This window comes from Epilithonimonas caeni DSM 17710 (assembly GCF_000426465.1).
Taxonomy (GTDB): Bacteria; Bacteroidota; Bacteroidia; order Flavobacteriales; family Weeksellaceae; genus Epilithonimonas; species Epilithonimonas caeni.
This window is the reverse complement of record NZ_AUFK01000009.1, coordinates 1-922,746: the sequence shown is the minus strand read 5'-3', so window position 1 is coordinate 922,746 and position 922,746 is coordinate 1. Positions and strand designations below refer to the sequence as shown.

General features: G+C 36.5%; 807 protein-coding genes, 8 tRNA genes, 1 other RNA gene, 2 pseudogenes and 1 riboswitch (1 of these 819 only partly in view). Of the genes and pseudogenes, 389 read left to right on the top strand and 429 right to left on the bottom strand.

Annotation, left to right across the window (positions count from 1 at the left end):
- The 4 genes from K319_RS0105460 to K319_RS0105445 all read left to right on the top strand — a co-directional run.
- Positions 1-866: the 3' portion of a cellulase family glycosylhydrolase gene (locus K319_RS0105460; protein WP_027382730.1), read on the top strand. The gene continues 868 nt to the left of window position 1, outside the view; 866 of the gene's 1,734 nt are visible here — the last part of the coding sequence; its start codon lies off the left edge, out of view; the stop codon is at positions 864-866.
- A 184-nt stretch (positions 867-1,050) separates the two neighbouring features.
- Positions 1,051-3,516, top strand: coding sequence for a hypothetical protein (locus K319_RS0105455; protein WP_027382729.1), 2,466 nt, complete (start codon positions 1,051-1,053; stop codon positions 3,514-3,516).
- A gap of 64 nt (positions 3,517-3,580) precedes the next feature.
- Entirely contained in the window at positions 3,581-3,880 is a 300-nt protein-coding gene (locus K319_RS0105450) for an MGMT family protein (protein WP_027382728.1), read from the top strand.
- A 353-nt stretch (positions 3,881-4,233) separates the two neighbouring features.
- Positions 4,234-4,617, top strand: a complete 384-nt coding sequence (locus tag K319_RS0105445; protein WP_027382727.1) for an HU family DNA-binding protein — start codon at positions 4,234-4,236, stop codon at positions 4,615-4,617.
- 118 nt (positions 4,618-4,735) lie between these two features.
- On the opposite strand, the gene K319_RS0105440 is transcribed toward K319_RS0105445, so the two are convergent.
- From K319_RS0105440 to K319_RS0105420, 5 genes are all read right to left on the bottom strand, one after another.
- On the bottom strand, positions 4,736-5,890 hold the full coding sequence (locus tag K319_RS0105440) for a serine hydrolase domain-containing protein (protein ID WP_027382726.1): 1,155 nt from the start codon (positions 5,888-5,890) through the stop codon (positions 4,736-4,738).
- 186 nt (positions 5,891-6,076) lie between these two features.
- Positions 6,077-6,634, bottom strand: a complete 558-nt coding sequence (locus tag K319_RS0105435; RefSeq protein WP_027382725.1) for a helix-turn-helix domain-containing protein — start codon at positions 6,632-6,634, stop codon at positions 6,077-6,079.
- A 70-nt stretch (positions 6,635-6,704) separates the two neighbouring features.
- A complete protein-coding gene (locus tag K319_RS0105430) occupies positions 6,705-9,215 on the bottom strand; it encodes a M1 family metallopeptidase (protein WP_027382724.1) in 2,511 nt (836 codons plus the stop codon).
- Between the two features lie 93 nt (positions 9,216-9,308).
- Positions 9,309-10,103, bottom strand: coding sequence for a thymidylate synthase (locus K319_RS0105425; protein WP_027382723.1), 795 nt, complete (start codon positions 10,101-10,103; stop codon positions 9,309-9,311).
- Between the two features lie 154 nt (positions 10,104-10,257).
- Complete coding sequence (locus K319_RS0105420; protein ID WP_027382722.1) at positions 10,258-11,007, bottom strand: SDR family NAD(P)-dependent oxidoreductase; 750 nt, start codon at positions 11,005-11,007, stop codon at positions 10,258-10,260.
- 898 nt (positions 11,008-11,905) lie between these two features.
- Between K319_RS0105420 and K319_RS0105415 the strand changes: the two genes are divergently transcribed.
- Positions 11,906-12,931: a sensor histidine kinase gene (locus tag K319_RS0105415; RefSeq protein ID WP_034671378.1), complete on the top strand. Its 1,026-nt coding sequence runs from the start codon at positions 11,906-11,908 to the stop codon at positions 12,929-12,931.
- Between the two features lies 1 nt (position 12,932).
- Complete coding sequence (locus K319_RS0105410; RefSeq protein WP_027382720.1) at positions 12,933-13,658, top strand: LytR/AlgR family response regulator transcription factor; 726 nt, start codon at positions 12,933-12,935, stop codon at positions 13,656-13,658.
- A 33-nt stretch (positions 13,659-13,691) separates the two neighbouring features.
- On the opposite strand, the gene K319_RS0105405 is transcribed toward K319_RS0105410, so the two are convergent.
- From K319_RS0105405 to K319_RS0105395, 3 genes are all read right to left on the bottom strand, one after another.
- Positions 13,692-14,147 (bottom strand): hypothetical protein, encoded by a 456-nt coding sequence (locus tag K319_RS0105405; RefSeq protein ID WP_027382719.1) that lies wholly within the window; start codon positions 14,145-14,147, stop codon positions 13,692-13,694.
- Entirely contained in the window at positions 14,140-15,573 is a 1,434-nt protein-coding gene (locus K319_RS0105400; RefSeq protein ID WP_027382718.1) for a CCA tRNA nucleotidyltransferase, read from the bottom strand. The genes K319_RS0105405 and K319_RS0105400 overlap by 8 nt, the downstream gene beginning before the upstream one ends.
- Positions 15,574-15,837: 264 nt before the next feature.
- Positions 15,838-16,392: an L-threonylcarbamoyladenylate synthase gene (locus K319_RS0105395; protein ID WP_027382717.1), complete on the bottom strand. Its 555-nt coding sequence runs from the start codon at positions 16,390-16,392 to the stop codon at positions 15,838-15,840.
- Positions 16,393-16,678: 286 nt separating this feature from the next.
- Between K319_RS0105395 and K319_RS19835 the strand changes: the two genes are divergently transcribed.
- From K319_RS19835 to K319_RS0105365, 5 genes are all read left to right on the top strand, one after another.
- Entirely contained in the window at positions 16,679-19,222 is a 2,544-nt protein-coding gene (locus tag K319_RS19835; protein ID WP_051230444.1) for a TonB-dependent receptor domain-containing protein, read from the top strand.
- Between the two features lie 30 nt (positions 19,223-19,252).
- Positions 19,253-20,437, top strand: coding sequence for a hypothetical protein (locus tag K319_RS0105385; protein ID WP_027382716.1), 1,185 nt, complete (start codon positions 19,253-19,255; stop codon positions 20,435-20,437).
- A 364-nt stretch (positions 20,438-20,801) separates the two neighbouring features.
- A complete protein-coding gene (pepE, locus tag K319_RS0105375) occupies positions 20,802-21,494 on the top strand; it encodes a dipeptidase PepE (protein ID WP_027382714.1) in 693 nt (230 codons plus the stop codon).
- Positions 21,495-21,586: 92 nt separating this feature from the next.
- On the top strand, positions 21,587-22,270 hold the full coding sequence (locus K319_RS0105370; protein WP_027382713.1) for an XAC2610-related protein: 684 nt from the start codon (positions 21,587-21,589) through the stop codon (positions 22,268-22,270).
- A gap of 2 nt (positions 22,271-22,272) precedes the next feature.
- Entirely contained in the window at positions 22,273-22,860 is a 588-nt protein-coding gene (locus K319_RS0105365) for an HD domain-containing protein (protein WP_027382712.1), read from the top strand.
- A 66-nt stretch (positions 22,861-22,926) separates the two neighbouring features.
- Here K319_RS0105365 and K319_RS0105360 read toward each other — a convergent pair whose 3' ends face one another.
- The 3 genes from K319_RS0105360 to K319_RS0105350 form a co-directional block, all read right to left on the bottom strand.
- Complete coding sequence (locus K319_RS0105360; RefSeq protein WP_156907048.1) at positions 22,927-23,892, bottom strand: hypothetical protein; 966 nt, start codon at positions 23,890-23,892, stop codon at positions 22,927-22,929.
- A gap of 109 nt (positions 23,893-24,001) precedes the next feature.
- A complete protein-coding gene (gene secG, locus K319_RS0105355; RefSeq protein WP_027382710.1) occupies positions 24,002-24,325 on the bottom strand; it encodes a preprotein translocase subunit SecG in 324 nt (107 codons plus the stop codon).
- 64 nt (positions 24,326-24,389) lie between these two features.
- Complete coding sequence (locus K319_RS0105350) at positions 24,390-25,013, bottom strand: T9SS type A sorting domain-containing protein (protein WP_169712651.1); 624 nt, start codon at positions 25,011-25,013, stop codon at positions 24,390-24,392.
- A gap of 202 nt (positions 25,014-25,215) precedes the next feature.
- Here K319_RS0105350 and K319_RS0105345 point away from each other — a divergent pair, with 202 nt between their 5' ends.
- Positions 25,216-27,210 carry a S9 family peptidase gene (locus K319_RS0105345; RefSeq protein WP_027382708.1) on the top strand — a complete coding sequence of 665 codons (1,995 nt, stop codon included), beginning with the start codon at positions 25,216-25,218 and terminating at the stop codon, positions 27,208-27,210.
- A 48-nt stretch (positions 27,211-27,258) separates the two neighbouring features.
- On the opposite strand, the gene K319_RS0105340 is transcribed toward K319_RS0105345, so the two are convergent.
- Complete coding sequence (locus K319_RS0105340) at positions 27,259-28,125, bottom strand: aldose 1-epimerase family protein (RefSeq protein WP_027382707.1); 867 nt, start codon at positions 28,123-28,125, stop codon at positions 27,259-27,261.
- Between the two features lie 126 nt (positions 28,126-28,251).
- Here K319_RS0105340 and K319_RS0105335 point away from each other — a divergent pair, with 126 nt between their 5' ends.
- Both K319_RS0105335 and K319_RS0105330 read left to right on the top strand, forming a co-directional pair.
- The gene (locus K319_RS0105335; RefSeq protein WP_027382706.1) at positions 28,252-29,412 is read left to right on the top strand and encodes a sensor histidine kinase; all 1,161 of its coding nucleotides are present in this window, start codon (positions 28,252-28,254) and stop codon (positions 29,410-29,412) included.
- Positions 29,413-29,603: 191 nt separating this feature from the next.
- The gene (locus K319_RS0105330) at positions 29,604-30,953 is read left to right on the top strand and encodes a DEAD/DEAH box helicase (RefSeq protein WP_027382705.1); all 1,350 of its coding nucleotides are present in this window, start codon (positions 29,604-29,606) and stop codon (positions 30,951-30,953) included.
- A gap of 56 nt (positions 30,954-31,009) precedes the next feature.
- On the opposite strand, the gene K319_RS0105325 is transcribed toward K319_RS0105330, so the two are convergent.
- The 4 genes from K319_RS0105325 to K319_RS0105310 form a co-directional block, all read right to left on the bottom strand.
- Positions 31,010-31,747: a hypothetical protein gene (locus K319_RS0105325; protein WP_156907047.1), complete on the bottom strand. Its 738-nt coding sequence runs from the start codon at positions 31,745-31,747 to the stop codon at positions 31,010-31,012.
- Between the two features lie 143 nt (positions 31,748-31,890).
- Entirely contained in the window at positions 31,891-32,349 is a 459-nt protein-coding gene (locus K319_RS0105320; protein ID WP_027382703.1) for a lipocalin family protein, read from the bottom strand.
- 47 nt (positions 32,350-32,396) lie between these two features.
- Entirely contained in the window at positions 32,397-33,707 is a 1,311-nt protein-coding gene (locus K319_RS0105315; RefSeq protein ID WP_027382702.1) for an ABC transporter permease, read from the bottom strand.
- 65 nt (positions 33,708-33,772) lie between these two features.
- On the bottom strand, positions 33,773-34,678 hold the full coding sequence (locus tag K319_RS0105310; protein WP_027382701.1) for an ABC transporter ATP-binding protein: 906 nt from the start codon (positions 34,676-34,678) through the stop codon (positions 33,773-33,775).
- 401 nt (positions 34,679-35,079) lie between these two features.
- Between K319_RS0105310 and K319_RS0105305 the strand changes: the two genes are divergently transcribed.
- The 3 genes from K319_RS0105305 (at position 35,080) to gloA2 (ending at position 37,614) form a co-directional block, all read left to right on the top strand.
- The gene (locus K319_RS0105305) at positions 35,080-36,198 is read left to right on the top strand and encodes a diphosphomevalonate/mevalonate 3,5-bisphosphate decarboxylase family protein (RefSeq protein ID WP_027382700.1); all 1,119 of its coding nucleotides are present in this window, start codon (positions 35,080-35,082) and stop codon (positions 36,196-36,198) included.
- A gap of 166 nt (positions 36,199-36,364) precedes the next feature.
- On the top strand, positions 36,365-37,231 hold the full coding sequence (gene blaESP / locus K319_RS0105300; RefSeq protein ID WP_027382699.1) for an ESP-1 family subclass B3 metallo-beta-lactamase: 867 nt from the start codon (positions 36,365-36,367) through the stop codon (positions 37,229-37,231).
- A 5-nt stretch (positions 37,232-37,236) separates the two neighbouring features.
- The gene (gene gloA2 / locus K319_RS0105295) at positions 37,237-37,614 is read left to right on the top strand and encodes an SMU1112c/YaeR family gloxylase I-like metalloprotein (RefSeq protein ID WP_027382698.1); all 378 of its coding nucleotides are present in this window, start codon (positions 37,237-37,239) and stop codon (positions 37,612-37,614) included.
- Here the strand turns inward: gloA2 and K319_RS0105290 are convergent.
- Both K319_RS0105290 and K319_RS0105285 read right to left on the bottom strand, forming a co-directional pair.
- On the bottom strand, positions 37,611-37,997 hold the full coding sequence (locus K319_RS0105290) for a DUF1634 domain-containing protein (RefSeq protein WP_027382697.1): 387 nt from the start codon (positions 37,995-37,997) through the stop codon (positions 37,611-37,613). The two genes, gloA2 and K319_RS0105290, sit on opposite strands and share 4 nt — an antisense overlap.
- Positions 37,998-38,828, bottom strand: coding sequence for a sulfite exporter TauE/SafE family protein (locus K319_RS0105285; RefSeq protein WP_027382696.1), 831 nt, complete (start codon positions 38,826-38,828; stop codon positions 37,998-38,000). It abuts the gene before it with no gap.
- A 979-nt stretch (positions 38,829-39,807) separates the two neighbouring features.
- Here K319_RS0105285 and K319_RS0105280 point away from each other — a divergent pair.
- The 6 genes from K319_RS0105280 (at position 39,808) to K319_RS0105255 (ending at position 44,287) form a co-directional block, all read left to right on the top strand.
- Positions 39,808-40,239, top strand: coding sequence for a helix-turn-helix transcriptional regulator (locus K319_RS0105280; RefSeq protein WP_027382695.1), 432 nt, complete (start codon positions 39,808-39,810; stop codon positions 40,237-40,239).
- Between the two features lie 222 nt (positions 40,240-40,461).
- Positions 40,462-41,067 (top strand): hypothetical protein, encoded by a 606-nt coding sequence (locus K319_RS0105275; protein WP_027382694.1) that lies wholly within the window; start codon positions 40,462-40,464, stop codon positions 41,065-41,067.
- A gap of 10 nt (positions 41,068-41,077) precedes the next feature.
- Positions 41,078-41,722 carry a hypothetical protein gene (locus K319_RS0105270; RefSeq protein ID WP_027382693.1) on the top strand — a complete coding sequence of 215 codons (645 nt, stop codon included), beginning with the start codon at positions 41,078-41,080 and terminating at the stop codon, positions 41,720-41,722.
- Between the two features lie 10 nt (positions 41,723-41,732).
- The gene (locus tag K319_RS20940; RefSeq protein ID WP_027382692.1) at positions 41,733-42,380 is read left to right on the top strand and encodes a hypothetical protein; all 648 of its coding nucleotides are present in this window, start codon (positions 41,733-41,735) and stop codon (positions 42,378-42,380) included.
- A gap of 312 nt (positions 42,381-42,692) precedes the next feature.
- Positions 42,693-43,139: a nuclear transport factor 2 family protein gene (locus tag K319_RS0105260; protein WP_027382691.1), complete on the top strand. Its 447-nt coding sequence runs from the start codon at positions 42,693-42,695 to the stop codon at positions 43,137-43,139.
- A gap of 38 nt (positions 43,140-43,177) precedes the next feature.
- Complete coding sequence (locus tag K319_RS0105255) at positions 43,178-44,287, top strand: 5-(carboxyamino)imidazole ribonucleotide synthase (RefSeq protein ID WP_027382690.1); 1,110 nt, start codon at positions 43,178-43,180, stop codon at positions 44,285-44,287.
- A 41-nt stretch (positions 44,288-44,328) separates the two neighbouring features.
- Here K319_RS0105255 and K319_RS20935 read toward each other — a convergent pair whose 3' ends face one another.
- Together K319_RS20935 and K319_RS0105245 are read right to left on the bottom strand one after the other, a co-directional pair.
- Positions 44,329-44,829: a hypothetical protein gene (locus tag K319_RS20935; protein WP_051230438.1), complete on the bottom strand. Its 501-nt coding sequence runs from the start codon at positions 44,827-44,829 to the stop codon at positions 44,329-44,331.
- Between the two features lie 51 nt (positions 44,830-44,880).
- Positions 44,881-45,798, bottom strand: coding sequence for a DMT family transporter (locus K319_RS0105245; protein WP_027382689.1), 918 nt, complete (start codon positions 45,796-45,798; stop codon positions 44,881-44,883).
- Between the two features lie 95 nt (positions 45,799-45,893).
- On the opposite strand from K319_RS0105245, the gene purE reads away from it, so the two are divergent.
- Positions 45,894-46,397, top strand: a complete 504-nt coding sequence (purE, locus tag K319_RS0105240; protein WP_027382688.1) for a 5-(carboxyamino)imidazole ribonucleotide mutase — start codon at positions 45,894-45,896, stop codon at positions 46,395-46,397.
- Between the two features lie 212 nt (positions 46,398-46,609).
- Here purE and K319_RS0105235 read toward each other — a convergent pair whose 3' ends face one another.
- The 8 genes from K319_RS0105235 to tsaE form a co-directional block, all read right to left on the bottom strand.
- On the bottom strand, positions 46,610-46,918 hold the full coding sequence (locus K319_RS0105235) for a DUF4177 domain-containing protein (protein WP_027382687.1): 309 nt from the start codon (positions 46,916-46,918) through the stop codon (positions 46,610-46,612).
- 75 nt (positions 46,919-46,993) lie between these two features.
- A complete protein-coding gene (locus K319_RS0105230; protein WP_027382686.1) occupies positions 46,994-47,839 on the bottom strand; it encodes a prephenate dehydrogenase in 846 nt (281 codons plus the stop codon).
- Positions 47,840-48,168: 329 nt separating this feature from the next.
- A complete protein-coding gene (locus K319_RS0105225) occupies positions 48,169-50,445 on the bottom strand; it encodes a cation:proton antiporter (protein WP_027382685.1) in 2,277 nt (758 codons plus the stop codon).
- A gap of 115 nt (positions 50,446-50,560) precedes the next feature.
- Positions 50,561-51,268, bottom strand: coding sequence for a LytR/AlgR family response regulator transcription factor (locus tag K319_RS0105220; protein WP_027382684.1), 708 nt, complete (start codon positions 51,266-51,268; stop codon positions 50,561-50,563).
- Positions 51,240-52,016 (bottom strand): histidine kinase, encoded by a 777-nt coding sequence (locus K319_RS0105215; protein WP_027382683.1) that lies wholly within the window; start codon positions 52,014-52,016, stop codon positions 51,240-51,242. Before K319_RS0105215 ends, K319_RS0105220 begins: the two co-directional genes overlap by 29 nt.
- A gap of 1 nt (position 52,017) precedes the next feature.
- Positions 52,018-52,389 (bottom strand): DUF4258 domain-containing protein, encoded by a 372-nt coding sequence (locus K319_RS0105210; RefSeq protein ID WP_027382682.1) that lies wholly within the window; start codon positions 52,387-52,389, stop codon positions 52,018-52,020.
- A gap of 9 nt (positions 52,390-52,398) precedes the next feature.
- A complete protein-coding gene (locus K319_RS0105205) occupies positions 52,399-53,598 on the bottom strand; it encodes an alanine dehydrogenase (protein WP_034671375.1) in 1,200 nt (399 codons plus the stop codon).
- A gap of 57 nt (positions 53,599-53,655) precedes the next feature.
- Complete coding sequence (gene tsaE / locus K319_RS0105200; RefSeq protein WP_027382680.1) at positions 53,656-54,063, bottom strand: tRNA (adenosine(37)-N6)-threonylcarbamoyltransferase complex ATPase subunit type 1 TsaE; 408 nt, start codon at positions 54,061-54,063, stop codon at positions 53,656-53,658.
- A 167-nt stretch (positions 54,064-54,230) separates the two neighbouring features.
- Here tsaE and dnaG point away from each other — a divergent pair, with 167 nt between their 5' ends.
- The 10 genes from dnaG (at position 54,231) to K319_RS0105150 (ending at position 64,780) form a co-directional block, all read left to right on the top strand.
- Complete coding sequence (gene dnaG / locus K319_RS0105195) at positions 54,231-56,156, top strand: DNA primase (protein ID WP_027382679.1); 1,926 nt, start codon at positions 54,231-54,233, stop codon at positions 56,154-56,156.
- A 72-nt stretch (positions 56,157-56,228) separates the two neighbouring features.
- Complete coding sequence (gene clpP / locus K319_RS0105190) at positions 56,229-56,906, top strand: ATP-dependent Clp endopeptidase proteolytic subunit ClpP (protein ID WP_027382678.1); 678 nt, start codon at positions 56,229-56,231, stop codon at positions 56,904-56,906.
- A 311-nt stretch (positions 56,907-57,217) separates the two neighbouring features.
- Positions 57,218-57,475, top strand: a complete 258-nt coding sequence (locus K319_RS0105185) for a hypothetical protein (RefSeq protein WP_027382677.1) — start codon at positions 57,218-57,220, stop codon at positions 57,473-57,475.
- A gap of 133 nt (positions 57,476-57,608) precedes the next feature.
- A complete protein-coding gene (locus tag K319_RS0105180; protein WP_027382676.1) occupies positions 57,609-58,991 on the top strand; it encodes a dipeptidase in 1,383 nt (460 codons plus the stop codon).
- A gap of 54 nt (positions 58,992-59,045) precedes the next feature.
- Complete coding sequence (locus K319_RS0105175; protein ID WP_027382675.1) at positions 59,046-59,747, top strand: SDR family oxidoreductase; 702 nt, start codon at positions 59,046-59,048, stop codon at positions 59,745-59,747.
- A gap of 221 nt (positions 59,748-59,968) precedes the next feature.
- The gene (locus tag K319_RS0105170; RefSeq protein ID WP_027382674.1) at positions 59,969-60,715 is read left to right on the top strand and encodes an electron transfer flavoprotein subunit beta/FixA family protein; all 747 of its coding nucleotides are present in this window, start codon (positions 59,969-59,971) and stop codon (positions 60,713-60,715) included.
- A 132-nt stretch (positions 60,716-60,847) separates the two neighbouring features.
- Entirely contained in the window at positions 60,848-61,795 is a 948-nt protein-coding gene (locus K319_RS0105165) for an electron transfer flavoprotein subunit alpha/FixB family protein (RefSeq protein WP_027382673.1), read from the top strand.
- 353 nt (positions 61,796-62,148) lie between these two features.
- Positions 62,149-62,754 (top strand): bifunctional nuclease family protein, encoded by a 606-nt coding sequence (locus K319_RS0105160; protein WP_027382672.1) that lies wholly within the window; start codon positions 62,149-62,151, stop codon positions 62,752-62,754.
- A 23-nt stretch (positions 62,755-62,777) separates the two neighbouring features.
- Entirely contained in the window at positions 62,778-64,157 is a 1,380-nt protein-coding gene (locus K319_RS0105155) for a nucleoside permease (RefSeq protein WP_027382671.1), read from the top strand.
- Positions 64,158-64,207: 50 nt separating this feature from the next.
- Positions 64,208-64,780, top strand: a complete 573-nt coding sequence (locus K319_RS0105150; protein ID WP_027382670.1) for a hypothetical protein — start codon at positions 64,208-64,210, stop codon at positions 64,778-64,780.
- A 17-nt stretch (positions 64,781-64,797) separates the two neighbouring features.
- Here the strand turns inward: K319_RS0105150 and K319_RS0105145 are convergent, their stop codons facing one another.
- The 8 genes from K319_RS0105145 to K319_RS0105110 all read right to left on the bottom strand — a co-directional run bounded on the left by K319_RS0105145 (position 64,798) and on the right by K319_RS0105110 (position 71,471).
- Complete coding sequence (locus K319_RS0105145) at positions 64,798-65,124, bottom strand: DUF6804 family protein (protein WP_034671373.1); 327 nt, start codon at positions 65,122-65,124, stop codon at positions 64,798-64,800.
- A 107-nt stretch (positions 65,125-65,231) separates the two neighbouring features.
- Positions 65,232-66,209, bottom strand: a complete 978-nt coding sequence (locus K319_RS0105140) for a chorismate-binding protein (RefSeq protein WP_027382668.1) — start codon at positions 66,207-66,209, stop codon at positions 65,232-65,234.
- A gap of 11 nt (positions 66,210-66,220) precedes the next feature.
- Entirely contained in the window at positions 66,221-66,652 is a 432-nt protein-coding gene (locus tag K319_RS0105135) for a PaaI family thioesterase (RefSeq protein WP_027382667.1), read from the bottom strand.
- 68 nt (positions 66,653-66,720) lie between these two features.
- Positions 66,721-67,296 (bottom strand): 1-acyl-sn-glycerol-3-phosphate acyltransferase, encoded by a 576-nt coding sequence (locus K319_RS0105130; RefSeq protein WP_027382666.1) that lies wholly within the window; start codon positions 67,294-67,296, stop codon positions 66,721-66,723.
- A 246-nt stretch (positions 67,297-67,542) separates the two neighbouring features.
- Positions 67,543-68,376, bottom strand: a complete 834-nt coding sequence (locus tag K319_RS0105125; RefSeq protein ID WP_027382665.1) for a GLPGLI family protein — start codon at positions 68,374-68,376, stop codon at positions 67,543-67,545.
- Between the two features lie 13 nt (positions 68,377-68,389).
- Complete coding sequence (locus K319_RS20930; RefSeq protein ID WP_051230436.1) at positions 68,390-69,307, bottom strand: alpha/beta hydrolase; 918 nt, start codon at positions 69,305-69,307, stop codon at positions 68,390-68,392.
- A 93-nt stretch (positions 69,308-69,400) separates the two neighbouring features.
- On the bottom strand, positions 69,401-71,125 hold the full coding sequence (locus K319_RS0105115) for a PspC domain-containing protein (RefSeq protein WP_027382664.1): 1,725 nt from the start codon (positions 71,123-71,125) through the stop codon (positions 69,401-69,403).
- A gap of 4 nt (positions 71,126-71,129) precedes the next feature.
- Positions 71,130-71,471, bottom strand: a complete 342-nt coding sequence (locus tag K319_RS0105110) for a PadR family transcriptional regulator (RefSeq protein WP_027382663.1) — start codon at positions 71,469-71,471, stop codon at positions 71,130-71,132.
- Between the two features lie 313 nt (positions 71,472-71,784).
- On the opposite strand from K319_RS0105110, the gene K319_RS0105105 reads away from it, so the two are divergent.
- The 6 genes from K319_RS0105105 (at position 71,785) to rpsO (ending at position 79,477) form a co-directional block, all read left to right on the top strand.
- Positions 71,785-72,774: an SDR family NAD(P)-dependent oxidoreductase gene (locus tag K319_RS0105105; protein WP_027382662.1), complete on the top strand. Its 990-nt coding sequence runs from the start codon at positions 71,785-71,787 to the stop codon at positions 72,772-72,774.
- Between the two features lie 21 nt (positions 72,775-72,795).
- Positions 72,796-73,605: a helix-turn-helix domain-containing protein gene (locus tag K319_RS0105100; RefSeq protein WP_027382661.1), complete on the top strand. Its 810-nt coding sequence runs from the start codon at positions 72,796-72,798 to the stop codon at positions 73,603-73,605.
- Positions 73,606-73,923: 318 nt separating this feature from the next.
- Positions 73,924-76,368 carry a bifunctional aspartate kinase/homoserine dehydrogenase I gene (gene thrA, locus K319_RS0105095; RefSeq protein WP_027382660.1) on the top strand — a complete coding sequence of 815 codons (2,445 nt, stop codon included), beginning with the start codon at positions 73,924-73,926 and terminating at the stop codon, positions 76,366-76,368.
- Between the two features lie 100 nt (positions 76,369-76,468).
- A complete protein-coding gene (locus K319_RS0105090; RefSeq protein WP_027382659.1) occupies positions 76,469-77,398 on the top strand; it encodes a homoserine kinase in 930 nt (309 codons plus the stop codon).
- Positions 77,399-77,704: 306 nt separating this feature from the next.
- Entirely contained in the window at positions 77,705-79,000 is a 1,296-nt protein-coding gene (gene thrC / locus K319_RS0105085; RefSeq protein WP_027382658.1) for a threonine synthase, read from the top strand.
- 207 nt (positions 79,001-79,207) lie between these two features.
- The gene (gene rpsO / locus K319_RS0105080) at positions 79,208-79,477 is read left to right on the top strand and encodes a 30S ribosomal protein S15 (protein ID WP_027382657.1); all 270 of its coding nucleotides are present in this window, start codon (positions 79,208-79,210) and stop codon (positions 79,475-79,477) included.
- Between the two features lie 55 nt (positions 79,478-79,532).
- Here the strand turns inward: rpsO and nrdG are convergent, their stop codons facing one another.
- The 10 genes from nrdG to K319_RS0105030 form a co-directional block, all read right to left on the bottom strand.
- A complete protein-coding gene (gene nrdG, locus K319_RS0105075) occupies positions 79,533-80,003 on the bottom strand; it encodes an anaerobic ribonucleoside-triphosphate reductase activating protein (protein WP_027382656.1) in 471 nt (156 codons plus the stop codon).
- Complete coding sequence (gene nrdD, locus K319_RS0105070; protein WP_213083430.1) at positions 79,987-82,128, bottom strand: anaerobic ribonucleoside-triphosphate reductase; 2,142 nt, start codon at positions 82,126-82,128, stop codon at positions 79,987-79,989. The genes nrdG and nrdD overlap by 17 nt, the downstream gene beginning before the upstream one ends.
- 179 nt (positions 82,129-82,307) lie before the next feature.
- Positions 82,308-82,811: a GNAT family N-acetyltransferase gene (locus K319_RS0105065; RefSeq protein WP_027382654.1), complete on the bottom strand. Its 504-nt coding sequence runs from the start codon at positions 82,809-82,811 to the stop codon at positions 82,308-82,310.
- A 256-nt stretch (positions 82,812-83,067) separates the two neighbouring features.
- Positions 83,068-85,605: a YfhO family protein gene (locus K319_RS0105060; protein ID WP_027382653.1), complete on the bottom strand. Its 2,538-nt coding sequence runs from the start codon at positions 85,603-85,605 to the stop codon at positions 83,068-83,070.
- A gap of 55 nt (positions 85,606-85,660) precedes the next feature.
- Positions 85,661-86,254, bottom strand: a complete 594-nt coding sequence (locus K319_RS0105055) for a hypothetical protein (RefSeq protein WP_027382652.1) — start codon at positions 86,252-86,254, stop codon at positions 85,661-85,663.
- A gap of 60 nt (positions 86,255-86,314) precedes the next feature.
- The gene (locus tag K319_RS0105050) at positions 86,315-86,539 is read right to left on the bottom strand and encodes a hypothetical protein (protein ID WP_027382651.1); all 225 of its coding nucleotides are present in this window, start codon (positions 86,537-86,539) and stop codon (positions 86,315-86,317) included.
- Positions 86,540-86,551: 12 nt separating this feature from the next.
- On the bottom strand, positions 86,552-87,595 hold the full coding sequence (locus tag K319_RS0105045; RefSeq protein WP_027382650.1) for a DUF6263 family protein: 1,044 nt from the start codon (positions 87,593-87,595) through the stop codon (positions 86,552-86,554).
- 56 nt (positions 87,596-87,651) lie between these two features.
- On the bottom strand, positions 87,652-88,404 hold the full coding sequence (gene rlmB, locus K319_RS0105040; RefSeq protein WP_027382649.1) for a 23S rRNA (guanosine(2251)-2'-O)-methyltransferase RlmB: 753 nt from the start codon (positions 88,402-88,404) through the stop codon (positions 87,652-87,654).
- A gap of 257 nt (positions 88,405-88,661) precedes the next feature.
- Positions 88,662-89,099: a hypothetical protein gene (locus K319_RS0105035; protein ID WP_027382648.1), complete on the bottom strand. Its 438-nt coding sequence runs from the start codon at positions 89,097-89,099 to the stop codon at positions 88,662-88,664.
- Positions 89,100-89,121: 22 nt separating this feature from the next.
- On the bottom strand, positions 89,122-89,601 hold the full coding sequence (locus K319_RS0105030) for a DinB family protein (protein WP_027382647.1): 480 nt from the start codon (positions 89,599-89,601) through the stop codon (positions 89,122-89,124).
- Between the two features lie 215 nt (positions 89,602-89,816).
- Here K319_RS0105030 and K319_RS0105025 point away from each other — a divergent pair, with 215 nt between their 5' ends.
- The 5 genes from K319_RS0105025 (at position 89,817) to K319_RS0105005 (ending at position 95,159) form a co-directional block, all read left to right on the top strand.
- On the top strand, positions 89,817-90,821 hold the full coding sequence (locus K319_RS0105025; RefSeq protein WP_027382646.1) for an AAA family ATPase: 1,005 nt from the start codon (positions 89,817-89,819) through the stop codon (positions 90,819-90,821).
- A 351-nt stretch (positions 90,822-91,172) separates the two neighbouring features.
- Positions 91,173-92,033, top strand: a complete 861-nt coding sequence (locus tag K319_RS0105020) for a DUF58 domain-containing protein (protein WP_027382645.1) — start codon at positions 91,173-91,175, stop codon at positions 92,031-92,033.
- Positions 92,034-92,091: 58 nt separating this feature from the next.
- Entirely contained in the window at positions 92,092-93,045 is a 954-nt protein-coding gene (locus K319_RS19810; RefSeq protein WP_051230434.1) for a BatD family protein, read from the top strand.
- A gap of 157 nt (positions 93,046-93,202) precedes the next feature.
- Entirely contained in the window at positions 93,203-94,147 is a 945-nt protein-coding gene (locus K319_RS0105010; RefSeq protein WP_235696080.1) for a VWA domain-containing protein, read from the top strand.
- A 4-nt stretch (positions 94,148-94,151) separates the two neighbouring features.
- Entirely contained in the window at positions 94,152-95,159 is a 1,008-nt protein-coding gene (locus K319_RS0105005; RefSeq protein WP_027382643.1) for a VWA domain-containing protein, read from the top strand.
- Between the two features lie 238 nt (positions 95,160-95,397).
- Here K319_RS0105005 and K319_RS0105000 read toward each other — a convergent pair whose 3' ends face one another.
- Complete coding sequence (locus K319_RS0105000; protein ID WP_027382642.1) at positions 95,398-95,832, bottom strand: type I restriction enzyme HsdR N-terminal domain-containing protein; 435 nt, start codon at positions 95,830-95,832, stop codon at positions 95,398-95,400.
- Between the two features lie 8 nt (positions 95,833-95,840).
- On the opposite strand from K319_RS0105000, the gene holA reads away from it, so the two are divergent.
- From holA to trxB, 3 genes are all read left to right on the top strand, one after another.
- Positions 95,841-96,878, top strand: coding sequence for a DNA polymerase III subunit delta (gene holA, locus K319_RS0104995; protein ID WP_027382641.1), 1,038 nt, complete (start codon positions 95,841-95,843; stop codon positions 96,876-96,878).
- A gap of 32 nt (positions 96,879-96,910) precedes the next feature.
- Complete coding sequence (locus K319_RS0104990; RefSeq protein WP_027382640.1) at positions 96,911-97,606, top strand: hypothetical protein; 696 nt, start codon at positions 96,911-96,913, stop codon at positions 97,604-97,606.
- 164 nt (positions 97,607-97,770) lie between these two features.
- Positions 97,771-98,739, top strand: coding sequence for a thioredoxin-disulfide reductase (gene trxB / locus K319_RS0104985; protein WP_027382639.1), 969 nt, complete (start codon positions 97,771-97,773; stop codon positions 98,737-98,739).
- A gap of 109 nt (positions 98,740-98,848) precedes the next feature.
- Here trxB and K319_RS19805 read toward each other — a convergent pair whose 3' ends face one another.
- The 7 genes from K319_RS19805 to K319_RS0104950 form a co-directional block, all read right to left on the bottom strand.
- The gene (locus K319_RS19805) at positions 98,849-99,703 is read right to left on the bottom strand and encodes a YoaK family protein (RefSeq protein ID WP_051230433.1); all 855 of its coding nucleotides are present in this window, start codon (positions 99,701-99,703) and stop codon (positions 98,849-98,851) included.
- Between the two features lie 47 nt (positions 99,704-99,750).
- A complete protein-coding gene (locus K319_RS0104975) occupies positions 99,751-100,242 on the bottom strand; it encodes a hypothetical protein (protein WP_027382638.1) in 492 nt (163 codons plus the stop codon).
- Positions 100,243-100,454: 212 nt separating this feature from the next.
- Entirely contained in the window at positions 100,455-101,906 is a 1,452-nt protein-coding gene (locus K319_RS0104970; protein ID WP_034671370.1) for an LptF/LptG family permease, read from the bottom strand.
- A 173-nt stretch (positions 101,907-102,079) separates the two neighbouring features.
- Positions 102,080-103,699 (bottom strand): NADP-dependent glyceraldehyde-3-phosphate dehydrogenase, encoded by a 1,620-nt coding sequence (locus K319_RS0104965; protein ID WP_027382636.1) that lies wholly within the window; start codon positions 103,697-103,699, stop codon positions 102,080-102,082.
- 214 nt (positions 103,700-103,913) lie between these two features.
- The gene (locus tag K319_RS0104960; protein WP_027382635.1) at positions 103,914-104,303 is read right to left on the bottom strand and encodes a DoxX family protein; all 390 of its coding nucleotides are present in this window, start codon (positions 104,301-104,303) and stop codon (positions 103,914-103,916) included.
- Between the two features lie 118 nt (positions 104,304-104,421).
- On the bottom strand, positions 104,422-105,036 hold the full coding sequence (locus K319_RS0104955; protein ID WP_027382634.1) for a TonB-dependent receptor: 615 nt from the start codon (positions 105,034-105,036) through the stop codon (positions 104,422-104,424).
- A 61-nt stretch (positions 105,037-105,097) separates the two neighbouring features.
- A complete protein-coding gene (locus K319_RS0104950) occupies positions 105,098-105,856 on the bottom strand; it encodes a Rossmann-fold NAD(P)-binding domain-containing protein (protein ID WP_027382633.1) in 759 nt (252 codons plus the stop codon).
- Positions 105,857-106,208: 352 nt separating this feature from the next.
- Here K319_RS0104950 and K319_RS0104940 point away from each other — a divergent pair, with 352 nt between their 5' ends.
- Together K319_RS0104940 and K319_RS0104935 are read left to right on the top strand one after the other, a co-directional pair.
- Complete coding sequence (locus K319_RS0104940; protein ID WP_027382631.1) at positions 106,209-106,664, top strand: hypothetical protein; 456 nt, start codon at positions 106,209-106,211, stop codon at positions 106,662-106,664.
- 9 nt (positions 106,665-106,673) lie between these two features.
- Positions 106,674-107,687, top strand: coding sequence for a serine/threonine-protein kinase (locus tag K319_RS0104935; RefSeq protein WP_027382630.1), 1,014 nt, complete (start codon positions 106,674-106,676; stop codon positions 107,685-107,687).
- A 43-nt stretch (positions 107,688-107,730) separates the two neighbouring features.
- On the opposite strand, the gene K319_RS0104930 is transcribed toward K319_RS0104935, so the two are convergent.
- Entirely contained in the window at positions 107,731-109,716 is a 1,986-nt protein-coding gene (locus K319_RS0104930) for a urocanate hydratase (RefSeq protein WP_027382629.1), read from the bottom strand.
- 135 nt (positions 109,717-109,851) lie between these two features.
- Here K319_RS0104930 and K319_RS0104925 point away from each other — a divergent pair, with 135 nt between their 5' ends.
- Positions 109,852-110,241: an acyl-CoA thioesterase gene (locus tag K319_RS0104925; RefSeq protein WP_027382628.1), complete on the top strand. Its 390-nt coding sequence runs from the start codon at positions 109,852-109,854 to the stop codon at positions 110,239-110,241.
- A 39-nt stretch (positions 110,242-110,280) separates the two neighbouring features.
- On the opposite strand, the gene K319_RS0104920 is transcribed toward K319_RS0104925, so the two are convergent.
- The 4 genes from K319_RS0104920 to K319_RS0104905 form a co-directional block, all read right to left on the bottom strand.
- Positions 110,281-110,574 carry a hypothetical protein gene (locus tag K319_RS0104920; protein ID WP_034671368.1) on the bottom strand — a complete coding sequence of 98 codons (294 nt, stop codon included), beginning with the start codon at positions 110,572-110,574 and terminating at the stop codon, positions 110,281-110,283.
- Positions 110,575-110,634: 60 nt separating this feature from the next.
- On the bottom strand, positions 110,635-111,606 hold the full coding sequence (locus tag K319_RS0104915; RefSeq protein ID WP_027382626.1) for a 2-hydroxyacid dehydrogenase: 972 nt from the start codon (positions 111,604-111,606) through the stop codon (positions 110,635-110,637).
- Positions 111,607-111,685: 79 nt separating this feature from the next.
- Positions 111,686-112,366, bottom strand: coding sequence for a DedA family protein (locus K319_RS0104910; RefSeq protein ID WP_027382625.1), 681 nt, complete (start codon positions 112,364-112,366; stop codon positions 111,686-111,688).
- An 85-nt stretch (positions 112,367-112,451) separates the two neighbouring features.
- Entirely contained in the window at positions 112,452-113,732 is a 1,281-nt protein-coding gene (locus K319_RS0104905) for a replication-associated recombination protein A (protein WP_027382624.1), read from the bottom strand.
- Between the two features lie 138 nt (positions 113,733-113,870).
- Here K319_RS0104905 and K319_RS0104900 point away from each other — a divergent pair, with 138 nt between their 5' ends.
- Both K319_RS0104900 and K319_RS0104895 read left to right on the top strand, forming a co-directional pair.
- Positions 113,871-114,407: a DUF2975 domain-containing protein gene (locus K319_RS0104900; RefSeq protein WP_027382623.1), complete on the top strand. Its 537-nt coding sequence runs from the start codon at positions 113,871-113,873 to the stop codon at positions 114,405-114,407.
- 3 nt (positions 114,408-114,410) lie between these two features.
- Positions 114,411-114,629, top strand: coding sequence for a helix-turn-helix domain-containing protein (locus K319_RS0104895; protein WP_027382622.1), 219 nt, complete (start codon positions 114,411-114,413; stop codon positions 114,627-114,629).
- Here the strand turns inward: K319_RS0104895 and K319_RS0104890 are convergent.
- From K319_RS0104890 to rlmN, 5 genes are all read right to left on the bottom strand, one after another.
- The gene (locus tag K319_RS0104890; protein ID WP_027382621.1) at positions 114,626-115,603 is read right to left on the bottom strand and encodes a polyprenyl synthetase family protein; all 978 of its coding nucleotides are present in this window, start codon (positions 115,601-115,603) and stop codon (positions 114,626-114,628) included. The genes K319_RS0104895 and K319_RS0104890 overlap by 4 nt on opposite strands.
- A 65-nt stretch (positions 115,604-115,668) precedes the next feature.
- On the bottom strand, positions 115,669-116,550 hold the full coding sequence (locus tag K319_RS0104885) for a hypothetical protein (RefSeq protein ID WP_034671367.1): 882 nt from the start codon (positions 116,548-116,550) through the stop codon (positions 115,669-115,671).
- A 9-nt stretch (positions 116,551-116,559) separates the two neighbouring features.
- Positions 116,560-117,072, bottom strand: a complete 513-nt coding sequence (locus K319_RS0104880; RefSeq protein ID WP_027382619.1) for a 5' nucleotidase, NT5C type — start codon at positions 117,070-117,072, stop codon at positions 116,560-116,562.
- Between the two features lie 98 nt (positions 117,073-117,170).
- Complete coding sequence (locus tag K319_RS0104875; protein ID WP_027382618.1) at positions 117,171-117,890, bottom strand: YoaK family protein; 720 nt, start codon at positions 117,888-117,890, stop codon at positions 117,171-117,173.
- Position 117,891: 1 nt separating this feature from the next.
- On the bottom strand, positions 117,892-118,932 hold the full coding sequence (rlmN, locus tag K319_RS0104870) for a 23S rRNA (adenine(2503)-C(2))-methyltransferase RlmN (RefSeq protein ID WP_027382617.1): 1,041 nt from the start codon (positions 118,930-118,932) through the stop codon (positions 117,892-117,894).
- Positions 118,933-119,181: 249 nt separating this feature from the next.
- On the opposite strand from rlmN, the gene K319_RS0104860 reads away from it, so the two are divergent.
- A complete protein-coding gene (locus K319_RS0104860) occupies positions 119,182-121,509 on the top strand; it encodes a hypothetical protein (RefSeq protein WP_027382615.1) in 2,328 nt (775 codons plus the stop codon).
- A 157-nt stretch (positions 121,510-121,666) separates the two neighbouring features.
- On the opposite strand, the gene K319_RS0104855 is transcribed toward K319_RS0104860, so the two are convergent.
- Entirely contained in the window at positions 121,667-123,349 is a 1,683-nt protein-coding gene (locus K319_RS0104855; protein ID WP_027382614.1) for a T9SS type A sorting domain-containing protein, read from the bottom strand.
- Between the two features lie 193 nt (positions 123,350-123,542).
- Between K319_RS0104855 and K319_RS0104850 the strand changes: the two genes are divergently transcribed.
- A complete protein-coding gene (locus tag K319_RS0104850) occupies positions 123,543-125,495 on the top strand; it encodes a tetratricopeptide repeat protein (RefSeq protein ID WP_027382613.1) in 1,953 nt (650 codons plus the stop codon).
- A gap of 6 nt (positions 125,496-125,501) precedes the next feature.
- Positions 125,502-126,173, top strand: coding sequence for a response regulator transcription factor (locus K319_RS0104845; protein ID WP_027382612.1), 672 nt, complete (start codon positions 125,502-125,504; stop codon positions 126,171-126,173).
- A gap of 2 nt (positions 126,174-126,175) precedes the next feature.
- Here the strand turns inward: K319_RS0104845 and K319_RS0104840 are convergent, their stop codons facing one another.
- The gene (locus K319_RS0104840) at positions 126,176-127,378 is read right to left on the bottom strand and encodes a Pycsar system effector family protein (RefSeq protein ID WP_027382611.1); all 1,203 of its coding nucleotides are present in this window, start codon (positions 127,376-127,378) and stop codon (positions 126,176-126,178) included.
- A 226-nt stretch (positions 127,379-127,604) separates the two neighbouring features.
- Here K319_RS0104840 and K319_RS0104835 point away from each other — a divergent pair, with 226 nt between their 5' ends.
- Both K319_RS0104835 and K319_RS0104830 read left to right on the top strand, forming a co-directional pair.
- Positions 127,605-131,273, top strand: coding sequence for a metallophosphoesterase (locus K319_RS0104835; RefSeq protein WP_027382610.1), 3,669 nt, complete (start codon positions 127,605-127,607; stop codon positions 131,271-131,273).
- A 9-nt stretch (positions 131,274-131,282) separates the two neighbouring features.
- Entirely contained in the window at positions 131,283-131,819 is a 537-nt protein-coding gene (locus tag K319_RS0104830) for a GNAT family N-acetyltransferase (protein ID WP_027382609.1), read from the top strand.
- On the opposite strand, the gene K319_RS0104825 is transcribed toward K319_RS0104830, so the two are convergent.
- Complete coding sequence (locus K319_RS0104825; RefSeq protein ID WP_027382608.1) at positions 131,803-132,921, bottom strand: acyltransferase family protein; 1,119 nt, start codon at positions 132,919-132,921, stop codon at positions 131,803-131,805. The genes K319_RS0104830 and K319_RS0104825 overlap by 17 nt on opposite strands.
- 617 nt (positions 132,922-133,538) lie before the next feature.
- Here K319_RS0104825 and K319_RS21740 point away from each other — a divergent pair.
- Together K319_RS21740 and K319_RS0104815 are read left to right on the top strand one after the other, a co-directional pair.
- Positions 133,539-134,165, top strand: coding sequence for a sensor histidine kinase (locus K319_RS21740; RefSeq protein WP_235696079.1), 627 nt, complete (start codon positions 133,539-133,541; stop codon positions 134,163-134,165).
- A complete protein-coding gene (locus K319_RS0104815; protein ID WP_027382606.1) occupies positions 134,162-134,863 on the top strand; it encodes a LytR/AlgR family response regulator transcription factor in 702 nt (233 codons plus the stop codon). The genes K319_RS21740 and K319_RS0104815 overlap by 4 nt, the downstream gene beginning before the upstream one ends.
- 5 nt (positions 134,864-134,868) lie before the next feature.
- On the opposite strand, the gene K319_RS0104810 is transcribed toward K319_RS0104815, so the two are convergent.
- Positions 134,869-135,729 (bottom strand): hypothetical protein, encoded by an 861-nt coding sequence (locus K319_RS0104810; RefSeq protein ID WP_027382605.1) that lies wholly within the window; start codon positions 135,727-135,729, stop codon positions 134,869-134,871.
- A gap of 84 nt (positions 135,730-135,813) precedes the next feature.
- On the bottom strand, positions 135,814-136,863 hold the full coding sequence (gene queA, locus K319_RS0104805) for a tRNA preQ1(34) S-adenosylmethionine ribosyltransferase-isomerase QueA (protein WP_027382604.1): 1,050 nt from the start codon (positions 136,861-136,863) through the stop codon (positions 135,814-135,816).
- Positions 136,864-137,105: 242 nt separating this feature from the next.
- Between queA and K319_RS0104800 the strand changes: the two genes are divergently transcribed.
- From K319_RS0104800 to K319_RS0104770, 5 genes are all read left to right on the top strand, one after another.
- Positions 137,106-138,986 carry a DUF349 domain-containing protein gene (locus tag K319_RS0104800; protein WP_027382603.1) on the top strand — a complete coding sequence of 627 codons (1,881 nt, stop codon included), beginning with the start codon at positions 137,106-137,108 and terminating at the stop codon, positions 138,984-138,986.
- Between the two features lie 156 nt (positions 138,987-139,142).
- Positions 139,143-141,002, top strand: coding sequence for an endonuclease (locus K319_RS0104795; RefSeq protein ID WP_156907046.1), 1,860 nt, complete (start codon positions 139,143-139,145; stop codon positions 141,000-141,002).
- Positions 141,003-141,300: 298 nt separating this feature from the next.
- Positions 141,301-142,023 (top strand): phosphoribosylaminoimidazolesuccinocarboxamide synthase, encoded by a 723-nt coding sequence (purC, locus tag K319_RS0104785; RefSeq protein ID WP_027382600.1) that lies wholly within the window; start codon positions 141,301-141,303, stop codon positions 142,021-142,023.
- A gap of 18 nt (positions 142,024-142,041) precedes the next feature.
- On the top strand, positions 142,042-143,562 hold the full coding sequence (gene purF, locus K319_RS0104780) for an amidophosphoribosyltransferase (RefSeq protein WP_034671361.1): 1,521 nt from the start codon (positions 142,042-142,044) through the stop codon (positions 143,560-143,562).
- Between the two features lie 317 nt (positions 143,563-143,879).
- Positions 143,880-144,299 (top strand): nucleoside-diphosphate kinase, encoded by a 420-nt coding sequence (locus K319_RS0104770; protein ID WP_027382598.1) that lies wholly within the window; start codon positions 143,880-143,882, stop codon positions 144,297-144,299.
- Positions 144,300-144,483: 184 nt separating this feature from the next.
- On the opposite strand, the gene rpe is transcribed toward K319_RS0104770, so the two are convergent.
- Both rpe and chrP read right to left on the bottom strand, forming a co-directional pair.
- Complete coding sequence (gene rpe, locus K319_RS0104765) at positions 144,484-145,134, bottom strand: ribulose-phosphate 3-epimerase (RefSeq protein ID WP_027382597.1); 651 nt, start codon at positions 145,132-145,134, stop codon at positions 144,484-144,486.
- A gap of 65 nt (positions 145,135-145,199) precedes the next feature.
- Positions 145,200-146,276, bottom strand: a complete 1,077-nt coding sequence (gene chrP / locus K319_RS0104760; RefSeq protein ID WP_027382596.1) for a chryseobasin maturation metalloprotease ChrP — start codon at positions 146,274-146,276, stop codon at positions 145,200-145,202.
- Between the two features lie 58 nt (positions 146,277-146,334).
- Between chrP and K319_RS0104755 the strand changes: the two genes are divergently transcribed.
- The gene (locus K319_RS0104755; protein WP_027382595.1) at positions 146,335-147,039 is read left to right on the top strand and encodes a DUF4294 domain-containing protein; all 705 of its coding nucleotides are present in this window, start codon (positions 146,335-146,337) and stop codon (positions 147,037-147,039) included.
- A gap of 39 nt (positions 147,040-147,078) precedes the next feature.
- On the opposite strand, the gene K319_RS0104750 is transcribed toward K319_RS0104755, so the two are convergent.
- The 3 genes from K319_RS0104750 to K319_RS0104740 form a co-directional block, all read right to left on the bottom strand.
- Positions 147,079-147,723 carry a LolA family protein gene (locus K319_RS0104750; RefSeq protein ID WP_027382594.1) on the bottom strand — a complete coding sequence of 215 codons (645 nt, stop codon included), beginning with the start codon at positions 147,721-147,723 and terminating at the stop codon, positions 147,079-147,081.
- A 149-nt stretch (positions 147,724-147,872) separates the two neighbouring features.
- Positions 147,873-150,461: a T9SS-dependent M36 family metallopeptidase gene (locus K319_RS19795; protein ID WP_051230429.1), complete on the bottom strand. Its 2,589-nt coding sequence runs from the start codon at positions 150,459-150,461 to the stop codon at positions 147,873-147,875.
- 139 nt (positions 150,462-150,600) lie between these two features.
- On the bottom strand, positions 150,601-150,891 hold the full coding sequence (locus K319_RS0104740) for a putative quinol monooxygenase (RefSeq protein WP_027382593.1): 291 nt from the start codon (positions 150,889-150,891) through the stop codon (positions 150,601-150,603).
- A 124-nt stretch (positions 150,892-151,015) separates the two neighbouring features.
- On the opposite strand from K319_RS0104740, the gene K319_RS0104730 reads away from it, so the two are divergent.
- Entirely contained in the window at positions 151,016-152,344 is a 1,329-nt protein-coding gene (locus K319_RS0104730) for a dihydrolipoamide acetyltransferase family protein (protein WP_027382592.1), read from the top strand.
- A 53-nt stretch (positions 152,345-152,397) separates the two neighbouring features.
- On the opposite strand, the gene prfB is transcribed toward K319_RS0104730, so the two are convergent.
- Positions 152,398-153,510, bottom strand: a complete 1,113-nt coding sequence (prfB, locus tag K319_RS0104725; protein WP_027382591.1) for a peptide chain release factor 2 — start codon at positions 153,508-153,510, stop codon at positions 152,398-152,400.
- A 129-nt stretch (positions 153,511-153,639) separates the two neighbouring features.
- Here prfB and K319_RS0104720 point away from each other — a divergent pair, with 129 nt between their 5' ends.
- From K319_RS0104720 to K319_RS0104670, 11 genes are all read left to right on the top strand, one after another.
- Positions 153,640-154,620 (top strand): hypothetical protein, encoded by a 981-nt coding sequence (locus tag K319_RS0104720; protein WP_027382590.1) that lies wholly within the window; start codon positions 153,640-153,642, stop codon positions 154,618-154,620.
- Between the two features lie 104 nt (positions 154,621-154,724).
- Complete coding sequence (locus K319_RS0104715; RefSeq protein ID WP_027382589.1) at positions 154,725-155,285, top strand: RNA polymerase sigma factor; 561 nt, start codon at positions 154,725-154,727, stop codon at positions 155,283-155,285.
- The gene (locus K319_RS0104710; protein WP_027382588.1) at positions 155,266-155,973 is read left to right on the top strand and encodes a hypothetical protein; all 708 of its coding nucleotides are present in this window, start codon (positions 155,266-155,268) and stop codon (positions 155,971-155,973) included. The genes K319_RS0104715 and K319_RS0104710 overlap by 20 nt, the downstream gene beginning before the upstream one ends.
- 7 nt (positions 155,974-155,980) lie before the next feature.
- Positions 155,981-157,063, top strand: coding sequence for a porin family protein (locus K319_RS0104705; RefSeq protein WP_027382587.1), 1,083 nt, complete (start codon positions 155,981-155,983; stop codon positions 157,061-157,063).
- Between the two features lie 225 nt (positions 157,064-157,288).
- Entirely contained in the window at positions 157,289-157,714 is a 426-nt protein-coding gene (locus tag K319_RS0104700) for a hypothetical protein (protein WP_027382586.1), read from the top strand.
- A gap of 108 nt (positions 157,715-157,822) precedes the next feature.
- A complete protein-coding gene (locus K319_RS0104695; protein ID WP_027382585.1) occupies positions 157,823-159,004 on the top strand; it encodes an acetyl-CoA C-acyltransferase in 1,182 nt (393 codons plus the stop codon).
- A gap of 229 nt (positions 159,005-159,233) precedes the next feature.
- Positions 159,234-160,658, top strand: a complete 1,425-nt coding sequence (locus tag K319_RS0104690; RefSeq protein WP_051230426.1) for an MFS transporter — start codon at positions 159,234-159,236, stop codon at positions 160,656-160,658.
- A gap of 8 nt (positions 160,659-160,666) precedes the next feature.
- Entirely contained in the window at positions 160,667-161,479 is an 813-nt protein-coding gene (locus K319_RS0104685; RefSeq protein WP_235696078.1) for an alpha/beta hydrolase, read from the top strand.
- Positions 161,480-161,574: 95 nt separating this feature from the next.
- Complete coding sequence (locus K319_RS0104680) at positions 161,575-162,501, top strand: mevalonate kinase family protein (RefSeq protein WP_027382582.1); 927 nt, start codon at positions 161,575-161,577, stop codon at positions 162,499-162,501.
- Between the two features lie 114 nt (positions 162,502-162,615).
- Entirely contained in the window at positions 162,616-163,539 is a 924-nt protein-coding gene (locus tag K319_RS0104675) for a UbiA family prenyltransferase (protein WP_084403397.1), read from the top strand.
- 15 nt (positions 163,540-163,554) lie between these two features.
- Positions 163,555-164,043, top strand: coding sequence for a GNAT family N-acetyltransferase (locus K319_RS0104670; protein WP_027382580.1), 489 nt, complete (start codon positions 163,555-163,557; stop codon positions 164,041-164,043).
- Between the two features lie 193 nt (positions 164,044-164,236).
- Here K319_RS0104670 and K319_RS0104665 read toward each other — a convergent pair whose 3' ends face one another.
- Positions 164,237-165,031, bottom strand: a complete 795-nt coding sequence (locus tag K319_RS0104665) for a S1/P1 nuclease (RefSeq protein WP_027382579.1) — start codon at positions 165,029-165,031, stop codon at positions 164,237-164,239.
- Positions 165,032-165,183: 152 nt separating this feature from the next.
- Here K319_RS0104665 and uvrA point away from each other — a divergent pair, with 152 nt between their 5' ends.
- Positions 165,184-168,012 (top strand): excinuclease ABC subunit UvrA, encoded by a 2,829-nt coding sequence (uvrA, locus tag K319_RS0104660; protein WP_027382578.1) that lies wholly within the window; start codon positions 165,184-165,186, stop codon positions 168,010-168,012.
- A gap of 65 nt (positions 168,013-168,077) precedes the next feature.
- Here the strand turns inward: uvrA and map are convergent, their stop codons facing one another.
- The gene (map, locus tag K319_RS0104655; protein WP_027382577.1) at positions 168,078-168,842 is read right to left on the bottom strand and encodes a type I methionyl aminopeptidase; all 765 of its coding nucleotides are present in this window, start codon (positions 168,840-168,842) and stop codon (positions 168,078-168,080) included.
- A 115-nt stretch (positions 168,843-168,957) separates the two neighbouring features.
- Between map and K319_RS20925 the strand changes: the two genes are divergently transcribed.
- The 3 genes from K319_RS20925 (at position 168,958) to K319_RS0104640 (ending at position 170,731) form a co-directional block, all read left to right on the top strand.
- Positions 168,958-169,149 carry a hypothetical protein gene (locus K319_RS20925; protein WP_027382576.1) on the top strand — a complete coding sequence of 64 codons (192 nt, stop codon included), beginning with the start codon at positions 168,958-168,960 and terminating at the stop codon, positions 169,147-169,149.
- A 153-nt stretch (positions 169,150-169,302) separates the two neighbouring features.
- Positions 169,303-169,698, top strand: coding sequence for a hypothetical protein (locus K319_RS0104645; RefSeq protein WP_235696077.1), 396 nt, complete (start codon positions 169,303-169,305; stop codon positions 169,696-169,698).
- A gap of 331 nt (positions 169,699-170,029) precedes the next feature.
- Positions 170,030-170,731, top strand: coding sequence for a CoA transferase subunit A (locus K319_RS0104640; protein ID WP_027382574.1), 702 nt, complete (start codon positions 170,030-170,032; stop codon positions 170,729-170,731).
- Positions 170,732-170,762: 31 nt separating this feature from the next.
- On the opposite strand, the gene K319_RS0104635 is transcribed toward K319_RS0104640, so the two are convergent.
- Together K319_RS0104635 and K319_RS0104630 are read right to left on the bottom strand one after the other, a co-directional pair.
- Entirely contained in the window at positions 170,763-171,560 is a 798-nt protein-coding gene (locus K319_RS0104635) for a hypothetical protein (RefSeq protein ID WP_027382573.1), read from the bottom strand.
- 55 nt (positions 171,561-171,615) lie between these two features.
- Positions 171,616-173,403, bottom strand: coding sequence for an ABC transporter ATP-binding protein (locus K319_RS0104630; protein WP_027382572.1), 1,788 nt, complete (start codon positions 173,401-173,403; stop codon positions 171,616-171,618).
- Between the two features lie 118 nt (positions 173,404-173,521).
- On the opposite strand from K319_RS0104630, the gene K319_RS0104625 reads away from it, so the two are divergent.
- Positions 173,522-174,175 (top strand): CoA transferase subunit B, encoded by a 654-nt coding sequence (locus K319_RS0104625; protein WP_027382571.1) that lies wholly within the window; start codon positions 173,522-173,524, stop codon positions 174,173-174,175.
- A gap of 82 nt (positions 174,176-174,257) precedes the next feature.
- Here K319_RS0104625 and K319_RS0104620 read toward each other — a convergent pair whose 3' ends face one another.
- The 4 genes from K319_RS0104620 to K319_RS0104605 all read right to left on the bottom strand — a co-directional run bounded on the left by K319_RS0104620 (position 174,258) and on the right by K319_RS0104605 (position 178,058).
- Positions 174,258-175,052 (bottom strand): DUF4197 domain-containing protein, encoded by a 795-nt coding sequence (locus K319_RS0104620; RefSeq protein ID WP_027382570.1) that lies wholly within the window; start codon positions 175,050-175,052, stop codon positions 174,258-174,260.
- Positions 175,053-175,118: 66 nt separating this feature from the next.
- Positions 175,119-176,630 carry a carbon-nitrogen hydrolase family protein gene (locus tag K319_RS0104615; protein WP_027382569.1) on the bottom strand — a complete coding sequence of 504 codons (1,512 nt, stop codon included), beginning with the start codon at positions 176,628-176,630 and terminating at the stop codon, positions 175,119-175,121.
- Positions 176,630-177,322, bottom strand: coding sequence for an SIR2 family NAD-dependent protein deacylase (locus K319_RS0104610; protein WP_027382568.1), 693 nt, complete (start codon positions 177,320-177,322; stop codon positions 176,630-176,632). Before K319_RS0104610 ends, K319_RS0104615 begins: the two co-directional genes overlap by 1 nt.
- Position 177,323: 1 nt before the next feature.
- Positions 177,324-178,058 carry a DUF72 domain-containing protein gene (locus K319_RS0104605; protein ID WP_027382567.1) on the bottom strand — a complete coding sequence of 245 codons (735 nt, stop codon included), beginning with the start codon at positions 178,056-178,058 and terminating at the stop codon, positions 177,324-177,326.
- Positions 178,059-178,207: 149 nt separating this feature from the next.
- A riboswitch (SAM riboswitch) is annotated at positions 178,208-178,310 on the top strand.
- A 101-nt stretch (positions 178,311-178,411) separates the two neighbouring features.
- On the opposite strand from K319_RS0104605, the gene K319_RS0104600 reads away from it, so the two are divergent.
- The gene (locus tag K319_RS0104600; protein WP_156907045.1) at positions 178,412-181,192 is read left to right on the top strand and encodes a TonB-dependent receptor plug domain-containing protein; all 2,781 of its coding nucleotides are present in this window, start codon (positions 178,412-178,414) and stop codon (positions 181,190-181,192) included.
- Positions 181,193-181,363: 171 nt separating this feature from the next.
- On the opposite strand, the gene K319_RS19785 is transcribed toward K319_RS0104600, so the two are convergent.
- The 10 genes from K319_RS19785 to K319_RS0104550 form a co-directional block, all read right to left on the bottom strand.
- Positions 181,364-184,015: a copper-transporting P-type ATPase gene (locus K319_RS19785; RefSeq protein ID WP_034671360.1), complete on the bottom strand. Its 2,652-nt coding sequence runs from the start codon at positions 184,013-184,015 to the stop codon at positions 181,364-181,366.
- 168 nt (positions 184,016-184,183) lie between these two features.
- The gene (locus K319_RS0104590) at positions 184,184-184,942 is read right to left on the bottom strand and encodes a hypothetical protein (protein WP_027382565.1); all 759 of its coding nucleotides are present in this window, start codon (positions 184,940-184,942) and stop codon (positions 184,184-184,186) included.
- 84 nt (positions 184,943-185,026) lie between these two features.
- On the bottom strand, positions 185,027-185,980 hold the full coding sequence (locus K319_RS0104585; protein WP_027382564.1) for a ketopantoate reductase family protein: 954 nt from the start codon (positions 185,978-185,980) through the stop codon (positions 185,027-185,029).
- Positions 185,981-186,114: 134 nt separating this feature from the next.
- The gene (locus tag K319_RS0104580) at positions 186,115-186,600 is read right to left on the bottom strand and encodes a PALP domain-containing protein (protein ID WP_027382563.1); all 486 of its coding nucleotides are present in this window, start codon (positions 186,598-186,600) and stop codon (positions 186,115-186,117) included.
- 97 nt (positions 186,601-186,697) lie between these two features.
- Entirely contained in the window at positions 186,698-187,594 is an 897-nt protein-coding gene (locus tag K319_RS0104575; protein WP_027382562.1) for an EamA family transporter, read from the bottom strand.
- Between the two features lie 86 nt (positions 187,595-187,680).
- Positions 187,681-188,595, bottom strand: a complete 915-nt coding sequence (locus K319_RS0104570) for a hypothetical protein (RefSeq protein WP_027382561.1) — start codon at positions 188,593-188,595, stop codon at positions 187,681-187,683.
- An 88-nt stretch (positions 188,596-188,683) separates the two neighbouring features.
- Entirely contained in the window at positions 188,684-189,223 is a 540-nt protein-coding gene (locus K319_RS0104565; protein WP_027382560.1) for a helix-turn-helix domain-containing protein, read from the bottom strand.
- Positions 189,223-190,008 (bottom strand): hypothetical protein, encoded by a 786-nt coding sequence (locus tag K319_RS0104560; RefSeq protein ID WP_027382559.1) that lies wholly within the window; start codon positions 190,006-190,008, stop codon positions 189,223-189,225. Before K319_RS0104560 ends, K319_RS0104565 begins: the two co-directional genes overlap by 1 nt.
- 32 nt (positions 190,009-190,040) lie before the next feature.
- A complete protein-coding gene (locus K319_RS0104555; RefSeq protein WP_027382558.1) occupies positions 190,041-190,601 on the bottom strand; it encodes a helix-turn-helix domain-containing protein in 561 nt (186 codons plus the stop codon).
- A 76-nt stretch (positions 190,602-190,677) separates the two neighbouring features.
- The gene (locus tag K319_RS0104550; protein ID WP_169712650.1) at positions 190,678-192,126 is read right to left on the bottom strand and encodes a right-handed parallel beta-helix repeat-containing protein; all 1,449 of its coding nucleotides are present in this window, start codon (positions 192,124-192,126) and stop codon (positions 190,678-190,680) included.
- Positions 192,127-192,213: 87 nt separating this feature from the next.
- On the opposite strand from K319_RS0104550, the gene K319_RS0104545 reads away from it, so the two are divergent.
- Positions 192,214-193,074, top strand: coding sequence for an aldo/keto reductase (locus K319_RS0104545; RefSeq protein WP_034671359.1), 861 nt, complete (start codon positions 192,214-192,216; stop codon positions 193,072-193,074).
- Positions 193,075-193,227: 153 nt separating this feature from the next.
- Entirely contained in the window at positions 193,228-193,584 is a 357-nt protein-coding gene (locus K319_RS0104540; RefSeq protein WP_027382555.1) for an RNA recognition motif domain-containing protein, read from the top strand.
- A 51-nt stretch (positions 193,585-193,635) separates the two neighbouring features.
- Here K319_RS0104540 and K319_RS0104535 read toward each other — a convergent pair whose 3' ends face one another.
- Both K319_RS0104535 and K319_RS0104530 read right to left on the bottom strand, forming a co-directional pair.
- Positions 193,636-194,118 (bottom strand): BlaI/MecI/CopY family transcriptional regulator, encoded by a 483-nt coding sequence (locus K319_RS0104535; protein WP_027382554.1) that lies wholly within the window; start codon positions 194,116-194,118, stop codon positions 193,636-193,638.
- A 9-nt stretch (positions 194,119-194,127) separates the two neighbouring features.
- Positions 194,128-194,727 (bottom strand): phosphatase PAP2 family protein, encoded by a 600-nt coding sequence (locus tag K319_RS0104530; protein ID WP_027382553.1) that lies wholly within the window; start codon positions 194,725-194,727, stop codon positions 194,128-194,130.
- Between the two features lie 197 nt (positions 194,728-194,924).
- Between K319_RS0104530 and pdhA the strand changes: the two genes are divergently transcribed.
- From pdhA to K319_RS0104510, 3 genes are all read left to right on the top strand, one after another.
- Positions 194,925-195,929, top strand: coding sequence for a pyruvate dehydrogenase (acetyl-transferring) E1 component subunit alpha (gene pdhA / locus K319_RS0104525; protein WP_027382552.1), 1,005 nt, complete (start codon positions 194,925-194,927; stop codon positions 195,927-195,929).
- A 90-nt stretch (positions 195,930-196,019) separates the two neighbouring features.
- Positions 196,020-197,639 (top strand): pyruvate dehydrogenase complex dihydrolipoamide acetyltransferase, encoded by a 1,620-nt coding sequence (locus K319_RS0104520; RefSeq protein ID WP_027382551.1) that lies wholly within the window; start codon positions 196,020-196,022, stop codon positions 197,637-197,639.
- 477 nt (positions 197,640-198,116) lie between these two features.
- Entirely contained in the window at positions 198,117-198,848 is a 732-nt protein-coding gene (locus K319_RS0104510; RefSeq protein ID WP_027382550.1) for a DUF2490 domain-containing protein, read from the top strand.
- 114 nt (positions 198,849-198,962) lie between these two features.
- Here K319_RS0104510 and K319_RS0104505 read toward each other — a convergent pair whose 3' ends face one another.
- Positions 198,963-199,409 (bottom strand): phosphohydrolase, encoded by a 447-nt coding sequence (locus K319_RS0104505; RefSeq protein ID WP_027382549.1) that lies wholly within the window; start codon positions 199,407-199,409, stop codon positions 198,963-198,965.
- A 152-nt stretch (positions 199,410-199,561) separates the two neighbouring features.
- Positions 199,562-202,042 (bottom strand): FtsK/SpoIIIE family DNA translocase, encoded by a 2,481-nt coding sequence (locus tag K319_RS0104500; protein ID WP_027382548.1) that lies wholly within the window; start codon positions 202,040-202,042, stop codon positions 199,562-199,564.
- A gap of 320 nt (positions 202,043-202,362) precedes the next feature.
- Between K319_RS0104500 and ccsB the strand changes: the two genes are divergently transcribed.
- Complete coding sequence (gene ccsB / locus K319_RS0104495; RefSeq protein WP_027382547.1) at positions 202,363-205,599, top strand: c-type cytochrome biogenesis protein CcsB; 3,237 nt, start codon at positions 202,363-202,365, stop codon at positions 205,597-205,599.
- Positions 205,600-205,751: 152 nt separating this feature from the next.
- Positions 205,752-205,928, top strand: coding sequence for an Arc family DNA-binding protein (locus K319_RS0104490; RefSeq protein WP_235696076.1), 177 nt, complete (start codon positions 205,752-205,754; stop codon positions 205,926-205,928).
- Positions 205,929-205,952: 24 nt separating this feature from the next.
- On the opposite strand, the gene K319_RS0104485 is transcribed toward K319_RS0104490, so the two are convergent.
- Positions 205,953-206,810 carry a tyrosine-protein phosphatase gene (locus tag K319_RS0104485; protein WP_027382545.1) on the bottom strand — a complete coding sequence of 286 codons (858 nt, stop codon included), beginning with the start codon at positions 206,808-206,810 and terminating at the stop codon, positions 205,953-205,955.
- A gap of 86 nt (positions 206,811-206,896) precedes the next feature.
- Complete coding sequence (locus K319_RS19780; protein ID WP_051230422.1) at positions 206,897-208,546, bottom strand: peptide-N-glycosidase F-related protein; 1,650 nt, start codon at positions 208,544-208,546, stop codon at positions 206,897-206,899.
- Between the two features lie 192 nt (positions 208,547-208,738).
- Between K319_RS19780 and K319_RS0104475 the strand changes: the two genes are divergently transcribed.
- Complete coding sequence (locus K319_RS0104475) at positions 208,739-209,668, top strand: SPFH domain-containing protein (RefSeq protein ID WP_034671353.1); 930 nt, start codon at positions 208,739-208,741, stop codon at positions 209,666-209,668.
- Positions 209,669-209,695: 27 nt separating this feature from the next.
- On the opposite strand, the gene K319_RS0104470 is transcribed toward K319_RS0104475, so the two are convergent.
- Positions 209,696-211,042, bottom strand: coding sequence for an ATP-binding protein (locus tag K319_RS0104470; protein ID WP_034671351.1), 1,347 nt, complete (start codon positions 211,040-211,042; stop codon positions 209,696-209,698).
- A 90-nt stretch (positions 211,043-211,132) separates the two neighbouring features.
- Here K319_RS0104470 and K319_RS0104465 point away from each other — a divergent pair, with 90 nt between their 5' ends.
- From K319_RS0104465 to K319_RS0104440, 6 genes are all read left to right on the top strand, one after another.
- Positions 211,133-212,032, top strand: a complete 900-nt coding sequence (locus K319_RS0104465; RefSeq protein ID WP_027382542.1) for an ABC transporter ATP-binding protein — start codon at positions 211,133-211,135, stop codon at positions 212,030-212,032.
- Positions 212,029-212,874 (top strand): ABC transporter permease subunit, encoded by an 846-nt coding sequence (locus K319_RS0104460; RefSeq protein ID WP_027382541.1) that lies wholly within the window; start codon positions 212,029-212,031, stop codon positions 212,872-212,874. Before K319_RS0104465 ends, K319_RS0104460 begins: the two co-directional genes overlap by 4 nt.
- Positions 212,875-213,123: 249 nt before the next feature.
- The gene (locus K319_RS0104455; RefSeq protein WP_027382540.1) at positions 213,124-213,864 is read left to right on the top strand and encodes a tetratricopeptide repeat protein; all 741 of its coding nucleotides are present in this window, start codon (positions 213,124-213,126) and stop codon (positions 213,862-213,864) included.
- A complete protein-coding gene (locus K319_RS0104450) occupies positions 213,865-215,604 on the top strand; it encodes a BatD family protein (protein ID WP_027382539.1) in 1,740 nt (579 codons plus the stop codon).
- Positions 215,605-215,655: 51 nt separating this feature from the next.
- Positions 215,656-216,258, top strand: a complete 603-nt coding sequence (locus K319_RS0104445; protein WP_027382538.1) for a MarC family protein — start codon at positions 215,656-215,658, stop codon at positions 216,256-216,258.
- A 12-nt stretch (positions 216,259-216,270) separates the two neighbouring features.
- Positions 216,271-216,465 carry a hypothetical protein gene (locus tag K319_RS0104440; protein WP_027382537.1) on the top strand — a complete coding sequence of 65 codons (195 nt, stop codon included), beginning with the start codon at positions 216,271-216,273 and terminating at the stop codon, positions 216,463-216,465.
- Positions 216,466-216,503: 38 nt separating this feature from the next.
- Here the strand turns inward: K319_RS0104440 and K319_RS0104435 are convergent, their stop codons facing one another.
- From K319_RS0104435 to K319_RS0104425, 3 genes are all read right to left on the bottom strand, one after another.
- Positions 216,504-216,743 (bottom strand): hypothetical protein, encoded by a 240-nt coding sequence (locus K319_RS0104435; RefSeq protein WP_027382536.1) that lies wholly within the window; start codon positions 216,741-216,743, stop codon positions 216,504-216,506.
- Positions 216,744-216,925: 182 nt separating this feature from the next.
- On the bottom strand, positions 216,926-218,686 hold the full coding sequence (locus K319_RS0104430; protein WP_027382535.1) for an AMP-dependent synthetase/ligase: 1,761 nt from the start codon (positions 218,684-218,686) through the stop codon (positions 216,926-216,928).
- 91 nt (positions 218,687-218,777) lie between these two features.
- The gene (locus K319_RS0104425) at positions 218,778-220,547 is read right to left on the bottom strand and encodes an AMP-dependent synthetase/ligase (RefSeq protein ID WP_027382534.1); all 1,770 of its coding nucleotides are present in this window, start codon (positions 220,545-220,547) and stop codon (positions 218,778-218,780) included.
- A gap of 147 nt (positions 220,548-220,694) precedes the next feature.
- Between K319_RS0104425 and K319_RS0104420 the strand changes: the two genes are divergently transcribed.
- The 6 genes from K319_RS0104420 to K319_RS0104395 all read left to right on the top strand — a co-directional run bounded on the left by K319_RS0104420 (position 220,695) and on the right by K319_RS0104395 (position 225,691).
- A complete protein-coding gene (locus K319_RS0104420) occupies positions 220,695-221,837 on the top strand; it encodes an acyl-CoA dehydrogenase family protein (RefSeq protein ID WP_027382533.1) in 1,143 nt (380 codons plus the stop codon).
- A 31-nt stretch (positions 221,838-221,868) separates the two neighbouring features.
- A complete protein-coding gene (locus tag K319_RS0104415; RefSeq protein ID WP_027382532.1) occupies positions 221,869-222,234 on the top strand; it encodes a hypothetical protein in 366 nt (121 codons plus the stop codon).
- A gap of 91 nt (positions 222,235-222,325) precedes the next feature.
- Complete coding sequence (locus K319_RS0104410; protein ID WP_027382531.1) at positions 222,326-222,913, top strand: helix-turn-helix domain-containing protein; 588 nt, start codon at positions 222,326-222,328, stop codon at positions 222,911-222,913.
- An 87-nt stretch (positions 222,914-223,000) separates the two neighbouring features.
- On the top strand, positions 223,001-224,467 hold the full coding sequence (locus K319_RS0104405; protein ID WP_027382530.1) for a serine hydrolase: 1,467 nt from the start codon (positions 223,001-223,003) through the stop codon (positions 224,465-224,467).
- A gap of 101 nt (positions 224,468-224,568) precedes the next feature.
- A complete protein-coding gene (locus K319_RS0104400; RefSeq protein WP_027382529.1) occupies positions 224,569-224,979 on the top strand; it encodes an Rrf2 family transcriptional regulator in 411 nt (136 codons plus the stop codon).
- A gap of 58 nt (positions 224,980-225,037) precedes the next feature.
- Positions 225,038-225,691 (top strand): NAD(P)-dependent oxidoreductase, encoded by a 654-nt coding sequence (locus K319_RS0104395; RefSeq protein WP_034671348.1) that lies wholly within the window; start codon positions 225,038-225,040, stop codon positions 225,689-225,691.
- Positions 225,692-225,785: 94 nt separating this feature from the next.
- Here K319_RS0104395 and K319_RS0104390 read toward each other — a convergent pair whose 3' ends face one another.
- The 4 genes from K319_RS0104390 to K319_RS0104375 form a co-directional block, all read right to left on the bottom strand.
- Complete coding sequence (locus tag K319_RS0104390) at positions 225,786-227,129, bottom strand: alpha-amylase family glycosyl hydrolase (protein ID WP_027382527.1); 1,344 nt, start codon at positions 227,127-227,129, stop codon at positions 225,786-225,788.
- 88 nt (positions 227,130-227,217) lie between these two features.
- The gene (locus K319_RS0104385) at positions 227,218-227,802 is read right to left on the bottom strand and encodes an IS1096 element passenger TnpR family protein (RefSeq protein ID WP_027382526.1); all 585 of its coding nucleotides are present in this window, start codon (positions 227,800-227,802) and stop codon (positions 227,218-227,220) included.
- Positions 227,803-227,914: 112 nt separating this feature from the next.
- Positions 227,915-229,024, bottom strand: a complete 1,110-nt coding sequence (locus tag K319_RS19775) for a sensor histidine kinase (RefSeq protein WP_051230420.1) — start codon at positions 229,022-229,024, stop codon at positions 227,915-227,917.
- Between the two features lie 31 nt (positions 229,025-229,055).
- Positions 229,056-229,733, bottom strand: coding sequence for a response regulator transcription factor (locus tag K319_RS0104375; protein ID WP_027382525.1), 678 nt, complete (start codon positions 229,731-229,733; stop codon positions 229,056-229,058).
- Between the two features lie 204 nt (positions 229,734-229,937).
- Between K319_RS0104375 and K319_RS0104370 the strand changes: the two genes are divergently transcribed.
- Together K319_RS0104370 and K319_RS0104365 are read left to right on the top strand one after the other, a co-directional pair.
- A complete protein-coding gene (locus tag K319_RS0104370; RefSeq protein ID WP_034671345.1) occupies positions 229,938-231,611 on the top strand; it encodes a glutamine--tRNA ligase/YqeY domain fusion protein in 1,674 nt (557 codons plus the stop codon).
- Positions 231,612-231,723: 112 nt separating this feature from the next.
- Positions 231,724-234,138, top strand: coding sequence for a DUF5916 domain-containing protein (locus K319_RS0104365; protein WP_027382523.1), 2,415 nt, complete (start codon positions 231,724-231,726; stop codon positions 234,136-234,138).
- 82 nt (positions 234,139-234,220) lie between these two features.
- On the opposite strand, the gene K319_RS0104360 is transcribed toward K319_RS0104365, so the two are convergent.
- From K319_RS0104360 to K319_RS0104310, 10 genes are all read right to left on the bottom strand, one after another.
- A complete protein-coding gene (locus K319_RS0104360) occupies positions 234,221-234,502 on the bottom strand; it encodes a GNAT family N-acetyltransferase (RefSeq protein WP_213083429.1) in 282 nt (93 codons plus the stop codon).
- 3 nt (positions 234,503-234,505) lie between these two features.
- Positions 234,506-234,904: an OsmC family protein gene (locus tag K319_RS0104355; RefSeq protein ID WP_027382521.1), complete on the bottom strand. Its 399-nt coding sequence runs from the start codon at positions 234,902-234,904 to the stop codon at positions 234,506-234,508.
- 2 nt (positions 234,905-234,906) lie between these two features.
- The gene (locus K319_RS0104350) at positions 234,907-235,119 is read right to left on the bottom strand and encodes a (4Fe-4S)-binding protein (protein ID WP_027382520.1); all 213 of its coding nucleotides are present in this window, start codon (positions 235,117-235,119) and stop codon (positions 234,907-234,909) included.
- On the bottom strand, positions 235,119-235,646 hold the full coding sequence (locus K319_RS0104345) for an NADPH-dependent FMN reductase (protein ID WP_027382519.1): 528 nt from the start codon (positions 235,644-235,646) through the stop codon (positions 235,119-235,121). Before K319_RS0104345 ends, K319_RS0104350 begins: the two co-directional genes overlap by 1 nt.
- An 18-nt stretch (positions 235,647-235,664) precedes the next feature.
- Positions 235,665-235,982, bottom strand: a complete 318-nt coding sequence (locus tag K319_RS0104340; RefSeq protein ID WP_027382518.1) for a GNAT family N-acetyltransferase — start codon at positions 235,980-235,982, stop codon at positions 235,665-235,667.
- Between the two features lie 181 nt (positions 235,983-236,163).
- Positions 236,164-236,619 carry a hypothetical protein gene (locus K319_RS0104335; protein WP_027382517.1) on the bottom strand — a complete coding sequence of 152 codons (456 nt, stop codon included), beginning with the start codon at positions 236,617-236,619 and terminating at the stop codon, positions 236,164-236,166.
- Between the two features lie 582 nt (positions 236,620-237,201).
- On the bottom strand, positions 237,202-237,843 hold the full coding sequence (locus tag K319_RS0104325; protein WP_027382516.1) for a response regulator: 642 nt from the start codon (positions 237,841-237,843) through the stop codon (positions 237,202-237,204).
- Complete coding sequence (locus K319_RS0104320; protein ID WP_027382515.1) at positions 237,840-239,573, bottom strand: sensor histidine kinase; 1,734 nt, start codon at positions 239,571-239,573, stop codon at positions 237,840-237,842. The genes K319_RS0104325 and K319_RS0104320 overlap by 4 nt, the downstream gene beginning before the upstream one ends.
- A 209-nt stretch (positions 239,574-239,782) precedes the next feature.
- Positions 239,783-240,793 carry a phenylalanine--tRNA ligase subunit alpha gene (gene pheS / locus K319_RS0104315; RefSeq protein WP_027382514.1) on the bottom strand — a complete coding sequence of 337 codons (1,011 nt, stop codon included), beginning with the start codon at positions 240,791-240,793 and terminating at the stop codon, positions 239,783-239,785.
- A gap of 152 nt (positions 240,794-240,945) precedes the next feature.
- Positions 240,946-241,605 (bottom strand): YceI family protein, encoded by a 660-nt coding sequence (locus K319_RS0104310; protein ID WP_027382513.1) that lies wholly within the window; start codon positions 241,603-241,605, stop codon positions 240,946-240,948.
- Between the two features lie 83 nt (positions 241,606-241,688).
- On the opposite strand from K319_RS0104310, the gene K319_RS0104305 reads away from it, so the two are divergent.
- Positions 241,689-242,621: a sulfate/molybdate ABC transporter ATP-binding protein gene (locus K319_RS0104305; protein WP_027382512.1), complete on the top strand. Its 933-nt coding sequence runs from the start codon at positions 241,689-241,691 to the stop codon at positions 242,619-242,621.
- Positions 242,622-243,021: 400 nt separating this feature from the next.
- Here the strand turns inward: K319_RS0104305 and K319_RS0104300 are convergent, their stop codons facing one another.
- Positions 243,022-243,354: a zinc ribbon domain-containing protein YjdM gene (locus tag K319_RS0104300; protein ID WP_027382511.1), complete on the bottom strand. Its 333-nt coding sequence runs from the start codon at positions 243,352-243,354 to the stop codon at positions 243,022-243,024.
- A gap of 186 nt (positions 243,355-243,540) precedes the next feature.
- On the opposite strand from K319_RS0104300, the gene gcvT reads away from it, so the two are divergent.
- Both gcvT and K319_RS19770 read left to right on the top strand, forming a co-directional pair.
- Entirely contained in the window at positions 243,541-244,620 is a 1,080-nt protein-coding gene (gene gcvT / locus K319_RS0104295; protein WP_027382510.1) for a glycine cleavage system aminomethyltransferase GcvT, read from the top strand.
- Between the two features lie 91 nt (positions 244,621-244,711).
- Complete coding sequence (locus K319_RS19770; protein ID WP_084403396.1) at positions 244,712-245,182, top strand: PepSY-like domain-containing protein; 471 nt, start codon at positions 244,712-244,714, stop codon at positions 245,180-245,182.
- Positions 245,183-245,247: 65 nt separating this feature from the next.
- Here the strand turns inward: K319_RS19770 and K319_RS0104285 are convergent, their stop codons facing one another.
- Both K319_RS0104285 and K319_RS0104280 read right to left on the bottom strand, forming a co-directional pair.
- Positions 245,248-245,760, bottom strand: a complete 513-nt coding sequence (locus K319_RS0104285) for a glutathione peroxidase (RefSeq protein WP_394330685.1) — start codon at positions 245,758-245,760, stop codon at positions 245,248-245,250.
- 207 nt (positions 245,761-245,967) lie between these two features.
- Positions 245,968-246,762 carry a response regulator transcription factor gene (locus K319_RS0104280; protein ID WP_027382508.1) on the bottom strand — a complete coding sequence of 265 codons (795 nt, stop codon included), beginning with the start codon at positions 246,760-246,762 and terminating at the stop codon, positions 245,968-245,970.
- Between the two features lie 241 nt (positions 246,763-247,003).
- Here K319_RS0104280 and K319_RS0104275 point away from each other — a divergent pair, with 241 nt between their 5' ends.
- The 4 genes from K319_RS0104275 to K319_RS0104255 all read left to right on the top strand — a co-directional run bounded on the left by K319_RS0104275 (position 247,004) and on the right by K319_RS0104255 (position 252,470).
- Complete coding sequence (locus tag K319_RS0104275) at positions 247,004-248,794, top strand: coiled-coil domain-containing protein (protein WP_027382507.1); 1,791 nt, start codon at positions 247,004-247,006, stop codon at positions 248,792-248,794.
- Positions 248,795-249,090: 296 nt separating this feature from the next.
- On the top strand, positions 249,091-249,957 hold the full coding sequence (locus tag K319_RS0104265; RefSeq protein ID WP_027382505.1) for a sugar phosphate isomerase/epimerase family protein: 867 nt from the start codon (positions 249,091-249,093) through the stop codon (positions 249,955-249,957).
- A 161-nt stretch (positions 249,958-250,118) separates the two neighbouring features.
- Positions 250,119-250,907, top strand: a complete 789-nt coding sequence (locus tag K319_RS0104260) for an FkbM family methyltransferase (RefSeq protein WP_027382504.1) — start codon at positions 250,119-250,121, stop codon at positions 250,905-250,907.
- Positions 250,908-250,991: 84 nt separating this feature from the next.
- Complete coding sequence (locus tag K319_RS0104255; protein ID WP_027382503.1) at positions 250,992-252,470, top strand: lipopolysaccharide biosynthesis protein; 1,479 nt, start codon at positions 250,992-250,994, stop codon at positions 252,468-252,470.
- On the opposite strand, the gene K319_RS0104250 is transcribed toward K319_RS0104255, so the two are convergent.
- Together K319_RS0104250 and K319_RS0104245 are read right to left on the bottom strand one after the other, a co-directional pair.
- On the bottom strand, positions 252,467-253,087 hold the full coding sequence (locus K319_RS0104250) for a hypothetical protein (RefSeq protein WP_027382502.1): 621 nt from the start codon (positions 253,085-253,087) through the stop codon (positions 252,467-252,469). The genes K319_RS0104255 and K319_RS0104250 overlap by 4 nt on opposite strands.
- A gap of 171 nt (positions 253,088-253,258) precedes the next feature.
- Positions 253,259-253,648, bottom strand: a complete 390-nt coding sequence (locus tag K319_RS0104245; protein WP_027382501.1) for a DoxX family protein — start codon at positions 253,646-253,648, stop codon at positions 253,259-253,261.
- 112 nt (positions 253,649-253,760) lie between these two features.
- Between K319_RS0104245 and K319_RS0104240 the strand changes: the two genes are divergently transcribed.
- Positions 253,761-254,099, top strand: a complete 339-nt coding sequence (locus K319_RS0104240) for a winged helix-turn-helix transcriptional regulator (protein WP_027382500.1) — start codon at positions 253,761-253,763, stop codon at positions 254,097-254,099.
- A gap of 169 nt (positions 254,100-254,268) precedes the next feature.
- Here the strand turns inward: K319_RS0104240 and K319_RS21860 are convergent, their stop codons facing one another.
- The 7 genes from K319_RS21860 to K319_RS0104205 all read right to left on the bottom strand — a co-directional run bounded on the left by K319_RS21860 (position 254,269) and on the right by K319_RS0104205 (position 259,799).
- The gene (locus tag K319_RS21860; protein ID WP_316930897.1) at positions 254,269-254,874 is read right to left on the bottom strand and encodes a DUF1398 domain-containing protein; all 606 of its coding nucleotides are present in this window, start codon (positions 254,872-254,874) and stop codon (positions 254,269-254,271) included.
- A gap of 37 nt (positions 254,875-254,911) precedes the next feature.
- Positions 254,912-255,676, bottom strand: a complete 765-nt coding sequence (locus tag K319_RS0104230; RefSeq protein ID WP_027382498.1) for a helix-turn-helix domain-containing protein — start codon at positions 255,674-255,676, stop codon at positions 254,912-254,914.
- 192 nt (positions 255,677-255,868) lie between these two features.
- Positions 255,869-256,300: a hypothetical protein gene (locus K319_RS0104225; protein ID WP_027382497.1), complete on the bottom strand. Its 432-nt coding sequence runs from the start codon at positions 256,298-256,300 to the stop codon at positions 255,869-255,871.
- Positions 256,301-256,475: 175 nt separating this feature from the next.
- Entirely contained in the window at positions 256,476-256,961 is a 486-nt protein-coding gene (locus K319_RS19765; RefSeq protein WP_034671339.1) for a hypothetical protein, read from the bottom strand.
- A gap of 178 nt (positions 256,962-257,139) precedes the next feature.
- Positions 257,140-258,312 (bottom strand): leucine-rich repeat domain-containing protein, encoded by a 1,173-nt coding sequence (locus tag K319_RS0104215; RefSeq protein ID WP_027382495.1) that lies wholly within the window; start codon positions 258,310-258,312, stop codon positions 257,140-257,142.
- A 183-nt stretch (positions 258,313-258,495) separates the two neighbouring features.
- Complete coding sequence (locus K319_RS0104210) at positions 258,496-259,272, bottom strand: hypothetical protein (protein ID WP_027382494.1); 777 nt, start codon at positions 259,270-259,272, stop codon at positions 258,496-258,498.
- Entirely contained in the window at positions 259,254-259,799 is a 546-nt protein-coding gene (locus K319_RS0104205) for a hypothetical protein (RefSeq protein WP_156907044.1), read from the bottom strand. Before K319_RS0104205 ends, K319_RS0104210 begins: the two co-directional genes overlap by 19 nt.
- A gap of 176 nt (positions 259,800-259,975) precedes the next feature.
- Here K319_RS0104205 and xerA point away from each other — a divergent pair, with 176 nt between their 5' ends.
- The 12 genes from xerA to K319_RS0104140 all read left to right on the top strand — a co-directional run bounded on the left by xerA (position 259,976) and on the right by K319_RS0104140 (position 270,752).
- Positions 259,976-260,815: a site-specific tyrosine recombinase/integron integrase gene (gene xerA / locus K319_RS0104200; protein ID WP_235696075.1), complete on the top strand. Its 840-nt coding sequence runs from the start codon at positions 259,976-259,978 to the stop codon at positions 260,813-260,815.
- 185 nt (positions 260,816-261,000) lie between these two features.
- Positions 261,001-262,992, top strand: coding sequence for a 1,4-alpha-glucan branching protein GlgB (gene glgB, locus K319_RS0104195; RefSeq protein WP_185092682.1), 1,992 nt, complete (start codon positions 261,001-261,003; stop codon positions 262,990-262,992).
- Positions 262,993-263,022: 30 nt separating this feature from the next.
- Positions 263,023-264,429, top strand: a complete 1,407-nt coding sequence (locus tag K319_RS0104190; protein ID WP_027382490.1) for a glycogen synthase — start codon at positions 263,023-263,025, stop codon at positions 264,427-264,429.
- 107 nt (positions 264,430-264,536) lie between these two features.
- Positions 264,537-265,805, top strand: coding sequence for a glucose-1-phosphate adenylyltransferase (locus tag K319_RS0104185; protein WP_027382489.1), 1,269 nt, complete (start codon positions 264,537-264,539; stop codon positions 265,803-265,805).
- A 95-nt stretch (positions 265,806-265,900) separates the two neighbouring features.
- Positions 265,901-266,668 (top strand): DUF3108 domain-containing protein, encoded by a 768-nt coding sequence (locus K319_RS0104180; protein WP_027382488.1) that lies wholly within the window; start codon positions 265,901-265,903, stop codon positions 266,666-266,668.
- 119 nt (positions 266,669-266,787) lie between these two features.
- Complete coding sequence (locus K319_RS0104175; protein ID WP_027382487.1) at positions 266,788-267,201, top strand: SRPBCC domain-containing protein; 414 nt, start codon at positions 266,788-266,790, stop codon at positions 267,199-267,201.
- A gap of 150 nt (positions 267,202-267,351) precedes the next feature.
- Positions 267,352-268,206: a VOC family protein gene (locus tag K319_RS0104170; RefSeq protein WP_027382486.1), complete on the top strand. Its 855-nt coding sequence runs from the start codon at positions 267,352-267,354 to the stop codon at positions 268,204-268,206.
- An 11-nt stretch (positions 268,207-268,217) separates the two neighbouring features.
- Complete coding sequence (locus K319_RS0104165; RefSeq protein ID WP_027382485.1) at positions 268,218-268,658, top strand: SRPBCC family protein; 441 nt, start codon at positions 268,218-268,220, stop codon at positions 268,656-268,658.
- A gap of 23 nt (positions 268,659-268,681) precedes the next feature.
- Positions 268,682-269,128, top strand: coding sequence for a VOC family protein (locus tag K319_RS0104160; protein ID WP_027382484.1), 447 nt, complete (start codon positions 268,682-268,684; stop codon positions 269,126-269,128).
- 165 nt (positions 269,129-269,293) lie between these two features.
- The gene (locus tag K319_RS0104150) at positions 269,294-269,731 is read left to right on the top strand and encodes a VOC family protein (RefSeq protein WP_027382483.1); all 438 of its coding nucleotides are present in this window, start codon (positions 269,294-269,296) and stop codon (positions 269,729-269,731) included.
- A gap of 6 nt (positions 269,732-269,737) precedes the next feature.
- A complete protein-coding gene (locus tag K319_RS0104145; RefSeq protein WP_027382482.1) occupies positions 269,738-270,301 on the top strand; it encodes a dihydrofolate reductase family protein in 564 nt (187 codons plus the stop codon).
- 7 nt (positions 270,302-270,308) lie between these two features.
- A complete protein-coding gene (locus K319_RS0104140) occupies positions 270,309-270,752 on the top strand; it encodes an SRPBCC domain-containing protein (RefSeq protein WP_027382481.1) in 444 nt (147 codons plus the stop codon).
- 36 nt (positions 270,753-270,788) lie between these two features.
- Here the strand turns inward: K319_RS0104140 and K319_RS0104135 are convergent, their stop codons facing one another.
- Positions 270,789-271,334 (bottom strand): dihydrofolate reductase family protein, encoded by a 546-nt coding sequence (locus tag K319_RS0104135; protein ID WP_027382480.1) that lies wholly within the window; start codon positions 271,332-271,334, stop codon positions 270,789-270,791.
- Between the two features lie 243 nt (positions 271,335-271,577).
- Here K319_RS0104135 and K319_RS0104130 point away from each other — a divergent pair, with 243 nt between their 5' ends.
- Positions 271,578-271,817, top strand: a complete 240-nt coding sequence (locus tag K319_RS0104130; protein WP_027382479.1) for a hypothetical protein — start codon at positions 271,578-271,580, stop codon at positions 271,815-271,817.
- Positions 271,818-271,915: 98 nt separating this feature from the next.
- The gene (locus K319_RS0104125; RefSeq protein WP_027382478.1) at positions 271,916-272,560 is read left to right on the top strand and encodes a J domain-containing protein; all 645 of its coding nucleotides are present in this window, start codon (positions 271,916-271,918) and stop codon (positions 272,558-272,560) included.
- Here K319_RS0104125 and K319_RS21630 read toward each other — a convergent pair.
- The 8 genes from K319_RS21630 to K319_RS0104085 all read right to left on the bottom strand — a co-directional run bounded on the left by K319_RS21630 (position 272,553) and on the right by K319_RS0104085 (position 279,945).
- Positions 272,553-272,705 (bottom strand): hypothetical protein, encoded by a 153-nt coding sequence (locus K319_RS21630; RefSeq protein ID WP_169712649.1) that lies wholly within the window; start codon positions 272,703-272,705, stop codon positions 272,553-272,555. The genes K319_RS0104125 and K319_RS21630 overlap by 8 nt on opposite strands.
- 98 nt (positions 272,706-272,803) lie before the next feature.
- Positions 272,804-273,472 (bottom strand): GDSL-type esterase/lipase family protein, encoded by a 669-nt coding sequence (locus K319_RS0104115; protein ID WP_027382477.1) that lies wholly within the window; start codon positions 273,470-273,472, stop codon positions 272,804-272,806.
- 84 nt (positions 273,473-273,556) lie between these two features.
- A complete protein-coding gene (locus tag K319_RS0104110; protein ID WP_027382476.1) occupies positions 273,557-274,633 on the bottom strand; it encodes an endonuclease in 1,077 nt (358 codons plus the stop codon).
- Between the two features lie 194 nt (positions 274,634-274,827).
- Positions 274,828-275,964 carry an endonuclease gene (locus tag K319_RS0104105; protein WP_027382475.1) on the bottom strand — a complete coding sequence of 379 codons (1,137 nt, stop codon included), beginning with the start codon at positions 275,962-275,964 and terminating at the stop codon, positions 274,828-274,830.
- A gap of 210 nt (positions 275,965-276,174) precedes the next feature.
- Positions 276,175-277,377: an ABC transporter permease gene (locus K319_RS0104100; protein WP_027382474.1), complete on the bottom strand. Its 1,203-nt coding sequence runs from the start codon at positions 277,375-277,377 to the stop codon at positions 276,175-276,177.
- A gap of 12 nt (positions 277,378-277,389) precedes the next feature.
- Positions 277,390-277,749 (bottom strand): 30S ribosome-binding factor RbfA, encoded by a 360-nt coding sequence (gene rbfA, locus K319_RS0104095; RefSeq protein WP_027382473.1) that lies wholly within the window; start codon positions 277,747-277,749, stop codon positions 277,390-277,392.
- 80 nt (positions 277,750-277,829) lie between these two features.
- Positions 277,830-278,900, bottom strand: a complete 1,071-nt coding sequence (locus tag K319_RS0104090) for an alpha/beta hydrolase (RefSeq protein ID WP_235696074.1) — start codon at positions 278,898-278,900, stop codon at positions 277,830-277,832.
- Positions 278,901-278,955: 55 nt separating this feature from the next.
- The gene (locus K319_RS0104085; RefSeq protein ID WP_027382471.1) at positions 278,956-279,945 is read right to left on the bottom strand and encodes an alpha/beta hydrolase; all 990 of its coding nucleotides are present in this window, start codon (positions 279,943-279,945) and stop codon (positions 278,956-278,958) included.
- A 179-nt stretch (positions 279,946-280,124) separates the two neighbouring features.
- On the opposite strand from K319_RS0104085, the gene K319_RS0104080 reads away from it, so the two are divergent.
- Positions 280,125-281,423 (top strand): aminopeptidase P family protein, encoded by a 1,299-nt coding sequence (locus tag K319_RS0104080; RefSeq protein WP_027382470.1) that lies wholly within the window; start codon positions 280,125-280,127, stop codon positions 281,421-281,423.
- 100 nt (positions 281,424-281,523) lie between these two features.
- Here the strand turns inward: K319_RS0104080 and K319_RS0104075 are convergent, their stop codons facing one another.
- The 3 genes from K319_RS0104075 to tyrS all read right to left on the bottom strand — a co-directional run bounded on the left by K319_RS0104075 (position 281,524) and on the right by tyrS (position 284,553).
- Complete coding sequence (locus K319_RS0104075) at positions 281,524-282,162, bottom strand: alpha/beta hydrolase (RefSeq protein WP_027382469.1); 639 nt, start codon at positions 282,160-282,162, stop codon at positions 281,524-281,526.
- Positions 282,163-282,233: 71 nt separating this feature from the next.
- Positions 282,234-283,073 (bottom strand): hypothetical protein, encoded by an 840-nt coding sequence (locus tag K319_RS0104070; RefSeq protein WP_235696073.1) that lies wholly within the window; start codon positions 283,071-283,073, stop codon positions 282,234-282,236.
- Between the two features lie 196 nt (positions 283,074-283,269).
- The gene (tyrS, locus tag K319_RS0104065; RefSeq protein ID WP_027382467.1) at positions 283,270-284,553 is read right to left on the bottom strand and encodes a tyrosine--tRNA ligase; all 1,284 of its coding nucleotides are present in this window, start codon (positions 284,551-284,553) and stop codon (positions 283,270-283,272) included.
- A 240-nt stretch (positions 284,554-284,793) separates the two neighbouring features.
- Between tyrS and K319_RS0104060 the strand changes: the two genes are divergently transcribed.
- Both K319_RS0104060 and K319_RS0104055 read left to right on the top strand, forming a co-directional pair.
- Positions 284,794-285,963: a hypothetical protein gene (locus K319_RS0104060; protein ID WP_027382466.1), complete on the top strand. Its 1,170-nt coding sequence runs from the start codon at positions 284,794-284,796 to the stop codon at positions 285,961-285,963.
- Position 285,964: 1 nt separating this feature from the next.
- Complete coding sequence (locus K319_RS0104055) at positions 285,965-286,501, top strand: hypothetical protein (protein ID WP_027382465.1); 537 nt, start codon at positions 285,965-285,967, stop codon at positions 286,499-286,501.
- Between the two features lie 178 nt (positions 286,502-286,679).
- On the opposite strand, the gene K319_RS0104050 is transcribed toward K319_RS0104055, so the two are convergent.
- The 13 genes from K319_RS0104050 to K319_RS0103985 all read right to left on the bottom strand — a co-directional run bounded on the left by K319_RS0104050 (position 286,680) and on the right by K319_RS0103985 (position 307,790).
- Entirely contained in the window at positions 286,680-289,361 is a 2,682-nt protein-coding gene (locus tag K319_RS0104050; protein ID WP_169712648.1) for a DUF4365 domain-containing protein, read from the bottom strand.
- Between the two features lies 1 nt (position 289,362).
- Complete coding sequence (locus K319_RS0104045; RefSeq protein WP_027382463.1) at positions 289,363-291,882, bottom strand: hypothetical protein; 2,520 nt, start codon at positions 291,880-291,882, stop codon at positions 289,363-289,365.
- A gap of 180 nt (positions 291,883-292,062) precedes the next feature.
- On the bottom strand, positions 292,063-293,463 hold the full coding sequence (locus K319_RS0104040) for a hypothetical protein (RefSeq protein ID WP_027382462.1): 1,401 nt from the start codon (positions 293,461-293,463) through the stop codon (positions 292,063-292,065).
- 332 nt (positions 293,464-293,795) lie between these two features.
- A complete protein-coding gene (locus K319_RS0104035; RefSeq protein ID WP_027382461.1) occupies positions 293,796-294,887 on the bottom strand; it encodes a BT4734/BF3469 family protein in 1,092 nt (363 codons plus the stop codon).
- Entirely contained in the window at positions 294,875-295,165 is a 291-nt protein-coding gene (locus K319_RS0104030) for a helix-turn-helix domain-containing protein (protein ID WP_027382460.1), read from the bottom strand. Before K319_RS0104030 ends, K319_RS0104035 begins: the two co-directional genes overlap by 13 nt.
- Before the next feature lie 104 nt (positions 295,166-295,269).
- Positions 295,270-296,469 carry a hypothetical protein gene (locus K319_RS0104025; protein ID WP_027382459.1) on the bottom strand — a complete coding sequence of 400 codons (1,200 nt, stop codon included), beginning with the start codon at positions 296,467-296,469 and terminating at the stop codon, positions 295,270-295,272.
- Between the two features lie 14 nt (positions 296,470-296,483).
- Positions 296,484-297,623, bottom strand: a complete 1,140-nt coding sequence (locus K319_RS0104020; protein ID WP_027382458.1) for a tyrosine-type recombinase/integrase — start codon at positions 297,621-297,623, stop codon at positions 296,484-296,486.
- 958 nt (positions 297,624-298,581) lie between these two features.
- Positions 298,582-298,947, bottom strand: a complete 366-nt coding sequence (locus tag K319_RS0104015) for a helix-turn-helix domain-containing protein (protein WP_027382457.1) — start codon at positions 298,945-298,947, stop codon at positions 298,582-298,584.
- Positions 298,948-299,207: 260 nt separating this feature from the next.
- Positions 299,208-300,593, bottom strand: coding sequence for a tRNA uridine-5-carboxymethylaminomethyl(34) synthesis GTPase MnmE (gene mnmE / locus K319_RS0104010; RefSeq protein ID WP_027382456.1), 1,386 nt, complete (start codon positions 300,591-300,593; stop codon positions 299,208-299,210).
- Between the two features lie 129 nt (positions 300,594-300,722).
- Positions 300,723-302,144, bottom strand: coding sequence for an efflux transporter outer membrane subunit (locus K319_RS0104005; RefSeq protein ID WP_027382455.1), 1,422 nt, complete (start codon positions 302,142-302,144; stop codon positions 300,723-300,725).
- Positions 302,145-302,463: 319 nt separating this feature from the next.
- Positions 302,464-305,634: an efflux RND transporter permease subunit gene (locus K319_RS0103995; protein ID WP_027382454.1), complete on the bottom strand. Its 3,171-nt coding sequence runs from the start codon at positions 305,632-305,634 to the stop codon at positions 302,464-302,466.
- 104 nt (positions 305,635-305,738) lie between these two features.
- Positions 305,739-306,899 (bottom strand): efflux RND transporter periplasmic adaptor subunit, encoded by a 1,161-nt coding sequence (locus tag K319_RS0103990; protein ID WP_027382453.1) that lies wholly within the window; start codon positions 306,897-306,899, stop codon positions 305,739-305,741.
- A 294-nt stretch (positions 306,900-307,193) separates the two neighbouring features.
- Complete coding sequence (locus tag K319_RS0103985) at positions 307,194-307,790, bottom strand: TetR/AcrR family transcriptional regulator (protein WP_027382452.1); 597 nt, start codon at positions 307,788-307,790, stop codon at positions 307,194-307,196.
- Positions 307,791-308,119: 329 nt separating this feature from the next.
- Between K319_RS0103985 and K319_RS0103975 the strand changes: the two genes are divergently transcribed.
- The 6 genes from K319_RS0103975 to K319_RS0103950 all read left to right on the top strand — a co-directional run bounded on the left by K319_RS0103975 (position 308,120) and on the right by K319_RS0103950 (position 318,944).
- Positions 308,120-313,150: a translocation/assembly module TamB domain-containing protein gene (locus tag K319_RS0103975; RefSeq protein ID WP_051230411.1), complete on the top strand. Its 5,031-nt coding sequence runs from the start codon at positions 308,120-308,122 to the stop codon at positions 313,148-313,150.
- Complete coding sequence (gene tamL / locus K319_RS0103970; protein WP_027382450.1) at positions 313,150-315,519, top strand: translocation and assembly module lipoprotein TamL; 2,370 nt, start codon at positions 313,150-313,152, stop codon at positions 315,517-315,519. The genes K319_RS0103975 and tamL overlap by 1 nt, the downstream gene beginning before the upstream one ends.
- A 41-nt stretch (positions 315,520-315,560) precedes the next feature.
- Positions 315,561-316,790, top strand: coding sequence for a UbiA family prenyltransferase (locus K319_RS0103965; RefSeq protein WP_027382449.1), 1,230 nt, complete (start codon positions 315,561-315,563; stop codon positions 316,788-316,790).
- A gap of 24 nt (positions 316,791-316,814) precedes the next feature.
- Positions 316,815-317,375, top strand: coding sequence for a LemA family protein (locus tag K319_RS0103960; RefSeq protein WP_027382448.1), 561 nt, complete (start codon positions 316,815-316,817; stop codon positions 317,373-317,375).
- The gene (locus tag K319_RS0103955; RefSeq protein WP_027382447.1) at positions 317,359-317,742 is read left to right on the top strand and encodes a hypothetical protein; all 384 of its coding nucleotides are present in this window, start codon (positions 317,359-317,361) and stop codon (positions 317,740-317,742) included. Before K319_RS0103960 ends, K319_RS0103955 begins: the two co-directional genes overlap by 17 nt.
- 71 nt (positions 317,743-317,813) lie before the next feature.
- Positions 317,814-318,944, top strand: coding sequence for a 1-acyl-sn-glycerol-3-phosphate acyltransferase (locus tag K319_RS0103950; protein WP_027382446.1), 1,131 nt, complete (start codon positions 317,814-317,816; stop codon positions 318,942-318,944).
- Between the two features lie 35 nt (positions 318,945-318,979).
- Here the strand turns inward: K319_RS0103950 and K319_RS0103945 are convergent, their stop codons facing one another.
- The 6 genes from K319_RS0103945 to K319_RS0103920 form a co-directional block, all read right to left on the bottom strand.
- Entirely contained in the window at positions 318,980-320,494 is a 1,515-nt protein-coding gene (locus tag K319_RS0103945; RefSeq protein ID WP_027382445.1) for a tetratricopeptide repeat protein, read from the bottom strand.
- A gap of 282 nt (positions 320,495-320,776) precedes the next feature.
- Positions 320,777-321,409: a hypothetical protein gene (locus K319_RS0103940; RefSeq protein WP_027382444.1), complete on the bottom strand. Its 633-nt coding sequence runs from the start codon at positions 321,407-321,409 to the stop codon at positions 320,777-320,779.
- Between the two features lie 73 nt (positions 321,410-321,482).
- On the bottom strand, positions 321,483-324,116 hold the full coding sequence (locus K319_RS0103935) for a hypothetical protein (protein WP_027382443.1): 2,634 nt from the start codon (positions 324,114-324,116) through the stop codon (positions 321,483-321,485).
- 11 nt (positions 324,117-324,127) lie between these two features.
- Positions 324,128-324,457, bottom strand: coding sequence for a hypothetical protein (locus K319_RS0103930; RefSeq protein ID WP_156907043.1), 330 nt, complete (start codon positions 324,455-324,457; stop codon positions 324,128-324,130).
- Positions 324,458-324,767: 310 nt separating this feature from the next.
- A complete protein-coding gene (locus K319_RS0103925) occupies positions 324,768-325,364 on the bottom strand; it encodes a hypothetical protein (RefSeq protein ID WP_156907042.1) in 597 nt (198 codons plus the stop codon).
- Positions 325,365-325,572: 208 nt separating this feature from the next.
- Complete coding sequence (locus tag K319_RS0103920) at positions 325,573-327,924, bottom strand: outer membrane beta-barrel family protein (protein ID WP_027382440.1); 2,352 nt, start codon at positions 327,922-327,924, stop codon at positions 325,573-325,575.
- 271 nt (positions 327,925-328,195) lie between these two features.
- On the opposite strand from K319_RS0103920, the gene K319_RS0103915 reads away from it, so the two are divergent.
- From K319_RS0103915 to K319_RS0103845, 14 genes are all read left to right on the top strand, one after another.
- Entirely contained in the window at positions 328,196-329,500 is a 1,305-nt protein-coding gene (locus tag K319_RS0103915) for a sensor histidine kinase (protein WP_027382439.1), read from the top strand.
- Positions 329,490-330,167 carry a response regulator transcription factor gene (locus K319_RS0103910; protein WP_027382438.1) on the top strand — a complete coding sequence of 226 codons (678 nt, stop codon included), beginning with the start codon at positions 329,490-329,492 and terminating at the stop codon, positions 330,165-330,167. The genes K319_RS0103915 and K319_RS0103910 overlap by 11 nt, the downstream gene beginning before the upstream one ends.
- Before the next feature lie 362 nt (positions 330,168-330,529).
- Positions 330,530-331,063: a tRNA methyl transferase PRC-barrel domain-containing protein gene (locus tag K319_RS19760; RefSeq protein ID WP_027382437.1), complete on the top strand. Its 534-nt coding sequence runs from the start codon at positions 330,530-330,532 to the stop codon at positions 331,061-331,063.
- A gap of 21 nt (positions 331,064-331,084) precedes the next feature.
- On the top strand, positions 331,085-332,836 hold the full coding sequence (locus K319_RS0103900) for an endonuclease (protein WP_027382436.1): 1,752 nt from the start codon (positions 331,085-331,087) through the stop codon (positions 332,834-332,836).
- Positions 332,837-333,040: 204 nt separating this feature from the next.
- Positions 333,041-333,406 carry a hypothetical protein gene (locus K319_RS0103895; RefSeq protein WP_027382435.1) on the top strand — a complete coding sequence of 122 codons (366 nt, stop codon included), beginning with the start codon at positions 333,041-333,043 and terminating at the stop codon, positions 333,404-333,406.
- 204 nt (positions 333,407-333,610) lie between these two features.
- The gene (locus K319_RS0103890; RefSeq protein ID WP_027382434.1) at positions 333,611-333,880 is read left to right on the top strand and encodes a YHS domain-containing protein; all 270 of its coding nucleotides are present in this window, start codon (positions 333,611-333,613) and stop codon (positions 333,878-333,880) included.
- Complete coding sequence (locus K319_RS0103885; RefSeq protein ID WP_034671333.1) at positions 333,877-334,563, top strand: SCO family protein; 687 nt, start codon at positions 333,877-333,879, stop codon at positions 334,561-334,563. Before K319_RS0103890 ends, K319_RS0103885 begins: the two co-directional genes overlap by 4 nt.
- 26 nt (positions 334,564-334,589) lie before the next feature.
- Positions 334,590-335,258 (top strand): superoxide dismutase, encoded by a 669-nt coding sequence (locus K319_RS0103880; RefSeq protein WP_027382432.1) that lies wholly within the window; start codon positions 334,590-334,592, stop codon positions 335,256-335,258.
- 63 nt (positions 335,259-335,321) lie between these two features.
- Positions 335,322-335,678: a hypothetical protein gene (locus K319_RS0103875; RefSeq protein WP_027382431.1), complete on the top strand. Its 357-nt coding sequence runs from the start codon at positions 335,322-335,324 to the stop codon at positions 335,676-335,678.
- 470 nt (positions 335,679-336,148) lie between these two features.
- The gene (locus K319_RS0103865; protein ID WP_027382430.1) at positions 336,149-336,970 is read left to right on the top strand and encodes an MbnP family protein; all 822 of its coding nucleotides are present in this window, start codon (positions 336,149-336,151) and stop codon (positions 336,968-336,970) included.
- Positions 336,954-338,039 (top strand): cytochrome-c peroxidase, encoded by a 1,086-nt coding sequence (locus tag K319_RS0103860; protein ID WP_051230405.1) that lies wholly within the window; start codon positions 336,954-336,956, stop codon positions 338,037-338,039. Before K319_RS0103865 ends, K319_RS0103860 begins: the two co-directional genes overlap by 17 nt.
- Before the next feature lie 202 nt (positions 338,040-338,241).
- Complete coding sequence (locus tag K319_RS0103855) at positions 338,242-339,198, top strand: transporter (protein ID WP_027382428.1); 957 nt, start codon at positions 338,242-338,244, stop codon at positions 339,196-339,198.
- A gap of 141 nt (positions 339,199-339,339) precedes the next feature.
- Positions 339,340-340,104, top strand: coding sequence for a 4-hydroxy-tetrahydrodipicolinate reductase (locus K319_RS0103850; RefSeq protein ID WP_027382427.1), 765 nt, complete (start codon positions 339,340-339,342; stop codon positions 340,102-340,104).
- A 352-nt stretch (positions 340,105-340,456) separates the two neighbouring features.
- Entirely contained in the window at positions 340,457-340,717 is a 261-nt protein-coding gene (locus K319_RS0103845) for a helix-turn-helix domain-containing protein (RefSeq protein WP_027382426.1), read from the top strand.
- A gap of 139 nt (positions 340,718-340,856) precedes the next feature.
- On the opposite strand, the gene K319_RS21490 is transcribed toward K319_RS0103845, so the two are convergent.
- Complete coding sequence (locus K319_RS21490; protein ID WP_156907041.1) at positions 340,857-341,009, bottom strand: hypothetical protein; 153 nt, start codon at positions 341,007-341,009, stop codon at positions 340,857-340,859.
- A 271-nt stretch (positions 341,010-341,280) separates the two neighbouring features.
- On the opposite strand from K319_RS21490, the gene K319_RS0103830 reads away from it, so the two are divergent.
- The 8 genes from K319_RS0103830 (at position 341,281) to K319_RS0103790 (ending at position 352,895) form a co-directional block, all read left to right on the top strand.
- A complete protein-coding gene (locus tag K319_RS0103830; RefSeq protein WP_027382425.1) occupies positions 341,281-341,922 on the top strand; it encodes a DUF6266 family protein in 642 nt (213 codons plus the stop codon).
- 581 nt (positions 341,923-342,503) lie between these two features.
- Entirely contained in the window at positions 342,504-344,156 is a 1,653-nt protein-coding gene (locus K319_RS0103825) for a T9SS type A sorting domain-containing protein (RefSeq protein WP_027382424.1), read from the top strand.
- Between the two features lie 6 nt (positions 344,157-344,162).
- Positions 344,163-346,976 (top strand): RHS repeat domain-containing protein, encoded by a 2,814-nt coding sequence (locus K319_RS0103820; protein ID WP_156907040.1) that lies wholly within the window; start codon positions 344,163-344,165, stop codon positions 346,974-346,976.
- A gap of 12 nt (positions 346,977-346,988) precedes the next feature.
- A complete protein-coding gene (locus tag K319_RS19755; RefSeq protein WP_051230404.1) occupies positions 346,989-350,594 on the top strand; it encodes a DUF6443 domain-containing protein in 3,606 nt (1,201 codons plus the stop codon).
- Positions 350,595-350,597: 3 nt separating this feature from the next.
- Positions 350,598-351,038, top strand: coding sequence for a hypothetical protein (locus K319_RS0103810; RefSeq protein WP_027382422.1), 441 nt, complete (start codon positions 350,598-350,600; stop codon positions 351,036-351,038).
- Between the two features lie 436 nt (positions 351,039-351,474).
- Entirely contained in the window at positions 351,475-351,975 is a 501-nt protein-coding gene (locus K319_RS0103800) for a hypothetical protein (protein WP_156907039.1), read from the top strand.
- Positions 351,976-352,042: 67 nt separating this feature from the next.
- A complete protein-coding gene (locus K319_RS21485; RefSeq protein ID WP_156907038.1) occupies positions 352,043-352,522 on the top strand; it encodes a hypothetical protein in 480 nt (159 codons plus the stop codon).
- Positions 352,523-352,619: 97 nt separating this feature from the next.
- Positions 352,620-352,895 carry a hypothetical protein gene (locus K319_RS0103790; RefSeq protein ID WP_027382418.1) on the top strand — a complete coding sequence of 92 codons (276 nt, stop codon included), beginning with the start codon at positions 352,620-352,622 and terminating at the stop codon, positions 352,893-352,895.
- A gap of 283 nt (positions 352,896-353,178) precedes the next feature.
- Here the strand turns inward: K319_RS0103790 and K319_RS0103785 are convergent, their stop codons facing one another.
- On the bottom strand, positions 353,179-353,532 hold the full coding sequence (locus K319_RS0103785; RefSeq protein ID WP_027382417.1) for a hypothetical protein: 354 nt from the start codon (positions 353,530-353,532) through the stop codon (positions 353,179-353,181).
- 476 nt (positions 353,533-354,008) lie between these two features.
- On the opposite strand from K319_RS0103785, the gene K319_RS0103780 reads away from it, so the two are divergent.
- Positions 354,009-354,557, top strand: coding sequence for a type 1 glutamine amidotransferase domain-containing protein (locus tag K319_RS0103780; protein WP_027382416.1), 549 nt, complete (start codon positions 354,009-354,011; stop codon positions 354,555-354,557).
- 106 nt (positions 354,558-354,663) lie between these two features.
- Here K319_RS0103780 and K319_RS0103775 read toward each other — a convergent pair whose 3' ends face one another.
- A complete protein-coding gene (locus K319_RS0103775; protein WP_027382415.1) occupies positions 354,664-355,035 on the bottom strand; it encodes a hypothetical protein in 372 nt (123 codons plus the stop codon).
- 213 nt (positions 355,036-355,248) lie between these two features.
- On the opposite strand from K319_RS0103775, the gene K319_RS0103770 reads away from it, so the two are divergent.
- The 4 genes from K319_RS0103770 to purH all read left to right on the top strand — a co-directional run bounded on the left by K319_RS0103770 (position 355,249) and on the right by purH (position 359,567).
- On the top strand, positions 355,249-355,785 hold the full coding sequence (locus K319_RS0103770; protein ID WP_027382414.1) for an NADPH-dependent FMN reductase: 537 nt from the start codon (positions 355,249-355,251) through the stop codon (positions 355,783-355,785).
- 432 nt (positions 355,786-356,217) lie between these two features.
- A complete protein-coding gene (gene purM / locus K319_RS0103760; RefSeq protein ID WP_027382413.1) occupies positions 356,218-357,207 on the top strand; it encodes a phosphoribosylformylglycinamidine cyclo-ligase in 990 nt (329 codons plus the stop codon).
- 69 nt (positions 357,208-357,276) lie between these two features.
- Complete coding sequence (gene purN, locus K319_RS0103755) at positions 357,277-357,840, top strand: phosphoribosylglycinamide formyltransferase (protein WP_027382412.1); 564 nt, start codon at positions 357,277-357,279, stop codon at positions 357,838-357,840.
- A gap of 209 nt (positions 357,841-358,049) precedes the next feature.
- Positions 358,050-359,567, top strand: coding sequence for a bifunctional phosphoribosylaminoimidazolecarboxamide formyltransferase/IMP cyclohydrolase (gene purH, locus K319_RS0103745; protein ID WP_027382411.1), 1,518 nt, complete (start codon positions 358,050-358,052; stop codon positions 359,565-359,567).
- Between the two features lie 87 nt (positions 359,568-359,654).
- Here purH and K319_RS0103740 read toward each other — a convergent pair whose 3' ends face one another.
- The 3 genes from K319_RS0103740 to K319_RS20920 form a co-directional block, all read right to left on the bottom strand.
- The gene (locus K319_RS0103740) at positions 359,655-362,540 is read right to left on the bottom strand and encodes a T9SS-dependent choice-of-anchor J family protein (protein ID WP_034671329.1); all 2,886 of its coding nucleotides are present in this window, start codon (positions 362,538-362,540) and stop codon (positions 359,655-359,657) included.
- Positions 362,541-362,649: 109 nt separating this feature from the next.
- The gene (locus K319_RS0103735; RefSeq protein WP_027382409.1) at positions 362,650-363,789 is read right to left on the bottom strand and encodes a tetratricopeptide repeat protein; all 1,140 of its coding nucleotides are present in this window, start codon (positions 363,787-363,789) and stop codon (positions 362,650-362,652) included.
- Between the two features lie 3 nt (positions 363,790-363,792).
- The gene (locus tag K319_RS20920; RefSeq protein ID WP_027382408.1) at positions 363,793-365,301 is read right to left on the bottom strand and encodes a helix-turn-helix domain-containing protein; all 1,509 of its coding nucleotides are present in this window, start codon (positions 365,299-365,301) and stop codon (positions 363,793-363,795) included.
- Between the two features lie 343 nt (positions 365,302-365,644).
- Between K319_RS20920 and K319_RS0103720 the strand changes: the two genes are divergently transcribed.
- A complete protein-coding gene (locus tag K319_RS0103720) occupies positions 365,645-366,808 on the top strand; it encodes a proline dehydrogenase family protein (RefSeq protein WP_027382407.1) in 1,164 nt (387 codons plus the stop codon).
- Positions 366,809-366,892: 84 nt separating this feature from the next.
- Here the strand turns inward: K319_RS0103720 and K319_RS21480 are convergent, their stop codons facing one another.
- The 5 genes from K319_RS21480 to K319_RS0103695 all read right to left on the bottom strand — a co-directional run bounded on the left by K319_RS21480 (position 366,893) and on the right by K319_RS0103695 (position 369,493).
- Positions 366,893-367,108, bottom strand: coding sequence for a hypothetical protein (locus K319_RS21480; RefSeq protein ID WP_027382406.1), 216 nt, complete (start codon positions 367,106-367,108; stop codon positions 366,893-366,895).
- Positions 367,109-367,111: 3 nt separating this feature from the next.
- Positions 367,112-367,555 (bottom strand): nuclear transport factor 2 family protein, encoded by a 444-nt coding sequence (locus K319_RS0103710; RefSeq protein WP_027382405.1) that lies wholly within the window; start codon positions 367,553-367,555, stop codon positions 367,112-367,114.
- 40 nt (positions 367,556-367,595) lie between these two features.
- Positions 367,596-367,718 (bottom strand): hypothetical protein, encoded by a 123-nt coding sequence (locus K319_RS21835; protein WP_262487808.1) that lies wholly within the window; start codon positions 367,716-367,718, stop codon positions 367,596-367,598.
- 119 nt (positions 367,719-367,837) lie between these two features.
- Positions 367,838-368,386 (bottom strand): hypothetical protein, encoded by a 549-nt coding sequence (locus tag K319_RS0103700; protein WP_156907037.1) that lies wholly within the window; start codon positions 368,384-368,386, stop codon positions 367,838-367,840.
- 120 nt (positions 368,387-368,506) lie between these two features.
- Positions 368,507-369,493, bottom strand: coding sequence for a hypothetical protein (locus tag K319_RS0103695; protein ID WP_034671324.1), 987 nt, complete (start codon positions 369,491-369,493; stop codon positions 368,507-368,509).
- Positions 369,494-369,629: 136 nt separating this feature from the next.
- On the opposite strand from K319_RS0103695, the gene K319_RS0103690 reads away from it, so the two are divergent.
- The gene (locus tag K319_RS0103690; protein ID WP_027382402.1) at positions 369,630-370,148 is read left to right on the top strand and encodes a DUF421 domain-containing protein; all 519 of its coding nucleotides are present in this window, start codon (positions 369,630-369,632) and stop codon (positions 370,146-370,148) included.
- Positions 370,149-370,300: 152 nt separating this feature from the next.
- On the opposite strand, the gene K319_RS0103685 is transcribed toward K319_RS0103690, so the two are convergent.
- Positions 370,301-371,134: an aldo/keto reductase gene (locus tag K319_RS0103685; RefSeq protein ID WP_027382401.1), complete on the bottom strand. Its 834-nt coding sequence runs from the start codon at positions 371,132-371,134 to the stop codon at positions 370,301-370,303.
- 127 nt (positions 371,135-371,261) lie between these two features.
- Here K319_RS0103685 and K319_RS0103675 point away from each other — a divergent pair, with 127 nt between their 5' ends.
- Positions 371,262-371,987, top strand: coding sequence for a shikimate dehydrogenase family protein (locus K319_RS0103675; RefSeq protein ID WP_027382400.1), 726 nt, complete (start codon positions 371,262-371,264; stop codon positions 371,985-371,987).
- 3 nt (positions 371,988-371,990) lie between these two features.
- On the opposite strand, the gene K319_RS0103670 is transcribed toward K319_RS0103675, so the two are convergent.
- Positions 371,991-372,476: a DNA-deoxyinosine glycosylase gene (locus K319_RS0103670; protein ID WP_027382399.1), complete on the bottom strand. Its 486-nt coding sequence runs from the start codon at positions 372,474-372,476 to the stop codon at positions 371,991-371,993.
- A gap of 250 nt (positions 372,477-372,726) precedes the next feature.
- On the bottom strand, positions 372,727-374,100 hold the full coding sequence (gene dacB, locus K319_RS0103665; RefSeq protein ID WP_027382398.1) for a D-alanyl-D-alanine carboxypeptidase/D-alanyl-D-alanine endopeptidase: 1,374 nt from the start codon (positions 374,098-374,100) through the stop codon (positions 372,727-372,729).
- 175 nt (positions 374,101-374,275) lie between these two features.
- On the opposite strand from dacB, the gene trhA reads away from it, so the two are divergent.
- Entirely contained in the window at positions 374,276-374,911 is a 636-nt protein-coding gene (gene trhA / locus K319_RS0103655; protein WP_027382397.1) for a PAQR family membrane homeostasis protein TrhA, read from the top strand.
- Positions 374,912-375,082: 171 nt separating this feature from the next.
- On the opposite strand, the gene K319_RS0103650 is transcribed toward trhA, so the two are convergent.
- Both K319_RS0103650 and K319_RS19745 read right to left on the bottom strand, forming a co-directional pair.
- Positions 375,083-375,991, bottom strand: a complete 909-nt coding sequence (locus K319_RS0103650) for an AEC family transporter (protein WP_027382396.1) — start codon at positions 375,989-375,991, stop codon at positions 375,083-375,085.
- A 92-nt stretch (positions 375,992-376,083) separates the two neighbouring features.
- Positions 376,084-376,974 (bottom strand): T9SS-dependent choice-of-anchor J family protein, encoded by an 891-nt coding sequence (locus K319_RS19745; RefSeq protein WP_051230402.1) that lies wholly within the window; start codon positions 376,972-376,974, stop codon positions 376,084-376,086.
- A 125-nt stretch (positions 376,975-377,099) separates the two neighbouring features.
- Between K319_RS19745 and pruA the strand changes: the two genes are divergently transcribed.
- The gene (gene pruA, locus K319_RS0103640; protein WP_027382395.1) at positions 377,100-378,725 is read left to right on the top strand and encodes an L-glutamate gamma-semialdehyde dehydrogenase; all 1,626 of its coding nucleotides are present in this window, start codon (positions 377,100-377,102) and stop codon (positions 378,723-378,725) included.
- Between the two features lie 103 nt (positions 378,726-378,828).
- On the top strand, positions 378,829-379,434 hold the full coding sequence (gene pncA, locus K319_RS0103635; protein WP_027382394.1) for a bifunctional nicotinamidase/pyrazinamidase: 606 nt from the start codon (positions 378,829-378,831) through the stop codon (positions 379,432-379,434).
- Between the two features lie 118 nt (positions 379,435-379,552).
- Here pncA and K319_RS0103630 read toward each other — a convergent pair whose 3' ends face one another.
- From K319_RS0103630 to K319_RS0103615, 4 genes are read right to left on the bottom strand one after another with little or no spacing between them, the layout of a single operon-like run.
- Complete coding sequence (locus K319_RS0103630) at positions 379,553-379,936, bottom strand: response regulator transcription factor (protein WP_027382393.1); 384 nt, start codon at positions 379,934-379,936, stop codon at positions 379,553-379,555.
- A gap of 10 nt (positions 379,937-379,946) precedes the next feature.
- A complete protein-coding gene (locus tag K319_RS0103625; protein ID WP_034671321.1) occupies positions 379,947-381,803 on the bottom strand; it encodes a PAS domain-containing sensor histidine kinase in 1,857 nt (618 codons plus the stop codon).
- Between the two features lie 32 nt (positions 381,804-381,835).
- Positions 381,836-382,153, bottom strand: coding sequence for a DUF962 domain-containing protein (locus K319_RS0103620; protein ID WP_027382391.1), 318 nt, complete (start codon positions 382,151-382,153; stop codon positions 381,836-381,838).
- Positions 382,140-383,825 (bottom strand): APC family permease, encoded by a 1,686-nt coding sequence (locus K319_RS0103615; RefSeq protein WP_027382390.1) that lies wholly within the window; start codon positions 383,823-383,825, stop codon positions 382,140-382,142. The genes K319_RS0103620 and K319_RS0103615 overlap by 14 nt, the downstream gene beginning before the upstream one ends.
- A gap of 198 nt (positions 383,826-384,023) precedes the next feature.
- Here K319_RS0103615 and K319_RS0103610 point away from each other — a divergent pair, with 198 nt between their 5' ends.
- The 40 genes from K319_RS0103610 (at position 384,024) to K319_RS0103410 (ending at position 454,698) form a co-directional block, all read left to right on the top strand.
- Positions 384,024-386,993: a tetratricopeptide repeat protein gene (locus K319_RS0103610; RefSeq protein ID WP_027382389.1), complete on the top strand. Its 2,970-nt coding sequence runs from the start codon at positions 384,024-384,026 to the stop codon at positions 386,991-386,993.
- 194 nt (positions 386,994-387,187) lie between these two features.
- Positions 387,188-388,960: a TonB-dependent receptor gene (locus tag K319_RS0103605; RefSeq protein ID WP_027382388.1), complete on the top strand. Its 1,773-nt coding sequence runs from the start codon at positions 387,188-387,190 to the stop codon at positions 388,958-388,960.
- Positions 388,961-389,019: 59 nt separating this feature from the next.
- A tRNA-Arg gene (locus K319_RS0103600) sits at positions 389,020-389,093 on the top strand.
- 726 nt (positions 389,094-389,819) lie between these two features.
- Complete coding sequence (locus tag K319_RS0103595; RefSeq protein ID WP_027382387.1) at positions 389,820-390,545, top strand: NUDIX hydrolase; 726 nt, start codon at positions 389,820-389,822, stop codon at positions 390,543-390,545.
- Positions 390,546-390,563: 18 nt separating this feature from the next.
- Positions 390,564-392,048: a xylulokinase gene (locus tag K319_RS0103590; RefSeq protein ID WP_027382386.1), complete on the top strand. Its 1,485-nt coding sequence runs from the start codon at positions 390,564-390,566 to the stop codon at positions 392,046-392,048.
- 111 nt (positions 392,049-392,159) lie between these two features.
- The gene (gene xylA, locus K319_RS0103585) at positions 392,160-393,488 is read left to right on the top strand and encodes a xylose isomerase (protein ID WP_027382385.1); all 1,329 of its coding nucleotides are present in this window, start codon (positions 392,160-392,162) and stop codon (positions 393,486-393,488) included.
- An 81-nt stretch (positions 393,489-393,569) separates the two neighbouring features.
- On the top strand, positions 393,570-396,479 hold the full coding sequence (locus K319_RS0103580; RefSeq protein WP_027382384.1) for a SusC/RagA family TonB-linked outer membrane protein: 2,910 nt from the start codon (positions 393,570-393,572) through the stop codon (positions 396,477-396,479).
- An 11-nt stretch (positions 396,480-396,490) separates the two neighbouring features.
- Positions 396,491-398,446, top strand: a complete 1,956-nt coding sequence (locus tag K319_RS0103575; RefSeq protein WP_027382383.1) for a RagB/SusD family nutrient uptake outer membrane protein — start codon at positions 396,491-396,493, stop codon at positions 398,444-398,446.
- Positions 398,447-398,536: 90 nt separating this feature from the next.
- Complete coding sequence (gene uxuA, locus K319_RS0103570; RefSeq protein WP_027382382.1) at positions 398,537-399,706, top strand: mannonate dehydratase; 1,170 nt, start codon at positions 398,537-398,539, stop codon at positions 399,704-399,706.
- 184 nt (positions 399,707-399,890) lie between these two features.
- The gene (locus K319_RS0103565) at positions 399,891-400,706 is read left to right on the top strand and encodes an SDR family oxidoreductase (RefSeq protein ID WP_027382381.1); all 816 of its coding nucleotides are present in this window, start codon (positions 399,891-399,893) and stop codon (positions 400,704-400,706) included.
- Between the two features lie 146 nt (positions 400,707-400,852).
- Positions 400,853-402,271, top strand: coding sequence for a glucuronate isomerase (gene uxaC, locus K319_RS0103560; RefSeq protein ID WP_027382380.1), 1,419 nt, complete (start codon positions 400,853-400,855; stop codon positions 402,269-402,271).
- Between the two features lie 156 nt (positions 402,272-402,427).
- A complete protein-coding gene (locus tag K319_RS0103555; protein WP_027382379.1) occupies positions 402,428-403,426 on the top strand; it encodes a PfkB family carbohydrate kinase in 999 nt (332 codons plus the stop codon).
- The gene (locus K319_RS0103550; protein ID WP_027382378.1) at positions 403,423-404,061 is read left to right on the top strand and encodes a bifunctional 4-hydroxy-2-oxoglutarate aldolase/2-dehydro-3-deoxy-phosphogluconate aldolase; all 639 of its coding nucleotides are present in this window, start codon (positions 403,423-403,425) and stop codon (positions 404,059-404,061) included. Before K319_RS0103555 ends, K319_RS0103550 begins: the two co-directional genes overlap by 4 nt.
- Before the next feature lies 1 nt (position 404,062).
- A complete protein-coding gene (locus K319_RS0103545) occupies positions 404,063-405,346 on the top strand; it encodes an MFS transporter (RefSeq protein ID WP_027382377.1) in 1,284 nt (427 codons plus the stop codon).
- Between the two features lie 7 nt (positions 405,347-405,353).
- On the top strand, positions 405,354-407,816 hold the full coding sequence (locus tag K319_RS0103540) for a glycoside hydrolase family 95 protein (protein WP_027382376.1): 2,463 nt from the start codon (positions 405,354-405,356) through the stop codon (positions 407,814-407,816).
- Between the two features lie 377 nt (positions 407,817-408,193).
- Positions 408,194-409,912, top strand: coding sequence for a glycoside hydrolase family 43 protein (locus K319_RS0103535; RefSeq protein WP_027382375.1), 1,719 nt, complete (start codon positions 408,194-408,196; stop codon positions 409,910-409,912).
- Between the two features lie 237 nt (positions 409,913-410,149).
- The gene (locus K319_RS0103530; RefSeq protein ID WP_027382374.1) at positions 410,150-411,763 is read left to right on the top strand and encodes a glycoside hydrolase family 43 protein; all 1,614 of its coding nucleotides are present in this window, start codon (positions 410,150-410,152) and stop codon (positions 411,761-411,763) included.
- Positions 411,764-411,937: 174 nt separating this feature from the next.
- Positions 411,938-413,863: an alpha/beta hydrolase-fold protein gene (locus K319_RS0103525; RefSeq protein ID WP_027382373.1), complete on the top strand. Its 1,926-nt coding sequence runs from the start codon at positions 411,938-411,940 to the stop codon at positions 413,861-413,863.
- 43 nt (positions 413,864-413,906) lie between these two features.
- A complete protein-coding gene (locus tag K319_RS0103520) occupies positions 413,907-416,357 on the top strand; it encodes a glycoside hydrolase family 31 protein (protein WP_034671319.1) in 2,451 nt (816 codons plus the stop codon).
- 16 nt (positions 416,358-416,373) lie between these two features.
- Positions 416,374-417,741 carry a glycoside hydrolase family 43 protein gene (locus K319_RS0103515; RefSeq protein ID WP_027382371.1) on the top strand — a complete coding sequence of 456 codons (1,368 nt, stop codon included), beginning with the start codon at positions 416,374-416,376 and terminating at the stop codon, positions 417,739-417,741.
- A gap of 17 nt (positions 417,742-417,758) precedes the next feature.
- Positions 417,759-419,783: an NPCBM/NEW2 domain-containing protein gene (locus K319_RS0103510; protein ID WP_027382370.1), complete on the top strand. Its 2,025-nt coding sequence runs from the start codon at positions 417,759-417,761 to the stop codon at positions 419,781-419,783.
- A gap of 34 nt (positions 419,784-419,817) precedes the next feature.
- Complete coding sequence (locus K319_RS0103505) at positions 419,818-421,776, top strand: glycoside hydrolase family 97 protein (protein WP_051230400.1); 1,959 nt, start codon at positions 419,818-419,820, stop codon at positions 421,774-421,776.
- Between the two features lie 9 nt (positions 421,777-421,785).
- Positions 421,786-424,368, top strand: coding sequence for a glycoside hydrolase family 31 protein (locus K319_RS0103500; protein ID WP_027382368.1), 2,583 nt, complete (start codon positions 421,786-421,788; stop codon positions 424,366-424,368).
- 12 nt (positions 424,369-424,380) lie between these two features.
- The gene (locus tag K319_RS0103495; protein WP_027382367.1) at positions 424,381-425,781 is read left to right on the top strand and encodes a glycoside hydrolase family 43 protein; all 1,401 of its coding nucleotides are present in this window, start codon (positions 424,381-424,383) and stop codon (positions 425,779-425,781) included.
- A 263-nt stretch (positions 425,782-426,044) separates the two neighbouring features.
- Entirely contained in the window at positions 426,045-427,421 is a 1,377-nt protein-coding gene (locus tag K319_RS0103485; protein WP_027382366.1) for a glycoside hydrolase family 43 protein, read from the top strand.
- A gap of 50 nt (positions 427,422-427,471) precedes the next feature.
- Positions 427,472-429,364, top strand: a complete 1,893-nt coding sequence (locus K319_RS0103480) for a glycoside hydrolase family 97 protein (RefSeq protein WP_156907053.1) — start codon at positions 427,472-427,474, stop codon at positions 429,362-429,364.
- Positions 429,365-429,396: 32 nt separating this feature from the next.
- On the top strand, positions 429,397-431,286 hold the full coding sequence (locus K319_RS0103475; RefSeq protein WP_034671316.1) for a sialate O-acetylesterase: 1,890 nt from the start codon (positions 429,397-429,399) through the stop codon (positions 431,284-431,286).
- Between the two features lie 37 nt (positions 431,287-431,323).
- Entirely contained in the window at positions 431,324-433,849 is a 2,526-nt protein-coding gene (locus K319_RS0103470; RefSeq protein WP_084403394.1) for a glycosyl hydrolase 115 family protein, read from the top strand.
- 159 nt (positions 433,850-434,008) lie between these two features.
- Entirely contained in the window at positions 434,009-434,578 is a 570-nt protein-coding gene (locus K319_RS0103465; RefSeq protein ID WP_027382362.1) for a Crp/Fnr family transcriptional regulator, read from the top strand.
- 82 nt (positions 434,579-434,660) lie between these two features.
- Positions 434,661-435,635 carry an aldo/keto reductase gene (locus K319_RS0103460; RefSeq protein ID WP_027382361.1) on the top strand — a complete coding sequence of 325 codons (975 nt, stop codon included), beginning with the start codon at positions 434,661-434,663 and terminating at the stop codon, positions 435,633-435,635.
- 566 nt (positions 435,636-436,201) lie between these two features.
- Positions 436,202-438,829 (top strand): beta-glucosidase, encoded by a 2,628-nt coding sequence (locus tag K319_RS0103455; RefSeq protein WP_027382360.1) that lies wholly within the window; start codon positions 436,202-436,204, stop codon positions 438,827-438,829.
- Positions 438,830-439,616: 787 nt separating this feature from the next.
- Positions 439,617-442,340, top strand: coding sequence for a T9SS type A sorting domain-containing protein (locus tag K319_RS0103450; RefSeq protein ID WP_027382359.1), 2,724 nt, complete (start codon positions 439,617-439,619; stop codon positions 442,338-442,340).
- 216 nt (positions 442,341-442,556) lie between these two features.
- On the top strand, positions 442,557-444,539 hold the full coding sequence (locus tag K319_RS0103445; protein WP_027382358.1) for an alpha-L-arabinofuranosidase C-terminal domain-containing protein: 1,983 nt from the start codon (positions 442,557-442,559) through the stop codon (positions 444,537-444,539).
- 239 nt (positions 444,540-444,778) lie between these two features.
- Positions 444,779-446,476, top strand: a complete 1,698-nt coding sequence (locus K319_RS0103440; RefSeq protein WP_027382357.1) for a ribulokinase — start codon at positions 444,779-444,781, stop codon at positions 446,474-446,476.
- A 261-nt stretch (positions 446,477-446,737) separates the two neighbouring features.
- Positions 446,738-447,436: an L-ribulose-5-phosphate 4-epimerase gene (locus K319_RS0103435; RefSeq protein ID WP_027382356.1), complete on the top strand. Its 699-nt coding sequence runs from the start codon at positions 446,738-446,740 to the stop codon at positions 447,434-447,436.
- Between the two features lie 221 nt (positions 447,437-447,657).
- A complete protein-coding gene (gene araA, locus K319_RS0103430; protein WP_027382355.1) occupies positions 447,658-449,154 on the top strand; it encodes an L-arabinose isomerase in 1,497 nt (498 codons plus the stop codon).
- A 20-nt stretch (positions 449,155-449,174) separates the two neighbouring features.
- The gene (locus K319_RS0103425) at positions 449,175-450,335 is read left to right on the top strand and encodes an aldose epimerase family protein (protein ID WP_027382354.1); all 1,161 of its coding nucleotides are present in this window, start codon (positions 449,175-449,177) and stop codon (positions 450,333-450,335) included.
- 3 nt (positions 450,336-450,338) lie between these two features.
- Positions 450,339-452,066 carry a sodium:solute symporter family transporter gene (locus K319_RS0103420; protein WP_027382353.1) on the top strand — a complete coding sequence of 576 codons (1,728 nt, stop codon included), beginning with the start codon at positions 450,339-450,341 and terminating at the stop codon, positions 452,064-452,066.
- Positions 452,067-452,140: 74 nt separating this feature from the next.
- Positions 452,141-452,785 carry a 3'-5' exonuclease gene (locus tag K319_RS0103415; protein WP_027382352.1) on the top strand — a complete coding sequence of 215 codons (645 nt, stop codon included), beginning with the start codon at positions 452,141-452,143 and terminating at the stop codon, positions 452,783-452,785.
- A 5-nt stretch (positions 452,786-452,790) separates the two neighbouring features.
- Positions 452,791-454,698 (top strand): DUF294 nucleotidyltransferase-like domain-containing protein, encoded by a 1,908-nt coding sequence (locus tag K319_RS0103410; protein WP_027382351.1) that lies wholly within the window; start codon positions 452,791-452,793, stop codon positions 454,696-454,698.
- Between the two features lie 2 nt (positions 454,699-454,700).
- On the opposite strand, the gene K319_RS0103405 is transcribed toward K319_RS0103410, so the two are convergent.
- Positions 454,701-455,387: an NUDIX hydrolase gene (locus K319_RS0103405; protein ID WP_027382350.1), complete on the bottom strand. Its 687-nt coding sequence runs from the start codon at positions 455,385-455,387 to the stop codon at positions 454,701-454,703.
- Positions 455,388-455,916: 529 nt separating this feature from the next.
- Between K319_RS0103405 and K319_RS0103400 the strand changes: the two genes are divergently transcribed.
- The 13 genes from K319_RS0103400 (at position 455,917) to K319_RS0103335 (ending at position 474,130) form a co-directional block, all read left to right on the top strand.
- Positions 455,917-458,292: a glycoside hydrolase family 127 protein gene (locus tag K319_RS0103400; protein ID WP_027382349.1), complete on the top strand. Its 2,376-nt coding sequence runs from the start codon at positions 455,917-455,919 to the stop codon at positions 458,290-458,292.
- A 27-nt stretch (positions 458,293-458,319) separates the two neighbouring features.
- On the top strand, positions 458,320-460,233 hold the full coding sequence (locus tag K319_RS0103395) for a sialate O-acetylesterase (RefSeq protein WP_027382348.1): 1,914 nt from the start codon (positions 458,320-458,322) through the stop codon (positions 460,231-460,233).
- Positions 460,234-460,453: 220 nt separating this feature from the next.
- A complete protein-coding gene (locus tag K319_RS0103390; RefSeq protein WP_027382347.1) occupies positions 460,454-461,908 on the top strand; it encodes an MFS transporter in 1,455 nt (484 codons plus the stop codon).
- A 293-nt stretch (positions 461,909-462,201) separates the two neighbouring features.
- Positions 462,202-463,323: an endo-1,4-beta-xylanase gene (locus tag K319_RS0103385; protein ID WP_027382346.1), complete on the top strand. Its 1,122-nt coding sequence runs from the start codon at positions 462,202-462,204 to the stop codon at positions 463,321-463,323.
- Between the two features lie 164 nt (positions 463,324-463,487).
- Positions 463,488-464,462: a glycoside hydrolase family 43 protein gene (locus K319_RS0103380; protein ID WP_027382345.1), complete on the top strand. Its 975-nt coding sequence runs from the start codon at positions 463,488-463,490 to the stop codon at positions 464,460-464,462.
- A gap of 176 nt (positions 464,463-464,638) precedes the next feature.
- Entirely contained in the window at positions 464,639-466,669 is a 2,031-nt protein-coding gene (locus K319_RS0103375) for an alpha-glucuronidase (protein ID WP_027382344.1), read from the top strand.
- A gap of 297 nt (positions 466,670-466,966) precedes the next feature.
- Complete coding sequence (fsa, locus tag K319_RS0103370; protein ID WP_027382343.1) at positions 466,967-467,620, top strand: fructose-6-phosphate aldolase; 654 nt, start codon at positions 466,967-466,969, stop codon at positions 467,618-467,620.
- 4 nt (positions 467,621-467,624) lie between these two features.
- Positions 467,625-468,470 (top strand): transketolase, encoded by an 846-nt coding sequence (locus K319_RS0103365; RefSeq protein ID WP_027382342.1) that lies wholly within the window; start codon positions 467,625-467,627, stop codon positions 468,468-468,470.
- A 299-nt stretch (positions 468,471-468,769) separates the two neighbouring features.
- Entirely contained in the window at positions 468,770-469,723 is a 954-nt protein-coding gene (locus tag K319_RS0103355; RefSeq protein ID WP_027382340.1) for a transketolase family protein, read from the top strand.
- 158 nt (positions 469,724-469,881) lie between these two features.
- Entirely contained in the window at positions 469,882-471,069 is a 1,188-nt protein-coding gene (gene galK / locus K319_RS0103350; protein ID WP_027382339.1) for a galactokinase, read from the top strand.
- Positions 471,053-472,102: a UDP-glucose--hexose-1-phosphate uridylyltransferase gene (locus K319_RS0103345; protein WP_027382338.1), complete on the top strand. Its 1,050-nt coding sequence runs from the start codon at positions 471,053-471,055 to the stop codon at positions 472,100-472,102. Before galK ends, K319_RS0103345 begins: the two co-directional genes overlap by 17 nt.
- Positions 472,103-472,176: 74 nt before the next feature.
- Positions 472,177-472,974 carry a Cof-type HAD-IIB family hydrolase gene (locus tag K319_RS0103340; RefSeq protein ID WP_027382337.1) on the top strand — a complete coding sequence of 266 codons (798 nt, stop codon included), beginning with the start codon at positions 472,177-472,179 and terminating at the stop codon, positions 472,972-472,974.
- 559 nt (positions 472,975-473,533) lie between these two features.
- Positions 473,534-474,130, top strand: a complete 597-nt coding sequence (locus tag K319_RS0103335; protein ID WP_034671311.1) for a Crp/Fnr family transcriptional regulator — start codon at positions 473,534-473,536, stop codon at positions 474,128-474,130.
- 4 nt (positions 474,131-474,134) lie between these two features.
- Here K319_RS0103335 and K319_RS0103330 read toward each other — a convergent pair whose 3' ends face one another.
- Positions 474,135-474,731, bottom strand: coding sequence for a Crp/Fnr family transcriptional regulator (locus tag K319_RS0103330; RefSeq protein WP_027382335.1), 597 nt, complete (start codon positions 474,729-474,731; stop codon positions 474,135-474,137).
- A gap of 174 nt (positions 474,732-474,905) precedes the next feature.
- On the opposite strand from K319_RS0103330, the gene K319_RS0103325 reads away from it, so the two are divergent.
- Entirely contained in the window at positions 474,906-475,268 is a 363-nt protein-coding gene (locus K319_RS0103325) for a response regulator (protein ID WP_027382334.1), read from the top strand.
- A 99-nt stretch (positions 475,269-475,367) separates the two neighbouring features.
- Entirely contained in the window at positions 475,368-475,628 is a 261-nt protein-coding gene (locus K319_RS0103320) for a SemiSWEET transporter (protein ID WP_027382333.1), read from the top strand.
- On the opposite strand, the gene pdeM is transcribed toward K319_RS0103320, so the two are convergent.
- The 6 genes from pdeM to K319_RS0103285 form a co-directional block, all read right to left on the bottom strand.
- On the bottom strand, positions 475,625-476,269 hold the full coding sequence (gene pdeM / locus K319_RS0103315) for a ligase-associated DNA damage response endonuclease PdeM (RefSeq protein WP_027382332.1): 645 nt from the start codon (positions 476,267-476,269) through the stop codon (positions 475,625-475,627). The two genes, K319_RS0103320 and pdeM, sit on opposite strands and share 4 nt — an antisense overlap.
- A gap of 125 nt (positions 476,270-476,394) precedes the next feature.
- Positions 476,395-478,794 carry a ligase-associated DNA damage response DEXH box helicase gene (locus tag K319_RS0103310; RefSeq protein WP_051230449.1) on the bottom strand — a complete coding sequence of 800 codons (2,400 nt, stop codon included), beginning with the start codon at positions 478,792-478,794 and terminating at the stop codon, positions 476,395-476,397.
- A gap of 200 nt (positions 478,795-478,994) precedes the next feature.
- On the bottom strand, positions 478,995-480,575 hold the full coding sequence (locus tag K319_RS0103305) for an ATP-dependent DNA ligase (RefSeq protein ID WP_027382330.1): 1,581 nt from the start codon (positions 480,573-480,575) through the stop codon (positions 478,995-478,997).
- A 207-nt stretch (positions 480,576-480,782) separates the two neighbouring features.
- Positions 480,783-481,799, bottom strand: coding sequence for a ligase-associated DNA damage response exonuclease (locus K319_RS0103300; protein WP_027382329.1), 1,017 nt, complete (start codon positions 481,797-481,799; stop codon positions 480,783-480,785).
- A 148-nt stretch (positions 481,800-481,947) separates the two neighbouring features.
- On the bottom strand, positions 481,948-482,454 hold the full coding sequence (locus K319_RS0103290; protein ID WP_034671306.1) for a pyridoxamine 5'-phosphate oxidase family protein: 507 nt from the start codon (positions 482,452-482,454) through the stop codon (positions 481,948-481,950).
- A gap of 34 nt (positions 482,455-482,488) precedes the next feature.
- On the bottom strand, positions 482,489-483,352 hold the full coding sequence (locus tag K319_RS0103285; protein WP_027382327.1) for an SDR family oxidoreductase: 864 nt from the start codon (positions 483,350-483,352) through the stop codon (positions 482,489-482,491).
- A 496-nt stretch (positions 483,353-483,848) separates the two neighbouring features.
- On the opposite strand from K319_RS0103285, the gene K319_RS0103280 reads away from it, so the two are divergent.
- The 7 genes from K319_RS0103280 (at position 483,849) to K319_RS0103250 (ending at position 491,498) form a co-directional block, all read left to right on the top strand.
- The gene (locus K319_RS0103280) at positions 483,849-484,079 is read left to right on the top strand and encodes a hypothetical protein (protein WP_027382326.1); all 231 of its coding nucleotides are present in this window, start codon (positions 483,849-483,851) and stop codon (positions 484,077-484,079) included.
- Between the two features lie 153 nt (positions 484,080-484,232).
- Complete coding sequence (locus K319_RS0103275; protein ID WP_027382325.1) at positions 484,233-485,702, top strand: hybrid sensor histidine kinase/response regulator; 1,470 nt, start codon at positions 484,233-484,235, stop codon at positions 485,700-485,702.
- Between the two features lie 4 nt (positions 485,703-485,706).
- Positions 485,707-489,315: a response regulator gene (locus K319_RS0103270; protein ID WP_027382324.1), complete on the top strand. Its 3,609-nt coding sequence runs from the start codon at positions 485,707-485,709 to the stop codon at positions 489,313-489,315.
- A gap of 10 nt (positions 489,316-489,325) precedes the next feature.
- Positions 489,326-489,691, top strand: a complete 366-nt coding sequence (locus K319_RS0103265) for a response regulator (RefSeq protein ID WP_027382323.1) — start codon at positions 489,326-489,328, stop codon at positions 489,689-489,691.
- Positions 489,691-490,521 (top strand): CheR family methyltransferase, encoded by an 831-nt coding sequence (locus tag K319_RS0103260; RefSeq protein ID WP_027382322.1) that lies wholly within the window; start codon positions 489,691-489,693, stop codon positions 490,519-490,521. The genes K319_RS0103265 and K319_RS0103260 overlap by 1 nt, the downstream gene beginning before the upstream one ends.
- Before the next feature lies 1 nt (position 490,522).
- Positions 490,523-491,095, top strand: a complete 573-nt coding sequence (locus K319_RS0103255; RefSeq protein WP_027382321.1) for a chemotaxis protein CheB — start codon at positions 490,523-490,525, stop codon at positions 491,093-491,095.
- A 25-nt stretch (positions 491,096-491,120) separates the two neighbouring features.
- Positions 491,121-491,498, top strand: a complete 378-nt coding sequence (locus K319_RS0103250; RefSeq protein ID WP_027382320.1) for a response regulator — start codon at positions 491,121-491,123, stop codon at positions 491,496-491,498.
- A gap of 160 nt (positions 491,499-491,658) precedes the next feature.
- Here the strand turns inward: K319_RS0103250 and K319_RS0103245 are convergent, their stop codons facing one another.
- The 10 genes from K319_RS0103245 to K319_RS0103200 all read right to left on the bottom strand — a co-directional run bounded on the left by K319_RS0103245 (position 491,659) and on the right by K319_RS0103200 (position 500,797).
- A complete protein-coding gene (locus K319_RS0103245; RefSeq protein WP_027382319.1) occupies positions 491,659-492,480 on the bottom strand; it encodes an alpha/beta fold hydrolase in 822 nt (273 codons plus the stop codon).
- A 246-nt stretch (positions 492,481-492,726) separates the two neighbouring features.
- Positions 492,727-493,242, bottom strand: a complete 516-nt coding sequence (locus K319_RS0103240) for a DsbA family protein (protein ID WP_034671301.1) — start codon at positions 493,240-493,242, stop codon at positions 492,727-492,729.
- A 2-nt stretch (positions 493,243-493,244) separates the two neighbouring features.
- On the bottom strand, positions 493,245-493,706 hold the full coding sequence (locus K319_RS0103235; RefSeq protein WP_027382317.1) for a redoxin domain-containing protein: 462 nt from the start codon (positions 493,704-493,706) through the stop codon (positions 493,245-493,247).
- Between the two features lie 5 nt (positions 493,707-493,711).
- Positions 493,712-494,404, bottom strand: a complete 693-nt coding sequence (locus K319_RS0103230) for a YoaK family protein (RefSeq protein WP_027382316.1) — start codon at positions 494,402-494,404, stop codon at positions 493,712-493,714.
- A 5-nt stretch (positions 494,405-494,409) separates the two neighbouring features.
- On the bottom strand, positions 494,410-495,456 hold the full coding sequence (locus tag K319_RS0103225) for a cupin domain-containing protein (RefSeq protein ID WP_027382315.1): 1,047 nt from the start codon (positions 495,454-495,456) through the stop codon (positions 494,410-494,412).
- 303 nt (positions 495,457-495,759) lie between these two features.
- The gene (locus K319_RS0103220; protein WP_027382314.1) at positions 495,760-496,317 is read right to left on the bottom strand and encodes a hypothetical protein; all 558 of its coding nucleotides are present in this window, start codon (positions 496,315-496,317) and stop codon (positions 495,760-495,762) included.
- A gap of 205 nt (positions 496,318-496,522) precedes the next feature.
- Positions 496,523-497,074 (bottom strand): antibiotic biosynthesis monooxygenase, encoded by a 552-nt coding sequence (locus tag K319_RS0103215; RefSeq protein WP_027382313.1) that lies wholly within the window; start codon positions 497,072-497,074, stop codon positions 496,523-496,525.
- Between the two features lie 23 nt (positions 497,075-497,097).
- A complete protein-coding gene (locus tag K319_RS0103210; protein WP_027382312.1) occupies positions 497,098-499,311 on the bottom strand; it encodes a hybrid sensor histidine kinase/response regulator in 2,214 nt (737 codons plus the stop codon).
- 260 nt (positions 499,312-499,571) lie between these two features.
- Positions 499,572-500,267 (bottom strand): LytR/AlgR family response regulator transcription factor, encoded by a 696-nt coding sequence (locus tag K319_RS0103205; RefSeq protein ID WP_027382311.1) that lies wholly within the window; start codon positions 500,265-500,267, stop codon positions 499,572-499,574.
- 56 nt (positions 500,268-500,323) lie between these two features.
- Positions 500,324-500,797 carry a Dps family protein gene (locus K319_RS0103200; RefSeq protein WP_027382310.1) on the bottom strand — a complete coding sequence of 158 codons (474 nt, stop codon included), beginning with the start codon at positions 500,795-500,797 and terminating at the stop codon, positions 500,324-500,326.
- A gap of 254 nt (positions 500,798-501,051) precedes the next feature.
- Here K319_RS0103200 and gndA point away from each other — a divergent pair, with 254 nt between their 5' ends.
- Genes gndA through pgl form a run of 3 tightly spaced genes read left to right on the top strand, consistent with a single transcriptional unit; the run spans position 501,052 to position 504,691 of the window.
- Positions 501,052-502,470, top strand: a complete 1,419-nt coding sequence (gndA, locus tag K319_RS0103195; RefSeq protein ID WP_027382309.1) for an NADP-dependent phosphogluconate dehydrogenase — start codon at positions 501,052-501,054, stop codon at positions 502,468-502,470.
- 16 nt (positions 502,471-502,486) lie between these two features.
- Positions 502,487-503,968: a glucose-6-phosphate dehydrogenase gene (gene zwf, locus K319_RS0103190; RefSeq protein WP_027382308.1), complete on the top strand. Its 1,482-nt coding sequence runs from the start codon at positions 502,487-502,489 to the stop codon at positions 503,966-503,968.
- Between the two features lie 15 nt (positions 503,969-503,983).
- Positions 503,984-504,691 carry a 6-phosphogluconolactonase gene (gene pgl / locus K319_RS0103185; RefSeq protein ID WP_027382307.1) on the top strand — a complete coding sequence of 236 codons (708 nt, stop codon included), beginning with the start codon at positions 503,984-503,986 and terminating at the stop codon, positions 504,689-504,691.
- A 78-nt stretch (positions 504,692-504,769) separates the two neighbouring features.
- On the opposite strand, the gene K319_RS0103180 is transcribed toward pgl, so the two are convergent.
- A complete protein-coding gene (locus K319_RS0103180) occupies positions 504,770-507,760 on the bottom strand; it encodes a LamG-like jellyroll fold domain-containing protein (RefSeq protein WP_027382306.1) in 2,991 nt (996 codons plus the stop codon).
- 337 nt (positions 507,761-508,097) lie between these two features.
- Here K319_RS0103180 and K319_RS0103175 point away from each other — a divergent pair, with 337 nt between their 5' ends.
- From K319_RS0103175 to K319_RS0103110, 14 genes are all read left to right on the top strand, one after another.
- Complete coding sequence (locus K319_RS0103175) at positions 508,098-509,474, top strand: rhamnogalacturonidase (RefSeq protein WP_027382305.1); 1,377 nt, start codon at positions 508,098-508,100, stop codon at positions 509,472-509,474.
- Positions 509,474-512,329, top strand: coding sequence for a glycoside hydrolase family 2 protein (locus K319_RS0103170; RefSeq protein WP_034671295.1), 2,856 nt, complete (start codon positions 509,474-509,476; stop codon positions 512,327-512,329). The genes K319_RS0103175 and K319_RS0103170 overlap by 1 nt, the downstream gene beginning before the upstream one ends.
- 183 nt (positions 512,330-512,512) lie before the next feature.
- Positions 512,513-515,284, top strand: a complete 2,772-nt coding sequence (locus K319_RS0103165) for a glycosyl hydrolase (RefSeq protein ID WP_027382303.1) — start codon at positions 512,513-512,515, stop codon at positions 515,282-515,284.
- A gap of 142 nt (positions 515,285-515,426) precedes the next feature.
- Positions 515,427-516,230: a DUF4350 domain-containing protein gene (locus tag K319_RS19735; RefSeq protein WP_034671292.1), complete on the top strand. Its 804-nt coding sequence runs from the start codon at positions 515,427-515,429 to the stop codon at positions 516,228-516,230.
- A 326-nt stretch (positions 516,231-516,556) separates the two neighbouring features.
- On the top strand, positions 516,557-518,434 hold the full coding sequence (locus K319_RS0103155; RefSeq protein ID WP_027382302.1) for a rhamnogalacturonan lyase: 1,878 nt from the start codon (positions 516,557-516,559) through the stop codon (positions 518,432-518,434).
- 44 nt (positions 518,435-518,478) lie between these two features.
- On the top strand, positions 518,479-519,639 hold the full coding sequence (locus tag K319_RS0103150; RefSeq protein WP_027382301.1) for a glycoside hydrolase family 88/105 protein: 1,161 nt from the start codon (positions 518,479-518,481) through the stop codon (positions 519,637-519,639).
- Between the two features lie 155 nt (positions 519,640-519,794).
- Complete coding sequence (locus K319_RS0103145) at positions 519,795-521,501, top strand: FG-GAP-like repeat-containing protein (RefSeq protein ID WP_169712647.1); 1,707 nt, start codon at positions 519,795-519,797, stop codon at positions 521,499-521,501.
- A 122-nt stretch (positions 521,502-521,623) separates the two neighbouring features.
- Positions 521,624-522,712 carry an L-rhamnose/proton symporter RhaT gene (rhaT, locus tag K319_RS0103140; RefSeq protein ID WP_027382299.1) on the top strand — a complete coding sequence of 363 codons (1,089 nt, stop codon included), beginning with the start codon at positions 521,624-521,626 and terminating at the stop codon, positions 522,710-522,712.
- 373 nt (positions 522,713-523,085) lie between these two features.
- Positions 523,086-526,127: a SusC/RagA family TonB-linked outer membrane protein gene (locus tag K319_RS0103135; protein WP_027382298.1), complete on the top strand. Its 3,042-nt coding sequence runs from the start codon at positions 523,086-523,088 to the stop codon at positions 526,125-526,127.
- A gap of 20 nt (positions 526,128-526,147) precedes the next feature.
- On the top strand, positions 526,148-528,217 hold the full coding sequence (locus K319_RS0103130) for a RagB/SusD family nutrient uptake outer membrane protein (RefSeq protein WP_027382297.1): 2,070 nt from the start codon (positions 526,148-526,150) through the stop codon (positions 528,215-528,217).
- 161 nt (positions 528,218-528,378) lie between these two features.
- Complete coding sequence (locus tag K319_RS0103125; RefSeq protein WP_027382296.1) at positions 528,379-530,481, top strand: bifunctional rhamnulose-1-phosphate aldolase/short-chain dehydrogenase; 2,103 nt, start codon at positions 528,379-528,381, stop codon at positions 530,479-530,481.
- Between the two features lie 72 nt (positions 530,482-530,553).
- Positions 530,554-531,834 (top strand): sugar isomerase, encoded by a 1,281-nt coding sequence (locus K319_RS0103120; RefSeq protein WP_027382295.1) that lies wholly within the window; start codon positions 530,554-530,556, stop codon positions 531,832-531,834.
- 209 nt (positions 531,835-532,043) lie between these two features.
- Positions 532,044-533,432, top strand: coding sequence for an FGGY-family carbohydrate kinase (locus K319_RS0103115; protein WP_027382294.1), 1,389 nt, complete (start codon positions 532,044-532,046; stop codon positions 533,430-533,432).
- Between the two features lie 3 nt (positions 533,433-533,435).
- Positions 533,436-534,587, top strand: coding sequence for an alpha-hydroxy acid oxidase (locus K319_RS0103110; protein ID WP_027382293.1), 1,152 nt, complete (start codon positions 533,436-533,438; stop codon positions 534,585-534,587).
- 34 nt (positions 534,588-534,621) lie between these two features.
- On the opposite strand, the gene K319_RS0103105 is transcribed toward K319_RS0103110, so the two are convergent.
- The 6 genes from K319_RS0103105 to K319_RS0103080 all read right to left on the bottom strand — a co-directional run bounded on the left by K319_RS0103105 (position 534,622) and on the right by K319_RS0103080 (position 541,855).
- Positions 534,622-535,281 carry an NAD(P)H-binding protein gene (locus K319_RS0103105; RefSeq protein WP_027382292.1) on the bottom strand — a complete coding sequence of 220 codons (660 nt, stop codon included), beginning with the start codon at positions 535,279-535,281 and terminating at the stop codon, positions 534,622-534,624.
- A gap of 171 nt (positions 535,282-535,452) precedes the next feature.
- Complete coding sequence (gene idi / locus K319_RS0103100) at positions 535,453-535,962, bottom strand: isopentenyl-diphosphate Delta-isomerase (RefSeq protein ID WP_027382291.1); 510 nt, start codon at positions 535,960-535,962, stop codon at positions 535,453-535,455.
- A 291-nt stretch (positions 535,963-536,253) separates the two neighbouring features.
- The gene (rsmA, locus tag K319_RS0103095) at positions 536,254-537,024 is read right to left on the bottom strand and encodes a 16S rRNA (adenine(1518)-N(6)/adenine(1519)-N(6))-dimethyltransferase RsmA (protein ID WP_027382290.1); all 771 of its coding nucleotides are present in this window, start codon (positions 537,022-537,024) and stop codon (positions 536,254-536,256) included.
- Positions 537,025-537,188: 164 nt separating this feature from the next.
- On the bottom strand, positions 537,189-538,316 hold the full coding sequence (locus K319_RS0103090; protein ID WP_027382289.1) for a lactonase family protein: 1,128 nt from the start codon (positions 538,314-538,316) through the stop codon (positions 537,189-537,191).
- Between the two features lie 62 nt (positions 538,317-538,378).
- The gene (locus tag K319_RS0103085) at positions 538,379-540,679 is read right to left on the bottom strand and encodes a DUF5686 family protein (protein ID WP_027382288.1); all 2,301 of its coding nucleotides are present in this window, start codon (positions 540,677-540,679) and stop codon (positions 538,379-538,381) included.
- Between the two features lie 63 nt (positions 540,680-540,742).
- Positions 540,743-541,855, bottom strand: a complete 1,113-nt coding sequence (locus K319_RS0103080) for a lactonase family protein (RefSeq protein WP_034671287.1) — start codon at positions 541,853-541,855, stop codon at positions 540,743-540,745.
- Between the two features lie 391 nt (positions 541,856-542,246).
- On the opposite strand from K319_RS0103080, the gene K319_RS0103075 reads away from it, so the two are divergent.
- On the top strand, positions 542,247-542,891 hold the full coding sequence (locus tag K319_RS0103075) for a uracil-DNA glycosylase (RefSeq protein WP_027382286.1): 645 nt from the start codon (positions 542,247-542,249) through the stop codon (positions 542,889-542,891).
- Positions 542,892-542,962: 71 nt separating this feature from the next.
- Here K319_RS0103075 and K319_RS0103070 read toward each other — a convergent pair whose 3' ends face one another.
- Together K319_RS0103070 and K319_RS0103065 are read right to left on the bottom strand one after the other, a co-directional pair.
- A complete protein-coding gene (locus tag K319_RS0103070; RefSeq protein ID WP_027382285.1) occupies positions 542,963-543,382 on the bottom strand; it encodes a hypothetical protein in 420 nt (139 codons plus the stop codon).
- Between the two features lie 8 nt (positions 543,383-543,390).
- Positions 543,391-543,879, bottom strand: coding sequence for a DUF456 domain-containing protein (locus tag K319_RS0103065; protein ID WP_027382284.1), 489 nt, complete (start codon positions 543,877-543,879; stop codon positions 543,391-543,393).
- An 87-nt stretch (positions 543,880-543,966) separates the two neighbouring features.
- Here K319_RS0103065 and K319_RS0103060 point away from each other — a divergent pair, with 87 nt between their 5' ends.
- The 9 genes from K319_RS0103060 to gcvP all read left to right on the top strand — a co-directional run bounded on the left by K319_RS0103060 (position 543,967) and on the right by gcvP (position 553,741).
- On the top strand, positions 543,967-545,226 hold the full coding sequence (locus K319_RS0103060) for a mechanosensitive ion channel family protein (protein WP_027382283.1): 1,260 nt from the start codon (positions 543,967-543,969) through the stop codon (positions 545,224-545,226).
- A gap of 23 nt (positions 545,227-545,249) precedes the next feature.
- Positions 545,250-545,969 carry a pyridoxine 5'-phosphate synthase gene (locus K319_RS0103055; protein WP_027382282.1) on the top strand — a complete coding sequence of 240 codons (720 nt, stop codon included), beginning with the start codon at positions 545,250-545,252 and terminating at the stop codon, positions 545,967-545,969.
- A gap of 20 nt (positions 545,970-545,989) precedes the next feature.
- Entirely contained in the window at positions 545,990-546,295 is a 306-nt protein-coding gene (locus tag K319_RS0103050) for a DUF6922 domain-containing protein (protein ID WP_027382281.1), read from the top strand.
- An 8-nt stretch (positions 546,296-546,303) separates the two neighbouring features.
- Positions 546,304-546,864: a nucleotidyl transferase AbiEii/AbiGii toxin family protein gene (locus tag K319_RS0103045; RefSeq protein ID WP_213083427.1), complete on the top strand. Its 561-nt coding sequence runs from the start codon at positions 546,304-546,306 to the stop codon at positions 546,862-546,864.
- 20 nt (positions 546,865-546,884) lie between these two features.
- Complete coding sequence (locus K319_RS0103040) at positions 546,885-547,661, top strand: alpha/beta fold hydrolase (RefSeq protein ID WP_027382279.1); 777 nt, start codon at positions 546,885-546,887, stop codon at positions 547,659-547,661.
- A gap of 20 nt (positions 547,662-547,681) precedes the next feature.
- Positions 547,682-547,915 (top strand): hypothetical protein, encoded by a 234-nt coding sequence (locus tag K319_RS0103035; protein ID WP_027382278.1) that lies wholly within the window; start codon positions 547,682-547,684, stop codon positions 547,913-547,915.
- A complete protein-coding gene (locus tag K319_RS0103030) occupies positions 547,912-548,916 on the top strand; it encodes an NAD-dependent epimerase/dehydratase family protein (RefSeq protein WP_027382277.1) in 1,005 nt (334 codons plus the stop codon). The genes K319_RS0103035 and K319_RS0103030 overlap by 4 nt, the downstream gene beginning before the upstream one ends.
- A gap of 96 nt (positions 548,917-549,012) precedes the next feature.
- The gene (locus K319_RS0103025) at positions 549,013-550,779 is read left to right on the top strand and encodes an AMP-dependent synthetase/ligase (protein WP_027382276.1); all 1,767 of its coding nucleotides are present in this window, start codon (positions 549,013-549,015) and stop codon (positions 550,777-550,779) included.
- Positions 550,780-550,882: 103 nt separating this feature from the next.
- Positions 550,883-553,741 (top strand): aminomethyl-transferring glycine dehydrogenase, encoded by a 2,859-nt coding sequence (gene gcvP, locus K319_RS0103020; protein WP_027382275.1) that lies wholly within the window; start codon positions 550,883-550,885, stop codon positions 553,739-553,741.
- Positions 553,742-553,826: 85 nt separating this feature from the next.
- On the opposite strand, the gene K319_RS20915 is transcribed toward gcvP, so the two are convergent.
- The 5 genes from K319_RS20915 to K319_RS0102995 all read right to left on the bottom strand — a co-directional run bounded on the left by K319_RS20915 (position 553,827) and on the right by K319_RS0102995 (position 561,101).
- A complete protein-coding gene (locus tag K319_RS20915; protein WP_051230394.1) occupies positions 553,827-554,594 on the bottom strand; it encodes an acetylxylan esterase in 768 nt (255 codons plus the stop codon).
- Between the two features lie 202 nt (positions 554,595-554,796).
- Positions 554,797-555,243 (bottom strand): hypothetical protein, encoded by a 447-nt coding sequence (locus tag K319_RS0103010; protein WP_027382274.1) that lies wholly within the window; start codon positions 555,241-555,243, stop codon positions 554,797-554,799.
- Between the two features lie 109 nt (positions 555,244-555,352).
- A complete protein-coding gene (locus K319_RS0103005) occupies positions 555,353-555,931 on the bottom strand; it encodes a hypothetical protein (RefSeq protein WP_027382273.1) in 579 nt (192 codons plus the stop codon).
- A gap of 115 nt (positions 555,932-556,046) precedes the next feature.
- Positions 556,047-559,001: a DUF11 domain-containing protein gene (locus tag K319_RS19725; RefSeq protein ID WP_169712646.1), complete on the bottom strand. Its 2,955-nt coding sequence runs from the start codon at positions 558,999-559,001 to the stop codon at positions 556,047-556,049.
- A gap of 486 nt (positions 559,002-559,487) precedes the next feature.
- Positions 559,488-561,101 carry a helix-turn-helix domain-containing protein gene (locus tag K319_RS0102995; protein WP_027382272.1) on the bottom strand — a complete coding sequence of 538 codons (1,614 nt, stop codon included), beginning with the start codon at positions 561,099-561,101 and terminating at the stop codon, positions 559,488-559,490.
- A gap of 656 nt (positions 561,102-561,757) precedes the next feature.
- On the opposite strand from K319_RS0102995, the gene K319_RS0102990 reads away from it, so the two are divergent.
- The 7 genes from K319_RS0102990 (at position 561,758) to K319_RS0102960 (ending at position 567,597) form a co-directional block, all read left to right on the top strand.
- The gene (locus K319_RS0102990) at positions 561,758-562,423 is read left to right on the top strand and encodes an HAD family hydrolase (protein ID WP_027382271.1); all 666 of its coding nucleotides are present in this window, start codon (positions 561,758-561,760) and stop codon (positions 562,421-562,423) included.
- A 4-nt stretch (positions 562,424-562,427) separates the two neighbouring features.
- Positions 562,428-563,303, top strand: coding sequence for a phosphoribosyltransferase family protein (locus K319_RS0102985; protein WP_027382270.1), 876 nt, complete (start codon positions 562,428-562,430; stop codon positions 563,301-563,303).
- Entirely contained in the window at positions 563,237-563,791 is a 555-nt protein-coding gene (locus tag K319_RS0102980; protein WP_027382269.1) for a TerD family protein, read from the top strand. The genes K319_RS0102985 and K319_RS0102980 overlap by 67 nt, the downstream gene beginning before the upstream one ends.
- Positions 563,792-563,796: 5 nt before the next feature.
- Positions 563,797-564,876 (top strand): toxic anion resistance protein, encoded by a 1,080-nt coding sequence (locus K319_RS0102975; protein WP_394330684.1) that lies wholly within the window; start codon positions 563,797-563,799, stop codon positions 564,874-564,876.
- 8 nt (positions 564,877-564,884) lie between these two features.
- Positions 564,885-565,853, top strand: coding sequence for a hypothetical protein (locus tag K319_RS0102970; RefSeq protein ID WP_027382267.1), 969 nt, complete (start codon positions 564,885-564,887; stop codon positions 565,851-565,853).
- Position 565,854: 1 nt separating this feature from the next.
- On the top strand, positions 565,855-566,466 hold the full coding sequence (locus K319_RS0102965; RefSeq protein ID WP_027382266.1) for a TerD family protein: 612 nt from the start codon (positions 565,855-565,857) through the stop codon (positions 566,464-566,466).
- 105 nt (positions 566,467-566,571) lie between these two features.
- A complete protein-coding gene (locus K319_RS0102960) occupies positions 566,572-567,597 on the top strand; it encodes a TerC/Alx family metal homeostasis membrane protein (protein ID WP_027382265.1) in 1,026 nt (341 codons plus the stop codon).
- Positions 567,598-567,725: 128 nt separating this feature from the next.
- Here the strand turns inward: K319_RS0102960 and K319_RS0102955 are convergent, their stop codons facing one another.
- Together K319_RS0102955 and K319_RS21475 are read right to left on the bottom strand one after the other, a co-directional pair.
- The gene (locus K319_RS0102955; RefSeq protein WP_034671285.1) at positions 567,726-568,811 is read right to left on the bottom strand and encodes an MBL fold metallo-hydrolase; all 1,086 of its coding nucleotides are present in this window, start codon (positions 568,809-568,811) and stop codon (positions 567,726-567,728) included.
- Positions 568,812-568,814: 3 nt separating this feature from the next.
- Positions 568,815-569,171 (bottom strand): DUF2116 family Zn-ribbon domain-containing protein, encoded by a 357-nt coding sequence (locus K319_RS21475; RefSeq protein ID WP_027382263.1) that lies wholly within the window; start codon positions 569,169-569,171, stop codon positions 568,815-568,817.
- A 181-nt stretch (positions 569,172-569,352) separates the two neighbouring features.
- Between K319_RS21475 and K319_RS0102940 the strand changes: the two genes are divergently transcribed.
- The 3 genes from K319_RS0102940 (at position 569,353) to K319_RS0102930 (ending at position 572,802) form a co-directional block, all read left to right on the top strand.
- On the top strand, positions 569,353-569,685 hold the full coding sequence (locus tag K319_RS0102940) for a single-stranded DNA-binding protein (RefSeq protein ID WP_027382262.1): 333 nt from the start codon (positions 569,353-569,355) through the stop codon (positions 569,683-569,685).
- Positions 569,686-569,744: 59 nt separating this feature from the next.
- Entirely contained in the window at positions 569,745-570,185 is a 441-nt protein-coding gene (locus K319_RS0102935) for an HRDC domain-containing protein (RefSeq protein WP_027382261.1), read from the top strand.
- Between the two features lie 70 nt (positions 570,186-570,255).
- Entirely contained in the window at positions 570,256-572,802 is a 2,547-nt protein-coding gene (locus K319_RS0102930) for a phosphoenolpyruvate carboxylase (RefSeq protein WP_027382260.1), read from the top strand.
- Positions 572,803-572,880: 78 nt separating this feature from the next.
- Here K319_RS0102930 and K319_RS0102925 read toward each other — a convergent pair whose 3' ends face one another.
- Entirely contained in the window at positions 572,881-573,480 is a 600-nt protein-coding gene (locus K319_RS0102925; RefSeq protein WP_027382259.1) for a hypothetical protein, read from the bottom strand.
- A 115-nt stretch (positions 573,481-573,595) separates the two neighbouring features.
- Here K319_RS0102925 and K319_RS0102920 point away from each other — a divergent pair, with 115 nt between their 5' ends.
- The 7 genes from K319_RS0102920 (at position 573,596) to K319_RS0102885 (ending at position 583,410) form a co-directional block, all read left to right on the top strand.
- Entirely contained in the window at positions 573,596-574,273 is a 678-nt protein-coding gene (locus K319_RS0102920) for a response regulator transcription factor (protein WP_027382258.1), read from the top strand.
- A gap of 62 nt (positions 574,274-574,335) precedes the next feature.
- Entirely contained in the window at positions 574,336-575,700 is a 1,365-nt protein-coding gene (locus K319_RS0102915) for an ATP-binding protein (RefSeq protein ID WP_027382257.1), read from the top strand.
- Positions 575,701-576,062: 362 nt separating this feature from the next.
- A complete protein-coding gene (locus tag K319_RS0102910) occupies positions 576,063-577,310 on the top strand; it encodes a TolC family protein (RefSeq protein ID WP_027382256.1) in 1,248 nt (415 codons plus the stop codon).
- Positions 577,310-578,392 carry an efflux RND transporter periplasmic adaptor subunit gene (locus tag K319_RS0102905; RefSeq protein ID WP_027382255.1) on the top strand — a complete coding sequence of 361 codons (1,083 nt, stop codon included), beginning with the start codon at positions 577,310-577,312 and terminating at the stop codon, positions 578,390-578,392. The genes K319_RS0102910 and K319_RS0102905 overlap by 1 nt, the downstream gene beginning before the upstream one ends.
- Positions 578,393-578,682: 290 nt before the next feature.
- Positions 578,683-581,781, top strand: coding sequence for an efflux RND transporter permease subunit (locus K319_RS0102900; protein ID WP_027382254.1), 3,099 nt, complete (start codon positions 578,683-578,685; stop codon positions 581,779-581,781).
- 584 nt (positions 581,782-582,365) lie between these two features.
- Positions 582,366-582,986 (top strand): peptide deformylase, encoded by a 621-nt coding sequence (locus tag K319_RS0102890; RefSeq protein ID WP_051230385.1) that lies wholly within the window; start codon positions 582,366-582,368, stop codon positions 582,984-582,986.
- A 79-nt stretch (positions 582,987-583,065) separates the two neighbouring features.
- On the top strand, positions 583,066-583,410 hold the full coding sequence (locus tag K319_RS0102885; RefSeq protein WP_027382252.1) for a phage holin family protein: 345 nt from the start codon (positions 583,066-583,068) through the stop codon (positions 583,408-583,410).
- Positions 583,411-583,608: 198 nt separating this feature from the next.
- Here K319_RS0102885 and K319_RS0102880 read toward each other — a convergent pair whose 3' ends face one another.
- Positions 583,609-584,196 (bottom strand): Crp/Fnr family transcriptional regulator, encoded by a 588-nt coding sequence (locus K319_RS0102880; RefSeq protein ID WP_027382251.1) that lies wholly within the window; start codon positions 584,194-584,196, stop codon positions 583,609-583,611.
- Between the two features lie 138 nt (positions 584,197-584,334).
- Between K319_RS0102880 and K319_RS0102875 the strand changes: the two genes are divergently transcribed.
- On the top strand, positions 584,335-585,228 hold the full coding sequence (locus K319_RS0102875; RefSeq protein WP_027382250.1) for an SDR family oxidoreductase: 894 nt from the start codon (positions 584,335-584,337) through the stop codon (positions 585,226-585,228).
- Positions 585,229-585,270: 42 nt separating this feature from the next.
- Here K319_RS0102875 and trpA read toward each other — a convergent pair whose 3' ends face one another.
- From trpA to K319_RS0102810, 12 genes are all read right to left on the bottom strand, one after another.
- A complete protein-coding gene (gene trpA, locus K319_RS0102870; protein WP_027382249.1) occupies positions 585,271-586,005 on the bottom strand; it encodes a tryptophan synthase subunit alpha in 735 nt (244 codons plus the stop codon).
- A 303-nt stretch (positions 586,006-586,308) separates the two neighbouring features.
- Positions 586,309-587,487: a tryptophan synthase subunit beta gene (gene trpB, locus K319_RS0102860; protein ID WP_027382247.1), complete on the bottom strand. Its 1,179-nt coding sequence runs from the start codon at positions 587,485-587,487 to the stop codon at positions 586,309-586,311.
- Between the two features lie 223 nt (positions 587,488-587,710).
- A complete protein-coding gene (tnpA, locus tag K319_RS0102855) occupies positions 587,711-588,163 on the bottom strand; it encodes an IS200/IS605 family transposase (RefSeq protein WP_027382246.1) in 453 nt (150 codons plus the stop codon).
- A 44-nt stretch (positions 588,164-588,207) separates the two neighbouring features.
- On the bottom strand, positions 588,208-588,894 hold the full coding sequence (locus tag K319_RS0102850) for a phosphoribosylanthranilate isomerase (RefSeq protein WP_027382245.1): 687 nt from the start codon (positions 588,892-588,894) through the stop codon (positions 588,208-588,210).
- Positions 588,895-588,907: 13 nt separating this feature from the next.
- Positions 588,908-589,684, bottom strand: coding sequence for an indole-3-glycerol phosphate synthase TrpC (trpC, locus tag K319_RS0102845; protein WP_027382244.1), 777 nt, complete (start codon positions 589,682-589,684; stop codon positions 588,908-588,910).
- 19 nt (positions 589,685-589,703) lie between these two features.
- Positions 589,704-590,414, bottom strand: coding sequence for a class I SAM-dependent methyltransferase (locus K319_RS19720; protein ID WP_051230383.1), 711 nt, complete (start codon positions 590,412-590,414; stop codon positions 589,704-589,706).
- Between the two features lie 10 nt (positions 590,415-590,424).
- Positions 590,425-591,414 carry an anthranilate phosphoribosyltransferase gene (gene trpD, locus K319_RS0102835; protein WP_027382243.1) on the bottom strand — a complete coding sequence of 330 codons (990 nt, stop codon included), beginning with the start codon at positions 591,412-591,414 and terminating at the stop codon, positions 590,425-590,427.
- A 66-nt stretch (positions 591,415-591,480) separates the two neighbouring features.
- Positions 591,481-592,047: an anthranilate synthase component II gene (locus tag K319_RS0102830; protein ID WP_027382242.1), complete on the bottom strand. Its 567-nt coding sequence runs from the start codon at positions 592,045-592,047 to the stop codon at positions 591,481-591,483.
- Positions 592,044-592,583, bottom strand: coding sequence for an RBBP9/YdeN family alpha/beta hydrolase (locus K319_RS0102825; protein WP_027382241.1), 540 nt, complete (start codon positions 592,581-592,583; stop codon positions 592,044-592,046). The genes K319_RS0102830 and K319_RS0102825 overlap by 4 nt, the downstream gene beginning before the upstream one ends.
- Positions 592,584-592,586: 3 nt before the next feature.
- Positions 592,587-594,005: an anthranilate synthase component I family protein gene (locus K319_RS0102820; RefSeq protein WP_084403391.1), complete on the bottom strand. Its 1,419-nt coding sequence runs from the start codon at positions 594,003-594,005 to the stop codon at positions 592,587-592,589.
- Positions 594,006-594,275: 270 nt separating this feature from the next.
- Positions 594,276-595,826: a T9SS-dependent choice-of-anchor J family protein gene (locus tag K319_RS0102815; RefSeq protein ID WP_027382239.1), complete on the bottom strand. Its 1,551-nt coding sequence runs from the start codon at positions 595,824-595,826 to the stop codon at positions 594,276-594,278.
- A 141-nt stretch (positions 595,827-595,967) separates the two neighbouring features.
- Positions 595,968-596,435, bottom strand: a complete 468-nt coding sequence (locus tag K319_RS0102810) for an acyl-CoA thioesterase (protein WP_027382238.1) — start codon at positions 596,433-596,435, stop codon at positions 595,968-595,970.
- A 223-nt stretch (positions 596,436-596,658) separates the two neighbouring features.
- On the opposite strand from K319_RS0102810, the gene K319_RS0102805 reads away from it, so the two are divergent.
- From K319_RS0102805 to K319_RS0102790, 4 genes are all read left to right on the top strand, one after another.
- A complete protein-coding gene (locus K319_RS0102805; RefSeq protein ID WP_027382237.1) occupies positions 596,659-597,021 on the top strand; it encodes an arsenate reductase family protein in 363 nt (120 codons plus the stop codon).
- Between the two features lie 97 nt (positions 597,022-597,118).
- Positions 597,119-598,330, top strand: coding sequence for a DUF763 domain-containing protein (locus tag K319_RS0102800; protein ID WP_027382236.1), 1,212 nt, complete (start codon positions 597,119-597,121; stop codon positions 598,328-598,330).
- A gap of 12 nt (positions 598,331-598,342) precedes the next feature.
- A complete protein-coding gene (locus tag K319_RS20910) occupies positions 598,343-598,903 on the top strand; it encodes a hypothetical protein (RefSeq protein WP_051230381.1) in 561 nt (186 codons plus the stop codon).
- A 42-nt stretch (positions 598,904-598,945) separates the two neighbouring features.
- Positions 598,946-599,716: a hypothetical protein gene (locus K319_RS0102790; RefSeq protein ID WP_027382235.1), complete on the top strand. Its 771-nt coding sequence runs from the start codon at positions 598,946-598,948 to the stop codon at positions 599,714-599,716.
- 158 nt (positions 599,717-599,874) lie between these two features.
- Here K319_RS0102790 and K319_RS0102785 read toward each other — a convergent pair whose 3' ends face one another.
- Positions 599,875-600,519 carry a response regulator transcription factor gene (locus K319_RS0102785; protein ID WP_027382234.1) on the bottom strand — a complete coding sequence of 215 codons (645 nt, stop codon included), beginning with the start codon at positions 600,517-600,519 and terminating at the stop codon, positions 599,875-599,877.
- Positions 600,497-602,422 carry a sensor histidine kinase gene (locus tag K319_RS0102780; RefSeq protein WP_084403390.1) on the bottom strand — a complete coding sequence of 642 codons (1,926 nt, stop codon included), beginning with the start codon at positions 602,420-602,422 and terminating at the stop codon, positions 600,497-600,499. Before K319_RS0102780 ends, K319_RS0102785 begins: the two co-directional genes overlap by 23 nt.
- A gap of 129 nt (positions 602,423-602,551) precedes the next feature.
- Here K319_RS0102780 and K319_RS20905 point away from each other — a divergent pair, with 129 nt between their 5' ends.
- The 3 genes from K319_RS20905 to K319_RS0102765 are packed head-to-tail and all read left to right on the top strand — an operon-like array spanning position 602,552 to position 605,774.
- Positions 602,552-603,352 (top strand): peptidoglycan-binding domain-containing protein, encoded by an 801-nt coding sequence (locus tag K319_RS20905; RefSeq protein WP_051230379.1) that lies wholly within the window; start codon positions 602,552-602,554, stop codon positions 603,350-603,352.
- Positions 603,353-603,355: 3 nt separating this feature from the next.
- The gene (locus K319_RS0102770) at positions 603,356-605,173 is read left to right on the top strand and encodes a hypothetical protein (protein ID WP_027382232.1); all 1,818 of its coding nucleotides are present in this window, start codon (positions 603,356-603,358) and stop codon (positions 605,171-605,173) included.
- A gap of 25 nt (positions 605,174-605,198) precedes the next feature.
- On the top strand, positions 605,199-605,774 hold the full coding sequence (locus K319_RS0102765; protein ID WP_027382231.1) for a hypothetical protein: 576 nt from the start codon (positions 605,199-605,201) through the stop codon (positions 605,772-605,774).
- Positions 605,775-606,149: 375 nt separating this feature from the next.
- Here the strand turns inward: K319_RS0102765 and K319_RS0102760 are convergent, their stop codons facing one another.
- From K319_RS0102760 to K319_RS19705, 10 genes are all read right to left on the bottom strand, one after another.
- Positions 606,150-607,937, bottom strand: a complete 1,788-nt coding sequence (locus tag K319_RS0102760; RefSeq protein ID WP_027382230.1) for an acyl-CoA dehydrogenase family protein — start codon at positions 607,935-607,937, stop codon at positions 606,150-606,152.
- Between the two features lie 48 nt (positions 607,938-607,985).
- Entirely contained in the window at positions 607,986-608,342 is a 357-nt protein-coding gene (locus tag K319_RS0102755) for a four helix bundle protein (protein ID WP_027382229.1), read from the bottom strand.
- Between the two features lie 39 nt (positions 608,343-608,381).
- Entirely contained in the window at positions 608,382-609,557 is a 1,176-nt protein-coding gene (locus K319_RS0102750; protein ID WP_034671279.1) for an acetyl-CoA C-acyltransferase, read from the bottom strand.
- 102 nt (positions 609,558-609,659) lie between these two features.
- A complete protein-coding gene (tnpA, locus tag K319_RS0102745) occupies positions 609,660-610,121 on the bottom strand; it encodes an IS200/IS605 family transposase (RefSeq protein ID WP_027382227.1) in 462 nt (153 codons plus the stop codon).
- Positions 610,122-610,208: 87 nt separating this feature from the next.
- Positions 610,209-612,581, bottom strand: a complete 2,373-nt coding sequence (locus tag K319_RS0102740) for a 3-hydroxyacyl-CoA dehydrogenase/enoyl-CoA hydratase family protein (RefSeq protein WP_027382226.1) — start codon at positions 612,579-612,581, stop codon at positions 610,209-610,211.
- Positions 612,582-612,693: 112 nt separating this feature from the next.
- On the bottom strand, positions 612,694-613,146 hold the full coding sequence (locus K319_RS0102735) for a MarR family winged helix-turn-helix transcriptional regulator (protein WP_027382225.1): 453 nt from the start codon (positions 613,144-613,146) through the stop codon (positions 612,694-612,696).
- A gap of 144 nt (positions 613,147-613,290) precedes the next feature.
- On the bottom strand, positions 613,291-614,232 hold the full coding sequence (locus tag K319_RS0102730) for an ABC transporter ATP-binding protein (RefSeq protein ID WP_027382224.1): 942 nt from the start codon (positions 614,230-614,232) through the stop codon (positions 613,291-613,293).
- A gap of 112 nt (positions 614,233-614,344) precedes the next feature.
- Positions 614,345-614,725, bottom strand: coding sequence for a GxxExxY protein (locus K319_RS0102725; RefSeq protein ID WP_027382223.1), 381 nt, complete (start codon positions 614,723-614,725; stop codon positions 614,345-614,347).
- Between the two features lie 156 nt (positions 614,726-614,881).
- The gene (locus K319_RS0102720) at positions 614,882-615,850 is read right to left on the bottom strand and encodes a FecCD family ABC transporter permease (RefSeq protein WP_034671277.1); all 969 of its coding nucleotides are present in this window, start codon (positions 615,848-615,850) and stop codon (positions 614,882-614,884) included.
- A 13-nt stretch (positions 615,851-615,863) separates the two neighbouring features.
- Entirely contained in the window at positions 615,864-616,499 is a 636-nt protein-coding gene (locus K319_RS19705) for a TlpA family protein disulfide reductase (RefSeq protein ID WP_084403389.1), read from the bottom strand.
- A gap of 84 nt (positions 616,500-616,583) precedes the next feature.
- Here K319_RS19705 and K319_RS0102710 point away from each other — a divergent pair, with 84 nt between their 5' ends.
- The 10 genes from K319_RS0102710 to K319_RS0102665 all read left to right on the top strand — a co-directional run bounded on the left by K319_RS0102710 (position 616,584) and on the right by K319_RS0102665 (position 624,266).
- Positions 616,584-617,711, top strand: a complete 1,128-nt coding sequence (locus K319_RS0102710; protein WP_027382221.1) for a 2Fe-2S iron-sulfur cluster-binding protein — start codon at positions 616,584-616,586, stop codon at positions 617,709-617,711.
- Between the two features lie 69 nt (positions 617,712-617,780).
- Positions 617,781-618,338 (top strand): SanA/YdcF family protein, encoded by a 558-nt coding sequence (locus K319_RS0102705; RefSeq protein WP_156907051.1) that lies wholly within the window; start codon positions 617,781-617,783, stop codon positions 618,336-618,338.
- 10 nt (positions 618,339-618,348) lie between these two features.
- Positions 618,349-618,948: a hypothetical protein gene (locus tag K319_RS0102700; RefSeq protein WP_027382219.1), complete on the top strand. Its 600-nt coding sequence runs from the start codon at positions 618,349-618,351 to the stop codon at positions 618,946-618,948.
- 125 nt (positions 618,949-619,073) lie between these two features.
- The gene (locus K319_RS20900; RefSeq protein WP_156907035.1) at positions 619,074-619,640 is read left to right on the top strand and encodes a hypothetical protein; all 567 of its coding nucleotides are present in this window, start codon (positions 619,074-619,076) and stop codon (positions 619,638-619,640) included.
- Between the two features lie 93 nt (positions 619,641-619,733).
- Entirely contained in the window at positions 619,734-620,351 is a 618-nt protein-coding gene (gene udk / locus K319_RS0102690; protein WP_027382217.1) for a uridine kinase, read from the top strand.
- Between the two features lie 16 nt (positions 620,352-620,367).
- Complete coding sequence (locus K319_RS0102685; RefSeq protein ID WP_027382216.1) at positions 620,368-620,718, top strand: FtsB family cell division protein; 351 nt, start codon at positions 620,368-620,370, stop codon at positions 620,716-620,718.
- A 6-nt stretch (positions 620,719-620,724) separates the two neighbouring features.
- Positions 620,725-621,891 carry a methylmalonyl-CoA mutase family protein gene (locus K319_RS0102680; protein WP_027382215.1) on the top strand — a complete coding sequence of 389 codons (1,167 nt, stop codon included), beginning with the start codon at positions 620,725-620,727 and terminating at the stop codon, positions 621,889-621,891.
- On the top strand, positions 621,891-622,337 hold the full coding sequence (locus tag K319_RS0102675; protein WP_027382214.1) for a DinB family protein: 447 nt from the start codon (positions 621,891-621,893) through the stop codon (positions 622,335-622,337). The genes K319_RS0102680 and K319_RS0102675 overlap by 1 nt, the downstream gene beginning before the upstream one ends.
- A 220-nt stretch (positions 622,338-622,557) precedes the next feature.
- Positions 622,558-623,577 (top strand): pseudouridine synthase, encoded by a 1,020-nt coding sequence (locus K319_RS0102670; protein WP_027382213.1) that lies wholly within the window; start codon positions 622,558-622,560, stop codon positions 623,575-623,577.
- A 44-nt stretch (positions 623,578-623,621) separates the two neighbouring features.
- The gene (locus K319_RS0102665; protein WP_027382212.1) at positions 623,622-624,266 is read left to right on the top strand and encodes an alpha/beta fold hydrolase; all 645 of its coding nucleotides are present in this window, start codon (positions 623,622-623,624) and stop codon (positions 624,264-624,266) included.
- Between the two features lie 13 nt (positions 624,267-624,279).
- On the opposite strand, the gene K319_RS0102660 is transcribed toward K319_RS0102665, so the two are convergent.
- From K319_RS0102660 to K319_RS0102645, 4 genes are all read right to left on the bottom strand, one after another.
- Positions 624,280-626,685 (bottom strand): hypothetical protein, encoded by a 2,406-nt coding sequence (locus K319_RS0102660; protein ID WP_027382211.1) that lies wholly within the window; start codon positions 626,683-626,685, stop codon positions 624,280-624,282.
- Between the two features lie 111 nt (positions 626,686-626,796).
- A complete protein-coding gene (locus K319_RS0102655) occupies positions 626,797-629,016 on the bottom strand; it encodes an NADP-dependent isocitrate dehydrogenase (protein WP_027382210.1) in 2,220 nt (739 codons plus the stop codon).
- 143 nt (positions 629,017-629,159) lie between these two features.
- Positions 629,160-630,512: a cadherin repeat domain-containing protein gene (locus tag K319_RS20895; protein WP_051230378.1), complete on the bottom strand. Its 1,353-nt coding sequence runs from the start codon at positions 630,510-630,512 to the stop codon at positions 629,160-629,162.
- A 7-nt stretch (positions 630,513-630,519) separates the two neighbouring features.
- Complete coding sequence (locus tag K319_RS0102645) at positions 630,520-630,969, bottom strand: T9SS type A sorting domain-containing protein (RefSeq protein ID WP_027382209.1); 450 nt, start codon at positions 630,967-630,969, stop codon at positions 630,520-630,522.
- A 93-nt stretch (positions 630,970-631,062) separates the two neighbouring features.
- On the opposite strand from K319_RS0102645, the gene tpx reads away from it, so the two are divergent.
- Together tpx and K319_RS0102635 are read left to right on the top strand one after the other, a co-directional pair.
- A complete protein-coding gene (gene tpx / locus K319_RS0102640; protein WP_027382208.1) occupies positions 631,063-631,560 on the top strand; it encodes a thiol peroxidase in 498 nt (165 codons plus the stop codon).
- A gap of 67 nt (positions 631,561-631,627) precedes the next feature.
- On the top strand, positions 631,628-632,200 hold the full coding sequence (locus K319_RS0102635) for a Crp/Fnr family transcriptional regulator (RefSeq protein ID WP_027382207.1): 573 nt from the start codon (positions 631,628-631,630) through the stop codon (positions 632,198-632,200).
- Between the two features lie 47 nt (positions 632,201-632,247).
- On the opposite strand, the gene tatC is transcribed toward K319_RS0102635, so the two are convergent.
- A complete protein-coding gene (tatC, locus tag K319_RS0102630; protein ID WP_027382206.1) occupies positions 632,248-633,066 on the bottom strand; it encodes a twin-arginine translocase subunit TatC in 819 nt (272 codons plus the stop codon).
- A 37-nt stretch (positions 633,067-633,103) separates the two neighbouring features.
- A complete protein-coding gene (locus tag K319_RS0102625; RefSeq protein WP_027382205.1) occupies positions 633,104-634,063 on the bottom strand; it encodes a KpsF/GutQ family sugar-phosphate isomerase in 960 nt (319 codons plus the stop codon).
- A gap of 186 nt (positions 634,064-634,249) precedes the next feature.
- Here K319_RS0102625 and recQ point away from each other — a divergent pair, with 186 nt between their 5' ends.
- The 4 genes from recQ to K319_RS0102605 are packed head-to-tail and all read left to right on the top strand — an operon-like array spanning position 634,250 to position 638,567.
- Positions 634,250-636,460 (top strand): DNA helicase RecQ, encoded by a 2,211-nt coding sequence (recQ, locus tag K319_RS0102620; protein WP_027382204.1) that lies wholly within the window; start codon positions 634,250-634,252, stop codon positions 636,458-636,460.
- A gap of 8 nt (positions 636,461-636,468) precedes the next feature.
- Positions 636,469-637,011 (top strand): hypothetical protein, encoded by a 543-nt coding sequence (locus tag K319_RS0102615; RefSeq protein ID WP_027382203.1) that lies wholly within the window; start codon positions 636,469-636,471, stop codon positions 637,009-637,011.
- 9 nt (positions 637,012-637,020) lie between these two features.
- Complete coding sequence (locus tag K319_RS0102610) at positions 637,021-638,091, top strand: glycosyltransferase (RefSeq protein ID WP_027382202.1); 1,071 nt, start codon at positions 637,021-637,023, stop codon at positions 638,089-638,091.
- Positions 638,092-638,111: 20 nt separating this feature from the next.
- The gene (locus K319_RS0102605) at positions 638,112-638,567 is read left to right on the top strand and encodes an outer membrane protein assembly factor BamD (RefSeq protein WP_027382201.1); all 456 of its coding nucleotides are present in this window, start codon (positions 638,112-638,114) and stop codon (positions 638,565-638,567) included.
- A gap of 30 nt (positions 638,568-638,597) precedes the next feature.
- On the opposite strand, the gene K319_RS0102600 is transcribed toward K319_RS0102605, so the two are convergent.
- Entirely contained in the window at positions 638,598-639,014 is a 417-nt protein-coding gene (locus tag K319_RS0102600; RefSeq protein WP_027382200.1) for an NUDIX domain-containing protein, read from the bottom strand.
- 131 nt (positions 639,015-639,145) lie between these two features.
- Between K319_RS0102600 and K319_RS0102595 the strand changes: the two genes are divergently transcribed.
- The 3 genes from K319_RS0102595 to K319_RS19690 all read left to right on the top strand — a co-directional run bounded on the left by K319_RS0102595 (position 639,146) and on the right by K319_RS19690 (position 642,398).
- Entirely contained in the window at positions 639,146-639,775 is a 630-nt protein-coding gene (locus K319_RS0102595; RefSeq protein WP_027382199.1) for a response regulator, read from the top strand.
- Between the two features lie 3 nt (positions 639,776-639,778).
- Entirely contained in the window at positions 639,779-641,509 is a 1,731-nt protein-coding gene (locus K319_RS0102590) for a tetratricopeptide repeat-containing sensor histidine kinase (protein WP_084403387.1), read from the top strand.
- An 82-nt stretch (positions 641,510-641,591) separates the two neighbouring features.
- On the top strand, positions 641,592-642,398 hold the full coding sequence (locus K319_RS19690) for a laminin B domain-containing protein (protein WP_051230376.1): 807 nt from the start codon (positions 641,592-641,594) through the stop codon (positions 642,396-642,398).
- Between the two features lie 50 nt (positions 642,399-642,448).
- On the opposite strand, the gene mnmD is transcribed toward K319_RS19690, so the two are convergent.
- The gene (mnmD, locus tag K319_RS0102580) at positions 642,449-643,123 is read right to left on the bottom strand and encodes a tRNA (5-methylaminomethyl-2-thiouridine)(34)-methyltransferase MnmD (protein WP_027382197.1); all 675 of its coding nucleotides are present in this window, start codon (positions 643,121-643,123) and stop codon (positions 642,449-642,451) included.
- A gap of 83 nt (positions 643,124-643,206) precedes the next feature.
- On the opposite strand from mnmD, the gene K319_RS0102575 reads away from it, so the two are divergent.
- The 3 genes from K319_RS0102575 (at position 643,207) to K319_RS0102565 (ending at position 646,067) form a co-directional block, all read left to right on the top strand.
- On the top strand, positions 643,207-644,277 hold the full coding sequence (locus K319_RS0102575) for a branched-chain amino acid aminotransferase (protein WP_027382196.1): 1,071 nt from the start codon (positions 643,207-643,209) through the stop codon (positions 644,275-644,277).
- A 148-nt stretch (positions 644,278-644,425) separates the two neighbouring features.
- Positions 644,426-644,938 carry an FKBP-type peptidyl-prolyl cis-trans isomerase gene (locus tag K319_RS0102570; protein ID WP_027382195.1) on the top strand — a complete coding sequence of 171 codons (513 nt, stop codon included), beginning with the start codon at positions 644,426-644,428 and terminating at the stop codon, positions 644,936-644,938.
- 22 nt (positions 644,939-644,960) lie between these two features.
- Entirely contained in the window at positions 644,961-646,067 is a 1,107-nt protein-coding gene (locus tag K319_RS0102565) for a peptidylprolyl isomerase (protein WP_034671276.1), read from the top strand.
- 79 nt (positions 646,068-646,146) lie between these two features.
- On the opposite strand, the gene K319_RS0102560 is transcribed toward K319_RS0102565, so the two are convergent.
- From K319_RS0102560 to K319_RS0102535, 6 genes are all read right to left on the bottom strand, one after another.
- On the bottom strand, positions 646,147-646,683 hold the full coding sequence (locus K319_RS0102560; protein WP_027382193.1) for a biliverdin-producing heme oxygenase: 537 nt from the start codon (positions 646,681-646,683) through the stop codon (positions 646,147-646,149).
- A complete protein-coding gene (locus K319_RS0102555) occupies positions 646,664-648,868 on the bottom strand; it encodes an ATP-binding protein (RefSeq protein ID WP_034671275.1) in 2,205 nt (734 codons plus the stop codon). Before K319_RS0102555 ends, K319_RS0102560 begins: the two co-directional genes overlap by 20 nt.
- 212 nt (positions 648,869-649,080) lie before the next feature.
- Positions 649,081-650,322 carry a DUF1015 domain-containing protein gene (locus tag K319_RS0102550; protein WP_027382191.1) on the bottom strand — a complete coding sequence of 414 codons (1,242 nt, stop codon included), beginning with the start codon at positions 650,320-650,322 and terminating at the stop codon, positions 649,081-649,083.
- Between the two features lie 3 nt (positions 650,323-650,325).
- Positions 650,326-651,282 (bottom strand): D-2-hydroxyacid dehydrogenase, encoded by a 957-nt coding sequence (locus K319_RS0102545; RefSeq protein ID WP_027382190.1) that lies wholly within the window; start codon positions 651,280-651,282, stop codon positions 650,326-650,328.
- A 161-nt stretch (positions 651,283-651,443) separates the two neighbouring features.
- Positions 651,444-652,499, bottom strand: coding sequence for a 3-phosphoserine/phosphohydroxythreonine transaminase (gene serC / locus K319_RS0102540; RefSeq protein ID WP_027382189.1), 1,056 nt, complete (start codon positions 652,497-652,499; stop codon positions 651,444-651,446).
- Positions 652,500-652,526: 27 nt separating this feature from the next.
- A complete protein-coding gene (locus K319_RS0102535) occupies positions 652,527-652,877 on the bottom strand; it encodes a 4Fe-4S dicluster domain-containing protein (RefSeq protein WP_027382188.1) in 351 nt (116 codons plus the stop codon).
- A gap of 49 nt (positions 652,878-652,926) precedes the next feature.
- On the opposite strand from K319_RS0102535, the gene K319_RS0102530 reads away from it, so the two are divergent.
- Positions 652,927-653,961, top strand: a complete 1,035-nt coding sequence (locus K319_RS0102530; RefSeq protein WP_027382187.1) for an acyl-CoA reductase — start codon at positions 652,927-652,929, stop codon at positions 653,959-653,961.
- Between the two features lie 3 nt (positions 653,962-653,964).
- Here K319_RS0102530 and K319_RS0102525 read toward each other — a convergent pair whose 3' ends face one another.
- Positions 653,965-654,258 (bottom strand): zinc ribbon domain-containing protein, encoded by a 294-nt coding sequence (locus K319_RS0102525; RefSeq protein WP_027382186.1) that lies wholly within the window; start codon positions 654,256-654,258, stop codon positions 653,965-653,967.
- A 152-nt stretch (positions 654,259-654,410) separates the two neighbouring features.
- Here K319_RS0102525 and K319_RS0102520 point away from each other — a divergent pair, with 152 nt between their 5' ends.
- Complete coding sequence (locus K319_RS0102520) at positions 654,411-656,843, top strand: alpha-ketoacid dehydrogenase subunit alpha/beta (protein ID WP_027382185.1); 2,433 nt, start codon at positions 654,411-654,413, stop codon at positions 656,841-656,843.
- 3 nt (positions 656,844-656,846) lie between these two features.
- On the opposite strand, the gene K319_RS0102515 is transcribed toward K319_RS0102520, so the two are convergent.
- The gene (locus K319_RS0102515; protein ID WP_027382184.1) at positions 656,847-657,107 is read right to left on the bottom strand and encodes a hypothetical protein; all 261 of its coding nucleotides are present in this window, start codon (positions 657,105-657,107) and stop codon (positions 656,847-656,849) included.
- A gap of 176 nt (positions 657,108-657,283) precedes the next feature.
- Here K319_RS0102515 and K319_RS0102510 point away from each other — a divergent pair, with 176 nt between their 5' ends.
- From K319_RS0102510 to K319_RS0102495, 4 genes are all read left to right on the top strand, one after another.
- Positions 657,284-657,784 carry a GbsR/MarR family transcriptional regulator gene (locus K319_RS0102510; RefSeq protein WP_027382183.1) on the top strand — a complete coding sequence of 167 codons (501 nt, stop codon included), beginning with the start codon at positions 657,284-657,286 and terminating at the stop codon, positions 657,782-657,784.
- Positions 657,785-657,981: 197 nt separating this feature from the next.
- Positions 657,982-658,800, top strand: coding sequence for a DCC1-like thiol-disulfide oxidoreductase family protein (locus K319_RS0102505; RefSeq protein ID WP_027382182.1), 819 nt, complete (start codon positions 657,982-657,984; stop codon positions 658,798-658,800).
- Between the two features lie 63 nt (positions 658,801-658,863).
- Positions 658,864-659,580, top strand: coding sequence for a YqjF family protein (locus tag K319_RS0102500; protein WP_027382181.1), 717 nt, complete (start codon positions 658,864-658,866; stop codon positions 659,578-659,580).
- 133 nt (positions 659,581-659,713) lie between these two features.
- Positions 659,714-660,607 carry a TIGR01777 family oxidoreductase gene (locus K319_RS0102495; RefSeq protein ID WP_034671272.1) on the top strand — a complete coding sequence of 298 codons (894 nt, stop codon included), beginning with the start codon at positions 659,714-659,716 and terminating at the stop codon, positions 660,605-660,607.
- Between the two features lie 42 nt (positions 660,608-660,649).
- Here the strand turns inward: K319_RS0102495 and mgtE are convergent, their stop codons facing one another.
- Both mgtE and K319_RS0102485 read right to left on the bottom strand, forming a co-directional pair.
- The gene (gene mgtE / locus K319_RS0102490) at positions 660,650-661,969 is read right to left on the bottom strand and encodes a magnesium transporter (RefSeq protein WP_027382179.1); all 1,320 of its coding nucleotides are present in this window, start codon (positions 661,967-661,969) and stop codon (positions 660,650-660,652) included.
- 66 nt (positions 661,970-662,035) lie between these two features.
- A complete protein-coding gene (locus K319_RS0102485) occupies positions 662,036-662,611 on the bottom strand; it encodes a hypothetical protein (protein ID WP_027382178.1) in 576 nt (191 codons plus the stop codon).
- 135 nt (positions 662,612-662,746) lie between these two features.
- On the opposite strand from K319_RS0102485, the gene polA reads away from it, so the two are divergent.
- Genes polA through K319_RS0102460 form a run of 5 tightly spaced genes read left to right on the top strand, consistent with a single transcriptional unit; the run spans position 662,747 to position 668,325 of the window.
- Positions 662,747-665,590 (top strand): DNA polymerase I, encoded by a 2,844-nt coding sequence (gene polA / locus K319_RS0102480; protein WP_027382177.1) that lies wholly within the window; start codon positions 662,747-662,749, stop codon positions 665,588-665,590.
- A 43-nt stretch (positions 665,591-665,633) separates the two neighbouring features.
- Complete coding sequence (locus K319_RS0102475; protein WP_027382176.1) at positions 665,634-666,587, top strand: hypothetical protein; 954 nt, start codon at positions 665,634-665,636, stop codon at positions 666,585-666,587.
- A gap of 28 nt (positions 666,588-666,615) precedes the next feature.
- Positions 666,616-666,885 (top strand): YciI family protein, encoded by a 270-nt coding sequence (locus K319_RS0102470; protein ID WP_027382175.1) that lies wholly within the window; start codon positions 666,616-666,618, stop codon positions 666,883-666,885.
- A 12-nt stretch (positions 666,886-666,897) separates the two neighbouring features.
- Positions 666,898-667,248, top strand: coding sequence for a bleomycin resistance protein (locus K319_RS0102465; protein ID WP_027382174.1), 351 nt, complete (start codon positions 666,898-666,900; stop codon positions 667,246-667,248).
- 51 nt (positions 667,249-667,299) lie between these two features.
- Complete coding sequence (locus K319_RS0102460) at positions 667,300-668,325, top strand: M28 family metallopeptidase (protein WP_027382173.1); 1,026 nt, start codon at positions 667,300-667,302, stop codon at positions 668,323-668,325.
- A gap of 71 nt (positions 668,326-668,396) precedes the next feature.
- Here K319_RS0102460 and K319_RS19685 read toward each other — a convergent pair whose 3' ends face one another.
- Positions 668,397-669,164: an NUDIX hydrolase gene (locus K319_RS19685; protein ID WP_051230370.1), complete on the bottom strand. Its 768-nt coding sequence runs from the start codon at positions 669,162-669,164 to the stop codon at positions 668,397-668,399.
- A complete protein-coding gene (locus K319_RS0102450; RefSeq protein ID WP_235696071.1) occupies positions 669,148-670,305 on the bottom strand; it encodes an MFS transporter in 1,158 nt (385 codons plus the stop codon). The genes K319_RS19685 and K319_RS0102450 overlap by 17 nt, the downstream gene beginning before the upstream one ends.
- 245 nt (positions 670,306-670,550) lie before the next feature.
- On the opposite strand from K319_RS0102450, the gene K319_RS0102445 reads away from it, so the two are divergent.
- The 6 genes from K319_RS0102445 to K319_RS0102420 all read left to right on the top strand — a co-directional run bounded on the left by K319_RS0102445 (position 670,551) and on the right by K319_RS0102420 (position 679,845).
- Complete coding sequence (locus K319_RS0102445) at positions 670,551-673,466, top strand: SusC/RagA family TonB-linked outer membrane protein (RefSeq protein WP_027382171.1); 2,916 nt, start codon at positions 670,551-670,553, stop codon at positions 673,464-673,466.
- 54 nt (positions 673,467-673,520) lie between these two features.
- Positions 673,521-675,023 carry a RagB/SusD family nutrient uptake outer membrane protein gene (locus tag K319_RS0102440; RefSeq protein ID WP_235696070.1) on the top strand — a complete coding sequence of 501 codons (1,503 nt, stop codon included), beginning with the start codon at positions 673,521-673,523 and terminating at the stop codon, positions 675,021-675,023.
- Between the two features lie 14 nt (positions 675,024-675,037).
- Positions 675,038-675,928: a hypothetical protein gene (locus K319_RS0102435; RefSeq protein ID WP_027382169.1), complete on the top strand. Its 891-nt coding sequence runs from the start codon at positions 675,038-675,040 to the stop codon at positions 675,926-675,928.
- A gap of 172 nt (positions 675,929-676,100) precedes the next feature.
- Entirely contained in the window at positions 676,101-677,561 is a 1,461-nt protein-coding gene (locus K319_RS0102430) for a glycoside hydrolase family 30 protein (protein ID WP_051230366.1), read from the top strand.
- A gap of 19 nt (positions 677,562-677,580) precedes the next feature.
- On the top strand, positions 677,581-678,369 hold the full coding sequence (locus K319_RS0102425; protein WP_034671269.1) for a glycoside hydrolase family 16 protein: 789 nt from the start codon (positions 677,581-677,583) through the stop codon (positions 678,367-678,369).
- A gap of 36 nt (positions 678,370-678,405) precedes the next feature.
- Positions 678,406-679,845 carry a glycoside hydrolase family 30 protein gene (locus K319_RS0102420; RefSeq protein ID WP_027382166.1) on the top strand — a complete coding sequence of 480 codons (1,440 nt, stop codon included), beginning with the start codon at positions 678,406-678,408 and terminating at the stop codon, positions 679,843-679,845.
- A gap of 47 nt (positions 679,846-679,892) precedes the next feature.
- Here the strand turns inward: K319_RS0102420 and K319_RS0102415 are convergent, their stop codons facing one another.
- Together K319_RS0102415 and K319_RS0102410 are read right to left on the bottom strand one after the other, a co-directional pair.
- A complete protein-coding gene (locus K319_RS0102415) occupies positions 679,893-680,399 on the bottom strand; it encodes a hypothetical protein (protein ID WP_027382165.1) in 507 nt (168 codons plus the stop codon).
- Positions 680,400-680,578: 179 nt separating this feature from the next.
- Positions 680,579-681,682: a M14 family zinc carboxypeptidase gene (locus K319_RS0102410; protein WP_027382164.1), complete on the bottom strand. Its 1,104-nt coding sequence runs from the start codon at positions 681,680-681,682 to the stop codon at positions 680,579-680,581.
- A gap of 909 nt (positions 681,683-682,591) precedes the next feature.
- On the opposite strand from K319_RS0102410, the gene K319_RS0102405 reads away from it, so the two are divergent.
- Together K319_RS0102405 and K319_RS0102400 are read left to right on the top strand one after the other, a co-directional pair.
- A complete protein-coding gene (locus tag K319_RS0102405) occupies positions 682,592-683,110 on the top strand; it encodes a helix-turn-helix domain-containing protein (protein ID WP_027382163.1) in 519 nt (172 codons plus the stop codon).
- Between the two features lie 22 nt (positions 683,111-683,132).
- Positions 683,133-683,204 (top strand) — tRNA-Arg (locus tag K319_RS0102400).
- Between the two features lie 494 nt (positions 683,205-683,698).
- Here the strand turns inward: K319_RS0102400 and K319_RS0102395 are convergent.
- The 15 genes from K319_RS0102395 to K319_RS0102325 form a co-directional block, all read right to left on the bottom strand.
- Positions 683,699-684,151, bottom strand: a complete 453-nt coding sequence (locus K319_RS0102395) for a hypothetical protein (protein WP_027382162.1) — start codon at positions 684,149-684,151, stop codon at positions 683,699-683,701.
- 126 nt (positions 684,152-684,277) lie between these two features.
- Positions 684,278-685,795, bottom strand: coding sequence for a TROVE domain-containing protein (locus tag K319_RS0102390; RefSeq protein WP_027382161.1), 1,518 nt, complete (start codon positions 685,793-685,795; stop codon positions 684,278-684,280).
- 135 nt (positions 685,796-685,930) lie between these two features.
- On the bottom strand, positions 685,931-686,479 hold the full coding sequence (locus tag K319_RS0102385; RefSeq protein ID WP_027382160.1) for a 3'-5' exonuclease: 549 nt from the start codon (positions 686,477-686,479) through the stop codon (positions 685,931-685,933).
- Positions 686,480-686,496: 17 nt separating this feature from the next.
- Complete coding sequence (locus tag K319_RS0102380) at positions 686,497-686,982, bottom strand: ribonuclease H-like YkuK family protein (RefSeq protein WP_027382159.1); 486 nt, start codon at positions 686,980-686,982, stop codon at positions 686,497-686,499.
- Positions 686,983-687,028: 46 nt separating this feature from the next.
- A tRNA-Leu gene (locus tag K319_RS0102375) sits at positions 687,029-687,102 on the bottom strand.
- A 144-nt stretch (positions 687,103-687,246) separates the two neighbouring features.
- Positions 687,247-687,328: transfer RNA gene (locus tag K319_RS21470), tRNA-Cys, on the bottom strand.
- A gap of 165 nt (positions 687,329-687,493) precedes the next feature.
- Positions 687,494-687,565: transfer RNA gene (locus K319_RS0102370), tRNA-Glu, on the bottom strand.
- Between the two features lie 5 nt (positions 687,566-687,570).
- Positions 687,571-687,642: transfer RNA gene (locus tag K319_RS21465), tRNA-Pro, on the bottom strand.
- A 128-nt stretch (positions 687,643-687,770) separates the two neighbouring features.
- A tRNA-His gene (locus K319_RS0102360) sits at positions 687,771-687,843 on the bottom strand.
- A gap of 740 nt (positions 687,844-688,583) precedes the next feature.
- Positions 688,584-689,603, bottom strand: coding sequence for a hypothetical protein (locus tag K319_RS0102350; RefSeq protein ID WP_027382156.1), 1,020 nt, complete (start codon positions 689,601-689,603; stop codon positions 688,584-688,586).
- Complete coding sequence (locus K319_RS0102345; protein WP_027382155.1) at positions 689,596-691,311, bottom strand: hypothetical protein; 1,716 nt, start codon at positions 691,309-691,311, stop codon at positions 689,596-689,598. The genes K319_RS0102350 and K319_RS0102345 overlap by 8 nt, the downstream gene beginning before the upstream one ends.
- On the bottom strand, positions 691,295-693,697 hold the full coding sequence (locus K319_RS0102340; RefSeq protein ID WP_027382154.1) for a hypothetical protein: 2,403 nt from the start codon (positions 693,695-693,697) through the stop codon (positions 691,295-691,297). The genes K319_RS0102345 and K319_RS0102340 overlap by 17 nt, the downstream gene beginning before the upstream one ends.
- Entirely contained in the window at positions 693,688-694,431 is a 744-nt protein-coding gene (locus K319_RS0102335) for a hypothetical protein (protein ID WP_027382153.1), read from the bottom strand. The genes K319_RS0102340 and K319_RS0102335 overlap by 10 nt, the downstream gene beginning before the upstream one ends.
- Positions 694,404-695,537, bottom strand: a complete 1,134-nt coding sequence (locus K319_RS0102330; RefSeq protein WP_027382152.1) for an AAA family ATPase — start codon at positions 695,535-695,537, stop codon at positions 694,404-694,406. The genes K319_RS0102335 and K319_RS0102330 overlap by 28 nt, the downstream gene beginning before the upstream one ends.
- Before the next feature lie 24 nt (positions 695,538-695,561).
- Positions 695,562-696,203 carry a hypothetical protein gene (locus K319_RS0102325; protein ID WP_235696069.1) on the bottom strand — a complete coding sequence of 214 codons (642 nt, stop codon included), beginning with the start codon at positions 696,201-696,203 and terminating at the stop codon, positions 695,562-695,564.
- Positions 696,204-696,328: 125 nt separating this feature from the next.
- Between K319_RS0102325 and K319_RS0102320 the strand changes: the two genes are divergently transcribed.
- Together K319_RS0102320 and K319_RS0102315 are read left to right on the top strand one after the other, a co-directional pair.
- Positions 696,329-698,539, top strand: a complete 2,211-nt coding sequence (locus K319_RS0102320; RefSeq protein WP_027382150.1) for a B12-binding domain-containing radical SAM protein — start codon at positions 696,329-696,331, stop codon at positions 698,537-698,539.
- Positions 698,540-698,571: 32 nt separating this feature from the next.
- Entirely contained in the window at positions 698,572-699,258 is a 687-nt protein-coding gene (locus K319_RS0102315) for a hypothetical protein (protein ID WP_027382149.1), read from the top strand.
- Positions 699,259-699,373: 115 nt separating this feature from the next.
- On the opposite strand, the gene K319_RS0102310 is transcribed toward K319_RS0102315, so the two are convergent.
- Positions 699,374-699,655, bottom strand: a complete 282-nt coding sequence (locus K319_RS0102310) for a FoF1 ATP synthase subunit delta/epsilon (RefSeq protein WP_027382148.1) — start codon at positions 699,653-699,655, stop codon at positions 699,374-699,376.
- 84 nt (positions 699,656-699,739) lie between these two features.
- Positions 699,740-701,248 (bottom strand): F0F1 ATP synthase subunit beta, encoded by a 1,509-nt coding sequence (gene atpD / locus K319_RS0102305; protein WP_027382147.1) that lies wholly within the window; start codon positions 701,246-701,248, stop codon positions 699,740-699,742.
- 160 nt (positions 701,249-701,408) lie between these two features.
- On the opposite strand from atpD, the gene K319_RS0102300 reads away from it, so the two are divergent.
- Positions 701,409-702,335 (top strand): bifunctional riboflavin kinase/FAD synthetase, encoded by a 927-nt coding sequence (locus tag K319_RS0102300; protein WP_027382146.1) that lies wholly within the window; start codon positions 701,409-701,411, stop codon positions 702,333-702,335.
- A gap of 54 nt (positions 702,336-702,389) precedes the next feature.
- On the opposite strand, the gene K319_RS0102295 is transcribed toward K319_RS0102300, so the two are convergent.
- From K319_RS0102295 to K319_RS0102245, 10 genes are all read right to left on the bottom strand, one after another.
- Positions 702,390-704,648 carry a glycoside hydrolase family 3 C-terminal domain-containing protein gene (locus K319_RS0102295; RefSeq protein WP_027382145.1) on the bottom strand — a complete coding sequence of 753 codons (2,259 nt, stop codon included), beginning with the start codon at positions 704,646-704,648 and terminating at the stop codon, positions 702,390-702,392.
- Between the two features lie 173 nt (positions 704,649-704,821).
- Positions 704,822-705,175 (bottom strand): MmcQ/YjbR family DNA-binding protein, encoded by a 354-nt coding sequence (locus K319_RS0102290; RefSeq protein ID WP_027382144.1) that lies wholly within the window; start codon positions 705,173-705,175, stop codon positions 704,822-704,824.
- An 89-nt stretch (positions 705,176-705,264) separates the two neighbouring features.
- Entirely contained in the window at positions 705,265-705,927 is a 663-nt protein-coding gene (locus K319_RS0102285) for a hypothetical protein (protein WP_027382143.1), read from the bottom strand.
- A gap of 89 nt (positions 705,928-706,016) precedes the next feature.
- Positions 706,017-706,739, bottom strand: a complete 723-nt coding sequence (gene kdsB, locus K319_RS0102280; RefSeq protein WP_027382142.1) for a 3-deoxy-manno-octulosonate cytidylyltransferase — start codon at positions 706,737-706,739, stop codon at positions 706,017-706,019.
- Between the two features lies 1 nt (position 706,740).
- A complete protein-coding gene (locus K319_RS0102275; protein ID WP_156907033.1) occupies positions 706,741-707,325 on the bottom strand; it encodes a hypothetical protein in 585 nt (194 codons plus the stop codon).
- 1 nt (position 707,326) lies between these two features.
- Entirely contained in the window at positions 707,327-708,580 is a 1,254-nt protein-coding gene (locus tag K319_RS0102270) for a pyridoxal phosphate-dependent aminotransferase (RefSeq protein ID WP_027382140.1), read from the bottom strand.
- Between the two features lie 190 nt (positions 708,581-708,770).
- Positions 708,771-710,489: a phospho-sugar mutase gene (locus K319_RS0102265; protein ID WP_034671267.1), complete on the bottom strand. Its 1,719-nt coding sequence runs from the start codon at positions 710,487-710,489 to the stop codon at positions 708,771-708,773.
- Positions 710,490-710,507: 18 nt separating this feature from the next.
- Positions 710,508-711,209, bottom strand: a complete 702-nt coding sequence (locus K319_RS0102260; protein WP_027382138.1) for a GIN domain-containing protein — start codon at positions 711,207-711,209, stop codon at positions 710,508-710,510.
- Positions 711,210-711,521: 312 nt separating this feature from the next.
- Positions 711,522-712,475 (bottom strand): glycosyltransferase family 2 protein, encoded by a 954-nt coding sequence (locus K319_RS0102250; RefSeq protein ID WP_027382136.1) that lies wholly within the window; start codon positions 712,473-712,475, stop codon positions 711,522-711,524.
- A 107-nt stretch (positions 712,476-712,582) separates the two neighbouring features.
- Positions 712,583-713,170 (bottom strand): DUF4199 domain-containing protein, encoded by a 588-nt coding sequence (locus K319_RS0102245; RefSeq protein ID WP_027382135.1) that lies wholly within the window; start codon positions 713,168-713,170, stop codon positions 712,583-712,585.
- Between the two features lie 153 nt (positions 713,171-713,323).
- Here K319_RS0102245 and ffs point away from each other — a divergent pair.
- Positions 713,324-713,421: signal recognition particle sRNA small type (gene ffs / locus K319_RS21270), an RNA gene on the top strand.
- A 72-nt stretch (positions 713,422-713,493) separates the two neighbouring features.
- Here ffs and K319_RS0102240 read toward each other — a convergent pair.
- The 5 genes from K319_RS0102240 to K319_RS0102215 all read right to left on the bottom strand — a co-directional run bounded on the left by K319_RS0102240 (position 713,494) and on the right by K319_RS0102215 (position 718,551).
- Complete coding sequence (locus tag K319_RS0102240) at positions 713,494-714,177, bottom strand: metal-dependent hydrolase (RefSeq protein ID WP_027382134.1); 684 nt, start codon at positions 714,175-714,177, stop codon at positions 713,494-713,496.
- A 16-nt stretch (positions 714,178-714,193) separates the two neighbouring features.
- Positions 714,194-715,123: a 1,4-dihydroxy-2-naphthoate octaprenyltransferase gene (gene menA / locus K319_RS0102235; RefSeq protein ID WP_027382133.1), complete on the bottom strand. Its 930-nt coding sequence runs from the start codon at positions 715,121-715,123 to the stop codon at positions 714,194-714,196.
- Positions 715,124-716,665, bottom strand: coding sequence for a serine hydrolase domain-containing protein (locus K319_RS20890; RefSeq protein WP_084403386.1), 1,542 nt, complete (start codon positions 716,663-716,665; stop codon positions 715,124-715,126).
- A 27-nt stretch (positions 716,666-716,692) separates the two neighbouring features.
- Positions 716,693-717,529, bottom strand: coding sequence for a 1,4-dihydroxy-2-naphthoyl-CoA synthase (locus K319_RS0102225; RefSeq protein WP_027382132.1), 837 nt, complete (start codon positions 717,527-717,529; stop codon positions 716,693-716,695).
- A 530-nt stretch (positions 717,530-718,059) separates the two neighbouring features.
- Entirely contained in the window at positions 718,060-718,551 is a 492-nt protein-coding gene (locus K319_RS0102215) for a DUF4920 domain-containing protein (RefSeq protein WP_027382131.1), read from the bottom strand.
- A 134-nt stretch (positions 718,552-718,685) separates the two neighbouring features.
- Between K319_RS0102215 and K319_RS0102210 the strand changes: the two genes are divergently transcribed.
- Complete coding sequence (locus K319_RS0102210) at positions 718,686-719,501, top strand: head GIN domain-containing protein (protein WP_051230362.1); 816 nt, start codon at positions 718,686-718,688, stop codon at positions 719,499-719,501.
- 80 nt (positions 719,502-719,581) lie between these two features.
- Here K319_RS0102210 and K319_RS0102205 read toward each other — a convergent pair whose 3' ends face one another.
- Genes K319_RS0102205 through parS form a run of 4 tightly spaced genes read right to left on the bottom strand, consistent with a single transcriptional unit; the run spans position 719,582 to position 722,386 of the window.
- Entirely contained in the window at positions 719,582-720,358 is a 777-nt protein-coding gene (locus tag K319_RS0102205) for a zinc ribbon domain-containing protein (RefSeq protein WP_027382129.1), read from the bottom strand.
- A gap of 2 nt (positions 720,359-720,360) precedes the next feature.
- On the bottom strand, positions 720,361-721,458 hold the full coding sequence (locus K319_RS0102200; RefSeq protein WP_027382128.1) for a Nif3-like dinuclear metal center hexameric protein: 1,098 nt from the start codon (positions 721,456-721,458) through the stop codon (positions 720,361-720,363).
- 11 nt (positions 721,459-721,469) lie between these two features.
- A complete protein-coding gene (locus tag K319_RS0102195; RefSeq protein WP_027382127.1) occupies positions 721,470-721,922 on the bottom strand; it encodes an RES family NAD+ phosphorylase in 453 nt (150 codons plus the stop codon).
- 5 nt (positions 721,923-721,927) lie between these two features.
- Positions 721,928-722,386 carry a type II RES/Xre toxin-antitoxin system antitoxin gene (parS, locus tag K319_RS0102190; RefSeq protein ID WP_213083426.1) on the bottom strand — a complete coding sequence of 153 codons (459 nt, stop codon included), beginning with the start codon at positions 722,384-722,386 and terminating at the stop codon, positions 721,928-721,930.
- Positions 722,387-722,508: 122 nt separating this feature from the next.
- Here parS and K319_RS0102185 point away from each other — a divergent pair, with 122 nt between their 5' ends.
- Together K319_RS0102185 and K319_RS0102180 are read left to right on the top strand one after the other, a co-directional pair.
- The gene (locus tag K319_RS0102185) at positions 722,509-723,336 is read left to right on the top strand and encodes an ion transporter (protein ID WP_034671265.1); all 828 of its coding nucleotides are present in this window, start codon (positions 722,509-722,511) and stop codon (positions 723,334-723,336) included.
- Positions 723,337-723,441: 105 nt separating this feature from the next.
- Positions 723,442-724,239 carry an alpha/beta hydrolase family protein gene (locus tag K319_RS0102180; RefSeq protein WP_027382124.1) on the top strand — a complete coding sequence of 266 codons (798 nt, stop codon included), beginning with the start codon at positions 723,442-723,444 and terminating at the stop codon, positions 724,237-724,239.
- Here the strand turns inward: K319_RS0102180 and K319_RS0102175 are convergent.
- The 3 genes from K319_RS0102175 to K319_RS0102165 all read right to left on the bottom strand — a co-directional run bounded on the left by K319_RS0102175 (position 724,211) and on the right by K319_RS0102165 (position 726,667).
- Entirely contained in the window at positions 724,211-725,014 is an 804-nt protein-coding gene (locus tag K319_RS0102175) for a patatin-like phospholipase family protein (protein ID WP_027382123.1), read from the bottom strand. The two genes, K319_RS0102180 and K319_RS0102175, sit on opposite strands and share 29 nt — an antisense overlap.
- Positions 725,015-725,080: 66 nt before the next feature.
- Entirely contained in the window at positions 725,081-726,061 is a 981-nt protein-coding gene (locus K319_RS0102170) for an SIMPL domain-containing protein (protein ID WP_084403385.1), read from the bottom strand.
- A 48-nt stretch (positions 726,062-726,109) separates the two neighbouring features.
- Positions 726,110-726,667, bottom strand: a complete 558-nt coding sequence (locus K319_RS0102165; RefSeq protein WP_027382121.1) for a hypothetical protein — start codon at positions 726,665-726,667, stop codon at positions 726,110-726,112.
- A 156-nt stretch (positions 726,668-726,823) separates the two neighbouring features.
- On the opposite strand from K319_RS0102165, the gene K319_RS0102160 reads away from it, so the two are divergent.
- Together K319_RS0102160 and K319_RS0102155 are read left to right on the top strand one after the other, a co-directional pair.
- Positions 726,824-727,726: a hypothetical protein gene (locus tag K319_RS0102160; RefSeq protein ID WP_027382120.1), complete on the top strand. Its 903-nt coding sequence runs from the start codon at positions 726,824-726,826 to the stop codon at positions 727,724-727,726.
- Positions 727,723-728,253: a hypothetical protein gene (locus K319_RS0102155; RefSeq protein WP_027382119.1), complete on the top strand. Its 531-nt coding sequence runs from the start codon at positions 727,723-727,725 to the stop codon at positions 728,251-728,253. The genes K319_RS0102160 and K319_RS0102155 overlap by 4 nt, the downstream gene beginning before the upstream one ends.
- A 44-nt stretch (positions 728,254-728,297) precedes the next feature.
- On the opposite strand, the gene K319_RS0102150 is transcribed toward K319_RS0102155, so the two are convergent.
- From K319_RS0102150 to K319_RS0102095, 11 genes are all read right to left on the bottom strand, one after another.
- The gene (locus K319_RS0102150; RefSeq protein WP_156907032.1) at positions 728,298-728,855 is read right to left on the bottom strand and encodes a hypothetical protein; all 558 of its coding nucleotides are present in this window, start codon (positions 728,853-728,855) and stop codon (positions 728,298-728,300) included.
- Between the two features lie 36 nt (positions 728,856-728,891).
- Positions 728,892-730,283: a dihydrolipoyl dehydrogenase gene (lpdA, locus tag K319_RS0102145; RefSeq protein ID WP_034671262.1), complete on the bottom strand. Its 1,392-nt coding sequence runs from the start codon at positions 730,281-730,283 to the stop codon at positions 728,892-728,894.
- A gap of 102 nt (positions 730,284-730,385) precedes the next feature.
- Positions 730,386-732,752 carry a vWA domain-containing protein gene (locus K319_RS0102140; RefSeq protein WP_027382116.1) on the bottom strand — a complete coding sequence of 789 codons (2,367 nt, stop codon included), beginning with the start codon at positions 732,750-732,752 and terminating at the stop codon, positions 730,386-730,388.
- 11 nt (positions 732,753-732,763) lie between these two features.
- Positions 732,764-733,288: an RNA polymerase sigma factor gene (locus tag K319_RS0102135; protein ID WP_027382115.1), complete on the bottom strand. Its 525-nt coding sequence runs from the start codon at positions 733,286-733,288 to the stop codon at positions 732,764-732,766.
- A 165-nt stretch (positions 733,289-733,453) separates the two neighbouring features.
- The gene (locus K319_RS0102130; RefSeq protein ID WP_027382114.1) at positions 733,454-734,065 is read right to left on the bottom strand and encodes an inorganic pyrophosphatase; all 612 of its coding nucleotides are present in this window, start codon (positions 734,063-734,065) and stop codon (positions 733,454-733,456) included.
- A 7-nt stretch (positions 734,066-734,072) separates the two neighbouring features.
- Positions 734,073-734,582 (bottom strand): DUF7935 family protein, encoded by a 510-nt coding sequence (locus tag K319_RS0102125; protein ID WP_027382113.1) that lies wholly within the window; start codon positions 734,580-734,582, stop codon positions 734,073-734,075.
- A gap of 50 nt (positions 734,583-734,632) precedes the next feature.
- Positions 734,633-735,538: a hypothetical protein gene (locus K319_RS0102120; RefSeq protein ID WP_027382112.1), complete on the bottom strand. Its 906-nt coding sequence runs from the start codon at positions 735,536-735,538 to the stop codon at positions 734,633-734,635.
- Entirely contained in the window at positions 735,535-736,212 is a 678-nt protein-coding gene (gene radC / locus K319_RS0102115) for a RadC family protein (protein WP_027382111.1), read from the bottom strand. Before radC ends, K319_RS0102120 begins: the two co-directional genes overlap by 4 nt.
- A complete protein-coding gene (locus K319_RS20885; RefSeq protein WP_156907031.1) occupies positions 736,209-736,697 on the bottom strand; it encodes a hypothetical protein in 489 nt (162 codons plus the stop codon). Before K319_RS20885 ends, radC begins: the two co-directional genes overlap by 4 nt.
- Before the next feature lie 165 nt (positions 736,698-736,862).
- Complete coding sequence (locus K319_RS0102100) at positions 736,863-737,531, bottom strand: ABC transporter ATP-binding protein (RefSeq protein ID WP_027382109.1); 669 nt, start codon at positions 737,529-737,531, stop codon at positions 736,863-736,865.
- Between the two features lie 159 nt (positions 737,532-737,690).
- Entirely contained in the window at positions 737,691-740,021 is a 2,331-nt protein-coding gene (locus K319_RS0102095; protein WP_027382108.1) for an ATP-dependent helicase, read from the bottom strand.
- Between the two features lie 157 nt (positions 740,022-740,178).
- On the opposite strand from K319_RS0102095, the gene K319_RS0102090 reads away from it, so the two are divergent.
- Positions 740,179-741,258, top strand: coding sequence for an FUSC family protein (locus tag K319_RS0102090; protein ID WP_084403384.1), 1,080 nt, complete (start codon positions 740,179-740,181; stop codon positions 741,256-741,258).
- A gap of 17 nt (positions 741,259-741,275) precedes the next feature.
- Here K319_RS0102090 and K319_RS0102085 read toward each other — a convergent pair whose 3' ends face one another.
- Positions 741,276-741,620: a hypothetical protein gene (locus tag K319_RS0102085; RefSeq protein WP_027382106.1), complete on the bottom strand. Its 345-nt coding sequence runs from the start codon at positions 741,618-741,620 to the stop codon at positions 741,276-741,278.
- Position 741,621: 1 nt separating this feature from the next.
- Positions 741,622-741,804: a hypothetical protein gene (locus K319_RS0102080; protein WP_027382105.1), complete on the bottom strand. Its 183-nt coding sequence runs from the start codon at positions 741,802-741,804 to the stop codon at positions 741,622-741,624.
- 141 nt (positions 741,805-741,945) lie between these two features.
- Between K319_RS0102080 and K319_RS0102075 the strand changes: the two genes are divergently transcribed.
- Positions 741,946-743,049, top strand: coding sequence for a T9SS type A sorting domain-containing protein (locus K319_RS0102075; protein WP_027382104.1), 1,104 nt, complete (start codon positions 741,946-741,948; stop codon positions 743,047-743,049).
- Positions 743,050-743,089: 40 nt separating this feature from the next.
- Here K319_RS0102075 and K319_RS19670 read toward each other — a convergent pair whose 3' ends face one another.
- Positions 743,090-743,962, bottom strand: a complete 873-nt coding sequence (locus K319_RS19670; RefSeq protein WP_051230359.1) for a glycosyltransferase family 2 protein — start codon at positions 743,960-743,962, stop codon at positions 743,090-743,092.
- Between the two features lie 119 nt (positions 743,963-744,081).
- Between K319_RS19670 and K319_RS0102065 the strand changes: the two genes are divergently transcribed.
- The gene (locus K319_RS0102065; RefSeq protein WP_027382103.1) at positions 744,082-744,939 is read left to right on the top strand and encodes a class I SAM-dependent methyltransferase; all 858 of its coding nucleotides are present in this window, start codon (positions 744,082-744,084) and stop codon (positions 744,937-744,939) included.
- 4 nt (positions 744,940-744,943) lie between these two features.
- On the opposite strand, the gene K319_RS0102060 is transcribed toward K319_RS0102065, so the two are convergent.
- Positions 744,944-745,852, bottom strand: coding sequence for a glycosyltransferase family 2 protein (locus K319_RS0102060; protein WP_027382102.1), 909 nt, complete (start codon positions 745,850-745,852; stop codon positions 744,944-744,946).
- Positions 745,853-745,946: 94 nt separating this feature from the next.
- Between K319_RS0102060 and K319_RS0102055 the strand changes: the two genes are divergently transcribed.
- The 6 genes from K319_RS0102055 (at position 745,947) to K319_RS0102030 (ending at position 753,832) form a co-directional block, all read left to right on the top strand.
- Positions 745,947-747,044, top strand: coding sequence for a TlpA family protein disulfide reductase (locus K319_RS0102055; RefSeq protein ID WP_169712645.1), 1,098 nt, complete (start codon positions 745,947-745,949; stop codon positions 747,042-747,044).
- Positions 747,045-747,148: 104 nt separating this feature from the next.
- Positions 747,149-748,339, top strand: a complete 1,191-nt coding sequence (locus K319_RS0102050) for an MFS transporter (protein ID WP_027382100.1) — start codon at positions 747,149-747,151, stop codon at positions 748,337-748,339.
- 44 nt (positions 748,340-748,383) lie between these two features.
- On the top strand, positions 748,384-749,910 hold the full coding sequence (locus tag K319_RS0102045; RefSeq protein ID WP_027382099.1) for a SulP family inorganic anion transporter: 1,527 nt from the start codon (positions 748,384-748,386) through the stop codon (positions 749,908-749,910).
- 453 nt (positions 749,911-750,363) lie between these two features.
- The gene (locus K319_RS0102040) at positions 750,364-751,956 is read left to right on the top strand and encodes a peptide chain release factor 3 (protein ID WP_027382098.1); all 1,593 of its coding nucleotides are present in this window, start codon (positions 750,364-750,366) and stop codon (positions 751,954-751,956) included.
- A gap of 103 nt (positions 751,957-752,059) precedes the next feature.
- Positions 752,060-752,638, top strand: a complete 579-nt coding sequence (locus K319_RS0102035) for a hypothetical protein (protein ID WP_027382097.1) — start codon at positions 752,060-752,062, stop codon at positions 752,636-752,638.
- A 225-nt stretch (positions 752,639-752,863) separates the two neighbouring features.
- On the top strand, positions 752,864-753,832 hold the full coding sequence (locus K319_RS0102030; RefSeq protein WP_084403381.1) for a DUF4349 domain-containing protein: 969 nt from the start codon (positions 752,864-752,866) through the stop codon (positions 753,830-753,832).
- A 34-nt stretch (positions 753,833-753,866) separates the two neighbouring features.
- On the opposite strand, the gene K319_RS0102025 is transcribed toward K319_RS0102030, so the two are convergent.
- Positions 753,867-754,409, bottom strand: a complete 543-nt coding sequence (locus tag K319_RS0102025) for a hypothetical protein (protein ID WP_027382095.1) — start codon at positions 754,407-754,409, stop codon at positions 753,867-753,869.
- 183 nt (positions 754,410-754,592) lie between these two features.
- On the bottom strand, positions 754,593-755,696 hold the full coding sequence (locus tag K319_RS0102020; protein ID WP_027382094.1) for a pyridoxal phosphate-dependent aminotransferase: 1,104 nt from the start codon (positions 755,694-755,696) through the stop codon (positions 754,593-754,595).
- Positions 755,697-755,894: 198 nt separating this feature from the next.
- On the opposite strand from K319_RS0102020, the gene K319_RS0102015 reads away from it, so the two are divergent.
- Entirely contained in the window at positions 755,895-756,236 is a 342-nt protein-coding gene (locus tag K319_RS0102015; RefSeq protein WP_027382093.1) for a hypothetical protein, read from the top strand.
- 2 nt (positions 756,237-756,238) lie between these two features.
- On the opposite strand, the gene K319_RS19665 is transcribed toward K319_RS0102015, so the two are convergent.
- The 10 genes from K319_RS19665 to K319_RS0101965 all read right to left on the bottom strand — a co-directional run bounded on the left by K319_RS19665 (position 756,239) and on the right by K319_RS0101965 (position 767,288).
- The gene (locus K319_RS19665) at positions 756,239-757,804 is read right to left on the bottom strand and encodes a glycoside hydrolase family 10 protein (RefSeq protein ID WP_034671256.1); all 1,566 of its coding nucleotides are present in this window, start codon (positions 757,802-757,804) and stop codon (positions 756,239-756,241) included.
- A gap of 268 nt (positions 757,805-758,072) precedes the next feature.
- Entirely contained in the window at positions 758,073-758,906 is an 834-nt protein-coding gene (purU, locus tag K319_RS0102005; protein WP_027382092.1) for a formyltetrahydrofolate deformylase, read from the bottom strand.
- A gap of 112 nt (positions 758,907-759,018) precedes the next feature.
- Complete coding sequence (locus K319_RS0102000) at positions 759,019-759,312, bottom strand: type II toxin-antitoxin system RelE/ParE family toxin (protein ID WP_027382091.1); 294 nt, start codon at positions 759,310-759,312, stop codon at positions 759,019-759,021.
- Positions 759,291-759,485 (bottom strand): hypothetical protein, encoded by a 195-nt coding sequence (locus tag K319_RS0101995; protein ID WP_034671254.1) that lies wholly within the window; start codon positions 759,483-759,485, stop codon positions 759,291-759,293. Before K319_RS0101995 ends, K319_RS0102000 begins: the two co-directional genes overlap by 22 nt.
- An 83-nt stretch (positions 759,486-759,568) precedes the next feature.
- Positions 759,569-761,377 (bottom strand): translational GTPase TypA, encoded by a 1,809-nt coding sequence (gene typA / locus K319_RS0101990; protein WP_027382089.1) that lies wholly within the window; start codon positions 761,375-761,377, stop codon positions 759,569-759,571.
- A 203-nt stretch (positions 761,378-761,580) separates the two neighbouring features.
- Positions 761,581-762,795 (bottom strand): class I SAM-dependent methyltransferase, encoded by a 1,215-nt coding sequence (locus tag K319_RS0101985; protein ID WP_027382088.1) that lies wholly within the window; start codon positions 762,793-762,795, stop codon positions 761,581-761,583.
- Between the two features lie 87 nt (positions 762,796-762,882).
- A complete protein-coding gene (locus K319_RS0101980) occupies positions 762,883-764,280 on the bottom strand; it encodes an MFS transporter (RefSeq protein WP_027382087.1) in 1,398 nt (465 codons plus the stop codon).
- A 40-nt stretch (positions 764,281-764,320) separates the two neighbouring features.
- Positions 764,321-765,382 (bottom strand): agmatine deiminase family protein, encoded by a 1,062-nt coding sequence (locus tag K319_RS0101975; RefSeq protein ID WP_034671253.1) that lies wholly within the window; start codon positions 765,380-765,382, stop codon positions 764,321-764,323.
- 1 nt (position 765,383) lies between these two features.
- Positions 765,384-766,400, bottom strand: coding sequence for a PDDEXK nuclease domain-containing protein (locus K319_RS0101970; protein ID WP_027382085.1), 1,017 nt, complete (start codon positions 766,398-766,400; stop codon positions 765,384-765,386).
- Between the two features lie 12 nt (positions 766,401-766,412).
- Positions 766,413-767,288 carry a carbon-nitrogen hydrolase gene (locus K319_RS0101965; protein WP_027382084.1) on the bottom strand — a complete coding sequence of 292 codons (876 nt, stop codon included), beginning with the start codon at positions 767,286-767,288 and terminating at the stop codon, positions 766,413-766,415.
- Positions 767,289-767,465: 177 nt separating this feature from the next.
- Here K319_RS0101965 and K319_RS0101960 point away from each other — a divergent pair, with 177 nt between their 5' ends.
- The 4 genes from K319_RS0101960 to K319_RS0101945 all read left to right on the top strand — a co-directional run bounded on the left by K319_RS0101960 (position 767,466) and on the right by K319_RS0101945 (position 772,362).
- Complete coding sequence (locus K319_RS0101960) at positions 767,466-767,879, top strand: acyl-CoA thioesterase (protein WP_027382083.1); 414 nt, start codon at positions 767,466-767,468, stop codon at positions 767,877-767,879.
- A 163-nt stretch (positions 767,880-768,042) separates the two neighbouring features.
- A complete protein-coding gene (locus K319_RS0101955; RefSeq protein WP_027382082.1) occupies positions 768,043-770,181 on the top strand; it encodes a S46 family peptidase in 2,139 nt (712 codons plus the stop codon).
- A gap of 42 nt (positions 770,182-770,223) precedes the next feature.
- A complete protein-coding gene (locus K319_RS0101950; protein ID WP_156907030.1) occupies positions 770,224-771,243 on the top strand; it encodes a polysaccharide deacetylase family protein in 1,020 nt (339 codons plus the stop codon).
- A gap of 54 nt (positions 771,244-771,297) precedes the next feature.
- On the top strand, positions 771,298-772,362 hold the full coding sequence (locus K319_RS0101945; protein ID WP_169712644.1) for a GNAT family N-acetyltransferase: 1,065 nt from the start codon (positions 771,298-771,300) through the stop codon (positions 772,360-772,362).
- A 4-nt stretch (positions 772,363-772,366) separates the two neighbouring features.
- Here the strand turns inward: K319_RS0101945 and K319_RS0101940 are convergent, their stop codons facing one another.
- The 5 genes from K319_RS0101940 to K319_RS0101920 all read right to left on the bottom strand — a co-directional run bounded on the left by K319_RS0101940 (position 772,367) and on the right by K319_RS0101920 (position 776,751).
- A complete protein-coding gene (locus K319_RS0101940) occupies positions 772,367-773,818 on the bottom strand; it encodes a hypothetical protein (RefSeq protein ID WP_027382079.1) in 1,452 nt (483 codons plus the stop codon).
- A gap of 160 nt (positions 773,819-773,978) precedes the next feature.
- The gene (tpiA, locus tag K319_RS0101935; RefSeq protein WP_027382078.1) at positions 773,979-774,740 is read right to left on the bottom strand and encodes a triose-phosphate isomerase; all 762 of its coding nucleotides are present in this window, start codon (positions 774,738-774,740) and stop codon (positions 773,979-773,981) included.
- Between the two features lie 6 nt (positions 774,741-774,746).
- Positions 774,747-775,097 carry a tellurite resistance TerB family protein gene (locus tag K319_RS0101930; protein WP_027382077.1) on the bottom strand — a complete coding sequence of 117 codons (351 nt, stop codon included), beginning with the start codon at positions 775,095-775,097 and terminating at the stop codon, positions 774,747-774,749.
- Between the two features lie 8 nt (positions 775,098-775,105).
- Positions 775,106-776,182 carry a BT_3928 family protein gene (locus tag K319_RS0101925; RefSeq protein WP_027382076.1) on the bottom strand — a complete coding sequence of 359 codons (1,077 nt, stop codon included), beginning with the start codon at positions 776,180-776,182 and terminating at the stop codon, positions 775,106-775,108.
- A gap of 26 nt (positions 776,183-776,208) precedes the next feature.
- Positions 776,209-776,751 (bottom strand): DUF1599 domain-containing protein, encoded by a 543-nt coding sequence (locus K319_RS0101920; RefSeq protein WP_027382075.1) that lies wholly within the window; start codon positions 776,749-776,751, stop codon positions 776,209-776,211.
- Between the two features lie 131 nt (positions 776,752-776,882).
- On the opposite strand from K319_RS0101920, the gene folP reads away from it, so the two are divergent.
- The 5 genes from folP to rplI all read left to right on the top strand — a co-directional run bounded on the left by folP (position 776,883) and on the right by rplI (position 781,075).
- The gene (gene folP, locus K319_RS0101915; RefSeq protein ID WP_034671251.1) at positions 776,883-777,710 is read left to right on the top strand and encodes a dihydropteroate synthase; all 828 of its coding nucleotides are present in this window, start codon (positions 776,883-776,885) and stop codon (positions 777,708-777,710) included.
- 268 nt (positions 777,711-777,978) lie between these two features.
- Positions 777,979-779,607, top strand: coding sequence for a GEVED domain-containing protein (locus tag K319_RS20880; protein WP_051230355.1), 1,629 nt, complete (start codon positions 777,979-777,981; stop codon positions 779,605-779,607).
- Between the two features lie 122 nt (positions 779,608-779,729).
- Positions 779,730-780,071 carry a 30S ribosomal protein S6 gene (gene rpsF / locus K319_RS0101905; RefSeq protein ID WP_027382073.1) on the top strand — a complete coding sequence of 114 codons (342 nt, stop codon included), beginning with the start codon at positions 779,730-779,732 and terminating at the stop codon, positions 780,069-780,071.
- 26 nt (positions 780,072-780,097) lie between these two features.
- On the top strand, positions 780,098-780,400 hold the full coding sequence (gene rpsR, locus K319_RS0101900) for a 30S ribosomal protein S18 (RefSeq protein WP_027382072.1): 303 nt from the start codon (positions 780,098-780,100) through the stop codon (positions 780,398-780,400).
- Between the two features lie 153 nt (positions 780,401-780,553).
- Positions 780,554-781,075 carry a 50S ribosomal protein L9 gene (gene rplI, locus K319_RS0101895; protein ID WP_027382071.1) on the top strand — a complete coding sequence of 174 codons (522 nt, stop codon included), beginning with the start codon at positions 780,554-780,556 and terminating at the stop codon, positions 781,073-781,075.
- A gap of 70 nt (positions 781,076-781,145) precedes the next feature.
- Here rplI and K319_RS0101890 read toward each other — a convergent pair whose 3' ends face one another.
- Positions 781,146-781,694, bottom strand: coding sequence for a thioredoxin family protein (locus K319_RS0101890; RefSeq protein WP_034671249.1), 549 nt, complete (start codon positions 781,692-781,694; stop codon positions 781,146-781,148).
- Positions 781,695-781,780: 86 nt separating this feature from the next.
- Between K319_RS0101890 and K319_RS0101885 the strand changes: the two genes are divergently transcribed.
- Genes K319_RS0101885 through K319_RS0101875 form a run of 3 tightly spaced genes read left to right on the top strand, consistent with a single transcriptional unit; the run spans position 781,781 to position 784,193 of the window.
- Positions 781,781-782,659, top strand: a complete 879-nt coding sequence (locus K319_RS0101885; protein ID WP_027382069.1) for a lysophospholipid acyltransferase family protein — start codon at positions 781,781-781,783, stop codon at positions 782,657-782,659.
- A complete protein-coding gene (locus K319_RS0101880; RefSeq protein ID WP_027382068.1) occupies positions 782,659-783,639 on the top strand; it encodes a glycosyltransferase family 2 protein in 981 nt (326 codons plus the stop codon). The genes K319_RS0101885 and K319_RS0101880 overlap by 1 nt, the downstream gene beginning before the upstream one ends.
- A complete protein-coding gene (locus tag K319_RS0101875) occupies positions 783,639-784,193 on the top strand; it encodes a 3'-5' exonuclease (protein WP_027382067.1) in 555 nt (184 codons plus the stop codon). Before K319_RS0101880 ends, K319_RS0101875 begins: the two co-directional genes overlap by 1 nt.
- Before the next feature lie 71 nt (positions 784,194-784,264).
- Here the strand turns inward: K319_RS0101875 and galE are convergent, their stop codons facing one another.
- Together galE and K319_RS0101865 are read right to left on the bottom strand one after the other, a co-directional pair.
- Positions 784,265-785,284, bottom strand: coding sequence for a UDP-glucose 4-epimerase GalE (gene galE, locus K319_RS0101870; protein WP_027382066.1), 1,020 nt, complete (start codon positions 785,282-785,284; stop codon positions 784,265-784,267).
- Positions 785,285-785,299: 15 nt separating this feature from the next.
- The gene (locus K319_RS0101865; protein ID WP_027382065.1) at positions 785,300-786,439 is read right to left on the bottom strand and encodes a DegT/DnrJ/EryC1/StrS family aminotransferase; all 1,140 of its coding nucleotides are present in this window, start codon (positions 786,437-786,439) and stop codon (positions 785,300-785,302) included.
- Positions 786,440-786,580: 141 nt separating this feature from the next.
- Here K319_RS0101865 and K319_RS0101860 point away from each other — a divergent pair, with 141 nt between their 5' ends.
- Positions 786,581-788,179 carry a S8/S53 family peptidase gene (locus tag K319_RS0101860; RefSeq protein ID WP_027382064.1) on the top strand — a complete coding sequence of 533 codons (1,599 nt, stop codon included), beginning with the start codon at positions 786,581-786,583 and terminating at the stop codon, positions 788,177-788,179.
- Positions 788,180-788,233: 54 nt separating this feature from the next.
- On the opposite strand, the gene K319_RS0101855 is transcribed toward K319_RS0101860, so the two are convergent.
- The 8 genes from K319_RS0101855 to K319_RS0101820 form a co-directional block, all read right to left on the bottom strand.
- Complete coding sequence (locus K319_RS0101855; protein ID WP_027382063.1) at positions 788,234-789,106, bottom strand: ChaN family lipoprotein; 873 nt, start codon at positions 789,104-789,106, stop codon at positions 788,234-788,236.
- Between the two features lie 209 nt (positions 789,107-789,315).
- On the bottom strand, positions 789,316-790,338 hold the full coding sequence (locus K319_RS0101850; RefSeq protein ID WP_027382062.1) for a hemin-degrading factor: 1,023 nt from the start codon (positions 790,336-790,338) through the stop codon (positions 789,316-789,318).
- A gap of 140 nt (positions 790,339-790,478) precedes the next feature.
- Positions 790,479-791,123, bottom strand: coding sequence for a class I SAM-dependent methyltransferase (locus K319_RS0101845; RefSeq protein WP_027382061.1), 645 nt, complete (start codon positions 791,121-791,123; stop codon positions 790,479-790,481).
- Between the two features lie 126 nt (positions 791,124-791,249).
- On the bottom strand, positions 791,250-792,026 hold the full coding sequence (locus K319_RS0101840; protein ID WP_027382060.1) for a heme ABC transporter ATP-binding protein: 777 nt from the start codon (positions 792,024-792,026) through the stop codon (positions 791,250-791,252).
- Positions 792,023-793,063: a FecCD family ABC transporter permease gene (locus K319_RS0101835; RefSeq protein WP_027382059.1), complete on the bottom strand. Its 1,041-nt coding sequence runs from the start codon at positions 793,061-793,063 to the stop codon at positions 792,023-792,025. The genes K319_RS0101840 and K319_RS0101835 overlap by 4 nt, the downstream gene beginning before the upstream one ends.
- A gap of 93 nt (positions 793,064-793,156) precedes the next feature.
- On the bottom strand, positions 793,157-794,038 hold the full coding sequence (locus K319_RS0101830; RefSeq protein ID WP_027382058.1) for a heme/hemin ABC transporter substrate-binding protein: 882 nt from the start codon (positions 794,036-794,038) through the stop codon (positions 793,157-793,159).
- Between the two features lie 19 nt (positions 794,039-794,057).
- Positions 794,058-795,143 carry an HmuY family protein gene (locus K319_RS0101825; protein ID WP_034671247.1) on the bottom strand — a complete coding sequence of 362 codons (1,086 nt, stop codon included), beginning with the start codon at positions 795,141-795,143 and terminating at the stop codon, positions 794,058-794,060.
- Positions 795,144-795,152: 9 nt separating this feature from the next.
- On the bottom strand, positions 795,153-797,276 hold the full coding sequence (locus K319_RS0101820; RefSeq protein WP_027382056.1) for a TonB-dependent receptor plug domain-containing protein: 2,124 nt from the start codon (positions 797,274-797,276) through the stop codon (positions 795,153-795,155).
- Between the two features lie 104 nt (positions 797,277-797,380).
- Between K319_RS0101820 and K319_RS0101810 the strand changes: the two genes are divergently transcribed.
- From K319_RS0101810 to lipB, 3 genes are all read left to right on the top strand, one after another.
- Positions 797,381-798,172 carry a T9SS type A sorting domain-containing protein gene (locus K319_RS0101810; protein ID WP_084403379.1) on the top strand — a complete coding sequence of 264 codons (792 nt, stop codon included), beginning with the start codon at positions 797,381-797,383 and terminating at the stop codon, positions 798,170-798,172.
- 193 nt (positions 798,173-798,365) lie between these two features.
- Positions 798,366-799,640: a T9SS type A sorting domain-containing protein gene (locus K319_RS0101805; protein ID WP_027382053.1), complete on the top strand. Its 1,275-nt coding sequence runs from the start codon at positions 798,366-798,368 to the stop codon at positions 799,638-799,640.
- Between the two features lie 109 nt (positions 799,641-799,749).
- Positions 799,750-800,460 carry a lipoyl(octanoyl) transferase LipB gene (lipB, locus tag K319_RS0101800; RefSeq protein WP_027382052.1) on the top strand — a complete coding sequence of 237 codons (711 nt, stop codon included), beginning with the start codon at positions 799,750-799,752 and terminating at the stop codon, positions 800,458-800,460.
- Between the two features lie 74 nt (positions 800,461-800,534).
- Here the strand turns inward: lipB and K319_RS0101795 are convergent, their stop codons facing one another.
- Positions 800,535-801,890, bottom strand: a complete 1,356-nt coding sequence (locus K319_RS0101795) for a deoxyguanosinetriphosphate triphosphohydrolase (protein ID WP_027382051.1) — start codon at positions 801,888-801,890, stop codon at positions 800,535-800,537.
- Between the two features lie 71 nt (positions 801,891-801,961).
- Here K319_RS0101795 and K319_RS0101790 point away from each other — a divergent pair, with 71 nt between their 5' ends.
- The 3 genes from K319_RS0101790 to K319_RS0101780 all read left to right on the top strand — a co-directional run bounded on the left by K319_RS0101790 (position 801,962) and on the right by K319_RS0101780 (position 803,787).
- Positions 801,962-802,696 (top strand): DNA-formamidopyrimidine glycosylase family protein, encoded by a 735-nt coding sequence (locus K319_RS0101790; RefSeq protein WP_027382050.1) that lies wholly within the window; start codon positions 801,962-801,964, stop codon positions 802,694-802,696.
- Between the two features lie 105 nt (positions 802,697-802,801).
- Positions 802,802-803,476: a DUF2461 domain-containing protein gene (locus K319_RS0101785; RefSeq protein ID WP_027382049.1), complete on the top strand. Its 675-nt coding sequence runs from the start codon at positions 802,802-802,804 to the stop codon at positions 803,474-803,476.
- A 110-nt stretch (positions 803,477-803,586) separates the two neighbouring features.
- Complete coding sequence (locus K319_RS0101780) at positions 803,587-803,787, top strand: YqaE/Pmp3 family membrane protein (protein ID WP_027382048.1); 201 nt, start codon at positions 803,587-803,589, stop codon at positions 803,785-803,787.
- Positions 803,788-803,869: 82 nt separating this feature from the next.
- Here K319_RS0101780 and K319_RS0101775 read toward each other — a convergent pair whose 3' ends face one another.
- From K319_RS0101775 to K319_RS0101750, 6 genes are all read right to left on the bottom strand, one after another.
- Positions 803,870-806,782: a M16 family metallopeptidase gene (locus K319_RS0101775; protein ID WP_051230353.1), complete on the bottom strand. Its 2,913-nt coding sequence runs from the start codon at positions 806,780-806,782 to the stop codon at positions 803,870-803,872.
- 359 nt (positions 806,783-807,141) lie between these two features.
- Positions 807,142-807,579: a lipocalin family protein gene (locus K319_RS0101770; RefSeq protein ID WP_169712643.1), complete on the bottom strand. Its 438-nt coding sequence runs from the start codon at positions 807,577-807,579 to the stop codon at positions 807,142-807,144.
- Between the two features lie 39 nt (positions 807,580-807,618).
- Positions 807,619-808,536, bottom strand: coding sequence for a ribonuclease Z (locus K319_RS0101765; protein ID WP_027382045.1), 918 nt, complete (start codon positions 808,534-808,536; stop codon positions 807,619-807,621).
- Positions 808,537-808,591: 55 nt separating this feature from the next.
- Positions 808,592-809,176: an RdgB/HAM1 family non-canonical purine NTP pyrophosphatase gene (rdgB, locus tag K319_RS0101760; RefSeq protein ID WP_027382044.1), complete on the bottom strand. Its 585-nt coding sequence runs from the start codon at positions 809,174-809,176 to the stop codon at positions 808,592-808,594.
- A 120-nt stretch (positions 809,177-809,296) separates the two neighbouring features.
- Positions 809,297-810,112: a CPBP family intramembrane glutamic endopeptidase gene (locus K319_RS0101755; RefSeq protein ID WP_034671244.1), complete on the bottom strand. Its 816-nt coding sequence runs from the start codon at positions 810,110-810,112 to the stop codon at positions 809,297-809,299.
- A complete protein-coding gene (locus K319_RS0101750) occupies positions 810,112-811,164 on the bottom strand; it encodes an ABC transporter substrate-binding protein (RefSeq protein ID WP_027382042.1) in 1,053 nt (350 codons plus the stop codon). Before K319_RS0101750 ends, K319_RS0101755 begins: the two co-directional genes overlap by 1 nt.
- 45 nt (positions 811,165-811,209) lie before the next feature.
- Between K319_RS0101750 and K319_RS0101745 the strand changes: the two genes are divergently transcribed.
- A tRNA-Arg gene (locus K319_RS0101745) sits at positions 811,210-811,283 on the top strand.
- An 83-nt stretch (positions 811,284-811,366) separates the two neighbouring features.
- On the opposite strand, the gene K319_RS0101740 is transcribed toward K319_RS0101745, so the two are convergent.
- From K319_RS0101740 to K319_RS0101725, 4 genes are all read right to left on the bottom strand, one after another.
- On the bottom strand, positions 811,367-812,791 hold the full coding sequence (locus K319_RS0101740; RefSeq protein WP_034671242.1) for an MFS transporter: 1,425 nt from the start codon (positions 812,789-812,791) through the stop codon (positions 811,367-811,369).
- A gap of 54 nt (positions 812,792-812,845) precedes the next feature.
- Positions 812,846-813,490 carry a uridine kinase family protein gene (locus K319_RS0101735; protein ID WP_027382040.1) on the bottom strand — a complete coding sequence of 215 codons (645 nt, stop codon included), beginning with the start codon at positions 813,488-813,490 and terminating at the stop codon, positions 812,846-812,848.
- 25 nt (positions 813,491-813,515) lie between these two features.
- Positions 813,516-814,643, bottom strand: a complete 1,128-nt coding sequence (locus tag K319_RS19655) for a glycoside hydrolase 100 family protein (protein ID WP_051230351.1) — start codon at positions 814,641-814,643, stop codon at positions 813,516-813,518.
- A 564-nt stretch (positions 814,644-815,207) separates the two neighbouring features.
- Entirely contained in the window at positions 815,208-817,619 is a 2,412-nt protein-coding gene (locus K319_RS0101725) for a TonB-dependent receptor (RefSeq protein WP_027382039.1), read from the bottom strand.
- Between the two features lie 253 nt (positions 817,620-817,872).
- Here K319_RS0101725 and K319_RS20875 point away from each other — a divergent pair, with 253 nt between their 5' ends.
- The gene (locus tag K319_RS20875; protein WP_051230347.1) at positions 817,873-818,808 is read left to right on the top strand and encodes a LacI family DNA-binding transcriptional regulator; all 936 of its coding nucleotides are present in this window, start codon (positions 817,873-817,875) and stop codon (positions 818,806-818,808) included.
- A gap of 342 nt (positions 818,809-819,150) precedes the next feature.
- Positions 819,151-820,962, top strand: coding sequence for a metallophosphoesterase family protein (locus tag K319_RS0101715; RefSeq protein WP_027382038.1), 1,812 nt, complete (start codon positions 819,151-819,153; stop codon positions 820,960-820,962).
- Positions 820,963-821,027: 65 nt separating this feature from the next.
- Here K319_RS0101715 and K319_RS0101710 read toward each other — a convergent pair whose 3' ends face one another.
- Positions 821,028-822,104: a phosphatidylinositol-specific phospholipase C1-like protein gene (locus tag K319_RS0101710; RefSeq protein ID WP_027382037.1), complete on the bottom strand. Its 1,077-nt coding sequence runs from the start codon at positions 822,102-822,104 to the stop codon at positions 821,028-821,030.
- 400 nt (positions 822,105-822,504) lie between these two features.
- Here K319_RS0101710 and K319_RS0101705 point away from each other — a divergent pair, with 400 nt between their 5' ends.
- The 4 genes from K319_RS0101705 (at position 822,505) to K319_RS21855 (ending at position 828,243) form a co-directional block, all read left to right on the top strand.
- Entirely contained in the window at positions 822,505-825,477 is a 2,973-nt protein-coding gene (locus K319_RS0101705) for a SusC/RagA family TonB-linked outer membrane protein (protein WP_235696068.1), read from the top strand.
- Positions 825,478-825,489: 12 nt separating this feature from the next.
- Entirely contained in the window at positions 825,490-827,250 is a 1,761-nt protein-coding gene (locus K319_RS0101700) for a RagB/SusD family nutrient uptake outer membrane protein (RefSeq protein WP_027382035.1), read from the top strand.
- Positions 827,251-827,576: 326 nt separating this feature from the next.
- Complete coding sequence (locus tag K319_RS0101695) at positions 827,577-828,014, top strand: RidA family protein (protein ID WP_027382034.1); 438 nt, start codon at positions 827,577-827,579, stop codon at positions 828,012-828,014.
- Between the two features lie 70 nt (positions 828,015-828,084).
- Positions 828,085-828,243, top strand: coding sequence for a cupin domain-containing protein (locus tag K319_RS21855; RefSeq protein WP_316930906.1), 159 nt, complete (start codon positions 828,085-828,087; stop codon positions 828,241-828,243).
- Positions 828,244-828,349: 106 nt separating this feature from the next.
- Here the strand turns inward: K319_RS21855 and K319_RS0101690 are convergent, their stop codons facing one another.
- From K319_RS0101690 to K319_RS0101670, 5 genes are read right to left on the bottom strand one after another with little or no spacing between them, the layout of a single operon-like run.
- Entirely contained in the window at positions 828,350-829,201 is an 852-nt protein-coding gene (locus K319_RS0101690; RefSeq protein WP_027382033.1) for a sugar phosphate isomerase/epimerase family protein, read from the bottom strand.
- A gap of 26 nt (positions 829,202-829,227) precedes the next feature.
- The gene (locus K319_RS0101685) at positions 829,228-830,637 is read right to left on the bottom strand and encodes a carbohydrate porin (RefSeq protein WP_027382032.1); all 1,410 of its coding nucleotides are present in this window, start codon (positions 830,635-830,637) and stop codon (positions 829,228-829,230) included.
- 4 nt (positions 830,638-830,641) lie between these two features.
- Positions 830,642-831,886 (bottom strand): sugar MFS transporter, encoded by a 1,245-nt coding sequence (locus K319_RS0101680; protein WP_027382031.1) that lies wholly within the window; start codon positions 831,884-831,886, stop codon positions 830,642-830,644.
- A gap of 10 nt (positions 831,887-831,896) precedes the next feature.
- Positions 831,897-832,811 (bottom strand): carbohydrate kinase family protein, encoded by a 915-nt coding sequence (locus tag K319_RS0101675; protein WP_027382030.1) that lies wholly within the window; start codon positions 832,809-832,811, stop codon positions 831,897-831,899.
- Positions 832,812-832,845: 34 nt separating this feature from the next.
- Complete coding sequence (locus K319_RS0101670) at positions 832,846-833,853, bottom strand: LacI family DNA-binding transcriptional regulator (protein ID WP_027382029.1); 1,008 nt, start codon at positions 833,851-833,853, stop codon at positions 832,846-832,848.
- 343 nt (positions 833,854-834,196) lie between these two features.
- Here K319_RS0101670 and K319_RS0101665 point away from each other — a divergent pair, with 343 nt between their 5' ends.
- On the top strand, positions 834,197-834,760 hold the full coding sequence (locus K319_RS0101665; protein ID WP_034671239.1) for a hypothetical protein: 564 nt from the start codon (positions 834,197-834,199) through the stop codon (positions 834,758-834,760).
- A 6-nt stretch (positions 834,761-834,766) separates the two neighbouring features.
- Positions 834,767-836,890, top strand: coding sequence for a cation:proton antiporter (locus tag K319_RS0101660; protein WP_027382027.1), 2,124 nt, complete (start codon positions 834,767-834,769; stop codon positions 836,888-836,890).
- 161 nt (positions 836,891-837,051) lie between these two features.
- On the opposite strand, the gene K319_RS0101655 is transcribed toward K319_RS0101660, so the two are convergent.
- From K319_RS0101655 to K319_RS0101500, 30 genes and pseudogenes are all read right to left on the bottom strand, one after another.
- Positions 837,052-837,582: a hypothetical protein gene (locus K319_RS0101655; protein ID WP_027382026.1), complete on the bottom strand. Its 531-nt coding sequence runs from the start codon at positions 837,580-837,582 to the stop codon at positions 837,052-837,054.
- A gap of 247 nt (positions 837,583-837,829) precedes the next feature.
- A complete protein-coding gene (locus K319_RS0101645; protein ID WP_027382024.1) occupies positions 837,830-838,441 on the bottom strand; it encodes a hypothetical protein in 612 nt (203 codons plus the stop codon).
- Positions 838,442-838,471: 30 nt separating this feature from the next.
- Positions 838,472-839,131, bottom strand: coding sequence for a DUF6766 family protein (locus K319_RS0101640; protein ID WP_235696067.1), 660 nt, complete (start codon positions 839,129-839,131; stop codon positions 838,472-838,474).
- Positions 839,132-839,142: 11 nt separating this feature from the next.
- Positions 839,143-839,241 (bottom strand): annotated as a pseudogene (locus K319_RS21895) (hypothetical protein); the annotation flags it as partial.
- A 363-nt stretch (positions 839,242-839,604) separates the two neighbouring features.
- The gene (locus tag K319_RS0101635) at positions 839,605-839,898 is read right to left on the bottom strand and encodes a LytTR family transcriptional regulator DNA-binding domain-containing protein (protein WP_262487812.1); all 294 of its coding nucleotides are present in this window, start codon (positions 839,896-839,898) and stop codon (positions 839,605-839,607) included.
- Positions 839,899-839,953: 55 nt separating this feature from the next.
- On the bottom strand, positions 839,954-840,670 hold the full coding sequence (locus K319_RS0101630) for a M17 family peptidase N-terminal domain-containing protein (RefSeq protein WP_027382021.1): 717 nt from the start codon (positions 840,668-840,670) through the stop codon (positions 839,954-839,956).
- Positions 840,671-840,698: 28 nt separating this feature from the next.
- Positions 840,699-841,573: pseudogene (locus tag K319_RS19640) on the bottom strand (pirin family protein).
- Positions 841,574-841,761: 188 nt separating this feature from the next.
- Positions 841,762-842,346, bottom strand: coding sequence for a Crp/Fnr family transcriptional regulator (locus K319_RS0101620; protein ID WP_027382020.1), 585 nt, complete (start codon positions 842,344-842,346; stop codon positions 841,762-841,764).
- A gap of 8 nt (positions 842,347-842,354) precedes the next feature.
- A complete protein-coding gene (locus K319_RS0101615) occupies positions 842,355-842,666 on the bottom strand; it encodes a hypothetical protein (RefSeq protein WP_027382019.1) in 312 nt (103 codons plus the stop codon).
- 9 nt (positions 842,667-842,675) lie between these two features.
- Positions 842,676-843,023, bottom strand: coding sequence for a cupin domain-containing protein (locus tag K319_RS0101610; RefSeq protein WP_027382018.1), 348 nt, complete (start codon positions 843,021-843,023; stop codon positions 842,676-842,678).
- A gap of 106 nt (positions 843,024-843,129) precedes the next feature.
- Entirely contained in the window at positions 843,130-843,750 is a 621-nt protein-coding gene (locus tag K319_RS0101605; protein ID WP_027382017.1) for an alpha/beta hydrolase, read from the bottom strand.
- A gap of 2 nt (positions 843,751-843,752) precedes the next feature.
- Entirely contained in the window at positions 843,753-844,706 is a 954-nt protein-coding gene (locus K319_RS0101600) for a ring-cleaving dioxygenase (RefSeq protein ID WP_084403377.1), read from the bottom strand.
- A 23-nt stretch (positions 844,707-844,729) separates the two neighbouring features.
- Positions 844,730-845,662, bottom strand: a complete 933-nt coding sequence (locus tag K319_RS0101595) for a ring-cleaving dioxygenase (RefSeq protein WP_027382015.1) — start codon at positions 845,660-845,662, stop codon at positions 844,730-844,732.
- Between the two features lie 108 nt (positions 845,663-845,770).
- The gene (locus tag K319_RS0101590) at positions 845,771-847,501 is read right to left on the bottom strand and encodes a HAMP domain-containing sensor histidine kinase (protein WP_027382014.1); all 1,731 of its coding nucleotides are present in this window, start codon (positions 847,499-847,501) and stop codon (positions 845,771-845,773) included.
- Complete coding sequence (locus tag K319_RS0101585; RefSeq protein ID WP_027382013.1) at positions 847,501-848,622, bottom strand: histidine kinase; 1,122 nt, start codon at positions 848,620-848,622, stop codon at positions 847,501-847,503. Before K319_RS0101585 ends, K319_RS0101590 begins: the two co-directional genes overlap by 1 nt.
- Positions 848,623-848,698: 76 nt before the next feature.
- Positions 848,699-849,784: a porin gene (locus K319_RS0101580; RefSeq protein ID WP_027382012.1), complete on the bottom strand. Its 1,086-nt coding sequence runs from the start codon at positions 849,782-849,784 to the stop codon at positions 848,699-848,701.
- A gap of 53 nt (positions 849,785-849,837) precedes the next feature.
- Positions 849,838-850,440, bottom strand: a complete 603-nt coding sequence (locus K319_RS19635; protein WP_051230345.1) for a K(+)-transporting ATPase subunit C — start codon at positions 850,438-850,440, stop codon at positions 849,838-849,840.
- Positions 850,441-850,453: 13 nt separating this feature from the next.
- Positions 850,454-852,511 (bottom strand): potassium-transporting ATPase subunit KdpB, encoded by a 2,058-nt coding sequence (kdpB, locus tag K319_RS0101570; protein WP_027382011.1) that lies wholly within the window; start codon positions 852,509-852,511, stop codon positions 850,454-850,456.
- Positions 852,512-852,528: 17 nt separating this feature from the next.
- Positions 852,529-854,226 (bottom strand): potassium-transporting ATPase subunit KdpA, encoded by a 1,698-nt coding sequence (kdpA, locus tag K319_RS0101565; protein WP_027382010.1) that lies wholly within the window; start codon positions 854,224-854,226, stop codon positions 852,529-852,531.
- 534 nt (positions 854,227-854,760) lie between these two features.
- Positions 854,761-856,107 (bottom strand): sigma-54-dependent transcriptional regulator, encoded by a 1,347-nt coding sequence (locus K319_RS0101560; protein ID WP_027382009.1) that lies wholly within the window; start codon positions 856,105-856,107, stop codon positions 854,761-854,763.
- A gap of 344 nt (positions 856,108-856,451) precedes the next feature.
- Complete coding sequence (gene nhaA / locus K319_RS0101550) at positions 856,452-857,804, bottom strand: Na+/H+ antiporter NhaA (protein ID WP_027382008.1); 1,353 nt, start codon at positions 857,802-857,804, stop codon at positions 856,452-856,454.
- A 315-nt stretch (positions 857,805-858,119) separates the two neighbouring features.
- The gene (locus K319_RS0101545; RefSeq protein ID WP_027382007.1) at positions 858,120-858,338 is read right to left on the bottom strand and encodes an SHOCT domain-containing protein; all 219 of its coding nucleotides are present in this window, start codon (positions 858,336-858,338) and stop codon (positions 858,120-858,122) included.
- 4 nt (positions 858,339-858,342) lie between these two features.
- Positions 858,343-858,819, bottom strand: coding sequence for a Dps family protein (locus K319_RS0101540; protein WP_027382006.1), 477 nt, complete (start codon positions 858,817-858,819; stop codon positions 858,343-858,345).
- Positions 858,820-859,011: 192 nt separating this feature from the next.
- On the bottom strand, positions 859,012-859,209 hold the full coding sequence (locus tag K319_RS0101535; protein WP_027382005.1) for a hypothetical protein: 198 nt from the start codon (positions 859,207-859,209) through the stop codon (positions 859,012-859,014).
- A 28-nt stretch (positions 859,210-859,237) separates the two neighbouring features.
- Complete coding sequence (locus K319_RS0101530) at positions 859,238-859,900, bottom strand: BON domain-containing protein (protein ID WP_027382004.1); 663 nt, start codon at positions 859,898-859,900, stop codon at positions 859,238-859,240.
- Between the two features lie 550 nt (positions 859,901-860,450).
- Entirely contained in the window at positions 860,451-861,515 is a 1,065-nt protein-coding gene (locus K319_RS20870; protein WP_051230343.1) for an MlaD family protein, read from the bottom strand.
- A 6-nt stretch (positions 861,516-861,521) separates the two neighbouring features.
- Positions 861,522-862,301, bottom strand: a complete 780-nt coding sequence (locus tag K319_RS0101515; protein WP_027382003.1) for an ABC transporter ATP-binding protein — start codon at positions 862,299-862,301, stop codon at positions 861,522-861,524.
- Between the two features lie 6 nt (positions 862,302-862,307).
- Complete coding sequence (locus K319_RS0101510; protein ID WP_027382002.1) at positions 862,308-863,066, bottom strand: MlaE family ABC transporter permease; 759 nt, start codon at positions 863,064-863,066, stop codon at positions 862,308-862,310.
- A 94-nt stretch (positions 863,067-863,160) separates the two neighbouring features.
- Entirely contained in the window at positions 863,161-863,826 is a 666-nt protein-coding gene (locus K319_RS0101505; RefSeq protein ID WP_027382001.1) for a BON domain-containing protein, read from the bottom strand.
- A gap of 241 nt (positions 863,827-864,067) precedes the next feature.
- A complete protein-coding gene (locus K319_RS0101500; RefSeq protein WP_027382000.1) occupies positions 864,068-864,682 on the bottom strand; it encodes a hypothetical protein in 615 nt (204 codons plus the stop codon).
- 144 nt (positions 864,683-864,826) lie between these two features.
- On the opposite strand from K319_RS0101500, the gene K319_RS19625 reads away from it, so the two are divergent.
- The 6 genes from K319_RS19625 (at position 864,827) to K319_RS0101470 (ending at position 870,517) form a co-directional block, all read left to right on the top strand.
- Positions 864,827-866,257, top strand: a complete 1,431-nt coding sequence (locus tag K319_RS19625) for a L,D-transpeptidase family protein (RefSeq protein WP_235696066.1) — start codon at positions 864,827-864,829, stop codon at positions 866,255-866,257.
- Positions 866,258-866,269: 12 nt separating this feature from the next.
- On the top strand, positions 866,270-867,151 hold the full coding sequence (locus tag K319_RS0101490; RefSeq protein ID WP_027381999.1) for a universal stress protein: 882 nt from the start codon (positions 866,270-866,272) through the stop codon (positions 867,149-867,151).
- Between the two features lie 132 nt (positions 867,152-867,283).
- On the top strand, positions 867,284-868,483 hold the full coding sequence (locus tag K319_RS0101485; RefSeq protein WP_027381998.1) for a PAS domain-containing sensor histidine kinase: 1,200 nt from the start codon (positions 867,284-867,286) through the stop codon (positions 868,481-868,483).
- A gap of 18 nt (positions 868,484-868,501) precedes the next feature.
- Complete coding sequence (locus tag K319_RS0101480; RefSeq protein WP_027381997.1) at positions 868,502-869,554, top strand: response regulator; 1,053 nt, start codon at positions 868,502-868,504, stop codon at positions 869,552-869,554.
- Between the two features lie 79 nt (positions 869,555-869,633).
- A complete protein-coding gene (locus K319_RS0101475; RefSeq protein WP_027381996.1) occupies positions 869,634-869,996 on the top strand; it encodes a Rossmann-fold NAD(P)-binding domain-containing protein in 363 nt (120 codons plus the stop codon).
- Positions 869,997-870,085: 89 nt separating this feature from the next.
- Positions 870,086-870,517 (top strand): Hsp20/alpha crystallin family protein, encoded by a 432-nt coding sequence (locus tag K319_RS0101470; protein WP_027381995.1) that lies wholly within the window; start codon positions 870,086-870,088, stop codon positions 870,515-870,517.
- Between the two features lie 287 nt (positions 870,518-870,804).
- Here the strand turns inward: K319_RS0101470 and K319_RS0101465 are convergent, their stop codons facing one another.
- From K319_RS0101465 to K319_RS0101410, 13 genes are all read right to left on the bottom strand, one after another.
- Entirely contained in the window at positions 870,805-871,497 is a 693-nt protein-coding gene (locus K319_RS0101465) for a DUF4397 domain-containing protein (RefSeq protein ID WP_027381994.1), read from the bottom strand.
- A gap of 212 nt (positions 871,498-871,709) precedes the next feature.
- Positions 871,710-872,456, bottom strand: coding sequence for a LytR/AlgR family response regulator transcription factor (locus K319_RS0101460; protein ID WP_027381993.1), 747 nt, complete (start codon positions 872,454-872,456; stop codon positions 871,710-871,712).
- 35 nt (positions 872,457-872,491) lie between these two features.
- Positions 872,492-873,463, bottom strand: a complete 972-nt coding sequence (locus K319_RS20865; protein ID WP_051230341.1) for a sensor histidine kinase — start codon at positions 873,461-873,463, stop codon at positions 872,492-872,494.
- 32 nt (positions 873,464-873,495) lie between these two features.
- Complete coding sequence (locus K319_RS0101450) at positions 873,496-874,377, bottom strand: DUF6268 family outer membrane beta-barrel protein (RefSeq protein ID WP_027381992.1); 882 nt, start codon at positions 874,375-874,377, stop codon at positions 873,496-873,498.
- Positions 874,370-875,500, bottom strand: a complete 1,131-nt coding sequence (locus tag K319_RS0101445; protein WP_156907029.1) for a hypothetical protein — start codon at positions 875,498-875,500, stop codon at positions 874,370-874,372. Before K319_RS0101445 ends, K319_RS0101450 begins: the two co-directional genes overlap by 8 nt.
- A gap of 203 nt (positions 875,501-875,703) precedes the next feature.
- Positions 875,704-876,195 (bottom strand): DUF6515 family protein, encoded by a 492-nt coding sequence (locus K319_RS20860; RefSeq protein WP_051230339.1) that lies wholly within the window; start codon positions 876,193-876,195, stop codon positions 875,704-875,706.
- Positions 876,196-876,254: 59 nt separating this feature from the next.
- The gene (locus tag K319_RS0101435) at positions 876,255-876,926 is read right to left on the bottom strand and encodes an ABC transporter ATP-binding protein (RefSeq protein WP_027381990.1); all 672 of its coding nucleotides are present in this window, start codon (positions 876,924-876,926) and stop codon (positions 876,255-876,257) included.
- Positions 876,927-876,935: 9 nt separating this feature from the next.
- Entirely contained in the window at positions 876,936-877,154 is a 219-nt protein-coding gene (locus K319_RS21450; RefSeq protein WP_156907028.1) for a hypothetical protein, read from the bottom strand.
- The gene (locus tag K319_RS0101430) at positions 877,154-878,395 is read right to left on the bottom strand and encodes an ABC transporter permease (RefSeq protein WP_027381989.1); all 1,242 of its coding nucleotides are present in this window, start codon (positions 878,393-878,395) and stop codon (positions 877,154-877,156) included. Before K319_RS0101430 ends, K319_RS21450 begins: the two co-directional genes overlap by 1 nt.
- Positions 878,379-879,098: an acyloxyacyl hydrolase gene (locus tag K319_RS0101425; RefSeq protein ID WP_084403376.1), complete on the bottom strand. Its 720-nt coding sequence runs from the start codon at positions 879,096-879,098 to the stop codon at positions 878,379-878,381. The genes K319_RS0101430 and K319_RS0101425 overlap by 17 nt, the downstream gene beginning before the upstream one ends.
- A gap of 16 nt (positions 879,099-879,114) precedes the next feature.
- Positions 879,115-880,248, bottom strand: a complete 1,134-nt coding sequence (locus K319_RS0101420; protein WP_027381987.1) for an efflux RND transporter periplasmic adaptor subunit — start codon at positions 880,246-880,248, stop codon at positions 879,115-879,117.
- A 32-nt stretch (positions 880,249-880,280) separates the two neighbouring features.
- Positions 880,281-881,588 (bottom strand): TolC family protein, encoded by a 1,308-nt coding sequence (locus K319_RS0101415; protein WP_027381986.1) that lies wholly within the window; start codon positions 881,586-881,588, stop codon positions 880,281-880,283.
- 13 nt (positions 881,589-881,601) lie between these two features.
- Positions 881,602-881,967 (bottom strand): DUF2147 domain-containing protein, encoded by a 366-nt coding sequence (locus tag K319_RS0101410; protein WP_027381985.1) that lies wholly within the window; start codon positions 881,965-881,967, stop codon positions 881,602-881,604.
- A gap of 203 nt (positions 881,968-882,170) precedes the next feature.
- Here K319_RS0101410 and K319_RS0101405 point away from each other — a divergent pair, with 203 nt between their 5' ends.
- The 5 genes from K319_RS0101405 to K319_RS0101385 all read left to right on the top strand — a co-directional run bounded on the left by K319_RS0101405 (position 882,171) and on the right by K319_RS0101385 (position 886,049).
- Positions 882,171-882,767, top strand: a complete 597-nt coding sequence (locus K319_RS0101405; protein WP_034671235.1) for a TetR/AcrR family transcriptional regulator — start codon at positions 882,171-882,173, stop codon at positions 882,765-882,767.
- Between the two features lie 68 nt (positions 882,768-882,835).
- A complete protein-coding gene (gene lpdA / locus K319_RS0101400; RefSeq protein WP_027381983.1) occupies positions 882,836-884,239 on the top strand; it encodes a dihydrolipoyl dehydrogenase in 1,404 nt (467 codons plus the stop codon).
- A gap of 26 nt (positions 884,240-884,265) precedes the next feature.
- A complete protein-coding gene (locus K319_RS19610; protein ID WP_051230337.1) occupies positions 884,266-884,757 on the top strand; it encodes a GNAT family N-acetyltransferase in 492 nt (163 codons plus the stop codon).
- 20 nt (positions 884,758-884,777) lie between these two features.
- A complete protein-coding gene (locus K319_RS0101390; protein WP_027381982.1) occupies positions 884,778-885,224 on the top strand; it encodes a VOC family protein in 447 nt (148 codons plus the stop codon).
- Positions 885,225-885,245: 21 nt separating this feature from the next.
- On the top strand, positions 885,246-886,049 hold the full coding sequence (locus K319_RS0101385; protein WP_027381981.1) for a class I SAM-dependent methyltransferase: 804 nt from the start codon (positions 885,246-885,248) through the stop codon (positions 886,047-886,049).
- A 354-nt stretch (positions 886,050-886,403) separates the two neighbouring features.
- On the opposite strand, the gene K319_RS0101375 is transcribed toward K319_RS0101385, so the two are convergent.
- The 16 genes from K319_RS0101375 to K319_RS0101290 form a co-directional block, all read right to left on the bottom strand.
- Positions 886,404-887,009: a DNA alkylation repair protein gene (locus tag K319_RS0101375; RefSeq protein WP_027381980.1), complete on the bottom strand. Its 606-nt coding sequence runs from the start codon at positions 887,007-887,009 to the stop codon at positions 886,404-886,406.
- Positions 887,010-887,194: 185 nt separating this feature from the next.
- Positions 887,195-888,820: a M1 family metallopeptidase gene (locus tag K319_RS0101370; protein WP_034671233.1), complete on the bottom strand. Its 1,626-nt coding sequence runs from the start codon at positions 888,818-888,820 to the stop codon at positions 887,195-887,197.
- A 187-nt stretch (positions 888,821-889,007) separates the two neighbouring features.
- Positions 889,008-890,753: a CocE/NonD family hydrolase gene (locus tag K319_RS0101365; RefSeq protein ID WP_027381978.1), complete on the bottom strand. Its 1,746-nt coding sequence runs from the start codon at positions 890,751-890,753 to the stop codon at positions 889,008-889,010.
- A gap of 154 nt (positions 890,754-890,907) precedes the next feature.
- Positions 890,908-892,374 (bottom strand): S41 family peptidase, encoded by a 1,467-nt coding sequence (locus K319_RS0101360; RefSeq protein WP_084403375.1) that lies wholly within the window; start codon positions 892,372-892,374, stop codon positions 890,908-890,910.
- A gap of 58 nt (positions 892,375-892,432) precedes the next feature.
- A complete protein-coding gene (locus K319_RS0101350) occupies positions 892,433-893,962 on the bottom strand; it encodes a serine hydrolase domain-containing protein (RefSeq protein ID WP_027381976.1) in 1,530 nt (509 codons plus the stop codon).
- Between the two features lie 14 nt (positions 893,963-893,976).
- On the bottom strand, positions 893,977-894,666 hold the full coding sequence (locus K319_RS0101345) for a CPBP family intramembrane glutamic endopeptidase (RefSeq protein WP_027381975.1): 690 nt from the start codon (positions 894,664-894,666) through the stop codon (positions 893,977-893,979).
- Between the two features lie 170 nt (positions 894,667-894,836).
- Entirely contained in the window at positions 894,837-895,934 is a 1,098-nt protein-coding gene (locus tag K319_RS21260; RefSeq protein WP_169712642.1) for a nuclear transport factor 2 family protein, read from the bottom strand.
- 140 nt (positions 895,935-896,074) lie between these two features.
- Positions 896,075-897,097, bottom strand: coding sequence for a helix-turn-helix domain-containing protein (locus tag K319_RS0101330; protein WP_027381974.1), 1,023 nt, complete (start codon positions 897,095-897,097; stop codon positions 896,075-896,077).
- 122 nt (positions 897,098-897,219) lie between these two features.
- Positions 897,220-897,807 (bottom strand): Crp/Fnr family transcriptional regulator, encoded by a 588-nt coding sequence (locus K319_RS0101325; RefSeq protein ID WP_027381973.1) that lies wholly within the window; start codon positions 897,805-897,807, stop codon positions 897,220-897,222.
- Between the two features lie 372 nt (positions 897,808-898,179).
- Entirely contained in the window at positions 898,180-900,774 is a 2,595-nt protein-coding gene (locus tag K319_RS0101320) for a T9SS-dependent M36 family metallopeptidase (RefSeq protein ID WP_034671231.1), read from the bottom strand.
- Positions 900,775-900,785: 11 nt separating this feature from the next.
- Complete coding sequence (locus K319_RS0101315) at positions 900,786-902,099, bottom strand: leucine-rich repeat domain-containing protein (protein ID WP_027381971.1); 1,314 nt, start codon at positions 902,097-902,099, stop codon at positions 900,786-900,788.
- Positions 902,099-903,490, bottom strand: coding sequence for an ELWxxDGT repeat protein (locus K319_RS0101310; protein ID WP_084403373.1), 1,392 nt, complete (start codon positions 903,488-903,490; stop codon positions 902,099-902,101). The genes K319_RS0101315 and K319_RS0101310 overlap by 1 nt, the downstream gene beginning before the upstream one ends.
- A gap of 18 nt (positions 903,491-903,508) precedes the next feature.
- Positions 903,509-904,966: an ELWxxDGT repeat protein gene (locus tag K319_RS0101305; protein ID WP_027381969.1), complete on the bottom strand. Its 1,458-nt coding sequence runs from the start codon at positions 904,964-904,966 to the stop codon at positions 903,509-903,511.
- 242 nt (positions 904,967-905,208) lie between these two features.
- Positions 905,209-906,282: a tetratricopeptide repeat protein gene (locus K319_RS0101300; RefSeq protein ID WP_027381968.1), complete on the bottom strand. Its 1,074-nt coding sequence runs from the start codon at positions 906,280-906,282 to the stop codon at positions 905,209-905,211.
- Positions 906,279-907,739 carry a helix-turn-helix domain-containing protein gene (locus K319_RS20855; RefSeq protein ID WP_084403372.1) on the bottom strand — a complete coding sequence of 487 codons (1,461 nt, stop codon included), beginning with the start codon at positions 907,737-907,739 and terminating at the stop codon, positions 906,279-906,281. Before K319_RS20855 ends, K319_RS0101300 begins: the two co-directional genes overlap by 4 nt.
- A 139-nt stretch (positions 907,740-907,878) precedes the next feature.
- Complete coding sequence (locus tag K319_RS0101290; protein WP_027381967.1) at positions 907,879-909,336, bottom strand: ELWxxDGT repeat protein; 1,458 nt, start codon at positions 909,334-909,336, stop codon at positions 907,879-907,881.
- Between the two features lie 309 nt (positions 909,337-909,645).
- On the opposite strand from K319_RS0101290, the gene K319_RS20850 reads away from it, so the two are divergent.
- From K319_RS20850 to K319_RS0101270, 4 genes are all read left to right on the top strand, one after another.
- The gene (locus K319_RS20850; RefSeq protein ID WP_027381966.1) at positions 909,646-911,076 is read left to right on the top strand and encodes a helix-turn-helix domain-containing protein; all 1,431 of its coding nucleotides are present in this window, start codon (positions 909,646-909,648) and stop codon (positions 911,074-911,076) included.
- Complete coding sequence (locus tag K319_RS0101280; RefSeq protein WP_027381965.1) at positions 911,073-912,209, top strand: hypothetical protein; 1,137 nt, start codon at positions 911,073-911,075, stop codon at positions 912,207-912,209. The genes K319_RS20850 and K319_RS0101280 overlap by 4 nt, the downstream gene beginning before the upstream one ends.
- A 131-nt stretch (positions 912,210-912,340) precedes the next feature.
- A complete protein-coding gene (locus K319_RS0101275) occupies positions 912,341-914,164 on the top strand; it encodes a T9SS type A sorting domain-containing protein (RefSeq protein ID WP_169712641.1) in 1,824 nt (607 codons plus the stop codon).
- 73 nt (positions 914,165-914,237) lie between these two features.
- The gene (locus K319_RS0101270; protein ID WP_084403371.1) at positions 914,238-915,098 is read left to right on the top strand and encodes a T9SS type A sorting domain-containing protein; all 861 of its coding nucleotides are present in this window, start codon (positions 914,238-914,240) and stop codon (positions 915,096-915,098) included.
- Between the two features lie 207 nt (positions 915,099-915,305).
- On the opposite strand, the gene K319_RS0101265 is transcribed toward K319_RS0101270, so the two are convergent.
- The 8 genes from K319_RS0101265 to K319_RS0101225 all read right to left on the bottom strand — a co-directional run bounded on the left by K319_RS0101265 (position 915,306) and on the right by K319_RS0101225 (position 921,683).
- Positions 915,306-916,295, bottom strand: a complete 990-nt coding sequence (locus tag K319_RS0101265; protein ID WP_027381962.1) for an aldo/keto reductase — start codon at positions 916,293-916,295, stop codon at positions 915,306-915,308.
- Positions 916,296-916,323: 28 nt separating this feature from the next.
- Positions 916,324-917,322, bottom strand: a complete 999-nt coding sequence (locus K319_RS0101260) for an SDR family NAD(P)-dependent oxidoreductase (RefSeq protein ID WP_027381961.1) — start codon at positions 917,320-917,322, stop codon at positions 916,324-916,326.
- Between the two features lie 162 nt (positions 917,323-917,484).
- On the bottom strand, positions 917,485-917,982 hold the full coding sequence (locus K319_RS0101255) for an SRPBCC family protein (RefSeq protein WP_156907027.1): 498 nt from the start codon (positions 917,980-917,982) through the stop codon (positions 917,485-917,487).
- A 205-nt stretch (positions 917,983-918,187) separates the two neighbouring features.
- Positions 918,188-918,739 carry a YciE/YciF ferroxidase family protein gene (locus K319_RS0101245; protein ID WP_027381959.1) on the bottom strand — a complete coding sequence of 184 codons (552 nt, stop codon included), beginning with the start codon at positions 918,737-918,739 and terminating at the stop codon, positions 918,188-918,190.
- A 42-nt stretch (positions 918,740-918,781) separates the two neighbouring features.
- A complete protein-coding gene (locus K319_RS0101240) occupies positions 918,782-919,540 on the bottom strand; it encodes an SDR family oxidoreductase (protein WP_027381958.1) in 759 nt (252 codons plus the stop codon).
- A 3-nt stretch (positions 919,541-919,543) separates the two neighbouring features.
- Complete coding sequence (locus tag K319_RS0101235; protein ID WP_027381957.1) at positions 919,544-920,050, bottom strand: CinA family protein; 507 nt, start codon at positions 920,048-920,050, stop codon at positions 919,544-919,546.
- Positions 920,051-920,220: 170 nt separating this feature from the next.
- A complete protein-coding gene (locus K319_RS21445) occupies positions 920,221-920,397 on the bottom strand; it encodes a hypothetical protein (RefSeq protein ID WP_156907026.1) in 177 nt (58 codons plus the stop codon).
- A gap of 8 nt (positions 920,398-920,405) precedes the next feature.
- Positions 920,406-921,683: an NAD(P)/FAD-dependent oxidoreductase gene (locus K319_RS0101225; protein WP_027381956.1), complete on the bottom strand. Its 1,278-nt coding sequence runs from the start codon at positions 921,681-921,683 to the stop codon at positions 920,406-920,408.
- Between the two features lie 131 nt (positions 921,684-921,814).
- Here K319_RS0101225 and K319_RS19590 point away from each other — a divergent pair, with 131 nt between their 5' ends.
- Together K319_RS19590 and K319_RS0101215 are read left to right on the top strand one after the other, a co-directional pair.
- Entirely contained in the window at positions 921,815-922,123 is a 309-nt protein-coding gene (locus tag K319_RS19590; RefSeq protein ID WP_156907025.1) for a DUF2383 domain-containing protein, read from the top strand.
- 61 nt (positions 922,124-922,184) lie between these two features.
- Positions 922,185-922,385, top strand: a complete 201-nt coding sequence (locus tag K319_RS0101215; protein ID WP_027381955.1) for a hypervirulence associated TUDOR domain-containing protein — start codon at positions 922,185-922,187, stop codon at positions 922,383-922,385.
- 57 nt (positions 922,386-922,442) lie between these two features.
- Here K319_RS0101215 and K319_RS19585 read toward each other — a convergent pair.
- On the bottom strand, positions 922,443-922,746 hold a 304-nt coding region (locus tag K319_RS19585), incomplete at its 5' end, for an IS4 family transposase (RefSeq protein ID WP_034671224.1).

Genomic DNA, 922,746 nt, shown 5'->3' with positions numbered 1-922,746 from the left:
ATTCCCAGGATGCAATCCAGAATATCGTAGATACAAGACAAAAACTAAATGTTCCTGTTTGGTTGGGCGAAACTGGGGAAAATTCCAACGTTTGGTTTACGGAACTCAATCAATTATTGTTGAAAAATAACATCGGTTATGCTTATTGGCCAATGAAAAAGATTGATAATATCGCTGGTGTAACGAATGTCAAGATCACACCGGAATATAAGAAACTTCTTAATTATTGGAAAAACGGAGGACAGAAGCCTACAAAAGATTTCGCTAAAAATGCTCTGATGAAAATCGCTGACAATTACAAAATAGAAAATGTGCAGGTTAAAAAAGATGTCATTGATGCAATGTTCCGTCAAGTAACTGATGAAACGACTAAGCCTTATAAAAACCACCTTGCGCCAGGAAGAATATTCGCGACAGAATATGACCTAGGACGATTTGGAAGTGCTTATTCTGATAATGATTTTGAAAATCTTTGGGTGAGCACAGGAAGCCATACGGAATGGAACTCCGGAAATAAAATGAGAAACGATGGGGTTGATATCTATGCTTGTAATGATAAAATCAACAATGGATTCTATGTCGGGAAAACGGAGAAGGGAGAATGGTTACAATATACTGTGAAAAGTAATCAGGCAAGAAAATACACAGCTACTTTCAGGTATAATAATGATTCTGCACAAACTTCCGAATTGATTGTCAAAACAGAAAATGGTGATGATTTGGCAACGATTAAATTACCCCCAACTGGAAAGAATATTTGGAAAACAGTTTCTGTAGGTAGTGTTAATCTTAATTCCGGAGAAAATAAATTAAGATTGTACTTCGAAGTTGGAAATGCGAACCTAAATTACTTCGAATTGAAGTAACTTCATATCAATACATTTAATTATAAAGCATCTCGATTACGATTGAGATGCTTTTTTGTTGGTAAAAATCACTTTGGCTCGATATTATCTAAATTAACTTATTGTAACAAATTAATTTTTAAATTAGAGTAAGGAATTGGGTAACATTTCTGGGAACTATATTACTACTTAATAAAACCAAACTATGAATAAGATCTTTCCATTCATTTTTCTTTTCTATACCTCTCTGTTTTTTTCTCAAAGTACGCTCACGGTCTACAGGTCTGATAATCAAAAGCCGATCAAAGGTGCAAAAGTCTATTGTAATGATAAATTATTGGGACAAACCAATGATAAAGGGATTGTGACTTTTACAACCAAATGTGCAAAAGTGGATGTGGAAATCGATAATTATATTGGTGATGAAGTAGTGGTGGACAAAGTAATGGAAATTGGACTGGACCGGGAGAACATCAAAGCCAGTGAGATCAAAGGCGTGGTTTTGAGCAATCAAAGTGATCCGAGAGCTTTGGCGATCATTGATAAAGTTTTTAAAAGTTTCAAGAACAATTCGCCTAATTCTCTGGATTCTTATTCTTATAAATCTTACGAAAAAATGTCTTTTGATGTGGACGAGGACAGTATAAACGACTACACCAGATTTTACAATGCCAGGCAAGACTCTCTTTCACGGGTTGCGAATCGCAAGCTGCCTAAAAAAGAAAAAGAAATAAAAGACTCGATAGAAGGAGAGCAGATGATGGGAATTGCCAGAGATAGTAAGCTTTTCCTTTGGGAACGTGCGATGCAGTTTTTATATTCTAAAAAGTATGGCGAAAAAACCAATATTCTTGATAACAGGATCTCCGGTTTAAAAAATCCTGTCTACGAAATGTTGGCTCTGCGTTCCAACAGAGACAAGATCCCGAGAGAGATTCTTCCCGAAAACAGAAGTCTTTACCGATACTTTTTAACAGATTCTATCGAGATAGATGGCAGAGAAAATTTTGTCATCCGTTTCCGACAGGTAGATTACAAAGTTCCTGTTAACCGAAGAAAATACAACGGTTATCTGTACATTGATAAAGAAACTTACGCCATCAAAAAAATTGAAAGTAATAGTAAAGTCAAAACCGATGGAACGATAACTTCTGTTTGGATTCCGATTAATAACAAATGGTTTCTGAAAACCGAAAATCTTAAAATAAAAATGGGCGTTTCAGAATTCTCTACCGTCGGGAAAAAGGAAAATGAAACTGCCGAAGAAAAGAAAGAACGATTAGATAAGGTCAAAAGATTTGGAAACTATGCTTATATGAAGTCCGACTATTTTGACTTTCAGACACCTGTCGACTTCAAGGCTTCACAGTTCAGTGGTTATACAATGAGCGTGAAGAATGCAGATGGTTCTCTACTAGATCAATATAGAACAGATAGTTTGACCGCAAGAGAAAAACTGACCTATGTAAAAGTGGACAGTTTGGGAAAAAAATATACACTGGACAGGAAGGTCAGAGTTCTCACTTCTTTGCTAAGGGCCAAATTTACCGTTGGGATGGTTGACATCAGCCCGCTGCAAACCAGATATAACAAATATGAAGGCTTCCGGCCAGGTGCAAGTTTCAAACTGAATGAGAAGTTTAATAAATACATTTCTCCAGATATATATTTAGCTTATGGTTTCAAAGACCGGGGCTTCAAATATGGAGCAGGTGTAGATGTGAGAACCACTTTGGAAAGAAATTCTTTTTTCCGTTTCGAGTATTTCAATGATGTGATGGCTTCGGGGAGATTCAGTCAAAATCTTTGGAATGCGAAGATGCAGATCAATAACAACGGGATGTCTATCCAGAATGATAAATACTATAAGTTTGATGGATTCAGGCTCGGCTATGAAGTGGATTTGAGCAATTCGTTGACATTAAATGTCTCTGCAAAAAAGCAAAATGAGGAATCTGGCTATCCTTATGAGTTTATGGGAATGTCCAGAAAGTTTGAAAACTTCAGTTCGTTGGCGACCATCAAGTTTTCGCCGAACAACAGAAACATTATGACCCCGGCAGGTAAATATACCTTTGAGCAGAATTTCCCCGAGGTTTTCTTCAATTATGAGCAAGGTTATCAGAGTCTGGGTGGCGAGTTCAATTACAGTCGTTTTGATGTTCTGTACACGCATCAGTTCAGAACATCTTTGGGGATGACGCAGACCAGAGCATTTGGTGGATATTACTTAGGAAAGGCACCGATTTGGCATCTATTCGAGATGGGCGGTTTGGATGGTAATAGCAGTACCGGGATTTTGTCCAATTTCTCTTTGACCAGTTATTTAGGTTTTGCGACAATGACGGCAGGAAAGTATTTTAATGATAAGTTTGCAGGTTATTATATTACACATCGTATTCCTTGGTACTTCAAGAGTTTTGGGAAGAATACTTCCAGTTTCGATTTCATTTACAGAGGTGTTGTTGGTGATATGAAACATCCGGAATATCATCAGATAGAAAACTTTTCTCCATTGGACCATTTGTATCAGGAAGTCGGCTTTGAATACAATAATTTCCTGAGCTCGAGATTCAATTTAGGATTGTTTTACAGGGTGGGTTATTATGCGACAAGTAACTTCAAAGATAACTTTGGAGTACAATTAAAACTAAAGTTGCTTGAGTTTTAAAAATTATTTTCTTCTCTCAATGAGAGAATTATAATGTTTCTTTATTTTAATTTTAACTAAAAAAATGAACGAACTATTCAAACAACAGGTTTACGAGGTAACAAAACTAATTCCTAAAGGAAGAGTTTCTACTTACGGAGCTATCGCAAAGGCAGTTGGTTATCCCAATCATTCCCGTCACGTTGGCAATGCGATGGGTGGCTGTCCCAAAGATGTTCCGGCTCATAGGGTTATCAGTAGTTCTGGAAAATTATCTGTTCCATCTTTCCGGGAAAGATTGGAAAAGGAAAATGTTGTGGTACAGGAAAGTGGAAAGATCAAAGATTTTAATAAACTCTTTTGGAATCCTTTGGAAGAGTTATAATTAAAAAGTGTCCCTTAGTCGCGAGCTAATGGACTTTCTTTTTTTAGAATTAATGACAAAAATTTACTGCGATTTTTAACGAAATTAATCTCAAAAAATGCCCTTCTGCAAGTCCGATGAACAGGGCGTTTGCGAAAGTGGTCAAAAACGTACGTGCGTTTTAGGGAAAAGGCACGTACGTTTTGCTTAAAAGGTACGTACGTTTTAAATGAAACCTCCGTATGTTTTAGTAGATATTTGTAGATTTTTATCTACAGGTTGAAATATTTAATAAAAAATGCTTTTTTGTTTGGTTAAAATTTATACTTTTATCTCATTCGATAAGATTAATTTTAATTTAAAAACACAAAAAGATGCCTATTAAATTCAATGTGATCCCAAAAAAGAATCCTCAAAAAAGAGACGAACCTGCAAAGTATTATGCCAATATCGTAGGGGATGGCAAGACTACACTTAATGATCTGGCCAAGCACGCCGGTGCAATGTCCACGGTTTCCAAAGCAGATATCCTTGCAGTATTGGAAAGTACTTTCTCCAAGATCGCCGAAGATATTGCAGATGGCAAGATCGTGTATGTAGGGGAATACTTCACCTTGCAGGCCAGCGGTTCCAGCACAGGAGAAGAGAAGGAAAATAGTGTTACCGCAGCCAACATCAAGAGTGTGAAAGCGGTCTTCCGCCCAGGCAAGATGATCAAAGATGCTTTGAAGCTGGCAACCTTCCAGAAGAAAGCGTAACGCATACTGGATAACAACAAAAAGCCATCTCATTTGAGATGGTTTTGTTTTTAATTCCAATATTAAATATTGCTATTATCAAGATGAAGTTAATAATAAGTCATTTTGAAAACACCCGTTAATTATCTAAATGACCAAGCCATCCGAGAGGTGTATCGCTATCACCGATACAGGCTTTTAGGATCTGGTTGCTGGCTTTCTCAAAATTTTCACTATTGCTCATCAAGATTACTGCAATACCTTTTTCAGGGAAAGCTACTGCCAGATTTTGATTGGCCTCACCATGACCGGTATGAAAAAATCCCAGACCATAAGGCGAACGAAATAATCCAACGCCCAATCCCCAGGCCAGTTTGATGGCGTCATTTTCGGATGTCAGGCTGTCTTTCAGGGGGCCAAAACCACGTTTGCTTTTAATAAAGACCTGCGGGGATAACATTTGTTCGGAAGAGTGCTGTGACAAGCCTTTTCTCATCATAAGCTGCGTGATGAACAACGCATAATCATCTGCCGTTGTTGACATAGAGCCTGCAGCACGGCTGCTCTCCCGCCTTTCAGATCCGTATTTGCTCCCATCCTTGAAGTAAGCGTAAGAGAAATTATTTTCAAATGCTTTTTCCCATACCATGCTGGTGTGCGTCATTTTGAGTGGCCCGAAGACTTCTTCCCTGGCAATGTTTTCAAGCTTTTTTCCGGTATATTCCTCTATCATGTATCCCAGAAGATTGATGCCTTCGTTAGAGTAATAGAAACGTTCCCCCGGCTTGGCGATCAGGCTTACTTTGTCATTGTACAGATGACGGAGTACAGGCATTCCGGAACTATGGTCCAGCAACATCCTCGGAGTTATCCGCTTAAATGCAACCGTATCCTCTGCCAGATCTTTCCATTTTGGGTATTCTCCGATCGGCCTTTTAAGATAAGTATATACAGGTCTGTCCAGATCTAATATACCTTTATCTGCCAATCGCAGAAAAATATATGCGGACACTGGCTTTGTGAGAGAAGCGCCATACATGACGGTATTGTTGTTCAATGGTTTTTTGTACTCTGTATCTTTATATCCCAAACTTGATACCCATACGAGCTTGTTTTCATTGATGACCGCTACCTGAAGGCCTGTAATATGGCTGCTGTCCACGATGTGGGCCAGTCTTTCCCGGAGCGTCTTTGTAAGGACACGTGTACCGTTGAGATGTTTGACCTGATTGGCCTGTTGTGAATAAAATACAGACACAAAGAAGATGAATGTGAAGATAAATAGTCTTTTCATGTTTAAAAATATTGAATTTTGAGACGCTTCAAGGGGCTTCTATTCATATTAGAAGTCACGAAAATCATTCGTACTTGTGTTATAGATCAGAGCACCTAGGAAACAAGTACAAAGCTAGTAAACAGGGGCTTGTATTCTAACGACAGATACGTGACACCTTTACGTCACCTAATATTTTAGAAGCATTTATCTCAGAAATGAAAAGCTCAGGGGGTATCGGATGGATTGTTTATTCATCGCTCTAATCAGATTGATGCAAGTAAGTGCAAGAGCATAGATGTATATCAATAAGACCAAGGAAAAACCTATAGGAAATTCATAGACCATCAATGAAATAGCGGGGATAAAAAGCAAAGTAATGCTTATCTGGAAATTGATCGTCTCTTTGCCTGTGGAATCATATTCCGGAAGCTCATCTTTCTTCATCCACCACAGAACGGCCGGCAGGATAATATTGAGGATAGGAAAAAACAGACCTGCAAGAGCCAGCATCTGATACAAAGGGACGATTTTGCCAGGCCTCTTTATCTCTTCCAAAGTTAATGATGCTCCTTCAGGCTTCAAAAGATCTTCTGTCTTTACGTCCAGACATTCGGCCAAAAGTTTTAGCGTGGTCAGGTGAGCTTCCACCGTACCTTTTTCGATACGCTGGATGGTTCTGACACTCACTCCGGAAAGTTCGGATAACTGTTCTTGGCTCAGCCCTTTGTTTCGGCGGTAAGTTGCTAATTTGGAAATTGTCATGAAACAAATATATAAAAAACAGACACTATTGATATAGTGTCTGCATATATATTAAAAATACGAATGGGATTTATTTAAACGCCTCTATCGCCTTGTTTATCGCCTCGATCTGCTGGTGTATTGTCGGGCTGTTAGGATTAGCTTTCAGAACTTCCATTTTTTTGTTCAGACCATCTTTCAACATTTGTACAATCATCATTTTCACTTGCGGATTATCTGGCATTTGAGATTTGGCCTGTACAAGAACTTTAGTGATTTTCTCCGTAGCTTTCAAGTTATCAGAAGACATGATCCAGTTGTAACCTTCTTCCGCAGATTTGCCAAGAGTCGGGTCCTGGAATTTGATAAAAGGGTAGAAGGCAACAGTGGTTCCGATAGCTGGCATCTGCTTTTCTATCTTTTTTGATACGATAAGCGGAAGTAATTTGGATATTAGATCATCCGATGCGCCATTCAAATCGATATTTTCGATTGCTGCGACTGCTTTGGATGGGTCAAGATCTGCGATTCCAGCTAAAGAAGAACCTTTTACTGCATTAGAAACAGCATTCAGACCTTTTTCATAAATAGAACCATACTTAGCATTTTTAGTTTTTGCTAAAGCTGAGATTGCTGCGGCTTGAACAAATGTTTTCGGGTCGTTGGAAGCTAGTTTTTCTACTTCAGCGGTCAAAGCTTTTGCCTGGTCTGGATTACTCAGATCAAGCAGTTCCAGAGCTTGTTCTCTGATCCTGAAGAACGGGTCTTTAAGCGCCGCAGCCAAAAGCTTGATAATCGAAGGGTTTTTAGCATCTGCCTCTTTAATTCCGTTTAAAGCATTGTATTTACTCTTGAATTCTTTTGAACCGGTAAATTGTAATAAATTTTGTTCCGGAGTTTTAGAATCGGTAATGTCAGCAACCAAAATGCCGTCTGCGTTGATATTGATAAGGTCTGGATTCTTCGAGGAATCAAAAGAAAAAGTATTCTTTGCTTTTGCATCCACCCAAACATTGAAACGTTTTGGTTTGCCATTGTCATAAACATCGATTGCCAAAGGGAACTCAAAAGGTAGATCTTGAGATTGATTGATAACAACGGTCACTTGCTTTTTAACAGGCTCAAAAGTATAAGTGTAATTCAATTTCGGATGTCCGCTTCCAAAATACCATTGGTTGAAGAACCAGTTCAAATCTTTCCCAGACACTTTTTCGAATGATAATCTTAACTGATGAGCCTCTGCGTTTTGATATTCGTAAGTTTTGAGATAATCATTCATTCCCGCAAAAAAGGCATCATCACCAAGATAATTTCTCAGCATATGAAGAATGCCGCCACCTTTTTGATAGGTCACCAGATCGAAAACATCTTCGCGCGATGCATAATCAAATCTTACGAGGTCCTTTTTGAAGTCTCCGGGATTGTGAAGATAATTTCCTACATCCTCCATCTGATGGTAATCGGCCTGGTCTTTTCCGTATTTATATTCGTTCCAAAGATATTCTGAATAGTTGGCAAAAGATTCGTTAACGGTCAAATTGCTCCAGCTTTCTGCTGTGACAAGATCTCCGAACCAATGATGGAACAATTCGTGGGCGATGGTGTCTTCCCATTTGTTCTCGTCAATTAACTGCCCGGTTTTTTGAAGGATATCACTTCCGTGTAGTGTTGCGGTTGTATTCTCCATAGCTCCGGAAACATAATCTCTTCCGGAGATCTGTGCATATTTTGCCCAGGGATAATCGTAGCCTAATTTCTTGGAGAAAAACTCGATCATTTCCGGTGTGTTACCATAGATCTGTTTTGCGTAAGGTTCATATTCCTTCTCGATATAATAATCTACGGGGATGTTTCTCCATTTATCTTTCACAACCGCATATTCTCCAACGCCCATGAAGAAAAGATAAGTAGAATGTCTCTTATCCATTACCCAATGGTCAGTTCTCATATTTCCGGATTCTTTTTGGGAATCTTTCAGAATTCCGTTGGAAAGGGTGACATATTTATCAGGAACGGTCATATAGATTTCCTGAGTTGTCTTCTGGTTTGATTTGTCAATTGTTGGGAACCATGCAGATGAAGATTCTGTTTCTCCCTGAGTCCATATCTGTGTTGGCTTGTCCGGGTCTTTGCCTTGAGCGTTGATGAAATAAAGCCCTTTTGCATCATTGATCGCAGCACTTCCTGCCTGTTTTACTTCATTGGGACGAGCTGTATATTTAATGTAAACCGTATAGTCTTGATTCTTCTGATAAGTTTTATCAAGCGTGATCTTCAGTTCATCATTTTTATAATCGTATTTCAAAGGCGATTTTGAACCGTTCTTATCCAAAGCAACTTCGTGGATCAGCATTCCTTTTGCGTCAAGAATCAATTCGTTGGTTGCATAGAAGAAAGGACTTGCGGTCAGCCACTCTTCGCCATTCATTTGTTCTTTCTGATAATCGAAGCTGACTTTCAGTTTGGTATGTTTTAGTTCTGTCGTTTTGGTGTGGGTTGCTCTGTAAGGAATGGTTCTTCCCGAAGTCTCTGTTTGTGCAAAGATGGTATTTGAATTAAATATAGCACCCAGAAAAAGTGCTGCAATGAATATTTTCTTCATTTTATTGAATTATATCGTTGATTTATTTTAAAAGAGATAAGTGTTTGTTTTTAAAGGAATGTTACAAAAAAAAGCGGGAAATTCCCGCCTAATTTATATCGCCACAGGTGCCTTGATCCCCGGATGTGGGTCATAATTTTCCAAAGTAAAATCCTCAAAATCAAAATCAAAAATATCTTTGATCTCAGGATTCAGTTTCATTGTCGGCAGAGGTCTCGTTTCTCTGGAAAGCTGTTTCTGAACCTGCTCAAAATGATTGTTGTAAATATGGACATCACCAAAAGTGTGGACATAATCGCCAACTTCCAGCCCGGTAACCTGAGCAACCATCATCAGTAAAAGTGCATAGCTCGCTATGTTGAAAGGAACTCCCAGGAAGACATCCGCACTTCTCTGATATAACTGAAGTGACAATTTCCCATCAGCCACATAAAACTGAAACAAAGCGTGGCAAGGTGCCAAAGCCATATTCGGGATTTCCGCAGCGTTCCAGGCAGAAACGATTAATCTTCTGGAATCAGGATTTTTTTTGATCTGCTCAATGACTTCAGAGAACTGGTCAACTACTTTTCCGTCTGCACCGCTCCAGCTTCTCCATTGTGCGCCGTAAACCGGGCCCAGGTCTCCATTTTCATCTGCCCATTCGTCCCAAATTGAAACGCCGTTGTCTTTAAGATATTTGATATTCGTATCTCCTTTGATGAACCAAAGCAGTTCATAAATAATAGATTTCAAATGAACCTTTTTAGTCGTGACTAAAGGGAAACCTTTGGACAGATCGTAACGTAACTGGTAACCAAAAACGCTGCGTGTTCCTGTTCCTGTTCTGTCGGTTTTATCGGTTCCGTTATCTAAGATATGCTGAAGTAGATCAAGGTAGTTTTGCATTGTGAAAAATTATCAGCTTCAAATTTAGAAAAAACAAATTTTAAAATCTTCATTTCAAACCTAAAGTTATCCATATCAATACGATTTCGATTTTCTATTAAAAAAAGCATCCACAAAAAAAGTGAATGCTTCCTAAAATATTTGTTTCCAGATCTTAAACCGCCGTATAACCGCCATCAACAAGATAATAACCACCTGTCATGAAAGACGATTTTTCTGAACTTAGAAAAAGAACCAGTTCTGCAACTTCTTCCGCTCTTCCCAATCTTCCCATTGGATGTTTTGCGATCAAAGCTTTTTTATGTTCTTCATCAAGCTGATCCAAAAGTGGCGTATCAATATAACCGGGGCCTACTGCGTTACAACGGATGTTTTTTTGCGCGTATTCTGCTCCTATATTTTTCGTAAGACCTACAACTGCGTGTTTTGTTGAAGTATATGCTGAAGAAAGCGGCGCTGCAACCGTTCCATGAATAGAAGCTATATTGACGATAACACCACCTCCGTTTTTTTCCATCTGGGTCAATTCATATTTACAGCCATAGAAAACACCATCAAGATTGATGTCAATTACTTTCTTCCAGCCGTCCAAAGTATAATCTCCCGTTTGATTGGCTTCTCCACCGATTCCCGCATTGTTGCATGCAACATCCAATTTTCCGTAAGCGTGGACTGTTGCGTTGACAAGCACTTCAACTTGTGCAGGATCTGAAGTATCTGCTTTTACGAACGTCGCTTCTCCACCTTCTGATTTAATTTGTTCAACGGCTGATTTTCCGTGTTGCTCATTGATGTCGGAAACCACAACTTTTGCACCTTCTTTGGCATACAATTTTGCGATTGCGAGTCCAATCCCCGAACCAGCACCTGTAACCAAAGCCACTTTATTGTCTAGAATTTTCATAACAAATGAAATTTTAATTTGTTTTATTAATGCTTTATTAAAGCAAAAATGATGCAATGCAACCTTTTCGACAGTTAATAATTTCTTAAATGTTTCAAATAGAATCAATGAATATATTTCACATCGAAACAATTTTGCTTTTCTTCTATAAAATCCTTGGTTTCGTCTAATAGATTTGATATTGTTTTCTATATGGGACAATTTTGTCCCCATGAAACAATCGTACAATACAAAATAAACTTCAATACGGAGTACATCAATGAACCCGAAGGGTTCAATATCAATAGCCAAAGGTTTCCAACCTATAAAAAAATGAATAGAAATTAATATTGTGAACTTTTTGCAAACCAAAAATATGCAGACGGAAATGTAGAAGTAATGAAACAGAAAAAATGAAAACGGGCAATGAAAAAGATAATGAAGAAGTCGGGTTTGCAAAAAGTTTTTTAAAAGAAGCCTGAAGGGTTCAATATCAGTGGCCGTATGTGAAACCTATGAAATCCAATATAAAATCACGAATAAAAACGTGAAAAAATAATCAAAATGGATTTCACCAATTTATTAAAAATAGTCTGGACAGCCTTTTTCCCCACAAAAACAGAGGTATCCTGCAAGAAAAGCGACTCAGAGCGACCCAATTGATGTCTTGAGATAAGAGTTATAATTGTTGGAGAAAAATAATCGCAAAGCAAAACGAAGTTTATTTAAAACACATACAGAAAATTTGACCTTGCTTAATTAAATAGTTTTAAGCTAATAAATAAGATAATGGTAGAGAAATTTTTAAATTTACTTCTTGAAAATTTTCACAAATCCAATATTTTTAAGGGTTTGAACAAATTCAAGTTTTAAAAGGATGAGAAGTTGCAATTTTGTGCTTTAATCTCTTAATTTAAAAATGATAAACCTAAAAAATAAAAACCTTGAAATCAGCCTTCATCTCTTGATTTGGCTGGTTTTATTCTTCCTTCCTGCTGCATTTACGATTGGTTCCCAAACCGATTGGAGTGCGATTTTCAGGCATTTTTGGCTTCAGCTGTTTTTCCTTGCTATTATTTTTTATCTCAATTATTTTATTATTGTAAAATGGCTGTTTGAAGATAAAAGACCACGGTTCTTTACATCCAATTTTTTACTGCTTGTCATTCTGATAGTTGTTAAAAGCCAGATTTTCGGACTGCTTGAGCCAGAACGACCGAAAATGCTGGGAAAACGCCCGCCAGAGGGAATGCGTTACTTTTTTGATTTTTTGATTTATCTGATTCCTGTCGCATTTTCGATTGCCATTAATGTAAGTAAAAAAATGCAGAAAGCGGAAGAAATGAAAATAGAAGCCGATAATATCAAACTGCAGTCTGAACTTCAACATCTTAAATATCAGTTGCAACCGCACTTTTTCTTCAATTCTCTCAATAATATTTATTCTCTGATTGATTTTGATTCGGAAAAAGCCAAACAAAGTGTTCATAGTCTGAGCAAACTGATGCGGCATCTTTTGTACAAAACCGATGTTGATAAGATCAGTCTTTCCGAAGAAATTGATTTTCTGAATAAATACATCGACTTGATGTCATTAAGATTGAATGACAAGACTAAAGTCTACACCAATTTTCCAACGAAAGTTCCAAGTTTGGAAGTTGCTCCGTTATTATTTATTTCGATTGTTGAAAATGCTTTTAAACATGGTGTTTCTGCAACGCAACATTCGGATATTAGTTTTAAAATGGAAGTTTTTGAAGATGAAATTCAGTTTACTGCTTCTAATTCTAATTTCCCGAAAACCGATACAGACAAAAGCGGTTCGGGTATTGGGGTCGAAAATCTGAAAAAAAGACTTACCTTGCTTTATCCTGGAAAACACGAGTTTCATTCCTGCCTAAATGACGGAATGTACATCGCGGAAGTGAAATTGAAAACGAAGTAAGATGAAAAAAATAACCTGCCTTATCGCCGACGATGAACCAATGGCACTGAATCTTATCGAAAGTTATGTCCTGAAAACACCTTTTCTGGAACTGAAAGCCAAATGTAACAACGCCATCGAAGCAATGCAGGTTTTGGAAGAGCAAAAAGACATCGATCTATTTTTTCTGGATATTCAAATGCCAGATTTGACAGGTCTGGAGTTTTCAAAACTGCTTCCTCAAAACAGTCGGGTGATTTTTACGACCGCTTTTGACCAGTACGCGATCGACGGTTATAAAGTGAATGCTTTGGATTATTTACTGAAACCTTTTGATTATAATGAATTCCTGAATGCCTCTACAAAAGCTAGAAATTATTTTGAATCTCAACAAACCATTTCAGTTGCAAAACCTGAGAGGAAACAAGAGTTTTTCTTCGTAAAATCTGAGTACAAACAAATCAAGATCAATTTTTCCGAAATCCTTTATATAGAAGGTTTGAAAGATTATGTGAAAATTTATTTGAAAGACAATCCAAAACCAATTCTAACTCTGATGAGCCTGAAAAAGCTGGAAGAAGAATTGCCTTCGGATAATTTTATGAGGATTCATCGTTCCTTTATCATTGGTCTTGACAAAATAGAAGCGATTGAAAGAAATCACATCATCATTGAAAAAGAACAGATCGCCATTGCTCCGAATTACAAAGATGCACTGATGGAATATATCGGTCGCAAAAGTTTGTAAATTCCCCTCACTTGGAAGGTCAATAAGAATAAATCAAAAAATTTCCACAATCTTCTGACCCATATTATTCAGAGAAAAAACTTCGTCTTTCTGTTTTCCGTTCATCACTTTTGCCAAAGGAGATTCTGGTGAAATACAAATGATTTTTTGATTTTCAAAAGTGATCTCGCCCAGAGAAACTGAAATAAAGAACAAACCTCTTTCTGTCTTTACAATGGCCCCTTTTTCGGCTTTATCAAACTTTTTTATCATCCTGAGGCTCTCGAAGGATGTTTTCAGAAAATCCTGTTGTTTCAGAACTTCATTCAACTGAACTTGTAGGTTGTTGATCTCCTGCTGAAGCATTTCTCTGCCTGTTTCATATTTGTCGCCCATTGAGCCTTTGGTGTCATTGTTTGACGCTCTGGTTTCTGAAATCAGTTTTTCAAAATTCTGGATTTTTTCGTAAAGTTTTTGGCGGACGATTTTTATTAATTCTTCTTTATTCATTTTTTACTACTAAAGTCAATCCCAATTTTTCAGCTTCATTGATCACAAATTCTCTGGCTTGATCTTTGTCATTTTTGATTTCACCTTCCAGAATGGCCTCCTTCACTTTTTCTTTCAGAATTCCTATTTCTCTGCCAGGTTTCAACCCAAATAATTCCATGATCTCTTCTCCTGAAATTGGTGGTTGGAAATTCCTCACCTGGTCTTTTTCTTCGACTTGCTTTATTTTCCTCGCCACATATTCGAAGTTTTTTTTGAATTTGGTTTGTTTCGAATAATTTTTGGTCGTGATATCGGATTTGCAAAGGATGAAAAGGTCTTCCAGATCTTCTCCGGAATCAAAAAGCAAACGGCGCAACGCGGAATCAGACGCATCATCGGTGATCAACGCAATTGGTCTGGCGTGCATTCTCACAAGTTTTTCCACATATTTCTGTTCCTGTCCAAGTGGAAGTTTTAACCTTTTAAAGATCGATTTTATCATTTTTGAACCGAGAAATTCGTGACCGTGAAAAGTCCATCCAATTCCTTCTACAAACTTTTTCGTTGGTGCTTTTCCGATGTCGTGGAGTAGCGCTGACCAACGGAGCCAAAGTTTATCAGTGCTTTCAGAAATATTATCGACAACAGCCAGAGTATGGTAGAAATTATCTTTATGCGTTTGTCCGTCGATATCTTCTATGCCTTTTAGTGCTGTTAATTCAGGAAGAATATATTTTAAAAGTGAGGTTTCTTCTAATAATTTTAATCCTTTGGAAGGCCTATCGGAAAGCATTATTTTATTAAATTCCACCATGATCCTTTCCATCGAAACAATTTTTATTCTTTCCGCTTCGTCTTTGATGGCTTTCAAAGAATTTTTTTCAATTTCGAAATCCAAAGTTGTGGCGAAACGAATCGCTCTCATCATTCGTAAAGGATCGTCGGAATACGTCTGATGAGGTTCCAAAGGCGTTCTCAGTATTTTATTGGATAAATCCCGCATTCCGCCAAATGGATCTATCAATTCTCCGAAATTATCTTTGTTAAGGGAGATCGCCATTGCATTGATCGTGAAATCTCTACGCTTTTGGTCATCTTCCAGGGTCCCTATTTCGACAGATGGCTTTCTGGAATCCTCACTGTAGCTCTCTTTTCTGGCACCAACAAATTCCAGTTCCAGGTCTTTGTAACGAAACATCGCCGTCCCGTAAGTTTTGAAAACGGCCACTTTTGTTTTTGGGTCGATTTCTTTTGCGATACTTTCAGCGAGTTCTATTCCGCTGGATTCAGTCACAAAATCAATGTCCGTAGGTGCTTTTCTTTGCATCAGCAGATCTCTTACGAAGCCACCAACTGCATAAACAGATTGTTCTTTTCTGTCGGCAACGTCAGAAATGATCTTGAAAAGTTTGAGGTTTTTATTTTGGTTTAGGTTTATGAACATTACTAAAATTAAGAAATGAAATCCTTATATATAAGGACTCCTTTATAAGATACAAAGATAATTGTTTTTAAAGTTATTATCTTGTTTATTGGAAATCAGGACTTTTTGTCTTTTTTAGTTTGTTTAATTATTGAAAATCAGACATTTTGCTATAAAAATAAGGGCGGTATTCTTTTTGTGATCTTGGTAAACACAAAAAGTAGTTTTTTTTCATAGTTTATTTTTCCGGCGGATGGTCTTGCGAAAGGTCATCCGCCGGTTTATTTATTCGCGGAGGATTTTGATCTGGTTGTTGTTCCACACTTTGATGACAGAGGAACCCGAAAACTCAGAAACTTTGTCCTGATCGTCTTCTACGATATAGTCGACCGCATTTTTGATTTCGTCCGAGATATCACTGAATTTCATTGGGGATTTTTGTCCGCTAAGATTAGCAGATGTTGAAACGAGAGGTTTGTTGAGTTTTGAGATCAGTTTTTTACAGTAATCATTCTTTACGATTCGTATACCGACGCTTCCGTCTTCTGCTAATAATTCTTTGGGAAGATTTTTAGGATTTTCGTAAACTATCGTTACGGGTTTTTCGCTCAAATCAATGATTTGCCAAGCCATCTCGGGAACGTCCACCAGATCCTGCAGTCGTTTTTCAGACTCTACTAATATAATAAGAGACTTGTTCTGTTCTCTTTTTTTGATGTCAAATATCTTTTTGATCGCTTCGGGATTGGTCGCATCACACCCGATTCCCCAAATGGTATCGGTAGGATAAAGTATGGTTCCTCCGGATCGTAAAATTTCTATTGCTTGTGTAAAATCCATTTTGAGTGTCGATTTTGGGAATTTTCTAATGTTAATTGCTAATTAAAATTGCAAACCATTGATATCAGAAGGTTTGACTATTTTCGACAATTTTTTCAGTAAAAATTATCTATTGCAAATTTAACAATAAATGAACAGATTTTTAAAAAGTATTAACCTGTTAAACTTGATTTAACATAATCTCTATTTTCGTAATGCTTAATTAAAGATTATTTAAAAATTCTTATACATTCGGATTGCTTTCCATATCATTTCTTTGGCAACGAAGAAAAAAGGAAAGTAAAAAATGAAAGCAAAAACGATAAGCATCAGTGCTTTGTTTCTTTGTATGTCAACCACAACATTGTTGGCACAGTCTACCCAGGATACACTAAAGGGTGAAAAGAAAATCGACGAGGTGAAGATCATTGGTAATACTAAAAAAAGTAGTGAGTCCAATATCATTCAGGTCCAGAAAAAATCTGTAGAGGTAATTGAAAGAGTGGGAGCCGCACAGTTGTCCAAACAAGGTGTGGGCGATGTTGCCACTGCAGTCACAAAAGCTACCGGAACCGTTAAGCAGGAGGGCGGAAACACAATCTCTGTAAGAGGACTTCTTGACCGTTACAATGCAACAACTATGAACGGTTTGCCAATCCCATCGGATGATCCTGAAAATAAAAACATAGATTTATCATTACTTAAAACTGATATCATTGATTATATTTCTCTTGAGAAAGTTTTTAACCCAAGATTGATGGGAGATTTTGGTGGGGCTAATATTAACATCGTTTCCAAAGAATATTCAGGTAAAGGTTTCATCACTCTAGGAATGGACAGCGGTTACAATCTTCAGAATTCTAAAACAGATAAATTCCTTTTGCAGGATGGCCCCAATTTTTTTGGGACCAAAGTCCAAAAGATACCTGCTAATGCACTTTCTGCATATAATTATAAAACCAGCTGGAATTTCAAAGATGCCTTCGGACCATCGATGACAATGCCAATTAATACAGGCATGAACCTACAGGCCGGAAAATCTTTCAGAATTGGAGAACAAGGTAGGCTAAATACCTTTGCATATGTTGGCTTCAATAATGATTTTACATACAGAGAAGGTTCAGAAGGTCAGTTCGGAGGACAGGAAACTATTTATAAATCTTTCGATAAGGTTCAGAAATATGCTTACAAAACAAACACCACAGGATTACTTAACTTATTCTATAAAATTAATACCAATCATCAGTTGAAATGGATTACAAATTATATCCATTCCACAGATCAGGAAGCAAAAATTTATGAAGGTTACATCCGTGATTATGCTGAAAATAAAGGTGGATATGTAAGAAGGGCAGATTATAAAGTGACCAATACTTTGATCAACCAATTAGGTGGTGATCATAAATTTGGTGAAAAATTCTCTATCAACTGGATTGCAGGTTACAATTACCTGAACAGCCAAAGACCAGACAGGATAACAAATACCCTCGTGAGAAATGACGATGTAGAAGGTACTTATTCTGCTACCAGAGAAAGTGGTCTTAATAACCGTTACTATGATAATCTAGATGATAAAGAATATACTGGCAATATCACATTCAATTATAATTTGAATGAGAAATTCAAAATAGCAGCAGGATATCAGGGACGTTTTAAAAAGAGAACATTCTTCTCTAAACAGACAGATTTCAAATGGGATAATGATGTTGCATCACCAATCAAAATTACTGACCCGAATAATGTTGATGCCATTTTCAATTCTTATAATTATGCCAAAGGTTTTTTTAGAATCACAAGTAACTTTGGTGATGCAGGTGTTTTACAGCCCATATTATACAACGGAGATCAGGATATAAATTCAGGATTTGCCAATGTTGATTACAAATTATCAGACAAATTCTTAATACAATTAGGAGCTAGATATGATCGCGTAAGACAGTATATAGAGTGGCAGATACAGTTCCCTACTTATTTCAAAGGTGTCGAGATTTATAACATAGAGAAAAATTATAATAAATTCTTACCTGCGGTCAACATCAAATACTCTATAAATGACAGACAGAATTTAAGATTGGCAGCATCCAGAACTTACACGCTTCCGCAGCTGAAGGAGATGGCACCATATATCTATATCGATGTAACGGAAACTACTCAGGGTAACCCATTCCTAAGACCTTCTGATAACAATAACTTAGATCTGAAGTGGGAATATTTCCCAAGATCTGGTGAGGTTATATCATTCACGGGATTTGGAAAATATATTCAGAACCCAATTTCAAAAACTTACATCAATTCCTCAGATCCTTATTTCTCATATCTTAATGCAGGAGATTGGGCTTATGTTTACGGGATAGAGGCTGAAGTCAGAAAAGACCTTTTCAGTTTTGGTAGCGGTTCAAAACTTTACACTTTCATCAATGCAACTTATATGGATTCCAAAGCAGAATTGGATACAGAAAAAGTAAATAGAGAAAATGAGTACTCAGTTAACTTCGATGTGAAAGAAGACAAATTGCAAGGCGCTACAGATTTCGTAGCCAATGCAAACCTGGGACTCAACCACAAATGGAACAGCGGAAACGAGTTAGACCTTGTAGCTTCTTATTCTTATGTGGGCAGCTATATCTACTCCATCAGTACAAACAGCATCGGAAACATTGTACAGAAACCTATCAATATGTTGGATTTTACAGCAAAGTTCAGATTCCAAAACAACATAGATTTCGGTATTTCTCTTAAAAATCTTCTTAATCCGGAAATCAGAAGGGTACAGGAGAATGATATCAATTCAGAAACGTACAACTTCAAAAGAGGACAGGTTATTGGCGTAAACGTAGGCTATAAATTTTAAATAAATAAAAAATAAATAAAGTAAATTACAATGAAAAGATTAATCTCAAGTGCATTAGTTCTTTGCACACTATCACTTACAACAGTTTCAGTTTTTAATTCTTGTTCTTCTGATGAGGATACAACAATTACACCCAATCCAAGCAATGTAACAATCGATCCCAACAACTTCAAAGGCACTTTAAACGCTGGTGATAAATTGGTATTGGATGCAAATGTGACTTACCGTATGACTGGTGCGATCGTAGTAAGCAACGGGGCAGAATTGACAATCCCCGCAGGGACAAAAATATTTTGTACAGGTGGTACCACTACTTATTTGGCAGTAACTCAAGGGGGCAAACTTTTCTCAAATGGAACAGCTGCTAACCCGGTGATCTTCACTTCTGGTGCTGCAACTCCTGCAAAAGCGGATTGGGGAGGTATTGTGATTTGTGGAAAAGCACCTATCAATGCTGGGGCAACTGCAACCTCTGAAGTTGCTAGTTTAACTTACGGTGGTACAGATGTAACTGACAATAGTGGCTCTATTACTTACACGCAAATCAGATGGGCTGGAGCTAGATTTAGCGACACTAAAGAATACAACGGACTTTCTCTTTTCGGAGTTGGTAGCGGAACAAAGATCGACGGGGTTTCTGTGATCGATGGAGCAGATGACGGAATCGAATTCTTCGGAGGTACTGTAAACGTTAGCAACATCGTTTCTGTAAACAATGATGATGATGCTTTTGACTGGACAGAAGGTTGGAACGGTACTGCTACTAATATTTATGGGAAAAGAAATTCTGCAACGGTTGGTAACAGAGGTATCGAAGCAGATAATAATGCAAACAACAACAATGCAACTCCAATGTCTAACCCAACTATCAAAAATGCAACTTTCATCGGTTTCGCAACTACAGATAACGAGGGAGCGGGGACTAACTTGTTCAGAGTTGGTACTGGGGCTACTTTGGACAATGTGGTATTCTCGGGGTGGGCTACAGCGATCACTATACAGCACGATGCTACAATTGCAAACCTTAATGGTAAAAACAAATTTACAAATATAAGATTCGATAATGTGACCACTAAAGCTGTTACAATTGCTTCAGCTTCTGGTTCTACAGCTCAGCCAGCTGCGGCAGGTACTTATACAGAAAGCACATCAGCATTAGGTGCTGGTAACTTTACATCTACACCATCTTGGGCAACTGGATGGTCAGGATTATAAATTTCTTTTTTCTTCATATCAAATCAAATTTTTTGAACCTGCAGGTCCTCTGCAGGTTTTTTTATGACCTCGGTGCAGGTAACTCCCATAGTGATCACCGTCAGCTATAATATTAGTATCGTCCGTAAGAATATTACTAATTGCGGTTATAATATTAGTGGTGTCTTCCATAAAATTACCGATGGCGATTTTAAAGTTACTGATGGCGAACATGATTTTACTACCGGCAAGATGCTGTTTTACCCGGAATAATTCAATGATTTCGAATTCAGAAAATAAAAAACTATAATTTTTAAATTAAATCTGCCAGAGATTATCCCATATTAAAAAAACATTTCCCGAAATTTGCCATCAACCATCAACTATGAACATCATCCTCGCATCCACATCCACACTCTACGGCGGACAATATCTCGAATATCTCAGACCCGAACTGGAAAAACTTTATAACGGGATCGAAGAGATTATTTTTATCCCCTTCGCCAGACCCGGCGGCGTCTCCCACGAAGAGTACACCCAAAAAGCAAAAGACTTTTTCTCAACAATGAATATCAATGTCAAAGGTCTTCACGAATTTCAGGACAAAGTGGCTGCAATTCATTCTGCCAAAGCATTCTTCACAGGCGGAGGAAACACATTTCTCCTTGTTAAAACACTCCACGAGTTAGGATTGATGAATATCCTGAAACAAAACATAGAATCAGGAAAACCTTACCTCGGTTGCAGCGCAGGAAGCAACATTGGTGGTATCAACATGAAAACGACCAATGATATGCCCATCGTTTATCCGCCAAGTTTCGATTGCATGAGGCTCGTTCCTTTCAACATCAATCCTCATTATCTTGATCCCAATCCGGAGATCAAACACAACGGGGAGACCAGAGAAACCAGGATCAGAGAATTCCTTACTCAAAACGATATCAAAGTTATCGGGCTAAGGGAAGGAAACTGGATCAGAAGAATTGATGATAAAATTACCGTTGAAGGTACGGAAACAACCAGAATTTTCGAAGTAGGAAAAGAACCTTATGAAGTAGAAGCAGGAACAGAATTATAAAGGCTATGCAATGAAATCGCCAAGATTTGCAACGCAAACATTAATGAAGATGCAGCGATTGCATATGGCCTTTGAAAAAATAAAATCTACATATGAAAAAAAATATTGGATTCATATTGTTAATGGTCGGTCAATTATTTTTGGCACAACGTCAGTTCGAGATCAGGAACGGCTCAAAACAATTCGATGCAAAGATCACCGTTCAGACCTGTGAGGGAGACACCTGCAGCGGAGCAGGCTCCATAGAGCTAATTGATAAAAAAACGGGAAAAGTGTTCCAGACCTTAACATCGGAAGACCTCTATTTTTATTTGAACAGAGATCAAAAACCAAGCGTCAATGTCATTCAATTGTACAATGAACAGAGCCCGCTGATCTTTGACGATTTCAATTTTGATGGCACAGAAGATATTGCCGTAAGAAATGGAAATCAAAGTGGTTATGGCGGTCCTTCTTATGATATTTACGTTTACAATTCTACCAGGAAACAATTTGTTCCCAGTGAAGAATTAACAGCTTTGGCCTACGAGAATCTTGGGATGTTCCAGACAGACCAAAAGCGCAAACGTATCATCACTTTTGCAAAATCCGGTTGTTGCTGGCATATCACGACAGAATATGCGGTAATTCCCAAGAAGGGACTCAGGAAAGTCTATGAGCTTGAAGAGGATGCTATGGGCGGCGAGTATGTGACCGTTACTACAAGAAACCTCATCAATAATAAATGGACAAGTAGATCGAAAAAATATAAGATCAAAGATTATTACAAAGACTAAAAATGAAGATACAGAAAGAAATAGATTTCATCCTGGCAGTCGATGCCTTGAAAAATGTACAGAGAAGAAATTACAACGCAGACGATTCCCGAAGAGAGAATACAGCGGAACATAGCTGGCAGATCATCATTCTAGCTCAGATCCTCTTTCCTTACGCCAAAAATAATACAGATATCAATTTATTAAGGGTGATCAGAATGTTGTCGATTCATGATCTGGTAGAGATCGATGCCGGCGACACTTTTCTATTTGATGAAGAAGGGATGAAAGGGAAATTCGAAAGAGAAAAACTAGCTGCGAGAAATATATTCGGTATTCTAGATGAGCCCCTTTCTTCAGAATTCTATGATCTCTGGATCGAGTTCGAAGAAGAGAAAACCCCGGACGCCATTTTTGCCTGTGCTATCGATAGGATAATGCCATTCATCCTCAATTCTCATACTTCCGGAAAAAGCTGGACAGAAGCAGGCGTCACCGAAAAGCAGATCAGGAATATGTTGGAAAATGCTATTTGTAGAGCCTCAGACGAGATGGGAGAATGTTTCCAACTGTTGATGAAAAAATGTTTCGATGAGAATAAATTTTCTTAAAATAATAATTGAATTTAAATAAAGAACGCTTCGAAATCTCGAAGCGCTTTTTACTATTGTTTTGCTTTACCATTTCACAATATATGGCCCATAATAATTTGAGTATGTATTGGAGGTACATTTTTTTCGAGCGTAAAAATAATATGTGGTTCCTTTAACTAAATTGGTGTAGGTAGCTGCGTTTGGTGCAGATATCTCATATAAGGTAGCTGAGGTTGGTAACCCTGAATTCACAGATAAGGAAATCTGGTACTGGGAGACACCATCATTTTCCCAATTAATTGTTGCATGATAATAACTGCTATTAACACTTGTTGTTGTGTAATTTGCATAAGTTGGGGCAACACAAGCAGTAGTTATTGACGCAAGAAAAGTAACTGGCTTGGTCCACTCTCCCCATCCAGCAGTGCCTGCGCAATATGAACGCACATATATGTCATATTTTTTTCCGGCAACAAAAGGTGCATTGTAATAATCTTGTGATGTATCTATAACGGTTCCAGTCCCTAATGAAAAACCTTGTTCTCCATATTGTATTTGATAATAAGAAGGAGATTGTCCATTTTCATAGTTGTTGATTTTCCATTGTATTCTGTTGTAAAAATCCTCTACTTTTACTTCATAAGGTTTTTTACAAAAATTGTTAGAAATAGTAATCGATTTTTCGAAACCCCAATCACTTTTAGATTCTGAGCTGCAAATTTTTCTTACAAAGAAAGAGTAACTTGTTCCAGGTGTCAAAATCTGGCCATTTGAGATGTTATTAATGCTTTGAGAATACGTTTTTTCATTCACTACAAAACCAGAATATGGAACTCCATTTCCTGTTTGATTAACCCCAATTTCATAAGGACCGGATTCATTTGAATCAATAGTGAAATTGAGATATTCTCCTGATTGAATTACTTTTAAACCGTTGACATTTTTACAGCTACTGGTTGTTGACTCGTCTTTCTCATCATCAGAACGTGAACAGCTTGCTGTTAATAACAAACATGACATAATGAATGTCAAGAAATTAAAATGTTTCATATGTGTTTTTGTATATAAAAATGGTTGCGAATATATCTATATTTTTGATTTGAGCAAAATAAACGCCTCGAAAATTCGAAGCGTTCATTATATTTTAAGCTGATAAATATTATTTCGCTGGCGTTTGCTTTACCGGAGCATTTTTAACAGGTGCTTCAGATTTTACCGGAGTAGGGATAGATGGAGCTACTTGCGATGGTTTTCCTGTAAGGATGATACTCAGGAAAATCAAAACCACAATTGTAGAACCCAATGTCCAAGTTGCTTTTTCCATAAAATCATTGGTTCTCTGAACCCCGAAATTAGCAGCAGATGTGCCTCCGAAAGTTCCGGAAAGACCGCCTCCTTTTGGATTTTGCGCCATGATGATGATAACTAATAAAATGCTAGCAATGATAATTAGAATCATAAACAGCGTAAATATTGTGCTCATAGTATTGTCTTGATAATAAATTTTGAAGCGCAAATATATGCATTATAAATCAATAAATAAAAACTTATTTCTTAATAAACTTCACAATATTAGTTTCGTTGCTTAGTGATTTCAGTTTAATGAAATAAACTCCGGTTTTCAAATTGCTAATATTAATTTTACTCCCTTTGAAATCCTTACTAAGAATCAATTTTCCGGATTCATCAATGATTTCATAAGCAACAAAGTTTTTATCCGATTCGATGTTGACATAATCCTGAACCGGATTTGGAAAGATCTTTACAACAGTAATTTTCTTAGTGGGGTCATTCACGGCCAAAAGGCAAGACGGCGGATTGGAGATTGGTCCTGTCGAATAATCGTAGAAAACATTATTTTCTGTTTCTAAAGAATAATATAAATAGTTAGTATTAGGAGAACCTCCAATATAATTACAATTATTAAATTCAATATAAGCTTTATTAAAAACATAGGTCGTTTTATACCAGCCTTCACAGCCATATGTCATTTGGTTACCTGGCGGAAAGAAATCGATATCCACAACTGGATCAATAAAATTCATATAAGAACAAACATTGGTCCAGTTTTCAGGTGGTTTGAAATAAACAGTTTTTTGCGGTAGATTTTCAAATTGACCAAAAGCCAATTGACCAAAAGTAATTAAGGAAAAGAGTATAAGTTTTTTCATAGGCATAAATTTTAAATATTTGTTATTTGCGAAGTTATAGACAAAGAATAACCAGGGCTATCACATATTACAGTGATTTGTAGCATCAGTTATTATATTTTGAATTTTTCATGAGAAATTAGTTTTTAAATAGGCTACAATCAAATTTACACAATATTTTAATAACTTCGTCCGAGTTTTTTCAAAATCAATTACTTATATAATGAAACTAAAAAAGATTCTTGCTGTAGCAGTTGCAGCGCCTTTTATGATGAATGCACAACAGGTAATGACACCGGAAATAATGTGGACGCTCAATCGCCTTGGTGTTCAGTCCGTTTCGCCGGATAATTCTTCTCTGATCTACAAAATCAGCAAAACAGACCTTAAAACAGAAAAATCTAACTCTGAAACTTTCTGGCTGGATATTGCCGGGAAATCTGCCAAAATTGATATAGGAAAGAAAAGCCTGATTCAGTGGGACAAAAACGGAATTTATGCTCTGGAAAATAATAAAATTTTCTTGTCAAAAGATTCTGGGAAAACGTGGACTGAATTTTATGATATTGGTGAAGTTGATAATATCGTGGTTTCTCCGGATGGAAAAAAAATAGCTTTCAGCAGAGCTGTTCAAGTAGAAAATATTCTAGGAAAAGATAAGTACAATGATTTGCCTAAAACAACCGCTCAGATCTACACAGACCTCAATCATCGTCATTGGGATGCTTGGAACGAAGGTTCTTATAATCACGTATTTGTATTTGATTTAACTAAACCTGCAGAACTTCCGAAAGATCTGTTGGAAGGTAAGGCATTTGATTCGCCTCAGAAACCGTTTGGAGGGGCAGAAGATTTTGTCTGGAGTCCGGATTCCTCAGGATTACTTTATGTGACCAAGGCCAAATCAGGTGCTGAATATGCGCAAAGTACCAACACGGATATTTTTGCCTACAATCTGGCTTCCGGACAAACTACAAATATTACAGAAGGGATGATGGGCTACGATGTGAATCCGAAATTCAGTGATGATGGGAAATTCCTGCTTTGGAACTCGATGGAGAGAGACGGTTATGAGGCAGATAAAAACGACATCGTCATTATGGATTGGAAATCCAAATCGAAAACTAATTTAACCAAAGCTTGGGATGAAAGTGTAACCGGCGATGTAAAATGGGCTTCGGATTCCAAGTCGATCTATTTTACTTCCGCTTTCAGAGGAACGAAGCAATTGTTCTCAGTTGATGTTAAAAACAAAACCGTAAAACAATTGACGAAAGGCGACTTCGATATCAATGATATTGTTTTGGAGAACAAAGGAAAACTTTGGGTTACAAAAACCGATATCAACCACAATGCAGATCTGTTCGAAGTAGATTCTAAAGGTACATTGAAACAGATCACAGATATTAATAAAGATAATTATTCCAAATTGGTTCAAGGAAAATCTGAACTGAAAATGGTGAAAACCACGGATGGAAAAGAAATGGGTGTTTGGTTCCATTATCCGCCGAATTTTGACCCAAATAAAAAATACCCAACTTTGGTTTATTGCCAGGGCGGACCACAATCGGCATTGACCCAGTTTTTCTCCACAAGATGGAATTTCGCTTTGATGGCGGCCAACGGATATATTGTTGTAGCACCAAACAGAAGAGGAATGCCGGGTTGGGGCGTGAAATGGAACGAGGCGATCAGCGGCGACTGGGGCGGACAACCGATCAAAGATTATTTGTCAGCAACCGATTTTGCTAAAACTTTACCTTACGTGGATGGTAATAGAGTAGCGGCTGTTGGTGCGAGTTACGGTGGATATTCTGTATTTATGCTGGCTGGTGTTCATGAGAACAGGTTCAAAACTTTTATTGCGCACGACGGATTGTTTGATATGAAATCCTGGTACGGAACCACTGAGGAACTTTGGTTTGCCAACTGGGATTTGGGCGGAAGCTATTGGACAAAACCAACTCCGAAAGCTTATTCAGACTTTAACCCAAGCAATTTTGTGGATAAATGGAACAAACCAATCATGGTAATCCAAGGAGGAATAGATTTCCGAGTTCCTTACGAACAAGGTCAGGAAGCTTTCCAGGCAGCAAAACTGAAAGGTCTTAAAACTAAATTTTTGTATTTCCCCAATGAAAACCACTGGGTTCTTCATCCGCAAAATGGTTTGGTTTGGCAGAGAGAATTCTTTGACTGGCTGAAGGAAACTTTGTAGAATATATTTAAAATAAAAAGTGTCAGAAAATCTCTGACACTTTTCATTTTACTCAAGCTCAACCGCCCAATGGGCTTTCCAATCTTCGTTCTTCTCTAATTTTAAAATCCCAAATTTCTCCGTAAATTCTTGATTATGATTTTCCAGATCAGCAATACCTTGCCAAGGCTCCAGACAAATAAAATCTGCATTTTTCGCTGCCCAAATCCCGAAGTATGGAAAATTTGAAAAAGAAAAAATCACTTTATGGGCATTCTTTCTATTTCTTAGAATCAATTCCCTGCTTATCAACTTTGTCATTACCAGCGCATCTTTTGAGAACAATTCATAAGTCAGCGGAAGCACTTTATTATTAAGTTCAATTGTTTTAGTTTTGTTACTGATGAGGTTGTCAACCAAAGGATGGACTTCCAGTTTTTCATCATCAGAAAAAGCAATTTCATAATCATTGTAACTCGATCCGTTTTTTGTATCGATAGCAAACCCGGGATGGGCGCCTAAAGAAAAATACATTTCTTTTTCTGACAGGTTTTTTACTTGATAAGAAACCGTCAGTTTATTCTCAACCAAAGCGTATTTGATTTCCAGACTAAATTCGAACGGATAGATCTTCAAAGATTCTTCATCAGAATTTAATTCAAAAACAACTTCATTTTCAGAAAATCCTTTCACTTCAAAAACTCTTCTTCTTGCAAAACCGTGACGAGGAAGCTTGTAAGTTTGACCTTCAAAAATATATTGGTCGTCTTTCAAAGCACCGACTGTCGGGAAAAGTACAGGACTTATTCCTCCCCAAAAATCAGGATTTCCACTCCACATGATCTCTTTTCCGGTTTCGAGATTGATGAGAGAGGTCAATTCTGCACCCAATTCATTAAGTGTGGCTTTAAGTCTATTATTTTGAATCGTTATCATTTTGTTAATTTATTCTAATACAAATATCAGTATTAATCTTGGAATTTTTGATCTGATATCTAATGTCTAAAATCTAACGTCTGATTTTATATAATAAATTCCTAAATTGCCGTTTTATAAGCATTAATGAAAGGACTTAATTTTCTGAAACGTATCAATAGCTGGGTTGTGTATTTTATACTGACCTCGATTGTCGCGGGGATCATTATTTCGTCCAATTTCCTGATCCAGCATCTTAGAAGTAAAGAAACCGAAAGGATCAAATCTCTGGCGACTGCGATGCGTTATCTTCAGGATAGCGATGTGGACCCGAGATTCAATGAACTGGCGCTTTATGTCATTAGTGAGAACGAGGATCTGCCGATCATTCTTACCAATAAAAACAAAGAAGTTTTAGAAAGTAGAGGCATTTCCGATGATATTCTGAAAGATGATGCAAAATTAAAGTCAAAACTGACCGAAATGGAAAGCAAATACCCGCCTTTCGAGATTCAGTTGCCGGATTTTAACAACCAATATTTGTATTACGATAATTCGGATCTGATGAATTATCTGCGTTATTATCCTTTTTTGCTGGCGCTTTTCATTTCACTTTATCTCGTTTTTTCGTTTTGGTTTTTAAGATTGTTAAAGAAGACCGACGAAGGTTTTGTGTGGGCAGGTTTGGCTAAAGAAACGGCACATCAGATCGGAACACCGCTTTCATCGATGATTGGTTGGGTCGAGATCATGAAGCTTGAAGACGAGAATGGTTTGGGGGTAAAGGAGTTGGAAATGGATGTCGACCGGCTGAAAACCATTTCGGAACGTTTCTCGAAAATCGGTTCAATCCCTACACTCAATGATTTTGATATCAGTGAAACGGTTCAGCAGAATTATGATTATTTAAAATCCAGAATTTCTACTAAGGTCGAATTTACTCTAAGAAAAACTTACGAACCGGTTCTTGTTCCCCATAGCCGAATTTTGATGAGCTGGGTTATCGAAAACCTTGTGAAAAATGCAGTTGATGCTATGAAAGGCGAAGGGAAACTGGAAATGTCACTTTACAAAAAAAATAAAAGTATTTACATAGATGTCGCGGATACTGGAAGCGGAATGACAAAAAAACAAATCCGAAATGCTTTCAAACCGGGTTTTTCCACAAAAAAAAGAGGTTGGGGATTAGGTCTTTCCCTGACAAAAAGAGTGGTCAGTGAATATCATCGGGGTGATGCCAGAATTGTACATTCTGAGATTGGAAAAGGAACTGTTTTCAGGATTATTTTGAGAGAAGAGCAGAAGTGATTATTTGATCAAATTAATATTATCTGAATGTATTTCGCCCTGTGCGAAGTCGAAGGACTCCAAACCTAATGAAGTGATTCATCGATTCAAATAAAATAAATAATAAATTGAGATAACTCTGGCCGTGTGATATCCGACTCTAACCAAAAAGATATTGAAAAGCTTGATTTCAAAATCCATATCTTTGCAAAATGAAAACCACTTTTGCAGACTTCGATTTACCGGAAAAGATTCTTGACGTTCTAGCCGATTTAGACTTATTTGAACCGACACCTATTCAGGAAAAAAGTTTGAAGCCTATTCTTTCCGGCCGTGACGTGATGGGAATTGCACAGACCGGAACAGGAAAAACCCTCGCTTACCTGCTTCCCGTTCTTAAAACCTGGAAATATAACAAATCCGGGAATCCTACGGTTTTGGTTCTGGTTCCTACAAGAGAACTGGTAGTTCAGGTTACTGAAGTTCTTGAAAAGCTGACAGAAAACATTACTGCAAGAGTTATAGGTGTTTACGGTGGAAAAAATATCAATACGCAGAAGTTGTTGTTCAATGATGGTTGCGATATTTTGGTGGGAACTCCTGGTAGAGTGATGGATCTCTCGATTGACAATGCGATTTCTCTAAGGGAGGTCAATAAATTGATCATCGATGAATTTGATGAGATGCTGAATCTGGGTTTCCGCCCACAACTGACACATATCTTCGAAATGATGAAGGAGAAAAGACAAAATATTCTTTTTTCTGCAACAATGACCGAAGCTTTGGACGAAATATTGAACGAGTATTTTGCTTCCCCGATCGAGATTTCCCTGGCAAAGTCGGGAACGCCTTTGGAGAAGATCGCACAATCTGCAGTTCCTGTAGAAAACTTCAATACAAAACTGAATTTGCTGATTCATCTTCTGAAGACTGAAACAGATCTGGAGAAGATCCTGATTTTCGCTAATAATAAAAAACACGCCGATCTGATCTTTGAAAAATTAAATGTTGAGTTTCCGGACGAGTTTGGCGTAATTCACTCTAATAAATCTCAGAATTTCAGATTAAGAGTGATGCAGGAGTTTACTAATGAAGAATTGCGTGGCGTGATCACAACAGATATTATGGCGAGAGGTCTGGATATTCCGGATATTTCACACGTTTTCAACTTCGAAGTTCCAGAAGTTCCGGAGCAATATATCCACAGAATTGGTAGAACCGGACGTGCGGACAAAGACGGAATAGCTGTGACTTTCTTCACCAAAAAAGAAGAAGCTCAACTTCTTGATATCGAATTATTGATGGACAAAGAAATCAATAAAGTTAAGTTTCCGGAAGGGGTAACCATTTCGAAAGTCAAAATCGCTTCTGAACAAGATGAAGTGAAAATGAAATTCCTGACCACGGCAAAACTCAACGAAGGAGAATCGGCTTTCCATGAGAAAAAAGACAAGAACAAGAAAATCAATCTTGGTGGACCAAGCAAACGGAAAGCTCCAAAGAAATTCGGAGCAAACAGAGCACAACAAAAACAAAAATCGAAAGCTAAGAGAAAGAAATAAAAAAGAGATTCCAATTATTTGGAATCTCTTTTTAGTTTATCATTAAGTTACTTTAACTATAATTTAGTAGATTTTTTAATGATTTTTGGAAGGTTGCTATCGAGGTCTTTCATCAATTCATCCAAAGCACTTTCGCACATAGGAAGGATTTTATCCGGTGACATTACCGGGATTCCGCCAACCATAACACCTGTTTTTTTAGAATCCGCACTTTCGTTGATAACCCAGACCTTGTTTCCGTTTTTATCATATAAAGAGATTCTTGCAAAAGCTTTCATTTTTATGGTAGCCATTCCTCCAATTCCAAATCCTTTTTTAAGAGAGAAATAGATCTCTGTAAATAAAACTCCGTCTGCCTGGTCTTTAAAAATATTGGCAACACCTACTTCGTTCGCTTTACCATTGAATCCTTCATAGATGTATTTGTAGTCTTTGTAAACACTATAATTCTTTAGATCTTCTTCTGTTTTAGCATATTTAGGGACAAAATCTTTGTACTGCTGATTAGAAGTTACTTCGTTTTCGGGTATTAATTTGAAAGGGAATTTGGATGAATAATCATTGAAAAAAGCGTTGTGATATTTTTCCAGAATTGGATTGAGATTGAAATTAGGATTATCTCTTAGGTTTAGAATATTATTTATTAATTCTTCACTGCCAAGGCCTAGCTCTTTATAATCGATCATTCTATTGGAATAAAAAGAAACTACGGCTACTTTTTTTTCTTGAGAAGATAATCTCATCGAAATGCTAAAAAGTAAAATAATTGCTAAAAAGGATTTGAAATGTTTCATAATTTAATTTGTTTATTGTTTTATGTTATTATTTTGTTTTTTTGTGCCGCTAAACTATTAAAAAAATATGAAACTGAGTAATGAATTATTTATAATTTTCAAATTATAGCAAACGCCTCAGGATTTTTTGAGGCGTTTTTTATTTATTTGTTGAAGATGGTTACTCGTATGTCGATTACCCCATCATTATTTGCATCGTAATTGAAATAAGAATCAACTAATTTTAACTCATTATTTGTAATAGAATGAATATTAAATGTAAAAGGGGTTTGAGTAACAGAAGATGTTAAAGTTAACTTTTTTTGACTTTCATCAAATATGAATTCTCCTTTTATTGTTTCACTAGTAACACACGAGCCTATAAAATCATTTCTAAAGTAAGTTAAAGTATATATATTATCAGAGAATACATAATTTTGCTTATCTGGACAATCTGTTACAAGTGTTGAAATTAATATTGAATTATCTTTTCCAGATATTATTTGTGTTCTGGCAAGATTCCAAGTTCCAACAATCAAAGATTCTGATTTCTCATCATTGTCATCTTTCCTACAAGAAATAATTACAGACGAAACTAAAGCAAATAAAATAAGTTTTTTCACGGTATTAATTTTCTACAAATAAAAAGAAAATTTATCAATGAAGAAAATCAACTCCTGATCCACTTCCATATCTCCTTCAAAGTTGCCTTATTCCCGTACATCAAAATCCCAACCCGGTAGATTTTCGCTGCAATATAAACCATCAGTAGAGTAGAAGCGATCAATAGGAAAATTGATAAGGCAATTTCCCAAAGCGGCACACCAAACGGAATTCTCGCAATCATCGCAACAGGCGAAGTAAACGGGATAATAGACAACCAAAAAGCCATCGGTCCGTCCGGGTTATTCATAATTGTGAAGCTTCCGTAAAGTCCGAGCATTAAAGGAACAATTGCAAACATTGTGAATTGCTGGGTTTCCGTTTCATTATCAACCGCACTTCCAATCGCTGCATACATAGAGCTGTAGAAAATGTATCCGAACAAAAAGAAAAATACAAAAACACCGATAATTCCTATATAATTCATATCCAGAAGAATATGGGAAACCTCGGTTGCGATCTGTTGGAAATCCATATTTTTCATTACTTCGCTTTGTTCTGCAGGTATATTTTTCTGCATCGCCGCAAATCCCGTGTTAAGGAAAAAAGCAGCAGTCACAGACATCGCGATCCAGATGATAAATTGCGTCAAAGCCACCAAGGTTACACCCAAGATTTTTCCCATCATCAGTTCAAATGGTTTTACAGATGAGATGATGATTTCCACAACGCGGTTGTTTTTTTCTTCGAGAACGCTTCGCATTACTCTGACACCATAGATAATAATGAACATAAAAACCACGTACATCAATCCGAAACTTAGTGCCGTCTTGATTCCGAAAGCCAGGTCACTTTCCGGTCGGTCGCTTTCCGTTACGTTTTGAGAAATGATTTTGAAGCTTTTATCAAGATTCACGATTCTGTCCTCGGAAATTCCAAGCATCTTGATTTTTTCTTTTTTCAAAATTTCGCTCAAATCTCTGGAAACCACACTTTTCGTATCCACACCGATTTTCTTATTGGTCAATAATTTTGTTCCATTTTCCAACGCATCAAAATTTTTGTCGTTCAATTCCGGGATGATGAGAATTCCGTCCGAACCTTTCAGTTCTTTCAGATTTTTAACCAATGCATTTTCCGTATTGGTTGGGACAAAAGTGTAAGTAATATCTTTTGTAGACTTCAGTTGGCCGGCAAAGATTCCGCTTTTGTCAACCACTTCAAATTTGTATTCCGCTTCGTTGGCCTTGAACATAAAACCAATCAAAGCACCAAATCCAATAATCAGAAGCGGTGCTAAAAGTGTCAGGATAATAAAAGATTTTTTCTTGACCTGCGTCAGAAATTCTCTTTTCGTTATGAGGAATATATTTTTCATTCTTTTTGTAAAAAGTAAAATGTATTAAGTATAAAATAAATCATTTATCGATTATCAATTATCAATTATGATTTCACGGCATTGATGAAAACCTCATTCATACTTGGGATTTTCTCGTTAAAAGTTCTTATCGTTCCGGTTTTCAGGAGGTCTTGCAAAAGGATATTCTGATTCTCCGTATTTTTCAATTCAAAATTGAAAAGACCATTCGCTGTTCCAAGATTTTCGATTTGATATTTTCTCGTCAGTTCTTCCAGGTTTTCAGAATTCACATCCGATAAAACCACAGAAAAAACATTCTGCTTGAATTGTTCCCGAACATCAAAAACTTTCCCGTCCAGAACTTTCTTAGAATTGTTGATAAGCGCCACAAAATCACACATTTCCTCTACACTTTCCATTCGGTGCGTTGATAGGATGATGGTTGTTCCTTCGTTTTTCAGACGGATGATCTGTTCTTTGATGAGGTTTGCATTCACAGGGTCAAAACCAGAAAAAGGCTCATCCAGAATCAGCAATTTCGGACGATGCAGAACCGTTACCACAAACTGGATTTTCTGCGCCATTCCTTTGGACAGTTCGCTCAGCTTTTTCTTCCACCATTGGTCGATGTTCAGTTGCTCAAACCAGAATTTCGCTTGCGAAAGCGCTTCCTGTCGGGACATTCCTTTCAGTTCCCCAAAATACAAAAGCTGGTCGCCTACAGTCATATTTTTGTAAAGGCCGCGTTCTTCCGGCATATAACCAATATTGCGGATATGTTCCGGATTCAGTTTTTCGCCATCGATCCAAACATTCCCCTCATCAGCTTGAGTGATTTGATTAATGATTCGGATAAACGACGTTTTTCCGGCGCCATTTGGTCCCAAAAGCCCATAAATACTGGCAGTCGGAACTTCAATCGAAAAATCCTGAAGCGCAATTTTCTTACTGGCGTTGTATGTTTTTTTGATATGTTCTGCTCTCAGCATACAGATATTTTATTTTTTTAGGAGCAATAAGATTGGTCCTTCGGTTCACTTTTTCAACCCGCTGTCCGCTATATCTTTTTTGTTTTCGGAAAAAACAAAAAAGGATGCCGCTACCATCGGGGCTATGTTGAGGTTTCGTCTTTCTTTTGACGATTTTTAAAGCCTCACAAAATTAGTTTAAAAAAGATAAAAATGTTACAGGACAAGATGTTCAAAATATGATATTAATTTCTTTGCTGAATTTGTAGTTTATGTTGAGCTTGGCGAAGTGCCTTTGCGAACCTTAAAAATTTTTTTAATAATTTCAAAAAATCTTTGCGGACTTTGCGTTTCAAAACCCCAAAGTCGAATTTAAAATAATTAAATTTGCGCAACAAAAGCAATTCGCTAAAATCCAAACTATGACTCAAGAATTTTTGGGAAATTCCCAATTCCAGATATCCAATCAACTCGTTTCCGCAAGCTGTCCTTCTAATATCGCACTGATTAAATATTGGGGAAAATACGAAAATCAGATTCCTGCCAATCCAAGTATCAGCTATACTTTGAACCATTGCAGAACCAATACGACGATGGAGTTTTTTGCCGGAGAAGATTTTTCTGTTCAGACTTTTTTAGCAGGAAATGAAGAAAAAAAATTCGCTGAGAAAATTGAGAAATATTTCAAAAATATTGAGCCATATTTGCCTTGGATTCTGAAGGGAAAATACATCATCAAAACAGAGAACACGTTTCCTCACAGTTCAGGAATTGCAAGTTCCGCTTCAGGTTTTGGAGCAATCGCAAAATGTCTGATGAATCTGGATGAGATTTTTTCAATTAAAGAAGGCTTCCAGAGCCTCAGCCTGACAGAAACTAAAAGCCTTCGAGAGCCTCAGGCTGACAACCATCAACCATCAACCATCAACCAAAAAGCCAGCTTTTTGGCAAGATTAGGAAGCGGTAGTGCTTGCAGAAGTCTTTATGAAGGGCTAGTTGTTTGGGGGAAAACCGAAGAAGTGGAAGGAAGCTCGGATTTATTTGCTGTCCAATATCCGAATGACGAAATCCATCCGATTTTCAAAAACTTCAACGATTGGGTGTTGTTGATTCACGAAGGTCAGAAATCTGTTTCTTCAACTGTTGGTCACGGATTAATGAACACTAATCCTTACGCCGATAGACGTTTCCAGGAAGCTCACGAGAATTTTACCAAACTTAAAACGATTCTTTCATCCGGCGATATGGAAGGTTTTATCAAGTTAGTAGAACACGAAGCTTTAACACTTCACGCCATGATGATGATGAGCGAGCCGGCTTTCATTTTGATGAAAACAGGAACTTTGGAAGTTATCAATAAGATTTGGGAATTTAGAAAAATCACAGGTTTAGCTTTGTTCTTCACATTAGACGCTGGAGCGAATGTTCATCTTCTTTTCCCGAATGATATCGACAACGACAGAATCACAGATTTCATCAAAACAGAACTGATTCCGTTGACTCAAAAAGGTGGAGTAGTGAAAGATGTGATGAGGTTTTAGAAAAATCAGAAAATAGAGGCTGGAAGTTAAGAAGTGAAAATTGATTGAGCATTTAACCATAATGTTTGTCATTCCGTAGGAATCTCAACACAGAAAAGCACAACAGTTTAGATTCCTACGGAATGACAAAATGCTGGATAATTATTAATCTTTAAAAAAAAAGAAATTGAAAAAAATCACAATACTATTTTTCGTAATCATTTCCTTTTTCGGAATTGCACAAACCGTCACAGAACCAAAAAATAACCCTGAAAAATGGTCGCAGCCTTATGAACCATTCAGAATTGTCGGGAATCTGTATTATGTCGGAACTTATGATCTGGCATCCTATCTTATTGTTACAAACAAAGGAAATATCCTCATCAATACGGGTTTAGCCGATTCTTATCCGCAAATCAAAGCGAATATTGAGAAGTTGGGATTCAAATATAAGGACATCAAAATCCTTACTCTGACCCAGGCCCATTTTGACCATATGGGCGCAATGGCTGACATCAGAAAAGAAACGGGCGCAAAACTATATGTTGACGAAGCTGAATTAGCAGAACTGAGATCCGGTGGAAAATCGGATTACGAATTAGGGAAGTATGGCGTGACTTTTAAACCTTTAAATCCAGATTTTCTTCTGAAAAATAATGACAAAATCAAATTAGGAAATACGACTCTGACCTTACTCCATCATCCGGGACACACAAAGGGTTCTTGTAGTTTTATCTTCGAAACCAAAGATAAAGACAGAACTTATAAAGTTTTGATTGCGAATATGCCATCCATTATTATCGACCACAAATTTTCTGATGTCCACACTTATCCCAATATTCAAAAGGATTATGCATACACTTTGGATGCGATGAAAAAATTGGATTTTGATGTTTGGGTCGCTTCGCACGCAAGCCAATTCGATTTGCACGAGAAACGTAAATCTGGAGATGCTTACAATCCGAAATTGTTTATGGATAAAGAAAATTACTTCAAACAACTGAAGGACTTGGAAGGTGATTATTTGGAGAAAGTAAAAGAGGGATCGAAATAAAAAATATGCAGATCCACCACATCGCCATCATCTGCTCCGATTACGCAGTTTCCAAAAAATTCTATACAGAGGTTTTAGGACTCAATATCATTCGTGAAGTTTATCGTGAAGAGAGACAATCCTACAAGCTGGATCTGGCAATCGGAGAACATTATGTCATCGAACTATTTTCTTTCCCAAATCCACCAGCCCGGCCTTCAAGACCGGAAAGTTGTGGACTTCGTCATCTTGCTTTTTCAGTGCGTAATGTCGAAGAAAAACGAAATGAATTAATATCCAAAGGTTTGGATTGCGAAGAAATCAGAATCGATGAATTTACGGATAAGAAATTCTTTTTCACTTCTGACCCGGATGATCTACCTTTGGAATTTTATGAGAATTAGTGTGCGTATCCTGTTAAGAAGCTTATGATCATAATTGTTAAAACGATTGTAGAAATTATAACATAAACATAGTCTTTCTCCTTCAAATACCCGATCAAGGCAAAGATAATTCTTACTAATGGTGTCAAAATCAGAAGTAAGATACCCAGCTGGATAATTGCCATTCCTTCGCCTTTACAAAGCGAATCCCAAAAATGACCCCAAACTTTTTCTGACGAACTTCCCATATCCAACATTTTATACTTTTTCGGCATGACAAAACCTTCAGTGAAAAGTTTGATGAAGCCAATCAAAGATGTAACTACGGAAAGAATAACGCCCAATCTCAGAAGGTTTCCAACTGAACGGTTAAGGTCAACATCTGTAAACGGTCTTGTTCTCATTTAGCTGAAATTTTTGGCAATACCATTATACATCATATAAATCGAAAGAATCGTGATCACGATTGCGAAGAAAACTTTCAGTTTTTTCGTTTTGGAAATCATCAAAGTTTTGGAACCGATAAAACTCCCGACAACCACGCCAATCAAAACCGGGGCAGCGATCACAGGGATGATCTGCCCTCTTTGGAAATAGATCAAAGCGCCTGCAACAGCAGTTACCCCAATCATAAAATTACTCGTGGTTGTAGAAACCTTGAAAGGTAATTTCATCATATTGTCCATCGCAAGAACCTTCAAAGCACCTGACCCTATTCCTAAAAGTCCTGACATTGCACCAGCAAAAACCATCATCAAAAATCCCGGAATTGTATTTCGGGACGCATAATGTTTAATACCATCTTTATCCGGGAAAGTCCCATAAAGTTTAAGTTTTTCAGCAAAACTTCCTTTTACTAATTCTTCTTGATGATCAGGTTTTCCTTTTAGATTCAATAAAACTGTCAAAATCAAGATACTTGCGAAGATAATTCCGATTGTATTTGGATTCAGGAACCCAGAGACCAATGCACCGGTTACAGCACCAGCAGTAGTTGCAATTTCCAGAAACATCCCGATTCGCATATTCGTAAAACCTTCTTTTACAAAAGCTACTGCAGCACCGGAAGAGGTTCCGATAACCGAGACCAGGGAAGCGCCGATCGCATAATGCATCGGAACGCCAAAACCAAGTGTGAGAAGTGGGATAATGATGACACCGCCACCCAGGCCGGTAAGAGACCCCATCAATCCGGCAGCAATCGCTCCAATAAAAAGAATTATGATTTCTGACATCTCGCAAATATAAAAAGGATTATTTGTGTACACAAAAAAACTAGTAATTATTGTTTGTGTAGTATTTTCAGATAAATTTATCTATTTTATGGCGTTATAAAATGACTAATATTGTGCTAAATAATAATAATGATTTATTTTTATTTTTAAAAAAAAATTAATCAGGGTTGCAGAAAAAGGAATGTCCGGCTTTATAAATATGACAATTTTATTTGATAATAGAGTTAAGGCAATTTCTGAACTAATAAAAATTTTTTAATCAAAAAACCATGATAATCTTAAGTATGTGAATTTATTAATAATCACTCAATGTCTGTTGTTTAATGTTTTCATTATTACTGTTTTATATATAAACAAAAAGTTTTCTATTGGTAGAAGAATTTAATATTGAGTACCTGTATGGTATTTATGTGGTATGTGCTTTTTTTTATGGTGATTTATGATTCTATTTCTTTGTGTTGCTTTCAAAAATTGAAATAGTGAGAAGCTTGATGGTATTTATGTGGTATGTACTTTTTTGTAGTGGTTTATTTAAATATTGCGTTTTATCTGTTTCTATTCTCGATGTAGAAAATGAGGATACTTCAGCGTTTTCTCAGAAGTCTTTTCAGAAGTGCAACTTTCATCCCAGTTTTTTCCCAAAAGGGTCAAATGTATTCACACATCATTTGTCTATAGAGGTGTTATTGATAATTTCCAATTTGTTTTTAAGTGGTATATGGCCCCCTTAGTCGGGAGGATGTGTTCCTAATGGACGCCTATGGTTCAATAATATATCATAAGATATGCCTGCGATTGGGATAGCAGCCGGCCAAAAAACAAACAGATAATTGTAAAAAATTCGAATGGTTGCCACCTCGATCTGATTCCCAATATTATAAGATGAAAAATAGATTCCTTGTTTTTTAACTTGTGATGCTCAAGCTTGTGGAATAACACTTTCGTTCGAATAATATAATACGTGAAAAAATAAAAAAAAATGATAGTATCTATCGCCATACTTTTGATAGCCATAATAATCATTTTGATATTTGTTTTAAAAAAAATCAGATATACTGAATTCAAAATAAATGAAGTAATGCAAGATGTTGTTTTGTCCCAAGATGTGCTTAGTGTAGATTCTTATGAAGAAATAATCTCTCTTGCAAGGGATAATTCCTCGGATTTTTTATTCAGATTCAAGGAGTATTATCCAAGTTTTATCGAAAAACTTCTGGAAATAGAACCAAAGCTAAAAACATCTGAACTGACTTTTTGTGCTTACCTGAAGCTAAATTTTTCTACAAAAGATATTGCTACCTATACATTTGTAACGCCAAAGGCTGTTCAAAATCGCAAAAACAGAATACGGAAAAAACTTAGCATAGATTCTAATATAGACATTTATGTCTGGTTCAATAATATTAAGTGACTGACTGCTATTGGGTTAGTATTGCTGAGGTATTGATGTGGTATCTGTTTGGTACCTGTTTTTTCCTAATTAAAGAGTTTAATTTATTCCTTTGCTCTCAAATTATATATAAGGGCAAGTCAGTAAGACTTGATTATATATTATGAGTCCCGTGGTAAATTTTTTTGTTAAATCTCAGAATCACAATGTAATAATATAGTATAATTCTAAAAACACACAAAATTGAAAAAAAAATTTTTTTTACTGCTTTTTGCATTATCATTTCTTGATTCAAATGCACAAGTAGGTATTAATACACCTTCTCCAAGAACTGACCTTGATGTCAATGGTAGTTTCAAGTCTGATAATATCATTGCAGGGACTATAGATGGGCTAACTCTGGAAGAGAAAGACAGATATTTGTTGCTGACCCAAGATGTTTCCGATAATGGGATTAAAAGAATAGATCCCAGAGTGCCCGGAGCACCAGGTATAGCCACTATTGCAACTTACAAGTTGCAGAATGTCAGTGGGGATTGGGTTGAAAGGTTTAATACAAAAATTAACACCACGGATTACTCTCTTGTCATTCTATCCGCCTATTTTGATAGAGACATCTATCTGGGTAGTTCAGGTATTCTGTCATTGCCGTCCTTTGGCGTGATAGATTTCAACGGTTTCTGGAACTTATATGCCGATTATTCACAAATGTCTTCACAGACCAATGGTACATGGACGTTTGTTTGCGCAATATATCCAAAGACCTATGTGAAAATTTTTGGAGAAAGAGTCCGTCCTCTAGGTAATACTTCTTCAGGAACTGAATCTACTCCAATCCTGAATCCTTAAATAAAAACACATGAAAAAAAAATTATCAATAATTTCTCTGGTCCTCTCCGGAGCATTATTTTCACAAAATGTAGGAATCAATACAGATGCTCCTACAGAAGCCTTGGATGTTAACGGAAGTGTGGCAATCGGTACATCTGTATTTGTAGATCCGAATAATTACACAGCCAACCCTCAAGGGTTTGACATCCTTGGTACCGATCCTCAATCCTCAATTGTAAATGGTAAAATTTTTAAAGTAGAAACACTTTATACACCAATAATCATACAGCCATATTCGGTGTCGAATATTTACAGAGATGACCTTAACGACCTTAATCTGCAGATTCCTTCTGATAAGTATACGGTATTGATCACCAATTTTGAAGCTGTTCCAAGCACGTCCAATATTAATGAGCCAAACAACGGAGTTTATTCCAATACAAATATGAAGGGACGTTTTGTTATCAGAACTTTTGAATCCGGGGGCAATTGGCATGTCAATATAGGATATCCCAGTTTGAGTACACAATATACAAGTGCAAGATACACCTATAATTTTGATGTGATTCTTTTATCCAAAAGATTTTATAAAGTTTTGGACGAGTCGGTTACAACATATAATCTAAATGGGGCAACATCCGGCGAAGCAGCTGCCCCACCAAGTGGAATTTAAAGACACAATGATGAAAAAAAATATAACAACAATTGCAATTTTGCTTTTTTTTGCAATCAAAGCACAGGTAGGTATCAATAAACCTAATCCTACGGAAATGTTAGATGTTAATGGGAATATGAAATTTTCAAATACATTGTACTTGGAAAATCCAGGAGTCTATCTTGGTTCGTCTTCTAATTCTTACCTTATTGTAAAGGATAATGAAAGCCAGGTCATAAAAAGATATGTTCCGGAAACATCTGATTACAGTGCTATCAACACCGTGAATTATACATTCACCGGAGTCAACTTTACAGGATTGACAAATTATGACACAGGTATATCATCCACCAATTATTACTTGACAATTGGTGGATATATCATACGGGGAGGTGGTGATAGTTCTAATGTATCCATTAGTGGAAGCAACGTCAATATACCTTTATATTCTGCCAGGGCCTTTATACAGGATGGTACATGGAGATTGAGGTTTCTCCCCAACCATAGCCGTACTTTTACGGTGCCGGACAGTCAAAATCCAAAAAATGTTGATATAAAACTCAACATAATTGTATATAGGCGGGATATGCTTACAACAGTGAATCCTGTTATAAATTACAATATGAACGCAAATGTAGCAGGTACAGGAACATCACCTCAGCCTGATAAACTATAGTTCCTGTGATAACTAGACCTGCTTTAGCAATAGATATTATCAAAACAACTAGCAATGTTCTTTAAGTTCATTGCTAGGTTTTTTTAGAAAGGAATTACACTGACTATATACCTTCAAAAAACAACATCCAAGTTTTAATGTCCCTTTGAAAGATTAAGTCCGGATCCAACCAATAAAATAGAAACTTCAATCTATTAAACGATGATAGATATTACATCAATATTTAAATAGAGCTTTTAATCATAAAAAAAATAGAAGAATCTTTATTATTAAAACATTTTGAATATTTTTGTTCAACATATTATAAAGATTTTGAAAAGTATCTATATCCTAATTTTATCATTGGCATTTTTCCCAAATTTTTCAGCTCAAAAATCTGACGAAGAATCTATTAAATCAACAGTTGATCAGTTGTTTAACGGAATGAGAACTTCGGATTCTGTATTGATCAAAAAATCATTTCATAAGAATGCTGTATTGCAGACCATCACAAAAACAGCTGAAGTTAAAAATGAAAGCATCAATGATTTTGCATTAAGTATTTCCAAGGCCGAAAAAGGAAGTCTGGATGAGAGAATCACTTTCTCGAATATCCTGATCGACGGAAATCTGGCTTCCGTTTGGACATCTTATGAGTTTTATTACAAAGGACAGCTTTCACATTGTGGTGTCAATTCTTTCCAATTGGTAAAATCGAATGACGAATGGAAAATCCAATACATTATTGATACGAGAAGAAAGGATAATTGTAAAAAGTAAATAAATCTAAAAAATAAAAGAAAGTAAAAAAGTAAATTATGAAAATCGGAATTTTAGGAGGGGGACAATTGGGAAGAATGTTCATTCAGGAAGCATTAAAATATGATGATGAATTCTATGTTCTCGACCCAAATCCAGAGTGTTCCTGTGCCAATATTTCACATTTCACAAGAGGGGATTTCAATGACTATGATACCGTTTTGGAATTCGGAAGAGACAAAGATGTGGTGACGATTGAAATAGAACATGTTAGTGCAGATGCGCTTGAAGAACTGGAAAATCAAGGCGTAAAAGTAGTTCCGAATTCTAAAATCATCAAAATCATTCAACAGAAGATCCTTCAGAAAAAATTCTATGAAGAAAACAGAATTCCGTCCCCAGAATTTGAAATTATGGATGGAAGTGAGGATGAAATCAAAATCCAGAATCCTTTCGTCCAAAAACTGAATACAGGCGGTTACGACGGAAAAGGTGTTCAGTTGATTCGTTCAGATCAGGATTGGAAAAACCTTTGGACTCAGGAATCTGTTTTGGAAAATCTGATTGACATCGATAAAGAATTGTCTGTGATTGTCGCTAAAAATGAAAATGGCGAAATCAAAACGTTTCCCGTGACCGAAATGGTTGCCGACCCAAAACTGAATCTTCTCGATTTCAATATTTGTCCGGCCGATATTTCTGAGGAAACTCAGAAACAGATTGATTTGATTACCAGTCAATTCATAAGAAGTGCAGATTCTGCAGGACTTTTCGCGATTGAACTGTTCCTTGACAAAAACGGGAAAGTTTGGGTGAATGAAACGGCGCCGAGACTCCACAACTCAGGACATCAATCGCAGGAAGGAAATGCGAATTCCCAATTTGAGCAATTTTACAGAGTTGTTAAAAATTTACCTTTGGCGGATACAGGTAACTTCGGATTCTCAGGAATGCTGAATCTTGTCGGTGAGGAAAATTATTCAGGAAAAGTGAGGTATGAAGGCCTTGAAGATGTCTTGAAACTCCCAAAAACCTATGTTCACCTTTACGGTAAAACTGAAACAAAGCCTGGAAGAAAAATGGGTCATATCAATGTTCTGGCAGATTCCAGGGAAGAATTGATGGAGAAATTGATTCACATCAAATCCTTGGTGAAAGTTATAGCATAAGAAACGGTCAGATAAATCTGACCGTTTCTTATTTAAAAAAATTACTTTGCCTTGGCTTTTTCCAAAGCATTGTTATAAGCATCTTTTGCATCATCAGTAGCCTTTTTTGTAGCTTCTTTGGCATCTTGAGTTGTTTTGTTAATGGCCTGCTTTGTGTCTTTCGCTGCGTCTTTGATATCTTGTTTTGCATCTTGTGCAGCCACTTTTGTTTTGTCAACGACATTATCAACGCCTTTTTTTACGTCCTGTGCTGCATTGCCGACAGCGGTTTTGGTATTTTCCCAAGCCATATTTGCATCGGCCAAGGCTTTTCTTGCAGCCACTTCAGCATCTTTATCGCCTTTTTTGATGGCCGCATCCAAGTCAGCTTGTGCTTTGTCCACTGCAGATTTGGCATCAGTCTCAGTCAGAGTTTTGGTTTCGGTTGTTACCACAGCAACTGTGTCTTTGTTTTCGTCTATAACGACCGTTTGCTCTTTTTTTGTACAAGAGGTTGTGAATAATAATACAGCTGCGGAAGCTGTTACAAAAATTTTTTTCATAAAAGATTATTTATAATGTGTTTGATTGAATTGTAATAAATATAAGAATTTTTATCGTTTCAAATATTTCTGCATTAATTTAAATTTCAACATCCCCGGTTTGTAATTAATGATGAAGACCCCACCGATGATGCAGGCCGTAGCAATAATGAATTTAGCAGAAATAACCTCATCCAGAATCAGCCAGCTTAGGAAAATACTGATGATTGTATTAACATAGGACAAAATAGAGACCTGTGTCGGAAGCAATGTTCTCAGCAGATAATGATAGGAGAAAAAAGCAATCACCGAGCCAAAAATAGCCAAATATATAATTGCAGAAATACTTTTTACAGACCAAGTTGAAACATCGATCGTTTCTGAAAATGAGAATGCAAATATCAGTTGTACAATTCCTGCAAATGAAAACTGGTAAAAGAGATTCAGGAAGAGATTATTGTTCCCGACATTTATTTTCTTCGTATAAATGGTCCCCAGTCCCCAACACATCAATGCGATGATCAGAATCAGCAATCCCAATCTGTAGTTAGGATTCATCAGGTCATTGATGCCATCCCAGAAAATGAAAAGGATACCAAAAAAGCCCATCAGAAGTCCAACCATTGTCCGGTAAGTGAATTTTTCCATTCCGATTGCCATACTCGCAACAAAAATAAAAATCGGAGAAAGTGCACTGATCAAAGATGTCAGGCTGCTCGTCAGATTTTCCTCTGCAACGGTCGTTAAACCATTGGCTCCAACCAGCATTAATGCTGAAAGTGTAATCTGGATTCTGAAATTTCTCCAACCGATCCATTTCAGGTTTTTGGTGTAAATCAAAATAGGAATTAGGATTATGGCTGCTAAAAACTGACGAAATCCCGCAACAAACCAAGGCGGAACAGTTTCTACTCCGATTTTGATGCCGAGGAAAGTCGTGCCCCATACGATAGCGACAATGCAGATTGCAATAATGGTTTTTGAACTCAAAGTTTTATCTGAAAAAAGAATTAAAGCCAAAGGTATTCCAAAAACTCCGATTTTATCTATAAATTTTTATCTTTGAACATCTAATAAAAAATGAAATGGTCGGAATAATAATGGGCAGTCAAAGCGATTTGCCAATAATGCAACAAGCTGCGGATTTTCTGAAGTCTCTTGAAATCCCTTACGAGTTGACAGTCGTTTCTGCGCACAGAACGCCGGAACGCATGTTCGATTACGCAAAAACAGCTAAAGAACGGGGACTGAAAGTTATCATCGCAGGAGCTGGTGGTGCGGCTCATCTTCCGGGGATGGTTGCCAGTTGTACGACGTTGCCTGTGATTGGCGTTCCGATTTTATCCAGCAATTCTATCGATGGTTGGGATTCTGTTTTGTCGATTCTTCAGATGCCTTCCGGGATTCCTGTTGCAACGGTTGCTTTGAATGGTGCTGCAAATGCCGGAATTCTCGCTGCAAAAATCATAGGAGCTTCCGATTCCGAAGTGTCTGAAAAACTTCAAAAATACCAGGATTCTCTTAAAGATAAAGTTCTCGGAACAGTTGATGAAATCAAGAAACAACACCCGAATCAGTTTGATAAATAGAATTATTTTGGCAGCTTGATCCGTCTTCCGCTCCCAAACCTAACGAAGTGGTTCGACGAAGTCAATCTTTTCACTCCACTACGTTGCGTAAAAAGGATTTCCGCTCAAGCAGGGCTGCAGGTTCAGTATAAAAATAAAATTTTAAAATAAACTAGAATCTTTGTCATTCCGTAGGAATCTAAACTACTATTGAATGACAAAGATTATGAGTCTTATTTTTTTCGCTTAAATACAAAACTAATTTCTGAAGTCCTTACATTGGGTTGTAAGCCGGTTACATATTCATTATTCCCAAAATTAGGATGAACGGTTTCTATTTTTGAAAAAACATCAATTAGTTCCCATCCTTCATCACCCAATGAATTAAGAGAGCTATTTGCGATATCAATTTTTTTTGATGTAAACGTCGCCAATGCATCTTGCTCAGTTCCTTTGAATGTAATTGTTTTATATTCCCATTTTGAAGTGCAAGAAGTAAAGAATAGAGTTAAAATTAATCCAACTAAAAATAATTTTTTCATTTTGTTAGTAGTTTGTTTCTAACAAAACTAATTTATTCTGATATTCTTTTCTTACGGAAATCCGTAATCTGAAAACTACTTATCCAAGATCCCCCTAATCTTATTCGCATTTCTGATCAACTCTTCCAGGTAATCAAAATTCTCTTTCTCCAAAGCAGATTTGAATTTTCTAAGCTGTGTAATATGTTCATTCAAAACATCCAAGACATTTTCTTTGTTCTGACGGAAAATCGGAACCCACATTTCCGGATGGGATTTTGCCAGACGGACCGTACTCGAGAAACCTGAACTTGCAAGCTGAAAAATCGTGTCTTCCTCACGTTCTTTTTCCAAAACGGTATTGGCTAATGCATAAGACGTGATATGCGAAATGTGCGAAATGTAAGCTGTGTGAATATCGTGCGCATCGGCATTCATATAAACTGGGTGCATTTCCAGTGTTTGAATGATTTTTTCCACAGTTTCCAAAGCATTTTCATCAGATTCTTCTTTGTTGCAGATCACGGCTGCTTTTCCTGTAAAGCTGTCTTTGGTTGCAGCTTTTGGACCAGAATTTTCCGTTCCCCACATCGGGTGAAAAGCCACAAATCGTTTTCTATTTGGATGATTTTTGATAGAATCTACAATTCCCGATTTTGTAGAGCCTACATCCATCACAATTTGTTTTTCATTGATCAGATCCAAAACATCAGGTAAGATTTTCTTGGCAGAATCTACCGGAATCGAGATGATAATCAAGTCCGAATTTTTGATTCCTGTTTCGAGATCTGCTTTTTCATCAATGATTTTGAGTTCAAGTGCTTTGTTAAGGTTGTCTTCATTCTGGTCAATTCCATAAACAAAATTGGTGAAATTTTTCTCTTTTAATTTCAATGCAATAGAACCTCCGATTAATCCGGTTCCGATAATTCCTATTTTCATCAGTAAATTTCTATTTTTTTATATGTCAGATGGGAACGCAAAGCGTTTCATCTTTAAATTTTTCTAATAGTTTTTAAAACAAAAAACCCCGTCATCAGGACGAGGTTTTAATATTTTTCCATACGAATCCTAATCCTGTTTCAGGGTTAAAATTGCGTAATAATATGTTCTGTTTGTTGTTTTCACAAAACGAAGATAGAAATTAATTTCTTAAAATTCAAATTAAAAATTTTATAATTTACCACAAAGACACATAGTTTATAAAGTCTTTAATTAACTATTTAAACTTTTTAATATCAATAATTCTATGTGTCTTTGTTGTTTTTAACTTACGGATTTGAAACAATTAAAGTGGATGGAATATCAGACAGCCAAAGACTTTTCGTGTCAATCAGACTTTTCCAGCTTTTACTGCTAATCAACATTAAATCCTGAGATTCTAAGAAATCTTTTTCAATAGTTTTCGCGTTGTAAAGTGTGATGTGATTTGGTGCGATATGTTCGATGTTTCTTATCAATTCACGGATTTCCGTGTTCTTGCGGATTTGTCCTGCTGCATCCAGAATGATAACTTGAGAATCGTTGTTATTGATCAATCGTTTGGCATATTCAACCAGATAAAAATCGCTCAAATCAAAGATCGGAATAAAAATTTTATCTGCACTTTCAAAGTTTTTATCTACCATTATCCCAACAGGAATATTGGTTTTATCCAGAATGCTCAAGGTAAAATCGTCAAAAGGTGAGGCGTTGAAAATGTAAGATCTTCCTTTTACGGTATTCAATAATTTTTCCGGATTGATGATTTTAGTTGTGAAACCAAGCAATTTTCCAAGCAGCGTTCCTTCATAAATCGATTTTCCCAACATTATCAAAAGCAGATCATAATTGCCTTTGTTGGTGATGTTTACCAAATCATTTTCGATGTCTGTTGAAGCTTTGAAAAGTGTTGTGATTTCCAGTTTCAGTTCTTGGGAAGTATCGATGATGTTTTCGAATAAATCTTTTTCATGATCTTCGATATCAAAAGCGTGTAGCTCATCAACGGATGCAATGTTCATCGCGGTCACACTTTTGTTACCATTCATTTTATGAGTGAAATTATCTGCCAATTTCAATAATGTACTTCCGGATTCCGGGGTATCAAATGAAAGAAGAACCTTATACTTTCCGGTATTTTCGTCAGCTTCTTCATCAATCATCGATTTTCTCCCTTTAAACAAAAAATTGATTAAGTCTAATGAAGGTCCGGTCATAAATGTTGTGAACAAAGCCATTATCACCATCATTGCGAAAATTTCAGGACTCAAAACGCCTAGGTCATAACCAATATTAAGGACAATCAATTCCATCAGACCTCTCGTGTTCATCAATGCTCCGATGGTTAGGCTATCTTTCCAATTGATTCTTAGAAACTTTGCAGTTAAAGCACTTCCAATGAATTTTCCGGTAACTGCGGTTGCGATTATCAATCCGGCAATCATCCAAAGATGTCCGTCATTTAACAATCCGATTTGAGTTCTCAAACCTGTAAATACGAAGAATAATGGAAGTAGCAAAACCAATGCAACATCTTCAACTTTCTCAATGAAAAGATTTCTGAATTTCACATTTTCCGGCATAATTGCGCCTGCCATAAAAGCTCCGAACAATGCGTGAATCCCAATAACCTCTGTCGCATAAGAAGAGATGATCAATGTCAGAAAGAAGATGGCCACAATAGATTTATTGATAATTCCTTTTCCAGCCTGTAATTCTCCGATTCTTTTCAGGAAAGGTCTTACGATCTTTATCATCAGGAAAACGTAAGCAATCGCCATCAGAATTACGTAGATTGAACTGGCAAAAGAACCAGCTTTTACAATAGCAATTACAGCGGCCAAAATACACCAGGCTGTGATGTCATCGGCTGCTGCACAAGTGATAACGATAGTTCCTAGTTTTGTTTTTTGGAGATTACGCTCCTGGACGATTCTTGCCAGAACCGGAAAAGCCGTAATACTCATCGCAATCGCAATAAATAACGCAAATGAACTGAACTGAACTCCGTCCGGCGCAAATTCTTTATAAATGAAATAAGATAATCCAATTCCCAATGCAAACGGAATAATGATACTTGCGTGACTGATGACAACCGCGTCGTGTGCTTTTTTTCTAAGAACGCTCAAATCCAATTCCATCCCGACGATATACATGAAAAGAATCAACCCGATTTGGCTCAAAAACTGCAAGTTAGGAAGCGATTCTTTTGGAAAAAGGAAAGCGGAAAATTCCGGAAAATACAATCCTAAAAGTGAAGGTCCGAGAACAATGCCCGCAATCATTTCTCCGATTACAGAAGGCTGTTTCAGTTTCATACAGATCCAACCAAACAACCTCGCCACCAGAATAATTGTTACGATTTGAACCAAAAGCAAAGCTAACGGATGATGGAGATTGGTCAAAAAGGATTCGACGAAGTTCTCCCACATCGTTCCTTTTGATTCTTTGATGACAATATTTTCGCCAGCTTCCAACGTTTTTCCTTCTATCAGAAACCAATATACCAGACAGGAGAAAAACGCAATTGTAACCGTGTAAAATATAATATTCCTGTACTTTTTCATATTCAATTCCATTTAGATCTTACGTGTTTTCAAGATGTAAAATTGAGAAGTTTTTGAATACGAAATTCATCTTCAATTGAAAAATGTAATGAAACGGCTGAATTATGTGTTGAAATTATTTCGAAAGCTTCTCAGAAAGCTGATTCTTAAAAACATCACTGATATTAAGTTTCAATGGATTTCCTTCAGAGGAATTGATGTCCAAAATGATTTCCGATGAAGAAAAAACCTGAATGTGCTGAATATTGACCATCTCTTTTTTATTGATCTGAACAAAGTTTTTTTGTATTAATAATTCGGATAAATTTTTGAAACTTAAGTTTTTAAGAATAATTTCTGAATTGTTTTTCAGTCTCAAATCTTTGTCTCGGCTATCGATTTCAGATGTTTTGATATAGATAATGTCGTTGACGAAAATTCGGGTTTTTCCAAGATTGGTATTCCATTCAAAAAACTGATTTTTCTGACCTTCGTTAAGCAATTTTTCTGTCTTTTCAAAAGCTTGTTGCAGTCGTTCTTTTTTTATTGGTTTTCTGACGTAATCAACCACATCCAGGTCAAAAGCTTCCGCCGCGTATTCCTTGTAAGCGGTTGTGAAAATTATTTTTTTGTCCTTGATCAATTCGGCCACTTGAAGCCCGTTCATTCCGGGCATTTCGATATCAAGAATGCAAACGTCGCAATCGCAATCGTTGATTTCTTGTAGAAAAACTTTAGGATTATTAAATGCTTTCACAACTTCGACTCCTTCAATCTGGTCGCAAAGGAGTTTCAAGTAACTGATTGCCAATAATTCATCGTCCAGAATAACGCATTTTATCATAAAATTCTGAAAGATTAATGGTTAATTGTGCTGTAAAAACGTCATTGCTGATATTCTTGCTGAGTTTGTAATGATTTTTGTAAATCAATTTCAGTCTCTGGTCAAAAGATTTGCTTCCGAATCCGCTGTTTTCTTTTTCGAGAGGTTGTTTGTCCGAAATTTTGTTGGAAACTTTTATTTCAAATTTTCCATCTTCGAGAATCAAATTAATTGAAATAAATGAATCCTGCACTAAAAAATCAGTGTGTTTAAAGGCATTCTCAATCAAATCGACAGAAATCAACGGCGCAAAAATTTTTTCCAGATAAATCGAATCTTCTTTATTGATTTTCGTCTTAATTCTAAAATCGAATAAAGGATTGACCTTAATTTTATTGATTTCTATAAGGTTCATTGCAAAATCCAGCTCCTCTTTTGGACTGACAAATTTATTGCCGCTTTCGTAAAGAATATAATCCAGAATGCTCGCTAATTTGTCCAGCGAAATGTAAGTCTGATAAGCGTGCGACTGAACCGAATTCAGAATGTTCTTGAAAAGATGCGGATTGAGTTTGGTTTCGATATGTTCCAGTCGAACATTGTCCAGTTTGGTTTCAATTGCTTTGTAGTTGTCTTCGAGCAATTTATTTTTCGTCTTAACAGATTTATATTTTCCGAAAAGAAAAAAACTTAAAACCAACAGGAAAAATATGACAAAAATCCCACCAAATAAGAGATAATCGGGTAGAAGAAGATTTTTGCCGTTCATTTTATTTTAATTTTTTGAAGCTTGTAAACTCTGCTTTTTCCTTACATTTAGAATAATATATTTCGTATTGGGGATTGTTTTTTGGATAAACGAGAAGATAATCCGGACAAGGCTGTTTTTGAGCTTGGCTTCTGTCAAAATCAATTGTTCCGTTGGTAATTATTTCGTCTTTCAATTGTTTCTCAGTGATTTTATTCGATTCCATTTCCTTTTTGAAGTTTTCGGAATAAAAAAAATCTTTGGTCAAAGTCTCTGCGATCACTCTGTCATTCGGGAAATAGGAACAGCTTGTACCTTTTTGATTAAGTATGAAAAATACGATCAGCAAACCCGGAATCAGACCGATAGCGTAGAATTTTAATTTTTTAAGCATTAATGAGTTTTAGAAAATCAAAAGATTGATATCGTGATAAGGAAGGTCGAACCTGTTACAGATCAGCTGTTTCGTATGTCTCCCTTTGTACATGTAAAGCGATTGCTTGATCTCGTTTTTATGGATCAGCATATTTTCGAAACCGCCTTCTTCATCGTAACCCAGAAGATAACTTAAGAAGAAGTTGCTAACGGCTTTCGTCGTCGTTCTTGGCATTCTGGAAGTCAGGTTCGGTAACCCACAATGGATAACGTCGTGTTTTACAATGAATGGTTTTTCTGTCGTAGTAAGCTCTGAGGTTTCGATAACTTTCCCATTATCAATCGTGATGTCGATAATGACACTACCTTTTTTCATTTTCATTACCATATCTTCTGTAACAATTGGAGATAGGTTAAGTCTTGGCAAAGCTCCGATCACAACGTCGGCCCTTCTGAGAGATTTCGTCAATTCTTTCGGGTCGATGACAGATGTCGGAACGCGGCTATCTACCAAAGTATGAAGTCTCCTAAGTTTTGAAAGCGAATTATCAAAGACCTTAACACTTGCTCCCAATCCAATTGCCGCTTTTGTCGCAAATTCACCCACGATCCCAGCTCCTATAATCACAACTTCCGTTGGACGAACGCCGGTTATCCCGCCAAGCATCAAGCCATTGGACATTGCCAGTAATTCTGATGCGTATAGGATTGAAACGCTTCCTGCGATCTCGCCGATCAATCTTACCAATGACAATTGTTTGTACTCGTCCATTATGAACTCAAAGGCGATCGCATTGACTTTTTTGCCGGCCAATTTCAGGAAATATTCTTTATCTCGAAGGTTGATCTGCAAAGCTGAAATCAGATAGGTCATCGGTCTTAGATAATCGATTTCCTCTTCTGTTGGCGGATTGATTTTCAGGACCAGATCCTGAGAAAAAGCCACTTTCGGGTCGTTCGTGATCTCTGCACCAGCTTCAGAATATAAGATATCAGTGAAGTGAGAACCTTCTCCCGCACCGCTTTCTATAATGACTTTGTGGCCGTTGTTTACAAGTATCTGAACGGCATCAGGAATAAGACAGGTTCTTTTCTCATTAAGACAAGTCTCTTTAGGAACACCTATACTAAAGGTCTTTCCAGGTTTTTTTACAACTTCTAGTTTCTCTTCTTTCGGAATCAATTCTTCTTCAGAAAAAGGTGTAAATATGGTAGATGTACTGCTCATAAAAAATGAATCATTGTTCAAAATCTAAAACAAAGATAAAACAATTTACTATTATTATTAATTAAACTCGATCACTCTTCCTGATTCTGTATTGGTGATGGTCATCTCGTGGAAATCATAAGCTTCCAGTTCATCCATATAGATTTCCGGCCATTCGATAATCGATAGAAAAGCATTGTCCAGATATTCTTCAATCCCGAAATCGTAAGCTTCTTCCACAGATTTTAATCTATATAAATCGAAGTGATACACTTTTCCTTTTGGTGTATCATATTCATTTACAATAGAATATGTTGGGGAAGATATTTCGTCAGGACTTCCTAGTTCTTTAAGCAGATATTGTGTGAAGGTTGTCTTTCCGGCGCCGAGATTTCCTTTTAGAAGTAGGATATTGTGCTGAAGGTCAGGAATGATCTGATTGACAATATCTTTCCATTCTTCAAGCTGATGAATCGTAAATTGCATCTGTAATTTTTTTTACAAAAATAAGCTTTTGCGATATTAATTGATGAATGTTTTATCGCAGAATTATTGAACATATTATTACCTTTACCCATTGAAAATTTTATTGAACTTAATTTAGAATTAGTTTCGAAAGTCTAATATCTAGCTTCTAAAATCTATATTAAAGATTGATCACTAAAGAAACCATAGACAAAATATTTTCTACCATCCGTGTAGAAGAGATCATTGGCGAATATGTCCAGCTGAAAAGAGCAGGCTCCAACTTCAAAGGCTTGAGTCCTTTTCATGAGGAAAAATCGCCAAGTTTTGTCGTTTCTCCCAGTAAACAGATCTGGAAGGATTTCTCTACTGGGAAAGGAGGAACTGCTATTTCCTTCCTGATGGAAATCGAGAATTTCACCTATCCGGAAGCTCTTCGCCATGCAGCAAAAAAGTATGGAATTGAAATTAAGGAAGATGTAAAAGAATACTCTGAAGAACAAAAACAAGCGCAGACAGAACGTGATGTTCTTTACAAGATCCACGAAGTTGCTAACGATTTTTTTCAAGATCAGCTCTGGAACTCGGAAGAGGGGAAAATGATCGGTTTTTCCTATTTCAAAGAAAGAGAGCTGCGGGACGATATTATCAAGAAATTCCAATTGGGATATTCTCCCGAAAAGAAAAACGCCTTTACAGAATTTGCTTTGGAAAAAGCTTACTCCAAAGAGATCCTGGAAAAATCCGGACTTTCTATTTTTCCGGAAAATACACCTTCAGGAATTGACCGATTCCGTGACAGGGTTGTTTTCCCGATTCACAGTTTTTCGGGCCGTGTTCTTGGTTTTGGCGCAAGGATTCTCAAGAATAATGTCAAAACGGCAAAATATCTCAATTCTCCGGAAACCGAGATCTATCACAAGTCTAATGTCCTTTATGGTCTGAATCAGAGCAAACAATCCATTTCCAGAAAGAATCTCTGCCTTTTGGTAGAAGGCTATATGGATGTGGTCTCACTTCATCAGTCGGGAATCGAAAATGTCGTGGCTAGTTCAGGAACATCTCTGACGACGGAACAAATTAAACTGATAAAGAGATTAACGGAAAACGTAACAATTCTTTTTGATGGTGATAATGCAGGCATCAAGGCGAGTTTCCGAAGCATTGATATGCTGTTGTCCGAAGGGATGAACATTCGGGTCCTTCTTTTTCCGGACGGCGATGATCCGGATTCTTTTGCGAGAAAACATCCGCAGGAGTTTGTTGAAAATTTCATTGATAAAGAAGCGAAGGACTTTATCGATTTCAAAGCGGAGATCCTTCTTAAGGACGCTGGGAATGATCCGATCAGAAAAGCAGAATCTATCCGGGATATTGTGAAGTCTGTTGCATTTGTCCAGAATGCGTTGAAGCGTGAGGTCTATCTGAAAGAAGTTTCGAATAAGTTTGGACTCAGCGAGCAAAGCTTGTTCAATGAGCTTCAGATTCAGACCAATGTTACACATCAGCAGGAATCAAAACCTGCAGTTGCCGAGAGAAAAGCGCCACAGAAATTAGAGATTGTCCAGGAAGCTTTCACATCAATAAACCCACTTTTGGTACTGGAAGAGAAATTGGTAGATCTGATGTTGAAATATGGTGATGTCGTTTTAGAAAGAAAAGATCCTGACGGGAATGATTATAAGATCACTGTGATAGAAGAGGTTCTTGGCCATTTGGAGGAAGATGAATGTGAGATACAATTGGATATTCATAAAAAGATCGTTTCCGAGATCAAAGAAGGTATTCTTCAAAATGAGATAAGGTCGGGTGGCTTTTTCTTCAATTTTATGGATGAAGAAGTTTCTGGAAAACTGGCCAATGCATTGATCGAAAATTATCAGACCAGCAATTGGAACAAGTTCAATATCTATTTCAGTTCAGAGGAAGAGGTACTCCCAAAGATGGTTGCGGATATTGTTCTGAGACACAAAAGAGAGTATATTGTAAAATTGATCAATGACCTTAAAAATTCTCTCAGTGACGAGAATGATAATACTCAAATTTATCAACAAATAATCCTTCTGACTCAACTAAAAAATAAATTGGACAGCGAATTATTTCGCATTTTGTGACAGAAAGTCCTACTTTAGCAAAGGAATAGAAATTGCAAACTCAATACAGATTTAAAAATAACCACATTTAATATGGACATTAAAAAAGAATTCAGAGATTTCTCAGTAAAACATATGGGGAATAACGGTCTTGTTACAGACCAATATATGGGAATGTTCAACCCGACCAATCTTACACCTTATATCATGGAGGAGAGAAGGATGAACGTTGCACAGATGGACGTTTTTTCAAGATTGATGATGGACAGGATCATTTTTCTGGGAACAGGAATAGACGATCAGGTAGCAAATATCATTACGGCACAGTTACTTTTCTTGGAAAGTTCAGACTCTGCAAAAGATATCCAGATCTACATCAACTCTCCTGGCGGAAGTGTTTATGCAGGATTGGGGATCTATGACACGATGCAGATCATCAAGCCGGATGTTGCAACGATCTGTACCGGAATTGCCGCTTCTATGGGAGCCGTACTTTTGGTAGCAGGAGAGAAAGGTAAACGTTCTGCTTTGAAGCACTCTCGAGTGATGATCCACCAGCCTTCTGGTGGGGCACAAGGTGTGGCTTCTGATATGGAGATCAATTTGAGAGAGATGTTGAAGCTGAAAAAAGAACTTTATGACATCATTTCAAACCACTCCGGACAAACTTACGAATGGGTCGAGAAAGCCTCAGACAGAGATTACTGGATGACATCTACCGAAGCTAAGGAATTCGGAATGGTGGACGAAGTTCTCGAAAGAAAAAAATAAAGTAACAAACCTGATTCAACTGAGTCAGGTTTTTTTTATAATAATTGACTTCGTGGAACCAATTCGTCAGGTTTGGCCTCTTTTATCCGCCCTCCGTTCCGCTTTGTCACTCTGAGGCTCTCGAAGAGTCCACTCAGGCTGGATTGCGCTTCGCACACAAGAGAATCTGTCATAGAAAGGAGGATTTGTCGTCCATTTAAAACTTCAATATTGAATCAATTCTATGAATAATTTATAAACTCTCTAAAATTTAAATTTTATTTTGCCAAAAATTCCTTTTTCACTACTTTTGACCCATCAAATTTATAGAAATGAAAAAATCAGTGATATTGTTGGCTTCTGCTATTTTAGTTGTGTCTTGTGATCTTCCTGCTGGAGGGAACAAAGGTCGTTTGAAAAAAACGGATGAAGTAGTAAGATACGATGACCCCAATGCACCTCACGGAACTTATAAGCCAGTTGCGGATTCTTCAAAGGTCGTTTCTCACGTTGTAACAGATTCTGCAAAAGTTGTGAAGCCTGAAGCTAAACCTGCGGTTTCTGAAGAAGCTGAAACTGTTCATCATTAAGAATTTTATTAAAATATTATAACAAAAAATGTCTTGCGTTTGCAGGACATTTTTTATTTTTACGAACCTTACTTTTTCATCTTTGACAAAGTTTAAATCATTTATCAATCATCATTTATCATTAATAATAGAAATGAGTAATACACAACAATATATCCAAGAGAACAAGCAACGTTTTCTGGACGAATTATTCGATATCCTTAGAATTGCCTCCATCAGTGCAGATCCGGCTTACAAATCAGAAGTTCTGAAATGTGCCGATGAGGTTGCAAAACATCTAAAAGTTGCCGGAGCAGACAACGTGAAAATCCTTGAGACAAAGGGCTATCCGATCGTTTTCGGAGAAAAGATCATTGATGCTGATTTGCCTACGGTTTTAGTTTACGGACATTATGATGTTCAACCTGCTGACCCGTTGAAATTGTGGACGAGCGATCCTTTCGAGCCGGTTGTTAAAACGACGGAGCTCCATCCCGAAGGTGCGATCTTTGCAAGAGGCTCTGCGGATGACAAAGGACAATTCTTCATGCACGTCAAGGCTTTCGAAGCAATGATGAAAACCGATTCCCTTCCTTGTAATGTCAAATTTTTGATTGAAGGTGAAGAAGAGGTAGGTTCTGCAAGTTTGGCAGATTTCCTGGAAGAAAATAAAGAAAAACTGAGTTGCGATGTGATCTTGATTTCCGATACTCATATTTATTCTAATGAACAGCCTACTGTTACAACAGGTTTGAGAGGTCTAAGTTATGTAGAAGTGGAAGTAGAAGGCCCGAATCGTGACCTGCATTCCGGACTTTATGGCGGCGCAGTTCCCAACCCGATCAACGTTTTGTCAAAGATGGTCGGTGATCTGATCGATGACAAAGGACATATCACAATTGACGGTTTTTATGACAATGTCTTGATTGTTTCCGATGAAGACAGAAAGGAAATGAACAAACTGAAAGATGATCCGGAAGCCTACAAAAAATCCATTGATCTTAATGATATTCAGGGAGAAGAAGGCTATACGACCTTGGAAAGAGCGTCCATTAGGCCAACTTTGGACGTGAACGGAATTTGGGGAGGTTACACTGGCGAAGGTGCAAAAACGGTAATTGCTTCCAAAGCTTTTGCAAAAATATCAATGAGACTCGTTCCCAATCAAACGCCGGAAGAAATCACGGAGAAGTTCACGAAGTATTTTAAGAAAATCGCTCCTAAAAGTGTGAAAGTTAAAGTGACACCGCATCACGGTGGAATGCCTTACGTTCTGGAAAGCGATACCAAAGAATTTTTAGCAGCTAAAAAAGCAATGGAAAAAGCTTTCGGGAAAGAAGTTTTGCCTTACAGAAGTGGCGGAAGTATTCCGATCACATCCTTGTTTGAGAAGGTTCTTGGAGCTAAATCTGTTTTGATGGGATTCGGTTTGGATTCGGATGCGATACATTCACCAAACGAGCATTACGGACTTTACAATTACTACAAAGGAATAGAAAGTATCCCTTATTTCTTTGAGTTTTACGCTCAAGGTTAAGAAATGAAGACAGTTTAGGCTGTCTTTTTTATTAATATTTAATCAAATACAATTATGTCAAAAGTAGTTTATATCACAGGCGGAACCAAAGGAATCGGTTTCGGAATTGCAGAAGTATTACTGAAAAACGGTCACAAAGTGGCTATCAGCGGAAGAAAACAGGAAGATGTCGATAAGGCTGTTTCTGAACTTAAAGTAATTTCAGAAAGTATTTTCGGAATCAGCTCAGATGTTAGAAATTTCGAAGATGAACAAAATGCAGTTGCTAAAATTGTTGAAAGATTCGGAAGAGTTGATGTTGTGATTGCCAATGCTGGTCTGGGAATCTTCAAACCCGTCGATGAATTGAGTATCGAAGATTGGAATGCAATGCAGGAAACCAATTTGACAGGCTGTTTCTACACATTAAAAGCATCGGTTGAAGAACTTAAAAAATCTCAAGGCTATTATATCACGATCGCAAGTCTTGCCGGAACCAACTTCTTCGAAAATGGAGCCGGTTACAATGCTTCCAAGTTCGGTGTTGTCGGTTTTACACAAGCTGCAATGATCGACCTGAGAAAATACAATATCAAGGTTTCTACAATAATGCCGGGTTCTGTCGCGACGTATTTCAATGGAAATATACCATCCGAAAAGGATGAATGGAAAATTCAGCCGGAAGACATGGGGAATCTTGTTCTTGATATGCTGAATATGAATCCACGTGTTTTGCCAAGTAAAATTGAGTTCAGAGCGAGCCAGGTAAAGAAATAAAAGAATCATTTTTTTGAAAATTCGATAATTTGACCTTTATTTTTGTAATACTTGAAATCTGATCAAGCTGCTTAAATCGGACAAAATTATTTATAAAGAGTCTAAATACCCTTTTGTTAAAGCAGTTTCCGATGTTATTTAATAAATAGCAATAAATTATGCATGCATAGTATTTTTTATATATATTAGCACAGTTAGTAAAATAAAAACATCATCTTAAAATGAAAATATTAGTTTGTATCAGTAGTGTTCCGGACACTACAAGTAAAATTAATTTTACAGCAGATAAATCTGCTTTTGACAAAAACGGAATCCAGTGGGTGATCAATCCATTAGATGAGTTTGCTTTAACAAAAGCTATAAAATTACAGGAATCCCAAGGGGCAACTGTAACAGTTGTAAATGTAGGCGATGCAGGTACAGAAGCGGTTATCAGAAAGGCTTTGGCAATAGGTGCGAATGATGCAGTAAGAGTAAACGCAGATGCAAAAGACAGTTTCTCTGTAGCAAAAGAAATTGCAAAAGTAGCTCAGGATGGCAGTTACGACCTTATCCTTACAGGAAAAGAATCTATTGATTATAATGGTGGGGCAGTTCCGGGAATGGTAGCTCAATTGCTTAACATTCCTTTTGTGAATGCAAGCGTTGGATTGGATGTGAATGGTTCAGAGGCAACTGCTGTAAGAGAGATCGAAGGTGGAAAAGAAACTATTTCCGTGAAATTACCGGCTGTTGTTGCGGGACAAAAAGGTTTGGTTGACGAAAAGGATCTGATCATCCCAAACATGAGAGGGATTATGTCCGCCAGAACCAAGGCTCTTAATGTTGTAGAACCTTCAAATTCTGAAGTGAAAGTTGAAGCCGTTTCTTTTGACAGTGTTGCGCCAAGAGCAGCTGTGAAATTGGTTTCTGCAGATAACCTAGATGAGTTGGTAAGATTACTTCACGAAGAAGCGAAAGTGATATAAATTATAGTCAATGAGACAATAGACAAATAGATAATAAAAAGAGATTCAAGAAAAAAACTTCTCAATCTCAATCGAGTTTATCAATGTCTATCATCTATTCGTCTTTTATCTTTTAATCTAAAAAATAAAATTATGGCAGTATTCGTATACGCAGAAAACATAAACGGAGTTTACAAAAAAGCAGCATTTGAAGCCGTTTCTTATGCAAAAGCTATTGCAGCAAAAACTGGAGATCCAGTGACTGCGATCTCTATCAATCCTACAGATTCTTCAGATTTGCTTTACAAATATGGAGCAGATAAAGTAATTAATGTAAAAGATGCGGGTCTTAAGAATTTCAGTTCCAAGGCTTATGCAGAAGCAGTTGGACAGATTGCTGATGGGAATATTATTGTTTTCCCACATACAACAGACGCTTCTTCTATTGCGCCAATGCTGGCAATTCAGAAAAATTATTCTTTGATTACCAATGCGATTGATGTTCCTGAAAGCACTTCGCCTTTCCAGGTAAAAAGAAGAGCATTCTCAGGAAAAGGATTTATGCACGCAAAAGCAGATGCGGCTGGCGTTATCGTAACCGTTTCTCAAAATGCCTTTGGTGTTAAAGAAAATCCAGCTTCTGGTTCAGAGGAAGTGAAGGAATTGAGCATTGCTAATGAAGACACCAAAGTTATCAATCATGAGCAGTCTTCTGGAAAATTAGACCTTAAAGAAGCGGAGGTCGTTGTTTCTGCTGGTAGAGGCTTGAAAGGTCCTGAAAACTGGGGAATGATAGAAGACCTGGCGAATGTTCTCGGGGCTGCAACCGCTTGTTCGAAACCAGTTTCCGATATCGGTTGGAGACCTCACACAGAGCACGTTGGACAAACCGGAAAAGCAATTTCACCAAATCTGTACGTTGCAGTTGGTATTTCCGGTGCGATTCAGCATCTGGCGGGAGTTAACAGCTCTAAAACGATTGTTGTTATCAATAATGACCCGGAAGCGCCTTTCTTCAAATCTGCAGATTATGGAGTAGTGGGCGACGCTTTCCAAATTATTCCTGCATTGACAGAGAAAATCAAAGCTTTGAAAGCTTAATAAATTTCAAAATAAAATCAAAACCTAAGTCAATGGCTTAGGTTTTTTTATTTTAAGGAATATAATTGGGCAGTTTTACCCGCCTGGAGTTTATCCTGAGCTTGTCGAAGGGCTCCGGTCTTTTTGTTACGCCATGCTTCGCAAAAAGGATTCCGCTCAAACCTAATGAAGTGTTCATCGATTCAAAATAAATAGAAAAATAAATGTAATTTAATAAGCCAGGCTTCTGCAATTCGACGCTTAAAGGATTCGGAATCAGAAAAGCTGAATTTATTTAATGATTTTACTACGCAAACTATGTAAAAATCTACAATTCCTTAATGGAAATTAACAAAAAATTTTATATTTGCTAAATGGATTATAAAAGATTAATCATTAGAGGGATCTCATACAGCCAAACCCAATCGGGAGCTTATGCGCTGTTGTTGGAACATGAAGAAACATCAGTCAAACTGCCTGTTGTTATAGGTAATTTCGAAGCACAATCCATTTCACTGGGATTGGAAAAGGATATCAATCCGCCACGTCCGCTGACTCATGATCTATTCACGCAATTCGTCAAAAATACAGGCTTCAACATCGATTCTGTGATCATCTATCAAATAAAGGACGGTGTTTTCTTTTCAAATATCAATTTCAAAAACCCATTGTCGGAAGAAGAACTTATTCTGGATGCAAGAACTTCGGACGCTGTTGCAATGGCTGTAAGATTCGATGCACCTATTTTCACTACTTCTGATGTCCTGAATGAGGCAGGAATTTTATTGGAGCTGGATGAAACGCCAAAAGTTGGGGATGAAGAAGTCATTTCTGATGAAGTTTCAGATTTCAATGATCTGTCAGGGATTTCTTCTGAAGAGCTGGATCAGTTACTGGCCGACGCTGTTAGGGAAGAGGATTATGATACGGCTCTCAGATTACAGGAGGAGATCAAGAGAAGAAATAAAAAAATAGAATAACAATATTAATATCAATTGACGATATGAGTCTAAAATTACGACTGACTATACTTAGCTTTCTGCAATTCTTTGTTTGGGGAGCTTGGCTGATAACGATGGCAAACTTCTGGTTCGGGACCAAACATTGGGATGGGACACAATTTGGAGCCGTGTTCGGAACTATGGGTATTGCCTCTATCTTTATGCCAACTATCACAGGAATTATTGCCGATAGGTGGGTGAATGCTGAGAGGATCTATTCTGTTTTGCAGATCTTGTATGGCGTAGTGCTTTTCATTTTGCCGCATTCTGAAACGCCTAATTCTTTCTTTTCTATAATGTTGGTTGCAATGTGCTTCTATATGCCAACCATCGCTCTGACCAATTCTATTTCTTATACGATATTGAAAAACAGCCATTTGGATGTCGTGAAGGATTTCCCACCAATTAGGGTTTGGGGAACTATCGGGTTTATCGTTGCGATGTGGATCACGAATCTTACGGGTAACAAATCTACGGAAGGGCAATTCTATATTGCTGGTGGTGTTGCTGTTTTGTTAGGCTTGTATGCTTTGACTCTGCCTAAATGTCCTCCTCAGAAATTAATCGATAAAAGTGCACCGCTTTCAGAACAATTAGGGTTGAATGCCTTTAAACTTTTTGGAGATTATAAAATGGCATTGTTCTTTTTGTTTTCCATGTTATTAGGAGCAGCTTTGCAATTGACCAATGCTTACGGTGATGTTTTCCTGAGTGAGTTTGCCCATTTTCCCAAATATGCCAATTCTATAGTTGTAGAAAAATCTACAATCATCATGTCTATTTCACAGATTTCGGAAACCTTATTCATTTTGGCGATTCCTTTCTTTTTGAAAAAATTTGGAATCAAAAAAGTGATGCTGATCAGTATGCTGGCATGGGTTCTTAGATTTGGGCTTTTTGCGTATGGAGACCCGGTGACAGGACTTTGGATGATCATACTTTCTTGTATTGTTTATGGGATGGCCTTTGATTTTTTCAACATCTCAGGTTCTCTTTTTGTGGAAACCACTACCGATAAGAAGATTCGTTCTTCGGCTCAAGGTCTGTTCATGATGATGACCAATGGTTTTGGGGCTGTGATTGGTAGCTATGTTGCAGGCTGGGCTATAGACAGATTCTTTACACTCAAATTCACTACGGCATCAGAGTTGGCAAAATATTTGGAAACAACTTCCAATGATTCTACTTTTGTGGAGATTCTGAAAAATTCGTTCAATTCTGCCGTTGGTACAGATGGAACTTTATCAAATATTGTATTAGTTAAAGACTGGCAACATATTTGGCTGTATTTTGCGTTATATTCTTTAGTGATCGCTATTTTGTTCGCAATATTTTTCAGACATGAGCATTCACCTTCTGATGTAAAGAACATTGGTCATTAATCAAATTTTGAGACTTTTATGTCATTAAAAATAAGCATGAAAAAGCAATTATGAAAAAGACAATTTTGAATTTAACAACGGTTTTCTTTATCGTTATAGCAGTCATTGGTGTGAGTAGCTGTAGTAAAACAGAAGATGCGGTTGAGGATATAACTGTTCCTGTTCCATTATCTATCAATACAAATACTGAGATTGAAATTCCTTTTGCAGTTTCAATGGAAGAAGTAGTATTTCCGGATATGCCTCTCAATTTGGATGTTGAGGCCAAGATCAAGGAGGAATTCCCTGCATTATCTATAAATAATTTGAAATCTGCAAAATTGTCAAGTTTTAGTATAGATTTTCTTTCTTCTTCGAATGCTGATTCCATTAAGCTAAACAAAGTTTTAAGTGCAAAGTTATTGATCAAAGCTCCTGATCTTTCGGATAAAGAAATTGCAACTGTTGAAAATAATACGAGCGAGACTTCGCTTAACTTCACTCCGATTGCTGATGTAGAATTAATGGATTATTTGAAATCTTCAAATCATTCTTTATATTTAAAAGTAACAGGAACCGAGATCGCCGAGACACAAATGAAAGTAAGGGTCAATTCTGCCTTCACGATACAGGTCGGTTTGTAGAAAAATTAAAGATGGTCCTATAGGTCATCTTTTTTTGTGAAATTATTGTCGTAAGGATTTTCTTCCGCAAACAGAATATTCAGGATCATTCCTATGATTACAATGGTATTGATAATTAGCCATAAAAAATTTGGGAATGGAATTGAGAAGAAGGGATTGTAAATGATAGCTAATGTTGCAAATATTTTGACATCTGTCTGATTTCTTTTATTGAAGGCATCATAAGCCAGCCAGCCAAATCCAACGAATAGCAAATACCCGGAAAGCCTATAGAAGAGATAGGGCATGCTTAAAAAGCATAGAATCAAAATGCCTGTTAAAATCAATTTTAGAAGCTGATTCATATTTCTCAGTTTCATGTAAAATTAATAAATTAATATTAATTCCTAACTTTTTGTATGAATTAGGTTTAAATAATATTATTTAATTATAAAATTTGATTTAATATTGATTATTCGAAAACAAGGTTGTTTTGAATCGCAAGGGATTTCAGTTCTGTTTCATCCCATTCTTTGTGGGGGTCGCTTTTCAAAGTAATTCCTCCACCAACAAACAGAAATGCATAATTTTTAAAGAAACTCGCACAACGAAGATTTACGAAATAATAGATGAGATCCTCGGTTTCAACTTTGATATATCCAGCATAAAATTCGCGGTTAAAATGTTCGATACTTTTTATCCCTTGTGCGCAGAGTTCCTTTGGAAAGCCGCAAACAGCCGGAGTTGGGTGTAATTCGGAAATGATTTTATCCAAACTTTCCGGGCTTATCTCTGCGGAAAAATCTGTTTTAAGATGCTTGATATTTCCAGATATCATATCTTTTGTAGATGATACTTTCAGATCAGACGAGAATTTTTTCAGAATAGACTGTATATAATCTGTGACTGCTTTCTGTTCCTCAATTTCTTTATCAGTCCAGTTTTCTTCTACAGGAACAGTTCCTGCAACACTCATGGTCTCGAAGGAATTATTTCTTTTATCGAATTTTCCCAATACTTCTGAAAAACCTCCCATCCAGATTTCTCCGTTCTTCTCAAATAAATAGCAAAACGCGGAAGGATAGCTTTCACAAAATTTCAGAAAACTCTTTGTCATCGATAACTTTTTCTGAGCATCGATGTCAAGGTACATCAGAAGTTTTCGTCTGGAGAGCACCAGTTTTTTGAGCTCATTTTTCTCAATGAAGTCCTTGGCCTGTGAGATTTTCAAAGCATAAGATTCAAGTGTTTCTTTTGCTGTTTCGATGAAAGGACTTTTACTTTTTGGCGAAACATTCAGAATTTCAATGTCATTTCTAGATATTTCCTTGATATTTCCTTTGAAATCCAGAATGGTCTTTGTGTCAAAACTTACAAAAGAAACGTTGATGCCGGAAGCATTATCAACAGAGAAAAATTTGTCGTTATCGGGTAATTTGAAAATGAGCATTAACAAAAATATTAAACTTTCCCGACAGGAACAATGTTATTCGTCATAGTTGTGTGATTGATTAGATGACCTTTCTCATCTCTGATCTCGATTTGAGAAACGTGCATCGTATTGCCTTTTCTGATAAAAGTCGCAGTTCCGGTAACTATACCATCTCGTTTTGCTCTCAGATGATTACTGTTAATATTCGTCCCGACAGGAACAGATTTTGAAGTGTCCAGATTAATGAGAGAAAGGCAAGAACCCAAAGTCTCTGCCAAAACACAACTTGCTCCTCCATGCAAAATCCCGTAAGGTTGATGTACCCTGGAGTTCACGGGCATTGTAGCTGTAAGATGATCATCGGAAACATCAGTATAAACGATTTCCAGGGTTTCTCCCAAAGTGTTCTTGCTGGCTTTGTTTAGGCGGTCAAGTATTTCTATTTTTTTTGCTTCGTCCATTTCTTAGTTTTGGGTTTAAGTTAACTGTTCCTAATTTTGAACTTAAACTCAGGATTTCAAATCTTGGATTAATAAATCTGAGGATTCCAATTTTCAGGATGTTTTGGAGTGATATCATGTTCGATATAAAAGTTCTGGATTTCTTCCATGATCTCCTCAAAAGTATGGGTCTCCAATTTTTCATAAGGAATTTTATAGCCAAGATTGATGGTCTTCCTTTTGTAATCTCCTCCTGCTAAAACGATAGGGACTTTTGCAGCCAGAGCCATATTATAAAAGCCTTTTCTCCACTTCGGAACCCAACTCCTTGTTCCTTCTGGTGTTATTACCAGGCTGAAATCATCTTTCTTGAATTCATTGGCCACAAAATTCACAAGGTTATTTTTTTGAGAACGATCAATCCCGATGCCGCCGATGCTTTTTACAATCCAGCCATAGAAAGGATTTTTCGTATGTGCATCTTTAATAATGATTTTAAGTTTTTTTCCCAATGCCCAATATGCAAGGTTACCGAGGATATATTCGCTGTTGTCCGTGTGTGGTGCAACAACAAGAATACATCTGTCCAGATTGTTGACATCGCCCTGAAGAACAACTTTCCATCCAATGATTTTAAGAATGATTTTAGCTAATATTTTTTTCATAAAAAAAAGTATAACCATAACGGTCATACTTTACAAATTTACAAAATATGTTCATTCTTAAGAAATATCTAAGTATTCTTTATGTATCAAAACAGGTTGCTGATGAAATCTACGATTTTGATCGCGATTTCTAGTACTAATTGAATCATTTTTTGGTTGCTTTTTGATTAGAAGTTTATTTCTCAAACAAATTTAATAATAATTTTGTTTCTTTTTTAATTAAATCGTTAAAATTTTATTAAATTATCAATTTATTACAGGATATACCACAGCATTTTTCAAATCCATAGGATTGTTATTCTTGGCAATGAAATTCTGTATAACTTTCGCGGCATCTTTGAACTGTTCTTTGCTTGTAATTTTCGTTCCTCCGACTTGGAAAGTTCCAGGAGGCACATCATCAAATTTTTGTCTCATCTCTTTTGTTGGGTCATTGTAGAACTGAAGCATCATTTTGTGCATATTGGCAATGGACACCGAAACTGGTTTTTTTCCTGCAAAGCTTTCAAGAAAGTCCGATGTGTCATAAGTCTTTTCCAGTTTTTGACTTTTTGCCAATTTGAAGAAAAAGTTTTCTTTACTATCATTCAATTCGAATATCAAACCAGGTAATCCTCGGAATTTGTAAGGACCTTCGGAAATGTTGATGTCTTTGCAAAACCAAGCCGTCCAATGTCTTCCTCCAAAATCTGTTGTCGCTTTTTGAAGTGTGTATTGTCCGGAAGTTTTGGTTTCTTTCTCCAGTTTCCAATCCATTTTGTCTTCGGTGTTGTAAGAGAAATAATCCATCATCATCTCGTAATTGGTATTCTGGTAGGAATTTTTAAGTCTTCTTAAGGTTGGAATGTCTGGAGATGCGCTATGATTGTTGCCTCCTTTTTTGTTCAGAGAATCATTGATGATGTTTTCATAGTTATAGAATTTTACATCTTTCGGATTGATATCAAGAGCCATATTCACATTTCTATAATTAGTAGAAGAAGAATCCGGCTTGAATTTGTATTCGTAAATAAAACGATGCGTTTGTGCTTTTGATAGAGTGGTGAGGAATATCAAAAATAAAAAAGTATAGAGTTTCATAGTGATATAGATTTTATTTAACATAACTTTTATAATTCTCCACGATAAGTTTTGCTACTAATTCTGGGTTTTGATAATGTATACCATGAGAATATTTTGGTAGCAGAATGATTTTGCTGTTGTCATTGTCTTTGATCAGGTCAGAAAAATGCTGTATTCTGAGATTGTCATATTCTTTCCACCAAGCTTTAAAATTGATTCCCAGATTTAGATTTTTGTTCAACTCTTCATCCGGAGTTTCAATATATTTGTTGTACGAAATTATAACTGTTGTGGCAATATCCTTGTTCAGCGCTGGCAGATCTGTATATTCGATAAAAAAACCCTTGGAATTTGAGTTTAATGCTCTTATAGCATCATTTCTGGTTCCCTGGCTGACATTTTTATTCTGTGACAGCGATTTTATTATGATGGTAAAAATTTCCTGATATCCGGTTTTGCTTTCAGATTTTATCCTTGCCCTTTCATCTTCCTCTTTTGTTAACATAAAATCTGTCGGGTCCGAGAAAACCAGTCCGGAGACCTCGTCTGGGAACTTTGCGGCAAATAGCCTGATATAAGGTCCGCCAATAGAATGTCCAACAAGTAGATATGGAGGTTTTATGTTGAGCGTTTGCAACATACTATGTAATCTTTCTACAAGTTGGGAATCTGAGAGAATCTTTGGGTCAGCATCAGAATTTCCAACTCCAGTTCTTTCATATTCTATTCCTCCAATGTTAGCCGGCAGATACCGGAGGATCGGGTCGAAGGTACCACCTCCTAATCCGGCTTCGAACACTAAAATAGGTTCTCCATCTTTTCTGTTTTCAAGATTGAAAGTTTTGTAGGACATTTTTTTGCCTTCAACAGATACGAGTTTACTATCGTTATGTTGAGCAGAAGTTGGTAAATAACCAATTATCAAAAGTAAAAAAGTAAAGAGTCTCATATTAAATTTTGTGATTCGATGGTTTTAATGAACTAGGAGAAAAGCGGAGATTCGAAAATCTTTGACCCGCTTTTCAACTAATCCACTCTCAATTTATTTAGTTTTGATAGAAATTTCTTTCTTTCCATCTTTGATATTGATGTTTAGGTCTTCAATACTTTTCTTAACCTGCTCATCCAATTTCATTCTTTCCAGAACAACATCCGCGGAATCTTTAGAATAATTTTTTCCATTGATCTTCACGCTGTCGCTTTCTTCTGAGTTGTACTCGATAGTTGTACCGTTGATATTGATCTTGTTTTTCTCAACCGTGATCCCATTATTGTTATAGTTGTCATTTTCGTGGTCATCTTCATCTTGTCCATCATCTCCACGGGTGCTAACTTCATATTCCTTTTCGTTGATTACTTTCATTCTGGACGGAATTACCAGTTCATAATCCAATCTGTAATCTCTGAATCTGTATTCATAAGGATATTCGAAATAGTTGGGAAGGAAAATTCTGTTACCTCGTATTTCCACAGGAACTTTCATCTTAAGGGGCTGGTTGTAGCCGTCTGCTTCTTTTTTAATGATGATATAAGGTGTTTTGATATCATCTTTTCTTGTGATTTCTACACTTGGCCAGTCTTTCTTATAGATAGTCGCCTTATCAGAGTATATTCTGCCAAAGTAAGCTTTGAAATTTTCAGGAATTGCTACTTTCTTGCTGTCAAGATAGATGGTGTCATTTGGAGCCGAGATTGAGATATTTTCATAGTCTTCATTTTCTCCGCTGTATCGGAAATTGAAACTTGATGCACTTGCAGCCAGGATTCCGATCAAAATGATCCAGATGATTCCCAATGTTCCAAGAACAGGCCCAACATAGTTGAATTTCGTCTTTGGAGAGAATAGCTTGATTGCTAATAACAAGAATGCTACTCCGAAAATAATGGTTGGTAGGGCTGCAATTGCAAGCAATAGATAACCAAGATTATTTTCTTCCAGATAAAAGCCAAGATTATTATCCATTCCAAATTTGTCTGAACCGTAAGCAAACATCATTGCAAACAATCCGATGAAACAACCTGCTGCCATCAACGAAAGCAAAACAGCTAGACAATATTTCAGAACTTTCAGAAAAGAATCTCCAACAGAACCAACTTTTGGACGATTCTCGTTATATATCTCTCCTGCTCTTGTAGTTGTCTCATTGGCAAACTGTACTATTTTGCTGGATTCTTCCTTTAGGTTGTCGAAGTTTAGAGGCTTTCCTTTCATCTTCAAAAAATCAGAAGCTGATTCGGCTTTTGGTAAAACTGCCCAAAGGATGAAATATAAAATCACTACTAAGAATGATGAACCTGGAGCTACCCAAAGGAACAGAAATGCACCAACCCAGATCAATCTCATCCAAGTGATATCCATTCCGAAATAAGCAGCCAAACCTGCACAAACTCCGGCAATTTTCTGTCTTTCCGGGTCACGGAACATCTGTTTCTGGGAGTTGCTGCTATAGCTATGGCCTGTGGAGGATTTTGATTTATTTTGTTTCCCTTCAGAGAAATAAGCTTCTTCCTGTTCATCGATTTGCTCAGGTGTTCCAATTTGAGCAATTACCTTTTCTACATCAGAATCGTTTATAACTTCTCTTTTGGCAAGGGTTTCTTTGAAAATCTCGACCATTCGGATTTCAATGTCGTGCATTACTTCGTCTGCTTCTGAAGCGTCTAGAGAATTTCTCAAGGCATTCAGATAATCGCTAAGCTTTATATAAGCGTGTTCGTCTATCATAAAAGAGAACCCTGCGAGTGCTATAGATAATGTCTTGTTCATAATATTAGTTTTGAGAGTGAGAGTTTGATGTGATTTGGTTTACAGAATCTGTCAGTTCCTGCCAGGTTGTTTGTAATTCTGCTAAGAAGAGACTTCCTTTTTCAGTGATCTGATAATACTTTCTTGGCGGTCCGCTTGTAGATTCTTCCCATCTGTAAGCGAGGAATTCGCCGTTTTTCAATCTAGTAAGGAGAGGATAAAGAGTTCCTTCCACTACATCCAGTTTTCCTTTTTTGAGAGATTCTATCAGGTCGGAAACATACATTTCGCGTTGTTGGATAAGACTCAAAATACAGAATTCCAGAATTCCTTTACGCATTTGCGCCTTTGTGTTCTCGGTATTCATATTAATTTGATTTAATGTTTAAAAGCTTAAAGTCTTTTGGATCTGCGTCCAGCATCCAGCTACTACTTCAACTTTACATTGCAAAGATATATAAATGAAATGGTATTATGCAATACAAAGTAGTAAATATTTTTTGTAATTATATTTAACTAATTGATTTTCAGTAATAAAATTTTAAATATAAAAATCAATGAATTATAGAAATTTAGAAATTAATTTTAGAAAGGACTTTTGAACAAAGTATATTCGGACGTTTAAACAAAATTAATGAATGTTTTGCTTCCTAATTTTGCTTCAATAAAATATTTAAACAATGAACAATTATCAAGGAGCATTACAAAAGCCTATTAATTCTGGCTTTAATGCAAAATCAACCACAGAAGAAGTCATCAAAGGGATTGATCTTGTAGGAAAAATCGCAATTGTGACCGGAGGAAACACAGGGATTGGATTAGAAACCGTTAAAACCTTATCAAAAGCCGGAGCAACAGTGGTCGTTCCCGCAAGAGATACAGAGAAAGCAAAAAGAAATCTTGCCGGGATTCCTAATATAGAACTGGAAGAATTGGACTTAGCAAATACTGATTCGATTGATAAGTTTGCTGAAAAATTCCTGGAATCAGGAAGACCGCTTCATTTATTGATCAATAATGCGGGGATTATGTGGGTCCCACTTCGCAGAGACAGTCGTGGTTTCGAATCGCAATTGGCTGTTAATTACCTGGCTCATTTTCAGTTGACAGCAAGATTGTGGCCTGCATTGAAGCAAGCAAACGGCGCAAGAGTAGTGAATGTATCTTCCGGCGGACATCAATTCTCTGATTTCAATTTTGAAGACCCGAATTTCCTCAATCGGGAATATGAAACACTGCTTGGTTATGGACAATCTAAAACTGCAGTCAATCTTTTTTCATTGGAATTGGATAATCGGGCAAAAGAATTTAATGTAAGAAGTTATGCCCTATGTCCGGGAGCAGTCGGCGAAACAGAATTATCGAGAGAAGCACCTTTGGACTTATTTCAAAAGTTAGGTTATGTAGACTCGGAAGGAAATTTATTACCGGAAGTTAAAGCTTCTCTGAAAACCATTCCTCAAGGCGCTGCAACCACAGTCTGGTGCGCCACAAGTCCTTTGCTTAATGATTTGGGAGGAGTCTATTGTGAAAATGTTGATGTTGCGGAGTTGAGTTCCGATGTGAAAATTATCGGTGGAATCAAAGCATATTCTTTGGACGAAACCCATGCAAAAAGATTGTGGAAACTAAGTGAAGAAATGACAGGAATAGCATTTGCGTTCAGTTGAGATTTGTAACTTTGTGACAATATGGATTATCAGGTCAATTATATCAACCCCGAAATCAAACTTTCCTGTTACGAAGGTAAGTTGTTCAAGACCGAAGCGGCATTTGATGACCATTTGCTGGTTTGGCTGATTTCTGGCGAAACGAAGATTATTCAGGCAGACGAGAGTTTTTTGTTTGGCGCAGGAAGTACTTTTCTGATTCCCAGAAATCAATTGGCGACTATCATCAATCATCCGAAAAATGGATTGCCTCACAAAGCGGTCGCAATGCATCTGTCATCAAAAAGACTCCGTGAATTCTATAATGACGATCAATTAAAATCAAAAGTTACAACAGAAAAAATCATCAGTTTCGAGAAACATCCTTTATTGGAAAGCTGTTTAGCTTCGTTGATTCCTTATTTTGAAATGCAGAATAACTTCCCGGAAAATATTGCTTCGCTGAAAATCAATGAGGCGATTAATATTCTCAGAACGATTGACGAAAATATTGATGCTGTACTCAATAATTTTGAGGAACCAGGAAAGATTGATTTGGTAAGTTTTATGGAAAAGAATTTTATGTTCAATATGTCTTTGGAGAAATTCGGATATTTGACTGGTCGCAGCTTGACAACTTTCAAACGCGATTTTTATAAAGCTTTCAATTCTACACCGCAAAGATGGCTGACCAAGAAACGTCTGGAATTGGCACATTATGAACTTGCCGAGAAACATAAGAAACCTGTTGATGTCTATTATGAAATCGGTTTTGAAAACCTGTCGCATTTTTCTTTTGCATTCAAAAAACATTTTGGTTATGCACCCACAAGATTAATGTCAAATCTTTAATAAATTTTAAAAATTGTTGAAGAAAAATTTGCAGATGAAAAATGTTTTCATACTTTCGTAACAGATTTATAAAACGATAATGAATTTTACAACCACAACAACGATTTCTATAACAACTACAATTAGTAGCTGCAGAAAGGTGTGTTTGTGATATTGTGAAAAATTAGATAATTAACAAAAGCCTTTCTGAATTCAGAAAGGCTTTTTATTTGTGAATGATGATAAAGAATTAACAGGAGCTCCGTAGGAGCGAAATGTGTGTAGTAAGATAATTGACAGTTTAACAGAGCTCCGTAGGAGCGATACAAAAAAACTAAAATGAAAATTTTAAAATTCGGGGGAACTTCGGTTGGAAGTGTAGAAGCATTGAGAAATGTAAAATCAATCATTGAAAAAGAGTTTAATAAAGACAAGCCATTAATTGTTGTTTGTTCCGCTTTGTCAGGAATCACGAATGCGCTTTTATCAGCCTCAGAAGAAGCTTTGAAACAAAACGATTTTTCTGAAATCCTGAAATCTGCAGAAGAAAAACATTATCAGATTATTTCAGAGTTATTGCCAAGAACAGCTCAGAATCCCTTATTGATGATGGTAAAAGTTAGTTTTAATGAGATTGAGGATGTTTTATTCAGTGTTAAAAATCTGGGAGAATTATCAGACAGAATCAAAGATAGGCTGCTTTCTTACGGAGAACAGATGTCGGGCAAAATTGTTTCGGCTTTTCTACGATCTGAAGATTTTCCAGTGGTTTTCCAGGATTCTAGAGAATTGATTGTGACGGATTCGCATTTTTGCAATGCCAACGTTGATTACAAAACGACCAATATAAATCTCAAAAACTGGAAACCAGAAAATCAAATTTATGTCGTTACAGGTTTTATCGCCAAAGATAAAAATGATGATACAACAACTTTGGGCAGAGGAGGTTCGGATTACACTGCTGCAATTCTCGGCTCAGGTTTAAAAGCTGATGAAATCCAGATTTGGACAGATGTTGATGGTTTTTTAACAGCTGATCCAAGATTGGTGAAAAATGCGTTTTCTCAGTCAGAACTCAGCTATCAGGAAGCTATGGAAATGTCGTATTTCGGAGCGAAAGTCATTTATCCGCCAACAATGATTCCTGCCATTGAAAGTCAAATCCCGATCTATATCAAAAATACTTTCAAACCGGAAAATTCAGGAACTCTGATTCATCAAAGATCTGAAGTTTCCAAAGGTCTTATCAAAGGAATAGTTTCCATCGAGAAAACTTGCCTCATCAATATTACCGGAAACGGGATGATTGGGATGAAAGGTTTCAGCGGAAGATTGTTCAATGCTTTGGCGAGATATGAAGTCAATGTTATACTGATTACGCAGGCAAGCTCGGAACACAGTATTTCATTTGTGGTTTCTTTCGATGATGAGAAAAAAGCGAAAAAAGCAATCTATGAAGAATTTGATTTCGAAATTAATTCCAACAAAATTGATGAACCGCAGTTCGATAATGAGCTAAGTATTATTTCTGTCGTTGGCGAGAATATGAAAAAAACGAGAGGGATCAGCGGTAAGTTTTTCAGTGCTTTGGGTAAGAATGGAATCAATATCATTGCGATTGCTCAAGGTTCCTCCGAACTCAATATTTCTGCAGTGATTGAAAGAGCCGAACTCTCAAAAGCGCTTAATGTCGTTCACGATTCGCTGCTGCTTTCTCCCGTAAAAACGTTCAATGTGATGTTTGCTGGAACAGGAAATATCGGGAAAGAATTGTTCCGACAATTGGAAAGAGAACAGCAAAATCTGGAAGAAAACCATCAGATTAAAATCAATATCGTGGGAATTACCAACAGTCGGGAAATGAAAATTTTCGATAATCCTGAATCCGATTTTGATTTAAATAATAACTTTAATAATAATTTACAAAAATCAGATTTGAAAGAATTTATAAAATCTATTTCAAGTAAAAATTTACCTAATTTGGTTTTTGTAGACAATACTTCCAGTGAAGATGTTGTTGCAGAATACCCGTTGTTATTTAACAATAATATTTCTATTGTGACTTGTAACAAAAAAGGAAATTCATCGTCTTACGAGCAGTACAGTAAGTTCAAAAGACTGGCAAAAAAGAATAATGTGAGTTTCTTATACGAGACCAATGTTGGAGCAGGACTTCCAATTATAAAAACCTTAAATGACCTTTGGATTTCCGGTGACGAAATCCTGAAAATCGAAGCTATTTTGTCAGGAACAATTTCCTATATTTTCAATAATTATGTGGGTGATAAGACTTTTGCGGAGGTTGTAAGAACTGCGCAGGAGTTAGGTTATACAGAACCAGACCCAAGAGACGATTTGAACGGAATGGATTTCTCCAGAAAAATGCTGATTCTCGGAAGGGAAATCGGACTCCCATTGGAAATGTCAGATGTCGATATCAAAGATTTTCTTCCGGAAGCTTGCCTTAAAGCCGAAACAATTCCTGCATTCTACAAAGAATTGGAAAAGCACGAACCTTACTTTTCATCTTTCAAAAACGAAGCTGAAAATTCGGGTAGAAAACTGAGATTGATCGGAGTTCTGGAAGAGGGAAAAATCAACATCGAAGTTCAGATTGTTGATGCCAATCATCCGTTTTTCGGATTGTCGGGCAGCGATAATATCATTTCGTTCACGACTTCCAGATATAGGAATACACCGTTGGTCGTAAAAGGTCCCGGCGCAGGTGCAGAAGTGACAGCTGCAGGCGTTTTTGCAGATTTGGTAAGAGTTACAGCACAATAAAAATTATAAATGATAAAAGATAATTGATGAATGATAGCCCAAACAGTTCATTATCATCAATATTTAATCAATTATCATTAATCAATCATCAATTATAAAAATGGATTCTATAAAAGTTTTTGCTCCCGCAACAGTCGCCAACGTGGTTTGTGGTTACGATATTCTCGGTTTTGCGATAGAAGAACCGGGCGATGAAATCATCCTGAGAAAAAATGATTACAACCAAATCATTATCACAAAAATAGAAGGTGATAACGGAAAACTTCCTAAAGACCCGAATAAAAATGTTGTTTCGCACGTTATCCGATTGTTTCTGGAAAAAATCAATTCCAACCAGGGAATTGATATCGAACTCTATAAAAAAATGCCTCTCAACAGCGGAATGGGTTCCAGTGCGGCAAGCAGTGTTGCGGCTTTGGTAGCGATCAATGAATTGATGGGAAAACCGTTTTCCAAGGAAGAATTGTTACCTCTCGCAATGGAAGGTGAAAGAATTGCCTGTGGTAATGCACATGCAGATAATGTGGCGCCGGCACTTTTGGGCGGTTTGGTTTTAGTGAGAAGTTACGAACCTTTGGATGCGCTCAAACTGCCTTATCCAAAAGATTTGTCAGTAGTTTCCGTTCATCCGCACGTCGATGTTCCGACTGGCGAGGCGAGGAAAATCATCAAGGAAAGAATCAGTCTCAGATCTGCGGTTCAGCAATGGGGAAATGTTGCCGGATTGGTCGCCGGATTTTGTACCGGCAATTTGGATTTGGTTAGTCGAAGTATGGAAGATGTTATTATAGAGCCGGTTCGCGCGATGCTGATTCCGTATTTTTACGAGATGAAACAGATGGCTTTGGACAACGGTGCAATTGGTTTTGGGATTTCGGGTTCCGGTCCGTCGGTTTTTGTATTGTGTGAAAAGAAAAAAACTGCGGAAGAAATTTCATTCAAAATCAAAGAATTACTTAATCAAAAAAACATAGAAAGCGAAGCATTCGTAACGAAATTTAATGATGAAGGAGCGAGAGTTATCGATTAAAATTTGGGCAGCTTAATCCGCCTTCCGCTCCCAATCTTTTTATTTTTTAGCAAAAAAACAAAAAGGATTTCCGCTCAAGTCGGGCTGCAGCTTCGCAAAGTTGAAGATTTATCTTCAATCCCATTGTGTTATTCCGCAGAATCTTTACGGCGAATTTTAGATTTCTACCATAATAACAAAATAACTTTAAAATTTAGTCTTCGCTGAGCGTAAGCGCCTTTGCGAACCTTAAAATGTTTTCAATAAAATTAAAAAAATCTTTGCGCACTTTGCGTTCAAAACAGTTCTAAGTAAAAGAAAGAAAAAATGAAATACATATCAACAAGACAACAAGAAGAAACCAATATAAAAACAGCAATCCTTAAAGGTTTGGCAGACGACGGCGGATTATTTATGCCGGAGTATATTCCGCAATTGGATTCTGAGTTTTTTGAAAATCTACCAAACCTAAGTTTGCAAGAAATCGGTTTTCGAGTAGCGAAAGAATTTCTTGGCGAATCCATTTCGGATGATAATCTCAAAGAAATCATCGATGAGGTTCTGAACTTCGAAATTCCTGCGGTTAAAATCTCAGACAATATCTATTCACTGGAATTATTTCACGGTCCGACGATGGCTTTCAAAGATGTCGGAGCAAGATTTATGGCAAGAATGATGTCTTATTTTTCCGAAGGAAAACCGATGAAAGTGATTGCTGCAACTTCGGGAGATACGGGAAGTGCGGTTGCATCGGGATTTTTCGGAGTGCAGGGAATCGAGGTTTATATTCTTTATCCGAAAGGAAAAGTAAGTCCATTACAGGAAAAACAATTGACAACCTGGGGTGGAAATATCAAAGCTTTGGAAATCGATGGCACTTTTGATGATTGCCAGGCCTTGGCAAAACAGATTCTGTCTGATGAAGAACTGAATCAGAAATTTACATTGACATCAGCAAACAGCATTAATATTGCCAGATTGATTCCACAATCGTACTATTATTTCTGGGCTTTTGCGCAATTGCAAAAATTAGAAAAACCGATTGTTTTCTCGGTTCCAAGTGGAAATTTTGGAAACTTAACGGCAGGACTTTTTGCTAAGAAAATGGGATTGCCAGTTCATCATTTTGTAGCTTCGACCAATGAAAATGATGTTGTTCCGAAGTTTCTGGAAACTGGTAATTACGAAGCGAAACCATCAAAACAAACGATTAGCAATGCAATGGATGTGGGGAATCCGAGTAATTTCGAAAGGATGGGAAACTTATTTAATAATGATGTTTCAGAATTCAAAAAAGACATTGAGTCTTATTCTTTCTCCGATGAAGAAACGAAAAGTGCAATGCGAGAAGTTAGAAAAGAATTTGGTTATACGCTTGACCCGCACGGAGCGGTTGCTTATTTGGGATTGGAAAAATATTCTGAAAAATCGAATGATGATTTTGTTGGTGTTTTGTTGGAAACAGCTCATCCGGCAAAGTTTGTAGAAGTGGTAGAAAATGTTTTGAAAGAGGAGGTTACCATTCCTGAAAAATTGGAAGCATTTAATAAAAAAGAAAAGAAATCTGTGGAGTTCCCGGTTGATTTTGAAGCTGTGAAAAACTATCTGATAGAGGAGAAGTGATGTTTTTTATCGCAAAGGCGCAATTTTTTTATAAAATTACGGTTAAAAGTCGCAAAATTGAAATATTGTATTTCTTTGCGACTTTCAACATTTGCAAAATAAAACTTCTGCCTTTGCGATAAAATATATTGATTTACAGTTTCTAATCCGGAAATAAATCTTATCTTTGCATCCGAATTTACATAATAATCATTAAATAATATTGGAATGTATTTAACATCAGAAAAGAAAGCGGAAATCTTCGCAAAACACGGAAAATCTGCACAAGACACAGGAACAGCTGAAGGACAAGTTGCTCTATTCACTTTTAGAATCAACCACTTGACTCAGCACTTGAAAGCTAATCACAAAGACTTCAACACAGAAAGATCTCTTGTAAAGTTAGTAGGTAAAAGAAAAGCTCTTTTAGATTATTTGAAGAAAAAAGATATCAACAGATATAGAGCAATCATCGCTGAACTAGGAATCAGAAAGTAATCCTAAGCTCACGCAAAAAATTAAAGCAACTCAATTTGAGTTGCTTTTTTTATGGTTAAATTCTCTCTTTCTGAAACAAAAATGTCATATCAATCAGTTCATTATCGATAATTTTATAAAATCTTTGATTGGTGTCAAGTGAATCCAATCCTCCATATTTTCCTTTGTAGGGGCCAAGTTTTATAAAGTCAAAATATTTAATCTGAAAAGCTTTTGGCAATTTCTGTTTTCCGGAATACCAGGCGATTTTCAATTTTGGAGTAATTGATTTTACAAAAATTGCCAGTTTTTCAATTTCTAAAGGTTCTGAATCTCCACCCATAAAACAAATACAAGTAATAGCTCTGTTGTATTTTTTAATGATATACAAAATAGCATCTTGTGTAAGGCAAAATCCAATATCTTCCTGTAGTTGTGGACTATGACAGTTTTTGCAACGCAAAGGGCAATTAGAAATATTGATGGCTAAAGATACTTCATTCGGAACTTCTTGAAAAACAATATTATGATCAATGAACTTTAGCATAATGTCTTACAGAGGCTTCTTCTTGTCTTGGCACAGAAAAATTGCTGACCCTTTTCAGATAACCGATGACTCTTGTGAGATAGTCCAGATTTTCACTTTCGCAGGTTGGACATTTTTTCAGGTTTTGTTTGCTGATATGTCCGCAGTCATTACAAGCCGTATTCGGAATATTGAATGTGAAATAATTGCAGCCTTCCAAGATCGCCACTCTAAGAAGCTGTTGATATTGCTCTTTGGAAAGGTGTTCTTCAAGATTAAGATGCAGGGCAGAACCGCCTGTCAAATGTTCGATATATTTTTTACCGTGTAATTTGAATTTGTCCAGAATGTTTGTGGATTCATCTTCAACGATATAAAAATAACTGTTGTAGCAGTTTCTGGGAACTTGATAACCATCTTGTTTATCCCATTTTGAAAATTTGACACCCACATTTTCGGCCGGAATCATCTCGCAATTGAACATCACTTCAGCAGATTTATATTTCTTGTTATAATGTTCTATTAGCCCTAATATTTCCTGAACAAAGTTTTCATATTCATGATTATCATTGATCTCAATTCCTAAAAATTCTGCAGCTTCCACAAGCCCGTTCACACCAATTGTAAGATACTGGCGTTTCATATTGATATAGCCGGAATCGAAAAGTGGCAGCATTCTTTTACTTTCCAGGTATTTCAGATTTTCATTATAGGCCAATTGAACTTTATGAACCAGATCCATAACTTGTTCCAAAAATTCCAGATAAGGAATTCCTTTGTTCATAGCACTTTGAATACATCGATTCAAATTAATTGTAAGAACACTTTTAGAACCTGTTGAGATTCCGCCTGCGCCTAAAGTATAGCTGAAAGTATTGTCCGTAATTTCGTTTCTTAATCTGCAGCAACTGCTCAAAGAATCTGCATTGTCACTGATATAAGTGAAAAACGAATGTCCTTTGGAATACATCTCTGCCGTGAAACTGCCGTAGTCTTTATCTTTTACATCACCGTTTTCCGTTAAAAGAGCCATTGTTTCTACCGGAAAGGTCAGAACAGCTTTGGTTCTTTCTTCATTGAACCAATTCATAAATCGTTTTTGAAGCCAGCTCAAGGATTTCCAATCCGGTCTTCTTCCATCGGGAAAAACAAAATCCTCGAAAAGACTTTCAAAATAATATTGGTCATAGTAGGAGATATTCCAAAATACCGCTTGGAAGTTTCTAGCACCGGTTGGTTGGTTAATAGAATAGACAATCTGCTCAAAACAATCCGTGATCACTTTGTCCAGACTTCTTTGTTTTAAGGAAAGGTCAACGATTTTATCAGAATCCAAATAATAATCATCGCCGTATTCCTTTTGTATAAAATGATTCATATACATCAGGAATTCTGGTGTTGCACAAGCACCGCTCAACATACTGGAAACCATAAAAACCAGATTGATGAAACCACCACAAAAAGATTTGAGATTGGTTGGCGCTTTGGAATTTCCTCCAATCGATTTTGTTCCGTCGATCAGCCACGGATACATTGTGATACTTGCACAGTAATTGGCAAGGCTGGTTTCGTCGTTCTTATAAATGAAATGATTGTTGAGCAGTTTTATATACTTGTCAGAGACCTCTTTTCCATACATATCCTTTAATTTGTCGGTCAACATTTTTCTGTTGAGACGGATGAAGTTTGACTTTGGTAATTCTCCAATCAATGTTGCCAAATTCTTGTTGTCAACGTTGGCATTGGCGTCATATCGGCTTCCTGTTGCAGCATTGGAAGCATCACAATAATCTATCAAAAACTCCAGCTTGTCTTTTACTTCTCGGTCTTCTGTGTGCTTTTGGCGATACAGCATATAAGACTTGGCAACGTGATAATATTGCTCTTTCATCAAGGCAATTTCCACCTGATTCTGAATCTCTTCCACAGAAATCTGATTCCTGATACTGATTCTGCTAAGGATGTTTCCCAAAGCTTCCTGTGTTGCAAAACTGCCAACAGAGAGAAAAGCTTTTGAAATGGCATTTTTGATTTTTTTGATGGAGAAAACTTCCTTTTTTCCGTCTCTTTTGATAATAATCGTTTCCATAAGTATATAGTTGTAGCTGTCCGTAAATGAAGGGTTTACAGATGGGTTGATGAACATTTAAAAAAGCTGTACATCAAATTTAGAGACATTAATGGATTAATTTGTCCTTTAGGAAGTCTAATTTTCTATGAGATTATTCAGTTGAGCGGTGTTCGATTTTTGTGTAAATTGAATGTTTTTTGTGGTGGGATTCTTTGAGATGTTTCAAATAAAAAAGCAACTCGGGTTGAGTTGCTTTATTTTTCGATTTTATAAATAACGCCTTTGTTCTTTTCATCAAAATCAAATTCTCTTTCAAACTTAAGTCCAATTTTTTCAAGAACTTTAATTGAAGCCAGATTTTCTGACATTGCCCTGCCAATTATTGATTTTAAATTCAGATTTTTAAAGCCATAATCCAGACAAGCTTTTGCACTTTCTGTTGCGAAACCTTTGTTCCAGTGTTCCTCAAAAAATCTAAATCCAATATCTGTTTCATTCAGATGTTTATCATATTTTAAACCACACCAACCTAGAAATTCGTTATTTGATTTTTCAATCACAGCCCATCTTCCAAAACCATTGAGTTTATAGTCCTGATAGTTTTCAAGGAAATCTTTAGCTTCATTAATATCTTTGAAAGCGGAATTTCCTGTGTATTTTATCACATTTGGATTGAGATTTAATCTGTAGAAATTTTCTGCGTCATTAGTATTTAATTCTCGTAAAATAAGTCTTTCTGTTATTAAGATTTCTTTCATTTGGTTTTAAAGTTTTAATGAATATCCGTAATTCGTAATGATTTAGTTTTTAAACGTTTTTTGTCATTCCGGAGGAATCTAAACTGTTTTATTTTCAGTATGTTGAGATTCCTGCCGGAATGACAAAGCGACTGCTGATTTTAACGTTACGTTTAAAAAAGGGCATTCATAAAAATTTTTTCAGAATTTCAAATTTTAGAAAACAAAAGCAACTAAATCGAGTTGCTTTTATCATATCATACTTTGCCTTGGATTTTTAGACTTCCGCAACCTCAGATTTCCTAGAATCCTTGAACAAAAAATAAATCCCAACCAAACTCAACAAAATAAACAATCCAAAACTTATCAAAGAAAATAATTTCCCTTTTTCGATAACCGCCGGTTCAAATTTCATTTCAATTTTATGTTTTCCTGCCGGAACATAAAGCGCTCTCAAAAGATAATCTGCTTTGATATAATCTACTTTGCTTCCATCCAGATAAACATTCCAGCCGTGTGGATAATAGATTTCTGAAAATACAGCTAACTGAGGTGTCTTAGAAGATGAATCAAATGATAATTCGTTCGGCTGGTAAGTTTTCAAAGCCAAATATGCTGTTGAATCTTTTGCCAGATTCTTCCCGTTGAAATAAGCTTTGTCATCTTTAGAAATTACGGCAATTTTCTTTGTGTCAACATTCCCTGTTTCATTCAGTTCCTCGTTCGGATTGTTCACAAATTTGATATCAGAAACAAACCATGCATTTCCATTAGCTTCAGGATTGGGCGTGATTTCCGGTTTTTGCTGGTCGCCAACTAAGAAATATTTGGTGTTCAGCAGATTCAGGATCCTAACCGTTCTCACCTGGTCAGTTGTTGAGAAATATTTGTTGATGAGGTCATCATATCGTCTCAATTTAACTGCATGATAACCACCAATTGACGATTTGAAATAGGATGTATTGGTCTCGCTGAAAGTCGGCAGGATATTATTGAAAATCCTGTAATGGTCTTTGTCTTTTTCTGCAATCGTTTGAAGTGCTTTGTTAACTTCGGTCTGCTGCAAAAGGCTTTGAACAAAAGCATCGTTCCCTGCTTTGCTCATCAGGTATTCCGAATTTTCTGTCTGGAAAGGATAATCAGCAAAAGTCCTGTCTACAAAATTATCATCGTTCAGATAACGTCTGTTAACCGTCCATAGGTCAAATAAACTTACAACTCCGATAATCAATAAAACCAAATTGGTATTCAGTTTTTTCTTTAATCCTAAAAATAAAACGCCCGCCGTAATCAAAACATAAATAATGGCTTTTAAAGCATCGGTTTGGAACATTGATGCTCTTTCATCAACCAGATAATCCAATAGAAATGGCGGAAGGTAGGTTTTCTCATTGGCTGTATAGAAGCCTAAAATCCCTTTTCCGAAAATCATCAGAATCAATGTAATTCCGAGAACTGTTCCCGAAACGTAAAGCAAGATTTTCTTTTTGTATTCTTCGGTCAGATCTTTGTCGGTAAAGAATTTATATAATCCAAGAATCGCGATAAGAGGAAATAAAAACTCGACAACCACCAAAATGGAAGACGGTGCACGGAATTTATTATACATCGGAACATAATCGATAAAGAAATCTGTAAGAACAGCGAAATTGCTTCCCCAAGCTAAGAAGATGGTCAAAATCGAAGCGCCTAAAATCCAATATCTGTATTTTTTTCCGGCAAAGAAAAATCCTAAAATCGCTAAGAAACAAACCACTGCGCCCTGATAGGCCGGTCCGGAAGTGCTTGGCTGGTCACCCCAATAGGTCAGGCTACCAAAGCCTTTCATCATCATTTCATATTCCTGCTGGGATTTGATATTTTCCTGAGCCAGTTCCTGTACTTTTTCCATCATTTTTTCTGAGCCCGGTTCCTGACTTCCACCGCCCATTAGTCTAGGAATAAATAAGTTAAGTGTTTCCAGTTTTCCATAACTCCACATGGTGATGCTTTCTTTGTCCATTCCGGATTTCCCGGCGGTATGAGAACCTGTATTCAGAATTTGCTTTCCGCGGACAGTTTCTTTCACATATTCTGCGTTGGCCATAATTCTTTGGGAATTCATTCCAACTCCGATCATGACTGCAAATCCAACCAATCCGAAAGAAATCAGGAAATGTTTCCATTCGATTTTTCCTTTAATTGCCCGAATTAATTCAGAAAGAAATAAAAATCCTAATCCAAGAAACAAGTAGTAAGTCATCTGTGGGTGATTTGCACAGATCTGCAAACCTGCAAAAAGTGCCGTGACGATAAATCCGAGAATATATTTTTTCCTAAAATAAACGAGTATGATTCCAGCTACAAGTGGAGCGAAATAAGCAATCGTATGAACTTTTCCGTTGTGTCCGGCGGCAATAATGATGTAGAAATAAGTTGATAATCCGAAGAAAGTTGCACCTAGTAAAGCGTATCTCCAATTTCTAACGGCGACCATTCCCAAAAAGAAAAATCCGGCAAATAGTAAGAAAAGGTAATTGGCAGGTTTTGGCAGGAACAAAAACAAGTCATCAATTTTTTTGATAATATCACCTCGGAACTGAGCTCCGGTCTGATAAGTCGGCATTCCTCCGAACATCGCGTCGCTCCAGTAAGTTTCTTTGTCGTTATTCGCACGATATTGCAAAAGTTCTTCTGCGCCTCCTTTATAGAAAACGATGTCGTGTTGCATCAGTCGTTTTCCGGAGATTACAGGATTTGCATATAGAACTGCCAACAAAACGAAAATCACCAGACTGGCGATAACGAATAGGATATTTTTCTTGTTTTTGAACATATTTATTTCTTTAAAAACCCTTTCAGAGTTTCAAACTCTGAAAGGGTTGGTCTTGTTAATATGGTAAGTTTAGTAATTCATAATTATTATGCGAAAATATGAAATTACTCTCGTCTTCAAAATAGCCTAAAACTTCTTTTCTCTTTAATTTAGAATTTTTACTAGATAAGATAGAATTGTATGATGACCATTTATAATATTTTGCATTATTTGTAATTCCGTGCTTGACCGGGTTATTATGAATATAAAGTATGATTTGCTTTAAATAAATTTCATCAGTGATTTTAATTCTTTCAAATGGTTTTTCAAAAATACTTCCAGTTCTATTATAACGTTTGTTGACCGCTTGTGTGTAAGAATTGAATAAATGTGAAAATTGTTTGGATGGGGAAATTATTTTTGGTTTTTCTGTTGTAGAAAATTTGAAATCTTCAGAATCAATATTATTTACAGATTTGACTCTAATTAATAAATGAAAATGATTTTTTAGTAAGCAATAAGAATAAATATCTGCAATGGGAATGATGTATTTATCTAATAGTTTAAGAAAATAAATATAATTTTCATTCTCAAAGAAAATATTTTCGTTGTTATTACCTCTGTTGTAGATATGATAAAAATAGTCGTTTTCTAAAGTTTCTATTTCCATTTTAAATAAAAACCCTTTCAGAGTTTTAAACTCTGAAAGGGTTGAATTAGGTTTTCGATATTATTTTTTCTCTTCTTTCACTTCCTCATAATCTACAGTTTCTGCATCCCATTTTACCTTTTTTCCAGGCATCTTTTTAGAATTTGTCTGCTCGCTCTGTTGTTGGTTCTTAGGATTAAGAGCTGGGAAGTTTTTATAAAACGCATTGAAAAACAATCGTTTCAAAATATTCCAAACAAAGAATATGATGATGGTTGCTAATATGAATTCGAAAATGTACTTCATTTCCTAATTTTTTTATTTATAAGAAGGATTAATAATAATAGATGTTGTGGAGTTTTTGGTCATACTTTGCGTCTGTTTCCCGTCTGACAAAGTTTCTTTCTGATTCGTTTTAACAGATAGATTCTGATTCAGAAGCCAGCCAGTATTTTCATCGATGATGATTTTTCCGCTTTCAGAACCGCCCATTGTCATGCTGTGTGTCATTCCGTTTTGGCTTTGTTTGTCAGATTTGGAAGGGATCACGCCGGTTACACTGATCTCCGCTTTGCCATCTTCAACTTTTACCAAAGTGAAAGTCAAAGTCTGCTTAAGTTTTCCGCTTGGGTCTATATCCTCAGATGTGGTCCATTTTTCTCCTATTTTAGCACCCTTTGTCGGGATTAACTTAAGATTTTTACTTAATTGTTCCTTCATCATTTCCTCATTGAAGCCAGCTTTAAAGCTTTCTACAAAAGCATCCTGTTGTTTGGTGTCTTTTACAGTTCCGGCAATCGATTTTCTTAAATTGTTCTGAACCGCTTCAAAGCCTGTGATCGATTTGATATTTCCGTAAACGTCCATTTTTACATTCAGTTTGTTGCCGGCCAGACCTTTGCTCACAATGTAATCCATTTTTAGATTATCTTCTTTTGGAGCAGGTTTTTTAGTGTCGATGGAGACCGTTTTTCCATTAGCCGTTGTTGACATTCTTTTTCCAACCATATTTAAGGTCAGGTCGTAGATGTTATCTTTGAAATCATTAACGGTTACAGACATTTCGTCTGTTGTTTCGCTGGTTCCGGACACTGTTTTCCCGTCTGGTGAGGTCAATTGCTGTATCTCTCTCTGATAAGAAACCAAAGGATAAGTTGTTCCTTTTTCCAGAATGAATTTCTGCTTATAGATTCCACTGCTGTCAGCAATAGCTTTTGGTTTTGATGCTTCTTCTGGGGAAACTTCTACGGTTACTGTTTCCGTTTTCCCTGTTTTCGGGTCAACTCGTGTAATGGTTTTGGTTTCCTTTTTACAAGCTGTTAATGTTATTGCGATTAGCGCAAGCGCTGTTATTTTTTTCATAAATGATATTTGATAAATGAATAAAGCTAAATTGATTGATCTCTAATTATTCATTTTTAATTATTAATTATCTTCTGTCTCACGGCTTCATAAAGAATTGCGCCACAAGCTACAGAGACGTTTAGGGATTGGGTTTTACCTTCGATCGGAAGTTTTATTTTTTCATCTGAATGATGAAGCACTTCTTTGGAGATTCCCGTTTCCTCATTTCCCATCACGATAGCGCACGGTTCTGTGAAGTCTGCATCGTATATCAATTTCTGCGCCTTTTCTGTCGCCGAGAAAACTTTGATACCACTTTGTTGCAAGAAATCGACCGAGTGTGCTAAGTTTTTTTCTTTACAGATCTTGATGTTATAAATGGCGCCAGCCGAAGTTTTAATCGCATCCGAGTTGATTGGTGCGCCTCCTTTTTCAGGAATCAAGATGGCATCGATTCCCACACACTCTGCAGTTCTGCAAATCGCCCCGAAGTTTCGGACATCGGTCAATCTGTCAAGAATCAGAATGAAAGGTGTTTTCCCTTCCTCGAAAAGTTGTGGTAAAACGTCCTCGATCTTATAAAATGGAACATCAGAAATAAAGGCAACTACACCCTGGTGGTTTTTTCTGGTAAAACGGTTGAGTTTTTCTACGGGAACGTAGTTGGGGCGCAGATTATGTTTTGCAAGAAGCTGTTTTAGTTCGATATAGATTTCGCCCTGCAAAGCATTTTGAATAAAGATTTTATCAATTGTTTTGCCAGCTTCCAGAGCTTCCATCACAGGTCTTAGTCCGAAGATGAAATCATCTTTTTTCTGTTCGTTCATTTATAAGAATTTGTTTTGCAAAAGTAAGGTTTTTGAGATTAGTTTTGTCTTAAGAAAATTGTAAAGTTCTTGTTTCAACCACAAAAGTCACAAAAGAATAATTCAAACACTTAAGTTGATGAAAAAGGATGCTGAAAAAAGTTCACATCAGCGCACTTAAGTTTAGAAAATCAAAGATTTTCATTTCTAAATTGAACTTATTTTATTGATTTGTAACTTAGCTCTAAAGTGACTTAAGTGTTAAGAATAATTTCATTTTAATCCAAAACAAAAACCAAGAACTCATCATTTTCAGTCTTGAATTTCAAATCGCCGGTTTTTCTTAGATCTTCGAATAATGGAGTAGGGAAAGTCTCGTCAAACTGTTTCGTTTTATAGAATCTTCCTTTTAATGTCAACGGGATTTTTTTGATCAATTTATCTGTCGTAACCGGAATTTTGAATTTCCTTTTTTCCGGGTCTTTGGAATCGACATAAAAACAATAATCGATCAATTCCGTTTTGTCAATATACTTTTTGTAATCCGATGTTTTTATGAAATTTGGCAAGTTGGTGTCCGACCAGGTCAGATAAAAAACCTCAATTTCCTGAGTTTTACTGATAGGCTGATAATATTTGAATCGGTCGTCATTCTCAGATTTTGAAAATGATAACAATCCTAAAATTAAAATTGGAAAAAGAAATCGAAAATTCATTTTATCAATTATGATCCATTGTTTATAAACTACTCAATCCTTCTCCAATCAAAGCTCTTTTCTGAGCCAAAATATAACCGTAATGGATACTTTCATGCATATTGTTGAAAATAATAGCATCCTGGATATTCTTCAAATCTATTCCAAAACTTGTGGAATAAGGTGTGTAATCCGGGAAAAAATCATTGTCAAAATCTTTCATCAGGATTTTTGACGTTTCAATCAGAAGATAAGCTAGATCCTCCATTTCGGATTGCTTCACATCCACATTGGCAAAAGTCCCTTTTTTATAAGTTTCTACCCAATATTTATCGATCCTGAACTGGTTTCCACTTAGATAATAGCATAACAATTGTTGCTGAGCAATACAATGTGCAATATTCCAATAGATGTTATTATTGAATCCATCGGGAATTGTAAGCAAATCCTTTTCGGATGTATTTTGTAAAATATTCAGCAGGTTTTTTCTGACCTGTCTGTGATTGGCAAAATGATAATTCATTTTAAAAATTAAATTTGAAGTTATAAATGTATGAAAAAGAGCCAAAATAAAAGAATAGTCATTGAAGAGATTATTGAATTGGGCTTCGGGAGTCTCAGCCTGACAACTATCAGCCAAAAACTACTTTAACAAATATTTAACGCAAGATTAGCAATTATTGTGTTTGCTGTTGCGGGTTTTTATATGAAATTTACCAATTATTTTTAATATTTACTATGTCAGAATTGAATCAAGCAGAAGATATCAGACAACTTACAGAGAAAGTAAAAGAACAGAATTACTTTTTTTCCATATTAAAACAAGAAATCAATCGCGCCATCATTGGTCAGGAATATATGATTGACCGCCTTTTGATAGGACTTCTGGGTAATGGTCACGTCCTTTTGGAAGGTGTTCCGGGTTTGGCAAAAACTTTAGCGATCAAAACTTTGGCAGAAGCTGTTCACGGACAGTTTTCAAGAATCCAGTTTACGCCGGATCTGTTGCCTGCAGATGTTGTGGGAACAATGATCTATAATGTAAAAGATAATGATTTCTCTATAAAAAAAGGACCTGTATTTGCGAACTTCGTTCTGGCGGATGAGATCAACAGAGCACCTGCGAAAGTTCAGTCTGCTTTGCTTGAAGTGATGCAGGAAAAACAAGTGACCATTGGTGACGAAACAATGCCTTTGCCAAAACCTTTCCTTGTATTGGCCACTCAAAACCCGATTGACCAGGAAGGAACTTACCTTTTACCGGAAGCGCAAACCGACCGCTTTATGTTGAAGTGTAAAATCGATTATCCCGAGTTTGAGGATGAAAGAAAGGTAATGAGAATGGTTTCTACACAGGATATTCCACAGATCAGACAAGTCGTCGATCTTGAACAGATTGTTGAAGCTAAAAAACTCATCAATCAGATCTATCTGGACGAGAAAATAGAAAAATATATTCTGGATATGGTTTTCGCAACACGTTACCCTGAAAAATACGGACTTTCTGACCTTAAAAATTATATCAGTTTCGGAGCATCGCCAAGAGCGAGTATCAATTTAGCGATTGCTTCCAGAGCTTATGCTTTCATCAAAGGAAGAGCTTTTGTGGTTCCGGAAGATGTGAAAGAAATTGCAAAAGATGTCTTGAGACACAGAATAGGATTGAGCTTTGAGGCAGAAGCTGAGGAAGTGACTCAGGACGAAATCGTAAATAGAATTCTTAGTAAGGTCCAAGCGCCTTAAACGAGTTGGAGGGCTTGAGAGCTGAGAGTTTTTGAATTTGAAAGTTCCGTAGGAACGAAATGTTTGTAAAAGTTTAAATCCAAAAGAGAGCGGCTCCGTAGGAGTCGAACTCAGAAATATTAAAAAAATAATTAGGACAAAAATTTTGTTCTTAAATTTGGTTATCGGTTGATAGTAGTCAGTTGTCGAATTATATATCAAGAAAAGAGATGATTTGAAAACTATCAACAGATGACCGCCAAAATTAGAGGCACTTCGGCAAGTTCAGTGTGACATCTCTAATACTAATCGCTTCAATAGAAACTTTTCAGTCTGAGATTCTCAAAGACTTTTAGAGTTTATAAAATTAATATGCAGATAAAAGATATCGTCAAAAAAGTAAAACAGATAGAGATCCGGACCCGAAAGAAAACGGAAGCATCGCTTATGGGACAATATCACAGTGCTTTCAAAGGTCAGGGAATGACGTTTTCGGAAGTGCGGCAATACCAATTTGGAGACGATACCAGACGAATCGACTGGAACAAAACAGCACGCTTCCGTGAACCGTTCGTAAAAGTAATGGAAGAAGAGCGGGAGCTGACGATGATGCTGGTTGTAGATGTTTCCGCATCTATGGATTATGGAACCAAAACCCAGCTGAAAAGAGAATTTGTTGCCGAGATTTGCGCTTCTCTTGGATTTTCTGCTGCCGGAAATAATGATAAAGTCGGATTGATTTTATACGCCGATAAAGTTCTGAAAGTCGTTCCGCCACAAAAAGGAAGAAAGCACGTTTTGTCGATCATCAGTAATATCCTGACTGCGGATTATGTTCCTTCAAGATCTAATATCGATACGGCTTTCAATTATATGATGAGCGTTTTCAAAAGAAAATCCCTGATTTTTGTCTTTTCCGATTTCGAAGACGAATTTGACCAGAAAATCCTGAATGTCACGGCAAGAAAACATCAGGTTTTGGGACTTCGTGTTTTTGATGAAAAAGATATGGAAATCCCTGATATCGGGTATGCACTCTTTCGTGATGCAGAAACCGGAAAACAAGTCTGGGCAAATACTTCCAGTGCAAGATGGCGTTATGAATTTGCAGAACAGCAAAAGCAGAAAATGAGACACACCAAGGAAGAGTTTGAGAATTCTTCTGCCCATTTTTTAGATATCAAAACTTCTGATGATTATAGCAAATTTTTGTATCAATATTTCAGAAAATAAATAAAAGAGACAAGAACAAAGAAAAAAGAGTCAAGACTTTCAACTGACAATTAAATCAATGCCTTACAGATTATTCAAAATATTTTTTTCGTTTTTTATATTCTTTTTTTCGTTAGGATTTTCACAAACCTTATCATCGAATCTGGACAAAACGACTTTGGCTTTGGGCGAAGTAGCGGTTTTTAAAATTCAGATTTTGGATTTGGATGGAAAAGATGTCCAGATTGCGCCACGAAATGAATTATTGCCTTTTCACTTCGAAATGGTCAATGATAGTATTGCGGTTCAGAAAGATATCTATTTGCGTTCGGTAAAATTTGCAGTTTTCCAGGAAGGGAAATTTACGATTCCGGAAATCGAAATTAAAGTCGGTGATGAGATCCTAAAAACAATTCCATACGAGGTAGAGGTCATTAACACAGCCAAAAAAGGCGACCAGATCAATGACATTATGAAGAACAAAGAAGTAGAACTGAATGTCCAGGATTATTGGGATTTGTATAAGTTTTACGTTCTTGTGGCATTGATGATCATTGCAATCATTGTTTTAATTATCGGAATTGTAAAATATGGAAAAAAACGCAAATCAAGTCCGATTGTTACTACGAATCAGACTTTGAAAGATTTGGAAAAACTCAGAAAGAAAAATTATATCGAGAACGAAAATTTTCGTGCTTTCTATGTGGAATTGATTGATATTACAAGAACTTTCATTACAAAACAATATCAGATTCCGGCAGATGTTTTGCTGACGGACGATTTGATAGATTATATGAAAAATACGAACGCCATTTCTCAAGAGAATGAAAAAGTTGTGGAAGATATATTCCTGCGTGGTGACCTTGTGAAATTTGCGAAAACGATTCCAACAAAAGAATTAATGGCTAAAGATTTTACAGAGATCAGAGATTTTGTAAAACGTTCTACGAAAGATGTAGAAGCTGAGAATCTTCGGAATGTTTCTGTTGCAGAACTCTCAGAGGCAGACAGATCTAAAATTAGAAAACTTTAAGAACCCGAAGGGTTCAATCTGAATAGCCGTAGGTGAAACCTATGGAAATATGAAATCAAGAAATTTTATTAAAATCATTTATCAATCATCATTAATCATTTATAATTAATCCGTGAATTTCGAGTTTTATAGTCCGTGGTTTTTACTGCTTTTTATTTTGTTCATTCCATTATTGATATTGGATTCTGGCAAGAAAAAGAGTAGAGGAATTGCTGTGCCTTCGGTGAAGAATATGCGACCAAGCGGAAACATTTCGCTGGTGATGACGTTTCTGAAGATTTCGAAATATTTTATCCTTTCAGCTTTGATCATAGCTTTGGCAAGACCTAGAACTTATACGATTTCTCAAGACAGAGACGAGTCCAAAGGAATTGATATTATGCTTTCTGTGGACGTTTCCTTGAGTATGATGGCGAAAGACCTTGACCCGGACAGATTGGAAGCGTTGAAGAAAATCGCGATTGATTTCGTTAATAAAAGAGAAAATGACAGGATTGGTTTGGTTGCGTATTCGGGGGAAGCTTACACCAAAGTTCCTTTAACGACCGACCACCAGGTGGTTATTGATGAATTGAACCAACTTAATCCATTAGAATTACAGCCTGGAACAGCAATTGGAGAAGGTCTTTCTGTTGCCGTTAATCACCTTAAAAAAAGCAAGGCCAAAAGTAAAATCATCATCTTGATGACAGATGGCGTGAACACCGTTCTGAATGCAATGCCTCCACAGATCGCTGCAGAATTAGCAAAAAATAACAGCATCAAAGTTTATACGGTTGGGATTGGAAGCAATGGTTTTGCCGCTTTTCCAACGGGAACTAATATTTTCGGAGACATTGTTTTCACAGAACAGAAAACTGAAATCGATGAGAATACTTTGATGGATATTGCTCAATTGACCGGCGGAAAATATTTCCGGGCAACTTCCAACAGCAGTCTTCAGAATGTTTATGATGAGATTAATCAATTGGAAAAATCTGAAGTGAAAACTTCAAAATTGTATAATTATGAAGAATATTTCAGGATTTTTCTTTGGGTAGCTTTAGGGTTTTTATTGTTGGATGCGTTGTTGAGATGGGTAATTTTTAAAATTTTGAATTAAGCTGATGAATTGGTATTTAGGAAATTACTGGTATCTGTTGTTGCTTTTGTTGTTGCCTGTCATTGGTTACTTCATCATCCATTATATCCGTTGGAAAAACCGAAAAAGAGACCTTTTTGCAGAAGGTAGATTTCAGGAGGTGTTGTTTGAGAAAACATCTTGGTTTGCCAAATTGTTCCCGGTTTTATACTTGCTAGGATTTTTATTCTTGATATTTTCGATTATAGACCTTTTGGGGGGGAAAGAAGAGATCAGTGTGCAACAAAATGTCAGCAGTACGATTTTCGTTCTGGATGTCTCCAACTCGATGAATGCACAGGATATCCAGCCAAGCCGATTGGAAGAAGCTAAGAATATTATCGTTAATTCCTTACAAAAACTGACCAACGATAGAGTAGGGATCATTGTTTTTGCCGGAGATGCTTATTCTGTGATGCCTTTATCGAGCGATTATTCTGCCGCTGAAACTTATCTTTCTGGAATCGAAACGAGCGTTATCCAAAACCAGGGAACCGATTTTCTGAAACCGATTCAAATCGCTGCTCAGAAATTCAAAAACATTACAAAAGGTTCCCGTAATATCGTTTTGATAAGTGATGGAGAGGATAACGAAGGTCATGAAGACGAAGCAATTAATTTGGCGAAAAAAGAGGGGATCAGGGTGACAACAATTGGTGTGGGAACAGAAGAAGGAGCTCCAATTCCAGAATATTATTTTGGACAATTGATGGGCTACAAATCCGATATGTATGGCGAAACAGTTGTTTCTAAATTGCAGACCAAAGCACTTAAAAATATCGCTAATTCAACTGGAGGCAATTATCTGGACGGAAATAATCTGGATAACGCCATTAATAATCTTATCAGCGAACTTCATAAATCCTCAAGTTCCACCAAGACCACGATAAGCTCCCAATCAGCGGTTCATTATTACCAATACTTTTTGGCGGTTTCGGTTCTGTTTTTCTTTTTGATCTATCTTTTCAATCCGAAGAAGGATTTTAATTTGTAGAAATATTTTTAGTGAATTTCTTTTGACAGCTTACTATGTTCGTTTGACTGTTTACTCAACACCTTTGATTGTTTACTAAAGACCTTTGACAATCTACTTTGTTCCTTTGATTTGTTACTTAATATTTTTGATGATCTACTTTAGACCTTTGATTGCCAACTTAGCACCTGTTTTCAAACTAAGCGAAGTCGAAGTATCAAATCTGCAAAATTTCCAAAATCAGTGAGAGATATTATCCTCACACCTTAGAATTTAAAAACAGATATTTTCCGTCTTTGTAATCGGCGAAGATATGATGTAATCCATTACTGATGATGATTTGTTCAGCACCAATTAAACTGTTATATCTTGCAATTTGCTCAAAGTGGATTTCTTTTAAGGCAATATTCGGAGCTTTGAGTTCCAGTAATATTTTTGGTTTTGTTTTTTCGGTTATGAGAAGGTCGATTCGCTTTGTTGTTCCGTTCAGTTCCAATTTTTTTTCAAGGATCAATGACGATAGATTTTTTTTCTTTACAAACCTATAATAATGAAGCCAATGCTGTCTTACCCATTCTTCCGGAGTGAGTACAAGCCAGCTTTTCCGAACCAAATCATAGATAAAAAATGTATCTTTGTCTTGTTTGATCTGGAAATCGAACTCATTTTCAAAATTTAGCTTCGGAACTTGCATACTTTAAGATGAAAGAAATAGATATTATCCTCAAAAATATTAAAAATAAAGAACTCTTACCGGTTTATTTTTTTCAGGGTGACGAGGCTTTTTATATCGATTTGGCTGTCAAGCATTTTGAGCAGGATGTTTTGGAAGAAGACGAAAAAGCTTTTAACCAAACAATTGCGTACGGTCGAGATACCAATTATCTGGAAGTTCTTTCATTGGCGAGACAATATCCAATGATGGGAGACAAACAGCTCATCATTGTGAAAGAAGCACAGGATATGAAACTGAATGAAGAAGAATCCAAAGCTTTGGAAACTTATCTGGAAAATCCTGTTCCTTCAACTATTTTGGTGATCGCACATAAGCACAAAAAGCTGGATGCCAGAAAAAAAGTAGCGAAAACTTTAGCGAAATCCGGAATGCTTTTCACAAGCGAGAAGATGAAAGATTATCAGCTCCCGACCTGGATCCAAGGGGAAATGTCTGTGATGGGAATAAAATCTGCGCCCAACATCAGTCATCTTTTGGCAGAATATCTTGGAAACGACCTTTCCAGAATTGCGAATGAACTTAATAAACTGAAAATTGTTCTAAAAGACGGTGCTGTTCTGGACGGGAAAATTATTGAGGAACACATTGGGATCAGTAAAGATTTCAACATCTTCGAACTTCAGAAAGCTTTGGCGACGAAAGACCAGGCAAAAGCCTTCAGTATTGCTTATTATATGGGAAAGAACAAAAAATCCAATCCTGTACAAATGGCTTTTGGAGCGCTTTACAATTTCTTTTCCAACATCATTATCTATCATACTTTGTCAGGGCAATCTCCACAAACGATAGCGTCTACAATGGGCGTGAATCCTTATGCGATAAAAGATTATTCTGAAGCGGCAAGATTTTATCCTTTGAAACATGCAACCAGAGTGATTTCAATTCTTCGAGAAATGGATCTGAAGTCCAAAGGTCTTGGTGTAAGACAAATGGAAGATGAGGAGATCTATAAAGAAATGGTTTATAAAATCATAAAAGTCGATGAGCTGAAAGTTTCGGTTTAAATTGAGATCATAAAACTAAAAACACAAAACAAATGAAAAACGAAGCATCAAGTAACATCAAATTGTTCGGGAAAATTACAGCAAAATCATTATTCGCCTGGATAAAAGTCGCTTTTATTGGGGCTGTGATTATGATTACCAATATTACAATTGCTATCATTTTATTTAGTGATAATCCGGGGGGTGGATTTCCGGCTTCAGGTCACGCCGGGATTCTCGGTGCCGTTATGGGATTTATCTTCCTTTTTATGGTTGAGTTTTGGTCGGCTTTGTTACTAACTGTCGGAATTCTAGTGCCAGTGCTGTTTATTATTTTAGCTAATAAAAATGCAATTGCTTCCGCTATTTATAATGTCTGGAAATTCAAAATTGCTGATTTTGTAGAACCTAAAATTGAGTTTTATGTTGATAAAATCCTTCAGAAACAACCCGATTTTCTAAAGAATATTACAAATTGGAGCGTTGTAAAAGTGAAACTGCTGGATACAATCAATAATGATTCGCAAACACCTAAACTACAGAAGAGAATCATCAAATTCATTCTGAAAAAAATCAAAATGGATGATGTGGATTTTAAAAACCCAAATACCAATTTGAGTAGTATTTTATCTTTTAAGATAAGACAATTTATCGAAGGTTTTGCAGAACCAGACCTTAAACTGGTTTGGATTCTTGTGGGAATTGATATTGTGTTGATTATTCTGGCTTTTGTTTTTAATGATCATTGATTATTTACCATTCATATATTTCACATTGACAGTTTAGATAGGTTCTGAATAATTAATTCCCGAAATTTATACCCGATTTTTCAAACAAAGAATTATATTTGAAAATTCCAATTTCGAAAGAAATTTTAACATATCCTTAAAAATAAAATAATTCAATAATAAAAATGGAAAACAATATTTTAGATTGTGTCATTGTAGGCTCTGGACCTGCTGGTTTTACAGCAGCAATTTACGCAGCAAGAGCAAACCTGAGACCGGAACTTTTCACGGGATTAGAACCAGGGGGGCAATTGACGACAACTACAGAAGTAGAAAATTTCCCAGGTTATCCGGATGGAATTACAGGACCGGAAATGATGCTTCAACTTCAAAAACAAGCAGAACGTTTCGATACCAAAGTTCATTATGAGATGATCTCCAAAGTTGAGTTTTCCAAAGTAAGGGGTGGGATCCATAAATTAAGCACAGGTTCTCGTGAGATTCTTGCAAAAAGTGTGATCATCTCTACAGGTGCGGCAGCAAAATATTTGGGACTGCCGGATGAGAAAAAATATGCAGGTGGAGGTGTTTCGGCTTGTGCAACATGTGACGGATTTTTCTATAGAGGAAAAGATGTGATCGTTGTTGGCGCTGGTGATACAGCTGCAGAAGAAGCTACTTATCTTTCTAAGATCTGTAACAAAGTGACCGTGTTAGTTAGAAAAGACCATTTCCGTGCTTCCAAAGTGATGGTTGACCGAGTCCTGAGTACTTCCAATATCGAAGTGAAATACAATCACGAGCTAATCGGAATAGAAGGTGAAAACGCCTTGGTAGAGAGAGCTAAAGTTGTTAATAATCTTACAGACGAGGTTTCAACAATAGATGTCCACGGGATTTTCATCGCGATTGGCCACAAACCCAATACAGATCTTTTCAAAGGGCAAATTAACTTGGATGAAAATGGGTACATCATTACGGAAGGAAAATCGGCAAGAACCAATCTTCCTGGTGTTTTTGCTGCGGGAGATGTTCAGGACCATCATTACAGACAAGCGATTACAGCGGCCGGAAGCGGTTGTATGGCTGCAATGGATGCTGAAAAATATCTTGGCGAATTGGCCGGAGAAAACCATACTTGGGTAGAACAGTAATTGTTAACTTGATAATATAAAATTAAATACACCGAGAAAAGTCTCGGTGTATTTTTTTAAGAACTATTACAAAAAACTAATATATGAAGTGTTTCTATTATTTGATCTTCTAATCCTCATTGAATGCTAATTTTGTATTGGTTCTAGGAGTGGAATGACTTGTGGTTCTTTTTTCGTCCTTGTTATGGATCTTGTAATATAAGAATGCGATGAAAGTTGGCTTGTGATAGATCTTGTAATATCGGTATTCCGTTTGGAAATGTCTGATATTGATCTTGTAAAAGTCATAACCGATCACAACCAAAAGACAGACACTGATCACGTAGAACACCCGGAACTCCAGATTATAATAGGTCAATCCGGAAAATACGGCACCTAGAACATAAGCAAACATGATACTCATCAATAGTTTTGCTCTGGCAATCAATTCTGGGTTTTTCCTGAATTTTTTCTGGGTAAACATAGAGAATAGAATTCCCAGATCTGTTGTTGTTCCGGTAAGATGGGTTGTTTTTACGGAGAAGTTCGAGATACTTGCTGTCAATCCGTTTTGCAAACCTGTTGCAAACAGCATCAGCGCTACCAAGGTCTCAGTTTCCCCTAAAGTTTTTTGATAATAAAACTGCCCATAGATTCCCACTGCTAAAAGACAAAGTATTTCCAGTATAATGGGAAATGCGTGTGCAAAGTATTTACTTTTCTTATTGAAATTGATGACACTTAGATTGGCCACAAAACCTCCGAAGAAGAATAAGAAGATCCATGAAGCCACTACTGCCACCTGGGTCCAGTTTCCCTGGCTGATCTCTGCTGCGAATATCGCGTAATGTCCTGTTACGTTGGATGTAAAAGAGAGGAATATCAATAGAGATGCTATGTTTATAGTCCCTGCTGTGAAAGCAGTCAGCGTCCCCAGTCTGATGTTGTCTCCCAACGTTCTGCTGTTACTATAATTTCTTAACATTTTGCTTTACTTTTTAATAATTAAATCCAGATTTTTCTCAATTATTCCTACAAGAAAACTTCAGCCAGTCTTCCCTTTTCAGGAACGAATTCCGTTGTTTCTGTCGTTACTTCTACAGCATCGACATGCTTGCATTTTTTAAGGTAGGAAGTGATCTCAAATTGATTCTTGCCCAGATCCTTACTTTTTGAAGTTGAATAGTAGGCCTCATCTATGTTTGCTGCTTCTATATAATTGTTGAATGTTCTTTGGAAGCTTCCCGTGAAGATGTCGCAAGTTATCTTGTTGATCAGATTCGGATATTTGTTATTGATAATACTGTAAGCATCACAAAACTCCTGTGGTCTGATTTTGGCGAAAACAGAACTCTTGGTTGTAAATAGCAAGTCTCTGATAGAGTCTCCCATGTCATACCCGGAAACCAAAAGAATATTATATTGGTTTTCGTCATTCTTGTCAGTTTTATTTTTTAAAACTTTTTTAAGGATATCCAAAGATTCCAGTGAGAAATCTGTTGCTATTAAAATGGTCTTTGTCATAACTATATAATTTTGTGAGTTGTTATTCTTTTTGATAATACAAAACTATACTCACCAAATTAGAAAGTTTTTGGAACGAAATTAAAATGTAATTAAAGAGATTAGAATAGGATTAGAATTTCTTGCAACCTAAAAGATCTTATCAAGATCAATTCCCTAAGGCAAGGAAAATAATTCTGATAAGACCTTTATTTATTTAGCTTTTTCAATTGTTATTGATAGCGCTCATGTTCTTTTGGTTTCGAGAATCGCTCTATCAATGGTTTGAAAAGTGCTTTGTATTTTTCTATATCGAATAACTGGGAATCTGTCAGTGCCTTGTAAGTCAGCCAGATGCTGAATGGGAATAATACGATGTTCGGGATCCATGCTGCAAGATAAGGATTCAAAGTACCTTTCCATGAGAGATTTTCTACAGATAAATTCAAAACATAAAATATGATGAAAATGATGATCGATATGACAACAGGCAATCCCATTCCTCCTTTTCTGATGATGGAACCCAGACTTGCCCCGATCATGAAGAAAATGATACAGGTAAAAGAGTAGGAGATTATTCTCTGTTGATACATCACGATCTTGTTATGTGTTTTTATGGTATCGTTGATGGCACTCTGATTAGAATCTATGCTTGTTTTCAGAGCCTCTATCTTGTTATATGCTGCATAGAGTACCTCCAGTTTTTTTTGGGATTTTAAAGTGTCTATTTTATAAGGTTCCTTTATTTTGTCTTTAGATTTGGTCTTATCGATATATTCTACATAATTGTTGGTTTGTGAAATGACGGGAGAAGCAATAGAATTAAGTGTGGTAATGTTTCCTTTTCTGTTCTTAACAAGAGTTTCATTCACTTCACTATACGTTTGGAAACGGTAATCGTCTGTGATCTTTTCTTTTTCTATTGCATTATTGATCAGTTCACTGATATCGAAATGATAGACAAGTGTATCGAACTTTATGGACTGATTCGGTTGCTTTTTTCTTTCCTCATAAGGTTTGTTGGTGATGTTATCTGTAAAGACAAAACCATTATAAAGAATCAGTTTCAAATAATTTCTGTCTGCTGCAGGAGCAAATTTTCCTGTCTTAGCAATGATGGTCTGCTGGTCATCATATGGACTCGCATTTTTATGAAGAAAAACACCTTCCAGCTTCTCTGATTTTTCACCTGATATTTTATCGAATTTAACAGAAAATCCAGTGATCTGATCAATGAAGACTCCCGGAGTAAAGTTGATGGCAGGCTTAGAAGAAATGATATTGTACATCATATTCTTTGCTTTTCGCTGAAAATCAGGGATCACATTATTTGAAAACAGGAACAATATTCCTGAAAGTAAGGAAACAGTCAAGAATAATGGCATCATTACCCGAACTAGAGAAATTCCGGCCGCCTTCATAGCGGCAAGCTCATACCTTTCTCCAAAATCTCCAAACGTCATGATCGAGGAAAGCAGGATCGTAAGCGGCAGAACCATGCTTACAACATTGATGCCCAGATAAAAAAGGAATTTGGATATTTCCCAGTATGTTAGGCCTTTTCCTGTCAGCTGAGACATTTGTGTCCAGATAATGTTCACAATGAAGATGAAGAACAATACACTGAAAATAAATAGAAATGGCCCGAAAAAGGTTTTAATGATATACTTATCTAATTTTTTCAATTCAGAAATTTAGACTTCAAAAATACTGCAAAAAAAACAATACTGAAATCGATTCCAAAATTTTAGCATTTTTTTTGTATTAGGTAGCAAGAAAAAATCCGCAATTATTAGTTACGGATTTAATTTTTTGAAATAAAAGTCTCTTTTCTTTTATCTATAATCTTCTGGTCTTCTTAAAAAATATAATCAGTGCTCAGGAAATTAGAATCATGGTCTCTCACGATGGTGTTCAGCAATTCTTTGTTGGAGTCGGTCACTTTTGCTGCGACCAGTGAACGGATGGAGAATGAGCGAAGCGCATCAAAAACAGAAAGCGTTCCTTCCGCACTGTCTTTTCTTCCTGTGAATGGGAAAACATCAGGGCCTCTCTGAGCCTGACAGTTGATATTGACACGACTTACAAGATTCACGAATGGGTCAATCAGTTTTGAAACTTCCAAAGCATCCTCACTGAAGATGCTTACCTGCATCCCGTGATCTGCATTCACTTGATAATCGATCGGCTCATCGATGCTCTCGAACGGAACAACAGGGATTACTGGTCCGAATTGCTCTTCGTGGTACAATTTCATATCGCTGTTTACAGGATAGACCACAGCAGGAAAGAAGAAAGAAGCTTCGTTGTAGCCACCGTTTTCATTCAAAACTTTTGCGCCTTTTGATAAAGCATCATCCAGGCATTCTTTCAGGTAGGGCGGTTTGTTCACTTCCGGAAGTGGGGTGATCTTCACATCTTTTTCCCAAGGTAATCCGCCTTTCATGGCAGAAACGGCTTCGGATAGTTTTTTGGTGAATTCTTCCGCAACATCCTTCTGAACGAAAATTAATTTGAGAGCAGTACAACGCTGTCCGTTAAAAGACAAGGATCCCAAAATACATTCGCTGACAGCAACGTCAAGGTTTGCATTTTTTGTAACAATTGCTGCATTTTTGGCATCAAGGCTAAGAATTGCTCTTAATCTGTTTACCTTTGGATGGAGTTTCTTAAGACCATTCGCTACTTTACTGGAGCCGATGAAAGCCAGAACATTGACTTTGCCGCTTTCCATAATCGGTGTGATGATCTCTGAACCTTTTCCGTAAAGTGTGTTTACGGTTCCTTTTGGGAAAGCTTCCTTGAAGGCTTTCAGTAAAGGATAATGGGCAAGAACGCCGTGCTTTGGCAATTTGAACAAAATGGTATTTCCCATGATCAAGGCCGGAATCAGGGTGGTAAAGATCTCATTTAATGGATAATTGAAAGGTCCCATGCTCAGAACTACACCAAGCGGAGCTCTTCTTATCTGAGCAATTGTTCCCTCTGCTTGTTGAAAACGGGAGGATTCTCTGTCGAGGTCTTTCAATGCGTCAATTGTCTGGTTGATATAATCGACTGTTCGGTCAAATTCTTTCGTAGAATCGGGTAGGGTTTTGCCAATTTCCCACATCAATAATTTGATGATCAGATCACGCTGCTGAATCATCAGGTAAACAAACTTCTGCATACATTTGATCCTGCCCTCCACAGACATCGTTGGCCATTCACCGAGTCCGTTGTCGTAAGCTTTTACACAGGCATCCAAGACATCCAGTGCTTCTTGTGGCCCGATATTCGGGATACTTCCCAAAAGTTTTCTTTCCAGTCCGTTTTCTGTCGGGATGCAGACTGGTGAATAGATCTCGGTAACATCGCCGTCCCATTGGACCAATTCTCCGTTGAGAAGATATTCTCTCTGATGGATCACCGGAACTTGATATTCTTCCGGAATTTCTTTTTTGAATATATCATCAAATGTCTGTTGTGCTGAACTCATAGTTTGTTATTTAATAAAATTTTTATAACAATAAAGTTAGAGTTTAAAATTGAATCAAGAAAGCTGTTAACATAGATTTATTATATCCGGTTCGATGTAGATTTGATATTCGGTATCTTGGAATGCTTCGACTCCGCTCAGCATAACATTAGAATAGTATATTCAATAATTGTCAGTCTGAGCGGAGTCGAAGTCTTTTTATTTTACAACTGCTTTATTTATTGTCAGTAGATTTTATTGCCCAGAGTAATAACAACGGCTGCATGAATAGTCTTGCAAATCTTTTGTTGTCGGTATTCAGTCCGAAGGCATTCCTTCTTTCTTTGTACTGCGTGTAATTTCCAGGAAAAACGGCCGTGAATAATCCTGCTGCTATTTTACCAACCAATGATTCATATTTCTTTGGAGCAGCAATAATAGCCGTTCCCATTGCGATTTCCACAATGCCGGAATAAACGACGGTATCATCTTTTTCCAACGGAACCCATTCCGGCACCTGTGCCTGGAATTCTTTTCTTGCAAATGTGAGATGTCCTATTCCTGCTGAGATGAGCATCGCACCCAATCCGTATTTTGCGATAGTTTTGATTGTACTTGCTTCCATAATAAACTATTTTTGGAAGAGGTTCAAGAATGATTCCAAAAGTTGGGATGAGGATGTTAAGATTTTATAAATGTTGTGTTTATGAGGATGCGTTTTTGTCATTTAGTTTTGGATGAAATTACCTCACTTTACTCTTGCCATTCTTCGGTTTTTCTTTCAAGGTAATGATCACGGCTCCGTATTTTGCCTTTGAACCATATATTACCATTGCGGATTCGCCTTTAAGAACATCGATTCTCTCAATTGTGTTTTGGTCCAGGCTCTTCATTTTTCTTTCAGTAATGATTTTTCCTTCCAGAATGTAAAGTGGTTCTTTTGTATCATTTGGCATTTGGATAAATTTCCCTAACATTCTTAAGGTGTCATTCTTTGGAGATGGAGTACTTGCAACCTCGCCTTTAATTCGGTTAGTAAACGTATCCTTTTTCACTTCACAAATTTGCTTCGGTTGTGTCTGTGCAGAAACAATACCTCCGGAAGTGAGTACAAAACCGACCGCAAACTTTGCAAACAAAGAATTGATGAAAGAATGGCTGAGGTTTCTGTCCCGCTGATCTACCCGAAAATTTCCGCAGATATTGGATTGGCTGGAGAAATCCTGCATAATATCGAAGTCGGAGGATCTGGTAAAATCTCTTACACTCTTGGAACAGACCTGGCAGAATCTGCCTTTTTCCTCGGGTGTCATATCTGCCCAGTTTTCGTGACACGGTTTTGGGATGGTAACTATCATATTAATTCATTTTATAATAAAGATGCCTAATCCTAAAAAAGGTTGGAAATGATTTGAACTATTACAAATGAAAATACCGCGGATCGGGATATTGAAACTCAAAATCCAATTCCTTAATTAATTTGTCAGGAGAAATCGTTCTGCCTTTTGTGGTTCGTTCACCGGAATAGGGAAGTCCTTTCTGAGCATTGATCACTTCTTCTTTATTAGGGTGAATCGGTGCAACCACATTATAAATCCTAGATTGAGAATTATTCTCAAGCATCTTTTCAAAAACCGAACAGATATCTTTGTAGTGAATATGATTAACCAACTGATCGAGATTGGAGATGTTATAATTCTTAAGCAACCTTTGGTCACCCATCAATCCGGCTAATCTCATAATATTAGTCTGAGGGAATTTTTGTAAAATAAAACTCTCGCTTTCCACTTCATAAGGGGTCAGGTCTTGCTCAACAAAGTCTTTGTCAATCTCAGGATAAACTCCAGTTGAACTCATCATAAATAATTGCCTTTTATAATTACCTAAAAAGTTTAACAGGTTCTGGCGTTTTTCTGTCATAGAGATCTGTGCCCCTCGGATTCCCGAAAACGGAACACTGATGATGATCGCATCTAGCTGTGACGCCACATCCCATTCTTTCATTTCAGAATCCAATTTGTCTGGAAAATTGGCTAAAGTGGTGTTGAAACCTTTTTTGTTGAGGTCTTCTATTTTTGATTCTGTAGTGGTGGTGGCGAATATTTCATATCGGTCAGAAACTCTCTCTGCAATGTGTGTTCCCAACCAGCCACAGCCTATGATTCCTAGTTTTTTCATTTGTAAATCGTTTGGAATTTCAAAATTATCAATTCCTCTTGTTTTGGACAAATGAAGTTCTCCGAAGCTTTCCCGCAATTTGCAGGAGACTTCCACTGTTCTCAGGAAATTACAAACAATATTGTTTTAAAGAAATGTAAAGTGTATTTGATTACAAACAAGCTTGTTTTACCAAAATGTAAGTTGTATTTGGTTACAAATAGGGCTGTTTTAAAGGAATGTAAAATGTATGCAGGTTGTAAACAAACTATTTTGGATGTTGTATTTTTTGGTTTATGGAAATCCGTAATTTTTGTAAATCAATATTATATATATTTGGATTGTAATTATAAAACAAATAAAAACTTATACTATGAAATACATTGGCTTTAATTTTACCAAAAACGATTTAAGATTTTGCGTCCTTGATAATTCAACTAATCCTCCTACAATAATTGAAAAGAGTAAAATTGTTTATCCTAATAATTTAGATACTCCAGAATTAATGGAATGGTTTGAAACACAAATTACTTTAATTGTGGATAAACATTCTCCTATTCAGATTTCGCATAAGATTTCTTTAAATATTAGCTCACTAGACCAAATTAAAACATCTTGTTATCCACAAGGAATACTAAATTTAGTTGCAAAGAGAAAAAACATTTTAATAAATAGCTATTCTTCGCAAGCAATTAATGCGACAAAATTTGGTCTTAATAAAAAAGATGATGTTTTTAAGCATGTTGATACTATTATAGGAGTCAATCCTCCATATTGGGATAAAGCAACAAAAGAAGCTGTTTTGGTTGCTTGGTTTAACTTTTTGTAAATAAGGGAGATGTCAGTAAGTAAGTTAGATAAATTCCAAATTATTAATCATTTAGGAAATGGATTTTTTGGAGATGTGTATTTGTGTTTTGATCCTTTTCTTCAAAAAGAAGTTGCGGTTAAGGTTATTAAAGTTCCCAATCCGACAAAGTTTGTTCAAGCAATAAAAGAAGGTCAAGTTTTGGATTTCTGCCGACACAAACATATTGTTAGTGTGATAGACGTTAGATCGACGCTTTTTAATGGAGAACCTGTTGTTATTATTTCTATGGAATATTTAGCAAAGGGTTCTATTCAAAAACATATTGAGAGAAGGTTTATAAGTAGTCAAGAAAGTTGTAAAATAATTCAAAATTCTTTATTAGGATTAGAGCACGCACATAATAATAACATTTTACACAGAGATATTAAGCCAGGAAACATAATGTTCGGAGATAATGGTGAACCAAAGCTTTCTGATTTTGGATTGGCTATAGATTATCATACAGATTTAAGTGATTTAAAAGGGTATAGACCTCATCAACCTCTTGAAGTTATAGAAGGTAATCCAATGGATAAACTCAGTGATATTTATGCAATGGGGATTACATTTTATAGATTACTTAATAACACTAATAATATTCCATTTCTTTTTACTTCAAAGGATGAATGGCTTAAAGCCGTAAAAAAAGATAAATATCCTCCAAGAGTTTTCTTGAGACATATTCCAGAAAGAATATTGAAAATTCTAAAAAAATCCATAAATAAACACAAGATAACTAGATATCAAAATTGTCTTGAATTTAGGCAATCAATTGAAAAACTTAATTTTTTTATTGATTGGCAGTTTATTGATGATGATAATTGGACTGGTATATATGGTAAAGATCGTTATACTATTTCTAAAATTCGAAAAAGAAATGGGTGGATTATAGATTTTAAAAAGAATGGGATTAGAAATAAGACTTTTTGTAGAACTGAATTAAAAGATGATGAAGTAGAAGATATTTTCTTTTCAATTATAAGAGACACAACATTAAAATGAAACAAAACCTGCCTCACAGCAGGTTTTTCATATCTAAAAAGTTTTAAAACAAACTCTCATCCACAAAATTCGGTAACGTTACTTTCAGATTCAGTTCAGCTTCCATGGCTCTTTTGATGGCGAAAACAGCACCTTCATTTCTTGCCCAGCTTCTTCGGGAAATTCCGTTGTTGACGTCCCAGAAAAGCATAGATTTTAATCTTCTGTCAGCATCGTCGCTTCCATCGAGTAACATCCCGAAACCACCGTTGATGACTTCGCCCCAGCCAACGCCGCCTCCGTTGTGGATGCTCACCCAAGTTGCCCCACGGAAACTGTCACCAATCACATTATGAATCGCCATATCTGCAGTAAATCTCGAGCCATCATAAATATTGGAAGTCTCTCTGTACGGCGAATCCGTCCCCGAAACATCGTGATGGTCTCTACCCAAAACCACCGCACCGATTTCTCCGTTGGCAATGGCTTTGTTGAAGGCTTCAGCGATTTTCATTCTGCCTTCTGCATCGGCATATAAAATTCTCGCTTGTGAACCTACTATCAGTTTATTTTCCTGAGCACCTTTGATCCACTGGATGTTATCTTTCATCTGCTGTTGGATTTCTTCGGGAGAATTTTTGATCATTTCCTCTAAAACGTTGCAGGCAATCTCATCTGTTTTCTGCAGATCTTCCGGTTTTCCGCTGGTACAAACCCAACGGAACGGCCCGAAACCGTAATCGAAACACATCGGTCCCATAATATCCTGAACGTAACTTGGGTATTTGAACTCTCTTCCCAAAGTTGGATTTTGTGCCATTACATCGGCTCCGGCTCTGGAAGCTTCCAATAAAAAAGCATTTCCATAATCGAAGAAATACGTTCCTTTTTCTGTATGTTTATTGATGGCTGCGGCATGTCTTCTCAAGGTTTCCTGAACTTTTTCCTTGAATAATTCAGGATTTTCAGCCATCATGGTATTGGATTCCTCAAAGGTTTGTCCAACCGGATAATAACCGCCCGCCCAAGGATTATGAAGCGAAGTCTGGTCTGAACCGATATCAATTCTTAAATTTTCTTTATCAAATTTTTCCCAAACCTCAACAACATTTCCAAGGTAAGCCAGAGAAACCGTTTCCTTATTTTCCTGAGCTTTTCTCACTCTTGATACCAAGTCATCCAGATTTTCGTGAATTTCATTTACCCATTTCTGGTCGTGACGGATTTTGGTAATCTTCGGATTCACTTCCGCAATTACGGTGACACAACCTGCGATATTTCCAGCTTTTGGCTGAGCACCGGACATTCCGCCTAGACCCGAGGTTACAAATAATCCGCCTTTTGGTTCTTTATTGATTTTCCTGAAAGCATTCAGAACGGTAATCGTTGTTCCGTGAACAATTCCCTGCGGACCGATGTACATATAAGATCCAGCCGTCATTTGTCCGTATTGTGTAACACCTAATGCATTGAATTTCTCCCAATCATCCGGTTTGGAATAATTCGGAATCATCATTCCGTTCGTCACCACAACTCTCGGAGCATCTTTGTGCGAAGGAAACAATCCCATCGGATGACCGGAATACATGGTTAAAGTTTGTTCGTCCGTCATTTCCGACAGGTATTTCATCGTCAAAAGATACTGACCCCAGTTCGAGAAAACCGCACCATTTCCTCCATAAGTAATGAGTTCGTGCGGATGTTGCGCTACAGCATGATCCAGATTGTTCTGAATCATCAGCATAATCGCTTTGGCCTGTTCAGATTTTCCGGGATATTCTGCGATGTCTCTCGCTTTCATCTCGTAATCTGGACGAAAACGGTACATATAAATTCTTCCGTATTTTTCCAGTTCTTCCTTAAACTCCGGCAATAATTCTTTATGGAATTTTGGTTCGAAGTATCGTAAAGCGTTCTTAAGAGCGAGTTTTTTCTCTTCGTCTGAGAGGATTTCTTTACGTTTCGGTGCGTGGTTGATTTGGGTTTCGTATGGTTTTGGCTGAGGTAATTCTGTTGGAATTCCCTGTTGTATCTGTTCCTGGAAAGTCATAGTCAATTGAATATTTCAAAGTTTTAAAGATATTCAATTTGAAGATATCATCAAACCGTTTCTGATAAATTGATATCACTTATATTTGCATCTTCAAAAAACAATCCCGATACACAACTTTAATGCAATCAATAAATGAATTACGAAGATAAAATTAAAAGCTCTGAAACAAGGGTTTTTAAAGTTGTTTTTCCGAACACGACCAATCACCATAATACCATGTTCGGAGGAAAAGTGATGGAAATGATGGATGAAGTGGCTTTTATGACCGCCACTCGTTTTGCCAGAAAATCTTTTGTAACGGTAAGCTGTGACAGGATAGATTTCAAGAAACCAATTCCTGCGGATACTTTGGTGGAACTGATCGGGAAGGTGAAATATGTAGGAAACACCAGCGTGAAAGTCAATATCGAAATCTTTATAGAAGAGATGTACGCAGAGACCAGAGAAAAGGCGGTTTCAGGAGACTTTACCCTTGTCGCTATTGATGAGAACAAAAAACCATCCAGAATTTTCGAAAACTAGAAATAAAAAAGCTTACTGAATTCAGTAAGCTTTTAATTTTTATCCAAGAACATCATCGTTTTGTTCTTCGTGATCATCATCATTATCACTGGTACTCCAATAGTTGTTTTCCTCATCCTCAGAACCTATCTCCTCCATCTCGTCATCATCCTCTGTTCCAGGTATATCTAATCCTTTGTCTATTTTATCGTTGTCTATTTCTGCGTTAAAAATTGGATTCCCATCTCCATCCAGAGGTATATGTTTTTCTCTGATGAATATATCTTCTGATTTTGGATAATCGAGCTCTTCCAGGTTTCTGTCCTGTTCGTTGATATTGTCTTCTGGTATCATAATATTTTTATTTAGTATTGAGGGTTTATAAACAAATATGATTCCAACCCATAACTTTAATTATTGATAAATTTCAGGATTCACACAGTTAGGCATCGGCTGATTTTTTGAAAATGCGATGATGTTTTCTGCGGCAATTTTTGACATTCCGTTCCGAGCCTCTATCGTTGCAGAACCGATGTGGGGTAAGATACAGATATTCGGAAGCTGGAGCAGGGGATTTTCATTACTCATTGGTTCTGGATTGGTAACGTCCAGACCTGCGCCCCAGATCTTCCCTGATCTCAAAGCTTCATACAGATCTTTTTCGTTATGGAAACCGCCTCTTGCGGTATTGATGAAAATCAAATTGGATTTCATTTTATCAAAAACCGATCTGTTGAAAAGATTGGCTTGTTCTGGCGTGTAATTCGCGTGAATACTAATGATATCAGAATTTTGAATTAATTCGTCAAAAGAAACATATTGAGCATCCAGTTCTTTTTCAGCGGTTTCATTGTGGTTTCTGTTATGGTAAATAATGTTCATTCCGAAAGCAGATTTACATTTCTCAGCCATTTCAAAACCGATCCTTCCCAAACCGAAAATTCCCAAAGTCTTGCCATACAATTCCTGGCCAAGTTCTTCCAGAGCGTCAAAATCTTTCCAGTTTCCGGATCTCACTTTATCGATATTGTAATTGACTTTTCTGGAAACCATCTGCATCAGGAGAAAAGCAACATCAGAAGTGGCTTTGCTCAATACATCGGGCGTATTGCCAACCGGGATTTTTCGCTTTGTGGCTTCAGCAATGTCAACTTGGTCAAATCCTACTGAAAATAACGAAATGGCTTTTACATTGGGGCAATTGTCAAAAAAATCTTTGTCATATTTGTTTTTACCAACGTTCAGGATAATGTCTGCTTTTTTACAGTTTTCCAGCCATTCTTCGTTTGATGGATTATCTGTTTGTGGAGTTATGATTTCGAGATTGTTTTCTTTGAGTAAGTCGATTCCGATTTGTGGAATTCTTTTGTTTAGGAATACTTTCATTTTAATATTTAGATTTAAATAAAAAAACCGGAAACTAGCTCCGGTTTTATATATTGTTTCAATGTTTTATTATCAAAAATTATTCCTCTGTCGGTCTTTCTTTGTCTTTGGTAAAGAAAAATTTGATGATGATCGGAAGTGTGGTTACCAAAACGATTACAAGGACAATTAATTCAAGCTTTGTTTTGAGGTCGATCCCGAATTGGTCCATGAATAATTTGTCCAGATAATGACCTGCAAAAATCATCGAGAATGACCAAGAAATGGCTCCAATGATGTTATAAAAGAAAAATTTCTTCTTATCCATTTTCACGATTCCGGCCACGATTGGCGCAAAAGTTCTTACAATCGGAAGGAATCTTGCCAAGATCACGGCTACAGTCCCGTGTTCCTCGAAAAAATCGTGTGCTTTGAAAAGGTATTTTTTCTTGAACAGGAATGTGTCTTTTCTCTCGTACAACAATGGTCCGCTTTTGTATCCGAACCAATATCCGATCTCGTTTCCGATGATGGCCGCAATAGAAACTGCGGTTGCAAGAATGGTTGTGTCCAAGAAATCTGAACCTGTAGAACCAAAAGTGGTATCTATGATCTTAACGGCATAGATCCCGGAAATGAAAAGTAAACTGTCGCCCGGTAAAAAGAAACCAACAAATAACCCTGTTTCTGCAAAAATAATAAATAAAATCAGCCAAAAACCACCTAGTTTGATGTAAAATTCGGGGTTCAGTAAATCTTTCCAACTTTCAAAGTGTTCCATAGTTATCTCTCTTGCGCAAATATATTAAAAGCAAATTGAATTACTCGGGTCAATTTTTTTTTTAAGGATTATTTAACGAAAAGCTTTATTGGTCGTATTTGTTTCCCCATTTTTCTTTAAGCTGTTCCCTGATTTTTTTCTCAGTGGAATTATTGGCGGGAGTATAAAATCGAGTGCCTTTGATCTCATCCGGTAAAAATTCCAGATCTACAAAATTACCTTCGTAAGAATGGGCATATTGATAATCTTTACCATAGTCCAGGTCTTTCATCAGTTTGGTTGGCGCATTTCTAAGGTGAAGAGGAACAGGAAGGTTTCCGGTTTTTTTTACAAAAGCCATTGCTTCATTAATTGCGCTGTAAGTTGAATTACTTTTTGGGGAAACAGCAAGATAAACGGCTGTTTCGCTAAGAATAATTCTGGCTTCCGGATTTCCGATGACGTTGATGGCTTGGAAACAATTGTTTGCCATTACAAGCGCATTCGGATTGGCAAGACCAATATCTTCTGCTGCTAAGATCATCATTCTTCTTGCTATGAATTTGATGTCCTCTCCACCCACCAACATTCTCGCCAACCAATAGACTGCACCATTTGGGTCAGAACCTCGCATCGATTTGATAAAAGCCGAAATGATATCATAATGTTGCTCTCCATTCTTGTCATACAAAGCCATATTTTCCTGAAGAACAGAAAGTACGTCTTTGTTGGAGATTTTATTTTTCTTAGCTGATTTGAATTGATTCAGAACCAATTCAATTGAATTAATTAACTTCCTAGCATCACCTCCTGAGTATTGAATGAATGCTTCTTTTTCTTCGAGATAAAATTTGGTATTATTTAATTCGTTGTATTTTGAAACGCTGATGTCTGATAATTCTTCCAATTTTTCAAAAGTCAAAGCTTTCAGAATATAAACCTGCGAACGCGATAGCAAAGCGGAAACAATCTCAAAACTTGGATTTTCCGTAGTTGCGCCAATCAGTATGATCCAGCCCTTTTCAACAGCGTGGAGCAAAGAATCCTGCTGTGATTTATTAAATCTGTGAATCTCATCAATAAACAGGATTGGACTTTTTCCTGAGAATAGATTCTGTTTTTTAGCTTCATCAATCACATCCCTCACGTCTTTTACACCAGCGGAAACGGCTGATAATTTGTAAAACTTTCTCCCCGATTTTTCAGAAATGATCTCAGCTAATGTTGTTTTCCCGGTTCCCGGAGGTCCCCAGAATATTAGGGAATTGAGCGTGTCATTATCCATCATTCTTTTGATGGTCCCATTTTTTCCTGTAAGATGTTCCTGACCCAGAACATCATCCAAAGTTTTTGGACGTAGAATTTCGGCAAGCGGGGAATTATTCATATTTCAAAATTACGGAATTAAAAAACTTTTCCGCAAATGATAACTCAAATGATTATTTTGTTTAATGAAAAAAAAGAAATATTTATTGTTTATCAATAAATATTTATTATATTTGAACTTGATTTAAAATTCATAATTATGTCAAAAACAAACAACTTCGTATTTTGGGGCTTATACGTTATAGCTTGGATTATATTTGTCGGCTTATCTATTGAAGCAGGAGGTTTAATAGTAAATTTCTTTTTCCATCTTTATAATCCCGAGATTATCAAAAACCTTTATCAGAAGCTGCACTTGATTGAAATGTATCAAGATGATCGATTCGGTTTTTTCGGTATTTACAGTTTTATTTTAATCATTTCAATTTTAAAAGCAGTTCTATTTTACACTGTTATTAACCTGATGCACAAAATGAATTTGGAAAAACCTTTTAGTGCTTTTGTAGCGAAACAAATTTCACAACTTAGTTATTACACGCTTTTAATTGGATTGTTAAGCTATATTGCCAGACAGTTCGTTAAAAATTTGGAGCATCACGGGTTTGTTTCAGATAATTTAAACCAATTTTGGGCAGACAGTGATGCATTTATTTTAATGGGAGCTGTTATCTACATCATTGCTCAAATTTTCAAAAGAGGAGTAGAATTGCAGGAAGAAAACGATTTAACAGTTTAACTTATGCCAATAATAGTAAACCTGGACGTGATGATGGCCAAACGAAAAATGTCATTGAATGAATTGTCTGAAAAAGTAGACTTAACGCTTTCCAATCTTTCTATTCTGAAAACTGGAAAAGCAAAAGCCGTTCGTTTCAGTACTTTGGAAGCGATTTGCAAAGCTTTGGATTGTCAGCCTGCAGATATTTTAGAATATCGGGAAGAAGAAAATAAAAATTAAAGCTTTCTGCTGATGACGTAATCAAGCATTAGTTTTAATGATTCTTTAGCTTCGTTATCAGGAAATTCAGTAAGAATATCAAGTGCTTTTTGCTGGTAATCTTTCATTGTCTGGATGGCGTAATCCATCCCGCCTGATGATTTCACGAATTCTACCAGTTCACGTACTTTTTTGCTGTCGTTATTGTAACGTTTGATTGTAGCAAAGTATTTTTTGTAATTCTCAGGACTAGCATTTTTCAAAGTATAGATCAAAGGCAAAGTCATCTTCTGTTCCTTGATGTCTATTCCGACAGGTTTTCCGATGATATTACTCGTCTGATAATCAAAAAGGTCATCCTTGATCTGGAAAGCCATTCCGGTATAGGTACCGAATTCCTGCATTTTTTTTGCAGTCGCTTCATCAACACCATTGGATAAAACACCAACTTCACAACATGCCGCGATCAGAGTTGCAGTTTTCTGACGGATGATCTCGTAATAAATATCTTCCGTAATGTCTAATTTTCTGGCTTTCTCCAGTTGAAGCAATTCACCTTCAGACATTTCCCGAATCGTTCTTGAAATTACCGCCAACAAATCAAAATCCTTATTATCTGTAGAAAGCAAAACCGATTTCGAGAGCAGATAATCGCCAACCAAAACCGCAATTTTGTTCTTCCAGAGCGCATTGATGGAAAAGAAGTTTCTGCGCTTGAAGCTCTCATCCACAACATCGTCGTGAACCAAAGTCGCTGTGTGGATCAGCTCGATCATACTTGCACCACGGAATGTTTTCTCATTCACATTTCCGACCAATTTTGCGCAGAGAAACACAAACATCGGACGCATCTGTTTTCCTTTGGTCGTAACAATGAAGCGCGTGACCTTATCCAGCAGAGCAACATTACTTTTCATCGATTCGTAAAACTTCTGTTCAAAAAGTTTCATTTCGTCAGAGATCGGAGCTTTGATTAGTTCTACTGTGTTTGGCACTGTTCGGGTTTGAAAATTTAAATGAGTAAAAAATTATGACTTGCATAAAATCTTTACAAAGATAATTATTCTAAATCTTTAAACGGAATAAAATAAAGACTTTGCGGTACTTTTTTGATTTTGATACTGAAACGCTCTCCCGAAATATAAATTCCTTTTTCAGTCGCGGTAATTCCTTCGATTTGCCCAACATTGTAAGCTCTTCCTAAAGAATACTTTTTTATAGGCTTATTAAAGAAAAGGTTTCCGGTTTTATCTTTCTCAAAAATCATAAGATAAACTGACGCATTTTTTGTGTAACCGACAACATATAATTTGTTTTCAAAAATAGAAGCATCTGTTACAACAAAACCTGTATTATAGCTTTCCAGTTTTTGAGCGGGCTGTTTTTCTGTCGGGTTTTTGTCGATTATATAATGCGAGACGGTGTTTGTGATCCACTCTTTTGTGAATAGATGAATGTTTCCGTCTAAGAAAATCATTGCTTCTGCATCGAAATTATTATTGATGTTTTTCGGCGTAAAATCAGTTTGTTCAGGATAATAAAATGAAATGGTTTTAATCGAATCAACAATCAGAGAATCATTTTTAAAAGGAATTTGATAAACTTTCAGATCTTTTCTCGTTCCCAGATTGTTCCCAAATTCTCCAATGTAAAAATTTTCCCCGTCATTGGCAATCGCCTCCCAATCGATATTTTTTAGACCAGTTTGAAAAGTCTTTGCTATGTGGGAGCTTCCTGCTTTTATTTCAAAAATTTCGCTGGTGTTTCCGCTGTCATTAAAAGAAAATAATCTCCCGTCAATATTCGTCAAACCAGAAGATTCTCGCAAAGAGTCACTCAAAACATCGATCATATATTTTTTGAGATTCAGAGATTCAACTTTTTGTGCAGAAACCTGAAAACCAGATAAGAGAATTAATAAATAGAAAATCTGTTTTTTCATAGCACGAACTTACAGAATTTTCATAATATCATCCCATCCAGAAACTCTTATCGAATTCTCAACAATAGAATTAGTATTATGAGGCTGTGAAAATAATAATCTTTGTCCTGGGAAAAGATTCAGGTTCTTTGGATGGTCATCGATCATAATATCACCGATGATAAAATCCTTTCGTCCACAGAAGATCATCTGTTTCCAGCTGATAAAAGGGAAATGTTCCATCAGCCATTCGGCTTTTTCCGTGAGGCTATTGGGAAATTCTGTTGCGGAAGAAACAACTAGGACATTATATTTCTCGTTGAGATATTTTAAAGCTTTTATAGAATTTTCTATCACAGGAACAGTTCTGAAAAATCCTTTGGAATTAACATCTTCCAAAAAGTTAGGGAAAGCTTCTGCTTCCGGAAGTCCGCCAATGTTGTCCCAAAGAATCTGGTTGCTGTTTCTTTTGTATTCGTAATCGATAAAATGTTGGTTGGTATTGGCAAGAACGCCATCCATATCTACTAAGATCGTCTTCATATTGTAAAAATAGGAATTGATCTCCTGAGAAGGAAATTTAATGGATTAAAATATTGTTAAGGAATGATTGCCGATTCTGGGGAATTAGATTTGAGATTCTAAAGATGTCTTCTTTTGATAATCAGGATCCTGATTTTTATAAAATCATAGATAAGCCCTACCAAAAGTATTGAACTACCCAGAAACAAAGTCCGAATTCCAAAATATTTATATAGAATACCACCGATAATCCCACCCAAGAAAAACATCCAGATAATGGTAAGACGCAGTTTGATGGATTTGACCAGCTTGGTTTTATGCTCTTTGTCCTTATAGAAGAAAAGTTGGGAAAATTCAATTCCCATATCGGTGAAAAGCCCCGTGAGATGTGTTGTTCTTACGACAGAATGAGAAATGCTTGTCACGAGGGAATTCTGCATTCCCATTGCAAAAAGAAGACATAATGCAATCGTATCTGGAGATTGCTTTATCAGAAAATTTCCGAAAATACCAATTGATAAAAGTATAACCGCTTCCGTAATAGTTGGGATGATATATACAAGATTCTCCTTGATCCTGGAATAGATCTCGACCATGAAATTGGAAAAGAATGCTCCCAAAAAGAAGAAGAAAATATATAATGCCGTATGAAATGCCTGGGTAAATCTTAGCGTAAAAGCTTCATCTATAAAGTACGCAAAATGTCCCGTGATATTGGTTGTCAGCTTACTGACAGCCATAAATCCAACAACATTTACCAAGCCGGCAACAAATGACAAGAGAGATGCAAGTCCCAAATTATGTTTGTCGGTTCTTGTTTTTCCCTTATGACTAAACATCTCAAATGGTCTCGGTTGATTTATTTGCCAATTGTCCACACGCCGCATCGATATCACCGCCACGGCTTTTTCTGACAACGATCGTGATTCCTGCTTTTTCAAGCTCACGAACGTATTTTTGCTCAGCTTCAATACTTCTGTGGTCGAATTTTCCTTCGCCAATCGGATTGTATTGGATGAGGTTTACTTTGCTTGGAACTTGTCGGCAATATTTGATCAAAGCTTTGATATCCTCATCGCCATCGTTGATTCCTTTCCAGACGCAATATTCAAAAGTAATTGGAGAACCCGTTTTCTGATACCAATATTGCAGAGAATCCATAATGTCGGTCAAAGGAAACTTCTCAGAAAAAGGCATTATTTTGTTTCGTTTATGCTCAATTGCGGAATGGAGGGAAAGCGCTAATTTCACTTTCAGTTCTTCATCGGCCAGCATTTTTATCATCTTCGGAATTCCGGATGTGGAAACCGTTATTCTTCTTGGTGACATTCCCAAACCTTCCGGCTTTGTGATTTTATGAATCGCTTCGACAACGTTTTTGTAATTCATCATCGGTTCGCCCATTCCCATAAACACGATGTTTGTGAGCGGTCTGTCGAAATATTCTTTGCTTTGTCGGTCAATCAAAGCAACTTGGTCCACGATTTCTGCAACTTCCAGATTTCGCATTCTTTTCAGTTTGGCTGTCGCACAGAATTCACAGTTCAGAGAACAACCAACTTGTGAAGAAACGCAGGCTGTACTGCGGGTTTCGGTAGGAATCAAAACCGATTCCACCATTAATCCGTCGTGCAATTTAACGCCGTTTTTTATCGTCCCATCTGTAGATTTTTGTAATAGATCAACGGCGATGGGATTAATGAAAAAATCACGCGTCAAACTTTCTCGAAGATCTTTAGAAAGATTCGTCATCTCATCAAAGGAATGCAGATTCTTGCTCCAAAGCCAATCATAAACCTGTTTTGCACGAAAAGGTTTTTCACCGATTGTGCTGAAATGGTCTTTTAACTGATCAAGGGAAAAGGTGCGGATATCTTTCAATGTTTTCTGAGATTTTTTGCAAAGATACAGTTATTGTAACAATTTTGAAATCGGCTAATGAAACGATAGATATATCTAATAATCTTAAAATTTGTAAATTTGGAATAAAGATTTTTATTCTAACTTTTACATTGATAAATTGTTACATATTTGATTTTAATTATATCAAACAGAATTAAAGTATTATGAATTTTAAATCGACTTTATTAATATATTCCTAATTCTTACATTTGCATTGATTTTTACCCGATGAAGTTCCAAGCCTTTTACGACAGCCCATTTATATTGAATTTTTCTTTTGAAAAACTCATCCAGAAAATGGAAGCAGAAGCTTCCGATAATCCAGAATATGCGCTTTCTCATCAGAGGATCTTGGATAAGACCAAAGAATTCCCCGAGCTTTTAGACGGCATCACGAATCTTGATTTTTTCGAAAAAAATGAAATTCTGATGAAGGAACTTCTCCGTGACCTTTTCCCTCCAATGTTGACGGAAAATGAGATCAAAGCTGTCAGTTTTCCTTTTTACAATTTCTTTTTCAATCCTACAAAACGTTTTGAATCGATAATAAAAAAAGCAGGTGACAATTTCGATATGATCATCAAAGATATGGATCCGCATCGCTTTTATGTGATGAGCTGTTGCATTATCCTAAATGATTTTTATGATGTTCCGCTCAATGTTTCGATGCCCTTTATATTTGATATTCCTAATGAGGAGGGTGTGGTCAAACATTATAGATTTTTGACCAATGCTGATTTTATGGATGTCAGTCCATCGGAGGACTTCAAAAGATTAACACAGGAAGAAATTTCAGAATTGCTCGATAATTTTGAAGATTACGAACTTTGGAAAGAAAAATTTCCACCAAAAAGCTGGGAACTGAAAGGTTTTGCGGTCGTTAATTTCTTTGATGCAACCACAGAGATCGCCATTGCGAATCTTAAAAGTAAATTAATAAATCTTGAGGACGATAAAAACCTCAAGCCAGAACTCAACAAAGTTTTCCGTTCGATTTTCCAGGTTTCTGATCTGGAAGTTGGATTTACATCTATCAATCACGATGAAAACAAATTTGTCCGAAGTCCTATCAATAGTGTGATCGAGAGTTATATTTTGTTGGGAAACTCGCAGGATTGCAAGAACGAATTGCTTTGTGAGAAGAATTTCAACACACTGGTAGAATCCAAAAAATTCTTCAGTATTTCTGATATAGAGCGGACTTACAAAGAATTTCCGGATAGCCAGATGGCAAAACATTTTTACGAAGCCGGAATCAAAAGTGCGATTTTTGCGCCGATCATCAAGAACAAAAAAATTCTCGGGATCATTGAATTGATCTCAAGGAAAAAAATGCTCAACAGCATCAATGCTCAAAAAATGGAAATCGTAATGCCATATCTGGAAGATACGATGGACAGATTGTACGACGGCATCGAAACAAGGGTACAAGCAATTATTCAAAGAGAGTACACATCGATACATCCAAGTGTTTATTGGAAATTCCGGCAGGAAGCGGAACGCCATATCGGGTTTTACAGAGAGGAATTTGATTTGCCTTACCGAAAAATCACTTTTGAAAATCTGACGCCACTTTTTGGACAAACTGATATCAGAAATTCCTCGGTTTCCAGAAATCTGGCGATCAAAAAAGATCTGGAAATCAATTTGATGCTGATCTCTGATGTTTTCAAAAATCTGATCTCTGATAATGATTTGACTGAGATCAATGAAAGATTGATCAGTTTTCAAAAGCTTTTGAGCAAAGATCTGCGTGCTGATACAGAAAGTCAGGTTCAGAATTTCATTTTGTTTGAGGTTCATCCTTTGCTGGAATCAATAAAACCTCAGAATACCAATTACAATCTCATTGTTACGGAATATTATAAGCAATTGGATTCTAAAACTGAATTAGTTTACAATTTCCGTAAAAAATTTGATGATAGTTTGTCTTCCATCAACAAAAGCTTGGCTGATATTCTTGACAAAAGACAGGAAGAGCAACAGCATAGATTCCCGTTTTACTACGAGCGTTTCAAAACTGACGGCGTAGAACATAATATGTATATTGGTTCATCGATCGAACCGGATCTGACCTACGACCCGATTTTTCTGAAAAACCTTCGTTTGTGGCAATTGCGGGTGCTTTGCGAAACGGAGATCGAATATGCAAAACACAAAGACCGATTGGCTTATCCTTTGGATGTGGCGTCTCTGATCTTGGTGTACAGTACGCCGATCAGTATTCGTTTCAGAATGGATGAAAAACGTTTTGATGTGGACGGAAGCTATAATGCCCGTTACGAAATGATCAAAAAACGTATCGATAAATCTTTGATTAAAAATTCTGATGAACGCATCACCCAACCCGGGAAGATCAGTATTATCTATTCGCAGGATAGGGAACGTGAAGAATATCTGAAATTGATAAAAATCCTTCAGGATCAGAATTTACTTTCATCAATCGAAGAATTGGAAGTTGAAGATCTGCAGGGAATCAATGGTTTACGGGCTTTGCGTGTTGCTGTGAATTATGATACGAAGGATGTGGATTATGATTTTATTGAAGAGATCTAGCGAATTTCATTATCCATTTTGTATTTGAAAACCCTATAATAATTTTATTTCTGCCATTGATCAGTAGTACTGCTTAATTATTAGAATAATAAGAGGATAAATGCAAAAAAACAGATTGCTCTAACAATCTGTTTTTTTATAATTGCAAAATCAATTTTTATTTTTCGACCAGAATCTTTTTAGCAGTTATTCCTTTGGAAGTAATGATCTGGATCAGATAGAATCCGGCCTGTAGTTCTTTTACATTCACTTCTGGTTTTTCGTTGCCAAAGATTTTATGGGATACAAGCTGTCCTGCCGCATTTATTATTCGGATTTCCTGAACTTTTTCATTCTGTTCAGTTTTTATATTCAAGATATCCTTCACAGGGTTCGGATAGACTTGTACAGATGCAGATTTTGAACTGTCATCGATTACGGACATAGTTCCATCAGCATAGAAAAGTGTTATGTTTGGTGTATAAAGCACAGGATAGCCTTGTGGAGGATTCATTGCATCATAAGGTTCATCATCCCTGTCGCTATATCTTGAGTAGATTGGCGATTCTGAAAATGTACTTATAAAAGTTGACCAAAGTACCATTTGTGGGTGACTTTTGTTAGTATAGACCACCAAATTTTTTCCAGTGTAATTGAATTCTGTCTCTAACGGGATATAAAGATTATTGAATCCTTTTTTGAAATTCATTTTTCCATTATAAACCAGTGTAAAGGATGACGGGTCAAGCCAGTCAGAAGAAAGATCTTCTTGGTCTGTCTCTGCAAGGTAAACTTGGATGGGAATATCATTGTTATCTTCATCAAACTGGCAGGTGTACTGGATTCCCGTGATCTTTGAATTGCTGTTATTTATTTGTTGCGATGTGTACATGGTCTGTCCCAGACTATAATGTGTGAAAAAATTGAAGGGAATAGAATGTTGCAAAGCAAATGAACCGTTACCGATCTGAACATTTTTAATATCATCTTTCAGCACGTTCAAGGATAGAGTTCTCGACTGATTATTAGCGGGATTCACATCGTCCGAACTCTCTACGACAGCATAAATTGATTTTTGGGAAATATCGCTGTTTTGTGGTGTCCAATTTAGAAAGATCTGAGATTTCTCCCCAAAATTAACAGGCTCTCCGGATGTGCTTGCCAGCTCTGTTCCATCATTAGATTTAAGTTTCACGGTGTAATTACTCTGTACATCCTTACCTCCATTGGTAACTTCTACCACAAACATGGCCGGTTTTCCTGCATTTATAGTGGTATTTCCTGTTATATTGGTAACAAGAAGGTCCTTGTTGGCAACATCTTCAATTTTTACATCATCCACTGCCCAGCCATTGATGAAGAAGTTATTGCCATCATAACGGAAGGCGTATTGCATCTGAGTAGCATTTTCCGGTGCTGTTACAAAATACGTAAATCTATCCTGTGGAATATTAAGTACGCCTAAGGGTCTTTCCCAAAGCGGTTGCCATGTCTGCCCACCATCAAAAGTGACATCTACACCAATAGTTTCACCGGCATCACCGGCATAGTTGATAAGATACTGATCATAAGATATAGCAAGCTGCTTATGTCCTGTAATATCAATTTTAGGTGAGATCAAACGGCTAAGCCCAACCTGCATCCCATATGTCATATAAAGTTCGGGAGCTGTACCGCCGGAGATCTGGGAATTATTGATAGACCATCCCGGTGGTTGTTCGGCATCTATTACCCAACCTGCTGGAATACCACCTGGCGCATAGCTGAAATTTTCAGAGTAGATTGTTTGCTGGCCATAGATATTTCCGCAGAATAGTAAAAAAAATGGTGAAGCTGATAATAAAGTAAAAATTTTCTTCATAATTACAATTTTTATGTGATTAATGTTTTACAAATTAAATTCATAAATTTTTCTAAAACAATTCGGGGTTTGTGCTAATTTTTTAATAATAAAATAAGTACTGCCACTTATTTTATATGTCAATCAATGGAAAATGGAACTAATTCCAGGATTAAACCTCATATTTGTATGGCTTTTTTGGAACTGACATAAAATGAATCGAATCACAATATATAAAAAACAGCAGAATAAAAGATATTTTCTTTTTTTTCAAATCATTGCTTTTTTATTGGTTATCTTCATGGTGTCATGTCATTCTTCAGATAAAAAGGATGGACAGGATCTGTCGGAACCGTTCAAAAAGCAATTTGAGGAGATCCACAAATTGGTTTATGAGAATCCTTCGCTGGCCCGTGAAAAATCCAATAAGATCTTACGGTCGATTTCACCCAAAGACGAAAGGTCAAAAGTTATCTGTCTAAAGTACATTGGTTCTTCATATGCTTTTGAGACCAATTATTCTGAAGCGATAAAGTATTATAAACAATCGCTGGATTTGGCAGATAAGATTGATTTTTACTACGAGATCGCCAATCTAAACAACAACTTGGGAACTATTTATAACGAATTTGGAAATTACCGTTCTGCTTATATCTATTTTATAAAAGCTCTGGAAAACTATGATCTGGCAGGAAATCAACAGAAAAAAACGGGAACGCTTAACAATATCGGACTTACCTATCTTAATCTGAATAATCAGGAAAAAGCACTTGGCTATTTTAATAAGGCCCTCTATTCCAGTAATTCTAACAAAGATACCATTCTTGCATCAACCATTCTTAACAATATTGCCATCTGCAATTTCTCAAAAAAACAGATGAAACTGGGGTTGGAAAATCTGAATCGCTCAATCTATCTTTCGGAAAAGACGAAGAATATTTACGGCACCTGTGTGTCTTATCAGATCATGGGGAACATGTTTCTTACGGAGAATAAACTGGATAAAGCGTATGAAACCTATTCCAAAAGTATCCGTATTGCAGAAAAAGCAAATTTGATCAATTTGCTCGCAGTTTCAAAAGTCGGGATATCCAGGGTTTTGCTTGGGCAGAATAGAATAGAAGAGGCTTTACGCTATGCTAATGATGTGATGCGGGTTTCCATTGATAGAAAAAGCCAGTCACTGAAGGCCGATGCGCATCAGCTCCTTTCCAGCATCTATGAAAAGAAGGGAGATTTCCAGGCCAGCCTGAAAGAATATCAAAACCACGTTAAAATCAAGGAAGAGCTTAATAATAATACGGTTGTCAACCAGATCTATGATGTAGAGGTCGATTATCTCAATCAGCTCAACAAAATGCAGCAACTGGAACTGGAAAAAAAGGAATTGGCAATCAGTAACAAAAATATTTGGTTGTTCTTTCTGTCTCTAATGTTTTTGATGGTCTTCGGCGGATTATATCTTTTATACAGAAATCATCAAAACAAGCAAAAGGTCAAACTTCAGAAAACAATTATCGAATTGACGAAGAAAAAATCCAATGCGGCGTTGGAAGCAGAGGTTCAGGAAAGAAAAAGGATTGGACGGGAGTTGCACGATAGCTTGGGTTATCTGCTTTCTCTTGCCGGACTCAATGCAAGTGTCCTTCAAAAGCGAAAAGATATTTCTGATGAAAAAAAGAATGAACTCCTGAATTCCCTGATGGAAAGCATTAATGATGCTTTTGATGAAGTTCGTAACATTTCCCATAATCTTGCGCCATCACTCCTTTCAGAGCAAGGACTGAAAGGTGCTTTGAAAAACATCTCGGACAGGGTCAATCAAAGTAATAAACTGAAAATGAGTTTTGATACCTTTGGACTTAATCATAAATTAGATGACCTGATAGAAAATGTACTTTACCGTACATTGCAGGAAATCGTTAATAACACGATAAAACATGCAGAGGCTTCTGAACTATTCATCCAGGTAGCGCAGGACAATCATCAGATCACATTGATGGCAGAAGATAACGGAAAAGGTTTTGATACAGAATCATTGAGGGACAAGTCCAGCTTTGGATTGTCACATATAAGGTCTTGGATAGAAAATCTGAACGGAACGATCGATATTGATTCTAAGTTGAATAGAGGGACGATCATAAGTATTCTAATCCCAATCGAGTAAAAAAATATGTTGAGCGAAAAAATAAGGGTTTTAATTGTGGATGACCATCAGCTGATGATAGAAGGTCTTAGGTCTCTTCTGGAAGATGAGGAAAGTATTTCCTTTGTAGCAGGTGCCACTTCGATGCAGGAAACAATGGCTTTCCTGGAAACTAATAGCATTGATGTCATTTTGATGGATGTCAATATGCCGGATTCTTCGGGAATAGAAATCACAAAAAAAGTGAAGGAACTATATCCCAGGATAAAGGTGGTCGCACTTACAATGCACGATGATATCTCAATTATTTCCAAAATGATAAAGGCCGGCGCATCCGGCTATGTTCTGAAAAGAACAAATATGCACGAAGTTGTGGATGCTCTGAAAATCGTTTACAAAGACGGAAAATATCTCAGTCCGAGCGCACAACATATTATTATGGACAATCTGATGAGCCCGGATGAGCTCATGGATCATAAAGAAGATACAAAACCTCTTCTTTCCGCAAGAGAACTGGAGGTTCTGAAACTTATTGCAAAGGAATACAGTAATGAGCAGATCGGAGAAAAGCTATTCATTAGCGAACGAACTGTCGAAGCCCACCGAAGGAATATCTTCATCAAGACCAAAACAAAATCAATTGTAGGACTTATGAAATATGCTATCAATGAGGGACTGGTATCTTTTGGCTCTGATTGATCCTATATGGTCACACTTCTGAACGCGATCACAAAAGCTATTACAGAAGCAATGATCCCAATAGTAAAAACCGTGTAGGTCAATCGGAGTAATTTATACTTTCTGTTCAGAACAATTCCAAGATAATAAAGATCTTTTATCATGGTATCGTAGAGATATTGCCGGTCAGCCATCATTTCCTTCATCGCCCAGAGATATTCTTCCATCGGCATTTTGTAAAAGTTACCGAAGAAGAGAAGATTGACTTTTTTCTCTTCAATTTCCTTTCTGGTAAATGTTCCACCGGAAACTTTTGGTCTTGTCGACATTATTGCCAAAATAATACAGGCAACACTCGACATTATCATGATAAAAGTGGGAATGATCAAATGAGAATTGCTAGGCGCATCCAGTTTTGGGATCAAAGTCGATAATGCTACCGAAATAATGATCGCATTAACAGAAAGTAAAATATTGGCTTTGCTGTCGGCGATTTGGCTAAGTTTTGTATGGTTGTTCAGCGTCACACGGAACATCGTTTCTATACCACGTTCCGGCGATTCCAGTTTTTCCAGCTTTTTCTTGTTCAGAAGTGCTTTGTCATTATCCTCAGCCGCTTTTTTCTTTTTTTCCTCTTTTATATTTTGAATGCTGGAAAGTATCCTGTCCACATTTTTCTCCTTTATCGGTTGCCAGTTTTCCTTGGCATATTTGGTGTAGAACTGATGTTTCGAGAAGAAAACAATGTTGAGCTCAGACCATTGTTGCTTACTGAATTTCTGATGATGGACCTCTTTGATCTCTTGTCTCAGATTCTCACAGATCCTGAAATAATCATCCGAAGCCAAATGATACAGATCCGCATCTTTTATGACTTCTTCCAGATGATTTTTGGGTTTGTAGAATTTGTCCGTCGCCAGAATCAATTCTCCGATTTTTGCAATTCTTTCTTCAGGAAACTGATGTTGTTTTAAAAAATCAGAAGCTATTTTTCGACTTTCTTCCTCGTGATTGTCCGCATCGTCAACATAACCCAAATCGTGAAACCAGCCTGCCAAAAGGAGATTTTCTGTATCTTCAGGACTGATGTTTTCTTCTTTGGCAAGAATTTTTATTTTCTCCACAACCTGAATTGTGTGGTCAAGGTTATGATAAGTATAAACAGAAGATAATTTATCTTTGAGCAAATTTTTTGCGTAATCTTCCGAGATTTTCAAAATATCCATAAAGTCAATTTACAACAAATTTAAGAAAGTATAATGGCTTTTAAATTTTTAATTTTGTTAAATATTGTTAGAGTTTCAGTAATTTTATCAATATTTATTTAAAGATATTAAACTCACTTTGTTCAGTTTTATTGTCTTTGCTGGTAATCAAGGTGCGAAGTACCGAAATATTGGTAGAAAATCCATATAAAATCTAATAAAGGTGCGAAGCACCGACGTATAAAAAATGAAGAACATCTCTTATTTCTTTCTAATTTTATTAACTGTGATTTCCTGTGCAGTTCAACAAGCGGATTACGGAAAGAACGCTAAAAATTTTGAAAAGAATTCAGCCATAAAAGACAGCATTATTCACACATTTTATCTGGTTGGTGATGCTGGAAATCTTGACCAGGACGAGGCTTTCCATAATATGAATATCCTAAAAGATTCACTATCCAAAGCTCCTGAAAACAGCACGCTTATTTTCCTTGGCGACAATATCTATCCTGCCGGAATGCCAAAAAAAGAAGATAAAAACCGAATTTTGGCTGAGAACAAAATGGATAATCAAATTTCATTATCCAATCAATTCAAAGGAAAAACGATTTTCATTCCGGGGAATCACGATTGGTATAACAACGGAATCAAAGGTCTGAAACGTGAAGAAGATTATGTGACAGAAAAATTCGGAGACAAAAATACATTTGCACCTAGAAACGGTTGTCCAATCGAAACCAGAAAAATCAACAAAAAGCTGACTTTGATTTTAGTTGATACAGAATGGGTTTTAGCGGATTGGAACAAGAATCCCAATATCAATGAAAAATGCGACATCAAAACCCGAGAAGATTTTTACACAGAATTCGAAGACCAGCTTAATAAAAATCAAAACAAAACAATCGTCGTTGCAACACATCACCCTTTGATCACCCATGGTTCTCACGGCGGATATTATTCTTGGGAAAAGCAGATTTTTCCTTTAGAAAATAAATTTCCGTTGCCAGTTTTAGGCTCAATTATTAATTTGACAAGAGCAACAGGCGGAATTACTCATCAGGATATCAGCAATCAGAATTATAAAAATTTGTCTGATAGACTCAAAACTTTGATTGGCGGACGAAAAAATGTAGTTGTAATTTCGGGGCACGACCATAATCTACAATACATCGAGAAAGGCGACATCAGACAGATCATTAGTGGGGCAGGTTCCAAAACCGAATCTGCAAAAGCGGTTAAAGAAAATGATTTTTCATTCGGAAAAAACGGTTATGCTGAACTGAAAATTTCAAAATCAGGAAATGCAGAAGTGAGTTTTTATAACCTTAATTCTGAAAAATCGGAATTGTTATTCAGAAAAACGGTTCTTGGAGCTGAAGAAAAAATTTCTAAAGATTATCCGAAAAATTTCCCGGAATACACGAAAGCTTCGATTTACGATTCATCGATGACCAAGAAAAGCAAGCTCTACGAATTTCTCTGGGGAAAACATTACAGAGATTATTATTCCAAGAAGATCAATGTTGAAAATCTGGCTTTGGACACGCTTTTTGGAGGTGTAAAAACCGATAGGGCAGGAGGCGGACATCAAACCAAATCGCTTCGTCTGGAAACCAAGAACGGAAACGAATATGTCATCAGAGCCCTCAAAAAAAGTGGTGTGAGATTTTTGCAGGCTGTTGCATTCAAAAATCAATATGTTGTGGACTATTTTGATGGCAGTTATGCCGATAAATTTTTACTGGATTTTTACACAACTTCTCATCCTTACACACCCTTGGCCATCGGTGAAATGTCCGATAAATTGGGAATTCGTCATACAACGCCGGAACTTTTTTATATCCCGAAACAGAAGACTTTGAAAAGCTTCAATGAGACTTTTGGCGATGAATTGTATTATCTCGAAGACCGTCCAATGGAAACCGATGAAAATCCAAATAAAGTTATCGGAACTGACGAGGTAATCCTGAATCTTGCGAAAGACGAAAAGTATAAAATCGATGAAAAAGCGTGGATAAAAGCACGTTTGTTCGATATGCTGATTGGCGATTGGGACAGGCATCATGACCAGTGGAAATTTGAGGCGAAAAAAGAAAACGGAGATGTGATTTACAGCCCGATTCCGAAAGACAGAGACCAGGCATTTTCAAAATATGACGGACTGATTTTGTCTTTGGTAATGAGAATTCCGGATTTGCGACATATGCAGGGATTTGATGAAAAAATCAGAGATGTGAAATGGTTCAATCGCGAACCTTATCCTTTGGATTTGGCTTTCACAAAGAATTCCAGTGAAAAAGACTGGCTGGATGTTGCGGATTTCATTCAAAATAATTTAACTGAAAATGATATCAGAAAAGCATTTGAAAACCTGCCGAAAGAAACTCAGGATAGGATTTCTGAAGATCTGATCCAGAAATTATTGATTCGTAAAGGCGATTTGAAACAATATGCATCGGACTATTTTAAGTTTTTGGAAAGAAAAGTGATTCTGACCGGAACAGATAAAAAAGATAAAATTGTTGTCACAAGATTGCCAAACAACGAGACCGAAGTAAAAATCTATCGCCTGAAAAAATCCGGCGAGGAATTAGCGTCTTCCAAGACCTATTCAGGAAAACAGACCAAAGAGATCTGGATCTATGCTCTGTCGGATGATGATGAATTTGTTGTGGATGGAAAAGCAAGATCGAGTATCAAAGTCAGATTGTTAGGTGGATTGGATGAGGATAAATATACAGTTTCCAATTCCAAAAATGTGAAAATATACGATTACAAAAGCAAAAAAAATAACTTAGAAAACAAAGGAAACGCAAGTGTAACGCTGACAGATGATTACGACGTCAATCAATATAATTACAAAAAACCGAAATATAACAGTACTTTGGTAATGCCAAATCTTGGTTTCAATCCGGATGATGCACTTTCTTTTGGTGTTGTGGGGACTTATATCGTGAACAATTTCATCCAAAATCCTTTTTCTCAAAAACATCAGATAAAAGCCAATTATTTTACAGGAACCAAAGGTTATGAACTGGCTTACCAAGGGATTTTTCCACAGTTGACAGGTGGCTGGTTCTATGGTTTGGATGCGAGAGTGACGAGTTCGCATTACATCAGGAATTTCTACGGAATCGGGAACGAAACCGTTAATCAGAAAGAAGAATTCGGAAATCGATTCAATAATGTTAGAGCGAAGGAATTTGGATTTTCTCCATCTATCAATTGGAACAAAAATGCCTCAACTTTTTCAGCGAAACTGAAATATGAAATTCTGAAAATCGATAGGACAGCGGACCGTTATATCTCTTTGCCAAATGTTGTGAACGAAGATGTTTTCAGATCGAAACAGTTTGGTGGGGCGGACATTTCTTTCAATTATGAAAATTATGATAATAAAGCCAATCCGAAACTGGGAATGAGATTCGATGTGAGGACGAGCTGGAATATGAATCTTGAAAATACAGACAGGCAATATACTTCACTCGAAACCGGACTTGGATTTTTACATTATTTAACTCAAAATCAGCGATTGGTCTGGTCTTCTTATGCAAAAGCAAAGTGGCTTTTAGGAGATGGTTATGAGTTCTATCAAATGTCTACTTTGGGAGGAAATAATGATTTGAGAGGTTTCCGTTTCAACCGTTTTTATGGGAAGAATTCTTTCTTTCAAACCACGGATTTGAGATATGAAGTCGGGAAGATCAAGAACTCGATTTTACCTTTGAGCTATGGGTTTTTCGGTGGATTTGATTTAGGTCGAGTTTGGAATCCAAATGAGGCTTCCAACAAATGGCATAACTCTTATGGTGGTGGATTTTGGCTCAATGCAGTTGATGCGATCTCAGCAAATGTTTCTTATTTCACATCTTCGGACGGTGGAAGATTGGTGATTGGAATTGGCGGGACTTTTTAAAATGATGTGATGATACAAACCAAACGTCTTATTCTGAAACCTTATTCATTAGATTTCGTAGAAGAATTCTATGTTAAATTTCAAAGTAATAAGACTTATTTAGAAGACTATTTTTCCAGAACTCTGAGTGTGACCAAAACTTTGGAAGAAACGGAATCATATTTCCAAAAGAAGATTGAAAGTTGTCAGAAAAATGAAGGTTTTTATTTTGGGATTTTCCTCAGAGGATCAGATGAATTGATTGGACATATTTCAATTAGAGAAATCGATTGGTCGGTTCCGAAAGGTGAGTTGGCCTATTTTATCTTCAATGATTTTTCCGGAAACAAATATTCTTATGAAGCTTTGGAAGCGTTTCGGGATTTTTGTATGAATGAAAAAGAAATGCTTCGAATTTTTATGAAAATCGCACCGGACAATATCGCCAGCAAAAAAGTAGCGGAATTCTGCAATTTCGAGTTTGAAGGCTTGCTGAAAAACGATTACAGAAAACGGCAGGAAGTTCTTACGGATATGTTGCTTTATTCGTTTACGAAGAGAAATTAGCAGAGATTTTATTTCTCAATTTCAAACTTGGCTTTTCAATAAAATATCTGTAAAATAATCCTGCAAGAATACATCCTATTAAACAGATAATCAATAACAAATTTTCCGAAATGGAAATTTTGTAGTATTCTATCAGGCTTTGAATAATATGGATAATGCCCTTATGAGAAAGATAGATTGCAAAAGATAAATTCGCTAATTGAGTTGTGAAATAGTTTTTTGATTTGTTCAAAAATGAGGATTTAGAAATCGCGGAAATTACTATAAAACCATAGCTTATAGCAACGAAAGAGAATCCGAATATCGATGCATATTCAGAAGATTGGTCATTGCAAATCCAAAATGAAAAACCAAGAAAAACCAAACCTAACAGCAAAAACCAATTACCATTTTCATCAATCAATTTTCTGAATTTTGAAGAATATTGAAACACATATCCAATCAAAACACCAATTGCCAATCCGTCCAATCTTGTGTGTGTTGGATAATAGATTTTCATATACCAGACCTTCCAAAATTCATTCGAATTGATATTGGGAAAAACGTATTCCTGCCAAGAAAAATACCTCGCAAAAATTGAAAATAATATAATGAATACAATCATAACAATTAGATATTTCAATGTTTTTGATTTGATGAGTAATAGTAATGAAAAAGGCAGAATCAGATAGAATTGTTCCTCGATACACAAAGACCAGGCGTGAGAGAATGTTCCTTTGTTGATAACGTCCAAACCATAATTCTGAGTGAAAGTGAGAAATTTCCATAATGGCGAAAGCGATTCTCTTTCTCTGAAAAATGGAAAGCAGAAATATAACAGCAATGTGAAAAAATAAGGTGGAATGATTCTGAAAAAACGTTTTATGAAAAATGATTTCAAACTGAAATTCCCCCGGTTGTTAATTTCCTGAAATAATTGATTTGAAATCAGAAAACCACTTAATACAAAAAATAAATCAACTCCCGTCCAGCCAAAACGTCCATAAGTGTCTATCCAATCTGGATGCGAAAAAGCGCGATAATGATACATTAATACCAAAAGAATTGCAATGGCTCTTAGATGGTCTAATCCATTGAATCTTTGAGAGGAAGTAGTCTGCATTTAATTTTTTTTCTGCAAGATGGTTGGATTTTTATTGCAATTTTAAAATGAAATTCAGAAAGTGGAGATTTTTATTTGGATTACTTGTTCTGCATTTTGGATTGTAATTCTGGTTGTTTGTCATTCGATTTGTCAATTCTGCATTCGTAAAAGATTTTATCGGGTTATAATTTATAATTTTGAAGATTGTGAAAATCGGAACTTGGAAAAAATATCGATCAAACATTGGCTTTCAAATTTTATTTTGGACAGCATTATTTATGTTGATTGAGGCGAGTAACTATGGAGAATATGAGGATGCTAATATTCAATTGATTTTTTACTATGATCTATGCCATTGGATTTTTCAGATTATCAGCGCCAATTTTATTTATTATGTTCTTATAAAGCATTTTTTCGACCGAAAAAAGTATCTCTTATTTTCAATTTTACTACTTGTTTCTCTGTATGTTTTTTCTGTTATTAATCGCCTTTTTATTGTTTACATAGCCGAACCTTTCTTTTGTAATTTTCCACAGGACAGCATTTATAGCATTTTTACAGACATCAGATACTTATTGATTAGCTATACTTTTTCTATTATTACAGGAGCTTTTGCCTTTGTATCTGTAATGTTTATGCTGCGATACAAAACGGAAAAACAAAACACAACCAAACTCTTGAAGGAAAAAGCAGAGTTAGAATTGAAGGTTCTGAAGTCACAGCTTAATCCACATTTTCTATTTAATACACTCAATAACATTTATTCGCTTTCCATTATTAATTCGGAGAAAACTTCAGAATCTATCAGCAGACTTTCGGAAATTTTGGACTATGTTCTTTATAAAGGTCAGAATAAAACAGTTAATATTTCGGATGAAATTTCTATCATTGATGATTATATTGAGCTTGAAAAACTGAGATATGACGAACGTCTGAAAATATTCAAAACACAAAAGCTAAACTCTGAAAATAAGATTCCGCCATTGTTATATCTTTCTTTGGTTGAAAATTCCTTCAAACACGGTGCAGGAAAATCGGCTGGAAATATTGAAATTAATATTGAAATTGAAACGGATGAAAATCAATCTGTTTTTCGAATCAAAAATACCTATTCAGAAACTTTAAAATCTGAACGTGAAAGTTTGGGGTTAAATAATATAGAAGAGCAATTGAAGATATTTTATGAGAATCAATTTGAATTTAATGTTTCAGAAGTCGGAAATTGGTTTGAAGTGGAAATAATTACGCCTGCAAAAGAATGATAAATTGTATTATAATTGATGACGAACCTCTGGCTGTAAAGCTTTTGGAAAATCATATTTCAAAGATTGATTCTCTGAAACTGATTGCAACTGCAAAAAACGCGATCGAAGCTTATCAAATATTGCAGACAAAACCTGTTGACCTAATGTTTCTCGATATTGAAATGCCCAATCTTAATGGAATCGAATTTCTGAAATCCCTAAATCGAAAACCTAAAACCATTTTCACAACAGCTTACCGCGAATTTGCCATAGAAGGATTTGAATTAGAAGCGGTTGATTATATTCTGAAACCAATTACATTCGAGAGATTTTTCAAATCTGTAGAGCGTGTGTTGAGAAATATTCCTTCTGATGAACAATTTGAAGATTTCATTATTGTCAAATCTGATGGATTGAATAGGAAAATCATTTTATCTGACATTCTTTATTTTGAAAGCCAAGGAAATGATGTGAAAATCATTTTAGAAAACGAAGAAAAAATCGTTACTAAAAATAAAATCACTGATTTAGAAAACTCACTTTCTAACAAAGGCTTTGTAAGGATTCACAGGTCTTTTTTAATCAATTCAAAATATGTGACTGCATTCAATAATAATGAAATTATATTGAATAAATACAACCTTCCTGTAGGTAGAAGTCATAAGAAAGAATTTGAGGATTTTGTGACGAAATTTTCCGCTTCCAGATTATTCTGATTGAATTATTTCAACTTCAATTGATAAAGATTTCCTGTGATTTTTTTGTCACCTTCGTCAGTCATTAGAATGGTGTTTTCATCTTTGAAACATAATCCTTCTTTCTGAGTGTGATGATTCAGTTCAATTTTTTCAACATTTCCGGAGAAGAAATTATTCCCTTTCCAATTGGTGAAAATCCAAACTTTATCGGAACTTAAAATTGCGACTTTATCTTTATTTGGGCTGATGTCTGCGCTTGTCACTGCACAATGATTGAATTGTTCACAAGTCACAAAACTTCCGATTTTCTTGGCAGGTAATTTTTGAGCCGAATTATTGTCAACTTCGTAAAGAAACGTTGTTCCATCAAACTTAGAACTTCTGTTTTTTGTGAAAAGATAGAACTTGTTGTTATGAATAAAGAATGATTCCACATCAAAGATGCGGTCTTTCTTTTTTGGAGGAAATTCGGTTTGTTCGGGATAATAGAACTGAGCAATTGATTCTGCTTTAGCTTCATCTTTATTCAAATCTGAAGCATTGATCTTATAAATGGCTAAGTTTTGCCTGTCATTATCATTATTTCCAAAATCGCCGATGTAGATATTCCATTCATCATCAGAAGTCAAATCTTCCCAGTCATTATTTTCAACATTGGAGATGGTAATTTGCCTGATTAATTCTCCCTTCTCATTGAATCCAAAAAGAACATTGTGATTATGATTGTCCTCAATTGTCCAGATCAGTGGTGAAGCTTTAGAAATTTCACAAGCCGAAGCTTCTTTTATTTTTTTTGGTAAAGAACTGATGATGGAAAAATTTTCCTGAGTTTGCGAACAGGAAAGCCCGATCGATAATATTGCTAAGAGCTGAAGTATTTTCATCTGATGAAATTAATTAATTTGCGAGACATAAAAAAATGCTCAACCGTTAAAGTTGAGCATTCTATTTTTTAAGATCTTGATTTCTTAAAGGATCAGCATCGCGTCTCCATAAGAATAGAATTTGTATTTTTCTTTGATGGCCTCCTCGTAAGCTCTCATGATGAAATCTTTGTTGGCAAAAGCGGCGATCATCATGATCAGAGTAGATTTAGGCGTATGGAAGTTGGTGATCATTGCATTGGCAACACCAAATTCGTGAGGCGGATAGATGAATTTGTTGGTCCATCCTCTGTAAGCTGAGATCTTTTTGTTAGAAGAAACAGACGTTTCCAAAGCTCTCATTGTGGTTGTGCCAACTGCGCAAACTCTGCGGCCTTCTTCTACAGCTCTATTGATGATCTCTGCATTTTTCTCATCGATGATAGCTTCCTCTGATTCCATTTTATGCTTGGAAAGATCTTCAACCTCAATCGGGTTGAAAGTTCCCAAACCAACGTGAAGCGTGATCTCTGCAAAATCGATTCCTTTGATCTCCAATCTCTTCATCAAATGTTTTGAGAAGTGAAGACCTGCAGTTGGTGCTGCAACAGCACCCTCTACTTTCGCATAGATTGTCTGGTATCTCTCTGCATCTTCTGGCTCAACATCTCTTTTGATATATTTTGGAAGCGGAGTTTCTCCAAGTTCTGTCAATTTTGCACGAAACTCCTCGTAAGAACCATCGAACAAGAATCTAAGCGTTCTTCCTCTGGATGTGGTATTGTCGATAACTTCTGCAACCAAGGATTCGTCTTCTGTGAAGAATAATTTGTTACCGATTCTTATTTTTCTTGCGGGATCTACAAGAACATCCCAGACACGAGTTTCAGCATCTAGCTCTCTTAATAAGAAAACCTCGATCTTTGCGCCGGTTTTTTCTTTGTTGCCAAATAATCTTGCAGGAAAAACTTTGGTATTATTGAAAATAAAAAGATCTTTCTCATCAAAATAATCAATGACATCTTTGAAAAGACGGTGTTCGATGGTCTCTGTTTTTCTGTTAAGGACCATCAATCTTGCCTCGTCACGGTTTTCCGACGGATGTTCAGCTAATAATTCTGCTGGAAGATCGAAATTAAAATCAGATGTTTTCATAAAATTTACGGATTTTATTTTTTTAACGAGCAAAGCCCGCTGGGTTAATTTTTTAGAGGTGCAAAGATACGATATCAGAAAGCCTTTGTCAAGTAATTATTGATTTTTAAATGTTATCTAAGAATCTTGGTAGATATTTAATGTTTTTTTTAGAAAATTAGTATTTACATTTGGTGTTTTCTGTAAAAAACAGTTAATTTAGTGCATTTAAAAGTTGTTTTTGTCAATTAATTTGCCTTGTTATGAGTATTGAAAACGAAAATCCTGAAAATGAAAAACTTAATTCTGAAGTCAATCCTTCTGAAAATCAATCAGTAGAAGAAGTGACTGCAGGAGAAGTTTCGGAAACTGAAACTCCAAATTCTGACCCTGATGTTAATCTTTCTGAAAAAGAAATTACTAAAGAAGAAAATTTGGAAACAGAAACTGAACATCAGGAAATCGAACTTGCTGAAGAAAACTATTCCAATTTTTCTTTGAAAGAAACTTTGAATGAAATGGAGACTATCGTGAACAAAGACGATGCATTTTCTTTTTCGAAAAAATTCAATGCGCTCAGAGACCATGCTAATCATAAATTGGCGGACGAAGTTGAGGAGAAAAAGCATGAATATCTTGAACAAGGTAATCCGGAAGAACATTTCGAATTCCACCATCCACAAGCCTCCAGGTTGTCCGCATTGGTAAATATTTACAAAGAGAAACTTGACAAATTCCATAAAGCGCAGGAAGCTGACCATCAGAAGAATCTGGAAGAAAGATTATCCATTATCGAAAGACTGAAAAATCTTTACACCAGTTCTGAGCCGGGTGTCAATCTTTTCAAATCGATCAGAGAAGTAAAAGAGGCTTGGGGAAATGCCGGCCAGGTTGCAAAATCTGAATTCAAAAACCTGAATAACAACTATTTCCATCACCTGAAAATGTTCAATGAGATGTTGGACCTTAACAAGGAATACCTTGAGCAGGAATTTGCCCATAACCTTGAAAAGAGACAGCATATCATTCAAAGAGCAAAAGAATTATTGGACGAAAAAGTGGTTCAAAAGGCATTGAATGAATTACAATATCTGCACAAACTTTGGAAAGAAGAAGCAGAACCTGTTGCAGAAGAATTCCGTGAAAAAACCTGGGATGAGTTCAAAGAGATCTCTAACAAGATCCACGAAAGAAAATCTGAACTGATCGCAGTTTTAGAATCTGAACAACAGGAGAACCTTGATAAAAAAAATAAGATCATCGAGGAACTTAAAACCTTGGCAGCACCACAAAATATCAATCATTCGTTTTGGCAGCAAGCTATAAAGAGAGTGGAGGACCTGCGTACAGAATTCTTGAAATTGGGACCTGTTCCCAAAAAATTGTCCAATCAGAATTGGACAGATTTCAAACAGGCTCTGAGAGATTTCAATACCGCTAAAAATGATTTTTATAAAAATCTCAAGGGTTCTCAAGTTCATAATTTAGAAGAAAAATTAGCCCTGATAAAGACCGCTCAGGATAATATGAATTCTGAGGATTGGGATATTGTGGTTCCGCTTTTCAAAAAATTACAGGAAGATTGGAAGAAAATTGGACATGTTCCTAGAAGTCAGGCTAATAAAGTTTGGGATGATTTTCGTGATGCTTGTAATACCTTCTTTAAAAATTATAGAGAAAAGAATAATGCCGCAGGTGATAACTGGAAAGAGAATTATAAGAATAAAAAAGCGCTTCTTGATGAGTTAAAAGCTTTAACGGACGAAGAAGGTTCTGTTGAAAAGATAGAAAACATCAAAAATGCATGGAATGCAATCGGGAAGGTACCGAAAGATAAATTGTCGATCAATACGGAATTCAATAAAACACTTAGAGAGAAATTGAAACTCAATAAAATCAATGAGTTCGATTTGAAAGAGGAAAACCTGTCCGAGAGTCAATTAACCGATAAAGCAAGAAAAATAAAAAATCAAATTACCGACTTAGAAGCAGAAGTTGTCCAACTGGAAAATAATTTGGCGTTCTTCAATTCGCCAAGTAGAGAAAATCCTCTTTTGAAAGATACTTACGATAAATTGGACGGTAAAAAAAAGCAACTTGAAAGTTTGAAGGTCACACTTCATAATATTATTGCCGGAGAATAATTTTAACGATTAAATATAATATGCAAATCCCCTTTTTAAAGGGGATTTTTTATTTTGAAACAATTTGTAAATAATTATTAATATTCAAATTCAAAAAAATAAAGAGAGTCTTGTAAAAAAATGATATTTTTATAATCCGTATTTAAAAATATCGATATGCTGAAAAAATACTTATTTGCGTTTGCTGTTTTCCCCGCTTTCATATCTGCTCAGGCTCCGGAAGGATATTATTCCGGGACAGAGAATTTGACAGGTTATATGCTGAAGACCAAGCTGCATGATATTATTTCGACAAAAACATACAATTGGAATTATGAAGATTTGAAAACGTTGTATGGGCAGACGGATATTGATAAATATTATGATTACGATGCCAGTAATACAATCTATTTGCTGGATATTTATTCTAATAACCCAACCGGGACTACAGCTTATCATTATACATTAAATAATATAATCGGGAGCGCCAATGCGGAAGGCCTGGGTTGGAATCGTGAGCATATGATGCCTCAAAGTTCCTTTAATAGTGCTTATCCCATGTATTCGGATCTGTTTTTTGTTATTCCTACAGATGCAAGGATCAATCAGTTGAGAAGTAATTATCCTTACGGAAAAGCAGGTTCTACTGTTTATTATAATTTTACCAATGGGTCAAAACAAGCCGCTAATGGAACACCAAATGCAACTTATACAGGAAGGGTCTTTGAGCCAATTGATGAGTTCAAAGGTGATATTGCAAGGTCATTATTATATTATGCTGTAAGGTATGAGGGGAAATTAGGAAGTTTCAATTATACAACAAACGCTGCGGATCCTACAAAAGACCAAAATCCTTTGGATGGGACGGAAGAAAAAGCTTATGAGAATTGGTACATCGCGATGCTCCTCTATTGGCATCAGCTGGATCCTGTTTCGCAAAGAGAGATTGACAGGAATAATTCGGTTTTCAATATTCAGAAAAACAGGAATCCGTTCATCGATCACCCGGAATGGGTTAATTTGATTTGGGATCAAACTCCGGACAATGTTGCGCCAGCGGCTCCATCTTCTCTTTTATTGGAAAGAAATTCTGCATATTTCGTAAACTTAACTTGGCAAGCAAACACGGAATCCGATGTTTTAGGATATAAAATTTATCAGGACGATGTTTTGATTGGAACTTCAAAAACTAATTCTTTCTCTGTAGACCACCTGACCCCGGATACAACTTATAATTTTACCGTTAAAGCTTATGACAATGCATATCTGGAAAGCCCTCAAAGTAACACCTTGAATGTTACAACTTTGGCAACAGACGTTTTTGCAAAAGACCTGCAGATAGTCAAATACCTTGAAGGGACTGGAAATAATAAAGCTTTCGAAATAGCTAATAGGACAGGGCATAAGGTCAACCTGAATGGTTACAAATTATACATCCAATACAAAGGAACTGCTTATTATTTTGGAGAGCCATTTGAATTGGAAGGCGAGATAGAAAACAATCAAAGTTTCGTGGTTATTAATCCGAATGCTAATTTCAGTTGTTTCGATGTCCCCAATGCAAAATTCGTAACGGCAGCACCATCTCTTACTTTTACAGGAAACAATTATGTTGACCTCTCTTACAAATCCGGAACTGTAGATGCAGTTGGAATTAAAGGTCAGGATAACACAAATGCCAACAAGTCACTTTACAGAAACCCGGCTGCCATCAATCCTACAGCTACTTTTGATATCAACGAATGGACAGCCTATGTCTCAGATTATTGTCAAGGTCTGGGCGTTTTGGCGGTTAATGATATCGTGAATCGTAATCTTGATTTCAATATTTATCCAAATCCGGTTGTTGACAGAATCAATGTTACGGGTAATGTTGCCAAAGCGAAATCTGTACAGATCTACGATCTTTCCGGAAAATTGATAAAGAATATCTACGATCCGTTTATTAGCGAAAAATCAATTGATGTTCACTCATTACTTCCGAATACCTACATTCTGAATATTGATGGTCAATCCATCAAGTTTATCAAAAAATAAAATTTATTAAAATATATTTCAAGAGTCTCTTTTCCTAAGAGACTTTTTTGTTTTATAATTTGGGCAGCTTGATTCGCCTTCCACTCCCGCTTTTTTCTTTTTTTATTAAAAAAAGAAAAAGAGCTCCGTTCAAGTCGGGCTGCTAAGATTCTCCGTTTCAATAATGCGTTATGAACCCAATATTTACAAAACCGAATTTAATGTAAAAATTTCGTAAATTTGTACATAAATCTAACAGTAAAAAGTTTAATTGGAAATCGAAGTGATTCGCGAGTTCCTTTTAAAAAAATGAAACATTATGAGTCAAAAGAAAGAAATGCTTTACGAAGGTAAAGCTAAACAGGTTTTCGCTACCGAAAACCCTGATGAAGTCGTTGTTCGTTACAAAGACGATGCTACAGCTTTCAATGCACAGAAGCGTGGCCAATTCGATAGAAAAGGCGAATTGAACAATGCGATTTCTACCCTTATTTTCGGATATCTTATCGAAAACGGAATCCCGACACACTTCATTGAGAAATTGGATGACAGGGAACAATTAGTAAAAAAAGTGGATATCATTCCATTAGAAATGGTTGTTCGTAATTATGCTGCGGGAAGTATGGCTCAGAGATTGGGTGTGGAAGAAGGCACCAGATCTCCAGTTACGATTTTCGATATCTGCTACAAAAAAGACGAGTTAGGGGATCCGTTGATCAACGATTATCACGCCGTGTTTTTAGGAGCAGCAACTTTCGAAGAATTGAAGGAGATGTACGCTTTGACAGGCAAGATCAACGACCTTTTGATTGCTTTGTTTGATAAGATGAATGTGATTCTTGTCGATTTCAAAATCGAATTGGGAAAAACCTCTGATGGTAAAATTGTTTTAGCGGACGAGATTTCTCCGGACACCTGCAGGCTTTGGGACAAAGATACCATGAAGAAGCTTGACAAAGACAGATTCCGAAGAGATTTGGGCGAGATCACGGAAGCTTATGTTGAGATTTTTGACAGATTACAAACTGCTCTAGAAAAGTAAAATCCGAGAAAAATTAAAATGGATTTAGAATTTCAAAAATATAGCACATTACCAAAATATGCTTTCCAAAACCGCTATCAGGAATTCGAGGAAACCAAACATCTTTCAAAACAAGGGTTAGGAGCTTATCCTTTTGATAAAATGGAAGAGGAATGCGGGGTTTTCGGATTGCATTCTACAGAGAATTTGGATACATTTTCTTTGTCTCAGTTCGGGCTTTTTGCTTTACAACACCGGGGGCAGGAAGCCTGTGGAATTGCAGTTGGTAATAATGGGAAAATCCTTTCCGTAAAAGATGAGGGTTTGGTCCTGGATGTTTTCAAGACGATTGAAGAGCCTCAGCAATATATGGGAAGTACCGTTATAGGGCACACAAGATATACAACTGCAGGAGACAAAAAGAAATATAATTTTCAGCCGTTTTTTGCAAAGAATGAATATGACCAGATCATACTTTCCATAGCTCACAACGGGAATCTTACCAACGCAAAACAACTTAGAAAAGAACTAGAGGACGAGGGAGTTGTTTTTCGTGCGACTTCTGATACCGAAGTTATTCTGAGACTGATCCAGAAAAATTTGGATTTAGGACTTAGAGGAGCGATCAAAGCAACGATGGAAAAAATCGAAGGTGCTTATTCTGTTGTTGGGATTACAAGGAACAAATTTTTTGCTTTCCGTGATTTTAATGGAATCAGGCCTTTGGTTCTAGGAGCAATTGATGAAAATACATTTGTAGTAGCTTCTGAGACGTGTGCTTTGGATGGAGTAGGAGCGCAATATGTACGCGACATTCTTCCTGGCGAGATTGTTTATACGAGTGATAATGAAGATGGTTTGCAGTCTTATCTCGTAAAAGATGATTGTGTAAACAAAATCTGCGCGTTCGAATATATTTATTTTGCAAGACCGGATTCTACCTTGGAAGGGATCAATGTGCATGAAGTAAGAGAGAAATCTGGAATGAAGATATGGGAACAGGCACCTGTTGAGGCGGATATTGTAATTGGAGTTCCGGATTCTGGAGTTCCGGCTGCGATCGGGTTTTCTAAGGCTTCCGGCATTCCTTTTAGACCGGTTTTGATCAAGAACCGGTACATTGGACGTTCGTTTATTATTCCATCTCAGGAGATGAGAGAGCATTTTGTAAATCTAAAGCTCAATCCGATCATTTCCGAGATGAAGGATAAAAGGGTCGTGATTATTGATGATTCTATTGTAAGGGGAACAACGTCTAAACGTCTTGTTAAGATTTTGAAAAATGCGGGTGTTAAGGAAATTCATTTCAGAAGCGTTTCTCCACCAATCATTGCACCTTGCTTTTTAGGAATTGATACGCCTACAAAAGATGACCTGATTTCTGCCAATATGAACAAAGAAGAATTGAGAAAATATCTGGATGTTGACAGTCTGGAATTTCTGAGCGTCGATAATTTGATAGATATTTTAGGTTCGCCAAATCATTGTTTCGGATGTTTTACAGAAAAATACCCAGTAAAAAACCCAGATGAATTGGCATTTGTAGATCAAGGTGACTAGAATTTGGGCATCCTTTCTCCGTGATAAATATCAAATTGATTTAAATCAATTGCAAATAAAAAAGGTCGCCAGAACAAATATTTGTTCTGGCGATCTTTTGTTTTTATTAAGTCTACTTTATTATTAAAAACAAAAAACCCCAACCGAAGTTGGGGTAAAAACTAATAACCATGAAAACTCAAATTAAACATGAGAATCGAAATTAAAGTAACAAATACTGTGCCAGAAAAATCGACTCTTTGAAAAAGAATTTCCGTTTGCAAACATAAGTAAAAAATATTGTAAATTTGCAATTCTTAAAAAAATAAATAAAAAAAATGTCGGGAAAAATCACTTTTACCATGATCAAGCCAGATGCAGTAGCGGATGGACACATTGGAGCGATTCTTGGAAAGATCAGCGAGGCTGGTTTTAAAATCAAAGCTTTGAAATTGACTCAGTTAACTGTAGCTGATGCTAAAAAATTCTACGAAGTACATTCGGAGAGACCCTTCTACGGGGAATTGGTTGACTTTATGTCTTCTGGGCCAATCGTAGCTGCGGTTCTTGAAAAAGACAATGCGGTTGAAGATTTCAGAACTGTAATAGGTTCTACAAATCCTGCCGAAGCGGCTGAGGGAACTATCAGAAAGCTGTTTGCAAGAAGCATCGGGGAAAATGCGGTTCACGGTTCTGATTCGGATGAGAATGCTCTTATCGAGGCTCAATTTCATTTTTCAGGGAGAGAGATTTTCTAATTGCATCTGAAAGATCAAATATATAAAACAGGCTATCAATTTTGATAGCCTGTTTTTTTGTTGTATGTTGTCAATAGCCCCGATAGTAGCGGCATCCTTTTTTATTTTTCTTAACCTTGTCTTCTTTTAAATGAGAAATATTCTGAAAAATAAAAAAGATATAGCGGATAGCGGGATCAAGCTCCTAAAATTTAAGTAACTCAATAGTTCTTTCCGGGTCTTGGGAAGAGAAAACGGCATTTCCTGCAACCAAAACATCTGCGCCGGCTTCGAAAAGTTTGGAGGCATTGTCCAGATTCACACCACCATCAATTTGGATCAAGGCTGTTGAGTTGTTGCTAAGGATCAGATCCTTGGTCTCGCTGATCTTCTTATAAGTATTCTGAATGAATTTTTGCCCCCCAAAGCCGGGATTAACGCTCATCAATAGAACCAGGTCTACATCTGCAATAATATCTTCCAGCATCAAAACCGGTGTCGCAGGATTGAGAACAACGCCTGCCTTTGCACCTTTGTCCTGAATCTGGTGGATGGTTCTGTGAAGATGTGTGCATGCTTCGAGATGAACAGAGACCAGGTCGGCGCCATATTCTATGAACTCTTCCACGTATTTTTCCGGTTCAACAATCATAAGATGTACATCCACGAATTTTTTGGCGTGTTGCTGCACAGTTTTCATCACAGGGAATCCGAAAGAAATATTCGGGACAAAACGTCCGTCCATCACATCTACATGGATCCAGTCTGCTTGGGAATTGTTCAGCATCTCGATGTCTCTGTGTAGATTTCCAAAATCTGCAGAAAGAAGCGAAGGTGCTATAAGTTTGTTTTTCATTTTTAGACTTTTTATATTTTTCCATAGGTTTTGCCTACGGCTATTGATATTTAACCTATTGGTTTTTAGTGATATTTCAGCTTCATTGTCGGTTCGATTTTCAAAAGACTTTCATAGATCAATTTGATGACATTGCTGACATCTTCTTTTGAAACCATCTCTACCGTTGTGTGCATATATCGCAAAGGTAACGATATCAATGCGCTTGGAACACCGCCATTGGAGTGCGCAAATGCGTCTGTATCCGTTCCCGTTGCCCTGCTTGCAGCGGCTCTTTGGAATGGGATTTCTTTTGCTTTGGCCGTATCAATAATTAATTCTCTGATCGTATGATGAACACTGGGAGCAAAGAAAACCACAGGTCCATCACCACATTTTTGATCACCTTCTTTTTTCTTTTCGATCATTGGTGTTGTTGTGTCATGTGTCACATCTGTCACAATGGCAATGTTTGGTTTGATGGTATCAGCGATCATATCTGCGCCATAAAGTCCTACTTCCTCCTGGACAGAATTGGTGATGTATAGTCCGAAAGGCAGTTTCTTTTTATTTTCCTTTAAAAGCCTTGCAACCTCGGCAATCATAAATCCTCCAATCCTGTTATCCAGCGCACGACAAACGAAATATCTGTCATTCAGTTCAAAAAACTCATCCGGATAAGTGATCATGCATCCTACGAAAACTCCCAATTCTTCCACTTCTTTTTTGGAAGTTGCACCACAATCGATGAAGATATTGTCTATTTTTGGTGTTGGTTCATTTTGATTGGTGCTTCTTGTATGGATTGCGGGCCACCCGAAAACACCTTTTATGATACCTTTTTCTCCATGGATATTCACTACTTTGGATGGTGCGATGGTTTGGTCGGAGCCGCCATTTCTGATGACATAGATCAGTCCGTCATCCGTAATATAATTCACATACCAGCTGATTTCGTCTGCGTGGGCTTCTATAACTACTTTCAACTCTGCTTCGGGATTAATGATTCCATATGCTGTACCATAATTGTCAACTTCTATTTTATCAACAAAAGGTTTGATGTAATCCATCCAGATTTTCTGTCCTTTATGCTCATAACCTGTCGGTGAAGCTGTATTTAAATATTCTTCTAAGAATTTAATTGATTTCTTTTCGAATTTCATATGTAAAGGGAATGATTTTTGATGTTAAGATTTGTTAATTTTTATGTGGGTAAAAGTAATGAATTTTGATAAATTGATTCCAATTCTTTTTCTGTTTGTTGGTGTATTTTGTTTTTCACAACAAGATACTTTGAAGATTAAATCGTTTGACGATATTCCAAAAAGCAAATTGAAAAAAGATGAGTATGGAAATGAGTATTATTATGATGAGGCCCAAAAAGCTAAAATCTATAAGATAAATGGAGAACAGGTGATTGTAATGGATGAGTTGACCTTGAGGGCAAACCCACACTTCAATAATCAATTAGATAGAAATTTCTATTTTTTCCTTAATAAAAAACTGAACCGTGTTTATCCGTTATTTCTAGATGCCTTGGAACAATATCGTAATATTCAGAAGGAAAGTGCTAATCTGAAAGGCTCTGAAAGAAGCCGGTATATGAAAAAAAGACAAACCGAATTGGCGGCAAGTTATGAGAAACAGTTGAGAGGATTGACAACTTCCGAGGGACAGGTTTTTGCTAAATTAATGAATCGTGCCACGGGTAAGACAGTTTATGAGATCATCAAGGAATTAAGAGGCGGCTGGAGTGCTTTTTGGTGGAATGTGAAAGGAAATATTGCTGATGTAAGTTTGAAAACGCCTTATGATCCACATAAATATAGAGATGACCTTTTCATAGAATCTTTGTTGCAATCCAATTGGAATTTAGGCTATCTACAACCATATCCTGGCGCAAGTGAATATAAAATAAATAAATAAATAAAAAAAATGCATTACACTCGTAATGCATTTTTTTATTTATAATTCTGTTATCAGATAATTTTGATATTTATTTTTGTCGAAACTAAATAATGAAGGGGATAATGTTTGGTTTTCTTTATAATTGCTAATTGTTATGACTGCGATTTCGTCATTCGTAGAAAGTTGTTCAAGCTTGATCAGTTTTTTCTGAGGTGAATTGACATATAAGGTGACACTTTTCAATCCATTGGCTTTTACGGGCGTCATTTTAATTATATCTACAGGGATTCCACTAATTGTTTTCTTTCCGGTATAGCTCACATTATATTCTTTTTTATAAGAATCCAAATAGCTTAATGGTGAAAAATGAACTTGATCATCATTAGCTTTTGAAATGGTGACTTCTTTGTCGTCATCATTGATATTGTAAAGCTTGTTGCCGTCGAATATCTGTTCGGTTCCCATTATTTTCAACTTATACCTTGTATTGTCAGAATAGAAAATACCCGTCTGATTTTGACTTGTTTTAGCATTCCCGGTAGAATACGAGAATTTGAAGTAAGAATTTTTTTTGCTCTTATAGCTTTTGGTGATGTCATCCAGGATAGTCTTGGATTTGCTATCGATTGTTTGACCATAAGCTATCAGATTGATACCTAAAAATGTAATGATTGAAAAAGATCTTACAATATTGTTTTTCATTTATTATTTAAGATTTATTGATACAAAGTTAAGTTTTCAATATTGATACCAAACTTTTCAAATGATAAATTTTGTTAAGGGAAATCATAAAAAAACCTTTTCAGACAAAAAGCTGAAAAGGTTTTTTATGTTTAGAATATTTCTTCGGGTTATTCCACAATAAGCTTCTCTGCGTTAGATTTTCCGTTCTCGGTAATCACGACAAGATAAGTCCCTTTAACAAGTCCTTTTGTGGAGATAGAATCAGAGCTGTTTTTCTTTCTTTCAAGAGATTTTACCAGTTTTCCGTTCATATCAAGAATTTCAACTTTGATTGTTTCGTTCCCAACTGTTGGAGCAGCTTTGATAAAGAATTCTCCTTTTGAAGGATTAGGATAGATTCCGAAACTTTTATTTTTTACAATATCCTCCGTGGCAAGTATACAGTTGCCAGGGACAGCAAAGTTTTCCACCTGGTCGGTAATACTTGTAGCGGTTCCGGCTGAAGCATTAACGCCTAATCCCCTTCTTGCAAATACTTCCCATATAAGGCAAGTGTCTTCTCCACCGGCTAATTCTGCAGCTTGAAGAATGGCATTTCTACCAGAAACAAAGTCAGGATTGCAAGGTTGTAGTTTTAAGCCATCCATTACAAGTTGTAATGTTCTAGCGCTTCCAGAATTAGGATCCGCAGTTACATCATAATTGTATCCATATTTTTCAGCCATTTTCCAATGAAGGTCCCAAAGCATAGTTGCCCAGATCTGTCCTACTGCATGCGGTTGCCCACCCGTACTGTTTGTATAAGCATAAGTGAATGGATTGGCATTCATGTCCGTGGTATATCGGTAGCTTCTGATTCCCAAAGCTGTAGGAGCACTGTTGACAGAATATGTAGCAATTCCTCTACCTGTTGTAGATGTATAACTAGGTGTGTTGGTCAACATCAGAGCGAAGAAATCTGACCATCCTTCTCCCATTTGTTCCAAATTTGTTAAACAGCTGTATCCTTGTGCTGTCAATCTGTTGGAAATCCCATGTCCATATTCGTGTACGATCACTCCATTGTCAAAACTAGAGTTTTTGTAACCGACAGCTAGGTCTTTTAAATTGACATTCACGGTTCTGCCGGCATTAAGTTCTGAGGTTATAAAGTCACCTTCATCCTTAGGGATCATGATAGAAGGAATAGATACGTTTGTAACGTTTGCAACGTTAATATCTGTAACCGTATTAGAAGCAGTTCTATGGACGATCATACCGATAGCTCCGGCATCTTGGACAGTCTTTGCTTTTACATTATAGCCACAGCTGGTAGTGTTTACCATGGCTATTTTGCCGGTAAGGCTGCCTGCGGTAAGAGCTGTACACCCTGTTGCTACAGAAGGTATTACGACATCTGCTGTGATCCCGATTTCCATCAGTTGTCTTCCAAAGTTGGCAGAACCAGTGTTGACAGGTGGTCTGGTTGCAAGTACAGGGTCTGTATAGAATAATCTTTGTTTCAGTGGGACGGAATAGTTCCATAGATACATTTGCATTCTTGGGGCTTGGGTGCTGTAGGATCCGTTACTATTCAATATTTCGTAACCAGAAGCGAAGTTAGCATTGTTGTAACCACTTCCATCAAGAGCTTCTGCTCTCACAGCATCGTTTCCAGCGCCTCCTTTGCCAAAATTGTTGGATTGGAAGTTTCTGGTGGCTTCCGTAAATCCAAATTTATACATGATATCATGAACCATGTTATTTGCATAGAAAAGATTGGTTACAGTTGAGGCTCTGTTTTCGTATTGACTTAATGTAGGGGATTCTGCAAAAGGAAAGTCGAAGGTAAGACTTCCTGTTGTAGTACTTGTAGGAGAGAAGCCTGCTGTATTGGTTCCACTATTATCAACATAAGCTAAAACGTTATTACCATAAGTGTTGGTATAATTTAAAGTTACATTAGAATGCCAGCCTTCTGGTGATGCGGTCGGGTCCCAAGGATTTGTTACAATAGATCTGGATCCGAAAGTGGGAGCTTCTACAGGAAAAGCAAATACATTGTAGCTGGCATCGGTTACTGCTTTGGAGTGGTTTGGTTTTGAATTGAGATTGTTGTTTAAATGGCTCAGCAAATGAGAAGAATTATCCTCTGATTCGCTGAAACGGTCTGCATCACCGAAACTACATTCGATAATCATGTTGTTTTTCTCAAGAATTTCCCCATTTACCAGACTTACCAAAACAGAAAAATGTTTGTTTTCTTTTGCACTGTTGATAAAGAATAACTGAGCCGGAATTAAGCTGTTGTTCTTAGGAAAGAAGAAACGAATGCTTGCCACTTTATCATCAGCTAAATTGACCATTTCACCCTTGGATTCATCTACAAGCTCAAAATTTCCTTCCTTGATCTCTAGGGCCCGCAGTGCAGTAGAAAGAGCTTCTGACTTATCTATCTTGTCAGCAACAACGGTAAGATCCGCTTTTTGAAAATTGTTATTGAAGGAAATAACTTTATTGTCTTTTATTACTGCTTTTGCCAAGGATTGATAAATAGGCGTGTTTGCGTGATATTGCTGAACGTTTACAATGTTGGATCTTAAGCTGGCGGAGTTATCCTCATTTAGAATTTTGAACTCTGGTGTCACAGCATTACGGAAACTGATATCCTCTTTAATGAAGTTGCTGATCAGTTGTTTGCTGGATTGTGCGTTCACATTTGCGAATAAGAAGAAAACGCCTATGCCGGCACATTTAGTGAGTTGATTTATTTTCATATTAAAATTTATAATTAGATTTAAAATTGAGATTAGCAAAAATATTGAAAAAATTCTTTTTTTATGTAATAAATACAATTAAATTTGTGTTTATTGCGTTATTGATAAAAATTTAACTTAATTATTGATTATTTTAAATTTAAAAAAGTTTGTTCCCAACGTAAACAATATTTGGGTTTTCCAATAGTGGTGTAATATTCTCACGGAACTTCATCATATGGTCGGAAACTTGATGATTGTGAAGGTCTTCATTGGTTTCCCAGTTTTCATGGATGAAGAATACACCTTTGTTCCTGTTGTCTTCGAAGAGGTCATACTGTATGCAGCCTTTTTCTTTGCGAGTTTCTATGACTAGTTTTTTGAGCAATTCAATAGCATCCATTATTGAGTTTTCTTTGATACGGATGATCGCACTTAGGTAAATGTTCATTATATGATTCTAAAAATTTTGATTATCAAATTTATAAAAAATTATGCCTTATCAATTTTAAATATCAGATTTATATATTTAATAAAAAAAAGTGTACTTTTGGGAAAATTCAAAAAAGCGTAAAATGGCAGAATACAAACTATTGCTCCCGAGTATGGGCGAAGGAGTTATGGAAGCGACAATTATCAGCTGGATGTTTAATGAAGGTGATTTTATAAAAGAGGACGAATCTGTGGTAGAAATTGCAACAGATAAGGTAGATTCTGATGTTCCGACACCAGTTTCGGGAAAAATTGTCAAAATCCTTAAACAGAAAGATGAAGTTGCTAAAATAGGTGAAGCCATTGCGATTTTGGAAACAGAAGGTACTTCTTCAAATTCTGAAACACCTGAACCAAAATCTTACGAAGAAGTAAAAGACCAAATCGTTCAGCCAGAGCCGGAAGTTGTAAAAACTCTGGAACAGCCATTGTCTAATCATTCTGATAATTCATTCAATGATCAAAGTTCTGATTTATATCTTTCACCTTTGGTAAAGTCAATTGTTCAGCAGGAAAAAATCTCAGAAGCAGAATTAACGTCAATCAAAGGAAGCGGATTAGAAGGTAGAATTACAAAAGAAGATATTTTAGGTTTTGTGAAAAATAGAGGCGTGGGTCAGTCTGCTCCTGCTCAACAATCAGTTACACAAGTTTCTGAAGTTAAAGTTCAGCCAACTCCAGCTCAGCCAATCAGTGTAAACGAAGGCGACGAGATCATCCAAATGGATCGTGTCCGAAAAATCATTGCGGATGCGATGGTTAATAGTAAGCATACTTCGCCGCATGTAACTTCATTTATCGAAACAGATGTTACAAATGTTGTGACCTGGAGAAATGCCAATAAAAATTCTTACCAGAAAAGAGAAGGCGAAAAACTAACTTTTATGCCGATTTTTATCCGAGCGGTCGTGAAAGCCATTCAGGATTTTCCGATGATCAACGTTTCTGTGGATGGCGATAAGATCATCAAGAAAAAGAACATCAATATCGGAATGGCAACAGCGCTTCCGGATGGGAATCTAATTGTTCCGGTTATTAAAAATGCTGACCAACTCAGTTTGTCAGGTTTAGCAAAAGCCATCAATGATCTGGCTTACAGAGCACGTAATAAAAAATTGACACCAGCAGACACACAAGGTGCAACTTATACTATTTCTAATGTCGGAACTTTTGGAAACCTTATGGGAACACCGATTATTCCTCAGCCTCAAGTTGCGATTTTGGCGGTTGGTGCGATTGTGAAAAAACCTGCAGTTATCGAAACTGAGTTTGGAGATGTGATTGCAATTCGTCAGAAAATGTTTATGTCGCATTCTTACGACCATAGAGTAGTAGATGGCAGTCTTGGCGGAATGTTCCTGAAACATGTCAACGATTATCTGGAAAATTGGGACCTCAATACAGAAATATAAAATCAAAGCCTCAGAATTTTCTGAGGCTTTTTTATTTTAAATATTACATTTTTCTATAATTCATCCAACTCATCACTTCCGGCTTGTCCTTCATTCATCAGATAAGCTTTAAGGAAAGGTGTCAGGTTACCATTCATTACACCGTCCACATCAGAAGTTTCATATCCGGAACGTACATCTTTTACCAATTTATAAGGATGCATCACGTAATTTCGGATTTGAGAACCCCATTCGATTTTCATCTTTCCCGCTTCGATTTCGTTTCTGGCTTTCATTCGTTCTTCCAATTCGATTTCATAAAGTCTTGAACGTAAGAGTTGCATTGCTTTTTCTTTATTCTGAAGCTGGGAACGTGATTCTGAGTTTTCAATGATAATTCCGGTTGGTGCATGACGAAGACGAACTGCGGTTTCAACCTTATTTACGTTTTGTCCACCAGCCCCGGAAGAACGCATCGTTTCAAAACTGATGTCGGCCGGATTAATATTGATTTCAATCGTGTCATCCACCAAAGGATAGACATATACCGAAACGAAACTCGTATGTCGTTTGGCATTACTGTCAAACGGCGAAATTCTTACCAATCTGTGAACACCATTTTCACCCTTTAGGTAACCGAAAGCAAACTCTCCTTCGATTTCCAGGGTTACAGTCTTAACTCCGGCAACATCACCTTCCTGGAAATTCAGTTCACGGATTTTGTAACCTTGCTTATCTGCCCACATCGTGTACATCCGCATCAGCATACTGGCCCAGTCACAGGATTCTGTTCCGCCGGCGCCGGCTGTGATCTGTAGAACTGCGGATAACTCGTCGCCTTCGTTAGAAAGCATATTTTTGAATTCCAGATTTTCTACTTTTTCGACTAATTGAGGGAAAGATTCATCGAGTTCTTTTTCAGAATCCGGGTCTTCTTTTGCAAATTCTAAAAGAACCTGCAAATCCTCAAACTGGGAATGGATCTCTTCATAACTTTCTACCCATTTTTTCTTGGAACGAAGTTGTTTTAGGAAAACTTCAGCTTCTTTTGGCTTTTCCCAGAATTCGGGAGCGGCGGTTTTCTCGTCATCGTTGGAAATTTCAATTTTTTTCTTTTCGATCTGGAGGAACTTATGCAGGTCTTCTATTCTGGATTGTATGTCTTTTATTTGGTCTGTGTTTACCACGTTTGTATTGATTTTTGGAAAGCAAATTTACGGTTTTTATACTTATTTACTTGCTTTTATATCATACAGGAATTTCCAGAATTTCAAAATTCACGATATTTACGATTTATTTGAAAAACTATTGAGCTTATGAAAGTGAATTTATTTTTTAAAATCATATTTGTAACACTGTTTGCAATTGTGGTCAATATCTTTATTTATTTTGCTTTTGGAAGTGTTTACTCCGCACCTTTGTTCAATATAGATTCTTTCAAAGAACAGTACGAAAGTGGTGTTTATCAATACCGTTGGCTAAGTACCTCTCTTTTAATTTATATTTATAATTTTCTGGAAGGCCTTCCATTTGAAATTAGGCTTAAAATGGATTTTTGGGATAAGAATGCGCAACCAAATATGTTTTTCGCTTATGCATTTCTTAATACATTTTTTTTGATATTAACGAATATCGTTCTGCTGTTGATAACCGAAACAAAGTATTTCTTTGCAAACCAGTCGGAGAAAATATTTGTCATTACACTTTCTACATTGTCGATCGGACTGTCTCAGTTTGTGTTGGTTCCTTATGACTGCAGCAGTTATTTCTTTTTATTTGTTTTTGTCTTAATATTTTTGAAATATCTGGAAAATAAAAGATTGGTTCTGTTTCTTGTTTTGATTTCTATTTTGATGATTTCTACACTTAACAGAGAATCTTCTGCTTTGTCGCTGTCATTTGCAGCGGTTTTTTTGTATAATAAATATGGTTTAAATAAAGAAAGTTGGCAACCGCTGGTATATTTATTAATTGGTTTTTTGGCGACCTATATTGGAGTAAGATTAGCTACTGATAGTTTTGAGATTAGAAATGAAAATTTTTTTGTTGGAAATGTCACGCAAACAAGAAGTTTATTTGGGATTTTATTTTGGATAGTATTTTTTGCATTTAGTTTGTTGGTGTCCAATAATAGGCAGACAACCAGGAATATATTGATTTTTCACCTTTTTTCGCTACCGTACATTATTATGTGTTTTTATACAGGAGCTTTGTATGAGATAAGATTATATATTCCTATTTTCCTGAGCTGTCTCATGATTTCGAAACTCTCTATTGATAAAATAAAAATTAATTAAATTTTATTTGTTGATTTTCAATTAGTTATATATTTTGTTGAATTAATTTAAAAAAATCAGGCAACCATTTCAATAGTTTGCCGTCTTATAGTCAGAAAGAGAAAATGAAACGAGATTTACAACATATCTTTTCCAAAGCAAAGAAAAATGACCGACTGGCTCAGAAGAGTTTGTTCGAGATGTTTTCAGGAAAAATGTTGTCGGTTGCCAATTCGTACATCAATAATCGGAATGATGCAGAAGATGTTTTGATGAATGCTTTTTATAAAGCGTTTACGAAAATTGAAGATTGTAAGAATTATGAATCATTTCCTTTTTGGCTGAGAAAAATTGTGGTGAATGACGCCATTAGTTTCATTAGAAAAAACAAACATATTCTGTATGCGGAAACTGAATTTACAGATGCGATTGCAGAACAGACGGAAGATGTTACGGAATTTTCTCAGGATATAGATTTAGAAGTGATTTTCAAAGAAATGCCGATTGGTTACAAACTGGTTTTCAATCTTTCGGTTTTTGAGGAAAAGAAGCATCAGGAGATTGCAGAAATCCTGAATATCTCCGAAGGAACAAGCAAAAGCCAATTGAGTAAAGCAAAGAAATGGCTTCAGGATTATTTTGATCAACAACAAAACACCAAACAAAATGCAGAATCTGAAATCTAAATACGAACAACAGGAAATGAAAGTTTCTGACAGTCTTTGGGACAGATTGGAAGAGAAACTCGACCAGGCTCCTGTGAGAGAAAAGAAACCGAAAGTGATTTGGTTGCGATATGCCGCTGTGATTTTGTTAATGGTTGGTTTAGGCGGAAGTTTTCTGGTTATTAATAATAAATCTCATATTAATGAAAATCAGGAGTTTGCAAATCAGACTAATAATCAAAATACAGTTCTAACAACAATTGACCAGTCAGAGAGTAATGGAGCTGAGAAATTAATTCCAGCAAAAAATAATTCCGAAACTGATAATCAAAAATTGGCGGTTGAAAATGGGAAAAATTCTTCTAATCCACTTATATTGACGGAATCAGTTAAAAAAGTGAATCAAACTAACAATCAAATTCCTGAAAAAGAAAACATTATAAAAAAAGAAGAACCTCAGATTGTTTCTAAACCGGAAGAACAATTGGCTCAAACTGATATTCAGAAACCAAAAGAAAAAGTAAAATACGTGTCTTCGTCTGATTTACTTTTCGGAGTAGAAATAGACAAGGCCAAAACAGAAACACCAAAATCCGCAATGGGAATCAACACACCGAAAATCAAAAGCGAGTCTGATTTCCCAAACCCGAAACGTATCAAACTCTTCGGAATTACACTTTACGACAAAGATTCTACAACTACTAAATAATTAAACTATGAAATTTAAAATTTTACTTCTGGCAATGCTTTCCAGCTTTGCTACAGCACAGACTACGCTTGATAATCAGATGAAATCTTATACCGAGAAAGTCAATTCAATCGTATCGACAGAGAAAGCGAATATGAAAGCTGAAACAGATAAAATAGATGAAGCATTTTCTTCCGGAAAAATAACCAAATCAGAACAGATCGCTCAGAAAGAGGCTGTTTCTAAAAAATATGAAGCTATTATTAATGATAAAATTGAAAATGAGCGTCAGCAACTGGAAGATATCACAAAAACTGCTGTTACCAATTCGGTTTATAATACAAAACCAGACACTTTGAAAAGTAAAAATGTGATGGTTTTTGGAACCTCTGGTTTATCAATTAAAATTAAAAAGAGAGACAGGTCGCCAAAAGAATATATCAATACGAGTGCTGTCAGTGTAGGTTATGCTTTCGCAAATCTTACAAAGGACAAAGGCAGCTTCAATCCGTTTGAAAATGATTCTGAGATGAGAATCGGAAACTCGCACAGTGTTGAGGTACAGTTCAGAAAAGATAAGCAGTTGGGAAGCTTCACGAGTCCTTGGGTTTTGAGATATGGATTGGCTTACAGAACCGATACCTATATGCCGAAACGTCCGCAGGTTTTTGTTCAGGATAACTCACAATTATTTCTTGAAGATTTTCAGGAAGGAAACTTAAAACGTTCAAAACTGAGAAATGTTTACTTGACTTTACCAATTGAATTTCAATTATATCTGAATCCAAAATATACAGAATATGACGGAAAACAATATCTCGAGGTCCGAAAAAAAATGTGGAAAGTTGGATTGGGAGCTTATGCGGGAATCAATACGAGAAGCATCGTAAAAGTGAAATATCATAATGAAAACGATAAGTTCAAAAAGTATGATTATACTTTGGATGACGGCGTGAATGCTTTCTTGTTCGGCGGGAAATTCAGTTTGGGTTATGGAGGTGTTAATTTATTCATCAAAAAAGATTTCACACCGATTTTCAATAGCAAGGCAAACTTACCAAACAAAAACGGAATCCAAATCGGAATAGAAATCGCCAATATTGATTTTTAACTGATAACATTTTTCATAGAACATTCTTATACACTATTTTCTTATTAAAGCTCATATCTCGAAAGGGATGTGAGTTTTTGTCTTAAAATCCTTTGTTTTGTCATTCCGAAGGAATCTCAACAGTCTCTATCCCTTCCGAAGGTCAAAATCACATTTGAAAAATCTTCTTAATTCATTTTTGCAACTCAAAATTTTTTTATTTACATTGGCGAACAAGAATTAAGAATGAAAAATTTACAGTTAATCGGTTTGTTTTTGGTTGTGGCAGGCAGTTTTTTGCCTTTGGTCCATATTCCGATTGTTGGAAACTGGAACTATTGGAAAGTGGATAACACACTCGCCATCATACTTTGGGGATTTTCTTTATTAATGCTGGTTTTTATCCTGATTGACAAAAATAAATTCGTGAGAATAATGGTATTCTTAATGATTTTGCTTTTTGTTTTCACAATCGTTGCGATTAAGTTGAAATCTTTGGATTATTTCAGTTTTTTACCATTCAAGTCTTGGCGATCCACATTTGCCGGAATTGTAAAATTATCTTGGGGATGGTTCATAGAATTTCTTGGAGCAGTCCTGATTTTAATCGCATCAAGAAAAAATAGAATTGAACCACAAAGACACAAAGATTTTCACAAGGAAAACGATTAATTCAAAAATTTGACGAAGTCAAACCTTGTGGCCTTAAAATATTAGTAGTTAAAAAAATTGTACACTTTGTGTTTGAAAAATTAATATACAATCAAAATTAAAAATATTATGAAAGAAGTATTCATTGTATCAGCAGTCAGGACACCGATGGGAAGTTTTATGGGAAGCCTTTCGAGCGTTCCAGCGACACAATTGGGCATTACTGCGGTAAAAGGAGCTTTAGACAAAATCAATCTTGACCCGACTTTGGTTCAAGAAATTTATATGGGAAATGTTTTACAGGCCAACGAAGGACAGGCTCCGGCAAGACAAGTGGCTTTAGGCGCTGGTTTGTCAAATCGTACGCCTTCAACAACGATCAATAAAGTTTGTGCTTCCGGAATGAAAGCCGTTACAATGGCTGCTCAGGCGATTAAAGCAGGAGATGTAGATGTTATTGTTGCGGGTGGAATGGAAAATATGTCGATGGTCCCTCATTATCTTGACGGAAGAAATGGTGTGAAACTTGGCGATATCAAAATGCAGGACGGACTTCTGAAAGATGGTTTGACCGATGTTTACAACAAAGTTCACATGGGTGTATGTGCGGAATTGTGTGCTAAAGAAAACAATATTACAAGAGAAGAGCAGGATGCCTTTGCTATTCAATCTTATAAAAGATCGGCTGCAGCTTGGGAAGCCGGCAAATTCGCAGATGAAGTTGTTCCTGTAACCATTCCTCAAAGAAAAGGAGAACCAGTTGTTTTCTCAGAAGATGAAGAATACAAAGCTGTTAAATTTGATAAAATTCCAACTTTGCCAACAGTTTTCCAAAAAGAAAACGGAACTGTAACGGCTGCAAATGCTTCAACCTTGAACGACGGTGCTTCTGCCTTGATTCTGATGTCGAAAGAAAAAGTGGATGAATTGGGAATAAAGCCATTGGCAAAAATCATTTCTTACGCTGATGCAGCTGTTGAGCCGGAAAGATTCACAACGGCACCTTCAAAGGCTTTACCGATTGCTCTGGAGAAAGCTGGACTTACAAAAGATGATATTGATTTCTTTGAATTTAATGAAGCGTTTTCTGTTGTTGGTTTAGCAAATAACAAAATTCTCGGATTGGATTCTGCGAAAGTAAACGTGAATGGAGGAGCGGTTTCTATCGGTCACCCGCTGGGAAGTTCCGGTTCCAGAATTATCGTAACCTTGATCAACGTTCTGAAACAGAATAATGCAAAACTCGGTGCAGCTGCTATTTGCAACGGTGGCGGTGGCGCAACGGCTATCGTGATTGAAAATTTGCAATAGATTTTTAATACCACTTCGACTTTTGTGGTTGAAATAACAAAATAAAATTCAAAACCCTTTCAGATTTCAAAGTCTCGAAAGGGTTTTTTGTTATTAAATTTATGATACAAACGCATTTTTTTGTCAACTTGTAATTCCTTTTTTTACATTTGTCTAAATAATTATTTCCAATGTCTGAAATAGAAAAAAAACAATTCCCGAAAACTCAATTAAGAATAATCCGAAAATAATGCGCGCCTGGGCATTGTATGACTGGGCAAACTCAGTTTATTCACTCGTTATTACTTCCACAATTTTCCCAATATATTACTCGATTCTTACAACGGCTTATGAAAAAGATGAGTATGTGAAGGAAACGGGACAATGGATAAAAGTTCCTGTAAGAAATCTGATTAAAATCTTCGGAAAAGAATATCAGCCTGATGCAGTTTACGGCTATTCTCTTACGCTTTCATTTTTGATCGTGGTTTTACTTTCTCCGATTTTGTCTTCTTTGGCAGATACGATTGGAAATAAAAAATCTTTCCTCCAGTTTTTCTGTTATCTTGGAGCAACATCTTGTATGGGATTGGCGATGTTTACAGGAATGGGAAGTGTCTGGCTGGGATTATTATTCAGTGTGACAGCAAGTGTCGGCTTCTGGGGAAGTTTAGTTTTCTATAACTCCTTTTTACCGGACATTGCAACGCCTGACAAACAAGATGCATTATCTGCAAAAGGTTATGTTTACGGTTATATCGGTTCTGTGATTTTGGTGGTGATTTGCCTTGTTCTGATTCAGGTTTGTGCGGAAACTCCTAAACAGGCGGCGATTTACACAAGAGTAAGTTTCTTGTTGACAGGCGCTTGGTGGTTTGGATTCTCACAATATACATTTAAACATTTGCCACAATTTGGCCAGGTTAAAGAACAATTGCCAAAGGATTTGGTTTTGCTTAATTATAAAAATATTTTCAAAAGTCACGCTGAACAAGGCGGTTTTGTTGAGGTTTTCAAAGACAACATCAGTTTCTATATTGATATTGTAAAACAAAGTTTCAAAGAATTATTTAAGGTTGGAAATCATCTTTTCGGAGACAGAAATCTTAAATATTTCCTGACCAGCTTTTTCTTTTACAGTGTTGGTATGCAGACCATTTTTCTTATGGCAACTTTGTTTGGGAAAAGCGAGATCAATATGGCTCAGGACAAATTGATAATGACATTATTGTTAATTCAAATCGAGGCGATTATAGGTGCATTATTTTTCTCCTGGTTATCGAAGAAAATAGGAAATAAAAATGTCATCAGTATTACAGTTGCAATGTGGATAGGGGCCTGTCTTGCGGCATATTACCTTAATAAAGAAAACCCGAATGTAGAATATCAGTTCTATGGAATTGCCGGTGTTATTGGTCTGGTAATGGGTGGTTTGCAGGCAATGTCCAGGTCAACTTATTCCAAATTGCTTCCGACTGATTCTATGGATAATACAACGTATTTCAGTTTCTATGATGTATTAGAAAAATTGGCGATTATTCTTGGAACATTCATCTTTGCAACGTTGATTGAGCATTACAACAATATGCGCTATGCTGCTTTATCGATGACAATTTTCTTTGCTTTGGGATTGGTTTTTATTCGTTTTCTAAAAGTTAAAAATAATACCAAATAATTGCTGGTTTGAAAATATTAAGTTTTGCATTTTTATTCATATTCTCGATCTTAAGCTCTCAAAGTCCGGTTGTCGAAGATTTGAAAATCGGAGAGAAAGTAACTTTGAATTCGAAAATTCTTAATGAAAAAAGAACACTGAATATTTATCTTCCTCAGAATTACGATAAATCCAAAAGTTATCCTGTCATTTATATTCTGGATGGAAGTATGAATGAGGATTTTCTTCATTTGGTCGGACTTCAGCAATTTTTCAATTTGTCATTTAAGATGCCTGACTTTATTATTGTCGGGATTGAAAATGTTGATAGAAAAAGAGATTTTACATTTCACACAGATTTGAAAGATTTACAGCAAGATTATCCTACGACAGGACATTCGGATAAGTTTATTCAGTTTGTTGAGGAGGAATTACAACCTTACATCGATAAAACCTATAAGACCGATAAAACGAAATATGTTATTGGGCAATCATTGGGCGGATTGGTCGCCACGGAAATCTTTTTGAAAAAACCGGAGCTTTTCACGCATTATTTCATCATCAGTCCGAGTCTTTGGTGGGACAACGAAAGTCTTTATAATAATGCCGCAAAATTGATTTCACAACAAAAAGATGATGAATGTTTCGTTTATATTTCTGTTGGCAAGAATGAGCATGAAATGATGGTAAAGGAAGCAGACGGATTATATCAAATCCTTAAAAATTCTGGAAAAAAGAAATTGAAATTAGAATATAAGCTAATGACCGACGATAATCACGCGACTATTTTGCACAAAAGTGTTTACGAAGGTTTTCTGAAATTATTTCCGCCAGAGAGCTAATTTTGATCTATTGATTGAAATTCAAAATTTCGGTTCATTTATTGATAACATTGGAATAGTTTATTTTTTGTAAATTTGCATCATCAAAGCACGATATGAATAACCCTTTATTTTACGCAAAAATAATTTTGTTCGGAGAATACGGAATGATAGAGAACTCACAAGGGTTGGTTGTACCGTATAGTTTTTATAAAGGAACACTTAAGTTTTCTGATTTGGACAACGATTTTGAGAAAAGATCCAACCAATCTTTAGAAAAATATTCCAATTATTTAGCTGATTTAGAATTGCCTTCAGATTTCAAACTGAATGTAGATGCTTTCAAAAATGATATAGAGAAAGGTTTGTTCTTCGATTCCAACATTCCGCAAGGATATGGTGTTGGAAGTTCAGGCGCCTTGGTTGCAGCAATTTTCGAAAAATATTCTTTCACAAAAAGAGATCCGGAAACCATTTCTAAAGATGAACTGAAAGACCTGAAAAAAGTTTTCGGTTTGTTGGAAAGCTATTTCCATGGGACAAGTTCCGGGATGGATCCTTTGATTTGCTATATGAATCTTCCGATTCTTATCGAGAACAAGGAGAATGTTGGCAAAGTTTCTCTTCCAAAAGAAGAAGTAGGAAAAGGCGCCATTTTCTTGATTGATTCCGGAATAACCGGAGAAACCGGGCCAATGATTCAGATCTTCTTTGAGAAACTAAAAAATGAAGGTTTCCGTAAGACGTTGAAAGAAGAATTTATCCGTTACAATAACGCTTGTATCGACGCTTTCCTGAAAAAAGATATGAACCCGTTTTTTCGAAATCTGAAAAAATTGTCGGTTTGGGCTTACGAGCATTTCCGCCCGATGATTCCGGAAAATCTTTTCAATGTTTGGAAAAAAGGTCTGGATTCAAACGCTTATTACCTGAAACTTTGCGGTAGCGGAGGCGGAGGTTATATTCTTGGTTTTGCAAAAGATTATGCAAAAGCGGAAGAGATGTTGGAAGGATTCCACAAAGAAGTGATTTACAGATTTTAATCAATTTAATAAAACCAAGTCTTCGACTCCGCTCAGACTGACAGCTCTAAATTATGGTTAGCATTAGCGTTGTCACACTGAGCGGAGTCGAAGTGTTTAAGTACAGTAATTAAAATGACAAACGAAGAAAAACCAACTTCCCGAAATGCACTTTACCGTATTTCTCAGTTGATGGGTTTTCTTTTGGGTGCTCGTTTTTTTGTTACGGTTTTGCTCACTTTTGCGCTTTACGTTTCTACATTTTTCTTATTCAATAGGGAGGAGACTTTAAGAAATTTTGTATTTGATTATAAAGTTCACTCGATTATCATTTGTTCCGTTCTCAGCATTTTGGCAGGCGGAATCATCAATCGGTTTTATGATAAGGAAAAAGACCAATTGACCCAACCTTTCCGTTCAAGACTACAAAGTTTCCTCAAAGAAAAATACTTTCTTACGGCTTATGTCATTCTGAATGTATTATCACTGGGATTGGCAATTTTCGTGTCTCACAGAGTTTTTATTTTCTTCCTGATCTATCAGTTTCTGATGTGGTTTTACAGTCATAAACTTAGTAAGATCATTGTCCTCAACAATTTTACTTTTGTTGCCTTGACACTTTACCCATTCTTTGGGATGTTGATTTATTATCAGACATTCTCTCTCAAGATTTTGTTTCTGGCCATTTTTCTTTTCCTGATGTTATTTATCATCGATATTATGAAAGATACATTAACAAAAAATGCTGATAAAATGTTCGGTTATGATACAATTGCTAATAGATTGGGGTTTCAAAATACGAGGTCGATTTTATTAATTTTGTTAATGATTACTTTAGCAACTTCCGTGGTTCTAAGTGTTGGCATTGGCTTCAAAAACATTATGGCCTGGTATTTTTTAACGACAACGATCGTTATTATTGGAACTGTTTTTATGCTTTTCCGAAATCAGAAGAATGACAAATTCAAATCTCTGAATCTTCTTAGGCTGTGGATTTTCTTCGGGATCTTAGCAATGCTTTTCGATGGGATTTATCACAAATATCCTTGGCTGATTTAAAATAAAAATATCTGGATGCCAATAATAATTAGAAAAAATAGACTAGAAGATAACGAGATACTTGCCAAGATCATCAGAAGTTGTTTTCACGATTTCAAAGTAGAATGCACTTGTGGGACGGTTTATTCCGACCCAACTACGGATGATTTGTATTCGTTATTCAAAGCAGAAAGTTCAGCTTTGTTTGTTGCTGAAGAAAATGGTTTGATTTTAGGATGCTGTGGTCTTTTTCCAACAGAGAACCTTCCTGAAAATACAACAGAACTGGTGAAGTTTTACCTTACAAAAGAAGCGAGAGGAAAAGGAATCGGAAAATTGCTGATGGAAAAATGTTTTGAAAAAGCAAAAGAATTAGACTATCAAAAAGTTTATCTGGAAAGTTTGCCAGAATTCAGCAAAGCCGTTTCCATTTACGAAAAGCAAGGATTTCAGTATTTGGAAAAAGCCTTGGGTGATTCCGGACATTCTGGTTGTAATCTTTGGATGATCAAAAATTTGGACTAAGATTGTATCAACAAATCTTAAGAGCAATCAATAGAATAGTCTAATAATCTTTTGAAACCAGACTTTTAAATTGATTTATTAAATAATTTCTCGCTGATTAAGCAAATTATACAGATTTTTATTAATTATCTGCTAAATCTCTAAAATCTGCGAGATTTAAAATTTTAATATACTAAAAATTAAACTTCTGATTCTATCCAAAAATATCATTCAAAACCTTTGCTAATCTCAATCCGCCGTACAACAATTGTCTTTCAAGTGTGGATTCAAAACGATAGTTGTAATTATAACTCAATTTGGAATCTTTCGGAGTTTGATAATAGATTGAATTAGCAATTTTGTGGCTGTCAAACAACCATTCTTCCAAAGTTCCGCTTTGGATCTGTTTCACCTCATCTTTTGATTTTACGTCCAAAAGATTTGCAAATTCTGTATAAGTATATTTTTGGTCATCAACCAATTTTGAATCCCAAAGCGAATGCAGATTGGTATTTTGTCCAAAGTAGGTGACATTGATTTTGTTTCCTCCCAAATCCTCAGCTCTTCCAACGTGCAACGGCTGATGAAGGTCACCAACTAAATGAATCAGGAAAATCAAAGCTTCTTTTTTATCTTTATCAGAAACATTTTTGTCTTTGATTTTGTCAGATAGGATTCTGATTTGAGTGTAAAGATTCGGAGATTTCTGGACCGATAAAGAATCTTTGAACTGTTGAAAATTCTTCTGTGGATTGATGTTGACATAATGCCACGCAGAAGTTTCTTTCCAAACACCTGTTGTGTCAGATTTGATGAAATCCGGCCAGTTGGCGTAGTAAGCCATTTTCTGTTCTCCAAATAATTTTTTGATATTTCTTTGAGCTTTGGAACTCAAGTGATGTTGTGCTATTTCCGCTACAATTCTGTGTCCTGTCAATCCCCACGCAAAAGAGTAGAGTGATGATAAAATACAAATTGCCAATGTGGATCTTGATAAAATACGTTTCATTTTTTTGATTTATTTCAGATTGCAAATATACCTTTACCCATAGTTTTATTCTCACAAAATCATTGTTAAATATTATTAAACTTAAGTTAAGCTAAAGTGCAATCGTCGATTAATTTCCGTATTTTTGCGTTTTCCCAGAATGAGACTTTTCAATGAAGAATAATCAAGAATTTATCGAGATTTACGGTGCCAGAGAACACAATCTCAAGAATATATCTGTAAAAATCCCAAGGAATGAGTTGGTTGTTATCACAGGACTTTCCGGAAGCGGAAAATCCTCTTTGGCTTTTGATACGATTTTTGCCGAAGGCCAACGCCGTTACATCGAAACTTTTTCCGCATATGCAAGACAGTTTTTGGGCGGACTAGAACGGCCGGATGTTGATAAAATCGAAGGATTATCGCCGGTAATTGCCATCGAACAGAAAACGACGAACAAAAATCCACGTTCAACCGTTGGAACCATTACGGAATTGTATGATTTTCTGAGACTTCTGTTTGCAAGAGTTTCGGATGCTTATTCATTATCATCAGGGAAAAAATTGGTAAGTTATACCGAGGAACAAATTCTGGAAACGATTAAAGATAACTTCAAAGGGAAGAAAGTTTATTTACTCGCGCCGGTCGTACGTTCCAGAAAAGGACATTACCACGAATTGTTCATCCATCTTTCCAAAAAAGGTTATTCTCAGGCCAGGATCGATGGTGTTTTACAAGACATCGAATATGATTTGAAACTTGACAGATATAAGACCCACGATATTGAAGTGGTGATTGACCGATGGATCATCGGAGAAAATGCTACTGAACTAAGAATGCAAAAATCCCTGAAAACTGCTTCTGATATGGGCGAAGGATTGATTGCGATTCAGGAAATGGGACAAGACGAGATTCATTTTTTCAGTAAGAATCTGATGGATGATTCTACGGGAGATTCTATGGCTTTGCCGGAACCTAATACATTTTCCTTCAATTCTCCAAAAGGAAGCTGCGAAACCTGCAAGGGGCTTGGAACTGTTAAAAAGGTCAATACAGATTATTTTGTAGAAAACGACAAATTATCAATTAACCAGGGCGCATTGTTGCCATTGGAACAGCTGAAATCCAACAAATGGATTCTGTCTCAAATCAAATCAATTCTTGAAATTTTTGATTTAGGTTTGACAACCCCATTCAAAGATATTCCGAAAGAAGCCTTAGAGTACATCTATTACGGTTACAGTAGCGACATTACCAAAGAACTGAAACACGCCGGAATTTCTAAAAAAATCAAAATCAATTTCGAAGGTTTGGTAAAAACCCTCGAAGAGATTGTTGAGGAAAGAGAAAATTACGATGCTGTTTTGGTAGAACGAAATTTCACGACAGAAGAAACTTGTCCGACTTGCAAAGGCGCACGTCTCCGCCAGGAAAGTCTGAGTTTCAAAATCGATGGAAAAAATATTGCGGAAGTTAACGGATTGTCTTTGCTGGATTTCAAAGATTGGTTGGCGGATGTAAAAGATAAATTCAGTGATAAGAACAAAATCATTGCGCACGAAATCCTGAAAGAGATCGAAACCAGACTGCAATTCCTTTTGGATGTCGGTTTGGATTATCTCAGTTTGAGCAGAAGCTCGAAAACACTTTCCGGAGGAGAATCCCAGAGAATTCGTCTGGCGACTCAGATCGGCTCTCAATTGGTCAATGTTCTTTATATTTTGGATGAACCTTCAATCGGTCTTCATCAACGTGATAACGAAAGGTTGATTAATTCCTTGAAACATCTTCGTGATATTGGTAATTCGGTTCTGGTGGTGGAGCACGACAAAGACATGATTCTGGAAGCTGACCACGTTCTGGATATCGGTCCGAAAGCGGGAAAATTCGGTGGAGAGATTCTTTGGCAAGGTCATCCGAAAGACATTAAAAAAGCCAATACGATTACAGCTGATTATATCACAGGAAAACGGAAAATAGAAATTCCTGCCAAACGTAGAAAAGGAAACGGAAAATCGATTGTCCTGAAAGGTGCGACCGGTAATAACCTTAAAAATGTAACGCTCGAAATTCCTCTTGGAAAATTGGTTGTGGTTTCAGGGATTTCCGGAAGTGGAAAATCATCTTTGATCAATGGAACTTTGTACCCGATTCTGAATCGTCATTTTTACAGAGCCATCCAGGAACCTTTGCCTTACAAAAGCATCGAGGGAATTGATAATATCGATAAAATCGTAGACGTCGACCAAAGTCCGATCGGAAGGACGCCGCGTTCCAATCCAGCGACTTACACGGGAATGTTCACAGATATCCGAAATCTTTTCGCTGAATTGCCGGAAAGTAAAATCCGTGGTTACAAAGCCGGACGTTTTTCTTTCAATGTGAAAGGCGGACGTTGCGAAACTTGTCAGGGAGGCGGTTTGAAAGTGATTGAAATGAATTTTTTACCAGACGTTTATGTTCATTGTGAAACCTGCCACGGAAAACGTTTCAACCGCGAAACTCTGGAAGTCCGTTACAAAGGAAAATCGATTTCCGATGTTTTGGATATGACGATCAATGAAGCGGTAGAATTTTTCCAGCCGATTCCGAAGATCTTTAACAAAGTAAAAACTCTGAAAGATGTTGGCCTAGGTTATATCACAATTGGACAGCAATCCACGACCTTGAGTGGAGGAGAGGCACAACGTGTAAAACTGGCCACCGAACTTTCCAAAAAACAAACCGGAAATACGCTTTATATTCTGGATGAGCCGACCACAGGGCTTCATTTCGAAGATGTGAAAATTCTTATGGAAGCTATCGAACAACTGGTAGAACTAGGTAATTCTTTCATCATCATCGAACATAATATGGATGTTATCAAACTTGCTGACCATATTATCGATGTTGGTCCGGAAGGTGGAAAACACGGCGGACAGATCATTGCGGAAGGAACGCCGGAAGAGATTATCAAATCTAAAAAGAGTTTGACAGCAAGGTTTTTGAAAAAAGAAATGTAAACAGGTCAGATTATTAAAAATAAAAATTGCCATTCTTAAAGAGTGGCAATTTTGTTTTAATATTTTTAGTTCCAAATCTCGTTGGCTTCTGTCATAATAATAGGTTTTCCGTCCGTTACGACAATTGTATGTTCATGTTGTGCCATAAAACCACCTTTGTTCCCGACCATTGTCCAGCCATCTTCAAGAGTTTCAGCAATAGTCGAAGTCGTGGAAATAAAAGTCTCGATCGCCACTACAGAATTCTTCTTAAATCTTTGCATATTGAAACGGTCTCTGTAATTCGCGATCTCGTGAGGTTCCTCATGCAGGCTTCTTCCCACGCCGTGACCAGTCAGGTTTTTGATTACTTTATAGCCTCTTTTCTTGGCTTCGGTTTCCATCAAGTGCCCTATATCAGAGATTTTTACCCCGCCTTTAATATTTGAAATTGCTTTTTGCAATATTTCTTTGGAAGCATTAATGAGATTTTGATGTTGGTTGATGTCTTCTCCGATCACAAATGATGCTCCATTATCTGACCAAAACCCATCCAGTTCGGCAGAAATATCAATATTAATTAGATCACCTTCTTTCAGAATCGTTTTTTCTGAAGGAATGCCGTGACAGAACTCATTATTCACGCTGATACAAGTATAGCCAGGAAATCCATAAGTCAAATATGGAGCTGATTTGGCACCTAGATCGTTAAGGATTTTTGCACCGAAATCGTCCAATTCTTTTGTTGTGATTCCAGGTTTGGCAAAATTTTTCATTTCTTTTAAAGTGAGCGCAACCGCTTCACTTATCTTTTGCATTCCGATTAATTCTGACTCGTTGGTAATGGACATAATTTGTAATTTGATCTCATTTATATTCAAATTTATCAATTAAGAATTTATCAGGCAACAAAGGATAATACTTTTGTAATTGGTATCAGATTTGTGATTCATCAATAAAAAAGTTATGAAATCACTTAAAATTTATTTGGTAACAATTATTTTCTCGTTAAGTTTTGTAGCCTGTGCTGCTCCGCCAAGACCACCAAAGCCACCTAAACACCCAGGCCATGCTGCTAAACCAATGCCACCTGGACAAGCCAAAAAGGTCTATGGAACCAAGTCTGCAAAGCCTTTTGCCCCTGGACAAAACAAATAAAACATATATTAAGGATCTTGAAATTTCAAAATCCTTTTTCTTTTTTCCAATGTTAAATTTTTATCCTCAATGTTAATTTAATATTAACTAAATGTATATATTTTGTAACTTTGTCGTAACATTAGATAAGTAATAACTTAAAATCAATTGATTATGAACAAGAAAATGCTAGCGTTATCAATATTTTTATTTGGATTTTTAGGAACGCTAAACTTAGTAAAAGCTCAATCGACAGACAATAATATACAGGAAGTTTTCCTTAATTCGGGCGATGGTTTTGGGGAACTGAGAAAATTGCTGAAGGATAATTTTGATTTTACCAATCAGGATTATAAGGAAGGAATTGTAAATTCCAATGTGAGATTCAGTCTTTCACAGGATGGGAAAATTACCAATGTTCGCGCCAACGGTGACTGTAAAAATGTGAGCAAAGAAATTGAAAATGTTTTGTCACATCTGCTTTACAAAGTAGACGTGGACAAACTGAACCAAAAAATGGTAGCATCATCTTATGTAATGCCAGTGAGCGTTACGATAGATAACCGATAAGAATTAAAAGTTTAAAATTGTTAGGAAAGAGTCGTACATCTCTGGTGTACGGCTTTTTTTATCTCAAAACACTTCAACTCCGCTCAGTGTGACATTTCTAATCTAGTACATAAGGTTCTCGAAGGCTTTTAAAATTGTCAGGCTGAGCGGAGTTGAAGTTTTTTTTAATCAAATGATATATACTGTTATAGAACTATTTCTTTTGATACTTTTGTGGTTGCAAAATCTGAGAATTAAAAGTTTTTCATCTTTTCTCTATTTTCTTTCGTCTAATAACTGGTTTTTTCTATATTTATAAACCAACAAATTGAACAAAAGAAAACTCAATTTTATGATTGATAAAAGAGTGAAAAACGCTGAAGAAGCGGTAAAAGATATAGAAAACGGAATGACGATAATGCTTGGCGGATTCGGGCTTTGCGGCATTCCTGAAAATTGTATTGCGGAATTGGTAAGGAAAAATGTCAATAATTTGACCTGTATTTCCAACAATGCTGGTGTTGATGATTTTGGTTTGGGATTATTGCTTCAGAAAAAACAAATCAAAAAAATGATTTCTTCCTATGTTGGAGAAAATGCAGAATTCGAACGTCAGATGTTATCCGGAGAATTGGAAGTGGAATTGACGCCACAAGGAACTTTGGCAGAAAAATGCAGAGCAGCACAAGCCGGGATTCCGGCATTTTATACGCCGGCAGGTTACGGAACCGAAGTGGCGGAAGGTAAAGAAGTTAAAGATTTCAACGGAAAACCTCATATCTTGGAACACGCTTACAACGCCGAATTCTCCATCGTAAAAGCCTGGAAAGGCGACCACGCCGGAAATTTGATTTTCAAAGGTTCGGCTCGTAATTTTAATTTTCCAATGGCCGGAGCCGGAAAAATTACCATTGCGGAAGTAGAAGAATTGGTAGAACCTGGACAACTTGACCCAAATGAAATCCATATTCCCGGAATTATGGTTCAAAGGATTTTCCAAGGCGAGAATTATGAGAAAAGGATTGAGCAGAGGACTGTGAGGAAGAAGAACTAATTTATGCTTTGATAATTTATTTTATCCTCTTTCATAAATTTGGGTCATATTCAATACTTTTAATGTTTCTGTTTTCAATCTCAAGACGAAATCCATAACCATTTTGAAGATAATCGAGTAAAATTAAGTGTGTTTCAAAATTTTCAAAATCATCAACCTCAATCCAGAAATCAATTATATCTAAACTATCATACCATTTTTGCCCTACATATAAAAGTTCACCTTCTGTAAGTAATAATTTATTATGAAAATTTAATAGTTCGTCTTTTATATCTCCTATCCATTCTATATAATCAATCAATTTTAATAGCAATGAATTTGTAGGGTTATTATTTGAAAATACTACGCTGTTGTTATCATCTAACCATAAATCTTCAATTTTTACATTTTTATTCAGTATTACAATACTTTCAATTTCGTTAGTAAGAGTTATTCTATATTTATTCTCGTCATTTGCATTTGAAATAATAAAATCATTCAATTTCAATTTGGTGGGTATTTTAACAGACTTTGCGTCTCTTAAATCCCTGTAAGTTTTTTTATTCCAGCTATTTTTAGATTTGATATGTTCTTGGAGTAAACTTAATTTTTTAGTTTCAAACTCATTAAAATTATTATATAACAATTTTTCAATAATATTTGAAGCATAAATGTTTTCTTCAATTAACTCATACGCACAAGCGAGAGTATAATTTTCTTCAAAATTTTTCTCGTCAATATCTTTTAAAAAATTGATAATGTCATAAATATTCTCAATGCTTTTTTCGGAAGCATTTGATTTAATAAATTCGGCTTGAGCCTTTTCAAATTCAAAGGAGAAATTTTCCACGTATTATAAAAATTGATACTGTTAGTAAATATACTCTATAATTATGTAATCAAATTTAAACCTTCCTCTCCCCAATCTGCTGTCTCCACATTGCATAATACAAACCTTTTTCTGCAATCAGATTTTCGTGTGAGCCGGTTTCTATGACTTGTCCGCGTTCCAAAACATAGATTCGGTCGGCGTGCATAATCGTACTTAATCTGTGGGCGATGAGTACGGTGATTTGTTCTTTTTGTTGCGAAATTTCCTTGATGGTTGAAGTGATTTCTTCTTCCGTAATACTATCCAAAGCAGAAGTGGCTTCGTCAAAAATTAACAAGTTTGGTTTTCTCAATAATGCTCTTGCAATTGCGATTCTTTGTTTTTCGCCACCACTTAATTTCAGTCCACCTTCGCCGATAACCGTTTCGATGCCTTTTTCAGCACGTTCCAATAACGATTTGGTGCTGGATTTTTTCAAAGCGAGTTGGATGTCTTCTTCGCTGGCATTTGGATTCACGAACAGTAGATTTTCCTTAATAGTTCCTGCAAAAAGCTGTGTGTCTTGTGTCACAAACCCAATTTGGTTTCTCAGTTCATCAAAGTCAAATTCTTTCCCGTTGATTTGATTATAGAAAATATTACCTTCCTGAGGTCGGTACAATCCAACGAGTAATTTTACCAATGTACTTTTTCCGGAACCACTCGGGCCAACAAACGCAATCGTTTCGCCATTTTTTACATCAAATGAAATGTTATTCAAAGCCTTGAACTGCGCTGATTGATGTTTGAAAGAAACGTGCTTGAATTCCAGCTCATTGATTGAACCGATTTGTTTTGGTGTGTGCGGTTTTTCTTCCACAGGTTTTTTCATCAGGTTATCAAAGTTCTTCAAAGAAGCTTCGGCCTCACGATAAGAAATGATGATATTCCCGATTTCCTGCATCGGACCGAAAATGAAAAATCCATAAAACATCAATGACAGATATTGTCCCGGGGTTACAACATCCCGGAAAATCAAATACAGAAGTGTCAAAGTAATCAACTGCTGAAGAAAATTGACCATCGTTCCCTGAATAAAACTCAATGAACGGATGCTTTTTACTTTCTTCAGTTCGAGTCCTAGAATTTTATAAGTATTGTTATTAAGACGTTTGATTTCCTGTTTGGTCAAACCTAAACTTTTTACAATTTCTATGTTTCTTAAACTTTCGGTAGTGCTTCCAGCCAGACTTGTAGTTTCGAGAACAATGGTTTTCTGAATATTTTTGATTCTTTTACTGAGCAGGTTGGTAACAAATGCGATCAGGAAAATCCCGACAATATATACGGGCATTATCGACCAATGCAGTCTGAGAGCGTAAACCGAAACGAAAATGATACTTACTAAAATCCCAAAAAACACATTAATGAAATTAGTAATAAACTTCACCGAATCTTCTCTTACTTTAGTTAGAATCGACAACGTTTCGCCGCTTCTCTGGTCTTCGAATTCCTGATAAGGCAACGCCATAGAATGCTGTAAACCGTCCGTGAAAATATTAGCCCCGAATTTCTGCGTAATGACATTAACGGCATAATCCTGAAACGCTTTTGCAATTCTGCTGACCATCGCCGTTCCAATCAGTAAGCCTAAAAAGTAAAATGCACCGTGATAAATATCGGTCCCGTAAAGAAATTGATTCAGATTTCTGGGAATCAGTTTTTCTTTGTCAAAAAAGTGTGGATGCGTTACCAATTGGTCTAGGATATTTCCTGTAATTGCGGGCGCAAATAATGAAAATACCTGATTGATTGCGGCTAAAACCAGCGAGGCGATAATCAGCCATTTATGTGGTTTGAGGTAATGTAATAATGTTTTCATAAATTAGAATTGCAAATTTACTGATATAAATCTGATTGTTTTATTAATATTTACTGTGATGGGAAAAGCATTTTTCTATAACGTGAAATATTGATATATTGCGGTATAAGATTTTACTATGCTGACAAAAGAACAAATCGCACAACGCATATCAAAAGAAGTGAAAGACGGGATGTACGTCAATCTTGGAATCGGGATTCCGACTTTGGTAGCAAACTATGTTCCGGAGGATATTTCGGTGGAATTCCAGAGTGAAAATGGCGTTCTGGGAATGGGGCCTTTTCCTTTCGAAGGCGAAGAAGATGCAGACCTGATCAATGCAGGAAAGCAGACTATCACGATTCTTCCCGGCGGTTCTTTTTTTGATTCGGCGTTCAGTTTTGGGATGATCAGAAGTCAGAAAGTGGATTTGACGATTCTAGGCGCAATGGAAGTTTCTGAGAACGGCGATATTGCCAACTGGAAAATTCCCGGAAAAATGGTCAAAGGAATGGGCGGCGCAATGGATTTGGTTGCCTCTGCAGAAAATATCATTGTAGCAATGATGCACGTGAACAAAGCCGGCGAATCAAAAATCCTCAAAAAATGTACATTGCCTTTGACAGGCGTCAATTGCGTCAAAAAAGTGGTAACGGAATTAGCGGTTATGGAAATTACAGATAAAGGTTTCAAACTTTTGGAAAGAGCGCCTGGGATTTCTGTGGAAGATATTGTAAAAGCCACAGAAGCTGAATTGATTATTGAAGGAGAAATTCCGGAGATGAAGTTTTAACTAATTAAGATGAATAATTAATAATGAAAAAATCCGCAAATGATATTGCGGATTTTTTATGTCTAATTTCTAACTTCTAGAATTACTTCTTAACTGCTCCAAAAACTTTCTCCAAAAGCGAGGTCGTTCTGAGCGCAGAGTTATTTCGGATTCCCGTTTCTTTTTCCGCTACCATTTTGAAAACACCGTTGATGGTTTCCGTGGTTACATATTCATTCAAATCCGTGGTTACAGATTGTCCTGTAAAAGTATTATATTTTGAAATGATGTTTTTCCAAACCGTGTCAGCGCCAACTTTCCCAAGCGAAGCCTTTACTTTGGGTTGAAAAGCAGTGAACAGCTGACTTTGTGTTTTGGTCTGTAAATAATTGGTTGCTGCATTATCACTTCCAAGAAGAATGTTTTTTGCATCTGTGATCGTCATTGAGGTAATCGCATTCGTAAAAATCGGAGTGGCTTCTGTTACGGCATCTTCAGCAGCTCTGTTCAGTAATTTTACACCTTGGTCCGCCAAACTTCCCATTCCTAAACTTCTAAGCGTGGTTTCGATTTTTCTTAATTTCTCCGGCATTAGGATTTTTACTGCTTCATTTTTTAAGAAACCATCTGTTACTCCAAGCTTTTGTACGCCTTCTTTTACTCCCAGATTAAGAGCTTCTTTCAGACCCGATGAGATTTGAGAGGAAGTTAGATTTCCAAGATTGATGTTGGAATTGGTTGTAGAAGTTGTACTTGTATTTGTTGAAGGGGTTGCTTTGCCTTGATCAAGGTCAACACCTGTTTTATCTTTAACAACAGATTTTAATACATCAAAAATTTGTGCTTGAGTGGGAATTGAAAATAATAAACCGACAGCAATTAAATAATTCTTTTTCATTAAATATATTTTTTACAAAATTAGATGATTAAATCTAAGTGATGTTAAATAGTTTCATAAATAAAATTAACTCTGGTTTCTCAGAATTACATCATACAGATCTTGTCTCCTGTCTGTCAACGTTTTTACGGAGCCATTGTAATGCAATTCTTTCAGAAGGTTTAGGTCTACATCTACGATCAAGGTCATTTCTGTATTCGGTGTGGCTTCACCCTTAATAGCATTAGAAGGAAAGGCAAAGTCTGAAGGTGTGAAAACCGCTGCCTGCCCAAACTGGATATCCATATTATTAACACCGGGCAAATTACCGACGCAACCGGCAATCGCAACGTAACACTCGTTTTCGATTGCTCGTGCAGCAGCACAATGACGGACGCGCATATAGGCATTCTGGGTGTCTGTAAGATAAGGAACGAAGAGGATTTTCATTCCCTGGTCAGCCAATAATCTTGGCAATTCCGGAAACTCAACATCATAACATATAATGACTCCTATTTTTCCGCAATCTGTATCGAACACTTTGATTTCATTCCCGCCGGTCATTCCATAATACTTTCGTTCGTTTGGCGTGATGTGGACTTTTCTATATTCATCAATTTTTCCGTCTCTGTGAAGCAGATAACTCACATTATAAAGTTTTCCGTCTTCCAAAATCGGCATACTTCCGGAGATGATATTAACATTGTAACTGACAGCGAATTCGGATATTTTTTCTTTGATTTCTTCTGTTAATTCAGATAGTTTTTCCATAGATTCGCGTTCATTCAGATGATTGAAAGGAGCAAGTAGAGGCGTATTGAACAATTCCGGAAACAAACAAAAATCTGACTGATAACCCGCAACAGCATCTACGAAAAACTCAACCTGCTTGTAAAAATCCTCGATATCTTTCAAAGAACGCATCTGCCACTGGATCAATCCGAGACGTATCACGCTGTCCTGCATCGTGTTTTTCTTCGCCGTGTAGTAGATGTTGTTCCATTGAAGAAGAACTGCGTATTCCTCAGATTCTGTATCGCCTTTTAGATAACCCTTTAAAATTTTAACAGGAGAGAAATTATTTCCGATTTGAAAGCTTAAAACCGGGTCATAGATTTCCTTATTTCTGACTTTGTTGATGTATTGTCTTGGTAATAATTCTTTGCTGTACAGATGATAATTCGGGATTCTTCCGCCAACGATTATTGATTTTAGATTAAGGATCTCACAAAGTTCTTTTCTCGCATCATAAAGTCTTCTTCCTAATCTTAAAGTTCGGAATTCCGGGTCGACAAAAATCTCTATTCCATAAAGGACATTTCCGTTGTTGCTGTGTGTGTTGAAAGACTCGTTTCCCGTGATTTCATTATAAGTATGCTGGTCGCCAAACAATTCGTACTGGACAATGATCGATAATGCGGCGGCGGCCAATTTTCCGTCAACCAAAATACAGATTTGTCCGTCTGCAAAAATGGAGGTCAGTTTTTGGATATTCCGTTTGCTCCAGACATTATCATCAATCTCCGGATAAGCTTTTTGCATTGCTTCTGCCAATTCATCATAATCATCAATACTTAATTTTCTGATTTCTACCTGCATTATTTATATTTTTTAATTAAAATCTCTTTCAATTGTTTCATCCCTTCCGTTGCTGAGGATCTGACATAATTCTCATTTTTGGTAAAAGAATTGGGATTTTCAAGATTAGGATCAATAACGAAAACTTCACAATGACTTGGAACATACCTAATAACGGAAGCGGCCGGATAAACCTGCATACTTGTTCCGATAACCAAAAATAGATCTGCCTTAGAAGCAATTTCAATTGCATTGTCCATCTCCGGAACCATTTCTCCGAACCACACAATATGTGGACGAAGCTGTGAACCATCGGAGTGGAAATCGCCAATCTTGATATCTTCTTCCCAATCAAGGATTTCGTTTTCATTTGCAGAAGACCTTGCTTTTCTGAGTTCGCCGTGAAGGTGAACGATCTTTGAAGAACCGCCTCGCTCATGCAAGTCATCCACATTTTGCGTGATGATATGAACGTCGAAAAAATCCTCCAATTCTGCAAGCAATTTGTGAGCCGAGTTAGGTTCAACTTCTTTCAGCTGTTTTCGTCTTGCATTGTAAAAGTCCAAAACCAATTGTGGATTCCTTGCAAAACCTTCGGGTGAAGCAACATCTTCAATCCGGTGATTTTCCCAAAGTCCATTAGAATCGCGAAATGTTTTAATACCACTTTCCGCAGAAATCCCTGCGCCTGACAATACCACTAACTTTTTCAATTTATTCCAGAATTTTCTTTAAATATAATGAATTTTCTATTGCAGAAGTTCCCCAGGTATTATTGAAATAGATGTAGAATTCCTGATTTGTTGCCTTGATTTCTTTAACCAGATTATCCAGAAACTCTTCTGAATAAGGGGATTTATAAAGAATCGGTTTCCCGTGTAGACGATAATATCCGATTCCGGAATTAGTAACAATAACATCTTCCGAAATTTTTCCGGGAAAACTGACACCACAAAAAATCCATTGGTATTTTTTGAATAAATCAAAAACTTCCTCATTCCACCAAGAAGTGTGTCGGAATTCTACTGCAATTAAAAAATCATCAGTTAATGTTCCAATCAGCCATTTCATATTATCATCTGTACAATGAAAAGAAGCCGGAAACTGAATGAGAAACCCGGCCAATTTGTTCCCAATATTTTCATTGATATAATTACAGAAATCGGAAAACTCTTCTTTCTTACTTTCAGAATAGCCTGAATGAGAAATCGTTTTTGGGATTTTAATAAAGAATTTAAAATCTTTAGGCGTTTCATCATTCCATTTCTGAAGCGTCTTTGCTGTTGGTTTTCTGTAAAATGTACTATTGATTTCGACTGTGTCAAAAGTTTGAGAATATAGTTTCAGAAAATCCTTGTTCTGAGAATTCTCAGGATATAGTGAGCCTTTCCAGTCTGTATTATAGAATCCGGAACAACCGATATGATATTTTAATTTGGAGTCTTTCATCTTATTTGATAATTAAATCTTATGCCAATTGGCATTGAATCAATAAATTAAAATCAGTATGATATTTATCATATCGAATTAGTATGAATTAAATTTGCTTAAAAAAAAATCTTGTAATAGTTTTGTACTGTGATAATGAATTGCTGTCATACTTATTAAGAAAGACCGAGGGAACTGACCCGTTGAAGTCTTAACAACCTGCCGCTTTGGTAAGGTGTTACATTCAGCCTTTGAAAAAAGGAAAGATAAGTTGAAAATGTTTAATTGCGGGTGCGATACCGTTCCAATATAACTTCTTTCAGACTTGTCTGGGAGAAGTTTTCTTTTTTATATAAAACGTAAAATTTAAAAATATGATTCAAAAATCGATGTTTAATTCCGGGAAAATAGCTGCTTTATCGACAGCTGTGATTTTCTTTTCGGGAATTTCTTTAGCTCAGGCGCAGGAAACCAAACCTGTTAAAGACACAACTTCTGATAAACAGATTGAAGAAGTTGTTTTGGTAGGTTCCAGAAGTGGAGGACGTTCCAAAGCGGATAGTCCGGTTCCTGTGGATGTTTTCAATCTGAAAGATATTCAACAGTCTCTGCCACAGACCAATATCAATCAAATCCTAAATACGATTGCACCGTCTTTTACTTCAACCATTCAAACAAATGCTGATGGCTCTGACCACCTTGACCCCGCTCAGTTGAGAGGATTAGGTCCAGACCAGACTTTGGTTTTGATCAATGGGAAAAGAAGACATACGTCGGCACTTGTCAATGTGAACGGTGCGCCGGGAAGAGGAACTGTTGGAACAGATTTGAACGCCATTCCAGCTTTTGCTTTAAGCAGAATCGAGGTTTTAAGAGACGGTGCTTCTGCTCAATATGGTTCTGATGCCATTGCTGGCGTAATGAATCTCCAGCTGAAAAGAGATACTGGAAAATTAACCGGGCAGTTCAATTATGGAGGTTATTTGACTTCAGCAGCCAATGATCATACTGGTAATTATGATGGACAACAATTTCAAGTAGATCTGAATTATGGAAATAAGATTGGACAAAAAGGCGGCTTCTATAATATTACCTGGTCTTCCCAGTTCCGTGACCCGACAAGAAGAGCCGGAACAGAGAGTGGAAATATATATAATGCTTACAACGCTATTGAAAAGAGAGCTGCTGAGAATGGTGTGAATCTTTCGTCTTATTTTAATAATATTAACAATCTAAAAGGAACAGCCGGTGAGCAAGATTTTGTAGATCTGATTCATCAATATGCACAAGGTGTTAATTACTTTGATTCCGGATTTCAGTCAAATATTCAAAACGCTTCCACTATTACAGCTTTGCAGGGTTTATTAGGAGCTAATTATACAGACCAGGAACTGGCTTACAGAGGACTGACCAGAAAGGATTTCAATATGCAGGTAGGACAGTCGAAATTGAATAATCACCAGTTATTTGCAAACATAGAAGTTCCATTGAATGATGATTGGAAAGTTTACACTTTTGGAGGTTATTCTATAAGAGATGGAGCTTCCGGAGGATTCTACAGGAGACCAAACCAATCCAGGACGTTTACGGGATTGTATCCTGATGGTTATTTGCCGGAGATTCACACCAGGATACAGGATGTTTCTTTATCAGCCGGAATCAAAGGAAAATGGGACGGCTGGAATGTAGATTTCAGTAACACATTCGGACAAAATAGTTTTGATTATACCATTGAAAATACAGGGAATACGAGTTTAAGATTCAATTCTCCGAGTTCTTTCAAAGCAGGAGGATTGCAGTTTTTGCAGAACACGATCAATTTAGATTTCAGCAAACAATTTGATGTTTTCGAAGGCCTGAATGTCGCTTTCGGGGCAGAACAACGTCACGAGAATTTCAAAATTACTCCAGGAGAAGAAGCATCTTATACAGCTTATGATATTTATGGAAATCCACAGACAGCTACTTCTATAAATCCAACAGATTTTTTCGGAGCTGCTTTGGCAGGAAGTTCTCAGGTTTTTGCAGGTTTCCGAGAAGCTAATAGGACCAATAAAAATAGGAATGCTTATGCGGCGTATGCGGATCTGGAATTCAATTTTACCAATTGGTTGTTGGTAGATGCGGCTGTTCGTTATGAGGATTACTCGGATTTTGGTTCGACATTCAATTACAAATTGGCTTCAAGGATCAAATTGACAGATGATTTTAATTTCCGTTTTGCCGGTTCGACGGGTTTCAGAGCACCATCGATTCACCAAATCTATTATAATACAACTTCTACATTATTTACAAATGGCGAGTTGAGAGAAGTAGGGACATTCAGCAATTATTCTCCGATTGCGGAAGGTTTCGGAATCCCGAAGCTGAAACAAGAAACGTCCAAATCTGTAAGCACAGGGTTTACGTATAAGATTCCATCGCTTAATTTGAATATAACTGCGGATGCTTATTTTATCAGAATTGATGACAGAATTGTATTGACAGACCAATTCACCAGATTTGCCAACCCGACTACCGAAGCTCAACAAGCAGTCAATGACGAGTTTACCAAAGCGGATGTGAATGCAGCGCAATTCTTTGCCAATTCTATTGATACGGAAACAAAAGGTTTGGATGTGGTCATCAGTCATAATTACAGAACAGGTGCTATAAAGCTGAATAACGATTTTGCCATCAATTTCAACAGAACCAAAAAAGTCGGCGATATCCACGCTTCTGACCTATTGAAAAATGCTGGCTTGGAAAATACCTATTTTGGAGAAAGGTCAAGAGTCTATCTGGAAGATTCTGTTCCGAAAGTGAAAGCTAGTTTATCTAATAATGTAAAGTGGAACGATTTTAATTTCTATTTGAGAAATACCTATTACGGAAAAGTTTGGGGATCTGATGTAGTTGATGCAAACTTTGATGGAATTTTATTACCAAATGAACATCAATTGATCTCAGATAAAATCATTACTGATTTGTCAATTGGTTATGATATCAACAAGAATTTTAATTTAACTATTGGAACAAACAACTTGTTTGACATTTATCCAACCAAGAACGTTACTGCTTCCACGAATAACGACCAGTTCATCTATTCACGTTCAACTTCTCAGTTTGGGCAAAACGGACGATATGTGTTCAGCAAGCTGACGGTTTCTTTTTAATTAAACTATTTTTTTAAGGTTTTTATATTTGTTTTGAAATGACATCGGGAGTTTTCCCGATGTCGTTTTTTTTGAATCTTTGTAAGAATGCTTCGAGAGCCTCAGCATGACATTTCTAATACTAACTTTTAAGTACAATATTGTCAGTCTGAGGCTCTCGAAGACCTATACTTATGCATCCAATTTAGCGTTATTCAATCTCAAAGAATTCAGAATAACAGAAACAGAACTGAAACTCATTGCAGCCGCTGCAATCATCGGACTTAATAAAATTCCGAAGAAAGGGTAGAGCAGGCCTGCAGCTAAAGGAATCCCCAAAACGTTATATATAAAAGCGAAGAATAGATTTTCCTTAATGTTTTTCAGCAGTTTTTCACTCAGGATTTTTGATTTTGCTACCCCGAGAATATCGCCTTTTAATAAAGTTATTTCTGCACTTTCAATCGCTGCATCGGTTCCTGTTCCCATTGCAATTCCGATATTAGATTGGGCTAAGGCCGGCGCATCATTGATGCCGTCTCCGGTCATTGCTACGATTTTGCCTTCGTTTTGGAGTTTTTTGATTTCGTTCATTTTATCTTCCGGGAGACAATTGGCTTTGTAATGTTTGATTCCCAATTCTGTTGCGACGGCTTTTGCGGTATGTTCGTTATCGCCGGTCATCATTATGACTTCGATATTTTGAGAATGGAGATAATTGATAGCTTGTTTTGAAGTTGCTTTGATTTGGTCTGAAAAACTTAAAAATCCGAGAACTTTTCCAGCTTTTGCTAAGTAGGAAATGGTTTTTGCCTGGTCTTGACTTTGAATTACGTTTTGTTTTAATGATTCAGGAATTTCGATATTGAAATGTTTTAATAAAGCTTCATTTCCAAGTAATATCTCTTCATTATTGATTTTTCCTTTAACCCCTTTTCCTGAAATATTTTCAAAGCTCTGAACTTTTTCAAATTGTAGGTCAGGATTGTCACTCTGAGCTTGTCGAAGAGCCTCTAAGACCGCATTTGACAAAGGATGTTCAGAATTCTGATTCAATGAACCGCCTAATTTTAAGACTTCATTTTTATCTGTATTTTCAAATGTTTCGATGTTATCCAGACTTGGTTTTCCTTCTGTTAAAGTTCCTGTTTTATCGGTAATCAGGACATTGATTTTATGCATTTCTTCAAGAGCTTCTGCATTTTTGATCAAGATTCCGTTTTGAGCACCTTTTCCGATTCCGACCATCAGACTCATTGGTGTTGCCAAACCAAGAGCGCACGGACAGGCTACGATCAGAACCGCAACAGCATTCACAAATGCATAAATCAACTTATTCTCGCCACCGAAAATATACCATAAAATGAATGTCAGAACTGCAATTCCAATAACTGTCGGAACGAATATCTTTGAGATTTTATCCGCTAATTTCTGGATAGGTGCTTTGCTGCGGCTGGCTTCGTTGACCATTTTGATGATTTGGGAAAGCAAAGTTTCATCACCTACCTTTTCAGCTTTCATCAAGAAAGTCCCATTGCCGTTAATCGTTCCGGAAGTGACTTTATCATTGGATTTTTTCTCTACAGGGATTGGTTCGCCGGTAATCATTGATTCATCTACGTTGGAATTACCTTCGATAATTTTTCCATCAACCGGGATTTTTTCGCCAGGCTTCACTCTTAATATATCATTGATTTTAACTTCTGCCAACGATACTTTTTTCTCGTTTCTGTCAACAACCAGATTGGCTGTGTCCGGCGAAAGATTCATCAAGGCTTCTATGGCTTTCCCTGTTTTCATATGGGCTCTTGCTTCCATCATTTGCCCCATAATTACTAAGGTCAAAATCACGCAAACGGATTCGAAGTAGAGTGGGACATTTCCACCGTGAGCTAATTCGTGTGGAAGAATATTTGGAAAAAATAGGGCAACCAAACTAAAAATAAATGCTGCGGCAACACCCAAAGCAATCAATGAGAACATATTGAGATTCCAGGTTTTGAAGGAAACCCAGCCGCGTTTCATCAGAAACCAACCGGCATAAAACAGAACCGGCAAAGTCAGAATCAATTCCAAAATCCCCTGAATCTGATGGGAAAAGGGCCAGTCAACTATCATCCCGCCCATCGATAAAATAAAAACAGGAATAGAAAATCCCAAAGCAGTCCAGAATTTTGTCTTTAATAATTTGTAAGTCTCATCTTCGTGGTCATTGTCTTTTGAAGGTTTTGGAACGAGGTCCATTCCACAGATCGGGCAATTTCCGGGTTCGTTCTGTACAATTTCAGGATGCATTGGACAAGTGTATTCAACAGCTTTCTTTTCCGGAATTTTCACCAGATCCATTCCACAAACCGGACAACCGACATTGGAATCGTAGACTTTATCGCCTTCGCAGAACATTGGACAATAATATTTTCCGGCATTTTTTGATTGATTGATTGTTGGTTTACTATGGTTGTGGGAATAATGTTGATGTGATCCTTCGACTCCCCTGTTGTCCACAAGTTCCTGAGTTATTTGCTCTAAGTGCATATGACAAACCGGACATCCTGAATCTGATTCGTAAGTTTTGTCGCCTTCACAGAACATCGGGCAAAAATAATCTCCGATTTTATCTTTGAAGCTTTCCGGCAGATTGGTTTTAGAATACGTTTGGGGCTTGTTCCTGTGGTCATCGCGCTCTTCTATCGGAACGAGGAACATATTGCAGACCGGGCATCTTCCGGGTTTGAAATACAGTTTTTCACCCTCGCATTCCATCGGGCAATAGTAAACGGAACTTGGAGAAATCCTTTGATTGGGATTGGGGTGTTCGTGATTATGATGATTGTGATTTTCCATTTTTTTTGATTTTCAGACACAGAGAGCACAATGTTTTTTATAATAATCTATGATTTAAGTTCATAAAGATTATCTGGTTTCGCCCGATTTGTTATTATTGATGCAAATTTCTGAAAAATAGATGCCAATCAGTTATAAATAAATGGAAAGATGTTATATATCCTGTTTTTAAAATTCTAATTCATCAAAATCTTTGATTTCAGAAAGTTTGATGAGTTTCCTTGCAGGTAGTTTTTCCCAAGTGTCTTTGAATTTTATATTATCATCTCCATCGTCATCTTTGTTGAGGTTATCTCTAGTCAGTTTTTTTCTTGTTAAGAAGTTGATGCTTGTTTCTTCTTGTGGAACAGGACCACGATTGTAGCTTGCATCATAACCAATCAATTCGAAATCCTGATTCTGATGTCTGAATGTGTAATTCCAATAGCCATATCTTCCGTGTGCATAGTTTACAATCAGGTTTCCTTTTTCTATAGAAATAAACAACTCGGGAGCGTAATAAACACCGCCTTCTTCGTTCTCAGATGAGAAGCAGCTGTTATTTTTAAGGGCTAATTCATAGTGGTTGCCTTTGTTGAAGAGAACGATAATCCCTCTTCGGTTTCGGTCTAGCTGACCACGGGTTTCGTGCTGAATGACTTTGCTTTTATCCGTTCCTTTGATGAGGAGAACCAAATCCTCCAAACCATCTTTGTTCAAATCTCCTTTTATATCTTCTGTTCCGGCTTCTTTATAAATCACATAGCCTTTCGGTATAAAGCTGGAGCTATTATCTTGAAATTCTGCAGCTGATTCTATCTTTTTGGATTGAATTGTGTCAGAGATTGTATCTTTTTGTTTGTAAATTGGTTGGTTTTTTTCTTCTGATTTGGAATTACAAGCAATTACAAAAAATATCGTACTTAAGTAAAAAGGCAGTTTTTTCATTGTTTTAGTTTTTCGAAATAACAGATTGACATTCAAAAATAATGCCTTTAGAATTTACTAAAGGCATTAATATATTTAACAAAACTATATACTTAATTCCAGAATCTTCTCTTTCAATTCTTGATAGATTTTCTGAGTAAAAGGTGTTTCTATATCTAGTTCTTTTCCGTAATGGATGATAGCGCCCGCAAACAATTCGAGTTCGTTGTTTTGTTTTTTGAAGTTGATATCGAGTTGTAAAGAAGTTGGTGTTTCCGATGGGAAAGTTGTAGCTTTTTCGAAAGTCTTTTCGATAATATCATCAGGTAGACCGATTTGTTTTTTATAGGCAATTAGTTTTATTTCCTGCATTATTTGAGTTGCTTCCTGCTTTTGAATAGTGTCAATACAAACTGTTCCGATGGACGAATTATATTTTGCAGTTACCAATCCGAAACTGGCTACAAAAAAGAACTTGGTCCAGATATCCACAAACGAATTTTCTTTGAAATCAAAATCAATTCCGCTGTCTTTTATCAACTGAACAATCCAATCAACATCTTGCGAGAAATTAGCCGGGTCTTTTCCGAAAATCAGTTTTCCTGCTTTTCCTTTGTGTTCAACAATTCCTTTTTCTTTGATGTGAGAAGCGACATAAACGCAGGCTGGCAAAATCGTATTCTCCGGAATTATTTTTCTGATTCTGTCATAGATATCGACTCCATTCATTAGCGGAAGGAGAATTGTTTTTGGAGAAATTATCTGTATCAGTTGTGTGCAAACGTTTTCCAGATCATATTCTTTCACGCAAATCAAAACTAAATCCGGATTCTGGATTTCTGATATATTTTGAACAATTTGGTTAGGTTTTGTAATGCTGTTCGAATGTTCGGGAGAGAGTAGTGTTAAACCATTTTCCTTGACGATATCATAAGTCTGATTTCTTGCAACAAAGGTAATATCAAACTGATTTTCCAATTCATTGAACTTATTGATTTTAAAACCAAAATAACCACCAACACCGCCCAATCCTATGATTGCTATATTTTTCTTTTCCATTAATTCTTATCTGTTTGTAAAATTCTTAGCAAATTTGGCGAAAATAGAGTAGAAATAGATATAAAATAGTTTCCTATTTAAAGAAAAACCTTCAGAATTTCTGAAGGTTTTTTTATATTAAGAATTGATTTTAATTATTTTCTCGGTTTCAAAGACAAATTATCCACATAAACAGCCTGATGAACACCATTCAATAAGACTTTCAAACCAATGTGGCTGTCTTTTTTCAGACTCATGTTGATGACTTTTTTCTCTTTGGTAATTTCTTGCGGTTTAACAATCGAAACAAAAGATTTTGGGTCAGATGCTTTTCCAACTGAGAAAATTTCCAATGAAGTTTCTCCACCGTTGTCCGTGATGTCAAGACTTAATGTATAATTTCCGGCTTTTACTTTTGGTGTAATGAGATACATATTTTCCTTTGGGTCGGTCATGGAGTAGAAAATGACTTTTTTCTCGCTAGCGTAAAGCATTGCTTTCCCTTTCTGAACTGTCCAGCATTTGTCTATGTCTTTCCAAGAATCAAAATTTTCGTTAATTGCAGTTACAGTTTTGCATTGTGCATTGATGGTGAAAAGTCCTCCAACAGTCAAAATTCCTCCGAATATTAGTTTTCTCATTTTTAATTATTTATTATGATGTAAAAATAGTTAAAAAAGCTTGTGTTGCAAAGTTTATTTTTAATGAATCTAAATAATATTATCTTGATTTTTAAAATTACATTTTTTCTAATTTCATTTTAAAAATCTCCTTCGCATTGAAAACGATCACAGCCACAAATATCAATGAATAAGCACAGATTTGAATCAGGTTCAGTGGTTCATTGTAAACTGTGCTGGCTAAGATAAAAGCAATGATTGGATTGATGTTCAGAATCATTCCGACTTTGGAAGAAGCGATTCCTGTCAATGCAAACAAATTCAGCAATAATGGAACAATGGTGTACATTACTGCAATGATTTCTACAAAGAAATAGAACTTAAACTCTGTAGGAACCGGTCCTGAATATGCAGGGAAAAATGGTAATAATATCAAAGCTGAGATGACAATGTGGAAATTAAGAATCAAAAATTTATCAAATTGTTTATTTTGACTTTGACAAATCAGATAAGCGGCGTAAGTGAATCCAATCAAACTGCTGTAAAACATATCCAGAATATTGGTGTAAGACAACAAAACACAACCGGTCAAACTTAGAAAAACCGACAACCATTGGAGTTTACTCAGTTTATCTTTCAGTATAAAATACGCCAAAATTGTTGTGATAATCGGACAAACGAGATACGCCACTGAAGTTGCACGAACGCTCACGTGATTCATCACATAGATAAACGAAAACCAGTTGGCGGTCAACAAAACGCTGCTTCCGATATTAACAATAATCGTTTTTCTTTTCTCCTTTTGGGAAATCGATTTGAAATAATTCAGGTTCTGTTTCAGTTTTTCTCTTTTGAAAAGGATAGAAACCAAAGACATGATCAGCGCACAGCTGAAAACCCTGTAAAAAAGAATGTCCAGAGATGTGTAAGAATGTAGCGGTTTCAGCACCAGACTGAAAGTCCCCCAAAGAGAAAATGCTAAAATAGCAGCCAGATAATGTTTGAGATTGTTCAAGACGTTGTTTCTTTTTGAATCAATAAAATTGCTGTGCAAAAGTAGACAACTTTTACCTGAACTTTTCTACAAATCCATTGATTTTCTCAATCTATAATTCCAATTTTATTTTCAGCACAATCAATGAGAATACTATTGTTTAGGAAGATTTTGTTTCCCAGCATTCCCGTCATTCCGGAAAACTTCATCATAGAAAACTGAGCATTAGAAAACCCTTCGACATAAGTGATTTGTTTTACCGAAACAGACTGGTTTTTGAAATAGATTCTCTCGTTGCAATCCGCTGTGTAGGTTGTCAGAACATCATTCCAGGACTGTTCTTTTTCAATATCGATTTTTGAATAGGGCGATTTCAGTTTTTGCCATTCTTCTTTATAAGTTAGGAGTTCGTAAGCGCTTGTTCCGGAATCGTAGAGAAATTTTCGTTCTTCGCCTTTCAAAATTCCATTAATAATAATTTTTCTCTTCTTGAATTTAAAATCGAAAAGTTGATTTCTGAATTCCCATGGAACTTGATTCAGATTGAAAGCGACTTTGTTCTCTTTGAAGTTAATCAATGTTTTTCGATTTTCCAGAATATCTGCGCCAATAGTTCCTATGATTTGGATTGAATCTTTTTTATCAGTTTTTTTAGTTTTAAAGATTTTGAATTGATTCGAAGAGATTTCCGTATTTCCAACAATGAAAGAAGTTTTCGCCTTATCATTGTTAATAGAAATTTCTCTAATGTTTTTTATCGAATTGGAATAAAATACTGTGTAAGGTGAACCTGTGTCAAATTGCAGATAATAAGTCTCTGGGTTTCCGGAAAAATGAATGGGAAGAAGCAAAACGTTTTTGTCATTTCCCAACCAAGTGATCGGGATATTTCCGCTTTCGTTTTTGATAGTTAAATAATTGTCTTCCGGCGTAAATTTCCGGTCGAAATAAATATATCCGCCAACCAATATCAAAACCAATAGGGCTAAAAATCCTAAAGCTAATTTCTTAAAAAGTTTCATTGTCCAATTTTTCTGCAAGATTCGGTTTTTGAAGCCGAATTTGTCGTAGAAATGATATGACAATTTTACGTCAGTTTTATGACTTGATTTATAAGAAGTTGTTTTTCAGTTTTATAGAAAGTGTATTGTTTTGGTTGAGACTGATACCGTTTCTGATGACAACCCAAAGTTTGATGATGATAAAAGCAATCAAAGGAATTAAAAACAATGGAAATCGGATAGAAAACCAATACTGAATAAACGGACTTAATATCAACGAAACCGAAACAAAAAATGCCAAAATAATCTGAACACAAATAATGCTTTTTCCCAATTCTCGATTAGTAGAATCTTGAGTTTTATAAGTCAAAATCGCAGGAAAAATAATTCCACCAAACGGAATGATCAATCCGGATAAGGCAGACAGATTGATGAGTTTTGCTCTGTCAATTTGGATGTTTTCTTCCTTTGAAAATAGATTTTCCGGTTCAATTTCCAAAGTCTTTGCAATGGCTTTCAAAGTAAAACCTTTTGGGATATTTCCGGACTCAATCCTTTGAATGGTTCTTAACGAAAGTCCGGATTTTTCTGCTAACTCATTTTGAGTCAGATTTTTGGCTTCGCGAAGGGTTTTGACTTTGGATTGCATTATGATTCGTCAGTTTCATCTAAATTAGGAGAAAGTAAACTTTTTTCTATTGTTATAACAGCAATCTGAATAGTTATAATAACAATATATTTATATAAAGATAATAAAAGCTCTTTTTTATATATGTAATTGAAATTTTCAGGGTAGATGGTAATCTCTCCATTATGAACAAAATTATTTCTTATCGAATATGTAATAGTTAATAGTTCAAGATGAGTGAAGTTTGGAAGATTATTTCTATTATTTAATTTAGTTATTATTGAATCTAATCTATTTTTTTGACCTCCTTTTGCTAAATCTCGACAATAAATTAGATAATCTTTAAGACTATTTATCTTATGTATAGAATTGAAATTAGACTGTAAATTATTGTTAGCTTCATAAAGTGAGTTTTTAATTTTTTCATCATTAAAATAATCACTATTTGTTGATTTGTCTAACCATTGTATTTTTAAATTTGTTATATCAGAATTTAATGCTTTTTTGTGTAAAATAAAATAGGCTTCATAAGCAAACCAAATATCAGAAAGTTTGTATAATAAAAGATGGCAAAGTTTTAATTCATCATATTTTCTATTTACAAAATTTTCATTTAAAGAAATTTCTTGTATTGCCATTCCTAAACGAAGCTTAGCATCAAATTTCACGAAACTATCTTGTAATCTTATCAAACTTATTATTTCATCATCTTCATTTGCATTAAATATTTTGTTTTTAACCTCATCAAATAAAGTTTCGTATCTTGAATAAATTATATTAAAGTCCAATATTGAATTTTCTATCATTGTTTTAGTTTTTATAAATTTATTTATGTAATTCAAACCTTATCCAGCGCAATCCTCTTTTTCTCTTTAGAATTCAGAAACTGAGTAGGAGAGAAGCCTGTGATTTTCTTGAACTGATTAGAAAGATGCTGAACACTTTTGTAACCTAATTTTTGCGAAATCTCTGTCAAATTCAATTCTTTGTAAAGCAACAGTTCTTTCACTTTTTCAATCTTTTGAAGAATGAAATATTGTTCTAAGGTCACAGCTTCGTTTTGAGAAAAAAGTTTGGAAATAGAACTGTAATCTCTGTGTAATTCGGAACTCAGGAATTCTGACAAAATAAAATCATCGCCCAAATCTTCCTCAGAAATTTTCTGAATTATCAAGGTTTTGATTTTCTCGATTTGCTTTTTAGAAGAATCTTCTAAGATTTCAAATCCGGTTGATTTTAGTTTCAAGTTCAACGTTTCGAGCTCTTGATTGGAAATCTCGTTTTTGGTTTCAACTTCGCCTAATAAAATTTGATCGATCTCAATTTTCAAATCCTCCAATATCGATTCCACCGCCGAAATGCAGCGGTTGCAAACCATATTTTTAATAGAGATTTTCATCTCACGAATTTAAGGAAATTTTAATCAAAAAAAGCACCACGATTTGTGATGCTTTCAAAGAATTATGTTTGATTAATTATTTAATAATCAATTTGGTATTTGATTTTTTACCTTCAGATTGTTGAGTTATTATGTAAACTCCGGCTTGTAAATTAGTATTGATTTCATTCTTTCCCTTATTGACAATAGAAGAGAAAACTACTTTTCCGGTAAGGTCTTGGATCACGATATTTCCATTGTTTTCAGTTTCCAGGAAGAAATGGTTTTTGCTTGGGTTGGGATAAACGCTTAGTTTTGATCTGGCAACATCAGACACGGCTAATATTTCGGCACAGTTGTAAGGTTTATAAACAATTGTATTAGCCGTTTGACTTCCCAAAACAGCTTCTACCATTGCATCTGTGGAAAGTTCATCTTCTCTCCAGCAGTTTCCAATAGCGTTTACAGTATTAGAAGTGTTGTTGAAGAAAGCGGTTGTGGTTCCATTATTACCATTGTTTTTGAAGATGTTGTTTCCGTGGTCTTCGTCTGTTCCAAGGTCTATGATAGCATTACTTAAAACTGTAATTCCCCACAAGTTTCCTCGGATTTGATTATCTCTTACAATAACTTTTTGTGTTCCTGTTAAGGAAATTCCACTACCGCCTAGATTAGGATTGTTTTCAGTATTATTATTTTCAATAATATTATTGAGGATGATTCCAGAACTTCCTGCACCTTGGTGAGTAATACCATAACGATTATCTTTAACAGTATTTCCTTCTACTCGAAATCTGTTTGTTCCTCCCAATAAACCAGAGACGGAAATACCTCCAGATTTCGTGATCGCTCGGTTTCCAATAATTTCGTTATTGATCACCCTTGTAGAATCAACTCCCGCCGGGCCCATATTGATTTGAGGATAGTTTCCATTGTCGGTGTTATTTCCGTAGAAATAATTGTTAATAATATCTATAGAAACACTTCCAGAAGCTCCGGAATTGATTCCTGCTCTAGAGTTTTCCAAGAATTGCGAGTTTTTTACCACATGACCTCCTCCTTGAAACAATGCTAATGCTGCACTACTTGCAAGGCTGCCGGTGGAACCGCTAAGAGAATTATTATTTCTATAAAGAATACAATTGTCCATAAGGAATCCTGTTGCAGTCAATACACGAACACCACCACCATATTCAACTCGGGTGTTTTTCATTTCAGCAACAGAGCCTTCCTCAAAACGGATTCCTCGGTAAGGTGCAGTGATATCGCTCGCTGTGATTGTAAAATTAGTTGCTGTGGTTTTGTATTCTCCATAGACGAAAATTGCAACTCCTGAATTAACTTTCAATGTCGTATTTTCATCAATAAGAAGTTTGTCCGTTGCGGAAAGTGTAAGGTCAGCTGTCAAAGTGTAATCTGTACCATTTTTAACCAAAACTGTTGGAGCAGCAGCCGATAAACTTGTCAATGTGTAGCTGGTGCCGTTTCCCGGACTTGTGAATTGAGCACTCAAAAAAGCACTGCAAGCCACAAAAAAAAGTGTCATTTTTTTCATAAGCATAAAATTTTCTATTATCAAATGTATTAATGTATTTTTATTTTTAACATAATATCTTTGTTAAAATTTTTAATTATGTTTTCAGAAATCATAGCAGGAACAATGCGTTGGGGGATTTGGGGAGCCGATCATTCTCCAAAAAAAGTACAGGAATTGATAGAGGTTTGTCTCGAGGAAGATATCACCACCTTTGACCATGCCGACATCTACGGGGGCCATACAACCGAAGAACTTTTTGGGGATGCGTGGAAAGAAATGAATATTGACAGAGAAAAGGTCCAGTTCATTTCCAAATGTGGAATCGTAATGAATTCTGATAAGAAGCCTTCTGCTCTCAAATATTACAATTATAATTCGGATCATATTCTGAATTGTGTGGATGAAAGCCTGCAAAACCTTAAAACCGATTATCTTGATGTTCTGTTGTTGCATCGTCCTTCGCCGTTGATGGACCCGGAAGGAATTGCTAAAACATTTCGAATTTTAAAAGACAATGGAAAAGTAAGAAACTTCGGAGTGAGTAATTTTTCCGCTTCTCAGTTTGAATTGATGGATCAACATTTTCCCTTGATCACAAATCAAATTGAGGTTTCCGTAAACGAGATTTCATCTTTTGATAATGGTGTTTTGGACCAGCTGATGATGAAGAATCTTCGTCCGACCGCTTGGTCTGTGATGGGAACTTATTTTTCAGAACAATCGGAGCAGAATATCAGAATCAAATCCATAATCGACAATCTTTGTCATAAATACAATGTAGACGAGAACCAGGTCTTATTGGCATTTATATTAAAACATCCGTCAAGGATCATTCCCGTTATTGGAACTTCCAAAGCGGAAACGATCCGGAAGTTAAACGCTGCTTCAATGATTGATTTGGAAACAATAGATTGGTTCAAAATCTTAGAAGCAGTCAAGGGAAAAGAGGTAGATTAATATTTTAATAATTTTAAAATTAAAATGCCGATTATTCAAAAATAATTGTACCTTGCACCAAATTATATTTGAAATCAATAATCTTCATTTTTTGTTGTTTTTCCTTATCTATAATTTTAAAACAACGTTTTTATAACTTAATTTTTTTTTAAAATGAACATTTTTGTTTCAAACATCAATTACGCAACTAGAGAAGATCAATTGCAAGAATTATTCGAAGGTTTTGGAGAAGTTTCTTCTCTTAAGATCATTACTGACAGAGAAACTGGGAGATCAAAGGGATTTGGTTTCGTAGAAATGGGAGACGCTGAAGGGCAACAGGCTATTGAAGCGCTTAACCAAAAAGAATTCAATGGGAAAGCTCTAAACGTAACAGAAGCAAGACCAAAAGAAGAAAAACCAAGACGTTCTTTCGATAACAACCGTGGCGGAGGTTACGGCGGTGGAAACAGAGGCGGTGGAAACTACGGAAACGGTGGTGGAAACAGAGGCGGCGGAAGTCGTTGGTAATATTAGCTTACTGATAAAATTTAAAAGCAACTCGATTTGAGTTGCTTTTTTTTATGATTTTTTCTTTTTCTTCTTTTTGTCTTTGTTTTTCTTTTTCATTTTTTTTTCAGATGTGATTTCTTTGATGAAGTCCTGGATCGGATTATCCTTCTCCACATTTTCCAGCAAAGGGACAACCTTCGTTTTTACTTCAAAAAACTGACTGAGGTCATTTGGTTTAACAAGTTTTTCATCTATCAGAACTTTTAATAGCTCGCTTCCGGAATTGTGGAAATAATTGTCCAGGAATCTTTTTAATACAAATTTTCGATATTCCATAAACCCAATGGCAGGCTTGTAAAGATAGATCCTTCCTTGTTTTTCGGTTTTGAGATAATTCTTTTCTACCAATATTTTTAGAAATGTAGAAACTGTATTTTGATGGGGTTTTGGTTCTGGGAAAATATCCATCAGTTCACGGAAATAGATTGCTTCTTTTTCCCAGACGAGTTTCATTATTTCTTCTTCTGAAGATGTCAAAGGTTGTATTAACATAAAAATCAATTAGAAAATAATAGCTTTCACCATTATCAGGTAAATCAAAGATACAAAAATTGCGATCCCACCACCAGAAAGAACTTCTTTTACAGTATGCCTTTTCAGAATGACTCTGGTAATTCCTATTAAAACGGCTAATAGAAACCAGAAAATTCCTATTGTTGGATCGATCGCAAAAAACAAGGCCGATACATAAATATTGAGACTTGTATGCATCGAGCTTTTGATATAGAAATTACTAATTTGCATTAATATCAATAATATACAAAGCATCAGGACCGTCCAGTCAATTTCCTTATGAAGAAAGTAATCGACAGCTAGAAAAACAATTGTCGAAATGATAATGAATATATATAAGGAATGTCTTTGCTTTCTGTTGGACACATCCATGTTGGTGTAATTGCCCCTTTTTACATTTCTATAGATCCAAAGTGCGGTTGGGATGATAAGCAGGAAAAGAATTGGCAAGAATTTCTTTGAAGCTTCTTCCCAAGTATAATTCTTATAACTGTAATAAAAAAAGTAGATGACGAGCGAAACCAATGGATTGAAGAAATTGGAAATGAATTTTGATATATTTAAGATAAAAGCGTTTTTGGGTTGCATTCAGAAAAATTTCGGTTCAATATACAAAATATCGTTTTAAATTCTATATTTCTGAATTTATCTACTGCCGGCACAATCGATTGCATTAAGTCTGAAGCTTTTTGAGCTGATGATTTTATTCATCAAAAAATATGATAATATGCATACAATAAAGAAAGATTTTTTTTCTTATTTTTGCTACATATTTCGAAATTACAATGAAAGAATTTTCTAAAGAAGTGTACCTTAAATGGTACGAAGAAATGACGATGTGGAGAAGGTTTGAAGACAAATGCCGTTCTCTTTACTTAAAACAAAAGATCAGAGGTTTTTTACATCTATATAACGGTCAGGAAGCGATTCCTGCAGGTTTTACCCACGCAATGGACATGTCCAAGGACAGTATGATCACGGCTTACAGATGCCACATCCATCCAATGGCAATGGGAGTAGATCCTAAAAGAATTATGGCAGAACTTTGCGGAAAAGCAACCGGTACTTCTCAAGGTATGGGCGGGTCTATGCACATTTTCAGCAAAGAACACCGTTTCTACGGAGGTCACGGTATCGTAGGCGGACAGATTCCTTTGGGGGCTGGGATTGCTTTCGCTGACAAATATTTTGACAGAAAAGCGGTCAACATCTGTTTTATGGGAGATGGAGCGGTTCGCCAGGGTTCACTTCACGAGACTTTCAACATGGCAATGAACTGGAAACTTCCTGTGGTATTCGTTTGTGAGAACAACGGTTACGCAATGGGAACTTCTGTTAAAAGAACGGCCAATCACGAGGATATCTATAAATTAGGATTAGGTTACGAAATGCCTTGTCTTCCTGTAGATGCAATGGATCCGGAAAAAGTTGCCGAGGCAGCTTACGAGGCCATCGAAAGAGCTAGAAGAGGAGATGGGCCAACTTTCATAGAAGCAAGAACTTACCGTTACAGAGGTCACTCTATGTCAGATGCTGAACCTTACAGAACGAAAGAAGAAGTTGCTCAATACAAATTGGAAGATCCTATCGAGATCGTAAAACACAGAATATTGGAAAATTCTTGGGCTACTGAACAAGAGCTGGAAGCTATCGATGAGAAATCAAGGGAATTCGTAGAAGAATGTATCGATTTTATGGAAAACTCTCCATATCCAGATGCAAATCTTCTTTACGATTATGTATATTCAACTCCGGATTATCCATTCATCAACAAATTAGAAAATAATTAATAACGATTTGATGATGTGAAGATCGATTAAGTTTATTTTAATAATTATCTCACCGCATCATCTCATTATCAAATTAACATATAAAAAATTATGGCAGAAGTAATTACTATGCCCCGTTTGTCGGATACGATGACGGAAGGTAAAGTTTCAAAATGGCACAAAAAGGTGGGCGACGCCGTAAAAGAAGGCGACATCCTCGCAGAGATCGAAACTGATAAAGCTGTTCAGGATTTTGAATCAGAACTGAATGGTACACTATTATATGTCGGAGTAGAAGAAGGAGGACAAGCGCCTGTAGATTCTGTTTTGGCAATTATCGGTAAAGAAGGAGAAGATGTTTCTGCTCTTATCGGTGGCGGTGCAAAAACTGAAGAAAAGAAATCTGAAGAAGAATCCAAAACTCAGGGCGAATCTACATCTGTAGAAACTGCTGACGAAGGTTCTGCTTCTGCTGATATTCCTGATGGCGTAGAAGTGATCACAATGCCACGTCTTTCTGATACAATGACGGAAGGTAAAGTGGCTAAATGGCACAAGAATGTTGGTGATGCTGTAAAAGAAGGCGATATCCTTGCAGAGATCGAGACGGATAAAGCGGTTCAGGATTTTGAATCCGAATTCAACGGAACTTTATTATATCAAGGTGTTGGAGAAGGTGAAGCGGCTGAAGTGGATAAGATTTTGGCAATCATCGGACCTGCGGGAACTGATGTTTCTGCGGTTGTTTCCGGCGGTGGCAAAAAAACGGCAGCTCCAAAAGCTGAAGCTAAATCTGAAAACAAAACTGAAGATAAAAAAGAAGCGGCACCAGTTGCGGCATCTTCTACAGGCGAAAGAGTAGCAATATCTCCGTTGGCTAAGAAAATTGCTCAGGATAAAGGAATCGATTTCTCTGGAATAAAAGGTTCTGGAGAGAACGGTAGAATTGTGAAAAAAGATGTTGAAAATTATCAGCCATCTGCACAACCTGCTGCTGCGTCCGCGTCAAAAGCGGCTCCTGCACAGCCAAGTGTTGCATTCACGCCGGGTGAAGATTCTGAAACGCCTAACTCTCAGATGAGAAACATCATCGCGAAGAGATTGGCAGAAAGTAAGTTCACTGCGCCACATTATTACCTGACGGTGGAAATCAATATGGACAAAGCCATCGAAGCTAGAAAAGAGATCAACAGCTTGCCGGATACGAAAGTATCTTTCAATGATATGGTGATCAAGGCTGTTGCTGTAGCGCTTAGAAAACATCCGCAAGTTAATTCTTCATGGGCAAGCGATAAAATCGTTCACCACGGTAATATCAACATTGGTGTAGCGGTTGCAGTTCCGGACGGATTGGTAGTTCCTGTATTGAAAAATACAGATTATATGAACTATAACGAGATTTCTGCAGCTGTAAAAGATATGGCCGGAAGAGCAAAGACCAAAGCGCTTAAGGCTAATGAAATGGAAGGTTCTACTTTCTCTGTTTCTAATCTTGGAATGTTCGGAATTGAGACATTTACATCAATTATCAATCAACCGAATTCCGCAATTTTATCTGTAGGAGCAATTATCGAGAAACCAATCGTGAAGAACGGGCAGATCGTTGTTGGAAATACAATGAAGTTGTCTCTGGCTTGTGACCATAGAGTTATCGACGGTGCAACAGGCGCTCAGTTCTTACAAACATTGAGAACTTATCTGGAAAGCCCATTGACGCTTTTGCTAGGATAGAAAACTTATTCGAAATATTATTTATAAAACCTTTCAACTTGTTGGAAGGTTTTTTTGATACCTAGAACAATCTGTTTAGAGAAAAACACAACTTGGATTTGGTTCAAACGATTTGTTTAAAGAGAAACACAAATTGTATTTGGTTTAAACAATCTGTTTAGAGAAAAACACAACTTGTATAATGTTCAAACAATTTGTTTAGAGAAAAACACAACTTGTATTTGGTTTAAACAATCTGTTTTAAAGAAAAACAAATTCTGTCAAGGTGGTTTTGATGTTGGATCTGCGTAAGGGATGGAAGTGGTTATCCTTTTTGTCTTTTTTGAAAGCATCTTTCGCTGGAGAAAGTTTCTAAGACAAAAAGATATGAACGGACAGCCCGACCCGCTTGTTTTTGCCTGATGACAAAATTTTATGAGAAGGTAGAAATATCTGAGCAAAAACAAAGGGTTACGCCCAAATAATTATCATTTCAATTTGGGATTTGATTATATTTGTGCCGTGAAAAATCTTGGGTTTTTATTTCTATTTTCTGCGGTTTTTGCTTTTGGGCAAGACCATCTTTCTGGTTTTAATATGATGTCTTTTACTTATAAAGCAACCCCGAAATGGATGGCTTATATGGAACTGCAGACGAGAGCCAGACGTGATTATACAGTAATTGATTATTACGAGACAAAAGGTGGAATCGGTTATAATATTACCAAAAACAATCAGGCTTTTGTAGGACTTGGAAGATATGGGACTTATGAGAAAATGAAGATCTCTCAAGAGGAATTCAGGCTTTGGCTGCAATATACTTTCACACAGAGATTTGGGCGACTGAAGCTGGACCACAGAGGCAGAGCGGAACATCGTTTTTTCTATGCCAGCCAAACCGGAGAACATACGGAAGCAAACCGTTTCCGGTACAGATTGAGTGGAACTTTGCCTATCAATAAAGATAAAGTGCAGGAAGAGACATTCTTTGTAAATGCTTTTGAGGAGTTATTCTTTGGCTCGAGAGAACCGAACTTCAAAAGAAACCGAACTTTTGCAGGCTTTGGTTACCAGTTCAATCATACGTTGTCTGCAACTACGGGTTATATGTTCCAGCGGGAGTTTTCTACAAAAGGTAATGATAATTTCCATTTTCTTTACTTTTCTCTGAACTTCACGTTCGATTCTAGCGATGACGAGAAGGATATTGTAATTCCTATGGTGGATTAATTTACCACATACGCACATAGCAAATAAAAAAGGTCAAATAAAAATTTCATCTATCTGACCTTTTTTATTTTTAAAGAAATACATAGAGTCTATGTGTCTATGTGGTTTTAAATTCTAATACTTTTCAGAAAGATAGAGGTAAGCTTTCAGATATTTGTTAAAGCGTTTCAAATCTTTTTCCTGTAGTAACTCTGTACATCTGGTCAGATCCATATTGTCCCTTAGGTCATTCAGTTTTACAGCAATAGCAAGTGGACTTGTTTCTATCCTTGCAACGAATGCATCGTAATCCAGGTGTTCTTCTTCTCGTTTTGTAAGACATTCGATAGCCTCAAGGATATATTCTGGGAATCCTTTTTCACGCAAATATTCTATTGGAAAGTCAGGATTGTCTTCCACAACATCGTGGAGAATACCTACAATCTTTTCATCAATGGTTTTGCCGGCATTCATCACTCGGAAAACATGTCCTAAGTATGGTGCATCATATTTGTCAGTTTGTTTTTTATGGGCTTTGGTAGCAATTTTTATGGCTTTGTAGAGTAGTTCGTGCGTCGACATTTATTTTTTTTGTTTTTATTGAACAAATGTAAATACTGAAAGTATAGAAAGCAATATCAAAACTACTTTTTTCATTGATTAAATTTTAAATTGAAAATAAAAAAACCTTAACTAATTATGTTAAGATTTTATTAAAAATATAGTTTTTAGTACTATCTTCCTTTAAGTTCATCTAAAAGTCTTTCTAAGGAATTGAGGTCAGAAATCAAAACCTCTCTCGCTTTCGCACCATTGAAACCGCCCACAACGCCAGCAGCCTCCAATTGGTCCATGATTCTTCCGGCTCTGTTATATCCTAATTTCAGTTGTCTTTGTAACATAGATGTTGAACCTTGCTGTGTAGAAACCACTATTCTCGCACCTTCTTCAAACAATGCATCTTTTTCATTCGGGTCAAATGCCCCAACAGTTGAAGCGGCATCTTCTCCGGAATATTCAGGAAGAAGATAAGCGTCAGAATATCCTTTTTGCTCTCCAACGAATTCCGCAATTCTTTCCACTTCCGGTGTATCTACAAATGCACATTGAAGACGAGTCAGATCATTTCCGTTGAAATAAAGCATGTCTCCTTTCCCAACCAATTGTTCCGCTCCTGGCGAATCCAAGATCGTTTTAGAATCCACTCCGGAAATTACTCGGAAAGCAACTCTCGCAGGGAAATTCGCTTTGATCATACCTGTGATTACATTGACAGAAGGTCTTTGCGTCGCAACAATTAAATGAATTCCGATCGCTCTCGCTAACTGAGCCAATCTTGCAATCGGATGTTCCACTTCTTTTCCAGCTGTCATGATCAGGTCCGCAAATTCATCTACGACCAAAACAATGTATGGCAGATATCTGTGCCCATTTTCAGGATTCAGTTTTCTTTGGGCGAATTTGGCGTTGTATTCTTTGATGTTTTTACAGAACGCATTTTTAAGCAATTCGTAACGGTCGTCCATCTCGATACAAAGTGAGTTCAATGTGTTGATCACTTTTGCATTATCTGTGATGATCGCATCTTCTGTATCGGGTAATTTCGCCAGATAATGTCTTTCAATCTTTGAATAAAGTGATAATTCCACTTTTTTCGGGTCAACCATTACGAATTTCAGTTCGCTTGGGTGCTTTTTATAAATCAATGAAGTTAAAATCGCATTAATACCAACAGATTTACCTTGCCCTGTTGCTCCGGCCATCAAAAGGTGAGGCATTTTTGCAAGGTCGGCCACGAAAACCTCATTGGAAATAGTTCTACCAAAAACGATTGGCAGATCCATATCAGCAGATTGAAATTTAGGCGATGCTACAACCGAACGCATCGAAACCATTGTTGGATTTTTTCTTGGAACCTCGATTCCAATGGTTCCTTTTCCTGGCATCGGTGCGATGATTCTGATTCCAAGAGCTGAAAGATTCAGAGCAATATCGTCCTGTAGTTTTTTAATTGCTGCAACTCGGATTCCTGCTTCCGGTACGATTTCGTAAAGTGTAACGGTTGGACCAATCGTCGCTTTGATTTCAGAGATTCCTACGTTGAAGGTTTTCAATAAACCAACAATTCTGTTTTTATTTTCTTCGAGTTCGTCTTTATTGATTGTGATTTCTTCGTTTCCGTAATCTTTCAGTAATTCAACAGAAGGCATCTGGAATTTTGCCAGATCCAATTTATGGTCATACAAACCATGTTTGCTAACTAGATCATCAGATTTCTGCTGTTCTGCTGTTACCGGGAAATCTTCATCTTTCTTTATTTCTACATTGAAGGCAAAATCATCTTCAGCTTTTACAGCCGGAGTCGATACAATCGTTTTTTGAGGTTCCGATGGAGTAGAAGATAATACAATTGGTTCAGGAGCAGATTGTTTAATTGGTTCTCTGATATCTTCCTTGAAAGAAGTTTGATTCGGGGTTTTTATTGGTTCAAAATCCTGAGTGACCTTAATATTACTGAAATCGTTATCCGTTTTTATTGGCTTTTCTTTTCCTGTAAACTTTTCAGGGATAAATTCTTTTTCCAGTTCTTCATCCGCTTCAAATTCTTCATCAGAATCTGGCATTAGATTTTTAAGTCTTCCGAATGTATTGTCATTGATGTCATTCAGTTTATTTTTGATAGAACTCGGCCTTAGATTGAATTCCAGGACAAAATACAAAGCGAAACTTACCAAAAGAACTAGCCAAAGTCCCACAGAACCAATATAAGATTTCAGATAATCCATGATCTGATAACCATAAACACCGCCTAAAACGCCTTCGCCATTGGTCACTGCACCAAAGAAAATCGGAGTCCAGCAAATGAAAAATAAACTGTGGGAAATGGTTTTCCAAGGTTTGAAATAATTCTTCTTGAAAATCAATGTGCCAAAAACAAAGCATAAGAATGCGACAACAAAGGCCGCTACACCAATACTTTCAAAAATGAAAAGATTTCCCAGCCAATCACCGATTTTCCCAAATAGATTGGAAGATTGTACTGTTTTGTCAGACATTGTGCCTGCTTGGCTCTGGTCGGCTTTCCAGTTCATCAGATAAGAGACGAAAGAAAGTGTCAAAACAACTGATAATATGATGAGCGTAACGCCCGAAATTATCCTTGGCTTTGAGATGATTTTACTTGAGTTGGAGGTCGTATTTTGTTCGTTGTTCATTTTCAAAAAAAGGTCAATAGATGCAAATTTAATGTTTTTTATTAGTCATATATATTGTTGAGAGTTATTTTTAATTTTTCTTAAAATTATATGAATTTTTAGCACTCTAATTATCAGTTTGAAAAGGCTTATTAAGAATGTTTCAAAATAACGATTTGGCTTTTCAAAATGACAAAAAACAGTTTTTTTTGATGCCTTTGTGATTTATCATCCTTATTTTTGTGGATTCTAAATTTTCAGATTAAAATCGCCATTTACAAAGCCCGTGAATTAGGCCCAATCGATGAAATCTGACAAATAAAATATTAGATATCTAACTTATGAAAAAGATTCAGGATATTCTCATTTCTACGCGAACGATGGCGGTTTTACTTCTGGCTTTCGCAATTTCTATGGCAGTTGCTACTTTTGTTGAAAATGATTACGGAACGCCAACTGCAAAAGCCTTGATTTATGAAGCAAAATGGTTTGAAGCCATTATGTTTTTATTGATTCTGAACTTCATTGGAAACATCGGAAGATATAGACTTTGGAAAAGAGAAAAGTGGCCGGTTTTGGTTTTCCACTTGGCTTTTATCTTGATTTTCATTGGTGGAGCAATCACTCGTTACATCAGTTTCGAAGGAACGATGCATATCCGCGAAGGAGAAACCAATAATGAGATTGTAACCGACAAACATTTCTTCAAAATCAAAATCGAGGAAAAAGGTGAACAGCAAAATTATCACGACGTCCCTTACCTGATGTCGCCTCTTCATCACGATTTCCAAGCGACTTATGATTTCCTTGGAAAAGAAAAGATTGTTGTGAAAGCTTTGGAATACATCCAGAGAAAGAAAGACAGTTTGGCTGTCGATAGTAATGGAAAAGAATTTCTTCATTTAGTTTCAACCGGCGATATGGGCGGTCGTCAGAATATTTATTTGGCAGAAGGCGAAGTTCAGAATATCAATGGAACTTTGGTAAGTTATAACAGAACGGCAATAGAAGGTGCTGTGGAATTCCAGAAAAAAGACGGACAGCTTTATATCAAAACGCCAAGCGATGCTTCTTATATGACAATGGCAACTCAGGCAACTGGAACGACTAAGAAAGATGAATTCCAACCGCTGGTTTTGAGAAGTCTCTATACGATTGACCAATTGAAATTAGTAATTCCAGAAGGAACAAAACGTGGAAAATTGGTGGCTTACGAAGGCGACAAACAAAAAGACAAAGATGTTCCGGATATGCTGAAAGTAGAAGTAGCCGGGCCAAAAACTAAACAGATTGTTGATCTTGTTGTAGAAAAAGGAAATCCGAATAATTACAAGCAGATTCATCTGGATGGTTTGGACATCATGTTAGGATTCGGGCCAAAGATTTATTTCACACAGCCTTTTGCACTTAAGTTGGAAAAATTTGTAATGGAAACTTATCCGGGAAGTTCTTCGCCGTCAGCTTATGAATCCCATGTTAAAATTGTGGACGAAGGCAAAGAAACGCCTTACAACATCTATATGAACCACGTTCTTAACTATAAAGGTTACCGCTTCTTCCAAGCGAGTTTTGACCCGGACAGAAAAGGGACGGTTCTTTCTGTAAACCACGATTTTTGGGGAACTTTGATCAGTTATATCGGTTATGCATTCTTATTTTTAGGGATGTTTGTGACCATGTTCTGGAAAGGTTCTAGATTCTGGAGTCTAAATCAAATGCTGAAAACAATCAGCAAGAAAAAAACAACTGCTGTTCTTCTGATTTTATTAAGTTTCGGACTTCATGCTCAGGAAATCGACATGCACGGAACAGACGGAAGTCACGAAGCTCATTCCCATTCAACCGAAGCAAAACCAGCTTCTGCAGGTAAAAATCCAATGGTTTTGGATGCGGATGAGATGGTGAAAAATATTACAATCAACAAAGAACACGCAGACAAGTTTGGTTCTCTATTGGTTCAGAATTACGAAGGTCGCATTGTTCCTGCCAATACGCAGGCACTTGATATTTTACACAAATTAACTTCACGTTCCAAATTCCAGGATCTGGATGCTAACCAATGGTTCTTGGCTGCTACGATTGACCCGATGTTTTGGGCTCAGGTGAATATCATCAAAATTGAAACTGCGGGTAAAGTTGGAAAATACCTGAGAGCAAAAACAAAAGCGACGGACGAAGGATTTACTAGTTTGATTAAATTATTTCCGGCGGACAAAAACGGAAATCTTCGTTTTGTGTTGGAAGATGATTATAATGATGCGTTTAGAAAAAAAGCCTCTGAAAGAACAAGATATGATGAAGCGGTTATTAAATTAAATGACAAAGTTCAAGTATTGAACGGGATTATGTCTTACCAATATTTCCGAACAGTTCCTGTCAAGAACGACCCTAACCACACTTGGAATTCTGTAATGACACCGACTTTTGAACCGGATGAAAATGCACAGGCGGTTTTAGGACCATACTTATCAAGTGTACTTTTAGCAACACAAGGTGGAAGCTGGGCAAAAGCTGATGCTGAACTGAAAAAAGTGGAGGAATACCAACAAAAATGGGGTAAAAATGTAGTGCCTTCTGAAACCAAAGTTAAGCTTGAAGTTTTGATGAATACATTGGATATCAACTTCAAATTGTTGATTTTCTATACCATCATTGGAGGTTTGCTTTTGGTTTTAGGTTTTATAGAATTATTTAAATCCAATAAAATCCTTCATAATGTTATAAAAGCAATCATTTATATCGGTGCGATTGGTTACATTTTCCATTTCTTAGGATTGGTTGCAAGATGGTACATTTCCGGACATGCCCCGTGGAGTAATGGTTATGAAGCGATTATCTTCATCTCTTGGGTGGGGATTACTGCCGGTTATGCACTTTATAGAAACTCAAATGCTTTGATTCCTGCAGCAGGGTTTTTAGTAGCAGTGATTATGATGGGCTTTGCACACGGTGGTTCCGCACTAGACCCGCAGATCACACCACTAGTTCCTGTTCTGAAATCTTATTGGTTAGTGGTTCACGTTGCAATTATCACTTCAAGTTACGGCTTCTTCTCTTTATCGATGTTGATTGCAATGATCTCTTTGATCTTCTATGTGATTTCCAACAAAGAGACATTCAAAAAACATAATGATACAACGCTGAAAGAATTGGCAATCGTAAGTGAAATGTCTCTTAATATTGGATTATTAGCGCTAACTATCGGAAACTTCTTGGGAGGAATCTGGGCCAACGAATCTTGGGGACGTTACTGGAGCTGGGACCCGAAAGAAACATGGGCTTTCATCTCGATCATGATCTATGCATTTGTGATCCATATGAGACTGGTTCCGGGATTGAGAGGTAGATACACCTTCCACGTGGTGACAATGTTTGCTTTCTGCTCTATGGTAATGACCTATTTTGGAGTGAATTATTATTTGTCAGGCTTGCACTCTTACGCAAAAGGAGACCCTATTCCATTACCGACTTGGGTTTACATCAGTTTAGGGTATATGCTGGCATTGTCTATAGCTGCTTGGTTCAAATACAAAAAACTGAATGAAAAACAAGAGAAAAGAACGCAAGTAGAACCTTAAATTTTGTGAAATAAATAAAAAAGCCGGACTTTTAATAAGTTCGGCTTTTTTATTTTTGAGCAATCTAATGGTTGTATTATGCGGTGAAAAAGCTGCTCAGCCGATTCTGAATGAAGGAACGCTTTATAATTAATCCGAAAAATCAAGTATTGATGAAGAAGAGTTTTGTTTTACGATTGGATGATGAGATGTATAAATTGCTAGAGAAATGGGCGGCTGATGAATTCAGAAGTGTGAATGGACAATTGGAATATATTATCAATCAAAGTCTAATTAATTCGGGAAGGAAAAAGAATAAAACAGATAACAAATCAACAGATAAAAAATAAAGCCGTCAAATTTTGGATGCTTTATTATTGTAAAAACTTCTGGATATAAGTTTCTCTCTGAGCTTCAGAAATTCCTAAAGCTTCATGGATATAGTTATCCATAGAACCATATTTTTTATCAATCTCATCAAAAGCAGACTGTAAATAATTTCTTTCTATCCAACCTGTTTTTTCTAATACTCCAATATCTAATTTGGGATAGATAAAGTGTAAGTTATTGGCAAGATTCAATCTTTTTTGAATGATAGATTGACGGAGGTCATTGGATTGTAGATATTCTTCAAAAGTCACAGAATCATCGAATTTCAAAATCTTCAAAATCAATGCTGTTATCATTCCGGTTCTGTCTTTTCCGGCAGTGCAATGATAAAGAATAGGCTGCTCCGAATCTAGAATCTCAGTAATTATTTTCTTTATCACCTGTGGATTTTCTGAAACATAATCCTTATAGAATTGTATCATTCTTTTATCTGCGTCTACTTTATTAAATTGACCTTTTAGAACTTGCTTTTTGGCATCCTTCAGCTCTCCGTTTTCATCTTGGAAGGCGGGGTAATTTTGATAAGAAATAGTCTTTGGAAAATGGTCTGGTTCTTTCGTTATTTCCTGATGCGTTCTCAGGTCGATGATTTTATTGATTTTCAATGATTCGATTTCATCGAAAGAAGAGTTCCTAAGTTTGTGAAGATTTCCGCTTCGGTAGATCAAACTATCCTTTAAAGACTTACCTTCAGAATTTTTAATTCCTCCTAAATAACGGAAATTATTAATCTTTTTTATTTCGATTTGATTTCTGTTGGAATAGGTTGAAAACTCTGCTTTAGAATGGTATGCTTTACAGGAAACAATGGACAATAGAATAAGAAAGAGGAAATATCTCATTAAATAAGAACGTTTTTTCAAGCTTAAATATTTTTTGAATTAAATAAAAAATTCCTGCCCATTGGGCAGGAATTTCAAAGTATAATTTATTGTTTGATGACCTTCTGGGTTTGGGATCTGCCATCTGCAAAGTCTATTTTCATTAGATAAATGCCTGATTGCAATTTAGAAAGATTGATCTTTGTGGAATTATCTTCCAGCAATATTTTACCATCAACATTATAAACAGACACTTTTTTCACTTTTGCGGTTGAATTGATGTTGATGAAATCCTTAACGGGATTTGGATAGATTGATATTTTCTTTGTGTCGATATCTTCTGTTCCGAGTTTGATTTGAGTAGAGTAAACAGGTCCGTACCAAACACTGCTTTGGTCATTCGAACATTTTGATTTTACATAAGTTTCATAGATCCAGTTAACGGTCAGGTCCGTTCTTGTATCTTTTGGTTCGTTCTCTATATCACGGTAAACTTCAGCACCGGCAGTTGTGAAGACATTTCTTCTTCCCCAAAGCGTTTGCCATTGGTTGGAGGTTCCGGCTTCTTTCCATTCCGTGCTTACGGTGGTATCTATTTGGCTGGCGATTTTTAAATCATAGGGAGCAGGGCAAATGACATCTCCGTTTTTCTGATTTTGGATATACATGGAAATTGGGAAATAACCTTGTTGGCCAGTAAAGACGGCGGTAGGGACATCTATTTTGATGGTATGGGTTCCTGCAGAAAGATTTCCTAAACTGACTTCACGATTCGGGATCACGTCACCTGGACACCAGTTGTTCCAAGATATCCAGCCTCTTAAGGTTTTTGCAGTAGTTCCATATATCCCGTTCCCTTGCGTGTTGTATTGTCTGTAATCTTCACAGTTTTTTCCACCTGGCATATATTGACTTACCAACTGGTCATCTAGATAGACGTTATGTACTCTTTTTACATATTCTTCACCTCCGGAATTTGATCCATGGTTAGAGGTGCTAAGATGTAGAATAGCATTCGGAACAGGCTGTTCAAGTGTAAAAGTTACTAATCTTGTTGTTTGTCCCGGAACATCTGTAGCATTATAATTATTTAGGTTTTGACGATAAGAAAGTGGTAAAAAGAAGTTTTGAGAAGGTGTTACGGCTCCACTTGTTACAAATTCCAGATTCCCACGGAAAACATCTGTTCTGTTCGCACATCCAGCAACCTGAGTATTGGCTGCGGCAGAGTAACCATCAGCTCGGAACTCGATCCAAAAATCATACGTAGCAGATAGAGCTGTATCATGCAATATGTTGGAAATATTATCCACCTGGAAACTGTATGGAACCTGAGTTGGCGAAATGTTTTTGTTCATAAAAGGCGTGATAAAACGTCCAATCTCGATACGCTTGATGTCACTTTGGTTATAAGTATAAGTTGTTGCTCCTTTTGGTACAAGGACAAGATTGACACCAGCAAGTCTGTCATAATTGTCGCATGCTGCTGTTAGAACGATATTCATCTTCACATTGCTTCCAATGGATGCAATTTCGGAATCTGTCAATTTCCTGGAAATAATGTCCTGCTCATAGGCATGTAAACGGATTGCCCCAGCAGGAATTTGAGAATAAGCTTCAGCCGGCATGGTTTCTCCTTCTCCCAGATAATGGTACATACTGTAAAAAGGAACATCATTGAAAACCGATACATTTTGAGATTTAAAAAAAGGTGCTAATGCAAGTCCTGCAAAAACAAAAAGTAATTTTTTCTTCATATTAGATTATTATTACAACAAATTTATAAAATCTTTACGAATAAAGGTTTTTTGATGATTGTTTTTATGAATTTAATTTTTGTTTTTATCGATTATGTTAAGATTTCAATAATCTAAGTTTCCAATACTTGAAACGGAACTTAAACTTGTGATTCTCCTTGGAAAAAGTTATCTTTAGAGAAAAAACAAATTATGATATACATTGGATTTATAGTATTTTTCGCGCTTATCACGTTATTTGCCTCATTCTTCACAGTAAAACAAGAAACGGCGGCACTTGTGGAACGCTTGGGAAAATTCCATTCGGCAAGACATGCCGGCTTACACTTGAAGATACCATTCATCGATCAGATATCGAAACGGATGAATCTTCGTATCCAGCAATTGGATGTAATGATCGACACCAAAACACTTGATAATGTTTTTGTAAGAATGAAAATTTCAGTACAGTTTCAAGTGATCAGGACCCAGGTTGCTGATGCTTTTTATCGATTGGAGAGCCCACATGATCAGATCACATCTTATGTTTTCGATGTGGTAAGGGCGGAAGTGCCAAAGTTGAAATTAGATGATGTTTTCCTTAAGAAAGATGATATCGCTGTCGCTGTCAAGGCGGAACTTCAGGAATCAATGCAAAGTTATGGTTATGATATTATCAAAGCTTTGGTGACGGATATCGATCCGGATGAACAGGTAAAACATGCCATGAACAGGATCAATGCGGCAGAGAGAGAAAAAACTGCAGCGGAATATGAATCTGAGGCACAAAGGATCAGAATTGTAGCAGTTGCAAAAGCGGAAGCCGAATCCAAAAAATTGCAAGGACAAGGTATTGCAGACCAAAGGAGAGAAATTGCAAAAGGTCTGGAAGAGTCTGTAAAAGTTTTGAACAACGTTAATATCGAACCTCACGAAGCTTCAGCTCTTATCGTTGTGACGCAGCATTATGATACACTACAATCTATTGGCGCAAACAACCGTTCAAACCTTGTTCTTCTGCCAAACACACCAACTGCTGCCAGCTCTATGTTGAATGATCTGGTGGCGGCAATGGCTGTTTCCAAAAAAATTGAAGATGATGAGACACCGAAACCAAATCGACAGAATCCGAAATTTTTATAAAAAAAAGCCTGAATATTCAGGCTTTTTTTATTCTTCGTTTATATGGAATCCGATGGTTCTGATTGGTTCGTCTTTCGCTTTGTAGGTTTCGAGTTCTTGTTTCAGGTCTTCGATCCTGGCAGCAAAGCGGTCATAAGAATTATCTTCGGCTTCGGATAAAAATTGTTGAACATTATTGAGGTATTCACCAGTCAGTTTAGAAGCTGATTCTTTCAGAGAAGCATCTAGAATTACTTGGCTGATCTGTATGCCTTCAGTTTTGTTTTTCATATAAAGACTTCGGATCCGTTTTTTGAGACTCTGTGTGAAATCCACAAGCATTGTGTTGGAAAATACTTTCATTTTCTCAGCAGTCTCTTTCCAAAACGGGATTTGATCAGCTTTGTTGTTTTTTAATATTTTAAGCAAAGTTGCATTTTCGTTCAGATTCTTTGTCATGTTGAAAAGCAGCATCTCAGCTCTTTCCTGTTTGTTTGGCGGGAAAACCGGAATCAAAACATCAAATCTTCCCGGCGCAAGGATCTCTGGTTCTATTCCGATCAGTTCTTTTGCAGAACCGATCATCACAATGTTTTCTTTTTCGAATTTTTCGATGTTGTGGAGTGTACTTTCTTTTACATCTTCATGATCAGAATTGATGATCTGCCTTTCCTGCCTTTGCATCATTATCTCGTCAAAGTTTTCGAGGAACAAAATGACCTTGTCCTTTTTGAGTATTTGAGAAAGGTATTCATCAAAGCTTGTTTTTTTATCATTGACCAGAATCGATTTTAATTGAGATTTTCGGATTTCGAAAAAATCAAAATCGATCATCTCTGCAATTTTTTTGGCCCAGAAGATCTTTCCGCTTCCCGGAGGCCCATAAACAATAATACCAGCAGCTTTCTGGATTCCCCAATTTTCAGATTGTTCCGGATTAAGGAAAGGTTCCAGCATGTCTGAAATATAAAAGAATAGATCTCTGTAACCAATGAAATCTCTTTGTTTGAGCTCAGTTTTATCTCCAAAATAATTGTAAATGAACTGATAATTCCCACCAAGCTGATTATCTATCCCGAATGTTGATATTGATGATTTGTAGATCCCGTTATCATAAATATTAGGGAATTGATCTTGAATGATCTGTTCTATTTTTTCTTTCGGTTGATGGATTCTTTTCGAAATATCATCTGCAGTTTTTTCCTTATTCAGGTCTTCATCATATTTTTTTAGAAATTCCTGATTTTCTATGGCAAATCTTTCAAAATTTTGGGTAATATTGAGATTCGGAGAAAGACAATCAGAGATCTCAAGGTCAAAATCCTGGATAAATTGTTTGATGCTTTCTTCGGAAACGTCCAGCTTTTTAGAAAATTCGGAGATATTTTGAATCATTTTTAAAATGTTTTTATGAATTTAAACAAAAACCGTACAAATCAAAGTAACAATGTTGTCAAGAATCAGACTTGTATATAAAATATTTCTATGGAAAAAATTTTGGAAGTAAAAAACTTGACCAAAAAGTTCAAACATATTGCGGTCAACAATATTTCCTTCGATGTAGAAAAAGGTAATGTCTATGGTCTTTTAGGACCTAATGGAAGTGGGAAGTCAACCACTTTCGGGATGCTGCTTTCTACGATCAATCCAACTTCCGGCAGCTGGAAATGGTTTGGAAAAGAAGGAACGGATACTCATACGCTCAAAAAAATCGGAGCAATTATAGAGCAGCCAAATTTCTATCCCTATCTAAGTGCGGAAAAGAATCTTGAAATTGTAGCAACGATCAAAGAGATTCCGTATTCAAGAATTGATGAGGTATTGGAAGTGGTCAACCTTTTGACGAGAAAAAAAGATGCATTTAAAACCTATTCTTTGGGAATGAAGCAACGTTTGGCGATTGCTTCTGCTTTGCTTGCAGATCCTGAAGTTTTAATTTTGGATGAGCCTACAAACGGACTTGATCCGGAAGGAATTATTCAGATCAGAGATATTATTAATTCAATTGCAAAATCGGGAACTACGATCATTGTTGCAAGCCATCTTTTGGACGAGATAGAGAAAATCTGTTCCCACGTTATCGTTCTGAAACAAGGAAATGCGATCTATTCCGGTTCTGTGGATGCCATGAGCAATACAAAAGGTTTCTTTGAACTGAAAGCGGATAATATTTCTGAGCTTGTTTCTGTTCTTGGATCTTTCGGGATTTTCTCTTCTGTAAAAGAACAGGATAACCTTATAATTGCCCAGATTTCTAGCGATATTTCTGCATCGGAACTCAATAAAAAATTATTCGAAAAAGGAATTTCTCTTTCTCATCTCCAGAAGAAAAAAGAAAGCCTTGAAACCCAATTCCTCGAACTTGTAAAACAATCCAACTCATGATACGATTATTAAAATTAGAATATCTCAAGAATCTGAATTACAGACCTTTAAAGATTTTTTCAGGTTTGTATTTTGTTGTTCTTATTGTTCTGCTGTTTATTGGTTTGGTAGATTTTGATATTTTAGGGATGAAAATCAATCTTAAAGAGCAGGGGATGTATAACTTTCCAGGTGTTTGGAATTTCACGACTTATATTGTAGGATTGCTGAAGATTTTCCTTGGTTGTATTATTGTTTTCTCTATATGTCAGGAGTTTAGCAATAGGATGTTCAAGCAGAATATAATTGATGGATTGAGTCGGGAAGAGTTTGTTTTTTCAAAACTTTTGACCATCTTGACTTTCACTGCTTTTTCAACATTATTGGTTTTTGTGATCGCTTTTATGCTAGGAAAGAGTTATTCGGTAACACAAGAGGGTGATCTGGTCACTAAAGAAATATATTTCATCTTCAATTACTTTTTGAAGTTATTTAGCTTCTTTTCGTTTCTAATGTTTCTATCCATTCTTTTCAGAAAATCGATTTTTGTGTTTCTTGGATTTTTTATGTTTTGGTTTGTAGAGAAAATTTTAATCGGTATTGAGACTTTTAGAGCTCAACAAAATATTACTGAATTGGAAAAAGCTAAAGTTTTGAGTACAACCACTTTCTATACAGATTATTTGCCTTTGGAAAGCATGTCGAATTTGATTCCTAATCCATTGATAAGAACTAATATGGCACAATTGTTAGGGATGCGGTTCAAATTTGAATATCCTTGGTACAGTGTAATTGCTTGTATTGTCTGGTCAACAATTTTTATATTGGGAAGCTATTGGATACTTAAGAAAAAAGACTGGTAATAATTACTTTAAATGAGATATTGTAAAGATAAATATATCAATAGTTTAATATTTCTTAATTAAAGTTAAATATAATTATATTTATAACTGAGATTAAAATATGATACAACCATCAAAACCAATTTTGGTGGTTTTTTTATTTTCTTGTAGATTTTTATCTACAAAATTTCCTTATTTTAAAGGCTTTTTTAACCCAATTTTAACTTTTAAAGTGTTGGTTTTAACAATAAAACGGATAATTTTGTAGCAATGGATTTTAGATTAATCATAGCTGTATTTTGTATTGTATTTTCTTCTCAGATTGTAAAAGCACAGAAGAGTTATAATGCTTTGGTCTATGAAGGAAACAAAAAATTTGATGCCAAGGAATATGAAGCTTCTTCCAGCAAATATCTGGAGGCAATTGCTGAAAAAGAGGGAAGCTATACAGCCCATTATAATCTTGGAAATGCCTTGTACAAAAGCAAAAAATATGAAGAAGCTGCTGCTGAATATCAAAAAGCGGCAAAGTTGACTAAAAGTAAGTATGAAAAGGCTGCAGCAATTTATAACCAAGGAAATGTACAGATGCAGTCCAACAATCCGGAAAAAGCAGCTGAACTTTATAGACAAGCCCTGAAGCAGGATCCTTATAACGAAGCAATTCGTAAAAACTATGAGATTGCAATGTTAAAAGACAAAGAAAAAAAAGACAAGCAAAAACAAAAACAGGATCCGAACAAAGGAAAAGGAGACGGCAAAGACCAGAAAAATAAAGACCAGTCCGATAAAGGAAATCAGAAAAAAGATCAACAAAACGGACAAGGTGATAAGCAAAAAGGAGAAAATCAAGGAAAACCTGATCAGCCTAAAAAGCAGGAAAACAAAATCCCTGAAGAAGCAGAAAAGATGATTTTGCGTGATATTGAAAATCGCGAGAGAGAGACTGCAAGAAGAATTTTAAACAAAAAAGCCAATTCGATGCCGCAAAGCAACGAAAAGGATTGGTAAATGATAAGAAAAAATTTATACATATTATTCACATTAGCATCGGTTTTTTCGTTTGCTCAGGTTAATCTTTACTCAGAAATCAACACAAAAGAGAGTAGGGTGAATTCTCCTTTTGTTTTTACTGTTGTTTTAGAGATCTTTGGGGAGGATCTGAATATGGAAACCCCCATTAAGCTTCCCGATTTCTCAAAATTCAATTACGAATATGCATCTGAACAAAATACATTTATCGATCCCGTAAAAAAAATCAGGATCAATCAAATGGTTTATCAATTTGCTCTTGATCCCAAACAAGCCGGAAATTTTAAAATTGGTTCGGCTCTTGTAAAGATCAATGGGAAGATGTACAAAACTGAGCCTATTGATATCATTGTAAAAGAAGCTGAGAAAAAACCCCTTGCCATTGCTAATAACACTGCAAAAAATATGTATCTGAGCATGCAGGTGGAAGAGCGGGAAGTTTACAAGGATGAGCCTGCTATAGTCGTTTTGAAAGCATTTTCCAGGAACATTTCGAATTTCCGACATCTGGAACCTGCAAGATTTGAGCCTGCCAGGAACCTTGCGATCCGTTCTATCGCTAACTTTGATGAATCAATAGAAGACTCGGAGAATAATTATTCTTCACAGGTTATTGGGATGTTTGTAGTTGTCCCAAAAGTAGCTGGTATAATGGATGTTCCTCCTATGGAAGTGCCTTTTGCCAATCATAAAACAGCTCTCATTTCCAATAAGGTAAAAATTAACGTTAAAAAATTGCCGGAAGGTGCTCCCGAAAATTTTAAGAATGCGGTTGGGAAATATGATGTGAAGATCGAAATGAACGATAAAGGAAAAGAAAATTTTGAAATCAACAAGGCTTTTAATATTTCGGTAAAAGTATCAGGTTGTGGTAATCTTTCCCCATCTATCGTACCAAAAATTTTATCTTCTCCTGACTATGAGGTCTTTGAACCAAAAATCATCAACAATTCTGTTCCAACCGTCAAAGGAATTGAAGGTGATATAGAAGCACAATATATTATCATTCCAAAGAAAAGGGGAGATTTGAAAATTGCTACAGAAAGATTTTCGTATTTTGATCCAAAGGAAGAAAGATATGTTGAGGTGGGCTCTAAGTTTTTGGCCCTGAACGCAGTTAATGCCCAAGACATTGCTAATGCAAAAACTACCTTGCAAAAAGTAAACGAATATACCAACAATGTTCTGGAAAAAGTTGATTCTCCGGTTATTAGCACTGAGAAACTGAAAGTAAAGGAACATAAGGGGATCCGCTGGTATGTGATTTTTGGAAATCTTTTCATTGTGGGGATTGGGGCATTGCTGTTTCTTTATTTTAATAAGAAAATTAAAGACAAAAGGAAACTTCTTCTAGAAAAGAAAAATATGCCTGTCCAACCGATTATCAATATCGAAGAAACTGAAGCTCTTTTGAGAAATAAAAAGAAATTTGAAGTAGATTCCTATTTCAATTATTTGAATAAAAAAATAAGTGAAAGTCAGCCTTCAGGTTTTTTTGAGGCGTTTGAGGAATTGAAAGTTGATGCTGACCAATATTGCAAAGAACATTATTCTTCGAGTTTTTCAGATCATCTCCGAAATAATTTCGGATCGGGTCAATTTGAGAAATATAATCAATTGATCACCAAAATCAATATTGAGAAATATTCTCCTTATTCATCTGTAGATAAGCAAATTGAAATTTTGAACGAAATAGAGGATATCTATAAAATGCTTTAGGGAATTATCAAAAATATTTTATATTTTTGCGAAATCTTTAAAATATAATTTATGGGATTTTTAGAAGAGTTTTCAATCAAAGAAACAATGACCGCTTTTATGGTTTTGTTTGCTGTAATAGACATTTTGGGTTCGGTCCCGATTATTGTTTCGCTTCGTCAGAAATTTGGCAAAATTGAGTCTGAAAAAGCTGCAATTGTTGCTGGATTATTGATGATTGCTTTTCTCTTTATAGGAAATAATATTTTGAAGTTCATTGGCGTAGATGTCAATTCTTTTGCGATTGCAGGAGCTTTCGTGATTTTCATCATTGCCATAGAAATGATTTTAGGAATAGAAATCCATAAGACAAACCAACCACAAGCTGCATCTATTGTCCCGATTGCATTCCCTTTGATTGCGGGAGCCGGAACTTTGACAACGACTTTGTCATTAAGGGCAGAATACCACGATATCAATATCATTTGCGGGATTGTCCTTAATACAATATTGGTTTACATCGTTTTGAGATTAGCACCGTGGATTGAGAGAAAAATGGGAGAGGGTTCTTTGCAGGTTTTACAAAAAGTTTTCGGAATTGTGCTTTTGGCCATCTCCATTAAATTATTTACTGCTAACTTTGCACAGCTGTTTCAGAATTACATTCACTTTTAATATTATTAGAAAATGAAGACATTTTATAAAGTATTCTTAATTCTTTTTATCATTTTTATCGGTATCAATGTTTACGCTATCGATTGGCGTTCAGGATTTTTTGATGATGAAAATACCAAATTCATATTCTCTATTTCATCAGGGATTTTAGGAATTATAGTAGTTTATATTCTGCATACTTGGAGTAAGTTGGTAGAGAGAAAATAATAAAAAAACGCTTCAGGTCTCTGAAGCGTTTTTTTGTACTAATTCAAATCTTGAAGTGCATTTTTCAAAAACTGAATACTTGTCTTATTGATTTTAGATTGAGTTTGCGCATTATCCCATTGCGACAAAATCTCTTCCACAACTTCATCTTCACATTCATACTTATCTTCATCATCAAACATTACAGAAGTTGCAAAATGAATCAATTCTTCTTTGCTGACTTCATCAGAGAGGAATCTTTCACAGATCTTTATCAATTCTAATCGGGTTATGATCATATTTGGTTTTCAAATAACGATGACAAAGATAAACTTTTAGATTTTGAAAATTATTTTTAGGGCAGCTTAATCCGCCTTCCGCTCCCAATCTTTTTTGCAGAAGATTTCAATTTAGATAGAACTTACTGTCCACGCAAAAAAGGATTTCCGCTCAAGTCGGGCTGCGAGTAATTCGAATGTTCCTAATTTCTATCATATAGCTTCTCATACAACTTAATAAAATGCTCTTTTACGGCTTTTCTTTTCAGTTTTAGAGTAGGCGTGAGCAGTCCGTTGTCTTCGGTCCAGATCTCAGGTGTTAATTCAATTTTTTTGACTTGTTCCCATTTTCCAAGATGTTGATTGATCTTCTCGATTTCCTTTTCGATTTCAGATTTTAATTCTTTAGAACTGGCAATGTCTTCAAGAGAAGTCCCTACATTTATATTATTTTTTGAAGCCCAGGTTTTAGCATGTTCAAAATCAGGTTGAATTAATGCTGTAGGCATTTTTTCACCGTCACCAACGACCATGATCTGTTCGATGAATTGAGAGGCTTTTGCAAGATTTTCGATCACCTGAGGTGCAACATATTTCCCGCCGGAAGTTTTGAACATTTCTTTTTTTCTGTCCGTAATGAAAAGGAAATTATCCTCATCCAAAATTCCAATATCACCGGTTTTGAAGTAACCATCTTCTGTGAAGATCTGTTTTGTCTGTTCCTCATCTTTGTAGTAACCCTGCGTTACAGTTGGACCTTTCACCGTGATTTCCCCATCTTCCTGGATTTTCACATCGATATTTTTGATTGGTCTGCCAACCGAACCGATTTTTGTAAATTCAAAACTGTTAACTGCAATTACAGGCGAAGTTTCCGTCAATCCGTAACCTTCCAAAATCGGAATTCCGGCAGCATGAAACATGGTATTCAGACGTTTTGATAAAGCGGCGGAACCGGAAACCAATGTGATGAGATTTCCGCCCAAACCTTCCCTCCATTTGCTGAAAACGATTTTATCCGCAATGATGTGAGCCAAAGATTTTGAACTTCCCAATTTGTAATTTTCAGCAACTTTCAGGGACCAGAGGAAGATTTTGGCTTTGATTCCGCCGGACTCGGTTCCTTTTTTATAGATCGCATCATAGACCTTTTCCACCATTCTCGGTACAACCGTCATATATTGCGGTTTTACTTCCTTTAGATTTTCACTGAGTTTTTCATTACTTTCAGCAAAATACATAGAAATCCCGTTGGTTGTGAAAAGATACAGAATCATTCTTTCGTAAACGTGACAAAGTGGAAGAAAACTCAATGCTCTGTTTTTGGAATCCTTGTGCGGGATTCTGTCTTCACAGCCAATCACATCGGAAACAATGTTTTTATGTGTCAGCATTACGCCTTTTGGTTTCCCTGTCGTGCCGGAAGTATAAATAATCGAAGCCAGATCATCTTCAGAAATCGAATCTTTAATCGAATCAACTTCTTGCTGATTATCATTTTCTTTTCCTAAATCAAATAGTTCTTTCCAGTTTTTAGCATTTTCAACATTGTCAAATGTAAAGATCTCCTGCAAATCCGGTAATTGATTTTTAACCGAATTGATCTTGTCATATAATTTTGCATCAGAAACAATACAGATCTTAGAATCCGAATTTTCCAGATTATAAACACAGTCTTCAGCCGAAATGGAAGGATAGACCGGAACGGTCACGATGCCGATCTGTAAAGCCGCTTGGTCAAAAAAACACCACTCGACCCGGTTGTTGGAAGAAGTGATGGCAATTTTATCTCCCTTTTTGAGACCGTATTTCAATAAAGCTCTGGATAGCTGGTTTGTGATTTTGATATAGTCATCCGTTGAGATTTTCTCCCATTTCCCGTTTCTCTTGTCACAGATAAAATCATCTTTTTCGAAATGTTCTTTCGAATAATAAGGAATGTCGAAGATTCTTTTTACTTCCATTTTGTGATATGTTTTAAACTATCGTTTAACGCAAATATAAATAAATATGGAAAACCCTCAGAAAAAAAGCTATCCATTGGATAGCTTGTCATTATTCTTTGTACATTCTGTCGTATAGATCTTGAAATTCAGCTTTTATAGCCTTTCTTTTCAGTTTAAGGGTTGGCGTCAGAAGTCCGTCGTCGATCGTCCAGACTTTTGGGGTCAATTCAATTTTTTTGATCTGCTCCCATTTCCCGAGATGCTCATTGATTTTCTCGATTTCCTTTTCGATTCTAGATTTTACGGCTGGGTTCGCTGCAATTTCTTTATGAGAATCAATGATTTTTACATTATGCAGTTCTGCCCAATTTTTTGCATAAGCAAAATCCGGCTGGACCAATGCACAAGGCATTTTTTCACCGTCACCGACAACCATGATCTGTTCAATGAATTTGGAAGCTTTTGCCAAGTTCTCTATCACCTGAGGCGCAACAAATTTTCCTCCCGAGGTTTTGAACATTTCTTTTTTTCTATCTGTAATAAAAAGGAAATTATCTTCATCAAGATGTCCGATATCACCGGTTCTGAAATAACCATCATCGGTGAAAGCTTCTTTCGTTTTTTCCTCGTCCCGGTAATAGCCATCGAAAACAGAAGGTCCCTTTACAACGATTTCGCCATCAGATTCTATTCTAACTTTTACATTTTCAAGGGGAATTCCCACAGAGCCAACTTTCACTTTACCAAAGCTGTTGACCGAAATAACAGGCGAAGTTTCCGTCAAGCCATAACCTTCCAAAATTGGAATTCCGGCAGCGTGGAACATTGTGTTCAAACGTTTTGATAGGGCAGCAGAACCGGAAACCAACGTGATCAGATTTCCACCTAAACCTTCTCTCCATTTTTTGAAAACCAATTTGTCCGCAATGGTGTGCATAAATGTTTTTGGCTTTCCTAATTCGTATTTCTCAGCAATTCCTAAAGACCAAAGGAAAATCTTAGACTTCAATCCACCTGCAGCTGTTCCTTTGTTATAAATAGAGTCGTAAACTTTTTCCACCAATCTTGGAACAACCGTCATGTATTGAGGCTTCACTTCCTTCACATTTTCTCCAATTTTTTCGATGCTTTCAGCGAAATAGATAGAAATTCCATTACTTAGATATAGATAGAAGATCATCCTTTCGAAAACGTGGCAAATCGGAAGAAAACTAAGCGCTTTCATATCCTTATAATCAAGACTTTTATCTTTCGGGATTCTTGGCGTACTTGCAGTGACATTCGAAACCAGATTGTTGTGGGTCAGTTGAACACCTTTTGGTTTTCCTGTCGTTCCGGAAGTATAAATGATTGTAGCAAGATCTTCCGGATTGATAGATTTTGCCAGATCATCCACTTCAATTTGAGTTGCATCATTTTCCCCAAGGTCAAGGATCTCGTTCCAGTTGGGCGCACCATCAATATCATCAAATGTGAAAACTCCTACTAATGATGGGATGTTAGGTTTTGCATTTGTGATTTTTTTATAAAGGTCTGCATCGGAAACAAAGCAGTATTTGATTTCAGAATTATTGAAGATATAAACATAATCTTCTTCGGAAATGGTAGGGTAAACCGGAACTGTAACCACGCCGATCTGGGAAATTCCCAGATCCATCACGGCCCATTCTGTTCTGTTGTTAGAAGATATCAGACCAATTTTGTCGCCTGGTTTTATACCAAGCTTCAAAAGACCTCTAGAAATTTTGTTCCCTTGATTGATAAACTCAAGAGTAGATGTTTTGATCCAATTTCCGTTTTTCTTCGTGACAAGACAATCTTCTTTCGGAAATTTTTCGAAAGCAAGAGCAGAGAAGTCGAATATTCTTTTAACGTTCATAAAATATCTTTGTTAATATATTATTAAAATTGAGTTTACATTATCGTAAATATAATTTTTTTTTCTCAAACAACAAAATGCGACAATCTTCTTTGATTTTTTGCCAAAAAGTTTATATTTACGAACGAAAAATATAATAAAAAACTTATGGATTTCAATCTTACAGAAGAGCAAAAGATGATTCAGCAGGCCGCAAGGGATTTTGCACAAGCAGAGCTTTTGGAAGGCGTTATCGAAAGAGACAATGAACAAAAATTTCCTTATGATGCCGTAAAAAAAATGGGCGAAATGGGATTCCTCGGGATGATGGTTGACCCAAAATACGGCGGTGCCGGTCTGGATAGTGTTTCCTATGTTCTGGCAATGGAAGAGATTGCTAAAGTTGATGCATCTGCTGCAGTAGTAATGTCCGTTAATAATTCTTTGGTTTGCGCAGGTTTGGAAAAATTCTGTAATGAAGAGCAAAAAATGAAATATCTGAAACCACTTGCAAGCGGTGAGGTGATCGGCGCTTTCGCCTTGTCTGAGCCGGAAGCTGGTTCTGATGCGACTTCTCAGTCCACAACGGCAGAAGATAAAGGTGATCATTATCTTTTGAACGGAACCAAAAATTGGATTACAAATGGTGGAAACGCCACTTATTATATTGTAATTGCACAAACCAATCCAGAGAAAAAACATAAGGGAATCAATGCTTTTATTGTGGAAAAAGGTTGGGAAGGCTTTGTTGTAGGAAAGAAAGAGGATAAACTGGGAATCCGTGGCAGCGATACACATTCTCTAATGTTTACAGATGTTAAAGTTCCAAAAGAAAACAGAATCGGGGACGATGGTTTTGGATTCAATTTTGCGATGGCAGTTCTTAACGGTGGTAGAATAGGGATTGCTTCTCAGGCTTTAGGAATAGCTTCCGGAGCTTATGAACTGTCTTTGAAATATGCTAAAGAAAGAAAATCTTTTGGGACAGAGATCATCAATCATCAGGCAATCGCTTTCAAATTGGCTGATATGCATACAAGCATTATAGCTGCAAGAATGCTGATCTACAAAGCAGCCGCTGAAAAAGATGAAGGTAAGGATATCTCGGAAAGCGGTGCAATGGCAAAATTGTACGCATCTCAGGTTGCGATGGATACAACGATCGAAGCAGTTCAGATTCACGGTGGCTATGGCTATGTAAAAGAGTACCACGTGGAAAGAATGATGCGTGATGCGAAAATCACTCAGATTTATGAAGGAACTTCCGAAATTCAAAAAATTGTGATTTCCAGAGCTATATCAAAAAAATAACTAACTTTGGTCAACATTAAAAACACAGAGTATGAAATATCTTTGGATGACCTTAGCTGTAATTTTCTTATTCCTGGGCGTCTTCGTCTGGTGGAAATATTACTTTGTTTTCGGAGAAGGCATTAAGTCAGGATATCTCAATTATGCTGTGAACAAAGGCAACATCTTCAAGACTTACGAAGGAAAATTGATCCAGGAAGGCTTTGGAGCTGCAAAACCTGGTGCACCGATTGGCAGTAACCAATTCGAATTTTCTATTGAAAACGAAGCTGTTTTCAAACAATTGGAAATGAATAGCGGGAAATATTTTGACCTCCACTACAAAGAATATCACGGGACTTTGCCTTCGCGCGGGAACACCGTTTATGTTGTCGACAAAGTTCTTAATATGAAATAAAACTTAAACCTTTCTAAAAAGAAAGGTTTTTTTGTGAATTATAATTCAAAACAATTTTGAATTTTTAAATTTGTTTTGATTATTTTAGAAAATGTCGGAATTAAAAAAAATCAGGGAAAAACAAAATCTAACTCAGGAAGAATTAGCCGAAAAATCGGGGCTTTCCGTGAGAACAATCCAAAGAATCGAAGCTGGAACAGAACCAAAAGGTTATACCTTGAAAACTTTGGCCTCCAGTCTTGATGTTTCAGAAAGTGATCTATTAACTCCAGATGATCCGGTAGAAGGATCTGTTGCAGATATATCAATTGTTGAACAATCAATTTCAATAATAGAAAATGAACCAATTGAAAATCTCGGTTTAATTAAAATAATCAATCTTTCTTCGCTTCCGTTATGTTGGTTTCCGATTGCCAATTTTCTCCCACCTCTGTTGATAATGCTAATTTCAAAACAGAGATCTCCAATCATCCGACAAATCATTTCGCTTCAGATCATTCTGGCGATTATTGCTCCGATTATCTTTTTTCTGGTTGCTTTTTTAAAGCTTGGAAGTGGGTCTGTAATGGTGACGATGATTTCATTGACCTTAGCAAATGTCTATATTATCCTGAGAAACGCTTACGAATTAGATAAAAAGCAAAGTCTTTATTATAAGCTGAATTTCAGTATGATATGAAGCCGACAGGTGATTGTCGGGTTTTTGTCGGGCTGTTTTTTTGAATTAAGATCAATTAATTCTGAACCTTTGTCAAAAATTAAAACAATGACAAAACAACTCGGGATCATCTTTCTAATTCTACTATTCTCTATCGGAAATCTTAATGCCCAAATCGATAAAAGTTCACCTTTATTTTTGGAACTCAAAAAACAGGACAGCATTTTCTTCGAACGAGGATTTAACGGTTGTGATATCGCTTACTTGGAAAAATCGGTGGATGATAACCTGAAATTCTATCACGATAACGGTGGCTTTCAGGATAAAAAATTATTCTTGGAAAGAACAAAACAAAATATTTGTGGAAATCCCAACCAAAAACCGATCCGGAAAGTTATTGAAAACAGCCTGGAAGTTTTCCCATTGTACAACAATGGAGAATTATACGGTGCCATTCAAACCGGGGAACATCGTTTTTATATTCGTGAAAAACATAAAGAAGACGTTTTGGGCGGTCAGGCAAAATTCACTTCGGTCTGGACAAAGAAAAACGAGAATTGGGTAATGAGCGATGTTCTAAGCTATGACCACGGTGAAGCTAAGTTAAATGGAACCGATAACAGCATCGAACAATTGTTGAAAGATAATCATATTCCTACTTTAGGCTTGGGTGTAATTGAAGATGGGAAATTAAAACAAATAAATGTTTATGGAACTCAAGACGGCAAAAACCCCGCGGCTTATAATAACCTTTTCAATGTAGCATCTTTAACCAAACCTGTAACGGCGATAATGGTTTTGCGCTTGGTAAGTCTTGGTAAATGGAATCTTGATGAACCACTTTATAAATATTGGACAGACCCGGATATCGCAAAAGACGTAAGACACAAAAAACTGACAACGAGATTAATATTAAGCCATCAGACAGGTTTCCCAAATTGGAGGTGGATGAATAAAGACAATAAATTGACCTTCGAATTTGAACCGGGAACGAAATACCAATATTCAGGAGAAGGTTTTGAATATCTGAGAAAGGCCATCGAAAATAAATTTCATAAAAGCCTTGAAGAATTGGGCAAGGAACTCATTTTCCAACCACTTGGGATGAGCGATACGAGTTACATCTGGAATGAGAAAAAGGATGCTCACAGAATTGTTATCGGTTTTGATGAAAATTTAAAACCTTATGATATTGTAAAAAACAAAACGGCTAATGCAGCAGATGATTTGACTACGACCGTAGAAGACTATGGGAATTTTTTGATGGCTGTGATGAATAATGAATTGCTTTCCAATCCAATTTTTGAAGCGATGAAAACCAAACAAATTGACACCAAAAAGGATAAATTTTTCGGACTTGGTTTTGAAATCTATGATTTAGGAAATGGTGAAACTGCTTTGTCACACGGCGGTTCCGACAAAGGTGTGAATACAATTGTTTTTCTTTTACCAAAAACCAAACAAGGCCTCATCATTTTCACCAACGTGAATGACGGTTATAAAATTTATGGTCCGATTCTTAAAAAATATCTTGGAGATAAAGGTGAAAAAATCATTGAAATTGAAACCAGGTAAACTGACTTTTTGAAGCCTATAAATGGATAAAATAATTACAGTCAATAAATTTTAACTGTAATTATTTTTGTTACAATTAAAATTTATTCTAAATTTGCACAATGAACAACACAAGATTTGCAACCGCTATCCATATTTTAACACTTCTTGCACAAAACGGGCAAGAATGGTTAACTTCCGACTGGATTGCCGGAAGTGTAAACGTAAATCCTGTGATTGTCCGCAAAGAATTGATCAATTTGAAAAAATCCGGTTTGGTGGAAAGCCGGCAAGGAAAAGAAGGTGGGGTAAGAATTGCCAAAAACCCTGAACAAATCAGTATTTCTGAAATTTATGAATCAGTAAAAAATACAGAAGTTCTAGGGAAGAAGAATCAAAATCCCAATCCGCTTTGTAGTGTTGGGAAAGATATTAACAAAAATCTGAGCCTTTTATTCAATGATACGGATGATCTGGTTCTCCAGTTTTTGAAAAAGAAGAAGCTCTCGGATTTTAGTGATCAATTCAGATAAAAATTTTTTTAATACAAAATGTAACAAAATATATTACAATTAATTAAGAGTTATTATTATGAACAAAAAAGTAGCAGTAATCGGAGCAACAGGCTTCGTAGGAAAACAAGTTGTGAATGAATTGGCGAACAGAGGTTATACTGTGAACGCCATTGCAAGAGACAGCTCAAAAGTGGAAACGAAAGATAACGTAATTGCAACAAGCGCAGATGTGAACAATGTAGATGAATTAGCAAAAGTACTTGAAGGAAGCGATGCTGTAATCAACACATTCAATGCAGGTTGGACAAACCCGAATCTTTATGATGACTTTTTGAACGGTTCCAGAAACATCGAAAAAGCAGTTGAAAAATCAAGTGTTAAAAGATTCATCACAGTTGGTGGCGCAGGAAGTTTGTTCATCGATGAAAAACAATTGGTAGATGGCCCCGATTTTCCGGCAGATATCAAGCCTGGAGCAACAGCTGCCAGAGACTATCTGAACGAAATCAGAAAGAATGAGACTTTGGACTGGACTTTCTTTTCTCCCGCAATCGAGATGCATCCTGGAACAGCTGGTGTGAGAAAAGGAACTTACAGAACGGCTTTGGAAAATCCGGTCTTCAACGAAGAGGGAAGAAGCATTCTTTCTGTGGAAGATGTTGCTGTGGCTTTGGTGGACGAATTGGAACAAAACAAATTCGTTAAACAACGTTTTACGGCAGCTTATTAAAACTCGATTTTTATATGTAAGCGAAACCCTTTCAAAATTTTGAAAGGGTTTTTTATGTTTTTTAATCTAAAGTCTGATGTCTAATATCTAGAATCTATTTTTCATAAACCAAATAGCCATAAGCAGGAAGACTTACATCCGAGCCCTTTATGAACTCAGCTTTGCTATTTGTAAATACATTTTTATATCCTCCTGTCGAATTGTCATCTTCCAGTTTGAAATTAACAGAATCTTTGGTTGTATTAATAATAACCAGAACCTCGCGCTCTCCATTTTTTCTAAGATAAGCTAAGATCTTATCATTAGCAGTGGTATTGATCCAAAAGGTCGTAACAGCCGGATCACCGCCACGTAATGCCGGATTTTCAGATTTCAAAGTAAATAGAGTTTTATAGAAATTTTCCAATTCATATTTTCCGTTCCAAGGAATAGGGTCTTTCTCGAAGAATTCCAGACGTTTGGTTTTCATAGGTAATTCCTGACCGTTGTAGAGTAGAGGAACACCATTCCAGGTAGCTGAAAAAACGGCTAATGCTGGTGCGAAATCTCCATATTTCTCATATTCTGTTCCGTTCCATGAGTTTTCATCATGATTGCTTGTGAACCAAGCTCTCATAGAATTATCTCCAATCTTGGAATATTGTTCCAAAAGATTTTTGAGTTCAGAAAGCGGAAGGTTTTTCTTGTAAAAATCTTCAGAAAGATGCATCCATTTCCAGCTGTAACTGGCATCGAAAACTTTTCCGTAATCCGGATTTTCCAGCTCATCGAATTCTCCTAAAAAGAAAAGCGGCTTCAGTTTTTCGACTTCTGGCCTTGCCTGTTGCCAAAAATCCACTTCTACCCAGCTTGCAAGGTCACATCGGAATCCGTCTATATTGGTTTCTTTTACCCAATATTTCATGGCATCTATCATTGCCAGACGCATTTCTTTATTAGAATAATCCAGTTCTATGATATCGTCCATCCCGCTGGCTTTGTGGAAACTTCCGTCCGCATCTTTCAGGTACCATTCTGGATGGGATTTTGTCCAAACATGGTCCCAACCTGTGTGATTGGCAACCCAGTCGATGATCACTTTGAATCCCATTTTGTGAGCTTCGTTTACCAAATGTTTGAAGTTTTCCAAAGTCCCGAATTCCGGATTGATGCTCGTGTAATCGTAAGCAGCATATTGGCTTCCCAAGCTTCCTTTTTTGTTGAGCTGGGCAATTGGTGTGATCGGCATAAACCAAAGTGTTTCCACGCCCATTTTCTTAAGTCTTGGAAGTTCTTTTTCAAAAGCGGCAAAAGTTCCTTCTTGCGTGTATTGTCTTACGTTAACTTCATAGATGTTGGTGGTGCGTTTCCATTCTTGTGGTAGTTCCATTGTATGATTCTGGGTTTTACAGGATAATAATAAAGCGGCGATTGCCGGAAGAAGAATCAGCTTTTTCATTGCTAAATTTTAAAGTCTATTTTGTAAATGTAATGAAAATAAAAAAGCCCGAAAAATTCGGGCCTGTTAATATTTTATAAAACCAGGATCAATCTTCATCATCTTCTTCGAAGATATCGTTGTATCCTTCGTCTTCTTCGTCATCATTATAATCGTCATCTTCATCTTCGAAGCTTGCTTCTTTGAATTCTGCATCGAAATCTCCAAAATCATCATCCATAAATATGGCAGATCTTTTGGATGATTTGCCATTATCACTTCCGTTTTTGCTTGGTGCTTTCAATGGCACATTCCCGAATCTGTAAACTGTAAGTGGATAATTAACGGCAGTCTTTTCATCTACGATCTCCAATAATTCGCAGAAAAATTCCCAAAGTTCTATAAACCCATACTGGAATCTCATTTTGCTCCCAACAGCGGGGAAACCTTCCGGCAAATAGATGTCTGACATTATTTCGCCATCGCCGTCATCACTCATATCTTCCAAAGGAATAGCGTTTCCTTCATTCCATTCATCATCAGAAAAATAAAAAGAAGACAACTCCTCACCCGGCAGATTGAAGGCACTTTTTATACCCAGATGCAGATTCCAAAGTGTTTGTTTTTCTTTGACCTCGATGTCTCGGAAGATTGTCTCTTTGGCGTCTAGAATTACTCTTACCTTATAAACCATTTTCGTTTTACTTTAAACTTTATATTACCTTGATTAATGTTGCAAATATAAAACAAATGAAATTCCATAAAAGTTTCTTGGAAATTTTTTTTCAAAAAAGTTTTTTTTAAATTCAGCGCATCGGTTGATGTCTATCGATGTATAAAAGAGAGTTTGTTTTTTTTGATTTTTCCAGGAAAGGTTTCGATAATTTGAATTTGAATTTTGTTCCGGAAAGATAAACACTTTCTACAGAAATACTCTGTTTATGGGCCTCCATAATATGTTTCACTATAGCGAGACCAAGACCTGAACCGCCTTCTTTCCTGTTTCTACTGGATTCTACACGATAGAAGCGTTCAAAGATTCTCGGCAGATTTTCTGGCTTGATTCCCATTCCATTGTCTTCCACAGAGATGTGTATGCTTTTCATTCCTTCCCGTGTTGAAACAATGATCTGCGCCTCTTCTCGATTGGCATATTTCACGGCATTAGAAATTAGGTTGATCAAGACCTGGGAGATCCTTTGCTTGTCTGCAAAAACAAAAAGTTGAGATTGGGTGGTCTGTAGCTGCATTGTCATAGAATGTTTTTCGGCATCCATTTCCAGAAGGTCGAAAACTTCCTGAATCAAATAATTAATATCAAAGGTAGAATATTTGAGCTCGATTTGTCCGGCTTCAAAACGATTGATCATATCCAGGTCCTTTACGATATTAAGGAGTCGCTCAACAGACTTATCAATTCTTTCAAGATATTTGTCTCTTATATTAAGGTCTTCCACACCGCCTTCCCGCAATGTTTCTATATAACCTTGAATCGAAAATAATGGAGTTTTCAGTTCATGGGAAACATTTCCGATATATTCTTTCCGATAGTCTTCCATCTCTTTCATCATATCGATCTCGGCATTTTTCTGATTCATCTCGTGAACTTTTTCCCCAAGTTCCTTGAATCCAATGTCTGTATCAAAATCATGGATAATATCTTCGGGAAGAATATTTGTGATCCTCCTGATCTGATTTTTGCTATAAAAGCTGAACAGAAACTCTAAGACAAAATAGTTGAGAATGAATACAAACCATAAAGTAAATATCAGGAAATAATTGAAGTCCTTGGTTTTGAAATAAACATCATCCGTATAAAACTCGAAAAGTAAGACAACTCCGCCTACAACACCTACCAATAAGAGTGATGCAGTAACAGATAACCAATTGATTTTTAAAGAATTCCTAAATCTCATTTCAAAAAAAAGATTTTCTAGAAAGAAAATCTTAAACTACTAATTTATAACCTATTCCTTTGAGGGTCTGTATTGTATTGATGCCGAGTTTTTCTCTTAGTCTTCTGATGTGGACATCGATTGTCCTTTCTCCCACGATCACATCATTTCCCCAAACTTTTTCCAAGATCTCTTCTCTTTTGAAAACTTTCTCTGTGTTGGAAGCTAAAAGATAAAGCAAATCGAACTCTTTCTTTGGTAGCAAAAACTCTTCCTTCCCTTTCGACACTTTGAAATTATCTTTATCAATGATCAGGTCACCGAGTTCTATATAATTTGAATTTTCCTGCGAATTAGCACCCATCTGTAATAAAGCAGCCACTTTGGAAACCAAAACTTTTGGTTTGATCAGTTTTACAATATAATCATTGGCACCAGCCTGATAGCCTGCTAATTGAGAGAACTCCTCACTTCTTGCTGATAAAAATACGATCAGGGTCCTTTGTAATTCTTTGATCTTGCGAAGGTCCTGACAAGTTTCGATCCCGTCTTTTTCCGGCATCATCACATCAAGAAGAATAAGGTCTGGTAAGATCTCTTTTGCCTTTTCTATACCTTCGTTCCCGTTTCCGGCGGTAAAGACTTGATAACCTTCTTTTTCCAAATTATAAGAGATGATTTCCAGAATGTCCTGCTCATCATCAATTAAAAGGATTTTTTTACGATTCATTTCGATTTATTAATTATCCCAAAATTAAAAAAAAATGAACTCTGTATCACTAAATGTTTAAAGTTCACACAAATTTAACATTTACAAAATAAAAAAGTTATGTTTTAAAAGAATTTTTGACATCAATATTTATCTATTTTTATAAGATGAAATCGTTTTATTTTTTGAGGAAATTAAGTTAAATTTGCACTTCATGTTCAGATTATGGAAGAAGAAGAAAAAAAATCACTCAATTTTATTGAGCAAATTATAGAAGACGATCTGGAAAACGGTTTAGACTCATCTAAGCTGCGTTTCAGATTCCCACCGGAACCCAATGGTTATCTTCATATTGGTCATACAAAGGCCATCTGTATCAACTTTGGGCTGGGGCAAAAATATAATGCACCCGTCAATCTTCGTTTCGATGATACCAATCCTGCAAAAGAAGAACAGGAGTTTGTGGATTCGATCAAAGCTGATATTGATTGGTTGGGTTTCAAATATGATCAGGAATTATACACTTCAGATTATTTTGAGCAATTATATGTTTGGGCTGTTGAGATGATCAAAGAAGGGAAGGCCTATGTAGATGAGCAATCTTCCGAAGATATTACTGCTCAGAGGAAAAGCCCTTTCGAACCAGGAATAGATTCTCCTTTTAGGAATCGTCCGATAGAAGAAAGCCTTGAGCTTTTTGAGAAAATGAAGAACGGGGAATTCGAAGAAGGCGCAATGAGTTTGCGTGCAAAGATCGATATGGCTTCTCCGAACATGAACATGCGTGATCCCGTGATGTACAGAATCCTGAAAAAACCGCATCACAGAACCGGCGAAAAATGGAAGATCTATCCGATGTACGATTGGGCGCACGGAGAGTCTGATTATATCGAGCAAATTTCACATTCATTATGTTCACTTGAATTTGAAAATCACCGTCCACTTTACGAATGGTATCTGGATCAGGTGTATGATAATAAAAGTGTTGCACCAAAACAGAGAGAATTTGCAAGGATGAATGTTTCCTATATGGTAACATCCAAAAGAAAACTTCAAAGATTGGTTACAGAAGGAGTAACGACTGGCTGGGATGATCCAAGGATGCCTACAATTTCGGGACTTCGAAGAAAGGGTTATACTCCTACGTCGATCAAGAACTTTATTGAAAGAGTGGGTGTTGCGAAAAGAGAAAATCTTATCGATATCCAACTTTTGGAATTCTCTGTAAGAGAAGACCTTAATAAAGTGGCGACCAGGGTAATGGCGGTTGTAAATCCTGTTAAATTGATCATCGAGAATTATCCTGAGGATAAGGAAGAATGGCTGGAGACTGAAAACAATCCTGAGGATGAAAATGCAGGAACAAGAGAAGTTCCTTTCTCAAAAGAAATCTATATTGAAAGAGAAGATTTCAAAGAAGAAGCCGATAAGAAATTTTTCCGATTGAAATTGGGTGGAGAGGTCCGATTGAAAGCGGGTTACATCATCAAGGCTGAGAGAGTTGAGAAAGATGCCAACGGCGAGATCACAACAATCTATGCGACCTATGATGAAGATTCAAAATCGGGAAGCGGAACTGAGGCAAGTCTTAGAAAAGTGAAAGGAACACTTCACTGGGTTTCTGCAAAACATGCTTTACCAATCGAGATCAGAACTTACGAAAGATTATTCACTACCGAACAACCTGATGCTGAGAAAGAAGTAGATTTTATGGATTTCATTAATCCTCAATCGCTAAGAATTACTTATGGTTTTGCGGAACCAAGTTTAAAAGATGCAACCCTGGAAGACCATTATCAGTTCCAAAGAATCGGATATTATATAAAAGATAGAGATTCTTCTGATGAAAAATTGGTCTTTAACAGAACAGTTACACTTAAGGATGGATACAAACCTTAATTAAGTTAGGAATAAAATATTAAATTGAAAATCAGTCGTTTGGCTGATTTTTTTTGTTTCGATGTAATGAAAATTATTCTGCTATTGTCTTATCTCCAAGTAAGATAAAACTATGAAAACTAAATTTGGGATTCTTCTATTGATCTTTTTCTGTGTGCAGTTATCTGCGCAGAAAACTGTCGCATCGGATAGTATTTCGAGGAAAAAATTACAGGCAATAAAAAAAGATCAGACCGTAAAAATAGACGGTATCCTGGATGATGAGATCTGGAGAAATATACCTGTTGCCACCAACTTTGTAGAACGTCAGCCCAACAACGGAAGACCACAGGCGGACAGTTTGAAAACTGAGGTCAAATTCCTGTACGACGACACAGGTTTATATATTGCGGCTCAGATGTATGACCCGGAACCTCTCAAAATTTTAAAAGAATTAACGGAAAGAGACAACATTGCCAACGATGATTTTTTCGGGATAATTATCAACGGGTATAATGACCATCAGCAAAGTTTGGAATTCATAGTTACTGCAGCAGGAGTTCAGGTTGATGGCAAATTGACCACCGAGAACGAAGATATGTCTTGGAATGCAGTCTGGTACAGTGCCGTAAAGATCAATGAAAAAGGCTGGGCTGTTGAAATGAAGATCCCTTTTTTCGAGCTGCGTTTTCCTAAAAAAGATATACAGGAATTTGGCCTTAATATGATTCGGAAGATCAAGAGAACCAATACGATGTATGATTGGAATCACGTTGACAATCAGAAAGGAAATTATACTTTATACGATGGCGTCCTAAATGGTGTTGCTGAAATCAAAACACCAACAAGGCTCTCTTTCACGCCTTATTTTTCAACATATGTCAATAGTTTTGACGGTAAAACGGAAATGAATGTGAACGGTGGAATGGATTTGAAATACGGAATCAATGATGCTTTCACATTTGACATGACATTGATTCCTGATTTTGGACAAGCTAACTTTGATAATTCGATTCTTAATTTAACACCATTTGAACAACAATTTGCAGAGCAACGTTCATTTTTTATGGAAGGAACAGAACTTTTTAGCAAGGGAGATATGTTCTATTCCAGAAGAGTGGGAGGAAGTCCGTCAAGATATCCTGATACAACAGAAAATGAAACGGTTACTGAATATCCTTCAAAAGTCAAATTATTCAATGCTTTTAAAATTTCCGGGCGTACAAAGAAAGGCCTGGGAATTGGAATTTTCAATGGCGTTACCGAGAAAATGGAAGCAACGATCCAAGATGATCAGACCGGAGCCATAAGAAAAGAAGTTGTAGAACCCTGGACCAATTACAATGTTTTGGTTTTCGATCAGCGGTTTGGAGGTAATTCATCGATAACTTTGGTCAACACGAATACTACGAGAACAGGAGATTTTCGAGATGCGAATGCGACAGGGATTTTGTGGAATATCGCCAACAAAAAGAATACTTACAATTATTACGGGAATTTCAAGGGAAGCTGGGTAATGGACGGCGATACCAAATTTGGCAATAGAGGGACCGTGGGGATTGGAAAATTTTCTGGGAAGAACAGATTTGAGGCTAATGCCAATTATGTGAGCAAAGATTGGGATATCAACGATCTGGGATTCTCCACAAAAACCAATTATGGAAATCATAACGTCTGGTACGGGTACAGAATTCTTCAGCCGACCGGAAAACTCAATAATATGTATCTGAATTTCAATTTGAATTATTATCACAGGCTGGAATCCTTCCTGAATCAAAAACTGGTTTTCAATCATAATAACTCATTTACAAATAAGAAGTTTCAGAGTTTTGGCGGCGGGGTAGAGTTCACACCTTATGGCGAAAAAGATATCTATGAACCAAGGACATTCGGGAGATATTTGAAAGTTCCCGGTTACTTTGACAGCTGGCTTTGGTTCGAGAGCGACAGTCGAAAAAAACTTCAGTATAACATTACGGTTGATTATTATGCCTATGACCAGAAAGGCAGAAATTATGTGGTTCCGTCATTATATCTGCGTTACAGAGCTTCGGATAAACTGAATTTGATCTGGCAGTTCAATCCTGTTTTCAGTAATAATGAAGTTGGATATTCTGGGAAAGATTCTGATAACATCTATATGGGAAGAAGACAGAGAAATACTTATGAGAATGCCATCACAGGACAATATACGTTCAATGAGAAAATGACTTTGGCACTGGCTTTCAGACATTATTTCTCCGATGTGACCTACAAGCAGTTTTATATTCTAGATCATGACGGAAGCTTAAATGCTAACACAGCTTACCAGCCGAACCTGAACGGAACGTACAATTCCTGGAATGTTGATCTGCGTTATTCCTGGTGGTTTGCGCCGGGTAGCCAGTTGACTTTGCTTTACAGAAATGCGACAAGCAATTATTTGGAAGTTTCCAGAATGAAATTCAAAAATAATTTTGATGAACTCTTCAACGCACCGATGATCAACAATTTTTCACTTAGGGTTACTTATTTCTTAGATTATAACCGCATGAAGAGTTGGTTTTAAGATTTAGAATCAAGATACAAGATAAAAGACAAACTCCATTTCAATATTGAAATGGAGTTTTTATATCATTCATCATTAATAATTATAGAACGTCTCTGATATCCTCATTCTTCTGAAAAGTAGCTTTGGCAAAAGGACAAAGCGGGATGATCTTTAAATTGTTTTCCCGCGCAAATTCCACGGCCTGATACACCATTTCTTTTCCTACGCCTTTTCCATTGTAAGCAGGTTCTACCTCTGTATGATCGATTATGAATTTATCGGGTCCAGCCCAAGTGTAGGTCATTAGTCCAGCCTGTTTACCGTCAAACAGTGCGACAAATTCACCATGTTTTTCTCCGTTGTTTTGTATTACTTCCAGCATTTTTTATTTGAGTTTTGTTAATATTTCTATATCATTGGTCAATATTTTATGGATAGGACAAGCGTCGGCGATCTTAAAAAGCCTGTCTCTGATATCCTCGCTTACTTCCGTTTCCCCAAAATCTATGATCCTGCAAAATTGAGCTGTTTTGGTCTGCGGATAATTCTCCAGGTCTACTTCCACATTGATCATTGGGATTTCCCAGCCTTTTCTGTCAATGTACATTCTTAGTGTTGCTGCGGTACAGCTTGCCAAAGATGTTGCAAGAATCTCAAAGGGGTTGAAGCCTTTGTTTCCGCCACCTTTATCAACTGGCTCATCTGTGATCAGAGTATTTTCTCCGGCAATTACTTCAGTATAATATTTTTCTGTCCCCAGACTGGCTTTTACTTTTACTCCCATCATTAAGAATTTAGTTTATAGCTCAATGCGCCAGAAGGACATTTTGATAGTTGGTCTTTCAACTCTTCTGTGGTTGCATTTTCTGGTTTTATCCAAGGTCTGTCCTTCGGATTATAAACTTTCGGAAGCATTTTTACACAAACAGCAGCATGAATACAAACTTTTGGCTTCCAAAGGATCGTTATTTCTCCTGTATTATATTCGTGGGTTTCCATTAGACCTGATCTTTAAAGTTTTTGATTTTAGTATTAAGTTCACTCAGCAATTTTGGTTCGATAACGCCATTGTCCGAATCAAAATTCTCATAGAATTTGGGAAGAGAAAATGTCTCTTTGATGTCCGCTCCAAATTGAGGGAAAAACTTGGAAGCTTCTGCCATTACATTCCCACCTCCAAAACCTCCGGGTGAAGTTGTCATCAGGAACATTGGTTTATCCTGAAAAACTTTCACGTTGATTCTGGAGGCCCAATCAAATATATTCTTGAAAGCCGCACTATAGGAACGGTTGTTTTCTGCCAAAGAACATATGATGACATCAGAATCTCCTATATTTTTCAGAAATCTGTGTGCTTCTTCCGGGAATCCGTTTTTCTCCAGATCTACTGAAAAAACAGGCATCAGAAAATCATTAAGGTCGATTAGATTAATTTCCTCATTGGGAAAACTCTTAAGGACAAATCTTACCAATTGTTTATTGATAGATGTTGAAGAATTGCTTCCTGCAAATGCGAATATTTTCATAGTTTGAATTTTAAATAATTAAAGTTGCCCGTATCCACCGAATTTTTCGTCAACAATAGCTTTCCATTCCGGATGCTTTTTGATGTATGCAAAAACATAAGGGCAAAATGGCAAAAGTTTTTTTCCGCTTTCTTTGATGTATTCCAAAGTCTTTTCTACCACTGCAGTGGCGGCACCGGTTCCTGCCAATTCCGGCTCTGCTTCTGTGTGAACCAATGCGATCTGATGTTCTCTTTCACCATAATTGATAAAGGCAAAATGTCCATCGATTTCTATTTCGAAACGTTTTTTGGTTTCATTTTTTACTAAAGGAATGGCTTCAAATTCTGTTTTCATATTTTATTTCTTTAAAGTTAGTAATTATTTGATTCAAAATTATAGAAACTAAAAATGCTGTAAATTGATGTAGGATATTTTCGTGAAGAATTGATTTTGAATAAAAAAAATCCTGTGAAAATTAATTCACAGGATTTCATCAAGGTTAAAAATTAAATAATTATCTGTTTTTTGGTGTTTCTTATGATTTGACCTTATTATAAGTTGTGATCAGGTCTTTAATTCTTTTTAGTTTTTCTGCTTCATTTGAAGGAAGATTCCCTATTCTATAATAAAAATTCCTTATTCCCTTTTTAGTGAGGATTCCTATGACCATTATATGGTGTAGAATAGCCTTTTCTGTATTCATAGAAACAACCTTGTATAGGGATACTTCTAAAACAGGTCTGCGAACCCTAGAAAGCGGGTGACTGTATTTTACAGAAATGATCTGTTCAGAAACATCCAAAGAAAAACTCTTAAGTGTTGTTATTCTCCAAATGCATAATATGAAGATAGCTATGCTAAAACTATACAAAACGATATTATCAATGGCGAAAATTTTTTTCCCAAACAACAGAAATACAATATCCAATAGAATAATAAAAAGAAAGCCATACATCGCCATAGCGATTGATTTTCGGTTATCTATTTTCATTTTTCAATTTGTTATCAGTATCATTTACAGAGTCAAAAGACTCTGTAATCTGATACTTTTGATTTCATAATTGTGTTTTAAGAATCTTTATTTTTGGAAATTCATCATTTGTGTTTTTGAGATTTTTCCTTCAAATTGTGTTTTTATATCCCTTACAGAGCCAAAAGGCTCTGTTAAAGGATACTTGATTTTCATCAATAGTGTTTATGAATGTGTTTTTGTGTTTTTAGTAAAAATTATAAAACCTTTCGATCATATAACTTATACTTAAGATTTCATCACCTGTGTTTCTAGAATCTTTGTGCTTTTTTAATTGTAATAATTACTCAAAATTTCATCATTTGTGTTTTTATTTTCGATATTAGTAATTCATCATTTGTGCTTTTAGAACCCTATTTTCGATTTTTTTTAACAATTATAATTAGCTCTTTTTGTTGGTACAAATTTACTAACATACAGAATTAGGGTAACTATAAAAGTGTTAGATATATATCGCTAAACTTGTAGATATTTATCTACAAAAAAGGTTGACCTTCATGATCAACCTTTGTTTTTTATATAAGTAGTTAAGCGTCTAAAAATCTAATAATGATTTTTGATCAACTCTATAAGTTCTACAATATTTTCTATGTCTAGCTTTTCGAAGATCCTTTTCTTTATTGTGCTTACAGTATTTTGTTTGATATCCAGTTTGTTGGCGATTTCCAGGTTACCATAGCCTTCTGCGTACATCTCTGCGATCTGTAGTTCTCTGTCGGTCAAAGAAAATAACGGATTGATCAAATTTCTATTCCGTATAGAATTCATTAATAGGGCCTGTGTGACAGGAGAGATGTATTCTCCGGTCTTTATCATTTTTGATATGGCGTATTTTACATCTTCTTCTTCGCTCAGCTTACTAAGGAATCCGTTTGCCCCGGCATTGATGAATTTTAAGGATTGTGTATTTTCATCTATTCCGGAGAATATCAGTATTTTGACCTCGGGTCTTATATTTTTGATGTCAGATAATATGCTGAGACTGTTTCCATCGGGAAAGTGAGCATCTATAATAGCAATGTCGATAGGGTTGGATTGTATAGATTCCAATATCTTTTGCAATGTGGAAGCATGGAAAATCCCACAATCCAGTTCCATTTCTTCCAAAAGAAAAACGATACCTTGCCTTATCAGGCTGTGATCATCTGCAAGTAAGAAATTGATAGGTCTATCTAATTGATTCATTTATTGATTTTCAAATTAACAGAAAAGCTTACTGTTGTCCCGTGATTCAGTTTGCTATCTACAGATATTTTTCCAGAGTACAATTCTATAATTTCCTTACAAAGACTTAGTCCTAGGCCTGCTCCCAGATTTTCTACATTTTCAGACAGTACACCTTGATAGTAGGGTTCAAATATTTTCTCAAGGTCAGATTCTGAGATTCCCGCCCCTGTGTCTGTTATTTTTGTAACTAGCGAAATTGTATTTTCATCTATAGATTCTGTTTTGGTATCTACGGTTATCTGTCCGTTCTCGGTAAACTTGTTGGCATTTCCAAGGATATTCATAAAAACCTGATTGATCTTTGTATTATCAGAATAAACGACGATACTGGGGTCAATATTTTTGTTAATGACAAATTTATTATTTCTGGTTTCGATATAAGGCTCTATGGAGGTGAGGATAGAATCTATTTCATCGCTAATATTAAAAACTGTCGGGATTAGTTTGTTTTCAACTTGTTGGTTTTTTGTATATTCCAAAATTTGATTAGCCTGCATCAATAGGGTATTATTTGTAAAGCTTATCGATTTTAGATATTCTTTTATACTTTCGTCTGTGGTTTTTTTATTAATTCTGTTGATAAAAATTCCAATGATCTTGAGTGGGGACCTGAGTTCATGACTTAGCATGCCCAAAATTCTATTTTTGAAATTAAGGTTTTCTTTGATCTGGTCATTAGCGACTTTCAACCGTTTTTCATATATGAAAGCAATTCTTGTCAGGAACATGATCAATATAGAGACAATGAACATCAGGATCATAGCTCCCAGAACCAGATAGTTTCTGATATGATTGCTTTTGGAAGTTTGTTTTTCATATTCCTTTTCAAGTTCCGACTTAGAATCTTTGATGGCCATCCCATAGATGTTCATCAGGTCATTACTGTATATTAGAAGATTGTTGAAGGTCTTGAAAAATTTTTCATTATGGTTTTTATTATTGGTAATGTTGACCTGTATCCTTTGGACCTCTTTGGAGTAGTGGTTATTGATCGTCCTCATGATACTGTCCATATCAGACTTTATCCTTTCGCCGGTGGTCTGTCCCCCGTTTTTAATTGTAATGATGGTGTTTTCTTTCTGTACGTCAACTTTTCCGGCTATTGCATCACCGATCCTGCCGAACAGCCCCTTCTTTTTCACGCTGTCAGAAACGGTCTTTGTCTCTATATTGAATTTCTCATAATTATAATTGTTGAGATCAAATTTTTTAAGGGTCGGAGCATTGTTTTCCCGGATTTTAAAACTTGATCTGGAAGAAAATTGATAGGTCGAATCCGCCAGAAGTTTTAATTTCCTGAATTCAGAAGAATCTTGTTTCTGAGGAAGGACAACATTTTCTAATCCTGGATTTTTATAGCTGTTGATGCTGTCCAGGTTTTTAGTGAGTTTATCAACAGATTGGAAATAATACTCCAAATATTTCCGGTCATTGGTAATAAGGTATTTTTGGAAGTAGTCCTGGGAATTTACCAATTCTTTCTTGGAATCATCTGTCAGGTTTTCGATGGAATGGATTTCATTCAATTGATTTTCTATAAACTTCAGATTTTTTTTATTCCTGAACTCATTGTAAAAAAAACTGCCTATAATGACTTGTATCAGAAGAATGCAGATAATAAGAAAATAATGGACAATCTTTCTCGATTTGAAACTCAACGGGCGTAAATGATTGTTCTTTGATTTCATATTTGTGCTATTTATGTTTTTTATTGATTTTCATTTTATAAAAATGACAACCATAATTTGTAAAATTAAACAATATTATAAAAATACCACTTTATAAATTTTCTTTTTCTAAAAATTAAATAATATAAAACACTACTATATAAAATTATTAAAAAATCCTATAAAAATTAATTTACAGGATTTGATTTTATTATGCAATATATAATTTATTACATTGTTTTGAACTGCTCCAGCATTCTTATATCATTCTCAAAGAACATTCTGATGTCACTCATTTGGTAAAGAAGCATTACGATTCTCTCGATTCCCATTCCAAAAGCGTATCCTGAGAATTTGTCAGGATCAATGTTTACATTTCTAAGAACTGCAGGGTCAACCATTCCACAACCCATGATTTCCAGCCATCCAGTTCCTTTCGTGATCCTGTAATCGGTCTCAGAATTCAGTCCCCAATAAACATCAACTTCTGCGCTTGGCTCTGTGAAAGGGAAATATGAAGGCCTCATTCTGATCTTCGATTTTCCGAAAAGCTCAGTTGTGAAAAACTGAATGGTTTGTTTAAGGTCTGCGAAGCTCACATTCTCATCGATGTACAAACCTTCAATTTGATGGAAAATACAATGAGAACGGGAAGAGACCGCTTCATTACGGAAAACACGTCCTGGAGACAAGATTCTCATTGGCGGTTCGTTGTTTTCCATATGTCTGATCTGTACAGAAGAAGTGTGCGTTCTCAGTAAAACATCAGGATCTTGCTCGATGAAGAACGTATCCTGCATATCCCTCGCCGGATGATATTCCGGAAGGTTAAGTGCGGTGAAGTTATGCCAGTCATCCTCAATCTCAGGTCCGTCTGCAACAGCAAAACCGATGGATTTGAAGATGTCAATGATTTTATTTTTAACAAGGTTGATTGGATGACGAGAACCTAATTCCAAAGGAAAAGCAGGTCTTGTAAGGTCTTCTTTTTCAAGGGTCATTTTACTTTCCGAAGAAGATCTCAGTTCTTCCAGTTTCTCATTTACAGAGTTTCTTAAGATGTTGATCTTCTGTCCAAAATCTTTCTTCTGCTCATTGGGAATTTGTTTCAAGGATTCATAGAAATCGTTCATGATCCCTTTCTTTCCATTGAATTTTAGTCGGAACTGTTCTATCTCATCCTTTGCAGAAGATTGGAAATTTTGCACTTCCAACAGCAGGTCATCAATTTTCTCTAGCATTATTCTTATAAAAAATAGACTGCAAAAATACGATTTTTAAACTAAAAATAAACTGCTTTTCGGTAAAAACAATTTCATTTTAAAAACAAAACCCTTTCCAGAGTTTCAAACTCTGAAAGGGTTTTGTTTGATCATATTGATTATTGAATCGATTATTTCTTTTCAATGGCCTTAACTTTCATCTGAACATTGATTTCATTCTTGATCAAGCCTTCTGCGGCAGGCATTTGAAATTTAATTCCGAACTCATCCCTGTTGATGTCTTTTGGCTCAGTTGCAATACTCAATTCGCCGTCCTTTAATTTTACGTTCGCATTAAAGGTAGCCGGCTTAGTGATACCTTTCAAGGTCAAGTTTCCGTCTAGAACGGTGTTGTAATCGCTCCCGGCAGTGGCTTCTGTTACTTTTGTGATTTCGAAAGAAGCTGTCGGGAATTTTGCGGTGTCGAAGAAATCTGCACTTTTCAGATGCCCAAGCAGTTTTCCGTTGGATTCGGCATCTTTCAGGTCTTCATTGGTCAAAGAATTCATATCAACCACGAATTGTCCGCTTTCCAGTTTATTGTCTTTTACAGTTACTTCGCCACTTTCGAATTTCAAATTTCCAATGTGGCTGGTATTATCAGATTTTACAACTTTGAAACCTTTCCATTCAGCTTTACTATTCAATGTATCTACAACATAAACTTGTCCGTCTGTCGTTGTCAAAACTTCATTGCTTTCACTGGTCACTGGTTTGTCTTTTCCGCAAGAAATAATAAATACCGAAGCGGAGATCAATAAAATTGCGGATATTAAAGTTGTCTTTTTCATAAAGAAATTTTTAAATTATATCTAAATTTGTGTTTTTGCTAAAATAATAAAATTATTACGATTTCAACCACTAATTTTGTAAGATGTTGTTAGAAGTTAAAAACCTGTATTTCAATTATCAGGCCGATAAGCCGCTGTTCCAAAATCTTAATCTCAGTGTAGATGAAGGTCAAATTATTGCTTTGGCAGGGGAAAGTGGTTGTGGCAAATCTACATTGTTGGGTCTTATTTATGGTTTGATGGATTGGCAGGATGGCGAAATCATCTTTGAAGGGCAAAAGTTATTAGGACCAAAGGGAAATCTTGTTCCCGGCGAAGCGCAAATGAAATTCGTTGCTCAAAATTATGATTTGATGCCCTACGGAACGGTTTATGATAACGTTGGGAAATATATTTCCAATATTAATTTAAAAGCAAAAAAAGAAAAGGTAGAAGAATTGTTGGACGTTGTGGGACTTACTGAATATGCCAAAGTAATACCGAAAAACCTGAGTGGCGGGCAACAGCAGCGTGTGGCAATTGCTAGAGCTTTAGCGATTCTCCCGAAGATGCTTTTGTTGGATGAGCCTTTCAGCAATCTGGATTTTTCCCGCAAGTTTGAGTTGAGAGACAAGCTTTTCCATTATGTGAGACAAAATAATATGAGTCTTCTTATTTCGACACATAATCTGGAAGAAGTTTTGCCCTGGGCCGATAAGATTGTGGTTTTGCAGCAAGGACGACTGATCCAAAATGACTCTCCAAAAGAAACTTATGAAAACCCTTACAACGATTATGTTGCGAAGCTTCTTGGCGAGGTCAACATTTTCTCGGAAGAAGAAAAAAATAAATTGAATTTAAAGAAAACCAATTACTTCCCTCATCAGATCAAAATCGCTGAAAGTGGAGTAGAGGCAAATGTTTCTGACAGTAGGTTTGCAGGTTCTCATTACAGAAATAAATTGATGATCAATGATAAACCGATCATTTTGTATTCAGATGAATTTTTAGAAGGGAAGGTCAATCTACAATTTTAGCAAGTAACTTATCAATAGGGTATTTTATAATAAGTGAATTCAAAAATCTTTGCGGATTTTGCCTCCAAATTCCCCGGTAATAATTGTAAAATGAATATTTTTTTAGTTTTGTGGATAAAATATGGATAACTTATAGATTTTCAGTTTGTTGAATCGAGAAAAAAATCTAATTTTGATAAACGGAAAATACATCAGGAAATTTTTGGTTAATTCTCTTTCTGCCTTAGAGACTGGAAATTAGTTTCGCTTTCTGCGAACAATCAAAGTCTTTGAAAGTTTACCCTGCCAAATTTTTCCTTTTTTTGTAATATATCTGAAAGGCTTCGACCCCGTTCAGCTTGACATTTAATATTGGATCTGTCACACTGGGCAGAGTCGAAGATGTCTTAAAATTAAATTATCAAGCTTTCTTAACAAACTCAGACTTCAAAGCCATTGAACCAAAACCGTCAATTTTGCAATCGATATTATGGTCGCTGTCAGGCCTTAGTCTGATATTTTTCACTTTTGTTCCTGCTTTTACAGGTTTTGGAGCGCCTTTTACGGGTAGATCTTTAATGACAATTACAGAATCTCCATCTTGCAACTCTTTCCCAAGGGAATCGTAGATCTTACCTTCCGAAGAAATTTCTGCAGGGTCCCATTCATAGAAACATTGGGAACAAACTTGTAAATTATCTTGCTCGTAAGTGAATTCGGACTGGCATTTTGGACAAAGGATTGTATCGCTCATAATTGGTTTTTGGTTTATTGTTGCTAGTATTTGGTTTTGTAGACCAACAAATTGCAAAGATAACCAAATTGCTAATCTACTTCAACCAAATATTTATCATCTAATTTGAAAGTATAATATCTGACATCTATTATCTAAAATCTTCTTTATATTTGTGCGCAACTAAAATAAATCTTTAAAATAAAAATGAAAAAAACCGCTTTATACGATAAACACGTTTCTCTAGGCGCGAAGATCGTTCCGTTTGCAGGATTTGAAATGCCTGTCCAATATTCAGGAATTAATGAAGAACATTTTGCTGTCCGCGAAAAAGCGGGAATTTTTGATGTATCTCATATGGGACAATTTTTCATCGAAGGTGCTTCTGCGAAAGATCTTTTGCAGTTTGTAACCTCTAACAATGTCGATGTTCTTGAAAACGGAAAAGCGCAATATTCTTGTCTTCCGAACGAAACGGGCGGTATTGTGGATGATCTGATCGTCTATAAAATCGAAGATGAAAAATACTTTGTAGTAGTCAACGCTTCCAATATCGATAAAGACTGGAATCATATCGTAAAATACAATGAAAAATTCGGAGCAAAAATGACGAATGCTTCAGATGAAATGTCATTGATCGCCATCCAGGGTCCAAAGGCTACCGAAATTCTTCAGAAATTAACAGAAACAGATTTGTCAACGATTCCTTATTATCACTTCACGATCGGTTCTGTTGCGGGTTTTTCTGATGTGATCATCTCCAATACAGGTTATACAGGAAGCGGTGGGTTCGAAATCTATTTCAAAAATGAAAATGCGGAACAACTTTGGGATGCCTTGTCAGAGGCCGGGAAAGAATTTGGATTGATTCCTTGTGGCTTGGCAGCCAGAGATACTTTGAGATTGGAAAAAGGATTCTGTCTTTATGGCAACGACATCGATGATACGACTTCTCCTCTTGAAGCGGGCTTGGGCTGGATCACGAAATTCGATAAAGATTTTGTGAACAAAGCATTCCTGGAAAATCAAAAAGCTGAAGGCGTTTCCAGAAAATTAGTTGGTTTCGAAATGCTGGAAAAAGCAATTCCAAGACACGATTATGAAGTGGTGGATGCAGAAGGAAAGATCATCGGAAAAGTAACTTCCGGAACAATGTCTCCAATGAGAAAAATAGGATTGGGTCTGGCTTATGTAGATAAACCAAACTTCAAATTAGGTTCAGAGATCTTTATCAGGATCAGAAACAAAGATATTCCTGCAAAAGTGGTAAAGCTTCCTTTTGTTTAAAATCCGATTTTAAATTGATTACCATATGAGCGGCTGTTTGGTCGCTTTTTTGTTTCTGATACTTTTATTAAATTTAAAAAAATAATTTGTTATGATATTAAATAAACTAAGTCTTATCATGATGTTTTCCGGAGTCTTGTTTGTTCAAGCTATTGGGAAAAATGAAATCACTTTGAATCCGGACGTCAATTCAGTGAAATTTTCAGAACTTTATCAGGAAATGCCTGCTACAATTAAAAGCTTTCTTGCAAAGTATTATCCAAAAGCGACAGTTGTAAAATATGAGGCAAAATCAACGGTTGTGGGGAAAAAATATGAAGTGAAGCTAAATAACGGTGCGGAAATCGATTTTGATAAAAATGGGAATTGGGAGGAAATAAGTGATAAGCAAGGTATTGCGTCTGCCTTGATTCCTGCAAAGATAAAAGCTTATCTTAATCAGCATTACAAAGGTGTGAAAGTAGAAAGCATTGATAAGGAACGAAACAAAATCAAAGTTGATTTACAAAACGACATCGATTTGGAATTTGATAAAAATAGAAAATTTTTAAGAGTTGATTAAAAAAAGCGTTCATATCCTGAACGCTTTTTTATTTTTTTTTAAGTCTAATTTCCGGAGTCTAACATCTATTTAAGATATTTTGTAATACTTTCACTCATTGGATTGGCTGTACTTGCGAAGCTGTCGATCACATTTCCTTTTTCATCCAATAAGATCTTGGTAAAGTTCCAAAGGATTTTGGTGTTTTTCACGCCGTTTTCTTTTTTATCGGTCAGGAATTTGTAGATAGGGGCAATGTCGTCACCCTTTACAGAAATCTTTGCTGCCATAGGGAATTGTACACCATAATTTCTTTGGCAGAATGTCGCGATCTCATGATTGCTCCCGGGTTCCTGTCCTCCAAAATTATTTGCAGGAAAACCAACAACAACCAATTTGTCTTTGTAGGCTTCATAGAGTTTTTCCAGATCTGCGTATTGTGGCGTGAATCCGCATTCGGAAGCGGTGTTTACAACCAGTATTTTTTTACCTTTGAATTTAGAAAAATCAATTGTAGAACCGTCCAATGCTTCTACTTTGAAACTGTGGATCGATTTAGCCTGAGCCTTATTTTTTGAAAATCCGAATAATGATAGCATAATGATGAATAAATATTTCATATAAAGTTATTTAAATTTTTTAAAAGTCACATACAATCGCTATTTGGTTGATGTTTCTCTTGAATTTGTAGGTAGCGGATTTCATAAGATAATTTAATTTTCAAATTTAAAACAAGTTTGCCAATTTCTCATCTGAATTCTTAAACTTATAAAACAATTAACTTTTATTATCAAATCATCAAAAATTTAAATATATCCTAATTCCATAGATTTCTTCACGAGTTCGGAAACTTTCGTACAATCCATCTTACTGAAAATATTTTTACGATGTGTGGTAGTGGTGTGGTAAGAAATGCCTAAAAAAGCTGATATTTGTTTTGCCGAGTTACCTGACGCCAAAAGAGACAGAATCTCCATTTCTCTTATGGTAAGACTGGTTTGTGGAAGTTTATTCTTCTCACTGTCTTTATAATACATCTGGTAAAAATCATTTCTTCTGCCAATTCCCGTAACTAATACAGAGTAAGGATTTTTCTGTGTAATGTGCTGAATATTAGTATGGATGTTTACAGCCTGTAATAGTTTTCCTTCTTCACTTTTGACGATATGTAATGACTGATGATGAAACATTTCGTAATTTCCTTTTCCTGTTTTCATTCGGAAGCAGTAGCTGCATTTAAGATTTTGCTGATGTTCCCAGCCGATCTCCTGCATTTTTTCGATGGTCATCTTTTCTGCTTCTATTACAAACTCTAGATCTTCGGGATGAATCAGATCGATGATCTCCTTAAGATATTTTGGTTTTTTCTTGAGCCCGTGAATTTTAAGGATGTTTTGATGAGGATTGATAAGGGTGCTGTCTGCAATATTAATAATGTAAAAATAAAATTCCCCCAAAGTGAACATTTCACCAATTGTCTTTTCAATATTTGGAGAACTAGAGAAGCATTTTGAGTTATTGCTTAGGGATTGAGGGTAAGCATTCCAAACTTCCAACAATGGATGCTTCTTTTTGGAGCTTATTTGATAATTGTCTTTCATATTATTAGTTTTTTATAAAATTAACAAATATTCTCATTAAAAATACCTTTTTTGAGGTATTTACTTGTATCTGATGTAAAATTTATATTTGCTTAAAACTAATAACCATGAAAAATTTCTCTTATTCAGGATTTGTTATCAATTTGTTGAAAACCAGTGCTTAAAAGGCATTCAAATTATTTTGATAATAAACTTAGTTTGAGATTTTAAGATTATAACAATAACCTAAAAATAAAAAACTATGAGAACAAGATTATTACTATTGCTTCTGCTTTGGACCGGAATGGTTTGGGGACAGAAAAAGGGAATTTATATTGATTCTGCACAACATATCATTTATGATTTCAAAACAGGAGATTATTCGAAGGATATTCATAAAATAAAAGTGCATACACCTGTGATTTTCAGAATACAAAATATCAACCCGTTTGTTTACAAAGTAACGATTACGCCAAAAGATTCAGTAATGGCGAGATCTGGATTTGATAAAGAATTTATAGATAGTTTTACTCAAAAAGATTTGCAGAAAGTGGAAGCAAAATTATCCCAAGAACAAGCGGAAACGAATAAAGCATTGCCAAATCAGGCAGAAGCGATTAATACTTTAGATTTTAAAACTGATAAAAAAGCGAATGCGACTACAGAACAAGAGGGTAATAAGAAATCATTTTTCGCAGTTGAAGAAATAAAAAACCTGAAGGAGCAAAATGAAAAATTTAAAGATGATATTAAGCAAAAATTAGATTCTTTGTTAAAAGGAAAAAATAAGGATATAGATTCTTTGAGGATGATAGTTATGGAAAAAAAATCAGAAGAAGTTGTTAAAATGATGCAAGACTTGCTAAATAAGGAAAATGCAAAAGATATAAAAGACCAAGATAAAACAACAATCAACTCAATAGTAAAAGTTAAGGATGATATTGAAAGGAACGAAGGGATGATAAAGGAAAAGGATAAGCTTGTCAATGAGAAAACTAAGGAATATAAGGTATTATTAGAAGATTTTCTCCAAAAATATTACGAGTTCCGGAAGGATTGTAGAAATGTTTTTTTATTGATAAGAGCTACAAAATATATTGGCACCATTGCAGATAATCCAGATTTGACATATAAAGGATATCAAGAGAAATATCAAAAGAACTTTAAAACCAAAGCTGATGAATTAACCAAAAATATTGAAAAATTAGATGAATACAGGAAAAGTTATTCGGATTTAGGAGATGCATATTTCAGATTAGTTTCAATGAATAATCTGGAAGAAATAATGCTACAAAGTGGAATAGACAAAGCGATGTCTTATCCGAAATTTCTGAAAACTAAAGCAGACCAATTAAGTTCTTGGTTGTCAAAATATAATTGGGAAAGTGTTTTAAGACAAGCTATCTGGACAGTTGAAATATTGGATGATGAGAAAAATTTTACTATAAAATCAGAACCGATTCAGCCAGAGAATGATATGGTTCAGTTTACAGTTAATATTGCTAAAAAAGATGAAAAAAATTCAGATCATTTTTACAGATTGAAAAATTTCACATACAGGCAAGCACTTTACGGAGGCACTCGTGTAGATTTTAGTTTAGGATTATCTGCTGCTTATTACGGTAAAGTTTCAAAAGTTGAATTACTTCCTAAAGAAAATGCACCTTCAACGTATGTACTGTCAACATACAAAAATAAACTATCTGCTGCATCTCTTATTGGAATGGTTACGATGAGTTATAGAAGAACTGGTTACATTGCTTATGGAGGTAGTGCCGGAATGGGATTAGACATTGCAGGTGGAAAGGTGCAATTTTCAAACTTTTTTGTAGGACCTACAATGTTATTTGGAAAGAAAGACAGGATATTTTTTACGGCTGGTCCATCTTTAAAAAACGTAAGAGAATTGAAAAACGGCTACGAAGGAACAATAGTACCGCCAACCGAAGACTTCACTTCTTACACAAGAGATAAATACAAAATAGGAATTTTTGCATCTCTCACCTATAGTCTCACCAAAGATGCAAGAGCACTAATTAAAAACCTGAGATAACAAATGAATATCATTGTAAAAACTCATCTCACAATATTCACAATATTCTTTTGTTGTATAACTGCGAACGCACAAAACGAAAAGACCCTTTCTCCTGCAAAAGATAATATCGTTTATTTTGTGAATAATGAAGAAGACGTTTTTGTTTCCGAAAAAATTGTGGAAGATTCTATAATATTAAATTTTAAATATAACTATTATTAATTTTCTTTCTCAAAGCCTGCCATTCCCGACAGGTTTTTTTGTTACGGCAATTCAAAAAATATAGATACCTTTAAACAATCGAAAAATCAAAAATGAACAGAAAAGATTTTATAAGCTTGTCCGGATTGGGATTTTTGGGTTTATATGCTTGCGGAACTTCAGATCTTATGGATAACAGAAAACCTTTTGCCATTCAACTTTATACGATTCGAGATGCAATTGCCGACAACTTGGAAAAATCCTTGGAACGCTTGGCAGAATTGGGTTTTAAGCAGCTCGAGATCTACGGTTATGATGGAAAATTCTTTGGAAAATCCAGAACAGAATTTCAATCGATTCTCAAAAATGTTGGTTTGGAAGTTATCAGTTCGCATCACACCACCGGAATTGTGCACAACACGAAAGGCACACTTTTGAATGAATGGGAGCAATCGGTTGAAGATCTGTATTTCATCGGTTCAAAATATATGGTTTGTTCTTATCTTTTTGAGGAGGAAAGGACTTCGGAACATTATAAAAAACTTCCGGAACTACTTGATAAATCAGGCGAAATAACAAATCGATCGGGAATCGGTTTTGCTTATCACAATCACGATTTTGAATTTGAGAAATTCGGTGATAAAACGGTTTATGATTTCATTTTAGAGAATACTAATCCTGATCTGGTGAAAATGGAACTTGACCTTTATTGGATTTCAAAAGCTGGATTCGATCCTTTGGAGTATTTTGAAAAATATCCAAAAAGATTTCCTCTGTGGCATGTGAAGGATATGAAAGCCAAAACCAAAGATTTCGCTGAGGTTGGAAACGGAACCATTGATTTTAAAACAATTTTCGAAGTCAAGGAAAAAGCAGGTCTCAAATATTGGTTTCTGGAACAGGATTCCAGTGATAAAGATATTTTTGAAAGCATAAAAATAAGTAGGGATTATATCAAGAGTAAATTTTTCTTCAAATAAAATTGCTGAGCGGAAGTGCCTTTGCGAACCATAAAATATCCCAATATTGATGAAAAAAACTTTGCGTTTAAATTCCTAAAAAAACATTCTCTTAACAAAAATTTATGATTTGTGAAATAAATGCCTTTTCTTTGTCGTTCTTTTCTTTATGACAAAAATCGATGAGTGTTTATAGTAAGCTTGCTGAGAATCTGCAGTATATTTCGCCGCCTTATTACAAAAACAGGTTTTTCAAGAAGCTGAATGGTCTTACTGCCCATAATCTTTTAGAAAGAAAAGTTGAGCCGGAGTTTCTTTGGATTAAGGACACCTTAGCAAAAGATGCTGTCTTTATAGATGTTGGAGCCAATGTTGGAGCTTATGTTTATACTTTGGAAAAACATCTGAATCCTGAAAATATTTTTGCTTTCGAGCCTAATCAACGATTGTATAAAAGACTGAAACGGTTATTTCCGAAAGTCAATTTGTTTTCCGTGGCGTTGTCTGACATTTCCACGGTCGCAGAATTCAAGATTCCTGTGATTAATGGTGAAAAAGTCCATACAAGAGGAACTTTGCAGACTTCTATCAAAGAAAAAAATGAAGAAAAAACCATTCTTCAGAAAGTAGAGGTTAAACCTTTGGATGAATTAAATCTCAATCCCCCAAAACTCGATTTTATCAAGATCGATGTAGAAGGAAACGAGATGCAGACTTTGCGGGGCGCCAGAAAAACAATTGAAAAATATAAACCTATTTTGATGGTCGAGATGGAGCAGCGCCATCATAAGGAAAATCTTTGGACTTTGATTTCCGAGATTGTGGATTGGGGATATTCAGCCAATTATCTGGACAGAGAAACTTTACAACCGAAAATATTGACAGAAGAATTCCTGAATCAACAGAATCCGGATAACGTGAAGAATTACAAAGATTATATTAATAATATAATATTTTTGCCAAGGATCTGAGGTCATGGAAATTTAATTTTGGATGGCTTCGAGAGCCTCAGCCTGACAAAGAAAGAACTAAAACTATCAACCAACAACTGATTTATGAGCGTCGTAGCAAGACAGGGTGTAAAATATTCGATAATAGGTTATCTCGGCTTTTTGCTGGGGACGTTTTCGTCTATTTTCATTTTTCCTTACGATATGGAATTTTATGGAAAGCTTCGTTACATTTTGCCGACAGCAGAAATAATGGTTCCGATTGTCGTTTTTGGTCTGAGTTTTTCCAATGTCAAATTCTTTAGCAGAGTCAATGCAGATGGCAAACATCACAATATGTTGTCTTTGTCTCTATTGGCTGTCGTTATTAATTTTTTGATTTTCGTTGGAGGTTATTTTTTGATTAATTTTCTGTTTCCACAGTTACAAACTTCAAAACTGTGGGAAATGAAACTCCTGATCCTGCCCATGGTTCTGGTTTTGGCTCTATCTTCAGTTTTCAATAAGTTTTTGACCAATTACAAAAGAATTGTCGTCCCGAATATCTTTGAAAATTTCGTTCCGAAGATTGCTAATATTGGTGCGTTTTGCCTGTTTTTCTTTTTAGGCGTTGCGGATAAAATGGCCTATGGGTTTTTCTTTTTGATGTTTGTGATTTCGCTCATAGGTTACGGTTATTACACCAATAGACTGGAGCAGATCAAACCTGATTTTGGTCTGGATTATTTCAAAAAAGATAATTTTTACCGTGAGATTTTCACTTACAGTTTATTCGGGTTTTTAGGAAATATCGGAAATTATATTGCCATCAATATTGATAACCTGATGATTGGTGAGTTTATCAATTTTCATGAAAACGGTATTTATAGTAACATATACGCCATTATTTCCTTGATAACAGTTCCTCAGATGGGACTTTTCAATATTTCTGCACCTATTATTAATAAAGATTTAGCTTCCGGAGATTATAACGAGTTGGACAGGTTTCACAAGAGAACGTCGCTCAGTTTGTTTTTTCTTGGCCTGGTTTTATTCTGTTGCATTGTTGTAGGATTTCCGTATCTGGCTGATTTTATGAAGAACGGAGAAGACCTACGTTCTTCAGAACCTGTAGTTTGGGTTCTTGGGTTTGCGATGTTATTTGATTTAGCGACAGGTTTCAACGGTCATATTATTTCGTTGTCGAAGTATTATAAATTCAATATTGTGGTGATGCTTATTTTAGCAGTTTTAACGATTACAACCAATATGATCTTTCTGAGACATACCAATTTGGGCATCTTGGGAATTGCGATTGCTTATGCCATTTCGTTGTCGTTGTTCAATATTATTAAAATCATTTTCAATTATATCAAATTCCAGGTTTTTCCTTTGGGAATCGAGATGATTTATGCAATGATTCTAGGCTGTATTTCCATCAATGTCGCCATTTTCCTGCCGGATTTCAAACTGAATCTTCTTAATCTTTTCTACAAACCGGCGGTTGTTTTGGTTTTATTGTTTATCGGAAACCACTTCCTGAAAATCTATCCATTGGAAAAATTCATCAACAAAGATTTTATTAAGAGTCTTTTCAAGTTCTAATCATATTCCGGAGAGATCAGGATCTCTTGTTTTTTATCTGTTTTAGACGATGTTCTAGTTTCTTTCAGACAAGTTCCTTTCTTGTCTTTTTCTATACAATTGATTGCCAATTCATCAATGATTTTGTTATCTTTTCCTGTGACCACAATCCTGGAAAGCTGATTGTCTGAGTAATGAAATTGACTCGTGTTGAAAGTCTCAAAGTTATCAGTGATTTTATCAATACTTCCATTTTTGTTATAATGATAGATGCTTTCGTTCTGTTTGTATCGCTTCTTGGTGTAACAACTGATGCGTTCGCGCTGATCGGGCTTCCAGCGGGTTTTGCAGTAGTAAGGATCTTTATCGGGATAGCGTTCTACTGTAAACCATAACTTCTTTTCCGTTTCCTGCAAAAGATTTCCATTGGAATCAAACGTTTTCGAATATTTGATACGGCCATTCTTGGTAAAGATCAATTCTTTTTTCTGCACAAGCTTTTTCTGATTGTTCGAAGTGTCATAGACTTCTTCAGTGGCGGATTTTATACCATCGGGAAGTAGATTGGCTTTAGTGTACTTTTTTGTTGCACAAGAAGTTAATGCTAAGAATACAAATGAAAAATACAAAACTCTCATAACCGTGATTTGAAAAATTGAAGCAAATTTCTTTCCAATAATTTCCGATTACCTGATATAAGAATTAGATTTTGCCAAAGGCGGGAATTTTTAGCAAAATTTAGCAATGGATTGATGCGAAGCAATTTGCCACCCGATGCCAAGCCTTTGTTAAACGTACCGACTGTCAGGCTATTTATCTGCAATTGGTGCTTTTTTCTGTCGGCCCCATGCAACAAGTATAGCAATAAAAAGCATAAAAATATTGAAGCCGATGTCTTTTGTCTCGCCTCTTGATGTATGAAAGATACTTGCAGAGATCATCAAAGCAATTATTCCATAAGCCGCAAAAATTGTCAGTTTAGTTTTGATATGCAACAATGTCGGCAATACAATTCCGATTCCTGCCAATAGGTCAATAACACCTGTAAATAAAGCAAGGTTGGGATTGTCTTTTACCCAAACGAATGGTAGGTCTTCGGGCTTAAATATTTTCATAAAACCCGCCCAGACAAAAGTCAAAGCTAAAAGTACTTGTGCAACCCAGAGGATAATGTTGAATGTTTTTTGTTCTGCTGTCATGATTTAATTCCTTTCGATGTTGCAAATTTAACTACCTTTACTATCCAAATGATATTACTTCCTGTTTGGAAAGCACTATCCATATGGAAAGTAATGTAAAAGTTTAAAATTTATGCTATCCAAAGCTGGTTGCCCCAAGACCATGTTGTCCATAAAAGATGCTATTGAAGCGATCGAAGGAAGATGGAAGGTCCTTATTTTGTTCGCATTGTCCGAAAAGCCAAAGCGGTTCAAGGAAATTTCCAGGGAGGTCAGTGGTATTACTGATAAAACGCTGTCCAAAGAGTTGAAAAGTCTTGAAATGAATAAACTTGTCCGTAGAGATGTTTATGATACGTTTCCGCCAACAGTTGAATATTCAATTACTCCACACGGTTTGTCGCTTGAAAAAGTGTTAGACGAACTTCACTTTTGGGGATTGTTACACCGCAAACAGGTCATTGGTAAATAGTTAGCCAACGCTGTCATTGTTTTTAGCATGGTCGTTTATGGGATGCCATAAGGGTTTACCGCTTGCTGGTTGGGGAATCGAAGCACTTCTGTTCGGTTGATATACAAAATTTGATAGAAGCACAAAAGCTGAAGTGCAAACTTCAGCAATATGATATAAAAAACAAATTCTATTGCGGAATTTGTTCCACCAAAATTTCATTGCCTGCCAAATCATAATATGTGCAAGTCATTTTTTCCATACAAACTGCCCATTTTTCAATGCCTGATTTAGCACAATCGTTGCAAAAAGTCGGATAGTCTGTTTTGCCTTGCTGATGCCTTTTTAAATCTACTTTGAATTGTTCTTTATTGGATTCAAGGGCAATGGTCAGTGGTTCATACTTTGCAGGGGAAGCCGTTTTATAATCATTTTCACTATAATAATCGGTATGCCCATCTGTTACAAAAGTTTCATAATAAGTAACACCAAGTTCTTTGATTTCTTTAATGTAAGACGGAAAATCTGCACCCGATCTTACCTTGCTGTGAGCAGCCTTAATTTGTTCTACTGTAAACATTTGTTCTTTGTTTTTAATTGTTAAATGATTTGTTGAATTACACGCAGCCATAATGCTCAAACTTGCGAAAATGATCGTTGATTTTAAGATAAGTTTCTTCACTGCTTTTGCTTTATGATTACGATGCAAAGTTGCATTACTTAAAATCGATGTAATTGTAAAAAATCGTTTTTTTTGCCAAAGTGTACAAATGGAATTTAGTAAAAATTGTTGCATATTTATTAGTGTACAATAACAATTTTATTCTTTCATCTCACAGAAAACGTTTGAAATTTTCCGGTGTGTCACCTGTAAATTTTTTGAAGTCTTTGATGAAATGAGCCTGATCGAAAAAATTATTTTCGTAACAGATTTCAGTTAAGGATTTCGTTTCGTTCAGATTTTCAAGAACCGTGTTGAAACGGACAATGGAAGCAAATTTTTTGGCAGTTGTCCCCACCACTTTCCTAAAACGCTTTTCAAACGGACTTTGACTGATAAATAGCTTGTCACTCAATTCTTTTATACGGATGGTCCCATTGCTCTGATAGATGAGTTTAACCGCTTCCAGAATTAATTTATCGGTTTCAATGTCTTTGAGGTGAGAAATTAAGAAAAACTCAATAATTTTGATTCTTTGCTTGTCTGTAGTAGCGATGACCAACTGTTCTTCAACTTCAGTTACATTGTTTTTATCAAAAATATAGTCAAGCGAAAGACTTAAATTAAAAAGCTCGTTGGCAGGATGTGAAGCAAAATGAGTAAAACCAATTTCAGTAAAGTAAACCAGTATTGTTCCGATATTTTGTGAGTTTTTGAAAATTTTGTAACCGTCAGTAATTCCCGTAATTCCTGCTGTTGTCAGTTTACATTCGATATTTTCTTTCACAGTTGCAAGCTGTCCTTTGTACTGAAAACCGATAACCAAACCTGAAGACGGAAAGACTTTGTACTCATTTTCCAATTCGTTCTCCGACACTACAAAATATTTGATGTAGGGTTTTAGTCGTTCTGAGGGAATATATTTGTCAAATTTCATTCACTTGTCGTTAGTGAGGGTTGTCTATAAAATTGCCTATGTTTTCGGGCTTTGCTTTCGGGCGGCTTATCGAAACATAAAAGCTCGTTTTATTACTAAGTTCAATTGAAAAACTACCGCCCAAATTTTGCACTTCAGCCCGCCTGATGCAAAACCCTTGTTGTAGGCAGTACTATTTTATCATTTAGTTTTCTATAAACGACCTCCATTCTTATAGAAGTTCTTGTATTTAGCATCTTCTCCTTCGAAGTATCTTAATCCAGCTCCTTTTACAACGTATTTCCATTTTTCAAAAGCTTGATTAAAATTTCCAGTTTCAAAAAAATAGATTGCTTCATAATGTTGTACTTCAAATTCAGATAAATTCAAATTATTATTGTTATCAATCATTCTATTCAACCATTTTTCGGCTTGTTCAAAATTTCTGTTAGTCATTGAATGTTTAAACGACATCTTGGAAAAATTGTATTCTTGGTTCCAAGTATTTCTTGGAATTGGGAACTTTAACCACGCTTCCTCCACTAAACTATAAAATGTGTCTATTTTGTCTTCTTTTAAAGCGTCTACTGCCTTTTTTCCAATTAATACAACTTCATTGTATTCTTCTGAATTGAGTAATGCCATAGTGTTTGTTTTCTTTAATACGTTTGTTTGGAAAGTATTGCCTACGTTTCGGGGCTTGGCGATGGTGGGGATTTTTAGCACAAAAGCTCAATCGAATTACTAATGTTGAACCTTGAACAAATGTCCAATCGAAGCCGTTCAGCCCCGCTTTTGGCAATACCTTGTTGTGTGCCGTTCATTCATCCAAAATTTCAACGTTTTCTGTATATCGATTTAAAATTTTTTTTAAACATTCAAAATCTTTGAATTCAGAGATTTCATACGACGATTCTAAAAAGTATCTATCCTCATTTTCAGTAGTGCAAATCTTCAAACTTTTAGTATCGAAATTTAACCTCAAAGTAATAAGTTTTATTTCAGACCACTTATAAATTCTACTTGCTTTATATGTTAATCCCTCCGAATTTATAGTCATAATTGGACGTTTCTGCACAACAGCCATCAAAAATTCAATTTCCCTGCGACTTAAAAGATAAAAAAAGTAACTACAAGGTGCGGCAATTAAAAATAGGATTGGGTTAAAACTATAACCAAAAACCCACGGAATAACGAATGGGACTGTAAAGCCTAATAAAGTCAAAGTGATTAATACTCCAAAAATATAATGGAACCAAAGCGGTTTGTCCTTATAAATTATTACAGAATTTTCGATTGTTTTCACAATTTAATGTTGGGTTTGTAATTTCGGTAGGGAATGACATACAACGTTTCGGGGCTTTGCGTTCGGGCGGGATTTCGAAGCACAAAAGCTTATGTTATTACTAATGTTCAATTGAAAAACTAATGTTGAATTTTGCAATCAGCCCGCCTGATGCAAAACCCTTGTTGGCAGAAGTTTTTTAAAAGTCTCGAATTTCATCAAACCAATTATTGGCAGTTTCGTGTGAAATGTTCAATTTTGAGGCCTCAACCAATTGAATAATTGCAGTTCCTGTATCTTCTCTTTCTACGGTTTCTATGTTCGGTAACTTATTTATGATTTCGACAAGTCCAACAATTGATGTTTTAACTTCGTTTTCTGTCTTAGCTTTTGCAATTTCTTTTAAAGCTGTTTTGTATGCTTTGGTGGCAATTTTTGCATTTTTGGCTTCCCAATTTGTAAATGGAATTCCATATTCTGTTGTAAACCAAATAGAACTTCTCAATTTAGAAACTGAAGAGTAATCTAATTCTTTTTCCTTTGTTAATTGCTTTAATTCTGCATGTAATCTTTTTCCTGTTATCTCATCAATATTCCAACCGATAAAAGATTTAAGATTATCCCAAGAACTTAGAGATGGAAAATTTTCCAAGTTTGGTGCATATCTTATTCCCAAACGCTCTATGTTTTTGAAGTCCTTTAAACAATTTACGTTTGTAATGTTTCCTGACAAGTTTAAATTTTTTAGATTAGGGAATTGTAACAAACCTTCACAATCAAAAGCTCGTCCTAAAGGTTCAATCGTTATGTCGAGCGAAGTAATTGTATCTAAACTTTTTAAAACGGGTAGTTTATATGGCAATTCTGTTTTTCCCTTTTTCGTAGAAGGGGCAATTCTTATGAATGGATTAGCGTTGTTTGATACAATCTCAAAATTTTCGATATTTCCTGACAGATTAAGTGATTTTAAGCCAAATTGGTTGTCAGTATTTTTGTAGTCTAAATTTAGTTTTATTGGATTTTCGTTTGCTCTGATAGAAAAGCTCCGAATTAGAACATTACTCAAATCAATTGAGAGTGGTTTATTCGGATACCAAAAAAAATCTTCGATTGGTCTTTTTTTTGCCCATTCAATAAACCCGATATCATTTCCATAATAATAAAAAAATCTTGGCCAGTATCCACCTGCTTGTGTTTTGAATTCGTCAAATGAATTCCAATTTATGGATAAATCGTTTTCAACAAGAACGTCAAATTTTTTCTTGTCCATACCAATCAATCCAATAGAAAAACTTCCCTGTCCTGCCGGAATTTTTACAGTATGGCTATTGCTGCTTGTTAATGAAATATTAATAGGTTTTTCTTTGTCCATTTTGTTCGGATTGGTGTTTGTTCAGTCATTGTTAAAATTTCTGCTAACGTTTTGGGGCTTGCCGAAGGCGGGGATTTTCAGCACAAAAGTTCAATAGAATTACTACTGTTGAACCTTGCACAAATGCTCAATCGAAGAACTTCAGCCCCGCTTTTGGCAAACCCTTGTTGTGCGATTGTGCTTTTATTTCCACCATTTTTCCTTTTCTTTTTTTCGTCCAATTTCTGTATCTATTTCAGTTTCTCCGTACAACGATAACATATAATATTTCCATCCTTTATCAAAATATTTTGGGTCTGGCGAAAATTCTCCAGCTCCAATATCTAAATCGCCACTTTCTGGAATTCTATAATCCCCAAAGTTGCATTTTTTAGAGATATTTGTTTTGTAACTCGTCCAAGTTCCTTTAAATTCGTTATTACTAAATCCGTCTGTATAAAAGTATAATGCGTTATATCGAAAATTATTCTTCGTGTCAATTAAATACCCAATTGTCATTTCGCCTTTAATAAAGCCTGTTGAAGTAAGTTTTTTGTCTTCATAAAAATTAACTTCACACGTTGCATATCCAAACTTATAATTTGGAAAGAAATCGTTATCGTCTTTAATATTTGCTTTTTTAACTATAATAGTTCCCTGAAAAGGTCTAATTGTTTCTTTTACTTTTGTTTTTCCATATGCAAAATATTCATATTGGTTGTTAGGGTTTTGAATTACAGAAATGAAATGAATGTAAAATCTTTGATAATCATCGCCAATAAAACCAATGGGTTCTGCTTTTGCTAATTTTTCTTTTGTCTTTTCTCCATCCTCAACAATAATGCTATCATTTGTAATTATTCTTGAAATGTCGTAATTTTTAATTTCATTATAAAAATCTTTTCTATTCTCTTGTGCGAAAGTTTGAGTAAAAAATGTCATCAAAAAAAACAGAGTTAATATTATTTTGTTATGTTCCATACTGAATTATTTAAAGCCATTTTAAACTGAAAAGAATGTTTATTGTTATTATAGTCGAAAACAGAAATATCAACTGTATCTTTTTTAATTGAGATATATTGAATGTCAAATATTTCTTTTTTTATTTTCAAAGAGTCGTTATTAAATTTTATAGTTTCGGAGGTGAATTCATTGTCAAACGCAGTTCCCGTAATTATAACTTTATCATTGAAATTGTATTTTTCTTTGTAGTCCTTATTTTCATCAATGTAATATGGGTTTTCTTTGATGTATTTTAATTCATTCATTTTTTCTTTTGGTGTTGTAATTCCATCATACCGCTCATCATTCCCACAAACACCAAACATTCTTGAAGTAACTAAAAAAAGTGTGTCTTTAGAATTTACTTTTTTTGCTAATTCCTTAATTATTTCCACTTTAAGTTGCTTTGGATTTTCAATTTCTATTTGTTTTAAAGCATTTCTTCCACAACTTTGTAATGCGGAAGCAAGCAAGAGTATTATAATTGGTACAAATAGTTTTTTCATCTGTTTGTCTTTCGTTTCAATTTATAACGATTGTTGGTTTAGCATATCGCACAACACCCAAATATACGCATTGCGCCAATACAAAATATATCCAATTGCGCTTATCGTCTTTGAAATTTTTCATAAGTATTTGTAAATGATATGATTATTTTTTTTAAATTTGGATAAACGCAATAATGATGATTAATCAAAACCTTACAGAACAGTTTGTCACTATTCTTCGGATGCAGCGATATGCAGACAGAAGCATCAAAACCTACACCTCTCATCTTACTTATTTTCTCAAAGTCTCATCCAAGCATAAACCTGAAGATATCACCCAGAAACAACTGGAAGATTTCATCATCTGGCTGGTAGAGAAGAAGAAAATTGGGCAGTCCTACCAAAAAGCAATGATTGCAGCGATAACCAAATTCTACAAAGAGATTTTCCAACGCCAAATCAATCTCAAACACCTATACCCCAAAAGAAAAGAACATCAGCTTCCCAAGTTCCTCACAAAAGAAGAAGTGAAAAAAATCCTCGACATTACAGAAAACATCAAGCATAAGGCAATCCTAACCACCATATATTCTTGTGGATTAAGACTCAGTGAAGTATTGGAACTTAAAATTTCGGATATCAAAACACGTGAGAATGTTCTCCTTGTCCGTCGGGCAAAAGGCAAAAAAGATAGAGTAGTGATGCTTTCTCCGTTGCTGCTGGAGCTTCTCCGGACTTATTATAAAACCTATAAGCCCCAAAATTATCTATTCGAAGGACAGGACGGAGAGAGATATTCCGAACGCAGCGTTCAGCAGATTCTCAAAAATGCAATTAACAAAGCCAGCATCATTTCGCCGGCATCAGTCCATACGCTTAGACACTCGTATGCAACACATCTTTTGGAAAATGGAACAGACATCAGAATTATCAAAGAGCTGCTGGGACATAACAATATCAAGACTACAGAAATCTACACCCATATTACAGATGTAAGCAGAGCCAAAATAAAAAGTCCTCTTGATTTGCTATGATTATCGTTGTCTGTAGGTTTTGTACTTAACTCGGATTAAAATACTAAAAACTATTGATGTAGAATAATGAACTGATAATGATTATGGAAACTCAAATATTCCAGCCGTAAACTTTAATACTTATTAACAAATTCTATATCTCCTGTATCAATTTATTTATCTATCTTGGTAAAGCTATAAAATGAATGATTAAAAAATCATTCATCAATCATCAATTATCATTTATACCTATGTCGGTTCAGCCCTATTCTTTATTTTCCGATTTTGATATTTACCTTTTCCGTTCCGGAAAACACACAAGGCTTTACGAAAAGTTCGGCTCACACAAGATTGAGGTAGATGGTGTTTCCGGTGTTTATTTTGCCGTTTGGGCACCTACGGCAACAGAAGTCTCCGTAATGGGGGATTTCAACAATTGGGATTCTTTTTCGCATCATTTGGCAGGACGTTGGGACCAGTCAGGGATTTGGGAAGGTTTCATTCCCGATTTGGATTTTGGAGAGGTTTATAAGTACGGAATCAGAACAACTGAAGGAATACTTTTGGAAAAAGCCGACCCTTATGGACTTTGTTTTGAGAATGCATTGCAGGCAGGTTCTGCAGTTTGTACAACTTGGTACGAGTGGCAGGACAAAGACTGGATGGAAAAACGCTGGCGTTACAATAGTCTCGAGTCGCCAATTTCTGTTTACGAGATGCATCTCGGTTCCTGGATGCGCGACCCAGGCAATCCACAGCGTTTTCTTAGTTATGGCGAAATAGCAGATAAATTGGTTCCATATCTCAAAGCAATGAATTTTACGCACGTAGAATTCATGCCTGTTATGGAATATCCTTATGATCCAAGTTGGGGTTATCAGATTACGGGATTCTATGCGGCGACTTCAAGATTCGGAGGACCACAGGAATTGATGTACTTGATTTCTGAACTTCATAAAAATAATATTGGTGTTTTTCTGGATTGGGTTCCGTCTCATTTTCCTGGAGATGCCAATGGATTACATCGTTTCGATGGTTCATTTTTGTATGAGCACGAAGACCCGAGAAAAGGCTTTCATCCCGATTGGAAGTCCTATATTTTCAATTACGGAAGACCGGAGGTCAAATCATTTCTGATTTCAAACGCCATATTTTGGCTAGACCGATATCACGCTGACGGACTGCGGGTAGATGCGGTAACATCAATGCTACATCTCGATTATTCCAGAAACGAAGGCGAATGGGAACCGAATATTTACGGCGGAAACGTCAATCTGGAAGCAAAACAGTTTTTGCAGGATTTCAATACGGCGGTTTATAAAGAATTTCCGGATGTTCAGACTATTGCAGAAGAAAGTTCTGATTTTCCAAAACTCACAAAACCTGTCCACGATGACGGAATTGGTTTCGGGATGAAATGGATGATGGGCTGGATGCACGATACATTGGATTATTTCAAAGAAGACCCGATCAATAGGAAATATCATCACAACAAGATCACGTTCACGAGCGCCTATATGTATAATGAAAATTATATGATGCCGCTATCTCATGACGAGGTGGTGCACGGGAAAAGCAGTCTGATCTACAAAATGCCGGGGGATGAATGGCAAAAATTTGCAAATCTTCGTGCAATGTATGTCTATATGTTTACGAATCCGGGAGCGAAACTTCTTTTTATGGGTGACGAATTTGCCCAAACCAACGAATGGAATTTCACAAGTTCCCTTGACTGGCATTTGCTTCAATATCCTGTTCATAGCAATCTTCAGAGCTTTGTTCGGGATTTGAATTTTCTATATAAAACACATCCGTCTTTATATGAACTTCAATTCTCTACTTATGGTTACGAATGGGTTGATGGCGATGATAGAGACAACTCGATCTTTATTTACTTGAGAAAAAGTAAAAACGAGAAAGAAGTTCTGATGACCATTCTGAATCTCACACCTAACAGTTTCGATTATAGAATTGGTGTCAATGAAAATACAGATTGGAAGGTCATCTTGAATTCTGATGAAGAAAAATATAGCGGAAGCGGAGTAGAAGCGGTTATTTCTCAGAGATTGGATGAAGGTTGGAATAATAGACAAAATTCAATTATTATAAGATTACCGCCATTATCAGGATTGGTATTGAAACAAAGTAAGCTGATCAAGAAATCTAAAATTGCGGATTTTTTAAAACGTAAAAAATAATTAGTCAAGAAAAGATAATAGAAATCTGATATGAAAATATTTCACCTCTCTATGGAATGTTATCCTGTTGCAAAAGTCGGTGGACTGGCGGATGTGGTAGGAGCTTTGCCCAAATATCAAAACAAAATGGGATTGGATGCCAGCGTAATAATGCCTTGGTACAACAAACCGTTTTTCTACAATCACGATTTTGAGATCGTGTTCGATGGTTTTATCCATCAGTCGTTCCATATGTATCAGGTGCAGGTTTTCAAGGAGAAAAGCAATGTTTTGGGATTTGACCTTTATCTGGTGAAGATCCCGGGATTGCTGGACAGGGAAAATGTTTATGGCTATTGGGATGAGAGTCAGCAATTCATTGCTTTTCAGCACGGTGTTTTGCATTGGCTGAGTGCGATGCAGATCCGTCCGGATATTTTACATTGTCATGATTATCATACGGGATTGGTTCCTTTTATGATTGAGAATTGTTATGAATTCAGTTTTCTGAAAGGTGTAAAGACCATTGGAACTATTCATAATGGAGAATATCAGGGAAGTATGGATTGGCAGATGTCAAGTTTTCTTCCACATTTCGAAGGGATAAGATCGGGGCTTTTGGACTGGAGCGGACGCATCAATCCCATGGCGGCGATGATAAAATCCTGCAATGCTTTCAATGCGGTTTCCGGAGGCTATTTAGAAGAGTTGTTTTATAGTTTCCAGGGCTTGGAACCATTGATGAATCAGGAAAGAAAAAAGGCCTTCGGGATCATCAACGGGATCGATACAGAAGTTTGGGACCCGCAGACCGATGAGATGCTGAAATTCAATTATAATAAAGATTACGCAGAAGAAGGAAAATGGGAGAATAAAAAAGTGATTTGTGCAGAATATGGACTTAATCCCAATCTTCCGCTTTTCGGATTTATCGGAAGATTTGCAGGAGAAAAAGGCGCAGACCTTTTACCGGATATCGTTGGGAAAAGCATCCAGGAAACCAATGGCTCTCTTAATATTGTGATTCTCGGTTCTGGGAATCAAAATATTGAAAATCAACTGAAGGAATTGCAATATAAATTCAATGTTAATTTTGCATTAGATCTGGGGTATAAGGAATATTTGTCGCATCAGATCTATGCTTCGGCAGATTTCTTGCTGATGCCAAGCCGTGTAGAGCCTTGTGGTCTTAATCAGATGTATTCTATGAGATATGGAACAGTTCCGATCGTTAGATATACCGGCGGTTTGAGAGATACGGTCCAGGATATCTCAACTGGCGGAAGTGGCCTTAATTTTACCAATGCCGGGGCAGATGATGCCGTTTTTACAATCAAAAGAGCGTTGCATATCTATAGTCAGAAAGATTTGATGAAAGGATTGATTTATAATAATATGTCATTCGATTTCTCCTGGGAAAAATCGGCTCGTAACTATTTGGAAATGTATAATTATTGATCCAAGTTTAAATAAGTAAATATTTTCGTTAACATTGGCTTAATATTTGGCGGGATTTCTTAGCTTTATAATAATAACAGAAAATAAATATATAACCAACACAATTTATGAAAGATAGCGTAATCTCCATTGTCTTAGGAGGTGGAAGGGGAACGAGATTGTTTCCTTTAACTTACACGAGGTCCAAACCGGCAGTTCCTATAGCGGGAAAATACCGTTTGGTCGATATTCCGATTTCGAATTGTCTCAATTCAGGACTAAACAGGATTTTGGTTTTGACCCAGTTCAATTCAGCATCATTGAATTCCCATATCAAGAATTCATATCACTTTGATATTTTCAGCAAAGGTTTTGTGGATATTTTGGCGGCCGAACAAAATGTTGAGAACGAAAATTGGTATCAGGGAACGGCGGATGCTGTTCGTCAAACGATGAAGCATCTTGAAAAATACGAGTATGAATATATCTTGATTCTTTCCGGAGACCAGCTTTATCAGATGGATTTCCAGAAGATGATTAATTTCCATAAGGAGCAAGGCGGTGATATCACCATTGCAACTATTCCCGTAAATGCCAAAGATGCAACAGGATTTGGAATTATGAAGGCTGATGAGGAAGGCAATATTACAGCTTTCACAGAGAAACCAAGTTTGGATGTTCTCCCGGATTGGAAGTCAGAAACCAGCGAAGAAAGCAAAGCCCAAGGTAAGGAATATTTGGCCTCAATGGGTATCTACGTTTTTACGAAGAATGTCTTGAGGAAACTATTCTCAGAACATGAGGGTGATGATTTTGGAAAAGATTTTATTCCGGCCTCAATCGGAAATCTGAATGTTTTGAGTTATCAATATGACGGTTATTGGACCGATATTGGAACGATTGAATCATTCTATGAGGCTAATTTGGATCTGGCTCAAGATTTACCTCAATTCAATTTGTTTAGTTCTAATCCCATTTATACAAGGGCTAGAATGCTTCCGCCCTCAAAAATTAATGGTTCTTATGTCAGTAAAACGATCTTTGGCGACGGTTGTATCATTTTAGCAGATAAAATTGAAAATTGTATTATCGGGAACAGAACGAGAGTGGACAGAGGTTCAACGATCGTTAATTCCTATGTAATGGGAGCTGATTATTATCAAACGGCCCAGGAAGTTGCTAATAACGAATTAGAAGGAAAAACAAGTATGGGAATCGGGAAGTATTGTTATATTGACAAAGCGATTCTTGACAAGAACTGTTATATCGGGAACAATGTGAGGATCATCGGAGGGAAACATCATCCGGATGGTGATTACGAAACACATTCTATCAAAGACGGAATCGTGGTCGTGAAGAAAAATGCAGTGATCCCAGATGGTACCAATATTATGTAATTAATTACAAATAAGTAAACCCTTCGGAAACGGAGGGTTTTATTTTTTTAAATTTGGCAAATAATTTGTCTTAGATTATTTATAAACAACAATTAATGAAGAACATTCTTTTTCTTATCAGCATTTTCTTTTTTACTACGACTGCGGCACAGTTTGACAATATCAATGCTGGAGAGGTTTTGAGCTACAGAATTCATTACGGATTCATTACAGCTGGTAATGCAACCTTGTCAACAACCAAAACTTCCTATAAAGGCCAGTCAGCATTTTATGTAAGGGGCGTTGGTAAAACAAGTGGTGCTGCGAAAGCTTTTTTCAAAGTAGAGGATGTTTATGAAAGTTATATCAATGAGAACAAGGAACCGCTCTTCTATGTAAGAAATGTAGCAGAGGGCGGTTACAGACAACATTTGCAAAGTACCTTCAATCCTGCCAATAATACATTGGTATTGGTTGACAAAAAAAATACGGACAGACCAGCAAAGACTATAAAAGTTCCTAATGACGTTCAGGATATGTTGTCCTGTTTTTATTATATGAGAAGCTTGCCGACGGAAAATCTAAAAGTAGGAAGTGTGGTGAGAATGAATGTCTGGATTGATGACGAATTGTTTCCTTTTCAGCTAAAAGTAGCCGGAACGGAAAAGTTGTCTACCAAATTTGGTAAAATAGATTGTCTGAAAATCATTCCTTCTGTAATCAGTGGGAGAGTTTTTAAAGCAAAGGAAGGCGTGACGATGTGGGTTACAAACGACCAGAACAAAGTACCTGTCCTCATAAAGGCAGAACTGGCGGTTGGCTCGCTCAAAGCAAGTATTGATAGTTTCAGTAATGTAAAGTATCCATTGAATTTTATAAAATAAATATATTGAAAATCACTCTTTTATGAGTGGTTTTTTGTTTTAAGACCAAATATTGTCCTAAGGCAAGTTGATGATTTCAAAATAAATTTAACTTTGAAATAAAACAAATTCAAATGCAAATGAAAAAATTGATAGTAACTACAGAAATCAATAAACCCATCAACGATGTTTGGAACTTCTTTAATGATCCGGAACATATTGTGAATTGGAACTTTGCCCACGAAAGTTGGGAATGTCCTTTAGCAAAAAACGATTTGAAAGTCGGAGGGAGACTAGAAGTCATAATGCAGGCGAAAGATGGTAGCTTCGGTTTCGATCTGGTTGGGATTTACGATGAGGTCAAAGACAATGAATCCATTAAATATCACTTTGAAGACGGGCGAGAAATTGAAGTTATTTTTGAAAAGCTATCTGATAACAAAACGAGGGTAACGGAAAAATTCGACCCGGAAAATCAAAATCCTTTGGAAATGCAGCAACAAGGCTGGCAGGCAATTCTGGATAATTTCAGGAATTACTCAGAAAGTATTTAGATTGAACCATAAAAAGTCACAAAAGATTATAAACTTTTATAAGCGCAAGAACCTTTGTAAACCTTAAAAACAGTCTATATTAAAAAAATTGTGGACTTTGTATTAAATTTAGAAGATCATTAAGATTCTAAAATCTAACACCTATAAAAAATGAACAACAACATATTTCCCTGCTTTTGGTTCAACCAAAACGGGGCAGAAGCTGCAGAATTTTATACTTCTGTTTTCAGAAATTGTCAGATCACGGTCAATACGCCAATGGTCATTAATATAGAAATCGAAGGTCAGAAATTAATGTTTCTGAATGCAGGACCAATGTTCAAGCCCAATTTGACTTTATCATTAATGATGATGTGCGATTCTGCCGGAGAAGTAGAAAGCTATTATCACAGACTTGCTGAAAAAGGAAAAGTGATGATGGAACTGGATGCTTATCCCTGGAGCGAAAAATATGCTTGGGTAGAAGACCAATACGGGATTTCCTGGCAATTGTATCTCGGAACTGAAAAGGCGAGACAAAAGTTTTCTCCTGTAATGATGTTCACAGGTAAGAATGCCGGAAAATGCAAGGAAGCCCTTAATTATTATACAACCATCTTCCCGGATTCTGAGATAGAGGGCATTATGGAATATGAAGAAGGCCAAGGCGATGTTGTTGGAAATGTGGCACATTCCCAGTTCATCATCGATGATTATGTGATGATGGCAATGGACAGTTCCCATGACCACAAAGTCCAGTTTACCGAAGGAACTTCTATGACAATCATGACAAAAGACCAGGACGAAACCGATTATTACTGGAACGAATTCACGAAAGAAGGCGAGGAAAGTATGTGTGGCTGGTTGAAGGATAAATATGGTTTCAGTTGGCAGATTGTTCCTCACAGATTGATTGAATTGACCAATACTCACGAAGTCGAAAAAGCTCAGAAAGCTTTCGGAGCAATGATGAAAATGAAAAAAATCATCATCAAAGATATTGAAGACGCTTATTACAACTCATAAAATAAAGAATTATGGAAACATTAAAATACCAAATCGAGATTGTTGCACCAGCAGAAAAAGTTTGGGACATTTTGTGGAATGAGAAAACCTATTCCCAGTGGACCTATTATTTCAGTCCGGATTCAAATATGATAACCGATTGGGAAGTTGGCGGGAAAACCTATTTCACAGATTCTGGCAAAAAAAACGGAATGGTCAGCACAATAGAACGTATTGAGAAGCCAAAACATTTGATATTCAAACATCTTGGCGAACTTCATAATGGCGTAGAAGATGTGGATTCTGAAAAAGTAAAGGCCTGGAACGGAAGTTTGGAAGCTTACTATCTGGAAGAAAATAATGGAAAAACAACACTTAAAGTGGAAGTCGATTCTAATGATGAATTCAAAGAAATGTTTGATAACGGCTTCAAAAAAGGGTTAGAAGTTATAAAAAAACTTTCTGAAAATTAATTTAAAAACTCAATAGATAAACTATGGCAGCAGTCAATCCCTATCTTACATTTCACGGTCAGTGTGAAGAAGCTTTCAAATTCTATGAATCTGCATTCGGAACCAAAGTTCCATTTTGGAGTCGTTTCGGCGATATGCCACCTCAGGAAGGAATGCCTCCGTTGGCGGACGAATACAAAAACCAGATAATGCACGTCTCACTTCCAATTTCTGCGGAAACTGTGATTATGGGAAGCGATTCTCTTCCTGGAATGGGCGAGTACAAAAACGGCAATGATTTTTCAGTCGCAATCAAAGCCGAGTCCAAAGATGAAGCTAAGAAATTGTTCGACAAACTTTCCGAAGGTGGAAAAGTGACGATGGAACTTCAGGACACATTTTGGGGTGCTTACTTCGGGATGTGGCAGGATAAATTCGGAATCCAATGGATGGTCAATTATGATGACCCGGAAAAAGTTCAGGAACATTAAAGAATATTAACCCCAAAGTCATAAAAGCTTGAAAAATCATTAAATATTTTTTTCAACATTAAGAATTTAAGATTGAAAAAATTAAGCTTGGAAAAATTTAAATAAATTCTTCCTTTTGTGACTTTTGTGGTTTTAATTAATAACAAACTTCAAAAAAATAAAAAAATGCCAAAATTAAATCCATACCTCAATTTTGATGGTACAGCAGAAGAAGCTTTCAAATTTTATCAATCCGTTTTCGGTGGGGAATTCATAGGCGGTGTAATGAAAATGGGAAATGCTCCTGGAACCGAACATCTTTCAGAAGATGAGAAAAACCGGGTAATGCACATCTCATTGCCAATCGGGAAAGACCTTTTGATGGCCTCTGACATCGTTCCGTCCATGGGACAAAAACTGAATCAAGGAAACGGAAATTATATTTCTATTTTTCCGGACAGCAGGGAAGAAGCAGACCGGATCTTCAATGCGCTTTCTGCAGACGGAGAAGTTGAAATGCCAATGGAGGACCAGTTTTGGGGCGACTACTTCGGAAGCTTCAAAGATAAATTTGGGGTTTACTGGATGGTCAACTACAGCAAAGATGCTGGTTACGAAGGATAATCAATAATGAGAAAAATAATTTCTTTTATGCACATATCTCTGGACGGTTATGTTGCAGGTCCAGACGGAGAAATGGATTGGATAAAAGTTGATGAAGAGATTTTTGATTTTGTAGCTCAACGTATTGGCGAAAGTGACACGGCAATGTATGGTCGCGTGACTTATCAGATGATGGAAAGTTACTGGCCGACAGCTGCTGACAAACCGAATGCAAGTAAGCACGATGTTGAACATTCGAGATGGTACAAAGGTGTAAACAAAATTGTTTTGTCCAGAACAATCGAGAGTCAGGATTCAAACAAAACGACAATTATTAATGATAACCTTGCAGACAGAATCAATGAGATAAAACAACAAGAAGGAAAAGATATTTTAATTTTTGGAAGTCCGTCCGCTACTCATTCACTGATTCAGCAGAATTTGATTGATGGTTATTGGTTGTTTGTTAATCCGGTTGTTCTTGGTGAAGGTATCCCTTTATTTGTGGACATTAAAGAGAAAATTAATCTGAAACTCCTGAGTACCCAACAATTCACTAATGGTGTGACAGAACTGAATTATACAACCTAAAAATAAAATGGAAAAAGTAACAGCAAAAGCATCTATCGGAATTCAGAAGCCTGTTTCGGAAGTTTTTGAAGCGATCATCAATCCGGAAATAATGCAGAATTATTTCATTTCCGAAGGTTCCGGGAGAATGGAAACCGATAAGGAGATCTTTTGGTCTTTCCCGGAATTTGATGGTTCTTATCCATTGACAACGAAAGAGATTATTCCCAACGAAAAAATTGTTTTTGTCTGGGACCCAAATTCTGTTGTGACAATTGAGTTACAACAGTTAGCTGAAAATAACACAGCAATAAAAGTTGCGGAAGAAGGGCATAGCAGTGATGAAAAAGGCATAAAGTGGGCAGTCGGTCAAACCGAAGGCTGGGCCAATTTTCTGGCTTGTATGAAAGCGTGGTTGGAATATGGAATACATCTGCGGAAAGGTGCTTTCGACTTTATGAAAACTACTTAAAATAAAAGCTTTGCGATCGCAAGGCTTTTTAATTTATTATTTCAATGGTTCATAAATCAATTGTACAACTCCTGATTTAAAGATATTTGTTTTTATTAGTTTGAGATTTAGTTGCTCGGTTAAATCTTCAAACAATGGTTTTCCACTCCCTAATGCTATTGGATGAACGGAGATTCGGTAAACATCTACAAGGTTTGATTGAATAAATGTTTTGATCAAACTTGCACCGCCATACAACCAAATATCTTTTCCGGTTTCTTTTTTTATTTCTTCAACTTTTGTCTGTATATGAGAATTAATGAAAATCGCATTTTCATCTTGTCTGTTTTGTCTTGAGAAAACGTATTTTTTCTTTGAATGAACATTGCTCCAAAGATCCTTTTCAACGTCATCGACACTGCTTTCTGGTTGAAAATTTCCCCAAGCATCATAACTTATCCGCCCATAGAAAATGGTATCAATAGATGATAAGAAATCGTCAAAGCCCATATCGTTGTCCATAATACACCAATCGATTTCACCATTAGGACCTTCTATAAAACCGTCTAAAGTTACTGCCAAGTCTAATATTATTTTTCTCATTTTTCGTAATAAATATTTTAATTCTGAAAATTTTAAAGTTACAAAATTGGTAGTAATTTCTATCTGATGAGAGATGTTTGTATTGAGCGCAGCGCGCCTCGGCTTGAACGGAGCTCTTTTTATTTTTTGACAAAAAAATAAAAAAGCGGGAGTAGAAGACGGATAAAGGTGCCCGAAAAAATATTTAAAGTAAAAGATTTGAGATTGCGTCTTCCTAAATGTAAAACGTAAAACTTTAAAAAAATGAAAAAAGGAATTTTAGCCATCGCAGGTTTAGCAGCTATCGCAATCATCGCCAAAAAAGCACAAAAAAGAAAAGCATTCGTAAGAGGAATCTTCGACGAGTATGACGTGAAAGAAAGAACACCGTTCGGATTTGCAGACAGAATCAGGACGATGAATGATGAGGAATACAACTCTCTGAAGGAAAAAGTGAGAACGCAATTCGGAAGAGGATGCTGCAAGCCGAGAACTGCAGAATAATTTTTCAGAGAATTAAATTAAATTGTTAGAAAAAACGGAAAGTGAGAGCTTTCCGTTTTTTTGTTGATGAAAAGTTTTGAAATCGTTAAATTTGCTTTGTGAAGGATTACTATTATTTTCTCGGAATTCCTCAAAATGCTTCTGCGGAAGACATCAAAAAAGCCTATAGAAAGCTGTCTCTGAAATATCATCCCGATAAAAATGATAATGACGAGTTTTTCTCAGATAGATTCAAAGAAATCAAAGAAGCTTATGAAACACTAACTGATACGGACAGGAGACGACTCTATGACCAGAACCTTTCCAGCCAGCAAAGAAATGTTAAAAGCATTCTTCCTCCGAAGATCAAGAATTTTTCTGCGAGTAAGATCCGGGCGCAAAAAGGTGAAGAAATTACCATTTATTGGAATACTTATGATGCCGACCTTGTAAAAATAGTGCCTTTCGGGTTAGAAAAACCAAATGGCGAACGAACGATCAGAATTAAGGAGTTCGATTCCCAAGGGAAATTCCAGATTTTGCTTCACGCAACCAATACAGTTCTTCATAAAACAATCGTTCAGGGAATTACGATCACAGAATTAGCAGAATCGGAACTGAATTCTGAAGAAAAGGAATCATTATATAATCCTTCTGAAACTTTCCAAAAGCCACAAAAAAAAGAAGTCAACTTTTCCAAGATGGCTTCTGTACTTATATTTTTAGTATTAGTTGCTTTGATTGTGTGGCTGATGTTTAGCTGATTTTAGCTCTTCCGGGACATTTTTTGCAACGCTTTCCTTTCTTGAATTTTTTGCAGCATTTTTTCTTGTCGCAATACATCATTTCGTCGTTTCCGTAAGCCGGAGCCAACGGTGCAATCTTGAAAGCTATAACTGGTTGAATCATAGCTGCAAATATAAATTAATTTAGAATAAATACAAATTAAAAATTCAAATTCCTTAATTATTTGAAAATTAAGGAATTGACGTGATGTTTTGAAAATTTTATTTTAAATAAGGCTTCATCACTTTTGTCCAAAGTTGATAACCTTCGGGTTTCATGTGCAGCATATCTTCTTTGAAAATGTCTGTTCTTACTTTTCCATTTTCATCGTTCATTACTTTGGTGATATCAATAAATTTTGCTCTTTTTTGAGTTTTGAGGAAGGCTTCTATTGATTCATTAAGCTCTTTCATCTGTGGCCAAAATTGTTCACGACTTGGTGAATATTTGATAGAAACATAGGCAACAGGAACTTTCGGATATTTTTGACGAATCTTTCCAAAGAATGTTTTGAATCTTTCCAGAACTTCTGCTGGGGTAGGATGATCAGTAGCAATATCATTTTCTCCGCAATAGATAACGATTTGTCTAGGATCGTAAGGAGCCAAAAGTTCTTCAGAATAATTATTAAGGTCCAATAATCTGGAACCTCCGAATGCACGATTCAGAATGTTTTTGTTCGGAAAATAATCATTCACATCTTTCCAATAAGTAAAAGAAGAACTTCCGAGAAACAGAATTGGTTTCTTTGGGATCCCGTTCGTCTGATCTATTTTTTTGAACTCCTGGATCTCTTTCCAATAAGGTTTGTCTTGAGCGAAGAATAAGAGAGAGTTAAGGATCAATGCAAAGAAAAAAAGCTTTTTGAAAAGCTGTCTGTTATATTTCATTTTAAATTTTTTTGAAGTTTCAAGGTAAAAAAAATCAGCTGCACAAGCAACTGATTCCAGGTTTTTAATATTTGTTTAAGACAATTAATCAACGATAAATTTCGTGTTCAATTCTCCGGTTTTCAAGATGTAGATACCTTTCGGAAGATTTTTCAAAGTGATCGTATTTCCGTTTTGGAAAGGATTCTCGATCGTTTGAACATTTTGACCTACCATATTGTAGATAAATGCTTTTTTGAATTGTTTCAGATCTTTGTCTCCGGTTACGTTGATCACGTTTCCTTTTACCGGATTTGGCGCAATATTCAGGTTTTTGGAAAAAGAAGCATCATCTACTGCCATTGGAGCTGCTCCCCAAATTTCTGTTACCCATTCAGGATGGTCGATGAAAGGGTTTCTATTTTTCTGATAAGTGTAGGCTGCATTGTTTCTTGCAATTTCTCTTTCAGAAACCGGATCCTGCTGATGCCATTGTAACATTAAATTCAGTTCCCAATCTGTAAGCCCTTTATTTACATTGCTTGTATTAAGGATGTTTCCACTTGAGAAGCTGGAAAGTCTTGTCTGATATCTTGTTACGAAATACAATAAAACTCTTGCAACATCACCTTTGAACTCATTGATCGGTTCAAAAACAGTTCCAGCGTATCCCGATGAAGCATTTGGTCCAACTTTAGATCCGTTCTTAGAGGTCCAGGTCGGGTTATTAACTTTGCCATAAGGATAATTGCTTCTCATACCATTTACCTTACCATCTGTAGGAAGGATATGCTGGATGTCTGAAACCATTGGGCTTGCTTCATTAAAAAGACTTTGTGGGATCGAGTGTTCCCTGTTGTAACAATCACCCTCTACTGAATAGTTACCACATTTTTTCACACCATGTTGATAATTGTAAGGGTCTGTTCCTGTTGGATTTTCTGAGTAGATGTCCAAAACCGATCCGTCTTTTTCATAAAAGTTGTCGGTATCTGTTGTCGGATAACCTGTGTAAAGAGCATCATAGCTTTTTGTGACATATCCGCTGGTGATGATCTCTCCAAGTTTTGTTTTAAGTGCATAGCCGGTCAATCCGGTTGCAGTGCTGTAATATCCGGCTGGTTCCTGAGCATTCATCAAACCAAACATTCCAACACAGAGAATAAAAATACATTTTTTCATTTCAAAAAATTAAGGGCGCTAAAGGTATAAAATATTTTTTGTAAAAAAATGAAAATTTTTTCAACAATATAGTATTGTAAATATTAAACTTTTAGTATTTATCTATTAATAATTCAAAGAAAGAATAATATCATTGTTAGAGTAAAAAAGACAGAAATATTATCTGTCTTTTTAAGGATTTTTGCGATAAAAAATTAATCAACTATAAACTTGGTGTTTAATTCTCCTGTTTTCAGGATATAGACTCCTTTTGGTAAATTGTTCAGATTGATCGTGTTCCCATTCTGAAAAGGATTATCGATGGTTTGAACGTTTTGACCAACCATGTTATAGATGAATGCTTTTGTAAACTTTTTCAGGTCTTTATCTCCTGTTATGTTTATCATATTCCCTTTCACTGGGTTTGGAGCAATGGTGAGGTTTTTAGAAAAAGAAGCATCATCCACAGCAAGCGGAGAAAGTCCCCAGATTTCCGCTATCCATTCCGGATGATCGATGAAAGGATTTCTGTTTCCTTGAAACGCATAAGCGGCATTGTTTCTGTCTATTTCTTTTTGGGAAACAGGATCCTGTTCACTCCATTTCAACATCAGGTTCAGATACCACAATTGCAAGCCTCTGTTTTTAGAACCGTCCAATGGGCTGGATGCTGTTTGATATTGGCTAAAAGATGTCAACTGATTTTCATATCGTGTCACAAAATACAGGGCCATCCTTGCAAAATCTCCTTTGAACTCATTAATAGGCTCAAAAACAGATCCGCTGTAACCGGGAACTTTGCTTGGGCCTACTTTTGTACCGTTTTTAGATGTCCATGTTGCTGTAGATACCTCTCCATAAGGATAATCTCCTCTTTTTGAGTTGGTATAACCGTCTGTTGGCACAACGAAGTGTATGTCGTGTGACATTGGTACGGCATCAATTCCTCCAAAATATGTTTTAGGCAAAGAGTGTTCCCTGTTGTAGCAGCTACCTTCGCCAGAATAATTACCACATTGATTTCCCCCAGCAGATACTTGTCCCCATTTGAATTCATAAGGATCATTGCTTACACCCGGAGTATTGGCAGCCGGATTTTCAGAATACATATCGATGATGGTTCCATCATTTTCGTAATATTTATCGATATCGGTGGTCTTATATCCCAACCACAATCCACCGGTCCCGCTTCCATAGCCCATATCTTTTGCGCCGGCAGTTATGATTTCTGCGAGTTTGGACTTTAAAGCATATCCAGTAAGCCCATTTGCTGTGCTGTAATAATTGGCAGGTTCTTGAGCATTCGCAATATTTGCAATTGCAAAAAATAATAGAATGATTTTATTTTTCATTTCAAAGAAATTAAGACGGCAAAATTAATTTATATTTAGTTTAAGTTGTTATTAGTCAGCTATTTTTAAGTAAAATTTAAGTTGGTATAAATCTATGTTAAATAGTTTTCTACATGAATCTATTCAACATGATTATATTCTCACCAAAATAAAAAGAGAACCGGTCAATTTGGTTCTCTTGTATTTTTTATATTATTTAAAAGACGAGGATCAGTCTCGGGTAAGGTATCTTTTATTGACCTTTGAAAAGATCCAGGATATAGATAAGCCGAAAAACAAGGCAACTCCGGAAACGATGATGTAATTGACCAGTTCTATCTTAATAGGGAAAGGCAAGGTTTCGCTTGCACGGAAAAAGCCTGTGTAGATCTGCATTATAGAAAGAGCAGATCCTATCACAAGTCCGGCAATGATCCCGAAAAAAACGATCAAAAGTCCTGTAAAGAAATAGATCATCCGAAGGTTTGGTTTATTAAAACCTAAAGCGATCAGTGATTTGGCCTGTTCTTTTTTATCTAATTGCAAAATCGTTATAGCCCCGGCCAGATTAAAGGTTGTGATGAAAATAACCAAACCGAAAATAAGATAGATCATCAGCTTTTCTGTGTTGATCATTTTCCAAAATGCCGCATTTTCCTCAGATTTTGTATTGATGATGACTTTGTTCCCTAATTCTTTTAATAAATTGGATTTGACACGCTCTGCAATGTTAGGGTCTTTCAGTTTGATCACGATCTGGTAGCAAGCTGATCTTGGAAGTCCTAGAAGTTGCTGTGCCAGTTCTATGGGAGCAATTATGTAATTGTCTAATTGGTCGTTTCCTGGAAAAATTCCGCTCACGAAGATATCTTTTTTATTGAAGATGTCGTTTTCCTGTTGTATGATGCCTTTTCCTGGTTTTGGCATTAGTATCGTTGCAAAATCCTGACTTGAGTTCACAGGAAGAGAAAGTCTGTTGTCCAGACTATTTTCCATGATCACCTCATTGCTGTACTTGAAGTCCGGATATTTGCCGTAATAGATATTCTCATGGATGGGATTCACACTTGTGTAAGCAGAATCTACACCTCTTAGATAAGCAATTTCCCCATTACTTTTGTAGCTCAGATAAACCTTTTCCTCTATAAGTTTGGAAAAATGGGCGATCTCCGAATTTTTCTTTAATGAGTTTTGAATTTTATTAATATCCGGTAAGACCTTTCCTGTTTTGCTTTTTATTGTAAGGTCGGCATGTAGATTGGCGATCATATCCTTATTCAGTTCTTCCAGGCCGGAGAAAACTGAAACTATGATAAACATTGCAGCCACGGCAGCTACCATCGCAAAAGCCGCCAGCCAGGTAATGAAGGTTACTGCTGTACTTCCTTTTTTAGAGATCAGATATCGGGATGCTATGTAAAAAGCATTTTTCAATAGTGCGGAGAATTATAGAATTGGATTGTCGCCTTCGCCTTTCAGCTCTCTTTCTATTCGTTCCACATCGTCCAGACTTGTGTCTATGTAGAATGCCAACTGCGGAATGATACGCACTTGTTTTGCCATTTTTTGCCCGATGTAATTTCTGTAGAAAGCATTATTTTCATTGATCTCTTTCATGATAGGCTTTCTAAGTTCTGCAGGAAATATACTCAAATATATTTTTGCGATACTTAGATCGGCAGTTACTTTTACGTCGGAAACCGATACCAAAAAGCTCTGTTTGCTTTCTGATGCCTGTTTGCGGAATATTTCCGCCATATCTTCCTGAATGATCTGCGCTACTTTTCTTTGTCTGTTGCTTTCCATAAGTCTGCAAATTTAGTGTTTTTGTTTGAATTTTCAGACAGCTATTTCTTCATTCTCTTCCTACTTTTCCCAAGATCTATCTATTTTAACAACCAGATCAAAGCCTGCTTTAGTTCTCTTTTCCAATAACTTTCAGAATGCGTCCCGTCTTCATCTATTTTTACAATGATATTGTTTTTCGGAAGAGATCTTTCAAGAAGCTCGGACTGTACAGACCTTATTTCCGGAACCATTGTTTCATCTTCATTTTTTCCGGCAACAAAATAGAATTTGGAATATTTCAGATCATTTTTATTAAGATTCAGGTATTGATTCAGATTTTTAGAAACAAACCAAAATGCCGGACTGAAGATTCCCGCTTTACCAAAAGTATTCGGATATTTTACGGAAGCATAAAGCGAAATCAGGCCACCCATAGAACTTCCTATAATTGATGTTTTTGATGGTTGCCTTTGTGTTCGGTAATTTTTATCGATGTAAGGTTTCAGTGTTTTCGTAAGAAATTCTATATAAAGGTCACCCTTACCTTGGGTCTTGTATTTTTCATTGTTCCAAGGTGAGTATTCTGCCAATCGTTGGTCTCCGCCGTTATCGATTCCAATGACAATCGCAGATTTTCCAGTTTCTTTGTAGATGTCATTCAGTGTTTCATCTACGTTCCATTCTCCGGAAAAACTGGTAAATTCGTCAAAGAGATTTTGTCCGTCTTGCATATAGATCACAGGATATCTTTTACCGGATGTTTTGTAGTCGGGAGGGAGATATATCCAGATCTTCCGGGTTGTGTCAAGTTGAGGAATATTGAAATGTTCACTTAATATTTTGACATTGGAAGTTGCTGTATGTTTCTTTTCAGTTGGCTTTGACCAATTCTGAATTTCTAATTTGATGATTGTTGGAGAATCAGAGATCTCTAAAATTCTATTAGGATGATCTTCTGATGTTTCCCAATTTCCCTGCGTTATTTTATATTCGATTTTCTGAGATAGAGTAGGGATTGTCAATTGGAAATTGCCATCTGCATCTTTTTTGAATTCGAATAGATGATCATTCGGACTCCAATTATTGAGGTCTGATGCTAAAAATATTCTTGACTTTTGATTCGTATTCCCTGGCAGTGTTATGATCCTGAAAGTGATTTGGGCGTTCACAATTATTACGATCAGAACTGCGAATATTGAATATATTCTTTTTAAAAAATTGAACTTAATCAACACTGTTGGTCTCTTTTATCATCGAGTTCATAAAATCTACGGTTTTCCTGGCTATATCTTTTGCCTCATGTAAATTGATATTGCTGAAGGTATGTTTTGCATTGTTCATGATATAATATTTGTGATAGATCTTATTGTTTTCCAGGGCATTTTTCAATAATTCGGATTGTGATATGTCAACAACATCATCATTGGTTCCATGAAATATCAAGGTTGGGATTGTTTCTTTCGAGACATATGTTAAAGGAGAGTAGATGCTACATTCTTTGATTGCTTGTTTCTTTTGATTCTCAATGTTATAGCCTGTCAACTCTAATATCTTTCTATGTCTCAACATGAACTGACCACGAGCATATAGTTTGAAAATTTCAAGAGCGACAGGATTTGCATCGGTTCTGAACAACTCATTCAAATCAGTTGGACCGTAAAAATTTACAGCATATTTCAACTTGGGGTAGGTGTGGGGCTCTTGGTTGTAAGCAGTAAGTAAAGCGAGATGTGCCCCTGAAGAAGCTCCCCAAATCCCCACGTTATCTATATCTAATTGATAGGCCTCAGCATTTTCTCCGATCCATTTAATGACATCTTTGCAATCTTGTAAAGGTTTGTCCAGATGTGTTTTTTTGTTCAGCAAAGTATAATTGATACTTATGACCGTGTAGTTATTGGCAACCATCTCGGACAGAACATATTGTCTGAAGTTTATTGTAACGATGTTTTTGTCACTTCTTACCCAGGCGCCGCCATGCAGATATATTACAACAGGTGTTTTATTATCAATTTTTTTAGGCTGATAGATATCCAGCTCTAGGTCTTTTCTTCCGGGAGTTTTTTTATAAACAATGTTTTTGTGAAGATTATAATTAATTGAAATGTTGGGAAGTTGGATGTCTTGCCTGTCCTTGTTCTTACTGATTTTATAGCTTAAGATACTAAGTATGGAAAGGCAAAAGACGAGTAGAATATAATGTCGGGTCTTCATCAAGGATCATTTGTGTCTCAAATATAAATAAAATTGGCATAAATGTTATGTTAAATTGCATTTTATGAAAAATTTATGGACAAATTTTAAGCCCGGTCTTTGATGTTTTGTAAATTTGGGTCACTTTTTAATTAGGCCTTTCTTAAAAAGAAATCGGCTTTTATCAAAATCAATTTATAATGACGACAAAATACGAACAAATTCCGAGTTCATTATTCGTAAAAAACAGAAAGAAATTTGCTGAAAAATTATTGCCAAAATCTTTGGCTGTTTTCAATTCCAATGATATCTATCCGATCAGTGCAGATTCTACAATGCCCTTTCAGCAACACAGAGATATTTTTTATCTGAGTGGGGTTGATCAGGAGGAAAGCATCTTGGTGATCTTTCCGGATGCCTATCTGGAAGAGAACAGGGAAATTTTGTTTTTAAGAGAAACCAATGACCATATCGCAGTTTGGGAAGGAGAGAAGTTGACAAAGGAAAATGCTTATGAAGTTTCTGGTATCAAAACTGTCTATTGGTTAACAGATTTTGATAAAGTATTTAAAAGTTTGATGTATGAAGCGGAAAATATTTATCTGAACAAAAATGAACATTACAGAAATGCCGTTGAAACGGAACTGAGAGAAGATCGTTTCATCAAAAAAGTTCAGGCAGATTACCCAATGCATAATTATAAAAGAAGCAACCCGATTCTTCAGCGTTTAAGAAGTATCAAAGAGCCTGAAGAATTGGCATTGATCCAGAATGCTTGTAATCTTACGGAAAAAGGAATCAGAAGATTGTTGAGCTTTATAAAACCTGGTGTTTGGGAATACGAGATAGAAGCTGAACTTCTTCACGAATTTGTGAAAAATAGAAGCAAGGGATTTGCATATACACCCATCATTGCAAGTGGAAACAATTCCAATGTCTTACATTATATCGCTAACAATATGCAATGTAAGGATGGAGACCTGATCCTTTTGGATGTCGGTGCAGAATATGCAAATTATTCGAGTGATTTGACCAGGACAATTCCTGTAAGCGGGAAATATTCTGACAGACAGAAGGAGATCTATAATTCCGTCTTAAGATGTAAAGTTGAAGCCGAGGACCGTTTGGTGGCGGGAAATAACTGGTACAGATTCCATAAAGAAATGGGAGAGGTTTATACTTCTGAATTGTTGCAATTAGGACTGATCGACAAAGCTGATGTTCAGAACGAAGATCCAAAATGGCCGGCCTACAAAAAATATATGATGCACGGAACTTCTCATCATATGGGATTGGACACGCATGATTACGGGATTTTGACGGATGATTTTGTGGAAAATATGGTTTTTACCAATGAGCCTGGATTCTATATTCCGGCAGAAGGATTTGGAATAAGGATCGAAGATGATTATGTGATACAGTCTTCCGGAAAGCCATTTAACCTGATGGAAAACATTCCAATTACAGTTGAGGAAATAGAAGACCTGATGAATTCATAAAAGAAATTTGAATTCTTAATCATAAAAAATCCCGAATATCAATGATGTTCGGGATTTATTTTGAATTTCGTATAAGTTCTAATAGATAATGCCAGACTTCTTATTTCCTGAAAAATTCCATCAGGTCAAGATAATTTTTCTGATTTACCCCATGTCCGCTCATATACTCCCGGAAGGAAAAATAAGCACTCAGGTCATATAAAAGGTCAGCAGCTTTTCTTCCCCATTCCAAAGGGATTACAGCATCGTCTGTTCCATGGGAGATGAAAAAACGGAGCTTTTCATATCTCTTTTTGTCTTTCACGATATGCTTCAACATTTTGTCTTCGGGGAAAGAACTCAAACAGGCGATCTTTGAAAACAAATCCGGATATTGTAATGCCAGAGAATAAACGATGATACCTCCTTGGCTGAATCCACAAAGATGTGTTGGATTATTTGTCAAACCATATCTGTTGCTCACAGACATTATATTTTCCATAACCAGCTTTACAGCTTCATTTCCTTCATTTTCATCTAAGAAATTATAAGGTTCGTTGAAATTGATATCAAACCAGGCATAGCCTCCGTAATTTGAATCTTTCGGAGCTCGGAAACTCACTACGATCCAATCCTCGGGCAGAGTTGGAACAAAACCGAAAAGGTCTTCCTCGTTACTTCCGTAGCCGTGGAGCATAAAAAGGATTGGAGTTTCCGGTGTGATATTTTGAGGTTCTCTTACGAGGTATTGTAATTCCATTGGGCAAAGATAATTAATCCCTGAGTTAGTCTGAAATTTTTGAATTTGAAAAAGCCAATAATTATAATTGACTATTCTTTAATTTTTCTTGAGAATTTTCTTTTCTTCTTTTTACGTTTTTTAGTAAATACACTTTTGATAAATCCAAATAGACAAAGCACAAGGAAAATTCCTAAAACAGAAACACCAATTGCTGTATTTCTGCCTGTGTATCTTTTTCCAAGAAAAAAATAATCATAACCAATGTTTAAGAAAAGATAAATAAGAATACAAAAAGCAACAGGAAAGATGATAAATCCAAATATTGCCAAAACTAATGTCCCTATGTCTTCCAAGGATTGAGTTTTTGCATAGCTGAAAAGAATATAATAGAAAATTATCAGAAAACAAAGAACAATAATGTTCACAACAGAAGCAAAAGTCTTGATTGGCGTAATCATTCTTGCTTCGTTGTTTTCTACTATTACGTTTATCTTATCACCAACGGATTTTTTGCTATTGTTGCTGAAAGATACGTCGCCAAAAATATTTTTAATTACACCATTATTATCTTTATATTGTAATAATGGTTTATAAAATGTATTTTGTCTTGTGCTTGAACCAATGTTTTTTCTGTCCCTGGAAGTGCTTGTGCTGATATATTTTTCATATCCAATTATCGTAGCAGAATGTTTATCCGAACTGAGATTGTCTTTAATTGTGGTAAAAGAAAATTGCAGAATTCCGAAGAAAAATACGGCGATGTAATAGCCAGCGACCCCTCCAATCAAACCAATGATTAAGTGTATTGCTGATTTAAGATTAGAGGAATTATAAATCCAGATCCCAACAATAAAAAGGCCTAGAAGAATCGAAATAATTTTGAATAATAAATTGTCGCTCTCCTGGAGTGTTATCGAAAAAGGATGCATTGTTTGTGTTTTGCACGAAGATATTACTAATTTTTATTATTAAAAAATATTCTTTTTCAATGTCAAAAAAATAGGCTAGACCAAATGTCTAACCTAATATTTATTTAAAATTAAATTTCTCTTATTAAGGCTGTGATAGGATTTAGTTTGATAATTTTACCTTGTCCAAAAGAATCATGATGCAAATATGCTGCATCTATTTCGTGCCTTTTACAATAAAATAATTTTTCTTTCCTTTTTGAATTAGAAGGAATTTTCCGTTCACCAAATCGTTTTCAGAAACATAAAAATCAGCGTTAACTTTCATTTTATTAATAGAAATAGAATTTCCTTTTATTTCTCTCTGGGCTTCACTCTTAGACTTCAAAAATCCTGATTCTGCAAGCAGGTCCACAATATTTAATCCCAGAATCTTAGACTTTTCAAGTTCATTGTTGTCAATTCCGTCATAAATCTCGGTGAATATTTTGTCGTTCATATTCTCCATACTTTTACTGAATAATATTTCAGTTGCTCTTAGGGCTTTTTCATATTCTTCTCGGCCATGAACCCAAACGGTTACTTCTTCGGCTAGTTTTTTTTGAAGTTTTCTTTCGTGTGCAGAAGTTTTGTGTTCTTCAATCAAAGCTTCTATTTCTTCTTTTGGAAGGAAAGTATAGAATTTTATAAATCTTTCCGCATCATCATCAGTTGCATTCAGCCAGAATTGATAGAATTTGTAAGGTGAGGTTTTCTTCGCGTCGAGCCAATAATTCTCGCCACTTTCAGACTTTCCGAATTTGGAGCCATCTGCTTTTGTTATCAACGGCACAGTTAAAGCGTAAGCCTCGCCTTGTGCTTTTCTTCTGATCAATTCTGTTCCTGTAGTGATATTTCCCCATTGATCAGAACCTCCCATCTGGAGTTTTACGCCCTCGTTCTGGTAAAGGTGAAGATAGTCATAGCCTTGTAAAAGCTGATAAGTGAATTCCGTAAAGCTCATTCCGTCAACACCGGACTCTCCTGAGAAACGTTTTTTTACAGAATCTTTTGCCATCATATAGTTTACAGTGATGTGCTTTCCTATGTTTTTAGCAAAATCCAGGAAGGTAAAATTCTTCATCCAATCGTAATTGTTGACAAGGATGGCTTTGTTATTTCCATCGCCGTCAAATTCTAAGAATCTTGATAATTGGTTTTTCAGACAATCAACATAATAGAGTAGCGTTTCCTCATTCAAAAGATTACGTTCTGCTGATTTACCGGAAGGGTCGCCGATCATTCCTGTTGCTCCTCCAACCAAAGCGATCGGTTGATGGCCGTGCTGTTGGAAGTGAGCCAGGATCTTGATCTGGATAAGGCTTCCGATATGCAAAGAATCTGCAGTTGGGTCAAACCCTATGTAAGCTTTTGTCATTTCTTTATTCAGTTGATCTTCCGTTCCCGGCGTCATGTCAGAAAAAAGTCCGCGCCATTTTAGCTCTTCGATAAATGCATTCATTGTCTTAAAAATTTCGTGCAAATATAATGATAACTATTTGTAATTGCTTTTCGACGTGTAAAAATCATCCCATAGTATTTTTTTTGAAATAATCAATAATAATCAATTATTTTTAACATGATTTAAAACATAATTATATTATGACTTATTAATATCTTGTTAATTGAGTTTTTTATAGTATTTTAATATATTTGCATTCATGCACACAATGATGAAATAGATTTATAAAATATTTCTCAAATGAATAGGATCTTTAATGTAAATGTTTATGATTGTCTCGCTTTTTTCACATGTTGTTTATTATTTGGCCAGGTAAGACCTTCTGCAATTTATGGTGATTACAATGGTTATTGGGTTTCTCAATCGAATACTGGATACGTCACCTCCAGGGATAATAATAATCTGATCGGTTTAACTGTAAATGGTGTAACTTATGCGACCGGAGTTAACGATGTAGCACTTACTTCTCACGGTATAAGCCCTGTATTCGAAAATTACAGAGCATTTCCAACTTCGTTTTCCGTTTCAAGTACGGCAGCTAATTTCCTTGTGGGGATGCCTAGATATATCAATGGAATAGAGCAGACACAAGCGGTCGCGCCTTCTCTTAGCTGTGATACCCCTTTAGGCTATTATTTGAGAGATGGTGAGCACGGATTGAATTTGGGTACGGCTGTTTTTAATATCCCAAAACAGGAACTGGCATTTTATGTAAATGTTTTGGCAGATATCAATCCTAACTGTATCAATGATGATATCCCGGATATTATTGTTACACAGGTAGGTGCACCAAGTTCCAGCTATGACATTTTCAAGTTCACTGATTTGAATGGAAACACGATCGGTGTGGAAAAACAAATCAATTTTTCTTCTGTCACACCTTCGGGATTGGCACTTTGGAATTTTTATTCCGCAGGTTCTTGTCCTCATATGTATTATACACCAAATGGATTTTCTAATACAACAAGAGATGTAAGGGTTCTGACTTTCAAATTGAGCGACTTCGGGATCACATCTCTTAATTATACAGATGCCGTAAAATTTATACAGGTACTGTCGGGTGATAGTGACGTGGCATTCTCGGCCTACAGTACCAATTCTATGTCGCTTTACTGTCTGGAAAGTGCTGTGACAAGCGGAACAGCCTTGAATACACAAACCGGGATCACAACGCTTGGAAGGGGAGGTGCGGAAAATGACAATTGGCCAATGGTAAGAAAAGGAGGCTATCTGGCTTTGGAATCTACTAAAAAGCCTTTTGTTCCAACGAGGGTATCAACTGCGGGACTCGCAAATATTACGAATCCAGTAGAAGGAATGATGGTATATGATACGACAGATAACTGTCTCAAGGTTTATGTGAATGCAACGATTGGTTGGAAATGTTATAATAGAAAAACTTGCCCTTAAAATGAAAAAGAATTTAACAATATTAATGAGTGTTCTTTGTTTGATAAAAGTATCTTCTCAAGTGATTTTTGGAAATAATGTAGGAACAGCACTAGATAAAACGTCTGTTCTAATGGAGTTTCCAAATACAGGAAATAAAGGCCTTATCCTCCCTTATGTAACAGATAAGTCGGCAATAACGACAGCTGGTAGTATTATATTAGATGCGTCCGTTCCGACGGCTTCAAAAGTTAAATACTATAATGGGACAGCTTGGGTGGACCTAAGTGTCCAGTCGGCAGATGTTTCGTCATATCTAGATATCCAGCCTTCTTCCCGAGAAAACCCGACGGCCAAGGTCATCATAGGGAATAGTACTTCTGCAGCAGATGGTGTATTGGTTCTGGAGTCTGCAGACAAAGCTATGGTATTACCAATAGTTCCTTCGTATCAAAGTATCGTAAATCCTGCGCCGGGAACTATGGCCCTGGTAGATAACGGAGGGATTAAAACATTGGCTGTATATAATGGCGTACAGTGGAGTTTCTGGAGTTACTAAAATAAATTATTATAGATTTTCGGCATAATCGATCATTGTTTTTAATTATTAATGATCAGTTATGCCGATATTGTTTATAGTTTTTGCAAATTTTTTTTCTGAAGGTTACTTCCCGATACAGAAACTTTCTCTCCACTATTTGTGGGTGTTTATGAATTTTTAGTATCCAATTAGTAAATTACACTAATTGTTCAAAGTAAATTTTAGCTACACATTCAATATAGTTTTCATTCAAACTTTTAGATAATTCTTCTTTTAATCTTTGAGATTTTTTAAATCTTTGAAAATAATATATTGTTCGATATTCTAAAATCCAATACGGATTAAACTTTGAATAATCATAATTATCAATATTCATTAACCAACTGTAATAATTAAAATATTTTTTATGAGATTTCTTTAGTAAATCAGTTAATTCTTCATTAAACTCTAAATTAAATTTGAAAACTAAGTTTATAACCTGTCCCAAACGTGAATTTTCATAATCTCTGAAATAGTGTTCATCTTCATTTTTAGACATATCTGGTACCGTAGAAATATATTTTCTAAACAAGTTTTCATCAAAATCAATTAAATCATATATAATCCCCAAATTATAAAGTTCATCATCGAAATTTCTGTCTAACTTTTCAACTATCTTCAATTTAATATTTCCTTTTAAATCTTCGTTTAAAAACGTAAAGGAATAAAATAACTTTTTGACGTATTTATTTTCTAAATTTAATTCTATATTCTTCAGATCATCAATTTTCAAAACCGTTTTTATGAAATCTTCTATCTCAGATTCTGTACACTTTTCTACGTAAATATTAATTGATCTACCAAAACTATATCTACTATGGTCATCACAAAGAAATAAGTCCAAAATCTCTCTTATTTGAGTTTTACTGATTTCATTTTCATTCTTATCAATGAAATTCACAAATTCATCAAATGGAATATAATGTTTATTTTTTATTACCTTACTAAGGTTTATAATATTAGATATTATTGTTTCTTTTTCTCTAAATTCAATATCTAACAAAGAAGTTATAATTAATATTTTATTTAATATTTTATCAATTTTAATCGGTTTAAATAAACCTCCCAAATTATCCAAATATTCATTTGAATCAATAAGATTCAATATTAATTCATTTATTCTTTTTGGAATTTCTAAATCCTCATCTAAGATTATTTTTTTTATATTATACTTGGCTAATAAATATTTTGTAAACTTTTCATCAACATTAAAAATCCACATTTCTATTATGGTCCAATCAAACTTTTCGTATTTATCAGTAACAGGATTTTTTAACGTATATAAACCAAATAAACTTTCTAATATTTTTTTTGATAATTGACTATATTCGGAATAATGATTAAATATTAAAAAATTATGTTCTAAATAAGATTTAAACCGTAAAAAAGAAGACTTCAATTCTTCATACTTATTATCACTATAAGTATTACCATATTTATCTCCAAAAGAAATTTGTTGTATTTCAGAAAAACATTCATCTATACTGTATTTTGTATCATCATAAAATTTTCTTTCTTTAATATTCTTAAAAATTTCCAAAAAATATGGGGCTTTCTTCTTTATTAATGGTTCGTCAATATCAAAATTTATTGAAGATAATTTTTGTAAAAGTTGCTTTTCATCACCTCCATAATAAGTCCATTTAATTAATCTTCTAAGTTTACTTAGATTATATGTCAATATGGTATATTTAATAGGATTATTCAATCTATCATTTTCATCGTAGATACTATAAAAAACATCAACTGAACTTTTATAATCTCCTAAAAGATAATAGGTGTATCCTCTTCGTAAAGTTCCATAAAGAGAATTATCATCAGAGGTTACATTTAATAATTCATTTGATCTTTTAATGTTTAACCTTTCTAAATTACATCTCTCACAATCACACTCACTATATTGAAATAATCTATGTACACATATCTGATCCTTATATCCTTTTCCTCTCCACCCAATATGATAAATATGATTTACTAATAAAAACGAAATTATATTTTTTAATTTTTCATTTTGATTTTCTACAAAAACTTCATCTATTTTTAGTATTAAATGATTATCTGACAATGTAAGATTCTCTAATAAATTAAATAACTCTTCATTATCAGTATAGAAGTTAAATCCTCTTACATAAGTATTATTCTCATCAGGTCCTCTAAATGGAAATAATTTACAAATTACATTAGTAGGAAGAACTTTTATTCCATCAAATAATTTGATTGTATAATCCACTTTATCAATGATATGTTTATCTCTTATTTCATCCTCTATTTTTGAATAATCTGCTTCATAATTTTCACTTAAAATATTCTTCTTTCTAAATTGAACTAATTTTGCACTTTCAATTTTATTTAGAAACTCGTCGAATGTATTTTCATTTAGTACATTTTCTGTTGGTATATATATCTGAATCGAATCAATATCATTATTTTTCTGTTGTAAAATTCTCTCTTTTAAAGTAATATCATTTTGTATATCATACCAATAAATTATATTAGTATTTAAATCGCATAAAGTGAAAACAATTGCTTCATCAAATTCAGTGTAATAGTTGATTGCATTTCTTAAGCTAATTGAATGCGATATTTTACCAAAATTTAAATCCTCTTTAGTCTTTATAATTGGTAACTCATTAAAAGTTCCTTTATTCTGGTTTCTAAAGAAAAATATATGTTCTTCCTTTTCATTTGTTATATCAAAATAAAAATCTGTTCCATTATCTTCCCCTGCTGAAGCTGAATGTTCTTTTAACTTCATACTATTTTGAAGAAAGAGATTTCTTAATTTACCTTTCAGTTTATCATCTGCTTCTTTTCTGATATAATCGTTGTCGTATTTCATATTATTTTTTTGCATTTTTTCTAAAAGCCACAATTAGTTGATAAATACCGAAACTCACAATAATCCTTCCTATTATATCCCATAATGAACTCCAAAAACTCAATGATTCTCCGTCTTTTAACTTAATAAAATCAAATTTTCTTGCAGGATTTAGAAACTCAAAATAATATTTTAGATTTATAAAAAAGTAGTTAAATACATCACTATCAAAAGTCAATCCCGAAGAACAATTGAGATATTTGACACTAAAATCATATCTAATACTCAAAATATAAAAAATGAAAATTATGAAAGTAGGAATCAATATAAATTTTAATGATTTTATCCAATCTTCTCCGTGTCCATTGGAAATTCTATTTAGATTAAATGTAAAGACATCCATAACCTTTTCCTTATTACCATAAAAAAATAAAAAAACACTTCTAATAAAACTGTTAAAATCGTTTGTTTTATTTAAATAATCTTCATTTTGATTTATTTTCAACAACAGTAATTTTTCTTGATTTTCTGACCATTTTGAATTGAATATGCCCGCTTCGTATATATTACCTTGCCTTTCATAAACTTTTTTAAATTGATTGTAGAAATCAGTTTTTTGATAGTAATAATTAATTTTATTAACTTTATCTAATTCATTATAATCGATAATAATTTTATCGTTCTTTAAAATTGTCAAATTTTGTTCAGGAACTTCAGTTCCAAGAAAAATACATTCTAAAAAATTAGAATTATTATATTGAAATTCAAATTGATTTAATTCACAATTAGAAAACTCCGTTTTTCCTAATGATGAGTGGAATACTCTGAATATAGGTTTGTTTATATTTTGGAACTCTAAATCAATAAGCTTTACCTTAGATAGAACATTCCAAATAAAATCAACTATTTCGTAAATTCTATTTATATATGAAACAGTTTTTTCTTTCTCACTATTATGCTTTCTTATTTTTCTTAAAAGAAATCTTTCAAATCCTGAAAGATTAATATTTTGAGCATCTCTTAATCTATCAATTAACTGAATAATTTTAGGCTTATCAAAATCGTCATAATTTTCCTCTACTAAATGTTTCTCTAAAGTAATTTCTTCAATTTCATTTGAATTATAAATCCAATTTTTATTCTCTTCAATGTTATTTTTGATGTATTCTAATATTATCTTTTTAGTATTAAGATAGAATTTTTCATCAGCATCAATTAGTAAATTAGACTGAAACGTATATTTATTTATATCAGACCAATTATCCAATGGTTTTGCTAATCTTCTTAAATCTCTAAAATAAAGATTTCCAATTACAGAAAACTCTTCCATTAAGATTGAATAAATTTCACAAGAAGAAAAAGAGATTAAAGTATCTCTCAAAATGAAAACCTGTTTAAATTCTAATTTATTAATCTTTGATTTGACAATATATCCCTCTATTTTACAACCATTTAATATATTCAAAGAATGAATTTCACAATTACTTAGTTTTAATAAATTTATTGTAGAATTTTGAATATTATATGAATTTTTTTGATTAATTATTTGCAGAGATTTTATTGTGCTATCGAAAATATCAAAATCTCCCAATATACATTCATGATCTGAGTCAATGTAATTGATTATGACATTTTTATAAAAATTGATTAAATAAACGTTCGTTTTTTTATTGATAGAAAGTTGATGTATTGTACAATTATCTTTTACTAATAGCAAACCTACATTTGATTGATTTTGAATTATAATACTATCAATGTTACATTTATTATCAATGGAAATTCGATTTATATTACTTAGATATAAGTTAATACTTATCACTTCTGAATTATACACTCTAAATTCATATAATTTTAAAACTGAAAAATGTATACTAATAAGATTTGATTGTGAAATCTCAAAATTTTTGATTGAAGAATCGCTTGCAGAAAAATAATCAAGCTTTGTAGACTCCGAAATATCTAAATGAGATATTTGCGATTGTTGATTTATATGAATTCTTTTAATATTAGAAGATTTAATATAGAAGCCTTCATAATCAATCTCACATTTGTGTATTTCAATAGTATCTATATTTGAATTCTCAACATAAAAAAAATTTGTAGAACTTTCCGATAAATCAACTGTATTAGATATTGAAGTATTTGTGAAATTAATTCGATGAAAATTATCATTTTCAATATAAACATTATCAAATTGAGAATCTATAAATTCTAATGTTAGTGAATTATTACTGTCAGAATTTAAATTTTTACACTTTACATTATCGAAAACAATTTTTTTCTCAATATTATTTTTAATTATAATGTTATTAAAATATTGATCTCTAAAAGTAATATCACAGTATAGGTTATCTAAAATAATCTCATCATCTTCAAATTCTAAATCTGATGTAAATTCAATACCTAAAATATTTTCATTAATAATATCTGAAAAGAAAATTACTCCCCTAATATTGTTTTGTATTAAAAAATGTCTTAATTCTTTATCATTTTGAATATTAACAATTTGATTAAATATCTCTTTTTTAACAATCGATTTCACGTTACTTAGTTTTTTATTAACAAATTTAACTAAAAAGTCCTCTTTAGTAAAGAAGACTTTTCCACAATTATCATAAAATCAATTGATTCTACAATTTTATTTTTCTTAAATGATTACAAACTCATACTTATATTAAAAATTTGATTTTTGAAGATGTTCTACACTTACAACAGTACAATTCTAATCTATCTTTTCAATATAATTAAAAAAGAACATTCCTTCAGTAGCAATTCCAAGAGAACCTCCACCTCCTTCTACATAAGAGAATTTAATCTTTCTCCCTTCTACCAATAATTCTTTTAGTTTCTTATAATCTTCGAAACTTAAATCATATCTTCCTTCCCATCCATCTTTTATTTTACCGTTCTTATTATATAAATCAGCAGGTTCTATATTAACTACAATTTCTTTATTAATAAAAGAATCCATATCACTGTGTAAACTATCAAATTCTTTAGAAGTTTTCGTTATTTGGACTTCATAATCATTACCACCATCATTATTTATTACTTTCTTTACTATTCCATATAAAAAATAATATTCTTTAAATTGTTCTGGAAATACACTACCACCATCTTCGTAATAACTTTTATTCATTAATGTATTATAAGTAAATATAGGAAACTCAATTGTTTCACTATTTTTAGATGATTTTGGATTTGTCTTTACAACCTCATTTTCTATCTTCGTTTTCACTAATTTTAAATCAATAGGATTGTAATATTCCAAAATATAATCACTGTCATTTTTATATTTAAATACCAAAAAAGAATTTCCTCCCTCTTTTAAAGAAATAAATTTATAATCATTAAATTTATTTTTACTAATAGTTACATTATTACGTTTATTCCCAGAAGAAATATAATCTTCATCACCATCTTCTCTTTTCTTCTCTGTTAAAATAATATTTGATAATTTATAAATATTTCGTTCTTCATCAACTGAAAAAAATATTACAGCCAGATTGTGCTTTTTAGTCCAAAAGTCTAAATAATAATACTGGTTTAGAACCTCAGTTTTAAAATTGATTTCTATTTGTTCTCCACTTTTAATATCTTCTAAATATTGTTTAACAATGGTTAGTGAATCATTTATAAAATTTGACTTTGGAAAAGAAGATTTTAGCAATTCTGCTTTTGTAAACATTAAAGTGTCTTTTATGCCATACTTCTTATCAAGTTGCTTTATTTCTTCTTCACTTTGAGTGTGATATTTTAAAATCATATAATCGTTTAATAATTTGGCATTTAATGGTTTCATACCAATACTAATGTACTGTTGCTCTTTAAACTCCCTACTACCTCCCAATCTATCCACACTTTTAAAAAATTCATCTTGAAGTTTATCATTAGAACATATCTTTTGTACTGCTTCTTCTATTTCATGAGGAGTTTTATATCCTAATCTTTGTGCGGATGTTGTCATCCATCCTCTAAAAGAATCCGAGCCATAGTAAAAGTTTAACTTCGCATTCCTACAAAAGTCATTTCTAATATCTTTAGTTAGAATTTGAGATTTCAAAAAACAAAATCCAAAAATAAAGATTCCACAAACAAACATTTTTTTAATTTTCGTTTCCATAGTTAAATTATTTAAGTTTCAATTTTATAATTCTTTCCTCAACAACATTTACTGAAAACCATAATCTATGGTATAAAAACAAAAAAAACAGGCTTGAGACGTTAATCTCTACCTGTCTTTGAGGGAGTCGAAGCCCTTATCCACAAAGTAAAGCAACGCTCAAGCCATAGACCTGAACATTTGCTAAACTTTTTCCTGTGGATATTAAATTTTCGACTTTTCAAAGACAGAAATCAGTTCGCTAATGTTGAGTATTTTAAATTTTATTTATTCGATATTTTTTCTTTTTTATTTGTTAGTGTAAAGATATTATTTCATATGATATTTACCAACTATTCTGTTTGATAAATAGAATTCAACACCGTCATCATCGTTAGTATTACTATATCCTTTTCACGTTCAGATTTTAAACTTCGGATAAAATCGGTGTACTTTTTTGGAAACGTTTTACTGAGATTATCATAGTATTGTTGAAAAATTTCATCTTCAAAAACAATATCATTAGACGATTGTTTTGATTCATTTTTTTTATTTTGAGTTTCAGATTTCTCTCTAAGTATTTTGTTCAATCTATTTTCCCAACTTCCAAAACCAGATTTATATTTTTTATACGTTTCTCTAACTATTCTTGTAATCTCAAATTCATTAAAATCATCCTCTATATAATTTTGTAAACTAAATTCTAAAAATTCAGATTCTTCAATTCCGTGGTTGGAACAATTCACACTTAGTAATTTCAGATAATTGTTTCTATTACCAAATTTGTATGGTTGTTTGTTTTTCGTGAAGCAAATCATCTCTTCCATTTTCAAAGAAAAAACATCATTATCATTCCCAACTCTTTCTTCTTTTACTTCACTGGAGAAATCAAAAATTTCTGAATCTTTGTTATAATAAATATCGGGATCATAAGAGTAATAACACAATCGTGAAACATCACAAGTTGATTTGTCAAATTCTACACCCAAATCGGATTCAAAATATTTAACCAATACTTTATATAATTTGGTATGTTTTTTAAAATCTGTGTTGTTCGTTTTAGTTATTATTTTCAATCCATTCCCTGTTGCTGAACGAAATACTGAACAAACATATCTATTTTTTTTTGCTCTTTTAAAAATAACCTGAAGCTTTTCTTCGTTTTCAATGCTATCTACATCTAATATCATAAAAGGATAATACTCTTCTAAACCTTCTAGTTTTCTTCTATCTACGGAAAATTTACCGCTAAATGTAATACCTGGAAGTTGTTCTTTTAGTTTTTTATGTAAATCTGATTTTCCATTTATTTCAAATTCGTCTCTTAATTTTTTGATGTGGCTGTCACAATATCCATTTTTAATTTTGTTAACAAATTGTTCTAAAGTAATAAAATCTGTATGTGTGGAGAAATGTCTCCACACATTAAACATCAAATCTTCCATTTCTTAGAAATTTTAAAGTTCAAGTTTGCAGCTACCTTTTGTGATTTTTCTACACTACTTCTGTGTTTTGATAAAATATACTCATCTAATTCGGATATTTCAAAATATAGATTTTTTCCATTTGGTCGATATGATGGAATTTCCCCATTTCCAGCTTTTCTTCTTACCGTAATTATACTCAATCCTAAATAGAATGCTGCTTCTTTGGTGGTTAACATTCTTTTTTTGAAGAAATCTAAAATTTCTTCTTTCTTACTTAAATCAACTTTTTGTTTCATTATAATTTGTTTAAAAATTTAATGAGACAAATTTTGTGTTGTTTAAGTCGGGTTGAAATCTTTTAACTGGTAAGTTTTGGGGTTAAGAAACACCTGATAATCAGTTACTTATTTATTTTTTTGAAAATTTCTATGATTTCTTTGGTTGATTTTCTATGATTTTTTTCAAATGTGGTTAGATAATCAGAAAATGAATCCTCAATTTTGTTAGAAAGTGTGTTATCGGGGAAATCGAAATACCATTTTAGTAGTTCTTTTATTTCTCCTTTATACTTTACAAAATCGGGTTCCACAACTTCGTTTATCAAACTAAGTAATGATTGCCAGTCATATCTTATGTATGTAGCAGATGAACGATTATTTTCCAATTTCCAAATTATTCTACTTTTTACCTTTGTAGCTGGTTGTTCAGAAAAAATATCTTTGAAATCATCAAAGGAAATATCTTCTATAATATTTTGTTTAATAAGTTCAATTCTTAACTTATCTAAATTTTCTGTTGTGAAAAAATTCGTTTTCCTAAATGTATGTCCTTTCAATAAATAATTTCCTTTACCTCCTTTCTCTTCGGATTTCATTTTTTCATCCGAAATAAAATCTTCATTCTTTAATTTTTGGTTTAGAAATTTTTCATATTCCAAGTAACCCAAAATGGGTGATAATAGGTAGGCTACAACAATAATTTTATCAGTAGTTAAATAACCATCATACAAATCTTTAAGAAGATTCTGATTTAAACGAAAACCGTTTACAAATTTTTGTGTAAAAAATTGTTCATTGGAAATTAAATCATTAATACGATTCTTTGTTTGATTCAATTCTTTGTTGATTGTTTTTCTTCTTAACTGACCATTCTCTAATAAATTGGTTTTAAGAGTTTCAAAAGTAAAATACTTTATTTTGGAGTTGATATTGATTTCATTAAACCATTGTAGTAGATAATCAAAATATAAATTACTTTCAGTATCGTTCAACGGTACAATCTTAAAAGGAATTTTCCATACTTTATTTTCAAACTTTCTCTCAAAAGATAAATCGGGTTTCGTTAATCCTAATCTTTTATCAATCCAAAATTTTAACTTCTCTTCGTAAGTTTTAAGTACATAAAATTCCTCCTCTAAAGATTTAATTTCCTTTTTAGTATATACAGGAAGAACATTCCTAACTTCTTTCAATCGTTCTTTAATTTCTGAGAAATTAATTTTTCCGTTGTTCTCATTAAGAATATCTCTCTTTTGGTATTCTTTATAAGATAACTCTTCGAAATAAGAATTTTGGGAATGTTCTCCATTTATATCATTCATAGATAAAGTTTTATCTACAAATATAAATCAGGAATTTTTGATACAGCATCTATCTTCTTTTTATCAATCACTTTTGTATAGATTTCTGTAGTTTTCAGATTTCTGTGTCCTAATAATTTACTGACGGTGTAAATATCTGTATCCATAGTTAGTTGTAGTGTAGCAAAAGTATGTCGTGAACTATGGTAAGTGATGTGTTTATCGATTCCTGCTTCCTTTACCCATTTGTGTAATTTTTTGTTGTGGTAGGCACTATAAGTTAAATTTTCAAACAACAATACATCATCATCTTTCCTTTCTCCAAGAAGTTTTACAGCTTGTTCACTTATCGGAAGATTCTCCATTCCTTTAGTTTTCTGTTGTGTGTACTTTAAAATCCAACCATTTTCAGAATCGTAGTAGAGATTTTTCCACTTCAAAGATTTCACATCAGAAAATCTTAATCCTGTGAGTGAACTAAAGATAAATGATTGTTTCAAAATCGGTACTTCACATTCTGTTTTCACCAACTTTTGTAGTTCTTCCAAAGTGAGATATTCTCTATTGGTTTCTTTCTCTTTTATTGTTTTTACCCTTAATGTAGGATTTTCTGAAATCATTTTATTTCTATACGCTTCTTTCAACGCTGTTCTAACCTTATTGAAGTACGATAACGCAGTATTCTGTGATAATCTTCCTCCATTGTTAGATATTTTTTCTTTCAAAAGATATTCCTTAAAATTCTCCAAGAATGTTTCATCTATTTTAGAAATCTGAATATCTAACCCTTTACAAAAAATTGTTAGATGTTTCAACGTACTAAACCAATTTCCATACGTTCCCTCCGTATCATATCTTTTCTCTACCAATTCATTAAAGTAGTTCAGAAATCCAATCTTACCACTCAAACTACTTACAAATCCGTGTTTCCTCGAATTAAATTCCAACACCTTTTGAGCTTTTATCGATTCAGCAAGTTGTAGCGTTTCTTTGTTGTGGTCTTTCTCAATAATTGTTTTCGGTTTATCGTAGATATAAAGTTTCAAAAATTCATAACTCCTTTTTTGAGTTAAACTATCGTGGAACATCAAAAACAAACTATTCATTTTCACACGTCCTTTTTCAATACTTTTTTTACTAAGTTTCCCCTCTCTGGTTTTTAAATAAACTTTCATTTTTTTTAGGTTTTGTTACTAATTGTGATGTAACATTCCCCCTAACTCACTTCGGAGACAACAGTGAACGTGTGGTATTAACCTAATTATATTGTTTTCAAATTTCTAAGTTTACTTTCTCTATGTGAAACTAACCACATTCTTACAGCAGTTAAGTAGTGGTAGTCTGCATCAGTTATTCACCTAATTTTTAACAAAAAAAATCCAAACATTTCTGTTCGGATTCTCTTTACTTTATTAAAAACTTCGACTCCCTCAATTGTAAAGTGGTGTAAAGTCCTTCCTTTTATTTTGAAAATACAACTACTGTTTTTAAAAAAGTTCTACATCGTAAATTTTATTTCATTACAAATTCATCAATTTTGATATTAAAATCAATCTAACATCCATTTCCGTTTGTTCTATAGTATCATTTGATACTATCATCATCGTAAAATTTTGAAAATCAACTACAAAATTTCAAACCTCACAGCAGAAATCTCCTCTTCGGTTTGAAATTTCATCCTTAATTTTCGTTCTTCTTTTGATATTTTCTGATTTTTCGGTTGATTTACTTTATTTCTCCTCTTAATTTACTACTGTTTTAACTGATTTTACTCTACTACTAATTTTTACTACTACTACTACTACTACTACTACTACTATTACTACTAAATATCCTTACTACTTTTCTCTACTACTACATAAATATATCCTCATATATTTTATATAATATATATACTTATATAATATATTCATATTCAATGGTATATAAGTATATAAGCATCAACGAAAAAATTTAGTAAAGGGAAATAAGAAATAACTACTATTAAGAAAATAACACTTAAAAACACCATTAACGATTTTAAAGAAGTTACAACAATTTTAATTCTTAAATCTGTATTGTTCCATTGAAAATTGTTTAAAACCGATTTTTGGATTTAATACAAAGGAAATTTTGAATGTTTGATGATTAATCTCAACGGAAATTATTTAATTCAGATTTCAAAAGAAAATGTTTCTTACCAACACGGATTGTTTTTAAATCTCCTTTTTTAATCAGTTTTCTGATTGTAGATTCAGAGATATTCATCAACAAACAAACTTCTTTTATAGTAAGATATGTTTTCTTCTGAACATCTTCAATAGAAACCACTTTAAGTTGTTTGAGTTTTACCTCCGTTTGAAATTCTTCTTTAGATTTTTGGATTCTTTCCTCTTTTACTTTCTTCTTATAATCCTTTTGATTACATCTGTGAGTACAATACTTTGTAGAGAATGTTTTAGCGATGAATTTCTCTTTACAGAAGATACAAATCTTCTCAATCCTAATGTTACTGCTCATTTGATACTTTCCGATTTTCTATATGTTAATAATCTCTCTCAGTATTTAGCGGTATTTACGTGTATCTACGATTATTTACCGTTTAAATTTCTCTTAGAGTATCCTAAAATTCATTTTTTTAGAGATTAAAAACAACAGAGTATCACATTTAGTGGTATAAAAGATGTCAAAAAATGTCAGAAAATGTCAATTAACACTTTCTGATTTTCCTTTATTAATGCGGGTTGTATAGTAGAAATATGGTGCTTAGAAAATGGCGGTTACTTCCCGATACAAAACTTGCTGAAAATATTTCCCAAAACTTCATCATTGCTGAACTCTCCGGATATTTCTCCAAGATATTCTAAAGCATTTCTAAGCTCATAGGCCAAAAGCTCGGTTGTGATTTGTGAACTTACTGCCTCATCAACTTGTTTAACTGAATTTAAGGACTTTTGTAAAGCTTCATAATGGCGCTGGTTGGTAATGACAACATTGCCTTCTTCAGATTTCAATTGTTCTACATAAGACGACAATTCATTTTTCAGGTCCTGAAGGTTTTGGTTTTCGACAGCTGAAATTTTTATAAAATCAAAATCAGTTGAGATTGCATTTCTGAAAATTTGTTCCAACTTTTCGTACTGAGTGGGAATGACTTCATCAATTTTTGTAGCACAGATGATCAGTTTCAGATCTTCTCTTAGCAAAGACTTTATCATTTCGATATCTTCCGAGAGATCTTCTGTTCCGGCATCTGCGAGATATACCAGAATCTCGGCATTTTCAACTTTTTCCTTAGCCTTTTTTACACCGATCGCTTCTATTTCGTCTACTGTTTCACGTAAACCGGCTGTGTCGATCAATCGGAAAGCGTGCCCTTTGATATGGAGAATTTCCTCGATTGTATCACGGGTTGTTCCGGCAATATTGCTCACTATTGCTCTTTCTTCTTTTAGTAGAGCATTCAGAAGGGTAGATTTTCCGGCATTTGGCTTACCAATAATTGCGACCGCCGTTCCATTTTTAATAGCATTTCCGTATTGGAAACTTTCGATAAGCGAGTTTAATTTATTTTCTATTTTATAAAGTAAGGATTTCAATGCGGTTCTATCAGCAAATTCCACATCTTCTTCCGCAAAGTCAAGTTCAAGTTCAATTAGCGAAGTAAAATTCAATAAGTCATTTCGCAGAAAAGAAATTTCATTGGAGATTCCACCTTTCAATTGATTAAGTGCCACTTTTCGGGATGCCTCATTTTCAGAAGCGATCAGATCGGCAATGGACTCTGCCTGTGACAGGTCGATTCTTCCATTCATGAATGCCCGCATGGTAAACTCTCCGGCTTTTGCCATTCTTGCTCCGTTTTTTATCAGAACTTCAAGGATTTTTTTCCCTATATAAGGCGAACCGTGAAAAGAGATCTCAACGGAATTTTCCGTCGTGAAAGTCTTGGGAGCATGAAAAACTGAGATCATGACTTCATCTATCGTTTCGTTTTCATCTTTAATGAAACCATAATGAACCGTATGAGATTCTACCTTTTCAAGATTTTTTCCTTCGAATATTCTATTGACAATTTCAAAAGATTCATTACCGGAAACTCTGATAATTCCTATTGCCCCAATTCCGTTGGCTGTCGCTAATGCGCAAATTGTATCCTGATTCATTGTACAAAAATAGTATTTGGAAAATTTAATAATACAAATTAAATCTCTTTTTTAATTATTTAAGAATTTAAAACAATAAATGCGGTCCCGAAAGACCACATCTATCAAACAAAAAATAACTTAAATTTATTATTTCCAGCCACCACCAAGCGCACGGTACAGATCAACAATACTGCTGAGTCGTTGTCTTTTGATGGATGCAAGATTCAATTCAGCTTGGAGAGAATTTCCCTGGGCTGTGATGACCTCCAGATAATTGACCAAACCACTTTTATAAAGTTTTTCAGCGCTTTGAATTCCGGATTTTAAGGTTGTTACTTGTTCACTGGCTTTTTCTTCCTGAGCTTTAAGGCTTTCATTAGAAACCAAAGCATCGGAAACTTCACCAACGGCATTCAGAACAGATTGACGGAAAGCCAGAACATTTTTCTCTCTCTGTATTTTTGCGACATTCAGGTCTGTTTTCAATTGTCTTTTCTGGAAAATTGGCTGAGTAATTCCACCTAAGGCTGAGCCAAACAAAGACGCCGGAATCTGAAACCAGTTATCAAACTTGAAAGAATTCACGCCTCCGTTTGCAGTGATTTTCAAAGACGGATACATATTAGCTTGGGCAATTCCAATCATAGCATTGGATTCCAACAGAACCAATTCCTGCTGACGAACATCTGGGCGACGGCTTACCATTGCGGCAGGAAGTCCTGCAGAAAAATTCTGAGGTAGGGAAGTGTCGGACATTTCGATCGTTCTGTTGATTTTAGTCGGGTTTTCACCAACCAAAATACTCAACGCATTTTCCTGAATTTTAATATTCTGTTCCAATTGCGTGATCAGGAGTTCCGTATATTCTTTTTGTGCTTTTGATTGCTGAACACCTAAAGACGTTGCATCGCCGCTTTGCCAGATTTTTTCTGTTATGTTTAATGTGTTTTTACTTAATTCTAAATTCGATTTTGCAATTTCCAATTGTTTATCGAGCATCAGGAGATTGTAATATCCTTGCGCAATTGCTGCCACAACTTGGGTTTGAATAGCTTTGGTCGCCTCATAAGTCTGCAGATATTGCATTTTGGAAACCTCCTGCTGATTCTTGATTTTTCCCCAGATATCAGCTTCCCAAGACAAATTAAACGCAGCATTGTAATCTTCAACATAACTTTTTCCTAGAAATAAGTTGATGCTTTGTCCATTCAGACTATTGTCGGAAGGTCTTGTGATTTGACCAGTGACTCCAAATCCAACCTCAGGATATTGCATATATTTTGCCTGTTTCAGTCGTTCTTGTGAAGAAGCAACCTGTTTCAGGGCAATCTGCAAATCATAATTATTTTTGATTCCTTTTTCAATCAAACCCTGCAAAATCGGGTCATTGAAAAACTGTTGCCATTCTAGATTCGCTACGCTTGCCGTGTCAGCCGTTGCCGTATATTGGAATGTTTCCGGAAGTTCCGGGCTCACTTTATCCAACGCTAATTTTGGCATACAGGAAACCGCACTTGCCACGACTACCGTTGAGACCAAAATCTCTTTTATCTTAGTTACTATTTTCATTTATTTTTCTTTTGTATCAATTATTAAAAACAATTTTTTTGGGCAACCTAATCCGCCTGTAGTTTATCCTGAGCTTGTTGAAGGGTTCCCGCTTTGTCACTCTGAAGCTCTCGAAGAGTCCACTCAGGACGGGATGCGTGTGATTTGCTACTCCAAAACAATGTCATTAATTCAATTTTTGATGTGGTTTTTATCGCAAAGGCGTAAAATTATCCTTATAAATCTTCTTCAAGTCGCAAAATAAAATCGAAGATCTTAAACTTTGTGCCTTAAAAGCATAGAATCATTCAAAATACTTTTGCGCCTTTGCGTTTAAAACTTAGATTAAATTCAAAGCTGCTTTTTCTTTTTTCAGCTTACGTTTCTTCTTGCTTGGCATTTGCTCGTGCAGGTATTGAAAGATCACGTACATCACCGGAATAATGAAAATCCCGAATACAACACCTGTAAACATTCCGCCAACCGTACTGATGCCGATAGAGTGGTTTCCTTTTGCAGCCGCACCCTGAGTCCAAACTAGCGGAAGCATCCCGATAATGAACGCAAATGAGGTCATCAAAATTGGTCTTAATCTCAATCTCGAAGCTTGCAATGCAGATTCAATCAAGGTTTTCCCTGCTTTTCTTCTCTGAACGGCAAATTCCACAATCAGGATAGCGTTTTTTGCAAGTAATCCAACTAGCATGATCAATCCAACCTGGACATAAATGTTATTATCAATTCCAGCCAATCCGGTGAATGCAAACACTCCGAAAATCCCTGTCGGAACAGTTAAAATAACCGCAAACGGAAGAATGTAACTTTCGTATTGAGCTGCCAATAAGAAATACACAAACAAAATACTTAAAAGGAAAACGAAAGCCGTTTGTCCACCTGTTTTGATTTCTTCACGCGTGATTCCTGTCCATTCGTAACCGTAACCTCTTGGAAGCGATTGTTTTGCAGTTTCTTCCACAGCTCGGATAGCGTCACCTGTACTGTAACCCGGTTTCGGTGTTCCGTTGATTGTTACAGCGTTGAACAAGTTGTTTCTTGTAACAGTTTCTGGACCGAAAGTTCTTTTCAAAGTCACTAATGTTTTCACAGGAACCATTTCGTTCTGATTATTTTTGACATATATTCCGTCCAAAGAATTGGTGTCGGTACGGTAAGGAATATCCGCCTGGGCCATCACCCTGTAATATTTCCCGAATCTATTGAAATCTGAAACGAAACTACTTCCATAATAGATTTGCATCGTCTGCATCAGTTCTGAGATCGAAACACCTAACTGGTTGGCTTTATCGGTATCAACATCAATTGTATATTGAGGATTGCCAGCTGCGTAAGTTGTGAATGCAAATGCAATCTCGGGACGTTTCATCAATTCTCCGATGAAAGCCTGAGTCGTCGTTCCCAATTGTTCAAAAGAGCCATTGGTTTTATCCTGAAGCATAAACTCGAAGCCGGAAACATTACCAAATCCCTGAACTGTCGGGAAGTTGAAGAAGAAGGCATTCGCATCTTTTACCTGAGACACTTTTCCTGTCAATGCTGCTGCGATCTGGTCCGGGTCTTTCATATCGCCGCGGTCTTCATAATCTTTCAGCTTGATGAAACCTGCAGAGTAGGGTGAAGCATTGGCGTTACTGATGAAATTCAGTCCATCTGCCACCCAAAGATGATTGGTAGCGTTTTCTCCTTTTACAATTTTGTCAATTTGTTCCGTAGCTTTGTGTGTTCTTTCCAATGAACTTCCCGGAGGTGTATTCACAGCATACAACACGAAACCTTGGTCTTCGGTTGGGATAAAGCCGGTCGGCGCTTTTTGGATCAGGAAAATACTTGCAGCGATGATGATTCCTAAACCTCCGATAGCAACCCATTTGTTCTTAATTAAAAACTTAAGACTGTAGATGTATTTTCTGGTCATATTATTGAAAGCCACATTGAAAGCATTGAAGAATTTAGCACCAAAACCTTTCTTTTGACCGTGTTCGCCGTGCTCTCCCTGAGGGTCATTCAGGAATAACGCGCATAAAGCCGGACTTAATGTCAATGCATTAACAGCAGAAATCATAATAGCAATTACCAATGTGAAAGCAAATTGTCTATAAAAAACTCCCGCAGGACCTTGCATAAAACCAACCGGAATAAATACGGCACACATTACCAAAGTAATTGAAATAATAGCACCGGAAATTTCTGACATCGAGCTCATTGTGGCTTGTTCAACAGGCATTCCCGTATGTTCCATTTTGGAATGGACGGCTTCCACAACGACAATTGCATCATCGACGACAATTCCAATGGCGAGAACCAAAGCGAACAACGTCAGCATATTGATACTGAATCCAAACAACTGCAGGAAGAAGAATGTCCCGATGATCGCCACAGGAACCGCTATCGCAGGGATCAATGTCGAGCGGAAATCCTGAAGGAAAATGAAAACCACAATGAATACGAGAATAAATGCAATCACTAGCGTTTCTACAACCTGATGGATAGACGCATCCAAAAAGTCTTTGGAATTGTACATAATAATCGGTTTCACACCTTTCGGAAGTGTTGTCTTGAATTCCTCAACCTGCTTTTCGATTTCAGTTAAGATTTCGTTGGCATTAGAACCTGCAGTTTGAAGGATTGCGAAACCAGAAACCGGTTTTCCGTCAACTCTGTTCGCGGCAGTGTAAGTATAAGAACCAAATTCTACTCTCGCCACATCTTTCAGTCTTAGGAAAGAACCGTCATTATTGGCTTTGATAGCAATATTTTCGTAGTCTTCATTCTTGCTCAGTTTACCTTTATATTTTAGAATGTATTCGTAAGTTTCTTTACTTCCTTGTCCAAGACGGCCTGGTGCTGCTTCCAAATTGTGGTCTTTAACCGCATTCAGAACTTCCTGTGGAGAAAGATTGTTGGCTGCCAAACGGTCCGGCTTCAGCCAAAGTCTCATCGAATAATCCCTCGTCCCGAAAACCTGGGCCTGCGCCACGCCCGGGATACGTTGCAACTGCGGAATAATGTTGATTTTCATATAGTTCTGCAAGAATAATTCATCATATTCTTTCGGGTCTTCACTATATAATCCCATAAACATAATGAAGCTGTTCTGAACTTTCTGAGTCGATATTCCCGCCTGGACAACTTCCTGAGGAAGCTGGCTCATCGCTTTGGAAACACGATTCTGGACATTTACCGCAGCATTATCCGCATCCGAACCTTGTTTGAAAAATACGCTCAAGGTCATCGTTCCGTCGTTACTGGAATTGGATGTCATATAGGTCATATTTTCAACACCATTCACTGCTTCCTCAATAGGAACGGCAACGGAACGTGCAACAACTTCAGCATTTGCACCCGGATAAAATGCCGTTACCTGAACACTTGGCGGTGCAATATCAGGAAACAATGTGATCGGCAGATTGAAGACCGACAATGCTCCCAACAGCAATAATATAATGGAGATGACCGTTGAAAGTACCGGTCTTTCTATAAATTGTTTTAACATACTAGTTTAATTTTAAGTTGCTTATAGCGATTAGCTTTTGGCCAATAGCTTTATCATAAATAGTTTTTCAATCGAATGGCTAAAAGCCAGAAGCAAAAGCTATTTTACAAAGGATTGGCTTTTAACAAGCTGTCAGAAGAGATCGTTTTCGGTTTGATAAGAACACCGTCTTTCAAGTTTCCGATTCCTGTAAATACGATTTTTTCACCTTTATTCAATCCTTCAGAGATAAAGTAATAGTGTTCTGTCTTACCAGAGATTTTCACGGGTTTTCCGGTCACTTTGTTATCTTTTCCAAGAACATAGACGTAAGTTTTATCCTGAATTTCGAAAGTAGATTCCTGTGGAATTACGACTGCATCTGATAATAATTGCGGCATACGGACACGGCCTGTATTTCCGGTTCTCAAAGTTCCGTTTGGATTCGGAAACACGGCACGGACGCTGATAGCTCCGGTTGTTTTATCGAATTGTCCGTCAATGATGCTCATTTTTCCTTTTTCAGGATAATTGCTGCCGTCTGCAATAACCAAATCGACTGCCGGCATATTCCTCAATTTTTCTTCAAGCGTTGCTCCTGCATATTTCTTTTGGAAAGCAATGAAATCCAATTCACTCAAAGAAAAATAAGCATAGATTTGACTAATGTCTGATAGCAAAGTCAATGGAGTAGCATCGGTTCTGGAAATCAAACTTCCTTTTTTGTAAGGAATCCGTCCGATGTAACCACTCACAGGTGCTGTAATAGTTGTAAATCCGACATTGATTTTACTCCCTCCCAACGAAGCTTTTGCCTGAGCAGCGGCTGCAACGGCGGCTGCATAATTGGCTTTTGCAGTTTTCAGTTGAACATCGGAAACTACTTTGTCTGCCACTAAAGGCTGAAGTCTGTCCACTTCTACTTTAGCTTTTTGAATATTGGCATTGGCAGCCTGGAGATTGGCAGATGCCATGTTCATTTGTTCGCCATAAACGCGTGGGTCAATTTTGAATAACGGCTGACCGGCTCTTACGAAAGAACCTTCTTCCACATAGATCCTGTCCAGATAACCGTCCACTTGTGAACGGATCTCTACATTGTTTTTACCTTCCAGAGATGTAGGGAATTCCTGGTAAGTAGTAGCAGGAGAAGTAATAACGGTATAAACCGGAAGCTCTGGCGTAGGGAAAGCCATTGCCGTATTGTCTGCGGCTTTTGTACAACTTTGTAAAAAGATAATACTCGATATAAGTACAATAAGTTTAGAATTGTTAGTTATTTTCATTTCAAGTTTTTAAGTGTTAATTTAAGTAATAGTGTAATTGAATTAAATATTGTTAATTTATCTAACATTGTTAGATTTTAAATCAAAAATATTAGTGTCTGGTTTTACATTGTTTCCATATTTAGAGAGTTTATGTGATTAATTAATTTAGACCTGAATATTGTTCTTTTTTACTGACAGTATTAAATGTTGGTAAAAATTGATATTTCAGATTTATTATTTGTTTTATTAGTTAAATTTAAATTAATACTGCGTTAATATTCCTAACAGTGTTAATTAAAAATTTAAAAAAAATTATAACGATTTTATATAAGCAGCAACGGTCTCATCAAGCGTTGTCTTATTCATCGTAGAAGGGATGTCATCATTACGCATCATCATGATCGAGATCAAACCATGAACCGCTGAAAACAAAGCGTGTGAAGAATGGCAGGCGTTGTCCGGATTAGATCCTTTTTTCTTTATGATGTCATAAGTACAGTCATAAAGCAGATCCTGAAACGAAGAAAACTCTTCCTTCATCAATCCTTTTCCGCTACACTGCATTCCCAGTCCAAACATCAGCTGATAATACTCCTTATTCTTGAAAGCAAATTTCCAATAAGCATCCACGATCGCAATAAGTTGCTCTTCTGGAGTATCGTATTTTTTCTGTGCTTTCAGTAATTCGATGTGTAATTTATGAAAACCATTCAAGGAGATTTCAAACAAAATGGCTTCCTTGTTTTCGAAATAATCATAAACCACGGGCGCACTGTATTCTATGGCATCAGCAATTTTTCTGATAGAAAGAGAAGCCCAGCCGTCGGTTTTGGCCAAAGAGAAAGCGGCATCCAAAATATTGGCGCGTGTTGATTCTTTTTCTCTTTGTCGTCGTTCGTGTACTCCCATTTTAGTTTTCCTAACAGCGTTAGCAAAATTATGAACTTTTTGGTTTAACTTCCAAATAAAATTTAGGTTTTATATATTAATTTAAATTGAATTTGGATTTAATGATTTGTAAATCAGTTGTTTAATTGTAGTTTTAAATTGTTTTGCAGGGAAGCGAAACAATAGAACTTTATCCAGGTCAAAAAAAATTACCTTCTTTAAAAATCTTGGAAAATAATTTAAAAAAAATAATTATTTGTAAATTGTAACATGATCAGGATAAATTATTTTTAATAAAATACCTTTATAGTACGGTATTTGTTATAGCATATTCTGTAAACCATCAAGATTTGAAAAAACTCAATAAAGGAAAGCTGTTCAGACGTTTTATCAGAACCATAATTGCTATTTTGGTTCTTTTTGTTTTGCTGATCTTTAGCTTAAGGCTTCCATTTGTACAAAATTTTATCAAGGATAAATTAATTGTCTTTCTCGAAGGGAAAATCAAAACCAAAGTCAGCCTGGAAAAGGTTTATATTGGTTTCCCGAACAGTTTGGTCATCGAGAATCTGTATCTGAAAGGTCAGAAAGTTGATACGCTTTTGGCCGTGAAAAAGTTTGATGTCGGTTTGGATATGTGGCAATTGATCAATTCCAAGGCGGATCTTACATCTATCGATCTGGAAGGCGTTCGTGCGAATGTCGTCCGTGATCCAAAAGGGAGATTCAATTTTGATTATATTATTGATGCGTTTGCGACTTCTGACAAAGAAGAAAGTCCATCCAAACCTTTTATCATCTCTCTTGATAAAATAAAACTGAAAGATATCGGCGTTACCTTTAACGATCAGCAATCTAAAAATGATATCAAAGTTTACTTCAATTCATTCGACACCCGTGTGAAAACTTTTGACCTTCAAAACAACAAATATGCGGTCAACAATATCGATCTTGACGGTTTGAAGTTAAAATTGAAGCAAGATCTTATTGAAGAGGTTTCCAAAAATGTAGAGGAAAAAGTAGATTCTCTCAATCAGAAAAAACCAATGCAGTTGGGCTTGAGCGGAATCAAATTGACCAATTTCAACATCGATTATGGTGATGATAATACAAAGACATTTGCAAAAGTCATTTTCAAAGAATTGAGTACGAAAGTCAACAATATTGATCTTCAGAATAATGCTTATGACGTTGATAATGTTTATTTATCGGACGCAAATATAAATGCCAATTTATTCCTTCCAGCTTCCAATACGAGCCCGAAAGAAGAAGCAACTAAGATTTCTAAAAATACTACGGCGGAAAAAACGATGAAAGTCCTTCTTGGAAAATTGATTTTCGATGATGTGAGTATCGCTTACAACAATACAGCCGTGGCGCCAACCGGATCAGGAATGGATTTCAATCACCTCAATTTTGGAAAACTGAATATTGATGTTCGGGATTTCAAAATGGAAAATAATGGTTTTGCAGGACGTGTGAAATCTGCGGAGATTCAGGAAGAAAGAGGTCTTGATATCCAGAAATTCAATACCGATTTTGTTTATTCGGATAAGGAAGCTTATTTGAAAGATCTTTATCTTCAAACGCCAAAAACGGTTTTAAGAGACGAGGTTGTCCTTAATTATAATTCCATCGAGCAATTATCTGCAAATCCCGGAGCGATCAAGGTTTCTGCAAATATCAAAGATTCAAAGATAGGTTTTTCTGATATTCTGAATATCGTTCCGACACTTAGAAATACAGCGCCATTCAACAAATACCCGAATGCGATTCTTTCCGTCAATGCTAATGTCAAAGGCTTGGTGAATGACCTTCTGATCAACGAACTGAAAGTTTCTGGCCTTGATGAGCTTCGTGTCAATGCGTCTGGAAGGATTCGGAATGCTATGGATCCAGGCAATTTGTATTACGATTTGAAGATCGGCGAATTGGCTTCATCCGGAAGAACGATTTTTAACTTGGTTCCAAAAGGAACGATTCCATCTAACATTTCCTTGCCTTCACACTTCAGTATCAAAGGCTTTGCTAAAGGAACTACGAAAGTTGTCAATACCAATCTCAGTTTGTATTCCACGCTTGGAAATGCCGGGATCAAAGCGCAAGTTGACATGCGAAGAAAGAACCGGGAGTTGTATGACGTGAAAGCAAACCTGCAAAATCTACAGATCGGGAAGATCATTCAAAACAAAGACCTTGGTGGAATCACCGCTCAGATCTCTGCAAAAGGCGAGAGTTTTGATTTCAAAAATGCGAATGCCGATCTTGTAGGCAATGTCCAATCGGCTACCTACAAAGGTTACCGTTACCAAAATATGAATTTGGTTGGCAAGATCGATCGTGGTGCTTACAATATTGTTCTCATTTCCAAAGACCCGAATGCAAACCTAAAATTGACCGCTTCGGGAGTCTATGACGACAAAAATCCAACGGTGAAAGTCAATGGAAATATCAACAAATTAGATCTGAATAAATTAGGATTTTACAGTTCACCAATGATTTTGGCTGGCGCGATCGATGGTGATTTCAAAAGTCTTGACCCAGATAATCTGAATGGATATCTGAATCTTAAAGACTTCGCTATTTCTGATACGAAGGAAGTTTATCCAATCCAGGAAATCAATTTAAATGCACTTTCTACATCTGATTCTACTCAGATCAGATTCAATTCTCAGATTGCGGATGTGGATCTGAATGGCAAATACAAATTGACCCAGATTTTCGGTGCTTTGTCGCAAACGGTGAACCAATATTATCAATTCCAAAAACCTGGAAAAACTGCTAAAATTGATGCAGGACAATATTTCACAGTGAATGCAAAGATCAAGAATGATGATCTGATCAGAAAATTTGTCCCGGACCTGAAGAGTTTTGAAACGATCAATATTACAGGAAATTACAATGCGGATTCTCAGAAAATAGAACTCGATGCAAGAATTCCGCAGGTTTTATATGGCACAAATTCGCTTGAAAATACAAGCTTGAAAATTACCAATCAAGATCAGGCTTTGCAATATGATCTGGATGTCGCGGCTTTGAAAAGTGAAAGTTTTGCCTTGAACAAGGTCAATATAAATGGCGATGTTGCTGATAATATCATCAACTACAACATCACAACGAAAGACGGGAAAGATCAGACACAGTTCCTGATTGCTGGAAATGCCAGATCAATTAATGACATTACCGAGATTTCCTTAAACCCAAATGGTTTGAAATTGAATTATATGGATTGGGCGGTAGCTGATGGTAACAAGATCCAGATCAGAAGCCAAGGGATTTTTGCGGATAATTTTAGATTGTCAAATTCCGGAAGTGAAATTTTAGTACAATCAGAAAGCAATTCTCCAAATAGTCCATTGAATATTACTTTGAAAGATTTCAAAATCGAAACGATTACAGAGATCATCAAAAAAGATTCGTTGTTGGCAAAAGGAACGATCAACGGAAGAGCGCAGTTGCGAGATCTGAGCAAGAAAATGAGCTTCAATGCGGATATCAATATTTCTGATCTTTTTGCTTATGGAAGTCCTGTTGGAAATCTTTCTTTGAAAGCCAATAATACTTCGGCAGATATCATCAATGCTGATATTGCACTTTCCGGGAACGAAAATGACGTGAAGATCACAGGAAATTATAATACTTCCGCCAGTAGTTTTGATTTGAATCTTGCAATGAACCAACTTCAGATGAAAACGCTCCAGGGCTTTTCTATGAATGCGATAACGAATACGGAAGGCTATCTTTCGGGAGACCTGAAAATCACAGGCACTACAACTGAACCGAAAATTCTCGGCGATTTAAAGATGAACAATGTCGGATTGATGATTGCGCAAACAGGAAGTGATTTCAGAAACATCAATGATAAAATCTCATTCACAAACCGAGGAATTGAGTTTGATGATTTCAAGATCAATGACAAGGATGGAAATTCGCTTAAGATCGATGGTCAGGTGCTGACTCAGACTTACAGGGATTTTGCCTTCAATCTTGACATTAATGCCAAAGATTTCAAAGTTGTGAATTCAGAAAAATCAAATGACGCTTTGATGTACGGGATCTTGTCCATCGATGCTGCTTTGAAGGTTAGAGGTAACCTCGACCTTCCAAAAGTTGATGGAAGGCTGGCCGTTTCTGATGATACAGATTTTACGTTTGTTTTGCCCCAGTCAAGTCCATCGTTACAGGAAAGAGACGGTATTGTGGAATTCATAGACCAAGATCAGATTGCTCTTAATAAAACCATTGTCGCAGATTCGCTGGCTGCCAAAAACAAGATCAAAGGAATGGACGTCAGTGTGAATATCGAGGTCAGCAAAGAAGCTAAGATGTCAATCATTATCGATAAGGCTAACGGTGATTTTGTGAAACTTCAAGGTGAGGCGGAGTTGACCGGCGGAATCGACCCATCCGGAAAAACCACTTTGGTTGGTGTTTACGAAGTAGAGCAAGGGAGCTACGATATGACCGTAAGCCTTTTGAAACGCAAATTCGAGATCCAAAAAGGCAGTACGATCACTTGGACCGGCGAACCGACCGCAGCAACGCTTGATATCACGGCTGTTTACAAAACTCAGACCGCACCTTTGGATCTGGTGGAACAGCAGATCGCTGGAGAGACGCCGGCTACACTCAATCAATACAAACAGAGAATGGAATTCAATACGTTGCTTCAGATGAAAGGCGAATTGCTAAAACCTGTCATCACATTTGATATTACAACCGATGAAAAGAATAATTCGGTTTCTACAAATGTTAAAGATATTGTAGATCAAAAACTCACCCAACTCAGAACCGATGAAAATGAAATGAACAAACAGGTTTTTGCCTTACTTCTTCTGAATCGTTTCATCGGTGAAAATCCTTTCGAAAACAGTGCCGGGCTTTCCACAGAAACTTTGGCGAGACAAAGCGTGAGCAAGATATTATCTCAGCAATTGAACAATCTGGCTTCTGATCTGATCAAAGGTGTTGATTTGAATTTCGATTTGGAATCCTCTGAAGATTATTCGACAGGAACTCAAAATACAAGAACAGACCTGAACGTCGATATCAGTAAAAAGTTACTCAATGACCGTCTGAAAGTCTCTGTCGGAAGTAATTTCGGACTGGAGGGCGATGCCAGACAAAATGAAAATACGACCAATATCGCAGGCGATGTCACCATAGATTACAGCCTTTCCAGAGATGGCAGATATATGCTGAGAGCTTATCGTAAGAACGAATACCAGGTGGCTTTGCAAGGTCAGATCGTGGAAACTGGAGTTGGTTTCATCATCACTTTGGATTATGATAAATTCCGGGAGATCTTCCAGAGTTCGAAGCGGGAGAAAAGAAAAAAAGAACGAGAAAGAAATAATAACCAAGTAGTAGATTTTAAATAATGAAGAGCAGATTTCCAATCCATCTAAGACCAATAGTTGCTTTGTCATCCATCGTGGTTATTTCATCTTGCAGTAATACCAAATTTCTGAAAGACGGACAAATGCTTTACACAGGCGCCGAAGTTAAGATCGAAAATGACAGCATTACGAAAAAGAAAAAGAAAGCTTTGAAGGCTGAACTCGAAGAAAATCTGACCCCGAAGCCTAACTCAAGTTTTCTTGGATTAAGACCAAAATTGTACGCTTACAATATTGCAAAAGAACCAAAGAAAGAGAAAGGATTCAATTATTGGCTGAAATATAAATTTGGGGAAAAGCCGGTTTTGCTTGGCGATGTTGATAAGGAATTCAACAAGGATATTTTGGTTAATTATTCCGAAAACAAAGGTTACTTCAATGCACAGGCGACTTACGATACGGTTTCGAAAAACAAGAAGGCGCAGGTCATTTATACAGTTAAGCCTGGAAATCAATATTTGATCAGTCAGGTTAAGTTTCAGGAAGATTCTACTTTGATCAATCAGGAAATTCAGAATTTGAAAGACAAATCTCTTTTGAAAGTCGGAAATTCATTTGATCTTGGTGTCATCAAAGCTGAACGGGAAAGAATTGATAATGGATTGAAGGAGAAAGGTTTCTATTATTTCCATCCGGACAATATCATCGTTCAGGCAGATAGTACGGTGGCAAAAAATCATAAAGTAGAACTGAATGTCAAACTGAAGGAACAAACACCCGATCTGGCAACGCAACAATTTTCCATTGATAAAGTAGTGGTTTTCCCAAATTATAACATTCGTGATGTGAAAGATGGAAAGTATAGTGTTCCGATGAACGCAGATTCCCTTTCCAAATATGCTTACGAAGATATCTATGTGATCGATCCGGAACATAAATTCAAACCGAGGATCTTTGACCGCGCTTTATACTTCAAACCAGGAGATGTCTATAACAGGAAAGACCATAATCTGACCTTGAGCCGACTGATCAGTTTAGGCGTCTTCAAATTTGTGAAAAATGAATTTGTGGTTTCAGATTCTGTGACGCATAAATTTGATGCTTACTATTTGTTGACACCAAGACAAATTCAATCATTGCGTCTGGAGACTTTGGGACGAACAAACTCGGCCAATTATGGAGGAGGAGAGGTGAACCTGAACTGGACTCACCGTAACTTCTTCCGAGGTGCTGAGCAATTCAAAGCGGCCGTTTATGGCGCTTTCGATGTCCAGTTGGGCGGACCAAAAGATGCAAACAACATCATCAGGGTTGGTGCGAATACACAACTTTCTATCCCGAGAATTGTGGCACCTTTCCGTTTTAATTCCTCTAGTGCTTTTGTTCCCAGGACGAATATCGGCCTTGGATACGAATATCAAAGCCGAACGCAATTGTACACGCTCCACAATTTCAATGCATCATTTGGTTACGTTTGGAAAGAGAACGTAAGAAAAGAACACGATTTGAAGGTCATCGATATCACGATGGTCGCACCTCAAACTATTACTGATAAATATCAGCAACAGATTGATGGAAACCCAGCAGAAGGGATTCCTGCCAATCCAACTTTGCAAAGGGTAGTGGATAAACAATTGATCTTCGGGCCAACTTACACCTACACTTATACGAATACAACCTCGCCAAAAACCAACACGATCTATTACCGTGGAATGCTTGATCTGGCAGGAAATATTACCGGACTTTTAACAGGTGCTAATGCGAAAAAGGGTGATCAGAAAAATATTTTCGGAGTTCCTTTCAGTCAATATGCGAAGATGGAACACGATTTCAGATTCTATCACAAATTCAATGAGAAGACGAATTTCGCGTCCAGAATTATCGCCGGAATTGCCTATCCATATGGAAACTCAGAATTTGTCCCTTATTCCAGACAGTTTTTTGTTGGTGGAAGTAACAGTGTCCGAGCCTTCCGGGCAAGAACACTCGGCCCTGGAAGTTATGACCCGAGAACCCAGAATGCGACTTTCTATTTCGATCAGTCTGGTGATATCAAATTAGAAATGAATGCAGAATACAGAGCCAATATCTACAAATTCCTGAATGTTGCAGCGTTTGTAGATGCAGGAAATATCTGGTTGGTGAATGATGATATCAATGAACAGGGGATCAATACAAGACCAGGTGCAAAGTTCTCCAAGGATTTCCTTAATGAACTGGCTGTTGGAGCAGGTGTTGGGCTTAGACTGGACTTCTCAATTCTAGTTTTAAGATTAGATCTTGCGATGCCATTGAGATTGCCTTATTACGAAAAAGGAGACCGTTGGGTTCTAGATAGAGTGAAATTTGGGGACAGTTCTTGGCGAAAAGACAATCTGATCCTGAATATTGCGATCGGATATCCATTTTAAATTATATCTTAGCCAAAGCTTGATGAACGTATTTTTTGCCTATGAATGAGTTTTCAGAATTCTACAAAACATTAGAAGTTGATAACGGGCTTCTTTTCATGTTGATGCTCATGAGCGTCTTCGTAGCTATTTTCCATACAGTTATTCTGATGGGACTTTATGAGATCGATCTCAAACCAAAATGGCTTTTCTTTGTTCTAAATCCTTTATTGATCTGGCTTGCTTCATTATATGACAGCAGATCGGGAGCACTGGTTGCAATTCTTCTGTTTCTTTCTGTGTTTGTTTTAGGAATTCTCGGGATGATTGTCTCAGCGATCAGAAGCGGACTTCAAAGTTCCAAGGAAGAAGATGAACGCAGAAAACGAAGTGGAAAACCAGCACTTCCTATTTGGAAAAAGATCTTATTGACTTTGTCCGGGTTGTTTTTCTTTGGGTTGGTCCTCTCATTAGGTGTTCCATATTTCATTATCATTGTGTTCATTATTCTTCCGTTTTTAACATCTTTAAAACCAAATAACAAGAAAAGGTTCTACAAATTCCAGCGTACACTTCCGACCTCCAATATCCGCTCTGTGGCAATGGGATTGGCAGAGATCTCCGGAACATCAAAGACAATTGAGCCGGTGATGGCGCGTATCGGAAAAAAAGAGTGCATTGGCTATCTTTATACGATAGAAACTGTAAGCACGGACAAAGATGGTAAAGATTCTTACTCTTTGGAATCTTCGGAAACCATTTGTAATCCTTTTTTCCTACAAGATAAATCTGGTCAAATCAAAGTGGTAACCGATGATATTGAGTTCATAGATTTTGAGATTGATGAGCAATATCAATCCTCGATGAAGCGATACACGCAATATCTCCTGAAAGAGGATATGGAAGTTTTACTCATAGGTAAAGCTGGTTTGCAGGAAAATAACGAACCTGTTTTTCAAAAGGAAGAGATCAAAGATGTTTTCGGGATCTCACCTGTAGAAAGTGTGGAAAATTATAATACGTTACGACCAATTCTACAATCTGCCGGATATTTCGTCTATTTTTGGGTAATTCTCATTGCGCTTATTTTTCTGACACCAATTTCTATTAAAAATAATACGTTGGTATTTGGAAAGATCAATATGGATCTGCCTTTTCAGAATTCGAAGCCTGTGAGGTCTGTTACAGATTTTTATGATAATATCTACAACAGTTATGAACAGAAAGAGCAGGATGGGAATATTTACCGGAAAGAAGCCGACAGTGCTGAAGTGACACAACCATCGGAATAAATTTAAATTAAAAAAATAAAAACTATGATACAGATTTTCGCTTATGTCATCATCGGACTGGTCATTTTAGGACTTTTGAATGTGATTGTCTCCACTTATAACAGATTGGTGATGCTCAAAAATAATGTTGATAAATCCTTTGTCAATATCGATGTGCTTCTGAAGCAAAGAGCCGATGAAATACCGAATCTCATTAAAGTAGTCAAAGAGTCGATGAGGTTTGAAGAATCGATGCTGACGAAGTTGACAGAATTGAGAACCAGTTTTCTAAACGCCAATTCTGTTGAAGAAAAAGTGGAGTTGTCCAATCAGATGCAAGATCAGTTGAAATCGATTTTCGCCGTTGCAGAAAATTATCCTGATATCAAAACCAACCAGAATTTCCAGTTGCTTCAGGGTCGTGTCTCTCAGATCGAAGACGCCATTGCAGACCGAAGAGAGTTTTATAATGAAAGTGTGACGATGTACAACATCGGAATCGCAGAATTTCCCAATCTGATTTTGGCAAAAATGATGCTTTACGGAAAAAAACAACTGCTTCAGATCACCGAACAAGAAAAAAAATACGATGGAATTACCTTCTGAGATCATCAACATCATCCAAAATATTGATGCCGAGCCCGGAACATTAGTTGCTTTTGCCGCTTTCCATCCTTTCGCATTGATCGTTCTTATTGTCCCGCTTTGGATCTTGAAAAAGATTGGACTCTATAAACCTGTTCAGAATTTGAATGTATTTGGCTTCTCCGTAGTTGTTATTTTTACAGTTGGCTGGTTACTTGGTTTCGTTTCTCAGATTTTATTGATGTTCATGGGAGTTTCGGGACTCAAAATGCTGATGGTCTATCTTTCCATGTATCTCTGCATCACTGCTTTTGTTATTGTGAATGCAGCAGGTTTGAGAAAGAAGTTCGATCAGAACCAATTGAAAAAGAAACCTGTGAATAGTTGATTATTATAGATATTAGGATATATGTCCCGATAAAATTTCGTTTTTTTGCAAAATCTTATTTTAACAGAAGTATGTCGAAGATTGATGATATCAGGTATTTTTATGATGAAGAAGTGAATGATGCTTTGCTAAGTGTTGCCAAACATCCGATGATGAAAGCACTCATGCAGTTTACGTTTCCGGACCATGATGAAGATTTTTGGCTTGATGAGTTTAAAAAAATACATTCCATAAACGATTTTCAGAATCGGATCATATCCCATAGCGTTCGTCAGATTCTTAATACAAGTTCCGACGGTCTGACTACTTCCGGATTTGACCAATTGGATAAAAATACGGCCTATCTGTTCATTTCCAATCATAGAGATATTGTACTGGACACCTCTTTGCTGAATCTGGCATTGCTGGATAACGGATTGATCCTTACTGCATCTGCCATTGGAGATAATCTTGTCCAAAAACCTTTTATCAATATTTTGGCAAAATTGACCCGGAATTTTTTGGTACAAAGAGACCTGCCAATTCGGGAGCAGCTGGGCAGCTCGAAAATTCTGTCAGAATATATCCATGATCTTTTGAAGAAAAAAAATCGTTCTGTCTGGATGGCACAGCGAGAAGGGCGGGCCAAAGACGGTAATGATCTTACACAACAGGGGATTCTGAAGATGTTGGCAATGGCCAGTGGCGATATCCCGTTGACCGATTTTTTTAAAAGCCTGAAGATAGTCCCATTGTCAATATCTTATGAGTATGACCCTACAGACGCATTAAAATTGCCGCAACTGATAGCAAGATCAAGGAATGAGGCTTATGCGAAAGATGATGATGAAGATTTCAAAACAATTCTGAGCGGTGCCTTGGGACAAAAAAAACATATCCACCTGCATGCAGGTCATATTCTAAATGAAGAATTGGATGGCATCGCATTGCAATATGAAAATAAGAACAAGCAGCTTCAGGCGATTGCTCAGGTCATAGATGATTCTATTATAAAAAATTATAAACTTTGGCCCACCAAATATATTGCTTACGACTTTCTCCATAAAACTGACCAATATTCTGAGCATTATACAAAAGAGGAAAAACAATTATTTGAGAGACGTTTGGAAATGCGTATCGATAGTTCCGATGAGATCCTGAAAAATAGTTTTCTTGAGATGTATGCCAATCCGGTTACGAATAAGACCAAACGAGACTTATGAAGTAAAATATGAATTATCCTGAATGATTTAAAATATCAGTTCTTTCTGGACAATGTTTTAAACCATAATTCAAGGTCTTCATCTGCTGGTATCTGTAACTTGTTACGGAGGTTCTGTCGTCTGTTTCTAACAGTATTTATTGATTTAAAAGTGTACAGCGCTATCTCTTTTGTCGTGAAACCTAGAAAGAAGTATGCACAAAGTGTTAATTCTGATATTCTTAACTTGCTGTTTATGGAAAGTATGGCGCTTATCACTTCCGGATAGACTTCCTGGAAACGTGTGAAAAATTCTGGATTGTTATTTTTTGCCAAAGCGAAAACATCATCAAAGGATTGATTGATTTTTTGTTCCATGTTTTTGGTGTTTTCTTGGTAACGCAGGGCAATTTCTTCCTTTTGCTGAATAAGCATTTCTTCCTTTTGAGAAGATATTTTTTTTAAATGTTTGAATTTTTTGGCCTTTCCCTTATATAATAACCATAAAGTTACAAATAGAATGCTTGCAACACCTGTTATCATGATTATTGTATAATTTGCTTTTGCGTCTTTTTTTGTGAATTCATCTTTTTGATCCGAAAGGATAGAGTTGATTATCAAATTGGATGCGGAAAGCATTTCGGATTTCAAATTGTTTTGAAGCTCAAGAGATTGTAATTTATATTTTTCTTCCAGAGGCTTATTGCCTAAAAGACGATACGCATGGCTCATCTTTTGATAAATAGAGGGGATCTCACTTTTTAATTTAGTTTGTTCAGATATTTCTAACGCTTTTTTGTAATATATTATAGCTGAATCATTTTCTTTATGATAGATCATCAAATCACCGTAGGACTTATAGGTGTATGAAAGAAAAGGGTAGTTGTATTTTTTTGCTGTACTGATTGCTTTGTTCAAGAAGGATTGAGCAGCTTTTGGATCGTTTACGGATAGATAATAATTGCCCAGTTCTACATAATTATTAATAATGTTTGGAAGGTATTTTTGAATTTCCAGTGTCCCCAATATCAATTGGTTTTCATTAAGATAATGAAATGCGGAATCAGGTTTTTCCATTGATTCATAGATCAAAGCGATGTTTTCATTAATTAGAGTTCGAGCAAATTTTTTTTCAGTTTCATCCTTTTCTAATTCAGGAATGATTGCTATTGCTTTTTTGCTTTCGGAAATGGCATTTGGAAGTAATTTCATATTGCCATATATACGACTGCGAATCCTTCTTATCTCAAAATTCAAATTCGGGTCTTTTAGAATTCGATTTTCATTTTGTGCCTTCTCAAGGTATTCTAATCCTTGTTTATAGATGCTTAGTTCCGTTAGGCACTGGGCAATGCGAAAATTACCGATAGCTATTCCGCGCGAATACTTTTTTTGATTGCTTGATTTTAGCGCTTTCTGTGAATATTTTATCGCTGCAGGCAAATTAAACTCTGTTGTTTTTATGTACGAAGAATCTAACAGGGCTTCAATTTCTAATATTTTTTTTTGTTCATTTTGCGAAAAAAAAATAACAGGAAAATATAAAAATATATATAGTAAGATTTTATTCATAGTATTAGAGGGCTAACTTATTCGAACAAACAAAATTAATATTATAAATTATTTTGATATAATGATTTATGCTGGTCATCATTTTATATTTTTTGTAAATATCTATCGAATATTTTTATTATAACATATTATGTTTATGAGTTATTGGGATTCATTTTATAGTTATCAATTAAAAACCACCCTATCTATATTTTTTACAAATACGACCAAGAGTGGTTATTATAGATCATGTAAAATTCAGTTGATTCATTATAGATCAATCGTCAATACTTTTTATTTATTCTAAGGTTTCCAAAAAGTCCATATCGTACCGTTGTAGACAGCCAATTGTCGATTGGTTGTGTCATATACCATTATTCCCGCGGTAGGGTTCATCAGGTTCAAATGTGGACTTGCTATTTTTGGCAGAACCATTGCCTTATTGGTGTCTGTCAAAACAAGGATTCCCGAAGTTATATCGCTTTCACCGTTTACGCCTATGGTTACTTTTGCACTGTTTGATTCTTTTTTATCGTCTTGTAATGAAGAGTCAACGTTATTGAATTGTGTGAACGTAATGTCATTATTCGATTTGTCTTTAACTGTCAACGGAAAAATTGGGTCTCCTGTAAGGTCAAACCATTTACCGGCTTTTTTGTATTTCATCTTTTTATCCGACAGATCAAAAATAATAGTTCCATCTACGATTGTTTCCTGCATTCCCCTGTATCCTGAACCTGTTGTAGAATTATAGGCGACAGGATTATTTGGTATTGTAGATACCCATGGGACAACAATTCCTTTGGCATTATCCACAGAATCATAAAATTCAAGGGAAATATCAGATTCAGCCGTTGTTGATTTTTTACCAATCGCTACCTGGGCAAAGACGGTAGTTGTGTATAGTATTGATAGTACTGTAATACTTTTTTTCATTGTTTTTATTGTGTTTAGAAAGAAAGATATAGAGGTGATTTTAGAGTTTTCACCTCTGCTATCCTTTTATTTGTTATTGATTTGGGCAGGCCTGTGTATTGAAACAATGCCAAGCTGCGGTTGTTGAGCCTTCTTTGATAGTATATATTTTAAGACAATCTGCTTCCTCATCATAAACCATCATTCCCTCAATAGGATTGGAGATCAGGCTTAAGTTTGCTGTTGTAGGAATTCTGTTCACTACAAATCCCTTTTCTTTGGATTCCAAAACAGTCCATGCGCCCTTGCGAACCATTGGCCAGTTATCTGCATCATCTTCACCAGCCCTTCCTAATGCTGATATACCATGGTCGGTCGCTAATGTTATTCCTCCTGTAGCACCAGGTTTGTAGCAGAAATTAGAAGACGTGCAAGTGTTTATCAAGCTGTTTTGGGAACTACCAATTGTTTGCCCTGTAGTATTGCTATAGTTGGCAGGTAAAGTTGAAAACTGAGGAATCCCATTGCTGTTCACGCATACTGAACTGGCACATAGATTTTCATTAGGAGCAGTGGAACCGGTTCCTGCTTTTACAGTACCTGAGGCATTTACAAGCTGAGGAGTCGTAATGTCGGCACCTCCTTCTATAGCATCTAGACAGCCGTCATTATCGGAGTCCAGATCCAATCTGTCGGGGATTCCGTCACCATCAGTATCACATTCAACAGATCCGATCAGTTTAAAATCATCATGTCCTATAGTTGCGGAAGAACCTCCATTAACTGAATGAAAATATACTCTGAATTTATAAGTTTTGCCCGGTTGCATATAGAAAGTGCCATTGGTTACATTGTAAACCAGATCTCCCTGATTGGGACTGTAAGCTTTATCTCCATGCAGAATATTGCTCGTAGAAAAATTATCATCGGATACCCTTAATAAATAATAATATTGTGTGTCTTCTCCCGTCTGAGAGGAGTTCATCGAATAATATCCAACACTTTTTATAGCTACATATTGGTTAGGAGTTACTGCATATTCTATATACTCATTATTTGCTATGGCTTGAGATTCATTAACAGCATTGATTCCTGAAAGTTGCTGGTAATTATGTGAAGTTTGAAGTGTTCTGCTTAATCCTGCACCTGCAATACTACTGGATGCCGTAAGAGCTGATGTGTAGATCGAAGCTGTATAATTTCCGCTATTCCAGTAAATAATAAGTTGTTGTGAAGTATTGGAACATTCTTCAGTATCTAAAATCCCATCGTTGTCATCATCCAGATCACAGGCGTCAGGGATTCCGTCCCCATCACTGTCCAAAGGGGTAAGGTTGGTTATAATAATAGGATTTGAAGCAGAACTATAACAACCACCTGTGCTGCTATAATAAAATGCATAATATGTTCCTGCGCCAGCCTGTGTGATCTGAGTTCCAGAAAGTGGCGTCCCTGTATGTGTGCTATTTGTAAACCAGACTAAAGATGTCCCTGATGGAACTGTTCCTGTATGGGCTGTGTTAAGGTCTGTATATTTTGCAGGACAGGAGTACGACAGGTTTTTTACAGATGGCGCTGCCAATGTAAGATTAGTTACAACAACAGCGTTTGAGACAGAACTGTAACAGTTTCCTGTACTGCTATAATAAAATGCATAATATGTTCCTGCGCCGGCTTGTGTGATTTGAGTTCCAGAAAGTGGCGTCCCTGTATGTGTGCTATTTGTAAACCAGACTAAAGATGTCCCTGATGGAACTGTTCCTGTATGGGCTGTGTTAAGGTTTATATAATTTGCAGGGCAGGAGTATGACAGATTTTGGACGGGTGGAGCAGTGGTCGCAGGATTAGCTACAACAACGGAATTTGAAGCCGGACTATAACATCCGTTTGTGCCATCATAATAAAAGGCATAATATGTTCCTGCGACAGCTTGTGTAACTTGAGTTCCAGAAAGCGGCGTTCCTGTATGTGCGCTATTTGTAAACCATACCAATGATGCGCTGGACGGAACCGTTCCCGTATGTGCCGTGTTGAGATTTATATAAGTAGTAGGACAAGAGTATGATAGGTTCTTAACTGTAGGCGCTGTAGTTCCTGCTGAACAAGCTGGTTTTATCGATACTCCGCATATTGCCATAAGTGAACCTGCTAAGCCGCCATTTCCATTTATGGTCAAACTGGTATATGCATTAGATGCAGATATTTTGAACAGCCCACCGCCGCCGCCACTTGTTCCACTTGTGTCAAGAGGAGCCCCTGCACCGGAATAAATGGTGTTACCGCTTATTGTAGAATAACAGTTGGTTCCAGCCGTAATGTTAACTGTACCTCCATTGGAATTGAATACAAAATTTTCATTATAAGAAGTGTATCCGCCTGTTCCTGTCGCGGTTAAAACAACTACCAGGTCATTAACCGGCTTGTTGAAATTTAGCGTGATACTCCAGGGACTGTAGGCTGTTGGGTTCCATAGGTCTCCAGCACCTACAAGTAATGAATTGTTGGATGTGGTAACTGCTCCTGAGCAACTGGACCAAGCACCATAAGAATAATTTTGAATATCACCTGTATAAGTAGTGGTGACGGTCACACCGTTTACCACCACAGAGCCGGATCTTGGTATATTTGTAGTTCCTCCACTACATGTTACCTGTGCATTACCATTTATACTCGATAAAAGAAAAAGCATCAGGACAATTATTTTTGTGTTTTTTAATATTAATTTCATTTTTTCCCTTATTAATGTTTATTTCTTGTTTTTTCAAGTGGATTAACTGAAGAATTGTATGGCAGATGCTCTAGTCTTAACCATTTTCTACTGCTGGCATCGTAGTAATAATATCCCTTTGCGGTGATGTTATTGGTCCTGCCTTGTGGCTTAGAATCCGGTTCTGATATAAATACGACTTTCTTATCCGTGAATTCAAAGTTGTCGGCAGTCCTGAGTTCATCACCTGTCCATATCTCGGCAATGAGACCTGTTTTTGTTGTATTATGAGTGTTGTTGTCAACTTGTGAAAAAGCTGATATGGAAAATACGGCAGAGATCATGAAAATGATTTTTTTCATTTTTAGAATGTTTTTGATTTTAAAGATTGGTTTTTGGAACAATTATGATATTCACTTTTACATGGCTTTGTAAATAGTGACTATGCCATACTAAAGCGATTACATTATTTAATTCCATTAAATTTTGACATAAGAGTATCTAGGTCTTCAGAAAGATGTATTTCCGAAAACCGAAATGCTTGAGATTGGAATCAATCTCTATATCGGTGCTTTATTTATTAAGGATCGGGCAAATTACTATCCGTTTCAAGAGCTTTTAAAGCTATTGATGGTTTTGTTTGTACTTAGCCAAGCCTTTTCAAACTTTTGTCTATAAAACAGGAAATGGAGGAGGACGAACAGAATATAGAACAGATTCTGGTTTTAGGATTTTAATATTATTGGTATAAAAACCAAGGAAAATTACTAGAAAAGTAAATAAAGTAAATTTTACAAAGTCGTTTATAGCATATGCTTTTGACTTGGAATTTTGAGGCGAGGTGATTGTTGCAACGTCTAATTTTCCAGCTTTTTCAAATAATAATTCTGATGAGAATGGTTTTGGGATGAACTTGTGTGCGATGATAGCTTGTTTTATCATCGTACTTTTTTGTTTCTTTGGCTTAGAAGTCGTTACAACTGGAGTTGCTTTAGTTTTTTTCTTCTCTTTTTTGTCAGGCTTACTTTTAATTAAAACAATTTCTATATTATCGCTTAAATTAGTGATCACTACACCTTCAGTTACATAGATCTTGGCCTTTTCAGGCTGAGGACTTTGTTCTTCTGATGACTTGGATATGTTATCAGCATTTGAAACAATATCCTCGTCAATATGAATTTTGGCAAAGCCGGAAATAGAAATAAGTAATAAAAATGTACCAAAAGCCCTCACAAAAAATTGTGAAACCATAGTGTTTTTTTTCATCATTTGTGTTTTTCAATTCCTACAGGTATCTATAAGAATTGATGTGCAAATGAAAAAAAAACGACTTTATTATCAATGATTTCTATATACTATAATTGTACTATTTTGTTTTAAAGTATTGAAAATTAGTTTGTTTTTTTGTTATATCTGTTTTATGGATCTCTATGTAAGCAAAAAGGTAAATCAAGCGATCTACCTTTTTTGTTGTTTTTTATAATCTGTTCTGCTCATCCGTTTTTCGTCCGGCTTTTGCATCTTTTACTTTCTGATTTCCGAAGTTATATTTCAGATTGATCATAAAATACTGCGTATCGCGATAATCTTTGAAGTATTGGTTCTGGTCAGCATATCTTGTTGATATTGTATTCTTATCCGTTCGGAAAATATCATTGAAAACCAGACCAGCTTCCAATTTTTTATCAAACATTTTTTTGTTAATGATAACATTCGTTCTCTGGGAAGAACTGATGTCAAATGAACCCTGGATCGTCTTGGAATTGTAAACATAAGACACATTCAAATCCCAGGTTTTTGCTTTGTCCAAAGTGATCTGTGTGGAAATATTTGCATTGTAAAAGAACACATCGTTTTTATACAAAATCTTATCAGTTCCCATAAAATAATTCTCCTGATATTCTCCCATTGCAAAAAGATTCAGTTTCCAGAATGGCTTTATAGAAAAGTTTTTTGAGAAATTCACGCCTAGATTTTGTCCGTGGTCAATATTGGTATAATTATAAACTGTTTCAAAAGTCTGCGGATTTTGGATTGAAATTTCCATGGACGGATCTTTGATATAGCTGTAATAAGTTTCAAAATTCCAGTCTTTTACGGTGTAGGTCAAGCTAAGATTATGAATAATAGTCGATCTCAAATACGCATCACCTTGAAAATAAGAATATAGATTGTAATAAGATTTTGAAGGATTCAGGAAATCATAATTCGGTCGGTCGATCCTTTTTCCGTACGAGAATCCTAATTGCTGGTCTTCTTTCAGGTTATACATCAGATAAAAAGTAGGGAAGAGTCCGGTTCTGGTCGTCTTGTTTTCTACAATTGGATTGTCAGAATTGGTTCTGATCAATGTCGTTTCCGAGCGCAAACCAGCTTTTATTTCCCATTTTTCCCATTTGTATTCTGAGGAAATATAACCAGCAAAAATATTCTCTTTATAATTAAATAGGTTACTTTTTGTCAAATCAGGAATCAAAGTTCCGCTTGTTCCATCAAAGAAATCGAGGTTATTTTTATTGTTTACAAAACTGTATTTCAGTCCGCTTTCCAAAGTGAATTTATCATTAGAAAATCGATGGTCCAACTGCGTTGCATAAAGCGAAATATCCTGAACACTATTATTCGCAAATCTGTTATTACTTGTAGGTTGACCCTCAAAATTCAATAAAGTTGCAACATCCTGATTTTCTTTGAAGCGTTTTGTACTCGAGTTATTGGTCCAGGTCAGGTTGTTGTTCCCAAATTTTTTATCATAAACCAGATAAGAATTAAAACTGTTATCATATTGCTTTTTCTTGTTGGAGGTCAAATAATTGGATTGTAATTGATTGTTTTCTGTGTTGTAAATATTAGTTGGAACATTATAAAGACCATTATTATTTGGCGCATTATAACCATCAAAACCAAACTGGATGGTTGACAAACTATCTACGGTATATTGTCCGGAAAAGTTGTAAATGTGCTGTTCGTGAGCGTGTGTTTTTCTCACCATATCACTTTCCCAACGGGTTTTATCTTTATCAAAAATCACGACATCAAAGTTTTTTCGTACATAATCTCCTGACACAAAATTATAATTCCCGGTCAGTTGCCATTTGTCCGTATTGTAAGATTGCGAAGTTCCAACCATTCCTTTGGCATAAGTGGCTTGTGTGTATCTTGTCGAGATTCTTCCTTTGTACCCGGAAAGAACATTTTGCTTCATTTTGATATTGATAACAGCGCCTCCCTGAGCTTCGTATTTTGCAGGTGGATTTGTGATAACTTCAACGGAGGAAACATTATTTCCGTCAGTATTTTCAAGAAGTTGTTTCAACTGCTCCTGAGTCATCAATGTTTTCTTATCATTGATCGTTACAATGATTTGCGAATTTCCACGAACGCTTAATTCTTCATTTTTTACTAAGATATTGGGTGTGTTTTTCAAGATATCCCAGGCATTCAGATTTTGAAGAGGTGTTTTATCGATATTAAATTCCAATCGGTCAATTTTCCTTTTCAGTAAAGGTTTGTTAGCTTTTATCGTGACACCGGCAATTGATTTTACAGTGTCTTTTTTGAGAATGATATTCAGAAATTCATTTTCTTCCAGAGTGATTTCATAATCCTGGTAATCCGATTTTTTGATTGTTATTGAGACAGGAAACTTTGAAATTCCTTCAAGACTAAAGTTCCCTTCTTTATCAGAATAGAATATTGTTTTGTTTTCATTGATTTCAATACTTGATTCGGAAATAGGCTCCTGATTTTCGTTCTCGATGTGTCCTTTGATATTCTGACTCCAAATCACAGTTGGTATCAATAATATCATTATTAAATAAGTTTTCATAGCTAACAATTTCATTTCAATAATTTTGACAAAATTGAGACGAATCGCAGGAAAGTTTTGTTAATGAACGGTTAATGGAAGGTTAATGCCTGTTTTGAAAGAAAATTGATTGTATTTTTGATGTTTAGAAACACGAAGGCACAAAGATTTCTTTTGTAATCGGCTGTTTTTAAGGCACTATAAAATCGAAGATTTTCCTTGTGTCTTACAACGTAATATTGGGATAAATTCCTCGTGCCTTAGTGTTTAAAATATCCATATCTTCAAGAATATGAATCGGAAGAAAAACATCACGATTATTTTGTTCGCATTCAGCCTTGTTATTTTGGTTGTTCTGCAAGGCTATTACATCTACAATTCTTATCGTCTCGAGGAGAAAGAACTCATCAGACAAGCAAGGGTCATTGCAGACAAGACACTTGACACAATGGAAAAATATGAAACAGAAACCAATGAAGAAAAATTGGTAGGCGATTTTGAAAGACTGAAAAAAGGAATTGTTATCCAAAAGGAACAGATCACGCATCCTGAAAGAATTTATAGTTCGGAAAAACTTTACAATGAAAAACTAGAAAAAATTCTAAAAAAGAATATTGCAGATTCGGGTTTTGAGATCGCTATCAAAAGTGAGATCTATTCGATATTGGATGAAGTTCAGAAAAAAGAGCTTTTGCCAAAAGATCGTTCACTTGTTTTGTATCAAACTGTAAAAAAGATGTCAAAACCTTTGACCATTAATGAAGGCAAATGGTCCAGCCGTCAATCCAGAGAAAATACAGACCTGAAGCTGGATGAAAAAAACTATTATCTGGTAAAATCTAAATCGACTTTTCAGCTTTTGAATGTCAAAACCTTAGTTTTAAAGAAAGTGATTCCTTTGATCATCGTTAGTCTGTTGATTGTGATTCTAATTGTAATTCTATTCCGAAATAGTATCAAAAACCTGAATCGTCAGGAAAAGAAGATCTCACAACTCCACACAACAATAGATTCGATCGCTCACGAACTGAATACGCCAATTACAACCTTGAAGTTCTCAGTTGCCCAATCTTCTGATTCTGAAACCAAAACTTTGTTGGAACGCCAGATCAAACGTCTTGAAAATATCGTTTCGTCTATTCATAACAATGATTCTGATGATGTTTTAATTGATAAAAAAGAGATTGAGAACTATTTTTCCGAGATTAAAAAGTCTTTTGACAAAATCGATTTCAAAATTAAATTGGATTTTTCTGAGAATAAGTCTTTGTTTCAAAATGATTTCAAGCAAATTATGGACAATCTCATCGATAATTCATCAAAATACGGAGCAAAAGAAATCGAGGTTTTCATTAAAGCAAATAAACTGATTGAAATGGAAGTTTCTGACGACGGAATAGGAATTCCGAAAGATGAAAAACAAAATATTTTTGATAAATATTACCGAATTACGAGAGATGAAAATCTTCACGTGAATGGTCTCGGTGTCGGACTTTTCCTGGTCAAGAAGATCGTTGACAAATATAAAGGCGATATCGAAGTGAATCCAAAAAAGAAAGGTGTTTCATTTAAAATAACGATTCCGAATGAAGCCTAAGATCTTATTAGTTGAAGACGACCCGGATCTGGGAATGGTTCTGAAGCAATACCTGGAATTCTCTGATTTCGATGTGAATTGGATCCCGAATCCTGAAGAAATTCTGAAAAACAAAAAGCAGATTGACCAATATCAATTAGCAATTCTTGATGTGATGTTACCAGTCATTGACGGCTTTGAATTGTCCAAAGAAATCCGGAAAACTTCTGACATACCATTCTTGTTTCTGACAGCGAAAGGCCAGAGTATCGATAGGATTTTAGGTTTAAAACTAGGTGCCGATGATTACATCACAAAACCTTGCGAACCCGAAGAATTGATCTTAAGAATCAAAAATATTCTCAAAAGACAACATAATTCTATAAAAGCAATAATTAAAATAGGGAATTATTCTTTCATTCCGTCGCAGTTTCAATTACTTTTTCAGGATGAAACAATTCAGTTGACTGAGAAAGAATCTGAGTTGCTGCTTTTACTTTCCAAAAACAATCAGAAGATCATTAATCGCAAAGAAATCCTTGAAACGCTCTGGGGAGAAAATGATTATTTCTTGGGCAGAAGTCTGGACGTTTTCATGACCAGGCTGCGCAAGTATTTTCAGAAAGATGAGAGAATCAGATTCGATTCTGTTCGTGGAATAGGTTTCAAGGTAGAATTTCCTGAATAATTGAAGCTGATGATATTCTTTCAATAGTATGTAACATTTCTTATATCAAAGCTCCGTAGGAGCGATAAGTTTGTAGCGAAATATTTAACAATGATTTTGAGTTAGCTCTGAATGCCAGTCGAGCTCCGTAGGAGCGGCACTTTAATAGAACATCGTTAACATATTAATAACGGTTTCTTGATTTCCGTTATAGTTTTACAAACTACAAAATCAAATATGTAATCTTATATAATTGTCAAATTCATAATAAAAATTATTGATTGATGATTTTTCACTAAAGTGTAATCCGTTACTTTTCATTTATTTATAATTTTTTATATTAGCGCCCCCAATTGTTAAACGAAGATTTAATCCAGTAATCGATGACCAAAAAAGGCCAAATAGTTGAAATACCTGAAAGCGCTCCGATCTATAGTAGAGAATTGCCGGTATTTCATTCAAAAAAAGATGAATTCATCTGGAAATCCCGGAAAATAGAGTATTCTCTGTTCGACGGATTTTTGGTTGGGGAAAATCAGGGTGTGGAGAATTTTAAGATTGGACAACGAAAGGGAATCAATGTCGGTGGGAAAAAAGAACCTTTGTATGTCATCGGGATCGATAAGAAGGAAAATAGGCTTTTTGTGGGCGCAGGAGATTCGCACCCGGGACTATTGACAGATACCATTCGTCTTGGAGAAAATTTAAAATTAAATGATATCAGTTTTTCGAAAGAAGAATTAGAAAATGGAATTGATGTGGAAATTTCAACCTCAATAAATGAAGATGATCTTTCAGCTAAACTTTACGGATTTGATGAAAGTTTTTTTCTGGAATTTGAAAATAAAGTCTCAGTAACTGTTGAGTATAACCCATTCAATATCATTTATCAAAATAGAATTATAAAGAGTTATTAAAAAATAATTAAATATTTACTTATGAAATTAAAGGTTTCCTTTTTTGCAAGTATTATTTCGTTGGTTGGTTTTGCACAGTCAGCTCCGTCTTATTATTCAGGAGTTAACTTCAACAAAACTAAAAATGAATTAAAGAGTGAACTTGCAACTTTAATCACAACAACACACACAAAAACTATTTCTTACAGCGAGTTGCAAACGCTTTTGAAAAGCAGTGATGTTGACCCTCAGAATCCGTCCAACTTATTGTTGATCTACGGTTCCCAGGCCTCCGGAACACATCAGAGAAGTCGCGCTATCAATGGTTCTTGGAACCGTGAGCATGTTTATGCAAAATCAAAGGGAACGCCTAATTTGGGAACATCCGGTCCCGGAGCGGATGGTCACCACCTTCGTCCTGCAGACAATACCTTGAACAGCACAAGAGGAAGTTTGTTATTTGATGACGGAACCGGAGCTACAGCATATAAGACAAGCCGTGGCGGTTGGTATCCTGGTGAAGAGTGGAAGGGTGATGTCGCAAGGATCTTGATGTATATGTATGTAAGATACAACACAAGATGTCTACCTCTGAATATTACAATGAATCCGGCAACTTATTCTTCAGACTTTCCGGATATCCTTTTGAAATGGAATGTAGAAGACCCAGTTTCTGATTTCGAAAGACAAAGAAACAATGTGGTAGCTAATACACAGCATAATAGAAACCCATTTATCGATAATCCATATTTGGCAACGGTAATTTGGGGTGGTCCAGCTGCTCAGAATACTTGGCCGGATACCTTCAATGGCGGAACTTCTGGTGATACCGAAGCTCCAACTGTACCAACAAACTTGGCGGTTTCAGGAAAAACATCTTCAAGTATTTCTTTATCTTGGACAGCTTCTATGGATAATGTTGGCGTAAACAGCTATGACATCTATATGAACAATGCCTATAAAATGTCTGTATCTACTAATAGTGGAACTGTAACAGGTCTTGCACCGGCTACAACTTATTCTTTCTATGTAGTTGCTAAAGATTTTGCTGGAAACAAATCTACAAATAGTACATCAGTAGAGGGAACAACAGAAAACGGAACAACTCCGGGAACTGGAACAACTTGTGGTACGGAAGATTTTGAAAGTATGCCTGCTGTTGCTTCTAATTATTCGGATAGAGAATGGTCTAACCAGAATATTGTTTGGACTGCAACTAATGCAAGAACCGACAAACAGATCTATATTGATGGTGATAACAACAGAGCGATCTGTATCAGAAAAGGCTCCTTGAAATCGTCTACAATTTCCGGAGGTATCGGTTCATTGACGGTTAAAACCTATCTGCCTTTCAGTGATTCGGATGGTAATTATACTTTGAAGATCAATGGTGTGGTGAAGGGTCAGATTCCTTATTCCAAAACGGCCAAGACCTATACGATCAATGATATCAATGTAGATGGCAATGTGGTCATTGAGCTTATAGATGACACAACAAGCAACAGGGTATCTTTCGATAATTTGTCATGGACTTGTTATTCAAAATTGGCGGTTGGAGAATCAGCTTCCAAAAATCAGAAAATGACTGTTTATCCAAATCCTGTTAAAAACAGCGAATTGTTCATCAGTGGAATTTCTAAAAATGAAACTGTTCAGATCTACAGCGCAAGCGGACAATTGGTCCAAACCATCAATAACGTCAACAACAACGAAAAGGTCAGCTTGAAAAAGCTTTCTAAAGGGGTCTATTTTGTGAAGACAAAATCAGGCAGCACGAAAGTAATTATTGATTAATTGATTTAAAATCATAACAAAAAGGTCAGGAGTTTTTCTTCTGGCCTTTTTTATTTTAAGGATATAGATTGATATTTGCTCCGTAGGAGCGAAATGTTTGTAAAAAGAATAGGATAGAAAAATGGGAGCACCGTAGGTGCGAAACTTTTCTCATCCTGTCAAATATCATTGGATATCTGAGACCAATGCTTTAATTTTGTTGTATTGAAAGTATTCATTTCCATATTCATTATATTCACAATAGCATTGCGACCGGTAATGCCATTGATTGATTATGCTGTGAATTATAATTTCATTACCAAAAATCTTTGCGAAAACAGAACAAAAAAAGAAATGGATTGTAAAGGAAAATGCTACTTGGCCAAAGAACTTTCCAAAACCTCTCAGAACTCTGCAAGGCAAGACCAACTGAAACTTTCCGTATTCTCAGAATTATTTACTGTAGGCAATGTTTTCACTGTTATTAATAATATTAATTTCAATCTGAAAAATCTAAAGCAGAATTCTTTTTTATCTCAATTCTACACTTTCTCATTAACCTCGAGAATATTCCATCCGCCCTTGTTTTAGTAATAAAAAAATATTCTTTAATTGAGCAAAGCTCCCATTGTGCCTTAAAACATTTAGTTAAAAAATAACCTTGTGCGCTTTGTGTTTAATTAAGAAATAACCAAAATTAACTGAGCGATTAATATTTGCGACTTTAAAACAGTTAATAGCTAGAAAATCTTTGCGCCTTTGCGTTAAAATTTATTATTAATTCAACTTTAAAAAATGAAATCCAATATATTAATGATACTGCTTTCGGTGTCCGCACTCTCTTGTGCACAGGAAGCACCCAAAGTAAAACAGGTTTCCAAAATGAAACCCAAGACCGAGCTCAAAGGAGTGAAGGTCGTGAATACCGATGACCCGGTCTGTCACATGAAAACGGCCGAATTCCTAAAAGATACCGTCATTTATAAAGGTAAAATTTATGGTTTTTGCAGCGACCATTGTAAAAAAGAATTTAGGAAAAGCCCAGCCAAATACGCTTTGAAATGACAAACAGAAAGAAACAAAAGTCTTTCCGGAAAAGCAAACTGATTATTCCGATTATAGTTTTTGCGGTACTATTTTTGGTGATAGGAATTGGGATGAGCTACTTCAGGAAAAGTCTTTATACGGTAATGAAAGTCCCGGATTTTGCTTTGACGGATCAAAATTCCAGGAAGATCACCGATAAGGATATGCTGGGGAAAGTTTATCTTGTAGAGTTCTTTTACAGCCGTTGTCCCACGATCTGTCCCGTGATGAATTCGAATATGAAATATATCGATGAGCAGATCAATGATCCGGATTTTGGAATCATCTCGATCAGCATAGACCCATCCAACGATACGCCGGAAGTGCTTAAAGATCATGCTAGAATGATTGGTGCTGATTCGCCTAATTGGCATTTTCTATCAGGAGACAGGGATTATATCGGTAACTTGGCGGACAAGTTCGATATCTATGTAGGGGACAAGGAAGATGATGCGGAGAGTCTCAACCACAGCGGGATGATTGCTTTGGTGGATAAAGAAGGGAATCTGCGCTGCAGGTTCGATGAGAACAATATGCCGGTTCTTTATTATTCAGGTTTGAATTATGAAGATGCGGCCGGAACAAAAACCAGTCTGAGAGGAAGGTACCATCCGGACAGGGAAAAATTGATAGAAGATATCAGAAAATTATTAAAACGATAAATGTCTAATTACTAAAAAAAGTTATTATGAAAATCAAGAAATTATTTCTGGCAAGTGCCATATCTGCAGCAACTTTTGCTGCTGCACAGTTTAAGCAGACACCACTTCCTTATGCTTACAACGCTTTGGAAGGCTCTGTAGATGCGCAGACCATGGAGATCCATTATACCAAACATGCGGCCGCCTATGTTTCTAATCTTAACAAAGCCATTGCGGGGACACCATTGGAAAAAGAAAGCCTGGAAAAGATCCTTTCCCACGTTTCAAAAGAAAGTCCGGCGGTTAGAAACAACGCTGGCGGACATTACAACCACGAGTTGTTCTGGACCGTGTTGACACCTGAGAAGAACACGCAGCCTTCTGCAAAACTGGCAAAGGCAATTAACGAGACATTCGGAAGCCTGGATGCTTTGAAAGAGAAACTCAGTAAAGCAGGAGCGGACCGTTTCGGTTCTGGTTGGGCCTGGTTGGTAGTAACAGCGGATAAAAAATTAGCTGTGACTTCTACAGGAAATCAGGACAATCCTTTGATGGATATTGCTGAGGTCAAAGGAACACCGATCTTTGGAATCGATGTCTGGGAACACGCCTATTACCTGAAATATCAGAACAAAAGAGCAGATTATCTGGCAGCACTCTGGAACGTGACCAATTGGAAAGAGATCAGCAGAAGATACGAGGAAGCTATTAAATAACAACCCTAATACCTTAAAAAAGCACAGCTTGTCTGTGCTTTTTAAAACCTTCAAATCAGACACTTGAAATTGATCTTTAACCTTTTACTCACCTTTTATTTGGTATTCAAACCGGTGTTGCCATTGGTGGAGTATGTGGTTAACTATGATTATATTTCGGATGTCTTGTGTATCAACAAGAAAAAACCGGAGTTACATTGCAATGGCAAATGCTACTTGGGAAAAGAGCTCGCTAAAAACAGCTCAGAAGATTCCAGATCCAAAAATCTGACACAGAAGATCATCGACTGTTACATTCCTGTTGAGATTTCAGCGGTCAAAACAGTAGGGCAGAGATTCTTTACCAGTCCTATTTTCACACACGCCACAGATTATTCTTATCTGTTCCTGAAACATATTTTCAGACCTCCCATTATTTAGATTTTCAAATTCATTATTAGGGCGATTCCCTCTCCAGCGCTAAACCTACCGCTCGGGTCAGGTTGGAAATTTATCCTGAGCTTGCCGAAGGACTCATATCTTTTTGTCTTATGATGATTAGACTTCATCATGAACATTTCAGTCAAGACAAAAAAAGTATAACTGTTACCGTCCCTATCGCAAAATCACAAAACCTAAATTTCAAAAAAAATAGAAAGTCTTTTATCAATCAGAGACAGCAAAAATTATGAGCATTTGACGAAGTCAAATCTTTGTGCCTTAAAAGCATTGAATCGTCCAAAAAGCCCTTGCGCGTTTGTGTTCAACAAAATATTTGACGAAGTCAGACCTTTGTGCCTTAAAACATAGAATTGCTCAAGAATCTTTTGTGCCTTCGTGTCCAAAAACTATATAATTAACAGTTAAACGAATAAACAAATCAACAGTTTAACAACATAACATCTAAACAAATGAAAATCTATAAACTCTTATCATTACTATTCATTACATTCTTAACACTTTCATCTTGCAGTAACAATGACGATGAGGATATTCAGGACAATACAGCAGGAAATCTCCAGCTCAAGTTCGAGAATGGGTTCAACAACCTCGGCGATATCGTTCTCAATCAGACCACACAAACCTCAGCTAATGGTCAGAAACACCAATTTTCAACCCTCAAATACATCATCAGTAATATCTCATTGATTGATGAAAACGGAACAGAATTCAAGTATCATTATAATGATCCAGATAAAGGCGCTTTCATCATCAACCAGTCCCAAGCAGCAGGCGGCATCGTCTATATCAACCTTTCCGAAATCCCGAAAGGTAACTACAAGAAAATCAAACTAGGATTGGGCATCAGCCCAACAGCTTATCTCATTGGTCAGGACGGGCAAGGTCTGTTCTGGGAAAAAGCCAAACAGGAAGGGATGGCCTGGTCCTGGGCTACCGGTTACATTTTTACCAAACTGGAAGGGAAGTATGGAACATCAACACCTGACACCGGGTTTATGAACCATTGCGGCAATATGGGCGATACAGCAGCTAACGGTACACCGGACCTGTACAGAGAAGTTGTTTTGGATATGCCAACTACGGCTAGAGTTAGTAAAGATATCACGCCTTCTGTTCACATTCTGGCAGACTTTAACCAATACCTGAGCGGTAAAAAAGCACTGACTTTAGATCTTAATAACAATATGGCAATGGGTAGCAGTCAGCATCTGGTGGATGTCAGCAACAACCTTATCAATATGTTCAAAGTTGACCATGTTCATAATGATTAGTTTGATTCGACAATTCCAAAGGGGACGATCGCGTTCTCTTTGGATCTCCTTCATTGTGCTTTCCGGGATATTGATCTCTTGCTCCAATGAATATGAAGGCGAAGTTTTTGAAGAAGATAAAGCTTACGATCTGGAGGTTCCGACCAGCTTTCCGGCATTGGCATTTGATACCGATAAAAATCCTGTAACTGTGAATGGTATTGCCTTGGGCAAAAAATTATTCTATGAAGGCAAATTATCTCGTAATAATACCATTTCTTGTGGGTTCTGTCATATCCAGGAGTATGCGTTCACACATCATGGGCATCCGGTAAGCCATGGGATTGATGATAAATTAGGTATCCGCAATGCACTACCGATCCAGAATATGGCATTTATTAAAAACTATACCTGGGATGGCGTGAGTCATAATCTGGATGAACGGTCTTTGGTTCCGATTACTACTGACTTTGAAATGGACAGTTCTCTGCCTGAGGTGGTCTCGAAACTAAATCAGGATACCAATTATAAGAAGATGTTCAAAGCCGCTTATGGCGATGAAAATATTACAGGCGAAAGGATTTTGAAGGCCTTGACCCAATTTATGGTGACAATGATTTCTGCCGATTCCAAATACGACAGAATGAAGAAAGGAACAGCCACATTCACGAATGAAGAAATGCAGGGCTTGGCATTATTTCAGAACAAATGCAGCAGTTGCCACTCCGGGGAATTGTTTACGGATGAAAGTTACCGGAATACCGGGATGTATTATAATGCACAGTATGACGACCGGGGAAGATACCGTGTGACATTGGACTGGAATGATAATATGAAATTCCGCGTGCCAAGCCTTCGGAATGTAGAATATACTGCGCCTTATATGCACGATGGCCGTTTTTATTCTCTGGATGCGGTTCTAAACTTCTATTCGGATAATGTAGAGAATCAAGCCAATCTGGACCCGCTTCTGAAACAAAACGGACACGTCGGTATCCCAATGACTACTTTAGAAAAACAATACATCATCACTTTTCTGAAAACGCTCAGTGACCCACAATTTATTACCAACAAGCAATTTGCAGAATAGCAACAGTCATTGTCATTGCGAACAAAGTGAAGCAATCTCAATAATAATTATCTCGCAGATCAAACAAATCAGGCAGATTTAATGATCTGCAAAATCCAAACGATCTGCGAGAAATAAAATCAACCTTATCTAAGTAAGCGTCTTTTGTACTTCTAACAAGCAAAAATCCTCATGAACTTTATGGTTTAAACAATCCCAATCAATGAAAAAATCAATCATACTCATAATACTATTTATTTTGTCTCAGCAAATAAAAGCCAACCGGGACAGCCTGTATGTTCCACAATACCAAAACCGGTTACAGCATTTATCCGGATACGAAGAATTTTTCTGTGATGCCTGTGGCTGTGCTGCCGGCAACGGCTCATCAGGCTTCGAATCATTACTCAATCCCCAGTTCATCGGAGTCAAATATTTTGCCCAGCATTACAAAGCCAAAGAAAACCTGTTCACACAGGACTTGACACAAGACCAGTACTTTAACACCATCCAGATCTGGGGAAAGATTCCTGTGACCAAGAAATTAAGTATCTACGGGAGCATTCCGTTTCAGTTTCACGAGAAGAAAACCTTGCAGGGCGATATCAACATCAGTGGAATAGGAGACGCCAGTGTAATGGGAATCTACGAAATCCTAAAATCAAAAAACGAATTCCATCAGCTGAATGGCGGCGTAGGTGTAAAGATCCCACTGGGAAGATTTGACGAGAAAGGCATTACAGGTGTCAATCCGAGTTTCCAGTTAGGAACAGGAAGCTGGGATTATCAGTTGGCACTGAGCTACAAATTTCAGAAAAAACGCTTTGCCCTGATGCTGAACACCGATTATACCATTAAAACCGAAAATAAAAAACATTATCGGTTCGGTAACCAGTGGAACTATGCTGCAACAGGGTTTTACAGGTTATGGCGCAATGAGAACAGCATCTTTTCTGGGAAGTTGGGACTGCAGGGCGAGGTCTATGAATGGAACAGGCAGTTTGGCGAAGTGATGCCCGGAACTGCTGGCAGTGCTTTGTATGGTAAACTGGGATTCGAGGTATCATATAAAAAGTTCAGTCTCGGTAGTGAATTGATGTTGCCTGCTTATACCCAATTGGCAGGCGGCGACATAGAATCCCGATCTAGATTCAGCTTATTTATCAACTTCGGGCTGTAAAAATGCTTCTTTTTATTTTTTGTACCTTACATCCAATAATAATATAGCAATTATTGAGATATTTTCATTGTTCATATTTTTTGTTGGCCTCTCGGTCACGATGTTGATAATTGTTTTTTCTAATTACAAAAAGTAAAAGTTATGAGAATAGGTTTATTAGGATTCGGCAAAGCAGGGAGAGCGGTTGCAAATGTCATTTTGCTCGATAAGACGTTTTCTCTGGAATGGGTTTACAGGCGAAGCCATGCCATGGAACATACCTCGGCCAAGGATTTTTTGGGAGTAGAAGCATCTGATCAGGGGTCGATCTACTCCATGGAAAGTATAGGTATTGCAGAACTGGTGGAAAGACATCCTGTAGATGTGGTGATCGATTTTTCAGACGCTAGTGCCGTTCATATTTATGGAAATGTATTGGCAGACAGAGGTGTCAAGATCATTTCAGCAATATCTCATTACAAGGAGGATGATCTGAAACTGTTGAAGGAGCTGTCGAAAAGGACCGCCGTATTTTGGTCGCCCAACATCACCTTGGGGGTTAATTACCTTTTATTTGCGGCCTCATTATTAAAGAACATTGCACCTGGTGTGGATATAGAGGTGGTGGAAGAACATTTCAAAGCAAAGTCCGGTGTTTCCGGGACAGCAATAAAAATTGCTGAGACCTTGGAAATTGAGACCGACAATATTAATTCGGTACGGGCCGGAGGCATTGTCGGGAAGCACGAGGTTATTTTCGGTTTTCCTTACCAGACCGTAAGGCTGGTTCATGAGTCCATATCCAGGGAAGCTTTTGGCAGTGGTGCTTTGTTTGTTGCTGAAAATTTAAAGAGCAAAGGCAGGGGATTTTATAATTTTGAGGATATCCTTCGTCCTTACTTCTTTTCACAGCCTACCTTATCCTGATTATAATTGTCAAATTGATAATAAAAATATATAGAGGGCACTACTTATTTACATATAATTAAACTATTTATTCTTACAGATTTATCAGATTTTAAGTTTGAAATCTGCCCGATCAGGAAAATCTGCGAGAACCGAAAAGACTTTTAGTATTGCTTTACTAAATAGAAATTATTGATATGAAATTATCTTATCATCTCTAAAATAAGCTTTAAACTGTATTTGCTAGGTCTTCGAATCATGATTCGAAGACCTTTTTGTATATAATTGATTAAAAATGATATGATTGGAGAATAATATTAATACTATTTTCGTTTTATAAGTAATTTATGTTATTTTCCTAAAAACTAAAATGATGAAAACAAATTTCTATTCCTCCGATCCGGGTGAGGACCTATCTATTATCTTGCTGTATGAGATCCTCAACCGTCTGGATAACTTTGGAACCAAAAGCCAATCCAAAGATCTGTTGGACAGTGCCGACCTCAAACAGATCTACAACCTGAGCGACAGCTCTATCTACCGTTTGAGGCGAAACAAAAAGATAAAATATATCAAGTTGGGTGGTAAATATTATTATTCCCGTAGGTCGATAGAAGAAGAACTGCTGAAATAAAACTGCAAAGGCATTATCAGTTAGAGCAATCGTGTCTACTGAAAGAGAGGAATAGCATTTTCCAGATCAACAGACCCATTTTCCATAAATGATCTCAGTTCGGGATAAGATGTGATATTAAATTCTAATACTTTGATCATTATGCCTTATCCCAATTTTGTTTAAATATATTATCATCCTGAGCGGAGCCGAATACCCCCAAAGCACCACCATCTGTCCAGCTTCTTTGCATTAAAAAACCTGCAAGACTTCTAGGTCTGCGAGAAGTTTTTCTCAAAATCAAAACTGTCATCCTGAGCGGAGTCGAAGGATATCAAAACCTCAACAACTAAAAAGAACATGTTTCAACTTCCATTCCTATTTTCTTCGATAATCCTTCGGTAGTTGTTCGGAAAAAATATTTTTTTTCCGAAGAAGACCCGAAGAAACCTCGAAGCCTTTCCGAAGAAATGCAGCAGATACATGGTCAAAATCAATCAAAACCGGTCAAAACCTGTCAGGGGTGTACAGAGTGATATTTTCTGCTATACCTTCGTGTCATTAAACATTAAAAACCAAATGTTATGGCAACAATCAATAAAGGGATCCTAGGCGGATTCTCAGGAAAAGTAGGAACAGTAGTGGGCGCCAGCTGGCGAGGCAAGGACATCATCAGGAGCCGTCCCAAAGTGACCCAGAGGCTTCCATCAGAAAAACAGGCTATGCAGCAGCTCAGGTTCAAATTGGTCATCACCTTCCTTCAGCCGCTCAAAACCATCCAGTCACGGTATTTTGGCTCGTCGAGTGGTGTGAGGTCCAGGGTGAATATGGCGGTGTCCTATACCATCAATGAGGCGGTTGAGGTACAGAAAGATGTTCCGGAGCTGATCTACAACAAGGTGCTCATTACCAAAGGTGACCTTACAGGGTTTCAGAATGCGGTACTGACTACACAGGCAGGTGGCGTACTGCATCTGGATTGGGAGGACAACAGTACCCAGGGGAATGCTGCTCCGTCAGACCAGGTCAGTATCGTTTGCTACTGTGCGGAGCTGAAGAATTTTGAGATCTTTGAGGGCATTGTAATGCGCTCCGACCTGATGGCAGATGTCACGCTCCCGAACTACTGCATCGGCAAAACGATGGAGGTCTATGCTTTTCTCAACAACGAGAAGCAGGCCTCGGCATCCACCAGTTTCTATCTGGGACAACACCAGGTTATCTAAACGATCGATCCACTCGAAAGAGTGGATCTTTCTTTATGGAGCATATATAAAACTGCGTTCGGGATAAGTAATATTTTAAATAATTGTTTTTCAGAAATTTAATTATTTTATCGCAAAGGAAAACAAGCAATATTTACTTTCTGAAACGTTTTTAAGCTGTACAATGCCACTTCATTTGTCAAAGTAATGCAAAACGATGTTTACTTTGATAAGTTTTACGTCTTGGTTTATCTTATATTTTGAATCAGGTAGTTAATTCTTTGTGCGGCTTTGCGTTTTAAAGATCCCTATTCCGGATTAATATTATATAATTTGATTTTTTAATGAATGGATATAATATAATACAAAGCCTCGATCAGTTTTTTTATAAGTGTATATTTTATTAAGAAATAAAAATTTACGAATAAATCAAAATATTACATAGTAAAATCCGTTATCGAAGATAAAAACTATAAAATTTTAATAAAAAAATATATAATACGTCAAGTTTTGTCGTTTTTAAAATTTATTTTTGCAAAAAGATCAAAGAAAATAGATCAGATAGATCGTATAACTATTTTTAATCAATAAAAACTCAGATCATGAAAAGACTCTACATCAGTATGGGCATTCTTGTCCTGTGCCATGTCCATGCCCAAAAGGTGAGCTGGCAAAAGAACATAGATTCCAATACTCAGGATTTCCTTTCCGGGCTTGCTGTCACGATAGACGGACAGTATTTGGTATCCGGATCTTCCATCCAAAAGGATCAGAACCCAGGCTCCAATCAAAACAATGGTTACGATTACCATATCCTTAAACTCGACCAGCAGGGGCAGAAGGTCTGGGAGAGGTATTTCTCGGGGAATCGTCATGACTACCTCAGTTCCACCATTTCCACTCAGGAAGGTGGTTTTCTGTTGGCCGGCACTTCGTATTCCTCATCGGCCCTGGACAAGAAGGACAAAGGCAATGGCTCTTCTGATATATGGGTGATCAAGATTGATGAGAACGGGGAAGAGGAATGGCAACAGACGATAGGAACACGATATAATGAAGAAGCCAGAAGTGTTACCCAGACAACAGACCAAGGGTATATTGTGGCAGGTTCAACCAATCATCCCACCCTTCGACAAGCTCAGGGCAAGGGTTACGGCTCCAAGGATGTCCTTGTGACCAAAATGGACAAGAACGGAAAGGTCATCGGTCAGCTCATCATGGGTGGCAAAGGTCTGGACGAGGTTGAGAAGGTGATCCCAACGAAGGATGGGGGTGTCTTGATGGGCATCTATTCCAGAAGCGGAGCAGTTACTAATGAAGAATTAAAAATTAAGAATGAAGATGCTTCGACCCCGCTCGGCATGACAGGCGAAGGGCCAATAACCACCAACTATCAACCAAAAACCACAGATAACCATGGCGAGGGTGATTATTGGATCGTGAAGCTGGACAAGAATATGAATGTCCAATGGGAAAAGAACTTTGGAGGGAGTGAAGATGATCATGTCAGAACTATGGCACTAACAGATTCAGGTTACATTATCGGTGGCGAAAGTAGATCACAGACTTCGGGAAATAAGAGAGCTAAGTTGGAAGAAGGAACTGATCTTTGGGTTTTGGCTTTGGATGAAGATGGCAATGAACAATGGCAGCAGTCTTACAACTTCAGGAACAGGGATGTGCTGATGTCATTGAACGAGATCAAGGGACAGAGAGAAAAGAACCAGGACGGAACCAAAGGCTTTTTGATAGGAGGTTACACCCAGAGCGAGGGCAAGGTTGAGAAGAACGACGAGACGTTCTGGATGCTGTACATCGACAGGAATGGCAAGGAGGTCTGGAGAAAGTATGTGGAGGGTAGGGAAAAGAAGAAAGAGGAACGACTGACATCGGCATTGCTGAACAGGGACGGTTCGTACATCCTGGCAGGGACGAGTGCGGAAGAGTTGGGCAAGGAGAACTGGAAGGTGGTGAAGCTGCTGGACAGTGATGTGGAGGACCTGATGGAGAACAAGGATATCCGGATCTACCCGAATCCGGTGAAGGATTACTGCTACGTGGAGATAAGGCTGGACTTCGAGAGTGCGGATATTTATCTGTATGATATGACGGGCAAGGTGATCCAGCAATCGCAAACGAAGAATAAAGTTACTAAGGTCGACACCTCAAGATTGCCACAGGGTGTCTATATTATCAAGGCCAATATACCGACACAGAAAAACAAAAATCTAACAACTAAAATCGTGAAAGAATAAAACACTATGAGAAAGAGATTACAATTACTATTTATATTATTGATAAGCATATTTTATAAAAGCCAAGATAATAGCTTGGCAGCGTCTGTGAATTCGCCGGCTACCTATCAGACTGGAGTACCTGATATATCGTTTCCCCTAGCAAGCCTTCCGGCAGCAAAAGATTTTACTTTAGGATTTGGTCTGGCTTATAACGCCAATGCCTACAAGAAAGGTAGTTTCTCTGGTCTTATTGCAAAGAACTGGGCATTGACAGGCAGCAATTTTATTATTACAAGGGATTTTCATAATGGATCACCTGACGAAACAATAGTAGATACGAATGCAAATGAGCTTTATGATGATGTCTACTATTACAATCTCAATGGGGAACAGGGAAGTTTCAAATTTGAAAGAGTCGGTTTTTATCCAAATGATACTTATAGAGCTATAAAACTAACACCCAGCAATATAATTATTGAGCATACAAGAGGCTCAATTATAGGAGCATGGCAGCCAAGACTTATAGAGTCATTTACTATAACAGATAGTAAGGGTTACAAATATTATTTTTCTGAACATGACGAAACCAAATTCTATTATCCAGTAAGTATAAATTGGACAACTACCTATACTTCTATGAAATTGAGAAATACCTTTTATGTGACAAGAGTAGAGGATGCCTCAAGCCGAATAGTAGCGACTTTTAATAATGTAAGATATGAGAATGATGACAATGATACGTGGTACTATCTACCCGAAAAAATTACAACTGCATATGGAAGTATTAATTTTGAGCATGGCAACAGCAATATGTATAGTGACGAGTTTCCCTTGCAGGACAGTCGTTATATCAAGAGTATTACCCTCAAAGATCATAATGAAAATTTCATATCAAAAAGTAAATTAGGAATTACTAGTGCCACACCCTATCAATTTGAATACAATGAGATTTATAGCAGAGACCTGAACTGGATTAAGAATGTAGATAAAAATGATGTTATAGTTGATGAAGTTGATTTTAGTTACAAAGTCTATACTTTTGTACCATATGGTACGAGCAATCCATCCGTTTCCGATTTAGGTATATTGAATATTGTCAAGTTCTCATCCGGAAAAAAAATAGAGTATAATTTCGATTATACTAAAATAGCTATTGATTTAAACACTCCTTATTTTATACAGTATGTACAAAACCCTACAACATTTATCCAAGGAATTAATTATTATACGTCTGAGCGGGAGATCATTATCGACACCAAAAATCAAAACAGAAATTATCCATTACCTGCATCTTGGTTTTTGCATGGGCCAACAACCAAGATAAAGGTTGGTTTTTCGCGAGAAGAATGGTATCCCAATGGAAATACCGAAAATCCTAGTTTAGGTGGAGGAGATGTACCAATGGTGTTTGAATATCGTTTGGTTGATCCTACTGTAATAGGTCTTGAACCAACTAGAGATGATGGTGGAACTTACATTATAAAACCAAGTAATAATGTATATCTCCAAGTAGTAGGAACTGGAGGTAAAGGGAGATTTACCGTCTCTGAAAAAACCTACTTACCCCCACCATACCAGGCTACTTCATCAGGAAGTCTTGTGCTTGAAAACATGAAATTTTATGACTATAATAGTAATTCTGAGACCTATGAGCTAAAAAAGAGTATTAACTATGATTATAGTCTGTTCGACGGTTCAGGCTTATCAAGTGGTGTAAAATCGCGAGATCAAGAGGATGTTATGATTTATAAAAATGTAAAGATAACGGAAAGCGACAAAAAGGGATATACCAAGTACTACTTTAAAACAGCAGATGATTTTCCTGAATATCAATCGACAAATACATATAATTACGATATTTTCCCCAATTTCAATCTGGTCAAAAATGGATTGTTGGAGAAGAAAGAAGTTTATGATGTTGATAATATAAAAAGGCAGGAATCATTATTTGATTATACTTTCCCATCTTATAATGAAGTGCTACAGTATCTTTATCACTCGCCGTCAGGAGAGATATTTTACACCCAGGAATCCTTCTTCGACAAGGTCACTACGACGGATATCACCTACGATATAAGTGGCAATTCCTTAACAGATATCTCGGAGAAGAGTTTCAACCAGGCGAACAACAATTTGATGGGCGAGAAGCGTACGACCGCTGACGGCACGGTATCAGAGACAACGTACCAGTATGCTGCGGAGAAGAACAATACGAAGCTCCTAGGGGCGAACATGTTCTCCGTTCCTCTTGAGGTGGCCCAGAAGCAGAACAACGTGGTTGTCGGCAAGCTGGAGACCAGATACGACCAGGCTGGGAACTACTTCCCATCATCGGTCAGGTCCTTCGGGATCAACAACGTGGTCACGGGGGAACAGGTGAACGACCACTATGACAGCCTGGGCAATGTGCTGCAGACGACCTCCAGGACAGGGGTGGCTACCGCTATCATCTGGGGCTACAACGGGACACAGCCCATCGCGAAGATAGAGGGTGCGGAGTACTTCAATGTCCTGTCCCTTCTGGAACAGCCGAATGTCAACGATCTGGACATCGTGCAGCGTTCCAACCAGGACATCAGCAGCACGGACAACACGAACGAGCAGCTGCTGAGGGATGCGCTGGAGACCTTCCGCAGAAGACCGGAGCTCAAGAGCTATCTGATAACCACCTATACCTACGACCCGCTGATCGGCGTGAAGAGCATGACCACGCCGAACGGCTTTACGGAGTATTACTACTACGACAACCAGAACCGCCCGACCAGGGTGGAGGACACCAACCATAACATCATCAGGGAGAACAAATATGAACAGAATGTTTTCCAGGACGCCTACTAATAACACGACACAATGAAAAAGCGAACGATATATACATTCATGATGCTGTGCCTGTTCGGGGTGGCAGATGCCCAGAACTTCACACCGCATAAGACCTACACCTACAGCAGGACCTATCTGGAGCCTGTGACCTATAATTCCTCTGACCCCAATGCCAACAATAGCAAAAAACAGGTACAGTCTGTACAATATACGGACGGTCTTGGAAGACCCAAGCAGGATATCGCGATAGGTTCCACCTATGGGGGGAACGATATGATAACATCCTACTTCTATGACCCGGCTACGGGGAGGCAGACCAAACAGTACCTGCCGGTCACAAAAACAAGCGCAGGAGGCGCTTTGCAGACAGTATCGGAAGCAGACATCAACAATTACCATAATGTCGCCAATGCCTATGCAGAGGTGAGGACGGAGGACTCCCCGCTGTCCCGCCCCCTGGAGACGGCATCACCGGGCGACCCGTGGAAGATGTCCGGAGGGAAGACGAAGAAGACGGCGTACCTGTTCAACGGTCTGAACGAGGTGAAGAGATATACGGCGGTATCGGATGACCAGGACTACATCTTCGAACCAACGGTCACACAATCGGTCTATTCGCCGAACGTTCTCCACAAGCTGGTCTCCACAGATGAGGATGGCAACGTCTCCGTGGTCTACAAAAATTCTATGGGACAGACATTGATGACCCGCCAGGACCTGGGAACGGAGAAGCTGGACACCTACTACGTGTACAACCAGTACGGGCAGCTGGTGATGATCGTTCCCCCGAAAGCATCTGCCCAGACACTGACACAGGATGTAAGGGAACAGCTCTGCTATACCTACCGCTATGATGCCAGGGGCAGGCTGATAGAGAAGCGGCTTCCGGGGAAGGGCAGGGAGGAGATGGTGTACGACAGGGCGGACCGCCTGATTCTCTACAGGGATGCCAATATGAGGGGACAGAACAGGTGGCTGATCACCAAGTACGACCTTTTCGGGCGGGTGCTCTACACGGGCTTCCTTTCAGGTGGGGACAGGGGCGGCTGGCAGACGATCATCATGGATGCACTGGTGATAGAACAGCCGGACGGGACGGGCTTCGCAAGGAACGGGATGCAGGTCCTCTACAGCAATGGCTGGTTCCATGAGCTGGATACCGTCCTCTCGGTGAACTATTATGATACCTATCCAGCAGGGACACCCGCCAAGCCTGCACTGATCGCCGAGGCAGCACTATCTTCAGACATCCTTGCTGCGCAGAGTACCAAGACGATGCCCACGGCGAGCTATGTGAAGAACATCTACGATGACAAGTGGACCAGGACCTGGTACTGGTACGACCAGCGGGGGAGAAGCACCGGCGCGCAGGAGAGCAACCACCTGGGCGGTACCACGGTGACCCATACGGAGCAGGACTGGGCGGGCATCACGCAGAAGGTGGAGACGCAGCACCGGCGCACGGCCAGCGCCAACATGGTGACCGTGAGGGAGCGTTTCGTGTACAATGGGCGCAACTACCTGGAGAAGCACTACCACCAGGTGGATGCCAACCCGGAGGAGCTGCTGGCGAGCTATACCTACAACGAGCTGGGACAGGTCACCAACAAGCAGGTGGGCAACAACCTGCAGGGGATCGACTATGCCTACAACGTGCGGGGCTGGCTCACGAACATCAACGATGTCACCACGATGGGCAGCAAGCTCTTCGCCTACAAGGTGAACTATGCCCAGAGGGACGGTCTGGAGACGCCCAACCTGGACTTTTCCGCCTACAAGGTGCAGCCGAGGTACAACGGGAACATCGCCGAGACCGTGTGGCAGGCGGTGTACACCGTGGGGGATGTGCTCCCCGGGACACCGCAGAGGCAGGGCTATGTCTATGACGGGGCGAATAGGCTGAAGGCCGGCTTCTACCAGCTGCCGGAAAGCCCCGCCTCCAAGGCGAACAGCGAGATCATAGAGGAATATGACCCCAACGGGAACATCGTCAGGCTGAAAAGGACCGGCAGCCGCCAGAAGGGACAGGTGAAGATGATCGACAACCTGACCTATAATCTGCAGGGCAATCGCATCACCTCCGTGACCGATGCCGCCAACAACCTGAACGGCTACGGCGGCGGTGGCGGGGCGATCGTCTACGATGCCAACGGCAACATGACCGCCATGCCGGACAAGGGGATCACGAACATCAGCTACAACTTCCTGAACCTGCCGGAGGAGATCGCGCAGACCAACGTCTCTACTTTCTACTACCGTGCGGACGGTGTGAAGCTGAGGAAGAGGCTGATGGTGAACAACGAGGCGGGGAGCAATCCCATCATCACGGACTACCTGGACGGCTTTGTGTACACCACGCCGATGGCGGAGGCCCTGCAGAGGTCGCTGGAGCTAGAGGATGCCGCCACCATGGATATCCGGCATGCGCGCCAGGAGGAGACCTTCACAGAGGCCACCGAGAGGGGCGAGGCCGCACAGCCCGGCGACCCCGGGAGCAGCGGTGTGGAGCTGTCCTACTTCCCCACGGCGGAGGGCTACTACGATTACCAGAATAATAGGTATATTTACCAGTACAAAGACCACCTGGGGAATGTGAGGCTTAGTTATGCCAGAAACCCGGATAGTGGCAGCATAGATGTTCTTGACAGGAACGACTACTATCCCTTTGGGATGAACATGCAGGGCGTGGACTCTTCCTTTGATACGATGGGTTCGTTCCTGAACCACAAGTATAACGGTAAGGAACTGCAGGAGACAGGATTCTATGACTACGGCTGGAGACAGTATATGCCTGACCTGGGAAGGTGGTTCGGGATGGACAAGCTGGCGGAGAAATACCATATGACAAGTCCGTATGTCTATGTAGCCAACAATCCTGCTATGTTCATTGACCCGGATGGAATGAAGATAGAAGAAACTTCTACAGGCTGGACTTTTACAGGAAATGACATCAAACTGATATTTAGTTACTTTTCAAGCGGTGGAGATTTTGGAAGTATGTCAGACCAGTTAGGTGACTTTGGAGGTAACTTTGGCAACGGTGCTATCAGTAATTTCTGGAATAGCTTTAACGGAGGAAATACCTTTGGCGGGGTGAAAGCCCAGGGAGGTAACTTGACCTGGTGGACCAATTCTAACGCAAGCTATGGAGGTAGCAATATCCAGGGATTAGACCAGCATAAGACCAAGATAGACCAAGGAGGGTTTAATAATTTTATGGACAATGCCTTTAACTGGATCCAGAACCATCCGAGGGAAGTTACATCTATAGCTGGTATTATACAGGCTGGTTCTACAATAGCTGAAAAAGGATTGGCAAATTGGAACGCACCATCCAGTATAACAAAAAGTAAGATTTTTGCGGAGACCATAAGTACAAAACTACCTGCTTCTGCCAAAGCATTAGGGACTGCTTCAACGGTGTTTAATGTTGCAGGAAAAGTTGTTGGAGCTGTTGGCATTGCTAATACATTATATCAAATGAGACAAGGGAATATCTCTAATACTAGAGGCGCAGTAGATTTAATGATGGGAGCTGCCGGATTTTTTCCTGCCACAGCCTGGGTTTCTCTGGGATGTTTTGCAGGCATGGCAATTTATGAAACATATTATAATAATGGTAAACCCGCATTCTAAAAAATGATTAAATTTATAAGACTACTTTTTTATCATATTTATATTTATTATGATAAAACTGAGGGGAGTGGAAAAATAGTAACAAAGCTATCTACTGCATTAGTTTTTACAGTTGTTTTTATTTTATTAATAGACAGCGTTTTTAACTTAGGATATCAAATAATTGATAAAGATTTTACAGGTGTGAGTGGAAAAGCATACATTTTTATGTGTATTACTATTGGAATCATTGTAGGATTATATATATATAAGGAAGACTTTCAAAATTTAAATACATTTAAAAATTATCATACTAAGTATTATTTATATTTCTTTTTAATTGTTCTATTTTTATTAGCCTTAGAAATTTATTCAATACAAATTAATCGGGAAAGGATTTTCAAGCAAAGAGAAATGCACAAAGAGCAAGTTGAAAATATGGAGAATAATATGAGGGTTAATTAGTTTCTTTCCTGCCACGGCCTGGGTTTCTCTGGGATATTTTGCAGGCATGGCAATTTATGAAACATATTATAACGATGGTAAACCTTCATTTTAGAAATGATTAGATTTATAAGATTACTTTTTTATCATATTTATACTTTTTATTATAGAAAAGAAGGGAAGTCATATTCAAAATTTACAACTTTTGGGGTCTTTGTAGTTATAATTTCTATTTTAACAACGACAATCTATGATTTGGTTTGCCAATATTATGATATTAACTACACTACACTTTCAGGAAAGCCATATGTAATTGTTTGTGTTGTTATCGGCATCATTATCGCTTACTATCTTTATAAAGAAAGTTTTGATGATTTTAATGAGTATTATGATTATAATAAAAAGTACTATTATTATTTTTTCATTATAGTACTTTTTACTCTTGGTTTATTTATTTATGAAGCTAATATTAGCAGGGAAAGGATTTTCAAGCAAAGAGAAATTCAGAAGGCCTCTATTGAAACAAAAAAGTAAAATGATTAGATTTATAAGATTACTTTTTTACCATATTTATATTTATTATTATAGAAAAGAAGGAAAATCAATAGCAAAATTTACTACGTTTTTGGTTTTTACATTATTATGTGGAATAATTTTATATTCTGGATATGTATTCCTACGTCTTTCCTATAATGATGCTATTGTTCATACTCCTTACATATATTACATCATCTTTTTTATTGTAATCGGAGTGTTTGTTGGAAGTTATGTTTATACTGAAGATTTCGATAATCTTGATTCCTTCAGAGATTATCACATAAAATATTACTTATACTTTTTTCTAATAGCTGCTCTTGCTATAGTTTTAGCTTTTTATTCAGGAAGTATTAACCGAGAAAGGATTTTCAAGCAAAGAGAAATACATAAGGAACAAATTGAAAATATGGAAAATAAATGAGGGTTAATTAGCTTCTTTCCCGCCACAGCCTGGGTTTCCTTAGGTTATTTCGCCACAATGGCGATTTATGAAACGTATTATAACGACGGTAAACCCGCATTTTAAGATGATTAGATTTATAAGATTACTTTTTTATCATATTTATATGTACTATGATAAATCAGAAAAATTAGGAAAAAGTTTAACTAAATTTTCTACATTTTGTGTTTTTGCAGTTATATTTTTCTTTTTATCTACAAGTATTTGCAACTTAGTATGTCAACTTTATGACAATAGTTATACTACTCTTTCCAGTAAGCCCTACATTGCTGTTTGTATAATAATAGCCATTATGATAGCTTGCTATTTATATAAAGAAGATTTTGGAGATTTTGATTCATTTAGAGATTATAATAAAAAGTACTATTATTATTTTTTCTTAATAGTATTATTAATTCTTTGTCTTGTTATTTATACTGGTAAAATTAGCAGGGAAAGGATTTTCAAGCAAAGAGAAATGCACAAAGAGCAAGTTGAAAATATGGAGAATAATATGAGGGTTAATTAGTTTCTTTCCTGCCACGGCCTGGGTTTCTCTGGGATATTTTGCAGGCATGGCAATTTATGAAACATATTATAATAATGGTAAACCCGCATTCTAAAAAATGATTAAATTTATAAGACTACTTTTTTATCATATTTATATTTATTATGATAAAACTGAGGGGAGTGGAAAAATAGTAACAAAGCTATCTACTGCATTAGTTTTTACAGTTGTTTTTATTTTATTAATAGACAGCGTTTTTAACTTAGGATATCAAATAATTGATAAAGATTTTACAGGTGTGAGTGGAAAAGCATACATTTTTATGTGTATTACTATTGGAATCATTGTAGGATTATATATATATAAGGAAGACTTGGTCATGTTCCAAAGTTAGTGATGGATATGGTTTTAGATTTTAAATTATTGAAAATCAGATAGAATAATAATATGGAAATTTAAAAATGAGAGTAGGAATAACCTGCTCTCGTTTATTTTTGAAGAAAAAGCATATCCTAAATGATTGGGAATCATAACAGGTGTATCAAAGTTAGTGATGGAAGAATGAGACCCACATTCAGAATAAGTAAAATTGGATAGCGTAGTTTGCGATGTTTTAATTTAATAAAATTGAGAATTCTGCAAATTGGTCTTAATTTGCTTATACTATAAATTAAGAATCAATTCAGAAACTCAACAGCAGGAATCCGGGTGCAGTATTCGCTGCCAAGGTATAATGGATCACCATGCTTCTCTGACCAGAAACCATCCAAGACATTCTTGTTGATAAAACGATAGACCGCAACACCTTTATAAACTTTGCCTTCATCATCTTCGTAATGGAAATTGATGACCAGGATATCATCTCTGAAAAAACCGGTCCCATTTTGGATATGGTCGCCGATTGTCCATTGTGCAACGATCCGTTTGCTTTCATCCAGGCCCAATGTTAAAAAACCATGATAGGCAATTCCCTGCTCATCCTGATTACTGCCTTCTACGGCATAATGCCCCACTAGATCATCCACTGTCATTGATTGTTTTTTTAACTACAAATTTAAAGATTTATATTGGTGTGGATATTTAACAGGTCTCATAAAATTACAGATCTTGATATTTTGCTGGATATTGGAAATTCGAAACGGTAAAATAGCTATATGCCAATAACATATTTAACATGCGTTTGAGGTAAGGATTTAACACAAAGCTAAACAAAAGATTTGAGTATTTGATTTGTGAAAATTCAAGATAGGCAAAAGCGTGAAACTTATAAAAGAAATACAAAACTTTGTATTTCTTTTATAAACGAAGTGGCATTGTAACAACATTTGAAAAAGTAAATATTTCTTTGTTTTTCTTTGCGATAAGATAACTAACTTTTGAAAATCAATCATTTAAAATATTGCTTGTCCCGAATTCAGGTTATTTAACATTTTTTAAATATACCGATAGATTATTGCGGCATCATATTTTCTTAGTTTGTGTCATACAAACCAAAAAATAAAATATTATGTCAAAACAAATTGCAATACTCGCAACACACGGATTTGAGGAAAGCGAATTGAGCTCTCCAAAAGAACATTTGGAACAGCAAGGCTGGACAGCGCATATCGTAAGTCCAAAAGCAGGAACGATAAAAGCTTGGGCAGAAAAGGACTGGGGAAAAGAGTATGATGTGGACAAAACATTGGATGAGGTCTCGGCCTCGGATTATGATGCCTTGGTGCTTCCGGGCGGTGTGATCAACCCAGACCAGCTAAGAACAAACGAAAAAGCCCTGTCCTTTGTACAGGATTTCTTTGAGCAGCATAAGCCTGTAGCGGCAATCTGCCATGGTCCTCAGATACTCATCAATGCCGGGGCTGTGAAAGGAAGGAATCTGACATCGGTAGATTCTATCAGCATCGACCTGAAAAATTCCGGTGCCATCTGGGAAGATAATGAAGTTGTTGTAGATAATGGCCTGGTTACAAGTCGTACGCCTAAAGACCTGCCTGCTTTCAATGCTAAAATGGTAGAGGAGATCAGGGAAGGCAAACACGAAGAGCAAAATATCTGATTGTAATCTATCTAATATAAAAAGACCTGAATATCCTTCAGGTCTTTTTTGTTTTTAATAATTCTTTTCATCAATAATAAAGCCTGAGATATTTTCTCAGGCTTTATTATAAATTGACCTCATTGATGCTGAGCTTATCGATCAGTGTTTGAATGTTTTCAAGATCTTTTAGGACCTTCTGATAAGATGATCTCGCATATTCTGCCAGAGATGCCTTTGGAGGATGCACATCTTCGGTCTCAAACACGTTGTTGATCTGTGGATTTTCTACGATATGGTCTCTGTAATCCTCTAGGCATTCATTGATTATAGACTGTTTCTTTTTGCAGGTCATTCTTTTTTTAAGCTTCTGCAGAGAACTTATCATATAAGGATTGTCGTTATAAGGATTGATGAAGTTTGTATTTTCATGTTCTTCTTGATAAACGAAGTATGAACTGTCATTATTCGGTTTAAGGTAGTTTTTATCAAATATCATATCGCTGAAGGTGTTAGAGTTAAATCAAATTGTAGGTCTTATTTAGAATTTGCTATCAATTTTAAGACCATAAACAGATTTGGATGTTCAGTACTGATAATTAATGCAGATTTTTATAATAATTTGATAAATAATAAATATTAATAAAAACTAACTTATGTCAATAATATTCATGTTTAAAGTCAATACATTTGATGCCTTAAATTTAAACGAATGAAAATATTAGCTTTTGCAGGAAGCAATTCCAGGGAATCAATCAACAAAATATTAGCAGAATATTCGGCCAAACAATTCAATGGAGCAGAAGTAGAAGTTCTTGATCTGAACGATTACGAAATGCCGATCTTCAGTGTGGATAGGGAGAAGCACGATGGCATTCCGACTTTGGCTTTGAGATTTGCTGAGAAAGTCGATGCTGCAGATTTGTTGATAATTTCTCTGGCGGAGCATAACAGTTCTTATACAGTGGCTTTCAAGAATGTGTTCGATTGGATCTCAAGGATCAAGGACAGAAAACATTTTGGAGAGAAACCGGTATTTCTTTTGGCAACGGCAACAGGTCCTGGCGGGGGAAAGCACGTTGCTGCAGCTTTCGAAGCCCGTTCAAAATCCAGTGGAGCCAATGTATTACAAATCTTTACTTTACCAAAGTTCAAAGAAACTTTTGATATTGAAAAAGGTATTGTGGATGAAGAAAAGAACACTGAATTTCAGGAGAAATTATCTATTGTTAAAAACTTTTTTGGATAAGATTTTGGATATTAATGTTAAGATTGCTTAACTTTGTAGCAAAGAAAAATGAAATTAATCCGATGAAAATCCCGCAAGTTCATTTCCAACAGTATTTTAATTCTTGCAAAAAGAATTACACAAACACCTCCGAACTTGTGAGTTAAAATAACGGCCGACATATCTCTAAGATTGTCGGCTTTTTTATTTGATAAAATTGAAAAAGTAAGTTTGAAATAAATCTAATGAATTCCAAGATTCTTTCAGATGTCAAAGTCTGAAAGAATCGAAAGAATAACAAAGGATTGGAAAGTTTCGACTAACCACAAATCGGTTTAATATTAATGGCCTGGGGTGAAATCTTAGGAAGAGAAATAAAGTCTATATCAGCCTCGAAGTGGCGTCACAATAATAGCGTAGGGCGAAACCCTATGAACAAAGAATAAAGTAAAAATGAGCAATACCTATAAATCAGCCGGCGTTGACAAAGAAGAAGGTTACAAAACCGTTGATAAGATCAAATCTGCCGTTGCAGAAACCCATAACAAAAATGTTCTGAACAATCTGGGGAGCTTCGGTGCTTTCTACGAGATTGCAGGATATAAGAATCCTGTTTTAGTTTCCGGAACAGACGGCGTTGGAACCAAACTGAAAGTTGCCCTTGATTCCAAAAAATATGATTCTATCGGTATTGACTGTTTCGCAATGTGTGCCAACGATATCCTTTGTCACGGCGCAAAACCATTATTCTTCTTAGATTATCTGGCTTGCGGGAAGCTGGACTCAGATATTGCAGCAGAGATCGTTTTAGGAATGGTCAATGCATGCAAGGATAACAATTGTGCTTTGATTGGTGGTGAAACTGCCGAGATGCCTGGGATGTATCAACCGGGTGATTATGATGTAGCCGGATTTTGCGTGGGAATTGTTGAAAAAGACCAGATCATTGATGGTTCCAAAATAAGCAAAGGAAACAGGATTATTGCGATTCCAAGTTCAGGATTCCATTCCAATGGATTTTCTTTGGTAAGAAAGATCTTTCCGGATTTCGAAGAAGAATTCGAAGGAAAACCATTATACGAGACTTTGCTTGTGCCGACAAGATTATATTATAAAGATGTTCATAAAGTTCTGGAAGAAGTTCCGGTTTGTGGTATTGCGCACATCACAGGTGGCGGATTGTACGAGAACGTTCCGAGAATTATCCCAAACGGATTATGTGCCAGTATCGATGCTTCTCAGATCAAAATTCCAACCGTTATGTTAGAGCTGGAAAAGCGTGGTGATATCACCAGAGAAGAGATGTTCGGGACTTTCAATATGGGTGTGGGAATGGTTTTGGTAACCGATGCAGAACATTCTGAAAAAATCCTTGACTTGCTGGAAGACGCTTACGAAATAGGAGAGATTACAGAAGGAAGCGAGAAAATTAAATTAATATAAGGCACAGGATGATAGATTTCAGACTTCAGATTTTTCTGACATCTGACATCTGACATCTGACATCTGACGATGAACAATATTACCATTTTAATTTCCGGCTCAGGAACCAATCTCCAAAGGATTATTGATTGTATTGACAACGGCGAAATCCGGAATGCAAGAATCAATCTGGTGATTGCGGACAGAGAATGTTTCGGATTGGAAAGAGCAGAAAAACATAACATTCCGAATCTATTGATCAAACGAGGAAAAGACTTTTCTGAGAATTTAGAAAAAGCAATTCCCGAAAATACAGACCTGATTGTTCTAGCTGGTTTTTTATCAATTTTGAAACCGGAATTCTGTAAGAAGTGGAGCGGAAAGATTATTAATATTCACCCTGCGTTGTTGCCAAAATTCGGAGGAAAAGGAATGTGGGGACATCACGTTCACAATGCTGTGATTGAAGCTGGCGAAACAGAAAGTGGGGCAACCGTCCATTTTGTGACTTCGGGAATCGATGAAGGTGAGATTATTATCCAGGGAAAATTTGATGTTAATGAAAATGATACTGCTGAAACTTTAGCTCAAAAAGTTCATCAGATCGAATATGATATTTTCCCAAAAGCCATTGATCTGGTTCTTAATAAATAGAATTGATATAGTTAAAGTAAAAATTATATTTCGATTTGTAAAGTATTTTGATATAGTATTTTATGAATTTTAATTCAAATTAACTTTAATTTTATACAATGAATCTAATAGCTCCATTGGAGCAATCTAATAATAGAAATCCGGAGGTGAAAGAACCGGTAAATCACAGTTTGAATAAAACTGTAAAAAGTAAATTTGAAAAATAAAAAATGAGTAAAAAGAGAGCACTTATCAGCGTATCTGATAAAAGTGGTTTGGTAGATCTTGCCAAATTTTTGGAAGCTAACAATTACGAATTGATTTCCACAGGCGGTACTTTCAAACATCTGAAAGACGCTGGTCTTAATCCAATTCAGATTGATGAAGTAACGGATTTCCCGGAGATGCTGGACGGCAGAGTCAAAACCCTTCACCCAAAAGTTCACGGTGGATTGTTGGCAGTTCGGTCCAATGAGGAGCATATGAAAACAGTTCAGGATTACGAAATCGGGCTGATTGATATGGTGATTGTGAATCTCTACCCGTTTTTCGAAAACGTGAACAAGAACATTTCTCTTGACGAAAAAGTAGAATTCATCGATATTGGTGGTCCTTCTATGCTGCGTTCTGCGGCGAAAAATTTCAATTCGGTTACGGTTCTTACAGATGTTAATGACTATCAAATCGTTAAAATCGAAATGGAACAGAATGGCGATACTTACCTTGAAACCAGAAAAAAACTGGCCGGAAAGGTTTTCAACCTGACTTCTGCTTACGATGCAGCGATTTCCAGTATGCTTTTGGATGAAGAATATCCAACTTACTTAAATGCTTCTTACAAAAAGGTTTCTGACCTTAGATATGGCGAAAATCCACATCAGTCTGCCGCTTATTATACTTCGACTTTCGAAAATGGTGCAATGAAGGATTTTGAGATTTTGGGAGGTAAAGAATTGTCTTTCAATAATCTTCGTGATATGGATTTGTGCTGGAAAGTGGTCAATGAGTTCAAAGATGAGATGGCTTGCTGCGCGGTTAAACATTCTACACCTTGTGGTGTTGCGGTTGGGACTTCCGCTTTGGAAACTTACACGAAAACCTTCGAATGTGACCCGATTTCTATTTTCGGCGGAATCATCGGAATGAATTATAAAGTGGATGCTGCAACAGCAGAAGAATTGAACAAAACCTTCCTTGAGATTGTAATGGCAACGGATTTTGATGACGATGCTTTAGAAATTCTTAGAAAAAAGAAAAACCTTAGAATCATCAAAATCAAAAACTCGGTTACCGACAAACAGGTTTGGGTAAAAATCGATGGCGGAATGCTGGTTCAGAATGCGGACGACCAATTCTCAGACGATATCAAATTGATGACAGAAACGGCTCCAACTGAAGAACAAAGAAAAGCTTTACTGTTCTCTCAAAGAGTTGTTAAATATGTGAAATCCAATGCGATTGTAGTCTCAAACGGAGTTCAGGCAATCGGAATTGGTGGTGGACAAGTGAACAGGATCTGGGCAACTCAACAGGCGATTGAAAGAGCGAAATCGAAATTCGATGGTGAGCTGGTTTTGGCTTCGGATGCGTTCTTCCCTTTCAGAGATGTTGTGGATTTCTGCGCGCAGGAAGGTATCAAAGCGATCATTCAGCCGGGCGGAAGTATGAAAGACAATGATTCTATCGAAGCGGCAAATGAACATAAAATCCCAATGTTATTTACAGGAATGAGGCATTTCTTGCATTGATAAACTATTGAATTTTCAATTCATCTATAAAAAATAACCCCAACTACAATTCAGTTGGGGTTTATTTTTATGGTTATTAGTTCTTTCTTATTTTTTGATCACCTTGAATGATTTTACATTGGAAGCTGTTTTGATATTCACAATATAAACGCCGGAAGGTAAATTTCTCATATCGATATTGGCTGTTTTTGCTTTAGGTTGTTCAGATTTAACGATACTTCCTGCAAAATTGTATATCGCAAAATTCTCGATAGTATCACCATTCATTTTTACCGTCAGGTTATCGACAACAGGATTTGGGTAATACTGAAGCCCGTTATCTTTCGTATTATCTGCTGTTCCAAGCTTCTCTTCAACCGTTACAACAAAACTGCAGGTATCAATCACCTGTCCGTTGAAAATCAGGTTGTGTTTGACCGTTGTTTCTCCAACAGGGAAAATTGCGCCTGAAGGCAATCCTTCTGTCAATACTGAAAAGACTCCCGTGGAAGCGCCTTCACAAGCAAAATTCAAATTGTAATTAGCTACAGCGCCGATATTACCTGGATTTGTATAAACTGTCATATTTCCCGGGCAAGTATAATCACATTCTGGTGGATCTGGCAGACCAACCATATAAACCTGAACGTCATCTATCAATGCTCCTGTTCCTTTTGCCGCCAATGAGTTGAATCCTAAATAGTAAACCCCGGAAGAATTTGGTGTGAAAGATATAATGGCTTCTTCGTACTTAGAACCGCTTACATTTTTGCTCCAGATCACATTCTCTTTTTGTACATATGCATAAGCTTTATTAGCAATGCTCAAACTCATTGGAACGTTGTCTCCTATAGATCTGTATTTGAATTTGATAAGGATTTCCTTTCCGCCCTGTAGATTCAAACCTCTGGAGAAATACCAGGAATTGGCATCAAAATAATAATTGAAATTTTGAATTGCATGAGATTGTCCTTCAGCAGGATATGCCGAATCGATCATCCATTGGTTGTTTCTCGATATGGATTGTGTGATCCACTCATCTTCCGTTTCAAATCCGTAATTATAAGGCAGGTTAACCGCAGATCCAGGATTTGGCAGGGTAGTGAAGTAAACAGGTCCTGCCCATGAACTGAAGGTTTCCTCCCCACAATTAGCTCTTACATAAGCTTCGTAAACTGTTTCCGTAGACAAACCTTCTACATGAACCTCTGTGTTACCAACAGCTGTTCCGGAAGATGGCGTGCCGGTGCCGGCAGGCTGTATTACGTATTGGTATCCATTTGCCGGTTGTGTAAGGAAATCCCAAGTCAGGTCTACAGTTGTTTGTCCGTAATTGGCTTTTAAATTGGATGGTTTTGCACAGTTCGGGCAGGAAGCAATTATTGGCGTACTGATGTTTTGCTCGCTTGCGCTTCCTACAACATTACCATTAGAATCCAGGATCTCATAACTGGTTTGCCATCCGCTATGGCTACCTCCGTTCCAGACAGCAGTAATAGCATCACCGGAATTTATTTTGAAAGGGAAATCCAATACATCACCAATTGGTAATGTTATGTCCGGAAATACAGGGTCACCATTGACAAATAGACTCATCGTATTGTAGTTCCAGCCGTCTCCCTCTGAATCTTTGAGACGAAGGATATATTCGCAGGGAGAAGAATCTTTGTCAGAAACTTTTACATTGTCAAACATCAGATAGCCATAGTTTGCGTCAGAATAGGCTTGATATCCTAGATAATAAACGCCGTTATCCGGAACAGTGAATGTTACATTAGCAGTGTTGTAAGTAGTGCTTTGGATAAAATCATTATTCCAGATCTGCATGGCGTTTGCAGAAGGGAACGGATCTTTGCTCACAACTACTTTCATTTTTTGAGGATAATATTCATCCTGACTGGATCTGTAGTCGAATTGCAAAGTGATTTCCTTGCCTGCCGGAAGATTAATTCCTCTGGAGATCACCCAGGCGTCTGAAATATTTTCGCTGTCATCGTGCATCAAATAATTGTTTCCGTCAGAAGGGCCATACAATCCTCCGGGACCTGAGTTAAAATCACCTTTTACCCAAGGTTTTCCAACTGGCGGTTCAAGAAGTGTCCAGTGGCTATCTCCTTCGAAACTCTCATTATAAGGCAGATTTACAGGAACAGCCGTTGTGGCTGGATAGGTTTTGAAAACGACAGGGCTGGACCAGTTTCCATACAGTGAACCTGAGGTGCACACAGATCTTACATACAACTCATATTGAGTGTTCGGCTGCAAACCTTCAGCAATTGTAGAAAGACCTTGTGCCGGAGTTCCTGGCTCGGTAGGAATACCTGTTCCCGGCGTCTTGATCACATACTCAAATCCTGCATCCGGAGTTGAAGCACTTTGCCAAGATATATTTGCCGTTGTCTGTCCCGGAACCGCTTTTACATTTGTTGGTTTTGGACATAATTCTTCGTATAGATTGATATTATCCAGACTTAAATATCCCAGATTCGGATCAGGATAAAAATAGAAGCCCACATAATAAGTACCGTTTTGAGGAACTTCAAAAGTTGTGTGTGCGTTTTGATACGTATTGACCTGGATCTCTTCGTTTACCCATAATTCTGTAGAGTTTTCCAGAACAGGAATGGGCTGCTGCTTCAGAACCACTTTTAATTTAACCGGAAAAAGGGTATTCAGACTGGATCGGTAATCAAAATCCAATGCAATTTTGTGTCCTGCTTCAATTTTAATACCTTTTGTGATGAGCCAGGCTGACCCTCCATTTTCGTAATCACTCTGGACACGTGCATAGTATTGGCCTTGAGAAGGCGCATAGACGGTACTGGTTTCGTCTGTAATAGCCCAGGGATTGCCTGCTCCTGTGTTGATGTTGTACCAGTAATTTTGTTCAGTTTCTGTTTCGAAGCTATTGGAATACGGTAGCGATACCGGATCCGTCTGTCCGAAAGTAAATAGAAAACTCAACAAAGAAAAAAAAGTTAATGCTTTGTTCATATAATTCATTTTGCAACAAACATAGAACGAGAGCCTTATAATTCCTATTTTTATACTTTAAAAATGAAGAAATATTCACTGTTTTTTAAAGAACTTTGAGAATATATGATCAGGAAGAATGATTATTATCTTCGGGGATCTGTTTTTTCAGTTTTCTGATCTTGATTTTCGTCTGTACTATTTGATAGATCACCAAAACGATCAGAATACAAAGAACGATGATGATCCAATATTTGGCAGTGTTGTTATTTTCAGAATTTTCCTCAGCCGTTTGTTTTACAATAATTTTGTTTACGGATTTCTTTTTCGCATTAATATCGGTATTGGTTTTCTGCTTGTAAAGGTTCAGATAGAAGGTATGATTTTCAATATCGTTTAATGCATAATAATTTTCGGAAATATACTTATAGACTTCTGGGTTGGCATTCTCTACTTTGTTGGATTTTAAAATCAGGATTGCCTTGTCAAATTCTTTTTTCGCCTTTCCATAATCTTTTTGCAGAAAATTGATTCTGCCTAAGCCTGCCAGGCTTTCTGCGTTCAGAAGAGCATAGTTTCCATTGATGGCATATTGCAGTGATTTTTCAAAGGATTCTCTCGCAGCTTCTAATTGATCCTGCTCCAAAAAGCATCCCCCGATCTCGTTATAGATATCTGCTATGGAAAAACGGAGCATGTCCCGGTTTTTGAGTGCCGGTATGTAAACTTCCAGTGCTTTTTCATAATAGGTCTTGGCAAAGTCACAGCCTAACTCGTCTCGGTAGATCAAAGCTTTTAAGAAAAGAATGTTGCCTTTGTAGAACTTCAACGAGTCGGGTAGAGGATGTTTCTCTATCAGTTCATAAGCTTCATCCGCATAGTATTTTGCTTTGCTGTAGATATTGAGATTATGGTATTTTTCGCCGATGAATCCTGCAACCTGGATCTGCGTTGGATAATCATTTATTTTCTGCGAGATCTCTCTTGTTTTAAAGGCATATTCTATGGCTTTTTCATAATCCTTTTTCACGGAATAGCTGCTGCCAATGATCGTAAGGATAGAAATTTCCATTTTTGGATTTCCTTTGTATTTTTTATAGAGTTCTTTTCCCTGCCGGATCACCTTTTCCGGATTCGAGTTCATGAGGAGGAACAAAGAATCCAGATGAGGTTCATTTTTATTTTGTGCAGAAAAAGTCTGTGAATTGATTATAAAAAGAACACACAGGGCGATTAATACATTTTTTATTTTCTGAATAAGGATTTTCATGATTCAGTTGGCTATGGAAAGCTCTTTTTTGATAAAGCTGATGAACTCTTTAGGTGAGATGCCTGTTACGGTTTTAAACACGGTTGAAAAAGAAGTATGCGAAGAAAATCCGCTTTCCTCGGCAAGGTAGCTGATCTTGTAATTTAGAAAAGATGGTTCGTTGCGGAGTTTGTTAATGATGTAATTGATTCTCAACTCATTGATGTAGGAATTGAAATTTTTTTGTTTATGCTTATTGACAATTTCCGAAAGATATCTTGTATTGGTGTCAAGCTCTTTTGCAAGAGAGTGGAGTGTGAGACTTTTTTTTGTGAAATCTTTTCCATCTTCGAAAGCAAGAAGTTTTTCCAATAAGATCTGTTCGGTTTTTTCCGGGATAAGCTGTGGCGTTTTGGACATCTCTTCAACGTCTTCTTTGCCTGGAATCATGATCTCTTCTTCTTTCTGCGTCTTTTTCAGCTTGCTGATGTACTCTTTATAATAATTATAATTTTGTCTTGTCCTGAATCTGAACCAGAATACAAAACCCAATACAAGAAAAGCAAACCCGATCACCCAGATCAAAATGTGATTGGTCTTATATCTCCGCTGATCTTTTGTTTTAAAATCACTTTCAGTGAGCGAAAGTATCAGGTCGCTCGCTTTTTGCTGGGCCGAAGTGATGGATTCATTCAGTTCAAGATATTTCAGATTATGAAGTTGATACTTGGTATTGTTGCCTTCTGACAAGTAGAACTCCGCCAAAAACTGATGAATGTTCTTCTTTAGGACGATATCATTGACTTTTTCTGACAAGATCAGAAGTCTTGGAATCTCTATGAGATATTGCTGTTTATTTTTTTTAATGAAATTCGCTTTTGCAACATCTAATTCCGCATAAGCCATAAAATTTTCTTCCAGACCTGATCTTTTGGAAAGCTGCAAGGCCTTTTCAGCATATTGCAGAGGTCTGTCCCACTGCTGATCCATACCATATGCTTTCGCTAATTGATCATATGATCTGGAGACTTGATAGGGAAACCGGCTTGAAAATTTTCTAAGAAGCGCATCATCAATAACTTCTATAGCTTTAAGATACTTTTTTTGTTCGCAGAGCAATATGGATTTTGTCGTCAGAAAATCAATATACAAACTGGTTTTTTTAGGGATATCAGTAAAATTGTTATCGAATTTTTTTTCAATCAGGTTCAGTCTTTCCTCTGCTTTGGGAATTACCCCCAATTTTCTGTAAAGGTCACCCAAGATAAGATTGGTGCGCAGCAACTCGATAGAATCATCATTAACAGAATTTAAATGAAGGGATTCTAAAAGTGCGTTTAGCGCAACAATGTAATTTCCCTGCAAGATTTGAGCTTCAGCTTTTAGATTCAAAGCTTTGGAATGTTCTTCATCGGAACCTGCATTGATGGAAAGATATTCGGAAATTGTAATGGTCTTTTCGGGATGCGAGTACAGATTTCCCAGTGCATTTTTGTAGATGTCTTCGTTTTCTGATTTTTTTTGGGAGAACATGCAAATGCTACAAGTCAACGTAAGCAGAACAATAAACTTGTTGGTATATAGAATCTTTTTTTCCAAAAACGCATTCCTCAATCTCATTGCTGCAAAGAATATAATTTACAAATATAAGGTCAGAAATGCCAATTCCCGATAGTATCCGCATGATATTTTTGTTAATTCTCATCAATTATGGTTATAAGGCTGATTTTCTGTAATTTTTAAATCCTGTCTTTAAATTTTCGAAAATATTTTGTCCGGGCAAATTGTAGCTTTTTAAATAATAAGATGATAAAATTTAGCTTTAAAATTTATCTTAAAATCGAAATAATATTTACTTTTGGGACAAATTCCTGATATGAGTATTTTCAATGATACAAAGCTCGCATTTGCCGATAAAACGGATGCTCAGCTCAAAAAGGCCTATTGGATGTTCAAGGCGATTGAACAGCCTGCATTGACCAATATTGGCGTTTCTCTTCTCAATTTTACAGTTAGGAACAATTTTCCGTTTGTGGACGGAATCGTGAAGCAGACTTTGTTCGAGCAGTTTTGTGGTGGCGAAACGCGTGAAGAAAGCATGAAAGTGGTGAAACAGATGTTCAAACGTGGTGTTGGAAGTATTTTCGATTATTCGATTGAGGGAAAGGAAGAGGAAGAAGTTTTTGATGCGGTTTGTAAAGAGATCAAAGATATTGTCCGGTTTTCCGTCGGGAATCCGGCGATTCCGTTCATTGTTTTCAAACCGACGGCTTTTGGCAGAATCGATATCTATGAGGAAGTCGGTAAAGGAAAAGAATTGACAACCAGTCAGAAAGAAGAGTGGAATAGAGTAGTGCAGCGTTTTGACGAAGTGTGTAAACTTTGTTTCGAGAGCGACAAAAAAGTGATGGTCGATGCCGAGGAAACCTGGATGCAGGATGCGGCTGACCAGCTTTGTGAGGAAATGATGGAGAAATACAACAAGGAAAAAGCCATCGTCTGGAACACCATCCAAATGTACAGAACCGGTCGTCTGGAATATATGAATGCTCATCTTGAAAGAGCGAGAGAAAAAGGCTATTTCATTGGTTATAAGCTTGTTCGTGGCGCTTATATGGAAAAAGAAGCCGACCGTGCCAAAGCAATGAATTACCCGAATCCAATCCAACCAAGCAAACAAGCAACCGATGATAATTACAATGTCGGAATAGATTTTGTGATGGCTAACCTGGACAAAGTTTCTGCATTCTTCGGAACACATAACGAGAAATCTTCCGAATTGGTGATGGACAAAATGAAAGCGAAAGGTCTGGAACACGACAATCCACATATTTATTTTGGACAGCTTTATGGGATGAGTGATAACATTACTTATTATTTGGCTGATCAGCATTACAATGTAGCGAAATATCTTCCTTATGGACCTGTAAAAGATGTTGTTCCGTATCTCACGAGACGTGCGCAGGAGAATACTTCTGTTGCCGGACAAACTGGACGGGAATTGGGTTTGATCAGCAAGGAATTGAAGAGAAGAAAATAATTTAGATTTTAGATATTAGATATTTTACAATCTTAAAAATAAAAGATCCGCTGTGAGGCGGATTTTCTATTATTATAGTTTATCTTAATCAGGAATTTTCATTATTAAGTTTCGGGAACTATCAAAGAAAGAATTATCTTCTAAAATAATCTCATCATCCAAATCCATGCTTTTCAGCTTTTCGATAAACTTGATTGTAAATTCTTTAATTTCTTCACGAGGATTTGTAATTCCTTCATCTTGCATCTTTTTTCTTAAAGTATAAATATCAAGATAATGTTTTACATTAAGTTTAGTCATATTTTATTTCTTCTTCTCCGCCTTCACAGCCTGCCTGGCCAACAATTTCCAGCCACTTTTAGTTTTCTGCCAAACATACAAAATATCCAGACTCACTTCTCCGGGTTCTTTGCCCAAATCGTGAGTTGTTGCATACAAATGATTGCGGACAATCGCGGTTTTATCTACGATTTGAATCGATTGATTGGTATTTTCAATGGTCAGGAAATTAGATTTCTTACTGACCAGTTTTTCTACAAACTCTTTTGCATCATCAATATGACCACCTGAATGTCCGTAAGTCAATTCCGGAAGAATTAAAGATTCTAAAATGGCTTTGTCGCCACTGATCATAGCTGATCTTAGTTTTTCAGATGCTTCGGCAACGGCTTGTTGATCGTTGTTTTTTTGTGCAAATAGCATTGATACAGCAAGAAAGCTGAATGTTAAAAATAATTTCTTTATCATAGTTACTTTAATATTTGAATCAAAGATAATAAAGATTGCGCTAGCTTTCTGTATCAATGGCCTCATAAGTATCTTTGATCAAAGCGTCAGAAGAAGCATGCTCAAGATTGATTTTCTGTTTTGAGATGAAAGGTCTCTCTGTAGAAGGCATTTCATCTTCCATTGTTTTCCTAAATCAGTTCGCCTTTCATTACATTCATAGTCAAGTGACTGATTTGTGGCAGCTGACAATGGCCATCAGAAATGATAACGGTTTGATTGATTGTTCATTGCTGATTTATATTAATAACTGAATTCGAGGGGCGAAAAATCTTTCAGTTTAGGAAGTACAGACAACTTGTTTTTTGTCTTGGTGAGTTTCAAAACCTTATCCGTTTCGTAAGCCGTGTGTTTCTCGGTTTTATCGCCAGTTGAAAGATTGTAATCTATGTGTTCGATATAGCCTGCACTTGCATTATTAAAAGTGTAACCGATCAATTCGAAATCACCATTTTGATATCTGAATTTGTGCACAAAATTCCCTTTCAGTAGTTGATTTCTGAATATCAGAACACCATTTTTGATTTGCAGATCTTCCAATACAGCTTCTGTTCTTGCATCACCATAAGGAAATTTCTCCATCACGGCTTTGGTTGAAGAAAACACATTTTGATAACTTCCGTTTTTATTTTGAAAGAATATTTCCAGTAAGTAAGGATTATGTTTGTCGTTATTATTTTCTTTTACAACCACCATATCATCAAGATTATCTTTGTTCAGGTCACCATAGATTTTATATACCATCTTGTTGTAGTAGTCGGTTTTCACTTGAGAATGTAGAGTAATATTCATAAGGAATACTAATAAAAAGATAAAACAATTTTGGGACACATAAAATCTCATTTTCGTAAAATTTTTAATAGAGTAGTTGCAAATATATTTTTAATCATAATTGTTTGATTCAAAATCTAATTAATGCCTGTTATCACAATTAGTATAAATATCGGGATAAGAGCTGTCTAAAAAAGTAATCGATGGGCAACCGAAAGATTCTGACACAAAACCAAAAACAACAAGCGGTTTATTTTTGAACAATCTTCCTGTCCATTGCCAATCGTTGTATTCGTTATTATTGATGAAATTTAAAGGACTGAATTCTGCGCCTTCAGCTGTCGTGTAGGTCTTTTCGAAAATAACTTTATTGTCTTTCACAACGGCTAATTGTCTTTTGGAAATTCCATACTCGCCTTTATGGTCCTGAAGATAATAAGTCAGATTTTGAAATTTTGCCAGATAAGTATTTTCTAGATTCTTTTCGTTTTTGAACGACAAGGGAAATTCATCACGACTTGTTTTCTCCCAATGGATCGGAACTACTTTCTCACCAGAAAACGGACTTTCCTTTCCAAAATGGACCAGACTGTTATTTGTTTTATCCATTACAGATAGTCCAGAACTCTCAGGTTCATTCAGCTCGAAGCCGATCATATAATCGTAACTGGAAATTTCTTCACCTTCGCTTGTGTAAAGATTCAAATTGGCAACAGACTTCAGATCACGGATTGGGAATTTCTGTAATTTGGCATCTTTGTAATTGTAAAGAAACAATGTGTCCGTTTCCGAAAGAGAAGTTCCTTTTAGTAATTTTTCGCGGTAAGTCCCAGTCAGTTCAAAATGCTTCAGTTCGGCAAATGTCTTGGTTTTTTGATTGTGAATAATGTCTTCGGGAATTGCCAAAGAATCATTATAGATATCAGACATCGAAACAAATATGTTATATTTACCAGCGTTTTCAATAGAATACAGATCGAAGATTCGAAAATCGGAAAGATCTTTTTTTTCAGCAGAAGTTGTATCAACAGTAATTTCTTGTTTATTCACCGTTACGACTTTTTTCACTCCTTTTTTACAAGCTAAAAAGCATAATAGTACAGAGAATAGTAAAAATTGCTTTTTCATCATATAGTTTTATCCCAAATATAGTTTAAAATATTTTTGTTTTTCACAAAGCTTTTGCTGTACAAAAAATATGCAAAATATACTTTAATAATATCCGGAAAACTATCTATCTTTATTTTAAAAATTTTTTCAGATTTTGGATCCAATTCTTGATATTGTTGTTCGCTCGCTGGCGGTTTACTTTTTTATGGTCATCGCTGTGCGTGTTTTTGGTAAAAATCAGTTATCACAGCTCAATGCTGGTGATGTGATTCTTCTGCTTTTGATAAGTAATGCCGTTCAAAATGCGATGGTCGGCTCCAACAGCAGTTTACAAGGCGGACTTGTAGCCGCTTTGGTTTTATTTGTAGCGAATTTTGTCGTGAAGAAATTTATTTTCAAAAACCAGAAGATCAAAGAATTGATAGAAGACCATCCTTATATTTTAGTAAAAGATGGAGTAGTGTATTCTGAAGTCCTCAGAAAAGTTCAAATCTCTGAAGACGAACTGGAGGAGGCCGTTCACGAACACGGCATCGAAAAAGTGTCTGATGTGAAGCTGGCAATTCTGGAAGTGGACGGAAATATCAGTGTGATATCAACCGATAATAATACGGAACAAACGCACTATTCCAGACATAAAACCAAAATGAAACGGAAGTTTAGGAATCAATAATTGTATGATGAAAATGCTTCGACCCCAATTTGACGCTCTAATTGAGAAGGTATGTTTATAATTCCAATATATCTTTTAAAAAAAAAATTGAAATTGCTTGTAAAAAGATCCGCTTTAAATTTTTAAAACGGATCTCTATTTTTTTAATGAGTCTAGAAGTCAACTGTTTCCGGATTCAAGCCGGAAAAGCCGGTTTCCTCCAAAGTTTTAAGGGACTTCATATCACTTTCGGATATCTTGAATCTTTCAAAATGTAAGTTATTATAGATATTGGTAGGATTTTCTGATTTTGGTAAAGCAATAACACCCGACTGCAAACAAAACTGGATACAAAGAATTGCTGGAGAGACATCATATTTATCAGCAATGTCTTTTAGGTCTTCATCTTTCAACAATCTTCCGGAACCGATCGGACTCCAAGCTTCTATCGCAATTCCCTTTTCTTTACAATAATCAACAACCGTCTGCTGAACATAGCCCGGATGAAATTCTATCTGATTAACAGCCGGGATCACTTCCGCCGTTTCCAGCAAAGCTTTGATCTGTGGCAGCATAAAATTGCTTACACCAATTGTTTTAACAACACCGGATCTGTAAAGTTCTTCCATTGCTTTCCATGTTTCCGCATTGATTTCTTTCCAGTTTTCGAACTGTTTTTCATTCGCTGGCCAATGAATTAACAATAAGTCCAAATAATCGGTTTTCAGTTTTTTAAGCGATTGTTCGACTGATCGTTTAACACCCTGCGTGCTTCTGTTGCTATTCCAGATCTTGGTTGTGAGATACAGGTCTTTTCTTGCAATTCCGGATCCTTCGATCGCTTCTCCTATTTCTGCTTCGTTTCCGTAGATATCAGCCGTATCAATATGTGTATATCCAGCATCCAAAGCAATTTTTACAGTTTTCTGAACACCTTCTGTCGTTTGCCAGGTTCCAAAACCTATTTCTGGGATTTCTGTTCCGTTATTGAGAATAACATTTTTCATTTTAAAATATTTTTGATTTTCAAAAGCCAAAATTACGCCATCGAAATCGGTTTCAAAAATAATTCAGCTAATGCAAGAATCAAAAAATTATGATGAATTTTGTATTGATATTTCCTAAATTTGGAGTATGGAAAAACAGGAATTCGGATTACTTGGGAAGAATATCTCTTACTCATTTTCAAAAAAATATTTCGAGGAAAAATTCAAAAAATTATTTCTAAAAAACCATTCATATAATTTCTTTGACATCTCTGAAATCGAAAATGTTACGTCTTTCTTAGAAAATCCCAATCTTATCGGAATGAATGTCACCATTCCTTACAAACAAGCTATCATTCCGTTTCTTGATGAACTAAGCGAGGAAGCTTTACAGATCGGCGCCGTCAATTGCGTAAGTTTTCAAAACGGAAAGAAAATCGGTTATAATACAGATGCTTTCGGATTTGAAAAGACTTTGCTTATCAATAAAAAAGAGCATCATAAAAAAGCTTTGATCCTTGGTGACGGAGGAGCTGCAAAAGCTGTCAAATATATCTTAGACAAACATAATATCGAACACACTACGGTTTCTAGAAAATCTGAGATCAATTTTGACAATCTCCCGGAAGAATTGGTAAAAGATTCATTATTGATCATCCAGACAACACCGGTTGGCACTTTCCCAAATGTAGATGATTCTGTACCTTTTCCGTTTGATGCAATTACCGATAAACATTACGTCATCGATTTGATCTACAATCCTTCAGAAACAGTTTTCCTCAGAAAATCTGCAGAAAAAGGAGCGACAACGCTTAATGGATTTTATATGCTGGAACAGCAGGCGGAGAAGGCTTGGGAGATCTGGAGGAGTTAACTTTTATAAGTAATCTTTGATCACTTTCCAACTTTCTAATTTCTCCTCAAACTTCACCGTATGAAGCGGACTTGTAGAAGGCAAAACAAGAATCGGAATTTCGAAATTCTTGCCAAGAATCTTCAGGAGGTTTTTGTAAGACTTTTGCCCGTTACAGAAGATCGTTTTGATGTTAGGATGATTCTCTATTAATTCAAGGATATTGTTATCAATTTCATCTTTGATCTCTGTATCCAGGCTACCTTTTCTTTCACAGCTTTCTATAACATCCCAAAGTGCGACTTTATTCGTTTTCAGTAATTCTAATCTTGTATTATAATCGGTCGAAAATTCTGTATCAAAAAGATAAAACATCAATTTCCAGAACTGATTTTGAGGATGTGCATAATATTGCTGCATTTCCAAAGATTTCACACCCGGAACCGAACCGAGAATCAGAATTTCTGAGTGTTCATCTACAATTGGCGGAAAAGAATTGATTCTGTTCATTTTGTTTTATCGCAAAGTCGCAAAAATATTTAAAATTAATTTAGTAAAAGTCGCAAAAATAAAATCTTCGATTTTAAAATTTTAACGAAGTTAAAATCTTTGTGCCTTGAAAAGCATTATAGATATTAGCCTTTTGTGCCTTTGCATTAAAATTCTAATATTTTATTTGAATGTCTTCGAGAACCTCAGACTGACAAAACAGATAAGATGTCACACTGAGCGGTGTCGAAGTGTTTCAACATTTTATTGTTTACTTCAAATTATCCAAAATCTTAAACAAAGCATTACTGATACTTCCACCCTGATAATTATTAAGAATAATGGAAAACACATAATTCTTTCCGTTTTTGGAGGTTTGATAACCCGCAAAAGATTTGCTGTCTTTGATGGTTCCGCTTTTCATTTTGATTCCGTTCTGAGTTGGGAAACCCTCAAAGAAGGCATCGAACCAACTTTGTTTTTTCGCATACAACAAAGCCTGCACCTGTGCTTTCGCCGAAACGTAATTCTGTGGTGAAAGCCCGCTTCCATCGGCGAAATTGATCATCATCGGATTGATACCTTTTGATTTCCAGAAATCTTTGAGAAAATCTACACCAGTCTCAAAGCTTGGGTTATTTCGTTTCTCTTTTGCCATTGTTTTGATCAGCGTTTCTCCGTAAAGATTGATACTTTTCCTCAAGAACCAATAAACGATTTTGTCCAGCGTTGGCGATTTATATTCGAAAATTTGATTCTGTGTTGATGCTTTTGAAAAGGACTTTCCAGCCAATTTCTCATTGTAATAAGTTGTTGTTTTACCTGAAATGGAAATTCCGTTTTCTCCTAAAAGTTTTTGGATTTCGACGGCCAATTGCATTGGTGGATTGGGGGTCGCTCCGGAAACTATAGATACTTTTCCTGCAGGTAAAGTTCCGTTGATCATTGCAGTTTCCGAATGTGGGGCTGTGAAAATTAGACTCTGGTCAGAATTCCCTCCAGTTTTCAATTCATTGATCCAACTGACATTATCCAAACCATAGGAAAAACTCTTGAATTGGTTTCCATTAATATTAATATCAAATTGATTCTCCCTCCAGTTCACGCCAAAAGTTCCTGCTCCGTAATAATTCCCCAAATCGTTCCAAGGCCAACCGCCAGGCGTACTTTGGAAATCGAAATATGAATCATCAACGATCAGGCTGCCCGATATTTTCTTGATTCCCGATTTCTTGATAGCTTCTAATAATTGTTGTTTGAAGTTTTCCGGCTTATAATTTTCCCAACGCCAGCTTCCCAAAGTCGGGTCGCCATTGGAAGTGATGTAAAAATCACCATCCAAAGTTCCATTAGATATCTTCCCGGAATATGAAGCGGTCGTTTTGAATTGATAATTCTTTCCCAAAGTTTCCAAAGCCGCTGCTGATGTGAAAATCTTCTGTGTACTTGCCGTAGAAAGACCTTTGTTTCCATTATATTCATAAACCAAGTTTCCATTTTCGTCCGAAACATAGAAAGAAAGATTGGCTGATAAGGCATTAGAAGTTGATAACATTTCTTTCACAGATTTGTCCAGATTTTCTGACACAGACTGTGAGAAAACGATTTGAGATATCAGTATGGGAACAATGAGAAAAATTTTCATTCTTATTTTTCATCAAAACTAAGGATTTTTAAAATGAATATCAACCTAAGACGTTTCATTATATGTTCAATAAATTTCAAACCAAATATTATTTTAAATATAAAATTATGTTAAATCTGAAATTGGACAATTATCTAAAAATTTGAATTAACTAATTTTGATAGAAATTATAAAAATGCCGAAGAAGAACCGAAAAAAGGAAGAATTCTACAACGTTATCACGCACGGTTTTGGAGCGGCCCTGTCTGTGGTGGCTTTGATACTGATGATCATTTATTCTGCCATTAGCGACAGCACGATCGCCATTGTCTGTTCTCTGGTTTTTGGATTGAGTTTGATAACGCTTTATTCTGCTTCAACCATCTATCACGCTGTTTACAAACTGAAATGGAAAAAGATCTGCCAGAGAATAGACCATCTCAGTATTTACATCTTGATTGCCGGGACTTATACCCCTATTGCATTACTCGGGCTGAAGGGCATCTGGGGCTGGACGATGTTCGGCGTGATCTGGGGACTGGCGATCATCGGCTTTATTTTCAAATTCTCCCCTCTGAGATACAATGAAAAGATCTCGTTATCGCTCTACGCCATTATGGGCTGGACTGCGATCATCGCTATCAAACCAATGATAGAAAACCTTTCTGCGGGTGCATTAACTTTCATCATACTGGGAGGCTTGTGCTACACTTTCGGAATCTATTTCTACGCCAAAGACCGGAAACCTTTTTATCATCCCATTTGGCATTTGTTTGTTTTAGGCGGCAGCATCATGCATTTCTGCGCAGTTTTCTTTTTTATTCTGCCGTAAAAGAACTAAAAATATTAAACCACAAAAGTCACAAAAGATACAGTTGCCTATTTTCTTTTGTGACTTTTGTGGTTTTTAAATTCAAGCTAAAGAATCCGCTTTTAAAATCAAATTGTTTATTCTACCTTCTTAAAAAGCAACTTCATTCTTAAAAAACTTTGCGACAAAAACCTAGAATAAGAACTCAATGATCTCAAACCAGATCCCTGTTGTCACAAAACCAACAAGGATGCTGATCCCGATAATCAGATTGATAAGCTTTGTATTCAGTCGGTACTGTTCCGCAATGATGCTTGCCGTGATTACCGTTGGCATTGCTGATTCGAAAATACTGATTTTTGCGATATCACCCTTGACCCCGAAAACGACCGCCAGTATCAAAACCATTATTGGTGTCAAAATCAATTTGTAAAGCATCGATGTGGAAATCTGTGGAATCAGCTTTCTCCAACCATTGAATTTCAATTGCAACCCCACGGAGAACAAAGCCAAAGGAGCAACTGTCGAAGCCAGTTTGTCAAACATTGGTTCTGCAAAATGAAGATCGATGAACTGCGACAAGATCAATGCACTGATACATCCTATAAACGGAGGAAATGTAAAAAGTCTTTTAAGAATGAATTTGGAATCTACTTTTCCGCTTTTACTGCCACCTCTCAATGCTGCGATAATTCCCATTGTAGAGAGCATCAGGAACATCGTCTGGTCACAGATGATAGCAATACTCAGATATTTTTCTCCGTAAAAAGCAGTTATCAAAGGAAATCCGATAAAAGAGGTGTTACTATAACCGCTTGCCAGCTCCATTGTACTTCTTGACCTAGCCGAATAGTTTTTTATTCGACTGTAAAGCAACATAAAAGCCCAGCCGCCAATCGCTGTCAGAACCGTGCTCAAAATTGGAAAAAGCATTTCCCATGACCATTCTACTTTGGGAAGATATTTGAAAGAAACTGCGGGCAAGGCAATATAGAGAAGCCAGGTATTGATGCCTTTGTGCGCATCGGGATGAATGGTTTTTGTTGATTTGAAAATCATTCCTGCAACTACGCAAACTACGATCAATACAAAATTTATCATTACTTCATTTTACTGTGTAAAATTAGATAAGTACATTTTTATAAACAAAAAAAGCCCCCTTAATTTTAAGGGGGCTTTTTTTGTTTATAAAATTATTCTTTAATGAACTTTTGAACATTAACTTCTGCACCAAATTTAAGCTTAACCAAATAAGCTCCTTTTGGTAAAGATCTAACGTCTAGAGATGTTCCATCATATTTAACAGGGATATTTTTTCCTGTAACATCAAAAACTTCTGCAGTAAGAACTTTTTCGGAAGAATTAATTTTTAAATAATCAGATGTTGGATTTGGATAAACAGATAGTTTAGATTTGCTCAAATCTGAAACAGCCATTACAGGTCTAGTCACAGAGAATGTATCAACACCTATATTATCTGAAAAATCCCCAGTTGTTCCTCCTCCAGTAACATAATATCTAAATGCAATTCTTGACGCAACGTCACCTGTTAAACCAGATACCGTATAATCATATTTAGTATATGAAAAAGGATAACCTGTAGCTGTTAAGTCAGCATTAACAGTAAGCGCAAGTGTTGTAAAAGAACCTAAGTTAGTAGCCCCTGAAGCTCCCGTTCCACTTGGCAATGTTGTTGTTGCAGCAGTACTTAGCCTTAATTCCAACCTGTCCGGATAAGTACCTGGTTCTCCCCCGCTCATAGTATAAAAAGAGATGACATCTCCATTTCTAAGATTAACTACAGGTGTAATAAGCCAGTTACTAATGGTTCCTGTTCCTGTAGCACTGCTATAGTTACAAAATGCATAAGATGTATCATCTCCACTTTGTGGACCAATGTGATCCGCAGGTCCTTGTCTCCATACCCCAGTTGTAGTACTTCCAAGAGGATTACTTTTATTAAGGGCTGTCCAACCTTGCCCAGATAAAGCTGAGAAAGTATCAAAGTTTTCAGAAATAACAGTTGTTTGAGCATTAGTCATTGCAAATGCCAAACTCGCAATAAAAAGTAAATTTTTCGTCATAATTATTTATTTTGTTTTATTAACTCTATCAAATTTATGTTAAAAAAACAAAATAAACAAATAAAAACATAATTTATTTGTTATTTTTTTTGATTGTAAATTTGTAAAAATCTAAAATTAAAATTATGTCTAAAGCGATTTCCAAGGTTCCAGCTGTTATAAATGAACCGGTAAAATCTTACATTCCTAATTCTGAAGAGGTAAAAAGCCTGATTGCCACGTACAAGAAAATGTGGAAGGAAAAAACCGAGATACCAATGGTGATCGGTGGAAAAGAAGTAAAAACAGACAAAAAAATAAAACTAAGTTCACCACAGGACCATCAGCACGATTTTGGTTTCTATTACGAAGGCGATATGTCTCACGTTGACCAGGCCATAGAAGCTGCTCTTGCTGCAAAAGCAAAATGGAATGCACTTGGATGGGAACACAGAGCGTCGATTTTCCTGAAAGCTGCTGAACTTCTAGCCGGGCCTTACAGGGATGTTATCAATGCTGCGACGATGATCGGGCAATCCAAGAATGTTCATCAGGCGGAGATCGATTCGGCTTGTGAACTCATAGATTTCTTACGTTTCAATGTAGAATTCATGACGCAAATGTATGCTGAACAGCCGGTTTCTGACAAGGGGATCTGGAACCGTGTAGAATACAGACCGCTTGAAGGATTCTGCTTTGCGGTGACGCCATTCAACTTCACGGCAATCTCCGGAAACCTGCCTGCTTGTATGGCAATGATGGGGAATGTTGTAGTGTGGAAACCTTCCGATAAGCAGGTTTATTCAGCAAAAGTGATCATGGATGTTCTGAGAGAAGCCGGACTGCCGGATGGTGTCATCAATATGATTTTCACGGATGGGAAACAAACGGCTGAGAAAGTGTTGGCCCACAAAGATTTTGCTGGTCTTCATTTCACAGGTTCTACAAAGGTTTTTCAAGGCATGTGGAAAATGATCGGTGACAATATCCATAACTATAGATCTTATCCAAGGATCGTTGGTGAAACTGGTGGGAAAGACTTCGTGATGGTTCATCCATCAGCTAATGTTGAAGCTGTTGCAACAGGTCTGGTAAGAGGTGCTTTTGAATATCAGGGTCAAAAATGTTCTGCTGCGTCCAGAGCTTATATTCCTAAATCTCTTTGGAATGAAGTGAAGGCGGTGATGGAAGCTCAGATGAAAACCATCAAAATAGGTTCTCCTGAAGATCCTTCCAACTTCGTGAATGCTGTTATCGATAAAAATTCTTTCGAGAAATGTAAAGGTTATATCGACAGAGCTGAAGCTTCGAACGATGCGAATGTCATCATCGGTGGAAAATACGATGATAAGAAAGGCTGGTTCGTACATCCAACAGTTATCGAAACCATCAATCCTTATTACGAAAGTATTGTTGACGAAATCTTCGGCCCGATCTTGACCGTTTACGTTTATGAGGACGAAAATTGGGAAGACACGTTGAAACTGGTTGATACTTCTACGCAGTATTCTTTGACAGGTTCTATTTTCGCACAGGACAGATATGCGATCGAAGAAGCTTACAAGGCTTTGGAAAATGCTTCCGGAAACTTCTATATCAATGACAAACCAACCGGGGCAGTTGTGGGCCAGCAGCCTTTCGGCGGTTCCAGAGCATCCGGAACCAATGACAAAGCAGGTTCTAAAATGAATCTCCTGCGTTGGGTTTCTGTGAGAAGTATCAAGGAAACTTTTGTCTCTCCAAAAGATTACAAATATCCATATTTAGGTTAAATCCTGGATCTTAATGTCAATATGTCATTCCGAGAGAAGAAAATCATGATTGGTAAGATTCTTTCAGAATGACATTTGTATTTCATAACCCAAATCTCAGACAATGAAAAAAGCACTCATTATAGTTGATGTTCAAAATGATTTTTGTGAAGGTGGCGCTTTGGCCGTTCCGGAAGCTAACAGCATCATTCCTTATATTAATCTTCTGATGGAAGAAAATGAATATGACCAAATCGTTTTAACTCAGGACTGGCATCCTGCAAACCATAAAAGTTTTGCTTCCAACAATGGAAAAAATGTTGGCGAAACGATCTCTCTAAATGGCATTCCTCAGTTTATGTGGCCTGACCATTGTGTCCAGGGAACTTTCGGGGCAGAATTTCATAAAGATTTGAATCGTGATAAAGTCACGCATATCATCCAAAAAGGAAAAAATGTGGAAATCGACAGTTACAGCGGTTTTCAGGACAACAATCATTTTTTGAAAACCGGATTAGAAGATTTCCTGAAGTACCACGATATCCAGTTGGTTGAGATTGTTGGATTGGCATTGGATTATTGTGTGAAATTTACAGCAATCGATGCCTTCAATGCTGGATTCATCACTTGTCTTCATTTCAACGGAACAAAGGCGGTGAACGTGAAACCTGACAGTGCAAGAAATACAATTTATGATCTGGCTGAGAAAGGAATTACTATTTTAGCGTAAATCAAACTTTTTTATCATCGACACCTCTCAAACTGATAAGTTGTACACGATCCAGCTTGAGAGCACGAGTTCGATTTCCTTAAGATAAACTAATGGTGGATTAAGCTGATAAAAAAAATTATTCAGTAGAATTATTATTTGAATAGTATCTTATTTTTTCTACAATTTCTCCAAGGTCAAAAGGTTTGGGAATGAAATCTATCGCACCGCTTTCTATGGCAGAGTCGCCCAAGCCCCGGCTGGCAGACATTATCACGACAGGGATATTTTTAAAATCCTGATGTGCTTTTATCATTTTGCAGATGTCACGTCCGTCCTCACCAGACAGCCACATATCCATCAGGATCACGTCTGGTTTTGAAGAAATTGAAAGAGAGTTGAACATCTCTGACCCTTTTTCATAATTATCAACATCATAACCTTCCATATTTAACATCATTTTAACTGAATCCAAAATGGCTGGGCTATCGTCTACAACGTATATTTTTTTTGAATTTGACATTTTTTAAGTGTTAATTTATTTTAGGGACCTCAAAACAAAACTCTGATCCTTTTCCTTCTACAGAATTTACAAAAATCCTGCCACCACTTCTTTTTATGATTTCGGATGAGATATATAATCCCAAACCAAGTCCTGGAAACGTATATTCTTTACTTCCGCTGACTCTGTAATATTGCTCGAAAACCTTGTCTTTTTTGTCCTCAGCGATTCCAATTCCATAATCTTTTACGGCAAAATGGGCACAGCCTTCTTCTGTTAATCTCGTAGTGATTTGTATCTTGTCCGAGTCGGGAGAATATTTTATTGCGTTACTTATGAGATTGGTCATTACTTGCGCGATCCTGTTTTTGTCGCCGGTGATTGTTCCAATCGGTTCCGCCTCTACATAAATTCTATGACGGGTATTCATTTGTTGTTCTTCAACAACTTCGTGAACAAGCTCATCAAAATCAAATTCGCTTCTATTAAGGAGAATTTTCCCGTTCTGGATTTTTGTGACATCCAGCAGATCATTCACAAGACTTGTGAGCTTATTGATTTGCTCATCCATTTTCATCGCAACATCTGCGTTTTTGTTGTCGTCTTGTTTTCGGAGATTCTTTTCCAGAAACTGGGAATAGAGCTTGAGACTTGTGAGCGGCGTTTTCAGTTCATGACTTGCAATGCCGAGGAAGTTGTCTTTTTGTTGCTGAAATTGTTTAAATTCGTTGATCTCTGTACAGGTTCCGATCCATTGGATCACTTCGCCGTTCTCATCTTTTATAGGGACCGCACGACCCAGAAACCATTCATAGGAGTTTTCCTTTGTCCGATTCCGAAACTGATATTCGATTTCATAACCTTGCTTGTTTTTCTGACTGGTCTTCCAAAGACTGATCGCCTTTTTATAATCATCGGGATGAAGGAGCTTGCTCGCGGCGTTTTCTCTGGAATCTATACCCTCAAATCCGGTGTAATCATACCATTTCTTATTATAATAATCTATATTTCCGTTTTTGTCTGCGGTCCATATGATGATTGGCAAACTGTCTGCGAGGTTTTTATATCTTTCCTCATTTTCCTGTAATCTTTTCTTTGTCAGAACCACATCGGTTACATCTACAGCAATATTGGCTATGGCATAAACTTCTCCTTTGTTATTTTTGAGGGGCTGATAAGAAAAATTATAATAAAAGGTTTGTAATTTACCATCGACCACAAGGTCTGCCCGGTCTTCTTTTGCGGAATATGTTTTTCCCGTTTCATAGACGTTTTTGAGAAGCCCGATGAAAGATTGTCCTATCAATTCAGGAATTCCTTCTTCTATTCTTTTTCCAATGATGGAGTCATCTTTACCCCAGGTTTTCAACATTTTTTCATTTGCCAGGTCTATAATGAAATCTTCACCTTTATAGATTGCAATAGCATAATCGGATTCCTTAATGAGATTTTCGAATTTATATTCAGTTTCAGAAACTTTTTTTTCAGCTAAAACCTGTTCGGTAACTTCGGTTGCCACAATACTTATTCCGATGATCTCTGTCTCATCATCATTATAGATCGGTGCAAAAATGAAATCGAAATAACATTCTTCTGTGTTTCCATTCCTTACGATGTAAGCCAGTTGCTTGTAACCTTTATATGGATTTCCTGTTTTCTTGACATTCGAAAGGATCTCCATAAATGGTTGCCCCTCGAGTTCCGGCAAAGCATCTATTAGTTTTGAACCGATGACCTCTGCAGGTTTTCCCCATAATTGAAGCATCTGAGGATTGGCAACCTGAATGACAAATTCATCACCAATTAACATGGACAAGGCTACGGGAGCCTGAACTAGCAAAAGGGCTAAAGAATCTTGCGAAATATTAGTTTTGATGAAATTCTTCATTGTGAAATAGACAATAAATTAGTGCGATATACTTATTTTGAAAATTTTTGTTTTCCTATTAATAATTCGAAAAATAATCTGAAATCTGATGCCAATGACCAGATCGGATATTTGAATGTAGCGGGTGTATTCCTTTCAAATACAGCATGGCTAAACCAAGCAAATCCATATCCGAAAATAGGGCAATACCAAAGAAATCGTTCTTTCCCAGATTGTATGACATAAAAAATAACCACAAAAACTAGCAGGATCCCAAGGAAATGAAACGCTCTGGTTAGTGGTTTACTGTGCTCTGCAAGATAAAACTGATAAAATTCCTTATAGGTTTTTATTTTATTAGGAGATTCCATTTTTGGTTTGATTTAGTTTGCTGTTTTTATATCCATAAAGGAAATATATTATCAAACCTATAGCAAACCACAGTCCAAACCAGAACCAATTCTCGTGGCTCATTCCGGTTAAAAGATAAAGACAGGAACTAAGACCGATCAAAGGAATTAACGAGAGATTTTTAACGATAGCTAATCCACATAGAACCAGATTTATAATGATAAAAATAATGATTGCCAAACGGAATTCGCCTTCGTTGGAATCACTGATATTGGTCAGATTATGAAAAAATTCTGGCTGATAAAAATAGAAAAATACCAATCCACCAATGAATATCAATGGGAAAAATACTTTACCATTGATATAAGGCAAATGGAATCTTCCTTTGATCTTTTCTTTCGGAGGCAACATCAGAACGCCACCGCAAACTAACACAAAAGCAAAAATAGTTCCTATACTCGTGAAATCGAGAATGAAGGTCTTATCTGTAAATAGAATAGGTACGCCGACTACAATACCTGTTACAATCGTTGCGAAAGAAGGTACTTTGTTCTTACTGTGAACTTCTTGGAATTTCTTAGGTAAAAGTCCATCTCTCGACATTGCCATCCAGATTCTCGGCTGCCCCATTTGGAAAACCAGAAGCACGGTCGTAATCGCAACAATCGCAATCAACGCCACAATGAATTCCATCCAGGGGAGATTGAGATTTGTTTTATCAAATACAAAAGATAATGGGTCCCCGATTCCGTCAAATTTTCTGTAATCCACCAAACCGGTTAATGTTAAAGTCAAAATGATATAAATAACTGTACAAAGCCCAAGAGAAATCAGCATTCCTTTTGGTAGGTCTTTTTGAGGATTCTTGGTTTCTTCTGATAAAACAGAGATTGCATCAAAGCCGATATAAGCAAAGAAAACACCCGAAACGGCTGACATTACACCGGCAAAGCCGTTGGGCATAAAAGAACCGGAGGTTGGGGTAGAAGTCGTTGGAAACCAATTCCCTGTATTTATATAACCTACACCAACTGCAATTACCAAAAGAATGACGAACAGCTTTAGAATAACAAAAAAGTTATTGAAGTTCTTACTTTCCTTGATTCCCTGGTAGCAAAGCCAAGTGATCAGTCCATTGATTACCAATGCCGGTATGTCAACTATGATTTTCAATCCACCGATAATTGGTGCCGATTTCCAAGCGTTGATAAGCTCTCCGTTGTTGGAATTGTTAAGAAAAGCTTTTTTAGCTTCAGTGTAGCTACAAGTGAAATAATCCGGAATATGAACCCCGATTCTCTCCATAAAACTGGTAAAATAATCTGACCAGGAAAATGCAACATAGATATTTCCAAAAGAATATTCCATTATCAAGGCCCAACCGATGACCCATGCAATCAATTCCCCAAAACTGGCATAGGCGTAGGTGTAAGCACTTCCGGCAGTGGGAATTCGGCTTGCAAATTCCGCATAACAAAGTGCGGTAAACGCACAGGCAAAACCACAGATCAGATATAAAACAATGACGCCCGGACCACCGCGGAAGATAGCTTCACCTAAACTGCTGAAACTTCCTGCTCCAATAATGGCAGCAATCCCAAAAAATACAATATCCCAGGTTCCAAGAACTCTATTAAGCTGTCCGGAATCTGCATTCTCTGCGTAGTGTTTTCTTCTGAAAAGTGAACTCATTTAAGTTTATAATTTTTGTGAAAGTAACAAATGTAATAAAATTTTGATGTTTTTAACATTTTATTAATAAATAAAACTATTTCCCAAACAAAAAGTGCTTTTAAAAACTCCTCCAAATAATATCTTTTCCCTATTTTCGTTGAAAAAGGAACAAACTTTGTTGCAGCTCTGGCTTCGACAATAATTTTGAAAATCTGTATGAATTCAAAAAAAGTAATACTGGCATCCTTGATTTCCATTTATGGGATCTCTGAGGCGCAACAATCTCAATATTTCATCCAAAAAGAAGACTATCACTTTGGGTTGGCAGAGAATCTCTACAACACCAAAGTTTACAATGCTTCCCAATACGAATATTCCAACCAATATTTTTACAACAAAAGTCTTAGCAGTTCCAGAAAAGAAGCATCACTGTTTTTCAGCAATGTGATTGGTGTGATTCTGCAGCAGCAATATGCAGAAGAAGGTCTTAGTGCTTTTATGAAAGAATATCCGAAGTCGGCCTATTTTGCCCAGGCCAACGGACCATTGGCGGATTATTATTTGGCTAAAAAAGATTTTGAAAAAGCTCTGGAAACATTGCAAAAAGTCAATCAATATCAGTTGAGCAAAGAGGAAAACATGCAGCATATTATGAAGCTGGGTTATGCCAAGTTTATGACAGGAGATTCTGCCGGAGCGATTGAAGCGCTGGAAGAATCTTACAAAAATGCGGACGAAAACAGCAAGCCTGCTATTTCTTATATGCTTGGACATCTTTATTATACTGACAAGCAAAATGACAATGCATTTGTTTACTTCGACCAAATCAAGAATAATCAGGAATATGCACATCTGGTAAAGCCTTATTATGTGCAGATGTATTACAATCAGAAGAACTATGATCTGGCCATCTCGGAAGGCAACGACATCCTGAACAACGGAAAAACAACTGCTTACGATACAGAAATCCACAAGATAGTAGGAGAGAGCTACTTTATGAAAGGTGATTATCAGTCTGCCTATCCGCACCTGAAATTATTCCTTGATAAAGAGCAGACACCATCAGAAACCGACCTTTACGAAATGGGATTTGTTTCTTCTCAGGTAGGTAAAAATGCCGAAGCAGTAGGATATTATAATCAATTAATTAACAGCCGATCTCCGCTGGCTCAAAACGCTTATTACCAACTCGGGAATGCTTATCTGCAAAATAATCAAAAACAAGAAGCGCTTTCAGCATATCGTAATGCGTCCCAGATGAATTATGATGCGAAAGTTCAGCAACTGGCTTTGGAACAATACGCCAAATTGAGTTATGAATTAGGAAATCCATTTGAGAACTCTTCAAAAGTAATTCAGAGGTATCTGGATAAATATCCGAATTCTAAAACTCAGGAAATGAGGTCACTGCTGGTTAAATCTTATTTGTATTCCGGAGACTATAAAGCAACTCTGGACGCACTTTCAAAATTGGACCAGAAAACGAATGAGACTAAAAAAATAGAGCAGGAGGTTTCTTATCTTTTAGGTTCCGAAGAATTCAATAAAGGGAATTTTGATGCCGCCGAAACGTATTTTAAAAGAAGTCTTCAATTCAATCTCAATAAAGATTTTTATAAAAAAGCGCAGTATTGGTTAGGACAGACTTACTACCAGAAAGGTGATTATAAATCTGCCATTGCAACTTACACCAAACTTGAAAACGAAACCGCAGAAGGTTTTCCGGAACGTGAACAATTGGACTATGACTTAGGTTATGCTTATTTCAAGTCTAAGGATTTTGCGCAGGCCCAGGAATATTTTAAGGAATATCTGAGATTCCCGAAACAGGAATTCAAGGCGGATGCAGAATTGCGTTTGGCTGATACATATTACGCAAACAATCAGTTGAATGAAGCTTTGGAAATTTATAATAAAACCGAAAATGCCAGCGATTATACGTTGTATCAAAAAGCTCTGGCATTAGGTTTCAAAGGCGATACGGTTGCAAAGATTTCTGAACTGAAAACTTTGATTTCAAAATATCCTAATTCGGAATATGTGGATGATGCGAACTATGAAATTGCGTCAGCTTATGCTCAGAATGATGATTTCAACAATTCCAATTCTTACTTTGATAAAGTCATCAAATCCAGTTCGGATAAGGATTTGGTAGCGAATTCCCTGATTTACAGAGCTCAGAATCTGATTGATTTAAATCAAAATGATAATGCTATTGCAGAGTTTCGACAACTGGCGAATCAATATAAGAATACTGCTTATGCGGACAAAATTGTAGCCGCTGCAAAACCGGCTTTTGTGAAAACCGGTGATGTTGCAGGTTACGAACAATTTGCAAAAGGTCTCAATGTGAATGTTTCCGGAACAGAAATCAGTGAAATCAATCTTAATCTTGCACAGGATAGTTTCTCGAAAAAAGATTATGCAAAAGCAGTTTCTTACTACGAAAAATATCTTGACCAGAGTCCAAGCGGTGATAATCTTTTCAAAGCGCAGTACGAGTTGGGAGAAAGTTATTATCAATTAAAACAAACGGATAAAGCATTACTTCCATTACAAAATGTGGCCGATTTCCAAAACGATTATCAGCAGGAAGCGCAGGTTAGATTGGCTCAGATTTATTTAGCTCAGGATAAAATTGCTGATGCGAAAAAGTATCTGGAACAGAATGCTAATTCTACCAATGTTACGATTAAAAACTTCACTTCGGTAGAATTGATGAAAATCTATGCGGACGAAAAGAACTTTGCTGAAGCTGAAAAATATGCAAACGTTGTAATTGCTAATTCAAAAAATTCGGCAGCAACTCTGGAACAGGCGAAAGTCATCAAAGCAAGGAGCCTGATGCAGCAAGGCAAAGACAGGGATGCACAAACGGCTTATACCGCTTTGGAGAAATCTTCCAACACAGAAGTGGCGGCAGAAGCTTTATATGCGAAAGCTTTCTATCAGAATAAAGGAAAGGCCTTCAAGTCGTCCAATGAAACTATTTTCAAATTGGCGAACAATTATGCTTCAGAAGAATATTGGGGCGCAAAAGCTTTGGTCCTGATGGCGAAAAATTATCTGGCGCTGAAAGATAATTACCAGGCAAGTTATACGGTGGATGAAATCATTAACAACTATGGCGATTTCCCGGAAATTGTGGCTGAGGCGAAAGAAGTGAAAGCCCAAATTAAAAAATAAGTAAAATATTGGCTTTGTATTTTAATCGCAAAGTCGCAAAAATTTAAAAATAAAAAATGTTTAGAGACGCAAAGATTTTATCTTCGATAGAATTGTAGTTTAAGATTTGAATCTTTTTTTTGCGACTTTTAAACGAATTTTGAATCCAAACAAATTGCGCCTTTGCGATTAATTTGATTTTAAATAAAATTTAAATGAACAAACTAAAATATATCGCCGTTTTGGCATTTTTGGGGACAGTCGGAATCTCGGAATTAGGCGCTCAAATCAAAGAAGAGCAATTGATTCTCAACAGAAAACGAGAACCTGAAGTCAAGAAAATCGAGAAGAAAAAAACATCTGTTGTTCAGGAAAAAAACTATCCGCCGGATAACAAGAAAAAGGAAGATTCGCTCAATCTGAAATATGACATTGTGAATGTTCCGCCGGTTTCCGATTTCAAAACAACCGAAATCCAGGGTGAAGACATTTCTCCGAAATTCTCCAATGATCATCAGTCAAATTATTTCAGATTGGGTTATGGGAATTATGGAAAGTTTTTGGCCGATGCTAATGTTTCCGGAAAAGTGCAGGACAATGTGGAAGTAGGAGCGGATTTGCATTACCTTTCTACAAACGGCCTGAAAAAAGTTTACGATTGGGATTCTAAGCATAACGAAGCAAAAATCGGTGGTTTTGCCAATATTTACACGGAAAGCGGAAAGTTTAATATTGATGCTAATTATGCTTTCAACAATTACAATTATTACGGAATTTATGCATTGACGCCTTCAAATAATGATGTTGATTTGCAGCAAAATGTGAATAGATTCAGTGTGAATGGTTATTACGACCATTACTCCAATGAAATTCTGAATAATGTTCGCGTGAAATCTTACTTCTTAACCGACCATTTCGGAGCCAGTGAAAATTATGCGAATGCGGAATTGAATTTGTCAAAGCACGATTTTTCTGTGTACGATGATATTACAGCGAATGGGGATTTGGGAATTAATCTGGAAACGGTTAATTCCAAATTTGATATTCTGAATAAAAATACTAATAATCAGTTCAATTTTACATTGTCGCCAAAAGTGACTTTCTATAAAGGCGATTCTTATTTGTTGATAGGTTCTGATTTTAGTTTCCTTAATTCTAAAAATTCCAGCAATATAGCCGAAGAATCAAAGAATAATAAATTCTATTGGTTTCCAAAAGCAGAAGTTCTGGTTGCTGCTGCAGATGAATTCAAATTTTATGGAGGGGTTGATGGGGGTTTGAAACTCAATACTTACGGTAATCTTCTGGATGAAAATCCTTTCTTGATTTCTGATTTGACTTTAACTCCAACTGAGACCAAATACCATTTTTATTTCGGTTTGAAAGGCGATGTTGACCAGACTTTCAAATATGATGTTAATGCAGGATTCAGCAAAGTGAACAACGCTCAGTTTTTCTACAACAATAATTTGTTTGATACGACTATTAGCGCAGACAGACAAGGTTATGATTATGCAAATACTTTCAGTTCAATCTATGATAACGGAACTCTGATGGAAGTAAAAGGAGATCTGCAGGCATTCCCAATGGAAAATCTGACTGTTGACGCAGGTTTGCATTTTATGAAATACAAATTGGATAACCTGGAAGAAGTATATTATAAGCCATTATTCCAATTCAATCTTGGTGCAAAATATACAATGCTGGAAAAGAAACTGAACCTTGGTTTTAAAGCTTATTTCGTAACGGACAGAACTTCGAATTCCTATTCTGTGGTTACAAACTTTCCTGCTTTTGAAATGCAAGAGAATGTTAATGAGAAAGTTGGAGGTTTTGCGGATTTAAATCTTTCTGCAGAGTACAAAATTCACAAAAATTTCAGTATTTTCGCACTCGGAAATAATCTGCTGAACGCCAAATATCAGAATTATCTGGGCTACAAAGTTTTGGGAGCACAGTTTTTGGGAGGCGTGAAGATTACGTTCTAAAAATAATTGATGAGTGATTTTATATCATTTATAATTCATCAATTATCATTTTTAAAATCGGCCTCGTAGTTCAACTGGATAGAATATCGGATTTCGGCTCCGAGGGTTAGGGGTTCGAATCCCTTCGAGGTCACCTTTTGGGAAAAAGCATTTTTAGAAATGCTTTTTTCTTTTTTTTAGTTTTAATTCGTTATTAATCAGTATAATTAATTTCTGAATTTAAAATAGGTATTGGAACGCTGTTTCTTCAAAATTCAATTTTTCATATAAATTGAATTACAGTGGCTTTTTAACCTCAATACCCTCCCCATTAATATATAGTTGAGAAATCTTTAATATTTGATTGCTTTAGAAATTCACGGAATTTCGAGATTATGAACTTTTTAACTTAAAGTCCCATAGGATAAGGATGTAAGGTAATTTTTTATACTATTTCACAATAGTCATTTTTGTATAAATTTTGATTATAAAATTTCGTTATAACCATTTTTATGTTTGCTTGCATGAAAAAAAAGCAAAAAAAAATATTAAATTCCAATGTTTTTTTTATTTAAAAGTGTGTTTTTTACACTTTTTATTTATTTTTTTTGATGCAGATTATTATGATTCTTATCATAAAATTTTCTTAAAAAAATACCAGTATAATTTTAACGGTACATTTTACTAATTGTTTGTTAACTCACATCTTACAATTTATCTAAGTATTTATTTTATGATAAGCTTATCATAAATATTATACATATGATATCATAAAAAATCGATATGTAAATTATTGATAAGCAGTATGTAATGTAAAAATTATTTTTTTTATTCAACTGAATTTTTATATTTGTAATGTTACATAAATGTTAACACGTTAATGAGTCCAAATTTTATTCATACTTATGTATCTGTAGATTGTGTTGTTTTTGGTTTCGATTATGAGAACCGATTGAACATTTTATTGGTTCAGCGTCATGTAGATGATATTCCTGTTGAAAGACAAAGAAAGCTGCCCGGGAGTTTAATATTCAGCGATGAGGACGTGGATGATGCTGCAGAACGAGTGCTTCATGAATTGACAGGAATTAAAAAAATGGTACTTAAACAGTTCAAATGTTTTGCAGATCCTGACAGGGCTAACAATATGAACGATATCAAATGGATGGGGAAGGAGTATAAGCAGGATATAGACAGAATCATTACTGTGGCCTATCTCTCATTATGCAAGATCGATCACAAGATCAACAGTTCAAAATATGATACCGTAGATTGGTTTCCTTTTAATGAGATTCCGACTCTGCCTTTTGACCACAATAAAATTATCAACGAATCTTTGGTTGAAGTGAGAAGATGGATTGAAATGGATTTCTCCATTATTTTCGAATTGCTGCCAAAGAAATTTACAATCAGACAATTATATCAGTTATATAGTGCACTTAGTGAGAAGAAGATCGATATCAAGAATTTTCATAAAAGAATTTCTTCGTTCAATTACATTATTCCGCTGGATGAGATAGAGACCAATGTTTCGCATCGCGCTGCAAGGTATTATAAGTTTGATGCCAAGGTTTATAAGAAAAATAATACCAAGCTCATAAAATAAAAAACTTTTAAAGAAATTATGTACTTATTAGGTTATGACATAGGCAGTTCTTCTGTAAAAGTTTGTCTCATAGAGGCATCCAGCGGAAAAGTTGTAGCGTCCGAATTTTCTCCGAAAAAAGAGATGAAAATCACAGCCATCAATCCGGGCTGGGCAGAGCAGAATCCTGTCGATTGGTGGACAAACCTCAAATTGGCGCATGAAGCTGTAATGCACGAATCCGGAGTACACGCAGAAGACATCAAGGGCATTGGTATTACCTGGCAGATGCACGGACTCATTATGGTAGATAAAGACCAGAATCTTCTCAGACCATCCATCATCTGGTGCGATAGCCGCGCCGTTCCCTATGGTGAAAAGGCTTTTAAAGAAATAGGAGAAGAAAAATGTCTGTCACATTTGCTGAATTCCCCAGGTAATTTTACCGCTTCAAAATTGGCTTGGGTAAAGGACAATGAACCAGAACTATTTGCGAAAATAGATAAGATAATGCTTCCCGGAGATTATATTGCAATGAGACTTTCTGGTGATATAGGAATGACAATTGAAGGTTTGTCTGAAGGGATTTTCTGGGATTTTAAAAATAACTGCATCTCCGAGGATGTCATCAATTATTACGGAATTCCGAAAAGCTTTTTTCCAGATATTGTGCCGACTTTCGGGATTCAGGCAACGGTTTCTGCAGCTGCAGCGCAGGAACTGGGACTGAAGGAAGGGACACCGATTTCTTACAGAGCAGGCGACCAGCCGAATAACGCACTTTCTCTTAATGTTTTCAATCCGGGAGAGATCGCTTCTACGGCAGGAACCTCAGGTGTGGTTTATGGTGTTTTGGATAAGCTTGATTATGACAGGCTTTCCAGGGTCAACACTTTCGCCCACGTAAACTATACAGAAGAACTGACAAGATTAGGTGTGTTGCTTTGCATCAACGGAACAGGGATTCTGAACTCCTGGCTGAAGCATAACTTTGCGACATCGCTCGCATCTTATGGTGATATGAATGATATGGCATCACTCTCACCGATCGGGTCAAAAGGACTTAGCATTATTCCTTTCGGAAATGGAGCAGAAAGAGTTTTGGAGAATAAGGATACAAGCTGCTCCATTCATGGTATCAACTTCAATATCCATGCGAAAGGGGACATTTTGCGTGCCGCTCAGGAAGGGATCGTTTTTTCCTATGAATATGGAATGGACATTATGAGGCATATCGGGATGGATATCAATGTGATCCGTGCAGGAAATGCCAATATGTTTCTAAGCTCGATTTTCCGCCAGACACTTTCCAGTGTGAGCAATGCCATCATTGAACTTTATGATACGGACGGTGCTGTAGGGGCAGCAAGAGCTGCGGGAATAGGTATCGGATTTTATTCAGATTCTGCCGAGGCCTTTTCATCACTAGAAAAAATTGCAGTTATAGAACCGGAACACGAGAAGCGAGAACAATATTTAGAAGCCTATGCAAGATGGAAGAATCATCTTAACGAAATAGTTTAACTCCCACTAGAAAGAAAAATTAACAATTAACTTATTGATGTTAAAAAATCAGTGAGGAAGGGAGATTTTATGTCAAAATCAAGAATAATTAAAAAATAAATATAAAAAAGAATGAACACTTTAACAGGTACAAAAGAGTTTTTTACAGGTATCGACAAAATCAAATTTGAAGGAAAAGAAAGCAGAAATCCATTGGCATTCCGCTATTATGATGCAGACAGGGTTGTGATGGGAAAACCTATGAAAGACTGGACACGCTTTGCGATGGCTTGGTGGCATACACTATGTGCAAATGGTAGCGATCCGTTCGGCGGACCAACTATCCATCACCCGTGGGATATAGGAACGGACGCTGTGAGCAGAGCAAAGCACAAAATGGATGCAGGTTTTGAGTTTATGCAGAAAATGGGTTTCAATTTTTATTGCTTTCATGACATTGACCTTGTAGACCCTGCAGACAATTGGAGAGACTATGAGAAAAATCTTCAGGCTGTTGTAGATTATGCCAAGGAGAAACAGCAGGAAACAGGAATCAAGTTGCTTTGGGGAACTGCCAACGTTTTTACTCACGAGAGATATATGAACGGAGCATCCACTAATCCGAATTTCGACGTTGTTGCCTGCGCAGGAACTCAGGTTAAAAATTCTATCGATGCAACCATTGCGCTTGGTGGGGAAAATTATGTTTTCTGGGGTGGAAGAGAAGGTTATATGAGTCTTCTGAATACCGACATGAAACGTGAAAAGGACCACCTTGCCCAATTCCTGACTATGTCAAGGGATTATGCAAGAAAACAAGGATTCACAGGTACGTTCCTGATCGAACCAAAGCCAATGGAACCAACAAAACATCAGTACGACTATGATGCAGAAACAGTCATAGGATTCTTAAGACATTACGGTCTTGACAAAGATTTCAAACTGAATCTTGAGGTCAATCATGCTACTTTGGCAGGCCATACCTTCGAGCACGAGCTTCAGGCAGCTGTAGATGCAGGGATGTTGGGAAGCATTGATGCCAACAGAGGCGATTATCAGAATGGTTGGGACACAGACCAGTTCCCGGTTGATTATTACGAGATGATCCAGGCTTGGCTGGTACTTCTGCCTGCTGGTGGTTTGGGAAGAGGAGGCGTTAACTTCGATGCGAAGATCCGTCGTAACTCTACAGATGCAGAAGACCTTTTCATTGCACACGTTTCCGGAATGGATGCTTTTGCAAAAGGGCTATTAGTAGCAGCAGACATTCTTGAGAATTCTGATTACAACAAACTGAGAAACGAGAGATATTCATCATTTGACAATGGAAATGGGAAAGCTTTTGAAGAAGGAACACTAACATTGGAAGACCTTCAGAAGATTGCCCACGAGTCAGGAGAACCAATGCCGAAAAGTGGGAAACAGGAACTTTTCGAAGCTATTGTTAATATGTATATCTAAAAAAATATATAAGAGAGTTGCGCCAATCTCAACAAAGGGAACCGAAACTTTCTTATCAAACTAACTTTAAAAATAATAATTATGAATCTATTTCATTTAAGTAAAACCAATAGAGCGGCATTGTTTTTCGCAATGACTCTATTACCATCAGGTCTAGTTTACTCGCAGAGTAGAAAGGATACTGTTACAAAAGAAAAGCAGATTGAGGAGGTTGTTGTTATTGGATATGGAACTCAGAGAAAGGAATCAGTGACAGGATCTGTTGCTACGGTGAAGGGAGATGCGCTTAGAGAAGTACCATCAGCCAACATTACACAGGCATTACAAGGAAGAACAGCTGGTGTTGATATTTCTCAGAATTCAACAAAACCAGGTGCTACAATGCAAATCCGTATCAGAGGTACAAGATCATTAACGGGAGACAATAATCCATTGATAGTTTTGGACGGAATCCCTTTTGTAGGTTCATTGGGCGATATCAGTTCCAGTGATATTAAAAGTATTGATATTTTGAAAGATGCTTCGGCGACAGCAATTTATGGTTCCAGAGGAGCTAATGGGGTAATATTGGTAACAACTAATAGAGGGACTAAAGGCCAAAAACCAAGATTTAGCTATAATTCTTTTACAGGTGTTCAGACTTTATTTTCAAAGTATCCCATGATGGACGGTCCTCAGTTTGCAAAGTTGAGAGCCTATGCCACACCCGCACCTACAGGTAACCAGACAACAACATCACCTCTATACGCAACTAACGGGGATGAATCTGCTAGTAATAATATAGATTGGCAAAAATTATATTATAAGCCAGCGATGATTACTAACCATGATGTAGGTGTATCTGGTGGAACAGACGGCGGAAATTACAATGTAGGGCTATCATATTTTAAACAAGATGCATTAATTCCACTGCAGAATTATGAAAGATTTGCTTTGCGTATGGCTATCGATCAGCAGGTAGGAAAAGTTTTTAAGTTTGGTGTGACCTCAAATACCAATTTTTCCAAATCTGAAGGAAATGGAGTAAATCCTGGAGCTGTATTGGGTTATTCACCTATTGCTAATCCATATAATGCCGACGGTAGCTTTAAAAGAGTAATGACTACAGCTGGAGGCATTGACCAAACATGGATTTATACACGTAAAACTTTGCAAGGCCTGGGCGACAAATATATTGATGAAACAAAATCTTTTGCTTCATATAATAATCTGTATGGTGAAGTGAATCTTCCTTTAAATGGGCTTAAATATAGATTAAATGTAGGATTAGATTATCGCACATCAAACAGTGGTAATTATACGGGTGTTGGTGTTTTTAATACAAATGCACAAGGTCCATCATCTGCAGGAAGAGGAAATAATCAAACCTACCATTGGGTGTTGGAAAATTTGCTTACCTATGATCGTACTTTTGGTAAGCATAAAATCAATGCGGTTGGATTGTATTCTGCAGAGGGTAATAGATACACAAGTTCCTATATGAGCGCAAAAAATGTTCCTGCGGATTTTTTTCAATACTACAATTTAGGACAGTCACCACAGGCAGATATTACTGTAAGACCCGAAGATCAAACATATTGGCAGACTGGTTTGCTTTCGGCAATGGGAAGAGTTATGTATACATTTGACAATAAATATATGTTGACGGCAACTCTCCGTGCTGATGGATCATCGAGACTTGCACCTGGTAATAAGTGGCATACTTATCCTGCAATATCTTTAGGTTGGAATGTAACCAATGAATCATTCATGAAAAATATCAGTGCTCTCAATCTTCTAAAATTTAGAGCTGGCTGGGGACAGACATCAAATCAAGCGGTTAATCCTTACTCAACTTTAGGAGCACTTACCGTAACTCCATACAATTTTGGAAGTACCAATAGTACAGGAGTATACGTTAGTCAGGCACCCAATCCTAATCTAGGATGGGAATATTCTAAAACACAAAATTATGGAGTAGATTTTGCTGTTCTTAATAATAGAATTACCGGAAGTATTGAATACTACAAAACTCATACATATGATCTTTTAACACAAAAGAATCTTCCTTCATCAACGGCTATTGGCTCTATTGTTTCCAATGTAGCGGAAACAGAAAACAAAGGTTTTGAAGTAAGCTTAAATGGTGTTATCATTAATAACCCAGATGGTTTTTCTTGGGATGCAGGAGTTAATTTCTATACTAATAAGAATAAAATATTATCGCTTGCTTCAGGAACTCAGCGTGATGTTAATAACTTGTGGTTTGTAGGACATAATATCAATTCACTTTATGATTATCAATATATAGGACTTTGGCAAGCAGGAGATCCATACCAAAATATTTTAGAACCAGGGAGTGCAGCGGATGTAATTGGTTCCATCAAAGTTCTTTATACAGGAGGATATAACCCTGATGGTACGCCAGTCAGAGCGATTAATGCAGATGATAGACAAGTTTTTGACACAGCTCCGGATTGGCAAGGAGGTTTTAATATGCGTTTTTCGTACAAAAACTTTGAATTAAGCACTGTAGGGGCTTTTCAACACGGAGGAATTCTTGTCAGTTCTTTATATGGTTCCGCAAGTTATCTTAACAGACTTACAGGTAGAGGTAACAACGTAGACGTTGATTATTGGACTGAAGAAAATACAAATGCTTACTTCCCTCGTCCTGGTAGACATTTAAGTGGTGATAACCCTAAATACTCATCTACGCTTGCAATGTTTGACGCATCATATCTTAAGCTTCGTACAATAACATTAGGTTATAATATCGATAACAAATTTTTGGATGATTTAAAAATAAATAGTTTAAAAATTTACGTTACTGTTACGAATCCAGTAGTCTTGTTCTCGCCGTATCATAAATTTTCTGGAATGGATCCGGAACCAAATTCCGTTGGTGATCAAAATCAAGCGGTTAGTGGTTATCAAGCAAGACAGCTTATTATAGGAACAAATAACCCTTCTACAAGAAATTATCTAATGGGACTTAATTTAACTTTTTAAAACGTGCAATCATGATAAAATTTAATAAAAAAGTGATATTAGGAGCAATCTTCTTATCACTAACATTTACAGGATGTAATGAGATACTGGATGAGCAACCAAGATCAGTCTATACTGTTGATTATTTCAGTACTCCAGACGGAATTAATCAGAGTTTTACATCTTTATACAGACAATTGCGTACGCTTTATGGCAATGGTTATTTTATGAGTAATTGTCAAAACGGTACCGATGAATCGACTTGGGCTCAAAGTGCCGATGGCAATTTCAAAGAATTAGATATGTCGGGACAAGGGAATATCAATTCCAACACTTTCCCAACAAGTATGGTCTGGGGATCGGTATTTCCATATATTAATACAGCCAATGGTATCATTGAAAAAGGTCCTGGTTTTGGGATAGCTGAATCAATGATTTCCGAAGCTAGATTTTTCAGAGGATTTGACTATTTTATGTTAGTACAGACCTACGGAGGTGTTCCACTGGATTTAGGTGCGGGAGAATTAAAGTTCAATACATTGCCTGTAACAACTTCGACCAGAAATACTGTAACAGAAGTTTATACAAAATCCATTTTTCCAGATTTTTTAAAAGCTATTGAAAATCTTCCAACCTCACCTCGCGTAACGGGAGGAGTCACAAAAAATGTGGCAAGGTTATTTTTGGCCAAAGCTTACTTAACTTATGGTTGGTGGCTAGAAAATCCCAATAATATTCCAACTTATCCTGAGACCCCAAGAACTGATCCCAATGGTCACAATGCTCAATGGTATTTTCAGCAGGCTTACGATGTTGCGATGGCCGGAATATCAGCTCCCGGACCATATTCGCTCCAGCCTACGTTTTATGATGTGAATGTTGGCTCCAATGACCGTAACAGCGAATGTATGTTATATGCAGATCATACGGTTTCGAGTACTTATTATAACGAAAGTGATCCTGTAGGATTTGGTTCCGGTTGGTCACCTGATAACTTTGCTGCTTGGATGCAAACATGGAATTATACAGCTATCAAAAGTAGCAAGACGACAGCTTGGGCTGGTTCCGATGTAGTTAGCTCTGTACAGCGTGAAGCGGCTCAACCGCTTGGCAGACCTTGGGTTCGTATGTGTCCGACGCTTGGTGTTCTCAAAAATACTTTCGCAGATAAAACGAATGATTCAAGATATGATGGTACCTTCGTAACGACATATAGAGGTAATTGGCAAAAAAATGGAACGGGACTTACATCTGTGCCAGTTTTATATAATGCTAACAACTTACCAGTACAGCCAGGAGGCGCAATTCTTACATTTCTAACCGATGATTCACAAACGGTTACTTATCCTACCGGGGCAGTTCAAAGTGGTGTCGGAGCAGGAACATTACCTGGCAGAGCGGATTGGGTAGTGGCACCTAGCGCTGTTAACAGAATAGTGTATCCGGGATTATGGAAAATAGGAACTTATCGTACAGATGATCCGAACGGTTTAGGTTATCCTAATGCAGGTCTTACGCGTCCATTTAATGTAGCTAAATTCTCAGAATTCTATTTTATAGCCGCTGAAGCTGCTGTAAAAGGAGCTTCGGGATCTATGTCAGCCAGAGATCTAATTAATGTAATAAGAGCACGTGCTGGGAAATGGAAATTTAATAATGCTCAAAATTTACAAGTATCTGCCGATAATAGTGCAGCTATGGTGGCGGCAACACCTTCTGTTATAACAATTGATTACATTTTGGCTGAAAGATCAAGAGAATACTATGGCGAGTTCTACAGATGGTATGATTTAGTTCGTACTCAGAAATGGGAAGAATACGGCGCAACCTATCAGATTGGAGGTGTGTCATACAGTGATCACACGCCACAAACCGTCAATAGAAATATACAGAAGTTTCATTATTTGAGACCAATTCCTCAAAGTCAATTGGATGCGATGGAGGTCTCTGCTGAAGAAAAAGCAAAATACCAGAATCCTGGCTATTAATTAATTTAATAATTTCACATTCATATCAATCATTAGCAAAGTAGGCGTGAAAATACGCCTGCTTTGTTTGATGATTTAAAAATATATATTATGGAAAAAACATGGCGTTGGTTTGGGAAGAATGATAAAATAAAATTACAAACGCTTCGACAGATTGGTGTGGAAGGCATTGTTTCCGCATTGCACGATGTTCCGAACGGAGAAATCTGGAGTTTGGAGGCTATTAATGATTACAAAAACTATATAGAAAGTTACGGGCTTCGCTGGTCTGTGGTGGAAAGCCTGCCAGTGAGCGAAGCAATCAAATACGGTGGTGAAGACCGTGATTTTTTAATACAAAATTATATCAAAAGTCTCGAAAATCTTGGTAAAGCAGGCGTTACAACAGTTTGTTACAACTTTATGCCGGTTCTCGATTGGGCAAGGACAGACCTTTTCTATGAATGGGAAGACGGTTCATCGTCATTGTATTTTGATAAAGCGAGATTTGCCTATTTCGAAATCCATATTCTCAAAAGAGATGGAGCAGAAAACGATTATACGTCTGAAATTCTTAAAAAAGTTGAGGAATTAAAAAATACTCTGACAGAAGCGGATAACAATGATTTGATAGACTCAGTTATTGTAAAGACACAAGGATTCGTTAATGGAAATATTAAAGAAGGCGAATTGAATCCTGTAGAAAAATTCAAAAATTTATTAGCATTATACGATGGAATAGATAAAGATCAGCTTCGTGAAAATTTAAAATATTTCCTCGAAAAAATAATGCCGGTTTGCGAAGAATGGAATATTCAAATGTGTGTCCATCCAGACGATCCGCCATTTGCATTGCTTGGTTTACCAAGAATCGTAACCAATGAAGACGACATCGATTGGTTTTTGAACGCAGTAGATAATCCTCACAACGGACTGACTTTCTGCGCAGGTTCTTTAAGTGCAAATCTTCAGAATGATGTTCCAAAATTAGCTCAGAAATATGCCCACAGAACAAAATTTGTTCACCTCAGAAGTACGAATGTTTTTGAAAACGGAGACTTCATCGAAGCGCATCATTTAACAGGTAGGGGAAAATTAATCGACGTTATCCGTGTATTCGAAAAAGAAAATTCCGATTTACCAATGAGAATAGACCACGGAAGACTCTTGTCGGAAGATATTGATAAAGGCTACAATCCCGGTTATTCTTTCTTAGGAAGAATGTTGGCTCTAGGACAAATAGAAGGCGTTATGGCAGCTGTCAATTCTGAATCAAATTAAAAGAAAGAATCCGAAGGATTCAATATCAGTAGCCGTAGGAGCAACCTATGGAAAAAATCGGATGTAATTTCCAACGAACCCGAAGGGTTCAATATGAATAGCCGTAGGTAAAATCTATGAGAAAAAATAAAATTAATACAAAAGGAACCCGAAGGGTTCAATATCAATTATCATTAATATTATAATGAACGAAATATTCAGCATAAAAGATAAAGTAGCGGTCATCACAGGCGCTTCCGGCGTTTTGGGTGGAAGTTTGGCAAAAAGTTTTATCGAGGCTGGGGCAAAAATTGTTGCAGTAGGCAGAAATCAGGAAACTTTGGATGCTCGTGTAAAAGAACTGGCCAATTTGGGTGGTGACGCATTTGCCGTAGAAGCCAATGTAATGAACATCGAAAGCCTCGAAGCTGCTTCTAAAAAAATCATCGAAAAGTATGGCAAAATAGACATTCTGCTGAACATTGCGGGCGGAAATATTCCCACGGCAACTTTATCTCCTGAACAATCTTTTTTCGATATGAATATGGAAGGATGGGATGAGGTCACTGATCTCAACATCAACGGAACCGTTTATCCAAGCTATGTTTTCGGGAAAGTAATGGCGGAGCAGGGAAGCGGAAGCATTGTTAATATTTCTTCAATGGCCGCTTATTCGGCGATTACAAGAGTAGCCGGATATTCGGCAGCGAAGTCGGCAATTACCAATTTTACCCAATGGCTGGCTTCGGATTTGGCACTGAAATTCGGGGACAAAATCCGTGTAAATGCTGTTGCGCCCGGGTTTTTCATTGGTGACCAAAATCGTGCTATTTTACTGCATCCGGATGGTTCTTTGACAGATAGAAGCAAAAAAGTGATTGCCAAAACACCGATGCAAAGATTCGGAGAAGTGGAAGAACTGAATGGAGCCGTACAGTTTCTCTGCTCAGATGCCGCAAGCTTCATTACCGGAGCTTTAATACCTGTTGATGGTGGTTTCAGTGCATTCAGTGGCGTTTAAAATTGAATATTATTTTCTTTATATAGTGAGCAAGGCCTTAATAATTTTCTCATAGTTTAAGGTCTTGTTTTTAACGATTTTCTTATAATAAAGATAAAATAAATCTTATCTGAATCAATAGAGATTTGATTTAAAAAAATTGAATAATGAATCATTCCATTAAAAATAAAGGAATTTTCGGAGAATCATTTTTGCTGGAATCGGCAAAGGCGGAGAATCTCTATTTTGGCTATGCGGAAGGAATGCCGATTATCGATTATCACAATCATCTGGAGCCTCAGGTCATTTCAGATAATCAGAATTTCCGTTCTCCGACAGCGATTTGGCTGGATGGCGACCATTACAAATGGCGTGCGATGCGGAATTTTGGGATTGACGAGCGATTCATTTCCGGACAGGTAACCGACGAGGAAAAATTCCAAAAATGGGCAGAAACAGTTCCTTATACGCTTCGGAATCCCTTGTTTCACTGGACACATCTGGAGCTCAAAAATTCTTTCGGGATTAAGGAATATTTGTCTGGCAAAAATGCGGACGAAATTTACAGCTCGATGCAGGGTGTTTTACAGCAACCTGGATTTACGCCACAGAATCTGCTCAAAAATTATAAAGTCGAAGCACTTTGTACAACAGATGACCCGGCTGACAATCTGGATTATCATAAAGAATTAAAAGCAAGTAACTTTAATACAACGGTTTTACCAAGCTTTCGTCCGGATGTTTACATCAACATTATTGATTCCGATTCTTATATTCTCAATATTAAAAAACTTGAAAAAGCTTCAGGAATCAATATTAATTCGGTTTCAGATTTACTAAACGCACTTGAATCCCGAATCAATTACTTTGATGAGATTGGCGCAAAAGTTTCAGACCACGGCTTCGAATATTTTCCTGACACGACCCGATGGAATTCGGATTTAGAAAAAGAATTTTCAGAATTTCTAAAAGGTAACCAACTTACATTTTCCAATCCGGATGCGCTTTGTGGATTTCTTTTGAAAGAGCTCTGCAAAATGTATTCTGATAAAGGCTGGGTTCAGCAGTTTCACGTTGGCGCAACCAGAAATAACAATTCACTGATGCTGAAAAATATCGGAGCAAATACCGGTTTTGATGCGATTGGAGAACAATATTTTGCACAAAGAATGAGCGTTCTTTTTGACGAGCTCAATTCCAAAGGCGAGCTTGCAAAAACAATTATTTATAATCTGAACCCGGTTTATAATGAAGTTCTGGCATCTCTTGCAGGCAATTTCAACGAATCCGGAATCAAGTCAAAAGTACAGTTCGGCGCCGCCTGGTGGTTTCTGGACCAGCTGGATGGGATGCAGAAGCAGATGAACACGCTTTCCAATATTGGACTTATCAGCACATTTATCGGAATGCTGACCGATTCCAGAAGTTTTTTGTCATTCTCGAGACACGAATATTTCAGACGATTGCTTTGTAATATGTTCGGAAGCGAGATGGAAAAAGGTCTTATTCCCGATGACGAAAAATGGGTTGGAAAAATCATTCAGGATATCTGTTATTATAATGCGAAAAATTACTTTGAAATATGAAAAGTCCTGAAGGGAAGAATTAATAAAGAATAGGATGAAGTCCTATTAAACTAAAATAATATTTCACAGAACCCGAGGGTTCAATATAATAGCCGCAGGTGTAACCTGTGGGATTTATGTAAATGAATTTAGAACCCGAAGGGTTCAACAAAAAAAATGGCTTCAAAAAAAATTTTATGTTTCGGCGAATTGCTTTTGCATTTCGCTCCGGATTCTGAAGGAACTTGGCTGAAAAATCAAGCTCTCAAAATTTACGTTGGCGGAGCTGAGTATAATGTTGCTTCGGCACTTTCGAGATGGGGAAATCAGGTTTCTCTGTATTCTGCGTTACCGGAAAATTATCTCGGCAATCAGTTGGAATTAAAATTAAATGATGAAAAAATAAAAGTTCTTGCAGAGAAGTCAAATGGCAGGATGGGAGCTTTTTACCTTCCTTTTGATGGCGATATGCAGAATGCGAAAGTCATTTACGACCGTTTCCCGTCAGTTTTCACAGAATCGGATTTTTCAGGTTTTTCTGATGACGAAGTCTTTAAGGATGTAACCTGGCTTCATATCAGTACAATTACGCCTGCTTTGAGCGAGAATGCTTTCCGGAAATGTCTTGATTTGATGAAGAAAGCCAATGCCCGAAATATCAAAGTTTCTTTGGATTTGAATTACCGTGCATCACTTTGGCAGCATCAGAATCCTTATGATAAAATCTCTCAATTAATGCCATTCGTTAAGGTTTTAATGGGAAATATCTGGTCGATTCAGGAATTCTTGAATATTCCAATTGAATACGAATTAAATGGAAATTTTAATGATAAGAATCTTCTAAAACAAGCTGAAAAATCAGCATCAGAAATTCAGAAAAAATATCCGAATGTAGGATTGATTGCCAACACATTCCGATTCACAAAAGGTGATGAGGTCAATTATTTTGCGACAATATATTCTGAAGAGAAATTATTCATTTCAGAGCAATATTATTCGAATAAGATTTTGGAAAGAGTCGGCAGCGGCGATTCATTTATGGCAGCTTTGATTCACGGAAGCATAAAAGGAAATTCAATCCAAAAAATCCTGGATGATGCTGTAAAAGTGGCTTTCAAAAAACTTTTTGTACAAGGCGACACCATCAACGAAACGATTAATATCGAAAATTTATGAGTTTAAAAATCATACAAAAAATAAAAGACCAGAAGATAGTTCCATTGTTTTACAATGATTCTTTAGAGGTTTCAAAATCGATTGTGAAATCGCTTTATGAAGCAGGAATCCATGCGGTAGAATATACCAATCGTGGGGAATTGGCTTTAGAAAATTTCAGAAAACTGAAAGAATTAGCAGTAACAGAATTTCCGGAACTCTCTTTAGGAATCGGAACAGTGAAAAATATTTCAGAAATGGATGCTTTCATTGATGAAAAAGCTGATTTTATCATTACGCCAATCATTAATGAAGAGTTGGTGAAACATTCTGTTGACAAAAATATTCTGTTGATTCCGGGATGTTTCACGCCGTCGGAGATCAATATCGCTTATCAAAACGGATTGAGAATGGTAAAGGTTTTTCCTGCGGATTTGGCCGGTAAAAATTACATCAAATCGATTTCTCCGGTTTTCCCGGAAATGGAATTTATGCTGACAGGCGGAATCCATGCAGAAGCTCAGGATATTTCCGAATGGATGAGCGGAGGTGTAGTTGCGGTCGGACTTGGAAGTGCTTTGGTCAAAAAAGAATTTTCCGATGAACAGCTAAAAGAAAAAGTTGAACAATTATTATCCCTCTTAAATCAAGAATAAGATGCAGGCACCACAAAAAAAGAATCTGAGATGGTTTATGTTGTTCCTAGTTTTTCTGGCAACAACAATCAATTATCTCGACCGCCAGGTGATGGGCCTTCTGAAACCTACTTTGGAAGCAGAATTTAGCTGGACAGAAAAAGATTACAGCTATATTGTGATGGCTTTCACGGCATCGTATGCTTTGGGAAATCTTTTGATGGGAAGGTTTGTAGATAAAGTGGGTTCCAAAATCGGATATGCTGTGTCTTTGGTGGTTTGGAGTTTGGCATCTATTGGTCATGGTTTCGTGAAAAGTACCATCGGATTTTTGTTTGCTAGAACAGCATTGGGACTTTCAGAAGCGGGTAACTTTCCGGCCGCGATAAAATCTGTAGCGGAATGGTTTCCCAAAAAAGAAAGAGCTTTGGCGACAGGGATTTTCAATTCGGGAGCAACAGTCGGGGCTATTTTAGCACCTGTTTTGGTACCGTTTATTTTAGGACATTATGGCTGGCAGGAGACTTTTGTCTGGATTGGAGCGGCCGGGCTTTTATGGCTTGTACTTTGGTGGCGTTTTTACAACAAACCCGAAGATAATAAAAATCTCTCTGCAGAAGAACTGGCTTACATCAAAAGTGACCAGGAGGAGAATCAAAACAACCTTCCAAGTGCACCTCTTAAAGATATTCTGAAACTGAAAGCAACTTGGTCTTTTGCCATCGGGAAAATGATGACCGACCCGATCTGGTATTTCTTTATGTTTTGGTTACCGGCTTATTTTGCAGATGTTTTCAAAATGGATTTGACGAAACCTTCATTACCATTGATTTTAATTTATGGAGGAACAACAATAGGCAGTATTGGGGGCGGTTATTTGTCTTCTGCTTTAATCAAGAAAGGCTGGGAAATCAGCAGAGCCCGGAATTTTACAATGCTATTATTTGCATTGCTGGTAGTTCCGGTGATGTTTTCAAAATACCTGGATAATATGTGGATGATAACAGTTGTAATTGCATTTGCAACAGCTGCACATCAAGGTTGGGGAGCGAATCTGATGACAAGCGTTGGCGACAGGCTTCCCAATAATTATGTAAGCTCTGTCATTGGATTTGGTGGAATGCTGGGTTCTGTTGCAGGAATTATTTTCCCGCTGTTCATCGGAATTGTTTTGGATGCATTCAAAAAATCAGGAAATATTAATGGAGGTTATAGCATCATTTTCTTTATTGCCGGAATGTCTTATGTTGCAGCCTGGTTGGTAATTAAATTAATTAACAGAAAACCGGCTGTAAAAATCAGTTAAAAAATAAATGAACCAAAAACATTACATATTAATCATCTGTCTTTTTCTAAGCGGATTTTCCCTGGCTCAAAAAGGCGGGAAAAACAAGCTTTGGTATGACAAGCCTGCCAAACAGTGGGTGGAAGCATTACCAGTTGGAAACGGAAGATTGGCTGCAATGGTTTTTGGTGACCCTTCCCGGGAAAAACTTCAGCTGAACGAAGGTTCTTTTTGGTCGGGCGGACCTTCCCGGAATGATAATCCTGATGGACCAAAAGTGTTGGATTCTATCCGGTATTATTTATTTAACGGAAATTACAAAAGAGCTCAGGTTCTTGCGGATAAAGGTTTGACGGCCAAAACACTTCACGGTTCGGCCTATCAGAATATTGGCGATTTTACGCTTGATTTTAGTAATGTCAATGATGTTAAAAATTATTACAGGGAATTAGATATTGAAAAAGCAATCACAACCACGACATTTACTTCCAACGGAATTAATTTCAAAAGGGAAGTGTTCGCTTCAATTCCTGATAATGTTATTGTAATTAAATTAAGTTCGGACAAAAAAAATGCACTGAATTTCACAAGCAATTTCAACGGCGAACTTAAGAAAAACATCGTAGCCATTGATTCTAAAACCTTGCAAATGGACGGATTGTCTTCAACTTTGGATGGAATTCAGGGTCAGGTTAAATTCAATACACTTGCAAAATTCATCAATAAAGGTGGAAAAACGGCAGTTTTGAGGGATGGAATTTCGGTAAGCAATGCTGATGAAGTACTGATTCTAATTTCCATAGCGACCAATTTCACAGATTACAAAACTTTAAACTCAGACGAAGTTTCAAAAAGCAGAAAATACATCGAGGCCTCAGAACAAAAAAGTTTCAATACGTTACTGAAAAATCATCTGGCTTCGTATCAAGAATATTTCAAAAGAGTGGATTTCGACTTAGGAACTTCCGAAGCAGCAAAACAACCAACCGACATTCGGATTAAAAATTTCGCAACCCATTACGACCCGGAATTGATTTCGTTATATTATCAGTTTGGTCGCTATCTCCTGATTTCGTCCTCACAGCCGGGCGGTCAGCCAGCCAATCTCCAGGGCATCTGGAATAATTCCAACAAACCCGCCTGGGACAGCAAATACACCATTAACATCAACACGGAAATGAATTACTGGCCGGCGGAAAAGACCAATCTTTCCGAGATGCACGAACCGCTGATTCAGATGGTAAAAGACTTAAGCGAATCCGGAAAAGAAACGGCAAAAACGATGTACAAAAGCCGCGGTTGGGTCGCACATCACAATACGGATATCTGGAGAATCACAGGCGTTGTAGATTTTGCCAACGCAGGAATGTGGCCGATGGGCGGAGCCTGGCTTTCCCAGCATCTTTGGGAAAAATATTTGTACAATGGCGATAAAAATTATCTCCAATCCATTTATCCAATTCTAAAATCTGCCGCTCTATTCTATGAAGATTTTCTGATAGAAGAACCGACGCATCATTGGCTGGTTGTAAGTCCATCGATGTCTCCCGAGAATATTCCGGACAGACATCAGGGAAGTGCTTTGGCAGCAGGAAATACGATGGATAATCAGCTGATGTTTGACCTTTTTACGAAGGCAAAAAAAGCAGCAGAAATTCTTAATATAGACTCAGATAAAATCCCGGTTTGGAACAATATCATTTCAAAATTACCACCGATGAAAATCGGAAGATATGGTCAATTGCAGGAATGGGCAGAAGACTGGGACAATCCGAAAGATAATCACAGGCACGTTTCGCATCTCTACGGATTGTTTCCGTCCAACCAAATCAATCCTTTTACGACGCCCGAATTGCTGGAAGCTTCGAAAACCGTTTTACTGCATCGTGGTGACGTTTCCACAGGCTGGAGTATGGGCTGGAAAGTAAATCTATGGGCAAAATTATTAGATGGAAACCACGCCAATAAATTAATCAAAGACCAATTATCGTTGGTAGAAAAAGACGGCTGGGGCAGCAAAGGCGGAACTTATCCGAATCTTTTCGACGCACATCCGCCGTTCCAGATAGATGGAAATTTTGGCTGTACTTCCGGAATTACCGAAATGCTTTTGCAAACCCAAAACGGTTTCATCGACATTCTTCCCGCACTTCCAGACGAGTGGAAAAACGGAAAAATTGCTGGCCTGAAAACGTATGGAGGTTTTGAAATCAGCATAATCTGGGAGAATAATAAAGCGAAAGAAATCATCATAAAATCAAATTTAGGTGGAAACTGCAGAATCAGAATTCCGAACGAAATGAAATTAACAGGAAATGTAAAACTCAAAAAAGCAGAAGGCAAAAACCCGAATCCTTTTTTTGAAACACCTGAAATTAAGGAACCAATGATCTCCAGCGAAGCTAAATTAAATCCTGTAGAAATAAAAGAATCGGTAATGTACGATTTCCCGACTGAAGCAGGAAAAACTTATATTTTAAAAATGAAATAAAAATTATTTGACTTCGTTGAACCACTTTGTTAGGTTTGGGCAGCTTTATCCGCCCTCCGTTCCCGCTTTTTTGCCTCCGCTTCTCTACGGCAAAAAGAGCTCCACTCAGGTCGGGCTGCGAGTGATTCAACGGATAATTATGGTAGAAAGGTTTGAAACATGTTAGTCACATGAAAAATTTACAAAAACTCCGTAGGAGTGACCTGATAATAGAAAAAAAGTTAATTGCAATCAAAGTCTCGTAGAGGCGACCTGTTAATAACAATAACTGAAGGGTTCAACAACAATAGCCACAGGTGAAACCTGTGGGACAATGTGAAAATGGACCACGAACCCTGAAAGGGTTCAACAATAGTAACAAAAATTAAAAATTATATATGAAAAAGATAACAATGAATCCCAATTTCCTAAAAAACAAAACCGGCATTTTTGCAGCAGCAGCTTTACTGTCGATGACCAGTGTCTCAGCACAGACATTCACCGATTTTCAATATAAAGGAAACGACAAAATATACAACGACAATCCTTTAAAATCAGACGAATTCTATTCCCCGATTCTTCAGGGCTGTTATCCGGACCCGAGTATTACCAAAAAAGGAGAAGATTATTACTTGGTAAACTCTTCTTTCTCAATGTTTCCAGGAGTTCCGATTTTCACCTCTAAAGATTTGGTGAATTGGAAGCAGGTTGGTCACGTTCTCGACAGGCCTTCTCAGCTGAAAGTTGAAAAAGGCGGAGTTTCTCAGGGAATTTATGCACCGGATATCAAATACAACAAATACAACGACACTTTTTATATGATTACCACCCAAATCGCGGGCGGAGTCGGAAATATGGTCGTAAAAACCAAAGACCCGGCAAAAGGCTGGAGTGAAGTCCAGAAACTGAATTTCGACGGAATCGATCCTGCCATCTTCTTCGATGATGACGGAAAAGCTTATATTGTTCACAACGACGCTCCACCAAAAGGAACCGAGCAGTATCAAGGTCACCGCGTCATCAAAATGTGGGACTACGATTTGGAAAAAGACCAAGTTGTAGCAGGTTCAGATAGAATTATCGTGAATGGTGGGGTAGACCTTTCCCAAAAACCAATATGGATTGAAGGACCGCATTTATACAAATACAAAGGAAAATATTACCTGATGTGTGCGGAAGGCGGAACCGGAGGCAACCACAGCGAAGTTATTTTTATGGCAGATTCTCCAAAAGGTCCGTTTGTTCCCGCTAAAAACAACCCGATTCTAACGCAAAGATATTTTCCAAGAGACAGAAAAGAAAAAGTGGATTGGGCAGGTCACGCCGATTTGGTGGAAGGTCCGAACGGGCAATGGTACGGCGTATTTTTAGCCATTCGTCCGAATGTCAATAATCGTGTAACAAAAGGTAGAGAAACCTTCATTCTTCCGGTTGACTGGAGCGGAACTTATCCTGTGTTTCAAAATGGTTTGGTCCCGATGAAACCGAAATTGAAAATGCCACAAGGCGTTCAAAACCAGAACGGACAAAACGGATTCTTCCCGAACGGGAACTTTACCTATAATGATAAGTTAACGGATAAAAACCTGGATTTCCGTTGGATCGCCATGCGCGGACCTCGTGAGAATTTTATCAATGTGACTAAAAATGGTGTAAAAGTGACTCCTTTTGAAACCAATATTAAAGCTTTGGCTCCTGTTTCTGCACTGTTCCACAGACTGCAGCACGAAGATTTTGAAACTTCTGTAATGCTTGATTATAAGCCTAAATCTGAAAAAGAATTAGCCGGAATTACCTGCTATCAAAGCGAAAGGTTCAACTATGTTTTCGGAATAACGAAAAAAGACAAAGATTTTTATATTGTTTTGGAAAGAACTGAAAAAGGAGAATCTAAGCTGATTGCAAGCGGGAAAATTTCATTTTCAAAACCGATTAAATTACAGGTTGTAGGAGAAAAAGATGAAATCAGTTTTAATTATTCTTTAGATGGCAAAAATTTTAAAAATATTGGAGGTTCAGTTTCTGGAGATATCCTTTCAACCGATGTTGCAGGAGGCTTCACTGGAAGTTTGATTGGTCTGTACAGCACTTCTTCTAATGATATTGTTCCGAATTAATTTAACCATTCTAAACCTTCAAGGTTTTGTAAAGGAAAAGTGGTAATATCAATAGGAACGGGCTTTAGCCCGTTTTCAAAGAAAAACAATCAATCGGCTTTAGCCCAAATTTACAATAATATAGGCTTTGGTACAATAAGCCAATTTGAAATAAACAATTAGTATTAGCAATGTCACACTGAGCCTGTCGAAGTGTTTAAAATTATATTAAACCAATCAAACCAAAATATCAAAACCGTGAAAATTAATAAATCGTTTTATATAGTTTCTATTTTTGGATTTATCGGGCTGAATCTCCTTTCAGCCCAGGTAAATCCGGCTCTGAAAGAGAAGACAACAGAATTTACCAACCCGATTATCTGGGCAGATGCGCCGGATTTATCTATCACCAGAAACGGAGATGATTTTTTCCTGATAAGTACAACAATGCACTTGATGCCGGGAGCACCGGTGATGCATTCCAAAGATTTGGTACATTGGGAAATGGCGAGCTATGTTTTTAACACACTGAATGACAATTCAAAATATGATTTGCTGAACGGAACCGTTTACGGTCGTGGCCAATGGGCTTCATCCATCCGTTTTCACAAAGGAAAATATTATGTTTTGTTTTCTCCGAATGATGAGCCTTTCAAATCTTATTTTTACGTTATCGATAATCCCGAAAAAGGAGACTGGAAGCTGATTACAAGAACGAAACATTTTCACGATGCTTCTTTGTTTTTCGATGATGATGACCGGGTTTATGTTTTCACTTCCAATAAAGTTTTTGAGCTGAGTCCGGATTTTAAAACCATTATCGGAAATCAGAACGGAACAGAGGTTTTTCAAAAAGATGCTTCTGAAACAGGACTTTTGGAAGGAAATCAAATCATTAAAAAAGATGGAAAATATTATATGATGATGATTTCCTGGCCAAGAAACGGAAAACGCAGACAGGTGGTTTACAGAGCCGACAATGTGACGGGACCTTACGAGAAAAAGGTTGTTCTTGAAGACAATTTTCTTGGATTTTCATACGCCGGACAAGGTGCTTTGATTGATGATAAGAACGGCAATTGGTATTCGCTGATTTTTCAGGACAGAAACGGTGTAGGGAGAGTTCCTATTTTGCTTCCGGTAAAATGGGAAAATGGATGGCCAATTTTGGGTGATAACGGAAAAGTACCTTTGAAAGGCGAGATTCCGCTTCCGCCATTTCAACCAAAAAATCATCTGGTAGAAAGCGACGAATTTTCCGATAAAAAGATGAAAATACAGTGGCAATGGAATCATAATCCGGTAAATTCAGCCTGGTCTTTGTCGGAAAGAAAAGGCTTTTTAAGGTTGAAAACCAATAGAATTGTAGATAATCTCTATCTCGCTCCAAATACTTTAACACAAAGAATGGAAGGCCCGAAATCCAGCGCAGTGGTTGCTTTGGATGTAAAAGGGATGAAAGATGGCGATGTTGCAGGTTTCAGCGCTTTCAACGGAGATTCCGGGATTTTGTCTGTGGTGATGGAAGGTGGTAAAAAGTTTATCATTTTTTCAACTAATGAAGTCAGTTTAGATAATAAAACAAAGGCGGTGACAGGCGTTAAAAAAGAAGAAAAAAAACGTTATCCCCTAACTTCGGATAAAATTTTCCTACGCATCGATGCCGATTTTAATCTTGGAAAAGATTTGGCAGATTTCTATTACAGTACCGACCAGAAAAACTGGAAGGAAATGGCAAAGGATTACAAAATGATTTTCGATTACAGAAGACTTTTTATGGGCTCTAAGTTTGCGATTTTTAATTATGCAACTAAAAATGTGGGTGGTTTTGTGGATGTTGATTTTTTCAGGGTAAATAAAAATTCAGAATAATGAAGGCAGGATTAATTTTAAGGAGGCTAAGAACTTTGTTAGATTTTACCTTAACGTACCCGAAGGTTTCAATGTAAATAGCCGTAGGTGAAACCTATGGAAAAAAATGAGAAAATTCTGACAACTATTATTTTTTTATCTAAATTAATAAGTGTAAAAAATACAAATAAAATTATGAATAAATCAGTTATATTGGCTCTAGGATTTGTTTTGTCGGGAATATTTGTTTCTGCACAAACTCTTGATAAACAGGCACCGCAGGGTTTCGACGTTGAAAACTCTACTGTTCCCCACGGAAAAATTGACACTATTCAATATGTCTCAAAAACGGTTGGAACTACAAGAAAAGCTTTGATTTACACACCGCCGGGATTCAAAAAAGGGGATAAATATCCTGTTCTTTATCTTCTTCACGGCATTGGCGGAGATGAGAAAGAATGGTTTAATCAGGGAAAACCGAACGTTATTCTGGATAATCTCTATGCACAGGGAAAATTGCAGCCGATGATTGTAGTCCTTCCCAACGGCCGTGCAATGAAAGATGACCGGGCAACAGGAAATATTATGGCTCCGGACAAAGTTGAAGCTTTCGCAACCTTTGAAAAAGATTTGCTGAATGACCTGATTCCGTTTGTAGAGAAAAAATATCCTGTCAAAAAAGACCGTGAAAGCCGGGCATTGGCTGGTCTATCAATGGGAGGCGGACAAACACAGAATTTTGCTTTTGGAAACATCGATAAGTTTGCATGGCTGGGTGCATTTTCTTCAGCACCCAACACGAAAGAACCGAATCAGCTTTTACCCAATCCACAAGATGCACTAAAGCTGAAGCTTATTTTTATTTCCTGCGGCGATGCAGATGGACTGATGCCTTTCAGTAAAAGAACCAGCGATTATCTGAAAAAGAATAAAGTTCCGCATATTTTTTATATAGAACCGGGCGGTCACGATTTCAAAGTTTGGAAGAATGATTTATACATCTTTTCACAGCTTCTATTCAAACCTGTTGATAAAACTAAATTTGATGGATTTACCGTTTTGGGAATTCCCGCAGCAACCAATATCAGAAATGCTCAGTATCCTCAGATTCTTCCAGACGGGAGAGTTATTTTTAAAGTAAAAGCACCGGATGCGCAAAAAGTTCAGATAGATTTAGGAAAAAAATATGACCTTAAAAAAGATGCCGATGGCTTTTGGACGGGTACAACTGATGCTCAAAGCGGAAGTTTCCATTATTATTCTTTGCTGATTGACGGTGTTGCGGTTGCAGACCCGTCCAGTGAAACATTCTACGGAATGGGAAGATATGCCAGTGGAATCGATATTCCTTTTGAAGGAGATGATTTTTATGCATTAAAAGACGTTCCGCACGGTGATATCCGTATCAAAAATTTCTATTCTAAAATCACCAACTCATGGAGAAGAGTTTTTATTTATACACCGCCGGGTTACGACCAGAATCCTTCAGAATCTTATCCTGCATTGTATATTTTACACGGTGGTGGTGAAGATGAAAGCGGTTGGGCGAAGCAAGGCAAAACCAATCTGATATTAGATAATCTGATAGCCGAAGGAAAAGCAAAAAAAATGGTCATCATTATGCCGGATGCAAATATTGGTCAGGGCGGAATCCGCAACTTTGGCGAGCGTAATCTTCAGATATTTGAAAAAGAACTGAAAGAGTCCATCATTCCGTTTGCCGAATCCAATTACAGAATAAAAAAAGGTAAAGAAAACCGTGCGTTGGCAGGACTTTCTATGGGCGGAATTTATACATTATATGCAGGAATCCAGAATTCTGATATGTTCTCTGGTCTGGGTGTTTTCAGTTCAGGATATATGTTGCCGATGCTTCAGGACGTTGCCGATAAACAGTACAAATTTTTAAATGAAAATAAATCTGCCTTTTCATCCAATGTTAAAAATTTCTGGATTTCAATGGGCGGAAAAGATGATATCGCTTATGAAAACGGTCAGAAAATGCTGAAAGAATTTGACAGAATCGGAATTAAATATTCGTACACGGATTATCCGGGAGGTCACACGTGGCCGGTATGGAGAAACAGTCTGTATCAGTTTGCACAGATACTTTTTAAATAATGTTTTTAAGTCAATAGCATAAAAAAAATAATTCAAATCTAAAATGAAATTTACAAAGATTAACATAAAAACTTCCATCATTACAATAATAATGATTTCCGGAATGGTAAATGTCAATGCACAATCTTATCAAAAAACAGATTCGGGATTGAAGTTTTCCGCTGATGATATGAATGTTGAAGTGAAATTTTATGGAGAAAATATGATTAGAATTATTAAATATCCCGCCGGAAAATCATTCGTCAAAAATACCTTGTCGGTCATTAAACAAGAGCAGAAAATTAAATTCTCAGTTTCAGAAAAAAGTCATATTATTTCACTTAAAACAAATGATGTACAGCTTTTTATTAATGCTAAAAATGGTGAAATAACTTACAAATCATCATCAGGAAAAGAACTTTTGAAGGAAAAAGAAAATGATTTCAAACCTTTTAATGATGCAGGAGATTCAACTTATTCGGTTACACAGTCTTTTCAGCTGGAAAAAGATGAGCCCATCTACGGGTTGGGAATTTTACAGAACGGAAAAATGTCTCAGCGAAATATAGATGTAAAAATGATTCAGAACAACACCTGGGATTTTGTGCCGTTTTTCCAGTCTGTAAAAGGGTATGGTATATTTTGGGACAACTATTCGCCGACACAATTTACCGATACACCGCAGAAAACATCTTTCTCTTCTGAAGTAGGAGAAGGCATTGACTATTATTTCATCTACGGGAAAAATGCCGATGGTGTAGTTGCCGGAATACGAAACCTGACGGGAAAAGTGCCGATGATTCCTTTATGGACTTATGGTTTCTGGCAGAGCAAGGAACGCTATAAAAGTCAGGAAGAATTGGTGGATGTCGTTAAAAAATACCGTGATTTGAAAGTTCCCTTGGATGGAATTATCCAGGATTGGCAGTATTGGGGCAACAATTATCAGTGGAATGCGATGGATTTCATCAGCCCTGATTTCCCTGATGCTAAAAAGATGATTCAGAATATTCACGATATGAATGCACATCTTTCCGTTTCCATCTGGTCGTCGTTCGGACCGATGACCAATCAGTACCGTGAAATGGATAAAAAAGGAATGTTGTTCGATTTCAAAACCTGGCCAGAATCTGGCCGGGAAGTCTGGCCTCCCGATATGAACTATCCTTCCGGAGTCCGTGTTTACGATGCTTACAATCCCGAAGCCAGAAATATTTACTGGAAATATCTGAATAAAGGTGTTTTCAGCCTTGGCGTAGATTCCTGGTGGATGGATTCTACGGAACCGGATCATCTCAGTCAAAAACCCGAAGATTTAGATACCAAAACCTATCTCGGTTCTTTCCGAAAAGTGAGAAATGCTTATCCGCTGATGACAGTTGGCGGAGTGTATGACCATCAGCGTGAAACAACCAGCGACAAAAGGGTTTTTATCCTTACAAGATCGGCTTTTGCAGGTCAGCAGAGATATGGAGCCAATACCTGGTCAGGCGATGTCAACTCTTCGTGGGAATCTTTGCGCAATCAGGTTCCGGCAGGTTTAAATTTTAGCCTGACAGGAAATCCGAATTTTAATTCCGATATCGGCGGTTTCTTTGCTGGTGTTTATAAAAGAAATGGAGGTGCCAAAAATCCGATGTTTCAGGAATTGTATGTTCGCTGGCTGCAATACGGAACTTTTACACCAATGATGCGTTCGCACGGAACTGATGTTCCAAGGGAAATCTATCAGTTTGGGAAAAAAGGAGATACGGTTTATGATGCGATAGAAAAATTCATTAAACTACGATATAGTTTGCTGCCTTATATCTATTCTGTTTCTTGGGATGTTTCTAAAAATAATTCTAGCTTTCTACGGGCACTTTCGATGGATTTTTCGTCAGATAAAAAAACTTGGGATATCAACAATGAATATCTATTCGGGAAATCATTCTTAGTTGCGCCAATTCTTAATCCTCAGTACACACCGGAAAAAATCGTAAAAACAGACGAAAATGAAGGCTGGAATAAAACTGATGCCAGCAAAAAAGAAAATTCTATTTCCAATGTCGATTTCAATCAAAATAAAACAGTAAAGGTTTATCTTCCTGCAGGTGCAGACTGGTTTGACTTCTGGACGAATGAAAAGCAAAAAGGGGGACAGGAAATTGAAAAATCTGTTACTCTTCAAAGTATTCCATTGTATGTGAAAGCCGGAAGTATTATTCCGTTGGGTCCCGATGTAGAGTATGCAACGGAGAAAAAATGGGACAATATTATTATAAAAATTTATCCCGGAGCAGATGCTGATTTTGTATTGTACGAAGATGAATTTGATAATTATAATTATGAAAAAGGAAATTACTCTGAAATACCATTTCATTGGAACGAAAAATCAAAAACCTTGACGATAGATTCCAGAAAGGGAAATTTTAAAGGAATGATTGAGAAACGAAATTTTACTTTAATTCTTCCCAATGGCCAACAGAAAATGGTAAACTATTCCGGAAAAAAGATAAATGTAAGTTTTAAATAATCTTAAAGCATTGACTATGAAATTTTTAAATTTAATAACGATTTTAGGATTTTTTCAGATTTCCTTCGCTCAAAATCCGATTATCCAAACCAAGTACACTGCAGACCCTGCACCGATGGTTTATAAGGATACGGTTTATCTTTACACGAGCCACGATGAGGACGATGCTTTCGGATTCAAAATGAAAGACTGGTTACTATACACTTCCACAGATATGGTCAATTGGACAGACCACGGTGTAGTGGCTTCGCTCAAGGATTTTAAATGGGTAAATACCGACAACGGTGCCTGGGCGCCACAGGTTGTTGAAAGAAAAGGGAAATTCTATATGTATTGTCCAATGCCCAACAATATGGGTATTGGAGTTTTGGTGGCGGACAGTCCGTATGGTCCTTTCACCGATCCTATCGGCAAGCCTTTAATAAAAAATTCTCTGGATGACATCGATCCCACAGTTTTAATTGATGACGACGGGCAGGCTTATCTATACTGGGGAAATCCCAATCTTTGGTATGCTAAACTCAACGAAGATATGATATCTCTTGCCGGACCAATTACCAAAGACCCTTCGTTTGCGAAGGTCAAAGACCAGCCAGATCCTTTCAAATATCAGGAGGGACCTTGGGCCTGGAAACGAAACGGAATTTACTATATGGCTTATGCTTCTAAATGTTGTCCGGAAGGGATTGGTTATGCAATGGCAAAATCACCTACCGGACCTTGGAATTATGGAGGCGTGATCATGGATGGCGACCAGAGATCCAGCGGAAATCATCCCGGTATCATAGATTTCAAAGGCAAATCTTATGTTTTTGGATTCAATCATATGCTTAGAATGCAGACGATGAGCAAACATTACGAACGTCGGTCTGTTAGTGTCACAGAAATTACCTACAATGCAGATGGAACCATTCAGAAGCTTCCTTTCTGGACTACGGATGGTGCAAAAAGAGTGGGTACCCTGAACCCTTATAAAAAAGTGGAAGCAGAAACAATGGCTTACAGCGAAGGGCTGAAAACAGAAATGGTCACAGAATGGGAACGCAATCAACCCTATAACAGAGGTAAAAAAATCACAGACCGTGTCATCGTTACCTCAATTAACAATGGTGATTATATTAAAATCCAGGGGGTAGATTTTTCCAAAGGCGTAAAATCTTTGGATGTAAATGTTGCTTCTCTCTATGGAGGGAAAATAGAAGTGCGTTCAGATGCTCTTAATGGACCATTGCAGGGAGTTGTTAACGTTACAGGAAAAGGTGAAGGAGACCTATATAAAACCATTAATACATCTCTGAAAAGTGTAAAAGGAATCCACGATTTATATTTTGTTTTTAAAGGTGAAAAAGACCTTTTCTATTTTGATTGGTGGAAATTTAATTAAATCCAAATTTTTAAATAATGTTGAAGACGAAAATACTTTTAATTGCTGTAACATTTTTGCTGTCGGAAAATATTTTCAAGGCGCAGTCAACTGTTTGGTTAGACCAGTTGGATTTGAGCGTGGCAACCCAAGGTCACGGAAAACCGGGAATCAATACTTCTGTGGACGGAAAACCTTTGACGATTGCCAGCGAAGTTTTCAAAAGAGGTTTCGGAACGCACGCCGAAAGTTCTTTGTTGATTAAATTAAACGGCAAATTAAAAAGCTTTTCCGCAATGGTGGGACTGGATGATGAAATGAAAGGCCACGAACCCGCAGTGGAATTCGAGATTTATGGCGACAACAAAAAACTGTGGTCAAGCGGAATAATGAAATTAGGCGATAAAGCAAAGCCTGTTTCCGTTTCGCTGGAAGGTGTAAAACAATTAGAATTAGTCGTAACAGACGGCGGAAACGGACCTTATTATGACCACGCCGACTGGGCAGATGCCAAATTTGAAACTTCAGACGGTGCAAAACTGATAACATTTAACCCGATTTCATCGGTACCTTATATTTTGACGCCAAAACCTGCGGCAACTCCAAAAATTAATTCAGCAGGTGTTTACGGCGTTCGTCTCGGCTCACCTTTTTTGTTCAGGGTTGCAGCAACAGGTGATAGACCGATGACTTTTACCGCGAAAAATCTCCCCGAAGGTTTAACAATAGATTCACAAACCGGAATCATTACCGGAAAAATAGATACGAAAGGAACCTATGAAGTCCTTTTATCAGCTAAAAATGCTAAAGGTTCAGTTTCAAAAAAATTAAGAATCGAAAGCGGTGACAAAATAGCTTTGACACCCACAATGGGATGGAATAGCTGGAATTGTTTCGGGCACGAAGTTTCTGCCGATAAAGTAAAACGCGCTGCCGATGCTTTGGTTAAAACAGGGCTTATAAACCACGGCTGGAATTATATCAATATCGATGATTCCTGGCAATTTAACAGAGACGGAAAAGACCCGTCTTTCAAAGGTAAAATGCGTGACGATAACGGTTATATTCTGACCAATTCAAAATTTCCGGATATGAAGGAATTAACCGATTACTTTCATTCAAAAGGTCTGAAAGCAGGAATTTATTCCTCTCCCGGACCCTGGACGTGTGGCGGTTGTGCAGGAAGCTACGGCTACGAAAAGCAGGATGCCGAAAGCTACGCAAAATGGGGAATCGATTATCTGAAATACGACTGGTGCAGTTACGGAGGTGTGATTGATGGTTTGCCCGATAATGACCCAAACAAAGTTTCTTCACTCAATTTTCAGGGTGGAGGAGATTTGGATAAAGGCGTAAAGCCATTTAAATTAATGGGAGATTTATTAAAAAATCAGCCTTGTGATATTGTGTACAATCTTTGTCAATACGGGATGGGCGATGTCTGGAAATGGGGAAGTGATGCGGATGCACAATCTTGGCGAACGACCAATGACATCACCGATACCTGGGCGAGTGTTAAAAATATTGCTTTGGCTCAGGACAAAGCGGCTTCTTACGCAAAACCCGGCAACTGGAACGACCCCGATATGTTGGTGGTAGGTGTCGTAGGTTGGGGAAATCCGCACCAGAGCCGATTGAAACCGGACGAACAATATTTACACATCAGTCTTTGGAGCATATTTTCAGCACCATTACTGATTGGTTGCGACCTTGAGAAACTGGACGACTTTACTTTAAATCTTTTAACGAATGATGAAGTTATCGCCGTAAATCAGGATGCTCTGGGAAAACAGGGCGTTTGTCTTCAAACAATTGGCGAATTGAAAATTTATGTAAAAGACCTAGAGGACGGCGGAAAAGCAGTGGCATTTGCCAATTTCGGAAGGGAAAAAGTGAATATGTCTTACAAAGATTTCAGGCAACTCGGGATTTCCGGTCGTCAAACCGTAAGAGATATCTGGAGACAGAAGGATATTGCCAAAATCAATACATCAAATCAGACATTATCACTGGATATTCCGGCGCACGGTGTGGCTTATTATAAGTTAAGTTCGGGCAAATAAAACAAGGTTCATTCAGGGAAATCAGAAAAATAAAATGAATACCATCAAAAATCATATCGGCATTAATATATTTTCAAAAGCAATTTTGATGATGGTTTTGCTGTATTCTTTTATGGCTGTTTCAGCCCGGAATTTAAAGGTTGAATCGCCCAACGGAAAGATTTCAGTCCAAGTTTTTAATGGAAATAATACTGAAAATGGGAAATGGTTTTTGAAGGTAAATTATTTTAATGATGGTAAAATGACAGAGGCCATTTCGTCAATAGATTTGGGATTGATTCTTTCTGATGGTATTTCTTTTACGGATATGAAATTTCTGAAATCTTCAAAACCGTTATTAATAAAAGAAAATTATACAATGCCTCACGGGAAATCTTCCCAAAGACATAATACGGGAAATGAAGTTGTTTTTACATTCGAAAACAAAGAAAAGAAAAAACTGGATGTGATTATCCGTGTTTATAATGACGGAATTACTTTCAGGTATTCGTTGTCAGGAAAAGGAAGTTTTACAGTACAGGATGAATTGACTTCTTATTCTATCAATCAGGAAACTACTCGCTGGACAGAAAAATGGAATCCTGCGAACGAAGAGCTTTATTCTCCAATGGTTGGCGAAAAAATTCAGCAGGAAGAGTGGTGTTATCCTGCCTTGTTTCAAACAAAAGATAATAATTGCTGGTTTTTGCTTCACGAATCGGCTGTTGATGGCAGTTATTGCGGGTCTAAACTGAGCAATAAAGAGGATAAAAATAAATATAAAATCACCTTCCCCGACCCAAAAGACGGACGAGGAAAAGGAGAATCGTTGCCTAAAATTTCATTGCCCTGGAAATCGCCTTGGAGAGTGATTATCATTGGAAATCTCAATGATATTGTGGCTTCTACATTGGTTGATGATGTTGCGCCGCCTTCCGTGATAAAAAATACGGATTGGATAAAACCGGGCGCAGTTTCCTGGAATTATTGGTCGAGTAATCATGGAACCAAAGACTTTAAAACGGTTTGCGAATTTGCAGATTTGGCTGTTGCGATGGATTGGCCTTATACGTTGCTGGATTGGGAATGGGATTCGATGGGAAATGGCGGAAACCTGGAAGATGCCTTGAAATACATTCATTCCAAAGGGACAAAACCATTGATGTGGTACAACTCCGGCGGCGACCATACGTGGGTTTCTTCAACACCGAAAGACAGAATGCTAACTCACGAAAACCGCGTGGAAGAATTTACTAAGCTCAAAAAATTAGGCGTTGCAGGGGTAAAAGTAGATTTCTTTGAAAGCGAGAAGCAGGATATGATTCAATATTATCTGGACATTCTGGAAGATGCGGCACAGTTTGAAATGATGGTTTATTTCCACGGCTGTCTGGTTCCGAGAGGCTGGTCCAGAACGTATCCGAATCTAATGACTTACGAGGCTGTTCGTGGTGCGGAATGGTACAACAACGGTCCCGAATTTACGGCAACTGCGCCTGTTCATAATACGATTCTCCCTTTTACTAGAAATGTGGTTGGTTCTATGGATTATACGCCGGTCACTTTCAGCAATTCTCAGTTTCCGCATCTGACTTCTTATGGTCACGAGCTGGCTTTAAGTGTGGTATTTGAATCAGCATTGCAACATTTTGCCGACCGACCGGAAGGTTATTACGAATTGCCGGATGAGCCGAAGAAATTTTTAAGAGAAGTTCCGACCAGTTGGGATGAAACGCATTTGCTACAAGGGTTTCCGGGAAAAGATATTGTAATGGCAAGAAGAAAGAATAATGTATGGTATGTCGGAGGAATCAACGGGGAAAATATTGAAAAAAACATCAACATTAAATTTGATTTTTTAGATAAAAGCAAAAAGTATAAACTAAGATTAATAAAAGACGGAAAGCATGATAAACAGCTTGTAACCGATGATTCTGTGATAGAAAGTACAGATTCTGTCGAGGTAAAAGTTTTGAGAAGAGGTGGTTTTGTAGCAGTAATTTCTCCATTATAAAGTTTATTGATGAGATTTAAAATAATAACATATTGGCTCACTGTTCTTCCCATTTTAATTTTTGGGCAGCACTACGTATCCTACAGCAAAAATGCTGAAGAGGTTTCTGTGAAACTTTCTGACGGATATTTAGTCTTAAGACCAATGAACGGAAATGCTGTAAGAATACAATTTATAAAAGAGATAAAACCGGAAGAAAATCAGTTTGTTTTTGTCAATGAAAATAGTTCTTCAGATTTTAGATTGGAAGAAAATGCTTCTTCTTTAAAACTAAAAACTAAAAATTATGCTGTTCTATTCAATAAAAAAACGGCTCAGCTTATGTTTCTGGATGGCAATGGTAAAGTTTTACTTTCAGAAGCTGTAAACAGCCGAAAACTTATAGAAAGTAAAGTGTCTTCTCAGCCCTGTTATATTGCGGAGCAAAGTTTTATCAATGATAAGGATGAGCAACTCTTGGGATTAGGTCAGTTTCAGGATGGTCATTATAATTTGAAAAGTATCAGCAGAAAACTGATTCAGGTTAACAGCCAGATTGCTTTGCCTTTTTTGTATTCTTCAAAAGGATATGGAATTTTGTGGAATCAGTTTGGATTAACCTGGTATAATCCGGCAGACAAATCGGTTCCTTTAGAAAAAGAAGCCGTCACTAATGGTGCAGAGAAAGAAGTAACAGGTACTTCAGGAACCGTAAAAGTTTCCCAGCAACAAGCCTTGCATAAAGGTAAGATTTTAATTGAGAAAAGTGGAGAATATACTTTTATGCTGGACCTGGGGAATATGGATAACCGCCATTTTCTTACCATTGACGGAAAACCTGTAATCGACCAGTCTAACCTTTGGCTTCCTCCTGCGGTGAGCACTAAGGTTTTTCTTACAAAAGGGGAGCATCATTTTCAGGTCGTTTGTAAAGCCACCAACACCCCTTCGTTACAATATAAATTGGCGGAAGACATCACTACCTTTCGTTCACCGCACAGTAAGTCATTAGATTATATTTTGTTTGTAGGAAATAATGCAGATGAGGCTATTTCGTCTTACCGGGAAATCACGGGTAAAGTGCCCATGTTGCCAAAATGGGCTTTCGGATATTGGCAATGCAGAGAGCGATATACTTCTGCAGAACATTTGGTAAAGACGGTAGAAGAATTTAGAAAGCGCAATTTGCCGGTAGATGTCATTGTTCAGGATTGGCAGTATTGGGGGAAATATGGTTGGGGCGTACCTAAATTCGATGAGCAGAACTATCCCGAACCTGAAAAATTTATTGAAAAATTGCATCAGCTTCATTCCAGATTTTCAGTATCCGTTTGGGAAAATTTAGATAAAAAATCTGAGGTCGCCAAAGATTATGATGGACTGTATATACCGGACAGTCCGTGGATTGATATTTTTAATCCGAAAACACAAAAAACACATTGGAATGCTTTGAACAAAAATCTTTTTCAGAATGGAGTAGATTCCTGGTGGATGGATGCCACAGAACCGGAAAATGATGCGTTGGTCGGCAAAAATACTTTTTTGGGACTTGGTGAATTTTACAGACTGACGTATCCTTTTTTCGTAAGCAAAGCAGTTTATGAAGGACAGAGAGCAACTAATCCTGACAAAAGGGTAGTCATTTTAACCAGGTCTGCATTTCCCGGGCAACAGAGGTTCGGAACCATCAATTGGTCTGGTGATATTGGCTGGGATTGGGATGCTTACAGAAGGCAAATTGTGGCCGGATTGAATTATTCCATCTCTGGAATGCCTTATTGGACAACCGATATTGGCGGATTTTTCCGTCCTGGTTCTTCTCAATATTCTGACCCGAAATATCACGATATTTTGATGAGATGGTTTCAGTGGGGTGTTTTTAGTCCGATTTTCAGGATGCACGGTTATCAGTCTGAAACAGAACCTTGGAAATACGGAGAAAAAATAGAAAGCAATATGCGTGATTTGATGAATCTTAGATATCAATTATTGCCTTACATCTATTCTCAATCCTGGGAAATTTCAAAAAATAATTCTACCATTATGAGGCCAATGATAATGGATTTTCAGGAAGATAAAAAAGCTATTGAACAAGCTTACCAATATATGTTTGGAAAATCTATACTGGTTGCTCCTGTTATCAAACCAAACGCTGAAAATTGGGAGGTTTATCTTCCCAAGGGTCATTTCTGGTACGATTTCTACACCGACCAAAAAAATAAGGGCGGAAAAACCATTTTAGCCGATGCTTCGCAAAATAGAATTCCGCTTTTTATAAAATCAGGTTCTATAATTCCTATTGGTAAAATAATGCAATATACTTCGGAAAAATCTAATGAGGAACTTACCATAAAAATATATGCAGGCAATGATGGAAATTTTACATTATATGAAGATGAAGGAGATAATTATAACTACGAAAAAGGAAAATACACGCTGATTCCTTTCAAATGGAATGATAAAGCAAGAAAATTACTGATTGATAAACGTGTAGGAACTTACACAGGACAAAACAACCATAGAATTTTTAATCTGGAAATGGTAGGAATCAATAAGGAAGTTATCACCCAAAAAATTTCTTATGAAGGGAATGAACTTACCATTAAATTTTAAAATGAAAAGGATATGAAAAAAATACTGATTACACTTAGTCTGTTATATGGCGGCTTAAATACTTTATTGGCCCAAAATCCCGTAATCCAGACTCATTTTACACCGGACCCTGCGCCGATGGTATACAAAAGCAAGATGTATGTCTACACAGGAGATGATATTCCTGGCTATGACTTTTATTACATGACGAAATGGAGAGTGTATTCGTCGGATGATATGGTCAATTGGACTGACCACGGTTCTCCACTTTCACTGGAATCCTTTAGCTGGGCCCGTGACAGAGCCTGGGCAGCGCAATGTGTGGAACGTAATGGCAAATTCTATTGGTACATCTGCGTTCAGACTGTTGATAACAATATGGCGATTGGTGTTGCGGTATCAGACAGTCCGACAGGTTCTTTTAAAGATGCACTCGGAAAACCGCTGGTGACAACAGGAACCTGGGATAATATCGACCCGACGGTTTTTATTGATGATGACGGACAGGCGTATCTTTATTGGGGAAACAGCAAATTATTTTATGTGAAGCTCAATAAAGATATGGTTTCGTATGAAGGAAAAATCACCGAAGTTCCGCAATCAGTGGAAGCTTTCGGTGGATTGAGACGTCCCGGAAGAAGTGATGAGGTTTTGCAGAAACAGGAGCAGTTTAAAGATGTTTTTGTGGAGGGACCCTGGTTCTACAAACGCAACAAGCAATATTATATGATGTATGCCGGGATGACCGACCGAACCGAATGTCTGTCTTATTCCATAAGCGATTCACCGACCGGACCGTGGAAATATCAGGGAAAAATAATGACTGGCCAGCCAACCAATAGTTTTACCAACCACGGTGGAATTATCGATTTTAAAGGAAAATCCTATCTGTTCTATCACATAGGATTATTGCCCGGAGCAGGAAGTTACGGAAGGTCAACGTCTATTGAAGAATTCAAATACAATCAGGATGGCAGCATTCCAAAAATTTCTATGACCAAAGAAGGCGTAAATCCCGTTGGAACATTAAATCCCTACAAAAGAAACGAAGCGGAAACAATAGCCTGGTCAGAGAAATGCAGCACTTCCGAAAACAAAAAGACGGGAATTTATGTTTCCGATACCAGAGTGGGAGGTTATATCAAAGTTCGTTCGGTGGATTTTGAAAAAGGCGCCTCTGAATTTTCAGCTTCAATTGCCGCAGGTGTTGATGGTGGAATTTTAGAAGTGAGATTAGATAAGGTGGACGGAAATAAAATTGCGGAAATTGAAGCTCCGAGAACCGGAGGTTGGGAAGAATTTAAAACCCTGACATCAAAAATTTCAGAATCGGTTTCCGGCGTTCACGATGTATATTTTGTCTTTAAAGGTAAAAACATTACGGCAGGAAGGGTGCTTTTCAATTTCGACCACTGGAGTTTTCAGAAAAAATAAGATGAAAGACAAATTCCCCTCCTTTGGAAATCGAGGGACGAGATTCGCCGAAACAAAAAATCAATTAATAAATATTGAGGCACTGGTGGCGAAAATTCAAAGAATTTTTGACGGGGTGGTTAAAATGGTCTGTATAACAATATCGGAAACCTGATTCACCAAACCAAACAATACAACCACACAGAGCTTATACAAGCGTTAGCGGCTTTGTGAAACTTAAAAAATAAAAACTTTGTGACCTTAGTGTTCAAAAAAAGTTAGATATGAAAAAAACAATAAAAACAATACTTAATCTCTGTTTAATAGGATATTCGGGAACATTTTTTTGTCAGAATCCCATCATTCAGACCAATTATACCGCCGACCCGGCTCCGATGGTGTATAACGACAGGCTTTACGTCTACACCACTCACGATGAAGACGATTCAACTTGGTTTACGATGAACGACTGGAAGGTCTATTCTACCAACGATATGGTGAATTGGACCGACCATGGAACCATTCTTTCCTACAGCGATTTCGATTGGGCAAAACGTGATGCCTGGGCAGCGCAATGTGTCGAAAGAAACGGCAAATTTTTTATGTATGTTCCAATGTGGTCCAAAACTAATAATAAAGGTGCTATTGGTGTTGCTGTTGGAGATAGTCCGTTTGGACCATTTCACGATCCGCTTGGAAAACCATTGGTTCAGAGTGAATGGGGCGACATCGATCCAACGGTTTTTGTGGATGATGACGGTCAGGCGCATATGTACTGGGGAAATCCAAAACTAAAATATGTCAAACTGAATGAAAATATGATTTCCTATTCCGGCGATATTGTGGAAGTGCCAATGATCGCAGAATCTTTCGGAAAAAGGGATGGAAAAGAAAATCCTGAAAGACCGACAAAATATGAGGAAGGACCCTGGTTGTACAAAAGAAAAAATCTTTATTATCTGTTCTGGCCGGGTGGTCCGCTTCCGGAATTCATCGGATATTCCACAAGCAAAAGTGCACAAGGACCTTGGAAATATGGTGGAATTGTAATGCCAACCGAAGGAAAATCTTTTACCAATCATCCCGGAATTGTTGATTTCAGAGGAAAAACCTATTTCTTTTATCACAACGGTGCTTTGCCGGGAGGAAGCGGTTTCACAAGGTCGGTGAGTGTGGAGGAACTTAATTTTAACAAAGACGGTTCGATTTCGCCCATCAAAATGACGAATGGCATTACCAAAGCGATTGCATCGGTTAATCCTTATGCTTTCAATCAGGCGGAAATGATTGCTTGGTCGGAAAATGTAAAATCTTATCAGAACAAAGAAGCAGGCGTCTTCATCAAAGCTAAAAAAAGCGGTGCTTATACCAGTGTGAAAAATGTCGATTTTGGTAAAAAAGGAGCATCAACATTTTCATCCAGAGTTGGAACGACACACAACAGCGATGTGACGATGGATGTTCATTTGGACAGTATTAACGGACCTATTATCGCTACGGTAAAAGTTCCGTTGACTGGCGGAGACGACCGTTGGGAAACGGTGAAAGCCGAAGTTAAGGAAAAAGTTTCCGGTGTTCACGATGTGTATTTTGTATTTAATGGAAAAGCAGCAAAAGATATTATGTTTTTCGATTATTGGACTTTTCTTGAAAATAATTAATTATGATTAAACTTTTTTTTAAACTATCACTCGCCTTTAGTATTCTCATTATGAATACTGTTTTTGCACAGGTTGCAGAAATCTCCAGTCCTGACGGAAAATTGAAACTGAATGTCTTTTCAGAAAACGGAAAAGCACTTTATAATGTTACTTTTCAAGGGAAAACAATGCTTGATAAATCTCCATTGGGCTTAGTCACCAATGAATCTGATTTCTCTAAAAATTTAAAATTCATTGACAGCAAAAAAAATAAGGTTTCCAAAAATTACACGAACGAAAAAATCAAAAAATCACAAGTTAGTTATACGGCTAATACTCTGACAGTCAATTTTACCAATGCAGATAATTTCAATATCGGAATTGAATTTCAGGTGAGCGATAATAATGTCGCTTTCAGATATGAGATTCAGCCGATGAAAGACCGTTTGAGCGCAGTTGTACAATCGGAAATTACGGGTTACAGATTTCCGTCTCAAACTACAACTTTCCTTTCTCCGATGATGAAGCCGATGACAGGTTTTGCCAGAACCGCTCCAAGCTACGAAAGCGGTTACAAAGCTGATGCAGAATTAGGAACAAAAGCCGATTATGGTTACGTTTTCCCTGGACTATTTCATATTGGAAATGACGGCTGGATTTTATTGTCCGAAACAGGAATAAACAGTTTGTTCTGTGCTTCTCATTTGGATACAACGTCAGAAAAAAATCTTTATCAGGTTGCTTACCCTAATATGGCTGAAAACAATGGTTTCGGAAGTACCGGAGCTGCTATTTCGCTTCCGGGAAAAACACCATGGAGAACTATTACGGTGGGAGATTCTTTGAAGCCAATTGTTGAAACGACGATTCCTTTTGACGTTGTCGAGCCAATGTATGAACCTTCACAGAAATACACTTTTGGAAAATCTACATGGAGCTGGATTTTGTGGCAGGATAACAGCATGAATTATGAAGACCAAAGTCTGTTTATCGATTTGGCATCAAAACTTGGTTATGAATATATTTTAATTGATGCGCTTTGGGACAAAAATATTGGAAAAGAACGAATGAAAGACCTCATTCAGTATGCAAAATCTCAAAATGTAGGGATATTACTTTGGTACAATTCCAACGGCGCTGCGAATGATGCACCAATGGGACCGAGAAACAAAATGAGTTCAGCGATTGAACGAAAAAAAGAAATGAAATGGCTTAAAGATATTGGTGTAAAAGGTCTGAAAGTCGACTTTTTCGGAGGCGACAAGCAGGAAACAATGCGTCTTTATGAAGATATTCTTTCCGATGCCAATGATTTTGGATTAAAGATTATTTTCCACGGAGCTACTTTGCCGAGAGGCTGGGAAGTAATGTACCCGAACTACGCCGGAAGTGAAGCCGTCCTGGCGTCTGAAATGCTGTATTTTTCAGAAGACGTCCGCAAGCAGGAAGCTTTTTTTGCGACTTTGCATCCGTTCATCAGAAATACGGTCGGAAGTATGGAATTTGGCGGAACTTTCCTCAACAAATATTTGACAAAATCCAACAAGGATAAAAATAAAAGATACACAACAGATGGTTTCCAGTTGGCAACGGCTGTTCTGTTTCAAAATCCGGTTCAGATGTTTGGAGTAATGCCGAATAACCTGACCGATGCTCCAAAATTCCAGCTCGATTTTATGAAAGAAGTTCCGACGCTTTGGGACGAAACAGTGTTCATCGACGGTTATCCCGGGAAATATTCCGTGATTGCCAGAAGGCATCAGAATCAATGGTTTGTTGCAGGTGTGAACGCTGAAAACACTGTTCAGAAACTTACTTTAAAACTTCCGATGCTTGCCGGAAAATCGGTTAGATTCATCAATGATGATTCGAAAGGGGAGACTTCTGAAAAAATAATTACTGTTGGCAAAAACGGAGAACTCAAAATAGAAATCCAATCCAAAGGCGGATTTGTAATTCATTAATATTTCATTTTAACCCGAAAAAATAAATCTCAATGGAACCCAGAAATTTCAAATTCTCAACGGTTTTTAAAATTGTCTTTTTGATGATTTTTCTTAGTCATCAGTTGTCTTTCGGGAAAATAAAACTTCCTGATTTGGTAAGTGATAAGATGGTTTTGCAACGTGATGTCGAACTTAAAATTTGGGGTTGGGCAGATAATGGTGAAAATATTACCATCAAATTCCGAAATGAAACCTACAATACATCACCGGACAAAAACGGGAAATGGTCTGTCCAATTGAAACCACAGAAAGCAGGAGGACCGTTTGTGATGGAAATCAATGAAATTACAATTCGGGATATTCTGGTAGGAGATGTCTGGCTAGCTTCCGGGCAGTCCAATATGGAAACGCCTATTGCACGGTTAACAGACCGTTTTCCGGAGATTAATGTTTCTGATTTTAATAAAATCCGCTACTTCAAAGTTCCTACACAGAACACTGTTGAATCTGTTCGGGAAAATATAGCATCAGGCGGAAAATGGTTCACTGGGACGGCTTCAGAAGTGATGAATTGGACGGCCTTTGCGTATTTCTATGCGGTGGAAGCGTATGAACACACCAAAATTCCGCAGGGAATGCTGGTTTCCAGTTTGGGTGGTTCGGCAATTCAGAGTTGGGTCAGTCAGGAGCATCTTAAGAATTTTCCTGATGATATCATTGATAAACAGGCATTGTCAGCGCTCAATTCTTCAAAACTGGACCAGGGAAGAAATCTTTGGAATCAAAAGGATTTTAACGACGGGAATTGGGAAAAGGCAAAAGTTCCCGGAAAATGGAAAGATAATGGAATCCGCGCAAAAGGAACGGTCTGGTTTCGAAAAAACTTTGAACTTCCTGCGTCAATGAATGGAAAATTTGCCCGACTGTATTTGGGAGTAATGGTGGATAGCGATTCGGTTTTTGTGAATGGAAAATTTGTGGGCTCTACTTCATATACGTATCCACCAAGAAAATATGATATTCCAGGCGGAATTTTAAAACAGGGAAAAAATACGATTGCCATCCAGTTGACCTCCAATTTCGGAAACGGTGAATTTGTAGCGGATAAACCTTATAAAATTGTAGGAGACGGCGTTACCGTTGATTTGACGGGCGAATGGAAATATAACATCGGAAGAGATACAGGCAAAGATGAAGAATATAAATCAAAACTGAAAAACCTGAGAAGCACGCCTTCCGGATTGTACAACGGAATGATTTATCCGATTCGGGATTACAAAGTTCGTGGTGCTATTTGGTATCAGGGCGAAAGCAATGCCGGTCAATCAGAAGATTATGCCGGTTTGCTGAAAAATCTTATCGAAAATTGGCGGGACGTATTTCAATGGAGTCAGATGCCGTTTTTATTGGTTCAGCTTCCGAATTTTATGGAAAAAACAAACGACCCGAATGCACCAAGCGGATGGGCAGGAATTCGTGAGGCTCAGTTTAAAACGTCACAGACGGTTCCGTACACGGCAATGAGTGTCAATTATGATATTGGAGAATGGAATGACATTCACCCTCTCAATAAAAAAGATATGGCAAAACGTCTATTTCTGGCTGCCCGAAAATTGGTGTATGGTGAAAAATTGGTAAGCAGCGGACCTGTTTTCAAGTCGATGAAAGTTGAAAATTCAAATATCATCCTTTCGTTTGACAATGTTGGAAGCGGTTTGCAAAGTAAAAACGGAAACCTGAAACATTTTGCAATTGCCGGAAGCGACAAGAAATTTGTCTGGGCTGATGCAAAAATTAAAGGAAACACAGTCATTGTGACCAGCAAGGAAATCAAAAATCCGGTTGCAGTGCGATATGCGTGGAGCAATAATCCCGAAGATGCCAACCTTCAAAATAAAGAAGATTTGCTGGCGTCGCCATTCAGAACGGATGATTGGTAAATAAATATTAAAATAAAATACTCATAAAATATTGATTATGAAGACGATTTTTAACTTTTTTTCTCTTTTGATAACGTTGGTTTTTACAACGATGATAAAAGCCGCCGACCCTTTTATTTCTTTTACTAAAACGGAAAACTCGGTTGTGTTGAAAGAGCACAATTCAGGGTTGATGCTGTTTTCGGATAGCGATTCGGATAAAGGAATTCTTCGTGCGGTTGCGAATCTTCAATCTGATTTTCAAAAGGTAACAGGTATTCAGCCTACTCTTATTTCCAAAAATTCCGGGGCGAATGGAATGCTCATCATTATTGGTGAGGCCGGGAAAAGCAAGACCATTGATGCTTTAATTAAAGCTAAAAAAATTGATGGAACTTCAATCAAAGGAAAGAATGAAAAATTTATCATTCAAAATATCAGCAATCCATTTCCCGGCGTTTCAGAAGCGATTGTAATTGCAGGAAGCGACAAACGCGGAACAATTTATGGAATTTACGAAATGTCCAAACAAATCGGAGTTTCACCGTGGTATTACTGGGCGGATGTTCCGATTGAGAAAAAAGAAAATATTTACTTTAAAAAAGGAATTTACACAGACGGAGAACCTGCAGTGGAATATCGCGGAATTTTCCTGAATGATGAAGAACCTTCACTTGGAGGATGGGCGAGAGCAACGTTTGGAGGAATCAATTCTAAATTTTACGAAAAAGTTTTTGAACTGATTTTGCGAATGAAAGGCAATTACATCTGGCCTGCAATGTGGGGAAAAGCGTTTTATGATGATGATGTTTTGAACGGACCTTTAGCCAACGAAATGGGAATCATTATGGGAACTTCGCATCACGAACCGATGGCTCAGGCTCAAACCGATTGGCACAGATACATCAAGAAGAATAATCTGCCGAATGTCTGGGATTATTCGAAAAATGAGAAAGTTTTGCAGGAATTCTGGAAATTAGGGCTAGAAAGAAGCAAAAACTGGGAAAAACTTGTTACAGTGGGAATGCGTGGCGATGGCGATGAAGCGATGGGAGAAGGAACCAATATTTCCTTACTTGAAAAAATCGTGAAAGACCAGCGAAAAATTATTGCTGACGTAACAGGAAAAAAAGCGGAGAAAACGCCTCAGGTTTGGGCTTTGTACAAAGAAGTTCAGGATTATTATGACAAGGGAATGCGCGTTCCGGACGATGTGATTTTATTGTTTTGTGATGACAACTGGGGAAATGTGAGAAAACTTCCGGACCTTTCAAAACCTTTACATAAAGGCGGTTACGGAATGTATTACCACTTCGATTATGTGGGCGGACCAAGAAATTCAAAATGGATTAATATCAGTCCGATTCAAAGAGTTTGGGAACAGATGAATCTTTCTTACGAACATACAGTGGATAAAGTTTGGGTCGTCAATGTAGGGGATTTGAAGCCGATGGAATTCCCAATCAACTTTTTCCTTGAGATGGCGTGGAATCCGAAACAATTCAATTCAAAAAATCTTTTGGCGTATACCGAAAAATGGTCTGCACAGCAGTTTGGGGAAAAACATGCCAAAGAAATTGCCGGAATGATTAATCTTTATTCAAAATATAACCGTCGGGTAACACCTGAGACACTGGATTGGAAAACCTACAGCTTGGAAAATTATAATGAATTTGAAACAGTTCTGAATGATTACAGAGCATTGGCAGTTGAAGCATTACGTCTGAAAGAGCAGATTCCGGCAGAGTATCAGGATGCATATTTTCAGTTGGTGTTGTATCCGATTGATGCGTGCAGTAATTTGTATGAAATGTATTATGCTGTCGCCAAAAACAGGGAATTGGCTGCTAAAAAGGATATTGAAGCAAATGTTTATGCCGATAAAGTAAAAGAATGTTTTGAAAGAAATAATTACCTCGACAATCAATATAACAATGTGATTGCGGAAGGAAAATGGACCCATATGATGGATCAGATGAAAATCGGGTATAAGAACTGGTTCGACGGAAAAGAAAATATAATGCCTGAAGTTACCCGTGTTTCTGAGTCTGAAGTTCCGAAAGAAAAAGTGTTTCAGGAGAAAAACGGTTATGTTTCCATTGAAGCTGAAAATTTTGCAAGGATGAATAATTCAGACCGAATCCATTGGGAAGTGATTCCTGATTTTGGAAAGACAAAATCCGGTGTAACGACTTTCCCTCAAAACGCTTATCCGAAAGCTGATGAAAATATTTATCTGGAATATGATATGAATTTTGAATCCAAAGGTGAATTTGAGGTCCAGTTGTTATTAGCCCCGACTTTGAATTTCAATCATAATAAAGGTTTACGTTATGAGATTTCCTTTGATGGCGGAACTCCGCAAGTTGTCAATTTCAATGGTCATTACAAAGGTGAATTGGGAAGATGGCAATCTGAACATATCATTAAATCCATAACCAAACATCAGATTTCTGAACCCGGAAAACATACACTTCGTTTCAGAGTTTTGGAACCTGGAATTGTTTTAGAAAAAATATTGATCAATACAGGCGGACTGAAACCAAGTTATCTCGGAGCACCGGAAAGTGAATATTCAAACTAATGATCATAAAAGCCATCAGATTTCTGGTGGTTTTTTTATTAATATAATTTTTAATGAAGCTGATATCTTTATTTAAAATTTTGTCGATTTTAAATTGTCAAATCACATTTTTTACCAAATGTCAAATATATGCCAAGCAACTATTTGTAATTTTATCGAATGGAAAAATTTATTGATTACATCTTGCAATTTGATAATCTGAACAAGCAACAACTGGATTTCATAAAAAGCAAAGCCAAAGAAATAGAACTTCGTAAAGATGAATTCTATTGGGAGGCCGGAAAAACTGTGAAACAGATCGGGTTCTTAATCGATGGCGTTATTCGGGTTTTCTATTACAATAATAAGGGCGAGGAAATTACAAGATATTTCATTGATGAAAACCATTTGATTTTATCAGGAAATACAATCGACGAAATTTATATGCCGTCTGAATATTTGTCAGCAATAACAGAATGCAGATTGATTGTTTTTTCAAAACAGGATTGGAAAGAGATCTCCCAGACAATAATAAATTGGGATAACATTATTCAAAAAATAGTCGCCAAACATCATAGTGAAAAAATCATCAGGAGAAGCGAATTGGTTTCGCAGGACGGAACGGAACGCTATCTTGATTTTATTCAGAAATTTCCAACTTTGGTCAATCGTGTTCCTTTGTCTTACATCGCTTCTTATCTCGGAATTACGCAGTCTTCTTTGAGCAGAATAAGAAAAAATATCCGTTGAAATTCACTTTTTGCCAAATGGCAGATCCATTCATTTTTTATTGAACCAACTTTGTTTCATCAAAATTTAAAATCAATAAATAATGAATACAAGAAAATTAGGAAAAAACGGATTAGAAGTTTCTGAATTAGGTTTTGGTTGTATGGGATTAAGTTTTCCAAATGCACCGGCAAAAGATGAAAGCATAAAGCTGATTCGTTCGGCAGTTGAAAACGGAATTACTTTCTTCGACACGGCTCAAGGTTATGGCGAAAACGAAATTTTGGTTGGTGAGGCGCTCGAACCGTTGCGTAAAGAAGTTGTGATTGCAACAAAATTCGGCTTCAAAGATGGCAATGTGAGATTCGGTTTGGATAGCCGTCCAGAAACCATAAAATCTGTTGCCGAAGCATCTTTGAAAAGATTGAGAACCGATGTCATTGATTTGTTTTATCAGCACAGACCCGACCCGAATGTGCCGATTGAAGACGTCGCAGGAACCGTAAAAGATTTGATACAAGAGGGAAAAGTAAAACATTTCGGACTTTCGGAAGCCGGTGCAGAAACCATTCGTAAAGCAAATTCCGTTCTGCAGGTAACGGCTTTACAAAGTGAATATTCTATGTTTTATCGTGAGCCTGAAAACGAAATCATTCCTGTTTTGGAAGAATTAGGAATAGGTTTTGTTCCTTTCAGCCCATTAGGAAAAGGCTTTCTGACAGGAACAATCAACGCAGATGTGGAATTGGATAAAGACGATACCAGAAATATGCTGCCGCGTTTCAGTAAAGAAAACCGGGAGGCAAACCAAGCTTTGGTAGATTTGGTGGTTTCCATTGCGACAGACAATAATGCAACGCCTGCTCAAATTGCATTAGGTTGGTTGTTGGCCCAAAAACCGTTCATTGTTCCAATCCCCGGAACTTCAAAATTACATCGTCTACAGGAAAATATTGGTTCGACAAATGTTGGATTGACAAATGACGAATTGAAGAAAATAAATTCGGCTTTGGCGACCATCAAAATCGTTGGCGAAAGATATCCTGCACAGATTCGGGATACGGCAGAAAGAAAATAACTGATTTGGGATTTTTTTTCTGAACTAAATCATAGCAACAGCTTTAAAACCATCGGATTTCTGATGGTTTTCTGTTTGGTTTATTTTAAAATTTATGTTTGATAACAAATAATTAATTTCAGCAGCATTTTGTCATTCCGTAAGAATCTCAACACACAGAAATAAAGAGATTTTGATTCCTAAGGACGAAAAACCATTAGGTTTATCAGCAATATGTCGAAAACGGATTTCCATATTAAACTTAGAGAATAAATAAGTTTATTGACCCATACCTTTTACTTATAAAGGCTTCGACAGGCTCAGTCTGACAACATTAAATATTATGGTTAGTATTTGAGATGTCACCCTGAGCTTGTCGAAGGGCTTCTACTAGAAAATACTTCTATTAATCGTAGTTCTTCAATATTAATTAAAAGGATAAGTCAATAAGTTTAAAATTTTCAGACAAATTAAGTGTTAATAATACATTTATTAAAAATAGAATCTTATATTTGTTATCAATCGGATATCGAATTTCAATTTCTAGAATCAATTTGATATTCAAGTGATATTTTAAATAAAATCTAATGAAAAAAGTCCTGTTTTCCTTATCAGTCTTCATCTGCGCCTTCTCATCCGCACAGAATCATAAATATCCGTTCCAAGACCCAAAGCTTCCGGTCGAGCAGAGAATCGACAATCTTCTCGGTTTATTGACGGTTGATGAAAAAATCGGAATGATGATGGATAATTCTAAAGCAGTTCCCAGATTGGATATTCCCGGTTACGGTTGGTGGAATGAGGCGCTTCACGGTGTTGCAAGGGCAGGAACAGCCACGGTTTTTCCTCAAGCCATCGGAATGGCGGCAACCTGGGACGTTCCGGAGCATCTCAAAACTTTTGAAATGATTTCTGATGAAGCCAGAGCAAAATACAATAAATCTTTTGACGAATCTCAGAAAACAGGTCGTTACGAAGGTCTTACATTTTGGACGCCAAACATCAATATTTTCCGCGACCCAAGATGGGGAAGGGGTCAGGAAACATACGGTGAAGACCCGTATCTGACTTCTGTTTTGGGCGTTGCTGCGGTAAAAGGTTTGCAAGGAAACGACCCGAAATATTTCAAAACCCACGCCTGTGCCAAACATTTCGCCGTTCACAGCGGCCCGGAATGGAACCGCCATTCTTACAACGCCGAAGTTTCCAAAAGAGATTTGTATGAAACCTATCTTCCGGCTTTCAAAGCATTGGTTTTGGAAGGAAATGTAAGGGAAGTGATGTGTGCGTACAATGCATTCGACGGACAGCCGTGCTGCGCCAACAATACTTTGCTGACAGAAATTCTCCGTGGAAAATGGAACTACGATGGAATGGTCGTTTCCGATTGCTGGGCTTTGGCAGATTTCTACCAGAAACAGTACCACGGAACACATCCCGACGAAAAAACTACCGCCGCAGACGCCCTGAAACATTCTACAGATTTAGAGTGTGGCGACACGTATAATAATTTAAACAAATCTCTCGCAAGCGGATTAATCACGGAGAAAGACCTCGATATTTCTATGCAAAGAATTCTGAAAGGTTGGTTTGAGTTGGGAATGCTCGACCCAAAATCTTCCGTTCACTGGAACTCCATTCCATATTCAGTTGTGGATTCTGATGAGCATAAAAAACAGGCTTTAAAAATGGCTCAGAAATCTATTGTTCTGATGAAAAATGAGAATAATGTTTTGCCTTTGAATAAAAATATCAAAAAGATTGCTGTTGTCGGTCCAAACGCCGATGACGGACTCATGCAGCTGGGAAATTATAACGGAACACCTTCTTCCATTGTAACGATCTTGGACGGAATCAAAACCAAATTTCCAAATGCAGAAATCATTTATGAGAAAGGAACCGAAGTCGCCGACCCATCTTCCAGAACCTCTCTTTACCAAAACTTTTTAAGCCAGAAAAGCGGTGAGAAAGGAATGAAAGTAGAGTTTTTTAACAACAATGAATTCAAAGGGAAATCTGCGAATATTTCTGTCAATAAAACAGGAATCAACTACAACAGTTTTGGCGGAACTCAGTTTGCTCCGAACGTGGAAAGAGAAAATACTTCGTCCATCATTTCCGGAGTTTTCAAAAGTCCTTATACGGGCGATGTGATTCTTTCACCCTCAACATCCGATGTTTATACACTTTTCGTTGACGGTAAAGAAATTGCCACCAGAAAAGGCCCCGATGCAAGACATCCTTCGGAATTTCCTATAAAAATGGAGAAAGGAAAAGAGTATCAAATAGAATTGCGTCATAGTCAGAAAGGAAAATATGTAAGCATCACTTTTGACGTGTACAGAAAAGACCCTGTGAACTTCGATGCCGTAAGGGAAAAAGTGAAAGATGCGGATGTCATTATTTTTGCAGGCGGACTTTCTCCAAGTCTGGAAGGCGAAGAAATGATGGTGAATGCAGAAGGTTTCAAAGGTGGTGATAAAACTTCCATCGACCTTCCAAAAGTTCAGCGTGAACTGTTAGCTGAATTAAGAAAAACAGGAAAACCAGTCGTTTTTGTGCTTTGTACAGGAAGTTCGCTTGGTTTGGAAAAGGATGAAAAAAATTATGATGCATTACTGAACGCTTGGTATGGCGGACAAGCCGGAGGAACTGCGGTTGCAGATGTTTTGGCGGGAGATTACAATCCGTCCGGAAGGTTGCCGGTTACATTCTACAAAAATCTGGAACAGCTCGACAATAATTTATCTAAAACCAGCAAACATCAGGGTTTTGAAAACTATGATATGCAGGGAAGAACCTACCGTTATATGACAGAAAAACCGTTGTATGCTTTCGGCCACGGGTTGAGTTATTCAAAATTTGCTTACGGAAATGCCAAATTGAGCAAAAATACCATCAATTCCAATGAAAATGTTACGATTACAATTCCTGTTACCAATAATTCTGAAAGAGACGGTGAGGAAGTGATTCAGGTTTATGTGAAAAGAAATAATGATTCTTTGGCTCCTGTAAAGACTTTGAGAGCCTTTGAAAGGGTTTTGATTAAATCTAAGGAAACAAAAAATATCCAATTAAATGTTTCTAAAGATTCATTTAAATTTTATGATGAAAAAGAGGATGACTTGACTCCGAAAGCTGGAGATTACACCATCTTCTACGGCGGAACTTCCGATGAATCCGGATTGAAAAGCCTTCAGGTAAAAGTGAAATAAAATAATGGATTTACTTTATATCTAGCCGATTCTAAAACTGATTACCCTTCTAAATATGGAAGGGTTTTCTATTTATGTATCAATTGGAATATGATTCTACAGATTGAATTTTTAGTTGATTTTTACTAAAGGAAGTCAAAGATAAAAATCAAATATTTTTCAATATATAACAATTAGATACGGTCATCTGCCTTTTTTCGTAAGAGATTAATTGGAAATTGTGATATAAAAAGATTTAATTTATTATAAATAATATATTTTTTAGATAATTTTTACAAATATGATAGTATAATCCTTATCATATATTATCATTATTTTTTGTTTATCAATAATAATATTTATATCGGGAAAATTTCTTTAACAAAAGATCTTAATGTTAACTAATTGTTAATTCAATGATAAGCTATTCATGAAACAATGATGTTTAATTATTGTATATTTTATCTAAAATTGGTATTTTATTTGATTTATTCTCATGTTAATTGGTTTAATATTGAGTATTTTTATTATATTCGGTTATAATAATATCTAATTCAAAATTAATATGAAACTAACGATTTACTTCTCTAAATAGTATGGCAATTTTAAGACTGAAAAAATCTGCTATTTGTTTTTAGTTAGATTTTAAAAAGGCTGATTTTAAATTGTAACTCTTCAATAAATCTTTAAAATCTCGTTAAGGATGCATTTGTTCAAATTGCATCAGCTATTGTATTGTGTTTTTTAGAATGAGAAGTTGCTGATGATCTTTTAAAAATTCAAAATCATTAAAAATAAAACTTATGTTATGAACAAATTTATTACTACATCTATTAGAAGAATCACATTTTTTGTAATTGTTTTATCCACATTTCATTTAATTGCTCAAACTCCGAAAGTCCGTATCGATGCAACACCAAGGCAGAAAATTACCGGATTTGGAGGTTTTGTGTGTAGTCCTCAGTTTGCTTACGACCATATGACGCCTGCAGAAATTGAAAAAATGTGGGGTGCCAACAGCGATGCCGGATATAACATTATGCGGCTTTATATTCCTACAACCAAGGAGAATTGGAGCGCGGCTCTTGCCACTGCACAAAAAGCAGCATCTTTGGGTCTGATTATTTTTGCAAGTCCGTGGTCGCCACCCGCAGAATGGAAGACCAATGGTAATGATGCCGGAACTTATAATGGGGTAGAGGGATTTCTGAAAGAGGAAAATTATGCAGATTTTGCTAATTATCTGAATGAATTCGTGGTTTATCTCAGAGATAACGGTGTCGAATTATACGCAATATCCCTGCAAAATGAACCGGATTATGTCGTTACTTATGCGGGATGTACTTACACACCGACTCAGATCACCAATTTTCTTAAGAATTATTCTGACGTTATTTCCTGCAGGATCATCGTGCCGGAAACCGTCGGAATGTCAAACAATTATGCCAATGCACTTCTTACCACAGATGTTTTGCCGAAATTTGAGATCTATGCGGGACATCAATATGGTGGGATAGGCTCAACATACAAAGGTTTCCTGAACACGAACAAAGAAATCTGGATGACAGAGTTTCTGATCAACTGGAATTCCAATGGTGGCACCAGAAATTTTTCTTGGAATACCGATGCATTTGACTTTGCAAAAAGCGTCAATGATGTTATGGTAGGCGGAGGAAATGCCTGGATCCATTATGCGACGAAAAGATATTATGGGATGATGGGCGATGGCCTGTACGGAACTGTGGCTGGCGAAATTACCAAACGTGGTTATATCCTTTCTCATTTTGCAAAATATACCACGGGCTCAAAAAGACTGGATGCCATCTGGAGCGACCAGGGATCGATGCAGGGATCTGCGTACATCAATGATTCCGGTGATAAGATAAAACTGATGGTTTTCAACTCATCGGCCAATACTTATACACTGAAAGTAGATCTGCCATTCTATACTACGTCTGCACAAAAGATCATGACCAACGAAACCTCTAATATGGTTTCTTCTAATCAGAATTTTACAGAGACTTTCCGTCCGACCATTCAGGTCAATCCATCAAGCTTTATCACTTTTGTTTTTGATAAAAGTAATGTCAGAGAAGTTTCCAATATGACGGGACAGGATATTAATTACTCTAAAATTGAAACCCAATCCGTTACCAATCCTGCATTCGGAACATCTTACCAATTAAGTGGTAAAACAGCTACGTTGTACAACTCGACGCCGTTGATCAGTTCCAATACGACAGATGCTAATGGATACATCAGTTTAGATGATCGTTACAACAAACTGGTTTTCCATGTTAATAGTTATACGACGAGCAATCTTGCAACTTCATCCAATACGACTTTATATTATGTTGATAATGCTGGCGTTGTGAAGTCCTATAATTATGGAACAGTTAACTTGCCATCGTCCGGCTCGTCCAATTTCGATTTGGTATTTGATATTTCCAGGGCAGTTCTTACAACGGGTTGCAAAGGAATTATCGGACTTAGAAATGGTAATTTCAGTTCTATTCTGACATTCAATTTCGGAGATGTCTATTTTGGGATTTCAAATGAAAAAGCGATGAAGTTTGCAGGCGTTTACTCGGATGGGGACAGCAATCTGATGGATGTTTACGAAAATACTTATTATACCTCATTGGATTTCACCAGTACGACAGGTATCAATACTTCGGCTGACTGGAAAAGCAAGATGGCCAATTCAAACAGTATATTTTATGTCAGCAGCGGTTCAGGATTCCGTACAAGTTCTTCCAAAGCAGCCAATACAAATGTTGTTTCAGGAACTGTTGCCGCATCATTGGAACTATCCGACCAGGGTGGCGATTTTAATGCGCCTTTTACTTTCACGGCAACTGCTGCTTCATATACCAAAACATTGAGTGGATATGCAGTGATCGTACTTCCTTTTGAGGCTAATGTACCAAATGGTGTGCAGGCTTATAATATGCAGCCTTCATCATCCAGGGTTTTATGTACTGCGGTTGTCAATAGCAAAATTCCGGCAAACACACCAGTATTGGTTAACGGAAACGGCACGTTTATATTCACCGGATCGGGTACTGTTTCTACACCGAAAGCGATTGTTTCTAATCAGTTCAATGCAGATTACAGCACGATAAAAGCTTATACAGGAGGCTATGTCCTTAAAACTGTGAGCGGGACTGCCGGATTCTACAAAATTGCAAGCGGAAACGAGACTGTACCGGCGTTCAGTGCTTATATCACTGAAGAAAATGCCTATTCAGCTTCACTTTTACCTTTAGAATTTGAAACGCTTGCCGTTGGAGATATTGCTAGATCTAAAATACAGATTTATCCGAATCCTGCAAAAGGGGAACTCTTTGTTACAATTGAAAATTCGGATTCCGAATATAAGATCATTGATGCAAAAGGAAGTTTGGTCTTTACAGGAAAACTAACATCGGGTAAGAATAGGATAGATGTTTCCAAACTTACGGCTGGAGTATATTATATAGTTTCCGGGAATACCCAAAAGACGGAAACCAACAAGTTCATCAAACAGTAATAGTAATTTTTTCATTAACATTTTTTCATCCAAAGCCATCATAGATTTCTGTGATGGCTTTTTAAGGATTATAAATAATAAAAAGTGAGATTTAAGAATATATCGGTAATATTTAAAATAAGTGTTTATTTTACATTTATTAAAAATAGAATCTTATATTTGTTATTACTCTATCATGCGTAAAATCATTACTTCTTTTTAAATAATATATCAGGAATGAAAATAAACACCAAAATATTCACAGCGGCTATTTCACTAAGTGTTGCACTCTTTTCGGCGCAAAACGGAAATGTCCAAAAGCATTTCCTCGATTTAGACGGAACTTCTACCAACATCAAAATCCAGTCAACGATGTACGGAATTTTCTTTGAAGATATCAACTTCGCAGCGGATGGCGGATTGTATGCTGAATTGATTAAAAATCGCAGCTTCGAATTTGATGAACCTTTAACAGGTTGGAAACAGCCCAACACCAAAACACTTTCTCCCAATCTGGATTCAGGTTTTCTGACGATTATAACGGATAGGTCAAAAACCAATAAAAATTACGCAAGAATTACCGTTTGGAATGACAAAAACTATGTGCTGGAAAATGAAGGATTCAGAGGGATTGGTCTCCATCAAGGTGAGAAATATGACTTAAGTTTTAATTTAGAAAACGTTTCAGGAAATATTTCTGCCATCAATACAAGCTTGATTGATGAAAACGGAACAGTGATTTCATCAGTTTCTACAATCATCAAAGGTGGAGGCTGGCAAAAATACAATGCTGTTTTTGCACCTGCCAAAACTGTTGAAAAAACAAAGCTTCAAATTACTTTTACCGGAAAAGGCATTGTAAATATGGATATGATCTCACTTTTCCCACAAGATACATGGAAAGGAAGAAAAGGTGGTTTAAGAAAAGATTTAGTTCAGAAATTATATGATTTGCAGCCAGGATTTTTACGTTTTCCGGGTGGCTGTATTGTGGAAGGAAGAACATTAGCAGAACGTTATCAGTGGAAAAAAACGGTCGGTAAAACAGAAGACCGTGAAAATCTTATTAATAAATGGAACAACGGTTTTTCGCATCGTCTTACGCCGGATTACTGGCAGTCTTTCGGGCTTGGCTTTTTCGAATATTTCCAGTTAGCGGAAGATTTAGGCGCAGAACCGCTTCCGATTTTAAGTTGCGGAATGGCGTGCCAATTCAATACGGCGGAACTTGTGAAAATGGAAGATTTAGACCCGTATGTTCAGGATGCTTTGGATTTAATTGAATTTGCCAATGGCGATGCTCATACAAAATGGGGAAAAATTCGTGTTGAAATGGGGCATCCAAAACCTTTTAATATGAAATTCATCGGGGTAGGAAACGAACAGTGGGGCGCAGATTACATCGAACGTTACAAAGTTTTTGAGAAAGCCATTCATGCTAAATATCCCGATATCAAAATCATTTCCGGAAGCGGACCGTCACCTGATGGCGAATTTTTCGATTATGGATGGAAAGAGCTCAAAAAACTCAAAGCTCAGATTGTGGACGAACATTACTACAATTCCCCGGAATGGTTTTTGAAAAATGCTGGAAGATATGATAATTATGACCGTTCCGGACCTAAAGTTTTCGCCGGAGAATATGCCGCGCAATCAGTTGGCGTCGTGAAACCTGACAATAAAAACAATTGGCTTACCGCACTTTCGGAAGCTGCTTTTATGACAGGACTGGAGCGCAATGCAGATGTCGTGACGATGACTTCCTATGCGCCGCTTTTCGCCCATGCAGATGGGTGGCAATGGACTCCGGATTTGATTTGGTTTAATAATTTAAAATCTTACGCAACACCAAATTATTATGTTCAGAAATTATTTTCTAACAATAAAGGAACTGATTTAATTAAAATCTCCGAAAACGGAAAACCGTTGAAGGGCGAGAATAATCTCTATGCATCGGCAGTTCGTGACAACAAAAAAGGAGAAACCATCATTAAAATTGTCAATACTAATCCTTTGGAAACTTTAGTTGAAATTAATCCGAAAAATATCAAATTAAACAATGATGTCACCAAAATTATATTGACTTCTCCAGGACTTTCAGATGAAAATAATTTCCAGACAGAAACTATTAAGCCGATTGAGGAAACCCACAGCTTGAAAAATGGAAAGATTTCTGTCGGAATTCCGGCAAATTCTCTCATTGTTTTGAAAATAAAATAGCTTTAAACTACTGTCAAGAAAATAAAAAAATAAAATTAAGTGTAAATATTACATTTATTTAAAATAGAATCTTATATTTGTTTTATCTCTGATGAAGAATTAACTCAATCTTAAACTAAAAAAGCTTCGACAGGCTAAGCCTGACAATGGTAAATATTGCAGTTGATATTAGGGATGTCATCCTGAGTTTGTCGAAGGATTTATTAAAATAATTCATAAAAAATTTATTATCCACGTTAATGAAAAAATATGTTATCGGCTTAGACTACGGAACAGATTCTGTTCGTGCTGTTTTGATTGATACAGAAAATGGGGCAGAACTGGCGACTTCCGTAAGTTATTACCAAAGATGGAAAGAAGGAAAATTCTGCAAGCCAGAAAAAAACCAATTCCGCCAACATCCGCTCGACCACATCGAAGGGTTGGAAAAAACCATTTCAACTGTCGTGAAAGAAAGTGGAGTTTCGCCCGAAAATATTGTTAGCATTTGTATTGATACAACGGGTTCATCACCACTTCCTGTGAATAAAGAAGGAATTGCATTATCGCTTTTGCCTCAATTTTCAGAAAATCCGAATGCAATGATGGTGTTATGGAAAGACCATACTTCAATAAATGAGGCCGAAGAAATCAATCAGTTAGCAAGAAATTGGGGAGGCGAAGATTATACCAGATTCGAAGGCGGAATTTACTCCTCAGAATGGTTTTGGGCAAAAATTCTCCATATCAGCAGAGAAGATGAAGATGTTAAAGATGCGGCCTACAGCTGGATGGAACATTGCGATTACCTCACATTTTTACTTTCCGACAATCAGGATTTAGCAACTTTTAAAAGAAGCCGTTGTGCAGCCGGTCACAAAGCAATGTGGCACGAATCGTGGGATGGACTTCCCTCCAAAGATTTTCTCGGTCAGCTGGATCCGTCATTGTCAGCACTCCGAGACAGACTTTATGAAAAAACGTATACTTCAGACGAAGTTGCCGGAAATTTAAATCAGGAATGGGCGACAAAATTAGGATTAACGACTAAAACAGTAATTGCTGTAGGAACTTTCGATGCCCATTCCGGAGCAGTGGGAGCAAAAGTCGAGGAAAATACGCTCATCAGAATTATGGGAACTTCAACTTGTGATATTATGGTGGCTCCCTACGAAGTCATCGGTGACAAAACTGTAAAAGGAATTTGCGGGCAGGTCGATGGTTCTGTAATTCCTGGGTTGATGGGGCTGGAAGCGGGGCAATCTGCATTTGGAGATGTTCTGGCTTGGTACAAAGACATTCTGACCTGGCCTACACACAATATTCTGATGAATTCCAATGTGATTGATGAAAATCAAAAACACTTGCTGAAAGAAGAAATAGAAAACAATCTTATTCGCAATCTTACTTTGGAAGCGGAAAAAATTTCACTTTCGGAGGTTGTTCCGGTTGCATTGGACTGGATTAACGGACGCAGAACGCCGGATGCGAACCAGGAACTAAAAATGGCTATTAGTAACCTTTCTTTGGGAACAAAAGCACCGCATATTTTCAAAGCGTTGGTGAATGCTATTTGTTTTGGAGCTAAAAAAATTGTCGACCGTTTCGAAGAGGAAGGCGTTAAAATTAATAAGGTAATAGGAATTGGAGGCGTTGCCAGAAAATCACCTTTCATTATGCAGACTTTGGCTAATGTACTGAATATGCCGATTGTCGTTGCAGCCTCAGACCAGGCCCCGGCTTTGGGCGCAGCTGTGTATGCAGCCGTTGCAGCAAGAATTTATCCTACTGTTCAGGAAGCCAGCCAGAAAATGGGCTCCGATTTTGAGGCAGAGTATTTCCCACAGGAAGAAAAGGTAGAAAAATATGCAGAGTTTATGAAACAGTATCAGATTCTCGCAGATTTCACCGAAAATAATATCAAATCAAAGAAAAAGTCGACAGTTGATAGTTTGTAGTTGATAGAAATTTCAAAAGTAAAGACCGTCAACAAACAATCATTGACTAACAACTAAAATTATTATGGCAGCTTAATTCGTCTGTGGTTTATCCTGAGCTTGTCGAAGGGCTCCCAATCTTTTTGCCAGGGCTTTTTCAATGCAAAAAAGGATTTCCGCTCAAGCCGGGCTGCGATTAGAACCCGAAGGGTTCAATACGAATAACCGTAGGTGAAACCTATGGATTTGAAAAGAAAGATTTTCAACAAATATGTAAATAAAATGAATATCTATAAAGAACTACAAAGAGAATGTTACGAAGCCAATATGCAGCTCGATGCATTGAAGCTGGTCGTATACACATTCGGAAATGTAAGTGCCGTTGACCGTGACAAAGGAATTTTTGCCATCAAACCAAGCGGTGTTCCTTACGAGATTTTAAAGCCTGAAGACATTGTAATTTTAGATTACGATGCCAACGTGGTCGAAGGAAATTTAAGACCATCTTCCGACACCAAAACCCACGCTTATCTCTATAAGAATTGGGAAAATATTGGCGGGATTTCCCATACGCACGCCATTTATTCTGTAGCTTGGGCACAGGCACAGCTGGATATTCCGATTTTCGGAACGACACACGCAGACCATTTGACGAAGGATATTCCTTGTGCTCCGCCCATGCGGGATGATTTAATCGAAGGAAATTACGAATACAACACCGGAATCCAGATTTTGGAATGTTTCAAAGAAAAGCAATTATCTTATGAAGAAGTGGAAATGGTGCTCATCGGAAACCATGGACCATTCACGTGGGGAAAAAATGCCGACAAAGCCGTTTACAACAGCAAAGTTCTTGAGACCATCGCTGAAATGGCGTATCTCACAAGACAAATTAATCCGGATGCACCTCGTTTAAAAGATTCCTTAATCAAAAAACATTACGAAAGAAAGCACGGCAAAAATGCCTATTACGGACAGTAAAAAAGCTTATGACAATAGGCTTTTAGCTGCGTTTGAAAATCTGAACCCGAAGGGTTCAATATCAGTAGCCGTAGGTGTAAATCTATGGAGGAAAATGTACAAAATCCTACAGAACCTGAAGGGTTCAATATGAATAGCCGTAGGTTAAACCTATGGAAAAAAATAAAAATAAAAATAAAAATAAAAATCAATTATCAATTATAAATCATCATTTATAAAATATGTTAACATCTCTCAATACAAAAGAAATCTGGTTTATTACTGGAAGCCAACATTTATACGGATCTGAAACATTAGCCCAGGTTGCAGAACATTCAGCAAAAATCGTAGAAGCACTTAATGCATCTTCGGAAATTCCTGTAAAAGTTGTTTTAAAGCCAACGGTAAAAACTACAGAAGAAATTTTTGAAACGCTTACAGCTGCCAACTCCGCAAAAGATTGTATCGGAATCGTAACCTGGATGCACACTTTTTCGCCTGCAAAAATGTGGATTCGCGGGCTGACTGCTTTACAAAAACCAATGCTGCATCTTCATACACAGTTCAACCAGGATATTCCGTGGTCTACAATGGATATGGATTTTATGAACCTGAATCAGGCTGCTCACGGCGACAGGGAATTTGGATTTATGGTAAGCCGTCTTCGTAAAAACAGAAAAGTTGTTGTAGGACATTGGGCGGAAGAAAGAGTTCAGAAACAAATAGGTGATTGGAGCCGTGTTGCAGCGGGATGGGACGATTGGCAGGGTGCAAAATTCGCCCGTTTTGGAGATAATATGAGATTTGTAGCGGTTACAGACGGAGATAAAGTGGAAGCGGAAACCAAATTCGGATTTTCTGTCAACACTTGGGGAATCGGGGATTTGGTGAGTGTTGTCAATTCCATAGGCGATGGTGAGATTAAAACTTTGATGGAGGAATACGAAGCCTCATACAAAATGGCTGAATCTCTTCTTTCCGGTGGAGCCAATAGAAAATCTTTGGAAGTGGCTGCAAGAATAGAATTAGGACTGGAAAAATTCATGAAAGAAGGAAACTTCAAAGGTTTTTCAGACACGTTTGAAGACCTTCATGGGTTAGAGCAGCTTCCCGGAATTGCCGTTCAGAGATTAATGGAAAAAGGTTACGGATTTGCCGGAGAAGGCGACTGGAAAACTGCCGCTTTAGTTCGTGCAATGAAAACAATGGGACAAGGTCTGGAAGGGGGAAATGCCTTTATGGAAGATTATACTTATCATTTAAACCCTTCAAATCCTTCGATTTTAGGTTCGCATATGCTGGAAGTTGACCCTGTTTTGGCGGTTGATAAACCATCTTGTGAAATTCATCCATTGGGAATTGGTGGAAAAGCAGACCCAGTGCGTCTCGTGTTCAATTCCAGAGGAAATATTGATTCTCTGAATGCAGCTTTGATGGATTTCGGAAATCATTTCAGACTGTTAATCAACAAAACAAAAGCGTTGGAAATTACCGAAGAATTGCCAAAACTTCCTGTTGCGAGAGTCCTTTGGAAACCGCTTCCTGACCTGTACACGGCAGCTGAAGCGTGGATTTTGGCAGGTGGAGCGCATCACACGTGTTACAGTGAGAACATCAGCGTAGAACAATTGGAAGATTTTGCGGAGATTGCAGGTATCGAATCGCTTGTTATTGATGAAGATACGAAAATCCGTGATTTTAAGAACACGCTTCGCTGGAATGAAATATATTATCGTTAAACTTGCAAAACTTCTAAAAAATGAGAAAAACAAGTATCAACCTGATAATTCTTTTTGCCGTTTTATGTATTTTCGGGTGCAATAAAAAAGAAAATCAATCAAAAACTCAACCGGAAACAATGGAAAACATACAGGTTTCAGATTACGGAGTCACGTCAAAAGGCGATTCCATCAAAAAATATACTTTGACCAACAAAAACGGGATGAAGCTGGAAGTCATTAACTTCGGTGGAATTATCACTTCACTTACCGCTCCCGATAAAAACGGAAAATACGAAGATGTCGTTTTAGGATTTACCAAACCTGAAGATTATTTCAACGGAAATCCTTACTATTTTGGAGCATTGATTGGCCGTTACGGAAACAGGATTGCCAACGCCAAATTCACATTGGAAGGCAAATCGTATGACATCGACAAAAATGACGGTCCAAACAGTCTTCACGGAGGAAAGGAAGGATTTCATACTAAATTCTGGAATATTGAACCTGTAAAAGATGCAAAATTCCCAACGTTGAAGCTGACCTACACAAGTGCAGATGGAGAAGAAGGTTATCCTGGAAAATTGACAACAACTGTTTTTTACACGTTGACTGACGATAACACTCTGGAAATCTCTTACGAAGCGGAAACAGATAAACCAACTGTTGTGAATCTAACGCAACATTCATATTTCAATCTTTCCGGAAATTTCACAAAAACAATTACTGATCACGAATTGCAAATTAATGCAGATAAATTTTTATCGGTGAATGAAACGTTAATTCCTACTGGCGAGCAAAAATTGGTGAAAGGAACTCCGTTTGACTTCACGGTTTCAAAACCTATCGGAAAAGACATTAATTCAAATGACGACCAATTGAAAAAAGGAAAAGGCTACGACCACAACTGGATTCTGAATGGCAGCGGATTAAGAAGTATCGCAAAAGTTTATCACGCAGAATCGGGTAGAGTGATGGAAGTACTTACCGATGAACCGGGTGTTCAGTTCTATTCCGGAAATTTCCTTGATGGAAAATTTGATACCAAAACCGGAGGGAAAAATGAATTCCGAACAGGTTTTTGCTTAGAAACTCAGCATTTCCCGGATTCTCCGAATCAGACTTCTTTCCCTTCCACAGAGTTAAAGCCGGGACAAAAATATCAGTCGAAAACAATTTATAAATTTTCAGTTAAGAAATAAAGTATGGGAAATTTAGCAACTATTGATATCATCATTTTTCTTATTTATTTTGTGGTGGTAGCGTCTTACGGAATTTGGATTTACAGAAAGAAAAAATCCGTGGCTTCAGGCAGCAAAGATTATTTTTTGGCAGAAGGCTCATTAACTTGGTGGGCAATCGGGGCCAGTTTAATTGCTTCTAATATTTCGGCAGAACAATTTATCGGGATGAGTGGCGAAGGGTTTTTCGTAGGGGTAGCCGTGGCTGCTTACGAATGGATTGCTGCGCTTGCACTCATCATTATTGCCATTTGGTTCATTCCGATTTATCTTAAAAACAAGATTTATACGATGCCCCAGTTTCTGGAAACCCGTTACAACAAATCTGTTTCATTGATTATGGCTGTTTTCTGGCTGTTTTTATATGTAATTGTAAACCTTACCTCAATTCTTTATTTAGGCGCCTTGGCGATTGATACGCTGCTTGGTGGTGATAATTTGCATATTATTATGATAGGATTGCTTTTAATGGCTTTGCTGATTGGCTTGGGCGGGATGAAGGTAATCGGTTACACCGATGTGATTCAGGTAGCAGTTTTAATTATCGGAGGTTTTGCTACGGTTTATATGGCGCTGCAAATTGTTGACCAGCGAATCAACGGAGCTGCCGTAGGAAATGCTTTTGCAGGCTTTCAGACATTGATGAATGAAGCACCGCAACATTTCAAATTAATGCTTGACAAACCAGTTAAGACAACGACAACTTTAGCAATGCCGGAAAATCTTGACGTTCAGAAATATGTGGTTTTACCGGGCTTGGCAATGTATTTCGCAGGCCAGTGGATTGTGAATCTGAATTATTGGGGTTGTAATCAATACATCACGCAAAGAGCTTTAGGAGCAGATTTGAAAACAGCAAGAACCGGAATTCTATTCGCCGGATTCTTGAAATTATTTATGCCGATTATTGTAATGCTTCCGGGAATTGCAGCTTATGTATTATACACAAAGGGACATTTACCGGGCTTTAACGGGGTGAAAGATGGTGCATACTCTGCGATTTTAGGCTTTTTACCTACAGGTCTTAAAGGTCTTGCCGTTGCCGCTTTAACAGCCGCAATTGTAGCGTCTTTAGCAGGAAAGGTAAATAGTATTTCAACTATTTTCACTTTAGATATTTACAAAAAATACCTGAAAGCTGATGCTACGGAAATTCAGATGGTGAGAACAGGACGTTGGGCAATTATCATAGCAATGTTCGTGGCTTTGGCATTTACTTGGACCGATGCTTTGGGAATTGGTGGTGAAGGAGGATTTACCTTCATTCAGAAATATACAGGATTTATTAGCCCTGGGGTATTTGCGATGTTCCTTTTAGGAATGTTCTGGAAAAGAACGACCGGAACTGCAGCTTTGGTTGGAGTAATTTTAGGATTTGTCCTGGCGATTTTCTTCAATAGCTTTGCAGTGGATATTTTCGGGAAAGAAACTTGGTTATACACCGCTTTCACGTATGAGAAATTGGAAAATGGTACAGTTCATACCATTACCGAAATTCCGTTTCTGATTAATATGGGATGGTCATTCTTTTTTACGATTGTAGTAATGATTTTCATCAGCCTTGCAGGACCGAAAGTCAATCCAAAAGCTTTTGTTATTGATGCAACAATGTTCAAAGTAGATAATAGAACATTGGTCTTAATTGTCGTGACATTGCTTTTACTCACTGCACTTTATGTGAGATTTTGGTAAATTTTAATTTCATTATAGAAAAAGGATGTCATTAAGGGCATCCTTTTTATTTTTTTTATAATTTTGACAGTGTTTTGAAAACATATTTTCTTTTCATCGATACCGAAACCACAGGAATTCCAAAACGCTGGAATCTGCCTTACTCTGAAACGGGTAATTGGCCTTCAGCAGTTCAGGTTGCCTGGATTATCTATGACGAAAATGCTCAGGAAATTGAGCGTGAAAATTTTTATATTTTTGATAATGATTTGAAAATCAGTTCAAAGTCATTAAAAATACACGGGATAACAAAAGAGTTTCTCAGCAAAAACGGACAAGAAAGAAAAACGGTTTTAGAAAAATTGTCTTCGGATATTAAAGAATTTCAGCCATTGATTACGGGACATTTTACAGAGTTTGATATTCACACGTTGAGTTGCGATTTTTACAGGGCAAACCTGGAAAACCCTTTTCTGAAAAGTCATTTTTACTGTACGATGCTCAAAAGTAAAGACTACGTTGTTAATCCTGAAGCTGATTATTTTCGATTGTACCAGCTTTACGAGTTTCTTTTTAATGACACAATGGAACGTTCTCACAATGCAATGGTGGATGCAGAAATGACAGCAAAATGTTTTTTTGAAATCCAGAAACGAGGAGAAATTTCAGAAATTGAATTTCAGAATATTCATCAGGAAATCAAATCCGGATTAAAGTTTTTAACAGATAAAATGAAGTAATCAGTATGCAGGAAAAAATTATTTCACTTTTAAAGATAACAAAACCTTTTCATCTTTTACCTGAAACCGTTCTTGCGGAAATCTCGGAAACATTTACAAAAACGGAATTTTCAAAAGATACGTTGGTTTACAGACAGGAAGTGACAGAGATGAAAGGTGTGGATATTATTGAATCAGGAGAATACGAAACATTTTTTTTCGACGCAGCAGAAGACAAAAGATGTATTTCCAGACACCATTCCCCGTATTGCTTTGGCGGAATTTCAGTGGTTCTGAACAGAGTACGTGCACTGAAATCGGCTATAGCCAAAAAGGGAACTGTTGTTTACACGCTACCCAAAAAGGAATTCTATGAATTGTGTAATGCGTATGAAGATTTTTTCCACTATTTTACTTCAGATTTCGGTAAAAAAATGCTGGATGAAGAATTTTCTCATTTTGTGAAAACGCCTGCCACGTTTGAAGAAAGTTATTTTGCAGCCGACCAGCTTTATTCTAGAAAAATACAAGGAATTACCTATAAAAGTATCGTTTCCTGCGAAGAAAGTACCCCTGTTTTTGAGGTAGCTCAAATAATGGCTGCCAATAAGGTAAGTTGCATCTTTGTGAAAAAGTCAGCAAGTGAGGAGATTATTGGCTATGCAACAGATATTACTTTGCGTGATAATGTTATCGCCCGCTGCCTGGATTCCAGGATTGCAATTTCTGAGGTGATGGATAATCCCATTGTAAGTATTTCCAGCGATGCTTATCTCTATGAAGCGATTCTGATGATGTTTAAAACTAAATCAAGATATCTTCTCATAAAAGATAAGGGTGAATATCTAGGCTTTCTGAGCAGAAATCGTCTGTTGAGTGAGCAGGGACAAAGTCCGCTTGTTTTTATCCAATCTGTAAAACAGGCTGAAAGTATAGAAGAGCTGCAAAAAAAATGGAAACAGGTTCCGGATATTATCACCCAACTCTTGGGTAGGGGAGTACACGGTGAAATTGCCAGTCAGGTCATTACTACTATTGCCGATACAATAACCGGAAAAGTAATAGAAAAAGTGATCAAACAAATAGGAAAACCTCCCGCGAAATTTGCGTTTATTGTTACCGGAAGCGAAGGTCGGAAAGAACAGACACTCAGCACCGACCAGGACAATGGAATTATCTATGAAGATAAAGCCAATGAACAACGTGAAATGGTAAGGGAATATTTTCTGGATTTTGCCAAAAAAGTTTCGGATGATCTCAATACAATTGGGTTTGAATACTGCAAAGGTAATTTTATGGCAAGCAATCCCCAATGGACGCATTCTCTTTCTCACTGGAAAAGAAATTACAACCAATGGATTGAAGAACCTGTACCGGAAACCGCAATGAAGCTTTCCACATTTTTCGATTTCCGTTTTATTTATGGCGAAGAAACTATTGTGAAAGAACTGAAAACTTTTATCAAGGAAAAGCTGGTTTCGCCCAATCATCTGTTTTTTGCCCATATTGCTAAAAATGCTCTACAGTACGAACCACCTTTGACTTTTTTGAAAAGAATTAAAACCCAGACCATCGGGAAATCAGAGGTTTTTGATATTAAGACTGCGATGTCTCCAATTGTTGACTTGCTTCGTGTTTATGCATTGAAAAATCAGCTGGAAATAGAAAATACAGGCGAGAGAATGAAAAAGTTGACGGAAATCGGAGTTTTCACCCAGCATCAATACAATGAAATGCATCAGTCTTACTATTATCTGATGGCACTTCGGCTAAAAAATCAGGCAAATCAGATTAACATTGATAAAAAACGTCCTGATAATTATATCGAAATCAGTAAACTTACCAAAATAGAGCGGATCACTTTAATCGAAATCTTCAAAACCATTGCCAATTTCCAGATGGGAATCAAAGTGAAATTTACAGGAAGTTTTTAAGTTTAAATCTTGAACATAAACCCTTCCGCGATTTTCTTATTGTATTTTTTTTCATCAAAAGTGTACAGAAAAGAACCTTTTTTAGACGAGCTCATATCTTTTTCGCTGGTTTTTAACAATACATCCAAAGCATTGATTTTGCTGGTAAAATTTCTTTTGTCGTATTTTTCGTCAAAAATAGCTTCGTAAAGATTCTGTAGGTCTTTCATTGTGAATTTTTCAGGCAGCAGTTCAAAACCGATTGGCCTTGTCGTAGCTCTTCTTCTCAATCTCAAAACGGCATCTTTCACCATTGCGTTGTGGTCAAAAATAAGGTCCGGACTGTTTTTCAGATCAAACCACTTAGCGCTGTATTTTTCATTGATCTGGATATTATCCTGAATATTAATTAAAGCATAATACGAAATCGACATAATTCTGGCTGTCGGCTCACGGTCGATTTCGGTGTAGGTATTCAGCTGCTCAAGGTAGATGTTTTCTAGTCCGGTCAATGTATTCAGGACACGGTTTGCGGCTTGGTCAGAACTTTCTTTATCATCAACAAACCCGCCCATCAGAGACCATTCTCCTTTTTTAGGCTCGAAATTTCTTTGTACCAGAAGGATTTTCAGATTTTCTCCGTCAAAACCGAAAATAATGCAGTCAACTGCAACAAGATGTTTGGGATAATTAAGATAATTCTCTTCCATCAAAAAATGATTTTATACAAAGTTAAAGGTTTTGAAATAGATTCTAATATGAAAAATAAATAAATGTATGTTAGACACTTTATTTTTATGTTCTAACTATTTTTTTTAATGATTTGTTGATTTTAGGAAGTGTTTTGGGGAATTGTGTTCATCGTTTCGACAATTTATTTGCTGAAATTACTATGTATCCTATGTGAATATAATGTTAAAATTGTGTTAAATTTTCATCTTGGATTTAAGTTGAAAATTTATTCGACATATTATTTAAAATACGATAAGTATAAATTTAAATTTTTATTGTTTTTTAGAAACCCACTCTATCTATTTTGATAATGTATAAATTACATTTATTTAATTGATATTCTATGGTTTGTCTAATCTTGTTTTTTATGATAAGGTGAAACTTTTTTAAACATTTTTTTGTTGCCTGAAAAATGCTTTTTCAATAGGATTTATTTCTAAATAATGAAAATTGTTTGCCATATAGATACTTTCTTTTATTTTAGAAATGTAGAAATAACATTTATTAATGAACAAGAAATCACTGATATTATTTTTAGGCTTTACTTCGCTTGCTTTTGGGCAGGTAAAGAAAAATGTTAGCTACTTTCCGCTCAATAAGGTTCATCTGTCCGAAAGTGTTTTCAGCAAAGCGATGCAAACAGATGAGAAATATATCTTGTCGATGGATGTAGACCGGCTTCTTGCGCCGTATCTGAAAGAAGCAGGATTGAAACCAAAAAAAGAAAATTATCCAAACTGGGAAAATACTGGATTGGACGGTCATATCGGAGGACACTATATTTCTGCGTTGGCGTTGATGTACGCTTCCACAGGCGATGCAAAAATCAAGCAACGTTTGGAGTATATGATTGATGAATTGGAACGATGCCAGAATCTTTCAGGAAATGGGTATCTTTCCGGGGTTCCAAACGGTAAAAAAATATGGAGAGAAATTGCTGACGGAAACATTCGTGCCGCAACTTTCGGTTTGAATGACCGCTGGGTTCCGCTGTATAATATTCACAAAATTTACTCGGGTTTACGCGATGCCTATTGGTATGCAGGCAACGAGAAAGCAAAAAGAATGCTGATAAAGCTCACTGATTGGATGGCTGATGAAGTTTCCGGACTTTCCGATGAACAGATTCAGGATATGCTTCGCAGTGAGCACGGCGGTCTGAATGAAGTTTTTGCCGACGTGTACGACATCACAAAAAATCCGAAATATCTCAAACTTGCCCATCGTTTTTCACATCTTGCCATTTTAAACCCATTATTGATTCAGGAAGATAAACTCACAGGAATCCACGCTAATACGCAGATTCCGAAAGTGATTGGTTTCAAAAGAATTGCAGATTTGGAAAATAACAAAGATTGGAGCAATGCCGCCGATTTTTTCTGGACCAATGTTACCCAAAAAAGGTCAGCAATTATTGGTGGAAACAGTGTGAGTGAGCATTTTAATCCCATCAATGATTTCAGCGGAATGATTAAAAGTATTGAAGGACCCGAAACCTGCAATACATATAATATGCTGAAACTTTCCAAAGAATTGTATGCGACCAATCCAAAATCGTCGTATGTAGATTATTACGAAAGAGCTTTGTACAATCATATTCTTTCCACACAAAATCCTGAAAAAGGCGGTTTTGTGTATTTTACACCGATGCGTCCGGGTCATTACAGGGTTTATTCTCAGCCGGAAACCAGCTTTTGGTGTTGTGTAGGTTCAGGAATGGAAAATCAAGCCAAATATGGTGAAATGATTTATGCTTATTCTGATGAAGATTTATACGTGAATTTGTTTATTCCTTCCATTTTAAAATGGTCTGAAAAGAAATTGGTTCTGAGACAGGAAAATAATTTCCCTGAAAATCCATCGACAAAATTATTTTTTGATGTTGCTCCGAAATCAAATTTAAATTTAAAATTAAGAGCACCGGAATGGGCAAATGCTTCTGAAATTACCATTTCAGTAAATGGCAAAAATATCAATGTTACGGTTGATGCCGAAGGTTATTTTACCATTAATAAAAAATGGAAGAAAGGAGACGTTATCGAAATGAAAATGCCAATGCACCTTTCCGCAGAACAGCTTCCTGACCATTCGGATTATTTTGCCTTCAAATATGGTCCGATAGTTTTGGCGGCAAAATACGGCAAGGAAAATCAGGACGGACTTTTTGCCGATGACAGCAGAGGCGGACATATCGCGCACGGACCACAAATTCCTTTGAATGAAATTCCTACCATTTTGGGAAGTTCAGATTCGGTTTTAAGCCATTTGGAAACGGTGAATGATAAGGGTTTGACTTTCAGATTAAAAGGATTGTATCCTCAAAATAAGTTCAGTAACGGATTGAAGTTGGTTCCGTTTTATAAAATCCAGGAAGAACGTTACATTATTTATTTTCCTCAGGCGAATCAGGATAAAATCGAAATGATTCAGAAACAGAAAGCCAAAGAAGAAGAGGAAATCAGAAAACTGGATAATATCACAACCGATAAAATCCAACTTGGTGAGCAGCAGCCGGAATCCGACCATTTCATCGACAGCAAAGATTCCAACACCGGATATATGGAAGACCGCCATTTCCGTGAGGCAAAAGGCTGGTTCAGCTACCAGATGAGAAACAAAGATAAGAATGCGAAATACCTTTATCTTATTTATTTTGATGCCAACAATAACCGAACTTTGAATGTAGAAATCAATGGAATGAAAGCGATTTCTAAAAATTTCGATGGAAAAATGGGCAGTTCTCCGCAATCATTATTAATCCCGATTCCTGAATCTGAAAGTAGAAAAGATATTCTTAATGTAAAATTTAATACAAATGAAAAATCTTTGACCCCGAAAATCATTGAAGTAAGATTACTGACCCAAATGCCAGATAAAAACTAAAAGTAAACTGCAGAATTCAAATTCACTATGAAAAACAGAATCTTTTTTAAAATATTAATTTTATGCGTAGGCTTATTATGCATTTCCTTTATTGAAGCCAAAATCAAACTTCCGGCACTGGTTTCAGACGGAATGGTTTTGCAGCGTAACCAAAAACTGAATGTTTGGGGAAAAGCCGATGTTGGAGAAAAAGTGGAAGTGAAATTCCTCAATAAAAATTATAAAACCACTGCCGACCAAAACGGAAACTGGAAAATCACACTTCCGGAGCAGAAAGCCGGAGGTCCTTACACGATGACCATCAATGAAATTACATTGAAAGATATTCTCATCGGCGACGTTTGGCTCGCTTCCGGACAATCGAATATGGAACTGCCGATGCGCAGACTGACTCCGCTTTATGCTGACGAAATCAAAAATGCAAATAATCAGAACATCAGGTTTTTTACTGTTCCTCAAAAATATAATTTTAAGTCACCTCAAACTGAGCTTGATGGCGGAAAATGGGAAGCAACAAATCCACAAACGATTCTGAATTTCTCTGGTGTAGCTTATTTTTTTGCTAAAGATTTAAGCGAGAAAAATAAAGTTCCGGTAGGAATTATTCACTCCAGTTTAGGCGGTTCTCCGATTCAGGCTTGGATGGATGAAAATTCTCTGAAAAAATACCCTGAATATCTGGACGAAGCCAAAAAATGGCAAAATGATGATTTAATAAAATCTACCGAATCCGGCGAACAGGCCTTGAGCAAAGCCTGGTACACGGAACTCGACCAAAGCGATATCGGATTAAATCAACATTGGGAAAATTTCGACCTAGACGATTCTGATTGGAAAACGATGCAAATTCCAGGTTCCTGGGAAGATAAAGAAGGTTCTTTTGAAGGCTCGGTTTGGTTCAGAAAAGAAATTAATTTAACCAAAAATCAGGCAGGAAAACCTGCATTTTTAAACCTTGGTAGAATCAAAGATGCTGATGTGACATACATCAACGGAACAAAAGTCGGAAATGTAACCTATGAATATCCGCCACGTTGGTACGACGTTCCAGCAGGAGTTTTGAAAGAAGGTAAAAACGTCATTGCTGTGAGAGTTTCCAACGGTAGCGGAAAAGGGCAGTTCATCGCCGATAAACCTTATTATCTTGAAATTGATGGTAATAAAATCGATTTAAAATCCGAATGGAAATATAAAATCGGTGCTAAAATGGAAAAAATGGCTCCCGGAACTACTTTCATCCGCTGGAAACCGACCGGATTGTACAATGCAATGATTAATCCGCTCATCAATTATAATATCAAAGGCGCCATTTGGTACCAAGGCGAAAGCAACACCGGAAAACCAAAAGAATACGGCGATTTACTGACGACAATGATTACAGACTGGAGAAACAAATTCAATAACAAAGAAATGCCGTTTATCACCGTTCAGCTGGCTAATTTTATGGAGTCAAAAGCACAGCCGATAGAAAGCAACTGGGCGGAACTCAGAGACCAGCAGCGTAAAGTTTCATTACAAGTTCCGAATGCCGGACTTGCAGTAATCATCGACATAGGAGAATGGAATGACATTCATCCGCTGGATAAAAAAACAGTGGGAGACAGGCTGGCTTTGCAGGCGATGAAACTGGCTTACGGAAAAAACATCGTTGCAGACGGCCCGGTTTATCAGTCGATGAAAGTTGACGGAAATAAAATCGTTCTTACTTTCAAAAAAGGAACCGATGATTTTGCGCCAGTTTCAGAATTGAAAGGTTTTGCCATTAAAAATGCCGAAGGAAAATGGGCTTGGGCAAAAGCAAAAATCGAAGGAAAAACAATTGTGGTTTGGAATGACTCGGTAACAAATCCAGTTGCAGTCCGTTACGACTGGGCAGACAATCCCGATGGAAACCTGAAAAGCAAAACCGGACTTCCCGCATCGCCTTTCACAACGGAATAACTAAAGGCTTAAATTACTTAATTTTAAATAAACTTGTTTATTTCTAATTTATTTAAACGTTAAGGATTTAAGAAATTTAATAATAAGTAAAAATTTTAAGAAATTAACAAGTCAATTTTATTTAAGAAAAATTAAGCCTCTTAAATTCTTAATGTTTAAAAAACCTTTCATCTATCAGTCTATCATCTATTTATCTCAATAAAAAACAACCATAAACTATATGAACAATCCATCTCAGAAAATACCTGTCGTTGAAAAAATCGGCTACAGTTTGGGAGATTTAGCGGCCAATCTGGTTTTCCAGACTTTGGTGACTTACTTAGCTTATTTTTACACCGATATCTACGGATTAAAGCCGGAAGACGCCTCCATCATTACTTTGATTGTCGGGCTCATTGCCGGTTTTGGGTTCAATCCGCTGGTCGGCGCTTTGGCAGACAGAACACGAACCAAATGGGGGAAATTCCGTCCGTGGATTTTATTTTCTGCCGTTCCGTTGGGTGCAGCAGCACTTTTTGCATTCAGCACACCCAATTTTTCGTATCAGGGGAAAATGATTTATGCAGCAGCAACTTACACAATTTTATTACTCTTGTACGCAGCTAATAATTTACCTTACGCAGCACTGAGCGGCGTGATTACAGGCGATATGGGCGAACGAAACAGTATTTCCTCTTACCGTTTTGTGGCGGTGATGTTTGCACAGTTTTTCGTTCAGGTATTTATGTTGCCAATAATTTTATCGGCAGGGAAAGGTGACAAAGCAGCCGGAATCGAAATTGTGATGACCTGGTTAGCGATTATCGGAACGATTATGTTGCTCATCACATTTTTCACCACCAAAGAAAGAGTCATTCCAAAACCGGAGCAGGAATCCTCTTTGGGAGCCGATTTAAAAGACTTAAAGAAAAACAAGCCTTGGATAATAATGTTGGTAGTTACAGCCTTGATTTTCATTACTTTGGCAATGAAAGGCGGTTCGTACGTTTATTATTTCAACAATTATGTCGATGAAACTTCTTTGAAAAATTTCATTTCGCCGATTACTGCATTTTTCAGTTCCATCGGAATGAATTTCTTCGGTGAAGACCCTCGTTCAGCAGGTTTCGGGCTCTTCAATGCCGGCGGAATCATTATGATGATTGTTGGGATTACCTTCTCAAAAAGATTTGCCGATAAATACGGGAAAAGAGATGCGTTCATTGCATCATTGTTCATTTCAACTTTATTTATTGTTGCATTCATCTTTTATCCGCCAAAATCGGTAGGATTGATGTTCCTTTCGCAAATCCTTCATGGCTTTTTCTACGGAATCAGCACACCGTTGCTTTGGGCAATGATTGCCGATGTCGCCGACTATTCCGAATGGAAAAACAACAGACGCGCCACAGCAATTATTTTTTCCGCGATGATGGTTGGACTAAAAGTAGGGTTGAGCATCGGAAGCTCATTGGTTTCTTCCATTATTGGTCATTACGGCTATATTTCATCCGAAGGAACCGAAAACGTTATCCAGCCAGAATCCGTTGCAAATGGCGCTCAGATGCTGGTCAGTATTTTTCCGGCTATTCCGTTCTTTGCGGCCTGTGGATTATTAATGTTCTACGAAATCAACAAAAAAATGGAAACCCAAATCGAACAGGAACTCAAAGAAAGAAGAAAAAAAGAAGATTAATATAGGTTTGATTATTTGGGCAGCTTAATCCGTCTTCCACTCCCGCTTTTTTGTTCCGCTTTGCTCCACAAAAAGAGCTCCGTTCAAGCCGGGCTGCGAGATTCAGCATAAAAACAAATTTTACCCTTAAATACAATATTGGTCATTCTTTAGATTTAGAATTTTAATAAAGAAAATAAAAATAGCAAAAGCTCCGTAGGAGCGAACTGTTAATAGCCAATATATAAGATAAGCCATCAAGCCTCGTAGAGGCGACCTGTTAAGGTTTCACGAAGAATTAAAAAAAATTAACAATGAAAAAAATAGCCGCATTATTAGGAGTTTTAGCCTTGACCGTTTCCTGCAAAACAGCAAGTTCGGCATCCTCAAAAGATTCCCTGAAAGATGCCTACAAAAATAAATTCTACATCGGAACCGCAATGAGCCTTCCGCAAATTGACGGTACCGATGTAAAATCGGATGAAATCATCAAGAAGCAATTCAGCTCCATTGTTGCAGAAAACTGTATGAAATCAATGTTTATCCAACCTCAGGAAGGGCAGTTTTTCTTTGGCGATGCGGACAAATTTGTAGAATTCGGAGAGAAAAACAAAATGTTCATCATCGGTCATACCTTGATTTGGCATTCACAATTACCAAGATGGTTTTTCGTAGACAAGGACGGAAAAGATGTTTCACCCGAAGTTCTGAGACAGAGAATGAAAAGCCATATTTCAACGTTGGTCGGCAGATACAAAGGCCGTGTAAAAGGTTGGGATGTGGTAAACGAAGCCATTATGGAAGACGGAACGTATCGCAAAAGCAAATTTTACGAAATTCTGGGCGAAGAATTTATTCCGCTCGCTTTCCAATATGCGCAGGAAGCTGACCCGAATGCCGAACTCTATTACAACGATTACAACGAATGGTTTCCGGAAAAAGTAAAAACCGTTACCAAAATCGTCAAAGATTTGAAATCCAGAGGAATCCGCATCGATGGCGTTGGAATGCAGACCCACGTTGGATTAGACAATCCGAAACTTGAAGAATACGAAAAAGCAATCGTTGATTATGCTGCAGCAGGCGTAAAAATCAATGTTACCGAAATGGAAATCAGCGCACTGCCTTCTCCGTGGGGAACTTCTGCGAATGTCTCCGACAAAGTAGAATACGAAGCCAAAATGAATCCTTACACCAAAGGATTACCTGAAAATGTGACGAAAGAATGGGAAAACCGTTATCTGGATTTTTTCAGACTGTTCCTGAAACATCAGGATAAAATAAGACGGGTGACATTGTGGGGCGTTACCGACAATCAATCCTGGAAAAATGACTTTCCGGTAAAAGGAAGAACCGATTATCCGTTGCCATTTGACAGGAATTACCAGGCAAAACCTGTCGTTGAGAAAATCATTCAATTAACAAAAGAAAAATAATCTCGAAAAAGCTTTTAAAGTTTTAAGATTTAAAAATATTATCTCGCAGATTTAGCGAATTGAGCAGATTTTTATTGGAATAATCTGCGAAATCTGAAAAAATCTGCGAGAAATAAAATTAAACAAATCTATCATCTATCAGTCTATTATCTAAAATCTAAACAATGAACAAAACAAAATATCTTTTCCCAAGCGATTATATGGCAGATCCTTCCGTACACGTTTTTGAAGGAAAACTTTACATTTATCCATCACACGACCGTGAAAGTGGAATCGAAGAAAATGACAACGGCGACCATTTCGATATGAACGATTACCACGTTTTTTCTCTTGATGATGTGGAAAATGGTGAAGTTATAGACCACGGTGTTGTTCTTTCGGTAAAGGATATTCCCTGGTCGGGAAGACAGTTATGGGATTGCGATGTGGCTTTTAAAAATGGCAAATATTATATGTATTTCCCTTTGAAGGACAAAAACGACATCTTCAGAATCGGTGTTGCGGTGAGCGATAAACCTTACGGACCGTTCGTTCCTGAAAAACATCCGATGATGGGAAGTTACAGCATAGACCCTTGTCTTTTTGAGGATAACGGAAAGCATTATATGTATTTCGGCGGAATCTGGGGCGGACAATTACAACGCTACAGAAATAACAAAGCATTGGAATCTGCCATTCTTCCTGCCGATAATGAGCCTGCCATTTCATCAAAAGTAGTAATGTTAAGTGATGATATGCTGGAATTTGGAGAAGAGCCGAAAGATGTTTTAATAATTGACGAAAACGGAAATCCTTTGCTTCACGGCGATAAGCATCGTTTTTTTGAAGCATCCTGGATGCATAAATACGACGGAAAATATTACTTTTCATATTCCACGGGAGACACCCATTTGATTTGTTACGCAATAAGTGATAATCCTTATGGACCGTTCACTTTCCAGGGTGAAATATTAACGCCTGTTGTGGGTTGGACCACGCATCACAGCATTGTGGAATTTAAAGAAAAATGGTATCTGTTCTTCCACGATTCTGTTCCGAGTGGTGGAAGAACGTGGCTGAGAAGTATGAAGGTTGTCGAAATTGAATATGATAACGACGGTAAAATCAAAACTATTGAAGGATTGGAAGACAATGAGTAAACCCTTAATATGTTATTGATTCTTAAAATGTTTTCATTAAAGAGAACCCGAAGGGTTCAACAAAAGTAGCCGTAGGTGAAACCTATGGAATATTAAAGATAAAGACCGAACCCGAAGGGTTCAATATCAATAGGTGTAGGTAAAACCTATGGAATTTAAAGCAAAAATTTAAAATAATGCAACATTTCCGACATTACATATTACTGTTTTTAATCATTCCGTTAATGGCTTTTGCCGAAGACGGAAGTCAGTTATGGCTAAGATATCCGGTAAATCCAAAGCCAAGAAATATTGTCAATTCAAACAGTAAAAGTCCGACTATTGAAATCGCCAAAAAGGAACTGAACCAACATTGGACAGGACAAGCCGTTGATTTAAAGATTGACAGATTTCCGGAAAATTTTAAAGACGGATACAAAATCGTTTCTACTCCGAAAAAAATCAGCGTTTTGGCAAAAACAGACTTAGGATTGCTGTACGGGAGCTATCAGTTGTTGAATTTACAGCAGCAAAAAGCCAATTTTTCTAATCTGAAACTTGAAGAAAAACCTTCCTATGACGTAAGAATTCTCAACCATTGGGACAATCTCGACGGAACCATTGAACGTGGTTATGCCGGTCATTCGCTTTGGAAGTGGGAAGACTTACCTAATAAACTTTCTCCGAGATACGAAGAATATGCAAGAGCCAACGCATCCATCGGAATCAATGCAACAGTATTGAATAATGTGAATGCTTCACCAAATATGCTTCGTGAAGATTATCTTAAAAAAGTCAAAATTTTAGCCGATATTTTCAGACCTTACGGAATCAAAGTTTACCTGTCTGTCAATTTTTCTTCACCAAAAGTTTTGGGTGGATTACAGAATTCAGACCCGTTGAATCGGGATGTTCAGAAATGGTGGAAAGACAAGGCTGCAGAAATTTATAAACTGATTCCTGATTTCGGAGGATTTTTAGTAAAAGCCAATTCGGAAGGACAGCCCGGACCGCAGGATTACGGAAGAACCCACGCAGACGGAGCGAATATGATGGCAGATGTTTTGAAACCTTATGGCGGAATCGTGATGTGGAGAGCATTTGTTTACAGTCCAAGCAAAGAAGACCGTGCGAAACAGGCGCATTTGGAATTTGTTCCTTTAGATGGAAAATTCAGGGATAATGTTATTATTCAGATTAAAAACGGACCCATAGATTTTCAGCCGAGAGAAGCATTCAATCCGCTATTCGGGGCATTGAGAAAAACTTCTGAAATGGTCGAATTTCAAATTACCCAGGAATACTTGGGACAGGCCAATCATCTGGTTTATCTTGCCCCGTTATTCAAAGAAACTTTGGACAGCGATACTTTTTCGGACGGAAAGGGTTCTACGATAGCAAAGATTACAGACGGAACTTTAAGACCAGCAAAACTGACAGCGATTTCAGCAGTTGCTAACATCGGAGAAGATAAAAACTGGACGGGACATCACTTTGCACAGGCCAATTGGTACGCTTTCGGACGTTTAGCCTGGAATCACGATTTGTCATCAGAACAGATTGCAGATGAATGGATTAAAATGACTTTTACGGATGATAAAAACTTCGTAAATCCGGTCAAAGAAATAATGCTTACTTCACGCGAAACTGCCGTAGATTATATGATGCCGCTTGGTCTTCACCACATTTTTGCCGGCGGACACCATTACGGTCCTGAACCTTGGGGCGATTATAAAGGAGGAAGACCTGACTGGTCGCCGGTTTATTATCATCAGGCTAATGCAGAAGGAATCGGATTCGATAGAACAAAAACGGGAAGCAATGCCGTTTCGCAATATTTTCCGCCGCTTAACGAAATCTATAATAACATTAAAACAACTCCAGAAAATTTGATTCTATGGTTCCATCACGTTCCTTGGGATTACAGGATGATAGACGGAAAAACCCTTTGGGATGAGTTGTGCTATAAATATGATTCGGGAGTTCGGGATGTCAGAGCTTATCAAAAAGCCTGGGAATCGGTAAAACCTTACGTGGATGCGGAGAGATTTTCAGAGGTTCAGGATAAATTAAAGATTCAGGCTGAAGATGCCGTTTGGTGGAAGGATGCGTGTCTTTTATATTTTCAAACATTCTCAAAAACGCCAATTCCGTCTGATATTGAAAAACCTGTTCACCAGCTTGAAAATTTAAAAAAAATCAAGCTCAATATGGGACATCACAATTAAACAATCTATTTAAACTTAAACAAATAACTTTCTGAATCTTTTTAAGACAGGGAGTTGTTTTTTTAATCAATTAAGTGTAATTTTAACACTTAAATAAAATCGTTTAACTTTAATGAATTATAATCATATTTCTTAACAGCTCGTTTGTCATTCCGTAGGAATTTCAACAGAGCCAAAATAAAGCAGTTTAGATTCCTGCGGAATGACAAACAGAGTACTGAAAATAATGAAATATTCAAATCTAATAACTAAAACTAATAACGAGTAAAATAATTAATAACAAATAAAAATCTATATATGAAATTTTTTATCGACACTGCCAACTTGGAGCAGATAAGAGAAGCTCAGGATTTGGGAATCCTTGATGGCGTTACAACCAATCCGTCCCTGATGGCAAAAGAAGGAATCAGCGGAAAAGAAGCTATTTTGAAGCATTACAAAGACATTTGTGAAATTGTAGACGGGGATATTTCGGCAGAAGTCCTTTCCACAACTTATGAAGAAATGATAAAAGAAGGCGAGGAATTGGCAGCAATTCATCCGAATATCGTGGTAAAAGTTCCCATCATCAAAGACGGAATCAAAGCCATCAAATATTTTTCGCAAAAAGGAATCCGTACCAACTGTACCCTGATTTTCTCAGCCGGACAGGCTCTTTTAGCAGCAAAAGCAGGAGCAACTTACGTTTCTCCATTCTTAGGAAGGCTGGATGATGTTTCCACGGATGGTCTTCATTTAATCCAGGAAATCAGAACCATTTTTGATAATTATGGTTTTGAAACCGAGATTCTTGCGGCATCTGTCCGTCACGCAATGCACATCATCAACTGTGCGAAAATCGGCGCCGATGTCGTGACCTGTCCACTGCCACCGATTTTGTCTTTGCTTAATCATCCTTTAACAGCAAGCGGTCTGGAGCAGTTCATCAAAGACTCACAAAAAATGCAATAAAAATATGCACGATATTTCAAAACTAAAAAGTATTGCTTCTCAGGTCAGAAGAGATATTGTAAGAATGGTTCACGCCTGTCAGTCGGGACATCCGGGAGGTTCATTAGGATGCACAGATTTTCTTGTAGCTCTTTATTTTGATGCGATGAAAAGAAAAGAAAGCTTCGATATGATAGGAAAAGGCGAAGATGTTTTTTACCTTTCCAACGGCCATATTTCACCAGTTTTTTATAGTGTTTTGGCGCACGCAGGCTATTTCGACAAATCTGAGCTGGCCACTTTCAGAAAACTGAATTCCAGATTACAAGGGCATCCGACAACGCACGAGCATCTTCCCGGAGTTCGCATAGCTTCGGGTTCATTGGGACAAGGTTTGTCCGTTGCCATCGGTCACGCTGTCGGAAAAAAGTTAGATAAAGACCCGAATCTCGTTTTCAGCCTTCACGGTGATGGCGAATTGCAGGAAGGGCAGAACTGGGAAGCCATTATGTATGCTTCTCATAACAAAGTTGACAATCTCATCGCAACGGTCGATTACAACGGTCAGCAGATTGATGGCCCGACTTCAAAAGTCCTTTCATTAGGTAATCTGAAAACCAAATTCGAAGCTTTTGACTGGAAAGTTCTTGAAGTAGAAAACGGAAACGATATGGAAGAAATTCTGAGCGTTCTGGATGAAGCCAAATCATTAGCAGGGAAAGGTCAGCCGATTTGTATCTTGTTGAAAACCGGAATGGGACACGGCGTCGATTATATGATGGGAACTCACGCGTGGCACGGAAAAGCACCGAATGACGAGCAACTGGCAAAAGCATTAGACCAATTAGAAGAAACTTTGGGAGATTATTAAAATAATTTGGGCAGCTTAATCCGTCTTCCGTTCCCGCTTTTTTGTGTCATTGCGAACGAAGTGAAGCAATCCATAGAACGTTACAACGCGCAATGTCACAAAAAGAGCTCCACTCAAGCCGGGCTGCGAGAAATCGAGGAACGAGATTCATCGATTCAAAAAAAAAATAATAAAGTGGAGATAGATTCGCTGTTTAAATTAATGTTTTTAAAAAACCCGAAGGGTTCAATATCAGTAGCCGTAGGTAAAACCTATGGAAAACGTAATGAATGGTAAATCCATCAATTAAAATTAATCAAATGAAAAAATATACCTACACAGAAAAAAAAGATACCCGAAGCGGATTCGGAGCCGGAATGGCAGAATTGGCCGATAAAAATCCCGATGTTGTCGGACTTTGCGCTGACCTGATTGGCTCATTAAAATTTGAAAAATTCATCGAAAAAGCACCGGAAAGATTCTTCCAGGTCGGAATCGCAGAAGCCAATATGATTGGAATGGCCGCAGGTTTGGCAACGGAAGGCAAAATTCCGTTCACAGGAACATTTGCCAACTTTTCTACAGGAAGAGTGTACGACCAGATTCGCCAGTCGGTTGCTTACTCCGGAAAAAATGTGAAAATTTGTGCTTCCCACGCTGGCTTAACTTTAGGTGAAGACGGCGCAACGCATCAAATTCTCGAAGATATCGGATTGATGAAAATGCTTCCCGGAATGACGGTCATCAATACCTGCGATTACAACCAGACCAAGGCGGCAACCATTGCGATTGCAGATTACGAAGGCCCGGTTTATTTAAGATTCGGAAGACCGGTAATTCCAGTTTTTACCGATGAAAATCAGAAATTTGAAATCGGGAAAGCCTGGATGGTGAATGAAGGAAAAGATGTAACAATTATAGCAACGGGTCATTTGGTTTGGGAAGCGATCAAAGCCGGAGAAATTCTGGAAGAGCAGGGCATAGATGCGGAAATTATCAACATTCACACTATCAAACCTTTAGATTCAGAAGCTATTCTTAATTCCGTTAAAAAGACAGGTTGTGTAGTTACTGCGGAAGAACACAACAGATTAGGCGGATTGGGTGACAGCGTTGCACAGCTTCTGATTACAGAATATCTTGCACCTCAGGAATATGTTGCGGTAAACGACAGTTTCGGAGAAAGCGGAACGCCTGACCAACTGATGGAAAAATACGGATTGACTGCCAATGACATCGTTGAAGCCGTAAAAAAAGTGATGAAAAGAAAGTAATTATTTTTTTAAATATCGATTATTAGTACAAATACGTAAACGCTGTTTAAACATATTAAAATATTAATAGAAATGGGCTTTAGCCCGTTTTTAATATGAATAATTAAATTGGCTTTAGCCAAAATATATTATAAAAAAGCCATAAATTGCAGTCATCTATGCAGGAGAAATTAATCAAACATACCAGAGAGGCTTTTCAATCAGCCTTTCAATCTGAGCCGGAACATTTTTTTCTGGCTCCCGGAAGAATTAATATTATTGGCGAACACGTTGATTACAGCGATGGCTTTGTACTTCCTGCGGCCATCGACAAACATATTTGTTTTGCTGTGAAAAAGATGGATGACTCAGAAACATGTACTTTTTTTGCGAAAGATTTTAATGAATCTTTCAGTTTTAATATCCATCAAAAACAAACTCCGGTTTCGCAGACTTGGGTCAATTATCTGCTTGGCGTTTTCAATGCTATCCAAGAAACTGGTAAAGAAATTGGCGGTCTGCAGATTGCCTTCAGCAGCACGATTCCGATGGGTTCTGGTTTGTCGTCTTCGGCAGCTTTGGAATGCGGATTTGCCTTTATTCTCAACCAGATTTTTGATCTGAGTTTATCTAAAAAAGATTTGGCACTTATCGGTCAGAGATCTGAACACACCTTTGTTGGTGTAAAGTGCGGAATTATGGACCAGTTTGCGTCTGTTTTCGGAAAAGAACATCAGGTGATACTGCTCGATTGCAATTCTCTCGAACATCAGTATTTTGAAGCCAATATCGAAGGTTACAGTCTGGTGCTTTTTGACAGTTGTGTGAAGCATACGCATCTGACTTCCGGCTACAATGACAGGAGAAATGATGTCGATAACGGAAAGAAAGCATTGTGGGAAAAATTCCCGGAAGTAGAGAAATTCAGGGATTTCAGCTTTTCAATGTTGGATGAAGTGAGAACAAAAATAGGAGAGTTGTCCTATAAAAGATGTCTTTATCTTCTGAAGGAAATCAAAAGGGTAGAAAAAGCTGCCAAAGCTTTGTCAGAAAGCGATGTGAAATGTTTGGGAGAACTTCTTGTCGAAACACATTCCGGACTTTCAACAGAATTTGAGGTAAGCTGTGAAGAACTGGATTTTATGGTAGAAGAAACTTTAAAGGAAAATGGCGTTCTGGGTGCGAGAATAATGGGTGGCGGCTTTGGCGGATGTAGCATCAATCTTATTAAAGATGAAAATGTTGATGATGTGATCAAAAATATCAGTGCAAAATACAAAGCAGATTTTGACATCGAAATGAAGGTGTACCATGTAAAAATATCGGATGGAATCAATGAATACAAAAGAAATGAATTCGTCATTTAATCAAAAAAATCATCCTCACAGAAGATATAATCCGCTTTTGGATGAGTGGATTCTGGTTTCCCCGCAACGGGCCAACCGACCTTGGCAGGGACAAACCGAAAAAGTTGCCGAAGAAAAACTTCCCGCTCACGACCCGAATTGCTACTTGTGTTCAGGAAATGTACGTATAAATGGTAATAAAAATCCTGATTATCAAGGTGTTTTTGTTTTCGAAAATGATTTTGGTTCTTTGATGAGAGATGATGTTGAATTTTCTGAAGAACGGTCGGATTTTTTTTCATTAAAACCGGAACGCGGGATTAACAGAGTTATCTGTTTTTCTGAAAATCATAGTCTTACCTTGCCGGAAATGGAAGTTGCTGATATTAAAAAAGTGGTAGATGTCTGGCAAGAACAATATAAAGATCTGGGTTTTGAAGATTATATCAACCATGTTCAGATTTTTGAGAATAAAGGTCAGGTTATGGGTTGCAGCAATCCGCATCCGCACGGGCAAATCTGGGCCCAATCTTCGGTACCTTCTAATGTTTTAAGGACACAGGAAAATCTTAAAAAATATTTTGAGAAAAACGGGGCTTCACTTCTTGAAGATTATGTGAAAAAAGAGTTGGAAATTAATGAAAGGATAATTTTAGACAATGATGATTTCGTTGCATTAGTTCCTTTCTGGGCAGTCTGGCCTTACGAGACAATGATTATCAGTAAGCGTAAAATAGCAAGTCTCACAGAATTTTCTGAAGCTGAAAAATTGTCTCTGGCATCCATCATAAAGGATTTAACCACGAAATACGACAATCTTTTTGAAATTTCATTTCCGTATTCAGCCGGAATTCATCAGTCGCCAACCGACGGGAAATCTCACCCCGAGTGGCACTTCCATATGCATTTTTATCCGCCATTGCTGAGAAGTGCGGAAGTGAAAAAATTCATGGTCGGTTATGAAATGCTGGCTGAACCACAACGCGATATTACGCCTGAACAAAGTGCTGAAATCCTTAAAAACCTTTCCACAAATCATTATAAAGACAAGTAAAAAGATAGTTTTATCTTTGTAAAGCTTTTATTAATCATAGAGGAATTAAGCTATTTTTCTATAAAATTAAATTTATGAATGACATTAAACTGATTGTCACCGATATGGATGGCACTTTTCTTAATTCTCAATATGAAGTCAGTCCGGATTTTCCTGCCATTTACCAAGAATTGAAAAAGAGAAATATCCTTTTCGTTCCTGCAAGCGGAAGACAAATGCCCGGAATTACCCAATATTTTACAGAAATAGAAGACGAGATCGGGTTTATTGCTGAAAACGGTGGTTATGTGATTTATAAAAATGAAGAGCTTTTTGCAGACAAATTAGAAAATTCATTTATAAAAGAAATCATCGAAACTGTTCGTGAAATTCCTGGCGCAAGAGCCGTATTATCAGCAAAGAAAAAAGCCTACTATGAAAGTGAAGATGAAAAATTTGTCAATTATTTTACCAGATATTATACAGAAAATCAGAAAATAGATGACTTGACAAACGAACTGGAGGATAACACATTTAAAATTGCAGTTTATCATCCCGAAGGTGCTGAAGAAAATCTTTATCCTTATCTTAAACAGTTTGAGAATAAAAACCTTGAGGTCGTGGTCTCAGGAAAATACTGGATTGATATTATGAACCGAAACATCAGCAAAGGAAAAGCGTTGGAAATCCTCCAGAAAAAGTTGAATATCTTGCCCTCGGAAACGATGGCATTTGGAGATTATATGAATGATATTACTATGCTCGAAAAATCAAAATATTCTTATGCTATGGAGAATGCCCATTCTCATGTGAAAGAGATTGCATCATTTTCTGCTCTTTCTAATGATGAATTCGGTGTGCTGGAAACGATAAGTGACTATTTAAAACTATAATTTTCATAATGATCCGCACTCCATTATCTTCGGAATTCAGTTCTTCTCCACATTGATCAAAATGGTATCCTGAAAACACTGTATTATAAAAATATGTGGATGCTGCATTATGTCTTTAATTGACTGGCGGGATGCACGAATGCATATAACATCTATGCTAAAGAATATATGGTTATTTTAAATTCTAAAACCCAATCTCTAAGGTTGTAAGCCGCAAACAACTCTAAAAAACATCCCTAAAATATAGTTAAATCTTCTATAAAAGCGTTCGGGAAGTTCACCACTGATGTCACAAATAAATCTTTAATGCAAGCCAATACCAGATGGCGTAAGTTGCCCTGTATTTTTATATTTAAATTTTCATGAACTTAATTATGACCCAGGTCATAAAGTTCTATAGAAGTTCTCTTTAATTTTGATGATTAAAGATAAACTATGATAAACTTATATTCAATTTCTGTTCTGTATTTGTTCAAACTATTGGTTCAGTCCATTCAATTAATTTGAGTAAAAATATCATTTAAGTATTTGAAAGCATAAGAGAACAGGTCAGATTGATATGGTTATTGAGGAAAGTGTCATCAAATTATTTGGGGGGAAATTAAAAGAATATAATGCGTCAGAAATTATTTTTTCTGAAAAGAGCAATGCTAATTATTATTATCAGATTGTAGAAGGAGAAGTTAAACTGAATAATTATAATGAGGATGGTAAGGAAACAATCCAAACAATCCTGAAAAAAGGTCAAAGCGTAGGAGAGTCTTTGCTTTTTCTTGATAAAGCTTATCCCATAAATGCAATAGCAATCACGGCTTGTAAAGTTCTTCGTCTTCCTAAATCCAAGTTTTTTCAAATACTTAATAAATTCCCTGAAAATCAATTTAAGATCATTAATAGTTTATCTGCCTCAATGTACTTCAAGTACGTGATGGGAGAAATTTTCTGTACACAAAATCCAGCAATGAAACTTCGCGTTCTAATGGATTACCTTAAAAGTTCGGAAAAAGATTTAAGTGCATTTTCTTTTCAGGTCCCACTTACGAGGCAGCAGATGGCAAGTCTTACAGGATTACGCGTGGAAACAACCATCAGAGCTCTTAAGATGATGGAAAAAGAGAATGTTGTAAAAATCAAAAATCGAAAAATTTTCTACTAAGTCCCTAGTAATATATTTTTCCTTTGACAATTTTTAGAGCCCCTTGTTTCTCAAAATTTTTAATATGTCTGATAACAGTTTCCACTCTCAGACCTGTCATCGCAGCTAATTGCTGCCTGGTCAAAGGCATTTGAAATGAATATCGAGTTCTATCCGGACTGAAGCTTTTGTGATACTCCAGAACACCTTTGATTCTGACATTGGCATATAGAGAAGAATTGTTTTCTAACATTATATATTTCTGATAAAGCCGCTCTGCAAGAAACTTATTGATGTCTCTCGAAATATTTGGATGATCATCCAACATTTGTGTAAACCGGGCTTTTGATAATCTCAGAACTTTTGCATCTTCGAAAACAACCGCATTCACGGGGAAAGTATGATCAATAAACAACAACATTTCGCATACACTCAAACCACTGTTAAGAATAGCGAATATAAGTTCTTTGCCATCTTCATTGTAATGGTTTAGCTTTATGCTTCCTGAAATGATTTGATAATAATTTTTAGGGGTTTCAAACTCACTGAAAATAACATCTCCTCTTTTATAATTTTCAATTGTTGCTCCATAAGTTATAAGAAGCTCTTCTGGAATTAGCATAGTTTAAAATTTCGATAGTTTATTTGATTATTACTAAGTAATTTCTATGCCGAAAACGAGATCATATAATTTTTGATGGATATCAATTATGACCCAAATCATAAAAGTCTGTGATAGATATATGTAATTTTGCTATTATGGGGAATGTTTCAAGAACTTGCCAAAACAGATTAAATGCGTAAAAAGAAAATTTTGATCTTTGATGATGATACTTCTATATTGGAAGTTGTTTCTATTATCTTTGAAGATAATGGTTATGAAGTTGAAATTGCAGAAACCGCAGACGACATTATTTCAAGAGTAAACGTTTTCTTACCGGACCTTATTATCATGGATGTATATATCCCTGTAATTGGAGGGGTAGAAGCTACAAGATTATTGAAGAATCATATTGTCCATAACAAGATTCCTGTCATCTTCATTACTGCAAAAAACGATGCAGCTTTTATATCTTCACAATCATCAGTTGTTGATTATTTATCCAAACCTTTTGATCTAGGCGAATTAGAGAGAAAGGTTGAAAAATGGATATCCTGATATCACAAAATTAGAGGTAGATCTTATTCTGATCATGGCACATAGCAAAAAAACGATCTTACCCTAAAATTTCTGTATATTTATTTTAAATCTAATTAAATGGATGAAAACTTACTTGGATTAATTGCGGGAGGAATTACATCTATTGCAATGATGCCACAACTTATTAAAGTTTTGAAAGAAAAAAATGCAGAAGACATTTCAATAGTAATGTTACTGGTTTTGATTTCCGGGCTCTCTCTCTGGGTTTGGTATGGGATCTTGAAAGATGAACTACCAATTATTTTATCAAATGGCTTTTCAATTTTGGTGAATCTGACTTTGTTGACCTGTTGTTTTATCTTCAAAAAGAAACGTTAAATCTCATAAATTTCTGTATCCGTAAAAACATAGAATCTTCCACCCTTCGGAAGGCTTTTTGTATCCAGACCTGTAAATTCACTAAAAGCCGGTAGCAGTAACTGATTTTCCGAAACCACAAAACAAGGCAGCTTGATTTTTTTCACAATAGAATTAATAACAAACCCCGGGTGAATATGACCTGTGATTTGAAATTTTGATTGCTCTTTTTCAAAATCGTGAACAAAAGTGAAATCTTCAATTTCCAGAGATTTTGATTTAGAATTCAAACAAAGCTTTGATTCTAGTTTTTTAGAAATCCTGTCATGATTGCCTTCAATTAAATAAAATTGTAAATGTGGATATTGATTTCTCCAAGTACAGAATTCATCCACATCAGAATTGTCTCCGGCGTGAAGCAAATCACCGACAACGATGAATTTTCCCGGCTGAAAATATTCAATCAGAATAGATAAACGCTCCAAATCATTTTTCATGACCTGATTTGCCAAAGCAATTCCGTTCTTTCGAAAATGAGCCGTTTTTCCGATATGTAGATCAGATAAAATCAAAGCTTTTTCTTTTTTCCAAAACAATGCTCGCTGATTGGTTAAGGTAAAAACTTCGTTTTGGATGTTGATATTTTTAGTTACTATTTTCATTACTTTTTATTAAAAATGGCTTAGACAATCCTTCGACAAGCTCAGGATGACAAAAGCCTGACAATGCTAATAAACAGAATTTAGTATTAGAGATGTCACACTGAGCCTGTCGAAATGTTTCAACTTCACTTAATTTTCTTCGCCTGCAAAATCAATTTCTGAACTCTTGCATCCAGACTCTCACTCGTCAAAGTCTGTCGCAGACTATCTACTTTTATCGGGAAGCTCAAAGGTGTAAAAGCATTTGCAAACTTCAGGATAATTTTCGATTTTGCGATTCGCTTGAAAGCTTCCACCAATCTTTGTTCTTGAAGTTGCATATTGAAGACTTCCGTATAAGCCTGTCTTACAAGAAAATGATTCGGGTCATAATCTTCCAGGACTTTGAAAATTAGCCCGGCTGAGCTTTGAAGCGATTTGTTGGAACGTTGTAGCCCTGGGAAATTCTGTACAACCATTCCGGAAATCACTGCAATATCACGGAATTTTCGTCTCGCCATTTCCGCCGCATTAATGCTGGAAATCACATCAGTCATCAGGTTTTCTCTCGTTAAGATTTTATCTAAATTTTCTTCATTCAAAGGAATTTCCTTGTCACTGAACAATTCAAAACCATAATCATTCATTGCCATCGAAAAGGAGATAGGAGAAAGTTTTGAAATTCGGTAAGCGATCAGCGCGGCCATTACTTCGTGAACCAATCGACCTTCGAAAGGATACATAAACAGATGGTAACCTTCCCTGTTTTTGATGAGTTCCACCAAAAATTCATCTTCCTTGGGAATATGCGATCTTTCTTCTTGATTCACCAAAAGCGGGTGCAGAAATTTCAGTTCCTTTTCAGAAGCTTTCGGATTCAATGCTCCGGAAAGTTTTTCCCTGAGAAAATGTCCCAAGTTTGAACTCAAAGGCAATCTCCCTCCCAAATAACTAGGAGCCAAAGCTTTGCCTTTTGACAGCCGGACATAGACCGTCATATCTTTTACCATTGACACTTCCAAAACGCGGCCCGCCAAGATGAATTTCTCTTCTTTCTTTAATTTTGAAATAAAATATTCCTCAACCATTCCGATATATCCGCCGGAAATAAATTTCACTTTCAGCATCGCATCGCTCACGATCGCACCCATGTTCATCCGGTGGAGCATCGCAATTCTGCGTGAAGTGACTTTATGCAAACCGTCTTCCATCACGACGACTTTATGATATTCTTCGTAATTTTTCAACGCACTTCCGCCAATTGTGAGAAAATCGATAATGGCCTTCCATTCTTCATCCCTGATTTCCTGGAACGTATAGATCTGCTTTATCCTTTTGTAAGTTTCATCAGGATAGAATCCGTCGCCAATTGCCAGCGTCATCAGAAACTGAACCAAAACATCGAAACATAAAACCTGCGGCTCGCGAGGTTCAATAACATTTTGTTTGACAGCTTCTTTCAAGGCAGAAACCTCGATCAATTCCAAAGAATGCGTCGGAACGCAATAAATTTTTGAAGTTTCAAAAGGGGAGTGACCGCTTCGTCCAGCTCTTTGCAAAAATCTCGCAACACCTTTCGCAGAACCGATTTGAATAACGGTATCAACCGGTTTAAAATCAATTCCCAAATCTAGAGATGAAGTGGAAACAACTGCTTTTAATTTACCATTACTCAGATTTTCTTCAATCCAAATTCTCAGATGCGTATCAATCGAACTGTGATGGATTGCAATTTGCCCGGCAAAATCGGGATAAGCTTCAAGCAGGAGCTGATACCACATTTCGCTTTGACTTCTTGTATTCGTAAAAACAATCGTTGATTTTGAATTGAGAATAATCGGAACAACTTTATCCGCTAATTTATGACCGAGATGCCCTGCCCAAGGCAAAATTTCCACTTCATCCGGAAAGACGGGAAGAATCTCAATTTTCTTATGTTCCTTAGCAGTAACTTTTGTCTTTTTGATGTTGTAAGGAATCAAAACTTGCATGGCTTCATCCAGATTTCCAATTGTTGCCGAGATTCCCCAAATCTTCATTTTCGGAACGTATTTTCTAAGCTGAGAAATCCCCAACTCCACCAAGACGCCACGTTTCGAACCTAATAATTCGTGCCATTCATCTACAACAATTGTCTGTAAATTCGTAAAAAAACGCTGATGATTTTTTTGTCCGAGAAGCAATTGTAAACTTTCGGGAGTTGCCACAAGGATTTCGGGCATATTTTTGACTTGTTGCTGACGGACTTTCGGGTCTGTGTCACCGTTTCTTACGCCTACTGTCCAATCCAGACCAATCTCGTCAATCGCCTCCTGCATTGCTTTTGCGATATCTTTTGACAGGGAACGCAGCGGCGTAATCCAAATCATTTTCAGTCCGTTTTTGTATTGGTCGGGATGATTCAGAAAATCAGAAATCAAGGCTAAAAAAACGGAATAAGTTTTACCAAAACCTGTTGGCGCAACAACCATTCCGCTATAACCGTTCCCGAATTTCTGCCAAGTCTGAATCTGAAATTTAAAAGGCGAAATACCTTTATCGCTCATCCAGTTTTGAATGATTTTGTAGCCGTTGGTATTTTCGAATGTTGTCAAATTATTTATATTTTTGAACCACAAAAGATCTAAATCTGTTTAAAGTTATTCAAAAGCACAAAAAGCCCTACGCATGATCTTTTGTAAACTTTAATTTTTACCAATGACAACTCTAAAAACTTTTGTGGCTTTTGTGGTTAAATTTTAAGGGGTTATTGTATCAATTTCTTAATCTCTACCAAATCATCAATCTCATCCACCGTTTTATCTTTCCGCCATCTCAGGATTCTCGGGAAACGTAATGCAACACCACTTTTGTGACGATTACTGAAACCGATCCCTTCAAAAGCAATTTCAAAAACCAATTCTGGTTTTACGGTTCTAACCGGACCAAATTTTTCAATCGCATTTTTGTTGACAAACTTACTGACTTCCATGATTTCTTTGTCGGTCAAGCCGGAATACGCTTTGGCAATCGTGACTAATTTATCTTCACTTTTTACTGCAAAAGTATAATCTGTGTAATAAGCGCTTCGTCGTCCACTTCCTTTTTGGGCATAAATCAAAACAGCGTCAATGGTAAGTGGATTGATTTTCCATTTCCACCAGTCGCCTTTTTTTCGTCCGGGATGGTAATGTGAATTTTTCTGTTTCAGCATCAAACCTTCACTATTGATCTCCCGGGAATTTTCTCTGATCTGATTTAGTTCTTCCCAGTTTTCAAAATCAATGACCTGAGAAATTTTGATATTTCCGGGATTTTCATTTAATAATAATTCTTCCAGCATTGCACGCCTTGCAGAGACTGGCTTTTCGCGCAAATCAGTTCCTTCCAACTCTAATAGATCATATGCAAAAACCTGAATCGGAATTTCGGAAAGCATTTTTTTTGTAAAGGTTTTTCGGTTTAACCGTTTCTGTAATTCGTTAAAATTCAAAACCTTATCATCTTTTACGGCAAGTATTTCGCCATCAATTACAAAATTTCCATTCATGTTCTGAACAACTTCTTTGATTTCGGGAAATTGTTCGGTAACCAATTCTTCTCCACGAGACCAGATGAAAACTTCATCATTTCTTCGGATAATTTGTCCACGAATTCCGTCCCATTTGTACTCGATCATCCATTCATAAGGAGTCCCCAATTCATCCAGATCTTTTTCAAGCGCATAAGCCAAACAAAAAGGGTAGGGCTTTGAATTGTCGGGATTAATATTTTCTGCAGAAATCAATTCTTTGAACGATACTTCGTCTGGTTGCCATTTTCCCATTAAACTGTGCATCAATGTACTTGCTTCCTGTCCGGAAAACTTTGTCAGAGCATTGATCAAAGTTTTATCAGAAACCCCGATTCTGAAACTACCTCCCAATAATTTGTTGAAAATCAGCCGTTCTGTGTAATCCAGACCGTTCCAGGAATTGAGAACAAATTCTTTTTTTTCTAGATCCGATTTATTTTTCAAACCTACAATTTCATTCATCCATTCAGACAGGTGTTTCTCGATTTTTTCCGTTGGTGGCGGAAGGATCAATGACAAAGTTTCGCCCAAATCCCCAACCGAAGAATAACTTTCCTGGAACAGCCAAAATGGCAATCGGGTAATTTCCAATGCCCATTCTTTCATATAATTGGTGTTCACATTTCTCTTCGGTCTTTTACCTGTAAACAAAGCAATAAACCACAGTTTATCATCATCTGGCGCACGTTCCAGATAATCGATTATCGCATCGATCTTAGCATTGGTTTTATTGGTGCTTTCAAGAGCGTTGATGAGTTCTGCGAAATGTTTCATACATTTTAATTGGCGTTTCCGAAACGTATTTTTATAACTTTTTGGACATCTGTGTCTAATATCAAATTTTATTTTTTATGGCGGCTATTACCTTTTTTATTCGTGCCTTCTCATAAAAAGAGTTCCGTTCAAGCCGGGCTGCGTGCAATTCGGTGTTTAATAATCTGTTATAAACATGTCGCTCCTACGGAGCTTTCCAAAAAACATTCAATTTTCAATAATCTCTTTTTCTTTTTCCTCTTCATCATCATTGCCATACAAAGTTTCCACAACATCAGATCTAATTCCGATTTCATTTAGATATTTTGAAAAAACTTCGGTTTGCCCATGCGTGACGTGAACAATTTCGGCTTCCGTAGCTTTCACGGCTTCCAACAACCCTTTCCAATCGGCGTGATCGCTCATCGCAAAACCTGCATCTGCACTTCGCCATCTTCTTGCGCCTCGGACTTGCATCCAACCGGAGCAAATCGCAGTTGCCGGATTCGGGATTTTCTTGATCACATTAGAATCTAACAAAGCGGGTGGAACAATGACAATTTCATTTTGAAGATGTTTTACAGACTCTCTGAGATCAGGAATTTCGTAGTCTGGTAAGTCAATCCCGACCGTTTCAAAAGCGTCATTAAGTTTTCCTATGGAGTAATGAACGTGGATTTTCCCCAAACCTTCCACGGCTTTCATAATTCGCTGAGCTTTACCTAAAGAATAACCGACGAACACTGATGTTTTCTGATTTTCTTTATTTCTCAAAACCCAGCTTTGCATCTTTTTGTTCAAATCATCCACTTCCAGCCAATTGTAAATCGGAAGCCCGAAAGTACTTTCTGTAACAAATTCGTTGCATCTTACCAATTCAAAGGGTGTACTCAAACCATCGTCCTGAATTTTATAATCTCCTGAAATTACACTCACATAGCCCTTATATTCCAGCCGAATCTGAGCTGAACCGATAATGTGTCCCGCTGGGTGAAGTGAAAGTTTCACGCCATTGATATTGAGAATTTCGCCATATTCGACACTTTGACATTCGATATCCTCACTGATTCTTTTGTACAAGATCGGTTTTGTGAAGTGATGGCAAAGGTATTTCTTCATTCCCCAACGGGCGTGGTCGGCGTGACCATGGGTAATGACCGCTAAATCAACAGGTCGCCACGGGTCAATATAGAATTTTCCTTGAGGACAATAAATGCCTTTGTTTGTGAATGTAATGAGTTTCAAAAGAATAAATAATTGGTTATTTCTGAATATTCAAAAAACTGACCAAATTATTTCTTTTCAAGACTCTTGAATATTTTACAAATTAAATTTAACCTCAAAAAAAATCTCCAGCAAAATTTTACTGGAGATTTATAGGATCAATTTTAATTTAAATCGTGGCGGTTCCTTCAACACCATCAGAATTATCGGTTTCGGTACCAGAAATTGCAGCTGCGGCAAAGCTTAAAAGGCTAACCAATTTTCCGGCTTTCGTATCCCAATAATAAGTTTCCTTCGGTTTCACTCGGATGATGGAAACATTTGGGTCGTGTTTTCCGTCAAACCAGGCATTTGCCATTGGCGACCATTTGTCTTCAATCGTGGATCTGTCCTTATAGATGGAAGCTTCGCCATAAACAGAAAGATACTCGGAATCACTGTTATTCATAAAGAAAAGCTGAACGCGTCTGTCTTCCTTGATTTCAAAATTCTTGTTGCTTGTTGCACTGCTGATGAACCATAGATTACCGCTATCATCGGTTTCCTGCAAGCTCATTGGCCGGGAATTTACGGGCAATCTGTCGAGTTCTGTGCAGAACATACAGATTTTAGCTTTTTCCGACAGTTCTTTGATTTTTTTGATGGCTTCCAGATGTGTGAGATTTTGTGTAGACATAATATTTTATTTTTGATGTTTGTTTACTATTGATCTATCCATTTACAATTTCCCCGCCATTCGGATGAAGAACCTGTCCGCTGATGAAGCGGGAATCTTCGCTGGCGAGAAAAAGGAAACTTGGTGCAATTTCATTGGGCATTCCGGCACGTTTCATGGGCGAATCACTTCCGAACTCCGAATTTTTTTTCGGTTTGAACGAGGAAGCGATCAATGGCGTCCAAACCGGGCCTGGTGCAACCGCATTCACTCTGATTCCTTTATCGACAAGATTTGCAGACAGACTTCTCGTAAAGGAAATAATGGCACCTTTGGTTGCAGAATAATCGATAAGTTGCGGGCTTCCCCTGTAGGCTGTGACGGAAGATGTATTGATGATGCTTGCGCCTTTTTTTAGATATGGCATTGCATACTTTGTGATCCAGAAATAAGAAAAAAAATTATTCTGAAATGTTTTTAACAATTGTTCTGTGGAGATTTTTTCAATCGACTCCGCTTCCCAATGCAGAGCAGCATTGTTCACAATAATATCGATTTTCCCATGGGCTTTTATCGTATCCTGAACAACCTTTTTACAGTGGTTTTCTTTTCCGAGGTCACCTTTTATCAAAGTGCATTTTCTTGAAAAGGCTTCCACTTCTTTTTTAGTTTGTCTGGCATCTTTTGTTTCACTTAGGTAGGCTATGATAATATCTGCACCTTCTTTCGCAAACAGCAACGCTATTGCCTTTCCAATTCCGCTGTCGCCACCTGTGATCAATGCTACTTTATTTTTTAATTTTCCTTCTTTCGGATATTTTATCGGTTCAGTCTCGGGAATTGGGCTCATATTCTTTTCCGATCCCGGTCGTTTCTGTTTTTGTTGGGGTCTAATTTTCTTTTTAGCTTCTTTTTCCATTTTTTTTATTTTTCGAAATAGTTACAAATAATGTGCTAACTGAAAAATGAGTTGTAAATCCAACAGATCCAGATTTTTTTCAATTATCTTTTTAAATTTCTATTCGAACAGGAAATTATTCGAAAACATCTTCTTTTGGTAGTATATATGGGCGTTAACCGGTGTTGGTATTGTTAATTGTTTTATGACCGGAGTCATAAATATTATAATCAAAATTTTAATATGATAGATTCTGAGTGCCGGATCTTTGGCAGAAAAGTTGTTTTGGCGAAAGACATTGTAATTTCTTTATTGATAACCAAAAAGATCATGGAATACTAAAGATACAAGGATACTATAAGGATCTCTATACTTTGGAAAGTCATAAAAATAAAAAGATTATATAGCTAATGTTCTAAAAGAGCAATTACAATCATATTTAAATATTTTTATTGATTATTTATTTCGAATGGTAAAGAAATTGTATAGTGTCTTTTCAAATTTCAAAACTATAATTATGGATACAGAAATCTCTTATTTTGATTTTAAAAATTTGTCATCTCAGGATCAATGTCAATTGGTGACTACACAAGGTCAGATTATTAACGAAAGTTCAAAGAGTGATTTACGTTTCGTTATTTATAAACTTGGATCTTTTTTAGTAGAGATCACCTACATTCAGCAGAATAATAAATTGGCGAGTTTTAATGTTTACCAAAATACTTATGCTCCTTCACAAAGTGCATGAGGACAATCTGTTATTAGCTTAATGAGAAACAAATCATGGGCTTCTATTTAGCACAATATTTATAAATATTTAAAAATTGTGTTCTACTAAAAAAAATCTCATTATTTTTGAAATTAATGAAACGAGAAATTACCCACCTACAATATTTGTCTTATGATTTTAATAGTTGATGATAATAAAAACAATATTTATTCTTTAAAAAAGCTATTAGAATCTCAAGGTTTTAAAATTGATACAGCAGAATCAGGCGAAGAAGCATTAGGGAAAGCGCTAAAAAATAATTATTTCTTGATCATTCTTGATGTTCAGATGCCCGGAATGGATGGTTTTGAAGTGGCGGAAAGCTTTGCAGGATATAGTAAGACCAAAGACATTCCTATCATTTTTCTTTCTGCGGTCAATACGGAAAAACAATTCATAGCAAAAGGTTATGCATCTGGAGGGATTGATTATGTTACAAAACCGATCGACCCGGAGATCTTGATGCTAAAAGTTAAAACCTTTTATAATCTTCAGGAAAATAGTCTGGCGCTTAAAAAAAATCATCAGAATCTGGAATTGGAAGTGAAAGGCAGAAGAGAATCCCAGGTAGTGATGAAATCGGAGATCGATCATTTTCATCTGATGCTGGAAGCTTTGCCGCAGATTGCCTTTACTTTGGACAAAGACGGTCAAGTGACATTCGTGAATGCAAAATGGTATGATTATTCTAATTCCAAATCTTTGTTCCCGGAAACTCATGTTGATGACAAAGATATTTTGAAAGAGTTTGAAAGGTCCAAAAAGAAACATAAACCACTTGAACTAGAGATTAGGATCAAACATTTGCGATCCAACAGCTTTAGATACCATCTGCTTAGAATGACACCTGTCTTTGAAAATGAAACCATTAAAAACTGGGTGGGGACTTTTACAGATATCGATGATCAAAAGAAAGTAGAGAAGGAAAAAGATGAGTTTTTGAGTATTGCAAGCCACGAACTGAAAACACCTTTGACAAGTATAAAAGCCTATGTTCAGCTGATGGACCGTAAGCTTAAATTCGATCCGGAAAGTCCGGAAAAAACTTATGTGGACAAAGTTCTTACCCAGATCGAGAAACTTAACAGTTTGATTACCGATCTTCTTGATGTTTCCAAAATCGAAAATGGTAAACTGAAAATCAATAAGAAACCTACCAATCTTGAATCTGTCATTCAAAATTCAATTGACACGATCTTACAAACACATGATAGCAATAAGATAAATATTGAACGCCACGGGCCAAAGCCTGATATTTTGATTCCTCTCGATGAAATGAGAATAGAACAGGTGTTGCTCAATTTTTTAAGTAACGCCATCAAATATTCTCCTGACAATCATCAGATCTTTGTTTCTACCTTCATTGATGAAGAAAATGTCCGAGTGAGTGTAACAGATTTCGGAATTGGGATCCCGGAATATAAACAGCCTTCCGTATTTCAAAAATTCTATCGTGTGGAAGAATCTTCAGTACAATTTCAAGGCCTTGGGATTGGCCTATTCATATGTTCTGAGATCATTGAGCAGCACGATGGAACTATCGGTGTTTCCAGTGAGGTCAACGAAGGCTCCACATTCTATTTTACATTACCATTAAATTAATCGTATGCCAAAAAAAATTATACGTAATCTGCAGTTCGGTGTTGGTCTATCTCTTTTGATATTGCTTGCCAGTTCATTAGCTTCATATCTGAGTATCCAGAACCAGATGGAAAATCGGGAAAGATCCTCTCAGAGCCGCCGCTCTATAACTGCAGTTAAGGATGTTCTGATAGCTCTTTTGGATGCCGAGACAGGAAACAGGGGTTACCAGCTGACCGGGAGAGAATCTTTCCTGGAACCTTACAACCGAAGTGTTTCTGAGTACACACAAGCAATAAATAGAGCAAAAGAAATAGAAATAACAGATAAGCTGCAATTGAAAAGAGTAGAGGATCTGCAGCAGAATGCCAATAATAGCATGGAAAATCTGAGACAGTTTGTGATCAATAGACGCAATGGATTATTGATGACACAGGAACAGATAACTTCCAGCAAGGTCTATATGGACAAATGCAGACAGATTGTTGCCGACTTTGTCAAATATGAAGAAAGTCAATTGGTGATCAAAAATAAGGCACTTAACAACTCTTCCAATACCACGGTTTTATTCATTATTTTTTCTGCGCTTGCTGCGGTGATCGTTACGATTTTCTTTTATACTAAACTAAGGAGCGATCTCATCAGAAGAGATAAACTTGAAAAAGAACTTACAGCTAAAGATCTGGAGATCTCTAAGAGAGTAAGCATCATTAAGCAAGTTGCAAGTAGAGTTGCAAGCGGGGATTATGATGTAAAGCTTTCTGATGGTGGAGAAGATGAACTGGGGGATATCGTAGAATCTCTCAATCATATGACCCTGTCTTTGAAGACTTCTTTTGAACAGATCAATGAAAGCGAATGGAGACAAAAAGGATTGGTATTATTGAATGAATCCCTTGTTGGCAACAAAACCGTAAAAGAGGTTACGGATAATGCGCTGGACCATTTTATTTCTTACGCAGATTGTGTCAACGGAGCTATATATCTTTATGAAGATGAGAGACTGAAATTATATAATGCCTCTGGTCTTGAAGAACATATGAAAAAAAGCTTTTTACCAGGCGAAGGGATGGTTGGACAAGCCTTTGTGAATGAAAATACAGCTGTATTCAATGATCTTGATGATAAAGATTTTGTAGCAAGCTTTGCAAGCAGTAAGATCAAAATCAATGGAATAATTCTAATTCCTATTATACTCGGGAGACAAACTTTCGGGGTGTTGGAGCTGGGTGCTACACATAATTTTGATGAAGCTAAAATCAATTATTTCAATGAAGGTGCCAGAAATATTGCAATTGCCCTAAGCGCAGCCAAAGGAAGGGAGAAAGAGCAGCGCTTGTTGGAAGAAACGCAGGCACAGTCAGAAGAATTGCAGGTCCAGCATGCAGAATTGGAAAATCTCAATACAGAATTGGAAGCGCAGACTCAAAAACTTCAGGCTTCGGAAGAAGAGCTGAGAGTTCAGCAGGAAGAACTTTTACAAACCAATACCGAACTAGAGGAGCGCTCAAAAGCATTAGAGGAAAAAAATCATCTAATTGCTGAACGAAATATTGAGATCCAGAAGAAAGCAGAAGAATTGGCACTTAGTACTCAATACAAATCAGAGTTCTTGGCAAATATGTCGCACGAATTAAGAACACCGCTTAATTCCATATTGTTACTATCTCGTTTAATGGCAGAAAACCCGGAAGAGAATCTCACCGAAGACCAGATAGAATCAGCAAAAGTAATTCAAAGCTCAGGGACAAGTCTCCTGACATTGATAGATGAGATACTGGATCTTGCGAAGATAGAATCCGGAAAAATGAATCTGGTGAACGAAAAAGTCTTACTGGAGGATGTTACCAGGGACCTCAAGAACCTCTTTATGCCGATTGTCAACGAAAGAGGCGTGCAATTCAATGTAAATCTTGATGATTCTATAAATAAAACTATAAATACCGATCGCTTAAGATTAGACCAGGTATTAAGGAATTTACTTTCAAATGCTTTCAAATTTACCAAAGAAGGTTCAGTAGACCTTAATATCTATGAATGTCCTAAAAATTCCGACTATATTGTTTTCTCCGTAAAAGATACTGGAATGGGAATTCCTGAGGAGAAACAGAAACTGATATTCGAAGCTTTTCAGCAGGCTGATGGTTCTACGCAAAGAAAATTTGGAGGAACGGGGTTGGGACTTTCCATCAGTCGTGAACTTGCGAAACTTCTAGGTGGGAAAATTACACTTGAAAGCCAATTAGGCGAAGGAAGTAACTTTAGCCTGATTATCCCGAAAGAACCGTTAGATTCTTCAGAGATCATTTCTGCCGAACAAAGTTTGATAGAAGTTATTTCCCAGGATGTAGAAGATATTAAAGCAATAATTGAAACAGATGATGAAAATATAGCTTCAATAGCTCATCTGGAAATTCCTGAAGAGATTGAGGATGATCGAAATAATATCTCCAAAGGAGATAAGGTCATTTTGATAATTGAAGATGATACACATTTTGCAAAAGCACTTTTGAAATATGCGCATGTTAACGATTACAAAGCCGTTGTAGTTGTAAGAGGAGATTATGCACTTTCTGCCGCATTGGAATATAAGCCTGCGGCCATCCTGCTTGATATTCAGCTACCGGTTAAAGATGGATGGCAGGTTATGAACGAATTAAAAACAAATAGCCAGACAAAACCTATCCCGGTCCACATGATGTCCTCTCTACAAGCCAAAAGAGAAAGTCTGATGAGAGGTGCTATTGATTTTATTAATAAACCGGTAGCAATGGAAGAAATGAACAATGTATTCAAAAAAATTGAAGATGCATTGAAACGATCGCCGCAAAAAGTATTGATTGTAGAGGAAAACGCCCAACACGCAAAAGCTTTATCTTATTTTCTTAGTAATTACAGCATATCCTTGTCTGTAGAAAACAATGTGGAGGACAGTGTAAAAGCTTTTCAAAAAGATAATGTGGATTGTGTGATCGTTGATGTGGGTTCAGCAAGAGGAAACAGCTATCAGATCGTTGAAAGGATAAAAAGCCATGAAGGCCTGGAAAATTTGCCGGTTATTATTTTTACCGAACGTAATTTGACCCAATCCGAAGAACTCAAGATCAAGCAATATGCTGATTCTATTGTTGTAAAAACAGCCCATTCTTACCAACGGATCTTGGATGAGATAAGCTTGTTCCTTCATTTGGTGGAAGAAAATAACCAATCTGCTGAATCCGGAAGAGTTAAAAATTTAGGTACTTTAACAGAAACGTTAAGTGGGAAAAAAATATTGATCACTGATGATGATGTGAGAAATATCTTTTCTCTATCAAAAGCGCTCGAAAAATATAAAGTCGAGGTCGTTCTGGCAATGGATGGTAAACAGGCCCTTGATAAAATAGAGGAAAATCCTGACATAGATGTTATTTTGATGGATATGATGATGCCGGAAATGGATGGCTATGATACCATCAGGGAAATCAGAAAGATGCAGGATTTCAAAGATCTGCCAATTATTGCAGTTACGGCAAAATCTATGATCGGAGATCGTGACAAATGCATCCAGGCAGGAGCTTCGGATTACATTACGAAACCTGTTGATATTGATCAGTTGTTGTCACTTCTGCGTGTTTGGTTGTATGAAAGTTAATAGTCATAGGATGAATAAAAAGATCTTGATTGTTGATGACGATCCAAGGAATATCTTTGCTCTCAAATTGACTTTGAAAGCAAGAGGATTTGATATTGAAACTGCTTTGAGTGCAAAAGAAGCGATTGATAAATTGGCGATTGATAAAAATATAGATCTCATTTTGATGGATATGATGATGCCTGATATTGATGGTTATCAGGCCATCGGGATGATCGGCAAAATAGATGGACTTGATCACATTCCCATCATTGCTGTTACAGCACAGGCAATGGAAGAAGATTATCAAAAATGTATTGATGCTGGTGCCACAGATTATATCAAGAAACCTATAGATGTGGATCAATTATTGAATGTTATAGAAAAAGTTTCCTGATGTTAGAGCCCAGTATTGTTAAAGATGAAGAATTAGAATATCTGATAAAAGATATCTATGATCTGTATGGTTATGATTTCTCGATGTACAGCAAAGCTTCTTTTAAAAGGAGAATAAACAGGATCTGTGTTATTGATAAGTTTGCCAGTTTTGCAGAATTAAGGTATACAATTATCAATGACCAGGATTATTTGAAGCGCTTTGTGGAAGAAATTACGGTCAACGTAACAGAGATGTTCCGCGACCCTGATTTTTTTCTAAGTCTTAGAGAAAAGATATTGCCACAATTGGGAACTTATCCGCTCATCAGAATTTGGCTTGCAGGATGTTCCACGGGAGAAGAAGCTTATTCTGTAGCGATTTTGCTAAAGGAAGCGGGATTATATGATAAAAGCCTGATCTATGCGACAGATATTAATCCATCTGTTCTGGAGACAGCACGTGCAGGTGTTTTTCCTCTTCAGCAGATGAAGCTATATTCGGAGAATTATCAGCTTTCCGGAGGTAAAGAAGATTTTTCAATATATTATACAGCCAATTATGATGTCGCAAGGTTTGATAAATCGCTTCAGAAGAAAATGATCATTTCTACGCATAATTTAGTTTCAGATAGTTCATTCAACAGCTTTCAACTGATTATTTGTAGAAATGTCTTAATTTATTTTGACCGAATGCTCCAAGAGCGTGTTTTCAAGCTGTTCGACAATAGTTTGGAAAATCTTGGATATCTTGCGCTTGGATCTAAGGAAACTTTGCGGTTTTCAGATCTGGGAAGACAATATCATCAGATCGGTGACCAGCGCATCTGGAAAAAAACGGAGCAATTATAAAATGCAAGAATCAGGTTTTGAAATAGAATTAGTAATCATTGGCGGATCTGCAGGTAGTTTGCCGGTCCTACTAAATATGTTGAAAGATCTGGATCAACCCATAAAATTTGCAATAGTCATTGTTTTTCATCGTAAGGCTTCAGGACTTAATATCTTACCAACATTATTACAGCAATTTTCTGTTATTAAGGTTACAGAAATTGACGATAAGGCAGAAATTGAAAATAATAATATCTATCTAGCTCCGGCAGATTTTCATCTCCTTTTTGATGATAAACAAACGATGTCTCTGGACCGCTCGGAAAAACTTAACTATTCTCGTCCTTCCATTGATGTTTCTTTTAGTTCGGCCGGAGAAATTTTTGGCAAAAATCTTCTTGCTATATTATTATCTGGCGCCAATTCCGATGGTGTCGAGGGTCTTAGACTTATTGAAAGAATGGGAGGGCAGATCTGGATTCAGGATCCGGAAACGGCAGAAGTCAATTATATGCCCAAGATGGCAATGGATATTATTAAATATGATGAAATCATCACACCGGAAAATCTTCCAGTAAAATTAAATAAACTATAAAAAAATAAATATTACTATTAAAATTATGAGTAAGAAAAAAATCCTGATCTTTGATGATGAAACTTCAATTTTAGAAGTGATCTTTATTGTTTTGAACGACTTGGGATATGAGGTTGAGGTTTCTGAAACGGCTGACGATATTATCCAAAAAGTGTCAGATTTCCAACCCGATGTGATCATTATGGATAATTGGATTCCGGTAATTGGCGGAGTAGAAGCGACTAAACTTTTGAAGGCGCATTCCGATTATAAAAATATCCCTGTAATTTATATTACTGCTAATAATGACATTGCTTCTTTGGCAAATGAGGCTATGGCTGATGATTATGTTTCAAAGCCCTTTGATCTCGAAGATCTTGAGAAGAAAGTTTTGAAATGGATTGATCACAAGGCTTCTTTTTAGATATGGAACATGATGCATGTTGTTGTGCTGTTTTTATTTTATAGCAATGCATAATACTGATCCTTTTGTGAAATTATGACAAAAGTATTTAGCTGATAATAAAAAGACAAGCCGAAGAATCGATCATTCTTCGGCTTGTCGCATGATACATTATCGCCAATTAAGCTTCAATAAACTCCAAAAGGTCTTTATTGATGGTTTGATGTTCCGTAGTTGGCATTCCGTGAGGGAAACCAGGATAAGTGATCAGCTTACCATTTTTCAGTAATTTGATGGATTTCAATGCAGCGTTTGCAATTGGAACGATCTGATCGTCTTCGCCATGCATTACGAGAACAGGAATATCAACGGCTTTCAGATCTTCTGTCAAATCTGTTTCGGAGAATGCTTTGATCCCGTCATAATGTGCAACAATCCCGCCCATTAGTCCCTGTCTCCACCAGTTTCTCTGTACACCTTCTTTCACATCGGCACCTTCTCTGTTGTTGCCGTAGAAAGGAAAGGTCAAATCAAAATAAAATTGGTTCCTGTTGTTCATTGTCTGGTCTCTGATATCATCAAAAACAGACATTGGAACTCCATCCGGATTGGTCTCGCTCTGAACCATTACCGGTGGGATAGCGCTGATCAGAACCGCTTTTTTAGCTCTGCCATTGGAATATTTATTCACATATCGAATCACTTCGCCACCGCCAGTCGAGTGACCGATGTGAACCACATCTTTCAGATCCAGGAACTCTACCAGTTCTGCCGCGTCAGATGCATATTGCTCGATGGTGTGGTTGTAAATGTTCTGGCTGGAACGTCCGTGGCCTCTTCTGTCGTGTGTCACAACTCTGTAACCTTTTTTCAGAAAGAATATTACCTGCGCATCCCAGTCGTCTGATGATAACGGCCATCCGTGATGAAACATCAATACTGGTCCTTCTCCTTGGTCTTTGTAAAAAATCTCTGTTCCGTCTTTTAATTTTAATGTGCTCATAATTTACTTTTTTAGTTGTTTGTGATTAATATTTGTTTATTATTTTTTGTCTTAATTCTTTAGCAAATTTAGGTCGGCTAAATTCATTACATCTTAACCTAGGTTAAAATCGTTCGCTGTTTTGAAATTTTATTTTTTGACGACAGAATAAGCTTGCCGTTTTTTATCTTAACTATGGTAAAGCTACGAAGACTTGTATCAAAATTATATTCCTTTGTGTCGCAAAGGCAAATACTATCGTTGGGATCAGACAGCGTTTTCTCTTAAAAGCTCGATCAGATCCTGCGCGCCACCATCGAATTTCTTTCCATTCACGAAGAAGGAAGGTGTTCCGTTCACGCCGCTCATGACTCCGCTTTCAAAATCCGAATCTACTTTTTCAGCTAATTTTGTGCTTTCCAGATCTTTTTCAAATTGAGAAATATTCAGTTTTAATTTCTCTGCCAGTCTCATCAAAAGGTTTTCATTCAAACTCTGCTGATTTTCATAGATCGCATCGTGCATTTCCCAGAATTTTCCTTGCAAATTAGCGGCTTCGGCTGCAATAGCGGCAGGTCTTGCATATTGATGCATTTCCGACAACGGAAAATTTCTGAAAACAAATTTTACCTGACCTCCAAATTCTTTCATCAATGCTTTCAGGACAGGATAAGCTGCTCCGCAATACGGACATTGATAATCGCCGTATTCTACGATGACCAAATCGGCATTTTCGTTGCCCTGTGTGTGGTCATTTTTGTTGACTGTTGGTTTTAGTGACATAGTTATTTTGTATTAAGTGTTTCTAAAGCTTCTAAAATTCCGTCTGCTCCTGGATTGATGGCAGTAGGAGATAGGTAACTCCATTCTATAATTCCATCTTTGTCGATGACAAATAATGCTCGTTTGCATTCGCCTTCCTCATCGTCATAAACGCCGTATTTTTTGGCAGTTTCTCCCTTAGCTTCAAAATCTGCCAACAAAGGAAAATGTAAATTTCTTGATTGCGAAAATGCCAGATGGCACCATTTGCTGTCCACAGAGATTCCGAAGATTTCGGCATCATATTTATGAAAGAACTTTAAGGTTTCATTGTACAAAGCCATTTGGTTGCTGCAAACGGGACTCCAGTCTGCTGGATAAAAGGCAAGGATGACGTTTTTTCCTTTAAACTCGGAGAGTGTGATTTTCTGGTCGGGAGTTGCAAACAATGTGAAATCGGGAGCAACAGTACCTTTTGCTAACATAATGTTTATTTTTTTGGTGTTAATGAATTGGATATTAATCTACTACAAGTTAGCAATAAAACTGCAGGTATAAGCAAAGTCCATTTTCCTAATAAATTGATTAAGAATGGAGAAGTAAAAGCTCCCGACACAAACCCTATCCATAACAGTAAAAGATGAATCGCATTGGCTTTAGACTCTTTTTTCTCATTTTCATCATTGCTCATTGTAAATATTGCGGTATTTCTTGCAAGACTATTCAAAGTTCCGGTTACAAAATCGGTATTTACTTTTTGGTTTCCAACAGAAGTTACGATGGTATTCATCATTCCCATTGCAAAACCAATGACGGCTACGGACGGAATCACAGAAAACTGACAGTAATAATTAATGAAAGTATAAAGCATCAAAATTCCCGCAACAATATAAAAAGCGATGACCCTAATCCTGCATTTCTTCCATAATGATAAACAGGTCCCGGCATAAATTCCAATTAAAAAGCTTCCGATTACTGTGGCTGATGTAATGATGACCCCAAATTTCTCACTGGAAAAAGCAGCTCCCAATTGCGTGGTATTTCCACTCATAAAGGAAACGTAGGTTTTCCATTTAATCAATCCCGTTGCGTCGATATATCCTGCGATGAATGCTAACAAGATAGCCAATTTCTCCTGTACTTTGATTTCTTCGGAAGACAGAAGAGATTTTTCCTTACTCAAAACCTTTATTTTTCAGGTTGAATAAATGCTTTTTTCGAAGGGAATTTTTCAATTTCACCTTCTTTCAAACCAAAATTCGTTATGACAACATCTTTTGGATTTCCGGCCAGCCATTCGCTTAAATCAATAGATTCATACGTTCCGCTATTAAATCCAATCAATATTTTGCAAACCGTATCGCTCGTATTTTTGATGTAATGTCCGGCTCCCATCGGAACATAACCGACATCACCTGCGTTAAACTGTTCTGTAACAATGGTACCTTCTGCTAAGAAAACCGACATTTCTGCTTGTCCGGAAATAAAATACTGCCATTCATCAGCGTTTGGATGCCAGTGCATTTCTCTCAAAGCGCCGGGCTGCAGTTCCAAAACAGAACCTGCCATCGTTTTACTGATAGGAAATTCTTTGCTCGTTACCAATCTCTGCAAACCGCCTCCGGGAATAATTCTCGGCTGTTGAGAATGCAAAGGATAACGGTGAAGATTGGTGAGTTCTATATCAGATTCTTCAGGTCTTGCTGTGGCATTGAAGGATAATTCATCCGGAACAATTCCTGCGGCGAAATACGCTTCTTTTTGTGGTAACGCTGCCACTTCGTCAAGCGTTAATCCTAAGTTTTGAGCTGCAATTTCAGGAGGTACACTTGATACAAAATCTGTAACGCTGAACGTATGGTCTTCTGAAAAATTTCCATTATCAAAAATCAGAATGAAATGGCATTCTTCCGTTCCTGTCGCCTGAATCGAGTGTCCGTATCCTTTTGGGAAATACCATACATCTCCCGGCTCGAAATTATCGGTGTAACTTTTTCCGTCCGGATGAATAATCGTTGTACGAACTGTTCCGGAAATCACATATGCCCATTCTGCCGCGTTGGCGTGCCAGTGCAATTCTCTCATACTTCCGGGTTGCAGTCTCATAGAAACTCCCGCAATACCGATAGAAGCAGGGAAATCTTTTACAGAAGCCCCTCTTGTAGTTCCGCCATCATTGGTGCGAGGTTCTTTTTTCTCTAATTCGTACTTAAAACTTAATGATGTTGTTTTCATAATATTATTTTTTAGTGATTATTAATATGTGTTTGTCTTTATTTCTATTGTAAAATTAGTTCTGAATCAGTGGTTTTTGAGACCTCATTCGGTGAATGGGCAAAATGAGTCGTTGAGTTTTATTAATAGTCAGACGGTCATATTTTTTCCAGCTCCGTAGGAGCGTTCTGTTAATAGAATGACATATTAATTTTGAAGAGTTCCGTAGGAACGACCTGATAATTATTGATTCACAGTTGTTTTTTAAATAAAAAAATCACTGGATGAACCAATGATTTTAATAAAATATATGTATTGCTGATTTTAAAAAGGCTGATTGTATTTGCCTGTCAAAGCTTTGTTCTCGATACTTTTTGCAAAGTTGGGCGTTTCTTCGTGGTTGTGGGCGTCGGATGCGGCTTGTCTTGAGGCTGCGGCATCTACAAGATTAATATTGTGCTCTTTCAAATATTCGAACATTTCCGGAGTTGCGGTTGCGTGGATTTCATTGGTGTACAAGGTTGTGTTATCATCAATTTTTGTCGCTTTCAGTTCCCATAAAACCTGAACTTTTGTTCTTCCGTTTTTGGTAATTGAATCTGAAATTGATAACATTCTGCAGTAATCAGGACGATACACGGTCGCCACGTAATGCTGAACCATTAAAGCATCTCCGATTGTTTCAACATTTAGCGAAACCGGTTCGCCATCAAAAGTAGTAGAAATAGCGGCTCCGATGTGCTGGGTTGAGCATCTTTGATATTCGGCATCGGGTAAGTTTAATAACCAATCTGCAATGTTAACTTTTTCGAATGGTGCGTTGATGATTGCAGTTACACTTGAGTGAGACAATGCATTTTCTGGTGTTTGTAGAATTTCCATAATGTTTTGGTTTTAATTGTTTTGTATTAATTTAATGATGTAAAGCTACAGACAACTAAGTGGGAAATCTACCGAAGTTCGGTGAACAGGCGAAAAGTATCGTTAAATCAGTATGATGAAATTTTGTAACCCGAAAAGGTATGTCAAATAAAAAAATCACTGCATTTTTACAGTGATTCTTAGTTATAAATTGATAGTAATTTTTTTATTTAAAAAGCCATTTCCTAATCAGTTTCGTATAATTCGGCATCACTACAAAAATGACCAGAAAAACCAGACAGCCTGTACTTATTAAAGTGTCTGAATAACGATTGGCAGGGATGCCAAGCTGCCTTAAAAATGGCAACAAAACCAATTGCATCAAAAGTGACAAAGGAAAGATGGCAGACCACGTTGCCAGATACTGTTTCCATCTAACAGGCGTTTTCACATCGGTTTTTTCACCGTAGAAAAGAAAATCCAGACCGGATTTGATTTCGTAATTGTCTTTCTTTGTAAACAAAGCATGTGCTTTTTCAATCAATTGTCTTCTGGCATCCGATTCCATCCAGTTTCTGAGATGCTCGATGGTATCAAAACGGATAATAACCGTATAAACAAACGTGAGATTCGGAATCGGGCGAACCACCTGCCAATCGATAAAACCTTCTGCATTTTTGGCAATGGGCATGATTTCGTTCAGCCATTTTTCATATTCCGGCTGTTTTCCCTTGAGAATATGATGGGTAATAACAACAGATGCACCCTGAGTTTCCATAATAAATTTGGTTTTTAATAGATTCAGTTATTGATAGATTCCAGAAATAATTTGCTTTCAAAAAGAGATTTCAGCAAAATATTTTCTGTTTCTTCCAAAGTCTGTTTTGATATTGGATTTTCTTCGTTTGTTAATTCCAAAATGTTGAGTTTTTCCTCCAGAAAAGGAAGTAATCCCATGATTGCCACACTCGATTTCAAATCGTGCGCTCTTAATTTCAGCAATTTAAAATCTTTGTTTTCATAAGCTATTTTCAGTTCCTGCAAATGAATCGGGACTTTATCCAAAAACTGTTGTGTCACCGTCTTTTCAAAATCTTTGTCACCATTGCTGATGGATTTCATATAAGTAAGGTCGATGAATTCATATTCAGAGACGGTTTTCTCCGTTTTCGTTTCGGTTTTTTTGATTTCTTTTAATCCGAAATTTGAAATTAGCTTGAATAAATCGTCTTCATTGACGGGTTTTGAAATATATTCATTCATGCCACGGCTCATGCATCTTTCCCGTTCACCAGCCAAAGCGTGCGCTGTCATTGCGATAATCGGAATATCAAGCTTTAGTTCTTCACGGATTTTTTGTGTCGCAGCATAACCGTCCATTTGTGGCATCTGAATGTCCATTAAAACCAAATCACAATCGTTATTTTTCAGATATTCTACTGCTTCCAGACCGTTGTTTGCGGTGTCGAAATCGATGTTCCATTGTGATAGAAGATGTTTCATGAGGCTTTGATTGATGGCGTTATCATCTACAACTAAAACTCTCAGAGGTGCATTTGATTTATCTTTGAAATAATTGATGCCAACGGCAGGTGCCACATTAAGCTGTTCTTTTGCAATCGCATAAGGAATGTAAAAATGAAAAGTCGTGCCTTTTCCCTGTTCGCTTGCTACTTCAATATCGCCGTTTTGTAATTGAATCAGGCTTTTCACAATAGATAAGCCAAGTCCGGTTCCTCCGTAATTTCTCGTCGTCGAATCTTCTCCTTGATTGAATCTATCAAAAACCTCGCTGAGTTTTTCTTTATCAATTCCAATGCCTGTATCTGAAACTTTGAAGCCGACAATGACTTCATTTTCTGTCTGTTGTTTATTATAAATTTCGATACTGATATTTCCCTGGTGGGTAAATTTAATGGCATTTCCGATGAGGTTGACTAAAATTTGAGTTAATCTTGTTGCATCACCGTTCAAAGTATCAGGAATGGACGAATCTATTTTGCTGGAAATCGTCAATCCTTTTTCTTTGGCACGTTCCACAAAAAACGTTTCGACAGAATTCACCAATCCATTGATGCTGAATATTCCTTTGGTAATGCGCATCATTCCGGCTTCGATTTTTGATAAATCCAGAATATCATTGATAATTGCCATCAGATTTTCCCCGGAATGCTGAATGGATGATACAAACTCTTTCGAAGTCTCGTCCAGAGGTCTTTTCTGTAAAAGGTTGGTAAAGCCGAGAATTCCGCTCAGAGGTGTTCTGATTTCGTGGCTCATATTGGCAAGGAAATTCTCTTTAGTCTGTGCTGCAACTGAAGCCTTTTTTTCCGCTACATCCAATTCCTGAATTAATAATTGCTGACGTCTGAACTGGCGAAGAATATGATATCCAACCACTGAACCGCTTAAAATCAAAAGAATCAATAAAGAAATATCATATAACCTTGCTTTTTGTCCCATGGTTTCGGTCTTTTTGCTGAGGCCCACCATGTGAATCTTGCGGCTTTCGTAGATTTTTGCGGTTATCGTTGTGATTTCATTGGATATTTTTCGGGCTCTCGGATTGGCAATGGAAGTATTGTCATTCATATTTCCGAGGGTGTGATAACGAAGCAATAATTTGTCCTTGGTTGTTTTCTTTTCCATCGCAAGAACACTTAATCTGTGAATTAATTTTTCTTCAACATCATCTGCATTGTCCTTTGATAATGAATCGAGAAAGTTTTCTATCTGATTGATTTTTTGGTCGATTCCTTCGAGATGAGTCGTGTCATTGGTTGCAATGGAAGCCCGGATTCGGCTTTCAACGCCCAAAATATCACGGTCGATTTCACGCAGATGATTGCTCGAACGTAATTCGTTGAGAAGCTTATTATTATTTCGGATAAGTTCCTTCGTATTTTGAGCTGAATTGATTTGAACCGCTATCAATAGGAGAGAACCCGCAATAAATGTGAGGATGATAAAATAACTGAATCTCCTGTTGTCCATTACCGAGGATATTTTTTTCATAAGTCTATTAAGTTTGACTTTAAAATTGTTGTTGACCACCCCGTCAAAAATTCTTTGAATTTTCGCCACCCCTCCAAAGGAGGGGAATTCTTGCATTGCAATTGGAACAGCGAATTGTCGCAGCCCGGCTTGAGCGGACTCTTCAAGAGCCTCAGAGTGACAATTGGGAGCCCTTCGACAAGTTCAGGATAAACTCCAGACGGATTAAGCTGCCCAAACCTAACAAGGTAGTTCGACTTAGTCAAATAAAAATTAAAATTCTAAAAGACATTCATCCTTGTATTGAGCGCTTTTCTGTACGCATCTGCAACGGGAATGAATTTTCCGTTAATCATAATTCCACCATCCTGAAGTGTATCTATCTTACCGACAGATACGATGTAAGACCTATGAACCCGTATGAAATGGTCTTTTGGAAGACGCTCTTCGGCCGTTTTCATCTTTCCGTGGATGGCAAACATTTTTTCCCGGGTGTAGAATTTTACATAATCGCCCATCGCTTCGGCATACAAAATATCATCCAGCTTCAATCGCCTTGTAATATTGGAATCTCGCACGAAAAGGAACTCGTCTTTGGTGACTTCAACATTCTCTTTCCGGCTTTCCAGAATCGCCTGCGCTTTGCTTACCGCCTGTAAAAACCTTGCGGGCATCACAGGTTTCAGAAGATAATCTGCGATGTTGAGCTCGAAAGCTTCCAGGGCATATTCTTTATTAGAAGTTGTAAAAATTATGATTACTTCTTTTCCGGAAAGATTTTTAGTAAGTTCGATACCAGTCATTTCCGGCATTTCGATATCGAGAAAAATCAAATCGACGTGATTGGACTGCAAGTGGTTGTAAGCCTCAATGGCATTGGAAAATTCGCTGGCAATCGTGAGATTGGGAACCTGTTTTGCCAAATGAGATAATGTTGTTCTTGCAATGTCGTTGTCATCGACGATGAGAGCTTTCATAGGGATAGTTATTTATGATTTACACAAATATAATTATTCCTTTTCTGATTTTCAAATTATCTAAAGTAAGAACGGATCATCCATGCCATTTCTTCGTGGGTTTCCATCAATCCTGTGATGAAATCGCTGGTTCCGTAATCTTTGAATTCTTCGGCAAAAGGCGTGATGTTTCCTCTTAGAAATTCGATGATGCTTTCATGGTCACTTAACAGGTCTTTCATATAGCCTAAACCGTCATTGGTTCTGTCGCTGTATTCTGTAAGATGTGTCAATTCCAGGTAAGCTTTCATCGTTGCTGGTGCATAATGTCCGATTTTTCGCATACGTTCTGCAACGCTGTCAATCAGTTCATCCAATTGTTTGTACTGCTCTTCGAAAAAGATGTGGTTGGCGTGGAAGTTATCTCCGGTTACATTCCAGTGAGCGTTTCTTGTTTTGATGTAAAGAAGCGTTTCGTCAGCTAAAAGTTTTGCCAATTGTTCTGCAACTGCTTCTGTGTTTTTTTCTGTAATTCCGATTTTTGTTTTCATAATGGTAAGATTTAATTTGAGAGCTTTATTGCTCTTTTTCTGATGTAAAGTTCGGGAGGAATCTTGTTAAAATGACCATGTTTTCGGTGAACGGGCAAAATGAGTCGTTGAATGACACATAGCTTTTGAAAAAAAATTTCAAAGTATTATCAATTCATTTTGACTATAGCCTTTTTTAAATAATTTTTTTGTGTTTAATTTTTTTCGTCTTTAGCATTTCCGTAATTTTATTCCTTAAATTAATTAAATTAAAAATGAAAAAACTTAATTATGGGATCGTTGGTCTTGGAGTAATGGGACGAAACCTTCTCTATAATATAGCCGACAACGGTTTTTCGGTTGCGGGATTTGACCTTGACGAGGAAAAGGTAAAAGAACTTCACAATGGTGCAACTGAAGGAACAACAGTGCAGGGAACAGTGTCTTTGGAAGAATTTGTATCTGCATTGGAAAGTCCGAGAAAAATCATACTGATGGTTCCTGCGGGAAAACCTGTAGATGCAGTATTAGAAAATATTACACCACTTTTAGACAAAGGAGACATCGTAATAGATGCAGGGAATTCTTATTTCGCCGATACAAACAGGCGTATTGCTGACCTGGCATCAAAAAATCTGCATTTTATGGGCATGGGAGTTTCCGGAGGAGAGAAAGGGGCCAGAAGAGGGCCCAGTATAATGCCTGGGGGAGACCTGGAAGCTTTCGGTCTTCTACAACCGATGCTGGAAGCGATTTCTGCAAAAGTTGATGGCGAAGCGTGTACAGCTTATATGGGCAAGGGCTCTGCCGGAAACTATGTGAAAATGGTGCACAACGGAATCGAATATGCTATTATGCAATTGATCAGCGAAGCTTACGATTTGTTGAAAAAAGGCGCAGACCTTAATAACGACCAGTTGTACGAGGTTTTCAAAGCTTGGAATGAAGGCGAAATGAATTCTTTCCTGATAGAGATCACAAGAGATATTTTTAAGCAAAAAGATGATTTGACAAATGCTTACCTTGTCGATAGGATTCTTGATAAAGCAGGTGCCAAAGGAACCGGAAAATGGACTTCCGAACAGGCCATGGAGATCGGAGTTTCTATCCCGACAATTGATATAGCCGTAACCTCAAGAATTTTATCCGCTTATAAAGATGAGAGAGTAAAGGCATCCCAATTATATTCTAAAGCAGACATCTCGAAGCCGGAAAATACAGAATTATTCATCAAAGAAGTTGGTGAAGCGCTTTATTTATCAACTTTGATCAGTTATGCGCAAGGTTTGGCATTATTGGTAAAAGCTTCTGAAGAGTATCAGTTTGAAATTCCATTAAAGGATGTTGTGAAAATCTGGAGAGGCGGATGTATCATTCGTTCGGTTTTATTGGAAAAATTCTACAAGGCTTACTCTAAAGACGAGAACCTGTCTAATATTTTATTAGATCACGGAATTTCTGAAATTGTGAAAGATAAAATTCTGTCATTAAGGAAAACTGCTGCTTTTGCCGTGTCAAACGGAATCCCCAGTTTAGGAATCCAGACGGCTTTGGGCTATTTTGATGCTTACACGACGGAATCTTTACCTGTGAATCTTCTTCAAGCTCAACGAGATTATTTTGGGGCACATACCTATCAAAGAGTTGATAGAGAGGGTGTTTTCCATACTTTCTGGAATAGTGAAAATAATTAAAAATCTCGAAAAAAAAATGAGCGAACACACAATTTTGCAGCCAACGACCATTGTTATCTTTGGCGCAACAGGAGATTTAGCGAAAAGAAAACTTTTTCCGGCATTTTATAATTTGTATATTGATGGAAGAATGCCCAAAGGATTCAATATTCTGGCTTTGGGAAGAGCAGAGAATACGGATGAGAACTTTAGAAATCATATTAAAGAAAATCTGGAAAGTTTTTCAAGAAGAAAAGTGACTTTGGAAGATTGGGCCGGCTTTCAGGCTCATATTAAGTATTTTCAACATCAATTGGACGAGGAAAATTCTTATAAAAATCTGTATCAGAAATTAGAGGGTTTTGACAAGGTCTATGGGACAAGAGGCAACAGGCTTTTCTATTTATCGATCGCTCCCAATTTTGTATCGGTTATTTCCGGTCATATCAAAAATACATCAATTGCTTCCAATCCCAAGAAGGATAGAATCATAATAGAGAAGCCTTTTGGTCATGATAAGGCATCTGCGATCGAGCTGAATGACCTTCTTTCCCAGGCTTTCGAAGAGGAACAGATCTATCGTATCGATCATTATCTTGGGAAAGAAACAGTTCAGAACATTCTGGCATTCAGATTTGGAAACTCGATATTCGAACCTTTGTGGAATCACAGGCACATAGAATCTGTACAGATCACTGTTGCGGAGGAAGTCGGAGTGGAAACACGGGCTGCTTTCTATGAGCAGACAGGAGCACTTAGAGATATGATCCAGAACCATTTGTTACAGATCCTTTGCATGGTTTCTATGGAGCCGCCTGTTTCATTGGAATCAAGTGAGATCAGAGATCGCAAGGTTGATGTTCTGAAATCGATTCGCAGAATTTCGCCCGACAAAGTTGATCATTATGCTGTGAGAGGGCAATATGGAAAAGGTACAGTTAATGGCGTTCCAGAAAAAGGTTATCGTCAGGAAGAAGGAGTTGCCCCGGACTCCAATACCGAAACTTTCGTCGCTATAAAATTTTATCTTGATAATGAAAGATGGCAGAATACTCCTTTCTATGTCCGTACTGGCAAAAAGATGAAAGAAAAGCATTCTTACATCACGATTCAGTTTAAGCCGCTTCCACATAATACATTTTCAGAAAGTTCACAGCTTTTATCAGCTAATCGATTAATCATTAATATCCAACCTCAGATGGATATCAGATTGCAGTTTATGGCAAAGAAACCTGGACTCTCATTGGAGTTGAAACCTGTGGAAATGATATTTGATAATTTTGCCTGTCAGAATGACACGCCTGAAGCTTATGAGACATTGTTGTTGGAAGCTCTTTTGGGTGATTTGACTTTATTTATGCGTTCTGATCAGGTAGAGGAAGCCTGGGATGTTATGAAAACCATTCAGGAAACCTGGGAAAAGACCAAAGATTCTTCCTTTCCCAATTATGAGGCAGGAAGTTGGGGACCGGAAGATAGTAATGCTTTAGTTGAAAGACAAGGTCACAAATGGGTTTAATTTATAAAATTTAAAATGAATATCACAGTATTTGATGATCTGGATGCGCTGTATAGAAAGGCGGCTGATAAATTTGTTGAACTTTCGGAAAGATCTGTTCAGAAGCATGGCAAATTTGTTGTTGCGTTGAGTGGAGGCTCTTCTCCAAAGGCGATTTTTAATTTATTGGCAACTCAAGATTATAAAGATAAAGTAGAGTGGGACAAGGTCTATTTTTTCTGGGTCGATGAAAGATGGGTTTCACTCAATGATGAGAAAAGTAATGCTAAAATGACCTTCGAAACATTGCTGAATAAAGTTCCGGTTAATAGTGATCATATTTTCCCGATGTATGAAGATGGGATTGAACCAGAAGAATATGCTAGAAAATACGAAGAGAAGATCAGATCGGTTTTGGGAAAAGGAGTCTTCGACTTCATACTTTTAGGAATGGGAGATGATGGTCATACAGCGTCGCTTTTTCCAGGTGAAAAAATTCTCCACGAAAAAGAAAAATGGGTAAGTGCTTATTATCTGGAGTCCCAGAAGATGTTCAGAATTACATTGACGGCACCGATCATTAATAAAGCTGAAAACATCTTGGTAGTTGCCTTTGGTGAATCAAAGAAACATGCTCTGAATGAAGTTCTAAACGGAGAATACAATCCGGAATTATATCCAATTCAATTAATTGAGAAGAAAGGAACATTTCAGTTTTTTACGGACAAGCAAGCAATGGGATAGTCTTAATTAATGATCAAAAAAATAAAACCTCTTTCAAAGATTTTGAAAGAGGTTTTTTATGAAAAATTTGATTTTGTATTATTCTATAATAACTTTGAAATTACTATTCAGGTTTTCTCCGGAAACATTCAAGATATAAGCCCCGTAAGCTTTTCTGCTGGAAATGTTTAAAATGAAAATTCCTTTTTCCTTAGAATTGATTTTTTCATCAATGATAATTTTTCCTGTCATATCTCTTAGTATTGCAGTCAAATTGGATTTTTTATAATCAGGAAGCTGTATCGAGATCTGGTCTTTTGCAGGATTAGGATATATAATGCCTTTTTTAGAAAGGAATTTATCCGTACTTAATGTCGCTTGGCTGTACAAAGCTTGTACCTCTGATAGAGTTAATGCATAGTTAAACATTTTCAGTTCATCAAATGCGCCCTTATAAGGCGCCGGAGTTGTGGTTGACATTAATTCCAATTCTCCAATATTTCCAATTACCAAGTCGCTGACTTCTCCAATTCCTGTAACAGCCGTTTCATCGCCTTCTGCACTCAAGACTCCGTTTGTGTAAATTCTCATTTTGTGGGCAACAATGTCTCTCATTATTACCACATTGACCCAATCTCCAGTAAAATAATTGGCAATTGGTGAAGTGATCTCTTTCTTGGTCACATCATCATCGATAGCAAAACGTAATTGTCCGCCCTTTATCTCAATATTGTAGCGTTTTCCCGTTGCTCCCGTTGTTGTATTCCTTGTAAATGAGCCTTTACAAAGTACATAGAGACTTGTTGATGATGAAGTTGGAATCATACTCGTAGGAGCTTTCATCCAAAAAGACACCGTGAATGAATTTTTATCGAAGAAAATATGGTCTTGATTTGGAATACTTGCAATGTACATATTACTGGGTGAGGTCAATAGATCAAGTGCATAATTTTCTTTTCCTGCGATTCTGACATTAGCATTATCATAAGCTGTATCCAGTATGCCGTTATTCTCATGATCTGTGACATCTGCAATTTTTTCACCTTCAAAAGGTGCTTCTTTGAATGGCCAATGCCCAACAAGACCTGGAGTTAATGTATGGAAATTCCAAACGTCACCAGTTGCGGTGCCCTTTTCGTTCGAAGCATCAATTCTCCAATAGTAAGTTGTTCCAGGACTCAATCCCGTCATTTGATAAGACGGAGAAGCTGAATAAGTAACATCTGCCACTTTACTTAAATTGGATGCATTAGTTCCAAAATACACTGAATAGATCTTTGTATTATTACTTCCTGACCATTTCAAAAGTAGATTACCGCTGGTTAATTCTACATTGTTGTTTCCAATTGTCGGAGTAGGATTTGTAGCTTTTGTTGGAGCGGACGGAATTGGTGGAGTTGTAATTGATTCTATTGAAGTATAAACTGAAGATCCTGTTGCATTACTCGCTTTAACTCTGTAATAATATTGAGTATTTGGAGTTAATCCTGTTTCATTATAGCTTACAGTATTTGCAGACAAGGTTGCGATTTCAGAAAAATTATTTCCGTCGGTCGAACGTTCCAGAATATAATTAGTTTCATTAATCGAATTATCGCTCCAGTTAACTGTGAAAGAACTTGCAGGCGGAACTTCTGTTGTCGTAACATTCGTGAAATTCAGGTCAGTTGGCGGAATTATAAAATCCGGCGGAGTTTGATAGGGTAAGCTGTTGATATAAACTTCGATGTTGAGATACGGCGCATTCGTTGTGCTTACATTCAGAGCATCTGGCGTATATTTATCCAATCCGTTCGCCTCTTCCCAGGCATCCGGCATTCCGTCATTGTCTGTATCCAAGGGAGCTGGAGCACCGTAAACGTGTCCTGCACCGCCGTTTGTAAAACCAAATTGTGACGCAAGGTCGGACTGAACATAAACATAAGTTGCCGTTGTTCCTTTTGACTGCAGATCAGAAATCATAAGTTTCTCAACCTGATCACGTCTGGGATAGGATGCACCAACATCCAAAATCGCTTTGTCATAAGCTTGTTGAGCTGTCAAAGTCGGATTTTTCATCGGATAATCATAAGGTTCTGATTTGATGGAATTAATATCTCCCGTAGGAAAACCTGTCAAATCCGAAGGAACCAAAGTGCCGTTTAGGATTCCGTCTTTATTATTGTCAAAATAATTTCCCGAACCGTACAAAGAGAAGTTATCATTCCCTCTGTTAAAAGGCGTTGTGACGGTGTTGCTTGTATTTGGGCCACCAATAAAATAATTATTGATGATATTAACATCCGAAGTTCCTGCTGAGTCTCCACCCATAATATAAGCATCACCGGATTCTGTATGGCCGTAGGTATTGCCATAATTTCCCCAGTTATAAACGATATTATTGACGAATTCGTTGATTCCCTTTACTTTATTATTTCGGGTTTTGTTACAGATATACAAGTTTCCTATTAAACTGATTTTTCCACCGGAAGGTTGCATCAATCCTCCAGCCGAATGATTATGACGATGCAAACCCTGGCCGATAATAGAATTCTGAATTGTTATATTATCAGGACTGTCGCCTTTGTTATCCCAGTTGATAGAGAAAACTTCATCGGTTCCCCAAGTGAAAGACATATGGTCAAAGATCATATTCGCACCATTGGCTAATCCCGATGTGTCTTGACCTTGTGTAGTGCTTCCAAAGCGGATTCTTACATAACGGGAAATCGTATTACTCGCACCTGTGAAAGTAACCCTGGAACCAAGGAGAACAATACCTTCCCCTGGCGCAGTTTGTCCGGCAATGGTTGTGTTTTTAGGAATCACGATTTGCGATTGGGTCCTGATGATACCACCAACTTTGAATATCACAAATCGCCCTTCTTTACTCACTGCATCGCGGAAAGAACCTGGCCCACTATCATTTAGATTGGTTACCATATAGATTTCAGGATTTGCTGAACCGCGTGCACCTGTTGCAAATCTTCCAAAACCACTCGCTTCCGGAAAGGCCAATGTTTGTGCATCAATACCGATAGTCGTTGAAATTGCTCCACAAAACATAAATAGCTTAAGCATTTGCTTAATAGGTAGAATTTTTTCTTTCATAATAATTCTGATTAATTAAAGGGCTTTTGATGTGATGGAAAATTAGAAACAACCATCAAGATGACTGTCCTGTCGAATCCTGTTAATTATCAGGTTGTTATGATTTATTGTGAATTTTGTATTAATTAAATATTAACTTGAATTAAGATTTAATCAAGGTTTGAAGATGATTGGATTTGTATCAAATAAAATGTTTTAGAATCAAAATTTAACATTCAATCGATGAAAAATATGTTTTATAACTTCATTGATATTTTATTGACAGGTGAGGACAGGATGCGCTAATTACACAAAAACTATATTTTTATTTTCGTTTATTAGCTATATAAAATCGATTATGAAATTTCACAATATATCAAAGCTTTTCTTAACTTTTTCTCTTCTCTTTTCTTTTTCATCTTTAAAAAGTCAGGACAAATTTCCAGACGGAACAGCCATTCCGAAGTGGTTCAAAGAAAACAAGCCAACCGATGTCAATACATTAGGCAAAAAATACATCATTACAGAAAACGGAATGAAGAACGACAGTACGGTTCTTCAGACCAAAAAGCTTCAGGAAATTATTGATGTTGCTGCGAAAAACGGCGGCGGTGTTATCATCGTCCCGAAAGGAACTTTTCTTATTAGTTCGGTTTTCTTTAAACAAGGAACTCATTTATATTTAGAAAATGGTGCAAAATTAAAAGGAAGCGATGATATCAACGATTTTCCTGTGGTGACAACAAGAATGGAAGGGCAGACCGTAAAATATTTTCCGGCTTTGATCAATGCAGATGGATTAGACGGTTTTACCATTTCAGGAAAGGGAACCCTTGACGGAAACGGACTAAGATTCTGGAAATCATTCTGGAAAAGACGCGAATGGAATCCTAAATGCACAAATATGGATGAAATGAGGCCGAGGATCATCTATGTTTCCAATTCAAAAAATATTCAGATTGAAGGAATTACGGTAAAAAATTCACCGTTCTGGAGCACGCATTATTACAAATCTCATTTCGTTAAATTATTAAATCTCACGATTCTTGCTCCAAAAGCTCCGGTAAAAGCCCCAAGTACGGATGCAGTTGACATCGATGCCTGCACGAATTTCCTGATTAAAAATTGCTATATGTCAGTCAATGACGATGCCATCGCTCTGAAAGGAGGAAAAGGTCCGAAAGCCGACACAGACCCAAATAACGGAGAAAACAGAAATATTTTGATTGAAGACAGTACCTTTGGTTTCTGTCATTCGGTTTTGACTTGCGGAAGCGAATCTATCCACAATTACAACGTGCTTTTACGCAACTCTGTGGTGAAAGACCCATCAAGATTGCTGCACCTGAAAATGCGTCCAGACACGCCTCAACACTACGAATATGTGACGGTCGAAAACATCAAAGGAAATGTAAAAACCTTTTTGTATGTAAAAGGCTGGAATCAGTTTTTTGATTTGAAAGGTGAGGAAAGACCTGGAAAAGGATTAGCCAATAACATTACTTTAAAAAATATTGATATCACCTGCGAGACCACTTTTTCTATTGAAAAATCAGATTTATTTGATTTAAAAGATTTCACTTTTGAAAATCTTAAAATTAAAGCCATAAAGCCTGAAGAACAGAATTTAAAAACCATTCAGAATTTAAAGCAAAATAAAGTTAACGTAACGAAAGTGGCTTCTCTTACACTATCTTACGATAAAAAAGACGATTCAAAAATTGCTGCAAAATAATGAGTTTTTTTTCCAAAATATTAGCTCTGTTATGTGTCTGTTCACAGTTTTTGTTTTCTCAGTCTAAAGAAATTCAATTCTTAAGTGGGAAAGATGCTGAACATACCAAAGAATGGGATTTTTGGATAAATTCAGGTAGAAAATCAGGAAGCTGGAGCAAAATCAATGTGCCTTCTCATTGGGAACAGCAAGGTTTTGGTTCGTACAATTACGGTCGGGATTATGTAACGTATGGTAAAAACTTCAAGTTTCATGACGAAACAGGTTTGTACAAACACAAATTCACCGTTCCCAATTCCTGGAAAGGAAAAACCATCAACATCGTTTTTGAAGGTTCAATGACCGATACCGAAGTGAAAATCAACGGAAAATCGGCAGGAGCAATTCATCAGGGTGCTTTTTATGAGTTTAAATATGATGTTTCGGATAAAATTCAATTTGGAAAAGAAAATATTCTGGAGGTAAAAGTCTCCAAAATGTCAGCTGATAAATCTGTCAACAATGCAGAACGCTTAGCTGATTATTGGATTTTAGGTGGAATTTTCCGACCGGTTTATTTGGAAGCAACTTCGAAAGAACATATTTCATCAACGGCAATTGATGCTAAAGCAGACGGAACTTTCCGTTCGAATATTAGGTTGAAAGGAATTAATTCCACAAATAATTTGAAAGTTGAAATTTTTGATATTAAAAATAATTTGGTTGGTGAATCTCAGGTTCAAATTCAAAAAGGAGATATTTTAAAACAGATTCAGTTTTCCGTTAAAAACCCAAAACTATGGACAGCGGAAACACCGAATTTATACAAAGCTAAATTCACTTTAAATAAAAACAAAAAAACAATCAGTCAAACTGAAGAAAAGTTTGGTTTCCGAACGATTGAAATCCGCAAAGGTGACGGAATTTTCATCAATGGAACAAAGGTAAAAATGAAAGGCATCAATCGTCACGTTTGGTGGCCGGAAACGGGTAGAGCGGTCACGGAAAATATCGATTTAATGGACGTTAAGCTCATCAAAGAAATGAATATGAATGCCGTTCGTTGTTCTCATTATCCACCGAATAAATCGTTTCTGAAAATTTGCGATTCGCTTGGTTTATATGTTTTGGATGAATTGGCGGGTTGGCAAAGAAAGTACAGCACAGAAGTCGGGAAAAAGCTTGTAAAAGAAATGGTTACAAGAGATGCCAATCATCCGTCAATTATTTTCTGGAGCAACGGAAATGAAGGCGGACATAATTTTGATTTGGATGCCGAGTTTGCAAAATACGACTTGTCAAACCGACCTGTCATTCACGCGCATCACAAACCAGGAAACGCTTTCAACGGCATCGACTGCAATCATTATGAAGATTATTACAGCACAAAAAATATCCTCGAAGGCGAAAATATTTATATGCCGACCGAGTTTTTACACGCACAGGACGACGGCGGTGGCGGAACTTCTCTCGCCGATTATTGGGAATTGCATTGGAATTCCAAGAAAGGAGCGGGAGGTTTTTTGTGGGCTTTTGTGGATGAAGGTTTGGTACGAACGGATTTTAATAATCAGATTGATGTCAATGCGATTAATGCTCCCGACGGAGTGTTGGGGCCACATCGTGAAAAGGAAGGTAGTTTCTATGCTATCCGTGAAATTTACAGCCCGGTAAAAATTGATTTGAAATCGTTACCAAACGATTTTAACGGAAATATTCCTGTTGAAAACCGCTATCATTTTACGAATTTAAAAGACTGTCAATTTGAATGGAAATTAATTAAATTTAAAACACCATTTTCTTCTGAATCAGGTTTTGATATTATTAAAACAGGAAAAGCAGAATCTCCAAATATTCAACCGACAGAAAAAGGAAATATAAGTTTAAATCTTCCTCCAAACTGGAAAGAAAATGAAGGCTTGTTATTAGCGGCAACTGATTCTTTCGGAAAAGAAATTTATACCTGGACCTGGAAATTGAAGTCGAATGATGAAATTTCAAAGCAGTTTTCAAAATCTTTAATCAAAGAATTTCAGGTTTCTGTGACTGAAAATGATGCTGAATTTATTCTAAAATCAGACGAAAAAGAATTTGCCATTGGAAAAAAAGATGGCTTATTAAAATCTGTGATTGTCGATAAAAAAGGCAAGAAAATGACCTTCAAAAATGGCCCTGTTTTCGTGAACGGAACAATGGAATTATCATCTATAAAATCTTTTGCAGAAGGACAAAACCAACTGATTGAAGTCAATTACAAAAACGGAAATAAAATCATTTGGAAGCTCAATCCGAATGGGATTTTAGAATTAAATTATGAGTATTCTTTAGCGGGAGATTATCAGTTTGCAGGCGTAAGTTTCGATTATCCAGAAAATTATGTCATCAACGCAAAATGGCTTGGAAAAGGCCCTTATCACATTTGGAAAAACCGAACTCAGGGACAGACTTACAATGTTTGGCAGAATTTAAAAAACTCAACAAGAACCGGACAATCGCCGTGGATTTACCCTGAATTTAAAGGTTATTTTGATGATGTTTCGTGGTTGCAACTGGATACAGCCGAAGGAAAAATTACGATTGGAACAAAAGAAGAAAAAATGTTCGTCAGACTTTTCGATTTTTACGGAATTTATGGAGCGGAAGGTTATCCGAAATTGCCAAGCGGAAATATTTCATTTTTAGATGCGATTCCGCCGTTGGGAACTGTTTTGGCGTTTAACATTAACGATAAAACCGAATCGTTAGGACCGGAAAGCGAACCGAATCATCTGAACGGAACGTTTAAAAGAACCTTATATTTCTATTTCGGATTGCCGGATTTAGGCGATGAAAATAAACAGTTTACAATGCCAAAAGAAAATATTTTGACGGATTAATTATCAGGCTAAATAAATTGATTTGATATAAGAATTTAAATAATAAAACCATAAATCTTCATTTCTTAATGTTGAAAAATAAATCTTTGATTTTTAAAACTAATGTATTCTTCTGAAAAGCAGAATTACAAAACTTTAAATAATTTAAGTCTGAAAAAAGTTTTGTTCTTAATTATAAATTTAATGAAAATTAAAAGTATACTCAAACTCAGCGTTCTATGTTTCACCTTCGGAAATCTTTCCGCACAGAATCCGTGGCCAAAAGCAAACAATACCGCTCAACCGTGGACTCGTTGGTGGTGGATGGGAAGTGCGGTCGATGAAAAAGGTTTGGATAAACAACTGACAACCCTTTCCAAAGCAGGTTTTGGTGGAGTAGAGATTGTCCCGATTTATGGTGCTAAAGGTTTTGAAAACAAATACATAAATTATCTTTCTCCGGAATGGATGAAAATGTTACAATTCACGACTGACAAGGCTAAAAGTCTGAATATGGGCGTTGATATGTCGGTTGGAACAGGCTGGCCAATTGGCGGACTGCAAGTTGATGAAAATGATGCAGCAACAAAAATGATTGTTCAGACTTATGACATTCAACCGAATGAAAAATTTTCTGAAAAGATTGTTTTAAAAGACGAGAAACAGAAGAATATAAAAGCCACAAAACTCGATATTGTAACCGCTTACAATGAGAAGAATGAAGCGTTTGTCTTAACAGATAAAGTAGCTCTAGACGGAACTTTAAACTGGAAACCAATCTCTGGAAAATGGACAATCTACGCAGTTTTTGTTGGCAAAACTTTACAGAAAGTAAAGCGTGCCGCTCCGGGTGGCGATGGCTACACTTTAGACCATTTTTCTCCCGATGCAACAAAGGATTATCTGAAAACTTTCGATAAAGCTTTCGGAAATTCAAACTATGGAGTCCGTTCGTTTTTCAATGACAGTTATGAGGTTTATGGTGCAGATTGGACGGTAAATTTTAAAGAAGAATTCAAAAAAAGAAGAGGTTACGATTTAAGTCAGTATATCAAATATTTGGTGAGCGATGATGAAAGTGAAATCGCCGGAAGAATAAAATCAGATTATCGTGAAACGATGAGCGAACTGATTCTTCATAATTTCACAGAAAACTTTACGAATTGGGCACATTCCAAAAACTCAAAAAATACGAATCAGGCACACGGTTCTCCGGGGAATTTGCTGGATTTATACGCTGCAGTGGATATTCCTGAATCTGAAACTTTCGGAAGCACAAAATTTGATATTCAGGGTTTGAGAAGGAATCTGGAAGACATTAATACGAAAGAAATTCCCGACATCAATATGTTGAAATTCGCTTCTTCGGCAGCCAATATTACCGGAAAATCTTTGATTTCCAATGAATCCTTTACTTGGTTGACGGAACATTTTAAAACGTCTTGGTCACAGGTAAAACCTGAAGCAGAACAGATTTTTTTATCCGGAATCAACCATATTTTTTATCACGGAACGACGTATACGCCCGCTGATGTTCAGTTTCCGGGCTGGTTGTTTTATGCTTCGACGAATTTTGTTCCAGAAAATTCGTTGTGGCCGAATATTAAAGGTTTAAATTCTTACATCGAAAGAACACAATCCGTTTTGCAAAGTGGAAAATCAGACAACGAAATCCTGATGTATTGGCCGGTTTACGACCAATGGGCGAGTCCGAAAGGGAAAGATATGGCGTTCAAAATTCATAATATTGAAAAGTGGTTGCATCCGACCGTATTTTACGAAAACCTTGAAAAATTAGGAAAATCCGGTTATTCTCTGGATATGATTTCAGATAAAATGGTTGGTGAAGCAAAGTTTGAAAATCAAAATATTCAGGTTTCGAAAAATGGTGGTTCTTACAAGGTTTTAATTATTCCTCAGTTGATTTATTCTTCTGAATCCACTTTAAGAAATATTTTAAACTTAGCTCAAAATGGCGCTTCAGTGATTTTCCAAAGCGAGCCAAAAAACGTTCCGGGATTTTTTGAATTTGAAAAAAGAAGAAAAGAATTACAATCTTTATGGGCTAAAATTCCTTTTCAGCAGGATGGAAATTTACAATCAGCAACATTCGGAAAAGGAAGAATTGTGTTGAGTTCTGATGTTGAAAAAGCTTTAGAATATTTAAAAATTGAAAGAGAAAAATTAACGGATACAGGATTGAAATTTGTCAGAAGAAAGTTTGACGGTGGAAAATATTATTACATTGTCAATCATACTTCAAAAGAAATCAATCAGAAAATTCCTTTGAATTTTATCGGAAAACAGATTGCCTTAATGAATCCTGAAAACGGAGATTTTGGTGTTGCTGAAGCACAGAATAATTCGGTAAAAGTTCAACTGAAATCAGGAAAATCATTAATTATAAAAGCTTCAGAAACTACGGATAATTCAATTTCAAAATGGAAATATATTGAAAAAATGGAAGCCCCAATTATTTTAAATCAACCTTGGCAACTGACTTTCAAAGAAGGCGGTCCCGAACTTCCGAAATCGAGAGTTTTAGACAGAATTCAGCCTTGGACAAATTTTACTGAAGACGCTTCAACACAGAGTTTTTCAGGAACCGGAGTTTACACGACTTCATTTAAATTAAATAAAAAAGCCGACGATTTTGTACTGAAATTCAACAAATTATATGAAAGTGCAAAAGTGATCATCAACGGACAAGATGCGGGAATTGTCTGGAGTTTACCGTTTGAAATCAACGTCGGAAAATATTTGAAAAAGGGAAAAAATACCATTCAGATTGAGGTTTCAAACCTGATGGCCAACCGAATCCGTTATATGGACCAGAATAAAATCCAGTGGCGAAATTACCACGAAATCAATTTTGTAAACATTGATTACAAACCATTCGATGCATCAAATTGGAAAGTACAACCTTCAGGTTTGGATGGCGAAATTCAATTAATTCCTGTATATTTCTCAAAATAATTTAGAATTAGGAATTAATATTATAGAGACACTTCGACAAGCTCAGTGTGACATCTCTACTAATAAACGTTATATTTTAGCGTTGTCATCCTGAGCTTGTCGAAGGATTGTCGAAGCCTTTTGAAAATAGAAATAAATATTTATGAATAAAAATATCGTAAAAACATTGGCATTAGGAACGCTCCTCACATTTGGATTTTCCAATGCTCAAAACAAACCGAAAGTCGTTTTGGACAACTTTTTCAACAACGAAAAAAAGGAAAATAAAGAAACCAAAGTTTTGGAATCGTGGCATTACACGTGGAACGACACTTCCAACGGCGGATTTTCTTTGCTAGGCGAAATCTTCCAAAAGCAAGGTGCAGAAATCAGCACTTTGACGACCGCTCCATCCAAAAAAGACTTGAAAAACGCTAATATTTATATCATCGTTGATCCCGATATCGACAAAGAAGCGTACGGAGGAAAAGCCAATTTGATTGACGCTAATTCCATCAAAAACCTTACAGAATGGGTGAAAAAAGGCGGTGTTTTGGTTTTGATGAGCAACGACAATGGCAATTCCGAGTTTGAGTATTTCAATAAACTGGCGGAAAAGTTCGGCATTCATTTTAACGATGACAGCATCAACAGATTGAAAGGCAGGGAGTTTGAGAAAGGTGCAGTCTACGTAAAACCGGGAAATGAAGTGTTTTCGGAACTTAAATTATATATGAAAGAAGTCAGTACCATTTCGGTAAAAGCACCTGCAAAGCCATTTTTGTATGCTCAGAATCAGGCGATTGGTGCTATCGCAAAAGTTGGAAAGGGAACTGTGTTTGCGTTAGGTGACCCTTGGTGCTACAATGAGTACATCGATGGAAAGAAGCTTACCGAGGATTTTTCCAATTATGAAGGAACCGAAGAATGGGTAAAATGGTTACTCAAGCAGGTTTCCAAAAAATAATTGAGTGTGTGCAATCGATTGAATTTAATTGTTGGGGATTATTTGGGCAGCTTTTCCGCCTTCCGCTCCCAATCTTTTTTGCAAGAAGATTTCGGTCTAAATAGAACTTGAGGAATATGCAAAAAAGGATTTCCGCTCAAGTCGGGCTGCGAAAAATTAAACGTTTTAAATGTCATTATTAGAGCATTTGTCATTCTGAACGAAATGAAATGGAGTGAAGAATCTTAACTAAACCAATGAAATTCTTCTTCGTCAGAATGACATTGTGGAAATATTAGTTTATAAAAGCATTCAGCCAAACTTATTAAAAACAAGAGATTTTAAATATGAAAATCAAATATATCTTCATTACATCCGCTTTATTTCTTTCGCAAATCTTCTTTGCCCAAAGACAAATGGAATATTTAAAGCGTGGAATCGTTGCAATTCCTGCAGAATCAGGTGTTTTTGTAAGTTGGCGATTGTTGGGAACGGAAGCTCAGGATACCCATTTCGATGTATACCGCACAGAAAATAATCAGACCAAAAAACTGAATGAGAAACCGTTGTTCAATGAAACTAATTTTTTAGATAAAACCGCTGACATAGGAAAAAATTACACCTATTTTATAAAATCAAATACGCAACATCAGGATGTTGACCAGGATTTTGCAAAATATATAGCCAATCAGAAATCTTATTTTTCAATTCCTTTAAAAACACCGGAAGGCTACACTCCAAATGATGCTTCAGTTGCCGATTTGGACGGAGACGGAGAATACGAAATCATCCTTCATCAAACGGGAAGGTCGCACGATAACAGCCAAAAAGGAGAAACTGACCCGCCGATTATTCAGGCCTACAAACTGAACGGACAGTTTTTGTGGGAAATCAATTTAGGCAAAAATATTAGGGAAGGAGCGCATTATACACAGTTTTTAGTTTATGATTTAGACCAGGACGGAAAAGCGGAAATCGTAATGAAAACTGCTGATGGAAGCAAAGACGGAAAAGGAAAATATATTGGTGACCCAACAAAAAACTACGTCAATGAAAACGGAATGATTCTTTCTGGTCCGGAATTTCTAACGGTTTTTGACGGACAAACCGGGGCGGAAATTAATACAGTAAATTATGAAGTTCCAAGATTCGCAGGGGGTTTAAATCCTACCAACGAAGAAATGACCGAAACCTGGGGCGATGCCAAAGGAAACCGTATCGACCGATTTTTAGGAGCTGTTGCTTACTTGGACGGAAAAAGGCCAAGTGTCATTATGTCGAGAGGGTATTACACTAGAACAGCGATTGCTGCTTGGGATTTCAAAGATAAAAAACTCAGTCTTCGATGGCTTTTTGATACCGAAAGTTCCGAAGAAAACAAACAATACCGCGGACAGGGAAATCATAATCTGAGCATTGCAGATGTTGATAATGATGGAAAAGATGAAATTATTTTCGGAGCAATGACGGTTGACGATGATGGGAAAGTTCTGAACAGTACAGGTTACGGTCACGGCGATGCTTTACACGTTGGCGATTTAGACCCAACCAATCCCGGATTGGAAATTTTTGATATTCAGGAACGGTTTGACGATGCGGGAGCGCATTTCAGAGACGGGAAAACAGGAAAAGTTTTGTGGAAATTACCGTCAACCGTTTATAGTCAGGCAAGTAAATTTCAAGGACCGGGAAGGGGTTTGTCGCTGAACATTGACCCTCGGTATGAAGGTTCAGAATGTTGGGCATCCGGCGCAGGATTAAAAGGTGTTTACAGCGCAAAAGGCAAAAAAATCAGTGATAAAAATCCGGCAGTGAATATGGGGATTTATTGGGACGGTGATTTTTTAAGCGAGATTTTAGACGGAACTGTTGTTTCAAAATGGGACTGGAAAAGAGAAAAATCCAATTTGATTTTCGATGCAAAAGATTTTCAATGCGAATCGAATAACGGGACAAAGAAAAATCCGGCTCTTGTTGCCGATTTGTTTGGGGACTGGCGCGAAGAAGTAATGTACAGAACGGCCGATAATCAGGAATTGAGAATTTTCAGTACAACCATTCCGACGCAACATCGATTGTATACTTTGATGCACAATCCGCAGTATCGACTAAGTATTGTCTGGCAAAATGTAGGCTACAATCAACCGCCGCACACCAATTATTATTTGGATGAATCAATTAAAGAACTGCCGAAGCCAAATGTTATCTCTGTAAAAAGAAATTAATTCCAAGCAATTAGAAATTCAATTTAAAAAATAAAATCAATATAATGAAGAAACTATTAACAACAGGTTTTTTGGCACTCATCATCGGAGGTTTTACTTCCTGCTCTGTACAGAAAAGCAACACGGCGTCAAAAGTTGAAATTCCAAATAAAAAAGAAGTTTTGGAAGTTTCAAGACGAGCCAATCAATATTTTATGAACAAATGGCCCGATACGAAAAAGGAGATTGTCGGGAAAAAAGTTTGGCCGAGTAATCTTTGGACAAGAGCGGTGTATTATGAAGGGTTGATGGCGTTATATTCTGTTGACCCAAAAAAAGAATATTATGATTATGCAATGTCTTGGGCAAATAATCACAACTGGGAATTACAGCGAGGAACCTACACCCGAAACGCCGACCACCAAGCTTGCGGACAGACCTATATCGATTTGTATGAAATCGACGAAAGAAAAAATCCGGAAAGAATCAAAAACGTGAAAGCTGCGATGGACAGTATGATTGCCACCAATAAAGTGGATGACTGGTGGTGGATTGATGCGCTTCAGATGTCGATGCCGATTTTTACCAAATTGGGAAGAATAACAGGTGAGCAAAAATATTTTGACAGAAATTATGAAATGTATGCCCACACCAAGTACAAAGAAGGCGGAAACGGTCTGTACAACCAGGCTGATAAAATCTGGTGGAGAGACAAAAGTTTTATTCCGCCTTACAAAGAACCAAATGGTGAAGATTGCTACTGGAGCCGTGGAAACGGTTGGGTAGTCGCTGCTTTGGCAAAAACATTGCACGATACACCGAAATCTGACCCTCATTATCAGGAATATCTCCAAGATTACAAAGATTTGTTGGCGGCTTTGTTGCCGATTCAGCGGGGAGATGGTTTCTGGAATGTAAGTCTTCACGACCCCACGAATTTTGGCGGAAAAGAAATGACCGGAACGGCACTTTTCGTTTATGGAATGGCATATGGCGTCAACAATAATTTAATCGACAGAGAAACTTATCTGCCGGTTTTGGTCAAAGCGTGGAATGCCATTGTAAAAGATTCTGTGCAGCCGAACGGATTTTTAGGCTGGGTTCAGGGAACAGGAAAGGAACCGAAAGACGGACAACCTTTAGCGGTTGATAAGGTGCCGGATTTTGAAGATTACGGATTAGGCTGCTTGTTGTTGGCTGGAAGCGAGGTTTATAAGTTGAAATAACAAAAAAGCAACAGCGTATGCAAATCAAAACTAATATTACATTTTCAGAAGATATTCGAGATATGCTTTTCAAATTGTTTATTATTGAATTTAAAATGAGGCTGTTGCTTTTCCACAAAAAGTTTTTAATGGAGCAATGTTCATTCTCAAAAAAAATGAGTTTAATAATTTTGATATTTTCGATATCATTTTTTAATGCCCAGAATGACCGAGTTAAGGATATTATTGTTCCGGCGTCCGACTTTGTAGATGAAATTCCGAAAGGTAATTATCTCACCGATGCCAATCAGCAAAAGCAGGAATGGCTGTTCAACAATACGGGGATTCTGCTCAATTCAGAAACCAATCTGATGACCAGAATTATTGTTCCCCAAGCAGACGATTACCATCTTTTTGTCCGCAGCAGCGGCAATGAAAAGAGTTCATTCAAAGTGATTGTCAATGACCAGATTACTTCAGGAATTTTTGGACGTGATAAAATGAATTGGCAGAATGGAGGTGTTTTTAAGCTGAGAAAAGGTATTAACGACATCAAAATCACAAGAATTCGTGGCGGAGCAATGTTCAATGTTTTCGCATTCAGTAAAAATCCGAATCTCAAAATTGAAGATATTCGTTCGAAACAATTGAATGAAGACGTAGTTCTCATCAAAGAATATAAAATTCCGACAAGCAATGCTGTGAAATTCGGTGATGTGAATGGCGACGGAAAAACAGATTTTCTGGTTTTGGAAAGAGATTTTTCGGCTCGTGTTTATGATAACAGCGGAAAAGAACTCTGGCAATGGAAAGCGCCTGAAGAATATTCGAAAGAGCGTTCCGAGTTTGAGGCGCCGGGCGTTATTTGGGATTTTGATAATGACGGAAAGGCGGAAGTTGCACATTGGCGAATGATTGACGGGAAAGAATTTCTTGTCATTGTCGATGGAACCACAGGAAAAATAAAATATAAAACCGAATGGCCGACTCAGCCACTTCCACACGTGTACAATAATTTCCGTCTTGCTGTTGGAAAACTTACCAAAAACCGTCCGAATGAACTGGCCGTTTTTACCGATATGGGAAATACAATAAACATTACGGCTTATGATAGCCAACTAAAAAAACTTTGGCAACATACCGAGAAGCGGAAAAAAGATAATTTGGGACATTACATCTATCCGGTTGATTTAAATAACGACGGAATCGATGAAGTTCTCATCGGTTCACTTTTACTGGACGCAAAAGGAAATGAAATCTGGAATAAGTTTGATTTACTGCCGGATAATCACGACCACGCCGACAGTTATAAGTTGGCTGACATCAACGGGGACGGAAAAACAGACCTTGTCACCGCCAACAGTGAAACCGGGGTTTTTATTTATGATGGAATGACGGGGAACATCATCTGGCAGAATGTTGCTGAACATACACAGCAGATTCAGGTTGGAAATTTTCTTAAGAATATGCCCGGATTACAGGTTGTTGCCGGCGCACGCACATACGGCAACAGAAAATTGGGAGAACCTTATCTCTCGAGTCAGCTGTATTGGTTTAATCAAAGCGGAGATTTTCTTTTTAAATGGCCGGGAAATCCTGTCAACGGCAATCCGGATTTTGTTAAGGGATTTTGGAATGGCAAAACAGAGCAACTTTTTTGGTATAAATTTCTGATTAATGAAAAAGGAAAAGGACAACTTGATTTTCCTGACCCGGTTTTTCATATGTTCGATTTTACGGGTAACGGTGCGGAAGAAGTCATTACGTTAGGTTCAGGATATTTACGAGTTTGGGGCAGCAAATCTGCTGAAAAATCGGGTAAAGACAAAAAGAAAGATGAAATGTACCTGAAAAATACCGTGGTCAATCATACACATTACTAAAATCATCAACATTTCCGGATTATTTTTATACATTTCGCAACTGAATTTCTCTTTGCAGGACAGAGCAAGATGCGCAATCGATTTCGTCTTGTTAATTTTCAGATTCAACAATTACAATAATTATGAATGCACTATTAGGCGTAATATTTCATTTTTTAGGAGGCTTTTCATCGGGAAGTTTCTATTTGCCGTATAAAAAAGTAAAAGGTTGGCAATGGGAAACATTCTGGTTAATCGGAGGTGTTTTTTCCTGGATTATTGTTCCGCCGCTGGCTGCATTTCTTACCATTCCCAATTTCTGGAAAATCATTCAGAATGAATCTTCATCCATTTTGGGACTGACTTTTTTGTTCGGTGCACTTTGGGGAATTGGCGGTTTTATGTATGGTTTGGGCGTTCGTTATCTGGGTGTTGCACTGGGAAGCAGTATTATGTTAGGACTTACGATGGTGATTGGCTCACTTTTGCCGTCAATTTATTATGAATTCAATCCTGAAGCGGGAAAAGATAATATCGGATTAATGTTTTCAAACACTTGGGGACAGTTTGTTTTGCTCGGACTTTTGGTCTGCGTTGTGGGAATCATCATCAGTGGAAAAGCAGGAGTGATGAAAGACAGGGAACTTCAGACCGAATCTTTTGACCCGCACGGAGGTCAGACAAAAACGGAATACAAATTCGGTTTAGGTTTAACAGTTGCGATTATTTCGGGAGTTTTAAGCGCGTGTTTCAATTTTGGGCTGGAAGCGGGGAAACCAATGGCAATGGTCGCAAACGAGGCGTGGAAACTAGCCAATCCGGGACAAGGTGAATTCCTTTTTCAAAATAATGTGACGTATGTTGTTGTCCTCTGGGGCGGGATGGCTTCCAATCTTATCGGCTGTCTTTATCTTTCATTTAAAAATAAATCTTACACCGATTATACCAAGAAAAATGTACCTGTTGTAAAAAATATAATTTTCTGTGCACTGGCCGGAACGATGTGGTTCTTACAGTTTTTCTTCTACGGAATGGGAGAGAGCAAGATGGGCAATGGTCCAAGTTCATGGATTTTACACATGGCATTCATCATTCTTATTGCCAATCTTTGGGGCGTGATTATCAAGGAATGGAAAGGCGTTTCCAGAAAAACTATTTCAACTATTATTGTCGGGATGATCGTGATGTTTATCTCGATTTTGATTGTGGGTTATGGTAACTCGTTGAGATAAGAAACAAATATTGATAATCAATTATGAATAAATTTTCTCTTATATATTGTATAAATTTCTTATACAAATTCCTTTCAAATTAAATGAAAATTGAGCACTGATTTTTGTCAGTGTTCTTTTTTTATAATTAATGTAGATTTCCGAAAAATAATCCGAAATTTTTTTCTAAAATCAAAAATTCAGTCAATTTTATATTAACAATTTTATTTTGAATATTTAAACATAATTCTTAATATTTTGAATATGTGGTTGAAATAATCATTAAAAATTATGATAAATTATTAAATTAATAATGCAGGACAATGCAGGATGCCAAACTTTTCTTAACAATGTACTTTGGCAGTATTAATTTAATATTACTAAAAATTAACATATGTCTTTAATCATTAAACACAAAGCAATAAAGGGAATCGTTTTTCCGGCATTTTTACTGTCCTCTGCTTTTCTTGCTGGTCAACAAGAGACTGTCAGCGATACTGTACAGGTCAGTACCAAAGTTATTGATGAAGTGGTGGTCATCGGTTACGGAACGGTTAAGAAGTCTGACCTTACAGGGTCGGTTTCCTCTGTTTCTGCGAAGGAGTTGGCTGCAACGCCTGCGATGAACGCGCTGCAGGCTTTACAGGGAAGAGCGGCCGGTCTTAACATCGTGACGGCGAGTGGTGCACCCGGCGCCAATGCCAATGTGACCATCCGTGGTGGTGCTTCCATTACACAGGGAACAGAACCGCTTTACATTGTGGACGGTTTCCAGTTGGATAATGCTCTTAACGTTATTAACCCGAACGATATTGAAAGTATCGACGTACTAAAAGGTGCTTCAGCCATCGCCATCTATGGTGCGCGTGGTTCCAACGGTATTATCGTTATCAAAACAAAAGGCGGGAAGAAGGGAAAAACGATTATCAATTATAATAACTTTACTTCATTCGATACATTGTCCAAAAAACTGGATATGATTTCCAATGCGGAAGATTATGTAAAGTATCAGTACGAGATGGCTAACCTGGCTGGCAGAACGGCTCAGTGGAGCAATTATTTCGATAATAATCTTCCACCGGAAACTCCGGGTTTCTACACAGGTGTGTTTAACAGGATTGATGAAAGATATGCTAATGCTTCCACACTGGACTGGCAGAAGAAAATGCTCGGCGGGTCGGGTCTGACTACGAACCATAACTTCAATTTTTCTGTAGGAACGGAAAAGACACAGGCCTTCGTAAGTTATAACTATAACAAGCAGGATGGATTGCTGAGCAATTTTAGCGAGACTAGAAACTCATTGAGAGCCAATATCACCTCTGAGCTTTATAAAGGAATAAGAGTGGATTTCAATTCTGTGTTCAATACCAATTCCCTCAATGGTGGCGGTGCTTATTCCGGGATGAAGAAAATATTACTTCAGCCAATTAGCGGTGGGACACGTTTTAGTCTGGATCAGCTTTTCAATACACAGACCTACGGTGATTTTACAGCATTGGACCCAAGCTATGATACAGAAAACCCTTTCATAGAACTTCAGGCCTCCACATCCAACGCCCGTACGAGGAACTTCGTAGCCAACACAGGTTTGGAAATCGATTTCCTGAAGAATTTTACATTCAGAACGGCGGGACAATATAACTGGAGAAGCGTCAAGTCTACTTCTTTCTCGGATGAAAATTCAAGAGCCAATCTTACAGATCCTACGACTACGGGAATCAATGGAAAAATCGGGAACAGCGAATCCTACGGCTATCAGATTACAAATACAGTAACATATAACAATACATTTGGTAAACATAAGCTTAATGCGTTAATTGGTCAGGAACTCGTTTACTCTCAGTCAGAAAGTAATAATATGACTCTGATAAAATTCCCATTTCCTAACTTCGGTCTGGATGATATTTCCACAGCAACAGTTTCCGACAAGTCCACAGACAGAAGCAGTACAAGCCTATTGTCTTACTTTGGAAGGGTAACTTATAACTATGATGACAGATATCTATTAACTGCAACAGTGAGAAGAGATGGCTCTTCTAAATTTGGTGACAAAAACAAATGGGGCTTTTTCCCGTCAGTAGCGGCTGCGTGGAGAACTTCTCAGGAAAGCTTTTGGCAGAATTCTAAAATCAATAATGTTATCAACGATTTAAAATTCAGGGTTGAATATGGTGTGACGGGAAATAATGATATCGGAAACAATTTGTTCCTGACGACTTATTCCATCACGGATTATCCTATGAACAACACGCCGGGAACACCAGTTTATGTTACAAGCTCCAACCTGGGGAATCCTTATTTGAAATGGGAAGAATTGAAATCGACTAACGTTGGGGTTGACCTTGCATTATTCAACAACAGGATCAAACTGACATCTGAATGGTATAACAACAATGTGAGTGATATGCTTTTGCAGGCCGTTCTTCCGACATCGTCAGGTTACTCAAGACAATACCAGAATATCGGGAATATGAGAAACCGAGGTGTCGAGTTTACATTGAACACAATCAACTGGAGGTCTGATAATTTCAGGTGGTCCACGGACTTCAACATCGGTCATAACCGTTCCAAAGTACTTTCTTTAGAACGAGGAAGAGATTCCAGAACCTTCAGTGTTGGAAGTAATAGAGCCGGTGTGGTAACGTATTATGCCACGGTTGGAGAGCAGCTTGGTGAGATGTACGGTTATGTTTATCAGGGAATCTATACCACGGATGATTTCATCCAGAACGCCAATGGTTCATTGACCTTGAAAGATGGTGTGGTGAAACCAGCAACAGGAACACCGAAGCCAGGAGACATCAAGTTTGCGGCAGATAACGAAGCCGGAGACCAATTCACGAGAAAGATGGTGAAGATTGGTGATGCAACGCCAGATTTCATCGGAGGTATGAGCAATAACTTTTCTTACAAAGGTTTTGACTTAGCGGTATTTATGAAGTTCAGCGTTGGTGGCGATGTTTACAATGCTACTAAACATAGTTTGAGTCCTTATGCTTTGTTTCAGAACGTTCCATCAGAATTCGGAACTAATTTCTATCATCTGATTGACCCGAACACAGGACAACAGACAATGAATCTTGCAAGATTGAAAGAACTTAACCCAAATGAAGATTCAAGACTTTGGAGTCTTAGCAATACCAATACACAGACCATAACCTATCCGTCATCCTATTATGTAGAAGATGGTTCGTACCTTAGAATTGCTCAGCTGACCTTAGGCTATTCCTTACCTAAAAATTTCCTGAGAGACATTATGGTGACCAATGCCAGAATCTATGTTACAGTTAATAACTTGGCTACGATTACAGGCTATTCCGGTTTTGACCCGGAGGTTTCTGCTGCAAGTGGTGTGGCAGTGACACCAGGCTATGACAGTTCTACTTATCCAAGGTCCAGAAGTTATGTACTTGGAATTAACTTAACATTTTAATTTTTTTAAATTGATTTAAAATGAAAAATATATTTAACCAACATAGATTTTTAAAGAAGACGGTCTTAATGTCCTCAATGGTTTTAGCTGTTTTAACAACTAACTCCTGTAATGAAGATTTTCTGGACCAGCCAGCATACAATACAACAGATTCGGATGTTGTTTTTCAAAACCTGCAGACCGCTGAGATGTTCGTATTGGGATGCTACAGAGGTTTGATTCCCACTGAGATGTTCTATCAGCTGGGTGCAGGTGACACGGTGAACCATTCTGTTGAAGCGCTTAATAATTCAAAATACAATGTCTGCAACTATAATTATGATGCCTACACCCCATTCACAGTAACAGGAATTTATTCTGCAATGTATGCCGTTATAGAGCGTACTAATATTGCGGTCTATCAATTAGGCAAAATGCCTGCAAGTGAAAAGCGCGATGCCTTGATTGGCGAGGCTAAGTCTATCCGTGCATTTTGTTATTATAACCTGATTCGGATCTATGGTGATGTGCCTTCGGTATTCGAGCCATTGGAAACACTGGACCCGAATGATGAAAATACATTCTATCCAAAACGTGCCTCTCGCGACGAAATCTATGACAGAATTGTAGGCGATTTGCAGGAAGCATCAGTGACTGTTCCTACATTGGCAGCCAGCGGTTTCGGGACCACAGAACGTTTGTCTAAAGAAGGTGTCAATGCACTGCTTGCAAGAATTGCACTTTATGCTGCAGGTTATTCATTACGCTGGGAACTGAACACATCCAATCCGGGTGTGGTTTCCCGCCGTTCAGACAATGCAAGAGTAAGAGAATTGTACCAGATTGCGGACAATGCTTGTGCAGCTATCATCAATGGAGGAACTAAAAGTTTGGTTCAAGGCCAAGGTGGAAAAAGTGGTTTCGAAGCATTATGGTTTAATTTTGACCGTAGGAATTTTGGTGCGGTCAATTCCGAAATGCTTTGGCATGTTGCATCTTTGGGACAAAATACCAATTCGGCATTCCAGGTGTATGCGCATCCGGGTTATAGAAATGGTGTTTTCGGTTCTCGTTCTTCCCAGCAAATGATATTGCCGTCTTACTATCTTTCGTTCAATCAAAATGATACACGTAGAGATGTGACTTGTACTTCTTATAGTGTCTACTTCCTGGAAGCTGGTGCTGCAGGAGATACTTTTGTGGATGTAGGAACTACTTATTCTGCAATAATGCCTGGAAAATTCAGATTATCCTGGTGCGTTGAGCCACAGGCCGCTGCTGACAGAAATCTTAATATTCCGTTGCTGAGATATGCAGATGTCCTTTTGATGTATGCTGAAACTCAAAATTATCTTAACAATGGCCCCACAGCTGCTGCAAACGCTGCATTGACAGCCGTACGTACAAGAGCTGGCATTGGTTCATTACCATTACCATCCGGACAAGCCGACTTTTTGAAAGCGATTGTTCAGGAAAGAAAATGGGAATTTGCAGGCGAGTTTATGCTTCGTACAGACCTTATCAGAACCAATAGCCTGACCACAGAAATCGAGGCTACAAGACAAGATATGAAAGACCTGACCAGAAGAGTTGGTAAATATGCAAATATTGCTACTTACAGGCTTTACAAATTCCATAAAAATTCTCAGACCTACGGAGACCCATTTTTGGCTTTGCCTTACATTGATATCACTGATCCAACAGAAATTGCTACGATTAAAAATGTTCCGACCAGTTCAGCAAATTATGCAGCTTATCAAACGGCATTAAGAGCGATTGTAGCAGCACACGGACAGCCTACTTCGACAGAAGATAAATGGTATCCTACGCAGATGTTTGAAGCATACACCAGTACATTTAACGGCAATGCGAGAAAAGCAGTAGGGTTTGGAGCGGGATTCAACGTTTTGGGAATGGGTAACAATATGTATTCTAAAGCGTTTGGTTATGCTGAGAACGGAAATGCTTATCCTGGTTGGGTAGAGTCTGCCAATGACGGCCTATTCTTCGGTTTCCAGACCAATAAAACAGAATTGTTGCCATTCGCGGCAGCATCTGCAGGACACCCAATGATAGATAATCCAAATCTGACCCAATTGCCAGGCTATTAATCTTTTACAAATTAGATAGGGTTGGTTTGACTTCAATAATCATCGGATTGAAGTTGAATGTTACTTTAAATTAACTTTAAATCTAGGATTCATCAGTATAGTACGGGATGCCGTTGAAAATCCAACCATCTAATTTTGATAAAAAATTTAGAAATATAAAAATGGAAAACGTAAGAACATTTAAATATGTAGATTATTTGTGGGATGAAGAAAAAGCAGCATCTTTTGGTGATGATCAGGTTGCCTTATTTTTATACCGTTCAAACATATTAGGAGCAGATCTTAGAATTACCAATTACGGTGGTGGGAACACAAGCTGTAAAACCATCGAAAAAGATCCTCTGACCAACGAAGAAGTTGAAGTGATGTGGGTGAAAGGTTCCGGCGGTGATATCGGAACTTTAACCAGAAAAGGAATTGCAGGTCTTTATACCGAAAGATTAAGAAATCTTAAAAATGTTTATGAGGGCTTGGCAGATGAAGATAGAATGGTTGGACTTTTCAATCACTGTATTTTTGATCTGGACAGTAAAGCGCCTTCAATTGATACGCCACTTCACGGTTTATTGCCGTTCAAACATATCGATCACCTCCATCCGGATGCTTTGATCGCAGTCGCAGCAGCAAAGGATAGTGAAGCAATTACCAAAGAAATCTGGGGGGATACAATGGGTTGGGTACCTTGGCAAAAGCCGGGCTTCGACCTGGGGTTACAATTGGAAAAATGTCTGAATGATAACCCTGGGATCAGAGGAATTGTACTAGGTAGCCACGGATTATTTACCTGGGGCGATACTTCATACGAATGTTACATCAATAGTTTGGAAGTCATAGAAACAGCTTCTGAATATATCAATAAGAAAATAGCGGAAAATGGTCAGGTTTTCGGTGGTCAAAAAGTAGAATCTCTTCCGGCTGAAGAACGTAAAGGTAAAGCTGCTCAGATTATGCCTTTATTAAGAGGTTTAGCTTCTTCCGAAAACAGAATGGTGGGTCATTTCACAGACAGCGATGTCGTGTTGGAATATATCAACAGTAATGACTTGGAACGTCTGGCTCCGCTTGGAACGTCTTGTCCGGACCATTTCTTGAGAACCAAAATTCAGCCGTTGATTTTGACTTTGGACAAAAATGAAGATTTATCTGATTCCAAAGCTATTTTAGAAAAACTAAATCCACTTTTCGAACAATACAGACAAGAATACAAAGACTATTACGAAACCTGCAAACATCCAAACAGTCCAGCAATGCGTGACCCGAATCCGGTGATCATCATTTATCCTGGAGTTGGAATGTTCAGTTTCTCAAAAGATAAGCAAACTACTCGTGTTGCAAGCGAATTTTACGTTAATGCAATCAACGTAATGCGTGGTGCAGAAGCTATTTCGGAATACACATCTTTACCAAGACAAGAAGCTTTCGACATCGAATATTGGTTATTGGAAGAAGCAAAACTTCAGAGGATGCCAAAAGAAAAACCGTTGTCAAGAAAGATTGCAATTGTAACCGGAGCGGGCGGCGGAATCGGGCAGGCTATTGCAGATAAAATGTTGGCAGAAGGTGCCGTTGTAGTTTACACAGATTTAAATACAGAAGCTGTAGAATCTGCAACTTCAAAATATAACAAAGACCAGGCGGTTGCCGTTCCTTGCGATGTAACGAGTGAAGAAGCGATTGCCAATGCTTTCAAAGAAACAGTTTTGGCATTTGGTGGGGTAGATATCATCGTTCATTCTGCAGGTTTGGCGATTTCTAAATCATTGGAAGACACAACGACCAAAGACTGGGAACTTCTTGAAAATGTTTTGGTAAAAGGTCAGTTCTTAATGTCTAAATTTGGGGTTGAGATTATGAAAAAGCAAAATCTTGGCGGCGACATCGTAAACATTGCAAGTAAAAACGGTTTGGTTGCAGGTCCAAATAATGTTGCATACGGAACTGCAAAGGCAGCTCAGCAACATATGACGAGACTGTTGGCAGCAGAATTGGCAGCTGATAAAATCCGGGTGAACGTTGTAAATCCTGATGGCGTTATCGTTGGAAGCAAAATCTGGGAAGGAAAATGGGCGGAAGGAAGAGCAAAGGCGAATGGTATTTCTGTTGAAGAATTGCCGGCGTTTTATGCAAAGAGAAACCTTTTGAACGAGATCATCCTTCCGGAAGATATAGCAAACGGTGTTTTCGCCTGTGTTGCAATCCTGGAGAAGAGTACGGGGAATATCATCAATGTTGATGGTGGAATGGCAAATGCCTTTCCAAGATAAAAATAAAAGTAATTTATTAATTGGAGGGCCTGTTTACGGGCAGGCTTTCTTTTTGAAAAATTTAAATATATTATGATCATAGGAAAAGACATCATTGAACAATACAATAAAGGAGAAGTAGAAAGTTTTAATTCAGATTTTGATTATCTGCAGAATAAACTGACAAGATCAGGAGTTAATGTTTCCGAGATCGTTGATAAAATTGCCGATTTTCAGGTCGCCATTCCAAGCTGGGCTCTGGGAGCTGGAGGAACTCGTTTCGGAAGATTTTCTTACGGAGGAGAACCTTCATCTTTAGAGCAAAAACTGGATGATATTGGCTTGATCCACACACTGACACATTCTGCCGGAGCGGTTTCACTCCACATTCCGTGGGATATCCCGGGTGATGTGAAAGCTATCAAAGAAAGAGCGGCTTCTCACGGACTTGTTTTTGATGCAATGAATTCCAACACATTTCAAGACCAGCAGGGAGCAAAACATTCTTACAAATTCGGTTCTTTGAATGCTGTTAACGAAGATTCCAGAGCTTATGCGGTTGAGCATAACAAAGAAGTCATCAGAATCGGAAAAGAATTAGACTCAAAAAGTTTGACGGTTTGGTTAGCGGACGGCGCAAGTTTTCCCGGACAACTGAATTTCCAGACAGCTTTGTCAAAAACCGAACAGAGTTTAAAGGAAATCTACGCAGGTATGCCGGAAGACTGGAAGTTATTCATCGAATATAAACCTTACGAACCGAATTTCTATTCAACCACGATTCAAGATTGGGGAACGTCTTTTATGCTGGCAAATTCTTGTGGTGATAGAGCTTATACTTTGGTTGATCTGGGTCACCATTTACCCAATTCAAATATTGAGCAGATTGTTGCAACCTTAATGTATAAAGGGAAGTTGGGTGGTTTCCATTTCAATGACAGCAAATATGGAGATGATGATCTGACGGTTGGTTCGATCAAACCCTATGCGTTATTTTTGATTTTCAACGAATTGGTTTACGGCATCGAAAATAATCCTCAGAATCCTTATCCAGCCTGGATGATCGATGCGAGTCATAATGTCAAAGATCCTTTGGAAGATCTGATTCAGTCTTTGGAAGCGATTTTATTGGCTTATGCACAGGCACTTTTAGTTGACCAAAAAGCATTGAAAGATGCTCAATTAAACAATGATGTCGTTCGTGCACAGGAGATTTTACAGGAAGCATACAGAACCGATGTTCGTCCGTTGTTGAAAGCTGCAAGACTTCAGACCGGAGCTGCACTTGACCCGATTTCAGCTTACAGAAGTCTCAAAGTAAGAGAAACTTTGATCTCCGAAAGAGGTTTCGAAACCAAAGCAACAGGATTGTAAGATCCTATTAAAATTGATAATTTCAACTTTTAAGAATTTAAAGGTTTTTATTATAAGTTAATTTATTCTTTACTACCATTAAGGCAGAGTTTAGTTTTCCTAGACCTAAACACTCCTTAATGGTTTTTAAAAATTTTAATCCAATTATTAAAATAGTTCAGAGATGAGATTTGAGACTATTTTAATATTCAAAATAATTCATTGCAAGGATGTCCAAAAAGAAGAAGGTAAGCATCGTATTTGACATTGGAAAGACCAATAAAAAATTCTTTTTATTTGATAAAAATTATAAAGAAGTTGTTCGGGAATATACAGAATTACCGCTCACGACAGATGAAGATGGCTATCCGACAGAAGATATCATTGCCTTGCAAAACTGGATAAAAGATAATTTTCATTCGATATTGGAAAATGAAGATTATGAGGTCAAGGCAATCAATTTTTCCAGTTACGGTGCAAGCTTGATCCATCTGGACCAGAAAGGGAATGTTCTGACGCCATTGTACAATTATACAAAACCAATGGAGCAGGAGATTCTTGATCTGTTTTACGAAAAACACGGTGATAAACTGAAAATAGCCCGAGAAACCGCTTCTCCACAATCAGGAATGTTGAACTCCGGGATGCAGTTGTTTTGGTTAAAGTACAAACATCCTGAAGTTTTCAAAAAAATCCGCTACACCCTTCATTTGCCTCAGTATTTATCATACTTGTTCACGGGTTTGTGTGTCTCCGAATTTACTTCAATAGGCTGTCACACTAATTTATGGGATTATGATAAGAATGATTATCATGACTGGGTCTATGAAGAAGGGATTGATGCTTTGTTACCGCCAATTGTCCCGACATCGGCGAGTATTAATACATCTTATAAAGGTCAAAAAATAAAGATCGGAGTAGGGATCCATGACAGTTCTTCTGCATTGTTGCCTTATATTTTGAGTAAAAAAGATCCGTTCTTATTGGTTTCAACAGGGACTTGGAGCATTTCTCTGAATCCTTTTAATGATGAAAGTCTGACTTATGAAGACATCGAAAATAACTGCTTGAATTATATGCGCGTTGACGGAAAACGTGTAAAAGCTTCCCGATTTTTTATGGGAAATGAATACAGGATCCAGGTTGAAAAATTGTGTGCTCATTATGGAAAAGAATACGGTTTCCACAGAGAAGTGCAATTTGACCAAGATTTGTACCTTCGTTTAATGAAGCACAAAGCGGTTTATTTCCGTTTTGAAGGGATTTCATTAAAACGAAAAATGATCAGTGAAACAGATCTGAATTCATTTCCGACCTTTGAAGAAGCTTATCATCAATTGATGATTGAACTGATGGACTTGCAGATTCATACCGTTAAGAATGCTATCGGAAATTCGGAAATTGAAACGATATATATTGATGGAGGATTCACGGATAATGATGTTTTTATGAAACTGATGTCCCATCATTTCCAGCATTACAGCGTGATGTCTACACACTCTCCGTTAGGTTCTGCTTTGGGGGCAGCAATGGTGATCTCAAATAAAGAGATCGATGAAACTTTTTTACAGCAACACTATAAGATGAATGTGCTGCAACCTTTAATTTTTAATTTATAGATTATGTCATTTCCATTTGATACCAAATATGCTTCGCTTGAATTGTTGATCGAAAGGGCAAAAAAAAGAATGCCCCGTTTTGCATTCGAGTATCTTGATGGAGGCTGCAACGAAAATATCAACAGAGACAGAAACACAACCGAATTAAGAGAAGTTCTGCTCCGACCTCGTTATCTTAATAATAATTATGCAGAAGCCAATATGGAAACCGAATTGTTCGGTGTCAAATATTCTGCACCTTTTGGGATATCGCCTGTAGGTTTACAAGGATTGATGTGGCCAAATGCACCGGAGATTCTTGCAAAGGCAGCTTTCAAACATAATATCCCTTTTATTCTAAGTACAGTTACCACAAGCAGTATCGAAAGAATTGCCGAATTAACGGAAGGAAAGGCTTGGTATCAACTCTATCATCCGAGAGAAGAATGGTTAAGAGACGATATTCTTGACCGCTGCGAAGCTTCGGGATATGATGTTTTAGTCGTACTTTCAGATGTCCCGACTTTCGGTTACAGGGCAAAGGAGATCAGAAATGGTCTGGCAATGCCCCCTCAGCTGAATTTCAGGAATGTTTCTCAGGCTTTGGTAAAACCACAATGGTGTCTGGAAATGCTGAAACACGGTGTGCCAAGTTTTAAAACGATGGAAAAATATATGGATAAGAATATGAACGTGAAACAACTGGGACAGTTCATGAACTCCACTTTTTCCGGCAGATTAAATCCGGACAGGATCAAAGCCATCCGCGACAAATGGAAGGGAAAACTGGTCATCAAAGGTGTTGCTTCTGATGAAGATGCGGAAGAAGCGGTACGTTTGGGCTTCGATGGAATGATCATTTCCAATCATGGCGGTAGACAGCTGGATGCAGGAGAATCTACAATTGCAGTTGTAAAGGAAATTAGCGAAAAATATAAAGGTCAAATCAAAATAATGATGGACAGCGGTGTGAGGACCGGTCCGGATGTTGCCCGAGCTTTGAGTTGCGGTGCAGAATTCACATTTATGGGGCGTACTTTTATGTATGCGGTCGGTGCTTTAGGCGAAAAAGGCGGTGACCATATTATCGAAATGCTAAAAATGCAATTCAGACAAGTTATGGAGCAGGTTTGCTGTGATAAACCTGAGCAATTGCAGAATTTCAGAGTGAGATGATCAAATCAAATTTATCAATAAAAATAAGTTAAGCTTATTGTTGCGTCTTCTTCTCGGCAAAACTAAAAATGCTATGAAGCTTGATTTCTGAAAAACTATTGGATTTTATTTTTGAAGCAACTACCATCGCTTTGGCTAAAACGTCTGTCGGCAAAGGCTGCTGACTTTTGAAAAGTCCTAATCTGTTGAGAAATTTCAAAGCTTTCAAGCCTGTAACTTCTGCATTTCTATCAGTGTTTTTTCGCTCCAGCATTCCTGGTTTGAAGATAGTTGTTTTAGGAAAATGTAAGTTTTTTACAGCCTCCTCCAATTCACCTTTCATTCGGGAATAGAAGATTTTTGAATTAGGATTGGCACCGTAAGCAGAAACCAAAATATAATCATCCACATTATTTTCTTTCGCTGCTTTCGCAAACTGATATTGATAATCATAATCGATTTTCCATTGGTTATCCTTACTTCCTGCGGCTTTTAAAGTGGTTCCAAGGCAAGAGAAGACAACATCACCTTTAACCAGGTGTTTCCACTCTTCCGGTCGGTCAAAATCTATGATGTGTGCTTTGACTTTTTCGTCATGAAAGTCAGAACGTTTTCTTACAAAAATATCGATCTCGTCAAAATCAGAGTCTTTACAGAGCTGATTCACAAGGTCTTTTCCCGTTGCACCTGTCGCACCAATTACCAAAGCTTTCATAAATATGGATTTGATAATAAAGTTAAGCAATATTTTTGGTATTGCACTTTTGTAAGCTTTTATTTATAACACAACGGTCACCAAGGCCTTAAAGTCAATTTGGTTTTTCAAAATTCAGGAAAGAAGTGAATTTTCTAAAATTTCTTTTTGTGTCTTTTGTGGTTCAATGTTTCAATTCAACTGATTGCGATATTCAGCCCAGATAATTTTGAACCATTCCGTGAAATCATCAGGGTTTTTAGTAATTTCAGTTTGCAGGTCAGTAATCGAAACATATCGGATCTCGGAAACTTCATCAGGATTCAAATCAAATTCGCCATCGAAGTTTCCTGTAAAAACATAATCCAATTCATGTTCCCAAAGCCCTTCTCCAACATCTGCCTTGTAAATAAAATGAAACTTCTCCGTCAGTTCACAATCGATTCCTAACTCTTCTTTCATACGTCTTTTTGCACCATCAAGATAAGATTCGTCTAAACGTGGATGCGAACAGCAGGCATTGGTCCATTGGTTTGGCGAATGGTATTTTTCGCCTGCACGTTTCTGCAAAAGCATTTCACCCTTTTCATTGAACAGAAAAACCGAAAAAGCACGATGCAAAAGACCATTTTCGTGCGCCTGCAATTTTTCCATTTGTCCCAAAACTTCATCCTGAGGATTCACCAATACCACTTTTTCCATATGACAAAAATAAGGATTTTAAAACAAATTTTTAGGAGCTTAATCCCGCTTTCCGCTATATCTTTTTTGTTTTTTAGAAATTTTCGTCTTTGAATAGAACTATTACACAAAAACAAAAAAGGATGCCGCTGCAATCGGGGCTAGGGGATTTGTCGATAATTAGAACATTATCTATTAAAATAATCGACACAATTTTCGTCATTCCGTAGGAATCTAGAGAGCGAAGTTTAGATTTCTACGGAATGACGAAAATTGTGTTTTATAATTTAGTTTTTTGGATAAACTCCCAACTCACAAACTTGATTTCCACTCATTAGCAAAACCAATAAAATCTGCAACAGACAACTCTTCTGCTCTAATGTCAAGGAAAGGATGGAATTTCATATTTTCTGGAATACCAAGAACTTTCAAAGCATTGCTCATCTTTTTACGTCTTTGCCCAAATCCAGCTTTTACAATCTGTTTGAATAAGATTTCATTTCCGGCCAATCCTTCTTTTAGGTTCCTGGTCATCCGGATAACGCCGGATTTCACTTTTGGTGGCGGGTTGAACACATTTTCGTGAACCGTGAAAAGATATTCGACATCATAATAAGCCTGAACCAAGACGGACAAAATTCCGTAATCCTTTGTTCTCGGCTTTGCGGCGGTTCTTTCGGCAACTTCTTTCTGGAACATTCCGCTCATTTCCAGAATATATTGGAAATTATCAATGATCTTAAACAAGATCTGAGAAGAGATATTATAAGGAAAGTTTCCAATCACAGCGAGTTCTTCACCAAAAACTTCCGGAATGTTGATTTTCAGAAAATCACCAACAAAATGCTGCTCCTCTAATTTTTGGTAATGTTTTTTAAGATAATCGATGGACTCGTTATCGATTTCCGCAACATAGATCTCAGATTCTTTTTCGAGAAGGAATTTTGTAAGAACGCCCATTCCCGGACCGACTTCCAATACTTTTTTATAACCTTCAAAAGAAAGCGAGTCTACAATGTTGCGTGCGATATTCTGGTCTGTAAGAAAATGCTGACCAAGATGTTTTTTTGCTCTAACGTCCATTCTGCAAAGATAGAATTATATTTAACGAAAAGTCCAAAGAAGTGTTAAAGTCTTCAACTCCGCTCAGACAGACAATTGATATTCGGATGTCACACTGAGCTCCGTAGGAAGCAAATGTTTGTAGAAATAAATTACAAAAATGACTCAGCTCCTTAGGAGCGACACTAATAACCTTTAGTCTTCACACAAGTGACATTTTTAATTTTTACAGGTTTTCCGACTTTTTTGAGCATTCCGGTTTCCAAGTTTCTCTTAAAAACTGTTACATCTTGCGAAATAACGTTGGTTACAATAATGAATTTCCCAGTTTCATCGATTGCAAAAGTTCTTGGATGCTTTCCACCTGTTTTTTGATAGCCGATAGATTTTAATTTTCCGTCATTTAAAACTTTGAAAATTGCAATGTTGTTTTCATTCCCTCTATTGGTCGCATAAAGGAATTTTCCGTCTGGCGATATATGAACATCGGAACTTTCAAAACCTTCTTTTATTTTGTCTGGATGTGTTGCAATTCTCTGGATTTCTTTCAGTTTATTTTCAGAAAAATCATAAACCGAGATCATTCCAGCCAATTCCTCAATAGAATAAGCTAATTTTCCATCTTTGCTGAAAGTGATATGTCTCGGTCCGCTTCCTGGCCTTGTATGGATGAAAGTGCTTTGGCTGTCAATCAAAGGTTGTTTTTGTGTTGTGTCAAAAGGATATTGCAAAATCTTATCTGCACCCAGATCTGCAAAAAGAACAGATCTAAAATCCGGTGCAAAAACTACAGAATGTGTATGTGCTTTTTCCTGTCTTTTCGCCTCAACGCCACTTCCTGCCGTGAATTTAAAATGTTGAGCGATCGAATCTATCCTTCCATCGCCAAGAATTGGAAAGACGGAAATCGTTGCCTGATTATAAGTTGCATTGATGAGCCATTTACCACTTTTATCAACATTCACATAGACAGGATTTTCACCGCCTGTTTTCTGTTGATTGAGGAAAATCAAAGTTTTTTTATCGGCATCGAAAGCGAAGGAACTTACTGTTCCGTAATTCGGAGTTTTAGCATCGGATGAAGCGTAAATATATTTTCCGTCAGGCGAAACAGTAATGTAACCAGGATTAATAACATTTGAAGATGAAGCAACCTTAGTTAGTTTTCCTGTTTCATTATTAAGTTCATAAACGTAAACCGCTTCTGAACCTTTGTCCCAATTGTAAGACCCAAAAAACACAAATTGCCTTTGAGAATATAGATTAGTAAAAATTAAGAGACTTAATAATAAAGCGATTTTTTGGATTTTCATTGATGGGATTTTCATTGGAAATTGACTTATGACAGACTTAAATCTGTTTAGTCACAAATTTCCTAAAAATTCATCTGGAAACCAAACTGAACCCCGAATTTTCTTACGTCCGTATTGGTCGTTTTGTGATTCAGATAATTTCCTCTCCAGTTAAAATCAACTCTCAAAATCCTGAAATTCCCCCAACCGATATTTTCGATTCCGAAACCATATTCGTAATAAGGCTTATCTGGAGCAGTCAGGTTCATACTTCCTGCATTCATGTCGATAGTTTCCTGTTTCAGACTTCCGACCCCGGAACGGAAAAATGCAACTTCTCTTAGTTTCAATTTTTTAATTAATGGAATCTGAGAAAGAATTTTTCCATTGAAATGATGTTCCAAGAATAAAACCGCATAAGAGTCCGCCACGAATTCATAATAATTCATGAGAGAGAAAACGCCTCTCACCAAACCGTAAGATTGGTTGGCAGGCAGGACATTTTGTAAAGCGAGTGGGAGCGCATCAAAGTTTTTACCAACTTCCACATTCGCAAACAGTCTTCCCCAGTTTCCTATGATCACAGGCTGATAATAATAAAACTGAAGTTTGTTATAATTAAAATCTGAATCAAAAACGCCGCCTACACCTTTCGTATATTTAAGGATCAATGTTGGATTGGTCGCCAAAGCGGTCATCTCGTATCGGTCAACTCCGTAAGTGGAAAATTTGATACCCGGTCTGGCAATTAAAGTTGCCGTAAATCTGGTGTCGTTCAGATCATTTCTAAGAACGCCCTGTCTGTAATAATCGATGTTGAAAAGATTAGAATCGGCAGATCTGATGTTTTGGGTGGTGGCATCCAATTTGATCTGGAAGTTTTTCCAAGGTTCTATGCTGGTGAAAAAATTGTATTGTTTGACAGAACTCATCGATGTTGTTTCGCCGCTATTAAGAACAGAAGACGAGGCGAATGAACGTGTCATGATCCCTTCATCGGTCGTTAATTGAACTCCAAGCTGCAAAACATCTTGCCTGTAGCCCGCACCAATTTGGAAACGATTGGTCTTATTGAACATATATTTTGCTTCACCTCCGAATTTCCATTTTTCATCACGGAAACCATAGGCAGTATAGGCTTGAACCCTCCACATATCATTTTTTCCAAAATAAGTCCTGGCGCCGGCTCTTAATCTCAGACCTTCTATGTCGTTATATCCCCAGGTCTGAAAAATATTCCCGAAATCCAGCCATTTTCCAAAATGAATATAACCCGTGTTACCGATCTGGACCAGTTTTACAATCCGCTTGTATTTTGGGACATTTTCCAGTTCGTCATACATTTTGTAGATATTCTGTTCGCTTTCGGTCAGTTTTTCGGTCCTGTTTTCCTGCCAATAATTTTCATCTTTATCAACCAAATAATCTTCCGGAATATAGACCTTATTAAGAAAGGAATCATCTATTCCTTTATCGAATTCATAATTGGAATAATTCGCAACCCGCTTTGCGATCACACTTTTTGCTCCGTCTCTATCATTAAGGACAAGATTGAGCGTGGTCTCGTTTCTGGTCGGAATGAAAGTAGAATCATCCGGATTATCGAACTCAAGATCAGTAGCAATATTTTTAACAAAGTTGATATTGATCCTTTTATTCGTTTCCATCTCCACTTTCATCACATTATATTTGTCCATCGAAATATAGAGTCGACCTTTCAGAGCCAATGCTTCAGGATTTTTTGGAGTGAACCGGATCTCGTAGCTTCTGACCGTATTGACCTCGATCGTATCGGTAATGTTGTAATCAAAAATACCGAAACCGTCTGTGGAAACAGGACTTGTAAAACCAAGATTCAGATAATTGATCGTATTATCATAAATATTGATGTCCTTATACATGTTCTGAATGGTCTTCGCAACGATCTGATTGTTCTTAAGTCCGGAATTCCTTATGGCAAGAAGATCTTTCCTTTCTTTCTTAGGGTCGTTTTTTCCGTAGATCTGGGAGATACTTTCTGTTATGAAAAGCGGCAGAACCGCTTTTCCTGCTATCTCGGATGAATCGTTGTATTTGAAAATAATAGAATCTAAACCTTTGAATACTTTCTTTTTCGTAAAAGCACTATCGATATTATCTAATCGGAAATCGATTTTCTCGTAAATTTTATATTTGTAATCTTTATGGAGAAGCAGTCCGTTGGACTTCTTTTTTTTCCAGACCTGCTGCATGATCGCATAGGCAGGATTTTCTTTTTTATTTTTATACTTCTTTACCGATTTAATGGTAACGCTTTCAATTTCATTCTCTTTTTCGGTTTGCGAAAAAAGCAATCCGGAACACCAAATCAGAAAAAATGAAAGAATAATTTTTTTATCAAACATCGAGTCTTCGAACATTAAGCTATTAAAACTAAAATTTTATTAAAATATTATATGTGTAATGAATTATTTTCCTTTTTCATAAAAAATAACATTCACAGGTGCGCAAACAGGTATGGATTTCTTTGTAGGAGCAAGTTCTCCCGACTTCAGATCTCTGCTAAAAATGTTGATCCTATTGGTGTCCTGATTTGCGATCAAAACCAATTTGTTATTGGGACTGATTGCAAAATTCCTTGGATTTTTTCCAGTCGTTTTGATCTGCTGAATTTTTTTCACTTTTCCATCTTTCAGGATTTTGAAAGTGGTAATGTCATCTGCATCATCACGATTAGTGACATATAAAAACTTTTCATTATCAGATAAATGAATGTCCGCTGCCCTGAAATTGAACCTTACTTTTCTGGATAGCAGAGTTTCTTCCTGGATCAATTCTATTTTTCCGTCATCAAAACTTAAAACAGACAGATCCCCGCTAAGCTCCTGAACAAGGTAAATCAATTTTCCGGATTTATTGAAAGCTATATGTCTTGGTCCGGAACCTTTTTTCGCATCAAACTCGCCAACTTTTTCCAAGACTTTATCTCCGGATTTGTTGTATTTGAAAACATAGATCTTATCTAAACCTAGATCATTTGCCAACACATATTGGCCGTCCGGAGAAAACTGAACCTGATGGATGTGTGATTTTTCCTGTCTTTTTGGATTCACGCCTACACCTTCGAACTTGATATTCTGAAAAACATCAGATAATTTCCCATCAGCATATCTTTTAAAGACATTGATGCTTCCGCCGGAATAATTGGCAACAATGACATTTTCCTCATCAGAAATCAAAAAGCACGGGTCTTCACCTTGGGTTTTTCTCTCATCCTTTTTTATTAATCTGGTTTCATTTTCATCAATCTCAAATGAGGTAACTGTACTTTTATCTCCATTTTCATTGACCGAGAATAAGAATTTTTTATCTGGGCTCAAACTCACAAAACTCGGATTGATGATATTTTCTGTGTGATATTTGAGGTCGTATTTATAAGTGTTCTCATCAAAATCAAAAACATAAATTCCACCACTACTGCACTTGTCACTATTGGTGTAAGTTCCGACGATGATGGTGTTCTGTGCTGATAAATTGGCCATAAAAATTGTTGAGAAAATAATACTATTCCAGATTTTCATTCTAATTTGAGCTATTTTTACAGATAAATGTTAAATTTTGCCCGAATTTATTACATTAAAAATTAAGCCAAAGACCTTTTAAGAGAAATTAACTTTATTGCAAGGGAAAAGTCAGCGATTACCTGTTTGATTTTAATGCAAAATCACAAAAGCTTAAAGTTATTTTCATTGATGAAAGTCGCAAAAGTTTTATTAATGAATTTATTATTTATTAATGGCTTCGAGAGCCTCAGCCTGACAATGTGTGAATTTTACTATCAATGTCATCATGAGGTTCTCTAGGATATCAAAAGTGTTTTTTAGTTTGCGACTTATAAACGTTTTTAATAAAAATATTTAGTGCCTTTGCGTTAATACTTTTTTAAATCTAATTTTGTAAAAATATCTGGAAATGACTTGGAAAGAAGTTTTGAAACCGATCAAAGAAAGTGACTATTTTGAAAATCTTTGGAATAAGGTAAAAATTGAATACAATTCGGCGAAATGTTTTCCTCCGAAAAATGAAATTTTCCGTGCTTTGGAACTGACGGAATTTGATGATATAGAAGTGGTGATCATTGGCCAGGACCCTTACCATAATGACGGCCAGGCGAACGGACTTTGTTTCTCGGTTTCAGAAAATGTAACTGCGCCACCTTCGCTGAAAAACATCTTCATCGAGTTAAAGGACGATATTGGAATAGAAAGGAAAAACAAAGATCTGCAAGATTGGGCGAAACAAGGCGTTCTCCTTCTTAATGCAACTTTGACAGTGCAGGCGCATCAGCCAAATTCGCACAAAGACCTTGGCTGGGAAACTTTTACCGATTATATCATCAAGCAGATCTCTGATAAAAAACAAAATGTTGTTTTTGTTCTTTGGGGCGCATTTGCACAGAAAAAATCTGTATTGATCGACCAAAGCAAACACTTCATTATCCAATCCGCGCATCCTTCTCCGTTTTCCGTTCACCGAGGTTTTTTCGGAAGCAAACCGTTTTCTAAAATTAATAACTATCTATTAGAAAAAGGAAAAAAGCCTATTGTTTGGGGTTGATCTGAGTCTGAGAGTAGGAGAGTTTTTGAGTCGAAAATTCTATCAACTAACAACTAGAAACCATCAACAAATTACTCTTCTTTCTCATATTTCAATGTCACAGATTCGCTTTCTTCTTTTCCGCCGGGATAAGGTTTTAGATCAGTTAATGTAAATCTGTATCCTGAAAAACTGAAAGACTTGCTTACATTCTGTGGTAAGAAATCTCTTGTTCCAACTTGAAAATTGGTTTTCTGATTTCCATCAGTTCCTTCTACGTTGACCTTTGCAATGCCTTCCCAAACACAAGTCACATTAACCGGACAACGGCTGTCCTCTGCAATATTCAGGAATTCCAGACTTATTTTGGAATTTGGGATTTTTACAGATCTATTAATTCCGATTGTGATCGTGTTATTTCCATTTTCAGAAGTCTGAGTTTGTGACTGTGTCTTGCAATTGCTCATCAATAATAAAAGCGGTGCGAATAAAAGTGGTTTGAAATTCATCATTTATAATTTTAAAAGAAAATATAATAACCAACAACCAAAAACATTGCCAGTCCAACCATCAGACTGAATCCCGTTCCGTAAACAAACCCAATAAAAGCGCCTTTCATCGAATTGAAGGCTTTCTTTCGGTCGTTCATGTCATGTAATAATTCTCCAAGAAAAACACCCAGAAGCATTCCGATTAAAAACCCCAGAGGAATCGGAATGAAAAATAATCCCACAAGTGTTCCAATAAAAGAACCAATGCTTCCGTAGCGTGTGCCGCCGTATTTTTTGTTGGTTTTGGCTGGAATTACATAATTCAGAATTGTTGAAATTAATGTCAGTAAAATAAAAATCCAAACGTATGTCATTGGCATATTATTTTCTGTACAGAATTTGAAGATCAGTAATCCGCAGATACTCAATAGTAAGCCAGGTAAAACAGGAAGAAAAGTCCCCAGCATTCCTATAAAAAGGAGGAGCAAAGCGACAATATCTATAAATACAGAATCCATAGTTTTTAAATTTATTTAAAAATACAACATTCAAACTAATGCCAAAAGATTTTTTTTATCCTTAAATTTGTGAAATAATTCTCCTCAATGAAAAATGAACTTATAGATTACAAAGATTTTCTTCAGCAAATCAGTGATGAAATTCATTTCTTCTGCAAAGGCTTTTTTCCTGATGAGTTTGTTTTATCAATGCAGATCACACTTAAGTTTTTTCTTCTCATATTCCTCATCTATTTGGTTTCTTTTCTTCTGAAAAACGGAATCAATCTAGTTTTCAGATTCTTCTTTGATAAGGAAAAATATCCGGTGATGAAGTCTATTTATAAAGCAAAAGTGACCAATTCTGTTGCTAATATTTTAGCTTTAGGATTTGGGAATTATGCCTTGTTTTCGATTTTTTATAGACATCCGAAAAGTTTTGTTTTTCTAGAAAGATTAATTGGGATTTTGATTGTATTCGTGATTGCAAATATGGCTTTCAGATTTATCAAAGTTTTACAGAATTATTATTTGATTCAGAAAGATTATTATAAGATAATTGCCATTAATTCTATCTCACAAACAGTTAGGATTTTTGGAGGATTTATTTTTGGAGTAATTGCGATTTGTGTATTATTTGGAATCAGCAGTACAACGGTTTTGGGAAGTCTTGGAGCGATAACTGCGGTTATGGTTTTGGTTTTCCGAGATACAATCTTAGGTTTTGTAACAGGAATTCACGTAGCGACATCCAAGAATCTGAAAGTAGGAGATTGGGTGGCCATTCCAAAATATTCTATAGAAGGGAATATTGAAGATATCGATTTGTTGACGACAAAAATCAGAAACTTTGACAAGACACTTTCCACAATCCCAACATATGACTTGCTGACAACGGAAATTAAAAATATGCAGGTGATGTCTGAAACCAACACGCGACGAATTAAAAAGTCGATTGTTTTCAATATCAAATCGTTTAAGTTTCTGGATGAAAATCTTTTCAATGAACTGCTTAAAATCAATCTGATTGAAGATTATCTTCTTGAAAAGAAAAAAGAAATTGATTTGGAGAAAAGTACTTTGAAAAACTCTGACGAAATCATCAATGGAAAGCAATTGACCAACATTGGAACTTTCAGAATCTATGCTTACAATTATATCAAAAATAATCCTAATATAGACCAAACCGGAACTGTAATGGTTCGCCAAATGGAAATCACACCACAAGGGATGCCTTTGGAAATCTATTGTTTTACAAATGATTCTAATTGGGAGAATTTTGAACAGATCCAAGCCGATATTTTTGACCATCTTCTGGTGGCTTCCAAAGAGTTTGACCTCGAGATAATGCAGGTAAACAAAATATAAAAATCAATTATCATTTATAAATTATGACCAAACTTAGTGTCAATATCAATAAAATCGCAACGTTGAGAAATGCAAGAGGAGGCGATGTTCCAAGTGTAACTCAAGTCGCTTTGGGCCTGGAAAGATTCGGAGCGCAGGGAATTACCATTCACCCAAGACCGGACGAAAGACATATCACGAGAAAAGATGTTTACGATTTGAAGCCGTTGGTAAAGACAGAATTCAATATCGAAGGAAATCCTCACAGACCTTTTATCGATATGGTTCTCGAAGTTAAACCGGAGCAGGTGACCTTGGTTCCAGACGCTGATGATGCGATTACTTCCAATGCCGGCTGGGATTGCGAAAAGAATCTTGATTTCTTGAAATCTGTTATTTCAGAATTCAAACATGCTGGCATCAGAACTTCGATTTTCCTTGACCCGAATCCCGAAATGGTAAAATTCGCTGCAGAAACAGGAACGGATAGAATCGAGCTTTACACAGAAGCTTACGCAAAACATTATCCTAACCATAAAGAATTTGCTGTCGAATCTTATTTTAAAACCGCTGTTGTTGCGAGTGAATTTGGTTTAGGGATCAACGCCGGACACGATCTGTCACTAGACAACTTAAAATATTTTGCAGATAACATCCCAAACCTGCTGGAAGTTTCCATCGGCCATGCTTTGATTTCGGAAGCACTTTATCTTGGTTTGGAAAATACGGTGCAAGCTTATCTTAAGAGATTGGCGAAGTGGTAGATTTTGCTTAAATTTGAAATATGGATTCCGAAATTACCGTCAACGATTTTTCACCGCACCTCTTTTGGGATGTGGATTTGTCAACTTTTGATTTGGATAAACACTATGTTCACATGATTCAAAAAGTCTTGGAATATGGAAAAATTGAAGACTGGAATTTACTCAAGATGTATTACGGTTTAAATAAAATAAAAGAGGTTTCGCTAAATTTAAGAAGCCTTGATGCAGTTACACTTTCCTTTGTTTCTACTATTTTTAACATAGATAAAACCGAGTTCAGATGCTACAAACACAGACAGTTAGTCCAGAATTACTGGAACTCTTGAAGCAAATTATGAAATCAGAATTTTTTTCTGATTTTATTTTAGTTGGAGGAACAGCTTTGGCTTTGCAGATCGGACATCGTGATTCTATTGATATTGATATGTTCGGAAATTGCTTGATTGATGAAGATGCTTTTATCGATGAACTTGAACAATTTGGTAAAGTTATAAAACTGCAAAAAACCAAAAATATTCTTATTCTGTCACTTAACAATATAAAAGTTGATTTCGTAAACTATCGCTATCCGCTTCTTGAAGACTTTAAAACTATTGATGGAATCCGTCTTGCTTCAACAAAAGATATTGCTGCAATGAAACTCAACGCAATTTCTGGAAGAGGAAGCAAAAAAGATTTTATTGATTTATTTTTTCTTTTGAATGAATTTTCTTTGGAACAAATGATGACTTTTTATAATGAAAAATATCAGGATGGTTCTTATTTTATGGTTATGAAAAGTCTAACATATTTTGATGATGCCGAGTACCAGGATAGTCCGGAGATTTTCAAAAAATTTGATTGGGAAAATTGCAAGCAAAAAATCATAAGAGAATATCTTAAATTAAATCTATAATACTGAATTATAAAATTGTAATGGAAATTTTACATTCAAAAATATACGGAGAAGAAAGAATGGAAACGCCACTTTTGGTTTTCCACGGATTGTTCGGGATGCTTGATAACTGGGGAAGCTTCGGGAAAGAGTTTGGGGAATTGATGCCAACACATTTGCTGGATCTCAGGAATCACGGTCGCAGTTTTCATTCAGATTCTATGACGCACGATGATTTGGCCAACGATATTCTGGATTATATGGATTTTCATAAGATCGAAAAAGCCAATCTTCTTGGACATTCTCTTGGTGGAAAGGCGGTGATGCAATTCGCAATTAATTTTCCTGAAAGAGTTGAAAAGCTGATTGTTGCAGATATTTCTCCAAAAGCCTATCCGCCACATCATCAGGGAATTATCAAAGCTTTACAAACAGTCGATTTTTCTAAGGTTGAATCTCGTCAGGATGTAGAAAAAGTTCTTGGAGAATATATCCACGAGAAGTTTGTGATTCAGTTTTTGATGAAAAATCTATATTGGACGGAGGAGAAGAAGCTGGCCTGGAGATTCAATCTTGAAACTCTTGCTGCAAAATATACCGAGTTTGTTTCCAATGCAATTAAGTTCGGGGTTTTTAGTGGTCCGACTTTATTCATTGCCGGAGCCAATTCCAATTATATACTTCCGCAAGATGAGTTTTTGATCAGACAACAATTCCCGAATTACCAACTCATCAAAATCAAAAATGCAGAACATTGGGTCCAGGCCAATAATCCTGTTGATTTCAACGCCGCGGTGAAAGACTTTTTGCAGAATTAAATTATCTTTGTAATTCCTAAATGAAAAAATACCAAGAAACCATTTATAAGATCATTTTGATTTTTTCTGTTCTCATCAATATCTTTTTGATCATATTGCTGTTTTTTGTCCTCAGAGATTCACTTTCTGGTCACGGAGAATGGTTTTTAGAAGGCAGAAGTTTTTGGTATTTCATGGGTGTGATTCTCGCATATTCTATAGCGAATTCTATTTTCATCGTTAGATTTTTAAAAATCAAATCTATTAAAGAATGATTCTAATTACTGGTGCCACAGGGATTTTAGGAAGAGTTGTTGCTCTTGAACTTTTGAAAAAGGGGAAGAAGGTCCGTGCAACCAAACGAAGATCCAGCAACTTAAGAGATGTTTTAGAATCTTACAGGTTTTATACCGACCGGCCTGATTTTTATTTTGATCAGATAGAGTGGGTGGATGTTGATTTCGAAGATTTGGATTCACTTCAAAATGTTCTGAAAGATGTGGACGAGATTTATCATTGCGCCGCAAAAGTAAGCTTCAATCCAAAAGATGAAAAAAGTCTATACAAAAATAACTCTGGGGCAACGGAGAAATTACTTTTCGCGATAGACCCCTTGAAAATCAAAAAGTTTCTTTTTGTAAGTTCCATAGCCGTTTTGGATGGATTTAATGAAAAGGGTGAGATGGATGAGAATTCTGATTTTAATGAAAAACTTCATCATTCCGATTATGCGATTTCCAAATATATTTCCGAGATGGAGGTCTGGCGTGCTCAATATGAGGGTCTCAATACAGTTATCATCAATCCTGGTGTAATTATCGGAACAGGAAACTGGGGAAATAGCAGTGGTGATTTATTCAAAAAATCCTCTCATTCCAGAACTTTTCCTGGCGGAACTGCTTATGTGGACGTAAGAGATGTTGCGAAAATCGCTATTGAACTGATGGATAAAAATGCTTTTGCAGAACGTTTTATCATCATTTCTGAAAATGAAAAATTCCGTCTAGTTTCTGATAAAGTAAGAACTGCACTTGGAAAACCGAAAGCTAAATTGGTTCCAGAATTTATTTACAAAGTTTTGCCAATTATTTCGTTTCTTTTCGGATGGTTATTTCCGATTCTGAAATTATTGAGTAAAGATAACATCGAAACGGTAAGAACAGATTCCAAAGTCTCTAATCAAAAAATAACAGAATTTCTGAATTATCAATTTATTCCGGTTTCTGAAAGTATAGATTTCCATCTCAAAAATTACATGGAATCTCAAAAAATATAAAGATTATGAATTAAAGATAAATTTCATCAATAAAACAGAGTGATTGTAAGTCTATTATCTCATATCTATTATCTTTCATCTACTTAATTATCATTAATGAGCAACGTTACTAGTTTTCTTCAAAAAAACGTTAACCTATATCCGACCAAACCAGCGCTAGGTTTCAAAAAAGACCACGAATGGAAAGAGCTTGGCTGGTATCAACTCAAAAGATTAGTCTTTAAAACCGCCAACGCACTCAAAGCAAGTGGCGTAAAAGAAAACGGCAAAGTCTCTATATATGCGGATAATTCTGCCGAGTGGATTATTTTCGATTTGGCAATTATGGCGATTGGAGCGGTTACAGTTCCGGTTTATTCTACCAATGGCGAAGACCAGGTGGAATACATCATCAAGGATTCCGGAGCAGAGATTATTTTTGCAGGAAATCAGGAGCAATACAATGTCTGCCAAAATCTTTTGAAGAAAGGTTTGCCTCTTAAGCAGATTATTGTTTCGAAAAAATATATCAAGCTAAAAGAAAATTCTTCCTACTTAGAAACTTTCATCGAATCAGCATCGGAGGATTTGGAAATTGTTGAAAGAGGAGAAGATGATTTGGCAACATTGATTTATACGTCAGGAACAACCGGAGTTCCGAAAGGCGTTATGATCACACATTCCAATTTCCTAAAAGCGTTTGAGGCACATATGGAATTTTTCAAATTCAAACGTTTTGAAGACGAACATTCGTTGGCATTTTTGCCGTTGACACACATTTTCGAGAGAAGCTGGACATTGCTTTGTTTACATTTCGGTGCAAAGGTCAGTTTCCTGGAAAATCCAAAACTGATTGCATCTGCATTGACCGAAGTGAAACCGACAATGATGTGCTCTGTTCCAAGATTCTATCAGAAAATCTATGCAGGACTGAACGAAATGGTCAATTCCAGTTCGGATTTAAAAAAGAAGATATTCAGTTGGGCAATTGAGAACGGAAGTTTATTTTCCGAGAAAAAACGATTGAATCAAAGTATTCCATTTGGATTGAGTATTAAAAATAAAATCGCCAATGCTCTGGTTTTTGGTAAAGTAAAGAAAAAACTGGGTGGAAAACTTTGGTTCATGCCTTGCGGAGGCGCCTCTATTTCAGCTGAAGTGACCGAGTTTTTTGATGCAATGGGAATCCATATCACCGTTGGTTACGGGATGACGGAAACTACGGCTACAATTACAGCTTTTCCTTTTACTAAATATAAATACGGGACTGCAGGAAAATTATTAGGAGATTCTCAGATCAAAATTGGTGAGAATGATGAAATCCTAGTGAAAGGAAGCGGGCTAATGAAAGGTTATTACAACAAACCGGAAGAAACGGCGAAAGTTTTTGATAATGATGGCTGGATGAAAACAGGTGATGCCGGATTTATGGATGATGAAGGCAACCTTGTGATCACAGACCGGATCAAAGACCTGATGAAAACTTCCAACGGAAAATATATCGCTCCACAACCCATTGAGAATATGTTTTCGAATAACAGTTACATCAATCAGATAATGTTGGTGGCGGAAGATAAACCTTATGTAACTGCTGTCATTGTTCCAAATTTCGAATCGATGACGGAGAAAATAAAAAGTTTAGGTGTGACATTCACGAATTGGGTAGAAGTCGTGAAAAACGAAAAGGTACTTTCTTTTTATCATCAATTGATCGATGATATTCAGAAGGATCTTCCTGGTTTTGAGAAAATCAAAAAATTCGTTTTGATGCCTGCTGATTTCGAAATTCAAAGTGGCGAGATCACACCGACTCTTAAAATCAAAAGAAACATTGTCATCCAAAAATATAAAAGTATCATCGATGCAATGTATCATCACGAATAAGTTCTAACATAAAATCTCTGTGCAAATAGGGATTTTTTATTTTTACAAAATTCACTAAATTTACAAACCAATTTTATTAAAATCTAATTTTCTAAAGTATATAATGAACACACAGCAATTTGTAAACCGCCACATCAGTCTAAATGAAACTGACAAAGCGGAAATGCTAGACAAAATCGGGGTTAACAGTATCGATGAACTCATTTCACAAACCATTCCGGACAGTATCAGACTAGAGAAGGATCTGGAGCTTTCTGAGCCACTTTCTGAATACGAAATGTTGCTTCACTCCAAAGATCTGGCATCTAAGAATGTCGATTTTGATACGTATATCGGATTCGGGTATAACAACACGATCTTGCCTTCTCCGATCCAAAGGAATATTCTTGAAAACCCGAGCTGGTACACTGCTTACACGCCTTATCAGGCAGAGATCGCACAAGGTAGATTGGAGGCTCTTTTGAACTTCCAGACCGTAGTTTGCGACCTGACCGGTTTTGCAATGGCAAATGCTTCACTTTTGGATGAATCTACTGCGGCGGCAGAAGCAATGCATATGTTCTTCAATAACAGAACAAAAGACCAAAAGAAAAACAACGCGATTAAGTTCTTTGTTTCTGATCTGGTTTTACCACAAACGATCTCTGTTCTTAAAACAAAGGCAGAAGGTCTTGGAATTGATATTATTGTAGGGAATCACGCTACACATCAGTTCAATGATTCTTATTATGGCGTATTGTTGCAATATCCGGGTAAAAACGGAATCGTTCTGGATTATACAGATTTCATCACTTCTGTAAAAGGATTCGATTTGCAGGTGGTTGTAGCTTGTGACCCGATGTCTTTGGTTAAACTGAAATCTCCTGCTTCAATGGGTGCAGATTGCGCTGTTGGAACAACCCAGAGATTTGGTATTCCGATTGGTTATGGAGGGCCTCATGCAGCATTTTTCGCTTGTAAAGACGATTATAAAAGAGATATTCCTGGTAGAATTATCGGTGTTTCTCAGGATATGTACGGGAAACGTGCACTGAGAATGGCACTTCAAACCAGAGAGCAACATATCAAAAGAGAAAGAGCAACTTCTAATATCTGTACAGCGCAGGTTCTTTTAGCCGTAATGGCTGGGATGTACGCTGTTTATCACGGTCCAAAAGGTCTTAATTTTATCGCTGACCAAATCCATTATAAGACAAATGCTTTAGCAGATGCCTTGAGAATTTTGGGTTACGATATCGTAGACGAACCGGTTTTTGATACGGTAAAATTCAGACTTCACGAGGAAGAGAAAACGTCTTTGAGAATGAAGATGAGAGACCAGAAAATCAATCTTAATTATTTCTCTCAAGGGATTGTAAGTATCTCTATCAATGAAACTACAACGGTTGAAAAACTAAATAGATTGGTTGAAGCTTTTGCTCAGTTCAAAGCTAAACAAGGTTATAAATTGACACTTAAAGAAGAATATTCGATTCCGGCAGAATTGTTGCGAACGGATGAAATCCTTAAAGAAGAAGTGTTCAACAAATACCATACGGAGACTGAATTGATGCGTTACATCAAGCGTCTGGAAAGAAAAGATTTGTCTTTGACACATTCGATGATTTCTTTGGGTTCTTGTACAATGAAACTGAACGCGGCAACGCAAATGATTCCGTTGTCTTGGGCAGAATGGGGAAGTATTCATCCATTTATCCCGACAGAACAGGCTGGCGGTTATCAGGAAATGATTAAACAGCTTGAAAAAGATTTAGCTGAGATTACTGGTTTTGCAGGAACATCACTACAGCCAAATTCAGGTGCTCAAGGTGAATATGCAGGGCTAATGGTCATCCGCGAATATCATAAGAATAGAGGAGAAGGTCACAGAAATATTGTATTGATTCCTCAATCTGCACACGGAACCAATCCGGCTTCGGCAGCAATGGCGGGAATGAAGATCGTAGTTGTGAAAAATCTTGAGAATGGAGAAATCGATTTTGAAGATTTGAAAGCGAAAACTGAACAGCATTCTGAGAATCTTTCTGCGGTAATGATTACTTACCCTTCAACTTACGGATTCTTCGATGCAAACATCAAGGAAATTACAAAACTGATCCACGAACACGGCGGACAAGTCTATATGGACGGTGCTAATATGAATGCTCAGGTTGGATTCACAAGTCCTGGAAATATCGGAGCGGACGTTTGTCACTTGAATCTTCATAAGACTTTCGCCATTCCTCATGGTGGTGGTGGTCCTGGTGTTGGCCCTATCTGTGTGGCTGAACATTTGGTTCCGTTCCTTCCTACCAATGCTAATATCCCGGTAGGAACAAAAGATGCGATTGAAGGGATTTCTGCAGCGCCTTACGGTTCTGGATTGATTCTGAATATATCTTATGCTTACATCAAATTATTAGGAACTTCCGGTTTGAAAAAAGCTACTGAATATGCAATTCTTAATGCTAATTATCTGAAAGAATTACTGGCAGAACATTTCCCGATTCTTTACGCAAATGCGAATGGTAGAGTGGCACATGAGTGTATCGTGGACTTCCGTCAGTTCAAATCTTTGGGAATTGAAGTGGCTGATGTTGCGAAAAGATTGATGGATTATGGTTTCCACGCCCCAACAGTGAGTTTCCCTGTAGCCGGAACGTTGATGATCGAACCAACTGAATCTGAAAGCAAAGAAGAAATCGAGCGTTTTGCAGAAGCTTTGATCAGCATCAAAAATGAAATCGAAGAAATTGCCAACGGAGATGCAGATGCTTCAAACAACGTTCTGAAAAACGCACCCCATACAGAGCAATTGGTTATCTCTGACAATTGGGATAAACCTTATGGTAGAGAAAAAGCGGCTTATCCATTGGAATGGGTGAGAACGCACAAGTTCTTCGCTACTGTTGCAAGAGTGGATGAAGCGTATGGCGACAGAAACTTGATTTGTACTTGTGAGCCGATTGAAGCGTATATGTAAACTTTAATAATTAATGATTAATTACGAATTATAAATTATGATTCATTGATTATAAAAGAAAACTCTCCAAAATTGGAGAGTTTTTTTATTTACTATGGCTCTTAAAAAACACTACAATATCAGCAAGTGAGGATTTCGGAAATTCGTGACCTGCATTGCTTTGCTGAAGGACAAGTTCGGTATTGTTTTTTCCTGTGAAATAGGTTTTGTCTCCTTCGGTTTTTCCTTTATCGGTGATTCCAAGATTTTTTTTGACAATCGGGATAGACTGCTCCTGACTTTGTGGAGAAACAATTCTGTCATTGTTTCCGATGTACATCCAGACCGAAATAGGAACAGCATCGGAAATAAGATTGCCACCTTGTGCAGATGCGGAACAGATGGCTGTGATTTTGTCGCCTCTCATCTTCCAAAGTACGTTCGCAAATCTGGCACCGTTGGAATGCCCGATGAGATAGATTCTACTGTCGTCTATTTTATAACTCTTATGGATATCCGAAAAGACCTCATCAAAAAATTGGATATCGCGGCCTTCCAGATCATCTGTGAAAATCTGCCAGCCATTCATTCTACCATTCGGGTCAATGCCCGGAACTTTTCTACCAGGTAGGCCTTCCATGAAAATTACTAAAGCCTCTTTATAATAATTTTGAACATCAATCCTTTTACTTACAAAATTAGCATTGCCACCATGACCGTGAAAAACAAAGACCACCGGAACCTTACCTGATTTTGCAGTAGGTTCATAGATGATTGCTTTTCGGGATGTACCATCTATATTATAATTCTTTGTGGTTTGAGAAAAAATAAGAATGTTGAAAGCAAAGAAGAATAGAATAAAATATTTTTTCATACTTATAATAATTTCTTCTTTGGATTGTTTTGACCGGATAATGTTAAAACATGATAATTAAATTATATTGTAAACGAAATGGATTTTGTATTCTTTAAAATAATTTATGGACAGTGCAGAAACTCTCAGATGCCTATTTTAATTACCAAACTTTTGGTTCAAGATTTTAAAAATCAAATTATTTTAAAACCGGACTGCAACATTATTCTTTTAATATTTTAAGCGTCTCTATCAATGATGCCAGAATCTCTAAGCGCTGTTTTGAATTGAATCCAATTAATGACATTTTGAAAACGTGTAATTTTTCAGATTCAGAAGTGATAACATTCAAGTAAATAGTATTCCCTTTCAGATAAGAATGCTGTAATAAAGCTATCGGAAATTCTAAGACTGGAAATACAAAACTGTCTGCCCTGAGTGGATGTTTTCTCTTAATAGTTATAACATAACCTGAATTTTCAAATTCAGTATATCTTAATTTTGCAAGAGAAAAGGCTATTATAATTAATAATAACAGAAAGGAAAAGAAAATCACGTCTGTTTTTTTTAGTACCAAGAGGTACCATATTATAATTATTAGGTTCGTGGGAATCAAAAATAACAATAATGTTCCTACTGCTTCGATATTTTTTTTATTGCTTACTTTCATTGATGTAATGATAAAGCCAGATAGTCAAAAAACACAAATTAAAGGATAAATGATATCTCTTATAAAAAAACGACTATCTGGCAGATTTATAAAATAATAGAATTCTTGATCATGGTTTCCAAAATGTCCAACCTTCGCCATTAAAAAGTGCGAGCCTTTTAGCGCCGCTTTTATTGATGTATACCAGCATGCCGGGAGCTGGGTCCGGAACATCGTCAGTACTATCAACCATAGGTAAAACCATTGCTTTGGTGTCGGATTCTAGTACTAAGACGCCCTCTGCACTAGTTGTGTCTGATCCAATAATAACTTTGGCAGCAGACTCCTCGGTGACCACAGCTGAAGTTGGCTGAATATTGATGGCAGCAGAGATGTCAGCCGTATTTCCATTGCTTAAGTCTATCCATCCATCTGGCGATTCCGCAGAGGTCACTCCATTGTAGTACTTTATTTTTGCTTTTGTAGCATCTGTTGCATCTAATATCAATGTGCCTTCCACCAAGCCAGATCCGGAAGGTACTGTTCTGACATAAGGAAGAATGATACCTTTGTTCTGGCCTGTGGCAAATTCGAGAAGGACAGAGTCTTTTTGTCCCGCAGGAACTGTTCCTGCCGTATTCCCAAAGATTACTTGTGAAAAACTGAAATTGTAAAATGCTAGGGAAATTGCTAAAAATAAATTTTTCATTTTTTTCATTTATTGATTTTTACTCGATATATTTTGTTAGACAATTTGAAAAATGTTAAATATAATTCTGAAGAGCGGAATTAATTTTTTATACTTTTTTATTCTTATAAATAAACTATGGACAAGCTGGCTTATCGAAACAACTCCAAATGCCATCATGATAGATTTTCATACATTTTGCTGTCGTATCATATACCAACATACCTTCTTGAGGACTGGCTATTTTAGGTGCAATGACGATAGGACTATTTTGTCCTTCGATATCGATCGTTGAAAGTCTGGTGATTACAAACCCTTTTGTATTGGACTCTAAAGCAATGTGTCCTGATTTTCTTACCATAGGCCAATTACCCGAATCATCGCTTCCGGCTCTTTTTAATAGAGTGATGCCTGTTTTTGTGTCTGGGCCATTACCCGTAATCAGTGGTGGTCTGTAGCATGCACACGGAGCGATATTCAACCCGTAACCATAACCGTCCATGATCGTAACGCCAACGACATTTTGTGTAACAGTAATGTTGTTGGTTCCTGACTGGTTCCACGTGATTGTATTCAATGTGTTCCCATTTGTTAGGACAAGAGGGAATAATGGACCATAAGAAGCTTTGCTACCAAAAAGCGAGATCGCTCCTGATGGGCTAATAACTATACGTATCAATGGATTTTCCGCATTTCCTCTCATTTGCCAAATTTGTGCTGATGCTCCATTATCAGTTGTATTTGTTTCATATTGATCTCCATCGGCAAATTGAATGTTGATGCCGGATGTTCCGGAAGATTGAAACTGAAGTTCCTGCGTGGCAATGAGCGTACCATTTATATTTAGATTAAAGGAATTGTCCAGTTCATATATATCAAGTGCAAACCCATAGTTAGAAGGTGGTTGTGTGATATTCTGAGTTATAAAAGGTTCTGGCGAAGCAGAATAATTCCATTGAAAAGTATTACCATTGACAGGTTCTGTACATACCTCTCCGGGAGTGAACGAAACTGCATTGTTTGTCAAAATATTATTGCAATTTCCTCCCAGACCATTGTTGGCACATTCATATTCAGCATCTGTTGGCGGAACCCCAGGAGTTGTGTTTGTAGCATCTGGGTCGGTAACATCATTAGGACGGAGGATTGATGCTTGCGACTGAATGCTCCCTGTAATTGATGGATTTGTAATATTTACAGTAATAGAATAAGTAATTTCACAACCATTAGGAAGGTTTATCTCCGATGAATAAGTATGGGTAGATGAATTATATGTCAATACTACAGACTGACTACCGCAAGAGTTCCCTGTGAAAGTAAATGATTTAGGGTCTAACCCGGAAGGGAGAGTAAAAGTAAAAGGAGCACCTTCCACATCGCTGGGACCATTGTTTTTTACCTTGATAGTATAAGTAAGGTCATCTCCTGTGGTTACGTTGGTTTTATCTACGGTTAATGCTGTAACTTGCAGGTCGGCTGTCTTAACAGTGACGGATGTATCAGATTGCGCTATTGGTCCTTTGATATATGACCAGGTATCTATCGATTTTTCATTTCCAAATCCATTTCCAAGATTGGCTGTTGGTAGCGGGTTTGTATTGGCCGTCTGTTGACCCCACATATGTCCGCCTGTTCCTGTAGGTCCGCTTAAAGAACCGTTAACACTTGTATTGAGGGGATTGGAAGCTTTCCCTTGATTATTCCCGGAAGAGATGGTGATATCAGTATCATCCCAGTATACACGGAACCGCTCATTGGACGAGTCCATCCCATTCAAAAGTTCTAATACGATACCAGATGGATTGATCTCCATGTCGATATATGGAAAATGGACCTCCGCGCCACGTAGCTGTACCTTTATGCCTATAGGTTGATCTCCTTGCGGTAAAGTATTACCATTCCCATCTTTACCATCCCAAAAAATAGTATTGGCACCAGCATCTGCTATTCCTGTCAATGTTCTTGTTGCAAAACTTGCTGGCGTAGATAAACTTTCAATACTAACGGTGTATGATCCTAATACAGCAGCATTGAAATTTATATAACCTCCTTTTATACTGCTTACTTGTCCTGGTGTGCTTTCTGCTCCCACGAGAGCTACATTGTTTACAGTAGGTGTTATAACATTATTTTTAAGCCATGTGCTATTTCCGGGTACGCTACCACTTGCACTTGTCGGCATATCTGTTGCTGGTTGGGCATAGAATATTTTATGGGTTATATTCTGTGCTGTATCAGCGGCTGTTGGTGGTTGAACATACGATGATATACCACTCGAAAAATCCATACTCTTATAGAGATTATTATTTCCGGATATAAATCCTCTATTGTTAACAAAAAAAGTAAAACCAACGCCATTACTGCCGTTGTTATTCACCCTGTAGATATAACCATCCCTTGTGAGTGCAAATAATTCTCCATAAAATCCTGAAGTTTGACTACTGCTTATATGTAGATTCACGACATTGGTATAGACACGTCCAGGCACCCATGCTCCTGAAGATTCTACTGAAATATCCCAGGCTGCGATCAACTCTGTACTTGTTCCCTGCGTCCAATTGGAGTCTGCTGCCACACTGGTGACAGAAGGGGAGCTGGATGAGCTAACATCACCGGTCGGTAAAAAATCTATTTTCCAAATTCCTTCCTGATTAGATGCTGCTGTCCTGTTAAATGTAGAATATCGATTACCTCCTGTCCCTTGTGAAGATAATCTAGGCCCAGCCAGTTCAGCGGTTCTGTTAGTTATTTGTCCTATTGTATTATTTGCTGATGTATATACAGTACCATTCGGGTCTGTCAAAGTAATTCTTCCGTTCCCAATTCCCTGAGCACTGGATGCAACATGTAATATTTCGCCTGCTTTAACATATGCATAATGCGTTCCTGTGGTCTTAAATGGCCAAGATGCCAGAGTTGTACCCGAGGTTCCATTATAGGAATTGCTGTACAAAAATGCCCTTCCTCCCAAGACACCACTTGGATAAAGATTTTTTGATCCATCTGCGAAGAGATAGCTGCTGTTGATCAGCAATAAGGTTGTCAGTATGATTCGCCAGAAGCCAAGAGTTTGTAAAGTTTTTTGTTTCATTTTTGTGTTCATTAAGTATTGGGATATAAAAATATTTTCAGTCTAATATTTGGGCTTGTCGAGATTGAGAAATATAGAATGCGGCTATGTGCAATGCTTTGTAACAACAATAGTGTAAATAATGCATTGGTATAAGTATAGGCCGATTTGACCGGTATAATTTTGATGAAGGTTATAATGCTGCTCGATCGTATTTGTAGAGAACTGATCCATGGTAATGAGAGATCATACCTTAAAAATACTTTTCCCAATATAAGATCGGGAAAAGTAAGTGCTTTTTTCATCATTTGTATTTTGTAGTGTTGCAAGAAAACTTTTTACGAAAGTACAGGCAGGCAAAGCCTTAAACAAACATTGTTAAGTGCGTATTCGGGAAAATGAATAAACAAAAATGGATGAAAATTAAAAAATAGGACAATTGTAAGCTTTAGAAATCAGCAATATACATTTTCATGGGAAAGAAAAGTTATTTTATTGCTTCATTGCTTATTTTACCAGTAAATTAGAGTTCTTTTTTAAATGTTCGATGAATTGTGATGGTGACAATTCTGTTATTTTCCTAAATGCTGCAGCGAATTTACTTTGGGAAGAAAATCCAACTTCTTCAGCTAGTGTGGAAATTTTATATTTATGATATTGAGGGTCATTTTTTAATTTATCGATGATATACTTGATACGTAATTCGTTGATGTAATTCTTAAAGTCTTTCTTTTTATATGTATTCACAACATAAGAAAGATATTTTGTATTGGTATTACAATATGAGGCCAAATACGAAAGGGAGACTGTGCTGCGGGTAAATAATTTTGATTGTTCAAACTTCTCGAGCTTAAGCAGTATTTTTTTCTCTGTCGCAGGCGTCATCATGGTATTTTGTTCTGAACCTTCCGATTGATCGTCAGAATTGGTTTCATTATGGAGCTCATTGTTAAGATTATTTGGGGGAATTTCAAAATTCAGGTCCTGGGTCTTTATCTGATTCTCCATGAACTGCTTGAATTTATTGAAATTGTTTTTTTGTCTTCTTCTATATAAAAAAAAGTAAATTATCCCCAGGATAATAAGCAACAATGCTATCCAAATTGCAATGTTTTTTTTCTCCGTTTCCTTCTTTATGTCATCATTGTTTTTGGTAAGTTTTGAAACAGAGTCGCTTATGAAGGAAGAAGAGTTGGTTGTGATCTTATCAATAATCGAGTCTTGCTTGACTTTGGTCTCTTGAAGCTTATCGATATCCTTGGTCAAAGCGTAATACTGTTGGGTGGTTTCGTAAATCTCGCTCTTTAAGCTTAAATATGATGATTCTTCTGCAAGACGTTTAGCCTCATCCAGTCTTTTTTTTGCCTGATCAACATCTTTTTTTGCGATAAATATCCGGGCAATGCCATTGATAACAAGTGCTTTCATAAAATTGTCCGGCATTTGCCCTAGATTTTTGAGTGCTATGTCATAATAGCCAAGAGCCTTATCGTATTCTTTGAGATAATAATAATTCAGGCCTAAAAGCTGATTGTTGTTAGCGATTATAAAAGGATTGGTTTGCCCATTTAGATCAAAATATCTTTGAGCTTCCAAAACATAAGAAACCGATTTCTTATAATTCTTCATCTCAAGTTCATAATAGGCCTTTTCCTGCATAATGAAGCCCATGGTCTGATCGACAATTTTTTGGTCACTGATCTTTTTTGTGGCTTCTATCGTTTCATCAATATACTTTTTAGATTGCTCAAAAAGTTTCAGTTGCCGATATTGAGAAGCGAGAAAGCCTGATATTTTGGCCTTCCATATGAAATCATCATTATCATTGCTTATCTGCTGCGCTGTAACTGCATATCCGATAGCTTTTTTGATATCACCAGACTGTTGCAGTAATGATGCGGATAACATAAGGCTTTTTATCTTGAAACGAGGGGTTTCCGAAATGCTATACAGCGAGTCAGCGATTTTCAGTGCTCTGGGAAAATCTTTTTGGGAAATATCAATAAAAGTTTTTGTATAAATCTTATTGTATTCTTCAGGATTCTGTCCGCTGATTCTTACGAAAACTACGGTAATTAAAAAAAAGAAAATTTTTCTCCAATTTTTTTGGTATAACCTCATCTATATTGCGTTATGTAAATAAATTTCAAATTTAATAAAGATGTTGTATGCAAAAAATTTAATGACCGATTTTCTGTAAAATTTGTTAGTCCTTTTTCGGTAAAAGGATCTGTCAAAACTTTGAACAAGTACTTAATAAACAATGTTTTATTATTAATTTAAGCATCTGACATCAATAAGGTTCGGAAATTCGCAGAAAAGCTTCCCAAACAAAGCTTGCCCATCTTTACAATAGATATTCTCAGTATACTTTGAAAAGTTTATGAATTGAATGCTGTTGGATCCATGATCAGGAACTCCTTCGGGGCCAATACTGATCATCTTCTTTTCATACAATCTGACAGGCATTTTAAGCTGAATTCTGATTTATGATATTCTAATTCCTCATCAATCTTTTTCCAGATAGAATCAAAAATATTTCTATTGATTTTTTATGATTTCTTTACGGTTTTATCGTTTTTTTCTTTCAATTGCTTTTTCTATATTTAGACGTTTTTTATCGCATTGTGCGGAATTTATTTTTGAATATTAAAACCTAAAAAAGAACAACATGATTTATGACTGTACTCTTGCAAAAAGGTCAGAAAATTGATATTAGTTCGATCAAAGATATAATTGAGAAATGCATAGTGGACAAACGGATTAAATAATTATTTGTGGAAATAGATATAGATTCATACGAGCATTTTTCTTTTGATCTGTGGATGACGATCATTAGGTCCAATCCTCAATTCAAACCGAAAAGGACAGTCTTATTAAAAGAATATTTTGATATTGATAAAAATGTAGAGGAAATTAATAAGGTTATTCGTCATTATGATAACTTGTTCAATGTCATTTCAGAAAAAACAGGCAATCATATAGAAAGAGAAGAGGTTTTTTTCCTGATATTAGCATCTTTGGGAAAAGATATACAAGGGATCTCTGTGGATGACCTTCGCGGATTTTTTATTCGATCAGATAAGTTGTTCTTGGAAAACATTCCGCTGATAATTTGGAAAGATATTGATCATTTACTGAAAAAAATAAAAGAAAAAGAAAAAACAGCAAGTATCCTGAGCAATACAGCTTTTATCCATGGAGATTCTCTGCGGAAGGTTTTAAGGCAATTGGAGCTGGAACAATATTTTTCCTTTATGATTTTTTCGGATGAAATAGGAATGTCAAAACCGAATATTAAAATATTTGAATATCTTTATAAAAAAACACAAGAATTACGACCACTGCACCGGTCGCAGATCATCCACGTAGGTGATAGCAAAATCGCCGACCAAAACGGTGCTCTATCATACGGGATGAATGCAAAACTGGTGAAATTTTAAAAACATGAATAAGAGATTTAGTTTACACAAAATAGAAAATGAGTTTGATTGTCCTTTTGATGAAGCAGGATACAGCCGGTTCAAATTTGGGGACACTTATTATGCGAAGTCATTTGCGACAGAATTATTTGACGGGTTTATTAAGGAATTTGGACAAGAGATCTTGGCCCAGAATGAGATCATCCTTTTTCCGAGCCCTTACAATTCTATCCCTACCGCATCTAATTTTCTATGTTCCTATTTCAAAGAACATCTTAATTATTTTTTATTTGAAAATAATAGGGCAGGTTGCATAGAAGGAAAGATACACAGACAACAGACTTATGTCCAGGATTATGGGAATATGAGCTTCGAAGAAAGGATCACACTGATTTCCAATGATACTTATTATATTGATAAAAGCTTTGTTGACGGGAAATTCTGTATTTTTATAGACGATATAAAGATCACGGGAAGCCATGAGAAAACTGTAGATAGAATTTTGAAAGAATATAATGTGAATGGGGAATTCATTTTTGTCTATTTCGCAGAATTGATGAATAATGATATTCATCCAAAAATTGAAAACCATTACAACTATTACAGGATCAAGACCACACAAGACCTGATAGAAGTGATGAATAGTGAACATTTCCGATTCAATACAAGGATCACCAAGTTCATATTATTGATGGAAGATTCTGATTTTGAGCAGATCTATCAGAATATTTCCGGGCAAAGACGTGAAGAAATGTTACACTGGGCGATAAGCAACAATTATCATCAAGTGGAAGAGTATCAAAAAAATATTATTAAATTAAAAGATAAAGTACAATGGCAATTAACTTACAAAAAGGACAAAGACAAAACATTAACGCTCCAAAATTCACAATCGGTCTAGGTTGGGATGCTAATAATTCTTCTACGGGAGGCGCTTTTGATCTGGATGCTTCAGTTTTTGTATTGGGAGAGAATAAGAAATTGATAGCTGATGAATTTTTTGTTTTTTACAACAATCTTCAAACGCCGGACAAAGCGGTAACACATACGGGAGATAATTTGACAGGAGATGGCGACGGCGATGATGAGCAGATCAAAATAGACCTTACGGGAATAGATTCCAGGGTCAAGGAGATCATCGTAGTGGTAACCATCCATGAGGCTGATACCAGAAATCAAAATTTCGGACAGGTAAGGAATTCATTCATCAGGATCTTCAATACAGAAACGAATGAAGAGATCTTGAAATACGAACTGGACGAGGATTTCTCCATAGAAACAGCAGTGGAATTCGGTAGGATCTATGAGAGAAACGGAGAATGGAAATTCGAAGCGGTAGGAAACGGACAAAGAGAAGGTTTGGCCAAATATTTAAGTTTATATCAATAATGGAAATGGATTTACCTCAAGTTACCAATACTGTCATTGACAAAAATGGCAACGTAGATCTGGCTCAGCTCCAGACTGTTGATGTTCAGAAATATGATAGCCTTTCTGGCTCAATAGATGAACAGAATCCGAATTCGATCATCAATTTTGGATCGGAATTGCAGAATTCTTTAGCTAATCAAAGCGATTCTTTTCTGAATAATGTCAGAAAATCAAATTCTGGCGAAGTAGGTGAACTTATCAATAAACTTTTGGTAGAGCTTAACTATGTCGATGTTGATGAACTGGAAGGAAACTCTGTGAAAAAGTTCCTTAAGAAGATCCCGTTCTTCAAGAAAATGGTGACCTCTGTAGAAACTTTGTTTGTAAAATATGATAAGATCGTCAATAATATATCTGATATTTCTAACAAAGTGAATGCAGGTATTATCAATTCCACAAAGGATAATGCTGTTTTGCAAACGATTTTCACAAGCAATATAGAGTCTGTAAAAAAAATCGAGGACTATATCATTGCAGGAAGCCTCAGAATGCAGAAATCCAGTGAGGAATTGGCTTTGATGGAGATCAATGCGGCCAATTATCAGGATTATCAGATTGCTGACAAAAGAGATTTTATTGCAAGATTAGACAGAAGATTGGCCGATCTGAAAGTCGTTCGTTTTATTATATTGCAGTCGTTGCCTCAAATCAGATTGATTCAGAACAACAATGTTTCTATAGCTGAAAAAGCGCAAACTATTTTGACAACCACACTTCCGGTTTGGAAAAACCAATTGACCTTGGCAGTTGCAATGCACCGCCAGCAACAGAATATCGATGTCCAGAAAAAAGTGTCGTCTACTACGGAAGAAATCCTTAGAAAAAATGCACAGAGATTGCAGCAAAATACGATAGATGTTGCCCGTGCCAATGAACAGACCATTGTTTCGATAGACACACTTCGTGATACGACAAGTTCCTTGATCAGCACTTTGAATGAAGTGAAACAGATCCAACAACAAGGAGCGCAGTCCAGACAACAGTTAGATATTGAGTTGAAAAACCTTGAAGATACTTTGAAAAAACAAATTCAAAATTCTTAAATTAGAAATTGGACCACAATAAAGAGATATTAAAAAAAAGTAAAAAAAGATTACAGAAACTAAAGCTTCTGAGCAAGTTTTTTGATAAGGTAGAGATCATCAACATCATCATTAGGACAGAACTTATTCAATCTTATTTTGATGCTGACTCCCTTAACGGACTTGATATCAATAAATTGGAATTGTTTCATTTGCAATATACTGATACGCTGATCGTCCTTTTAGAAAAAATCAAAAAACAAAAAGAGGCCAATATCCTTGCAATCTATAAAGAGATGGATACTAATGAAGAATATATTGATAAATATGTATCTCAAAAAAGTGGTGAAAAAAACTTCGACATCGACAGGAAATATCAGAATGCTCTCATGTCAGGATTCTTACGGGCATTGTATGATAATTTGACGGACAATAAAAAAGAAATGGATTTTACTAAAATCAAAAGCCTATCGAATAACTATTCAATCGATTATTATAGGAAAACGGCTAAAAGAGAATACCTGATGAGTTTTTCGGATACCAGATATTATGAATATAACAATATAAAAATAGAAAGAAAGTTATTAGGAAAACTGAATGCCGGGAATTTCAAGGTCAGATTTGTCTGTGGATATAATATCGAAGATCAAGTTTTTGAATTGTATAAAATATCTGATAACGAGGAAGATTTTATCTGGAATTTACAAACCAATGAGTTTTATTTCTTGGCAGATGATATCGCCTTGCTTCTGGATAGATCCGCCAACACTTGCTCGAAAAAAAGTATAATAAACGAGCTGAAGAATCGTAATGCCGAATTGAAAACAAAATCAGAAACTATCAAAACCGACCTTCCGGAAGATATTTTACTATTATTAAAACGATACAAGGAGACCTTGGATAACCAAAAGGTCATTGATCAGGTGATCAATGTAGATGAGGAAATGAACATCCTCAATTCTATGCTTAACTTAAATTTAAATAACAAATTACAATAACATGGCAATTAATTTACAAAAAGGACAAAGGATAAACCTTCAGAAAGACAATGGATCTACATTACAAAATATATGTGTGGGTGTTAACTGGGGTGCAATCGAGAAAAAAAGCTGGTTGGGAAGCATTACAAAAGAAGCTGTAGACCTGGATGCAAGCTGCGCTTTGTATGATGAGGCTAAAAATGTGTTGGACGTTGTGTATTTCGGGCAGCTAAAATCCAAAGATGGATCTGTGAGACATAGTGGGGATGACCTTACCGGAGATATGTCCGGAGATGATGGTCTTGATAACGAGGTGATCACACTAGACTTTTCAAAATTAAGTCCAAATGTGAATTATGTGGCATTTGTCCTTAATAGTTATAAAGGTCAGGATTTCAAGACCATTCCATTTGCTTCTATCCGGATCTATGAGGGAACTCCTACACGTGTGACGGAAGTTTTTGCTACATATAATATTGCTAAAGGTGACAATTTTTCCGGACATGTTGCCATGGTAATGGGCGTATTCTACAAAAAAAATGGCGAGTGGAAATTCAATGCAGTGGGAGAACCTACTCGTGACAGAAAACTACAAGAAACTGTAGAGACCGTGAAACAGAATTATTTATAAAAATTAAATAATAGAGCTGATCTGCAAAACGTTTACACAATTATAGCTCTTTTATTATTTTGATAAGAGCTGATAGATGTAAAACGTAAAAAAATAAAAATAGTTATGGATAAGAGTATTATCGATTTGCATCCTGGTCTTATAATAGGTTTCGCTATCGTTGTGGTGGTGATGTTATTATTAGACCTTGGGATTTTTAACAAAAAGGCGCACGAGGTGTCTTCCAAAGAGGCTACGATCTGGACTATTGTCTGGATCTCTTTATCAATGGTCTTTTCAGTTGTCGTTTATTGGGTATTCAATCAGGATGCGGGCGGACATGCTTTGGCAATAGAAAAGTTCACCCAGTTCCAGGCCGCCTATTGGATAGAAAAAGCGTTATCAGTTGATAATCTCTTTGTATTTATTTTGGTGTTTGGATTTTTCAAAGTTCCAAGACATCTTCATCATAAGGTTTTGTTTTGGGGAATTATTGGTGCATTGATTTTCAGAGCTATTTTCATTTTTGCAGGTGTTGAGCTTATTGATTTGACCTACCTGCCAGAAATGGATGTTTTTGGTCATCCAGTAAAGATCAATGTGGTAATGACACTTTTCGGACTGTTCCTGATCTATGCGGGAATCAAATCCTGGGGTGGAGGAGATGATGATGATGAGCAAGATTACAGTGAAAGTGCCGGGGCAAAATTGATCAAAAGTTTCTGGAAAGTTTCTGATAATTATGATGGCGACAAGTTTTTCACTGTACAAAACGGAATAAAAATGGCAACGCCTCTTTTGGTTGTAGTTGCAGTAATTGAGTTTACGGATGTATTGTTTGCAGTAGATTCTATTCCAGCGATATTTGCGATCTCGAAAGATCCATTTATCCTTTACACATCTAACATTTTTGCAATTTTAGGGCTTAGGTCTTTGTATTTCCTGCTATCCAATTTCATTTACATGTTCAGCAAATTACCCTACGGATTGGCTGTTATCTTGAGTTTCATTGGAGTTAAAATGTTGATCTCGCCTTGGTATCATATTTCGTCTCCTGTTTCATTGGGAATTGTTGGTGGCATCTTGATCTTATCAGTTGTCATCTCTATAATGTTTCCGGATAAAGAGGATGAAAGTAAAGACGCAGTGTAGTAATATTTGAAATAATAAAAAATTAAAGAAGCCGAATGAAAATATTCGGCTTTTTTTGCACTTTGAAATTTAAAATTTATTTTCCAAATAAGTAATGTTTTGATTGTCGGTAAAATTTATATAAAAAATTAAGATTTCCACCACTCAGAAAAACTTTGAGAATCATTATCGAACTCAAGTTTTTCACCAATTAAAGGTGTGAATATTCTGAAGTTTTTATCTTTAGAATTTTCTGATAATTTTTGTAAAGGTTCATTCCATGAATGTTGAGCTAAAGCGAATTTCCCTGAATGTACGGGCAAGACATTTTTAGCATTCAGTTCTTCTGCAACTTTTACGAATTCATGTGGTAAAGTGTGGATGTATTGCCATTTTTCATTGTATTGTCCGTTTTCCAAAATAGCCCAGTCAAAAGGTCCGAACTTTTCCCCGATTTCTTTAAAATGAAAATCATAGCCGCTATCACCACCCACAAAGATTTTTTTAGTCGGAGTTTCCAAAACATAAGATGACCAGAGTGTATTGTTTCTTTTGAACATTCGTCCGGAAAAATGGCGTGCCGGAGTAGAAGTAATTTTGAAATTTTCAGTTATTTCTGCATCCTCATACCAATCGAGCTCAATGATCTGATCTTCATCAAAATTCCATTTTTCAAAATGAGAACCAACACCCAGACCACAGATCACTTTATCAATTTTTGACTTTAAACTTTTAATGGTCTTATAATCAAGATGGTCGTAATGGTCGTGGGAAATAATAAGAAAATCAATCTCCGGGAAGTCTTCTGAAGAATAGATATCCGTTCCTGTAAAAGCTTTGGTAGTTCCGGGGATTGGTGACGCATTTCCACTGAAGACCGGATCAACCAAAAATCGTTTTCCATCCAGCTGAAAATAATAAGAGGAGTGTCCCATCCAAACCAGGAAATTGTCTGAGATTGGCTGCTCCTTCAGATTCTGTTTTTTAGTTGGCAGGAGAAAGTCTGGTTTTTTGTTTGCGGTTTTATCGGTTAGGAATTCCCACATCACTTTTCTCATTGTGTAACCTTCCGCCAAAGGTGGTGTAAAACTCAGGTTTTGAAAAGCACCATCTCTGTAATTAGATGATTGTTTCATTCTTACAAGGCGTTTTCCTTCGGCCTTCCCTCCGAATACAGGAAGGTTATAAAGATAGATTGCTGAAGCCAAAAGCAGGATGAGAAATGTAATGATCATAATTTATTCAGTCGTTTTTTTTACTAATAGTAACCATTCGTTATCAAGGATCTTGTAACCTTGTTCATAAACGAAAAAGTATTGTGAACCGTTTTTGTACGTTACGATCTGTGTGATATACTCAAAATCGAAACCGGCACTTAGTAACTTAAGACGATTGACTTTTGTTTTTCCTTCAAAATTATATTCAGAAAGTATGCGATAGTTTTTGCGGAGCTTGTTGTTGATGTTCCGCATATAGTTTGTAGAAGTTTTGTTTTGCTTATTGTTATAAGCATTGCGACAGGCATCGGAACAGAATTTCTTATCCGATCTGCCGATTATTTTGTCGCCACATTCCGGGCATGTTGGAGTTTCCATTTGTGTGTTTGGTTTTTTTATAAAGATAGATAAATTATATTCATTTACAAATGATTACAAACGGATATAAATGCTTTTTAACCGAATCAATTTTTCCTTTTGATGAAAATTTGCAACAAGAAAATCAGGAAACAGACGATACGTCCTGCTTTTAAAAAATCTAATTTAAAAATTTAATATTATGTCTTTAAGAAACAAAGTGATGCTTATCGGCCACACAGGGAAAGATGTTGAGGTCTTCAATTTCGAAAATGGTAACAAAAAAGCGAATGTTACGCTCGCAACCAACGATTTTTATACAAATTCTGCGGGCGAAAGGGTAGAAGAAACACAATGGCACAATTTAGTCGCCTTTGGGAAAACTGTCGATATTCTCGAAAAATATGTTCCGAAAGGAAAAGAAATTGCCATCGAAGGAAAATTGACCTACAAATCCTATGATGACAAAGATGGGATAAAACGATTTGTAACAGAGATTAGAATTGATGAATTAATTCTTCTAGGTTCAAAATAATTGTTAAACCTTGGCAAGCTTCTAAGGTTTGTCAAGGTTTTTATTTCCAAAATATCATTATGAAAGTTAAAGCTTTGAAGGTAAGGATTTCCGAGGGATTTCAAACTAAAGATGAAACTCTCGTCAATGATTTTCTTTCCAGATACGATGTAGTGAATTTGAATTCAAAATTAGTTCAGGATGAAATAAATTATTGGTCCGTTTTAGTCTATTATCAAGAAAAGTCAAAACAGACCAATTCTAGTAAAGTCAGTGTGAACTCAGAAGAAGAACTTTCCGAAGAAGAGAAAATCATTTATAATAAACTAAAAGATTGGAGATTCGAAAAGTCTAAAGAACTTAATCAACCTCCTTACATTATTTTTCACAACACGCACTTGATGTCTATTGCGAAGTTCAAACCATATAATTTGCGAGATTTGGAACAAATAAGTGGTTTGGGAGAATCAAAGATCAAAAGATATGGTATAGAAATTATTGAAATTTTAGAAAATGCTTAGAGTTGAAAATTTAAGATAAAATAACATTTGTGGATATTGAGATTCTAAGTTTATCTCTTACATTTGTTAAATGCTAAACGATCAGAAAATTGAAAAATTCCGGCAGATTGTAGAAAATAAGTTTCAGATCTACAATTCACTCTTTATGAGTTTGCCATATGATAAAATGACAAATATCGGGATGTTGCTTCCCTTTCTTGCAGAAGAAAGTAAAGAAGGTTATCAACAAGGCAAGTCCCCTGAAGAAATTGTAGAAGAATTTTTTCAGAAACATACAGAGCTGAAGACCGAAGATCAAAAATTGGAATTACTTTTCAAGATCATTCAGTACATAGAAAGACAGGTCGTATTGTTTGATAGTATAGAAGATGCCGCTTTCCAAAAGCTACATTCGGAAAGTGATCCGGGAACGATCCTCAATCTTTATGACCGTGCAAATCAGGAACATCATTTGGCTGCGATCAGAAAGAAAATGGATGATTTTGCGATCAAGATCGTTTTTACGGCTCACCCAACCCAGTTCTATCCGAATGCTGTCCAGAGAATCATCCACGATTTGAGAGATGCGATCATTAATGACTCAGTAACTCAAATTGATACTTTGCTTCAGCAGTTGGGAAAAACCCCTTTTGTAAATAAGGAGAAACCAACCCCTTTGGATGAAGCGATGAGCATTATCTATTATCTGAGATATGTTTATTATCAAAGTATTGGAGAATTATATAAGAAAATAAAACAGACTTTTGGAACGTCTAATTTTACGCCAAATCCAGATATAATTCAGTTAGGATTTTGGCCGGGAGGAGACAGAGATGGTAATCCTTTTGTAACATCTGACATTACTTTGAAGGTTGCCGAAGAATTGAGGATTTCGATTCTGAAAGATTATTATGGACATTTGAAAATTGTACGAAGAAGATTGAGCTTCCGAGGTGTTTCAGATATTTTGAAAGCTATAAGCCAGAGAATCTATGATGCTATTTTCCAGGAAGGTGTAAAAGTCTCAGCAGAGGAGATCATTATTGAACTTAATAAGGCCGAAAAGATTCTTGTAGAAGAGCACAATGGGCTTTTTCTAGATGTTTTGGATGATTTCAGAGATCGTGTCAGGATATTCGGGACCCATTTTGCAACCTTGGATATTCGTCAGGATAGCAGGATTCATCAGAATGTGATCAATGATATCTATAAGAAAGTTATTGATGAAGATATAGATTCAAAAACAAACGATGAGAAAATTCAACTGTTATTGGATTCGGGTGTTGTTTTGGATCCTGATGATTTTGAAGATGATATGACCAAGGAAACTCTTAAGAGTATTTACAATATCAAATTGATCCAGAAAAATAATGGCGAACGAGGTTTGCACCGTTACATCATTTCAAATTCCGACGAGGTGAAAGACGTAATGAACGTTTATGTAATGATGAGATTATGCGGTTATTCTGAAGAAGACATCAATATCGATATTGTCCCGCTTTTTGAAACAATGGAAGGCCTTGATAAGTCTGAGCAAGTCATGCAGACTTTGTACAATGATAAAATTTATCAGAAACATCTGAATAGACGTAACAGAAAACAAGTGATCATGCTTGGATTCTCAGACGGGACTAAAGATGGCGGCTATCTGAAAGCCAACTGGCAGATCTATACCTCCAAAGAAAAGCTGACAAAGGTCTCGGAAGACAATGATATCAAAGTTATTTTCTTTGATGGCAGAGGTGGACCTCCGGCAAGAGGTGGTGGAAAAACGCATGATTTTTACGCTTCTCAGGGTAAAACCATTGCCAATAACAAAATCGAATTGACTATACAAGGTCAGACCATTACCAGTGTATTTGGAAATAAAGACCAGGCTAAATTCAATTTTGAACAGCTGCTGACAGCAGGTATCGAAAATGACGCATTCAAAAGTTCAAAAAAAGAACTTAATGAGGAAGAAAGAGTGTTGATCACTGAATTAGCGGACATCAGTTACAGAAAATATTCTGATCTGAAGGCACATCCAATGTTTGTTCCATATCTTCAGGAAATGAGTACTTTAGAATATTATGGAAGGGCAAATATTGGAAGCCGGCCAAGCAAAAGAGGTGCAGGTTCTGAACTGAAATTTGAAGATCTGAGAGCTATTCCATTTGTTGGGTCTTGGGCACAATTGAGGCAGAACGTCCCTGGTTTCTTCGGCTTCGGATCAGCTTTGAAGGACTTGAAGGATGCCGGAAGATTTGATGAGATCAAAGAACTTTACAAAGGTTCGGATTTTTTTAAAACTTTAGTTCTCAACTCGATGATGAGTATGAATAAGACCTACTTTCCACTGACTTATTATATGAGGAACAACGAGAAATTTGGAGAATTCTGGAACATTCTCTTCTCCGAATTTGAATTATCCAAAGCTATGATGCTGGAGCTGACCGGGTATAATATCCTGATGCAAGAAGAACCTATTAATAGAAAATCCATCAGGATCCGTGAGAAGATCGTACTTCCACTATTGAGTATCCAGCAATATGCGCTGATAAAAATACAGAAAGAAGAAGGTAACAGAGAGAGTTATGAAAAACTCGTAATGCGATCTTTATTTGGAAATATCAATGCTAGTAGGAACTCTGCTTAAAACATATAAACCCTTCAAAATTTTTGAAGGGTTTATGATTTCTACAATATGGAAAGCTTACTAAATTATATTTGAAAATTACCAGAACTTCCACCATTGTTTTGGCTTTTGTATTATTTCTTGAGTGGTTTCGGATGTGTTTTGATTTTTAGCTGACGGATATTTTTCTTGGTGAAGTGTATTTGAAGTATTGAATAATTTCTTATTTCTTGAACTCATTCCATAGACCTTCATCATATAAAAAGCAGTTGCGTTGAGTTTATTTTTTGTGAAACTATTAATATTATTTTCAGTAAAAGTCAAAATACGATTTAAAAATTTTGTATGATATCTACCTATTTTTAAATAATAATCAAAACTGAGGTCACTTTTAAAATTGTCCTCAAACAAAATAATTTCTTCCAAATACAGCAAATTATCATCAGAATACTTATCTGCAATGATTGATGTGATCATATGTAAAATTGTGTTTTTTAAATCTTTATCATTTTGGCTAAAACCTTCCTCATAAATGTGTATGTCGGTCACTCTATTTAAGTCTTCATTTTCCATTATGTCATTCAGCCAATCAAGAGCATCTGCAATAAAGACACTCCTGTCAGTTTCTTTTTTCAAGAATAATTCTGCCGACATTAATATTTTTTTATAAATTGAATCATCTAACTCGTGTTTTTCCATGTTAATTTGGGATTTAATCAGAAATTATCGATTTTCCTCAAATATAATTATAAATTAAAGGCAAAAAAATTACTTAATTACTTTTCCCCATATTTGTAAAATAAATCATCACATAATGCAGGCATTACTTTTAGAGGACGATTCTGTTCTGTCATCGGAAATTGCACTTTTTTTGGAATCCAGGTCTATCAAAACAGATAAGGCAGAAGACGGAGAAATATTTTTAGATGTATTCTCAAAGAAGCATTATGATATTTTTCTTTTGGATATCAATGTTCCGAAAATCAACGGATTGGAAATTTGTAAAACTATTCGCGAGAGCAATTCCGAAACACCAATCATCATTATTTCGGCCTATGACGGAATCGAGGAGAAAAAAGAAGCTTTTCTGAGAGCTGCTGATGACTATTTGGTAAAACCATTTTTGTTGGAAGAATTGCTACTCAGAATTAATTCTCAAATGAGAAGACTGACCCCGAAAACGGAAGAAAAGGAAAAAATCGTTATCGAAGATCTGATTATTTACCCGGAAGACAGCAAGGTTTTCCGTTCCGGAGAAGAAATCAATTTGACCGTGAAAGAATTTCAATTGTTGGTTTTATTGGCAAGAGCAAATGGAAGAACGCTTTCCAAACAATATATTTCTGACGAAGTCTGGAAAAACCAATTCCAATCTACAAACAATGCCATTGAAGTTTACATCAACTTTCTGAGAAAAAAAATCGATAAAAATTTCAAAACAAAACTTATCCACACAAGACCTGGTTTCGGATATTACCTTAGTCCACTGTAAGAGTTTGAGAGTTGCATCAAAATCAATTATATAATTTATCACTCATCATTTATCATTAGTTTATGTCATTAAAACGTAAAATAGCGCTCAGTTTAAGCATCGCATTTTCCCTTATTTTTGGGATTATGATGTTCATTGTGTATGTTTCGTTTAATGATTTCCGGAGAGATGAGTTCAAGGAAAGATTTCAGAAACGTCTGGTTTTTACGGTCAATTTTATCGAGAAATCAAAAGATTTTGAAAAAGAAGCGCCCATTTTTTTCGACGAAAATTCGGATGATGTCCTTCTTAATGAGAATATCATGATTTTCGGAAACGAGAAAAATTTAGTTTACAGCACGCTGAAAGACAAAAAAATAACTTGGGACGAAAATCTTTTAGAAAGACTGGATAAAGAAAAAACAATCTATAATGAATATTCGGTTCCGGAAATTTACGCCGCACTTCGGAACATAAAGGGCGAAAATTATTACATTTTGACTAGTGCTCAGGATATTACAGGTCAGTCAAAACTCGACTTTTTAAAATACACTTTGATTTTTTCATATTTCGTAAGTATTATATTGATTTGGTTTTTCAGTTATTATTTGGTTTCAAAATTCCTTGAACCATTGGAAATTCTCAAACAAGAAATCTCGGATATCAGTGTTCACAAGCTTACTTCGCCTGTTGTTGTTAAAAATTCTAATGATGAAATTGGCGTTTTGGCAAAATCATTTAATCTGATGACCAGTCGATTGGACGATGTTTTTCAGTCACAGAAAGATTTCAATTCCAGTGCGGCACATGAGATTAGAACGCCTTTGACGAGAATGGCTTTCCAGTTGGAAAATTTGATTCAGTTGGAGAGTCATTCTCCAAAAACAAAAACTACTTTGCAACAAATGTTGCAGGATGTCCACCAGTTGTCCGACCTTACAAAATCCTTGCTTTTATTATCAAAGTTCGATAAAGAGGGAATTGCCAGTGTTTATGAAGAAGTAAGAATTGATGAAGTAGTTTTCGATGCATTTGAGACTGTTCATCGTAATTTCCCAGACTTCAAAATGGATTTCTTGATTGACGAAGAAAGTGTTGAAGATTCGATTTTGACAGTAAAAGGCGTCAAATCCTTATTGGAGATCACATTTGTTAATTTGTTCAAAAATGCGGCTTTATATTCGGATAATCAGGAAGTTGACATTTCTATCAAGGAAACCGATTTTAGAATTATTGTGAAAGTCTTTTCCGTTGGGACTACCATTCCGGTTGAGGAAAGAGAAAAACTCTTCGATGCTTTCATGCGTGGTAGCAATTCGCACAATAAAACAGGTTCTGGATTAGGTCTACGCATTGTAAAACGTATTCTGGAATACCATAGAGCAGAAATTTCCTACACATCGCTTTCCAACAAAGAAAATCTTTTCACAGTGATTTTCAACAAGTAATTTTTATTTGGGCAGCTATTTCCGCCTTCCGTTCCCGCTTTTTTTGCCAAGCTCTTCCCAATGCAAAAAAGAGCTCCACTCAAGTCGGGCTGCGGCTTTCAGCTTCGAATCAACATTTGTTTATAAAAATACAATATTTGTCATTCTGACAGAATCTAAACTGCTGAGATTCTTCCGGAATGACAATATTGCGTTTTAAATCTGCGAAATTTCCTAAATCTGCGAGAGAGTAATTTATCAAAATCTTTCATCTATCTGTCTATTTTCTATCATCTAAAACAACAATTAAGCTTTTTTTAAGTCACATTTAAGTCCGTTTTAATCTCGGTAAGCCATTTTTGCAAAACCAAAACGAGATAAGAATGAACAAAATTACAACGCTGGTGTTATCCGTTTCGGCATTTGTTTGTCTTTCCGGGCAGCAGCAGATGTCTCTTCAGGATTGCGAACTGGCATTTCAAAAAAACAACCTCCAGCTTCTCGCCGCACAATACAATATCAATATGGCTGATGCCGATATTATTCAGGCAAAGATTTGGGAACTTCCTCAAATAGAAGGTTATGTCAATGCAATTAACCCACAGGACAAAAGAGTTTTCGATGTAGAGCGAGCAAAAGGTGTGGAAATCACGCAATTGATTTATCTGGGCGGGAAAAAGAAAAACGAAATCCAATTTGCAAAATCCAACAAAGAACTTTCGCAATTGCAGTTTAACCAATTATTGGTTGACCTTCGTTCACAGCTTCGAGAGACTTATTACAATCTGATTTATGAGCAAAAAAAACAAATTAGCATCGATGCTCAGCTGAAATATATGAATGAACTTTTGGCAGCGTACAAAGTTCAGACAGACAAAGGAAATATTTCGCTTAAAGATTTTGTGAGACTTCAAAGTATTGTGATTCAGCTGAATAATGATAAGATTGAAATCAATAACAATATTCTTGGATTCCAGCAGACGATGAAAGTTTTGACTGGAAATTCGGAAAAAACCATTGCTAATTTCTCAAAGCCGGAAGAAAATGAAATCCTGATTTCACAGCCTTTCGGAGATTTGGAAATTCTTAAGGAAAAAGCTCTAGCAAACAATGCAGATTATCTCTATCAATTAAAACTGATTGACAACAGCAAGCTTTACGCACAATGGCAAAAATCACTGAATACGCCGGACCTTAATCTGGGAGCCGAATATGACCAGGCTTCCGGTACTTTCAATAATGAAGTTAATTTAAAAATCGGAATTCCAATTCCGCTTTGGAAAGTGAATAAAGGTAATGTTGAAAAAGCAAAATATGCCATTCAGCAAAACGAGAAAAACTCAGAATATCAAAAACTGAATCTCCAAACTCAGGTAGAATCTGCTTATCAAACCTGGAAAAACCAATATGACCAATATTTTGAATTGAAACAAACCGATTTGGAAAATTTGGAAACAGTTTATAACGGAATCCTCAAAAACTTCCGAAACGGCAATATAAGCTTGATAGAATTCACCGATTTTATGGAGAGTTACAAACAGACTGTTTTACAGATTTATGAGATGAAAAAGCAGATTATGATTTCTGCAGAAAACCTGAACCAATTAGTACAAACCAAAATCTTTTATTAATGCGAAAAATTATTACATCAATTATACTTTCAACACTTTTGCTGTCTTGTTCCAAGCAAGAAGAAGTAAAACCGGAAGAAACAAAAGGTTTTGAACTGAGCAATACTATGCTGAAAAGCACAACTTTTGCAAAGGTTGAAAAGAAATTTATCGAGGACGAATTCAGCTTTTACGGTAAAATCTCCGCAGATAAAAATAAATACATCGACATTTTTCCGTTGGTTGGCGGTAACGTTCTCAGCGTGAATGTGGAATTGGGAGATTATGTTCACAAAGGTCAGGTCCTGGCAACGATTAGAAGTACGGAGTTGGCAGAAGTTCAGAAAGATGTCAGCGATTCCAAAACCGATTTGATAGTCGCAGAGAACAACCTTCGTGTCGCAAAAGAGCTTTACGCAGGCAAATTGAATACCGAAAAAGACGTTCTGGAAGCCGAAAGCGAAGTCAAAAAAGCAAAAGATGCTTTACGACGTTCCAATGACGTCAGCACGGTTTATAATGTGAAAAAAGGGAATATCTACAGTGTTATTTCGCCTATTAACGGTTATATCGTTCACAAGGACATCAACAAAGATATGGAACTGAGAAGCGACAGAAGCGAGAATATTTTCGATGTTGCCAACACCAAAAATGTTTGGGCCATTATGAACGTCAACGAAGCAGACATCGATAAAATTACGTTGGGAATGAAAGCTCAGGTATCCACATTGTCATATCCAGACAAAGTTTTTTACGGACAAATCGATAAGATTTTCAAAATCATAGACCCGGATACCAATGCGATGCAGGCTAGAGTAGTGTTGGACAATTCGCAGGGATTGCTGATTCCCGACAGCAAAGCGACGATAAAAGTTTCCAAATCCGAAAATGCAACAGCCTTGGCAATCCCTTCCAAAGCCGTGATTTTTGATGATAACAGATATTTTGCCGTGGTTTATAAATCGCAGACCGATATCAAGGTTAAAGAACTTAAGATTTTGAAACAAAACTCGGAGACAACTTATGTTTCAGAAGGACTTTCCGAAGGAGAAAGTATCGTGACGAACAATCAATTATTGATTTATCGCTCTTTGAATAACTAATGAGATTAAAGATGATAGAGAAAAGATAAAAGACCTACAATCTTTTGTTTTTATCTCTGAAGATATCTTTATAATTAATATTGAAAATTCATCGGAAGAATCCGAAGGATTCAATTTGAGTAGCCGTAGGCGCAACCTATGGAAAAGACAACGACACAAAAAACAGAATCCGAAGGATTCAATATGAATAGCCGTAGGTGAAACCTATGGAAAATATTCAACATACAAATAGAACCCGAAGGGTTCAATATCAATAACCGTAGATACGATCTAAGGTAAAACCAAAACGTATGAACAAATTCATCAAAAATATCATAGCATTTTCACTCAAGAACAAAGCTTTCACATTCATTTGGGTGGCGATTTTGGCGGTCTCGGGATTCATCAGTTTCAAGAATATGCCGATTGAAGCATTTCCGGATGTAACCAATACCCAAATTGTCATCATCACCCAATGGAACGGACGAAGTGCAGAAGAAGTAGAACGTTTCGTTACCACACCAATCGAACTGGCAATGAGTCCGGTTCAGAAGAAGACAAGCGTACGAAGTACCACAATGTTTGGACTTTCCATTGTCAAGATTTTATTCGAGGACGGTGTGGATGACATCTTCGCCCGAAATATGGTTAACAATCAGCTGAGAACAGTAAGCTTACCGGAAGGCATTGACCCCGAAGTCCAGCCACCTTACGGACCAACCGGAGAGATTTTCCGATACACACTCGAAAGTAAAGGCAGAGATTCACGAGACCTTTTAACATTACAGACTTGGGTAGTTGACAGAGCATTACGAAGTGTTCCAGGTGTTGCGGATATCAACGTTTTCGGAGGTCAGGATAAAGTATTTGAATTGAGTATCGACCCAAGAAAATTAGACAAATATAACCTTACACCTTCCGAAGTTCTGGATGCTGTAACCAACAGTAATCTGAATGTTGGTGGAGATGTTATCGAGAAAAGCGGCCAGGCTTATGTAGTCCGAGGAATAGGTTTGGTGAAATCGATTTCAGATATTGAGAATATTACAGTTCACAGTGATGGCGGAAACCCGATTCTGGTTAAGAATCTAGCCGATGTTCACGAAGGTTCTTTGCCAAGAGTTGGTCAGGCTTCATTGGATAATGAAAAAGACACGGTTGAAGGAATCGTGGTAATGCGAAAAGGTGAGAATGCACAGGAAGTTCTGCTTGCGGTAAAAGCCAAAATCGATGAATTGAACAACAAGATCCTTCCGAAAGATGTGAAGATGAAAACTTTCTACGACCGTCAGAACCTAATGGATTTTACCACCAAAACAGTAATGCACAACCTGTTGGAAGGAATCATTCTGGTAACGGTTATTGTCTTGATTTTTATGGCAGACTGGCGAACCACTTTGATTGTTTCCATCATCATTCCATTATCGCTGTTATTTGCATTTTTCTGTCTCAGAATGGCAGGAATGAGCGCTAACCTATTATCATTGGGAGCAGTCGATTTTGGAATTATTATAGATGGCGCCGTCGTAATGGTCGAAGGGTTATTCGTAATGCTCGACCACAAGGCTCACAAATATGGAATGGAACGTTTCAACAAAATGGCGAAAGCAGGTTGGATAAAACAAACCGGAACCGGATTGGGAAAAGCGATTTTCTTCTCAAAGCTGATTATTATTACGTCACTATTACCAATCTTTTCTTTCCAGAAAGTAGAAGGTAAAATGTTCTCTCCATTAGCATTTACACTAGGATTTGCGTTATTAGGAGCATTGATATTTACTCTGACTTTAGTTCCCGTAATGTCTCATTTGTTATTAAAGAAAAATGTAAGAGAAAAGAACAATCCATTCGTGAACTTTTGGGATAGAAGTGTGATGAAAGGCTTCAAATTCACTTTTAGAAATAAAAAGATTAGTCTTCTAGTTTCAACTGTAATTCTTGCTATTACTTTATTCTCAGCCAAATTCCTGGGAACTGAATTCTTACCTCAGTTAAATGAAGGTTCGCTTTGGATTACCGCAGAAATGCCGATGAGTTCATCGCTTAAAGAATCTCTGAAAACGGCTGACGTTCTCAAAAAAGATATTATGAGCTTCTCCGAAGTGACAGGTGTTTTGGCGCAGACGGGTAGAAGTAATGACGGAACTGACCCGAACGGATTTGGTTTCGTACAGTTTGCCGTGAGTCTGAAGCCAAGAGAAGAATGGAAAAGAAAAATCACTTATGATGAACTGGTGGAAGAGATTGATAAAAAACTGAAAAACTATCAAGGAATTACCTTCAATTATTCTCAACCGATTTCCGATAACGTGGCAGAAGCCGTTGCAGGTTTCAAAGCGGAAAACGGAATCAAGATCTACGGTGATAACCTTCATACATTAGATAGATTGGCAGAAGAAGTTCTGGCTTCTATCAAAGATGTGGAAGGCGTAAAAGAACCTGGAATCATTAAAAATATTGGTCAGCCGGAAATAAGTGTGGTTCTTGACAGAAACAAAATGGCTGCATATGGTGTTTTGCCTGCCGATGCCCAAGCGGTTCTGGAAATGGCTTTCGGTGGTAAAACAGCGTCTGAAATGTTTGATGGTGAAAGAAAATTCCCAATCAGACTTCGTTATGCTGAAGATTACAGAAAGAATGAAGAAGACATCGCTTCTCTGATGGTTCCGACGCAGGATGGCGCTAAGATTCCGTTAAAGGAAATCAGTACGATTGAGAAAGAGAATGGAGCTGCGTTTATTTACCGAGATGATATCAAACGTTACATCGGTGTCAAATTTTCTATACGAGACAGAGATTTGGGAGGAACGATTGCCGATGCCCAGAAGAAAGTGGCTAAAATTAAATTGCCGGATGGTTACTCGATCGGATGGACAGGACAATTTGAAAATCAGCAACGTGCTACGAAGAGATTGGCGCAAGTGGTTCCGATCAGTATTCTCGGGATTTTCTTCCTGTTGTTCATTTTGTTTGGGAATATGAAGGATTCACTTTTGGTTTTGGCTAACGTTCCTTTTGCTTTGATTGGTGCGATTATCGCGCTTCATCTGACGCATATGAATTTCGGGATTTCTGCCGGAGTCGGAATGATTGCTCTGATTGGAATCTGCATCCAGAATGGTGTGATTCTGATTTCCGAGTTTCATCAGAATGTCAAGAACGGCTTGTCTCTGGATACATCGATAATGGAAGGTGTAAAAGTAAGAACCAGACCGGTAGTGATGACCGCATTAATGGCTTCAATCGGTTTGCTTCCTGCAGCACTTTCTACAGGAATCGGTTCTGAATCTCAGAAGCCTTTGGCGATTGTAATTATTGGCGGGCTGATTACCGCAACTGTTTTGACGCTATTGATTTTCCCAATTATCTTCTGGATTTTCAATAGAAGAAAAAATGAAGTTATAGATTAAATTATTGAGATACTTCGAGAGCCTCTGGATGGCAGCCTTAGCATCACTGGTTAATTGGTAACAATGTCGGGTTGAGGCTCTCAAAGCTCTTACAGGATAGAAATAATATTTATGGATAGCCACGAAGTGGCTTAAGTTTAGTAGCGTCGGGTGAAACCCGATGTATGTTGTTACATTTTTCTCTCTATTATTTGCGTTCCTCCAGGATTTTTCCAGAGGAACGTTTTGTTTGTCTTTGAGAAATTCAAAAAACGTCCGTATTTTTTATTAAAAACATCAAGACCTTTTCATTAAAACAACTTGACCTTTTTGTGAAAACATCAAGTTGTTTTTAATACCTTGTGTAAACGCTCTGTTCACAGTACTTTGCAAAGGTCATTTTTTAGCTTTGAAACAGCTTCGATTTTATTGAAATATTGGTTGGAATTTTTCAATTTCTATTTGGCAAAGCGCACCCCGACTTGAGCGAAAATCCTTTTTTGCTTGTACTACATTCTATTGATGTGAAAACTTTCTGCAAAAAAGATTGGGAGTGGAAGGCGGATTAGGTACCCAAACTATTATCTTTGATTTAAAATTAAATTATGCGGAATTTTATCTTGATATTATTACTAGTTATAGGCTTCCACGGATTTTCTCAGAAATTTTCTAAAGAAGAAAAAGTCCTCATCTTGGCGGGCGATGTGAAAACTGCTTTGCCGATTTACCAAATCGATAACGAGGAACAGCACAAGGTTTTGCTGGCGCAGTCGGAAGAAATATCGCCAAAGGATAAAACCTTGCCGATTTTGATTGAAAGGATGAAACTGGCTTTGGCAGGAACAGGCGGAGGTGTTGGGATTGCCGGACCGCAGGTTGGTATCAACAGACGTATAATTTTGGTTCAGCGTTTTGATAAGAAGGATGCACCAGTGGAATATTTTATCAATCCGAAGATTACGTGGTGGTCCGAACTGCTGAACAAAGGGCCGGAAGGCGACCTTTCCATCGAGAATTTCCGTGATGTTTTCTACAGAAGTTACAGTATCCGTCTGGAATATTATGACCTCGAGAATAAAAAGCACGACGAGATGGTGGAAGGTTTCACGGCCGTGATTTTCCAGCACGAGATAGACCACCTTTCGGGGATCTTGATCCCTGATAAACTGGAAAGAGAAAAAGGATCACAGTACAAAGAAGTAAAAGTTTACCAGAAATCTAAATAAGTAAGACATAAGCCAATTGCCGAAAATCAGTTAGGTCTGGTTTTTGAATAGGAAAAGCCAATCATAAAACCCTAAAACTATGAACTTTATTATTCGTTTGCTGATAACTGCCATTTCAGCATTTTTACTCAGCAAGATCCTTTCAGGCGTACATTTTGAAAGCTTTGGTGCTACTATTATTTTCGCTATCGTTCTGGGAATCCTGAACGTATTCGTAAAACCGATTCTCTCGATCCTGTCATTGCCAATTACGATTATCACATTAGGATTGTTTTCCTTCGTTATCAATGCATTGATGATTCTTCTGACCGATTATTTTATGGACAGTATGCAGATTGATGGCTTCCTTTGGGCATTGCTCTTCAGTATTTTGCTATCACTGGTAACATCAGCTTTCTCTACGATATTCGAGAGCAACGATTAAAAAACATAAAGAGTTTCAAGAAATTGAAACTCTTTTTTTATAATATTCATTTGGGCAATTCCCTTACCAACTCCAGGTCCAAACCTCGGGTCGGGCTATCCGCTCATACTCCTCGGCCAACGTCTCCGCTACGCTTCGTCGTCGGCCTGCAGGGTAACCGCTACTATCCCTATTGCTTTCCAGTATGTCGTTATATTTTTACAGGACAGTTTTCAGGATATTCCTTCGCACACGTGACAAGGTCTCTCTGGAAAGTCCCAGATAAGAAGCGACCATATGCAAAGGAACTCTATTGAAGATGTCAGGATAAGTATTGATAAAATCCAGATATTTCTCTTCCGGGCTGCTGCTGATATTCATCAAGAGGCGTCTGTGGATTTCCATTGATTTTCTTGTCAGGATATTTTCTACAAAAATATTGAGTTCAGGGATTTGTTCTCTCAGTTCGGCAAAATCCTCAAGATTAAAAGCAAAGATCTCTGAGGCTTCCATCGCTTCGATATTGAGTTTTGAAGGCGCATTGTTGTAAAAACTTTCGGGGTCGGTTGTCCAGGACATTTCATTTACGAACTGGAGAATATGTTCGTTTCCGTCTTCGGAGATTGAATAATTTCGCAAAAGCCCTTTAGCCACAAAGATTTTCAAATTGCAAATATCCCCTTGTTTACATATGGTCTCTTTTCGTTGAAGTTTTATCAATTTACTTTTATATAAAATGAAATTGAACTTTTCATCCGTGAAATCGGGAAGCACTTTCTGAAAATAATTTTTAAGAATCTCTGACATTTTCAAAACTGAAATTATATTTAAAATTAATTCTTTTTATTGGATTAATTTAAAAATTGTGTCAAATGACCTCGGTTTTGAGATTCGGTCACTACTAAATTTGTATCAGTAATTTTAATAAGAACAAAATTTAAGAATATGAAAGTATTTGTAACAGGAGCTTCAGGATTTGTAGGCTCAGCAGTTGTAAAAGAATTATTAGCAAACGGACATCAAGTCGTTGGATTGGCACGTTCGGAAGAATCTGCACAATCCATCAAAGAATCTGGAGCAGAAGTTTTGATGGGCGATCTGGACAGTCTTGATATTTTGCAAAAAGGAGCAAGGGAGGCGGATGGCGTTATTCATACAGCCTTTATCCACGATTTTTCGGATTATCAAAGCAATGCAATCAAAGACCAGAAAGCAATCGAAGCCATGGGCGAAGTTTTGAAAGGAACTGATAAGCCCATTGTAGTAACAGGCGGAACATTAGGATTACCATTGATTGAAGGAAAAATAACGGAAGAAAGCAAAGCACCAGCAGAATCCATCAGGTTTTCTGAAAAAGCTTTTCTTGACTTATCAGAATCAGGTGTTAACGCATCAATCGTTCGTCTTTCACCAAGTGTTTATGGAAATTCTGAATTAGGTTTCAAGGGAGGTTTTGGAGTAATGCTTGCTGAACTAGCAAAGGCTAAAGGATCAGCGGCTTATATTGGTAAGGGCAATAATGTCTGGCCAGCGGTTCATCGTTTGGATGCGGCGAAGTTGTTTCGTTTAGCTCTTGAAAAAGGTGAGAAAGGAGCGAGATACAATGCTGTAAATAATGATAAACAGTTGTCAATGAAAGAATTTGCAGAACTGATAGGTGAAAAACTGAATATTCCTGTAAAATCTTTGTCTATAGAAGAAGCTCCGGAATATTTTACCTGGATGACGTTTTTTGTTGGAGCAGATTGTCCCGCAACAAGTTTGAAGACTCAGGAAAAATTAGGTTGGAATCCTTCTGAGAAAAGTTTTGTTGAAGAACTGAATCAATATTTTTTCTAAAAATAAAAACAGTCTTATTTGAGAAAGTAAGACTGTTTTTTATTAATTTATAACACTTTTGATAAAGCTTTCTGCTTTTGATTGCCAATCTTGGTTTTCCAGCAGAATTTTCACAAATGCAGTTCCGATAATTCCACCTTGGGCTTTTTCGGTTACGTTTTCAAAATCAGATTGATTTTTGATTCCGAATCCTATGAAAACTGGATTTTTCAAATCTAAAGAAGCTAATCTGTCCAGATAATTTTCATTCTTCAGAAGAGCATTGTCGTTTCCGGTTGTGGAAGAGGAACTCACGGCGTATAAAAACCCTGAACTCAAAGAATCCAGATATTTGATGCGTTCTTCCGAAGTTTCCGGCGTTACTAGAAAAGTGAAATTCAGATTGTGTTTTTTAAGAATTTCACCATATTTATTTTCAAATTCAATGGGTGGCAAATCCGGAATAATCAATCCGGCAACACCGACTTCAGCACATTTCTGACAAAAGTTCTCGAATCCGAACTGAAGAACCGGATTCAGATAACCCATCAATATCTTCGGGATCGTAACAGAGTCTTTGATTTCAGCCAATTGCTCGAATAACTTTTTGATAGACATTCCGTTTTTCAAAGCCAGAGAATGTGCATCCTGAATCACTGGTCCATCCGCAACCGGGTCGGAATAAGGAATCCCTATTTCCATCATATCCGCTCCAGATTCCTGAATCAGCTTTGCAATTTTTCCGGTGTCTTCCAATTTCGGAATTCCGGCTGTGAAATATATGTTTAGTTTTTTCATTTTGTTTTTAAATTTATTATTACAAATTTTTAATAATTAGAATTTTCCCACCATTTAAAAATATCCTTTGAAATTTGCTCAGAATCAAATTCATATGAAAATATCCATAAGTTGTACAAAGTTCAGATTCAATGACTCTTTTCAGTATATTTTCGTCAGTTCCTTTTTCTAAGTGCTTTAATATTTTTTCAGTTAGATTATTGAATGATTGTTTGTCTGCACTTTTAATTAAGACCATTGAATAAATAAGCTCATTCAATTCATTTAAACGAAAATCATTTCTATTAATCATAATAAAATATTCTATAAATTCTTCAAATACGTTTCCATATCCTTGTCGCCACGGCCGCTAAGACAAATCACAACAATATCATTTTTTTCAAATTTCTTCTTGTCCAAAACCGCCAAAGCGTGTGCACTTTCCAAAGCCGGAATAATGCCTTCTATTTTTGTCATTTCAAAAGCTGATTTCAAAGCTTCATCATCATTGACACTGAAAAATTCTGCTCGTTTTTGCCTGAAAAGATTAGCGTGCATAGGGCCGATTCCCGGATAATCCAAACCTGCAGAAATAGAATGCGGCTCAATAACTTGTCCGTCTTCAGTCTGCATTACCAAACTTTGACTTCCGTGCAGAATTCCTAAAGTTCCAAGAAAAGTAGTCGCTGCAGATTTACCGGAATTGATACCAAAGCCTCCTGCTTCCGCTGCAATGATTTTTACACTTTCCTCATTTACAAAATGATAAAAAGTTCCGGCTGCATTGCTTCCGCCGCCAACACAGGCAATGACATAATCCGGATTTTCTCTACCGATTTTTTCGTTCAATTGCTCTTTGATTTCTTTCGAGATAATACTTTGAAATCTTGCTACCAAATCAGGAAAAGGATGCGGCCCAACCACACTTCCGATAATGTAATGTGTTGTTGAAGGATTGTTGATCCAGTCTCGCAAAGCTTCATTCACAGCATCCTTCAGGGTTTTGGAACCGGATGTTGCAGGGATTACTGTTGCACCAAGCATTTTCATTCGGGCAACGTTCGGCGCTTGTCTTTGGATATCGATCTCGCCCATATAAACAATGCATTCTAAACCTAATAATGCACAAGCTGTTGCCGTTGCAACGCCGTGTTGTCCGGCTCCGGTTTCTGCAATGATTCTGCGTTTTCCTAGTTTTTTGGCTAATAAAGCTTGTCCTAAAGCATTGTTGATTTTGTGAGCTCCAGTGTGATTCAAATCTTCTCTTTTTAGATAGATTTGAGTCTGATATTTTTCGCTCAGGTTTTTTGCGAAATAGAGTGGAGTAGCACGCCCGACATAGTTCTTCAACAAATCCTGAAATTCTGTTTGAAATTCTTCGGACTCAATGATTTGGATATATTTTTCCTGTAATTCGACAACGTTCGGATAAAGCATTTCGGGAATGAAAGCACCTCCGAAATCGCCGTAGTAACCATTTTTATCTGGGTTTTGAAAGTTCATTTATTTTAATTTTTTATTGTTCTGATGAGCCACAAAGTGGCGATTTAATAAAGGGTAGGACGCTAGTCCTATTAAACATATCATATATAATATACGATATGGAATATTCAAATACAAAATATCAAATTTTATTTTGATAGGAGATTGCATTTTATCCTTTATTAATTACTTTTTTTGATAGGATTGTATCTTATCCTTTGTTAAATCGTCCCTTTGGGACTTTTCAATCCCAAAGGTATTTCTCATTGTATTCCATATTGTATTTTTTGTAATAATTAATGATTTCTGTTTTAAAGTCAAATTCCTTGTGATGTTCTCTTTGATTTTTAATATACTTTTTCACAAAAGAAATGTTATTAGGACTTACTGAAAATGCTCCATAACCATCTTGCCAGAAAAAGTCTTCATATTTTTTGCCTTTTGTTTTTATCCATTTCGAAGAATGTGCTTTTACTTCCTGAACCAATTTCATTAAGGCAATTTTCCGGGATAGGAGACAAAGGATATGAATGTGATTATCAGTTCCTCCTATTTGCAATGCAGTACTTTCAAAATCTTTGCAAATCTTTGCTATGTATGAAAACAATTCGGATTCAATTTTTTCGTCTATAAAATCATTTCTATGTTTAGTGCTAAAAATAATATGTACATAATTTTTTACTAAAGACTGAGGCATTTTATTTGTGTTTTTATTTTAATAGGATTATATCCTATTCTTTGTTAAGTCATTCCTTCGGAACTTTCTATTTTTTTTATAAATTTTTTTACTTTTTCTAAATCTTTATTTCCAGGTTCGATCTCAAATTTTGAGTTGATGTCGAGCGCAAAAGGTTGATGGCTGATGGTTGACAGTTGATGGCTGTTTTCCAATGAAATCCCCCCGCTTAAAAAATAAGGAATTGGAATCTTGATGTCATTTAAAATGTTCCAGTCAAAGGTTTTTCCTGTTCCGCCGAAAGCTTGGGAATCGGTGTCAAATAGGAGATAATTGATAGTTGTTGGTTGTTGGTTGATGGTTTTTTGTAACTCTTCTATAGTTTGATTTCCTATTCTAATGACTTTGATGATTTTAATACTTTCACCTATCATTTGCCTTAATAGCTTTATATATTTTTCATCTTCATTACCATGTAATTGAATTATATCAAGATGAGCTTCTGAAACTATTTTAGCAATTCCTTTGATACTCTCGTTTACAAAAACACCCACTTTTTTGAAATGTGGAATTTCCGCAATTTGTTTTAAACTCAAATGATTCAAAACATATCTTGGAGATTTGTCATAAAAGATAAATCCTAGAAAATCAATTTTCAAATCAACCAATTCTTTAATTTGATTTAGTTTTGTTAATCCGCAGACTTTTAGTTGATAGTTTTTGGTTGTTGGTTGTCGGTTAGTTGTACTCATTACTTTGTACATTTTACATTATACTTTTTACAAAAGTTGCGAATTTATTTCCCGGATTTTCATTTTTCATAAAATATTCACCCATTAAAAATCCATCAAATCCTTTTTCTCTTAAAAAATTAAAATCTTCTTCGTTATAGATTCCGCTTTCTGCAACAGAGAAAATATCTTTTGGAAGCTGGTTTTTCAAATCTACGGAATGCTGCAAATCAACTTTAAAATCTTTTAAATTTCTGTTGTTGATTCCTACAAAATCAACATTTTTGTTGATCTGTTTTAATTCTTCTTCAGAATGGATTTCCAATAAAACTTCGAGATCGAGAGAATGCGCCAATTCTGTAAATTCCAAAACCTGATTTGGAGAAAGGCAAGCAGCAATCAACAAAATGACGTCTGCTCCGATTGATTTTGCTTCATAAAACTGGTATTCATCAATCATAAAATCTTTCCTCAGAATAGGAATATTAACGTGATTTCTGACACTCAAAATATCGTCAAAACTTCCTCCAAAAAAATCTTTGTCCGTCAAAATAGAAACCGCACTTGCTCCGAAATTTTCATATTGTGAAGCAACTTCCAAAGGTGAAACTTTGTCATTGATAATACCTTTGCTTGGCGATTGTCTTTTGAATTCGGAGATAATTCCGGATTTTGTCTTGATCGTTTCTTTTAACGAAAAAGTTGGCCTGCCAAAAAACGCCGAATCTTTTAGTTGTTCAACAGAAATTTTGGATTTTGCTTCTGCAACTTCCTGTTTTTTTCTTTCTATGATTTTATCTAAGATATTCATTCTATTTAGTAATTAGTTTCTACAATACTCTTAAGGCAGCTTGATTTCCATTCCAATCAACAAAACTTTCAGTGTGAGCAATCCACTCATAATTTATTCTAGTTTCTTTAATGAATTCAGTAAATGCTTTATACTCATAGTTTTCATAATTTTGGTAATTGTAAAATTCGTCAAACAAAATTATTGTTCCGGATTTAATCATTGAATGACTATATAGAATATCCAATACGTCTTTAGTAGAGCTGTATAAGTCGCAATCAATATGTATTAAAGAAGCCCTATTCTTATTTTTACTACAAAACTCAGGTAATGTCTCATTAAATAATCCAATAATTAATTCAATATTTTCTTGATTTATATTCGGCGCTAGTCCATTTCTGGAATAAGAATCTTTTTTGTAAACTTTATTATTACTAAATATCCAATCTTCAGGGAGTCCAAAAAAACTATCAAATCCATATATTTTAGCTTTTTCATTTTGTTTTGCTATAAAGGAAATGGATTTGCCAGAACCAACTCCAAATTCTAACCAAATTCCATTGGTATCAGCTTGTTCGATACAAAATTTCAAATATTGCCAATATGAATGATTGGGGTCGGATAAATTAGGCTCGTGGGTATGCCTATATCTTGAAATTAAGCATTTTTCACACTGGCAATATTTCACAGAAGTATTTTTTCCTTCTGTGAATTTTTCACTTTTTTTTAGCTCTGTTATTATATCCATCATTTTGTAACTATTAATTTTTAACCAAAGAGTTTAAACAATTCGACGCTTTTCCACTTTTTAAACTTTCTTTTGCCAAAGCCAAGCAATCCTCATAATTCCCATATTTTCCTGTGTTTTCTAAAGCAATTGAAGCATTTGCCAGAACGACTGAATTTTGTTCTTCAGTTCCATTACCTTCTAAAATCTTGATGAATAATTTTGCAGCATCTTCTTTGGTTTCTCCACCGAAAATACTTTCTGGAGAAACATTTTTGAATTTCAAATCTTCTGCGGAATATATTTTTTCACCTGATTTGCTGAAGATTTTAGTATCACCGGTTAAGGAAATTTCATCATAACCGTCCAAAGCGTGAACAATCATAAACTCGCTTTTTTGCTTCTGCAAAAGATATTGATAGACTCTTGCAATTTCCAAATTCGCAACACCAATCATTGTGAAATCCGGACGTGCAGGATTAACTAAAGGCCCAAGCAGATTGAAAAAAGTTTTCAGACCAAGCTGTTTCCTAAGTGGCGCAACTGACTTCAAAGCGGGGTGGAATAACGGAGCGTGCAAAAAACAGATGTTTCCTTTTTCCAGATCGGCTTTCAAATCTTCGGAATTATCTTTGAATTGGTATCCCAATTCTTCCAGAACATTGGATGAACCAGAAATAGAAGATGCACCGTAATTACCTTGTTTCGCAACTTTCTGTCCGGTTCCGGCAACGATGAAACTTGCCAAAGTCGAAATGTTGAATGTATTTTTTCCGTCTCCGCCAGTTCCAACGATATCAACCAGATCTTTTGTTCCCAGATCGACAGGTTTTGCCAACTGAAGTAACGCTTCGCGGAAACCTTCGAGTTCTTCCAAAGTAATTGTTCTCATTAGGAAAACCGTAATGAAAGAAATGACCTCGCTTTCGTTGAATTTATTTTGTGAAATTTCAATCAGAATCGCCTTAGCTTCGGCTTTCGTCAAAGTCTGATGATTGAAAAGATATTGTAGGATTTGTTTCATAATATAGTTGTTAGTTGATGGTTGTTAGTTGTCGGTTTTTTTCTATCAACAGACAACGAGCAACTGTCAACCATTTAAAAAGTTATCTAAAATCTGTTTTCCATCAGGCGTCAAGATACTTTCCGGATGATATTGAACGGCGTGAACATCATAAGTCTTATGTTTCAAACTCATAATCATTCCACTTTTATCAACGCTTGTGATTTCCAATTCCGCAGGGAAATCAACAGGATTTACAGCCCAACTATGATATCTTCCAACTTCCAAGGTTTTGGGTAAATTATTAAAAATTTTATGCTCATTGGTTTGTGTGGCTTCAGTCGCAACGCCGTGATAGATCTCGGAAAGATTAATCAGACTTCCGCCAAAAGCCTCCGCAATAGCTTGCTGTCCCAGACAAACTCCGAAAATTGATTTTGTAGGCGCATATTTTTTGATCACATCCAATAAAATTCCGGCTTCCTCGGGAATTCCGGGACCTGGGGAAAGAATGATTTTGTCATATTTTTCGATATTTTCCAAAGGAATCTGGTCGTTTCTGTAAACATCTACTTTTTCGCCGACAATCTGCTCAATAATTTGAACAAGATTGTACGTGAAACTGTCATAATTATCGAAGACTAATATTTTCATTTTTCAAATTTTTTTAACATTTCTAAACCCTCTTTCCATTCTCCAAACCCAGAATTAGCATTGATATGCCCAGCATTTCCAATGTTTATTAATTCGCTTCCCCATCTTTGTGCAAAAAACTGTGCTTTTTTCAAACTTACCCAAACATCATCAGAACTAGTAACAACTATGGATGTAAAAGGTAATTTTTCTAAAGGAATAGGAGAGAAACCTGTTGCTGGAAAAGTATAAATAGGCGATTCTATATCACTTGGAGCAACCAGGAGAGCTCCTTTAATTTGTTTTTTGTATTTTTCAAACCATTTTACAATTGTCGCACAACCTAAGCTATGACCTATTAAAACCACATTTGAAGTTTTAAATCTTGAAATTGTTTCTTCTATATTGTCAATCCAATCTGTACAATCTGGTGCATCCCATTCCTTTTGATTTATTCGGTGAAAATTTTCACCGAATGTTTCGAAATAACTTTGCCAATGTTTGGGACCAGAATTTCCCAATCCGGGAATAATAAAATATTGTGTTTTGTCTTTCATTTTTTAAATATTGTTTGCTTTTAGTATAGCTTTTTTCAGAGCGCCTAATTTGTTATTAACTTCCTGAAGTTCGTTTTCTGCAATAGATTTTGCAACAATTCCGGCTCCGGCTTGGTAGAATAAAGTATTATTTTTACTTAAAAAAGTTCGAATCATAATCGCCTGATTACAACTTCCGTCAAAACCTACAAAACCGATACAACCTGCATAATAGCTTCTGGACGTTTTCTCGTGCTCATCAATTAATTGCATTGCACGGTATTTTGGAGCACCGCTCAAAGTTCCTTGTGGGAAAGTAGTTGCAATCATTTCGTACGGATTCTGGTCTTCTTTAACATCGGTTACAACTTCGGAAACCATATGAATGACGTGAGAGAAAAAGTGGATTTCTTTCAGTTTTGAAACTGTTGTGTTTTTCCCGTGAATGCTTAAATCATTTCTTGCCAAATCTACCAACATCGTATGTTCCGCATTTTCTTTCGGGTCTTTTTTGAGTTCTTCTGCTGATTCCAAATCTTTTTCGATGTTTCCAGTTCTTTTGAAAGTACCTGCAATGGGATGAATAATCGCTTTTCCATTTTTGATTATCAATTGGCTTTCCGGACTGGAACCTATTAATTTGTAATCGCCGTAATCGAAAAAGAACAGGTAAGGAGAAGGGTTGATATTTCGCAAAGCACGATAAACATTGAACTCGTCACCCTGGAATTTCTGTTCAAATCTTCTGCTCAAAACCAACTGGAAAACATCGCCGCGGAAACAATGTTTCTTCGCAAATTCTACCGATTCCAAATATTCTTCATCAGTTAAATTGGATGTTTCCTCGCCAAGAGATTCGAAAGGGAAGACCGGTGCGTTTTTTTGATTAATGATGTTTTCCAATGTTGAAAGTTCTGATTTCAATCCATTGATTTTATTTTCAATCAGGAACATTTCGTCGTTGTGATGATTGATTGCAATCACATATTGATAAAGACGATAACGCATCAACGGAATTTTATTTTCCTCCGATTGTTCCTTGAATTTGATATTCTCAAAAAACGGAATCGCATCATAACTTGTATATCCGAAAAATCCCTGTGCTTGCTTTCCAATCTCGTGGTTTGGTTTTTCGCATTGGAAACAGTTAGAAAATTTCTGCATCAAATCAGACAATTTCTCATTTTCAAGATTGATTTTCTGTGGATTTTCAAGAGGAAATTTAAGTTCAGCTTCTTGATAATCTCGGATTTCTATTCCTGCGATCGCATTGACACAAATAAACGAAAACGAATTTTCAGAATTCTGATTTCCTGCGCTTTCCAGAAGAATCGTATCACGAAATTGGTCGCGAAGGCGAAGATAGATTCCAATTGGCGTGTAAAGGTCTGCTAAACGGGATTTAACAGAGGTTTTTATATTGATTATGTTTTTTAAGTTCATTTTAAATAATTTTCATTTTTATTAAGGCTTGTCGAAGCCCTAAAATAAAAAAGACCTCAACAAAAAATGTCGAAGTCTTATTATGATTGAGTTATAGTTAGTTCAGAATTTTAGAACACCGATAATCCTTCCAGACCCGACAAAGAGTTTGAAAGCCACCACCAGTTATTGTTGTTCATAAGTTTCATTGGGACAAATTTAGAAATGATTTTTAATTCTGCAACAATTTTTTTTCGAAAATCTATAAATTGTAACCTAACTATTTGTAAATTATTTTATAACCTTCTGACTTGTAACTGATTCGTTGGTCTCAATTTTCACCAAGTAAGTACCTTTTTGATAATTTCTGAAGTCGATCTTGTTGTTATTTCCTTCAATTTTTTTAATTAATTTACCATCAAGAGCGTAGATTTCTACAGATCTGATTACGTCATCAGTTTTAATATTCAAGAAATCGATAACTGGATTAGGATAAGTCTTGATATTGGTTTTATTGATATCAATTACTGCCAAATTGTTTTTTGTAAAACTGATATTATCCAATCTCAAAGCAGTTGTTGTCGTAACTTTTGGAGTTGTATTTCCAAAGGCTATGTAATAAACACCGTCAGCCGTCGTCGTATAGCTCACGGAATGTTCTGTATAAGTTTGTTGAGAGACAGTTTGTGTACTTAGATCTACAGTGATATTATTTTTGTCTGGGGCACTTGCTATAGCAACCTTCAAAGTAGCAGGTTCAGCAGATTCGTTTCCTATTGATGTATAATATTTTGCTGTAACCGTTTCACCGTTTTTCAGATAGATCGGATAAGAAAAAATCCAGTCATTTTTCCCAGCAGCAGAAGTACTTGTATTATTATAAGCATAACCACTTCCATTTTGAGCAACAGCTTCATTTTCTCCCATCAACCAAGTTGTAGAAGCCCAGCCATCCGAGTCATATTCGCCATAGTTCTCAACTGTTTTTTCGAAATCGTAGGAATAGGGAAGTTCTGTTGGCGTCCAAACTGATTTCGGACCAGCCCAGCCGGAACCACAACCTGCATTTTTCAGGAAGAACTGATATCTTTTTCCAGCCTGGAGGTTGTCAAAGTTTTTGCTTGTAGATGATGTTGTTCCCTTGGAAGAAACAGTAGTGTCAAAAGTCGTCAATCCCGTATCATAGCTATTAATTCCGCTGGTTGCAGACCAATTGACCGTTACTGAATTTGGTTTAAGATCCGAAACCGAAAATCCGTCTAATGAAGGCATCATACAGTCTGGAGACTGGCTGATATACAGATCATCCAAAGCCAGATAAGTTCCGCTGTTGGTATTATTAACGAAAGCCAAATAAACTGTTTTTCCTTTATAATTTGAAAGGTCCAATGTATGGCTGGCATAATCAAAAGGCTGCTCATTGTCTATCTGAGTCAGGGTTGTAAACGATGCCATATCGTCATTCGTTTCCGAAATTTTGACGGCATAAGAATCTGTGTATTCAAAATCATAGGATTTTCCTTTCCAGTAAAGTGTTGGTGTTCCTGTATTTGGAATGGTGATTGCCGGTGTGATCAACCAATCGTTGGCCTGGCCTTCTGGGTCGTAATAAGACGTACTGAAAGCAATTTTGTTGTCATAACCATCATAGAACTGAATCCACGCTTTCTCATTAAAATCCTGGACCTGTCCCCATTCCGGAACTGTTAATCCATCTGCATTGATCGTTTTGAATTGTGATAAAGGTGTTCCGTTGTTGTTCTCGAAACCAGCATTGAAAACCTGCGCATTGATATTAACCAATAATGATAAGGCTAATAAACTGATAATTTTTTTATTCAATTTAATAAATTTATAAATCCAAGGCAAAATTATGTATTGTTGACCGGATATAATAAATCAGCTTGTTAAATTGTATTCAATTTATAACGATTATGAATTGAGATTCTTCAAATAATCAATTGTCAAATAACAAATCTCGTTTTATAGAAATGGTTTCATCTCGTCTTCTATGTCCCGACGGAGGTTCATTAGTTTTATGGCGTATTCCTGCATTTGGATTTCCTGTTCTGATGTTGGAATCCATTTTGGAACCTGGACCGATTTTCCGTTTTCATCTACTGCAACAAAAACGATAATACAATGCGTTTTCTTTTCGAAGATTTTTTCTTTGATATTTCGGGAATAGACGTCTATGGCGATATGCATACTCGTACTTCCAGTGTAAATCACGCGGGATTCTAACTTGACAATTTCTCCAATTTTGATCGGCTGATAAAAACGGATTCCGCCAACGTAAACCGTCACACAGTAACTGGATGACCAATTGCTGGCACACGCATAACCAACCTGGTCTATCCACTTCATCACGCTTCCCCCATGAACATTGCCTCCAAAGTTGACATCTGTAGGTTCGGAAATAAACTGGAAAGTGATTGGCTGGTTGTCCATTTTTCTGAAAATTTATGTCAAATGTAAGGTTTTTGATGGGAATGGAAATTTTGATTGGAAGACAAATCCTATTTATACACTAAATCTGCTACTTCGACAGGCTCGAACCTCAATTAAAGTTCAGTGTCTATAAAGCACAGCAGATGACACCTCGCTTTGGGCGTAATATAAGATAAGTCCGTGATATAGCCGGGATGTGGAAGATAAAACGTACTTTTGCGAAATGAAAAAAGTATTTTATCTTAAAACTTGCGATACTTGTAGAAAAATATTAGGACAATATGATACAAGAAATTGGGAACTGCGTGAAATAAAAACCAACCCGATCACTGAGGAAGAAGTTGAGGATATGTACAAAATTTCTGGTTCTTATGAAGCACTTTTCAATAAGAAATCTACTCAGATAAAATTGCAGGAAATTGACCCAAAAGCTTTGCAGGAAAAGGATTACAAAGAATTACTCCTTGACCATTATACGTTCCTGAAACGCCCAGTCTTCTTGACTGATAACGAAATTTTTATCGGTAACGACAAAGCTAATCTTGGTAAATTAAAAGAATACTTCTTCTCTCTAAAAGAGGATTGATTATAAATAATTTTTGCTTAAAATCATCTTATTTCTTGGCTTCGGCTTGAGGAATAAGATTTTTTTTTTGCTTAAATTTATCATTCAAAAATAGAAAATGAAACGTTCCGGAACTGCAGATTTGCCACTTCATTACGGTCAGGTTCCGCCCTGGCTGTATGAACGTATGTCGAAACTTGGGCTGGCGATTGTGGAAGTCATTCTTGCAGATTATGGCAAAGATGAAGTCCTACGACGATTGGCCGACCCGTTCTGGTTCCAGAGTTTTGGAGCAGTGATGGGAATGGACTGGCATTCTTCAGGCATCACGACTTCTGTGATGGGTGCTTTGAAACGAGCCATTAATCCGAATTCAAAATCTCTCGGAATTTACATTGCCGGCGGAAAAGGAAAATTCTCCAAAGATGCACCAAATGAACTTTTGAAAATCGCAGATTCAACCGGATTGAATGGTGATGAACTAGTGCGTTGCAGTAAGTTGTCTGCGAAGGTTGACAACACGGCTATCCAGGATGGTTACCAACTTTATCTGCATAATTTTATTTTGTCTGACCAAGGGAATTGGGCGGTTGTCCAGCAAGGGATGCATGATTCTGACGGAACGGCGAGACGTTATCATTGGCTGTCGGAAAATGTAACTTCTTTTGTCAATGAACCTCACACGGGAATCTCCGGCGTTAATCGTGGCAATATTCTCAACCTCACATCTTCCGAAGCAGAACAAAACAGAAACGGCATCGTTGACATAACCAAAACCGATTCCGAGAAATGGATGCAGGATTTCCAGCGTTTGATTTTGCCGGCTCATCACGAGGTTTTGGCGAGCGATGTGGATATGAAAAAGCTTGGGAATATTCTTTGGCTGGCGAGAGAAAATGAACCTGAGAATTTTGAAGATTTGCTGATGCTGAAAGGTGTTGGTCCGCGAACGATGCAGTCTCTGGCTTTGGTGAGTGAAGTGATTCACGGGGTGCCTTCCAGATTTACAGACCCTGCGCGTTTTTCTTTTGCGCACGGCGGAAAAGACGGTCATCCGTTCCCTGTTCCTACCAAAACTTATGATGAAACGATTTCTATCCTAAGAACCGGCATAGAGAAAGCTAAGTTGGGAAACACGGATAAGAATCAGGCGATTAAAAAACTACACGAGATTGCTGTGAGAACCGAAGAGAATTTTACGCCGGATTTTAGTCTTGAAAAAGTGATAGAAGAGGAACGGCAAAACTCTTGGCGATTTGGTGGAAAAACTGTTTTTGGTAATGCGAAACCTCCGAAACCGAATGACGGGATTCAGTTGAGTTTGTTTTGATAATTAAATTTTATGAATAAATATTTTTACAATAATTTAACGATTGAGGTTTTTAATGATTCAACATTTTTTTCTCTTAATTCAAATGATAATTTGAAAGTTTATGAGAATATCTACTTTGGAGAAGATGCTGAAGAATATCCAACTTCAAAACACGGAATTAAATTGATTGATAATGATAAAGAAATTAAAAATTGTTTAATTATTGGTTCAGGTGGAGCAACAACTATCCATCCAAACTCTTCTATTTTAGATAATGACAATATCCTCATTTGTTGTTCTGACTCGGTTTTTTCTATTTCAATCGTTGATTTAAAATTAAATTGGGTTAAGAAATTAGATATGGCAACTTGTTTCCAAATCTTTAAAATTGAAAATGATTTTGTAATTCACGGAGAATTAGAAATTACAAGAATTGATAGTTTTGGAAATATTATTTGGCAATTTGGTGGTGCTGATATTTTTGTTTCTATGGATGAAGAAGATGCTTTTCAGCTTAATAATGATAATATTATTTTAAAAGATATTATAGGAACGGGATATATAATTGATTTTGGTGGTAGAATATTATAGATTTAAGTTTTTTTATTTAGTAAATATTTTTTAATTGCTTTTATGAAAACAAATTTTGTAGAATTGGACTTGAATCAAGAAAATATTAAAAATATTTCTGTTGATAGTTTTAATAATTTCATTGCAATAACTTCTCAAAATAATATTATTGGGAATGATTTTGAAATTTCGTTAAATCAAAATTTTGAATTTCCCTTGATAAGAATAGTTGATAATGAAAAATTTTTGATTGTTGACGATAGCTCAAAACTAAAAGACAATGCTTTTTTGATTGATTTTTTTGGAAATGTTTTATGTAAATTTCATGTTGGAATATACATTCAGGAAATTAAAATTGTCAAAAAGAAAATTATTGTTTCTTATTTTGATGAAGGTGTATTAGGAAAATCAGGACCAAATAATGATGGGGTTTCTGTTTTTGATTTTAACGGAAATCAGATTTTTGGATATAAATCAAAATATTCTAACAATGAATTCATAGATTGTTATTGTATGACAAATTATGGAAATAATAAAATTATATTTTATGGTTATAGTGATTTTCAACTTCACGAATTAAATTTAGAAAATCTAACAATTTCTGATTTTGATTGTCCACCAGATTTTTCAGGTGCAAGTTCGATTTCAACAAAAGGCGAGAACATTATTTTTCATTCTTCTTATCGTGATAAAACTTCATTTTTCGTTTGGAATTTGAAGCTAAAGATATTAGAGAAGATTGAATCAAGTGAAAAAAGTCTTATAGGAACAGATAATGGAACATTTTTCAAATTCAATAAAAAATCTTTTACACTTATAAAACCATTAGAATAATTCGAGACAATAAAAAAACCTCAGAATCTCTGAGGTTTTTTATTTCAATTCAATTGATTCTTTAGTAAGAACCTTTCTCAATGTGGCAATTTTTTCTGTCAGCGCAATTGGATAATGGACAGGAAATAGGTTTTTTGTATTAAATTATTGATATTTTTCTACAAAAAAGGAGGTGTGAGTTTATGTTTATGAGATAATAAAACCAATCCTGTTTTTGAGCTGATATTGAATTTTTCGAACAGATTATTCCGATAATAGTCTACGGTTTTTATACTGATATTCATTTTGGATGCGATTTGTTCATAAGTATATTCTTCTTCACAGCAAATCCATTTTATCAGTTCCAGTTCTTTTTTACTAAGGAAGAAAATCGGACTGAATTCCGGGTCATTTTTTCTCAACATTTTGATATTCTCCTGAAGATTAAAATATCCGGTGTTGATGATTTGTTCGATAGCTTCTTTTAGTTCTTCTCCTGTGCAAGTTTTAGATAAGAAGCCTCTGGCTCCCAATTTATAAAATTGGGATTTGATATTTACAGAATCATTTTGTGTAAGGATAAGAAATTTTTCTTCGTTCAGTATAGATTGTAGCTCTGTGAGGATTTCTATTCCGTTTTTTTTCGGAAGAGAATGGTCTAATATAAAAAGGTCTGTTTTTTCTTTGAGAGTTCCGAAATTCCGAAGCAGTTCTTCACCATCATTAAGTTCAGCGAGAATATTGTAATCGCCGAGGTTTTTTAGAAGTTTTATAATGCCTTGTCTCAGAATTTTATGGTCATCAGTGATTACTAGGTTTATCATTTTTGTAAATTGAGATTTTGGTTCCTTTTTCCGGATTAGATTGTATTGTACAAGAAAATCCAATGAGAGTTGCTCTTTCTTTTATATTCTTGATGCCGTTTCCGAATTGGTTGTTGACATCAAAACCATTTCCATTGTCTTCAATGCTGATGGATATTATATTTGTGTAATCTATTATTATATTTATTTGGGAAGCATCAGAATGCTTTAGGATGTTATTAATACTCTCCTGAAAACATCTGTAAAGTATAATGTTTTCTTCTGTACTGGTTCCATAGTTTTCTGAGGAATTATTTATTTTTTCAAAATTAATTTTTATAATGTTTGTTTTTCTGATACGTTCCACTTCATTCATTATTATTTCATCAATGGTATTTTTACCAATACTGAAGTCATTTAGCCAATGACTAAGGTCTCTTACAGAATCCGATATTTCCAAAATAGAACTTCTTATCTCGTTAATTGATTCTTTGGAGGACACTGCAAATCTTAGATTCTCCACAGAGAAATTGATGATGCTCAATTTTTGTCCTATATCGTCGTGCAGGTCTTTGGAAAGGTTTTTCAGAAGATGCTCGTGAGATTCCAGGATGCTTTGCTTTATTTTCTCTTCCTCCATTTGTTTTATTTTGCTGTTTTCTTCTTCCAGTTTCAGCTTATCTTCCAGGGTTGATATATATTGTGATTTGATTTTGCGATAGCTGTATGCTATGGCAATTCCCATTATAAAAATCTCCAGCAACAAAACATAATAAAAGTAATTGGGATGGCTGATTTCATATATTGTCAAAATTCGTGAATAATTGAAAAAATAAGTTACAGGATTGATAAAGCCGAATAATAGTGCTGCCAGAATACCTAGCGATGGTCTCTTATTTTGTAATCCCAGCCAGATTAATATTGTTATCTGTATCAGAACCGCCAGAGCAGAGAGCCCAATTGAAATATTCCAGATACCATTATAAATAGGATTGTCAAAGGTTGTATTGGCGTAATCTATATAAAACCAAAGACTAGCAAGAATCCCAAATGTAACATAAAAATCAAAAATTGTATTGAGTACTCTGAACTGCCCGCCATTTTTTTTTCTAAAGTCCAGAAATCCTGTCATAATCTTCATACTCAGCCCCATTGCAATGACAAGCAAAAAGAGAGAATTGGTTTTCAGAATTGAATAGTATAAGAAAGGGACTTTGATAATATTAATAAAAAATTCTTCCCTAATTACAATTATAGCAATCAAAGCAAGATATAAAGAATACAAGAAATAAAATCTCCGCCTCAGAATAATGCCCACCACTAAACTTAAAACCGCAATTATAAAGGTAACACCAATGACAAAACCTATTTCCCAATAAAATCCATTCTCCCAAAAGAGGTTTTCAACAGGTGTGGTAAAATCCGAATAAATATTTTGATAGTAACGTAGATTCCGTATCTCCATATAGATTTCTGCAATTTCGCTCTTATTAAGTACGAAGGGAACATAATGAAACCGAATATCCGGAATATCCTGCTTATTAGCGTAAGAAATATTATATTTTTTTAAAAGTACAATACTTTGTTCTGTTTTTCTATATACATTAAGAATATCCAGTTGAGAATATATTCCCAGCCAATAATCTTTTCTGTTACCAGTATTTTTTATGTAAGTATGTACCCAAACCGTTTTGGTCTGCTTTTTCAGAATAAGATTGGAAGGATGGTCTACTTTTCTAAAATTATTATTGATTTGACTAATCTGAAAAACATTTTTTGAGTTGCTGCTGTCAATATAGTATGAGGACTTAGAAAAGAGAGGAATCCAGTTACCACCATTTACAAACATTGTATCGGCTTTCATTTGGGAAGTAATCCAAATTCCAATAAACAAGCACATTGCAATAAGTAGATTTTTCATCATCAATCAAATTTACAAATAAATTTTTCGTGGACGACTAAGAAAAATCCTAGGATTTTTTTAGGATTTTGTATCAAATGATAAATAAGAAGGTGAGGTAATTTTGGAGCATTAATCAAAAATTACAATAAGATGAAGACAATTAATTCAATACCACATTTTGGGGATAAATCAGAAGATGTGAAAACGATTCAACAAATCTTAGCAGAAAAAGGAATTGCTAATTTAACCATTGACGGAATATTTGGAAATCAAACCCTTAAAGCCCTAAAAAAACTCCAAGAAAAAGAAGGCTTAGTAATAGATGGTATCATTGGCAAAAATACAATGAGGGTGATGGAAGTAGAATTGAGAAAATATATTGACCATAGTGGCAAAGTAACACTTTCCTGGGACAGGCAAGGCATTGACAGAAACTGGACGGAAATTACCTTAAGGAGTATTGAAGAACTATTTGATACTTCCTTTTCCAAATGTGATGATATTTCCGATTTCAGAAAGGACTATTATAGTTTATCAAAAGAACAGCGGATTATAGTCTGGGGTGAGCTTATTTGTGCAATGGCAAAATTTGAAAGCAATTGGAAAACGATCTGTAGATATCAGGAAACAACACAAGGTATTGATAGTGTAACAAAAAGACCAGTATATAGTGAAGGGTTGCTACAACTTTCTTATCAGGATAAACCAAATTATCATTTTTTGCAGTGTGATTTTAATTGGGAGCAAGATAAAAATCTAAAGGATAATGATCCTGCAAAAACAATTTTTAATGCCCAATACAATCTGGAGTTTGGAATAAGAATTCTTGCCTACCAAATCAGAAGAAAAAACAGTATTGCTCTTAGTAGCGGACTGTACTGGGCGGTTTTGAAAAAAGGAGGAGAAAGAATCTCCCAAATAGCAGCAATGGTAAATAATTTAAATTTTTAAACGATGAAAAAAACAATTTTGCTATTGATATTACTTTTTTGCTCGTTTGCTTTTGGACAAAAAGAAGGTTATGGAAAAACAAATTGGTCAAGTTGGTCTTCTTTGTCTTGCTTTCCTAATGTACAGTTTTCTATGAAATCTAACGGTTGGTCTTCATCTGTTAAAAAATATGAATATCGCTTTAAAATTAGAAATACAGGTTCGCAGAATATACATTTTAGTACAGAGGGACATTTATCTAATGGTGAAAGATTTTTTTCCGGAAGATTCGACCTAAAAGCAAATGGCGGAGAATATAATAATGGTATGGATGGAACTTTTAGTGACTTTCCTCCTAACCAAATTACGGGTTTTACTTTTACCGTTAGAAGATATATAGAGAATTCTAAAGATGATTGGGGAATTCCATCTTATACTTGTAGTGGTGGACAAAAAGTTTGTGATGCTAATTGTAAAAATTCTAATAATAACCAAAATGGAAACAACCTCTTTGGGAATTCTCAAAACACCAATACAAGTAATACATCAAATCCTCAGAACAATAATTTAAATTCTGGACTTTCTTCGGTTGAAGAATATGATAAATATTGGAGAAGAAGAGAAGAACTTTGTCAAAAAATTCCATATTTGGACAAAAGGGCAAAATATGTGTTGAGAAGCGATTATCCTTGCAATACAAGAGAAACAATCAATGATAATGAAAAAAAGCCTTATGCTGTTGATGCCTTAAAAAAAGACTGCCACAAACTGGAAAGTATTTTGGAAGAATTGCAAGGTTCATCAAAACAGGAGGAAGAAGAAAAACAACGCCTTGCCCAAGAAAAGCAGGAAAGATATAACTCCTATATAGAACAAGGTGACCAGGCTATGCGAAGCGAAGACTACGCTTCTGCAATGAACCATTACCAAAACGCTAAACAATATGCAAGCACTGATATGGAACGTTCTACCGCTGAAAACAAATATAACCAGGCTTTTGAAGCTAAAAAAACTGCAGAGAGAAAAATAAGAGTAGCCGAGCAGAAAAAAAGAGATGAACAAGAAAATATAGCGTATGCCTCTGGCCTCACAGCTACGGCAGGTGCAATGGCTCTTTTGCAAGATAAACCGAGCCTAGGTTTCACTTCTGGTAAAATATATTTGGGACTTAATATGGAGCAAATACCTATGATTTCCAACAACACAAACTCCTACCACGCCAACAAATCTTATGTAGAAGCACCGTTCAGACCCGGTTTTGATTTGGGTTTGATTTTCGGAATTGCTAACAACAAAAAAGTATCACTTTATCTAAATCCAAAATTGAGTTACAATATCAGCGCATTCGCTGCCGGAGTAAGCGGCTCAAGTATAGAATACGGCGGAACAGCATTGGTTCTCGGAAACTGGGATAAAGAATTTCCATTAAAATTTTATGCAGAAGCTGGCTATTTCAAGCGTGTTGGAGATTACCATTATGATGCAGATGCGGCAGCTCAAAGCTCAGGTGCTACCACAGCTACAGATGATGTGAGGGATGGTGAATATAATTATTCTGTAATACGATATGGAGGTGGGATGATGCTTCATCAGGTGGATGACACCGAAGAATTTTATGTCAAAGCTGGTGTCTTCTTTGATAAGCCGTCTTTCTATCCAAATGGTATCAAACCAAATCTTGGATTTACTTTGCAAGGGATGTATAACCAAATAGGAAGTCTGGAATTTTATTATTCTCCAAAATATTTCATAGGTGGAACGGTAATGTATCCATCAACTCTGGAAAGAACAGACAAATCTTATTTTGGAATCAGATTTACAAGAACAGGAAGGCTTTGGTAATGTCAAACTAAAAACACTATTAAAAATGAATACCTACATCAATAAAATATTTTTCTCTATTTGCTTAACAATCCTAATCGGCTGTAGTGACAGAAGTCAGATAGAAGGATTAGTTTTCAGCGACAAGGTTCAAACTGTAGATGTTAACAAAGAAATCACAGTTTCTAACAATAACAGCCAAAGTTATATAGGGACACTGAGAATCAATGATACAGATTACAATTATACTATATCCTATTACAAAATATTATATAATAACGGAACTATTCAGCAATATTTGGTGTCTGTTCTTATCAATCCACCATTAGGATTTGCCAAAAGCAATGGCGGTACAATTTATAATGTTCCTGAAGGTATTAGTATTAATTCGGGAATGGGATATTTTTCAGGTTCACTTCCTATTATTAACTATTACAATAATACCAATAATGCAGCTAACACAGTTAAACTTGATGAAACTTTTTACATAGGCTTCAACATTGGGGGCAATACAGAATTTGCTTCTTATGGCTGGCTAAAACTGTTGATTTCAAAAGATAAAATCACCATTTTCAATTACGGATACAAAACAGGAAATCCAATTAACGCCGGAGAAAACTAATTTTATTTTTCATATTAATAATTAAACCTTATCACTTAAGATGGCAAGGTTTAGTTTATTAAATGTCAACTTAGAAATTTCTAAAGCAATATTTGGTATATTTAAATTGATTTCAGTAATACTCTTTCTCAATAAAATGAGAGGCATTTTGTCTATAGGAACAGTAGCATTGGAGAGAATAATTATTTTATAAGTCAATAAAAAATAATGGAACGACACACCCGCCCGAGTGTGTCTGCCACATACGCCCGAAGTTGACACCCACACTCGAGCGAGTGTGGCAATCTATATCGCTCGAAGATGACTGATGCATATTTAAAATAAAAGCTCCTCAGAAATTTCTAAGGAGCTTTTGGTTATAATTAAATCGATTATCTAGTAAGAACCTTTTTCAATAAAATGAGCTGCAATTTTCTCTGTCAATGCAATTGGATTTGGTGTGTTGACGTATTTTGTAAAACGTCTTAATCCGGCTAGCATCATTCTTTGCTCGTCACCTTCGGAGAAAGAAACGATACCTTCTTTAGCGTTGGTTGTGATGATTTCAACTGCTTTGTAAAGGTTCAGTCTTGCCATTGCCGCTTCTACAGAATCTGTTGAGAAATGTTTCTCAGCTCTCAGGATGGCGGATTCTGCCATATAGATTTGGTTCAGGATTTCGGAAGCGTTTAATAATAAATGCTGTTGTTTCTCGATGTCCATCATATATTTTTGAAGGGCAGAACCGGAAACCATTAAGAATACTTTCTTCAAGTTCTTAATCACTTCTTTTTCCTCAGACATATATTCTGAATAATCTGGAATGTCAAAAGATGGAATGCCCATCAATTCTTTAGCGACGTTTTTCGCAGGTGTTAACAAATCGATTTTGCCTTGCATCGCCCGTTTGATTAACATCCCAACGGCTAAAAGTCTGTTGATTTCATTGGTTCCTTCGTAGATTCTGGAAATCCTGGAATCTCTCCAGGCCGCTTCCATTGGTGTATCTTCTGAGAATCCCATTCCACCGTAGATTTGGATGCCTTCATCTGCTGTATGCTGGGCTAAATCTGATACGAAAACCTTCAGGATAGAACATTCAACTGCAAATTCTTCCACACCTTTCAGTTCTGCCTGCTCGTGGTTCATTCCGCCGGCAACCAGTTCTTCGATTTTGTCTTCCACATTTTTCGCTGCTCTGTAAGAACCAGCTTCGCTCACGAAAGCACCCGTTGCCATCTCTGCCAGTTTCTTGCGAATGGCTCCAAATGTATTAATAGAAACCCCAAATTGTTTTCTCTCAGTCGAATAATTCAAAGAGTAATTCAGGATTCTTCTTTGGGCATCCAGACAGGCTGCAGCTAATTTGATACGACCAACATTCAATGCATTAAGAGCGATTTTGAAACCGTTGTTTCTTTCGCCCAAAAGATTTTCAACAGGAATTTTCATATCATTGAAGAAAACCTGACGCGTAGAAGACGCACGGATTCCCAATTTGTGTTCCTCCTCTCCGAAAGTCAGACTTTCCGGATTTTCTAATTCTGAACGGTTGATAACGAATCCCGTGATGTTTTTGTCATCATCAATCTTAGCAAACAAAGTAAATGTATCTGCAAATCCGGCATTGGAAATCCACATTTTTTGTCCATTAATAATATAATGTTTTCCGTCCTCGGAAAGTTTAGCTTTTGTTTTCCCGCTGTTGGCGTCCGAACCTGCATCCGGCTCAGTCAAACAATAGGCTCCGAATTTAGTTCCGGCAGCCAAGTCCGGAAGGTATTTCTGCTTTTGTTCCTCGGTTCCGTAAAGCAGGATAGGAAGCGTTCCGATTCCGGTATGCGCGCCATAAGCCGTTGCCAATGAACCTGTAGAACCGGAAAGGTAATCGCAGGCCAGCATTGTGGTCACGAATCCCATTCCCAAACCGCCGTAAGCTTCCGGAACAGCGATTCCCAGGAATCCCATTTCCCCGATTTTACGCATCACTTCTTCCGTGTAAGCGTAATCTTTTTTCTCAAATCTTTCCTTATTCGGAACCACTTCTTTATCGATGAATTCCTTAGCAGAATCACGAAGCATCTTTTGTTCTTCGGACAATTCTTCAATAGAGAATATTTCGTTTGCAGTGATTTCCTTTACAAGAAATTCGCCGCCGTCTAATGTTTTTGTATCTGTTGACATAATATTTTATTTTTTTAGATTAAAGAATAAAGAGAAAAGAATTAAGACTTACCATTTCAATGTTTTTTGAAAGCCTGAAATCATTCTCTGTAATTCGGTGATTTTATTTTCAATTAATTCAAATTTCGATTGTTCAATATAATTTCTTCTTGAGGAAATAATTATTTGAGTTTGTAATTCATAAAGAGAACCTAGACTTATTTCTAGAAATCGATTGAAATCTTTTTGTGAAGTTCTGCTTGAACCTTCCGCAATATTAGAAGCCACAGAAACTGTACATCTTCTGATTTGGAATCTTAACCCGAATTCTTCATTCTTAGGAAAACTTTCTGTAATTGCATAAATTTCATCAGCTAATTCTAGGGATAATTTCCAAATATTCAGATTCTTAAAATTATGCTTCATTATAAAAAGTCTTTTCTCTTTATTCTTTTTTCTCCTTGTCTATAACAATTCAAATACACTCGCTGCACCCTGACCTGTTCCAACGCACATTGTCACAACACCGTATTTGCTGTTTCTACGTTTCATTTCGTCAAGAAGTTGGACTGTTAATTTTGTTCCTGTACAGCCTAGTGGATGTCCGAGTGCAATTGCGCCTCCGTTGACATTAACGATGTCTGGATTGATGCTCAATTCTCTTAAAATGGCAACGGATTGAGAAGCAAAAGCTTCATTCAATTCAAATAAATCGATATCCGATTGTTTAAGGCCAGCTTGTTCCAACGCTTTTGGAATGGCGTACATTGGACCAATTCCCATAATTCTTGGCGGAACACCAACTGTAGAATAGGAGAGAAGTCTTGCAACTGGCGTCAGATTTAATTCTTTGACCATTCTTTCGGACATTACCATTGTGAAAGCAGCACCGTCAGAAGTCTGAGAAGAGTTACCTGCTGTTACAGAACCATTCGCAGCGAAAACCGGACGAAGTTTTGCCAAGGCCTCGATTGAAGTATCAGCTCTCGGACCTTCATCCTGTTTGAATGCATATTCTTTGGTCTGGATTTTTTCTTTTTCGTCAAGGAAATTATATTTCACATCAATCGGAACAATCTGATTTTCAAATTTTCCTTCCTGTATCGCTTTAATTGCTTTCTGATGTGAATTGTAGGCAAATTGGTCTTGTTCCTCACGACCCACTTTAAATTCGTTCGCAACCGCTTCGGCCGTTAATCCCATTCCCCAATAGTAATCGGGATTTGATTTGGCTAAATCCGTATCCGGGATTGGTTTGTAACCGCCCATTGGGATGTAAGACATACTTTCCGCACCACCTGCGATGATGCATTCTGCCATTCCGGCTTTGATTTTCGCCGCTGCAATCGCAATCGATTCTGAGCCTGAGGCGCAATATCTGTTGACTGTCACACCCGGCACTTTGTCCGTATCCAATCCCATTAGTGAAATGAGTCTTGCGACATTCAGTCCTTGTTCTGCTTCCGGCATTGCACAACCGACAATCAAATCGTCGATGCGGGCCGGATCAAGATTTGGAACATCTTTCATCAGACGTTCTATCACAGTTGCCGCCATATCATCCGGACGGGTAAAACGCAAAGAACCTTTCGGCGCTTTACCAACTGCTGTTCTGTATCCTGTTACTATATATGCTTCCATATTTTTGATTTTATTATTTTTGATGTGCCTCGTAGAGGTTTTCTGTTAATAGCTATATTATTTTTTATTTTAGCGGAGCTCCGTAGGAGCGACCTGATAATTTTATTCAATCCATTCGAATAAATATTTAGAATCATATTCGATTTCGAATTTTTCTAAAAAATCCAAATATTCGTTTTTGAAAGATTTGTTCATATGATGTTCTTCCTGGTTTAAGATATATTTCACCACAGCATCCACACCCCTTCTGGAATATGAAAATGCCCCGTATCCTTCTTGCCAGCTGAACTTTCCGTTAATCCAATTCTTATCATTTATAAATTTGGATGAACCAGCTTTAATATCCCTTACTAAATCTGAGACCGAAATATTTGGATTCATACTTACCAGAATATGGACGTGGTCTGGCATTGCAAAAACGGCGAATGATTTCTGTCCTCTATTAGAAATTATACCTGTCATAAATTTATGCAGTTCTTCCCGATTCTCTTTTGGAATCAGATTTTGCCTTCCTTTTACAGCGAAGACAATTTGAATATAAATTTGTGTATAGGTATTTGCCATTTTTGGATTAATTATCAGGTCGCCTCTACGAGGCTCCGCTTAACGATAATATTGTTATCTATTAACAGGTCGCTCCTACGGAGCTTCCTAGTTCCTCACCGGTTTTCCTGTTTTCAACATTCCACCGATTCTCTCAAGCGTTTTTCTTTCTCCACAAAGTGATAAAAATGCTTCTCTTTCCAAATCTAAAAGATATTGTTCAGAAACCTCTGTCTGTTCAGAAAGATTACCGCCGGTCATTACATAACCAATTTTGTTAGCGATTTTTCTATCGTGTTCCGATGCGTAACCACCTGCAACCATTTGGTCAGTTCCAACGTAGAACATTCCCATTGCTTCGTTTCCTAGAACTTTAACTTTCTCAGGAACTGGCGGCGTGTAGCCTAATTCATCCAAAACAATCGCCTGACGTTTGGCTTCAGCAATCTGTCGGTCTTTGTTCACAACGATAATATCTTTGTCGGTCAAGATTCCCATTTGCTTGGCTTCGTGAGCAGAAGTTGCCACTTTTGCCGTTGCGATATTCATAAAATAATTTCGAAGATGATTGGTCTTAACATCGTCTGGAAGCGTTCCTTTCAATGCTCTCAATGCAAATTCTTTTGTTCCGCCACCTCCAGGAATCAAACCAACGCCGACTTCTACCAAACCGATGTAAGTTTCCGCTGCAGCAACGATTTTGTCCGCGTGCATCGAGAATTCACATCCGCCACCAAGCGTCATTCCGAAAGGTGCAGCGATGACAGGAATTGATGAATATCTTAGCTTCATAGAAGTCTGTTGGAACATTGCGATGGCCATATTCAGTTCGTACCAATCCTGTTCAACAGCCATCATCATTACCATTGCGAGATTAGCGCCGACTGAGAAATTGTCAGCCTGATTTCCAACAACCAAACCTCTGTAATCTTTCTCAGCAATGTCTATGGATTTATTAAGACCTTCCAAAACACCCCCTCCAAGAGAATTCATTTTTGAACGGAACTCAAAGTTCAAAATACCGTCACCAAGGTCAATTAATGCAGATTCGGAATTAGACCAAACTGTTTTTTCTTTTCTGATATTATTAAGTATAATGAAAGCATCCTGACCAGGAATTGGTTCGTACGATTTTGTATTCTGATTGTAGAATAATTGCTTTCCGTTTTCCAGCTTGTAGAAAGATTCGTTTCCGGAAGCCAGCATTTCTTTTACCCAATCAGCGACTTTATAGCCTTCACTTTCTACCAAATCAATTCCTTTCTGAACACCAACAAAATCCCAGTTTTCGAACGGTCCGTATTTCCAGGCATAACCGGTTTTCATTGCATCATCGATAGAGTAGAATACATCCGTGATTTCCGGAACTCTTTGAGAAACGTAAGCGAACAATGAAGCAAAATGTTTTCTAATCAATTCTCCGGCTTTGGATTGGTCTTTCAACAAAATCGGCAAACGGTTTTTCAAACTTCCGGCTTCTTTCGCTGTTGTAACGATAGGAAGTTTAGGTTGTTTTGTCGGTTCGTAGCCCAACGTTTCATAGTTAAGAACGAAACGGTTCACATTGCCGCCAGCATCTTTTTCTTTATAATAGAATCCTTTTTTAGCTTTATCACCAAGAAATTTATTTTCAATCAGGAAATTCAGAGTTTTCGAGTCTTTAAGTGCCTGAACCATCTCATCGTCTTTAAGATTCGCCTGAAGTCCTTTGGTTACGTTGAAAGCCGTATCTAATCCAACCAAATCTCCCAATTTGAAAGTCCCGGTTTTAGGACGATTCAGCAAATCTCCGGTCAAAGAATCGGCTTCTTCAATCGTTAAACCGATTTCTTCCGTCAATTCCATAATTTTCGCCATCGAATAAACTCCGATTCTGTTTCCGATAAATCCTGGTGTATCTTTACAAAGAACCGTTGTTTTCCCAAGGAACTTTTCACCGTAAGACATAAAGAAATCAATCACAGATTTGTCTGTTTTCGGACCAGGAATTACTTCAAATAATTTCAGATATCTCGGTGGATTGAAGAAATGCGTTCCACAGAAATGCTTCTGGAAATCTTCTGACCTTCCTTCCGACATCAGATGAATCGGGATTCCCGATGTGTTAGAAGTTACCAAAGTTCCTTCTTTACGAAGTTTATCCACTTTCTCAAACATCGATTGTTTGATGTCCAGTCTCTCGACAATCACCTCAATGACCCAATCCGAATTTTTGATTTTCTCCAAATCATCTTCGAAATTTCCAACCGTAATTCTGGAGGCAAAAGATTTGTCATAGATTGGTGAAGGATTACTTTTCAAAGCGTTGTCAAGATGACCTTGTGCAACGCTGTTCCTTGTTTTTTTGTCGGCATTTTCCGAATCTTTCGGAGGCATATCCAACATCAAAACCTGAATGCCGTTACCTGCGAGATGACAGGCAATCCCGGAACCCATCACGCCGGAACCGAGAACCGTAACGTGTTTTATTTTTCTGTTCATTATTAGAAGATATTTTTATGATTTAATATTTTACAGAAGAGTTTTCTCTCGCAGATTTCACTGATATTGCAGATTAATCTGCTCGATTTGCTTAATCAGCGAGAGTTTATCTTTATTTTTTGTGATTCAGTTCGTTTGCGATTTTTAAGATGTCTGTCATCACTTCCTTGAAAACTTCAAATTTCTCAGGCGCAATTCTTTCCAATACTTTCTTATTGAAATTAATAACAACTTCCTTTGATAAGTTTCTGGAATTGATACCTTTATCAGTTAATTTGATAATGACTTCCCGTTTATCGGTTGTGGTTTTTTCTTTGTAGATATAACCATTGTCTTCAAGAAGCTTGATGATTCTTGTAAGAGAAGTCGGTTCTATTGCCATTTTAGGGCCAAGGTTTGTGCTCCTGGTTCCTTCCTTTGGATCAATTTTAAGTAATGTAAGTGCTTGAACTGCAGTTGAATTGTACAGAGATGCCTGGTCCGAATACATTTTCGAGACCGCTAACCAAGCCGACTTTAACATCAAGTCAATACTTTCGACTTTTTCTGAATTTTTCTTTTCCATAACTGGCATATTGAAGTGCTTTTTACAAATATAAAAAAAATACTATGCATGCATAGTATTTTGATGTTAAGTTATTTAAAATACTGATTTACAAGTGATTAATTATTATGCGACTCTTATTAAATAAAATTGATAAAAATCTATTTAGTTAGAAATACTTGTTTCAATCACTGTTTGCAAAGACTGTTTAATTTCTAGGAAACCATGACAATTATCATGAAAATTCTCCGAATTCAGTTCCCAAAAATCATTTTTAAACGTCAATTTAAATTTTCTTAAATCCTGGGAGAAGTTTTTTTGGAGGTAAGAAAACATCATTTCTTTTTCCAATTTCGGGGCATCAATATCTGGCGAATGAAATGTCTGATTGAAGTTTAAAATCTTAGGCGTAATCAGTTCAGGATTGTTGAGAATGACTTCTTCCGAGATTCCGCTGATGAGTTTTTTTTCTTTGATCCACCAGATCTTATCGGAAAATTCTTTTGCCAATCGCCAATCGTGAGATGATAAAAGAATGAGTTTGTTTTCTGATCTTGCTAGATTTCTAAGCAATGAAAGAATCATCAGTTTATTTTCTTCATCCAAATGTGTTGTTGGTTCGTCCAGAATGATAAAAGGAGAATTCTGAGCTAAAGCTCTTCCAATAAAGGTTTTTTGAAGATTTCCGTCAGATAATTCAGTTAGTTTTTTGTTCTGATATTCTGATAGATTGAGTTTATTAATGATTTCGAAAATTTCCTGTTTATCAGTTTCATTTAATTTAAAATAATAGGGATAATGAATATATTTTCCGAGCGAAATCAAATCGGTAACCGTATAATTATCCGGGATTTCCGCTTTAGAAAAAACAATGGCAATCTGGGAAGCTATTTCGTTGGAGTCTAGTTTTTGAATCAATTTTCCATTGATAGAAATTTTGCCTTTTAAAAGTTTATTTTGGCCAAGAATTGATTTGATTAAAGTAGTTTTCCCGATGCCGTTATTTCCCATTAACAAACAAACTTCGCCTAATTCCAAAGACGAATTAATCTCCGAAACCAATGGATTCGTGTAACCGATTGTTGCTTGATTTATTTTTAAAAACATATTTATTTTAGCAAAGATAAATTTATCACAAAGGCACAAATAATTTTATTACAATATTGTATTTTAAGGCACGAGGATTAACTTTGTTAATTTTTAAAGTTGATTTTTTATTTTAGAAATAACCATTGATTACTCTTGTAACTCCTGATTTAAAAGTTTCTTCATTGAAATTGATTAGAAGTCCCAACTTGCAACCTGTCATTTTTAAATAAGTTAATAATTGTGCTTTATGCGAAGGGTTTATAAACTCAACAGCTTTGATTTCTAAAATTAATTTATCTTCAATGATAATGTCAATCCGAAATGCATTATTTATTTTCAATTCTTCATAAACAATTGGTAGAACTATTTGTTTTTCAACTTTTAAATTTTGCTTTTGTAGTTCGTAAAACATACATTCTTCATAAACTGTTTCAAATAATCCAGGTCCCAATTTCTTGTGAATCTTGAGTCCAGCATCAAAAACTATTTTTGATAATTCATTTTCTGTCATTTGTATTTTTTATCGAAGATAATAAAATCGCAGTTTTAACACAAAGACACAAAAATTTACTTAACACCTTCATGTTTTAGGGCACAAAGTTTTCTTAGCTAAAATTACTTGTGCCTTAAAGCATGATGTTTAATAAAAAACAATTGTGCCTTTGTGTTAAACTTTATTTTTCATCAACATCAACAAAATCACCGGAATCCCAAAGAAAGTTGTTATGATATTAATCGGAAATTGACTTAATTCTGAAATAATCGAAAAGACCTGCATGATGAAAATACCCAAAATCATATTCAGGATCCATTGATGCCAAAGCTGCGCAGGATTCCAGATCATTCTGCAAAAATGTGGAACTACAACACCAATAAACAAAATCGGCCCTAAAAACGCTGTAACCGAAGCAGAAAGTAGTGAAGAAGCTATAATAATACTGATTTTAAGCTTAGATTGACTGATTCCGAAACTCTTTGCATAAGCTGCTCCAAGAGCATTCCCAATTAATGGTTTTATGGATTTGAAAGTGAAAATCAGTCCAATAATTATTAAAACTGTAAGAATTGAAATCTGAATCAAACTCGCCTGATTATTCGCTCCGAAAGTCCAGAGCATATAATTCTTTAAACTTTGACTTTCCACATAAAACTGGAGAAAGGAAACAACAGCACCAGCCAAAGCCGAAATCAAAAATCCGAAAATAATGATGAAACTTCTATCCCGAAACCGATTCGAAAATAACAGTAAAATCATCATCAAAGCAATGCTTCCTATGATCGATGATAAACTGATAAAACTATTCTGCAAAAAATCCGGAATTAGAATATCCTGTGAAAAGAAAATGTAGATCGCCACAAACAAACTGGAAACCGAAGTGATTCCTAAGACGTCCGGACCAGCCAAAGGATTCTTGAAATATTCCTGCAAAAGAAATCCGCTTGTCGGAATCGCAACTCCAGCCAAAAGCATTGCCAAAGCACGATTGATCCTAAATCCGGCAATTTGAAAATTCTCAGATTCTGAATTGATAAAATCAGAAAAATTGAGTTTTGCAAAACCAATATTGAGATTGATGAAAAACGCAATAACCGCAAAGAGGATTATTAAAATTACCAAAACAGGAAAACGTTTCATCAAGAATTAATTATTATTTCAAAGATTTTTTCGGACTGGCAATCATAGCTTTTTCCTTATTATCAATCATTTTAGAAGAACTATTGTTGGCTAAGAGTTTCTCGATTTTCTGATTTAGCATCTCTTCGGTCATAGAACCAACAGTTTCATCAGATCTATCGCCTTTTCTGATTAATGTAAAAGGAATTGCCTCTCCATTCCAGGATTGGAAATTTTGCTTGAAAAATTCCTGCTTCAAAAGCATTCCGTCAAGAAGGATCACATTTTTTCTAATATCATATTCGTCTGCAAAATCACTGACTTTGCTTGCCCAATCCGTTTTGTTATCAAGACTCACAAACGTAAATTTCACGGGTTGATTGGTCAATTCATCCATTTTTTTTCTGAAATGCGGAATCTCCTGCATACATGGCCCACACCAAGTTGCGAAGAAGTTAGTTACATAAAGTGTATCAGAATGATTGGACTTCAAAACTTCCGTGATTTTTTCAGGAGAAAGTTCTGTCAGTCCTGCAACATCAGCTTCCGATTTTGTCGGCTTAACTTGTATCGAATCTTCTTTTGCTTCGGTTTCAGCTACTTTTTCGTCGTTCTTTTTACAAGCTAAAAGGCTGATTGACAAAACGGAATATATCAGGAATTTTTTCATAGATTATTTTATTTAAATTTGAAACCAAGCTTTGCTATTTAGATTTTTTCTTTTCCCAAATTTGATTAAATTTGATTCTTGACAATGGAGAATCAATTAACGATCGCGAATCAACCTCAGTTTCACAGGCTAAAAATAGCTAAAAAACGTCAACTTACCAAAAATGCATTTGCGTTGGAATTAGCGATTCCTGCGGAACTGAAACGGCAATATCAATATCAGGCCGGGCAATATGTGACGCTGAAATATCATTTCAACGAAAAGGAAATTCAGAATGATTATTCTTTCACATCCGCACCTTTTGAAAATAAAATTGAATTGGCCATCAAAATCAATGGCGACGAAAGTTCAACCAACTTCTTATTCGAAAGTTATCAGATTGATGATGAAATCTCTGTGAGTGAACCTTTGGGACGTTTTTTTATTCCCTCAAGGCCGAACGAGAAAAGAACAATTCTGGCTTTCGCCTCCGGAATTGGAATTACACCAATTATAAGTCATATCAAAAATATTCTTCATAATGAACAGTTTGCCAGGATCTTTCTTTTCTATGGCAACAAAAGTTATGAAGATATTGTTCTGAAACAGGAACTGGAAGATCTGCAGAAAGAAAATGTCGGAAGATTCCAGGTTTATTATTTTCTGTCACAAGAACCAATTAAAGACAAACTTTTCCAGGGAAGATTGGATGAGAGAAAAATTTCTTTGATCATCAATCAGATTCTCCATTTGGATGAAGAGGACGAAGAATCGACAATTTGGGATAGTACAGACAAGGTTTTGATATGTGGTCCCGGCGCAATGATAAAATCTGTTGCGAATGCTTGTTACAACCATGGGATTCCAAAAAAAAACATTCATTTTGAATTGTTTGAAGCTTTTAATGAAGATATTTATCCTACTGAAAAAGAATTTCCTCTGATCGAGAATGTGAATGTCAAAATCAAATTCAATCATATTGAAAAGGACGGAATCATTCTAAAAAATAACGAACGAAAAATTCTACAGCAATTATTGGATCTGGGTTACAAACTGCCATATTCCTGCAAATCCGGAATATGTGGAAGCTGTCTCTGCTATTTGAAAAATGGAGAGGTGGATATGACAGAAGACGAATATTTGACGGAAAAAGAGAAACTTCAAGGGAAAATTTTGCCTTGTGTTTCCATAGCGATGAGTAAAGACGTATATTTAGATTTTGATTTACATTAAAATATGTTGAAAGCGCTTACAAACATTTTAAAAGTTCTTTTCAGACTTTTGGAACTTGGGATCTTGCTAATGGTTTTAGCAAATTTCTGGGTGTATGCGCTTACCAGCGGGAGAACTTATACAAAAATCAGCAAAGTTCCACCAAGAGATTGTGCTTTGGTTCTGGGAACTTCCCCGAAGATGCGTTCCGGTGTCGCAAATCCCTATTTTGTGGCAAGAATGGACGCGGTCGGAACGCTTTATCATCATGGCAAAATAAAAAAGATCATCGTAAGTGGAGAGAAAAGTGAAAACTACGATGAAACAGAAGCTATGACAAGATTTCTTGTCTATAACGAAGGCGTTCCGGAAAATATCATTATCAAAGACCCGAAAGGTTTCAATACACATAAAAGCATTCTTCGTTGTAAAAATGTTTATAAGCAGAAAAATGTCATCATCGTTTCACAAGGTTTTCATAACCTGAGAGCTTTGTTCTTTGCTCGAAACAATGGAATGAATGCGCTTGGATTTGATGCGCAGGATGTCAGTAAGAATGAAAGTTTCTACAGAAATCACACCCGTGAATTCTTTGCCAGAGTTTTGGCAGTGTTCTATTATGTTTTGGGAATTTCTCCTGAAGAATAAATGATTGATAATGTATAAAATACTTTCTATATTAATTCTAATATTTTTTCTAAATTCTTGTAATGAAAGTTTTAAAAAATTACCCGAACAAGAAACTTATGATGAGGAATTATTGAAGTTTATAATTCCAAATAAAAATGTGGAATATTGGCAAGTTGATTATGTGTATGGTTTTTCACCTAAAAAAATATTTTCTAAAGGTAATGTGGAACTTCCAAAAAAAATTCCCATTCCCGAAGCTAAAACTGAAAACGGATTCTTTTCAGGATGTCAGCCAAGTTATTGTAATTACAGAATTCTATATTTAAAAAATAAGATTTGGTATTATGTTCAAGATACAGAAGAACTAAGCAAATTTATTGGAGAAATAGATAATGAAAAAGAAGCTTTTTTGATTGCTCGTATTAATGATTATGATATTGATACTTGGTCTTCAAAAGGGAATGGTTTTGTGAAAACAGATTATGGCTATAAACTTAAAGTAAACAAATACGTCAATTGTCCTGAATCAAAAGAAGCTTTTATTGTATCTGTACAAAAGAATGGAATATTATCAAAAGTAAAAGACTTAGGATATTATTATAAATCTAAGAATTGCATAGTCTATTAAAAAACTGTCTCACAAAAGTTGTATTTTGGATGAAAATAATATAGATCATTCTATGATTTTATAATTAATTCCATCTTGGCAGATTCTTTGTAACTTATATATTGGAAAATATAAAAATCGAAGAAATGAAAAATTCAATCAAAATATTAATGACAGTTTTTGCAATGAGCTTAGTCTCATGTGTTGCAACGACAGATTCTTATGGATACAATGATCCCTATTCACAAGGTTATTCAGATGGGTACAGAGCAGGATATTATCAATCACCAGATGGCTATTGGTATGCTCCAAACATAGTTTATTATGACTATAATGGAAGTTACTATAGGAATGGTAACGTTTACAATTACAATAATAGAAGCAGGAATACGGTAATTGTTTCTCCAAAAAGAAGTAGTTCCTTGCAGAATCAAATCCCTAACAACGCCCGTTCTCAATCGAATAGTATAAGAGTTCAACCCAATAATGTGAGAAATCAGCAGAATGGCAACATTAGAGTTCAACCGAACAACGTGAGAACTCAGCAGAATAACAACATTAGAGTTCAGCCGAACAATGGAAGAACCCAACAGAATAATAACATTAGGGTCCAGCCAACTAGAAGAGAGTCTAATAAAATCAAAGTTACACCTCAGAAGCAGGAACAGTCACAACCGCAAATCAGGAATAATGATAATTCCGGACGACGATAATAAAGGAAGCTGCAAATTGCAGCTTTTTTTGTGAAATCAATTTTTTATTTGAGTCCGAAAAAAAATTATACTATTTTTGTAAAAAATGTAGAGATGCTCGTGATAGGAATTGCCGGAGGAACAGGTTCCGGAAAGACAACGGTTGTTAACAAAATTCTTCAACAACTTAATTTAGAAGGTGTTAATGTGCTTTCTCAAGATAATTATTATCACGACAATCCAAACCTTACTTTATCTGAAAGAGAAGTTCTCAATTACGACCATCCAAAATCTATCGATTTTGAACTTCTGTTAGAACACGTTAAAGCCCTGAAAAACCATCAGAGCATAGAACAGCCGATTTATTCTTTCGTAACCCATTCCAGAACGGGCGACCATGTAACAGTGGAGCCAAGAAGTGTTCTGATCGTGGAAGGGATTTTAGTTCTGACAAACAAAGAATTGCTGAAAGAATTTGACCTGAAAGTTTTTGTCCACGCAGATTCGGATGAAAGATTGATCCGCAGAATCCGTAGAGATACACAGGAAAGAGGAAGGGATTTGCAGGAAGTTTTGCATAGATATCAGACGACTTTGAAACCGATGCATCAGGAATTTATCGAGCCCTCTAAAAACGAGGCGGATCTGATAGTTCCGAATATGAAGCAGAATTCTGTAGCCATTGATTTCTTGACGACTGTGATTAACAATTCGCTTAAAAAAGTTCATTAATCTTAATTCATTCATTATGAAAGAACTGATAAAAGATATCAAGAAAAAATCGCCAACGCTGAAGTTTTTCCAGACTTATATTTTCAACAAATATGTGTTGACATTGGTTGGATTTTTGGTCTGGATGATATTTTTTGACAGCACTTCTTTTCTGGTTATCAATGAACTGAATGGAGAAATTTCGCGTTATGAAAACCAGCGTGAATTCTACAAAACAGAATACGAAAAGAATGATAAATTCTATCGTAAACTGATGAATAACAAGCAGGAAAAAGAAAAATACGCCCGTGAAAATTACTTTATGAAAAAGCCGAACGAGGAGATTTTCATATTGGTAGTCGACAGTTCTAAAATCGCAAAAAAATAATACAAAATGAGTTTCATAGAAAATACGCTGGAAGATTGGGAACAGCTTGTAAAGAAGCAGCTCAAAACAGAAAATATTTATGAAATTCTTACTAAAGATAATCTGGAAAATATCATTGTAAAACCATATTATCAAAATAATCTTGAGACAAAAATCCTTCCAAAAGTTGAAGAAAGCACACATCTTGTTGCAGAGTATCAGGATGGTCTGGAAGAACAGGCTTTTGCTTTTCTCTTGAATGAAAATGTTGAAGGTTTAGAGGAAAAAGCAATTTTCATCAACAATCCGGATTTAGCAGAACACATTTTAACAGAAGGAACCAATCGATATTTTTCTTTGATCGATGTTTTTTCTGATGATAAAAATGCGAAAATCAATGAACATTTGGCTGGTGAATTATTATCAAAATCATTTGAAAGACAGATTGGCGTTGATGTTAGTTTACATCAAAATGCCGGGGCTTCTATCATTCACCAATTGGTTTTTGCATTAGCGAAATCTAAAGAATTAGTAGAAAAATTTGGTCAGGAGATTCTTGAAAAATTGGTTTTCCGATTTGCAATTGGTTCTAATTATTTCTTTGAAATTGCTAAAATCAGAGCTTTCAAATATCTGTTCAATCAGCTTTCTAAAGAATTTGAAAAAGATTTGGTTCCTTATATTTTTGCTGAAACTTCATTCAGAAATAAAGCTAAAAATGATGCAGATAATAATCTGATTCGTTCAACCCTGGAATTGGCTTCTGCAATGATTGGCGGAGCTGATGCTGTTTTTTCTAATGATTATAAAATTGAAAATCAAACAGAGCTTTCAAAAGAAATTTCTTTCAAACAACAGATCGTTTTAGCTTACGAAAGTATTATCAATGTATTTGAGGATGCTTCTTCCGGAAGTTATTTTGTGGAAGATATCACGCAGCAATTTGCCGAAAAATCTTGGAAATTATTCATTGAAATCGAAGAAAAAGGTGGTTATCTTGAACTTTTAAGATCAGGTGAAATCCATAAAATGATTTTTGAACAAGCTGTGAAAGAACAAAGCTGGGTTGAAGAAGGAAAAATCAAATTAATTGGTGTTAATCTTTATCCTAAATTTGAAGTAAAGAAATCTATTGAAGAGCTTTATGACCTTAATGAAATAAAAGCTGTCCGTCTGGCGGAAATGTTTGAATAATGAAAGAATATTTTCAAAACCTTTTAGAATATAATCTGCATTATAATCAATTATTGATTCAGAATTTTCTGGTAAATAATTATGTGTGGACTGAGAAGAGCAAGAATCTTCTCAATCACATTCTGAATGCACATCAAATCTGGAATGCAAGAATCCTTAATCAAGATACATTTGGAGTTTGGCAAATCAATTCCGATGGAAAACTTTTGGACATCAATCAATCTAATTTCGAAAATAGCATCAAAATTCTGAACGAAAGAAATTTTGATGAAATCATCGCTTACAGAAATTCAAAAGGGGATGATTTTCAAAACTCGATTCAAGAGATTTTGTTCCATTTTATCAATCATTCTACCTATCACCGTGGTCAGATTGCAATGCTGATGAAGCAGGCCGGATTGGAGCCAATCAATACGGATTATATTTTTTACAAGAGAAATATATAGAAAATGAAATACTTTTTTCTATTAGTAAATAAAAATAGACTTTGAAAACTATTCAATCTATATTTTCTGAAAGAACTATGTGTCTATGAGGTAAATATTTTGTTCATAATTTGCCATCTTAGAATAAAATAAAGTTTTACATTATTCTCAAATTTCTTAAATATTAGCTAAGAATTCGTAACTCTTAACTAAATCACTATCTTTGCAAAAATTTTAGAAAATGAGCGGAGACGGAAATCAATCAGGTAGAAACAAAAAACCAAGACCATCTGGAGGTAGCAGACCTTCCGGAAACTCCCGTAGCTCCAGCGACAGTAGAGGAAATTCTGGAGGAAGCAGACCAACAGGCAATTCTCGCGGACCAAAAACTAAAAGAGGTGCAGACCGATTTGACAGCCGTGACAAATATGAAAATGGCGATAGAAAATTCGGACCGAAAAAACCTTTTAGCAGAGCCGAAAAAGACGAAGATAAAACGAAATCTTTTATTCAGAGAAGAAGATTCGAGAAAATAAGCAAAGAGGTTTTCAAAGATACCATCAGACTTAATAAATATATTGCAAATTCTGGGATTTGCAGTAGGAGAGAGGCAGATGAACTGATTACGCAAGGTCTTGTAGAAGTGAACGGAAAAGTGGTAACCGAAATGGGCTATCAGGTTCAGAAAACGGACAGAGTCGTTTTTGACGGACAAAACATCACGCCTGAAAAGCCAGTGTATGTTCTATTGAACAAGCCAAAAGGTTACATCTCGACAACCAAAGATGATAAGGCGAGAAAAACGGTTATGGATTTGACTGCGAATGCTTCTCCATACAGGATTTTCCCTGTTGGAAGATTGGACAGACAAACAACGGGTGTCATTCTTTTGACGAATGACGGTCATATGACAAAGAAGCTGACGCATCCATCTTTCAATATGAGAAAAATCTATCATGTAACGCTGGACAGAAAACTGACTAACGATGATATGAAAGCAATTGGTGAAGGAATCCGTTTGGAAGAAGGTGTTGCAGAAGTTGACAGTATTTCTTTCATAGAAGGGAAACCTAAGAATGAAATCGGAATCGAGATTCATATTGGTTGGAACAGAGTTATCAGAAGAATTTTTCAAAAACTAGGTTATGAGGTTGAAGCGCTTGACAGAGTAATGTTTGCCGGACTTACCAAGAAAAATATCAAACGCGGACACTGGAGGATCCTTACGGAACAGGAAGTGAACAACCTGAAAATGTTATAAAAAATTAAAAGGCTGAAATTTTCAGTCTTTTTTTATATTCGGATATGAGTAAGATTTATGTTTTCAGTGGTTTAGGTGTTGATAAAAGAGTTTTTGACAATATTAACTTCGAAACTTTGGATGTTGAATTTATAGATTGGATTGAACCTTTGGAAAATGAAAGCCTGGAAAATTATGCTCTTAGAATTTCGAAGAAAATTAATTATGTAAATCCAATTTTGATAGGGTTATCTTTTGGTGGAATGTTAGCTGTTGAAATTTCCAAAATCATTAAAGTCGAAAAATTGATTCTGATTGCTTCTGCAAAAAATAAGTTTGAACTTCCATTGATCTATCGAATATTTGGAAAATTGAATCTCATCAAATTAATTCCAAAAAAGATTTTCAAACAACAAAACTCAATAACCAATTGGCTTTTAGGAATCGAATCTGATTCTGAAAAACAACTTTTAAAAGAAATTTTACGAGATACGAACCTTGACTTTTTCTCCTGGGCAATCAATGAAATCGCAAATTGGAAAAATGAAACTTATCCTGAAAACTGTTTTCATATCCATGGGAATAGAAACAGAATTATTCCAATTAAAAATATAAAAGCTGATGTTATGATTGAGAACGGCGGACATTTTATGACTGTGAACAAAGCGAAAGAGATTGAAAATATTATAAAAAAAGCTTCTCAGATTTGAGAAGCTTTTGGTTTTATTTTATTTCATCATAATAAAGAAGCCTGTCATCTTTGTCAAAACTTATGATCATGATTTCTCTGTTTTTTGCTTCATCATTATTGAAGAATATGGCTCTCGCAGGAAGTCCTGATTCTTGAGTTAGATTAGGATTCCAATATAGTAGTTCACGTGTGTCCTTTGCAACTTTCTTGTAAGCATCACTGGTAATATCAGGCTGTTCGAATTCAGTTGCTTTATCATAGCCTCTTAGAATGGTTTTGTTGGTCTGTTCTTTTTTATCGTCTTTTTGGTCGGCCAACATATTCCCTCTTTTTGTATAAATAGCAACTGCATTACCAACCAGACCATCGTTCTTCAAAATTTTTACCATTGCAATATTGCTGACAGGAAGTGAGTTAATCATACTTGCATCAACAGGCATTTCATCCAAAAACAACTTTGCTTGTGAACCACGGATGCTTGGGACATAATTGCCGGAATTATCCATAGTAAAAGTTAGCCCTGCCGCTCTTCCCTGCAACCATTGCATAATGTTAAGGGAAGTTTGGGCATCTTGATTCTCATTGACCAGATCAAAAATAGTTGCATTCATACTGCTGAATCTTCCACTGGATAGTTCTTTATCTAATTTTTCTTTTAAATCGACTTTCTTTGCTGTTACCTTAACTTCTTCAATTAGGGTTTCCTCGTTTGCGGTTTTGAGGATTTGTTGATTTTTCTTGTTTTGAAGCGCTTTGGCAACGTCAGAACTCACTTGGGAATTCTGCCCAGGATCTACCAAACGATAATTGGTAGCTGGTAAATTGCCTTTGTAGATAATATTGTTTGTCAAAGGCTGGAAATAGATATTCACATTATCAGATTCTGAAGCTTTATTTTTCTCCTGATTCAGGTAATAAGAAACCGTCAAAGGCTCATCAAAATAAATATTATTGAGATAAATAAAACCATTATCATCCGTTACAGCTTGAGAAATCCCTTTGTCGGTTCCGCCCGTATTAAATAATAAATTGACACTTTTATTTGGAATAATACGACCATTATTGGTGACTTTTCCTTTGAAAGACAAATTGGATTCCGGTTTGTATTTGATTTCAGGCGTTTTTCCTGCTAGAAGAGAATCCCAATCAAATCGTTTCCAACTTTCCGAAATTAACAAAGCATCCAAAGCATCAGTATTAGCATTTTTTGAAAAATACTGAGCGGGTGAAAAAACAGGAGATGGAAAATCGCCTGTCAGCCAGAGAGAACTCAAGATATTATTGTTGTTTGTGCTTTCTGTTTTTGTATTTTCTTTGATTAAGACGGTATAACTTGGATAATCTGTATCCGGTTCTAATTCAAAACTGTTAAAGGCACGTGGGTCATTGTTGAACGATGTTGAAACAAAAGTCGGTTGTTCAATTATCAGGTTTTTTGGTTTAATGAAACAAAGCCTTTTAGCAACCACTTCTTCCTTGTCATTGAATATCACCAATTGTAAAACCGCATTTTTGTCATCACTGACCTTTGTAGGAATTTTACTGGAAATTTCTGCTGAAGTATTTTTGATGTTAGCTCTGTAGACCATTTGATTATTAATGATTCCAACAATGCTGTGGCCCTTCAGACCTTCCGGAAGATTATTACTTTTTAATGCATAATTGATTCCGTCGTTATCACTCGCTATCTGAAGATTAACTCCAGAATCAGAAACAGCTGGCAAAGCAATGGTTTGTTTGGTTCCTTTATTGTCCTCAATAATGACTTTGTAAGTTTTTCCTGCTTTTGGTGTAAGATTGAATGCACTCACATTTTGGTCGAATCCTTTGAAACTGACAATTTTTTCAGCAGGTTTTTCAGCATCTATAACATATCCGCTCCAGCTCGCAGGCGGAGTACCTTGTGAGAATAATCTTACAGCAATTTTCGTATTGATATTCTCAACAAAAGTTCCACTTTCTGGAAAAACATTGGCCGTCCATTTTATGTTTTTATCAAGAATCAATCTTTGTTCAGATTTCGGGTTGTAAATCGGAACCTGCCTCATAAAATTGAACTCCTCAGGAAAATTTGCCATCCAGGCCGTGTAGGCCCGAAAAAAATAAACATCTTCCTTTAAAGCTTCGGTCAATGCAAAAGAGCCATCGCCTTCGCCGTTTTTGAGTGCAATTGTTCTTTTGTCTACCAGATTTTTATTGTGGTCATATAATTCAACAAATAGTGTATTAGAAATGGCCGAACGCCTGTAGCCATCAAAAACGAATGACTTAAAATAGATATTATCTCCAACTACATAGTTGTCTTTGTCCAAGAGAACATAGACTTTCTCTTGAGTGTAATTCTGTTCCAGATTCTGAATAGCTTTATCTATTCTTCCCTGAGCTTTAAACGGCAAAATTCCAACAACATAAATAAAAAAAATAAAGATTTTTTTCATATCAAAAAGCGTCATAAATATTAATTTTAATTTCCCTCTGCAAATTAATTAAACAAAAGAAAACCCTCAACATTTGTCGAGGGTTTTATATTAATTTTAACAAGAATCGGATTAGATTCCGTTGACGATTTCATTCAGCGTTGCAGAAGGTCTCATTGCTTTGTCCGTTTTCTCGAAATCAGGTCTGTAATAACCATCGATTTCCTGAGGTTTGCCTTGAGCACCGATGAGCTCTTCATTGATCTTGCTTTCATTTTCTGTCAAAGCTTTTGCAAGTGGAGCAAATCTAGAAGCGATATCAGCATCTTTAGTTTGATTTGCTAAAGCTTCTGCCCAATAAGTTGCCAGATAGAAATGTGAACCTCTGTTATCAATTGTTCCCAATTTTCTTCCCGGAGATTTATCTTCTGCTAAGAATTTTGCGTTAGCTTCGTCCAAAGCATCAGCCAAAATCTGAGCTTTTGGATTATTCTGAGTCTGAGCCAAATGTTCCAAAGAAGCCTGCAGCGCTAAGAATTCACCCAAAGAATCCCATCTCAGATAACCTTCTTCGATAAACTGTTCGATGTGTTTAGGCGCAGAACCTCCAGCACCAGTTTCGAACAAACCGCCACCGTTCATCAAAGGAACGATAGACAACATTTTTGCAGAAGTTCCAAGTTCCAAAATAGGGAATAGGTCGGTTAAATAATCTCTCAAAACGTTTCCAGAAACCGAGATGGTATCTTTGCCTTCTCTTGCTCTTTTAAGCGTTTCCGTCATTGCATCTTTCACATCTAGGATTCTGATGTCGAGTCCGGTTGTATCGTAATCTTTAAGATATTTCTCAACTTTTTTGATGATTTCTCTATCGTGAGCTCTTGCTTTATCTAACCAGAAAATAGCAGGCGTATCAGATAATCTTGCTCTGTTTACAGCTAATTTTACCCAATCTTGGATTGGCGCATCTTTAGTCTGACACATTCTGAAGATATCATATTTCTCTACTTTTTGTTCCAAAAGAACGTTTCCGTTTTCATCAAGAACTTTTACAGTTCCGTCGGCTTCTGCCTGGAAAGTCTTGTCGTGAGAACCATATTCTTCCGCTTTTTGAGCCATCAGACCAACATTAGGAACAGAACCCATTGTTGTTGGGTCCAGTTTCCCGTTCGCTTTCATATCATCAATTGCTGCCTGATAAAATCCTGCGTAAGAACGGTCCGGAATAATAGCCACTGTGTCGTCTTCAGCACCGGTTTTGTCCCACATTTTCCCTCCATTTCTGATTAATGCAGCCATAGATGCATCAACGATGATATCAGAAGGAACGTGGAAATTAGTGATGCCTTTGTCAGAATTTACCATTGCAACTCTAGGTCCGTTTTCAAGAGCTTTCTCGATGTCAGTTTTGATTTCAGCTTCTTGAGGAATTCCTGCAATTTTATCGTAGAGATTCTGTAATCCGTTGTTTGGATTGATATCCAGAGATTTGAAAGTCTCAGCATATTTAGCAAAAACATCTTTAAAGAAAGTTTCAACAATTGCTCCGAAGATAATTGGGTCAGAGATTTTCATCATCGTTGCTTTCAGGTGTGCAGAAAGGATCACGCCTCTTTGCTTTGCTTCATCGATTGCTGTTTGAACAAATGCTTTCAGTGAATTAAGGTTCATTACAGAAGAATCGATTACTTCACCGGCCTTAAGGTTTGCGAAATCTTTAAGAACTTTCTCAGAACCGTCATTCCCAAAGAAAACAATTCTGAATTTTCCGTCAGTTTCAACAGTAGTGGAAGTTTCTGTTCCATAAAAATCGCCGCTGTTCATATGAGCTACGTCGGTTTTACTGTCAGCAGCCCAAGCTCCCATTTTGTGTGGATTTGCTTTGGCGTAGTTTTTAACTGCTTTTGGTGCACGTCTGTCAGAATTTCCTTCTCTTAGAACAGGATTAACAGCAGAACCTAGAACTTTAGCATATTTAGCCTTGATTGCTTTTTCTTCTTCAGTTTTTGGTTCGGCAGGATAGTTTGGAACGGCGAAACCTTTGGATTGTAATTCTGCAATCGCCTCGTCCAACTGAGGAACGGAGGCAGAAATATTTGGTAATTTAATAATGTTTGCTTCAGGAGTGGTCGCCAGTTCACCCAATTCTGCCAAGGCATCTCCGATTTTTTGGTCGTCTTTCAGGAACTCTGGAAAGTTAGCCAGGATTCTCCCTGAAAGTGAAATGTCTTTTGGAACGATGTTAATATCTGCAACCGAAGTAAAGGCCTTAACGATAGGCAAAAAAGAATGTGTTGCAAGCATTGGCGCTTCATCCGTAAGCGTGTAGATAATTTTTGATTTTTCTGACATTATAGTAGTTGATTTTATTTACTGTTTTTCAAAACATACAAATTTAGTGTTTTTATAATAATTTTATGATACTGAAATATGATTTTTGAGTGTTTTTCTTGTTAATTATACACAAAAGACTGCTTATTGCAGTCTCATTGTGTTTATTGTTTTTGAACCGTATAACTTGATGTTGTGAAATCTAGTTTTACAGAATAACTACCAGGTTCTGGAATGTTAATAAAACCTTGTCCAGCAGGAGTAATAATATTATTTTGCCCTCCATATTGAATTGTACCATTCCCAGAATAAGAATCTGTAAAATATATTACAGCAGGATGAGCTGTCGTAAAAGTTCCATTGTAAATGCTTGCGGCAGGAGAAGACATTGTTATTGACTGATTACCACTTGTTCCATTGGTATAATATACCTTCATATAAAGATTTGATGGTGGAGTGTACCAAGGGACATAAGAATAACTACCAGAGCCGTTGAAATTAATTTTAGTTTTTAATACATTATTTCCAGGCAGGACAATCTTTGGCCCATTGTAATCTAAGCTTCCATCCGCTAGATTATCTCCAAAATCATTACTGCCAATTTCCACATAATAACTCATACTGCTTGGATATACATTCTGCATATTAAAATTTGTATAAGAAGGAGTAGAGTTGTCTAATTTCATGGTGTAATCATATCCAAATTTTACATTTATAGAAAAAATTTGATAATAACTATTATTTTGGTCAATTGCGATTCGATAATAACCATTAGAAGGAATTGTGATGGCATTTCCATTCTTAACAATATTTCCATTTAATCCATCATTTCCACCATATATAACATTTCCTGTTTTATCTGCTAAGAATTTAATTTGGTCTCCTGCTTTTAAATAAATAAAACCATTATAACCCGAGCCAAATGGTTGTACGTTCTTTCCAAATTCTAATGCAGAAGCTGGTGACCAATTATTAAAAGAACCATAAAGATATAAATTAGAAGCCGCTGTGCTTGAAGAATTGGAAGTTGGTAAAGATAATTGACCATTATCGTTGACATTTAGCTCATAAGGAGTTCCATTTGGAGAAACCAAAGTAATTCCTTGCCCCGGACCAGTCACAACAGTTTTACTGACCTGAGCATAAGGAACACTCATCAGCTGATTTACGCCAACATTAGTATAATTACTTCCACCAGCTGGGTCCATTTCTACTTTTACAAATTTGGTATTCGTTCCCCAATTGATTCCGCTGAAGTTTCCTGTAGTTGCAGTTCCTTGTCCGATATTAAGGTTAACCAAACCTTTGGAATTGGTTGTTTTTGTATGAGTCTCAGTATATAAAACAGTTCCTGTTGCAGAATTGTCCAGAATGCTAATTCTTAATTTGACGTTTCCATTAGCAATTGGAGCACCTGCAGAATTGAAAGCAATTGTCTGATAACTGAAAGCCTGTGGAACTTGAGAGTATGCGAATGAAGCTAAAAATAAACTTAAAGCGGTGTAGAGTTTTTTCATTTGGTTTTTATTTTTTTATAATTTTAATAGGTTTGATGTCCGTGTTTGTGAAATAAAGCAGATAGATTCCTGTATTAAGCGAACGCAAATCTATTTTATCCGATTCGATTCTTGTTCTTAAAATCATTCTGCCGGAATTGTCATAAATCACAGCTTCATCAATTTTATTTTTTGAGCTTAATTTTAGATTGATAAAATCGGTTGTTGGATTAGGATAGATTCTAATTTCATCCTTCAAAATTTCATTAATTCCTAAAACCTTTAGAGTTGTTTGGTATAAGATTCCCATTGTTCCGGAACTTGCATCGTCCGGATTAGACGGTATTACATAGATTTCTCCTACAGAATGGTTGAAGGAATTCTCAGAAACAGCACCGGAATTAATATTCCCAATGACCGACTGAGCGCTTCCTAACAAAGGAAAAACCAGTAATACACCTAGATTGAATTTTCTCATTGTGTACATAATAGTTCGGGTGCGAAAATAAGGAATTTTGTTGGTGCTTTAATTATAAAAATTCTCTAAATTTGGAATTCAATATAAATTATTATGTCACAAATTACATTCAAAGGGAATCCGATCCATACTGTTGGAACTTTGCCGGAAGTTGGAGCCACTGCTCAGGAATTCACATTAGTTGGAGCTGATCTATCAGAAAAACACTTAGCAGATTATACAGGCAAAAAAGTGTTGCTGAATATCTTTCCAAGCATTGATACCGGTGTTTGCGCTGCTTCTGCAAGACAATTCAACAAAGAAGCGAGTTCTTTGGAAAATACTGTTGTTATCAATGTTTCTAGAGATCTGCCTTTTGCATTGAACAGATTCTGTGCAGCCGAAGGTCTCGATAATGTAGAAGTATTGTCAGATTTCAGAGGAAATTTCGGGGAGGATTATGGTGTGACCCTGGATGATTCTCCATTGAGGGGGTTATTGAGCAGAGCTGTGATTGCTTTGGACGAAAAAGGAACGGTAATCTACACAGAACAAGTTCCGGAAATAGGACAGGAACCAAATTACGAAGCGGCTGTAAATGCCTTGAAATAAAAATTTTAATAAAATTATTCTTTATAACGGGAAATCTATTATTTTAGATTTTCCGTTTTTTTCATTTATGGACGTTTTAAAAAATATTTATCAGCATCCCGCATTTTCCGAAGAAGACCTTAATCTTATCTTCAACAAACACCAAAAAATCAATTGTAAAAAAGGTGATTTCTTTCTGAAAGAGAATGAGATCTCCGATGATTATTTTGTTTTGGAAAGTGGCGTTGTACGTTCTTTTGTTTATGATATTAATAATGATGATATCACGATCAATTTTTTCACGATTAATGATATTATCATAGAAGCATCATCTTTGTTCCAAAGAATTCCATCGATAGAAAACATCCAGGCAGAGACAGATTGTGTGGTCTGGAGGATCGGTTATGATGATTTTCAGGAATTGTTTTTGACCATTCCCGCACTTACGGAATGGGGAAGAGCGTGGATGTCTTATCAATTATTCTATCTGAAAAACCGTTCTGTAGAAATGATAACCAAATCAGCTACAGAACGTTATCTGAACTTAATTCAAGAAAAACCCGATGTCCTGAAATTTGCACCACTTAAAAATATAGCTTCTTATCTGGGAATTACAGATACGTCTCTCAGCAGGATCAGAAAAGAGATCGTGAAAGGATAATAAAAGATCAGCAATATAACTGCTGATCTTTATTTTATACCTGAGTTTTAATTTTCGTTTTTCAGATCCTGCCTTTGGATTTTTTTATAAATAAAGTTCGACATCAGAACACTTATCTCGTAAAGAATGACGAGAGGAAGTGCGGCTGCCATCATACTCAGAACATCAGCAGGTGTAATGATCGCTGCAACTACCATTATCAGGACAATAGCGTGTCGTCTGTAAGTTCTGAGGAATTTTGGTGTCAGTATTCCGATTGATGTTAAAATATAAACCGCAATTGGAAATAGAAATACAACACCCATCCCTAGTGTAACTTGCAAGAATAGAGTAGTGTAATCTGACAGATCGAAAAGCTGAACGATATTATCTGAAACCTTGAACAGCAACCCGAAATTGATCGCGAATGGCAAGATCAGAAAATAGCCCGTCAAAACACCGCACATAAACAGGATCCAAATAGAATTGATATAGAAAATAGAATTCTTTTTTTCTTTAGGCATCAATGCCGGACTTATGAATTTCCAAATTTCCCAAACGATGTAAGGAAAAGCTAAAACCAATCCGGAGAAAATGGAAACCGCCATCATGACATTGAACTGTTGAAACAACTGCTTCTGCTGAACACTGAACTGTGCCGGTAGAACAAAACTGTCATTGCCCGTCAGTTCTCTGGAAAAATGATTCACAATCCGGAATGTCAAGAAGTCATTTCTTGTAGGTCCGAAAAAAATATGGTCCATTACCCAATTGATATTGAACCCGACGATAACCGCCAAAATCACAATCGCCAGAATAGATCTTACCAAATGTGCCCTTAGTTCTCCGATATGTCCAAGAAAGGACATTTCCTTTTCTTCACTCATTATTTTATAAAAGATAAATGATTATTGATGAATGATTTTAATTGATTCCTTCGTCCAATAAAGTGTGGATATCAATGATGCCGTAATATTTCCCTTTGTCGGTAACGATCAATTGACCAATATTATATTGTTTCAAAATTTGCATGGCTTCTTTTGCAAGATGGTCCTTATCGATGCTTTTGGGATTTTTGCTGATGATGTCAGAAGCTTTTACTTTGGAAATATCATCTTGGTCAAGGAGCATTCTTCTGATGTCCCCATCCGTGATCACGCCGACAATGGTTTCGTTTTCAATAACAACAGTGATCCCGTGTTTTGAACCACTTACCGATATGATAACATCTCTGATGCTTGATTCCGGAGAAACTTCCGGTTTATTCTGAGAAACAAATTGCTCCACTTTTGCCGTCAGGTTTTTACCAAGACTTCCTCCGGGATGAAACTTCGCAAAATCAATATCCTTAAAACCTTTCAGCTCCATCAAACAAACCGCCAAAGCATCGCCAAGAGCCATTTGAACAGTTGTAGAACTGGTTGGGGCTAATTTATTTGGACAAGCTTCTTTGTCAACGTGGGTATTGAGAATAATATCAGACGCTTTTCCAAGTTTGCTTTCCGGGTTTCCTGTCATTCCGATCAAAACAGAAGAATACTCTTTCAGAAATGGTAAAAGATTAACGATCTCCGGAGAATTCCCCGAATATGAAATGCACAAAACAATATCCTGTTTCTGAATCACTCCCAGATCTCCGTGAATAGCCTCTGCTGCGTGTAAAAACTGAGAAGGTGTTCCTGTGGAATTAAGTGTTGCAACAATTTTATTTCCAACATGTGCCGATTTACCGATTCCGACAACGATCAGTTTTCCTTTTGACTCATTGATCGCCAAAACGCTTTTGATGAAGCTGTCGTTTAATCTGTCACGCAGTTTTTGTAATTCACTAATTTCTATATCTAATGCCTGATGGGCATTGGAAATGATTTCTTTTGGATTCAAAACTTTTAAAAATGTTTGATTATTTTTTTTACTAATATTTATTTTGTATCTTCACGCTAATAATTTTAACAAGAAATGAAGTTTTAGGGCTTCATTTTTTTATCCACTAAAATCAAGGATTCTCTTGTTAGATCTTAGTCGTTTAACTTTCAACAAAATGCAAATTTAGCAAACAATATCTTAAGGATGGACACAAAAGACATCAACTTATCTGCAGAACTGAAAAAATATTTTGGTTTTTCTAAGTTCAAGGGACAGCAGGAACAGATTATCAAAACTCTTTTGGGAAATAATGATGTATTTGTATTGATGCCGACTGGAGGCGGAAAATCTCTTTGTTATCAGTTGCCTGCACTTATTTCGGAAGGAACAGCTATTGTTGTTTCCCCTCTTATTGCATTAATGAAAAATCAGGTTGACGCTGTTAATGGACTGTCGTCCGATGAAGGTGTAGCTCATGTTCTTAATTCGTCTCTCAACAAATCACAGACAAAGCAGGTTATGGATGATATAACGGCTGGTAAAACCAAGCTGTTATATGTTGCTCCGGAATCTCTCATCAAAGAAGAATATCTCGAGTTTCTGAAAGCTGTTAAAATATCTTTTGTTGCTATTGATGAAGCACACTGTATCTCGGAATGGGGACACGACTTCCGCCCGGAATATAGAAATCTGAAAGGCATTATCGATAAAATTGCCAATGTGCCTGTCATCGCTTTAACTGCGACTGCAACACCTAAAGTACAAGACGACATTCAGAAAACTTTGGGAATGAACAATGCTTCGGTCTTCAAAGAAAGCTTCAATAGGGCCAATTTGTTCTATGAGATCCGTCCAAAAGTGAACGTGGATAAAGAGATTGTAAAATTCATCAATCAGCATAAAGGGAAATCTGGAATAGTCTATTGCCTTAGCCGAAGAAAAGTAGAAGAATTTGCTCAGCTTTTGCAGGTCAACGGTATCAATGCTTTACCTTACCACGCAGGTTTGGATCAAAAAACAAGGGTTCTCCATCAGGATAAATTCTTAATGGAAGAAGCGGATGTGATCGTTGCAACCATAGCTTTCGGAATGGGAATCGATAAGCCTGATGTTAGGTTTGTAATTCATTATGATATTCCGAAATCTCTGGAAAGTTACTACCAGGAAACCGGTCGTGCAGGCAGAGATGGAGGAGAAGGTTATTGCCTGGCATTTTATGACCCTAAGGATATTGAAAAATTAGAAAAATTCTTAGCTCAGAAACCTGTTTCCGAAAGAGAGATCGGACTGCAATTGCTGAACGAAGTTGTTGGCTATGCCGAGACATCGATGAGCAGGAGACAATACCTTCTTTATTACTTCGGGGAAAAATTCGATCCGGTAAAAGGTGAAGGTGCAAAGATGTGTGACAATTCACAAAATCCACCAAAACTAAAAGATGCGACACAAGACCTGAAAAAAGTTTTGGAAATGATCAAGTCTTTGGGTGAAAAATTCCGTACAAAAGATCTGATCTCCATTATTGCAGGAAAAGAATCTGCTGTTACCAAATCTTACAAATTAGAACAGACTGATTTTTTTGGTTTTGGAAAAGCAGAAAGTGATAATTACTGGAAATCGATTATCAGACAAGCTACCGTTCAGGATTATCTTAAAAAGGATATAGAGACCTACGGCGTACTGAAACTTTCTGAAAAAGGGAAGGAGGTCATCGATGGAAAGTCCAAAAATACATTCCTGATCGCAGAAGATAGAGAATACGACCTTTCCCAGATCAAATCAAAAGCAGATAGTGAACAGGTACAGACCCAAGCTGGTGGCGGACTTGACCAGTTATTGTTTGGACAATTGAAGGAACTTCGTAAGACCGTGGCTAAAAAACATGGGATCCCACCGTACACGGTTTTTATGGACCCAAGTCTGGAAGATATGACGGTCCAATACCCGATAACTGTAGAAGAAGTAGCGAAAATCTATGGCGTAGGAGAGGGTAAAGCCAGAAAATATGGAAAAGAATTCGCTGATTTCATCAAGAAGTATGTTGAAGATAATGAGATAGAAAGAACTCAGGATATGGTGATGAAACAAGTGGCAAACAAATCCAGTCACAAAGTTTTTATCATTCAGAATACGGATAAGAAGATCGATCTGGAAGATATTGCAAAAGCTAAAAATCTTAGCATGACAGAGCTTCTCTCCGAAATGGAAAGCATTATTTATCAAGGCACAAAACTGAATATCGATTATTATATTGATGAAAATTTTGATGAAGATATCGTAGAAGAATTTATGGACTTTATGAAAAATTCTGAAAGCGACAGTATGAAAACCCTTCTGGCAGAGTATGGAGATGACCTTACCGATGAAGAAGTGCGGATTCTTAGGATCAAGTTCATAAGTGACGTAGCTAATTAGAATAAAATATGCATCTCAACGACAACGAAATTATTTTAAAAGAAATTCTTCCCAAAAAGAGTTTCTTTTTTAATTTAACAGAAAAAATCAGAATAGTCTTCTCATTTTTTTATTTAGCTATTTCCGTAGTACTTCTTTTTAATATGGTTTTCCCTCTTTTCTTTTTTGCAATTATTGTGTTTTTTACAGCCTTGTATATTACAATTTTTAGATGGGTTTTAAGATATTTTGATTTAAAAAATAATTATTATGTTATCACAAATCAAAGAATAATTATTGCTAATAAGAAGAATGATGAAATTGAAAAATATAAAAATATCAAGGAAATTGACCAAGTAAATATAGAAATGAATAAACATTTTTTTGGAAATATTATTTTTGGAGAACCTGAAAATATTTTCGGATGTAATGATGAACCTTTTTCTCTTTTTAAAAGATATGGTATGAATTTCTCGGAAGATAAATATGCATTTTTAAGTGTTGAAAATATCAATGAAATTGTATCCATATTTAAAAACCTGTCATTAAAAATTAATAAAACTTTTTATTAATTTTGATAGATGAAAAAATCAATCATTTTCATATTGCCCGATTTGGAGACCGGAGGTGCAGAGCGCATTATTACAACGATCGCAAATCATCTTCCGAGAGACCGATTTTCTCCATCAATTCTTTTGTTGAGAAAAGAAGGTGCATATCTTGATTTTTTGAAACCGGACGTTGAGATCATTGATATTCAAACACCAAGGATCAGACATTCTCTAAAACCAATTCTTCTGGAGATCAAACGCAGAAAACCTGATATTGTATTTTCTGGATTTGGAGAGGTGAATGCTTATTTGTCATTATTCATAAGATTATTTCCTAAAACAAAATTCATAGCCAGAGAGACCAATGTCGTTTCTCAGCACGTTACCAGAAAAGAGATCAGATTTTTCTACAAATTCTATAATGGTTATGATAAGATCATTGCTCAAAGTAACGATATGCAACATGACCTTGTTAAAAATTTTGGTATCAAGAAAAAAAAATTGGTTAAGATCAACAATCCGGTTGATATCAATTTCATCGAAGAAAAACTGAATGGATCAGAACGTCCAATTGAATTCTCTCATCAGTACAAAAATGTGGTTGCTATTGGAAATCTTTCTGCCAGAAAAGGATTTGACAATCTTTTGAAAGTTTTCTCCAGGCTTAAGAATCAGAATATTTTGCTTCATATTCTTGGTGATGGAAAAGATAAGGAAATGCTTTTGCAGATGAAAGAGATGCTGGGATTGGATCACGTGATCTTTCACGGAAAGAAAAGCAATCCTTACCAATATCTCAAATATGCCGATCTGTTTGTTCTGTCTTCGCGTTATGAAGGTTTTCCCAATGTCCTTTTAGAAGCTGGAGCTTGTGGGATCTATTCTTTGGCAAATAATTGTCCAGGAGGTATTGATGAAATCATCTTGGATCAAATCAATGGTGAGATAGCAAATATCGACGATTATGATAGCTTTGCTGAAAAAATAAAACATGCTGTACATAAAAATAATAACAAAGAAAATATAAAAGAATCAATCAAAAACAGATTTTCTAAGGATATTATCCTGCAAAAATATGAGGACCTTCTTTGGAATATTTAAAAATTCAAATTAATTAAGTTATGATGAAAAACGTATTTATCTTATTTTCAATATTACTTTTAATTGGTTGCAATTCGTCAGTTAAGTCCGGCGACTCAACGCTTAATGAAGAGGTTCCTTATAAAGAAGCGAAGAATTATTTTGTAAAAAGTAATATTGATGCAGCCATTGGCAGTCCCAAGTTTGAAACACAACAGGAATTTGAAAAGGTTTTCGGAATGGCGACAACAATGGGAGAGAACGGAAAACCGACACCAATTGATTTTTCTAAAGAATTTGTGGTGGCTCAAATCGAAGATCCTTCAACTCAGACCATAGAACTGAAACCTGTTTCAATAAGAAAAAATAGCAATATCCTTGAAATAAAATATAAAAGGATCGCCGGTGAAAATCAATCCTATACGACCCAGACAGCAATGATCCTGATTATTGACAGGAAGTACGAAGGCGATGTCAATTTTGAAGAAGTTCAATAATTATAAAATTAAATAAAAAATTCCAGGATCTTAATTCTGGAATTTTTGTTTTGCTATGTCAAAAACACGTTTATCAATTGGTAATGGGAAAGGATTTTCTCCTTCCAGCGGAATCCATTCTGTTTTTTCGATACAAGGGTCAAGAATCAATAGGTCTTCTTCATTTAGGATTTCTGCCAAATAATAAACCGTTAAAAGTTGTTCATTATCTCTGAATCGGGAAACCAAAAAATCATCTTGTGTATAAAAATGCTCCTTGATCTCGATCTCAAGATTCAGTTCTTCTTGAAACTCCCTTTTAAGGCATTCTAGGGTGCTTTCTCCAAATTCCAATCCGCCTCCCGGCAATTTTAAAAGGTGGTCTCCGGCATATTCCTCGTGAAGCGCCAGAACTTTGCTATCTTTTATACAAAGCGCATACACCCGAATGTTGATCTTGTCTATCATCAGTTATTGATTTCGAATTTTAAAGTTATGATTTTTGTTTTTAATAGCAAGGCCTATTTGATACTTTATACGCTTTTTTACGTATTTCAATAATTAATTAATAACTTTAAATTCGTTGTTTTATAGCTGTAATGGTAAAAAAGAAAATTTGTATCGTTGAAGATGATTCCGATCTGCGGGAGGCACTGGGACTAATGATTCAGTACACGCAGAATTATGAACTTTGCGGGAGTTTCCGAAACTCAGAAGAAGTTTTGATGAACATTTCGACCCTCTCTCCTGATGCTGTTTTGATGGATATCAATTTACCTGGTGAAAGCGGCATCATCTGTGTCAGAAAAATAAAATCCAAGCTACCGCAGATTCTTATTTTGATGTGTACTTCTTATGAAGACGAGGACAAGATTTTCGCAAGTCTTCAGGAAGGTGCAACCGGATATATATTAAAAACCGAAGGTCCTGCAAAAATTATCAATGCTTTGGATGAACTCTTTGAAGGCGGAAGTCCGATGAGCGGCAGTATTGCCAGAAAAGTAGTGGCCAGCTTCTGTAATCTCGAAAATAAAAAACTGGTTTCTGAAGGATTGACCGTAAGAGAACAGGAAATCCTCGACTTGCTTTCAAAAGGTTTGATGAATAAGGAAGTCGCAGCCATTCTGGAAATAAGCCAGGGAACGGTTCGTAAACATATCCAGAATATCTACACCAAACTGCACGTTAATACCCGAGTAGAAGCCGTGAATATCTACCTTAAACGATAAGCAATGAAATCATTTCTAATCATTATACTTTTGTTTTTGTTTGCGGATTATAATGGGCAAATAACTAAAGGCTTTGATGGTTGTAAAACGAATGAATGTAAGGCTAAAGGATCATTCAAAATCTCAAAATATTATCTGGAAATCGATAGCATCAATCTTTCTCAGAAATGGCTTGACATAACCAAAGATTATCATCCGGAAAATAGTAACAATGCTTTGTCTTTTCATATTTTGAGTCTGCAGTCAGAGATTTTTTATTACGTTGGATTGTCCCAATTTGGAAATCAGGAAGCGAAGAAAGCTGTGAAAAAAGCAAAAATTCTGAATGACAGTCTGATGATTGCAGATGCTTATTTTTTCGAAGGACTCAATCTTTATGAATTAGGTAAAAATCAAGAAGCGGAAAAATCATTCAGATTGTCATTGAAATTTTATCCTGAAAATCCTAAAAAATCACTTTTTGAAACGATTGGAAATGAACATATTCTCAATAATATTTCTCAGTTAAAACGGACAATTGGAGAAGCGGATTCTGCTTTGTATTACAATCAAAAAGCTTACGATATTGCTCTGAAAAAGAACAGCAAAAGAGCTATTGCAAACTGCGAACAAACCTTTGGTGAAATCTATCAGTCCAAGGGAGATTTGATTCAATCCAACCAATTTTTCCTGAAAAGTATAGAATCGGCGAAACGTTTTAGAAACTTTGATGTTGCTTTGTTGAGTTACGGTTTGCTTTTGAAAAATGAAATCCAAAATCCAAAAGTTTGTAAAGATTATTTCGATCAAGGAGAAAAACTTATTGAACAACAAAATGTCAACCTTTTTTTCAGAAGGACTTTCTACGAATATGCTTTGCAAGCGTTTGAAAAAATGAATTCTTCGGAAGATGTCAGAAAAATTCAGTCCAAAATAATTTCTCTTGTCAACGAAGAAAAATCAAAGAATAACGCTTACATCCAAGACATCAGCAATCAATACATTAAAAATGAAAACAAACTTTTGAATCTCGAAATCGAGAAACTCAAAAGAAAGAGAAAAATCTCTGTCCTTCAGCTTCTGGTCGCTGGTCTTACAATTGTAATTATGGCTTTGACAATCATCATTTTCAGGAGGAAAAATAAGATACAACAGAAACTTCTCCAGCAGAAAACAGACATCAGCAAAGATTTGCACGATGATATCGGGAGTGGTTTGGGAAGTATTCTTATCCATTCTCAACTGCTTTCCAATAAGATTTCGAGTGAACAACAACAGAAATTATCCTCAAAAATCTATGAAGTTGGGAAAGAAATTTCACAAAAACTCAATACGTTTATTTGGTCTTTGAGCAATGAAAATAATGATTTGAGAAGCTTCTGCGAGTATGTTTTTTCCTACGCCAACAATCTTACGGAAGAAACGGATATCAAATTAATTTGTACAAAATCGGAAACTTTGGATTTGTCAAAAGAATTGGACGGACAAATCCGAAAAAATCTTTTCTTCTGCATCAAAGAAATCCTTAATAATTCCCTGAAACATTCTTCCGCAAAAACAATTAAAATCTCTGTGAACATCATTGACAAGAAAAATCTGGAAATTATAATTTCTGACGACGGAACCGGATTGACAAAGGAAAACCAATTCGGAAACGGAATGACGAACATTAAAAACAGAGTGAAAAGTTTGAATGGCAACGTTTCTTTTCAGAATAGTAATGGATTAACAGCAATTATCATAGTTCCTATTTGATTTTATATACGCACAATGTCGTATTGTTTTGATTTTCAATTTGTTTGAATTTTACATCAATAATGATTCAAACTTTAGTACAATGAAAACAAAATTATTTTCTTTTTTAGGACTTATTAGTTTTACACTAATTTTTTCGCAGGATATCGTCAGCACTTTTGATACGGATGACGAAGGCTGGTTGGTTGTAGGAGATGCCACAAGCAGTGCTCCGGATTGGCATCCGACAAATGGAAATCCCAATGGTTATATTTCTGCAGATGACACAGTTGCCGGCGGGGTCTGGTATTGGGAAGCTCCAGATAAATACAAAGGAAACCAATTGGCGTCTTTTGGTAAGAATTTGAAATTCCAGCTGACTCAGAACAATTTTTCTAGTCCATTCGACTATTATGATGTGATTATCGAAGGAAATAATAAAACCTTGGTCATAGATCTATCTCCAAATCCTCTTGCAACTTGGACGCAGTATGTTGTGAAATTGGATAATTCTGTTGCTTGGAAGATCAGCACTTTTGAAGGTGATCTTGCAACTAATGATGACATTCAAGAAGTGTTATCCAACATTATAAGTCTTAGAATAAGAGGAGAATTCGAATCTGGTCCGGACACAGGTCAATTGGATAATGTGATTCTGGAAAGTAATTCTTTGTCGGTTAATGATATTCAAAATAAGAAATTTCAGATTTTCCCAAATCCGACTAAGGATTATCTCTATTATTCTAAGGATTATAAAAAACTCGAATTGCTAAGCACCGATGGAAGAATACTAATGACTAATTCTAATACTTCTAAAATTAACTTATCAACACTTTCTACCGGAGTTTACATCATTAAGGTTTATAATTTTGATGATTCAGTTAAGACATTTAAAATTATAAAAGAATAGAATATTAGTTGATCAACAAAAAACAGGACTCGATCGAGTCCTGCTTTTTGTTATTTTTTCCAAGCAATCAGCATTTCCCTTTTTCCGGGAGGCCCTTGCTTTTTTTCGACTTCGAAGCCTAATTCTATTAAGGCTCGTCTCATACTCCCTTTGGATGAATAAGTTGTCAATAATCCTCCGGTTTTCATTTTGTCTGCAACGATCTCAAATATTTCCTTTTCCCAAAGGTCGGGCTGAACCCTGGCTCCAAAGCAATCGAAATAAACCAAATCCATAGGAGGCAAATCCATATTTTTTATATTAAAAAAGTCGTCTTTGATTTTTTTGAGATGAAAATTAACATCTAGTTCAACTAACTTTTCCCATTCCGTTTCATGAATTTTTAGAGATAGGTCTTTGACGATTTGGTTCGGAAATAATTCAGAATAAGACAATTCTGACACTTCCTCAAAAATAATTGGGTATTTTTCTACGCCAAAATATTTGATCATATGATTTTTGTCATTTCTCAAATATTCATCAAATGTTACCAAAACGTTAAGACCTGTTCCAAAACCTAACTCTAAAATATTAATTTCGTAATCATTTATTAAATTAAGTCCATTTTTGATAAATACATGATTAGCTTCTTGTAAAGCGCCATGTATAGAATGGTAACTCTCATTCAAATCATTGATTAACAATGTTTTACTACCATCCTGAGTTTGAATTAATTGTCTTTTCAAAGTATTTTTTTTCAAATTTAAACTAAATTTTTATTATTAAAAAATTATTATATATTTGTAATACCTCAACAAAAAATTAAAAAATGATAATTCAAAAATCTACCAACCCAAGAATCACAACATTCGATCCCAATAATTTTTCATTTGGAAACACTTTTATCGACCATATGATAATTTGTGAATACGAGAATGGAAAATGGGGGGATGTTAAATTAGTACCATACGGTCCAATCGGGTTTACCCCTGCAATGATGGGGGTCAATTATGGACAAGCATGTTTCGAGGGAATGAAAGCTTACAAAGATAAAGATGGGCAGGTATTCCTTTTTCGTCCGGAAAAGAACTTTCAACGTATTAACAAATCCGCAAAAAGATTGGCAATTCCTGAGATTTCCGAAGAAATATTCCTGGAAGGTCTCAAAGCTTTGGTAGATATAGACAGAGACTGGATCCCACACGGAGAAGGTATGTCTTTATATATAAGACCTCTTCTGTTTGCAACAGAAGAAGCCCTAAAGGCAAGAATTTCTGAAAAATATATGTTCGCTATTGTGGCAACACCCGCAAAAAGCTATTATACAGCCCCGGTTTCCGTGAAAATATCGGATCACTATTCCAGAGCTGCGAGTGGGGGCGTTGGTGCAGCCAAAGCTGCGGGGAATTACGCTGCATCTTTTTACCCGACGCAATTGGCAATTCAGGAAGGATATGAACAAATTATCTGGACAGACGATTGTTCTCACGAGTATTTCGAAGAAAGTGGAACAATGAATGTTTTTGTAAGAATCAATGATACCATCTATACACCTAAAACTTCTGATAAGATCTTAGATGGTGTTACAAGAGATAGTTTCATTCAGTTAGCTAAAAAAAGAGGGATTGAAGTTGTTATAGACGATGTAAAGGTTTCAGATGTTATTGCTGCTCAGAAAAATGGGACCCTGAAAGAGGTATGGGGTGTAGGAACAGCAGTTGTAACAAGTGTTTTTGAAGCTTTAGGTTATCAGGGCGAACATCTCGAATTACCGAAACTTCCAGCGGTAGAAAGCTTTGCTGACCAACTGAAAAATGACCTTGTCAACATCCAGACCAACAATGCAGAAGACCCTTTCGGATGGAGAGTTTTGGTTGAAGAAAATGTCTATAGTCTATAGAATTATATAAAAGTAAATTGAAGAACAAAGACCGGAAATTATTTTCCGGTTTTTGTTTTAATGCTCATTAAGTCTATTAAAATTCTTATTTTTGCATCTGTCCTCCGGTCTTTTTTGTTTAATTGCTGGAGAATCATTAATCTAATCAATGAAAAAAGTAATTTTTATAGCATCTCTGGTAGTGTTGGCAGCTTGCGCAAAGCAACCAAATATCCATCCATCCGAAGAACGGACCATGACGGAAAGCGATTTGGAAATCTCCAAAAACAGGACCAAAGAACTTAATGACCTGGAAAGATTACAGATACAGGATTGGATCAAGGCCCAGCCTATAAAATATTACCCAATGGGTATGAATTATTGGGTAAACATCCCCAATCTTGAAAACAGACACCGCAAGAATGACGGGGAAAAGGTATCCTATGAATATTATATCTATGATTTTGACAGGACCAAAGTTTACGATACGCCTGTAGGAAATACAAATGTCACCTTGGGACGTTTCAACGAAATGGACGCTGTGGAAGATGCCATAAGATATCTGGAAAAAGGACAAGAAGCTGAACTTCTTATTCCATCCGTTTTAGCTTACGGAACGTATGGTGATAACAAAAAAATAACCAACGATACCCCTTTGATCATTAAAGTAAAAGTATTATAAAAAAACAACGATATTATAAACAATGAAGAAAATTATAGCACTTTCTATAACATTATTAACATTATTAACATTATTAAATTGTAAAACATTGGAAATAGACAAAGAAGTTTATAAAAGTCTGCCAGACGGGCTTTATGGAAATTTTGTAACAAGCAAGGGGGATATTCTTGTAAAATTCGAAGATGAGAAATCTCCGGTTACCGTTGCTAATTTTGTAGGTCTTGCTGAAGGTAAGATCGAAAACAAATCCAAGAAAAAGGGAGAACCCTTCTATGATGGGACGATCTTCCACAGAGTGATCAAAGATTTCATGATCCAAGGCGGGGATCCTCAGGGAACTGGTATGGGTGACCCAGGTTATAAATTTGCTGATGAGAAAAATGATCTTAAGCATACAGGAAAGGGAATTTTATCTATGGCAAATTCGGGACCTAACACCAACGGTTCACAATTCTTCATTACAGAAGTAGCAACGCCTTGGTTAGACGGAAGGCATACGATTTTCGGAAAAGTTGTGGGTGGTGAAGCTGTTATCGATTCTATTGCGAATGTAGAGAAGGGCGCTCAAGACAAACCTAAAACCGACGTTGTTCTTACTAAAGTTGCTGTTTTCGGTAAAGGGGACAAGTACAAACATTATGACGCTGCAAAAATTTTCACTGAAGGAAAAGATAAGATCGAAGAAAAAAATAAAGCATATTTAGCTAAAGCTGAAGAAGAGAAGAAGAGAAAGGAAGAGGAGTTCAAAGCCAATCAACAAAAACTGGTTGATGACCTGAAGGCAGGAATGCAATCTACACCTTCCGGGTTATTCTATAAAATCACAAAAACAACGACTGGAGCAGCTCCAACTGCAGGACAGACTGTTGCTGTGCATTATGCCGGAAAATTGGTAAATGGGGAAGAGTTTGACAATTCTTTCAAAAGGGGGCAGCCTATCGATATTCCAATTGGTGTTGGACAAGTTATCAAAGGTTGGGACGAAGGAATCATGCTTCTTAAAGAAGGTGAAACCGCAACATTGTTGATCCCACCAGCTTTGGGTTACGGAGAAAGAGGAGCAGGAGGTGTTATCCCACCGAATGCCTGGTTGATCTTCGATGTAGAATTAGTTAAGATCGGAGGTTGATCTATTCTATAATCCATATAAAACAGGAAAGGAGCGAAATCGATTTCGCTCCTTTTTTTATGATAGAGATATTGATATTCTATGTTAATAACTGATAAGCCTTTTTAGCTCCGGCCACACAAGCATCATATTGCTCTTCGGTAATTTTCTCATCAATAATAGATTTGAATTCCTGCCAAAACGGTCCGGTATTCTCTCCGTAGACCCCAAAATAATTGAACTCAACATTCTCGAATTCCGGATTTCTTTTCAGTTGCTTTGCAATAACATTCCCGCCCAAAGTAGAACCTTCCATAACATACAAAGCACCAAAAGCCTCTGCTTCATTTTCAAGGTCTTGAGCTGGAGCTTCTGGTTTTAGCTCAATGTTCAGATTATTCAGGTCAACTTTAAGAGCATTGACCTTACTTCTTATATCCAATTTCAATTCAGGATAACCTTTCAATTGTTCCTGAATCTGAGGTTCATACCTGCTGATCAGTTGATAATTATGAATCAGTAATTTTTTATAATCATCTAAAGTATAAGACTTATCGAAGATCTTTTGAGATTGCAATTTCGCTTCCGTATCGTCGTGCTGTTGTTTCGTTTGTTCTTTAAGAAATGCTGAAATCATAATTGGGTTTTTGAAATTTTAATATAAATGTTGTCCCTTTTCCACTTTCGCTCTCATAGCTTATTTCTCCACCCATTTTATCCATCAGATGATGAACAATGCTTAGTCCGACACCGTTTCCGTGGAAATCCTTTGCGTTACTCATTCTACTGAAGATCTTGAACATATTATTAGAATCCTCTTTTTTAATCCCTATTCCGTTGTCGGATATCCTGTAAGTTACATCATCTTCATAAACTTCTCCTACGATCTTGACCTGAGGCTTTTTTGATTTTGAAGAATATTTCACAGCATTGCCAATGATATTCACAAAAACCTGATAAACCATTGTCTGATCACCCAAAACCTCCGGAGTATTCTCTATAATAATCTCTGTATTGGGAGAGTTGAAACTTATTTTAGAATCCTCGGCTAACTTATTGATCAATGACTCCACCTCAACTCGCTTGAGTTCTATTTCAGATTTCTTGATTTTACTTAGCTCTAGTACATTTCTGATCATCTCGCTCATGGTATCAACCTGAGCAATGATATTGTCTAGACTTTTTTGCAGGTTTTCCGGATCAGAGATTCTTTTTGCTAATTGTGCGTTCAGTCTTATGACGGTTAAGGGTGTATTTAGATCGTGTGAGATCGTGTGAGAAAAAGAATCCAATTCTTGGTTCAGTTCCTTTAATTGACTATTAAGGTCTTGTATCTGCGATGATTTGGTATGAGATGCTTTCAGAATAATAGATGTGATCCATTTCGCCGCTTCTATTTCTTTGATCTTCCAAGGCAATGATGTTCCTTTGACATATTCTTTCCATACCTCAAAAGATTTTCTTGGAGAGAATCTGATGATCTCTACACCATCTTTTATTTCTGAAACAATTTCTTTTTCCGGTTTTCCTGCCCATTTTATTTTTTGACCTTGTTCCTTTCTCAACCAGATCAGCATATCGGAAGTGTTATTTCCCAAAACGCTAATGATAACTCCGCAACTGGTCTCAGGATTGTCCAGGTCTGTATCTATTTTTTTGCAGAAAGTATCAGAAACAAACATATTTTCCTCGAAATCCTGATTGTGGTCTATGCTCCATTTGATGATCTTTTCTATGTCAAGATTATTCGGAATATTTCCTGACGTTAGTATCTCATTGTTTATTTTAATGATTAGACCATCGGCAGTACAAGCCTCCTTTATATCCTGGATGTTATTCTCCAGGCCTTTTTTAAAACTCTCTTCATTTAGAAGATTTTGACGAAGGGAAATATTATTAAGATTGATTCTCTGATATTCTTCCAAGGTTTGTAGAGATCTGTTCGCAGCAAAGGTATTGGCTGATGTTCTGGTCAGCGTTTCCACCAATAACCTGGACTGTAGGTCCAAATGTTTTGGTTCTGCATTTTGGCAAGCTACCATTCCCCATAGTTGTCCATTGACAATAATAGATGTACTGAAACTCGATTCCACATGAGCATTTTTAAGATATTCTCTGTGAACAGGAGAGGTGGAACGCGTTACACTGTAGGTAAGGTCTATCTGTTCTTTTGGAATGATCCCAACAATAGGAAATGTTTTCCCGGAAACATGAGACGTGATCCTAACAGGGTTTTTAAGATACAGCGCACGGGCCTGTGCAGGAATATCAGACTCCGGATAATGAAGATGCAGATAACTATCAAGGTTTGGCTTTACCAATTCTTCTATCACTTCGCCACTTCCGTCATATAGAAACTGATAGATCATCACACGGTCAAAATCTATGATTTCCTGAACTTCTTTTAGCAAAACAGTCCAGACATTATTATCATTGGACATTCTCAGAATATTTTGAACGGCTTCGTATTCCTTGTTGATCTTATGATTTGGAAGGACTTTCTCTATCTCAAAAAAAGTAATCTCATTATTGGTGTGAATACTTAAAGTATATTTTTCATTCTTGAAATCAATATGCTGTATTGCAAGGTTTTCGTTGGATGAATAATTTTCCCAATTAACATCAATATCATAATTCTTGAAAAATGTATGAATGTCTGTTCCAATAATAGAATCAGAATTTAAAGAAAACAGCTCCAAAACATTTTGACTGTAAGAAACTATTTTAGAATTTTGAGTGCTGATCAGAAATCCATATTCCTGGACTTCTCCACAGATATGAATGGGCTCCTGATCACAATTGACATATTCCTTGGGGTACATAATTGATTGTTAATTTGATATACCTTTTGTGTTTTGTCTAGTAAAGATATATAATATAATTAACAATTGTTAATTATATTTGGAATTTGAGTTTTATATTAAAAAAATTTTGTTTAAGGTGTTGGATTTCAATTTAAAAAGTTAAATTAACAGATATAGGGTAATAAAAAAAGTGGCAAAAAAGCCACTCTTCATTCTATTTCCTCGAAGGGTTATTTCATATCGTACATAATCAAGGCGGTGATGAGTTTCGGTTCGATCAGGGTGCATTTTGGAGGCATTTTGATCTCCTTATCAGAAACTTTCAATAGATCCGTAAAACTGATGGGATAGATCCCGAATCCTACCTTATACTCTCCGTTGTCAACTCTTTCTTTCAGATCATTGATCCCATTTATATCAGATGTTCCTTTTTGATAGGTGATCTTATCGGTATGTTTTGCATTCTCTATTCCGAAGATCTTTTCGAAAATATATTTGTCGACCAGATGATGATCCAAATCATTTCCATTTCTATTTTCCTCACGGATGTTGTGCTTCACGTGCAGGCTATAAAATTTACCATTCAGATACATACTAATGTGGAACTTCTGTGAAGGGAAATAGGGAGCTTCCCCTTTTTCGTGGATTTGGAAATCCTCTTTTAGCTTTTCTAAAAAATCTTCCTCTGATAGGCCGTTCAAATCCTTAAGAAGACGATTGTAGTCATTGATCTTTATCGATTGGTTAGAAACTATAAAGCTGTAAACAAAGTTATAATGCTCCGTACCGTGCGATCTTTTACTTTTATCTCTTTGTTTTTTTGCATATTCTGCAACAGAACCTATACGATGATGGCCATCAGCAATGTAGAACGAATCAATAGGGTCGAGAACTTCCTTGAATTGCTGAAGTTTCAGCCGATTGTCAATTCTCCAGATCTTATGTTTTACACCCTTTTCATCTTTGTAATTGATAATCGGAACATTCTTTTGTTCATGGGTCATCAGTAATTCTACTTTCGAGTTGGAATGGTAGGTCAGAAGAACAGGCTCAGCCTGAACACCAACTTTTTCAAGGTAATGCGCCATTTTCATTCTTCTCTCGGTGATTGTAGATTCGTGCTTCTTGATCTTTCCTTCCCAAAAATCATCTACACTCACCAGACCCATGAGCCCTCTGAAGGTCGTTTTATCCGGCATTGTTTGTTCGTAGAGATAATATGCAGAATCATCCTGCATTAATTTTTTATCCTCCAGCATCTCTTCAAAATTAGATCTGATCTTTCGAAGGTTTCTATCTACATCTTTTGACTTGCTAACAACAGCAGGTTTTATCATTTGGATGTAAGAATCATCTTGTTGTGCCTTCTTGTTGATCTCTTCCTGAGTAAAATTATCCAAAGAATAAGTAGGAAAAACATCAACAAGGTCAGGGTTTGGTCTGATTCCTCTAAATGGTTTAAATACTGGCATATATTATAGTTGAGCTTTTATTTTAATAATTTGTTGAGCTAATTCTTCCCCGATCCTGTTTTGGGCATCCAATGTATTGCCACCAACGTGAGGAGAAAGAGATAGAGCAGGATTCATGAGGATCAATACTTCCGGTACGGGTTCTTTTTCGAAGACATCCAATGCAGCTCCATAAACTTTTCCACCTTCGATAGCATCTAGAAGAGCTACTTCATTGATGACACCACCTCTTGCTGTATTGGCAATGAAAACACCTTCTTTCATCAGTTCCAATTCTTTAGAATCGATCAAGTATTCATCTGTTTTACCTGTATTTAGGCTTATAAAATCAGCATTTTTTAAAACTTCATCTAAATTTACAGATTTAATTTCGAAATTCAAAGATTGCCCATCAAAAAAGGTAAGCTGAATTTTCTCAGTTTTTGGTGTTCTGTTGTAAGCTAAGATTTTCATTCCGAGAGAAATACCTATTTTGATCACTTCGATCCCAATATTTCCCATTCCGATAACACCAAGGGTTTTTCCGGAAAGCTCAGTCGCATTGTTGAATGATTTTTTAAGGGCATTGAAATTGGTTTCCCCTTCCAGAGGCATCAATCTGTTGCTCTCATGAAGGAATCTTGCCAATGAAAAAAAATGAGCAAAAACCAATTCTGCAACAGACTTGCAGGAGGCTTTTGGAGTATTGATGATATAGAGACCTTTATCAATAGCATACTCTACATCAATGTTATCCATCCCGATTCCGCCACGTCCGATGATTTTAAGATTCGGACATTCATCGATCAGATCTTTTCTGACCTGAGTAGCACTTCTCACCAAAAGAGCATCAACATTGTTATCATTGATGAATTTGCTCAGATGTTCCGGAGATACTCTGGCTTCGAGAACCGTAATATCTGCCTCTTTCAGAAGCTGAACGCCCTTTTCGGAGATTCCATCATTAGCTAATACAATCATTGTTTAATTCAAAAAACCTTTAGTTATTGAGTTTCCTTGACTTGTTTGAGTTAAAAATCAAGGTTGGCTAAGATACGACTTTTTATCCTAATTAACATTATATTAACAAAAAAACGTCCTGAATTAACTAGGACGCTTCTGATTTATAAGGAGAAAAGTAATTATATACTCTTCATCACACCTACTAAAACCTGTACACTTTCGATTGGCATTGCGTTATAGATACTTGCCCTGTAACCGCCAACACTTCTGTGACCGTTCAGTCCGCTGATCCCTGCAGCCTTCCAAGCTTTGTCAAATGCTTCCTGCTTAGAATCATCTGTTAAAGTGAAAGTGACATTCATAAAAGAACGGTCTTCTACAGCTGCCACACCTTGGAAATTTGGATTGCGATCGATCTCGTCGTAAAGCAATTTGGCTTTTGCATTGTTTTTGGCTTCGGCAGCCGCAATTCCGCCATTTTCTTCCAAATGTTTCAAAGTCAGATAAGACGCATAAACAGCAAATACCGGAGGTGTATTAGACATTGATTCTTTATCGATATGAACAGAGTAATCCAGATAAGTTGGAATTTGTCTTCCGGTTTTTCCGAGGATCGATTTTTTTACCACTACCAAAGTTGCTCCTGCCGGACCCATATTTTTCTGGGCACCTGCATAGATCAGATCAAACTGGGAAAAATCCAACTCTCTGCTGAAAATATCAGAAGACATATCGCAAACCAAAAGTGTATCTACCTTTGGGAAAGATTTCATCTGAGTTCCAAAAATCGTATTGTTGGAAGTACAGTGGAAATAATCGTACTCTGAACCCACTGTAAAGTCTTTAGGGATATAGTTATAATTAGATTCCTTAGAAGAAGCAACAACATCCACATTGCCAATCATTTTAGCTTCCTTTATTGCGCCTGACGCCCAAGTTCCCGTGTTGGTATAAGCGGCTTTTCCGTCCACAGACAATAGATTGTAAGGAACCATCAAAAACTGAAGGCTTGCTCCTCCTTGCAGATATAGCACTTCATAATCATCGCCAATATCCATCAGCCTTTTTACAATAGCACGAGCCTCATCCATTACCGCAACGAAATCTTTACTTCTGTGGGAGATCTCCAAAAGAGATAAACCGATTCCGTTGAAATCAAGGATGGCTTCCGAAGCCTTTTGGAAAACTTCCTGTGGTAAAATACTTGGACCTGCGCTAAAATTATGTTTTTTCATTAGTTTATTTTGATTAAGTGATTTAGATTATTCGTTATGAAGGAAAGCCTTTTTAGCTAGAAGCTGCTCCTCGGTTTCTACATGGTCCTCATCCGGTACGCAACAGTCCACGGGGCAGACAGCCGCACACTGCGGTTCTTCGTGGAAGCCTTTACACTCGGTACATTTATCAGTTACAATGAAATAGTAATCATCTGCAACTGGTTCCTGGGCAGCATTTGCATCTACGGTAAGGCCCGACGATAAAACGACCATTCCTCTCAGTTCTGTACCTTCTGACGCTTTCCAATCTACAGCTCCTTCATAGATAGCGGTGTTTGGGCATTCCGGTTCACAAGCACCACAATTTATACATTCATCAGTTATCTTGATAGCCATTGCTATTTTATTTTTAATTTTGTGCAAAATTACAAAAAAAAAGCCAGCTATGCTGAACGAAAACAAAATTTTGGGGCTCGAAAAATTGGGGAATTTCATCAAAGATTTCTTTCAAAAAGAGGAAGATAATTATAATGAAAAAGAGGAACGATTGGCTTATCTGATGACGCGTTCTGAGATTGAAAATCCTTGGTTCACAAAAGAGAACCAACAATACAATTTAAAACAATGGTCGGGACTTTTCACCAAAGAGAACATAGAAAACTGGCTTTCAAAATATCAGCTTTCCAGTGCTCCAAAAAGGGTGGGATTGATATTAGCAGGTAATATTCCGTTCGTCGGGTTTCACGATATTATTTCAGTGGTTTTGGGTAATCATGTTCCTGTCATCAAATTATCATCAAAAGACCGATTGGTTTTACCCTATTTGTTAGAATTATGGAACGAATTCTCTAATAATGAAATTGAATATCACATCGTAGAAAGATTAGAAAACTTCGATGCTGTAATTGCCACAGGAAGCAACAACACCGCAAGATATCTGGAATATTATTTTAAAAATAGTTTAAGCATTATCAGAAAAAACAGAACCTCTATTGCGGTTTTGAAAGGCGATGAATTGAATGGGGAATTGCAGTTATTAGCTGATGACATCTTCCGGTATTTTGGGCTTGGCTGCAGAAATGTAACAAAAATATTGATTCCCAAGGACTTTAAGCTAGACAGATTATTTGAGAATTTCATCAATTACCAGGAAGTCATTAATCATAATAAATATGCCAATAATTATGACTATAACAAAGCTATTTATTTACTGAACAGAGATCTTTTCTGGGACAATAATTTTGTGATGATGAAGGAAGATGAGAGGTTATTCAGCCCGTTGTCTGTGATTAATTTTTCCCGTTATGAAACTTTGGAAGAAGTAAAACAATTCTTAGAAAGCAACAGAGACGAAATCCAAACTATTGTTGCAAAACCAGAATTGGGATTGGAATCGATTGGTTTTGGAGAGACGCAAAATCCTTCATTGGATACTTATGCTGATAATGTCGATACGATGGCTTTTTTGGCCGTGATTTAATATTTAAACCACATCAATACTGACGATCAAAACAGAAAGTATTATACAGAGTAGAGCAACAAAGAAAAGTATATCAGCAATGTTCTCTAAAATATTGGATGTTTTCTCCTTTTTTGATTTTATTGCCAAGAATGACAAAATACAACTTATAGAAAGACAAAAAATGGCTCCCACAGCAAATTCGTCCAAATAGGAATGGTGGTTGAACTTGGTGATCTTCAAAGAGGTCAATATTACCAGGCAGAATCCCAAAAGATTGGTGGAAGCATTAAGTATGTGTGGTGCAGTTTTATTCATTAAAAATAAATTTGATTAAATTTATCAAATATTATACAAATCAAATAGTATTTATGAGAGTTTGCAAATATTTGAAAAAATCTTTAAAACTCAAAATATCATTTTCGTAAAAATTAGCGAAAAAATTTTATATTTGTCAAAATACTCAAGCTATGCAATCAACTTATATAGAAACTCAACAAGTATCATTTCAGGACTTCAAAAATAGCGTGATCCATGATTACCGTCTGGGAAGAATTTCTCGTGAGATGTCATATTTGGGAAGGCGAGAGGTACTTACGGGTAAAGCAAAATTCGGAATTTTTGGAGACGGTAAGGAGTTGCCACAATTGGCAATGGCAAAAGTTTTCAGAAACGGGGATTTCCGTTCGGGCTATTATCGTGACCAGACATTTGCTTTGGCGATTGATGCTGTTTCCATAGAAAGTTTTTTTGCACAATTGTACGCTGATACAAGTGTAGAAAGAGAACCGGCTTCCGCAGGCCGGCAAATGAACGGCCATTATGCGACAAGGAGTTTGAATGAAGATGGAAGCTGGAAAGACCTGACAGCCCAGAAGAACATTTCATCAGACATTTCTCCAACCGCAGGACAAATGCCAAGGTTATTAGGATTGGCCCAAGCTTCCAAAGTTTATAGATCTGTAAAATTCGAAGGTTCTGAGAAATTTTCAAAAGACGGAAACGAAGTTGCTTTTGGAACAATTGGCGATGCTTCTACGGCCGAAGGTCATTTCTGGGAAACCCTGAATGCAGCGTGCGCTTTGCAGGTTCCAATGATTGTTTCGATCTGGGATGACGGTTATGGGATCTCAGTACCTACACAAAACCAAAGAGCTAAAGCGGACATTTCTGAGATGCTTTCCGGCTTTCAAAGAAATGAAGATGAAAAACAAGGTTGCGAAATTATTCAGGTGAAGGCTTGGGACTACCCCGCATTGATGGAGGCTTATGCAAAAGCAGAACATTTCGCAAGATACGAGAGCGTTCCTGTTGTGATTCATGTGACTGAAGTGACCCAACCTCAGGGACATTCTACTTCCGGTTCGCACGAACGTTACAAATCGGAAGATAGACTGAATTGGGAATCCGAATTTGACGGATTATTAAAATTCAGAGAGTGGATTTTGGACTACAATATCGAAATCGAAGGTCAGGAAGAGGTTTTAGCGACTATTGAAGAATTGGATTCAATTGATGCTGAAGCTAAAAAATTAGTGAAAGAAGGACAGAAGAGAGCTTGGGAATATTATCAGAAAACAATTTCTGATATCAAAAATAAAGTACTTCCATTAATTGAAGTGCTTCAGAACCAGAATTCTGAAATCAGCAGTTTGATTGAGAATTTCAAAAAAATAATTTCGGTTTCCAAAAAAGATGTTTTTTCATTGGTAAGGAAATCTTTGATGGTGACAAGAACCAATCATTCTTCAGAGAGGCAACAGCTTCAGAATATTTACAATGAAATCCTGAAAGTTGAAAAAGATAATTATTCTTCCCATTTATATTCGGAATCTGAATGGAAAGCAACAAATGTAAAAGAAATCAAACCAATATTCTCTGAAAGTTCGGAAGATGTGGACGGAAGAGTTGTTGTCAGAAATAACTTCGATAAAATTTTTGAAAAATACCCTGAAACTCTTGTTTTTGGTGAAGATGCCGGAAATATCGGAGATGTGAATCAAGGTTTGGAAGGACTTCAGGAAAAATATGGTAATGTGAGAATTGCCGATACAGGAATCCGTGAAGCGACTATTCTTGGGCAGGGAATTGGTTTGGCAATGAGGGGTTTAAGGCCAATTGCTGAAATACAATATCTGGACTATATTTTGTATTGTCTCCAAGGGATGAGCGATGATCTGGCAACCGTTCAGTATAGGACAAAGGGAGGACAAAAAGCACCGGTAATCATCAGAACAAGAGGACATAGGCTGGAAGGCGTTTGGCACTCCGGCTCACCGATGGCAGGAATTCTAAATCTTTCTAAAGGTATCAACATCTTAGTTCCAAGAAGCCTGACAAAAGCTGCAGGATTCTATAATACAATGCTGCAAAGTGATGAACCTGCTTTGATCGTAGAATGCCTGAATGGTTATCGATTAAAAGAGAAACAACCTGATAACTTAGGCGAATTCACAGTTCCCGTCGGGAAGATCGAAGTTACAAAAGAAGGTAAGGATGTGACTTTGGTGACCTATGGTTCTACCTGGCGAGTGGTGACAGAAGCGGCTAAGGAATTAGAGAAATTAGGAATTTCGGCTGAAGTTATCGATGTCCAGTCATTGATTCCTTTTGATTTGACAAATGAGATTGCGGAAAGTGTGAAGAAAACCAACAGATTGGTAGTTATAGATGAAGATGTGGAGGGAGGAACTTCCGCGTTTATTCTTCAACAGATTTTAGAAAAACAAAAAGCTTTCAGATATTTGGATTCGGAACCTTTGACTATCGCCGCGAAAAATCACAGGCCAGCCTATGCCAGTGATGGTGATTATTTCAGTAAGCCATCTGCTGATGATATCGTAGAAAAAGTTTATGCAATTTTCAATGAGCTTGATCCGATTAAAAATCCTGCTGTTTACTAATTTTTAAAGATTAAATAAACCTAAAAAACCTTTTGAAGATTCTATTTTCAAAAGGTTATTTTTTTGAAGGTCTTCTATAAAATTCTGTTCGTTATCATAACGGATCAGAATATTTTCAAAAGTGGCTTTTCTATAGGAGTAGCCTTCCATAAAATCCCGGTTATCAATCCATTTTTGATGGTCCATATTTTTCATCCAGCTCACGAATTCGGTTTCCGATTTTGTACGGAAACTTTTTTTTCTTTTTATTAAAGTGTATTTCATAGTTTGTTTTCAGCAAATTTAACATTAATAAACCGTTATTATTGGTTAACTTATAATTAAGTTTTTATTAAAAAGTATTTGTTTTTAATTCAGAAAATTTATTTAATTATTTTCAATAATTTTTGAAAGTTTAGAAAATTTAATTATATTTGTACAAGAATTTAGTCATTACAAATATGAAACTAGACGAAGCCAAAGAAAAATACATCCAAACCTGGGGAACATTTGCCACCAATTGGGGAATCAACAGAACAATGGCTCAGGTTCATGCACTTCTTCTGGCAAGTGGCAAACCTTTGTCAACAGATGATGTGATGGAGCAATTGGAAATTTCGCGAGGCAATGCCAATATGAATCTTCGTGCTCTGATGGATTGGGGGATTGTAAAAAAAGAATTCGTGAAAGGGGATAGGAAAGAATATTTCATTGCTGAAAAAGATGTCTGGTTTCTATTCAAACAGATCACAAAAGAACGTAGAAAACGAGAAATAGAACCGGTTGTCGCGTTTTTGGAAGAACTGAAAAATGTAGATGACGATTCTGATGAAGCAAAGGAATTTATCAAGCTCATGGAAGATTTTGGAAACGTAACCAACAAAATTAACAACATAATGGATTTAGCCATAAAAAGCGATGACCATTGGTTGGTCGGAAAAATTACCAACTTACTGAAGTAAATGTCATTACGAGCCTGCCGAAGAATCTAAAGGAAATCATTATCCTTTTTTATTTCAATTTAAATTTCAAAAATTACTGAAAATATAAAAATATTAATAATTATGAAAAACCTGATATTTAAAATCATAATGTTCTTCCTTTTCAGAACAAACCGAAGAACAAAAGGCGATTTCCTAAACCTTTAAAATCAAATACAATGAAAACTTTACAAAACCACGTTCTGCTTTACGACAACGATTGTCCAATGTGTAATATCTATTCCAAAGGATTTATAAAAAGCAGAATGCTTGATGAGAATGGAAGAGAGGCTTTCTCTGAGATTTCTCCAGAAATCAAAAATATGATTGATTTTCATCGTTCAAAAAACGAAATAGCATTGATCAATACCAAAGAAAATAAAGTTATTTATGGATTAGAAAGTCTTTTGACGATCATTGGTAATTCTTTTCCGACTTTGGGAAAAATCGCGAGAGTAAAACCTTTGCATTGGTTTTTTCAAAGGCTTTACAAATTTGTGTCTTTCAACAGAAAACAAATCATTCCTTCGGCAAAAGATTTGACAAAAGACAATTGTGTTCCGGATTTCAATCTGAAATATAGACTTTTCTATCTTGGATTTGTTTTAATGCTTTCCACTTATGTTCTAGGGTTTTATAATCAAAGATTGTTTCCGGATTCTAAAAACAACTTCGGGATAGAATTCTTCATTTGTTGTATGCAAATCGTTTGGCAGAGTACATTTATGGGGATCTATCTTAAAAATAGAATTTGGGATTATCTCGGTAATATGATGACAGTTTCTCTACTCGGAACTTTACTTTTAATTCCAACTTTATTTTTTCATTTTAGTCAGATTTTCTATTTTATTTACTTCGGAATTGTTGTGTTCATCATGTTTCTGGAACATTTGAGACGATGCAGAATCTTACAATTTGGGATCGTTCCTACGATTTCCTGGATGATCTTCCGACTTACTTTCGGAGCGGTTCTTCTGTATATTGTCACGAATAGCTAAAAATTCAAGGAGCAAATCTGTACAATTATCTTGACCTGTAAGAGCATTATAAAAATTAAAAAGATGAAATTCCTAACAGCAGAATGGCGAAAACTGGCCATCATCAATTACGAGATCAATCCGGAAATTCTATTACCATATTTACCAAAAGGAACTGAACTTGATCTTTACCAAGGAAAATGTTTGGTAAGTCTTGTCGGGTTTATGTTTCTCAATACAAAACTTCTCGGGATTTCAGTTCCGTTTCATAAAAATTTCGAAGAAGTTAATTTGAGATTTTATGTGAAAAAATTGGAAAATGAGGTCTGGAAAAGAGGCGTTGTTTTTATCAAGGAAATTGTTCCTAAAAAAACTTTGAGTTTGGTTGCCAACAAATTTTATAATGAGAATTATTACACTTTACCGATGTCACACTTAATTATTGAATCTGATAATGAAATTTCAGTTTTTTACAGTTGGCAGACTTCAAAACTCAATACAATGGCCTTAAAAGTTGCCAATATTCAGGAAGAAATGATTGGAGATTCTGATTTCGAATTTATTACCGAACATTATTTTGGGTTTACCAAAAACGAAATTCAAACTTCTGAATACGAAGTTAAACATCCAAAATGGAATTTCTATGAAGTCAAAAATTATGAAATAACAGTCGATTTCAAAGAAAATTACGGAACCGATTTTACTGTTTTAAATAACTCAAAACCAATATCAGTAATGCTTGCCGAAGGTTCTGAAATTGAAGTTCATACAAAGAGAAATTTGGAATTTATTATTAATTAAAAAAGCATTTTAAACCACATAGACATATTGTTTTTTATTTACTAAAAGATAACTTTGATATTCTACTATCTGTTCTTTTTCCTTCCAGAAATTTAATATTATAAATGTGGTCAACCTAAAAACATTAAATACAATGAAAATAATCATCGCAGCAGGAACAGGTTTTCTTGGAAAAAACTTAGAGCAATATTTTCTCAATAAAAATAATGAAGTTAAAATCCTGACCAGAAATCCAAAACGTAAAAACGAAATTTTATGGGATGCAAAAACCGTTGGTAATTGGAAAAATGAGTTGGAAGATGCAGATATTCTCATTAATCTTGCGGGAAAATCTGTAGATTGCAGATACAACGAAAAGAATAAAAAAGAAATCTATGACTCCAGAATAGATTCAACACGAGTTTTACAACAAGCCATTGATGAATGTCAGAATCCACCAAGAATCTGGATAAATGCAAGTTCCGCAACCATTTACATTCACTCGGAAACCAATCTTAATACCGAAGCCAACGGAATCATCGGTGATGATTTCTCTATGAACATTTGTAAAAGCTGGGAAAAAGAATTCTTTAAAAAAAATAATCAAAATATCAGAAAAGTTGCACTTAGAACTTCTATTGTTTTAGGAGAAAATGGTGGCGCTTTTCCAAAATTCAAACAGATCTCAAAGCTCGGACTCGGTGGAAAACAGGGTAGAGGGAACCAAATGATGAGTTGGATTCATATCGATGATTTTTGTGAAGCCGTTCGTTTCATTATTGAAAATGAACAGCTTCAAGGTGCAATCAATATCACCGCTCCAAACCCTTTGTATAACGAAACAATGATGAAGTTGCTCTGTAAGAAAATAAAAATTCCGTTCGGAATCCCAAGTCCTGTTTGGTTACTGGAAGTCGCTGCGATCTTTATCAAAACTGAAACTGAATTGATGCTGAAGAGTAGAAATGTTTATCCTGAAATTCTTATTAGAAACGGATTTCAGTTTAAGTATGATGATTTTGAAAAAGCTTTGAATGATTTATGTTAACAATTGAAATTCTCAAAACAATGAGAAAAACAACCTCTTAGTTTATAACAATTTGCCTGTAAGAAACAATCCAGCAACTGAGAAATAGATGATCAGCCCTGTAACATCTACAAGCGTCGCAACAAACGGAGCAGAAGAAGTAGCCGGATCTAGTTTTAATTTTTTAAGAATAAAAGGAACCATAGACCCGGAAAGTGTTCCCCAAAGTACGATCATTATCAAGGAGACACCTACACTTAATCCAACAAACGGCCAATATTGCCCATAATTGAAAAAGCCTGCTTCATGCCAGATCATAATCCTTAAAAAGCCAATAATACCAAGAATACTGCCAAGAAATAACCCCGTGAAAATCTCTTTTTTCATAACATACCACCAGTCTTTCAAACCGATTTCCTGAAGGGCCATTGCCCGGATTATCAATGTCGCTGCCTGTGATCCGGAATTACCTCCACTGGAAATAATTAATGGTACAAACAATGCCAAAACAACAGCTTTCTGGATCTCATCTTCAAAATATCCCATTGCAGAAGCGGTTAACATTTCTGAAAAGAACAGAATGATCAACCACATTCCTCTTTTCTTTACCATTTCGATAAGGGACGTTTGTGTATAAGGAACGTCCAAAGCTTCAAGACCTCCGAACTTCTGGATGTCTTCCGTATTTTGGGATTCGATCTGATCTAGGATATCATCGATGGTCACAATTCCTACCAAAACACCATTTTCAGTAATGATCGGCAATGCACTTCGGTCATATTTTTCGAAATAGGGAACTGCGTTTTCTTTAGAGGTCGTTGTTTTGATCGCCACAAAATGATCATCACAAAGCTCAGATATCAATTGCTCTTCGTCGGCCAATAGAAGTGAGCCAATGGTAATGTCATCTATCAATCGATTTCTTTCATCTACAACGTAAAGAAAATTGAGTGTTTCGACTTTCTTCCCAACTTTCTTGATCTGCTGAAAACATCTTTTAACGGTCCATTCTTTTCTGATCTGAACATAATAAGGCGTCATAAGACGTGCAATAGAATCAGCTTCGTAGCCTAATAATTTAAGAGCAACCCGTCGCTCCTGAGGATTCAGAAGGTTGATGGAATATTTGATCAATTCATCCGGAAAATCTTCGAAAAGCTGGGTCCTGTCGTCGGGAGACATTTCATTCAAGATATCAGAAACCTCATGGCTCGCAATGCTTCTGATCGTATCTTCCTGGAAATCAGGGTCAAGATGCGAAAAAACCTCTGCCTTCTCAGATCTTGGAAGTTTAAGAAACTGCAAAATACGTTCTTCCGCTGGCAACTTGCTCAGGGATTCAGCAATATCCGCAGGATTTAATATGATCTCTTGATTCTCGATATTTTAAAATTTTGCTTTGCAAAAGTATTAAAATCTTAAGAAAAAAAAGTATTAAGATTACGTAAATTAAGATGCTTTTCTTAGAATCACCTGTCGATTTCGGAGTTCTTTCTCCATTTTCCTGATGGCACCTTTTGTCCCGATGATCACAGAGTTTTCTGCACTTCCAAGTAGCCTTGCATTTCCCTTATAAGTATCATAAGAAGTTTCCATTACAAAGTTCCCTGTGGAATCGTACAATTTCAGGCTCACAACAACTTGATTAGAAAATACATACCTGCCAAAGCCTACTTTGAAATATTTCACTTTCGGGATCACAGCAACGTCGGCATTATTATTTTTACATATCTCTTTTATCATTTTAGAATCCACATCGTCAAAAGGAACAGAGGTATTGACTTGGAGATATTTGACACTGCCTATAGATCTCATCTTGTCAGATGTTGCATTGTAAAAGGCAGAAAAAGTTGGATCCTTTATTTCTGTAATATCCGGGAAAACCTCTGGCTCGAAATAAAGGACTGTTTTTATACCGTTGATCTTTGCATCCTTGTTGAAATAAAGAAGACTGTCCCCATAATTGGCACAGGAAACAAAAAAGCAGATCATAAAAACAGAATAAAAGTGGTAATTTTTCTTCATTGTATTAATGCAGCAAAAATACAACCAAATTTCTTTATTTATAGTAAAAATTTAAGATTTTTTAACAGAAACTTTTTTTATTATTTTGGATGTATTCATTATCAAAATCGGTTACAAATCATTACTTTTGTTTTTATGACTTCTACAGACAAAAGATTATATCTCATTGATGCTTATGCCATGATCTTCCGTGGGTATTTTGCATTTATCAAAAATCCCAGAATTTCCACAAAAGGACTAAATACTTCAGCGATCTTCGGCTTTACGAACTCTTTGATAGAACTGATAAAAAGAGACCGCCCGACACATTTGGCAGTTGTTTTTGATGTGGGAAGAACCAATGTTCGTCACGACGATTATGCTGACTACAAGGCCAACCGTCTGGAAACACCGGAACCTATTCTTTTAGCAATACCTTATATCAATAGTATTTTAGAAGCTATGCATATCCCGATTTTAGGGGTGGAAGGTTATGAAGCTGACGATGTGATCGGGACTATTGCCTGCAAAGCTGAAAAGCAAGGTTATAATGTCTTTATGGTAACGCCGGACAAAGACTTTGCACAGCTTGTTACAGATAAAATTAAAATCTATAAACCAGGGCTGAAAGGTGGCGATATAGAGATTCTTGGCATTGAAGAGGTTAAAGCCAAATATGAGATCAATGACCCGAAACAAATTATCGATTATCTGGGAATGATGGGGGATGCTGTGGATAATATCCCAGGATTGGAAGGTGTGGGAGAGAAAACGGCTAAAAAATTCATTCAGGAATTCGGGTCGATGGAAAATCTTTTGGCTAATACGCACATGCTCAAAGGAAAGCTTAAAGAAAAAGTCGAAGCCAGTGCAGAAAGAGGATTGCTATCCAAAAAGTTAGCAACTATTCTTTGTGATGCGCCGATTGAATTTATCGAAGAACAATATGATCTGGAAATCCCGGACTTCGAAAAGGTAAAAGAGGTTTTTGATGAGTTAGAATTCAGGAGATTGTATGAAAACCTTTATCGTGCTTTTGCCAATAAGGAATATGTGGAAGAATTGATGGACGGCGATGATACAAAAACCGCAACAACTGAAATAGTTGACACAAATGTTGTTGTCCACAAAAATGGAACAATGGATCTCTTTGCCAGTTTCGAACAACTGGAACAGGCAACGACGACCAAATCTACCATTACAGAAAATGACCATCTTTATCAGTACATCGATTCTCCAAAAGCTCAGAAAATCCTATTAGAAAACCTTTTAAAACAAAAAGCGGTTTGTTTTGATACGGAAACAACTTCTCTTAATGAACTGGAAGCTGAACTGATCGGGATGAGCTTCTCCTATAAAAAGGGCTTGGCCTATTACATCCCGGTTTCTGAAGATCAGGAAGAAGCACAGAAGACAGTTGAGATCTTCCGTCCATTTTTTGAAGACCAGAATGTTCTGAAAATCGCTCATAATCTGAAATACGACTACAAAGTCCTTCAGAATTATAATATCGATGTCGATGGGAAATTGTTCGATACAATGATCGCTCATTATCTCTTGAATCCTGACGGGCGGCATGGGATGGATTATCTTTCCGAGATGTATCTGGATTACAAACCCGTTTCTATCGAAACCCTGATCGGGAAAAAAGGGAAAAATCAGTTGACACTCCGTGAAGTTGATATCGCAACTCAGACCAATTATGCTGCAGAAGATGCGGATGTCACGTTCCAGCTTTACGAATTGTTCGCACCGCAATTAGCTAAGGAAAATCTGGAGGAACTGTTCTACAATGTCGAAATGCCATTGATGAAAGTTCTTGCAAAGATAGAGTTGACAGGCGTAAAACTCGATAATAATTGGCTGGCACAGGAAAGTAAAGACCTTGAAAATGATTTGAAAGTTCTTGAATCTAAAATATTTGAACTATCCGGCGAAGAATTCAATATGAACTCGCCAAAACAATTGGGAGAGATTCTTTTCGAGAAAATGCAGCTTGACCCGAAAGCAAAGAAAACCAAAACCGGACAATACGCAACATCGGAAGATGTCCTTCAAAAATTGTCTTCAAAGCACGAAATTATTACTTCAATTCTGGAATACAGAACGTTGCAAAAACTAAAATCTACTTATGTGGATGCTTTGCCAACACAGATCGAGAAAAAAGACAACCGTGTCCACACGACTTTTGCACAAACAGTTGCCGCAACAGGACGTCTGGCAAGCGTTAATCCGAATCTTCAGAATATCCCGATCAGAACATTGAGAGGACAACAGATCCGTGGTGCATTTGTTTCTGATGAAGGAAAAAAAATTATCTCTGCCGATTATTCTCAAATCGAATTAAGATTGATCGCCGAGATCTCCGGTGAACAAAATATGATCGCCGCTTTCCAAAATGGGGAAGATATCCATGCTTCTACAGCAGCAAAACTCTTCGATGTGGCTTTAGAAGAAGTGACAAAAACACAGAGAAGTCAGGCAAAAACAGTGAACTTTGGTATTATTTATGGACAAGGTGCGTTCGGATTAGCTGATCAGACCGGACTTTCCAGAACTGAGGCCAAGAAAATGATCGATGCTTATTTCGAGACCTATCCAAGGCTTAAAGAATATATGAACGAGCAGATCGAGAAAGCAAGAAAACTCGGTTATGTAGAAACAATTTTGGGAAGAAAACGCCATTTGAAGGATATCAATTCAACCAATTTTGTAGTAAAAGGTCACGCTGAAAGGAACGCGGTGAATGCGCCAATCCAAGGAAGTGCAGCCGATATTATCAAACTCGCAATGATAAAAATTGACAACGAATTGGAAACTCAAAAACTGGAAACCAAAATGCTTTTGCAGGTTCACGATGAATTGCTTTTCGAAGCTCCAATTGATGAAGTTGAAACTGCAACAGCACTCATCAAAAAAGAAATGGAATCTGCTTTTGAAACCAAAGTTCCTTTGCTGGTCGAAGTTGGAATAGGTGATAATTGGTTAGAAGCGCATTAGATTAATAAAATATTAATCGTAATAAAACAAAAACACAGAAAATATGAGTTTTCATTTTAAAATTAAGAAAAAACAAAATATCTCTTTTAAACAATTATTAGAAAACAAATATTTACCTGAAAATACAAATATTTCGTTTGAAGCTAATTTTAATGAATTATTAAACGGATATTCGAAATTATATATTTCTAAACTCTCGTCGAGAGGTGTTGCAATTACTACAACTCAAAATGAGTTTGATGTTGAAGTTAATGTTGGAGCTACAAAAGAAGATTGGAGATTAGCAGTGAAAATTTCTTTAGCTTTAGGTGAATTAAATGATTCTTTAATAAATCCAGAATTTGATGATGAAAAAACTTTAGAACAATTTGAAAATGAATATAACGAAGCTTGGGTAGAAAGTGTTAAGTATCATTCAATGAGTATCATTATACAAATGTTTAAAGAAGATAAGACAAGAGGTGGTGCTATGACATTTATGGGTTGTATTAGACATTTTTATGTTGGAAATTATGTAATTGACACTCTTTCTAAAGATAATGAATCTGAAGAATTGCTTTACGATAGACTTATTGAAGAAATAAGAAAAATTCAATTCATTGAGGATTATGAAGATGAAATAGAGTTTCCAAGTACAAGAATAATGGATTTTCCAGAAGGAGAAAAAAAAATAGCAATTTTTCCGGCTAACTTCAAAGTTTTGTTACCAAAAGTTGATTATGTTTTTTTAATGAAAAAAAATGAAGCAATTGTACAAGTGGCTTATGATGATTTCATTAAATATATTTCAACACAATCTAAAAGAGTTGATGAATTACAATATATAATTTATGCAGTAGATGAAAGCAAACACTATAATATGCTTTTGCATTTTAAGTCGTTAGAAGATAAAAAAAATGAAATCAAAATAGAATCTAAAATAGAAACCATAACCAAGTTGCCAACAAATAAGATTGAAAAAATAGGAACTAAAAAATGGTGGAAATTTTGGAAATAGAATTTTAATAACTAAAAAACAGACAAATATGAAAGCAGTAATTTTTTACGAACACGCAACAGACAAAACTATGGACGAGTTTATGGCAGTTTTTCCACGTCACGAGGAATTCGAAGCAGAGTTTATAAAGTCTGGAAAAGTCTTGGGAACTGGTGCATTTGGCAATCCTGGCGAAGGCGCAATGGCAATTTTTGTGGACAAAGAAGCTGCAGAAGCATTTGTGAATGGCGATCCTTTTGTACAGGAAGGTTTAATCGCTAAAGTCACCATCAGAGAATGGAACGATGAATTAGCCTAAAATTTTTAAATTATGATCTCACAGATAATTCCAAAAATCCCTTTTATTGACAAAGGAAAAACAATTGATTATTATAAGAATCTGGGATTCGAGTTTGTTGCAGATTATGATAATTATCTGATCGCGACCTATAACAATTCGGAATTGCATTTTTTTGAGTTTAAGGAATTGGTACCTTCAAAATCAGATTTTATGCTTTATCTCAAGATTTCAAATAATATTGATAAATTTTTTGAACAGATAAAAGCTAAAAATATAGAAATCCATCCCAACGGAAACCTCGAAACAAAACCGTGGGGAATGAAAGAATTTTCTTTGCTAGACCCCAATGGAACACTATTGAGTTTCGGAGAAAAAATATAAATTTATTGTAACAATATTTTTTTATTTCCGACTTAATCTTAAATTTATTCTATGAAAAATATAAAACTATACGGTTTTTTGATAGGCGCTGCGCTTCTTAATAGCTGTGCTTCTACAAAGAACTTCTCTTACGACGGAAAAGGTTTCAAAGATGCTTATAACAGCATTACTTTGGAAGAACTAAAAACCAACCTTTATGTAATTGCAGGGGACGATATGGAAGGTAGAGATACGGGAAGTGCAGGTCAGAAAAAAGCAGGTGTTTACATGATCGAGCAATACAAGAAAAATGGCATTGGCTTCCCTCCAAGCTTAGGTTCCTATTATCAGAAAGTTCCATCTGATGCTATGAAGAAATATGGCGAAACCCTTCCGGATTCTGAGAATATTATGGCTTTCATAGAAGGTTCTGAAAAACCAGACGAGGTTATTGTAGTTTCGGCACATTATGATCACGTAGGAATGAAGAAAGGAGAGATCTATAATGGTGCTGATGATGATGGCAGTGGAACCGTTGCCGTGATGGAAATTGCGCAAGCATTTCAGGAAGCAAAGAAAAAAGGTTACGGACCAAAACGTTCTATCCTTTTCCTGCACGTAACAGGTGAGGAGCATGGACTATTCGGGTCAGAGTATTATTCGGATCATCCTGTTTTTCCTTTGGCCAATACTGTTGCTGACCTTAATATCGACATGATCGGACGCGATGACCAGGAGAATAGAGGCAAACAATATGTTTATGTGATCGGTTCAGAAATGTTGAGTTCTGAGCTTAAGAAGATCAATGTTGCCGCAAATGACAAGACAGTAAAGCTTGAACTCAATTATAAATATGATGACCCAAAAGATCCTCAAAGATTATATTACAGGTCAGACCATTACAACTTTGCAAAGCATAATATCCCGGTAGCATTTTTCTTTGACGGAATCCACGAGGATTATCATAAACCAACCGATACGCCCGATAAAATCGATTATCCATTGCTTCAGAAAAGAACGCAACTGGTTTTCACAACGGCTTGGGAACTGGCTAACAGACCAGACAGAATCGTAGTTGATGGGAAAAATGACAGATAATAAATTTATCTAATTAAAGAATAAAAAAGACGACAAATATTTGTCGTCTTTTTATTTGTAAGCGCATAATTCTATTTATCAAAATCCGATTGTTTGATCTCAGAACCTTCCAAAAATCGATAGAGATAAGGTGCTTTGTTCGCCGAACCTGTAAAATGTTTTTCCAGTCTTTCTAAAATATTCATACTCAATATTTTTCTTTGAAAGTTATTTCTTCTCAACGGTTCTCCAAGAATAGCTTCATAAAGATGCTGAAGTTCTTTCATTGTGAATTTATCCGGAAGAAGATTACTTCCCATTACCTGATAATCAATATTTTTCCTGAGATAGAGTAGTCCTTTTTCTATCATTTCTTTGTGATCAAAAGCCATATTTGGCAATTCGTTTATATTGAACCATTGGCAAACCTCATTGAAAGAATCCGGAAACGTGTAAGTCAATGTATAATCTATTAAGGCACAGTATCCTACGGAGATAAAACGTTGGTAGATCCAGTGGTTTTTATCGACTTCGATATTTTTATTTTCCAGAAGTTTTTGATGGGTATTGTTCTCCGTTCTTTTAATATCCCCGAATGTGTAGAACTGTTCCAAAAATACATCAGAAAGATGTGTCCTCTCATATAAAGTTCTGGCTGCTGCATCATTGAGATTCTCATCATTGAAAATAAATCCCCCTGGGACAGACCAAAGATCCAGGTCGTGATATTTCAACAGGAGAACTTTGAGCGTATCCTTATGAAAGCCGAATATCACACAATCTACCGATACGTGCTCCACAAAATCATTGGTGTCTATTAACTCTTTTAGATTTTGTTTATTCTTATTGATCTCGGTCATAGTTTATTTTTGTTTTATTTAGAAAAAAAGTTAGGCCAAATATAATTAATAATGGTAAAGAAATAAACAATGGATAATAAGAACTTGCATTTTTGTGAAAAATAATAGCCATATAAAGCGATCCTACAGAACTTCCCAGAGATGAACAAACTACAATCAATGAAACAAAAAGATGGGTTTTATTTTTTGAGACCTGATTCAAAACTTCCGAATTGTAAAGCGGAAAAAGAGGGGACAGGAACAATCCGATTACAGGGATTATAAATATCAATAAAAATCTGGATTCATTATAAAAATAGGATATTAATGTCTGGGATATCCCTAATATCAAAAAAACCATGAAAAGACAGATGAAAACCATCTTCAGCCAATGAAACCTCAGTATCAATTTGCTTGTGACAAATCTCCCAAGAAATGAGAACAAAGCCAAAAAAGCCGATGACTGAAGAGCAAAATAAGAATTGACATGAAGATTATTTTTGAAAAAACTTGGCAGCCAGGAATTAAAACTTTGTTCCACAAAGACCATAAAAAAAACGATGATGAAAAAATAGAGCAGCTTTGGTTTCAAAAAAAACTTCCATCCACCAGATGCTTTTGTTGTATCAGAGAATTGTTCCTCTTCAATTTTAGAATTTCTAAGCATCAATACATTGATTATGCTTAAAATGGCAATCACCCAAAATCCGTACTTCCAATATTGTGCATAATTGCTCGTCAGCAGGCTTCCAAAACCTATATTCACAAAGAAGATTCCGATCATAAAAGATGCATCCACACTGGAAACAGCGCTTGCCAATTGTTTATCCTTGAAATTATTTTTGATAATACTGAAAACCGAGATCTTTGCCAGTGCAAACCCAACACCTACAATACTCAGCCATATCTTGAAGAACCAAAATGCATCAACCAATGGGAGAGCAATAGAACTGATCATTATAAAGACCAAAGCAAAAATGAGTGCATTTTTGTTACCTGTTTTAGCGATCCAGTTGACACATAATAATGAAACTATCGCCATTGGAATATCCTTGAAAGATTCCAAAATACCAAGCCCTTTATAAGAAACCTGATTTGATAATTGCAATATGATAACGCCCATGCTATTCAGCAACATTGAAAATATCAAAAAGCTGAGCATAAGAGGGAGTTTTATTTTGTTTTTATTAACACTCATTTATACGTTCATTAACTTTAAATTAACACTAAGGTGCATTTTTGGGGATTCCAAATATAATAAAAATAATAAATTTTCATGATAATTATACCGTTAAATGTCCTATAAATAAAAGGGTTATTAAAAAAAATGAAAAATTATTTTGTCATATCAAAAAAAAAGATACTTTTATTGTCTCAGTTTGAGATTAACAAAAAATTAATTAAAATATGAACTTAAAGTATTCAAAATGTCTTGGGTTAGCAGCTGTACTTTACTTCACAGCAAACTACTCAGCTCAGCAACGGGTAAGCGACACGGCTTCTAAAGAAAAAGTAATAGAAGAAGTAGTCGTTATCGGTTATGGGACTCAAAAGAAAAGCAATGTGACAGGAGCCATTGCCAGTATTAAAGCATCGGATATTGAAGACATCCCTGCAGGTAAGCCGGAACAGGTATTACAAGGTAGGGCAGCGGGTGTTTCTGTTGTAACTAACTCTGGTCAACCAGGCTCTGCGGCAACTGTAAGAGTACGTGGTATTACTAGTTTTGGAGCTGGAGGTAATGATCCAATGTGGGTTGTGGATGGTATCATTGTAGATGGTATTGGATGGTTAAATCAATCCGATATCGAAAGTATTGAAGTTCTAAAAGATGGTGCCTCTTCTGCGATATATGGAGTTTCCGCTGCAAGAGGTGTAATATTGGTAACAACTAAAAAAGGTAAGAAGGGATTATTAAGTCTATCTTATAATGGTAGTTATGGTGTATCTCACGCTGCTAGGAAACTTGACCTACTAAATGCCACACAATACGCGACGATAATCAACGAAAGTTTTGTGAATGATGGTAAAGCTCCAAGATTTGCAAATCCATCATCATTTGGAGTAGGTACAGATTGGCAAAGCACTATCTTTAATACAGGGGAGAGACAGTCCCACGAAATAGGGATTAATGGAGGGAGTGACAAATCAACTTATTATGCTTCTTTTGGTTATTTTGATCAGACAGGTATTGTAATGGGCGATATCTCCAACTATAAAAGAATAAATGCTAGGTTAAATTCTACTCATAAGGTAATGGATTACTTAACTATTGGCCAGACATTTTTATATACACATCAGAAAAACCAGGGAATTGGTGTCAATGAAACATTCGGGGGACCTTTAAGTTCAGCGATAAATCTAGACCCTACAACTCCGGCTGTAGTGACAGACTGGTCACAGGTTGATCCTGATAATTATACAAATCCTTATATTATAAAAGACAATAATGGAAACCCCTATGGAATTTCTCCTTGGGTAAACCAAGAAATGTCAAACCCTTTAGCCTATAGATACACCCAGCAAGGCAAAAACAATTGGTCTGATGACTTTGTAGGTAATGTATTTGCAGATTTGAAGCTTCTACAAGGTTTGAATTTTAAAACGACATTAAATGGTAAAAAATCTTTTTGGGGAAGCCAAGGTTTTACGCCTTTATTCTATCTAAGCTCTACTTTAAGTAATGTTGGGTTTAATAGTCTGAACAGAACAACTAATACAAAATTTGAATGGAGTTTTGAAAACACTTTAACTTGGCAAAAAAAGTTAGAGGATCATAATTTCAGTCTATTGGTTGGACAGGGAGTTTATCGATATGACATAGGCTCAGGAGAAAGTATAACCTATACCCATCTTCCTGTGAACAACTGGGAAGATGCCGCTTTTTATGCAGTTGATGCCAAGTACAAATTAGGTGATGCATGGGACTACGTACAGACTAGAAGAGCTTCTTATTTTGGACGTTTAATTTATGATTACAAAGATCGATACTTATTTACTGGAACCTTCAGACGTGATGGTTCTTCGAAATTCCTTAAATATTGGGGAAATTTCCCTTCTTTTTCTTTAGGATGGAATGTACATAAAGAAGATTTTTGGAGAGATAATAATATTATCAATACAATTAAAATAAGAGGAGGGTATGGAGTCTTAGGAAATGATGCAATTGATAATTTTATGTTTAGAAGTTCATTGGTTTCGGGCGGTAATTATCCTAATGGTAATAACCCTGATAATACAGAAATTATAATTGGTTATGCGCCTAATACGCTTGGAAATCCAGATTTAAAATGGGAAGAAACTGCACAAACTGATATAGGAGCAGATATTCGTTTTTTAAATAATTTTACACTTGGTGTGGATTATTATTATAAAAAATCTACTGATATTCTTCGTAGAGTTGCAATTCCAGGATACGTTGGTGTTCCTGTAAATCCTTTTGCCAATATTGGTGATATGGAAAATAAGGGAATGGAGTTTGAGCTCGGTTACAAAAAGAATTGGGAGGATTTCAGTATTTCGGTTAATGGTAATTTCTCTTATAATAAGAATAAAATTCTTCGTCTCGAAGATGATGTTGAATGGAGAGATTTTTCATCTATACACACTTTGGGAACAGTTTCCAGACTTCAGGTAGGAAAACCAATGGGGACTTTTTATGGATATACATACAGTGGTGTATTCCAAAATCAGGAACAAATCAACGCTTATGTCAACTCCAATGGAGAAAAGCTTTTACCAAATGCTAAGCCAGGAGATTTTATTTGGCAAGATAACGATGGAGATGGAAAAATTGATTTAGATTCTGCTGGTGATATGGTGGACCTTGGAAGTTCCCTTCCAAAATTCACATATGGTTTTACAGTGAATTTGAATTATAAAAACTTTGATTTAATGGTTTTTGCGCAGGGACAAGGTGGAAATAAAATTGTTCAGGGGCTTAGAAGATTTGATATGTTGGATGCCAACTGGCAAACCTCTATTCTCGATAGATGGACAGGTGAAGGATCTACTAATGATAACCCTAGAATAACAAGAGAGGATCCCAATCATAATTATAACAGAATGTCTAATTATTATCTTCAAAAAGGAGATTATATGAGACTAAAGCTCATTCAGTTAGGTTATACACTTCCAAAAGATGTTTCTGAAAAATTTGGATCTAATAAGGTAAGGCTTTATATTACTGGAGAGAACGTATTTACTTTTACAAAATATACAGGCTATGACCCAGAAATTGCGGGAGGCAATGAATATGGTATAGACCGTGCCTATTATCCACAGGCAAGAACATTCTTATTAGGAGCAAACATTCAATTTTAATAGTAGAAAAAAATGAAAAATAAAAGATTTATATATAAAGGATTGGCAATAATTATGTTAACCGGACTAAGTTTTGGGAGTGTAAACTGTACTGGAGATTATATCGGGGATATAGAAAATACAGGAACTTTTGATGATACAAATTACTTCTTGTCCGAAGAACAATGCCTTAGTGCTACAGCATCTGTATATGATATTATGAAAAAGTATGCTGGAGGTTTTGAGAATATGGTAACCTTTTTCAATGCCGGATCGGACGATTTCTATTCTGGTGGTGGTAATTCAGGAGATGGAGCAGGAATTCAAGGATTTAATAATTATACTATTAATCCGATTACAATGCCTGCAAGTTATTGGAAAGATTATTATCAGGGAATTGCGAGAGCAAACTGGGTAATTAGTAGAATACCTGATGCGCCTGTTTCAGAAAACTTCAAAAAAAGGATTTTTGCAGAAGTGACTGTATTACGATCATTGTATTACTTTGAACTTGTGAGAATGTTCGGTAATATCCCGTTGATTCTTAAACCTATCACTTCTAATGACGATTATTGGAATATACCACAAGCGAACCCTAAAGATGTGTATAGCCAGATTGAGGGGGATATTGCTTCAGTAATTGCAGATTTACCAATGATAATTCCTTCCACTACACCTTCTGAGAGGGGGCGTATAACACAAGGAAGTGCAAGAGCAATCCTGGGAAAAATTTATCTCTATGATAAGAAGAATGATCTTGCAGCAGCCCAATTTGCAGAAGTAAATGGAACTCCAGGACAAACAAGCCAATATGGATATAAATTAGTGGATAATTACAGCAGCCTTTTTAAATATGATAACAGATTTACCACAGAATCTGTTTTGGAGGCAGTATATAGCTACAAAGGACATTCTGATTGGGATTTCTGGGGCCAAGGTAGGGATGAAGGTAACTCTATTTGTATTATGACCGGACCAAGATCTTATACACTAAAAAATGTTCCAAACAACGATGCCCCAGATTTGGTGGCTGGCTGGTCATTTAATACTATTACAGAAAATTTATATAATTTCATGACAGGGGATCCGCGTTTTGATGCTACTATTATAGATGCCAAAAAATTAGTGCAAGATGGAAAAATCAGCTATTCTGCAGCTTATTTAGATACGGGTTACTTCCTTAAAAAATATGCGCCATATACTGCTGCGAAATCACCTGAGCCAGGAGCTATGGAATTAAATTTTTACCAAAATTATGTAGCTATACGTCTTGCGGATACCTATCTTATGGAAGCCGAGGCACTCGGTGCAACAGGAGCACGAGCTCAAGCTTTATTAGATGCAGTAAGAGCAAGAGTAGGACTTTCTTCTGTTCCTGTTTCATTGCAGGCTATTAAAAATGAAAGAAGAAGAGAATTTGCCGGAGAAGGTATTCGCTGGTTCGATTTGGTAAGATGGGGTGATGCTCCTTCTGTTTTAGCAGTTAAGGGATTTGTTGCTGGTAAAAATGAAATACTTCCAATTCCTTATACTGAATTGCAAAACACTGCAATAAAGCAAAATCCAGGCTATAACTAAAAATAATAAAAACAATGAAAATAGATTTTACAAAAATATTGTTAGGAACAGCTATTGCAATACTTCCGGTTTCTTGTACTCCAGATAGAGTAGAAGGAGATGGTAATGGCCTTACACCTACTAACTCAGATGCTTCTTTTACAGTTACAAAAACTTCTGAAAATCACTATAGATTAACTGCTTCCAATAACAACTATATCCAATCCAGATGGGATTTAGGTGACGGAGGTGGATTTGGAGTTGGTCCAAATATTTATGATGTTTTCATTCCAGATGAAGGAACTTACACTGTCCAGCACGAAATTATCGGACAAGGAGGAATTGTTGGTGGTACAGCTAGTCAAACAATTACTGTTGATAAATCAGACCCCGCAGCTGGAAATATGATTCAGGGTGGAAGATTTGAGGATGCAACAGATGTGGCAAAATGGTCATTGACTTTCCCTAATCCTAATGGAACTGATGGTGGTTCTGCTCTATGGACTTGGGGAAATGGGCAGGCTACTTTTACGGCAACAAAATGGAACAGAAACGTACTTTATCAGGAAGTGAATGTTGTAGAAGGTCGTAAATACAAAGCTGATGCTGTTGTTAGTTCTAAATCCGGTGTTACTGATTCCTGGTTTGAAATCTATGTTGGCTACACAAAGCCTACAGCTAATAATGATTATACAGGAGACGGTAACGATTCAACTTGGTTGAGAGCTATTAACACTTGGGCTGGTAGTGGAACTTCCGCTTTTGAAGGTAAAATTTCGAATGTTGGATCTAAAAATGCCAATAATCCAGAGGGAATCTTTACAGCAACCAAAACTGGAGTTGCATATTTTGCCATCAGATCAGGAGGTAACGATATGAAAGATGGAATTTCTATTACAAAAGTTGAATTTCGAGGGATAAACTAATTTTTTCTTATCATATTCTTAGGGTGAAAGAGGTCCTCAAAAAACCTCTTTCATTTTTTTTTACTAAAAATCAAATTAAGCTTCTTTTAGCAAAAGAGAGCTGTAGTGGAAAGATAATTATTTCGGTACAATTCTCTCTAAAAAATCTTGGTATCTATTAAATCTAATTAAAATGTATAACACAAAAATATTTCCCAATAAATTATTCTTCTTAGGAGTTACATTTTTCTCACTATTGTTTTGCCAAAGTAGCAGTGTAGATGATCAATCAAATCCACCTTCAAATGACGGTGACGATAATGGTAATTATGCTTCTGCTACCGTTTGGTTAACAAAAGCAGATGAAACAATTAAGCTTCAGAAGCAAAGCGACATTTATTTTAAAAATACTTCCAATAATTATCAGACCATTGAGATTGATGCAGGACAAAAATACCAGACTATTGATGGATTTGGTTATACCTTGACTGGTGGTAGTGTTCAAGTGATCAATCAACTATCTTCTGCTAAGAAAGAGGAATTGTTGCAACAACTTTTTTCAAGTAATGATAACTCCATTGCTGTCAGTTATTTAAGATTGAGTATTGGCGCATCTGACCTCAATGGGGAAGTTTTCTCTTATAATGATCTTCCAGCTGGTCAAACAGATACATCCTTATCTCAATTTTCAATGGCCAAAGACCAGGCTGTTATTGATATGCTGAAAAAAATTCTGGCCATCAATCCAAATATCAAGATCATTGCCACACCTTGGTCACCTCCTGTTTGGATGAAGGACAATGGAAGTAGCATTGGTGGAAGTCTCTTACCTCAATATTATAGTGTTTATGCTCAATATTTTGTTAAATATATTCAAGGTATGAAAGCACAAGGCATTACTATCGATGCCATCACACCTCAAAATGAGCCGTTGCATCCTGGGAACAATCCAAGTATGTATATGACATCTGCTCAACAAGGTGAATTCATAAAAAATCATTTGGGACCTGCTTTTCAGAATGCTGGAATCAACACCAAAATTGTTCTTTATGACCATAACTGCGACAAACCAGATTACCCGATGGATATCTTAGCCGACGCAGAAGCAGCAAAGTATGTTGACGGTTCTGCATTTCATTTGTACGCTGGAAATATCGGTGTTCTAAGTAATGTACATTTAGCTTATCCAACCAAGAATCTTTATTTTACAGAGCAATGGACCGGCGCTAATTCTTCATTCTCAGATGATCTGATCTGGCATACGAAAAATGTCATCATCGGCTCTATGAGAAACTGGAGCAAAGTAGCCCTTGAATGGAATGTTGCCAACGATGCTTCCTATAACCCTCATACGCCTGGCGGTTGTACAGAATGTAAGGGAGCGATCACTATCAATTCCAGTGAAATGTTTACAAAAAATGTTGCCTATTATATTATTGCACAGGCTTCAAAATTCGTTCCTCAGAATTCTCAAAGGATTGCTTCTACACAACCGGGAAGTTTAAGTTCTGTCGCATTTGTAACACCTGGCGGAAAAATTACACTTATTGTTCTGAATGAAGGTAACAATACCGAAAACTTCAATATCAGATATAACAATAAAAGTGCGGCAACTTCTTTGTCTCCAAGGTCTGTAGCAACTTTCGTTTTTTAATCTGAAATATTCATTAGTAATGAAAAACATCGTTTCAATTTCTGGTATCGTTTTATTATCAATTGCGATTTCTTGTTCTGTGGCAAAGGAAAAACGGGTTTTGATTTTCCAGGATGAGTTCAATGAAAAGTCTATCGATCCATCAAAATGGACTTTTGAGGTTGGAGGCAACGGTTTCGGGAATAATGAACTTCAATTTTATACTAAAGACCGAAAGGAAAATGCAAGGATCGAGGATGGGAAACTCGTTATAGAAGCCAGAAAAGAAAAATGGGAAAAGAATGATTACACTTCTGCAAAGTTAGTAACCAAGGAAACTTTTCCTTTCAAATATGGAAGTGTGGAAGTACGAGCAAAATTACCAAAAGGGAAGGGAACCTGGCCGGCAATATGGATGTTGAGCGAGAACATCAAAAAATGGCCGGATGATGGGGAAATCGATATTATGGAACATGTTGGCTATAACGAGGGTTTTATCCACGCTTCGGTTCACACCAAAAAATATAATCACGTTATCGGAACTCAGAAAACTGATACGATCATTATAAAGGACGCAACAAGTGAGTTCCATGTTTACAGAGCAGATTGGACGCCTGAGAAAATCGAGATGTATGTGGATGACAAGAAATACTTTACTTACATCAATACAGAAAAAACCTATGATGCCTGGCCATTTGACCAACCATTCTACCTGATCCTGAATCAGGCTGTTGGTGGAAATTGGGGTGGAAAAGAAGGTGTAAATTCCGGAATCTATCCTCAGAAGTTCTTGATTGATTATGTAAGAATCTATAAATTAAATAATTAACAAATAAAAAATTCTATTAATTTAGAATATCAACGAATGAAAAGATTGATCATATCTTGTTTTATGACAGGAATTATCATTAATTGCAATGCACAGAATTACTGGAAAAATGGCATAAAAGAGGGGAGAATTATCATTACTTCTCAAAAAAACAATGAAAAATTTGCCAAAAAGGGGAACGCAAAATTCGTAGACTTTCCTCAGCCAAAAGAAACCGATGTTTGTGTTTTTGTTGACCCGGATTTCAAATATCAGAAATTGATCGGAATCGGAGGTGCCATTACAGATGCATCAGCAGAGATTTTCGCCAAGTTGCCAAAGAATAAACAGAAAGAATTCATAGAAGCTTATTATGGCAAATCCGGAATTGGCTACAATCTTGTGAGAACCAATATGAACTCGTGCGATTTCTCAAGCGACAATTATACATACGTAAAAGATAATGATACCTCTCTGAATTCCTTTGACATAAAGCACGATGAGAAGTTCAAAATTCCTCTGATCAAATTGGCTCAGAAAGAAATTGATCCGAAGGATTTCAGGTTCTATTTCAGTCCGTGGAGTCCGCCAGCTTGGATGAAATCGAATAACAGTATGTTGAAAGGTGGAAGATTATTGGATAATTATTACCAGGTTTGGGCAAATTATTATGTTAAATTCATTCAGGAATATGAAAAGAGAAATATTCCAATCTGGGGATTAACGGTTCAAAACGAGCCAATGGCAACACAGACCTGGGAATCTTGTATTTATACAGCTGATGAAGAGGGAAAATTCCTTAGAGAAAATCTTGGACCGACACTTTGGAAAAATGGTTACAAAGACAAAAAAGTAATTATCTGGGACCATAACAGGGATCTGATCTATCAGAGGGCAACTACAACCTTACAAGATCCCGAAACATCCAAATACGCTTCCGGAATAGGTTATCACTGGTATGAGACGTGGAATAACAAATCTCAATTATTCGATAATCTGGCTGAAACTCAAAGAGCTTTTCCGGATAAATTTCTGATCTTTACGGAAGGCTGCAAGGAACAATTCGATTTTAATAAAATTTACGATGTAAGTCTGGGTGAGCTTTACGGAAGAAATATGATCAATGATTTTAACAAAGGAACTGCAGCGTGGACAGACTGGAACATTCTTTTGGATGAAAAAGGCGGCCCGAATCATGCCAATAATCTATGTTTTGCGCCAATTATCGCGGATACGAGAACAGGGGAGCTGCACTATACTTATGAGTATTACTACATCGGACACATTTCAAAATATGTAAAACCAAATGCACAAAGAATCGGAACTTCAACTAATAAAGATTTCCTTTTGTCAACAAGCTTTATGAATGAAAATGGGGAATTGGTGGTAATCGTAATGAACGAAGGCGATGCAGATACAGATTTCAATCTCTGGATCGAAGGAAAATCATCCAAACTGTCTGCACCGGCACATTCTATACAGACTATAGTTTTATAAATTATATATTTTTAAGGGTATGAACAGCAGCTGATCAGCTGCTGTTTTTATTTAATTGATTTACAATCAACCGGGTTCAGTCTGCGTCCTGTGGAATAATTGATCGCTTTTGGTGATCGATAAACGAGTTTTGCAGAATTATTGTCCGCATAATTTCCAATTCCTTCCAATAAAACGCCGCTATCTTGTAAGAAATAAATTTCTCGTTCACTTGTAACACCTTCAGAAACAAACTTATAATTTACTTTTAATGTATCTGCGGAAATAGTTCCTGTAATTTCTCCGAAAGACGAATCTTTCTCAAAGTTTTTATATTTCAGTTTTCCTTTAACAATGCCATTGGTAACTCTGTAAGTCATGAACATGGAATCCTTAGCCAGAACATTCAGATAGCAATAATCAACATTTTCAGCTTCTGGGATAACATTTTTTTCTTGATTTGGAATAGCCAGCGTATCAGGTTTTCGATTTTCGACGTGGGATTGTTTGCCGTCGTTTTTTTCACAGGAAATTAAAAGAATGATTCCTGAAAGAACTATAAATAAATTTTTCATAATAGTTTATTTTGGGATAGAATGAATTTAGAAAATATTATACCAAAATATTCGTCTGAAATAGAGGTATATCTCTCCTTTTTCAGCAATCCTAAAATGTCCTATAATTTATATTATGTTAAATAGAGTATATAACTCATATCTTATCAAGTGATTATAATATGCTGTTTATTGAAAATTTATTCGATTTTAAAATCTACTAAAGCATCCAGCTTTGGAAATCTTTTGACAGAAACAAATTTCTTATCCATACAGTCGATTTCTGTCCAGCCTTTTTTATGATTCAGATCGCCAACTTCAACAACGTATGGCTGATAAGTCAAATTTTTATTGCTGTCCAGAATTTCTCTGTATTGCACAGCGATATCCAGAATACATTCAAAATCTGTGTTAAGCTTGACATTTCTATAAATAAGATCAAAATGGGTTTCTTTATTTTGCGGAATGTCAAAATAAGTTTCATAACTATAAGTATCACCTTTAAGCACCGAGATCGCTTTCAAGGCAAAATATAGAGCATGTGTGTAAAACTCTCTGGTTTTTTCTCTGTCCAGATCATTTTCGAAAAAACCGCCTTCAAATAAAATCGGTGTAACGCCGGCCTTCATAAAATTATCGCCACTGGATGTCGGATAAAATTCATCTGTGTATTTGGCGATTCTGTTCGGTAGGATTTGCTTCATCTGAAGGTAGATCGCAGCAATGACAGCCATACTTTTTTTCCTGTTTTCCGTAACCGTTCTTTCTATATTTTCCGATGGGGCCAGAAATGATAAGGTTGCAGGATGTTCGCCATCCGTTGTGAAGATCGTACGCTGATCATGGAGATTAAGTGCATAATCGTAATTTCCTTCTAGAACCACAGATTTCAGGATTTTCATTTCAACGCTGGACATTCTCAAATAGTCTCTATTGATATCAATATCAAAAGCATTCCTTCTTGTCCAGACCTCAGAACCATCAGGATTCAGCATAAAGATGAAATCCAATTGAATCGAATCCAAAAGCTTTTCTTTGAGTTCCGGATGTTTTTCCCAGATTGATAACAAGTCCAGCATTGCCAGTGTTGCGGTAGATTCGTTACCATGCATTTGTGACCATGCGGTAACTCTAGTTTTGCCATTTCCTAAAGTCATCATATAGATAGGTTTCCCCAAACTGGATCTTCCGACCTCTTTTATATAATCGCTGTAATTGCTCTGTAGATAAGAAAATAATTTTTCAGGGGAAATATAGCGTTCAGGGAAATTTACATTCTTAAAATATGGAAAACTGAAATTCATTTCGACTTTTTGATTTTGCCCAAAAATAAGGTTTAATCATATATAAAACCAAATTACATTTGTAAAACAACTAAACAACGTATATTGCCAATTTGTCTGTTGATTTTTTTGTGGATTACATTATCATTATTCAAAAATTATAATAAATTAAATATCAGTTATTTATAATATTTAAGTAAAGTTATTTTACAAATTTACTTGAATATGATTTTGTGTCCGTTTGTTTCATCTGTTTGTCAAATCATTAAACATAAATCTAAAGAAGAATATTGATTTTTTACAGATGTATAAACGTCTAAATTACAGTCAACTCCCCTATTTTTCATAATTTTCAATGTTCTATATTTAATAAACAATTATGTTAAACAGAATTATTCAGAAATGACTAATTCTACTCAACACTTCCCTGCTCTATTCAAATAATAATTAAAAAAAATGAATATATAAAGTCCTTTGATACTTGATTTCTATTTAGATAGAAAAAATAGATCTAACGAAGTAATAACCAATCAATAGAAAATACATGTAGTTAATGTGGAATATCAAGTATAAGAACTTAGACCTCTATTATTTAACTAATTACTATTATTTACAAAATAGTTCAAAATTTGTTAATATTAATTTATTGATTTTAAATATTATAACAATCTTAATTTAAATCTATTTTTATATTTATTAATTAAAAAATATGCCTGTAGATATGAATTAGATTCTTACAACCTATATGTTTTCCACATCTGGTTTATCACGAATACTTATAAATGAGAAATAATATTGCTTTACTAACAATTATGACTATAATCAATTATATATCAAATAATTATACATTAATCAAGCATTGTTACAAAAGTAAACAAGTTCTATTACAATTGTAAATGATAATAAATTTAGTTTTATTACATTTGTAATATGGATTTTAACTATAGAATTACAAAAGTAATCGAATATTCAAAGTTATCTCCTGCAGAATTTGCAGAAGAGATCAATGTTCAGCGTTCAAGTATTTCTCATATTATTTCCGGGAGGAACAAACCGTCTTTGGATTTCATTACCAAAATCAAAGTTGCTTTTCCCGATATCGAATGGGATTGGCTGATAAATGGGCAAGGTGAAATGCTTATCTCGGAAAAGACAGCTGAACCTATTATTGAAGAAAAGCCGGAAATTGTCGAAAAGAAGAAATCATCATTGCCAGATCTTTTCTCTTTGATCAATGATGATAATTTTGGAATGACTGAAAATGAAGATAAACCTGAAAAATCAAAACCGCGAGAATCTGATATTTCTAAGCCAATGTCAGGAAAAAATATTTTAGCGGATTCTCAGCCATTAGAGAATTTTGATAAAAAGCAAGAAAATTCATCTAAAAAAATTAGACGAATTGTATTTTTTTATCAGGACGGAACTTTCGAGACCTACGAAAATTGATTATTTTTGTAATCTTATTGATGGCCTCATAGTTCAACGGATAGAATAGAAGTTTCCTAAACTTTAGATCCAAGTTCGATTCTTGGTGAGGCTACAAAAAATATTTTTTATTTAGATCAAGGTAATAAATTATAGAGTCTTTCATTTGCTCTACCAACTGAGCTACTTTTCCTTTATGAGAGAAAAGGCAGGAATCGAACCTGCGACATAATGGTTGGATATCGAAGTATGACTCTAAGACGACACTTGATCATTTTATTTTAAAAAAATCGAGCAAGTTGCAAAAAGAGCTTTTTTAGTTCAATGGAAAATCGAAGTAACTCTTTTTTTACGGCATCGATGGTTTTTGAAGTAAGGTAAAAAATCAAACAGAGACTTACTTTTTTAAGTTTTTATGGTTATTGTTTTTATTTTATAAAACCAAGTAATAAGCTAAGAGTTCTTTATGAACATAGTTCAAATTCTAATTGGTCGAAGAAACTCTTATATACGACATTGGCTAATTTAAACCGAGCAATTTGCGAAAAGACTCATTTTTCAATTGGAAGTCGAAGGATTTCTTTTCTTACGGCATCGGTTTGTTTTTTATTAATCTTCATATTTAAAATAGATAAGATATTTATTCTTATCTCCTTCTATGAAAAAATATTCATAATAAATTCCTAATTCATAATACACTTCATTGGTATGGCTAAATTCCACTGTTTTAATATCTTTAATACATATCAAATCATTTAAGTTATTGAAAAATAATTTGATGTAATTATCTTCTCTTCTTTCATTGATTTTTAAATTAAGAATTTCACCATTTTTGAAGAACCAATTATTTAGAGACTTTTGAAATTCTTCAAAGTTAATATCCTTAATAATAAACAAACATTCTTCTGGAAGTTGAAATTGATTTCTAAAAAAAATAGATTCATCTTTTTCTAATTCCATTTCGATTATTTCATATTCATAAGATAAATTACTATTTGGAGTATTTAAGTCTGCATATGCATATAAAATTCCTTTTATAAAATCTAAAGTTATATTTTTCATTTTTGTAGTTTTTATTTATAGCCCCGATTGCAACGGCATCCTTTTTCTTTTTTCTCAAAAAAGAAAAAGATATAGTGGAAAGCGGGATTAAGCTCCTAAAAATAGTGGTTATTAAAGCACTGCCTTTTACAGCACCACTTTTTTAATCATTTCTACTGCAGATTTTCGGTCTTCCAAAGCATTCAGTACATCGAAGATTTTGTCGGACCAGCCAGCGATAAGATAAACATCATTTTTTCTGACATCCAACGACTGTTTTCCGTAACCTGCCAAATCAAAAATATACAATTTCGCATTTGGATTGATTTTTTTATATCGATTCCAGGAATATTCAAAAGAATCATTGGTTACGTTGCTGTTCCACAATTGAGTATCGGTAAATAACATTACTTTGTCCACTTTTTCATTTCTTCTGATTAAATCCTCGATCACAAGATAACCGTTTGTGGAATAACCAACTTCACCTTCTCTTTTGTAAAACGCATCTACGTTTCTCAGGATACCATTTTTCGGCATCGGAACTATTTTCCAAATGTCACCAAACATACCTGTAATCACGTTTTTGCACTGCGACTGCAACATCATCGCCATCAGCAGACCGATATCGTACAACAATACTTTAGATTTTGGAGAAATTGCTTTCTGCATCGAACCGGAAACGTCTGTCGCAATCACCACCGAACTTTCGAAGCCAAATCCTCTGATGTTTTTTGCACTCACCATTACCGCATCTTCCAATGCTTCCAAGATCGACGAAGTGTATTTTGAATCGCTGTTTTTCAATTCCCTGTACGCCGACAAAAACCTGAATGGCAATTGTTTTGAGTTTATAACCGCTTTTTCATCCGACAAATAATTGCAAACTTTATAAATCGCATCGGAAGAAACGTTGGCCTCCAAGATATTTCTAAGGTTTCTCAATGTTGCCATATAACCCAATTTGCTGCTGAAAATCAGTTCTTCCCATTTGTTTTTGAAAGCTGATTTTCTTTCTGCATCATCGGCAAATTTAGTCTGACCCAAAGCCGAAAGTTCAACTTCCCAAGTGTAAGGTGTTTCCAACGAGTCGTTTATGATTTTGTTGAAAATTGCTTGTTGATTTTCATCTTTTGCTTTTGGGTGAACCAAGAACAAAGCATCTTTCAAAGTTACTTCCGCTTTTCTGTTGTATTTTGCGAACTGGTATTCATCAAATTTGTTGAAAGATTTCACCAAACCTTTTTGGATTTGTTTTGAAAGCCTGTTCAGTTTTTTCGTTTCGGTTCTTTCGTTTGCCAATTGATAATACGCCAACAATTCTGTGATTTCGTCAGCTCTTTGGATAACGCCGTCAATTGTTTTGCTTACCAAGTCTGTACCTGAAGCTTGTTTTGCCAATTCAGTTGTCAACACCAATGGAATCGAACGCAAATACATATCTTTTCTTGCATAAACCGCCAATTTCGCAACGAAATCCGGGTCGTTTTTCTGAATCAGAGATTGGATTCTCGCCAATCTGTCATTTCCTTTTTCATAGGTTGCGTTTGATAATCCTGTTGTAACAACAGCACTGTATAGTTCTTCTGCAGGCGTCATTGTGTAAGCCTCTGCACCTTCGTAGTTGGTTACTACTCTATTTGATTTTCTTAAAAAATTAAATTTCATAATTACTGTTTTTATTGTTAAAACATTTTGGAGGATTATCAATTCTCTCTTATTTCTGATGCAAAGTAAAAACCTAATTGCGCAATGTTCTTGCGTAGTAAAATTAATTACTAAAAATTTTGATGTTTTTTGCAATTAAGCTCTTTGCAGGCACCAAAATAGAATCTTGGCGATATTCTTCACATCATCAACTCCTCTGTGATGGATTCCTTCCAAAGGGAATTTCAATTCTTTCAATGCCCTATCCATTCCTACACTTTTTCTGATTGGATGCAGTTCAGCGAATAAAGTTTTCACATTAATGTGGTCATAGCTCAAAGGATAATCAGCCTTGAATTTTCTTGCCTGATTTTGAAGCATATTCAAATCGTAGTTTCCATAGCTTGCCCAAGTCAAATCCTCGGATTCATAATTTTCTCTTAGAATACCTAGAGCATCTTCCAGCAAAACACCTTCTTCATCAAGCATTTCTTGTGTAATGGAAGTCAGTTCCGTACAAAACGGACTCACTTTTGAGTATTGAGGTTTTACTAAAATTCCCTCGTTTTGCGAAATCTTACCAGTTTTTGTATCCATAATACAAACTCCGATTTCTATGATTTCACTTTCCTGTCCTCTCGGCGGTCGGTCATTCCAACACGTGGCTTCGAGGTCTATAATTAATATTTTATCTGTTGTTTTCATAGTTATTAAATTTATTGTTATACCATCATATCAGCACAGTTGGAACTTGCGAATGCAAATGGTTTTGCCTTAAAAGTGTAGCCCATTCCCAAAATGTAGCCCATTGCATCTTTCAAAGCGACATTGGATTTGAAGTCTGGGTCTGTGTTGATATCGGCGTGAACTTCCATTTCCACATTATAAGTTTCCAAAATAGAACAGATTGTGTAAGCGATTTCTACAGATTTGTTAACCTCGTTCAGCATTCGTTCTTTGATACTGATTGTTTGAATTTCTCTTTGTTTTCTGATAAATGTAAACGCTCCTTTTCCCTCACGAATAACAACAACTGCCGTTGCATAACTGATTGTATTACCGTAAACGTGAGAATCTGAACCCACACAAACTTTCAGTCGGTGTCCGTTGGCTAGTTCGCGGATGATGGCTTCTTCTACCAATGTCGTGATAGCGTTTTGGAAAATCTTTCCAGTCATATTCTGCCATAGTTGTTGTTGCGTTTCCATTTTTTCTACATTTTTGAATTTGTTTTGTTTAATTGTTAAATTGAAGTACGGAGAGAGGGAGTCGAACCCTCAATTTCTTGAACCTAAATCAAGTGCGTCTGCCAGTTCCGCCATCCCCGCAGATTGAAAGTTGATAAGTAATTTTATCCAACTATTTTTTTGAAGAAAAATAAAGCCTGTCTGTAATTTTTGGTTTGATGTAAGAACTTCTGCGCTCGACAAACTTCACTTTTTCTTCGGAACTAATCTCATTTTAATTATTTGAGATGGCGATGGGATTCGAACCCACTCAGTTTTCACAACGGTGTTGCAGACCGCCCCGACTCTCCCACTTCGGCGAACCATCAGTTTTATAAATAATAATCGATGAACGATAATAGATTTCTCAATTACATTTTAATTTCGAGTTAAGAAAAAGTCTGTCTATTGTAATTTGTGTTTTGTTTAAAGAACTCCTGCTCTTGACAAACCTTTTCTTTCTCTCTTTGAAACAATTAACATTAATTAATTGTACTCCATAAGGGAATCGAACCCTTGTTCTCTGCTCGAAAGGCAGACGTCCTAACCATTAGACGAATGGAGCAATTGTCTGGAAAATAGGATTCGAACCTATGACCTCCCGCGTCCAAGGCGGGTAAACAACCACCGTTATCTTTCCAGTTTTCAGATTCACTTCAAAATTCTTTTCCGAGAGACAGTCGTAGCCAAATTTTTTCCGTGAATCTTTTGTAATCTCAGAAGGATTGTTCATTAATCTTATATTTCGTTTATGGTATTCACGAATACTTGGGTTTCTCCGGGAATCGAACCCTGTTCTCCGGTACCACAAACCGATGCTTTACCAAATAAGCTAAAGAAACCATAAAAAAAGCGCCTCTTTTTGGGAGGCGCTCTATATTTTTGACGTGTCAGTCCATTAGCTGACCCATTTATATAAGCACCTTTTCTCCACAAATTCACTCCCAAGAATACATACCAATCCTTTCGGCTCTTCGCCGTGCAGTCTTGAATATTGATCAGCTATGTGATGTAATTGTTTCATTATAATTCTTGTTGTTTTAAAATGTTTTTGGAATATTAAAATCGTGTTGTTTTAATTTTCGGTTGCAAAGTAAATATGTTTTTTTTGAATTCACAAATTTACCTTCAAAATAAATCACTGAAAATCAATTAATTAAATATTAAATTTAAAACAGAGAATTCCTGTCCGTAATATTTTACAGATATCTATTTTACCTAAATGACTGTCTCTCATTGGCTTTCTTATCACGTTTTATTTTCTAACTATTGGTTCATCTTTAATTAAATTATTTTCATTTTTATGGTTATTTTTTTTCATTCTAAATAATTTTTGCTCTAAAAACATAAAAAACGCCCCGATTATCGAGGCGTTTCTGTAGTATTTTGATTAAATTTTTACGAATTTACAGTAAATAATTTTCAAAGCTAGCACATTTCGCCTCATTCCATATCATCCATTCAAATCCGAATAGTCCATCTATTGATGGGCTTTCGCATAGATTAGCATTGATATGTGCTCTTTGTTTTGTCATAATTTTTCTAAGGCAAAGATAAATTTTATTCTTTAAATTTTGAATACATCAGTTTCTAAACATTTTGTTCCTCCCTGTTTTATACCTGGAAATATCCTTTAATATTACCTCATCATTAGGATTAAAATGTTTTAATTCATTCACGATTTCGGAGTGGGTATTCACTTTTTCCGCAATTATTTCGTATGCAATATTCCTTGTTGTTTCTTGGAGCTTCGGGTCTTTATTAAACTCAATTTTAATGGCTTTTAAATAATTCATCTTTTTCTCCGAAGCCAAATCCTGGTATAATTCCTGGATCTTCCGATCCAAAATTTTAACATCAAAGATATTGGCAAAATAATTATTAAGACAATTAAATCCATCTTTGTCTTCTTCCCAACCTTTTAACAAAATTGCCTGTGCCTCTTCCGGCATTTCCATTTTTTTGCGATAGATCAGAGAAGCCTTTACCATTTGATTGTTGTCTACATAATCGTCTACAACCATTTGATAATAGATATTTGAATTTTTAATATCATTGATCTCCTTATAAAGATCACCTACCTTTTCCTTGTTTCCAAGTTCTTTATGCAAATCTATTGCCTTCCTGTATTGTTTTGCTTTCTCGTAACAATTTGCGGCATCTGATCTATTGTTCAATTTCTTAAGATAGATAACGGCAGCTTCATTATATAGTGCGCCATTTTCCAAGGTTTTGGCACCTCGATAATTATCTTTTAACAAATTCATGTAAACCTTTGCTGCCTTGATATGATTCTTCTCATCAATATATCTTTGCGCAAGTTCCTCATACTTACTGAGCAATCTGTTAAAAAGTGATCCCTCTACATACGCACTGCCACCGCGTGAATTTCGACCTCCAGAATTTCCCCAACTATTTTCTTTACTTTTTAAAGCCGCTACTACCAAAGATAAAATAATGACAACGACAATCACAAGAAATAAACTTCCCATAGCCACCCAAAAACTTTCCTGGAGAACCTGAGCCAAGACACTGATGATCTTTATAACCGCCAAAATGAGAAAAGCAGCCAAAAACTTATCTATAAACTTCTGCTTATTCATCTTTATCGGATTTTAAAATGGTTTTATCCTCACTGAAAAGATAGTATAATAAAAACACAACACAGATGATCAAGATCCATGTGAAGAAATTATAGCCATACATTTTGATGACCGGATAAAAAAGATAGACCAACATCCCGACAAGAATTACCATCAAAAAAATCTTAACCACAACAGGAATATTGTCGCCACCCATATTTAATGTTTTCTTTCTGAAAAAATAAGAATATGCGCTTACAGCCCCAACGATACCCAATATCAAATAGATGATCTCAAGAAATGAAATATCTTTTTCCGAAGTTGCATCCCTGTCCAATGTTTGGATTTTTGTATTTTTCTTAGAATACATCTGAGGTTCCTGATATTCTTTTGTTCCATAAAGTCGTCCTAAAGAATCCTCAACCAAAAGCTGTTTTTTCTTTAATATCGTTGAAATAACGCCATGATCAGCAGGTATTCCTGAGCCTGTTTTATTTAGAGAATCTTTGATCTTCTTTTTATATTTCGTTTCATTTTTAGCCAGAAATTTCATGATCTTCTTCCTGTAAACCAATTTTAAGGAATCTGTGGCAAGATCTGTTTTTTCATTAAGCGAAAAAACATCAGACTGAATTTCGTTGATCGGCCTTCCACCTTCCTTCAAATAATCCTTATAACTTTTCTCATTGATATTACTAAAGCTTAGCGATGCTTTCATAAGTTCGGCATTTAGCTTTAGCCTTTTATCACCATACATCGAGTCAATTTTCATATCGATATCTGTAACGCCAGATCTATATGCCATAGTAACAGCAGGAGGAGGCGGTGGTGGTGGTTCGCCATAGGTTTCAGAAGTATTCTGTAAAGAACCAGCAGATTGTCCGGGTGCTTCAAATTTATTCGAATTAAAGCTGGCCCTTATAATTGACAAGATGATCAGTACGCCAAAGATTATCCATCCAGGACCAAAGGTACCCTTGCCGGATGAGTCTCTATTGTTTCCCAAAATACCGCTAAACCAATTATTTCCAAATTTGAAATCTGACCAGCCATCTCCTCGTGAAGTTCCGGCAACATCAAGAGGAACACCAAGATCTGCAACTCTGTCCGGATATTTTTCTAAATACTGCAGATACTTTTCCACTTCTTTTTTATTACCTGCCATTACCTTTTTCAGATCGAAAGGCAAATCCTTCATCCATTCTTCTTCGGTCTGTGGTTTCTGAAGTGCTTCGAGAATTTTCTCGTCATTCATTTCGACAGTGAAGCTTTCTATTTTTTGAGTAACCTTAACACCTTTTGAAGCTTTTATTATAATATCATTACTTTTTTGCGAATCCTGAAGTAATGAAACCCAATCTATCTGCTGTGCCAATTTTACCAAACCAAAATCAGGGTGCATGACCATAAAGTCGTGGTAGATATTTTGCCAGTCTTCCTGAGTTATTTTTGGGTAAAAAATCGTATTCTCCGGAATAAACAATTTATTATTAACACATTGAAAATAAGAGTTTTTACCTATCTCTGTTGGAGCCAAATTGTCAAAGACCAGAAGACAGCCGTATAAAATATTCGGTTCATTTGAAGGAATTGCATAGGATTTTATCTGATCAATATCAATCCCTAAAAACTCCATTTCAGAAAGCCATACCAAGGGCGAAGGACTCTTGATAAGAATTCCTCTTTTAGGATAGGTGTTTTCAGGAAAAGGTTTAATGATCAGTTCCATAAGCCAATATTTGATCTATATAAGCATCCAGATATTCTGAATACATTTCTTCCCTTTCCCTTATTTTCAATTTTGTGGACTCTGGCAGGTAATATTCTGAACCACCAAATTCATAGGCTGTTGCCAGAGCCAAAAAACCATCTTCCGAAGACGGAATATAGAAGACCGGAATATTTTTATTACTACTCGTAAAAGTCAACATTCCTCGGGAGTCTGTTATGATCTCGCTACCATCTGAAAATACGAATTTGTTTTTATTCTGTTGAGCTGATATTTTGATTTGAAATCTATTTCTAAATAATTTCAACGAATTATCATTCATCACAGCCAGTTCGTAGTTTGAAATGACAAGGTTGTTTTCCATATTGATCCCGATATTATTAAAACTACTTAATATCTTGGTCTCATTATGGATTTGTTTGCTAATCTCTACTTCAACTTTCCTGAAATTTTTAGCAATATCATCATTATTTTTAACCATTTCGATGGAAAGGTCACCATCTATATTTAATTTGAAAACGGAAGGAAAATCTTCCTGATAAAGATAGAAAGCCCTGTTGAAGTAGATCGGTTCGAAGTTCAGCGGGATATGATGCCCGGTGACATTAAGCTCAGAATATTCTTTCGTATTAAGATTGAGTTTGGAGACCAATTTCTTATCCGGCTGATATTGACAAAGAATAAATTGCTGTTGTCTGTTTCTTGCCAATGCAAACTTTCCTTTTGGCTTTACGGATATATTTTCCATCAAAACTTCACAGCCTCTGTGGATCTTATATTGCTCGTAATAATTTCTATTATAATAATTACTGGACACATAAGTCCTAAGCAGCTGTTTTTTGGAGCTTAAAATATAGAATTCGCCTTCGTACAAAAACGTGGTGATCTTGTTTTTCGGTGTTGGGAACAGTAACGGATAATTCTTGGGAACATCGATTCTCTTGCTGTTCTTGGAATTATTATTATTTTGTCCTTTAGATTTTATTTGAGGTGGATTTGCCCACAATTCCTTAAGCGGAAGGACAATTTTCTGTATATGTTTCCTCGCTCCTTTGTGGTGTTTGTAAAAATCAAGTTCTCCATTTGCGGAAGTCGTTACCAGAAACTTCAGTCGGTCTCTATTTTCATGAATTACTTTCTGAAGATTTGGATTTGAGAGATTGTCCTGATTCGTGATCAGGAATACTTCCAGATCTTTTTCCGTACGCTCTTCCTCAAGAAACTTCTGAAGTGCATCTGAAGCATCCAAAACAGGGCTTACCTGATTGAGATGATCAACAACTTGCTCCACTTTGTCCAGAGAAATTGGAATCGTGTTTTGTCCCAGCACGAAAACCTTACATTCAGAATTAGCTTTCGGATGCTTGACCACAGCAATTGCCGATGCAAATGCCAAAACCTTCGGAGTTCCCCAATTCCGCAACGACGTATCGATCAGAATAATCCTTTCGAAAATATTTTCCTCAGGCGGAATTTCCCGCTGGATATACAGCGCTTCGTTATTCGCCACGCGATTCATAAAAACCTCATCTTCATTGGCAAATTCAGACAAGAGCATCCTGCTGAGATCACCTTTGTTCGTCATATCGGAAACACCTCCAATCGGTTGCTCGCCCGGCGAAAGATGTCGCATCGGAATTTTCAGACCGCTCCAGATTCTTTTAATGAGACTTCCGACCTGGAAAGTCTTCGGGTCTTCTACCAATTCCTGAATAAAATCTTTATCCGTTTCAACTGTTGTTTCTTCTTCAACAACTTCGTCTTGCAAATCATCAATATCAATTATGTTTTTCATAGCATTGATGATGGATTCCGTCGTAGGAAATCTATCATGCAGCAATGCCAAAGTTTTGATATCTCTGTCAATGACAGATAAATTGAGTTGGATATGTTGTGCCGCCTCGGACAATTTCCATGGATTTCTTTCAAAAATTTTTATGATCAATTTTGAATTACCTTCTGAAAGCTGATGATGGCAGTTTTTGAAAATAGTTTTAAAAAGAATGATTTTGTTCTCTCCTTTTTTAAGAGAAGGCTTTAAGTCATTTAAATGGCCTAAAAACTTAGCAGTGCTAATTATATCATCAGTGATTCTTTTCGGAAGTTTATTTTCCGGCTTATTGATCTGAAGAAAAATTTCATCAAGGCTAAGATAATTCTCCTGAACAGCATGTAAAACCAATAATAAAGAACCAAAGGGCGGAAAACCCTGATCTGTTAATTCCTTCAATATCTCGATCAGATAAGCTCTGTACGCAATGGTCCCTATATTGGGAATATAGATCAGATTATTCTCAGAATAGCCCGTGCTATCACGGATATCCTCATCTGTTCCCCATTCCCAGAAATAATCTTCATAAGACTGAAAATATGATACTAGATCCATTCTTGCGCTTTTTCAGTGAGACGGAATGAGCTTACGGACAATTTTCGAAGGTCACTTCTGATGATGTTCAAGTAACTTCCATCTTCGTTCCATAAAAGCCATTGATCCTGATCTGCATTATATTTTTTCTGTAATAATGAACTCAGATTCTTAAATTCAAAATCAAAACCTGTTGGCAAAAGATGTCCGTCCTTCGTCCAATATGTTTTTCCGGGAAAACTTAACAAAGGGGTTCCAATAAACAATGCCTTATCATTAATGACAATCCAAGCCAATTTTTCCAATTTGAATTTTGGTAAGGTAATGATGATTTCTTTAATTTCAACTATCGGGCATAGTATTGCAACTGCCGGTCGTTCTTCTTCACTTGTTTTTAATTTGACCTCAACTTTTTCCTCAATCCCGAAAAAATTATTATTTGAAATTGGAAAGGTCAGCTTCAAAGCTTTATTGATTGGCGTCCAAAGCAAAGCTGTTCTCACTTTCTTACTGGGAACCAAGGCATCTTTCCGGAACAGAAGACCTTCTCTTGATTCATACAATAAAAAGTTTGGCAATTGCTGAACTTCTGACGAAACTGCTTGTTCATCAGTAAAGCCCTTTAACCAGATCACCTCTTCTTCCAATGCGATCTGAACATTGTTCCAATCACGGATAGAACCCAAAAAATCTTCATCGGAACGAGGAATTTCCGCCCAATAGTCTTTTAAACCGTTTGAAGGATCTTTTGCCATAGACTTTCGATTTCTTGTTGTATATATTGTTTTTGTTCCGGGTTTCTGATCCAGTCGCAACGGGTTTGCAGATATCTCAGTTTGTCTTTTATCACATTTTGTTCTTCAAAACTCAGATTCCCAATATTCCATTTATCAACCAAGATCTTTACATCTTTCATGACTTCTTCCGGATTCGGAGTTTTGTTTTGAAGAGCTTGAGGATGAGAGTTTGGATCATCATCTTTTTCGATGGTCCTATTGATGATTCCTTCAAGAATCTCAATCTGTTCTTCGGTATCCCAAATGTGCTTCAATACCCATAGATCGGATAGAATCGCTTCATTTCTGCCACAGATCAAAGCACTTGCCGCAATAAGGTTTTGAAGCTTTACAGCTCTACGATCAGAGATCGCAATTCCTGTATTTCTAAGATTGATGATCGTATTCAGATAGACTTCGTAAATTGGTTTCAAATCAATGGTCTTACAAAGGTTCTGAAGTTCTTTAATCTCGTGCGAAAGAATTTCAGGAATTTCTGTCTCAGTATTATTTTCTAATTTTCTTCCTGCTAAAAGCACTTGTTGAAGCAGATCAGGATTAACATAACCCACATTGATCCTGATTAGAAAACGGTCGAACAAAGCATTCAAAGCTTCGTCTTCGGGAAGGACATTACTTGCACCCACGAACATCAAAGCGGGAAGATGCTTCGTCTCTTTCCCTCTCTTGAAGATCTTTTCATTCAATGCCATCAAAAGTGAGTTCAGGATTGCAGAATTCGCATTGAAGATCTCATCCAGGAAAACCATTGATGCTTCCGGCATCATCCCCTCAGTATTGGTCAATAATTCGCCTTCTTTCAATTTTCTAATGTCGAAAGGGCCAAAAATTTCGTTCGGCTCAGTAAATCTTGTCAGAAGATATTCGAAATTTTTTCCATCTTTTACGGTTTTCGCCAATGTCCTTACGATTGCAGATTTCGCTGTTCCGGGAGGGCCGTATAAAAAAGCATTTTCTCTTGCCAACAGACAGATTCCCAGTAGATCTACCACATCATTTTTCCCAACAAATGTGTCTTTAACATACCCGAGGACCGAGTTTAATTTTTCAATATTTTGAGTCATTTATTTATTAGTTTGTACTTTATCTTAATCATTTGTTATGTTTAATTCCCTCCAAAAAACGTCCTTATACATCCCGAATTCTGCAATAAGTAATTGATTGATGTATGGAATCTCTGCCAATTTATATGCTTTCTTTTCCACAATTCTTTCCAAATATAATTTTCGATAGGTTTCATCTTTCAATTCCTCTTTCCAATTGACCTTGTCCAAATCCAGATCAAATCCAATAGCTGAATAATGGAATTGCAATAATATGTTCCCCAATATTTTGATCAATGGATCTTCCGGATCTGCATTTTGCAATGCATCGATGATCTGGGGTAAAAATCTTAATGACAGGTCTGATGAAAGAATTGAGGAAACATTTCTTTTTCCAGTAAATTTTGGAATCAGTTTTTCCAGGTCTTTTGAAGTGCCTTTCCGTACCAAAAACAGTTGGGCACTGTAATAAAGAACTTTGGCCGCCCAAATTGCTCCTTCCTGGTCATAACGAATCTGATCAGATAAAAAATCCAATCTTTCCCTTTCAAATTCGGATTCAAGGTAATTTATAGCATCTTGCTCTTCCTTTTTTGAGATCTTCTGGATATCCGTGAAAATGGTAATGCATTCTTCCTTTCGAAGCAGAAACAAAGTGTCTAGAAAAGGGAATTTTTTTTCCATCATTCAACAAAATTAAAACTATTTTTCAGAGAATAAAATTTTTTAAACTGATCATTGACAATATGCAAATGGTGAAAATGGGCTTTTTACAAAAATTTTAAAACCTTAACTTTGACGAAAATAATCTTTTGAAAGACCTTCTTCTTATCACACCTCCTTTCACGCAATTGAATACGCCTTACCCTGCTACGGCCTATATCAAGGGTTTCCTGAATACCAGAAATATATCAAGTTATCAGATAGATCTGGGCATAGAGGTGATTTTGGAATTATTTTCGAAAGACGGGATTCGTAAGATTTTCGCAGAAGATACCGATATTAACACCCTTTCCGAAAACTCCCAGCGTATTTTCTCTCTGCGAGATGAATATGTGAAGACTATCGACCAGGTTATCTTGTTTTTACAGAACCAAAATCCAACTCTGGCGAGGCAGATATGTTCTATGAATTTTCTTCCGGAAGCTTCCCGTTTCAATCAGCTTGATGATATGGAATTTGCTTTCGGGAACATGGGGTTGCAGGATAAAGCTAAACATTTGGCCACGTTATATTTAGAAGATATTTCAGATTATATTGTAGAAAATATCGATTCTGATTTTGGTTTTAGCAGATATGCGGAACGTTTAGGAAAAAGTGCCAATTCTTTCGATGAACTGTATTCTAAAATTAGTTCTGAAGAAACTTTCATCGATCATATCACCTTAAAGGTTCTAAAAGAAAAACTAGATATTGTCAAGCCAAAACTGGTTTGTTTTTCGGTTCCTTTTCCAGGAAATCTGTATTCTTCTTTCAGATGTGCAAAATTCATCAAAGAAAATTATCCTGACATCAAAACGGCAATGGGTGGCGGTTTCCCTAATACTGAACTCAGAGAGATCAAAGACAAACGAGTTTTTGAATTCTTTGATTTTATCACTTTGGATGATGGCGAATTGCCTTTGGAGTTAATAATTAATAATGAAAAATTAAACTCGAAAGATATTTGTCAGGCTGAGGCTCTCGAAGCCAGCTATAAAAGAACTTTTCTAATTGAAAACGAAGAAGTTACCTATAAAAATAATTCCACAAAACACGATTACAAACAGGCACAGGTCGGAACACCAGATTATTCTGATCTGCAATTAGATAAATATATATCCGTGATTGAAATAGCCAACCCAATGCACAGCTTATGGAGCGACGGAAGATGGAATAAGCTAACAATGGCGCACGGATGTTACTGGGGAAAATGTACATTTTGTGATATTTCTCTAGATTATATTAGGATTTACGAACCTGTTTCTGCTAAGATCCTTGTCGATAGAATGGAAGAGCTTATTGCAAAAACTGGTGAAACCGGATTTCATTTTGTGGATGAGGCCGCTCCTCCAGCTTTGATGCGTGAAGTTGCCTTGGAAATCCTGCGAAGAAACCTTGTTGTCACTTGGTGGACCAACATCAGGTTTGAAAAAAGCTTTACCCGTGACCTTTGCTTTTTATTGAAAATTTCCGGTTGTGTAGCTGTTTCCGGTGGGTTGGAGGTCGCAAGTGACCGCCTTTTAAAATTGATTGATAAAGGCGTTTCTGTTGATCAGGTTGCACGAGTAACGAGAAATTTCACAGAAGCAGGAATCATGGTCCATGCCTATCTTATGTATGGCTACCCCACGCAAACGGTCCAGGAAACTATTGACTCTTTGGAAATGGTCCGACAATTGTTCGAAATGGGAATTCTGCAAAGTGGTTTTTGGCATCAGTTTGCGATGACAGCGCACTCACCTGTCGGAATCAATCCTGAAGAATATGGTGTGATCCCTGTGAAACAAGAGATTTTATTTGCTAATAATGATATTGATTTTACTGATAAAACAGGAATTGATCATTCTAAATTCAGCTTTGGGTTAAAGAAATCATTATTCAATTATATGCACGGAATCAATTTTGAAATGCCTTTGCAAAGCTGGTTTGATTTTAAGATTCCAAGAACTACGATTCATCCGGATTATATTCACGACTGTCTTCTGGAAGATGAAAATTTTGTTTTCAAACCGAATTCCAAAGTTATCTTTTTAGAAAAGAATGTAATTACAGAAGATCTCATTAAGACTAAAGGAACTTCATGGGAGTTGACACGCCTTATTTTCCATTTGAAGACCAATATTCTGAAAATCGAATTAAATAAAGAAAAAGCACATTGGCTGATCAAAATCCTAAAAGAGAATTCTATAGAAAGTTCTAAGAAACTAAGTCTGCAACAACTTAAAAATCAATTTGAAGAAAGCTTCGAGGATTTCGAATTGTTTTGGTTTTCAAAACCTATCCAGCAGTTAAAAGAAAATGGAATTATATTAATTTTGTAAATACTAACCGATTCAATTAGATCTATAAATATATGCTATCCACAACCAATTCGATCAAGATAGTTTCAAGTTTCCCAGAACTTGTAAATTCTGATTTCAAGGGAGAAATAAATGCCATTAATTGGCAACGAGATCTGGATGGTGATTTTGAGGAAATTGTTGCCAAACTTGAACTAAATGGTAATATCACTGAAGTTTATATTGAAGATCTAGAAAATCTAGTACTTTCAGAAAATGGACATGTCGCAAGAGAAATTATCTTGAACGATCTACGTTTATTAACTGATTTTGGAGCATCACCATCACTCAATTTAATTAAGAATTATGAGAGAGATAATGAGTCCGATTCTATATCCACAGATGTATACTCTTACCATGTAGATTGTTCTCCTATTGCTACAAGTACTTTTTTATGTACTTACTATGGTGCATCAAGCGATATTTTACCCAATGAGCAGGCCATACAAAAAATTCTAATTCCGGAAATCCGAGAAAAATTAGAAAAACTACATAATGGTAAAGAACAAGATTTTGAAGCTTTTCTGAAGGAGAATTATTTTGATCTGCACTATCAGCCAAAACCGAATGCTCATCCCATAAACTTAGGATCGGGAAACCTTTGGCGCCTATCTGTCGACCATCCAGATCAAGAAGTTCCGCCTTGTGTTCATCGTGCACCCATAGAAAATGATGAATATCGATTACTTTTGATCTGTTAAATAGTAGTTTTAATTCTCTAAGTATTTTGCTAAATGCTAGCTATGTAATAACGTCCCCAAAATAAAAAAGCGAATCAAAAATGATTCGCTTTTCGTTTATTTGTTGTTATTTGGATTATTCACAAAGAATAATTCCCTTATCATTATTGAATTCTAGAACACCACTTTTGATCTCATAAGAATAAGATGACTTAGCTTCGGTTTCCTTGGTAAGGTATTTTTGATAAGCAGAGCCTACTTTTTCTGTGTAGATCTTCACTTTCCCTCCAACCAGAGCCGATACGATCGCAGCGTGATTTTTGAATATCTGGAACTGCCCGCTCTTTCCCGGAAGAAGAACCGAATCTACCTCACCTTCAAAGATAACAAATTCCGGAGTTAAAATTTTTATATTCATTCTTTTAGATTTAAAGATTTCAGACTTCAGATTTCAGACATTAAAGTCTCTCATGTCTATAATCTGATATCTTGTGTCTAATTATTAAGCATTCTCAGCAAGCATTTTCTGTCCGGCTGCAATAGCTTCTTCGATAGTTCCTTTCAGGTTGAATGCAGATTCCGGATATTGATCCAATTCTCCATCGATGATCATATTGAATCCTTTGATGGTATCTTTGATATCTACCAATGATCCTTTAAGACCTGTAAACTGCTCAGCAACGTGGAAAGGCTGAGATAGGAACCTCTGTACTTTTCTGGCTCTGTAAACGACCAATTTATCTTCCTCAGAAAGTTCTTCCATACCAAGGATCGCAATAATATCTTGCAACGCTTTGTATCTCTGAAGAATTTCTTTCACTCTCTGTGCACAGTTATAATGCTCTTCACCGATAATCTCCGGAGCCAAGATTCTTGACGTAGAAGCCAATGGATCTACTGCCGGATAAATACCTAATGAAGCAATTTTTCTATCTAATACCGTAGTGGCATCCAAGTGGGCAAACGTTGTTGCCGGAGCCGGGTCGGTCAAGTCATCCGCAGGTACGTAAACCGCCTGTACAGATGTAATAGATCCGTTTTTAGTAGAAGTAATCCTTTCCTGCATCGCACCCATCTCAGATGCCAATGTTGGCTGATAACCTACCGCAGATGGCATACGCCCAAGAAGTGCAGACACCTCGGAACCAGCCTGGGTAAAACGGAAGATATTATCTACGAAGAAAAGTACATCTCTACCTTGTCCGCTTTCTCCACCATCTCTATAATATTCTGCCAATGTAAGACCAGACAACGCGACTCTGGCTCTTGCTCCTGGCGGCTCATTCATCTGTCCGAAAACGAAAGCTGCTTTAGAATCTTTCATAGCCTCCAGGTCTACTTTAGAAAGGTCCCAACCCCCGTTTTCCATAGAGTGCATGAAGTCATCACCATATTTGATAATCCCGGATTCCAACATCTCTCTCAAAAGGTCATTTCCTTCTCTGGTTCTTTCACCTACTCCTGCGAATACAGAAAGACCACCGTGTCCTTTTGCGATATTGTTGATCAATTCCTGGATCAATACTGTTTTTCCAACTCCAGCTCCACCGAACAATCCAATCTTACCTCCTTTTGCATATGGTTCGATAAGGTCTATCACTTTGATACCAGTAAAAAGGACTTCGGCTGAAGTAGATAACTGATCAAATTTTGGTGCTTCTCTGTGGATTGGCAAACCTCCTTCTTTTGACAAGTTCTGAAGTCCGTCGATAGCATCACCAACAACATTGAATAGACGTCCATTAACACCTTCTCCAATTGGCATTGTGATCTGTAGACCAGTTCCAAGAACTTCTTGTCCTCTCTGAAGCCCGTCGGTAGCATCCATTGCAATACATCTTACAACGTCCTCACCAATGTGCTGCTCAACCTCTAAAACAACTTTTTCCCCGTTGGTTTTAGTGATCTCAAGAGCGTCATATATGTTTGGTAATTGTTCAACTTCATTAAAGACCACATCGATAACTGGTCCAATAATTTGTGAAATTTTTCCTTTAATTTGGTTTGCCATTACTAAATTTTTACTTGTGCGCAAAGATAATAAAAGTTTGTATATGTGCATTGTCAGAAAAAAAGATTTTTATCATATTTGCATGACAATTTTACACACCATTTTTAGGTGTATTTTTACACAGGCAGAATTTTTGTTGTCTTGCCATAAAATCCAGGATTTGAAAATCATCAGAGACCTTACAGATTACCACTCGAAAACACCATTAGCATTATCTTTAGGTATGTTTGACGGTGTTCATCTCGGACATTTATCCATCATCAATAAATTAAATGAAATTGCAGAAAAAGAGAACTTGGAATCTGCAATACTAAGTTTTTGGCCACATCCGAGAAAATTCCTGAACCCAGACGATGATGTCAAAATGCTGAATACGCTGGAAGAAAAATTGGAACTTCTTGAAAAAAGTGGCATCAAGAATATTTTTCTAAAGACCTTTGATGAAGAATTCAGAAATCTTACCGGAACTGAATTCTGTGAAAAAGTCTTGGTTGATAAACTAAACGTTAAACATATTATTATTGGCCATGATCATACATTCGGAAAAAATAAAAGCGGGAATTTCGAATTATTGAAATCACTTTCTGATGAACTAGGCTTCAAAGTCAACCAATTGGAAGCTATCCAAACGAATGACATCAATATTAGTTCTACAAAAATCAGAATCGCTCTTTCAGAAGGCAGGATCAATGATGCTAACGAAATGTTGGGTTACCATTATCCTTTGACCGGAAAAGTGATCCACGGAAAAAAACTCGGCAGAACCATTGGTTATCCAACTGCAAACATCCATGTTCCTATCAATAAATTACTTCCAAAAAAAGGTGCCTATATTGTGGAAGTTTGGATCGATGGTCAATTCTATAAAGGAATGTTGAGCATCGGAACTAATCCAACTATCGACGACAAAAATCAATCGCTTCATACGGAAGTTTATATTCTGGATTTTGACCAGGATATCTATGATAAGGAAATTACCATCAAATTCAGAGATTTTCTTCATGACGAGATCAAATTCGAAGGTTTGGAAAAACTGGTCGAGAAACTGGATGAAGATAAAAGATCAACTGAAGAATTTCAGTTTTAAGAAACAAAAAGGATAGCAATTGCTATCCTTTAACTTTATATATTCTAATAAAACTTATTTCAAAGTAAATTTAATTTTAGTTCTGATGTCAGAAGAAGAACTTCCTACCAAAGCTTCGAAATCACCCGGCTCAGCAACCCAATCGTGTTTTTTCGGATCAAAGAAGCTCAGGGCTGATCGATCGATCGTGATAGAAACATCTTTGGACTCGCCAGCCTTCAAATAGACTTTATCGAAACCTTTCAACTCTTTCAAAGGTCTTGGCAACGACGATTTCAGATCACTGATGTACAATTGAACCACTTCTGCTCCATCAACTTTACCAGTATTTTTCACATTCACAGTAAAGGTGATTTTATCATCAGCAGTCAATTCAGTTTTATCAGCTTTTACTTTTCCATATTCGAAAGTTGTGTAGCTCAAACCATGTCCAAAGCTGAACAAAGGTTTGATATTCTTGGTATCATGCCAACGATAACCCACGAAAATCCCTTCATTGTAAGTAATGTTGATCGGATCTTTCAGGTCCTTCCCTTTTCCTGCTGCCAATTCTGCCTTGTTTCCTGGATACTCTCCTAAAGCGTGGGCTGGGTTATCATCCAGCTTGACCGGAAAAGTGAAAGGCAATTTCCCGGAGGGATTTGTATCACCAGCCAAAACCGCTGCAATCGCATGTCCGGCCTCTGAGCCTAAATACCAGGATTGCAACACAGAAGGTACTTCTTTGATCCAAGGCATTGCAACTGCATTTCCGGAGATTAGAACAACCGCCAGATTTTTATTCGCTTTTGCCAAAGCTGAAATTACGGCATCCTGATCATAAGGTAGGCCATAACTTTCTCTGTCCATTCCTTCCGCATCCTGATGGTCGCTTTTATTAAGTCCTCCAACGAAAATCACAAAATCTGATTCCTTGGCCAATTTCACAGCTTCGGCAATTAATTCCGCAGAAGAACGGGTCTCTTTAAGATCCTGTCCTGATTTCACACCATTATATTCTCCGCCAACATCGCCAACATAACCTCTTGCATAAACGATTTCAGTCTGTTTTCCAAAACGCTCCTTGATGCCTTCAAGAGGCAAAGTTTCATATTTGACCTTTAAAGAAGAACTTCCTCCACCAACGGTCATCATTTTGATAGCATTCTCTCCTATCACTGCAATTTTCTTTGTTTTCGACAAATTGATTGGTAATGTCGCTTTTTGATTTTGAAGCAGGACAATGCCTTCTGAAGCAATTTGTTTTGCTGCAGCCATATGCTCTTCCGAAGCGATTGAGCCATAAGGCTTGTTCTTGTTCATCGATGTTTTATATGCCAATCCTAAAATTCGCCTTACTTTATCATCCAGCTCTTTGGTTCCGACTTTTCCAGACTTGATCAGATCCAAATAAGGTTTCGCTAAATAATAATTATCATAAGCATTGCTTGTTCCTTTTGACAAACCATTGGTCCACGTTCCGAATTCCAGGTCCAGACCATTATGAATCGCCTGATCCGTATCCAAAACTGCACCCCAATCGGAAATAACAACACCTTTATAGCCCCATTCTCCTTTAAGAATGTCATTCAATAAATATTGATTGTGACTGGCGTGCTGTCCTTTGTAAAGATCATAGGCTCCCATGATCGTCCAGGAATCTCCTTCCTGGACTGCTGCTTTGAATGGCGGTAAATAGATCTCATACAAAGCTCTGTCATCCACGATCACATTACTTGTATGTCTGAAGGTTTCCTGATTGTTCAAAGCAAAATGCTTCACGCTTGTTGCAACGCCGTTCGCCTGTACACCTTTTATGTAAGGGACAACCATTTGGGAAGTTAAAAACGGGTCTTCTCCCATATATTCGAAGTTACGACCATTGAGTGGTGTCCTGTAGATATTGACGCCAGGTCCCAGAATTACATCTTTTTTTCTGTATCTCGCTTCTTCTCCCAAGGATTTACCATAGATAGAAGACATATTCCTGTTCCAGGTTGCGGACAATGCGGTCAAAGCCGGATAAGCAATGATTGAATCGTTGGTCCAGCCAGCTTGATCCCACTCGTCCCAAAGCACTTCTGAACGCACACCATGAGGACCGTCTGCTGTCCATAATTCGGGAATTCCCAATCTTGGAACACCGTGTGAACTGAATTTGGATTGGGCATGGATCAAATTGATTTTTTCCTCCAAAGTCATCCTTGACAAAGCGTCTTCTATACGTTGTTCAACAGGTTTGGAATCGTCTAAGTAAATTGGTGTTGTTTTTTGAGCAAAACCAAACTGTGTCATACAGCTGATCACAGAAAGTAATATTAATTTTTTTATCATAAAATTTACTTTTTTCAAATAGAAATTTTCGAATGCCTAATATACAAATTATTTTATTATCTCAAAATGAGAAAATAAAAAATCATTATGATCTATAAACTTTAACGAAGCTCAGGATTAAAAATAAATATCCATTTATGAATCGAATCTTAATGAACTTAGAATTGGGAATTTTAGGTATTTAAAATTTCTTCTCTTGATTTTTTAGTTAAGGAATTAAAAACCAAATCGTATGAATGGTCAATCAATTTTAGAATCAATTCTTTTTTAAGGCCTTCGCAAAGAACAGAATTCCAATGGGTTTTATTTAAGTGAAATGCGCCGGCTATTTGAAAATATTTTTCTCTGAGTTCCTCGCTCCAAACGGGGTCAGTTTTTACAGAAAATGTTGGCTGAGTACTTTCCAAAGGCAAAAACAAGAATATTTTACCACCAATCTTGAACACCAAAGTTTCGTTATCAAAAGGGAAACCTTCCGTTACAGCTTTTTTGGATAGACAATATTCGCGGATTTCCTCGATTTCCATTTTTTTAATTTAACAATCTATTAGTATAACAATGAATTTAACTTTTCCTAAAAATTGTTACATTATTACATTGATACATTGTTACACTTTTAAAATTTAAAAGTATTCTTCGGTAACTCTTTATTGATTTCGATTTTATTGATCATCATTACATAATCGCTGTCTTTTTTAGGAGAAGACGATTCGATTCTGTAAGGCATCAATAGGTTTCCCACTTTTCTGTAATCGGAATAAGTCAACGTTTCATCTTTCTTGATCTCACGGAAAAGCGAATAATTTTTGATATCAAAATAATAAATGGTTTTATTGACATTCTTCGTCAATTCTACTTTGAAATAGATCTGTTCTCCTATTTTTTCTTTTCCCAAAAGTTCAGCTTCAAAACCTTTGCTTTCATAATCGATAAAATCATTATCAAAATTCTCCGGAATGTAATCTGTATATTGCTGAAGCTTGTTCTGAGCATAGTTCATCGCATAACCATTCTTTCCGTCAAAACCTTCAACAGGTGTTTCTTTTCCTGCTAAAATGATTGCTGTTTTGGTTAGATTTGGGCGCTGCTGGTAGATTTTCATCAGATAAGAATCATTCACGCCAAGCGTTACCCGTCCTTGTATCTGAACCGTATTCAAGAGCTTCCAATTGGTAAGACCTCCGGAACTTTCGATATTTCTATCGATGATTTCCTTTGCGGTCTGTGCAAAAATAATTTGTGAAAATATAATAGCAAAAAGGACGATTATTCTGTTCATTCAAAAATTTTAGGATTTCAAAGATAGGATTTTTATTAAGTTTTGAACTTTTTAGGGATATTAAATCTTACTAAAAAAGATATTAATCATTATAGCAGCAGTTTGGCCTTCTCCAAATCTTCCGGCGTATCAATCCCAATTCCTACAAAATCGGTTTCTACCATCTTTATTTTCATTCCAGTTTCCAAGTAACGCAATTGCTCTAATTTTTCCGAAATTTCCATAGGTGTCATTTCCAATGAAGAGAATTTGATCAAAGCTTCTTTTCGGAAAGCATAAACACCAATATGCTTGTAATACTTGACATTATAAGATATTTCACGATGAAAAGGAATTACGGAACGGCTGAAATACAATGCAAAACCATTATTATCAGTAATGACTTTTACATTATTCGGATTCTGGATTTCTTCAGATTCTTTTAATTGAATCTTCAATGAAGCTAAAGAAACCTCTTTTTTATCATCATTAGAAAAAACATCAATTAATTGCTTCAAAGGTTCTTTTTTGAGAAACGGTTCATCACCCTGGACATTGATGACAATATCACAATTGATATTTTGAACAGCTTCCGCAATTCTGTCGCTTCCTGTTTCGTGTTCGCCTGTCATTACAGCTTTTCCACCGCTTCTGGAAATTTCATCAAAAATAATCTCTGAATCTGTTGCGACAAACACTTCATCAAATAAACCTGTGTCCACAACATTCTGATAGGTAGTTGTGATAATGGTTCTATCACCCAGAATCTCCATCATTTTGCCTGGAAATCTTGTAGAATTATAACGAGCAGGAATAACCGCGATAACTTTCATATTAATGAATATATTTTATTAAAAAAATGACTCCATAAATCCAAGATATGTATAATGTGGAGTAAAAAAATCCAAATCCTAAACTTTTAGCCAGATTATCTTTACATCTTTTTGAGTTTTTGAATATTAATCTCAAAGCTCTGAAATAAATCCAGTAAAGAATGGCTAATAAAAGTAATAAAATCGACCAGAAAAAAACACCTACAAAATAAAGCACAAATAAGGCCGCTATTGTAAATGCAATCCAAGCAAGTATAGACAAAATAATACCTCCGATTCCTTCCGCATCAATGCTTGGAACATCAATGTCTGGAGTAAAATCAGAGGTAGATTTTATTCTCTTATTAAAACTTTCTTTTGTAAAAATCTTGCCAAGATTATCTTTCAATCCAACTCCTCTATATAAACTAATACTTACGAAAAGAAAAAATGCAAGCGCAAGAATAGAAGTTGAAAGAATTGAATTTTGAAATAATGTATGATGAGAATTACTTCCTGAAATCCAAACACTTAAAACCACTAATAGAATAATCACTATTGATGAATAGAAAGTAAACTTGGTTTCAAAAAATATTCTATTTCTCAATTTATTTTAAGTTATCAAGTGCTTGTTCCAATTTCGGAAGACAATCTTTAATATCTTCTAATGAACAACCTCCGACAGAAGCTCTGAACCAAGGAACTGACTTATCATTTCCAAATGCGGAGAATGGAACCAAAGCCATTCCTGCATTATTGATCAGATAGAAAACCAAATCTGTAGAATCTGCCAAAACTTTTCCATCCGGAGTAGTTTTACCAAGATAATCCAATTTGATTGTCAAATAAAGTGCTCCCATTGGCGAGATACTTTCCACTGCAAAACCTTTTGTTTTCAAATCCTGGATTCCTGTGTGAAGTTCCTTTAAGCTTGTATTCAGTTTTTGTTTGTAATCCTCTAAGAATGTATCAACTGCAGAATCATCAGTTAAAAACTCAGCAACTGCTTCCTGTTCGGGTTTTGGTGCCCATGCTCCAACGTGCGTCAAAAGAGCTTTCATCTTATCAATTACCAAACTTGGCCCGAATCCCCAACCTACTCTAACACCTGTTGCGGCAAAACATTTAGACGTTCCGTCGACATAGATCGTGTAATCTTTCATTTCCGGGAAAAGACTTACCGGATTGTAATGGTCTGCACCAAATGTCAGCATTGCGTAGATTTGGTCATACATCAGGTAAAGCGGTTTTTCGTCTGCTCCTCTTCTTTTATTTTCTTCCAAAACCAATTCGCAAATTTCAGATAATTGTTCTTTTGTAAACATTGTTCCGGTTGGATTCAGCGGTGAACAAAGGCAAAGCAAAACCGAACCTTCCAAATGTGGTCTCAAATCATCGGCTGTCGGCAAGAAATTATTAGATTCCTGGGTCTGCACTTCAACTGCATTCGCACTTGTTAAATAAGCATAATGATTATTATTCCAGGAAGGAATCGGGTAAATTACCTTATCACCTTCGTCAACAATCGTTTTGAAAACAGCATAAATCAAAGGTCTGGAACCAGCTGTAATCAAAATATCATTAGCTGAATAATCCAGATTCCAACGTTTTTTAAGGTCGTTGCTCACAGAAGTTCTTAAAGATTGCAAACCGTTTGCTGGTGGATAATTGGTCAGATTATTTTTATAGGCTTTCTCAATTCCCTGTTTCAGTTCCGAAGGAATCGGATAGATATTAGAATTAAGGTCGCCAATTGTAAGATTTGAGATTTGTGCACCTTTGGCTTTCAAATCGTTGACTTCATTTCCGATTTTGATGATTTCCGAACCAATCAGGTTAGATGCGAGTTTTGATACTTTCACTGAGTTATTTTTTGATGTTCTCCCGGAACTTAATCCGGATTTTACTTTTTATGATTTACAAAAGTCTTAAATGTAACTGACTAAATCAAATTACACAACAAAAAAGTTCTCAAAACTAAATTAAATCAGTAATTGAGAACTTTATTTTAAAAATATTTAGATGATATTTTTATCCGATAAAAATTTCCAATTACAAATTGAGGTCCTGTTTCACCTTGGCAATCTTCTCTTCCAATTCAGGAAGCTTTACAACAAAATCTTCATTTGAATTGATGCTGTCTTTTACAGAAACATAGAATTTGATTTTAGGCTCGGTTCCGGAAGGACGAACACAAACTTTAGTTCCATCTTGAGTATAGAAAATCAAGACGTTGGACTTTGGAATATCATCCATTACCGATTTTTCTCCAGTAGCCGCATTCAAACTGGTCTGTTCTTTGAAATCCTTCAATTCCGCAACAGGTGAACCCGCAATTTCTTTAGGCGGATTATTTCTGAAATCGCTCATCATCTGATTGATTTCTTCAGCACCGCTTCTGCCTTTTCTTACAACATTAATCAAGCCTTCGTAATACAACCCTACTTCTTTATAGATGTCGATCATATATTCGTAAACCGTTGTTCCGTTGGCTTTACACCAGGCAGCAATTTCACAAGCTGTTAAAATTGAACCACAGGAATCTTTGTCACGAACGAAATCCCCGGTCATAAACCCGAAACTTTCTTCGCCGCCGCAAATGAATTTTTCCTGACCTTCAAAATCACGAATCATTTTTCCAATCCATTTGAAACCGGTCAACCCGACTTTGCAATCCACACCAAATTTCTCTGCAACATCAAAGAAAACATCAGAAGTCACAATCGTAGAACCAATGAATTCTTTACCAGTGATTTTTCCGGCTTTTTTCCATTGGTCAAGGATATAATAGGTCAGGATTGTATTGGTTTGATTGCCGTTCAGAAGCTGCATTTCTCCTTCAAGATTTCTCACAGCAATTCCTAATCTGTCACCGTCCGGATCTGTTCCGATAACGATATCTGCATTAGTTATTCTTGCCAAATCCATTGCCATTGACAATGCAGCAGGTTCTTCCGGATTCGGGGAATCTACCGTTGGAAAGTTCCCGCTTGGAATCATCTGTTCCTTTACCAAATCTAGTTTAGTAAATCCGGCTTTCTTCAATGCTTTTGGAACAGTTGTGTAAGTTGTTCCGTGGATGGATGTGAACACGATATTCAGATTATCTCTCCCCACATTTTGATAAAGCGAATTTTCCATACAAGCATCAATGTAAACATCATCCTGGTCTTCACCAACCCATTCGATTAAATCGTCATTTCCATTGAATTTGATGTCCTCAAACTTAGTTGCATAAACTTCTCTGATGATATTTTCATCATCCGGCGGAACGATTTGTGCACCGTCATTCCAATATACTTTGTAACCATTATATTCCGGCGGGTTGTGAGAAGCCGTCAAAACGATTCCTGCGTTACATCTTTTATCTCTTACTGTGAAAGACAATTCCGGAGTTGGACGGTGTTGTTTGAATAACAGAACTTTGATTCCGTTAGCTGTTAAAACATCCGCAACAATTTTCCCGAATTCTTTCGAATTATTACGAACGTCATAAGCAATCGCAACTTTGATTTCGCCTGAAAACTGCTGATGAAGATAATTTGCCAATCCTTGGGTTGCCTGACCTAACGTATATTTGTTCAGACGATTGGTTCCAACACCCATTACGCCGCGCATCCCTCCTGTTCCGAATTCTAATTCCCTGTAAAAAGAATCCTCCAAATCTGGAGAATTGGAATCGATTAAAGTTTGTACGGCATTTCTGGTTTCCTCATCAAATGCTTCTGCAAGCCAAAGTTTTGCTTTATCTAATGTTGATAATTCTGACATTATTTATAGTTTTTTGTTTTAATTTATTTTCTTGTTTTCTAAAACCGCCTTTTCAGTGACTTTTAGTTTTTTCGAAGGACTTCCGTAATAAACCAATTTCGAAGTATTACCGATTTTACCTTTGATTTCTTCATCTACGTTCAGTTCTGCATAATTTCCGTTCCGGGAATCGATTTCCAAATCTTTGATATACCAATACGGAGAAATAATACTCGCAGTATCTTTGATATTAAGCTTGGCTAAAGTCGTTTTTCCCAACAGATTAGCCCGGCTTTTATTCGCCATTTCTATCTCTGACTTTTCCGAAATCACTGAACCGATAAATTTAGCATTATCTTTTAAATGAAGTGCAAAATTTTCAACTTTCATCTGACTGGAAATATTAAGTTCCACAGAATCAGCCATTTTAATCACATCAAAAGGATTTTTCCCGTAAATCGTAATATTATAAAAATCAACTTTATCCGTTTCGTTTTTCTCTGAGATTGACAGATTTTTGTCTTTAACCTCAATATTAAGATTATCAAAGAAACTAGGATAAGTTTCTACATTCACAAAATTGTGTGGACTTTGAACATAAAACACTCGGAATTTTCCTTTTAAATCCAGTTTGGAAAATTCAGCCAATTCAACATCTTTGGACTGGATTTCACCTTTTGGTTTTACTTTTCCGCAGGAAACGATTGTTAAGATTAGAAATAAGTATAATAGTTTTTTCATATGACTTTAAAAACCTTCTATTATTAGTTCGTTGATTGTAAAATATATTATCGGCAAAACAATTATAAAGTTTACAAAAAGTAGAATAATTGACATTTTTCTTTTCGTATGTTTTAAAAATTGCTTTTCAAAAATAAAATTGAAAATTATTAATAAAATCAATACTAAAAACCAAAAGCTTTCATCTTTGACTGCTGTAGGAAATTCTTCTCTGACTCTAAAAGTTTTAAATACACGATAATCAAAGTAAAATGAATAAAATATATTAAATAGAATCAATCCAATTTTTAATAGCCAATATTTCATTTATAATTATATCATTTCTTCAATATGATAATTTTTATGCTCACGGTTGGTTCTGATAATCAATTCGCCTAAGAATCCGGCTACGAAAAGTAGACTTCCCAGAATCATCATTGTCAATGCAATGAAAAACCAAGGATTGTTGGCAATCAGATTTCCGTAGATTTTGAAAATATAAACGTCAATTAACTTTGAAACGCCAAGCCAAATCGCAGATAAAAACCCAATGATGAACATCAATGTTCCCGCCGCTCCGAAGAAATGCATAGGTCTGCCACCAAATCTGCTAACAAACCAAAGCGTTACCAAATCCAAAAATCCGCGAACAAAACGTTCCGTCCCAAACTTCGAAGTTCCATAAGGTCTTGCCTGATGCTGAACCGGTTTTTCGGTAATATTTCTGAAACCTGCATTAGCCGCTAAAACCGGAATATAACGGTGCATATCACCGTAAACGTCAATAGATTTTACGACTTGTTTTCTGTAAGCTTTAAGTCCACAATTGAAATCGTGAAGCGAAACGCCAGATACTTTTCTGGCCGCTGCATTGAAGAGTTTTGACGGGATATTTTTGGTCATCACATTATCGAAACGTTTCTTTTTCCAACCGGAGACGATGTCGTAATTACCAGCGGTTACCATTTCATAAAGCTCAGGAATCTCTTCCGGAAAATCCTGTAAATCAGCGTCCATTGTAATTATCACATCACCATTTACTTTTTCGAAAGCTGCATGAAGTGCCTGTGATTTACCATAATTCTTGGAAAATTTAATTCCGTGAATCTGCGGATTCTGGATCTTCATATTTTCTATGATAGACCAGGACAAATCTGTACTTCCGTCGTCTATGAACCAAACTTCGTAAGATAATTTATTGGAACGGCAAACCGTGTCAATCCTTGTGAACAACTCTTCCAGAGAGTCTTGCTCGTTAAGCAATGGAATGATTATAGAAAGATTCATTTTTTATAAAAAGATATTAGATGTTAGATATCAGATATTAGAATTTTTAATTTTAGAGTAAATAATTTATTTAAATAATACCCGTTAATTATTTATTATCCAACATCTTACTCGTAGCGTTTTTTGTTTTTCAAAAAGCCCGCGATGATAATAGACAAAAGTAAATAAAATAGTAAAAAACCACCAAAGACAGCTGATAAAAATTGGAAAGAAAAATAATTTTTGTTCTCCTTTCTAGCAATCTCCCTCGCTAATTTTGCGTCGTTGTAATTATCTTCCAACTCTTTAGCTTTCGTACGGTCTTTTTGATTTGCTGCTTCTACTTTCAGTTTTGCATATGACTCATCCAGATTTTTCATTTCTGTTTGGATGTATTGATGATTCAGCATTTCTCTGGCATCTGTATCAATATAATTAAGGAAAGCGAAAATGGACAACATAGAAAGTCCACCTCCTATGAACAGAGTTACGAAACATTGTTTGAAGGCCTGCGGGTAAGTAATTTTGTTCTCTCCACGCAACCAAAGAACGGAAAGAAATCCAGCCAGAACATACAAGAAAGTCATCCCGAAAGCATTGACCTTCATACTAGTATCGAAATAATTGGCATCTGCGAAGAAATAATAAACCACGAAGAACACCAGCATTGTCGTTAAAAATAAACCAAACCCAACGGCTACAGGATTTTTTGTCATAATATAATCAGATTAACAGATAATAGAAAAAAGATGAAAGACATTAAAAAAAAATCAAATTAAAAATCAGTCGATTATCAATTTTTGGTTGGATTCTTTGGTCTTTCTTCTTCGTTCTTTTCTCATTTTCATTTTAAATTTCTATCTTTGCACCGGCAAGTCCTAAACAACCAGCTCCTGAGAATCCTCCAGGGTGGGAACGCAGCAAAGGTAATCGGTTGTAGCGGTGTGATTTAGGTAGCTTGCCATTTTTTATTTCTATAAGTTAAGAGATTAAGCAATATTCAGGTTTTTGAAATTACTTAATCTCTTAATTTTTTTAATTAAAATTCGAACTCTTCTCCTAGTTTTGGTAAAGAAAACTCGATGTTCTTATCTGAGAAATGCTTTTTCGCATCATCGTGATTGATTTCAATTGGTGGAAATGTATCGAAATGGCAACCAATTACTTTAGGCGTTTTCAATAATTCTGAAGCTGCGAAAGCCGCTTTTCTAGGACACATCGTGTAATGTTTCCCAACCGGAAGAATGGATAAATCTAATTTCCCGAAAACTTGCGGAAACAGGCTCATTTCAGCAGTTACACCTGTATCTCCGGCCAAATAAAGGTTTCTTCCATCAGCAAATCTAAAAATATATCCGGAAGCTAATCCTCCGTAAGAACCATCTGGAAAAGAACTTGTGTGTAATGCCGGAACCATAGAAATCTTCAAACCATCCAACTTGGCAGAACCTCCGAAATTGATATCGATATTATTAGAATGTCCAAAATAACCGCAAATCTCTGGTTGTCCAATTACAGTTGCATCAGGATGATTTTCAAGAACTTCTTTCACATCAGCGATATGGTCGCCATGCGCATGTGTAATCAAGACATAATCAATTTTCTGAGCTTTGATATCAAATCCGGATTGCGCTTTCTGATAATTGTAAAAAGGGTCGGAAAGAATTGTTACGCCGTTATATGTGAACAAAAAACAGTTTTGTCCCAAGAATTTTATTTTCATTTTATATTAAATTTAATCAATTAAAATAATTAAGTCCGAAAGCTGTCAAAACCGCCATCAGGAAGGTCAATATACCGACTTGTTTCAGAAATGGGTCGAGTAATTTTGGTTCGTTTACAGCCATTATGCTTCTCCTTAATTTGATGAACGGGAAAATCAAAATCATAACGATGAAAGGATAATATTTCCCTTGCGCCTGGAATCCGTTGTACATTAGAAAAGCCAACATCAAAAGAATTGGTAATTGCAACAAGACAATCTCATAAATCATTGCTTTCTTGAAACCAATCTTCAGCGCAAACGTTTTTTTGCCAGATAATTCATCATTAACGATGTCTCTCATATTATTCAGATTAAGAACGGCCATACTCAACATTCCGACTGCTGTTGCAGGAAATAAGACATCCCAGCTGAATGATTTGGTAAACAGGAAATAACTTCCGCAAACCGAAACCAATCCGAAAAATACGAACACAAAAATATCTCCCAAACCTAAATATCCATATGGTTTTTTCCCAACTGTATATCCAATCGCTGCCAAAATAGAAGCAACTCCCAATCCGATGAAAATCCAGAACTCTCTAATATTTGCAGGATAAAAAGCAACATACAACAATGCAATCGTTGCTAAAAATGATAAAATTGAAAGTAAGATAACTGCATTTCGCATTTGAACTGCGGTAATTTTTCCAGAAGCTACAGCTCGTTGCTCAGCTTCTCCTATTCTATTTTTGTCCGTTCCTTTTATACCATCACCATAATCGTTGGCAAAGTTGGAAAGGATTTGATATAATAATGTTACGAGAAGTGCCAAAGCGAAAATTCTCCAGTCCCAAGTTTCTCCATTCTCAGAAAGCCTCCATTTTGCGATGAAAGCTCCCATAATAATCCCACTGAGTGAAAGTGGTAATGTTCTAAGCCTCGCAGCTTGTATCCAATGTTTCATTTATTTTATTTCTGTGGCTTTTAAAATCGTTGATTTTTTTCCAAAATCCGCGCTATTTTTTAATTCGAAAACGAGAGAATCATTATCGAAAGTGATATCCATTAAATGTGAGTGTGGCGTTTCCAGATAAATTGTTTTCAGTTCTAAAGTATTTTCACCTTTCCAACGAAAACTATTTGTGATTTTCGCAGGATAAAGTTTGTAACTATCTGTTATAGATTTTCTGTCCGAAGTTGGCTGAATCCACATTGTTTCCTGCTGATTCCATTTTCCTGAAGTGAATTCGAATGGATAAGATTTTCCGTCAATCATTAATTTCATTTCGAGTTTTTGACCATTCGATTTTAATTCTATCGATTGATATTTATCTTTGTTCTCAACGAAATTGAAAGTTTTATCAATTTTCGGAAAGATTTCGCTTTTCAAAGCTGCAATGGAAAGATCATTTTCCAAATCCTTAAGTTTCTGGTAAGCTGATCTATTTTCGGGAATCGCTTTTGGTTGAAATGCTGGTAAAAGATGTTCCCAAACAAGGTTCAATTCTTCCTGAAGATTGTTACTTTCTGCCGTCATAATCACAACTGCATCTTGTTCTGGCAAAACCAACATGAATTGACCGTAAGCGCCATCTCCTCGGAAGGAATTGAAACGACTTCTCCACATCTGATAGCCATAACCCTGAACCCAATCGTTTTCGCTTTTCAGCTTTTCGTCAGCATTTGGATTTTGTAAAATATGTGCAGAACTTGCTTCATTAATCCAATCTTCAGAGATAATTTGCTTTCCGTTCCACTTTCCTTTTTGGAGGAAAAGCTGAGCAAATTTGGCCATATCTTCCGTTTTCACACGCAATCCCCAACCGCCTGTATTAATGCCTTGCGGATTACTTTCCCAATCGTAACCTTTGATTCCAAGTGGTTCAAATAATCTTGGCTTCAAATAATCTGCAACAGTTTGACCAGTCACTTTCTGGATAATCGCCGAAAGCATAAATGTGGCCAACGAACTATAATTGAATTTACTTCCTGGTTTATTATCAATAGGAACAGCCAGATAAGCTTTTACCCAATCGTTTTCGCTTCCACGGATGAAATCAGGTTCTTTCGCCATTCCCGACGACATTGTGAGGAGATTTTGGATTGATAATTCTTTAAGATTATCACTGATTTCTGAAGGTTGTTTATCCGGAAAAAACGAAATGACTTTATCGGTAACTTTCAACTTATTTTCCTGGACGGCAAAACCGATTGCAGTTGCAGTAAAACTCTTACTGCAAGAATATAATCTGTTCTTTAAATCTTTCTGATAAGGATCCCAATGCACATCCGAAATCACTTTTCCGCGCCTGAGAAGCATAAAACTTTTAAACTCGGTGGATGGCAATTTATTTGCAGCTTGTAAAAACTTGACAATTGCTTCCGAAGAAATGCCTTCCTTCTCAGGAATACTTTTTTGCAAAGGACTCTGAGCCGAAAACAAAGCACAGGCAAAAGCCATTTGTGGCAAGATTGCTTTTCTGCAAATAAAAGACGGATTGAACATTAGAAATAGATTTTAAACTAAATTATTTTAAGAAATCCACTGGTCGTCTCCGAAATCCGGTTTACGTTTTTCCAGAAAAGCATTTCTACCTTCTTTTGCTTCTTCAGTCATATAAGCCAAACGCGTTGCTTCGCCTGCAAAAATCTGCTGACCAACCATTCCATCGTCTGTCAGATTCATAGCGAATTTCAGCATTCTGATGGAAGTTGGAGATTTAGCAAGGATTTCCTGAGCCCATTCGTAAGCTGTGTCTTCCAATTCTGCATGAGGAATTACGGCATTTACCATTCCCATATCCGCAGCTTCCTGAGCCGAATAATTTCTACCTAAGAAGAAAATCTCCCTAGCTTTTTTCTGACCAACCATTTTTGCCAGATATGCAGAGCCATAACCACCGTCAAAGCTAGTCACATCAGCATCAGTTTGTTTGAAAATAGCGTGTTCTTCACTTGCCAAAGTCAAATCGCAAACCACGTGAAGCGAATGTCCACCACCAACTGCCCAGCCATTAACCACAGCAATCACAGCTTTTGGCATAAAACGAATCAAACGCTGAACTTCTAAGATATTAAGACGATGTCTGCCGTCTTCGCCAACGTAACCTTGATGCCCACGTGCTCTTTGGTCGCCACCGCTGCAGAAAGCGTGACCACCATCTTTTGGACTTGGCCCTTCTCCTGTCAATAATACAACGCCAATTGATGAATCTTCGTAAGCATCATAAAAAGCATCATATAATTCTGAGGTTGTTTTCGGTCGGAAAGCGTTTCTAACTTCCGGTCTGTTGATAGCGATTCTTGCAACGCCGTTGGATTTTTTATAGGTAATATCTTCGTATTCTTTGATGATTTTCCAGTCTGCCATTGTTTGAAAATTTAGAGTGTAAATATAAGCAGAATTGACGGGGTTTCAAAGGAATTATGCAAATGAGAATAGGATAATTATTTTCAAAATCCATATCCCTATTTCTTTTTAAACGCAAAGTTCGCAAAGATTCTTTGATATTATTGAAAACATTTTAAGGTTCGCAAAGGTACTTCGACAAGGTCAGTATAAACTTCAAACTCAGCAAAGAAAATTCGTTGGTTCGAATCTCGAAAAGTAATCTTGTTTAAACGTAAATCTTGCGCCAGCGCATAAGAGATAGCAATGGTTATCCTTTTGTTTTTTTCTGGGATTCGGGTTCTATCAGAAATACAAATGTTTATAAAAAAACAAAAGATATGAGCCCTTCGACAAGCTCAGGATAAACTACTAGCCCGATCTGCCAGTTTTGTTTACCATGGAGAAAATTTCTTTTATGGACTGAATGAAAGGCAAACAAAACAAAGAGTTCCGCCCCAATAAAAAAGCTCCGGAAAAATCCAGAGCTTATAAATTATATTGTGATCAAACTATTCTACAACCTTGATGGCACTTGCCAAAAATCTGGTTTCTGTTTTTGGTTCTTTGATAGCGTCAATTTCTGCCTGAGATTTTTTGGCGTCTTCTGCGTAATGTTGCAATTCTTTCACAGAAGTGGTTTTGCTTTCTGCGCTGCCTTCCAACACTACAGTTTTACCTTCCAAAGCGGTTGGAACAAAGAATGCGTAATCTTTCATCTTAACGAAGAAAGTTTCTCCGGAATCCGTTGCCAGACTTACCCAACATCCTTTTTTAGGGCAAACGCCGGTCACTTTTCCTTTTACTGAAGTTTTGGCAATTTTTGGTGTTGATTTCAGTTCTTTATTCAACGCGTCTGTGGAAATTGCTTTCTTAATAGCTCTTGCAGAAACATCCTGACCATAGAACTCTCCCACTTTTGCATCGCCAGCAGGCGGACCAGACTGTGCAAATGCTGAAACTGACAAACCGATGAGAACGAATACGAATAATATATTTTTCATAAAAAATTGTTTTATTTTTAATGATGTAAATTTAGAAAATTAATTAAAATGAAAATATTTATTTTTTGATGTAACGAAACTGACTTTTAAATTGTCATATTAATAACAAATCAAAACTATAAAAAATTATACTTATGAAAATAAAACTTTTATCTCTAGTTCTTTTGGCTTCTGTTACCAATTTTTCTTGTATACAAACCAAAAACGGCTCAAATGATGTGATGTTTTCTCACATTTTATCAGATTCCGGAAAAGGCGAAGTGATCGAGAAATCTTATTCGGTTGATTTTGACGAGTTACAGATTTCAACTTCTCTCAGTGCAGAAGTTTATAAATCCAGTGAAGAAAAAATTGTTGTTTACGCTCCTTCTGACCTGATGCAATATGTAGTTGTAAAACAGGAAGGAAGGAAGGTTCAGGTGAAAATCCAATCAGAAGGGAAACTGAACATATCGACTGACAGGATCAAAATTAAAGTTTATGCTAGAGATTTTGACAGATTAGCAGCGAACTCCAGTGCAAGTATTGTCCTGAAAGATGATTTCAAATTCTCTGACCTTGATGTGAAAGTTTCCAGCTCAGGGAATATCAAAGGGAATATCAATGGAGATAATGTGAATATCCAGGCTTCCAGCAGTGGAGACTTCAACGGAGATATAGTTGCAAAAAGCCTTAATATGCAATCTTCTTCATCCGGCGGGATCAGCATCAGAGGGAAAGCTGACAGTGTAAGCGCACAAGCTTCTTCTTCGGGAGACATCAAAGCTGAAGACCTGACTGCGGAAAGCGCAGTTCTCACAACGTCTTCTTCGGCTGATATTACGATCGGTGTTCGTAATAGTTTGACAGCTAGCGCATCTTCCAGCGGGGATATCAATATTGTCAAAAGAGGCGAACTGAATAAAGTGACTAAAAACGAAAGCAGTTCCGGGTCTGTTACTATCCGGTAATTTTATATTAATTTTCTCTCAAACGAAAAGAGACCTGAAATTCAGGTCTCTTTTATATATTTATTAAAATCAAATTCTGATTAGAACTTGATGATATCTTCCATTTTAGCAGTTTCTTCGTTTACCAACTCGTCATCTACCAAGATTTTCCCAGAATGCTCATCAATAATGATTTTCTTTCTCTGAGCGATCTCCATTTGTTTCTGTGGCGGAATTGTGAAGAATGAACCTTTTGGCGCTCCTCTTTCCAGACCTACCACTGCAAGACCTGTAGATGAGCCTTGGCGGATTCTTTGGTAAGAAGCCAACAATCTGTCGTCTATTTTTTCAGCAAATTCCTTGGATTTTTCCAATAGATAATCTTCTTCTTTCTGAGTTTCAGAAATCAAATTGTCCAATTCGTTTTTCTTATGGTTCAAGTGGTTTTTCAACTCCTCGATTTTAGTGTTCAAATCAGCCAAAGTTTCTTTTTTATGGTCTATTTTCCCACCGAATTCTCTGATTCTTTTTTCAGCTAACTGAATTTCCAATTCCTGATATTCTACCTCTTTTGCCAACGCTTCGAATTCTTTATTGTTTCTAACGTTATCTTGCTGCGTTTTATATTTATCAATAAGAGATTGAGCTTGTTTCATCAAGTCTTTCTTGCTGTTGATCTCAGCATTTTGCTCAGCAATTTCAGATTCGAATTTTTGGGCTCTTTTTTCAAGACCTTCAATTTCTATCTCAAGGTCTTCTACTTCAATCGGCAACTCACCTCTTGTATTGCGAATCTCGTCCAAACGGGAATCGATGATTTGCAAATCGTAAAGAGCTCTTAATTTTTCTTCAACAGAAATTTCGTTTACTTTAGCCATATCTATATAAAATAATTAACAGGATTTGTTTTTATTGTCGTTTTAGCGATTGCAAATGTAGTGAATTTTTCGGACAAAATTTCAAATAATTGTTGAGTTACAAATTGTTCTGATTCGAAATGTCCAATATCGCAAATCAGCATTTTATCTTCGCCTGAAAAGAAATCGTGATATTTCACATCGCCAGTCAAATAAGCATCACATTTTGCTGATATTGCAGACTTGATCCCACTTGCCCCGCTTCCTCCCAAAACACCTACTCTTTTGATTTTTTTATCAGTCAAATCATTGTGTCTGATAACATTAAGACTGAATTTTTCTTTAACAAATTTCAGAAAATCCACTTCATCCATTTCCGTTTCCAAATCTCCGAATCTTCCCAAACCAGTATATTGATTTTCGTTTTCGAGAGAAATCAATTGATAAGCCACTTCTTCATAAGGATGATTTTGTTTCATCGCAAAGAGAATCTGGTGCTTTTTATAATCTTCAAATATCACAGAGAGTAGAACTTCATTCGCGTTTTCTCTTTCATTTTGTTTCCCCGTTAAAGGATTTGAACCTTCCAAAGGTCGAAAAGTCCCATTTCCATTGATTGAAAAACTGCATTCATCATAAAAACCGATATTTCCGGCTCCAGCTTCAAACAAAGCATTTTTCAATTTCTCAGCCGAATCAACAGGAACGTAAACTTCCAGCTTTTTCAATTGATTTTGTTTTGGCATTAAGATTTTTTGATTTTTCAAACCAAGAACTTCGCAGATTTTATAATTGACACCCAAATAATCGTTGTCAAAAGCTGTATGAATTGCATAAATCGCGATTTTATTCTCCAAAGCTTTCAGAACAGCTCTCTCGACATAATTTTTTCCCGTAATCGATTTCAACCCAGAAAAAATGATCGGATGAAAACAAAGAATTAAGTTGTAATTCTTTTCAAATGCTTCATCAACTACAGATTCCAAAGCATCATGGGCAATTAGAATTCCTGAGATCTCTCTTCCAGGATTCCCACAAAGCAGACCAACATTATCAAAATCTTCCGCTTGTCTTGCCGGAATTATCCTTTCAAATTCATTTATAAATTCTTTGATTCTCATATTTGGTATTTTTATCTGATAAACAATCGGTCATCAAAAGTAAATTTTTCTATTTTTTTAATTTTGATTTCGGAGAAAACAATATTTCTGGGATTGATGATATAATTGAATTCTCCTTGTACTGCTGCGGAGGGGACCTTCATTATAAGAAACTTATTCTCTTTAAGAAATTTATCTCCAATTTTCTGGGTACTGTCCGGATGTGGAAAATTGTTCCAGTCTTTCGGTAATCGTTTCGTTTCTAAGAGATCCACATCCGGAACCTCTATATGCACAAGACAATAATCTCGCGGTAAAATCCCCAAAGGAATATGCACAGCGATTTCCGCCACACACAAAGCAATAGATTGTGCCGTGTACAATGCAGCGTTTCCTTTGCTGTTCCATCGCCCGCCAGCAATCTCTGCTCCTTTTCCGGAGAGATCTGTGGCATAGATTTCTTTTGAAAGTCTGTATACGATCATCCAAATTATGCTAAAACGCCATGTTCTATGCGAGTCAACTCATCCATAAGAAGCGAGATCCCAAAAACACTACCCAATAGATCCTGTGGCTTTGTTTTTCCCAGTGCAACATTATCAGACTGAAGCCATATCAGGAAATTATCGGCAGAACCAAAAACCTCCTCTCCTCTTTTATAAAGCATTTCTATTTGTAAAATCTTTTCTGATTGCAATACATCAAAAGACTTGTCTTCTTTTTGATAACGGGATAATGTCTTTCCTGAAATATGAAGGAAATCCGCCCAATCCTGCATCGTAAATGGAAATTTTTTCGAAAGACCGTCAAATATTTTAAAAGAAATACCTTTTTGAGCTATGTCCATCAAACCAAAAATACCAACATCATCAAAACTTTGATAGCCATAAGCCATTACAGGCTCCTGAACAGCAATGGTAGAAGGCTCTGAAGTTTTATATTTTTTCATTTTGTAATTTTCTTTTAACAAATATACGACTTTTGTCCAAATAAAAAAGACTTATGTCTATTTTTTTGTTATAAAATTGTCGGATGATTTATTTTTGCTATTTTCATTTATTATTTTAAGTTATGAGAATAAAACCAGAATTCGACCTCATTCCTGAAGTAGGTTGGAGAAAGAAGATCTACGAAATTGTTTATTTGTCCCATACAAAGGCAGGCAAGATTTTCGACATTAGTTTGCTTATTTTGATTTTGTTCAGTACCATTTTACTAATGGTAGAAACGATTCCTATTGTAAGGCTGCAATATTATAAAGAATTCTATTACGCCGAGTTTTTCATCACATTAATATTTACAATAGAATATATTTTGAGAATCATTTGCATAAAAGACCGGAAAGAATATATTTTTAGTCCGTTAGGAATCATTGACTTTCTTTCCATAATCCCATTTTATATTAGTTTATTTTTCCCGATCTGGCATTTTGTCGCTATTATCAGGATGTTAAGAATTCTTAGGATTTTCAGGATATTCAACCTTGCAGATTATATGCACGACGGCAGATTTATTGTTTCAGCATTGAAGCACAGCTCTAGAAAGATCTATATATTTCTTTTGTTCATGATTATTTTCATTGTCATAATCGGCTCATTGATGTACATTGTAGAGGGAGGAAAAAATGGCTTCAGCAGTATTCCGCAAAGTGTGTATTGGGCCGTTGTTACTATCACCACCGTTGGCTACGGTGACATTTCTCCAGGTACGCCTGTTGGTAAAATCCTCTCAATAATCGTTATGCTCTGTGGATATAGCATCATTGCGGTCCCGACCGGGATCGTGACATCGGAATTTAGGAAACAGAAAAAAAATAATTTTCAGTGTCAAAGATGCGGAAACCAAGATAATGATGAGGATGCAAGATATTGCAAAACATGTGGAGAAAAAATAATTTAAAATAATTTAATTTCACTTTACAAATAATTAAAAATAAACAATTACATTTGAATAATATAAAATAATATTTGAAAAATAGTCAGATAACAATTTAAATATGTTCCGATGAAAGGTATTAATTTCATACTTTGGGTTCTTCTTATAAATTGTTTGTGTGGTTGCTCATCAACCGCATCAGTTTCTGTCAATCATTCTTCTGAAATCCTTAATGTAAAACATCATACTTACAAAACCATAAATTTTCCAACTTCCGATGAGTTGACAGTTTATGCTGACTATTATTCAGGCAATGGAAAACGAAGCCCATTGATCATCCTTTATCATCAGGCAGGTTTCAGCAGAGGAGCTTTTAGGGATATTGCTCCCAGGTTGGTAGAGCTAGGCTTCAATGTTTTGGCTGTTGACCTTAGAGCCGGAGATATGGTAAATCATGTTATTAATCTTACCCAAAAGGAGGCTTTAAAAAAAGGAAAATCTACCGCATTTACAGATGTCATCCCTGATTTGGAAGCAACCTACGACTATGCTAAAAACAAGTTGAAAGCAAAGAAAATAATCTATTGGGGCAGCTCTTATTCGGCATCGCTAGGATTTTATATGGCTGCAAAGCATCCATCAGATTACAAGGCCCTTATCGCTTACTCTCCCGGGGAATATTTCAAGATTGAAAATAAGAGCATTTCCGCTTTTGCAAAAGATGTCAAAATCCCGGTTTATATTTCTTCTGCAAGAAATGAAGAATCAAATTGGAGGCCCATATACAATGCATTAGAAACAAAAAAAGATTTCTACCTTCCTTCAAAAACCGCTGGACACCACGGTACATTTACACTTTCCTCCTTTTATGACGATGCTGAAGAGAATTGGCAAACCATCATTCCTTTTTTGAAAAAATTGAAATAAAATCTTCCTCATTCTCAGAGAAAGTCCGTTTTGCTTCTTCATAACCGATTTGGAAAATTTCTTTTAATCTTTGTGGTCTTCTTTCAAAAGTCCCGTATTTTGAAAGTTTCTTGGATGTGATGAACCAATCGCAAAAAGCAAATTTGTAAATTTCTGTCCTGTGTGATAATAGTTCGTAGGCGCGCGTTGTAACAGAACGGATACTTCTGAGATCATTCAGTTCCACATCCTGCGGCGGCGTAACATAAACACCGATCATCTTATCACATTCATTATGAATAACATCTGCAGGAAAGTTATTTAAAACACCTCCATCGCTGTACATTTCTTTGCCTATAAAATATGGTGTGGAAATCCCCGGAATACAAGACGAGGCAATGATAGCGTCAACCACTTTATAATTTTTCTCGAAAACTTTTTGCTGTCCTGTAATAAGTTCCGTGGCAACAATCCTGACGTCTTTACTCAAATCTCCCACAGTCATTTCTTCAAAAATAGGATTGAGATAAGTTGAAAAAATTGCTGACGAAACCAAACCCGGCTGGTTGAATGTAAAATGTTTCCAATTGAAAAAGTAAACCGACTGAAAAAAATCCAAAATCTCTTCCGGAGATTTTCCAAACGCATAAAGAGAACCTACGATAGAACCAGCACTACAACAAGAAAGAATATCTGGCTCGATATTTTTCTCTTTAAGAAATTTCAAAACACCTGCATGGGCCAGACCACGCGTTCCACCTCCTGAAAGTACCAATCCTATCTTTGAATTTTCCATTAAGTAAAATTATAAAAACCACAGATTCTTCTGCGGTTTTTAAATATTAAAGTTATGTTAATCCTATCAATCTAAAACTAATTTTTTCACTTCTCCATTGGAAGTTATGATATGATATTCATTTTTAATTGGTTCATCTTTTTCATAAACAAAGCTCACCTCCATTACAAACTGCAACCCCACAAGAGACGTATCTTTATTCATTACAGAATCATAAGAATTAGATTTTTGCGCATCATAATAGAATGTTGAACTTTTTCTTTGTTCCCGTCTCACAAATGTCCTGTCAGAATGATAATCTTCAGAATAATTAACATTGGAACTTTCGTAAGCCTGATAGGTTTTATATTGTTCCTTCGGTTGTATGCTGTAAAAATTGACTGAAATTTTTGGTTTAGTTTCTTTAAAATTACCATTTAGCTTTCCTTCCAGATTTCTTCTTTTATCATTAATTCTTACAGCTTCTTCAAACATCTGTTGGTAGATGTCATCTGTATTATTCACGTGATATTCTATTTTAACAATGTTGAATATCTGAAATTGAGAAGCCAAATCCACAATTTCATCAAATTTAGTAACATCATCTAATCGGAAAATAATATTTTTCTTTATCTCAAAACCTTTGTCTATTTGTGTTGCATTGATATCTTTCCCTTCTTGATTTACTTTGTAATCATAAATCTTTGTTTGAGTAATAAAATCCACATAAAAACTATCCAGATTATCGGTTTTGATCCTCATTTTTTGTAATTCTGATTTAAATTTCTGAATCCTGTTGTTAATTTTACTATTACAATCTTTCACATCCGCTCCTTCCTGATTCAGACCAAGAGTTACAACATAAGAATCTGCTTTTACATTATTAAGTACATTGATTTTATAAACCTCAGAATTTTTAGAAGAGATGATTTTTTGAACATTTGAAGATAGGGATTTACCTTCCGAATTGTAAGAATTACCATTGCTCCCATAAATTTGATTCCCGCTCATTTGAGATTTTGCAAACATTGAAAATAGCAGGCTTGCTAGTAAGATTTTTGTCTTCATTTATTAAATATTTTATTGATAGCTTTTTTCTTTCATCTTTATTAAAAACTAATATTTCGACAGTTCTATTTTAATCAGTTTGTCCATTCTTTTTATCTGGTATTCGCCTTTTCGTCTTTTGACTATAGAATGATCCTGCATTACTTCTATGGCTTCATACGGTGGTAGCGATTTGCCACTCTCTTCAGTGTGTCCGTCTACAAAGCCGGATAGTTTTATTGTTCCCAAATCGATGATTTTGCTTGCATCGATATTATTATCAGCATAGACAGGAATGAACGTAGAAAAAGACTTTTCTTCCGGAAGATACTTATCTTCTAAATCAACAAGTATGTAAACATCAGGAGGAAATTGGTATTGATGTCCGCAACTTATACATCCATAACTAATATGTAAAGTATATTCTTTGGTTTCTGGAGAATACTTTAATGATTTTGTAACACTGCCTACATCGTAATCATTTATGTAGAAATCCATATTCTTGATGTTGTACAAATTACTTTTAGAATCTATCTTAAACTTATAGGTATAAAACCAGACAATCCAATCCTGAGCAAAAACAAAACTTGGAATCAGGATCAAAGAAATCAGAATAACATTTTTCATATTTTATATTTTAAAATTAATAAGGCAATATTAAAAACATCAGTCACTGAAGCTTTGGTAAAACTGCTTTCCCTTTGCTGTAAAGTTTTTCTTTATATTTACAGTAGTTTTACAGTAATCATTATTCACTTAAAATTACTTTTGTACAAAGATTAAATGACCGAGTTAGAAGTTTTTGCAGAACTGAAAAAAGAAGTGCTTTTGACCTATCAAAAGCATTATCCCTTTTTCTCAGGAACCTGGAAAAATTTCAGTTCAAAAGACATCTTACAGCTCATCGATCTGATTGAAAAAGAACAGAGAAATACCGTCAGTGAAAAATGGGTTTATACGCATCTAAAACCAGATTCCAATGAAAGGCTCCCGAGAAAAGATATGTTGGATATTTTTTCAAAATTTTCGGGATATTCGGGTTGGGATGAATTTCATAGTAAAATAAAAAATTCAAATTTTGAGAGCTCTAAAGCCAAAACTCAAAAGACTTATTATAAAAATTGGATCTTCATTATTCCGGCATTTTTTATTCTTGGTTTAGGATCATTCTTTTGGTTAAGGAAATCAGCGAAAAAAGAAATATCAATTATAAATGCTTACAGTGGAAAAGAAATCCCGAATGATGAAATCAAAATTTATGATGTTACGGACAGCATCAAGAAGAATCTAACTGTAGAAGAAAAATCAACTGTAAAAACTGAAAAAGACAGTTTGAAAATTGTAATAGAAAGTCCTTTTTATCAATCAAAAATTGTAAATATCTCCGCTGATAAATCGAAAACAGAAATCCAATTACAGCCAAACGATAATGCAATGATGATCAAAGCTTTCCTTTCAGCTGATATAAAAGACTGGGAAACCAGAAAAAAACAGCTTAATAATATGCTTTCTGAAAACATCGAAGTTATATTGATGCTGAGAGATAATCTGGGTTCAGAATATTTTGACAAAGGGGATTTTATAAAACAGATTTTGATTCCGACAAACCGCCTCAAGAAATGGAAGATTGTTGAGATTAAAAATGAAGAAGAAAAAGTTAACTTTATAAGAATTCAGGAAGAATGAAAACAACGATTTACATATTCTTTTTAATTCTGCTTTTTTCAAACGGAAAAGCACAGCAAAGTCAATCTGTTGATTCGAAAAATAGCATTTCTAATAACTTCAATAAGCAACAGATTTCTGCTTATCAGAATGGTTCTTTGGAGAAATTCGAACAGTTTGCTGAATATTTTAATCTGATTCAGGAAACTCAAGATTCGGAATTGAAGGAACAATTAAAGCAAAATGTTTTTTCTTTATTTGAAAATCCAGAAACAGAAATAATCGATTTTTTTGCTTCAAACGAAAAAATAACTGTTCGTCAATTCTTAAATAAATATCAAAATTCGAATCAAATCATAAAAGTGATTTCAATGAAAAGTGATGTTTCTATTTTTCAAAATTTCTGGATTAATATTTATCAGATTATAGATAATTCCGGAGAAATAATTACTTTGAAACAGACTATTATATTTCAAAAACAGAAGAAAAAATTCGGAAAAAACTCAAAAGAAGTTTGGGAAATAAAATTGGGGACTTTAGAATTATAAACAAAAAAAACGGACAAAATTAATTTGTCCGTTTTCTAATTTAATTATTTGGCATCATACAATTGTAAAATTTTAATATAATCCTCTTCTGTACGAGCTGAATCAACTTTATCCATTAGATCTGGATATTGTTTGAATATCTTTTTTATTTGATTTTTAGAACTATCAAAAAAACCTTTAAAAATAATATTCTTATTATTATCTACTAAGTATCCTTTTATAATAACCTGAACACTTAGCGCAGAATTTACATAATCTTTATACCAATTTATTTTTTTTCCTTCAAAAAGAACTTTTACCAATCCTGCTTCTTCTCCAAATTTATCAGTCGAAGCAAAGAATTCATGAAAGCTACCATCTGCAGGATTCTGGATTTTAATATATTTTATTTTTTGAGGTTTAACCATTGTTTTGTTTCCAGCATCATTCAGCATTTGGATGTCAAACAAGATTGTCATATCCGAATATTTCTTATTCGAAAAGATCCCGATATTTCTGACTTTTCCTTTTATAATATCGTTAGAAGTCTTTAAAATATATTCAACAGGAAAATATCTGGTATTATTTTCTTTCTCTTGAGAAAATATTTTTAAAGAAATCAAACATAAAAATATAAAAACCAGTTTTCTCATAAATAATTAAATATGAATCACCTCTCCATAAGCAGCAGCAGCAGCTTCCATTATCGATTCTGATAATGTTGGATGCGGGTGAATAGATTTGATAATATCGTGGCCTGTTGTTTCCAATCTTCTCGCTACAACCGCTTCCGCAATCATATCAGTAACGCCGTCTCCAACCATATGACAACCCAGCCATTCTCCATATTTCGCATCGAAAATCACTTTGATGAATCCATCAACATCGCCATTTGCAGTTGCTTTTCCAGAAGCTGAGAAAGGGAATTTACCAACTTTGATTTCATAGCCTTTTTCTTTGGCTTGCTTTTCTGTCAAACCAACAGAAGCAATTTCCGGATGGCAATAGGTACAACCTGGGATATTTCCGTAATCAATAGGTTCTACGTGAAGACCTTTGATTTTCTCCACACAAGTGATTCCTTCAGCAGAAGCAACGTGGGCCAAAGCCTGAGTTGGGATGATGTCACCAATGGCGTAATAACCCGGAACAGAAGTCTGGTACCATTCATTAACCAAAACTTTTCCTTTTTCAGTTTTGATTCCAACTTCTTCCAGACCAATTCCTTCTAAATTAGCAGCAATTCCAACAGCAGAAAGTAGAATATCAGCTTCCAATGTGATTTCTCCTTTTGCAGTTTTTACTTTCGCTTTAACCCCTTCTCCTGATGTATCAACAGATTCTACAGAAGAATTAGTCATTATTTCGATTCCAGCTTTTTTCAGAGATTTCTCAACATGTTTTGAAACTTCTTCATCCTCCAAAGGAACAATGTTTGGTAAAAACTCCACCACAGTAACTTTGGTTCCCATGGAATTATAGAAATCTGCAAACTCGATTCCGATAGCGCCAGAACCTACAACAATCATAGATTTTGGTTGTTCCGGAAGAGAAAGCGCTTGTCTGTATCCGATTACTTTTTTACCATCTTGAGGAAGATTTGGCAATTCTCTGGAACGTGCTCCTGTTGCAATAATAATATGGGTTCCGGAATAGTCAGTTGATTTTCCTTCTGCATCTACAACAGAAACTTTTTTACCAGCTTTCACTGTAGCGGTTCCCATAATGACATCCACTTTATTTTTTCTCATAAGGAAAGCGATTCCACTGCTCATTTTAGAAGCAACACCTCTACTTCTCTGAATTACTTTTGTAAAATCGAAGCCTGGATTTTCAACTTTATTAAGGCCATAATCTTCAGCGTGCTTCAAGTAGTTGAAAACATGAGCAGATTTCAAAAGGGCTTTTGTTGGGATACAACCCCAGTTAAGACAAATTCCACCAAGATTTTCTTTTTCGATGATGGCAGTTTTGAAACCTAATTGAGCAGCTCTGATTGCAGTCACATAACCGCCAGGTCCACTTCCAATAACAATGATATCGTAGTTCATGTGATTAAAAAATTTTATGCGAATTTACGGAAAATTATTGGAAGCATAATATGACAAAAAGCAACTCTTGGAGTTGCTTTTCAAAATTTAATATTCCTGAGATTACTTTATTTGTTCATAACTTTCAATCAGTCTGATGAATTCTGAACGATACCCGTTTTCATCATTTGATTTTCCTTGTTTCGCCAAATTAATGATTTTATCAAGGTCTTTGTCTTTGATGAATTCTGATTGTCTCAAAACCAATCCAAACCAGACAACAGATGATGCAAATTTGAAATCTGAAGAAGCATTATTAATCTGATTTTTAGAATCTTTTATAGTATGAATTAATTCTTTACTTTTATCTTCATCAGGATTTTTATATCGGAATTTGACCGTTGCTAATTCGTCTCCAAATTCATTGTGAGATTCTGTTTTAGAATATTTCAAATCAACACTTTCCGGAATGAATTCTGAATCTGAACCGACTGGAATAATTTCATAAATAGCTGTAACTGTATGGCCAATTCCTAATTCTCCTGCATCAATTTTATCATTTTTAAAATCTTCATTATTCAGTTTTCTATTTTCATAACCAATTAATCTGTATAATTTTACGAACTTCGGATTAAACTCAATTTGAATCTTGACATCTTTAGCAATCGCATACATACTTCCCGCAAATTCTTTTCCCAGAAACTTATTGGATTCCTGCATATTATCGATGTAAGCATAATTTCCGTTGCCTTTGTCAGCCAACATTTCCAAGCGATTGTCTTTATAATTTCCCATTCCAAAACCAAGACAGGTTAGGAAAATCCCGGATTGTCTTTTAGCTTCAATCAATTTTTGAAGCTCAGAATTATTAGAAATTCCTACATTGAAATCACCGTCTGTTGCCAAAATCACACGATTGTTTCCATTTTTCACAAAATTTTCCTGGGCCAGTTTGTAAGCTAATTCAATTCCTTGTCCACCTGCTGTACTTCCGCCTGCACTGAGATTTTCCAAAGCAGTCAGGATTTTTTCTTTATTTTTAGCTGAAGTCGGTTCCAAAACCACGCCTGCACTTCCAGCATAAGTTACCAAAGCTACTTTATCTTGTGGACGAAGTTTTTCTAGTAAAACTTTGAATGACGATTTCAGCAATGGTAATTTATTTTGCTGATTCATAGAACCAGAAACATCGATCAGAAAAACCAAATTAGAAGCAGGTAATTCTTTCTCATCCATTATTTTACCTTGTAAACCGATTTTTAGAATCTTATGTTTTGGATTCCAAGCGCAATCATTGTACTCTGTATTGATTGAAAAAGGCTGTCCATTTTTGGGTTGTGGATAATTGTATTTGAAATAATTAATCATTTCTTCAATCCTCACAGCATTTTTATCGACTTTCTGCCCGTTATTTATCATTCTTCTGATGTTGGAATAAGCTGCATTATCAACATCAATCGAAAAAGTGGAAAGCGGTTCAGCCTTGGTTAATTCGAATTTGTTTTCTTTCCATTCGTCATAAGATTCTTGATTTTGAACAGGTTTTAAATTATTCAAAGATTTGATTTCATTTTTAGAAATACCTTTTGTTTTGATGACAACTACTCCATTCATTCCACGTGAACCATACAGAGAGGTTGCAGCTGCATCTTTCAAAACTTCTACATTTTTGATTTTATTGGCATCAATATTTTGCAGGTTTACGTTTTGATAAGGGATACCGTCAATAACATATAAGGGTTGGTTATTTTGATTTAAAGATGTTACCCCACGAATCGAAAGATTATCAGGAGCAAAATCTGCCAGATTAAGATTTGGAGAAACATTAATTCCAGCAACTTTCCCTTCCAATTGTTGATTTACAGTTGTATTTACATATCCTAAACTTTTCTGTTCTCTTTTGATTCCCATTGCATTTACAACAATAGGTTCTACTTCTTTTGTTTTTTCAGTAGTTACATAATTTTGTTTTACTGAAGGATTCATTATAATATTTTCCCTTACTTCATTTGTAACTATTTGGGAAGGCATTGGTACTGGTGCAGAAATAATGGCACTTGGAGCTATTGGCACTGATGTAGAAATCTCATCTTCCGTTCTTACATTTTGATAAGCAATAATATCTTTCGCCTCAGAAGGTTTGATCGGATTTTTCACCAAATTTTCTTCAAAAGTTTTATTGATTTCCTGAGCTTTTTTTGCAGTTTCTATTTGGTTTGGATTGACTGGTTTCCCTTCGATTCTATCAGCGACTTGAGGCTTAATATGAACTTTATCATCTTTCATAAAATACAAAACACCAAACGTCAAAGCCAATCCCGCAGCAATTCCGTAAGGAAACCAAATCGGGATGATCCTTTTCTTATTTTCTTTTTTATCTAATTTCTCTTCAACTTTTCCCCAAACTTTTTCAAAAGCAGGAAATGTTGGGTTTTCCTCTGCTGATTTCCCAGCATCACTGAACATTTTATCAATATCTTGATTTTCCATTTTTTTAAACTTTAAGAATTAATTGTTTGAAGTTTCACCAATTCCTGCAATTTTTTGCGGGCAAAATTCACCTGAGATTTGGATGTACCTTCTGAAATAGAAAGCATCTGTGCAATTTCTTTGTGAGGATAGCCTTCCATCGCAAACAAATTAAAAATCGTGCGACAACCTTCCGGAAGGAAATTGAGAAGTGACAAAATCCCTTTTTCTTCCGAAACATTTTCTGATTCGGAATCTGGTAAATCCACAAAATTCTCTTCAATAGAAATCGAAAACGGTTGTTTCTTGCGAAGCTTCTGAAGACATTGATTCACCACAATTTTCTTTGCCCAAGCGTCAAAAACCTGAAAATCTTTGAGTTGTTCCAGTTTTGTGAAAATAATGTAGAAAGAATCGGCCAAAGTTTCTTCCGCATCCTCGTCGTTTTTCAGGTAACGTTTGCAGGTTGCGAAGAATCGACCTGCATATTCTTCATAAAGGTTCCGCTGTGCGTTGCGGTCTTTATTTATGCATCTTATGTAAATGTCGTGTTCCATACATTGGCTTTTATAAGGAAAGATGCAATAGTTTAAAAAAGGTTGGAATTATTTTGAAAATTTATAAAAAACTTTTAATTCAAAGTTCAATATTCCATAATTATTACATTATAAAAAAAATACCATCTTAAAAAGACGGTATTTTTTATTTATTTTTTCAGCAAATTACTTTGCGTAATTATCTGTATAATCTTTTTGTGAAGCTACGATCACTTTCTTAGCGTGATCTGCACCATAAACCAGATCGATCTTAACTTTTGCCGGCTCTGTCGGCAGGTTTTTATAACTTAAGAAATAATGCAACAAACGATTGATCTCTGCTTTTGGCAACTCAGAAATGTCTCTGATATGACCATAAACCTGATCTTCTACCAAAACAGCGATGATCTTATCATCTGCCTCTCCTTTGTCAATCATCTGAAAACCTCCGATAGGAATAGCTTCCATAAGAATGTTACCGGAAGTGATATTATGCGAACTGAGAACACAGATATCCAACGGATCATGGTCACCTTCTGTAACATCTGTGGCTCCGGTTGCCACTGCCAGATTTTTAACTTCTTCTTCACAATAAGTTCTTGGAACAAAACCGTACAAAGCAGGAATAATATTGGAAAATTTCTGTGGACGGTCTACTTTAAGATAACCCGTTTCTTTATCTACTTCATATTTTATAGTATCTGTAGGAACAATTTCCACAAAGACATTGACAACCTCCGGAGATTTTTCCCCAGCCGAAATCCCATGCCAAGGATGTGCTTTAAAATTAGGAATCATGTTTATTTTATATTATTTTGTTAAGTTCTTTTCTAAGATTCTCGATCGTATCTGAGATATAATCCTCTGAGTTGACATAACTCATTAGAAAAATAGTTTTGAGATCTTCTAATCTTGAGTTTTCGTTCAGTTCTTCATAAGTCTTGTGAAGCAATTGAAGAACATTGTTCTTACTCGTCAGGATGTCCTGCCAAGATGACCTGGAAATATATAACTGCTGAGAAGAGTTGTATTCAAATTCCTCAGTGATATTTTTCTCTGTAAGGAAAACAAACTCGTGTGGCTCAAGGTCTTTATCAAATTTCATCACAAGATTTGCCGGTTTCAGACGTTCCAGAAATAAGGTCATTCTTTCCAGGGCCTGCAATTTTATTTCACTATTGGATCTAGTTGCCAAGAAATTAATTTCCTGTTTTTTGAGTCTGACAAAACTGTTTACAAATTGTTTTGCAAAAACCAGGAAAGGCAATGCGATGATAACTGCAACAGCGTAAGGTAAATAATCTGAATCAAACATATCTGAAATCGGTTTGCAAAACTAAGACTTTTTGAGCTAAAAAAGAATTTTTAATTAAGAAACAATATTTTCTTGACGATCTGTTTCAACACTTCTTTTTTGCTATTCTGAATACACGGATAGGGTCTGAGTTCTGGACGAAACCCTCGGAAAAATTCTTCTACAGCAGGAATTTCACTACCTTCAAAATCGAAGATCTTGGTCTCTATATTCTCAGATATTACTTTATCTATCAAATAAGACGAACCGCTCAACTTGACATATTCTCTTTCATTATAAGTGCCCAGCAATGCCAAAGAATACTTTTCCCTGTAAACAGCGATCATATTGATCAGTTTTTTATGATAGAAGAAACCATAAAAATCCAACTTGTCATTGTTGAAGAATTTTGAGAAAAGGTCAATAAACTGCTCCATGTCTTTTCCGTCTGCGCCTAAACCTGTACTACGCATAAATTCTTTAACAACTTGTAAATCAAAGTTTTTAATAATTTCAGAATTATCTAAAACTTCCCGATCCAACCTTAGTTTCCTTTTCCTTTTAGGAGAATATTTTTGTCTTACGGTTTCATATCTATCAGGAAATATCAGAAAATTATTTCTTCTTTTCAATGGTTTTGAAAAAGAGTTGGAATCATTGTAAGTATAATATCTGATGACATAATTTTTAAGAAGATATTCGTGTAACTTGTCATTGATATCAGGTAAATCGGTTATAGAAAAAATACCTAATTGCTGACAAAGCTTCGGATTGTGAACAACCTTCACACCCATCTTTTTCACAAATGGAACAGGCATCACCGCCTCATAATCATTATAGACAAGTAATTCCCAATTTTTATCTGCACTAATATCTAAGAAAATACGTTCTGCATAAAATTTTTTCTGAACTGAATTTTTTATACAGGCATTATATTTGTCAAAATCGATCTCGTGGTATTTCAATCGTCTTATCATAGGATTCCTTCTTCTTTGAAACTGTAAAATTTGTTTTGTGCAATGATGATATGGTCCAGCAGCTCGATCTCCAATAATTGACCAGCTTCATTTATTTTTTTTGTAATATTAATATCTTCCTGACTTGGCCTCAAGCTTCCTGCCGGATGATTGTGCGCAACAATGATCCTTGTGGAAAAATGCTCCAAAGCTGTTTTGAAGATCACTCTCACATCAGCTATAGAACCTGCAATTCCGCCTCGGAAAAGACAAGTTTTGTAGAGTATCTTATTTTGATGATTAAGAAATATTGCCCAGAATTCTTCCGTTGATAGGTCAGACAAATGTGGTTGTAAAACCTCGAAAACATCTTTGCTGCCGGAAATCTGCTGCCTCTCCAAAACTTCCTGCTGAGATCTTCTGTTCCCGATTTCCAAAGCTGTTGCAATAGAAATGGCTTTTGCCTCACCAACTCCTTTGAATTTCATCAGATCCTTTATTGATAACTGGCTGAGTCGATGCCAATTGTTTTCCACCGAATTCAGAATTCTTCTAGCCAATTCCACAGCAGATTCTTCCCTATTTCCACTTCCCATGATGATGGCCAACAGTTCCGAATCCGAGACTGCGGCTTTTCCTTTCAACAGGAATTTTTCTCTTGGGCGGTCGTCTTCCGCAAGGGATTTGATACTCATTTGTGTTTAGTATTTTTTTCTTTTAATGGGAAAACTTTAATAATATTTAGATTTATATTTTTTGTTATTTCAAAAAACTTATATGGATTTTCAGCTTTATTTTTGGGAAGGATTTCAAAACTTAAACTTTTAATTACAGCATTTTTAATACAACAATGTGACGGATTTGTCCAAAAAATAAGATTATTGAAACTCTTTATTTTTGGGCTTAAATCATTTCCTTCCTTATCATAAACTTTCGGCTTTGTGTAAGTACTATTGAAAGTCCATTCATTTATATATCCTATGCCGTTTTTATCAACCTCCAAGATATTATCTTTTACATTTGCAAGAACCAAATTAACTTTTCCATTATAATTATTTGGAACTATAATCCTTAATGTTGGAGAATAGAAATAAATATTGAAAATCAATAGACCTATACAAGATAAGATTATAAAAAAAGAAGAGAATAAATATTTCTTTAATATGAATGTGAAAATCATCGATAAAATTGCGCATATCAAAAAAATTCCAAAAATTAAAATTATTCCAAAAAAAAAATCCCGGAAAAAACATTCCGCCTGGGAAATCTTTGATTTGAAATCCGGTAATTATCAACAAGATAAAAAATGAAATTTTTAAAACTATCTTTATCTTAATATTTTTCATCACAAAACGATCTGGCCATCCTTCATCACAAGTTTTCTGTCTGTACTTTCCGCCAGAATAGCATTATGCGTCACAATAACAAAGGTCTGCTGGTATTTGTCCCTCAAATCAAAAAACAACTGATGAAGTGCATCTGCATTTTTGGAATCGAGGTTTCCGGTTGGTTCATCGGCAAAAATAATCTTCGGAGAATTGATGAGCGCTCTGGCAACTGCAACTCTTTGCGCTTCTCCTCCAGATAGCTCCGATGGCTTATGATGTAATCTGCTGGCGATATTCAGATCTTCAAAAAGAGAATGCGCTTTTTCAATGACTACTTTTTCCGCAATTCCTCCGATTCTTGTTGGCAACAAAACGTTTTCCAAAGCCGTGAACTCTGGTAACAATTGATGATTCTGGAAAACAAAACCAATATTTTTATTTCGGAATTTGGATAATTCTTTATCTTTCATTTTAAGATAGGAATTGCCGTCCAAAGCAATCTCGGTTCCGAATTTATCAATATCAGAAGGTTTGTCCAGAGTTCCCAAGATCTGAAGTAATGTTGATTTTCCTGCTCCGGATTCACCAACGATAGAAACCACTTCGCCAGATTTTATGTGGATGTCTACACCTTTCAGAACTTCCAAAGTCCCATAGAATTTGTGTATATTTTTTGCTCGAATCATAATATTGCATTGGCCTCTGGCAAATTGCTTTTAGCTTTTTTTTATTTTAAATTGTTAAAGTGAATTTCTCTCGAATTAAACAATTTGTTTGATCTGATAAATCTGTGAGAAATAAAAAACTTATTATTTTGAATCATCTATTTGATTCTTGTGTCTTTTCTAAATCTTGGTCAATTTAGCAAATTTAAGGATAAGATTTTTCTCGCCTTCATTTTTGAAGATCACTTTTGCCTTGATATTCTGTGGGTCGGTTCCATCTAAAAACTCAACGGTTCCAACGCCGAAACGGTCATGTCTTACATTGTCTCCAACTTGGATATCTTCTGAGGATGAACCACTTGGGTTGATTATCCTGGCCGTTGCAACAGGTTTCAGCTGCTTTTTTGGAGGAGGGACATTGATGTTTCTTTCCAGCGTTTTTTTCTCTTCTTTCTTCTTGAAAAATCGAGGTTCTGAAGGTGTCTCGTCAAAAATACTGGAATCGAGTCCGGAACGATTGATGAATTTCAGTTCTGTGACAGGATTTATCATTTCAACATATTTAGCATCGATTTCGCTTAAGAATCTTGATGGTTCTGCATCGGTAATTTTTCCCCATTGGAATCTGGAAACCGCATAAGTAAAAAACACCTGTTTCTCGGCTCTTGTCAAAGCCACATAAAACAAACGTCTTTCCTCTTCCAATTCTTCCCTTGTGGATGAACTCATAAAGCTAGGGAAAAGATTTTCTTCAAGTCCAACTAAATGAACGACAGGGAACTCCAAACCTTTTGACAAGTGGATCGTCATCAAAGAAACTTTATCTTTATCATCGTCCTTATCATTTTGAGTATCAGAAGAAAGTGCAATGTTTTCCATAAAGTTGGACAAACTCGGGTCTCCTCCTTCAATCTGAATTTGTTCCTCGATGAAACCCTGCATCGAGTTCAGTAGTTCCTGGATATTTTCTACTCTGGAAATTCCTTCCGGTGTTTGGTCTTCTTTCAGAAACTTGATCAGTCCACTTCGTTTCGCAACTTCCATTGCAACATCATAGACATTATCCGTTTTCAACATTACCTGGAAGGCTTTTATCATGGCCCAAAAATCTCCCAATTTTGTTAAAACCCCGTTATTAAGACCCAATTGCGGTGCATAAAACCCGAGATTATCAAGAACCTGAGCGACCGGAACATTTTGCGAATCTGCAAAAACGACCAATTTATTTTGTGTAGTTTCTCCAATTCCCCTTGCCGGATAATTGATGATCCTTGACAAAGCTTCAGAATCATTTTCATTGACCAAAATCCTTAAATAAGCCAGTAGATCTTTAACTTCCTTTCTTTGATAGAAAGACAATCCGCCATACACTTTGTAAGGAATATTTTTTTTCCTCAGCGCATCTTCGAAGGCCCTTGTCTGCGAATTGGTTCTGTAAAGGATCGCAAAATCTGAAAAATGGCGTTGTTGCGTATTGTGTAGTTCGAAGATATTGGCAGAGACGAAATTCGCTTCATCTGCATCAGAAAGACTTCGGTAAACCTTGATCTTGTCCCCGACTTCATTCTCACTGAAAACATTTTTCTTGAATTGTTGTAAGTTTTTGGAGATCACAACATTTGCCGCATCTACGATATTTTGTGTCGAACGATAATTCTGTTCCAAAGAAACTGTAATGGCATCCGGATAATCTTTCTTGAAATTCAGAATGTTATGGATGTTCGCTCCTCGGAATGAATAGATCGATTGTGCATCATCCCCAACGACACAAATATTTTCAAATTTAGAGGCCAAAGCTTTGACAATCAAATACTGGGAATGGTTTGTATCCTGGTACTCATCAACCAAAATATATCTGAATCTGTCCTGATATTTTGCCAAAACTTCTGGAAAACGTGTCAATAACTCATTGGTTTTCAATAACAGATCATCAAAATCCATTGCGCCGTTCTTGAAACAAGCCTCAACATATTTTCTATAAACCTCACCCATATGTCTCATATTCGCTTTTTCATCAGCTTCCATCAGTTCAGGATTGTTGAAATAAGCATTGACCGTGATAAGATTATTTTTATACTGAGAAATTCTGGAAAGAACTTTTTTAGCTTTATAGATCTCTGCATCGATGTTCATGTCCTTGATCACCTTTTTCATCACATTCAGAGCATCCTGCATATCATAGATCGTAAAATTGGAAGGATAGCCGAGATGATGACCCTCGATTCTCAAGATCCTCGCAAAAACAGAGTGAAAAGTCCCCATCCAAAGCGATCGCGCATTGCTGTCCCCAACCAATTTTGCGATACGCTCTTTCATTTCTTTGGCCGCTTTGTTGGTAAAGGTCAAAGACAAGATATTGAAAGGGTCCACTCCATTCGTGATAAGATGTGCAATTCTCATTGTAAGAACTCTTGTTTTACCAGAACCTGCGCCCGCCAAAACCATCAACGGTCCTTGTAAAGTTGTAACTGCTTCTAACTGAGGCTCATTCAATCCTTTCAGATAATCCATTCTATTCTCAAAATTTTAAGGTAACAAAAATAGCGTTTTTTATGCAATTTCTCATTGTGTCAGAATTTGAAATTCGGGGATTAATAGGTAATTTTGCATTGGCAAAAATAACAGCTTATGACTGCCAAAGTCTAATTCTAAAGTAAAAACCAATCTATTGAAAATCAATTCTATTAAAAAAGAGATCCGTTCTTTTTTTGTACTGAAATCCTCACCCAGAAGCTGGCACATTCCTTTTCTTGCAGGGCTTGCCGTAGGGATCCCGTTATTATTCGGGTATTTTTTTGCGGATGTCAGATCAGCTCTTACAGCAAGTTTAGCAGGGTTGGTGATTCTCTACATCCCAAATAGTAAAGATATTTTTGAAATAATGATGAAGATGTTCGTGTGTTCTTTCGGGATGATCATTTCTTACATTTTCGGACTTGTCTTTAGCTTCAATATGTGGATAGCGCCCTTTGCTTTCGGAGTTTTTTCAGCGATTGCTTATTACATCGTCAGATATTTTAACCTGAAACCGCCGGGAAGTTTTTTCTTCATAATGATGGCATCTATGGCAATCGGTCTTCCACACCATCCGGAAGCTATTCCTCAAAAAATCGGGATTTTCACTATCGGAACTTTGAACGCTTGCCTTATTTGCCTGATCTATAGTTTGCTAAAAAACAAGAAAGAATCAAAGTCAGCATTAACAACTTTCCAAATCAATCCTTACGTGAATCTTGTAGAATCCTTTATTATTGGGACCTGCATGTTCGCTTCGGTTTTGGTTGGGCAGATCTTTAAACTCGAATATCCTTATTGGATCCCTATTTCAAGCTTAGCGGTTTTACAGGGAGTGAACCAATATCACATCTGGAAAAGAGGTTTTCACAGGATCATCGGGACGATTATCGGACTCGGAATTGCCTGGTTCATCTTCTCTTATGTGAATGATATTTTGTTGATCTGTGTTTCGATCATCTGCCTTCAGATCATTGTAGAAATGCTGATCACAAGACATTATGCATTGGCTGTAATGTTTCTGACACCGATGGGAATTTTGCTTGCTGAAACCGGAAGCTCTACTTCACTTAATCCCAATTATCTCCTACAAATGAGATTGTTGGAGATTTTAATCGGTAGCGCTATTGGTTGTGTAGGTGGTTGGTTTTTGTATAATGAAAGAATTAGGTTCAATTCTATAAAACATTTGAGAAAGTCAAAAGTTGTTTTGAGAAAGAGCTTTCAAAAATGAAAAGTTCAGGATCAAACCTATTTAATATTTGAGACCAGCATAAGAATCATCAATATTGCCAATCCAATTAAAATTGCATTAGCTGTAGAAAGTTGCGTTTTATTGCTTCTGCTTAATCTGATCGCTTCCATTATCATAAGAACAAACCAACCAATAACGATCATGAGTGCTAAAACTCCAAGACCGACTTGCGAATCGTAAGCAGCTACAAATAAAAGTAAACAACTCGCAACTCCTGCAACTAACAGAATGACAGTTCTTATCAATGCATGAACTATTATTTTTTGATTGGTAATTTGAACGGTTGGTTTATCCTCCTTATCTTCCTTAATATCAAACAACTCATTAAATTCTTCGTTCATATTATTTCTGTTTTTGATACAATTTAATGAAAAAAGCGGTTAATCCGGCATAACTCAAAACCTGTAACATATTGGTTATCATGTAAGTATTTTGAGAAAAACCTATCTGAGGAAATAGATAAAACAAATGGGTTAATGTGAGGGTTACCAAAGAAATAATTGCAATTAGTGTATGATTTTTCATCTAAATATTTTTGTTGATCAATGTATCGACTAATATCGTTATTTTTTTTGAAATGTTACTTTCGGATAGTTATTCAATCGAAATTTATAATGTCAAATCAATACCATTTCATACTTTTGTGAAAAATTTAATCAAATAACTATGAAAAAAATCCTACTCATTTCCTTTCATTTTTCTATATTTTTTGGAAATGCCCAAGTATTAAATACTCAAAATGCATTATCAGGACAGGCAGAAAGACATTTACAATTTAAAATTTCAGACGCTGCAAAAGATGTATTAGAAATTGGTAATTCAACTTCTTTGAATGCTCAATTTCAACCTACTATTTGGGCTCACAAAGAATCTTCACCAGGTCCAGTGTTGGTTTTCTCTGCCAATACAGTTACAAGTATGGATAATGGAACAGTACCAATGCTCAATTTTGTTGCTGGAAAAGATATTTTTGACAACAATGCACCAAATACCTCGCAATTTCCTTGGGGAGATGGCGGAACTGTACAACCTCTGATCAATAGACCAATCGTTGCATTTTCAAATGCTTACAACAATTTAGTTTTATTAAAAGCTAATGGGAATTTTGGTATTGGGACTACAAATCCCGATGCAAAACTACATACTGTTGGCAATTTAAAATTTGAAGGTTTAACAACTTCAAATAGTGGCTGTCCGCTTTTGTTAGATACTTTTGGAAATGTCTATAAGTCAACAATTTGTCAAATAAGTGCAACTGAAATATATGATAAGAAGCCAATACTGAATGCTTTAAATACAATTAAAACCTTCCCAACTTATAATTATTCTGAATTTTCTAATAATACTATTTACAAAAGTACTGCTGATTATGATGCAATCGCCGCATTATACCCAAATTATAGAAATGGAAAAAATGATGACACTCAAATAATTGCATTATTAATAGAATCTATCAAAGAACTAAAAGTAAAAGTAGACGCATTAGAAGAACAATTAGGTACTAAAAATGCTATCTCTGATACTGGAATAAAAATCTACCCAAACCCTGTAAAAAATGACCTTACTATCTTCTTTGATAAAGAAATCAAGAGTTATGTTAGAATTAATATTTATAATACAGAAGGTAGAAAAATTAGTAATTATCAAGTAAGGCCTTCTAGTCAAAAAGTCAGTATCAACGTTTCAAATCTGCCAACAGGAAATTATTTGTATGAAATTATTGCTGATGGCAGCCAAGATGTATCAAAAGGGAAATTCATAAAAGAATAATGAATTTTTAAAATACAATCGAGAAGCTGGAATTAATTTTTCAGCTTTTTTTTTGATCAAATTTTTGTTTGTTTTTTTCAGATTCAAGAAAATCTCTTTGTTTAAATAGCTTGATATACTCTTGGATAAAATGAAATAATGCAAATACTGAATGATGTTTCTTTAAAAAATATTTGCCCATACCAAAAACATTGACCAATCCAACTTTTAAACTTTGAGATTTTGAAAAATTAGGATTTAAGAAAATGCTAAGTAATTTTATTTTAGATAATTTTATAGATTTCTCAAGAGACATTTTTTGTTGTCTGTCGTGCAAGACTTTTGTTCCTTTTAAAATTTTAATAGAAAAATTATGAAATAAAACTCTGTCACAATAGTTTCTGTCTTCTCCATAATGAGAAAAAATCGGATTGAAATTACCTGTTTTTACCAAACATTTTTTACTTATAAGCCATGCTGCAGCATTTGCAAAAGTAGTTTCAAAATATAAGTTGTTTTCTTTAGAAAGTGAAATATATTGTTTAAAATTATTATCAATACAGTCGCCATTCCCATCATATTGGATAGGAACAACTATTCCAGTATCTATATGGTCAACAGAAAACCGGATTAATTGTTCCAAAGTATTTTCCTCTATATAAACATCTTGATTAATCAGAAAAAAATAATCATAATCTAATTTTAGAGCCTTGTTTAAAGCAATATTATTTGCGGCACCGAACCCCAAGTTACTATCAGAGATCTCAAGATCAAAAATGTTATATGATTCCAACAATGATAATGTATTGTCCGTAGAAGCATTATCAACCACAAAAATATCAGACGGATAGTTAGAAGATTGTACAGAATTTAAGCATTTTTCTATCCATTTCTCTCCATTATATGTTACAATTATTGTTGCTACTTTTTTCATTTAATTTTCCAATTGTTTGTAAAATTAGATTAATTTTGGAAGAATAATAAAACTTTATGCTTTGTAGGATTTGTAATCATCAAAATGAAGATTGTAACACGTACAATATCAATGACAAAATGTTTGATGGAAAAGAAAATTTTGAATATTTCGAATGTAAAAACTGTGGTACTTTGCAAATTTCTAAAATTCCAGAAAATATTGGATCTTTTTATCCGGAAAATTATTACAGTTTAACATCTAAAATCAGCTTAAAGGACAAATTGCTTTTCAGACTGAGAGACTATATATTTTACTACAATTTTCCCTCTTTTTTTGTAAATAAATTAAAAATAAAAATGCCTAATCTCTCTCTGGAAGCATTTCTAAAATTGGATCCAGACAAATCTTCAAAAATACTAGACGTTGGCTGTGGAGAAGGTAAATTTTTGAAAAGTATTTTTAATTTAGGATTTCGAAATGTGCTTGGAATTGAGCCTTTTGCACTTAAAGAACAAGAAAGTCCTTTCCCAATCTATAAAAAAAACTTGACAGAACTCAGAGACAAATTCGACATCATAACTTTTAATCATGTTTTTGAACATGTAGAAGACGTTAATGACACTCTAAAACTTTGTTATAATTTATTAGAAAGGGATGGTAAAATAATTATTAGAATTCCTGTAAAAGATTCTTTTGCTTATGAATTCTATAAAGAAAATTGGATTCAGTGGGACGCTCCCAGACATTTTCAGCTTCTAACGAAAAAAGCAATAACACTCCTTGCAGAACAAAATAATTTTAAGTTAAGAGATTATTATTGTGATAGTTACAAATTACAATTTACAGGAAGTGAAAAGTATAAAAGAAATTTATCATATCAGACTCCCAATTCTGTTTTTACAAAGGCTGAATTAAACGAATTCGCTAAAAAATCGATAGAATTAAATAGACAACACAAAGGAGATCAAGTTGTTGCTATTTTACAGAAATTATAAATTTTCAAAAAAAATTTTTGAAAAACTCTTTCCAACGCAGATCTCGAATAAACTTGATTTCTCCTTTACTGAGATCTCGTTTTTCTTTTTGCTTCAGAAAAGAATTGATAGTGATGAAAAACTCTTTTACAGAATGGTTTTTGAAACTGGATTTTGCTGACGAGATCATTGCTAGAGGCAAACTCAAACCGATGTTATAAAAATACTGACCGAGTTTTTCCGCCTTTTGAGATTTGTATTTGTAAGCTGTTGGGCGAAGATGTTTTACCCAAAGGTCTTTGAGGGTCACAACTTCCCAATTATTCTTTTTAGCCAGTAAAATATCGAGATTGTCCCAACCAAGAACAGCCCGCAAGCCATTCATGTCCTCGAAACATTCTTTTTTGTAGGCTTTTATCGGACCGCGAACGTGATTTTTAGAAGACAGATCTTCGAAAACCCACTCGTGAGTTTTATTGCTGAAATCTGCCCAGTTTTCATTCGGGTTTCTGAGATTTTTGATCTCAGGGTTTTGTTTGTAATTCCTGATGTAAACCAAACCTGAAACGATTCCGGCTTTTGGATCTGTATTGAAAACTTGATTGATTTTTTCTAAATAATTTTGAGGAAAAACAATATCTGCATCGTACTTACAAATCACATCAAAATATTTCCAGTCAAAATATTCTAAACCTTTATTAAAGGTTCTCACCACTTTTGCGCCTGGCGAATGTTCAGATTTTTCTAAGTCTAAAACCTTGAACCTTGAATCTTGAACCCTGAAATTATTTATGATGTCAGAGGTTCTATCTGTTGAACCATCATTCACAACAACACAAACAAAATCCTGAAAACTCTGGTTTTTCAGAGATTCCAAACATTGAGAAATATTTTTTTCTTCGTTGTGAGCCGGAATGATAATGAGGAACTTCAAATCGAATTCAAAAAATTTAGAAGCCGAAAGTTACAGATTTTCTAATATTTTCTTTTACAAAAAAAATGTATTTTTAAAATCAATTAAAATTCCAATGAAAAAACATCTTATCCTTTTATTGATCTCACTATCATTTCAATTATATTATTCACAAAAAAGTTCAAGCTTGGAAATTGTTGCACCAAATTTAAAACTTGACACCATCTTTGTAACTTACCCTTCTGCTGCTAGAAATACTCATCTCTTGCACCACTATAAATTCACAGTTGAAGGTTCGAAAAAACTGGCGGAGCAAGGCGATATGAAATTGTCAGCAAAAGGAACTGTAAAAATAATAACAAACTTTGATTATCCTCAACCAGCAGCAATTTCTTATTATGATACGGTTAAAAATTCCGGAATGCAATCGCAGCCTTTTTTTGTTGAGAGCGGGACTTTGAAATTGTTACTTAAAGATGACAAATTGAATTTTGAACTTTTGTCTTCATCTCCTGCTAATTTCGAATATAATAAACTGAGTGCAATACTGAAACCTTATGAGAGCAGATTAAAACCTTACGAAAGTAATGATGCTGAAAATCTGGAAGGTAAAGAACTAGAACTTCAAAAATACATCAGGAAGAACCCTAAATCTTTTGTTGCTCTTTGGGAAATTATTAATGATTTTTCTAGATATGGCTATCACCCAGTTTATTTTGAAAATTTGAAACTATTTGATATGACTGTCAAAAAAACTTACACTTATTTAGAATTCAGTAAGCTTTTGAAATTGGAAGCAGAAAAGATTTTTCCTGATGTTAACCTTGATAACAGTAAACATTTATCAAAAGAAACATTTAAAAACTATAAATTAACTTTAATAGATTATTGGGCAACGTTTTGCAAGCCTTGTATAGAAGATATGCCTAGGTTAGTTGAACTTTACAATCAATATAAAAATCTAGGTGTAAATTTTATTTCTATTGCTGATGAACAAACGCCAGAAAGAATGGTCAAAGCAGCCGAAATTCTGAAGAAAAATAATATAACTTGGGAAAGTTATTTTGATAAAAATAAAGATTTTCCGAAAAAACTAAATGCTTCTGGTTATCCTTTGCAGATTTTGGTAGATTCTGAAGGTAATATTGTTAAAAGGACTTATGGAGAATTAGATGTTATCAAAGAATTTATGACAAATTATTTGAGTAATTAATAAAATTATCGATTTCATCTATAAAAATTTATTGATTAATTAACCGTAATCTTTCTTATTGAGAAGTTTATAAGAGGTAATTTTGCACCTTTGATTTTAATGTCATGGATGCAACGATTGGACAAAGCAAAAACTTCTCATATTCCATTATTTCCTATGTATTTTTTACTTTTATAGGTTACTTCATCATCGGATTGTCTCTTTCAATTTTACCGATTTTCATTAATAAAGGTCTTGGATTCAGTATGTTGGTTGCCGGAATTGTAATTAGCTTACAATATGTGATGACTTTTGTGATGCGGGCTTATTCTGGGAAAATCATTGATAATCAAGGGCCTAAATCTGCTGTTCTCACGAGTATGCTAAGTTTTTCTTTGACAGGCATTATTCTGATTGTGGCATATTACTTTAAATTTTCACCGATCGTCAGCTTAGGATTTCTGGTACTAACAAGATTATTCACCGGTTCTGCGGAAGGAATGATAGGTGCAAGTCCCATTAATTGGGCGATTATGGCGCTGGGGGAAAAACATACGGCAAAGATCATTTCTTATAATGGTGTTGCTTGTTATGGCGCTTTAGCATTAGGTGCTTCTTTGGGTGTTACGATTGTGAAGCACTTCAGTTTTTATGGATTGGGGATCTTGATCTTCATTTTAGGAATTCTTGGTTACCTGTTCGCCAGAACAAAGGAAAATATGTCAAACAAAAGGTCTGCGATTGAAGAAGAACAAAAATCCTTCTGGAATGTTCTTGGAAAAGTCGCACCTTTTGGACTTTGTCTGGCTTTGGGAGGTTTAGGATTTGCAACGATCTCTACTTTCATAACACTTTATTATGATTATTACCATTGGCAAAACGGTGCAATGTGCTTATCTGTTTTTGGAGTTCTATTTGTTGCAGCAAGATTAGTTTTCAGTAATGCGATCAATCGCTTTGGCGGAATCAACGTTGCAATAGTAAGTTTAGCAGTTGAAGCACTTGGATTAACAATTATCAGTTTGTCTTATCATCCTTATTTCGCATTAATTGGTGCAGGAATCACAGGTTTAGGATTTTCATTGATTTTCCCGGCTTTGGGAGTTATGGCAATGAAAACGGTTCCTTCTTCCAATCAAGGTTCGGCTTTGGCTGGTTATGGATTATTTATCGATATTTCTCTTGGTGTGACAGGCCCTTTGATTGGCGGTGTTGCAGATGCATTTGGCTTGCCTTATATTTTCCCTTTCAGTATTGGGATTGTGATGCTAGGTTTAGCCTTGGCTTATTATCTGAAAATGAATCAATCGAAATAAGATTTCTCATCCAAATTCTTCCTATTTTCGCATTTTAAATTGATATGCAGAAAGTTCTCAATCTTTTTGATTTCTCCCAAAAAGTAAATTACAGAAACGAAATATTCGCTGGATTGACCGTTGCAATGACGATGATCCCGGAATCTTTGTCGTTTGCGATTCTTGCAGGATTTTCTCCATTGACGGGGTTGTACGCCGCTTTCATAATGGGATTGGTGACAGCAATTCTCGGCGGAAGACCTGGATTGATTTCAGGAGGCGCAGGTGCAACTGTAATCGTTTTGATCCCATTAATGATCTCCCACGGCATCGAATATGTTTTCGCAACCGTTGTTTTAGCCGGGATCATCCAGATCATTATCGGAATTTTCAAACTCGGTAAATTCATTAGATTGGTACCACAGCCTGTGATGTATGGCTTTGTGAATGGATTGGCAATCGTCATTTTTATGTCACAGATCAATCAGTTTAAGATCCAGGGAACGGAAAAATGGCTGTCAGGAAATCCACTCTATACAATGATTGGTTTGGTTGCACTGACGATTTTTGTCGTATTAATATTTCCAAAATTCACAAAGAAAATTCCGGCCTCTTTGGTGGCGATTGCTGTCACTTTTGCTTTGGTAATGATATTCGGAATCCAAACCAAGACCGTAAATGATATCGCTAATATTGCCGGAGGTTTCCCACCTTTTCATATCCCGAAAATTGAATTATCTTTTGAAGTTTTAAAAGTCATTTTTCCATTTGCTTTGATAATGTCAACCGTTGGATTGACGGAAGGTCTATTGACCTTAAATCTAGTCGATGAAATCACGAATACCAAAGGAAACAGCAACCGCGAATGTATTGCGCAAGGAACCGCCAACATCCTGAACGGTTTTTTTCTTGGAATGGGCGGTTGTCCGATGATCGCACAGACTTTGGTTAATTTATCAGCCGGAGCAAGGGCCAGATTATCCGGAATTATCGCTGCTTTGGTAATTCTTTTAATCATTCTATTTGGTGCGCCAGTAATCGGAAAAATGCCTGTTGCTGCACTGGTCGGCGTCATGATAATGGTTTCTATCGGAACATTTGAATGGGCAAGTTTCAAAGCGATAAAACGATTTCCGAGATCTGATATTTTCGTAATGGTAATTGTTACATTGATCACTGTTTTCCTTCATAATCTGGCTTTGGCCGTTTTGATCGGAGTGATCATTTCGGCTTTGGTTTTTGCCTGGGAAAGTGCAAAAAGAATCCGTGCAAGGAAGTTTATTGATGAAAATGGAGTGAAATATTACGAGATTTTCGGACCATTATTCTTTGGCTCTACGACTATTTTTGCAGAGAAATTCGATGTGCTGAATGACCCCAAAGTAGTTATTATTGATTTTAAAGAAAGTCGTGTAGTAGATATGTCCGCAATTGATATTCTGAATAAACTGACCGAACGTTATCAAAGTCAAGGGAAAATCCTCCGATTGAAAAATCTGAGTCGTAATTGCAAACGATTGATAAAAAATGCGGAAAATGTGGTTGAAATCAACATTGTCGAAGACCCGGAAGATGGCGTTTTAAAGAATTGAGATTTATAAGGAATTTTTTTTTATAGATCTTCGAGAGCCTCAGACTGACAATATTTTACTTCCCGCAATTCGTTTAGAATAAAACACACTTGAGTTTTAGTTACAACGATCTGTTTAGAGCAAAACACACTTAAGTTTTGGTTCCCGCAATTTGTTTAGACTAAATGCTATTTTATTCATCAATGTTGATCGTAAGACTACCCTCCTAGCCACGATTGACTCTGAGTTTTTTACTTATAATTTGAATCGTCGAAACTTCGTTTTGCAGCGGCATCTTTTTTTGTCTTAGCTTAAAATTTTGTTTTGATGGCAGAACTTCTGAGACAAAAAAGATATAACACTTTGACAGGCTCAGTATAAACTACAAGCGGGATCAAGCTCCTACTTCATTTATAAAAACTCGATTTTCAGAATCCAACTAAAATCACGATTTTTGCAATCTCAAATTTTATTATGTCTTTAGAACAAGAAATCAGCAAAAGAAAAACTTTCGGAATCATCTCCCACCCCGATGCGGGAAAAACCACGTTGACGGAAAAACTCCTGCTTTTCGGAGGTGCGATTCAGGAAGCCGGTGCTGTAAAATCCAACAAGATCAAAAAAGGAGCGACCTCCGACTTTATGGAAATCGAGCGTCAGAGAGGGATCTCTGTGGCGACTTCCGTTTTGGCTTTTGAATACCGTGACCACAAGATCAATATTCTGGATACGCCCGGTCACAAGGATTTTGCGGAAGATACTTACCGAACTTTGACCGCCGTTGACTCTGTAATTGTTGTGATCGACGTTGCGAAAGGAGTTGAGGAACAGACAGAAAAGCTGGTTCAGGTTTGCAGAATGAGAAACATTCCGATGATTGTTTTCATCAATAAGTTAGACCGTGAAGGTAAAGATGCCTTCGATTTGCTGGATGAAGTGGAACAGAAATTAGGTTTGACGGTTTGCCCGCTTTCTCTGCCGATTGGTATGGGCAGCGACTTTCAGGGGATTTATAATATTTGGGAAAATAACATCCAGTTGTTTTTGGAAGAGAAGAAACAGAAAGTTGGAGAGTCTCTGAAAATTGATGATATCAACGATCCTCAAATTGATGAATTGGTTGGTTCAAAAGCGGCGACAACTTTACGAGAAGAATTGGATCTGATACAGTCTGTTTATCCGGAGTTTAATCGTGAAGATTATATGAATGGTGATTTGCAGCCTGTTTTCTTTGGTTCTGCTCTTAATAATTTCGGAGTTCGTGAGTTATTGAATGCTTTCATTGATATTGCACCAATGCCACAGCCGAAAGAAAGTGAAACCAGATTGGTAAAGCCGGAAGAACAAAATTTTACAGGGTTTGTGTTCAAAATTCACGCGAATATGGACCCGAAGCACAGAGACCGTCTGGCATTTGTAAAAATCGTGTCCGGAACTTTCAAAAGAAATGAAAATTATCTCCTTGTAAGAGAAGGTAAAAAAATGAAGTTCTCCTCTCCTAACGCGTTCTTTGCAGATAAAAAAGAAGTTGTGGACGAGAGTTTTCCTGGCGATATTGTCGGACTTCATGATACGGGAAGTTTCCGAATTGGTGATACTTTGACAGCCGGCGAAAAACTGAATTTCAAAGGCATCCCGAGTTTCTCTCCTGAACATTTCCGTTACATCAATAACAACGACCCATTGAAAGCGAAACAATTAGCGAAAGGTGTTGATCAGCTAATGGACGAAGGTGTAGCCCAGCTTTTTACGCTGGAAATGAATGGACGAAAAATCATCGGAACGGTTGGTGCGCTCCAGTATGAGGTTATACAATACCGTTTGGAGCACGAATATGGTGCGAAATGTTCTTATGAGCCAATCAGCATTCATAAAGCTTGTTGGGTTGAAGCGGATGAAAAGTCTGAGGAATTCAAAGAGTTTGCGAGATTGAAACAGCGTTTCTTAGCGAGAGACAAATATGACCAACTGGTTTTCTTAGCCGATTCGTCTTTTACGATTACAATGACACAGGAAAAGTTTCCGAATGTGAAACTGCATTTTATTAGTGAGTTTGCTAATGATTAAAATATATAATCCGCAGCGTTTTCTGCGGATTTTTTTTGGTGATAAGAATTGATGTTATTTCGACTAGAATAATGATTATATTTGAATACTTAACATTAATAAGATGAAAATAATTATACTGCCTAAAGATATATCTGAAGATTTATTAAATTATGACATATCTGAAATTAACTCAAATGAATTAGATATAATTTTGACTGAACTTAAGGAAATTGATAACAGTGTTGAAATTTCTACAGTTAATTTTGGGCGAGGTGCGGATTGGATACTGATACTTGCTACATTGAGTTCTATAACAAGTATAATTTCACTTGGCGATAAACTTGAAAAAGGTATTGACGGATGGATAAAAATCGGAAAAAGAATTTCAAAAATATTTCATAATTCAGACAAAGTTTATATTGATGAAGATGTAGCTAAAATTATGGCTATCTCACATATCTCTAAAAATTATGATATTAAAAGTATAAAATTGATTGATAATCATACTACATTTTTAGTTGATTTTTCAAATTGGTTCAAAAGAGAGAATAAACAAGATTTGACATCGAAGCCCTTCAATATTTACAATTTCACATTTGAATTAAATAGTGAAAGAACAATTTCTTTAAGTGTAAAATCAAATGGTGAAATAATAGAAATATTAGATATTGAAATAGAAACGCTTAATAATATTTTATAAAAATTTTATTTTAAATACTCCTTCACTTCATCCAAATTATTATCCCCAAAAATCAAAGAAACAATAATCGGCATTTTACCTTTTTTATAAAACTCTTGTAAATCATTTGTAAAATCAATTTAAATATTTGATTTTCAATATTTAAAAATATTACAAAAATTATCGGATTCATTTACAAATCATTCTTTTCGTTTCGGGATAGCTTTACATCATAAAATTATCCCAATGAAAAAATTAATATTGACCACCATTATTTTGAGCACACTCACGATGTGTAAAAAAGCAGATCTACAGGAAGCTAATCATACAATCGCCAGTGCAGATTCTTTGATGGATAAAACTTCTGAAACTGTAAAAAATCTGGATTCTAATGCCAATGCAGTTTTAGATTCGGTGAATCTAAGAGCTAAAGATCTTATCAAAAATAAAGAAGATATCGAGAAAGCTTTTGAAAACAGCAAAAATAAAATCGATTCTATTTCTGAAAATATCGAGAAATTCAAAAAAGATATTGAAGAGAATAAAATCAGTTCAAATATTGATTCGATAAAAAATCAAATCAAAAAAGAAATCCCGAAAACGACTAAAGTTCTTACCAAAGTCATCTACAAAGACAAACCTGCAAAAAAGGAAAATGTAGTTCCAGAACCTTCTCCAATGGTAAAAAATGGTTCTGTGGAAATCAATGTTGAGAATATCTCCGAATCCAAACAATTTCTCAGAGAAATCATCCGAAAATATGACGGGACTGTCAAAACGGAAAATCTGGTGAGTAATGATGAATTTCAGACACTCTATGTTACAGCGAAAGTTCCAGTTGAAAAGTTCGATTATCTTGTAGAAGACCTTCAAAATTTGGGAATCATCCGAAATAAAAATCTGGAAGAGAAAGGTGATACCTATAGTCCTAATAAATTGGGCAATCTGGAAATCACGCTTTATGACAATCACCTGAAACCTCAGGAAAATGAAAAAGATAAGACTTTTGGTGAAAAATCCGCAGATGCAATTTCATCCGGATGGCATGTGATTGGAAGTATTCTGTTGTTCCTTCTACCCTTTTGGCCGGTATTCTTGATTGCTGGAATTGGTTATTATTTTTATAAAAAGAAAAATCAGGACAAGAATCAAAATATTCCGAAGGATGATGACCTTAATGATAAATTTATAAAGATTAAAAGAAAAGACGCTTAAATTAAGCGTCTTTTTTATGATTGAGAATTTGATTTTAGTTCATCAAGCTTTTACTTAGGTTAAGCGCATCTTGATTGGTACTGTCATATTGCAAAGATTTTGCTATATACTGCTTAGCTTTTTCTTTATCAGTATCCTTCTCTTGGAAAGCAATGAAAAAATAAGCGTAAGCCAGGTTCTGCTTATTAGCTTCTACCTCTTCCGGTTTTACTTTTGCAATGTATTTATCATAAGCAGCTTTTGCTCCTTCGTTGTTTTTTGCCGCCTGATTGGCATAACCAATGCTATAATATGCCGGTGCCCAATCTGGAATGATCGTTGTGATCTGATTCCAAGTTGCAATGGCAGATGTATAATCCTGAGCATCCTGATAAGCCGTTGCCAATGCTACCAAAGATTGTGTGTCTTGTGGATTGGCAGCAATTTTTTGTTTCAGCGCATCTATTTGGGGGTTGGCAGTTGAACTTTGAGTTGTAGTTGCCGTTTGTGTTTCATTGGTTGTTTGGGCATTTACATAACCAACTGTTAGTAATGATAATCCAAACAATAAACTTTTAATTTTCGATTCCGTTTTCATAACCTTTTTATTTTAAGTTATGATGATTATCGCAACTACGATTCCATAAAGGCCATAAATTTTGAAATTTTATATTTTTTTAGAAACTTTTAATAATAATCAAATAGTGTTTAAGAAATTTTAAAATAATTTATTATTCAAACTTGTTTGAATCTTCTATAGTTTAGCTTTTAAAATTATTCATCATAAGACCACTTCAAAATACTTGTTCATCTGGTCCACAGTTCCCAAGCTGATCCTTGTCCATTTTCCTTTTTGTTCATAGGTTTTCCCACCTAGTATTTTGGCGTCTTTCAATTTTTTGAAGTAATCGCCATTGTAATTTTCCAAGGAGAAATAAACAAAATTAGCTGATGATGGAATCGTTTTTATTCCTCGTTTATTAAATCCTGACATCACAAAATCTTTCACTTTCTGATTATTATCCAAAACTTTAGTAATGAATTCCTTGTCTTCCATTGCTGCAATTGCACCAGCCATTGTCACAACACTGATCTCTGCACCGCTCCAGCTTTGGAGCTTTTTCAGCTCAGCAATTAATCTTTCATTTCCAATGGCATAACCCAATCTTGCACCGGCAAATCCATAAAGTTTTGAAAATGTTCTTGTTATAATCAGATTTTTGTAAACGTCAACCAAATCGCTGAGAGATTTCTGAGTTGTAAATTCGATGTAAGCTTCATCAACCAAAACAATGATGCTATCAGGGATAGATTTGATGAAACCTTCAATTTCCTGTCTGGAAAGCAAATCGCCGGTTGGATTATTCGGATTGCAGATGTAGATGAGTTTCGTGTCTTTTTTGACAGCAGCTTTCATCTTATCAAGGTCGATTTTCTTCTTTTCGTTCAGAGGAATTACAGATTTTGACATTCCGAGAAACTCGGCAATTGGTTCAAAGATCGTGAAAGACGGATCAGGAATGATAAAATGTCCTTTATTGATGGAAACATATTTCGTAATCAATTCCAATAGGAAAGACGAACCTGCCGAAACCAAAAGATTTTCTTTTTTGGTCTGATTGATTTCTGCCAGTTTCTCACAAAGGATATCTGCAAATTTGAAATCGTACATCGAAGAAAGACTGAGGCTTTTCTGCATCGCTTCCAAAGCTTTCGGAGACGTTCCAAAAGGATTTTCGTTGAAACAAAGTCGAATGGTTTCGTTATCTTTTTTTAATAAGTTGAAATTAGGGGTTTCTTTAGCGAAAAATTCCAATGGCGAAATCGTCAAAGCAGCACTTCCTAAAAAAGCGGTCTTCAGCCAGTCTCTTCTGTTAATGGACATAGTAATAGATTTATTTTCAATAAAATTAAAGTTTTATTTGAAATATTGAGTTTACTATTGAAAAAAATATACTGTATTGAATAAGAAATTGTATCAAGTTTGCGATATTAAGTAATATTTTAAAATTTCTCGATAGATATGGTTTTCCATAAATAAATCAAAAATGATAATACTATTTTTGAAAATAATTTTAAACATATGAAGAAAATACTATTTCTAATTATCATTTTTTTGATTTCTTGTGATGGAAATAATCAAAAAGAAATTGAGTGGACAAAAAATGGAACATTGCACCAGTCAAAAATTTCTGATTGGAAAAATGCGACCGAAGAAAATAAATTAGCTACTTGTGCCGATTTTGTTGCAAATTTAAAAAAAGTTGAACATCAAGAATATAAAACAATGTCAGAAATGAAAAGTGATGCAATCAATATGAAAACCTGCATCGAAGAGGCTGTGAATGGCGGAGATTATGCTGATGATATTAATGTGAGTGAAGTCGCAGTATTATGCCATATGATGATAAAAACAACTAATTAATATTATAAATTCACCAAAACAACCCTATAACCGCCCAACTTCCCAAGCTTATTCACAGACCTTACAACAACTGTTGAAAGTTTTTTTCCATTAGATTCTGAAACAACATTTTTACTGATGATTTCTGGAGAAAGAATTTCCGTTTGCCAATTGTTACCATATTTTAAATAAATAACATAAGACAACGCTTCGGTTTGTTTGTTCCAATTGATTGAAACATTATTAAATTGTTTTTTCCAAATTACATTCAATTCCGGTAATTCTTTAGAAGCCAGCCAAGTTGTTTCGGGAATCAAGGCTTTCTCTTTGTAGGAATTGGTTTTTAATTCCTGTTGCATTGCGTAATTCTTTGTGATTCCGGCAATGCTCCAATGTACTTCTCCAGTATTTTTTTTCAGGATCTGTCTTGTCACATCTATCTCTCTGGCGATTTCAGAAACTGGGTTTGAGGATTTTACAGCAACCGTGTTCAAACCTGGCCAAAGATGACGGCCTTTTGTATTCTCATCACTCCACCATTGCAAAAGAAGCGGAAAACTTTGTCCCGGCGAATCCACAGGCCAATACAACTGGGGCGTGAAATAATCGATCCAGCCTTGATTCAGCCACAGTTTTGCATCGGCATATAATTCATCATATTGAGAAGAGCCTTTGATTCCCGTAGGAAAGCCAGGTTTCCAAATCCCAAAAGGACTGATACCGAACTTGACATCATTTTTCTGAGCTTTGATTTCGTCATAGATCCGCTTCACGAATTTGTTCACATTTCCACGTCTCCAATCCGCCCTGGAAAGCGTTCCGCCAGATTGCTGATAAAGCGACCAGGATTTGTAATCCGGAAAATCTTTTCCACCATTATATTCTGCGTAAGGATAAAAATAATCATCAAAATGAATTCCGTCCACATCATATCTTGAAACAATATCTTTCACCACTTTCGAGGCCTGTTCCTGCGTTCTGTCATCAGCCGGGTCAAACCAGTACATTCCGTTTTTTAGCTTAACGATGTTATCAGGGGATTTTTTCACCATTGATTCTGATGTGATCTGTCCACCGTTGGAATGATGCGCACGGAAAGGATTGAGCCAGGCATGAAATTCCAGACCACGTTTGTGGGATTCTTCAATCCAAAACTCCAAAGGGTCATATTCCGGATAAGGAGCCTGACCAATTTGTCCAGTTAAAAAATAAGACCATGGCTCGTGCGGACTTTTGTACAAAGCGTCTGCAGAAGGACGAACCTGCAAAATCACAGCGTTGAAATTGAGGTCAACCAAAAGATTCAATAATTGTATTGCTTCCTGTTTTTGCTGGTCAACAGAAAGATCATTTCTCGAAGGCCAGTTGATGTTGGCAACCGAAGCAATCCACACTGCTCTGAATTCCCTTTTGATTTCGGGCAGATCAATGTTATCCAATTTGACAACAGGTTTTGGAGGAAGCTTGATTTCTGTTTTTACAACAGGCTTAATACCAGATTTCGGGGTTGATTTTTTAGTTTTTGTAGCACAAGAAACTACAAAAACGACCAGCAATACTATTTGAAAAAATGATGATCTGAAACGCATAGTCTGCAAAACTAAACGATAATATCAGAAATACAAAAAAGCATCCTATTATTTGGATACTTTTATAATTTTTTAACTCCAAAAGAGATACTAATATTTAAAGTTAAACACAAAGGCAAAAAACCAAATTGTATTGAAAACAGTTTTAGGGCACTATAAAAATCACCGATTTTTCAATTTTGAAACATATCAAAATCGTTGTGCCTTAATTATTCAGATTTATATTTCAAAACTCTATGCCTTTGTGTTAAACAATTTGCCATTTTAGTTATTCGAAAATAATGGTCTTGTTACCGTCTATAAAAACTTTGTCTTCGAAAACCAATTTGAGTGCATTTGCCAGAACAATTCGCTCCACATCTTTTCCCATTTTAGCCAAGTCTTTTGCTGTTTTCGAGTGACTAACTTTGATAATATCCTGATAAATAATCGGTCCTTCATCCAAATCATTCGTCACAAAATGGGCTGTTGCTCCGATGATCTTAACGCCTCTTTCGAAAGCCTGTTTGTAAGGATTCGCACCAATGAAAGCCGGTAAAAACGAATGATGAATATTAATGATTTTTCCTTCGAAATCTTTTACAAAACTTGGAGAAAGGATTCTCATAAACTTTGCCAGCACAAGATAATCATAGTTGTAATCTTGAAGAACAGTTTTGATTTTTTCTTCGTGTTCTTCTCTTGTGATATTTTCTACAGGAATATAAATAAAAGGAATATTGAATTTCTCCGTCAATTCTCTTAGATTTTCATAATTTCCAACAACCGCAAGAATATTAAAATTAAGGTCTTTGAATTGATTTCTTATCAGCAAATCTGCCAAACAATGATGTTCTTTTGTCACCAAAACTACAACGTTTTTGGATTCATTTTGACTTAATTCAATTGAGCAATCGCCTAATTGTTTTTTGAGTTGTTCAATTACTTTTTCAGGTTCAGCGATTCCGGAAACCTCTGTTCTCATAAAGAACAATGCTTTTTCATTATCCACGAATTCGTCGTTCTTGATAATATTAAGCCCATTCTCCAAAAGGATCTCGGAGATTCTGTAAACTAGACCTTTTTCGTCTTTGCAGGTGATTTTTATGGTGAATTGTTTCATAGTGTTTTTACGTTAATTTTTAAAGGTCAGATGTAATCGCTGGATTTTTTATGGAATATTTATATCTGCGAAAACTGCGACTTCATCGTGTTTTTCAATAAAAAAAGAGAATTTATATTCTCCTTAGCAAGTATCTGGCTCCGTGATGAATCATTAAAATGTGAATTTCATTTTCAGAAATAATTCTATATATGATTCTATAATTTCCTTCCGTGATTTCTCTAACATTTATGTTATTGGCTTCTCTTACAATTTTTCCAATAAAAATATTTGATTTTATAATTTCCGTTTTAGTTTGAATCTTTACAATTTGTAATTGTGCATATCTCTTAGAATCATGCGTGATATAATCATAAATATCTTTCAAATCTAATTGTGCAGATTTTAACCATTTAATGTAAACCATTGCTGAATTTCACTTTTGAGTTGGTCTTCATCTACTGTTTCGTTTTTGTCAGATTGTTGTAATCTTTCCTCCAATTTTTCAATAAAAATCAATCTCTCAATAACTTCCTCAATGCTGATTTCATCTGGGAAATCATCAATATGTTTCTTCAATTTTTCTTTGGTGATTATCATCTTTTATGAATTTACTAAGCTAAGTTAATCATTTCTCAACAAAAAAGCCTTCAAAAATATGAAGGCTTTTAAATTTATAAAGATTAAGCTTTCGCCTGTCTTTCCAATCTTTTTCTTTCTTCTTCGGAAAGAATTTTCTTTCTCATACGGATGAAGTTTGGCGTAACTTCTATCGCCTCATCAGCTTGGATATATTCCATACATTCTTCCAAAGAGAACAATATCTTTGGTGCAACACCGGTATCTTTATCTTTTCCGGCTGCACGCATATTGTTCAACTGTTTCGCTTCTACAATGTTTACAACCAAATCTCCTGGCTTATTTTGTTCACCGATAATCATACCAGTGTAGATTTCCTCACCCGGGTCAACGAAGAACTTACCTCTATCTTGTAGTTTGTTGATAGAATATTCTGTAGCCGGACCAGTTCCTTTACTTACTAGTACTCCATTGTTTCTTCCAGGAATTGCACCTTTGAAAGGCTTGTATTCTGTGAAACGGTGTGCCATAATAGCTTCACCGGCAGTTGCAGTCAACATCTGAGAACGTAATCCGATAAGACCTCTTGAAGGAATCTCGAATTCCATATGTTGCATTTCACCTTTAGTTTCCATAATGTGAAGGTCACCTTTTCTCTGAGTTGCCAAGTCGATAACTCTGGAAGCAAATTCTTCCGGAACATCAACAACCAAAGATTCATAAGGCTCCAGTTTTTGACCATTCTCATCTTCTTTCAAGATAACCTGTGGCTGACCAATTGTCATTTCGTAACCTTCTCTTCTCATTGTTTCGATCAAAACAGATAAGTGAAGAATACCTCTACCAAAAACTAAGAAAGTGTTTGCATCATCAGTCTGCTGAACTCTTAATGCCAAGTTTTTCTCTAATTCTTTAGTTAATCTTTCTTTAAGGTGGTTTGAAGTAACATATTTACCGTCTTTACCAAAGAAAGGTGAGTTGTTGATAGAGAACGTCATATTCAACGTTGGCTCATCAATCGCTGTTCTTTCCAATGGCTCAGGATTTTCTAAGTCAACAAAAGAATCTCCAATCTGGAACGCATCAAAACCTACAACAGCACAGATATCTCCAGCTTGTACTTCGGTTACTTTTTTCTTTCCAAGACCTTCGAAAACGTAAAGTTCTTTTACTTTTCCTTTTACGATTTTTCCGTCTGCCTGAGCAAGACCGATCCATTGAGACTCTTTAACCTCACCTCTTGTTACTTTCCCGATTGCAATTCTTCCCAGGAAAGAAGAAAAATCTAATGAAGTAATCTGCATCTGAAGGTTACCTTCAGTTACTTTCGGTTCAGGAACATATTGTAAGATCCCGTCTAATAATGGGAAAATATTGTCAGTTTGTTCTAATGAAGTGTTGAACCATCCTTGTTTAGATGAACCGTAGAATGTTGGGAAATCCAACTGTTCTTCAGTAGCATCCAGGTTGAAGAACAAATCGAAAACCTGGTCGTGAACTTCGTCCGGACGACAGTTTGGTTTGTCCACCTTGTTGATAACAACCAAAGGTCTAAGGCCAAGTTCCAAAGCTTTTTGAAGTACGAATCTCGTTTGTGGCATTGGTCCTTCGAACGCATCTACCAACAAGATTACACCGTCAGCCATTTTCAGAACTCTTTCTACTTCGCCACCAAAATCGGCGTGACCGGGTGTATCAATTACATTGATCTTTGTGTCTTTGTAATTTACTGAGATGTTTTTTGAAAGAATCGTAATTCCTCTTTCTCTTTCCAAATCATTGTTATCCATAATCAGCTCACCACTCTCCTGATTCTCTCTGAAGATGTTGGTTGCATGAATAATCTTATCAACCAAAGTCGTTTTTCCGTGGTCAACGTGTGCGATAATCGCTATATTTCTAATGTTTTGCATATCCATTTTTTACGCGTGCAAATGTAGTGAATTTTTACGGGATGATGAACTGCAATTCAATTATTTTTAAAAATATGGCGAAATAATTAACATCTAATTAAAGCTTTGTTAATCAACAAATTAAATTACAGGCTTTATTTATAATATCCTTCGAAAGCCTTAGGATGACAACACAGATATTAATTTTACAATTTCTAACGCTGTCAGGCTGAGGTTCTCGAAGCCTTTAAAATCTCTTTTCCATTAATCGATTGCGTGAAAACCAGGTAATGATCTCCGCCGTCATTCAGTTTGTATTTTTTCTTGATTTCTTCCGGTTTTAAAGGATAATTTTTGGAAATCAAATTATACTTCTCTCCTTTCTTCAAATCTTTCGCATCGATTTTTTCTATTTCTAAAACTCGTCCGGGAAAGTTTCCTATTTTATTTTCTGAAGTATAAAAATGTGTATTCGGATGAAGTTTTTTCAATCCGAATTTTTCCGAAATGATATTAAATACGCCCGCTTTCAGAATTGAATTGTTTGGAATATAAAGAAATTTCAAACTTTCTGAGAATTCTGACCTTGCTGTTTTTTCATCATTAAAATTGAATGAAAACTCTGGTTCATCAGATTCAAGATTTACACAACGAATCTGAATGTCTTTATTCTTTGTTCTTTGCTCTTTATTTTCAATAATTAACAAAAGTTCTTTCACTTCATTCCTAACCGCAATAATTTGAATTTCACTAATGTTTTTCAATTCTGAAATCAAATATGAAATATCAATCAACGGCGATAATTTGACAATAATTTTGTCTGCAATCGAATGTAATTTTTCTTCTATTTCTAATAGATTTGGAGAAAGGTCTTCAAGCAAAAATTTCTTTTTGTTTTGCTGGTCTCTTCTTGCTGGGTCAAGATAAACGATATCGAACTTATTCTTATTTTTAATTTGATTCTGTTTGTCAGTCTGAGGCTCTCGAAGACCATTCAAAAATTCTTCAAGATTTTCATTAATAAAATTCGCTTTTCTGCCTAATGTTTTCCAGTTATGTTCAACAATAGAAATCAATTCGGGATTTTGTTCAATCAATGTAACGTCATCAAAATTTTTTGATAAAAAATAAGCATCAATCCCAAATCCACAAGTTAAATCCAGAAAACTTTTTCCTTTCAGATTTTGAGCTTTATATTTTGCGGTCGATTGTGATGAAGCTTGTTCAAGATTGAGATTTGGAGGAAAGATAATTCCTTCTTTTGTTAAAAATGGAAATTTCTTTTCTGCTGTTTTTTTGCCTTTGATCTGCTGAACAATTTCCTGAATCGAAACATCAAAAAATGGTGATTTTCTCAATAGCATTTTAGTTAAATCACAATTGAGATTTTGATTGATATAGTTTTGAATATCAGAAGAAATAAGTTTTGAAAAATCCATTAGTAAATTATCAATAGCTTTTATTTAGAATTTAAAATATTAAATTCTAAAAATCACAAAGATAAATGATTCGAAAATAATCTGTGTTTAAACCGATTTCATATTCTCACCGTCACGGAAATTTAGTCTTCGGAAAACCAAACCGGAAAGTATAGTAAGAAAACCTACAACCAAAAAAGTATATCGGAAGGCTGTGTGCACTTGATTTTTAATGAAGGTCGTGTCGCCTTCAAACAATTTCAAGACAATCAGACCAAACGCAATCCCGAATCCAATTGCAAACTGCTGATTTACTGACACCAAAGAATTTCCACTGCTATTTTGATAAGGTCGCAAATCGGCAATTGAAATCGTATTCATCGATGTAAATTGAATCGAATTAAAAAATCCAAGAATCAACAAAATCGGAACAAACCAATAAATAGAACTTTCAACACTCGGAATTGCTAAGCAACAAATTAAAATCCCAATGATAAATGTATTGACCATCAAAGTTTTGCGATAACCAAACCTATCCAAAATCCCAATCACGAAAGATTTTCCAAACATCGCTGTAAGCGCCATTGGTGCAATAATCCAGCCAGATGTCAAAGCCGATTGTCCATAAGCGATCTGAATCATCAGCGGAACCAAAAGCGGGATGGAACTGATCCCAAGTCTTGTTGCCAGATTTCCCAAAATCCCAACTCGGAAAGTCCGAACTTTAAAAAGATTCAGTGGAAAAATTGGATTGTCATCTGTTTTAGCATGTTTGTAATAGAAGTAAAGCATCAGAAATCCTAAAGAAAATATCATCAAAACAGGTGTGAGATTCTGTGCATTTCCTAATATTTCCAATGCGCTCGACAGTAGTAAAGATGCCAATGCGAAAATCAGAAATCCCTTCAGATCAAAGTCGATGACAGGTGACTTATAATTTGGCATATATTTTAAGCTGAGAATTATGCCTAAAATCCCGATTGGAATATTAATCAAAAAAATCCAGTGCCAGCTCAGATAATCTACCATATATCCACCAACTACCGGACCCATTACCGGCCCAATCAATGCGGGAATAATAGCGAAATTCATTGCTTTCAGGAGTTCATTTTTGTTGAAGGCCCGAATCAATGCCAACTTCCCAACCGGTGTCATCAAACTGCCACCAACACCCTGAATAACTCTGGAAATCACCAATTCGGTCAGGTTTTGAGATAACGAGCAAAACAATGAACCCAACGAAAACAAGACCAGCGAAAGAATAAATATTTTTTTTGTTCCGAATTTGTCCGCCAAAAATCCGCTAACGGGCATAAACAAGGCCAAAGTCAATACATAACTGATGATGGCATTCTGCATATCCAAAGGCGATTCCTGTAGATCTCTGGCAATTGACGGCAAAGATGTATTCAAAATTGTGGAATCCAGCATCTGCATAAAAATCGCCGTTCCCAAGATAAGAGGAAGATATTTTTTGACTGATTCGGTAGTTATATTGTCGCTCATAATAATCAAAATAAAAAACCTGCAATTCTGCAGGCTAAATCTATACCAAAGGCTCTTGCTGACTCAAACAATGGAAACTTCCCAATCCCCAAATAATGTCTGTAGAATCTATTCCAACGACTTCTCTATCCGGAAAACATTTCTGGATAATTTCCAGCGCCAATGTATCTTTATCACATCTGTAAGTCGGAACAATAACGGACTTGTTGGCGATGTAAAAATTAGCATAGGAAGCGGGCAATCTTTGTCCTTCACAATAAACTGCGTCTGGCATTGGAAGCTTGATGATATTTAGTTTTTCACCATTCAGCAAGGTCATTTCTTCTAATTGGCGAAGATTGGTTTGAAGGATCTCATAATTATCATCATCAGGATTATCTTCGATAACTGTCAGAACTGTATTTTCATTCACGAAACGGATGGTATCATCCACATGACCGTCTGTATCATCACCAACAATTCCGTCATCTACCCAAAGAACCTGCTTTTGTCCGTAATATTTTTTCAAAAATTCTTCTACTCCTTCCTGTGAAAGATGTGGATTTCTGTTTTTATTAAGAAGGCAAGATTTAGAAGTCAAAACCGTTCCGGCACCATTGAATTCAACAGAACCGCCTTCCATAATAATTCCGGGGTAAAGAACAGGCAATCCTTTTTCTTCAGCAATTTTAGTAGGGATCACATCATCCAATTCGAATGGCGGGTATTTTCCACCCCACGCATTGAATCCCCAGTCCACAATAATCTTCTGAGGTTCTTCACCATTCCTGTTCACTAAAAAAGCGGGTCCATGATCTCGGCACCAGGCATCATTCGTTTCATTAAAATAAAACTCAACTTTTGATATATCTGCGCCAGCTTTGGAAATATGTTCCATTGCAAAAGCCTGCATTTCATGATCTTTGACATTGATACAGACGAACTCGCCCTTCGTCAATTCCGCAATAAATTTGGCATAAGCAGGATAGATCAGATCAATCCTTTCCGGCCAGGATTCTTCTTTGTGAGGCCAGGAAAGCCAGGTTGCCTCGTGCTCTTCCCATTCTGCAGGGAAGGTGTAGTCGGAAAGATTGATATTATTAGGAATATTATTGTTGTTCATTTTATTTGTTGCCAAAGTTTTTAAGTTCGTTTTCGATTTCTTCGATGGTTGGAAGAGCACTTTTCAAATTGTCCGGAAGCTTCTCTACCAATTGGATTTCGCTTATTCCAATTGGCTTATTAATATCTCTCAAAGCAAATTCTGCCTCGATATTATTTTTGTCTTTGCAAAGTAGAATCCCGATGGTAGGATTTTCTGATTCTTCCTTTATCAAACTATCGACAGCTGAGAGGTAAAAATTCAGTTTTCCGGTATATTCAGGTTTGAATTTGGTGTTTTTTAACTCAATGACGATGTAGCACTTTAGTTTGATGTGGTAAAAAAGCAAATCCAAGTAATAATCCTGATTGCCAATTTCCAGGTGATATTGATTACCAAGAAATGAAAACCCTTTTCCTAATTCCAAAAGGAACTTCGTGATATGATGCGTTAATTGTTTTTCAATATCTTTTTCTCTAAAATCTGCATCTAATGCCAGAAAATCGAAAATATAAGGGTCTTTCAAAGTTTGATTCGCCAAATCCGAAAGTGGTTTTGGTAAAGTGTTTTCAAAATTATTGACAGATTTCCCTTGTCTTTCTATGAGTTTACTTTTTATTTGTAAATCCAGAATATCTCTGCTCCAGTTATTTTCGATACATTTTTCTACATACCAAAATCTTGTTTTTTGGTCTTTGATCTTTTCAATCAGCAAAATATTATGTCCCCAAGGTAATTTTGCAACAGTCTGTTGCAAAATTGTAATATCTTGATATTCCTTAGCAAACTTCAGCATATAACTTAAGTTTCTTTCCGAATAACCTATGGAATTTGGAAACTCAATTTTCAAATCCTTTGCTAATTGTGGAATAACTCCGGAAGACCAACCTTGTTCGGTTTGTTTTTGAGCAATAGAATTACCAATTTGCCAATACAAAAAAATCATCTCAGCATTCACAGACAAAGCTGCCTTTAGCTGTGAGCTAAGGATTCTTTGCTTGATGTCTGAAAAAAGATTTTGGTAAATATTAAGCTCCATTAATTTGTGGAATTAATCCTCGTCAATAAAACGTTTTGTAATCGGTGAATAAGTTTCGATTCTTCTGTCTCTCAGGAACGGCCAGTGCTTTCTCATATAGTCGGTTTGGGCAAGGTCAACTTCTGTTACTGCTACTTCTTCTTTATCGTGAGAGCCAAGATATAAAAGTTTTCCTTGAGCATTTGTAACAAAACTTCCGCCCCAGAATTTCATCGCACCATCCTGCTCGAAGCCTACTCTATTCACGGAAACCACAGGAAGTCCGTTGGCTACAGAATGAGAACGCTGGATGGTCTGCCAAGCATTATATTGGTCTTGATTGGTTTCCTCGTCCTGATCTGTTGCCCAGCCAATTGCTGTTGGATAGAACATGATATCTGCACCCATCAATGCCGTAATTCTGGAAGCTTCAGGATACCATTGATCCCAGCAAATCAACACTCCGACTTTCCCAAACTTGGTGGGAAAAATTTTATAACCTAGATCTCCAGGCGTGAAATAAAATTTCTCATAAAACGCCGGATCATCCGGAATGTGCATCTTACGGTATTTCCCAAGATAAGTTCCGTCTGCATCGATAACAGCAGTTGTATTGTGATAAAGCCCTTGTGCTCTTTTCTCGAATAACGAAGCGATGATGACAACTCCCAATTCCTTTGCAACCGTAGAAAGTGCATCTGTTGAAGGCCCCGGAATAGGCTCTGCCAATTCAAAATTATCGTAATCTTCTACATCGCAAAAATATAATGATGTAAAAAGCTCTTGTAAACATACTATCTGAGCACCTTTTGCGGCGGCTTCTTTTATTTTTTCAATGGCTTTGTTCAAATTTGCTTGTTTGTCAGCAACACAAGACATCTGAACGGTTCCGATTTTAACTTTTGACATTTAATCTAATTTTTCACAAAATTACTAAGATTCTAGGGAATCAAAAATTCAACCAAAAGTTTTTAGATCAATATTTTAAAAAATTAATTCTGTCATCTGTATTTTCTATATTCCGAAACTGTTAAATACGCCTGAAAACTTTACCTTTGCACCAAATTAAAATGCGATAGAATTATGATGAATTATCATACGCGAAAATGGATAAAACCAGAAGACCTTAATCCTAATCATTCGCTTTTTGGAGGAAGACTTCTGGAATGGATCGATGAGGAAGCAGCGCTTTATGCAATCATTCAATTAGAAAATACCAGGACAGTTACCAAATATATTTCCGAGATCAATTTTGTAAGTTCGGCAAAACAAGGTGATATCATAGAAATCGGAATAGAGGCAGTTGAATTCGGAAAATCATCATTAACATTACGCTGTGAAGTCCGAAACAAGATGACACATCAGATCATCATCACCATTGACAAGCTTGTATTTGTCGGTTTAGATGAAGACGGAATGCCAAAACCTCACGGAAAAACAAAGATCGAATATGTTGAGGACAGATTGTATGTGAAAAATACATCTTCTGGAAATAAGTAGGCAATTATTGATTTTGATTTTCAGAATCATAGAAAAAGGATTTTGAAATCTGACAGTAAATAGAAAATAGGATCTAAATGTAGATCCTATTTTCTATTGTGATACCAAGCATAATTTCGTTCAGAAAATTTTCTTTAAATTCGTGAAGTTTAAATTAAAGTTAATGAAAAGTAAAATCCTTTTATCAGCCTTGTTCTTTCCGGCTGTAATGGCATTTGGTCAGCAATACGGTGGCATGTGGATCCCAACAGAAGTCAATGAAAAAGAAATGAAGGAACTGGGAATGAAGATTTCTGCAAAGGATATCTTCAATCCTGAAAAAGCGAGTATCAAAGATGCTGTTGTCCAATTTGATGGTGGCTGCACTGCGGAGATCATCTCTCCAAATGGACTTTTATTAACCAACCATCACTGTGGCTATGACAATATTCAATCCCATTCTACTGTAGAAAATGATCTTTTGACCAATGGTTTTTGGGCGAAAGACATCAACGGAGAATTGCCAAATCCCGGTGTAACTGTTGATTTCATTACCAGTATCAAAGAAGTAAGTAAAGAAATCCTTGCAGGAACTGATGGTCTGACTGGAAAAGAACTAGACATTAAGATCAAGCAAAATACAGATGCCTACATCGCTTCTCAAAAAACCGAAGCTTATCAAAAGATTTCCGTAAGAGCGATGTATTATGGTAATAAATATTATGCCTATGTGATTGAAACATATAAAGATATCCGTTTGGTTGGAGCACCTCCTTCTGCAATCGGGAAATATGGTTCCGATACGGACAACTGGGTCTGGCCAAGGCACACAGGAGATTTCTCTATGTTCAGAATATATGCAGACAAAAACAATAAGCCTGCAGAATATTCCAAAGATAACGTTCCTTATACACCAAAACATTTTTTACCGATCTCCATCAAAGACAAAAAAGAAGATGATTTTACATTTGTTTTCGGTTTTCCCGGAAGAACCACAGAATATCTTCCTGCTGTTGCTGTCGAAAAGATCATGACAGAAATAGACCCAGCCATGATCTCGGTTCGTGATGTAACGCTTAAAACACTCGATGAAAAAATGAGGGTGGATAATGCAACAAGAATCAAATATGCTTCTAAATATGCTAGAATCTCCAATGCCTGGAAAAAATGGCAAGGAGAAATTGAAGGTTTGAAAAAGTCCAATGCCGTTGGAAAAAAACAGCAATATGAGCAAACGCTTATCTCTAAAAATCAAGCAATCAAGCCTACTATTGATGCCCTCAATAAATTATATGGCGAACAAGCCCCTTATGCATTGAACAGAGCTTATTATAGCGAATTACCGAGAAATGCCGAAACTCTGGCTTTGGCAAGCTTATTCGGAAGTTATATAGAGGCTGTTGAAAATGGAACTTCTACACAAAAATCTTTGGACAATCTCAAATCCAGACTTTCCGATATCTATAAAGATTATGAAAGTAGCCTGGATGCAAAAGTGACTGCAAAAGTTATTGCTCTCTATGCCAACAAAACACCACAGCAATTTTTACCTGCAGGTTTTGAAAAGTACAAAGATGTCAATCAGAATATTGCAACGATAGAAAACTGGGCAAAAACATCGGTCATTACCGGTGGCGGAACCGTAAATGGCGCAACAGTTTATTCTGACATCAATAAAGTTTTTGCTGACCAGGCCACTTTGGTCCAAGCTATAAAAAAAGACCCTTTGGTTCAGCTTTATGCTTCCATCAAGAATACTTATGTGAAAACGACACATGATAAAGTGACTAATTTGCAATCTGATATTGACGCCCTGCAAAAGAAATTCATGGCACAGCAAATGGAAACGGACAAAGACAGAAAATTCTTTCCTGATGCCAATTCCACACTTCGTGTAACTTATGGAAAAGTGAAAGGGTCTAATCCAAGAGATGCTGTGAATTATGGTTATCAAACACATCTTGCCGGTGTTTTAGAAAAATATATCCCTGGAGATTATGAATTTGATTTGCCTAAAAAACTGATCGATCTTTACAACACAAAAGACTACGGTATCTATAAAGACAAAACAGGAGATGTCCCTGTAAATTTCACTGCAACGAACCATACAACAGGAGGAAATTCCGGAAGTCCTGCTTTGGATGCTTATGGAAACCTGATCGGGCTGAACTTCGACAGACAATGGGAAGGAACAATGAGTGACATCAATTATGACCCGAAATTGTGTAGAAACATCATGGTCGATACAAAATACATTCTTTTTGTAATCGATAAATATGCCGATGCAAAATGGCTATTGAATGAGATGAAGATCGTAAAGTAATTAAATTTTAAATCAATACTGCTTTGCCAAAGATGATTATCTTTGGCAAAGTTTTTTCTGATGAGCTTCAAGACCAGATTTTTCCGAGTTATTAACCCATTATCAAAGAATTTTTCCTTTGATCATTTTTCAAAGCTACTACCTTTTGAAACTATTATCATAGTTTACCATTTGGTTTCGGACAAGAATGTAAAGCACGTTAAACATCTTTTCCCTTATCGCTCGGTCAATCAGTTTGAAAAAGACCTGGATTTTCTTTCGAAGCATTTTGAGTTTATCGACTGGGATGATTATCTCAGTAAAAAGAAAACCTCAAAACCTGGCATCCTATTGACTTTTGATGATGGTTATATTGAGTTTTACGATATCATCTCTCCTATTCTTCTCAAAAAAGGAATTTTTGCGATCAATTACATCAATCCGAAATTCATTGATAATAATGAAATGATGTGGAGAAATAAAGCCAGCCTGATTGTTTCGGAAATAATTGAGGATGAGAATTTTCAAGATAAAATGTTCGAATGGACCGGCAATGAATTAAAAGAAATTATTTCTTCAATCCTAAGTATCAATTTTAAAGATAAACACCAATTGGATGAGATCGCTGAACATTTAGAAATTGATACTAAAAATTATCTAAAGACAAATCCCGTATATCTTACTACAAACCAGCTACAAAAACTAAAAAATGATGGTTTTGGAATTGCTTCCCATGGTTGGGACCATCCACTTTACAATCAGCTTTCCTTAACAGAACAATTGGAGAACACGCAAAAAGCTCTTGATTATATGAATGAAAATCATTTTTTGATCGATTCTTTCGCTTTTCCTTTCACAGACAATTTGGTCAAAAATCAATTTTTCGATTCGGTTTTTAGTCAAAATCCAGACCTTAGAGTTACATTCGGTGCTGCAGGTCTGAAATTGGATTCCAATAAAAAAAACATCCAAAGAGTTCCTATAGAAATTAGAAATTATTCAGTTGAAGAGATTCTGAAAAACGAAATCATCTATTATCAATTTCTAAGAAATACCAAGAAAAACAGGATCAAACGAAGCTGAAAAATTATGCTTTGAATAAAGTGTTCCTTATATTTGTTAAAAATTAATGATCAGGTGATAAAAATCGTTGGATTAAATAAAGACCAGTTAAAAGGTTTTACAAAAACCGAAGCATTTGAAAATTTTGAATTTGCTCCGATTTCAGAATTAAGGGAGGTTTCCCATATCCATAATCCACGTGCAAAGCCTGAAGATAATTTACTTTTTTTAGCCTATGAAAACGATTGTCTTGCCGGATATCTGGGAATGTTGCCCGATGATGTAACTGATAGAAATGGACATAAAGTTCATTTTGGATGGCTGTCAACATTATTCGTCAGTGAAAAATTCCGGGGTAAGCAAATTGCCCAAAAATTACTTTACGCAGCGGAGGAATCTTATAACAAAAACCTTATGATCACAGAGTTCACACCAAGTGCGGGGAGATTATACCGCAAGATCGGAATGTTTGAGGATCTAAAGACCAAAGCAGCTGTGCGGTATTATTACAAATCTAATTTGGCGGAGCTTTTACCTTCTAAAAAAGATATTTTTCTAAAGAACAAGATCTGGCTGAAACGTTTTGATAGTTTCATCAATATTTTTATTCCTTATCTCAGCAAAGGGAAAAACCATATATACAAAATCTCGAGATCTGTTGATGATGATTTAAGCAGATTCATTTCTGTCCAAGCTAAAAATCCGATTGCGAGAAGCTCGGAAGATTTCCAATGGATGTTGAATTTCCCTTGGCTTTCCCAGAAAAAAGAAGAGTCTGATTATCTTTTCTCATCCTATTCCGAAGATTACGAAATGTTTTGGGTTGTGGTTTATGAAAATCAACAAATTGTTTCCGCAATGCTTTGCTCTGTGAGAAACAGCCACTTGAAGGTGCTTTATTATTTTGGAAATTCTAAAGTTGTTTCAGAAGTCTTACCAAAGATCATCAGGAAGTATAACGTGAAAATGATGACGCTCTATGATGATCATCTTAATCATTCAATTAATGATCTTCCAAAAGCTATCTACAAAAGACCATTGAAAAGAGAATATCTCGTCCATAAAGGTTTTAAAGAAAAATTAGGGAAAAATTTCGACTTCGATTTTACAGATGGGGACGGCGATTTTTCATTTACATAAAAAACTATTTTTCACAATCACATTTTTCCCTTCTGTGGCGTTTAAACTCATTATCCCAAAACGGATAGAGTTTAATTGCCAGATAAAAAGCAGCAGCATGAAGATGTTGATGTTTGAAAAACATCGGAAAAATATTCTCACTTCCCAATATCACAGGTCCCAAACGCAAATAACCACCGAAATAAAGATGTCTATATTCTGATAACGATGTGGAAACTCCGTAACCAATCGCTTCTTTCTGAACCGAATAATTGGCGTTGAGCATATTGTTTCGCTTGACAGGATTTCTGAAAAAAGGAACTCTCTGGATCCAATTGAAATTGATGAAATGGTTCGCTTTGACCCTTTGGCTATAGTTAACATTAATGCTTGTAGGTAACCCGATTCGGAATCCGTTTCCTACAAAAGAAGCGTCCTCATTTCCATAGGCTTCCTTGCTTATTTTCCTAAGATAATCTTCTGGCGTCGTAAAATCCTCATCTTTGAAAACAGGATTATTTTGCAGCCAAACGGTTTTCCCATTTTTAAAAGAATGATTGATCCCCTGCTTGAAATTAACAGAACCGATGTCCAGGATATTCAAGGAGAATTTAGAATTATATTCGTCCTCTCCTTTGTCTTTATCCATCATTGTAATTCCAATATCCAATCCTAGTCCCGACCCGTTCTGCTTGTATTCATATCTATCGTTCTCAAAGTCATAATTGGTAATATAATTCAAAGAAATATCGTAATTGGAGGCATAGATATTCTTATAATCCGGATCTTCTGTAGGCGCAGGATCGCTGGCAGACAGGTCGATATCTTTATGGCTTATGATATTGGCAGCATCCAGACCCATCTCATATTTTATATTGACGCCAAAAATCCAATGTTTGTCAGAGTAAGGAAAAATCTCAGTTGCAGCATTCAATCCAACCTCATTCCAGCTCATGGACGCCGATGAAAAAGGATTCATTTTATAATCCGAAGGCTGTGGGACCATCTCGTTCCCAAAGCGGAAATAATTATCCAGTTTCAGAACCGCACCTTGTACTCTCATACGGCTGAATAACCCAAACGCATACTTTTTCTCTTTTATATCCGCTATCATAGAAAAGGACGGTCCCAGGGCATCATAATTCATCAAAGCATCAGCAGTTTCTTTGTTATAAAAATCAAAAACATTAGATTGGTTCTCCCCTCTTATGTTCTTCCTGGGGTTTGCGATCTGAATTTCGGCATTCAATAATCCCAAAACATTCTGTTTCGAAATGTAAGCGTAATTATTTTGTAGAAATATATCGGCTGATATCAGATTGACATCCCAAGGATTTGTATTAAGGAAAGCTTGTGTAGGAGAAAGGACAACCGAGTTGATCCCACTATAATTATCGTTGGAAAAACTGAAATTATTTTGTGCCGCGATCTTCACAAAGCAGAAAATAAAGAGACAAAAATAAAATAGTTTCAACATTATATGTCCGAATAAATAGCAAACTAATTTACACAGAAAATATTGTTGAAAATCTAAAAAAATTAAACAAAAAAAGTTATTGTTCCCAATAGAACAATAACTACAAAATTAAACCTTGCCAAAGACCTGAACTACGACAAGGTTTTGTGAGGAATTTATTTTAAGAATTGAATCCTTCGATGATCTTTGAGAAATCTTCGATCTTAAGTGCTGCACCACCGATCAAACCTCCATCAACATCCGGTTGAGAGAAGATCTCTTTAGCATTGTCGGGCTTTACACTTCCTCCGTAAAGGATAGAAACTTCATCAGCGACTTCTTTTCCATATTTGTCAGCAATCAGGCTTCTTATATAGGCGTGAACTTCCTGTGCTTGTTCTGCAGTCGCCGTTTCACCGGTTCCGATTGCCCAAACCGGTTCGTAGGCGATCACCACTTTTTTGATCTCTTCAGCAGATAAAGTGAAAAGAGCCGTTTCAGTTTGATTTTTGACAACTTCAAAATGCCTTCCCGCTTTTCTTTCTTCCAATTTTTCACCGTTGCAATAGATGGGTGTCAAACCTTTGTCCAAAAGTGCTTTTACCTTTCTGTTGGCGTGGCTGTCAGTCTCTCCGTGGAAAGTTCTTCTCTCCGAGTGTGAAACCAAGCTTCCGTCTGCATCTACAGAAGCCAGCATATCCACAGAAATCTCACCTGTGTAAGCACCACTTGCATATTCTGAAACATCCTGTGCGAATACGCCTACCTCATTATTTTTAAAAACTTCTCTAGCTGCAGTAAGATATAAAGCCGGCGGCGCGATATAAACCTCGCAGTTGGTTGTATTATTTTTTTTGTATTCTAAAAGCTGAGCCATCAATTCCTGAGCTTCAGAATAGGTTTTGTTCATTTTCCAGTTTCCTGCAACAATGTTCTTTCTCATTATATTTTAATTTAATTTCCAAATATTTTTTAGTAGTGTGTAAAACTGATGTTCTTCATCTGTCACCTCATTATCAGCTTTTATGAGTGATTTTGCAAACTGGATGAAGTTTTTTCTTTCTGCTTCTGTAGAATCTTCCTCGAAACATTTTGCATGGAACTCGAAGTGTTCCTGCCATTGGTCGGCTGTAAGTTGGGCAATGATCTCTAATTCGTCGTCCAGATTCAAACGAAAAGGGAATTCTTCCGCCATATATTCCTGGACTTTAAGCCCTTCTTCTGGTTTGATAATGCCATCTACAGCGGACAAAATCATTAACAAATGATAGCCTGCGATAGGTTTATTTGATTTTCTCATTATATAATTTAATCTTGATTTAAATAATCTTTTGCGCCCAATTTCTCAACTATTTTCCCTTTTTCCAAAATCAATACAAAAGGATTGCTTCTCGCGATGGTTTTGATAGCAATCTCGTCCATTAGATAATTCGGGATCTGTTTGTAAAAATCAGGCTGCGTGCTGACACCATAAACTTTGGCTTTTTCTGTCAGGGCTTTAGTTTCAGTTTTTTTAACTAATTCTAAATCTGCTTCTTTTGGTTTGTAGGTAAAAACCAAAACAACTCTTGGCTCCTTCAGAATTTCGTCTGTGATCGGATTTCCATTGGCATCTTCAATCTTAAATTTTGAAATCTCGGATTCGTAGCCTTTTTTCGTGATTTCGGAAGTTGTTTTTCCGTCTTCGATCTTCCAGGTTGTATCTTTCCAATATTCCTTATTGATATATTCGTCTTGATCCACTTTTTTCACTTCGCCGGTTTTGGAATTTTTAAGCGAATAAAAAGTCTTGTATTCCGAAGGATTTTTATTGATTTTCTCTTTCTCAGCTGCTAGGTCAGTTCCAATAGAATAAGCTCTGAAATCTATCATCGGTTCGTGTGCAATTCCTCTGTACATCACAAAAATCATGACCAAAACAAAAACGCCTAACAATGGTAATTTCCCGAATCTCACCTTTTCATCTTCTTCTCTTTTTCTGTAAAGAACCGCCAGAATCAACAATAAAACCAAAAGTGTAATATCTTTCCAGAATGACTGCCAAGGTGTGAATTTCAACGCATCTCCGAAACACCCGCAATCTGTAACGACATTATAATAAGCGGAATAAAATGTAAGGAAACCAAAGAAAACGCAAAGGGCAATCAATGCATAAAGTGTTTCCTTAAGTTTGATTTTCATCAATAACATAAATCCTAAAACCAATTCCAGAACAACTACAATAATTGAAAATGCCAGAGCATATTTTTCCAAAAACGGCAGGTTGAAAACAATTGGTGAGAAATATTCTTCCAACTTGAAAGAAAATCCTTTCAAATCAACGGCTTTCACGAAGCCTGATGCGATGAATATCAAAGAAACAATATATCGTAAAATTGTGCGCATAGTTTATGTATTGACGTTATAATTGATCAAGAGTTAATTTTAAATTTAATCAAACAGAAAACAGCATAATTCAGCATATCAAAATAGTTCGCATCCAACCCTTCCGAAACCAACGTCGCTCCTTGGTTATCCTCTATCTGTTTGGTTCTCAAAACCTTTTGATAAATCAAATCGGTAATCGAAGAAATTCTCATATCTCTCCAGGCTTCGCCGTAATCGTGATTTTTGCGTTCCATCAGTTCTTTTGCCTTTTGAGCGTAAAAATCATAAAGATGGATGATCTCCTCGGGATCAGCATTCAGTTCATCAGAAAAACCCTTTTCCAACTGGATCAATCCGATGATGGAATAATTGATGATGGCGATGAATTCATCTTCTTCACTTTCATCCACCATTTTCACATCCGTCATTTGTAACGTTCTGATTCTATTGACTTTGATATAGATCTGATCTGTGATAGAACTGGGGCGAAGAACACGCCACGCCGTTCCATAATCTTTCATTTTCTTCTGAAAAAGCTCTCTGCAAACCTTTATAACGTCGTCAAACTGGGCGGATGTATTGTGCATAAATCTGTCTATTGGTTCAAAGATACAAATTTAGTTGAAAGTTAAAAGTTGAAGGTTATCAGTTTTTGAATCTATAAAAATAACTTAGGACTGATACTTAATAACTCACAACTAAATTTTATTTTTGTGATATGGACTTTTTTTCAACTAACCATTCCAGGTTTTTCTCAATCAATTGTAATGGCAGATTGCTTGACCTGTCAAAGCCCAAACTAATGGGAATCTTGAATCTGACTCCAGATTCTTTTTCTGATGGTGGGAAATTCAACAATGAAAAATCAGCTTTGCAACAAGCTGAAAATTTATTAAAAAATGGCGCAACTATTATCGATGTTGGCGCACAGTCAACTCGTCCAAATTCCGAATTTTTGAAAGCTGATGAAGAAATCAGAAGAATTGGAAACGTTATTTCATTAATTAAAAAAGAATTTCCGGAGAGTTTGATTTCTCTTGATACATTTTATTCGGATGTTGTACAATTTGGATTTGATGAAGGAATTGATTTGGTTAATGATATCTCTGCCGGTCAATTTGATCCTGAATTATTAGACTCGGTCGCAATGACCGGCTTGCCTTATATATTAATGCACGTCAATCCAACTTATGGATTGATGCATGAAAAGATCAAATTTGATGATATTATTATTTCAATCAATCGATTTTTCGCTGAAAAAGTAAATCTTTTAAGACAAAAAGGGATCAAAGATATCATTCTCGACCCAGGATTCGGGTTTGGGAAAACCGTTGAAGACCAGTATAAAATGATTGACGATTTCGAATATATTGGATTTGGCCAATTGCCAATCCTGGCCGGGATTTCAAAAAAATCATTCATCTATAAGCCTCTCAGAAAACAACCGAACGAAGTTGAAAGAGAAACATTAGATTTACATCATAAGTTATTAAAAAAAGGAGCGAATATCATTCGTCTTCATAATCCTGAAACTTTAGTTATTTAAATTATTATCTAGATCTTCATATTATTAAAACGATCTGGCAGTAAAATAAAATAGAATTTAATTTTTAGGTAAAATTTTCGCAAAAATTCTAAAACACTCAATCAATATAGAAATTTTTATAAAAATTTAGCATGGATAAGTAATTATTTAAACAAATTACAATGCAACAAAAACCCAAAACAAGTATATATTTAATAATTTTATTAAAAAATACTTGGTTATTTCAAAATAATTTAACTAAATTTGAGAGAATTAAAAAATTAATTTTATGAAAAAAATTCTATTTTCTTTACTGGCCATAGCCGGTTTAACGACAAACACTGTAAACGCACAGTATGTCGTATTTCAAGACAGCTTTGAAAGTTATACCGACTTCGCAATTTCAAATGTTGGCAGCTGGACTTTACTTGATGTAGACAATAGTCCATCTGGAGGATTTAATGGTATAACATTCCCCAACGGGAATGGTACTAACAAAGCTTTTCAAGTATTTAACTCTACCACTACCACTCCTGTTTTAACTCCTACTAGTACTTCCAACTGGACTGCAAGAACAGGTCAAAAAACAATGACTTCTTTTTATCTCTCTAGTGGTGCGTCTAACAATGACTGGCTTATTTCTCCGAAAATCCAACTTGCTGCCGATGGAGGAGCATTGAGCTTTTGGGCAAAAAGCTGTGATGCTACCTATGGTGCAGAAAAATACAGGGTTTACATCTCTACTACCGGTACTGCTGTTGCAGATTTCACGCCGTTATCAGCTGTACAAACTACACCATCAGATGTTACTTGGCATGAATTCACAACTAGCTTGAGCGCTTATGCAGGACAACAAGTATATATCGCTATACAATGTTCTTCTACAGATCAGTTTGGCTTTGCTGTTGATGATTTCAAAGTAACAACTTCAATTGCACCAACTACCGCTCCAAACTGCTCCACTTTAACATCTCCGGCAAACGGAGCCATTGATGTAGCATTCACATCCACAACATTATCTTGGGCGCAATCTGCCGGAGCTGAATCCTATGACGTATATTTAGACAAAAACCCTAATCCAACAACTCTTGTCCAAAATGTAACGGGAACAAGCTATACTGCGGCTTCCTTAGACCTGTCATCTACCTATTATTGGAAAGTAGTTCCTAAGAATACAGTGGGATCTGCAACCGGATGTACAGTTTACTCTTTCACTACAGCAGCAGCTACTTATTGTACAGCTGGCGCAACTTCTACAAGTTGGGAAAAAATAAGTAATGTTACCTTCGCAGATATTAATAACAATTCGACAGCTACGGCAGGATACGAGGATTTTACATCTGTTGTAGGGAACGTACTGGTTGGTTCGACCTACACCTTCACAGCTTCATTCACCGGAACATCCTTTGATGCTGATCAGGTTATGGTTTGGATAGACCTTAATAACGATAAGGATTTTGACGATGCAGGTGAGCAAGTCCTCGTTACTCCTATAGGGGTATCACCTTGGACAGGATCAATCACTATTCCTGCCGGAACAACCATAGGAGCAACCCGCATGAGAGTGAGATTGAATGACACAAGCTCATCTTCTTCCAATACTACGCCGTGCGGAACAGCAACTTTCGGACAAGTAGAAGACTATACTTTAAATATTGGAACACTCGCAGTTAATGAGGTTTCTAAAACTGGAATCAAAGCCTATCCAAATCCAGTGAAAGATATCTTCACTATTGAGGCTGCGGAAAAAATCCAATCTGTAAAAGTGTTTGATGCTACCGGAAAACAATTACTAATTAAGGAATTGAATGAGGTTAAATCTCAAATCGATTTAAGTAAATTAAATGCCGGTGTGTATATTGTAACAACTACAATGGCAGACGGAAGCACAGCATCAACGAAAGTGATCAAGAAATAACAATTGATTCTAAATAATTTCAAATCCCGTCAATTGGCGGGATTTTTTTATAGAAATATTTGTAGTTCAGAAAAAAGTTGTACTTTTGCAACTCGAATTTTTAATTAAAATTAATTAACATTATGAACAATTACGAAACTGTTTTCATTTTAACTCCCGTTCTATCTGATGCTCAGGTGGAGGAAGCAGTGAAAAAATTTGAAGACCTATTGACTTCAAACAATTGCGAAATCGTTGCCAAGGAAAATTGGGGACTTAAGAAATTGGCTTATCCTATCCAATTGAAAAAGAATGGTTTTTATACCCTTATCGAATTCAAAGGAGAAGGAACTGTAGTTGCAGACCTAGAAACTGCTTTTAAACGTGATGAGAGAGTTATCCGTTACTTAACGACTAAACTTGACAAGCACGCTGTAGATTATGCAGTGACAAGAAGAAGCAAACTAAAATCTGCTAAAGCTTAATTATTAACCTTTAAAATTTTAAAACAATGGCAATAGATGATATGGCAAAACAAGCCTCTGCTGGAGGTGAATCAGAAGTGAAGTTTCTTACTCCACTTGATATCAATACAAAATCTGAAAAGAAATATTGTAGATTCAAAAAATTTGGAATTAAGCACGTAGATTACAAAGATGCTGACTTCCTTTTACAATTTGTAAACGAACAAGGTAAGATCTTACCAAGAAGATACACCGGGACTTCTCTTAAATATCAAAGAAAAGTATCTGCTGCGATCAAAAGAGCAAGACACCTTGCTTTGATGCCTTACGTAGCTGACTTATTGAAATAAGAAAAATAATAAAAGAAGTAGGTTCGTCTGCTTCTTTTGTTGCTGAATAAATTAATTAATTCTAACTTGATTTAGATTTCAGATTTCAGAAACCAGACCAATAAAGTCTAATATCTAATATCTAAATCTAATATCTAAAAAAGGACAACAACAATGGAAATTATCCTAAAAAAAGATGTAGAAAACTTAGGACTTGAGTTTGATACAGTAAACGTAAAACCAGGTTATGCAAGAAACTTCTTGATTCCTCAAGGTTTTGCATTATTGGCAACGCCTAAAAATAAAGCTGCTCTAGAAGCTACTTTAGAATCTAGAAAAGAAGAAGAAGCTAAATTGGTTGCTGCTGCTAACGCAGTTGTAGAACAATTGAAGAAAACCACAGTTACTATTCCTGCAAAAGTGGGTGCTGGTGACAAGCTATTCGGTTCTATCAACAATGCTGACCTTGCTGCTGCTTTGGAAAAAGCTGGTGTTAACGTCGATAAAAAGTACATCAGAATCCCTGGTAATACGATCAAGAGAACTGGTAAATTCTCTGCAGTTGTAAGGCTTCATAGAAATGTTGAATACAACTACGAGTTTGACATCGTTTCTGACGCTCCAGTAGAAGCTCCGAAACCAGCTGCTGCGCCTAAAGCAAAAGTAGAAGAAGAAACTCCTTCTGAAGAAGCTTAATCGAATAAAGATCCAAAAATAAAAAAACCACTTCAAATGAAGTGGTTTTTGTTTTTATGATAACTGTTTTTTAAGATTTATTTGGATTGGGTTTCCAAGAATTAAAAAAGTCTTTTACTTTTTCAAGGCTATAACCATTTCCCTCTTCTAAGACTGCGCTATCCTGCGTATGAATCTGTTTCCCGTTTTCGTCTAAAATTATAAATACTGGGTAACCAAATTTCTCTCCAGGATTCCCATAACCCGTAAAGATTTTTTCATTTTTATTTTCTGGCGACCAATTCAAATGGTAGTAGATGTAATTATTATCAACAATTTGTTTCAGTTCGGGCGTTTGTTGAACATAATTATTGAATCTCAAACACCAGATACACCAGTTCCCCCCAGCCTGTATTACCACATTTTTATGTTCTTTTTTAGCAAGTTTTACAGCATTTTTGATATCCAATTCTGCATTGGCCTCTGGGTGGTATGGTTTAGGTAATTTAGCTTTTTCTTCGGCAGCCGCCTTTTTCTTGGCTTCTATTTGTTCTTTGGTAAGCTCGGTGGTTTGGGCATTTGCAAAAGAAAATAAAAGTATACCTCCGACAAATAACAATTTCTTAACAGATTTTCTCATTATTATTGATGATTGATTTTAATAAAGACCAAAGTTAGTCAAAAATTCAGCCATTTTTCAGTATATTTGCCAATATTCATTATACATTGAATCAATTTTTATTCGGCATATTATTACTAATTTCCAGATTACCACTCAGAATATTATATTTCTTTTCAGATGTAATGTTCTTTGTCAATTATTATATAGTAGGCTACAGGAAGAAAGAAGTTTTGGAAAATCTCAGAAATTCTTTCCCTGAAAAATCGGATAAAGAAATCAAGGATATTTCGAAAAAATTCTTCTCCAACTTCTGCGATTACCTTGCCGAGATGCTCAAGGGTTTTACAATTTCCGAAACCGAATCGAGGGTTAGAATGCAGCACCTGAATCAATATCTTTTCCAACAGGCAAAGGACGAGGGCAAAAATATCATAATGTTGTCCGGACATGTTTTCAACTGGGAATGGTTCAATGCATTGGCGACACTTATCCCTCAGAAAGATTGTCATCCCGTCTATCGTAAGATGAGCAGCCCTTTTTGGGAAGAAAAGATCAAACTAATCAGGAATAGATTCAATAACAAATCCCTTGAAGCGACAGAAGTCATCAAACACATCTTCCGAAACCAAAATAACGGAAATTCAGCTTATATGTTCGTAGCTGACCAAACTCCGAACGTACATTCTGTTAATTATGGACTAAAGTTTCTGAATCAAAAGACCCCGGCTTTCATTGGATATGACAAGTTATCTACTAGAATGGATATGGTTTTTATCTATTGTGAAATGAAGAAAGTGAAACGAGGATTTTACCAAGTGAATTACCATAGAATTTATCCGGATGGAGAAAAATTTGTGGAGCACGAGGTCGTGAAAAAGTTCCATAAATTGTTGGAGAACACAATCAGAAAAAACCCGGACAATTGGCTTTGGTCGCATAGAAGATGGAAATATAAGGATGCCATAAAAACTTACGAAGAATAATGACTGTCGCAATTGCAATTCTCAATTGGAACGGAAAAAAATGGCTGGAAAAATTCTTACCATCTGTAATTAGATATTCCCCTGATGCACAAATTTTCGTTATCGATAATGCTTCTACAGATGATTCGGTTCAATTCTTAAAGAATAATTTTAATTCGGTCAAAATCATTCAAAATCAAAGTAATTCTGGTTTTGCTGCAGGCTATAATGAAGGATTAAAATCGATTAACGCAGATATTTATTGCTTATTAAATTCTGATGTAGAAGTAACAGAAAACTGGATCTCTCCAATCATAAAATTATTCTCCGAAGACAAAAACATCGCAGCAATTCAACCAAAAATTCTGGATTATAACCAGAAGAATAAATTCGAATTTGCAGGAGCTGGTGGTGGTTTGATTGATAATCTCGGCTATCCTTACTGCAGAGGGCGTATCTTTGATGATATCGAATCTGATAATGGGCAATACGACGATGAAACCGAAATCTTTTGGGCTTCCGGTTGTTCATTATTTATCCGCTCACAAGATTTTTGGAATATGGATGGCTTTGACGAAAGATTCTTCGCACATCAGGAAGAAATCGACCTTTGCTGGAGATTGAAAAATACAGGAAGGAAAATCTATTACACAGGAAGATCCAAAGTCTATCACGTTGGTGGAGGAACACTTAACAAGCAAAATCCGCAGAAAACATACTTAAATTTCAGGAATAATCTAACGATGATGCTCAAGAATCTTCCTTCATCAAAGGTATTTTTCATTCTGTTTTCCAGACTTTCTTTGGACGGGGTTGCCGGAATTTATTTCGGATTCAAAAATGGATTTTCACATCTTTGGGCGATTTTTCGTTCACATATGGGATTTTATTGGCAACTACCAAAATCAATCCAGTTGAGACAAAAAAATCAGATCGATAATTATTACCAGACGAGATGGTTGATTTTCAAACATTTCTTGGGCTCAAAAAATGATCAGTAATGGATTTTATTGCTTTAGATTTTGAAACCGCGACGCACGAGAAGAATTCCGCCTGTGAATTAGGAATTTGTATTGTAGAAAATGGTCAAATCAAAGAAACCAGATCTTGGCTGATAAAACCACCATCTTTTCCTTATTTCAATCATCACAACATCGCTGTTCACGGGATTACCCCGGAAGATGTGCAACATTCCCCCACTTTTGCTGATGTTTGGTATGAGATAGAAAACCTGATGTACGGAAATCTAATGATTGCCCACAACGCTGCTTTTGACGCCAATGTTCTGAGAGGCTGTCTTGAGCATTACGGTTTTTTCAAACCAAATATAAACTATCTGTGCAGTATTGGTGTAGCGAAAAAAGCTTGGAAAGACCTTAAAAGTTATGGCTTGAAAAATCTGGCAGAACAACATCAGATCAGATTCAATCATCATCGTGCAGATGCTGATGCAGAAGTCTGCGCAAAAATCTCATTATTAAGCTTCGAAAGATTGATGATAACCCGTAATGAAGAAATTAAAGATGTTTTTAGCAAAAGAATTAAGATTTTATAAAATTATCTTAGAAATCTCAGAAGAAAAATCTAAGATAATTAAACTTTAACATCAGATTCAGTCAGGGATAATTAATTATTTCTGTCCTTCAAATATTTCTGCCATTCCCAAGTGGTTTTGAGCGCTTCTTCCAAAGAGGTTTCAGACTTCCAATTGAGTTCTTTTTCGGCTTTGTCTGCATTAGCATAAGCAATTGTGATATCGCCTTCTCTTCTCGGGCAGATCTGGTAAGGAACCGGCACATCATTGGCCAACTCAAAAGCTTTTACAACCTCCAGAACCGAAGAACCCTTTCCTGTTCCTAAATTGTAAATATCAAGAACTGTTTCTTCCTCTGAGTGAATCAATTTTTGCAGAGCCGCAACATGTGCTTTCGCCAAGTCCACAACGTAGATATAATCACGGATCGCTGTCCCGTCCGCCGTTGGATAATCATTCCCCCAAATGCTCAATTTTTCTCTGATACCCGCTGCTGTTTGTGTAACGTAAGGAACCAGATTATTAGGAATCCCTGCCGGCAATTCTCCTAGTAAAGCTGTTGGATGCGCACCTATTGGGTTGAAGTATCTTAATAAAGATACTCTTTTTTGATAAGCTCTCGAGAAATCTTTCAGAATATCCTCGCCCATTTGTTTGGTTTTTCCGTAGGAAGATTCGGCTTCTTTTAAAGGTGTGTTTTCGTCTATTGGCATTTGATCAGCTTGCCCATAAACCGTACAAGATGAACTGAAAATGAAATTGGAAATATTTCTTTCTTTGAATTCCTGAAGAACATTGATCAAGGAAAACAAATTGTTCTCATAATATTTCAAAGGCTCCGTCATACTCTCTCCTACTGCTTTAGAGGCTGCAAAATTGATACAACCTTCGATATCATGTGCATCGAAAACTTGCGTTAATAATTCTTTTCTTCTAAGGTCGAAAGGATAAAAAATCGGACGTTTGCCTGTGATCTCCTCAATATTATCAAGGATAAATTTTTCCGAATTTGATAAATCATCCACAATGATGACATCAAAATTATGATTGATCAATTCTACAACCGTGTGTGAACCGATATAACCGAGACCGCCTGTTACGAGTATGGACATTTAATTAATTATGGGTTATGAATTATTAGTTTTCTCAAAGAATTCCAAAACAGAATCTGTAATATATTTTAATTGTTCTTCATCCAATTCTGTGTGCATTGGTAAAGAAATTACTTGATCAAGTAATTTATCCGTATTTACAAAATCAGAAGGATTACTTTCCTGGTAATAAGCTTTTTGTTTTCTAAGCGCCACCGGATAATAGATCATCGCAGGGATTTCTTTTTCTGTCAGGAATTTTTGCAATTCATTACGTTTTCCGTTCGTAATTCTCAACGTATATTGATGAAAAACGTGCGTGGAGTTTTCTGCTCTTTTCGGAGTTAAAATATTTTCGTGCCCTGCAAAAGCTTCATCATAATAATCCGCTGCTTTCCTTCTGGCCTCGTTATAAGAATCAAGATTTGGTAACTTTTTTCTCAAGATCGCAGCCTGAATGCTGTCCAATCTGGAGTTGACACCAACTTCGTCGTGGTAATAACGCTCGTACATCCCATGGTTTACGATTCCTCTTAATCTGTGTGCCAATTCGTCGTCATTTGTAAAAATCGCACCACCATCACCATAGCAACCAAGATTTTTTGATGGAAAGAAAGAAGTAGTTCCAATGGTTCCCATTGTTCCTGATTTCTTTGATGTTCCGTTTGAGAAAATAAAATCAGCACCAATGGCTTGCGCATTATCTTCAACGACATAAAGATCATGTTCTTTGGCAATTTTCAGGATTTCTTCCATATTTCCGCATTGCCCGAAAAGGTGAACAGGGATAATAGCTTTGGTTTTTGGTGTAATTGCCTTTTTGATTGCTTCTGTGTCAATAGTAAAAGTATCATAATCAACATCTACTAAAACGGCTTTCAATTTCAATAAATGAATCACTTCAACCGTAGCAGCAAAAGTAAAATCTGCAGTAATTACTTCATCTCCCTCTTGTAAATCCAAAGCCATTAATGCAATTTGAAGTGCATCTGTTCCGTTGGCGCAAGGGATCACATGTTTTACATCCAAATAATTTTCAAGGTCGGCTTGAAAGGATTTCACTTCCGGACCATTTATAAAAGCCGCAGAATCCATCACATTCAAAACTGCATTGTCAACTTCACTTTTAATTTTATAATACTGGCTTTGCAAATCAACCATTTGGATCTTTTTCATACTCAAATATTTATTATTAAAGGCATTTGAAATCGTTATGGACATAGCTCCAAATATTTTTTGAAGCCATTTCAAATGCAAAAACATTATTTTGTAAATTTACATTTATTTATCAGTTTAAAAAATCAAAATCCCTGAAACGTGAGAAAAATCTTTACAATTTTATCAGTTAGCTTTTCTTTAATTGCAACGGCTCAAACCGAATTAGTTTTTGTTTTCTTCAAGGATAAACCCAATAAAGCGGCTTTTTATTCCAGCCCTTTAACTGAACTGACACAGAAATCTCTCGACAGAAGGGCAAAACTTGGGATTGCATTGACAGATCAGGATGCGCCGATAGAGCCAACTTATGTTCAAAATATAAAAAATCTTGGCTTCACAGTCACAGATTATTCCAAATGGCTGAACGGTGTCGCAGTAAATGCTACATCTTCCCAGATACAGACCTTGTCTCAGCAAAGTTATGTGGACCACGTAGAGAGTTTTGTGAAAAATCCCAATGGCGGAATCAGAAAGGAAAAGATTGAAAAATTTAAAGAGTTCAGTAACCGTGATGCATTGACAACTTTCAATTATGGAGGTGGACTGAACCAGATCAACCAGATCAATGTTCGTGCACTCCATGTTGCCGGTTTTACAGGAGCTGGAATGACCATCGCAGTTATCGACACTGGTTTTCCGACAGTAGATACGGGAAATGCGTACAAAAGACTTCGTGATAATGGGCAGATCAAAGGCGGTTACAACTTCATCAGTAAAAATACAGATATCTACAATACATCTCTTAACACACATGGATCTATTTGCATGGGAGCAATTGGTGGTTATTTAGATAATCAGTTTGTAGGGACAGCTCCCGATGCAGATTTTTATCTTTACGCTTCGGAAGATGGAGCTAATGAGGTTCCGGAGGAGGAACTTTACTGGATAGAAGCGGCAGAAGAAGCTGACAGAAAAGGCGTAGACATTATTTCTACTTCATTAGGATATACAGATTTTGACGACAGCAGATATGATTACACTTATGCTGATATGAATGGAAAAACATCTTTCATCGCAAGAGGTGCACAAATCGCTGCTGAAAAAGGAATCTTTTTAACTGTGTCCGCAGGTAACAGTGGGAATAGTGCATGGCACTACTTAGGGACACCCGGAGATAATGAAAAGGTCTTCACCATTGGTGCTGTTACAAGCCAAGGAAACGTTTCGAGCTTTTCTTCTTTTGGGCCAAATTCCGCAGGTGTGATAAAACCGGACGGAAGTGCTAGAGGAACCGACACTTATACGGTTTATGGAAGTCAAGTTACCCAAGCTAGTGGCACTTCTCTTTCCAATCCTGTGGCAGCCGGTGGTGTTGCTTGTCTTTTACAGGCTCTGCCAGCAGGAACACCTTTAGAAGAAGTAAAGTCAAAGCTTAGGCAAAATGCATCCCTCTATCCAAATCCAACTTCACAAATGGGCTACGGAATTCTGAATTTTTATAAAACGTATCAATCCTATCTTGGAGTTGACGATGTAAATAAAATTCAAACAAAAATCTACCCAAATCCAGCAAAAGATGTTATCAATATTACCTCTGATAAAAAGATCAATTCGGTTGAAGTTTATGATTATTTAGGTAGATTGATAAAAACAGAAGCCTCAAACAAAGTCAATATTTCTCAACTCTTAAAAGGAAATTATCTCATAAAGATCAAGACAAATTCCGGAGAATCCATAGAAAAGTTCATTAAAGAATAAAATAGAAACGCTAAGAATAATCTTAGCGTTTTTTATTTATAAAAAAAATAAATTTTAATAAGTTTTTGTCATATCACTCGGAATTACAAGATTGAATTCTGTTGGTATAAAATCCTTTTCTGCTAAAGACAAATCCAGTGTTTCAGATTCAAAAACAGAGATTACTGCGATTTTAAGATTTGGATTTTTCTTTTTCAGGTACCAGTAGATTCCGCCGTATTGTTTGCTGTGATAATCGCCGTTGTAATGGATAAAAGTCTTTCCAGACTGCAAATTTTGAAAAATCGATTCTGCCATTGTTGCGTCTTTTATGGCTTGAGCTGAGACAAAATTCATTAATTTCATTTCGTCAACGTGATCGCCCATTAGAGATTTCATTTCTTTATAACCTGGCGTTTCAAGAGTCACTTCTATTGGTGATTTGGCAAAGAATTTCTTTTCTGCTTCCGGTAATTCATTTAGGCTATTGAGGCCGTTTTTGGAAGTTTGAGAAGCGTATCTTCTTGGGACATTGGTTGCAATGAAACTGAGTTTTTTGTCTTTTGCAAAATCGACCAAAGGTCGGTAATCGGTCTCGTAATTTTTCCAAAGTCTTATAGAATCTTTCAGATTTTTAGCATCGATTTTTCCTGCGAGATAAGAATTCAAAGCTTGTTGATTATCTCTTTCAAACATTTCTGCTCCTAAAATTATCTGTCCGTTTTTCTTTTTGAAGAGTGCTTCTGTAATTCTTTTTTCCAACCAATGATTGATAGAGTTATCATGATGTTCTCCAATGAAAACAACATCATAATCCGCTAGTTCTTTGATTAATTTTTTGGAAGAAATTTCTTTCGACTTTTTATTATAGAATTTAAAAGCATCAAAATTTTGTGCATTTATATTACTTAAACTTATTATAATGATAAATAGCAATAACTTTTTCATTAACAATAAAATAAAGAAGTCGTTCTAAAGTAAATTAAAACAGTAAAACCACTTTATTAATAATATATTATTTCAAACACAAAGGCACAAAAAGAATTTAAAATAATGTTTTAAAGGCACTATAAAATCAAAGATTTTCAATTCAGAAACGAACACTTAGTGCCTTAAAAACATTTAGTATTTAATTAAATTTGTGTCTTTGTGTTAAACTACAGACCGGCAACCAGGTCTTTCCATTCCTGAAGTTCCGGATTACCAGGCTTTCTTTTTCCAAAGAACTGAACGATAAATTCACCTTCTTTATTGAACACTTCCACCGAAGTTACTTCGCCATCTTCTGTTGGTTTCTTCGTAATCCAGGTTTCACCAATTTTGGTTGTATCAAGGTGCAAGTTAAAATCAGGGTCCATGACATTAAACCATTGCTGATGCCAAAGTGTCTTTTTAACTTCGCCTGTGTGAATCTGAATAATACCTCTGTTTCCCACGAAAACCATAATCGGAATCTGTTTTTCGGAAGCATCTTCCAATACATTCACAACCTTGGAATTATCGATCTTCTGAGCAAAGCCTTCCGGAGCCAATCTCAAAGCCTGAGTTCTGCTAACCCCGAATTTCTTGGTCATCATAAAGAAATCGTGTGTGTCCTGTAAATCTTTCCAAGCCTGTTGAAAACCAGCTACATCAATCTCAGAATCTGCTTTTTCTGCGGGTTTTGGAGCAATTGGTTCTGTTATGATTTCTGCAGACTGCTCGTCAGCTTTATATTTTTGTGTTAAAGCATCGAATTCTGCTTCATTACTTTTGTTGGTCAAATAGATTTTATGAAGTGCCAATCCGTCTTTTCCGAAAAACTGAAAACTTTTTCTATCGCCTTCAATTACAGAAAAACCGAATTTCCAAGAGTTGATAAAGATTCTCAAATCGATGTCTTCTCCTACGAAAACCTGTCCGTGAGGATTACTGAAATCAGGATTCAAATAAACACCTTTTCTTTCGTGAACACATTCGTCGTTTCTTGTCAAAGCCATTACTTTGTCAAGCTTTACAACTTCCTGTAAAAGCGGTGCGAATTCCGGTTTAAGAACCGTTACACCATTTCCGATATTTGTTGCTAAAAGCTCGGCTTCGCTCACGCCTAATTGTTCTGCAGCGTTTCTTATTCTAAGATGTGGATTTTCTGCTTTCAGAGCTTCCCATTTTGACTTTAAATCATTTATTAATGTACTCATATTGATTTGTTTTTTGATTGTTTATTTTAAAATGAATTTTTTAACACAAAGTGCACAAAGTTTTTTTATAATACTAGCTGTTTTTAAGGTTCACAAAGGCGCTGTCGCTTAGAAAAGTTGAAAATATAAGCTACTATTTTTTACTTCTTGATTGTTAAAACCTTGTATTCTCTTTTTACGAATGTTCCGGTCTTGCTGGTTATCCATTCTTCTTTATCTGAACGAATCATCCTTTTGAAATTGGTCTGCGCTACTAATTCTTCCACATCTTCGTAATTGTAAAGTTTGAAATCTGCTGTAAAGGGAAGATTTTTCATAAATTCTTTCTTCGCAAATGTGAGGACAAAACTTCCGTCTTTCCTTAGAACTCTGTAAATCTCATTAAAGAATTCCACCGGATTTTCCCAGAAATAAATGGTGTTTACAGTCATTATCTTATCGAAGCTTTCGTTTTCAAAAGGAATTTTGTTTCCGTCATATAGCTGAAAATCGGCTTGAGAAAGATATTTTGAATTGATACTTTCGGCTTCGGATTTCATTGTTTCAGAAATTTCCAAACCTATATATTGAATTTTGTCTGCAAAATCCAAAAGATAAGACAAATGTCCTGCGTTGCCATGACCGAGTTCCAAAACGCTGTTGTTGTCAGTCAAATGCAAAGCTTTGATACTCTCTTTGGTCATGGAAATATTGGTCTCGTTCATCATTTTCGCGACCTCTTTTCCTGTTTCTCCTTCCGGATTCGATAATTGTTGTCCTAATATTTTGAGTTCTTGTTCTGTCATTTTCTTTAGTTTTTATCATAACAGAGAATCTTACGCAGCCCGACCTGAGTGGAGCTCATCCGCCAGAGGCGGATAGCGGGAACGGAGGGCGGATTAAGCTGCCATAATTAATCCGTTTTTAGTTTTTTAACCAAATAAAATCATTGTACTGTCGTTGACCGGATGTTTGCAAATGGTACACGGAAAATTGTAAGCTTGACTTATTTTCTCCGCCGTAAAAACTTCTTCTGGAAAGCCGTAAGCTAAAACTTCGCCTTTTTCCATCAACAGAATTTTGTCTGCGAAACTTGCTGCCAAATTCAAATCGTGCAAAACAACGACTGCGGTGTTATTATTTTGAGTAAATTTTTTAATTAATTCTAATGTATTGTGCTGGTGTTTGATATCCAGATTATTGAGCGGCTCGTCCAAAAACAAAAGTCTGTGCGCAATCTCGTTATCCAACTGAGCCAGAACTCTCGCCAGATGAACCCTCTGTTTTTCACCTCCGGAAAGCGAGTTATAATCTCTGTCCCGAAAATGAATAATCTCTGTTTCCACCATAGCAATTTCCGTCGATTTTATATCTTCCAAAGCCGGCTGAGAACCGAAATAAGGATAACGTCCCATCATCACCACATCTTTTACCAAAAGGGGAATATCCTGAGCGTTGTGCTGGGAAAATTTGGCTTTATGTTTTGATAATTCATCCAGTTTCCAGTTATAGATTATTTTGTCTTTGAAATAGATTTCTTGTTTTTTGTCGGTTTTAATTTCGTTGGCAAGGACATTTAACAAGCTTGATTTCCCTGCTCCATTTGGACCGACAATCGCCAGAAATTCTCCGTAACCAACATTGATATCAACACCTTTCAAGATGCTGACATTCTGACTCTGGTAATTGATTTGGTGTCCCTTTATCATCTCAAAGTATTTTTGTATTTGATCAAAATCGCAATGAAAATTGGACCTCCAATCAACGATGTTAAGATTCCTATTGGTAATTCAGAAGGTGCAACGATCGTTCGGCTGATTGTATCCGCAAGCAATAGCAAAATACTTCCGCAAATCGCTGATAACGGTAAAATGAAATGATAATCTGAACGGAATAACAATCTCAGAATATAAGGGACAATAAGACCCACAAAACCAATTGTACCGGAAAATGCAACGCAGGTTCCTATCATCAATGAGGTTATCAATACAATTTGTTTTTTCAAAGTCTCAACATTGATTCCCAAATGCTGTGCATCTTTTTCACCTAGTAACATTGCATTCAGTGCTTTTCCTTTCGGTAAAAGGATGATATATGAAAACAATAAGACAATCGATAAAATGATATTTCTTGTCCAAGTTGCCCCTGCTAAACTTCCGAGATTCCAGAATGTCAAGTCTCTAAGTTGCTCGTCTTTTGAAATGTAGATCAAAAATCCTGTAATTGAAAAACCAATCGATGTGATAGCAACTCCCGAAAGTAGCATCATGACGACATTTGTTTTTCCTGCGCTTGTGGAAATCCTGTAAACAATGACCATCGCTAAAAATGCTCCCACAAATGCAGAAACGCCGACTAAGGAATTTCTGATGATTTCCGGAAGATATTGTTCAAAAGTATGTCCGAGAACGATTGCTATCGCCGCCAACAAAGTTGCTCCCGATGTTAAACCAATCGATTCACCTGTTGCTAGAGGGTTTTTGAACATCCCTTGTAAAGTTGTTCCGGAAACCGCTAACATGCTTCCTATCAAAACCGCCATTATAATCCGAGATGTTCGAACTTCCCAAATCACATATTTTTCGCTTAATGACAAAGAAGAATCACCGGTTAAAAACTTCCACAACACTTCATACGATGAGGTTCCACCGAAGTCATAAACCCCGATATTTAAAGCTAAAACCATCATCAGTATTAATAAAACAATACCGACGATGGCGTAAAATGTAAGACTTTTTGGTTTCAAATTAATAAGACTTAGAGAATCAAGATGAATGAATCAAGACTTAATTCTGTTATTTATTGAACTTTTCTTTGGTTTCCAAAAATGGAAGAAAAGTTACTTCGAAGATTCGATTAATAATTTGTTTAAGCTCAATGCCGCTTCACCTACTCTCGGTCCGAAAGATGATAGCAATCCTCCGTCAAGAGCAATCACCTTTTTGTTTTTACCAGCATTGGTTTGAGGAACGCCTGGCATTTTAAGAGCGCTCTCTATTCCACCGGAACTTTGCAAACCGCTAGAGAAGAACAATAGTACATCGGGATTTGACTGCACAACCGCCTCTGGTGTCAATGGTTTGAAATCTTCGAAATCGTTAGCAGCATTTTCTCCGCCAGCAATCTCGATGATACTTGCCATTGGTGTATTTTTGCCTCCAACCATCATCATATTTCCCCTTGCATAGATGAAGAGAACTTTTGGTTTTTTAGCAATTGGCTGGATTTGTTTTACATCAGCATCAATTTTATCCAGTAATATTTGCTGATTTGTGTTCCCTAAAGCTTTTGCAACCTGGTCAATCAATTTTTTGGTTCCATCGATGGAAAACTCCTGTTGGAATAATTCGGTCTTGATTCCAGATGCTTTGATTTTTTCTAACAGATCAGGATTGATATCTTTATCAGAAGCTAAAATCAAAGTTGGATCAAGTTTCATTATTGGTTCAATTGTCATGGAACGAACGTGCCCTAATTCCTCAGCAGTAGATTTTAAACTCTCCGGATAAGTGCTTGTAACATCTATCCCAACGATTTCTTTTTCGTGGCCAAGTGCTGCTACAATCTCTGTAACACCGCCACTGATACTTACTATTCTTTGATTAGAAACAGGAACTTCAGTTTTTGTTTCTTCCGGTTTTGCAACTTTGGAATCTTCTTTTTTGCAAGAAAAACCGGCTAAAAGAAGTACTGATAAAACAGCTATTTTGATATTTTTCATATGTTTATTTTTGGTTTGATTAAAGTGGCTGGTATTCGAATAAAGGATGTCCTCTTTCTCCTTTTTGATTGGTCATTCTAAGGAATTTGAGTTTGAAATAAAAGCCATCGGGGTCTTTAATGATGTAGAATCTATCGGTGTAGACTTCCAAACCGTTGGTCCCTACAGGATTTCTCCAATTTGCACCTATAGACCTTTGGTCAATAAAACTCATTTTTGCAAGGTCGACATCAGAAGCTTTAAAATTATTATAGGCTTCTGTAACTGTCGCAGGAGCAGTTACCCTAACTTCATAAGACCCAGCACCACCCATTATATTCGTAAGGACAAAATCAGCATATATATAGGTCCCAGCACCCTCTATTACATTTGTAAAAACTGTAAAACCTAGATCCCAATTCTGTTTTTCCGGCTGAATAAAAACCTCTTTATTATTTTTTAGGCTAAAGAAACTGTAATTATGTTTTACATCCTTATTTATAATATATTCTTTATGATCGGTCTCCTCGATGCCGGCAAATTTGATCTTGTATGCTGAAGTCCCGGCTCTTGTAATTTGAATTTTCATCCAACCTCTCTCGGCTCCTCCAGTTGCAACAGATCCAAGAGGAACGGCTCCATCATAAATATCTTTTCCCATATTCACAAGATATATCGCATTCTCGGAATCAACAGCTTTTATTTCTTCAATGGCTGTATAACCCGCTGGAAAGTTACCTTCTACATCATCAATATAAGAAACATTTGCAGGGTCAAAATTAGCAACCTGTACCTTGGTTTTCAAAGCAGCAACATCAGACTCCTTTACTTTGTTAATATCTGTGACATTCGGGATTTTTCCCGCCGCCATCATTATTGAAGAATTAATCATGACCTTGAAGTCATCCCCCGAGTAAAAAGCCAAATCCCAATCTGTTCGTCTATTAGAACTTTTTTCTCCTGTACTGAGATCGTACCAAATCTGATTAGGTTGTGTAGCCCCTCCTACCTGTGCACTATCTATCTTACCTTCTATTGGAGAAACTGCAACCGGGTCCTCATTATCCCTAAGACAAGATTGAAAAATAAATGAAGTGCATAATAATATCAATAATAATTTTTTCATAATCAACTTTTAAAAATTATAATTAACTCTGGCAAAATAACTTCTACCATAAAATAAATTCTGTAGATTAGCACCCGAATTGTGCCCATCCCCACTTTGTGTTGTATTTCTTATACTGGTAACATCCAAAATGTTTTTTACCCCTAAGGCAAGTTCAAAATGATTATTGAAGAATGGTTGACTTACAGTAAAATTCAACATACTATAATCCCCGATATCACCCAATTCATAATGTCCCGGGTCAGACGCACTCTCGGTTACCAATTTATATAATTTGCCAGGCCCAGTATATTTATAATATACTGCAAAAAGAGTTTTGGTACTTGGCAATGTATAATTTGCAGAAAGGTTTGCCTCCACATAATAGTTAAAGTCATTATCAGAATAGACCTGTCCGGTATTTAATACTTGAGAGATACCCAAAGTAGAAACTCCTGTATTAAAGGTAAAATTATCCGTTCTTGCATTAAAACTTGCCCCAAAAATTATCGATTGATATTTATCTACATTCAAGTAAGTATACTTTAGAGGAATAACACTTGTTATGACACTTTCTATACGATCCTTTACGTTCATATACATACCATTAACTCCAATGTTGAATTTCCAGGAATTTGACATATTTGTAGTATAATCCCAAGATACACCAGCAGAATATCCTGTTTCTGGTTTTAGATTTTCATTTCCTCGAATATCATGATTATTATCAACCAAATATGTATAAAGTTCATCAAAAGTAGGGAAACGATTTGCAGACCCTATAATCGTTCTGATATTGGAGTTTTCAGAAGTAATAAATCTTGTAGTCAATGAATAATTATATTGTCTGCTGAATTTATCACTAAGAGCAAGTCTTGCTCCTGGGCGGAATGATAACCACTCTAAAGGATTCCATTCAAGTGATAAAAAGTTAGCATAATTGAAGATAGTACGTCGGATATCTTTACCATCATACATTCCAGTATCAGCATTTGCGAAACCTTGGGTTCTATCTAGCTCATAACCTATTTGAAAATTTATTTTTTTGCTGTCAAGAAAATTACTAAACATCCCTCTAGAATATAAGACTTCCGATCTATAATAAGTTTTCTCGGCATCTTTTGAAATAGTATATCTGTTTGGAACATCATACAATTTGTCCTGTTGTTTTCTCTCTTGTATTTGATAAGAAAAGTCCCCGACATAATTGATTCTTGAACCTAATTTTGTCACAATATTCAATTGATGGATCCAGCGTGTGGTGAAGTAGTCCCGATCATCGGCAGTATATGTTCTTTCACCTCCTGAAAATGGCAATATATCAGTATTAGGATTATAATAATTTATTTCTTCATTCAAGAAATTAACCTTATAAAAAATTGTCGTATTATTTTTAGCATATCTTAAAGCAGCATTTGCGATCAGTAGATCTTTTGGTTGCCATTCATAACCACGCTTTCCATTTTCAGTTTCCGAAAAAAATTTATATCCATTCAATGAACCTTTATAACCTTGAAAATCATTATGATTGATATCTGCGGTTATAGACCAGTTGTCAGAAAATCTATATGCCAAGTTTAAACTTTGGATGTGTCTTCCATTACCTTTTTTGTACCAATCATAATCCTTCCCAACAGTCTCTTCCTGAAGAGAAGCATTTATGGTAACTTTCTTTTGATAGTTCTTTTTAGTGATAATATTGATAACACCGGCCATCGCATTGTTACCGTACTCCACACCCATAGATCCTTTTACTATTTCTATACGTTCAATATTATTGACATTGATCTTTGTAAGGTCTACAAGATTACCCATTCCCTGATCACTTACTACAGGAATATTATCTATCAATATTTTGGTGTATTCCCCACTCAATCCCATAATATTTGCATTAGAATCTCCCGAGCTGGAATTTGGGGTAATTAGAATATTTAAATTTTGGTTCAAAACATCAGCAACATTGGTAGCAGCCATATTTTTGATTTGTTGAGCATCTATAATTTCTACCTTATATATAGACTTATTAATAGATTGCGGCGTATATTGCCCCGTAATCACGACTTCTTCAATATTTTTTTGATTAAGAGTGTCTTTCTGCGCATATGCTAAATTCAAAATCGCTACAGACAGAAGGCTCATCGTTCGCTTCTTCATTGAAAAAAATTTTTGCGAAGATAAGATTTTATTTAGAATCATTAAAAACAATTTAGTACTTTTGTGGAATAATTCTAAATAATAACTTAATCCAGAAGAAGACTATGAAAGCAAAACTACTTTTAGCCGCGTCATTATTTGCCGTAGTTGCGCAAGCCCAATTAACTTCTATCAATGAAGATTTCAATAATTTCACAGCAGGTAACGCTACATTCCCCCAGAACGGATGGTCGGCTATTTTGCCAACGGGCCCTTTTCCACCACAACCCATGATGCTTGTTGTTGCTGCAGATGCCACCAACAAAGTTATTCAGGCTTATCCCGGAAGTAGCTCAAATCAGCCATTATATCTTGTAACGCCTCAGATTGTTGCTCCCGCCGGAGACAAGGCCATCTCTTTTGACACAGGATTGGTAGCTTCTTCACCTGGTACTACAACAGTTCAGGTGGGTGTTGCATCCAGCCCTACCGATATGACAACCTTCGTTGCAGTAGGTGACCCAATTCAAATTACAAGCACAACTATTCAAAATGTAAAGGTGAATGTCCCTCTTTCTACCGGAACTTACCTGGTTATCAGACATACGCCAACTGCTGCGCATACGGCCCTACAAATTGACAATGTAAAATATGATACGAATTTGGCAGTTAACGAAAGTGCTTTCAATTCAAGTAATGTGAAATTTGCTGTATCTACGGACAACTCAACATTAATATTTGTATCTCCTATCTCTCTTTCAAATGCAAAGATCTATTCTGCATCTGGACAATTGGTGAAAGAGGGCAAAATCAATGACAACAGTTTTGACATCAATGGGTTGAGAACGGGTGTTTACTTCATTGTTCTCGAGAATAAAGACGGACAAACTGTAAGATCTAAGTTCATCAAGAAATAAAAAATTGGATATTTTCCTATTATGTTAGCCTTTTAAGAAAACTTAAAAGGCTTTTTTATGCTTTGTAGAAAGAAGAAAAACAAATATGATTTTTATCATTTCAATAAATATTTTAATTTTTAATAATTCTAAATAAGAATTAATTATTAGTTTTGTAGAATCATTCTAAATAACAAATTAATTCTTCATAAGCATGAAAACAAAACTATTCTTTGCAGCTGCTATTTCTCTTTTGGTAAGCCAGACTGTTTTATCCCAAACCGATGAATTTGGTTATACTCAGGTAGAGCTTACAACAGGGCCTAATTACTCAAACAGGGTATTCTTTGACCTGTCGGCCAATAACATTGTTTCCCAACCGGCCAACACTTGGGATGTAGCATTTTATAGAAACAGCTCTTTTGGGTTTGGTTCCAGAATAAATGATGCACAAAATATTGAAACTTATCAGGCGTCCAGCAATCCTGCCGATTGGGATAATATCGATATTGCAAATATCGGCTCATGGGGAGACCCTCTATACAATCCAGATCAGACAAATTCAATCGAAGAAGGTGCATTTGAACAAGGTTCTGCAACATATGGATGGGGAGAATATAATGTGGGAAATCACCATATAGAAGGTAAGGTTATCTTTGTATTGAAATATCTTGGAACAACACCTTCTTATGTCAAGTTCATGATCACAGATTATTTTGGGGGATATACATTCAAATATTCCAAATGGAACGGAACTTCTTGGGACGCAACTGAAACCAGAACTATAGCTAACGGAACAGATGATGCTTTCTTCAACTATTTCTCTTTTGCAACCGGAGCCAAAGTAGAAAATATGGAACCTGCAAGAGCCAACTGGGACCTGATGTTCACAAGATATTTTACTTTCTACAACAACATCTTGATGTACAGATTATCAGGAGTTATCCAATCTCCTAACATCAGTGTGGCCTACGTGAGACCAGAAACCCAGGCAACTTCTGTTAATAATGCGCCCGCCGAAGCAGCTTTCTCAAAAAACATTACTACGATCGGACATTCTTGGAAACCGACAAGCGGAGTATATACCGACGTAGTTTATTACATCAAGGAAGGAAGCAACTATTATAGAATGTACTTCACTTCTAATGGAGGTGCGACAACTGGTAACATGTACTTCAAATATAAAAATGTGACAAACGAATTGGCTGTGGCTGATTTCGGTAAAAAAGGAACTTTCGGGATCTATCCAAACCCTACCAAAGAAGACAAAAAAATCAATATCCTATTTGATGTAAAAGAAGCAGCTTCCAAAAACGGAAATATCGAGGTTTTTGACTTCTCAGGAAAAAAAGTATATGATACGGCTATCATAAACAAGTCTGGTTTCTCTACGCAAGAAGTTGACCTTAATAAGCTTTCTACGGGAACTTATTTGGTAAAGGTCACTTACGGAGGACAGACGGAAACCAAAAAGCTTATCGTAAAATAAGCCATATTTTCAGATTTTTATTCTTTATAAGAACCACCTTTGGGTGGTTTTTTCGTTTCTTGCGGTTTGGTAAAATAATGAGTAAATTTGTATAAATATTCTAATCAAAGTGAATTCCCTCATCAACAAAAAAGTAAGATTTCAAGACCTTGAAACCAAAGATTATCAGCCAAGCTGGGATTATCAGGAAGAATTGCTCAAAAACAACCTTGAGATAAAAATCCATAACAGGGAAAATCCTGAAGATCAGAAAACAACTGAAAATCATCTGCTTTTTGTAGAACATCCACATGTTTATACTTTAGGGAAAAGCGGTCACGAATCCAATCTTCTCGCCAACGAAAATAAGCTAAAGGAAATCAACGCTACTTATGTAAAAGTAAATCGTGGTGGCGATATCACTTATCACGGTTTTGGACAGATCGTAGGTTACCCCATCCTCGATCTTGAGAATTTCTATACAGACATCCATCGTTATATGCGTGATCTGGAGGAGGTCATCATCAGAACTATTGCAGAATATGGGCTTAAAGGTGAACGTTCCAATGGTGAAACCGGGGTTTGGTTGGACGTCGGGAAACCTTATGCCAGAAAGATCTGTGCAATGGGCGTAAAAGCATCCCGTTGGGTCACGATACACGGATTTGCCCTGAATGTCAATCCCGACATGAAATATTTCGAATATATCATTCCTTGCGGAATCACGGACAAACAAGTTACTTCCCTAAAAAGAGAATTGGAATATGAGGTTGATATAGAAGAAGTAAAGCAAAAGATCAAAAAACATTTCGCAGATGTTTTCGAATGCGAATTAGCTTAAAGATTATAGATTTTAGATGATAAATTTTAAATTGAATTAATCTAAAATCTATAATTCATAATTTAAAATCTCAATTACATCGTCATTCCGATGTCGATTCCTTTGATCTTTCTGTAAAGGTCGGTTGCAAAATTATCCGTCATTCCGGAAACAAAATCAATTACCCCGAGAACTTTCTGGTAATCGGTACCTTCTTCATAGAAGAATTGCTTGGGAAGAAGTTTCAAAGCTTTATTATCATAAGATTTTCTTTCACCAGCCGATTTTAAAATTGATGGGATGAAATGATCCAGCAACTCGTACATGACGTTGTAGCCTGCATTCTCAATTTCCACAACCGCTTTGTGATTGTATATTTTTTCGATAGAGAAGCTTTCTATATCCTGTAAGGTTCTATTTTCGGACTTATAAATATCGAGAAGTCCTTTTTCCAAATTTCCTTCAAGGATCTTATTGAAATTACTTTTATAAAGTTCCACCGACTTGTTGATCAAAGCATTGATGACCTTGGCCCTCAGATAGGAGACCTGTTCATTCTCATTGCCAATAGAATTGAGTTTACGTTCTACTCTATCAATATCATCTGTCTCAGATTTGATCAATTCAAAAAACAGATTTTTACAATCAACAGTTGAAACAATGCCCAACCTGTGAGCGTCCTCCATATCGATGATGTTATAACAGATGTCGTCCGCAGCTTCTACCAGCCAAACAAACGGATGTCTTTTGAAAATATAGGGATCATCGTTTTCGGAGATCATATTTGTTTCTTTGGCTATCTCAAGGAAAATATCTTTCTCATTTTGAAAAAAACCGAACTTTTTTCGATGAATGATTCCTTTCTTTTTCGCGATTGCTTCACAAGGATACTTTGCAATACTGGCAAGAGTCGCAAATGTCAACTGGATCCCGCCTGCATCTTTTCCTTGCTGCTGCTGAGCCAAAACTCTGATCGCATTGGCATTACCTTCAAAATTTACAAGGTCTGCCCATTCTTTTTCATTGAATTTTGGTTTCAGGTCGTTTTCATTTCTTTCAAAATAACTGGCGATCGCATCCTCTCCGGAATGTCCGAAAGCCGGATTTCCCACATCGTGACAAAGACATGCAGCTGCGATTACGTTCCCCAGATTATGGAGATAAAAATTCTTGGAATCCTCAGTCAGATCATTCTTAAAACTGTCGTGAATGAACTCGCCGATCACGCTTCCCAGACTTCTACCAACGGAAGAAACCTCTAAAGAATGTGTCAAACGGTTGTGAACAAATACACTTCCCGGAAGCGGAAAGACCTGGGTCTTATTCTGAAGTCTGCGGAAAGCCGATGAAAAAATAATTCGGTCAAAGTCTCTCTGAAAATCTGTTCGAGAAGCCTTTGTATGGGGATTATTTCCTGTTCGCTGGTTGGTGAAAATCTGGTTTAGGTTCATCATTTTTCAAAAATAGTTCAAATTTTATTTTTATCGGAATAATATTTGAGATTTTATCCTAAAAATCAATTATGCCAGAAGGACCGTCCATATTGTTAATGAAAGAAGACCTCCAGAAATTTGCAGGTAAAAAAGTTATCCTTGCCGTTGGCAATGCAAAGTTCGACAGAGATCTGCTTGTTGGTAAAACTTTAAAAGAAATAAGGCTTTATGGAAAACAGACCTACCTTATTTTTGATGAGATCAATGTCAGGATCCATTTGCTCATGTTTGGCTCCTATGAGATTGATGGACAAATGAAACCTGACAGTAACCTTCGTTTAGGACTAAGTTTTAAAAATGGCAAAGCATTCTTCTACACCTGCTCGGTCAAACTTCTTCCAAATGATTTTCTGAAATCCATTGATTGGGAAGCAGATGTAATGAGCGACATTTGGAATCCTGAAAAAGCCGAGGCCAAACTGAGATCCAATCCCGAAATGATGGTCTGTGATGCATTGATGAATCAGGATATTTTCTCTGGAGTCGGCAATATCATCAAGAATGAGGTCCTTTTCAGGATCGCTGTTCAGCCTGAAAGTCTTGTTGGAGATCTTCCTCCCGAAAAGCTTAACGAATTGATATCGGAAGCTCGTAATTACAGCTTCGATTTTCTAAAGTGGAAGCGGGAAAATACGTTGAAAAGGCATTGGAAAGCACATCATCAAAAGAACTGTCCACAATGTGGCAAGCCACTCATTAGTAAGATCACAGGAAAATCCAAACGTAGAAGTTTTTATTGTGAAGCTGATCAAAAATTGTATTAGAATATTATCATATCAAAAATTTCAATCTTCAAAAACAAATAAAACTGAAGATCCTGCCGATAAAGCAGGATTTTTTATTTAATTTTAATTAAAAATATTATTCTGATGAAAAACATTGTAAATCCGGAAACTTTGAACTTCCTTTCAACACTTGAAATCAATAATAACAGAGATTGGTTCAATGAAAACAAAAATCTGTATCTGCAAGCCAAAGAAAATGTTGAAAATGTGGTCAACGAAATTATCGCCGGCGTTTCAGAATTTGATAAGAGCGTAGAACGATTGGAAGCCAAGAACTGTATTTTCAGGATCTACAAAGACACAAGATTTTCCAAAGACAAAACGCCTTATAAGACCAATATCGGGGCCTCTCTTGTAGAAAAAGGTCCAAAGACGCTCAATAATGCAGGTTATTATGTTCATATAGAACCGGGCAAATCGTTCCTTGCCGGCGGTGTTTATATGACCGAACCAAAAAACCTGAAAGCTATCCGTGAAAAAATCAGTTCCGAAGGTGAAGATTTCTTAAAAATACTCAATAAAAAATCTTTTAAAGACAACCTTGAATTGCGAGGTGATAGATTGGTAAAAATTCCTCAGGGTTTTGGTAAGGAAGATCCTATGGGTGATTATCTGAAATTCAAACAGTTTACAGTTTTTCATCCTTTATCTGATGACGATGTCCTTGATAAAAACTTTGTAAAGAATACTATCAAGATCTTTAAGGAAATCTATCCTTTCAATAAGTTTTTAAATGATTCCATCAGTTCATCAAATTGAAACTAATTCTGGCGATGAACAACCTGATAGCGATTCTTTTCTGAAATTGTAAATTTTATATTTGAAAATACCAGATTTTTTTACTGTTCAATATTATACAAAAAACCACTATGTTATTAGCAATCCTACTACCTTTTGTATCATTTTTTGTTCGAGGCAAGATCGTAACTGCAGTTATCTGCCTGATCTTACAGATCACAGTTTTAGGCTGGCTTCCTGCCGCAATATGGGCTGCATTGTCGCTTAATAATGCAAGAGCCGAGAAACGCAACAAGGAGTTGATCCGAGCGCTCAGAGAAAATCGGCAGTAAATTTTTTAAAAATGAAATGATTGCCTAAACAAAAAAAGTGAAGCACTTCTGCTCCACTTTTCATTTATAAATATTTTTAGAATCAATATCCAAAGATTTCTTCAAGACTTACTTCCTTGAACTCGCCCATCTTGTTCACAGATTCCATATTCAGGTTTTCTTTTTTCCCGATGATGGCCGTGTTATATTGTAATGGTTTGATCTCGGAATTATAAAAACTCGTCAATTCCGGCAATGTCAGTTTCTGGATCTCAGCATAGATATCTTTCCTCACATCATAATCGATTCCCAGTTTTTTAAGTGACAACTGGTTATAATAGATCACGGTTCTGTTGATCCTGTTAGATGCGATCTGCTTAAGAGCAGAACCTTTAGCATTCTCGAACTGAGCCGGGACTTGTGGGAAATCTGCCATCAGATCTGTCATTGCACTCACAGCCAAAGGTAATTTGTTAGCTTGCGTTCCGATATAGGTCGTTACATAATTCGGATGATTCTTCTCTGTTGCATTAGCATAAGAAACATAAGCTGAATAGGCCAAAGACTTACTTTCCCTGATCTCCTGGAAAACGATAGAAGATAAACCTCGTCCAAAATACTCATTGAAAACACTAGCCTTCCCGAAGTTGGCAACATTCACATCACCAGCTTTGGCGACCTTGGACATTTCCATCTGTACCATATCGTAAGGCGTAAAATATACTTTTCCGGCAGTTGCAGGTTCTGCGTACTCTTTAGCGGCCGCAGGTTGTAATTTCGTATTTACAATATATGGTTTCACTGCTTTTTCAAGTCCTTTCTGATCTTCTCCGTAAAGGAAAACCTCATAAGGATACTCGTTCAAGGTTTTGATTTTTGAGATCAGTTCGGTCACGTTGATGCTTTTCAGACGATCCTTGGGAATCACATCGGTAAGTCTGGAGTCTTTTCCGAATTTAGCATAATTAGCAAGCGCAGCCATGATCCTGTTCTTGTCTTTCTTTGCAACTTCTCTGGATTCAAGAATCGTATTTACAGTTTGGTCATAGATTGCCTGGTCTGCTTTTACATTATTGATCCAGTGGTTCATAAGTTCCACACCTTTCTTCATATTGCTTTCCAACCCGCTAAGTGCAATGATCATCTGATCATTCGATGTTTTGAATTGATTGGTGATCCCAAGTTTATAAAACTCTTCCTTCAATTGTTCCGGTGTATATTTGTCCGTTCCAAGATATTGAAGAACCGTTACGCCAAGCGCCAATTCTTTATCATTATCTGTCCCGAATGGGAATACATAATTCACCTGGGCCACTTCATTATATTTATTTTTAATGAAGCTTACTTTTTTGTCTTTTATCGTAGAAGTAGCTATCGCAGTTTTGAAATCAACGAACTCCGGTTTTATGTCTGAAGATTTTGTATTGATAATATCCTTCAGGAACTGGGATTGTGCTTCTCTGTTAAGTTTGATCGGTGTAATTCCGGGATTTTCTACCCGTACCAATTTATCATTTACTCCTTTTTCTTTATAAACGACAACATAATTGTCCTTGAAGAAATCATTCGCAAACTTCACAACATCCGCTTTGGTAATCGCTTCATATTGGTTTATTTCGTCCAGTTCCTGTTCCCAGGTTCTGTTGCCAATATAAGTCGAATATAATGTCGTTGCCAATCCGTCGGCCGTTTCCCAACGTTTCATTCTCTGAACTTTCAGATCGTTTACGATGGCATTCAGCATCCAGTCTGGGAATTGCCCTTTTTTCACCAGGTCAATTTGGTCCAATAACAATTTCTTAGCTTCATCAAAGCTTTGCCCTTCTTTAGGAACCACACTTAGAACAAAGGCTCCGTAAGTTTTAAAAGGCGATTCATACGCTCCGGCTCCCAATGTTTTTTGCTTTTGATTGATGTTAAGATCGATAAGACCTGCATCACCATTGTTGCTCAGTATTTCTGCTACCACATCTGCCAGTCTTGCTTCCTGAGTTCCGTTGGAATCCGTTCTCCAGGCCAAAGACATCCTAGGCGTAGATGGACTTTTCACAGTTCTGGAAACAATGCTTGTCATCGGTTCTTCAGAAACCATCTTTTTCATTGGCAACTCCTTGTATTTGAAAGTCCCGAAGTATTGATCGACCAGCTTGATCGTTTTATCAAAATCCAGGTCTCCGACCAAAACTAAGGCCATGTTATTGGGCACATAATAGGTATCGAAATATTTGTGGATCGCTACCATGGATGGATTTTTCAAATGTTCTGAAGTTCCGATCGTTGTTTGCTGTCCGTTCGGATGTTTTGGGAAAAGCGCTTCCATCATTGCATAATTGACAAGACGCCCGTCATTATCCTGAGCGCGGTTATATTCTTCATAAACCGCTTCCAGCTCTGTATGGAACAATCTCAATACCAATTCCGAGAAACGTTCCTTCTCTACTTTCAGCCACTTTTCCAGCTCATTGGATGGGATATTATTCTTATATACTGTCTCGTCCAGCCAAGTATGGGCATTGGTTCCGGTGGCTCCAAGGGAAGAGATCGCTTTATCATATTCGTTGGCGATCGCATATTTGGAAGCCTCCTGGGAAACTTCGTCAATTTTCTTGTAAAGCGCTTTTTTCTTTTCCGGATCTTTTTCTGCTTTATGCTGCTCATAAAGGTCGGAGATCTGTGCCAACAATGCTTTTTCCTTTGCCCAGTCCTGAGTTCCCAAGTGAGAAGTTCCCTTGAAAACCATATGTTCCAAATAGTGGGCAAGACCTGTATTATCACTTGGGTCATTGTTGGAGCCGGTTCTTACTGGGATATAAGTTTGAATCCTTGGTGCATCGTCGTTTTTAGCGAGATAAACCTTTAATCCGTTTTTCAGGGTATAAACTCTTACGCCCGACTGGTCATTTTTTACAGTCTCGTAAGTATAACCTTGTTTATCTGTTGAGGTTTGTGTTTCAAATTTCTGTGCCATTGCATTCATCATAAATAAGAGTGAAACTGAAATAAAAATTTTCTTCATATTATACTTTTATTTTTTTAATTTTTATTTTGGTGCGTAATTTACGTAACATTTTATTAGTTGCCAATTGTTGGCGATTGTTACTTTGGAATATGATGAAAAAAAGTAAGATTGGAATCTTTATTTTTCAGGTTTTGCTGGCGCGCGTGTCCCGCTAGAGTTTTCCGTTTTCTTTAAAGGGCAAGTAAGATGGTTACGCCATCTAAAAAAGCACCGCTGTAGATTTGATAGAGAACCGAGAGTTTGAGGAATCATTTATATCGTTTGTATGTGGACAATATTGATACAGCGAGAGGTTAGCAAAAAAGACAAACTTTCATTCAAGTCTGTCTTTTTTATTTTGAGATGATGTTCCGTATTTATTTAACCAAAACCGTGACGATCTTTTCGTCTTTGCCATCACCGTCTGTATCATCATAATCGGAAACAAACTGCAGTTCGTTATTGGTTCGGCTCACAATCTCCACATCCTCACCATCTATGACCAGTTTTTTGGCATTATGGTCATAAGAATAAGGCACTGTTACAAAGCCGTAGTTCTCGCAGTCCCCTTCTGCATTAGAATCATAGATGTGCGAAGTCATGGTATTATTGGTACTGAAATTAAAAGTACTAGCTTTGTAACAATCGGAATATGCAGTGTTTGAGATTGTCACGCCATTATTGCCAATTACAATCTTTCTTGATGGATTCCACGATCCAATTATAGAAAACTCCCGGGTTTCTTCTTCGTCTTTCGAGCATGAACCCAAAAGGAGACTTACTGAAAATATAGTAATTAAGGTTCTTCTTATCATTGGAATATTTTTTTCTGAATAAAATCTCATTGTTAAACACTATCCTATTTTGACCATCTCCAAAGCCTTTGGTAAAAAAGTATTAGGGAAGATCTGTCGGGCCTCATCGGTCATTACACTCAGGTCACTGTAACGGTTGGAGAAGTGTCCAAGGATCAGTTTTCCGACCTGCGCCTTCTTAGCGATAGTAGCAGCTTCCAAAGCAGTGGAATGGCCAGTGTATTGTGCCATTTCTTTCAAATTATCAAGGAAAGTGGATTCATGATAGAGCACATCTACTTTCTCAATGATGGGGATGATATCTTCCTTATATTTCGTATCACTACAGAATGCATAAGAAACTGAAGGTTTTGGGTCTGTCGTCAATAGAGCATTCTCGATTACTTTACCATCTTCTGAAACAAAATCTTTCCCTAAACGGAGATTCTGGAAATCACAGATCTCTATCTCTTTATGTTTGGAGATCTCATTCATATTCAGATGGCGTTCCTTCGGTTTTTCCTTAAAAAGATAACCGTTGCAATAGATCCGGTGATTCAATGGGATCGTATATACCTCCACCCTTTTATCTTCGTAGATCTTTACAGATTCTTTGCCTTCTAGTTCATGATAGATGACCTCAAAACCTTTGTAAGTTTCTGTGATCTCAAAAATGGTATCCATCATTTTTTTGATGCCTTTTGGACCATAGATATTCAAAGGTGTCTTTCTTCCCAATAATCGGAAAGAGGCCACCAATCCAGGTAGACCAAAACAATGGTCACCATGAAGATGGGAAATGAAAATATGATTGATCTTTGAAAATCGCACTTTTGCCTTGCGCATCTGCACTTGTGTCCCTTCACCACAATCTATGAGAAAATGACGCTCTTCCATTTCCAAAAACTGAGAAGTTGGAGAAGAATTAATAGTAGGAATTGCTGAGTTGAATCCCAAAATTGTAAGATATGTGCTCAATTTTCTTTTATGTATTGAAAATTAAAAGGCTAAATATACGAAAACATCATAAAAATCACAAGACACCCCCTCTGGAATTAAGAAATTCGATAAATAACTTCAACGCTTCACTTCTGTGGCTGATCTTGTTCTTTTCTTCAGGCAGCATTTCCGCAAATGTCAAATTATAATCGTCCGGAACAAAAATGGGATCATAACCAAACCCGTCTGCTCCAAACACTTCTTTGGTCAAATTACCATAGACCCGACCTTCGAAATAATGCTCGCCATCTTGGTCCTTGAAGCAAAGCACCGTAATGAAATAAGCCCTTCTGTTCGGTTCGTCCTTCATCTCTTCCAAAACTTTCTCGATATTCTTTTGGAAATTGTGATTACCTGCATAGCGTGCCGAGAAGATGCCTGGTCTGCCATTAAGAGCTTCCACTACGAGACCACTATCATCCCCTATGCTTGGTTTACCTGTTTTCTCGAAGCAATATTTGGCTTTTATGAGAGCATTTTCAGCAAAGGTATTTCCATCTTCGATAATCTCGTCATTCAAATTATAATCTGAGAGACTCGTTACAATATATTCTGACCCGAGGATCTGCTGTATCTCTTCTTTTTTATGTAAATTATGTGTCGCTATAAGGATTTCCATTTTTAGAAATTAGATTTTTTAATATTGAATTGCTCGCAGCCCGACCTGAGTGGAGCTCTTTTTCTTTTTTATCAAAAAAGAAAAAAGCGGGAACGGAGGGCGGAAATAGCTGCCATAAATTTAATCTTTATAAATAATGTTCTTATGGATGGCGAAAAAGTAAAATGGAACGGCGAAGATCACTATTCCCATTACTAGCACCAACTCTTTGTTAAGATGTGTCAAATCCGAGAATGTTTCTGAATCTGAGTACAACATCATCATTGCTGAAACCAGATTATTGAATGCGTGAAGCAAAATCGACATCAGCAACGACTTGGTTTTGTAATACACCAAACCTAATACCAAACCAAGTAAAAATGCACCTGCAAATTGCCAGGGATTGAAATGTACCAAGCCAAAAATGAAAGCCGAGATAACGATCGCCGTGACCGGTTTGACATTATTATTGACCATTCCCTTCATAATGATGCCCCGGAAAAGGATCTCTTCCAAAATCGGAGCGAGTATAACGGTCATTATGAGTAACGAAACTGGATCTTCAGCAAGTTTTTCGAATTGCTCTGAGTACATTTTGTAAATCTCTCCCAGCAAATCGCCTGTCGTGGGAATGAGTTGTGTGGTGTAATCCGCAACCAGCATCATCCCGAACATCATCGGAAATATCAAAAGATAAACCCGAAATGGTTTGGTGGAGAAATCGAAATTGAGCTTCCGTCCATCTTTTCTAACGATAAAGAAATCAAAGAAAAGAATAGGAACCACCATTGTTGCCATATACATAAAAATGTTGAAAATACCGGTATCAGTGACATCTTTGCCCAATAATGAAGACAAGCCCAAGCCAATCGCATAAGCAACCGATTGGCCAATGAAAAGTCCAACTACCAATAAAATCCCTACAAAAAAATCGACTTTGTAATTTTGTTCTTCCATTATTTCAGTTCTTTCATATAGATTAGAGGTTCTGACCGGAAAGTTACATCTTCCGGGTGGAATATCTTGAAATAATCCCTCAAAACCAGATCACATCTTACAACACCCGATTCAAAATAATCATTTGCGTTGTCTTTCTCTCTGTTATTGATCATATATAGCTTTCCTGAAACGAAGACTTTCATCTTGCTGTAATTTTGGTTGAGCATCAATAATTCTTTTTTGTTCTGATGCGGACTGATATTGATCCAATAATCTGCATTTTCAGATTTCAAAAAAACTTCTTCAAAGCTCAACGGGACAGAAGCTGATTCCTTGTTGTCTTTCAGAATATAATTTCCGCCGGCATCATTGATCAATCTTGAAACAAAGGAATTTCCGCCTGGCAAAAACCATTGGCTTCCATACATCTCGTTGCAGAGAATGTTTGGTTTATTAACGGTTTTAGAAGCCAGGTTTTGAATCTTTTTATAATTGTCTTCTATACTTTGATAAACTTTCTCCGCTTTCTCTTCCGCTCCAAATAACTTTCCGAAAAGCAAAAGATATTTTGATTTTTGTAATGGATCTTGCTCTAGAAATTCATCCAAGAAAATCAATTCGATCCCGTTTTTCTTCAAGATGTCATAAGTATTGGCAAAGTTGGGAACGTAATTGGTAAAAATAACATCCGGTTTGTTGGAAAGGATTTTTTCTATGTCGTATTTCTGTTCGTTACCGATGTTTAGTATCTTATTTTCGGTGATCAACTGATGGATTTTTTCCGAGAAAATATATTCGGGACTGGAAACGCCTGTGATTTTATTTTCCAAATTTAATTCAGAAAAATAGCCGATCAAGCTTGAATTCAGCAACATTGCTTTCCGGAAAGGTAATTTATCCTTTGAAATAACATTTTTGAATTTTCCCGAGGTCAAAGTCAGGTAATCTGCATTTTCAATATAATTAACTCGTGATGAGATGGTTATACTGTCATTTGATTTTTGGACGTTTTCTTTTTTGCAGGAAATTGAAAAGAGAAATAAAATTAAGAGTAAAAAAATGCGTTTCATCTTCCAAAGAAAGCAAAAAAGTCCTATATTTGCAAACCGAAAAACGGCCTCGTGGCGCAACTGAATAGCGCATCTGATTACGGCTCAGAAGGTTACAGGTTTGAATCCTGTCGAGGTCACACACAGACAAATGGCGTCATCTGTATCCAGCTGACGCCATTTTTAATTTCCAATTTATTAGTATCAATAGCTTTTTAACTTTTTAGTCAACAAGCACCTCGTAAGAATCGGACCTATTATCAGGTTTCATACGCAGTACGAATACGCTTGCACACAGAAACAAAACGCCGGTCAAAACAATGACATAAGATGGATTTTCACCCAAAAAAGTTTTGTAAATAAATCCGAAAGAAACAGTCTGTATCAGCATTGGTATTACAATCATCATATTGATAACGCCCATATAAACTCCTCTCTTCTTCGGTGGAATCGATGGAGAAACCATTGAATAAGGCAATCCCATCATGGATGCCCAGCCTATACCTAAAGCAACCATTGGAAGCAGGATAAGGTATTCGTTCTTGATGAATGGCAATGTCATTATCCCTAATCCCGTGATGCAAAGACAGAAAATATAGGTATTTTTAGAAGTGAATTTTTTAGCAAAAGGCACAAGCAACAAGGCAGAAATCATCGTTATGATATTGTAGGAACCGTTCATCAGCCCGGTTTGTCCCACAGCTACTTCTACCATATGAAGCACGTTTTTTGCCCAGGACATATCTTTTTCTGCCACGGGAACTCCGCTCTTCGCCAGCGCAATGATTTTGCCTGCCTTTTGCTCATCGTTTTCAGAAATTCCATAAAGTGACCACTTGAGCATTGGCGTTATGAACTGCCAGTAGCAGAAAAGCGCATACCACTGGAACATATATACCAAAGCCAGCTGCCAAAGTAATTTCGGCATATCGCGTATTGCAGAAAAGATTTCGATAAATGGTGTAAAAAAGTGACTTTCTTCCTTTGATTTTCTGAGTTCTTCCAGCTCTTCGTCAGATGGTGGAATCTCAGGTGTTTTGTAAACCGACCATACCACTGATGAAATAGAACAAAAAGACCCCAGAAAGAAAGAATAATAGACCCAAACAGGAATCCCCCCGCCGGAAGCATTGCCGCCAAGATATTTCTGAAAAATAAACAAGGACAGGTTAGCAAGTGTAATCCCGGCTCCTACAAACAAGCTCTGCATCTGAAACCCAAAAGTCTGCTGTTCCTGCGGGAGTTTGTCTGCAATGAAAGCACGGTAAGGCTCCATCGCCGTATTATTGGCGGCATCCAGAATCCAAAGCAATCCGACTGCCATCCAAATAGCGGAACTGAAAGGAAACAAAAACAAAGCGATACTGCAAAATATAGCTCCCAAAAGAAAAAATGGTTTTCGGCGTCCCCATTTCGGACTCCAGGTTTTGTCGCTGATGGCACCAATTAATGGCTGAATCAGCAATCCTGTAATAGGACCGGCAAGATTTAGAATTGGAAGCTGCTCTGCGTGCGCCCCGAGAAAAGTATATATCGGGTTCACCGCGGTCTGTTGCAATCCAAAACTGTATTGTATGCCGAAAAAGCCTACATTCATATTCCAGATTTGCCAAAAACTTAGATGCGGGATTATTTTTTTTGTTATCATAATTTATTTTCCTTTGTGAGAATCAACAGGGTAAAGCACAATTAAATACATCATTTATTTCAGCAAGAGCTCATAATTCTTTCCAAGAACCAGGTCTGATTTTGCTTTGAATTGTTTAATAATCTGATGTTCTATTTCCAGCACGTTTTCTACAAAATCACTCTTTTCATCACGGTTTCTGCTCATCCTGTTTTCGTAAGTGTCTTTGTAATTTCTGTCGATGAAAATTTTAAAATCAAAATCATCAATCTCCAGAATGTACGTTCCTTCTACGATAAGAACTTTGTAATCTGCTGCATCTATCTTTTCATTTGCAATTCTGTTCTCTTTGTAGTGTACCAGATGTTTTTCTATTACTGTTTTCCCGTTTTTAAACTCGGAAATATTTTGGAAAAGCTTTGCTAAATCGACTTCCTGCATTCCTACATTCTCTATCGATTTTAAACGATTTTCGTGATTGCTTTTTGGTGGAAGTTTAAAATAATCATCCATCTGCCACACCATACTTTTAATATCATTTTCATTTAAAATCTTTTGAAGTGCAAAAGCGGTTACCGATTTACCGCTGCCACTTTCCCCTGCTATTCCTATGGTGAGTTTGTGTTTACTTTTTAATGGCAATTTTGTGTTCAGTATTTCAAATATTTCTTTACCTATTGCCAGATGACTCTCTTTAAGTTCTATTATATCTCCAATCATTTTATTCTTTCTTAATTTATTAATTCTATTTTTCCATGGTCATCATCAGATATCCTGAAGCCGAAAAGCACAATTGCTCTGTTCCCAGAGGCAGGAGTTTATCGGTGGAATAATATTCCCTGAAATGAAAGCCTTTTTCCTGCATCAACTGTTCGTACTGAAAAATTATCTTTCCAGGGATTTCCGCCAATCCTTTTCTCTTAAGTGCCAAACAAAGCCAACCCAGAAATATAGGCCAGGAACCACCATTGTGGAAATGGTGCGGCTCGTTTTTAAAGCTATAACTGTAGTTGTTTTCCAAAAGTTTCCAGTCGTAATCGCCTGGATAAATCACGGGATAAAACACAGGAAGCATCCAGTGTTCGAATTGTGTATGCAGGTCTTCCAAAAATCCTGTAAAAGCTTCAAAATCTAATTCAAAATCCAGGAGAATCGCCAAAGCATTTCCTGCCATATCAAAACGGGTGTCGTAACCATTAGCGTTCAATGATGCCCATAAATAAGGTTTGGACTCGGTTTTGGAGTAGGCTGTTTCGTGGTATTTTGGAGAATCAGATTCGGTTTTATAAAAGTTATCCTGGATTAAGGTTTTAATAGTCGTGGCCTGATTTTTCAGTTCCTCATTTTGATATAATCCTGCTGCATTTTTTACCGCCCAATATCGTAATACATTGTCGTACAAAGTGTATCCGGAAGTTACATATTCGTCTGCCCAGTTTCCGCCAAGCGGACTGTATAACAAACCCCTCTGATTGTATTCCCAGGTTTTGAGACAGAATAATGCTTTGAAAATTTTGTCTTCCAACTGTTGTTTTAGCTCTGCTTTTTGGTAAATTTTTAAATATTCACAGGTAACAACAATCCACCAGGTGGTGGCATCTGTTCTGCCGACATGCGTTCCATAGCTCGCTTTTCCGTTCACGACATTGGACGGAATCTGTCCGTTTTCTGCCTGATGTTTGGCAAGCGTGAGAATTGATTGCTCCAGGCCTGCAAGAATCTCTTCATCATTGGCCAAAATCCCGGCATAACCTGTCATCATCGAGTCTCTTGCCCAAACTCTGGCATAGTTGTCCCTTTGCTGTGCGGATGCTAAAATCCCTTCTTCTGTAATCGCTTTCCTGATGATGTTTAAGGCTTCTTCTTTAAACATTTTAAATTGGTTTGTTCATTAATATTATTCAAAAGGAGTTCATCAAATTGACTTTGCTCTTTCGAAATTATGTTGAATATCATTATTGTCCGTTGAAAAATACAAATGAATCGAATAGCTGAATGTTAATAAGATAAAACGACAGGTCGCTCCTCCGGAGCTTTGTTTTTTATCGGCTTAATTTTTTCTATTAACAGCAGGTCTCTCTGAGACCAGATACAGCTCCGATAGGAGCAAAACTGTTAATAGTAAGTTTTTTTCAAGCAATTAAAGCTCCGGAGGAGCGACCTGTTTATGATATCTATTTTCATCGGACATAATTTTTATTTTGTTGATAGGATTTTATCCTATCCTTTAAATCGTTCCTTTGGGACTCTGCCCTTTTAACAATACGACAATTTAGGTTGCACACCTACCGCGTGCTTTTTTCCAAATAGTTTTTTTGTCTACACAGATATTGCTCCTACGGAGCAAAAAAATCACCTGCTGACTCCTATTTTACCCCGAGCCGAAACCCGGGGCTATTGATAGGAGACTCCACAGAGCTTTTTTATAATCAATTATTTATAAATCAAATTTCACGCTTACACTGTAGCTTGCTCCCGGAAGTGTTCTCGCTCTCACGATTCCGTTTCCGCCGGCAATTGAACCTTCTTCTGCTTCTGTCACTGCAATGGTATTGAAAATATTGTTAGCATTCAAACTTACGGAAAGGTTTTTGAGCACCTGATAAGAAACATACGGATTTACAATTGCATAGCCTGGCATTACCAATTTATTGTTATCCTGGGTGAAGGCTTTGGTAGCACCAATCAGGTAGAATCCTACATTGAACTTGTTTGCATTGAAATTAGGATTCACGGAATACATCAATTTCGGCGTTCTTCTCGGCATATTTCCGATGATAGTCGGGTCTATGGCATTTTTGATTTCTGCGTGGGTATAAGTAAGACCGGCTTTCACATCCAATCCCTGAGTGATTTTGTAATACCCGTCCAATTCTACCCCGAAAGACTGGTATTTATTTTCAGTTTTTTTCTGAGTTGTAGCTTCGTAATTGGCCTCTTTGGTTCCGGCATAGAACAAAGTGGTATTAAGGAAATATCCTGAACCTCTTAATTTATAACCTGCTTCTACCTGATTAACCTTATTTACTTTCACAGCATCCAAAGCCGGGTCATCATTATTGGTATAATTGTAACCGGAGAACAGGATTCTGTCCGCAGATGCGCTTCCGCCCTGGCTTACTCTTGCGAAAACCGCATTTTTGTTGTTCAAAGCATAGTTCGCGCCCACTGAATATCCGAAAATTCCGTATCTGTAATTTACTGGAACATTAATATTATCATTGGAGCCAACCATTTGTTCAGGAATGTCAATCACGCCGTTTCCGTTCATATCACGGCTGGTATAAGTTACCGTTGCTCCTGAAAAATAGCCGGTTACTTTTCCAATATCATATCTTGCGCCTGCATCGATGGTTAATTTGTCTGTTGCGTTGATTTCCACCTGAGCATGCGGAGCGGTAATATCATATTTGGTGTTGTAGTCTCTTTTCAGGTTGCCCCAGTCTTTCATTCCGTAGTTAAGCAAACCGTTGTCGGTAATGTACTGTCCTGCAGTGTTTTTCACATCAACTAATCTTGCGTTTTTATCGCTGACTTCCTGCAGATAGTTGTTCCACATCCATGACATATTAATGTTCTGGGAAGATTTGTACAATCCTGCGTTAAACTTCACAATATCCCATTTTTTGCTGATATTGAAATCATTTACAAAATTATTGAAGTTGTTCAGCTTTACATTGAAAAGAGCGATTTTCATATAATTCGCATTCATATCAACCGGCGTGTTGGTTCCTGCATAAACTGCACTTCCGAAATTTGCAAAATTAGCCGTATTGAAGAAGTCGCTTCCTTTGCTCACGCTTGCCGGAAAAGGTGCTACAAACTGTCCGCCATTGGCTGCATACCTGATTTTTTCTTCCAATTTCCAACCTTCGCCAAGGTTATAATTGAATTCTGCACCAATAACTTTTGACAAAGAATGCATCCCGTCTGAAACATCAGTATTAAAAATATTACCGTCATTACCCAAAGTTCTGTCGTGCTGCAGGTTGATGGTTTGCAGAGCTCCCGTAAGAATGTTGTAGTTAGGCAGTGAAGACCATTTCGGGTCAGCATCCGTACCTGTAACGCTAACAGGCATTGGCATATAAGCTGCAGTTCTGTCGTCCAGGAATTTGGCATACACGCGGAAGCTTCCTTTTTCAAATTTTTTAAGGAAAGAAAGTCTGAACTGGCCGCCGTTATTGGAATTGAATCCTGTTTTTCTTGGTCCGTCCCCAATTCTGTAGAAGCCTCCTACTGCCATATAAGTATCATCGCCTATTTTGGTTCCGTAATCGAAATCGGTCCTGTAGTTTTTGTAGTTAAGTCCCATCTGCTGGGTAATGCTTCCGCCTTCTTTCTCACCGGTCTTGGTAATAAAGTTGATAATCCCGGCCGGAGAGTTGCTGGCAAATACAGAAGCCGAACCTCCTCTAAGTGCCTCAACTCTTGAAACAAACGAGTCAAATCTTGTAAACTGGTCCTGGGTTCCGAAAGCGATATCACCAAACTGCATTACCGGAAGACCATCTTCCTGAATCAGCAAATATCTTGAGCCGCCGGCTGAAACAGGAACCCCTCTCACGGTAATGTTAGAATTACCTTCCCCACCTGAAGATTCTGAACGGATTCCCGGAATGGTACGGAAAATCTCTGCGGTAGTTCTTGGAGCTGCATTTTCTATATCTTTCATTTTTAATGTAGAGATAGAAGTACTGGTCTTGATGGATGCTTTAGGATTGGAGTTTCCTGTAATCACTACTTCGTCGATTGTTTTATCTCTTGATACCGTGTCATTTACAGTACTCTGCGAAAACATAAAGGCCGCAGTGTTCATCGCACCGAAAACCAATAATTTGGTAAACATTTTTGATTCCATATCTTTATGAGGTTTTTGTTATGGGTTAAAAGTATTTTTTTTAGGATGTCAAAAATGCAGTTTGAATGGAATATTAAGCCTATGTTAATTTCAACCGATTGCGCAAACGGTTGCGGTTAATAACAAAATTTTAATTTAACTTTCCATTAACTTTTACAATGAATTATTTAACAAATTTTAACTATTTAAACAATCAAAATCATTACTAAATTATCCCAAAAATATACTCTATTAACTCAAAATGAAAAGAATCACCATAAAAGACATTGCAAAGATGCTCAATATCAGCACGTCAACGGTATCCAGAGCACTTAAAAACCACCCGGACATCAGCACATCTGTAAAACAGCGTGTAAAGGAGGTTGCAGATACTTTTAACTATGTTCCGAATGACTTCGCCATCAACTTCCGGAAAAAATCATCCAAGGTCATTGGCCTTATCATCCCAGAAATTTCAATGTTCTTCATACCTTCCATTATCAAAGGGATTTCCTCCGTTCTACATTCGGAAGGCTATAACTTTTTTGTGCTTTCTTCCGAAGAATCTCTGGGAATGGAAGAGGAAAATCTACTTACCTGTATCAACTCAAGGGTGGATGGCATCCTTATTTCTCTCAGCAGGCAGACAAAGGACCTCAGCCATTTCAATAAAATCAAAGAGCTGGAACTTCCTTTGGTCATTTTCGACAAGACCATTCCGCAAAGTTCATTTGAAGAGGTGATATTTGATAACAGGCTCTATGCACAAACCGCCGCCAATAAGCTAATAGAAGCTGGCTGCAAAAATATTATTGCTATTTTCGGCGATGAGAATCTGGAAATATCACAAACCCGTAAAAATCATTTTTCAGAGGTTATCGATAAGCACAAAGACGTAAAGTGCAAGGTCATCTATTGCAATTCCGCCGATATGGTAAAGGAGAAAATGAGTATCATTCTAGATTATGAAGATTTCGACGGTTACTTTGTAATGAGCGATGAGACTCTTGCCGGACTACACAGTTCCCTCGTCAACAAAAAAACGGCTTCCTCAAAAGCCAAGGTTGTAGCTATTACAGAAGGTATTCTCCCAAAATACCTGGACGACTCCTATGAATGTATCATCAACGACGGTTTCGAAATGGGGAAAACGGCTGCAATGAAACTATTGACAATCATTAAAAAGCAGTCTTCTTAAAATTTACAATTAACTGTACGAGATAGAATATTTAAAGTACCGATCTTATTATTGTACACTTAAACAAAAACTGAGTTATAGGCAAGTATTACTAGAATTTTAAACTATATATTTCAATGTATTTTAATTCTAAATGACTTTTATGATAAGGAGATATTATTATCTATTTACACAGATCATATCATAAAAACAGATTTTTTTTCTTCAGTCTTTACTCTTAAAAATCTAAACTTATAGGTGTGAGGCTTTTTTAAAAAGCTCAATAACCATATTTCCTTTACAATTATTTAATGATAGCATAAAATCCGTCTCAACAGTAAGCTATATTTTTGACCATTTAAAATGGAGAAGATATACTATTCATTTCTGATTTTTGCCAGCATATTGCTATCTGCTCAAAAACCTGTGCAAATTGCTTTCCTTTCGGATATTCATTTTCAGGATTTATATGGTCGATTTTCTGATAATGATTTTAGTGGAATTTTAAACCCAAGAACTGGAAGATCAACTATTTTGAGGACTATGGATTCTCAATTGCATTCAACCAGAATATTTAATGAAAATTATTTCGCTTTTCTCAGAGCTTTGGATGATATTGCATCAAGAGGAATCAAAATCGTTGCAATGCCTGGTGATTTTTCTGATGATGGACAAGCATATAATTTACATGGATTACATCAAATTCTTGAGCGGTATCAATTGAAATATGGAATAAAATTTTACCTGACGACGGGAAATCACGACCCGGTGGGACCTCTACACAAGGAGTCAGGGAAAGATGATTTTCTTGGAGAGGACGGTAAACAACTTGGTATCTACAGCAACGGAAAAATCGGAAAGTCAACATCAAAGATCATCACAAAAGATATCGCAGAATCTGGCTACGTGGAGATTTTGAATGAGCTGAAAGATTTTGGCTTTTATCCCAAGAAAGATGACCTCTATTGGAGTACACCCTTTGATCAAAATTGTTTTCAGGATTACTCTCATGACAAAGCTTTGGAATCTGCAACTTATTCAAAAAGAATGTATGAAGTTTCTAAAGGTTTTTTTGTTCCGGATCTGAGCTACGTTGTAGAACCTGTTAAAGATGTCTGGATGATTGCGATTGATGGCAATACCTATATTCCAAAAAACACAAATGGAGAATCGGATGACCCTTCAAATTACAATGGTGCCAGCATCGGATATAATAATGTTTTGACCAATAAGAAACATCTGATCAATTGGGTAAAAAAAATCGCTGACGATGCCAAGAAAAACCACAAAATCCTGATTGCCTTTACGCATTATCCAATGGTTGATTTTAATGATGGTGCAACAGAAAAAATAAAAGATTTGTTGGGTGATGAAAAATGGCAGTTGGAACGTGTTCCTGAAGAAACTGTTGCGAAAGTCTTTACTGATGCTGGTTTACAGATTCATTTTGCTGGACATATGCATATTAATGATACGGGAATCAGAAAATTTGGCGACAAAATGCTGGTGAATGTTCAAGTGCCTTCATTGGCAGCGTATCTTCCGGCCTATAAAATACTGACCATCAATTCTGCAGATAAAATGGAAGTTCAGACCATAGTGCTGAATGATGTCCCTCATTACGATGATCTTTTCCCATTGTACATAAAAGAATATAGAGCCTTAAAGAAAAGTGATAACAAAACCCTTTGGAATAAAGACATCCTCAAAACAAAATCCTACCACGACTTTATGCTTTTTCATCTAAAAGAACTGGTGCGTCTGCGAATGATTCCTAATGATTGGCCTAAAGATCTTATGGAAAAAGCAGCAAAACTAAATGGCGAAGACCTATTGTTCTTATCTCTTGACCTAAGTGGCAATGAGGCAAAAAAATATTTAAAACAAAAAGCTATTAAATCGAAGAAATTCAAAAATTGGGCGTTTGAAGATCTGATTTTGGATCTATATAAGTTTCAATCTGCTGATGAATTGGCTAGAAAAGACATTTCAAAAATGAGATTACAGCAGTATCAGATATTGGAAAAACTTTTTGAAGTTAATAAATCGCAGGATTCTTTTATCATTCAATTAAGGTCTGTATTCAGAATATTGACTCTCTTATCAAATGGAGATCCTTCTGATCATTTCGAAATTGATCTGGGAAAACAGACTTTGAATCGAATTAAAGATTAGGTCAAAACAAGAAATGGCCATCAAAACATGACGGCCTTCTCCTTATAAATCTAATTGATAATGTTTTATTTTGAGTTGACCGGATTCATTCTTTCGTAAGTACCGTTGTCAAAACTGATTCTGTAACCGGATTTGAAAAGCCGGCTTGGGTAATAATAGTCAGTTGTAATGATCTGCGCACCACTCTTCTTTGCTTTTTCGAATCTTGAATAATCCTCATTTCTCGCTTCCATTGTATCGGCATCGGCACGCGTGCGGACGATATAACCTTTTTTCACAAGATCCTCTATTGTAGAACTGTCTTTTTGAGGCTCATTCATAAGCAAAATGGCAGATTCAGGCGATCCGGGTTTAGAGTTAGTGAATATGATCCTGCCTTTCAATGATGGATGGTCCTTGGCATACAGGTCTCTGTTCTCGCTGTTGTTGTCCAAAACAAAGACAAATTTTCCCTTGGCGTCCTTTACTTTTGGCCAATTTTTGTTTAAGACAGCCTCATTCAGGGTTTTATACGATCCTTTGATTTCATCCGGTGTGATGATCTTATCTTTTCCCAGATATGTTTTCAGTTCGTTGTCCAGGTCATCAAAAAGCTTTGATGTATAATGTTCAGGTTCTGTTCCAAATCTGTTGGCTTGACCGTCTTTTGGTTCCAAAGTGATAAAAACCGGGTTGTGGTCGGGATGTGCATCTGACCATTTTCTCAGGTCCTTTAAGCAGTCTTCCAGTGTATAATACCAGGTCTGATAATCGATATCGGTAATATGGATCATTTTAAACCCCGGCTTTTTCATTTTCCCTTCCGGATCAAACGGTCGGGTGGTCTTTACAAGGTCCAAGATTTTAGGATGCGCATATTTCCCGCCTTTGCTGTCTGCATAAACGTCGATCTCAAGATTTCGAAGTCCAAGGTCCAATTGTTCCGGAATAGGAATGTGCTCATATTGGATCCTGGGCAAAAAGTTCATCGAATCTTTTTTGGAGAGATAATTATAAACTTCGGGCAGGATTGCCTTTTTGTAAGAATTGTGTGAACCGATCACTTGTATTTCATTGATCTTCAGGTCATCAAGTTTTTGAGATTGTGACCATAATAGATTCATAGATGACAAATACAGGGCCACGAAAACTGCCTTCTTCATTGTTTTGTTTGATTTTATGAAGGCGAAATTAGAAACTCTAGATCTATTGAAGTTAATCGATTACGTTAAGTCTCTTTTAAAAATTTGTGAACGACGAAAAACGCGTGCGTATAATTTATTTTCAATTAATAATATTCCGTTTTGAACAAGTTTATTCTGTTATAAATTATTTATTTTAACATAATATTCTGTTAAACTAAATTCCATTCAAAGCAATTTACTTTGTATTCCGAAATGAAAATTAAACGTTTGCTTTAAAATAAAAACCACTGTTGCGGGAACAACAGCGGCTTTTTATCAAGCAATGCAATCTCTAACAATTACTTTACTTAATGACATGTACCACAAAATTAATCTATTTAAATTTAAAAAGCTAATTCCTATAGCAATACTTTTTTTGGTGGCAAACCAGGCAAGTGCAGAAGGTCTTAATGCTAAGTATCCCATCTTTACTCAAGTAAACGAAACGATTACCGGAAAAGTAGTTAACCGAGACGGTTCACCAGTCGGGGGTGCAACGGTAACGATAGTAGAAACCGGCATTACCGCAACAACAGACGAATCGGGAAATTTTACAATTTCGGCAACTATAGGGCAAACACTTTCTGTTTCTTATGACGGGAACGAGCAGCTGGTTAAAATTACAGGAACTACAGTTTCTGTAACCTTACAAACGAAAGATACCACAATCGCTGAAGTTATGATCGTGGGTTATGGTTCACAGAAAAAAGCTGATTTAACCGGAGCGATAAGCCAATTAAAAGCTGAACAATTCAAAGAGGGAATAAACATCTCGGTGGACAATCTGATGCAGGGAAAAATTGCAGGTGTCCGCGTTGTCCAGTCAAGTGGAGAGCCCGGTGCAGGCGTTAATGTTTCTATCCGAGGAATTGGCTCTGTAAGAAGTGGGAGTACACCGCTCTTTGTTGTTGACGGTATTCCTCTGAGCAATGATGCAGTAAGTGCATCTGCTCCGAACATCGGCCTTGGAAACGCACAGGCTAAAAATCCACTGAACTTTCTAAACACTTCAGATATCGAATCTATAACGGTACTGAAAGATGCTTCTGCCGCTGCAATCTATGGGGCAAGAGGTTCCAACGGAGTTGTTTTGGTAACAACGAAAAGGGGTAAAAAAGGTGAACCAATGTTTACATACGACACCTATCTTGGCTTTTCGTCCGTGATCAAAAAACTGGACCTTTTATCAGCAGACGAATACAGGTCGGCACTTCTTGACAAATCATACGACCACGGAGGAAACACAGATTGGCAGGACGAACTCTACCGAACTGCAGCATCCCAGAACCATTCTGTTTCTTTTTCAAGATCTACAGATACTGGGAGCTATTTTGCTTCAGTGTCCCATATGGATCAGGACGGGATCGTAAAAAATAGCGATTTTAAAAGAACAACAGTCCGTATCAATGCAGAAGAGTCATTCTTTGACAAGAAGAGATTAAAGGTAAAAGTCAATCTTACCGCAAGTGACATCAAGGAAAATGGTATTCCAAACGGTGCCAATGCCGGCTCAGACGGTCAGGTAATTATCCACGCTTTGATGGCAAACCCGACACGTTCAGTCTATGATGCCTCTGGAAATTACACCAATTTCAATATGAACGCGCATTACAATCCGTTATACCTATTGAGCGTTTATTCTGATAAGACAAACACTTTCCGTGTTTTGGGAAATACGGAAGCCACTTTGAGACTATTGCCAGGATTTAATTATAAATTAAATCTCGGGATTGACAAAACGATGTCCGAGAGAAATACCACAATGTTTCCAAACATCACAGACAGAACTCCGAAAGGTTCTTACGTGCAAGCAAATCTTGATTCTTATAATGTGCTTTTGGAACATTATTTAACTTATGATCTTAGCCTTAATAAAAACAATTTCAGTTTATTGGGCGGTTTTTCTTACCAGAAATTTAAATCTACCGGTACCTATTTCGGCGTGAGGAATATCGCAGCACAAGGAGACGCAATTCCGCCGGATATCAACCCCGGATATTCTGGAGATGCTTTTATTCCTGGTGCCGGATATGCCCAGGAAAATGAATTGCAATCTTATTTCGGTAGAATCAATTATAATTTTGATCAGAAATATTTGTTGACAGCTTCCATAAGAGCAGACGGTTCGACACGTTTCGGAGACAACAACAAGTATGGATATTTCCCTTCCGTTGCTGTCGGTTGGACGGTCTCGAATGAAGATTTCCTGAAAGATTCCAAAATCGTGAATGAATTAAAACTAAGAGGTAGCTGGGGACAAACAGGAAACCAAGAGCTTCCAAACAAAATCACCAAAGCCAGTTACTCTCTTTCGCAGTCTGCAGGATATTATTTTTACAGCAACCTGGATCTTATTAATGGCTTTTCAGTCAATAGAACTGCATATCCTGATCTGAAATGGGAAACCGTGGAACAATCAAACATCGGTGTAGATTTCAGTTTGTGGAACAACAAATTGTATGGATCAATGGAATATTATAACAAGACAACAAAAAATGCCATATTGTATATACCTACACCGGTATTAAGCCCGACAACGTTTTATTACAGAAATTCCGATGGACAAATCGTGAACAAAGGTCTTGAACTGACTTTAGGTTCAGATATTATCAAAAATGAAAACTTCACTTGGAATTTTGAGATTAACGCTGCAACTGTTAAAAATACGGTTAAAAATCTCTCGGTTACAGATATTACTTCGGGAGAAGTTTCAGGACCGGGGCAATCAGGTGTTACTGCTAATATCTACAAAAACGGCTACGAAGCAGGATCTTTCTATCTGTTAAATTATACAGGTATAGATGCGAATGGAAAATACACCTATGAAGACGTTGATGGTGATGGAGTCATCGGACAAAATGATAAAAAGATCTTTGAAGGCCCTATTCCAAATTTAACTTTCGGGATCAATTCTTATATGAAATACAAAAAGATTGATTTTGGATTCTCATTCATAGGACAAACAGGTGGCTATCTATTAAACAACACCGCTTTAAACTTAAGTATCAACAATCTAGCTTCTGACAGAAACGTTTTGAAAGGCTTCGCAGATTCCGGAGCAAGTCCAACCAATCAGCCACAGTTGTCTTCTCTTTATCTTGAAAAATCAGATTTCATCCGTCTGAATAACGTTAGACTGGGATATACTTTCGACAGCGATCAATTGAAATGGATGAAAAGCCTGAATCTATATGTAAGTGCGCAGAATCTCTGGACAATTACCAGTTACACCGGATATGACCCATTAGTCGATACCAATAAGGCAAGCGGTGGAAACCAGTCGTTGGGTATTGATTATACAACCTACCCTTCTGCTAAAACTGTATTATTTGGGGCAACTGTTAAATTTTAATCTAACTTAATTATGAAATCTAAATATTTAAATATCAACAAAGCTGTACTTGCTTTTTTAACCATGGCATTAATAAGCTGTACAAATCTCGATGAACAAGTTATAGATGAAAACCTGGGTACGGAAGGCGGAGCTCCGGAAAGTGCTTTAGCTGCAGCCTACGGGCAGCTGGGCGATGGGACATTTGTGGATCACGGAAGTGTTTTCGCATTACAGGAGTACTCTACGGATGAAGCATTGTTGCCAACAAGAGGAAGCGACTGGGGCGATGGTGGAAAGTGGCGTGCCATGCACGAGTTCACTTGGGACCCCAACAATGATGTCGTGAAAACAACATGGAACAATCTGACCCTTGGCATTACTAAATCTCTAACTGCCATCAGAAGTATCGAGAAAAGTAATTCGGCGGATAAGGCTCTTTTTTTAGCAGAAGCAAAAGCATTGTTGGCCTTCTACACTTATAATACGCTTGAGATGTACGGTCAGGCACCATACAGAGACCCGGCAGATCTTAATGCACCTATCGAAGTGAAGAAAGCTGAGACTTCAATAGATGCTTTGATCACAGAAGTTGAAGGTCTGATCCCTAATTTGGCCGATATCAAATCAAAAAATACACACGCCGGTAGATTTACAAAACAGGCGGCTTATGCTTTCCTGGCAGATATGTATCTTAACAGAGCTGTTTTGAAAAAGAGAGAATCTACAAATTTTGACTTTTTAGAACCTGCTGTTAGCGGTACCGGAAATGACATGGACAAGGTGATCGAGTATTCCTCTTTGATTATCAATTCTGGTTTTTTCAGTTTAGAGTCCAATTATTTCCACAATTTCGACATCAATAATGGCGATAGCAAAGAGATGATCTTCTCTATTGTTCAGAAGAAAAACTCGAATAGAAATGCCGATAATGACCTTGCCTATATGTCCATGGAAAGAATCCAGAAACCTTCACCTGACAATAGAGGAACCAATGCGTCTTGTATCACCCCTGAATTCTACAACACGTGGGTAGGCAATTTCAGCGACCCCCGTTTCCATAGGACCTATCAATATGAAGACGGAACGTGGTTCAGAAATGATGGTACAGATGTGAGCGTCCCTTCCACGAGCAAAGTAGAAGGAACAGGAAAGCCCTGGTTCCATTTCAACAGAGGTTTACAGGTGGGGCAGCAATATGGTCCAAAGCTACTGGCCAACGGTAACTTTGATATGACGTCAGATGGCAGGATCAAAGTATACAAATTATACACTGAAAAAAACACAACACTCGCTGCAGATTTCACACCGGAACTTAATTTTGACAAGCCATCAGAAGCTGTATTTACACAGGCCCAGATCAACAGAGGCGTAAGAAACTTCAAGTTTGAATTCGATCCCGGGTATGGTAACAACGGAACAAGCGGAATGGATGTACCTCTGTACAGATTGGGAACAATCTATATGATGAGAGCAGAAGCATATTTCAGAAAAAACAATATTGGAGCTGCTTTAGACGATGTCAATTTGCTGAGAACCAGCAGAACGCGTGAAGCTTTGTATGGCAATGCTCCTGGTATCAAAATCGCAAGTTTAAATGCTACAACTTTGCTTAACGAGTCAGGCTACGAACTTTATTGGGAGCTTTACAGACGAAAAGCTTTGATTAGATTCGGCAGGTTTGACCTTGCTGGAACCGCAAAACCTGCTTCTCAGCCCTACAGACGAATTTTCCCGATCCCACAGGCAACATTGGATGCTTCGAAGGAATTTAAACAAAATCCTGGATACTAAGTAGTTCAATATTCTGATCAACAATAGCGAAGAGAAATAATCTCTTCGCTTTTTATTTTATATCAGCTCTTATCAGAAAGATATTTTTACGACAAAAACACATCAATGCTGTTATCGTTCAGTATAGAATCAGTTCTCACATTTTAGTGGGATAGTTCACGTAAAGAAAGATGGAACCTATATAAATCCACATGCCAGAGATGCCCGAGAAGAAAAATAAATCGAGTTGAAAATCCTGACTTTGGTCGGGATTTTTTGTGACATCGTACCTCAATATATAATTTCATTTAAGATTTCATTAGCTTCGTATACTTAAATCCTATTATATGAAATACATCATCTTACTTCCGCTTCTATTGCTTTTCAACCATACTTTTTCACAAGAAAGGCATTTAAAAAAAGAAAAGTGGCATTGGAACAACAACAAACTCAAACAAGATACAATTGCCGGCTATTGCCAAGTTTTAAAGGTCGACAATGTTCTTTATATTTCAGGGGCTGTAACCACTGATATTACACCAGAAGGCATTACCTCAGTCTATAATGACCTAAAAGCTTCCTTGGCCAGCTTTGGGGCAACATTTGAAAATGTAGTGAAAGAAAACTTATATACCACTGATATCGAGGAAATGAAAAAATTCAACTATGTGAGAAAAAAATATTACCATAATGATTTTCCTGCCGCTACTTGGGTCCAAATACAAAGATTGTATATGCCAAAAGCAAAGTTAGAAATCGAATTAATAGCACATCTCCCAAAATAATTTTTCAGAGAGACCTAAGCTAAGATCCAAACACCCGCCCCATCGGCATCCTGAAGAAGAATTCTTCTAGATCCTTAAGGGAAGGGCCACATTCTATCTCGACGGCAAGACCGTTGAGGCGGGTTCCAATACCAGCCTGTATTGTCCTCCGAATGCTGAACACGGCATCAGTAATGCAAAGGTTGAGACAGTCGAAGTGAACTATTTTCTTAAAATTATATTTCAATAGATCTAATTGAGAGAAATTTATCTAATACAAATTAAGCTTTTTATATTTAAAAATTGGTACACTAAAGTATATCATTGCCTAAAATCCGGTCTATAAGATCCCAGAACTACAATACAAAATCGTTTAAAGAACTCTTCAAAAACTGCAAACTGCCTACGGCCAATTCTTCTGCTTCGTAAGGGGATCTTTGCCAAAGTGAGACCATCTGTTGCATTCCCGGAATGGATGATGAGAAATTTTCCAACACAAGATTCCCTTGAAAATCGATTGCTTTCAAAGCTTTGAAAAGTTCGTCCCAATTGACCGTCCCCTCTCCCAGCATTCCTCTGTGAGATTCTGTGATGTGAAGGTGTTTCAGCTTTTTATCAGCAAGGATGACCGGATCATAGAAATTATTTTCCTCGATATTCATATGAAACGTATCAAGATGGAGAAAGAGATTATCCTTCCCTGTTTTCTGTATTAGATCCAAAACATTTTCTGCCTTATTGCAAACGTAAGATTCATAACGGTTGATGGGTTCGATTCCTATATTGACACCTTTTTCTCTTCCATAATCAGCGATATTGCCCCAAACTTCAGTTATAATTTCTGCTTCATTCTCCGTCAAGGGGTTTCCTGAAAAAACACCGATCCCGCTGTGAAGAACGCCCCCTAAAAAGTCGGTTTCCAATTCCGAAGTTTTGTCGATGGCTTGTTTGATCAGTTTTTCCGCAACTTTTGGGTAAAAAGGAATATGCGCTTCTTTCGGTAAATTCAAAGAACAAACGACATCCAGACCATTGTCCTTCAATTGTTTTTTTACTTCTTTTGAATTAAATTCCATCGAGGTCGGCAGTAGTACCTCTATCAGATCAAATCCTGCATCTGCTGTTTTTTCAATGGCATATTTTCCTGCTTCCGGCGTCCAGATCGGTGTGATCCAAGATAGAAGTGAAGCCCCGAATTTTATATTCATATTTTCTATTTTAAAATTTTAATTCATTAAAATACCCACCACTCTGTTCTTACACCAAGATAAGTTCCGAATCTTTTCGCACCGGATTGCTGTAAAAATGGGGAATAAAGGCTGTTCATCGCCTGATTGTTATATCTGGAAACTTCCGCTATGAAACGAATATGTGGTCTTGCCCAAACGCTTCTTTCTGCTGTTGGAACAATCGTTGGAGCCAAAACCAGCTTTACCATCGAAGCAGGGTCTTGATTTCCATCCGTTCGGGAAGCGTAATGCAATTCAGACAAGATATGGAACCAATTGTTCACATAATAAGTCGCTCTTAAACCAGTATTGAACTCCGACTTCTTGTTGAAAATCTCTCTATTGTAATGGTCTAAGGCTTTATTATCACTGTCAGAACCTCCTTTGCTCATCGTGAAAACTGCGTAGGCATTTGCAGACCAGCGATTGGAAAGATTTAGCAATAGATGTTCCACTGCCGTAAATGAATAAGCACCTTTGTAGGTTTTGGTAATTTCGTCCGGAGCACCGTATGTCCGCCAGGTCTGGGTATTACCGCTATCTCCGCCATTGGCAATTCCCGTTCCGTAACGTACTGAGATTTGGTTAAAAGAACCTTTGATATTTGTTTTCAAACTGGTATTCAACTTGGCCCCAAAAACCCAACCCTGGTCCGATGCATATTGTTCCATCGAATTTTTTCCAGACCTATCCAGGTTATGAAACTCTGCCAAAAGTTTAAGTCTATGAATATTATGATTAAATGGAATGACCTGCTCCAGGACCATCACTTCCCTTTGTCTGTAGATCAGATTTTTTGTTCCGCTGATCACATTCGTATAAGAGTATGGGGTCGAATTCGTAGCGGCCGTGTCAATCGCTGCGGGAAAAAACATAGAAAATCTGGTATTTTTATGTCTGAAACCCCAACCCGTAGCCGAATGGTCATCAAAATAAAAATAATCCGCAATGTGAACATCATCATATCTCAACCAACGTGAACCTGCCCAAGCATCCCAATCGCTTCCCATAATATTTCGAGCCTCCACAAAAGCTTCCGGCAATGCGATGATCATCCCCTGATTTGATCTTGAATCTACATTTCCAAGGAAAGTTCCGCCGGAATAGAAACTTAGTCGAGCCTGCATATCAATTTTCGTTGCTTTTGCACTATCGCCATTCACAACTGGAGTAAAATTAAATGCTGGCAAAAAATCCACATAATCGCCCTGGTCCATTCTTCCGCCGAGCGAACCCTGATTATTAAGATTCAGTTGTTTTCCCGTTTTTCCATCGGCATTCGGAGAATACCCTGCACCAATTCTGCCCGTTGTGCCAAAGGAAAAATCTTTGTTGGTGATCACAATTTGAGCAAAAGAAACCTGAGCAATGAGGAGCAAAACCCCAAAGCTACATTTTAAAACATTGATTTTCATTGTTTTATTTTAGAGTTTTCGGTTTATAAAACTTTAAAGCAAACGACAGAATTACCACATAACAAATGATCGGAAGAAGATAAGCGTGTGCAATATCTGTTTCCGCGATCTTGCCCATTAATGGCGGGAAAACTGCGCCTCCAAACATTGCCATTACAAGAAATGATGACGCTTGCGAAACTTTGCTTCCCAATCTTTTCAAACCAAGACTGAAAATCGTAGGATACATTACGCTCAGGAATAAATTCAATAATATAAGACTGATAAATGATACCCAGCCGAAGCTTTGGGAAATGATCAGACACAATATGATATTACAGGTCGTGAAAATTGCCAGGAGCTTATTCGGAGCAATGAACCTCATTAGAAATGTCCCTACAAAACGCCCGATCATCATCATTGCCATACTTAATGAAAAATAATAGGAGGCCTGGATCTCGGGCAAATGCATTTTTTCCACACCATAATTGATGAAATACGCCCAAGTTCCGCCTTGCGCGGCGATGTTGAAAAACTGCGCTATTACGGCAAATATAAAATGTCTCTGTTTGTAAAGCGGTGCGTGCGGATCCGAGACAGAAGCCTCTGCTCCATTTTCACTCTCCGAGATATGAATATCTTCTGCATGAGGATCTTTTAGACCCGGAACTCTTATGAATGAAAAAAAAATGGTAATTGCTAAGATCACAACGCCGATCCAAGTGTACAGCTCTTTTACCGAATCCAGTGAATCATCGTTCAATCCTGATCTTCCGAAGATAAAAAACCCACCTAACAAAGGACCGATGATGGCTCCCAACCCGTTGAAGGACTGTGCGAAATTGACACGCTGGTCACTAGTCTCTTCACTTCCCAATGCTGCTACGAAAGGATGCGCCACAGTTTCCAAGGTCGCCATTCCCATCGCCAGGACAAAAAGAGCAATTCTGAAAAAATTGAATGACATCTTATCAGCAGCTGGTATGAAAAGAAATGATCCGAGTGCAAAAAGTGATAGTCCCAGGATAACGCCTTTCTTATAGCCAAATCTTTTCATAAAATAGCCCGCAGGAATACCCATCAAAGCGTACGCTCCGAAAATCGAAAGTTGTACTAACCCGGATTCAGATTTGGAAATTTTCAGGACATTTTGAAAATGTTTGTTCAATACATCGCCCATCGTGAGAGCGATTGCCCAAAAGAAAAATAGCGAGATAACGAATGCCAGTACGACATAATATTTTTTTTCTGTAAATTTTGCAGTATTCATAACCTGATCTTTATATGGTTGGACTAAAATGTTCTTCCCTGAACGTTCTGAATTCTTCATACGAGTAATCCGGACAAGCTCCCGATCTGGAAGTGATGAATGCGCCCAGAGAAATGGCCTGTCTCATAATTTCTTCCGGTGATCTACCTTGAATTCTTTTCGATAAAAATCCAGCAAGAAAAGAATCTCCGCTTCCGACAGTATCATTAACCTCGATGGAAACAGCTGGAAATGTGTAAGTTTCTTTCCCGACAAAATATCTTGCGCCTTTGCTTCCTTTGGTCAGGACAATTTCATTCAGGTCAAAATAATCCTGGATATGCTGGATGCTCTTGTCTTCATCAATATAATCTTCGCCCAAAAATTCAATGATCTGCCGCAATTCGGCTTTGTTCATTTTCACCAGGTCTGCTTTACCTAATAACGTCTTAACCAATTCAAAATCAATGTAAGGCGGGCGGAAATTAACATCAAAAACTCTGAATTTCGAATATTCTATCAATTGCAGTAAGGTCTTTCTCGATTCTTCATTCCTTGCAATCAAACTTCCAAAAACGAAAGCGTCAGAATTTTCGACCAAGTCTTTATGCGCTTGTAAAATTTTGATATGATCCCAAGCCACATTATTGATGATGTCGTAATGTGCTTCTCCTTGCTCATCGAATGTTGCGAGAACAGTTCCTGTTGGTCTCTCATCATCAATTTGAATAAAATCTGTAGAAATATTCCAGGTTTCTAACTGATCGATAAGTTTCCTACCCAGATCATCATTTCCTATTTTGCTGATCATTTGGACTTCAAGTCCCATTTTGTCAAGATTATAAGCGACGTTGAAAGGCGCACCACCAGCTCGTTCGCCGGTTGGAAAAATGTCCCAGAGTATTTCTCCGAAACATACAGCGTAATTATTATTTTTTTTGTTCATTTTGATTAAACGTTTAAGTTATTTGGTAAAAAAATTATTTGATCGAATTTCGAAGAATAAGACTTGCTGATAAAGTTATTTTCTTTGCAGTTCTGGAATACTGATCGATCAGTGAGTCCAAGATCGTTATCGCCTCATCCGCCATTTCTTCCAAAGGTTGTTTGATGTAACTGACCTCTGTCGGAAATAATTGATATGCCTCTGTCTCATCAAAGGCCAAAACAGAAACGTCCTGTGGAACCTTGATATTATTTTTGATAAGGTAAGCAAGTCCCGCAACCGCTAGTTTATTACTGGAAAAATATAAAGCAGTATTTTTGGGCTTTTTCCCTAAGGCATCCCTCAGTTTAGCCTGAATCTCTTCCATAATATTTTCAATTCCGACCAAAATATTTTTCGTTAGAACATCATCCCTAAATTCCGATATGCTGGATTCAAAACCTTTTTGTCTGTCCAAAAGATGTTCCAATTTTGTATCGTAGCCAATATAGATGATCTGGTCAAAGGCTCTTTTTAAAAGGAGATCGGTTGTAGATTCAGCAATCTCTCTGTTATTCAAAATTACCCCGGGAAGGCTAATACCTTTCAAATATCTGTCGATTGTAACGACCGGATAATTCTTTTCGATCAATTTCATTAGAGATCTTTCTGAACCGACCACGGGCGCGACGATCATTCCGTCAACCTGTTGCTGGGAAAAAAGTTCAATCAGCTTTTCAAATTTTGCGGCATTTTCATCAGAACTACCAATAATCAACGAATAGCCTAATTGTAGAGCTTTATCTTCCAGTTTCCTCGCAATGTTGGAATAAAAATCATTTGAGATATCGGCTACGATAAGCCCCAATAGTTTGGATTTATTATTCTTCAAACTCCTGGCATTTCTGTTGGGAACATAGTTAATCGTTTCAGCTACCTCGAAAATTTTTTTCTTAGTTTCCTCACTGATCCTCTGACCTTCCTTTCTGTTAAGCACATAAGATACTGTTGCTACGGAAACCCCTGCAATTCTGGCAATGTCTTTTATGGATGATCTTTTCACAGCTTTAATTAAAAATGCAAAGTATTCTATAAATTATTAAAAAAACAATAGTCGAAAATATTTGTATGATTTGAAAATTATTGTAAATTGGCAAATTTTTTACGTATACTTACATCAATCCCAACTATCTATAAATCATATTTTTAAATACAATATTAATCTTTAAAATTAATTTAATATTAACAAATATGCATTTTAATATTAAATTTTGGTTAATCGTTTAATCTAAAATTTTGTTTTTATTTGCCAGAATCTTACCAATCCTTCACATTGTATAATTTCCGATGCGGAAACTTGGATTTTGGCGCAAATTTTTCTTACTTTTAAAGAACAACTTATTTCTATGAAAAATCCTTTACTATTTATTTTTCTTTCTTTATTTCTTCTGAATTGTGACAACAAAGACAAAACAAACGATTTGGACTTAAGGGAACAGCAGCTATTGGAAAAAGAAAAATCATTCGCACAGAAGGAAGCAGAATACCAGTCTCTCCTTAAAATGAGGGACAGTATTTTCAGCAGACAACATTCAGATTCTATCAAGATTGTTAAATGGCCCGATGAAATTGCAGGATCCTGGACAGGAAAAGTGATCTGTACAGAATCCAATTGCAGTGATTATGTAGTCGGAGACCAGCGTACCGATACATGGGAATTTGCCAGTGATTCGATACAGCTGTTCACCAAAATTATCAATAACAACAATCTGATACGTTTGTATTCCGGAAAGTTTGAGAATAATGAGGTCAGACTTAATTTTAAAACAGATTCCACCGCAAAAAAACAGGTTGATATGAATGTTCTTCTGAACGATATTTCGGACAACAAAATGAAGGGTGTAAGGACCATTGCGGTAGATAATTGTATTGCAAAATTCTCCGTTGAACTGGTACGTTCTAAAAAATAGACACAAATGACTTTACTTAGCATACACAATCTGAGCCTTCCCATAGAGGATCCGGTACTGAAGTTTCTTTTGGTGCTTATCATTATTTTGGCAGCACCACTTTTGCTAAACAAAATAAAAGTTCCGCATTTGTTGGGATTGATTATCGCCGGGGCAGTAATCGGCCCGAACGGGTTTAATGTTCTGTCCAGAGACAGCAGTATCGTGGTTACGGGGACTACCGGATTGCTTTATATCATGTTTTTGGCCGGATTGGAAATCGACATGGGAGATTTCAAGAAAAACAAATGGAAAAGTCTCACCTTTGGGCTTTATACATTTACTGTTCCTTTTGTTTTAGGCTATTTGGGTGGGATTTACATTTTAGATTTTTCGGTATTAACCTCTATACTTTTTGCAAGTCTATTTTCATCGCATACATTAATTGCCTATCCTTTGGTCAGTAAATTAGGAATTGCTAAAAATCCTGCAATTAATATTACCGTAGGCGGAACTATGATCACGGATGTTTTGGCGCTTTTGGTTCTTGCCATTATTGTTGGGATGTCCCAAGGCGATGTGGGAACAGAATTCTGGGTAAAACTTTCGGCTTCATTTATCATTTTTGCTTTAGTCGTTCTATTAATTTTCCCCATTATTGGAAGGTGGTTTTTCAAAAAAGTTGACGATAAGATCTCGCAGTACATTTTTGTATTGGTGATGATCTATCTAGCAGCCTTATTGGCAGAATTCGCAGGTGTTGAAGCAATCATCGGAGCATTCTTTGCAGGATTGGCTTTAAACCGACTGATTCCGCATACTTCTTCATTAATGAACCGTGTAGAATTTGTCGGAAATGCCATTTTCATTCCTTTCTTTCTGATCAGTGTGGGGATGCTGATTGATTTTAAAGTTTTTTTTAAAAGCTGGGAAACTTTGGAAGTCGCAGCAATAATGCTCGTCGCTTCGATTGGAGGAAAATATCTTTCTGCAGTTGCTACCCAAAAAACATTCAGACTGACCAAAGATGAAGGCAAACTAGTCTTCGGGCTCAGCTCCGCTTCGGCAGCAGCAACTTTGGCGTCTGTGATGGTCGGATATAACATTATTCTTTCTGAAACCGAAACCGGAGAACCTATCAGATTGTTAAACGAACACGTTTTAAATGGAAGTATTTTATTGATCCTTGTTTCGTGTACAATTTCATCATTCGTTTCGATGTCGAGTGCACAGAAGATCGCTGAACAGGATAATGAAGAAACCGTTTCAGGAAACAGTCACGAGAGGGAAAATATTCTTTTAGCACTAAATCACGAGGCGACCGTTGAAAGAATGGTCAATCTCGGAATTTTAATTAAAGCCCATTCTAATACCGAAAATTTATTTGCTTTGAACGTCATCAATGAAGATAAAAATGAATCTTCGGTAAAAAACGCAGAAAAGCTCTTACACCACGCAACAGATACCGCAGCTGCAGCAGATGTGAAAGTTCAGTCATTGAAAAGATATGACAATGATGTAATCAATGGAATCAACAACGTCATTAAAGAACAGAATATAACCGATCTAATTATAGGGCTGGAAGATGAGAAAGGCTTCTCCCCTTCTTTTGCTTACAATTTATATAATGGCTATCTGCAAAGTGATGATGTGAATGTTTTGGTGTACCATGCTGCGCAACCTTTATCAACCATAAAAAAATATGCGGTAATGATCCCTGAAAAAGCACATAAAGAGGCTGGTTTTTTTCATGCGTTATTAAGGGTATGGAATATTGCAAGAAATTCAGGCGCTACGATCACATTCTATGCCTCAGAAGAAATTATCGATATTCTGCAGAGAATAATCAAGAAAGCCAATATCGAAGCAGAGTTCATTATTATGAACACTTGGAAGGACGGCGAAAACACAGCAATTCAATTAAAAGATAATGAAGCCCTCATCACATTTATGGCAAAAAAAGGAATGAGGTCTTATATCCCGCAGATGCGATTGATTCCGGAATTGCTAAACCGGTATCTAAATGACAAAAATTATCTCTTGATCTTCCCTTTCTCTGAGTTTGATAACGTCAATTCTGAGAAACGGTCTGTAGGAAATCATGACGATTTTATAGAAATAGGAAATATAATCAAGAAGATCTTCAGGTAAGTGAAATTACTTCAACAAAGACAATCAATATCAATAATAATTTTGTAGAGGCCATTTTTCGCATAAGAGATATGGTCTAAATAATATTTCATGAAGTGGTAAAATATCTCAAAAGAATGTTGCAATCTAAAAAACTCAGTTTCAATTACAATTTTTTCCAATCAGAAATTCTTTTCATCGACAGTAAAAACCAATTTATTCTTGATAACAAAAAGAGAATAGTAAACATTATTCCTACTAAACCTTACGCCATAATCTAAGTTTTCATCTTTACGACCATTTATCATTTGTATGAATTCACTCAGTCCCAGATTATTCTCTTTGTTAAGTCCATCATCAAAAATACCTTTGACGAATTTCAACGACTTATCTTTTTTCATCAGATCAAAGGATGTCTTCCATTTCGAATGTGTCTGACTTTGATTTTCTTGTGATTGAAAAACATAGATTTCGCCAATCTTTCCATTATTACTCCGATGTTCTTCTATACCAACATTATGGTCATCCAATTCATAGACAACCTGTTCAATCCCTGCATTGGAATGGGAAACCGATGGCTGTATTTTCATAAAATAAATAAACTTTGATATATCTTTATTATAATATTCCGCATAGTCCATCAGCTGGTCATGGCTTTGCCCCTTTCCATATATTATAAGTAAAAATGCTGATATTTGAAAAATTTTATTCATTTTAAAACCTTATGGTTTGTATATATTACAAAAACAATTCCTTTATATCTCACCATCTTTAAGTCCTTTTCTTACAAGAGAAATTGTTTTGGTGCAAGGTATTATTTAATCGATGGGAATAATATGATTTGGCTCATAATAACAAAATTGAGAAATGATCTTATAAATGACTTCCTATTCAATGATAAAAAGATGTGGAATATCTGTGGAATTATTATTGAGATGGTTTGTATCTCAATAAAATAAGCTAAAAATCAAGCAAACCATCAGAAAGACATTTCCACTGTATCTTTGTTAGATGAGCAAAACCTACTAAGGAAATTATGAAATTCCGAATCTTTAGCAGAATTCCTTTCTTATCATAATTTGGCATTTCATTACGTCCATAGATTCCAACTTTTATGAAATCCATACCCCGCGAAATAATAAATGTTGAGGTAGATTCACGTGAAAAGAAATGACGGATACGATCATCTTTGCTTTGTGGTGATCGTGATGGCTGGCATTTTATCAGATATCTTTCTAGTTCACCGTCACAAGAATTATTATCAATATTCATTATTTCTACCCAGTCATATCCTCTTGCTTCAAAATCTCCCGGTCCAGGAATATCTATCCTTATAAAATCACCTTCCCTGGGTGTTCTATCTGCAGGTATTCCATTATTGTCATAGAGTTTGAAATCTGCTGATAATGTTCCACAATGTTTTTTCCATTCATTAATTGAAAAAAAACGATTTTTCAAAATTTCAAATTTATGGAGTACAATGTCTGGGTCAGTAATTTTTTTCTGACTTTCGGTATCATGAAAAGCTCCTTTTATCTGCGCAGGAACACCATATACTTGTTTAGTTTTCATCTTTTGTTAAATTTAAATGATACTATCCCGTCAAGGCGTCTCGCCGTGTGCCATATCAACAGGTTTGGATTCCGGAGAACCTTTTTCCCTTAACCAGATTGACAAAAGAACAATAGCTGCCACGGCCAAGAATTCGCTTTGCCAGTTTTGAAAAGATTCGAACCAAAATCTGGAATCAAAAAAATAATCCGAAACACTTGCTGTCGCTTTATTCTTTATCATCTGTTCTGAATTATGATCCTTCAAACTTCCATAAAAATGCAATGAAAAACTCACTAAAAATAAAATCCCAAAAGCCAATGAAAGAGAATGTTTGTAAACCTTCAACCAAATTCCTCCTTTTTTCACAGGCCAGGGGGCATTAGCATGGGATTTCGGTTCTTTGTCAACATCTTCTTGCTCTGTTAACGACTTGGATTCGCTGGAACCTTTTTGTCTTAGAGAAACGGTGAGCAAAATATAAAGCATCATTTGCAGAAACTCGCTTTCCCAATTCTCAAAAGTAGCCTGAATAAAATGTCCGCTCCGGATATATTGACCAAAATCCAACAAAGCTTGTCCCTCTTCGGCCAATTCTTTGTTCTCGGTTCTCCAGCCGGTAAAAAATTGGCCAACAAGAAAAATCAACATCAACGAAATCAATACAAAACTTAGGCTGTTTCTGTAAAGAAAATTATTTTTAGACATCATATCCCTAAAATTTAAATTAAATATCTTTCTCCCTGACCCTGATCAAATCTTCTTATAGAAGGAGCGGTCAAAACTTTTCCATTCAGACTGAAACGTGATCCGTGACAAGGGCAATCCCACGAAACCCCGGCGCCATTCTACCGCACTTCACATTTGGTGTGTTATGTAGGTGATATTCCAAAGGTAGCTTTATGATTTTTGTTATCTTATGACCGTGGTCATACACACGATAAAAAATATGATCTTTACCTTTAGCATTATTTCTCAGCATGACGCTCTGCCTGATTTTAGGTTTGAATTACAATTGATCATATAACTCATCCATTAACTTCAAGCAGCAAACACTGTACTAATTGACTTGTTCTTATTCTAATTGTTGAATTTAAAATTGATCTTAGCACTAACGGATAATCCATTAGCTCTTTTATAGAAATAATTTCTTTAGAGATTCCGTTAATCGGAATTCCATTTTTTTATTGTTCCAGCCACTTTTTAAAGTCGGACACCTTATTTTTACTGATGATGATATTCTCTTCCGGTTCGGGCTCTATGACGATTTTCAGCTGATTTTTTCCGTAGATCAGAATGTTTTTAATGGCTTTGATATTAATGATAAATTGACGGTTTGCCCTATAAAAATGTTCGGTTTCCAAGGTTTTTCCAATCTCGTCAAGACTGGTTGCAGAATAGTATTTTCTGTTTCCGGTGGTACAGATCATCACCGAATTGTCTTCTATTACAAAGTATGAAATATCAGAAACTTCCAGAGAGATAAGCTCGTCCTAATGATAGATGTTGATGCGCTTTCTGATGGATTGTATTCTATTTCTGCATCTCATCAATCGCATCCTTAATCCCACCACCTGCAACTTCAAAGAAATAAGGACCAGCCAAAAGATATACTTTTTCAAGTTTTTTTGTTTTAGAAAGTTTATGTTCCTTCAAATAAATCTCGGAGCGGTTTGCATTAACGATACCTTTCACAACATTTCCTGCAACCAAAGCTGTTGGAGAGTCTATTCCGGCATCTTTTAAATCGCTCGCAAAAGCAAAATTGCTCACACCCAATCGTATCGCTTCACGAGCCGCAACCTCTCCTACTGATATCATCAATTCCGGAATAAATTTATTTCTGTCTCCCAAACCGATTAGCAATAGTTTTTTTGCAGACATAGAACCTTTTGGCGGAGAAATCAATAACGTTTCCAAAGAATGTCCTTTGAAGTGACCAGATTGTCTTATTTTGGTAAATTCACCTTTCAAAGCTTCGTCTAAGTGTACCAACCCGTTTAGGTTTGCTGGTAATGCCTGGGCACTGTGGATGTCGTTATCTGTATATTCGAAAACACAGGCAACTTGAAGCTGGGCATCTGCAGAAGAAGGCCACTGAACCAATCCAATCATAGAAATCCCGTCTACCGAACCCCAGTTCTTTGATGTTCCGACTTTTGCAGGAGTTTGTGAGAAAAATGAAGTTGAAAGAATTATTGCTACAATTATTAACGATTTATTAATTGGTATTTTAAATACAATTTTCATAATAATTCAATTTTAATATGGATATTTATTACATCGTCATCGGAACTTCCATCAACAGAATATCTGTATTTTCTGAAGTTGATCTAATATTCAAATCGGAAATATCCCAGATTCCGAAACCGTCTCTTTTTTCCAGTTTTTGACCTTCAATTTCTGCGCTTCCTTTCAGAATAAAAACATAAACACCGTTCCTTTTTTTCTTGATCTGATAATTGCTTTCTATATTATTTTCAAAACTTCCTAAATGAAACCAAGCGTCCTGATGGATCCAAACACCTTCATCATCTGCATTTGGAGAAAGAATCTGCTGGAATTGATTTTGACCTTTTGTTTTATCTAAAGTAATCTGGTCATATCTCGGAGTCACATTTCTTTTGTTTGGATACACCCAGATTTGAAGAAACTTAACCAAACTGTCATTATTTTTATTGAATTCGCTGTGCATAATTCCTGTTCCTGCGCTCATCACCTGGATGTCTCCACTCTTGATGATCGCCGAATTTCCCATACTGTCCTTATGCTCCAAATCACCTTCCAACGGAATACTGATGATCTCCATATTGTCGTGCGGATGCGTTCCGAAACCTCTTCCTGCTTCTACTTTGTCGTCATTCAGAACTCTCAAAACACCGAAGTGCATTCTTTCCGGATTATGATAATTAGCAAAACGAAGGTATGATTGCTCACCAACCAGCCGTGGTCAGCTTTTCCTCTGGAATCTGCTTTGTGAAGTACAGAATTATCTTTAATTTTTGAATCGGTATTCGGTAAATGATTGTATCCGATCGGTTCCAAAGGCTCAATCTCATCAATCTCATTTTTCATCGTATTTCCCAATGATGCAGATGCTACAAACATTCCCGTTCCTAACAATCCTTTCTTTAAAAAATCTTTTCTGTCCATATCTTTTTGTTATTTATTCGTTATTGATGAGACAAATTTAGTCTGATGAAAAATCGTGTACATTTAACTAGTTTAATAAATTACTCTATTTTAAATAAAAAGACAGGATGGTTACAACATATAAACCACCCCGTCAAAAATTCTTCGAATTTTCGCCACCCCTCCAGAGGAGAGGAATTTTCGTTCATTTATTTTCCTTTATTAGCAAGACGTTTTCGGATGGTACTCACAAATTCCTTTGAAACCCCGAGATAAGAGGCGATATAATATTGTGCAACTCGCTGTGGAATTGACGGATAGACTTTTATAAATTCCAAATATCGGTCGGATGCAGATTTTGAAATTGTATTCACCAAACGATTCTGCAAAGTGAAAAGGTTTCTTTGAACCAACATTCTGAACACTCTTTCAAACTTCGGGATTTTCTCTAAAAGTTCTTCTTTGGTCGTTGGATTCAGCATATAAATTTCTGAATCTTCCAAAGTTTCGATGTATAATTTAGACGGTTTTTGTTCCTGAAACGATGCAATATCACTAATCCACCAATCTTCTATAGCAAACAGAATTGTGACCTCAAAACCATTATCATCAAGGTAATAAACCCTCACGCAACCTTTCTGAATATAGCCTTCGAACTGGCAAATCTCGCCTTCTCTCAACAAAACTGTTTTCTTCGGAAAAGTTTGCAATGTTAAAAAATCTGTGAAGATCTTTTCCTCTTCCTGACTGAGATCAATAAATCTGGTAATGTTTTCGATGATATTTTGGGACATAATGCAGTTTAAGACTGCAAATTAGGAAAAAGTGTGTAAACTTCGCTCTTCAAAAGTCCACTTCCACCGCCGTAATGGTCGATAACTTTCACGTCTTTGTCCAGATTTTCGCAAAAAACTTTAATATCATTTTCAAATTTTTCTTCCAGACCGGAACTCAGTAAAACGATATCAACATGATTTTCTCTGATATAATCAGGGCAAATGGTTTCATCGCTTTTGATTTCAGCTTTCCAGCCTTCGTTATTTTCGATGATTCTTTTTAAGGTTTCGAGAATCTCCTGATTTTTTCCAATCACTAAAAAGTTTAAAGTTTTCATTTCTAAAATTTATAAATGAATAAAAAGCGAAGTTCTTTCCTTCTTTTCAAGGTTTTTAGTTTTATGACCTTTTCCTGAAATATCTTCAACCAAAAGAATTTCTCCAGTTTGAAATTGTCTGATTTCACCAAGCGAAGTTTCAATCTCAACACCACCGTCCAATAATACAATATATTGCTTTTGCGGAGCGTGATGAAAATCGTAATCATAATCTGCAGAAACCTTTCTGAATTGGAGTTTCTTAACATTAATATCTTCTGACAAAAATCCGATTTCGCCTTGATCGACTAATGGAATCTCAATGTCTTCGAAATGAGATTCGCCATTCTCATCGCTGAATATTCTTGTGATCTTCATTGTTTTTTTTTTAAATTTTAATTATATTTTAATTCTCGCAGATTTTTTTGATTTGGCAGATACTTGATGAAATTTGCTGAATCTGAAAAATCTGCGAGAGAATTAATTATTTAAAAACAATCGAATTCGCCAATTCAATTTCTTCCTGATTAATCGAATGTCCGAAATTAGCATAAACTTTTTCCGTCACATCAGCATTCATTTCCTTTAAAATATTGGCTGTTGCATACACTCTTTCAACCGGAACATGAAAATCAGGATTGCTCGTTCCCAAGAAAATCGGAGTTTGCGCAAAATCACCTTTATAATTTTCACGATTGATTTTCTCACCGATCACCCCACCGATAATGGCTACTGCTCCACCAAATTTCTGAGCATTTCTAGCTAAAAATTCCAAAGTCAAGCACGCACCTTGGGAAAATCCGAAAAAGTAAATATTTTCAGCCTCAATTCCTACATCTAAAGCAGTCTGAACCGTTTTCCCGACAGTTTCAATGGCTGAAGACAACCAAGGTTCGTTTTGCTCAACCGGAGCGATAAACGAAAACGGATACCAAGTTCCATTGGTCGCTTGTGGTGCTAACAAAGCGTGATCTTCCACATTCAAATGTTGTGATAAGCTCAAAATATCCTGCGCACTTCCACCTCTTCCGTGAATCATTATTAAAACTTTTCCAGCTTCATGCAATGATTTCCCACCTGTTTTTATATCTAAAACATGACTCATTTTTATTGGTATTTTTCTGTTGGATAATTAAATTTTGGTAAAACTTGTACCAAATGTTCTCTTTGTTCTTCAAATTGTGACGGCAGACTCAAATGTTCTCCCAGAGATGCCAATTCCTCATCTACATCGAATCCGGGACCCGAAGTTGCGATTTCAAATAAAACGCCGCCCGGTTCTTTGAAGTATACGGAAGTGAAATATTTTCTGTCCTTCACTTCGGTATGTTCCAATCCGAATTGGTTTAATTTTTCAATCATTTCAAGCTGAGTTTCGGCATTAGGCGTTGCAAAAGCCACGTGATGAACCGTTCCTCTTCCTGCCAAACCTTTCAGAGCAGTTGGTGTGCAAAGCAAATCTATATATTTCCCCGGTTTATCTTCCGTTGCAAATCTAAACCGGTCAGAACTTTCAGCAATTAATTTGTGGTTCATTTGAGTGGTCAACAAAGCAGCAGTTCTTTCATAAGCATCCAGCCAGATTTCCACATGATGAATACCTTTAATCGCAAAATCTTTCGGAATCAATCCATTATCATAACCTTTTCTGTCATCTTTATCATTAAAAACCAATTCCAAGCCCAATCCGTCAAAATCTTCCAGATAAATAAAAACTTCGCCAGAAAACCTTTGCTGCGGCTGTTTGAAAGGAATATCAAACTTAGTCAAACGTTCCAGCCAATAATCCAAAGCATCAATCGAAACCGAAAAAGCGGTTGTGTTCAGCATTCCTTTTCCGTGTCTTCCGTTGACCAAACTTTTTCCATACGGGAAAGTCGTCATAATCGTTCCCGGAGTTCCGAATTCGTCCCCGAAATAAAAATGATAAACCTCGGAATAATCAAAATTGACCGTTGTTTTTACCAATCGAAGTCCTAAAATCCCGGTGTAAAAATCGATATTTTCCTGCGAGTCGCCTGTGATAGCGGTTACGTGATGAAGTCCTGTGATAAGTGACATAATTTTAGTTGTTTGTTAGTTCTTTATGATAACTTAGGCAATACTTCTTCGATTCTGGCACGTAAAGGTTCGTGTTGTCTTGGAAGTTTCAAGCTGGTTCCCAGTTCGTTCAAAGGTTCATCTACAGTGAAACCCGGATTGTCTGTCGCAATTTCGAATAAAACACCGCCTGGCTCACGGAAATACAATGAATAGAAATAATCTCTGTCGATTTTCGGAGTGATATTAAAACCGGCAGACAAAACTTTTTCACGGAATTCCATTAACACTTTATCATCTTTCACCCGGAAAGCAACGTGGTGGTTGGTTCCTCCCGCATTTCTTCCTGTTGGGATCTTATCATTTTCAATAATGTCGACAAGATTTGCAGTTTCAATCGCATCGGTTGCAAAACGGAATCTTTCACCTTCCTGCTTCTGCAAATCGTATCCGAAGATATCAGTTAAAACTTTGATTGTCGGGTCTGCTTTCTTCAAAGTTAAAGTGATGTTGTGGAAACCTTTCAAAGCATTTTCATCTTTAATATCATCAGTTGTCCAGACTTTTCTGTCATCCGGAGTTGAAGATTCGATGAACTGTAATTGTAAACCGTCCGGGTCTTGAAATGAAATCAACTTCTCGCCAAAAATTTCACCTTCTTCAACATTAACATTGAATTGCTGCAATCTGTTTTTCCAGAACTCCAAACTTCCTTTCGGTACAGAATATCCGATGTGCGTCGCCAAACCGGAACCGTTTGTACCTTTCCCTACGCCTTCCCAAGGAAAGAAAGTGAGAATTGTTCCCGGATTTCCTTCTTCGTTTCCGAAGTAAAAATGATAAGTTCCCGGGTCGTCAAAGTTGACAGTTTTCTTAACTAGTCTTACGCCTAAAACCTGAGTATAAAAATCCAAATTTCTTTTTGCGTTGTCTGCAATCGCTGTGATGTGGTGCAGTCCTAATATTCTATTTTCCATTTTGTTGATTGTTTAATTTTGATATGACAAATTTATGGTGGTTAGAAATCCTGCACATTTAACTAGTTTAATAAATGATACACTTTAATGAATTTTAATAACAATTGATCATGTATTCAAAACAAAGGAAAATGTACTTCCCGCTCCATACTCACTTTTAACCGTAATTTCGCCTCCTTGAGCTTCTATAAATTCTTTGCTGATACTTAATCCCAAACCTGTTCCTTCTTTTTTGCTTCCGGGAACTCGGAAATAGCGGTCAAAGATTTTGGATAAATATTGAGGATCAATTCCCTGCCCTGTATCGGTAACAGAAAATTGAATCTTATCATCAATTTTTCTGACGTCAATATTAATATTAGAATTTTCGTAAGAATAACGAATGGCATTTGAGAGCAGATTATTAAGAACCCAAGCCGTTTTTTCGCTATCAGCTAAAACTGCTGACAAACCTTCTTCTATGCTGATCTTGAAATGGATATGTTTTTGTTCAGCAGAAGATCTGTTTGCACCAATAGCATAATCCACAATATTTTTGATGTCTGAAGCTTTCATATTAAGCTGTATCAAACCGCTTTCTACTTGTGTGATATTTAACAATTCGCCTGTAATTTTCAATAGACGGTTGGAGTCTTCCCTGATTCCACTGACTAGATTTTTCTGCTCGTCATTCAGGCTTCCAATCTGTTCATTTTCCAGTAATTGCAATCCCATCTGGATAGAAGAAATTGGTGTTTTGAACTCATGAGAGACTGTACCTAAAAAATTGGTCTTCGCCAGATCCAATTCTTTGAACGGCGTAATGTTTCTGAGCATGATCACCTGGCCAATAAAACGGCTCTGCTGTTCGCCAGTGGGAACAATATTGATATCAACGATTTCTTTTTCAAAATAGCTCTCCTTTCCGTCGGCATAGATTTTCATCGGTTCTTTTTCGTTTTCAGGATCCATCTTATCCGGAACGATCACATCTCTGATAATATCTCTTACCAAATCATTATTTACAGCAACATCCTGAATCAATTTCCCTACAAAGTTTTCTTTACCAAGTCCTGTAATTTTCAAAGCTTCATCATTTACAAAAAGAACTTTTCTATCCTCATCAATTCCGATAACCGGGTCGTGCATATTATCGATCAAGGTTTCAATACGTTTTTTTCCTCTGATGATCTTATCAAGTCTGCTTTCAGAATATTCCTGAAGTTTTTCTGCCATTGTATTAAATGAGGTCGCTAAATCTCCAAACTCACTTCTGCTTTCAAAATGTACACGCTCTTTATAGTTTTGATTCGCAATTTGCTTGATACTTTCAGTAAGGCTTTTGATAGGGTCTGCAATATTCGAAGGGAGATTAACCATCAGTATAAAAGCTATAATAAAGCACAACATTCCTGTTGATGAAATAACAATAATCGCATTTTTTGCCGTCGAATCTGCAACCGTACTTTTATGCTCGATAGCGCTCATATTGATTTGCATCAATTCAGCGAGGTCTTTCCTGATAGAAGTTTGAAGTCCAAAATTGGCAGAATCTTTTTTCAAAGCTTCGAAATGAAAGACAACATTGTCTGTCGCTTCCTTTTCGCCGGGTTCGGTCACATTTTTCCGCTGCTGTTCAAGATGTTTTTCAAAAACACTGAATGCTAAAGGGTCAGAATCAATCTCCTCCAAGGCCAGCAACATATTTCTGGAATATTGAAGCGTGTTATAGTTGGCTCTCAGAATATTATTGGTATCTTTTTTCAGCTGATTGATATACCAACCGCTTAAAACCGACAATACGAATATCATCATAAAAAGTACCCCGACACCTAAATTGAGTTTAGTTTTTATTTTCATTAGGACAAAATTACTAAGTCTATTTTTCCCTGGGATAATTTATTAAGCAATGAATTGAAAGTATCTGTTGCCAAAATTACTTTCCATAGATTTAAATGAGGTCTTCCGATGCAAACCGTTGTGATTTTTCTTTCTTCACATTGCTCCATTATGGCATGAGCAACTTTTGTATCTTCAACTTTTATGATTTCTGCTCCCAGCTCTGTTGCCAGTTTGAAGTTATTGATCAAATGTCTTTGCTTATCCAAAGCTATTTTATCAGAACTCTCTCTGGGAATCTGAACATACAGAAGATACCATTGGCTGTTGTAATAATTAGCTAATCTCGCTGTTTTTCTGATGACATTTTTCGCCGTTTTTTCATTTGAGCTAATGCAGGCCAGAAATTTTTCTTTTTTAACCGACTTATGAATCGTCACTTCTGTTTCCACTTTTCTCGTCACCTGAGAAGCAACTTCTCTCAAAGCCAATTCTCTAAGTTGAAGAATATTTTCAGATTTAAAAAAATTGTTGAGTGCCGAATTGATTTTTGAATTGTCATAGATTTTTCCGGCTTTCAAACGGCCAATCAATTCTTCAGATGTAAGGTCAATGTTCACAACTTCATCCGCCTGTGCCAAAACATTATCGGGAATACGTTCCTGAACTTCTATATTGGTGATCAATTTAACATCTTCGTTCAGGCTTTCGATATGCTGAATATTAACCGCACTGATGACATTGATCCCAGAATCCAGGATATCCATAACGTCTTGCCACCGTTTTTCGTTTTTGCTGCCTTCAATATTCGTATGCGCCAATTCATCTACAATGACGACCTCAGGACGAAGGTTGATAACCGCCTGCACATCCAGCTCTTCAAGCTCTTTCCCTTTGTAAAACAATGTTCTTCTCGGAATGATAGGAAGTCCATCCAGCAAAGCGTGGGTTTCTTTGCGATGATGGGTTTCTATGTATCCGATTTTCACATCGATTCCGCTTGCTAAAAGGGCATGTGCTTCCTGAAGCATACGATACGTTTTCCCAACACCGGCGCTCATCCCTATATAGATTTTGAATTTTCCCCGTCTTGATTTTTTTATCAGATCGAGAAAGTCCTGCGCAGAATTTTTTTCAGTCATAACGAATTGCTTATTCAAAGTTAATAAAATCCCCTGCCAAAATTTCAGCAAGGGATCCTTCAGTAAATATGGAGGTTTAAAAACTCACAGCAAGAGATGTCACTGCTATCAGATTATTATTTTTCAAATTATGATCTCTATTGATAAAGATGTCGGCTTTGCTGCTTAGATTTTTAAGTTCCGTTCTCCAAACCAAATTGGGAAGAATCCAGTAATCTGCGTTTAAAGAATAACCAAACGTTTTGAAACCGTTTTCTGTTCCTGTAGTGATCATGACACTTTTTTCATCGCTGTAATATTCGCCTCTTATGGCAAAACTTAACTTTTCTGTCGGAGAATATTTAGCAATTATAACCGGAGAATACCATATATTGTACTGGTCACTTCCTTTAGCTTTCTGCTCCGCACCAATGTCGAAACCTGTAATCAGCGCCAATTTTTTGCTGATTTGGAAACTTCCGTACAAGTTGTGAAAGTATCTCATTTGTCTGATGCTGTCCGGTTTATCATTGCCTATGAAAGAGCTGCTGTTTAAAGTGATTTTTTCATTTGGTTTGTAAGTCAACTGATGACCAAAAGCAACCGTAGAATTTCCATCCACACGCTGAATTCTCTGCCATCCGTTCAAAACCAAACCACTAACAAACCATTTTCCGTTATCACTGGTGTAAGAGATTTTTGCACCACTTTCAAAATACGGAGAATTGTCTGCCAAAATACTTCTTGTCAAAGTAAAACAATCTTTGCTTACAGCACTTTCAAAACCAATGTGCGAAGACATAATCCCGGCATCAACCCAAAGATTTTTGTTTTTTGAGATTTTTAACCCAATGTTAGCTTCATAGATATTTTTTAAAACGCCCGGCTCTGCTGCGTAGTTGGAATTCATATAGGTTCCTGCACCCAAAGCAATATTGGCTCTTAGTTTTTCAGTTTCGTAATTTGCTTTTACAAGTCCTAAATTAAGGCTGACCTCGTTGTTTCTGTTATGGCCGTACACAAATCCTGGTCTTGTATTGTTTTCAGGATCATTAAAATCATACTGATAATACACTTCTGCGTAAGCAGAAATCTTCAAAGGATCCTTAGTTTCCTCCTGGGCGTGCAGCGTAGAAACTGCTGCAAGCATTACAAATGCCAGTAAAGATAGTTTTCTTTTCATTTCTAAATTTTTTATAATTGGTGAGAAGTAAAATGTAAGATGTAAGAAATTTTTCAGTAGCTTCTCACTTTTAACTTCCCACTTTTAACTTTTAACTCTAATCCGTCTAATGCGATATTGAGTTTTAAAACGTTGATTTTTTCCGTTCCGAACATTCCAAGCAAAGGGGATTCGATATTTTTTTCGATAAGCGAATTGACTTTGCTGATGTCGATCTTTCTGATGTCTGCAATTCTTTGAGCCTGAACCTTTGCTGCCTGTACAGAGATATTCGGGTCCAGACCAGATCCACTTGCAGTAACAATATCGGAAGGGATTTCAGATTTCTGAACACCTGGATCGTGTTTCATAAAGTTCTCGATCCTTCCTTTAACATCTTTCAGATAATCAGGATTTGAAGGGCCTTTGTTGCTTCCTCCCGCTCCAGCAGCGTTGTAATCTACAGCTGAGGGACGAGACCAGAAATATTTGTCTTTATCAAATTTTTGCCCAACGTTGGCGTAATACTTTTTCCCATCGTGTTCGATGATCTCCCCTTTACCATTATTTGGAGCAGCCTGAGCAATTCCGAAAATGAATAGTGTGTAGAATCCTGAAAAAAATACAGCACAGAAAAGCGTTAATCTTATAGCTGGTAATATATTTTGTTTAAACATTTTATTTAATAATTTAAATGAATATTGACACGATCAAGTCTATGATTTTGATACCGATGAATGGAATTACAACACCTCCTAAACCGTAAATCAAAAGGTTCCTTCTCAATAAAGCACTTGCACCGATCGGTTTATAAGCAACTCCTTTCAAGGCTAAAGGAATCAACATCGGAATCACAACCGCATTGAAAATGACCGCTGAAAGAATCGCTGACTCAGGAGAATGAAGTCCCATAATGTTCAGGCCTTGTAAAGTCGGAATTGATGCAATAAATAATGCGGGAACAATCGCAAAATACTTCGCTACGTCATTCGCAATGCTGAATGTCGTCAACGTTCCACGAGTCATTAGTAATTGTTTTCCGATCTCAACCACTTCAATCAACTTGGTAGGGTCGTTATCCAGATCCACCATATTTCCTGCTTCTTTTGCTGCCTGAGTTCCGCTGTTCATCGCTACACCGACATCTGCCTGGGCCAAAGCCGGAGCATCATTGGTCCCATCTCCCATCATTGCAACCAATCTTCCTTCTGATTGTTCTTTTTTGATGTAGTTCATTTTATCTTCAGGTTTTGCTTCTGCTATAAAATCGTCAACACCTGCTTTTTCTGCGATGAATTTTGCTGTCAGTGGGTTGTCTCCGGTTACCATTACAGTTTTGATACCCATTTTTCTAAGACGGTCAAAACGTTCCTTGATCCCCGGCTTGATGATATCCTGCAGCTCTATAACCCCGAGAGCTTCTTCATTTTCTGAAACCACAAGCGGTGTTCCTCCGTTTTGAGAAATCCCTCTGACTTTTTCTGCAACTTCTGCTGGAAATGTATTTCCCGCATTGGTAACCAAATTTTTAATTGCGTCAGTGGCGCCTTTTCTGATTCGTGTGTTTTCATAATCAATCCCTGAAGTTCTTGTTTCTGCAGTAAAGCTGATAAACTGAGGTTCTTTAACATCATAGCTTAGAGGATCGATTCCTGCCAATTCTATAATTGATCTCCCTTCCGGAGTCTCATCTGCCATAGAACTTAGAACCGCCGCTTTGATCAAGGCTCTTTCATCAATTCCGTTAGCTGGATGGAAATGTGTCGCTTTCCTGTTTCCGATGGTGATGGTCCCTGTTTTATCTAATAGTAAAACGTCTATATCACCCGCAGTTTCCACTGCTTTACCACTTTTAGTAATAACATTGGCCCTCAAAGCTCTATCCATTCCTGCAATACCAATTGCTGATAGTAATCCACCAATGGTAGTTGGAATAAGACATACAAACAACGAGATAAATGCTGCTATTGTTATTGGCGTGTTTGCATAATCACCGAATGGTTTTAAAGTAACGGTAACGATAATGAAAACTAAGGTAAATCCTGCCAATAGAATTGTCAACGCAATTTCGTTTGGTGTTTTTTGTCTTGAAGCACCTTCCACCAAAGCAATCATTTTGTCCAAGAAACTCTCTCCCGGTTCTGTGGTCACTTTTACTTTGATTTTGTCTGAAAGAACTTTCGTACCTCCCGTTACACTGCTTTTATCACCTCCTGCTTCACGGATCACGGGAGCTGATTCTCCGGTAATAGCACTTTCATCAATTGTGGCCAAACCTTCAATGATCTCTCCGTCTGACGGAATAATATCTCCTGGTTCGCAAATGAAAATATCGCCTTTTTTAAGTTGGTTAGAAGTAGTCAGTAAGAAGTCAGAAGACTTCAGAGTAAAGAGACCTTTTACATTTGACATATCACTTTTCACCACTTTAGCAGGTGTTTCTTCTCTCGTTTTTCTAAGCGAATCTGCCTGAGCTTTTCCTCTTGCTTCCGCAATGGCTTCCGCAAAGTTGGCAAACAATAATGTGATGAATAGGACAGCCGTTACAATAACGTTGTAAACCAAACTACCCTGGTTTTGTTCTCCCATGGCAATCCAAACGCAAACGCCTGCCATCACCAGAGTTCCTACCCAAACCATAAACATTACCGGATTGCGGAACATTTTGGCAGGATGTAATTTTATAAAAGATTGCTTCAATGCCTCATTGACCAATTCTGCCTGAAACAAATTGTTATTTCCTTTCATTATGATATAGATAAGAATTAAAGTGAAAAATATTCTGCAATGGGTCCTAAGGCTAATGCAGGAAAGAATGACAACGCTGCTACAATTGCGATAACTGCAAATACCATTAAACCAAATGTTGCTGTATCTGTTTTTAAAGTCCCTGCACTTTGAGGAATATATTTTTTAGAGGCAAGACTTCCCGCAATAGCAACCGGACCAATTATTGGCAGGTATCTCGCCATCAGCATTACAATTCCGCAGGCAACATTCCAGAACGGATTGTTATCTGATAATCCTTCGAAACCGCTTCCGTTGTTGGCACTTGAGGATGTAAACTCGTACAACATTTCACTGAAACCGTGGAAACCTGGGTTGTTTAACCAACTCCCATAATCATCAGGGTCATGAGCCACCATATAACTTGAAATTGCAGTTCCTGTAAGAATCAAGAAAGGGTGAAGAAGTGCAATGATCATAGCGATTTTCATTTCTCTGGCTTCGATTTTCTTACCTAAGAATTCAGGTGTTCTACCAACCATCAATCCACTGATGAAAACGGCAAGAATAATAAAGATGTAAAAATTCAGAAATCCTACGCCAACACCACCGTAGAAAGCATTGACCATCATTCCCAGCATTGTATTCATTCCGGAAAGCGGCGTCAGCGAGTCGTGCATTGCGTTGACAGAGCCATTGCTTGTAACAGTTGTATTGATTGCCCAATAAGCAGAAGCTGCAGGTCCGAAACGAACTTCTTTACCCTCCATACTTCCCAGATTCTGAGCAATTCCCATTTTTTCAATGGCTGGGTTTCCGTTTATTTCATTAATAATTGTTGGTATTAATAATAACAAAAACCCTATGGTCATCACCCCGAAAATCGTCCACGCCAGTTTTTTTCTTCTTAAAACATATCCCATTGCAAATATCATTGCAATTGGGATCAGCATAATAGAAACTGTCTCGACAATATTGGTAAAGTAACTTGGGTTTTCTAGCGGATGCGCTGAGTTAGGGCCAAAAAATCCACCACCGTTGGTTCCTAATTGTTTGATCGCTACAAAGCCTGCAACTGGACCACGGCTCACTTCTACTTTGTCACCCTGCAAAGTTGTGATAGAGTCTTTGCCTTCAAAAGTCATTGGTGTTCCACCAAAGGCTAATAAAGAAGCAACAACAACTGCTAAAGGAAACAAGACCCTTGTACAGGTTCTGATAAATAAGAAATAAAAATTTCCTAACTTATCCGTAGTCCTCTCTTTCATGGCAAGGAAGACAACACCTGCAATGGCAATACCACAGCCTGCAGAAATAAACTGCCACAACATTAATGTTAATTGACCTAAATAAGATAAACCGGATTCTCCCGAATAATGCTGAAGATTGGTATTAGTCACAAAACTTACTGCGGTGTTAAATGCCAAATCTCCGCTCATTGAGGGATTGCTATCCGGATTGAGAGGCAGCCAACTCATATTGGTCAACACAAACATAGAGATAAGAAACCAAACGATGTTGATGGTAAGCAATGCACCAAGATGTTGTTTCCAGTTCATTTCCTTTCCGGGATCGATGCCGGAAACTTTATAAAATAGTTGGTCTATTGGATTAAAAATCCCGTCAAGCCAAGTTCTTTCGTTACTGAATATTTTACCGATGTATCGACCTAGTGGAATAGCGAGTAATACCACCAACGTAAACATCAATATAATTCCTAAAATTTCTGTATTCATTTTTTTTGATTAAGTCACTTTGTCTTTTCAACTCCTGCAATGATTTCTAAATTGCAGAAATATTTTTAAGCGTTACGATCATTACTTTATGTCCTTTTTAAAAATTTTCCGGTTTTACAAGCACGTAGCACATATATGCAAATACGGCAATGGCGATGATAAATAATGCAGTCATATCTTTTCAAAATATTTTACGGTTAGGAAAAAGAGTACAAAAAGTACAATACCAGAGATGGTTAATACGAGTGTCATAGTTTTATTGATTAAAAATTCTGTATGTTATTCCAAAGAATATAATAAGTCCATAAAGGATTGCTAATAGATGCCAAGATTTCAGTCTTCTGTACATTCTGATCTTCCATTTTTGCATGATCTAATTTTTTATGTTATGCCAGGATATTGTCAAATCCGACTCCAGATAGAAAAACAAATCACAATCAACTAATTATCAGAAACTTAAAATTTAATCTAATATTTTAAAACAAAAAACCCTTTCAAAATGAAAGGGCTGATACTATTGTTATGATAGTTTTTTTATTTAATCTGGTATTCCTCTATTTTTCTGTATAATGTTGTGAGCGCGATTCCTAATAATTCTGCAGTTTTGGTTTTGTTTCCGTTAGCGTAATTCAGTACTTTTTGAATGTGGATTTTTTCCGCACTTGCCAGTTCAAAAGCAGATAAAGTTTTTGAGCTTGAGTTTGCAGAATTATTTTTTTGAAATTCCGAAGGAAGGGTGTCCGATCTTAATTCCAAACTATCAGAAAGAATAATACTTCTTTCGATGACATTTCTAAGCTCGCGGATATTTCCCTTCCACGAATGTTGCTTCAAAGCTTCGAGGTATTCGGGAGAAATGGCCGTCATTTTCTTTCCTGCCTTCTGGCTGAATTTTGCCAAAAAATATTTTGCCAATTCTTCAATATCAATCACCCTTTCACGAAGCGGAGGAAGCTGAATATTGAAAATATTGATACGATAGTAAAGATCCTCACGGAAATTGCCATTCTCTATTTCATTCTGCAAATCACGGTTGGTCGCCGCTATGATTCTTACATTAACTTTTGTAGGTCTGTTATCCCCAACTTTCAGAAATTCTCCGGATTCTAAAACACGAAGCAATTTTGCCTGCAGATCCAGAGGCATCTCGCCGATCTCATCCAAGAAAACCGTTCCATTGTTGGCTTCTTCAAAAATTCCTTTTGCATCTTTTACAGCACCGGTAAAGGCTCCTGCTTTGTGTCCAAACAATTCGTTTTCCAACAGTTCCTTAGAAAAAGCAGAACAGTTGATCGCAATAAAATTATGTTTAGTTCTGTTACTCGCATTATGAATCGATTGTGCAAAAACTTCTTTACCAGTTCCCGTTTCTCCTGTTAAAAGTACGGTCGCATCTGTTGCTGCCACTTTTTTTGCGGAATCAATGGCAGATCGGATCGTTTTTGATTTTCCAATGATATTATCAAAAGAAAGCTTATCTCCCAGTTGTTTTTCGAGCTGGATCAGGCGTTTGTTAAGCGCCACTTTTTCAACAGCTTTGTAAACAAGCGGAATGATTTTATTATTATCATCACCTTTTGTAATATAATCGAAAGCTCCGTTTTTTATCGCTTGAACACCGTCAGGAATATTGCCATAAGCTGTCAGAAGAATAACTTCGGTTGAAGGATGTTTTTCTTTGATAACCTTAGAAAACTCAACACCACTTCCGTCGGGAAGTTTGACATCGCTTAGAACAACATCGATATCTGAAATATCAAGTCGCTTTTTGGCATTCTTCAAATCAGAGGCCTGAAAAACTTCAAAACCTTCCAGACTGATAATTCTGGAAAGCAATATTCTTATTTTTTCTTCGTCGTCGATGATGAGGATTGTATTCAATTGAAAATATTATAGGGTTAAATGTAATCAATATTTTTAATAATGATATTTCTAAAGATTCGGAATATGAACATTTTTGGAATCCGATCAGGTCTTCAATTTTGTATTTTTCAAGCTCAGAACTTAGATTGTGGATTACAATCTGCTTTTCTAGAAATGACAGACTTTTTTTTGTTGATTTTGCCTAAAATTTCGGATTTCAAATAGACATCATTTTTTCGAAGATTAAATCAAGTTCCAGAAATTCCTTTCTCTTCAGGCATTTTTTTATAGCTCACAATTTTCTTCCTGAGTTAGTATATACTTTCTGTTTATCTTCTTCTCCATTCTGAAAATCGATAAAATCAAATATCCTGCTCATAGGCTTTCAATTTTTTAGATTGTCTATCGAGGATGATATAACCAATAATTCCCCCAATGATAGAAGCGATGAAGATTCCGATTTTTGCCTGGATCATATACTCCTCATGTTGGAATGCCAACGAAGTGATGAATAATGACATTGTAAAGCCTATTGAACCTAAAAACGCTAGACCAAACAAGTTTCGAATGTTCATTCCTTTTGGCATTGGTGCGATTCTCATTTTGACACAAAGCCAGGAAAAACCAACAATTCCGATTACTTTACCTGCCAAAAGCCCCAAAGCAACTCCTAAAGCAACATTGGTACTGAATATTTTTTCAGGTTCGATATCTAAAACTGAAATTCCTGCATTGGCCAAAGCAAAAATCGGAATAATAAAAAATGATACGAACGGGTGCATAGAATGTTCCAATTGCTGCAAAGGCGGAATTGCCTCGTTCGTATCTTTTTTCACCTCATCCAAAATGTGCAGCTGTTCATTGGTAAGAGTCGGCGTTGTATTGTCAGAATCTGCATCTTTGAATTTATTCAGATATTTCTGAATCTTTCGGATATAATTATCTTCAGCTATTTTAACATCAGCGGGAATTGTAAATGCTGCCAAAACCGCAGCAATTGTAGCATGAACTCCAGACAATAGGAAAGCAGTCCAGACGCCGCCAATACCTAAAATGGCATAAAACAAAATACTTCTGATGCCCATTCTGTTTCCAAGATACATTATCAAAAGAATTGCAATCCCAATTGATAAACTCAATACAGAAATGTTTGAAGTGTAAAAAAATGCAATCACCAACACAGCTCCCAAATCATCCACAATAGCCAAAGCTGTAAGAAAAACCTTTAAGGACAATGGGATCTTGCTGCCCAACAAAAATAAAACACCTAATGCAAAAGCAATATCCGTTGCCATCGGGATTCCCCATCCATGGCGGACTTCCCCAGAAGAATTAAAAGAAAAATAAATAATTGCCGGCACGATCATTCCTCCGATAGCTGCTGCAATTGGAAGAAGAGCCTTTCTGAGATCCGATAGTTCTCCTGCTACTATTTCTCTTTTGAGTTCCAGTCCCACTACAAAAAAGAAAACCGCCATCAGTCCGTCATTGATCCAATGATGAAGACTGAGCTTTATAAAAATAGAATCATCTAAAACAAATCCTAATTGATGTTCAAAAAAATGATGGTACGAATGTGATAATGGAGAATTAGCCAAAATCAAAGCTAATATGACACTGATCCCAAGTACAAGACCTCCCGATTTTTCATGCTGTATAAATTTTTGAATCGGAGCCACCACATTGTCGATAGGATATTTTTTATTTTCTGCCATTAGTTTTCAACTTTCACACAAAGATAAATTATTTGAAAAGATTGGCAGACTTATGCCTAATATAATTATACAAAAAGGCTTTTTATCAATTAATTTTATGATAATAACTGGTCTTTTTTTTACATAGTAATTTCTGCAATCATAAATCCCATCTATTCTATTTCGAATAACAGATTTAATGTTTATAGTTTCCAATAAATTCTGGTTACAGCATATCTCTTTTTTCAAGTGTAATCATATGAAAAGCAGTCCCAATAGTCCTTTAATTAAAAGGGTTGATGACTGCATTTGCAAAGTAATATGTTATTCGTAGAATCAGTCTTCAAGAATTTTTTTCTTTTCCTGATACTCTTCGGTTTTGATCTCTCCTGAAGCATAACGTTTTTTCAGCAGATCAAGTGGTGAATCCTTCTTTTTCCTTTGTCCCGGTATATCATAGGGTGTAGCAAAGATCCAGAAGATCACGATGCACCAAATAACCCACCAAATAAGGTCCATTCCCCAGAAATGATAGTTATAATAATCGTAAAACATAATTTTAATCTTTTAAATGTGAGCGTAGAAACCATGCCATTTTCTCGTGCTCTTTCATAAGACCCGTTATGAAATCTGAAGTTCCCGCATCGTGAAATTCGTCAGCAAAAGTTTTAATATGTTCACGCAGTATAATGATGATACTTTGATGATCTGCCAATAGTTCTGTAATAAATCCCTGGCTGTCATTTTTTTCTCTTGTCTGTTCCGTGAGATGTGTCAGGTTCAGATATGACCTTAAGGTTGCAGGCGCATAATGTCCCAGGAAACGAATCCTTTCTGCAACACTGTCTATTGCCTCATCCAATTGTCTGAACTGGCTTTCAAAGAATTTATGCTTTTCATAAAAATCCCGCCCCTCGACATTCCAATGGGCATTTTTTGTTTTAATATACAAAACATTCTCGTCTGCCAATATTTTTATCAATTCATCTGCCACAGTTTGGCGATGAACATCTCCTATACCTATCTGTATTTTCATAATAATATTATTATTTAGAATTTGCTTACGTAAGTTTAAATTGCTTTTGACTCCGTCTATTATTTCCATGACTTTTAAATTTAGCATCGTATTTTAAAACCCAATTAAAATGTAGAAGCAAACTTAAAAGCACTTTATGATTCAGTGCTTTTAAGTAGTGCATGGATGCTGACTTTCATAAACTGAAATACTTTACGGTTTTCTTTTGTGAATACCTGTTGAATGCGCCTGTCCAGCCACATGTTTTGCAACTTTCTCCTGATTCTTTGTAACACCTATAGGGAGTTTGGCAGATCCCTGGGAGTGAGCAGGTGTTTTTTTGTTGTTCTGACCTTCAGTTTTATGCGATACCTGCGCTCCTGATTTGTTTTGATCATCTGTTGATCTCATTATAATGATTTTTTTAATCTAATGATTGCTAAAAGGCGTATTCATAATCAACAGCCAGTTCATTTTTCACATGCCATATACCTGGCGTTTTCCATGCGATACGGGCTGCTTCCTCTTTGGCATACCACGAGTTAACAACTCCTGTCAATGTTACCGTTGTGCCTGACACTGAAACATCGATATCGCTATCGTCAATAGAGCTTCTTCTAAGTGCGTTTTTAACTGCTTTCTGCTCAATTTTATCGTGCACTTCAGATTTGATCTTAATATTGTTAATTACACCTTTCACACCTTTAAGATATTTTACCGCTCTTTTGGCGGCTTCTTTCTGGTAATTCCAAGGCAGTTCGCCCTCCAAAGTGATCCATCCATCTTCAACTTTTACCACTATTTTTTCATCCGGAACAGACCAGTCCGCCTTTAACGCTGCCAAAGCATCATTAGCAACGTCGGCATCAGTTTTTGACAAGGAATTGGGAAATTTCACTTCAATGTCCTCAACCAAAGCTTTTACGCCAGCCACTCGTTTAGCGGCATCTTCGGCTTCTGTCTTTTTGATGTAGCTGTCAACTGTACCTGTTAAAGTAACGACACCGTCTTTTACGATCACCCCGATTTCTGCTGAATGCAATAGTGGCTCCCATTTGATGGCATCCTGAACGTCTTTTTGTAATTCTGAATTTGTTTTCATTTTTTTACTTTTAATTTGGAAACTTGAAACTGCTTTAGTAATACTGATCTTTAAAAAGTATGATAAGCATACTTAGCAATGCTGCTGTTTCCGGTTAAACAATTTTTAATTTTGATTTGATCCTGTGAAAATCGATTACGTAATCCTTTCGTTATTAAAGTGTTCCAAAGTTCCGTAAACTTTACTTGAAATTAAATGATGCTCATCATCATTGAATCTGATTGTCGTCAGTATCAAAATTTTGTCTATACGGTTTGCAGTAAATAGTTATCTACGCAAATCGAATGATGATGCACTTTGCATTTAATGAGATAATAATGACAGCACCATATCATTTTTTTTAGTGATCAAAGTCATGAATTACTGAGTTCTTTGTACAAAGATTTACAGATTGTTTTTATAGTTGGAATAATATCCGGAATTTTGAGGATAGAAGAAAAAGCGATGAAGGTGACCGGTTCCAAATATGCTATACTTGTATTAAAGAAAGCATAGCAGATCACCCAAGACCGGCTTGTCCCAAAGAACGAGCTAAGATAATAAAAGAGGTTCAATCACTATTTTTTTTTCTTTCGTCCCTTTTTTTCTTTTTGTTGAAATAACCTCTCAACAGAAAATTATGTTTGGCGGCATTTTCTATCTCTCTCAGTTCATCAACTCCTTTTTCAACGTTAGTAATTATAGAATCGACCGACTTCCCAAGTTGTGGGTCGTTTGCCAGCTTGGAGATGACATTGTCTTTGTTATTTATCTTTGAAGTGAATTGTACCAACTCGTCTGAACTGGTCTCAATATTTCTGAGTGTTCTATCTAATGAAATTGCCAGGCTATCATTTGAAAGTATTTTGGAAAGTACATTGTCCTTATCATTTAATTTGATGGTAAATTGACTGATCTCGTTGGTGCTGTTGTTCAAATTTGATATAATGACCTCTATATCCTCTACCCATTTTTCATTGGTCAAAAGTTTTGCTACGATCCCGTTCTTATTTTTCAGTATGGGCGTAAATTGTGCGAGATCATCGGAACTCTTTTGGAGATTCGTAATTGTTTTGTCTATCCTTGCAGCAAAATATTTGTCGTTAAGGATTTTTGTCAATAGTCCGTTTTTATTATTCATCTTTTGGCTGAACCGGACCAACTCATTCGTGATTATTTTTGTATTATCTGCACTCTTTTTTACGCTGGAAAGTATATCCTCTATTTCGACGGTCTTTGAAGATGCAATAATGTCGTTATCTTTTACAGTACTTGCAGAACTGGTCCCGGGTGAAATGATAAAGACCTTATCACCTACCAGACCATCCGATGCAATGCTGGCAACAGCATCTTTTTTTATGTATTGCTGTACATCTTTCCGGATCAGAAGATCGACCATTACCAGTGAATCTGAAATGAATTTGATCTTACTCACTGTACCTACATCTATTCCCGATAAACGCACGGCACTGCCCTGCTTTAGTCCGCTGACATTTTTAAATTCCGAACGCAGCACAAAGTTGGACCCGAACAGATTTTTGTTAAGACCGATAAAGTAAACCGTCATTATAAAAAGGGTGATCCCTGCCACCACAAAAATGCCCAGCTTAAAATTATTCAATGATTCTTTGCTCATAACTGTTTATTTTTCAAAAAAGGATCTAACCCAGGCATCAGTATTATTTTCAATATCTCTGAAACTGCCCTCAGTTTTCACAACACCGTCTTTGAGGACTATGACCCTGTCACTGTTATATTTGGCACAGGTAAGATCATGCGTTATAATAATTGAAGTGGTCTTATATTTTATCTTTATCTCAGATATAAGGTCGATTATCTCACGAGCGGTGATGGTATCCAGTCCTCCTGTCGGCTCATCGTAGATCATAATTTCCGGCTGGATGATCAATGCCCTGGCCAGCCCAATTCTTTTCTTCATTCCACCGGAAAGTTCTGCCGGAAATTTATCAATGGACTCCTGCAGCCCGACATTTTTCAGTGCGTCCATTACGTAGGGTTCCATTTGTGCTTCGGTCAGTTTTTTGTTATGGTGCTGTAAGGTAAAAACCAAATTCTGCCTTACGGTCATCGAATCATACAATGCAGCACTCTGAAAGAGAAATCCTATTTTCATCCGAACCGAGTTGAGCCCGTCTTCATTCAGTTTTGTAATGTCCTTCCCAAAAACAATGATCTCGCCGCTATCTACCTTTGTAAGGCCAACCAGACATTTGACAGTTACAGATTTTCCCGAACCTGATTTGCCAAGTATGACAAGATTCTCTCCTTTGTTAATGCTAAAATTAATTCCATTCAGAACCTTATTGTCACCGTAAGATTTATAAACATTCTTAAATTCTATCAATACTCCTTCATTAGAGGGTTCACGATATACATCCGGGATAGTTTCTTTGGTTTGCATGATACTTTAGAAAAACAGGTCGGTTAATTGTACGGCGATCATATCAATGATAAAAATGCTAAGTGATGCAGAAACTACAGCAGAGTTAGCCGCTTTGCCGACGCTTTCGGTACCTCCGAATGCATTGAACCCTTCATAACACCCAATGATGCCTATAAAAAAACCAAAAAAGAAGGTTTTTATAGTGGCGGGTAAAACATCCTCATATTCCAAAGAATCAAATACCGCAGAAAAGTAGTGCTGTATACTGCCACCGCTATGCATACTGATGCCCACAAACCCTCCCATGATGCCTATCAGATCAGCATAAAATACCAAGATCGGGATCATAAATGTTGTAGCCATTGTTCTGGTGATCACCAGATAACGGTATGGGTTGATGGCGGCAACTTCCATCGCATCTATCTGCTCTGTCACTTTCATCGAGCCCAATTCTGCCCCCATCCCGGACGATATTCTGCCCGCACAGATCAGAGCTGTGATCACCGGTGCGATTTCCCTGATCAGGGATAACGAGACCATGCTGGGTATCCAGGACTCTGCACCGAATTTGGACATCGCAGGTCTGGACTGGATGGTCAATACCAGACCCATAATAAAACCTGTAATGGTAACCAATGGCAATGATTTATAACCCACCACAAAACATTGTCTGATAAATTCCCTGAATTCGAAACCCGGTTTAAAGATCTCCCGGAAAAAACGAATAGAAAAAGATGCAATATTGCCAATGAGCAAAAAACTGTTTTTCAGATCGGATTCCACAACTTTATATATCTATTATGTAGTTTTTGTTTATAATCCCTGCCAAAAGAATGGCTTTTTATAGTGCTGAATGCATTATGGGGCAATCGATTATCTATAGATCATATTCATAATCCACTTTCAATTCATTCCTTAGATTTTTTATACCTGGTGTTTTCCAGACAATCCTTGCGGCCTCTTCCCTTTGTTGCCAAGTATGTACCGTGCCCGTGAGCTTAACTGTTGTACCTGATACGGAAACAGTAATTTCCCGGTCATCAATAGAACTTCTGTTAAGCGCTTTTACAATATCTTCCTTGTCAATAGTATGATGATGCATCTCGGGTACGATGACGATGTTATTGTATATGCCTTTGATCCATGGGAGATGTTGGATCGTATTTTCTGTAATATCCCGTAAATAGTCCCAGGAAAGTTCCCCTGTCAATGTTACCCATCCATTCTCAACCTTCACTTCTAGTTGTTCTTGTGGAATAACGGGGTTGGCCTCAAACGCTGCCATGATCTCCCTGGCTATTTCAATATCATTTTTTGTTTCATGCTTCTGTAATTTCACATCGATGTTTTCTACAAAAATATTGACGCCGAAAACCTTTTTCACGACTTGTTCGATCTGTAATTTTTTAGCATAACTGTCCACAGTGCCTGTAAGACAAACAATGCCGTCTTTAGCTGTTATACCGATGTTGATGTTCTTTAACTGCGGCTCCCAGTTAATGGCATCCTGAACATCTCGCTGTAATTCTGTATTTGTTTTCATTGTCTTGCTGTATCTTCCAAAGTTCAAGAAATTTCGAAAAAAATAAAATAATGAAAATCACAATAAAATATGATGGTGGTCAGATCAATTTCGTCTGAGTTTTATGATATTAAAATCTTATTTGAAAGATCCTTATAAAATGCATCGGCTATCAGTAATAACTGATTTATCAATACTAATTTTATTGATCTTATCATCTGATCTGGTAAGTTGCCTCTTAGAATCTATGTTTTTGTTCCTGTTACTTTTCAATAAATCCTTCCTGCCGCATCTGGTTACGGATCACATGAGCGATTTCGGAGGTTAGATGTCTGACACCTTTCGGATCGTAGGTAGCCGTGATTCCGGACCATATTATTTTATCATCCGGAATTGAATAGATGATCGTTTCTATAATGAATTTTTTAGTAATTGTATAATAGCCCTGAGTATTGTAATACATCCAATTTCTGTAGTAATATTTTACAAAGTCATCATAATACATCGGATACATATAATACTGTGCGGGCTCATAAACTTTTTCTTTGTCAACATCGATCAAACGCATGGTGATAGCAGCATCAAAACCATCATTTTTGATTTTACGCCTTAGTACCTGCTCATCATTACGGTCAAAATCTTCGCCCAAATAGCTGTAGGAAGTGATCCCTTTTCCATTGAGGTATTTTACCATTTCATCTTCGACACTACGGCGGTTGGTCTCGTTTCGTAGCAGAGCCACCACCAAAACTTTTTTCCAGTCTGACGGATGGATCTGTTTGTCAGGTGCCCTCCAACTGCTGACGATCTGAGTGGAATTACAGGAATTCATCAATATCATAAGAATTACCAAAAGACTGTACTGTACCTTTTTCATGATGTATGTTTTTTAATGTTAAATGTTTAGAATGACCATTACCAAAAACATATCAAAGGTCTTGAATTGACCTGCGAAATGATATGACGCTGGTTACTTATAAATCTGATACTGGTCAAGAACAGGATTAAATCATATTTTTTAGTGACGAAGATCATTATTTCGGAAGACAATAATTTGGAATTTTACAGTACCAATTCCCAGAATATGAAAGCTATTGCAACTTTTATAGTTCTTGTCTTCTTCAGCCTCGTTTTACAGGCTCAAATAACAGATAAAACGACAAGGATTGCTGCATTACTGCAGGATAAGAACAATCTTTCAAAATTGTATTATCCAAAATCAGTTCTCAGATTTTATACGAAATACAATATGGGATATACCTGGTTTGACGGCTCGAATTCAGACCTGCCCGAAATAGCAGTACTGTTGCTTGGTTATGCCGATCAATTTGGATTATCTTCTTCGGGTTATCATTGCCAGGAGCTATTGCCTGAAAAATTGAGGTCGATGATTGACCCTAACCCTAATGATTCAGCAGAAAAGGCGTGGCTGGATATTTTGATGACGGATGCTCTTGTTACTTTCATCAATGATCTACATTTTGGAAAGTACAATCCAAAACATACCTCATCCGACATCGATTCCGGCTATATAAATGGATTTTGCTCCGATGATGAATTAATCTTTGCACGAAGCCAAAACGACTTTCTGAGGACCATTCTCAAAGTCCAGCCTCAGATCAGTGCTTACAAACAATTGCAGGATCATCTGAACACACTCTACGCAAATGACCTGGTCAATATTTCTCAGTCACAAATAGAGAAGATCATCATCAACATGGAACGTCTAAGATGGATAAATACTACAAGTGAAAATTATATTCTAGTGAATATCCCTTCTTATTCATTAGAATTTCACACAAATAAGGTACAGCGTGATTTCAAGGTGATCGTAGGAAAGCCCTCAACTCCCAGTCCTATCTTGGAAAGTGTGGTCACTCATTTTACGACGGCACCTGACTGGAAGGTCCCCCAGAGTATATTTCGAAAAGAAATGCTGCCAAAGATCATAAAAAACAGCAAATATTTGACAGACCACCATTACTCAATATATGACAGAAATGGCAATGAGGTCACAGTCAATCCGGCACGTCTGAAAGAGATCAGCAGAAATCCCTCTTCGTACAGCATCAGACAGTCGTCAGGCTGTGACAACGCACTGGGAGCAGTGGTCTTCCGGTTTGAAAATACCTATGGTATCTATTTACATGATACTTCACAAAAACAATTATTCAACAATGAAGAAAGGGCATTGAGCCATGGCTGCATCCGTGTACAACAAGCGGATAAGTTTGCCGAGTTGTTATTGGAAAATGATGGTTCTGAAGATCAACTTCCCATCTTGAAAAATGCTATGGCCGGTTACAAAAGAAAAGACTTTGTTTTGAAACAACCCATTCCCATTATAATCACTTATCTAACATGTTCAATAAAAAACGGGACACCTGTATTTTACAAAGATATATATCATCTTGACAGCGATCTGACAGAAAAGGTCATTACAAACAAATAAAAAATATACATTATGAGAACAATTTTAGTAGCCACAGATTTTTCAAAAGCTTCCAAGAATGCAGCATACTATGCTTTGCATCTGGCAAGTCCTTTAAAGGCCAATATCGAATTGTGCCACGCCTTTTCCCTACCTTCCGAAAGTCCAATGCTGGGGCAGATCTCTTGGGTATTATATGAATATCCTGAGCTGGTCGAAGAGAACAATAAAGAATTGAAAAAACAGGTTAAAGATCTGGAACAAAAGGAAAACAAGTTATTGGGAGATGAGGCCTTCCCTTTTCATCCATCCGTAGACTATTTGTCGGAGGTTGGCGATACGATCAAAGTGATAAACGATATGGCATCGCACAAAAATACCATTTTGATTGTTATGGGCATGACAGGCGCCGGAGCGATCAAACGGTTTTTCCTGGGCAGCAGCAGCATCCAAATGATCGATAAAACAAAGTATCCGCTTCTTTTGATTCCTGAAGATCATAAATACAAACCCATAACAAAAATTGCCTTTTCCACAGATCTGAATAAAAAAGATGTGAAGACTGCACAGTCACTGATCAATTTGGCGAAAAACCTCAATGCTGAATTATTGATCACACATATTCTCCAAAGTACGAATGATGTGACCGAAGATAAAAACTATGAACACACAAAAGAAAAATTCCTGAAAAATCTGGATGGTAAATATTGTTATAATTGTATATACAGTGAAAATGTAGATTATGGTCTTGATATATTGAAAAATAAGGATATTGATATTTTGGTGATGGGACATCAGCAAAGAGGATTTTTTGAAAGTTTTATCAAGAGCAGCCACGCTGTGAAGCAAGCAGAACATTTGCAGATACCACTTTTGATCATACCAGAAAGTTCAGATACCGTATTCAGATTCTGATAAATGACAATTTATCATGCATAAGTACTGTTTACTTTCATCAGATAAATCTCAAACTTACATTTTTCAAATATTAATATTATAATTTATACAAAAAGTCTTAAATTTATAAGATTCAGATACTTATAAATCATGGAAAGTTCAAAACTCTTGCATGCCATAATCGAAACTGCCATTGATGGTATAATTACAATTGACAATAGGGGTATGATAGAAACATTAAATCCCTCAGCGCTTAAAATTTTCGGTTATCAGGAAGAAGAGCTTATAGGCAGGAATATTTCGATTCTGATGCCGGAACCCGACAAATCAAGACATGATGGTTATATAGCCAATTATCAAAATACAGGTAGAAAAAAGATAATAGGTAAAGGACGAGAAGTGTGGGGATTGAGAAAAGACGGAACCCAATTTCCTTTCAGGCTAGCCGTCAGCGAGGTCCAATATCAGGATAGAATCGTTTATACCGGTTTTATCCATGACCTCTCAAAAGAAAAAGAAGCCGAAGAATATCTGAAAAAATATACCACTAAATTAGAAGAGACTGTTGAAGAAAGAACAAAATCGCTGAAACAAATGCTTCAAAAATTAGAAGAAGCCCGGGAGGAAGCGAATAAGTCACTTGAAAAACAAATAGAACTCAGTAAGATAAAAAGCCGTTTTGTATCGATGGCCTCCCATGAATTCCGAACCCCTTTAAGCTCTATGCAGCTTTCTGTAGCATTGATCGAAAAATACCTGCAGATTTCCGATAATGCACAGATCATGAAGCATCTCTATAAAGTTAAAAATATGATAGGCAGCCTCAATTCTATCCTTAATGACTTTCTTTCACTGGAGAAGCTTGACACCGGAATCATCACACCTCATTACGAGTTATTTGATATTGTGAAGTTTGCTGAAGAACTTACAGAAGAGATGCAGTTGATCAGCAAGGAAGACCAAATCATCATCTATCAACATACAGGACATGAAAATGCCATGTATCTTGATCCGCACTTGTTAAGAAATTGTTTGATAAACCTGATAAGCAATGCTATAAAATATTCCGGCGAACATACCCTCATTGAATTTTCGACGGAAATAAATGAAGAAAAATATATTTTGACATTAAAAGATAATGGTCTTGGAATACCAAAGGAAGACCAGCCTTCTCTTTTTCAGCCCTTTTTCAGAGCGCATAATACCGGTAATATCCCCGGAACAGGTTTGGGGTTGAATATTGTTCTTAGATATGTCAATCTGATGCATGGACAAATTTATTTTGAAAGCGAAGCAGGTGCCGGAACTAAATTCATACTATCATTTCAAAAACAAATTAATGAACATTGACCATGTTCCTTTAAAGTAATGGAAAAAAAACGCATTCTGATCATTGAGGATAATGAAGATATCCGTGAGAATACATCTGAAATTCTTGAACTTGCAAACTATAAAGTATTTCAGGCCATCAATGGAAAACAAGGAGTTGATATGGCCATTGAGCATCTGCCCGATGTTATCCTGTGTGATATCATGATGCCCGAAATGGATGGCTATGGGGTCTTGCATCTATTGAGCAAAAGAGAAGACACAGGACTTATACCATTTGTTTTTATTACAGCAAAAACGGATAGGACAGAGATAAGAAAAGGAATAGAAATGGGAGCAGACGATTACCTCACTAAACCCTATGATGACATTGAACTTCTAAATGCGATCGAGAGCAGGCTGAAGAAAAAAGAACTCCAAAAAACTCTTTATACATCCAACCTCAGCAGGATGACGAATCTGTTTCAGAATATAAATGGCCTTGAGGAATTAAAGAGGTCATTTAACGAAAGGAAAATAAGGTCCTTTAAGAAAAAGCAGGTCATCTATTACGAGGGAGACTCTGCAAATAATATTTATCTGGTCTTATCAGGAGCGGTAAAGACCACCAAAATGACAGATGATGGTAAGGAACTGATGACGGGCGTTTATCATGCGGAAAACTATTTTGGGATTGTTTCCCTGTTCTCGGGAAAGGAATATAAAGAAACTGCTGAAGTATTGGAAGATGCCACACTTTGCGCCGTATCAAAAGAGATAGTAGATCAGTTAGTTCACAAATATCCTGATATAGCAGAAAAATTCATTAGTATCCTGGCGCAAAATGTTAGTGATCATGAGGAGCAACTATTACAGCTGGCCTATTTTTCTGTCAGAAAAAGAATGGCGGAAGTATTGATCAAACTACATAGCGGTCATCCAGATAAGAATAGCTTTGAAATTTCCAGAGAAAACCTGGCGTGCATGGCAGGCATGGCCAGTGAAACAGTTAGCAGGATCCTCGGCGATTTTAAAGCTGAAAAACTTATCGATAAAAATGCGGGTACCATAACAATAGTTGACATCAGTGGTCTTAGAAAGCTTAAAAATTAACTAAAATCATCTTTTTTAATGACCATGCGCACTATTTGGAATTAATCTCTTCGATATATTTGAATATTGAACAGACATTATGAAGGTCATCATCTACAATATTAGTCAGGACACAAAAAAGTCCCTTGCCTTATTGAATCGCAAAAAACATAAAATTACTATCATTACGGATCCATTAAAGGATAATAACATGCACTTCTCGGATGAAAAAGACGCTGTTATCTGTGATGAGGTCAGCTTTTCACCATCGATCGCAGAAAAATTGAACTTCTTTGGTGTAAAATACTTAATCCTTCGGTCAATGGAGCAGTTGCCACTTCAATTGGCGAGATCCGAATATCATGGATTAAAATGCTCGAAAATCGAAATAGATGATTCAAAATCACAGGCATTACAGATGATTACGATGCTTGATGCCTTGCAGGAAGAAAGTACAAAGTGATCAGGATCACAACAAAATGAAATTACTGTCATAGTGTGAAAGATATTCATAATATACCTTTGGGATATTAATAAAATAAATATCCAATTATGAACACTTTACAAAAAAACAACGCGTTACCGTCATTAAAATCCTTAATAGAAAATTTTTGGACAGCAGACGGATTCTTTAACCAGCCCATTTTTGCCAATAATATGTATCCTACAGTTAATATTGTGGACAAGAATAGCACCTATGAACTAACAGTTTCAGCTCCAGGTTTTAAGAAAGGGGATTTCAAAATAGAAAATGAAGACGGGCTGCTTACGATCACTGCAACAACCGGTACTGAAAATAAGGAAGAAAAGGAAAATTATCTCAGAAGGGAGTTTTCTACGGCTTCTTTTTCTCGTAGTTTCCGTTTGCCGGACAATATAACAGAAGACCATATCAAGGCAAATTATGAAGATGGCCTGTTACGCATCCATATAACGAAAAATAACGCGAAAAGAAAAGGAGTCCAGGAAATTAAAATAGACTGATCATTTGAATTGGCCATCAATACTTGATCTGTTCTAAAGTTATTCAATTTGATCATAACTGTCAGATCAAGTATTGACCAATTCGGTTTATGGTTTGTTACCATAGATCTCCTTTAACGCCTCCCTCAATTTTTTGGTTTTCTTACATAAATTCTATTTTTGTCATTAGTTTGCATAAGTCTATTAGCAATCGCTTCACCCATTTCCCTGCGAAGAGCACATGCTAGTTTCCCGTTTCCGGCAGGTAAGCAGGTCAAGACAAGTTCAGCTTTAGATACTACAATTTTTTAATAATTTCGAATAATCTCCAGGGAAAACTTATCATTTGAACCTGAAGGAGCATTAACAAATCCTTTCGTATAGAGCGTGTAAATTCTGTTAGGATAAAAAACAACCGAAGATTTCTGGAATAGTGTATTACCGGTTTGTGTATCTTTTATTTCCACATTATATTCATCATCATCAACATTTACAAAAGGGGAAGCTGTTTTAAAAGGAATATCGGATGTGATCAAATGACCATCAAGATAGATATCTACGTTCGGAGCATCAGGAGAGAGATTTATCAGTCTGATGCCTGCGCGATAAAAACCTGGCGCTTCCAAATGGTCTTCGAAACTAACAAGTTCCAGCTGGTCAAAATTGTTTACGGCAAAAAGAGAAAAAATATCTCCTCCATTTACTTCTCTTTGCTCAGTATCCAGAATATTTCCATTATTATCGCGAACAGTAAAAGTCCGCATCCCATCATAAAATCGATAGTATCCCTGAGCATTTGCATAGTTCAGTGCATTACCATTGATTTTATTTTCATCCGCAAAAAAATACAAATCTCCCGAATTGGGACTTGCATTGACGATTAATCCGCGGGCATCGTTCTGTTCTACATAATAGCATTCATCGTCATCATCATTACAGGAGATTACAGTGGTTACTGCCATTGCAATGATCATTAATTTGAAAATAAAAAATTTCTTCATAACGTAATAATTTTATTGTTTGTACAAGCAAAACTATTAAGTAATAACATTTAAAGAAATCAAAATTCGGATGAATTGAACAAACAAAAACTTCAATTGAACATTTGATATATTGAATTTAATTGCAATGATTTTTTTTAATTGAAGGCCAAATAATAATTAATAGAAAGCAATTATCAAAATGTCACTTGCGAATAGGGATGAAATATAAACTACGATTCTAACCAGTCTTTAAAAGCAGTAACTTTCAATCTGCTTACAATTAATTTTTCTGATAGGTTGAACTTTGTTTGAACAATGACTTTTCTGTTGAAATATGGTTCAATAGACAATACTGCCTCTCTATTAATCAAAACCTGCCTGTTGATCCGAAAAAACTGTTTAGGGTCACAAACTGATTCGATGTACTCTAGATTTTTGAATAAGGAAAATTTTTCTCCGCTAATGGTGTATAGGTAAACACTTTCAAATTCAATGTAAAAAAGAGCGATGTCTTTTACATATTTTACCAGTGTTTTATCCCGATATTGTGTCAGAAAGCTTTGCTGGTATTGAGTTGCATCGGGAAATTGCAAAGGGGAAGATGATTTGCCCTTAAAGGTTTGAGCCAGCCTTTTGTATTTGTTTAGTGCGGTGTGAATATCTTCCTCCTTGAAAGGTTTGAGGATATAGTCAATGCCGTTGTTTTTAATGGCTTGTAAAGTATACTCATCATAAGCGGTACAAAACACAACAGGAATAGTAACGTCAATATGGTTGAAAATCTCAAAGCTATGCCCGTCGGCTAACTGAATATCCAGAAAAATAAGGTCTAATTTTTGCTGGTGTTTACTTAGATATTGCACGGCTTCTGCTACCGACTCCAAACGTTCGGTTACCAAAAAATCTTCATCCTGCTCAATTATTTCTTTCAGCAATTTGGAGGTGTGTAATTCGTCTTCTACTATCAGTACGTTCATATTATTTCAGTTGAGAGTTTAGATGGCATCCTCTATTAAATAAGTTTAAGTTTTACCAGAAAGTAATCATCTGTCGATTCAATATCCATTCCGTTTTCAATGTTTAACAATTCATACCTTTTTTTCAAATTTTCCAATCCATAACCGGAAGATGAACTGTTGGTTATTCTGGGCTGAACATTATTTTTAATTTCAATATAATTGTCGACACTTTGAATATCAATATTCAAAGGCATTTTCGATGTCATCATATTATGTTTAAAACAGTTTTCTACCACCGTTTGCAATGCCAATGTAGGAATTTGGTATTCGTATAATTCTTCTGCAATATGAATACTGATTTGTATGGCTTCCTCATTTCTGTTCTTCATTAGAAATAAATAGGATTCCAGTACTTTTACCTCATCAATCAGTTTAATCAATGTGCTTTCGTTGTACCGTAAAGTTTGCCTGTAAAAGTCGGAAAGACTGAGGATAAACTGTTCAGATTTCGGGTCTCTATGCCGCACCATTGTCCGGAGGGTATTGAGTGAATTAAATAAAAAATGCGGGTCGGCTTTGGTGCGTAATGCTTCTAGCTGAACCTTGTAGTTTTCTGTTTGTATCCGCTGTTTTTCCAGTTCCAGCTGCGCTACTTTTTTGTTAGCACGAAAGGCATATTGAATTATTAAAAATGGAATAATGGCAATAAAATACCTCACCACAAACATCCATTTCATATTCTTATTTTCAAATAGCGGTGTGAGCAGAAATATATTGTAAAATATAATGAGTAAAACTGTAGCCGCAATAATTGATTTAAGAAATCTGTACGTTTCCGCTTTTTTTGAAATATAATCCAGCAACATCCAAAGCAGGTAAAGCATTATAGAAACAGTGACCCACCTAAATAATATCAAGGAATCAATATCGGTGATGTTTTCTATGCCCCTCGTAGTAATCGCATTCAAGGCCGGAAATACGATACATAAAGCAATGGGCAATATTTTTTCTATGGATAATTTCATTTTTATGATAAAGTTACAAAAGATAAGGTTTTTTAGAACGGTTTAAATGAAATACCCACTTGAATATTCAATCCGTTGTCATCAATTTCATAGATAGGGTCTGCCTTTTCACCTAAAGGCATGGTAATAATTGTCCAAGGTGTAGTAGCTGCATCATCATAAAGTTTGTAGCTCTGTCTAAAACTTCTCCCGAGTCCAATATTCAGTTCCCAGTTTTTTGCAAACTGATATTCCAGCTTTGCCAAACCAATCCATTGATTGACCTGGATAAACTGATTGTCTTTTTCCGTTGCTGAGAACCTGTAGCTGGATGCATCTGCGGATAATTCAATCCCGGCACTCAACTTATCATTAAAATGATAAAGCACTTTTGGCTTGATGGGGAACTGTCCCGTAATGCTCCATTTATCATTGGGTCTGTAATCTACATCAATGAATGGGATAATCTGGTTACCGAAAAACTGTCTGGAATAAGCCAGACCCCAACCCGTACTTAATTTTTCAGAATGTTTTACTCTGTAACGGAAGCCTCCAGTATACCTGAAATCTTTGCTACTTATATCCTGTAAATCTGAAAACAATCCTGCTTGAGCAAAAAAGGTCAGGCTTTTTCTAGCGGATAATTTATAGATCCAGGCTCCCTGAAAAGTAATGCCGTGTAAATTGCCGCCATAACCTGCTGGGAAACTCTGTAACGATAGATTTTTGTACCCCACTATTCCGACAATGGTATACTGTTTTTTTTGGAATACCGGAAGTTTGAGTTTTACATCAAATAATTTGGTATTAGCAACAGTGTCGTTATATTTTAAGGTCGAAACTGCATAGTTGACATTCAATAGATCCCTATCCTGGGCAAATAAGCTATTTGCCAATAAGAATGTCATTAATAAAAGATATTTATGTTTATTCATCTTTGTTTTTTGTAGATATTGTAATGCCCAAACCAAGATTTACAGAAATGCCTGTGAATGCAGAGACGCTTCCTATAGGTTGTTTAAAGGCAGAAATATTGTATTGAAGATTGCTGTTTAATGAAAATGATTTTCCTATTCTATAATTGAGTCCTGCATAAATGTTATAATATATACTCTTCTGGCTCTGCTTTTCTATATCCGTATCGTTGTCTCCGCCGCCAATAGTTCTGTTAGCAGTTCCGCCTCCGGCTATGGCGTTTATTATTCCGGAATCTATCCCTGTATTGATGCTTAATCTACTATGGGTGTATGCCACAAAACCCAATCCAAGGCCACATCTTATCATTGCACCAGCATATCCGGAACCATTTACAGTAATACCGCCAGGGTCATCCCAATTTATATTGTCGATATTTTCCTGTTTGCCAGAATAGATCAATGCAACATCAACATTGCTGTATAGACGGTTGCTGAAATAATAGCCTGCCCTCAAATTCCACAAAGTTTTATGGTTTGTAAAATCGACCAAAGTATTTTTGTCAAATTCTGTCTTATATTGACTTCCAATATGATGACTTCCTATTGTAATTTGAAGGAAAATATCGCCTTTGCTTTTTTTGATGGATTTGTAAATTGCCTTCTGCTGGTTTTCGTTTTGCAATTGTCTCATCTCTTTCATATCCAAGACTTCATATTGCACAGAAGTTTTCCCGGATTGGCTTTTTTGCCAGACCTCATTGGCTGTATTAGCGACATAGGTGTTACAATCACTATTTAGTTTATCGGATAGTATATGTACGCTGCCCGTTATTTCGCCCAGATCAGAAAAAATGTTACAGTCTATTTTATTCGATGAGCCTTGCCATACCAGATGTACTTCATTTCTGTTTATATAATCTGTTTCATAGCACCATTTTGTAAAGTCTTCTAAAAATTGTTTCAAAGTTTCATTATTTAACCAGTCAGCAGCTTTTATGTAGTAGAAGCAAGCATAATCATTCATTCCGCCAATGGGTATTTTTCGAAGTTTATCATTTTCATAGATAGTATCTAAAGTATTTCCGCTATTGACGATAATTATGAATGCCTTCATCCCTGGAAAAGCAAAATTGTTTTGCATTCTGTTGCTTTGTACCAATACTTCTATAGTTGTATTGTTGAATGAATAAACTCTTCTTATTTGTGTTATTTGTGCATGAAAAGACCCCCAGGTAAATCCTATGAGAAATAAAAGAATTGTGTTTTTGCCCATCTTTATTCTTGGAATATTCTTTTTTGTTTTTACTACAAGTTTCCCCATCTATCATACTAAGAAACAAGGTATTATTGCATTTTTTCACCCACCAGTACATATCGTTCTGTTCCGTTTTCAGAGACAAGTTTTTCGTAATATTTATTATCCATCTTGTAATATCTCTTACCATTGATTGTTATAGTTTCGACTCCCGCCGGAAGAGCGATCAGATAGGCTTCCTTCGGAATTTCGACAATTTCGTAACTATTAGGCTGTTCCTGGATGTAGTAAACCCCACCAAAATAAAAATAAGTTCTTCCACCGATTACAACGTTGGTATACCCGACTGGTAATACCCGCACCCGTAACCCAACTGGTGGCGTTACAACCACATAGCCGCTACGATGTGGCTTATAAAAATATCCGTTCGCATAGTGATAAGAAACACCACTATAAACCACGACAGTATTGTTCCGTGGCACAACCCTTACAATACGTTGGGCTTGCAAATTGGATGATAGACCTGTTAGAAGGGCTATCGTAAAAGTGAATTTGATAATGAATTCTTGAGTAGTTCTCATAATAATATTTATTTAAAATTTATTTTTTAGGATTGCCATTATAATTTCCCGTTAATCAATCAGTAAATGATTTTTCCATCCACCATTTCAATAATCCTGTCACAGTTGGCTGCAAATTCGTCATCGTGGGTAACGGCAATGATAGTTTGCCCTTTCTCTTTGGCCAACTGGCGAAAAATATCAAACACAATTTTGGTATTTTTACTGTCCAGATTTCCCGTAGGCTCATCACCCATAATGATGGCTGGTTCGTTGATCAAAGCTCTCGCGATAGCAACCCTTTGCTGCTGACCACCCGATATTTTGGATGCCTTTTTGGTTTCGTGGCCTTTAATATCCAGCAATGTCAATAGTTCCATTGCTCTTGTTTCTATTTCGTCTTTAGATTTCTTTTTAAGCTTCAAAGCCGGTAACATTACATTATCCAGAACGGAAAATTCCGGCAACAAATAATGAAACTGAAATACAAATCCGATATGCTCATTCCTGAACCTGGCTAACTGGTTTTGTGTTAATCCGGTAACCAAAGTGTCATTAATAGCAATGTTTCCTTCGTAAGATGTATCCATTGTAGAGAGTAGATAAAGAAGGGTTGATTTACCCGAACCGGATTTACCAACAATGGCGACAAATTCACCTTTGTTTACGTCAAAACTCACGTCTTTCAATACCTGAAACGTTTCAGGGTCGTGAAAATATTTTGTAATTTTATTTGCAGTTAATGCTTTCATTTTTAATTTTTAATAACATCCATAGTAATAATAGTAACATTCATAAGACCAATAACAGTCGCAGTAGCATTCATAACCGTACTCGTAATAATAATTGCAGTACTGGTAATAATAGTAGCAATCCAGGTAATACAGAAGTAAAATTAACCCACCCACAAAAACTTTCACCCCAATGAATTCCGAGCCATCATTTGGTAATAACTTCTTGTTAAAATTATTCTGTTCCATTATCCTCGTAAAATTTCTACCGGGTCTACCTTGGATGCTTTTCTGGCAGGTAGATACCCGGCAATAAACGTAATCACCAGACCAAATACCATTGCCAAAATATAATCAGAAGGCAGATAGGTGATGGGTAATGTGTCAAAAGATGCGATCTTAAATGGAATTCTGTCTACAACAGAAGCAACGGCAAAGCCTAATAACAAACCTATAAAACCACCTATTAACCCGATGATGATAGATTGGACCAGGAAAATATGTACGATGTCTTTGCCATCAAAACCCATTGCTTTCAGGATGGCAATCTCGCGTATCTTTTCGCTCACGGTCATATTCATAATATTATAAATGCCAAAACCTGCCACAATAAGTATGGTAAGCGAAACAGCAATCGCTATGATGTCCCGCAGGGTATTGGCAGATTCTAATTGGGCATTGCCTTCCTGCCAGGCTTCTGTTTTGTATTTAATATCCGGGCGCACTTCATTGGCTATAGTTTTAGCATCATTGTAGTCCTTTACATTTGCCATCACATCAGTAGCATAACTTTTATTCTTAGATAATAACTGTCGTGCTGTGTTGATAGAAATAATTGCACGGCTCTTATCTACACTCCCGCTCCCGGTTTCTATTAATCCCACAACTTTAAAAATTTTATTTACGCCATCGGCTGTAGTAAGCGATATATTGTCACCCATTGACGCACTTAACTTATCTGCCAATCCGCTGCCCAGTACCACAGCATCCAAACGCTTATCTAAATCATTCAAATTACCCTCTGTCATATACGCTGTGGTATTAAACATCTGGATTTCATTCACTACATCAATGCCAGAAAGTGAACCGCTTACTTTGGTCACGCCATTTCTGAAAAATACGTTTTGATTGACCTGCTCGGTAATGGCGACAATGTTTTTGTTTTTTTGCAATACTTGTTTTACTTCATCGGCATTGAGTATACCTTCCGTATAATTGATGTGCTTGGCATTGCTTACCATAGCCAATGTATCCGAAGTATTCTTTTGCGACAGCAGTATTGTAGGTTCTCCCGCAGGATCATTATACACTCTTATGTGTGACATCGAGGTAAATGTGATATCGGTTTGGGCATTATTTACACCGTTCATAAAGCTGTTCATAAAAACGTACATCGATATCCCGAATGTTACGCTTAATACTGCTACAATCAACTGTTTTACTTTTGAAGTAAGATGTATCCAGGATATTTTGTTATTTATATTTGCCATTTCTTTCTTTTTTTAAATTCCAGCTTAATCCTGCAAACAATCCATTGCTGTCGTGTGCAGGATTTCTTTCTGCTCCTTTTGTATTGCCATTAGAAATATGAAGATGCCGTGCGCCAAACAGTAAGTCCATATTGTTTTTGAGATGTATTGATGTTCCAATGCCGTACTTGGTTGTTCCATTCCAATAGGTGCCAAGGCGATTGTCTTGCGTGGTGGGTTTTGGAAAATTATCTATAAAGTAGATCATCCCTCCGCCCGCTTCAAACCATAATTTCCAATCCGGCTTATTCAATGCATAGAATCTTGCAAAAGGTCTTATCGCAAAACCTACGGTATTGTTGTAATCATCGAAAGGTGCTGTTGTACTAAACTCTGAACCAATGGACATCCATTTTCGCATCATCAGGTTTACGCCTGTACTGTTTTGTACTAAGGTGCTGTAAGGATATTTGTACCCAAATGTTACACCCATTTCTGAATAAATACTCAACCTGTCTCGCAGTGTACTGTCTTTTTTTGTAAGCAATAATGCAGTACCTGCAACTGCGGCTGGAACGATAAAACCCATACTGGTATGGAGCTTTAAGGGTTCAAATCCCAATGGATTCTGATACCATTTGTCTCCTTGTGGAAATTGCGCAAAGGATTTATCCATCATTAAAAAGAACAAAACGATAAACGGATACCTGTTTACAATGATCATACATCTAATATCTTTTCTATTCAGCACCCGGCATTGTAACACCCTCTTCTGTATGCTTTCCTTTTGGTAAAAGGATAATATCTTTTTCGGTCAAGCCTTGTTTTACTTCAACCCAATTGCCTGATTTTTGCCCAGTCTTTATTTCTTTTTCGCCACCATTTTTTAATTGTACATATTTGCCACGTATGACCGCTGCTGATGGAATGACCAAAACTTTTTTTGTGCCTTGCTGCTTAATATTTGCCTGTAGCTGTGTGCCCGAAAGTAAAAGCTGTGGCGGATTTACAAAGGTTGCCTCTGCTGTGAATGATTGTTCCGTCTCGTCAAATGCCGGAAGTATTTTTGTGACCGATGCTGTAAATGTGGTGTCGGGATAATTGTTCATCTGCACAATCACTTCCTGACCTATGGAAAGTTTTGCAATATCATCCTCTGCAATAAATAGCTTCAGGATATTTTTACCGCTGCCAATTTTGGCAATCACCTCGCCCTTTCGTACCAGTTCGCCTTTCTTTTTTAAAACCTCCAGCACAATACCGCCATTATCTGCTTGTATGCTGTAATCGTTTAAAATGGCTTGCTGTGTTTTTACCTGCTGCAAACTACGATCGGCGTTTAATTGTAATGCATCCTGCGCTTGTTTGTAACTTTTCTCCAATACCTGCAAGTTATTTTGTGAGGCTTTGTATTGTAATTCTGCTTTTTCATATTCCAATTGCGATACAGAATTTTTCTTGCGCAAATCGACATAACGCTGATAGTTGATTTTGTCAAGATTGAGCTGAGCCTTAGACTGGTTAATCTGTGATTTTATCTGCTCTAATTGTGGTGCATCAGCCGATGAGTTTTGCTTCGCATCGTTATAAACTATTTGTGCTTCCTGCAACTGTGTATTGGAAATATCGCTATCAATCCTTACCAGTAATTGTCCTTTAGAAATATAATCACCTTCATGAATGCTCAATTCCCGGATAGTACCATCGGCGGCCGCGGAAATTATATATTCATCCTCCTGCTCCAGGTGTCCACTTGCAAAAATGGCTTGCTGTATAATCTTGTGTTGTGGTGTTATTTCCTCCTGAGGGTTGCAAGACAACAGGCCGAACATGGGAAGAAAGAATAATCCAACTATTATTTTGTTTGCTTTCATTGATATTTTATAATAACATTTAATGATTATACTTAAAACTGCTTACGGATATAAAGCTTGTAATAGCTGATATATTGGTTGCTGAGGCTTTGCATATATTGATTTTGCACTTCCAGTAAATCCTTGAATTTATCCAATCTCTCATCTAAGCCAATGATGCCGCTATCGTAGCGATTCTTGGAATGTGTATCATTCTTATATTGTAACTGCAATACTTCTTCTTGTTTTCTAAAATCCTCAACACTTTGGCTATACTGTATTTTCAGATTGTCATCATCTTTTTTTGCGATCAATTTTTTGCTTTCCAGTACCATTTGTTCTTGTTCCAGTTGTATTTTTGACTGTTTGATTTTTGATTTGATATTAAAACCGTTGAAGAGAGGTACACTTAGCTTCATTCCCCAAAACTGCTGAGGCAAATTATTGGCTCCCGAAAAATCCGTCATTTTATCCGTTGCCCAATTGTAATTATATTGATAGCCCATTGTAAGCGTCGGATATTGCAATGATTTGGTTTGGGCCAGTTGTTTTTCGCTTAGCTGTACCTGTGCTTCCTGCACCAATACCTCGGGATGAGATGTTATTATTGCAAGAGCATCACCAGTACCCATTTCTTTATCGAGAAGCTCATCCTTTAAAACGAGCGGCTCATCGATGTTAAGTTGTGACTGCAATTGATTGTAGAGTTGTTCTAAAGAAGACTCCAGACTGCTTACTTGTTGCTTTGCCTGTACCAGTTGGATCTTGCTTCGGTTCAGGTTTTCTTCCGTAAAAATTCCTTTATCATATTTATCTTTTGCGATCCGGTAAATGTTATCTGCTGTTACAATATTTTCTTCGCTTATTGTCAAATACTTTTTCGTTAACAAAATGGAAAAATAGGTCTGAGCCAGCTGGTTGTAAATTTGATACTTTGTATTGATGGTATTGGCTTGGTTTAATTGTAAAGCAGCTTGGGAAATCTTTATATCAAACCACTTTTGAAAGTTAATAACATCCCAATTGGCTTGTACGCCAGCGTTGTAAATATATCTCCTTCCAAAAGTATATTCATTGAAAGTACCTTCCGGTGCAGCAGGATTGAATAAATTAGCAGGAACCAGGGTTGGCTGTATGGTAATGTTATCATTAAACCCGGCAGACGCATTTACAGTAGGCATTAATGCTGTTTTGGATGCTTTGTTTTTTACAGCAGCTATTTGTTCCTGATGCAACGCACTTTGGATAGAGATGGCATTTTTATCTGCATAAGCCAGCACTTCCTGCAATGAGCCAAACTGTACCTGACCCATTGCATTGAAGCCGGTGAAACCCAATAGTGCTAAAATAATAGTTTTCATTGCCTGGAATAATTTAGAGCTTGGTCCAGGTTTGGGATTTAGACATCATACCATAGCTCGCTTTCAGGTAGAGCTTGGTATCCCCGGAAAGTGAAGCTGTGCATTTTGCCGTTTTCCCCTTTTTGATAATGTGCAGCGTACCATCTACAAACGAAGTCGTACCAGTTGCTTTCAGCGCTGTTATTTGCTTTTTACCAACTATGCTATTGTCTTCGGCCTTTCTAATGATGGCATCATAAGCATCACCGCTCTTTACAAATTCGATGATACGGGTTTTGTCTTCGTTTATCCATTTACCCAAAATTTTATCATGGGTTGTTTGGGCAAAAATATTGAGGCTGAAAAGCAGCCCGGTTACCATTAAAATAATCTTTTGCATTGATATTAAGTTTTAAATTCAATACAAAGATGCAATCGCTTTTGGCGTGTTCCTTGGTGCAATTGGGTGAGTTGAACATTTTGCGGGTCGAAATGAACAGAGAAGGATCTAAATAAAAACTGTTTCAATCAAAAACATCTTCAAAAAAAAGACCGATTGTTCTATTTTTTATTTAACTTTGCACCGGATAAGAATTGCTGCTTATGAAAACTCAGAAATCCGAAAATACCAAACAACTGATCATAGAAAAAACTTCGACTGTTTTTAATGTGAAAGGATATGCTGGTACATCCATAAACGATGTAATGAAAGCCACCGGGCTTTCAAAAGGATGCATCTATGGCAATTTTGAGAACAAAGATGAGATCGCATTGGGTGTATTTGACCACAACTTCGGTAAGGTGACGCAGCATATGAAAGAGCGTATTTTAGCAACTGAAAATTCTATCGAAAGGTTGCTCGTTTATCCCTGGACATATAAAAACTATTTCAGATATCCATACTTACAGGCAGGCTGCCCCATTCTGAATACTGCTACGGAGGCTGATGATACACATCCATTACTCAAGCAACGTGTACAAAAAGCCCTTGATTTTTGGAAAACTTCTATCGAAAATCAAGTCAAACGTGGTATGGAAAGGAATGAAATAAAAGCAGGAACAGATCCAACCGAAATCGCGGTTGTTATGATATCAATGATCGAAGGCGCGTTTATGCAGGCAAAGGTCAACAACCATATGACAGAGCTTAATATAGCCATGACTTTTTTAGAAAAACTGATCAAAGATCTGAGAGTATAATTTTTTTCATCCACAAGAAAAGACCGATTGGTTTATTTATTATTAGTCAAAATATTAAAATAATAAAAATGGAAACATTTGATATTACCGTTATCGGGTCAGGTCCCGGCGGATATGTAGCAGCCATCAGAAGTGCCCAATTGGGATATAAAACAGCCATTATTGAAAAATATAATACCTTGGGCGGTACATGTACCAATGTAGGTTGTATTCCTACCAAAGCGTTGCTGGACAGCACGCATCATTATGCCGATGCACTGGACAGTTTCGGAGTACATGGCATTGAATATTCGGATCTCCGGCTGAATGTTGAACAACTTTTTAAACGAAAAAACGATGTAGTGACTAAAAACACGCAAGGTCTGGATTTCCTGATGAGAAAAAATAAGATTACGGTTTTTCACGGCTCAGGTTCTTTTGTCAATAATGAAACTTTGAAAATCTTACACGATGATCAGACTGAAACTTTAATTAATTCAAATAAGTTTATTATTGCTACAGGCTCAAAACCGGCCACTATTCCAGGCGTTACAATCGATAAAAAGAGGATTATCACTTCTACAGAATCCTTGGCAATGCAGCAAAATCCCGAGAGCATCGTGATCATTGGCGGTGGCGTGATCGGTGTGGAAATGGCTTCCATATTCAACAGGATCGGAACAAAGGTGACGATTCTAGAATATGCCGATAATCTGATTGCCAATATGGACAGTGAATTAGGAAGGACTTTAATGAAGATATTAACCAAAGAAGGGATAGAAATCAAACTTCAGCAGGCAGTTTACAAAGCTGAAGATCTTGGCAGTACAGCAAAAGTTTATTCCAGAAACAAACAAGGTGAAGAACAAGAGCTGACCGCCGACTATATTCTCGTTGCTGTTGGCAGAAAGCCTTATATTAAAGGTCTGGGATTGGAAAACACCAATGTGGAATTGAATACCAATGGTACAATTAAGGTCAGTGAACTGCTTCAGACAACAGCCCCAAACATTTATGCTATCGGAGATGTCATCGGTGGCGCTATGCTGGCCCACAAAGCAGAGGAAGAAGCGGTATTTGTGGTGGAAAGAATCAATGGTCAGAAACCTCATATCAATTATGGCCGCATCCCTTCGGTAGTGTACACATGGCCGGAAGTGGCTTCTGTAGGAGCCACCGAAGAGGAATTAAGGAAACAGGAAGTAGAATATAATATCGGTAAATTTCCATTTGCCGTGAATGCCAGAGCAAGAGCGGGGATGGAAACGGAAGGTTTTGTAAAAGTACTTTCCGATCCGAAATATGGCGAACTTTTGGGAGTACATATTATCGGGGCCAGAGCCGCTGATCTGATCGCGCAGGCTGTTGTCGGACTGGAATATGAGGTAACAGCAAATGATATGGCTTCGATCAGCTATGCCCACCCAACCTATTCGGAGGTGTTGAAAGAAGCATATACCATTGCATCAGGAAGACCATCTTTGAATATTTAAGCATATATTTATTAATTTTTAGAATTATGTCACAACAGATCAGACTCGCAACCAGTAAGGATCATCCAAGAATTATGGAAATCTGGGAATCTGCGGTCAGGGCAACTCACAAGTTTCTTGCTGAAGAAGACCTTATTTATTTTAAACAGGTAATTCCAAATGATTATCTGCCTAATCTCGAAGTATTCCTTCTTATTGAAAATGGGGAATCTGTCGGATTTTCATCAGCATCGGAAGGAAATCTCGAAATGCTTTTCATCCATAATGATTACCGCGGAAAGGGCTACGGAAAGAAGTTATTTCACTTTATGAAGGAACAACATAGTGTCGCAAAGGTCGATGTCAATGAGCAAAATCATCAGGCCATCGGCTTCTATGAGAAACTGGGATTCAGACAAACAGGAAGATCTGAAAAAGACGGGTCGGGTAAAAATTATCCTATTATCCACATGCATCTACATAATAATGAAGATAATTTATCTGATCAGGATGGCAACATATTTCACATTGATCTATAATAATATAAAAATCTAAAAAAATGATCGAAGGATTATATGAAACACATATCCAGGTAAAAAATCTGGAAAAGGCCGTACAGTTCTACAGCGAAGTACTGGGATTATCATTGGCCCACTACGATGAAACCCGCCTTATTGCTTTTCTCTGGATCGGGGAAAATAAGAAAGCAATGCTCGGTCTTTGGGAACAGCCCGATAACTTGCAGACGAGACATTTTGCTTTCAGCTGTTCAAAAGATTTTATCCTACAACGTGCAAATACCTTTCTGGACAACAATGGGCTGCAAGCCTATAATTTCCTTAAAAACGGCAGCCATGCACCTATGGTCTTTGCATGGATGCCGGCTCTTGCTCTTTATTTTGACGACCCGGACGGAAACCAATTGGAATTTATCCATATTCTGGAGGGAGAAGGCAGGCCGGAGCTTGGTGTTGTGAGCTATGAGGAATGGATGAAAACAATCTAAAAAATCAAATCAGAACAGATCATGAATATCGAGGATAACTATTTAGACATCAACCGCCAGTCTTGGAATGCCCGGACGGAAACGCATCTAAGATCTGACTTTTATGATGTAAATGGGTTTTTAGCAGGCAAAAATTCATTAAATAATATCGAACTCAATTTACTTGGAGACCTTTCCAACAGGTCTGTCCTGCACCTGCAATGCCATTTTGGGCAGGACAGCATCTCTTTAAGCCGCCTGGGAGCAGAGGTAGTTGGTGTCGATTTGTCGGATGTGGCGATAGATCACGCCCGGGAACTGGCAAAACAAAGTGATGTTTCAACGACCTTTATCTGCAGCGATGTCTATGACCTCCCGAATCATTTGGACCGTCAGTTTGACATTGTTTTTACAAGCTATGGGACAATTGGCTGGCTCCCGGATCTGGATCGGTGGGCAAAGGTCATTTCGAAATTCCTGAAACCTGGTGGTACATTTGTTTTTGCGGAGTTTCATCCTGTGGTATGGATGTACGATGGTCAGTTTGAAAACATTGAATACCGGTATTTTAATTCCGGTGCCATTATTGAAACCGAGAAAGGAACCTATGCAGACAAAGAAGCGGATATTGAAGTAAAAACGATCGGCTGGAATCACAGTTTGGGCGAGGTCTTCGGCAGCCTGATACAAAACGGGCTGGTAATAACTTATTTTGAAGAATTTGACTATTCGCCGTACAATAATTTTAGTCATTCGGTAGAATCTGAGCCCGGTAAGTTCAGAGTCGCCCATTTAGCGGATAAAATTCCTATGGTTTACGCATTGTCAGCAATAAAAACAATGTAGGAAAATAGTGTGATCAATTAATATATAACATGATCAGATGCATAAGCTATTACTTTTTACATCTATTATTTTTTCATCGGACATCAACACTCAAAATTATTCATTATCGGATTTCTTTAATTTTGGCCAGCAATAAGGTATTGCCCTTATCAACAGGCTTCTTCCGGCAGTGATGCTCAAAAACCAGCCCATACGCTCTTCCGTTTGTTGCGGTCATGGTCTGAAATGCCACTTAGCCTGAAAATCAATATAAATCTTTCATAATTAATTTCTGTTTATAAGAGAACCACATATCATTAAGGAAGTGACACTTGATATCAAATTTATTTTAAATATTTTTCCAAAGCAAACTTATCAATGTCTTTTAAGTACATATTCGTAAGTGAAAGCAATTCTCTTATCCTGAAGATTCCATTTTGATGTTTCTATCCTGACCAGTTCTCCATACTTTTTGCTGATATCCCTCAACGAATTGCCTACTGACTTCCGGAGATATTCACTATCGTTGGCTCTATGCTGGCTTATGAGATCGATGGCCACTTCAGGATGCGTTTTAAAATAAGGCCGCCCTGTCCATATCCGCAGACCTTCGGTAACCGCACGGCAAACATTGGGGTGTTCATCCCCGAGCCAGGCCTTGATTTCGGGAAGTGAATTCTCATAGCCATTATCTTTACAGTACTGATCAAATGCCTTTGCAATGATCTCCTGTACCTGCCAGCTTTCATCCGATCTGGCAACTTTCTTTAATAAATGGAGTACAGAATTATCTTTGGCCGCAATAGATCCTAGGATGAAGATGGCACAGCACCGGAGTTGGTAAAACCCACTGCTGAGCATATCCATAGCCATTGCTTTTGACTCCAATAAAGTTTTATTGTCGACTATTTTTTGAGCTTCCAATTCAAATGGCTTGAAGCCGTGTTCTACTAATGTCAATTTCTGTATGAGCGCATTCATTGTTTCTTTATTTCCTTATGCAATTTAAAACTATTAAGACAGTTGTAAAATCAACCAAGACAGGCGACAGATCATCGTGTTTTTGAACTCGAGTATTTCAACTTACTCAGCAAAAATTCGATCTGCCGTTTGTTGGCATCATCCAATTATATGATAAAATCTATGAAAATATTATGATTTTAAACTTACTCTTTTAGTTTAGAGATTTTTATATAGAAGTTGGGATCAATATCAACTTCATCAATCATATTTTTTAAATCATATGACTGCCAAGAAGTAGCTGGTGAAAGCCAGTCCTCAATACCAATAATCTTAATTGGCATTGTAAAATCATTAACACAATTTGTAAATCGGTACTGCAGTTTATGATCTGTTATAAAATATTCCAATACCGGAATCTGAGAAGTTCTCAGATATTGATCGAACACAATATTAAAGTTTATCCCTGACTGAATATTGATATAATTTTCAATTTCTTTTGTTGTGACAACCTTATGATAGAATTGTGTATTTAGCCCATGTAATATTTTTAAAAACTTCTCATCATCATTTATAATGGTCTTGATCATATGAATGACGGCCCATCCTTTTACATATCCGTCTGAACTTCCGTCTTCATTGATACCGTATCTTCCAATGATGGGTTTATCATTTTCAATGGTTCTATATCTGCCTGAAAGAAACTCCTCCCCTGGTTTTTTTCCAAACAGATCCGAAAGCAAAAGTTCTTCAGCCAGACCTGCAAATCCTTCCTGGATCCATCGGTCTGCAATATCGCCGGCCGTAATACTATTCCCGAACCATTCATGTGACATCTCATGAATAACGATTCTGTCTGTTTTTTTACCCCAGCCTGTTTTTGACACATCATTTCCTTTGTATGTCCCTTTTGTAAAGTTATTACCATATGCAATCGCACTCTGATGTTCCATTCCGATATAGGGCGCTTCTACAATTTTGAACCCATCCTCATAGAACGGATATGGACCAAACCAATGTTCCAGTGACTTCATTGCCTGAATGGATTCAGGTATTAAATGATCTTCAGCCTTTTGTTTATTATAGTCGAGAACCCAATAATCCATGCTTAGTTTCCCTTTGGTTCCGGTATAATTCTTTTTGATATTGACATAGTTGCCCATGTAGAAAGAGATGCCATAATGATTGATCGGATTAACGACTTTCCATGTATATTGCATGTCACCATCAGATGTCCGTTGCTGTTTTACCAAACGTCCATTACCTATCGCATTTAAGGAAGGAGGCGTAATTATTGAAATAGAAGCGCCCTCGTCTGGTTCATCATACAGCATATTTTTGCACGGATACCATAAGCTGGCTCCTTTGTACTGACAGGCCACTGAAATCCAGGGCCGGTTTAAAGAATCTTTGCCCCATACAAAACCTCCGTCCCATGGTGGGGATTGAGATTCTACAGGTTTACCCGAATAATAAACAGTGATCGTATATTTCTTATTTTTACGTTTCTTCGTACCTGAAACATACCAGATATTACCTTTATTTTGGAAGCTGAGCTCTCTGCCATTTTGAATAACACTATCGATCACCAATGGTTTTATCAGGTCGATCTGCATGAGTTCAGCAGGTCCTTCCGAAATTACTTTATATTTTATTTGATTATTTCCCGTTATAGTTTTTGTTCTACAATCCGGTTTAATCGTAATGTCGTATGATAACAAGTTCCACCAGCTTTTCTCCGGTGTTAAAGAACCTACCAAAGAATCTTCTTTAGATGGCTGTTGTGCAACAGCCAAGTTGGTTACAAGCAATATAAAAATGAATCTTAGCATTGGCAGATAATTATTTGTTTGAAATTTATTTCAGATAGCTTTCACAGTTTAAATAAGTTTCATTATTGAATAAATTTTCAGATACAATATTCCTTTTTGTTGTCCAAAATCACATTGAAGTACTTTAAAATCAGATTACCAACCAAACTTGCTTAGAGATTCGGTACTCCGGAACCGGAAGGGTTGGTTATTTCAAAACAGGAATCTCAACAAAACTATCGTTAAACCACTGGATGATCAAAGGTTCTTTTGCATCGGCAATGGTTTCGGCAGTTACGGTTTTTCCGCTTCCGTAATTCAATTCCGAGAAAGGGTTTTTGTTGACGTTCAGCACAATGACCAATCGACTTCCTTCCTGTAGCTGTTTGCTGATCAGGTGAGTATTCTCAAAAGTGATAGTTTCTTTTTTACCGGGAGTCAGCAATTGTCTTTTAGTATTGTCCTTGGCATAGCTTGCCCTTCCGATATAGTAAGAAAGGTGAAAATATTTTCCTTCAGGAGTGAGTTCGTAAAGGGTCACCCCCAGATCTAGATCTTTTTTGTTAATACTCAGTTTGATATTGCCAAGGAATGATCCGTTCACCAGCATGGCATCCAGAGGTTCGCTTATGAAAACGTAACCGTTACCGGATACACTTTCCCTAATTATAGGATCCGGATAATAATCATTATTGCTGGTTGTACGGTCTGCAAGGTCCACTTTCTGAACCAAATATTTATTGGACCGAGGCTTATTGGAACTTAGCAGATAGTCTTTGTCACTCACTTCAGAATCGCTTAGATAGAGTTTCAAATAGCTGTTATGCATAGCCTCCAATGAAGCTGCGCTTCGCCATTCATCTGTCCCCATGACCTGATAGTTTATTTTATCTTTCAGAAAAGCAGGCTTTTCAGCACCTTTCAGGATATGATCCATCCATTGATACGTGTATTCTTTGATCGGAAACAAAGCATTTTTACTAACCGTATATCCGTTGATGATCTCCTGCCCTCCCATTTGCGTTCCGAAATGGCCATAAGGACCGATCACCAGGTAAGCCGGCGTCTGAGGACTGTATTTATTGAGTTCACGCAGGTAATAAATTCCTGAATTTTGGGAATCATTATAATAACCATCGAATGCTAAGACAGGAATACTAATCCGGGCAAAATCTTTTTTATACGGAGCCATATTCTGCCAATAAGTATCAAATGCAGGATGACTAATCCAACGTTGAAAAAGTCGATTCGGTGTACCATCAATACTATCCATTTTATTATAAGCTGCTCCGGTTTCCCACCATTTGAACATCGTATTTCGGAACCTTTGGCGGTCATCACCCGTTTTATTGTCCAGATATTTATTGTTTCCTACGTAAAAAGACCATTCGTAATTGGGATTGATAAAGATATTATTTTCCATGGGAAGTCCCATTCCGGGGCGGTTGGCAACATACGGAACAATCGTTTTCAAGGCAGGATGAAGTTTTTTAGCTGCCGCCCATTGTGTAAAGCCGTTGTAGCTCCCTCCGTACATTCCTATTTTACCATTACACCAAGATTGTTTGCTGATCCAGTCGATAAAATCATAAGCATCTTTTCCTTCAGTTTCATACGGATAGATCTCAGATTTGCTGAAGCGCTTCCCCCTTGTATAGGTCATAACACCAACATATCCTCTATCTGCAGCTTCTTTAAGCGACTGCATATCCCGTCCCTGATCCCGTACATAGATTGTAAATTGTAACACGACAGGTTTCGGAACATTATCATTTTTTTTGCGCACGACCATTGCAGAGATCTCTGCACCATCTCTTGTACGGATCATCACGCTATCCTGAATGCTGTACATACTTTCCTTTTCCTGCTGGCTTCCCCATAATGTTTGCTGAGCCTGTACTGATGGTATTAGTAAAAAATTCAAAAAAATGAGAATAACTGTATATACTTTCATTAGGCTATTTAAACAATTATAATTAATACTGTTCTTTATAAACATATGGAATGAATTCTATAACTAAGACAATTATCATTTCAGAACTATTACATTCATAATTCCTATCATACCCGGTTTAATCGTTTATTTTCTTTGCTTAATTCAAACTCAGTTACTTTTTATTAATTAATTGAATAGCATAATCCATTTCTACGTCCTTATTACCTATCCAATTTTCGAATGTAGTTGCTATTTCATGATCCGGTATTGTTCCGCGGCCGAAGTTTTTATTCAGGTCAACCGCATTGGTGTATTTCTGTAAAGGTATAGTAATGACCAGCCCGGTTGGAATTGTAGCCTTGCTCAGCATCCCGCTTGTATTGCCCTGATAACCGCCACCCGTTTCCTGCCCGATCACTACCGCTTTTTTGTTATATGACATTACTGCCGTAAAATCAGCACAGGATGAAAGGCAAAGACCATTGGTCAGCAGGTAGCTATTCCCTTTAAAATTCATCTTGGCAGGTTCCTGCGGCTCGTAGTAATCAAACTCTTTTGTGATCCAGGATTTTTTCCAGAGATACAACCCTTTATTTTCTTCCGGTTTTTTGTAGAACATCTTGTTGAAACCCTTGATCTCTTTAGCTACAGCTTCTGTAACTTCGATCTTATCCCAGTATCTGAATGTCTTGTCGAAAAAGAAAGAGGCCAGCAAAGCTGCATTATCATCCGTTCCTCCAGTATTGTTCCGTACGTCAATGATAAGATCTTTGATATTCTGCTGTTGCAGAGTCTGGAATACGTCCTTGACAAATTTCTTAAAATTCTGCCCACCTTGCTTTATTGCAGTATCGGCGAAGGAATGAATTTTTAAAATAGCTATCCCATCTTTCACCTCGAACTCAAGTGGCAAGCTATAATTCTTTTCAAGTTTTCCCAAAGGAGGAAATACATCTTGGGAAGCATCGTTTAAATCAAAGGTCTGCTCGGTGTTTTCTGATCTCACAACAACTTTAAAAACTTTGGGCGCATCTATTATTTCCTGATACCAAAATGGAAATCTGTAATTCAGCAAAAGGATTTTTTCCGTTTGGTTGTATCCGTCTGATGGAATAGCAGCGAGCAATTTATTTAATATCACTGAAATCGGAGTTCCATTAATTGAAACCACTTCACCACCTATCTGAATATTTTTTTTGTCCGAGTAATTTTTTGAAACCAGTACTTTATGAGTTTTGGCTTCTACAAAAAGTTCCAACGGAATTAGGTTACTAGAATTAAGATAAGTTTTAGATTCTTCAGGCAGCTCAATTCCGGTGTGGAGACATCCGATCTTGGCAAACAATGGTTTCAGCTTCCTGTAATATTGCAGTTGGGTCAAAGAATCCTGGATACTTTGTTGAGTGGAATCGATCAGCAATCCAAATTTTCCCTTATCCGTATATCTGTAGAATTCGGGATGTTTTTTGCTGATCTCATCCATCAATCCTGATGTCCATTGACGTAAACTATCCGCCGGATACTTCTGATCAGGTTCAGGTTTCTTTGCCTGTCCGAAGACGTTCAGCGTTGAACTTATCCATATTATAATTATCAACACCGATTTGATAGAATAATTTCCTTGTTTTGAATCTGTCATTGTCTTGCTCTATAAGATGATTGGAAGCGTAGTATTCTTTGATTATCTTGGATAGCATTTAATTTTTCTGCTTTCCCAAAAGTCCTTCCAACACTTTTTTACCATTTTTGTTATCGGGATTGAGGTCAATCGACTTTTGATACATTTTGACAGCTTCTTCTTTTTGGCCGCTTTCCAGAAGTGCTTCCGCATAACTGTCATAGGTATTCCAGCTGTTGGGGAAAAGATCTGTATTTGTTTTGAATGTTTCAATAGCTTGTTTATAGAAATGTTTCTCCGGCAAATGGTAAGGATTGTTGTTGCCCATAAAATCATATCCGAGAGCATTCATTTCATTCTCGCTCAGATAATAATTAAGCGTATCTTTTCTTAAGCTTTCCAAAGTCTCTCTCGCTTCTGTTGCCCCTTTGTTGTATAAAATATTTCCATAGATCCTGGCAATGCTCTTTTTGGGTGTTTCTACTTTTTTGCTGTTCAGAAGCATCATGACCTTTGTAGCGTTTTCATGGGCATTGAAATGGGCGTTATCAAATAGGATGACGGTCTGATGTTTGGTGACATTTCTAAGGATATTGGAACTCAGACCCATCGCTGCTCCACTGTGATACACCAATTTTCCCATTGTAGAGTCTTTTTCGATTTCCCAGCCTAGTCCAAATTCATCGGGATTATTTTTACCGTTATTTAATTTTACCGGAACGAATGCTTCTTCCAGAGTCTCTTGTTTTAACAGCGTGTTATTGTAAAGCGCTTTGTCAAACTTCCAAAGGTCCCGGATCGTGCTTACATAATCGGCAAAACCTCTAAACCCGTAAGAACGCCAATATTCTTTCACATAAGGAATCGAACTGGACCTTACAGGATCCTCATCATACAAATGAAGATAAACGTGAGGAAATGCATAATTTTTTATCTCGGCTCTGTTGAACTGTTCCGGTAAAGGGAAAAGCACGGTTTCCTTCATCCCTGCCGGCTTAAGGATATTTTTTTCAATGTATTTTTCATATGATGTCCCCGAGACCTTTTCAACGATCAAAGCAAGAATAAGGTAGTTGATATTGTCATAGTTCCCTTTTTCGCCCGGTTGATAGACAAGTGGCTGTTTGTTTGCAATAACTCCAGGAAGAAAATCCTTGTTGGTGAAAACTTTATCCGGATTTTGTTTTTTCTCCTTGTCAAAAAAAGCATTGTAAGGCGGAAGTCCTGAGGTATGTGAAAGCAAATGTCTGATTGTTATCTCAGAATAAGGAAACTCCGGCAGATATTTTGTAACAGGATCCGTTATTTTCAGTAAGCCCTTTTCCTTTAGCTGAAGAATAGCTGTTGCAGTAAATATTTTTGAGATACTGGCAATGGGAAAGGTGATTTCGGGTGTATTTGGTGCTTTAGTTGTGTGATCTGAGAACCCAAAGGATCTTTCATACACGACCTCATTGTTATCAACTACCAAAACATTACCACTAAATTGTTGGTTTTTAACCAATGTATTGAAATAATCATCGATCATCTTTCCTTTTGATTGCCCGGAAATCTTGACCAATAACAAAAGAATAACACCGGTTAAAAGCAGCTTTTTATTTATATCCATAGTATTTTATTGTATTATTGTATATCTTGGTGTTTTCTATAAACCCGGTTATAGCGTATGATAAAGCCTATCCAGATGATAAGCAAAACAGCAATTAGTATCAATTCTGTCTGATGAAGACCATTTCTGAAAAAATTATTCAGAGAATGAAATCCAGCAACTGCAAGTAATGAATAGTTATTGCTGTACACTTTGCCAATTCCCCAAGTACCTAAAAACAAGATACCAAGAAAGATCACATTGGAAGTGGTGAATTTAAAGTTCAGATGCCAGATAAACCATAAAACGGCGATAATGATCACGCTTTGAAGCTTCGGAAGATCTTTCAGTTGTTCCTGCAAAAATCCACGCCAGCCGATCTCTTCCAATAAGCCATAGATCAAAACCGTGAAAAGCAATACAAAGGGAAATTGTCCCTGCTGAATATAACTGACCGTTCCAATGAGAATAACAGGAAGTATCCAGAAAACAAGCAAAGGCAAAAGTACGTTGCTGTATTTTCCCTTCAAAGATAGGTTTAATGGAATATTAAACAATTTAACCGAAACAAAAGCACCGATAGCAGGACCAATTCCACGGAGTAAAATTTGTATAAATTGATTATCGGTAAAATCAAACAGGCTGGTTTTGACCGCTAAAAAGCGAAACAGAATGGCAATAGCATAAAAAACGACAATACTCCCGGTTCGTTTTCTTTCTTTCATATTTTTTTAATTAGATCATCCAAAATTAATTATAAGAAAGCTAAATCTACTTGACGATGGGTAAGTTTTACTTTGTTATAGCTCTTTTCTAAGATGTGCACAACTTTGCTTGATAAATTCCAACCTTCTAACTCAATGTAGTCTACCTATTGTGTTCCATTACAAAATAATCATTCCTTAGGTACTTCCCTCCAACTATAACTTTTGTGGACTATCTTCCATGCACCCTGGTATTTCAGTATCAGGAAATAATCTGTAAAAATTCTGCCGGGTACAGAAATTTTTGCTTTTGCAATAGCAGCATCATTTTCTATATCAATGGAGATAATCTGACCTTTCCGATTGTTTTTTTCTCCCACCTTGAAGTTCGAAATATATTGTTGGCCGGAACGAACCCACAAGGTATCTTTTGCCACGGTGTATAAATTGAAATCAGGATGGAATGCTTTTCTCAATCGTTCCAGCTGCCCGTTTGCGGTACCTTCTATATAATCCAAAAGTATCTCCCTGATCTGTTCAGCATCGTTTTTCGGAGCTTGACCTTCAGAGAAATTTTTCTTTAATATAGAAACAACTTTATGAGCCACATTCGCTGCCGAGCTTGGATCTTGTCCTGTCACAAATCTACCATCTACAATATAAAATCCATCATTCCCTTTTTCGGAACAGACAAACTTTCCCTTGTTATTTTTGATAGCCTGATCTATGGAAAACGGAAATGCTTTGTAATACTCCATTTCTTTTTTTTCCAGATGATCAGGATAACCTGTGATTTTTTTTCCTGCATACAACGATTCTCCGTTTTCATTTTTTAAGAAGGCAATACCGGCAGTTCCGTGACAGATCGTGGAAATCACACCATTTCTGGCGTAAATTCCAGCCGCAATTTTCTGAATATCTTTATCTTCCGGAACGCCATACATAGCTGCGCCGCCACCGCTATAAAAAATAGCATCATAGTTTTCGGCCGCTATTTCTGTTGGATTCATAGTATGTTCCAGCTTATCCATAAACCAGCCATCATATAAATACCGTTTTTGTAAACTGTCGGAAGTATTGATATATCCAACAGGGATTGGGCCGCCTTTTGGGCTTACGAAATCGACCAGATAGCCTGCCTTTTTAAAAACATCATAAGGAACAATGATCTCTTCAAAATGGTTAGAAGCATTGATCTTTGTATTGCCGTAATGATCCTGGTTGGAAGTTACAAATAGAATCTTGTTCTGGGCGTGGAAGTGTGATAAAGTCAGAAAAAAGATCATCATTAAAGACCTTTTTTTCATTGTATTGATTTGACTGCAATTGATCATAGTTTCATAAATTAAATTCTTTACAAAACTGATAAACTTGGCATCAACATTAGTTTTAGCCTATCAATTCGGAGTTCTGATTTATAAAACTGTACTCAATTAACCCAGGATCGTTGAAATTCTGAAGGCGTTTTTCCCGTTATTTTCTTAAATGCCGTGAAAAAGGAAGATTTAGAACTAAAGCCACTTTCATAGCCTATGCTTTCTACAGAATAATTGCTATTGTTTCGCAGAAGTACTTTTGCTTTTTCAATTCTATGCTCGTTGATAAAGGTAGAAAAGGATTTGTTCAATCTCTCATTAAGATATTGCGATAATATATGTTTGGATATTTTCAGCTCTTTTGCAACCTGGTCAAGTGTAAGATCAGGGTCGAGGAACATTTCTTTTTCGATAACAGAAGGTAATAGCTTCTCAATTCTACTAATATTTATCTCACTGATCACTTTGTTTTTGTACCGTTCTTTTTCCTGATAAAAAATAGGCTGTTTTGAATTTCTGAATATAACCAACAGAAAAACAAGATAAAATAAAAATGAAAAAGACAAAGCTCCTACAATATACGAGGTGTATGCAGCCGTGCTGTAGGCCAGCCAGATCAGAAAAATACAGATCACAATACTTAGCTGCCAAATATCGATATTATCTAATTTCTGTTTGTCCTTTATCTTCCCGATAACTGGTTTTATATATTGTAAAGATGCAACGATATAGATCAACCATTGGAGATAGATACCTCTGACGATCCATTGGCTCCAAAGTTCCCGATATTCAGAATAAGGATATAAAACACCCAAAAGACCAACAACAATAATAAATGGAACAATATGGATGATCCGGTTTGTTTTTCGGTCATAGGAAATATATAAATACAAAGATGGTCCTACAAGAACGCAGGATGAAAGACCTATCTGAATGAAAACATCCGACAAATGAGAGTTGAAATGAAAGAAAACGGATTTAATAACCCGAATGCTCAACATCAGTATCAAAAGAGCTAAAAAATAATATCGGTTTCCTCTCTTTTTAGCTACCAGACTAAAATATACCGAAAGGAATACTCCGTTGAAAGCTCCTAACAGACTGAAAAAAAATAATATTTCGTTGGTTGGATTCAATGATTCATTCTTTTTATGATTTTATTTTATAACTCCCAAGTCCTTTTCTTTCATATTTTTTTGAATAAGGTCATCCAAAATTAATTATAAGAAAGCTAAATCAACTTGACGATGGGCAAGTTTTACTTCCCGGCAACTCTTTTTCTGAGGCGGCTCAGGCTTTCTGCGGTTAATCCCAGATAAGAGGCTATTACTTTCAAAGGTGTGCGCTGGAAAATTTCCGGACGCTGGCTGATGAGATTGAGATAGCGTTCCTCCGGGCTAAGTGTCAGAAGGTTGATCTGATCCTGTTGTTTTCGGAGGAACAATATCTCCGGAATCGCTTTGCCAATCCTTAATCCTGTTTCATTCAGAGAATAGAGTCCATTGAGATCAGGATAGCCGATCGACCATAATATACAGTCTTCCAGTGCCTGTGTTTTAATGCCAGAAGGCTGTTGTTTTAAGAATGAAAAATAATCGCTCATAAAACTGTGCTCATACAATAAATTGATGCAGATGTCTTTTTTTCCGTTCCAAACGAATAGACCGACAGATCCCCTGGCTACAATATTCAAATATTTTTCTACACTCTGGTAATCTTTTATGACCTCATTTTTCTGAAATTCTCTGACAGTTATTTTTTCCGAAAAACGCTCCCAGATATTGGTCTCAGCGTTGTAAAACGGAGAAAAAACTTTTTGAATGTCTTGAGGTGATGGGCTATTCATACTTTAGATCTGGCAGCAATATTTTATTAGACTACAAAAATATAAAAAGCAAAAAGGAAATAATATAATATTCTTTACTTCTGCAGATAGATATATTAAAAAAAGGAAGCTCTAGTAGGACAAGCAGACTGGACGATCAACATCAGTTGATGTTGAAATACCAAACTGACCATAACTTCACAAGTCCATTTTAAAAATAATTCGGGCTACTTATGAACAACCAAAAGGCGTCACTCTAAAACCAGTGACGCCTTTTGTTTATTACTCCGGATTATAATATTCCCTGTTGTCAGATATTTTTATGGAAAAAAAGTCCTGAGAAAATAATGTATTTTATATATCAATTTCTCAGAACCAATTCGTTTTTTCAGCCTACTTATTGATGATCAATTTACTGCTGAAATTAAGACCAATTCCATCACCACTTATCAAGTAAGTACCATTTGGAAGACCTGCGGTATTTACCGGCTGGTTAGCGTTGGAATCAATAACCTGTTCATCTATTTTTTTTCCTGATAGATCAAATATCGACACTCGAAGTTTCCCGAGGATCTTCACTCCGTTTGTCTTGATGAAGAATTCTTTATTTGCCGGATTCGGATACAATGTAATTTTCTTACTGACAGATACTTCAGTGGTTCCTAGTGAGCACTCTGAAGGAACGGTAAAATCTTCTACCTGATCCGATATAGCATTTGGCAATGTTCCTCTGGTAAGACCTGTTTTGGCATTAAATCCCAAACCTCTTCTTGCAAATGTTTCCCAGATCATACATTTGTTCTCACCATTGTTTAGATTGGCATCAGCTGCCAGGATAGCATCTCTTCCACTCACAAAATTCGGGTAACATCCTTGTAATTTAAGGGCCTCCATCACAAGTTTCATTACCTTTCCGCTTCCTGAGTCCGGGTTATTGGCTATATCATTGGAAAAGCCATATTTCTCAGCAAACTTCCAGTGCAGATCCCAAAGCATCGTTGCCCAGATGAAGCCTACCCCGTGGACATCTACTGCCAAGCCACTTCCTGTGTCAATATATTTTCCATTGGTATCAGCATAAGTATAATCATTAATGCTAAAATCAGGCGAATATTTTGCGGGTCTGATGCCTGCTCCGTCAGCATTTTGATTGGCAACAAATGAACCTGTGGATCTTGGCTGAGCTGCTGTTGCATCAGCTTTATTGGTCACCATCAAAGCAAAAAAGTCTGACCAACCTTCTCCCATCTGTTCGTTGGCATAGCCTGTATTCAGACAACTGTAGCCATTTCCTGTGCTTCTTGTGGATATCCCGTGAGTGTATTCGTGAGCGATAACACCATTATCCAGACTACCGTCAATATCAAAAGTGTTATATTTTAAACTGACATTAACGGTTGTTCCATTTTCTATTTTGGACTTTATCAGTTCTCCTTCCTCATTATTGATTATTACTCCAGGTATTGTTACACTACCATCCGCACCACTCATATTGATAATGGTTTGCGATGGTGTAGTATTATATATGATAACACCTTTTGCACCTTTGTCCTGCGCTTTTTTGAATTTAACATCAAAATTGCAGGTCCCTCTTTGGATAAGTGCTATTTTCCCGGTAAGATCTGTATTGGTAAGATTAGTACACCCATCTGCAGGTGTTGCTATTGCAACATCAGCTGTAAGAGGCGAGTTTACCGGAAAAGCACCTCCAAAATCAACATTGTATCCTGATTCGGGTTTTCTTCCTATTAAATCACTTGGCGAATTATAGCTTAATAAATAGCCATAACGCCAGAGGTACATCTGCATTCTTGGTGAAAAACCATCCTGAGGTGTCGCAAAATTGGCATTGTTCAACGATGCACCATCTCTGGATTCTGACAAGACAGGGTCAAAATCTGTGTACGGATCCCCTTTTCCAAAATTGTTTGACTGGAAATTGCGTCCAGCCTCATCAAATCCATAACGGTAGAAAATGTCATGCATCTTATTGGTTACATAGAAGAGGTTGGTGATAGACGCATCCGTATAAGTATCGACAGATTTTGTAAGATCCAGAGGAAAATCAAATAATTTCTGCGAACCTCCATTGGCACTTGCTCCGAAAGCATTGGAGCCGTTCAGGTCGGTATAGGCGTAGGCATTATTTCCACGGGTGATATTGTAGGATTCATCACCGTCATTCTGCCAGCCCAGAGGAGAAGCATCTAAAAACCAGGGATTGGTCTCCAAAGTCCGCTGTCCGAAATTGGGTGATTCTACAGGGAAAGCATAAACACGATAAGAAGCATCATCAACAAGAGAAGAAGAATGATTAGGCTTTTTAGAAAGCGCTTCATTCCCTGACTTATGTGGAACTACATCTAACTGATGTTCCGTAGAATATTTATGGTCATGAAACTGACATGATACTGTCAGGTTCGTTTTTTCAATGACCTTTCCTGTGTTGGCATCTACAATAATATCCCAGTAGTTATTGGTTCCCTTCTCGAAGAAGTTTAAAACATAAGATAGCTGAAGCTCCCCCTTTTCTGTGGGAAAATATACTAATTTAGAAGTAACCGTATTATTTTTCCTCCCTTCAAAAGTATAGTCGTTGGAAGTACCATTAAGCTTTTCAGAAGACAAAACCGCAGAGAAATCTTTTCTGATATCAAATGAAGGTCTGGTCACAGATACATTTTCCGGAACTGACATAAAATTGTCGGAGATGTACTTTACTGCATTGTCTCGAATCAATACGGATGATATGGCCCCATAGATCGGCACCCCTTTGTATGTCTGCTGGATATTGGTTATGGTTCCTTCAGAACTTTTTCTCTGAGAGGTGTGTATAATGTCAAAAGTTTTTCCAAATGTAGTTTTTCCAGCTGCAAGATATTGTTCAATAACATCTCTGTCATTGCTTTGAGCATTTGCATAATTGCCAGCCATCAATGCTATTGCCGCCGTCGTAACTCTAATTGTATTTTGTATATTTAATTTCATTAGATATATACTTAATTTTTAATGATTTTTTGCGATGATATCACACCAGCAGAATCCATTATTTTAATAATATAATTCCCTACAGGCAAATGGCCAATATCTACCATTCTTGTATTTTTGTATCCTGCAACGATCTGTCCTGCCATATTGAAAACGCTGACCTCTTTTGCCTCGTTTTGCAGATACAGATAACTTGAAGCAGGATTTGGATAAATCGATGGTTTTGTAATATTTTTTACTTCGTTATTTGCCAATATAATGCTGCAATCCGTAGCATATACTGCGGTAGCATCCTTCTGCCAAAGCGCTTGTGATGAACTATAATCAACATCATCTACCTGTATGCATTTAAGGTTTGGGCTATTAATTGCAAAAAAACCGATGGCATTTGCATTATTACCGTTTTTGATGTTGATGAATTTCATCTTCTGATTTTCAACAGCGTTGACATATATAAGAGCATTATTTTTAGAGGCATTTACCTCAGTAAGTTGCGAATAGCTGGCATAGAAGAACTGAAGCATTGTGTGCGGCGTCAGGTCAATTGCAGTAATTCCTGTTGCATCCATAACAAATGATCTCAGAAATTTAAGCTTACTGATGTCAATAGATGTTATAGGATTATCCTGAATCATAAAGGTATCCAATAATGTGTTATTCGATACATCGAGCTGCTGAATTTCATTAACGCCTAGATGTAGATACGTCAGCCTGGTATTTTTACTAAGATCCAACGACGTAAGATGATTGGCGCCCAGGTTCAATTCTGCAAGCCTTGGATTATGTGTTAAATCTATGCTTGATAAATTGTTGGATGCCAGAAAAAGATTTGTAAGCATTGGACATTGACTTACATCAATAGTATCGATACTATTAATCATTAGGCTGGCATACTGCAAGTTAGGATGCTGTCCCAATAGAACCTGGGTCAATGCTGCATTGTTTTTAATGTCCATACTTACAAGCTTGTTGTTCATTCTAAGGTCTAGACTTCCAATATTTGATCCTTCAACAAATAATTGTGTCAGTTGCTTATTGTTTGAAAGATTTACTGTACTGACCGGCGAGTTATTAAATGCAAGTGACGTGATATTTTTAAAATACTCTATTCCCGTAACATTGTTGATCTTTTGAGTAATCGTTAAACTTCCAGTGTAAGCCTCTGCCTCACCCACTTGGATCTCACCGTCATTATTAGCATCTGTATTGGTATATAGCAGTAGATATTCCAGAAAATTTTCATCTGGGAAATTAATAGTTTGAGCACTTAGCTTTGCTATGTAACTACTAACCAGAACCAAAAATATTAGTATTGATCTTTTCATTATTTTACAATTATTTTGTTTGTAGCAACAGTACCTTCAACAGTCTTTGTAACAAGAATGTAATTACCTTTTGGTACGTTTAGCTGTAATTTACCGTTCACGATATTCCCATCTTTTTTTATCAGACTGCCTTTTACATCATACAGATCGTAAGAACCTTTCTCAAGATCGGTAAAGAATAATTCACCTTTTGTAGGATTGGGATAAAGGCTGATTCCTTTTTTGTTATAATTTTCAACATTAAGGGTAGGCAGTTCTATCTTATACAGTTCCTGTCCTTGAGAAACACTGAGTTTTGCCGAAAGATAAAGTGCACCGTTGTACTCTTCCATTTTACCAAGGACAAAGTTGGTATAACCAGGCTTTAGTTCCAATGTCATTTTTGTTCCCCCTTCTGTTCCGTCACTTTCCCAAAGCCGTGCTTCTCCGGAACCATCACTTGCCAAAAAGTAAAGTTTTCCATTTACATCCGTAAGATTGTTGGGATTAGATGCTGCCGAACCGGGATTGATGTCTTTCACTAATTTTGTTCCGTCTTCAGTTCCGTCTGTCACCCAAAGTTCGTTACCGTTAGTGCCATTATTGGCAGCAAAAAAGACCTGCCCGCCAATCTGCTTGAAATTCCCAGGAAACGAGCTTGATGTACCGGCATTGATATTCCTGACCTGTACCGTCCCTTCGGGCGTTCCGTCGGTTTTCCAAAGCTCAAATCCTGCTGTATTGGAACCTGCTGTAAAGAATAATGTATTATAATAGCTGCTGTAATAGAAATTCTGAGGATTCGCAGTACTATTCGGATTGATAACTTTTAAAAGAGATACGTTAGTTCCGTCATAGGCGTACAATTGTAAACTGTTTGTGGCTGACGATGCAGATGCACCAGTAATGATCTTTCCATTCACAGCTCCCATCTGCCCGTTGACCACAACAGGTGTATCGATCTCAGTTATTGAACCTTGATAGAAATAGGCCAATTTGCTGTTTTGTCTAAAAAAGATCTTTCCTTCTGCCACCATAAAATTAGAAGCGCTGCCCATTCCCGGTGCCACTATTGCAGCACCTGCAGTACTGTCATAAGAGTACAGACCGGTAACGCCTAACAAAGTCTTAAAATATAATTTATTATCGTAATTAAGCATAGAGGTCGGCAGAGAGCCTGGAGTCCCGGGGTTGATGTCTGCAACAATTTCTGTACCTCCGGAAGTTCCATCTGTCGCCCAGAGCTCCGTACCATAATTGGGATTGTTGGCATTGAAATAGAGCTTTCCATTATAATTGATAAATTCTGCAGGTGTGGAAGGATTTGCGCCCGGATTTATATCTTTCAGTAATGTAATGCTCTGTGCACTGACAACATTGCCCAAGAACAACATTAAAATTATTTTCTTCATAATTTCTAATTTTTTAAATTATTGTATGATCACCTTTTCAGAAGTACTTACCTTCTTGTCATCAGAAGTGATTTTTAATATATAAGTTCCCGGAGCAACTTGTGTAACGATTTTATTATGATTAAAACTGCCTCTTTTTACAAGTTTCCCACTTAGTTCAAAAAGATCGAAAGTACCAGATTCCACCTTGCTGATATTAATCTCGCCTTTGGAAGGATTTGGATAGATGACCAACTTATTAGTTATATCCGTAGAGACCGAAAGTGTTCCTGTACCAAGGTTGACCTTGTAAAGCTCAATACCCGCCTGGTCGGTAGATGTGATGCGGGCTACAATATACAAATTATCATTATAGACAAACAAATTGGATGCTACTGCCAATGATTCAACTAATTTTGTTCCGCCTTCCGTACCGTCTGTTTCCCAAAGCTGTCTTGCCCCTCCTGTATTGCTCATGAGAAAATACAGCTTATCGCCATAGACAACCATTTTTTCCGGAAAGGAACTTGATGAACCTGGAAATAAATCTTTTACAAGACTAGTACCTTGTTCGGTACCGTCCGTCACCCACAATTCAGTACCTGTGGTGGAACCATCCGCTGCGGAAAAATACACCTTGCCATTGTATTCCACAAAATTGTTTGGACCTGAGCCCGCTGTCGCACTAAAGGTGTTGATATCTTTAACCAGCTTTGTCCCAGACTCGGTTCCATCTGTCATCCAGAGTTCCTGCCCTTCACCACCATTGGAGCTAAAGAAAGTCTTACCCAGAGATGCGCTGTAATAGAAATTTTGAGGATATGCAGTACCAGAAGGGTTGATATTCTTTAAAATATCAAATGATGTCCCGTTAAAACCAAAAAGCTGATACCAGGTAGGATTGGCCGCAGTTTTATATTGTGCATTGGCAATCAGCTGTTCTCCCACTTTTCCAACGAACATCACTGTGGTATTATCATCGGCATTAACTGCCTGGGAATTACCATCAAGGTAAAAAAGCCTTTGCGTATTAGGAGTTACAGCAGTATTATTGGCTTTGAAATATAACGTATTCCCGACATTTGTAAAGTTCGTGGCAAATTTTGCTGTAGAAGAAACGGTCTGTAAGCCGTCTGTAGCATTATATGACAAAATGAGACCCGATGTATTGGTACCGTTCACACTGATACTTCCCGTAAAATAAATTTTGTTATTGAAGGTGAATAGATTACTAGGTGAAGAAGAACTGGTACCAGGATAGATATCCATCACCAGCTTTGTACCATCTTCCGTACCATCACTCTCCCAAAGTTCAGTTCCTATTGATGATCCGGTGGGACTATATGTAGCACTAAAATATAGTTTTCCGTTGAGAACCGCAAAATTAGAAGGAGCAGAATTGGAAGTGCCGGGATTAATATCTTTTACCAATGTAAAAGTTGTCTGTGCTGACAAAAGCCCGCCTAAAAGAATTGCTAAAAAGTTGATTTTTCTCATATTGATAATTATTATTAAAATTCAGTTAACTCATTAAAACTGATTAAGAAAAAATTATCTATAATTCAATTCGATTTATAGATTTTTTATCTTATTCGTTTTAAAGTTCTAAATTATCAATATTAAAGTAATTAAAACAGAAATATCCTGTCACATTTACGAAAATTACATAAAAATGAAAGGGTAAAATAATATGTAATCCATTGTTTCATTTATATTTACATTTGAATTTTTATAATTTTCTACATTATCGCTTTTTTCCGCAAGTAACGATAAAAAAATACTAGAAATATTGAGAATAGTATAAGCAATACTGAAAATAGGACTACATTTCGTATTAGACTTTTATTACTTTCTTCAGAAAAATTTTCATTATCGTTTTTAACCAAACGTGAAATGATCTGATTCTGAGATTTTGAGATCTGCACCAGATTATCATTATATTTATCAAAGTAATAGAGATATGATTTCGAATCTCCCTTCAGGTAACTGCTCTGTGCCTTTAACTTGAAAAAAAAACCTGTAAGCTCTGAGTCATAGGAACTGAATTCCTTTATATTGATGGTTTGTAATATCTCATCTGCATTGTCCACCTCATTTCTCTTTAGATAGATATCCGCTAATCCTACTGATGCAAAATATTTGTTATATCCAATTCCCGGGTTGTTGCCCTTTAGAATCATCTTATAGATACTTTCAGCTTCTCCAGAATGTCCAAGCGATTCAAGACAGACTGCTTTCTGGATATCGATCAGGAGTTTGTTCGTAGTTATTACGTCTTCAGATGGTAGTTTATTATAAACATCAAGAGCTTTATCAAAATATTTGATTGCAAACTCACAATTCAGTTCATTTTTAAATACGATTCCTTTGACGTTATAAACATTTCCTTTAATGAACAAGAGATTCTTTGGAAGCTTTATCACATTGATAAGATTTTCTGCAGCATCAAGATTCTTCTTCGCATCATTGTTCATATTGAGCTGCTGGTACTGATTTCCCAACATCGAAAGAAAACGTATCTGGTTTATTGTATCGTTTTTTTCCTTAGACAAACCGATTCCTTTGACACAGTTGTTGATCACCTGGCTGATATCGCCCAAAACCATCTGTGCATTAACAAGTCTGGAAAGCGCTGTTATTTTCTCATTGTAATTCCTGGCATTCGCAAAGGCTCTCTCAGAAATCTTGGCCGATTTTTCAGGATTGCTGAAAATCAAGTCGGCAGCACGTTCGGTCTCCCGGTTTTTTCCTGAAGGTTGCGCACTCGCTGCGAGCCCGACAAATAGAAACAATATGTTAAGCAATCTTGTCATTCGTTGAATGTTTGAAGAAACTCTGTTGGTGACAGATCCATTCGATTTTTAAATATCTTCGTGAAAAGACTGTGTGAGGAAAAACCACATTCGTCCGCCAGATAGCTGACCTTATATTTTCTATATTCCGGGTCCTGCCTGATCTTGTCAACGATATAATCTACCCTGAGATTATTGATGTATGTATTGAAGTTTGAGTTTTTATGATTATTTACAATCTCTGAAAGATAGTTGGGATTGGTGTCAAACTGTTGCGCCAACATTTTTAATGAAACATTTTTCTGGATGTACTTCTGCTTATTCTCAAATTCTTCAAGCTTTTTCAAAATCCTTTTTTCCGTCTTGTCCGGGATCACAAAGTTTTTGGCATCTGCCTCAACCACAGACTCTTCTGATTTCCGATTCTTACCCCTATACAAAAAGTAAACAACAGCTAATCCGCAGATAAAAGTGAGAAAAATCGTAATGTAGATCTTTCTCAACAAGTACTTCTGCGCCTTCAGCTTTTCATCATTAACTTTGTTGATATGGTTGACAAGCATTGCCCTGGCAACAGCTCTTTTCGCATTTTGATCCTCTACGATCGTAAAGTAAGATTTATTGATATGATCTAAATCACCAAGGTCCCCTACCTTTGCTGAAGATATAGCAAGATCCCTATAAAAATCGGCCTTAAGATCGATATTGGAAATATCTGTGGCAGAATTCTTGTATTTTTTCAAAAGACCGAATGCTGCCAGAGCATTGTTTTGCTTCAAATAAATTTTTGAAAGATAATTGTCAATCATCATTGCATAATAAACTCCCGGATCAGATTTCTTAAGTAAGGACAAGGCCGAGTCCAGAGCGATCTTTGATCCCGGGTCATCATTTCCCAATGTCTCTGCAAGCCAAAGATTGGACTGAATCGACCCTACGACATTATTTGTCCTTTTATAGTTTTTTATAGCAGATCTCAGAATGGCTACCCGATCGGTCAGCGTAAAAATCTCAAAGCTTGTTTTATCAAGTGCCAGATCTGTAAAAGCGGTAGTTTTGATAAACTTGGTATGATTCAAGTTATTTCTTACATCATCAACTTCACTCGTCAGGCCAAGCATTTGACAAACCTGTCCGTAAAGACATTGATACTGGAAAAACAATTCCGAACCTTTGTCCTTTTTCGCAGAATTCTCCAGCAAAAACATATTATTCAAGCCCTCTTCATACTTCCCTTTTAGAAGCAGAAACTTTATATTGAGAATTTGAGCATCACTTGGTGATATTTTAGAATAATATTTGATCAGGTCTTCTACATTATGGTTTTCGTACTGCATCTTATCAAGAATTTCCTCCCTAAGGATGCCAACATCGTTTTTTGTCTGTGATGCACAAAAAGCATAGAAAAAGAAACACATTAATCGCAAAGTGCGGTGTGCTCTGAAAAACATTCTTATCTTCTTAATTCTGTCCATCATATTGATTCACAAAAATAAGTAATTAATTTATTATTTTTTTCTGTGTTATGATGATGCTAAGAATGTTTTCTTGGGGAATGAAAACAGAAAGAGTCTTTTTAAGACTCTTTCTATGTTTTATAAATGCAGATAATGGGCATTATTTTATTATTAGTTTTGTAACCAGTTTTGCCTGTTTGCCACCGGCAGAACTTACTTTTAATATATATGTACCGCTTGCACGATCAATAACGATCTTATTGTTATTAAAGATACCGTTTTGAACAAGTCTACCTGATAAATCAAATAGCTCGAAGTTCCCCTCATTGATATTTGACACAAATACATTTCCGGTCGTTGGGTTAGGATAAACTAGTGTTTTTGCATTCGATTCAGAGACACTTAAGGTCCCTGTTGGCAAATTAACCTGATAGAGCTCTACTCCAATGGTATCCGTACTTCCGATTCTTCCGGAAAAATATAATTTATCGTTGTAAGTAATAAAACTTGTTACCGAGGCTACTGATGCCAGTGCTTTGGTTCCATCTTCCGTACCATCGGTTTCCCAGAGTTGCTTTACGTTGGAAGCATTAGTAGCAAAGAAATACAATTTATCTTTATAGACAACCATTTTCTCAGGAAATGATCCAGCAGTTCCCGGTGCTATATCTTTTAGCATTTTAGTACCTTGTTCTGTACCGTCTGTCACCCAAAGCTCCGAACCGCTTGTAATACCATCAGATGCTGAAAAATAGACCTTACCGTTATACTCTGTAAAGTTGATAGGACCAGAACCTGAAGTACCGCTAGAAACATTGATATCTTTAACAATAGTCGTTCCCGCTTCTGTCCCATCCGTCATCCAAGGTTCTGCCCCGTTGCCTCCGTTGGCATTAAAAAATGTTTTACCCAGCGCCGCACTGTACGTAAAATACTGCGGATAGGACGATGTGGAAGGATTTATTGTCTTAATAAGATTGGATGTTGAACCATCAAAGCCAAAGAGTTGTGTTAAAAATGGGCTGGAAGCATTGGCGAATTGTGCATTTGCAATGACCTTGTTCCCTACGAAACCTATTGTATTAACATTAAGGTTATCATCAGCGATGACCGGTTCGGCACCATTTTCAATAAAGTACAATCTTTGGGTATTCGGTGTTACCGATGTGTTGGTCGACTTAAAATAAAGTCTGTCTCCAACTTTGGTAAAGCTCGTACTATACCTTGGTACAGTCGATACGGTCTGTACACCATTGGTCTCATCGTAAGAGAGCAAAAGCCCTGAAACATTAGAACCGTTAACAACGTTTACACCGCTGAAGTAAATCTTGTTATTGAAAACAAATAATGATGCAGGCGAAGATGAAGAGCTTCCCGGAATAATATCTGCTACCAGTTTGGTTCCGGCTTCCGTTCCGTCACTTTCCCATAATTCATTACCAATTGAACTTCCATCAACTAATGAACTGGCCGAAAAATAAAACTTGCCATTGTAAACAGTTAGATTGGACGGCGTTGATCCCACTGCACCGGGATAAATATCTTTTACTAATGTAAATGTTGTTTGCGCAGTTACCAAGCCGCTTAATAAAATAATAAAATAGTTAATTTTTCTCATGCTGTTAATTTATTTTTATGATAATTCTAATGAATGTGCAAAGACAGATACGTCTTGCTGGCATCTAAATTATAAAGTCCAATAGCATTTCTAAACAACATCACTAACAGAATCAAGAAAGATTCTGTGATTTTGACAACCATAAAAGCAACCACAACAATCTGTTATACAATCAATTACATATTATCAACTTAAACAATCATATCTTTATATAGAAACCTGTCCTAACAGTTGTTTGAATGAATATTTTCAATAAAAAATTGCGGTTTCAAAAGAAAAACATAATTTTATCATTCAATTAATAAACCAGTGAAAAAACTGATCGTTTTTCTTTTCAACTTTTGTATTCTTTTTGTTTTTGGAAAACCCATTGACCAGGAAAAAAAGCAGCTTTTTCAAAAGGCTGGATTTGAAATGACGCTTGCGCCCGAAAAGGCTTCAGAAGTTTTGGATTATCTTGAAAAAAACTTCACGCTAAACTCTGAAGAACAACAGAAATTGGATTATCTCAGGATCAGATCATCCTTTTTTCAAAATAATCTAACAGATGCGCTCAAGAAGATCTCATCATCTGATGAAAATCTATCTCCGGATATTATTGTACTCAAGCAAAGCATTCTATATTATCTTCGAATTTACTACGATTCCGAAGTTATAAATGCTTCGCATGATAAGGATATACTCTTTTCTAAGGAAGTAATGGCTTTTCTCAATAAGTTGAACCAAAGTAGGCCAGTAGACAAAAAACAAGAACTTTCCGATATTTTGGCAAAGGCACAATCCTGCAACCTTATGATAGCAAGAGAAAGCCTGCTTTATCTGATGGGGTTTCTTGCAGATCATGACAAAGATCTTACTGACAGTTTTTTTCTTACAAATATTTATAATCTGTATAAAAATGACCTTCAATTCAAAATTGTATATGCTAATTATTTAATCAATAATAATAAACTGGAGACAGCAGAACAGATGATCTCTGAACTTCCTAAGGAATCCCTTGAACAAACGACCAATCTTAACCTGAAATATAGCTATTATAATATAATGGCAAAATTATATGCCAAAACGCAGGCCCACGATAATTACAGGGAAACTGTTGAAAAGAAAGATGTATTGCTAAAAGCACTTAATCAAACCCGATTTTCAGCAAAAAACAAATGGTTTAATATTTTAGAAGATAATTTTAAGACCGAACAGGAATCTCTGCTGAAAAACCGAAGAAAAATATTATTCTCTATCGTTGGCATTTCAACGCTGATCATAATATTAATTGTGATAAGATTCCTTCAGATCAATTCCCAGGTTAATGAATATCAAAACTTTATACTCAAAATCAATTTGCTGAAGGAAAAAAAAGCACCTCAGCAACAGGCGATCTCTGAAAAGACAGAGAATATACTGCTGAAAAAACTGGATGATTTTGAGAATACCGAAGATTACATAAAAACGGACATATCCCTCCAAAGCCTTGCTAAAAAACTGGAAACCAATACAAAATATTTATCCGAAACTATCAATACACACAAACACAAGAACTTCAATGCCTACATAAATGAGTTAAGGATCAATTACATTATCAACAAGCTTAAAGACAAGCCCATCTACAGAAGTTATAAAATCAGATACCTGGCTGAAGAAAGCGGCTTCTCTACCCACAGCGCTTTTACGGCAGTTTTTAAAACGGTTACAGGAATGTCGCCTGCCAACTATATTCAATTATTAAAACAGAAAGAAGAATGAGGAATTGGATTTTAATAATATTACTTTTTTTAGGAACTCTTGCCGGAGCAAACGGGCGGAAGAATGAGGACATTTTGAAGAAGGCCGAGAAGTTGATGCTTGTTGACCCGAAAGAATCATTTGAACTTGCCAAAAAGGCCTTTAACAGTAATATATTGAATCACCAGGACAAACTGCAAGCGCTCTTTATACTGACCAATACGTCAAATCTTTTACAAAATCCCCTTGATGTTGTAAGATATGGAAATGAGGCTCTGAAGATTGCTGACAATAAGAATGATATTGTAACCAAGATAAAAATTTTAGGGATCCTTGGGAATACTTATCAATTTTTGCAGCTCAACGAGAAGACAAGGATCTATCTGGACCAGGCAGAACTGTTATTGTCTTCACCGAAAATTTCCGACTCACTGAATCTGGTTAAAGGAAATATTTTTTATCTGAAAGGGATGAATTACTTCTACAGCTTGGATAGTGACATTGCATTTTCTTACTTCAACAAGGCAATCAATCAATATATCAACTCGAAAAATCCTTTGGCCGAGATCAATATCAAGTTAGCTTATCTCAATAGGGCTTATGCACTGATGCAACAAAAAAAACTTAATGAGGCCTCAGAAAGTTTAAAACTCGCCAGTATTAATCCCAATGAGTCCTCACGTCCGTATCCGCCACAATTTGTAGAATTACAAGAATCGTTCATTGCACTGGGGCAGGCTAAGATCCTTTCTCTTGAAGGGAAACCGGGTCCTTCAAATGAAATACTTTTTGATATATTGGAAAAAAGAAAGAACGCTCCCGCAAGAGACGATATAGAAAATGAGGTTTTTAAGTTACTTTCAGAAAATTTCTTACAGCTGAACGATATAAAGAAACATGATCATTATGAGCAAATTTTTCTAATGAATGTAGAACAAAGTAATCGTGATGCTGCAAAATGGGTCAATAAGTTAATACTTCAGGAAAATGCCCAGAATGAAAAAGAAAAGAAATATACCGATCAAAAATATATCACAATAATATCATTGACTTCAGTTCTTTTTGGTGTTATAATTATCTTTTTGCTAATAAAACTGAGGAAGATCAATAAAAAAAGGAGTTTATTAAAAAACGAGGTCTCAGAAAATATATAATACTGAAAATCAAACAAATAAATCTAAAAATAAACTATCAAAATCATAAATCTTCTATAATACAGTTACCCTTTTTCTTGTTTCTTGTTCAATGGAAGGGTATTTTCGTCCCCATTAAATTTGAAATGAAAATGAAGAAATTCTATTATTTGATTATCGCATTCTTTGCTATTGCAAATGCAGATCTCAATGCTCAGACTTGCAATACTGTTAGTAGTTTTCCTTTTAAGGAAACTTTTGAAGCCGACAGCCCGAGCCGTTCTTGCTGGACACAACAGGTCATCGGCGGACATTATCCCAGTTATGATGGCTGGGTTTATAAAAAAGGTTCGGCAGGCGGTATAGATTATAACATTGTGAATGCACACTCTGGACTATTGAACGCAACCGCTCAGATTGCAGCCAATTCACCAGATGCCAAAGTAAGACTGATCAGTCCTGTAATGGATGTAACGGGATTACAAACACCAACGGTTTCATTTTTTATGGGACAAGAGGCTTGGGGAATATATCAGAATATCCTCAATGTTTATTACCGTGTCTCTCCTACTTCTGAGTGGAAGGTACTTAAAAATTTCATGTTCAATGTTCCTGAATGGAAACAAGCGGTTTTGAGCTTACCGGAGAAATCATCTACGCTACAAATCTGTTTTGAAGCGGTGATGAAAACAGGAAGATCTAATGTTCTGGATGACATTGTTGTTGGAAATAGCGACAGTGTGGAAAATTACCCTTCTGCCTGTGCACCATCTACACCAAGCAACAATTTTGAAACAGGGGCTGGCGATTTGAAACTTCTTTATTTTGCCAATGATTTCAATGTTGGGGCACATACCAACCTCACTGTTACAGATATTATTCTTAACACCATTGACAAAGGCGGAATCCAGTCTTTTGCTATTTACATTATGGATAAAGATGATTATGGTTTGCCAAGCGGAATAATCCAATCTTATGAAGGAGTAACTCCGAATTCTGTCGTTGATCTGAATGTAAAAGATGGATTCACCTTCAGAAAAAATACCTTCAACCTTCCTGAACCTTTTGTGCTTGCAGGTGGTGCTACAGGTTCCAGATATTGGATTGTTGTAAAAGTAATCAATAATGATGAGACCAATGCATCATTCTGGGAATCAACCAGCATAAAAAACAGTGGAAAAGAAATGTATTACAGTGGAGATGGACAAACCAACTGGAAAGCTGTGACCAATAACGCAGACGGTGTATTTACATTAATAGGAAGTTGTGTGGAGACCAATCCTACCGATAGTTATTGTACTCCTAAATTCAATTTTTTGATGCCGATAGATAATGTAAAAATCGGCACAATCAACAATGCATCGACCAATAATATTGGTTTCGAAGATTTCTCAGGAATCAAAACAGATCTTGAAAGAGGAAAGACATATCCGATTCAGATCAATGCGCAAACTTATGACAGTTCATCAACTCAAGCCATAACAGCTTTTATTGACTGGAATCAAAATGGATTCTTGGGCGATGAAGGAGAAATTTATGATCTTGGGAAAGTGAATGCATCAAATGGCAATACAATCACATACCAATTGCAGGTTCCATTAACTGCCAGTTTAGGAAACACGAAGGTAAGAATTATCTCAGAAGCATTTAACTATCCGACTTATTCTTGTGGTGTTTTTGACCAAGGACAAGCTGAAGATTACACGTTAAATGTTCTAAAAGAAAATCTTGCAGTGTCTGATGTCGACAAACAAAATAAAACAACTGTTATCTACCCTAATCCGGCCAGACATACGATAACACTTAAAAACTCACTAGTGATGACCAAAGCAGAGATCTTTGATGCAAATGGTCGCCTGCTATTAGAATCAGCAGCTACTCAAATTGATGTGTCAGAACTTGCATCAGGTGTTTATTTTATTAAGATGACTTATCAGAATGGAAATACTGAAACACAGAAATTGATCAAACAATAAACTTCATAAATTATTTTTTATTAATTGGTGTCCTGGCTGAAAAGCCAGGTCATCGATTTAAATAACTACTACAATGAAAAAACTTTACTTTCTATCATTAATGATGTACGCTTCATCATTATTCTCCCAAACTACGATACCACCCTATTCGCAAGATTTCACTACTTTTCCTTTAACTAATTGGTATATTGGCTATGCCTTTAACGCCAATGTTGGGAATGGACCGACCAATACCTCTTCTAGTTATTGGCAACAGAAAGCTTTTTTGAATAATACTTCTGTAAACGACCAATCATTACGAGTTAATATGTATACCTCTAACATCTCTTATTGGGCGGTCACCAACGCTTTTGATCTTTCTGGTGATGATTACCAGATCACATTTGACTGTGGTACAACCGACGGACCTTTCACAACCAATCCTTCCGGTCCGGCACCTCAGATCGAAGCTGGTGACAAATTCAAAGTACTGATAACGACTGATAACGGAAGCAGCTGGCAAGAACTTAGAAACTGGGATAATCCGAACATTACAATTTCTAATTCAAGGAATACCTTTACAATCGATGTCTCAGCTTATAAAGGAAATAATGTAAAGTTTGCTTTTTATGCCTCTGATGGAACTGTTTTTAATGCACTGGCCAGCTACTGTATTTTTGTAGATAATTTTAAAGTTCAATCCAAGACTGTTATGTCTGTTGATGAATCAAAAGGTTATAAATTGAATATTTATCCTAATCCTACTACTGATAAAATTGTCGTTACTACGGATAAAGCTATTAAATCAATGGAACTGTTTGATCTTACAGGAAAAAAAATCAAAGTATCATCAAGCAATGAAATGGACCTAACAAAATCGTCTGCCGGAAGTTATCTTTTAAAAATGACATTTAGCGACGAAACATCTGTGACCAAGAAGGTTATCAAAAAATAATTTTATAAAGTAAGAAGGTTAGTCTATAAGAAAGTGAACTGCTAAAGAAGAATTTTGCAATTCTTTTTAATTTGGCAAACTCAAATCTCAAAAGATTTGCAGGTTCGATCGTGGCAATGACCACAAAACCAAATGGCGTCAACTAAACACTGTTGGCGCCATTTTATATTATTTTCACTAATATAGATCTGCGATTATTCTTCCCTTTTAAGATGGAATTTCAGCTTTATTATAAATTAAACCTTCATTTTTAAGTTCGTACCAAAAATCTTTAGGTATATTAGTATTCAAAGATTCCACATTTCTAATAACCTGTTCGGAACGGCTTGCCCCTGGGACAATAGATACAAATTGTTTTGCTGAGAGTACAAAATGAAGTGCCGCATCTATTATAGAGATCCCATAATCTCGAGCAATCTTTGTGATCCTGTCTCTTTTTTCTGTCATCCCTTTTGGAATGATATCTTTATAATTATAACGGTCCCTCCCTGTTATAAACCCTGAATTATAGCCGGCTCCAGATACCAGTTTCACGCCGGCCCTACTAACAGCAGGGAGCAATCTGTCCACAGCATCTTCATGTTCGAGAATCGAATACTGTGTTGCCGAAAGACATATATCGGGATCGGCAGAATCGAGACAATCTAGAATAGGCTCAATTTTATTGACTCCCATGCCCCAAGCTTTGATAACGCCTTGATCCCTTAATTCGGACAAGACCTTAAAAGCACCTTCTCTGGCTTGTTTGAGAAAATATGGATAACGGTCTCCTACCTGATCTTCCGATAGATCATGGACATAAATGATATCAATAGATTCTAGTCCTGTTCTTCTCAGGCTTTCTTCGATGGATCTTTTCACACTATCTCCAGTATAGTCATGCTTAAAATCAAAATTCAATGGTTTTTTCCACATTGTTGGAGGTACATCCGCCGGTAATACTTCTTTGAACAGGCGTCCAACTTTGGTTGAAAAAACAAATTCCGATCTCTTCTTATCAGCAAGGAAATTTCCAAACCTTCGTTCACTTTTCGTCAATCCATACCAAGGAGAAGTGTCAAAATACCGAATCCCAGCGTCCCAGGCCGTTTTCAGAATTTCATAAGATTGTTCATCGGATATATCATTAAACGCCGTCCCGATAGCCACACCTCCTATTCCTAATTGATGTTGTTTTTGTAAAATATTCTGACCCATTGTTGTAATTCATTTTTAAGTGTTTGATTTAACTGCTCTTTTGATTTCTCATATTTGCCTTCAGAATAAAGAAGAGAAAGGAAATTCCCAAGCCTGCCAAGAAAGCCTTTTTTGTTTTTTGAGATGGGACAGGCAAAATGGTATCCCCATAAATACGGTGAGGATGACCGGAAGGTTTTAAAACATTTCCTTCATCCCCGGAAGCATCATTTGATTTCATCATCAACCGCATTCCTGCTGAAGCCGTATTGATAATTAACTTAGGAAAGGTTTTATAAATAGCCACCAAAGCTTTGGATCTTAAATCCGGAAATAGATCCTTCTGAGGATATTTTGCAAGTTGTAATATCTTAGCAGCAGTATCTCGCGGATCTGAAGCAAATGGCGGGATCTTGAAATCCAGACCAGAATATTTCGCTGAATGCATATTACCGGTCGAACGTTGTATCTGAGGATATAGATTGGCAATATGTATATTAGGGAAATCCGAGATCTCACCATGCAGGCACTCCATCATACCACGGATACCAAATTTTGTCGAAGAATAAACCGCACTATATGGTGCAGGCATAAATCCACCTATGGATACATTGTTGATCAATATGCCTTCTTCCTGCTTTTTAAATATCGGCAAAACACTATAAGCGCTATGCATATAGCCGAAGAGGTTTGTCTTTATAACCTGCTCATGAACATCGATTGGTATTTCTTCAAACCGACCGCTTGCCATAACGCCTGCATTATTGACCCAAAAATCAATTCTTCCAAAGGCATCTAAAGCTTCTCGCGTCAGATGTTGGACATCTTCATATTTGGAAACATCTGTAGGAATTGCTATGGCCTTAGCTTCGAGATCTTCACACAAGCGAAGTGTTTCATCAAGCGCTTCTTTACCACGCGCCGCTAATACTAACTGACATCCTTCTAATGCAAAAGCTTCTGTGATAGCTCGTCCTACCCCGCTGCTTGCTCCTGTGATAACTACTGTTTTTCCTTTGAGACTTTTGTCTTGTACTATTTGTTTCATATTGTGGTATTTGTAATTAGAGATCATCTAACAGTAAACCACTATCGCACCAAATTATTATCAAAACAAAATTTAACATAAAAACAATGATAATTCTTTGTATTTTGAAAAAGCAAAATGGAATTGAATAATCGAGATAGAACATCTTCAGCATATAAGTACTCATTTTTGATCAAATAATTCATTAATAATATCTCTCCTATAATCAAATATGTAATCAAGGGTTCGTCTAATAAGAATGAAATTAATAAAATCACCAAAAATCCCAAATGGCACTTCATACCGAAGAATATCCCGCATCAATACGCCATTATTATAAGGTATAAACTCATGGTAGTGGCTCCAAAATTTATAAGGTCCCTTTAATTGATAATCTATAAAGCTATGATGAGATCTGCATCCTCTAATCTCGCTTTTCCATTTGAGTTTTATATGAAATAATGGCCTTACCGTGTAATCTATTTTCAAACCTTCATATATTTTGTCATTTTGAAGGTTTGAAACGATTCGAAAATCCATCTCAGGAGGTGAAATGCGGGGAAGATTATAAGGCGAGGAGAAAAATTGCCACGCTTCATCCAAACTACATTCTAAAAATTGTTCCCGCAAAAGTTGATAAACCATTAAACATTTTTTGATAGTAGCCTTTTCAACAAACATACCACTTGTATTTTTTGGAAATTGAAATTTCGGTATTTTTCATTCTTATTTCAATTCTGCTATAAAATACTGCTCTATGATTTCATTATATAAAAAAACAGAGAGCAATTGATTGCTCTCTGTTTGAAGTTCTTTTCCTATCAGCATAAAATGAAAATCTTGACACTTAATTTAATTTTCACTCTGAGTTTTGGAAAATTTGATATTATTTTGCTTTAGAATTCAAATTAGTATCAGCAAGCTTAGTCAAAGACTCATCACATTGTTTTTCTTCTTTCAATGTTGCCAGGAGATTTTTTAGAGATGCTTTTTCATTCAGAACTTTTGCGAAAGCTGCCAATGTTCCATATGTTGCTATTTCATAATGTTCAACCTTTTGAGCTGCTGCAATGATCCCGGCATCTCTTACATTTCCCGGTTCTGTTTCTTGTATTATACTATTAGCTTCATCTAATAATCCCTGCATTGCATCGCATTTTTTGGCTTGCGCTTTTTTGCCCATAGATTCAAAACACTCTTCCAATCGGCTTACATGTTCTTCCGTTTCGACCAAATGCTGAGCGATGGCATTTTTCAATTTCTCATCTGTTGCATTTTTCTGCATCTTTGGTAAAGCTTTTACAAGTGCTTTTTCAGCCCAATAGATATCTTTAAGACCATCCTCAAAAAGATCTTTCAATTCCTTTGCAGCATCCTTTTTCGCCGGAGTTTTTCTGACTGCACTTTTTTTTGCTGTGGTTTGTGTTGTAGTTGCCATAATTTTACTTTTTTAAATATTAATATTTTGAATTTGATTTTTTTAGCCATTTATAATTAATCCGCCATTAGGATGGATCACTTGTCCGGTGATTTGTGCAGCAGCCTCTGTTGCGAGAAATAAAAAACTGCCGGCAATTTCTTCTTCTGTTGCATTTCTTTCTAAAGGAGGTTTGTTAGGATCTTCTTCTTTTTCATCAAAAGTTTCTTTGGTCAATGGTGTTGCAACAGGGCCAGGTGCAACTGCATTCACACGGATACCTTTGGGTTTTGCCTGTAAAGCGAGAGATCTGGTGAATGAAACAATTGCTCCCTTGGTTGCACTGTAATCCAAAAGTTGATCATGCCCCTGATAAGCAGTTGCAGAAGTTGTATTGATAATACAATCACCGATTTTCAGATAGGGAAATGCAGCCTTGGTCAGCAAGATCATTCCAATGATATTGGCATTAAATGTTTCGCGGATATGCTCCTCCTGTAGATATGCAATGTCATCACATGGAAACTGAACTCCCGCATTGTTGATCAAAATATCCAATTTCCCAAATTCTGATACAACTTTATTTACCGTAACCTTACAGAATTGAAAATTGTTGACATCTCCAGAAAATATAATAGCTTTTCTGCCTAGATTTTCAATTTCGTCTTTGGTATCCTGAGCATCCTTATCATTGCTGTGGTAAATAATCGCAACATCTGCACCGTGCCTGGCAAATAAGATCGCGACAGCCCTTCCAATACCACTATCAGCCCCAGAGATCAGAACTGACCTATCTTGTAATTGTAAATTTGTATGAGCCATTCTCTAAACCGTTATTTGTAAATAATCTCTTTTCACTTCACATCTAAGGCAGCCAACAACATATTCCATAAAATAGTTTTGGGCATCTATAGCTTTTGTCATCGGATGCAATTCTATTTTATCACTTCTTACAATGGTTCCCTTATAAGAAATACAGTAGTAAGCATAGATCTCCCCGTTGGACTCTTCTACAGGAGTTGCATATCCTGTTGTGGCAATTCCCCATTCTGTATTAAAAAGCTGTGCGACATTTACAGCCATCTGTTCACTGATATTTCTTGATACGCAGTTGACAGACTTGGCCTCCGAGTGGTCGATATTCAATAGATTTACTTTTTCCTCTAAGGTATATGCTGTTAAACCACCTTTGAAAAATTTTTCCGCTTGGGGAATTTGAGAAAAAGCCATCTGCAGCGAACCTGATGTCACGCTTTCGGCGATGGAGACAGTTTCCCCTCTTCTGAGAAGATGCTGCCCAATCTTATTTAATGTCAAGTTAGAAGATTCCATAATATTGTAATTTGAAGTAGCTGAAAAAGAATTATTTATATGAGTCTTATCAAACAATTCTTTTGCCAAAATCAATTCATCTTCAAACCACATAATCAAATATTAACTTAGTATTTTATGATTACAATCACAATATAAAACTTAATGGAGAATCAAAAAAACTCGACTTATCATAATTGAATCAGCTGATTTAATAGAACATCATAATCGTCAATGGATTCTAATCTGACTCCTGTATCCAGATGAACCGTGCATCCTCTATTTGAAGAACCAGGACTGATATAGACAATATGATCAATGTTGACCATTAAAAAATTTTGCTTAGAAGTATATACTTTGATGAACATATGAAATTTTATTTTTTTGAATCCGTATGAGAGTCGATTATCATTCGCAGAGGCTGATCTTTTGTGATGTAGGCATTCATCCAATTGAAAAATGTTGTCAGTTTGTTTCTAAAATTAATTAATGACATCAGATGCACCAATACCCAGATCACCCAGGCTGGAAAACCATTGAGATGTTTGAGAGTTCCATTCAAATCAGCCACAGCTTTATTTCTCCTGATAATTGCCATAGAGCCTTTATCATTATATTCAAATTTTCTACCAGGCTTACCATTCATTTTAGCAGTCATATTTTTCGCAAGGAGTTTTGCCTGCTGTATGGCCACTTGTGCCAGTTGGGGATGTCCCTCGGGGAATTTGGGGTCGCTTGTCATTAATGCCGTATCACCTATCGCGTAAACATTCTCTGTTCCTAATACTTGATTGTAAGCATTGACCAATATTCGATTTCCTTTTCCATAAGACTCTGACTTGAGACCATTAAATCTTTGTGCTGTAACCCCTGCAGTCCAAAGCAGATTAGAACTGGATATTTTTGAGCCATCCGCAAGATAGACCGTATTATCTTTAAAGTCCTCCACATTATGCCCTAATCTGATTATTACACCGCTATGCTGCAATGATCTCAAAGCGTAGTCTTGCGAATTCTTACTCATGGGAGCCAGAAGCTTCGGAAGACCATCAACAAGGTAGATTTCAAAAGCAAGTCCTTTAAGTTCTGGATAATCTTTAAAAAGAATATCTTTTTTCAACTCACTAAGCATACCAGCTATTTCAACACCGGTAGGTCCTCCGCCTGCAACGACAAAAGTCGTCAACTGATCTCTCAGATCTTTGTCAGTGGTTCTGGAGGCCTCTTCTATTCTTTTAAGCCATGTATTCTTCAAATATATAGCGTCCGCAATGGTTTTCATAGGAAGTGCATGGCGACGTACACTATCAATACCAAAGTAATTGGTTACCGTTCCTGTTGCAATGACTATTTTATCATAACTGATATTTCCTGTACTTAATATTGCCGTATTATTTTCTGTATCGATACCAATAAGTTCACCCATGATAAATGAAAAATCAGAATAGCCACGAAAATGTTTTCGGAAAGGATAGGTGATATTGGAAACGTCCAAATAACCTGTTGCAACCTGATATAACAAAGGAGGGAAAAAATTGTAATTATTTTTATCTACTAGCGTGATATGAAATCCAAGATCTGCCTTCAGTAATCGTTCTGCAAGCTCTACACCGGCAAAACCGCCACCAACAATTATAATATTCTGATTTTTCATAAGTTATATTTTAATTTACCCATAAAAAGCATAACCACAATCAAGCCACAAATTCATCTTATTTACCTTTATCTATGGTATAAATTTTGAAAACTATCAAATACATTCATAATACATCACAAAGCAAAATAATGAAGAACGAGTTGATCGATTTAATTTCTGAAAAAGGGGGTAAGGCCCAAGATAATGCGAGTCTCTCCGGGACACTCCATCGCACATGGATTGATATCAAAAATGGTTTTATCGTAGATAATTTACAAACATCAACACTGAACGATGTTTTGTTTGGAGAAAAAGCAGCTATCCAAATTTATCAGGAAGCCTTAGATAGTGGGACACTAGATCAGGACACCCGAAGCATAGTCTCTGAGCAGCTAAAGAAAATTAAAGATTCAGCTCACTATTTCCAGGGTGTTTTGGATAATTACAAGTCTAATTAAGAAATAAACAGCTATTTTGAATATTCTATAATTCGCATAGCGATTTTATAAAGCTTATTGTATGTTAAAAATAGGAGACCATGTCAAATGGAAGTTTCAAAACGGTGAAACCCATGGCATCATCATAAAAATACACACCTCAGACTTCACCTTCATGAATCGCCAGAGACGAGCCTCGGAAACAGAACCTCAATATGAAGTAATGAGTGAAAAGACTGGTAAGACAGCAGCCCATAAAGCTTCTGCTTTGAAGAAGATCTAAACATGAAAAAAAGCAACTCTAAGAGTAGTCATGGTCGGAAGAAATTCCGACCATTTTTTATGTTTTAAAAACTTTACCTGGGTCGCCTCCTGCAAATATGATTAGAATAGCAGTTATCATATCCCGGAGCTCCATGGCTATTCGTCTTTTAGCGGTTTTGTAGCCCAGATTATTGGCTTTTTTGTAGATCAACAAAAGCATCGCTGCAATCATTGTCATATAGACCATCACTTCAATCCCGTTCTTGTTCATTGAAACCAGGTGACTTAGGTTGAGTTCCTGTTTCAGGAACCTGAAAAACACTTCAATGTCCCACCGCTTTCTGTAATAATCAGAAATTTCCTTGGCAGAGAGTTTAAAT

What these genes read in the sequence shown, in the direction of transcription:
- K319_RS0105455 (WP_027382729.1), top strand. Translation starts at nt 1,051, where the DNA reads ATGAATAAGATCTTTCCATTCATTTTTCTTTTCTATACCTCTCTGTTT.
- K319_RS0105450 (WP_027382728.1), top strand. Translation starts at nt 3,581, where the DNA reads ATGAACGAACTATTCAAACAACAGGTTTACGAGGTAACAAAACTAATT.
- K319_RS0105445 (WP_027382727.1), top strand. Translation starts at nt 4,234, where the DNA reads ATGCCTATTAAATTCAATGTGATCCCAAAAAAGAATCCTCAAAAAAGA.
- K319_RS0105440 (WP_027382726.1), bottom strand. Translation starts at nt 5,890, where the DNA reads ATGAAAAGACTATTTATCTTCACATTCATCTTCTTTGTGTCTGTATTT.
- K319_RS0105435 (WP_027382725.1), bottom strand. Translation starts at nt 6,634, where the DNA reads ATGACAATTTCCAAATTAGCAACTTACCGCCGAAACAAAGGGCTGAGC.
- K319_RS0105430 (WP_027382724.1), bottom strand. Translation starts at nt 9,215, where the DNA reads ATGAAGAAAATATTCATTGCAGCACTTTTTCTGGGTGCTATATTTAAT.
- K319_RS0105425 (WP_027382723.1), bottom strand. Translation starts at nt 10,103, where the DNA reads ATGCAAAACTACCTTGATCTACTTCAGCATATCTTAGATAACGGAACC.
- K319_RS0105420 (WP_027382722.1), bottom strand. Translation starts at nt 11,007, where the DNA reads ATGAAAATTCTAGACAATAAAGTGGCTTTGGTTACAGGTGCTGGTTCG.
- K319_RS0105415 (WP_034671378.1), top strand. Translation starts at nt 11,906, where the DNA reads ATGATAAACCTAAAAAATAAAAACCTTGAAATCAGCCTTCATCTCTTG.
- K319_RS0105410 (WP_027382720.1), top strand. Translation starts at nt 12,933, where the DNA reads ATGAAAAAAATAACCTGCCTTATCGCCGACGATGAACCAATGGCACTG.
- K319_RS0105405 (WP_027382719.1), bottom strand. Translation starts at nt 14,147, where the DNA reads ATGAATAAAGAAGAATTAATAAAAATCGTCCGCCAAAAACTTTACGAA.
- K319_RS0105400 (WP_027382718.1), bottom strand. Translation starts at nt 15,573, where the DNA reads ATGTTCATAAACCTAAACCAAAATAAAAACCTCAAACTTTTCAAGATC.
- K319_RS0105395 (WP_027382717.1), bottom strand. Translation starts at nt 16,392, where the DNA reads ATGGATTTTACACAAGCAATAGAAATTTTACGATCCGGAGGAACCATA.
- K319_RS19835 (WP_051230444.1), top strand. Translation starts at nt 16,679, where the DNA reads ATGAAAGCAAAAACGATAAGCATCAGTGCTTTGTTTCTTTGTATGTCA.
- K319_RS0105385 (WP_027382716.1), top strand. Translation starts at nt 19,253, where the DNA reads ATGAAAAGATTAATCTCAAGTGCATTAGTTCTTTGCACACTATCACTT.
- pepE (WP_027382714.1), top strand. Translation starts at nt 20,802, where the DNA reads ATGAACATCATCCTCGCATCCACATCCACACTCTACGGCGGACAATAT.
- K319_RS0105370 (WP_027382713.1), top strand. Translation starts at nt 21,587, where the DNA reads ATGAAAAAAAATATTGGATTCATATTGTTAATGGTCGGTCAATTATTT.
- K319_RS0105365 (WP_027382712.1), top strand. Translation starts at nt 22,273, where the DNA reads ATGAAGATACAGAAAGAAATAGATTTCATCCTGGCAGTCGATGCCTTG.
- K319_RS0105360 (WP_156907048.1), bottom strand. Translation starts at nt 23,892, where the DNA reads ATGAAACATTTTAATTTCTTGACATTCATTATGTCATGTTTGTTATTA.
- secG (WP_027382710.1), bottom strand. Translation starts at nt 24,325, where the DNA reads ATGAGCACAATATTTACGCTGTTTATGATTCTAATTATCATTGCTAGC.
- K319_RS0105350 (WP_169712651.1), bottom strand. Translation starts at nt 25,013, where the DNA reads ATGAAAAAACTTATACTCTTTTCCTTAATTACTTTTGGTCAATTGGCT.
- K319_RS0105345 (WP_027382708.1), top strand. Translation starts at nt 25,216, where the DNA reads ATGAAACTAAAAAAGATTCTTGCTGTAGCAGTTGCAGCGCCTTTTATG.
- K319_RS0105340 (WP_027382707.1), bottom strand. Translation starts at nt 28,125, where the DNA reads ATGATAACGATTCAAAATAATAGACTTAAAGCCACACTTAATGAATTG.
- K319_RS0105335 (WP_027382706.1), top strand. Translation starts at nt 28,252, where the DNA reads ATGAAAGGACTTAATTTTCTGAAACGTATCAATAGCTGGGTTGTGTAT.
- K319_RS0105330 (WP_027382705.1), top strand. Translation starts at nt 29,604, where the DNA reads ATGAAAACCACTTTTGCAGACTTCGATTTACCGGAAAAGATTCTTGAC.
- K319_RS0105325 (WP_156907047.1), bottom strand. Translation starts at nt 31,747, where the DNA reads ATGAAACATTTCAAATCCTTTTTAGCAATTATTTTACTTTTTAGCATT.
- K319_RS0105315 (WP_027382702.1), bottom strand. Translation starts at nt 33,707, where the DNA reads ATGAAAAATATATTCCTCATAACGAAAAGAGAATTTCTGACGCAGGTC.
- K319_RS0105310 (WP_027382701.1), bottom strand. Translation starts at nt 34,678, where the DNA reads ATGCTGAGAGCAGAACATATCAAAAAAACATACAACGCCAGTAAGAAA.
- K319_RS0105305 (WP_027382700.1), top strand. Translation starts at nt 35,080, where the DNA reads ATGACTCAAGAATTTTTGGGAAATTCCCAATTCCAGATATCCAATCAA.
- gloA2 (WP_027382698.1), top strand. Translation starts at nt 37,237, where the DNA reads ATGCAGATCCACCACATCGCCATCATCTGCTCCGATTACGCAGTTTCC.
- K319_RS0105290 (WP_027382697.1), bottom strand. Translation starts at nt 37,997, where the DNA reads ATGAGAACAAGACCGTTTACAGATGTTGACCTTAACCGTTCAGTTGGA.
- K319_RS0105285 (WP_027382696.1), bottom strand. Translation starts at nt 38,828, where the DNA reads ATGTCAGAAATCATAATTCTTTTTATTGGAGCGATTGCTGCCGGATTG.
- K319_RS0105280 (WP_027382695.1), top strand. Translation starts at nt 39,808, where the DNA reads ATGATAGTATCTATCGCCATACTTTTGATAGCCATAATAATCATTTTG.
- K319_RS0105270 (WP_027382693.1), top strand. Translation starts at nt 41,078, where the DNA reads ATGAAAAAAAAATTATCAATAATTTCTCTGGTCCTCTCCGGAGCATTA.
- K319_RS20940 (WP_027382692.1), top strand. Translation starts at nt 41,733, where the DNA reads ATGAAAAAAAATATAACAACAATTGCAATTTTGCTTTTTTTTGCAATC.
- K319_RS0105255 (WP_027382690.1), top strand. Translation starts at nt 43,178, where the DNA reads ATGAAAATCGGAATTTTAGGAGGGGGACAATTGGGAAGAATGTTCATT.
- K319_RS20935 (WP_051230438.1), bottom strand. Translation starts at nt 44,829, where the DNA reads ATGAAAAAAATTTTTGTAACAGCTTCCGCAGCTGTATTATTATTCACA.
- purE (WP_027382688.1), top strand. Translation starts at nt 45,894, where the DNA reads ATGGTCGGAATAATAATGGGCAGTCAAAGCGATTTGCCAATAATGCAA.
- K319_RS0105235 (WP_027382687.1), bottom strand. Translation starts at nt 46,918, where the DNA reads ATGAAAAAATTATTTTTAGTTGGATTAATTTTAACTCTATTCTTTACT.
- K319_RS0105230 (WP_027382686.1), bottom strand. Translation starts at nt 47,839, where the DNA reads ATGAAAATAGGAATTATCGGAACCGGATTAATCGGAGGTTCTATTGCA.
- K319_RS0105225 (WP_027382685.1), bottom strand. Translation starts at nt 50,445, where the DNA reads ATGAAAAAGTACAGGAATATTATATTTTACACGGTTACAATTGCGTTT.
- K319_RS0105220 (WP_027382684.1), bottom strand. Translation starts at nt 51,268, where the DNA reads ATGATAAAATGCGTTATTCTGGACGATGAATTATTGGCAATCAGTTAC.
- K319_RS0105215 (WP_027382683.1), bottom strand. Translation starts at nt 52,016, where the DNA reads ATGAACGGCAAAAATCTTCTTCTACCCGATTATCTCTTATTTGGTGGG.
- K319_RS0105210 (WP_027382682.1), bottom strand. Translation starts at nt 52,389, where the DNA reads ATGCTTAAAAAATTAAAATTCTACGCTATCGGTCTGATTCCGGGTTTG.
- K319_RS0105205 (WP_034671375.1), bottom strand. Translation starts at nt 53,598, where the DNA reads ATGAGCAGTACATCTACCATATTTACACCTTTTTCTGAAGAAGAATTG.
- tsaE (WP_027382680.1), bottom strand. Translation starts at nt 54,063, where the DNA reads ATGCAATTTACGATTCATCAGCTTGAAGAATGGAAAGATATTGTCAAT.
- clpP (WP_027382678.1), top strand. Translation starts at nt 56,229, where the DNA reads ATGGACATTAAAAAAGAATTCAGAGATTTCTCAGTAAAACATATGGGG.
- K319_RS0105185 (WP_027382677.1), top strand. Translation starts at nt 57,218, where the DNA reads ATGAAAAAATCAGTGATATTGTTGGCTTCTGCTATTTTAGTTGTGTCT.
- K319_RS0105180 (WP_027382676.1), top strand. Translation starts at nt 57,609, where the DNA reads ATGAGTAATACACAACAATATATCCAAGAGAACAAGCAACGTTTTCTG.
- K319_RS0105175 (WP_027382675.1), top strand. Translation starts at nt 59,046, where the DNA reads ATGTCAAAAGTAGTTTATATCACAGGCGGAACCAAAGGAATCGGTTTC.
- K319_RS0105170 (WP_027382674.1), top strand. Translation starts at nt 59,969, where the DNA reads ATGAAAATATTAGTTTGTATCAGTAGTGTTCCGGACACTACAAGTAAA.
- K319_RS0105165 (WP_027382673.1), top strand. Translation starts at nt 60,848, where the DNA reads ATGGCAGTATTCGTATACGCAGAAAACATAAACGGAGTTTACAAAAAA.
- K319_RS0105160 (WP_027382672.1), top strand. Translation starts at nt 62,149, where the DNA reads ATGGATTATAAAAGATTAATCATTAGAGGGATCTCATACAGCCAAACC.
- K319_RS0105155 (WP_027382671.1), top strand. Translation starts at nt 62,778, where the DNA reads ATGAGTCTAAAATTACGACTGACTATACTTAGCTTTCTGCAATTCTTT.
- K319_RS0105150 (WP_027382670.1), top strand. Translation starts at nt 64,208, where the DNA reads ATGAAAAAGACAATTTTGAATTTAACAACGGTTTTCTTTATCGTTATA.
- K319_RS0105145 (WP_034671373.1), bottom strand. Translation starts at nt 65,124, where the DNA reads ATGAATCAGCTTCTAAAATTGATTTTAACAGGCATTTTGATTCTATGC.
- K319_RS0105140 (WP_027382668.1), bottom strand. Translation starts at nt 66,209, where the DNA reads ATGCTCATTTTCAAATTACCCGATAACGACAAATTTTTCTCTGTTGAT.
- K319_RS0105135 (WP_027382667.1), bottom strand. Translation starts at nt 66,652, where the DNA reads ATGGACGAAGCAAAAAAAATAGAAATACTTGACCGCCTAAACAAAGCC.
- K319_RS0105130 (WP_027382666.1), bottom strand. Translation starts at nt 67,296, where the DNA reads ATGAAAAAAATATTAGCTAAAATCATTCTTAAAATCATTGGATGGAAA.
- K319_RS0105125 (WP_027382665.1), bottom strand. Translation starts at nt 68,376, where the DNA reads ATGAAACTCTATACTTTTTTATTTTTGATATTCCTCACCACTCTATCA.
- K319_RS20930 (WP_051230436.1), bottom strand. Translation starts at nt 69,307, where the DNA reads ATGAGACTCTTTACTTTTTTACTTTTGATAATTGGTTATTTACCAACT.
- K319_RS0105115 (WP_027382664.1), bottom strand. Translation starts at nt 71,125, where the DNA reads ATGAACAAGACATTATCTATAGCACTCGCAGGGTTCTCTTTTATGATA.
- K319_RS0105110 (WP_027382663.1), bottom strand. Translation starts at nt 71,471, where the DNA reads ATGAATACCGAGAACACAAAGGCGCAAATGCGTAAAGGAATTCTGGAA.
- K319_RS0105105 (WP_027382662.1), top strand. Translation starts at nt 71,785, where the DNA reads ATGAACAATTATCAAGGAGCATTACAAAAGCCTATTAATTCTGGCTTT.
- K319_RS0105100 (WP_027382661.1), top strand. Translation starts at nt 72,796, where the DNA reads ATGGATTATCAGGTCAATTATATCAACCCCGAAATCAAACTTTCCTGT.
- thrA (WP_027382660.1), top strand. Translation starts at nt 73,924, where the DNA reads ATGAAAATTTTAAAATTCGGGGGAACTTCGGTTGGAAGTGTAGAAGCA.
- K319_RS0105090 (WP_027382659.1), top strand. Translation starts at nt 76,469, where the DNA reads ATGGATTCTATAAAAGTTTTTGCTCCCGCAACAGTCGCCAACGTGGTT.
- thrC (WP_027382658.1), top strand. Translation starts at nt 77,705, where the DNA reads ATGAAATACATATCAACAAGACAACAAGAAGAAACCAATATAAAAACA.
- rpsO (WP_027382657.1), top strand. Translation starts at nt 79,208, where the DNA reads ATGTATTTAACATCAGAAAAGAAAGCGGAAATCTTCGCAAAACACGGA.
- nrdG (WP_027382656.1), bottom strand. Translation starts at nt 80,003, where the DNA reads ATGCTAAAGTTCATTGATCATAATATTGTTTTTCAAGAAGTTCCGAAT.
- nrdD (WP_213083430.1), bottom strand. Translation starts at nt 82,128, where the DNA reads ATGTTCATCAACCCATCTGTAAACCCTTCATTTACGGACAGCTACAAC.
- K319_RS0105065 (WP_027382654.1), bottom strand. Translation starts at nt 82,811, where the DNA reads ATGAAAGAAATCTTAATAACAGAAAGACTTATTTTACGAGAATTAAAT.
- K319_RS0105060 (WP_027382653.1), bottom strand. Translation starts at nt 85,605, where the DNA reads ATGTTCAAAAACAAGAAAAATATCCTATTCGTTATCGCCAGTCTGGTG.
- K319_RS0105055 (WP_027382652.1), bottom strand. Translation starts at nt 86,254, where the DNA reads ATGGAAATAGAAACTTTAGAAAACGACTATTTTTATCATATCTACAAC.
- K319_RS0105050 (WP_027382651.1), bottom strand. Translation starts at nt 86,539, where the DNA reads ATGAAGTACATTTTCGAATTCATATTAGCAACCATCATCATATTCTTT.
- K319_RS0105045 (WP_027382650.1), bottom strand. Translation starts at nt 87,595, where the DNA reads ATGAAAAAAATAACAGCGCTTGCGCTAATCGCAATAACATTAACAGCT.
- rlmB (WP_027382649.1), bottom strand. Translation starts at nt 88,404, where the DNA reads ATGAACGAACAGAAAAAAGATGATTTCATCTTCGGACTAAGACCTGTG.
- K319_RS0105035 (WP_027382648.1), bottom strand. Translation starts at nt 89,099, where the DNA reads ATGAATTTTCGATTTCTTTTTCCAATTTTAATTTTAGGATTGTTATCA.
- K319_RS0105030 (WP_027382647.1), bottom strand. Translation starts at nt 89,601, where the DNA reads ATGAATTATCATTTTGCCAATCACAGACAGGTCAGAAAAAACCTGCTG.
- K319_RS0105025 (WP_027382646.1), top strand. Translation starts at nt 89,817, where the DNA reads ATGTCAGAATTGAATCAAGCAGAAGATATCAGACAACTTACAGAGAAA.
- K319_RS0105020 (WP_027382645.1), top strand. Translation starts at nt 91,173, where the DNA reads ATGCAGATAAAAGATATCGTCAAAAAAGTAAAACAGATAGAGATCCGG.
- K319_RS19810 (WP_051230434.1), top strand. Translation starts at nt 92,092, where the DNA reads ATGCCTTACAGATTATTCAAAATATTTTTTTCGTTTTTTATATTCTTT.
- K319_RS0105005 (WP_027382643.1), top strand. Translation starts at nt 94,152, where the DNA reads ATGAATTGGTATTTAGGAAATTACTGGTATCTGTTGTTGCTTTTGTTG.
- K319_RS0105000 (WP_027382642.1), bottom strand. Translation starts at nt 95,832, where the DNA reads ATGCAAGTTCCGAAGCTAAATTTTGAAAATGAGTTCGATTTCCAGATC.
- holA (WP_027382641.1), top strand. Translation starts at nt 95,841, where the DNA reads ATGAAAGAAATAGATATTATCCTCAAAAATATTAAAAATAAAGAACTC.
- K319_RS0104990 (WP_027382640.1), top strand. Translation starts at nt 96,911, where the DNA reads ATGAAAAACGAAGCATCAAGTAACATCAAATTGTTCGGGAAAATTACA.
- trxB (WP_027382639.1), top strand. Translation starts at nt 97,771, where the DNA reads ATGGAAAACAATATTTTAGATTGTGTCATTGTAGGCTCTGGACCTGCT.
- K319_RS19805 (WP_051230433.1), bottom strand. Translation starts at nt 99,703, where the DNA reads ATGTTAAGAAATTATAGTAACAGCAGAACGTTGGGAGACAACATCAGA.
- K319_RS0104975 (WP_027382638.1), bottom strand. Translation starts at nt 100,242, where the DNA reads ATGACAAAGACCATTTTAATAGCAACAGATTTCTCACTGGAATCTTTG.
- K319_RS0104965 (WP_027382636.1), bottom strand. Translation starts at nt 103,699, where the DNA reads ATGAGTTCAGCACAACAGACATTTGATGATATATTCAAAAAAGAAATT.
- K319_RS0104960 (WP_027382635.1), bottom strand. Translation starts at nt 104,303, where the DNA reads ATGGAAGCAAGTACAATCAAAACTATCGCAAAATACGGATTGGGTGCG.
- K319_RS0104955 (WP_027382634.1), bottom strand. Translation starts at nt 105,036, where the DNA reads ATGATAGTTACCATCCCAAAACCGTGTCACGAAAACTGGGCAGATATG.
- K319_RS0104950 (WP_027382633.1), bottom strand. Translation starts at nt 105,856, where the DNA reads ATGAAAAAACTAGGAATCATAGGCTGTGGCTGGTTGGGAACACACATT.
- K319_RS0104940 (WP_027382631.1), top strand. Translation starts at nt 106,209, where the DNA reads ATGAAATACATTGGCTTTAATTTTACCAAAAACGATTTAAGATTTTGC.
- K319_RS0104935 (WP_027382630.1), top strand. Translation starts at nt 106,674, where the DNA reads ATGTCAGTAAGTAAGTTAGATAAATTCCAAATTATTAATCATTTAGGA.
- K319_RS0104930 (WP_027382629.1), bottom strand. Translation starts at nt 109,716, where the DNA reads ATGACTTTCCAGGAACAGATACAACAGGGAATTCCAACAGAATTACCT.
- K319_RS0104925 (WP_027382628.1), top strand. Translation starts at nt 109,852, where the DNA reads ATGAATTACGAAGATAAAATTAAAAGCTCTGAAACAAGGGTTTTTAAA.
- K319_RS0104920 (WP_034671368.1), bottom strand. Translation starts at nt 110,574, where the DNA reads ATGATACCAGAAGACAATATCAACGAACAGGACAGAAACCTGGAAGAG.
- K319_RS0104915 (WP_027382626.1), bottom strand. Translation starts at nt 111,606, where the DNA reads ATGAAAGTATTCCTAAACAAAAGAATTCCACAAATCGGAATCGACTTA.
- K319_RS0104910 (WP_027382625.1), bottom strand. Translation starts at nt 112,366, where the DNA reads ATGGAACACTTTGAAAGTTGGAAAGATTTACTGAACCCCGAATTTTAC.
- K319_RS0104905 (WP_027382624.1), bottom strand. Translation starts at nt 113,732, where the DNA reads ATGAATAATTCCCCGCTTGCCGAAATTCTACGTCCAAAAACTTTGGAT.
- K319_RS0104900 (WP_027382623.1), top strand. Translation starts at nt 113,871, where the DNA reads ATGTCAAAAACAAACAACTTCGTATTTTGGGGCTTATACGTTATAGCT.
- K319_RS0104895 (WP_027382622.1), top strand. Translation starts at nt 114,411, where the DNA reads ATGCCAATAATAGTAAACCTGGACGTGATGATGGCCAAACGAAAAATG.
- K319_RS0104885 (WP_034671367.1), bottom strand. Translation starts at nt 116,550, where the DNA reads ATGAAAAAACAGATTTTCTATTTATTAATTCTCTTATCTGGTTTTCAG.
- K319_RS0104880 (WP_027382619.1), bottom strand. Translation starts at nt 117,072, where the DNA reads ATGAAGACGATCTTAGTAGATATGGATGGCGTTCTTGCCAATACCAAC.
- K319_RS0104875 (WP_027382618.1), bottom strand. Translation starts at nt 117,890, where the DNA reads ATGTTTAGTCATAAGGGAAAAACAAGAACCGACAAACATAATTTGGGA.
- K319_RS0104860 (WP_027382615.1), top strand. Translation starts at nt 119,182, where the DNA reads ATGAAGTTCCAAGCCTTTTACGACAGCCCATTTATATTGAATTTTTCT.
- K319_RS0104855 (WP_027382614.1), bottom strand. Translation starts at nt 123,349, where the DNA reads ATGAAGAAAATTTTTACTTTATTATCAGCTTCACCATTTTTTTTACTA.
- K319_RS0104850 (WP_027382613.1), top strand. Translation starts at nt 123,543, where the DNA reads ATGAATCGAATCACAATATATAAAAAACAGCAGAATAAAAGATATTTT.
- K319_RS0104845 (WP_027382612.1), top strand. Translation starts at nt 125,502, where the DNA reads ATGTTGAGCGAAAAAATAAGGGTTTTAATTGTGGATGACCATCAGCTG.
- K319_RS0104840 (WP_027382611.1), bottom strand. Translation starts at nt 127,378, where the DNA reads ATGGATATTTTGAAAATCTCGGAAGATTACGCAAAAAATTTGCTCAAA.
- K319_RS0104835 (WP_027382610.1), top strand. Translation starts at nt 127,605, where the DNA reads ATGAAGAACATCTCTTATTTCTTTCTAATTTTATTAACTGTGATTTCC.
- K319_RS0104830 (WP_027382609.1), top strand. Translation starts at nt 131,283, where the DNA reads ATGATACAAACCAAACGTCTTATTCTGAAACCTTATTCATTAGATTTC.
- K319_RS0104825 (WP_027382608.1), bottom strand. Translation starts at nt 132,921, where the DNA reads ATGCAGACTACTTCCTCTCAAAGATTCAATGGATTAGACCATCTAAGA.
- K319_RS21740 (WP_235696079.1), top strand. Translation starts at nt 133,539, where the DNA reads ATGCTGCGATACAAAACGGAAAAACAAAACACAACCAAACTCTTGAAG.
- K319_RS0104815 (WP_027382606.1), top strand. Translation starts at nt 134,162, where the DNA reads ATGATAAATTGTATTATAATTGATGACGAACCTCTGGCTGTAAAGCTT.
- K319_RS0104810 (WP_027382605.1), bottom strand. Translation starts at nt 135,729, where the DNA reads ATGAAAATACTTCAGCTCTTAGCAATATTATCGATCGGGCTTTCCTGT.
- queA (WP_027382604.1), bottom strand. Translation starts at nt 136,863, where the DNA reads ATGAAAACATCTGATTTTAATTTCGATCTTCCAGCAGAATTATTAGCT.
- K319_RS0104800 (WP_027382603.1), top strand. Translation starts at nt 137,106, where the DNA reads ATGAGTATTGAAAACGAAAATCCTGAAAATGAAAAACTTAATTCTGAA.
- K319_RS0104795 (WP_156907046.1), top strand. Translation starts at nt 139,143, where the DNA reads ATGCTGAAAAAATACTTATTTGCGTTTGCTGTTTTCCCCGCTTTCATA.
- purC (WP_027382600.1), top strand. Translation starts at nt 141,301, where the DNA reads ATGAGTCAAAAGAAAGAAATGCTTTACGAAGGTAAAGCTAAACAGGTT.
- purF (WP_034671361.1), top strand. Translation starts at nt 142,042, where the DNA reads ATGGATTTAGAATTTCAAAAATATAGCACATTACCAAAATATGCTTTC.
- K319_RS0104770 (WP_027382598.1), top strand. Translation starts at nt 143,880, where the DNA reads ATGTCGGGAAAAATCACTTTTACCATGATCAAGCCAGATGCAGTAGCG.
- rpe (WP_027382597.1), bottom strand. Translation starts at nt 145,134, where the DNA reads ATGAAAAACAAACTTATAGCACCTTCGCTTCTTTCTGCAGATTTTGGA.
- chrP (WP_027382596.1), bottom strand. Translation starts at nt 146,276, where the DNA reads ATGAAATTCGAAAAGAAATCAATTAAATTCTTAGAAGAATATTTAAAT.
- K319_RS0104755 (WP_027382595.1), top strand. Translation starts at nt 146,335, where the DNA reads ATGAATTTTGATAAATTGATTCCAATTCTTTTTCTGTTTGTTGGTGTA.
- K319_RS0104750 (WP_027382594.1), bottom strand. Translation starts at nt 147,723, where the DNA reads ATGAAAAACAATATTGTAAGATCTTTTTCAATCATTACATTTTTAGGT.
- K319_RS19795 (WP_051230429.1), bottom strand. Translation starts at nt 150,461, where the DNA reads ATGAAAATAAATCAACTCACTAAATGTGCCGGCATAGGCGTTTTCTTC.
- K319_RS0104740 (WP_027382593.1), bottom strand. Translation starts at nt 150,891, where the DNA reads ATGAACATTTACCTAAGTGCGATCATCCGTATCAAAGAAAACTCAATA.
- K319_RS0104730 (WP_027382592.1), top strand. Translation starts at nt 151,016, where the DNA reads ATGGCAGAATACAAACTATTGCTCCCGAGTATGGGCGAAGGAGTTATG.
- K319_RS0104720 (WP_027382590.1), top strand. Translation starts at nt 153,640, where the DNA reads ATGAAAGTGAATTTATTTTTTAAAATCATATTTGTAACACTGTTTGCA.
- K319_RS0104715 (WP_027382589.1), top strand. Translation starts at nt 154,725, where the DNA reads ATGAAACGAGATTTACAACATATCTTTTCCAAAGCAAAGAAAAATGAC.
- K319_RS0104710 (WP_027382588.1), top strand. Translation starts at nt 155,266, where the DNA reads ATGCAGAATCTGAAATCTAAATACGAACAACAGGAAATGAAAGTTTCT.
- K319_RS0104705 (WP_027382587.1), top strand. Translation starts at nt 155,981, where the DNA reads ATGAAATTTAAAATTTTACTTCTGGCAATGCTTTCCAGCTTTGCTACA.
- K319_RS0104700 (WP_027382586.1), top strand. Translation starts at nt 157,289, where the DNA reads ATGAAAAATTTACAGTTAATCGGTTTGTTTTTGGTTGTGGCAGGCAGT.
- K319_RS0104695 (WP_027382585.1), top strand. Translation starts at nt 157,823, where the DNA reads ATGAAAGAAGTATTCATTGTATCAGCAGTCAGGACACCGATGGGAAGT.
- K319_RS0104690 (WP_051230426.1), top strand. Translation starts at nt 159,234, where the DNA reads ATGCGCGCCTGGGCATTGTATGACTGGGCAAACTCAGTTTATTCACTC.
- K319_RS0104680 (WP_027382582.1), top strand. Translation starts at nt 161,575, where the DNA reads ATGAATAACCCTTTATTTTACGCAAAAATAATTTTGTTCGGAGAATAC.
- K319_RS0104675 (WP_084403397.1), top strand. Translation starts at nt 162,616, where the DNA reads ATGACAAACGAAGAAAAACCAACTTCCCGAAATGCACTTTACCGTATT.
- K319_RS0104670 (WP_027382580.1), top strand. Translation starts at nt 163,555, where the DNA reads ATGCCAATAATAATTAGAAAAAATAGACTAGAAGATAACGAGATACTT.
- K319_RS0104665 (WP_027382579.1), bottom strand. Translation starts at nt 165,031, where the DNA reads ATGAAACGTATTTTATCAAGATCCACATTGGCAATTTGTATTTTATCA.
- uvrA (WP_027382578.1), top strand. Translation starts at nt 165,184, where the DNA reads ATGAAGAATAATCAAGAATTTATCGAGATTTACGGTGCCAGAGAACAC.
- map (WP_027382577.1), bottom strand. Translation starts at nt 168,842, where the DNA reads ATGTCCATTACCAACGAGTCAGAATTAATCGGAATGCAAAAGATAAGT.
- K319_RS20925 (WP_027382576.1), top strand. Translation starts at nt 168,958, where the DNA reads ATGAAATCACTTAAAATTTATTTGGTAACAATTATTTTCTCGTTAAGT.
- K319_RS0104645 (WP_235696077.1), top strand. Translation starts at nt 169,303, where the DNA reads ATGAACAAGAAAATGCTAGCGTTATCAATATTTTTATTTGGATTTTTA.
- K319_RS0104640 (WP_027382574.1), top strand. Translation starts at nt 170,030, where the DNA reads ATGATTGATAAAAGAGTGAAAAACGCTGAAGAAGCGGTAAAAGATATA.
- K319_RS0104630 (WP_027382572.1), bottom strand. Translation starts at nt 173,403, where the DNA reads ATGAAAACATTATTACATTACCTCAAACCACATAAATGGCTGATTATC.
- K319_RS0104625 (WP_027382571.1), top strand. Translation starts at nt 173,522, where the DNA reads ATGCTGACAAAAGAACAAATCGCACAACGCATATCAAAAGAAGTGAAA.
- K319_RS0104620 (WP_027382570.1), bottom strand. Translation starts at nt 175,052, where the DNA reads ATGAAAAAGAATTATTTAATTGCTGTCGGTTTATTATTTTCAATTCCC.
- K319_RS0104615 (WP_027382569.1), bottom strand. Translation starts at nt 176,630, where the DNA reads ATGCAGGTAGAAATCAGAAAATTAAGTATTGATGATTATGATGAATTG.
- K319_RS0104605 (WP_027382567.1), bottom strand. Translation starts at nt 178,058, where the DNA reads ATGAAAGACTCCAAATTAAAATATCATATCGGTTGTTCCGGATTCTAT.
- K319_RS0104600 (WP_156907045.1), top strand. Translation starts at nt 178,412, where the DNA reads ATGATTCAAAAATCGATGTTTAATTCCGGGAAAATAGCTGCTTTATCG.
- K319_RS19785 (WP_034671360.1), bottom strand. Translation starts at nt 184,015, where the DNA reads ATGGAAAATCACAATCATCATAATCACGAACACCCCAATCCCAATCAA.
- K319_RS0104590 (WP_027382565.1), bottom strand. Translation starts at nt 184,942, where the DNA reads ATGAAAAAACTGCCTTTTTACTTAAGTACGATATTTTTTGTAATTGCT.
- K319_RS0104585 (WP_027382564.1), bottom strand. Translation starts at nt 185,980, where the DNA reads ATGGAAAAGAAAAATATAGCAATCATAGGATTGGGCGGTGTTGGTGGT.
- K319_RS0104580 (WP_027382563.1), bottom strand. Translation starts at nt 186,600, where the DNA reads ATGAGAAAACTAATATTCGGAGGAATTTTGACTGTTGGAGGACTTTTC.
- K319_RS0104570 (WP_027382561.1), bottom strand. Translation starts at nt 188,595, where the DNA reads ATGAAACTTTTTAAGAAATTAGCTTTAGGATTTTTAGCCCTATTGGTT.
- K319_RS0104565 (WP_027382560.1), bottom strand. Translation starts at nt 189,223, where the DNA reads ATGCAATCCAAAGTCAAAACCCTTCGCGAAGCCAAAAATCTGACTCAA.
- K319_RS0104560 (WP_027382559.1), bottom strand. Translation starts at nt 190,008, where the DNA reads ATGATAGAAAATTCAATATTGGACTTTAATATAATTTATTCAAGATAC.
- K319_RS0104555 (WP_027382558.1), bottom strand. Translation starts at nt 190,601, where the DNA reads ATGAAAATCTCTATTAAAAATATGGTTTGCAACCGCTGCATTTCGGCG.
- K319_RS0104550 (WP_169712650.1), bottom strand. Translation starts at nt 192,126, where the DNA reads ATGACACTTTTTTTTGTGGCTTGCAGTGCTTTTTTGAGTGCTCAATTC.
- K319_RS0104545 (WP_034671359.1), top strand. Translation starts at nt 192,214, where the DNA reads ATGTTTTCAGAAATCATAGCAGGAACAATGCGTTGGGGGATTTGGGGA.
- K319_RS0104540 (WP_027382555.1), top strand. Translation starts at nt 193,228, where the DNA reads ATGAACATTTTTGTTTCAAACATCAATTACGCAACTAGAGAAGATCAA.
- K319_RS0104535 (WP_027382554.1), bottom strand. Translation starts at nt 194,118, where the DNA reads ATGTTAATACAACCTTTGACATCTTCAGAAGAAGAAATAATGAAACTC.
- K319_RS0104530 (WP_027382553.1), bottom strand. Translation starts at nt 194,727, where the DNA reads ATGCAACCCAAAAACGCTTTTATCTTAAATATATCAAAATTCATTTCC.
- pdhA (WP_027382552.1), top strand. Translation starts at nt 194,925, where the DNA reads ATGAAAGAATTTTCTAAAGAAGTGTACCTTAAATGGTACGAAGAAATG.
- K319_RS0104520 (WP_027382551.1), top strand. Translation starts at nt 196,020, where the DNA reads ATGGCAGAAGTAATTACTATGCCCCGTTTGTCGGATACGATGACGGAA.
- K319_RS0104505 (WP_027382549.1), bottom strand. Translation starts at nt 199,409, where the DNA reads ATGTCGACGCACGAACTACTCTACAAAGCCATAAAAATTGCTACCAAA.
- K319_RS0104500 (WP_027382548.1), bottom strand. Translation starts at nt 202,042, where the DNA reads ATGAACAACGAACAAAATACGACCTCCAACTCAAGTAAAATCATCTCA.
- ccsB (WP_027382547.1), top strand. Translation starts at nt 202,363, where the DNA reads ATGAAAAAGATTCAGGATATTCTCATTTCTACGCGAACGATGGCGGTT.
- K319_RS0104490 (WP_235696076.1), top strand. Translation starts at nt 205,752, where the DNA reads ATGAAGAAGAGTTTTGTTTTACGATTGGATGATGAGATGTATAAATTG.
- K319_RS0104485 (WP_027382545.1), bottom strand. Translation starts at nt 206,810, where the DNA reads ATGAGATATTTCCTCTTTCTTATTCTATTGTCCATTGTTTCCTGTAAA.
- K319_RS19780 (WP_051230422.1), bottom strand. Translation starts at nt 208,546, where the DNA reads ATGAAGAAAAAATTACTTTTTGTTTTTGCAGGACTTGCATTAGCACCT.
- K319_RS0104475 (WP_034671353.1), top strand. Translation starts at nt 208,739, where the DNA reads ATGATATACATTGGATTTATAGTATTTTTCGCGCTTATCACGTTATTT.
- K319_RS0104470 (WP_034671351.1), bottom strand. Translation starts at nt 211,042, where the DNA reads ATGATTCAAAATATCTCCGAATTTTCTAAAAAGCTGGACGTTTCCGAA.
- K319_RS0104465 (WP_027382542.1), top strand. Translation starts at nt 211,133, where the DNA reads ATGGAAAAAATTTTGGAAGTAAAAAACTTGACCAAAAAGTTCAAACAT.
- K319_RS0104460 (WP_027382541.1), top strand. Translation starts at nt 212,029, where the DNA reads ATGATACGATTATTAAAATTAGAATATCTCAAGAATCTGAATTACAGA.
- K319_RS0104455 (WP_027382540.1), top strand. Translation starts at nt 213,124, where the DNA reads ATGGATTTTAGATTAATCATAGCTGTATTTTGTATTGTATTTTCTTCT.
- K319_RS0104450 (WP_027382539.1), top strand. Translation starts at nt 213,865, where the DNA reads ATGATAAGAAAAAATTTATACATATTATTCACATTAGCATCGGTTTTT.
- K319_RS0104445 (WP_027382538.1), top strand. Translation starts at nt 215,656, where the DNA reads ATGGGATTTTTAGAAGAGTTTTCAATCAAAGAAACAATGACCGCTTTT.
- K319_RS0104440 (WP_027382537.1), top strand. Translation starts at nt 216,271, where the DNA reads ATGAAGACATTTTATAAAGTATTCTTAATTCTTTTTATCATTTTTATC.
- K319_RS0104435 (WP_027382536.1), bottom strand. Translation starts at nt 216,743, where the DNA reads ATGATCATAACCCGATTAGAATTGATAAAGATCTGTGAAAGATTCCTC.
- K319_RS0104430 (WP_027382535.1), bottom strand. Translation starts at nt 218,686, where the DNA reads ATGGAAGTAAAAAGAATCTTCGACATTCCTTATTATTCGAAAGAACAT.
- K319_RS0104425 (WP_027382534.1), bottom strand. Translation starts at nt 220,547, where the DNA reads ATGAACGTTAAAAGAATATTCGACTTCTCTGCTCTTGCTTTCGAAAAA.
- K319_RS0104420 (WP_027382533.1), top strand. Translation starts at nt 220,695, where the DNA reads ATGGATTTCAATCTTACAGAAGAGCAAAAGATGATTCAGCAGGCCGCA.
- K319_RS0104415 (WP_027382532.1), top strand. Translation starts at nt 221,869, where the DNA reads ATGAAATATCTTTGGATGACCTTAGCTGTAATTTTCTTATTCCTGGGC.
- K319_RS0104410 (WP_027382531.1), top strand. Translation starts at nt 222,326, where the DNA reads ATGTCGGAATTAAAAAAAATCAGGGAAAAACAAAATCTAACTCAGGAA.
- K319_RS0104405 (WP_027382530.1), top strand. Translation starts at nt 223,001, where the DNA reads ATGACAAAACAACTCGGGATCATCTTTCTAATTCTACTATTCTCTATC.
- K319_RS0104400 (WP_027382529.1), top strand. Translation starts at nt 224,569, where the DNA reads ATGAACAACACAAGATTTGCAACCGCTATCCATATTTTAACACTTCTT.
- K319_RS0104395 (WP_034671348.1), top strand. Translation starts at nt 225,038, where the DNA reads ATGAACAAAAAAGTAGCAGTAATCGGAGCAACAGGCTTCGTAGGAAAA.
- K319_RS0104390 (WP_027382527.1), bottom strand. Translation starts at nt 227,129, where the DNA reads ATGAAAAAGCTGATTCTTCTTCCGGCAATCGCCGCTTTATTATTATCC.
- K319_RS0104385 (WP_027382526.1), bottom strand. Translation starts at nt 227,802, where the DNA reads ATGGTTTATAAGGTAAGAGTAATTCTAGACGCCAAAGAGACAATCTTC.
- K319_RS19775 (WP_051230420.1), bottom strand. Translation starts at nt 229,024, where the DNA reads ATGAGATTTAGGAATTCTTTAAAAATCAATTGGTTATCTGTTACTGCA.
- K319_RS0104375 (WP_027382525.1), bottom strand. Translation starts at nt 229,733, where the DNA reads ATGAATCGTAAAAAAATCCTTTTAATTGATGATGAGCAGGACATTCTG.
- K319_RS0104370 (WP_034671345.1), top strand. Translation starts at nt 229,938, where the DNA reads ATGGAAGAAGAAGAAAAAAAATCACTCAATTTTATTGAGCAAATTATA.
- K319_RS0104365 (WP_027382523.1), top strand. Translation starts at nt 231,724, where the DNA reads ATGAAAACTAAATTTGGGATTCTTCTATTGATCTTTTTCTGTGTGCAG.
- K319_RS0104360 (WP_213083429.1), bottom strand. Translation starts at nt 234,502, where the DNA reads ATGCTGGAAGTAATACAAAACAACGGAGAAAAACATGGTGAATTTGTC.
- K319_RS0104355 (WP_027382521.1), bottom strand. Translation starts at nt 234,904, where the DNA reads ATGGGAGTAAAAGTAAAAGCCAGTCTGGGGACAGAAAAATATTATACT.
- K319_RS0104350 (WP_027382520.1), bottom strand. Translation starts at nt 235,119, where the DNA reads ATGGAAACCCACGAATATAATACAGGAGAAATAACGATCCTTTGGAAG.
- K319_RS0104345 (WP_027382519.1), bottom strand. Translation starts at nt 235,646, where the DNA reads ATGAAAATATTCGCATTTGCAGGAAGCAATTCTTCAACATCTATCAAT.
- K319_RS0104340 (WP_027382518.1), bottom strand. Translation starts at nt 235,982, where the DNA reads ATGAAAACAGAATTTGAAGCCATTCCTTTAGTAAAAAATGAAACCAAA.
- K319_RS0104335 (WP_027382517.1), bottom strand. Translation starts at nt 236,619, where the DNA reads ATGAAAATAGATAACCGAAAATCAATCGCTATGGCGATGTATGGCTTT.
- K319_RS0104325 (WP_027382516.1), bottom strand. Translation starts at nt 237,843, where the DNA reads ATGAATCAATTAGATAGACCTATCAATTTCTTACTTGCAGATGATCAC.
- K319_RS0104320 (WP_027382515.1), bottom strand. Translation starts at nt 239,573, where the DNA reads ATGAAATCAAAGAACAATCATTTACGCCCGTTGAGTTTCAAATCGAGA.
- pheS (WP_027382514.1), bottom strand. Translation starts at nt 240,793, where the DNA reads ATGCTAGAGAAAATTGATGACCTGCTGTTGGAAGTGCAAAATTTCCAA.
- K319_RS0104310 (WP_027382513.1), bottom strand. Translation starts at nt 241,605, where the DNA reads ATGAAAAAGACAACTTTAATATCCGCAATTTTATTGATCTCCGCTTCG.
- K319_RS0104305 (WP_027382512.1), top strand. Translation starts at nt 241,689, where the DNA reads ATGTTGTTAGAAGTTAAAAACCTGTATTTCAATTATCAGGCCGATAAG.
- K319_RS0104300 (WP_027382511.1), bottom strand. Translation starts at nt 243,354, where the DNA reads ATGAGCGATACAATCCTTTGTCCAAAATGCCAGTCCGAATTCACTTAC.
- gcvT (WP_027382510.1), top strand. Translation starts at nt 243,541, where the DNA reads ATGAAAAAAACCGCTTTATACGATAAACACGTTTCTCTAGGCGCGAAG.
- K319_RS19770 (WP_084403396.1), top strand. Translation starts at nt 244,712, where the DNA reads ATGATATTAAATAAACTAAGTCTTATCATGATGTTTTCCGGAGTCTTG.
- K319_RS0104285 (WP_394330685.1), bottom strand. Translation starts at nt 245,760, where the DNA reads ATGCTATCATTATTCGGATTTTCAAAAAATAAGGCTCAGGCTAAATCG.
- K319_RS0104280 (WP_027382508.1), bottom strand. Translation starts at nt 246,762, where the DNA reads ATGAAAGACAATTATCAAATAAGCTCCAAAAAGAAGCATCCATTGTTG.
- K319_RS0104275 (WP_027382507.1), top strand. Translation starts at nt 247,004, where the DNA reads ATGAGAACAAGATTATTACTATTGCTTCTGCTTTGGACCGGAATGGTT.
- K319_RS0104265 (WP_027382505.1), top strand. Translation starts at nt 249,091, where the DNA reads ATGAACAGAAAAGATTTTATAAGCTTGTCCGGATTGGGATTTTTGGGT.
- K319_RS0104260 (WP_027382504.1), top strand. Translation starts at nt 250,119, where the DNA reads ATGAGTGTTTATAGTAAGCTTGCTGAGAATCTGCAGTATATTTCGCCG.
- K319_RS0104255 (WP_027382503.1), top strand. Translation starts at nt 250,992, where the DNA reads ATGAGCGTCGTAGCAAGACAGGGTGTAAAATATTCGATAATAGGTTAT.
- K319_RS0104250 (WP_027382502.1), bottom strand. Translation starts at nt 253,087, where the DNA reads ATGAGAGTTTTGTATTTTTCATTTGTATTCTTAGCATTAACTTCTTGT.
- K319_RS0104245 (WP_027382501.1), bottom strand. Translation starts at nt 253,648, where the DNA reads ATGACAGCAGAACAAAAAACATTCAACATTATCCTCTGGGTTGCACAA.
- K319_RS0104240 (WP_027382500.1), top strand. Translation starts at nt 253,761, where the DNA reads ATGCTATCCAAAGCTGGTTGCCCCAAGACCATGTTGTCCATAAAAGAT.
- K319_RS21860 (WP_316930897.1), bottom strand. Translation starts at nt 254,874, where the DNA reads ATGCAACAATTTTTACTAAATTCCATTTGTACACTTTGGCAAAAAAAA.
- K319_RS0104230 (WP_027382498.1), bottom strand. Translation starts at nt 255,676, where the DNA reads ATGAAATTTGACAAATATATTCCCTCAGAACGACTAAAACCCTACATC.
- K319_RS0104225 (WP_027382497.1), bottom strand. Translation starts at nt 256,300, where the DNA reads ATGGCATTACTCAATTCAGAAGAATACAATGAAGTTGTATTAATTGGA.
- K319_RS0104215 (WP_027382495.1), bottom strand. Translation starts at nt 258,312, where the DNA reads ATGGACAAAGAAAAACCTATTAATATTTCATTAACAAGCAGCAATAGC.
- K319_RS0104210 (WP_027382494.1), bottom strand. Translation starts at nt 259,272, where the DNA reads ATGGAACATAACAAAATAATATTAACTCTGTTTTTTTTGATGACATTT.
- K319_RS0104205 (WP_156907044.1), bottom strand. Translation starts at nt 259,799, where the DNA reads ATGAAAAAACTATTTGTACCAATTATAATACTCTTGCTTGCTTCCGCA.
- xerA (WP_235696075.1), top strand. Translation starts at nt 259,976, where the DNA reads ATGATGATTAATCAAAACCTTACAGAACAGTTTGTCACTATTCTTCGG.
- glgB (WP_185092682.1), top strand. Translation starts at nt 261,001, where the DNA reads ATGATTAAAAAATCATTCATCAATCATCAATTATCATTTATACCTATG.
- K319_RS0104190 (WP_027382490.1), top strand. Translation starts at nt 263,023, where the DNA reads ATGAAAATATTTCACCTCTCTATGGAATGTTATCCTGTTGCAAAAGTC.
- K319_RS0104185 (WP_027382489.1), top strand. Translation starts at nt 264,537, where the DNA reads ATGAAAGATAGCGTAATCTCCATTGTCTTAGGAGGTGGAAGGGGAACG.
- K319_RS0104180 (WP_027382488.1), top strand. Translation starts at nt 265,901, where the DNA reads ATGAAGAACATTCTTTTTCTTATCAGCATTTTCTTTTTTACTACGACT.
- K319_RS0104175 (WP_027382487.1), top strand. Translation starts at nt 266,788, where the DNA reads ATGAAAAAATTGATAGTAACTACAGAAATCAATAAACCCATCAACGAT.
- K319_RS0104170 (WP_027382486.1), top strand. Translation starts at nt 267,352, where the DNA reads ATGAACAACAACATATTTCCCTGCTTTTGGTTCAACCAAAACGGGGCA.
- K319_RS0104165 (WP_027382485.1), top strand. Translation starts at nt 268,218, where the DNA reads ATGGAAACATTAAAATACCAAATCGAGATTGTTGCACCAGCAGAAAAA.
- K319_RS0104160 (WP_027382484.1), top strand. Translation starts at nt 268,682, where the DNA reads ATGGCAGCAGTCAATCCCTATCTTACATTTCACGGTCAGTGTGAAGAA.
- K319_RS0104150 (WP_027382483.1), top strand. Translation starts at nt 269,294, where the DNA reads ATGCCAAAATTAAATCCATACCTCAATTTTGATGGTACAGCAGAAGAA.
- K319_RS0104145 (WP_027382482.1), top strand. Translation starts at nt 269,738, where the DNA reads ATGAGAAAAATAATTTCTTTTATGCACATATCTCTGGACGGTTATGTT.
- K319_RS0104140 (WP_027382481.1), top strand. Translation starts at nt 270,309, where the DNA reads ATGGAAAAAGTAACAGCAAAAGCATCTATCGGAATTCAGAAGCCTGTT.
- K319_RS0104135 (WP_027382480.1), bottom strand. Translation starts at nt 271,334, where the DNA reads ATGAGAAAAATAATATTAGACTTGGCAGTAACTTTAGACGGTTTTATA.
- K319_RS0104130 (WP_027382479.1), top strand. Translation starts at nt 271,578, where the DNA reads ATGAAAAAAGGAATTTTAGCCATCGCAGGTTTAGCAGCTATCGCAATC.
- K319_RS21630 (WP_169712649.1), bottom strand. Translation starts at nt 272,705, where the DNA reads ATGATTCAACCAGTTATAGCTTTCAAGATTGCACCGTTGGCTCCGGCT.
- K319_RS0104115 (WP_027382477.1), bottom strand. Translation starts at nt 273,472, where the DNA reads ATGAAATATAACAGACAGCTTTTCAAAAAGCTTTTTTTCTTTGCATTG.
- K319_RS0104110 (WP_027382476.1), bottom strand. Translation starts at nt 274,633, where the DNA reads ATGAAAAAATGTATTTTTATTCTCTGTGTTGGAATGTTTGGTTTGATG.
- K319_RS0104105 (WP_027382475.1), bottom strand. Translation starts at nt 275,964, where the DNA reads ATGAAAAATAAAATCATTCTATTATTTTTTGCAATTGCAAATATTGCG.
- rbfA (WP_027382473.1), bottom strand. Translation starts at nt 277,749, where the DNA reads ATGGAAAGCAACAGACAAAGAAAAGTAGCGCAGATCATTCAGGAAGAT.
- K319_RS0104085 (WP_027382471.1), bottom strand. Translation starts at nt 279,945, where the DNA reads ATGAAGACCCGACATTATATTCTACTCGTCTTTTGCCTTTCCATACTT.
- K319_RS0104080 (WP_027382470.1), top strand. Translation starts at nt 280,125, where the DNA reads ATGACGACAAAATACGAACAAATTCCGAGTTCATTATTCGTAAAAAAC.
- K319_RS0104075 (WP_027382469.1), bottom strand. Translation starts at nt 282,162, where the DNA reads ATGGAATTACAATACCTCGTAAGAGAACCTCAAAATATCACACCGGAA.
- K319_RS0104070 (WP_235696073.1), bottom strand. Translation starts at nt 283,073, where the DNA reads ATGCATCCTTTTTCGATAACACTCCAGGAGAGCGACAATTTATTATTC.
- tyrS (WP_027382467.1), bottom strand. Translation starts at nt 284,553, where the DNA reads ATGAATGCATTTATCGAAGAGCTAAAATGGCGCGGACTTTTTTCTGAC.
- K319_RS0104060 (WP_027382466.1), top strand. Translation starts at nt 284,794, where the DNA reads ATGAATAGGATCTTTAATGTAAATGTTTATGATTGTCTCGCTTTTTTC.
- K319_RS0104055 (WP_027382465.1), top strand. Translation starts at nt 285,965, where the DNA reads ATGAAAAAGAATTTAACAATATTAATGAGTGTTCTTTGTTTGATAAAA.
- K319_RS0104050 (WP_169712648.1), bottom strand. Translation starts at nt 289,361, where the DNA reads ATGAAATACGACAACGATTATATCAGAAAAGAAGCAGATGATAAACTG.
- K319_RS0104040 (WP_027382462.1), bottom strand. Translation starts at nt 293,463, where the DNA reads ATGGAAACGAAAATTAAAAAAATGTTTGTTTGTGGAATCTTTATTTTT.
- K319_RS0104035 (WP_027382461.1), bottom strand. Translation starts at nt 294,887, where the DNA reads ATGGAAGATTTGATGTTTAATGTGTGGAGACATTTCTCCACACATACA.
- K319_RS0104030 (WP_027382460.1), bottom strand. Translation starts at nt 295,165, where the DNA reads ATGAAACAAAAAGTTGATTTAAGTAAGAAAGAAGAAATTTTAGATTTC.
- K319_RS0104025 (WP_027382459.1), bottom strand. Translation starts at nt 296,469, where the DNA reads ATGAATGATATAAATGGAGAACATTCCCAAAATTCTTATTTCGAAGAG.
- K319_RS0104020 (WP_027382458.1), bottom strand. Translation starts at nt 297,623, where the DNA reads ATGAAAGTTTATTTAAAAACCAGAGAGGGGAAACTTAGTAAAAAAAGT.
- K319_RS0104015 (WP_027382457.1), bottom strand. Translation starts at nt 298,947, where the DNA reads ATGAGCAGTAACATTAGGATTGAGAAGATTTGTATCTTCTGTAAAGAG.
- mnmE (WP_027382456.1), bottom strand. Translation starts at nt 300,593, where the DNA reads ATGAATCAGGATACAATTTGCGCATTAGCGACAGCCAACGGAATTGGG.
- K319_RS0104005 (WP_027382455.1), bottom strand. Translation starts at nt 302,144, where the DNA reads ATGAAAATAGTAACTAAGATAAAAGAGATTTTGGTCTCAACGGTAGTC.
- K319_RS0103995 (WP_027382454.1), bottom strand. Translation starts at nt 305,634, where the DNA reads ATGTTAAAACAATTTATAGAAAGACCGGTACTTTCAACGGTCATCTCC.
- K319_RS0103990 (WP_027382453.1), bottom strand. Translation starts at nt 306,899, where the DNA reads ATGAAAATAACTAACAATTCTAAACTTATTGTACTTATATCGAGTATT.
- K319_RS0103985 (WP_027382452.1), bottom strand. Translation starts at nt 307,790, where the DNA reads ATGGGAGTACACGAACGACGACAAAGAGAAAAAGAATCAACACGCGCC.
- tamL (WP_027382450.1), top strand. Translation starts at nt 313,150, where the DNA reads ATGAAGAGCAGATTTCCAATCCATCTAAGACCAATAGTTGCTTTGTCA.
- K319_RS0103965 (WP_027382449.1), top strand. Translation starts at nt 315,561, where the DNA reads ATGAATGAGTTTTCAGAATTCTACAAAACATTAGAAGTTGATAACGGG.
- K319_RS0103960 (WP_027382448.1), top strand. Translation starts at nt 316,815, where the DNA reads ATGATACAGATTTTCGCTTATGTCATCATCGGACTGGTCATTTTAGGA.
- K319_RS0103955 (WP_027382447.1), top strand. Translation starts at nt 317,359, where the DNA reads ATGGAATTACCTTCTGAGATCATCAACATCATCCAAAATATTGATGCC.
- K319_RS0103950 (WP_027382446.1), top strand. Translation starts at nt 317,814, where the DNA reads ATGTCGAAGATTGATGATATCAGGTATTTTTATGATGAAGAAGTGAAT.
- K319_RS0103945 (WP_027382445.1), bottom strand. Translation starts at nt 320,494, where the DNA reads ATGAATAAAATCTTACTATATATATTTTTATATTTTCCTGTTATTTTT.
- K319_RS0103940 (WP_027382444.1), bottom strand. Translation starts at nt 321,409, where the DNA reads ATGAAAAAAAGTATTACAGTACTATCAATACTATACACAACTACCGTC.
- K319_RS0103935 (WP_027382443.1), bottom strand. Translation starts at nt 324,116, where the DNA reads ATGAAATTAATATTAAAAAACACAAAAATAATTGTCCTGATGCTTTTT.
- K319_RS0103930 (WP_156907043.1), bottom strand. Translation starts at nt 324,457, where the DNA reads ATGAAAAAAATCATTTTCATGATCTCTGCCGTATTTTCCATATCAGCT.
- K319_RS0103925 (WP_156907042.1), bottom strand. Translation starts at nt 325,364, where the DNA reads ATGATGAAAAAAAACACTATGGTTTCACAATTTTTTGTGAGGGCTTTT.
- K319_RS0103920 (WP_027382440.1), bottom strand. Translation starts at nt 327,924, where the DNA reads ATGAAAACTTATTTAATAATGATATTATTGATACCAACTGTGATTTGG.
- K319_RS0103915 (WP_027382439.1), top strand. Translation starts at nt 328,196, where the DNA reads ATGAATCGGAAGAAAAACATCACGATTATTTTGTTCGCATTCAGCCTT.
- K319_RS0103910 (WP_027382438.1), top strand. Translation starts at nt 329,490, where the DNA reads ATGAAGCCTAAGATCTTATTAGTTGAAGACGACCCGGATCTGGGAATG.
- K319_RS19760 (WP_027382437.1), top strand. Translation starts at nt 330,530, where the DNA reads ATGACCAAAAAAGGCCAAATAGTTGAAATACCTGAAAGCGCTCCGATC.
- K319_RS0103900 (WP_027382436.1), top strand. Translation starts at nt 331,085, where the DNA reads ATGAAATTAAAGGTTTCCTTTTTTGCAAGTATTATTTCGTTGGTTGGT.
- K319_RS0103890 (WP_027382434.1), top strand. Translation starts at nt 333,611, where the DNA reads ATGAAATCCAATATATTAATGATACTGCTTTCGGTGTCCGCACTCTCT.
- K319_RS0103885 (WP_034671333.1), top strand. Translation starts at nt 333,877, where the DNA reads ATGACAAACAGAAAGAAACAAAAGTCTTTCCGGAAAAGCAAACTGATT.
- K319_RS0103880 (WP_027382432.1), top strand. Translation starts at nt 334,590, where the DNA reads ATGAAAATCAAGAAATTATTTCTGGCAAGTGCCATATCTGCAGCAACT.
- K319_RS0103865 (WP_027382430.1), top strand. Translation starts at nt 336,149, where the DNA reads ATGAAAATCTATAAACTCTTATCATTACTATTCATTACATTCTTAACA.
- K319_RS0103860 (WP_051230405.1), top strand. Translation starts at nt 336,954, where the DNA reads ATGTTCATAATGATTAGTTTGATTCGACAATTCCAAAGGGGACGATCG.
- K319_RS0103855 (WP_027382428.1), top strand. Translation starts at nt 338,242, where the DNA reads ATGAAAAAATCAATCATACTCATAATACTATTTATTTTGTCTCAGCAA.
- K319_RS0103850 (WP_027382427.1), top strand. Translation starts at nt 339,340, where the DNA reads ATGAGAATAGGTTTATTAGGATTCGGCAAAGCAGGGAGAGCGGTTGCA.
- K319_RS0103845 (WP_027382426.1), top strand. Translation starts at nt 340,457, where the DNA reads ATGAAAACAAATTTCTATTCCTCCGATCCGGGTGAGGACCTATCTATT.
- K319_RS21490 (WP_156907041.1), bottom strand. Translation starts at nt 341,009, where the DNA reads ATGACAGTTTTGATTTTGAGAAAAACTTCTCGCAGACCTAGAAGTCTT.
- K319_RS0103830 (WP_027382425.1), top strand. Translation starts at nt 341,281, where the DNA reads ATGGCAACAATCAATAAAGGGATCCTAGGCGGATTCTCAGGAAAAGTA.
- K319_RS0103825 (WP_027382424.1), top strand. Translation starts at nt 342,504, where the DNA reads ATGAAAAGACTCTACATCAGTATGGGCATTCTTGTCCTGTGCCATGTC.
- K319_RS0103820 (WP_156907040.1), top strand. Translation starts at nt 344,163, where the DNA reads ATGAGAAAGAGATTACAATTACTATTTATATTATTGATAAGCATATTT.
- K319_RS19755 (WP_051230404.1), top strand. Translation starts at nt 346,989, where the DNA reads ATGAAAAAGCGAACGATATATACATTCATGATGCTGTGCCTGTTCGGG.
- K319_RS0103810 (WP_027382422.1), top strand. Translation starts at nt 350,598, where the DNA reads ATGATTAAATTTATAAGACTACTTTTTTATCATATTTATATTTATTAT.
- K319_RS0103800 (WP_156907039.1), top strand. Translation starts at nt 351,475, where the DNA reads ATGAAGCTAATATTAGCAGGGAAAGGATTTTCAAGCAAAGAGAAATTC.
- K319_RS21485 (WP_156907038.1), top strand. Translation starts at nt 352,043, where the DNA reads ATGAAACGTATTATAACGACGGTAAACCCGCATTTTAAGATGATTAGA.
- K319_RS0103790 (WP_027382418.1), top strand. Translation starts at nt 352,620, where the DNA reads ATGATTAAATTTATAAGACTACTTTTTTATCATATTTATATTTATTAT.
- K319_RS0103785 (WP_027382417.1), bottom strand. Translation starts at nt 353,532, where the DNA reads ATGACAGTGGATGATCTAGTGGGGCATTATGCCGTAGAAGGCAGTAAT.
- K319_RS0103780 (WP_027382416.1), top strand. Translation starts at nt 354,009, where the DNA reads ATGTCAAAACAAATTGCAATACTCGCAACACACGGATTTGAGGAAAGC.
- K319_RS0103775 (WP_027382415.1), bottom strand. Translation starts at nt 355,035, where the DNA reads ATGATATTTGATAAAAACTACCTTAAACCGAATAATGACAGTTCATAC.
- K319_RS0103770 (WP_027382414.1), top strand. Translation starts at nt 355,249, where the DNA reads ATGAAAATATTAGCTTTTGCAGGAAGCAATTCCAGGGAATCAATCAAC.
- purM (WP_027382413.1), top strand. Translation starts at nt 356,218, where the DNA reads ATGAGCAATACCTATAAATCAGCCGGCGTTGACAAAGAAGAAGGTTAC.
- purN (WP_027382412.1), top strand. Translation starts at nt 357,277, where the DNA reads ATGAACAATATTACCATTTTAATTTCCGGCTCAGGAACCAATCTCCAA.
- purH (WP_027382411.1), top strand. Translation starts at nt 358,050, where the DNA reads ATGAGTAAAAAGAGAGCACTTATCAGCGTATCTGATAAAAGTGGTTTG.
- K319_RS0103740 (WP_034671329.1), bottom strand. Translation starts at nt 362,540, where the DNA reads ATGAACAAAGCATTAACTTTTTTTTCTTTGTTGAGTTTTCTATTTACT.
- K319_RS0103735 (WP_027382409.1), bottom strand. Translation starts at nt 363,789, where the DNA reads ATGAAAATCCTTATTCAGAAAATAAAAAATGTATTAATCGCCCTGTGT.
- K319_RS20920 (WP_027382408.1), bottom strand. Translation starts at nt 365,301, where the DNA reads ATGTTCTCCCAAAAAAAATCAGAAAACGAAGACATCTACAAAAATGCA.
- K319_RS0103720 (WP_027382407.1), top strand. Translation starts at nt 365,645, where the DNA reads ATGAGTATTTTCAATGATACAAAGCTCGCATTTGCCGATAAAACGGAT.
- K319_RS21480 (WP_027382406.1), bottom strand. Translation starts at nt 367,108, where the DNA reads ATGACTAAACTTAATGTAAAACATTATCTTGATATTTATACTTTAAGA.
- K319_RS0103710 (WP_027382405.1), bottom strand. Translation starts at nt 367,555, where the DNA reads ATGATAAAGAAATTATTTTTAACATTCAGCTTTCTTGCTGTATCAATG.
- K319_RS21835 (WP_262487808.1), bottom strand. Translation starts at nt 367,718, where the DNA reads ATGGAAGATGAAATGCCTTCTACAGAGAGACCTTTCATCTCAAAACAG.
- K319_RS0103700 (WP_156907037.1), bottom strand. Translation starts at nt 368,386, where the DNA reads ATGAATATTACTCTACATTCTCAAGTGAAAACCGACTACTACAACAAG.
- K319_RS0103695 (WP_034671324.1), bottom strand. Translation starts at nt 369,493, where the DNA reads ATGAAAAAGCAATTTTTACTATTCTCTGTACTATTATGCTTTTTAGCT.
- K319_RS0103685 (WP_027382401.1), bottom strand. Translation starts at nt 371,134, where the DNA reads ATGAAAAATGTTATTCTCAATAACGGAACAGAAATCCCAGAAATAGGT.
- K319_RS0103675 (WP_027382400.1), top strand. Translation starts at nt 371,262, where the DNA reads ATGGAAAAACAGGAATTCGGATTACTTGGGAAGAATATCTCTTACTCA.
- K319_RS0103670 (WP_027382399.1), bottom strand. Translation starts at nt 372,476, where the DNA reads ATGAACAGAATCAATTCTTTTCCGCCAATTGTAGATGAACACTCAGAA.
- dacB (WP_027382398.1), bottom strand. Translation starts at nt 374,100, where the DNA reads ATGAAAATTTTTCTCATTGTTCCCATACTGATATCTCAAATCGTTTTC.
- trhA (WP_027382397.1), top strand. Translation starts at nt 374,276, where the DNA reads ATGCCGAAGAAGAACCGAAAAAAGGAAGAATTCTACAACGTTATCACG.
- K319_RS0103650 (WP_027382396.1), bottom strand. Translation starts at nt 375,991, where the DNA reads ATGATAAATTTTGTATTGATCGTAGTTTGCGTAGTTGCAGGAATGATT.
- K319_RS19745 (WP_051230402.1), bottom strand. Translation starts at nt 376,974, where the DNA reads ATGACGAAAAATTTACTTTTTATTGCGAGTTTGGCATTTGCAATGACT.
- pruA (WP_027382395.1), top strand. Translation starts at nt 377,100, where the DNA reads ATGTCTAAAGCGATTTCCAAGGTTCCAGCTGTTATAAATGAACCGGTA.
- pncA (WP_027382394.1), top strand. Translation starts at nt 378,829, where the DNA reads ATGAAAAAAGCACTCATTATAGTTGATGTTCAAAATGATTTTTGTGAA.
- K319_RS0103630 (WP_027382393.1), bottom strand. Translation starts at nt 379,936, where the DNA reads ATGTCAAATTCAAAAAAAATATACGTTGTAGACGATAGCCCAGCCATT.
- K319_RS0103625 (WP_034671321.1), bottom strand. Translation starts at nt 381,803, where the DNA reads ATGAAGAATTTCATCAAAACTAATATTTCGCAAGATTCTTTAGCCCTT.
- K319_RS0103620 (WP_027382391.1), bottom strand. Translation starts at nt 382,153, where the DNA reads ATGGAATCTCCTAATAAAATAAAAACCTATAAGGAATTTTATCAGTTT.
- K319_RS0103615 (WP_027382390.1), bottom strand. Translation starts at nt 383,825, where the DNA reads ATGAGTTCACTTTTCAGAAGAAAACACTACGCAGAGAATGCAGATTCC.
- K319_RS0103610 (WP_027382389.1), top strand. Translation starts at nt 384,024, where the DNA reads ATGAATTCAAAAAAAGTAATACTGGCATCCTTGATTTCCATTTATGGG.
- K319_RS0103605 (WP_027382388.1), top strand. Translation starts at nt 387,188, where the DNA reads ATGAACAAACTAAAATATATCGCCGTTTTGGCATTTTTGGGGACAGTC.
- K319_RS0103595 (WP_027382387.1), top strand. Translation starts at nt 389,820, where the DNA reads ATGAGTCCAAATTTTATTCATACTTATGTATCTGTAGATTGTGTTGTT.
- K319_RS0103590 (WP_027382386.1), top strand. Translation starts at nt 390,564, where the DNA reads ATGTACTTATTAGGTTATGACATAGGCAGTTCTTCTGTAAAAGTTTGT.
- xylA (WP_027382385.1), top strand. Translation starts at nt 392,160, where the DNA reads ATGAACACTTTAACAGGTACAAAAGAGTTTTTTACAGGTATCGACAAA.
- K319_RS0103580 (WP_027382384.1), top strand. Translation starts at nt 393,570, where the DNA reads ATGAATCTATTTCATTTAAGTAAAACCAATAGAGCGGCATTGTTTTTC.
- K319_RS0103575 (WP_027382383.1), top strand. Translation starts at nt 396,491, where the DNA reads ATGATAAAATTTAATAAAAAAGTGATATTAGGAGCAATCTTCTTATCA.
- uxuA (WP_027382382.1), top strand. Translation starts at nt 398,537, where the DNA reads ATGGAAAAAACATGGCGTTGGTTTGGGAAGAATGATAAAATAAAATTA.
- K319_RS0103565 (WP_027382381.1), top strand. Translation starts at nt 399,891, where the DNA reads ATGAACGAAATATTCAGCATAAAAGATAAAGTAGCGGTCATCACAGGC.
- uxaC (WP_027382380.1), top strand. Translation starts at nt 400,853, where the DNA reads ATGAATCATTCCATTAAAAATAAAGGAATTTTCGGAGAATCATTTTTG.
- K319_RS0103555 (WP_027382379.1), top strand. Translation starts at nt 402,428, where the DNA reads ATGGCTTCAAAAAAAATTTTATGTTTCGGCGAATTGCTTTTGCATTTC.
- K319_RS0103550 (WP_027382378.1), top strand. Translation starts at nt 403,423, where the DNA reads ATGAGTTTAAAAATCATACAAAAAATAAAAGACCAGAAGATAGTTCCA.
- K319_RS0103545 (WP_027382377.1), top strand. Translation starts at nt 404,063, where the DNA reads ATGCAGGCACCACAAAAAAAGAATCTGAGATGGTTTATGTTGTTCCTA.
- K319_RS0103540 (WP_027382376.1), top strand. Translation starts at nt 405,354, where the DNA reads ATGAACCAAAAACATTACATATTAATCATCTGTCTTTTTCTAAGCGGA.
- K319_RS0103535 (WP_027382375.1), top strand. Translation starts at nt 408,194, where the DNA reads ATGAAAAAGATAACAATGAATCCCAATTTCCTAAAAAACAAAACCGGC.
- K319_RS0103525 (WP_027382373.1), top strand. Translation starts at nt 411,938, where the DNA reads ATGAATAAATCAGTTATATTGGCTCTAGGATTTGTTTTGTCGGGAATA.
- K319_RS0103520 (WP_034671319.1), top strand. Translation starts at nt 413,907, where the DNA reads ATGAAATTTACAAAGATTAACATAAAAACTTCCATCATTACAATAATA.
- K319_RS0103515 (WP_027382371.1), top strand. Translation starts at nt 416,374, where the DNA reads ATGAAATTTTTAAATTTAATAACGATTTTAGGATTTTTTCAGATTTCC.
- K319_RS0103510 (WP_027382370.1), top strand. Translation starts at nt 417,759, where the DNA reads ATGTTGAAGACGAAAATACTTTTAATTGCTGTAACATTTTTGCTGTCG.
- K319_RS0103505 (WP_051230400.1), top strand. Translation starts at nt 419,818, where the DNA reads ATGAATACCATCAAAAATCATATCGGCATTAATATATTTTCAAAAGCA.
- K319_RS0103500 (WP_027382368.1), top strand. Translation starts at nt 421,786, where the DNA reads ATGAGATTTAAAATAATAACATATTGGCTCACTGTTCTTCCCATTTTA.
- K319_RS0103495 (WP_027382367.1), top strand. Translation starts at nt 424,381, where the DNA reads ATGAAAAAAATACTGATTACACTTAGTCTGTTATATGGCGGCTTAAAT.
- K319_RS0103485 (WP_027382366.1), top strand. Translation starts at nt 426,045, where the DNA reads ATGAAAAAAACAATAAAAACAATACTTAATCTCTGTTTAATAGGATAT.
- K319_RS0103480 (WP_156907053.1), top strand. Translation starts at nt 427,472, where the DNA reads ATGAATACTGTTTTTGCACAGGTTGCAGAAATCTCCAGTCCTGACGGA.
- K319_RS0103475 (WP_034671316.1), top strand. Translation starts at nt 429,397, where the DNA reads ATGGAACCCAGAAATTTCAAATTCTCAACGGTTTTTAAAATTGTCTTT.
- K319_RS0103470 (WP_084403394.1), top strand. Translation starts at nt 431,324, where the DNA reads ATGAAGACGATTTTTAACTTTTTTTCTCTTTTGATAACGTTGGTTTTT.
- K319_RS0103465 (WP_027382362.1), top strand. Translation starts at nt 434,009, where the DNA reads ATGGAAAAATTTATTGATTACATCTTGCAATTTGATAATCTGAACAAG.
- K319_RS0103460 (WP_027382361.1), top strand. Translation starts at nt 434,661, where the DNA reads ATGAATACAAGAAAATTAGGAAAAAACGGATTAGAAGTTTCTGAATTA.
- K319_RS0103455 (WP_027382360.1), top strand. Translation starts at nt 436,202, where the DNA reads ATGAAAAAAGTCCTGTTTTCCTTATCAGTCTTCATCTGCGCCTTCTCA.
- K319_RS0103450 (WP_027382359.1), top strand. Translation starts at nt 439,617, where the DNA reads ATGAACAAATTTATTACTACATCTATTAGAAGAATCACATTTTTTGTA.
- K319_RS0103445 (WP_027382358.1), top strand. Translation starts at nt 442,557, where the DNA reads ATGAAAATAAACACCAAAATATTCACAGCGGCTATTTCACTAAGTGTT.
- K319_RS0103440 (WP_027382357.1), top strand. Translation starts at nt 444,779, where the DNA reads ATGAAAAAATATGTTATCGGCTTAGACTACGGAACAGATTCTGTTCGT.
- K319_RS0103435 (WP_027382356.1), top strand. Translation starts at nt 446,738, where the DNA reads ATGAATATCTATAAAGAACTACAAAGAGAATGTTACGAAGCCAATATG.
- araA (WP_027382355.1), top strand. Translation starts at nt 447,658, where the DNA reads ATGTTAACATCTCTCAATACAAAAGAAATCTGGTTTATTACTGGAAGC.
- K319_RS0103425 (WP_027382354.1), top strand. Translation starts at nt 449,175, where the DNA reads ATGAGAAAAACAAGTATCAACCTGATAATTCTTTTTGCCGTTTTATGT.
- K319_RS0103420 (WP_027382353.1), top strand. Translation starts at nt 450,339, where the DNA reads ATGGGAAATTTAGCAACTATTGATATCATCATTTTTCTTATTTATTTT.
- K319_RS0103410 (WP_027382351.1), top strand. Translation starts at nt 452,791, where the DNA reads ATGCAGGAAAAAATTATTTCACTTTTAAAGATAACAAAACCTTTTCAT.
- K319_RS0103405 (WP_027382350.1), bottom strand. Translation starts at nt 455,387, where the DNA reads ATGGAAGAGAATTATCTTAATTATCCCAAACATCTTGTTGCAGTTGAC.
- K319_RS0103400 (WP_027382349.1), top strand. Translation starts at nt 455,917, where the DNA reads ATGAACAAGAAATCACTGATATTATTTTTAGGCTTTACTTCGCTTGCT.
- K319_RS0103395 (WP_027382348.1), top strand. Translation starts at nt 458,320, where the DNA reads ATGAAAAACAGAATCTTTTTTAAAATATTAATTTTATGCGTAGGCTTA.
- K319_RS0103390 (WP_027382347.1), top strand. Translation starts at nt 460,454, where the DNA reads ATGAACAATCCATCTCAGAAAATACCTGTCGTTGAAAAAATCGGCTAC.
- K319_RS0103385 (WP_027382346.1), top strand. Translation starts at nt 462,202, where the DNA reads ATGAAAAAAATAGCCGCATTATTAGGAGTTTTAGCCTTGACCGTTTCC.
- K319_RS0103380 (WP_027382345.1), top strand. Translation starts at nt 463,488, where the DNA reads ATGAACAAAACAAAATATCTTTTCCCAAGCGATTATATGGCAGATCCT.
- K319_RS0103375 (WP_027382344.1), top strand. Translation starts at nt 464,639, where the DNA reads ATGCAACATTTCCGACATTACATATTACTGTTTTTAATCATTCCGTTA.
- fsa (WP_027382343.1), top strand. Translation starts at nt 466,967, where the DNA reads ATGAAATTTTTTATCGACACTGCCAACTTGGAGCAGATAAGAGAAGCT.
- K319_RS0103365 (WP_027382342.1), top strand. Translation starts at nt 467,625, where the DNA reads ATGCACGATATTTCAAAACTAAAAAGTATTGCTTCTCAGGTCAGAAGA.
- K319_RS0103355 (WP_027382340.1), top strand. Translation starts at nt 468,770, where the DNA reads ATGAAAAAATATACCTACACAGAAAAAAAAGATACCCGAAGCGGATTC.
- galK (WP_027382339.1), top strand. Translation starts at nt 469,882, where the DNA reads ATGCAGGAGAAATTAATCAAACATACCAGAGAGGCTTTTCAATCAGCC.
- K319_RS0103345 (WP_027382338.1), top strand. Translation starts at nt 471,053, where the DNA reads ATGAATTCGTCATTTAATCAAAAAAATCATCCTCACAGAAGATATAAT.
- K319_RS0103340 (WP_027382337.1), top strand. Translation starts at nt 472,177, where the DNA reads ATGAATGACATTAAACTGATTGTCACCGATATGGATGGCACTTTTCTT.
- K319_RS0103335 (WP_034671311.1), top strand. Translation starts at nt 473,534, where the DNA reads ATGGTTATTGAGGAAAGTGTCATCAAATTATTTGGGGGGAAATTAAAA.
- K319_RS0103330 (WP_027382335.1), bottom strand. Translation starts at nt 474,731, where the DNA reads ATGCTAATTCCAGAAGAGCTTCTTATAACTTATGGAGCAACAATTGAA.
- K319_RS0103325 (WP_027382334.1), top strand. Translation starts at nt 474,906, where the DNA reads ATGCGTAAAAAGAAAATTTTGATCTTTGATGATGATACTTCTATATTG.
- K319_RS0103320 (WP_027382333.1), top strand. Translation starts at nt 475,368, where the DNA reads ATGGATGAAAACTTACTTGGATTAATTGCGGGAGGAATTACATCTATT.
- pdeM (WP_027382332.1), bottom strand. Translation starts at nt 476,269, where the DNA reads ATGAAAATAGTAACTAAAAATATCAACATCCAAAACGAAGTTTTTACC.
- K319_RS0103310 (WP_051230449.1), bottom strand. Translation starts at nt 478,794, where the DNA reads ATGAGCGATAAAGGTATTTCGCCTTTTAAATTTCAGATTCAGACTTGG.
- K319_RS0103305 (WP_027382330.1), bottom strand. Translation starts at nt 480,575, where the DNA reads ATGAAACATTTCGCAGAACTCATCAACGCTCTTGAAAGCACCAATAAA.
- K319_RS0103290 (WP_034671306.1), bottom strand. Translation starts at nt 482,454, where the DNA reads ATGTCTACACAAAATCTCACACATCTGGAAGCCATCAAAAAAATCAAA.
- K319_RS0103285 (WP_027382327.1), bottom strand. Translation starts at nt 483,352, where the DNA reads ATGGAAAAAGAAGCTAAAAAGAAAATTAGACCCCAACAAAAACAGAAA.
- K319_RS0103280 (WP_027382326.1), top strand. Translation starts at nt 483,849, where the DNA reads ATGGATACAGAAATCTCTTATTTTGATTTTAAAAATTTGTCATCTCAG.
- K319_RS0103275 (WP_027382325.1), top strand. Translation starts at nt 484,233, where the DNA reads ATGATTTTAATAGTTGATGATAATAAAAACAATATTTATTCTTTAAAA.
- K319_RS0103270 (WP_027382324.1), top strand. Translation starts at nt 485,707, where the DNA reads ATGCCAAAAAAAATTATACGTAATCTGCAGTTCGGTGTTGGTCTATCT.
- K319_RS0103265 (WP_027382323.1), top strand. Translation starts at nt 489,326, where the DNA reads ATGAATAAAAAGATCTTGATTGTTGATGACGATCCAAGGAATATCTTT.
- K319_RS0103260 (WP_027382322.1), top strand. Translation starts at nt 489,691, where the DNA reads ATGTTAGAGCCCAGTATTGTTAAAGATGAAGAATTAGAATATCTGATA.
- K319_RS0103255 (WP_027382321.1), top strand. Translation starts at nt 490,523, where the DNA reads ATGCAAGAATCAGGTTTTGAAATAGAATTAGTAATCATTGGCGGATCT.
- K319_RS0103250 (WP_027382320.1), top strand. Translation starts at nt 491,121, where the DNA reads ATGAGTAAGAAAAAAATCCTGATCTTTGATGATGAAACTTCAATTTTA.
- K319_RS0103245 (WP_027382319.1), bottom strand. Translation starts at nt 492,480, where the DNA reads ATGAGCACATTAAAATTAAAAGACGGAACAGAGATTTTTTACAAAGAC.
- K319_RS0103240 (WP_034671301.1), bottom strand. Translation starts at nt 493,242, where the DNA reads ATGTCACTAAAACCAACAGTCAACAAAAATGACCACACACAGGGCAAC.
- K319_RS0103235 (WP_027382317.1), bottom strand. Translation starts at nt 493,706, where the DNA reads ATGTTAGCAAAAGGTACTGTTGCTCCCGATTTCACATTGTTTGCAACT.
- K319_RS0103225 (WP_027382315.1), bottom strand. Translation starts at nt 495,456, where the DNA reads ATGAAAACAACATCATTAAGTTTTAAGTACGAATTAGAGAAAAAAGAA.
- K319_RS0103220 (WP_027382314.1), bottom strand. Translation starts at nt 496,317, where the DNA reads ATGGAAATTCTACAAACACCAGAAAATGCATTGTCTCACTCAAGTGTA.
- K319_RS0103215 (WP_027382313.1), bottom strand. Translation starts at nt 497,074, where the DNA reads ATGGAAACTCAGGGTGCATCTGTTGTTATTACCCATCATATTCTCAAG.
- K319_RS0103210 (WP_027382312.1), bottom strand. Translation starts at nt 499,311, where the DNA reads ATGAAAAAAATATCCTCGGTAATGGACAACAGGAGATTCAGTTATTTT.
- K319_RS0103205 (WP_027382311.1), bottom strand. Translation starts at nt 500,267, where the DNA reads ATGAAAGCTCTCATCGTCGATGACAACGACATTGCAAGAACAACATTA.
- K319_RS0103200 (WP_027382310.1), bottom strand. Translation starts at nt 500,797, where the DNA reads ATGAAAACAAAAATCGGAATTACAGAAAAAAACACAGAAGCAGTTGCA.
- gndA (WP_027382309.1), top strand. Translation starts at nt 501,052, where the DNA reads ATGAAAAAACTTAATTATGGGATCGTTGGTCTTGGAGTAATGGGACGA.
- zwf (WP_027382308.1), top strand. Translation starts at nt 502,487, where the DNA reads ATGAGCGAACACACAATTTTGCAGCCAACGACCATTGTTATCTTTGGC.
- pgl (WP_027382307.1), top strand. Translation starts at nt 503,984, where the DNA reads ATGAATATCACAGTATTTGATGATCTGGATGCGCTGTATAGAAAGGCG.
- K319_RS0103180 (WP_027382306.1), bottom strand. Translation starts at nt 507,760, where the DNA reads ATGAAAGAAAAAATTCTACCTATTAAGCAAATGCTTAAGCTATTTATG.
- K319_RS0103175 (WP_027382305.1), top strand. Translation starts at nt 508,098, where the DNA reads ATGAAATTTCACAATATATCAAAGCTTTTCTTAACTTTTTCTCTTCTC.
- K319_RS0103170 (WP_034671295.1), top strand. Translation starts at nt 509,474, where the DNA reads ATGAGTTTTTTTTCCAAAATATTAGCTCTGTTATGTGTCTGTTCACAG.
- K319_RS0103165 (WP_027382303.1), top strand. Translation starts at nt 512,513, where the DNA reads ATGAAAATTAAAAGTATACTCAAACTCAGCGTTCTATGTTTCACCTTC.
- K319_RS19735 (WP_034671292.1), top strand. Translation starts at nt 515,427, where the DNA reads ATGAATAAAAATATCGTAAAAACATTGGCATTAGGAACGCTCCTCACA.
- K319_RS0103155 (WP_027382302.1), top strand. Translation starts at nt 516,557, where the DNA reads ATGAAAATCAAATATATCTTCATTACATCCGCTTTATTTCTTTCGCAA.
- K319_RS0103150 (WP_027382301.1), top strand. Translation starts at nt 518,479, where the DNA reads ATGAAGAAACTATTAACAACAGGTTTTTTGGCACTCATCATCGGAGGT.
- K319_RS0103145 (WP_169712647.1), top strand. Translation starts at nt 519,795, where the DNA reads ATGAGTTTAATAATTTTGATATTTTCGATATCATTTTTTAATGCCCAG.
- rhaT (WP_027382299.1), top strand. Translation starts at nt 521,624, where the DNA reads ATGAATGCACTATTAGGCGTAATATTTCATTTTTTAGGAGGCTTTTCA.
- K319_RS0103135 (WP_027382298.1), top strand. Translation starts at nt 523,086, where the DNA reads ATGTCTTTAATCATTAAACACAAAGCAATAAAGGGAATCGTTTTTCCG.
- K319_RS0103130 (WP_027382297.1), top strand. Translation starts at nt 526,148, where the DNA reads ATGAAAAATATATTTAACCAACATAGATTTTTAAAGAAGACGGTCTTA.
- K319_RS0103125 (WP_027382296.1), top strand. Translation starts at nt 528,379, where the DNA reads ATGGAAAACGTAAGAACATTTAAATATGTAGATTATTTGTGGGATGAA.
- K319_RS0103120 (WP_027382295.1), top strand. Translation starts at nt 530,554, where the DNA reads ATGATCATAGGAAAAGACATCATTGAACAATACAATAAAGGAGAAGTA.
- K319_RS0103115 (WP_027382294.1), top strand. Translation starts at nt 532,044, where the DNA reads ATGTCCAAAAAGAAGAAGGTAAGCATCGTATTTGACATTGGAAAGACC.
- K319_RS0103110 (WP_027382293.1), top strand. Translation starts at nt 533,436, where the DNA reads ATGTCATTTCCATTTGATACCAAATATGCTTCGCTTGAATTGTTGATC.
- K319_RS0103105 (WP_027382292.1), bottom strand. Translation starts at nt 535,281, where the DNA reads ATGAAAGCTTTGGTAATTGGTGCGACAGGTGCAACGGGAAAAGACCTT.
- idi (WP_027382291.1), bottom strand. Translation starts at nt 535,962, where the DNA reads ATGGAAAAAGTGGTATTGGTGAATCCTCAGGATGAAGTTTTGGGACAA.
- rsmA (WP_027382290.1), bottom strand. Translation starts at nt 537,024, where the DNA reads ATGGACGTTAGAGCAAAAAAACATCTTGGTCAGCATTTTCTTACAGAC.
- K319_RS0103090 (WP_027382289.1), bottom strand. Translation starts at nt 538,316, where the DNA reads ATGAAAATCCAAAAAATCGCTTTATTATTAAGTCTCTTAATTTTTACT.
- K319_RS0103085 (WP_027382288.1), bottom strand. Translation starts at nt 540,679, where the DNA reads ATGTTTGATAAAAAAATTATTCTTTCATTTTTTCTGATTTGGTGTTCC.
- K319_RS0103080 (WP_034671287.1), bottom strand. Translation starts at nt 541,855, where the DNA reads ATGAAAATCTGGAATAGTATTATTTTCTCAACAATTTTTATGGCCAAT.
- K319_RS0103075 (WP_027382286.1), top strand. Translation starts at nt 542,247, where the DNA reads ATGACTTGGAAAGAAGTTTTGAAACCGATCAAAGAAAGTGACTATTTT.
- K319_RS0103070 (WP_027382285.1), bottom strand. Translation starts at nt 543,382, where the DNA reads ATGATGAATTTCAAACCACTTTTATTCGCACCGCTTTTATTATTGATG.
- K319_RS0103065 (WP_027382284.1), bottom strand. Translation starts at nt 543,879, where the DNA reads ATGGATTCTGTATTTATAGATATTGTCGCTTTGCTCCTCCTTTTTATA.
- K319_RS0103060 (WP_027382283.1), top strand. Translation starts at nt 543,967, where the DNA reads ATGAAAAATGAACTTATAGATTACAAAGATTTTCTTCAGCAAATCAGT.
- K319_RS0103055 (WP_027382282.1), top strand. Translation starts at nt 545,250, where the DNA reads ATGACCAAACTTAGTGTCAATATCAATAAAATCGCAACGTTGAGAAAT.
- K319_RS0103050 (WP_027382281.1), top strand. Translation starts at nt 545,990, where the DNA reads ATGGATTCCGAAATTACCGTCAACGATTTTTCACCGCACCTCTTTTGG.
- K319_RS0103045 (WP_213083427.1), top strand. Translation starts at nt 546,304, where the DNA reads ATGAAATCAGAATTTTTTTCTGATTTTATTTTAGTTGGAGGAACAGCT.
- K319_RS0103040 (WP_027382279.1), top strand. Translation starts at nt 546,885, where the DNA reads ATGGAAATTTTACATTCAAAAATATACGGAGAAGAAAGAATGGAAACG.
- K319_RS0103035 (WP_027382278.1), top strand. Translation starts at nt 547,682, where the DNA reads ATGAAAAAATACCAAGAAACCATTTATAAGATCATTTTGATTTTTTCT.
- K319_RS0103030 (WP_027382277.1), top strand. Translation starts at nt 547,912, where the DNA reads ATGATTCTAATTACTGGTGCCACAGGGATTTTAGGAAGAGTTGTTGCT.
- K319_RS0103025 (WP_027382276.1), top strand. Translation starts at nt 549,013, where the DNA reads ATGAGCAACGTTACTAGTTTTCTTCAAAAAAACGTTAACCTATATCCG.
- gcvP (WP_027382275.1), top strand. Translation starts at nt 550,883, where the DNA reads ATGAACACACAGCAATTTGTAAACCGCCACATCAGTCTAAATGAAACT.
- K319_RS20915 (WP_051230394.1), bottom strand. Translation starts at nt 554,594, where the DNA reads ATGAAAAAATATTTTATTCTATTCTTCTTTGCTTTCAACATTCTTATT.
- K319_RS0103010 (WP_027382274.1), bottom strand. Translation starts at nt 555,243, where the DNA reads ATGAAAGTAAGCAATAAAAAAAATATCGAAGCAGTAGGAACATTATTG.
- K319_RS0103005 (WP_027382273.1), bottom strand. Translation starts at nt 555,931, where the DNA reads ATGAAAAATTTATTTTTAGCAATTTCCCTAGCATTTTACAATTTCAGT.
- K319_RS19725 (WP_169712646.1), bottom strand. Translation starts at nt 559,001, where the DNA reads ATGAAACAAAAAACTTTACAAACTCTTGGCTTCTGGCGAATCATACTG.
- K319_RS0102995 (WP_027382272.1), bottom strand. Translation starts at nt 561,101, where the DNA reads ATGAGGTTATACCAAAAAAATTGGAGAAAAATTTTCTTTTTTTTAATT.
- K319_RS0102985 (WP_027382270.1), top strand. Translation starts at nt 562,428, where the DNA reads ATGAATAAGAGATTTAGTTTACACAAAATAGAAAATGAGTTTGATTGT.
- K319_RS0102980 (WP_027382269.1), top strand. Translation starts at nt 563,237, where the DNA reads ATGGCAATTAACTTACAAAAAGGACAAAGACAAAACATTAACGCTCCA.
- K319_RS0102975 (WP_394330684.1), top strand. Translation starts at nt 563,797, where the DNA reads ATGGATTTACCTCAAGTTACCAATACTGTCATTGACAAAAATGGCAAC.
- K319_RS0102965 (WP_027382266.1), top strand. Translation starts at nt 565,855, where the DNA reads ATGGCAATTAATTTACAAAAAGGACAAAGGATAAACCTTCAGAAAGAC.
- K319_RS0102960 (WP_027382265.1), top strand. Translation starts at nt 566,572, where the DNA reads ATGGATAAGAGTATTATCGATTTGCATCCTGGTCTTATAATAGGTTTC.
- K319_RS0102955 (WP_034671285.1), bottom strand. Translation starts at nt 568,811, where the DNA reads ATGATCATTACATTTCTCATCCTGCTTTTGGCTTCAGCAATCTATCTT.
- K319_RS21475 (WP_027382263.1), bottom strand. Translation starts at nt 569,171, where the DNA reads ATGGAAACTCCAACATGCCCGGAATGTGGCGACAAAATAATCGGCAGA.
- K319_RS0102940 (WP_027382262.1), top strand. Translation starts at nt 569,353, where the DNA reads ATGTCTTTAAGAAACAAAGTGATGCTTATCGGCCACACAGGGAAAGAT.
- K319_RS0102935 (WP_027382261.1), top strand. Translation starts at nt 569,745, where the DNA reads ATGAAAGTTAAAGCTTTGAAGGTAAGGATTTCCGAGGGATTTCAAACT.
- K319_RS0102930 (WP_027382260.1), top strand. Translation starts at nt 570,256, where the DNA reads ATGCTAAACGATCAGAAAATTGAAAAATTCCGGCAGATTGTAGAAAAT.
- K319_RS0102925 (WP_027382259.1), bottom strand. Translation starts at nt 573,480, where the DNA reads ATGGAAAAACACGAGTTAGATGATTCAATTTATAAAAAAATATTAATG.
- K319_RS0102920 (WP_027382258.1), top strand. Translation starts at nt 573,596, where the DNA reads ATGCAGGCATTACTTTTAGAGGACGATTCTGTTCTGTCATCGGAAATT.
- K319_RS0102915 (WP_027382257.1), top strand. Translation starts at nt 574,336, where the DNA reads ATGTCATTAAAACGTAAAATAGCGCTCAGTTTAAGCATCGCATTTTCC.
- K319_RS0102910 (WP_027382256.1), top strand. Translation starts at nt 576,063, where the DNA reads ATGAACAAAATTACAACGCTGGTGTTATCCGTTTCGGCATTTGTTTGT.
- K319_RS0102905 (WP_027382255.1), top strand. Translation starts at nt 577,310, where the DNA reads ATGCGAAAAATTATTACATCAATTATACTTTCAACACTTTTGCTGTCT.
- K319_RS0102900 (WP_027382254.1), top strand. Translation starts at nt 578,683, where the DNA reads ATGAACAAATTCATCAAAAATATCATAGCATTTTCACTCAAGAACAAA.
- K319_RS0102890 (WP_051230385.1), top strand. Translation starts at nt 582,366, where the DNA reads ATGCGGAATTTTATCTTGATATTATTACTAGTTATAGGCTTCCACGGA.
- K319_RS0102885 (WP_027382252.1), top strand. Translation starts at nt 583,066, where the DNA reads ATGAACTTTATTATTCGTTTGCTGATAACTGCCATTTCAGCATTTTTA.
- K319_RS0102880 (WP_027382251.1), bottom strand. Translation starts at nt 584,196, where the DNA reads ATGTCAGAGATTCTTAAAAATTATTTTCAGAAAGTGCTTCCCGATTTC.
- K319_RS0102875 (WP_027382250.1), top strand. Translation starts at nt 584,335, where the DNA reads ATGAAAGTATTTGTAACAGGAGCTTCAGGATTTGTAGGCTCAGCAGTT.
- trpA (WP_027382249.1), bottom strand. Translation starts at nt 586,005, where the DNA reads ATGAAAAAACTAAACATATATTTCACAGCCGGAATTCCGAAATTGGAA.
- trpB (WP_027382247.1), bottom strand. Translation starts at nt 587,487, where the DNA reads ATGAACTTTCAAAACCCAGATAAAAATGGTTACTACGGCGATTTCGGA.
- tnpA (WP_027382246.1), bottom strand. Translation starts at nt 588,163, where the DNA reads ATGCCTCAGTCTTTAGTAAAAAATTATGTACATATTATTTTTAGCACT.
- K319_RS0102850 (WP_027382245.1), bottom strand. Translation starts at nt 588,894, where the DNA reads ATGAGTACAACTAACCGACAACCAACAACCAAAAACTATCAACTAAAA.
- trpC (WP_027382244.1), bottom strand. Translation starts at nt 589,684, where the DNA reads ATGAATATCTTAGATAAAATCATAGAAAGAAAAAAACAGGAAGTTGCA.
- K319_RS19720 (WP_051230383.1), bottom strand. Translation starts at nt 590,414, where the DNA reads ATGATGGATATAATAACAGAGCTAAAAAAAAGTGAAAAATTCACAGAA.
- trpD (WP_027382243.1), bottom strand. Translation starts at nt 591,414, where the DNA reads ATGAAACAAATCCTACAATATCTTTTCAATCATCAGACTTTGACGAAA.
- K319_RS0102830 (WP_027382242.1), bottom strand. Translation starts at nt 592,047, where the DNA reads ATGAAAATATTAGTCTTCGATAATTATGACAGTTTCACGTACAATCTT.
- K319_RS0102825 (WP_027382241.1), bottom strand. Translation starts at nt 592,583, where the DNA reads ATGAAAGACAAAACACAATATTTTATTATTCCCGGATTGGGAAATTCT.
- K319_RS0102820 (WP_084403391.1), bottom strand. Translation starts at nt 594,005, where the DNA reads ATGAACTTAAAAAACATAATCAATATAAAAACCTCTGTTAAATCCCGT.
- K319_RS0102810 (WP_027382238.1), bottom strand. Translation starts at nt 596,435, where the DNA reads ATGGACAACCAGCCAATCACTTTCCAGTTTATTTCCGAACCTACAGAT.
- K319_RS0102805 (WP_027382237.1), top strand. Translation starts at nt 596,659, where the DNA reads ATGAAAAAAGTATTTTATCTTAAAACTTGCGATACTTGTAGAAAAATA.
- K319_RS0102800 (WP_027382236.1), top strand. Translation starts at nt 597,119, where the DNA reads ATGAAACGTTCCGGAACTGCAGATTTGCCACTTCATTACGGTCAGGTT.
- K319_RS20910 (WP_051230381.1), top strand. Translation starts at nt 598,343, where the DNA reads ATGAATAAATATTTTTACAATAATTTAACGATTGAGGTTTTTAATGAT.
- K319_RS0102790 (WP_027382235.1), top strand. Translation starts at nt 598,946, where the DNA reads ATGAAAACAAATTTTGTAGAATTGGACTTGAATCAAGAAAATATTAAA.
- K319_RS0102785 (WP_027382234.1), bottom strand. Translation starts at nt 600,519, where the DNA reads ATGATAAACCTAGTAATCACTGATGACCATAAAATTCTGAGACAAGGC.
- K319_RS0102780 (WP_084403390.1), bottom strand. Translation starts at nt 602,422, where the DNA reads ATGATGAAAAATCTACTTATTGCAATGTGCTTGTTTATTGGAATTTGG.
- K319_RS20905 (WP_051230379.1), top strand. Translation starts at nt 602,552, where the DNA reads ATGAAGACAATTAATTCAATACCACATTTTGGGGATAAATCAGAAGAT.
- K319_RS0102770 (WP_027382232.1), top strand. Translation starts at nt 603,356, where the DNA reads ATGAAAAAAACAATTTTGCTATTGATATTACTTTTTTGCTCGTTTGCT.
- K319_RS0102765 (WP_027382231.1), top strand. Translation starts at nt 605,199, where the DNA reads ATGAATACCTACATCAATAAAATATTTTTCTCTATTTGCTTAACAATC.
- K319_RS0102760 (WP_027382230.1), bottom strand. Translation starts at nt 607,937, where the DNA reads ATGTCAACAGATACAAAAACATTAGACGGCGGCGAATTTCTTGTAAAG.
- K319_RS0102755 (WP_027382229.1), bottom strand. Translation starts at nt 608,342, where the DNA reads ATGAAGCATAATTTTAAGAATCTGAATATTTGGAAATTATCCCTAGAA.
- K319_RS0102750 (WP_034671279.1), bottom strand. Translation starts at nt 609,557, where the DNA reads ATGGAAGCATATATAGTAACAGGATACAGAACAGCAGTTGGTAAAGCG.
- tnpA (WP_027382227.1), bottom strand. Translation starts at nt 610,121, where the DNA reads ATGGCAAATACCTATACACAAATTTATATTCAAATTGTCTTCGCTGTA.
- K319_RS0102740 (WP_027382226.1), bottom strand. Translation starts at nt 612,581, where the DNA reads ATGAACAGAAAAATAAAACACGTTACGGTTCTCGGTTCCGGCGTGATG.
- K319_RS0102735 (WP_027382225.1), bottom strand. Translation starts at nt 613,146, where the DNA reads ATGGAAAAGAAAAATTCAGAAAAAGTCGAAAGTATTGACTTGATGTTA.
- K319_RS0102730 (WP_027382224.1), bottom strand. Translation starts at nt 614,232, where the DNA reads ATGTTTTTAAAAATAAATCAAGCAACAATCGGTTACACGAATCCATTG.
- K319_RS0102725 (WP_027382223.1), bottom strand. Translation starts at nt 614,725, where the DNA reads ATGACAGAAAATGAATTATCAAAAATAGTTTTTGATGCTGGACTCAAG.
- K319_RS0102720 (WP_034671277.1), bottom strand. Translation starts at nt 615,850, where the DNA reads ATGAAACGTTTTCCTGTTTTGGTAATTTTAATAATCCTCTTTGCGGTT.
- K319_RS19705 (WP_084403389.1), bottom strand. Translation starts at nt 616,499, where the DNA reads ATGAAAAAATTCCTGATATATTCCGTTTTGTCAATCAGCCTTTTAGCT.
- K319_RS0102710 (WP_027382221.1), top strand. Translation starts at nt 616,584, where the DNA reads ATGGAGAATCAATTAACGATCGCGAATCAACCTCAGTTTCACAGGCTA.
- K319_RS0102705 (WP_156907051.1), top strand. Translation starts at nt 617,781, where the DNA reads ATGGTTTTAGCAAATTTCTGGGTGTATGCGCTTACCAGCGGGAGAACT.
- K319_RS0102700 (WP_027382219.1), top strand. Translation starts at nt 618,349, where the DNA reads ATGTATAAAATACTTTCTATATTAATTCTAATATTTTTTCTAAATTCT.
- K319_RS20900 (WP_156907035.1), top strand. Translation starts at nt 619,074, where the DNA reads ATGAAAAATTCAATCAAAATATTAATGACAGTTTTTGCAATGAGCTTA.
- udk (WP_027382217.1), top strand. Translation starts at nt 619,734, where the DNA reads ATGCTCGTGATAGGAATTGCCGGAGGAACAGGTTCCGGAAAGACAACG.
- K319_RS0102685 (WP_027382216.1), top strand. Translation starts at nt 620,368, where the DNA reads ATGAAAGAACTGATAAAAGATATCAAGAAAAAATCGCCAACGCTGAAG.
- K319_RS0102680 (WP_027382215.1), top strand. Translation starts at nt 620,725, where the DNA reads ATGAGTTTCATAGAAAATACGCTGGAAGATTGGGAACAGCTTGTAAAG.
- K319_RS0102675 (WP_027382214.1), top strand. Translation starts at nt 621,891, where the DNA reads ATGAAAGAATATTTTCAAAACCTTTTAGAATATAATCTGCATTATAAT.
- K319_RS0102670 (WP_027382213.1), top strand. Translation starts at nt 622,558, where the DNA reads ATGAGCGGAGACGGAAATCAATCAGGTAGAAACAAAAAACCAAGACCA.
- K319_RS0102665 (WP_027382212.1), top strand. Translation starts at nt 623,622, where the DNA reads ATGAGTAAGATTTATGTTTTCAGTGGTTTAGGTGTTGATAAAAGAGTT.
- K319_RS0102660 (WP_027382211.1), bottom strand. Translation starts at nt 626,685, where the DNA reads ATGAAAAAAATCTTTATTTTTTTTATTTATGTTGTTGGAATTTTGCCG.
- K319_RS0102655 (WP_027382210.1), bottom strand. Translation starts at nt 629,016, where the DNA reads ATGTCAGAAAAATCAAAAATTATCTACACGCTTACGGATGAAGCGCCA.
- K319_RS20895 (WP_051230378.1), bottom strand. Translation starts at nt 630,512, where the DNA reads ATGAAAAAACTCTACACCGCTTTAAGTTTATTTTTAGCTTCATTCGCA.
- K319_RS0102645 (WP_027382209.1), bottom strand. Translation starts at nt 630,969, where the DNA reads ATGAGAAAATTCAATCTAGGTGTATTACTGGTTTTTCCTTTGTTAGGA.
- tpx (WP_027382208.1), top strand. Translation starts at nt 631,063, where the DNA reads ATGTCACAAATTACATTCAAAGGGAATCCGATCCATACTGTTGGAACT.
- K319_RS0102635 (WP_027382207.1), top strand. Translation starts at nt 631,628, where the DNA reads ATGGACGTTTTAAAAAATATTTATCAGCATCCCGCATTTTCCGAAGAA.
- tatC (WP_027382206.1), bottom strand. Translation starts at nt 633,066, where the DNA reads ATGAGTGAAGAAAAGGAAATGTCCTTTCTTGGACATATCGGAGAACTA.
- recQ (WP_027382204.1), top strand. Translation starts at nt 634,250, where the DNA reads ATGGACACAAAAGACATCAACTTATCTGCAGAACTGAAAAAATATTTT.
- K319_RS0102615 (WP_027382203.1), top strand. Translation starts at nt 636,469, where the DNA reads ATGCATCTCAACGACAACGAAATTATTTTAAAAGAAATTCTTCCCAAA.
- K319_RS0102610 (WP_027382202.1), top strand. Translation starts at nt 637,021, where the DNA reads ATGAAAAAATCAATCATTTTCATATTGCCCGATTTGGAGACCGGAGGT.
- K319_RS0102605 (WP_027382201.1), top strand. Translation starts at nt 638,112, where the DNA reads ATGATGAAAAACGTATTTATCTTATTTTCAATATTACTTTTAATTGGT.
- K319_RS0102600 (WP_027382200.1), bottom strand. Translation starts at nt 639,014, where the DNA reads ATGATAGACAAGATCAACATTCGGGTGTATGCGCTTTGTATAAAAGAT.
- K319_RS0102595 (WP_027382199.1), top strand. Translation starts at nt 639,146, where the DNA reads ATGGTAAAAAAGAAAATTTGTATCGTTGAAGATGATTCCGATCTGCGG.
- K319_RS0102590 (WP_084403387.1), top strand. Translation starts at nt 639,779, where the DNA reads ATGAAATCATTTCTAATCATTATACTTTTGTTTTTGTTTGCGGATTAT.
- K319_RS19690 (WP_051230376.1), top strand. Translation starts at nt 641,592, where the DNA reads ATGAAAACAAAATTATTTTCTTTTTTAGGACTTATTAGTTTTACACTA.
- K319_RS0102575 (WP_027382196.1), top strand. Translation starts at nt 643,207, where the DNA reads ATGATAATTCAAAAATCTACCAACCCAAGAATCACAACATTCGATCCC.
- K319_RS0102570 (WP_027382195.1), top strand. Translation starts at nt 644,426, where the DNA reads ATGAAAAAAGTAATTTTTATAGCATCTCTGGTAGTGTTGGCAGCTTGC.
- K319_RS0102565 (WP_034671276.1), top strand. Translation starts at nt 644,961, where the DNA reads ATGAAGAAAATTATAGCACTTTCTATAACATTATTAACATTATTAACA.
- K319_RS0102560 (WP_027382193.1), bottom strand. Translation starts at nt 646,683, where the DNA reads ATGATTTCAGCATTTCTTAAAGAACAAACGAAACAACAGCACGACGAT.
- K319_RS0102555 (WP_034671275.1), bottom strand. Translation starts at nt 648,868, where the DNA reads ATGTACCCCAAGGAATATGTCAATTGTGATCAGGAGCCCATTCATATC.
- K319_RS0102550 (WP_027382191.1), bottom strand. Translation starts at nt 650,322, where the DNA reads ATGCCAGTATTTAAACCATTTAGAGGAATCAGACCAAACCCTGACCTT.
- K319_RS0102545 (WP_027382190.1), bottom strand. Translation starts at nt 651,282, where the DNA reads ATGATTGTATTAGCTAATGATGGAATCTCCGAAAAGGGCGTTCAGCTT.
- serC (WP_027382189.1), bottom strand. Translation starts at nt 652,499, where the DNA reads ATGAAAAAACATAATTTTAGCGCAGGTCCAAGTATTTTACCACAGGAA.
- K319_RS0102535 (WP_027382188.1), bottom strand. Translation starts at nt 652,877, where the DNA reads ATGGCTATCAAGATAACTGATGAATGTATAAATTGTGGTGCTTGTGAA.
- K319_RS0102530 (WP_027382187.1), top strand. Translation starts at nt 652,927, where the DNA reads ATGCTGAACGAAAACAAAATTTTGGGGCTCGAAAAATTGGGGAATTTC.
- K319_RS0102525 (WP_027382186.1), bottom strand. Translation starts at nt 654,258, where the DNA reads ATGAATAAAACTGCACCACACATACTTAATGCTTCCACCAATCTTTTG.
- K319_RS0102520 (WP_027382185.1), top strand. Translation starts at nt 654,411, where the DNA reads ATGCAATCAACTTATATAGAAACTCAACAAGTATCATTTCAGGACTTC.
- K319_RS0102515 (WP_027382184.1), bottom strand. Translation starts at nt 657,107, where the DNA reads ATGAAATACACTTTAATAAAAAGAAAAAAAAGTTTCCGTACAAAATCG.
- K319_RS0102510 (WP_027382183.1), top strand. Translation starts at nt 657,284, where the DNA reads ATGAAACTAGACGAAGCCAAAGAAAAATACATCCAAACCTGGGGAACA.
- K319_RS0102505 (WP_027382182.1), top strand. Translation starts at nt 657,982, where the DNA reads ATGAAAACTTTACAAAACCACGTTCTGCTTTACGACAACGATTGTCCA.
- K319_RS0102500 (WP_027382181.1), top strand. Translation starts at nt 658,864, where the DNA reads ATGAAATTCCTAACAGCAGAATGGCGAAAACTGGCCATCATCAATTAC.
- K319_RS0102495 (WP_034671272.1), top strand. Translation starts at nt 659,714, where the DNA reads ATGAAAATAATCATCGCAGCAGGAACAGGTTTTCTTGGAAAAAACTTA.
- K319_RS0102485 (WP_027382178.1), bottom strand. Translation starts at nt 662,611, where the DNA reads ATGAAGAAAAATTACCACTTTTATTCTGTTTTTATGATCTGCTTTTTT.
- polA (WP_027382177.1), top strand. Translation starts at nt 662,747, where the DNA reads ATGACTTCTACAGACAAAAGATTATATCTCATTGATGCTTATGCCATG.
- K319_RS0102475 (WP_027382176.1), top strand. Translation starts at nt 665,634, where the DNA reads ATGAGTTTTCATTTTAAAATTAAGAAAAAACAAAATATCTCTTTTAAA.
- K319_RS0102470 (WP_027382175.1), top strand. Translation starts at nt 666,616, where the DNA reads ATGAAAGCAGTAATTTTTTACGAACACGCAACAGACAAAACTATGGAC.
- K319_RS0102465 (WP_027382174.1), top strand. Translation starts at nt 666,898, where the DNA reads ATGATCTCACAGATAATTCCAAAAATCCCTTTTATTGACAAAGGAAAA.
- K319_RS0102460 (WP_027382173.1), top strand. Translation starts at nt 667,300, where the DNA reads ATGAAAAATATAAAACTATACGGTTTTTTGATAGGCGCTGCGCTTCTT.
- K319_RS19685 (WP_051230370.1), bottom strand. Translation starts at nt 669,164, where the DNA reads ATGACCGAGATCAATAAGAATAAACAAAATCTAAAAGAGTTAATAGAC.
- K319_RS0102450 (WP_235696071.1), bottom strand. Translation starts at nt 670,305, where the DNA reads ATGCTCAGCTTTTTGATATTTTCAATGTTGCTGAATAGCATGGGCGTT.
- K319_RS0102445 (WP_027382171.1), top strand. Translation starts at nt 670,551, where the DNA reads ATGAACTTAAAGTATTCAAAATGTCTTGGGTTAGCAGCTGTACTTTAC.
- K319_RS0102440 (WP_235696070.1), top strand. Translation starts at nt 673,521, where the DNA reads ATGTTAACCGGACTAAGTTTTGGGAGTGTAAACTGTACTGGAGATTAT.
- K319_RS0102435 (WP_027382169.1), top strand. Translation starts at nt 675,038, where the DNA reads ATGAAAATAGATTTTACAAAAATATTGTTAGGAACAGCTATTGCAATA.
- K319_RS0102430 (WP_051230366.1), top strand. Translation starts at nt 676,101, where the DNA reads ATGTATAACACAAAAATATTTCCCAATAAATTATTCTTCTTAGGAGTT.
- K319_RS0102425 (WP_034671269.1), top strand. Translation starts at nt 677,581, where the DNA reads ATGAAAAACATCGTTTCAATTTCTGGTATCGTTTTATTATCAATTGCG.
- K319_RS0102420 (WP_027382166.1), top strand. Translation starts at nt 678,406, where the DNA reads ATGAAAAGATTGATCATATCTTGTTTTATGACAGGAATTATCATTAAT.
- K319_RS0102415 (WP_027382165.1), bottom strand. Translation starts at nt 680,399, where the DNA reads ATGAAAAATTTATTTATAGTTCTTTCAGGAATCATTCTTTTAATTTCC.
- K319_RS0102410 (WP_027382164.1), bottom strand. Translation starts at nt 681,682, where the DNA reads ATGAATTTCAGTTTTCCATATTTTAAGAATGTAAATTTCCCTGAACGC.
- K319_RS0102405 (WP_027382163.1), top strand. Translation starts at nt 682,592, where the DNA reads ATGGATTTTAACTATAGAATTACAAAAGTAATCGAATATTCAAAGTTA.
- K319_RS0102395 (WP_027382162.1), bottom strand. Translation starts at nt 684,151, where the DNA reads ATGAAAAATATAACTTTAGATTTTATAAAAGGAATTTTATATGCATAT.
- K319_RS0102390 (WP_027382161.1), bottom strand. Translation starts at nt 685,795, where the DNA reads ATGAAATTTAATTTTTTAAGAAAATCAAATAGAGTAGTAACCAACTAC.
- K319_RS0102385 (WP_027382160.1), bottom strand. Translation starts at nt 686,479, where the DNA reads ATGAAAACAACAGATAAAATATTAATTATAGACCTCGAAGCCACGTGT.
- K319_RS0102380 (WP_027382159.1), bottom strand. Translation starts at nt 686,982, where the DNA reads ATGGAAACGCAACAACAACTATGGCAGAATATGACTGGAAAGATTTTC.
- K319_RS0102350 (WP_027382156.1), bottom strand. Translation starts at nt 689,603, where the DNA reads ATGAATAAGCAGAAGTTTATAGATAAGTTTTTGGCTGCTTTTCTCATT.
- K319_RS0102345 (WP_027382155.1), bottom strand. Translation starts at nt 691,311, where the DNA reads ATGGAACTGATCATTAAACCTTTTCCTGAAAACACCTATCCTAAAAGA.
- K319_RS0102340 (WP_027382154.1), bottom strand. Translation starts at nt 693,697, where the DNA reads ATGGATCTAGTATCATATTTTCAGTCTTATGAAGATTATTTCTGGGAA.
- K319_RS0102335 (WP_027382153.1), bottom strand. Translation starts at nt 694,431, where the DNA reads ATGGCAAAAGATCCTTCAAACGGTTTAAAAGACTATTGGGCGGAAATT.
- K319_RS0102330 (WP_027382152.1), bottom strand. Translation starts at nt 695,537, where the DNA reads ATGACTCAAAATATTGAAAAATTAAACTCGGTCCTCGGGTATGTTAAA.
- K319_RS0102325 (WP_235696069.1), bottom strand. Translation starts at nt 696,203, where the DNA reads ATGATGGAAAAAAAATTCCCTTTTCTAGACACTTTGTTTCTGCTTCGA.
- K319_RS0102315 (WP_027382149.1), top strand. Translation starts at nt 698,572, where the DNA reads ATGCTATCCACAACCAATTCGATCAAGATAGTTTCAAGTTTCCCAGAA.
- K319_RS0102310 (WP_027382148.1), bottom strand. Translation starts at nt 699,655, where the DNA reads ATGAATATAAAAATTTTAACTCCGGAATTTGTTATCTTTGAAGGTGAG.
- atpD (WP_027382147.1), bottom strand. Translation starts at nt 701,248, where the DNA reads ATGGCAAACCAAATTAAAGGAAAAATTTCACAAATTATTGGACCAGTT.
- K319_RS0102295 (WP_027382145.1), bottom strand. Translation starts at nt 704,648, where the DNA reads ATGATAAAAAAATTAATATTACTTTCTGTGATCAGCTGTATGACACAG.
- K319_RS0102290 (WP_027382144.1), bottom strand. Translation starts at nt 705,175, where the DNA reads ATGGAAATCGAGGAAATCCGCGAATATTGTCTATCCAAAAAAGCTGTA.
- K319_RS0102285 (WP_027382143.1), bottom strand. Translation starts at nt 705,927, where the DNA reads ATGAACAGAATAATCGTCCTTTTTGCTATTATATTTTCACAAATTATT.
- kdsB (WP_027382142.1), bottom strand. Translation starts at nt 706,739, where the DNA reads ATGAAAGTTATCGCGGTTATTCCTGCTCGTTATAATTCTACAAGATTT.
- K319_RS0102265 (WP_034671267.1), bottom strand. Translation starts at nt 710,489, where the DNA reads ATGTCAGAATTATCAACATTAGATAAAGCAAAACTTTGGCTTGCAGAA.
- K319_RS0102260 (WP_027382138.1), bottom strand. Translation starts at nt 711,209, where the DNA reads ATGAAAAAACTATTATACTTATTTCTAATCTTAACAATCGTTTCCTGC.
- K319_RS0102250 (WP_027382136.1), bottom strand. Translation starts at nt 712,475, where the DNA reads ATGAATCTTTCTATAATCATTCCATTGCTTAACGAGCAAGACTCTCTG.
- K319_RS0102245 (WP_027382135.1), bottom strand. Translation starts at nt 713,170, where the DNA reads ATGACAAAAAATCCTGTAGCCGTTGGGTTTGGTTTATTTTTAACGACA.
- K319_RS0102240 (WP_027382134.1), bottom strand. Translation starts at nt 714,177, where the DNA reads ATGAAAATAAAATTCTTGGGACAAAACTGTTTTTTGTTCACATATAAC.
- menA (WP_027382133.1), bottom strand. Translation starts at nt 715,123, where the DNA reads ATGAAACATTGGATACAAGCTGCGAGGCTTAGAACATTACCACTTTCA.
- K319_RS20890 (WP_084403386.1), bottom strand. Translation starts at nt 716,665, where the DNA reads ATGTTCAATCCGTCTTTTATTTGCAGAAAAGCAATCTTGCCACAAATG.
- K319_RS0102225 (WP_027382132.1), bottom strand. Translation starts at nt 717,529, where the DNA reads ATGGCAGACTGGAAAATCATCAAAGAATACGAAGATATTACCTATAAA.
- K319_RS0102215 (WP_027382131.1), bottom strand. Translation starts at nt 718,551, where the DNA reads ATGAAAAATATATTATTCGTATTCGTTCTCATCGGTTTGTCAGTTTCA.
- K319_RS0102210 (WP_051230362.1), top strand. Translation starts at nt 718,686, where the DNA reads ATGAAAATAAAACTTTTATCTCTAGTTCTTTTGGCTTCTGTTACCAAT.
- K319_RS0102205 (WP_027382129.1), bottom strand. Translation starts at nt 720,358, where the DNA reads ATGGCTAAAGTAAACGAAATTTCTGTTGAAGAAAAATTAAGAGCTCTT.
- K319_RS0102200 (WP_027382128.1), bottom strand. Translation starts at nt 721,458, where the DNA reads ATGAGAATCAAAGAATTTATAAATGAATTTGAAAGGATAATTCCGGCA.
- K319_RS0102195 (WP_027382127.1), bottom strand. Translation starts at nt 721,922, where the DNA reads ATGATCGTATACAGACTTTCAAAAGAAATCTATGCCACAGATCTCTCC.
- parS (WP_213083426.1), bottom strand. Translation starts at nt 722,386, where the DNA reads ATGAAAAAATATAAAACTTCAGAGCCTTCTACCATTGCTGTTCAGGAG.
- K319_RS0102185 (WP_034671265.1), top strand. Translation starts at nt 722,509, where the DNA reads ATGAGAATAAAACCAGAATTCGACCTCATTCCTGAAGTAGGTTGGAGA.
- K319_RS0102180 (WP_027382124.1), top strand. Translation starts at nt 723,442, where the DNA reads ATGAAAGGTATTAATTTCATACTTTGGGTTCTTCTTATAAATTGTTTG.
- K319_RS0102175 (WP_027382123.1), bottom strand. Translation starts at nt 725,014, where the DNA reads ATGGAAAATTCAAAGATAGGATTGGTACTTTCAGGAGGTGGAACGCGT.
- K319_RS0102170 (WP_084403385.1), bottom strand. Translation starts at nt 726,061, where the DNA reads ATGAAGACAAAAATCTTACTAGCAAGCCTGCTATTTTCAATGTTTGCA.
- K319_RS0102165 (WP_027382121.1), bottom strand. Translation starts at nt 726,667, where the DNA reads ATGAAAAATGTTATTCTGATTTCTTTGATCCTGATTCCAAGTTTTGTT.
- K319_RS0102160 (WP_027382120.1), top strand. Translation starts at nt 726,824, where the DNA reads ATGACCGAGTTAGAAGTTTTTGCAGAACTGAAAAAAGAAGTGCTTTTG.
- K319_RS0102155 (WP_027382119.1), top strand. Translation starts at nt 727,723, where the DNA reads ATGAAAACAACGATTTACATATTCTTTTTAATTCTGCTTTTTTCAAAC.
- lpdA (WP_034671262.1), bottom strand. Translation starts at nt 730,283, where the DNA reads ATGAACTACGATATCATTGTTATTGGAAGTGGACCTGGCGGTTATGTG.
- K319_RS0102140 (WP_027382116.1), bottom strand. Translation starts at nt 732,752, where the DNA reads ATGGAAAATCAAGATATTGATAAAATGTTCAGTGATGCTGGGAAATCA.
- K319_RS0102135 (WP_027382115.1), bottom strand. Translation starts at nt 733,288, where the DNA reads ATGGAACACGACATTTACATAAGATGCATAAATAAAGACCGCAACGCA.
- K319_RS0102130 (WP_027382114.1), bottom strand. Translation starts at nt 734,065, where the DNA reads ATGATTCCTAATTTTAAAGCACATCCTTGGCATGGGATTTCGGCTGGG.
- K319_RS0102125 (WP_027382113.1), bottom strand. Translation starts at nt 734,582, where the DNA reads ATGTTTGATTCAGATTATTTACCTTACGCTGTTGCAGTTATCATCGCA.
- K319_RS0102120 (WP_027382112.1), bottom strand. Translation starts at nt 735,538, where the DNA reads ATGATAAGACGATTGAAATACCACGAGATCGATTTTGACAAATATAAT.
- radC (WP_027382111.1), bottom strand. Translation starts at nt 736,212, where the DNA reads ATGAGTATCAAATCCCTTGCGGAAGACGACCGCCCAAGAGAAAAATTC.
- K319_RS20885 (WP_156907031.1), bottom strand. Translation starts at nt 736,697, where the DNA reads ATGATTTTCACATTCATATTAAAGAAATATTTATTCTCTTCTTTTTTT.
- K319_RS0102100 (WP_027382109.1), bottom strand. Translation starts at nt 737,531, where the DNA reads ATGATTCGAGCAAAAAATATACACAAATTCTATGGGACTTTGGAAGTT.
- K319_RS0102095 (WP_027382108.1), bottom strand. Translation starts at nt 740,021, where the DNA reads ATGGATTATCTGAAAGGATTGAATGAGCCTCAGTTAGAAGCAGTTACA.
- K319_RS0102085 (WP_027382106.1), bottom strand. Translation starts at nt 741,620, where the DNA reads ATGAACGAAGAATTTAATGAGTTGTTTGATATTAAGGAAGATAAGGAG.
- K319_RS0102080 (WP_027382105.1), bottom strand. Translation starts at nt 741,804, where the DNA reads ATGAAAAATCATACACTAATTGCAATTATTTCTTTGGTAACCCTCACA.
- K319_RS0102075 (WP_027382104.1), top strand. Translation starts at nt 741,946, where the DNA reads ATGAAAAAAATCCTACTCATTTCCTTTCATTTTTCTATATTTTTTGGA.
- K319_RS19670 (WP_051230359.1), bottom strand. Translation starts at nt 743,962, where the DNA reads ATGAAAAAAGTAGCAACAATAATTGTAACATATAATGGAGAGAAATGG.
- K319_RS0102065 (WP_027382103.1), top strand. Translation starts at nt 744,082, where the DNA reads ATGTTTGATGGAAAAGAAAATTTTGAATATTTCGAATGTAAAAACTGT.
- K319_RS0102055 (WP_169712645.1), top strand. Translation starts at nt 745,947, where the DNA reads ATGAAAAAACATCTTATCCTTTTATTGATCTCACTATCATTTCAATTA.
- K319_RS0102050 (WP_027382100.1), top strand. Translation starts at nt 747,149, where the DNA reads ATGGATGCAACGATTGGACAAAGCAAAAACTTCTCATATTCCATTATT.
- K319_RS0102045 (WP_027382099.1), top strand. Translation starts at nt 748,384, where the DNA reads ATGCAGAAAGTTCTCAATCTTTTTGATTTCTCCCAAAAAGTAAATTAC.
- K319_RS0102040 (WP_027382098.1), top strand. Translation starts at nt 750,364, where the DNA reads ATGTCTTTAGAACAAGAAATCAGCAAAAGAAAAACTTTCGGAATCATC.
- K319_RS0102035 (WP_027382097.1), top strand. Translation starts at nt 752,060, where the DNA reads ATGAAAATAATTATACTGCCTAAAGATATATCTGAAGATTTATTAAAT.
- K319_RS0102030 (WP_084403381.1), top strand. Translation starts at nt 752,864, where the DNA reads ATGAAAAAATTAATATTGACCACCATTATTTTGAGCACACTCACGATG.
- K319_RS0102025 (WP_027382095.1), bottom strand. Translation starts at nt 754,409, where the DNA reads ATGAAAACGGAATCGAAAATTAAAAGTTTATTGTTTGGATTATCATTA.
- K319_RS0102020 (WP_027382094.1), bottom strand. Translation starts at nt 755,696, where the DNA reads ATGTCCATTAACAGAAGAGACTGGCTGAAGACCGCTTTTTTAGGAAGT.
- K319_RS0102015 (WP_027382093.1), top strand. Translation starts at nt 755,895, where the DNA reads ATGAAGAAAATACTATTTCTAATTATCATTTTTTTGATTTCTTGTGAT.
- K319_RS19665 (WP_034671256.1), bottom strand. Translation starts at nt 757,804, where the DNA reads ATGCGTTTCAGATCATCATTTTTTCAAATAGTATTGCTGGTCGTTTTT.
- purU (WP_027382092.1), bottom strand. Translation starts at nt 758,906, where the DNA reads ATGAAACAATTCACCATAAAAATCACCTGCAAAGACGAAAAAGGTCTA.
- K319_RS0102000 (WP_027382091.1), bottom strand. Translation starts at nt 759,312, where the DNA reads ATGGTTTACATTAAATGGTTAAAATCTGCACAATTAGATTTGAAAGAT.
- K319_RS0101995 (WP_034671254.1), bottom strand. Translation starts at nt 759,485, where the DNA reads ATGATAATCACCAAAGAAAAATTGAAGAAACATATTGATGATTTCCCA.
- typA (WP_027382089.1), bottom strand. Translation starts at nt 761,377, where the DNA reads ATGCAAAACATTAGAAATATAGCGATTATCGCACACGTTGACCACGGA.
- K319_RS0101985 (WP_027382088.1), bottom strand. Translation starts at nt 762,795, where the DNA reads ATGGATTTTTCAAAACTTATTTCTTCTGATATTCAAAACTATATCAAT.
- K319_RS0101980 (WP_027382087.1), bottom strand. Translation starts at nt 764,280, where the DNA reads ATGAGCGACAATATAACTACCGAATCAGTCAAAAAATATCTTCCTCTT.
- K319_RS0101975 (WP_034671253.1), bottom strand. Translation starts at nt 765,382, where the DNA reads ATGAACAACAATAATATTCCTAATAATATCAATCTTTCCGACTACACC.
- K319_RS0101970 (WP_027382085.1), bottom strand. Translation starts at nt 766,400, where the DNA reads ATGGAGCTTAATATTTACCAAAATCTTTTTTCAGACATCAAGCAAAGA.
- K319_RS0101965 (WP_027382084.1), bottom strand. Translation starts at nt 767,288, where the DNA reads ATGTCAAAAGTTAAAATCGGAACCGTTCAGATGTCTTGTGTTGCTGAC.
- K319_RS0101960 (WP_027382083.1), top strand. Translation starts at nt 767,466, where the DNA reads ATGAATTATCATACGCGAAAATGGATAAAACCAGAAGACCTTAATCCT.
- K319_RS0101955 (WP_027382082.1), top strand. Translation starts at nt 768,043, where the DNA reads ATGAAAAGTAAAATCCTTTTATCAGCCTTGTTCTTTCCGGCTGTAATG.
- K319_RS0101940 (WP_027382079.1), bottom strand. Translation starts at nt 773,818, where the DNA reads ATGTTGAAACTATTTTATTTTTGTCTCTTTATTTTCTGCTTTGTGAAG.
- tpiA (WP_027382078.1), bottom strand. Translation starts at nt 774,740, where the DNA reads ATGAGAAAGAACATTGTTGCAGGAAACTGGAAAATGAACAAAACCTAT.
- K319_RS0101930 (WP_027382077.1), bottom strand. Translation starts at nt 775,097, where the DNA reads ATGAGAAAATCAAATAAACCTATCGCAGGCTATCATTTGTTAATGATT.
- K319_RS0101925 (WP_027382076.1), bottom strand. Translation starts at nt 776,182, where the DNA reads ATGCGCACAATTTTACGATATATTGTTTCTTTGATATTCATCGCATCA.
- K319_RS0101920 (WP_027382075.1), bottom strand. Translation starts at nt 776,751, where the DNA reads ATGCACAATACATCCGCCCAGTTTGACGACGTTATAAAGGTTTGCAGA.
- folP (WP_034671251.1), top strand. Translation starts at nt 776,883, where the DNA reads ATGGACTTTTTTTCAACTAACCATTCCAGGTTTTTCTCAATCAATTGT.
- K319_RS20880 (WP_051230355.1), top strand. Translation starts at nt 777,979, where the DNA reads ATGAAAAAAATTCTATTTTCTTTACTGGCCATAGCCGGTTTAACGACA.
- rpsF (WP_027382073.1), top strand. Translation starts at nt 779,730, where the DNA reads ATGAACAATTACGAAACTGTTTTCATTTTAACTCCCGTTCTATCTGAT.
- rpsR (WP_027382072.1), top strand. Translation starts at nt 780,098, where the DNA reads ATGGCAATAGATGATATGGCAAAACAAGCCTCTGCTGGAGGTGAATCA.
- rplI (WP_027382071.1), top strand. Translation starts at nt 780,554, where the DNA reads ATGGAAATTATCCTAAAAAAAGATGTAGAAAACTTAGGACTTGAGTTT.
- K319_RS0101890 (WP_034671249.1), bottom strand. Translation starts at nt 781,694, where the DNA reads ATGAGAAAATCTGTTAAGAAATTGTTATTTGTCGGAGGTATACTTTTA.
- K319_RS0101880 (WP_027382068.1), top strand. Translation starts at nt 782,659, where the DNA reads ATGACTGTCGCAATTGCAATTCTCAATTGGAACGGAAAAAAATGGCTG.
- K319_RS0101875 (WP_027382067.1), top strand. Translation starts at nt 783,639, where the DNA reads ATGGATTTTATTGCTTTAGATTTTGAAACCGCGACGCACGAGAAGAAT.
- galE (WP_027382066.1), bottom strand. Translation starts at nt 785,284, where the DNA reads ATGTCCATACTCGTAACAGGCGGTCTCGGTTATATCGGTTCACACACG.
- K319_RS0101865 (WP_027382065.1), bottom strand. Translation starts at nt 786,439, where the DNA reads ATGAAAAAGATCCAAATGGTTGATTTGCAAAGCCAGTATTATAAAATT.
- K319_RS0101855 (WP_027382063.1), bottom strand. Translation starts at nt 789,106, where the DNA reads ATGAAAAAGTTATTGCTATTTATCATTATAATAAGTTTAAGTAATATA.
- K319_RS0101850 (WP_027382062.1), bottom strand. Translation starts at nt 790,338, where the DNA reads ATGAGTACATTAATAAATGATTTAAAGTCAAAATGGGAAGCTCTGAAA.
- K319_RS0101845 (WP_027382061.1), bottom strand. Translation starts at nt 791,123, where the DNA reads ATGACAGAACAAGAACTCAAAATATTAGGACAACAATTATCGAATCCG.
- K319_RS0101840 (WP_027382060.1), bottom strand. Translation starts at nt 792,026, where the DNA reads ATGATAAAGGGACACCAAATCAATTACCAGAGTCAGAATGTCAGCATC.
- K319_RS0101830 (WP_027382058.1), bottom strand. Translation starts at nt 794,038, where the DNA reads ATGAAAAATATCAAAATAGCTGTTTTATCAGTACTTCTTTTAGCCGGT.
- K319_RS0101825 (WP_034671247.1), bottom strand. Translation starts at nt 795,143, where the DNA reads ATGAAAAAATTATTATTGATATTATTATGCACTTCATTTATTTTTCAA.
- K319_RS0101820 (WP_027382056.1), bottom strand. Translation starts at nt 797,276, where the DNA reads ATGAAGAAGCGAACGATGAGCCTTCTGTCTGTAGCGATTTTGAATTTA.
- K319_RS0101810 (WP_084403379.1), top strand. Translation starts at nt 797,381, where the DNA reads ATGAAAGCAAAACTACTTTTAGCCGCGTCATTATTTGCCGTAGTTGCG.
- K319_RS0101805 (WP_027382053.1), top strand. Translation starts at nt 798,366, where the DNA reads ATGAAAACAAAACTATTCTTTGCAGCTGCTATTTCTCTTTTGGTAAGC.
- K319_RS0101795 (WP_027382051.1), bottom strand. Translation starts at nt 801,890, where the DNA reads ATGAACCTAAACCAGATTTTCACCAACCAGCGAACAGGAAATAATCCC.
- K319_RS0101790 (WP_027382050.1), top strand. Translation starts at nt 801,962, where the DNA reads ATGCCAGAAGGACCGTCCATATTGTTAATGAAAGAAGACCTCCAGAAA.
- K319_RS0101785 (WP_027382049.1), top strand. Translation starts at nt 802,802, where the DNA reads ATGAAAAACATTGTAAATCCGGAAACTTTGAACTTCCTTTCAACACTT.
- K319_RS0101780 (WP_027382048.1), top strand. Translation starts at nt 803,587, where the DNA reads ATGTTATTAGCAATCCTACTACCTTTTGTATCATTTTTTGTTCGAGGC.
- K319_RS0101775 (WP_051230353.1), bottom strand. Translation starts at nt 806,782, where the DNA reads ATGAAGAAAATTTTTATTTCAGTTTCACTCTTATTTATGATGAATGCA.
- K319_RS0101770 (WP_169712643.1), bottom strand. Translation starts at nt 807,579, where the DNA reads ATGATAAGAAGAACCTTAATTACTATATTTTCAGTAAGTCTCCTTTTG.
- rdgB (WP_027382044.1), bottom strand. Translation starts at nt 809,176, where the DNA reads ATGGAAATCCTTATAGCGACACATAATTTACATAAAAAAGAAGAGATA.
- K319_RS0101755 (WP_034671244.1), bottom strand. Translation starts at nt 810,112, where the DNA reads ATGGAAGAACAAAATTACAAAGTCGATTTTTTTGTAGGGATTTTATTG.
- K319_RS0101750 (WP_027382042.1), bottom strand. Translation starts at nt 811,164, where the DNA reads ATGAAACGCATTTTTTTACTCTTAATTTTATTTCTCTTTTCAATTTCC.
- K319_RS0101740 (WP_034671242.1), bottom strand. Translation starts at nt 812,791, where the DNA reads ATGATAACAAAAAAAATAATCCCGCATCTAAGTTTTTGGCAAATCTGG.
- K319_RS0101735 (WP_027382040.1), bottom strand. Translation starts at nt 813,490, where the DNA reads ATGATTGGAGATATAATAGAACTTAAAGAGAGTCATCTGGCAATAGGT.
- K319_RS19655 (WP_051230351.1), bottom strand. Translation starts at nt 814,643, where the DNA reads ATGTTTAAAGAAGAAGCCTTAAACATCATCAGGAAAGCGATTACAGAA.
- K319_RS0101725 (WP_027382039.1), bottom strand. Translation starts at nt 817,619, where the DNA reads ATGTTTACCAAATTATTGGTTTTCGGTGCGATGAACACTGCGGCCTTT.
- K319_RS20875 (WP_051230347.1), top strand. Translation starts at nt 817,873, where the DNA reads ATGAAAAGAATCACCATAAAAGACATTGCAAAGATGCTCAATATCAGC.
- K319_RS0101715 (WP_027382038.1), top strand. Translation starts at nt 819,151, where the DNA reads ATGGAGAAGATATACTATTCATTTCTGATTTTTGCCAGCATATTGCTA.
- K319_RS0101710 (WP_027382037.1), bottom strand. Translation starts at nt 822,104, where the DNA reads ATGAAGAAGGCAGTTTTCGTGGCCCTGTATTTGTCATCTATGAATCTA.
- K319_RS0101700 (WP_027382035.1), top strand. Translation starts at nt 825,490, where the DNA reads ATGAAATCTAAATATTTAAATATCAACAAAGCTGTACTTGCTTTTTTA.
- K319_RS0101695 (WP_027382034.1), top strand. Translation starts at nt 827,577, where the DNA reads ATGAAATACATCATCTTACTTCCGCTTCTATTGCTTTTCAACCATACT.
- K319_RS0101690 (WP_027382033.1), bottom strand. Translation starts at nt 829,201, where the DNA reads ATGAATATAAAATTCGGGGCTTCACTTCTATCTTGGATCACACCGATC.
- K319_RS0101685 (WP_027382032.1), bottom strand. Translation starts at nt 830,637, where the DNA reads ATGAAAATCAATGTTTTAAAATGTAGCTTTGGGGTTTTGCTCCTCATT.
- K319_RS0101680 (WP_027382031.1), bottom strand. Translation starts at nt 831,886, where the DNA reads ATGAATACTGCAAAATTTACAGAAAAAAAATATTATGTCGTACTGGCA.
- K319_RS0101675 (WP_027382030.1), bottom strand. Translation starts at nt 832,811, where the DNA reads ATGAACAAAAAAAATAATAATTACGCTGTATGTTTCGGAGAAATACTC.
- K319_RS0101665 (WP_034671239.1), top strand. Translation starts at nt 834,197, where the DNA reads ATGAAAAATCCTTTACTATTTATTTTTCTTTCTTTATTTCTTCTGAAT.
- K319_RS0101660 (WP_027382027.1), top strand. Translation starts at nt 834,767, where the DNA reads ATGACTTTACTTAGCATACACAATCTGAGCCTTCCCATAGAGGATCCG.
- K319_RS0101655 (WP_027382026.1), bottom strand. Translation starts at nt 837,582, where the DNA reads ATGAATAAAATTTTTCAAATATCAGCATTTTTACTTATAATATATGGA.
- K319_RS0101645 (WP_027382024.1), bottom strand. Translation starts at nt 838,441, where the DNA reads ATGAAAACTAAACAAGTATATGGTGTTCCTGCGCAGATAAAAGGAGCT.
- K319_RS0101640 (WP_235696067.1), bottom strand. Translation starts at nt 839,131, where the DNA reads ATGATGTCTAAAAATAATTTTCTTTACAGAAACAGCCTAAGTTTTGTA.
- K319_RS0101630 (WP_027382021.1), bottom strand. Translation starts at nt 840,670, where the DNA reads ATGAAAATTGTATTTAAAATACCAATTAATAAATCGTTAATAATTGTA.
- K319_RS0101620 (WP_027382020.1), bottom strand. Translation starts at nt 842,346, where the DNA reads ATGTCCCAAAATATCATCGAAAACATTACCAGATTTATTGATCTCAGT.
- K319_RS0101615 (WP_027382019.1), bottom strand. Translation starts at nt 842,666, where the DNA reads ATGAAAACTTTAAACTTTTTAGTGATTGGAAAAAATCAGGAGATTCTC.
- K319_RS0101610 (WP_027382018.1), bottom strand. Translation starts at nt 843,023, where the DNA reads ATGAAGATCACAAGAATATTCAGCGATGAGAATGGCGAATCTCATTTC.
- K319_RS0101605 (WP_027382017.1), bottom strand. Translation starts at nt 843,750, where the DNA reads ATGAGTCATGTTTTAGATATAAAAACAGGTGGGAAATCATTGCATGAA.
- K319_RS0101600 (WP_084403377.1), bottom strand. Translation starts at nt 844,706, where the DNA reads ATGTCACTTATCACAGGACTTCATCACGTAACCGCTATCACAGGCGAC.
- K319_RS0101595 (WP_027382015.1), bottom strand. Translation starts at nt 845,662, where the DNA reads ATGGAAAATAGAATATTAGGACTGCACCACATCACAGCGATTGCAGAC.
- K319_RS0101590 (WP_027382014.1), bottom strand. Translation starts at nt 847,501, where the DNA reads ATGAAAATAAAAACTAAACTCAATTTAGGTGTCGGGGTACTTTTTATG.
- K319_RS0101585 (WP_027382013.1), bottom strand. Translation starts at nt 848,622, where the DNA reads ATGACTGAAAAAAATTCTGCGCAGGACTTTCTCGATCTGATAAAAAAA.
- K319_RS0101580 (WP_027382012.1), bottom strand. Translation starts at nt 849,784, where the DNA reads ATGAAAAGAAAACTATCTTTACTGGCATTTGTAATGCTTGCAGCAGTT.
- K319_RS19635 (WP_051230345.1), bottom strand. Translation starts at nt 850,440, where the DNA reads ATGTTTAAACAAAATATATTACCAGCTATAAGATTAACGCTTTTCTGT.
- kdpB (WP_027382011.1), bottom strand. Translation starts at nt 852,511, where the DNA reads ATGAAAGGAAATAACAATTTGTTTCAGGCAGAATTGGTCAATGAGGCA.
- kdpA (WP_027382010.1), bottom strand. Translation starts at nt 854,226, where the DNA reads ATGAATACAGAAATTTTAGGAATTATATTGATGTTTACGTTGGTGGTA.
- nhaA (WP_027382008.1), bottom strand. Translation starts at nt 857,804, where the DNA reads ATGGCAGAAAATAAAAAATATCCTATCGACAATGTGGTGGCTCCGATT.
- K319_RS0101545 (WP_027382007.1), bottom strand. Translation starts at nt 858,338, where the DNA reads ATGTTTTACGATTATTATAACTATCATTTCTGGGGAATGGACCTTATT.
- K319_RS0101540 (WP_027382006.1), bottom strand. Translation starts at nt 858,819, where the DNA reads ATGAAAATACAGATAGGTATAGGAGATGTTCATCGCCAAACTGTGGCA.
- K319_RS0101535 (WP_027382005.1), bottom strand. Translation starts at nt 859,209, where the DNA reads ATGAGATCAACAGATGATCAAAACAAATCAGGAGCGCAGGTATCGCAT.
- K319_RS0101530 (WP_027382004.1), bottom strand. Translation starts at nt 859,900, where the DNA reads ATGAAAACAAATTCAGAATTACAAAAAGACGTTCAGGATGCCATCAAA.
- K319_RS20870 (WP_051230343.1), bottom strand. Translation starts at nt 861,515, where the DNA reads ATGAGCAAAGAATCATTGAATAATTTTAAGCTGGGCATTTTTGTGGTG.
- K319_RS0101515 (WP_027382003.1), bottom strand. Translation starts at nt 862,301, where the DNA reads ATGCAAACCAAAGAAACTATCCCGGATGTATATCGTGAACCCTCTAAT.
- K319_RS0101505 (WP_027382001.1), bottom strand. Translation starts at nt 863,826, where the DNA reads ATGAAAACAAATACAGAATTACAGCGAGATGTTCAGGATGCCATTAAC.
- K319_RS0101500 (WP_027382000.1), bottom strand. Translation starts at nt 864,682, where the DNA reads ATGAAAAAGGTACAGTACAGTCTTTTGGTAATTCTTATGATATTGATG.
- K319_RS0101490 (WP_027381999.1), top strand. Translation starts at nt 866,270, where the DNA reads ATGAGAACAATTTTAGTAGCCACAGATTTTTCAAAAGCTTCCAAGAAT.
- K319_RS0101485 (WP_027381998.1), top strand. Translation starts at nt 867,284, where the DNA reads ATGGAAAGTTCAAAACTCTTGCATGCCATAATCGAAACTGCCATTGAT.
- K319_RS0101480 (WP_027381997.1), top strand. Translation starts at nt 868,502, where the DNA reads ATGGAAAAAAAACGCATTCTGATCATTGAGGATAATGAAGATATCCGT.
- K319_RS0101475 (WP_027381996.1), top strand. Translation starts at nt 869,634, where the DNA reads ATGAAGGTCATCATCTACAATATTAGTCAGGACACAAAAAAGTCCCTT.
- K319_RS0101470 (WP_027381995.1), top strand. Translation starts at nt 870,086, where the DNA reads ATGAACACTTTACAAAAAAACAACGCGTTACCGTCATTAAAATCCTTA.
- K319_RS0101465 (WP_027381994.1), bottom strand. Translation starts at nt 871,497, where the DNA reads ATGAAGAAATTTTTTATTTTCAAATTAATGATCATTGCAATGGCAGTA.
- K319_RS0101460 (WP_027381993.1), bottom strand. Translation starts at nt 872,456, where the DNA reads ATGAACGTACTGATAGTAGAAGACGAATTACACACCTCCAAATTGCTG.
- K319_RS20865 (WP_051230341.1), bottom strand. Translation starts at nt 873,463, where the DNA reads ATGAAATTATCCATAGAAAAAATATTGCCCATTGCTTTATGTATCGTA.
- K319_RS0101450 (WP_027381992.1), bottom strand. Translation starts at nt 874,377, where the DNA reads ATGAATAAACATAAATATCTTTTATTAATGACATTCTTATTGGCAAAT.
- K319_RS0101445 (WP_156907029.1), bottom strand. Translation starts at nt 875,500, where the DNA reads ATGCAAAACAATTTTGCTTTTCCAGGGATGAAGGCATTCATAATTATC.
- K319_RS20860 (WP_051230339.1), bottom strand. Translation starts at nt 876,195, where the DNA reads ATGAGAACTACTCAAGAATTCATTATCAAATTCACTTTTACGATAGCC.
- K319_RS0101435 (WP_027381990.1), bottom strand. Translation starts at nt 876,926, where the DNA reads ATGAAAGCATTAACTGCAAATAAAATTACAAAATATTTTCACGACCCT.
- K319_RS21450 (WP_156907028.1), bottom strand. Translation starts at nt 877,154, where the DNA reads ATGGAACAGAATAATTTTAACAAGAAGTTATTACCAAATGATGGCTCG.
- K319_RS0101430 (WP_027381989.1), bottom strand. Translation starts at nt 878,395, where the DNA reads ATGGCAAATATAAATAACAAAATATCCTGGATACATCTTACTTCAAAA.
- K319_RS0101425 (WP_084403376.1), bottom strand. Translation starts at nt 879,098, where the DNA reads ATGATCATTGTAAACAGGTATCCGTTTATCGTTTTGTTCTTTTTAATG.
- K319_RS0101420 (WP_027381987.1), bottom strand. Translation starts at nt 880,248, where the DNA reads ATGAAAGCAAACAAAATAATAGTTGGATTATTCTTTCTTCCCATGTTC.
- K319_RS0101415 (WP_027381986.1), bottom strand. Translation starts at nt 881,588, where the DNA reads ATGAAAACTATTATTTTAGCACTATTGGGTTTCACCGGCTTCAATGCA.
- K319_RS0101410 (WP_027381985.1), bottom strand. Translation starts at nt 881,967, where the DNA reads ATGCAAAAGATTATTTTAATGGTAACCGGGCTGCTTTTCAGCCTCAAT.
- K319_RS0101405 (WP_034671235.1), top strand. Translation starts at nt 882,171, where the DNA reads ATGAAAACTCAGAAATCCGAAAATACCAAACAACTGATCATAGAAAAA.
- lpdA (WP_027381983.1), top strand. Translation starts at nt 882,836, where the DNA reads ATGGAAACATTTGATATTACCGTTATCGGGTCAGGTCCCGGCGGATAT.
- K319_RS19610 (WP_051230337.1), top strand. Translation starts at nt 884,266, where the DNA reads ATGTCACAACAGATCAGACTCGCAACCAGTAAGGATCATCCAAGAATT.
- K319_RS0101390 (WP_027381982.1), top strand. Translation starts at nt 884,778, where the DNA reads ATGATCGAAGGATTATATGAAACACATATCCAGGTAAAAAATCTGGAA.
- K319_RS0101385 (WP_027381981.1), top strand. Translation starts at nt 885,246, where the DNA reads ATGAATATCGAGGATAACTATTTAGACATCAACCGCCAGTCTTGGAAT.
- K319_RS0101375 (WP_027381980.1), bottom strand. Translation starts at nt 887,009, where the DNA reads ATGAATGCGCTCATACAGAAATTGACATTAGTAGAACACGGCTTCAAG.
- K319_RS0101370 (WP_034671233.1), bottom strand. Translation starts at nt 888,820, where the DNA reads ATGCTAAGATTCATTTTTATATTGCTTGTAACCAACTTGGCTGTTGCA.
- K319_RS0101365 (WP_027381978.1), bottom strand. Translation starts at nt 890,753, where the DNA reads ATGAAAGTATATACAGTTATTCTCATTTTTTTGAATTTTTTACTAATA.
- K319_RS0101360 (WP_084403375.1), bottom strand. Translation starts at nt 892,374, where the DNA reads ATGACAGATTCAAAACAAGGAAATTATTCTATCAAATCGGTGTTGATA.
- K319_RS0101350 (WP_027381976.1), bottom strand. Translation starts at nt 893,962, where the DNA reads ATGGATATAAATAAAAAGCTGCTTTTAACCGGTGTTATTCTTTTGTTA.
- K319_RS0101345 (WP_027381975.1), bottom strand. Translation starts at nt 894,666, where the DNA reads ATGAAAGAAAGAAAACGAACCGGGAGTATTGTCGTTTTTTATGCTATT.
- K319_RS21260 (WP_169712642.1), bottom strand. Translation starts at nt 895,934, where the DNA reads ATGATGATCTTTTTTCTGACTTTATCACACTTCCACGCCCAGAACAAG.
- K319_RS0101325 (WP_027381973.1), bottom strand. Translation starts at nt 897,807, where the DNA reads ATGAATAGCCCATCACCTCAAGACATTCAAAAAGTTTTTTCTCCGTTT.
- K319_RS0101320 (WP_034671231.1), bottom strand. Translation starts at nt 900,774, where the DNA reads ATGAAATTAAATATACAAAATACAATTAGAGTTACGACGGCGGCAATA.
- K319_RS0101315 (WP_027381971.1), bottom strand. Translation starts at nt 902,099, where the DNA reads ATGAAAAGATCAATACTAATATTTTTGGTTCTGGTTAGTAGTTACATA.
- K319_RS0101310 (WP_084403373.1), bottom strand. Translation starts at nt 903,490, where the DNA reads ATGAAGAAAATAATTTTAATGTTGTTCTTGGGCAATGTTGTCAGTGCA.
- K319_RS0101305 (WP_027381969.1), bottom strand. Translation starts at nt 904,966, where the DNA reads ATGAGAAAAATCAACTTTTTAGCAATTCTTTTAGGCGGGCTTTTGTCA.
- K319_RS0101300 (WP_027381968.1), bottom strand. Translation starts at nt 906,282, where the DNA reads ATGACAAGATTGCTTAACATATTGTTTCTATTTGTCGGGCTCGCAGCG.
- K319_RS20855 (WP_084403372.1), bottom strand. Translation starts at nt 907,739, where the DNA reads ATGATGGACAGAATTAAGAAGATAAGAATGTTTTTCAGAGCACACCGC.
- K319_RS0101290 (WP_027381967.1), bottom strand. Translation starts at nt 909,336, where the DNA reads ATGAGAAAAATTAACTATTTTATTATTTTATTAAGCGGCTTGGTAACT.
- K319_RS0101280 (WP_027381965.1), top strand. Translation starts at nt 911,073, where the DNA reads ATGAGGAATTGGATTTTAATAATATTACTTTTTTTAGGAACTCTTGCC.
- K319_RS0101275 (WP_169712641.1), top strand. Translation starts at nt 912,341, where the DNA reads ATGAAGAAATTCTATTATTTGATTATCGCATTCTTTGCTATTGCAAAT.
- K319_RS0101270 (WP_084403371.1), top strand. Translation starts at nt 914,238, where the DNA reads ATGAAAAAACTTTACTTTCTATCATTAATGATGTACGCTTCATCATTA.
- K319_RS0101265 (WP_027381962.1), bottom strand. Translation starts at nt 916,295, where the DNA reads ATGGGTCAGAATATTTTACAAAAACAACATCAATTAGGAATAGGAGGT.
- K319_RS0101260 (WP_027381961.1), bottom strand. Translation starts at nt 917,322, where the DNA reads ATGAAACAAATAGTACAAGACAAAAGTCTCAAAGGAAAAACAGTAGTT.
- K319_RS0101255 (WP_156907027.1), bottom strand. Translation starts at nt 917,982, where the DNA reads ATGTTTGTTGAAAAGGCTACTATCAAAAAATGTTTAATGGTTTATCAA.
- K319_RS0101245 (WP_027381959.1), bottom strand. Translation starts at nt 918,739, where the DNA reads ATGGCAACTACAACACAAACCACAGCAAAAAAAAGTGCAGTCAGAAAA.
- K319_RS0101240 (WP_027381958.1), bottom strand. Translation starts at nt 919,540, where the DNA reads ATGGCTCATACAAATTTACAATTACAAGATAGGTCAGTTCTGATCTCT.
- K319_RS0101235 (WP_027381957.1), bottom strand. Translation starts at nt 920,050, where the DNA reads ATGGAATCTTCTAACTTGACATTAAATAAGATTGGGCAGCATCTTCTC.
- K319_RS21445 (WP_156907026.1), bottom strand. Translation starts at nt 920,397, where the DNA reads ATGTTCATCAAAGTATATACTTCTAAGCAAAATTTTTTAATGGTCAAC.
- K319_RS0101225 (WP_027381956.1), bottom strand. Translation starts at nt 921,683, where the DNA reads ATGAAAAATCAGAATATTATAATTGTTGGTGGCGGTTTTGCCGGTGTA.
- K319_RS19590 (WP_156907025.1), top strand. Translation starts at nt 921,815, where the DNA reads ATGAAGAACGAGTTGATCGATTTAATTTCTGAAAAAGGGGGTAAGGCC.
- K319_RS0101215 (WP_027381955.1), top strand. Translation starts at nt 922,185, where the DNA reads ATGTTAAAAATAGGAGACCATGTCAAATGGAAGTTTCAAAACGGTGAA.